Source organism: Pseudomonas izuensis (assembly GCF_002356535.2).
Classification (GTDB): domain Bacteria; phylum Pseudomonadota; class Gammaproteobacteria; order Pseudomonadales; family Pseudomonadaceae; genus Aquipseudomonas; species Aquipseudomonas izuensis.
In genome coordinates, this window is record NZ_AP017423.2 from 4,071,343 (window position 1) to 4,832,500 (window position 761,158).

The 761,158-nt window shown below is 60.7% G+C and carries 661 protein-coding genes, 4 tRNA genes, 2 rRNA genes and 13 pseudogenes (2 of these 680 running past the window's edge); 338 read left to right on the plus strand and 342 right to left on the minus strand.

All coding sequences use genetic code 11. The features are described from left to right. The 3 genes from LAB08_RS17895 to LAB08_RS17905 form a co-directional block, all read right to left on the minus strand. Positions 1–318: the 5' portion of an efflux RND transporter periplasmic adaptor subunit gene (locus LAB08_RS17895; RefSeq protein WP_096510445.1), read on the minus strand. 837 nt of this gene lie to the left of the window's left edge; the window shows 318 of its 1,155 coding nt (coding positions 1–318); its start codon is at positions 316–318; its stop codon lies off the left edge, out of view. 66 nt (positions 319–384) lie between these two features. Beyond that, entirely contained in the window at positions 385–1,815 is a 1,431-nt protein-coding gene (locus tag LAB08_RS17900) for a diaminobutyrate--2-oxoglutarate transaminase (RefSeq protein WP_096510444.1), read from the minus strand. Positions 1,816–1,931: 116 nt separating this feature from the next. After that, positions 1,932–3,992, minus strand: coding sequence for a TonB-dependent receptor (locus tag LAB08_RS17905; protein WP_096510443.1), 2,061 nt, complete (start codon positions 3,990–3,992; stop codon positions 1,932–1,934). A 258-nt stretch (positions 3,993–4,250) separates the two neighbouring features. Here LAB08_RS17905 and LAB08_RS17910 point away from each other — a divergent pair, with 258 nt between their 5' ends. From LAB08_RS17910 to LAB08_RS17945, 8 genes are all read left to right on the plus strand, one after another. Next, entirely contained in the window at positions 4,251–5,228 is a 978-nt protein-coding gene (locus LAB08_RS17910) for a TauD/TfdA family dioxygenase (RefSeq protein ID WP_096510442.1), read from the plus strand. 7 nt (positions 5,229–5,235) lie between these two features. Then, positions 5,236–8,685: a condensation domain-containing protein gene (locus tag LAB08_RS17915; RefSeq protein ID WP_096510441.1), complete on the plus strand. Its 3,450-nt coding sequence runs from the start codon at positions 5,236–5,238 to the stop codon at positions 8,683–8,685. A gap of 17 nt (positions 8,686–8,702) precedes the next feature. Beyond that, entirely contained in the window at positions 8,703–9,749 is a 1,047-nt protein-coding gene (locus LAB08_RS17920; protein ID WP_096510440.1) for a TauD/TfdA family dioxygenase, read from the plus strand. A 110-nt stretch (positions 9,750–9,859) separates the two neighbouring features. Next, entirely contained in the window at positions 9,860–12,937 is a 3,078-nt protein-coding gene (locus tag LAB08_RS17925; RefSeq protein ID WP_096510439.1) for a non-ribosomal peptide synthetase, read from the plus strand. 52 nt (positions 12,938–12,989) lie between these two features. Continuing rightward, complete coding sequence (locus tag LAB08_RS17930) at positions 12,990–26,936, plus strand: non-ribosomal peptide synthetase (protein WP_096510438.1); 13,947 nt, start codon at positions 12,990–12,992, stop codon at positions 26,934–26,936. Between the two features lie 87 nt (positions 26,937–27,023). Then, the gene (locus LAB08_RS17935) at positions 27,024–36,125 is read left to right on the plus strand and encodes a non-ribosomal peptide synthetase (RefSeq protein ID WP_096510437.1); all 9,102 of its coding nucleotides are present in this window, start codon (positions 27,024–27,026) and stop codon (positions 36,123–36,125) included. Between the two features lie 52 nt (positions 36,126–36,177). Beyond that, on the plus strand, positions 36,178–40,008 hold the full coding sequence (locus LAB08_RS17940) for a non-ribosomal peptide synthetase (RefSeq protein WP_096510436.1): 3,831 nt from the start codon (positions 36,178–36,180) through the stop codon (positions 40,006–40,008). Beyond that, positions 40,005–41,648: a cyclic peptide export ABC transporter gene (locus LAB08_RS17945; RefSeq protein ID WP_096510435.1), complete on the plus strand. Its 1,644-nt coding sequence runs from the start codon at positions 40,005–40,007 to the stop codon at positions 41,646–41,648. Before LAB08_RS17940 ends, LAB08_RS17945 begins: the two co-directional genes overlap by 4 nt. Positions 41,649–41,773: 125 nt before the next feature. On the opposite strand, the gene fhuF is transcribed toward LAB08_RS17945, so the two are convergent. Further along, positions 41,774–42,490 (minus strand): siderophore-iron reductase FhuF, encoded by a 717-nt coding sequence (fhuF, locus tag LAB08_RS17950; protein ID WP_254007469.1) that lies wholly within the window; start codon positions 42,488–42,490, stop codon positions 41,774–41,776. 106 nt (positions 42,491–42,596) lie between these two features. Between fhuF and LAB08_RS17955 the strand changes: the two genes are divergently transcribed. Then, the gene (locus tag LAB08_RS17955; protein ID WP_096510433.1) at positions 42,597–44,309 is read left to right on the plus strand and encodes an ABC transporter ATP-binding protein/permease; all 1,713 of its coding nucleotides are present in this window, start codon (positions 42,597–42,599) and stop codon (positions 44,307–44,309) included. Positions 44,310–44,378: 69 nt separating this feature from the next. Beyond that, positions 44,379–44,672, plus strand: coding sequence for a hypothetical protein (locus tag LAB08_RS17960; protein ID WP_147432547.1), 294 nt, complete (start codon positions 44,379–44,381; stop codon positions 44,670–44,672). Positions 44,673–44,973: 301 nt separating this feature from the next. On the opposite strand, the gene LAB08_RS17965 is transcribed toward LAB08_RS17960, so the two are convergent. Beyond that, entirely contained in the window at positions 44,974–45,927 is a 954-nt protein-coding gene (locus LAB08_RS17965) for a LysR substrate-binding domain-containing protein (protein ID WP_096510431.1), read from the minus strand. 141 nt (positions 45,928–46,068) lie between these two features. Between LAB08_RS17965 and LAB08_RS17970 the strand changes: the two genes are divergently transcribed. The 3 genes from LAB08_RS17970 (at position 46,069) to LAB08_RS17980 (ending at position 49,446) form a co-directional block, all read left to right on the plus strand. Then, complete coding sequence (locus LAB08_RS17970; protein WP_096510430.1) at positions 46,069–47,247, plus strand: M20 aminoacylase family protein; 1,179 nt, start codon at positions 46,069–46,071, stop codon at positions 47,245–47,247. A 48-nt stretch (positions 47,248–47,295) separates the two neighbouring features. After that, positions 47,296–48,600 carry an MFS transporter gene (locus LAB08_RS17975; RefSeq protein ID WP_096510429.1) on the plus strand — a complete coding sequence of 435 codons (1,305 nt, stop codon included), beginning with the start codon at positions 47,296–47,298 and terminating at the stop codon, positions 48,598–48,600. A gap of 351 nt (positions 48,601–48,951) precedes the next feature. After that, positions 48,952–49,446 carry a PaaI family thioesterase gene (locus LAB08_RS17980; protein ID WP_096510428.1) on the plus strand — a complete coding sequence of 165 codons (495 nt, stop codon included), beginning with the start codon at positions 48,952–48,954 and terminating at the stop codon, positions 49,444–49,446. Between the two features lie 121 nt (positions 49,447–49,567). On the opposite strand, the gene LAB08_RS30395 is transcribed toward LAB08_RS17980, so the two are convergent. Then, positions 49,568–49,798: a hypothetical protein gene (locus LAB08_RS30395; RefSeq protein WP_096510427.1), complete on the minus strand. Its 231-nt coding sequence runs from the start codon at positions 49,796–49,798 to the stop codon at positions 49,568–49,570. A gap of 186 nt (positions 49,799–49,984) precedes the next feature. Here LAB08_RS30395 and LAB08_RS17990 point away from each other — a divergent pair. Next, a pseudogene (locus tag LAB08_RS17990) lies at positions 49,985–50,167 on the plus strand (SDR family oxidoreductase); the annotation flags it as partial. 22 nt (positions 50,168–50,189) lie between these two features. On the opposite strand, the gene LAB08_RS17995 reads toward LAB08_RS17990, so the two are convergent. After that, positions 50,190–51,686, minus strand: coding sequence for a DUF1254 domain-containing protein (locus LAB08_RS17995; protein ID WP_096510426.1), 1,497 nt, complete (start codon positions 51,684–51,686; stop codon positions 50,190–50,192). Positions 51,687–51,863: 177 nt separating this feature from the next. Between LAB08_RS17995 and LAB08_RS18000 the strand changes: the two genes are divergently transcribed. Together LAB08_RS18000 and wrbA are read left to right on the plus strand one after the other, a co-directional pair. Then, complete coding sequence (locus tag LAB08_RS18000) at positions 51,864–52,787, plus strand: LysR family transcriptional regulator (protein ID WP_172901592.1); 924 nt, start codon at positions 51,864–51,866, stop codon at positions 52,785–52,787. 213 nt (positions 52,788–53,000) lie between these two features. Further along, entirely contained in the window at positions 53,001–53,603 is a 603-nt protein-coding gene (gene wrbA / locus LAB08_RS18005) for an NAD(P)H:quinone oxidoreductase (protein ID WP_096510424.1), read from the plus strand. A gap of 250 nt (positions 53,604–53,853) precedes the next feature. On the opposite strand, the gene LAB08_RS18010 is transcribed toward wrbA, so the two are convergent. After that, positions 53,854–54,777: a LysR family transcriptional regulator gene (locus LAB08_RS18010; RefSeq protein ID WP_096510423.1), complete on the minus strand. Its 924-nt coding sequence runs from the start codon at positions 54,775–54,777 to the stop codon at positions 53,854–53,856. Between the two features lie 177 nt (positions 54,778–54,954). Between LAB08_RS18010 and LAB08_RS18015 the strand changes: the two genes are divergently transcribed. Continuing rightward, entirely contained in the window at positions 54,955–57,822 is a 2,868-nt protein-coding gene (locus tag LAB08_RS18015; RefSeq protein ID WP_197706297.1) for a 2-oxoglutarate dehydrogenase E1 component, read from the plus strand. 93 nt (positions 57,823–57,915) lie between these two features. On the opposite strand, the gene LAB08_RS18020 is transcribed toward LAB08_RS18015, so the two are convergent. Further along, positions 57,916–58,746 carry an alpha/beta fold hydrolase gene (locus LAB08_RS18020; protein WP_096510421.1) on the minus strand — a complete coding sequence of 277 codons (831 nt, stop codon included), beginning with the start codon at positions 58,744–58,746 and terminating at the stop codon, positions 57,916–57,918. Between the two features lie 251 nt (positions 58,747–58,997). On the opposite strand from LAB08_RS18020, the gene LAB08_RS18025 reads away from it, so the two are divergent. After that, positions 58,998–59,447: a MerR family transcriptional regulator gene (locus tag LAB08_RS18025; RefSeq protein WP_096510420.1), complete on the plus strand. Its 450-nt coding sequence runs from the start codon at positions 58,998–59,000 to the stop codon at positions 59,445–59,447. Positions 59,448–59,497: 50 nt separating this feature from the next. Here LAB08_RS18025 and LAB08_RS18030 read toward each other — a convergent pair whose 3' ends face one another. Together LAB08_RS18030 and LAB08_RS18035 are read right to left on the minus strand one after the other, a co-directional pair. After that, positions 59,498–60,502 (minus strand): acetoacetate decarboxylase (ADC), encoded by a 1,005-nt coding sequence (locus tag LAB08_RS18030; protein WP_096510419.1) that lies wholly within the window; start codon positions 60,500–60,502, stop codon positions 59,498–59,500. A gap of 169 nt (positions 60,503–60,671) precedes the next feature. After that, positions 60,672–61,475, minus strand: a complete 804-nt coding sequence (locus LAB08_RS18035; RefSeq protein WP_096510418.1) for a type 1 glutamine amidotransferase domain-containing protein — start codon at positions 61,473–61,475, stop codon at positions 60,672–60,674. A gap of 197 nt (positions 61,476–61,672) precedes the next feature. Between LAB08_RS18035 and LAB08_RS18040 the strand changes: the two genes are divergently transcribed. After that, positions 61,673–62,752 carry a saccharopine dehydrogenase family protein gene (locus LAB08_RS18040; RefSeq protein ID WP_096510417.1) on the plus strand — a complete coding sequence of 360 codons (1,080 nt, stop codon included), beginning with the start codon at positions 61,673–61,675 and terminating at the stop codon, positions 62,750–62,752. Between the two features lie 637 nt (positions 62,753–63,389). Then, complete coding sequence (locus LAB08_RS18045) at positions 63,390–64,067, plus strand: DUF3313 domain-containing protein (protein WP_096510416.1); 678 nt, start codon at positions 63,390–63,392, stop codon at positions 64,065–64,067. Positions 64,068–64,165: 98 nt separating this feature from the next. On the opposite strand, the gene LAB08_RS18050 is transcribed toward LAB08_RS18045, so the two are convergent. From LAB08_RS18050 to LAB08_RS18060, 3 genes are all read right to left on the minus strand, one after another. Further along, on the minus strand, positions 64,166–65,425 hold the full coding sequence (locus LAB08_RS18050; protein WP_254007471.1) for an IS110 family RNA-guided transposase: 1,260 nt from the start codon (positions 65,423–65,425) through the stop codon (positions 64,166–64,168). 224 nt (positions 65,426–65,649) lie between these two features. Beyond that, positions 65,650–65,811 (minus strand): hypothetical protein, encoded by a 162-nt coding sequence (locus tag LAB08_RS30400; RefSeq protein ID WP_254007472.1) that lies wholly within the window; start codon positions 65,809–65,811, stop codon positions 65,650–65,652. Positions 65,812–65,818: 7 nt separating this feature from the next. Continuing rightward, positions 65,819–66,268 (minus strand): winged helix-turn-helix transcriptional regulator, encoded by a 450-nt coding sequence (locus tag LAB08_RS18060; protein WP_096510414.1) that lies wholly within the window; start codon positions 66,266–66,268, stop codon positions 65,819–65,821. Between the two features lie 153 nt (positions 66,269–66,421). Between LAB08_RS18060 and LAB08_RS18065 the strand changes: the two genes are divergently transcribed. From LAB08_RS18065 to LAB08_RS18105, 9 genes are all read left to right on the plus strand, one after another. Then, entirely contained in the window at positions 66,422–67,678 is a 1,257-nt protein-coding gene (locus LAB08_RS18065) for an MFS transporter (RefSeq protein ID WP_096510413.1), read from the plus strand. A 96-nt stretch (positions 67,679–67,774) separates the two neighbouring features. Further along, positions 67,775–68,071, plus strand: coding sequence for a 2Fe-2S iron-sulfur cluster-binding protein (locus LAB08_RS18070; RefSeq protein ID WP_092397249.1), 297 nt, complete (start codon positions 67,775–67,777; stop codon positions 68,069–68,071). Positions 68,072–68,137: 66 nt separating this feature from the next. Further along, positions 68,138–68,890: a hypothetical protein gene (locus LAB08_RS18075; RefSeq protein ID WP_096510412.1), complete on the plus strand. Its 753-nt coding sequence runs from the start codon at positions 68,138–68,140 to the stop codon at positions 68,888–68,890. A 15-nt stretch (positions 68,891–68,905) separates the two neighbouring features. Then, the gene (locus tag LAB08_RS18080; protein WP_096510411.1) at positions 68,906–70,246 is read left to right on the plus strand and encodes an ATP-grasp domain-containing protein; all 1,341 of its coding nucleotides are present in this window, start codon (positions 68,906–68,908) and stop codon (positions 70,244–70,246) included. Between the two features lie 72 nt (positions 70,247–70,318). Next, complete coding sequence (locus LAB08_RS18085; protein ID WP_096515332.1) at positions 70,319–71,650, plus strand: ATP-grasp domain-containing protein; 1,332 nt, start codon at positions 70,319–70,321, stop codon at positions 71,648–71,650. Positions 71,651–71,681: 31 nt separating this feature from the next. Next, the gene (locus tag LAB08_RS18090) at positions 71,682–72,911 is read left to right on the plus strand and encodes an ATP-grasp domain-containing protein (protein WP_096510410.1); all 1,230 of its coding nucleotides are present in this window, start codon (positions 71,682–71,684) and stop codon (positions 72,909–72,911) included. 31 nt (positions 72,912–72,942) lie between these two features. Continuing rightward, positions 72,943–73,839: an EamA family transporter gene (locus LAB08_RS18095; protein WP_096510409.1), complete on the plus strand. Its 897-nt coding sequence runs from the start codon at positions 72,943–72,945 to the stop codon at positions 73,837–73,839. Positions 73,840–73,919: 80 nt separating this feature from the next. Continuing rightward, on the plus strand, positions 73,920–75,206 hold the full coding sequence (locus LAB08_RS18100) for an aminotransferase class V-fold PLP-dependent enzyme (protein WP_172901591.1): 1,287 nt from the start codon (positions 73,920–73,922) through the stop codon (positions 75,204–75,206). A gap of 116 nt (positions 75,207–75,322) precedes the next feature. Further along, positions 75,323–76,504, plus strand: a complete 1,182-nt coding sequence (locus LAB08_RS18105; RefSeq protein WP_096510408.1) for an MFS transporter — start codon at positions 75,323–75,325, stop codon at positions 76,502–76,504. A gap of 8 nt (positions 76,505–76,512) precedes the next feature. On the opposite strand, the pseudogene LAB08_RS18110 reads toward LAB08_RS18105, so the two are convergent. Next, positions 76,513–76,623 (minus strand): annotated as a pseudogene (locus tag LAB08_RS18110) (Lrp/AsnC ligand binding domain-containing protein); the annotation flags it as partial. A gap of 255 nt (positions 76,624–76,878) precedes the next feature. On the opposite strand from LAB08_RS18110, the gene LAB08_RS18115 reads away from it, so the two are divergent. Then, the gene (locus LAB08_RS18115; RefSeq protein ID WP_096510407.1) at positions 76,879–77,259 is read left to right on the plus strand and encodes a DUF6632 domain-containing protein; all 381 of its coding nucleotides are present in this window, start codon (positions 76,879–76,881) and stop codon (positions 77,257–77,259) included. 77 nt (positions 77,260–77,336) lie between these two features. Here the strand turns inward: LAB08_RS18115 and LAB08_RS18120 are convergent, their stop codons facing one another. Beyond that, on the minus strand, positions 77,337–77,474 hold the full coding sequence (locus LAB08_RS18120; protein WP_157755693.1) for a hypothetical protein: 138 nt from the start codon (positions 77,472–77,474) through the stop codon (positions 77,337–77,339). Positions 77,475–77,723: 249 nt separating this feature from the next. Here LAB08_RS18120 and LAB08_RS18125 point away from each other — a divergent pair, with 249 nt between their 5' ends. Continuing rightward, complete coding sequence (locus LAB08_RS18125) at positions 77,724–79,517, plus strand: alpha/beta fold hydrolase (RefSeq protein ID WP_096510406.1); 1,794 nt, start codon at positions 77,724–77,726, stop codon at positions 79,515–79,517. Between the two features lie 199 nt (positions 79,518–79,716). Here the strand turns inward: LAB08_RS18125 and LAB08_RS18130 are convergent, their stop codons facing one another. Next, complete coding sequence (locus LAB08_RS18130) at positions 79,717–80,415, minus strand: potassium channel family protein (RefSeq protein ID WP_096510405.1); 699 nt, start codon at positions 80,413–80,415, stop codon at positions 79,717–79,719. A gap of 300 nt (positions 80,416–80,715) precedes the next feature. Here LAB08_RS18130 and LAB08_RS30405 point away from each other — a divergent pair, with 300 nt between their 5' ends. Beyond that, positions 80,716–81,114, plus strand: coding sequence for a hypothetical protein (locus tag LAB08_RS30405; protein ID WP_096515327.1), 399 nt, complete (start codon positions 80,716–80,718; stop codon positions 81,112–81,114). Between the two features lie 443 nt (positions 81,115–81,557). On the opposite strand, the pseudogene LAB08_RS30410 reads toward LAB08_RS30405, so the two are convergent. Then, positions 81,558–81,650, minus strand: a pseudogene (locus LAB08_RS30410) (DNA/RNA non-specific endonuclease); the annotation flags it as partial. A 1,182-nt stretch (positions 81,651–82,832) separates the two neighbouring features. Next, positions 82,833–83,705 (minus strand): DNA/RNA non-specific endonuclease, encoded by an 873-nt coding sequence (locus tag LAB08_RS18135; protein WP_096510403.1) that lies wholly within the window; start codon positions 83,703–83,705, stop codon positions 82,833–82,835. A gap of 516 nt (positions 83,706–84,221) precedes the next feature. Between LAB08_RS18135 and LAB08_RS18140 the strand changes: the two genes are divergently transcribed. From LAB08_RS18140 to LAB08_RS18160, 5 genes are all read left to right on the plus strand, one after another. Then, complete coding sequence (locus LAB08_RS18140) at positions 84,222–85,028, plus strand: lytic transglycosylase domain-containing protein (protein ID WP_096510402.1); 807 nt, start codon at positions 84,222–84,224, stop codon at positions 85,026–85,028. 255 nt (positions 85,029–85,283) lie between these two features. Beyond that, complete coding sequence (locus LAB08_RS18145; protein ID WP_096510401.1) at positions 85,284–85,865, plus strand: hypothetical protein; 582 nt, start codon at positions 85,284–85,286, stop codon at positions 85,863–85,865. 299 nt (positions 85,866–86,164) lie between these two features. Next, a complete protein-coding gene (locus LAB08_RS18150) occupies positions 86,165–86,374 on the plus strand; it encodes a co-regulatory protein PtrA N-terminal domain-containing protein (RefSeq protein ID WP_096510400.1) in 210 nt (69 codons plus the stop codon). A 71-nt stretch (positions 86,375–86,445) separates the two neighbouring features. After that, positions 86,446–87,240: a glycosyltransferase gene (locus LAB08_RS18155; protein WP_096510399.1), complete on the plus strand. Its 795-nt coding sequence runs from the start codon at positions 86,446–86,448 to the stop codon at positions 87,238–87,240. Positions 87,241–87,421: 181 nt separating this feature from the next. Further along, positions 87,422–88,354, plus strand: coding sequence for a transporter (locus tag LAB08_RS18160; RefSeq protein ID WP_096510398.1), 933 nt, complete (start codon positions 87,422–87,424; stop codon positions 88,352–88,354). Positions 88,355–89,016: 662 nt separating this feature from the next. On the opposite strand, the gene LAB08_RS18165 is transcribed toward LAB08_RS18160, so the two are convergent. Next, positions 89,017–90,447 (minus strand): aldehyde dehydrogenase family protein, encoded by a 1,431-nt coding sequence (locus LAB08_RS18165; RefSeq protein WP_096510397.1) that lies wholly within the window; start codon positions 90,445–90,447, stop codon positions 89,017–89,019. 123 nt (positions 90,448–90,570) lie between these two features. Here LAB08_RS18165 and LAB08_RS18170 point away from each other — a divergent pair, with 123 nt between their 5' ends. Beyond that, entirely contained in the window at positions 90,571–91,467 is an 897-nt protein-coding gene (locus tag LAB08_RS18170; protein WP_172901590.1) for a LysR family transcriptional regulator, read from the plus strand. A 52-nt stretch (positions 91,468–91,519) separates the two neighbouring features. Here the strand turns inward: LAB08_RS18170 and LAB08_RS18175 are convergent, their stop codons facing one another. The 9 genes from LAB08_RS18175 to LAB08_RS18215 form a co-directional block, all read right to left on the minus strand. Next, positions 91,520–92,296 carry an ABC transporter substrate-binding protein gene (locus LAB08_RS18175; protein WP_096510395.1) on the minus strand — a complete coding sequence of 259 codons (777 nt, stop codon included), beginning with the start codon at positions 92,294–92,296 and terminating at the stop codon, positions 91,520–91,522. Between the two features lie 30 nt (positions 92,297–92,326). Continuing rightward, positions 92,327–93,502 carry a M20 aminoacylase family protein gene (locus LAB08_RS18180; RefSeq protein ID WP_096510394.1) on the minus strand — a complete coding sequence of 392 codons (1,176 nt, stop codon included), beginning with the start codon at positions 93,500–93,502 and terminating at the stop codon, positions 92,327–92,329. Positions 93,503–93,591: 89 nt separating this feature from the next. Beyond that, positions 93,592–94,359, minus strand: coding sequence for an ABC transporter ATP-binding protein (locus tag LAB08_RS18185; RefSeq protein WP_096510393.1), 768 nt, complete (start codon positions 94,357–94,359; stop codon positions 93,592–93,594). An 11-nt stretch (positions 94,360–94,370) separates the two neighbouring features. Beyond that, on the minus strand, positions 94,371–95,084 hold the full coding sequence (locus LAB08_RS18190; RefSeq protein WP_096515325.1) for an ABC transporter permease: 714 nt from the start codon (positions 95,082–95,084) through the stop codon (positions 94,371–94,373). 2 nt (positions 95,085–95,086) lie between these two features. Further along, the gene (locus LAB08_RS18195) at positions 95,087–95,776 is read right to left on the minus strand and encodes an ABC transporter permease (protein WP_096510392.1); all 690 of its coding nucleotides are present in this window, start codon (positions 95,774–95,776) and stop codon (positions 95,087–95,089) included. 90 nt (positions 95,777–95,866) lie between these two features. Continuing rightward, complete coding sequence (locus LAB08_RS18200) at positions 95,867–96,637, minus strand: ABC transporter substrate-binding protein (protein ID WP_096510391.1); 771 nt, start codon at positions 96,635–96,637, stop codon at positions 95,867–95,869. Positions 96,638–96,766: 129 nt separating this feature from the next. Next, positions 96,767–97,591, minus strand: coding sequence for a phytanoyl-CoA dioxygenase family protein (locus LAB08_RS18205; RefSeq protein WP_096510390.1), 825 nt, complete (start codon positions 97,589–97,591; stop codon positions 96,767–96,769). 114 nt (positions 97,592–97,705) lie between these two features. Continuing rightward, positions 97,706–98,560, minus strand: coding sequence for an S-formylglutathione hydrolase (gene fghA / locus LAB08_RS18210; RefSeq protein ID WP_096510389.1), 855 nt, complete (start codon positions 98,558–98,560; stop codon positions 97,706–97,708). Between the two features lie 108 nt (positions 98,561–98,668). Beyond that, entirely contained in the window at positions 98,669–99,052 is a 384-nt protein-coding gene (locus LAB08_RS18215; protein WP_096510388.1) for a VOC family protein, read from the minus strand. A 312-nt stretch (positions 99,053–99,364) separates the two neighbouring features. On the opposite strand from LAB08_RS18215, the gene LAB08_RS18220 reads away from it, so the two are divergent. From LAB08_RS18220 to LAB08_RS18245, 6 genes are all read left to right on the plus strand, one after another. Continuing rightward, positions 99,365–100,273, plus strand: coding sequence for a LysR family transcriptional regulator (locus LAB08_RS18220; protein ID WP_096510387.1), 909 nt, complete (start codon positions 99,365–99,367; stop codon positions 100,271–100,273). Between the two features lie 131 nt (positions 100,274–100,404). Further along, positions 100,405–101,277, plus strand: a complete 873-nt coding sequence (locus LAB08_RS18225) for a GNAT family N-acetyltransferase (protein ID WP_096510386.1) — start codon at positions 100,405–100,407, stop codon at positions 101,275–101,277. After that, a complete protein-coding gene (locus LAB08_RS18230; RefSeq protein WP_096510385.1) occupies positions 101,277–102,170 on the plus strand; it encodes a polysaccharide deacetylase family protein in 894 nt (297 codons plus the stop codon). Before LAB08_RS18225 ends, LAB08_RS18230 begins: the two co-directional genes overlap by 1 nt. Positions 102,171–102,329: 159 nt before the next feature. Then, the gene (gene pdxR, locus LAB08_RS18235; RefSeq protein ID WP_096510384.1) at positions 102,330–103,835 is read left to right on the plus strand and encodes a MocR-like pyridoxine biosynthesis transcription factor PdxR; all 1,506 of its coding nucleotides are present in this window, start codon (positions 102,330–102,332) and stop codon (positions 103,833–103,835) included. 112 nt (positions 103,836–103,947) lie between these two features. Further along, positions 103,948–105,018 (plus strand): sugar phosphate isomerase/epimerase family protein, encoded by a 1,071-nt coding sequence (locus LAB08_RS18240; RefSeq protein ID WP_096510383.1) that lies wholly within the window; start codon positions 103,948–103,950, stop codon positions 105,016–105,018. Positions 105,019–105,051: 33 nt separating this feature from the next. Beyond that, positions 105,052–106,317 (plus strand): MFS transporter, encoded by a 1,266-nt coding sequence (locus tag LAB08_RS18245; RefSeq protein ID WP_096510382.1) that lies wholly within the window; start codon positions 105,052–105,054, stop codon positions 106,315–106,317. A gap of 61 nt (positions 106,318–106,378) precedes the next feature. On the opposite strand, the gene LAB08_RS18250 is transcribed toward LAB08_RS18245, so the two are convergent. Genes LAB08_RS18250 through galB form a run of 4 tightly spaced genes read right to left on the minus strand, consistent with a single transcriptional unit; the run spans position 106,379 to position 109,222 of the window. Further along, positions 106,379–106,537 (minus strand): hypothetical protein, encoded by a 159-nt coding sequence (locus tag LAB08_RS18250; RefSeq protein ID WP_172901588.1) that lies wholly within the window; start codon positions 106,535–106,537, stop codon positions 106,379–106,381. Between the two features lie 53 nt (positions 106,538–106,590). Continuing rightward, the gene (locus LAB08_RS18255) at positions 106,591–107,772 is read right to left on the minus strand and encodes a 4-oxalomesaconate tautomerase (RefSeq protein WP_096510381.1); all 1,182 of its coding nucleotides are present in this window, start codon (positions 107,770–107,772) and stop codon (positions 106,591–106,593) included. A 2-nt stretch (positions 107,773–107,774) separates the two neighbouring features. Beyond that, on the minus strand, positions 107,775–108,491 hold the full coding sequence (locus LAB08_RS18260) for a 4-carboxy-4-hydroxy-2-oxoadipate aldolase/oxaloacetate decarboxylase (protein WP_096510380.1): 717 nt from the start codon (positions 108,489–108,491) through the stop codon (positions 107,775–107,777). Beyond that, complete coding sequence (galB, locus tag LAB08_RS18265; RefSeq protein WP_096510379.1) at positions 108,488–109,222, minus strand: 4-oxalmesaconate hydratase; 735 nt, start codon at positions 109,220–109,222, stop codon at positions 108,488–108,490. The genes LAB08_RS18260 and galB overlap by 4 nt, the downstream gene beginning before the upstream one ends. Before the next feature lie 158 nt (positions 109,223–109,380). Here galB and LAB08_RS18270 point away from each other — a divergent pair, with 158 nt between their 5' ends. Then, positions 109,381–110,598 carry a LysR family transcriptional regulator gene (locus LAB08_RS18270; RefSeq protein ID WP_096510378.1) on the plus strand — a complete coding sequence of 406 codons (1,218 nt, stop codon included), beginning with the start codon at positions 109,381–109,383 and terminating at the stop codon, positions 110,596–110,598. 1,463 nt (positions 110,599–112,061) lie between these two features. Here LAB08_RS18270 and LAB08_RS18275 read toward each other — a convergent pair. Both LAB08_RS18275 and LAB08_RS18280 read right to left on the minus strand, forming a co-directional pair. Next, complete coding sequence (locus tag LAB08_RS18275) at positions 112,062–113,324, minus strand: gallate dioxygenase (RefSeq protein ID WP_096510377.1); 1,263 nt, start codon at positions 113,322–113,324, stop codon at positions 112,062–112,064. A gap of 25 nt (positions 113,325–113,349) precedes the next feature. Next, positions 113,350–114,687, minus strand: a complete 1,338-nt coding sequence (locus LAB08_RS18280; RefSeq protein ID WP_096510376.1) for an MFS transporter — start codon at positions 114,685–114,687, stop codon at positions 113,350–113,352. 311 nt (positions 114,688–114,998) lie between these two features. Here LAB08_RS18280 and LAB08_RS18285 point away from each other — a divergent pair, with 311 nt between their 5' ends. Next, positions 114,999–116,018 carry an amidohydrolase family protein gene (locus tag LAB08_RS18285; RefSeq protein ID WP_172901587.1) on the plus strand — a complete coding sequence of 340 codons (1,020 nt, stop codon included), beginning with the start codon at positions 114,999–115,001 and terminating at the stop codon, positions 116,016–116,018. A gap of 249 nt (positions 116,019–116,267) precedes the next feature. Continuing rightward, a complete protein-coding gene (locus LAB08_RS18290; protein WP_096510375.1) occupies positions 116,268–117,695 on the plus strand; it encodes a diguanylate cyclase in 1,428 nt (475 codons plus the stop codon). Between the two features lie 31 nt (positions 117,696–117,726). Here the strand turns inward: LAB08_RS18290 and LAB08_RS18295 are convergent, their stop codons facing one another. The 5 genes from LAB08_RS18295 to LAB08_RS18315 form a co-directional block, all read right to left on the minus strand. Further along, positions 117,727–118,158, minus strand: coding sequence for a DoxX family protein (locus tag LAB08_RS18295; RefSeq protein WP_096510374.1), 432 nt, complete (start codon positions 118,156–118,158; stop codon positions 117,727–117,729). A gap of 11 nt (positions 118,159–118,169) precedes the next feature. Further along, positions 118,170–118,634 carry a nuclear transport factor 2 family protein gene (locus tag LAB08_RS18300; protein WP_096510373.1) on the minus strand — a complete coding sequence of 155 codons (465 nt, stop codon included), beginning with the start codon at positions 118,632–118,634 and terminating at the stop codon, positions 118,170–118,172. A gap of 43 nt (positions 118,635–118,677) precedes the next feature. Next, positions 118,678–120,516, minus strand: coding sequence for an amidohydrolase (locus tag LAB08_RS18305; protein WP_096510372.1), 1,839 nt, complete (start codon positions 120,514–120,516; stop codon positions 118,678–118,680). 91 nt (positions 120,517–120,607) lie between these two features. Then, positions 120,608–121,192, minus strand: a complete 585-nt coding sequence (locus tag LAB08_RS18310) for a putative antibiotic biosynthesis monooxygenase (protein WP_096515321.1) — start codon at positions 121,190–121,192, stop codon at positions 120,608–120,610. Positions 121,193–121,317: 125 nt separating this feature from the next. Continuing rightward, a complete protein-coding gene (locus LAB08_RS18315; RefSeq protein ID WP_096510371.1) occupies positions 121,318–121,971 on the minus strand; it encodes a hydrolase in 654 nt (217 codons plus the stop codon). 329 nt (positions 121,972–122,300) lie between these two features. Between LAB08_RS18315 and LAB08_RS18320 the strand changes: the two genes are divergently transcribed. Continuing rightward, positions 122,301–122,888, plus strand: coding sequence for a helix-turn-helix domain-containing protein (locus LAB08_RS18320; RefSeq protein WP_157755692.1), 588 nt, complete (start codon positions 122,301–122,303; stop codon positions 122,886–122,888). On the opposite strand, the gene pdxR (LAB08_RS18325) is transcribed toward LAB08_RS18320, so the two are convergent. Continuing rightward, complete coding sequence (gene pdxR / locus LAB08_RS18325; protein ID WP_172901586.1) at positions 122,847–124,367, minus strand: MocR-like pyridoxine biosynthesis transcription factor PdxR; 1,521 nt, start codon at positions 124,365–124,367, stop codon at positions 122,847–122,849. The two genes, LAB08_RS18320 and pdxR (LAB08_RS18325), sit on opposite strands and share 42 nt — an antisense overlap. Positions 124,368–124,463: 96 nt before the next feature. Between pdxR (LAB08_RS18325) and LAB08_RS18330 the strand changes: the two genes are divergently transcribed. Beyond that, a complete protein-coding gene (locus LAB08_RS18330) occupies positions 124,464–125,222 on the plus strand; it encodes a sulfite exporter TauE/SafE family protein (protein WP_254007474.1) in 759 nt (252 codons plus the stop codon). A gap of 208 nt (positions 125,223–125,430) precedes the next feature. Continuing rightward, on the plus strand, positions 125,431–125,850 hold the full coding sequence (locus tag LAB08_RS18335; protein ID WP_096510367.1) for a nuclear transport factor 2 family protein: 420 nt from the start codon (positions 125,431–125,433) through the stop codon (positions 125,848–125,850). A gap of 18 nt (positions 125,851–125,868) precedes the next feature. Here LAB08_RS18335 and LAB08_RS18340 read toward each other — a convergent pair whose 3' ends face one another. Then, on the minus strand, positions 125,869–126,870 hold the full coding sequence (locus LAB08_RS18340) for an AraC family transcriptional regulator (protein WP_096510366.1): 1,002 nt from the start codon (positions 126,868–126,870) through the stop codon (positions 125,869–125,871). 438 nt (positions 126,871–127,308) lie between these two features. On the opposite strand from LAB08_RS18340, the gene LAB08_RS18345 reads away from it, so the two are divergent. Then, on the plus strand, positions 127,309–128,142 hold the full coding sequence (locus LAB08_RS18345) for a fumarylacetoacetate hydrolase family protein (RefSeq protein WP_096510364.1): 834 nt from the start codon (positions 127,309–127,311) through the stop codon (positions 128,140–128,142). 208 nt (positions 128,143–128,350) lie between these two features. Next, positions 128,351–129,349 (plus strand): NAD(P)H-quinone oxidoreductase, encoded by a 999-nt coding sequence (locus LAB08_RS18350; protein ID WP_096515319.1) that lies wholly within the window; start codon positions 128,351–128,353, stop codon positions 129,347–129,349. A 93-nt stretch (positions 129,350–129,442) separates the two neighbouring features. Here LAB08_RS18350 and LAB08_RS18355 read toward each other — a convergent pair whose 3' ends face one another. Further along, complete coding sequence (locus LAB08_RS18355; RefSeq protein WP_096510363.1) at positions 129,443–130,351, minus strand: DMT family transporter; 909 nt, start codon at positions 130,349–130,351, stop codon at positions 129,443–129,445. A 98-nt stretch (positions 130,352–130,449) separates the two neighbouring features. Here LAB08_RS18355 and LAB08_RS18360 point away from each other — a divergent pair, with 98 nt between their 5' ends. After that, positions 130,450–131,364: a LysR substrate-binding domain-containing protein gene (locus LAB08_RS18360; RefSeq protein ID WP_096510362.1), complete on the plus strand. Its 915-nt coding sequence runs from the start codon at positions 130,450–130,452 to the stop codon at positions 131,362–131,364. Between the two features lie 258 nt (positions 131,365–131,622). Here the strand turns inward: LAB08_RS18360 and LAB08_RS18365 are convergent, their stop codons facing one another. Beyond that, the gene (locus LAB08_RS18365) at positions 131,623–132,357 is read right to left on the minus strand and encodes a FadR/GntR family transcriptional regulator (protein WP_096510361.1); all 735 of its coding nucleotides are present in this window, start codon (positions 132,355–132,357) and stop codon (positions 131,623–131,625) included. A gap of 262 nt (positions 132,358–132,619) precedes the next feature. On the opposite strand from LAB08_RS18365, the gene LAB08_RS18370 reads away from it, so the two are divergent. Next, positions 132,620–133,726, plus strand: coding sequence for a mandelate racemase/muconate lactonizing enzyme family protein (locus LAB08_RS18370; protein WP_096510360.1), 1,107 nt, complete (start codon positions 132,620–132,622; stop codon positions 133,724–133,726). Positions 133,727–133,835: 109 nt separating this feature from the next. Further along, a complete protein-coding gene (locus LAB08_RS18375) occupies positions 133,836–134,777 on the plus strand; it encodes an AEC family transporter (protein WP_096510359.1) in 942 nt (313 codons plus the stop codon). Positions 134,778–134,805: 28 nt separating this feature from the next. Here LAB08_RS18375 and LAB08_RS18380 read toward each other — a convergent pair. Further along, a pseudogene (locus LAB08_RS18380) lies at positions 134,806–135,690 on the minus strand (LysR family transcriptional regulator). A gap of 146 nt (positions 135,691–135,836) precedes the next feature. Here LAB08_RS18380 and LAB08_RS18385 point away from each other — a divergent pair. From LAB08_RS18385 to LAB08_RS18400, 4 genes are all read left to right on the plus strand, one after another. Then, positions 135,837–136,937 carry an alkene reductase gene (locus tag LAB08_RS18385; protein ID WP_096510358.1) on the plus strand — a complete coding sequence of 367 codons (1,101 nt, stop codon included), beginning with the start codon at positions 135,837–135,839 and terminating at the stop codon, positions 136,935–136,937. Positions 136,938–137,000: 63 nt separating this feature from the next. Next, complete coding sequence (locus LAB08_RS18390) at positions 137,001–137,906, plus strand: LysR family transcriptional regulator (protein ID WP_096510357.1); 906 nt, start codon at positions 137,001–137,003, stop codon at positions 137,904–137,906. A gap of 179 nt (positions 137,907–138,085) precedes the next feature. Continuing rightward, entirely contained in the window at positions 138,086–138,844 is a 759-nt protein-coding gene (locus LAB08_RS18395; RefSeq protein WP_096510356.1) for an SDR family oxidoreductase, read from the plus strand. Positions 138,845–138,871: 27 nt separating this feature from the next. Continuing rightward, on the plus strand, positions 138,872–139,273 hold the full coding sequence (locus tag LAB08_RS18400; protein WP_096510355.1) for a nuclear transport factor 2 family protein: 402 nt from the start codon (positions 138,872–138,874) through the stop codon (positions 139,271–139,273). Positions 139,274–139,357: 84 nt separating this feature from the next. On the opposite strand, the gene LAB08_RS18405 is transcribed toward LAB08_RS18400, so the two are convergent. Beyond that, entirely contained in the window at positions 139,358–139,771 is a 414-nt protein-coding gene (locus LAB08_RS18405) for an arsenate reductase ArsC (RefSeq protein ID WP_096510354.1), read from the minus strand. A 126-nt stretch (positions 139,772–139,897) separates the two neighbouring features. After that, positions 139,898–140,671 carry a ParA family protein gene (locus LAB08_RS18410; protein ID WP_096515317.1) on the minus strand — a complete coding sequence of 258 codons (774 nt, stop codon included), beginning with the start codon at positions 140,669–140,671 and terminating at the stop codon, positions 139,898–139,900. Positions 140,672–140,850: 179 nt separating this feature from the next. Here LAB08_RS18410 and LAB08_RS18415 point away from each other — a divergent pair, with 179 nt between their 5' ends. Further along, positions 140,851–141,612: a CHAD domain-containing protein gene (locus tag LAB08_RS18415; RefSeq protein WP_254007475.1), complete on the plus strand. Its 762-nt coding sequence runs from the start codon at positions 140,851–140,853 to the stop codon at positions 141,610–141,612. Between the two features lie 333 nt (positions 141,613–141,945). Beyond that, on the plus strand, positions 141,946–143,595 hold the full coding sequence (locus tag LAB08_RS18420) for an arylsulfatase (protein WP_096510353.1): 1,650 nt from the start codon (positions 141,946–141,948) through the stop codon (positions 143,593–143,595). A 424-nt stretch (positions 143,596–144,019) separates the two neighbouring features. Here LAB08_RS18420 and LAB08_RS18425 read toward each other — a convergent pair whose 3' ends face one another. Together LAB08_RS18425 and mqo are read right to left on the minus strand one after the other, a co-directional pair. Next, complete coding sequence (locus LAB08_RS18425) at positions 144,020–144,328, minus strand: DUF6124 family protein (protein ID WP_096510352.1); 309 nt, start codon at positions 144,326–144,328, stop codon at positions 144,020–144,022. Between the two features lie 762 nt (positions 144,329–145,090). Next, the gene (mqo, locus tag LAB08_RS18430) at positions 145,091–146,734 is read right to left on the minus strand and encodes a malate dehydrogenase (quinone) (protein WP_096510351.1); all 1,644 of its coding nucleotides are present in this window, start codon (positions 146,732–146,734) and stop codon (positions 145,091–145,093) included. Between the two features lie 496 nt (positions 146,735–147,230). Between mqo and ilvD the strand changes: the two genes are divergently transcribed. Beyond that, a complete protein-coding gene (gene ilvD / locus LAB08_RS18435; protein ID WP_096510350.1) occupies positions 147,231–148,913 on the plus strand; it encodes a dihydroxy-acid dehydratase in 1,683 nt (560 codons plus the stop codon). Between the two features lie 222 nt (positions 148,914–149,135). Here the strand turns inward: ilvD and LAB08_RS30795 are convergent, their stop codons facing one another. Together LAB08_RS30795 and LAB08_RS30800 are read right to left on the minus strand one after the other, a co-directional pair. Next, a complete protein-coding gene (locus LAB08_RS30795) occupies positions 149,136–149,999 on the minus strand; it encodes a methyl-accepting chemotaxis protein (protein WP_425502578.1) in 864 nt (287 codons plus the stop codon). Further along, positions 149,994–150,749: pseudogene (locus LAB08_RS30800) on the minus strand (MCP four helix bundle domain-containing protein); the annotation flags it as partial. The pseudogene LAB08_RS30800 and the gene LAB08_RS30795, both read right to left, overlap by 6 nt. A 237-nt stretch (positions 150,750–150,986) precedes the next feature. On the opposite strand from LAB08_RS30800, the gene LAB08_RS18445 reads away from it, so the two are divergent. Next, a complete protein-coding gene (locus tag LAB08_RS18445; RefSeq protein ID WP_096510348.1) occupies positions 150,987–151,418 on the plus strand; it encodes a nuclear transport factor 2 family protein in 432 nt (143 codons plus the stop codon). Positions 151,419–151,557: 139 nt separating this feature from the next. On the opposite strand, the gene nirD is transcribed toward LAB08_RS18445, so the two are convergent. From nirD to LAB08_RS18460, 3 genes are all read right to left on the minus strand, one after another. Continuing rightward, the gene (gene nirD, locus LAB08_RS18450; RefSeq protein ID WP_096510347.1) at positions 151,558–151,932 is read right to left on the minus strand and encodes a nitrite reductase small subunit NirD; all 375 of its coding nucleotides are present in this window, start codon (positions 151,930–151,932) and stop codon (positions 151,558–151,560) included. After that, the gene (nirB, locus tag LAB08_RS18455; protein WP_096510346.1) at positions 151,932–154,493 is read right to left on the minus strand and encodes a nitrite reductase large subunit NirB; all 2,562 of its coding nucleotides are present in this window, start codon (positions 154,491–154,493) and stop codon (positions 151,932–151,934) included. Before nirB ends, nirD begins: the two co-directional genes overlap by 1 nt. Before the next feature lie 450 nt (positions 154,494–154,943). Beyond that, positions 154,944–155,144, minus strand: a complete 201-nt coding sequence (locus LAB08_RS18460) for a YbdD/YjiX family protein (RefSeq protein WP_096510345.1) — start codon at positions 155,142–155,144, stop codon at positions 154,944–154,946. 242 nt (positions 155,145–155,386) lie between these two features. On the opposite strand from LAB08_RS18460, the gene LAB08_RS18465 reads away from it, so the two are divergent. From LAB08_RS18465 to msrA, 3 genes are read left to right on the plus strand one after another with little or no spacing between them, the layout of a single operon-like run. Then, entirely contained in the window at positions 155,387–155,992 is a 606-nt protein-coding gene (locus LAB08_RS18465; protein WP_096510344.1) for an SCO family protein, read from the plus strand. After that, complete coding sequence (locus LAB08_RS18470) at positions 155,992–156,495, plus strand: copper chaperone PCu(A)C (protein ID WP_096510343.1); 504 nt, start codon at positions 155,992–155,994, stop codon at positions 156,493–156,495. Before LAB08_RS18465 ends, LAB08_RS18470 begins: the two co-directional genes overlap by 1 nt. Before the next feature lie 52 nt (positions 156,496–156,547). Next, on the plus strand, positions 156,548–157,054 hold the full coding sequence (msrA, locus tag LAB08_RS18475) for a peptide-methionine (S)-S-oxide reductase MsrA (protein ID WP_096510342.1): 507 nt from the start codon (positions 156,548–156,550) through the stop codon (positions 157,052–157,054). Between the two features lie 128 nt (positions 157,055–157,182). On the opposite strand, the gene LAB08_RS18480 is transcribed toward msrA, so the two are convergent. Then, complete coding sequence (locus LAB08_RS18480; RefSeq protein WP_096510341.1) at positions 157,183–157,725, minus strand: hypothetical protein; 543 nt, start codon at positions 157,723–157,725, stop codon at positions 157,183–157,185. Positions 157,726–157,929: 204 nt separating this feature from the next. Here LAB08_RS18480 and LAB08_RS18485 point away from each other — a divergent pair, with 204 nt between their 5' ends. From LAB08_RS18485 to LAB08_RS18500, 4 genes are all read left to right on the plus strand, one after another. After that, complete coding sequence (locus LAB08_RS18485) at positions 157,930–158,523, plus strand: hypothetical protein (RefSeq protein ID WP_096510340.1); 594 nt, start codon at positions 157,930–157,932, stop codon at positions 158,521–158,523. A 5-nt stretch (positions 158,524–158,528) separates the two neighbouring features. Further along, positions 158,529–159,176, plus strand: coding sequence for a DUF2238 domain-containing protein (locus tag LAB08_RS18490; protein ID WP_096510339.1), 648 nt, complete (start codon positions 158,529–158,531; stop codon positions 159,174–159,176). Positions 159,177–159,261: 85 nt separating this feature from the next. Further along, complete coding sequence (locus LAB08_RS18495; protein WP_096510338.1) at positions 159,262–159,450, plus strand: hypothetical protein; 189 nt, start codon at positions 159,262–159,264, stop codon at positions 159,448–159,450. A gap of 158 nt (positions 159,451–159,608) precedes the next feature. After that, positions 159,609–160,046: a short chain dehydrogenase gene (locus tag LAB08_RS18500; RefSeq protein WP_096510337.1), complete on the plus strand. Its 438-nt coding sequence runs from the start codon at positions 159,609–159,611 to the stop codon at positions 160,044–160,046. Between the two features lie 16 nt (positions 160,047–160,062). Here the strand turns inward: LAB08_RS18500 and LAB08_RS18505 are convergent, their stop codons facing one another. The 7 genes from LAB08_RS18505 to LAB08_RS18535 form a co-directional block, all read right to left on the minus strand. Further along, positions 160,063–160,935 carry a mechanosensitive ion channel family protein gene (locus tag LAB08_RS18505; protein WP_096510336.1) on the minus strand — a complete coding sequence of 291 codons (873 nt, stop codon included), beginning with the start codon at positions 160,933–160,935 and terminating at the stop codon, positions 160,063–160,065. Between the two features lie 226 nt (positions 160,936–161,161). Beyond that, on the minus strand, positions 161,162–163,159 hold the full coding sequence (locus tag LAB08_RS18510) for a peptidase U32 family protein (RefSeq protein ID WP_096510335.1): 1,998 nt from the start codon (positions 163,157–163,159) through the stop codon (positions 161,162–161,164). Between the two features lie 155 nt (positions 163,160–163,314). Continuing rightward, positions 163,315–163,695 carry a RidA family protein gene (locus tag LAB08_RS18515; RefSeq protein WP_096510334.1) on the minus strand — a complete coding sequence of 127 codons (381 nt, stop codon included), beginning with the start codon at positions 163,693–163,695 and terminating at the stop codon, positions 163,315–163,317. A 61-nt stretch (positions 163,696–163,756) separates the two neighbouring features. Beyond that, positions 163,757–164,869 carry an agmatine deiminase family protein gene (locus LAB08_RS18520; RefSeq protein WP_096510333.1) on the minus strand — a complete coding sequence of 371 codons (1,113 nt, stop codon included), beginning with the start codon at positions 164,867–164,869 and terminating at the stop codon, positions 163,757–163,759. A gap of 155 nt (positions 164,870–165,024) precedes the next feature. After that, positions 165,025–166,128: an extracellular solute-binding protein gene (locus tag LAB08_RS18525; RefSeq protein WP_096510332.1), complete on the minus strand. Its 1,104-nt coding sequence runs from the start codon at positions 166,126–166,128 to the stop codon at positions 165,025–165,027. A 1-nt stretch (position 166,129) separates the two neighbouring features. Beyond that, positions 166,130–167,038, minus strand: a complete 909-nt coding sequence (gene aguB / locus LAB08_RS18530) for an N-carbamoylputrescine amidase (protein ID WP_096510331.1) — start codon at positions 167,036–167,038, stop codon at positions 166,130–166,132. Positions 167,039–167,042: 4 nt separating this feature from the next. Then, complete coding sequence (locus tag LAB08_RS18535; RefSeq protein ID WP_096515313.1) at positions 167,043–168,095, minus strand: agmatine deiminase family protein; 1,053 nt, start codon at positions 168,093–168,095, stop codon at positions 167,043–167,045. A 136-nt stretch (positions 168,096–168,231) separates the two neighbouring features. Between LAB08_RS18535 and LAB08_RS18540 the strand changes: the two genes are divergently transcribed. Further along, positions 168,232–169,095, plus strand: a complete 864-nt coding sequence (locus LAB08_RS18540) for a LysR substrate-binding domain-containing protein (RefSeq protein WP_096510330.1) — start codon at positions 168,232–168,234, stop codon at positions 169,093–169,095. A gap of 108 nt (positions 169,096–169,203) precedes the next feature. On the opposite strand, the gene LAB08_RS18545 is transcribed toward LAB08_RS18540, so the two are convergent. Then, positions 169,204–170,139 carry a Ppx/GppA phosphatase family protein gene (locus LAB08_RS18545; RefSeq protein WP_096510328.1) on the minus strand — a complete coding sequence of 312 codons (936 nt, stop codon included), beginning with the start codon at positions 170,137–170,139 and terminating at the stop codon, positions 169,204–169,206. A 212-nt stretch (positions 170,140–170,351) separates the two neighbouring features. Between LAB08_RS18545 and ppk2 the strand changes: the two genes are divergently transcribed. Beyond that, on the plus strand, positions 170,352–171,269 hold the full coding sequence (ppk2, locus tag LAB08_RS18550; protein ID WP_096510327.1) for a polyphosphate kinase 2: 918 nt from the start codon (positions 170,352–170,354) through the stop codon (positions 171,267–171,269). 114 nt (positions 171,270–171,383) lie between these two features. Here the strand turns inward: ppk2 and LAB08_RS18555 are convergent, their stop codons facing one another. Continuing rightward, positions 171,384–172,382, minus strand: a complete 999-nt coding sequence (locus tag LAB08_RS18555) for a bile acid:sodium symporter family protein (RefSeq protein ID WP_096510326.1) — start codon at positions 172,380–172,382, stop codon at positions 171,384–171,386. 336 nt (positions 172,383–172,718) lie between these two features. On the opposite strand from LAB08_RS18555, the gene LAB08_RS18560 reads away from it, so the two are divergent. From LAB08_RS18560 to LAB08_RS18590, 7 genes are all read left to right on the plus strand, one after another. Beyond that, positions 172,719–173,309: an amino acid synthesis family protein gene (locus tag LAB08_RS18560; protein ID WP_008019719.1), complete on the plus strand. Its 591-nt coding sequence runs from the start codon at positions 172,719–172,721 to the stop codon at positions 173,307–173,309. Between the two features lie 45 nt (positions 173,310–173,354). Next, positions 173,355–174,188, plus strand: coding sequence for an alpha/beta fold hydrolase (locus LAB08_RS18565; protein ID WP_096510325.1), 834 nt, complete (start codon positions 173,355–173,357; stop codon positions 174,186–174,188). Further along, a complete protein-coding gene (locus LAB08_RS18570) occupies positions 174,185–175,666 on the plus strand; it encodes an aldehyde dehydrogenase (RefSeq protein ID WP_096510324.1) in 1,482 nt (493 codons plus the stop codon). Before LAB08_RS18565 ends, LAB08_RS18570 begins: the two co-directional genes overlap by 4 nt. Before the next feature lie 12 nt (positions 175,667–175,678). After that, a complete protein-coding gene (locus LAB08_RS18575) occupies positions 175,679–176,164 on the plus strand; it encodes a flavin reductase family protein (RefSeq protein ID WP_096510323.1) in 486 nt (161 codons plus the stop codon). Positions 176,165–176,295: 131 nt separating this feature from the next. Continuing rightward, entirely contained in the window at positions 176,296–176,685 is a 390-nt protein-coding gene (gene pcaC, locus LAB08_RS18580) for a 4-carboxymuconolactone decarboxylase (RefSeq protein ID WP_096510322.1), read from the plus strand. 74 nt (positions 176,686–176,759) lie between these two features. Then, positions 176,760–177,512 (plus strand): GntR family transcriptional regulator, encoded by a 753-nt coding sequence (locus tag LAB08_RS18585; protein ID WP_096510321.1) that lies wholly within the window; start codon positions 176,760–176,762, stop codon positions 177,510–177,512. Positions 177,513–177,514: 2 nt separating this feature from the next. Continuing rightward, positions 177,515–178,078: an NUDIX hydrolase gene (locus tag LAB08_RS18590; protein WP_096510320.1), complete on the plus strand. Its 564-nt coding sequence runs from the start codon at positions 177,515–177,517 to the stop codon at positions 178,076–178,078. Between the two features lie 114 nt (positions 178,079–178,192). Here the strand turns inward: LAB08_RS18590 and LAB08_RS18595 are convergent, their stop codons facing one another. Next, positions 178,193–178,489 (minus strand): DUF1330 domain-containing protein, encoded by a 297-nt coding sequence (locus LAB08_RS18595; RefSeq protein ID WP_096510319.1) that lies wholly within the window; start codon positions 178,487–178,489, stop codon positions 178,193–178,195. Positions 178,490–178,558: 69 nt separating this feature from the next. Here LAB08_RS18595 and ribBA point away from each other — a divergent pair, with 69 nt between their 5' ends. From ribBA to LAB08_RS18620, 5 genes are all read left to right on the plus strand, one after another. After that, positions 178,559–179,668 (plus strand): bifunctional 3,4-dihydroxy-2-butanone-4-phosphate synthase/GTP cyclohydrolase II, encoded by a 1,110-nt coding sequence (gene ribBA, locus LAB08_RS18600; RefSeq protein WP_096510318.1) that lies wholly within the window; start codon positions 178,559–178,561, stop codon positions 179,666–179,668. A gap of 286 nt (positions 179,669–179,954) precedes the next feature. Next, entirely contained in the window at positions 179,955–180,980 is a 1,026-nt protein-coding gene (locus tag LAB08_RS18605; protein WP_096510317.1) for an ABC transporter substrate-binding protein, read from the plus strand. Further along, positions 180,977–181,909: an ABC transporter permease gene (locus LAB08_RS18610; protein ID WP_172901585.1), complete on the plus strand. Its 933-nt coding sequence runs from the start codon at positions 180,977–180,979 to the stop codon at positions 181,907–181,909. Before LAB08_RS18605 ends, LAB08_RS18610 begins: the two co-directional genes overlap by 4 nt. Before the next feature lie 6 nt (positions 181,910–181,915). Next, the gene (locus LAB08_RS18615; RefSeq protein WP_096510315.1) at positions 181,916–182,725 is read left to right on the plus strand and encodes an ABC transporter permease; all 810 of its coding nucleotides are present in this window, start codon (positions 181,916–181,918) and stop codon (positions 182,723–182,725) included. A 17-nt stretch (positions 182,726–182,742) separates the two neighbouring features. After that, positions 182,743–183,897 carry an ABC transporter ATP-binding protein gene (locus LAB08_RS18620; RefSeq protein ID WP_096510314.1) on the plus strand — a complete coding sequence of 385 codons (1,155 nt, stop codon included), beginning with the start codon at positions 182,743–182,745 and terminating at the stop codon, positions 183,895–183,897. A gap of 247 nt (positions 183,898–184,144) precedes the next feature. Here the strand turns inward: LAB08_RS18620 and LAB08_RS18625 are convergent, their stop codons facing one another. Beyond that, the gene (locus LAB08_RS18625; protein ID WP_096510313.1) at positions 184,145–185,347 is read right to left on the minus strand and encodes an NAD(P)/FAD-dependent oxidoreductase; all 1,203 of its coding nucleotides are present in this window, start codon (positions 185,345–185,347) and stop codon (positions 184,145–184,147) included. A 295-nt stretch (positions 185,348–185,642) separates the two neighbouring features. Between LAB08_RS18625 and LAB08_RS18630 the strand changes: the two genes are divergently transcribed. Beyond that, positions 185,643–186,212 (plus strand): RrF2 family transcriptional regulator, encoded by a 570-nt coding sequence (locus LAB08_RS18630; protein WP_096510312.1) that lies wholly within the window; start codon positions 185,643–185,645, stop codon positions 186,210–186,212. Positions 186,213–186,214: 2 nt separating this feature from the next. Here LAB08_RS18630 and LAB08_RS18635 read toward each other — a convergent pair whose 3' ends face one another. Next, positions 186,215–186,556: a hypothetical protein gene (locus LAB08_RS18635; RefSeq protein ID WP_096510311.1), complete on the minus strand. Its 342-nt coding sequence runs from the start codon at positions 186,554–186,556 to the stop codon at positions 186,215–186,217. Positions 186,557–186,628: 72 nt separating this feature from the next. Next, positions 186,629–186,847 (minus strand): hypothetical protein, encoded by a 219-nt coding sequence (locus tag LAB08_RS18640; RefSeq protein WP_096510310.1) that lies wholly within the window; start codon positions 186,845–186,847, stop codon positions 186,629–186,631. A gap of 170 nt (positions 186,848–187,017) precedes the next feature. Here LAB08_RS18640 and LAB08_RS18645 point away from each other — a divergent pair, with 170 nt between their 5' ends. Next, the gene (locus LAB08_RS18645) at positions 187,018–187,257 is read left to right on the plus strand and encodes a hypothetical protein (RefSeq protein WP_096510309.1); all 240 of its coding nucleotides are present in this window, start codon (positions 187,018–187,020) and stop codon (positions 187,255–187,257) included. Positions 187,258–187,270: 13 nt separating this feature from the next. Further along, the gene (osmE, locus tag LAB08_RS18650; protein WP_096510308.1) at positions 187,271–187,624 is read left to right on the plus strand and encodes an osmotically-inducible lipoprotein OsmE; all 354 of its coding nucleotides are present in this window, start codon (positions 187,271–187,273) and stop codon (positions 187,622–187,624) included. A gap of 63 nt (positions 187,625–187,687) precedes the next feature. Here the strand turns inward: osmE and LAB08_RS18655 are convergent, their stop codons facing one another. After that, entirely contained in the window at positions 187,688–187,879 is a 192-nt protein-coding gene (locus tag LAB08_RS18655; RefSeq protein ID WP_096515311.1) for a DUF2188 domain-containing protein, read from the minus strand. Positions 187,880–188,101: 222 nt separating this feature from the next. Here LAB08_RS18655 and LAB08_RS18660 point away from each other — a divergent pair, with 222 nt between their 5' ends. Continuing rightward, positions 188,102–188,464, plus strand: coding sequence for an NUDIX hydrolase (locus LAB08_RS18660; RefSeq protein ID WP_096510307.1), 363 nt, complete (start codon positions 188,102–188,104; stop codon positions 188,462–188,464). Between the two features lie 4 nt (positions 188,465–188,468). Here the strand turns inward: LAB08_RS18660 and LAB08_RS18665 are convergent, their stop codons facing one another. From LAB08_RS18665 to benA, 5 genes are all read right to left on the minus strand, one after another. Beyond that, complete coding sequence (locus LAB08_RS18665) at positions 188,469–189,167, minus strand: alpha/beta hydrolase (RefSeq protein WP_096510306.1); 699 nt, start codon at positions 189,165–189,167, stop codon at positions 188,469–188,471. 40 nt (positions 189,168–189,207) lie between these two features. Beyond that, positions 189,208–189,975: a 1,6-dihydroxycyclohexa-2,4-diene-1-carboxylate dehydrogenase gene (locus LAB08_RS18670; protein WP_096510305.1), complete on the minus strand. Its 768-nt coding sequence runs from the start codon at positions 189,973–189,975 to the stop codon at positions 189,208–189,210. A gap of 149 nt (positions 189,976–190,124) precedes the next feature. Then, positions 190,125–191,138, minus strand: a complete 1,014-nt coding sequence (benC, locus tag LAB08_RS18675; RefSeq protein WP_096510304.1) for a benzoate 1,2-dioxygenase electron transfer component BenC — start codon at positions 191,136–191,138, stop codon at positions 190,125–190,127. Between the two features lie 10 nt (positions 191,139–191,148). Then, on the minus strand, positions 191,149–191,637 hold the full coding sequence (benB, locus tag LAB08_RS18680) for a benzoate 1,2-dioxygenase small subunit (protein WP_096510303.1): 489 nt from the start codon (positions 191,635–191,637) through the stop codon (positions 191,149–191,151). After that, a complete protein-coding gene (benA, locus tag LAB08_RS18685; protein ID WP_096515309.1) occupies positions 191,634–192,998 on the minus strand; it encodes a benzoate 1,2-dioxygenase large subunit in 1,365 nt (454 codons plus the stop codon). The genes benB and benA overlap by 4 nt, the downstream gene beginning before the upstream one ends. A gap of 241 nt (positions 192,999–193,239) precedes the next feature. Between benA and LAB08_RS18690 the strand changes: the two genes are divergently transcribed. The 3 genes from LAB08_RS18690 to LAB08_RS18700 are packed head-to-tail and all read left to right on the plus strand — an operon-like array spanning position 193,240 to position 195,589. After that, a complete protein-coding gene (locus LAB08_RS18690; RefSeq protein ID WP_096510302.1) occupies positions 193,240–193,725 on the plus strand; it encodes an Hcp family type VI secretion system effector in 486 nt (161 codons plus the stop codon). Then, entirely contained in the window at positions 193,722–195,197 is a 1,476-nt protein-coding gene (locus LAB08_RS18695) for a hypothetical protein (RefSeq protein ID WP_096510301.1), read from the plus strand. Before LAB08_RS18690 ends, LAB08_RS18695 begins: the two co-directional genes overlap by 4 nt. Then, positions 195,194–195,589: a hypothetical protein gene (locus LAB08_RS18700; RefSeq protein WP_096510300.1), complete on the plus strand. Its 396-nt coding sequence runs from the start codon at positions 195,194–195,196 to the stop codon at positions 195,587–195,589. Before LAB08_RS18695 ends, LAB08_RS18700 begins: the two co-directional genes overlap by 4 nt. A gap of 25 nt (positions 195,590–195,614) precedes the next feature. On the opposite strand, the gene LAB08_RS18705 is transcribed toward LAB08_RS18700, so the two are convergent. The 4 genes from LAB08_RS18705 to LAB08_RS18720 form a co-directional block, all read right to left on the minus strand. Beyond that, the gene (locus LAB08_RS18705; RefSeq protein WP_096510299.1) at positions 195,615–196,574 is read right to left on the minus strand and encodes an AraC family transcriptional regulator; all 960 of its coding nucleotides are present in this window, start codon (positions 196,572–196,574) and stop codon (positions 195,615–195,617) included. 221 nt (positions 196,575–196,795) lie between these two features. Beyond that, entirely contained in the window at positions 196,796–197,725 is a 930-nt protein-coding gene (gene catA, locus LAB08_RS18710) for a catechol 1,2-dioxygenase (protein ID WP_096510298.1), read from the minus strand. Between the two features lie 54 nt (positions 197,726–197,779). Then, complete coding sequence (catC, locus tag LAB08_RS18715) at positions 197,780–198,070, minus strand: muconolactone Delta-isomerase (protein WP_008029082.1); 291 nt, start codon at positions 198,068–198,070, stop codon at positions 197,780–197,782. Between the two features lie 10 nt (positions 198,071–198,080). Next, the gene (locus LAB08_RS18720) at positions 198,081–199,229 is read right to left on the minus strand and encodes a muconate cycloisomerase family protein (protein WP_172901584.1); all 1,149 of its coding nucleotides are present in this window, start codon (positions 199,227–199,229) and stop codon (positions 198,081–198,083) included. 127 nt (positions 199,230–199,356) lie between these two features. Here LAB08_RS18720 and LAB08_RS18725 point away from each other — a divergent pair, with 127 nt between their 5' ends. Further along, a complete protein-coding gene (locus LAB08_RS18725; protein WP_096510297.1) occupies positions 199,357–200,235 on the plus strand; it encodes a LysR family transcriptional regulator in 879 nt (292 codons plus the stop codon). 96 nt (positions 200,236–200,331) lie between these two features. Here the strand turns inward: LAB08_RS18725 and LAB08_RS18730 are convergent, their stop codons facing one another. Both LAB08_RS18730 and LAB08_RS18735 read right to left on the minus strand, forming a co-directional pair. Next, on the minus strand, positions 200,332–200,571 hold the full coding sequence (locus tag LAB08_RS18730; protein ID WP_096510296.1) for a DUF1652 domain-containing protein: 240 nt from the start codon (positions 200,569–200,571) through the stop codon (positions 200,332–200,334). 127 nt (positions 200,572–200,698) lie between these two features. Beyond that, the gene (locus LAB08_RS18735) at positions 200,699–201,598 is read right to left on the minus strand and encodes a polysaccharide deacetylase family protein (RefSeq protein WP_096510295.1); all 900 of its coding nucleotides are present in this window, start codon (positions 201,596–201,598) and stop codon (positions 200,699–200,701) included. 282 nt (positions 201,599–201,880) lie between these two features. Here LAB08_RS18735 and LAB08_RS18740 point away from each other — a divergent pair, with 282 nt between their 5' ends. Next, a complete protein-coding gene (locus tag LAB08_RS18740) occupies positions 201,881–202,561 on the plus strand; it encodes an SOS response-associated peptidase (protein ID WP_096510294.1) in 681 nt (226 codons plus the stop codon). Between the two features lie 259 nt (positions 202,562–202,820). Continuing rightward, positions 202,821–203,087, plus strand: a complete 267-nt coding sequence (locus LAB08_RS18745; RefSeq protein ID WP_096510293.1) for a hypothetical protein — start codon at positions 202,821–202,823, stop codon at positions 203,085–203,087. A 103-nt stretch (positions 203,088–203,190) separates the two neighbouring features. On the opposite strand, the gene LAB08_RS18750 is transcribed toward LAB08_RS18745, so the two are convergent. The 3 genes from LAB08_RS18750 to LAB08_RS18760 form a co-directional block, all read right to left on the minus strand. Further along, on the minus strand, positions 203,191–203,340 hold the full coding sequence (locus LAB08_RS18750; RefSeq protein WP_172901583.1) for a hypothetical protein: 150 nt from the start codon (positions 203,338–203,340) through the stop codon (positions 203,191–203,193). 66 nt (positions 203,341–203,406) lie between these two features. Beyond that, entirely contained in the window at positions 203,407–203,718 is a 312-nt protein-coding gene (locus tag LAB08_RS18755; protein WP_172901667.1) for an AzlD domain-containing protein, read from the minus strand. Then, positions 203,718–204,416 (minus strand): AzlC family ABC transporter permease, encoded by a 699-nt coding sequence (locus LAB08_RS18760; RefSeq protein ID WP_096510291.1) that lies wholly within the window; start codon positions 204,414–204,416, stop codon positions 203,718–203,720. The genes LAB08_RS18755 and LAB08_RS18760 overlap by 1 nt, the downstream gene beginning before the upstream one ends. Positions 204,417–204,850: 434 nt before the next feature. Between LAB08_RS18760 and dapA the strand changes: the two genes are divergently transcribed. The 3 genes from dapA (at position 204,851) to LAB08_RS18775 (ending at position 207,225) form a co-directional block, all read left to right on the plus strand. After that, the gene (gene dapA, locus LAB08_RS18765; RefSeq protein ID WP_096510290.1) at positions 204,851–205,720 is read left to right on the plus strand and encodes a 4-hydroxy-tetrahydrodipicolinate synthase; all 870 of its coding nucleotides are present in this window, start codon (positions 204,851–204,853) and stop codon (positions 205,718–205,720) included. Between the two features lie 60 nt (positions 205,721–205,780). Next, entirely contained in the window at positions 205,781–206,140 is a 360-nt protein-coding gene (locus LAB08_RS18770) for a DUF2784 domain-containing protein (protein WP_096510289.1), read from the plus strand. Between the two features lie 167 nt (positions 206,141–206,307). Continuing rightward, a complete protein-coding gene (locus tag LAB08_RS18775; protein ID WP_096510288.1) occupies positions 206,308–207,225 on the plus strand; it encodes a LysR family transcriptional regulator in 918 nt (305 codons plus the stop codon). 11 nt (positions 207,226–207,236) lie between these two features. On the opposite strand, the gene LAB08_RS18780 is transcribed toward LAB08_RS18775, so the two are convergent. The 6 genes from LAB08_RS18780 to LAB08_RS18805 all read right to left on the minus strand — a co-directional run bounded on the left by LAB08_RS18780 (position 207,237) and on the right by LAB08_RS18805 (position 213,313). Beyond that, positions 207,237–208,790, minus strand: a complete 1,554-nt coding sequence (locus tag LAB08_RS18780) for a sensor domain-containing diguanylate cyclase (protein ID WP_096510287.1) — start codon at positions 208,788–208,790, stop codon at positions 207,237–207,239. Between the two features lie 121 nt (positions 208,791–208,911). Further along, positions 208,912–209,679 carry an ABC transporter ATP-binding protein gene (locus LAB08_RS18785; RefSeq protein ID WP_096510286.1) on the minus strand — a complete coding sequence of 256 codons (768 nt, stop codon included), beginning with the start codon at positions 209,677–209,679 and terminating at the stop codon, positions 208,912–208,914. 19 nt (positions 209,680–209,698) lie between these two features. Further along, positions 209,699–210,412: an ABC transporter permease gene (locus LAB08_RS18790; protein WP_096510285.1), complete on the minus strand. Its 714-nt coding sequence runs from the start codon at positions 210,410–210,412 to the stop codon at positions 209,699–209,701. Next, a complete protein-coding gene (locus tag LAB08_RS18795) occupies positions 210,409–211,098 on the minus strand; it encodes an ABC transporter permease (protein ID WP_096510284.1) in 690 nt (229 codons plus the stop codon). Before LAB08_RS18795 ends, LAB08_RS18790 begins: the two co-directional genes overlap by 4 nt. Positions 211,099–211,293: 195 nt before the next feature. After that, positions 211,294–212,082: an ABC transporter substrate-binding protein gene (locus LAB08_RS18800; RefSeq protein WP_096510283.1), complete on the minus strand. Its 789-nt coding sequence runs from the start codon at positions 212,080–212,082 to the stop codon at positions 211,294–211,296. A 61-nt stretch (positions 212,083–212,143) separates the two neighbouring features. Further along, complete coding sequence (locus tag LAB08_RS18805) at positions 212,144–213,313, minus strand: M20 aminoacylase family protein (protein ID WP_096510282.1); 1,170 nt, start codon at positions 213,311–213,313, stop codon at positions 212,144–212,146. A 133-nt stretch (positions 213,314–213,446) separates the two neighbouring features. Between LAB08_RS18805 and LAB08_RS18810 the strand changes: the two genes are divergently transcribed. Further along, positions 213,447–214,400, plus strand: a complete 954-nt coding sequence (locus LAB08_RS18810; protein ID WP_096510281.1) for a LysR family transcriptional regulator — start codon at positions 213,447–213,449, stop codon at positions 214,398–214,400. A gap of 6 nt (positions 214,401–214,406) precedes the next feature. On the opposite strand, the gene LAB08_RS18815 is transcribed toward LAB08_RS18810, so the two are convergent. Further along, the gene (locus tag LAB08_RS18815) at positions 214,407–214,934 is read right to left on the minus strand and encodes a DUF3087 domain-containing protein (RefSeq protein WP_096510280.1); all 528 of its coding nucleotides are present in this window, start codon (positions 214,932–214,934) and stop codon (positions 214,407–214,409) included. 233 nt (positions 214,935–215,167) lie between these two features. Here LAB08_RS18815 and ppnN point away from each other — a divergent pair, with 233 nt between their 5' ends. From ppnN to LAB08_RS18835, 4 genes are all read left to right on the plus strand, one after another. Then, on the plus strand, positions 215,168–216,541 hold the full coding sequence (ppnN, locus tag LAB08_RS18820) for a nucleotide 5'-monophosphate nucleosidase PpnN (protein WP_096510279.1): 1,374 nt from the start codon (positions 215,168–215,170) through the stop codon (positions 216,539–216,541). Positions 216,542–216,682: 141 nt separating this feature from the next. Beyond that, positions 216,683–217,423 (plus strand): response regulator, encoded by a 741-nt coding sequence (locus LAB08_RS18825; protein WP_096510278.1) that lies wholly within the window; start codon positions 216,683–216,685, stop codon positions 217,421–217,423. Between the two features lie 172 nt (positions 217,424–217,595). After that, complete coding sequence (locus LAB08_RS18830) at positions 217,596–217,934, plus strand: hypothetical protein (RefSeq protein ID WP_096510277.1); 339 nt, start codon at positions 217,596–217,598, stop codon at positions 217,932–217,934. A 241-nt stretch (positions 217,935–218,175) separates the two neighbouring features. After that, positions 218,176–218,910, plus strand: a complete 735-nt coding sequence (locus tag LAB08_RS18835) for a substrate-binding periplasmic protein (protein ID WP_096510276.1) — start codon at positions 218,176–218,178, stop codon at positions 218,908–218,910. A gap of 25 nt (positions 218,911–218,935) precedes the next feature. Here the strand turns inward: LAB08_RS18835 and LAB08_RS18840 are convergent, their stop codons facing one another. The 3 genes from LAB08_RS18840 to LAB08_RS18850 form a co-directional block, all read right to left on the minus strand. Continuing rightward, positions 218,936–220,372, minus strand: a complete 1,437-nt coding sequence (locus tag LAB08_RS18840; protein ID WP_096510275.1) for an FAD/NAD(P)-binding protein — start codon at positions 220,370–220,372, stop codon at positions 218,936–218,938. Between the two features lie 238 nt (positions 220,373–220,610). Next, positions 220,611–222,014 carry an LLM class flavin-dependent oxidoreductase gene (locus tag LAB08_RS18845; RefSeq protein ID WP_096510274.1) on the minus strand — a complete coding sequence of 468 codons (1,404 nt, stop codon included), beginning with the start codon at positions 222,012–222,014 and terminating at the stop codon, positions 220,611–220,613. 161 nt (positions 222,015–222,175) lie between these two features. Continuing rightward, a complete protein-coding gene (locus LAB08_RS18850; protein ID WP_096510273.1) occupies positions 222,176–222,739 on the minus strand; it encodes a helix-turn-helix domain-containing protein in 564 nt (187 codons plus the stop codon). Here LAB08_RS18850 and LAB08_RS18855 point away from each other — a divergent pair. From LAB08_RS18855 to LAB08_RS18885, 7 genes are all read left to right on the plus strand, one after another. Beyond that, positions 222,734–223,759, plus strand: coding sequence for a DMT family transporter (locus tag LAB08_RS18855; protein ID WP_096510272.1), 1,026 nt, complete (start codon positions 222,734–222,736; stop codon positions 223,757–223,759). The two genes, LAB08_RS18850 and LAB08_RS18855, sit on opposite strands and share 6 nt — an antisense overlap. A gap of 271 nt (positions 223,760–224,030) precedes the next feature. Next, entirely contained in the window at positions 224,031–226,949 is a 2,919-nt protein-coding gene (locus LAB08_RS18860; RefSeq protein WP_096510271.1) for a monovalent cation/H+ antiporter subunit A, read from the plus strand. Further along, on the plus strand, positions 226,949–227,293 hold the full coding sequence (locus LAB08_RS18865; protein ID WP_007986256.1) for a Na+/H+ antiporter subunit C: 345 nt from the start codon (positions 226,949–226,951) through the stop codon (positions 227,291–227,293). Before LAB08_RS18860 ends, LAB08_RS18865 begins: the two co-directional genes overlap by 1 nt. Next, on the plus strand, positions 227,290–228,969 hold the full coding sequence (locus tag LAB08_RS18870) for a monovalent cation/H+ antiporter subunit D (protein WP_096510270.1): 1,680 nt from the start codon (positions 227,290–227,292) through the stop codon (positions 228,967–228,969). The genes LAB08_RS18865 and LAB08_RS18870 overlap by 4 nt, the downstream gene beginning before the upstream one ends. Next, positions 228,966–229,454, plus strand: a complete 489-nt coding sequence (locus LAB08_RS18875; RefSeq protein WP_096510269.1) for a Na+/H+ antiporter subunit E — start codon at positions 228,966–228,968, stop codon at positions 229,452–229,454. The genes LAB08_RS18870 and LAB08_RS18875 overlap by 4 nt, the downstream gene beginning before the upstream one ends. Further along, on the plus strand, positions 229,451–229,729 hold the full coding sequence (locus tag LAB08_RS18880; protein ID WP_096510268.1) for a K+/H+ antiporter subunit F: 279 nt from the start codon (positions 229,451–229,453) through the stop codon (positions 229,727–229,729). The genes LAB08_RS18875 and LAB08_RS18880 overlap by 4 nt, the downstream gene beginning before the upstream one ends. Further along, a complete protein-coding gene (locus tag LAB08_RS18885) occupies positions 229,726–230,088 on the plus strand; it encodes a Na+/H+ antiporter subunit G (RefSeq protein WP_096510267.1) in 363 nt (120 codons plus the stop codon). Before LAB08_RS18880 ends, LAB08_RS18885 begins: the two co-directional genes overlap by 4 nt. A 115-nt stretch (positions 230,089–230,203) precedes the next feature. Here LAB08_RS18885 and LAB08_RS18890 read toward each other — a convergent pair whose 3' ends face one another. After that, a complete protein-coding gene (locus LAB08_RS18890) occupies positions 230,204–230,641 on the minus strand; it encodes a DUF3995 domain-containing protein (protein WP_096510266.1) in 438 nt (145 codons plus the stop codon). Positions 230,642–230,736: 95 nt separating this feature from the next. On the opposite strand from LAB08_RS18890, the gene LAB08_RS18895 reads away from it, so the two are divergent. After that, positions 230,737–231,123, plus strand: coding sequence for a DUF2946 domain-containing protein (locus LAB08_RS18895; protein WP_096510265.1), 387 nt, complete (start codon positions 230,737–230,739; stop codon positions 231,121–231,123). Positions 231,124–231,212: 89 nt separating this feature from the next. Then, positions 231,213–233,360, plus strand: a complete 2,148-nt coding sequence (locus LAB08_RS18900; protein ID WP_096510264.1) for a TonB-dependent receptor — start codon at positions 231,213–231,215, stop codon at positions 233,358–233,360. Positions 233,361–233,460: 100 nt separating this feature from the next. Here LAB08_RS18900 and LAB08_RS18905 read toward each other — a convergent pair whose 3' ends face one another. The 3 genes from LAB08_RS18905 to LAB08_RS18915 form a co-directional block, all read right to left on the minus strand. Beyond that, the gene (locus LAB08_RS18905) at positions 233,461–234,477 is read right to left on the minus strand and encodes an ABC transporter substrate-binding protein (protein WP_096510263.1); all 1,017 of its coding nucleotides are present in this window, start codon (positions 234,475–234,477) and stop codon (positions 233,461–233,463) included. A gap of 118 nt (positions 234,478–234,595) precedes the next feature. Further along, positions 234,596–234,799, minus strand: coding sequence for a hypothetical protein (locus tag LAB08_RS18910; RefSeq protein ID WP_096510262.1), 204 nt, complete (start codon positions 234,797–234,799; stop codon positions 234,596–234,598). Continuing rightward, entirely contained in the window at positions 234,799–235,248 is a 450-nt protein-coding gene (locus tag LAB08_RS18915) for a hypothetical protein (RefSeq protein WP_172901582.1), read from the minus strand. Before LAB08_RS18915 ends, LAB08_RS18910 begins: the two co-directional genes overlap by 1 nt. A 431-nt stretch (positions 235,249–235,679) precedes the next feature. Here LAB08_RS18915 and LAB08_RS18920 point away from each other — a divergent pair, with 431 nt between their 5' ends. The 3 genes from LAB08_RS18920 (at position 235,680) to LAB08_RS18930 (ending at position 236,680) form a co-directional block, all read left to right on the plus strand. Next, a complete protein-coding gene (locus tag LAB08_RS18920) occupies positions 235,680–235,916 on the plus strand; it encodes a hypothetical protein (protein WP_096515305.1) in 237 nt (78 codons plus the stop codon). 160 nt (positions 235,917–236,076) lie between these two features. Beyond that, on the plus strand, positions 236,077–236,307 hold the full coding sequence (locus LAB08_RS18925) for a hypothetical protein (protein ID WP_096510260.1): 231 nt from the start codon (positions 236,077–236,079) through the stop codon (positions 236,305–236,307). Positions 236,308–236,440: 133 nt separating this feature from the next. Further along, positions 236,441–236,680, plus strand: coding sequence for a DUF2789 domain-containing protein (locus LAB08_RS18930; protein WP_096510259.1), 240 nt, complete (start codon positions 236,441–236,443; stop codon positions 236,678–236,680). An 8-nt stretch (positions 236,681–236,688) separates the two neighbouring features. Here the strand turns inward: LAB08_RS18930 and LAB08_RS18935 are convergent, their stop codons facing one another. From LAB08_RS18935 to LAB08_RS18945, 3 genes are all read right to left on the minus strand, one after another. Continuing rightward, positions 236,689–236,892 carry a hypothetical protein gene (locus tag LAB08_RS18935; RefSeq protein WP_096510258.1) on the minus strand — a complete coding sequence of 68 codons (204 nt, stop codon included), beginning with the start codon at positions 236,890–236,892 and terminating at the stop codon, positions 236,689–236,691. Between the two features lie 276 nt (positions 236,893–237,168). Next, entirely contained in the window at positions 237,169–238,791 is a 1,623-nt protein-coding gene (locus tag LAB08_RS18940; RefSeq protein WP_436799336.1) for a methyl-accepting chemotaxis protein, read from the minus strand. A 189-nt stretch (positions 238,792–238,980) separates the two neighbouring features. Then, the gene (locus LAB08_RS18945) at positions 238,981–239,385 is read right to left on the minus strand and encodes a TraR/DksA family transcriptional regulator (RefSeq protein WP_007935965.1); all 405 of its coding nucleotides are present in this window, start codon (positions 239,383–239,385) and stop codon (positions 238,981–238,983) included. A gap of 364 nt (positions 239,386–239,749) precedes the next feature. On the opposite strand from LAB08_RS18945, the gene LAB08_RS18950 reads away from it, so the two are divergent. Further along, on the plus strand, positions 239,750–240,361 hold the full coding sequence (locus tag LAB08_RS18950) for a glutathione S-transferase (RefSeq protein WP_096510257.1): 612 nt from the start codon (positions 239,750–239,752) through the stop codon (positions 240,359–240,361). A 257-nt stretch (positions 240,362–240,618) separates the two neighbouring features. Here the strand turns inward: LAB08_RS18950 and LAB08_RS18955 are convergent, their stop codons facing one another. Then, entirely contained in the window at positions 240,619–241,551 is a 933-nt protein-coding gene (locus tag LAB08_RS18955) for a hypothetical protein (RefSeq protein WP_096510256.1), read from the minus strand. Positions 241,552–241,900: 349 nt separating this feature from the next. Here LAB08_RS18955 and LAB08_RS18960 point away from each other — a divergent pair, with 349 nt between their 5' ends. Together LAB08_RS18960 and LAB08_RS18965 are read left to right on the plus strand one after the other, a co-directional pair. Beyond that, complete coding sequence (locus LAB08_RS18960) at positions 241,901–242,584, plus strand: response regulator transcription factor (RefSeq protein WP_096510255.1); 684 nt, start codon at positions 241,901–241,903, stop codon at positions 242,582–242,584. Continuing rightward, the gene (locus tag LAB08_RS18965; RefSeq protein ID WP_096510254.1) at positions 242,562–243,956 is read left to right on the plus strand and encodes a sensor histidine kinase; all 1,395 of its coding nucleotides are present in this window, start codon (positions 242,562–242,564) and stop codon (positions 243,954–243,956) included. Before LAB08_RS18960 ends, LAB08_RS18965 begins: the two co-directional genes overlap by 23 nt. 117 nt (positions 243,957–244,073) lie before the next feature. On the opposite strand, the gene LAB08_RS18970 is transcribed toward LAB08_RS18965, so the two are convergent. Genes LAB08_RS18970 through LAB08_RS18980 form a run of 3 tightly spaced genes read right to left on the minus strand, consistent with a single transcriptional unit; the run spans position 244,074 to position 246,328 of the window. After that, a complete protein-coding gene (locus LAB08_RS18970) occupies positions 244,074–244,484 on the minus strand; it encodes an SRPBCC family protein (protein WP_096510253.1) in 411 nt (136 codons plus the stop codon). 27 nt (positions 244,485–244,511) lie between these two features. Continuing rightward, positions 244,512–245,309, minus strand: coding sequence for an SDR family NAD(P)-dependent oxidoreductase (locus tag LAB08_RS18975; RefSeq protein WP_096510252.1), 798 nt, complete (start codon positions 245,307–245,309; stop codon positions 244,512–244,514). Between the two features lie 2 nt (positions 245,310–245,311). Further along, positions 245,312–246,328 carry an aldo/keto reductase gene (locus LAB08_RS18980; RefSeq protein ID WP_096510251.1) on the minus strand — a complete coding sequence of 339 codons (1,017 nt, stop codon included), beginning with the start codon at positions 246,326–246,328 and terminating at the stop codon, positions 245,312–245,314. Positions 246,329–246,485: 157 nt separating this feature from the next. Between LAB08_RS18980 and LAB08_RS18985 the strand changes: the two genes are divergently transcribed. Together LAB08_RS18985 and LAB08_RS18990 are read left to right on the plus strand one after the other, a co-directional pair. Next, the gene (locus tag LAB08_RS18985; protein WP_096510250.1) at positions 246,486–247,391 is read left to right on the plus strand and encodes a LysR substrate-binding domain-containing protein; all 906 of its coding nucleotides are present in this window, start codon (positions 246,486–246,488) and stop codon (positions 247,389–247,391) included. Positions 247,392–247,640: 249 nt separating this feature from the next. Next, positions 247,641–248,570: a LysR substrate-binding domain-containing protein gene (locus LAB08_RS18990; RefSeq protein ID WP_096510249.1), complete on the plus strand. Its 930-nt coding sequence runs from the start codon at positions 247,641–247,643 to the stop codon at positions 248,568–248,570. Here the strand turns inward: LAB08_RS18990 and LAB08_RS18995 are convergent. The 3 genes from LAB08_RS18995 to LAB08_RS19005 form a co-directional block, all read right to left on the minus strand. Beyond that, positions 248,482–249,075 carry a DinB family protein gene (locus tag LAB08_RS18995; RefSeq protein WP_096510248.1) on the minus strand — a complete coding sequence of 198 codons (594 nt, stop codon included), beginning with the start codon at positions 249,073–249,075 and terminating at the stop codon, positions 248,482–248,484. The two genes, LAB08_RS18990 and LAB08_RS18995, sit on opposite strands and share 89 nt — an antisense overlap. A 197-nt stretch (positions 249,076–249,272) precedes the next feature. Next, positions 249,273–250,376, minus strand: a complete 1,104-nt coding sequence (locus LAB08_RS19000) for an NAD(P)/FAD-dependent oxidoreductase (RefSeq protein WP_096510247.1) — start codon at positions 250,374–250,376, stop codon at positions 249,273–249,275. A gap of 90 nt (positions 250,377–250,466) precedes the next feature. Continuing rightward, a complete protein-coding gene (locus tag LAB08_RS19005) occupies positions 250,467–251,255 on the minus strand; it encodes an SDR family oxidoreductase (RefSeq protein WP_096510246.1) in 789 nt (262 codons plus the stop codon). Positions 251,256–251,464: 209 nt separating this feature from the next. On the opposite strand from LAB08_RS19005, the gene LAB08_RS19010 reads away from it, so the two are divergent. Beyond that, positions 251,465–251,779 (plus strand): NIPSNAP family protein, encoded by a 315-nt coding sequence (locus LAB08_RS19010; protein WP_096510245.1) that lies wholly within the window; start codon positions 251,465–251,467, stop codon positions 251,777–251,779. A gap of 133 nt (positions 251,780–251,912) precedes the next feature. Here the strand turns inward: LAB08_RS19010 and LAB08_RS19015 are convergent, their stop codons facing one another. Together LAB08_RS19015 and LAB08_RS19020 are read right to left on the minus strand one after the other, a co-directional pair. Continuing rightward, on the minus strand, positions 251,913–252,842 hold the full coding sequence (locus LAB08_RS19015; RefSeq protein ID WP_096510244.1) for a LysR family transcriptional regulator: 930 nt from the start codon (positions 252,840–252,842) through the stop codon (positions 251,913–251,915). Positions 252,843–253,014: 172 nt separating this feature from the next. Continuing rightward, positions 253,015–254,217, minus strand: coding sequence for an NAD(P)/FAD-dependent oxidoreductase (locus LAB08_RS19020; protein ID WP_096510243.1), 1,203 nt, complete (start codon positions 254,215–254,217; stop codon positions 253,015–253,017). Between the two features lie 189 nt (positions 254,218–254,406). On the opposite strand from LAB08_RS19020, the gene LAB08_RS19025 reads away from it, so the two are divergent. Beyond that, complete coding sequence (locus LAB08_RS19025) at positions 254,407–255,438, plus strand: GlxA family transcriptional regulator (protein WP_096510242.1); 1,032 nt, start codon at positions 254,407–254,409, stop codon at positions 255,436–255,438. A 132-nt stretch (positions 255,439–255,570) separates the two neighbouring features. On the opposite strand, the gene LAB08_RS19030 is transcribed toward LAB08_RS19025, so the two are convergent. The 5 genes from LAB08_RS19030 to LAB08_RS19050 all read right to left on the minus strand — a co-directional run bounded on the left by LAB08_RS19030 (position 255,571) and on the right by LAB08_RS19050 (position 260,210). Then, positions 255,571–256,218, minus strand: coding sequence for an amino acid ABC transporter permease (locus LAB08_RS19030; RefSeq protein WP_096510241.1), 648 nt, complete (start codon positions 256,216–256,218; stop codon positions 255,571–255,573). A 1-nt stretch (position 256,219) separates the two neighbouring features. Further along, complete coding sequence (locus LAB08_RS19035) at positions 256,220–256,900, minus strand: amino acid ABC transporter permease (RefSeq protein ID WP_096510240.1); 681 nt, start codon at positions 256,898–256,900, stop codon at positions 256,220–256,222. A 3-nt stretch (positions 256,901–256,903) separates the two neighbouring features. Continuing rightward, positions 256,904–257,680: an amino acid ABC transporter ATP-binding protein gene (locus LAB08_RS19040; RefSeq protein WP_096510239.1), complete on the minus strand. Its 777-nt coding sequence runs from the start codon at positions 257,678–257,680 to the stop codon at positions 256,904–256,906. Between the two features lie 16 nt (positions 257,681–257,696). Then, on the minus strand, positions 257,697–258,662 hold the full coding sequence (locus LAB08_RS19045; RefSeq protein WP_096510238.1) for an ABC transporter substrate-binding protein: 966 nt from the start codon (positions 258,660–258,662) through the stop codon (positions 257,697–257,699). A gap of 102 nt (positions 258,663–258,764) precedes the next feature. After that, positions 258,765–260,210: an amino acid permease gene (locus tag LAB08_RS19050; protein WP_096510237.1), complete on the minus strand. Its 1,446-nt coding sequence runs from the start codon at positions 260,208–260,210 to the stop codon at positions 258,765–258,767. 348 nt (positions 260,211–260,558) lie between these two features. Here LAB08_RS19050 and LAB08_RS19055 point away from each other — a divergent pair, with 348 nt between their 5' ends. The 4 genes from LAB08_RS19055 to LAB08_RS19070 all read left to right on the plus strand — a co-directional run bounded on the left by LAB08_RS19055 (position 260,559) and on the right by LAB08_RS19070 (position 264,031). After that, positions 260,559–261,977, plus strand: coding sequence for an aminotransferase-like domain-containing protein (locus tag LAB08_RS19055; RefSeq protein ID WP_096510236.1), 1,419 nt, complete (start codon positions 260,559–260,561; stop codon positions 261,975–261,977). Between the two features lie 5 nt (positions 261,978–261,982). After that, positions 261,983–263,227 carry an NAD(P)/FAD-dependent oxidoreductase gene (locus LAB08_RS19060; RefSeq protein ID WP_096510235.1) on the plus strand — a complete coding sequence of 415 codons (1,245 nt, stop codon included), beginning with the start codon at positions 261,983–261,985 and terminating at the stop codon, positions 263,225–263,227. Positions 263,228–263,255: 28 nt separating this feature from the next. Next, positions 263,256–263,606 carry a RidA family protein gene (locus LAB08_RS19065; RefSeq protein ID WP_096510234.1) on the plus strand — a complete coding sequence of 117 codons (351 nt, stop codon included), beginning with the start codon at positions 263,256–263,258 and terminating at the stop codon, positions 263,604–263,606. A 104-nt stretch (positions 263,607–263,710) separates the two neighbouring features. Then, complete coding sequence (locus LAB08_RS19070; protein WP_096515301.1) at positions 263,711–264,031, plus strand: DUF2388 domain-containing protein; 321 nt, start codon at positions 263,711–263,713, stop codon at positions 264,029–264,031. 83 nt (positions 264,032–264,114) lie between these two features. Here LAB08_RS19070 and LAB08_RS19075 read toward each other — a convergent pair whose 3' ends face one another. After that, positions 264,115–265,023, minus strand: a complete 909-nt coding sequence (locus LAB08_RS19075) for a pyridoxal-phosphate dependent enzyme (protein WP_096510233.1) — start codon at positions 265,021–265,023, stop codon at positions 264,115–264,117. 191 nt (positions 265,024–265,214) lie between these two features. Continuing rightward, complete coding sequence (locus LAB08_RS19080) at positions 265,215–266,006, minus strand: SDR family NAD(P)-dependent oxidoreductase (RefSeq protein WP_096510232.1); 792 nt, start codon at positions 266,004–266,006, stop codon at positions 265,215–265,217. 124 nt (positions 266,007–266,130) lie between these two features. Between LAB08_RS19080 and LAB08_RS19085 the strand changes: the two genes are divergently transcribed. Next, entirely contained in the window at positions 266,131–267,081 is a 951-nt protein-coding gene (locus tag LAB08_RS19085; RefSeq protein ID WP_096510231.1) for a GlxA family transcriptional regulator, read from the plus strand. A 137-nt stretch (positions 267,082–267,218) separates the two neighbouring features. Continuing rightward, positions 267,219–267,878, plus strand: a complete 660-nt coding sequence (locus LAB08_RS19090) for a methyltransferase family protein (protein WP_096510230.1) — start codon at positions 267,219–267,221, stop codon at positions 267,876–267,878. A 109-nt stretch (positions 267,879–267,987) separates the two neighbouring features. Here the strand turns inward: LAB08_RS19090 and LAB08_RS19095 are convergent, their stop codons facing one another. Together LAB08_RS19095 and LAB08_RS19100 are read right to left on the minus strand one after the other, a co-directional pair. Further along, positions 267,988–268,656 (minus strand): HAD-IA family hydrolase, encoded by a 669-nt coding sequence (locus LAB08_RS19095; RefSeq protein ID WP_096510229.1) that lies wholly within the window; start codon positions 268,654–268,656, stop codon positions 267,988–267,990. Between the two features lie 150 nt (positions 268,657–268,806). Further along, on the minus strand, positions 268,807–269,214 hold the full coding sequence (locus tag LAB08_RS19100) for a response regulator (RefSeq protein ID WP_096510228.1): 408 nt from the start codon (positions 269,212–269,214) through the stop codon (positions 268,807–268,809). Positions 269,215–269,544: 330 nt separating this feature from the next. Between LAB08_RS19100 and LAB08_RS19105 the strand changes: the two genes are divergently transcribed. Continuing rightward, entirely contained in the window at positions 269,545–270,420 is an 876-nt protein-coding gene (locus LAB08_RS19105; protein ID WP_096510227.1) for a LysR substrate-binding domain-containing protein, read from the plus strand. A gap of 123 nt (positions 270,421–270,543) precedes the next feature. On the opposite strand, the gene LAB08_RS19110 is transcribed toward LAB08_RS19105, so the two are convergent. The 7 genes from LAB08_RS19110 to LAB08_RS19140 all read right to left on the minus strand — a co-directional run bounded on the left by LAB08_RS19110 (position 270,544) and on the right by LAB08_RS19140 (position 277,156). Then, positions 270,544–271,908, minus strand: coding sequence for an MFS transporter (locus tag LAB08_RS19110; RefSeq protein WP_096510226.1), 1,365 nt, complete (start codon positions 271,906–271,908; stop codon positions 270,544–270,546). Between the two features lie 168 nt (positions 271,909–272,076). After that, the gene (locus tag LAB08_RS19115; RefSeq protein WP_096510225.1) at positions 272,077–273,525 is read right to left on the minus strand and encodes an NAD-dependent succinate-semialdehyde dehydrogenase; all 1,449 of its coding nucleotides are present in this window, start codon (positions 273,523–273,525) and stop codon (positions 272,077–272,079) included. After that, positions 273,522–274,556, minus strand: a complete 1,035-nt coding sequence (locus tag LAB08_RS19120) for an aldo/keto reductase (RefSeq protein WP_096510224.1) — start codon at positions 274,554–274,556, stop codon at positions 273,522–273,524. Before LAB08_RS19120 ends, LAB08_RS19115 begins: the two co-directional genes overlap by 4 nt. 10 nt (positions 274,557–274,566) lie before the next feature. Further along, the gene (gene fae, locus LAB08_RS19125; RefSeq protein ID WP_075948975.1) at positions 274,567–275,079 is read right to left on the minus strand and encodes a formaldehyde-activating enzyme; all 513 of its coding nucleotides are present in this window, start codon (positions 275,077–275,079) and stop codon (positions 274,567–274,569) included. A gap of 373 nt (positions 275,080–275,452) precedes the next feature. Next, complete coding sequence (locus tag LAB08_RS19130; protein WP_096510223.1) at positions 275,453–275,722, minus strand: pentapeptide MXKDX repeat protein; 270 nt, start codon at positions 275,720–275,722, stop codon at positions 275,453–275,455. 46 nt (positions 275,723–275,768) lie between these two features. Beyond that, positions 275,769–276,542, minus strand: a complete 774-nt coding sequence (locus tag LAB08_RS19135) for a molybdopterin-dependent oxidoreductase (protein WP_096510222.1) — start codon at positions 276,540–276,542, stop codon at positions 275,769–275,771. Next, the gene (locus LAB08_RS19140; protein WP_096510221.1) at positions 276,539–277,156 is read right to left on the minus strand and encodes a cytochrome b/b6 domain-containing protein; all 618 of its coding nucleotides are present in this window, start codon (positions 277,154–277,156) and stop codon (positions 276,539–276,541) included. The genes LAB08_RS19135 and LAB08_RS19140 overlap by 4 nt, the downstream gene beginning before the upstream one ends. A gap of 285 nt (positions 277,157–277,441) precedes the next feature. Here LAB08_RS19140 and LAB08_RS19145 point away from each other — a divergent pair, with 285 nt between their 5' ends. Next, positions 277,442–278,377, plus strand: a complete 936-nt coding sequence (locus tag LAB08_RS19145; RefSeq protein WP_096510220.1) for a class I SAM-dependent methyltransferase — start codon at positions 277,442–277,444, stop codon at positions 278,375–278,377. A 111-nt stretch (positions 278,378–278,488) separates the two neighbouring features. On the opposite strand, the gene LAB08_RS19150 is transcribed toward LAB08_RS19145, so the two are convergent. Beyond that, a complete protein-coding gene (locus LAB08_RS19150; protein ID WP_096510219.1) occupies positions 278,489–279,259 on the minus strand; it encodes a LuxR C-terminal-related transcriptional regulator in 771 nt (256 codons plus the stop codon). A gap of 110 nt (positions 279,260–279,369) precedes the next feature. Between LAB08_RS19150 and LAB08_RS19155 the strand changes: the two genes are divergently transcribed. Together LAB08_RS19155 and LAB08_RS19160 are read left to right on the plus strand one after the other, a co-directional pair. Next, positions 279,370–280,473, plus strand: a complete 1,104-nt coding sequence (locus LAB08_RS19155) for an extracellular solute-binding protein (RefSeq protein ID WP_096510218.1) — start codon at positions 279,370–279,372, stop codon at positions 280,471–280,473. Between the two features lie 165 nt (positions 280,474–280,638). Further along, the gene (locus LAB08_RS19160) at positions 280,639–281,769 is read left to right on the plus strand and encodes a DmpA family aminopeptidase (protein WP_096510217.1); all 1,131 of its coding nucleotides are present in this window, start codon (positions 280,639–280,641) and stop codon (positions 281,767–281,769) included. Between the two features lie 332 nt (positions 281,770–282,101). Here LAB08_RS19160 and LAB08_RS19165 read toward each other — a convergent pair whose 3' ends face one another. Next, positions 282,102–282,728 carry a TetR/AcrR family transcriptional regulator gene (locus tag LAB08_RS19165; RefSeq protein ID WP_096510216.1) on the minus strand — a complete coding sequence of 209 codons (627 nt, stop codon included), beginning with the start codon at positions 282,726–282,728 and terminating at the stop codon, positions 282,102–282,104. 164 nt (positions 282,729–282,892) lie between these two features. Between LAB08_RS19165 and LAB08_RS19170 the strand changes: the two genes are divergently transcribed. Further along, on the plus strand, positions 282,893–283,333 hold the full coding sequence (locus LAB08_RS19170) for a hotdog fold domain-containing protein (RefSeq protein WP_096510215.1): 441 nt from the start codon (positions 282,893–282,895) through the stop codon (positions 283,331–283,333). A 76-nt stretch (positions 283,334–283,409) separates the two neighbouring features. Here LAB08_RS19170 and LAB08_RS19175 read toward each other — a convergent pair whose 3' ends face one another. Next, the gene (locus LAB08_RS19175) at positions 283,410–284,132 is read right to left on the minus strand and encodes a GNAT family N-acetyltransferase (RefSeq protein WP_096510214.1); all 723 of its coding nucleotides are present in this window, start codon (positions 284,130–284,132) and stop codon (positions 283,410–283,412) included. 411 nt (positions 284,133–284,543) lie between these two features. On the opposite strand from LAB08_RS19175, the gene LAB08_RS19180 reads away from it, so the two are divergent. Then, entirely contained in the window at positions 284,544–287,960 is a 3,417-nt protein-coding gene (locus LAB08_RS19180; RefSeq protein ID WP_096510213.1) for an Ig-like domain-containing protein, read from the plus strand. A gap of 95 nt (positions 287,961–288,055) precedes the next feature. On the opposite strand, the gene LAB08_RS19185 is transcribed toward LAB08_RS19180, so the two are convergent. From LAB08_RS19185 to LAB08_RS19195, 3 genes are all read right to left on the minus strand, one after another. Next, positions 288,056–288,625, minus strand: coding sequence for a YceI family protein (locus LAB08_RS19185; protein ID WP_096510212.1), 570 nt, complete (start codon positions 288,623–288,625; stop codon positions 288,056–288,058). Between the two features lie 120 nt (positions 288,626–288,745). After that, entirely contained in the window at positions 288,746–289,426 is a 681-nt protein-coding gene (locus LAB08_RS19190) for a phosphoribosyltransferase (RefSeq protein WP_096510211.1), read from the minus strand. A gap of 150 nt (positions 289,427–289,576) precedes the next feature. Further along, positions 289,577–290,938, minus strand: a complete 1,362-nt coding sequence (locus LAB08_RS19195; RefSeq protein WP_096510210.1) for an MATE family efflux transporter — start codon at positions 290,936–290,938, stop codon at positions 289,577–289,579. A 441-nt stretch (positions 290,939–291,379) separates the two neighbouring features. Between LAB08_RS19195 and LAB08_RS19200 the strand changes: the two genes are divergently transcribed. Further along, complete coding sequence (locus LAB08_RS19200) at positions 291,380–291,652, plus strand: hypothetical protein (RefSeq protein ID WP_096510209.1); 273 nt, start codon at positions 291,380–291,382, stop codon at positions 291,650–291,652. A 153-nt stretch (positions 291,653–291,805) separates the two neighbouring features. Here the strand turns inward: LAB08_RS19200 and LAB08_RS19205 are convergent, their stop codons facing one another. Continuing rightward, complete coding sequence (locus LAB08_RS19205; RefSeq protein WP_147432565.1) at positions 291,806–292,009, minus strand: hypothetical protein; 204 nt, start codon at positions 292,007–292,009, stop codon at positions 291,806–291,808. A gap of 576 nt (positions 292,010–292,585) precedes the next feature. Here LAB08_RS19205 and LAB08_RS19210 point away from each other — a divergent pair. Continuing rightward, positions 292,586–292,951, plus strand: a complete 366-nt coding sequence (locus tag LAB08_RS19210; RefSeq protein WP_096515299.1) for a hypothetical protein — start codon at positions 292,586–292,588, stop codon at positions 292,949–292,951. A 446-nt stretch (positions 292,952–293,397) separates the two neighbouring features. Here LAB08_RS19210 and LAB08_RS19215 read toward each other — a convergent pair whose 3' ends face one another. After that, the gene (locus LAB08_RS19215) at positions 293,398–293,892 is read right to left on the minus strand and encodes a cupin domain-containing protein (RefSeq protein WP_096510207.1); all 495 of its coding nucleotides are present in this window, start codon (positions 293,890–293,892) and stop codon (positions 293,398–293,400) included. 334 nt (positions 293,893–294,226) lie between these two features. On the opposite strand from LAB08_RS19215, the gene LAB08_RS30415 reads away from it, so the two are divergent. Both LAB08_RS30415 and LAB08_RS19225 read left to right on the plus strand, forming a co-directional pair. Further along, positions 294,227–294,631, plus strand: a complete 405-nt coding sequence (locus tag LAB08_RS30415; protein WP_096510206.1) for a hypothetical protein — start codon at positions 294,227–294,229, stop codon at positions 294,629–294,631. Between the two features lie 390 nt (positions 294,632–295,021). Next, a pseudogene (locus tag LAB08_RS19225) lies at positions 295,022–295,294 on the plus strand (methyl-accepting chemotaxis protein); the annotation flags it as partial. Between the two features lie 114 nt (positions 295,295–295,408). Here the strand turns inward: LAB08_RS19225 and LAB08_RS19230 are convergent. Next, on the minus strand, positions 295,409–296,755 hold the full coding sequence (locus LAB08_RS19230) for a hypothetical protein (RefSeq protein ID WP_096510205.1): 1,347 nt from the start codon (positions 296,753–296,755) through the stop codon (positions 295,409–295,411). A gap of 170 nt (positions 296,756–296,925) precedes the next feature. On the opposite strand from LAB08_RS19230, the gene LAB08_RS19235 reads away from it, so the two are divergent. Further along, complete coding sequence (locus LAB08_RS19235) at positions 296,926–297,216, plus strand: DUF7693 family protein (protein ID WP_096510204.1); 291 nt, start codon at positions 296,926–296,928, stop codon at positions 297,214–297,216. 9 nt (positions 297,217–297,225) lie between these two features. On the opposite strand, the gene solA is transcribed toward LAB08_RS19235, so the two are convergent. Beyond that, positions 297,226–298,404, minus strand: coding sequence for an N-methyl-L-tryptophan oxidase (gene solA, locus LAB08_RS19240; protein WP_096510203.1), 1,179 nt, complete (start codon positions 298,402–298,404; stop codon positions 297,226–297,228). A 144-nt stretch (positions 298,405–298,548) separates the two neighbouring features. Between solA and LAB08_RS19245 the strand changes: the two genes are divergently transcribed. After that, positions 298,549–299,130, plus strand: coding sequence for a chorismate mutase (locus tag LAB08_RS19245; protein WP_096510202.1), 582 nt, complete (start codon positions 298,549–298,551; stop codon positions 299,128–299,130). A 106-nt stretch (positions 299,131–299,236) separates the two neighbouring features. Here LAB08_RS19245 and LAB08_RS19250 read toward each other — a convergent pair whose 3' ends face one another. Next, entirely contained in the window at positions 299,237–299,422 is a 186-nt protein-coding gene (locus LAB08_RS19250) for a hypothetical protein (protein WP_096510201.1), read from the minus strand. Positions 299,423–299,579: 157 nt separating this feature from the next. Between LAB08_RS19250 and LAB08_RS19255 the strand changes: the two genes are divergently transcribed. From LAB08_RS19255 to LAB08_RS19275, 5 genes are all read left to right on the plus strand, one after another. Beyond that, on the plus strand, positions 299,580–299,870 hold the full coding sequence (locus tag LAB08_RS19255) for a type II toxin-antitoxin system RelB/DinJ family antitoxin (RefSeq protein WP_096510200.1): 291 nt from the start codon (positions 299,580–299,582) through the stop codon (positions 299,868–299,870). Between the two features lie 139 nt (positions 299,871–300,009). Beyond that, a complete protein-coding gene (locus LAB08_RS30420) occupies positions 300,010–300,150 on the plus strand; it encodes a type II toxin-antitoxin system YafQ family toxin (RefSeq protein ID WP_367115912.1) in 141 nt (46 codons plus the stop codon). 265 nt (positions 300,151–300,415) lie between these two features. Beyond that, on the plus strand, positions 300,416–300,820 hold the full coding sequence (locus LAB08_RS19265) for a hypothetical protein (RefSeq protein WP_217910631.1): 405 nt from the start codon (positions 300,416–300,418) through the stop codon (positions 300,818–300,820). A 350-nt stretch (positions 300,821–301,170) separates the two neighbouring features. Next, a complete protein-coding gene (locus LAB08_RS19270) occupies positions 301,171–301,902 on the plus strand; it encodes an SGNH/GDSL hydrolase family protein (protein WP_096510198.1) in 732 nt (243 codons plus the stop codon). A 26-nt stretch (positions 301,903–301,928) separates the two neighbouring features. Continuing rightward, positions 301,929–302,357: a nuclear transport factor 2 family protein gene (locus tag LAB08_RS19275; protein WP_096510197.1), complete on the plus strand. Its 429-nt coding sequence runs from the start codon at positions 301,929–301,931 to the stop codon at positions 302,355–302,357. On the opposite strand, the gene LAB08_RS19280 is transcribed toward LAB08_RS19275, so the two are convergent. Then, complete coding sequence (locus LAB08_RS19280) at positions 302,333–303,307, minus strand: LysR family transcriptional regulator (protein ID WP_096510196.1); 975 nt, start codon at positions 303,305–303,307, stop codon at positions 302,333–302,335. The genes LAB08_RS19275 and LAB08_RS19280 overlap by 25 nt on opposite strands. Before the next feature lie 419 nt (positions 303,308–303,726). Here LAB08_RS19280 and LAB08_RS19285 point away from each other — a divergent pair, with 419 nt between their 5' ends. From LAB08_RS19285 to LAB08_RS19300, 4 genes are all read left to right on the plus strand, one after another. Then, a complete protein-coding gene (locus tag LAB08_RS19285; protein ID WP_367115771.1) occupies positions 303,727–305,181 on the plus strand; it encodes a sensor histidine kinase in 1,455 nt (484 codons plus the stop codon). Positions 305,182–305,327: 146 nt separating this feature from the next. Then, complete coding sequence (locus tag LAB08_RS19290) at positions 305,328–305,981, plus strand: response regulator transcription factor (protein ID WP_096510195.1); 654 nt, start codon at positions 305,328–305,330, stop codon at positions 305,979–305,981. A gap of 98 nt (positions 305,982–306,079) precedes the next feature. Next, positions 306,080–306,454 carry a response regulator transcription factor gene (locus LAB08_RS19295; RefSeq protein WP_096510194.1) on the plus strand — a complete coding sequence of 125 codons (375 nt, stop codon included), beginning with the start codon at positions 306,080–306,082 and terminating at the stop codon, positions 306,452–306,454. A 238-nt stretch (positions 306,455–306,692) separates the two neighbouring features. Next, positions 306,693–307,895 carry an NAD(P)/FAD-dependent oxidoreductase gene (locus LAB08_RS19300; protein WP_096510193.1) on the plus strand — a complete coding sequence of 401 codons (1,203 nt, stop codon included), beginning with the start codon at positions 306,693–306,695 and terminating at the stop codon, positions 307,893–307,895. 76 nt (positions 307,896–307,971) lie between these two features. Here the strand turns inward: LAB08_RS19300 and LAB08_RS19305 are convergent, their stop codons facing one another. Further along, positions 307,972–308,232: a hypothetical protein gene (locus LAB08_RS19305; protein WP_172901562.1), complete on the minus strand. Its 261-nt coding sequence runs from the start codon at positions 308,230–308,232 to the stop codon at positions 307,972–307,974. Here LAB08_RS19305 and LAB08_RS19310 point away from each other — a divergent pair. Next, positions 308,222–309,595, plus strand: coding sequence for a sensor histidine kinase (locus tag LAB08_RS19310; RefSeq protein WP_254007477.1), 1,374 nt, complete (start codon positions 308,222–308,224; stop codon positions 309,593–309,595). The genes LAB08_RS19305 and LAB08_RS19310 overlap by 11 nt on opposite strands. A 47-nt stretch (positions 309,596–309,642) precedes the next feature. Continuing rightward, positions 309,643–310,353, plus strand: coding sequence for an AraC family transcriptional regulator (locus LAB08_RS19315; RefSeq protein WP_254007478.1), 711 nt, complete (start codon positions 309,643–309,645; stop codon positions 310,351–310,353). Between the two features lie 162 nt (positions 310,354–310,515). On the opposite strand, the gene LAB08_RS19320 is transcribed toward LAB08_RS19315, so the two are convergent. Beyond that, positions 310,516–311,949: a mechanosensitive ion channel family protein gene (locus LAB08_RS19320; RefSeq protein WP_096510190.1), complete on the minus strand. Its 1,434-nt coding sequence runs from the start codon at positions 311,947–311,949 to the stop codon at positions 310,516–310,518. Positions 311,950–312,312: 363 nt separating this feature from the next. Between LAB08_RS19320 and LAB08_RS19325 the strand changes: the two genes are divergently transcribed. From LAB08_RS19325 to LAB08_RS19335, 3 genes are all read left to right on the plus strand, one after another. Beyond that, positions 312,313–312,843 (plus strand): hypothetical protein, encoded by a 531-nt coding sequence (locus tag LAB08_RS19325; protein ID WP_096510189.1) that lies wholly within the window; start codon positions 312,313–312,315, stop codon positions 312,841–312,843. Positions 312,844–313,036: 193 nt separating this feature from the next. Then, positions 313,037–313,417, plus strand: coding sequence for a response regulator transcription factor (locus LAB08_RS19330; RefSeq protein WP_096510188.1), 381 nt, complete (start codon positions 313,037–313,039; stop codon positions 313,415–313,417). A 187-nt stretch (positions 313,418–313,604) separates the two neighbouring features. After that, positions 313,605–315,047, plus strand: coding sequence for a catalase (locus LAB08_RS19335; protein ID WP_217910632.1), 1,443 nt, complete (start codon positions 313,605–313,607; stop codon positions 315,045–315,047). Between the two features lie 146 nt (positions 315,048–315,193). On the opposite strand, the gene LAB08_RS19340 is transcribed toward LAB08_RS19335, so the two are convergent. Then, on the minus strand, positions 315,194–315,643 hold the full coding sequence (locus tag LAB08_RS19340; RefSeq protein WP_096510187.1) for a winged helix-turn-helix transcriptional regulator: 450 nt from the start codon (positions 315,641–315,643) through the stop codon (positions 315,194–315,196). A 216-nt stretch (positions 315,644–315,859) separates the two neighbouring features. Between LAB08_RS19340 and LAB08_RS19345 the strand changes: the two genes are divergently transcribed. Continuing rightward, positions 315,860–316,645 (plus strand): SDR family oxidoreductase, encoded by a 786-nt coding sequence (locus LAB08_RS19345; protein ID WP_096510186.1) that lies wholly within the window; start codon positions 315,860–315,862, stop codon positions 316,643–316,645. A gap of 121 nt (positions 316,646–316,766) precedes the next feature. On the opposite strand, the gene LAB08_RS19350 is transcribed toward LAB08_RS19345, so the two are convergent. After that, positions 316,767–318,995, minus strand: coding sequence for a TonB-dependent hemoglobin/transferrin/lactoferrin family receptor (locus LAB08_RS19350; protein WP_096510185.1), 2,229 nt, complete (start codon positions 318,993–318,995; stop codon positions 316,767–316,769). 238 nt (positions 318,996–319,233) lie between these two features. On the opposite strand from LAB08_RS19350, the gene LAB08_RS19355 reads away from it, so the two are divergent. From LAB08_RS19355 to LAB08_RS19380, 6 genes are read left to right on the plus strand one after another with little or no spacing between them, the layout of a single operon-like run. Beyond that, positions 319,234–319,998, plus strand: a complete 765-nt coding sequence (locus tag LAB08_RS19355) for an energy transducer TonB (RefSeq protein ID WP_096510184.1) — start codon at positions 319,234–319,236, stop codon at positions 319,996–319,998. A gap of 16 nt (positions 319,999–320,014) precedes the next feature. Next, positions 320,015–321,085, plus strand: coding sequence for a hemin-degrading factor (locus tag LAB08_RS19360; protein ID WP_096510183.1), 1,071 nt, complete (start codon positions 320,015–320,017; stop codon positions 321,083–321,085). A gap of 12 nt (positions 321,086–321,097) precedes the next feature. Continuing rightward, on the plus strand, positions 321,098–321,991 hold the full coding sequence (locus tag LAB08_RS19365) for a heme/hemin ABC transporter substrate-binding protein (RefSeq protein ID WP_096510182.1): 894 nt from the start codon (positions 321,098–321,100) through the stop codon (positions 321,989–321,991). Positions 321,992–322,041: 50 nt separating this feature from the next. Next, positions 322,042–323,025 (plus strand): FecCD family ABC transporter permease, encoded by a 984-nt coding sequence (locus LAB08_RS19370; RefSeq protein ID WP_172901665.1) that lies wholly within the window; start codon positions 322,042–322,044, stop codon positions 323,023–323,025. Then, positions 323,025–323,792, plus strand: a complete 768-nt coding sequence (locus LAB08_RS19375; protein ID WP_096510180.1) for a heme ABC transporter ATP-binding protein — start codon at positions 323,025–323,027, stop codon at positions 323,790–323,792. The genes LAB08_RS19370 and LAB08_RS19375 overlap by 1 nt, the downstream gene beginning before the upstream one ends. Before the next feature lie 57 nt (positions 323,793–323,849). Then, complete coding sequence (locus LAB08_RS19380) at positions 323,850–324,734, plus strand: ChaN family lipoprotein (protein WP_096510179.1); 885 nt, start codon at positions 323,850–323,852, stop codon at positions 324,732–324,734. Between the two features lie 143 nt (positions 324,735–324,877). Here LAB08_RS19380 and LAB08_RS19385 read toward each other — a convergent pair whose 3' ends face one another. Continuing rightward, positions 324,878–325,267, minus strand: coding sequence for a c-type cytochrome (locus LAB08_RS19385; protein ID WP_096510178.1), 390 nt, complete (start codon positions 325,265–325,267; stop codon positions 324,878–324,880). Between the two features lie 209 nt (positions 325,268–325,476). On the opposite strand from LAB08_RS19385, the gene LAB08_RS19390 reads away from it, so the two are divergent. Both LAB08_RS19390 and LAB08_RS19395 read left to right on the plus strand, forming a co-directional pair. Then, entirely contained in the window at positions 325,477–326,229 is a 753-nt protein-coding gene (locus LAB08_RS19390; protein ID WP_096510177.1) for an SDR family oxidoreductase, read from the plus strand. A 78-nt stretch (positions 326,230–326,307) separates the two neighbouring features. After that, positions 326,308–326,709: a cupin domain-containing protein gene (locus LAB08_RS19395; protein WP_096510176.1), complete on the plus strand. Its 402-nt coding sequence runs from the start codon at positions 326,308–326,310 to the stop codon at positions 326,707–326,709. A gap of 73 nt (positions 326,710–326,782) precedes the next feature. On the opposite strand, the gene LAB08_RS19400 is transcribed toward LAB08_RS19395, so the two are convergent. Both LAB08_RS19400 and LAB08_RS19405 read right to left on the minus strand, forming a co-directional pair. Next, complete coding sequence (locus tag LAB08_RS19400) at positions 326,783–327,118, minus strand: hypothetical protein (RefSeq protein ID WP_096510175.1); 336 nt, start codon at positions 327,116–327,118, stop codon at positions 326,783–326,785. Between the two features lie 217 nt (positions 327,119–327,335). After that, on the minus strand, positions 327,336–328,166 hold the full coding sequence (locus LAB08_RS19405; RefSeq protein ID WP_096510174.1) for an oxidoreductase: 831 nt from the start codon (positions 328,164–328,166) through the stop codon (positions 327,336–327,338). Between the two features lie 130 nt (positions 328,167–328,296). On the opposite strand from LAB08_RS19405, the gene LAB08_RS19410 reads away from it, so the two are divergent. Then, on the plus strand, positions 328,297–329,193 hold the full coding sequence (locus tag LAB08_RS19410; protein ID WP_096510173.1) for a LysR family transcriptional regulator: 897 nt from the start codon (positions 328,297–328,299) through the stop codon (positions 329,191–329,193). Positions 329,194–329,293: 100 nt separating this feature from the next. Here the strand turns inward: LAB08_RS19410 and LAB08_RS19415 are convergent, their stop codons facing one another. After that, positions 329,294–330,241 carry an IS110 family transposase gene (locus LAB08_RS19415; RefSeq protein WP_217910633.1) on the minus strand — a complete coding sequence of 316 codons (948 nt, stop codon included), beginning with the start codon at positions 330,239–330,241 and terminating at the stop codon, positions 329,294–329,296. A gap of 344 nt (positions 330,242–330,585) precedes the next feature. Then, on the minus strand, positions 330,586–331,305 hold the full coding sequence (locus LAB08_RS19420) for a cysteine hydrolase family protein (RefSeq protein ID WP_096510172.1): 720 nt from the start codon (positions 331,303–331,305) through the stop codon (positions 330,586–330,588). Between the two features lie 153 nt (positions 331,306–331,458). Here LAB08_RS19420 and LAB08_RS19425 point away from each other — a divergent pair, with 153 nt between their 5' ends. Both LAB08_RS19425 and LAB08_RS19430 read left to right on the plus strand, forming a co-directional pair. Beyond that, positions 331,459–332,349: a helix-turn-helix transcriptional regulator gene (locus LAB08_RS19425; protein WP_096510171.1), complete on the plus strand. Its 891-nt coding sequence runs from the start codon at positions 331,459–331,461 to the stop codon at positions 332,347–332,349. A gap of 19 nt (positions 332,350–332,368) precedes the next feature. Continuing rightward, positions 332,369–332,686: an NIPSNAP family protein gene (locus tag LAB08_RS19430; RefSeq protein ID WP_096510170.1), complete on the plus strand. Its 318-nt coding sequence runs from the start codon at positions 332,369–332,371 to the stop codon at positions 332,684–332,686. 4 nt (positions 332,687–332,690) lie between these two features. On the opposite strand, the gene LAB08_RS19435 is transcribed toward LAB08_RS19430, so the two are convergent. From LAB08_RS19435 to speB, 5 genes are all read right to left on the minus strand, one after another. Beyond that, complete coding sequence (locus LAB08_RS19435) at positions 332,691–333,176, minus strand: GNAT family N-acetyltransferase (RefSeq protein ID WP_096510169.1); 486 nt, start codon at positions 333,174–333,176, stop codon at positions 332,691–332,693. Between the two features lie 249 nt (positions 333,177–333,425). Continuing rightward, positions 333,426–335,114 carry a choline dehydrogenase gene (gene betA, locus LAB08_RS19440; protein ID WP_096510168.1) on the minus strand — a complete coding sequence of 563 codons (1,689 nt, stop codon included), beginning with the start codon at positions 335,112–335,114 and terminating at the stop codon, positions 333,426–333,428. A gap of 3 nt (positions 335,115–335,117) precedes the next feature. Continuing rightward, complete coding sequence (locus LAB08_RS19445; RefSeq protein ID WP_096510167.1) at positions 335,118–336,671, minus strand: purine-cytosine permease family protein; 1,554 nt, start codon at positions 336,669–336,671, stop codon at positions 335,118–335,120. 195 nt (positions 336,672–336,866) lie between these two features. Beyond that, complete coding sequence (locus LAB08_RS19450) at positions 336,867–338,375, minus strand: aldehyde dehydrogenase family protein (RefSeq protein WP_096510166.1); 1,509 nt, start codon at positions 338,373–338,375, stop codon at positions 336,867–336,869. A 10-nt stretch (positions 338,376–338,385) separates the two neighbouring features. After that, on the minus strand, positions 338,386–339,384 hold the full coding sequence (gene speB / locus LAB08_RS19455; RefSeq protein ID WP_096510165.1) for an agmatinase: 999 nt from the start codon (positions 339,382–339,384) through the stop codon (positions 338,386–338,388). Positions 339,385–339,535: 151 nt separating this feature from the next. Between speB and LAB08_RS19460 the strand changes: the two genes are divergently transcribed. The 4 genes from LAB08_RS19460 (at position 339,536) to LAB08_RS19475 (ending at position 343,794) form a co-directional block, all read left to right on the plus strand. After that, positions 339,536–340,459, plus strand: coding sequence for a LysR family transcriptional regulator (locus LAB08_RS19460; RefSeq protein WP_096510164.1), 924 nt, complete (start codon positions 339,536–339,538; stop codon positions 340,457–340,459). Positions 340,460–340,811: 352 nt separating this feature from the next. Further along, positions 340,812–342,068, plus strand: a complete 1,257-nt coding sequence (gene glyA, locus LAB08_RS19465) for a serine hydroxymethyltransferase (RefSeq protein WP_096515295.1) — start codon at positions 340,812–340,814, stop codon at positions 342,066–342,068. 245 nt (positions 342,069–342,313) lie between these two features. Then, positions 342,314–343,081: a M15 family metallopeptidase gene (locus tag LAB08_RS19470; RefSeq protein ID WP_096510163.1), complete on the plus strand. Its 768-nt coding sequence runs from the start codon at positions 342,314–342,316 to the stop codon at positions 343,079–343,081. After that, the gene (locus LAB08_RS19475) at positions 343,078–343,794 is read left to right on the plus strand and encodes a L,D-transpeptidase family protein (protein WP_096510162.1); all 717 of its coding nucleotides are present in this window, start codon (positions 343,078–343,080) and stop codon (positions 343,792–343,794) included. The genes LAB08_RS19470 and LAB08_RS19475 overlap by 4 nt, the downstream gene beginning before the upstream one ends. A 48-nt stretch (positions 343,795–343,842) precedes the next feature. Here the strand turns inward: LAB08_RS19475 and LAB08_RS19480 are convergent, their stop codons facing one another. The 5 genes from LAB08_RS19480 to LAB08_RS19500 form a co-directional block, all read right to left on the minus strand. After that, positions 343,843–344,937, minus strand: coding sequence for a sterol desaturase family protein (locus tag LAB08_RS19480; RefSeq protein ID WP_096510161.1), 1,095 nt, complete (start codon positions 344,935–344,937; stop codon positions 343,843–343,845). Positions 344,938–345,102: 165 nt separating this feature from the next. Next, a complete protein-coding gene (locus LAB08_RS19485) occupies positions 345,103–346,500 on the minus strand; it encodes a purine-cytosine permease family protein (protein WP_096510160.1) in 1,398 nt (465 codons plus the stop codon). 154 nt (positions 346,501–346,654) lie between these two features. Then, positions 346,655–348,502 (minus strand): amidohydrolase, encoded by a 1,848-nt coding sequence (locus LAB08_RS19490; protein ID WP_096515293.1) that lies wholly within the window; start codon positions 348,500–348,502, stop codon positions 346,655–346,657. A gap of 148 nt (positions 348,503–348,650) precedes the next feature. Continuing rightward, entirely contained in the window at positions 348,651–349,673 is a 1,023-nt protein-coding gene (locus tag LAB08_RS19495; RefSeq protein ID WP_096510159.1) for a helix-turn-helix transcriptional regulator, read from the minus strand. Positions 349,674–349,813: 140 nt separating this feature from the next. After that, a complete protein-coding gene (locus LAB08_RS19500; RefSeq protein WP_096510158.1) occupies positions 349,814–350,563 on the minus strand; it encodes a gamma-glutamylcyclotransferase in 750 nt (249 codons plus the stop codon). Positions 350,564–350,735: 172 nt separating this feature from the next. Here LAB08_RS19500 and LAB08_RS19505 point away from each other — a divergent pair, with 172 nt between their 5' ends. Further along, a complete protein-coding gene (locus LAB08_RS19505) occupies positions 350,736–351,377 on the plus strand; it encodes a TetR/AcrR family transcriptional regulator (protein WP_096510157.1) in 642 nt (213 codons plus the stop codon). Positions 351,378–351,528: 151 nt separating this feature from the next. Here the strand turns inward: LAB08_RS19505 and LAB08_RS19510 are convergent, their stop codons facing one another. Together LAB08_RS19510 and ggt are read right to left on the minus strand one after the other, a co-directional pair. After that, on the minus strand, positions 351,529–352,062 hold the full coding sequence (locus LAB08_RS19510) for a cysteine hydrolase family protein (protein ID WP_096510156.1): 534 nt from the start codon (positions 352,060–352,062) through the stop codon (positions 351,529–351,531). A 68-nt stretch (positions 352,063–352,130) separates the two neighbouring features. Continuing rightward, positions 352,131–353,859 (minus strand): annotated as a pseudogene (gene ggt / locus LAB08_RS19515) (gamma-glutamyltransferase). 151 nt (positions 353,860–354,010) lie between these two features. Between ggt and LAB08_RS19520 the strand changes: the two are divergent. Next, on the plus strand, positions 354,011–354,523 hold the full coding sequence (locus tag LAB08_RS19520; RefSeq protein ID WP_096510154.1) for a methylated-DNA--[protein]-cysteine S-methyltransferase: 513 nt from the start codon (positions 354,011–354,013) through the stop codon (positions 354,521–354,523). Between the two features lie 105 nt (positions 354,524–354,628). Here LAB08_RS19520 and LAB08_RS19525 read toward each other — a convergent pair whose 3' ends face one another. Next, positions 354,629–355,222, minus strand: coding sequence for an NUDIX domain-containing protein (locus tag LAB08_RS19525; protein WP_096510153.1), 594 nt, complete (start codon positions 355,220–355,222; stop codon positions 354,629–354,631). Between the two features lie 65 nt (positions 355,223–355,287). Next, on the minus strand, positions 355,288–355,725 hold the full coding sequence (locus LAB08_RS19530; RefSeq protein ID WP_096510152.1) for a hemerythrin domain-containing protein: 438 nt from the start codon (positions 355,723–355,725) through the stop codon (positions 355,288–355,290). A 142-nt stretch (positions 355,726–355,867) separates the two neighbouring features. Here LAB08_RS19530 and LAB08_RS19535 point away from each other — a divergent pair, with 142 nt between their 5' ends. Further along, entirely contained in the window at positions 355,868–356,299 is a 432-nt protein-coding gene (locus LAB08_RS19535; protein WP_096510151.1) for a GNAT family N-acetyltransferase, read from the plus strand. A 120-nt stretch (positions 356,300–356,419) separates the two neighbouring features. Here LAB08_RS19535 and LAB08_RS19540 read toward each other — a convergent pair whose 3' ends face one another. Next, positions 356,420–356,770 (minus strand): hypothetical protein, encoded by a 351-nt coding sequence (locus LAB08_RS19540; RefSeq protein WP_096510150.1) that lies wholly within the window; start codon positions 356,768–356,770, stop codon positions 356,420–356,422. Between the two features lie 147 nt (positions 356,771–356,917). On the opposite strand from LAB08_RS19540, the gene LAB08_RS19545 reads away from it, so the two are divergent. The 8 genes from LAB08_RS19545 (at position 356,918) to LAB08_RS19580 (ending at position 361,194) form a co-directional block, all read left to right on the plus strand. Beyond that, positions 356,918–357,166 carry a hypothetical protein gene (locus tag LAB08_RS19545; protein ID WP_096510149.1) on the plus strand — a complete coding sequence of 83 codons (249 nt, stop codon included), beginning with the start codon at positions 356,918–356,920 and terminating at the stop codon, positions 357,164–357,166. A 19-nt stretch (positions 357,167–357,185) separates the two neighbouring features. Continuing rightward, positions 357,186–357,515, plus strand: a complete 330-nt coding sequence (locus tag LAB08_RS19550) for a DUF6388 family protein (protein WP_096510148.1) — start codon at positions 357,186–357,188, stop codon at positions 357,513–357,515. A gap of 207 nt (positions 357,516–357,722) precedes the next feature. Continuing rightward, positions 357,723–358,115: a sulfurtransferase complex subunit TusD gene (gene tusD, locus LAB08_RS19555; RefSeq protein WP_096515289.1), complete on the plus strand. Its 393-nt coding sequence runs from the start codon at positions 357,723–357,725 to the stop codon at positions 358,113–358,115. Position 358,116: 1 nt separating this feature from the next. After that, a complete protein-coding gene (tusC, locus tag LAB08_RS19560; protein ID WP_096510147.1) occupies positions 358,117–358,479 on the plus strand; it encodes a sulfurtransferase complex subunit TusC in 363 nt (120 codons plus the stop codon). Continuing rightward, on the plus strand, positions 358,479–358,772 hold the full coding sequence (gene tusB / locus LAB08_RS19565) for a sulfurtransferase complex subunit TusB (protein ID WP_096510146.1): 294 nt from the start codon (positions 358,479–358,481) through the stop codon (positions 358,770–358,772). The genes tusC and tusB overlap by 1 nt, the downstream gene beginning before the upstream one ends. Beyond that, positions 358,769–359,104, plus strand: a complete 336-nt coding sequence (locus LAB08_RS19570) for a TusE/DsrC/DsvC family sulfur relay protein (protein ID WP_096510145.1) — start codon at positions 358,769–358,771, stop codon at positions 359,102–359,104. Before tusB ends, LAB08_RS19570 begins: the two co-directional genes overlap by 4 nt. Beyond that, positions 359,101–360,102, plus strand: coding sequence for a glycosyl transferase family protein (locus tag LAB08_RS19575; protein WP_096510144.1), 1,002 nt, complete (start codon positions 359,101–359,103; stop codon positions 360,100–360,102). The genes LAB08_RS19570 and LAB08_RS19575 overlap by 4 nt, the downstream gene beginning before the upstream one ends. A gap of 90 nt (positions 360,103–360,192) precedes the next feature. After that, entirely contained in the window at positions 360,193–361,194 is a 1,002-nt protein-coding gene (locus LAB08_RS19580; RefSeq protein ID WP_096510143.1) for a glutathione S-transferase family protein, read from the plus strand. A 147-nt stretch (positions 361,195–361,341) separates the two neighbouring features. Here LAB08_RS19580 and cysG read toward each other — a convergent pair whose 3' ends face one another. The 7 genes from cysG to LAB08_RS19615 all read right to left on the minus strand — a co-directional run bounded on the left by cysG (position 361,342) and on the right by LAB08_RS19615 (position 369,190). Continuing rightward, complete coding sequence (cysG, locus tag LAB08_RS19585; RefSeq protein ID WP_096510142.1) at positions 361,342–362,736, minus strand: siroheme synthase CysG; 1,395 nt, start codon at positions 362,734–362,736, stop codon at positions 361,342–361,344. Then, positions 362,737–364,017 (minus strand): serine--tRNA ligase, encoded by a 1,281-nt coding sequence (gene serS, locus LAB08_RS19590; RefSeq protein WP_096510141.1) that lies wholly within the window; start codon positions 364,015–364,017, stop codon positions 362,737–362,739. A gap of 16 nt (positions 364,018–364,033) precedes the next feature. Next, positions 364,034–364,408 carry a fluoride efflux transporter CrcB gene (gene crcB / locus LAB08_RS19595; protein ID WP_096510140.1) on the minus strand — a complete coding sequence of 125 codons (375 nt, stop codon included), beginning with the start codon at positions 364,406–364,408 and terminating at the stop codon, positions 364,034–364,036. Then, positions 364,408–365,730, minus strand: coding sequence for a replication-associated recombination protein A (locus LAB08_RS19600; protein ID WP_096510139.1), 1,323 nt, complete (start codon positions 365,728–365,730; stop codon positions 364,408–364,410). The genes crcB and LAB08_RS19600 overlap by 1 nt, the downstream gene beginning before the upstream one ends. A 152-nt stretch (positions 365,731–365,882) precedes the next feature. Then, complete coding sequence (lolA, locus tag LAB08_RS19605; protein WP_096510138.1) at positions 365,883–366,506, minus strand: outer membrane lipoprotein periplasmic chaperone LolA; 624 nt, start codon at positions 366,504–366,506, stop codon at positions 365,883–365,885. Positions 366,507–366,572: 66 nt separating this feature from the next. Further along, entirely contained in the window at positions 366,573–368,981 is a 2,409-nt protein-coding gene (locus LAB08_RS19610) for a DNA translocase FtsK (protein ID WP_096510137.1), read from the minus strand. Beyond that, the gene (locus LAB08_RS19615) at positions 368,978–369,190 is read right to left on the minus strand and encodes a hypothetical protein (RefSeq protein WP_157755690.1); all 213 of its coding nucleotides are present in this window, start codon (positions 369,188–369,190) and stop codon (positions 368,978–368,980) included. Before LAB08_RS19615 ends, LAB08_RS19610 begins: the two co-directional genes overlap by 4 nt. 99 nt (positions 369,191–369,289) lie before the next feature. Between LAB08_RS19615 and trxB the strand changes: the two genes are divergently transcribed. The 4 genes from trxB (at position 369,290) to infA (ending at position 372,100) form a co-directional block, all read left to right on the plus strand. Further along, positions 369,290–370,249 (plus strand): thioredoxin-disulfide reductase, encoded by a 960-nt coding sequence (gene trxB, locus LAB08_RS19620; protein WP_096510136.1) that lies wholly within the window; start codon positions 369,290–369,292, stop codon positions 370,247–370,249. A gap of 63 nt (positions 370,250–370,312) precedes the next feature. Then, entirely contained in the window at positions 370,313–370,993 is a 681-nt protein-coding gene (aat, locus tag LAB08_RS19625) for a leucyl/phenylalanyl-tRNA--protein transferase (RefSeq protein WP_096510135.1), read from the plus strand. A 68-nt stretch (positions 370,994–371,061) separates the two neighbouring features. After that, entirely contained in the window at positions 371,062–371,769 is a 708-nt protein-coding gene (locus LAB08_RS19630) for an arginyltransferase (RefSeq protein WP_096510134.1), read from the plus strand. Positions 371,770–371,881: 112 nt separating this feature from the next. Further along, positions 371,882–372,100, plus strand: coding sequence for a translation initiation factor IF-1 (gene infA, locus LAB08_RS19635; RefSeq protein WP_002553999.1), 219 nt, complete (start codon positions 371,882–371,884; stop codon positions 372,098–372,100). A gap of 240 nt (positions 372,101–372,340) precedes the next feature. Here infA and clpA read toward each other — a convergent pair whose 3' ends face one another. Together clpA and clpS are read right to left on the minus strand one after the other, a co-directional pair. Further along, entirely contained in the window at positions 372,341–374,611 is a 2,271-nt protein-coding gene (clpA, locus tag LAB08_RS19640; RefSeq protein ID WP_096510133.1) for an ATP-dependent Clp protease ATP-binding subunit ClpA, read from the minus strand. 30 nt (positions 374,612–374,641) lie between these two features. Further along, entirely contained in the window at positions 374,642–375,004 is a 363-nt protein-coding gene (gene clpS / locus LAB08_RS19645; protein ID WP_015094394.1) for an ATP-dependent Clp protease adapter ClpS, read from the minus strand. Between the two features lie 224 nt (positions 375,005–375,228). On the opposite strand from clpS, the gene cspD reads away from it, so the two are divergent. Continuing rightward, positions 375,229–375,498 carry a cold shock domain-containing protein CspD gene (cspD, locus tag LAB08_RS19650; RefSeq protein ID WP_096515287.1) on the plus strand — a complete coding sequence of 90 codons (270 nt, stop codon included), beginning with the start codon at positions 375,229–375,231 and terminating at the stop codon, positions 375,496–375,498. An 83-nt stretch (positions 375,499–375,581) separates the two neighbouring features. On the opposite strand, the gene icd is transcribed toward cspD, so the two are convergent. Continuing rightward, a complete protein-coding gene (gene icd, locus LAB08_RS19655) occupies positions 375,582–376,838 on the minus strand; it encodes an NADP-dependent isocitrate dehydrogenase (protein WP_096510132.1) in 1,257 nt (418 codons plus the stop codon). Here icd and LAB08_RS19660 point away from each other — a divergent pair. From LAB08_RS19660 to nuoN, 23 genes are all read left to right on the plus strand, one after another. Then, on the plus strand, positions 376,837–377,004 hold the full coding sequence (locus LAB08_RS19660) for a hypothetical protein (RefSeq protein ID WP_172901580.1): 168 nt from the start codon (positions 376,837–376,839) through the stop codon (positions 377,002–377,004). The genes icd and LAB08_RS19660 overlap by 2 nt on opposite strands. A gap of 350 nt (positions 377,005–377,354) precedes the next feature. Continuing rightward, positions 377,355–379,580 (plus strand): NADP-dependent isocitrate dehydrogenase, encoded by a 2,226-nt coding sequence (locus LAB08_RS19665; protein ID WP_096510131.1) that lies wholly within the window; start codon positions 377,355–377,357, stop codon positions 379,578–379,580. Positions 379,581–379,753: 173 nt separating this feature from the next. Further along, positions 379,754–380,200: an NUDIX hydrolase gene (locus LAB08_RS19670; protein WP_096510130.1), complete on the plus strand. Its 447-nt coding sequence runs from the start codon at positions 379,754–379,756 to the stop codon at positions 380,198–380,200. Between the two features lie 59 nt (positions 380,201–380,259). After that, positions 380,260–381,393 carry a tRNA 2-thiouridine(34) synthase MnmA gene (gene mnmA, locus LAB08_RS19675; protein ID WP_096510129.1) on the plus strand — a complete coding sequence of 378 codons (1,134 nt, stop codon included), beginning with the start codon at positions 380,260–380,262 and terminating at the stop codon, positions 381,391–381,393. Then, positions 381,390–382,013 (plus strand): high frequency lysogenization protein HflD, encoded by a 624-nt coding sequence (hflD, locus tag LAB08_RS19680; protein WP_096510128.1) that lies wholly within the window; start codon positions 381,390–381,392, stop codon positions 382,011–382,013. Before mnmA ends, hflD begins: the two co-directional genes overlap by 4 nt. Before the next feature lie 127 nt (positions 382,014–382,140). Then, complete coding sequence (purB, locus tag LAB08_RS19685; protein WP_096510127.1) at positions 382,141–383,511, plus strand: adenylosuccinate lyase; 1,371 nt, start codon at positions 382,141–382,143, stop codon at positions 383,509–383,511. An 86-nt stretch (positions 383,512–383,597) separates the two neighbouring features. Next, positions 383,598–384,767 (plus strand): ribosomal protein uL16 3-hydroxylase, encoded by a 1,170-nt coding sequence (locus tag LAB08_RS19690; RefSeq protein ID WP_096510126.1) that lies wholly within the window; start codon positions 383,598–383,600, stop codon positions 384,765–384,767. Further along, a complete protein-coding gene (locus LAB08_RS19695; RefSeq protein WP_096510125.1) occupies positions 384,760–385,185 on the plus strand; it encodes a GNAT family N-acetyltransferase in 426 nt (141 codons plus the stop codon). Before LAB08_RS19690 ends, LAB08_RS19695 begins: the two co-directional genes overlap by 8 nt. Positions 385,186–385,443: 258 nt before the next feature. Next, entirely contained in the window at positions 385,444–386,205 is a 762-nt protein-coding gene (locus tag LAB08_RS19700) for a secretin N-terminal domain-containing protein (protein ID WP_096510124.1), read from the plus strand. A 474-nt stretch (positions 386,206–386,679) separates the two neighbouring features. Then, positions 386,680–388,005, plus strand: coding sequence for an isocitrate lyase (aceA, locus tag LAB08_RS19705; protein ID WP_096510123.1), 1,326 nt, complete (start codon positions 386,680–386,682; stop codon positions 388,003–388,005). A 635-nt stretch (positions 388,006–388,640) separates the two neighbouring features. Beyond that, positions 388,641–389,054, plus strand: a complete 414-nt coding sequence (locus LAB08_RS19710) for an NADH-quinone oxidoreductase subunit A (protein ID WP_003223812.1) — start codon at positions 388,641–388,643, stop codon at positions 389,052–389,054. A gap of 10 nt (positions 389,055–389,064) precedes the next feature. After that, positions 389,065–389,739, plus strand: a complete 675-nt coding sequence (locus tag LAB08_RS19715) for a NuoB/complex I 20 kDa subunit family protein (protein ID WP_047527662.1) — start codon at positions 389,065–389,067, stop codon at positions 389,737–389,739. A 72-nt stretch (positions 389,740–389,811) separates the two neighbouring features. Next, positions 389,812–391,596, plus strand: coding sequence for an NADH-quinone oxidoreductase subunit C/D (gene nuoC / locus LAB08_RS19720; protein WP_096510122.1), 1,785 nt, complete (start codon positions 389,812–389,814; stop codon positions 391,594–391,596). Between the two features lie 2 nt (positions 391,597–391,598). Then, positions 391,599–392,096, plus strand: a complete 498-nt coding sequence (gene nuoE, locus LAB08_RS19725; protein ID WP_096510121.1) for an NADH-quinone oxidoreductase subunit NuoE — start codon at positions 391,599–391,601, stop codon at positions 392,094–392,096. Continuing rightward, entirely contained in the window at positions 392,093–393,448 is a 1,356-nt protein-coding gene (gene nuoF / locus LAB08_RS19730; protein ID WP_096510120.1) for an NADH-quinone oxidoreductase subunit NuoF, read from the plus strand. Before nuoE ends, nuoF begins: the two co-directional genes overlap by 4 nt. 138 nt (positions 393,449–393,586) lie before the next feature. Then, positions 393,587–396,301, plus strand: coding sequence for an NADH-quinone oxidoreductase subunit NuoG (gene nuoG, locus LAB08_RS19735; protein ID WP_096510119.1), 2,715 nt, complete (start codon positions 393,587–393,589; stop codon positions 396,299–396,301). After that, positions 396,298–397,305 (plus strand): NADH-quinone oxidoreductase subunit NuoH, encoded by a 1,008-nt coding sequence (gene nuoH / locus LAB08_RS19740; protein WP_096510118.1) that lies wholly within the window; start codon positions 396,298–396,300, stop codon positions 397,303–397,305. Before nuoG ends, nuoH begins: the two co-directional genes overlap by 4 nt. Before the next feature lie 12 nt (positions 397,306–397,317). Then, positions 397,318–397,863 carry an NADH-quinone oxidoreductase subunit NuoI gene (gene nuoI, locus LAB08_RS19745; RefSeq protein ID WP_178132024.1) on the plus strand — a complete coding sequence of 182 codons (546 nt, stop codon included), beginning with the start codon at positions 397,318–397,320 and terminating at the stop codon, positions 397,861–397,863. Positions 397,864–397,872: 9 nt separating this feature from the next. After that, the gene (gene nuoJ, locus LAB08_RS19750) at positions 397,873–398,376 is read left to right on the plus strand and encodes an NADH-quinone oxidoreductase subunit J (protein WP_096510117.1); all 504 of its coding nucleotides are present in this window, start codon (positions 397,873–397,875) and stop codon (positions 398,374–398,376) included. 2 nt (positions 398,377–398,378) lie between these two features. Continuing rightward, on the plus strand, positions 398,379–398,687 hold the full coding sequence (nuoK, locus tag LAB08_RS19755; protein WP_007946416.1) for an NADH-quinone oxidoreductase subunit NuoK: 309 nt from the start codon (positions 398,379–398,381) through the stop codon (positions 398,685–398,687). Then, on the plus strand, positions 398,684–400,537 hold the full coding sequence (gene nuoL, locus LAB08_RS19760) for an NADH-quinone oxidoreductase subunit L (protein WP_096510116.1): 1,854 nt from the start codon (positions 398,684–398,686) through the stop codon (positions 400,535–400,537). Before nuoK ends, nuoL begins: the two co-directional genes overlap by 4 nt. A 39-nt stretch (positions 400,538–400,576) precedes the next feature. After that, positions 400,577–402,109, plus strand: coding sequence for an NADH-quinone oxidoreductase subunit M (gene nuoM, locus LAB08_RS19765; RefSeq protein ID WP_096510115.1), 1,533 nt, complete (start codon positions 400,577–400,579; stop codon positions 402,107–402,109). A gap of 7 nt (positions 402,110–402,116) precedes the next feature. Beyond that, the gene (gene nuoN, locus LAB08_RS19770; protein ID WP_096510114.1) at positions 402,117–403,580 is read left to right on the plus strand and encodes an NADH-quinone oxidoreductase subunit NuoN; all 1,464 of its coding nucleotides are present in this window, start codon (positions 402,117–402,119) and stop codon (positions 403,578–403,580) included. 368 nt (positions 403,581–403,948) lie between these two features. Here nuoN and LAB08_RS19775 read toward each other — a convergent pair whose 3' ends face one another. From LAB08_RS19775 to LAB08_RS19800, 6 genes are read right to left on the minus strand one after another with little or no spacing between them, the layout of a single operon-like run. Next, on the minus strand, positions 403,949–405,691 hold the full coding sequence (locus LAB08_RS19775) for an ABC transporter substrate-binding protein (RefSeq protein WP_096510113.1): 1,743 nt from the start codon (positions 405,689–405,691) through the stop codon (positions 403,949–403,951). Between the two features lie 48 nt (positions 405,692–405,739). Next, positions 405,740–406,012 (minus strand): DUF2160 domain-containing protein, encoded by a 273-nt coding sequence (locus LAB08_RS19780; RefSeq protein WP_096515285.1) that lies wholly within the window; start codon positions 406,010–406,012, stop codon positions 405,740–405,742. A 10-nt stretch (positions 406,013–406,022) separates the two neighbouring features. Beyond that, the gene (locus LAB08_RS19785) at positions 406,023–406,823 is read right to left on the minus strand and encodes a carbohydrate ABC transporter permease (RefSeq protein WP_096510112.1); all 801 of its coding nucleotides are present in this window, start codon (positions 406,821–406,823) and stop codon (positions 406,023–406,025) included. A 10-nt stretch (positions 406,824–406,833) separates the two neighbouring features. Next, a complete protein-coding gene (locus tag LAB08_RS19790; RefSeq protein WP_096510111.1) occupies positions 406,834–407,700 on the minus strand; it encodes a carbohydrate ABC transporter permease in 867 nt (288 codons plus the stop codon). Continuing rightward, positions 407,697–408,812, minus strand: a complete 1,116-nt coding sequence (locus LAB08_RS19795) for an ABC transporter ATP-binding protein (RefSeq protein ID WP_096510110.1) — start codon at positions 408,810–408,812, stop codon at positions 407,697–407,699. Before LAB08_RS19795 ends, LAB08_RS19790 begins: the two co-directional genes overlap by 4 nt. Then, a complete protein-coding gene (locus LAB08_RS19800; protein ID WP_096510109.1) occupies positions 408,812–409,906 on the minus strand; it encodes an ABC transporter ATP-binding protein in 1,095 nt (364 codons plus the stop codon). The genes LAB08_RS19795 and LAB08_RS19800 overlap by 1 nt, the downstream gene beginning before the upstream one ends. Positions 409,907–410,292: 386 nt before the next feature. Between LAB08_RS19800 and LAB08_RS19805 the strand changes: the two genes are divergently transcribed. Beyond that, complete coding sequence (locus LAB08_RS19805; RefSeq protein WP_096510108.1) at positions 410,293–412,149, plus strand: sigma-54-dependent Fis family transcriptional regulator; 1,857 nt, start codon at positions 410,293–410,295, stop codon at positions 412,147–412,149. Positions 412,150–412,337: 188 nt separating this feature from the next. On the opposite strand, the gene cysS is transcribed toward LAB08_RS19805, so the two are convergent. After that, on the minus strand, positions 412,338–413,720 hold the full coding sequence (gene cysS / locus LAB08_RS19810; protein WP_096510107.1) for a cysteine--tRNA ligase: 1,383 nt from the start codon (positions 413,718–413,720) through the stop codon (positions 412,338–412,340). Between the two features lie 16 nt (positions 413,721–413,736). Beyond that, complete coding sequence (locus tag LAB08_RS19815) at positions 413,737–415,434, minus strand: glutamine--tRNA ligase/YqeY domain fusion protein (RefSeq protein WP_096510106.1); 1,698 nt, start codon at positions 415,432–415,434, stop codon at positions 413,737–413,739. A 249-nt stretch (positions 415,435–415,683) separates the two neighbouring features. Between LAB08_RS19815 and LAB08_RS19820 the strand changes: the two genes are divergently transcribed. Together LAB08_RS19820 and lpxH are read left to right on the plus strand one after the other, a co-directional pair. After that, on the plus strand, positions 415,684–416,187 hold the full coding sequence (locus tag LAB08_RS19820) for a peptidylprolyl isomerase (protein WP_095192734.1): 504 nt from the start codon (positions 415,684–415,686) through the stop codon (positions 416,185–416,187). Beyond that, the gene (gene lpxH / locus LAB08_RS19825) at positions 416,184–416,936 is read left to right on the plus strand and encodes a UDP-2,3-diacylglucosamine diphosphatase (RefSeq protein ID WP_096510105.1); all 753 of its coding nucleotides are present in this window, start codon (positions 416,184–416,186) and stop codon (positions 416,934–416,936) included. Before LAB08_RS19820 ends, lpxH begins: the two co-directional genes overlap by 4 nt. 122 nt (positions 416,937–417,058) lie before the next feature. Here the strand turns inward: lpxH and LAB08_RS19830 are convergent, their stop codons facing one another. The 7 genes from LAB08_RS19830 to LAB08_RS19860 form a co-directional block, all read right to left on the minus strand. Further along, positions 417,059–418,591: a DHA2 family efflux MFS transporter permease subunit gene (locus tag LAB08_RS19830; RefSeq protein WP_096510104.1), complete on the minus strand. Its 1,533-nt coding sequence runs from the start codon at positions 418,589–418,591 to the stop codon at positions 417,059–417,061. Between the two features lie 159 nt (positions 418,592–418,750). Then, the gene (locus LAB08_RS19835; RefSeq protein WP_096510103.1) at positions 418,751–419,950 is read right to left on the minus strand and encodes an HlyD family secretion protein; all 1,200 of its coding nucleotides are present in this window, start codon (positions 419,948–419,950) and stop codon (positions 418,751–418,753) included. Positions 419,951–419,965: 15 nt separating this feature from the next. Beyond that, positions 419,966–421,435, minus strand: coding sequence for an efflux transporter outer membrane subunit (locus LAB08_RS19840; protein ID WP_096510102.1), 1,470 nt, complete (start codon positions 421,433–421,435; stop codon positions 419,966–419,968). Beyond that, positions 421,425–421,907, minus strand: a complete 483-nt coding sequence (locus LAB08_RS19845) for a MarR family winged helix-turn-helix transcriptional regulator (RefSeq protein ID WP_096510101.1) — start codon at positions 421,905–421,907, stop codon at positions 421,425–421,427. The genes LAB08_RS19840 and LAB08_RS19845 overlap by 11 nt, the downstream gene beginning before the upstream one ends. 234 nt (positions 421,908–422,141) lie before the next feature. After that, positions 422,142–425,816, minus strand: coding sequence for a translocation/assembly module TamB domain-containing protein (locus tag LAB08_RS19850; protein WP_096510100.1), 3,675 nt, complete (start codon positions 425,814–425,816; stop codon positions 422,142–422,144). Next, a complete protein-coding gene (locus LAB08_RS19855; protein ID WP_096510099.1) occupies positions 425,813–427,540 on the minus strand; it encodes an autotransporter assembly complex protein TamA in 1,728 nt (575 codons plus the stop codon). Before LAB08_RS19855 ends, LAB08_RS19850 begins: the two co-directional genes overlap by 4 nt. 66 nt (positions 427,541–427,606) lie before the next feature. After that, positions 427,607–428,257, minus strand: coding sequence for a GNAT family N-acetyltransferase (locus LAB08_RS19860; protein ID WP_096510098.1), 651 nt, complete (start codon positions 428,255–428,257; stop codon positions 427,607–427,609). 314 nt (positions 428,258–428,571) lie between these two features. On the opposite strand from LAB08_RS19860, the gene xthA reads away from it, so the two are divergent. Beyond that, positions 428,572–429,384: an exodeoxyribonuclease III gene (gene xthA / locus LAB08_RS19865; protein ID WP_096510097.1), complete on the plus strand. Its 813-nt coding sequence runs from the start codon at positions 428,572–428,574 to the stop codon at positions 429,382–429,384. Positions 429,385–429,571: 187 nt separating this feature from the next. Then, positions 429,572–430,912 (plus strand): substrate-binding domain-containing protein, encoded by a 1,341-nt coding sequence (locus LAB08_RS19870; RefSeq protein WP_096510096.1) that lies wholly within the window; start codon positions 429,572–429,574, stop codon positions 430,910–430,912. A 108-nt stretch (positions 430,913–431,020) separates the two neighbouring features. Here the strand turns inward: LAB08_RS19870 and LAB08_RS19875 are convergent, their stop codons facing one another. After that, positions 431,021–432,250, minus strand: coding sequence for an acyl-CoA dehydrogenase (locus tag LAB08_RS19875; protein WP_096510095.1), 1,230 nt, complete (start codon positions 432,248–432,250; stop codon positions 431,021–431,023). Between the two features lie 174 nt (positions 432,251–432,424). Here LAB08_RS19875 and LAB08_RS19880 point away from each other — a divergent pair, with 174 nt between their 5' ends. From LAB08_RS19880 to LAB08_RS19890, 3 genes are all read left to right on the plus strand, one after another. Further along, complete coding sequence (locus LAB08_RS19880) at positions 432,425–433,354, plus strand: LysR family transcriptional regulator (protein ID WP_096510094.1); 930 nt, start codon at positions 432,425–432,427, stop codon at positions 433,352–433,354. Positions 433,355–433,560: 206 nt separating this feature from the next. Further along, a complete protein-coding gene (locus tag LAB08_RS19885) occupies positions 433,561–433,962 on the plus strand; it encodes a MerR family transcriptional regulator (RefSeq protein WP_007980992.1) in 402 nt (133 codons plus the stop codon). A gap of 147 nt (positions 433,963–434,109) precedes the next feature. Beyond that, complete coding sequence (locus LAB08_RS19890; RefSeq protein ID WP_096510093.1) at positions 434,110–435,009, plus strand: hydroxymethylglutaryl-CoA lyase; 900 nt, start codon at positions 434,110–434,112, stop codon at positions 435,007–435,009. A gap of 678 nt (positions 435,010–435,687) precedes the next feature. On the opposite strand, the gene LAB08_RS19895 is transcribed toward LAB08_RS19890, so the two are convergent. Continuing rightward, on the minus strand, positions 435,688–437,385 hold the full coding sequence (locus LAB08_RS19895; protein WP_096510091.1) for an AMP-binding protein: 1,698 nt from the start codon (positions 437,383–437,385) through the stop codon (positions 435,688–435,690). A gap of 207 nt (positions 437,386–437,592) precedes the next feature. On the opposite strand from LAB08_RS19895, the gene LAB08_RS19900 reads away from it, so the two are divergent. The 4 genes from LAB08_RS19900 to LAB08_RS19915 all read left to right on the plus strand — a co-directional run bounded on the left by LAB08_RS19900 (position 437,593) and on the right by LAB08_RS19915 (position 443,283). Further along, on the plus strand, positions 437,593–438,756 hold the full coding sequence (locus LAB08_RS19900; protein ID WP_096510090.1) for an isovaleryl-CoA dehydrogenase: 1,164 nt from the start codon (positions 437,593–437,595) through the stop codon (positions 438,754–438,756). Positions 438,757–438,767: 11 nt separating this feature from the next. Further along, on the plus strand, positions 438,768–440,375 hold the full coding sequence (locus LAB08_RS19905; protein ID WP_096510089.1) for a carboxyl transferase domain-containing protein: 1,608 nt from the start codon (positions 438,768–438,770) through the stop codon (positions 440,373–440,375). A 137-nt stretch (positions 440,376–440,512) separates the two neighbouring features. Continuing rightward, positions 440,513–441,328: a gamma-carboxygeranoyl-CoA hydratase gene (locus tag LAB08_RS19910; protein WP_096510088.1), complete on the plus strand. Its 816-nt coding sequence runs from the start codon at positions 440,513–440,515 to the stop codon at positions 441,326–441,328. Beyond that, positions 441,328–443,283: an acetyl/propionyl/methylcrotonyl-CoA carboxylase subunit alpha gene (locus LAB08_RS19915; protein ID WP_096510087.1), complete on the plus strand. Its 1,956-nt coding sequence runs from the start codon at positions 441,328–441,330 to the stop codon at positions 443,281–443,283. Before LAB08_RS19910 ends, LAB08_RS19915 begins: the two co-directional genes overlap by 1 nt. Before the next feature lie 119 nt (positions 443,284–443,402). Here the strand turns inward: LAB08_RS19915 and LAB08_RS19920 are convergent, their stop codons facing one another. After that, on the minus strand, positions 443,403–444,041 hold the full coding sequence (locus tag LAB08_RS19920) for a LexA family protein (protein ID WP_096510086.1): 639 nt from the start codon (positions 444,039–444,041) through the stop codon (positions 443,403–443,405). 129 nt (positions 444,042–444,170) lie between these two features. Here LAB08_RS19920 and LAB08_RS19925 point away from each other — a divergent pair, with 129 nt between their 5' ends. Beyond that, a complete protein-coding gene (locus LAB08_RS19925; RefSeq protein WP_096510085.1) occupies positions 444,171–444,512 on the plus strand; it encodes a DUF6124 family protein in 342 nt (113 codons plus the stop codon). Between the two features lie 593 nt (positions 444,513–445,105). Next, the gene (locus LAB08_RS19930) at positions 445,106–446,254 is read left to right on the plus strand and encodes a M14 family metallopeptidase (protein WP_096510084.1); all 1,149 of its coding nucleotides are present in this window, start codon (positions 445,106–445,108) and stop codon (positions 446,252–446,254) included. Between the two features lie 142 nt (positions 446,255–446,396). Here the strand turns inward: LAB08_RS19930 and LAB08_RS19935 are convergent, their stop codons facing one another. Next, on the minus strand, positions 446,397–446,942 hold the full coding sequence (locus LAB08_RS19935; protein WP_096510083.1) for a cytochrome b: 546 nt from the start codon (positions 446,940–446,942) through the stop codon (positions 446,397–446,399). Next, complete coding sequence (locus LAB08_RS19940) at positions 446,939–448,015, minus strand: catalase family peroxidase (RefSeq protein ID WP_096510082.1); 1,077 nt, start codon at positions 448,013–448,015, stop codon at positions 446,939–446,941. Before LAB08_RS19940 ends, LAB08_RS19935 begins: the two co-directional genes overlap by 4 nt. A 158-nt stretch (positions 448,016–448,173) precedes the next feature. Between LAB08_RS19940 and LAB08_RS19945 the strand changes: the two genes are divergently transcribed. Together LAB08_RS19945 and LAB08_RS19950 are read left to right on the plus strand one after the other, a co-directional pair. Beyond that, on the plus strand, positions 448,174–448,680 hold the full coding sequence (locus tag LAB08_RS19945) for a sigma-70 family RNA polymerase sigma factor (RefSeq protein ID WP_096510081.1): 507 nt from the start codon (positions 448,174–448,176) through the stop codon (positions 448,678–448,680). Next, a complete protein-coding gene (locus tag LAB08_RS19950) occupies positions 448,677–449,429 on the plus strand; it encodes an anti-sigma factor family protein (RefSeq protein WP_096510080.1) in 753 nt (250 codons plus the stop codon). Before LAB08_RS19945 ends, LAB08_RS19950 begins: the two co-directional genes overlap by 4 nt. Positions 449,430–449,561: 132 nt before the next feature. Here the strand turns inward: LAB08_RS19950 and LAB08_RS19955 are convergent, their stop codons facing one another. Then, positions 449,562–450,398 (minus strand): IclR family transcriptional regulator, encoded by an 837-nt coding sequence (locus LAB08_RS19955; protein ID WP_096510079.1) that lies wholly within the window; start codon positions 450,396–450,398, stop codon positions 449,562–449,564. Between the two features lie 245 nt (positions 450,399–450,643). Between LAB08_RS19955 and LAB08_RS19960 the strand changes: the two genes are divergently transcribed. The 9 genes from LAB08_RS19960 (at position 450,644) to LAB08_RS20000 (ending at position 460,180) form a co-directional block, all read left to right on the plus strand. Then, positions 450,644–451,669 (plus strand): ABC transporter ATP-binding protein, encoded by a 1,026-nt coding sequence (locus LAB08_RS19960; RefSeq protein WP_096510078.1) that lies wholly within the window; start codon positions 450,644–450,646, stop codon positions 451,667–451,669. Beyond that, positions 451,666–452,535 (plus strand): ABC transporter permease, encoded by an 870-nt coding sequence (locus LAB08_RS19965; protein ID WP_096510077.1) that lies wholly within the window; start codon positions 451,666–451,668, stop codon positions 452,533–452,535. Before LAB08_RS19960 ends, LAB08_RS19965 begins: the two co-directional genes overlap by 4 nt. A 6-nt stretch (positions 452,536–452,541) precedes the next feature. Further along, the gene (locus tag LAB08_RS19970) at positions 452,542–453,336 is read left to right on the plus strand and encodes an ABC transporter permease (protein ID WP_096510076.1); all 795 of its coding nucleotides are present in this window, start codon (positions 452,542–452,544) and stop codon (positions 453,334–453,336) included. A 7-nt stretch (positions 453,337–453,343) separates the two neighbouring features. Next, a complete protein-coding gene (locus tag LAB08_RS19975; protein WP_096510075.1) occupies positions 453,344–453,634 on the plus strand; it encodes a (2Fe-2S)-binding protein in 291 nt (96 codons plus the stop codon). 154 nt (positions 453,635–453,788) lie between these two features. Then, positions 453,789–455,144: an FAD/NAD(P)-dependent oxidoreductase gene (locus tag LAB08_RS19980; RefSeq protein ID WP_096510074.1), complete on the plus strand. Its 1,356-nt coding sequence runs from the start codon at positions 453,789–453,791 to the stop codon at positions 455,142–455,144. Beyond that, positions 455,141–456,256, plus strand: coding sequence for an NAD(P)/FAD-dependent oxidoreductase (locus LAB08_RS19985; protein ID WP_096510073.1), 1,116 nt, complete (start codon positions 455,141–455,143; stop codon positions 456,254–456,256). Before LAB08_RS19980 ends, LAB08_RS19985 begins: the two co-directional genes overlap by 4 nt. An 18-nt stretch (positions 456,257–456,274) precedes the next feature. Continuing rightward, a complete protein-coding gene (locus LAB08_RS19990) occupies positions 456,275–457,321 on the plus strand; it encodes an ABC transporter substrate-binding protein (protein WP_096510072.1) in 1,047 nt (348 codons plus the stop codon). Positions 457,322–457,569: 248 nt separating this feature from the next. Then, positions 457,570–458,700: a cell division protein ZapE gene (zapE, locus tag LAB08_RS19995; protein WP_096510071.1), complete on the plus strand. Its 1,131-nt coding sequence runs from the start codon at positions 457,570–457,572 to the stop codon at positions 458,698–458,700. Between the two features lie 166 nt (positions 458,701–458,866). Continuing rightward, positions 458,867–460,180, plus strand: coding sequence for a leucine-rich repeat-containing protein kinase family protein (locus tag LAB08_RS20000; RefSeq protein WP_096510070.1), 1,314 nt, complete (start codon positions 458,867–458,869; stop codon positions 460,178–460,180). Between the two features lie 118 nt (positions 460,181–460,298). Here LAB08_RS20000 and LAB08_RS20005 read toward each other — a convergent pair whose 3' ends face one another. Beyond that, complete coding sequence (locus tag LAB08_RS20005; RefSeq protein WP_008020881.1) at positions 460,299–461,003, minus strand: YebC/PmpR family DNA-binding transcriptional regulator; 705 nt, start codon at positions 461,001–461,003, stop codon at positions 460,299–460,301. Positions 461,004–461,235: 232 nt separating this feature from the next. Between LAB08_RS20005 and LAB08_RS20010 the strand changes: the two genes are divergently transcribed. Continuing rightward, positions 461,236–462,675, plus strand: a complete 1,440-nt coding sequence (locus tag LAB08_RS20010) for a type VI secretion system Vgr family protein (RefSeq protein WP_096510069.1) — start codon at positions 461,236–461,238, stop codon at positions 462,673–462,675. An 85-nt stretch (positions 462,676–462,760) separates the two neighbouring features. On the opposite strand, the gene LAB08_RS20015 is transcribed toward LAB08_RS20010, so the two are convergent. Continuing rightward, positions 462,761–464,086: an MFS transporter gene (locus tag LAB08_RS20015; protein ID WP_096510068.1), complete on the minus strand. Its 1,326-nt coding sequence runs from the start codon at positions 464,084–464,086 to the stop codon at positions 462,761–462,763. Between the two features lie 266 nt (positions 464,087–464,352). Between LAB08_RS20015 and LAB08_RS20020 the strand changes: the two genes are divergently transcribed. Then, entirely contained in the window at positions 464,353–465,225 is an 873-nt protein-coding gene (locus LAB08_RS20020) for a LysR family transcriptional regulator (protein WP_096510067.1), read from the plus strand. Between the two features lie 119 nt (positions 465,226–465,344). On the opposite strand, the gene LAB08_RS20025 is transcribed toward LAB08_RS20020, so the two are convergent. Beyond that, on the minus strand, positions 465,345–466,208 hold the full coding sequence (locus LAB08_RS20025; protein ID WP_096510066.1) for a LysR substrate-binding domain-containing protein: 864 nt from the start codon (positions 466,206–466,208) through the stop codon (positions 465,345–465,347). Between the two features lie 109 nt (positions 466,209–466,317). Here LAB08_RS20025 and LAB08_RS20030 point away from each other — a divergent pair, with 109 nt between their 5' ends. The 3 genes from LAB08_RS20030 (at position 466,318) to LAB08_RS20040 (ending at position 469,078) form a co-directional block, all read left to right on the plus strand. After that, positions 466,318–467,427 (plus strand): 2-aminoethylphosphonate--pyruvate transaminase, encoded by a 1,110-nt coding sequence (locus LAB08_RS20030; RefSeq protein ID WP_096510065.1) that lies wholly within the window; start codon positions 466,318–466,320, stop codon positions 467,425–467,427. Positions 467,428–467,516: 89 nt separating this feature from the next. Then, positions 467,517–468,344: a phosphonoacetaldehyde hydrolase gene (gene phnX / locus LAB08_RS20035; RefSeq protein WP_096510064.1), complete on the plus strand. Its 828-nt coding sequence runs from the start codon at positions 467,517–467,519 to the stop codon at positions 468,342–468,344. 173 nt (positions 468,345–468,517) lie between these two features. Further along, complete coding sequence (locus LAB08_RS20040; protein WP_096510063.1) at positions 468,518–469,078, plus strand: cytochrome b; 561 nt, start codon at positions 468,518–468,520, stop codon at positions 469,076–469,078. A 123-nt stretch (positions 469,079–469,201) separates the two neighbouring features. Here LAB08_RS20040 and LAB08_RS20045 read toward each other — a convergent pair whose 3' ends face one another. The 7 genes from LAB08_RS20045 to ltnD all read right to left on the minus strand — a co-directional run bounded on the left by LAB08_RS20045 (position 469,202) and on the right by ltnD (position 477,895). Then, positions 469,202–470,128, minus strand: coding sequence for a 1-aminocyclopropane-1-carboxylate deaminase/D-cysteine desulfhydrase (locus tag LAB08_RS20045; RefSeq protein ID WP_096515283.1), 927 nt, complete (start codon positions 470,126–470,128; stop codon positions 469,202–469,204). A 156-nt stretch (positions 470,129–470,284) separates the two neighbouring features. After that, entirely contained in the window at positions 470,285–472,324 is a 2,040-nt protein-coding gene (locus LAB08_RS20050; protein ID WP_096510062.1) for an oxidoreductase, read from the minus strand. Positions 472,325–472,580: 256 nt separating this feature from the next. Further along, positions 472,581–473,363 carry a 2-oxo-tetronate isomerase gene (gene otnI / locus LAB08_RS20055; protein ID WP_096510061.1) on the minus strand — a complete coding sequence of 261 codons (783 nt, stop codon included), beginning with the start codon at positions 473,361–473,363 and terminating at the stop codon, positions 472,581–472,583. 21 nt (positions 473,364–473,384) lie between these two features. Next, the gene (locus LAB08_RS20060) at positions 473,385–474,845 is read right to left on the minus strand and encodes a GntT/GntP/DsdX family permease (RefSeq protein ID WP_096510060.1); all 1,461 of its coding nucleotides are present in this window, start codon (positions 474,843–474,845) and stop codon (positions 473,385–473,387) included. Between the two features lie 189 nt (positions 474,846–475,034). Further along, on the minus strand, positions 475,035–475,673 hold the full coding sequence (gene otnC, locus LAB08_RS20065; RefSeq protein WP_096510059.1) for a 3-oxo-tetronate 4-phosphate decarboxylase: 639 nt from the start codon (positions 475,671–475,673) through the stop codon (positions 475,035–475,037). Continuing rightward, positions 475,670–476,962, minus strand: a complete 1,293-nt coding sequence (gene otnK / locus LAB08_RS20070; protein WP_096510058.1) for a 3-oxo-tetronate kinase — start codon at positions 476,960–476,962, stop codon at positions 475,670–475,672. Before otnK ends, otnC begins: the two co-directional genes overlap by 4 nt. A gap of 27 nt (positions 476,963–476,989) precedes the next feature. Then, entirely contained in the window at positions 476,990–477,895 is a 906-nt protein-coding gene (ltnD, locus tag LAB08_RS20075) for an L-threonate dehydrogenase (RefSeq protein WP_096510057.1), read from the minus strand. 119 nt (positions 477,896–478,014) lie between these two features. Here ltnD and LAB08_RS20080 point away from each other — a divergent pair, with 119 nt between their 5' ends. The 7 genes from LAB08_RS20080 (at position 478,015) to LAB08_RS20110 (ending at position 488,622) form a co-directional block, all read left to right on the plus strand. Continuing rightward, positions 478,015–478,218 carry a hypothetical protein gene (locus tag LAB08_RS20080; RefSeq protein WP_172901579.1) on the plus strand — a complete coding sequence of 68 codons (204 nt, stop codon included), beginning with the start codon at positions 478,015–478,017 and terminating at the stop codon, positions 478,216–478,218. Between the two features lie 239 nt (positions 478,219–478,457). Continuing rightward, positions 478,458–479,279, plus strand: a complete 822-nt coding sequence (locus LAB08_RS20085) for a DeoR/GlpR family DNA-binding transcription regulator (RefSeq protein ID WP_096510056.1) — start codon at positions 478,458–478,460, stop codon at positions 479,277–479,279. A gap of 244 nt (positions 479,280–479,523) precedes the next feature. Beyond that, a complete protein-coding gene (locus LAB08_RS20090; RefSeq protein WP_096510055.1) occupies positions 479,524–482,421 on the plus strand; it encodes an ATP-binding protein in 2,898 nt (965 codons plus the stop codon). A gap of 113 nt (positions 482,422–482,534) precedes the next feature. Beyond that, a complete protein-coding gene (locus LAB08_RS20095; protein ID WP_096510054.1) occupies positions 482,535–482,750 on the plus strand; it encodes an NUDIX hydrolase in 216 nt (71 codons plus the stop codon). Between the two features lie 119 nt (positions 482,751–482,869). Continuing rightward, on the plus strand, positions 482,870–484,387 hold the full coding sequence (locus tag LAB08_RS20100; RefSeq protein ID WP_096510053.1) for a TolC family protein: 1,518 nt from the start codon (positions 482,870–482,872) through the stop codon (positions 484,385–484,387). 108 nt (positions 484,388–484,495) lie between these two features. After that, positions 484,496–485,515, plus strand: coding sequence for an efflux RND transporter periplasmic adaptor subunit (locus LAB08_RS20105; RefSeq protein WP_254007479.1), 1,020 nt, complete (start codon positions 484,496–484,498; stop codon positions 485,513–485,515). Continuing rightward, positions 485,512–488,622: an efflux RND transporter permease subunit gene (locus LAB08_RS20110; RefSeq protein WP_096510051.1), complete on the plus strand. Its 3,111-nt coding sequence runs from the start codon at positions 485,512–485,514 to the stop codon at positions 488,620–488,622. The genes LAB08_RS20105 and LAB08_RS20110 overlap by 4 nt, the downstream gene beginning before the upstream one ends. 1 nt (position 488,623) lies before the next feature. Here the strand turns inward: LAB08_RS20110 and LAB08_RS20115 are convergent, their stop codons facing one another. The 7 genes from LAB08_RS20115 to LAB08_RS20145 form a co-directional block, all read right to left on the minus strand. Then, on the minus strand, positions 488,624–490,108 hold the full coding sequence (locus LAB08_RS20115; protein ID WP_096510050.1) for an amidohydrolase family protein: 1,485 nt from the start codon (positions 490,106–490,108) through the stop codon (positions 488,624–488,626). 28 nt (positions 490,109–490,136) lie between these two features. Next, complete coding sequence (locus tag LAB08_RS20120; protein ID WP_096510049.1) at positions 490,137–491,330, minus strand: amidohydrolase family protein; 1,194 nt, start codon at positions 491,328–491,330, stop codon at positions 490,137–490,139. 75 nt (positions 491,331–491,405) lie between these two features. Then, positions 491,406–492,173 (minus strand): ABC transporter ATP-binding protein, encoded by a 768-nt coding sequence (locus LAB08_RS20125; RefSeq protein ID WP_096510048.1) that lies wholly within the window; start codon positions 492,171–492,173, stop codon positions 491,406–491,408. 24 nt (positions 492,174–492,197) lie between these two features. After that, positions 492,198–492,911, minus strand: a complete 714-nt coding sequence (locus tag LAB08_RS20130) for an ABC transporter permease (protein WP_096510047.1) — start codon at positions 492,909–492,911, stop codon at positions 492,198–492,200. Further along, positions 492,908–493,597, minus strand: coding sequence for an ABC transporter permease (locus LAB08_RS20135; RefSeq protein WP_096510046.1), 690 nt, complete (start codon positions 493,595–493,597; stop codon positions 492,908–492,910). Before LAB08_RS20135 ends, LAB08_RS20130 begins: the two co-directional genes overlap by 4 nt. Before the next feature lie 125 nt (positions 493,598–493,722). After that, a complete protein-coding gene (locus LAB08_RS20140) occupies positions 493,723–494,493 on the minus strand; it encodes an ABC transporter substrate-binding protein (protein ID WP_096510045.1) in 771 nt (256 codons plus the stop codon). A 176-nt stretch (positions 494,494–494,669) separates the two neighbouring features. After that, entirely contained in the window at positions 494,670–495,938 is a 1,269-nt protein-coding gene (locus LAB08_RS20145; RefSeq protein ID WP_254007480.1) for a cyanate transporter, read from the minus strand. 105 nt (positions 495,939–496,043) lie between these two features. On the opposite strand from LAB08_RS20145, the gene LAB08_RS20150 reads away from it, so the two are divergent. From LAB08_RS20150 to LAB08_RS20160, 3 genes are all read left to right on the plus strand, one after another. Then, positions 496,044–496,928 carry a LysR family transcriptional regulator gene (locus LAB08_RS20150; protein ID WP_254007481.1) on the plus strand — a complete coding sequence of 295 codons (885 nt, stop codon included), beginning with the start codon at positions 496,044–496,046 and terminating at the stop codon, positions 496,926–496,928. A gap of 55 nt (positions 496,929–496,983) precedes the next feature. Further along, positions 496,984–497,604 carry a LysE family translocator gene (locus LAB08_RS20155; protein WP_096510043.1) on the plus strand — a complete coding sequence of 207 codons (621 nt, stop codon included), beginning with the start codon at positions 496,984–496,986 and terminating at the stop codon, positions 497,602–497,604. Between the two features lie 310 nt (positions 497,605–497,914). Continuing rightward, complete coding sequence (locus LAB08_RS20160) at positions 497,915–499,369, plus strand: cytochrome c family protein (RefSeq protein WP_254007549.1); 1,455 nt, start codon at positions 497,915–497,917, stop codon at positions 499,367–499,369. Between the two features lie 1,234 nt (positions 499,370–500,603). On the opposite strand, the gene LAB08_RS20165 is transcribed toward LAB08_RS20160, so the two are convergent. Beyond that, positions 500,604–512,504, minus strand: a complete 11,901-nt coding sequence (locus LAB08_RS20165; protein WP_096510041.1) for a peroxidase family protein — start codon at positions 512,502–512,504, stop codon at positions 500,604–500,606. Positions 512,505–513,206: 702 nt separating this feature from the next. Between LAB08_RS20165 and LAB08_RS20170 the strand changes: the two genes are divergently transcribed. The 6 genes from LAB08_RS20170 to LAB08_RS20195 all read left to right on the plus strand — a co-directional run bounded on the left by LAB08_RS20170 (position 513,207) and on the right by LAB08_RS20195 (position 523,527). Continuing rightward, positions 513,207–514,943: a type I secretion system permease/ATPase gene (locus LAB08_RS20170; protein ID WP_096510040.1), complete on the plus strand. Its 1,737-nt coding sequence runs from the start codon at positions 513,207–513,209 to the stop codon at positions 514,941–514,943. 6 nt (positions 514,944–514,949) lie between these two features. Beyond that, entirely contained in the window at positions 514,950–516,290 is a 1,341-nt protein-coding gene (locus tag LAB08_RS20175) for an HlyD family type I secretion periplasmic adaptor subunit (RefSeq protein WP_096510039.1), read from the plus strand. A gap of 1 nt (position 516,291) precedes the next feature. Beyond that, positions 516,292–517,620, plus strand: a complete 1,329-nt coding sequence (locus LAB08_RS20180; RefSeq protein WP_096510038.1) for a TolC family outer membrane protein — start codon at positions 516,292–516,294, stop codon at positions 517,618–517,620. A 474-nt stretch (positions 517,621–518,094) separates the two neighbouring features. Continuing rightward, a complete protein-coding gene (locus LAB08_RS20185) occupies positions 518,095–521,178 on the plus strand; it encodes an Ig-like domain-containing protein (protein WP_254007482.1) in 3,084 nt (1,027 codons plus the stop codon). A 174-nt stretch (positions 521,179–521,352) separates the two neighbouring features. After that, on the plus strand, positions 521,353–522,483 hold the full coding sequence (locus LAB08_RS20190; protein WP_096515279.1) for a nitrilase-related carbon-nitrogen hydrolase: 1,131 nt from the start codon (positions 521,353–521,355) through the stop codon (positions 522,481–522,483). Between the two features lie 3 nt (positions 522,484–522,486). Then, on the plus strand, positions 522,487–523,527 hold the full coding sequence (locus LAB08_RS20195) for an AraC family transcriptional regulator (protein WP_096510037.1): 1,041 nt from the start codon (positions 522,487–522,489) through the stop codon (positions 523,525–523,527). A 383-nt stretch (positions 523,528–523,910) separates the two neighbouring features. Here the strand turns inward: LAB08_RS20195 and LAB08_RS20200 are convergent, their stop codons facing one another. The 11 genes from LAB08_RS20200 to LAB08_RS20250 form a co-directional block, all read right to left on the minus strand. Beyond that, complete coding sequence (locus LAB08_RS20200; protein WP_096510036.1) at positions 523,911–524,717, minus strand: DUF2242 domain-containing protein; 807 nt, start codon at positions 524,715–524,717, stop codon at positions 523,911–523,913. Positions 524,718–524,919: 202 nt separating this feature from the next. Next, positions 524,920–526,791, minus strand: coding sequence for a SurA N-terminal domain-containing protein (locus LAB08_RS20205; protein ID WP_096510035.1), 1,872 nt, complete (start codon positions 526,789–526,791; stop codon positions 524,920–524,922). Between the two features lie 233 nt (positions 526,792–527,024). Then, positions 527,025–527,297: an HU family DNA-binding protein gene (locus LAB08_RS20210; protein ID WP_002552737.1), complete on the minus strand. Its 273-nt coding sequence runs from the start codon at positions 527,295–527,297 to the stop codon at positions 527,025–527,027. Between the two features lie 148 nt (positions 527,298–527,445). Beyond that, on the minus strand, positions 527,446–529,842 hold the full coding sequence (gene lon / locus LAB08_RS20215) for an endopeptidase La (protein WP_096510034.1): 2,397 nt from the start codon (positions 529,840–529,842) through the stop codon (positions 527,446–527,448). Positions 529,843–530,138: 296 nt separating this feature from the next. Beyond that, positions 530,139–531,422, minus strand: coding sequence for an ATP-dependent Clp protease ATP-binding subunit ClpX (gene clpX, locus LAB08_RS20220; protein WP_096510033.1), 1,284 nt, complete (start codon positions 531,420–531,422; stop codon positions 530,139–530,141). A gap of 112 nt (positions 531,423–531,534) precedes the next feature. After that, complete coding sequence (gene clpP, locus LAB08_RS20225; protein WP_008034105.1) at positions 531,535–532,170, minus strand: ATP-dependent Clp endopeptidase proteolytic subunit ClpP; 636 nt, start codon at positions 532,168–532,170, stop codon at positions 531,535–531,537. 92 nt (positions 532,171–532,262) lie between these two features. Further along, complete coding sequence (tig, locus tag LAB08_RS20230; RefSeq protein ID WP_096510032.1) at positions 532,263–533,573, minus strand: trigger factor; 1,311 nt, start codon at positions 533,571–533,573, stop codon at positions 532,263–532,265. Between the two features lie 401 nt (positions 533,574–533,974). Beyond that, positions 533,975–534,050 (minus strand) — tRNA-His (locus LAB08_RS20235). A 77-nt stretch (positions 534,051–534,127) separates the two neighbouring features. Beyond that, a tRNA-Leu gene (locus LAB08_RS20240) sits at positions 534,128–534,212 on the minus strand. A 57-nt stretch (positions 534,213–534,269) separates the two neighbouring features. After that, positions 534,270–534,345, minus strand: a tRNA-His gene (locus tag LAB08_RS20245). A gap of 32 nt (positions 534,346–534,377) precedes the next feature. Then, positions 534,378–534,454, minus strand: a tRNA-Arg gene (locus tag LAB08_RS20250). Between the two features lie 275 nt (positions 534,455–534,729). Between LAB08_RS20250 and folD the strand changes: the two genes are divergently transcribed. Beyond that, on the plus strand, positions 534,730–535,584 hold the full coding sequence (gene folD, locus LAB08_RS20255) for a bifunctional methylenetetrahydrofolate dehydrogenase/methenyltetrahydrofolate cyclohydrolase FolD (RefSeq protein ID WP_096510031.1): 855 nt from the start codon (positions 534,730–534,732) through the stop codon (positions 535,582–535,584). Positions 535,585–535,823: 239 nt separating this feature from the next. After that, on the plus strand, positions 535,824–536,762 hold the full coding sequence (pbpG, locus tag LAB08_RS20260; RefSeq protein ID WP_096510030.1) for a D-alanyl-D-alanine endopeptidase: 939 nt from the start codon (positions 535,824–535,826) through the stop codon (positions 536,760–536,762). Positions 536,763–536,819: 57 nt separating this feature from the next. Here pbpG and LAB08_RS20265 read toward each other — a convergent pair whose 3' ends face one another. The 3 genes from LAB08_RS20265 to LAB08_RS20275 form a co-directional block, all read right to left on the minus strand. Beyond that, positions 536,820–537,035, minus strand: coding sequence for a hypothetical protein (locus LAB08_RS20265; protein WP_096510029.1), 216 nt, complete (start codon positions 537,033–537,035; stop codon positions 536,820–536,822). A 17-nt stretch (positions 537,036–537,052) separates the two neighbouring features. Then, positions 537,053–537,259 carry a DUF6021 family protein gene (locus LAB08_RS20270; RefSeq protein WP_096510028.1) on the minus strand — a complete coding sequence of 69 codons (207 nt, stop codon included), beginning with the start codon at positions 537,257–537,259 and terminating at the stop codon, positions 537,053–537,055. Between the two features lie 90 nt (positions 537,260–537,349). Then, positions 537,350–538,078: a C39 family peptidase gene (locus LAB08_RS20275; protein WP_096510027.1), complete on the minus strand. Its 729-nt coding sequence runs from the start codon at positions 538,076–538,078 to the stop codon at positions 537,350–537,352. Positions 538,079–538,245: 167 nt separating this feature from the next. Here LAB08_RS20275 and LAB08_RS20280 point away from each other — a divergent pair, with 167 nt between their 5' ends. After that, complete coding sequence (locus tag LAB08_RS20280; protein ID WP_172901578.1) at positions 538,246–538,413, plus strand: hypothetical protein; 168 nt, start codon at positions 538,246–538,248, stop codon at positions 538,411–538,413. A 78-nt stretch (positions 538,414–538,491) separates the two neighbouring features. Here LAB08_RS20280 and LAB08_RS20285 read toward each other — a convergent pair whose 3' ends face one another. Both LAB08_RS20285 and LAB08_RS20290 read right to left on the minus strand, forming a co-directional pair. Then, positions 538,492–539,241 carry a TerC family protein gene (locus tag LAB08_RS20285; RefSeq protein ID WP_096510026.1) on the minus strand — a complete coding sequence of 250 codons (750 nt, stop codon included), beginning with the start codon at positions 539,239–539,241 and terminating at the stop codon, positions 538,492–538,494. Positions 539,242–539,270: 29 nt separating this feature from the next. Next, positions 539,271–539,513 carry a hypothetical protein gene (locus LAB08_RS20290; protein WP_096510025.1) on the minus strand — a complete coding sequence of 81 codons (243 nt, stop codon included), beginning with the start codon at positions 539,511–539,513 and terminating at the stop codon, positions 539,271–539,273. Positions 539,514–539,647: 134 nt separating this feature from the next. On the opposite strand from LAB08_RS20290, the gene nhaR reads away from it, so the two are divergent. Beyond that, the gene (gene nhaR / locus LAB08_RS20295) at positions 539,648–540,547 is read left to right on the plus strand and encodes a transcriptional activator NhaR (RefSeq protein ID WP_096510024.1); all 900 of its coding nucleotides are present in this window, start codon (positions 539,648–539,650) and stop codon (positions 540,545–540,547) included. Here the strand turns inward: nhaR and LAB08_RS20300 are convergent. Further along, complete coding sequence (locus tag LAB08_RS20300; protein ID WP_096510023.1) at positions 540,534–541,694, minus strand: MFS transporter; 1,161 nt, start codon at positions 541,692–541,694, stop codon at positions 540,534–540,536. The genes nhaR and LAB08_RS20300 overlap by 14 nt on opposite strands. A 406-nt stretch (positions 541,695–542,100) precedes the next feature. On the opposite strand from LAB08_RS20300, the gene sstT reads away from it, so the two are divergent. Next, entirely contained in the window at positions 542,101–543,333 is a 1,233-nt protein-coding gene (gene sstT, locus LAB08_RS20305; protein WP_096510022.1) for a serine/threonine transporter SstT, read from the plus strand. Between the two features lie 161 nt (positions 543,334–543,494). Here the strand turns inward: sstT and LAB08_RS20310 are convergent, their stop codons facing one another. The 13 genes from LAB08_RS20310 to LAB08_RS20370 all read right to left on the minus strand — a co-directional run bounded on the left by LAB08_RS20310 (position 543,495) and on the right by LAB08_RS20370 (position 557,275). Further along, a complete protein-coding gene (locus tag LAB08_RS20310; RefSeq protein ID WP_096510021.1) occupies positions 543,495–544,004 on the minus strand; it encodes a DUF1993 domain-containing protein in 510 nt (169 codons plus the stop codon). 198 nt (positions 544,005–544,202) lie between these two features. Continuing rightward, a complete protein-coding gene (locus LAB08_RS20315; protein ID WP_096510020.1) occupies positions 544,203–545,078 on the minus strand; it encodes an SDR family oxidoreductase in 876 nt (291 codons plus the stop codon). 136 nt (positions 545,079–545,214) lie between these two features. Beyond that, positions 545,215–546,363 (minus strand): acetyl-CoA C-acetyltransferase, encoded by a 1,149-nt coding sequence (locus tag LAB08_RS20320; RefSeq protein ID WP_096510019.1) that lies wholly within the window; start codon positions 546,361–546,363, stop codon positions 545,215–545,217. Between the two features lie 174 nt (positions 546,364–546,537). Further along, positions 546,538–547,593, minus strand: a complete 1,056-nt coding sequence (locus LAB08_RS20325; protein ID WP_096510018.1) for an acyl-CoA dehydrogenase family protein — start codon at positions 547,591–547,593, stop codon at positions 546,538–546,540. A gap of 10 nt (positions 547,594–547,603) precedes the next feature. Beyond that, a complete protein-coding gene (locus LAB08_RS20330) occupies positions 547,604–548,770 on the minus strand; it encodes an acyl-CoA dehydrogenase family protein (RefSeq protein ID WP_096515277.1) in 1,167 nt (388 codons plus the stop codon). 10 nt (positions 548,771–548,780) lie between these two features. Then, positions 548,781–549,536, minus strand: coding sequence for an enoyl-CoA hydratase family protein (locus LAB08_RS20335; protein ID WP_096510017.1), 756 nt, complete (start codon positions 549,534–549,536; stop codon positions 548,781–548,783). 12 nt (positions 549,537–549,548) lie between these two features. After that, entirely contained in the window at positions 549,549–550,616 is a 1,068-nt protein-coding gene (locus tag LAB08_RS20340) for an NAD(P)H-dependent flavin oxidoreductase (RefSeq protein ID WP_096510016.1), read from the minus strand. A gap of 2 nt (positions 550,617–550,618) precedes the next feature. Further along, positions 550,619–551,491 carry an enoyl-CoA hydratase gene (locus LAB08_RS20345; RefSeq protein ID WP_096510015.1) on the minus strand — a complete coding sequence of 291 codons (873 nt, stop codon included), beginning with the start codon at positions 551,489–551,491 and terminating at the stop codon, positions 550,619–550,621. 23 nt (positions 551,492–551,514) lie between these two features. Further along, positions 551,515–552,303, minus strand: a complete 789-nt coding sequence (locus tag LAB08_RS20350) for a CoA-transferase subunit beta (protein ID WP_096510014.1) — start codon at positions 552,301–552,303, stop codon at positions 551,515–551,517. A gap of 12 nt (positions 552,304–552,315) precedes the next feature. Continuing rightward, a complete protein-coding gene (locus tag LAB08_RS20355) occupies positions 552,316–553,197 on the minus strand; it encodes a CoA transferase subunit A (protein WP_096515275.1) in 882 nt (293 codons plus the stop codon). A gap of 11 nt (positions 553,198–553,208) precedes the next feature. Further along, on the minus strand, positions 553,209–554,105 hold the full coding sequence (locus LAB08_RS20360) for a VOC family protein (RefSeq protein WP_096510013.1): 897 nt from the start codon (positions 554,103–554,105) through the stop codon (positions 553,209–553,211). Positions 554,106–554,845: 740 nt separating this feature from the next. Next, on the minus strand, positions 554,846–555,967 hold the full coding sequence (locus tag LAB08_RS20365; RefSeq protein ID WP_096510012.1) for an LLM class flavin-dependent oxidoreductase: 1,122 nt from the start codon (positions 555,965–555,967) through the stop codon (positions 554,846–554,848). A 123-nt stretch (positions 555,968–556,090) separates the two neighbouring features. Beyond that, positions 556,091–557,275 (minus strand): acyl-CoA dehydrogenase family protein, encoded by a 1,185-nt coding sequence (locus LAB08_RS20370; protein ID WP_096510011.1) that lies wholly within the window; start codon positions 557,273–557,275, stop codon positions 556,091–556,093. Positions 557,276–558,404: 1,129 nt separating this feature from the next. Between LAB08_RS20370 and LAB08_RS20375 the strand changes: the two genes are divergently transcribed. From LAB08_RS20375 to LAB08_RS20400, 6 genes are all read left to right on the plus strand, one after another. Then, the gene (locus LAB08_RS20375; RefSeq protein ID WP_096510010.1) at positions 558,405–558,920 is read left to right on the plus strand and encodes a flavin reductase family protein; all 516 of its coding nucleotides are present in this window, start codon (positions 558,405–558,407) and stop codon (positions 558,918–558,920) included. Positions 558,921–558,929: 9 nt separating this feature from the next. After that, positions 558,930–560,609 carry an FAD-binding protein gene (locus LAB08_RS20380; protein WP_096510009.1) on the plus strand — a complete coding sequence of 560 codons (1,680 nt, stop codon included), beginning with the start codon at positions 558,930–558,932 and terminating at the stop codon, positions 560,607–560,609. Next, positions 560,597–561,352 (plus strand): glucose 1-dehydrogenase, encoded by a 756-nt coding sequence (locus LAB08_RS20385; RefSeq protein ID WP_096510008.1) that lies wholly within the window; start codon positions 560,597–560,599, stop codon positions 561,350–561,352. The genes LAB08_RS20380 and LAB08_RS20385 overlap by 13 nt, the downstream gene beginning before the upstream one ends. Positions 561,353–561,365: 13 nt before the next feature. Beyond that, positions 561,366–562,454 carry a ferredoxin--NADP reductase gene (locus LAB08_RS20390; protein WP_096510007.1) on the plus strand — a complete coding sequence of 363 codons (1,089 nt, stop codon included), beginning with the start codon at positions 561,366–561,368 and terminating at the stop codon, positions 562,452–562,454. Between the two features lie 251 nt (positions 562,455–562,705). Continuing rightward, on the plus strand, positions 562,706–563,452 hold the full coding sequence (locus tag LAB08_RS20395) for an SDR family NAD(P)-dependent oxidoreductase (protein ID WP_096510006.1): 747 nt from the start codon (positions 562,706–562,708) through the stop codon (positions 563,450–563,452). A gap of 73 nt (positions 563,453–563,525) precedes the next feature. Beyond that, on the plus strand, positions 563,526–565,106 hold the full coding sequence (locus tag LAB08_RS20400) for a FadD3 family acyl-CoA ligase (RefSeq protein ID WP_096510005.1): 1,581 nt from the start codon (positions 563,526–563,528) through the stop codon (positions 565,104–565,106). A gap of 149 nt (positions 565,107–565,255) precedes the next feature. Here the strand turns inward: LAB08_RS20400 and LAB08_RS20405 are convergent, their stop codons facing one another. Then, entirely contained in the window at positions 565,256–566,128 is an 873-nt protein-coding gene (locus LAB08_RS20405; protein WP_096510004.1) for an SDR family NAD(P)-dependent oxidoreductase, read from the minus strand. Then, positions 566,125–567,867, minus strand: coding sequence for an FAD-binding protein (locus LAB08_RS20410; RefSeq protein WP_096510003.1), 1,743 nt, complete (start codon positions 567,865–567,867; stop codon positions 566,125–566,127). Before LAB08_RS20410 ends, LAB08_RS20405 begins: the two co-directional genes overlap by 4 nt. 1,122 nt (positions 567,868–568,989) lie before the next feature. On the opposite strand from LAB08_RS20410, the gene LAB08_RS20415 reads away from it, so the two are divergent. From LAB08_RS20415 to surE, 3 genes are all read left to right on the plus strand, one after another. Beyond that, positions 568,990–570,567: a DUF1302 domain-containing protein gene (locus LAB08_RS20415; protein ID WP_096510001.1), complete on the plus strand. Its 1,578-nt coding sequence runs from the start codon at positions 568,990–568,992 to the stop codon at positions 570,565–570,567. A gap of 23 nt (positions 570,568–570,590) precedes the next feature. Next, entirely contained in the window at positions 570,591–571,970 is a 1,380-nt protein-coding gene (locus LAB08_RS20420) for a DUF1329 domain-containing protein (protein WP_096510000.1), read from the plus strand. A gap of 78 nt (positions 571,971–572,048) precedes the next feature. Then, positions 572,049–573,026 carry a 5'/3'-nucleotidase SurE gene (gene surE, locus LAB08_RS20425; RefSeq protein WP_096509999.1) on the plus strand — a complete coding sequence of 326 codons (978 nt, stop codon included), beginning with the start codon at positions 572,049–572,051 and terminating at the stop codon, positions 573,024–573,026. Positions 573,027–573,210: 184 nt separating this feature from the next. Here the strand turns inward: surE and LAB08_RS20430 are convergent, their stop codons facing one another. From LAB08_RS20430 to LAB08_RS20445, 4 genes are all read right to left on the minus strand, one after another. Then, entirely contained in the window at positions 573,211–574,158 is a 948-nt protein-coding gene (locus tag LAB08_RS20430) for an IS110 family transposase (protein WP_217910633.1), read from the minus strand. 848 nt (positions 574,159–575,006) lie between these two features. Next, positions 575,007–576,122: a 3,4-dihydroxy-2-butanone-4-phosphate synthase gene (locus tag LAB08_RS20435; protein WP_096515273.1), complete on the minus strand. Its 1,116-nt coding sequence runs from the start codon at positions 576,120–576,122 to the stop codon at positions 575,007–575,009. 5 nt (positions 576,123–576,127) lie between these two features. Then, positions 576,128–577,054: a LipP1 family hormone-sensitive lipase gene (gene lipP1 / locus LAB08_RS20440; RefSeq protein ID WP_096509998.1), complete on the minus strand. Its 927-nt coding sequence runs from the start codon at positions 577,052–577,054 to the stop codon at positions 576,128–576,130. After that, a complete protein-coding gene (locus tag LAB08_RS20445; RefSeq protein ID WP_096509997.1) occupies positions 577,041–577,880 on the minus strand; it encodes an SDR family NAD(P)-dependent oxidoreductase in 840 nt (279 codons plus the stop codon). Before LAB08_RS20445 ends, lipP1 begins: the two co-directional genes overlap by 14 nt. 145 nt (positions 577,881–578,025) lie before the next feature. On the opposite strand from LAB08_RS20445, the gene LAB08_RS20450 reads away from it, so the two are divergent. From LAB08_RS20450 to LAB08_RS20465, 4 genes are all read left to right on the plus strand, one after another. Next, complete coding sequence (locus LAB08_RS20450) at positions 578,026–579,069, plus strand: 3-ketosteroid-9-alpha-monooxygenase, oxygenase component (protein ID WP_096515271.1); 1,044 nt, start codon at positions 578,026–578,028, stop codon at positions 579,067–579,069. A 136-nt stretch (positions 579,070–579,205) separates the two neighbouring features. Then, positions 579,206–580,336, plus strand: a complete 1,131-nt coding sequence (locus LAB08_RS20455; protein ID WP_096509996.1) for a helix-turn-helix transcriptional regulator — start codon at positions 579,206–579,208, stop codon at positions 580,334–580,336. Positions 580,337–580,423: 87 nt separating this feature from the next. Continuing rightward, entirely contained in the window at positions 580,424–580,972 is a 549-nt protein-coding gene (nudE, locus tag LAB08_RS20460) for an ADP compounds hydrolase NudE (RefSeq protein ID WP_096509995.1), read from the plus strand. 763 nt (positions 580,973–581,735) lie between these two features. Then, the gene (locus LAB08_RS20465; protein ID WP_172901577.1) at positions 581,736–581,903 is read left to right on the plus strand and encodes a hypothetical protein; all 168 of its coding nucleotides are present in this window, start codon (positions 581,736–581,738) and stop codon (positions 581,901–581,903) included. 51 nt (positions 581,904–581,954) lie between these two features. Here the strand turns inward: LAB08_RS20465 and dmpG are convergent, their stop codons facing one another. The 4 genes from dmpG to LAB08_RS20485 are packed head-to-tail and all read right to left on the minus strand — an operon-like array spanning position 581,955 to position 585,560. Further along, positions 581,955–582,989: a 4-hydroxy-2-oxovalerate aldolase gene (dmpG, locus tag LAB08_RS20470; protein ID WP_096509994.1), complete on the minus strand. Its 1,035-nt coding sequence runs from the start codon at positions 582,987–582,989 to the stop codon at positions 581,955–581,957. Positions 582,990–583,001: 12 nt separating this feature from the next. After that, the gene (locus tag LAB08_RS20475) at positions 583,002–583,910 is read right to left on the minus strand and encodes an acetaldehyde dehydrogenase (acetylating) (RefSeq protein WP_096509993.1); all 909 of its coding nucleotides are present in this window, start codon (positions 583,908–583,910) and stop codon (positions 583,002–583,004) included. Positions 583,911–583,929: 19 nt separating this feature from the next. Next, positions 583,930–584,721 (minus strand): fumarylacetoacetate hydrolase family protein, encoded by a 792-nt coding sequence (locus LAB08_RS20480; RefSeq protein WP_096509992.1) that lies wholly within the window; start codon positions 584,719–584,721, stop codon positions 583,930–583,932. Beyond that, complete coding sequence (locus LAB08_RS20485) at positions 584,718–585,560, minus strand: alpha/beta fold hydrolase (protein ID WP_096509991.1); 843 nt, start codon at positions 585,558–585,560, stop codon at positions 584,718–584,720. The genes LAB08_RS20480 and LAB08_RS20485 overlap by 4 nt, the downstream gene beginning before the upstream one ends. Before the next feature lie 382 nt (positions 585,561–585,942). Between LAB08_RS20485 and LAB08_RS20490 the strand changes: the two genes are divergently transcribed. Together LAB08_RS20490 and LAB08_RS20495 are read left to right on the plus strand one after the other, a co-directional pair. Next, the gene (locus LAB08_RS20490) at positions 585,943–586,716 is read left to right on the plus strand and encodes an SDR family oxidoreductase (RefSeq protein WP_096509990.1); all 774 of its coding nucleotides are present in this window, start codon (positions 585,943–585,945) and stop codon (positions 586,714–586,716) included. A gap of 17 nt (positions 586,717–586,733) precedes the next feature. Then, positions 586,734–587,231 (plus strand): SRPBCC family protein, encoded by a 498-nt coding sequence (locus tag LAB08_RS20495; RefSeq protein ID WP_096509989.1) that lies wholly within the window; start codon positions 586,734–586,736, stop codon positions 587,229–587,231. Positions 587,232–587,680: 449 nt separating this feature from the next. On the opposite strand, the gene LAB08_RS20500 is transcribed toward LAB08_RS20495, so the two are convergent. The 11 genes from LAB08_RS20500 to LAB08_RS20550 form a co-directional block, all read right to left on the minus strand. After that, complete coding sequence (locus tag LAB08_RS20500) at positions 587,681–588,106, minus strand: steroid Delta-isomerase (RefSeq protein WP_096509988.1); 426 nt, start codon at positions 588,104–588,106, stop codon at positions 587,681–587,683. Then, positions 588,107–589,309, minus strand: coding sequence for an acetyl-CoA C-acyltransferase (locus LAB08_RS20505; protein WP_096509987.1), 1,203 nt, complete (start codon positions 589,307–589,309; stop codon positions 588,107–588,109). It abuts the gene before it with no gap. Positions 589,310–589,340: 31 nt separating this feature from the next. Continuing rightward, positions 589,341–589,799, minus strand: a complete 459-nt coding sequence (locus tag LAB08_RS20510) for a MaoC family dehydratase (RefSeq protein ID WP_096509986.1) — start codon at positions 589,797–589,799, stop codon at positions 589,341–589,343. Between the two features lie 2 nt (positions 589,800–589,801). Next, entirely contained in the window at positions 589,802–590,584 is a 783-nt protein-coding gene (locus tag LAB08_RS20515; protein WP_096509985.1) for an SDR family oxidoreductase, read from the minus strand. A 14-nt stretch (positions 590,585–590,598) separates the two neighbouring features. Next, a complete protein-coding gene (locus LAB08_RS20520; RefSeq protein ID WP_096509984.1) occupies positions 590,599–591,792 on the minus strand; it encodes an acyl-CoA dehydrogenase family protein in 1,194 nt (397 codons plus the stop codon). Then, positions 591,789–592,961, minus strand: a complete 1,173-nt coding sequence (locus LAB08_RS20525) for an acyl-CoA dehydrogenase family protein (RefSeq protein ID WP_096509983.1) — start codon at positions 592,959–592,961, stop codon at positions 591,789–591,791. Before LAB08_RS20525 ends, LAB08_RS20520 begins: the two co-directional genes overlap by 4 nt. Positions 592,962–593,110: 149 nt before the next feature. After that, positions 593,111–594,529, minus strand: coding sequence for an ArnT family glycosyltransferase (locus tag LAB08_RS20530; RefSeq protein WP_254007484.1), 1,419 nt, complete (start codon positions 594,527–594,529; stop codon positions 593,111–593,113). Positions 594,530–594,653: 124 nt separating this feature from the next. Further along, on the minus strand, positions 594,654–596,162 hold the full coding sequence (locus LAB08_RS20535; RefSeq protein WP_096509982.1) for an ArnT family glycosyltransferase: 1,509 nt from the start codon (positions 596,160–596,162) through the stop codon (positions 594,654–594,656). A 3-nt stretch (positions 596,163–596,165) separates the two neighbouring features. Beyond that, complete coding sequence (locus LAB08_RS20540) at positions 596,166–596,444, minus strand: lipid-A-disaccharide synthase N-terminal domain-containing protein (RefSeq protein WP_096515267.1); 279 nt, start codon at positions 596,442–596,444, stop codon at positions 596,166–596,168. Beyond that, positions 596,444–597,184 (minus strand): glycosyltransferase family 2 protein, encoded by a 741-nt coding sequence (locus tag LAB08_RS20545; protein ID WP_096509981.1) that lies wholly within the window; start codon positions 597,182–597,184, stop codon positions 596,444–596,446. The genes LAB08_RS20540 and LAB08_RS20545 overlap by 1 nt, the downstream gene beginning before the upstream one ends. A gap of 46 nt (positions 597,185–597,230) precedes the next feature. Next, complete coding sequence (locus tag LAB08_RS20550; RefSeq protein WP_096509980.1) at positions 597,231–598,208, minus strand: NAD-dependent epimerase/dehydratase family protein; 978 nt, start codon at positions 598,206–598,208, stop codon at positions 597,231–597,233. A 300-nt stretch (positions 598,209–598,508) separates the two neighbouring features. Between LAB08_RS20550 and LAB08_RS20555 the strand changes: the two genes are divergently transcribed. Further along, positions 598,509–599,156 carry a YceH family protein gene (locus LAB08_RS20555; RefSeq protein WP_096509979.1) on the plus strand — a complete coding sequence of 216 codons (648 nt, stop codon included), beginning with the start codon at positions 598,509–598,511 and terminating at the stop codon, positions 599,154–599,156. Positions 599,157–599,279: 123 nt separating this feature from the next. Here the strand turns inward: LAB08_RS20555 and LAB08_RS20560 are convergent, their stop codons facing one another. After that, a complete protein-coding gene (locus LAB08_RS20560) occupies positions 599,280–599,798 on the minus strand; it encodes a cupin domain-containing protein (protein ID WP_096509978.1) in 519 nt (172 codons plus the stop codon). A 213-nt stretch (positions 599,799–600,011) separates the two neighbouring features. Then, positions 600,012–600,830: a shikimate 5-dehydrogenase gene (locus tag LAB08_RS20565; protein ID WP_096509977.1), complete on the minus strand. Its 819-nt coding sequence runs from the start codon at positions 600,828–600,830 to the stop codon at positions 600,012–600,014. A gap of 244 nt (positions 600,831–601,074) precedes the next feature. Here LAB08_RS20565 and LAB08_RS20570 point away from each other — a divergent pair, with 244 nt between their 5' ends. From LAB08_RS20570 to LAB08_RS20580, 3 genes are all read left to right on the plus strand, one after another. After that, positions 601,075–601,434, plus strand: coding sequence for a hypothetical protein (locus LAB08_RS20570; protein ID WP_096509976.1), 360 nt, complete (start codon positions 601,075–601,077; stop codon positions 601,432–601,434). Between the two features lie 256 nt (positions 601,435–601,690). Further along, complete coding sequence (locus tag LAB08_RS20575) at positions 601,691–601,885, plus strand: hypothetical protein (RefSeq protein ID WP_096509975.1); 195 nt, start codon at positions 601,691–601,693, stop codon at positions 601,883–601,885. A 115-nt stretch (positions 601,886–602,000) separates the two neighbouring features. Further along, complete coding sequence (locus LAB08_RS20580) at positions 602,001–602,192, plus strand: hypothetical protein (protein WP_096509974.1); 192 nt, start codon at positions 602,001–602,003, stop codon at positions 602,190–602,192. Here LAB08_RS20580 and LAB08_RS20585 read toward each other — a convergent pair. The 3 genes from LAB08_RS20585 to LAB08_RS20595 all read right to left on the minus strand — a co-directional run bounded on the left by LAB08_RS20585 (position 602,189) and on the right by LAB08_RS20595 (position 606,028). Then, entirely contained in the window at positions 602,189–603,250 is a 1,062-nt protein-coding gene (locus LAB08_RS20585; RefSeq protein WP_096509973.1) for an AI-2E family transporter, read from the minus strand. The genes LAB08_RS20580 and LAB08_RS20585 overlap by 4 nt on opposite strands. A gap of 133 nt (positions 603,251–603,383) precedes the next feature. Continuing rightward, positions 603,384–604,970, minus strand: a complete 1,587-nt coding sequence (locus LAB08_RS20590; protein WP_096509972.1) for an MFS transporter — start codon at positions 604,968–604,970, stop codon at positions 603,384–603,386. Between the two features lie 194 nt (positions 604,971–605,164). Continuing rightward, the gene (locus LAB08_RS20595) at positions 605,165–606,028 is read right to left on the minus strand and encodes a LysR family transcriptional regulator (RefSeq protein WP_096509971.1); all 864 of its coding nucleotides are present in this window, start codon (positions 606,026–606,028) and stop codon (positions 605,165–605,167) included. Positions 606,029–606,126: 98 nt separating this feature from the next. On the opposite strand from LAB08_RS20595, the gene LAB08_RS20600 reads away from it, so the two are divergent. After that, a complete protein-coding gene (locus LAB08_RS20600; RefSeq protein WP_096509970.1) occupies positions 606,127–607,035 on the plus strand; it encodes a DMT family transporter in 909 nt (302 codons plus the stop codon). Positions 607,036–607,164: 129 nt separating this feature from the next. Here the strand turns inward: LAB08_RS20600 and LAB08_RS20605 are convergent, their stop codons facing one another. Further along, entirely contained in the window at positions 607,165–607,875 is a 711-nt protein-coding gene (locus tag LAB08_RS20605) for a FadR/GntR family transcriptional regulator (RefSeq protein ID WP_096509969.1), read from the minus strand. A gap of 279 nt (positions 607,876–608,154) precedes the next feature. Between LAB08_RS20605 and LAB08_RS20610 the strand changes: the two genes are divergently transcribed. Next, positions 608,155–609,501: an MFS transporter gene (locus LAB08_RS20610; protein ID WP_096509968.1), complete on the plus strand. Its 1,347-nt coding sequence runs from the start codon at positions 608,155–608,157 to the stop codon at positions 609,499–609,501. 26 nt (positions 609,502–609,527) lie between these two features. Further along, complete coding sequence (gene gudD / locus LAB08_RS20615; protein ID WP_096509967.1) at positions 609,528–610,871, plus strand: glucarate dehydratase; 1,344 nt, start codon at positions 609,528–609,530, stop codon at positions 610,869–610,871. Between the two features lie 114 nt (positions 610,872–610,985). Here the strand turns inward: gudD and LAB08_RS20620 are convergent, their stop codons facing one another. Continuing rightward, entirely contained in the window at positions 610,986–611,873 is an 888-nt protein-coding gene (locus LAB08_RS20620) for a LysR family transcriptional regulator (protein WP_096509966.1), read from the minus strand. Positions 611,874–612,033: 160 nt separating this feature from the next. Here LAB08_RS20620 and ampC point away from each other — a divergent pair, with 160 nt between their 5' ends. Further along, positions 612,034–613,188 carry a class C beta-lactamase gene (gene ampC, locus LAB08_RS20625; RefSeq protein WP_096509965.1) on the plus strand — a complete coding sequence of 385 codons (1,155 nt, stop codon included), beginning with the start codon at positions 612,034–612,036 and terminating at the stop codon, positions 613,186–613,188. Between the two features lie 111 nt (positions 613,189–613,299). On the opposite strand, the gene LAB08_RS20630 is transcribed toward ampC, so the two are convergent. Then, on the minus strand, positions 613,300–613,872 hold the full coding sequence (locus LAB08_RS20630; RefSeq protein ID WP_096509964.1) for a DUF4174 domain-containing protein: 573 nt from the start codon (positions 613,870–613,872) through the stop codon (positions 613,300–613,302). Between the two features lie 178 nt (positions 613,873–614,050). Here LAB08_RS20630 and LAB08_RS20635 point away from each other — a divergent pair, with 178 nt between their 5' ends. After that, a complete protein-coding gene (locus LAB08_RS20635; protein ID WP_096509963.1) occupies positions 614,051–614,419 on the plus strand; it encodes a VOC family protein in 369 nt (122 codons plus the stop codon). A 20-nt stretch (positions 614,420–614,439) separates the two neighbouring features. On the opposite strand, the gene LAB08_RS20640 is transcribed toward LAB08_RS20635, so the two are convergent. After that, positions 614,440–615,225, minus strand: a complete 786-nt coding sequence (locus LAB08_RS20640) for a sulfite exporter TauE/SafE family protein (protein WP_096509962.1) — start codon at positions 615,223–615,225, stop codon at positions 614,440–614,442. Between the two features lie 289 nt (positions 615,226–615,514). Between LAB08_RS20640 and LAB08_RS20645 the strand changes: the two genes are divergently transcribed. Together LAB08_RS20645 and LAB08_RS20650 are read left to right on the plus strand one after the other, a co-directional pair. Further along, complete coding sequence (locus tag LAB08_RS20645; RefSeq protein ID WP_096509961.1) at positions 615,515–616,336, plus strand: aldo/keto reductase; 822 nt, start codon at positions 615,515–615,517, stop codon at positions 616,334–616,336. 27 nt (positions 616,337–616,363) lie between these two features. After that, entirely contained in the window at positions 616,364–616,834 is a 471-nt protein-coding gene (locus LAB08_RS20650) for a DUF1810 domain-containing protein (RefSeq protein ID WP_096509960.1), read from the plus strand. Here LAB08_RS20650 and LAB08_RS20655 read toward each other — a convergent pair. Continuing rightward, positions 616,799–619,159, minus strand: coding sequence for a DNA polymerase II (locus LAB08_RS20655; protein ID WP_096515265.1), 2,361 nt, complete (start codon positions 619,157–619,159; stop codon positions 616,799–616,801). The genes LAB08_RS20650 and LAB08_RS20655 overlap by 36 nt on opposite strands. 318 nt (positions 619,160–619,477) lie before the next feature. Between LAB08_RS20655 and LAB08_RS20660 the strand changes: the two genes are divergently transcribed. Next, the gene (locus LAB08_RS20660) at positions 619,478–619,918 is read left to right on the plus strand and encodes a CBS domain-containing protein (RefSeq protein ID WP_096509959.1); all 441 of its coding nucleotides are present in this window, start codon (positions 619,478–619,480) and stop codon (positions 619,916–619,918) included. Between the two features lie 125 nt (positions 619,919–620,043). Here the strand turns inward: LAB08_RS20660 and LAB08_RS20665 are convergent, their stop codons facing one another. Beyond that, entirely contained in the window at positions 620,044–620,667 is a 624-nt protein-coding gene (locus LAB08_RS20665; protein WP_096509958.1) for a glutathione S-transferase family protein, read from the minus strand. Between the two features lie 221 nt (positions 620,668–620,888). On the opposite strand from LAB08_RS20665, the gene LAB08_RS20670 reads away from it, so the two are divergent. Next, positions 620,889–621,449: a phage infection protein gene (locus LAB08_RS20670; RefSeq protein WP_096509957.1), complete on the plus strand. Its 561-nt coding sequence runs from the start codon at positions 620,889–620,891 to the stop codon at positions 621,447–621,449. A gap of 73 nt (positions 621,450–621,522) precedes the next feature. Here LAB08_RS20670 and LAB08_RS20675 read toward each other — a convergent pair whose 3' ends face one another. After that, positions 621,523–622,608, minus strand: coding sequence for a DUF1615 domain-containing protein (locus LAB08_RS20675; protein WP_096509956.1), 1,086 nt, complete (start codon positions 622,606–622,608; stop codon positions 621,523–621,525). A gap of 310 nt (positions 622,609–622,918) precedes the next feature. Between LAB08_RS20675 and LAB08_RS20680 the strand changes: the two genes are divergently transcribed. After that, on the plus strand, positions 622,919–624,454 hold the full coding sequence (locus tag LAB08_RS20680; RefSeq protein ID WP_096509955.1) for an FAD-dependent oxidoreductase: 1,536 nt from the start codon (positions 622,919–622,921) through the stop codon (positions 624,452–624,454). A gap of 124 nt (positions 624,455–624,578) precedes the next feature. Here the strand turns inward: LAB08_RS20680 and hemB are convergent, their stop codons facing one another. Then, a complete protein-coding gene (hemB, locus tag LAB08_RS20685; RefSeq protein WP_096509954.1) occupies positions 624,579–625,553 on the minus strand; it encodes a porphobilinogen synthase in 975 nt (324 codons plus the stop codon). A 143-nt stretch (positions 625,554–625,696) separates the two neighbouring features. Beyond that, positions 625,697–626,407, minus strand: coding sequence for a glutathione binding-like protein (locus LAB08_RS20690; protein ID WP_096509953.1), 711 nt, complete (start codon positions 626,405–626,407; stop codon positions 625,697–625,699). Between the two features lie 370 nt (positions 626,408–626,777). Here LAB08_RS20690 and LAB08_RS20695 point away from each other — a divergent pair, with 370 nt between their 5' ends. After that, positions 626,778–627,452: a histidine phosphatase family protein gene (locus LAB08_RS20695; RefSeq protein ID WP_096509952.1), complete on the plus strand. Its 675-nt coding sequence runs from the start codon at positions 626,778–626,780 to the stop codon at positions 627,450–627,452. A 106-nt stretch (positions 627,453–627,558) separates the two neighbouring features. Here LAB08_RS20695 and mnmH read toward each other — a convergent pair whose 3' ends face one another. The 5 genes from mnmH to LAB08_RS20720 form a co-directional block, all read right to left on the minus strand. Beyond that, entirely contained in the window at positions 627,559–628,662 is a 1,104-nt protein-coding gene (gene mnmH / locus LAB08_RS20700) for a tRNA 2-selenouridine(34) synthase MnmH (RefSeq protein ID WP_096509951.1), read from the minus strand. Beyond that, positions 628,662–629,696, minus strand: coding sequence for a selenide, water dikinase SelD (gene selD / locus LAB08_RS20705; protein WP_096509950.1), 1,035 nt, complete (start codon positions 629,694–629,696; stop codon positions 628,662–628,664). Before selD ends, mnmH begins: the two co-directional genes overlap by 1 nt. Before the next feature lie 139 nt (positions 629,697–629,835). Beyond that, a complete protein-coding gene (locus LAB08_RS20710; protein WP_096509949.1) occupies positions 629,836–630,792 on the minus strand; it encodes a quinone oxidoreductase family protein in 957 nt (318 codons plus the stop codon). Between the two features lie 28 nt (positions 630,793–630,820). Continuing rightward, positions 630,821–630,994: a DUF1427 family protein gene (locus LAB08_RS20715; RefSeq protein WP_096509948.1), complete on the minus strand. Its 174-nt coding sequence runs from the start codon at positions 630,992–630,994 to the stop codon at positions 630,821–630,823. A 183-nt stretch (positions 630,995–631,177) separates the two neighbouring features. Beyond that, positions 631,178–631,951, minus strand: coding sequence for an AraC family transcriptional regulator (locus LAB08_RS20720; protein ID WP_096509947.1), 774 nt, complete (start codon positions 631,949–631,951; stop codon positions 631,178–631,180). 147 nt (positions 631,952–632,098) lie between these two features. On the opposite strand from LAB08_RS20720, the gene LAB08_RS20725 reads away from it, so the two are divergent. Continuing rightward, positions 632,099–632,326, plus strand: a complete 228-nt coding sequence (locus LAB08_RS20725; RefSeq protein WP_096509946.1) for a DUF6555 family protein — start codon at positions 632,099–632,101, stop codon at positions 632,324–632,326. A gap of 70 nt (positions 632,327–632,396) precedes the next feature. On the opposite strand, the gene LAB08_RS20730 is transcribed toward LAB08_RS20725, so the two are convergent. The 3 genes from LAB08_RS20730 to LAB08_RS20740 form a co-directional block, all read right to left on the minus strand. Beyond that, positions 632,397–632,558 (minus strand): metallothionein, encoded by a 162-nt coding sequence (locus LAB08_RS20730; protein WP_096509945.1) that lies wholly within the window; start codon positions 632,556–632,558, stop codon positions 632,397–632,399. 402 nt (positions 632,559–632,960) lie between these two features. Further along, a complete protein-coding gene (gene ctpM / locus LAB08_RS30885) occupies positions 632,961–634,643 on the minus strand; it encodes a methyl-accepting chemotaxis protein CtpM (protein WP_096509944.1) in 1,683 nt (560 codons plus the stop codon). Between the two features lie 206 nt (positions 634,644–634,849). Then, positions 634,850–636,166 (minus strand): Na+/H+ antiporter family protein, encoded by a 1,317-nt coding sequence (locus tag LAB08_RS20740; RefSeq protein ID WP_096509943.1) that lies wholly within the window; start codon positions 636,164–636,166, stop codon positions 634,850–634,852. 518 nt (positions 636,167–636,684) lie between these two features. On the opposite strand from LAB08_RS20740, the pseudogene LAB08_RS30815 reads away from it, so the two are divergent. The 3 genes and pseudogenes from LAB08_RS30815 to LAB08_RS20750 all read left to right on the plus strand — a co-directional run. Further along, a pseudogene (locus LAB08_RS30815) lies at positions 636,685–637,755 on the plus strand (PDC sensor domain-containing protein); the annotation flags it as partial. A gap of 345 nt (positions 637,756–638,100) precedes the next feature. Continuing rightward, positions 638,101–638,613 (plus strand): annotated as a pseudogene (locus tag LAB08_RS30820) (methyl-accepting chemotaxis protein); the annotation flags it as partial. 280 nt (positions 638,614–638,893) lie between these two features. Further along, entirely contained in the window at positions 638,894–640,570 is a 1,677-nt protein-coding gene (locus tag LAB08_RS20750; RefSeq protein ID WP_096509941.1) for an MFS transporter, read from the plus strand. A gap of 131 nt (positions 640,571–640,701) precedes the next feature. On the opposite strand, the gene LAB08_RS20755 is transcribed toward LAB08_RS20750, so the two are convergent. The 3 genes from LAB08_RS20755 to LAB08_RS20765 are packed head-to-tail and all read right to left on the minus strand — an operon-like array spanning position 640,702 to position 642,992. Continuing rightward, positions 640,702–642,018 carry a sensor histidine kinase gene (locus LAB08_RS20755; protein ID WP_096509940.1) on the minus strand — a complete coding sequence of 439 codons (1,317 nt, stop codon included), beginning with the start codon at positions 642,016–642,018 and terminating at the stop codon, positions 640,702–640,704. Beyond that, on the minus strand, positions 642,015–642,683 hold the full coding sequence (locus LAB08_RS20760) for a response regulator transcription factor (RefSeq protein WP_096509939.1): 669 nt from the start codon (positions 642,681–642,683) through the stop codon (positions 642,015–642,017). The genes LAB08_RS20755 and LAB08_RS20760 overlap by 4 nt, the downstream gene beginning before the upstream one ends. A gap of 3 nt (positions 642,684–642,686) precedes the next feature. Next, entirely contained in the window at positions 642,687–642,992 is a 306-nt protein-coding gene (locus LAB08_RS20765) for a PepSY domain-containing protein (protein ID WP_096509938.1), read from the minus strand. Positions 642,993–643,226: 234 nt separating this feature from the next. On the opposite strand from LAB08_RS20765, the gene LAB08_RS20770 reads away from it, so the two are divergent. The 4 genes from LAB08_RS20770 (at position 643,227) to codA (ending at position 647,206) form a co-directional block, all read left to right on the plus strand. Further along, positions 643,227–644,306, plus strand: coding sequence for a patatin-like phospholipase family protein (locus tag LAB08_RS20770; protein WP_096509937.1), 1,080 nt, complete (start codon positions 643,227–643,229; stop codon positions 644,304–644,306). A 75-nt stretch (positions 644,307–644,381) separates the two neighbouring features. Continuing rightward, positions 644,382–644,738 carry a 6-carboxytetrahydropterin synthase QueD gene (queD, locus tag LAB08_RS20775; protein ID WP_003223505.1) on the plus strand — a complete coding sequence of 119 codons (357 nt, stop codon included), beginning with the start codon at positions 644,382–644,384 and terminating at the stop codon, positions 644,736–644,738. A gap of 212 nt (positions 644,739–644,950) precedes the next feature. Continuing rightward, positions 644,951–645,775: an alpha/beta fold hydrolase gene (locus tag LAB08_RS20780; RefSeq protein ID WP_096509936.1), complete on the plus strand. Its 825-nt coding sequence runs from the start codon at positions 644,951–644,953 to the stop codon at positions 645,773–645,775. A 186-nt stretch (positions 645,776–645,961) separates the two neighbouring features. Beyond that, positions 645,962–647,206, plus strand: a complete 1,245-nt coding sequence (codA, locus tag LAB08_RS20785; protein ID WP_096509935.1) for a cytosine deaminase — start codon at positions 645,962–645,964, stop codon at positions 647,204–647,206. A gap of 129 nt (positions 647,207–647,335) precedes the next feature. Here the strand turns inward: codA and LAB08_RS20790 are convergent, their stop codons facing one another. Continuing rightward, the gene (locus LAB08_RS20790) at positions 647,336–648,328 is read right to left on the minus strand and encodes a diaminopimelate epimerase (protein WP_096515263.1); all 993 of its coding nucleotides are present in this window, start codon (positions 648,326–648,328) and stop codon (positions 647,336–647,338) included. Positions 648,329–648,473: 145 nt separating this feature from the next. On the opposite strand from LAB08_RS20790, the gene LAB08_RS20795 reads away from it, so the two are divergent. After that, a complete protein-coding gene (locus LAB08_RS20795; RefSeq protein ID WP_096509934.1) occupies positions 648,474–649,625 on the plus strand; it encodes an MFS transporter in 1,152 nt (383 codons plus the stop codon). Between the two features lie 98 nt (positions 649,626–649,723). Here the strand turns inward: LAB08_RS20795 and LAB08_RS20800 are convergent, their stop codons facing one another. The 4 genes from LAB08_RS20800 to LAB08_RS20815 form a co-directional block, all read right to left on the minus strand. After that, a complete protein-coding gene (locus tag LAB08_RS20800; RefSeq protein WP_096509933.1) occupies positions 649,724–652,150 on the minus strand; it encodes a TonB-dependent siderophore receptor in 2,427 nt (808 codons plus the stop codon). Positions 652,151–652,247: 97 nt separating this feature from the next. Continuing rightward, positions 652,248–653,231, minus strand: a complete 984-nt coding sequence (locus tag LAB08_RS20805; RefSeq protein ID WP_096509932.1) for a FecR family protein — start codon at positions 653,229–653,231, stop codon at positions 652,248–652,250. 64 nt (positions 653,232–653,295) lie between these two features. Then, complete coding sequence (locus tag LAB08_RS20810) at positions 653,296–653,796, minus strand: sigma-70 family RNA polymerase sigma factor (protein WP_096509931.1); 501 nt, start codon at positions 653,794–653,796, stop codon at positions 653,296–653,298. Positions 653,797–653,981: 185 nt separating this feature from the next. Continuing rightward, entirely contained in the window at positions 653,982–655,376 is a 1,395-nt protein-coding gene (locus LAB08_RS20815) for an MFS transporter (protein WP_096509930.1), read from the minus strand. Positions 655,377–655,783: 407 nt separating this feature from the next. Here LAB08_RS20815 and tynA point away from each other — a divergent pair, with 407 nt between their 5' ends. Beyond that, entirely contained in the window at positions 655,784–658,063 is a 2,280-nt protein-coding gene (gene tynA, locus LAB08_RS20820; RefSeq protein WP_096509929.1) for a primary-amine oxidase, read from the plus strand. 122 nt (positions 658,064–658,185) lie between these two features. Here the strand turns inward: tynA and LAB08_RS20825 are convergent, their stop codons facing one another. Beyond that, on the minus strand, positions 658,186–658,494 hold the full coding sequence (locus LAB08_RS20825) for a cupredoxin domain-containing protein (protein ID WP_096509928.1): 309 nt from the start codon (positions 658,492–658,494) through the stop codon (positions 658,186–658,188). 13 nt (positions 658,495–658,507) lie between these two features. Further along, positions 658,508–659,476: a metallophosphoesterase family protein gene (locus tag LAB08_RS20830; protein ID WP_096509927.1), complete on the minus strand. Its 969-nt coding sequence runs from the start codon at positions 659,474–659,476 to the stop codon at positions 658,508–658,510. A gap of 154 nt (positions 659,477–659,630) precedes the next feature. Here LAB08_RS20830 and LAB08_RS20835 point away from each other — a divergent pair, with 154 nt between their 5' ends. Together LAB08_RS20835 and LAB08_RS20840 are read left to right on the plus strand one after the other, a co-directional pair. Then, entirely contained in the window at positions 659,631–660,143 is a 513-nt protein-coding gene (locus tag LAB08_RS20835; RefSeq protein ID WP_096509926.1) for a sigma-70 family RNA polymerase sigma factor, read from the plus strand. After that, entirely contained in the window at positions 660,136–660,879 is a 744-nt protein-coding gene (locus LAB08_RS20840; protein ID WP_096509925.1) for an anti-sigma factor family protein, read from the plus strand. The genes LAB08_RS20835 and LAB08_RS20840 overlap by 8 nt, the downstream gene beginning before the upstream one ends. 138 nt (positions 660,880–661,017) lie before the next feature. Here LAB08_RS20840 and feaR read toward each other — a convergent pair whose 3' ends face one another. From feaR to paaY, 3 genes are all read right to left on the minus strand, one after another. Next, a complete protein-coding gene (gene feaR, locus LAB08_RS20845; protein WP_096509924.1) occupies positions 661,018–661,932 on the minus strand; it encodes a transcriptional regulator FeaR in 915 nt (304 codons plus the stop codon). 64 nt (positions 661,933–661,996) lie between these two features. Beyond that, complete coding sequence (paaX, locus tag LAB08_RS20850; RefSeq protein ID WP_096509923.1) at positions 661,997–662,920, minus strand: phenylacetic acid degradation operon negative regulatory protein PaaX; 924 nt, start codon at positions 662,918–662,920, stop codon at positions 661,997–661,999. A gap of 163 nt (positions 662,921–663,083) precedes the next feature. Then, a complete protein-coding gene (gene paaY / locus LAB08_RS20855) occupies positions 663,084–663,680 on the minus strand; it encodes a phenylacetic acid degradation protein PaaY (protein WP_096515261.1) in 597 nt (198 codons plus the stop codon). A 349-nt stretch (positions 663,681–664,029) separates the two neighbouring features. Here paaY and paaF point away from each other — a divergent pair, with 349 nt between their 5' ends. The 7 genes and pseudogenes from paaF to LAB08_RS30825 all read left to right on the plus strand — a co-directional run. Continuing rightward, positions 664,030–664,803, plus strand: a complete 774-nt coding sequence (paaF, locus tag LAB08_RS20860; RefSeq protein ID WP_096509922.1) for a 2,3-dehydroadipyl-CoA hydratase PaaF — start codon at positions 664,030–664,032, stop codon at positions 664,801–664,803. A 42-nt stretch (positions 664,804–664,845) separates the two neighbouring features. Continuing rightward, positions 664,846–665,637, plus strand: coding sequence for a 2-(1,2-epoxy-1,2-dihydrophenyl)acetyl-CoA isomerase PaaG (gene paaG, locus LAB08_RS20865; RefSeq protein WP_096509921.1), 792 nt, complete (start codon positions 664,846–664,848; stop codon positions 665,635–665,637). Positions 665,638–665,640: 3 nt separating this feature from the next. After that, on the plus strand, positions 665,641–667,158 hold the full coding sequence (gene paaH, locus LAB08_RS20870; protein WP_096509920.1) for a 3-hydroxyacyl-CoA dehydrogenase PaaH: 1,518 nt from the start codon (positions 665,641–665,643) through the stop codon (positions 667,156–667,158). Further along, positions 667,151–667,600 carry a hydroxyphenylacetyl-CoA thioesterase PaaI gene (gene paaI / locus LAB08_RS20875; RefSeq protein WP_096509919.1) on the plus strand — a complete coding sequence of 150 codons (450 nt, stop codon included), beginning with the start codon at positions 667,151–667,153 and terminating at the stop codon, positions 667,598–667,600. The genes paaH and paaI overlap by 8 nt, the downstream gene beginning before the upstream one ends. Continuing rightward, positions 667,593–668,804: a 3-oxoadipyl-CoA thiolase gene (pcaF, locus tag LAB08_RS20880; RefSeq protein WP_096509918.1), complete on the plus strand. Its 1,212-nt coding sequence runs from the start codon at positions 667,593–667,595 to the stop codon at positions 668,802–668,804. Before paaI ends, pcaF begins: the two co-directional genes overlap by 8 nt. A 99-nt stretch (positions 668,805–668,903) precedes the next feature. After that, positions 668,904–670,229 (plus strand): phenylacetate--CoA ligase PaaK, encoded by a 1,326-nt coding sequence (gene paaK, locus LAB08_RS20885; RefSeq protein WP_096509917.1) that lies wholly within the window; start codon positions 668,904–668,906, stop codon positions 670,227–670,229. Between the two features lie 138 nt (positions 670,230–670,367). Beyond that, positions 670,368–670,560, plus strand: a pseudogene (locus LAB08_RS30825) (ISL3 family transposase); the annotation flags it as partial. Here the strand turns inward: LAB08_RS30825 and prfC are convergent. Continuing rightward, a pseudogene (prfC, locus tag LAB08_RS20890) lies at positions 670,561–670,988 on the minus strand (peptide chain release factor 3); the annotation flags it as partial. 199 nt (positions 670,989–671,187) lie between these two features. Between prfC and proS the strand changes: the two are divergent. After that, positions 671,188–672,678: a proline--tRNA ligase gene (gene proS / locus LAB08_RS20895; RefSeq protein ID WP_096509916.1), complete on the plus strand. Its 1,491-nt coding sequence runs from the start codon at positions 671,188–671,190 to the stop codon at positions 672,676–672,678. A gap of 3 nt (positions 672,679–672,681) precedes the next feature. On the opposite strand, the gene LAB08_RS20900 is transcribed toward proS, so the two are convergent. From LAB08_RS20900 to ccrA, 7 genes are read right to left on the minus strand one after another with little or no spacing between them, the layout of a single operon-like run. Next, positions 672,682–673,860 (minus strand): MFS transporter, encoded by a 1,179-nt coding sequence (locus LAB08_RS20900; protein WP_157755689.1) that lies wholly within the window; start codon positions 673,858–673,860, stop codon positions 672,682–672,684. 43 nt (positions 673,861–673,903) lie between these two features. Beyond that, a complete protein-coding gene (locus tag LAB08_RS20905) occupies positions 673,904–674,662 on the minus strand; it encodes a class I SAM-dependent methyltransferase (RefSeq protein WP_157755688.1) in 759 nt (252 codons plus the stop codon). 1 nt (position 674,663) lies between these two features. Further along, positions 674,664–675,551, minus strand: coding sequence for a serine hydrolase (locus tag LAB08_RS20910; protein WP_217910634.1), 888 nt, complete (start codon positions 675,549–675,551; stop codon positions 674,664–674,666). A gap of 19 nt (positions 675,552–675,570) precedes the next feature. Then, positions 675,571–676,299: a thioesterase II family protein gene (locus LAB08_RS20915; protein WP_096509912.1), complete on the minus strand. Its 729-nt coding sequence runs from the start codon at positions 676,297–676,299 to the stop codon at positions 675,571–675,573. After that, a complete protein-coding gene (locus tag LAB08_RS20920) occupies positions 676,289–682,054 on the minus strand; it encodes a type I polyketide synthase (RefSeq protein WP_172901576.1) in 5,766 nt (1,921 codons plus the stop codon). Before LAB08_RS20920 ends, LAB08_RS20915 begins: the two co-directional genes overlap by 11 nt. A 1-nt stretch (position 682,055) precedes the next feature. Further along, the gene (locus tag LAB08_RS20925) at positions 682,056–683,912 is read right to left on the minus strand and encodes a non-ribosomal peptide synthetase (RefSeq protein ID WP_096509910.1); all 1,857 of its coding nucleotides are present in this window, start codon (positions 683,910–683,912) and stop codon (positions 682,056–682,058) included. 4 nt (positions 683,913–683,916) lie between these two features. Continuing rightward, on the minus strand, positions 683,917–685,125 hold the full coding sequence (gene ccrA, locus LAB08_RS20930) for a crotonyl-CoA carboxylase/reductase (RefSeq protein ID WP_096509909.1): 1,209 nt from the start codon (positions 685,123–685,125) through the stop codon (positions 683,917–683,919). Between the two features lie 947 nt (positions 685,126–686,072). Here ccrA and paaA point away from each other — a divergent pair. From paaA to LAB08_RS20975, 9 genes are all read left to right on the plus strand, one after another. Next, positions 686,073–687,062, plus strand: a complete 990-nt coding sequence (paaA, locus tag LAB08_RS20935; RefSeq protein ID WP_096509908.1) for a 1,2-phenylacetyl-CoA epoxidase subunit PaaA — start codon at positions 686,073–686,075, stop codon at positions 687,060–687,062. A gap of 28 nt (positions 687,063–687,090) precedes the next feature. Next, entirely contained in the window at positions 687,091–687,372 is a 282-nt protein-coding gene (gene paaB, locus LAB08_RS20940) for a 1,2-phenylacetyl-CoA epoxidase subunit PaaB (protein WP_007943393.1), read from the plus strand. 8 nt (positions 687,373–687,380) lie between these two features. Beyond that, on the plus strand, positions 687,381–688,142 hold the full coding sequence (paaC, locus tag LAB08_RS20945) for a 1,2-phenylacetyl-CoA epoxidase subunit PaaC (protein ID WP_096509907.1): 762 nt from the start codon (positions 687,381–687,383) through the stop codon (positions 688,140–688,142). After that, on the plus strand, positions 688,129–688,662 hold the full coding sequence (gene paaD / locus LAB08_RS20950; RefSeq protein WP_096509906.1) for a 1,2-phenylacetyl-CoA epoxidase subunit PaaD: 534 nt from the start codon (positions 688,129–688,131) through the stop codon (positions 688,660–688,662). The genes paaC and paaD overlap by 14 nt, the downstream gene beginning before the upstream one ends. A 31-nt stretch (positions 688,663–688,693) precedes the next feature. After that, a complete protein-coding gene (paaE, locus tag LAB08_RS20955) occupies positions 688,694–689,770 on the plus strand; it encodes a 1,2-phenylacetyl-CoA epoxidase subunit PaaE (RefSeq protein WP_096509905.1) in 1,077 nt (358 codons plus the stop codon). 160 nt (positions 689,771–689,930) lie between these two features. After that, on the plus strand, positions 689,931–691,985 hold the full coding sequence (paaZ, locus tag LAB08_RS20960) for a phenylacetic acid degradation bifunctional protein PaaZ (RefSeq protein WP_096509904.1): 2,055 nt from the start codon (positions 689,931–689,933) through the stop codon (positions 691,983–691,985). 382 nt (positions 691,986–692,367) lie between these two features. After that, positions 692,368–692,661 (plus strand): type II toxin-antitoxin system RelE/ParE family toxin, encoded by a 294-nt coding sequence (locus LAB08_RS20965; RefSeq protein WP_096509903.1) that lies wholly within the window; start codon positions 692,368–692,370, stop codon positions 692,659–692,661. A gap of 2 nt (positions 692,662–692,663) precedes the next feature. Next, positions 692,664–692,972, plus strand: coding sequence for an addiction module antidote protein (locus LAB08_RS20970; RefSeq protein WP_096509902.1), 309 nt, complete (start codon positions 692,664–692,666; stop codon positions 692,970–692,972). A 508-nt stretch (positions 692,973–693,480) separates the two neighbouring features. Beyond that, on the plus strand, positions 693,481–693,795 hold the full coding sequence (locus LAB08_RS20975; protein WP_096509901.1) for a hypothetical protein: 315 nt from the start codon (positions 693,481–693,483) through the stop codon (positions 693,793–693,795). Positions 693,796–693,928: 133 nt separating this feature from the next. Here the strand turns inward: LAB08_RS20975 and LAB08_RS20980 are convergent, their stop codons facing one another. Genes LAB08_RS20980 through LAB08_RS20990 form a run of 3 tightly spaced genes read right to left on the minus strand, consistent with a single transcriptional unit; the run spans position 693,929 to position 697,386 of the window. Then, positions 693,929–694,837, minus strand: a complete 909-nt coding sequence (locus LAB08_RS20980; RefSeq protein ID WP_096509900.1) for a helix-turn-helix domain-containing protein — start codon at positions 694,835–694,837, stop codon at positions 693,929–693,931. Next, positions 694,834–696,252: an aminotransferase gene (locus tag LAB08_RS20985; protein WP_096509899.1), complete on the minus strand. Its 1,419-nt coding sequence runs from the start codon at positions 696,250–696,252 to the stop codon at positions 694,834–694,836. The genes LAB08_RS20980 and LAB08_RS20985 overlap by 4 nt, the downstream gene beginning before the upstream one ends. Positions 696,253–696,282: 30 nt before the next feature. Then, complete coding sequence (locus LAB08_RS20990; RefSeq protein WP_096509898.1) at positions 696,283–697,386, minus strand: polyamine ABC transporter substrate-binding protein; 1,104 nt, start codon at positions 697,384–697,386, stop codon at positions 696,283–696,285. 208 nt (positions 697,387–697,594) lie between these two features. Between LAB08_RS20990 and LAB08_RS20995 the strand changes: the two genes are divergently transcribed. Together LAB08_RS20995 and LAB08_RS21000 are read left to right on the plus strand one after the other, a co-directional pair. Beyond that, the gene (locus LAB08_RS20995) at positions 697,595–698,377 is read left to right on the plus strand and encodes an enoyl-CoA hydratase-related protein (RefSeq protein ID WP_096509897.1); all 783 of its coding nucleotides are present in this window, start codon (positions 697,595–697,597) and stop codon (positions 698,375–698,377) included. Next, positions 698,374–699,555 (plus strand): acetyl-CoA C-acyltransferase family protein, encoded by a 1,182-nt coding sequence (locus LAB08_RS21000; protein ID WP_096509896.1) that lies wholly within the window; start codon positions 698,374–698,376, stop codon positions 699,553–699,555. The genes LAB08_RS20995 and LAB08_RS21000 overlap by 4 nt, the downstream gene beginning before the upstream one ends. Here LAB08_RS21000 and LAB08_RS21005 read toward each other — a convergent pair. Then, the gene (locus tag LAB08_RS21005; RefSeq protein ID WP_096509895.1) at positions 699,522–699,824 is read right to left on the minus strand and encodes a hypothetical protein; all 303 of its coding nucleotides are present in this window, start codon (positions 699,822–699,824) and stop codon (positions 699,522–699,524) included. The two genes, LAB08_RS21000 and LAB08_RS21005, sit on opposite strands and share 34 nt — an antisense overlap. 85 nt (positions 699,825–699,909) lie before the next feature. Here LAB08_RS21005 and LAB08_RS21010 point away from each other — a divergent pair, with 85 nt between their 5' ends. From LAB08_RS21010 to LAB08_RS21020, 3 genes are all read left to right on the plus strand, one after another. Then, positions 699,910–701,079: an aromatic ring-hydroxylating oxygenase subunit alpha gene (locus LAB08_RS21010; RefSeq protein ID WP_096509894.1), complete on the plus strand. Its 1,170-nt coding sequence runs from the start codon at positions 699,910–699,912 to the stop codon at positions 701,077–701,079. Positions 701,080–701,227: 148 nt separating this feature from the next. Continuing rightward, positions 701,228–702,889, plus strand: coding sequence for a choline dehydrogenase (locus LAB08_RS21015; protein ID WP_096509893.1), 1,662 nt, complete (start codon positions 701,228–701,230; stop codon positions 702,887–702,889). 9 nt (positions 702,890–702,898) lie between these two features. After that, positions 702,899–703,963 carry a GlxA family transcriptional regulator gene (locus LAB08_RS21020; RefSeq protein WP_096509892.1) on the plus strand — a complete coding sequence of 355 codons (1,065 nt, stop codon included), beginning with the start codon at positions 702,899–702,901 and terminating at the stop codon, positions 703,961–703,963. Here the strand turns inward: LAB08_RS21020 and LAB08_RS21025 are convergent, their stop codons facing one another. Continuing rightward, complete coding sequence (locus LAB08_RS21025) at positions 703,964–704,692, minus strand: class II aldolase and adducin N-terminal domain-containing protein (protein WP_096509891.1); 729 nt, start codon at positions 704,690–704,692, stop codon at positions 703,964–703,966. 257 nt (positions 704,693–704,949) lie between these two features. Here LAB08_RS21025 and LAB08_RS21030 point away from each other — a divergent pair, with 257 nt between their 5' ends. The 3 genes from LAB08_RS21030 (at position 704,950) to LAB08_RS21040 (ending at position 708,842) form a co-directional block, all read left to right on the plus strand. Then, positions 704,950–705,885: a choline ABC transporter substrate-binding protein gene (locus tag LAB08_RS21030; RefSeq protein ID WP_096509890.1), complete on the plus strand. Its 936-nt coding sequence runs from the start codon at positions 704,950–704,952 to the stop codon at positions 705,883–705,885. Between the two features lie 246 nt (positions 705,886–706,131). Continuing rightward, positions 706,132–707,253 carry an HlyD family secretion protein gene (locus LAB08_RS21035; RefSeq protein ID WP_096509889.1) on the plus strand — a complete coding sequence of 374 codons (1,122 nt, stop codon included), beginning with the start codon at positions 706,132–706,134 and terminating at the stop codon, positions 707,251–707,253. Further along, positions 707,250–708,842 (plus strand): DHA2 family efflux MFS transporter permease subunit, encoded by a 1,593-nt coding sequence (locus LAB08_RS21040; protein WP_096509888.1) that lies wholly within the window; start codon positions 707,250–707,252, stop codon positions 708,840–708,842. Before LAB08_RS21035 ends, LAB08_RS21040 begins: the two co-directional genes overlap by 4 nt. A 128-nt stretch (positions 708,843–708,970) precedes the next feature. On the opposite strand, the gene LAB08_RS21045 is transcribed toward LAB08_RS21040, so the two are convergent. From LAB08_RS21045 to LAB08_RS21065, 5 genes and pseudogenes are all read right to left on the minus strand, one after another. After that, a complete protein-coding gene (locus LAB08_RS21045) occupies positions 708,971–709,411 on the minus strand; it encodes a carboxymuconolactone decarboxylase family protein (protein ID WP_096509887.1) in 441 nt (146 codons plus the stop codon). A gap of 238 nt (positions 709,412–709,649) precedes the next feature. After that, positions 709,650–711,095 carry a mechanosensitive ion channel domain-containing protein gene (locus tag LAB08_RS21050; protein WP_096509886.1) on the minus strand — a complete coding sequence of 482 codons (1,446 nt, stop codon included), beginning with the start codon at positions 711,093–711,095 and terminating at the stop codon, positions 709,650–709,652. Between the two features lie 210 nt (positions 711,096–711,305). Next, positions 711,306–711,932, minus strand: a complete 627-nt coding sequence (ycaC, locus tag LAB08_RS21055; RefSeq protein WP_096509885.1) for an isochorismate family cysteine hydrolase YcaC — start codon at positions 711,930–711,932, stop codon at positions 711,306–711,308. A gap of 56 nt (positions 711,933–711,988) precedes the next feature. Next, a pseudogene (locus tag LAB08_RS21060) lies at positions 711,989–712,447 on the minus strand (isochorismatase family protein); the annotation flags it as partial. 14 nt (positions 712,448–712,461) lie between these two features. Next, positions 712,462–713,328: a pirin family protein gene (locus LAB08_RS21065; protein ID WP_096509884.1), complete on the minus strand. Its 867-nt coding sequence runs from the start codon at positions 713,326–713,328 to the stop codon at positions 712,462–712,464. A 107-nt stretch (positions 713,329–713,435) separates the two neighbouring features. Here LAB08_RS21065 and LAB08_RS21070 point away from each other — a divergent pair, with 107 nt between their 5' ends. Together LAB08_RS21070 and dkgB are read left to right on the plus strand one after the other, a co-directional pair. Further along, positions 713,436–714,341 (plus strand): LysR substrate-binding domain-containing protein, encoded by a 906-nt coding sequence (locus tag LAB08_RS21070; RefSeq protein ID WP_096509883.1) that lies wholly within the window; start codon positions 713,436–713,438, stop codon positions 714,339–714,341. Between the two features lie 264 nt (positions 714,342–714,605). Continuing rightward, on the plus strand, positions 714,606–715,409 hold the full coding sequence (gene dkgB, locus LAB08_RS21075) for a 2,5-didehydrogluconate reductase DkgB (RefSeq protein WP_096509882.1): 804 nt from the start codon (positions 714,606–714,608) through the stop codon (positions 715,407–715,409). Positions 715,410–715,419: 10 nt separating this feature from the next. Here dkgB and LAB08_RS21080 read toward each other — a convergent pair. The 6 genes and pseudogenes from LAB08_RS21080 to LAB08_RS21105 form a co-directional block, all read right to left on the minus strand. Beyond that, positions 715,420–718,657: pseudogene (locus LAB08_RS21080) on the minus strand (transporter substrate-binding domain-containing protein). Further along, positions 718,658–719,284 carry a response regulator transcription factor gene (locus LAB08_RS21085; protein ID WP_096509881.1) on the minus strand — a complete coding sequence of 209 codons (627 nt, stop codon included), beginning with the start codon at positions 719,282–719,284 and terminating at the stop codon, positions 718,658–718,660. A 93-nt stretch (positions 719,285–719,377) separates the two neighbouring features. Continuing rightward, a complete protein-coding gene (locus LAB08_RS21090; protein WP_096509880.1) occupies positions 719,378–719,791 on the minus strand; it encodes a chemotaxis protein CheY in 414 nt (137 codons plus the stop codon). Positions 719,792–720,074: 283 nt separating this feature from the next. Next, positions 720,075–722,792: a magnesium-translocating P-type ATPase gene (mgtA, locus tag LAB08_RS21095; protein WP_096509879.1), complete on the minus strand. Its 2,718-nt coding sequence runs from the start codon at positions 722,790–722,792 to the stop codon at positions 720,075–720,077. 454 nt (positions 722,793–723,246) lie between these two features. Then, entirely contained in the window at positions 723,247–723,981 is a 735-nt protein-coding gene (locus tag LAB08_RS21100) for a thioesterase II family protein (protein ID WP_096509878.1), read from the minus strand. A gap of 165 nt (positions 723,982–724,146) precedes the next feature. After that, a complete protein-coding gene (locus tag LAB08_RS21105; protein ID WP_096509877.1) occupies positions 724,147–725,319 on the minus strand; it encodes an MFS transporter in 1,173 nt (390 codons plus the stop codon). Positions 725,320–725,577: 258 nt separating this feature from the next. Between LAB08_RS21105 and LAB08_RS21110 the strand changes: the two genes are divergently transcribed. The 4 genes from LAB08_RS21110 to LAB08_RS21125 all read left to right on the plus strand — a co-directional run bounded on the left by LAB08_RS21110 (position 725,578) and on the right by LAB08_RS21125 (position 730,130). Beyond that, on the plus strand, positions 725,578–727,404 hold the full coding sequence (locus tag LAB08_RS21110) for a glycoside hydrolase family 15 protein (protein WP_096509876.1): 1,827 nt from the start codon (positions 725,578–725,580) through the stop codon (positions 727,402–727,404). A gap of 186 nt (positions 727,405–727,590) precedes the next feature. Then, entirely contained in the window at positions 727,591–728,571 is a 981-nt protein-coding gene (locus LAB08_RS21115) for a phosphotransferase enzyme family protein (protein ID WP_096509875.1), read from the plus strand. Between the two features lie 171 nt (positions 728,572–728,742). Beyond that, positions 728,743–729,138: a hypothetical protein gene (locus LAB08_RS21120; RefSeq protein WP_096509874.1), complete on the plus strand. Its 396-nt coding sequence runs from the start codon at positions 728,743–728,745 to the stop codon at positions 729,136–729,138. Positions 729,139–729,230: 92 nt separating this feature from the next. Continuing rightward, complete coding sequence (locus LAB08_RS21125; RefSeq protein WP_096509873.1) at positions 729,231–730,130, plus strand: alpha/beta fold hydrolase; 900 nt, start codon at positions 729,231–729,233, stop codon at positions 730,128–730,130. Here LAB08_RS21125 and LAB08_RS21130 read toward each other — a convergent pair. Next, positions 730,099–731,082, minus strand: a complete 984-nt coding sequence (locus LAB08_RS21130; protein WP_096509872.1) for a GlxA family transcriptional regulator — start codon at positions 731,080–731,082, stop codon at positions 730,099–730,101. The genes LAB08_RS21125 and LAB08_RS21130 overlap by 32 nt on opposite strands. 90 nt (positions 731,083–731,172) lie before the next feature. Here LAB08_RS21130 and inhA point away from each other — a divergent pair, with 90 nt between their 5' ends. After that, the gene (gene inhA / locus LAB08_RS21135; protein WP_096509871.1) at positions 731,173–731,856 is read left to right on the plus strand and encodes an isonitrile hydratase; all 684 of its coding nucleotides are present in this window, start codon (positions 731,173–731,175) and stop codon (positions 731,854–731,856) included. A 344-nt stretch (positions 731,857–732,200) separates the two neighbouring features. Here inhA and LAB08_RS21140 read toward each other — a convergent pair whose 3' ends face one another. Beyond that, complete coding sequence (locus tag LAB08_RS21140) at positions 732,201–732,689, minus strand: SRPBCC family protein (RefSeq protein ID WP_096509870.1); 489 nt, start codon at positions 732,687–732,689, stop codon at positions 732,201–732,203. A gap of 160 nt (positions 732,690–732,849) precedes the next feature. On the opposite strand from LAB08_RS21140, the gene LAB08_RS21145 reads away from it, so the two are divergent. Beyond that, complete coding sequence (locus LAB08_RS21145) at positions 732,850–733,251, plus strand: lysozyme inhibitor LprI family protein (RefSeq protein WP_096509869.1); 402 nt, start codon at positions 732,850–732,852, stop codon at positions 733,249–733,251. Positions 733,252–733,381: 130 nt separating this feature from the next. Here the strand turns inward: LAB08_RS21145 and peaD are convergent, their stop codons facing one another. The 4 genes from peaD to peaA form a co-directional block, all read right to left on the minus strand. Then, on the minus strand, positions 733,382–734,500 hold the full coding sequence (gene peaD, locus LAB08_RS21150; RefSeq protein ID WP_096509868.1) for a quinohemoprotein amine dehydrogenase subunit beta: 1,119 nt from the start codon (positions 734,498–734,500) through the stop codon (positions 733,382–733,384). A 24-nt stretch (positions 734,501–734,524) separates the two neighbouring features. Beyond that, positions 734,525–734,848, minus strand: a complete 324-nt coding sequence (qhpC, locus tag LAB08_RS21155) for a quinohemoprotein amine dehydrogenase subunit gamma (protein ID WP_008016081.1) — start codon at positions 734,846–734,848, stop codon at positions 734,525–734,527. A 1-nt stretch (position 734,849) separates the two neighbouring features. Further along, a complete protein-coding gene (gene peaB / locus LAB08_RS21160; RefSeq protein ID WP_096509867.1) occupies positions 734,850–736,280 on the minus strand; it encodes a quinohemoprotein amine dehydrogenase maturation protein in 1,431 nt (476 codons plus the stop codon). An 82-nt stretch (positions 736,281–736,362) separates the two neighbouring features. Next, complete coding sequence (peaA, locus tag LAB08_RS21165) at positions 736,363–737,943, minus strand: quinohemoprotein amine dehydrogenase subunit alpha (RefSeq protein WP_096509866.1); 1,581 nt, start codon at positions 737,941–737,943, stop codon at positions 736,363–736,365. A gap of 343 nt (positions 737,944–738,286) precedes the next feature. On the opposite strand from peaA, the gene LAB08_RS21170 reads away from it, so the two are divergent. Further along, positions 738,287–738,643 (plus strand): hypothetical protein, encoded by a 357-nt coding sequence (locus tag LAB08_RS21170; protein WP_096509865.1) that lies wholly within the window; start codon positions 738,287–738,289, stop codon positions 738,641–738,643. A 49-nt stretch (positions 738,644–738,692) separates the two neighbouring features. Here LAB08_RS21170 and LAB08_RS21175 read toward each other — a convergent pair whose 3' ends face one another. Beyond that, positions 738,693–738,947, minus strand: coding sequence for a DUF1652 domain-containing protein (locus LAB08_RS21175; RefSeq protein ID WP_096509864.1), 255 nt, complete (start codon positions 738,945–738,947; stop codon positions 738,693–738,695). A gap of 277 nt (positions 738,948–739,224) precedes the next feature. On the opposite strand from LAB08_RS21175, the gene LAB08_RS21180 reads away from it, so the two are divergent. Then, positions 739,225–740,715 carry an aldehyde dehydrogenase family protein gene (locus tag LAB08_RS21180; protein WP_096509863.1) on the plus strand — a complete coding sequence of 497 codons (1,491 nt, stop codon included), beginning with the start codon at positions 739,225–739,227 and terminating at the stop codon, positions 740,713–740,715. A 131-nt stretch (positions 740,716–740,846) separates the two neighbouring features. Here LAB08_RS21180 and qhpG read toward each other — a convergent pair whose 3' ends face one another. The 12 genes from qhpG to LAB08_RS21240 form a co-directional block, all read right to left on the minus strand. Beyond that, positions 740,847–742,145 (minus strand): flavin-dependent monooxygenase QhpG, encoded by a 1,299-nt coding sequence (qhpG, locus tag LAB08_RS21185; protein WP_096509862.1) that lies wholly within the window; start codon positions 742,143–742,145, stop codon positions 740,847–740,849. Continuing rightward, a complete protein-coding gene (gene qhpE / locus LAB08_RS21190; protein WP_096509861.1) occupies positions 742,142–742,837 on the minus strand; it encodes a subtilisin-like serine protease QhpE in 696 nt (231 codons plus the stop codon). Before qhpE ends, qhpG begins: the two co-directional genes overlap by 4 nt. Continuing rightward, on the minus strand, positions 742,827–744,545 hold the full coding sequence (locus tag LAB08_RS21195) for an ABC transporter ATP-binding protein (protein WP_096509860.1): 1,719 nt from the start codon (positions 744,543–744,545) through the stop codon (positions 742,827–742,829). Before LAB08_RS21195 ends, qhpE begins: the two co-directional genes overlap by 11 nt. Then, entirely contained in the window at positions 744,545–746,449 is a 1,905-nt protein-coding gene (locus LAB08_RS21200) for a sigma-54-dependent Fis family transcriptional regulator (protein WP_096509859.1), read from the minus strand. The genes LAB08_RS21195 and LAB08_RS21200 overlap by 1 nt, the downstream gene beginning before the upstream one ends. A gap of 248 nt (positions 746,450–746,697) precedes the next feature. Further along, positions 746,698–747,723: a histone deacetylase family protein gene (locus LAB08_RS21205; protein WP_096509858.1), complete on the minus strand. Its 1,026-nt coding sequence runs from the start codon at positions 747,721–747,723 to the stop codon at positions 746,698–746,700. A 152-nt stretch (positions 747,724–747,875) separates the two neighbouring features. Continuing rightward, complete coding sequence (locus tag LAB08_RS21210; protein ID WP_096509857.1) at positions 747,876–749,105, minus strand: Zn-dependent hydrolase; 1,230 nt, start codon at positions 749,103–749,105, stop codon at positions 747,876–747,878. Between the two features lie 115 nt (positions 749,106–749,220). Next, a complete protein-coding gene (locus tag LAB08_RS21215) occupies positions 749,221–749,829 on the minus strand; it encodes an RraA family protein (protein ID WP_096509856.1) in 609 nt (202 codons plus the stop codon). Continuing rightward, positions 749,822–750,214, minus strand: coding sequence for a RidA family protein (locus LAB08_RS21220; protein WP_096509855.1), 393 nt, complete (start codon positions 750,212–750,214; stop codon positions 749,822–749,824). Before LAB08_RS21220 ends, LAB08_RS21215 begins: the two co-directional genes overlap by 8 nt. A gap of 18 nt (positions 750,215–750,232) precedes the next feature. Then, complete coding sequence (locus tag LAB08_RS21225; protein WP_096509854.1) at positions 750,233–751,612, minus strand: MFS transporter; 1,380 nt, start codon at positions 751,610–751,612, stop codon at positions 750,233–750,235. A gap of 231 nt (positions 751,613–751,843) precedes the next feature. Continuing rightward, complete coding sequence (locus LAB08_RS21230; RefSeq protein ID WP_172901575.1) at positions 751,844–752,785, minus strand: 2-hydroxyacid dehydrogenase; 942 nt, start codon at positions 752,783–752,785, stop codon at positions 751,844–751,846. Further along, complete coding sequence (locus LAB08_RS21235) at positions 752,782–753,537, minus strand: class II aldolase/adducin family protein (protein WP_096509852.1); 756 nt, start codon at positions 753,535–753,537, stop codon at positions 752,782–752,784. The genes LAB08_RS21230 and LAB08_RS21235 overlap by 4 nt, the downstream gene beginning before the upstream one ends. Beyond that, a complete protein-coding gene (locus LAB08_RS21240; protein WP_096509851.1) occupies positions 753,534–754,835 on the minus strand; it encodes an MFS transporter in 1,302 nt (433 codons plus the stop codon). The genes LAB08_RS21235 and LAB08_RS21240 overlap by 4 nt, the downstream gene beginning before the upstream one ends. A gap of 153 nt (positions 754,836–754,988) precedes the next feature. Between LAB08_RS21240 and LAB08_RS21245 the strand changes: the two genes are divergently transcribed. After that, positions 754,989–755,948 (plus strand): LysR family transcriptional regulator, encoded by a 960-nt coding sequence (locus LAB08_RS21245; RefSeq protein WP_096509850.1) that lies wholly within the window; start codon positions 754,989–754,991, stop codon positions 755,946–755,948. 12 nt (positions 755,949–755,960) lie between these two features. On the opposite strand, the gene mrdA is transcribed toward LAB08_RS21245, so the two are convergent. Further along, positions 755,961–757,853: a penicillin-binding protein 2 gene (gene mrdA, locus LAB08_RS21250; protein ID WP_096509849.1), complete on the minus strand. Its 1,893-nt coding sequence runs from the start codon at positions 757,851–757,853 to the stop codon at positions 755,961–755,963. A 256-nt stretch (positions 757,854–758,109) separates the two neighbouring features. Between mrdA and LAB08_RS21255 the strand changes: the two genes are divergently transcribed. After that, positions 758,110–759,033 (plus strand): TIGR03571 family LLM class oxidoreductase, encoded by a 924-nt coding sequence (locus LAB08_RS21255; RefSeq protein WP_096509848.1) that lies wholly within the window; start codon positions 758,110–758,112, stop codon positions 759,031–759,033. A gap of 113 nt (positions 759,034–759,146) precedes the next feature. On the opposite strand, the gene rrf is transcribed toward LAB08_RS21255, so the two are convergent. Together rrf and LAB08_RS21265 are read right to left on the minus strand one after the other, a co-directional pair. Further along, a 5S ribosomal RNA gene (gene rrf / locus LAB08_RS21260) occupies positions 759,147–759,262 on the minus strand. 155 nt (positions 759,263–759,417) lie between these two features. Further along, a 23S ribosomal RNA gene (locus LAB08_RS21265) occupies positions 759,418–761,158 on the minus strand; it runs 1,151 nt beyond the window's last position.

Consider the following 761,158-nt stretch of genomic DNA (forward strand, 5'->3'; position numbering starts at 1 on the left):
ACGCATCAAGGCCGCCTTGAGCGGCGCCGGGTCGATGCTGAACAGCAATTGGCCAGCCTTGACGTCGCTGCCCTCCTGAAAATGCCGGGTCAGCACCACGCCGGCCACCCTTGCGCGGACCTCGGCGATGCGCACCGGTTCGACCCGGCCCGGCAAATCCGTGGTCATGGCAAACGCCCGCGGTTGCACGGTCAGCGTCTTCACCTGGGGCACTGCTGCGCTGTGCTCCGGCGGCTGATCCTGACCACCACAAGCACTTAACCCAAACACTGCCAGCAACAACCACGCGGGTCTCATCGATGCGAAAGCCTTCTGCATTGTCGTTCCCTGTTCAATGAAAAAGGGCCTGCCGGTTTCGGTCGGCAGGCCCTGTGCATCGTCACTTCAACCGCCACGGCACTCGCTTCGCTCGTTGATCGCGCTGGCCGCGCGGAACAGGATCTGCGTGACGAAATCGATCTCCTGTTCGGTGATGATCAACGGCGGCAGGAAGCGCACGGTGGCGCCGTGACGGCCGCCCAGCTCGACGATCAGCCCGTGTTGCAGGCAGGCCTGCTGGAAGGCCTTGGCCCGGGCAGTGTCCACCGGCGGATGGCCCTGGACATCGAGGGCACCCTGGGGGTCGACGATTTCCATGCCGAGCATCAGGCCTCGGCCACGCACATCGCCGATCCACTTGAATTCGCTTTGCAGGCCCAGCAGCTGCTTGCGCAGGTGCGCACCCACGGTTTCGGCGTGGGCCACCAGGCCCTCATCGCGGATGAAGCGCAAGGTCGCGGTGCCGGCAGCCATCGCCAGCTGATTGCCACGGAACGTGCCGGCATGGGCGCCCGGTTGCCAGACGTCCAGGGAATCGTTGTAGACCATCACCGACAACGGCAGGCCGCCGCCGATGGCCTTGGACAAGGTGATGACGTCCGGGGTGATGCCTGAGTGCTCGAAGCCGAACATCCGGCCGCTGCGGGCAATGCCGCACTGAATCTCGTCGACGATCAGCGGAATGCCATGGGCCTGGGTCAACCGACGCAGTTCCTGCATCCAGCGATCCGGTGCGGTAATCACCCCGCCTTCGCCCTGGATCGGTTCGAGGATCATCGCCGCCGGTGCGGTGACGCCGCTTTCCGGGTCGTTGAGCAAATGCTCGAGGTAGCGCACGTTCAAGGTCACGCCCTGCTCGCCGGCCACCCCGAACGGGCAACGGTAATCGTGGGGGAACGGCAAACGTTGTACGCCCGCCATCAAGCCGCCCAGGGCATTCTTCGGCGACAGGTTGCCGCTGATCGACAGCGTGCCCAGGGTCATGCCGTGGTAGGCGCCTTCAAAGGCCAACACGGAATGTCGACCGGTGGCGGTACGGGTCAGTTTCAGTGCAGCTTCGACTGCATCGGCACCGCTGGGACCGCAAAACTGGATCCGCGCGTTTCGCGCGAAATCGGCGGGCAGGCAGCCAAAGATCTCCTGAACGAATGCATCCTTCACCGGTGTCATGAGGTCCAGGGTATGCATCGGCACGCCCGCGGCCATGACCTGGGTGATGGCCTGGACAATCACCGGGTGGTTGTGGCCCAGCGCCAGGGTGCCGGCACCGGCCAGGCAATCGACGAAGACCTGGCCGCGACTGTCCTGCACATAGATGCCATGAGCCCGTTCCAGCACAAGCGGAATGCGCCGAGGGTAACTGCGGGCGTTGGATTCCTGCTGTTGCTGGCGTTCCAGCAGCGGCGTCGGATCAAGGCAGTAAGGGCTCGACAGCCCGGTGTGCGCCAGACGTAGCTGTGGCGCGCCACCGGATGTGGCATTCGAGAAAGCACTCATGATTTCCTCCTTGGAGGCTGGGTTTGGAAAGTAACAGGGCTGCCTGAATTCGAATGCTTCAGGCAACGAAAGCCGTGAAACCGGACGCGGGGATTCCTTCCCCCGCTTCCATCGGTTTACATGTCGTAGCGCAGAACCAGACCCACGGTGCGCGGAGCGCCGACATCGACGATATCGCCGCTGCGGTTGTTGGTGACGTATTCCTTGTCGAAGGCGTTTTTCACAAAGCCCGATACGGCGACGTTCTTGGTGAGCTTGTATTCAGAGTTGAAGTTGACCAGCCAATAGTTGTCGCTCTTGCGCTCGCCGATGACCTGGCCAGCGTCGTCGAATTCGAACTCAGACGGCGCAGTGCTTTGCCAGATGACGTCGGTGTTGAGGGTCAGGCGGTCATTCCAGCGATAGGTACCGCCCAGCGACATCTTGTATTTGGGCGAAAAGAGGAAGTCCTGGCCGCTCATGTCCCGGCCATCGCCCGTGACGAAGTCCTTGTACTTGCCATCGGTGACAGCGGCACCGAGGTTCAACGTCAACTGCTCGGTAAAGTCTTCTTCCACGAAGACTTCCAGGCCCTTGATGTCGCTGCGACCGGCGTTGAAGATGTGCGCGAACTGGGTGTCCGGGTCGAGCACGCTGACCTGCTGGTCTTTCCAGTCGGTGTAGTACAGGTTGGCGCGGGTGCGCAGGGTCTGGTCGAAGAACGAGCCCCGGTAGGACAACTCGTAGTTGGTGGTGTACTCCGGGTCGTAGGGCTCGTGGCCGCCACCGGCCCGCACGTTGACGCCACCGCCGCGATAGCCTTTCTGCACCATGAAGCCCAGGTACTGGTTCGCGGCCAGTTCATAGTTGATGCCCAATTTTGGCAACACGGCATCGAACGACTTGCTGACATTGCCCGGGCTGGAGAAGTCATCCTGGTCGATGTCGGTATCGTTCGTCTCGTGGTCGTAGCGCAGGCCGGTGATCAATGTCCAGCGCGGGACGAAGGTCCAGTTGATTTCACCGAACACCGCCTTGTTTTCGATGGTGGTGTCGCCCTTGGTGGTCCCGGCCAGTTCGTCATCGAACAACAACTTGTCGTGGAAGTTGTTGGTGTTGTGGCCGTAGTAGGCACCGACGAAGCTCTTCACCGTGTCCGAGTTGTAGTTCAGGCGCAGCTCCTGGCTGAACAGGTCGCCATCCTGCTTGCGCAGGATCACCTCGTTGTCTATCGCCTCCTGGTCGAAGTCCAGGCGGGCACTGTAGTCGGAGCTGGTATTGGCCGTGAGGCTGGTCAGGCTCCAGTCATCGTTCAGGCGATAGTCGATCTTGGCGCTGACGGTGTCCTGTTTGAGGTTGTCAAAGGCCTTGGTGTTGGACGACACGTCGTAGTAACGCACCTTGCCGTTTTCGCGCATGACCGAGTTGTCGCCCTGACGGTGTTCGTCGTGGGCGTAGGTCAGCAACACGTCGAGATCGTCGTTGGGCAGGACCAGCAGCTTGCCGCGCACGTTGCTGGTGCGGGTCGGGTTGGCGTCGTCATTGAGGAAGACGTTGTCGATGTAGCCGTCACCTTCCTGGTAATCCACGGCGATACGCCCGGCGATCTTGTCGTCGACGATCGAGCCGCCACCGGCGACCGCTGCGCCGCGCTCACCGTAGTTCCCCACGTTGGTCTGCGCCGAAAAGCTCGGGACGAAGGTTGGATTTTTGGTCTGGATGACCACGGCACCGGCGAGGGAGTTACGGCCCTGGGTGGTGGACTGCGGCCCCAGGAAGACTTCGACCTGCTCCACGTCCCACAGCGGGATCGGGCTGAGGGTCAGTGCACGGTTCGGTTGTACGGCGCCATCGACGAATACCGAGACCGCACCATTGAGCGTGGCCGGGCCCTGGTCATCGAAACCGGACACCGGCACACCGCGGATGCCCCAGTTTTCGTTACCGGCCTGGTTGTACACACCCGGCGTACGGGCGAACACGTCGACCAGGTCATGGTCCGCCTTCTCGCGCAGTTGCTGCTCGGTTACCACAACCACGCTCGACTGGGTTTTCTCCAGGCTACGGTTGATTTTCTCACCCGTCACCGTCACAGGAGCAAGCTCCATCGTGCCCGACTCTCCGGCCGCCCATGCGCCGGTGGACAGGCACACTGCCGACCCCACAGCCAACGCAATTGTAGTCTTTTTGAAATTCACGCCCCGCTCCCCTGCGACAGATATTGGTGTTGTTTCTTTTGTTCAGAACGCTGCTTTCCCCACAGCGGGCGGCAGTCTAAATCAAAAAAAATCTTAAAGGAATAGTATTGATAATCTATCTCATTTGTATTTAAGATGCCGCCGTGTATCAGAGCGAATACATCTCAGTCGGACGCTACCCTGGTGACCTTTGCCTTGTTTTTTCAGGTCCGCCAACGTCAATCCGACTGACCGAGAAAGAAAAAAGGATGTGCAAGGATGACTTCAATCGAACACCTGAGCGGGCGTTGCGCCCCGTTGTCCGATGCCCCAACGATCGGCCGCGAGTCGACGTTACCCGTGCTGGTACAGGCGAAACCGGGACAGTCGATCCATGATATGGACGCGTCGATCCGCCACTCGCTGGACCAGGCACTGACCACCGTTGGCGGCGTGCTGTTTCGCGGTTTCATCGTTCCCACGCCCATCGACTTCAAGCGCTTCGCCGCCAGCTTCGGCGCGCCGCTGGCCAGCTACGAATTCGGCTCCACGCCGCGCAGCAAAGTCTTCGCCGGGGTGTACAGCTCCACCGAATACCCGGCCCATCAATTCATTCCGCTGCACAACGAGCAGGCCTACACCCGGCCCTGGCCTTCGCGCATCTGGTTCCACTGCATCAAGGCCAGTGAAACCGGTGGCGAAACGCCGATTGCCGACAGCCGCCTGATCTATCAGCGCATGCCCGCCGAGATCCGCGAGTTGTTCGCCAGCCGCGAGCTGCTCTACGTACGCAACTACAGCGGCGCGCTGGACCTGCCCTGGCAGAAGGTGTTCAACACCGAGGATCGTGCCCAGGTCGAACGCTACTGCCAGGACAACGACATCGAGTGGGAATGGAAAGCCGATGGCGAGCTGCGCACCCGCCAGCGTTGCGCCGCCGTGTTGCAGCATCCCGAGACCGGTGAGTGGGTCTGGTTCAACCAAGCACACCTGTTCCACGTATCGGCCATCGAGCCGGGTGTGCGTGCCAGCCTGCTGGCCGCCGTGGGCGAAGAAAACCTGCCGCGCCACGTGTACTTCAGGGACGGCTCGGCCATTGCCGATGAGGTGCTCGACACCGTTCGCGAGGTCTATCGCCAGACCGCCATCAGCTTCCCCTGGCAGCCCGGCGACATCCTGATGCTCGACAACCGACTGGTCGCACACGGCCGCAACCCTTACACCGGTGACCGTAAAGTCATCGTTGCCATGGCGTGAATTGCACATGTTCAATTTCAATCACTGGATCGAAGTGCTGGAAACCCATGCCCGGCATTTTCCGCAGCGCGCGGCCCTGCACTTTTTGCCGGACGGCGTCGAGATCGGCGAAACCCTGACCTTTGCCCAACTGCACGAACAGAGCCAATCCCTGGCAGCGGCCCTGCAAGCGCGCTATGCGCCGGGTGATCGCGTGCTGTTGATGCTGCCCAGCAGCCTCGACTACGCCCGGGCGTTTTGCGCCTGCCTCTACGCCGGGCTGATCGCCGTGCCGCTGTTCCCGCCACCGTCGCGCAAGCCTCGACATCTGGATCGCGTGCGCAACGTGGTGGTGGATGCCGAGCCGGCGCTGATCCTCGCCCCGGCCGATCATTGCCAGAACTTGCTGGAACTGGTCGAAGGCCGGGTCGATGTGCTGACGGTCCAGGAGCTGACGTTGCAGGAGGCGGGCACACCACCGGCCAGTCAATGGACGCGCCCGGATGTTGACGGCGCGACCGTGGCCTTCCTGCAATACACCTCCGGTTCCACCGGTACGCCAAAAGGTGTGGAAGTGCGCCAGCGCAACCTGATCGCCAACGTCGAGCTGATGCGCCAGGCCTACGGTTTCGACGAGCACGGCGGCATGGTCAACTGGCTGCCGCTGTACCACGACATGGGCCTGATCGGTGGCCTGCTGGCACCGCTCTACAGCGGCATGCCCTGCTATCTGTTGGCCTCGCAGACGTTCGTCAACGCACCGTCTACCTGGCTCCAGGCATTGAGCCGTTACCGCGCCACCGCCAGTTTCGCCCCCAATTTCGCCTATGCGCTGTGCAACCGCGTGGTCAGCGACAACCTGATCGCGCAGCTCGACCTGAGTGCCTGGCAACACGCGATCAACGGCGCCGAGCCGATTCATCCCGGCACCCTTGAAACCTTCGCCCAGCGCTTTGCCGCCTGCGGCCTGAACCCGCTGGCGATCAGCCCCGGCTACGGCCAGGCCGAAGCCACCTTGTGTGTCAGTGCCACACCGGCCGATGCCCTGCCCGTGGTGTTGCGCCTGGACAAGACCGTGCTGGAAACCGGTCGCGCAGCCATCGCGGCCACCGACGCCGCTGCCGTGGAGTTCGTCGCCTGCGGTTATCCGCAGGCCTTGCACGGCATCGCCATCGTTAACCCGCACACCCATGAACGTTGCGCCGCCGATCAGATCGGTGAAGTCTGGCTGACCGGCCCGAGCAACGCCGAAGCCTACTGGAAGAACCCCGAAGCCACCCGCGAAGCGTTCCAGGCGTGCATCGTCGGCGAACCCGGGCATTACCTTCGCTCCGGCGACCTGGGTTTCATGCACCAGGGCCAGGTGGTGATTTGCGGCCGGGTCAAGGACCTGCTGATCCTCAACGGCCGCAACCTCTACCCTCACGATATCGAATTCGCCATCACCGATGCAGAGCCGGGCATCCGCACCGGACGCATCGCCGCGTTTTCGGAAATGGACCCGCTGCTGGGTCGCGAGAAGCTGGTGATTGTCGCCGAGCCCCATCGCAAATATGTCTACCCGGCCCATCACCCGGCACTGTTCGCCTCGATGCAGAACGCCGTGCGCGAAGTCGCCGACTGCGGCATCGACCAGATCGTACTGGTGGAAGCCGGCACCATTCCCATGACCACCAGCGGCAAGATCGCCCGTCAGGGGTCGCGCAAGCAACTGGCCGCGGGCACCTTGAACATCATTGCCCAATACGGTGGGCAGACCAGCGCCGATGAGGAACGCATCGAGCGTGCACAACTGCTGGAACGGGTTGCCCTGGCCGACGAAAGCGCCCTGCCCGCCTGCCGCCAATGGCTCAAGCAAACTCTGCGCGAGGTCAATCCGTATCTCATGGTGGACTTCGACCAGAGCCTGATCAGCCTCGGCCTGGACTCCATCAGCGTTGCCGACTTCGCGGCCCGCCTGCATCAGGACCTGGGCTTGAATCTCGACACGCAACGCCTGTTCGGCGAGCAGACGCTGGACGAATGGGCCCAGGCACTGCTGGATTTCCTCGGTGAAGCGTTGCCTGATTCCACCGCTTCGATCGAAGGCTCCAGCGTCGAGCAGGATCACGGCCGCCAATCCTTCGCCCAGAGCCGACTGTGGTTCCTGCGTCAGCTCGACCCGACCGACACCCGCCACAACCTGGTGCTGCATCTGCGCCTGCTCGGCGCGCTGGACACCGAAACGCTGGCGCTGCGACTCAATACTCTGGTCGACCGCCACAGCGTCCTGCGCACCGTCTACCACGACGGCGTCGACGGCCCGCAACAACGGATCCTGCCGACTGCGGACGTGCCGTTGACCTGGCATGACCTGCGTCATCACCCCATCGCCGTGCAACAACAAGCGCTGGCTGATCGGCTGGAGCGGGAACACGCGACACCGGTCGATCTGCAAAACGGCCCGCTGCTGCGCGCGCAATTGCTCAGCCGCGACGACCAGCAACACGACCTGCTGCTGACCCTGCACCACATCGCCTTTGACGGACGTTCGACGCAATTGTTGCTGGCAGAGCTGGCCGCTGGAGGCGTCAGCGAACGCCCGCTGCAGTACCTGGATTTCGCCCGCTGGGAAGCCGCGCACTGGAGCGCCGAACGCATCGCCACCGAACAACAGTTCTGGCGCGAGCAACTGGCAAACGTGCCGCAAACCCTCGCCTTGGGTGGCAACGGCCAGATCGCCGGCGAGCACAGCCTCAACTTCACCCTGCCCCAGGCCAACTGCGAAGCGCTGACGGCACTGGCCCGCGAACACGGCATGACCCTGTTCATGCTGTTGCTGGCCAGCTATCAACTGGTGATCAAGCAACTGGGCGGCCAGCAGCAATTCCTGCTGGGCACCGACGTCAGCGGCCGGCCATTGGCCGCGCACAACGACGTGATCGGTTTCTTCGTCAACCAGTTGACCCTGCGCTGCGACCTGCGTGGCGAACCGACCCTGGCCGATTTCCTTGGCCAGGTGCGCGATGAGGCACGGCTGGCCTACGCCCATCAGGGCCTGCCTTTCGATCTGGTGGTCTCGGCCCTGGCGCCGCAGCGCCGTCCCGGTCACTCGCCGCTGTTCCAGGTCAAGCTCAACTACCAGCCGGCACGGGTGAACCCGACCGATATCGCCGGTGCGCGCATGACCTCGCTGGACGTGGCGCAAGCCCCGGGCGATTTCCACCTGGTACTCGACCTGATGCACGGTGCCGAAGGGATTGACGCGACCCTCAAGTTCCGCGGCGAATTCTTCGACCGGGACCGTGCCCTGCGCCTGCAACACCTGTGGACCCGCCTGCTGGGCGAGACCCGCGATCTACTCGACCTGTCGCTGCCGGCACTGGCCGAACGCCTCGACACCTGGGACCAGGCGTTCCAGCGCGAACGCCAGCAGTCCCAAGCCCTGGCCGGTCGCGGCCAGATGCTGCAAACCAAACGTCGCTCATTGACCCTTTAACCGAGTTGGATGCCTTTATGTCTATCGTGCCCCCACCGTCCCGCGCCCTTGGCGGCGTGCGTCGCAAAGCCATGAACGTCTCGGAACAACAGCTGGTCAGCGAGCGCCTGCTCAGCCCGGACCACGCCCTGCCGCTGGTGATCGAGCCGGCGGTCAGCGGTGTGGACCTGGTCGCCTGGGCGGCCAAGGAACGTGAGAACCTCGAGCAAAAACTGCTGCAATACGGCGCGATCCTGTTTCGCGGGTTCTCCGTACTGTCGGTGGAGCAGTTCGACCAGGTGATCGCCGCCCTGTCCCCCGGCGCGCTGGAGTACATGTTCCGCGCCTCACCGCGCACCCGCGTCGGCGGCAACATCTACACCTCGACCGATTACCCGGCCGACCAGATGATCTTCCCGCACAACGAACACTCCTACTCGCCGCGCTTCCCGCTGCGCCTGTTCTTCTACTGCCACATCCCGTCCGAGACCGGCGGCGAAACCCCGATCGGCGCGACCCGCGCAGTAAAGGCAAAAATCAGCCCGCAGATCGAAGCGCGTTTTCGCAAAAAAGGCGTGCTGTACGTGCGCAACTACGGTGACGGTTTCGGCCTGCCGTGGCAGACCGTGTTCCAGTCCGAAGACCGTGGCGAGGTGGAAGCCTACTGCGCCAGTGTCGGCATCGAAGTGGAGTGGAAGGAAAACAATCGCCTGCGCACCCGCCAGCGCGGGCCCGCCGTGGTCCGTCACCCGGGCACCGGCGAAGAGGTGTGGTTCAACCACGCCACCTTCTTCCACATCAGCACCCTGCCCCCGGCGATCCGCGACTCGTTGCAAGGCAATTTCACCGATCTCGACCTGCCGACCAACACCTTCTATGGCGACGGCACACCGATCGAAGCCGATGTACTGGAGTCATTGCGAGCGGCCTACCTCGACTCGCTGGTGCGCTTCAGCTGGCAGCAGGGCGACGTGTTGTTCATCGACAACATGCTCGCGGTGCACGGTCGCGAACCCTTCACCGGCAATCGCGCAATCATGACCGGCATGGCGCAAGCCCTGCTGCAGAGTGACGTCGCCGTCTGATTTTTTCCACGGGCGAACAAGCTGATTTGCACAGGCTCAGCTGATTTCGATCAGTGAGCCTGCGTGCCTCTGTCGCCCCGGTTTACCCCCAATTCCCAGTCGAGTTGAACATGAGCGGACTCCAAGGTTTTCGTATTTCGCCACAGCAGGCGTCGGTCTATCAGCATACCCACGGCGTCGCCGAGCACCCGCTCAGCTGCCGTTTGCAGTGGTCGGTTGCCTCCCCCGTGACCGCCGAGCTCCTGAGCCAGCGCTTGAACGCCCTGATCGCCGACAGTGAAATCCTGCGCACCCGGTTGGCGCCCGTGCCGGGCCTGCGCTTTCCGGTGCAGGTGATTCACGACAGCATCGAACTACCGGTCGTGGTGCAAGACTTACGCGCACTCGATCCAGGCCAGCAGGACGCTGCCCTGAGCCAACTGGCCACGCAACCTCGCGACTGGACGCTGCCGCTGGCCGTGACGCTGGTGCAACTGTCGGACGGGCAATCGGTGCTCGACCTGGCCGGGGCCAGCAGCCACTTTGACCTGGGCAGCCTGAAACTGCTGGCGGCCGCTTTGCTGCAGGACGCCAACCCCGCGCTGAACGACGCCTTGCAAAACGAGGCCCTGCAATACGCCGACTACGCCGAATGGCGCTGGAGCCTCACGGAAGACGAACCCGACCATCCGGGGGTAAATTTCTGGAAAGCCCTGGCACAGAGCGAACAACCGACCCTGCAACTGTCGCTGGAGTCGGCGTCGGGCAAAGGTTTTGCCCCGGCACGCGTGGACCTTGCCCTGCCGCCAAGCCTCGCCGCTCATCCGGCCCTGACTTCGAACCTGATGCTGACCGCCTGGGCCGTCCTGCTCGGCCGCCTCGCCGGTCAACAGCAGGTGGCACTGACGGTCATCCACGAAAGCCGTGGCCCGGAACTGGAAAACGCCTTGGGCCTGTTCGAACAATGCCTGCCGGTGCGCTTTGACCTGGACCCGCGAACCACCCTGCTGGAACAATGCAAAAGCATCGCCGCCACCGTCGAACTCAGCGCCGGCTGGCAGGACTACTACACCCACAACCTCAATGGCGGCTATGGCTTCGCCTGGCGTCAGGCCGATGCCAGGGAACGCCATGCCAACGCGGTGTTGAACCCGCTAAAAGCCTGCCTGAACGTGAACCAGACCACGGATGCTGTTCAGGCCCACGTGATTTACGACCGTCACTTGCTGAGCGCCAATGCCGCCGCTTGCCTGGGCGAACAATGGCTGCAACTGCTGCAAGGCGCGCTGGCCGAGCCACAACACCGCTGGGCGCAAGTGCCGCTGACCGGCCCGCTGCAAGTGCAGACCCTCGACAACACCCCGACCGCACCTGCGATTGAACCGGTGACGCTGGTCGAGCTGATTGCCCGTCAGGTGCTGCAACAGCCGAACGCCATTGCCCTGAGTGACAAGGATGGCGACCTCAGCTACGCCGCGCTCGATGCCTGCGCCACCCGACTGGCCCATCAACTGCGAGCCGCCGGGATCGGTCCGGGCGTGCCGGTGGGCATTCTGTTCGGCCGTGGCAATGCGGCCATCGTCGCCATGCTGGCGGTGTTGAAGGCCGGGGGTGCCTATGTGCCGGTCGATCCGACCTACCCGGCGGAACGCCGTGCCTACATGCTCGCCGACAGCGCCATCGCCCATATCGTGGTCAGCGCCGAACTGGCCGACAGCGTACCCGCGAGCCTGCAACGCTTCGTCTTCGACGACCTGACGCCTTCCGATATCAGCCATTTGCCGCCACTGCCAGCGCCGCAGGCGGACGATCTGGCCTACCTGATCTACACCTCCGGTTCCACCGGCGCCCCGAAAGCCGTGGAAATCAGCCACGGCGCCCTGAGCTTCTCGACCCAGGTGCGCATGACTTCCTACGGGAAACCGGTGCGTGCCTACCTGCTGCTGTCGTCGTTCGCCTTCGACAGCTCGGTGGCGGGGATTTTCTGGACCCTGGCCCAAGGCGGGCGCCTGGTCTTGCCGGCCACCGGCGAAGAATTGGAGATGCCGCGTCTGGCGCAGTTGATTGCCCAACACCGGGTCAGCCACGGCCTGTCGCTGCCATCGCTGTATCAGGCATTGCTCGATCAGTTGCAGCGCACCGCCGGTACCGACAGCCTCGAATGCTGGATCGTCGCCGGTGAAGCCTGCCCGCCTTCGTTGATCACCCAGCACAGCCAAGCCTTGCCCAACGCGCAACTGGTGAACGAATACGGTCCCACCGAAGCCACGGTCTGGGCTACCTATGAAGTCCTGGACCCGGACCGGGAACTGAGCATCGGTCGACCGATTGCCGGCATGGACCTGCGCGTGCTCAATGAACAGGGCATCGCCAGCGGCATCGGTGAGCCGGGGGAAATCGTCCTCGCCGGCCCGACCCTGGCCCGGGGTTACCGCAACAAACCCGAAGAAACCGCCAAGGCCTTCGTCACCCTGGCCGACGGCACCCGTGCCTACCGCACCGGCGACCTGGCTTGCTGGCTGGCGGACGGGCGCCTGGCGTTCCTCGGTCGCAAGGATCATCAGGTCAAGCTGCGCGGCTACCGCATCGAACTGGGCGAAATCGAACGTCAACTGTGCAGCCACAGCGATGTGCGCGAAGCCGCGGTGATCGTCCAGGAACACGCCGCCGGCAAGCGCCTGCTGGCCTACATTCTGGCAGCCCACGGTTATGCGCCGGATTCGGAAGCGATCAAGCGTTTCCTCGGTGAACGCCTGCCTTCTTACATGGTGCCGGCGCGGGTGTTGACCCTGCCGACCTTCCCGCGCACGCCCAACGGCAAGCTCGACCTGCGCCAGTTGCCCGACCCGGACCAGTTCGACGAAAGCGCCTTCGTCGCACCGCGCAACGCCATGGAAACCGCCCTGCAAGCCATCGTCGCCAAGGTCCTGAAGCTTGAGACCGTGAGCGTCACCGAGAACTTCTTCGCCATTGGCGGCGACTCGATTCTCAGCCTGCAAGTCGTGGCCCAGGCCTTTGAGCAAGGCATTGCCCTGTCCGCCAAGCACGTGTTCGAAGGCCAGACCATCGCCGCCATGGCCGAGGTCGCGCAACCGGTGACGGCGCAAAACACGCAACCGCAGCCCGAGAGCACCGAGTTCAGCGCCTCGGGCCTGTCCGATGACGAAATGCAGGCGCTGATGGCCGAACTCGACGAAAACGAATTTTGACTGGCTGCCCGACTCGCCGCGCCGTCGCCCCTTTTTCTGCAGGACGTTTGCAATGACCACCGAAAAAACCAGCAGCAATCCGATCGAAGACATCTACCCGCTGTCGCCGCTGCAGCAAGGGATGCTGTTCCACTCCCTGCTGCACGAAGACTCCGGCGTCTACCTGATGCAGGATCGCTACCGCATCGGCGGCGCCATCGATGAAGTCGCTTTCCTCGAATCCTGGCGTCAAGTCGTTGCGCTGCACCCTTCCCTGCGCGCCAGTTTCCAGTGGAAGACCCAGAAGCAACCGGTGCAGGTGATCCACCGCGAGGTCAAGGTACCGCTGGACACGATCGACCTGCGCGGGCTCGCCCCGCACGAACAGGAAGCGCGGATCCGCACCTTGCTGGCGGACGAACAGAAAACCGGTTTCAACCTGTCGAAGCCGCCGCTGATCCGCTTCCGCCTGGTGCGGTTGGGCGATGAGTCCTACGAGTTCATTCGCAGCTTCCACCACATCCTGATGGACGCCTGGTGCATCTCGCTGGTGACCGTGGACTTCCTCAAGGTCTACGAAGCGCTGTGCAACGACCGCACGCCGCAGCTCAAGGCGCCACGTCCGTTCCGTGACTACATCCAGTGGCTGCAACGCCAGGACGCGACCAAGGCCGAGCAGTTCTGGCGCAGCCGGTTGCAGGGGCTCAATGCGCCGACGCCGCTGACCGTGGACAACGGCGTGACCCGCGACCGCTACACCGACGCGGTGCTGGTGGACGATCGACTGATTCACCTGACCGAGCAGGAAACCCAAGCCCTGGCGGCGTTCTGCCGCAACCGTCGGATCACTCAGAACACCTTCTTCCAGGGCGTGTGGTCGCTGCTGCTGTCCCGTTACAGCGGGCAGCGGGACGTCATGTTCGGCGTCACCGTGGCCGGCCGCCCGGCGGAACTGACCGGTGTCGCAGAGATGATCGGCCTGTTCATCAACACCCTGCCCTTGCGCGTTTCGGTGGACCCCGAGGCACCGCTTGGCCAGTGGCTGAGCGCGCTGCAAGGGCTGAACGTCGACATGCGCGACTATGAGCACACACCGCTGACCGACATTCAGGGCTGGAGCGATTTCCCCCGGGGCGAAACCCTGTTCGACAGCATCCTGGTGTTCGAAAACGCACCGATCGACGAGCAGATTCTGGAAGGTGGTTTCCAGTTCAGTCTCGATGGCATGGACCACAGCGTCCACACCCACTACGGCCTGACCGTGGTGATCCTGCCTGAAGATCGACTGGGCATTCGCGTGTCCTACGACCGCGAACGCTTCGAAGCGGCGACCATCGAGCGCCTGCTCGGCCACCTGGCCACGCTGGTGCGCGGCATGCTCGCCGCGCCGGACGCCACGCTGGGCAGCTTCGAGCTGCTGGCCGGCGACGAGCGCCAGCAACTGCTGGGCGAATGGGCGGTCAACCCGCACGAGTTTCCACTGGAGCAAAGCTACGCGCAGCTGTTCGCTGCACAGGTCGCCCAGCGTGGCGATCAGGTGGCCGCGATCTGCGACGGTGAATCCCTGACCTACACCGAGCTGGATAAGCGCGCCACGCGCCTGGCCCACGCTTTGCGGGAAGCGGGTGCCGGCGAGGACCGGTTGGTTGCATTGGTCGCCCCTCGCGGCCTGCCTTTGCTGACCATGATGATCGCAGTGTTCAAGGCCGGCGCGGCGATGCTGCCGCTGGAAGTCAATCACCCGCCGGAGCGCCTGCGGGAAATCCTCACCCTGTCCCGCGCACCGTTGCTGGTGGGCAGTGATGCATGCAGCGGCCTGCTCGATCAGCTGCTGAGCGGCCTCGATCAAGCGCCCACCGCGCTGTTGGCCGAAGCCTGCTGGAACGCTGGCAAGGATGCGCCACTGCCGTTGCTCGGCCGCCCGGACAGCTTGGCCTACGTGCTGTTTACCTCGGGTTCGACCGGCACGCCCAAGGGCGTGATGATCGAACAACGGGGCATGCTCAATAACATCTTCGGCAAGGTGCCGGCCCTGGGGTTGAACGCCAACGACCGGATTCCGCAAACCGCATCCGTGGCCTTCGACATTTCGGTGTGGCAGTTCCTCGCCGCACCGGTGCTGGGTGCCACCGTGCAGATCCTGCCGGACGACGTGGCCCATGACCCGCAACGCCTGCTGCAAGTGCTCGCGAGCGAGCGCCTGAGCGTGCTGGAAATCGTTCCGAGCCTGATGCGCACCTTGCTCGCGCTGTGCCCGTGCGACCTGCAATTGCCCGACCTGCGCTGGGTGCTGCCCACCGGTGAAGCGCTGCCGCCGACCGTGGCCCGCGACTGGTTCGCGCGCTTCCCTGACATCGCCCTGATGAACGCCTACGGCCCCGCCGAGTGCGCCGACGACGTGGCGTTCCAGCCGATTGTCGAAGCGCCGGATGCCGACGTCAGCCACATGCCCATCGGCCAGCCAACCGCCAACAACCGCTTGTATGTACTGGATGAGTCCCTGCGACCGGTGCCGGTCGGCGTGGCCGGGGAAATCTGTGTCGGTGGTGTCGGCGTTGGCCGTGGTTACCTGCACGACCCGCAACGCACTGCAGACGCCTTCATCGATCACCCTACGCTTGAAGGACGCCTCTACCGCACCGGCGACCTCGGACGCTGGCGCGCCGATGGCGTGATCGAATACCTCGGCCGCCGCGACCAGCAGGTCAAGCTGCGCGGGCACCGCATCGAACTGACGGAGATCGAACACCGCCTGGCCCAGCACCCGAACGTGCGCGAGGCTGCCGTGTTGCTGCGGGAAACCAGCGCCGGCGAAGCCTGGCTGGTGGCTTACTGGTCAGCTCACGACGAGTCCCTGGGCAGCGACGGCCTTGGCGATCACCTGCGTACGCAATTGCCGCCGTACATGGTGCCGGCGGCGTTCGTCTGCCTGGAAAAATTGCCGCTGAACGCCAACGGCAAGGTCGACCGCAAGGCCCTGGCCGCCCGGGAATTGAACTGGCAGGCCGATACGCAGGAAAGCATCGCCCCACGCAACCCACTGGAAGCGGCCGTGGCCAAAGTCTGGGCCGAAGTGCTGGGCCGCGACAGTGTCGGCGTGGAAGACAACTTCTTCACCCTCGGCGGGCACTCGCTGCTGGCCACGCAGATCGTGGCGCGGCTGCGGGCGCACTTCAAACTCGACCTGCCGTTGCGGGTGCTGTTCGAACAACCGACCGTGGCGTTGCTGGCACTGGCGATTGCCGCCCGCCAGGCCGCGGCCGCCATGCCCCAAGCAGCGGCGAACCAGGGGCTGACAACCCGGCCACGGCCGGCGTTGCTGCCACTGTCGTTCTCGCAACAGCGCCTGTGGTTCATCGAGCAACTGACCCCGGGCACCACCCTGTTCAACATTCCCTTCGCCCTGCACTTGAACGGTGAACTGAACGTCGAAGCCCTGCACGCCAGCCTCAACGACCTGCTGGTGCGCCATGAAATCCTGCGCACCGGTATCCGCAGCACCGACGGTGTGCCCTGCCAGCACATCAGTAATGCCCTGAATATCGAATTGCCATTCGACGACCTGTCCGGCCTCGCTGCCACCGCCCGTGAAGGTGCGCAGTTCAACGCCTTGCAGGAAACTTTCGAGCAACCCTTCGACCTGACCCATCCGCCCTTGCTGCGTGCGCGCCTGCTGCGCCTGGCGCCACAGGAACACGTGCTGGGTATCGCCCTGCATCACCTGGTGTCGGACGCCTGGTCGGCGACCATTGCCTTGCGCGAACTGGCCCTGGGGTATGAAGCCCGCTGCAACGGCCAAGCGGCTGAACTGCCGGCCCTGCCAGTGCAATACGCCGACTTCGCCCTGTGGCAACGCGAGCATCTGCAAGGCGCGGAACTCAAGCGCCAGCTCGACTACTGGACCAAAACCCTGGACCGCAGCAACAGCGAAGGCAGCCCGTTGCTGGCCTTGCCGACCGATCTGCCACGGCCATCGGTGCAAACCTACCGCGCCGGCCTTGTGCAACGCGAACTGAGCGCCGATCTCAGCACCCGGGTGCAAGCCTTCGCCAGCCGCCTCGGCACCACGCCCTTCACCGTATTGTTCGCCGGTTTCGCCGTGCTTATGCACCGCTTGAGCGGCGACGCCACAGTACTCATCGGCACCCCGGTCACTCACCGTGAGCAACCGGGCACCGAAGGCTTGCTCGGCATTTTGCTGAACAACCTGGCCATCCGCGCCGACTTCGAAGCGCAGGCGGACTTCACCGCGCTGGTCGGCCAGGTCGCCACGCGTCTGCGCGAAGGCCTGCAACATCAGGACCTGCCGTTCGAGCAACTGGTGGACAGCCTGCAACTGCCGCGCAGCCTCAGCCACGCGCCGCTGTATCAGGTGATGGTCGCCCAGCAACTGGCGATGGAATCGCGCTTGCGCTTCCCGGGCCTGGAGTTCGAAGCCCTCGACACGCCGCTCAAGCAATCGGAATGCGATCTGGACCTGCACGTGCTGTGCCCGGCCAATGCGCCGATCCAGCTGGAACTGATGTTCGCCCTGGACCTGTTTATCGCCGACAGCGCGCGGCAGACCCTCGCCCGCCTCGAACACCTGCTCGAACAAATGCTCGTCGAGCCGCAGCGCCCGGTGGCCGCCCTGCCGCTGCTGATGGACGCGGAATGGCAACGCACCGTGGTCGAGTGGAACCGCACCGACATGGAGGTGCCGCAACACCTGACCTTCGCCCAGCTGTTCGAACAGCAGGCCGGGCGCACCCCGGACCGCGATGCCCTGTGCTTCGAAGGCCAAAGCCTGAGCTACGGTGAACTGAATCGCCGGGCCAACCAGGTCGCGCATTACCTGCGCAGCCGTGGCGTGGTGGCCAATCGTCCGGTGGCCCTGTGTGTCGAGCGTTCGCTGGAGCTGCTGGTCGGCCTGCTGGGCATCCTCAAGTCCGGCGGTGCCTATGTACCGCTCGACCCGACCTACCCGGTGGATCGCCTGGCCTACATGCTCGAAGACGCGCAACCGGCGCTGTTCCTCGGCCAGCAAGGCCTGCTGGAGCAGCTAGGCAGCGATTTGCCGCGCCTGCGCCTGGATACCGACGCGGCGCTGTTCGCCGATCAGCCGGACAGTAACCTCGCACCTCTCTCCGGGCCCGACGATCTGGCCTACATCATGTACACCTCCGGCTCGACCGGTAAGCCCAAGGGCACCCTGGTCACCAACGGTTCGGTGGTCAACCTGGCGTGGGCGCGTATCCATGGCCTGTATCGCCGCTACACCGACCAGCCGATGCGCACCAGTTTCAACTACTCGTTTGCCTTCGACAGTTCGGTGGCCGAGCTGATCCTGCTGCTCGACGGCCACAGCCTGTACCTGACCCCGGAAGAAGTGCGCTACGACCCTGAAGCACTGGCGCAGTTCTTCAGCGAGACGCGCCTGGACGCGTTCGAATGCACCCCGGCGCAGCTCAAGGCCTTGCTCGAAAGCGACGGCGTGCGCCGTGGCGAGGTCTACCTGCCGCGCTTCGTGCTGTTCGGTGGCGATGCGGTGGACGCGCAACTCTGGCAGCGCCTGCCGTCGATTGCCGGCAGCCGCTTCTTCAACACCTACGGCCCGACCGAATGCACCGTGGACGCCACCGGCTGTGCGGTGGATGACTTCCCGGCCCGCCCGATCATCGGCCGGCCCATCGCCAACGTGCGCACTTATGTGCTCGACGCGTGGCTGAACCCGATGCCGGTGGGCGTTCCGGGCGAGCTGCACATCGGCGGCGCCGGCGTGACCCTGGGTTACCTGAATCGTGCCGAACAGACCGCGAAGGTGTTCATCGAGGATCCGTTCTCGCCGCTGCCCGGCGCGCGGATGTACAAGTCCGGCGACCTGGTGCGCTGGCTGCCCGATGGCCAGCTCGAGTACCTGGGCCGCATGGACCATCAGGTGAAAATCCGTGGTTTCCGCGTGGAACTGGGGGAAATCGAAGCCCTGATCGGCGCCCAGCCGGGCGTGCGTCAGTCCGTGGTACTGGCCCGTGAGGACGTGCCCGGCGACAAGCGCCTGGTGGCTTACGTCACCTGCGACGGCCAGGCCGATGTCAACGCGTGGCGCAAAACCATCGGCGCCGCCCTGCCCGACTACATGGTTCCGTCGGCCTTCGTGGTGCTCGATGAGTTGCCGCTGACCGACAACGGCAAACTCAATCGCAAGGCCCTGCCGGCGCCGGACATTCAAGCGGAGCCGGACGCGCAGGACCCGCCGCGCACTTTGGCCGAACAGCAACTGGCAGCACTGTGGTCCGAGCTGCTCAACGTGCCGCTGACGCAGGTCGGTCGCGACAGTCACTTCTTCTATATGGGCGGTCACTCGCTGCTGGCGGCGCAGCTGTTTGCCCGTCTGCGTCAACAGTTCGCGACGGTCCCGGCGCTGCGTGCGGTGTTCGAACACCCGACGCTCGAAGCGCTCGCCGCGCTGCTCGGCGAGCCACTGCAAGCGCAGGCCGCGACCTGGACAACAGCGCAACGTCCTGCGCGCCTGCCGCTGTCTTTCGAACAGCAACGCCTATGGTTCCTCGAACAACTGAGCGCCGGTGGCGGTGAATACAACGTGGTCAGTGCCGTGCAGTTCGACGGTGAGCTGAATGTCTCAGCCTTGCAGTCGGCGCTGAATGCAGTGGTCGCGCGGCATGAAATCCTGCGCAGCCGCATCGTGCGCGACACCGACGGCGAACTGGCGCTGGCCATCGAACCCCAGGCCCTTATCCCGCTGCGCGTGGCAACACTGCACGCTGACAGCGCCGAAGTCTGGGAGCAATTGGGCTGTGAGGCGACCCACTCCGAAACCGGGTACCGTTTCGACCTCGCGACTCAGCTGCCGATTCGCGCCACGCTGATTCAACGCAGCGGCCACGACCAGGCGCTGTTGCTGCTGAACGTGCACCACTGCGCCACCGATGACGCGTCCAGCCAGAACCTGCTGGATGAACTGGCGCGTTTCTACAGTGCCCAGTGCCAGGGCAGCGTTGCCGAGTTGCCGAATCTGGCCCTGCAATATCCGGACTATGCGCTCTGGCAGCGTGAACCAGGCCAGCAGGCACTGTTCCGCGATCAGCTCGACTACTGGCGCACGCAACTGGAGGATGGCGACTACCTGTTGGACCTGCCGACCAAACAGGCTCGGCCGAACCAGCTCGACCCGGTCGCCGGTGCGGTGCAATTGCAACTGCCACCGGAACTGGCAGGACGCTTGCGCCAGTTCGCCCAGCAACGCGGCGCCACCCTGTACATGCTGATGCTCAGCGCCGCGCAATTGCTGCTGGGGCGTTATGCCAACCAACGCGACGTGCGCTTCGGCAGCCCGGTCGCCCAGCGCCCGCTGGCCGAGTTGCAGCCGCTGATCGGTTGCTTCGTCAACACCGTGGTGATGCGCGCCGACCTCGATCCGGCGCTAAATTTCGAAGGCCTGCTGAGCCAGGTGCGCAACCGCGTGCTCGACGCACAGCAACATCAGGACGTGCCGTTCGATCAGGTGGTCGAAACCCTGAACCCGGCCCGCAGCCTCGGCCAGACGCCGCTGTTCCAGGTGCTGTTCGTGATGCAGAACGCCGACGCCTCGGCCAGCCAGTGGCCGCAGTTGCAAGTGCGTGAGCAGGCAGTGAAGGCGCAAGCCACCAAATACGACCTGAACTGGGAAGTGCACGACGGCGAGGTGCTGTCGGTGTTGCTGGAATACCGCGCCGCGCTGTTCAGCGAAACCACCGTCAAGCGTTGGCTGGCGCAATGGCAAGCACTGCTGGAAACCATGCTCGATGCGCCGCAGACCCGTCTCGCCGACTGGTCGCCGTTGACTGAATCCGAGCGCAAGCAGCAACTGTTCCAGTGGAACGCCACCGAGCGCCACTACGCTGGCCCGAGCAACCTGCACACGGCGCTCAACCAACAAGCGGCCCTGACCCCCAACGCCCCGGCGCTGGTGTTCGAAGGCCAGCGCCTGAGTTATGCCGAGCTGGATCATCGTGCACAACAGGTCGCCCGTGCCCTGCGCGCGGCCGGCATCGGTCGCGAGTCCATCGTGCCGGTGTGCATGGAGCGTTCCGTGGACATGGTCGTCGCCCTGCTCGGCATCGTGCATGCCGGCGCGGCGTGGTTGCCGCTGGATCCGGAACTGCCGACCGCGCGGCTGGCGTTCCTCATTGAAGACGCCGATGCCCAGGTCACCCTGACCCAGCCGCAGTGGCTGTCGCGTCTACCCGCCGGTCATAGCGCCTGGACCCTCGACACCCTGCCACCTTCGCCGGCCGCTGAACCGCTGAGCGTTGAACCGAATGACCTGGCCTACGTGCTCTACACCTCCGGTTCCACCGGCCAACCCAAGGGCGTGATGAACGAACACGGCGCCCTGATGAACCGCATCCACTGGATGCAGGACGCCTTCCCGATTGGGCCGAACGACCGCGTGTTGCAGAAGACCCCGTACAGCTTCGACGTGTCGGTGTGGGAGTTCTTCTGGCCGCTGATCACCGGCGCCACGCTGGTGGTCGCCCGCCCGGACGGCCATCGCGACCCGGCGTATCTGAGCCAGTTGATCCGCCAGGAACAGATCACCACCCTGCACTTCGTGCCGTCGATGCTGCGTGCCTTTGTCGAGGAACCGACGCTGGCCGACTGCCACAGTCTGCGTCAGGTGTTCGCCAGCGGCGAGGCGCTGCCGGCGGACCTGGTGCGGCGTTTCATGGGCCAGCACCCGGCGGCGCTGGTCAACCTCTATGGCCCGACCGAAGCGGCGATTGACGTCTCGGTCTGGCGCTGCTCAGTGGACGACCTGATCGTGCCTATCGGCAAACCCATCGCCAACCTGCGCCTGTACATCCTCGACGAAACCATGCAACCGCTGCCGATCGGCAGCATCGGCGAGCTGTACATCGGCGGTGTCGGCGTGGCGCGCGGTTACCTGAAGCGGACGGACCTGACCGAGGAACGTTTCCTCGCCAGCCCGTTCATCGACGGTGATCGCCTGTACCGCACCGGCGACCGTTGCCGCTTCCTCGCCGATGGCAACATCGAATACCTCGGCCGTCTGGACCATCAGGTGAAGCTGCGCGGACAGCGGATCGAACTGGGGGAAATCGACGCCAAATTGCTGGCACAGACAGGCGTGCGCGATGCCGCCACGCTGTTGCTGGATCAGCGTCTGGTGAGTTTCTGGTGGGGTGAGGCGGATCAAGTCGCGCTGCAAAAAGCTTTGGTCGACAACCTGCCGTCGCACATGGTCCCGAGCCTGTTGGTACGACTGGACAGCCTGCCGCTCAACAGCAACGGCAAGCTCGACCGCAAGGCCCTGGCCGCCACGGCACTGCCGCAAATCAACCGTGATCAACCGCATACGGCGCCGCGCAACGCCATTGAAACCGTGCTCTGCGAGCTGTTCAGCGAATTGCTGGAATGCCCGTCGGTGGGCATCGAGGATCACTTCTTCCAGCTGGGCGGCCATTCCTTGTTGGCTACCCGTCTGGTCGCCCGCGTCCGTGAACGCCTCGGTGCGACGCTGCCGCTGGCGCTGGTATTCGCCCAACCGACGGTGGTGGCCCTGGCCGACCATCTGTACGCCTCGACACCCGGCGAACTGATCACGGCCCAACCGCGTCCGGCACAGTTGCCGCTGGGCCTGGCACAGCGACGGTTCTGGATGCTCAGCCGCCTGGTGCCGGATTCCCGCGAATACCACATGCCCTTCGCCCTGACCTTGCGTGGCGAGATTCAGGTTCATGCCTTGCGTGAGGCGTTCGAGCAAGTCAGCGAGCGCCACCTGGTGCTGCGCAGCCGCATTGTTGAACTCAACGGCGAACCGCAGTTGCTGATCGACGATCAGGGGCCGGCGCTGGCGGTGACTTCCGTCATCCAACAGGACTGGATCTCGGCCTGCTCTGATGCCGAAAACGCCTTGATGGCGCCTTTCGATCTGGCCGCCGCCGCGCCTTGGCGCGCACACCTGCTGCAACGCCGGGACAGCGACGAAAACCGCCTGCTGGTGTGCCTGCACCATAGCGCTACCGACGGCTGGGCCATGCAGTTGCTGATCGACGAACTGGCCCACGCCTACACCGCCGCCCTGAAAGGGCAAGCGCCCGGCTGGACCGTGCTGGACATCGACTATGTCGATTTCGCCCTGTGGCAACAGCACCCGGACACCCAGGCCCGGCGCAATGAAAGCCTCGACTACTGGAAAAACCAACTGGGCCAGGATGACTACCAGCTCGATCTGCCGCTGGACCACCCTCGTGGCGCCGAAGCGGACCGTCGTGCCGGGCAACTGACCGTCAGTCTTGGTACCCAGCGTGCCGAAGCGATCCGCCAGTTCGCCCGCCAACGCGGCACCACGGCCTACGTGATACTGGCCACTGCCCTGAGCGCCTTGCTCGCCCGCTACAGCGGCCAGCGTGACATTCGCCTCGGCACCCCGGCCGACCAGCGCGACCAGCCGCAAACCCAGGCGCTGCTGGCGTGTCTGGTGAACACGCTGGTGATCCGCAGCGACGTCGATCAACAAGCCCCGGCCGAGCAACTGCTCGCCAACCTTGAAGCCAATCTGCGTGCGGCCCAGGCCCACGCCGATCTGCCCTTCGCAACATTGGTCGGCGCCGTGGCCCAGCGCCGCGACCTGAACCGCACGCCGCTGTTTCAGGTGCTGTTCTCCCTTAACCACGGACGCATGGACAGCCGCCAGTGGCCGGGCCTGGACATCGAAGAGCAGATGCTGCCGGTGATCGACGCCAAGTTCGAACAGAGCTGGGAAGTCCAGGACGACGGCAGCGACATGACCCTCGCCCTTGAATACCAGGCGGCGTTGTTTGACGAGGCCACGATGCAGCGTTGGAGCACACAATGGTGTGCCTTGCTGGACGCGCTGGTGGCTGCACCGCAGCGGTCGCTGGTCGAGCTGTTCCCGCAACAACAGGACCAGCAGCAACTGGATCGCTGGAACGCCACCGAGCGCCTTTATTCCGGCCCGAGCAACCTGCACACGGCGCTCAACCAACAAGCGGCCCTGACCCCCAACGCCCCGGCGCTGGTGTTCGAAGGCCAGCGCCTGAGTTATGCCGAGCTGGATCAACGTGCACAACAGGTCGCCCGTGCCCTGCGCGCGGCCGGCATCGGTCGCGAGTCCATCGTCCCGGTGTGCATGGAGCGTTCCGTGGACATGGTCGTCGCCCTGCTCGGCATCGTGCATGCCGGTGCGGCGTGGTTGCCGCTGGATCCGGAACTGCCGACCGCGCGTCTGGCGTTCCTCATTGAAGACGCCGATGCCCAGGTCACCCTGACCCAGCCACAGTGGCTGTCGCGTCTACCCGCCGGACGCCATACCGCACATCAGGCCTGGACCCTCGACACCCTGCCACCGGCGCCGGCCGCTGAACCGCTGAGCGTTGAACCGAATGACCTGGCCTACGTGCTCTACACCTCCGGTTCCACCGGCCAACCCAAGGGCGTGATGAACGAACACGGCGCCCTGATGAACCGCATCCACTGGATGCAGGACGCCTTCCCGATTGGGCCGAACGACCGCGTGTTGCAGAAGACCCCGTACAGCTTCGACGTGTCGGTGTGGGAGTTCTTCTGGCCGCTGATCACCGGCGCCACGCTGGTGGTCGCCCGCCCGGACGGCCATCGCGACCCGGCCTACCTCAGCCAGTTGATCCGCCAGGAACAGGTCACCACCCTGCACTTCGTGCCGTCGATGCTGCGTGCCTTTGTCGAGGAACCGACGCTGGCCGACTGCCACAGCCTGCGTCAGGTGTTCGCCAGCGGCGAGGCGCTGCCGGCGGACCTGGTGCGACGCTTCATGGGCCAGCACCCGGCGGCGCTGGTCAACCTGTACGGCCCGACCGAAGCGGCGATTGACGTCTCGGTCTGGCGCTGCTCGGTGGATGACCTGATCGTGCCGATTGGCCAACCGATCGCCAACCTGCGCCTGTACATCCTCGACGCGGCCATGCAGCCGCTGCCCATCGGCAGCATCGGCGAGCTGTACATCGGCGGCGTCGGCGTGGCGCGCGGTTACCTGAAGCGCGCGGACCTGACCGGGGAACGTTTCCTCGCCAGCCCGTTCATTGAAGGTGATCGCCTGTACCGCACCGGCGACCGCTGCCGCTTCCTCGCCGATGGCAACATCGAATACCTCGGCCGTCTCGACCATCAGGTGAAGCTGCGTGGGCAGCGGATCGAGCTGGGCGAGATCGATGCAGCCCTGCTCAATCAACCTGCCATTACCGGCGCCTGCACCCTGGTGATCGACAACCGGCTGGTGGCGTTCTACAGCGCCAGTGCGCCGCAACCGGAGCTGGGCGCACTGCTCACCGCCGAACTGCCGGCGTACATGATCCCGGCGGTATGGATCGAAGTACCGGCCCTGCCACTGACCACCAATGGCAAGATCGACCGCAAGGCCCTGGCGGCCCTGCCATTGCCGCAGACGCAGGAAGACCGCGTCGCCCCGTGCAATGAACTGGAAGCGCTGCTCTGCCAGCTGTTCGGCGAACTGCTCGGTGAAGCCTTGACCGGTGGCCGCGAAGTCGGCACCTCGGACAGTTTCTTTGCCCTGGGCGGCGATTCGATTCTCGGCCTGAAGCTGATTTCGCGCCTGCGGGAACAGGGTTACTCGCTCACCCCGAAAGACCTGTTCCGCTCGCCGACCCCGGCGGCACTGGCACAGGTGGTCAACCCATTGCTGACGCAGGCCGAACAAGGCGATGTGACCGGCGCCATGCCGCTGATGCCGCTGCATCAATGGTTCTTCGACCAACAGCAACCGCAGGCCGCGTACTGGAACCAGTCGGTGCTGGCCGACAGCGACCGTCGCCTGAACCCGGCACGGGTGCAGGCGACGCTGGATCGACTGGTGGCTCACCACGACGCCTTGCGCCTGCGCTTCAACGAGGCTGAAGGCCAATGGCAGGCGCATATCGCGCCAGTTTCGCCAGCGAAACTGACGTGCTGCGACCACCCAGAGCAATTGCAGCAAGTCGCACAAAGCCTCGACCTTGAACACGGCCCGCTGTTCGCCGCCGCCCTGCTCGAAGGCGAACCGCAACGCCTGTATCTGGTCGCGCATCACCTGGTGATCGATGCGGTGTCCTGGACGCCGCTGCTGGAAGATTTCCAGCAGTTGTATCAAGGCCTGGAACGTGGCGAGAGCCCAAGTCTGCCGGTGAAAACCACGTCCTACCGTCAATGGGCCGAGCACCTGCACGCCCACGCCGCCAAGGTCAGCGCCGAGCAGCGCTACTGGAACACCCAGACCTCGGTCAACGTTGCGCCAGTAGCCACGGTCGCCGAGCGCCAGACGCTGTCCACCCGTTGGGACGCCACTCGCACCCACCAATGGCTGACCGAGTCCCACGCCGCCTACCGCACGCAACCGGAAGAGCTGCTGATCGCCGCACTCGCCGCAACGCTGGCACAAGCCGAAAACCGTGCCGACATCGTCGTCGATCTGGAACGTCATGGTCGCGATGCGCCGTTCGAAGGCCTGGACGTCAGCCGCACCGTCGGCTGGTTCACCACCCTGTATCCACTGCGGGTCAATTCCAGCGGTGCCCCCGGTGACCGGGTGCGCAATGCCAAGGAAGCCCTGCGCGCAGTGCCAGGCTTGGGCCTCGGTCACGGGCTGCTGCGTCAACGGGGCGAGCTGCCGGCGAGCCGTGGTGACGTGCTGTTCAACTACCTCGGGCATGAACAGGCACCCGCAGGTTGGTTGCGCGCCAGCAGCCTTAAGGCACCGGCGGAAACCGCCCAAGCCAACCGGGTCAGCCATGGCCGTGAAGTGGTGGCCTGGCTGGAAGACGGCGCGTTGCACATCGAGTGGCACAGCGTCACCCCGACCGCCGACAGCCGCCTGCCCGCTCGCCTGCTCGAACACCTGCAAGCGCTGGTCGAGCATTGCCTCGACCCGCAGGCCGGAACGCTGATGCCATCGGACTTCCCGCTGGCCAAAGGCATGAACCAGGCCACCCTCGACACCCTGCTCAAGCGACTGGGGCCGAAGAAGTGAGCCCCGTTATCGCCCTGTACCTGACTTCGGAGTGCGCCGTTCGCGGCGCACGTGCCCCTTCGTATTTCTGGATTGAACACTGCTGCCATGCATGACCAAATCGAAAACATCTATTCGCTGACGCCCCTGCAAAAAGGCCTGCTGTACCACGAGGCCTACGCCCCCGAGTCGCGGGTGTACTACCAGCAGATGAACATCGGCCTGGCCGGTGAGTTGGATATCGACGCCTTCCGTCAGGCCTGGACGACCCTGATCCAACGCCACGGGGTGTTGCGCACGGCGTTCCTCTGGGAGGAGCTGGACGACGCCTATCAGGTCATCCTCAAGGAAGTCGATCTGCCGCTGCGGGAAGTCGATTTGCGCGGCAACCCGCAAGGGCTGGCTGCACTGGCGGCCGAGGATCACGGGCAAGCATTCGAACTGGGCGCCGCGCCGTTGATGCGCCTGACCCTGGCCCGCCTGGACGATCAAAACGGGCAAGCGCACTGGTCGCTGCTGTGGACGCACCATCACCTGTTGCTCGACGGCTGGAGTGTCGGCTCGCTGCTGGCGGAGTGGCGCGACCTGTATCGCGCGGCACGCCGTGGCCAACAACCGCTGCTGGAGACCGTGCGCCCATTCCAGGACTACGTGGCCTACCTCGGCGAACGCCCTTCGGCAGACGAGTTCTGGCGCAGCCGCCTGGCGGACTTCGCCAACACCACTCGCGTGCCTGAGTTCGATCCGCGCGGCCTGCTGGCCGACCCGGACGAAGCGCACCTGCCCTGCACCGAGCATCAGCGGACGCTGGATGCCGCGACCACTGCGCGCCTGAGCGGCTTCGCCCGAGACAACAACCTGACCGTCAACACCCTGCTGCAAGCGGCTTACGCTTATTTACTGGGTCGCCACAACGGCACTGACGAAGCCTTGATCGGCGTCACCGTGGCCGGGCGTCCGCAGCGTTTGAGCGGTGTCGAGCGCATGGTCGGGCTGTTCATCAACACCTTGCCGCTGCGCGTGCGCTGGGACGATGCGCCGACCGTCGGCCAATGGCTGGCGGGCATTCAGGACTGGAACGCCGAGATGCGCGAGCATGAACACACGCCGTTGGCGAGCCTGCGCGCATTGACTGCGTTGCCGCCCGGCGGCGAGTTGTTCGAAGCGATCATGGTCTTTGAAAACTTCCCGTTCCCCCGTGAACTGGATCAGATCGACGACAACCTGTTCGGCCTGCCGGACGCTGAACACGCCACGCCGTTGCGCCACACCGGGGGACGCAACAACTATCCGATGTCGTTGATCGCTTCGATGGAAGGCGACTGCTTGCAGTTGCACCTGGTGCATCAGCGCAAGCGCCTGTCCGACGCGGCCGGTGCGCGCCTGTTGCAACAACTGGTCACGCTAATCGACGAACTGAGCCACGATGCCGCCCGGCCACTGGCTGACGTGCCGCTGTGCCCGGCACAGGAACTGAGCCTGACGCGTAACTGGGGCAACGGTGCACCTCTTGAACTGCCTGACGCCCCGCTGCACGAACTGATCGCCGCCCAGGCTCGCCGCCATCCCGAGCGTGAAGCGCTGCGCGATGCCAACGCCGCGTTGAGTTATGGCGAACTGCTGGAAGCCTCCACCGGACTGGCCGGCGCCTTGCGCCAGCGTGGTCTGCAACCGGGCGATCGAGTGGCCCTGGCCCTGCCCCGGGGCAACGACGCGGTCGTTTCACTCCTCGCGGTGATGCAGGCCGGTGGCTGCTTCCTGCCGCTAGATCTGGGTCAGCCGGCCTCGCGCCTGGGTGCGCTGATGGCCAGTGCCGACGTGGATTTCATCATCGGTGCGCCGACTTTCGATACTGCCTCTGCGCAAGTGATCGACGCCTCGGCCCGTGCCAGCGGCATCGAACTGCCGGCAGTGGATCAACAGGCCTGCGCCTACGTGATCTACACCTCCGGCTCCACCGGCACGCCAAAAGGCGTGCGCCTGTCCCACCGCGCCATCGTCGCCTATGTCAGTGGCATTCTGGCCGAACTGGGTTGTGCCGAGGCGCAACAACCGTGGCGCCATGCGCTGCTTTCGACCCTGGCCGCCGACCTGGGTTACACCCAGTTGTTCGGTGCACTGGTCAGCGGCGGCAGCCTGCTGCTGGTGGACGACGACACCCGTGCCGACCCGAACGCTTTGGCGCAGCTGTTCAGCGAATACACCCCGGATCTGGTCAAGCTCACGCCCAACCACCTGCACGGACTGCTGGCGGCCCACCCAGACGCCCATCTGCTGCCCCGTCATGCCCTGCTGCTCGGCGGCGAGGCGCTGCAAGGCAGCTTGCTGGACACCGTCCGCTCGCTGCGTCCGGACCTCGCGGTCTACAACCACTACGGCCCGACCGAAAGCGCCGTGGGCATTTGCCTGTCGCGCATCGACCAGCCACTGGCCGGCGTCCAGCCGCTGGGCCATCCACAACCGAACCGCCAATTGCGGGTCATCGACAGCCTGGGTCAATCCTTGCCGGTCGGCGTACCGGGTGAGCTGTGGGTCGGCGGTGAAGGCCTGGCCATCGACTACCTGGGCGATCCCGCGCAAACCACCGCCCGTTTCGCCGCCGTCGCCGACCTGCCCCGCGCCTACCGCACCGGCGACCGTGTGCGCTGGCTGGAATCCGGCGAGTTGGCGTTCCTCGGACGCGTCGACAATCAGATCAAGCTGCGCGGCTACCGCATCGAACTGGGCGAAGTGGAGGCGCAGATCAAACGCCTGTCGAGCAACATCGAGCAAGTGTTGGTGCGCGTGGTGCAACCGGCCAACGAAACGCCGCGGCTGATCGCCTGGCTGGTGGCCAGCACCTCCCTGTCTACCGACAAGCTGCGCTCCGACCTGGCCCTGCGCGTACCGGACTACATGGTGCCGGCGGACTTCATCGCCCTCGACGCGATCCCGCTCAATGCCAATGGCAAGCCGGACATCGCCCGCTTGCCGCTACCCGACGCCCCGGTCAGCCAGGACAGTTACGTGGCGCCGCGTGATGCGGTGGAAATCGCCTTTGCCGAAATCTGGCAGGACGTGCTGCAAGTCGAGCGCGTCGGCATCCACGACAACTTCTTTGCCCTGGGCGGCGACTCGATTCTCAACCTGCAAATCATCGCCCGTGCCCACCAGCGCGGCATGAAGCTGACACCCAAGCAGCTGTTCGAAAACCGCACCATCGCTGAAATCTCCGCGGTACTCAGCCAAGGGACGAACTACAGCCGCGACACCGCTTCTGTCGCACGCCATGTGCCGCTGACAGCCGGCCAGCATGCACGCCTCGAAGCAGGTCCCTTGAATGCTGACTGGCGCTGCGTGGCGCTGCATGCGCCGATCAGCGTCGAGGTGTTGAACCGCGCGGTGCTGGCTTTGCAGAAGCAACACCGGACGCTGCAACTCGGTTTGGCCGAACAGGCTGACGGCACCTGGAAACAAACGCTGCCGACTACCCCGAAGCCCGTCACTGCCAGCCGTCAACCGCTGGACATCGACGACACGAAGGCACTGACCGAGCTGGCCGAAACCACCCTGGCCGCGCTGGACCATGCTGCCGGCGAAGGCTGGCACGCCTGCCTGTCGGAACAGGGCGATGCCGTGCTGCTGGTGACCCATGCCCTGCGCCTGGACCCGGCTTCCTGGGCGTTGCTGATGACCGATCTGGCGCTGGCCGTGGCACAAGCTCAGTACGACCGCGCAATCGAGTTGCCCCATCACGGTGGCCACCTGGATGAATGGGCCGAACATCAACAGTCCCGTGCCGACGACGAGGACGGTCTGGAGTCGGCCTGGGAATACTGGCTGCAATACGCCGGTGAAAGCCTCTCGCCTGCCCCGCAAATGGACGCTCCGGTATCGACCTGCTGTGTGCGAATTGCCGAATCCCTCAACACTCGCCTGAACCTGCTGCAACGCCGCAGCCATGCCCCGTGGTCGTCGCTGGTGGCTACCGCCGTGGCGGTGGAACTGGCGGAACACGGCGCCGTGCAAGACGTCTGGCTGACCCTGGATCGCGGCCGTTGCGAGCGTGCGCGCTTGCCGCTCACCAGCGCCCTGAGCCGCACCGACTTCGACCCGGCCACGGTGATTGGCGCCCTCAGCCACCCGGTTCCGTTGCGCCTGAGCGTCGCACCGACCGCCAACGCTGCCCAAGCGCTCGCACAGATCGACGCGCAACTGGCCGCCGCGCCACACGCCGGTGATGATTACGGTGTACTGCGTTACCTGGCCGACAACGACTACCTGCGCGAACCGCTGCTGAGCCTGCCGAAACCGGCAGTCCATATCGTCATGGCCGGCGAATGGCAAACCCATGAAGGACCGCTGGGCGAGGTTATCGCCGCCAGCGCACCTGCCGATGCCAGCGGCCTGACCCTGTCCGTCAGCCTGCAACAGGGCCAATTGCACATCGATTGCCGTGGCCCGGGCGCCGAACATTGGGCCGAGGCGCTGGAACAGCGTCTGCACCAACTGGCCGCCGACGCCGAACAGGCCAGCCCCGGTGCCCATGCGTTCCCGCTGTGCCGAGCCGCCGGGCATGACCTGTCCGTGCTGGGCGCGAATTTCGACTGGGCCGGCATCGACGACCTGCTGCCCCTGTCGCCGATGCAGGAAGGCATGCTGTTGCACACCCTGTTGCGCCCCAACAGCGGCATCTACCTGATGCAGCAACGCTATCGCTGGGACGGCGAACTGGACCGCTGTGCCATCGAATACGCCTGGGCACAACAGCTGGCCCGGCACCCGATGTTGCGCACCGGTTTCTGGTGGCAGGACGGCAAGGCGGCGCTGCAATGCGTCTACCGAGACACCGACCCGGCCTTCGCCTGGTACGACTGGCGCGGGCTCGACGAAACCAGCCGCCAGCGCCAGATGAATGCGGTGCTGGACGCCGAATGCCGCCAGGGCTTCGACATGCGCCGCCCGCCGCTGACCTTCCTGCGGGTGTTCCAGGTCGCCGATCAGGAATTCCTGATCGTGCGCAGCTTCCATCACATCCTCACCGACGCCTGGTGCTTCGGCCTGTTGATGGCCGACCTGTTCGCCCACTATCAGGCGCGAGTCCTCGGCCAACCGGCGGCGCGTCCTTTGCTGCCGTCGTTCAGCAATTACATCCACTGGCTGCAATGCCAGGACAGCCGCGTCACCGAGCAATTCTGGACCCGCGAACTGGCCGGTTTCAGCGCGCCGACGCCATTGGTGGTGGATCGCCCGGCCGTGGCCGAGCAAGCAGTCGAAGCGGTGGCCAACCTCGACGTCACCTTGTCGATTGCCGATACCCGCGCCCTGACCGCGCTGTGCCAACAGCACCAGCTCACGCCCAACACCTGGATTCAGGGCGCCTGGGCCTTGCTGCTGTCCCGTTACAGCGGCAGCGACGACGTGCTGTTCGGCGTCACGGTGTCGGGTCGTCCAACCGAATTGCCGGGTGTGGAAGACATCGTCGGGCTGTTCATCAACAGCCTGCCGCTGCGGGTCAAGGTGGATGATTCGCTAGCCGTGGTGCCGTGGCTGCAAGCACTGTTCGCCCACAACTTCGAGCTGCGCGCCTATGAACATGCGCCGCTGGTGGACATCCAGCGCTGGAGTGAAGTCGAGCACGGCCGTTCGCTGTTCGACAGCCTGGTGGTGTTTGAAAACGCGCCGTTCGATGCCGGCCTGTCGGACCGTCAGGTGGACTTCAACGTCGATATCTATGAAGACCGCGTGCACACCAACTACCCGATGACCGTGGTGCTGTACCCCGGCGATCGCCTGGGCATTCGCCTGACCTACGATGCCGCGCGGTTCGACGCCGACACCGTGCAGCGCATGCTCGGCCACCTGCGTCAGTTGCTCACGCAAATGGTCGCCCAGCCGCAAGCACCGCTGGCCTCGCTGTCGTTGCTGACGCCAGAGGAACGCCAAACCCTGCTGGTGGACTGGAACCGCAGCGAGCTGGACTTCCCGCTGGACCAGACCTACGCACAGCTGTTCGCCGGCCAAGTGGCGGCACATCCGCAGCGCATCGCAGCTGTGTGTGGTGCCGACAGCCTGACCTACGCCGAACTGGACCAGCGCTCCAACCGCCTGGCCCGTGCGCTGGTCGAGACCGGTGCCGGTCGCGACACTCTTGTAGCCTTGGCCGGCGAGCGTGGCCTGCCGTTGCTGAGCATGATGATTGCCGTGCTCAAGGCCGGCGCGGCCTACCTGCCGCTGGACATCAAGCATCCACCACAGCGACTGGGCGAGATTCTCGAACTGTCCGGCGCGCAGATCCTCATGACCAGCGCCAGTGCCGACCCGGTGATCGATCCGGCGCTGGCCGCCAGCACCGCCAAACCGCTGCGCCTGCGCACCGAAAGCCTGTGGCTGGCGGGTGACGCAACGCCATTGAACATCGCGGGCAGCCCGAATGACCTGGCCTACGTGATCTTCACCTCGGGCTCCACCGGCACACCGAAAGGCGCGATGGTCGAGCAACGGGGCATGCTCAACAACATCTTCGGCAAGGTGCCGACCCTGGGCCTGTCGGGCGCGGACCGGATTGCCCAGACCGCCTCCCCGGCGTTCGACATTTCGGTGTGGCAGTTCCTCGCCGCGCCGATCCTCGGTGCCACGGTGCACATCCTGCCGGACGTGATTGCTCATGATCCCGAGCGCCTATTGCAGGCGTTGGAAGCGCAACAACTGTCGGTGCTCGAAGCGGTGCCGACGATGATCCGCGCCCTGCTCGACCTGGCCGCTGCCGATACACAGCTGGCGGCCCTGCGCTGGCTGCTGCCGACCGGTGAGGCCCTGCCGCCGGCCCTGGCCCAGGCGTGGCTGAGCCGTTTTGCCCACGTGCCGCTGATGAACGCCTACGGTCCGGCGGAATGCTCGGACGACGTGGCCTTCCACCCGCTGACCGAGGTCCCGAGCGAAGCTGGCAACGCCATCCCGATTGGCCGGCCGACCGCCAACAACCACCTGTACCTGGTGGACGCAGCACTGCGTCCGGTGCCGGTAGGCGTTCCGGGCGAAATCTGCGTCGGTGGTGTCGGCGTCGGTCGCGGTTACCTCAACGACCCGGAAAAAACCCGGGCGGCTTTTGTCGCGCACCCATTCGAGCCCGGTGCCCGCTTCTACCGCACCGGCGACCTGGGACGCTGGCGTGCGGACGGGGTGCTCGAGTTCCTCGGGCGTCGCGATCAGCAGGTGAAAATCCGCGGTCACCGTATCGAACTGGGGGAAATCGAAGATCACCTCGGTCGTCATCCGGCCGTGCAAGCAGTGGTCGTCATTGTCAACGCCGATCAGCGTGGCGAACTGCAACTGGTCGCTTACTGGGTCGGTGACGACACCCCGGTGGCGGTGCTGCGCGACTGGCTGGGCCAACGCCTGCCGTCGTACATGGTGCCCGCTCATTGGCAACCGCTGGAGGCCTTGCCGCAGAACGCCAATGGCAAGGTCGACCGCAAGTTGCTGACCGCGCGCCCCCTGGACCACCAGGAGCTGAACGTGCAACGGCCGCTGAGCAGTGAAACCGAACAGCAACTGGGGGCAATCTGGACACAGATACTGAACGTGACGTCTATCGGCGCCGACGACAACTTCTTCGCCCTCGGCGGACACTCGCTGCTGGCCACGCTGGTGGTCTCGCGGATTCGCAGCCAGCTCGCGGTGGACCTGCCGCTGCGTGCTGTGTTCGATCACCCGGTGCTGGAAAACCTCGCCCGTGCCATCGACCACGCGCGCCTGCAAGCGGCGCCTGTCGCCCTGCCAGCGATCACCCAGGCTTCGCGTTCGCAACCGCTGCCGTTGTCGTTCGCTCAACAACGGCTGTGGTTCCTTGAACAGCTGAATCCCGGCTCCAGCGGATTCAACATCCCGTTCGCCCTGACCCTGACCGGGGCGCTGAATGTCGAAGCCCTGCGCCTGGCGTTCGAGCAACTGGTCGCTCGTCATGAGGTGCTGCGCAGTACCGTGCACAGCGATCACGGCGAACCTTGGCAGCGTATCGAAGCGGCGCAGGCGTTTGCCTTGCCGGTCAGCGATCTGCGGCAGGTGTCGGAACAGGAACCGGCCATCGAGGCGCAATTGGCTGAGGTCTTCGCCCAGCCGTTCGACCTGACCCGGGCGCCGTTGATTCGTGCGCGCCTTGTGCAACTGGACGGGCAAACCCATGTGCTGGCCATCGCCCTGCACCACATTGCCGTGGATGCCTGGTCCATCGCGCAACTGGTGGAGCAATTGGCCACCGACTACGCGGCATTCGGCACCGGGGCTGCCGGCATCGAGGTCCCGGCCCTGCAATACGCCGACTTCGCCGTTTGGCAACGCACGCACCTGCCCGGTCCGGTCTGGCAACAACAGCTGGGTTACTGGCGCCAGCAGTTGCAGGCCAGTCCTGCGCCGTTGTTGCTGCCGGGTGCCCAGACCCACGCACAGGCTCATGGTTGCGCCCGTCATCGCAGCCGCCTGCCGGCGTCGCTGGCGCAGGCTATCACCCAACTGGCCACGGCCAGCGAGGCGTCGCCGTTCATGGTGCTGCACAGCGCGCTGAACGTGTTGCTGCATCAACAGACCGGACGCGAGGACTTGCTGGTCGGCACTGACATCGCCAACCGTCATCATCAACAGACCGAAGACATGGTCGGCTTCTTCGTCAACCAGTTGGTGTTGCGCTGCCGCGTGACGCCGGAGCGGTCCTTCAATGAATTGCTCGGCGATGCACGACGCGTGGCGCTGGACGCTTTCGCCCACCAGGACTTGCCGTTCGACGCCCTGGTGGCCGACTTGCTGCCACAGCGGGACGCCCGCTACACGCCGTTCTTCCAGGTCAAACTGGTGGTGCAGAACACCCGCCAGCAAGACTTGCAGCTGCCGGGGCTGGCGATCAGCGAACGCGAACTTGCACCGCAAGCGGCAGATGTGGACCTGCTGATCAACGTGGTGGACGACGGCGACGGGCTGCTGGTGGTCTACGACTACGACACCAGCCGTTACGCCGCTGCCTACATCGAACTGCTCGACAGCCTGTTCGTGCGCCTGCTCGAACAATTGGCGCAGAACGCCGATCTCAGCGTCGCGCAATTGCTGGAGCCACTCAATCAACTGCAACAGGCCCGCCGCGACCTGGCCCAGGCAGCATTGCGCGAGGCCGGCAGCGCCCGCCAAAGCACCCTGGGCCAGGCCCGTCGCCGCAGCGTCGTGAAGGAGGCCGAACAATGATGGCTTTCGATCCCGCGACCCTCACGTCCCACTTTTTTGTACAGGTCTCAGCATGACTCAGACTCACGAAGACACCCCGTTCGAAGGATTCGAACTGTCACCTCAGCAGGCACACTTGTGGCGCCTGCAACAAAACCGCCTGGCCGCCACGGCGCAACGGGCTACCCTGCGGATTCGCAGCGAGCAACCGCTGGACAGCGCAAGGCTGGACAGCAGCTTGCGCGAACGGGTGCAACGCCACGAGATTCTGCGCACTCGCTACCAGCAACTGCCGGGGCTGTCGTTTCCGATGCAGGTGATCGACGATTCGGCCAATGATTGGCAGGCGCTGGCCATCGAGCTACAGCTCGATGCCGATGGCCGGGCTGCGACGCTGCAGCTGCCGGCGCTGCACCTGGACAGCACCAGCCTGAATTATCTTGCTGAAGAATGGGCACTGGGCTACCTGCAAGCGGCGCCGCAGGACCCGCCATTGCAATACGCCGACTACGCCGCCTGGCGCCAGGAGTCGGCGGACGACGAACACAGCCGGCAGTTCTGGCATGAACAGCTCGCCGCAGTAGTGGCCGACGTGCCGTTGCCGTGGCAGCGCTCGACGCCGTCCGGGCCATTGGAACCGGGTTGGGTGCAACTGGCGCTGGACGACACCACCCGGCAACGCCTCAATGAGGTGGCGACCCGTCTCGGCGTCAGCACCGGCACGCTCGTGCTCGGCGCCTGGGTCACGCTGTGGCAACGCTACAGCGAAGCCGAACGCCTGACACTGGCCTACGAGAACCAGGTGCGCCCGGATGTGCTGGGGGACGCCCTCGGCCTGTTTTCCGAGCCATTACCGCTGACCCTCGACACCGCGCCCGAACTGTCGTTCGCCGCGCTGTGCCGGCAATTGACCGAGCGCGTCGGCCTGCTCGGCGATGCGCGGGACAGCTACCCGAGCCATCTGAGCAACGTGCCACCGCTGTCGGGGGTGGGCTTCCGCGAACTCGCCGTGGCACCACACAGTGCCTTGCACGATGCCGGTTGGCAGATCGACCTGGCTGACAGTGTCAGCGCCGGCTGCGCGTTGCTGTTGCAGTACCAGCCGCAGTCATCCGCTGCCCTGTCGCTGCATTTTGACACGGCACGCTACACGGCGGCCCATGTCGACCTGCTCGGCGACCAGCTGTTGAGCGTGATCGAACACAGCCTGCGCGAACCTTCGATCCGCCTGAGCGGACTGGCGACGTGCAGCGCCGCCGAGCTGCATCGCGTGACCGGTGCACTGGCCGCCTCGCCAACCCTGACCCCGTCCCAGGAGCAGCTCTACACCACGACCTTCGCACTGCCCAATCTGGCTGCCGCCTTCGCCAAGGGCTCGGCCGCCCATGCCCAACGCCCGGCAGTGACCGGGCCGAGCGGCACCTTGAGTCATGCCGGGCTGGAACAACGGGTCAGTGCCCTGACCCAGCACTTGCTCGCCCAGGACCTGGAGCCCGGCGCGCGGATCGCGCACTTCCTACCCCGGGACATCGATGCCGTGGTGGCACTGGTCGCGATTTTGCGCGCCGGCGCCTGCTACGTGCCGATTGACCCGTCCTACCCCGGCGAGCGCATCGAACACATTCTGCGCGACAGCCAGGCCCGTCTGGTTTTGACCCACCGCGACCGCGTGCAAGACCTGCCGGCCGACTGGCAACCGGGCGCGCTGGCGATCGATCAGGCCCTGCCGACGCCGCCGTTGCGGGCGGAGCCCGAGGTGGCGCGGGATCAACCGGCCTACCTGATCTACACCTCCGGCAGCACCGGCCAGCCCAAGGGCGTGGTCATCAGCCATGCCAACGCCCTGCATTCGCTGGCGGCGCGGCTGGCGGGGTATCCGCACCCGGTGGAACGCTTCCTGCTGCTGTCGTCGTTCGCCTTCGACAGCTCCATTGCCGGGCTGTTCTGGAGCCTGGCCCAGGGCGGTTGCCTGCACCTGGCCAGCGAAACCGAGCAGAAGGATCCATTGCAACTGGCGCGCTTGATCCGCAATCACGGGGTGTCGCACCTGTTGGCGCTGCCCTCGCTGTACGCCTTGTTGCTGGATGAACTGGGCGACAGTCCGAGCTCGTTGAACACGGCGATTGTCGCCGGCGAAAGCTGCCCGCCCGCCCTGGTCGCCAATCACTATCGCCGCCAGCCCGAGGCAAAGCTGTACAACGAATACGGCCCGACGGAAGCCTCGGTGTGGAGCACCGTCGCCCTCTGCCAGCCGGACGGAGCCAGCGGTTCGGTGCCGATCGGTCGCGCCATCGCCCACACGCGGGTATACCTGCTCGACAGCGAGGGCGCTCCGGTCGCGCGAGGACTCAAGGGGGAAATTCACATTGCCGGACCGGGATTGTCCGAAGGTTATCTGGGCCTGCCGCAGATGACCGCCGAGAAGTTCATCCGCGCCAGCCACCCTGCGCTCGACGGCCAACGCCTGTACCGCACCGGCGATTTCGCCTGGCAGGACCTGGACGGGCAACTGATGTTCCTCGGGCGTACCGACTCGCAGATCAAGTTGCGCGGTTACCGCATCGAACTGGGGGAAATCGAAACCGCACTGTGCAAGGTCAGCGGCGCCAGACTGGCGGTGGTCCTGCTGGACACCACCCAGGCCGAACCGAGCCTGCGCGCCTTCGTCGAGTCGGCCAGCGCGTTGCAGGCCACGACCGTGCGCGAGTCCCTGGCGGCACTGCTGCCGGCGCACATGATCCCCGCCGACATCCAGTGGCTGGCGCAACTGCCACGCACCGCCAACGGCAAGGTCGATCACCGCGCCCTGTTGGCCCGCGTGCCGAACCGCAGCCTCGCGACATATGCCGCGCCCGAAGGGCATGTCGAGCAGGTGCTCGCCAGCGTTTGGCAGGAGCTGCTGGAGGTTGAAGTGATCGGCCGCCACGATGACTTCTTCGCCCTTGGTGGCCATTCGTTGCTGGTGGTGCGCATGACCGCCAGGTTGCGCGCCACGTTGGGCATCGAAGTGCCGGTCAACGTGATTTTCCAGCACCCGACGCTGATCGGCCTCGCCGGGCAGATCGCCCGGCCCGACGACCGCACAACAGTTGTGACCTTGCAGGCCGGCGCTGAAGACCAGACTCCGCTGTTCTGCCTGCACCAGCCGGCGGGCGGGGTTCATCACTACGTTCCGATGATCGCCGGGTTGCCAGAGGCGCTACCGGTGTATGGCCTTGCATTGCCTGAGTCGTTGCGCGACCGCGACCTCGTCGCACTGGCCGGCGAATACTTGCCGCAGATCCGCCGGATTCAGGCACAAGGTCCCTATCGCCTGGGCGGTTGGTCCATGGGTGGATTGCTCGCGCTGGAGCTGACCCGGCAGCTGGAGGCGCAGGGGCAAACGGTTGAATGGCTGGGCTTGTTCGACAGCACCTTCCACGCCGAGGACGACTCACTGGAGTGGGACGCACTGTTCGCCATGGTCCAGCAGGAACTGAGCAGCGACAGTCGCCAGCGCCTGGCCACCCTTGCGCCGCAATCCCTGGAGGAACTGCGCTCGGCCACTGCCGGCTCGGGTCGTGTGGAGCAGTTGCGTTTCGCCTTGCTGCAATGGGCGGGCGCCAACGGCCTGACCCTCAATGCCCCGCAGGCCTACGTCGAGCAGACCTTGAAGGTGATGGCCGACGCCCGTCGCTGGGTCAGCGGTTATTCAGTGCCGACGGTGGCCGCCACCCTGCACTTGTGGTGGGCTGAACAGACCCTGGTCGAGCGTCCGGACCTGCCTGCACAGTGGGACACCATCAGCCAGCGAACCTGCCATTATCCGGTGGCCGCCGATCACGAGACGATCCTCGGGCAGCCCGCCTTCCATGAACAATTGAACAAATCGCTGGCCACGGCCTCGACGGAAACCGCCGCATGAACCTGATTCTTTATCTCTACCGCCAATCGGCCCGCCTGCTGGCCCTGGCGTCGATCACCGGTGCACTGGGCGGCCTGGCGAGTGCCGGGCTGGTGATCCTGATCAACCGCGGGCTCGCTGACCCACAGCAATTACCGGAGCTGGCCCTGGGCTTTTTCGGGTTGTGCGCCGGCATGCTGCTGAGCAAGCTGTGTTCGGAACTGTCGCTGCTGCACCTGACCCAAAGTGCGATTTTCCAGATGCGCATCGACCTCTCGCGCAAGCTGCTGGCCACCCCGCTCAAACGCCTGCAAGGCATGGGCAAACATCGGCTGCTGGTAATCCTCACCGAGGACGTGCACACCTTCACCGCCGCGTTCGAGTGGGTGCCGTTGCTGTTCGTCAACGCCGTGGTGACCCTGGCGTGCTTCGCCTATCTGGCGTGGCTGTCGTGGTCGCTGTTGGCGATTCTGGCGTTGTTCCTGCTGGTTGGCCTGATCGCGTTCCACCTGGCCGAGCGCGGACCGTTGAGCCATCTGGAACGGGTGCGCCAACAAAAGGATGTGCTCTACCAGCACTTTCGCAGCCTGATCGAAGGCAGCAAGGAATTGCAGCTGAACAATGCCCGTGGCGAAGCCTTCGTCGAGAAGGTTATCCGCCCCGGCGCCGACGAGTTTCGCGTGCGCTTCCTGCGCGGCATGGCCGGGTATTCGGTGGTGGCCAACCTCGGCACACTGCTGTTCTACCTCAACCTCGGCGTGCTGCTGTTCGTCGTGCCGTTCTGGTTGCCGCAATCGACCACCGTACTGGTCAGCTTCACCGTGACCTTGCTGTATCTGGTGCGACCGATTTCCGACCTGATGATCGCCCTGCCCTCGTTGCGCCAGGCCAGCATCGCCCTGAACCGCATTCGCCAACTGGATGCCGAATTGAGTGCCGAAGAAAAAGTCACCGCCCCGACCGGCAACCTGTTCGCCAGCGATGGACCGACGCGTTTGAAACTCAATGGTGTGTGCCACCGCTATCCGGGCGAACACGAGGATCATCCGTTCATGCTCGGGCCGGTGGACCTGACGCTGGAACAGGGCGAGCTGGTGTTCGTGGTCGGTGGCAACGGCAGTGGCAAGACGACGCTGTCCATGCTGCTGCTCGGGCTCTACGCTCCGGAGTCCGGCAGCGTGATGCTCAATGGCTTGGAAGTGGACGACGACAACCGCGAGCAATACCGCCAGCACTTTGCCGCTGTGTTCGCCGATTTCCACCTGTTCGAGCATTTGTTGGGCGACGACGGTCCAGGCGCCGAACACCGCACCGCCGAAGCGACCCGCTACGTGAAAGCCTTGGGGCTGGGACATAAAGTCAGCATCGTCGACGACCGTTTTTCCACGGTGGATCTGTCTACGGGGCAACGCAAGCGCCTGGCGCTGGTGTCGGCGTATCTGGATGACAAGCCGTTTTATCTGTTCGATGAGTGGGCCGCCGACCAGGACCCGACCTTCAAGCGCGTGTTCTACATGGAGCTGCTACCGGAGCTCAAGGCCCGGGGCAAAACCGTGATCGTGATCACCCACGACGACGCCTATTTCCAACAGGCCGACCGGGTGCTGAAAGTGGAGAACGGCCGCCTCACCCAGGTCGAAGCCCACGCGGCGTATGCCTGATTGAGGTGACCCTGTAGGAGCTGGCTTGCCAGCGAAAGCGGGTTGTCAGCCAACAATGATGGCGCCTGATACACCGCCTTCGCTGCGGTGCGGCGATCCGACAAGCCAGCTCCTACAGGTCCGTGTCAGGTTAACAGCGGGCAGTTGTCGCAGTACGGGCGCGCATCTCCCAACTGGTGGTGCAGGCAGCACACCTTGCGCATCAGCAACGGCACGCCGCTCGGGCCGGGGGCCAGTTGCAGGAAGCCGTACAGCGGATTGCGCGTGCCATCGGCCCAATGCCGCTCCCGGAACAGTCGCTCGCGCCATTGTGCCGCGTGGGGCATCTGGAAGTAATCGAGGGCCACATTGATGGCGGCCGCCACGTTGTTCCACAGCAAGCGCTGGGCCACCCGTCCGGCTCCGGCCAGTGCCTGTACCCATGGCGCGATGTCGTCAATCAGCCATTGTTGTGCGAAGGCCAGCGGGTCGTTCAGTGGCAGCGCTTCGCCGGCAGCGAACACTTGAGCCACCGGCATGCCGTTGTCCAGCACCACATGGGGATCGTGCAAATGACAGCGCAGGTTTTGTGCGGCGGCGGCCAGCGGCAAGGCCAGCGTCACGCAGATCAGGTCCATCGACCATTGCGACACCAGGGCAGCCCGAGGCGCCGCGGGATAGTAGTGGGCGTACAGCCCCAGCAGTTCGGCACAGGTTTGCGGATCGCGAAATGCCGGCAACCCACGCCCTTCGATGTCACTGCTCAGCCGGCAGGTGCTGCGCAAAAAAGCACCGTCGAAACGAAACAACTGATCGAGCAAGGTTTCGTCGAGCATTCGGGCAGTGGTTTGAAGAGACGTCATGGGGCTTCGTAACTGAGTTTGAGAACTGTTAACCTACCACGTTTTTTGAATTCCGAAGACTCGACTCGGTGGGTCAATCCCCGAGTTTGCCAGGCAGGACGCTCTGATGTTCATCCATGATATGAAGTTGCTGGCCGCCCCTTATTGGTCAGCCCAAGGCCGCCGTCGTGCCTGGCTGACCCTGGCCATGGCGATGCTGGCGGTGGCCGGGATCATTGCGATCCAGGTGCGCTGGAACGAGTGGAGCCTGGGCTTCTACAACTCGCTGCAGAGTCTGGACGCCGCCGCGTTCGCCTATCACGTCGTGGAGCTGCTGGTACTCGACGTCGCCTTCATCGCCTGCACCATGGTCAAGTTCCAGGTGCAACAACGCTTGCTGATCAACTGGCGGGAAAAACTGACCCAGGCCTTCCTCGCCAAATGGCTCGACAGCCAACGCTACTACCGCAGCCGCTTTCACAGCGTGACCTACGACAACCCGGACCAGCGGATTGCCGAGGACTGCAAGATCTTCGTCGAGCAAACCCTGGACCTGGGCCTGAACCTGCTGCAGGCGATCATTCTGGTGGTGCTGTTCAGCCTGATCATGTGGCGCATTTCCGGCACCCTGGAGTTCGAAGTCGCAGGCCATGCGCTCGCCATCCCCGGCTACATGCTGTGGCTGGCGTTGATCTACGCCGTGATCGGCAGCGGCATCGCGCACTGGATCGGCAAACCGCTGATCGGCCTGAATTTCCTGCAACAACGTCGCGAGGCGGATTTCCGCTTCGGCCTGACACGCCTGCGCGAAGACGCCGAAAATGTCGCCCTGTCCCGTGGCCAGGGCTGGGAAAGCAAGCAATTGCTGGGTCAGCTCGGGCTGCTGTTGAGCAACTACGCCAAACTGGTGCGCTCGAAAAAGCACTTGCTGGGGATCAACGCGGCCTATGAACGATTCGCCTTCACCCTGCCCCTGTTGCTGGTTTCACCCCGTTTCTTCTCGCGGGAGATTCAACTGGGGCAACTGACCCAGATCGCTTCGGCTTTCGGTGAGATCCAGGCTTCTCTGTCGTTTCTGATTCGCAGCTACCCGCAAATCGCCGAATGGCGCGCCACCAAGACCCGCCTGTGCAGTTTCTGGCGCGAGCTCGATGCGCTGCCCGCGCCGACCGACCCGGTCACCGGCCCCGCCGCCGGCCTTCGCCTGCAGGCTTTCGCCCCCTTGAACGGGCACGGTCTGCCCTTGTTCGAACCGCTGACACTGAACCTGGCGCCCGGCGAACGGCTGTTGCTGCGCGGCCCGTCCGGCGTCGGCAAGACCACCTTGTTGCGCTCGCTGGCGGGATTGTGGCCACGCCATCGGGGCAGCGCCGAACTGGACCGCGAGGGGCTGCTCATTCTGCCGCAGAAACCCTATTTACCCGGCGGATCACTGCATGACCTGTTGCTTCACACCAGCGCGGACGATGCCATCGAGATCGACGACTCACGCCTGGACGAAGTGCTTGAATTGGCAGACCTTCAGCACCTGCCGTTGCACGACACCGGCGACTGGAGCCGGCGCCTCAGCCCCGGCGAGCAGCAACGCCTGGCGCTGGCCAGGGCCTTGCTGATCCAGCCGCCGTTGCTGTTCCTTGACGAGGCCACGTCAGGGCTGGACGAAACAGCCGAGCGCCGGCTGTACGAGGCACTGGCGGCCAGCAAAATGACCGTGGTCAGCATCGGCCACCGCGAAAGCCTCGGGGCCTATCACACCCACGTGGTCGATGTGGTACCAGTAGCACTGCCGGAGATTCTCGAGCAGTCAATGTCGACTACAGTTCAAGGTGTTACCACTTAATCAGTCATGGATCCCTGGCCTTGAGCGGGTCAGGTGCGTACACGCTGGGACCGCAACGGAGGGATGACTATGCACGGGTATGGAATGATCGGGGATTTGCTCCATCTGGCCCTTTATTTACTGAGTATCGCGTTCTGGACCCTGTTCTGGATCGTCTGTATTTTCAATGCCAAACGTCGCTTGAAAAGACTTCTGGGGGCCCATGCACTGCTGATCGGCCTGCTGTTTTTCCCGGTGTTGCCCGCGACTGTCGTCGGTGGAGCACTGATCGCATTCGGCATCGAAGGCCTGGTCTGGGGCCTGTGCATCGCCGGCGTTGGAATGCCGCTGGCCGGTTTGCAGTTTGTCCGGCGGTGTTCCTGAACCGGCTCGCTCCCCAGGGGATCTTCAGTGAACACAGGGTTTGTGTGCGGCACAGATCAAATGTGGGAGCGAGCCTGCTCGCGATGGCGGCGGGTCAGTCAGTGATGCTCTGTCTGACACTGCCTCATCGCTGGCAAGCCAGCTCCCACAGTGATTTATGGTGCTCACGGACTTTTCGGACACACACTAAACCTGTGGGAGCGACGATTCGACTTGCCAGCGAAGGGGCCGGCACATTCAACATCTATAGCGACTGACCCGCCGCCATCGCGAGCAGGCTCGCTCCTACATCAGGCGCAACTCAAATCAGCAGATCCAGCGTATCGAACAGCTCGACATCCTCCGGCCGTGCCGACCGGGCCCGGCGGCGGATGACCTGGAACAGACAGTCGACGAAGCATTGCGCGGCGACTCCCAACTGGGCATTGCGGGGAGTGACGATGCCGATGGTGTCGGTGGCGAAGGTTTCCGCCAGCGCCAGGCGCCCCACCCGTTCGCGGTAGATCGGCACGGTGAGCATCGGCTCCGGAAAGTAGCTGAGCATGTCGGTCTGTTCGATCAGCGATAACGTCAGCTGCGGCGAATGCGCGCGATGGATGTGCTGCATGTCGATCTGCGCGCCGTGTTGCCAGAACAGCTCGGTCATCAGGCCCTCGTGACTGGCATCGGGATAATTGACCACCCAATCCTGATCCAGCAAATCATGGATGGAACGGCTGTCACTGCGTGGATGACCGTGGCGGGCCACCACGGCCATCCGGTAGGAACAGATCGGCTCGCAGACGAACTCCGGGCGCGGCAGCAACGAAGACACCAGGCCCACCGCAAACTCCATGGTGCCGTCGCGCAAGCGCGGCAAGGTCACCGCCATCAACCCTTCGAAGACTTCCAGGCGCACACGGGGCATTCGCTGGCGGAACAGCGTGACCACTTCGGGCAACAGGGTCATGCCCATCCACGGCGAGATGCCCAGGCGCAAATGCCCCTCGGCCTGATCGCTCAAGTGCGCCAACTCCAGTTGCGCACGCTCGAGTTGACTGAGCATCTGCCGCGCATGCTGCAACAGCGATTGACCGTATTGAGTCAGCACCACCCCGCTGGCGTTGCGCACCAGCAGCGGCAATTGCAGCTGTTCCTCCAGCTCTCGCAGGGCCTTGACCACCGCTGTCTGCGAGACGTCCAGTTGCCGCGCCGCCGCGCGGATACTGCCGCAGTCGGCAATCATCACCAGCGCGCGCAATTGATGCAGCTTCATCCTTTCCTCCCTAACCCCGGGTGTAAACCCAGGGTTTTCAGCCCCGCTTTTTTGCGACTGCCGCGGCCTTCGCCAACTCATTAGGATCGCAGGGTATCAGTCGAACTTCCAAAAACGACCCATAAAAACGAGGAATTTTTGATGCTCAACCTGCCTGCGCTGCCCGGCATTCGTGCGCTCGAAGACGAGATGATCGCCGTGCGTCGACACATCCACGCCCACCCTGAACTGAGTTTCGAGGAGTTCGCCACGGCCGATTTGGTGGCGGGCAAACTCACCGAGTGGGGCTTTGATGTGCACCGTGGTCTGGGCGGCACCGGGGTGGTCGGGCTGCTGCACAACGGCCAGGGCGGCAAGATGATCGGCCTGCGCGCCGACATGGATGCCCTGCCGATCATCGAGCAGACAGGCCTACCCTACACCAGTCGTCACGAAGGCGTGATGCACGCCTGCGGCCACGACGGTCACACGGCGATGTTGCTGGCGGCCGCCCGATATCTGGCCGAGAGCCGCGAATTCGACGGTGCCCTGGTGGTGATTTTCCAGCCCGCCGAGGAAGGCGATGGCGGTGCGCAGCGCATGCTCGACGACGGGTTGTTCGAACGGTTCCCCTGCGATGCGATTTTCGCGATGCACAACATGCCAGGCCTGCCGGTGGGCAAGCTCGGTTTCCTGCCGGGGCCGTTCATGGCCTCCACCGACACCGTGACCATCCGCGTCGAGGGCGTCGGCGGTCACGGCGCCATGCCGCACAAGGCGGTGGATCCGGTGCTGGCGGGATCGGCCATCGTCATGGCGCTGCAGAGCATCGTCGCGCGCAATGTCGACCCGCTCGACACCGCCGTGGTCACCGTCGGTGCATTCCACGCCGGAATCGCCGCCAATGTGATTCCCGATCACGCCGAGTTGCAGTTGAGCGTGCGCGCCCTCAAGGCCGAAGTGCGCGATGAACTGATTGCGCGCATCACCGCCGTGGCACAAGCCCAGGCAGTGAGCTTTGGCGCCCGTGCCACCGTCGAAGTCGATGAAGCACAACGTTTCCCGGCGCTGTTCAACCATCCGCAAAGCACCGCATTCGCACGGCAGGTGGCACTGGACTGGGTCGGTGAGGACGGGTTGATTCGTGACATGAAACCGCTGACCGGCAGCGAGGATTTCGCCGTGATGCTCCAGCGTTGCCCCGGCTGCTACCTGCTGATCGGCAATGGTGACGGCGAAGGCGGCTGCATGGTGCATAACCCCGGCTACGACTTCAACGACGATTGCCTGGCGACGGGTGCCAGCTATTGGGTTCGGCTGGTGGAAACCTTCCTGGCCTGATTCGCCCTCGACAACCGGGTATCGCCCTCGCCTTCTGGAGTTCGCCACATGTCCACTCCCGTTTCTACCGCTATGCCGGCTGCCCCTGCGGTGCGTCGACCGATCGGCGCACGTGCCATTGCGGCCATCACCATCGGCTCCGGCCTTGAGTTCTACGATTTTTCCGTCTACAGCTTCTTCGCCACCCTGATCGGCCGGCAGTTCTTCCCCGTCGAAAGCACGCTGGGGCAGTTGCTGCTGTCGCTGGCAACCTTCGGTGTCGGCTTCGGCATGCGCCCCATCGGCGGACTGGTGCTGGGCACCTACGCCGACCGGGTCGGGCGCAAACCGGCGATGATGCTGACGCTGTGGCTGATGGCCCTGGGTTCGCTGCTGTTTGCCATCGCGCCCACCTACGCGCAGATCGGCATCGCCGCGCCGGTGATCATCGTGTTGGCACGGCTGATACAGGGCTTCGCCATCGGCGGTGAAGTCGGTGCTTCCACCGCGATGTTGATGGAACATGCGGACGACAACAGTCGCGGCTACTACGGCAGCTGGCAATTGTTCAGCCAGGGCCTGAGCTTCCTGCTCGGCGCACTGGTGGCCCTGGCGCTGAGTTCGAGCCTGTCGCCCGAGGCGCTGGAAAGTTGGGGTTGGCGCTTGCCGTTCGTGCTGGGCATCCTGGTGATTCCGGTCGGCGTCTATATTCGCCGCCATCTGAAGGAAACCGCCGGTGAGGCCGCGCCAGGTAATCATGCAACATCCGGCCTCCGCTCGATCTTCACGCGCTATCGTCGAACAGTGCTGACCGGTGTGCTGCTGGTGATTGGCAGCACGGCATCCAGCTACATCGTGCTGGATTACATGACCAACTACACGGTCACGGTGCTGCACCTGCCAATGAAGATGGGCACCACTGCCGCTTGCCTCGGCGCAATGGTGCAGATCAGCCTGTCGATCTGGGCTGGGCGGTTGAGCGATCGCATCGGCCGTCGCCGCACAGTTGCCCTGGGCGCGATTCCGATGCTGTTGCTGATCTATCCGGCGTTCATGTTGATGAACCAGTACCCCACGCTGGGTACGCTGTTGGCTGTCTCCTTGGTAACGACCCTGTTGCTGGTGTTGATCACCGTGCCGACTCTGGTGCTGGTGACGGAACTGTTTCCGCGTGCGATCCGTGCTACCGGGTTGTCGATTGTCTATTGCCTGGGAGTTTCGGTGTTTGGGGGATTTGCGCAGTTCTTTGCGACCGGGTTGATTGGGTTGACTGGGAACAATAATGCGCCGGCGTTGTATGTGATGGCGTGTTTGGGGGTTACGTTGATCGGTTTGGCGATGACCAGGGAGACGGCTGGAAGGCCGCTGGACTGACCTGGATCCGACGGGGCAGATCAAGATCAAAAGTCAAAGCAGACCGCAGTTCCCTGTAGGAGCGAGCAGGCTCGCTCCTACAATTGGGTCGTGTTTATCGGGAAGGTATTGGTCGGCTGTCAGGCCGCCTCGCTTTGGCTTACGCGGTGGAAACGGATATACCCTCCGATCCATGCCCTCGGCGATGAAGGCAAGTGACCTGTGGGAGCGAGCCTGCTCGCGAAGGCGGTGTATCAGGCGAGGTTTATGCCAACTGACACGCCGCTTTCGCGAGCAGGCTCGCTCCCACAGGGGGTTACGGTGTTCAATACATGACCCGTTTGGCTTCCCATTTTTAAGGATGATCAAGGCATGACCACGCTCGACACTTCCCTGCAAGATACCGCCGCGCCGGACGGCGTTTGCTACGGCTGCGGCGGCAGCAATCCCCACGGGCTGCACATCAAGAGTTACTGGCACGAGGACGGCGAGCACGTCGTGGCCGAGCACGTGCCGGATGACAAGTATTGCGGCTGGCCGGACCTGGTGTACGGCGGCTTGATCGCGATGCTGGTCGATTGTCATTCCAACTGGACGGCGATGGCCTGGCACTACCGCGCCGAACAACGCGAAGTCGCCAGCCTGCCCCGCATCAATTGCGTCACTGGCAACCTGGGCATCAAGTTCATCAAACCGACACCCATGGGTGTCCCGCTGACCTTGCGGGCGAAAGTGGAAGGCGAAGTAGGACGCAAGACCCGCGTGATCTGCGAGGTCTACGCCGGGGATGTGCTGACGGCAGTGGGCGACTCGGTGTTTGTCCGGGTCGATACCGGGCAATTGGCGGACTCGGCGCATGGGCGCTGATGGGCCGCTGAAAGGAACGCAGCCAGCGGTCGAGCACGTAATGCTGCCGGAGCTGCCGCAGGCTGCGATCCTTTAATTCACCCGTTACGCCTCGCCCCCCCCCTCCAGGACGTTGAATGCATCAATCGTCGTTGTCGTCGCGATCGCGGTAACGACGGTGATCGCGATCATAGTCACGACGATCATATCGGCGGTCATAGCCTTGATCATTGTCATCCCCTTGGTCGTAACCGCGTCGATGATCATGGTCGTGGTATCGGCCGTACCTTTCGCCGTCATCCCAGTGAGGGCCGCAGCCTCCCAACAAGAAAGAACTGAAAATGGCCAGGGTCATGATGATTGCGCGATTCATTGGAACGCCCTAAACGTGGGAGGTATTGAAAAGTTATGGCTGCCCGGAATTTTTCATCCGGACAACGTTCAGCCCTGGCTATGACCATTAAGTAACTTAATGATTCCACGGGGAAATGCATCTGTTTGAGCAACGCTGAACATACTTGGGTATCAAGTCGTACATACCAACGCATGGCAGACACCACCGGGCGTCACCAAGACGCCCATGCACAGTGAGGAATATTACGAGCTGCTGGGCAGCCTCCATCCACTGGGGCGCATGGGCGAAGCCAGCGAAATTGCCAGCGCCATCCTGTTCCTGGATTCGGCGGCGTTCATTACGGGAGAAATACTGCACGTCGACGGCGGCCAGAGCGCTGGCCGGTAACGCACGTTCGCAGAGATATCAATCAGTTGTTGGACGCTATAACGCTTTTGTCGACTGCTGGCGGCGTCCAGCGGCCTTGAGTGATTTCTTCTTCCGGCCAATAGGCTCGCAGGAAGAGCGAGAAATCGGCAGCCTTCGGTACCGGCAGCCAGTTGCTTTCCTTGTCCGCGCCCGGCGACTCGGCCTGTACGTAGAACGTCAGCGACCCGTCAGCGTTGATCTTCAGGTCCTTGTTCTTGGTGCCGAGCGAATAACGGTTGAGCGGGTTGGGCACGAAAAAGTGTGCCGCGTCATACGCCGTCAGCGACCAGAAACCCTTCACCGGCGGCACTTGCCCTTTGGCGAAGGTGACCCTGTAGGTATTCGCACCGTTGAGTCGCATGCCGGCGGCATCCAGGTCCTGATAGAAGTAGCGCGTCTCGTTCGGTGCATTGACCAGAATGTTCGACTTCGCTACGGCGGTGCGCGTGAAATAGTCGGTGCCGAAGCGCGCGCCATTGGTGATGGTGGTCCAGTGATGCGGCAGCGCAATGCCCCAGTTGCGGAACTGCAGCAACGGGTCGACCAGTTCCCGGTCCGCTTTTTCCGCCTCGTCGATCATCGCCTGCTTGAGCGCGGGATCTTTCTGTGCAGCGGCGATCACCGCCAGCACTTGTGCGTAGCGCGCCTCTTCTCCCGCCAGTGGCGGCGCCAGGTCCAGCACGAGCGGCAATTGATCGAAAAAGACCTCGGGGCGCACCCAACGGGTTTCGCCCGTGCCGTCGGCGCGCTTGGGGAATATCGGCAGCTTGCGCCAGTCGCGGCGTTTCAGGGTGCCGTCGTATTCGGCCAACGGGTAGACGTTGATGCCCTGGATCACCTCCTGCACCGCTTGCCTGTCCTGCGGTGTGTCATCCTGGAAAACCCGCGGACCGATAAAGGCAGCATCGGACCTCGCCCGGATCACCTGGGCGATACCCTTGGGCACTTCGCCTTGCCAGTTCGGCCCCACGACCAGATAGAAGCCCGGCTTGGTGCCGTACATCGCACCAAGGCCGGCGATGCTGTCGGTACGCAGGTCGGAGAATTGATAAACCCAGAAGCGCTCGCCGAAGTCCGGCACCTGGATCACTACCGGACTGACGTCGAGTGCCATGTAACCGGCGCCATACACGACATCCTGGTTAGGACAAGCGATGGCGCGTTGTTCCGGCTTGATGTAATCGCTCAGCATGGTCACGCGATTGAACGGAGACATCGGCAGCACGCCACCAACGAGCCCCTGCTCGGGCGCCTTGGTATTGGCCAGGCGGCGGTTGTAGACGTTTACCATTGGCCAGGCCCAGAACCAGGCGTCGCGCGCCACCAGGCGCGCGTAGGGTTCGGTAATCCGGGTATTGGCGTCCGGCCCAGAAAGCGCGGTCGTTGCCTGCACTGGCGTTGCCTCTGTGTGGGCAAGTGCAGTCGTGGCAGCAGCACTCAACACGGCGGCAAAACCGAGTGGCAGCGCCAGTGCAATCATCCTGGAAGGTTGGAACATCGGTGTTTCGGGCGCCGTCGGACTCCAAAGGCGCTCCAGTCTGTGGCGGCTAGGCTGGTACATGGCTCCTTGCTCCTTACGTGTCGTTTTTATTGTAAATTCAGCATGAATCTAAACGAACCAAACCTATAATGCATTTGCATAATAATTATGGAGATATTGCATGGAGCGCATACCTTGAACCTGCGCCAACTGGAACATTTGGTCACGCTGGCCGACGAAGGCGCCTTCGCCCGCGCGGCGGAAAAACTGCATTTGAGCCAACCGGCACTCACGCGCAGCATTCAGGCACTGGAGGAAACGCTTGACCTGCAATTGTGCGATCGCCACTACCGCGGGATAGACCTCACGCCAGCGGGAAAACTGGTGGTGGAGCGTGCGCGCAGAGTGCTGCTCGAAAGCCGGGCGCTCGACCGTGATATCAAGCTGTTCAAGGGGCACAGTCTGGGCGACGTACGTTTCGGCGTCGGCCCCTACCCGGCAACGGTTTTCGTGCCAGGCGTAATCGCAAGGCTGTCACAGTCGTGCCCGCAGCTGGCACTACGAACGGAAGCGGAAAGTTGGGACACGTTGCTGGAGCGATTGCATGGCGAGGCAATCGATTTCTTTATTGCCGAAAAGCGCGCTGTGCCGTGGACGCCCAAGCTGGCGGTGGTGACATTGTCCACGTACGAATGCGGGTGGTTCGCCCGGCCGCAGCATCCGATCTTCGAAAAGGCGAAATGCACGACGGCGAATCTACGCGAAGCGCGCATCGCTGCCGTACCGGTGCCGGAAGCAATGCGCGAAGAATTGCGCAAACGCCTGCGCTACAAGCCGTCTGAAAATCTGGAATTCAGCGCCGAATGCAATAACTTCACGACCTTGAAGGAAATCGCCGAATGCTCCGACACCGCGATCTGCGGCCCGTTGGTCGCCGTGCGGCGTGAGCTGACAGCAGGCACGCTGCGTCGGATCGTCCTCGAGGATGCAAAAGCCTTCAGCATGCAATTCGCCATCGCGTATCTCGCGCATCGCACGCTCTCACCGATGGCGGAAAAAGCGATTGAAGCGATCGTCGAATATGACCGGCAATTGAAAGAAGGAGAAACCATCGATTGAATGAGCCCACGCGACTTCTGCTGATTCAGAGTTCGACCAGCGGCTGATACTGACGGCAGGCACTATGGGGAGCTGCTAGTGTTAAGTCCGGACGCCGTCAAAGTCTCCGCAGGCTCATGCGGCTGCCGACCCACGCCTACGCTGTTCTTCGTTGACAGCGGGGTACTTCAAGTTCTTCGAACCGACGAATGGGCCCCAACCCAGGACAAAATCATGGCGAAAGTACTTGTTCTCTATTACTCAATGTATGGCCACCTGGAAACCATGGCGAACGCCGTCGCCGATGGTGCACGATCCGTATCTGGCGTTGATGTGACGCTCAAACGTGTGGCTGAAACCATCCCGGCCGAACAGGCGGCAGCCATCGGTGTCAAGCTCGACCAGCAGGCCCCGGTCGCGACACCTGACGAGCTGGCCAATTACGACGCCATCATCTTTGGTACACCGACACGCTTTGGCAACATGGCCGGACAGATGCGCACATTTCTCGACCAGACCGGTGGGCTGTGGATGAAAGGTGCGCTCGTCGGGAAAATCGGTAGTGTTTTCGCGTCAACCGGTACCCAGCACGGGGGCCAGGAAACCACGATTACGTCATTCCACAGCACACTGCTGCATCAAGGAATGGTCATCGTGGGTGTGCCTTACACCTGCGCAGGACTCACCAATATGAATGAGATCACCGGCGGTACACCCTATGGTGCCACCACTCTGGCCGGGGCCGACGGGAAACGGCAACCGTCACAAAATGAACTGGATATTGCGCGCTTCCAAGGCAAGCACGTTGCTGAACTTGCAAAAAAGATCGCCAGTTAACGCAAGCAGTAAAAGGGGCTGTCGCCTGGGGCGGACGTCGAAGTTTGCCGGCTTGAACCCGCCCCCCCCTTCGTTTTCATGTCCGACTGAACGCTGTGACGGTAATGGTGTGACGGCCAAGTATCTCCCCACTCTGGCCGTCACATAACCAGGCTGCTGCTGAAGCTTGCCTCCGAGCAAGGCTGCACGTCCGGGATGCGCTGACCCGGTTGGCGAGTCAGGCGCAGCGAATCCACGAGGCCAGAAACGCTCACTCAAGCTTCCTGCCAGCCGCCGTCAGACTTGCCGCCAGCACATCCAGCAACGCCCGGATCTTCGGTAACGACTGACGGCTTTTGCTCCACGCCAGATTGATCGCCAAGCCATCTGTTGCCAACTGCGGAAGCACCTCGACCAGACTGCCGTCTTCAAGCTGGCGCTGGATCAGCCACGTGGGTAGCTGCGCGACTCCACACCCTGCCGCTACCGCAGCAGCCATGCCTTCGCCATCCCCCACCAGGAACCTTCCTGCCATGATCCGGCGTTCGATTTCACCCGGCCGGGCGCCCGGGAAATGCCAGGGGTGGATCGTCCCGTCGCTGTCACCGTAGACCACGCAACTGTGCTCGTGCAGCTCGCTTTCCGTGCATGGCTCGCCGCGCCTGGCCAGATAATCGGGCGAAGCGCAGAAGATATGTCGCCCCGTGCCCAGATAACGGTGGCCCACCGCCGCAGGCCAGACACCCGGTCCTCCGACCTGGACGACGACATCGATGCCCTCCTCGACCGGGTCCACGATTCGATTGGAAAAAGTGATGTGCGGCGAAAGCATCGGGTGCCGGTCAATGAAGTCCAGAACGACCGGAAGTGCATGCATCCGTCCGTATGACGCAGAAAGGTCGATGCGAATCCGGCCATGAGGCTCGGTATCTTCATGCAAGGCCGATTCGGCTTCCTCAAGATCGGCAAGCACGCCGATGCAGGTTTTATAGAACGCAGTGCCGGCGTCCGTCAGGGACAGACGTCGCGTGGTGCGATGAAACAGCCGGATATCGAGCCGACCTTCCAATCGAGCGATGCTTTTACTGATGGCTGACCCGGTCAGGTTCATGCGCTCGGCGGCGAGTTTGAAGCTGCCGGAGTCCGCGACACAAACAAAAACATCGATGCCTTTCAGCCGTTCTGACGAAAACATGACCAGCCCTTATTAATGAAATTAATTCCTCTCAGTTAATAAAATATATCGCATAACGGATCTCAATTCCCCAGTACCCTTTTTCCGCGTGCAGTGAACGCGGCCTGACAGCGCGACGAACCCTGCAACAGGGAAAGTCGCCCAGCTCCCGGGTTCTGCCGGTCCCTCGCCCTGCACGTGAAAGCCGAAAAAGCGGCCGTCACCTTTAGCCCGTTGAGGATCACCATGCATAGCCAGAAAACCTCAGTCCTGGACGGCGGCAACGTCGCCTACGTTGAAGAGTTATACGAACAATTCCTGAACGACCCCAGTGCCGTTTCAGAACAGTGGCGCAGTTATTTCGACTCGCTTCGGCCGCCGCAGGAAAACGGCCAGCGACATGCAGACGACATCGCCCATGCCCCTATCATTGAAGAGTTCATCCAACTTGCACGAAGAATCGACCGCAAAGCATCAACGATTGCCGGACCGGACCCGGACATTGCGCGTCGACAACTGGCTGCACAATCGCTGATCCTGAGCTACCGCATGGTCGGCGCGCGCAGTGCGAATCTTGATCCACTGTGGTGGGCACCGGGGGCGGCAATACCTGAGTTGTCGCCCGCTTATCATGGGTTGAGCAGCACCGACCTGGCCCAGAAAAACGAACTGCCTGGCCATGCATTCTGGCAAGGTGAGGCGTCGATTTCCGATCTCATATCCGCCTTGGAAACAACGTACTGCGGCACCCTCGCTACCGAGTTCATGTACCTCAGTGACCCCGTGCAGCGCCAATGGTGGATTGAGCGCCTTGAATCCACTTGGGCCAAACCCACGCTGACACCCGAAAGAAAACTACGCATTCTCGAGCGCCTCTGTGCCGCCGAAGGCCTGGAGAAATACTTGCATGCCCGTTACACCGGGCAAAAAAGATACTCGCTGGAAGGCGGCGAGTCTTTAATTGTCCTGCTTGATGAACTCATCAGGCACGGGGCAAAAACCGGTGTGCGTGACATCGTCATGGGCATGGCACATCGTGGCCGCTTGAATGTGCTGGTCAACACGCTGGGAAAACCACCGGCCTCACTGTTCAACGAATTCGAGAACACGGCCACCCACCCCCTCCCAGCGGGTGACGTCAAGTACCACAAGGGTTATACCGCAGATCTCGCTACTGAATACGGCGCCATGAAGGTGGAGTTGGCGTTCAACCCTTCGCATCTGGAAATCGTCAACCCGGTGGTTCAAGGGATAGCCCACGCGCGTGGCAAGCAGTATCCAACCTCACAGCGCAACAGCGTGCTGGCAGTTGAAATCCACGGGGATACGGCGATTTCCGGCCAGGGTGTCGTCATGGAGACCCTGAGTTTGAGTTACACCAAAGGCTATGGCACCGGCGGGTCCGTCCATGTGGTGGTTAACAATCAGATTGGCTTTACCACTTCCGATCCCCAGGAAACGCGCTCGTCCTTTTTCTGCACCGACATTGCCAAGCTGATCGAGGCGCCCGTATTGCATGTGAACGCCGACGATCCAGAGGCTGTCGTCAACGCGGTACAGCTCGCCCTGGATTACCGCCAGACCTTTGGCAAAAGCGTTGTCATCGATCTGGTCTGCTTCCGCCGTCATGGGCACCAGGAACAGGACACGCCTCACATGACCCAACCGTTGATGTATCGCTCGGTCGCCACTCATCCAGGCGTTCGTCAACTGTATGCCAATAAGCTGGTGGCGTCCGGGTTGATCACCGAGGCGCACGTGTTGTCGGTCGCTCAGGCCTACCGCGACGGTATGGACAATGCTCGGCCTGCTACACCCAACCAAACCGCTGCAGGGACCGGGTCCAAGGGCTGCGCCGAATCATCCAGCCAATCGGAACAGCGTGTTTATCTGGCGCCGTCAATGGCGCAGATCAAGGCCTTGGCCCTGCGAATCGTCGACGTGCCAACAGACTTGAAACTGCACCCTCTGGTGTCCAAGGTCACTCAGGCCCGAGGTGAGATGGCGACGGGGAGGAAACCGCTTGACTGGGGCATGGCCGAACATATGGCGTTTGCCTCGATCCTGTCTGCGGGGCGCGATGTCAGGCTCAGCGGCGAAGATTGCGAGCGCGGTACGTTCGGGCACCGGCACGCCGTGCTCAACCCGCAAAATCGTGAGGTGCGTGGCCAAGGCAAATACCGCCCGCTGGATCACATCGCCGGGCAGCAAGGGACGTTCACGGTCATTAACTCGGTGTTGTCCGAGGCTGCTGTGCTGGGCTTTGAATATGGCTACACACTTGGCAAGCCGGAAGCACTGGTGATGTGGGAGGCGCAATTCGGAGATTTCGCCAACGGTGCGCAAGTGGTCATCGACCAATTCATTGCGTCCGGCGCCGTCAAATGGGGACAGCACAGCGCACTGACTCTTCTGCTGCCACATGGCCAGGATGGCCAGGGCCCTGAGCACGCCTCCGCGAGGCTGGAGCGGTACCTGCAACTGTGCGCGCAAGACAACATGCGCGTCTGTCAGCCAACAACGCCGGCCCAGTTTTTCCATCTCCTGCGCCGGCAAGCACTGCACGCTTCGCCCCGGCCACTGATCGTGATGTCGCCCAAGTCCTTGCTTCGCCATCCGGAAGCCGTCAGCACACTTGAATCCCTGTCCAGCGGCTCGTTTCAGGAGGTAATCGGTGACAGCGCAGCCACCCCCACCAAGGCGCGCAAGATTACCCGGGTCATCCTTTGTTCGGGGAAAATCCACTACGAACTGTTGGCGCACCGCCGCAGTCAAGAGGCCGAACACGTTGCGCTTGTCCGAATGGAACAACTCTTCCCTTTTCCCTACGAGGCACTGGCAGAAGAACTCGGTCACTACCCGAATCTGCAATCAGTGATCTGGTGCCAGGAGGAGGCGAAAAACCAGGGCGCCTGGACATTCGTTGGCGTTCATTTGCGCGACATCATCCCCGAAACAGCATCGCTGCGTTACGCAGGGCCACCACCCAGTGCTTCCACCGCACCCGGCAATATGGCGATGCATGTCGAGCAGCAACGGCGGATCATGCACAGCGCGTTCTCGTAGCAGGATCGTTGGACGGGCTCTCGCGGCACCGGGAGCCCATCATTCATGACGTCGGCTGGAAGGGGGGCAGCCTTTTAGCCACCCCCCAGCTGCCTAACCTCGCAGGAAAGCGAGCAAATCGGCGTTGATGGTATCGGCGTTCGTTGTGGGCATTCCGTGCGGGAAGCCCGAGTAGGTTTTCAGCGTGCTGTTTTGCAATAGCCTGGCTGACAAGAGCCCGGAGTTTTCATAAGGCACGATCTGATCATCATCACCATGCATCACCAGCACGGGGATCTTGATGCTCTTCAGATCGTCGGTAAAGTCAGTCTGGGAAAAGGCCACGATCCCGTCGTAATGGGCCTTTGCACAACCCATCATGCCTTGGCGCCACCAATTGAGGATGATGCCCTCGGACGGTTTTGCTCCCGGGCGGTTGTAACCGTAGAAAGGTCCGGCGGGAACATCATGGTAGAACTGGGCGCGGTTGGCTTTGAGCTGTGCCTGCAAGTCATCGAAAACCGACTTCGGCAAGCCGCCCGGATTGCTCGGCGTCTGAACCATCAAGGGTGGCACGGCGCTGATGATGGCGGCCTTCGACACCCGGTCTTCGCCGTGGCGCGCAATGTAATGGATGACTTCACCACCGCCGGTGGAGTGGCCCACATGGACTGCACCCTGCACGCCAAGGTGGTCGACTACGGCCGCGACGTCATCAGCATAGTGATCCATGTCATGCCCGTCCCAGACCTGACTGGATCGCCCGTGACCACGTCGGTCGTGTGCAACCACCCGGTAGCCGTTGGCCAGGAAAAACAGCATCTGCGCATCCCAGTCGTCCGCGCTGAGCGGCCACCCGTGATGAAAAAAGATCACTGGGGCATCCCGTGGACCCCAGTCTTTGTAAAAGATCTCAACACCGTCCTGCGTAGTGACATAACCCATGTTCGCATCTCCCGAATGAAATGGAGGGCATGACCATTCGTGTTCTGATCGTGACCCTTGTTGAACGTGGCCCTTGTAGACAACGTGCAGGCCATCCAATAGGCGGTTCAGAGGGAATAGTCCCGGTCCGGCTTTCCCCTGCCCCTGAATGCCATGGCGTTTCAGTCACGCATGACCTCTGCGTCGCTTGGCCGCCAAATCACTTTAGGTTTAAAGTCAACTTTAAGGTCAATGGTTTTCCGGAGCGGAATATGAGAATAGGCGAACTGGCAAAAATCACTGGACTGGCGCCTTCACGCATCCGCTTTTACGAAGCGAGCGGCCTGATCAAGTCTGTCGCGCGCAAAGCCAACGGGTATCGGGACTACGCGCCCGACACGGAGTGGGTTCTGGAGATCATCACGGGCGCCCAGGCGGCGGGCTTTTCATTGGATGAAATCCGACAATTACTGCCGATGAACGCGAACGGTTGGCAGCAGGAAGCGTTGCTCAGTGGGCTAAAGCGCAAGGTCGAGGAAATCGAAATCCTCCAGCAACGGCTGGCGCAGAATAAAGCGCAACTGCTGCTGGTGATCGAGGGCGTTGAAAGCAAGCCGGAAGGCATGGGTTGCGTGGACAACACTCAGTTGTTGTTGCATCGTCTGCGCGAGGAAGGTATGGCGCCAGCACCACGCGTCCGTGATAGCGCGTCGTCCAAGTAAAGCGTGACCTGTCAGGCTTGTGAGGCCTGACAGGTTTTCCGATCGTTGAATCAGTGCGTGTCAGCCAGTGCCGCTAACGGCTTCGGCGCGTAGAGTGCACTTTGGAACGCAGGCACGTATTCGTACTTCATCATTTTCCCCAGCTTCAAGGAGCGGATGTAGTTCGACAGGCTACCGTCGCCCAGCGTGAGGGTTGCCGAATCCGCGCTTCTGCTGGAGCCGTGGCTGAGCTGGCGGGAAACCGCATACCCATAGGCCAGCTGGCCGTGGTGATCGAGATTGGTGAAACTGCTGGTGACGATATCGACGTCGCTGGACAGGTCGTCGAGCTTCTTCGCTTTGAAGGACACGTCCACTTTACCGGTCTGGCTATCGGTAATGTCATAGACCACCGATCGGGCATCTTCTTTTCGGTCAATGCCCGTCAGCCATTTCGGCAGGTTGTAACCGACGACACCGCGAACCCTCGCCAGCTCGGTATTGACCGGTAGCTTGAGCACATAGCCCCAGAAATCTCCAGACATCGACTGGCCAATCAACGTGAACGGGCCCAGATTGGCCTTGCCAGGTTTGTTGGTGATGATCGACACAGCCACTTCGTTATAGGCGTCGTTATCGCAGTGCTCATAGGTGTACGCGGTAAACGCGATCAAGCCTCGACCTGGCCAGATTTGCAGAGGCTGGACGGTGGCCAGTACTTCAGGTGGCATCAGTGCCCGGAGCCTGTCCAGATCTGCCGTATAGACAGCCGTCACGCGACTGTTCTGGTAGTAAAAGTTTGGGGAGAACGACTCAAAGCCAATGTCGACCTTGTTCTTCTCCAATCCTTTGAACCAGCTCAAATCAACGCCCGGCACTTCTGCTGCAATCACCGACAACGGAGGATTGGAGCGAAAGCGATCATACAAACCGCCCTTGACGACGGGCACCGGGTGACCGGCGATATCGATCATGGTTGTGTCGGTCTGACTGGGCATTTCAGGCACCTGCGCCAACGCATGGTTGGCAAGTGTGTTGAACAGCAATCCTGTTAAAACGGCGCTTGCGAGTTTCAATCTGTCTCTCTCCAGGTGATTGCATCGGCTTGTTGGCGTCGGCCAGGGCCGGCTTCGGGGGCCTGCCTGAAATCACCTTAACGTTAAACTGAACTTTAAGGTCAAGCGTTGGAAAGACAGATTTTTCAGTTCGCTCGCAGGATTGTTTTTGCGTGCCATCGACCAGGATTCAGCGATTTTTCTTGCCGGTGGAGAGCAAGGCCATGACGGCTTCAGCCACGGCCTTGGGCGATTGAGGGTTTTGGCCCGTCACGAGCCTTCCATCGGTGATGGCAAATGGCGTGAAGGGCAACCAGGCCTTGCGGTAACGCGCACCTTGGCTCACCAGCCTGTCCTCCAGGAAGAACGGAACCTGACGCTTCATGCCTGAAAATAGCTCTTCGCGATCAGAGAATCCGGTGATGTTTCTGCCGTTGATGATCAGCCGGCCTTGCTCGTCCTTCAGATCCAGCAGTCCCGCTACGCCATGGCAGACGGCCGATACGATGCCGCCCTGGTTGTAGATGGTTTCGGCGACACGACGCAGGTCCGGGTTTCCGGGAAAGTCCCACATGACGCCATGCCCCCCCGTGAAATAGATGACGCTGAATCGGGACGGATCGATATCGGCAATCGGTATCGTGTTTTTCAGCCGAGCGCGAAAGGCCGGTGACTGCAAATGCTCACGGGCGGCCTTGTCCATATAGAGCCAACCGAGGCTGCGTTCGTCCAAAGGAACCGCGCCACCCGTGGGGCTGGCAAAAACCGTCGTGTAGCCGGCCGCTTCCACCACATCGGTGAAATGCGTCAGCTCGGTCAGCCACAGCCCCGTGGTGTCGGTTCGTGAGGGATAGCTGGCGTGATTGGTCATGATCACCAATATCTGGCGATCCTTCGCCATAGCAGTGGAAGCGTTCGGCTCAGCATTTGAAAAGGTCATGAAAGCACCGCCTATCAATACCAACGCACAAGAAAGAAAGGTCTTCAACATCATCAGGGTTCCAACAGTCATGCATGTCCGTGCATGCTCACCTTAAACCTTTCTTTAAGGTCAACCCCCCTGCACTTCTGAACGTTTGCCGCCGGTGCCGGCACACTTCTGCTTGACTCTAAACCTGACTTCAACGTTAGCGTCTGACGCTGATTGGGCAAGGCAATAACGCACTTCATCAATCCTGTCAGGAGCAATGCATGAGTCAGCAAGACAACCCTGTGACGCAGATGAAATGGATGATCTATGGCGCCAATGGTTATACCGGCGAGCTGATCGCTCGCGAAGCCGTCAAGCGTGGACTCAGGCCGGTTTTGGCGGGACGCAGCCGCGACAGGATCGAAACCCTGGCCCGGGAGCTGGGTCTTGAAGCCCGTGTTTTCGGACTGGATGACGAGGCGCGATTGCTCGCCCAGATCAAGGGCCATGGTCTGGTTCTGCATTGCGCAGGGCCGTTTTCGGCGACCGCTGCACCGATGATGGATGCTTGCTTGCGAGCCAATGCGCACTACCTGGATATCACCGGCGAGATTGCCGTGTTCGAACATGCCCAGTCCCTGCAAGAGCGTGCGCAAGCGGCGGGCGTCGTCATTTGCCCTGGCGTCGGCTTCGACGTGATCCCCACTGACTGTGTCGCCGCTGCACTCAAGCGTGCGCTGCCGGATGCAACGCATCTGGCGCTGGGTTTTGATTCCCGTTCCAGCTTTTCGCCTGGTACTGCCAAGACGTCAATCGAAGGCATGGCGCAGGGCGGCAAGATACGTCGCGACGGGAAAATCGTGTCTGTTGCGTTGGCCTATCAGGTGCGTCGCATCGACTTCGGCGACGGCGAGAAGCTGGCGATGACCATTCCCTGGGGCGACGTTTCCACGGCCTGGCACACCACCGGCATTCCCAACATCGAGGTGTTCATACCGGGCTCTGCCGGCATGATTCGCGGTGCCAGGCTCGCCAACTTCATCCGTCCACTGCTGGGTTTGCCGTTCGTGCAGAGGCTGCTCAAGGCACGCATCGGCAAGACGGTGATCGGCCCGGATGAGGAAAAGCGTGCAGATCAAGGCACTTATGTGTGGGGCGAAGCCCGTAACGCTCGCGGAGAATGCAAAGTGGCACGCGTGCACACCGCGAACGTTTACAGCTTGACGATCTACGGTGCGTTGACCGTGGTCGATTACCTGTTGCAGGAGCGTCCGGCTGGCGGCACTTACACACCCGCGAGGCTGATGGGGGTCGATCTGGTGACGGACTTGCCAGGGTCAGGCACCTTGAAGGTCGAATAGACATCGGGAGCCCGTTTGAAACCTGAAAGCGCTGGCTCGAATTCTTCATAAGCCTTGAAGTTCAAACAGTCGCCAAAGGCCGTTCTTTGACTGTCGCCAGCGACTATGGGTGGTCAACAGCCTTTTACGACAGGCAGCAACCGGCCAGAAGCCGACGTTCAATGATGACAAAAAAGGTGCGACATCTTGCCCTCATCTGCAAACGGCGTAGAAAAAGCCAAAAAACTCAGCCTGATGTTGTAATCACCCCGATAGTCAGACGAGGGATTGCAATGCCAATAGTTGTGAATCCGCCCTCGCTCTCGATATGCGCCTTGGCTTGCCCGCGATGCATCTGAAATATAGGCCTGGCCGCGCCGTATCGGACAGTAATCGCAGCGTTATCGTGCCGTTGAACGAAATCTGGCGCATGGTCACGGAAGCTACCTATTCTCTGGATAAGTACACCGACATCACCGTCAGTTAGGCCAAGGTCTGATTCCGCGACATACCGGTGGGGCAGACCAAGTCCGCAACGGGCAAACAAATCTCCGATCAGTTCGAAAATGCCTGGATACAAGCCGTAACTGGAAACATGACTTGGCGCCTTTTGATTCTCTATTGACGGAACACGACTTGATCCCGGAGTGAACCCACCATGACCTTGGCACATAAACTGTTTGTTGGTGTCACACTGACCAGCCTGCTTCTCGGCGGTTGCACCTCCCAGGTCACTGAGCGCGAGCAGTACTCCGGATTCCTATCCAACTACAACAACCTGGAAGAAGTGACCACCACCACGGGTGACAGGGCACTACGCTGGGTAAGCCCGTCATGGAACCCGAATGCGTACGACACCATAGCGTTTAGAACGCTGGAGTTTTATCCCGCGCCAAAATCCAATGAGAGGGTCAATCGGCAGACGCTGGCCGATTTGCAGGACTACATGTCCAGAAAGGCCAAACTCGTGCTGGGCCAGAAGTACCAGAGGGTGTCTAACGCGGCCGCAGCATCGGCCCGATCACACACCCTGATCTTGCGTGCAGCAATCACTGGAGTCAGCGCTTCGAACGAGGGCATGAAGTGGTATGAAGTAATGCCGATCGCGGCTGTTGTTGGAGCGACACAGGCAGCCACCGGTCACCGGGATCAGGATACTAATCTGTTTATAGAAGCTGAATTCATTGACGCGAAAACCCATCAGACAATGGTCAAAGTGGTGCGCAAGTTGTTCGGAAGCCAGCTAGAGAACGAGAGTCAGCGAATCACTACCAAAGACTTTAAAAACGCTATCGAAAAATTGAATACCGATCTCGGGACGTTCGTCCACAGCTGAACTGCCTGCTTTGGGTCGATAACGCCGCTTGATGACAGACAGAAATCGGCCATTAGCGGCCTCTCGCGAAAGGTAGCTTCACGCCCTGAGGAAGTCAGTCAACCTAAATCGAGGTTCTTCAGGAGCGGTGAACCGCGCTTCCTCAAGGCATTCAAATAGGTCGTTTCATCGTAGAGCGTCCTGGTCTGCCAGCACCGATATAGAATCCGAATCCACTTAAACGCGAGTGCGCGTACAGCAGCTTGATAGGTGCTCCCTTTGGCGCGTTGCTGCCGGTAGAAAGCTCCAGCCCAAAAGGATTTATTGATGGTCTGCCCCGCCCATTCCACAAAGGTCTGACGAAGAAATGTTGGACATTGCCAGCGCCAATGCACCCAGCTCTTCTTACCGCTCCGTTCCGTCACCGGGGCAATGCCTGAGTATTTTTGCAACTCGTCCGCGCCATGGAAACGCTCACGTTGCTCTCCGAAGGCTGCGAGTAAACGTGGCGCTAGATGCGGGCCTGCGCCCGGCAAGCCACGAAACAATGCGTAATCCGGTAGTGCAGAAGCGACCCGCTCGACTTCCTTATCGAAGCGATCGATCACCGTGAGGACGGTGCGTAGTTGCTCCACCAACGCGAGGGCGTGTAAGCGGCAAGGCTCGATAATGCCGGCATCTTCTGTGAGCGCAGATGCCGCACGAATCGACGCCAAACGCGCCTCGATCAATGTGGCGCGACGCCCGTTGTGGGCATAAAAGAACGCCTCAAGCGTGGTTTTACGCGCCCGTTTGGCTGACAGGAGTGTCGGCCAGCGAGTGAGGAAATCGCAAAACAACAGAGTGTCTCGCTGCTCGAACCATTCCAGTGCCTGCGGGTAATATTGCTTGAGGGTGTTGCATAAACGGTTGGTAAAACGCGTCTTGTCGTTGACCAGATCCCGGCGCTGTTCGATCAGGCTAAGCAGCGAACGCATGGCCACACTCTGCGGCCTGAGCGCGGTGAACCGTTCAGGATGGCGAAGCAGTAGATCGAGTGCTAACTCCGCATCGGTGGGATCATCCTTGGCGCGACTCGGCTTGAACGCCACGCGATATTTGGCAAGCGTCGAGGGATTGATCGGGAACAGCATGAAAAAGTCATACTTCAGCAGAGCCGACACAATAGGCCCTTTGGCCAACTCCAGAGCTACAGCGATAGGGCCACCGAAGCGCAGGTGCAATGCCTTGGCCCACTCATCAATGCGATCAACCTGGTGCGGAATACAGTCGAACTGACGATGATTGTCATCCCCAGCCTGTAGGCAAATATCATGTTTGGTATCTGCCCAATCAATGCCGACATAGGCTGTGAAGTGCTGACTCAAGGACGCTGTCACGTGAACCTCCGCAAGCGATAAAATAGCTGCTAGGGACATGCATGCTTGCGTTCAGCGAAGGCAATATAGTGAGCCGGTGCGACGGCGAACCCTGAGTATTCGTTATCGAGCGCAAGCGCACCTGTAGACTCGGAACTAAAGCTGCAAACGTCATGCGTTTGGGTCGTTTTATTCGTAGTCTACAGGTGCATGTTCCACCCTCGCTGACAGCTACCTGCCAACCGTTACCAGTATCGATGAAGGTGGGACGGACTATCTATATTGGGTTGTGGATTCAACCGGTCGACCATCCACTCGTAACCGAGGACGATGGCCGACGCGTCAGGCTGGTGGATGTAACGGGTGATTTGCGGCGCAATTTCGAAAGCGCCAGATGAAATGCTCACGTCACCCCTAGCGCTTGACGACCCGCCGATGACAATCGGCCGGGGTCAACACCTTGCCCGCCCTGGAACGTACGGCGATGGTTTCTACCGGCTCCGACAATTCATTGTCGAGCAGCACCGAGTAGCTCTCCCCTGTGTTGAACAAGTAGCGCTCCCCCCACTGGCGCATGCTGACGACGATTGGAAATACCGCGCGCCCCATATCAGTCAGCACATATTCTTTGTAGGCACTGCCGTCGGATGCCGGCTGGATGTTGAATACGCCCAACTCCACGAGCATTTTGAGCTTGACCGTGAGGATGTTCTTGGCGAGACCAAGGCGTTTCTGAAATTCACTGAAGCGGCGAACGTCGTCGAACGCGTCACGGATGATCATTAATACCCAGCGATCTCCGATTTCTTCGAGCGTGCGGGCGACCGGGCATTCGCTCTGCGCCAGTAATTGCTGTCTGGCCATGGATCTCCTGGAAGCGAGTCAGTAGGAAGGGGGGGAAAAGTTCTAACGTCAGACAAAAATGTTTTACAAAATGTGGTTGCATTTAACAACTTCATTTGATAAAAATCAACGCATCGGTTTCCTTTTGAAACCACATATTCCAAGGATGGAGTGATGCCGTTCAAGTCTCATGCCCCGGCAAAGATGGACATCGAAGCCGAAAAATCCAGCGGTGGGCACACGCAAGCCCCCCAAACCCGGGACACCTCCAAGCTCAGTCGCTATCAGACTTTTCTTTTTGCAATTACCTGCGCCATGGCGGTCGCAAACGTCTACTTCGCCCAGCCATTGCTGGAATCGATGGCTGCCAGCCTGTCGGTTTCGCCGGGCACGATTGGTGTCGTAGTGACCGCGACACAAGCCGGTTATGCCGTCGGATTGTTGTTTATCGTTCCGCTGGGTGATTTGCTCAATCGCAAGAAACTTATCCTTACACAAATGCTGCTGTCGGCTCTGGCCCTGTGCGCAGTTGGCCTGTCGCAGGATTGGGGCATGTTGCTCGGCGCGATGGTGCTGGTGGGCCTGATGGCGGTCGTGGTGCAAGTGGTGGTTGCCTACGCCGCTTCGCTGGCGAGTCCCGAGCAGCGTGGCGAAGCCGTCGGCACCGTGACCAGTGGCGTGGTGCTGGGCATTCTGCTGGCCCGCTTCGTCTCCGGTGCAGTGGCTGATCTGGCTGGCTGGCGCGGCGTTTATTTTGTCTCGGCCGCCCTGATGATCGGCATGGCACTGGTGCTGATGCGCACCATGCCTGCCTCCACCACGCCACCGGCGAAAGGCGGCTACTGGCAATTGCTGCGATCGGTGTTCCAGTTGTACCTGACCGAACGCACATTGCGTGTCCGGGGCACCTTCGCCCTGCTCATCTTCGCCGCGTTCAGTGTGTTGTGGACGTCGATGGTACTGCCGCTCAGCGCGCCACCGTTGTCACTGTCACACACCCAGATTGGTTTGTTCGGACTCGCCGGTGTGGCCGGTGCGCTGGCTGCGGCACGGGCCGGACGGCTCGCCGACCAAGGGCTCGGCAATCGCACCACAGGCGTCGCGTTGGCACTATTGACCTTGTCCTGGCTGCCTACGGCGTTCGTTGAACACTCATTGTTCGCCATGGTGGTGGGTGTGGTGTTACTGGATTTCGCCGTGCAAGCCGTCCATGTAACCAATCAGAGCCTGATCTTTGCCGCACGACCCGATGCACAAAGCCGATTGGTGGGCGCCTACATGTGTTTCTACTCGGTGGGCAGTGGTCTGGGTGCAATAGCCGCTACTTATACTTATGCACACTTTGGCTGGGTCGCCGTTTGCATATTGGGTGCCGCCATCAGCGCAGTCGCCCTGCTGTATTGGATCTACTTGGAACTGACTTCCAAATAACTTTCCAACATCAACAAACTTCTCGCGATCGTAAGTTAACGGATGGCGTGAAGCAGTGGGCCTGCCACACACACTTTAATATCAACCGAGGTCAGTATGGCGTTGCACACACTCACTATTGCGTCGCATCAACTTGAGTTTCAATTACCGGTCAACTCGCCTATTACCGATATCGAGTGGGAAGCCGGTGGAAAGAACGTGATCCCGCTGGGCTGCCGCGTCGGGGCCTGCGGCGCCTGTCTGATCAAAGTCAAATCGGGTCTCGAGGCGTTAAACCCTCGGGACGGCGATGAAGAAGCGTTTATCGAAGTACTGGGTTACACCGGCGAAGAATACCGCCTGGCGTGCCAGTGCCTGATAAGAGGTGAATTAGCCATTGAAGTCATTGGCTGATAGTTGCAGTTGAAGTCGGTTCATTAATTAACGCGTTAAAAACAAACCCTAAACAGAGGCTTGATTATGCTTAACCGTGTAAAGAATGTTGGCTATGGTGATCGCACTCCTTTTCTCAATGCTGCCGCGTCGTTAAATCTGCGTGGGGAAGTTGACCGGATTATCGATGCACAAGTCGAGCAATGGTACGCAACCGTGCCTCAAGCCGCTCACCTGGAAGGCAAAGATGTCAACAGCGCGTACTACAAACGTCACCTGGTCGAAACCGCATGGCGCATCCGTCTGCTGCGCGTGGCTGAAGCAAAAGCCCTGGTCGAAGTGGCCAAGGTCAGCCCGGAAGCAGCACAGATCTGGGCCCACTACGAACAGGAAGAAATGCTCCACGACGACCTGTTCATTCAGGATCTGGAACGTGTCGGCGTAAGTCGCGAAGAGTTCCTGGCCACCGAACCGTACCTGTCCACCAAGTTGCTGGCGGGCTTCTTCTCCTACCTGCTGGACCACGAAGGCCCACTGGGCGTCGTTGCCTATTCGTACCTGGTCGAGTACGTGAACGTGAAGCTCGAACCACGCAAGCTCGAAGCCCTCAAGGCGTCGGTTGGCGAGAAAAACATCATCGGTCAGGTTTCCCACTCTCACACCGATATCAACGACGACCATCCGGGTGAAGTCTGGGCCGCTCTGCGCTTCCTGATCAAAGGTGAGCAGGACATCGAAGCCCTGAAACGCTACCTGGCCGAGCATCAGAAAATTCTCGCCATGTACTTCAGCGAGCTGTACATCGACACCCTGGCCAAGCCGCAAGACAAGGCAGCTTAAGCCATGGAGCAGGCAATGAATTCAAATCGACCCGGCGTTCTGATCCTGAGCCACTGCGGCTTTTCTTTCCTGGAGGACTTGAAGGAGGAGCTGCATCGCCGCCAGCTCCGGTGTTTCGTACTGACTTCATTGCCGCTTCCGGAACACGTGCCGGCCCGCCTGGAACAGATTCAGGGCTGGGCGGACCGGCTCTACACCGCAGACTCTCACCAGTTGAGACTGGAAGATGTGAACAACGCACTCCAGACGCTGCGCAAGTCCGGCGAGCAAGTCACCTGCTGCATCAGTGTGTGGGAAGGTTATCGACACCTGATGGCCGCAGCCAACGCTGCGCTCGGAACGTATGACATTGATGCCCGACAGGCTCTGGCATTGCGCAACAAGCTTGAGGTGCGCAACCAACTGGCCGAGGCAGGATTATCGCAAGCCAATGCTTATGCATTGACTGCACCGGTGCTGGAAACACTGCAAGCGCAGAACCAGCGCTACTTCATCAAACCGATCCACGGGATCGCTTCGTATGCAGCGTTTCCGATGCGCAAGGACACCACCTGGCAAGCGCTTGAGGAACTGCGCAAGGCTTCGGTCGAGGACACGGTGTATGCCTCGGCCTTCAACGACGGCTTGCAGTTCATGGCGGAGGATTACATCGCCGGCCAGGAATTCAGTTTCGAGACGCTGTTGGTCGATGGTCAGGCGCATGTCGTGGCCGTCCATGAAAAATACGAAGTGACCGAGACTGCTGACACGGTGCTGGAAGACAGCTGCACCACGCCGCCGGCAAGCCTTGATCAGGCGCAGATTGCGGCGGGCTTGCAATGGCTGAAGAACGTGCTGGGCTGCATGGATCTCAAGTGGGGCTGTTACCACGTTGAAGCGCGTTTCACCGGGCAACACTGGGACCTGATCGAGATCAATCCGCGCGTTGGCGGCAGCTTGATTTCCCACAGCGTCGAGGCCGTCACCGGCGGCCTCAGCATGCTCTCACTGTGGCTGGATCTGCTTCTGGCCAGTCAGGACGACGCCCTGCCCCGCGAAGCGCTCGTGCAACGCCTGACCCAATTTGGCTGGCAGGCGGACGGCAGCAGCGCACAGACCACAGCGACTTTCTTCCGGGTCTATTTCGCCAAACCGGGAACGCTGAGCTCAGTCACCCTCAACGACCTGCCCCTGACGCCGGTGGTGAAACACATCCTGCTCAAAGCAGGCGATGTGATTCCCGCGCATGCCCGCGAAGTGTTTTTGGGCCAGTTGCTGTGGACGTTCGACCGAGACCGTCAGGCAACGGAACTTGAGCGTCTGGCGCGTCTTTCCGCCACGGCCCTGGACATCCAGTACGACGTTGAGAGCCATTGAAAACCCGCTGAGCAAGCGCCTGGAACAGCAATGCTGTCCATGAACAATTCCATGCATTTGAGGATGACGAACATGCCGCTGCGTGCGCCTGTATTGTTAATAGTGGACTACAACCTGAGCCGGATCGGCGATGTTCTGCACATGCGCAACTATGCGCGCCAGCAATGGGGCGCCGAGACCTGGCTGGTCCGGGACAATCCTCAGGTTCATGACCTGCAGATCAGTGACCGGGTCATCGATGCCGACCCGCTGGACCCGGATTTCGTCCCCCATGCGCTGCGTCAGTTGGGCGAGGACGCTCGCAGAATCAGTGCTGGAATGGTGTTTTCCGACAACGCGGTCGCCAGCGGTGCGGCCCTGCTCGAACAACTCGGCCTGCCGGTGGACGACGCCGAGCTGGCGCTGGGGGCCTTTGACAAACTGGCCTACCGCATTGCCGAGCGTCGCGACCGTCCCCTGCTTGACCCGCTGGGGGTCATGCTGCCGGACTTCCAACAGATCGGAAGCATCAACGATGTGCGCAATTTCGCCCTGCGCCAGGAACGCGGCTTCGTCATCAAACCTGCGTGTGAAGGCAACAATCGCGGGGTGGTGATGGTCGCACCGGGGGGTGATTGCGAGCAGGCCTTTGCCGAAGTGGCGCCCTACCTGGAGGGCGGTGTGTTGGCAGAAGCGTTCATCACCTTCACCCGCGAATACTCTTATGACGGCTTGGGCGATCTTTGGTTTATCACGGAAAAAGTCAGCGCCACCGGACGTTATCCCGTGGAAGTAGCGCAGATCCTGCCCGCCCGCCTCAGCCAGCCAGAGCGTCAGGCGATTCGTCAGACCGGCGAGCAGGTCAATCGTCTGGTCGGCCAGCGAATCGGTCCGTTTCACAACGAGATCAAACTCAGTGATGCCGATTACCAAACGGCCGTGATCGAGCCTAACCGTCGTCCCGGCGGCATGAAAATCTGGACGCTGGCGCACGCGGTACATGGAGTCGATCTGTATGCGGCGTGGGTCGATTCGGTGTTCCGCGCGTCGGTGCCGCAGGAACTGCCACCGGCAACCTGCAGCGCCGCCACGGTGATGTTCGGCGTACCCGAGGACATGATGCTCGACGTGATCGAACTGGGCGAAATCCGCACCATGGTTGATGACACGCTGACGTTGGCCGCGCAGACCCTCGACTTGGCCAAGGACGATATAGCGCTGCTCGAATGCGCCTGGATCATCGGCCAGTCACGGCTGATCCATGCAACACCCAGAGACAACAGCGACTTCGTGGCCCATGCCTGCGTCGCGTTGCATGACGCGCGCATCGACATTCGCGATCTGGTGACGGTGCTGCGTGAACAGTGGCTCACGGTACTGAACCGTCACCTGTCCGCTGCGCAATTGTTCAAGGTCGCGTCCTGACTTCTCTTTAATACGCTTTGAGATCCCCGGCATGAAAATCCTGATTCTTCACCGTGTCCCGTATCCGCGTATCGAATACCACCGCGGGATTGACCATGACTTGCACGATGTCACGTACATCGGCAAACAATCGGCGATCGATACGCTCCCCGCCGATCTGCGCTGCCATAGCGTGGTGCGAGCCGGGCTGAACAGCGCCTTCGATGAAACGCTGGCGTGGCTGGCCGAAAGCCCACAAACCTTTGATCGCGTCATTTCGATGTCCGAGTACGAATTGCTCGACGCGGCGCGTCTGCGCGAAGTTCTGAATATCGAAGGTGAGTCGTTGCAGTCGGTGACCCTGGCGCGCAACAAGCTGGAGATGAAAGCAGCGGTTCAAGCCCGGCATCTGCGTGTACCGCGCTTCATGTCGCTGGAGCGCTATCTGGCGCTGCAAGGCCATGTGCCGTGGACTGGCGCAACCGTGCTGAAACCTCACAGCGGCGCGTCGAGCGTGGACGTCAGCATTCATCAGCAACCGGCTCGCGCCTTCGATGAGATCAGGCACAAGATCAGCTGTCTTGCGCTGCGCGTTGATGAGTTTCAGGTCGAAGAGTACATCAGCGGCCCGATCCGCCATTTCGACGGTCTGGTATTGAACGGTCGGGTCATCACCCTGCTGTCCAGCGAATACGTGGGCACCTGCCTGGATTACATGGAGCGCGGTCAACCGCTCGGTTCGTGGCACATCGAAACCACGGCGTCGATGCATGAGTGGGTCAGCGCGGCGCTGCAAGCGGTGCAGATTCACAATGGCGCGTTCCATCTCGAAGCGATCATGGCGGACGACGAGCCGGTGTTCCTCGAGGTTGGTAACCGGGTCGGTGGCGCGGATGTGGTCGCGACCTATGAGCTCGCCACGGGCATCCACTTGCCGTCGCTGGAATTACGCATTCACGTAGACGGCGAGCTGGACCTTTCGGCCTTCAATCGCCAGCAGCACGACCTGGGTTTCGGCTGGTTTGTGTTCCCGGGGCACACCCATCCGGAGCGCATCTACCAGGGCCTGGACGGCGCCGAAGAGCTGCGCGCGAGTGCGCACGTCGTGCAATGGAACGAACTGTCAGTGGGCGCGCTGTTGCCGGAGCACGTGACGTATTCGGCGTTCGAAGCGCCATTGGCCGGCATTGTCAAAAGCGCTGACCCCCAGCAGACCCGGGCATGGATGCAATCGTTGTTTTCACATGTGCGCCTGACGCACAACCTGACCTCTGTGGCGTGACACCGACCTCCTTCATCAAGGCAAATAATCCATGAAACCACTGCACGTAGTGTTGGCTGTATTGATAACGGCAATCTGGGGTGTGAATTTCTCGGTGATCAAACTGGGACTGGCCACCGTCGATCCGTTCATCCTGGCGGGTATCCGCTTCAGTCTCTGTGCGTTACCGGCGATTTTCTTCATCCGTAAACCCGACGTGCCGTGGCGCTACATCATCGGCTATGGCCTGGTGTTCGGCATTGGTCTGTGGGGCGTGGTCAATCTGGGTATCAAGGCCGGGCTGTCGGCGGGCATCGCGTCGCTGGTGCTGCAGTTCAGCGCGTTCTTCACCATCCTGCTCGGCGGTTGGGTGTTCAAGGAAGCGCTGACCCGCTTCCAGGTGCTGGGCATGTTGATCGCCCTCGCGGGGCTGTTGTGCATCATCAAGATCAGTGACGGTTCGGTGAGCCTGACCGGCGTGTTGCTGGTGCTGGTGGGCGCGGCGTCCTGGAGCGTTGCCAACATCATTAACAAGAAGGCCAGCACCAAGGATGTCTTCGGCTTTCTGGTCTGGTCCAGCGCGTTTGCACCGATTCCGCTGTTCGCCCTCGATTACGCGGTGAACGGCAGCGCCGGCTACACCGCGTTGGTCAGTCAGGTGAACACGACTGCCGTGTTGTCGATCCTGTTCCAGGTCTATCCCAACACGCTGTTCGCTTACTGGATCTGGAACTCGCTGCTCAAAACCTATCCGGTCTCCACAGTGGCACCGCTGTCTCTGCTGGTGCCGATCTTCGGCATGCTCGGCTCGGTAGTGGTGTTCAACGAAAGTGTGCCGGTGAGCAAAGTACTGGCGGTGGTGCTGATCGTGCTCGGCCTGGCCGTCGGCCTCTATGGTCAGCGTATTTTCAACGCTATATTCGCGCGTCCTGCGCGCACTTCAATGTGAATCGATAGGGAACCGGTATGAGTCTGGGAAGACGTGATTTTATGGGCGCCACTGTAGGAGCGACCCTGATTGGAGGCAGCATGTTTGCTGGAGTAGTAAACGCACAGGTGGGTCAAGCGCCTGTCAAGGATGAAACCGTAACGACGCTTGACCCCGCCGATTGGGCGTCGGTACGGGCGCAGTTCAAGCTGTCGCCGGAGTTTGTGCACATTTCCAATTTCTTTCTGGCTTCCAACCCCAAGCCGGTACGCGATGCGATGGCGCGCCACCGCCAGGCCTTCGACGAGAACCCTTACAGCTACCTTGAAGACAATATGTTCGCCAAACCCGAAGACATGGTTTGGCGCAAGGTTTGCGCTGCGGCGGCGGAGTACACCGGTGGCCGGGCCGAGGACATCGCGCTGACCACCAGCACCACGCAGGGTCTGGCGATGATTTACAACGGCCTGAAGCTGCGTCCCGATCAGGAAATCCTGACCACCCATCACGAGTGGTATACCCACGACGAGGCCATGCGCCTGGCAGTGGTCAAATGGGGTGGGAGCATCCGTCGCATCGACCTGTACGAAGGGCCTGAGGATGTCAGTGTCGACGCGATCGTCGCGCGCATAGAAGCGGCCATCAAACCCTCGACGCGCATTCTGGCCATGACCTGGGTGCACTCGGGCACTGGCGTGCGCTTGCCGCTCAAGGACATCGGTGCACTTGTGACCCGACTCAATCGTGATCGCGCTGAAGCCGATCGGATCATCTATGTGATCGACGGTGTGCACGGCTTCGGTTGTTCCGAGGCGCAGGTGGCCAGTCTGGGCTGCGACTTTTTCAGCGCCGGCACGCACAAGTGGATTCTTGGCCCGCACGGTACGGGGCTAATCTGGGCACGTGAAGGTCAATGGGCGCAGATCACTCCCACCATCCCTACCATCATGGCCGCCGAGCCTGGCAACGCCTGGCGCCAGCAACGCGATCCGCAAGGTGAAACGCAGGCCGCCTGGGTCAGCCCTGGAGGGTTCCTGGCGTTTGAAAACCAGTGGGGCGTGATCGAGGCATTCGAGTTCGTCAAGAAAATCGGCCGCAAGCGCATCGCCGACCGCGTCGCCGAACTCAACGGTCAACTGAAAGAAGGCCTGGCGAAGCTGCCCAATGTGCACCTGCATACGCCCCGCTCCGCCGAGTTTTCCGCTGGCATCGTGTGCTGCGACGTTAAAGGCTGGACGCCCAAGGATGTCGTGGCGAAGTTGAAAGCGCAGAAGATCATCGCCAGTGCCACACCGTATCGCCATTCGACGGTGCGTTTCTCTGCCGGGATCATCAACACCCCTGAAGATATCGAGAAAACCCTCAAGGTCATGCGCACGTTCGCCTGACACCCGGCCACCCCGGATCGACGCCAGTCTTCTGCACCGCTCAATGCGGCTGCGGGGCTGACGTCGGCCGTTCAAATTCAATGAATCGCGCGTACTCAAGGGCAAGGATCGACGACATGAGTGAACACCCAAGCACCGCAAAAGAGTTGGCCATTTTCCTGTTCTGCTCGACGGTCTACCGCCTGTTTTCCGGCGCACTGCTGGTCTCGTTGACCTGGACCATTCTCAAACAGAACGATGGCGACTACCTGCCGTTGGCCCTGGCGATTTTCTGCTCGTTCATACCGGCGTTCATCACCCCGATGATGATCAAGCGCCTGTCGCGCCACATGACCGGACGCCAGATGAGCAGCCTGTTCGTACTGTGCCTGACGGGCCTGGCGCTGATCTCCGGGTTCTCGCGAAACTTTACCCTCGGCTTGCTGATCACCAACCTGTTTGTGTGGCTGATGATCATGTCGCTCGAGGCCAGCCTGGACATGTGGTTTACCCAGCTGCAACGGGGCATGGATGAAACCAAAGTACGGCGGATCAGTGGCGCCACCACGGCCACCAGCCAGGCGGCCCTGATGATCGGTCCGTTGTTGGCAGCGGGTTTGATGCCGATTCTGACCGGCATCGGTTTTTCCCTTGTACTGAGCACCGGTTTCTTGCTGGTTGCGGGTATTTGCTACACGCGCAACGGCCTGCCCATGGATGTTCGCGAGAAGCCCGAAGTGGCGGCTCCCGCCAGACTGCCGATGACCTTGTTTGTGCCGATGGTGCTGATCTGGCCGATTCTAGGCGCGTTCAATTTCATGCTGCCCGTGTATGTATCGAATCACGGATGGACGCTGTTTGAACTGGGTGTCCTTGATGCCGTGTTCGGCTTGGGCATGGCGCTGATCGGTGTGCTGGTCATCATCGCCAACACCGGCCGTAACCTGCTGGTTTACCTGTCGGCGCTGACTGCGCTGGCGGTGATTTCCACCACGATGTGGTGGCTGATGCCGGACACGCTGTTTCTCAAAGCGCTGAGCCTGTTAATTCTGGGCATGGCCTTTGGCGGTGCTCGTGTGCATATCCGTGTCGCGATTGCCTGCCGCTACAGCGAAGCGGCCGTCGGTTTGTACGTGAGCAAGGCAAATGCCCTGGCAACGCCGATGCTGCTGCTGATCCTCAGTCTGCAGTTGGCGATCATCGAGAACGCCTGGCTGCTGCCGTTCCTGCTGGTGACCCTGTCGGTCGTGCTGTTGCTGCAGACCTCGGCGACGCGCTTTGCCCGAGGGCAAACGCCTGTCGAAGCCATGGGTGCCTGAACGCCGAACTACAACGGCAACGGCCGATCCTGAACCACCCGCTTCATCACCAACGTCGACGTCAGTCTTTGAACATTGGGCAATGTTGAAAGGCTGTCGTCGTACAGCCGCTGGAACGCTAATCGGCCAGAAGCAGCCGCTGGACGGAGCGATAGCAAATGAGTAGCTATGCTTGGTCTACTGCCGGAACTGATTGAGCAGATTGGGCTTTGCGTCCATGGTGTATCAACCCCATCAGCGGTCACCCGACTGTCACAATACCCGGCCTGGTCAGGGAGAGACGACAGAACAAGGAATGCTATCCACCAAGCCCGTGAAGGCGTTATCACCCCACTTGGGGTCCATTCAGAGTCAGGCCCAAAGAGGAGTCCGCCATGACCGTAGTCGATCGCCTCAGGTATTTGCGGGTCGTTCTGGTTTTGGCTGGCCTCGCGTGCCTCGCTCTCTACCCGCTTATGTTGTTCTGGCCGTCCGGCTGGGCCTGGCACGTCGGTCACTCGGACTACCCGATGATGATCGTTGGCATCTACGCCACGCTTGGCGTGTTCTTGATCCTGGCCGCGCGTGATCCATTGGCCAATCTGAGCCTGATCTGGTTCACCGTGTGGTCCAGCGCCGTACACGGAGGCGTCATGGCCGTCCAGGCGGTCACCCAGCCGGGGCAAATGGGGCACTTGGCAGGTGACGTGCCGGCGCTCTTCATCGTGGCGGTTGCCTTGGCCATCTTGACGCCCCGCTCGCAATTGGCCGCTTGATCCCGGACACACAATGGGGCCTGAGAGCAGGTTTGACTGTCAGGGTCGGGAGGAAAATCGCGTCGCTGCGAAAGTTGCTAGGGTTGCTGATTAGGAATGAACAGCACCAACCCGACCTGATACCTGGACAACGCGAGGGGCGTGATGTCCAGGTTGGACATGAACCGCCGGGCATAGACGAACGAGCTTCCGAGGCTGAGCGACCCCAGAATCATGTAGCCCACGCCCCATAAATCGAGCCCGCCAGCACCGGTATTTTCCTCGCCAGTGATGTGTCCAGCGACATGCTGGGGTCCGAAATAGTCGTCGATCCTTCCCTGGCTTTCACCCTTTCAATTCGTCAGCCCACGATTGCCCTTGTCATGAAATGAAAACTCTCTGTCGTGCGATGCGAGGTGACCGCAGCCGTTGCTGCCCTAGAGTCGGTGCAAAACAACAACGCGCCCGGAAACACGAGAGCCGCCATGAGCAGATCCACCCGAACGAGCGAGACCGCAACCCCCACCCAACGTCCCCAGGCGACCGGCCGAAAGCGTCGCGCTCGCAAGGATGGCGATGTCCCGGACAACACCCGGCAACAAGAGCTGATCGGCACGGCCGCCAACCAGACCCTGGCAGGCAATCCGCTGGTCAGCGTGCGGGCGGCGGACCTGGCCAGTTCGGCCGGCTATCTGCTCAAGGCCGTGGGCAAATCGCCGCTCAAGGCTGGCGCTCATCTGGGTGGCTACCTGAAGGCGCTGCGCGGCATCGCCGGCGGTAATTCCAGCATTGCGCCGGACCCGAAGGACAAGCGCTTCGCCGATCCGGCCTGGCAATCCAACGCCTTTCTGCGTGCCCTGCTGCAGAGCTACCTGGCCGGTCAAAGTGAGCTGACCCGCTTCATCGATTCCACCGACCTTGCCCCGCTGGAAAAGAGCCGGGCCAGGTTTGTCGCAGAGCTTCTGGCCGATGCCGTTGCACCGAGCAACTCCCCGCTGACTAATCCAGTGGCGCTGCGCAAGCTGGTGGACACCGGTGGCATGAGCCTGGCCAGGGGTATGCGCCAATTCGGCCGGGATATGTTGACCAACCGTGGACTCCCGAGACAGGTCGACAGTACGCCGTTCAAGGTGGGGGAAAACATCGCCACGGCCAAGGGCCAAGTGGTGTTTCGCAACGAGATGTTCGAGCTGTTGCAGTTCGCGCCCACTACCGAAAACATCTATGCCCGGCCCTTGGTGATGTCGCCGCCGCAAATCAACAAGTACTACGCCATCGACCTTTCGCCGGAGAAAAGCCTGATCCAGTGGATTCAGGACAGCGGCGTGAACCTCTTCGTCATCAGCTGGCGCAATCCCACCCGCGAGCACCGCGACTGGGGCTTGGCCGAGTACGCGCTGTGCCTCGACCAGGCTGTGGACGTGGCGCGCCAAATCACCGGTAGCCCGGATGTGAACATGTGGGGCTCCTGCTCGGGCGGCATCACCCTGGCCGCCTACCTGGGCTGGCTGGCGGCCCGTGGCGAAGGCCATAAGGTGGCCAACACCAGTTGGGCCGTGTGCGTGCTCGATATGCCCTCGGCGCTGGACGACACCACCCTGGGGCTGTTCACCACCCCGTCCGCCCTGCGTGCGGCCAAGGCAAGTTCTCGGCGCAAGGGTGTGCTGAGCGGCCAGGGCATGGCCCGCATGTTCGCCTGGATGCGGCCCAACGACCTGATCTGGAATTACTGGGTCAACAATTACCTGCTGGGCAATAAGCCGCCGGCCTTCGACATCCTGGCCTGGAACAACGACACCACGCGTCTGCCCGCCCAACTGCACGCGGACTACCTCGACCTGATCCAGCAGAACCCCTACAGCAACCCGGGCTCACTGGAGATTGCCGGCGAGTCGATTGACATGACCCAGGTGAAGGTGGGCGCCTATGTGGTGGGCGGCACCACCGACCATATCACCCCTTGGCAGGGCTGCTACGGCACCGCCCGGCTGTTTGGCGAGGACGCAACCTACGTGCTATCCAACGCCGGGCACCTGCAGAGCCTGGTGAACCCGCCGGGCAACCCCAAGTCGTTCTATTACGCGGCGCCTGCGGCCGCCGAGACCCCGGAAACCTGGCTGCAGAACGCCGGGGATCGCCAGCAAGGCAGCTGGTGGCCGCATTGGCGGGAATGGATCGGGCAGCGCTCGGGCGACAGCCGGCCGGCGCCGAAGAAGCTCGGCTCGCGCAAGTACCCGCCCCTGTGCCCCGCACCGGGCACCTATGTCATGGAGCGTTGAGGCTGCCCTCTCTTCCTTGAGCTGAAACCCAGGCCACCCGTGGGTTTCAGCGCTTTGCGCAGGTGAGGATCGGCCGGGCGGCGCGGCCCTTGAATCGCGGCATGCAACTGTCAGTGCTAAACGAATGCAGGCGCGCTTCAACGGAACCCTCGTCCCTGGAACTATCCGGCGCGGGAAGGTAGCCCAGGCAAATCGAGAGTCACTTGATCTGATTCGACGGATAAAGCCCGGCAAGCCGCGCTATCACAACACCCACATAAAAGACGCCTGAAAATTCTTCGACCATCACCAGTGAACGGGCGTGGTTGGTCATTGGGATAACATCACCGTAACCGGTGGTCGTGAGCGTTGTGTGGCTAAAGTAGATCAGTTTGAAGAAAGTCCCGGGCTGTCCGAAGTCGAGGTGGCCAGGGCCGAATGAACCAGCGCTGGATATCTCGACCAGCGCATAGACGAAGGACCAAACGAAGGCCAGCATGATGTACCCCGCAAGCGCGCCATGCAGCTTGTCGGCGGTAATCGGTCCGCGCATCAGAATATAGCGAAGCACGCCGCTAAACGAGACTGCAAGAGACGCTGCATAGGCTATCCCGGCAAGGTCAAGAATCGCGATACTCCCAGCCCACAACGCCGCCCATTGAAGGCCAACCCCAAGCAATGCCAGACCCAGTTTGAAGATGAAGCCCTGCCGGGTCTGCCGGGTGGCGAAAGCGCCCACGAGCAGCACGATTGAAAACAGAATGCCGAGCAACGTGCGAGCAAATATTCCTTCCTCAAGAAAGGGGAACAGGAGGATTAATCCTAGTAAGAGCAGCAATAGATAGGTACAGGGCCCTCGTCCTATTACCATCTGAGCTAAATCCTCGTCGGATTCGGCTTTATCTTGTGGATTTGTCATACCGGTTTCCCTGGCCGAAATAAATAACGCTCAAGACCCGACGCTGCACGGTTGAAATCCGCCCGGGCTTTAGGAGAGTCGGCAGGGAAATTCTAGTCGCGAATGAACATGAAAGGATTCAGCCTGACAGCTATGGGTCATAACCGCCGTTCCCGACTATTTATGCGGCCGCTCCCCAGAACTTTTCTCTATCTATCGGTCTATGTGGATAGGCACATCCGCTCGGTAAACGCGAACTCGCAGACTTCCCGCAGCCGGATGGCCACTCGTCCAATTGTCAATCAGAGGTTGTCTTCGCTCATGAAATTCCATGACCCACGGATGGTGCTCTTCGGCCTGTTCGCGTTCGCGGCGGTGGGCTCGGCATCAGCAACACAGATGAAGACCTCAACCCCTGTTTTCGCAACTGAAGTCGCAGCCGTTCAGGCTCCGGCCCAGGCTGCCGGCAACCCTTGGCCGACCTTGGCCACTATGGCCGACAAACAGCCAGGGCCGTTGCTTGCCCATGACGACCGATACTGGCATGACGGCCGTTGGCACGATCGTAGAGACGATTGGCGCCGAGACGAATGGCGGAGAGAACAGTGGCGCAGAGAGCAAGCCCGCCGGGAAGCTGAGCGCCATCGTTATTGGGAGCACCACGAGGATCGAGCCATGCGGCACCGCTACGAGGACGAGCACCGCTACTATCGTCGCTAGTGCGACCCACGAGAATCCGCCAGCAACGAATCGGACATTTGTTCTGCGCTTGCCGGGCAATTTGGCAAAGGGCGGGCGGCTCGCTCGCCCCTTCTGATGTATGGATGGACAGGAGTGCCCGTCAGGAAGCACTCCTCAGACTATGCAAGTCCGAGGAACGACAGGACAACTGCAATGACCACTACCAATCCAACGATGTAAATGATGCTGTTCAAGGTATTCACCTCTCTAACTGTAGGATCGCGCTGCGATAGCACTTTCTTGCCTCGCTATTTGAATCGACCACAGCCAGGCTCAATAGCTCATTCTTTTATTTTCGGGTGACCGCCTGAACGCTGCTGGCGACCCTGGGCTGGGTAGCGACGGTCTGGCCTGGACCGTCGCAGTGGTGGGTGAAACGTCAGTCTGCCCTGCCATTTCCAGGGAAGCCGTTCATCAAGCCATCAAGAGCGCCCGACGGATCCTGTGACCGGTAGATTCCCCAACAAGTTGAGCCCGGTACTCTTTACGAAGGCCTCGTAGTCCATTGGTTTTCGGTTGTTCGCGTCCTGGCAAATGTGGCGCAACAGCTGGAGAGCAAAGCCGATATGCCCCAGCCCGGGCGCTGTAGCAAAGTACGAGTACCGCGTTCTGAAAAACGTCCAGCAGACGGACGGAGTTCGCCTCAAGACAATCAGAACTATGCTCTATATCCCACTGACGACCATCTGACGTCGTTACCATGTTTTCGTCGTTTCCGGCCTGCCCTGTGCAGGCGTTAGAAATCGTTGTTGGTATTGCTTGGCCGAAAGTGCCGCGTCATTCATTCCGAAGAAGGAGAATGTCATGGATACACGCTCAGCCATATTCAGGATATTTGTCCGATTGCACCCTCGCTTATGGGAGCCTTTGGGCGGTGGCCCCGCAGGTCCAGGCGGTCCAGGTCATCGCTTCACACAACAATTTGGCCCAGGCACCCAACCCTGGAGAGCAGGCCCAACCCCAGAACCATGGAGAGAAGGCCCGTTCCCCGAACCGTGGAGAACCCATCCAGAGGATCATTGGGCCTTTACGGCACAGTTGGCCGCGGTGGATCTGGCTCGCCGTCTCACAGATGCAGCTTCGTTGATCCACGCGCAGGGCGGCGATGCTTCTGGATTCTTGCGTGCGTTGGTCGACGATGATTGGTGTCCATCTGGCCGCCCTATAAAGTTGAATTTGCCAGCTGGGTGGTGGATTTTGGTACCCCCTCCACCACCGCGACCGGATGAGCGGGACCAGTTAGCAGTGGTTGCAGCCGCAGGAGTGTCATTCACTGCGCTTAGCGATGGTATTCGAGACAAAGCATTGAGCCAGGCTGTTCTCGAAACTGGTCTCAAGATTCTGGATATGGTGGGAGAAACGGCTGCAAAGCTGAATCTTGAGGCCGGTGAAGAACTGTAAACCTTAGGGATCAATGTGCTTGCTGGGACGCAGTCCATCCATTCATAAAGGTCACCGGCGGTGACCTTTATGAGACAGCCCTAACTAAATGATGCAGCTACTCGTTTAAGTGCTCCAAAGTGGATGGCGTCATAAAGGACAAGAATTTGCGCTGTTACGGCCAAATATGTATTGGTGAAAGAAAGTGCCGCAATATTAAGCAAGTTTATATAGCCCCAACCGCGCCCTCCTTCAGATGCTCGGCGACTTTTATCTGATTTCTGGGAGTCAAGCGACTCCCAGGTTATACCCACAGATCACGATCGCCCGACGGATCCTGTGACCGGTAGATTCCCCAACAAGTTGAGCCCGGTACTCTTCACGAAGGCCTCGTAGTCCATGGGTTTCTCGATACGGGTTTCAGCGTTGGGCAGTACGTAGGCCCAGGCACGCTTGGACGAGGCGTCGTAAACCAGCTTGAACAGGCGGGTCGGCACCCAGACCTTGTTGGTGCCGATGGTGGTGTGGTCCGGGTCAAAGATCGGGCCGGTAAAGACAAACACATCGCCATCGGCTCGCTTGGCAAACTTCCTGACATCAGACTCGACCTTGCTCCAGATTTTCCGGTTGTTGGTCGGGTCTTGCGGCACCATGTTCGACAGCGCAAAGGATTGGGCCATTGCATTGGGGTTCGGTGCATCGGCTGCCGGGGATTGATGGCCACGGTCCACGGCCGGGTGTTGGCTGCGGTAGTCGCTCAACTCAGCCCGCCCACTCTTGGGGATGCGTGGGTCCGGATAGAACTGGTTGGTGCGCTCCTCCCCTTTTGCATCCTGCAGCTGGGCGGCATTCAGGCGTTCGACCACGACCATCGGCGTCTTGCTGGTTTGCGAGTACAGCACCGCGAAATTGTCGGAACACAGCGCAAGGGGTTTCATGGTGGCGGGCACAGTGGCCGTGTTGATCGGTTTCGCCGCCGGGAACAGCTCTGCGCAGCCGTCAAACGATGCCTGCTTCTGTTTGTTTGAATAGAGGTCCAGGGCCGCGCTCTGGCTGATCGAGCCTGAGTGGGACGCTTGTTCCTGATGCTGGGCGGGTGGCTTGAGGAGATCCAGCAGACTGCGGGCTTGCGCCCCGGTCGAGAGCAAAACAAGGGCCGACAGCCCAACTGCAATTTTGCGTAGGTGCATGCTTTAAATCTTCGAATTGGATTGAGGGATAAACGTACGGCGAGTCCCGATTCACGGGGCCCTTTGCAGGCGGTTGCAGATTAAATGGCGGCGAGCATGCTTTCACTGTCCTTGATCAAAATGCCGATGCGGATCCGGTCGGTTCCGGGCAGCACGAGCGCTGGCGCTCGTGCGGGACTTATTGACCATGACAAGTCACATTAGTGCTGGGCTGCGTTTACATTCTGTTGCCCCATGCACGTCGAAGAAGGGAGTGGCAGAGAACAGTCGTTTGCAGCCTTCGGTGACAGGCAGCACACGGCCCTGGCAAGCCGGGACGACGCGTCGTAAGCGCAATCAGACCTGCGCCTCGCCCGGGGACGCCGACAGCCCGTACGTCAACGCAAGTTCCAAGGCCGGTTACAAGGGGTATAACTATCAGAACAAAAGGCAGGTCATCCAGAATAATTCCACCAAAGGCAACGCCCGGGCCAGGCGCCCCAGACCTGATCGGCGCCTGCGGCGCGGAGCAATGTAATGAGTTCCAGAGCATGGCGATGGGCTCGCAAGAGTCTTCTTGGCTGTATCGAGCTGGCCTTGCTGGTCGCTCCGCTGTGCGCCAGCGCCATGTTCAAGTGCCAAGCCAGGGACGGAGCCATCAGCTACACCAGCCAAACCATCGCCACCGCCCGCTGCACTCGCCTGAATGGCATGGCGGACGCCGGTGTCGGCGCCAAGACCATGGCCCTGCCACGGTTTGTCCGGGAAGACGACACGGACGCGGTGCGGATCCGGGTGTGGACCTTCATCCACAAGGGTGTTCGTCAATATGTGAGCCGGCGCCCCGTCGGGATCTCCGCACGGGTCGATGTCCTTGAGCTCTATTACATCAAGGGCTGCTATCTGTGCATGGCGCCGAAGGATTTCAAGGTCGCCTCACTGCGCCTGGACACCCAGTCCTATCGGCGGGAGATCGAAGCCGCTTCGGATCATTATGGTGTCGACAGGGCGCTGGTCCGCGCAGTGATGCATGCCGAATCGGCGTTTCGCCCCAACGCCATTTCCGAAGCCGGCGCCCAGGGACTGATGCAGTTGATGCCCGCCACCGCCGAGCGCTTCGCCGTGGACGATCCGTTCGACGCACGCCAGAACATTCGTGGCGGCGTGCGCTACCTGGCCTGGCTGCTCAAGCGCTTCAACGGCAACCAGATGCTGGCGTTGGCAGGTTACAACGCCGGCGAAGCGTCCGTGGTCGAGTACAACGGGGTGCCTCCCTACGCCGAGACGCAATCCTACGTCACCCGCGTGCAGTCCTTGACCGAACGCTATCGCAACCATCGCTAGTGCCGCAGGGCCCATGGCCCGGGATAGGTAATACGCCGGACCCTCCACGGCGGATAACGCTGGCGCGCTCGATCAATATGCCAGGCGGGGAACGGCTCAACCGAACGGCCACTTCACCGCCTAGCTATCAACCCATGGCAGCCCTCGGTAAAGGGTGGAAACCGGCCAATAGCTGACCTTGCAGGTCGACTGCCAGGGGGTAGCTTTTCCACTGCTATGCTGATGACATCTGTTTCTATACCAGAGACGAGTAGCATGGCAGCACAAGGCAAGCACTCCCCGTTCATGTTCAAGGCCGTGGCCTACTCGGCTGGAATTTTCCTTGTCGCCGGGCTTGCCATAAGGCTGCTCGACATTTACTTCGACCTGACGTTGTTGGCAGATACCACGAACTGGCTGCTACGTTTTTTGGATTGGCTTTTGCTGGAAACGCCAATGCCGAATTGGTCGCTGCTGATGATTATCGCGATTGTAATCAGCACTCTGTCTGTAGCGATTTTCTACGCCCGCATCACGGATGGAACTTACAGCGAGTTACACGAGATAGAGCGAAAAATTTACAAAAAGAACAACCCTCAGTTTCCACAACTGACAGATAACCAAACGCTACTGATGGAAGCTTTGGCCTATCATGCGAACTTCAGAAAAATTGCAAATTTAAACTCGGTTTGCAAACTTGTCTCACTCAGCACGTTAGAAGTCGAAGAAGGGCTAAAACAACTCCAAGCCAAACGTCTTGTGAAGCAAAAGGTGACAAGGGGTACGTTCGGCGCCACCATTTTTGAACTTACCTTGGCAGGCAAGGATTATGCGTTAGAGCGACTTGAGCTAACGTAGGTGTGCGCTATGACTATGGATGCGAACTCCCTATTCTCCTCACTGGATTTGATGCCCGATTCGTATTGACGACTGGTAATAGTGTCAGGCGCTGGCAGGCATTGTCCGGCCTGGCGTATACCCGCCGTACTTCCTCCCCTCCCCGTTGCACTTGAACCCGCACTGGCAAGCAATCCAGCGTGGTTGCCAACCTGTCAAAAAATTTAAGTTGCGGGGAACAGCGTGAAAGGCCGTGAGCGTCAGGATGAGTCCAAGCCAACAAACAGTGTGTTGGCTCAACTCACTACTGGAGAACACTCATGAACAGCCTGAAAACCCTTTTGATCGTGACCCTGATGACTGCGTCTGTCGCCGCAATGGCAGAAGGCGGTGGCGATACCGTGATGGCCAAAATGGAAGCTGCAAGGGCAACCGCCATGACCACGCCTCAACAGTCCGCAGCTGCCACGGCGACAGCCACCGCCAGCAATCACAACACCGCCTCCAATGACGTCTCGCGCTCAAATTGACGGCGCGCAGGCCCCGTCAATTTTGAGAAGTCTTGCGCGGTATCGGTTAAATCATCGAGGCTCAACAGGTTATGAATCTTCCAACCCCAACGACAGCCAACTACAGCATTGCGTTGGTTAACTACAAAACACTTCATCTGACGAAAACCTGTCTCACGCTGTTACAGGAAGCTTTGCGGGGCACCGGTGTTCCAGTGATTGTGGTGGATAACCACTCGGACGACGCCAGCAGCGAGTACTTGCGCACGCTGGACTGGATTCAACTGATCGAACGCAAGCACACAGGCCCCGAAGCGGGAAACATGGCCCATGGCAGGGCTCTGGATCTCGCGTTGGCACAGGTTGAAACCGACTATCTGTTTCTGTTGCACACCGATACCTTCATTTACGATCCGGCAGTCTTCGCCATGATGATCGACCAATGTACGGGTCAACGCGAAGTGGCCGCCGTCGGATGCCTGGAACAACTGGATCGTGGCGTTGCTCGCTCGGCCTGGCGCCTGGCCTCACGTTTTTGCAAGCACTACGCCCGACGAAGCCTGCAGGCGCTCGGCTTTCAGGCAAGAGCGCCGAAGCCCTATCGAGAAAGGCATCTGAAGAGCTTTTGCACGCTGTGGAATGTGGCACTCATCAAGCAACACGGCTTTCACTTTCAAATGGATGAACGTAATCCGGGTTATGAACTGCAGGATCGAATGACTGCCCTTGGCTACCAGGTGCGTTTTATTTCACCGCGAAAGATGTTCCGTTACCTGGATCACATTCAAAGCGGCACCGTCTCGGCGATGGGCGGTTATGCGCGAAATCACCGAAGGGTCCGTATGTACGAGCAGATTACCCAAGGGCAAACCCTGAGAGCCTGGTGAATGGATAGAACCGCATGTTCGAGGGCGCCGGGAAAGTATGCCTGCTCACTGCTCGACCCGGAGTATCCGATCAAACAGTCAGTGCGGTTACACCATGCGGGTGGCAGCTGTCAGTGCTAAACGAGTGAAGATGCGCTACAACAATACATAGAACCCTGAGGTCCCGGCAGGAAGCGAGCGAATGTGGATGAAACACAAACTCTGTGTTGTCAGGCTGGCCCGGTTCGCATCCGCTTCACTCATCATAGTAGCCCCCAGTGCAGTCGCCGAGGATCTCGAACCCAGGTCCTACGCCAATACGCCGGTTGGTATCAACTTCCTGCTCATGGGCTACAGCGATCTGCGGGGTAGCGTGACCGCCAACCCCTCAGTCCCACTCCAGGATGCCAAGCTCGACATCAAGACTGTCGTGTTTGCCTTTGCCAGGTCGCTGGACGTTTGGGGCCGCTCCGGGAAGTTCGATATTGTCGTGCCTGAAGCCAGATTGACAGGCTCGGCGCTGTTCGCCGGTGAACCGAAGGAACGAAATGTGACTGGCTTGATAGATCCAAGATTCCGGTTCTCGGTCAACTTATATGGCGCCCCGGCGATGTCCCTGGCCGAGTTTCCCGGCTATCAACAGGATGTGATTATCGGCGCCAGCCTCGCAATTACGGCGCCACTTGGCCAATACGACTCCAGCAGGCTGGTCAATCTCGGCAACAACCGCTGGTCATTCAAGCCCGAACTCGGGATTTCCAAGCGCCTGGGGCCCGTGACCCTGGAGTTATCCGGTGCGGGCACCTTTTACACCGACAATGACCAATACCTTGGCGACCACACATTTTCCCAGAACCCGACTTACCAGGTTCAGGTGCATCTTATCTATGCCTTCAGTAACGGTGTCTGGGCCTCGCTGGATGGCACCTACTTCGCTGGCGGGAGCACCTCGGTCGATGGGGTCGGTAATCACGACTTTCAGGAAAATACACGCTATGGGGGCACCCTCTCGCTGCCGTTGAACCGGAATAACTCGCTGAAGCTGTTTGCGAGTGAGGGGGCGCATACTCGTACCGGCAGCGAATACGATGCTATTGGCGTAGCCTGGCAGTATCGCTTCGGGGGAGGGCTTTGAGACTTGATAAAATTAAAGACAGAATTACAACGGCAACTAAGGGTCCGACAGACACTGCACCCGAAGCCAGTCTCCAAGACCTGCCAGTCCTTCATATTGCCAACCCTATTCAGAGGAAATACCCCCAACAGTGGGCTGTATTACCCGCAACCTATATCTGAACCACCCATAAAACTGGTCACCCGGCAGGACTTACAGGCTGCTGGGTATTGGCATAGAGAATGCTGTGTGTTCACTAACACACTCATTGAGAGCAACTGAGCAAGCAGCACTCCCAGGGTACTTCCTATGCATGAAACAGATGCATAAAACGCCTTCTCCGGAGATTGGCTGCTCATTGTGCCATGCCATTCCAGGGAGTCACCGTCATGCGTAATGAGTCGATCGTCCTTACGTTTGTACTGATTCTTTTCATCTTTACTACTGGGACAGCCTGGAGTCTTATCGGCTTGTTCGGCGATTAAAAATAATTGGCAAGTACTGTTGTCTTCGGACTGCCTTGATGCCCTGATCAATAACAGTCCTTCCCTGCCCGCAGTAGAAGGCGGATAGACTTTCTCCCATTTCCCTAACTTCATTTTTTCGTGGGCTCTTGCCATCGGGTATCGCACTGGAACTCGAAAACCTCGGGCCCAGCACTCCCTGACAAGAGCCCGACCCGGTCATTTCAACGGGTCATGCGCAATCAATGTCTTCGGTTCCAGATACGCGCTCATCCCCCACCGGCCCATTTCACGCCCAAGGCCCGAATGCTTGAATCCACCGAAGGGGGCACGCGGTTCGTGGGCCAGCGTGTTAATGAGCACGCGTCCCGAATCGATCTGACGGGCGACGTTCATACAGCGTTCGGGACTCTTTCCCAGCACCAGAGCACTCAGCCCATAGTCCGTATCGTTGGCAATGCTGATCGCATCGGCATCATCCTCGTAGGGGATGATCGTCAGCACGGGGCCGAAGATTTCCTCACGCGCGATGCGCATCCGGTTGTTGGCATCCGTGAAGATCGTGGGCTTGACGAACCATCCGGCGTGCAAACCTTCCGGCCGACCTTCGCCCCCCGCCAGCAAGCTCGCGCCTTCCTCCTGGCCGATACGGATGTAGCGCTGCACCCGCTCCCATTGTTTCTGACTCACCATCGGGCCGATGTCGGTGTCGGCGTTGCGCGGATCACCCGATTGAATCTGTGAGATACCCTCCTTCGCAATCCGCTCGAACTCTGCCAGCCGGCTGCGCGGCACCAGAATGCGAGTGCCCGCGATGCACGCCTGGCCGCTGTTGAGAAATCCGGCTTGCAGCACCAACGGCATGACCGCCTGGAAATCCGCATCGTCAAGCACCACGGAGGGCGACTTGCCGCCCAGCTCGAGCGTCACGCGCTTCATGGTGTCGGCGCCGGTTCTTACCAGATGCTGACCGACAGCGGATGAACCCGTGAACGAGATCTTGGCAACGTCGGGATGACGGGCGATTTCCTCGCCAACCACATCGCCCCGTCCGTTGACGATATTGAATACACCCGGTGGCAGCCCCGCTTCGTGCAACGCCCTGACCACGACCTGAGTCTGCAACGCGCTCATCTCGCTGGGCTTGATGACGGCGGTGCAGCCTGCCGCCAACGCAGTGGCCAGCTTGTTGCAGATGAAGCCCGCATTGCTGTTCCAGGGCGTGATCAGGCCGGTAACACCCACGGGCGTCAGAATGACCCTGGCCGTGCCGACCTGTTCCTCGAAATCGAACGCCTCCAGTGCATCGATCGCTTGCGCAATCACGTCAGCCGGATAAGTCGCCATCCAGCGCCCGCGGACCGCCGGTGCGCCGTATTCCACGAGGACGGCTTCCAGCAGCTCTTCCTCCCTGGCCGCCACAGCCCGGTGCATGCGTTGCAGTGCCGCCATACGCTCCTCCCGAGTGGTACGAGACCAGGCCGGGAACGCAGCCTTGGCGGCTGCGATGGCACGCTGTGCGTCCAGTGCATCGCCCAGCCGAACCTGACCGATGACTGCCTCGGTGCTCGGGTTATGGAGGTCGAACCATTCCTGACCGTGTGGAATGACGAACTCGCCGTTGATGTAGATGTGTTCAATGCGTTGCATGGCAACTCCTCGCTCAAAATGACTCGCCTGAATCGAGCCCTGTGATGCGAAGTCTAAGAAGGGTTCATTGTTCCGATAAGCTATCCTTTGACTCATGAAGCATCCGCATTTTCAGGACAATCCATGCACAGAACAGGAATGACCGAGCTGGAAGTGGTGCTGGCCGTTGCGCGCCGCAGCAGTTTTCGTGGCGCGGCACAGGAGTTGGGCATGTCCACCACTGCCGTGAGCAGCGCGGTGGCCGGTCTGGAAGCGCGCCTGAAGGTGCGCCTGTTCAATCGTTCCACGCGCAGCGTTGCCCTCACCGACATCGGGCAACGCTATGTGGAGCGCATCGCGCCTGCACTGGCGCAGATCAAAAGTGCCGGCGAAGAGGCCAGCGTCGGCCCCGACGAACCCAGCGGCACACTGCGCATCAATGCACCCCATGGCGCGGCCTACCTGCTGCTGGAGCCGCTGTTCAAGCAGTACGCGCAGCGCTATCCCGAGGTGCGCATCGACGTCGTCAGCGAATCCAGCATGATCGACATCGTCGCCGGAGGCTTCGACGCCGGGATTCGCCTGGCAGAGTCCGTGCCGCAAGACATGATTGCCGTGGCGCTGTCAGGTGACATCCAGATGCTCGTGGTGGCAACGCCCGAGTACCTCGAGCGCCACGGCGTGCCCGAGCACCCGCGAGACCTGCTCACCCACCAGAGCATCGGCATGCGCATGGCCCACGGAGGCCTCTACCATTGGGAATTGGAGCGCGACGGCCAGAAGCTGCAGATGGATCTGCCGGTGCGCTTCGTCTCCAACGAGTTGCTGGCCATCAAACAGGCTGTGATGTTGGGCCTTGGCATCGGTTTCATTTCCGAGTGGTTCATCCAGGAAGAACTGGCCAGCGGCGCCCTGGTGCCGGTGCTGAGGCCGTGGTGCCCGTCGTTTGGCGGATTGAGGCTTTATTACTCGGGTCATCGTTTGGTGCCGGCTCGATTGCGTGCACTGATTGATCTGGTGCAGGAGTTGCGACCCGAGTGAGGAACTGGAACAGGCGAACATCCGGATATCCGCCTGCTCTTGCGCGACAGGATCAGTCGCCGTAGACATTGAAGCTGAAGTATCTGCTGGCGATTTTGTCGTATTCACCTGACTGCCGGATCGCGACGATCGACGCGTTGATTTTCTGCACCAGGTCGTCCTGCCCTTTTCGCACGCCGATCGCGACACCGTCTCCGATAATGCTCTTGTCCGTTATCGGTGGCCCGGCAAACGCGTAACCAGTGCCTCGAGGCGTTTGCAGTAAACCGATATCGCCTTGAACCGCCGCCTGGAAAGATGCTTGCAGGCGACCTGTGATCAGGTCCTGAAAGATCTGATCCTGAGTCTGGTAAGACTGGATACGAGCGCCTTTCGGGGCCCACACGCTTTTTGCGTACGCTTCCTGCAATGAACCCTGGATGACCCCGACCGACTTGCCTTTCAACGAGTCGTCGTCCGGCAGAATCCCGGAATCTGTTTTTGCAATCAATGCAGACGGGGCCACGTAAATCTTGTTGGTGAAGTCCACCTGCTGACGGCGCACGGGCGTGGCGCTGAATGCCGAGAGAATGGCGTCGAACTTCCTGGCCTTCAACGCAGGGATCATGGAGTCAAAGTTCTGCTCGACCCATACGCACTTGACTTGCAGGTTCGCGCAGATGGCCTCCCCGAGGTCAATGTCGAATCCACTCAGGGACCCATCAGGCATCTTCTTCTCGAAAGGCGGATAGCTTGGGTCTACACCGAACCTCAGCGTGGGCTCGGCTTCGGCGCCGAGTGCAACGAAGAGGGATGCCAGGGTGAGTGCTGATGCAACTTTCTTGTACATGTCAAAGCCTCGCTCTACGGGGTTGATGTTTCATGCATCTTTCTTGAGAAAGCACTCGGCCAGACGGACCCAATATTCCGCGCCGCGCATGAGTATTTCGTCGTTAAAGTCGTATCGGGGATCATGGATCATGCAGCCCCCCTCCCCATCTCCATTGCCCAGAATCAGGTAACAGCCCGGCCGCTCCTGCAAGAAATAAGCGAAGTCTTCACTGCCGTTGAAGGGGGTAATGTTTTCCAGGACCTCGGCATCGCCCAGCCAGTCCCGCGCCACGCTTGCGGCAAATGCCGTCGCGGCGGGATCGTTCACCAGCAAGGGATAATCCGCGCTGTATTTGATCTCTGCCGTGGCGCCGTAACTGGTCGCTTGCGACTCGATCACGCGAGTGATATCGATCTCGAGCTGATCGCGAACTTGCTGATTCAGCGCGCGCACCGAGATGAGCATGTGTGCGCTGTCGGGGATCACATTGGACGCCCGACCGGCGTGGATCGCACCCACGGTGATGACACTCATCTCCTGGGGAGAGACGGTTCTGGACACCAGCGTCTGCAAGGCCATGATGATGCTCGCGCACACCACGATCGGGTCGGCGGCCAGATGGGGCATCGCACCATGCCCGCCCTTCCCCCGAATGGTCACATCGACCTGATCGGCCGATGCCATGAAAGCGCCCGGACGGAAGCCGAAGGTTCCGGTCTTGTAGCCCGGCATGTTGTGCAGGGCGAACAGCGCGTCACAGGGAAACTGCTCGAGTATGCCTTCCCTGATCATCTGGCGCGCCCCGGCCAGGCCTTCTTCCGCGGGTTGAAAAATCAAGGTGAGCGTGCCATCGAAGAGACTTCGCTTGGCCAGGGCATAGGCCGCACCCAGCAGCATCGCCGTATGGCCATCATGGCCACAGGCATGCATTTTTCCGTCGACCTGGCTGCGATAGGGAAGGTGCGTGTCTTCATGGATCGGTAAGGCATCCATGTCGGCACGCAGCCCGATCTTGCGTGTTCCGCTTCCTCGGGTCAGCACCGCGACGACGCCGGTCTTGGCGATCCCTCGGGTCACTTCGTAACCCCATGAGGTCAGCCGTTCCGCCACCAGATCGCTGGTCAGGTACTCCTCGTAGCCCAACTCTGGACGGGAGTGAATCAGATGGCGTATCTGCTGGATTTCATCTTGCACTTCAAGCAGTTCAGGTATGGGTGAGGACATTGGCGTGCTCCTACTGGGCAGACGCTGGGAAAATAAAGGACTGGAAAGGTTGCGGGGCGCCAGGTTCAGCGCACTCGCATACGCCACGACTACTTCAACCGCCCTGACAGGAACTGGCCCAGACGCTCACTCCGGGGATGGGTCAATACCTCAGCAGGGTTGCCCTCTTCTTCTACCAGGCCCTGGTGCAAAAACATGACGTGATTGGAGACATGTCGAGCGAACCCCATTTCGTGGGTGACCACGACCATGGTTCGCCCTTCTTCGGCCAGCGCTTGCATGACCTTGAGGACTTCGCCGACCAGTTCGGGATCAAGCGCGGACGTGGGCTCGTCGAAGAGCATCACCTCAGGTTCCATGGCGAGGGCTCGAGCAATCGCGACCCGTTGCTGTTGCCCACCGGACATGTGGGACGGGTATTTCTTTTCAACGCTCGCGGCCAGGCCCACTTTTTCCAGGTACTTGCGAGCCCGTTCCTCTGCGTCTTTTCGGCTCAGCCCCAGCGCCTGGATGGGCGCCTCGATGACGTTTTCCAGCACCGTCATGTGCTGCCAGAGATTGAAGTGTTGAAACACCATCGCCAGTTTGGTTCTCACCTTCTGAAGCTGCCGGGGGTCAGCCACGATCATCGAACCTGACATGTCCAGCCGGGTCCTGATTTCCTCGCCGCCCACGGTGATTTTCCCGGCGCAGGGCTGCTCAAGAAAATTGATGCACCGCAGGAAGGTGCTTTTACCTGAACCGCTGGAACCGATGATGCTGATTACATCGCCGGCTTTCGCATTTAGCGAGACGCCTTTCAACACCTCGTGAGGGCCGTATTTTTTGTGGAGGTTTTCTACGTTCAGCTTGTACATCGTGCTCTCCATCAATGTGTTTGAGGCTTCAAAAACGCGAGCCAACGGGACTCACCCTTGCGGAACAACCAGACCAGCCCGAACACCATCACGGCATAGAGCACGGCAGCGACGCCAAATGCTTCGAAGGTTGCATAGGTTTCAGCGTTGACGTCTCGAGCCACTTTCAAGAGGTCGGGCACGGTGGCGGTGAACGCCAGGGTCGTGGAGTGCAGCATGAGGATGACTTCATTACTGTAGGCCGGCAGCGCGCGCCTCAACGCCGAGGGCAAAATCACCCGTTTGTAGACCTTGAACGGCGACAGGCCATAAGCCCGGGCGGCTTCGATTTCCCCATAGGGCGTGGCCCGGATGGCCCCGGCGAAGATCTCAGTCGTGTAGGCACAAGTGTTCAGCGCAAACGCCAGTAACGTGCAGTTGAAGCCCTCTCGGAAGAAAGCATCCAGCAAGGGCTGATCACGCACATAGCTCAGACTGTAGACGCCCGTGTAGAGAACGAGCATCTGGATATACAGCGGCGTGCCTCTGAAGACATAGGTGTAGAACCACACCGGCCCGCGAATGAACGGGTTCTTCGCCACCCGCGCTACCGACATGGGAATCGAGAGCAGAAAACCGATGGCGATCGAAGCGACCAACAGCCACAACGTCATGGCGACGCCGGATAGCTGGTAGCCGTCCGTCCACAGGTACGCTTTCCAGTATTGGGCAATGAACTCATGCATGTTCATAGGTCCGCCTTCCTCACGCCCGCCGAATAATGAATCTGCAGCCAGACGAGAACACCATTGGAGACGGTGGTGATCGCCAGGTAAATAAGCCCTCCTACCAGACTGAAGTAAAAGAGCTGCATCGTGCTTTTACCGGCGTCCTGGGTCACTTTGACGATGTCCGTCAGACCAATGATGGAGACCAATGCGGTCGCCTTGACGACCACCTGCCAGTTGTTGCCAATGCCCGGCAGTGCGTAACGCATCATTTGCGGGAACATGATTCTGCGGAACGCCTTCGCCGGCGTCAGGCCGTAAGCGATTGCGGCTTCGTGTTGACCTGCGTGAACGGACTGATACGCCCCACGAAACGTCTCGGTGAAGTAAGCGCCGTAAATGAAACCGAGCGTGATGACCCCGGCAAGAAACGGGTTGATGTCGATCTGATTAAAACCGAGTGCCTCGGTGATGTTGTTCAGCCCCATTTGCAGGCTGTAAAACAACAGCAGCATGATCACCAGATCAGGCACGCTGCGAATCAGCGTGGTATACGCCGTCGCCAGATTTCGTAGCGTTCGATTCTTTGAAAGTTTGGCAGATGCGCCTATCAAACCCAGCACGACCGAGAACAGCATGGACAGTAATGCCAGTTTGATCGTGGATATTGTCCCGTCGAGGATGATCGACCCGAACCCTTCTAGAAACATGGCTCTCGTTCCTATATGAAATGATCGTGCGCGATGGGCGCCCAGGAAAAATCTGGGGCCCACCGTTGAATTCAGAAAAAAACCGTGAACTCAGTTGTAGATGTCGAACGAGAAATATTTATCGGCCAGCTGTTTGTACGTGCCGTTTTCATGCAACGCCTTGAGTGCCCCGTTGACCGCAGTCTCAAGCTCGTCGTCGCCCTTGCGCAGCCCGATCGCAATGCCTTCACCCAGGATCTTTTCGTCTTTCACCTCTGTCTTGGAGAAGGTGTAGCCCGCGCCTTTGGGCGTCTGGATAAACCCGATATCCGCCACGGGTGCGTCCGTCAGCGTGGCATCCAGGCGACCAGACATCAGGTCTTGATACACCAGGTCCTGCGTCTGATAGGACTTGATGACGACACCACCCGGGGCCCAGGCCGATTTCATGTAGGCCTCCTGCGTGGTGCCTTGCGTCACCCCCACGTGCTTGCCCTTCAGCGACTCGACCGTCGCATCGAGGTCGCTGCCCTTTTTGACGATGAGCTTGGTTGGGGAGTTATAAAGGCGATCGGAAAAATCGATCTGCGCTTTACGTTTTTCGTTGATCGACAGCGCGGACATAATCCCGTCGAACTTCTTCGCACGCAGCGCCGGAATGATGCTGTCGAACGACGTTTCGACCCACACGCATTTGGCCTTGAGCTGGGCGCAGATCGCGTTGCCAAGATCAATATCAAAACCAACGAGGCTGCCATCTGGCGCCTTGGACTCGAAAGGCGCGAAGGTCGGGTCCACACCGAACTTTATTTCCGTCATATCCCTGGCCATGACACCGGACGAAACGACAGCCAATACCGTAGCTAACACAATCTTTTTCATATTTTTATCCTGCATAGCTAATCAATGGTTTTACATGGGATTTACGTTTTTCGATCACACACAGACGGTGTCTGCCATTCGCCTCCTCATCCGCCAAATAGCCGGCCATCCTCACACTCGCGCCTCGGATCAGGGCTTGGACCAGAGCAACGGGAAGCGCGCGTGTTCCATCCTGGCCCCGGCCGCGAGTTCAGCTTCGAGCCCCGGGAAGTCGGGGGAGGTTTTCCACTGCCGTGGCGCATGGGTAATGTCATCACCGAGGAAACGCACCGAGAACGCGCGCCGCCGTCTGTTGCCCCCCACCCCACCAGAAGCATGCAATGTGAGCATGTGGAAAAACACGACGTCGCCCGGGTTGAGCTCCCAACCCAGAATGTTCCATACACTGCGATCCGCTTCGATGTCAGGCAGGTCGCTCAAGGTGCCCTCGGGAAACCATTGGGCCTGGCTGTCCATGAAGCTACGGGGCATCAGCCAGGGCCCCAGATGCGATCCGGCGACAAACTCCAGCGTCGACTCGCGGGCGACCGGGTCAATCGGCATCCACATGCTGCAGTTCTGACGGCCATCGACGTTGTAGTACGGCTGGTCCTGATGCCAAGGGGTGCGTTGACGCGTGTTCGCTTCCTTGACCAGCAAGTGGTCGTGATAAAGCCTGGCGGAGTCACTTCCCATCAGTTGCGCGGCAACATGACCGACCCGGCTTTCGAAGATGAAGGTCTTGTAGGCATCGATGTCTTCCCAATTGCAGAAGTCTTCGAAGAACCAGCCGGGATCGTCCGGGCGGCTGGCGACCTTGGCGCGAGGGCTTGGATGTCTGAGATTTTGCTCGATTCCTGATTCCAGCAACGCCACCTCTTCTGCAGAGAACAGTTGGCGAACGCATACTGCGCCATCACGTTGAAACGCCTCCTCCGTTCCGGCGGGAAGTTTAAATGCTGAGACTTTTTCCATCTGGCACCTCTTAGCAAATACGTTACTTATTAAATGAAAGTTCAATATTCATTCGCCGCCACGCCACCGCCCAACGCGCACTGTCGACAGGCCGTTGAAACAAACCTCACCTACTTATAGTGTTGAACTCACGAGTTTCTTGTAGTGATAACGAAGATGGTCTTCTATAAAAGAAGCAATGAAGTAATGACTATGGTCATAACCCTGACGCACCCTGATCTCGAGTTCGCAACGACTGTTGCTTATCGCCCCCAGTAACGTACAGGGTTTAAGTTCTTCATCGAGGTATTCGTCGGCGCCGCCAAATTCAACGAGGATCGATAAATTCGACTGGCAACTCGCTAATAACTCAGAAGCGTCCCAAGACAGCCAGGATTGTCGATCGGCACCCAGGTAGCCCGAAAAGGCCTGGATCCCCCAGGGAGTCCTGGCGGGATTACAGATCGGTTCAAACGCCGATATCGAGAGATACTTCTGCGGGTTTCTCAATGCACAGACCAATGCTCCGTGACCGCCCATTGAGTGACCGGAAATGCCACACCGACCCGACGTCGGGAAATGGCGGTCGATCAGCCCGGGAAGCTCATTCACAACGTAGTCGTACATGTTGTAATGATCTGACCAGGGTTTTTCGGTTGCGTTGACGTAGAAACCGGCGCTTTGCCCCCACGCCCACTCCTCGGGAGCCGAGTCAGGAACTTCGCTGCCGCGAGGGCTGGTATCAGGGGCGACAATGATCAGGCCCAAGTCCGCTGCGACACGAAGCGCACCCGCTTTTTGAACGAAGGTATCTTCATTGCCCGTCAGCCCTGCCAGCCAATACAGGACAGGGAGCCGAACACCAACGTCAGCCTGCGCAGGGAGAAATACGGAAAAGGTCATCTCGCACGCCACAACGCTAGACGCATGCCTGTACTTGTTTAAATGGCCACCAAAGGTTTTGTTGCTGGAAATAAGTTCCATAGTCATCTCTCGCGCTTGTGACAGCGCGACCGTCGACAGAACTCAGTTACCTGCCGACATCGCACTCATGCAGGCCGAGCGAACGGTCACTCGACCCTACTGCACTTTGAGGGCTCAGACGGGCCTGAAGCAGTAAGCGGCCAGCTTGTTGCCGTCCAGATCACGAGCGTAAGCGGCGTAGGCATGTGGCGCCCAACCGCGAGGACCTGGCGCGCCTTCACAGACACCGCCAGCGGCCAGGGCGGCCTTGTGGAATGCATCGATCGAAGCGCGATTCGGAGCTTCGAAACTCACGGTCACACCGTTCCCTACACTGGCAGGCGCACCATTGGCAGGTTTGAGGACGAAAAAGGAAGGTGCAGCTTCACCCCAGATCGAACCGTTATCATCAAGGTCGGCAATGCGCTTGAGATTCAACTTGCTCAAGACTTCATCATAGAAGTCACGGGCTTTATTCAAATCATTAGTGCCGACACTAACGTGGGTAAAAATGGCCATGTCTACCTCTCTTGTAATTATTATTTTCATTGTCGGTCAATCTAATGAGCGCTCTGTCTCGAACGCATCATCAGTGCCTTCGCCGTCAGCGCATCCATGCCCGTTGTAAAAACATCACAAAGTTCAACTAAGTACCGTGCTGCAAACTTGTGGTTGATTCGATAAATCGGCTCAACTTCAAATTCGCCTCCGTTTTGCAAGCAGTCCTGAATCCTTCCGATCGATAACCGCCCTGCTGTAACGTGATCGCAGTATTGCTTTTCGCCTTCAATAGGAAAAGAATATATATCCTATTCTGGAGTATAAAAAAAATTGATAGGCTTCTCGTTCAGACAACTCGAGTACTTCGTGGCAGTGGCCGAGCATGGGAGCATCAGTGCGGCCGCCAGGGCGCGGCATGTCTCGCAGCCATCCGTTTCCATCGCCATCTCGCAACTGGAGGGTGCCGTGAATGACCGATTGTTCCGGCGCCAGGTCAGTCGAGGACTCGAATTGACGCCCGCTGGCACGCGCTTGCTCAGTCAGGCGAGAGACATCCTGAGCATGGCCGCGAAAATGAGCGTTCAAGCTGATTCCCAGCCTCAAGTGCTGCGCGGAAACCTGTCGCTGATCTGCTTTCAGGATTTGGGGCCGTACTATGCCCCGCGTCTGCTGTCAGGGTTCAGAAAGGCGCATCCTGAAATTGAGGTCACGCTGTTCGAAACGGATCTGGCGGGCGTTCACAGGAGCATCACCGCAGGTAAGGCGGAGCTGGCACTCACATACGACCTGGGGCTGGACCCTCTCCTTCCCCGGCAAGTGCTGGCGGAACTGACACCCTATGCGTTGTTATCGAAGGATCATCGATTGGCCACGCACGATGCCGTTTCGCTCCATGAGCTTGCCCAGGAGTGCCTGATTCTTGAGGACATCGCCCAGACTCGCGAGTATTTCCTGTCGCTGTTCTGGGCCCATGACCTTCGGCCGCGCACCCAGCAGTACACCCAGACCTTCGAAATGCAGCGAGGTCTGGTGGCTCACGGGTACGGCGTGGCGCTGTCTTGCACCCGGCCTGTCGGCGATCATTGTTATGACGGCACGCCCCTGACATGCCTCCCCGTCATCGAAGACGTATCACCTCAGCGAGTGGTTCTGGCCCAATCCCGGGTGATGCATCCATCACCGGTCGCAGAAGCCTTCGTCAACTGGGTCGCCAATGACTGGCAAGCACGACACGACTAAAGCACTGGCGAACAACCACATTCTGCAAGTGACGTGACGGCCTGGATCAATACCCGGGTTGAAGCTATACCGAAAGGGTTCAGAGTGGGGATGGCCCCCACACTCGATCAGCGACTGAGGAGAACTTCGCGGTGTCGAATCAGCTGGTCATACGCAACATGACCCGTCCCGAGCTGGACGAGCTCGTCGATTGGGCTGCCCGTGAAGGGTGGAATCCCGGTTTACACGATGCCGAGCTGTTCTGGGCTGCGGACCCTGCCGCCTTCATCGCGGCCACCCGGGGCGGCGAATTGATCGGCGGCGGTGCCATCACCTCCTACAACGGCGAATTCGGTTTCATGGGGTTTTTCATCGTCCGGCCTGAATTTCGCGGTCAAGGCCTGGGCAATACCCTCTGGCACGCACGCCGCGAGCGACTCCTCGCCCGCCTGCGCCCAGGTGCGAGCATCGGCATGGACGGTGTCTTCGCGATGCAGGACTACTACGCCAAGGGTGGTTTCGTCTTCTCCCATCGCAACCTGCGTTTTCGTGCCGAGATCACCGAACGCCCGGCGACCTCTCCGGTAGACGACCAGGACATCGTCCCGTTGGCCACCTTCCCGTTCGATCAAGTTGTCGATTACGACCGCACCTGCTTCCCCGCCGCACGCGAAACCTTCCTGAGCGGGTGGATAGCCCAGGCCGATGCACTCGCCGTGGGTTGCCGGCGCGAGGGCAGGCTCAGCGGCTATGGCGTAGCAAGGCGCTGCCGGGAAGGCTACAAGATCGGCCCCTTGTTCGCCGATGACGCCCTGGCAGCCAATGCCCTCTACGCGCGCCTGGCGGAATTTGCAGAGGGTGGACCGTTGTTTCTCGATGCCCCGGAAAATAACCCCGCCGCGATGGCGCTCGTGCGCCAACAGGGCATGATCGAGGTGTTCGGCTGCGCACGCATGTACCTCGGCCCTCCTCCGGCGATCGCGCACGAACGTGTGTTCGGCGTCACGACTTTCGAGCTGGGCTGATGTCCACTCGCGACCTCATCGGATACGGCGGCTGCCCACCCCACCCGCAATGGCCCGGTGAGGCGCGCGTCGCGATCCAGTTCGTACTCAACATCGAAGAAGGCGCGGAATCATGCATCCACAATGGCGATGCACAGTCGGAGGCCTGGCTGCACGAGCTGCCGGGCCGCCCCCCGCGTGTGGGGGAGCCGGACTTGAGCGTCGAGGGCATGTACGAATACGGATCGCGCGCAGGGGTGTGGCGCATTCTGCAGCTGTTCAGCGCCCGAGGCTTGCCGCTGACCGCCTTCGCCGTCGGCCGGGCACTGGAGCTCACCCCGGCGATTGGCCATGCGCTCTGCGCGGCCGGGCATGAGATTGCCGGGCATGGCTACCGTTGGCTGGACTATCGCGACGTGCCTGAAGACCAGGAGCGGCGCCATATCCGCCTCACCCTCGACGTGATCGAGCAGATCTGCGGTAAACGCCCCGTAGGTTGGTACACAGGAAGGGTCAGCCAGAACACCCGCCGCCTGTTGCGTGAGGAAGGTGGGTTTCTCTACAGCTCGGACGCCTACAACGACGATCTGCCCTATTGGCTCCCAGGCTCGCCCGCCCACCTGGTGATCCCTTACACACTGGTCAACAACGACTTCCGCTATCTGCTGCCGAACGGTTTCGCCTGCGGTGAAGACTTTTTCCAGCTGCTCAAGGATGCGTTCGACCTGCTGTGGCAGGAGGGCGCGCAACACCCGAAGATGATGAGCGTCGGTCTGCATGGGCGGATCAGCGGCCATCCTGGCCGTGCGATGGCGCTGGCGCGCTTCCTCGATTACGTGCAAGGCCACGACGCGGTGTGGATCTGCCGGCGCGAAGACATTGCCAGGCACTGGATCGCCCATTTCCCCGCGTGAGTGGTCAGTGGTTCGCGCCCTTTTTGGAATATCCAGCCACCGGAGTGCGCCGGATATCAACGCCCGGCGGATGACTTATCGGGTATCGCTCGCTACCCTGACCTCCCCGTCGCCTGACGGCTTCCAGGTCAAATTCCATTTCACGCAGACGAGCATGTCATGAAATCCCCCGCAGGTTTGCTGCTGTCGGCTATCGAGCTGGACCGTGCCAGTGCCCTCCCCCTGTACCGCCAGCTGTATCTGCAGATTCGCAAGCAGATACTCAACGGCAGAATCCAGGGGGGCGTGCGCTTGCCCTCGACCCGGACCCTAAGCAATGAGTTGGGGTTGTCGCGGATCACCATTCTCAATGCTTTCGATCAGTTGATTGCCGAAGGTTTCCTGGCCTCGCGCACGGGTGCAGGCACGTATGTCGGCACGGAGTGGGAAAGCCGGGGTGTCGAGGACGAGCAACAGCGCCAGCCACCGCGCCTGTCCGACCTGAGCCAGTCCATGCTGTCGCTGCGCAGCGATCATTTTCGCGGGGTGTCCTATGCCGATTGGGATCCCGCGACGCCGACCTCCTTCCTGCCTAGCCACAGTACCTATGACGGATTTCCGCAGGCGGTCTGGCGGCGCTTGATGAACCGTCATTTGCTCAAGCCAACCAAGGCGATTCTGGGGTATGGCGAGCTGCAAGGCTTGCAGGCGTTTCGCACAGCGATTGCCGAATACGTTTTCGATGCGCGGGGTATCGACTGCAGTGCCGGGCAAGTGGTGATCGTTTCCGGCGCGCAGCAAGCATTCAACCTGCTGGGCATGCTGCTGCTCAATCCGCAGGACAGTGTCTGGATGGAGGACCCGGGACACATCGCCGCGCGCATTGCATTGCAAGCTCAGGGCGCCCGGGTGGTTCCGTTACGTATTGATGAACAGGGGATCGATGTCCAGCAAGGCCTGACCGAGTGCCCTGATGCGCGCCTGGTGTTTTGTACGCCTTCGCGCCAGCATCCGTTGGGTGTCACCTTAAGTTATGCGCGGCGCCAGGCACTCATCGACTGGGCTGCGCAGCATCAGAGCTGGATCATCGAGGACGATTGCGACAGTGAGTTTCGCTACAGTGGTCGACTTCTCCCGGCACTGTATGCCATGGACCAGATGGCCCGGGTGATCTACGTGGGCACGTTCAGCAAAGTGCTCTTTCCGTCACTGAGACTGGGTTACGTGATTCTGCCGCAAGCCCTGGTCGAGCCCTTTTGCACCTTGCGCGCGGTCATGGATCGCAGCCCGCCCACACTGCTTCAGGCCACAACGGCGGACTTCATGAGCGAAGGCCACTTCCTGGGGCACATCCGCCGCATGCGTGCACTGTACAAGGCGCGCCAGCAGGCATTGATCGAACAACTTGAAAAGCAGATTGGCAGCTTCTTCAGGATCACTCCGACAGATGCCGGCATGCACCTGATCGCCTGGCTGCCCCCCGGACTCAGTGACACTGACCTCGCCCGGCAACTGGCCCGGCACAACATTCACACCTACGCCTTGAGCGACTACCGCATCAAGCATGAGCTGCCGCCCGCCCTGTTGATCGGCTTTGCCGGCACGCCTGAAAGCCAGGCCCGGGAGCGTGTCGAAGCACTGGCCCGGAGCTTGCGCACATTGGGTTATCTGCCGCCGCCCCCGTGATGCGAGGCAAGTGGTCTTATCAATTAACTGATAATGGATCTATCGAGAGTTCCTGACTGGCGCGATAAAGGCTGCGCCGGTAGACCCGGTGTCTGAACCAGGAACGACGCTAATGAACAATAAGATCCAGGAACGATTCAACGCCTTGCTGAGCCATAAGGTGGTCGAACACGGTGCTGCTCCCGTGTTGACGGAGGCACTGGCCCGGCGGTTGCTTGAGCGCCTCGGGCAAATGCGCCTGTTTGCCCACGCCTACCCGCTACTGACCAACCTCACCCACGGCCGTGTCACCCCTGCCGACCTGCTGGACTTCGCCTATCGCCACGAGTTGCAAGGCCTGAGCCTGCACTTGCTCGACGGCGAAGAAAACAGCCTGAGCCAAATGTCACCCGCGCAGCTCCAGGCGTTTGCCATCAAGGCCAAAGCACTGGGGCTGGAGGTGCACCTGGAAATCAGCAGCACGCTGAAAAAGGATGTCGACCAGGTGATCGCCATCGCCAAGGCCCTGGGGGTGCGCAACATCCGTGTTTACTCCCGTTACGAGGGCACGCTGTCGCAGGTCATGGACGTGATTGAGGCCGACCTGCACTACCTCGCGCAACAGGCCGACGAGCACGATCTGTACTTTGACTTCGAGCAGCATGAAGAACTCAAGAGCGGCGAAATCGCGCAACTGCTGAGCCGGCTCGACCACCCTCGCCTGCATGCTCTGTTCGACTTCGGCAACATGATCAATGCCTGCGAACAGCCCCTGCAGGCCCTGCGCAACCTGGCGCCGCACATCCGCCAGACTCACCTCAAGGGCGTGCGCATCGTCCCCGAGCACAACGGCTTCGGCCATTACGGCGTATTGCAGGGCAGCGACGAGGACGATCTGCCCAGCGCCCGCCTGTTGTTCGAACTGTTGATGCTGGGCGAAGCAACGCCACAGGTGATCGCGTTCATTCTCGAGCAGGAAAACCACTACGTGGCCCCGGCCTTCCGCCAGAGCCTTGAAGCGGCCGATCCCTTCATTGCTTACCGGGAGATGAGCGAAACGCCGCTTCCGAACGGCTACTCGCTTGAACGAATGCTGGCCGATGAACACCGCTGGGCGAACAACCAGGTGGCCTATGTCCGCAGCGTGCTGGCCGAGTTTCGCACCTTGGCCGAACTGACCCTGGCCAGCCCTTCCAACGCCTGAACCTGACGACCCGATTACGCCCGGAGAACAATAATGACAACTCAAAACAAGGCCAAATGGCTCAGATTCCTGATCCTCATCCTCGGTGGCGGCACCATCTACAAGCTGGCGAACCTCAAGGACGCCTTCTATGTACCCATGCAGGAATTCATGGGCTTGAGTCACACTGAAATCGGCGTATTGCTGAGTGCCAACGCGATCATCGCGACTGCACTGTTTGTGGTGGGCGGCCTGCTCGCCGATCGCTACGACACGCGCAAACTGATCCCCCTCGGCCTGATCGGGACCGGTAGCCTGGGGTTGTACCTGGCGACCTTCCCGCCCTTCAGCAGTTTGCTGATCGTGTTCAGCCTGTTGGCCGTCTGTGCCGACTGCCTGTTCTGGCCATCGCTGCTCAAAGCCATCCGCAATCTGGGTGACGATCAGGAGCAAGGCCGGTTGTTCGGCCTGCTCGAAGGCGGGCGTGGCGTGGTGGATACACTGGTGGCCTTTTCCGCCCTGGGCGTGTTCGTCGCCATGGGTTCGGGGGAAACCGGCCTGAAATCGGCGATCCTGTTCTACTCGGTCATCGACATCCTGGCCGGTACCCTGACCTGGTTCCTGCTCAAGGGGGGCAACGCGCAGTCAGTGGCCAAGCCGAAGAATGGCCTGGCAAACCTGATGGAAGCGATCAAGGTTCCGGGAATCTGGCTGGTCAGCCTCAACGTGTTCATGGTCTACATCGTCTACTGCGGCCTGACCTATTTCATTCCCTACCTCAAGGAAATGTACGGGTTGCCCGTGGCGTTGGTGGGCGCCTACGGCATCATCAACCAGTATTTCCTGAAGATCCTCGGCGGGCCTGCCGGCGGCTTCATTGCCGACAAGCAGTTCAAGAGCACCAGCCGCTACCTGAAGTGGGCATTCCTGGCGCTGTTGCCGTTGATGGGCGTGATCATGCTGATTCCGAAAAGCCCCGGCTTCATCTATGCGGGGATGGCGGCCACCCTGTCCTTCGCCCTGATCGTGTTCTCCATGCGCGGCGTGTTCTGGGCGCCCATGGGCGAGGTCGGCATTCCCCAACACATCACCGGCTCGGCCTTCGGCATCGGTTGCCTGATCGGCTATGCACCGGGCATGTTTGCCTACGTCATCTATGGCGCAATCCTCGACCACTTCCCCGGTGAGCAGGGTTACAACTATGTCTTCACCTTGATGAGCCTGCTGGCCATTGTGGGCTTCATGGTGTCCAGCCTGCTCTATCAAGCGGTGCGCAAAAAATCCATGGCCACTGGCGGCATGAGCGCCGCGCAAGCCTGATTATCGGCATGGACGCCAGGAGAAGGAATCGGCTAGCACGCCGATTCCTCCTTCCGCCCATTCACTCCTCTTCATCTATCTGGTCAAGAAAATCAACGTCATCCTCTTCGTCGTCAAAAATGGCTTGAGCGTCTTCTTCACCCCATGATTCATCGTCATGGAATTCATGATCGAGCAAATGGTCGTGTTCGGGCTCGGGAATATCTCGTTCTTCACTCATGACTGACCGCAACAAAAATTGAAAGAACGGATTGTATAGGCAGATCCTTTCCCTCAGTCAACGATCACGAAACGTTCATCCCCCCAATTGCCTTTCCATACCGTTTGCGGAATAAAAACGCCTCCGTCCAATAACAATCGGGCCGTTCTCAGCAAGCCACAGCTCGTCAAGCGACCGTTTTCAAGGCGCAACTCTACGGTGAACTCTCCCGTGGGGTGTTCGATCGACAGTTGCTTATTATCGCCCTCAACCACACACGCCAGATCCGCCGCCACACTGCCCTCAACCACACACGCCAGATACGCCGCCACACTGCCCTCAACCACACACGCCAGATCCGCCGCCACACTGCCCTCGATCAAACAGGCAACGGCCACACTGACCGCCCCGAACACGCCGATGCTGGTATGGCATCGGTGCGGAATGAAGGTACGGGTGCTCAATGCGCCACCTGTTTGCGCCGGCGCAATCAGGCACATCTTGGGCACGTTGCGCTGGCGCACGTCGCCCAGGTTCATGCGCGGGCCGGCCTGCAACCGGATCGATTCAAGTCGGGCTTTCAACGGGGTGTCGGCATCCAGTTGCTCAGGGGGTTCATAGCCACTGAGCCCGAGGTCTTCGGCGCGGACCAGAACGACCGGCATGCCGTTGTCGACGCAGGTGACCTCTACACCATCGAACACATCGACAGCGTTGCCGGTGGGGAGTAGTGCCCCACAACTGGAACCCGCGATGTCCTCGAACTCAACGACCAACGGCGCACCGCAGCCGGGCACGCCGTCGATCCGTGCCTGCCCGCCATAGCTGACGGTGCCGTCCGGTGTCGGAACGTGGGCAATCGCGATCTGCCCGGTGTTTTCCATGAAAATGCGCACCGGGGTGACATCACCCGTCGCGGCCACCAGTCCACGCTCAATGGCGAACGGCCCGACACCGGCGAGGATGTTGCCGCAGTTCTGGCCGTAATCGACACGCGGTTCATCGACCAGCACCTGCGCGAACAGGTAGTCCACGTCGGCGTCGGCGCGGGCGGAGGGCTGGATGATCGCCACTTTGCTGGTCAGCGAGTCACCGCCACCGAGACCATCGATTTGCCGCGCATCCGGCGACCCCATGACCGCCAGCAGCACGCGGTCTCGAAGCATTTGCTCGTCGGGCAAGTCACAGGCCAGGAAGTAAGCGCCTTTCGACGTCCCGCCACGCATCAGCAGGCAAGGAATACGTGTCTGGCCCATGCTCAGTCTCCGAGTTCGTCGAGACTGTCGACATAGCGCAAGCCCTTTTCCGCGAGCCGTTGGCGCATGTTGTAGATGTCCAGCCCCAGTTCACCCTCAGCCAGGCGCAACGCCTTCTGCTCTTCCAGGTCGGCACGGGCGCGACTGGCTTCGACAACCTCTGCAACTTCACCGCGACGTACGATGACCACACCATCGTCATCGGCGACCACCACGTCGCCGGGGTTGACCAATTGACCGCCGCACACCAGCGGCAGGTTGACCGAACCGAGGGTCTCCTTGATCGTGCCTTGGGCACTGATGGCGCGGGACCAGACCGGGAAGCCCATCTCCCGCAGGGTATGGGTGTCGCGCACGCCGGCATCGATCACCAGGGCCCGTACACCGCGGGCCTTGAGCGACGTGGCGAGCAGGTCGCCGAAGTAACCGTCGGTGCAGGGTGAACTGGGGGCAACCACCAGAATATCGCCGGGACGGCACTGCTCCACCGCCACATGGAACATCCAGTTATCGCCCGGGGCCACCAGCACGGTGACCGCTGAACCGCTGATGGCGGTGCCCCGTTGGATCGGTGTGATCGAAGGCGTCAGCAGGCCTTTTCGTCCCTGCGACTCGTGAACAGTCGCGACGCCGTAGCGCGCCAGCTCATCGACCAGCACCCGTTCGGCCCGCGCGATGTTGCGTACCACGATGCCGGTTTTTCCAATCAGCTCGCTCATGCCAGATGCTCCGTCACACGCGGGAAGATGCTTTGGTAGCCTTCGCCATAAACGATGTCACGACTGGAGGTGATCCCGACGTTGCGCTTGGCCTGCACGCCGCGTTGCAAGGCAACGCGGGTGTAATACTCCCAGAGGTGTTCCTGACCGGCCATGCACTGGATCGCCGCGTACTTCTTGTCCCAGACCGAGGTGATGTCCAGCAATACGTCGGGACGCCATTGGCATTGCTCGGGCTGATGCGGTTCGAAGCTGTAGACCGGTGGTGCGCCGATGATTTTCTCGCCCGGCTTGTAGCCTTCGGCCTGGGCGATGATGCGTGCCTCTTGCGTCAGGTTCATGGCCAGCGGGTGATCGTAGTTGTAGGGATCGTTCAGCGAGTGGCTGAGGACGAACCCGGGCTGGACGCGACGAAACACGTCCGCGAGGCGAAACAGCGTGTCCTTGTCGGCGCGCATCGGGTAGTCGCCGATGTCGAAGAACTCGACGCTGGCGCCCAGTATGTCGGCAGCCGCCTGGGCCTCTTCACGGCGGGCGACCTTGACTGTCTCTTCGCTCATCTCGCCCTTGCGCCACAGCTTGGCCGACTCGCCGCGCTCGCCGAACGACAGGCAGACGATGTGCACGTTGTAGCCCTGCTGCGCGTGCAGCGCGATAGCACCGCCCGCGCGCCAGACGAAGTCGGCAGAGTGAGCGCTGACCACCAGCGCGTTTTTCGGTGACTCGATCATTGCGGATACTCCTCCTGCGTTTCGAAAGAGCATCGCATCGTGACCCGCCGGCGGAGTAATGCGTTGCAGTGTTGGAGCCATGCGTTTTTTTTATTGCCACTCGAACGGGGCAGCGGCATAGTCCGGTTCAAACACCGATCTGCAGAGTCCGAGCGCCCATGGAATCCAGTGAACTCCCCAGCCTGATGCAAGTGCGAGCCTTCGTCCGGGTGGCCGATCACGGCAGCGTTTCCAAGGCATCCGAGGTGCTGTTCCGCGCACAGTCAGTAGTGACTCGGTCGATTGGCGAGCTGGAAACCCGGCTCGATGTGCCGCTGTTCGAACGCCACGCCAACGGTATGCGCCTGACCGATTACGGTGACCGATTGCTGCCGCGGGCGCGACGGGTACTGGCGGAACTGGAAAGCGTGCCACGACTGTTAAGCGCGGCGGACAAGCGCCCGGTCGAACCGCTGTATCTGTTCCAGGCCCGGCGCCTGCAAGTGTTCGTCAAACTCTGTGAAACCCGTCATATGCAGACCGTGGCCAGCCTCCTCGGCCTGAGCCAGCCGGCGATCAGTTCAACCATCAAGGTCATGGAAAACGGCTGCGGCCACATACTCTTCGAGCGTACCCCTCGGGGTTTGCAGCCGACGCGCGTCAGCCAGGAAATCCTGTTCCCGATTCGCCGGGCGCTCAATGAATTGCGCCACATCGACACGGACATCACCGCCATCCGCGGCACCCTGCAAGGCGTGGTGCAGGTCGGCGCCCTGCCCCTGGGTCGCTCGCAAATACTGCCCGAAGCCATCGTGCGGCTGGTGGCCGAGCACCCGCAAATCCAGGTGATCACCAATGAAAGCCCGTTCGATCTGCTGGCAACCGAGTTGCGGGCCGGCGATGTCGATTTCATTTTTGGTGCGTTGCGTTCGAACACTTACGCCAGCGACCTGACCGGTGAAGCACTGCTCACAGAGGACATGGTGGTGGTGGCGCGACGTGGTCATCCGCTCTCTTCGAAAACGCCCCAGCACGATGAACTCGGCGCCGCCCGATGGGTGCTGCCTCGTGCTGGCTCGCCAGCCCGGCGGATGCTCGATGAGTGCTTTAGCCGATTCGGCATCGCGCCGCCACGACCGGTAGTGGAAAGCGCCGACATGGCAATCATCCGGGGGTTGTTGCTGCGCTCGGACATGCTCGCGGCAGTGTCCGCCCACCAGCTGGAACAGGAGATTGCTTCGGGCGAGTTGTGCATCCTGGCGCTGGAACTGAAACAAACCACCCGCGCCATCGGCCTGACGTATCGCAATGGCTGTTTGCACTCGCCTGTGGCGCAGGCGTTGATGGATGTGATTCGCCGGGTGATCAGCGAACAAGAGAAGCAGCTGTGTGACTGACGCGACGCCTTCGCGAGCAGGCTCGCTCCCACAGGGGATTTGTGTTGCTGATGAAATTTGTGTTCCGCCACAGCCCATTGTGGGAGCGAGCCTGCTCGCGAAGGCGGTGGGTCAGTCAGCATGGATATTGGATGTGATGACCTCTTCGCGAGCAGGCTCGCTCCCACAGGGGATTCGCGTTGCTGATGAAATTTGTGTTCCGCCACAGCCCATTGTGGGAGCGAGCCTGCTCGCGAAGGCGGTGGGTCAGTCAGCATAGATATTGGATGTGATGACCTCTTCGCGAGCAGGCTCGCTCCCACAGGGGATTCGCGTTGCTGATGAAATTTGTGTTCCGCCACAGCCCATTGTAGGAGCGAGCCTGCTCGCGAAGGCGGTGGGTCAGTCAGCATAGATATTGGATGTGATGGCCTCTTCGCGAGCAGGCTCGCTCCCACAGGGGATTCGCGTTGCTGATGAAATTTGTGTTCCGCCACAGCCCATTGTGGGAGCGAGCCTGCTCGCGAAGGCGGTGGGTCAGTCAGCATGGATATTGGATGTGATGGCCTCTTCGCGAGCAGGCTCGCTCCCGCAGGGGATTCGTGTTGCTGATGAAATTTGTGTTCCCCCACAGCCCATTGTAGGAGCGAGCCTGCTCGCGAAGGCGGTGGGTCAGTCAGTATAGATATTGGATGTGATGGCCTCTTCGCGAGCAGGCTCGCTCCCACAGGGGATTCGCGTTGCTGATGAAATTTGTGTTCCGCCACAGCCCATTGTGGGAGCGAGCCTGCTCGCGAAGGCGGTGGGTCAGTCAGCATGGATATTGGATGTGATGACCTCTTCGCGAGCAGGCTCGCTCCCACAGGGGATTCGCGTTGCTGATGAAATTTGTGTTCCGCCACAGCCCATTGTGGGAGCGAGCCTGCTCGCGAAGGCGGTGGGTCAGTCAGCATGGATATTGGATGTGATGACCTCTTCGCGAGCAGGCTCGCTCCCACAGGGGATTCGCGTTGCTGATGAAATTTGTGTTCCGCCACAGCCCATTGTGGGAGCGAGCCTGCTCGCGAGGGCGGTGGGTCAGTCAGCATGGATATTGGATGTGATGGCCTCTTCGCGAGCAGGCTCGCTCCCACAGGGGATTCGCGTTGCTGATGAAATTTGTGTTCCGCCACAGCCCATTGTCGGAGCGAGCCTGCTCGCGAAAGCGGTGGGTCAGTCAGCATGGATATTGGATGTGATGGCCTCTTCGCGAGCAGGCTCGCTCCCACAGGGGGTTCGCGTTGCTGATGAAATTTGTGTTCCGCCACAGCCCATTGTGGGAGCGAGCCTGCTCGCGAAGGCGGTGGGTCAGTCAGCATAGATATTGGATGTGATGGCCTCTTCGCGAGCAGGCTCGCTCCCACAGGGGGTCTTCGTCGTACACAGGGTTTGAGTACGACGCCATCCCTTGTAGGAGCGAGCCTGCTCGCGAAGGCAATTGCAAATCAGCGCGGTACTTTGCCCGCCACCGAATAGAGCACCTGCTGGTTCCGGGTTTTCATGAACTCGTCCAGGCTCTGCCCACGCATCGCCGCGTAGACCTGCAAGTTGGGAATCCCCAGTACCGCCGCGAGTTTTTCCAGTACGAAGAAGATCGCCCCGTACTGGATCAATCCGCGCCAGTCACGACGTCGCAGCAGTTCGCGCTCCTCTTCACTCAACCCGCCTTCCGCAAACAGTACTTCCGGGGCATCGAGAAAACGTTGACGCCACTGCGGCTCGATCATGCGATGCAGGAATTTGTTCAGGCGATAGCCCTTGGCACTGCGCTCCAGGGTAAACGGATAGGTCCCTTCCAGTTTCTCGATGCCGGCCAACTGGTGCTGCATATGCTGCAAGTGCCGCGCGTTCACATCCGCCGGCACTGGTCGATCCTGGTTCTCCAGCAACAGCGTGGCGATGCCGGTCATGGACGGCAGGTAGTAGTCCTGATGCAGGTTTTTCACCGTGGCCGACAAGGCGCCGCGCATGATCAGCCAGGTGATCACCTCCGAGCCTTCCATGCCGCCGAGGGTGGCGTACTCGGCATGGGTCATTTCGGTCAGGCGTACCGGGTCGTTGACCAACAGATCAATGAACTGCTCGTCCCACTGCGGGTTATTGAAACCGCAGCGCTCGCCATGCACCTGGTGGGACACGCCACCGGTGGCGACAATCGCCACCTTGAGGTCTTCTGGATAGCTTTCAATGGCCCGGCGCAAGGCCTGGCCAAGCTTGTAGCAGCGCAAGGCGCTGGGGATCGGGAACTGCAACACGCCAACCTGCAGCGGCACGATTTCCACCGGCCACTCTGGATCGCAAGGCAACAGCGCCGACATGGGCGAGAAGAAGCCGTGGTCCAGCGGCTTGTCGCGAAAGAAGCTCATGTCGAACTCATCGGCCATCAGGCTTTGGCCAATGTGCCTCGACAGCGCCGCATGCCCGCCGACCGCAGGCAGCAAACGCGGGTTACCGCCCTCGTCTGCCACCTCGTAACGCTCATCGACCCCGAGGGAGAACGCGCCATAGTGGTCGAAGAAAAACGACGTCACGTGGTCGTTGAAGATGTAGAACAACACATCCGGTTGTTGCTCCTTCAGCCAGACTTTGATCGGCTCGAAGCCTTCGAAAATCGGCGCCCAGGCCGCTTCATTCTGTTTGTCGTGATCGACGGCAAAGCCGATGGTGGGAGTGTGGGATACCGCGAGGCCACCGATGATGCGTGCCATGATGAGTTCCTGTGTTCTAGAAAAATTATTGCGCCGCAAGGGTCTGGCTGACCCGGCGCCGTGCATGACCGTTGGCCAGGATCGTCAGGGTGGCGATGAAGGCCGGCACGCTCAACAGGGCGAACAGTAACGGCAAGCCCAACCCGAGACTGAGCACCGCACCCCCGATGAGAGAACCAAAGATGGCCCCGAAACGACCGATGCCCAGCATCCAGCTCACGCCTGTGGCGCGAAAGTCCGTCGGGTAGTAGCCGGGTGCAAACGCGTTGAGTCCGGTTTGTGCACCACTCATGCAGAAACCCGCGGCCATCACGCCGACCGCCAGCAGGCTCGACTCCAGACTGAACGCCCCCAGCAGCAGAATAGAGATGCCGCCCAATGCATAAGAGGTGGCAATGACACCGTTCGGATTACGCCGGTCCATGATCCAGCCGACCACGATCGCCCCGACCGTACCGCCGATCTGGAACAGGCCGGTAATGGTCGCCGCCCGTTCAATGGACAGCCCGCCCTCACGCAGCAAGGTCGGCATCCAGCCCATAGTCAGGTAGATCACCAGCAGGCCCATGAAATAGGTCAACCAGAGCGCCAGCGTGCCGGTCCGATAGCGTTCGGTGAACAGCATGCGCACCGGCGCTTTGTGCTGAGCCTGGGTTTCGGCGAGGGTGAAGCGTGTGGTGGCCGGGAATTGGCCGCCGAGCTTGTTCAGTACCTTGGCGATCTGCGCAGCGGGCGCATTGCGAGCCGCCAGGAAACGTGCGGATTCCGGCAGCAGCAACCAGAGGAAAGGCAACAACACCAGTGGCAGGATGCCGCCGACCAGCAACACCGATTGCCAGCCGTGCAGAGGAATCAACCACGCGGCGAACAAGCCACCCAGCCCCGAGCCCATGTTGAAACCGGTGAACATGAGGGTAATAAACAGCGAACGGTTGCGCTCCGGCAGGTATTCGGCCAGCAGCGTGGTGGTGTTCGGCATCGCCGCACCCAGGGCCACGCCGGTCAACAGGCGCAGGGCCGCGAGCTCATAAGGATTGCGGGCGAACGCACACGCCAGGCTGAGCACGCTGAATCCGCTCACGGCAAACAGCAGCACCTTTTTGCGTCCCAAACGGTCGGCGTAAGGGCCGGCCGTCAGGGCACCGATGGCGAGCCCGACCATGCCCGCGCTCATGACCGGGCCGAAGGCGGCCTTGGAGAGGCCCCAATCCTGAATCAGCGAAGGCGCGATAAAGCCCATGACCGCCACATCGAGGCCATCGAATAAAACAATGAAGAAACACAAGCCCATGATGAGCCACTGATACCTGGCAACCGGACGGTTATCGATCCACGCCTTGATGTCGACCGTTTCGTGACTCATGGTTTCACCTTCTTATTGTTGTCGAGAGGCCGAACGGCTTGGGGATGGGTACGGGCCAGAGGCCACCCGATAGCCGAACGATGAGCGTGACTTTAAAGCCGCAGGTGACTGCGCCGCCTCTGGGAAATCCTTAATCGGGTATCTGTTTTGTTTATCGGACAGGTGCCCATAACTAAAATCGATACCTGCTTAAAGACTTCACAAACGACGCTGGGCGAGCGCTTGCCTTAAGGTCGACGCTACTGCCTTGAAGGGGTGGCGGTGATGGACTCCCTGTTGCCGCACTGACTGATAAAAACAAGGGTTTGAACATGGCCACGCGTCTCGATGACAGCGGTTTTTCCCGCCGCTCGCTGCTCCAGAAAACCTCCGTTGTGCTCACAGCCGGCACCGCGCTCGGTATGCCGATCCTGAGCCAGGCCGCCTCACGCAATAACAAGCAGAGCGCAGATAAAGAAAGCACCGATCAATCATCAGGCACGGCCATGGATTCCCAACTGCTCAATCTGCTGTCGCAACCGAAGATCGATTGCCACCATCACGTGATCGACCCTGCCCAATTCCCCTATCCCGCTGACGCGACCTACCAACCGGCAGGGCCTGAGATCGGCCCGGCGGCGTATTACGAACAGGTCATGCAGGCCTATGGCATTCGCCATTCAGTGATCGTGCAGCCGACCTCTGCCTATGGCTATGACAACCGTTGCCTGCTGGACACCTTGGCTCGCCACAAGGGCCGGCATAAAGGTGTGGTGGTGGTGCCGAACGACGTCACCAGCGAGACGCTCGCGCAGTACAAGGCCCAAGGTGTCGTCGGCGTGGCGCTCAATGCTGCGCTGCTGGGCCCCGAGCGTTTTCTGAACATCGACACCCTGATGGGGCGCCTGGCCGAGCTGGAGCTGTATGCCCAGGTCCAGGTGAAGGACGATCAACTGCTGGCGTTGTTGCCCTTGCTTGAGCGCACGCGTCCCCGTGTGCTGATCGACCACTCCGGCCGGCCCGATGTCGGTGCCGGCTTGCAACAGCCGGCTTTCCAGGCACTGCTGTCCCTGGCGAGCAACGGACGCACCTTCGTCAAACTCTCCGGGCTGTCGCAATACTCCAGGCAGAGTTTCCCCTATGCCGATGCCCAGCCCTACCAACGGGCACTGCTGCAGGCGTTCACGGCCGAAAACTGCATGTGGGGCACGGACTGGCCGTTCCTGCGCGCGCGTCAAAGCATGGCGTTGGGCACCGTTCTGACCAACTTCGGCGAGATGTTCCCCAATGCCAGTGACCGCCAGCAGATTCTTTGGGAAACCCCAAAACGCCTGTTCGGCTTTACCGCCTGACTCAAACAGTCGCAGCTGACTCGAATCGGTAGGGTTCGGCCAAATACAGTCATTCGCCGGCGCCCGGGAAACCTCGGGCGATTCATTTTTACCTGCTGGTGCAGCAGAAATTGACAGGGAGTCTAATATTGAAATGCCATAGATCGGTCCATCCCCTATTGGCGTAACGATTTCGAGGGACCGTTGGCGTGCAGGCGGCGCCAACACCGGACCGGTGCTGGCTCAACGGATTTGAAATGGGAGGGAACCATGAGCAATCTCATCGTCACCGACGAGTCACCTGAAGCCGTTCGCCTCGTGGTCAAGGTTTACGCCTACCTGCTGCTCGCAGGATTCGCGTTTGTTCCGGCCTATCTGATTGCCTACCTGTACTTGTTTCAGGACCCTACGCTGCTATTCGAGAATCACCTGTTCCATATCATTGCGATCACGGCAGCTACCCTGGAAGGCTTGTTCGTGACTTACGTAACCTGGCGCTGCTATCAGTCATCGGGCGATCCGCTGCTGCGTTGGATGACCCTCGGGTTTCTCGGTTTTGTAATCATCTACGCGTTGCATGGCGCGTTCACCGGGCAAGCACACACCAATATTTGGCTCTTCCTGCTGTATGGACCGGCCTCTCGACTGGTCATGTCGATTCTGTTGTTGGTCGGAATGCTGTCGTACCACCGCCCCCCTGATACCGAGGAGCAACGAACGAAGGCCCGCCCGTGGTTGACCTGGATAGGACTGTTCCTGCTGGTTAACGTGGCCGTGGCATACGTCGCGAATTCGCCGATCGCCGGCAATCCCTTGGTGCGCCTCTCGATGGAAGGTGGTGCCCTCGTGCTTTCCGCGTTGACCGTGGCAATACTCTTGCTGCGCCGTATCCGTTCGCCGCTGATGATGATTTTTGTCGTCTCGGTCTCTGCTTTCGCACTGTCATCCCTTGCCTTCATCCTTGCACGTCCGTGGAACCATATGTGGTGGCTCGCGCATGCGATCTTCGCCGGTGGATTCTTCATGTTGAGCTATGGGGTGGTGCAAGCGTTCCTCACCACGCGGTCGTTCTCGAAGATTTACAGCCAGGAGGAGTTGATGGTGCGCCTTGCCGAAGCGATGGCGTATACCGAGAGCGCCCTGCAGGAGCTGCAGCGCACCAATCAGGAACTCGGGCACCTGGCGGCGACCGATCCACTGACAGGCGCTGATAATCGGCGTCGGTTCATGGAGCGGGTCGAAGTCGAAATCGGCCGGACCAAACGCGGCATTGCGCCGTTTTCCGTACTTGCACTCGATCTGGACAACTTCAAGTCCATCAACGATCGCTTCGGGCATCAGGTGGGCGATGACATCCTCAAGAGTTTCGTGGAGAAATGCCTCGATTCGATCAGGCCGTATGACGGTGTCGCCCGTGTAGGCGGGGAAGAATTCATGATACTGCTGCCTCAGACGTCACTCGAAGGCGCGCATGTTATCGCCGAGCGCCTGCGAAGCAGCGTTGCAAACAGTTCTTTTCATGGCTTGCAGCGGTCTACCGTGGTCACCGTGAGCATCGGCGTATCCCAATCGGGCCGCGACGGCGACACCATCGAGGCCATTCTGCGGGCAGCCGATCAACGCCTGTATCACGCCAAACACGAAGGCCGTAACCGTGTAGTCACGACCTTCAAGACCAGCCTGCAACCGCTGCCCTGACCAGTGTCTCGCAAGGCCGTACGTCAGGTGACTATAGTTCACGCAGCAACGGCCAGTGATGCGCCAAGCGGGTTCCCAGTGCCAATCGCCCGGGGCCCGCGACAAAAATCGTCGAGAAGACGATCAGCAACAACCAGGCAAACTGCCCTTCGGCCAGGCTCCACTCCGGATGCACCCAGATCACCGATACCGCGAGCAAAAACAGCACCGGCAAGGTCGCAAGGCGCGTCAGCACACCCAGGACGATAAACACCGGGCACAGCACTTCGGCAAAAATCGCCAGTGACAAGGTCAACCAGCTCCCCAGGCCAAACGGGTCTTCGATCACCCCCAGTTCGTGGTCGAAATGCAGCAGCTTGGGGAGGCCATGCACGGACAACAGCAGCAGGCACCCGGTGATGCGCAGCCAGCACAGTGCAACATCGGTGGCGGTGGTTGTCGTTTCAATATCAGTCGTAGACATGTTTGCCGGCCTCAAATCGGTTTCGCCAACCAGGGATAACGCAAGCAGTCCTGCCCTGCGTAATCCGGATCGAGATAGATGAAACAACGATGGATCTTCCAGTCACGGACTTCGAAAACATCGCACCAATAGCCGGCGGCCCAGTCCGGATTGCCGGCGCACCACGCGCCATCCACATGCTCGCCGTGGCTTGTGCCTTCGCACACAACGACATCCGTACCGGAAAAAACCCAATTGAAATGAGCGTAGTCATGGGTGATTGAAATCAGCCGCGCACTCAAGTCCGCAAACAATTCAGCGATCTGCGTACGTCCGGTGGCGATCCCCCATTTGGGGAAATAAACCTGTGCGTCTTCGGAAAACAGCTCCAGGATATGGCGGCCATCGGGGGCGACACCGCCGTTATCAAAGGCCCTGAAATAGTCCAGGATCACTGATTTGCGATGCTCGTCACTCATCGTCATGTTGCTCAGCATGATGATTCGCTCCACTGAAATTCGCCCCGTCCGTTTCCCGTCCCTAGAATGCAAAACAGGAACAACCGAAGGCTCCCCAGAAATCTCTGAAATCATTCACCGGCACAGACGACAACCGGGCCCGTTCGTGACTGTGTGAGTGGACGGCGCAAGGACCACTGCACTGGTGCGCCCGGACAGCGGCCATCGCATTAGGCTTCCAGTGCCCTGGAACCTTGCTGACAGGTGACCAGTCCGGCATGACCGGCAGCGCGGGCGGTGCCAATTGGTCGAACTCACCGGCACCATAAACGACCTTGCCTCCCACCACCGTCAACACCGATTCGATCCACTTGATCGCTTCGTCTTCGACGCTGAAGAAATCGGCGCTCAAGGCCACGACATCAGCCAGTTGACCGACCTTGATCTGCCCTTTCTTGCCCTGCTCCGACGAGAACCAGGCGCTGCCATGGGTATACAGCTGCAACGCGGTATCCCGTGACAGACCTTGCGGATACAGCGTCATCCCGCCCACGGTTTTGCCACTGACCAGCCAGTACAGCGATGTCCACGGGTTATAGCTCGACACCCGGGTCGCATCGGTGCCGGCGCCCACGGGTACGCCTTCGGCGAGCATCCGCTGGATGGGTGGCGTGTGCTCGGCGGCCTTGTTGCCATAGCGCTCGACAAAATACTCGCCCTGGAACGCCATCCGGTCCTGAATGGCGATGCCGCCACCCAACGCCCGGACGCGCTCGATGTTTTCAGGGGTGATGGTTTCGGCGTGATCGAAAAACCAGGGGAGGCCATTGAAGGGAATGTCCCGGTCGACCTTCTCAAACACGTCGAGCATCCGCGTGATGGATTCGTTGTAAGTCGCATGCAGCCGGAAGGGCCAACGGTGCTCGACCAGATGGCGAACCACAGGTTCCAGTTCCTGCTCCATGCTCTGCGCAAGATCGGGGCGCGGTTCGAGGAAGTCCTCGAAGTCGGCAGCAGAGAACACCAGCATTTCACCGGCACCGTTATGACGGAAGAAATCGTTGCCGTCGCCGGGCTTGACCAGGCTGGTCCAGCTCTTGAAATCCGCCAGCTCCTGCTTGGGCTTTTGCGTGAACAGGTTGTAAGCGATGCGTACGCTCAACTGGTTTTTATCGGCCAGTTCGCGAATGACCTTGTAGTCGTCGGGGTAATTCTGGAAGCCACCCCCCGCGTCGATGGCGCTGGTGACGCCCAACCGATTGAGCTCACGCATGAACTGGCGTGTCGAGTTGACCTGATATTCCAGCGGCAATGTCGGGCCTTTGGCCAGTGTCGAATACAGGATCATCGCGTTGGGGCGGGCGATCAGCATGCCGGTCGGATCGCCATTGGCATCTAGCTGAATTTCCCCTCCCGGCGGATTGGGCGTATCGCGGGTGTAGCCGACCACTTTCAACGCGGCACGATTCAACAGCGCGCGATCATACAAATGCAGGACGAATACCGGCGTGTCGGGAGCGGCCTTGTTCAGTTCGTCCAGGGTCGGCATGCGCTTTTCGGCGAACTGGAATTCCGTCCAGCCGCCCACCACCCTCACCCACTGTGGCGCGGGCGTACGCTCGGCTTGTGCCTTGAGCATGCGCAGGGCATCCGCCAGCGAAGGCACGCCTTCCCAACGCAGTTCCAGATTGAAATTCAAGCCACCCCGGATCAGATGGAGGTGGGAGTCGTTCAGCCCGGGAATCACTGTGCGCTTATTCAAGTCAATGACCTGGGTGGCGCTGCCGCGCATGGCCATGATGTCTTCGTCATTGCCAACCGCGATGAATTTCCCGTCTTTGATAGCCACGGCGCTGGCCGTGGGTTTCTCGCGATCAACGGTGTGAAAGCGGCCATTGATCATGATCAAATCAGCGTTCATGGTGCCTCCTGATTGTCAGCGTTTGCGATGCAATGCTTGCTGCCGTCTTCGCCGGCCAGCCGGCGCCTGCCGATTCGCGGTGCGCCGGTTTTCACCGACGCTCCCTGCCTTTATCACCACTGAGCCAGGGTGCGAACAGACGGGTCACAGGCGGCATGAACACGTACACCACCAGCAAGACGATGGTCAGCGTGATCACCACATTGCTCTGGACATACCCTCCCAGCCACGGAACCCGTGCGAACAACAGGCCCCAGCACAAGGGGACAATCAATGACAGCGGAAGGATGACCAAAAAGGTAATGCAAGCCTGTTTCCACCGCGGCGGCTGTGGCGCCTGGGCGGTATCGGGCGTGAACCAGAACTCGCGACCCTGGCTGACCTCCAGTTGATCGCCATCGGCCAGCAGGTCTTGCACCTCGGCCACCAGTAAACGACGGTCGTCGGAGTCCAGCCAGGCTTGAAGCTTCTCCGTGCAGGTGAAACGCAGGACGCTCGTGAAGAGATGAACACCGTCTTGATGGCTGCGAAAAACATCCACCCCAAGGTGCCCTTCATAACCCTTGGCGGTATTGACGGTTTTTCGCAGCCAGTCTTCATAGGCGCTCTCACTGCCCTGCCGGGCTCGGTGCCGAACGACTAACGTGGCCACTTCATTGGCATTGAAAATGCTCATTGCGACCTCCGGGGCTGCCAGCGCCCGCGAGCCGATACGGTCGTCAGGCAAGCCGGCAACTCCTGCCGAGCGCACAACTCACCCGAGTGCGCCTCATCCCCCTGCGGAATGAGGCGTAAATCAGATCAGTGACCTTCCGAGGCGTTGAACATCGTCTTGGCGTAAATCAAGCCCAGACCATAAGCGCCGCCATGGGCGATGGAGGTCTTCACCGTTTCGTTGTAGGTGTCGCTTCGGGCCCAGTCGCGCTGCAGTTCCAGCAGGTACTGAAGCGAAGTCATTGGCCGTGCGCCTGCCTGGACCATACGGGTAATGGCGCGTTCGTGAGCCTCATCCGAAACGTCACCGCAGGCATCACAAATGATGTAGACCTCGAACCCTTGCTCGAGCGCCGAGAGCGCAGGGCCGACGATGCAGACCGACGTCCAGAGACCGGCAAGCACGATTCTACTGCGACCGATCTTGTTCACTTCGACGGCGATCCGCTCGTCTTCCCAGGTGTTCATGCTGGTGCGATCAATGAGCGCCTGGCCAGCAAACGTCGAGGTGATTTCCTCGAACATGGGGCCTGAAAAGCTCTTTTCGGCGACGGTGGTAAGAATCGCCGGAACACCAAACTCCCTGGCGGCCTTGGAGATCAATGCAGCGTTGTTGCGAAGGGTGACGGCGTCTATGGACTTGGTGGCAAATGACATCTGTGACTGGAAGTCGATCAGGATCAGAGCGTGGTTGGATGGATCCAACAGGCCTTTACCGGGTGTTGCTTTTGCAGTTGCCATGACACTTCTCCGAATACGTTTGGGAGTGTGCATTCTCAGGGTGTGTTGGAGCCGGCGATTGTATGGATGTGCGATTTTTGAAGGTTTGTGCGCAGATAATTTGCTGATTCCCGGATCGGGGTAGCGGCAGACGGAACGTTCGAATTTATGCCTTTTTTATGCGATGCCGGATGTTTTGCGAGTAGCTTCCTGTCTGGAAAAACCGCCTGGCGCAACGAAAAGGATGAATGGCCCTCACCCTTTGTTGCAACTGTCGGATCATGTACCAGACTGGATGTCAAAAACGGCCGGCACCTGCACCTGTATCCCGATTTCGAGGAAGCTTGAGCATGCATCCGATACCCGAAAAAACCACCCCCGCTACCCACACACCGTCCATCGATGAATTCTTGCTCATCCATCTGTACAGCATCGAGGCGTCTGACCCGGTCATGTTTCACTTGGCCTCTGCGGTGATGCCCATGCTCAACCAGCCGGATGAAGCCAATCGCTTTTTCATCGATCAAGTCATGATGGCCATGCAGGCGCACCTGTCCCTCCAGCAGGGTCGAAAAAGCCTTGCCGTGTCGTCGAAGGATCGAGGCTTGGCGCCTTGGCAGCAGCGACGTGCCAGGGAAATGTTGTGTGCGCATATTGTCGATGGTGTATCCGTTGAAAAACTGGCCCGTGAATGCTCCTACTCTCGCTGCCATTTCAGCCGGGCGTTCAAGCTCAGTCTCGGATCCAGTCCTCATCAGTACCTTCTGCATTTACGCGTGGACAAAGCCAGGAAGCTGCTCCTGAACCCCTCACTGAAAATTACCGATATCGCGATTGATTGCGGATTCTCCGACAGCTCGCATTTCTCCAGGGTCTTCAGTCGATGTACGGGGTTCTCACCTTCTTATTGGCGTCAGCTCAACACGGGCTTTCGATAATCCCCCAATGAGGTCCCGAATCACTTCGGCAAGAATGCCAACCCCTTCATCAATCTCCCGGGTCGTCAGGCCGGCATAACCCAGAATGAGCCCTGCGGGACGCTCGCACGCCGATGACCCAGTGCCGGCGAACAGCGGCGCGAGCGGATAAACGCCCACCCCGCGCTTGAGAGCGGACGCCTGTAGCGCCAGCTCGGCCACGGCGCGAAGTGCCGGCAGCAGCAACACGCCATGCAGCCCCGCCGCCATGCCGACCAGTTGCCCCTGCCCCGCCAGATGCTGCTCGACAGCCTCCAGCAGCGCTTTTCGTCGTCGCTCGTTCTCGCGGCGCAGACGGCGCACGTGGCGCTCATAGGTACCACTTTCGATCAACGAGGCCAGCACGTTTTGCTCCCAGCGCGCCGAGTGACGATCCGTCATTCGCTTGGCTTCGCGGAACACATGAACCAGCTCGCGGGGAAGCACCAGATACCCGAGCCTGAGCTGCGGCGAGAGTGCCTTGGAGAAGGTGCCGACATAAATGACCCGCGCATCGGTGTCCATCGATTGCAGCGCGTCGATGGGTCGCTGGCCATAACGAAACTCGCCGCCGTAATCGTCCTCGATGATCCATGCGCGGTGTCGGCTTGCCCACCTCAGCAGTTCCTGGCGACGAGCGATGGACAGCACGGCGCCCATGGGAAACTGGTGCGACGGGGTCACATAGGCCAACCGCACGCGATCATCGTCCGGCAGATGGCGGGTATCCAGCCCGGCGGCATCGACGGGTATGGGCAGCGCCGTCGCGCCCGTGGCCTCGAAGCTGTATCGGGCCATGCGGTAGCCCGGCTCCTCGAAAGCGAAGGCATCCTGCGGGTCAAGCAGAAGCCGGGCGCACAGGTCCACGCCCTGCTGCGAACCATGCACCACGAGAATCTGCTCCACGTCGCACACCAGGCCGCGGGCGCGGCGCAGGTAGCCCTGCAGCGCGCTGCGCAAGCGCTCTTCCCCTTCGGGCTGACCGTAATAGAGGTTCGCCTGACGCTTGACCAGTTCGGCGCGGTAAGCGCGCTGCCAACCCAGGGCCGGGAAATCCCGCGAGGCCACCGAGCCGTACTTGAAGTCGATGCGGGCCAGTGGCGAAGCGACGCTGTACGGCTCGAGGGCGGCCACTCGCTGACCGTACGAAGACAGTGCGGGCGGCAATTTCCGGCTCGACTGCGAGTCCGCTTTGACCGCCCCGGACGGGGTACTCATCCCCCGTGCCACCCGGGCGGCTTTGCCCGCCGAGGTCACGACAAAGCCCTCGGCGGCCAGTTGTTCGTAGACCGCCGTGACGGTGGTGCGCGACACGCCTAGCTCCGCCGCCATTGCCCGGGTCGACACCAGTTTCGCACCTGCGGCGAGCGTGCCGTCCTCGATCTGCGCCCGCAGCCTGGCGTAGATACGGCGCTCCGTACCACGGGAGGATGCGTTGGATTCGGTTGAAAACTGGCCCATGGAGAAACCTCGAAACTGGCACTTTTTCTTGTGCAGGTCATGGTCGAGATTATGGGCTCGCATCCATCCGGAATGAATCCCCAGAGGGCCGACACCTTGGAACTGACCATCACCACCCTCCTTGTCACCTTCGCCGGGGTCTTTCTGATCTGTTTCATGAAGGGCGCATTCGGCGGCGGCTTTGCCATTGTCGGCATCCCGCTGCTGTCGCTGGTGATGGACCCGATCACGGCCGGTGGCCTGCTCGCACCGTTGTTCATCGCCATGGACCTGTTCGGCCTGCGCTACTGGAAGCCATCCACCTGGTCCAGGGTGGACCTGAAACTGCTGGTGCCCGGACTGGTCGTCGGCATCGGCGTCGGCTATCTGCTCTTTCGCGTGATGGACCACCGTGCCGTCGCCATTGTCATGGCCGTGGTCACGCTGACGTTTGTCGCTCTCTGGTTCAAGGCCGGCGGCGAAGTCAGGGTCCAACCACGCTCAAAACCCAAGGCCGTGGCCGCAGGCCTCACATCGGGCATCACGACCATGGTCGCGCACTCAGGCGGACCACCGCTGGCGATCTACCTGCTGCCGCTGGGCCTGAGCAAGCAGCTCTACGCCGGAACCACCAGTATGTTTTTCACGGTGGGCAACCTGCTCAAGGCCGTGCCCTGGCTGATGTTGGCCAAACCGACCGGCAACGTGTTGAGCCTGACGGCCATCTGTCTGCTCGCCGTACCCAGTGGTGTCTGGTTGGGCTGGCGGCTGCATGCACGGCTGGATCAACGCCAGATGTACCGCGCCTGTTATGGATTGCTGGTGGTCACGGCTTTGAAGCTTTTGTGGGATGGGGTCAGTGGCTATATCGCCTGAGTACGTGTTCGCACGTTTTTCGCTCATCGACGATGTGCAGGGGTACGCACCCGCAACTATTTCAATTTCTCGATCATAGGCGTCGATTTTATTCGGCTATTGCGCGCTCTTCCCCTATGCGAAATTCCTCATCGACGTGGCAACGTTGCCACGCTCGATCGGCATGGTGCGCAACACTGCACCAACCCAATCAATCGAGGACAAGAAAATGAGTAGCGCTGCGCAGTTGCTGCACCTGCATTTCCAGACATTTATCGATGACCACGAACAGTGGAAGACACTGATCGCCGATGATCTGCTGTGGGAGCTTCCCTATGCACCGGGTTTGGGTCATCCCGAACGACTGAACGGCCGTAACGAAGTGCTGGACCATGTGGGCTGGTTCGTTGGCGCGGTCGAAAATTTCCGCTTTCACGACCTGAAGATCCACGCCTTTGCCGATCCCGGCATGGCGGTGGCTGAGGTCAAGGCAGAAGGCTTGATCAAGCCTACGGGCCGAATCTATCGCCAGGACTACGTCCTTTTCTGCCGGGTAGAAAATGGCAAAATCGCCTTCCTGCGCGAGTACTTCGACCCCATTCGCGCGGCCCATGCGCTCGATGCACCGATATCCGCCGCACAGCAATAGGGATTGAAAGTCCTCGCCCTACAATCCGGCCCGGTATTCATTGGGTGTGGTATTGAACCAACGGCGAAAGGCGCGGAAGAAATTCCCAGGAGCGGCGAAGCCCAGCAGATAGGAGATTTCCTGCAGGGTGAGTTGGGGCTGCATCAAATACTGACCAGCCAGCTCTCGGCGAGTACCGTCGAGCAGTTGATGAAAACCGGTGCCTTCCGCTTGCAGGCGGCGCTGCAAGGTACGCTCGGACATTAACATTGCCTGGGCCACCACTTCACGTTTGGGCTCCCCCTGGGGCAGCAAACGACAGAGCAACTGACGCACCTGATGGGTGATCTGGCCGTCCGAAAAGCGCGCCAGGTATTCGCCGGCGAAGCGTTCGTGCAATTGCGCCAGGGCCTCGTTGGCAGAATGCAGCGGGGCATCCAGATCGGTGCGGTCGAACAACAAGGCATAGTGCCCGGCATTGAACTTCAGGGGGGCCTGGAACACCTCGCGGTATGGCGCCGGATGAGCCGGCGCAGGTCCGGCAAAGCTGACAAGGCGAGGCGTCAATGGACGGCACGCCAGCCAGCGGCAAAAGGCCAGGATATAGGCCAGCGACCCTTCTGCACTTTCCCTGGCGGAAGGCAATCGATCGCCGTGAATAGCCAGCGTCAACTCATAGCCGTCCGATGTAGGGTGAAGGCTGAGATCTGCACTCTCCCCAATGATGCGCTGATAGCGGACCAGACTGGATATCCCCTCATGCAAGTTGCGGCTGGACATCAAGGCATAGCCAACCACATGGAAGGAGGATGGTCGCACCACCTGGGCCAGGTTCAGGGCAATGACGGGATTCCCCGAGGCTTCTACCGCCAGGTGCCATAGGCCCGTCATGCCATCCTGTGGGAAGCGTGCTTCGGGATCGCTCAGCGCGCAATAGTCCATCCCAAGACGTTCGAACAGGCTGCGGCAGTCGACACCGCCCATTTCCAGGGCGCGGACAATGGCGCTCGCCCAGCCGGAGGAAGTAGTACGCGGACTCATCTGCAGATTCCCACTCGATTCAGGCGCAGCCGTTTTACACCAGCATCCGCACGCGAGACAACATTGACCAGCCACACCCTCCGCCGTTGTTTCTGCTGTTCACCTTAGGACGATGTAGGAGCGAGCTTGCTCGCGATGGAATCAAGAGCGCCGTGTTTAGCCAGTAAACACGCGTCATCGTTAACGACCATCGCGAGCAAGCTCGCTCCTACATAGGTCCACATCAGGCGCGACCTTCTCGCCCCATGCGAGGACGCCGGCGTACTGGCCCAGCAATGAAATTGAAGTTTCATGAGGCATATACCTGACCGGCAAGGCGAGCAGTCTGGCTGGCTGGCTGGCTGGCAAGGAGAATTTCGTCTTTCCCCCCTCCTCACTAGACTCCTTGGCACCCCGATCAACCCCTTCTGGATCAACCACAAACAGAGGTTCACTCCCATGCGATACGTTCACTTCAACCATCGAGGTCGCGCCGTGCTGGGCGTACGCACCGCCGATGGCGTCAAGGTACTGGGCGAAGAGACGCTGGAATCCCTGCTTGAGCGAGGTGTGAATCTGGTCACCTACGGCGCCAACGCATTGGGGCCTATTGTCGACATAGGCGAAAATGACTACCTGCCGTTGATGTGCAATCCGGGAAAAATCCTCTGCCTCGGTTTGAACTACGCCGATCATGTCAAAGAATCCGACTACGCCCAACCGGACTACCCGACGCTGTTTGCGCGTTTAAACAGCAGCCTGACAGCACACAACAAACCGTTGATTCGTCCAAAAATATCCAACGCATTGGACTACGAAGGCGAGATGGCCGTGGTATTGAAAAGCGGGGGCCGACATATCCCGAAAGACAAAGCGCTCGATCACGTCGCGGGCTATGCACTGTTCAACGACGGCTCGGTTCGCGAGTACCAGTTCAAATCGCCGCAATGGACCGTCGGCAAGAATTTCGACGATACCGGTGCATTCGGGCCGGACCTGGTCACGGCCGACGAGCTCCCCGCCGGCGGCAAGGGGCTGCTGCTGGAAACCCGGGTCAATGGAAAAATCGTTCAATGCGTCAATACCAAAGACATGATCTTTGATGTAGCGACCCTCATCTCCACCCTCAGCGAAGCGCTCACCCTGGAAGCCGGCGACATCATCGTGAGCGGCACTCCGGCGGGCGTCGGTTTCGGCATGACCCCCAAGGTCTACCTCAAGCCCGGCGACGTGGTCGAGGTGTCAATCGAAGGTATCGGCAAACTGGTCAATCCGGTGATGGACGAAGCGTAACGGCAGCGGCAGCCCCCAATTCATTGCGCCCCCACTGATGCAAATTTGCATCACTCACCATGAATAACGCTGCGCGCCAGCATCAGTACCGATACTTATACTGCGCGGGCTTGGGGGGCCTCGCTCAATGATCCGCCCGGATTATCGAGCATCATCTTTTGAAGGAGTGATCGCTATGTCTGATCCCATTTATCGCGTACCGTCCCTCATGACGGCCATTGAAATCAAACAGCCAGGCGGCCCTGAGGTCCTGGTGCCGACTACGCGCCCCGTACCGACGCCAACCGCCGATCAGGTGCTGATCCGCATCCACGCGGCGGCCGTGAACGGTCCCGACGTGTTCCAGCGCAAAGGGCTGTACGATCCACCCGCTGGCGTGACGGACATTCCCGGGCTGGAAGTGTCAGGTCAGGTTGTCGCCGTGGGTTCCAACGTGTCCGACTTCCAGATCGGTGAGCTGGTGTGTGCGTTGATTCCCGGCGGTGGTTACGCAGAATTTGCAGTGGCGGACGCCTGCAACACGATGCACATCCCTAAAGGCCTGTCGCTGTTGGAAGCGGGGGCCATGCCCGAAACGTTCATGACGGTATGGCTGAACGTTTTCCAGCGCGGCAAGCTGGATGCTGGCGAATCGGTGTTGATCCATGGCGGCGCGTCGGGTATCGGCACCACGGCGATCATGCTGGCGAAGGCATTTGGCGCTTCGAAAATCATCACGACCGTCGGCTCGCAGGCGCATCAGGACGCCAGCCTGGCGCTGGGTGCGGACCTCGCGATCAATTATCTCGAGGCCGATTTCGTCACCGAAACCAAGCAGGCCACCGCTGGAAAAGGTGTCGATGTGATCCTCGACATCATTGCCGGCGACTACGTGCAGAAAAACTATGATGTCGCCGCCATGGACGGCCGGATCCTTCAGGTGGGTGTGATCAAGGGCCCGGCGAAGGACCTCGACGTCGTACCGATGATGATGAAACGCCTGACGCATATGGGCTCGACCTTGCGATCGCGCACCCCTGCGCAAAAGGCGACCATCATGCAGGAACTCGAGCAGCAGGTCTGGCCCCACATCGAGAGCGGCAAGATCAAGCCGGTCATCTACAAGACCTTTGCGCTGACCGACGCTCGCGGCGCTCACGAGCTGATCGATTCCGGCACACACTTTGGAAAAATTGTCCTGACGACAGGCGCCACGCTCATCGCCTGACAGCTTGGCGTTTCACCCAACCGGCAAACCTTGCCGGTTTGGTGGCGGGTGCGGAATAAGCGCATTTTTTCAAGGGACAGACCTGCATGACCATCACTTGTACGCGGCGCAAACCGGACGCGGCGCCGACTTCCCTAACTGCAGCACATAGACCCCGGCGATGATGCACGCCAGCGCCAGCAGATCATGGGCACGCAAGGGTTCGTGAATCAGCAATGCGCCGATGCCCAGTGCCACCACCGGCGGAATGTAGGTGACACCGGCGGCCTTGAGCGCCCCGAGATGCTGCACCAGAAAGTAATACAAGACGTAGGCCACACCCGTTCCCAGGATGCCGAGCCCGAACACCAGCCCGGTCAAGGCAACGGGTTGATCGGCAATCCGCCCGATCCCGTCGAGGTCAGTGCTCAACAAAAGCACCAGTAACGCCAGTCCGATCTGGTAAGTCGACAAGGCCAGGGGCGATAGATCCCTGTTCGCAAGAAAACGCCTGGCATAGACAAATGAACAGCCCAGGCTGAACGAGCCCCCGACCATGTAAAGCACGCCTTTGATTTCGATGCCGTCGCCAGCGCTGGTCCAGGGCCGGGCAATCAACAGCACGCCCACAAAACCGACCATCAGCCCCGTCACCGTCAAGCGATTGATCGGCTCCTGCCGTAAAAAAACAAAGGCCGTCAAAAATGCGAAGAGCGGAATCGCCCCGCTGAGCATCCCTGCGATCCCGGACGGGAGCAGCGCCGCGCCCTTGGCAAACGCAAGGTAATACAGCGTGGTGGCCAGCAATGACATGACCAGGAAATGATGGATGTACCGCCAGTGAGACCAGCGCAACGCACGACGCGACAATGCCAGCACCAGTACAGGAACGAAGCCGAAGAGCACGCGCAACAGAACGATCTGCGAGGGAGAAATCACCTCGGCGGCCCATTTCATGAAAATGAAATTGCTGCCCCAGATCAGTCCGAGCAGGACAAAAGCCGGATAGACAAACTTATTCATGGTGAACCTCTGCACGGGGGTTGATGCCCGAAATTACTTGGTAAAGACTGAGTCGGACAAACGATTAAAAAACTTCTATGGAGTAGAAAAACTTCAGTATGAACCGCATGCCCCCCATGAAGGCCCTGCTAGCGTTCGATGCTGCAATGAAACACAGCAGTTTTTCCGAAGCGGCAATCGAGCTTCATGTCACCCCCGGCGCCGTCGGCCAGCAGATTCAAAAGCTGGAAGAATGGCTGGGCACGCCGTTGTTCATCCGGTCTGTGCGGCAAGTGCGCCCTACCCAGGCTGCGTTGAACTATTGGGCGGCGATACAGCCCGCGCTCCTGCGGATCCAGCAGGCCAGCCACGAGTTACGTCTGAGCCAGGTGAGCGAGGTGTGGCTGTCGATGCCGCCGACCCTGGCGGCGAAATGGTTTGCTTCACGGATGGCCGACTTCTTGAGCTTCAGGCCGGACATCACCTTGCACCTGAGCGCATCGACGGCGTTGGTTGATTTCGAGCGCGATCGGGTCGATCTCGCGATTCGCTACTTTGACGGTGACGATCCGTTGCTGGACTCGACGCTGCTGTACCGCGATGAAGCCCGCCTTTACTGTTCGCCCGCGTATGCCCGCAAACTCAAGTTGAAGCGCCCTGAAGACCTGGCGCGGGCCACCCTGCTTCACACCACGCTACTTCCCCATTGGGCGCCTTGGTTCAAACGCTTCAGTCAACTGACTGACGCGCAGGTCGCTGCCATCCCTTGCCAACATTTCGATCAGTCCATTCTTGCGATAGAGACAGCACGACACGGACAAGGTGTTGTGCTCAGCAGCGCGATCCTGACGGAGGTTGAGGTGAAAAACGGCTCGCTGTGCGAACCCTTTGAAATGCGCCTGCCGGTGTCGAGGGGGTACTACCTCGTACACCCTCGCCAGATCGGGTTGCGCCCGGCCGCGGCGGTCTTGAAGACATGGCTGATTGATCGGGCCGGCAAGGAGCAATACGGCCTGAGCAGAAAGGAGAAATGATCCCCTGTGGGAGCGAGCCTGCTCGCGAAAGCGGCGTATCTGACGCCATCTGTGCCGGATGTGCCGGCCTCTTCGCTGGCAAGCCAGCTCCCACAAGGGATCTTCATTGGCCGCAGGTTTGGTGTTCAGTGTAGGAGCGAGCTTGCTCGCGAAGGAGGTAAACGATAACGCGCCCTGTCTGAATGACCGCGTTGTCCGGGTGTTTTTCACGTGCAAGCTCGCTGAGTCACTTGTAGAACAATGAAACAACCCGCGCCCCTAGTAAAACTTGATCTCGTAGCCGAATCGCGATGCTGCGCTGACGATATGCTGCCCCATGATCTGACGCGCCGCCGCCGCATTGCGGTCGATGAATGCCTGGACCAGTTCTTCATGCTCCCCGCGCGCCGCGTGCGGAATATTGCTGAACACCGGGCCTCGCCGCGCGAAGTTCATCGTGATCAATGCCCGCATCGGTTCGAGCACCGTGCGAATCATTGTCTCGAGATAATCGTTGCCTGACGCGGCGGCCACGGCCCGATGAAAGTCGAGGTCCGCATTGACCGTGTCCAGGGTCGGTTCGCCTTCATATTGCATACGCAGGACCGCCGCCTGAATGGTTTTCAGCTTGCCGGGCGTCATGTGCGACGCTGTCAGCGCGGCGGCCTGGCTTTCCAATACGGCCCGCACTTCGAACATGTTGCGGATCGTGTTGTCACCGTCCAGCAACGGCGCACTCTCGCGGGGTGCCAAAGGCTCCGGCGATTGGCTCGCGGCCGAAACGAAAACGCCCACGCCCTGGCGTGACTGGATCAGCCCCTGCGCTCGAAGCGTCGCGATGCCTTCCCGTACGACGTTCCGGCTGACGCCGAAGTTTTGCGCGAGAAACTGTTCGGTGGGCAAACGATCGCCCGGCCGCAGTCGTCCGGAGGCAATCTCGTCGCTCAACGAGCGGGCGATGTGCTCGGCAAGGTGAGGTCGCCGCGCGACGGGTTGCACATTCATTTCACTCATGCTCGTTCTTCCCTCTCACTTGTCTACTTAATCTACATCAGGCGACTTGTTCCCGTCAGTTAAAACTGAAGTTCTGCAACCGACATAATAATTAAAATGTTTAAAATCAATTACTTAATAGACATATAGACTAAAGCCTGAAGAAAAACACCAGTTGTTCTGTTGAAGGACAACAGGATGTCATATACGTTGTCCTCAACCTGGCGCAGGCGAAACCCGAAAATCGCCGCGACACCGTGCAACCCGCTTGAGGCGACGTCTTATGAAAATTGCCAGTATTGAAACCATTGCGCTGCGGATTCCGTTCACCACTGGAGGCAAGTCGGCCGGTGGGGTCTGGGGGCCGAAAGACCTGCAGATGGTCGATTCCCTCGTGGTTAAAATCACGACCGACGACGGCATTGTCGGTTGGGGCGAAACCTTCGGTTTCACCGCGATACCGGCGGTAAAAATCGTGATCGACACCATCCTTGCGCCCGAGCTGATTGGCAGCGATGTCACACGCCGCGAGAAATTGCAGGGCGATTTGCAGAAGAAGTTTCACGTCTTCGGTCGCAGCGGCGCGTTCATCTACGGCTTGTCGGCGATTGATATCGCGCTGTGGGACATTGCTGGCAAAGCGGCCAGCCAACCGATCTACCAGCTGCTTGGCGGCAGTGAGGCCACCTCGCTGGCGGCGTATGCAAGCCTGATCCGCTATGCCGACCCCGAGCTCATCCGCATCAATGTGCAACGCGCAGTCAACAGCGGTTTCCGCCACCTGAAGCTGCATGAGGTCGATGTCGAGGTGATCCGCGCCGCGTGCGAAGCCGCTGGCCCCGACGTGGAGATCACCCTCGACGTCAACGCCCCGTGGTCCGTGCGTGAAGCACTGGATATGACCGAGAAACTTCGCCCGCTGAATCTGCGCTGGATCGAAGAGCCGGTGTGGCCGCCGGAGAACTATTCGGGTCTGGCGACGGTGCGCAGGCACGGCGGCATTCCGGTGGCGGCCGGCGAGAATGCGTCGACGCTGATGGACTTCCAGCACCTGCTCGAAGCCGGCGCGGTCGATTTCATTCAGCCCAGCCCGGCAAAAATGGGCGGCATCACCGAACTGCAAAAAGTCTATGCGCTGGCAAACGCCCATGGCGTCACCGTGATGGTCCACGCCTTCTATGACGGCCCCGGCCTGCTGGCCGCCGTGCATGGAAGTGCCGCCCTGGGTGGTGCCAAGTCACTGGTGGAATGGCGTTATTTCGATCTCGAAGCGCAACTCTATGGCGACGCCATCATTCCCCGAAACGGACGCATCGACGTACCGCAAGGGCCAGGACTCGGCATCGAGCCGGACCCGGACGTCATTCGCGACTACCGCTTCAAACCCTGACCCATAAGCCGATTGCACCGCTGATCGAAGCCGACGCCACAGCCTTCACTGTCGGCCTCGATCAGCCATGGCGACATTCTTGATAAGAATAAATACGAGGATTGATGACATGTTAGACAGGATCGTAGGGCCCATCTTGCCCGTCGCGTTTGTGATCGCGCTGGGCTATATCGCCGGCAAGCGCGGGCGGCTCAGCCATTCGGACAGCCTGCTGATCAGCCGGCTGGTGCTCGGCTGGATATTCCCGGCGCTGCTGTTTGTCGGGATGGCCGGCACGCCTCGCGAACAGCTGTTCGACTTCAAATTCGTCGCCGCCACATTTATCGGCATCATGGGCATGTATACGATCGCACTGGTGATCGGCTGGTGGCGCTTTCGCGACCTCAAGGTGGCGACGCTCAAGGGCTTCGTCAACGGCTACCCCGACGCCGCCTTCATGGGCATCCCGATCCTCGGCGCGATGTACGGCGCAGGCAGCATCTATTCAGTACTGGTGCTGAACCTGGTCGCGAGCCTGGTGATGATTCCGGTGACGACCATGCTGCTCACCATCGCCGATGGCAAAGGCAGCGGCACCCAGGCATTCGTGTCGAGCCTGTCGGGCGCCGTACGCCGCCCGCTGATGTGGGCACCGGCCCTGAGCATCCTCCTCTCCCTGCTTCAGGTCAAACTGCCGCCGCTGGCCGCGGAATCACTCACGCTTCTGGGCAAGGCAACACCGGGCGTATCACTGCTGTGCCTGGGGCTGATCATGTCTTCCGAGAAGCTGAAAATGTCGGGTGAGGTGTGGACCAACCTTGGACTCAAGCTGTTCATTCACCCCGTGCTGATGTTCGGCGCCACTGTCGTACTGGGCACTCATGGCCTTTACGCACAACAGATGATCCTGCTGTGCGCGCTTCCATCGGCGACGATCCCGGCGATGTTCGCGAACCAGACCGGCGCCTATCAGAGCGAAGCCGCCACCTCCATCCTGGTCAGTACCGTGCTGTCGATCGTGACGTTTTCGGCGGCGATCTACCTGATTGACGGGGGACTGGCGGCAGCCTGATTGTGGGTCCCTCACGAGGCATGAGCAATCAGATGCGCAAGTGCTCACTCATGTAGTCAATGAACACACGCAACTTGGGAGAGGCATAGCGACTGGCTGGCCACAGCATCCAGAAGACGACCTGGCGGTCCAGGTAGTCGTCCAGCACTGTGACCAGTTGACCGCCCTCCAACGCTTCGCGCACAAGGAAGGTCGGCAGGAAGGCGATCCCCCTGCCCTGGATGGCGGCATAGGCAAGAGGCTCGATGGTGTTCGACGTCATCGTCGCGGGCAGCACCAATTCAGCCTCGGAGGCTTCGAGGCGCAGCGGCCAACGCTCCAGCTTTCCCGTGGCCGGGAATTTGTGTTGCAGGCATAGATGGCGCTCCAGTTAATGCGGATAAACAGGTACGCCGTGCCGCTTGAGATACACGGGCGATGCCACCAGCACATGTGCGCAGGAACCCAGGCGGCGCGCGGCCAGGCGCGAATCGCTTTGCTCGCCGGTCCGAATCACCGCGTCGAAACCCTCCTCGATCACGTCGACCATCCGGTCGCAAAAATCGATATCCAGTTCGACTTCCGGATACTGCGCCATGAACCCGTCAAAGGCCGGCATCATCAAGTCGCCCAGCAGAGGTGAGCCCACGCGAAGCCGCCCACGTGGATTGCCCGCCAGGCCTGACAGCTCGGACTCGGCAGCCGTGACCTCACTGAGGATGCGGCGGCATCGCTCAAGGAACAGGGCCCCTTCTGCCGTCAACGTGATACTGCGTGTACTGCGATGAAACAGCCGGACCTGCAAGCGCTCTTCCATCCGGGCGATGGTCTTGCCCACGGTCGAGGACGACACCCCCAACTGCCGGGCGGACTCGGTAAAGCTGCGCGTTTCGGCAACCTGCACGAACGTTGCGATGCCACTCAGATTTTCCATCACATCTCCTGCCTGCCCCGGTAGCCCCCGCCAATGAGGCGGGATTACGGAAAATCCATCCGAAATGTTCGGCATCGCGGGATATTTTTCTCCACGCTTTTTGCGCCTACATTGCGCCCATCCCACCACTGATAGGTATCGTTGTCATGTCCAAACTGCATACGAGCATCCAGATAGGCCCCCACCAGATTTCCCATCGCGTTGTTTTGGCCCCCCTGACCCGCATGCGTGCCGAGCCGGGTGCGATCCCTGGCCAGTTGATGGCCGAGTACTATGCCCAGCGCACCACCGCCGGTGGCCTGTTGATCGGCGAAGCCACCATCGCCGCAGCCAATGGCAATGGATACCTCGGTGCTCCCGGCTTGTATGACGATAGCCAGATCGCTGGCTGGAAGCGGGTGACCGACGCCGTTCATGCCAAGGGCGGTAAAATCTTTTTGCAGCTCTACCATGCGGGACGCCAGTCCAATAGCCTGCTGCAGCCAGACGGTGCCCAGCCAGTGGCCCCTTCCGTCGTGGAACACGGCGGACTGGCCTACACCGAGTCCGGCTGGACCCCCGGCACCCCGGCGCGCGAACTGACCATCGCGGAAGTCCACGGGCTGGTGGACAGCTTCCGCGACGCGGCCGTACGCGGTATCGCCGCCGGATTCGACGGCGTGGAGTTGCACTCGGCCAACGGCTACCTGTTCGATCAATTCCTCCAGGACGGTAGCAACAAACGTACGGATATCTACGGTGGCTCGTTCGAGAATCGCAGCCGGTTCCTGCTGGAAACCGTAGAAGCGGTGATCGCCGTCTGGGGCAGCAATCGGGTGGCGGTGCGCCTGGGGCCGAGCGGCCATTTCGGCGATATGTCCGACAGCGACCCCGTTGGCCTGTTCACCTATGTCGCCCGCGAACTGAACAAGCTGGACCTCGCCTATCTGCACCTGATCGAGCCGCGCATCCTGGGTGCCGCCGAGGACGAGCATCGGGACCAGAATCCGGTGGCGTCCCAACTCATCCGTCAGCACTACAAGGGCACCCTGATCGCGGCGGGCGGCTTTTCCGGTGAGTCGGCGAAGGCGATCCTTGAGGCCGGTGATGCCGACCTGGTCGCTTTTGGCCGCCACTTCATCGCTAACCCTGACTTGCCGGAACGCCTGCGCAATGGCTGGCCGCTGAACCCGTACGACCGCGAGACGTTCTTTGGTGGTACTGAGGTGGGTTACACGGACTATCCTTTCCACACTGAAGCTGCGTGACAATCTGCACCGCCGGTAACTGGGGCCTTTAAGTGCACACGGGCTGATGGATGGTGCTAACGCATGAAGGACCTTTTCACTTACCGGCTTTTCACCAGGGTCGCGCGACTGGGCAGTTTTTCAGCCGCGGCCCGTGAAGTGGGTCTTTCTCAATCCCAAGTATCCAGGGCTATTGCCGAACTCGAAGCCGATCTCGGTACCCTGCTGTTGGCAAGATCGACACGCGCAGTCGTGCCCACTGAAGCGGGGGCGGATTTTCTGTTGCGCATGGAGCCCATCCTTGCCGCGGTGGAAGAGGCAGAACAGAGCGTTCGCGCGGGCGCAGAGCTGCGTGGCGTCGTGCGAATCAGCATGCCAACGAGCATCGGCGTGAGGGAAATCATTCCGCGCATCGCGCCGTTCGCGGCCCAGCACCCCAACCTGCATATCCAGGTCCTGCTCGCCGATCACTGGCAGGATCTGGTCCGCGAAAATATCGATGTCGCGATACGCCTGGGACGGCTGTTGGACTCCAGTGCAACGAGCCGTCAGATCATGACGATCTCCCGGTTCATTCTCACCTCCCCCGCCTACTTGCGCGCCGCTGGCGAGCCAACGACCCCCGAGGACCTGCAATCCCATCGAATCATCGCCGGCCCTGCCTCGATTGTTCCCAGCGGCTGGATGTTCACACGCAATGGAGAGACCCGAACCATTGAGCTCAAGGCGCATTTCTCAACGGACGAAAATGAGGGAGCTGTCGCAGCGGCCACCGCGGGCTTGGGGATCACGTCGACAACGGCCTGGGCATGCCGGCGCGAACTTGAAACCGGTGAGCTCGTCCCCCTGCTCACCGATTGGATGACCGAATCCATTCCTGTGCATGCCTATTTCCCCCATGGCTCGCGCACCCGAAGTGCCGGCCGCGCACTGATCGAGCATTTGATCTCCAGCCTCCTGGCCGAGGATAGCGACACGTTGAGAGTGTAAGTGGCACCGGCCGGATACCTATGCATTCCCTGCATAAGTCATAGCCCATCAGGATGACTACTGCTCTAGCGCCGAAGCTGACAATTTAGCGCCGTCATTCAGCACGGCGAATCGCTCGAACCTGTTCAACCGAACGCCGTACTGGACGCCCCTTACTTGATCCTTCCAGGAGACGTGTCATGCGTATGACCGGCAATACTATCTTCATCACCGGCGGCGGCTCCGGCATTGGCCGGGGCCTGGCCGAAGCCTTTCACAAGCTGGGTAACCAGGTGATCATCTCCGGCCGACGCAAAGAGCGGCTGCAGCAGACACTGGACGCCAATCCAGGCATGGCTGCGATCGAACTCGACATCACTGACCCGGACAGCATCCAGGCCGCCGCACAGACGCTGCTCTCCAGGTACCCGGATCTGAATGTGCTGATCAACAATGCCGGCGTCATGATGCTGGACAATGCTGGCGGCGCGGTTGACGACGCGCTCGCGCAGTTGACCGTCACCACCAACCTGCTCGGCCCGATCCGCATGACCTCGGCGCTGGTCGAGCATCTGAAAGCGAAGCCTGACGCGGTGATTGCCAACGTCTCCTCCGTGCTCGGCTTCGTGCCAATGGCCGTCGCGGCGGTCTATTCGGCAACCAAGGCTGCGCTTCATTCCTACACGCTGTCGCAACGCTACCTGCTGCGTGAACAAGGTATCCAACTGGTTGAAGTTGCGCCGCCCTGGGTACGCACCGAGTTGCTCAACAGCAGCGAGGAAGAGCGCGCCATTCCGCTGGACCAGTTCATCACGCAAGCCATGGAGCAGTTCGAGAGCGGCGTGGACGAAGTCCTCGTCTCTCCCGCCGAAGCCATGCGTGCCAATCCCGGGCCGAACGAACATGCGTGGGTCGATCAGTTCAACGACATGCTCGCCAGCGGACCGGCTCTCGGCTGACCCTCATTTTGCCAATAGGACCCAACCATGACCCGACACACAGCCGCCGAAAACAAAGCCATCGTGCTCGAAGCTTTCCAGACACTGTTCAATCGCAAGGATCTGGTGGCGGCCGAACGCTTCTGGTCGCCCTCTTACATCCAGCACAGCGCTCATGTGCCTCCAGGTCGCGAGGGTCTGTTTGAACTGGTCGCCGGGGGATCGCCCGACTTGCGTTATGAATGCCAGCTCGCGGTCGCGGAGGGTGATTTCGTCATGCTGCACGGACGCTTCTCTGGTATTGGCCTGCCTGCAAACTGGGTCGTGGTCGATATCCTGCGCCTCGAAGAGGGTGTGATGGTCGAACATTGGGATGTGATTCAGGACGAGGCCACGCGCGAAAACTCCGCGGGTGGCCATCCCATGTTCGGTGATCAGTTTCCAGGTTGACGCACCCTACGGTTCAGAGCGTTGCCACCGCCCCCCAATGCAAACCCGTGGGGCGGTGGCTTTACCGACCATGTCCCACTCTGTTCACTGCCTGGTTTTCACCGTGACAAACATCTTGATGCGGTCGTGGATCTCCTGGAGCGCATGGCGAAACGGTTCAGGTCGCTCACTGGTCGTCGGGTCTTCGAAGCTCCACACGATCACCTCGCCGGAGGTCGGCATCCGTGAGGCTTCCTCGGACGACTTGTCACACAGGGTGATGACGTAATGGAAATCCTGCCCCTCGAATTCATCGATCGATTTGCTGCGCAGACCGTTAGTCTCGATGCCAATGTGTTCGAGTGACTCCAGGGTTCGAGGATCAACCTCACCGGGCTCAAGACCGGCACTGAACGCTTCGAAACTGGATGAGTCGGTGTGGCGTAGCAGCGCCTCGGCAAACAGCGAACGAACGTCATTTTTAGCGCAGACAAACAGCACCCGGAATTTGTCAGCCATTGCTATCTCCCCCGTTCGAACAGTGATCTGAAAAAACGACATGGCTCAGTTAAGCAGCGTTTTTGATCGCCCGACTTCAAGTCGATGGAATGCACTATTTCCAAATCTTTCAGTGCTCGCGCCGCTTCAGCTTGCTTCCTCCAGCACGTGCAAGAGATCAACGAACTGCCCGGTCAGCTTGTGATGCCGGTCGAGGTGAATCAACGGTTGGCACCGCTCATGGGACTCACGCATCTTGACCGAACTGCCGAGATACACCGGAAGAATCGGCAACCCCTCGACGATGAGCTCTTCGACCAGGTTGCGGTGCAAGCCCGTGGTGTTCACATATTGATTGATGACAATGCCTTCAACGACCAGTGACTCATTATGGTCAGCCTGAAGCTCTGCCACCTGCGCCAGCACCTGATACAACGCCTGGCGCGCGAAGGTATCGCAATCGAATGGAATCAACACCGCGTCCGCGGCAATGAGCGCACTGAACGCATAGAAATTCATCGCCGGAGGCGTATCGATGTAGATCCGGTCGTAGTCCGGGGAAATGTCGTCCAGTAGCCGGCGCAGTTTGTTGATCTTGAACTTGGCTTCGAGCTTGGGCTGCAGGTCGGCAAGCTCGCCACTGGCCGTGATGAGGTGAAGATTGTCGTAGGGCGTCTCGACGATCTGGGCGCGGCTTTTTTTGGCTGCCGGCCCGGAGGACAGTGTTTGCTTGAAAAAATCGGCAATGCCCACCGGGATGTCATCGCCGGTCAGACCGGTGAGGTAATACGTGGTGTTGGCCTGGGCATCCAGATCGACAACGAGTGTCCGATAGCCTTCCATTGCACTTGCAGCAGCCAGGTTGCACACAATGCTCGACTTGCCCACCCCACCCTTTTGATTGAAAACAACGCGGCGCATCATTGCCCTTCCTGTGGCAAAAGATTCCAGTGTATCGATTTGTTGCGAATCTACTGCGGTAACTTGATGAATTTTTTATTGCAGCTGTCGTGCGCCATGGCTGCAACAAACAGAAGCTCTGCTACGCTCTGCGAATCCACTCACAAGCGAGGACGATGATGTCTTTTGTCGACGATTTCGTGGCCAAGATCATCTCCCTGGAAGTCTCCCTCTATCACGCTCGCGCCCGGTTGCAAGCCAACAGCGACAGCGAAGCCCTGCACGACCTGAGGATCGCGGTTCGCAAAGTTCGAAGCCTTTTGCGTCCGCTGCGCAACATGCCGGAGGTTGCAGCGCTGAATCAGGCGGCGGCTGAAGTCGGCAGCGTGACGACCCCCACGAGGGATCTGGAGGTCATCATCGGTGAACTGCAGAAAATGGGTTATCCGCACCAGGCGATGAGTCGCAGCGCATCCCTGACAGAACAGTATCGCAAGATCGTTGCCAGCCCGGAGCTCGACAAACTGTTTGGTGAACTGGATCGGTGGCCCGAGTTGTTCCGGACGGCCGAGAGAGCCGGCGAACTGGCCGATGTCAAACGCCAGGTTCAGAATGCCCTTAAGAAAAGAATCACTCAGTTGATCGCCGGTCTTCGGGACAAGGATTTTGACCGGCACGAACTGAGGATCATCGTGAAAAACGCGAGATACCTCACCGATGCTTTTCCGGCATTGTCACCGCTCAAGGCTAAATCCAGGGCTGAACTGAAGTCGGTACAGGCGTCCCTTGGCTCGTGGCACGATCATCATCAATGGTGCCTGCGGGCCGAATCCGAACCTGATTTGCTCGAAATCGCCCCTGTCTGGCAAGTCGCATCCGAACAGGCGCTGGCCGATGCCGAACTGAGGCTGGCATCGCTGCTTGATCACCTTGAGAAAGACCTGACGAATTCAAAAGGTTAACGCCGCGCCCCTTGTAAGTCGGGCTCGAAGGCGATCAATGGGTGCAACCCTTGATGGAAGCCCTTCGAGAATAAAACTTGCCGGATTTTTTCAATCCAGCCTATGCGACGAATGACACTGAATTACACCGCTGGTCACAAGCGCGACGAAAACACCGTACTAGGCTATTACGGGCGCCTTGAACGGTACGCGGGATTCGATCCAGTCGTTAAAGGGTTTCCTTGAACCGTCCAGGCTAAAAGTTGGGGGGTTACTCACGAAGGTCCTGTTGTTTTGCCCTCGATACTGGGGCGACCTGCAACACGGATCGGAACCAGAGAAAGGAAAACCCTTATGAACAGGTTCTCGCACCGCCCCAGGCTTTACCTGGCATGCTCATTGTTAATGGCAATCAACGTTGCCCAGGCAGCACAAACCGAAAAACCCAACATCCTGTTTATCGTCTCCGACGACACCGGCTACGGTGACCTCGGCCCTTATGGCGGCGGTGTCGGTCGAGGCATGCCGACGCCCAGCATCGATCAACTGGCGGCAGAAGGCACCACCTTCTATTCCTTCTATGCCCAACCCAGCTGCACGCCGGGCCGGGCCGCGATGCAGACCGGGCGTATCCCCAACCGCAGCGGCATGACCACGGTGGCGTTCCAGGGTCAGGGCGGCGGTTTGCCAGCGGCTGAGTGGACACTGGCCTCCGTGCTGAAAACCGGTGGTTACGAAACCTATTTCACCGGCAAATGGCACTTGGGCGAGGCCGACTACGCACTGCCCAATGCGCAAGGTTACGACGTCATGAAATACGCCGGCCTTTACCACCTCAATGCCTACACATACGCCGATCCCACCTGGTTCCCCGACATGGATCCGGAGACCCGCGCCATGTTCGCCCAAGTGACCAAAGGCGCGTTGTCCGCCAAGGCGGGGGAAAAGGCGGTCGAGGAATTCAAGATCAACGGACAATACGTGGATACGCCGGTGGTGGATGGCAAGCCGGGTGTGGTCGGGATTCCGATCTTCGACAGCTATGTCGAGAAAGCGGCACTGGAGTTCCTCGACAGCGCGGCCAAATCCGACAAGCCGTTCTTTATCAACGTCAACTTCATGAAAGTGCATCAACCCAACCTGCCCGCTCCGGAGTTCGTCCACAAGTCGATCTCCAAGACGAAGTACGCCGACTCGATCGTCGAGCTCGACACCCGTATCGGGCACATCATGGACAAGTTGAAAGCGCTGGGGTTGGATAAGAACACCCTGGTGGTTTACACCACCGATAACGGCGCCTGGCAGGACGTTTATCCGGATGCCGGTTACACGCCATTCCGGGGCACCAAGGGTACGGTGCGCGAAGGGGGCAACCGGGTGCCGGCGATCATGGTCTGGCCCGGCCAGATCAAGGCGAACGCCAAAAACCACGACATCATCGGTGGCCTGGATCTGATGGCGACGTTCGCCTCGGTAGCCGGGATCAAACTGCCGGAGAAAGATCGCGAAGGTCAGCCGATCGTCTTCGACAGCTATGACATGACCCCGGTGTTGAAGGGCACCGGTCCCGATCCACGCAAAGAGTGGTTCTACTTCACCGAAAACGAGCTGTCCCCGGGAGCTGCCCGTGTGGGCAACTACAAAGCCGTGTTCAACTTGCGTGGCGACGATGGCGCCCCGACAGGCGGCCTGGCCGTGGACACCAACCTGGGCTGGAAAGGCGCTGCGAAATACGTGGCGACGGTACCGCAGGTCTTCGACCTGTATCAGGACCCACAGGAGCGCTATGACATTTTCATGAGCAACATCACCGAACGCACCTGGACCATGGTTCCGATCAGCCAGGCCATCGACAAGCTCATGAAGACCTACGCCAAATATCCGCCTCGCAAGATGCAGAGCATGACCTATGACGGCCCGGTTGAAATTTCCAAGTACCAGAAATTCCAGTCGGTGCGCGAAGACCTGCAGAAGGAAGGTGTGAACATTCCGATCCCTAACTGACCCTGAGGGCGTGGCAGCTTCGCTCGGGGCTGCCACTGGCTACTGGTGCCCAGACGGGCTTGTGAAAATCCCGGATCAGCCCGCGCGCCCTCCCTTATACCGGCGAAATCGTCGCCAGCACGCCAATCAAAATAGTCAGCACCAGAAAGCCACCCAGAAAAATCGCCATCTTGCCCATAAGGCCCCCTACACATTGAGTTTGCGGTGCACCGCGGTTTCAGGCGCGGAACGTGTCGTAATTGTGCGACGCAAACTGAGTGCATTACAGAGGCAGAAAGCGCTGAAAAATACGGATCAGATGGAGAATTCGTCCGGGAAAACGCGTCACTGTAGGAGCTGGCTTGTCGGGTCGCCGCATCGCAGCGAAGACGGCGGCACAGGCCACAGCAATCCCGCTGACCGTCACCGGTTCAGCGGGTTTTCTTTATTGCGGATCAACGTGATCCAGCACTCGATTCACCGACAACTCGGCGAGAGAAATCATCTGCTGAATCCCCAGGGCCAGATTGCATTTGGGGCCTTCGAGGATAAACGCCAGTTCACTGGCCATGACACTGGCCGAGGCCAAGGTTTCGCACGCGTGAACCAGGAGGGTTTCGTTGTTGACGTCGGGGGCGATGGTGAAGATGGGATTGGGGCGGCGTTCGGCCATGGCTGGCTTTGGCGGTGGGGTTAGTGGATCGGTTTCGGGGGACTTAACAGTTGCAGATGGATTTGAGTTTTCATTGAGCATACTGGAACTCCAAATAGACTGGGCTCCTATGAAGTCGGGCTACCACACCCGATCGCTGAATTGGCAGCGACGCCGCGAAGGTTAACGAGAGGGCCTGGCAAGCGCAAGTCTGGATGGTGCGCGTTATCGTTGACGTCCATCGCGAGCAGGCTCGCTCCTACAGGGGAACGCGTTCATCCGCAAACTCAGGTTGGCTGTGAGGCCGCCATCGCTGGCAAGCCAGCTCCCACAGTGGACGGTGTACATCTGCTTCTCACCACTCAACAGGCCGAGCGTTAGCTCGCCTGCCGCTTTTGATTTTGATCCACCCGCCCCTTCGGGAGGCTGAGTGGAGGTGTTCATCCGGGGAGTGGCGCGAAGCGCCGTTCGACGCAGTCGAACACGCTGCATGTAGGTGCAGCGAAGCCAACCGGAGGGCAGTGTCCCCGGATGGATGCCGGAGCGAAGGAACCCCGAGCCTTGGCGAGGGGCCGGACGCTGGGGCGAGACCTTTGGTTCCTTTGGGGCGTTTGCCAAAGGGACTCGCCGTAAGGGCGAAACCATAAGTGGCCGTTACCGCAGCAATGGATATGTACTCGGTCAGCATAGAGACAGGTCGGCTGTCAGGCCGCCATCGCTGGCAAGCCAGCTCCCACAGGTACCGCGGTGAGCACATGAAAACTCATATAGCCCACCCACAAAAAAGCCCGCTGACCGTCACCGGTTCAGCGGGCTTTCTTTTTGCCTTTCAGTCAGTCCCACCACAATGGCGGGACAACCGAATTACAGCGCCATATCAGCCGCTGCACTCTCTTTCACTGGCTTGGCCTTCTCAGCCGGAGCAGCCGGAGCCGCCACCTGGCCAATCACCGGCGGCGCAGGCAGTTCCAGCACCTTGGCGGTGTAGGCCCACTCCTCGGCCACTTTGGCCGGGTCGTTGTTCAGCTGGGTGCCGTAGCTCGGCACGATCTGGTGCAGTTTTTCCTGCCACTCAGGTGTCGCAACCTTGTCCTTGAACACCTTCTGGATCACGGTCAGCATGATCGGTGCAGCGGTCGAGGCGCCTGGGGACGCGCCCAGCAAGCCGGCGATGCTGCCGTCTTGCGAAGCGACGATTTCGGTGCCCAGTTTCAGCACGCCACCGGCGGCTTCGTCACGCTTGATGATCTGCACGCGCTGGCCCGCTTGCCACAGGCGCCAGTCTTCGGCCTTGGCGTTCGGGAAGTATTCCTTCAGGGCGTTGAGGCGGTCTTCATCCGACAGCATCAGTTGGCCGGCCAGGTACTCCACCAGCGGGTATTCCTTGATGCCAACCTTGGTCATCGGCCACACGTTGTGCGTGGTGGTGGTGGTCAGCAGGTCCAGGTACGAACCTTCTTTCAGGAACTTGGTGCTGAAGGTGGCGAATGGGCCAAACAGGATCACGCGCTTGCCATCGAGCACGCGGGTGTCCAGGTGCGGAACCGACATCGGCGGTGCGCCAACAGAGGCTTTGCCATAGGCCTTGGCCAAGTGTTGCTCGGCGATGGCCGGGTTATCGGTCACGAGGAACGAGCCGCCTACCGGGAAGCCTGCGTATTCGCGAGCTTCAGGAATGCCTGACTTCTGCAGCAGGTGCAGGGCACCGCCGCCGGCACCGATGAACACGAACTTGGCGTCGGTTTCGGTTTTGCTGCCGTCTTTCAGGTTTTTGTAGCTGACGCGCCAGCTGCCATCCTGGTTCCGGGTGATGTCCTGCACTTCGCTGGACAGCTTCAAGTCGAATTTCGGTGTGGTTTGCAGGTGGGCAACGAACTGGCGGGTGATTTCGCCGAAGTTCATGTCGGTGCCGAGCGGGCTCCAGGTGGCCGCGATTTTCTGGTTCGGGTCACGCCCTTCCATCATCAGCGGAACCCACTTCTTGATCACAGCCGGGTCTTCGGAGTACTGCATGCCGGCGAACAGCGGGCTCGCTTGCAGGGCTTCGTAGCGCTTTTTCAGGAACTTGATGTTGTCATCGCCCCACACAAAGCTCATGTGCGGTGTGGAGTTGATGAACGAACGCGGGTTTTTCAGCACGCCTTGCTGGACCTGCCACGCCCAGAACTGGCGGGAGATCTGGAAGGCTTCGTTGATTTCAACGGCTTTAGGGATCGAGACCTTGCCGTTTTCGTCTTCCGGCGTGTAGTTCAGCTCGGCCAGGGCGGAGTGACCGGTACCGGCATTGTTCCAGCCGTTGGAGCTTTCCAGGGCGACGCCGTCGAGGCGCTCGATCATTTGCATCGAAGTGCCGGGTTCCAGCTCATTGAGCCACACACCCAGGGTTGCACTCATGATGCCGCCGCCAATCAGCAGCACATCGACTTTCTTGGCTTCTTCAGCCTGGGCTGTCGTGATCCCCAACGACAACGCCAGCCCCAGCAGGGCTGTGTTCACTTTCTTAAACATCTGTAACACCTTTGATAAAACGTCATCCGCCCTTTTGATCCCTATCCCACAGGCCCCGTGCTTCACGGCATTCAGGCAAATGTCGTGGGTGCCTGGTCATAAGTTTCGCAGGGTGGGCACACAAGGCCGACGAACTGCATCGACCCCAGTTATATGTCCCTACTGAACTGACTTTTTATCTTTTTTGGCTTCAGCTACTTGAGCGACAGTGATTCCGTTGGCGCATCTCGAGGACGCGCAAACTGAATAGGTCAAACCAAGTTGGGGCGAAGAATATCACGACACGGCAAACCCGCGCGTCTGTTCACGACTGCTTGGTCCAGACACTGATCTGTCGCCAGCCCCTCGATCCTGTAGGAACCGGCTTGCTGGCGAAGGCCAAGGCGAGTGTTGTATCGCATTTGAGGACGCTTTCGCTGGCAAGCCAGCTCCTACAGGTCACGGCGAACGGGCGACTATACTCAGGGGTCTTCAGTTGAGCCTGTGAGGAAAAGCCATGAGCGACAAAGACGATCTGCGCAAATATTCCTCAGAAGTGGTCGATGGCGTCGAAGCCGCACCGGCCCGGTCCATGCTGCGTGCCGTGGGTTTTACCGATGAAGACTTCACCAAGCCGCAGATCGGCATCGCCTCGACCTGGGCGATGGTCACGCCGTGCAACATGCACATCGACAAACTGGCGATCGAGGCCGAAAAAGGCGCGAATGCCGCGGGCGCCAAAGGCGTGATCTTCAACACCATCACCATTTCCGACGGCATCGCCAACGGCACTGAAGGCATGAAGTATTCACTGGTGTCGCGGGAGGTGATCGCCGACTCCATCGAGACGGTGGCCGGTTGCGAAGGCTTCGACGGGCTGGTGACCGTGGGAGGTTGCGACAAGAACATGCCGGGCTGCCTGATCGGCATGGCGCGGCTCAATCGCCCGTCGATCTTCGTCTATGGCGGCACCATCCGCCCGGGTGCCGGCCACACCGACATCATTTCCGTGTTCGAAGCCGTGGGCCAGCACGCGCGCGGGGACATCAGCGAGATCCAGGTCAAGCAGATCGAGGAAGTGGCGATTCCCGGCCCCGGTTCCTGCGGCGGCATGTACACCGCCAACACCATGGCCTCGGCCATCGAAGCACTGGGCATGAGCCTGCCCGGCTCCAGCTCCCAGGACGCCGTCGGCAGCGACAAGGCTTCGGACAGTTTCCGCGCCGGGCAGCAGGTCATGGAGCTGCTCAAACTCGACCTCAAGCCACGGGACATCATGACCCGCAAGGCCTTCGAAAACGCCATTCGCGTGGTGATCGCCCTCGCCGGCTCCACCAATGCCGTGTTGCATCTGTTGGCGATGGCCCACGCGGTGGATGTCGAACTGACCCTGGATGACTTCGTCGAACTGGGCAAGGTGTCGCCGGTGGTGGCCGACCTGCGCCCCAGCGGCAAATACATGATGAGCGAGCTGGTGGCCATTGGCGGCATCCAGCCCTTGATGAAGCGCATGCTCGCGGCCGGTATGCTGCACGGCGATGTGCTGACCGTCACCGGCAAGACCCTGGCGGAGAACCTCGAAAGCGTGCCCGACTACCCCGCTGGCCAGGACGTGATCCTGCCCTTCGACCAGCCGATCAAAAAGGACTCGCACCTGGTGATTTTGCGCGGCAACCTCTCGCCCACCGGCGCGGTGGCCAAGATCACCGGCAAGGAGGGCCTGCGCTTTGAAGGCACGGCGCGGGTTTATCACGGCGAGGAAGGCGCACTGGCCGGCATTCTCAATGGCGAAGTGCAGGCCGGCGATGTGATCGTGATTCGCTACGAAGGGCCCAAGGGCGGGCCGGGCATGCGCGAAATGCTCTCACCCACTTCGGCAGTGATGGGCAAGGGGCTGGGCAAGGATGTGGCGCTGATCACCGATGGCCGTTTTTCCGGCGGCTCCCATGGCTTCGTGGTAGGGCACATCACACCGGAAGCCTTTGAAGGCGGGCCGATTGCGTTGATCGAAGACGGTGACAAGATCACCATCGACGCCGAAACCCGGCAGATCACCATGGATGTGTCGGACACCGAACTGGCGCAGCGCAAGACCCGTTGGGTGCGGCCCGAATCCAAATACAAACGCGGGGTGTTGGCCAAGTATGCGAAGACGGTGTCCAGTGCCTCGGAGGGGGCTGTGACTGATAAGTATCTGTAGGAGCTGGCTTGCCAGCGAAGGCGTACTCTGGAACGCCGCAAAATCCAATGGTCCCTTCGCGGGCAAGCCCGCTCCCACAGGGTTTCAGGGTGATCACAAAACTGTGATTCACCCAGATCACTGTAGGAGCTGGCTTGCCAGCGAAGGCGGCCTTGAGAGCACCGAAAAACTGATGGCCCCTTCGCCGGCAAGCCGGCGCCTACAGAGTCTGCATTTCACGAATCACAATCGAAACCGATCCACCGACTGCGACAGTTTTCCAGCCAACGAAGACAACTCATCGGTCGTCGAAGCCGTCTGCCCTATCACCTTGCTGGTGCCTTCGGACATGCCGGCAATCATCTCCACCTGATGGGCGATTTCGTTGCTGGCCAGGCTCTGCTCGCCGATGGTGCGGCTGATGTCGTTGACCAGTTGCGTGGTATTGAGCGTGGCGTCGAGGATTTCGCGGATGGCGCGTTCAACATCGGCGGTCACCGCCATGCCTTTGTCGACCTGGGCCACGCCCGCCTCCATGCTGGTCACCGCCTCGCGGGTGCTCTGCTGGATGCGCGAGACCATGGCGGCGATTTCCTGGGTGGAGGCGCTGGTGCGTCCGGCGAGGCTGCGCACTTCGTCGGCCACCACGGCAAACCCGCGCCCCTGCTCACCGGCGCGGGCGGCTTCGATGGCGGCGTTCAGCGCCAGCAGGTTGGTCTGATCGGCGATGCCCTTGATCACCTGGATGATGCTGAAAATCGCTTCGGAATCCTTGTCCAGCGTACGAATCACCTGCGCCGATTGCTGCGCCGAACGGGCGATGCCGTCCATGTCGTTGACCACCTGATGGATCACCCGCCCGCCATCCTTGGCCAGCGCCTCGGCCTGGTTGGCCATGTTCAGCGCGCGCTCGGCATGCCGGGTGATTTCCTCGATGCTCGCGGTCATTTCGCTGGCGGCCGCGGCCATGGTGCTGGCCGCGACGCTTTGTTGCTGGCTGCTGCCCGCGACTTCGTGGCAGCCGTTGCTCAATCGTTCACTCATGCCGCTGACGCCATGGGCGTTGCTGCGCACCACTTCGATCATGCCGCGCAAATCCCGCTGCATGGTGGCCAGGCTGCGAATCAATTGACCGGCTTCGTCGTTGCGCTGGCTCTCGACGATTGGCTCGCTGAGATTGCCGTGGGCGATGCTTTCGGCAATGCGGCTGGCGGTCTGCAACGGCCCCAAGATGCTGACAATGGCCGAACGACCCAGCACCAGCAGGAGCAGGAGGCTGACGATGAGCACAACGCCGACCGTGAGGTTGGCATTGCTGATGGCCTGCGCCGTGCCCTGGCTGGTGTGCTGGGTGTTGTTTTCAATCAGCTCGCTGAGGGCCGCCATCTGGTTTTCCAATTGGCTGAACGCGCTGTTGAAGGTGCTCAATTCCTTTTGCGCGGCCTCGGGGTTTTCCAGGGCCAGGCCAACAATGCGCTCGGTGGCACTGATGTAGGTATCGAGACTGGGCTTGATCTGGTTCAGCGCGGTTTTCAGGGTGTCGTTGACCGGCAATTTGAGGTTTTCGCCGAGCACTTCACGAAAGTGCGCGGTGTGCTCCTCGATGGAGCTGCGCACCTCGGCCTTGCTGCTGGTGCTTTTGCCCAAGCCCACCAGCATCGCCGACAGCACATCGGCGCGCAGCGCATCGTGCATCATGTCGGCCTCAAGATGATTGCGCAGTGCGGTCATGCCAACGTCGTTGGCCTGCACTGCTCCCGCCATCTGGCTATTTCCCAGGTAACTGACCATGCCCATGATCAATGCGGTGAGCACGCCGGTGCCGATCAGTAACAGTAAACGCAGTTTTATGGACACTCTGTGGTTCCTCTTTTCGCACGTCTATCGTTTGGGTGGCTTCATCATCCTAAAGAAAGCCCATTGCTGAAGACGTTATCGGCGGGTCACGGCGGTTACTGAAAGCCTGCAACCGGGTTTTACGGTTTTTACGACATGCGGTAGGTGTCGTCTTCCATCAATCCCCTGCCCGCCATCTTCCATTTCAGGGGAAATCTGCTAGGTTGTACGACAACCTACAACAACAAGGAAACTCCCATGAAAAAAGTCAAAGTGCTGATCGGCTTTCTCTGCCTGTTCAGCGGCTATGTCGCAGCCGCGTCCTCGTCGAGTGACAAGGATGTCGCGCAAGCCGTCGACCATCTGACCGACGCCATGCTGCACAAGAACATTGCGCAACTTCAGGCATTGACCGCCGAGAACCTGACCTACGGGCATTCCAGCGGCAAGATCCAGGACAAGCAAGCCTTCATCGCCGACATCGAAACCGGCAAAAGCGCGTTCAAAACCCTCGAGATGCAGAACCAGACCATCACGGTCTCCGGTGATGTCGCACTGGTCCGCCATCACTTTTCGGCCCAGGCCCTCAAGGGTACCGAAGTGGTTCCCACCGAAATCGAGAACTTGCAGATCTGGCAGAAGCAACACGGGAAATGGTTACTGGTAGGACGACAAGCATTCAAATTCTGATATTGGTTTAACTGTCAGATAGCGTTGAACGGGCTCTCCTGTGGGAGCGAGCCTGCTCGCGAAGAAGCCGTGTCAGTCAATATTTTTGTCAACTGACACACTGCTTTCGCGAGCAGGCTCGCTCCCACAGGGGGGGGAATCACACCACTGCGACTTCCACCCTCCCCCCGTTCAACCGCACCGGCCACACCCGCAAACGCTGTTGCGGGTACTCCAGGCAACTGCCGTCCTCTAGGCGAAAGTGCTGCTTGTAGATGGGCGAAGCCACCACCAGGTCGCCCTTGATGCTGCCGACCAGGCCGCGACCGATGACATTGGCCCCCGATTGCGGGTCGTGGTTGTCGATGGCGTAGAGGTTTTTGCCCTCGATGCCCGGCAGGTAGAACAGCGCCACCTGCGCACCGTCCAGCCACACCACCACGCCAGAGTCGTTCACCAGATCCTGCTGGCTGCACACCGATTGCCAGGTGGCAGACAAACCGGTTTCAACGCGTTGGGTATTGGACTGATTCATCAGACGTTCTCCTCGGTGACAGGGATCAGGTTGAGTTCGGCGGCCATGATCGGGCGCCGTTGGCCGCGTTCGTGGACAAAGTGGATGTCCGGGTCCGGGCGTTTGTCGTTGACGAAGGTACGGAAGCGCTTGAGTTTTTCCGGGTCTTTGAGGGCGTTGGCCCACTCGCATTCATAACGATTGACCACCAGTTGCATCTGCGACTCCAGTTCAGCACCCAGGCCCAGGCTGTCGTGGATGATCACGTCCTTGAGGTAGTCCAGGCCGCCCTCCAGGCTTTCGCGCCATACCGAGGTGCGCTGCAGCTTGTCCGCGGTGCGGATGTAGAACATCAGGAAGCGGTCGATGTAGCGGATCAGCGTCGCATCATCCAGATCGGTGGCGAACAGTTCGGCGTGACGCGGACGCATGCCACCGTTGCCGGCGATGTAGAGGTTCCAGCCCTTCTCGGTGGCGATCACCCCCACATCCTTGCTCTGTGCTTCGGCGCACTCACGGGTGCAACCGGACACCGCGAACTTGAGCTTGTGCGGCGAACGCAGGCCCTTGTAACGGTCTTCGATCGTCAGGGCCATTTGCACGCTGTCCTGCACGCCGTACCGGCACCAGGTGCTGCCGACGCAGGATTTCACCGTGCGGGTCGATTTGCCGTAGGCGTGCCCGGTTTCAAAGCCGGCTTCGATCAATTCGCCCCAGATGTCCGGCAATTGATGCAACTGTGCGCCGAACAAATCGATGCGCTGGCCGCCGGTGATTTTGGTGTAGAGGTCGTATTTCTTCGCCACCACGCCGATGGCGATCAGCTTGTCGGCGGTGATTTCGCCACCGGGAATGCGCGGCACCACCGAGTAAGTGCCGTTTTTCTGCATGTTGGCCATGAAGGTGTCGTTGGTGTCCTGCAACGGCACCAGCGACGGGTCCATGATCGGCTGGTTCCAGCACGACGCCAGGATCGAGCCCACCGCCGGCTTGCAGACATCGCAACCGGTGTGCCCGCGACCGTGCTTGGCCAGCAGCTCTTCGAAGGTGATCACCCCTTCTACCCGCACCAGCGCATACAGTTCCTGACGGGTGTAGGCGAAATGCTCGCACAGGCTCTTGTCGACGCTGACGCCACGGGCAATCAACTCATGCTCGAAGACTTGCTTGAGCAGCCCGGCGCAACCGCCACAACCGGTGCAGGCCTTGGTCTGCGACTTGAGCAGGCCGAGGTCGGTGCAACCGCCATCGATGGCCGAGCAGATGGCGCCCTTGGTGACGTTGTGGCACGAACAGACCGTGGCCGATTCCGGCAAGGCGCCTGGGCCCAGGGTCGGCGCACCTTCGGACGACGGCAGGATCAGGCCGGCCGGTTCGGACGGCAAGGCAATCGCGTTCTGCATGTATTGCAGCAGGGTGTCGTAATAGCTGTTGTCGCCGATCAGCACCGCACCGAGCACCTGCTTGCCACTGGCATCCACCACCAGGCGCCGATAGCTGGCCGTGGTCTCGTCGATGAACTGATAGCTGCGGGCGCCCGGGGTGTGGGCATGGGCATCGCCGATGGAGCCGACATCGACACCCAGCAACTTGAGCTTGGTCGACATGTCGGCGCCGCGGAACGGCTCGGCAGCGTCGTCACACAGGCGCGCGGCGACGCTGCGGGCCATCTGGTAGCCGGGGGCAACCAGGCCGAACAGACTGCCGTTCCATGAAGCGCATTCACCGATGGCGTAGATGTTCGGGTCGCAACTCAGGCAGGTGTCGTCGATCACCACACCACCGCGCGGGCCGATCTCCAAAGCACATTGGCGGGCCAGCGCATCCTGGGCGCGAATACCGGCGGAGAACACTACCAGGTCGGTTTCGAGGAACTCGTCGTTGGCAAAATTCATCCGATAGCGGTACTGCTCCCCCGCACTGATCGATTGCGTGGCGCGGGACAGGTGCACGCCGACGCCCAGCCGTTCGATCTGTGCCTTGAGCGCCAGACCGCCAAGATCATCCAATTGCACCGGCATCAGGCGCGGCGCGAATTCCACCACGTGGGCTTCAAGGCCCAGGCTTTTCAGGGCGTTGGCGGCTTCCAGGCCGAGCAGGCCACCACCGACCACTACACCGCGCCGGGCATTGGCCGCCGCGGCACGGATGGCATCGAGGTCTTCAAGGGTGCGGTAGACCAGTCGCGAATCGCCTTCGGCACCTTCAATCGCTGGCACGAACGGATAAGAACCGGTGGCCATGATCAGTTTGTCGTAGGCCACGCAACCCTGGGCGGTGATGACTTCGCGTCGTGCGCGGTCGATTTCCAGCACCGGCATACCCAGGTGCAGCGTGACGCCGGGCGTCTGGTACAACGAGGCGTCACTCAGCGCCAGCGATTCGGCATCGCGACCGGTGAAGTATTCGGACAGATGCACACGGTCGTAGGCGCGCATCGGCTCTTCGCTGAAAACGTGCAGACGATAGCGCCCGAGGGCGCCGCGCTCGATCAACTGCTCGACACAATGATGGCCGACCATGCCATTGCCGATCACAACCAGCGTTTGCAGCTTGTTCAACGTGGCTACAGTGCAATTCATAAATGACCCTGCTCGTTCAAAAAGCAAAAAAAAACGCCTGAAACCTTGCGGTTCCAGGCGTCTTTGCCTGTTCTCTTGCGGTGTTGAAACCAGACGGCCATGCCCGGTCCACCGATATTGCCCACGACCTGTGCGGTTGATCGATCGTCGTTGACCGAGCGGGCTGTCCGCCTAGTTAGATGGACTTGAGGGGGTCTTTGCAGGGTTTGTGCCAGTGTATGGATCAGGGCTGGGAAGACGTTGATTCAGGCGGGTTTGATGCGATTGGCAGGGTATGAATGGCACGCAGGTGGACGAACAAATCGCTGCGCGCTGGTGCACGTTATCGGTCTTTGCGCTTTATAAAAGTGCACGTAAATTCAGGTCCCCCAAAAAACCTGTGGCGAGGGAGCTTGCTCCCTCGCCACAGTTTTATTGGTGTTTTATACATCCATGGACAACATCAACCTTTCAGCAGCACCGCGTATTGCACTTGCCCCGGCCAAACCGCGCTTCCTGGCGCTCACGGAAAAACGCCTCGTAACTCATCACCGGCTCACCCGGAGATTTGAGCGCCATTTGCGCGACGTAGTTGTCGTAATCGGGAACGCCCACCATTAACCGTGCGCTCTGGCGGAAGAAACTGGCGGCCTGTTGCAATTGACGGAACATGGCAATGCTCTCAATGGGTATTGGACGCCACCATGGAACCCCACGAATGTATCTGCAATGTGTCAGCGCGCGGTTCCTTTGTATTTTCGTGTAGACAAGCCCCCGCGACCTTTTGGCGCAGGACCTTCGGGCGACCGATTAAGCGCGATTGGGCAACAGTTTGTTAACATCCCTGCGCTTTTTTCCGCCTGATGCGTCAGGCACTGTGTTTTTTCTGTCGCTACACAGGAAGCTTTATTTCCATGAGTACGTTGTATTCCCGTCGCACGGTCCTGCAGGGCATGAGCCTGCTGAGCCTTGGCCTGCTCGCCGGTTGCGATGGCAGCAGCAAGCTGTCGTTCAAGTACGGCAAGGACCTGAGCGACAAGATCATGGGGCGTAACTTCAAGCTCAAGGACGCCGACGGCGAAACCCGGATGCTCGGTAGCTACCGGGGCCTGATGCCGATGATTTTCTTCGGGTTCACCCAATGCCCGGCCGTCTGCCCGACGACCCTGGCCCGTGCTGCCCAGGCGAAGAAGCTGATGGGCCGCGATGGCGACCGCCTGCAGGTGATCTTCATCACCCTGGACCCCGAGCGCGACACCCCGCAAATGCTCGACAAATACGTCAAGGCCTTCGATCCCAGCTTCGAAGCACTGTCCGGCACACTGGAAGAAACCGCCGCCGTTGCCAAAGAGTTCGGCGTATTCTTCGAGAAAGTGCCGAGCGGCGACACCTACACCCTGTCCCATACCGCGACCAGCTACGTATTCGACTCCCGAGGCAATCTGCGCCTGGGCCTGTCCGCGTCCCTTACCGCTCAAGAGTGCGCAGAAGACCTGCTCACCGTCATGGAGGTCTGCTGATGACTTCGTTGTTCCCGAACCGTATCAAACAGCTGGCGCTGGGCCTTTCCCTGATCGGCCTGGCCTGGCAGGCGTGCGCGCAAACCCAGGTCAGTGACGCCTGGGTCCGCGCCACGGTGGCCGGTCAGCATTCGACCGGCGCCTTCATGACCCTGCAGGCCGATACGGACAGCAAGCTGCTCAGCGTGCAGTCGCCCGTCGCCAAGACTGCACAGATCCACGAAATGAGCATGAAAGACGATGTGATGCGCATGGGTCAGGTCGAATCCGTGGCGTTGCCGGCCGGCAAGCCGGTGAGCCTGGGCCCCAACGGCTACCACGTCATGTTGATGGACCTGACGGCCCAGGTAGCAGAAGGCAGCAAAGTGCCCCTGACCCTGACCGTGGAAAACGCCAAGGGTGAGAAAGAGACGATCAAGGTCGAGGCCGAAGCCCGTTCGCTCGGCGCGATGGACCACGGCAGCATGGATCACAGCAAGATGGATCACAGCAAAATGCAATGAGGGTCTGATGGCCTCGCTCAACGAGGCCGTTCACTGATGGGAGGTGCGCACCATGACGACGAACACCGAAACCGCCATCCTCGCCGGCGGCTGCTTCTGGGGCATGCAGGATCTGTTGCGACGCTACCCGGGCGTGCTTGCCACGCGGGTCGGTTACTCGGGCGGCGATGTGCCCAATGCCACCTACCGCAACCACGGCACCCACGCCGAGGCGATCGAGATCGTCTTCGACCCGCGGCAGATCAGTTATCGGCAGATTCTCGAATTCTTCTTCCAGATCCACGACCCGACCACCAAAAATCGCCAGGGCAACGACCTGGGGACGAGCTATCGCTCGGCACTCTATTACCTGAGCGATGAACAACGACAAGTCGCTGAAGACACCGTTGCGGACGTCGAAGCTTCCGGCCTCTGGCCCGGCAAGGTCGTCACCGAGATCGAGCCCGCCGGACCGTTCTGGGAAGCGGAGCCTGAACACCAGGATTATCTCGAACACTACCCCAACGGCTACACCTGCCACTTCATCCGGCCAAACTGGACGTTACCCAAACGCGGGTAATCGCTAACCCCCTGTAGGAGCTGGCCCGTCGGATCGCCGCACAGCAGCGAAAGCGGACTGTCAGTCGACACATTCATCGCTTGAAAGAATGCTTTCGCTGGCAAGCCAGCTCCTACAAGGGGGGGTACTCAAGGCAGGTAGCCGCGCTGGACCCAGACCCGGCGGTCAATGGCCTGTCGTAGCCGCTCACGGCTTTCGGTCCAGACCTGCGGGTCGACCGAGGTCGTCGAGCGCATCAGGTCGAGCATGGCCGAATGGGCGGCCCGGTATTCAGCCAGGGCATCGCTGGCCTTGATTTTCAACCGCTCGCTGTCGGTCATTTCCATCCGCCGCAAGGCCAGTATCGCCTCGTCGGTGATCAGCGGACTCAAGGTCAGTTGCGGGCGGTGAGGCGCCACGAATGGCTGGGTCTCCAGGACGATTTCCCGGGCTCGCAATGCGCCCCACTTCAACGCGCAAGCGAGCGGTTCGCGGAAACTGCGGTCCTGAAACCCTTCGAAAACCGCGCCACCATCGGCGTCGTAGACGCCAATAAAGACTTGGGTCATCCCCGCCGGCGTGATGCGCGCCTGCACTTCAATCTGACGACCGTCGTTCAACTCGTCTTCATAAGTTTTTGCGGGCAAGCGTTTATTGAGCCATAACCAGTACTGTGCGCCTCTGCGTCGCATTCATTGCCCTCCCCGGTTTAATCACCGAGTAAGGCACAGGAAGGCGCTGTCCGCCATGCCATCGGTCGTTCAAAAAAAGGGGAAGTGGATGGGCCGCCGCACATTCAATCATCAAGATGCCATTGAGGATCTAGACTTCATCAATGGCGGGATAGATCACCCGTCAGTTCAATCAGAAGGCCAATAAAAACAAGGAAATTCACCTTGAACATTTCAACCCTTTGCCTCCTGGGGGGCCTGCTGGTTTCCGCCGGGGCGTGTGCCAACGGAGTCATTCCTGTCCTCGAACTGGACTTCACCCGGTCGGCCATCGAGACCCTGAAAAAACACGGCATCAACGATGCCTGTATCATCGCCGCCGGCAACCCCGGCGCGTTCACTTACTGCCGGGAAGGCTCGGCAACGCTCTGGAAGTATCAGGCGCTGGACCTGGATCAACAGGCAACGCCCCTCAAGGGCACCCGCCTGGCTTCACTGGCTGACGGACGAATCTCCATCGCTGAATTCAAGAGCCCTGCCTGCGCGACAGAGGCGCCCAAGCCGCTGATCCAACCGGCGATTACCCGCGGGGTCGTCATCGGCCTGATCGCCTTGTTTCTGTTCATTGGCTTGCACTACACGTACAAGGCAACCATGGATGGTTTCTTCGTTCGTACGGTGTATTCGGGCACCCACCTGCAGCGATCCACCGGCTCCATGAGTTCGAGTCGCTCGAGTCGTTCCACGACCAAAGCCTTGGGCGCTTTTGCCATCGCCGCGGCGGTGGCATTCATTTATTTCGGCTACCCCGCTTTGTGACCCACATGGCCGACTGCGAACCGGCCATTGCAAAACCGGCCTCCCCCACCCAGGCCGGGGTCGCCCTGGCGACGGCGGTCGCTCTTGTGATGGTGTCCGGCATTGCGCCCCATGATTCAGTGGACTGGCTGCTGGAGAACGTGGTTCCCGTCACGGTCATACTGGCGCTGTGCGCCGGACTGCGGCATCGACGCCTGTCCTGGCAGGCTTACCTGGCGGTCCTGCTGCTGCTCGGCATTCACGAACTCGGTGCACATTTCACCTATGCCAAGGTGCCTTATGAGCAATGGGCGCACGCGCTCACCGATCACTCGCTGAACGCGGCGTTTGACTGGAAGCGCAACCAGTATGATCGCCTGGTGCATTTGAGCTATGGACTGCTGATCGTCATCCCGCTGCGGGAAATGCTCTGCCGCCAGACACCCTTGCGCGGTGGCTGGTTGGCGCTAATGGTGCTGAGCCTGGTCCTCGCGACATCGGCATTGTACGAACTGGTCGAATGGATCGGCGGCGAGTACCTGGGGGACGATCAGGCCGAGGCGTTCGTGGCCACCCAGAAGGATATCTGGGACTCGCAGAAAGACATGGCCCTGGCGTTCCTCGGGGCACTTATCTGCCTGGTATTGCGCGCAGTCCTGAAGTTCAGGCATTGATCAACCGATCAGGCTGCACCGGCAAAATAACTCGAACTCGTTCCAGGGTGCTCTATCCAATGTGAAGACACTGGAGGAAAACACCATGAACAACGACGACCGTGCCAAAACCGTCGAACCCTTCGCGACCATTCCCGGTGAGTCCGAAAACCGTGACCCCGACAATGCTGATGAGACCCTGCCCTCCTCTCCGGCGCCATCCGATGAGCCGGAGGCCGATGAGTTCCAGCGCAAAGTCGACGAGATCGAGCGCAAGGTGGCCGATGGCAATTGAGCCAATGGACCGGTGCCAGCGCAAAAGACTACGTGTGAACCTGTAGGTGAAAACAGGGAACTGCGCACAAGCTGCCGATCAGCCGCCGTACGCATTTGAGGTGGCCACGGCGCTTTCTTTTTACACCCGCTATTTGCACCCGCAAGGAGGAACTCACCATGATCGCTTCATTGACCGGCATGAAACCGGGTGAGCGCTACATCATCGAAAGCGTCGAGCGTGCCCATCATTTCCCGGGCTTCTTTCTTGACGGAAAGTATTACCTGGAACCCGAGTTACAGACCGCCGTCGGCTGGCTCGAAGGTCAGCAGTTCCTGTATGACCAACTCGATCCGACAGGAGAGCCGGTGTTTCCCGGCCGGGTCGCCGGCACCATCGAAGACCTGACATTGACCCTGGCCGATGGCGCGCGTCTGACGTTGAGCGAGACGCCTTTCTGCGCCCAGGCAGACCTGCCCATGCCAGTGGTCGATATCCGCCCTGTCCAAGGATATGTGCAACGCCCTTCACCACTGCTGGTGGCTGCTGCAGCGTTATTGTTTGGCGGTTGCCTGTTGGCGTTGAATCGCTTTCGAGGCCGTAACCGCCATCACTGAAAACCGGTTCCTGAGGTCACTCCTTTGCGAGCGGGCCGGGCAGCGCGGCACCCTGCTGGAAGATCACGGTCTGCGCCGGCATCGGTGCCGGGAAGCCGGCTTCGCCGAGGGCATCCTTGATGATGCGGTTGGTGTCGAAATACACCTGCCAATAGTTTTCGTTGTGGCAGTACGGACGCACTGCCAATACCGGACCGACCAGGTTGAACTCCAGGATCTCCACGTCTACCGCAGGCGTCTCAAGCACATTGGGGATGGCGGCGATTTTCTCTTTCAGCAACGCCGCGGCCGCTTTCCAGTCGGCGGCGCCGGACAGCTGCGCCTTGAGCTCGACACGACGGAACGGGTTATGGGTGAAGTTCTGGATGTTGTCGCTGAAGATCTTGTTGTTGCCGACCAGGGTCAGCACGTTGTCCGGCGTGTTGATCGCGGTGGCAAACAGGCCGATCTCGGTGACAGTTCCGACGACCCCGCCCGCCGAGATGAAATCGCCGACCTTGAACGGACGCAACACAATGATGAAGGCACCGGCCGCCAGATTGGCCAGCAACCCCGACCAGGCCATGCCGATCGCCAGGCCGACGGCGGCGAGCAGTGCCGCGAACGTGGTGGTCTGCATGCCAAGGAAACCGAGGATGGCGATCACCAGGATGATGTTCAACGTCACGGTGATGGCCGAGCCAACATAGCGCAGCACGGTCGGATCGACTTTCTGCTTGCCCAGGGCTTTTTGCACCATGCCAACGGCAAAACCGATCAGCCAGCGGCCGACGATCCAGAACGCGATGGCGCCCAGAATCTTGACCGCGAAAGCCACGCCATAGGCCTGTATGACGGCTATGAGCGCGTTGAACTTCTCGGTGGTTACATTAACGATGGTCTCGTCCATGGCGCTGGCTCGCAAATGAGGGTTGACCTCAAGACGCTAGCACAGCCGGCGCGGGCCGCCAGTCGATTGGATTTTGTGCATTGCCGATCAGTTGAGCCTTTGAACACTGAAAACTTTGTGGGAGCGAGCCTGCTCGCGATGGCGGTGTGACAGTCGACGTTGATGTCGACTGACATTTCGCTATCGCGAGCAGGCTCGCTCCCACAGGTTTTGTGCTTACCCGAACTCAGTGCGGGGCGCGGGGGATGGTCTTGAGCAGGTCTTCGGGACTGATGTGGCCGACCACTGGCTGCGTGCTGCCAGGCAGCGGCAGGTCAAGGATGTGGCCCTTCATCTTGCCGATCACGTGCATCTCGCAAGGCTTGCAGTCGAACTTCAAGGTCAGCACTTCATCGCCGTGAATCAGCTGCATCGGCGCTACCTTGGTGCGCACACCGGTCACACCCTTGGCCTGTTTCGGACAGAGGTTGAAGGAGAAGCGCAGGCAATGCTTGGTGATCATCACCGGCACTTCGCCAAGTTCTTCATGGGCCTCGTACGCCGCGTCGATCAGCTCGACCCCGTGACGGTGATAGAAATCCCGGGCCTTCTGGTTGTACACGTTGGCCAGGAACGACAGGTGCGACTCCGGGTACACCGGTGGCGGGTTGGTCTCGGCCTTGCGGCCGCCCCGTGGGTGTGCCAGCAGGCGGGCCGCCGTCAGCGCTTCGATCACTTCGCGGCGCAAGGCCTTGAGCTGCGAGTTGGGGATGAAGAACGCCTGGGGAGCATCGAGCTTGATGTCGGTGGCGTGGTATTCGGTGGTGCCCAGTTGACCCAGCAGGTCGCGCAGTTGCTCCAGCGCTTGTTCCGGCTTGTTGGCCAGGCCGAACGGACCGTCCAGGGACACGCTGGCGCTGACGCCCTCCTCGCTGGTGGCGGTCAGTTGCAGGCGCTGTTCGTCCAGGCGAGCCACCCAGGCCAGGCCGATGCGACGTTCGGCGGAGGTCTTTTGCAGGGCTTGCTGCCAGTTGTGATCCAGGTTGCGGTTCAGCGGATGATTCGGGCGCAACGAGTGCAACCCTTTCGGCATCTCGTTGGGCTCGACGCGGTAGCGATAGCGCTTCTCGCCGTCCTCTTCGAACTCGCCTTTGGGTTCGGCGATGTTGGTCCGCCAGCCCACGACTTCGCGCTTGACCAGCACATTGAGGCCGTCGCCGTTGGACAACGGCTCCTGGGTAACCACGATCAGGTCGCGCTTGCCGACTTTTTCCACCACGCCGACCGGCAGGCCGGTGAAGGTCGGCGAGTCAAAGGCGCCGATATCGATCTTGCGGTCGCTGACGAAATAGTCGGTGCTGCCACGGTGGAACGTCTTGTCCGGGTCGGGCACGAAAAAGTGTGCGGTGCGGCCGCTGGAAGCGCGGGCCAGGTCCGGACGGTCTTCGAGAACCTCGTCCAGGCGCTGGCGGTAATAGGCCGTGATGTTCTTCACATAACCCATGTCCTTGTAGCGCCCTTCGATCTTGAACGAACGCACGCCGGCTTCGACCAGGGCACGGATGTTGGCGCTCTGGTTGTTGTCCTTCATCGACAGCAGGTGTTTTTCGTAGGCGATCACTCCGCCTTTTTCGTCCTTGAGGGTGTACGGCAGGCGGCAAGCCTGGGAGCAATCGCCACGGTTGGCACTGCGTCCGGTCTGCGCGTGGGAAATGTTGCACTGGCCGGAGAACGCCACACACAGTGCGCCGTGGATGAAGAACTCGATCGCCGCGTCGGTCTCGTCGGCGATGGCACGGATTTCCTGCAGGTTCAGCTCGCGGGCCAGGACCAGTTGCGAGAAACCGGCCTGGTCGAGGAACTTCGCCCGCGCCAGGGTGCGGATGTCCGTCTGGGTGCTGGCGTGCAGCTCGATCGGCGGGATGTCCAGTTCCATCACGCCCAGGTCCTGGACGATCAGCGCATCGACGCCGGCATCGTACAACTCGTGGATCAGCTTGCGGGCCGGCTCCAGCTCGTTGTCGTGCAGGATGGTGTTGATGGTGGTGAACACCCGGGCGTGGTAACGATGAGCGAACTCCACCAGGCCGGCAATATCGCTCACTTCGTTGCAGGCGTTGTGGCGGGCGCCGAAGCTCGGGCCGCCAAGGTACACGGCATCGGCGCCATGCAGGATGGCCTCGCGGGCAATGGCGACATCGCGGGCGGGGCTGAGCAATTCCAGGTGATGCTTGGGCAAGGACATATGTTTTTTTAGTCAGGCTGTCACGGTCGAGGTGCGCATTGTAGCGGCGAAATGCCTGACGGGCACCCGTGTGCTGCCGGGTGGTGCTGGATTACCCAAATCCTTGTGGGAGCTGGCTTGCCAGCTCCCACAGGGTTATGCGTATGACCTGTGAATCAGGCCTTGGCCGCCATGGCGACGACTTCCACCTTCATGCCTTCGACGGCCAGGGAGGCCACGCCTACGGCGGCACGCACCGGCCATGGCTTGGCGAAGTAGCGCTTGTAGACTTCGTTGAACGCGGCGCGGTCGGCCATGTCGGTGAGGTAGATGGTCAGGTGCATGACGCGATCCATGGAGCTGCCTGCACGTTCCAGTGCGACCTTGAGTGCTTGCAGGGTGCATTCGCACTGCAGGGTGATGTCGCCCAGTTCCAGGCTGCCGTCGGCGCGGGTCGGGATCTGAGTGGACATCAGGATGCCATTGAACGCGGCGACGTCGGAGGAGATGGAGTCCTGGTCGGGATCGGGTGTGAAGACGATGTCTTGGTTGGCCATGGGGCACTCTTGTTTGGGGAGGTAAAGGGACGCAGTTTACCAGACGCCCCCGCGACCATCGCTAAACCAGCGGCTGATGACTGGTCACGCAGTGGATACCGCCGCCACCGGCGGCAATGGCATCGATGTCGAGCTGCACCACCTCACGGTCCGGGTAGAGTTCAGACAGCAGGTCGAGGGCCTTGCGATCGGCCGCCTTGTCGCCAAACTCAGGCGCAATGATTGCCCCGTTGATCACGAAGTAGTTGATGTAGCCGGCAGCAAAATCCTGATTGCCGCGGTTGAACTTGCTCTTGCGCGGGTTCAGTGGCGGCGACACGGTGTGCACCTGCAGCTTGCGCCCATCGGCATCCGTGGCGTTCTTGAGAATCTCCAGATGCGCACGGGTGACCTGGTTGTCGTAGGACCCAGGGTCGTTGTCGAGGTTGGCGATCACCACACCCGGCTTGACGAATCGGGCATAGAAGTCGACATGGGCGTCGGTGATGTCCTTGCCCTTGATGCCCGGCAGCCAAATGATTTTGCGCAGGCCCAGGCGCGCCTTCAGTTCTTGCTCGACCTCGGCCTTGCTCCACTCCGGATTGCGATTGGCATTGATCCAGCTGCTTTCGGTCATGATCCCGGTGCCGTGACCGTCCACTTCGATACCACCACCCTCGCCCACCAGTTCGCTGCGGATATGATCGGCTTCTTCGCGGCGGGCAATCAGAGCCGCCACTTGCGCATCCTTGCCATGCCGCTGTTTGTTGCCCCAGCCGTTGAAGTTGAAATCCACCGCACCGAGTTCGCCTTTGCCATCAACCACAAAATTGGCGCCGATATCACGCATCCAGATGTCGTCGAGCTCGGTGATGACGTAAGTGATATTGGCACTACCGCAATGCTCTTCGGCCAGATCCCGCTCACTTTCGCGACAGAACACGGTGACCGGCTCATAACCGGCGATGGTTCGCGCGATCCGGCCGAGGGCGGCTTGCACGTCCGGGGTGAAGTCTTCCCAGATGGTGTCCTGTGCGCCGAAGGCGATGAAGGCCTGTTGATGTTTGTCGCCTTCATCCGGCATGTACCAACGGCCCGTACTGGAGGCCAGCACTGACGGGCCAAAGCCCAGGAAAGCAGCTCCCACACCGGCGACAACCGATGCCTGTTTGATGAATTCGCGACGCGTCGACATGCAATGGTTCCTGAAAATGAATAAAAACCCGGCCAACAACACCGGACCTGTAGGAGCAAAGCTTGCTCGCGATAGCGCCGGGTCAGTCAATGATGATGTCGACTGACACATCGCTATCGCGAGCAAGCTTTGCTCCTACGGGGTCAGCGCTGATTTCACTGGCCGGTAGCGGTCTTGAACTTGGTCCAGGTGCGCATGCGCGCCCGCATGTCAGCCTGGGGAATGTCCTTGCCGGGAATCAATCGAGCATAGGTAGCTTCATCGATGTAGATGTCCGGGTTGTCGCGCATCGTTGCATCGACGTTGGGACGGGCCTTGGCATTCGACGTTGGATAGCCGGTGAAGTTACTGATGGCCGCCATGTTCTGCGGGCGCATGACGAAGTTGATGAACGCATAGGCGTACTCCGGATGCTTGGCATCGACCGGAATCGCCATGGTGTCCATCCACACCGTAGTGCCCTCACGGGGAATGCGGTACTGGAACCGGGTTTTCTTGCCGGCGGAATCCGAGGTGCGCTGGGCCTGGGTCATGTCCCCGCTGTAGCCGAGGGACAGGCACAGGTTGCCGTTCACCAGGTCGGTCACCGGTTGCGACTGGAACTTGCGAATGTACGGCCGCAACCCGGCCAGCAGTTCGCCCGCCGCCTTCAGGTCTTCGGGCTTGGCACTGCGCGGCTCGCGACCGAGGTAGTTGAGCACCACCGCCAGCACTTCGTCCGGCGAGTCGATCATCGAGATGCCGCAATCGGCAAACTTGGCGGCCAATTCAGGCTTGAACAACATGTCCAGGCTGTTGACCGGGGCATCCGGCACACGCTGCTTGATCTGCTCGTCGTTATAAGTCACGCCGATGGTGCCCCAGGTGTAAGGGACGGTGGCCTGGCTCGAATGCTCATATTGCCTGCGCAGTTTTTGCAGGCCGGGCTCGATGTCGGCCATTTCCGTGAGTTTCGAGCGGTCCAGCGGTTGCAGGCTACCGGCACGCACCAGGCGCTCGGCCACGGTGTCACCGGGGAAGATCAGGTCATAACCGCTGCCACCTGCCAGCATCTTGGCTTCCAGCGTCTCGCTGCCATCCATGACGTCGTAAATCACCTTGATCCCGGTTTCGGCGGTGAACCGGCTCAGGGTGTCCTCGGCAAAATAGTCGGCCCAGTTGTACAGCCGCAGGGTTTTTTCCTCGGCGTGCAGCGAGGTCACCGCGCAGGTGATGGCCAATCCCAGGACGACGGGCAACCGTCTATTGAAAGTGCGCATGTCAGACCCCTTGAGTATTCCAGCGTGCATTGAGGTGGCGACCGTCCTGGCTCAACAGTGCTCCGTACATGTCCGGACGGCGATCGCGGTAGATGCCCCAGCTCAGGCGTTCTTCGCGCATGGCCGCCAGGTCGAGGCTGTGCACCAGCACGCCCGTGCTGTCACGGTCGGCCTCGGTGAGCAATTTGCCCTTGTGGTTACAGATGAAGGACGAGCCGTAGAAACTCATCTGCAAGGCTGGATCGGTAGTCGCCGCTTCACGACCGACGCGATTGGAGGCCACCACCGGCAGGATGTTGGCGGCCGCATGACCGCGCATGGTCATTTGCCAGTGGTCGCGGGAATCCAGGCTGGCGCAGCCGGGTTCCGAGCCGATGGCTGTAGGGAACAACAGCACTTCAGCGCCCATCAAGGCCAGGCAGCGAGCCGTCTCGGGAAACCATTGATCCCAGCAGATGCCCACGCCGATGCGCCCGAACGCCGTGTCCCAGACGCGGAAACCGGTGTCGCCCGGGCTGAAGTATTCCTTTTCCTGGTAGCCAATGGCGTTGGGTATATGGGTCTTGCGATACACCTCCAGCAAACGCCCATCGGCATCGGCCACGCACAACGAATTGAAATACGCATTGCCGGCCTTTTCGAACCAGCTCAGCGGCAACACCACGCCCAACTCCCTGGCCAGCGCGGCGAAGCGCTTGAGCACGGGGCTGTCGCGAAACTCCTCGGCCAGTGCCAAATGCTGGTGACTTTGCTCGATACAGAAATACGGCGTGGCAAACAGCTCCTGCAACAGGATGACCTGCGCACCTTTGGCCGCCGCCTCACGCACCAGTTGCTCGGCCAGATCGAGGTTGTGTTGCAGGTCCCAGGTGCAGGGCATCTGGGTGACAGCAATGGTTAACAGGGTCATGGCATCAACCCTCCACCGGCCAGGCCGGCTGTTGCTGAGTAATGCAATGCACGCCGCCACCGCCATGAGCCAGATGATTGATGCGCACCGGCACCACCTCGCGCCCCGGGAACGCCTTGCCCAACACCTCGGCGGCCGCGTGGTCGGCTTCAATGCCGTAGGCCGGCATGATGATCGCGTCGTTGACGATGTAGAAGTTGGTGTAGGACGCGCAGAACACTTCCGCTTCCGGGTCCACGGCATCGCTGGCTTCATACAGCTCGATCAGTTCGAACTTGCGTCCCTTGGCATCAGTCGCCAATTCCAGGGCACGGCGGTTCTCTTTGGCCACTTCGGCATACACCGATTGCCGGTCATGCGTGGCGTCCACCAGCAACACACCAGGGCGGGCGAATGCGCACACACCATCGACATGGCCGTCGGTCATGTCGCCGGTGACGTAATCGGGATCACCCGGCAACCAGATGGTCTTTTTCACGCCCAGCAGACGCGCAAAGATCTCCTCCATCTCAGCCTTGTTCATGCCCGGGTTGCGATTGGGGTTGAGCAACACCGACTCAGTGGTGATCAGCGTGCCTTCGCCATCGACGTGAATGGCTCCGCCCTCATTGCTCAGATGCGTGCCAAAGCACGGCAAGCCCAGATGATTGAGCGCGCGCCGCGCCAGGCCTTCGTCCAGATCATGGGCCGACTTGCCGCCCCAGGCATTGAAGCGCCAGCTCACCCCGGCCAGGCCTTGCTGCGGGTGACAGACGAAACTCGGTCCGGAATCGCGGCACCAGCTGTCGTTCACCGGCAACTCGATCAGCTCGATGTTCGGTCCACACAGGGCTTTGGCGCTGGCTACGGCAGACGGATCAACGACCATTTTCACCGGTTCGAAACGGGCAATGGCGTTGGCCACGCCCGCGAAATCTTCTTGCACCTGGGCCAAGGTCACGCGCCAGCCCGACTCCCAGAGCGCCTGGTTGTGCGGCCAGACCATCCAGGTCGCCGCGTGCCGCACCCACTCCGCAGGCATCATCCAACCGGTGTTTAGATTTTCGTTCTGCAGCATGATAAAAAGCCCCATTAGTTAAGCCATTGTGTTCAACAAAAACTGCCTTGTTGGTCTTGGCTTGCATGCTACGGCTGTAAAAACGGGCAAACAAACGATGGATTTTGCAGAGAAGTGATTAGAGGAACTTATCAATATGCTGAAGCACTGGCCGCCGCTGAGCACCCTTCGCGGCTTCGAAGCCGCCGCCCGCCTGGGCAGTTTTCACAAGGCTGCCGCCGAGCTACACCTCACCCAGTCGGCCATCAGCCAACAGATTCGCAGCCTTGAGGCATACCTCGAGCAACCCCTGTTTTTTCGCAGCGGGCGCAGTGTCAGCCTGACCGACGCAGGGCATGATTTGCTCAGCACCACCCAGGCCATGCTGCAACAACTGTCCGTGGGCATTCGCCGTCTCGGGCAATACCAGAAACCCAATCAACTGGTGCTCAACACCACCCCGGCGTTCGCCCGCCACTGGCTGCTGCCACGCCTGGGGGATTTTCGCCGCCGCCATCCTCAGGTCGATCTGTGGATCTACAGCACCAATGAAGTACCGGACATGGCCACCCAGACCATCGACATTGCCGTGCGCGATGACATCAGCTCCCAGGCTGAGTGCAGCTTCAAGGTGCTGTACGCCGACCGCCTCTACCCCGCCTGCCACCCGGACCTTTTGGCGCAGCCGCAGGCACAGCGCACCACCCTGCACGGCGAACGGGAAATGGATTGGAGTCATTGGGCGGTGGAGGCCGGCATTGATGTCGGCCAGCAGGATCAGGGGCTGAACTTCTCCGACCCCGGCCTGCTGCTGGACGCCGCGTGCGCGGGGCTCGGTATTGCGCTGGTGAGCCAGCTGCTCAGCCGGCAGGCTCGCGCCACCGGCCTGTTGCAGCCGCTGGTGGAGCAAACCATTCGTGGCCCGAACTGGGCGCTGTTGACCCATCGCGACAGTGAAAGCAATGCGCGGGCTTTCAGTGAATGGTTGGTCGAAAACCTGGAGGAGGCACAACCCCTGTAGGAGCGGGCGTGCTCGCGATGGTCGTAAACGATAACGCTGGCTGCCTGACACCCCACGGTGCTTGTGCCTCCATCGCGAGCAAGCTCGCTCCTACAAAGAGCATGCGCGTCAGTGACGGGACATCAGGCCGTGCAGGACACCGAACCGCAAACCCGGCTCGGAAGGCGTCATGTGGGTGATGCCGAAGACCTTGAATGCCGCCAGCATGAGCACCAGGCCGCCCGGCAGGATGCTCAGTCGATGGGCGGGCAACCCCGCCAGCCGCAGCTTCTTGACATGCCCGATCTCCAGCAGGCGCAACGACAATCGCAACAGGCCACTGTAGGTAATGCCCCGTTGGCCGAAATCGTTCAACCCGTTGGCGTTGAGCACTTTGGCCAACATGCGCGCAGTGCCTGAAGAGCCGATGGTCTGCTGCCAGCCCTTGGCACGATAACGCCGGGCCACCTTGTCAAAGGCCAGCGTGGCGACGCGCTCGGCTTCGAGCAGCGCCTGGGCCGTTATGGCGCCGCCCGCAAAGTAGCGCGTACCGAAGGTGCCGCTGCCGATGGCAATGCTTTCGGTGACCAGGGGTTGGGCACCGCGTCCCAGAATCAACTCGGTGGACCCGCCACCGATGTCCACCACCAGGCGCATGCTGTCTGCCCCGGGAATCGTATGGGCGACCCCGGCGTAGACCAGGTGGGCTTCTTCCTGCCCGGAGATGACGTCGATACGGAACCCCAGGTGGCGTTCCGCGCTGGCCAGGAACAATTGAGCATTGTCCGCTTCACGCACGGCACTGGTCGCGACTGCCCGTACTCGCCCGGCTTCGAAACCGCGCAATTTCTTGCCGAAACGCGCCAGCGCCTGCCAGCCCCGATCCAGCGCCATTTCGTCCAGCCCCCCGCCTTGAAACCCCTCCGCCAGACGCACGGGTTCACGCAGGGTTTTCACTTCCTGGATCATGAACTGTCGATTCCGTTTGACCGGCTGGCCAATCATCATGCGAAACGCATTGGAGCCCAGGTCAACGGCCGCAAACAGGGAGGCGTCTCCTTTCATGGTAGGGATTCCTGGCAGTTTCATCAGCCCCTGGACGGAGTTCCAAGGGGCGCTAAAGGCGGTTTGCGCCGATCCTGCCATGGGGTTGGTGACACCCTGATGACAGCCGGACAAATTCAGTTACCTTCTGTCCACCATCATCTGTCCGTCACCACGCCGTCACACGCACGGGCCTAGCATGGCCACTTCCATCTTCGTCGGGAGTGATGACCATGCCGCTGACCAACGACACCCTGTTGCAACGTATTCACCGCGAACTGCTCGATCACAGTGACGAAGAGCTTGAGCTGGAGCTGCTGGAGGACGATCACGACCTCGAAGCGCTGTTCGACGATCACCTCGGCGACAGCCCCGAAAAGCAGGAACGGCGCCGCTATTTCAGCGAGCTGTTCCGTCTGCAGGGTGAACTGGTGAAGTTGCAGAGTTGGGTGGTGAAAACCGGGCACAAGGTGGTGATCCTGTTCGAAGGACGCGACGCGGCGGGTAAAGGCGGTGTGATCAAACGCATCACGCAGCGGCTCAATCCCCGGGTCTGCCGGGTCGCCGCCCTGCCCGCGCCCAATGATCGCGAACGCACCCAGTGGTATTTCCAGCGCTACGTGTCGCACCTGCCGGCCGCGGGCGAAATCGTCCTGTTCGACCGCAGCTGGTACAACCGCGCCGGTGTCGAGCAAGTCATGGGGTTCTGCAACGCGGACCAATACGAAGAATTCTTTCGCACCGTGCCCGAGTTCGAACGCATGCTCGCGCGCTCCGGCATCCAATTGATCAAATACTGGTTCTCGATCTCCGATCAGGAACAGCACCTGCGCTTTCTCAGCCGCATCCATGACCCGCTCAAACAATGGAAACTCAGCCCCATGGACCTGGAATCCCGCCGGCGCTGGGAGGCCTACACCAAGGCCAAGGAAATCATGCTCGAACGCACCCATATCGCCGAAGCGCCGTGGTGGGTGGTACAGGCCGACGACAAGAAGAAGGCACGGCTCAACTGCATCCATCACTTGCTTGGACAAATGCCCTATGAAGAGGTGGAACTGCCGGTGATCGAACTGCCGGAGCGCGTGCGCCAGGAGGATTACTCGCGCAGCCCGACGCCACCGGAAATCATCGTGCCGCAGGTTTACTGACCCTGTGCGAGCGAGCCTGCTCGCGATGGAGGCACAAGCACCGCGGGGTGTCCGTCAGCCAGCGTCATCGTTGACGTCCATCGCGAGCAGGCTCACTCCTAAAGGTTTTTTGCCTCAGGGATCGACCTGCCCCATCAGTTCAGCCACCGATTCCTGGCGTTTTGCATAACGCTGGGCCAGCACCGCACAGACCATCAGCTGAATCTGATGGAACAGCATCAGCGGCAGGATCAACACGCCGATGGTGCTGCCGGCGAACAGTACCTGGGCCATCGGCACGCCAGTAGCCAGGCTTTTCTTCGAACCGCAGAACAGGATGGTGATGCGGTCTTCCTGATTGAAGCCAAAGGCTTTGCCCAGCACGCTGGAGGCGACCAACACCAGTCCCAGGACCACACAGCAGGCCACCACCAGCCCCGCCAGGTCCCGCAGCGGAATCTGATGCCAGATGCCTTCGTTCACCGCTTCGCTGAACGCGCCGTAGACCACCAGCAGAATCGAGCCCTGGTCAACGAACTTCAGCCAGTGCTTGTTACGCCCCACCCAGGCGCCGATCCAGCGCCGCGCGATCTGCCCGGCAATGAACGGCAGCAATAATTGCACGCTGATCTTCACGATGGCATCGACGGTCGAGCCGCCTTCGCCGTGCACATTCAGCAGCAGGGTCACCAGCAACGGTGTGAGGAAAATCCCGAACAGGCTGGAGGCCGCCGCGCTGCAAATCGCCGCCGGAATGTTGCCGCGGGCCAGGGACGTGAAGGCAATCGCCGACTGCACCGTGGCGGGCAGCGCGCAGAGGTAGAGCATGCCCATGTACAGGTCAGCGCCGATCATCGGTGACAGCACCGGCTTGAGCGCCAGCCCGAGCAGCGGGAACAGCACGAAGGTCAGGCTGAACACCAGCAGATGCAGGCGCCAATGGCCGGCACCGGCGATGATCGACTCACGGGACAGCTTGGCGCCATGCAGGAAAAACAGCAGGGCAATGGCGACGTTGGTCAGCCAGCCGAAGCCCACCGCCACCTGCCCGCCGGCAGGCAACAAACTGGCGATAAGCACCACGCCGATCAGGGCCAGGGTGAAGTTGTCGGGCAAGAAACGTGGGCGAGTCATCGGGGTCATCCGGGGTTGCCAGGAATGTAGCCTCGACTCTAACGCCCATCGCGGTTGCCGGCTAACGCTAGTAAGCCAGTAGATAGCGCCTAACGGACAAGTCCCCCCTTGTAGGAGCAAAGCTTGCTCGCGATGACGGCAGCGCCGCCAACATTGATGCCAACTGAACCACCGCTATCGCGAGCAAGCATTGCTCCCACGTCGGATCGCTCGTACAGGAGTTCAGCCCCATTTCATCGCCATTCGACCAGAAACCCGTTCAAGGCTCTTGCACAACCTATATTATGGTATACCATCATACGCACAGACACCTTCCATCCTGATACGGAGCAGCCCATGAGTTTCGAAATCCGCAAGATCGTCAGCTATGTCGAAGAGACCTTCATCGAAGGCGGCAAGGCCACCGATAAACCCGTGACCATGGTCGGGCTGGCAGTCGTGATGAAAAACCCCTGGCTGGGCAACGGCTTTGTCGAAGACCTGAAACCGCAAATCCGCGCCAACTGCTCCGACCTCGGCGCGCTGATGGTTGAACGCCTGGTGGGCATCATCGGCGGTGCCGAAAAAATCGAGGCCTATGGCAAGGCTGCCGTGGTCGGCGCCGACGGCGAAATCGAACACGCGTCCGCCGTCATCCATACCCTGCGCTTCGGCAACCACTACCGCGAAGCGGTCAAGGCCAAGAGCTACCTGAGCTTCACCAACAAGCGCGGCGGCCCGGGCACCTCGATCCAGATTCCGATGATGCACAAGGACGACGAAGGCCTGCGCTCGCACTACATCACCCTGGAAATGCAGATCGAAGACGCGCCACGCGCCGACGAAATCGTCGTGGTCCTGGGTTGCGCCGACGGCGGCCGCCTGCACCCGCGCATCGGTAACCGTTACATCGATCTGGAAGAGCTGGCGGCCGAAAACGCCCAGTAACACCGGCTCGGGCAACTACAACAAAAAGGTATGCAGGAGCGCTCCATGATTCGGCTCACCGCTGAACGCACCCCGGCTGGAACCAGTTACCTGGCGACCGGCCAAGGCCAGCCCGTGGTCTTGATCCACGGCGTGGGCCTGAACAAAGAAATGTGGGGCGGCCAGATCGTTGGCCTGGCCACGAAATACCGCGTCATTGCCTACGACATGCTGGGGCATGGTGCCAGCCCGCGCCCGGAAAGCGGCACGCCCCTGCTCGGCTATGCCGACCAGTTGCTGGAGCTGCTCGATCATTTGCAATTGCCCAAGGCGGCGGTGATCGGTTTCTCCATGGGCGGGTTGGTGGCGCGGGCTTTTGCCCTGCATTACCCGCAACGCCTGCAGAGTCTGGTGGTGCTCAACAGTGTGTTCAATCGCACCGCCGAACAACGCGCCGGCGTGATCGCCCGCACCAGTCAGGCCGCCGAACACGGGCCGGACGCCAACGCCGAAGCGGCGTTGTCACGCTGGTTCAGCCGCGAGTACCAGGCGGCCAATCCGGCACAGATCGCCGCGCTGCGCCAGACCCTTGCGCAGAACGATCCGCAGGGTTACCTGACCACTTATGAGCTGTTCGCCACCCAGGACATGTACCGCGCCGATGACCTGGCCAACATCCAGGTGCCGACGCTGGTCGCCACCGGCGAACTGGACCCGGGCTCGACCCCGGACATGGCCGAGCAACTGGCCCGGCGCATACCCGGTGCGACCGTTGCCGTACTCGCCGAACAGCGGCATATGATGCCCGTAGAATCGCCGCGCCTGGTCAACCAGCTGTTGCTGGAGTTCCTCGACACAGCGCACTCCCGACAAAACCATATAAAGGGGATCGTTGCATGACACTCGCACGCTTCCAGATGTGCATCGGCGGTGAATGGGTCGATGCCCTCTCGGGCAAGACTTTCGAAAGCCTGAACCCCGCCCTGGCACAAGCCTGGGCTGAACTGCCCGATGCCGACGAAGCCGATGTCGAGCGCGCCGTGCAGGCTGCGCAGACTGCTTTCGACAGCCCGGCCTGGCGCGGTTTGACTGCCACCGCACGCGGCAAGCTGCTGCGGCGCCTGGGCGACCTGATCGCCGAAAACAAGGAACAACTGGCACAGCTGGAAAGCCGCGACAACGGCAAGCTGATCCGCGAAACCCGCGGCCAGGTCGGCTATCTGCCGGAGTTTTTCCACTACACCGCAGGCCTTGCGGACAAGCTTGAAGGCGGCACCCTGCCCCTGGACAAGCCGGACCTGTTTGCCTACACCGTGCACGAAGCCATGGGCGTGGTTGCGGCGATTATTCCGTGGAACAGTCCGCTGTACCTGACCGCGATCAAGCTGGCCCCGGCCCTGGCCGCGGGCAACACCATCGTGATCAAGCCGTCCGAGCACGCCTCGGCGACCATTCTCGAACTGGCGCGCCTGGCCCTGGAAGCCGGCATTCCTCCGGGCGTGGTCAACGTCGTCACCGGTTACGGCCCAAGCACCGGCGCGGCCCTGACCCGCCATCCGCTGGTGCGCAAGATCGCCTTCACCGGCGGCGCGGCCACGGCACGGCATGTGGTGCGCAGCAGCGCCGAGAACTTCGCCAAGCTGTCGCTGGAACTGGGCGGTAAATCGCCGAACATCATTTTCGCCGATGCCGACCTCGACAGCGCGATCAACGGTGCCATCGCCGGCATCTACGCCGCGTCCGGACAGAGCTGCGTCTCCGGCTCGCGCCTGTTGGTGCAGGACGAAATCTACGATGAGTTCGTCGGCCGCCTGGTGGAACGCGCCCAGCGCATCCGCATCGGCAACCCGCAGGAAGACAGCAGCGAAATGGGCCCGATGGCCACCGCGCAGCAACTGGCGGTGGTCGAAGGCCTGGTCGCCGATGCCATTGCCGAAGGCGCGCGCCTGCGCCTGGGTGGCAAACGTCCGACCAATCTTGGTGACGGCTGGTTCTATGAGCCGACGCTGTTCGAGTGCGACCGCAACTCGATGAAGATCATGCAGGAAGAAGTGTTCGGCCCGGTGGCTTCGGTCATCCGCTTCAAGGACGAAGCCGAAGCGCTGGCCATCGCCAACGACTCGCAGTTCGGCCTCGCCGCCGGCATCTGGACCCGCGACCTGGGGCGTGCCCATCGCCTGGCCCGGGACGTGCGCTCGGGGATCATCTGGGTCAACACCTACCGCGCCGTGTCGGCCATGGCACCGATCGGCGGTTTCAAGAACAGCGGCTATGGACGCGAAAGCGGCATCGATTCGGTGCTGGCCTACACCGAGCTGAAAACGGTGTGGATCAACCTCTCCCAGGCACCCATGCCTGACCCGTTTGTGATGCGCTAGGAGTCCTGCGAAATGATCGAACCCGGCATTTACAAAGACGTCATGAGCTCGTTCCCGTCCGGCGTCACGGTGGTCACCACCCTGGACCCGGCCGGCGGCATCGTCGGCATTACCGCCAGTGCCTTCAGTGCGCTGTCGATTGATCCGGCACTGGTGCTGTTCTGCCCCAACTATGGCTCCGACACCTACCCGGTGCTGCGCGACAGCAAGCAGTTCGCCATTCACCTGCTGTCCGCCGACCAGACCGCCGAGGCCTATGCGTTCGCCGGCAAGGGCAAGGACAAAGCCAACGGCATCGACTGGCATTTGAGTGCGTTGGGCAACCCGATACTGGCCAACGCCACGGCCATCATCGAGTGCGAACTGTGGCGTGAATACGATGGCGGCGATCACGCCATCATCGTAGGCGCAGTGAAGAACCTGATCCTGCCCGAGCAGCCGGTGACACCGATGATTTACCACAAGGGCAAGCTGGGGCCGTTGCCCACACTGGCTTGAGAGAACAATGCAAAACCCTGTGGGAGCTGGCTTGCCAGCGATAGCGGTAGATCAGTCAGCATTGATGTTGACTGTGATCAAGTCATCGCTGGCAAGCCAGCTCCCACAGGGGCTGAGTTGAGGCAAACGACATGAGTAACGAAAAGTACGAACAGGGCCTGAAAATTCGCACCCAGGTGCTTGGCGAAGCCTACGTCAACCGCTCCATCGAGAACGCCGACGACTTCACCCGCCCCTTGCAGGAGATGGTCACCGAGTACTGCTGGGGCCATGTCTGGGGCCGTGAAGGCTTGTCGCTCAAGGAGCGCAGCATGATCAACCTGGCCATGATCTCGGCCCTCAACCGCCCGCACGAACTCAAGCTGCATGTGCGCGGCGCCTTGCGTAACGGCTTGAGTCGTGAGCAAATACGCGAAATTCTGCTTCAGGTCGGCATTTATTGCGGGGTCCCCGCTGCCGTAGACAGCTTCCGGCTCGCCCGTGAAGCCTTCGCCGAAGCCGATGCCGAGGCCTCCAGTTAACCCTCGGCTGTTTGATCTGAACGCGCGCGGTCGATGCCCGTTCTGCAAGGACAGCCATCTTTAGAGCGTACCCCATGAAACGCCTGCCACTCGACGACAGCTTCAAGGTCAATCGCAACCCCGTTACCCTGCGCGAAATCGTGCTGGATAAACTGCGAAGCGCCATCATGAACTTCCAGCTTTTGCCGGGAGATCGTCTGGTCGAACGCGATCTGTGCGATCGCCTTGGCGTGAGCCGCACCTCGGTACGCGAGGCCTTGCGTCACCTGGAGTCCGAAGGGCTGGTGGAGTTCGCCGACGCCAAGGGGCCGCGAGTCGCCATCATCACCCTGGCCGATGCCGTCGACATCTATGAACTGCGTTGCGTGCTCGAAGGCCTGATCGTCCAGTTGTTCACCCTGCGTGCCAAGGCCAAGGACATCAAGGCCCTGGAAAAAGCCCTGGAGGTCAACCGCCAGGCGCTGAAGGAAGGTGAACTGCAGCAAGTCATCGACTCCGTCCAGGGTTTCTACGACGTTCTGCTTGAAGGTTCCGGCAACCACGTCGCGGCCACGCAATTGCGCCAGCTGCAGGCGCGGATCAGTTACTTGCGCGCGACCTCGGTGTCCCAGGAAAACCGTCGCGGCGCCAGCAACCAGGAAATGGAACGCATGGTCGAGGCGATCAAGAGCGGCGATCCCCTGGCCGCCCACCAGGCCTGCGTCGACCACGTCCGCGCCGCCGCCACCGTCGCCCTCGATTACCTCAAGCGCCAGCAGGAAGAGACCGGGGTAATCCCCGAGATCACCCAGCCCATCGCGCTCAAAGAACCGCGCATAGGCCGCTGATCATGTTCAGCCCGAGCTTTTGTCCAAAGTGCGGCGGCCATGACCTCGGGTCACAGCTGCCGCCGGGCGATACGCACGAGCGCCTGATGTGCCGTGGCTGTGGCTACATCCACTACGTCAATCCGAAAATCATCGCCGGCTGCATCATTGAGCAGGACGGCAAGTATTTGCTGTGCCAGCGCGCGATCCCACCGCGCCCCGGCACCTGGACACTGCCGGCAGGCTTCATGGAAGCCGGCGAGACCACCGAGCAGGCGGCATTGCGCGAGGTCTGGGAAGAGAGCGGCGTACGGGGGGAAATCCTCTCGCCCTACTCGATCTTCAGCGTGCCGAAGATCAGCGAGGTGTACATCATCTTCCGCGCCATCGCCTTGGAAATCACCGGTCAGTTCGGACCGGAAACCCTCGCCTGCAAATTCTTCGCGCCCGAGGACATTCCCTGGGACAGCATCTATTACCCGGCCATCCGGCAAATCCTCGAGCGCTACATCGAGGAACGCCAGGCCGGGATCTATGGCATTTACATCGGCAACGACGACAGCGGCAAGATTCACTTCATCCGTTAGTTTGACCCTGCACACCCTGTGGGAGCAAAGCTTGCTCGCGATAGCGGCGGTCCAGTCAATATTAATGGCGAATGACCCACCGCTATCGCGAGCAAGCTTTGCTCCCACAGATAATCAAACCGGCGCCACCCCCTCGACGATAACAATCTCCGCCCGCCCCGCCCCCTCACGGTGCCGCTTCGCCTCCTGATACTCCGGCGACCGGTAACAGGCCAACGCCTGCTCGTACGAATCAAATTCAATCACCACATTGCGTTGTGCCGCCGGCCCGCCTTCCAGCGCTTCGCTGCGCCCGCCCCGGGCCAGCATCCGCCCACCGTACAAGGCGAAAGCCGCCGGCGCCCGCTGGGTGTATTGGCTGTATTGATCGGGATCGGTGACATCCACGTGAGCAATCCAGTACGCCTTCATAGTGACCTCCTCAGTATTCTGTATTATGGTATACCACACTATATTTCCATCAAACACTGAGAGTCCAGCATGGCCTTCAACAGCATCGAAGAAATCATCGAAGATTATCGCCTCGGCAAAATGGTGCTGCTGGTGGATGACGAAGACCGGGAAAACGAAGGCGACCTGCTGCTGGCAGCGGACTGCTGTACGGCCCAAGCCATCAGCTTCATGGCCCGGGAAGCGCGTGGCCTGATCTGCCTGACCCTGACCGACGAACATTGCCAGCGCCTGGGCCTTGAGCAGATGGTGCCGAGCAACGGCAGTGTGTTCAGCACCGCGTTCACGGTGTCCATCGAAGCGGCCATCGGTGTGACCACCGGCATTTCCGCCGCCGACCGGGCCCGCACCGTGGCGGCTGCCGTCGCCCTTGGGGCAGGCCCGACCGATATCGTGCAACCGGGCCACATCTTTCCATTACGTGCCAAAGAAGGCGGCGTGCTTACCCGCGCCGGCCATACCGAAGCCGGTTGCGACCTGGCACGCCTGGCCGGCTTCACCCCGGCGTCGGTGATTGTCGAAGTCATGAACGACGACGGCACCATGGCACGCCGTCCGGACCTGGAAGTGTTCGCACGCAAGCACGGGATCAAGATCGGCACCATCGCCGACCTGATTCACTATCGCCTGAGCACTGAACACACGGTCCAACGCATTGGCGAACGTGAGCTGCCGACCGTGCATGGCACCTTTCGTCTGATCACCTTTGAGGATCGCATCGAGGGTGGTGTCCACATGGCCATGGTCATGGGCGACTTGCGCCGCGATGAAGCGACGCTGGTGCGCGTGCATGTGATCGACCCCCTGCGCGATCTGGTCGGCGCCGAATACAGCGGCCCCTCCAATTGGACCTTGTGGGCCGCGCTGCAACGGGTGGCCGAAGAAGGTTGCGGCGTGGTGGTGGTGCTGGCCAACCATGAATCCTCACAGGCGTTGCTGGAGCGTGTCCCGCAATTGACCCAGCCGCCACGGCAGTTCAGCCGCTCACAGTCGCGGATCTATTCGGAAGTAGGCACCGGTGCGCAGATTCTGCAAAACCTGGGTGTTGGCAAGCTGCGGCATCTCGGTCCGCCGCTGAAGTATGCGGGGTTGACCGGGTATGACCTGGAAGTGGTGGAGAGTATTCCGTTTACCGGTTGATTCCCTGTGGGAGCGCGCCTGCTCGCGAAGGCGCCAGGACAGCCAATAAAGATGTTGGATTTACCGGCCTCTTCGCGAGCAGGCTCGCTCCCACAGGGGATGTTGTTAATCCTTCAAAAACCACATTTGCCAGATAGCCGGTACGGCAAAATGCTTGCACAAAGTTTGGAATACCATAATATGATATTCCATAGACCGGACAGTCACAGCGACTCGATGGACCTGTTGCTCCCGATAGGCGGGCACTGAAAGCCCCGCTCATAAACACAACAATGAGGGCGTGAAAATGGTGTTGAACAAACGTGTATCCGCCGTGCTGTTCGCGGGTCTGCTCAGCGTGACCAGCCAGGCCTTGATGGCCGCCGAAAGCGTCAATTTCGTCAGCTGGGGCGGTAGCACCCAGGATGCGCAGAAACAGGCCTGGGCCGACCCGTTCAGCAAGTCCAGCGGCATCACCGTGGTTCAGGACGGCCCGACCGACTACGGCAAACTCAAAGCCATGGTCGAAAGCGGCAACGTGCAGTGGGACGTGGTCGATGTCGAAGCCGACTTCGCCTTGCGCGCCGCCTCCGAAGGCTTGCTCGAACCCCTCGATTTCAAAGTCATCCAGCGCGATAAAATCGACCCACGGTTTGTCTCCGATCATGGCGTCGGCTCGTTCTTCTTCTCCTTCGTGCTCGGCTACAACGAGGGCAAGCTCGGCTCCGGCAAACCCCAGGACTGGTCCGCGCTGTTCGACACCAAGACCTACCCCGGCAAACGCGCCCTCTACAAATGGCCAAGCCCCGGCGTGCTGGAACTGGCCCTGCTGGCCGATGGCGTGAGTGCAGACAAGCTCTATCCGCTGGACCTGGATCGCGCCTTCAAGAAACTCGACACCATCAAGAAAGACATCGTCTGGTGGGGCGGCGGCGCTCAATCGCAACAGCTGCTGGCCTCGGGTGAAGCGAGCATGGGCCAGTTCTGGAATGGCCGGATTCACGCCCTGCAAGAAGACGGCGCCCCCGTCGGCGTAAGCTGGAAACAGAACCTGGTCATGGCCGACATTCTGGTCATTCCCAAAGGTTCGAAGAACAAGGACGCGGCGATGAAGTTCCTGGCCAATGCCAGCAGCGCCAAGGGACAGGCCGACTTCTCCAACCTGACCGCCTACGCCCCGGTCAACGTCGACAGCTTGGCGCGCCTGGATTCTGTGCTGGCCCCCAACCTGCCGACGGCCTACGCCAAGGACCAAATCACTCTCGACTTCGCGTACTGGGCCAAGAACGGTCCGGCCATCGCGACACGGTGGAACGAATGGCTGGTCAAATGAAAATGACGGCAACCGCGACCCGTCCGTCCACGCCCGTCGGGAGCGCCTCCGGCGCTGCCGGCAAGGCCGCTGCGATGACTCAATCCCCGAGCCTGGCACAGCGCTGGCGTGGTTCGAGCAACCTCATCCCTGCCCTGCTGTTCCTTGGCCTGTTTTTCCTCGCACCGCTGATCGGCCTGCTGCTGCGCGGTGTGCTGGAACCGACACCGGGCCTGGGCAACTACGCGCAGCTGTTCGCCAACTCGGCTTATGCCCGAGTCTTGCTCAACACCTTCTCGGTGGCGGGCCTGGTGACACTGTTCAGCTTGCTGCTGGGCTTCCCGCTGGCCTGGGCGATCACCCTGGTACCACGCGGCTGGGGTCGTTGGATCCTCAACATCGTGCTGTTGTCGATGTGGACCAGCCTCCTCGCCCGGACCTATTCGTGGCTGGTGCTGCTGCAAGCCTCGGGCGTGATCAACAAGGCGCTGATGGCCATGGGCATCATCGATCAGCCACTGGAAATGGTGCATAACCTGACAGGCGTGGTGATCGGCATGAGTTACATCATGATCCCGTTCATCGTGCTGCCGTTGCAGGCGACCATGCAGGCCATCGATCCGATGATCCTGCAGGCCGGTTCCATCTGCGGCGCCAGTCCCTGGACCAACTTCTTCCGGGTGTTCCTGCCGCTGTGCCGGCCGGGACTGTTCTCCGGCGGCCTGATGGTGTTCGTGATGTCCCTCGGTTACTACGTGACCCCGGCGCTGCTGGGCGGTGCGCAGAACATGATGCTGCCCGAGTTCATCATTCAGCAGGTGCAATCGTTCCTCAACTGGGGCCTGGCGAGCGCCGGCGCCGCGTTGCTGATCGTGATTACGCTGGTGTTGTTCTACTTCTACCTGAAGCTCCAGCCGGAATCCCCGGTTGGCGCCAGCAACGCGAGGTAAGCCGTCATGCTCCTGACCCCCAATGCCATGAGCCGCCGGATGCGCTTTGGCCTGTACGCCACCACCGGGCTGATCGGTCTGTTTTTGCTGCTGCCGATTGTGTTCATCGTCCTGCTGTCGTTCGGATCGTCGCAATGGCTGGTGTTCCCGCCACCGGGCTGGACGCTGAAATGGTACGGCCAGTTCTTCTCCAACGCCGACTGGATGAACGCGGCCATGGCCAGTCTCAAAGTGGCGGTGCTGACCACGTTTTTCGCCGTAGCCCTGGGCTTGCCCACTGCGTTCGCCCTGGTGCGTGGTCGTTTCCCCGGCCGGGAACTGCTCTACGGCCTGTTCACCCTGCCGATGATCGTGCCGCTGGTGATCATCGCGGTGGCGGTCTATGCGCTGTTTCTCAAGCTGGGCTACACCGGGACCATGTTCGCGTTCGTGGTCAGCCATGTGATCGTGGCGTTGCCGTTCACCATCATCTCGATCATCAACTCGCTGAAGCTGTTCGACCAGTCGATCGAGGACGCCGCGGTGATCTGCGGTGCCTCGCGCCTGCAAGCGGTGTTCAAGGTGACTTTCCCGGCGATCCGTCCGGGCATGGTGGCCGGCGCCCTCTTCGCCTTTCTCGTGTCCTGGGATGAGGTGGTGCTGAGCGTGATGATGGCCAGTCCGACCCTGCAAACCCTTCCCGTGAAAATGTGGACCACCCTGCGCCAGGACCTGACGCCCGTGATCGCCGTCGCCTCGACGCTGCTGATCGGCCTCTCGGTATTGGTCATGGTCATCGCCGCCGCCCTGCGCCGGCGCAACGAAATCAGCGCCTGAGCGCCCAGGAGTACGACATGAGTGCAGTGATCAAAGATACCGCGCAGCAAAACGACAAGCCCCTGGTGAGCCTGCGCAACCTGAACAAGTACTACGGCGACTTCGCTGCCGTGGACAACATCTCGCTGGACATCAAGGACGGCGAGTTCCTGACCTTCCTCGGCTCCAGCGGCTCCGGCAAAAGCACGACCCTGTCGATGCTGGCCGGTTTCGAAACACCGAGCAGCGGTGAGATCCTGGTCAACGGCCAGTCGCTGGTCAACGTACCGCCGCACAAGCGCGACATTGGCATGGTGTTCCAGCGCTACTCGCTGTTCCCGCACCTGAGCGTGCGCGACAACATCGCGTTTCCGCTGGCGATTCGCAAACTCGCCACCGCCGAACGTGAACGCCGGGTCGATGCCATGCTCAAACTGGTTCAACTCGAACAGTTCGCCCATCGCCGCCCTTCGCAACTCTCCGGCGGCCAGCAACAGCGCGTTGCCATCGCCCGGGCGCTGGTCTATGAACCACGCATCCTGCTGATGGACGAACCGCTCGGCGCGCTGGACAAGAAACTGCGCGAAGACCTGCAGGATGAACTGCGTCAACTGCATCGTCGCCTGGGCATCACCATCGTCTACGTGACCCACGATCAGGAAGAAGCCATGCGCCTGTCTCAGCGCATCGCGATCTTCAGCCACGGCAAGATCGTCGGCCTGGGCAGCGGTTATGACCTGTACCAGAACCCACCGAATGCTTTTGTCGCCTCGTTCCTCGGAAACTCGAACTTCCTCAAGCTCAAGGCCCAGGGCAATGCGGTGGCTGCGTTTGAGGGTCAGGCGCTGTCGATTCGCCTGACCGCCGGGCTGCACACTGATCAGGATGTGCTGCTGATGGTGCGTCCGGAAAAAGCCTTGGCCTTGAGTGTCGAGCAAGCGACACGCGAACCCTTGGCCGCGGGCTGGAACGAAGTCTCGGCCAAGGTCGTGGAGGTGTTGTTCCTCGGCGAAAGCCAGACCTGCAGCGTGGTGACGGCGGGCGGTACGTCGATGACCGTCAAGGCGCTTTCTGCGGCGGGCATGCCGCTCAAGGCCGGCGATCCGGTGAAAGTCCGCTGGGCCACGGCCGATGCCTGCGTTTACACCGAATGGGCGGAAAGTGATTTGAACAAGGCTGCTGGCGCCCACTGAAGAGTCACCCTCAGGTCGCCGCAGCGTCGGGTTGCGGCGGCCTTTTTTCGTCCTGCCCCTGATCCCTTGTGGGAGCGAGCCTGCTCGCGAATACGGTTGTACATTCAATGATGATGTTGACTGACACACCGCTTTCGCGAGCAGGCTCGCTCCCACAATGGAGCTGTGCCCCACAGGAAACAAAAAAATCCCGCCCGGAAAACCCGGGCGGGATTCGCTTAAGTAACAAGCGTTATAGGAGTCATGATCAGGCAACCGGAATCATCGGATCCGCCGCTGCCAAAGCCGCTTCACGGTTCGCCGCCGGCGGGTAGATCCAGATCGTGTTGATCTGGGTCTTGAGCTCTTTGCCTTCCTGCTTGACCAGTTTGACCTGACGATCCCAACCTTCCGTGTAGACCGCGCCCCAGGCGCCCAGGTCCAGGCAGGTCACGTACTTGGGCTGGCTGTACGGCGTCGGATCTACACCGAGGATCTGCGCGGCGACGTTGTTGCCGGCGTAACGCCCCAGCGAGATGGCGTGCTGACAGGTCATCAGTGCGTAGTTGCCGATGTCATCGCTGGCCGCGTAGGCGACGTCGCCGGTGGCGAAGATGTCGTCCTGGCCAATGACTTTCAAGTGAGCGTCGACGTGCAGGCGGCCCAGGCGATCGCGTTCGGCGGGAATCTGCTCGGTCAGCGAGCTGGCGCGCACACCGGTGGTCCAGACCACAGTCCTGGCGTCGATACGCTGGCCATCGGACAAGGTGACACCGTTTTCATCGACACCGACCACCGAGGCGTTCAGGTGCCATTTCACGCCGGTTTCAAGACTGGCTTCAACAATCTTCTCGGCGATTTCAGGCCCCATGGAGCCGCCGACCTTGTCGCCGCGATCAACGATGATCACCTTGATCTCCGCGCGATCACCCAGGATGGCGCGCAGACGGGTCGGCATTTCAGTCGCCGTTTCGATCCCGGTGAAGCCACCGCCGGCAACCACGACGGTGTTGCGTGCGGTGCTTTCTGGCTGGTTGACCAGGTTCTTGAGATGGTTTTCCAGGCGCACGGCTTGTTCGATCTGGTCGACGTCGAACGCATGCTCAGCCACACCCGGGGTGTCAGGCAATGCGAGACGGCTGCCGGTGGCCAGAACGAGTTTGTCGTAGATGACGACTTGTTTGTTACCCGAAGCATCCATGTAGCCAACACGTTTTTCTACGACATCGATGGTCTCGGCGGCGCCCTTGATGAACTTCACGCCGACCGCATCGAACAGCTCGCCGATGGGTGCCGCCAGTTGGTGGGCGTTCGGCTCGTAAAAGCGCGGGCGTACACGCAGCTCCGCCTGAGGCGCCAGCACAGTCACTTCAACGTGATTGTGATCGTGAATGTCGAACAGACGCGTGGCGCTCAAAGCCGTCCACATGCCACCAAAACCTGCGCCGATTACCAAGATGTGTTGTTTCATTTTTAACTCCGGGGAAGAAACCAGGCATTGAATGTTGATTGGGGCCAGGAGGTTGATCTCGTCTCTCTTTCGAGAGGCGTCTCTCACTGCCCGCTGACAACTACGACTATATTGATCCTAGTTATTCCCCGCAACGGATTTCTTTCAATGGTTTCCATCGATGGGATCGATACAGCCCTAGCAACCCGTATCCAGCGCGTATCAATGAGTCGCTCACGAAACAGAAAGAAAGCGCTCGTTGTCCGGCGGGCTGCCAGCTGGTAGCATTTGCGACAATATTAGTCGGAGATCTCTGATGGCTCTTTACAGTGCCGGTGTCGAGTACGGCATTCACTGCCTGGCTTTCCTGGTAGGCAATCACGGCGACACCCGCGAAGCGAGCGTGCGCGACCTTGCCGAGCTGCAAGGCGTGCCGCTGGACTATCTGGCGAAAATCTTTACCAAACTGGCCAAGGCCAAACTGGTCGCCGCCACCGAAGGGGTACGTGGCGGCTTCAAGCTGGCGCGGCCTGCCGACGAAATCACCCTGCTGGATATCGTCAACGCCATCGACGGGCGCAAGGCGCTATTCGAATGCCGGGAAATTCGTGGTCGGTGTGCGCTGTTTGAAGGCCAGACGCCGGAATGGGCCGTGGAGGGACGCTGCTCGATCCATGGCGCCATGCTGACCGCGCAAAAGCGCATGGAAGAGGCATTGGCCCAGCAGACGATCCTGGACATCGCCCGCAAGGTCGGACGCAAGGCCCCGGCGCAGTTCAATGCGCAGGTGGATACCTGGATCAATGATCGTCGGGAAAAGAAAGGCACCGCCAATGCCCCCTCAAGCGACGATCAGATCATCCCGATCACCGAAATCTGCGATTGAACCTACAGGCAGTCACGCACTGACTTGCGCAGTGCGTCTGACTTGGCCCAGGGTGGCCCCTGATACAACGAAACCCGGCTACCTTCCTTCCACTTCACGATATCCAGGATTTCATCGGCCGTGACGATGCTGGGCGCAGTGATCCGGTAGCCGTTGGCAATCGACGATTGAGTGGTGCTGGATACCTCTTTCTGCCACGCGGGCAATACACACGCGGCCAGCTCTTTAGGTGGTTTTTCACTGTGCTTGCTGACATTCGGCTCGCCGGGTACCAGTGACGCCGGCAACGAACATCCCGCCAGCAACGCCAATACCACTCCCCCTATCAACATCCGGTTCTGCATGAAGCGTCCTTAATCCTGAAAAATTGAAATGTAGCGTGCCGCCGCCCTTCCATCCAATCGCTACACCGGACGTCAACGACTGGCATTGTTATCGCCGGGCCCCGGATAGGATCGCTCGTTCAAATAGGTCATCCACCGCTCATAGGCTTCATGTTGCCATTGGCTGACCCGCTCCCATTCCGGCCCGCTGAGCTGGTGTTCGGAAATGAGTTTCATCATTTCGCTGGTGGCCGCATCCAGGTCTGCGATCAGCTCGTGGGCACGCGCCCGGAAATCATCGGTTGTCGACATTTTGAATGCCCCCCGCCCTTGCCGAAAAAACCGCTACTTCACTACGACAGCGGATTTTGCCGAACGCGCAAATTTCCCGACCAAAGGATGTGGTCCGGAACCGGACAAATACAACGCCCCTTCGCGGGAATGGGTCTAAAATTTCAAAGCGCAGAGCGCAGGAGGTCATCATGTGGCTTAACGAATCTGAACAGCAACTTCGGCGCGATCTGCAAGGGCTTGCGTCGGATCTGCGATGGTCGGCGGTCGAGCTTTTGCGCATTGCAGAGCAGTTACGCCTGAGCGGCAATGATGTCGATGCAGAAGCTGTCAGGCGGCTGTGCGATTTGTTCCAGGGCGATGAACAACGATTGGCGGGCTATGCCGAAGAAGTGAAGGCCAAGATCATCAGCCGCAACAAGGCCCAATAGCAGGTGTACTGCGATGAACAAGTCTCTTTTTACGCTTGTCGCCCTGCTCGCGGTGTTGCCAGGTTGCAACACCGACTCACAACTCTACGGGGACCAGCCGCTGGTGGCCAAGGTCGAAACCGGCATGAGCAAGGATCAGGTCCAGCAGATCGGCGGCCCGCCGCTGACCATTACGGACCGTACCGTCGAGCCGGGCACCTGCTTTGATTACAAGCTGACCCGGCCCGGCCATCAGCAGCCCTTCAATGTCAGCTTCGACGGCCGCGGCAAAGTCGATCACAAGAGTTTCATGACCTGCGCCGAATGGAGTAACACCCAGCTAAAGGCCAGGGAACCTTCCCGCTCCGGCGGGGGTGGCGGATATTAGCGTCCCTTCTCCCAAAACATTAAAGCCCCGGCATGCCGGGGCTTTGGCGTATCGAAGATCAGGTTACTGGCTGCGCGCCTGCCTGCTCGACCGTGCCTTATAACCGGGAAGCGCCGCTGCAAACGCCAGGGCTTCTTCCCGACTGCCAAATGAGCCGAGTCGATCACCTTTGGTACAGACCCGCCAGGGGCCATTGTTCACGCTGAGTACGTCATAACCGTTCATGTGCATTTTGTTCAGTACCGGAGCACTCATGGTCACCTCCATCTGCGCAATGATATCCAGGGCTGACGCAACCACCTTACACCTCCCTCTCGCCAAAAAGCCGACCAGACGTCGCGTCGGGATGACAGTATTCGAGGGCACTTTGCGGCGTTACAACCGCTCCAAACAGGCAAATACTGGCGAAACGGGGGGGGGCGGCTCGATTATTGCAGTTTTGTGACAATACGATGACAGGCGTCAATTGGATAACACATGAAAGTACGCGCAACCGTCATTTGCGAGCAGGACCGGCACATTCTCCTGGTGCGCAAGCCAAGGTCTCGCTGGATGTTACCCGGCGGCAAGGTCGAGCCCGGTGAAACCGTGCAGGGTGCCGCCACACGCGAGCTGCTGGAAGAAACCGGGCTTGATGTCGATGGCATGCTGTATCTGATGGAGCTGGAAGCGGGCGATACCCGGCACCATGTCTACGAGGCCTCCGTGATCAATCTGGATCAGGCCCGTCCGCATAACGAAATCTTCGATTGCATCTGGTTTCCGCTGGATGCGGTTCACAACCTGAACCCCAGCGACGCCACGCTCAGGATCGTCCGGGCGTTTCAGCGTCGCCTATAGGGTTTTATGCCGAGGCCAATGCCGTCGCGGCCTTGTCGATAAACGCGGCAATCTCGACCGGCATCGAAGCGAGGGAGGCATGACTGGCGTTCAAGGTCAGGATTTCCCTGGCATTCAAGCGTGCGGCCATCCATTGCTGATTTTGCGGTGCGATCATCCGGTCATCGGTCGACACCTGATACCACGACGGTTTGCTCTTCCACGCCACTGTCTTGATGGTGTCGCCAAAGGTGCTGGCCAATGGTGCTTTCTGGGTAATGCCCATGACCAATCCTTCGGTCGCGGGCAGGTCCTGGCAAAAGCTTTCGTGATAGAGCTCCGGCTTGACCCATAGGTAACCGTCGCTGTCAGGGGCCAGGTTCGCTGCCGCGGCAGGCGGATGCCGTTGGGTGATGCCGCCGGGGCTTTCACCGGCGTCCGGCGCAAACGCGGCGATGTAAACCAGCCCTACGACATTCGGTTGATCGCCCGCCTCGGTAATGACCGCGCCGCCGTAGGAATGCCCCACCAGCAACACCGGACCCGGCACTTGCGCGACCATTTTGCGTGTGCGCTCGGCATCATCTGCCAGGGACGTCAGCGGCATCTCCACCGCGCGGATGCTGGAGTATCCCTTGTTCAGCAGTTCGGCGATGACCTTGTTCCAGTGGGCGGCTCCACCCCAAAAACCGTGGACCAGCACAATCGTCGGTTTGTCGCTCATCACGATGACTCCGTGTGGATGGGATTGACTGCGAGTCGCGTCAGCCCTGGTCGCCACCACCGACCGGCATGACCATGCCGGTGATATAGGACGCTTCGTCGCTGGCCAGAAACAGAATAGCGCCTGCCTGCTCATCCAGCGTGCCGTAGCGCTTCATCAAACTGCTGTCGAGGGTCTGGTCGACGATCTGCTGGTACCAGACTTTCTCCTGAGCGCTCTGCTCGGCACTGTTGCGCGGAATCACCCGTGGCGGCGCCTCGGTGCCACCGGGTGCCGTGGCGTTGACCCGAACACCGCGTCCGGCGGTTTCGAACGCCAGGCACGCGGTCAGCGCATTGACCCCACCCTTTGCCGCGCCATACGGCACACGGTTGATGCTGCGGGTGGCGATGGACGATACGTTGACGATCGCACCACGGCCCTGCTCCAGCATGAAGGGCAACGCGGCATGGCAGCACCACAGCGTCGGGAACAGCGAGCGACGGACTTCGGCTTCGATCTGCGACGCCTCGTAATGCTCGAACGGCTTGGCCCAGATCGTGCCGCCGACGTTATTGATCAGCACATCGAGGCGTCCGAAGCGCTCGACGGCGGCTTGCATCACGCGGCTGCATTCCTCGTACTGCTCCAGATCAGCGGTCAGCGCCAGGCTGCCCTGCCCCAACTCCTTTTGCACCTCGAACACCAGCTCGGAGCGATCCACCAGAATCAGCTTCGCCCCTTCCGCCGCCATGCGCTCGGCAACCCGCCGGCCGATGCCCTGGGCAGCCCCGGTGATCAGCGCGACTTTTTCGTGAAATCTGTTCATGTACTCTCCACAAAACCTCAAAGACACAACAATCCCTGTGGGAGCTGGCTTGGCAGCGATGGCTGTGTGTCAGATAACAGATGTGTTGACTGACACTCCCTCATCGCTGGCAAGCCAGCTCCCACAGGAGGTGTGTCGCCGCACAGTTTTTACGCCGCGCTGGCGGCAAATTTTTCGTAGTAGAAATTCGCCGGCTGGATGCCCTGTTCGCCAATGTACTTGCTGACGGCTTCAACCATCGGCGGTGGGCCGCACAGGTAGACGTCGACATCGCCATCGTTCAGATGCTTGGGCTCGATGTGCTGAGTCACGTAGCCCTTGAGCGGGTGCCGGCTATCGGGGCTGGCCACGCAGGCGCTGTAACTGAAGTTGGGAATGCGCGCGGCGAAGGCTTCGAGGCGGTCGAGTTCCACCAGGTCGAAATCATGGGTCACGCCGTAGATCAGATGCAGCGGATGCTCGCTGCCCTGCTCGGCGATTTTCTCCAGCATCGCGGTGAACGGCGCCAGCCCGGTGCCACCGGCCAGCAACAACAGCGGACGGCGGATATCGCGCAGGTAGAAACTGCCCAGGGGACCTGCCAGGCTCATGCTGTCGCCGGCCTTGGCCATGCCGGTGAGGAAGCTGCTCATCAGGCCGCCAGGCACGTTGCGAATCAGGAAGCTGACTTCGCCGTCGCGCTGCAACGAGCTGAACGAATAGGCACGGGTCTGTTCGCTGCCGGGAATCCCCAGGTTCACGTACTGCCCCGGCAGGAACGCCAGTTTGCTCAACGCCTCGCCCTTGATCGACAGCGCGATGGTGCTGTCGGACAACTGGCGCACGGCACTGATGGTCGCCTCGTAGTTGGCCTGCCGGGTGCGACAGACTTCCGAGGATGTCGGTACCCGAACCACGCAGTCGCTCTTGGCGCGCATCTGGCAGGTCAGGACAAAGCCTTTTTCTGCTTCTTCAGGGCTGAGGGCGTCTTCGATGTATTCCTCACCCAGATCATAGGTGCCAGCCTCAGCGAAACACTTGCAGGTGCCGCAGGCGCCGTCGCGGCAGTCCAGCGGAATGTTGATGCCCTGGCGGTACGCGGCATCGGCCACGGTTTCGCCGGCATTGGCGTCGATGAACCGGGTGACGCCGTCTTCGAAATTGAACGCGATGGAATGGGTCATGACGGCCGCCTCACAAGTGGTAAACATCAATGACCTGGCGAACGTAGTCGTTCTTCAGGATCACTTTCTTGGCCTTGATCAGCGGGTTTTCACCGCGCATGTCGAGGGTGTAGAAACTGCTGCCGAAGTAGCTGTCGACCGTCTTGTAGCGAAAGCTCAGGGTGTGCCAGTTGAAGCGCACCTTGCACACGCCGTCGGCCTGCTCCAGCAGCTCGATGTTGCTGATGTTGTGGGAGGTGCGGGTGTCCGGGACACTCGCGCTGGAACGCTCGGTCTTGATGCGGAAGACGCGGTCTTCCAGGCCGGTGCGGTTGCCGTACCAGATCAGCGAGATTTCCCGCTGCGGGTCCTCGGTCAACTCGTCGTTGTCATCCCAGGACGGCATCCAGAAGGTCGCGTCGGGGGCGTACAGTTCCAGCCACTCGTCCCACTGCCGGTCATCGAGGTAACGGGCTTCGCGGTAGAGAAAATCGCGCACGGCATCAAAGGAAATGGTCATTGCACGTCCTCCACGGCGATCAGTTTCGACTGCTCGGCCGCCAGGGCCTTGAGCATGGTCTGCTGCCAGTACTTGTGTTGCAGCACGAACAGACCTTCGTCTTCGGTGTGCACGCCGCTGAGCAATGGGTGCAGATCGATTTCCTTGGCCGCATCGTCGGCGCCTTCGATCCAGTGCTCGGCACCACGGGACATGTCGTTCCAGGTGGTGACACTGCCCTGGTAGCTGGTCTGGCAGGAACGGAATTCTTCCAGGTCGTCAGGCGTGGCCATGCCGCTGACGTTGAAGAAATCCTCGTACTGACGAATCCGGCTGGAACGCGCGTGGTCGCTTTCGCCCTTGGGGGCGATGCAGTAGATCGTGATTTCCGTGCGGTCGACCGAGATCGGCCGGGCGATGCGGATTTGCGAGCTGAACTGGTCCATCAGGTACACGTTCGGGTACAGGCACAGGTTGCGCGAGTTCTCGAGCATCCAGTCGGCGCGGGCCTGGCCGAAGTCCTGGGCCAGTTCGTCGCGACGCTCGTAGAGCGGGCGGTCTTCGGGGTTGGCCCACCGGGTCCAGAGCAGCATATGGCCCTTGTCGAAGGAATAGAAACCGCCGCCCTGCTTGGCCCAGCTGCCGGCGCTCATGGTTGGGTTTTCGTCACCGGCCTCGCGCTGCTTGCGCTGGTTCTGGGTGGCCGCGTAGTTCCAATGCACGGAGCTGACGTGGTAGCCATCGGCGCCGTTCTCAGCGGTGAGCTTCCAGTTGCCTTCGTAGATGTAGCTGGAGGAACCGCGCAGCACTTCAAGGCCATCGGGGGACTGGTCGACGATCATGTCGATGATCTTCGCCGACTCGCCCAGGTGCTCGACCAAGGGCAGCACATCGGCCTTGAGGCTGCCGAACAGGAAGCCACGGTAGGACTCGAAACGCGCGACTTTGGTCAGGTCGTGGGAGCCTTCGCAGTTGAAGCTCGACGGGTAGCCGGCGTTGGCCGGGTCCTTGACCTTGAGCAGCTTGCCGGAGTTGTTGAAGGTCCAGCCGTGGAACGGGCAGGTGTAGGAACTCTTGTTACCGGACTTGTGCCGGCACAGGGTCGCGCCGCGATGACTGCAGGCGTTGATGAAGGCGTTGAGCACACCGTCCTTGTTGCGCGCGATGAAGATCGACTGGCGCCCCATGGTGGTGGTGTAGAAATCGTTGACGTTGGGGATCTGGCTTTCGTGAGCCAGATACAGCCAGTTGCCTTCGAAGATGTGTTTCATCTCAAGGTCGAACAGGCGCGGGTCGGTGAACATTTCACGTTTGCAGCGATAGATGCCCTGCTCAGGATCGTCTTCAAGCAGGGAGTGAAGGTATTCGGGTCGCAGGGTCATGGCCACCGCCTCCATTGTTATTGTTCAGGCAAGGCTCATGCTAGGACGGGGCAATGGGGTGGACTATCCGCGGGGTGCAGACCTTTATCCGTTTTGTGCAGCAGGTTCAGAACCGTCTGTAGGACATCAAGACTTAACGCCCGGCGCGTTCTATCGATCAGGTAACTTTGGGAATCGGACTACATAAACGCTTACAACCTCCGCCGTAGACTCCCCCCTCCAACGACAAGGAGTGGTGTCTATGGCAAGTCATGGCTACATGACCATCAACGGAAAAATCCAGGGACTGATTTCAGCGGGCTGTTCAACCCAGGACTCTATCGGCAACAAGTACCAGGCGGCGCACCGGGACGAAATCATGGTGCTGTCCTACAGCCACAACCTGGCCAATATCGGTAACCTGAGCAGGGCGACGCACAGCCCGATCATCATCACCAAGGCCGTGGACAAATCCTCTCCACTGCTCGCCCAAGCGCTCTCCAACCGAGAGGAAATCAACTGCACCATCAACTTCTACCGGCTGACACCTGCAGGTGGGCAGGAAAAGTTTTACTCGGTGTCGATCCAGGGCGGGGTCATCACCGACCTGACGCTTGAAGTGCCCCATGTGATTTTCCAGAGTGACGCAGAGCCCCAGGAACAAGTGGCCATTCGTTACCGCGACATTTCCTGGACCCACTACATCGCCAAGACCTCCGGCTACAGTTCGTGGGGTGAAGAGGGATGAAGGCAGACCTTCATGACCTCTGGGAGGTCAACAGCGCCGCCGGCAAACTGGCCGGACAAGCCCGCACCATCAGCGCTCGCCATCTTGCCCATGGCATGGCGCGGGAACGGTTCAATCGCGAAGTCGCCTATTACGCCAAGCGAGTGGTAGACGATGTCGCGCAAGGCCGCAAAACCCCACGGCAAGGCATACAGGCACTGCGCAAAGAACAACACGACTTGCTCTTTCAATCCCGGGCCGTGATGCGCAAGTCGAGAAACGCCATAACCGATGCGGTTAAAAGAATCCCGGATTCAAGGCTCACACATCCCGTATCGAAACCCGATCCGCAGCGACTACTCCGTTTCGTGCATGCGCAGAATCTCAAAACAACCCACGCGAACACGCCCGACGCACTCAGGGCCGCTTCCTCGCCGCACCCTGCCCCCGATTTTATCTTCCTGCCCCGCGAGCACTGGCCAGCGGCCGTCCCGCCGCCAGAAGACCCCGGGTTTTACATCGTCCCCAGGAGCACGACCTTTTCCAGGCTGGAGGAGCAACTATTCACTTCAGCCTCCCCTGCCGTCATCGCCAAATTCAAGACCCTGAACCCGAACCTGGATCAGGTAAAAGCCGGGACGATGATTGTTTTGAGCGACCCGAACAACCAGCAATGCACCCGCGAAGAAGCGTTGTTGATGGAAGCGGCGGGCAAGGTCAACAAAGCACTGGAGCCACTGAGTTCGGAAGAAGCGGATTTCATGGCTCGCCATCATGACGAGATCGCCTTCTTTCTTTCCAAGGGATCCCTTGGGGCCAACGTTGGGCTGGCTATGTTTTCGAATAACCTGGACAGCGTGAAAGTCATCCTGCGTGACATTGAGGCGTTGCACACACAAACCTTTCAAGCCAATGGGCACCTGAACTCCCCCGAGTTTTATGCCCAACGTAAAAAATTGCTGACTCAACTGGACGGCCAACTTACCCAACTGACCAAAAAGAGCATCGGTTTTCCCGACCATCCCAACTTGAAAAGCGCTTTGGGTATATCCAGCAAAAGCCTTGTTCATCGTTGGAGAAAGTCCGGTGCGGCTGATCACATCCCTGGCTACGCCACGCACATTGAAGGCGTCGCGAAAGCGGCGAAGTACGTTAAGTATGGTGGTTGGATTGGTACGGTGGTGGGTAGTGCCGCCTCGGTTATAAAGGTTAAGGGAGTGTGTGGTGAAGGCAACGTAGATGCCTGTGAAAGGGTGAAATATTCCGAAGCTGGTGGATTTTTAGGGGGGATATATGGGGGTGTTGTTATTGGGGCAGTTTTGGGTGCCGGCACTACTGGCGCTATGTGTGCAGCTCTTGGAGTGCCTACTGGTGGTGTAGGTACCCTGGTATGTGGACTTGTAATAGCCGGATCAGGTTCTTTAGCCGCTGATATTGGTGGGGGAAAGATGGGGGAAGCAATAGGTGAAGTCATTTACGAGGTGACTAAATGAGTGTGAGTACCGCTGACAAAATTTTTCTATGTGTAGGCTTAGCTTATTTTGCAGGTAGCTCCATTTTCATTGGCGTGTTGTTTCATCTCGCCTATACAAAAATGGATCTGATGTTGAATCACCTGCAGAACTGTCCCGCCGTTATGGTTCGCGCCCCATTCAGAAGCGGTGGACCTTGGGGGAATCTGTTTTTACTGGGCGCCATAATGGGGGTAATGACAACACCTCGCATCTATCTGCGTGATGGAGGTGCCAGCGCTGAGGATCTGAAGAATTTCCCTGTAGGCATTAAACGAAAACTAGTTGTTCTACATTGGACTGGCTGGGGACTCGTACTGGTGATGTTCTGCCTTTACCTGGTTGTCGAATTCGACCTTGTCGCAAAGACCTAGTGTCGCGTGGGGCAAGCAACGTATCTCAATCCCGCCGCTTCAACGTATCCGACGGCAACTCCCCAAACTGCTTGCGATAACTGTCCGAAAACCGCCCCAGATGCAGGAAGCCATAATCCATCGCCACCTCTGTAACGTTACGCACATTGCAGGTCGGGTCGCTCAGGCAGGCGTTGATGCGTTCCAGGCGTTTCTGGCGGATGTAGTTTTTCGGCGTGGTGTCGGCGTTGCGTTCGAACAGGCTGTACAACGAACGCACACTCATGTGCGCCTGACGCGCCAGTTCTTCGCTGTCGATGTTCTGCTTGAGGTTGCGGGCGATGTAATCGGCAATCGCTTCGAAGGTGGCAGTCTGGGAGCCGAGTTCGAGGCGGCTGACGTTGGTTTTCATCAGGCTGAGCATCTTGCTGACGATGATCTGCGCGTAGTGTTCCTGCACCTTGGGAATCTGCTCGGTGGCCTCGGCTTCCTGGCAGATCATCGCCAGCAGGCTGACAAACCCTTCCAGCTGGTTGAGCTGATAACGGTTCTCCAGAAACCGCACGCCCTGCCCCGGGTACCGCCAGCGCTGCTCGTCGCAGACGGATTGAAGCAACGAGGTGGGAACTTTGAGGATGAATTTTTCGCAATCGTGCGAGTACGTCAGGTCGACCGGATCGTCGGGGTTGATCAACAGCAACTCGCCGGGGGCGAAGTAATGTTCCTGACCGTGACCGCGCCACAGGCAATTGCCGCGCAACAGCACTTGCAGGTGATAGATGCTTTCCAGCGCGCCCGAGGTGACACGAACGCTGCCACCGTAGCTGATGCGGCACAGGTCGAGGCTGGCGAATTTGCGATGATTGAGGCTGGCCAGGGGATGCCCGGCGCGAGGCATGAGAATGCAATGGTTACCGACGTGCTGATTGACGTAGCCCGACACCTCGTAGGGGTCGGCATGGTCGAATACGGCGCTGCGCTGACTCAACAGTTGCGCTTGCATCATCGGGTCACTCTCGTTGTTCTTATGGGGTGCGTCGGGTCATTCTAAGGCAGTACTGATGGCGGTGTGTCAGCAGACTGACCTGTGGAGGCTTATGGCCTCTTCGCGAGCAGGCTCGCTCCCACATGGGGGCTGCGTCGAGCACAACAATTGTGTACGACTTCCACAAAAGCCATGAGATAACCCGTTGGTCATCTCATGGCCAGGTCCGGCAGTCCGAGGGATCAGTCCTCCAGTGCACGAGCCCGTTCGTGACGCTGCTGTTCTTCAGGCTGGGCAGACGACTGCAGGGTGAAGTCGAACTCGATCTCGGCAAAGCGACCGCTGACACCATAAGCCGCCGCACGGGCCTGGTCTTCGCTGAAGGTGATCTTGGCGATCAGTTCGTCGCGGGTGGCGTAGGCGAAGTCGTCATGCAGGTACTTTTCACCATCCAGGTTGATCTGGGTGGTCAGGTGACGATGATCCGGCGCGGATATGAAGAAGTGCACGTGCGCCGGGCGCTGGCCGTGACGGCCCAGTTGATCCAGCAGTTGCTGGGTCGGACCGTCCGGTGGGCAGCCGTAGCCCGACGGCACGATGCTGCGGAAACGGTAGCGGCCTTCAGCATCGGTGACGATACGGCGGCGCAGGTTGAATTCCGACTGAGAAGCATCGAAGTACGAGTAGGTGCCGCCGGTGTTGGCATGCCACACATCCACCACGGCGCCAGCCAGCGGTTCGCCAGCGGTGTTGAACACCCGGCCTTGCATGAACAGGGTCACACCCGGATCGAGGCCGTCATCCAGACGCGCTTCGCCCTGGGACAGCGGCGCACCGGCCACGTACAGCGGGCCTTCGATGGTGCGCGGGGTACCGCCGGTTTTGCCGGCCTGCTCGTCTTCGGCGTCCATCAGCAGGTCGAGGTAGTGCTCCAGGCCCAGGCCCGCCACCACCAGTCCGGCCTCCTGGCGCGCGCCCAGTACGTTCAGGTAGTTGACCGCTTTCCAGAACTCTTCCGGGGTCACGGCGAGGTCTTCGATGATGTTCACCGAGTCACGTAGGATGCGGTAGATCAGGGCTTTGGTGCGCGCATCACCGGCTTCGTTATGCAGGCCGCTGGCTTCTTCGAGAAACTTCTGGACTTCGGCAGTGTGGGAAATCTTGACGTTCATTTTTTCGGTTCCTCATCTTGTAATTATGGGTATGGCGAACTGAACTGGCTGGGTTCAGCGGTCATCCTCGCGAATGGAAGAAGGATGCCGGCACATCGCGGTGACTTCGATCGCCATGTACGGATACAGCGGCAATTGCATGAGCAGGTCGTGCAGTTCCTGGACGCTGTCGACATCGAACACGCTGTAGTTGGCGTACAGGCCGGCGATGCGCCACAGGTGACGCCACTTGCCTTGGTCCTGCAGGCGTTGCGCCAGGGCTTTTTCGTCGGCCTTGAGCTGCGCGGCGCGTTCGGGGTTCATGTCGACCGGCAAATTCACGGTCATCTTTACGTGGAACAGCATAATGCTCTCCTCAGGCTTGATGAATGGCGGTGGATGTCTTGTCGCGACGGAAAAACGCCAGGCGTTCTTCATCCAGGCTCAGGCCCAGACCCGGCGTCTTCGGCACGTGCAGTTCGAAATCGCGATAAACCAGCGGTTCGCTGAGAATGTCTTCGGTCAGCAGCAGCGGGCCGAACAGTTCGGTGTCCCACGCCAGCTTGTTCAGGGTGACAAAGGCATGGGCCGAGGCCAGGGTGCCGATACCGCCTTCGAGCATGGTGCCGCCATACAGGCCGATACCCGCCGCTTCGGCGATGGCGGCAGTGCGCAGCACGGCGCGCGGACCACCGTTCTTGGCGATTTTCAGGGCGAACACCGAGGCCGCGCCTTCGCGGGCCAGGTTGAACGCATCTTCCACGCACTCGATGGACTCGTCAGCCATGATCGGCGCCGGGCTCATGGCATTCAGGCGCGCCATGCCGGCGCGGTTGTTGCGCGAGATCGGCTGTTCGATCAGGTCGATGCCGTTGGTGCCGAGAATCCGGCAGGCGCGCAAGGCGACGGCTTCGTCCCACGCCTGGTTGACGTCGACCCGCACACTGGCGCGATCGCCCAAGGCTTTCTTGATGGCAATCACGTGGGCCAGGTCGCGATTGACTTCGCCGGCACCGATTTTCAGTTTGAAGATGCGGTGGCGGCGCAGGTCGAGCATTTTTTCCGCTTCGGCGATGTCCTTTTCGGTGTCGCCACTGGCCAGGGTCCAGGCCACCGGTAGCGCATCACGCACCCGGCCGCCGAGCAATTCGCTGACCGGCACACCGAGGCGCTTGCCCTGGGCGTCGAGCAAGGCGGTTTCGATACCGGACTTGGCGAAGGTGTTACCACGGATGCTGCGTTCCAGGCGCAACATCGCCGCGTTGACGTTGCCGCTGTCCTGGCCGATCAACAACGGCGCGAAGTGCGTGTCGATGTTGGTCTTGATGCTGTCAGGGCTTTCATTGCCATAAGCCAGGCCACCGATGGTGGTGGACTCGCCGATACCTTCGATGCCATCGGCGCAACGCACGCGGATGATCACCAGGGTCTGATTCTGCATGGTGTGCATCGCCAGCTTGTGCGGGCGGATGGTCGGCAGATCGACGATGATCGTCTCGATCGATTCAATGGCGGTTGCAAGCATTTCGATACCCATCAGGTTCTTGGAGTTCTGGAGTCGATTCTCGTACGGCTTTTTTCGTGACGCCAATATAGAATTGGTCTGACTTGATACCTTTAAGGTATGCAACTGCTTGACGTCCGGAGGCTCCATGGAACTGCGTCACCTGCGTTATTTCCAGGTATTGGCTCAAACCCTCAACTTCACCCGCGCCGCCGAACTGCTGCACATCGCCCAACCGCCCCTGAGCCGGCAGATCCAGCAACTGGAAGATGAATTGGGGGTGATGCTGCTGGAGCGGGGACGGCCGCTGAAGCTGACGGATGCGGGACGGTTTTTCCATGAGCACTCCACCGCCCTGCTCGAACAGCTGAACAAGGTGTGCGACAACACGCGGCGCATCGGCCTGGGCGAAAAGACCTGGCTGGGTATCGGTTTCGCGCCGTCGACACTGTACGGCGTGCTACCGGAACTGATCCGCCGCTTGCGCAGTGGCGAGCCGCTGGAGCTGGAGCTCGGGCTTTCGGAAATGACCACCCTGCAACAGGTACAAGCGCTCAAGGCCGGACGCATCGATATCGGCTTCGGCCGCATCCGCATCGACGACCCGGCCATCATCCAGACCGTACTAACCGAAGACCGCCTGGTCGCCGCCCTGCCCGCCGGCCACCCGTTGCTGGCCGGCCCCATCAGCCTGCGCGACCTCGCACATGAACCCTTTGTGCTCTACCCCGGCAACCCGCGGCCCAGCTACGCCGACCATGTGATCGCGCTGTTCGAATCCTATGGCGTGAGCATCCACGTGGCGCAATGGACCAACGAACTGCAAACGGCGATTGGTCTGGTGGGGGCCGGGATCGGCGTCACGCTAGTGCCGGCCTCGGTGCAATTGCTGCACCGCGACGACATCGGTTTCACCCCGCTGCTCGAAGACAATGCCACCTCGCCGATCATTCTCAGCCGGCGGGTGGGCGATGTTTCGCCGGGGTTGAACCATTGTTTGCGGATGATTGAGGAGTTGCAGCCATAGGCGCCGATACCCCTGTGGGAGCAAGGCTTGCCCGCGATGGCGTTCTCATGAGCGCTATCGCGGGCAAGCCTTGCTCCCAGAAAAAGAGGTTCACTGCTATCCAGCAAACGCCCGGCGACCGGCACTGATCTCGGTACGCAATTCGCCAATCAGGTCGGAGATGGCCCGCACGCTGGTCAGTTGTTCGGTCGAGACGCCGCTGATCAGCAATTCAACCCGGCCGCTGACCGGCTCGTAGACCTCGATGCGTAGCAAGCCACCGCTTTCCGTGCATTCGCAGGACAGCGGCGCAAAGCCGGACTCGACGATGTTGCAAAGGACTGAAATGGGCAGCATGACCGGTCCCTCGGACGCCTATTGAGTGGATTGGATCCGGTTGAGAATAGTTGCCCCTTGCCATTTCTGCGCCAATAAAAAGTGTTATCCGGCTCTCATTTACCGGCGCTCATTCCCAAGCACTTTTTCACTCGGCATTGCGTTTCCAGATCCAGTTCCAGAATCCAGGCAGTTGCACCGGCTGTGAACTGTCGCGCACGGTGCGGGCCATCGCGGCCCGTTGCAGCGCGTCAGTGTCATCGTAAAACGGTTGTTCTGCGACTTTCACCCCGGTCGCCCGGGCGCTGTCGAGGAGGATTTGCAGGTACTCGCGGGTATGCCGTGCGGTGTAGCGGTTGAGGTCATGGAAGGTCACCACCACCGGAATCACCCCATCGACCACCGGCAGCTCGCCCAGGGCGATGCGCTCGCGCACTTCGGACATCGAGCGCAGGAAGTGCGCCCGGCGCCGGGGGCTGGCGTTGAAGCCCCAGATCTTGCCGTCATTGGCGCTCAGGTCGGTCAGCAGCACATGCAGGCCATGCTGCTGATAAGCGGCGAAGGTACGTTTGTCGTAATTCCAGAATGGCGGACGCAACAGCGTCGGTGGCGCCCCGGTGATCGCGGCGATGTCGGCACTGCCGTTGGTGAGCGCCTCTTCGAGCTCCTGCGGATCGAGAGAGCGATGATTGGTGTGGGAAGGTGTCGCGGTGTGGAAGCCCAGAATGTGCCCGGCATCCCGCTCGCGGTGCATGATCGCGCGCCCGATATCGCTGCCACCTGCCCGCGTGGCACGGGTCTGCACAAAGAACACGGCCTTGATGTCCGCTTGCAGCGGGTTGCGCGCCAGGCTGTCGAGTACGGTTTCGGTGGGGTTCCAGAAACTCGATGCGCTGGGACCGTCATCGAAGGTCAGCAGGAAGCGAATAGGTGGTTGCGCGTGCAGACGTTGTTCGGTCTGCGGCGTCATTTCGATGGGAGCGGCGATGCAGCCCAGCAGACTGGCTGCCATGGCGCACGCGAATAGAACCTTGAACAACTGTTTCATGTTTTGCCTTGGGCCCGACCATTGCGGTCAACACTTCAAACGGCAAAATTCCTTCGCCCGTTTATCCTTCACCGACCCGCAGGTCGCTGCGAGCCGAGGTTGGATCAGGGTACACAGTGTTTGGTTCCGGCGCTTGCGCACATCCCCGCCCCTTGTAGGAGCTGGCTTGCCAGCGAAGAGGCCCTTGAAACCGCCTTCACCGGCAAGCCGGCTCCTACAGATGCGGGGAATCCCCTTTCGTTGAAGCATCTATGCTGAAAACACCAGCCGGAGGATTCGGTCATGTGCGGACGTTTATCGCAATACCGGGGCATCCACGATTTCGTCGCGGTGCTGAGCATTCCCGACGTGTTGATCAACCATATCGGCGATCAGCCACTGGCCCACTACAACGCCGCGCCCACCACGCAACTGGCGTTGCTGCACCTGGAGGATGACGGCGTGCACGCCGATTTGCAGCGTTGGGGCTGGCGGCCGCAGTGGGCCAAGGATCGGGCGGCACCGATCAATGCACGGGTCGAGAAAGTCGCCCACGGTCCGTTCTTCAGGGCAATTTGGCCGCATCGCGCGATCTGCCCGGTCGACAACTGGTTCGAATGGGTCGATGCCGGGGATGGTACTCGACAACCCTGGCTGATCCGGCGGCGTGACCGGGGGCCGATTTTCTGCGCGGCGATCGGGCAGTTTCCCATTGGCAGTGCCATGCCTCGGGATGATGACGGTTTTGTCATCATCACCGCTGACAGCGCGGGCGGCATGGTGGACATTCATGACCGGCGACCGGTGGTGTTGTCGGCAGAACTGACGCGGGAATGGCTCGACCCGGCGACGCCCAGGGAACGTGCCGAACAAATGGTACTTTTGCAGGGTGACGACAGCGATGTGTTCGAGTGGTACAGGGTCAGCAAAGCGGTTGGCAACGCCAGAAACCAAGGGGCTGAATTGATTGAAGCGATCACTTGAACTGGCAATATCGACAGGGCGATCGATATATGTAACAAGTCGAAGCGTGGAATTGTTACAACTACTGTTTCAGATGATTAACACTCATAGAAGTACAACCGTTTCATGCATTACCGCTTGTCCGACAATCCGTCAGCCATAGATACATTTTGAATGACTACCGCTAGCATTCGCGCCGCATTTCCAATGCCTCCAGCCAGCTGACCAAAGAGTCAGCAACTAAGGAAATCCCATACAACAAGCCTTGCAGAGAACTCAATTGCGCGACGATTTTACGAATAATCAAGTCGTGAGACTGGCCTGTGTTTATCTTACAAAGACAGAACACTACCAACTCGACAGCTTTATCGGGCAATACATCAAGACCCGTAACCTGCAAACTATCCCACATATCAACGACATACTGAGTTCAACCCTCGAAGACTATCCTGGCAAGCCGCCCGTGATGGTCAATGAGCTGAATGCCTGGATCGACAAGACGCTGGGTTATCGGGCCGCGCACCCCGATTTCCTGTCGCTGGAATAAGGCGTTCCGATCGCATTTGTGGGAGCGGCGGTGCGAGCAAGTCGAATCGTCGCACCGCCGCTCCCACAATCAGAAAGCCTGGCTTGAGGGTTTCAAAGATCGCTCAGAACTTGCGATCAGGCTCTGACAGCTCCTTGCCATCGTCAGGATGCTTCCAGTCGGGTGTCGAACGCTTTTGCTGTTCGATCTCTTCTTCCGAGGGTTCATCCTCGACTTCTTCATCCGGATCCGGACGCTTGGGTTCATTGGCCATGTTCACCTCTCTTCCTGAAGGGATCGTTCATCAACTTTAAGCGTAGAACAGTTTCCCGGCGCCGACTCACAGCCACCAGCGCAGCACAAAGAAGAAGCCCATGCTCAACAACATGCTGAGCAAGGTGTTGCGGGTGTACAGCACCAGGCCGACGGCCACCAGCGAGCTGATCAGGTACGGGTTGTCCCATTGCAGATTCAGCTGTTTCTCGGGCATGAACACAATCGGCCCGCAGATCGCCGTCAGCATGCCCGGCACGGCGAAACCGAGGAACTGCCGGGCATTGCTGCTCAGGCGCACCGGCAGCCGGGGTTCCAGAAAGACATAGCGGTTGAGGAACACCAACACGCCCATGCCGATAATCACCGCCCAGACCATCATGTGCGCGCTCCCCAAAACTTGTTGCAGACAAACCCGGCGGTCATTCCCGCCAACCCCGACAGCACCAGCGCCGAGCCCCATTGCCAGTAGCTGAACAGCACCGAACAGAACAGCGACACCGCGACACAGACCACCGTTGGCACATTGCGCACCACCGGGGTAATCAGGGCGATGAAGGTGGCGGCGATGGAGAAGTCCAGTCCCAGGTGCTCGAGGCCCGGAATGCTACTGCCGAGTACGATCCCGGCCAGGGTGAAGAGGTTCCAGGCGATGTAGAACGTCAGGCCCACGCCCAATGCGTACCAGCGGTCGAATTGCTGCTTGTCGTGCTGGCTGGTCAGGGCGAACAACTCATCGGTGAGCAGGAAACCCAGACCGATCCGCCAACGTCCCGGCAAGGGCGAGATCACCGAACGCATGCTCATCCCGTAAAGCAAATGCTGGGACGTCAGCAACAAGGTCGTCAGCAGGATCGAAAAGATCCCGGCCCCGCCCTTGAGCATGCCGATGGCCACCAGCTGCGCGGCACCGGCAAACACGATGCTCGACAAGCCCTGGCCTTGCAGGGGCGTGAGATTGGCTTCGATGGCCATGGAGCCGGCCAGCAAGCCCCAGGGCGCGGTCGCCAGGGACAGCGGCATGATCGCCGCGGCGCCGCGCAGGAACGCCGTGCGCGGCAAATGGGAGTTGGACATAACGCTCTACAACCAGGGGAAAGACCGCAGACTGTGCCAGCAGTCGCGGACAATGGCTTGAACAATCTTGCGCATATTGCCATTCGTTCTGGATCGATCACTTCAAGCAAAACGGGGATGCGCGGGGAGTTCGCTGATTTTCGCGATTGACAAACACCGCGCCGGCTTTTAAAACTAGGCGCCTCATTCAGGGTGTAAGCAAACATGTCCGCAACCTCCAACCTCAACATTGTCGTCATTGGCTTGATTGCCAAGGCGCAAGGTTGCGTTGCGCGCACCCTCAAATCGAAGAAACAGTCGCTCATGTGACCGGGGCGCGCTGTCCCGTCAGATGAGCTGACAGGACATTGAGCGCGACGGACCCCACTCCCCTTGCTTGCTTCCTTCTACGCTTCTGACGGTGACGACATCGGTCAACCATCAGGAGAAAGTGCATGTCATCGTTTCAAGGTATCTGGGTTCCCCTCGTCACGCCGTTCCACAACGGCGCCATCGATTTCGCGGGTTTGCGGCGGCTGGTCAGCCATCTGCTGGAAAAAGGCGTCGATGGCCTGATCGTCTGTGGCACCACCGGCGAACCGGCCGCCATGGGCAAGCATGAGCAATTGGCGGTACTCGACGCGGTGTTGGAGCTGGTGTCGGCGCAGCGGGTGGTCATGGGCCTGGCCGGCAACAACCTGACCGAACTGTTGCAGTTCCAGAGCGAGATTCTCAAGCGTCCACTGGCCGGTTTACTGGTGCCGGCGCCCTACTACATTCGCCCGTCCCAGGCCGGGCTCGAAGCGTTTTTCAAGACCGTGGCCGATGCCTCCAGCGTTCCGCTGATTCTGTATGACATCCCTTATCGCACCGGCGTGACCTTCGAACAGAAGACCCTGCTCAACATCGTCGCCCACGAGCGCATCGTCGCGATCAAGGACTGCGGCGGCAACCTGACCAATACCCTTGCGCTGCTTTCCAGCGGCCAGGTCGATGTGTTGTGCGGCGAAGACAACCAGATCTTCAGCGCCTTGTGCCTGGGTGCCAAAGGGGCGATTGCGGCCTCGGCCCATGTGCATCCCGAACTGTTCGTTCAACTGTACCAGCAAGTGCGCGACAACCAGTTGGCTGCCGGTCGCACGACGTTCTTCGAGCTGCTGCCGTTGATCCAAAGCCTGTTCATCGAACCCAATCCCGCCCCGGTAAAAACCGCGCTGGCCCTTGAAGGCCTGATCGGCGATGAACTACGCGCGCCGATGCAACGCAGCAGCGAAACCCTGGTGGCGCATTTGAAGGAGGTACTCGGCGCCCTGAACAATCGATAGAGCGCCGGCCAGGCGCCCGAGTACCATGGAATGATTCGCCTGACGCCTGCGGGAGTCGACATGCTCTACCGAATCGCCGCCGATGGGCTGGTGCTGTTTCATCTACTGTTCATTGTGTTTGTGGTGTTCGGCGGGCTGCTGGTGCTGAAATGGCGCCACCTGATCTGGCTGCACCTGCCCGCCGCCGGGTGGGGCGTGGCGGTGGAACTGTTCCACCTGCCCTGCCCGCTGACCCGCTGGGAAAACCTGATGCGCCATGCCGCCGGACAAAGCGGCTATGGCGCCGGCTTCATCGAACATTATGTGTGGCCGGTGATTTACCCGGCCGGGCTGACCCCGACGATTCAACTGTGGCTGGCCAGCGTAGTGTTGGCAGTCAACGTATTGCTCTATCTTCGAGTGATCAGCCTCCACCTGTAAGAGCAATCGTGCGCAGGTACTCTGTGGGAGCAAAGCTTGCTCGCGATGACGGCGTACCGGGCGCCATCGTTGTTGACTGGGCTGCCGCTATCGCGAGCAAGCTTTGCCCCCACAGACTCTTGCCGTTACCGCCGTTTGTCAGGTTCCTACAGAAGGATTGAAAAAACATGCTGTCGATTGAAGACCTGGCATTGCTGGAGGCCATCCGTGAGACCGGCAGTCTGTCACGGGCCGCGGCCCGGCTCGGCAAGGCGCCGTCCACGGTGTCCTACGCGGCGCGGCAACTGGAAGAGCGCTTCGATGCGTTGCTGTTCGATCGCCGCCGCTATCGCCTGCAACTGACTCCGGCCGGCGAGTTGCTGGTCAACGAGGCGTCGCGGCTGATGGCAGATGTCTCGCGCCTGACCCAACGGGTGCAGCAAGTGGCCAATGGCTGGGAGAGTCGGTTGTGGATCGTCACCGACGAATTGCTGGAGTTCGAAACCTTGATCCCGGTCATCCGCGAATTCGATGCGCTGCAATCCGGCGTACCTTTGCGCATCACTCAGGAAGTGCTCAAAGGGGTCTGGGAAGCCCTGCGTGAAGGCCGCGCGGACCTGGTCATCGGCGCGACCAACGAGCCCCCGGCGATCCCGTCCTTGCGCTGGATGCAACTGGGGGAAATGCAATGGGTGTTCGCCGTCTCGCCCAAGCATGCGCTGGCCAAGGCCAGCGAACCGATTTCCCGGGCGACCGTGACGCAGCATCGGGCAATTGTCGTGGCCGACTCATCGAGAATCACCGAGGGCAGTACCTACGGTGTTTCCGGCGGGCAAACGGTGCTGGCGGTGCCCACCATGCGCGCGAAAATCCTCGCCCAGTGCGACGGTTTGGGTGTGGGTTGGTTGCCGCGACACCGGGTCAGCTCGTTATTGAGCAATGGCACGCTGGTGGAAAAACAGATGGCCGACCCGCGCGAGCCGAACATCATCTACGCCGGCTGGCGCGGAGACCATGACGGCCGCGCCCTGGGCTGGTGGCTGGAGCAACTCAAGCAGTCGTACCTTGCCACCCGACTGGTGCAAGGCATCGATCTGTTTATCTGAAGGTTCGTTGCTCAGTTGGCAATCACACTCATATTGCGCCCGCTGGCCTTGGCCACATACAACGCCTTGTCGGCGGCCCCGATCAGGTCCTCGGTACGGGTTTGCGACGCCGGATCGTAGCCGCACACGCCAACGCTGACCGTGATGACGCCTTCGGGACTTTCATTGTGCTGCAAGCCAGCCGCCTGCACCGCGCGGCGGATTTTTTCCGCCACCAGGAACGCCCCCACATAGTCGGTGCCGGGCAGCACTACCGCGAACTCTTCGCCACCAAAGCGCGCGGCCAGGTCGCCGGGACGCTTGATGTGCTCGATGATGATGGCGGCGATATTGCGCAAGCACTGATCTCCGGCCAGATGGCCATAGTGATCGTTGAATGCCTTGAAATGATCGACATCGATCATCACCAGTGCCAGACCGGTCAGGTTGCGCCGGGCACGGCCCGTTTCCGCCTGGATGAACAGATCGAACTGGCGCCGGTTGGCCAGCCCGGTAAGGGCGTCTTCCAGGGCCAGCAACTCCAGGTTGCGATTAAGCTCCAGGAGCCTTTCCTGTGACCCGAGCAACTCGACCTGGATCAGGTTCTGCTGCTTCATCAACTTGATCAGGCGATAACCGAGTACGCCGAGGAACCCGAGCAACAACGACACGATCGCCGCGCTGAGCATCGACTCCTTGCGCCAGCCAGCCAATACTTCGTCTTTGTTCAGCGCGGCAAAGACAATCAACGGATAACCCTCGACCCGGCGATAACCCACCACCCGCTCGACCCCATCGATGATCGACTTGATCGTCGCCGTGCCCGCGCTGCCATTGGGCAGCAACTGGGTGAACAGCGGGCTTTTGGCCAGGCTGGTGCCGATGTCCGCCTCGTTGAACGGCCGGCGCACGACGATGCTGGCGTCGTCGGCGATCAGGTTGATCACGCCGTTCTTGCCCATGTCGATGCTGTCGTAGAGCTCCAGGAAGTGTGAGAGATAGATCGTCGCCAGCGCCACGCCGGCAAAACTGCCGTCGGGGTGATTGATTCGCCGCGACACGGTCATGATCCATTCGCCGCTGGAACGGCTCTTGATCGACGGACCGATGTGCGGCCCGCGATCGGGATGATCACGGTGATAGATGAAATACTCGCGGTCGGAATTATTGGCAACGCCGACCTCGGCGCCATTGGAGTTGGCAATCCATTGCCCCGTCTGGTCATACACGAACAAGCCATGGATCTGGCTCAGTTCGTTGCGCTGGGCGCTGAGCAAGCGTTGCAAGCGATGGAGCCGGTCCCCTTCAATGCCGTCGTTTTCCAGACGATCGACCAGACTGAACAGCAGCGTATCCGCCTGCTTGATCGTGGCCTGCGCCTGGGAGGCCAATGTCTGCGCAAGGTTGGACATCGCCACTTCCTTGTCATGCAGATGATACTGGCGCGAACTCCAGACTTCCCAGCTGACGATCAGCGCCATCGACAGGCACACCGCCCCCAGCAACGTCACTGCCGAGCGAACCTTGAGCCTGGCGACGCCAGGCCGGCTTTTTTCGATACGGTCGTAAATGGACGGATGCCCCATGACGCTCCCTGACTGCTGATGACATGGCGAATTGTCCCGCTCGCCACTTTAACCACCCGACGGGTGATGTACACAATCAGTCATCATAGGATTGTCCCGACAACCGGGCCAGTGCTTTGCGCTATTTGAGGCTCCCGGCCAGAAACTGCTGCAACCGCTCGCTGCGTGGATGCTCCAGCACACTGCCCGGCGCACCCTCCTCTTCCACCCGGCCCTGGTGCAAAAACATAACGTGGTTCGACACCTGCCGGGCAAATGCCATTTCATGGGTGACCACCACCATGGTCCTGCCTTCCTCGGCAAGCTGCTGCATGACTTTGAGCACCTCGCCAACCAGCTCGGGGTCGAGCGCGGACGTCGGTTCGTCGAACAGCATCACCTGGGGTTCCATGGCCAGCGCCCGCGCGATGGCCACCCGTTGCTGCTGGCCACCGGACAAATGGACCGGATACTGCCCTTCGACCTTGGCCGGCAGGCCGACTTTGGCGAGGTAGTGACGCGCCCGCTCCGTGGCCTCTGCCCGACCGATGCCAAGCACGCTCATCGGACACTCTATGATGTTGTCCAGCACCGTCATGTGGCTCCACAGATTGAAGTGCTGGAACACCATCGACAGTTTGCTGCGCATGACCCGCAGTTGCCCGGGATCGACCACACACAGTTCGCCTCTGGCATTGCGGCGCGTCAGCAGTTCTTCGGCATTGACGACTATGCGCCCGGCGGATGGCTGTTCGAGGTGGTTGATGCAGCGCAGGAACGTGCTTTTCCCCGATCCCGAGGAACCGATGATGCTGATTACGTCGCCGGCCCGGGCCTTGAGCGATACGCCTTTCAAGACTTCATGGCTGCCGTAGTTCTTGTGCACATCTTCAACGATCAATTTATACATTCGAGCAAGTCCGATGGGGTCAATGCGTACGGGGTTTGAGGTAGGCCAGCCAATGCAGCTCACCACGGCGAAACAGCCAGATCAGCAAAAAGGCGCTGGCGGCATACAGCACCCCGGCGATCCCGAAGGCGGTGAAAGAGGCATAGGTCGCCGAATTGACGTCCCGTGCAATCTTCAGCAAATCAGGGACCGTGGCGGTAAAGGCCACCGACGTGGAATGCAGCATCAAAATCACTTCGTTACTGAAAAACGGCAGGGCCCGGGGCAACGCCGACGGCAGCACGATCCGCCGATAGAGCGTAAAACGCTTCATCCCATAGGCTCTGGCGGCTTCGATTTCGCCATGGGGCGTCGCCCGGATAGCGCCGGCAAAGATTTCGGTCATGTAGGCACAGGTATTGAGCCCGAACGCCAGCACCGTGCAGTTGAACCCATCACGGAAAAAGGCGTTGAGAAAATCCTGCGACCGAACCACATGCAAGCTGTACACGCCGGTGTAGAAGAACAGCAACTGGATGTACAACGGCGTCCCGCGAAACACGTAGGTGTAAAACCAGACCGGCACACGGATCAGCGGGTTGCGGCTGACCCGGGCAATCGCCAGCGGCACCGCCAGCAGGAATCCGATCGCCACCGAAAGGATCAGCAACCACAACGTCACCGCCAGCCCGGAAAAGTGCGGGCCGTCACTCCACAGGTAAGCCTGCCAGTAGTCCTCGAGAATGCCGGTCATAGCGCCGCCTTCCTGACACCCACCGAATAGCGGTGCTCCAGCCACAACAACACAACGTTGGAGACCGTGGTAATGCCCAGATAGATCAGGCCACCGACCAGCGTGAAGTAAAAGAACTGCATCGACCCCTTGCCCGCATCCTGCGTCGCCTTGACCACATCGGTCAGGCCGATGATCGAGACCAGCGCCGTGGATTTGATCAACACCTGCCAGTTGTTGCCGATGCCGGGCAACGCATGACGCAGCATTTGCGGGAAGAGGACTTTGCGAAAGGCTTGCCCGCGGGTCATGCCGTAGGCTTTCGCCGCCTCGACCTGACCTGCCGGGACGGCCTGGAAGGCGCCACGGAAGGTTTCGGTGAAGTAGGCCCCGTAAATGAACGCCAGTGTCACGACACCGGCCAGAAACGGGTCGATATCGATTTGCCCGGTGCCCAGCCAATCGGTCAGGCGGTTGAGCAACATCTGCAGGCTGAAGAACAGCAGCAGCATGATCACCAGGTCCGGCATGCTGCGAATCACCGTGGTGTAGCCGGTGGCCATCGCGCGCAGGAATCGATTGGAAGACAGCTTGGAACTGGCGCCGATCAGCCCTGCCAGGACAGCAATCAGCAACGACCAGAGCGCCAGTTTGATGGTGGCCAGGGTGCCCAGCAAAATCTGCGGGCCAAAGCCTTCGAGAAACATTTCACTCTCCTTGTTCTTATTGGGTGAGGTGAAGGGGGGATGCGGCAACTACACGGTCCATACGACCACGTTGCGCCTGTCCTGTAGGAGCGAGCCTGCTCGCGAAAAAACCATGGGCGCCGCGGGGCATCTGGTTTGACGCGTTATCGTTAACGACCATCGCGAGCGAGCTCGCTCCTACAGGGGCTGAGGGTGTTATTTCGCGCCGTAGACGTCGAAATCGAAGTACTTTTTGTTGATCCGCTCGTAAGTGCCATTGGCGAGAATCGTCGCCAGGGCCTTGTTCAGGTCCTCGCGCAACTCGACATCGTTCTTGCGCAAGCCAATGCCATCACCCACGCCGAAAAACTTCGGATCGTCCAGGGTCGCGCCCGAGAACTCGTAATCCTTGCCCGCTGCGGTGTTCAGGAATCCGTAACTGGCCTGGATGGAGCCCTGCAGCGAGGCGTCGAGTCGCCCCACCACCAGGTCGGCATACACCTGGTCCTGATTCTGATAGGACAGAATCTCCACGCCCTTGGCGCCCCATACGGCTTTGGCGTAGGCCTCCTGCGTCGAGCCCTGCTCCACGCCAATGCGCTTGCCCTTGAGCGATTCAAGGGTCGGCAGCAGACCCGAGCCGCGCTTGACCACCAGACGGGCCGGCGCGTTGGACACCTTGTCGGTGAAGGCAATCTGCTCCAGGCGCTTGGGCGTGACGGTCATCGACGACGCCACCGCGTCGAACTTGCGCGCCAGCAACGCCGGGATCATTCCGTCCCAGCTGCTTTCCACCCAAACGCAACGGGCGTGCAACTCGGCACACAGCGCTTCGGCGATGTCGACCCCGAACCCGGTCAGCGTGCCGTCCTGGTTTTTGTATTCCAGCGGCGGATAGGTGGGATCCACTCCCAGCCTCAGGACTTTGCCAGACCAGTCAGCCGCACCAGCCCAGCTCGACGCTGTCAGAAACACCAGTGATACCGCTGCAATTATCTTGTTCATTATTTTCCTCTCCAGGTCGCAGACGATTTTTGTACAGATTGACGCTCGACGTTGCGGCGTCTCAACGCAGAAAACTTTCCACCAACTTGACCCAATAACTCGCCCCGATCGGCAGGCAAGCATCATTGAAGTCGTAGCCGGGGTTGTGCAGCTGGCAGCCGCTATCGCCCTCGCCATTGCCGATCACCAGATAACTGCCGGGGCATTGCTCCAGGATGAAGGCAAAGTCTTCACTCGCAGTGAAGGGGCGCAGGTCTTCGATCAACCGGTTATCACCCAACCAATCGCGGGCGACTTCCCGGGCTAACGCGGTCGACTCGGGGTCATTGATCAACACTGGATGACAGTGCTGATAATCGATCTGTGCCCGGGCACCGAAACTGGCGGCCTGGGCGTTGACCAATTCGATAATCCGGGCTTCGAGCAACCGGCGAACCTCGGGGGTCAGTGCTCGCACGCTCAGGCTCATGTCGGCGCTGGACGCAATGACATTCGAGGCGCTGCCGGCATGAATGGAGCCCACGGTAATAATCGCCATGTCCTGCGGGCTGACATTGCGCGAGACGATGCTTTGCAGGGCCATCACGATCGAGGCGCACACCACCACCGGATCGATGGCCTTGTGCGGCACCGCGCCATGCCCGCCTTGACCGATGACCTTGATATTCACCGTGTCGGCCGACGCCATGAACGGCCCACTGTAGAAGCCCAGATGCCCGACGGGATAACCGGGTACGTTGTGCAACGCGAAAATCGCATCACAGGGAAAGCGATCCAGCAGCCCGTCCTCGAGCATTTTCCGGGCGCCGCCCAGCCCTTCTTCCGCCGGCTGGAAAATCAGCTGCAGCGTACCGTTGAACGTGCGGGTCTGTGCCAGATACCGGGCGGCCGTCAGCAAGGTTGCCGTGTGACCATCGTGGCCGCAGGCATGCATGACCCCTTCGATCCGGCTGGCGTAGGGCAGACCGCTGGTTTCCTGGATTGGCAGCGCATCCATGTCGGCGCGCAAGCCGATGGACCGGCCTTCGCCATGCTTCAGGGTGGCGACCACCCCGGTCTTGCCCACTCCGGTACTGACCTCATAACCCCACTGCACCAGGCATTCGGCAACCCGCTGACTGGTGACGAACTCCTCAAAGCCCAACTCGGGATGCGCGTGAATACGCTGACGTAACGCGATCATTTCATCTTGTATCGCTGCAATACCTGGCAGCACGTGGCCGGCGTCCATTGTTGTTCTCCTTCGATGGGGACGCAGCGCTGGCGAAAGCGCTGTCGGGACCGATCTTAGGTAACGGGACCCTGGGCTGGGGAGTCTCAGTTTGGTTATGATGACAACCAATGGTTGTCTGAAGGGTAAGCAGATGAAATTGCATCAACTTCAAGCGCTGATTGCCAGCGCCGAGACGGGCAGCATCCGCGCTGCCGCCCGTTCGCTCGACATTTCCCAGGCGGCCGTGACCAAAGCCTTGCGGGAGCTGGAAACCAGTCAGCAGCTACCGTTGTTCACCCGCACGCCCAGCGGCCTGAGCTTCACTGAATATGGCAAAGTCCTGCTGACCCACGCCCGGCTGGTGATCAAGCAACTCGAACATGCGCAAACCGAACTCGATCACCTGCGCGGCAAGGCCCAGGGGCGGCTTTGCGTCGGGATCACGCCATGGATCGCCCTGACCTTCCTGCCCGACGTGGTGCTGGCGTTTCGCGAGCGCATGCCGCAAATCAAGTTGGAGCTGTACGAAAGTCTCATGGCCGTGGCCCAGCCACTGCTGCGCGACGGCAGCATGGATTTCGCGATCGGCCAACTCCATCCGGGGCAATCGACCCAGGAATTTGCCTGCGAAACCTTGCTGGATTACCAGACCTCGGTGCTGGTGCGCGAAGGCCATGCGCATCAGCATGCCCGCTCGATCCATGAACTGCTGGAGCAGAACTGGACCCTGAACCATGCGCCGGATGGCCACGATGGGTTGATGCAGGAACTGTTCTGGAAACACGGCGCGAAGATCGACGAAAACCGCATCGTTCGCGCCCAGTCACTGGCCATCTTGCAGATGATGGTTGAGCGAGCCGATATGTGCACCTGGGGGCCTTCGATTGTCAGCGCTGCCCCGCCCTTCCTCGGCCGCGTGGTCTCCCTGGACCTGACCGAACAATTCGATGACCGGCAATTAAGCATCGTGACACGCCGCAACGTCGCACTGAGCAATCCGGCACTCTGCTTCACCGATTGCCTGCTGCAGGTCATTCGTCGCCATGCCCGATCGGCAAAAAAGGAAGACCGGAAACTCTTCGAGACGCTGCGACTGCGGGTTTGAATGGCCTCAGGTCCGCGCCTGCTTCACCGCCTCCAGCCATGCAGGATCCAGACGGTTCTGATCGGGATTGATGCCCAGCGCTTGCATTCGCGCCTCGTGCTGCTCCATTTCCCGCCGCAATTGCCCATGATCACTGGAGTTCCCGTCCAATTGATGCATTTGGCTCAACCCGAGGTGATAGAAGCGCAACAGCTTCATGGCGCTCGGATCACCCGCTTCCACCGCGGCCGTGACGTGATGCATGACGTTAGTGACACTCATCAGACTGCGCTTGAGCTGCCAGCTGTAGACCGCCGGCGCCATCCATGCCTGAGTCCAGAACACCTTGCGCATCAGCGCCGCCATCACCAGCACCGCGGCAAACACGCCGCCGATGTTGAAACGCAGATTGTCCCCGCCAGGCGTACCGAACAACGCCACCGCCATGGTCGACAGCACCATCGCCAGCGCCAGGAAAATCAAGGCGATCACCAGCGTGCTGCGCCGCGTCTGTTGCCGATAGGTTTCGGCGTTCATCGGCTGGATTTCGAACATTACGTCGGGTTTCCTTACTTCAATGATAAAAAGTCTCGCGGGGCACAAAAAGCGCGGGCCATTATCGCCTCTGCGAGGGATTTAGCTATGCTGGGGCTCCTTTTCATCTGTTCATCGTCAAACGGGGGACATGGCAAGACCGCGCAGTTCGTGCCATCTTCTTTCATGGATACACACCATTCGGATGCCATTCGTTGTTTCTGCGCGAATGTCATCGTTTTAAGGATCATTGAATGACCCAACGACAAGTAATCAACGCTTCGGTCAGCCCGAAAGGCAGCCTGGAAACACTCTCCCAACGGGAAGTCCAGCAACTGAGCGAAGCCGGATCCGGCAGCACCTACAACATCTTCCGCCAGTGCGCCCTGGCCATCCTCAACACCGGCGCCCATGTCGATAACGCCAAGACCATCCTCGAAGCCTACAAGGACTTCGAAATCCGCATTCACCAACAAGACCGTGGCGTACGCCTGGAGCTGCTGAACGCCCCGGCCGACGCTTTCGTCGACGGCGAAATGATCGCCAGTACCCGGGAAATGCTGTTCAGCGCCCTGCGCGACATCGTCTACACCGAAAACGAACTCGACAGCCAACGCATTGACCTGAGCACCTCCCAGGGCATCAGCGATTACGTGTTTCATCTGCTGCGCAACGCCCGCACCCTGCGCCCCGGCGTCGAGCCGAAGATCGTCGTGTGCTGGGGTGGCCACTCGATCAACACCGAAGAATACAAATACACCAAGAAAGTCGGCCACGAACTGGGCCTGCGCAGCCTCGACGTGTGCACCGGCTGCGGTCCCGGCGTGATGAAAGGCCCGATGAAAGGCGCCACCATCGCCCACGCCAAACAGCGTATCCACGGCGGCCGTTACCTGGGCCTGACCGAACCCGGGATCATTGCCGCCGAGGCACCGAACCCGATCGTCAACGAGCTGGTGATCCTGCCGGACATCGAAAAACGCCTGGAAGCCTTCGTCCGCGTGGGCCACGGCATCATCATCTTCCCGGGCGGCGCCGGCACGGCCGAAGAATTCCTGTACCTGCTCGGCATCCTGATGCACCCGGGCAACGAAGGCCTGCCCTTCCCGGTCATCCTCACCGGGCCGAAACATGCCGCGCCGTACCTGGAGCAACTCGACGCCTTCGTCGGCGCGACCCTGGGCGAAGCGGCCAAAAAGCACTACCAGATCATCATCGACGATCCGGCGGAAGTCGCCCGGCAGATGACCGCCGGCCTCAAGGCGGTCAAACAGTTCCGCCGCGAGCGCAACGACGCGTTCCACTTCAACTGGCTGCTGAAAATCGACGAAGGCTTCCAGCGCCCGTTCGATCCGACCCACGAAAACATGGCCAACCTGAAACTGAGCCGCGACCTGCCGGCCCACGAACTGGCCGCCAATCTGCGCCGCGCGTTCTCCGGCATTGTCGCCGGCAACGTCAAGGACAAGGGCATCCGCCTGATCGAACAACACGGGCCTTACCAGATCCGTGGCGACGCGGCGATCATGCAACCGCTGGATCAACTGCTCAAGGCCTTCGTCGCCCAGCACCGGATGAAGCTGCCGGGTGGCGCGGCGTATGTGCCGTGTTATCGAGTGGTGGCCTGATAGCTTTACGGTAGGAGCGAGCCTGCTCGCGATGGACGTTACGATAACGCGTGCTGCCTGAATGAACGCGTCGCCCTGACGTTTTTCGCGAGCAGGCTCGCTCCTACAGGGGTGTACGCCAACGAATACAAGGGATCGACCATGGACCACGTCAACCACATCCTGATCGTCGACGACGATCGCGAAATTCGCGAACTGGTCGGCAACTACCTGAAGAAAAACGGCTTGCGCACCACCGTGGTTGCCGATGGCCGGCAAATGCGCAGTTTTCTGGAAGCCAACCAGGTCGACCTGATCGTGCTCGACATCATGCTCCCCGGCGATGACGGCCTGGTGCTGTGCCGCGAGTTGCGCTCAGGCAAACACAAAGCCACGCCGATCCTCATGCTCACCGCGCGCAACGATGAAACCGACCGCATCCTTGGCCTGGAAATGGGTGCCGACGACTACCTGACCAAACCCTTCGCCGCCCGCGAACTGCTGGCGCGGATCAACGCCGTGCTGCGCCGCACCCGAATGCTGCCGCCCAATTTGCTGATCACCGAAAGTGGCCGCATGCTGGGTTTCGGCCGCTGGCGCCTGGACACCACCGCCCGGCACTTGCTGGACGAGGACGACACCCTGGTGGCCCTCAGCGGCGCCGAATACCGCTTGCTGCGGGTATTCCTCGATCACCCGCAACGGGTATTGAGCCGCGACCAGTTGCTCAATTTGACCCAGGGCCGCGACGCCGACCTGTTCGATCGTTCCATCGACTTGCTGGTGAGCCGCCTGCGGCAACGATTGAAGGATGATTCCCGGGAGCCGACCTACATCAAGACCGTGCGCAGCGAGGGCTATGTGTTTTCCTATCCGGTGCAAATGCTCGATGCCCAGGAATGAGCATTTCCCGAGGTGTTTTGTATCCGTCTGTATAGGAACCCCATCCTGATACGCAACAGCCGATTTCGCACCGTTCAGGCACACATCAGCGATACACCCCGGCGTTTAACTGTGACCACCAGCTAGCACAGGCTACTGACCACTCACTACTTAAGCGCACGGAGAATTTCCCATGTTCAACTTCTCGAAAGTTTCGTCCCTGGCACTCGGCCTGGCATTGGTGGGCGGTCTTGGCCTGTCGAACCTGGCATCGGCCAACACCCCTAGTGTTGCCGCCCCAAGCACTGCCCAGGCGTTGCTGGCCGAAGGCGGTTCGGACCGGTTGCAACAAAATCGCGTGGCCGAGGGTGGCTCCGATCGCCTGATCGAGAATCGTGTCGCCGAAGGCGGATCGGATCGTCTGCAGGAACGGCGTGAGCGCATTGCCTCGATTCCGGGCAACGCGGCGATCAACGGTGTAGTCGTCGCCGAAAACCGTGCCGAATTCGGTTCGAAATATCAGCGTTATTGATCACGATCTCCCTCACAACTGATATCCACTGTGGGAGCGAGCCTGCTCGCGAAGACGGACGTCCAGCCGACAATGTTGTCGCCTGACACTTTGCCTTCGCGAGCAGGCTCGCTCCCACAGGTATTACAACAACCCTATCCCTATAAATCCTCATCTCTGACACAAAAGCCCCGGAGATAGTCCGGGACAGTGGCACTGTGCCCGTACTAGTATTCGCGCTTCACTTCATCAAGGACGATTCATGAAGCGCTTGGCCGGTTGCCTGCTGTATTTCCTGACGCTGAATGCGCTCGCGGCCGATTTGACCCTGCTCACCGACAACCACCCGCCCCTGCATTTCCAGCAAGGTGGCCAACTGGTGGGATTCGGCGTGGATGTGGTGCAGGCCTTGGCCGAACGCACCGGCGATCATTTGAACTTGCAACAATTGCCGTTACTGCGAGCCTTGCATGTCGCCAGCACTGAACCGGCGACCGGGGTCTTCACCGTATTGCGCACCGCCGAACGCGATGGCCAGTACCAGTGGGTCGGGCCATTGCTGGAAGTGGAAACCGCGCTGTACTCCGCCGACAGCGCCCGGCCGCCGGTGCGCAGTTTGCTGGAAGCCGGCAAACTTGGCCGCATCGCCGTGCCACGAAAATGGCTGGCCTATAGCTACTTGCAGAAACAGGGTCTGAACAACTTGTATGGCGTCGAAACGCCAGAGCAGATGATGCGTTTGGCGCGGGTGGGCCGTGCCGATTTTGTCGTGGCCGATACCCTGTCCCTCGCCACCATTGCCCGCGAAGAAGGGTTGGCCCCCAGCCAACTGCACTATCAGATGCCGCTGATGCAGCAAGGCAGCTACATCGCTTTTTCCCTGCAGACCGATGTACGCCAGGTCGAACGCTGGCAACAGGCGCTGGATGAGATGAACCGCGACGGGCGCCTGGAGCAAATCAAACAGCGTTGGCTCAGCGCCAACACACCCCGCTGAACAGGATCACCCCTCTCGATAACGACTATGCACAAGACGCCACCAAACGCACAGCCAATGCCTTGGCCTGACTGGCCACATCGGTGACAGCGGTACTCTCCCACCACATCCCCCGCAACGGCGGCCCCATGGCAAACAACCGACTGGCGGCCCGGCCATCGGCATCCAGCACCGCACCGTCCACCTCAGCAGCAATCCCCAATGCCAAGGGCCCCGGCTTGATCAACCCGCGCGCCAGCAACTGTTGTGGCAACGGCCGCGCAACCCGACGCCAGTCGTACTCGATGCCGCTGGAGTTGATCAATGCCGCGCCGCTGACGACAACGGTTTCAGCCTCCCCCCGACGACGAATGCGAATGCTCACTTCACCGCCTGGGGAAGGCTCAAGCCCCTTGAAGGACGCCGCCTGAATCCGCAACCGCCCTTCCCCGTGCAGGCGTTCTACCAGTTCGGCGCTCAAGGGCGGCGAACGGTGGTGATGGCTTTCCCACCACGGCCGCACATGCCGCACGAACTGGCGACGCTGCACGTCGGTGGCCTGATTCCACAAGCGGCCGATGTGCGCCCGCACGGTGTCCAGCGGCGCCTGCCAATCGATGCCCCCGGCGATCGCGTCACGGCAATGCCGGCGCAGTTCGCGCACCAACTGACGGGGTGTGCGAATGCTGTGATCCTCGGCGAGGAAATCCACCCAGGCGGGTGGCTGGCGCCGCACATGGGGCAGCAAGCCATGACGGGAAAACACCTCGATCGGCCCGCGATGCCCGGTCTGCTCCAGCGACACCACGGCATCGACCATGGTCAGGCCCGAGCCGATGATCAGCACCGTCGATTGCGGATCAAGCTGCTGCATCGCGGCCACATCCCATGGGTCGAGTGCGGCGGCGTTCAAGCCACTGGATTGGGTCTGCGGCGTTCGGGCGGCGGGGAACATGCCCGTGGCGAGCACAGCAAAGGCACCCTGCAAATGCCGGCCATCGTTCAAGGTCAATCGCACCGCCTGCGCTTCAGTTTGCAGATCTACCACCTCGGCTCGCACATGCTCGACCGTCGAACCGTTCAACGCGCCCACCGCTTGCGCTTCGGCCAGACGCTGCTGCACGTACAGGCCGAAAATCCCCCGAGGCGGGAACAGTTCACTGACCGGCACATGCTGCTCGTCCGACTCCGGCCAGCCACCGGCGGCGATGTATTCGCCCAGCCATTGGGTCAGGTCGTCGGCGTTGTCCGGGTCGACGCTCATGCGCGCCGCATTGCCATTGAGCGTATGGCCCAACTCCACGGCGCTGTAGGCCTCGCCCCGACCAAGTTCGGCGCGGGGTTCGATCACCAGCACCTGGCGATGGCCCGGCAGGCGCAACAGTTGCGCCGCCAGCATCGTGCCGCTGAGACCGCCGCCGACGATCAGGATGTCTGCGTGCCGGATGATGTCGGTCGGCTGTCCGTTTGGAGTTTCACTCATGCCGTTCTCACTGATCAATGTTTGCCTGGGTAGCTGCCACGTTAATGTTTTGACCCGCAATCTGGAAGCTCACCTGCGCCTGTGTCATGTGCGTGGACGCAATATCAAAAACACCAATGCCCCTTGTAGGAGCGAGCCTGCTCGCGAAGAGGTCGGCACCGTCAACATCGATATCGACCGATACACCGCTTTCGCGAGCAGGCTCGCTCCCACAGGGATTTGTGGAGTGCTCCAGGTACTACGCAGACACCACTTTTTTCTCCTGCTCCCGCAACCCCGCCAGATCGCGATAGCCTGCCCCGGGATGAATCCGGGGTAATCGCGGTCCTTCCCCGAACAACTTCTCGCGCAAAGTCCCCGGCGCATAGTCGGTCTTGTACACCCCGCGCTTCTGCAACTCCGGAACCAGCAGTTCCACGGCATCGACAAAGGTTTCGTGGGTCAGCGCGTAAGCCAGGTTGAAGCCGTCCACATCGGTGTCCTCGACCCACTCCTGCAGCAGGTCGGCGACGGTTTCAGGGCTGCCGACGAACAGCGGGCCAAAGCCGCCGATGCCCACCCAGTCCGCCAGTTCGTTGGGCGTCCAGACCTTGTTCGGATCCGCCGTGGAGAACGCCTCGACCGCCGACTGAATGGCATTGGTGTGCACATGTTTGAGCGGTTCATCCGGTTTGAACTGGCTGAAATCGATCCCGGTCCATCCCGAAATCAACGCCATGGCGCCTTCGTAGCTGACCCAGGTTTTGTATTCCTCGAACTTGGCCTTGGCCTTGGCGTCGGTCTCGCCGAGGATCACCGTTTGCAGGTTGAAGATCAGGATTTTCGACGGATCGCGCCCGGCTTCGGCGGCGCGACGACGGATGTCCGCGACGGTTTTCTTCAGCAGCACTTTCGACGGCGCGGCGACGAACACGCACTCGGCATGTTCGGCGGCGAACTGCTTGCCGCGACTCGATGCTCCGGCCTGATAGAGCACCGGTGTGCGTTGCGGCGAAGGCTCGCACAGGTGAATGCCCGGCACCTGGAAGTGCTTGCCGACGTGCCGGATCTCGTGGATTTTGCCCGGATCGCTGAACACCCGACGCTCACGGTCGCGCAGGATCGCGCCCTCTTCCCAACTGCCTTCCCACAGCTTGTAGCAAACCTCCAGGTATTCCTCGGCGAAGTCGTAGCGGGCATCGTGTTCGGCCTGGGCTTTCTGCCCGAGGTTCTTCGCGCCGCTCTCCAGATACGAGGTGACGATGTTCCAGCCTGCGCGGCCCTTGGTCAGGTGATCGAGGGTCGACAGGCGCCGGGCGAACGGGTACGGATGCTCGAACGACAGCGACGCGGTCAGGCCAAAACCCAGATGTTCGGTGACCAGTGCCATCGGCGGGATCAATTGCAGGGGATCATTGACCGGCACCTGCGCCGCCTGACGAATCGCCGCATCGCCGTTGCCGTTATAGACGTCGTAAATGCCCAGCACATCGGCAATGAACAAACCGTCGAACTTGCCACGCTCGAGGATTTTCGCCAGATCGGTCCAGTATTCGAGGTCCTTGTACTGCCACGAACGATCCCGCGGGTGCGCCCACAGCCCCGGCGACTGGTGGCCGACGCAGTTCATGTCAAAAGCGTTGAGACGAATTTCACGGGCCATCAAACGGCACTCCGTAGCTTGGGGAATGAATTCCCTGAGCTTCTGCAGGAGTCGTGCCGAAACTTAAATTCGTTATTTTTCAAAAAGTTAAAGAATAATTAGAGAAACACTTACAGCTTCAGAAACACAAAGTGTTTATCCCGTGTTGATGGGCCAACAGTTCAGATCACCACGTTGCGCACAAACCGCACCGCCACTGGCCCATCGTTGCGATAGGAATGGGGCTGGTTGCTGGCGAACATGAAAAACTCGCCGGCGCTGATGCGGTGCGGTACATCGCCAACCATCAGGGTCAGGCAACCTTCGAAGACATAAAACTGTTCGCTCCAGCCATCGGCATCCGGCTCCGACGGGTAATGCTCGCCCGGTTCGAGGCGCCATTCCCACAGTTCGACTTCACGGCTGGCATTGGCCTTGGCCAGCAATACGGCTTTGCTGCCGGGAATCGTCCCGGCCCAGGCCAGTTCGTTGATGCGGCTATGGTCACGCACGTCAGGAGCCTGGATCAGGTCGCTGAACGCCACGTCCAAAGCCTCGGCCACGCGATCGAGGGTGGTCAGGCTGACGTTCTTTTCACCGGCCTCGATGGCCACCAGCATGCGCCGGCTGACGCCGGACTTTTCCGCCAGGGCGGTCTGGCTCATGTCCGCGGCATGGCGCAAACGGCGAACGTTCTGGCTGACGTGCTGCAGGACCGAAGCCCGTTGCGTGGAATCTTTGTGCACTATATTGCTCACTTGGTGGTGTTGCGCAGTATACTGCCCAACTTCCGGCGCATTGTGCGTCCCCCTCAAATAGTGTGCAAGATCATGACGTCGGTGAACTCCTCCCAGGCTACCTCCCGTTTCCTGCGGCTCAGCAAGGCTGAGTGCGTGCTGGTGCTGATTACCATGGTTTGGGGCGGGACCTTTTTGCTGGTACAGCATGCAATGACCGTCAGCGGACCGATGTTCTTCGTCGGCCTGCGCTTTGCCGCCGCCGCGTGCCTCGTCGCCCTGTTCTCCTGGCGCAGCCTGCGGGAACTGACCCTGTTCGAACTCAAGGCCGGGGCCTTTATCGGCGTGGCGATCATGCTGGGCTACGGTTTGCAGACGGTGGGCCTGCAAAGCATTCCCAGCAGCCAGTCGGCGTTTATCACCGCGTTGTACGTACCTTTCGTGCCATTGCTGCAATGGCTGGTGCTGGGGCGTCGCCCGGGGTTGATGCCGAGCATCGGGATCATGCTGGCGTTTACCGGCTTGATGCTGTTGTCGGGGCCCTCCGGCGCGGCGTTGAATTTCAGCCCCGGTGAAATTGCCACCCTGATCAGTGCCATCGCCATTGCCGCGGAGATCATCCTGATCAGCAACTTCGCCGGTCAAGTCGATGTGAAGCGGGTGACCGTGGTGCAACTGGCGGTCACTTCGCTGCTATCGTTCCTGATGGTGGTGCCGACCCAGGAACGCATTCCAGACTTTTCCTGGCTGCTGCTGTGCAGCGCCCTGGGGCTGGGCGCGGCGAGTGCAGCGATTCAGGTGGCCATGAACTGGGCGCAGAAAAGTGTTTCACCAACCCGCGCCACCTTGATCTACGCCGGTGAGCCGGTATGGGCCGGGATTGTCGGGCGGATCGCCGGGGAGCGCTTGCCGGCGATTGCATTGCTGGGGGCCGGGTTGATTGTGGCGGCGGTGATTGTCAGTGAGTTGAAGACCAAGGGTAAAAGTGCTGCGGCTGATGAAGCGTTGGAGCGTGAGACGCAAGGTTGAATCGTGGCATTTCTGGTGTGAGGTCTGACGCCATCGCGGGCAAGCCTTGATCCCACAGGTGCTGTGTGGCTCACAAAAATTACAATCAACACAAACCCAGTGGGAGCAAGGCTTGCCCGCGATGGGGCCGGACCTGCCGAACACACACCTTTGAAACAATGTTAAACAAGGATTTTCCGTCTACCTTGTAGGATTCTGCGACAGCTTGGCGTTTGGTGATCCGGGAGCTGGCACGTATGATGCTTCACAAACTTCCGCAGATTAGAAGCCTATGTCCTTGATAGTTCTACTGCTTCTGCCTTTCATAGGCAGCTGTCTGGCAGCGGTGCTGCCACACAACGCGCGTAACACCGAATCGCTGCTGGCTGGCCTGGTTGCCCTGATCGGCACCGTCCAGGTCGCCCTCCTGTACCCACAAATCGCCCATGGCGGCGTCATTCGTGAAGAATTCTTCTGGCTGCCGAGCCTGGGCCTGAACTTCGTCCTGCGCATGGACGGTTTCGCCTGGCTGTTTTCGATGCTGGTGCTGGGCATCGGCACCCTGGTTTCGCTATACGCCCGTTACTACATGTCGCCGGACGATCCGGTGCCACGCTTCTTCGCGTTTTTCCTGGCATTCATGGGCGCCATGCTCGGGCTGGTGATCTCCGGCAACCTGATCCAGATCGTGTTTTTCTGGGAGCTGACCAGCCTCTTCTCGTTCCTGTTGATCGGTTACTGGCACCACCGCGCCGATGCGCGGCGCGGCGCGTACATGGCGCTGATGGTCACCGGAGCCGGTGGTTTGTGCCTGCTGGCGGGGGTCATGCTGCTTGGCCATGTGGTCGGCAGCTATGACCTGGACAAGGTCCTGGCCGCCGGCGATCTGATTCGTGCACATGCCCTCTACCCCATCCTGTTGCCCCTGATCCTGATTGGCGCCCTGAGCAAAAGCGCGCAATTCCCCTTCCACTTCTGGCTGCCCCACGCCATGGCGGCGCCGACACCGGTCTCGGCCTATCTGCACTCGGCGACCATGGTCAAGGCCGGGGTATTCCTGCTCGCGCGATTGTGGCCATCGCTGTCCGGCAGTGAAGAATGGTTCTACATCGTCAGCGGCGCCGGGGCTTGCACCCTGTTGCTCGGCGCGTACTGCGCGATGTTCCAGAACGACCTCAAGGGCCTGCTGGCCTACTCGACCATCAGCCACCTGGGCCTGATCACCCTGCTGCTGGGCCTGAACAGCCCGCTGGCGGCAGTGGCGGCGGTGTTCCACATCCTCAACCACGCCACGTTCAAGGCCTCGCTGTTCATGGCCGCCGGGATCATCGACCACGAAAGCGGCACCCGGGACATCCGCCGGCTCAACGGTCTGTTCAAGCTGATTCCGTTCACCGCCACCCTGGCCATGGTCGCCAGCGCCTCCATGGCCGGCGTGCCATTGCTCAACGGCTTCCTGTCGAAAGAGATGTTCTTCGCCGAAACCGTGTTCATCAATGCCACGGCGTGGATCGAAACGACCCTGCCAATCGTCGCAACCATCGCCGGGACGTTCAGCGTCGCCTATTCCCTGCGCTTTACCGTGGACGTGTTCTTCGGCCCCACCGCCACCGACCTGCCCCACACGCCGCACGAACCACCGCGCTGGATGCGTGCGCCGGTCGAGTTGCTGGTGTTCACCTGCCTGGTGGTCGGGATCTTCCCGGCGCAAGTGGTCGGCCCGCTGCTCGCCGCCGCCGCGTTGCCGGTGGTGGGTGGCACGCTGCCCGAATACAGCCTGGCGATCTGGCACGGCATGAATGCGCCGATGATCATGAGCCTGATCGCCATGTCCGGCGGCATCGTCCTTTATCTGCTGCTGCGCAAACAACTCAAGCGCGGGCGCTTCCACTACCCGCCGCTGATTGGCCGGTTCAATGGCAAGCGTCTGTTCGAGCGCGTCCTGGTGATCAAGATGCGCCTGGCCCGCCGCCTGGAACGGCGGATCAGCACCCGGCGCCTGCAAACCCAACTGTTTTTGATGGTGCTCGCCGCCGTACTGGCCGGGTTGATCCCGATGCTGCACAGCAGCCTGCACTGGGGCGACCGGCCGAAGATTCCGGGGTCGATCGTGTTCGTCATCCTGTGGCTGCTGGCGATTGCCTGTGCGCTGGGCGCCGCGTATCAAGCCAAGTATCACCGACTCGCCGCCCTGACCATGGTCAGCGTCTGCGGCCTGATGACCTGCGTGACCTTCGTCTGGTTCTCGGCACCGGACCTGGCCTTGACGCAACTGGTGGTCGAAGTGGTGACCACGGTGCTGATCCTGCTGGGCCTGCGCTGGCTGCCACGGCGGATCGAAGAGGTTTCGCCGTTGCCGAGCAGCCTGCGCAAGGCGCGCATCCGGCGGATCCGCGACTTGCTGCTGTCGACCGTGGTCGGTGGCGGCATGGCATTGCTGGCCTACGCAATGCTGACGCGCCAGACGCCGAACGATATTTCCTCGTTCTACTTGAGCCGCGCCCTGCCCGAGGGCGGCGGCAGCAACGTGGTCAACGTGATGCTGGTGGACTTCCGTGGTTTCGACACCCTCGGCGAAATCACCGTACTGGTGGCGGTGGCGTTGACCGTGTTCGCCCTGTTGCGTCGTTTCCGCCCGCCGAAAGAAAGCCTGCAACTGCCGGCCCAGCAGCGCTTGCTAGCGCCCGACGTGGTCACCGACCTGGTCAACCCGCGTCATGCCAGCGACACCGCACTCGGCTTCATGATGGTCCCGGCAGTGCTGGTGCGCCTGCTGTTGCCGATTGCCTTCGTGGTGTCGTTCTACCTGTTCATGCGCGGGCACAACCTGCCGGGCGGCGGCTTTGTCGCGGGGCTGGTGATGTCGGTGGCGTTCATCCTGCAATACATGGTGGCAGGCACCCAGTGGGTCGAGGCGCAGATGAGCCTGCGGCCGTTGCGCTGGATGAGCACCGGCCTGTTGTTCGCCACGGTCACCGGTCTCGGTGCGATGGCGGTCGGTTATCCGTTCCTGACCACCCACACCTGGCATCTCGATCTGCCGTTGCTGGGCGACATTCACCTGGCCAGCGCATTGTTCTTCGACATTGGCGTGTACGCAGTGGTGGTCGGTTCGACGCTGCTGATCCTCACCGCCCTCGCCCACCAGTCGGTGCGGGGTCACAAGACCGCCGCGCAACCCAAACCCGTCGCCATCAAGGAGGCCGTCTGATGGAAGAAGTCATCGCAATCGCCATCGGCGTCCTGGCCGCGTCCGGCGTCTGGCTGATCCTGCGGCCACGAACGTTCCAGGTGGTCATGGGCCTGTGCCTGCTGTCCTATGGCGTCAACCTGTTCATCTTCAGCATGGGCAGCCTGTTCATCGGCAAGGAGCCGATCATCAAGGACGGCGTGCCGCAGGATCTGCTGCATTACACCGACCCGCTGCCCCAGGCGCTGGTATTGACCGCGATCGTCATCAGTTTTGCCATGACCGCGTTGTTCCTGGTGGTCTTGCTGGCCTCCCGGGGCCTGACCGGCACCGACCATGTGGATGGCCGGGAACCTAAAGAATGAATCCGATGACGCACCTGATCGCGGTACCGATCCTGCTGCCGTTGCTGACCGCCGCCATCATGCTGATGCTCGGCGAAAAGCACCGGCCGCTCAAAGCCAAAATCAACCTGTTCTCCAGCCTGCTGGGGCTGGGCATCTCCATTTTGCTGCTGCAATGGACGCAGACCACCGGCGTGCCCGGCTCCATCGGCGTGTACCTGCCGGGCAACTGGCAAGTGCCGTTCGGCCTGGTGCTGGTAGTCGATCGTCTGTCGGCGCTGATGCTGGTGCTGACCGGCATCATCGGCGTCAGCGCCCTGTTGTTCGCCATGGCGCGCTGGGACAGCGCCGGTTCGAGCTTCCATGCGCTGTTCCAGATCCAGTTGATGGGCCTGTACGGCGCGTTCCTCACCGCCGACCTGTTCAATCTGTTCGTGTTCTTCGAAGTGCTGCTGGCCGCGTCCTATGGCTTGATGCTGCACGGTTCGGGCCGCGCGCGGGTGTCGTCGGGGCTGCATTACATCTCGATCAACCTGCTGGCCTCGACCTTGTTCCTGATCGGCGCGGCGCTGATCTATGGCGTCACCGGCACCTTGAACATGGCTGACCTGGCGCTGAAAATCCCGTTGGTGCCGCAGGCCGACCGCGGGCTGCTGCACGCCGGCGCGGGGATTCTCGCGGTAGCGTTCCTGGCCAAGGCCGGGATGTGGCCGCTGAACTTCTGGCTGGTGCCGGCGTATTCCTCGGCGAGCGCACCGGTGGCGGCGATGTTCGCAATCATGACCAAGGTGGGTGTCTATACCTTCCTGCGCCTGTGGACCCTGCTGTTCTCCGGTCAGGCCGGAGCATCGGCGTATTTCGGCGGCGACTGGCTGATCTACGGCGGCCTGATGACCATCACCTGCGCTGCGGTGGCGATCCTCGCCGCGCAACGCCTGGAGCGCATGGCCAGTTTGAGCATTCTGGTGTCGGCGGGGATTCTCTTGTCGGCCGTCGGTTTCGCCCAGCCCAACCTGATCGGTGCGGCGCTGTTTTATCTGGTCAGTTCGACCCTGGCCTTGAGCGCGCTGTTCCTGCTGGCCGAGTTGATCGAGCGTTCGCGCTCGGCCAGCGAGATCCCGCTGGAAGATGAAAACGAAATGCTGCCACGACCACTGGAGTCGTCGGCGCCGGTCAAGGGCATCAACCTCGACGACGATCAGAAAGCCGTGGTCGGCCAGGTGATTCCCTGGACCATGGCGTTTCTCGGCCTGAGCTTCATTGCCTGCACATTGCTGATCGTTGGCATGCCGCCACTCTCCGGGTTCATTGGCAAACTCGGCCTGCTCAGCGCCCTGCTCAACCCGCTGGGCCTGGGCCACGAAGCACCGATCTCGAACGGGGCGTGGGGTTTGCTCGCCTTGCTGATCCTCTCTGGCCTGGCCTCGCTTGTGGCCTTTTCGCGCCTGGGCATCCAGCGTTTCTGGACGCCGGCAGAACGGCCATCGCCAGTGCTGCGACGCCTGGAATGCGTGCCGATCTTCGTCCTGCTGGCCTTGAGCATTGCGCTGACGTTCAAGGCCGAGCCGTTGCTGCGCTACACCCAGGCCGCCGCCGATGCCTTGAACAACCCGCAGCAATATGTGATGGCTGTGCTCGGCACCCGGGCTGTGCCAAGTCCTGAAGCCAAGGCTGCGATGCTGGAGGTGCAACCATGAAGCGCCTGTTTCCCGCGCCGTGGCTGTCGCTGGCCCTGTGGATGCTGTGGTTGCTGCTGAATTTGTCGATGACCCCCGGCAACCTGCTGTTGGGCGCTGCACTGGGCTTCTGTGCGCCGTTGATGATGCGCAAGTTGCGTCCGCTGCCGATCCGCATTCGCCGGCCGGGGGTGATCCTGCGCCTGTTCCTGGTGGTCGGTCGCGATGTGCTGGTGTCCAACGTCGCCGTGGCCTGGGGCGTGCTCAACGCCGGCCGTCGCCCGCCGCGTTCACGGTTCATCAAGGTGCCGCTGGACCTGCGCGACGCCAATGGCCTGGCGACGCTGTCGATGATCTGCACGGTAGTGCCCGGCACGGTCTGGTCTGAATTGGCGCTGGACCGCAGCATTCTGTTGCTGCACGTCTTCGATCTGGAGGACGAAGCGCCGTTCATTGAGCACTTCAAGGCGACGTACGAGCGCCCGTTGATGGAGATATTCGAATGAGCGCCTTGCTGTCGAACGCGATCCTGCTGAGCCTGTTCCTGTTTTCCGTGGCGATGATCCTGACCCTGATCCGCCTGTTCAAGGGCCCGTCGGCCCAGGACCGGGTTCTGGCGCTGGACTACCTGTACATCATCGCCATGCTGATGATGCTGGCGCTGGGTATTCGCTATGCCAGTGACACCTACTTCGAAGCGGCGCTGCTGATCGCCCTGTTCGGTTTCGTCGGCTCGTTTGCCCTGGCGAAATTCCTCCTGCGCGGCGAGGTGATCGAATGAATGCCGAATTGTCCTTGTGGGTGGAAATCCCGGTGGCGATCCTGCTGGTGCTCAGCAGCCTGTTTGCGTTGATCGGCGCCATCGGCCTGGTGCGGATGAAAGACTACTTCCAGCGCATGCACCCACCGGCCCTGGCTTCGACCCTGGGTGCCTGGTGCGTGGCGCTGGCGTCGATCATCTACTTTTCGGCACTCAAGTCCGCGCCGGTGTTGCACGCCTGGCTGATTCCGATTTTGCTGGCGATCACCGTGCCGGTGACGACGCTGCTGCTGGCGCGGGCGGCGCTGTTTCGCAAGCGCATGGCCGGAGATGATGTGCCGGCGGAGGTCAGCAGCCGGCGTACGGAAAGCGGGAGTTGAGTTCAGAAGCTTGCGTTGTTTGGACCGGCCTCTTCGCGAGCAGGCTCGCTCCCACAGGTCATGTGCGATCCATTGTGGGAGCGAGCCTGCTCGCGAAGGCGTCAGTCGAGGCAACTCAAACCCAGGCAACGGCCAACAACCCCGCCCCCAACACCACACACAACGGCGAGTAAACCCAGGTATCCCACCGGGCAAACCGTGAATCCTTGACCTCCTTGAAAAACCCCACCAGCTCCGAATCCCCGATCGCCCGGGCGAACAGCAATATCGCAATCGCGCTGATCACCCACTGCAACGCTTTGTGTTCCACCTGCGGCAGCCACCAGCCAACCCGCAAACACACCAACAGGGCAATCACTGACAAGGCCGCGGCCACCAGCAGCGTGATCCAGCCTCGCGGCTTGAAGGCTGGCTGCAACCGCACACCGCCCTCCACCGGTATTTGCGGCACGGCCGCCACCGTCGCCCATTCACCACCCAACGCCCAATAAACGTGCACCAAACTGATCGCTGCAAATATCGTCACCAGCCATTGAGCCAACGCAAAGGTCATGGTTGAAGATCCTTGAAAGAGATTGGGTCAGAATCATCCTAGTCGGCATTTTTTGACGTGCACGACCGGTCGGCGGAGGAGTAAAGTGCCGCCCCATGAAATTCTCCCGCACCGATCGCTCACTGCTGGCCTGGACGCTCTACTGCTGCGTTCTGCTCAATGTGTTCGCCTGCAGCATCGGTCACGGGCAAATGGTCGGAATGCAGCTCAATGGCATCGGCGGCCAGTTTTGTGCGGTCGACCCGAGCACCCAGGCACCGGTTTCGACCAACCCTTCCCAGGAACAATTGCCGACGCTGTCCAAGGCGTTCGGCTGTCCGTTGTGCTCCAGCGGGGGCATGGGGCCCGCGTTCAACTCCAGCCTGACCCTGGCGATCCTTCCCGAACAACACAGCCCGCCATTGGCACCGATTGCCAGTGCCGACCTCCCTGCCCGTTTCACCTGGCCCTCAGCCAATCCGCGCGCGCCACCGCTCGCCTGAATCTCTTTGCCTCTACCGATCAGCCCACTTCGCCAACGCGAGGCGTTTGCGTGTGCGCTGTTTGCTTGCCAAGAATTCAGGATTCATCAATGACACGTTTTTCTGTAGTGACCCGCCCTTTGCTGGCAAGCCTGTTCGGCTGCCTGTCCGTTACCGCTTGGGCACAATCCACGGTCGATCTCGCACCGATCACCATTGATGGCGAACAAGACGCCGAACCCGGCTTGAACCTGGATCAGTCCAGCGGCATGGCCTCGCGCCTGGGCTTGAGCGTGCGGGATACCCCGGCCTCGGTGGCCATCGCCAACCGCAACGACATCGAGCGCCACGGCGCACAGAACTTCCAGGACGCCGCCAACACCCTGCCCGGCGTCAACGCCAGCGCACCGCCGGGCTTCGGTGGCTTCGTCTCCTATCGGGGCTTCACCAGCAGCCAGATCACCCAGATGTTCAACGGCGTGAACGTGTCCGGCGGACTGGCACGACCAGTGGATTCATGGATTTATGATCGGGTGGAACTGGTCGGCGGCCCGTCATCGCTGATCAATGGCGCCGGCTCCGTGGGCGGTTCGCTGAATTACGTGACCAAACTGGCGACCCGTGAAGAACAGGCGTTGGAAGGCCGGGCCAGCTACGGCACCTACGACACCAGCGAAACCGCGTTCGGACTGAATCACGCCCTGAGCGAGGCCGGCGCGGACGTGCAGCACTATGCCCGCCTCGATGTCAGCCACAACACCGGCAACGGCTATATTGACCGCCAGGAACGCGATGCCTGGAGCATGGCGTTCTCGCTGCTCAGCGACCTGACGCCGGACCTGTCCCACACCTTGGCCCTGGAATACCAGGACGAGCACGAAGACAGTCCCTACTGGGGCACCCCGGTGCTCAATCCCAAGGTCGGGGAGCTGAAAATCGACAAACACAATCGCTTCAACAACTACAACGTCGAGGACGGCCGTTACGAACAACGGACGATCTGGGTGCGCTCGATCATCGACTACCGGATCAACGACAGCACCACCCTGCGCAACATGCTTTACCACCTCGACAGCCAGCGCGATTACCGCAACCTGGAAACCTACCAGTACAACGCGGATAACACGGCAGTGAACCGCTCCACGGCGTATCAGGTGCGGCATCAGGGCGAGCAGAACGGCAACCAGTTCGAACTGCGTCACGACAACACCCTGCTGGGGTTGACGACCACCTGGTCCGGCGGTTTCGAATACAAGGTCAACCAGACCACAAACTCACCCTTGAACGTCAAAGGGGCCAGCAGCGTGGATCCGGATAACTATGAACCGGGGCACTTCTACGATATTCCGGGCACGCGACAGGGTTTCGTCAGCGACAAGACCAACGAGGTCACCACCAAGGCTCTGTTCGTCGAGAATCGCCTGGCACTCACCGACAAGCTGTCGTTGCTCACTGGCCTGCGCTATGACGACATCGACCTGGACGTGACCAACCATCGCGTCGTGACCACCAGCAATCCCCGGCACCTCAAGCGCAGCTGGGAGCCGGTGACCGGGCGGATCGGCCTGACTTATCAGATCCTGCCTGCGGCGAACGTCTACGCGCAATACAGCACGGCTGCCGAGCAACCCAATGGCACGCAAGACTTCGACGTGTCCACCGGCAAGCAGTGGGAGGTCGGCAGCAAGTTCGATTATCTGGACGGTCGCGGCGCGGCGACGGTGGCGGCCTATACGATCGAGCGCAAGGACTTCGCGGTGACCGATCCGTTGGACCCGACCCTGAGCATTCCAGTGGGCCAGCAAACGTCCAAAGGCATCGAAGTGGCCAGTTCGCTGCGGATCACCGACAAGCTGTTGGCCGAAGGCAACTTCGCCTGGGTCGATGCCCGGTACGACGAATTCACCGAAAAGAACGCCGCTGGCCAAGTGGTTTCACGCAAGGGCAACACACCGACCAACGTGCCGGATCGCGTCGGCAATCTGTGGCTGACCTATGATTTCGCGCCGCAATGGCAGGGAGGTGTAGATGCACGTTACGTGGCGTCGGTGTTTGCCGACAGCGCCAACACCATGACCGTACCGTCGTACACGCTGTACGGCTCGTTTCTCAGTTACAAGGTCGACCGACACACCACCATCACGGGGCGGGTCCGGAACCTGACCAATGAGGTGTATGCCGAGTTCGCCCATGTGTCGCCGGCTTATTATTTGGGTACGCCGCGGACTTTTGAGCTGGCGGTGCAGACTCGGTTCTAAAAGCATCGCGAGCAGGCTCGCTCCCACAGGGGATTTGTGAACGCCACAGATCCAATGTGGGAGCGAGCCTGCTCGCGAAGGCGGTTGAACATTCGCCACATCACTTCAACTCGGCAGCCACCTTGTCTGCAACATCCTTGGGCACCCAGGCCTTCCACACATCTGGATGCTTCTTCATGAAATCTTCCGCCGCCTGACGCGGTGCGGTGTGTTTTTCGCTCATCTCGGCCAACGCCTTGTTCAGCGGGTCGATGGGAAAATCAACCTTGGTGAAAAACTCGGCAATCTGCGGGTACTGCTTCTGGAATGGCGACGACACACCAATGGACAGCTTCGAAGGCAGCGACCGGGTAGGTTTCGGGTTCGGGTTGTCGGCGTCGGTCAGGGTTTTCCAGGCTTCGGCATCAAACGGCGGCTCTTCCAGCTGAATCAGTTTGAAGCGCCCGAGCAATGGCGTCGGTGACCAATAATAGAACAGCACCGGTTTGCCCCGGCGGATCGACGAACTGATCTCGGCGTCCAGTGCCGCCCCTGAACCGCTGCGGAAATTCACGTAGCTGTCGTCCAGCCCATAAGCCTTGAGCTTCTGCTTGTTGACCACTTCCGAGGTCCAGCCGATGGGGCTGTTGAGGAAGCGCCCCTTGTTCGGCGCCTCCGGGTCCTTGAACACGTCCTTGTATTTGGGCAGATCGCTGACACCGCGCAGATCCGGCGCCATGGGCTTGATTCCCTTGGCCGAGTCGCCCTTGATCACGTACTCCGGCACCCACCAGCCTTCGGTGGCGCCCTTGACCGTGTCGCCGAGACTGGCGACCTTGCCTTCGGCCTCGGCCTTGACCCACACCGGACTGCGCCCGGCCCACTCTTCGCCAATGACCTGAATGTCATTGTTGGCCAGAGCGGTTTCCAGGGTGATGGTGGTGCCCGGCAGCGTGTCGGTCGGCAGGCCATAGCCCTTTTCGACAATGATCCGCAGGATATCGGTGATCAGGCTGCCGCTTTCCCAGTTCAGGTCGGCGAAATGGATCGGCGCCTGGGCGGCCAGCACCGGAACGGGTAAAGCCAACAATCCGCAAGTGGCCAGGACAGCGGCCAGCAACCCTCGAAAACCTTTCATGCTTTTGCACCTCGTGCTGTTCACAGCAATCGCAGGATGGCCTGGCAGAAGACCGCAAAGCCTCTGAACATTCAGTCATCTGACTGTAGTAGAGGTTCCTGCTTTCGAGGAGATCGGACTAATTTTCGGAAACGTCCTGCAAACGCATCAGCTCTCGCCTGACCATGCCGGCGTATTCCGCCGGGCGCAACTCGTAGAGCTGTGACGCCACCCAGTTCAGCCAGGCCCCGCGCAGAACCGTTTTCTGCTCGAACAAACGCCGGGCTTCGACCTGGGCGCTGGCCTGGTTCTGTTGGTGGAAACCGGCGCGGGTGAGGCTCATTACTCGCTCGCCTTGAACGTCACCAGTTCGCCCTTGCGCCACTTGGCGGCCTTGGCGGTAACGGCTTTGAGCGTCTTGGTCAGGCCTTCCTGCAACTGCTGGTGGGCCGCAAACACCGTCACCGCGCTGTGGCCTTCCTTGAACACTATGGCCTCGCCGTCGGCGGTGGTCACAAAGGCGTAGTCACCCAGGCCGTAGACCGTCAGTTTGATTTCGCGGAATTTGATTTCCAGCTTGCCGCCTTCGCGACTGGGCAGGACCGAGGCGCTGAAATGGTCACCGACCTTGAGTTTGAGCCCCGGCTTGTCATCCACCACCAGCGCCGATTCGGTGTCGATCTCGGCGACGTAGATGCCTTCGGCGTTCTGTTCGGTGATGTAAACGAAACGTGACTGAAACTGTTTAACCAGCTTTGCGCGCAAATCACCCAGCACGAACAAAGCATGCATATCGAGATTACTTACTGCCAAGGAACCATCCCCACATCTGAAAATGATGCTGCACGCATAAAAAACGTACAGCCGAAAAAAGCGGCAATGCCGACGGTGTAAACAGATAAACCCGGGTCGAGATCCTGATGGGCAGAGCGCTCATCTATCCCGAGGCTTGAGCAGACTACTGGACGCCGCTCGCCTCGTCCTGACTGGCATTCGTCAAAGGTTGAAGGAAAACGCCCTTTGTACGGCCAGAGAAATACGGACTATCGACTTCAGGGAAAAAACTCTTAAAAAAAAGCACTTTTCTGACATATCGCCAGCCGAAAATTGCTTTAGATAAACATCGATCACCTACCAGTGAGGGTGATTCTAGAGCAGCCATGCTCACCGAGACTACCCATACCGACGTGCATACGTCGGTAAAACAACGAAAAGGACTTCCCATGTGCACGCTGACACACTTCGCCCATACCCTGACACCTCCACCCATTCCACGTCCGGAGGTGTTGCAACACGCCGAACTTCAGTTCCAGGTCCCCGTTCTTCCGAGGTTTCAGGTGATCCTGGCCGGCAATGCGTTCTTCCATATCAAGGAAACGTCCACTGGGCATGTAAGAGGTTTCCGCACCGATCATAACGAAGCCTGCGCCCTCGCCCGCTCGCTCGAGTCACGTATTTGACACAAGGTGCCTCTTCATTCTTAGAGACGTTTCGTCATGCCGACGACTTAACTCAGCCGCCGGCCCGCAACTGCTGCCATACTGCCCGACCAATCAATCGCGTCCCGCCACGGTGGGCGTCGTTGAACACAACAATATATTTTCAGGGGAAGGCAGCAACGTGACGGAATTTGATATCGGCGAGTTTTTTATCCGGGGCGAAGCCAGAGAGGTCGATGGCGAGTTCCAGGCCGTGATTGTCATGCGCGCCAAGCCACCGCTGAAAACCGTAACTTACCACCAGGTCGAGAAAGACCGCTGGTTCAAGTCCACGGAGACCGCCGCCCTCGCCGCGCTGGAGTCTGCGAAGGAACTCAAGGCGGCCGTCGATGCCGGTGCCTTGAAAGCCTGAGGGGCGGGTTTGCGGTCTATGCTCACTTCTGCGTTTGAATATTGATTTCGAACTCCTGAAGCTCGGCCCCCTCAGAAGTACGGGAGCCGTCCTTCAGGCTTCAAACTCGATTCACCCCTGCCAGGAGATGAACATGGAATCCCCGACCCACGACTTGAAAGGTTTGTTCGATCAGCTCGGCCTGGACTCCACTCAGAACGCTATCGACGATTTCATCGCCAGCCATTCACCGCTGCCTGACGACAAAAAACTCATCGACGCCGAGTTCTGGACCCCGCAACAGTCAGGTTTCCTGAAAGAACAATTGCGTGAAGACGCCGACTGGGCGCGGGTTGTCGATGACCTGAACCTGCGCATGCACCAGGTACATTGACCAAAGGCTCAATGCAGGCTGTCCGGGATGTCGGCGTTCAATTGCGCCAACCAGGCAGCCTTGCACTCCTGCGCTTCTTCGCGACTGGAAAATGCCGTACCCCGGCGTTCGCCGTTCAACAGCACCACCCAGCACACGTTCTGGCCCAAGGCTCGCAAACTGGCGGGCACACCGGTGCCGATCATCACCGCGACATCTACTTTGGTTTGCATGTTGGCCCCTCAACTCCGTTAGCTACCTAACAATGTAGGTATGGTAATGAGTCGAGCGGTGCGCAAACAATAACGACTTTGTAGAGCTTCGTTGCCGAAGTTGTAACAATCTGCGGTTTCTGGATTGGAAAGATTGGGTGTGCATATCCGTTTCTGCGGTAACGGCGACTGACGGTTTCGCTTTTACAGCGAGTCACTTGGAAAAACGGAACGCCGCCCGGCGCAGCCGTTACCAAAGTAACGGATATGTACACCACCCCAAATCCAAACCCACTACTAGCGAGGCTTCTGCGGTTTATACCCCAACCGCAACCCACCCCAATGCCGCCCCCTGACCACAATTGGCACCGACAGGTCATGCATCAGCTCCCCAGTGTCACGCGTGTAGGTCTGCAACAACACCGCCTGCTGATGACTGCCACAGCGAATCCCGGTGCGGTCGGCAAACTTGCGTTTGGTGCGGTTGTGCAAGGTATCGACCTGAACGTCACCGGTCAGCGGCTGGCTAAAGACTGCGTTGTGAGTCGGCACATAACCCTGCTGGGTACAGGCAATCGCGAACACCAGGCCTTCATGGCGCGGCAACAGCGGTTCCTGGATCGCCGGCAATACCTGATCGGTGTAGCGATCGAAGCGCGTCTGGTACTTGGCCGGGCTGGTGCCGGCAATCGCCTGGTAATTGCGGTCGAACAGGTCATCGAGGCTGACGCGACCGGCCTCGATGTCCGCTTCGAAACGCGCCGCGATCTGACTCGCGCCTTCCCGGGCCAGGTCATAGATTCGCTGGTGATACTCGTCCAACCCAACCTCGGCCAGGCGTTCGCTGATGGTTTCGGCCTGGCCTTCCATCTGTACCGCGGCCTCGGCCAGGCGCCGGGTCTGTTGATCGCTGATGGCCAGGTCACTGCGCATCTGCTCGATGGCGTGAAACAGGCTATCGAGTTGTTCGCGATTGGTTTCGGCACCGCGGGCAATTTCCCCGACCTGGCCTTCGACGCTGGCTGCCAGGCGGGCGATGTTTTCCAGGTGCTGCCCGGTGTGCTCGACCTGCTCGACACCGATGTCGAGGTCACTGGACAGCTGGCGGATCTGCTCCACCACTTGTGCCGTGCGTTGCTGGATATCGGCCACCATCTCGCCGACTTCGCCGGTCGCGGTCGCCGTGCGCGCGGCGAGACCGCGCACCTCGTCGGCCACCACCGCAAAGCCACGACCGTGTTCTCCAGCCCGCGCCGCTTCGATTGCAGCGTTCAAGGCCAACAGGTTGGTCTGGCTGGCGATGGACTGGATGACCAGGGTTACGCGCTGGATGTCGTCACTGCGCAGGCTCAGGGCTTCGATCAATTCACGGCTGCTATTGGCCCGCTCGCTGAGTCGGTGCATCCGCGCAATCGACTCGATCAACTCGCTTCGCCCGGCCGCGCCACTCTGGTGCGCCTCACTCGCGGCGCCAAGCGCCTCGCGACTCAGGGTCGAAGTGGCCCGTTCGGTGGCGATCATCACTTCGGCATTGCTGACGATTTGTGCTGCGGCGCCGAGTTGCGATTGCAGTTTGTCCGCCAGTTGCTTGACCGAAAAGGCCACGCCGGCGGCGGACAGTGCGTTATGACTGGTGGTGAAGGAAAGATCGCGGGTCAACGCGCCGATGGTGTCGGCCGTATCGGCAGGCGCGGCTTCAGGGGCTGCGCGTGACCGCAGGCGCGGCAGCCAGACAATCAGCACAGCCAGTGGCAGGCCAACATACAGCGGCCAGCCCCCGAGCGTCATGCCACATAGCAACAGCATCAGGGCGATGCTCTGCAACGTCGGTGTCAGCCAGCGGTTTTTCGGCAAACGTATTGGCGCAGGCACCGCTGCAACCGCAGAGCCGTCTCTCGTCATCGTAATCACCCCAAACATCTTCTAATTGTTGTTTTCGCATTGAACGCCACCAAAAGGCCATTATCCATAAGCCTTTAGTCGCGGGTGTTGCGGCAAATCAACAGAAAATTTCGCGGACGACAAAAAGCATCGCGGGCAAGCCTGCTCCCACAGGGTTCACGATGATCCTGTGGGAGTGGGCTTGCCCGCGATGGGGGCGACGCCGAATCAGGCCTGACGCTGGTGCTTGTCGATCTGTTCGTGACGTTCCTGAGCTTCGATGCAGTACTTGGTGGTCGGGCTGATCAGCAGGCGCTTGAGGCCGATAGGCTCGCCACTGTCGTCGCACCAGCCGAAGCTGTCTTCTTTAATACGCTCCAAAGCTTGTTCCAACTGAGGCAGCATGCGCTGATCGCGATCGATCGCGTTCACCAGCCAGGTGCGCTCTTCTTCCACGGACGCCGCGTCAGCCGGATCGGCCGGGGTGTCCAGGCTCTCGATGGCGATGCGGTTCTGTTCGATGCGCTCATGGGTTTCGACTTTCATGTTCTGCAACAGCTCGGAGAAAAAAGCATGTTGCTCGGCATTCATGTAGTCATCCGCCGGCATGGCCAGCAACTTGTCCTTTGTCATTGATATCTCTATAAAAAAACGTGCATTAAGGCGAATAAGGGAGCGTTCCGGCGGACCTGGGCAGGCCATCGGAAAGGCGCCATTTGTTCCAAGCGCCACCCGGCACTCAATTTACGAGGGGCGGCAGTCTAAGGCCGACTTGAGGCCTCAGCAACTGAAAAGACAGCGAATTTGTCCGACAAGGCCTCGAAAATGCTCTATGACAGGCATCCAGGCGGATATCGGAGTGCGTTTATAGCAAGAAATTCCATTCAGGGGAGGTATATAGAAGACAAACGGCTGCGCGGCAGGGCCCCCGCTTGCAGGTCGCGCAGGCTTGGCTAAGGTTGTTCCTCCCGAAATGGCCATATCAAGGAGCGGTTAAATGAAGCTGATCGGCATGCTGGATTCTCCCTTTGTGCGGCGCGTGGCCATCTCTGCCAAGCGACTGGGCATCGATCTTGCGCACGAATCGGTCTCGGTGTTCAGGACCTTCGAGCAGTTCCAGCAAATCAACCCGGTGGTCAAGGCACCGACCCTGGTGCTGAATGATGGTGAAGTATTGATGGACTCCACCCTGATCATCGACTACCTGGAAACCCTGGCCAGCCCTGACCGCAGCTTGATGCCCACGGGCATCGAACAGCGCCTGCGCTCGCTGCGCCTGATCGGACTGGCGCTGGCGGCGAGCGAAAAGTCGGTGCAGCTATATTACGAGCGCAACCTGCGGCCAGCGGAAATTCAATATAAGCCGTGGGTCGAGCGAGTCGAGGGGCAACTCGCGGCAGCCTATAAGGCGCTGGAGCGGGAACTGGAAAAGCAACCGTTGAAAACGGATGGCTCGATTGACCAGGCTGGCATCACCCTCGCGGTGGCGTGGAGCTTTACCCATTATGTGTTGCCGGATCAGGTGCCGATTGAGCAATTCCCGAGGATCGCTGCGTTCACTGACTATGCCGAGGGGCTTGAGGTGTTTATCGATACGCCGATTGACTGACAGATTTGCTTCGTCAGATCTGACCTCTTCGCGAGCAGGCTCGCTCCCACAGTTGATCGCATTCTCCTGTGGGAGCGAGCCTGCTCGCGAATGGATCAACAGGCACTATCAGTCCCAGAGGCTAAAAGGCCGCTTCTACCAAAAGGCGGAAGCGGCGCAACTATCTATCAGTGCATGAACAACGCAATCAAAATAATGATCGGGATCGGCACGCCGAGAAAGAACAGCAGTAATGAACGCATGATAATTCTCCTGGTTTAGCGAACAGGTGCAGTGGTCACATAAGTGTCGGTTTCCAGATACACCACGGCATCCCGACGACGACCGCCGAACGTTGCGGCGAGGCTGGCGAAAAACGCGCCGAACAACAGCGCGACAAACATCCACAAGGTGGTCCAGGCGGCGACTTTGGCGGCGGTGTCGGCAGCTTGTTGTGCCGCCAGTTTGGTGTCGGCCACGGCTTTTTGCGTGCGGGCGTAGACCTCATCGACGCGACGCTCGGCATCCGCCTGGGTCAGGTTGGTCCGCTGCGCGACAAGTTGTGCAAGGTAGGTACGGTCCTCGGCGGCCAGTTGGCCATTGTTGTTCAAGGAACGAATGAAGATACGCGTTACGGTGCCGCGGGCAGCATCATCGCTGACGGCGGTCGGACGATCATCGCGAAACAGGCTGTCGATGTAATAGCCGAACTGATCGCTGTCGGTATTGGCAGCTGCCGTGCCCGCGACCTGGGTCATGGCACTGGCGGCACCACCGGCAACGTGCGCCCCGGCCTGTACACCCCCACTGACAATACTGCTGACTGAACCGGCCACCAGCGTGGCCGTCACCAGTGTCGCCACGCACCAGGCGAGAAAACCGTGGGCGGTGTCACGGAAATAGACTTCGTCGCCATGCATATAAGCCCACTTCACCCGCAGCCGGCCGGCAATGTAGCCACCGAGCCCGGAGGCAACGATTTGCGTGAAGGCCAGCCAGACAATCGTCGAGATGCCCAACCCTTTGGCGCTAACGCCTTCATTGGCCCACGGCGATACCGCGGAAAACCCCAGGCCAAAACCCAGCAGCACCAGTATCAGCGACAACGCCGCTGCTGCCGCCGCCCCGGCGAAGATCGCGCCCCAAGACACGCCAGAGAGCGTGGTCGAGTCATCTATGGCGGGATAGAAACCATCAGAGGATCTATTCATCGTTGTATCGCTCCAGGCAGAAAGATGGTGTTACAACTCTCGAATGAGCCGTTGCAGTCGCCGTGCCAGTCACGTCTTTTGAATAAATCGTCTTGCGTCAGCAACTTATAAAGATTGAACTTCCCGCGCCCATGCAAGATGCAACGAACGGGTAGGCTTAGCGGGTTTTATGCATTGAAGAGCAAAAGATCGCAGCCTTCGGCAGCTCCTGCATTTAGAACGCGATCCCTGTAGGAGCTGCCGAAGGCTGCGATCTTTTCAGCATCCATGAACTTTAATTTAGAAAGCCTGCGTACATTTCTTGGCAAAATGTCGCCTATCGTTGTGAACATCTAATCAGGCCAGCCCCATGACCCGCATCTTGACCATCGAAGACGACGCAGTGACCGCCCGGGAAATCGTCGCCGAACTGAGCAGCCACGGCCTCGACGTCGACTGGGTCGACAACGGGCGTGAGGGGCTGGAACGTGCGGTCAGCGGAAACTATGACCTGATCACCCTCGACCGTATGTTGCCTGGGCTCGATGGCCTGGCGATCGTCACCACCCTGCGGACCATGGGCGTGGCGACGCCTATCCTGATGATCAGCGCCCTGTCCGATGTCGACGAGCGGGTGCGCGGGTTGCGCGCCGGGGGCGACGATTACCTGACCAAACCCTTCGCCACCGATGAAATGGCCGCCCGGGTCGAGGTCCTGCTGCGCCGGCAGAACACCGTGACCGCCCAGGCCACCATGCTGCGGGTGGCGGACCTGGAGTTGAACCTGATCAGCCACGAAGCCAGCCGCGATGGCCAGATGCTCACGCTGCTGCCCACTGAATACAAGCTGCTGGAATTCCTGATGCGCAACACCGGGCAAATCCTGTCGCGGATGATGATTTTCGAGGAGGTCTGGGGCTATCACTTCGACCCCGGTACCAACCTGATCGACGTGCACATCGGACGCCTGCGCAAGAAAATCGACCCACCTGGCAATGTCCCGTTGATTCGTACCGTACGAGGCTCGGGTTATGTCATTGCCGAACCCGTCTAAAGGCTGGCGTTCTTCCAGCAGTCGCCTGCTGGCGCTCTACAGTGCGTTGTTCGTGACCTGGAGCGGCATTCTCATGGGGGTCATGTACTACGAGGTGTCCGCTTACCTGGACAACCTGGCCAAGCACTCGCTGATGCAACGCCAGCATCTGTTTTCGCGTTTCCAGGGCGAACAATTGGTGGACGCCCTCGCCGTCAGCATGACCTTCGACATTCGCGGCATCGACGCCTATGGCCTGTTCGATGCCGAGCATCGTTACCTCAACGGAGCCCTGCGTCACATACCCAAGGGCCTGCCGCTGGACGGCATGATTCATATGCTCGACGATTGCACAGAGTCCGACGATCCGACCCTGCCCGCCGACAGTTGCGACGCGGTGGCGACCCAGACGAAGGACGGCCGCTGGCTGATCCTGGTGCGGGACAACGGCTCGTTATTTGCCGTGACCCGGATCATCCTCCACGCCTTGTTCTGGGGCGTGACCTTGACCATCCTGCCGGGCATCGTCGGCTGGCACCTGCTGCGCCGCCGGCCACTACGGCGCATTCGCGGGATTCAGGCCAGCGCCGAAGCCATCGTTGCCGGCGACCTGACCCGGCGCCTGCCACTGTCCAACCGCCGCGATGAACTGGACATGCTTGCTGCCATCGTCAACGCCATGCTCGAACGCATCGAGCGTCTGATGCACGAGGTCAAGGGCGTGTGCGACAACATCGCCCATGACCTGCGCACCCCACTGACCCGCTTGCGGGCGCAGCTTTACCGCATGCAACAACAGGCCGGCGAAGGCTCGGCGCAAGCGACGCAGCTTGACCTGGTGCTGGCCGAGGCCGACACGCTGATGGCACGTTTTCGCGGATTGCTGCGGATTTCCGAACTGGAGGATCGCCAACGCCGTTCCGGCTTTGTGCAGCTCGATCCGGTGTCGTTGCTGCAGGAACTGCATGAGTTTTATTTGCCCCTGGCGGAGGACGACGGCCTGGCGTTTGAACTGCAACTGCCGGCGTCACTGCCATCGCTCAATGGCGATCGCGCCTTGCTGTTCGAGGCGGTGGCGAACCTGTTGAGCAATTCGATCAAATTCACTCCGCCCGGTGGCCGGGTGATTTTGCGTGGGGTCGATGAGCACGGGTATACCCGCATCGAAGTGCTCGACTCCGGTCCGGGTATTCCAGAGTCTGAACGGGTGGCGGTGTTCCAGCGTTTCTATCGCGCCGAAGCGGGTAACCTGAAAAGCGGTTTCGGGTTGGGCCTGTCGATTGTCGCGGCGATTGTCAGCCTGCATGGATTTACGCTGGAGGTCGGGACCAGTGAATTGGGTGGGGCGCGGTTGGTGCTCGATTGTCGGGAGAGTTTGATTACCCCGGCTTGATACAAAAACCTGTGGGAGCGAGCCTGCTCGCGAAAGCGGAGTGTCAGTCAACAGTAATGTTGAATGTCAGACTGCATTCGCGAGCAGGCTCGCTCCCACAGGGGGACGGCGGTGATTTCAGGTTGGGTAGTTGGCCCGCAATGCCTCAAGTCCACCCTGATAAATCCCGGTAAACAACGCCACCACTTCCTCGTCGCTCACACCCACCGGTTCAAACCGGCCGGACCAGGTCACCCGGGCACCCTGCCCCTGCGCTTCAACCTTGATCGTCGCCAGATAATCAGTCGCCGGAAACGGCGCCTGCACAATCGAGTAGCTGTAGGTTTTCCCGGCATTGTCGAACGCCTGCAGGCGCTCGATCACCACCGCGCCGTCCGCTGTTTGCAGGCTGCGCACGCGTCCACCTTCACTGAGTTCGCTTTTGGGAATGAACGGCAGCCAGTCAGGCAGCGAGTTGAAGCCGCCGATCAATTGCCAGACCTGATCAGCCGAGGCCGGGATGTCGATAAATGCTGAAGTTGTTGCCATGTAATGTTCTCGCTTAATCAAAAAGGTTCAGATGGCCAAGCTGTCGACGACACCGCCGTCAACCCGCAAGGCGGCGCCGGTGGTGGCCGAGGATAACGGCGAAGCGATGTACGCCACCAGGTTCGCCACTTCCTCGACATCCGCCACACGCTGGATGATCGAGCTCGGCCGGGCCTTGCGCACGAAGGCATCGGCTTCTTCGCGAACGCTGCGTCCAGAGGCGGCGACAGCATCCTTGAGCATTTCCTCCACACCATCGGTGAGGGTCGGCCCGGGCAGGATCGAGTTGACTGTCACTCCGGTGCCCGCCAGACGTTTGGCCAGGCCATGGGACACCGCCAGGTTGGCGCTTTTGGTCACGCCATAGTTGAGCATGTCGGCCGGGATCGCGATGCCGGATTCCGAGGACAGGAAAATCACCCGGCCCCAGCCCTGCTTGACCATATCCGGCACGTAATGCCGGGACAGGCGCACACCGGAGATTACGTTGATCTCATAGAACCGCGTCCACTCACTGTCGGGGGTGTCAAAAAAATCAACCGCGTTGTAGATCCCCAGGTTGTTCACCAGGATGTCGGCTCGTGGCTCGGCGGCGAACAGTTTTTCCGCACCTTCGGCCGTTCCGAGATCGGCAGTCAGCCCGCGCAGTTGAGCGCCCGGCACTTGCTGGCGAATGCTCGCCAGCGCCTGCTCGACCTTGGCCGAATCGCGACCGATCACCACCACCGTAGCGCCGGATTCGGCCAGCGCCTTGCTGATGCCCAGACCAATGCCGGCGGTGCTGCCGCTGACAATCGCCAGCTTTCCACTCAGATCGATTTTCATGCTCAAGCTCCAATGATGGGTAATGGGGCGCGTTCGGACACCAGCTTCGCGTCACGCAGTGCCTGCCAGAAGGCAGCGGGAATCACCGCCGACAACGCGGCGACGTCTTCGGCAATCCGCTCGGGACGGCTGGCACCTGGAATCACTGCCGCCACTGCCGGATTGGCCAAGGAGAATTGCAAGGCAGCGGCTTTGATATCGACACCATGGGCAGCTGCAATGCGTTTGATGTGCTCGACTTTGGCGATGATCGCCGGGCTGGCCTTCTGGTATTCGAAGTGCGCGCCACCGGCGAGGATGCCCGAGCTGTACGGACCGCCGACCACGATCTCGACGTTCTGCGCCAGCGCTGCGTCCATCAGGCGCTGCAAGGCGCGATCATGGTCCAGCAGCGTGTAGCGACCGGCCAGCAGGAAACCGTCCGGCTGCGCTTCGCTCAGGTCCAGGGTCAGTTCGCACGGCTCAACCTTGTTCACGCCCAGGCCCCAGCCCTTGATCACGCCTTCTTCACGCAGGCGGGTCAGCACTTTGAAGGCACCGGTACGGGCCTGATTGAAATACTCCAGCCATTGATCACCGTAGAAATCCTGGGCGATGTCATGCACCCAGACAATGTCCAGGCGATCGGTTTGCAGGCGCTTGAGGCTGTCTTCGATCGAACGCATCGTCGCGTCGGCACTGTAGTCGTTGACGATCTTGTTCGGGCGACCGTGCTCGAACACCCCGCTCTTCTCACCGAGATCGCGGGCGGCGGCGTCTTCGACTTCGTCGAGAATCACCCGGCCAACTTTGCTGCTCAGTACATAGTCGTCGCGGTTGTAACGGGACAGTGCTTCGCCGAGGCGAATTTCCGACAGCCCCGAACCGTAGAACGGCGCGGTATCGAAGTAACGCACACCGGCATTCCAGGCGGCATGGACGGTGGCTTGCGCTTCTTCCTCGGGGATGGCGCGGAACATGTTGCCCAGCGGGGCGGTGCCAAAACCCAGCGCGCCGGGCAGTTTGTCTTTCAAGCTCATGAATGATTCCTCTCAAATGTCTGGTAACCCTGTAGGAGCCGACTTGCCGGCTTCTACAGGGAACGGTTATTTGTCTTACCGATGGGCAGATCCTAGATTGCGATGGTCGGACCGTCCAAGACATAATGTGCAGCACTTGAGTCCCCAGAGGTCTGACATGATCGACATCCGCCAATTGCGCTACTTCGTCGCCGTCGCCGAGGAAGAACACGTCGGTCGCGCTGCCGAACGCCTGCACATTTCCCAGTCGCCCCTGAGCCGGCAGATCGCCCAGCTCGAAGAACGCCTGGGCCTGACCCTGTTCGAGCGCAGCCAGCAACGCATTCGCCTGACCCGCGACGGCCAGACCTTCCTCGCCGAAACCCGCGCCCTGCTGACCCACGCCAATCGCCTGGAATCCCTGGGCAAGCGCCTGGGTCGCGGTGAAGAAGGCGGCCTGTGCATCGGCTACATCGAAAACGCCATGCACGCCGGCGTCCTGCCCAATGCGTTGCGCGTGCTGCGCGGCGACCGACCGAATGTGCACGTCGCGCTGTACAACCAGAGCTCCGCCGAACAACTCGAAGGTCTGCGACAGCGTAGTCTGGATATTGCGCTGGTCAGTGAGCCGCCGACCGATGACGACCCCGACTTGCTGGGGTTCCAGGTACTGGACGACCCGATGCTGCTGGCATTGCCCGCGGATCATCCACTGGCCAGCCAGGCCATATTGACCCCGGCCGACCTCGCCGCTCAGGAGTGGATCGGCGTGCAGCACCACCAGAACCTCACCAACCGCGAAGACTTCGTCAGCGCCTGCATCCGCGCCGGCTTCACCCCGGACATCCGCATGGAAGCCACCGGCCCCTTCACTGCCATGGCGCTGGTGGCCTCGGGACTGGGCATCGCCATGATTCAGAAAGGCTTGAGCCGCAACGCACCGCCGGGCGTGGTGCTGCGGGAAGTGCCGTGGATTTGCTTGAGCAGACCCCTGTGGGCGGCGTGGCACCGGGTCAATTTGCGGCCACTGGTGGAGACCTTCCGGAAGATGCTGACCGAACCCGAGTTGGTTCACAGCCTGTAAAATCTGCGCTGGATGGACTGGCCTCATCGCGAGCAGGCTCGCTCCCACAGTGGACCTGCGCTGTACCCGATTCTGGTAAACGCCATAGATCTCCTGTGGGAGCGAGCCTGCTCGCGAAGGTCGTGAACGATAACGCGTAAAGCCAGACACCCAGCGGCGTACTCAGGCTTGTCGCGAGCGAGCTGGCTCCTACAAAAAAACGGTTCGGTGCTTTACTGAAGAGATTCTGCAACCCGCGAGAATTCCCCCATGAACCGCAACGACCTGCGCCGCGTGGACATGAACCTGTTGGTGATTTTCGAAACCCTGATGTTCGAGAAAAACCTGACCCGTGCCGGGGAAAAGCTGTTTCTCGGCCAGCCGGCCGTCAGTGCAGCGCTGGCGCGCTTGCGGGATTTGTTCGACGACCCGTTGCTGGTGCGCAACGGTCGGGTGCTGGAGCCGACCCAGCGGGCCTTGGTGATTCTCAAGGAATTGCAGCCGGCGATGGACACCATTTCCGGCGCGGTCAGCCGGGCCAAGGATTTCGACCCGTCCACCAGCCGCGATGTGTTTCGCATTGGTTTGTCCGACGACGCCGAGTTCGGCCTGTTTCCGCCCTTGCTCAAACAAATCCGCGAAGAGGCGCAGAACGTCGTGGTGGTGGTGCGGCGGGTGAATTACCTGTTGATGTCCTCGATGCTCGCCAGCGGAGAGATTTCCGTCGGCATCAGCTACACCACGGAATTGCCGGCCAATGCCAAGCGCAAGAAACTGCGGGATTTGAGCGTGAAGATCCTGCGGGGCGACAACCGTCCCGGCACGCTGACCCTCGATGAATATTGCGAACGACCCCACGCGCTGGTGTCGTTTTCCGGGGATCTGACCGGGGCGATCGACACCGACCTGGCCCGCATCGGCCGTTCACGGCGGGTGGTGCTGGCGGTGCCGCAATTTGCCGGTTTGCGTGATTTGCTCGCCGGCACTGACCTGCTCGCCACCGTGCCGGATTACGCGGCCTGCGCGCTGGTCAGGGGCAGCGACCAGCTGCGCGCCGACGATGCGCCGTTCGAGATCAACCTGTCCGAACTGTCCATGGTCTGGAACGGCGTCAACGATAACGATCCGGCAGAACGTTGGTTGCGCTCGCGAATTGTGGAGCACATGTCGGCTCCACTGCCGGCGCATTCAGCGAATTGAAATGCGGGTCGGTCTCGCGCAGGTAGATCGGCAGGTCGGTCATGGGCGGCATGGCCGGGATTTCGAAGTACATCTGGATGATCCAGCCACGGTGATAGCTGGCGTGGTTAACCACATGCAGCAGCATCGCGCCGGCACTCATGGTGCCGCTTTCCCCGGAAATGAAGGTGAACCGCACGGGCCTGTCCAGCGAGGCATCGGTTTGCCGGGCCGTCCAGTCGCAGTACCAGTGATCGACGTCCTGTTGCGCCAGGCGCAGGCCCGTCAGTGTGGGATGGATCACGTCATGGGAAGTGGTGAAGCCGTGCCCTCGGCCTTCGAGGTGGGCTTGCCAGAGACAGTCAACGACGTAGATATGGTTAAGGGTGCCGATCATGTTCTTGAAGATCCCGGCGCGTTCTTTTTCGACTTCTCCCGGTGGCAGTTGCGCCAGGTTGTCGAAGAGGCGCTGGTTGGCCCATTGTTTGTAATCGGCAAGCATGCGGGCAGTGCGTACGTTGATCATCAGATGTCTCCGATGGCGATAAGCGCATCTTCCAAGGATAGCGCTATCTGCGTGCAGCGGCGCGGATGCTGATTATCGGTCGTCCCCCAAACTGTAGGAGCGAGCCTGCTCGCGATGGTCGTCAACGATGACGTTGGGAATCTGACACCCCGCGCCGTTCTCAGGCTCATCGCGAGCAGGCTCGCTCCCACAGGGGGTTATGCAAGCTGCTTCATTACGTGTTCGGCCAACGCCAGGCAACTGGTCAGGCCTGGCGATTCGATGCCGAACAGATTGACCAGTCCTGGCAGCCCATGTTCGGCCGGACCGCTGAGGCGAAAGTCGGCGGCCGATTCGTTCGGGCCGCTGATTTTCGGGCGAATGCCGCTGTAGGCCGGTTGCAGGCTGTGATCCGGCAGACCCGGCCAGTAACGGCGGATCGCCTCATAAAAGCCGTCGGCCCGGGCGGGGTCCACGTGGTAATCGACGGTGTCGACCCACTCCACGTCCGGCCCGAACCGTGCCTGGCCGCCGAGGTCGAGGGTCATGTGCACGCCCAGCCCGGCACTCTCCGGTGCCGGATAGACCAGATGGCGAAACGGCGCCCGGCCGCTGAAGCTGAAATAGCTGCCCTTGCACAATCGCGCCGTGGGGACGTGCTGCGCTGGCAGACCCACGATGCGACTCGCCACTTCGGGCGCGGACAATCCCGCACAATTGATCAGCTCACGACAGCTCAAGGTCAGGGGCTCGGCGCCGCCCATCTGCAACTCGAAACCCTGTTCGGTGCAGCGAGCCGACAACAGCGGCGTATGAAACACCAGCGAGGCCCCATGGGTTTGCGCATCGCCCTGCAACGCCAGCATCAGCCCATGGGAATCGATGATCCCGGTGGACGGCGACCACAGCGCGGCGACGCAGGACAACGCCGGCTCCAGCGCCCGCGCCTGAGTAGCGTCCAGCCATTGCAGGTCATCGACGCCATTGCGCCGGCCCTGCTCCAGCAACCGTTGCAGGTCTGTGTGCTGCGTCTCATCGGTGGCCACGATCAGCTTGCCGAGACGCTGATAACTGACTCGGCGCTCATCGCAGTAGGCGTACAGGCGTTGCCTGCCCTCCACGCACAACTGCGCCTTGAGACTGCCGCCAGGGTAGTAAATGCCGGCGTGGATCACTTCGGAATTGCGCGAGCTGATGCCCGTGCCGATGCCCTCAAAGGCCTCGACCACAATCACTTCGCGCCCGCTCATGGCCAGGGCCCTGGCCACCGCCAGCCCCACCACCCCGGCGCCCACCACCACGCTGTCGATATCGACGCTCATGTCAAACCAGTCCTCACTCCCGGTAATCGAAAAGATCGCAGCCTCGTTGCACTCGACAGCGCCTACGGGGAATCTGCGGCGCTGGATAAATCAGAACGTGCCCGGATAGCTGCCACCGTCGAGCAACAGGTTCTGCCCGGTGAGGAACCCTGACTGGGCGCCGCAGATGAACGCGCAGTAGGCACCGAATTCATCGGGCTGGCCGAAGCGCTGGGCCGGGACGTGTTTGCGCCGTTGTTCGGCGATGCTTTCGACGCTGGTGCCATTGGCTTCGGCGGCGGCGCTGAGGGTTTTGTGCAGACGCTCGGTCTCGAACGGCCCGGGCAACAGGTTGTTGACCGTGACGTTGTTCCCCGCCAATCGCGCCTGACGCGCCAACCCGGCGATGAAACCGGTCAGGCCACTGCGGGCACCGTTGGACAGGCCGAGCACATCGATCGGCGCTTTCACCGCGCCGGAAGTGATGTTGACGATGCGCCCGAAACCGCGCTCGGCCATGCCATCGACACAGGCCTTGATCAGCTCGATGGGCGTGAGCATGTTGGCGTCCAGCGCCTTGAGCCAGTCTTCTCGCTGCCAGTCACGAAAGTCACCGGGTGGCGGTCCGCCGGCGTTGTTGACCAGAATATCCACCTGCGGACATGCCGCCAGTACCTGCGCTCTCACATCAGATGTGCTGATGTCCCCGGCCACGGTACGCACCTCGATGGCCGGCGCCAACCGGCGCAACTCCACGGCGGCAGCCTGCAACGTCTCGTCACCACGGGCGTTGATCACCAGGTTCACGCCCTCCTTCGCCAAGGCTCGCGCACAGGCCAGGCCCAAGCCTTTACTGGCGGCGCAGACAATTGCCCAGCGTCCCGAAATACCCAAATCCATGACGATGCTCCTGACTGTTCGAAGGGGTCACGTTATCACTGCACAGCCTCAGACCGGGGATGACAAAGGGTGATCACCGGATCAGACCTTTTCATTATCAACCGCCCGCGACGCTGATTACTGTTCACGGACGAACAAGCATCCGCCGACATCGAACGACTCACCGGCAACGCCTCACAAGGCATTCATTCCTGAAGAGACGCCCCCCCATGTTCTACGAAATGCGCACCTACACAATCCAGATCGGCAAGATGCAGACCTACCTCAAGCACTTCGAGGAAAACGGCCTGCCGGTGATCTCCCGCTACACCACGCTGGTGGGCTGGTGGTACACCGAAATCGGCGAACTGAACCAGGTGATCCACCTCTGGGCCTACGAGAGCCTGGACGAACGCATCAAGAAACGCGCCGCCCTTTACCAGGACCCGGACTGGCTCGAAGGCTTCGTACCGATCGCGTTCCCGATGCTGGAAAAAATGGAATCGAAACTGCTGATGCCGGCGGCGTTTTCGCCGATCAAATAAGCCCGGACAAACACCGCAAAAAAACTGTGGGAGCGAGCCTGCTCGCGAAAGCGGTGTGTCAGGCTCATCAATGGTGACTGACACTCCCTCTTCGCGAGCAGGCTCGCTCCCACAGGGGCCGCGTAGACGGTTATCACGCAGTGATCAACGGCTGCAATTCGTCGATCAGCAGGCTCGCCGCCGCAGGCAAATCGGCGCCGACCCGGCTGATCAGGCCATAGGGCTCGACCAGCGCGCGCATCGACAAGGGCAGCGTCACCAATAAGTCGAACTGCGCACAGAATCCGGCAACTTCTGCCGGGACCACCGCCAGCAAAGCCGGGTCCTGCTGCACCAACAGAATGGTGGCAAAAACCGACGAGGTCTCCAGCGGATAACGCGGGATATCCAGTCCGGCGTCCTCCAGCTCGCGCTCCAGGGCCTGGCGCATCGGCATGTCCTTGGGGTACACCACCCAGGGGTAATTGCTCAACTGCGTCAGTTGCAACGACGTGGCACCGGCCAGAGGATGGTCCTTGCTGGCCACCACCGCCAAAGGCTCTTCGCTCAACTCGATACAGGCATAGGCGTCCGAGCGCTGGCCGACACTGGTGCGACAAATGGCCAGGTCCAACCGTCCCTGATCCAGCAGCCCCAACAGGTTCGCACTGGTGTTCTCCACCACTTCGATGGCCAGTTGCGGTTGCTTGAGGCGCAGTGCAGTCAGGGCCCGGGTCAGCAACGGCACCGCGCCCATGATCACCCCCACCGACAGCCGCCCGCCCTGCCCGCGCAAGATGCTCAGCATGTCCTCGCGCAGGTGCTCGACATCGCTGTAGATCAGCCGCGCGTAACGGATCATGCAGCGACCCATTTCGTTGGCCACCAGGCCTTGGGGCTGACGCTCGAACAATGGCATGCCGAGCAGCGACTCGACTTCATGCAGCGCCTTGGTGGCGCCGGACTGGGAAATGGAAATCTGCTCGGCCGCCTTGTGCAACGAGCCGCGTTCATCCAGCGCAATCAGCAGGCGCAGTTGTTTGAGGCGCAGGCGTGAGGCGATGCTGGCGAGGGAGGGAATCATAGGGTTGTATGCTCGAGCATGAGGGGGGCCTTGCCTGGTTTCGGTGGATCAAGGTACGCAGCCCTTTTTTGCGGAAACAGACAGGGATCGACAATTCAATTGTTCTAAAAACTCACGAGTACCCAATCCTAACTGCAGGAGCGAGCTTGCTCGCTCCTGCAATGGGCTGCGCCTAAAAGGATGCCAGAGGGTCGCCCGCCGCCAGCGCATCGGCACGGTTCGCGGCTGGCGGGTATATCCATTGGGTGTTGATCATGCGCTTGCGCTCCTTGCCTTCATCGTGGGTCAGCACGATCTGGCGATCCCAGCCTTCGGTGTACACCGCGCCCCACTCGCCCAGGTCCAGGCAGGTGGCATAGAAGGGTTGACGGTAAGGAAGTGTCGGCACACCCAGCAGGTCGGCAGCCACGTTGTGCCCGCCAAAGCGCCCCATGATGATCGCGTGCTGGCAGGACATCAGCGAGTAATGACCCTGGTCGTCAGTCAATGCCCTGGCCACATCACCGGCGGCAAACACGTGATCGGTGCCGATCACGCGCAAGTCGTCGGTCACTTCGGCACGCCCCAGGCGGTCGAGTTGCGACGACACTTGCGAGGTCAGGCCGCTGGCCACCAGCCCGCCGGTCCAGATCACGGTCTGGGCGTCGATCCGCTGACCGTTGGCGGTCTGCACGCCATCGGCATCGATGGCGACCACCCCGGAGCCGACCTGGAACTCGATGCCCATCTGCTTCAATGCCTCAATGATCAATGGCCGTGGGCTTGGGCCCAGATCCGGGCCGATGTCATCCGCGCGCTCGACCACGACAACGCGGAACGCAGCATCCGTACCAAGGATTCTGCGCAGTTTTTCCGGCAGTTCAGTGGCCACTTCCAGGCCGGTGAAGCCTCCGCCCACCACCACGACCGTGTTGCGTTCCGGCGTGTCCGGCAATGTGCGTAGCCCGACCAGGTGTTCTTCCAGTTCCACTGCATCGGGCAACTGATCCGAGGCAAAGGCGTATTCGGCCAACCCGGGCACCGGCGGACGATTGAGTATGCTGCCGCTGGTCAGCAACAGGCGGTCATAGACCAGGTTAATGTTTCGCCCGGCGACGGTCCGGGCGATGACTTGACGGGCGGTAGTGTCGATGCGTTCGACTTCGGCGCCGAGAAACTTGACGCCCACGGCGTCCAGCATCGGCATCAAGGGTGCGGTCATTTCGTGGGGTGAGGGTTCATACAGACGCGGCCTGATAACCAGTTCCGGTCGCGGGGAAACCAGCGTCACCTCGACATCGGCGCTCTTGCCATTGACGTCGAGCACACGGGCCGCACCCAAGGCGCTCCAGACGCCGGCGAAGCCGGCGCCCACAATCACTATGCTCTTGGACATGATCTCTACCTTCGTTCAAGTTATCGAGGCAGACAGCGAGCGAATATCCTACAACCAAGCGCCAGCGGCAGGACTAGACTTTGTCGGGCCACTGACATAAAACCCTGAATTCCTGACAGCCGATCAGCAGCCATCACGTTTATACCGTTTGCGAATTATGATTATTCCAACTCGCTAAAACAGAAGCTCATGAACGACATCGCCAGCTCCGCCGTCTGCCCCGATCCACCACCCGACATTCAACCTGACCCACCGCGGTTGATCGTATTCCTCGCCTACCCCGAAATGGGCCTGCTGGACCTGACCGGCGCGCAAACCGTGTTCTGGGCCGCGTCCAGGTACAGGCACGCGCTCAATCTGCCGGGGTATACGTTGCACACCGCCAGCCTGGCCGGCGGCTTGATGCACACCGCCGAGGGCCTGGCCGTTCATACCTTGCCGTTAAGCGATTTTGACGTTGACTCGATCGATACGTTGATCGCTCCGGGCGCACCGAACATTCTCCAGGCCATGAGCTTTTCCCTGGATCTGGTCGCCTGGCTGGCAGAGGCATCGGGCAAAGTCAAACGCACCGCTTCGGTGTGCAGCGGCACCTTTCTGCTGGCCGAGGCCGGCTTGCTGGAAGGCCGACGCGCCGCCACCCACTGGAAGATGTGCGACATGCTCAAGGAGCACTACCCGTCGATTGACGTCGATAGCGATGCGATCTTCGTCAAGCACGGTTCGGTCTGGACGTCCGCCGGTGTCAGCGCCGGCATCGACCTCGCCCTGGCGCTGGTCGAAGAGGATTGCGGGCGTGAAGTGGCGCTGCAGGTGGCACGGGAAATGGTGGTGTTCCTCAAGCGCCCCGGCGGGCAAGCCCAGTACAGTCAATTGCTGCAATCGCAAACCAGCGAAGGCGCGGTATTCGATGACCTGCACCTGTGGATCTCGCACAACCTGGCCGGGGAAAACCTCACGGTCGAAACCCTCGCCCAACAGGTGCAGATGAGCCCTCGCAATTTTGCCCGGGTCTACAAACTCAAGACCGGCCGCACCCCGGCCAAGGCTGTAGAGGTACTACGGATGGAAGCCGCCCGGCGCCTGCTGGAAGATTCCGAGCGCAACATCGATCAAATCTCCCGATTGTGCGGTTTTGGCGATGAAGAGCGGATGCGTCTGACGTTCCAGCGCAACCTCGGGGTTTCGCCGCGGGATTACCGGAGTCGGTTTTCGCGGTGAGTTTTGCAGTTGCCCCCGATTCCCTGTGGGAGCGAGCCTGCTCGCGAAGGGGCCGGGTCAGCCAACATTCATGCTGAATGACACACCGCTTTCGCGAGCAGGCTCGCTCCCACAAGTGGATTGAACCTCACCTCAGTGCCGCGTCCTGCGCTCCAACAACCGCACCCCCAGCGACAACGGATAACACAACGCAAAATAAATCCCGCCCACCAGGATGTAGATCTCCAGCGGCATGAAATACACCGAACTCAAATCCTGCGCCCGCAGCATCAAATCCGGCGCCGCGATCAGCGATGCCACCGAGGTGTCTTTGAGCAGCGAGATCGCGACATTGCCGATCGGCGCCAGCACGATGCGAATGGCCTGGGGTAACACGACCCAGCGCAGCACCTTGAGATGGGGCATGCCAATCGCCTTGGCCGCTTCCACCTGCCCTTTGGGCACGGCTTCCAGCCCCGCACGGTAAATCTCCGCCAGGTACGCGGCGGCGTTGAGCCCCAGGCCGATCATCGCCGCCTGGAACGAGCTGAACTGAACGCCGATTTCGGTCAGGCTGAAATAGACGATGAACAACTGCACCAATGCCGGGGTGCCACGAAACAGCTCGATGTAGGTCAACGCCACCCGCCGCACTGGCCGGCTGCGCGACAGGCGTGCGAGCGCCACCAACAAGCCGACGATCAAACCAATGACCAACGCGCCGAATGCCAGTTGCAACGTGGCCCATGCCGCCGCCAGGAACTCGACATGGGTGGCTTCCCACAGTTCGCCATAGCCCATATCAGTTCTCCTTGACGACTTTGAGACGGCGCTCGGTGCGCGCCGCCCAGTGGGAAAGCACCAGGCTCAACGCCAGGTAGATCATGGCCAGCAAGAAGTAGATCAGGTTGGTCTGGTAGGTTTCGCTGACCAGCATTTTCGCCTTGAAGGTCAGTTCGGGCACTGCCGCCGCCGACGCCAGGGACGTGTCCTTGAGCAGGCCGATGGCAAAGTTGGCCATCCCCGGAATGGCCACTTTGAACGCCTGCGGCAGTACGATGAGGCGCATCGCCAGGGAGCGGGTCATGCCAATGGAAAATGCCGCCTCGCTTTGCCCGCGGTCGATGGTGCGGATACTCGAGCGGAACACCTCCGACAGAATCGCCGCGCCATTGAGGCCGAAACCGATGATCGCGGCGCCGATGGCCGGCAGGGTGATGCCGATGTAGGTCAGGCCGAAGTACAGGATGAACAGTTGGGTCAGGATCGGGATGTTGCGAAAGATCTCCAGGTACACACTGGCGATCAGGCTCAGGATACGACTGCGGGACAGACGCATCAGCGCCAGGCAAAACCCCAATAGCGCCGCCACGATGAATGCCGCGAAGGTCAGCCCCAACGTGGTCAGGGCACCGAGCCCCAGTACGTTCAGGAAGTACGGCAGCATGTCGATGGCTTTGTGCAGCGCGGTGGTATCGAACATTGATCAGTGCTCCTGCACGGCGCGGATGAAGGAGCGGGTGCGTTCGATCTGGCTCTCGCGGAAAATCTGCCGGGGCGGGCCCTGTTCGACGATGTTGCCATCGGCCATGAAGATCACCTGATCGGAGACGCTTTCGGCGAAGCGCATTTCGTGGGTCACGATAATCATCGTCATGCCCTCCTCCGCCAGCTTGCGCATGACGCCCAGCACCTCGCCCACCAGCTCCGGGTCGAGCGCCGAGGTGGCTTCGTCGAACAGCATCAGCTTGGGTTTCATCGCCAGCGCCCGGGCGATGGCAATGCGCTGCTGCTGCCCGCCGGAGAGTTGTTCCGGAAACGCGTCGCGCTTGGCGAACATACCGACCTTGTTCAGCAGGTCCTCGGCCTGTTCCACCGCTTCGGCACGGTTGCGCTGTTGCACCTTGAGCGGGCCGAGAATGATGTTGTCCAGCACCGAAAGGTGCGGGAACAGGTTGAAGCGCTGGAACACCATGCCGATTCCGGTGCGCATCCGAGCCAATTCCTTGTCACTCATGGGCACCTTGCGGGTGCCCACAAGGCGCTGGCCGATGAGTTCGTTATCGATGTAAATGTCGCCTCTGGTCGGTTCTTCCAGGTAATTGACGCAGCGCAGCAAGGTGGTCTTGCCCGAGCCGCTGGGACCGATGAGCGAGATCTTCTGACCCTGCTGCACATTGAGGTCGATGCCTTTGAGCACATCCAGGCTGCCGAAGGATTTGTGCAGCCCTTCGATGCGCACCAGTGGTGTTGATTCAGCCATGAGCCAGGTCCTCTACTCAGGCAAAAGCCTGACTGAAATCACGCGGTGGATGCTCGAACGGACCGATCAGATTGCCCTTCTCGTCGCGGTCCACGCCGATGCGCGGGTTCTTGGCCGGTGGTACGAGGTAGTCAGGGTTTTTGATGCCGTACTTGGCCAGGACCGGTTTGATCTGGTCGGTCGCCTTCAGCCAGCGCAGCCCCTGGTTAACGCCGTCGAACAGGTCCTGGTTCTGCGGATGAACGCCCCAGATAGCCTCGAACTTGGCGGTCAGGCTGGGGAATTTTTCATCGTAGGCCATGGGGATTTGCTTGAGCTTGAGACTCGGGTCCTGAAGGATCATGTAGTCGATGGTCGGGGCATCGAGCACGGCGAAATCCAGGCGCCCGGCGCGTACATCGCGCAGGCAGGAATCGGTGTTGTCGTAGAGCTTGACCTCTTTCACACCCTCGATTTTCTTCATGTCGGGGATGGTGAAATAGCCGGTGATGGCGCCGATGGTGCGGCCCTTCACGTCGTTGACGGTGATGGAGGTGTCGAACGGTTCGCTGTCGCGCATGATCACGTAGGCCCCGGTGTAGAACACCGGGTCGGTGAGCAGCAGGATCTTCGAGCGCATCGGGTTCCAGGCAAAGTTGCCGCCGAACCAGTCGGCGCGCCCGGACCTGACCGCTTCGACCACCGCCGGGAAGCCCATGGTCAGCACGTCGAGCTTGAGTTCGAGACGGTCGGCAATGAGCTTGAGCAGTTCCAGATCGGTGCCGACGGGCGTGCCCTCACGCATGGCACCCAGGGGCATGTCGCCCAGGCACGCGGCGGTGAGGTAGCCGGGGCGCACGGTCTTGATGGGCTTGTCGGCGGCGAACGCGAAGGACATCGGTCCCGTCGCACTGGCGGCCAATACCGCCAATGAGCCATAGCCGGCGGCTTTGAGCAGCCCGCGGCGGGAGAAACCCTGGGTATCGAACTTGAAGTCGGACATAGATCACCTATTGGCAAATTTATTGTTTTTGACCGGTACAAGCCTTGTTGCTCAACCGCCGTCCGTGGCTCGATGCTCCCTGTTAATGAAGTGCTGTGTGATTTATGGCCGTGTCGGCAACCCCGCGAGGATGTCGATCGCATTGGCATGGGGTTGGGCGTCGTGGTGCCGCTGGCGCCTGAGGATCAGGTACGCGGCAGATACCACGCCGAGACTGACGAGGCTGGCCAGGAACTGTGTCCGCAACGATTCCTGGAACGCCATGGCGATCAAAACACCCGCGATCACTGCCACCACAGCATAGGACAGCCAAGGAAACAGCCACATCCTGAGGGTCAGCCGCTCCGGCGCCGTGGCTTCGACCTGACGGCGCACCTTGATCTGCGCCAGCGCCACCGCCAGGTACACAAACAGCATCACCGCACCGGAGGCGTTGACCAGGAACAGGAACACACCTTGGGGAGAAATGATCGCTGCCATGATTGCGATGTAGCCGATCACGCTGCTGAGCAGCACGGCGGCCCGTGGCACTTTGCGCCCGGTGAGCACCGCCAGTTTTGCCGGTGCATCACCGCGCTGGCTGAGGCCGAACAGAATCCGCGAAGACACATAAAGGCCGGAGTTCAGCGCCGACAGCACGGCCACCAGCACTACCGCCTGCATGATCATCGCCGCGCCGGGAATGTGCAGCACCTCCAGCGCCGCCACGAACGGCGAATGCCCGGCGACGATCTGCCCCCAGGGCACCACGCAGACGATCAGGAAAATCGAACCGACGTAAAAGGTGATGACACGGAAAATCACCGAACGGGTCATGTTCGCCACGTTCTTCGAAGGGTCGTCGGATTCGGCGGCGGCAATCGTCGCGATCTCGGCACCGCCCACGGCAAAGATCACTGTCGGCACCCCGGCCAGAATCGCGCTCACGCCGTACGGCATGAAGCCGCGGGCATTCACCAGGTTGCCCAGCAAGTCGCTGGTGCTCGGTGCAAATCCGAACAGGTAGGCGCCCACCACGAAGATGAAGACGATGATCGCGAAGACCTTCAACGAGGCGAACCAGTACTCGAATTCGCCATAGGACTTCACCGACAGGCAGTTGATGGCGGTCATGATCGCCAGCAGGCTCAGGCCGATCATCCATGCCGGCAGCGGTATCCACTGCTCGAGGATATTGGCGCCGACCACCGCTTCCACGGCCACCACGATCACCCAGAAGTACCAGTACAACCAGCCGCTGGTGAATCCCACCCAATTGCCCAGGCCGATGCGTGCGTATTCGGTAAAGGAGCCGACACCCGGCAGCGCCACCGCCATTTCGCCGAGCATGCGCATCACCAGCATGACCACGATACCGGCAGCGAGATAACTCAGGAAAGCCGCCGGCCCAATCGCCTGAATCGTTGCGCTGCTGCCGACAAACAGGCCGGCACCGATGATGCCGCCGAGGGAAATCATGGTGATGTGGCGCTGGCGCAATGCACCGCTGAGGCGTTGTTGCCCGGTTCTTGTCCGGGTTGAGGTCTGGGTTGGCTGGGCGTTGCTCATCGGATGGCCTCCGCTGCACGGGATAGGGTCGATCGACCGGATAATGTCGGAGAAGACTTTGCATGAGGGGGACAACACACCGGATACTCTGTGCCGCCTGCTGCCAGGCGGATGAGTCGGTGGTGTCGGCAAGCCTGGGGCGAGCCTGGCTGGAATGTCTTGATAGTCATGTGCGTACCCGTTGGACTGCGCATGGCAGCCATTTTCTTATTGTGTTGCATGACAAGCATTACAACTCACACACTAATCACGGTTTTTTAGCTTGTCAATGGGCTTTGTATCGGATAAAAAGCAATACAAATTTGCTTATTGTCTTGCTACAAGCATGACAAGCAGGGATAAAGCACCATGAGTCAATTCGAACAACTGCTGGATGAACTGAAGGCCAGTGCGGCGTTGCAGCGCGACAAGGCAGAAACCCTGTACGCGCAATTGGCCGACTCACTGGCCGAAGCGATCGGCAATGGCAAGCTCAAGCCGGGCGAGCGCCTGCCGCCGCACCGCGACTTCGCCAGCGCACTGGGGGTGAACATCACCACCGTGACCAAAGCCATGGCGCTGCTGCAGCAAAAAGGCCTGGTGGAAAGTCGCCCCGGACGCGGCACTCAAGTTGCACAGCCAAGGCATCCGGCGGCGCAGTTTCAGTCGGCACCGAGCAATGATCCGGGCACCGTCGACCTGAGCGTCAATCGGCCGGCCACCGACGGTTTCAATCGAGTGTTGGCGCAGTTGCTGCCGCGCCTCTCCAGCGACCCGCGCTTTGGCGACATGAAGGACTATCACCCGTCGGAAGGCCCGCTTTGGGCCCGCGAGGCTGCCGCGCAATGGTTGCGCCACACTGGCGTCGAGGCCCAGGCCTCGCAGATGTTGATCGTCGAAGGCGCCCAGCATGGCATCGCCAGTACCTTGCGCAGCCTGACCAACAGCGGCGATACCGTGCTGGCCGACAGCGTGACCTATCAGGGCATTAATGCCTTGTGCCGCTCCCTGGGCCTGATTCTGATCGGCGTCGATGCCGACGAGCGCGGCATGTCCCCCGAAGCCCTGCGCCAGGCCTGCGTCGAGCATCAGCCGCGACTGTTGTTTCTGGTGCCATCGATCCATAACCCGACCGCCATCACCCTGGACGCCGAACGCCGTGAAGAACTGGCGGCTGTCATTCGCCAAACCCATCTGCTGGTGATCGAGGACGACGTGTATCGCCCGCTGCTGGATCAATCGCCACCGGCCTTCGCGGCGTTGATGCCGGAACGCACGATCTACATTTCCGCCCTGTCCAAATGCATCGCACCGGGGTTGCGCATGGGCTTTGTCATGGCCCCGCCACCGCTGGTGCAGGACATTGCCGCCATGCAGCGCATCGACTGCTGGAGCACATCGCCGCTGACCGCGCTGATCGCCACCCGGTTGATCGAGGATGGACATGCCGACCAGCTGGTCTCGGAGCAGCGCGAAGAATTGCGCATTCGCCAGTCGCTGCTTGCCACCCATCTCGAAGGCCTGGAATTCCAGCACAGCGCCACGGGCACCCATGCCTGGCTGGTGCTGCCACATCCCTGGACCGGCTCGCGCTTTGCCCGGCTGTGTCAGGACCGTGGCGTGGTGCTGCTCGCCGGCGGCGCTTTCACCCTGCATCCGGAACTTTCGCCGCAAGCGGTGCGCATCAATATCTCGGCGGCCCTGTCACGGGAGCAGCTGATCAAAGCCCTGGGGACCATCAGCCAGTTGGCGCGCCAGGGTCACCTCTACATGCACAACCGGATCTGAGGAACATGACACAGCCAGTTCATTGCGAAATCGCCGTTATCGGTGCCGGGGTGGTCGGGGTTGCCACCGCACTCTGGCTGCGGCGCCAGGGTTACCAGGTGGTGTTGCTGGAACGCGAGGGCATTGCCAGCGGCGCGTCCTATGGCAATGCCGGCACGCTTGCGCCTTATGGCGTGATGCCGATTGCCCAGCCGTCTCTGTTGAAGGCGATTCCGTCGCTGCTGTTTTCGAAGGAATCGCCCTTCGTCATCAACTGGGCACGCTTACCCACATTGATGCCCTGGTTGCTGCGGTTTCTCAATGAATGTCGCGCCTCACGCTGCGAGGCCAACACCCAGGCCCTGAGCCAGATCCTCCAGCACACCTACAGCGGCTATGCGCCGTTGCTGGCTGACTGTCCGCAGGCTGACGGGCACTTGCGTCACAACGGCTGCCTCTATGCCTACGGCACCGAGCAGGGTCTCGCCGGGGCGCAATCGGCCATTGAATTGCGCCGTTCGCTGGGCATTGCCCAACAGGTGCTGAAAGCGGCAGAGGTCGAACAGCTGGAACCGGCGCTGGCGGGAAAAGCGGTCGGTGGCATCCTGTTCCCCGAGTCGTCGCACATGGATGACCCACGCGCATTCATCGAAGCGCTGGCGGCACCGCTGATCGACGAGGGGGCCCTGCATCAGGCAACGATCACCACCCTGCAACGCAAGAGTGACGGCTTGTACCTTAACAGCGCCGAAGGGAAAGCCTGGCGCGCCGACCGCGTCGTGCTGTGCGGCGGCGCGTGGTCGGCAGCGCTGGCGCGCCAGGTGGGCGATCACATCCCGCTGGATACCGAACGCGGCTACCACATTGAATTCGACTTGCAAGACACCCTGCTCAACCGGCCCTGCTGTCCGGTGGAAAGCGCGTTCTACATGACCCCCATGGCCGGCCGCCTGCGCGTGGCGGGCACCGTGGAGCTCGGCTCGATCAATGACCCGGCCAACCCCAAGCGTTTCGATTATCTGGAACGTCACGTGCGTCGCGTGATGGGCCTGACCCAACCGGTCGCGCGCAAATGGCTGGGCTTTCGCCCTTCCCTGCCCGACTCGCTGCCGGTCATTGGCCCGTCGCCGAACGAGCCGCGCCTGATCTACGCTTTCGGCCATCAGCACCTGGGCCTGACCCTGGCCGGGGCCACTGGCCAACTGGTCGCCGACTGCATCGCCGGCAATGCCCCCCGCTGGCTGGACAGTTTTTCCGTGCAACGCTTCTGAGCAACGCCTTTCCACAGGAGAACCATTGATGCAAACCATCGAGCGCCAACAGACCAATCAACGCATGAGCCAGATCGTTGTCCATGGCAACACCCTGTACCTGGCCGGACAAGTGGGCGACCCGCAGCACAACATTGCCGATCAGACCCGCGATGCCCTGGCGCGAGTCGATGCCTTGCTTGAGCAGGCCGGCTCGTCCCGGGAACGACTGCTGCAAACCACCATCTGGCTCGCCGACATGGCGGATTTCGCAGCGATGAATGCGGTATGGGATGCCTGGGTCCCGGCAGGGCATGCGCCGGCCCGGGCCTGTGGCGAGGCGAAACTGGCCGATCCGGCATTGCGGGTCGAGGTGATTGTCTGCGCGGCAAGGGGCTGAACTCTACCGCTTTTAACCGGGCGCACAACGACAGGGAACTCTCGACGACCGCCGTGCATCCTAAAATATGAGGCACTTCCTTTTTGCTGCACGAGGACACCGTCATGCGCCGTCTGATTATCGTTTCTTCCCTGCTGTTGTGTTTACCCTTCGGCTCTGCAATGGCCAAAGTGGATGCGGAAGACGTCGCCACCTCGGCCGGCGTTTCCGCTTCGCTGTATTCGACCTTCAAGGATAAAAAAATGATGATTCCCGCACGGGATGACGCCTCCAGTTTCGTGGCCAGTGGTGGTGCGATTCGCGGGGTTTATCTTGAACAGGTTCTACAGCGGATTCGTCAGGCACATCCCGACCTCAACAGCGCAAGCGACGAGGACCTGGCCCGCGCCATTCTCGTCCAGGACGGCGTTGCCGAAGGTCAATAAACGCCAACCTCAGCGGTGGGGCTTGTGAAACCCGGATAGCGTTTCCAGCCCTGCCTTGCTTGAGGCTCAACAGGGTTTTTCGATCAACGAGCCCAGCCGGCCACCAGTTGCGCGCTGATGCTGACGCCGCCACACACCACAACCACCACGTCGTGAGCTTCGGCGATCGCCGGGTGGTCGAGGTAGGCGATGGCCAGCGACACTCCGCAGGCGGGCTCGACCAACTGACGCAAATCGCTGGCGTAACGCACCACCCCCATGATCGCTTCCTCATCGCTGAGCGTGACCAGTTCGTGGGGGAAATCCAGGATGTGCTGGACCGGCCACGCAGCCACCAGGGATGCGCCGAGCGACCGCGCGACCGTATCGATCCGGGGGAATTTGACCGGATGCCCGGCGCTGACGGCGGCAGCGAAAGAGGCTGAACCTTGCGTTTCACAGGCGATGATCCTGCAGTCCATGCGATGGTGGCGGATCAGTCCGGTGAGAATACCTGCGAGCAAACCACCACCGCCCACCGAGGTCACCAGCGCATCGACCTGCGGACAATCCTCGAGAATTTCATCGATCATCGTGCTATGCCCTTCCCACAGCACCGGATGATCGAAGGCCGGCACGTACTCGGTGTCTGCGCCTTGGGCCAATTCCTTCGCCCGCAGATTGGCTTCGTCCCAGACCTTGCCATGGACGATCACCTCGGCACCGGTTTTCTTGATCCTGGCGCGGGTGGATTCAGGGGTCGTGTGCGGGACCACAATGCAGGCTTTCAAGCCCAGGCGGGAAGCAGCCACGGCCGTGGCAAACCCGGCATTGCCGCCGGAAGGACAGATGACCTTGCGCTTACCCCGCTCTGCCGCCTGACTGCACAAAAGCCCTATGCCGCGCAGTTTGAAGGAGCCACTGGGTTGCAGGTTTTCCAGTTTGAGCCAGATGCGGCGCGATGGCGTCGACAGGTCGGGATGCAGGATCAAGGGCGTTCTGATATGAAGCATTTCGGGCTCCTTTTGCACGCCGTTGGCCCGTCGAATTTTCCACGGGCCCGCGGTGAACGGTCCTTGTTCAAGCTTAGTTCATGAGCCGTTGCTGATGACGCCATCGCGAGCAGGCTCGCTCCCACAGGGTATGCACTGATCCTTGTGGGAGCGAGCCTGCTCGCGATAGCGTGCGCAAGAACACAATCAAATTAACGGTAACGCGGCGCCGACGTGGAGTTGTGGAGCAACCCGGTAAGCGCCTGGCGCCGGGCTTCGTAATCGTCCCACTGCGCGCCGTCGTGCAGGCCCGGGATGGTCACCGTTTCGCCATTGGCCAAGCCCGTCAGCGCGGCATCGACCATTTCCTCGACGGACATGACGATTTCCTGCGGCAGGTTTTCCACCGGATGGCCGGCCTCGTTCCAGAAGTCCGTGGCGGTGGCACCCGGCAGCACGGCCTGGACGCGCACGCCCTTGTCCGCCAATTCGTGAAGCATCGACTGGCTCAAAGCCAGGACGAACGCCTTGGTCCCGCCGTACACGCCATTGAGGATTTCCGGGGCGATGGCGACGATCGAGGCGATGTTGATCACGGTCCCGGTACCACGGGCGACGAAGCCGGGCGCGGCGGCATAGGCCAGGCGCGTCAGGGCGGTGATGTTGAGGGTGATCATGTCTTCCATGTCATCCACCGGGCTGCCCAGCAGCGGCAGGACCGCACCGACCCCGGCGTTGTTGACCAGCAAAGTGATGCTGGCATCGCTGCGCAGAATCTGTTCAACCCGCAGTAGATCGGTTTTATCTTTCAAATCAGCGGCGACCACTTCCACGTTGCGCCCGGTTTCATTGCTCAAGCGGCTGGCCAGGGCGTTGAGTTTCGCTTGGCTGCGCGCCACCAGAATCAGGTTGTAACCCTGGCGGGCGAGACGGTCGGCGTAGACCGCGCCGATGCCCGACGAAGCGCCCGTGATCAGGGCAGTACCTTTGGATGAAAGAGCCATGTTCAATTTCCTTTGCAGTGCGGCGAGATATTCGCCGGGTGTGAGCTGTTATAAATTGACTGACACGCGTCGCAAATGACGTTTAAAGTACGTTTTTCGGACATGACCGTTTGAGGGCATCGCGATGATCAGCGTGGCGTTTGTGGTTTTCGAGGGGTTCCAGTCCATGGCGCTGGCGGCGATGCCGGTGTTCGAGTACGCCAACTTCAGCGCCGGGGAAGCGTTGTATGACGTGCGCGTGCTGTCCGAAGATGGCCGCACCTTGCGCGCCTCCGGTGGGTTGACCGTCGGTACCGAAGCATTCGATGAACGGCTGATCGACACGGTGATCGTGGTCGGCGGCGATGGCATCCTCGAACAGGCTCCCGAAGCGGTACTCGATTACATGCGTGCCAGTGCACGGACTGCGCGGCGCACGGCATCGATCTGCTCCGGCGCCTTTGTCATGGCCCAGGCCGGTTTGCTCGAAGGACGACGGGCCACCACCCATTGGGCCTACGCGCGGCAACTGCAGGAGCGCTTTCCATCGATCAAGGTCGAGGCCGACCGCATCTATGTGATCGACGGTTCGATCTGGACATCCGCCGGGATGACCGCCGGCATCGACCTGGCGTTGGCCATGGTGGAGAAAGACCACGGTGCAGAACTCGCCCGGTCGGTGGCACAGAAACTAGTGATGTACCACCGCCGTGCCGGTGGCCAGTCGCAACACTCGGCGCTGCTGGCGCTGGAGCCGAAGTCTGACCGCATCCAGACCGTGCTCGGCTATGCCCGGGAACACCTGGCCCAGACACTGTCGGTGGATCAACTGGCGGACGTGGCGCGCCTCAGTCCGCGCCAGTTCAGCCGTGCCTTCCGCGCTGAAACCGGCCAGTCGCCAGCCAAGGCCATCGAAAACCTGCGCTTGGAAGCGGCCCGGCAAATGCTCGAGCGCGGACGCCTGACCCTCGACCAGATTGCCCTGGAGACTGGTTTCACCGATCGTCGTCGTATGCGCGAAGCCTTCCTGCGGGCGTTCGGGCAACCGCCGCAGGTGATTCGGCGTAGCGCCAGATCGGAGACGATCCCCCTGTAGGAGCGAGCTCGCTCGCGATGATCGTCAACGATAGCGCGAGCATTCAGGGAATACGCGTTTTCGTTAACGACCTTCGCTGGCAAGTCGAACCGTCGCACCGCAGCTCCTACAATGAAAGGAGTGTGCGTGGAGGTCGTATGAAAATCTCGGCAAAACTGGCGTTTTTCGCCGTCGTGTCCACCCTCGCCTACCTCGCCCTGGCCATTTGGGGGCTGGGCGGCATTGGCGCTTTCTTCTCCCACGGCGCGCTGGTGGTGGTGGCGCTGGCGACAGTCGTCATGGCCATCGCTTCGCTGTTCACCGAGGTCAATCTCAGCTCCGGGGAGCGAGAAGACCGGGCCAATCGCTGGGTGCTGCCAGCGTTCGGGGTGATCGGATTATTGAGCGGGTATCTGCCGGCCTACACCGACCGCATCGATTTCTGGACCTTTGGTGGTGAAGGCATGCGTTGGCTCGGGGCGATCCTGTTCATTATCGGCGGCGCACTGCGGTTATGGCCGGTGTTCGTGCTGGGCAAGCGTTTCAGCGGGCTGGTGGCGATTCAACCGGGGCATCGCCTGGTCACCGACGGCATCTACCGCAACCTGCGCAACCCCAGTTATCTGGGAATGATGGTCATCGGCGTGGGTTGGGCGCTGGCATTTCGCTCGGGCGTGGGGCTGTTGCTGGCGGCGTTGACGTTGATTCCGCTGATTGCGCGGATTCATTCAGAAGAGGCGCTGCTGAGGGCGCAGTTCGGGGGTGAATATGAGGCTTATTGCGCGCGGAGCTGGCGGTTGATACCCAAGATTTATTGAACCCAACACACATCCAATGTGGGAGCGAGCCTGCTCGCGAATGCGGTATGTCAGCCACATCAATGTTGACTGATACTCCGCATTCGCGAGCAGGCTCGCTCCTACAGTATTAGATTGTGTGCAGGCGGATAAGGCCAACCGAATCCACATTCGCGGCAACCACGTCATATCCCGTCAACGTCGCATGCCCCGTCTCAATCGGCTGTTCATGGGTCGCCGTGACAATCACCAAATCCGCCCCCGCCGCCTGCGCCGCCAATATCCCCACCGTGGCGTCTTCAAAAACCAGGCAATCCGCTATCTCGACCCCCAGTCGTCGGGCAGCCAACCGATACCCCGCCGGATCAGGCTTGCCCACGCTGACATCCTCGGCAGTGACCATCACATCCGGCTCGGGAATCCCGGCCGCGGCCATGCGACGCAACGCCAGCGTCCTCGGTGCCGAGGTGACGATGGCCCATTGATGGGCCGGCAGTGACTTCAGGAACCGCGCCGCACCCGCCACTTCTGCAACCCCTTCGACATCCTCGATTTCCGCTGCGGTGATCCACGCCGCTTCAGCCTCGGCATCGACACCGGGCAACGCCAGGCGCTGGATGGTATCGATGGCGCGGGCACCGTGGATGGTGGGCAGGAAGCTCTCGACATCGACACCGTGGCGCACGGCCCAATGGGCCCAGACGCGCTCGGCGGCGGCAATCGACGTGAGGATGGTGCCGTCCATGTCGAACAGGAAGGCACGGTATGGGTTGTTGAAGACGGATTCGGGAGTTGGCAAAGGGTCCTTCCTATCTCAGGGAACTAGCGGATATCCCAAAGACTCTACACGATCCCTGTAGGAGCTGGCTTGCCAGCGAAGGCGTCCGCGAAATCAATGCATGACTTTCTGGCCTCTTCGCTGGCAAGTCGAATCGTCGCACCGCAGCGCCTACAAGGTACGACGTGAATTGAACGCGCCATCCACGCAATCGAGCAACTGCCCCAGCGCCCAGGGTTTCTTGATGAACGAGACTTCATGCCGCACGCCGGAGCTTTCAGGGGTCTCGTAGCCGGACATGATCATGATCGGTTTGTCCGGCCAGCGATCGCCGAACAGGTTGGCGAGGTCGGCGCCGTTGAGCGTGCCGGGCATGGTGATATCCGTCAGCAACAACCCGACGCCCTGCGCATGACGCTGCAAGTACACCGAGGCGGCGTCCGCACTGGTCTGCGGCTCCACCCTATAGCCTTCTTCCTGCAGAATTTCACAGAGAAACTCCAGAATCAGCGGGTCGTCCTCAACCACCAGAATCAACCCGCCTTGAAGGTCTCCACTCGCCGTCGATATTCGACTCATGACCTTGCCGCTCCCTGTATGCCTCAACGATTTCACGGGCTCTACTCCTCGCCCTACAGGTATGAGCAGCGGCGGCGAAGGAAATTCATTTTTGATACACGAAGACGACGAAATCAGGCGTCCTGCCATCTGATCCGGCATTGATTGCGCTCTTGATGACGCCATCGCTGCGATGCGGCGACCCGACAAGCCAGCTCCCACAGTGATCACCTAACCTGTGGGAGCTGGCTTGCCAGCGAAATCGTCAGCCCAAACAACGCTTGCATCAGCTCATTGCCAATAGTCAGATAGGCACCACAAAGCACACTCAAACAAATGAGCCCCCCCGCCATGCGTCAACTGCCCTCGCTCAACATGCTGCGCGTCTTCGAAGAGGTCGCGCGGCATCGCAGTTTCAGCCAGGCCGCCCTGGGCATGAACGTCACCCAGGGCGCGGTGAGCCGGCAGATCAAGCAGCTCGAAGACTACCTCGGCGTGACACTGTTCATTCGTACGCCCCAAGGGCTGTCGTTGACCGAAGCCGGCACCGCCCTCTCCCCGCACCTGAGCGATGCCTTCGATCATATCGAACGCGCCCTGCAAGCCGTGCGCGTGCCCAACCTGCGTCAGCGCCTGCGGATCGTGGCGCCGCCGACCTGGGCGACCCGCTGGCTGTCCGCGCACCTGCGCGCGTTCTGTCAGCGCTACCCGGACATCAGCCTGAGCGTGACCCACCAGGCCAGCCACGACAACCTTGCCGAGATCGACTGCCACATCCGCTTCGGCCTCGAAGCGGACAGCCATTGCCACAGCCAGCTACTGGTCATGGAACGGCACATCGCAGTCGCCAGCCCGGAGTTGTTCACCGACGGACAGCCACCCGACCTGCAGCGATTGCCGTTGCTGCACATCCTGCACAACGGCAAGCGCTTGAAGGTCTGGGAAAACTGGCTGGCGGCAATGGGCCGCGACGATGTCGATGCCGCGCAAGGGCTGGAGTTCAGCACCCTGGACCAAGTGATCCATACCGCCCTGGCCGGTGGTGGCCTGGCGGTGATCGACCGGCAGATGATCGAAAAGGAACTGGCCAATGGCAGCCTGTTGCCGATCACCCCGGTGGAGGTGATAGGGCCGTATGGCTATTGGCTGGATGTGGCGAATGACAAGTGGGGCTTGTCGAAGGTTCGGTTGTTTACCGAGTGGCTGGAGAGGGTCAGCAACCCTTGACACACCGCTACCCCCTGTAGGAGCAAAGCTTGCTCGCGATGGCGGCGTGTCATTCAACGGATATGTTGGATGGTCCGGCGCTATCGCGAGCAAGCTTTGCTCCTACAGGGGGCGTGCCAGTAGTTAGACCGGTGTTGCAGCCTTTCCGGCTACATGCATACCACCCTCCACCGGACTCTGCGCCTTGCACGCCTGGCTCAATGTCAGCGACTTGGTCTCCGGTGCCCAGGCCCAGGACAACAACGCGCCAATCCCCAGGATCGCCGCCAGGATGCCCATGGTCGGGCTCAGGCCGATCCCCGCCACACTCACCGGCAGCAGGAAGGTGCTGATCGCCGAGCCCAGGCGACTCACCGCCGTCGCCAGGCCAATACCGCTGGCACGCACTTCCGTCGGGAAGCTTTCGGCCGGGAACACGCCCACCAGGTTACTGACCGCCGACAACACCAGGGTGAACAACCCGAACACCAGCACCATCAGGAACGCCGCGCTGCCTGGCAGTACCGCCAGCAGGAACAGGGCGATGGCGAGAATGATGAATGAGTTGATCAGGAACCCGCGACGGGTGAATTTGATCGTGCACCAGATACCGATCAGTGCGCCGAGGATCAGCAGCATGTTCAGCATCAGTTCGGTGCCGAAGCCTTCGGCCAGGCCCATCTTCTGCAGGATCGACGGCAGGAAGGTATAGATGGCGAAGTACGGCATGACGATGCAGACGAAGAACAGGCAGTTGAACGCGGTGCGCTTGCGGTACTCGCGGCTGAACAGCACGGCGTAGCCGGAGCGGGTTTCGGTGGAACGGGTTTCGTCGAGTTCGACGTTGTCGCCCAGGTGTTTCTTGACGATTGCCCGCGCTTCGGCAATACGCCCCTGATTGACCAGCCAGCGTGGCGACTCCGGGGTGCCGATGCGTGCGATCAGGATCAGTGCCGCCGGGATCGCCGACGAAGCCAGCATCCAGCGCCAGGCATCGTCGCCGAGGCTGAGCATCGCGGTGCCGACAAAGGTCGCCGCCACATAACCGAAGGTCCAGATCACGCTGAACGAACCGAGCAACACCCCGCGATGTTTCTTTGGCGCGAACTCGGCGAGCATGGCGTGACCGACGCTGAAGTCACCGCCCAGGCCGATGCCGATCAGTACCCGGCAGAGGAACAGGCTCATCGCCGTTTCCACGTAGAACTGCATCACTGAAGCGAGGGTGATCAGCACGAAGCTGACCAGGAAGATTTTCTGCCGGCCGACCTTGTCGGAAATCCAGCCGAAAAACAGACTGCCCATGAACAGACCGATCAATGCCGAAGCGCCGATCAGGCCCTGCCAGAAAGCATCCAGTTGCATCTGTGGGCTCAGCAGGGTGAAGGCAATGCCGATCAGGCCGAGGATGTAGCCGTCGGTGAAATGCGCACCGAAGGTCAGGCCGGCGATCTTGATGTGAAAGCGCCCGATGGGCAGGTCGTCGATTTTTACCGGTTGTACGGACATGTAAGTCTCCAATTGTTGTTATTGACGGAGAAATGAAACCGATATTTCTGGTTTTTTTTGCTTCTGTGGGAGCAAGGCTTGCCCGCGATGACGGAGTGTCAGGCACCACAGGCTTCGACTGACACTCCGTCATCGCGAGCAAGCTTTGCTCCTACAGGGGGGGGCCCCTTACAGGCCACCCATCAACAGGTATTTGATTTCCAGGTAGTCATCCAGACCGTACTTCGAACCCTCGCGACCCAGGCCCGATTCCTTGATGCCACCGAACGGTGCCACCTCCGTGGAGATGATCCCTTCGTTGATCCCGACCATGCCCGCTTCCAGGCCTTCGGCCATGCGCCACACGCGGCCGATGTCGCGGCTGTAGAAGTAGGCCGACAAACCGTAGGGCGTGTCGTTGGCCCGTTGCAGCACCTCGACCTCGTCCTTGAAGCGGAAGCACGCGGCCACCGGGCCGAAGGTTTCGTCCTGGGCGATCAGCATGTCGCTGCTGGCTTCGGCGAGAATCGTCGGTTCGTAGAAAGTGCCGCCCAACGCATGGCGACGGCCACCGCACAGGACCTTGGCGCCCTTCTCCACCGCGTCGCTGACATGCAACTCGACCTTGGCCAGCGCCGCCGTGTTGATCAGCGGTCCCTGTTCGGTTTCCCCTTCCAGGGCATTGCCCACGCGCATTGCCGCCACCGCTTCGGCGAGTTTGCCGGTAAAGGCTTCATACACGCCGTCCTGAATGAAGAAGCGGTTCACACAGACACAGGTCTGCCCGGTGTTGCGGAACTTCGAGGCCATCGCGCCCTTCACCGCCGCGTCGATATCCGCGTCGTCGAAGACAATGAACGGCGCGTTGCCACCCAGTTCCAGCGAGACCTTTTTCAAGGTGTCGGCCGCCTGGCGCATCAACAACTTGCCGGTGCGGGTGGAGCCGGTGAACGACAGTTTGCGCACGATGCCGGAGGCTTGCAGCGCGCCGCCGATGGCCACGGCATCGCCGGAGACCACGTTGAACACACCCGCTGGAATGCCGGCCTGCTCAGCCAGTACCGCCAGGGCGAAGGCCGATAGCGGCGTTTCTTCCGACGGCTTGAGGATCATGGTGCAACCAGCCGCCAGCGCCGGGCCGACCTTGCGGGTGACCATGGCCAGCGGGAAGTTCCATGGGGTGATCGCCGCGACTACGCCGATGGCTTCCTTGACCACAATGATCCGCGCATCGGCCTTGTGGCTCGGAATCACATCGCCGTAGGCGCGCTTGGCTTCTTCGGCAAACCACTCCAGAAAGCTGGCGGCGTAGACCACTTCGCCCATGGCTTCGGCCAGCGGCTTGCCCTGCTCACGGCTGAGCAAGGTCGCCAGGTCCTTCTGGTTGCTCAGCATCAACTCGCCCCAGCGCTTGATGCGCTGGCTGCGTTCCTTGGCGGTCAGCTTGCGCCACGCCGGCAAGGCGCGATTGGCCGCTTCAATGGCCAGCTTGGTTTCTTCGGCGCCAGCCTTCTGCACATCGGCGATCAGCTCGCCGGTGGCCGGGTTCAGCACCGGGTAGGTCGCCCCGGCGCTTACCCCCTCGCCGGTAAACCAGTGCCCATTGATGAAATTACCGTGCCGCACCAGAGCGCTCATGCCACGGCCTCGGTCAGGGTGAAGCGTTCCGAACCCGGACGGGCCGAACGCAGGATACGTTTGCCGGCGGTGTAATCGTTGATCACGTCGCACGGGGTGTAGTTGCGTTCCAGCTCATGCAGTTCTTCGGCATCGAGTTTGGTGTCCAGTGCTGCAAGGGCGCTGTCGAACTGCTCGGTGGTGTCGGCGCCGACCAGCATGCAATCCACGCCCGGATGATTGGCCACCCAGGCCTGGGCGATCTGCGCGTTGGACACGCCACGGGCTCGGGCCACGCGCTGCACCGAATGAGCGATCTCGAACGAGGCTTCGTCGCTGTACATCTGCTGGGTGAAGAAGTCGGTCTGGTTGCGGGTCGATTGCACGTCACCGGTCAACAAGCCACGGGCCAGCGGGCTGAACACCGACACACCGATGCCCTGATCGCGGCAGAACGGGATCATCTCGCGCTCTTCTTCGCGGTAGGCGCAGTTCAGTTGCAGCTGCATGTTGATCGGCTTGACCCAGCCATTGCGCTCGCAGGCCATGAGGATTTTCGCCAGTTGCCCGGTGAGCATGGTCGACACGCCGATGTAGCGCGCCTTGCCCGAGCGCACGATGTCGTTCATGGCGCTCATGGTTTCTTCGACCGGGGTGTTCACGTCGAAGTAGTGCAGCATGAACACGTCGACGTAATCCATGTCCAGGCGTTTGAGCGAGGCGTCGATGCTGTCCATGATGTGCTTGCGCGAATGGCCGCTGGCGTTGATCCCGGCGCGGGTGCCGTAGCCGACCTTGGTGGTGATCACCAGGTCTTCACGACGGACCAGGCGCTTGACGATGCGCCCCACCACTTCTTCGCCGACGCCTGCGGAATAGAAGTCCGCCAGGTCGATGAAGTTCACACCGTTGTCCAGCGCGTACTTGACGATAGGCTCGCTTTTCTTTTCATCGAAGATCCACGGTTTCCAGTCCGGAGTACCCATGTTCATGGTGCCCAGGCACAGGCGGGAAACTTGCAGGCCGGAGTTGCCCAAACGGATGTATTGCATGGCGCGGACCTCAGGCTTTTGGCGTGTAGAAAGGGTTGCTGATGTGGTTGACCACATCCTTGAGCTGCGCGGTTTCCGGCTTGCCGGTCAGGGCGGCGCGGATCGCGGTGCGGCAGGCGTTGTAGTTGTTCAGGTACACCGCATCCAGGTCGTCGCAGGCCGGGTTGACCCAGTTGGCGGTGACGATGGCCCATTCGTCTTCGGCTTCCGGCGGCAAGGTGCCGTCCAGCAGCGCTTCGAGAACGGCCTTGGCGATACCGGCCTGGGATGCACCCCAGGTGGCGTTGCCGTGCAGGTCGCTGCCGATCGCGGCTTTGTTGACATACAGGGTCATCGGCTTGACCGGGATGTTCGGCTGGGCGATGACCATGAACGGGCAATGGCCCTGGCTTGGCGAAGCCAGGCTATTGGCGAACGCTTGCCCTGCCGGGCCGTTGCGCGGGCCGATCAGGATGTTGATGTGCGCGGCGTTCACGCCAGGGCCTTCGAAACCTTCACCGATGTACAGATCGAGTTCTTTCATGAGCTTTTACTCTTCAGGGAGTTGGGTTGATCAGAGGTGCACGCAAACCGTAGGGATTGCGTGGTAAATGTCGGGGTTCGAAGAGCGCAGCAGGTCGCTGGCGAAGACGCGGCAGTGATGAATGATCATGGTTGCAAACGCTCTTTTTTGTTGTTGATGAGCTGGTTTGCGATTTTTTAACACTGGGGGTTGGCGGGGCTGTAACCATATAAAATCATGGGGGTATGACTTCAGGTCATACCCTCTCAAGACATGCAAAAAACCTGTGGGAGCGAGCCTGCTCGCGAAAGCGGTGGGTCAGCTGAAACCATGTTGACTGACACTACGCATTCGCGAGCAGGCTCGCTCCCACAATGGATTGTGGTGTAAGGGGTTATTGCGACACAGCGTCCTTCTTCATCGCATCCTTGGACATGGCATCTTTTTTCATACCGTCCTTGCTCATGGAATCGTTGGACATGCTGTCTTTCTTCATCGTGTCCTTGGCCATGGAATCCTTCTTCATGGTCGTGTCTTTTTTCATGGTGTCCTTGGACATGGTGTCTTTGGACATTGCGTCGTTACTCATGGTGTCGGCAGCGAATACGCTGGCGGCGCCGATTGCGAGGCACATGGACAGTGCAACAGTGGTCAGCTTTTTCATGATGAAACTCCTTGCTCGTTTTTGAGGGTGAAGTGTCCAGGCTTCGTCAGCTGCCACCAAACCAGTTGTAGCCCTGGTCTTCCCAGTAGCCACCGCTGTAGGTGTTGCTGACGAAAATCGCCTGGATGTGTTTGGGGTTCTTGTAGCCAAGCTTGGTGGGCATGCGCAGCTTCATCGGGAAGCCGTACTCGCGCGGCAGTACCGCACCGTCATAGGTCAGCGTCAGCAGGGTTTGCGCATGCAACGCAGTGGCCATGTCGATGCTGGTGTAGTAATCGTCGGCACACTTGAAGCCGACGTATTTGGCGTCTGTGTCGGCGCCGATGCGCTTGAGGAAATCACTGAAGCGCACGCCGCCCCAGCGCCCGATCGCACTCCAGCCTTCGACGCAGATGTGCCGGGTGATCTGCTCGGTCTGCGCCATGGCGCGCAACTCTTCGAGACGCCAGCTGCGCTTGTCCGCGACCAGGCCGGTAACTTCCAGGCGATAACCCTCCTCCTCCACCGTCGGTGCTTCGTCGATGCCGTAGAAGGCATTGAACGGAAACGGCCGGGTGATCATCGACGCCGGATAGGTCGGTGCCATGGCATTGGGGTTGAACAGCCAGCCCTGCACCCGATCGTTGAAGCGCGACATCGACGACAACGCGGTTTCGACGCTTTCGTTGTCGGTGAGGTTGCAGCCGGACAACATGGCCACGCCGCCGAGGGTCAGGCCACGCAGCAGGAAAGAGCGGCGGGAGCGGTCTTCGATCTGCGGCGCGAGGATTTTGCGAGCGTCGGTCAGGATCGACGACTCATCAAGGTTGGACTTTTTCATACGGACTCCTTGCGACCGACGATCATGGCCACCAGCGTTTTTGGAACCAGCGCAACCATCACCAGATGCACCGCCACAAACGCCACCAACAGCGACATGGCGATGAAGTGCACATACCGCGCCGCCTCGTAGCCGCCCAGCAGCTCACGCAACAGCGGGAACTGCACCGACTTCCACAGCACCAGCCCGGAGATCACCAGCAACGTGATGTCGACCATTACGAACAGGTACGCCAGCCGTTGCACCTGGTTGTAATGGCTCAGGTCAGCGTGACCGAGTTTTCCACGCAACGCTGACCACAGGTCATGCAGGACGCCTTTGGGCGAGACCGGAAAAAAACGTCGTTTGAGTCGGCCACTGAGCAGGTTGATGAGCAGATAGGCGAAGCCGTTGATCACCAGGAACCACATCGCCGCGAAGTGCCATTGCAAGGCACCGCCGAGCCAGCCACCGAGGGTGATCGATTTCGGGAAGCTGAAGTCGAAAAGCGGCGAGGCGTTGTAGATGCGCCAACCGCTGGTGACCATCACCAGCACCGCCAGGGCGTTCAGCCAATGGGTGAGCCGCAGCCAACGGGGGTGGCTGGCCTTGGGTGAAGCAGTTGACTGCGACATGTCCGGGCTCCTTGTTGTTGTTCGTTGGAGCCGAGTATGGGAGCGACAAGATCGCCAAATCCTCACGCAGAGTTAAATTATTCGTGATAACTCGCAGCCTTCAAAAACTCTGTGGCAAACCCTGTGGGAGCGAGCCTGCTCGCGAAGACGGCATACCATTCGGCACTAATGTTGACTGACACACCGCCTTCGCGAGCAGGCTCGCTCCCACAGGGGGTTATGTGATCCGCTGATGGTGCAACTATGGTTAAATGCCGCCCCCTCAAAATTGCCGACCCTTGACCGATGAACCCAGACGCCCTCGCCACTCTCCAAGCGCATTTGCTGACCGCCCTGGCAGCCGCCCCCGCCGAAACCCGCCGCCTGTTCCACGGCCGTGGTCGCTGCTGGCCGGGGCTGGAGCAGTTGACCGTGGACTGGTTGCAGGGTGTGGTGCTGGTGGCGCTGTTCAAGGAGCCAGAAACTTCGCAACTGGAGGACTTGAAGCAGTTGCTGATGGCGATCATCCAGTCAGCGCAGTGGGCAGAATCGGGTGCGCATACGCTGTTGCTGCAACATCGCTACCTGCTGCAAAGCACCACTGAATGGCTGCTGGGGGATGTCATCGAGGAAATGACCATCACCGAAGGCGGACTGAAATATCGGGTGGATCTTGGCCGCAAACAAAACACCGGTCTGTTCCTCGACATGCGTTATGGCCGCGACTGGGTGCGGGCCAATGCCGAGGGCAAACGGGTACTGAACCTGTTCGCCTACACCTGCGGTTTCTCGGTGGCGGCTATCGAAGGGGGGGCCACCCACGTAGTCAACCTGGACATGTCCAGCCCGGCCTTGAGCCGTGGCCGCGACAACCACCGGCTCAATGGACATGACCTTGGCAACGTCACCTTTCTCGGTCACGACCTGTTCAAGTCCTGGGGCAAGGTGATCGGCAAGGGCCCGTACGACCTGGTGATCATCGACCCGCCGTCTTTTCAGAAAGGCAGTTTCCTGCTGACCAAGGATTACCAGCGCGTATTGCGTCGCCTCCCGGAATTGCTGACTCCGCAAGGTACGGTGCTGGCCTGCATGAACGACCCGGCATTCGGCGCTGACTTCCTCATCGACGGCGTGACCCGCGAAGCGCCGAGCCTGCGCTTCGAGCAACGGCTGGGCAATCCGCCGGAGTTTCCCGATGCCGATCTTGAGTGTGGGTTGAAGGCTTTGGTGTTCCGGCAGTAAGACCGAGTCGCCGCCATCGCGAGCAGGCTCGCTCCCACAGGGGAATGCATTTCAACTGTGGGAGCGAGCCTGCTCGTGAAGGGGCCGGCATGGGCCACCAAAAAATCCGGCTTATCGCGGCTGCAACACCAACGCAAACAACTCCCCATGCCCGTTCACATTGAGCTTGTGATACAGGTTGCGCCGATGCACTTTCACCGTTTCCGGGGAGATGCCCATTTGCTGGGCGATGGCCTTGCTGGAGAAGCCCTGGAGGATAAGTCGGGCGGTTTCGATTTCGCGCACCGACAGGCGCGCGTCGAAGCGATCGAGCAGGGTCGCCAGATCGCCGGCCACCGATTCGGCCACCGGGCCTTGCGGGGGCAGCAATTGCAGGTGCCGGCGCATGGCGGCCAATACCCAGTCACGCACGCACAGCAGGCGGCCCTGCTCTTCCAGCGTGAAGCGCGCCGAGCGTCCCAGGGACAGGCCGAGCACGGCGCCGTCGACGTTGATCATGAATTGCAGTTCGTCACCGCCGACCACCGAGCGGAAGTAACTGAGGTAGTACTCGCTCTGCTGGAACTGATCGGGGGCCACCGAATCGAGGCTGTGCAGACCGTCGGCGATGCCGGCACAGACCGCCAGGTAAAACGGATCGAGCAGGTACATGCCGGCGCAATAATCCGCCAGATCTTCATGCTCGCCACTGCCCTTGGAGTCGAAGTCGATCAGCAGGCGCGGCACCCTTCCCGGCTGAATCACTGCCACCAATGCGTTGTCCATCGGCACCAGCAGTCGCAAGGTATCGATGAGCGCACGCCAGAATCCGTCCTCGCCGATCGCGCCGAACACCCGCGCCAGCCCCTGGTGCAGCGGCAACTCTTTCAACAACGCGTCCACTCACTACCCCTTTCGAGTAACCCATGATGGGAATGGGTAACGGCCACCCCGGTCGATACTCTGCAAGCTCCTGAATATTACCGGCCGTAGCAGGCCAGGAGTGCCGCATCATGAGTGGTCACCGCTCGTATTTCAATCTGGGGTTGGGCGCCTGCCTGGCGGTTTCGCTGTCGGCGGTTGCCACCGAAGGCCCGACCGTTCACGTCTACAACTGGTATGACTACATCGGCCCCGACACCCTGCATGACTTCAAGCGCGACACCGGAATCCAGCCGGTCTACGACACCTTCGACAGCGCCGAAGTGCTGGAAGGCAAACTGCTGACCAGCCGCAGTGGCTACGACGTGGTGGTGGCCAGCAACTTCAGCCTGCCGACCCTGATCAAGGCCGGCGCGCTGGCCCCGCTACCCCGTGCCGAGATGCCGGATTTCAAGAACATGGACACCGACCTGCTGGCGAAACTGGCCAACAACGATCCGGGTAACCAGTACGCGGTACCGTACCTGTGGGGCACCAACGGCATCGGCTACAACATCGACAAAGTGCGCGCGGTGCTCGGTGACAAGGCGCCGGTGGATTCCTGGGACCTGGTGTTCAAGGAAGAGAACCTGGCCAAACTCGGTGAATGCGGCGTGGCGATGCTCGACTCGCCCTCGGAAATGCTGCCGGTCGCCCTGCACTACCTCGGCCTGCCGCCCAATAGCACCAACCCCGAGGACTACAAGAAAGCCGAAGCGCTGTTGCTCAAGTTGCGCCCGCATATCGCCTACTTCAACTCCTCGAAATTCATCAGCGACCTGTCCAACGGCAATATCTGCGTGGCAGTGGGCTGGTCCGGGGCGATGCTGGAAGCCAAGGCCACCGCCGAGCAGGCCGGCAACGGCGTGAAGATCGCCTACAGCCTGCCCAAGGAAGGCGCGCCGGTGTGGTTTGACACGCTGGTGTTGCTCAAGGATGCGCCGCATCCACAACAGGGGCTGGCCTTCATCGACTACCTGATGCGTGCCGAGGTCATCGCCCCGGTCAGCAATCACCTCAACTACCCCAACGGCAACCGCAATGCGACGGCGTTGGTGGCCGAAGCGACGCGCACCAATCCTGCCGTGTATCCATCTGCCGAGGCACTGGCGACCTTGTTCACCTTGCAGCCGTTGCCACCGGCCACTGAACGCGTGCGCACGCGGATCTGGAGCAAGGTCAAAAACGGACAGTAGTCCAGACACCGCAATCCCCTGTGGGAGCGAGCCTGCTCGCGATAGGGCCGTCAAATTCAACATTGATGTTGCCTGACCTACCGCTATCGCGAGCAGGCTCGCTCCCACAGGTTCAGTGCTCCATCCCCTTCACCTTTGCGCCACTCATTTGAAGAAGAGAACCTCATGAAACCACGTGCCCGCGACCTGAACATTCAATTTGGCCAACTGCAACCCGGCCCCCTCAATGCCATCACCGATGTGCCCGGCGTACGGGTCGGCCACAGCAACGTGCGAGGCCGTACCGCCAGCGGCCGCGACATTCTGACCGGCGTCACCGTGATCGAACCCCGTGCAGGGTCCGCCAGCCGGCAGCCGTGCTTCGCCGGTGTCCATGTGCTCAACGGCAACGGCGACGCCACGGGGCTTGAGTGGATTCGCGAGGCCGGCCTGCTGACCAGCCCGGTCGCCTTCACCAACACCCATAGCCTGGGCGTGGTGCGGGACGCATTGATCGTGGTGGACCGTGAACAGCAACCGGATGACGGGCGGCTCTACTGGAACATGCCCGTGGTGCTGGAAACCTTCGACGGTTTGCTCAACGACATCAACGGCTTTCATGTAAAGCCCGAACACGTGGCCCAGGCCGTGCAATCGGCGGTGGGCGGACCGGTGGCCGAAGGCAATGTCGGCGGCGGCAGCGGCATGATCTGCCACGAATTCAAGGGCGGCATCGGCACCGCGTCGCGGTGTTTGAACAGCGCCCAGGGCGGCTGGACCGTCGGCGCCATCGTCCAGGCCAACCATGGCATCCGCAACGAATTGCGTGTCGATGGCTACCCGGTCGGGCGTTACATGGAGCAGGTCGATTCACCGTTTCTCAAGGCCTCATTGCCGCACCCGGGCATGGGTTCGATCGTGGTGTGCCTGGCCACCGACGCACCGTTACTGCCGCATCAATGCACGCGCCTGGCGCAGCGTGCCAGCCTTGGCCTGGCACGCACTGGCGGCGGCAACGAGGACCACAGCGGCGACATTTTCATTGCCTTCGCCACCGGCAACGCTCACGTGCCACCCGCCGCCTACGAGAGCAAACGCGCGCCGACCACCGACCACCTGAGCATGGTCAATAACGATCACATCAGCGAATTGTTCCTGGCGGCGACCGAAGCCGTGGAGGAAGCCATCATCAATGCCCTGCTCGCCGCCGAAACGACCGAAGGTAATGGACATGCCGTGCCGGGGCTGGATGCCGAAACGCTGCTAAAGGCCCTGAATCAGGCCGGTTGGCCGGGTGAAGGTCTTCGCAGAAGCTGACACTTGTGGGGGGATTCGACTAGCGGTACTTGAGGGCGAACCCCCATCTTTCTACGATGAAGTTGCGCAACCGCTTGCTTGCCCAAGCCGTTGCGTAGGTGGTGAGTGTACTGAACCCCTATCAAGCTCACCGCCTGCTTCATGCGCATCTTGAGCCTCAATGGCTCCACTTCTCCCCATCAAAGAGCTTTGAGGCTCTTTTTTAACCTTCTGAAAACCAACACCCCCCCTTGTGGGAGCGAGCCTGCTCGCGATAGCGGTGTGTCAGTCAACGTTGATGTTCCTGATACACCGCTATCGCGAGCAGGCTCGCTCCCACAGGGGGGGATGATTCATTGGGTTTCGGTAGCGGCGACCGAGCGCCAGGCGGCCTCGGCCAGCATCTCCCGGTACGCCTTCGGGCTGCCCTTGACCCGGCCCGACAACCAGGCGCGGCAGTAACTGTCGGCCTGCCCGATGATCAGCGACAGTATCAGCTCAGCCGGAATGTCCCCCATTTCAGCTCGGCGCGCCGAGTCAAACAGCCACTCCATCAGTTGCTTGTTGCGCGCCTTGTTGCGGGTGGCGAGTTCGTCCTTGAACGGCCCCTTGGTCACGGCAAATCGCGCGTGGTATTGAAAGCGCGCCCACTCTGGCTGGCTATCGACCCAATCCACGTAGCTGTACACCAGGGCGTGCACCCCCGCCCGGGTGGTGGCGGCGTCGGCCATGTAGCTGTCGCGCAGCCTGGCCTGGTCGTCCAGCGCAGTGAAGTACAGCGCGGCCACCAGGCCTTCCTTGTTGCCGAAGTGGTGATAGATCGCGCCAACGCTGGTGTCGCATTCAGCGCGGATCATGTCGATGGTCGTGGCCTCGATTCCCTGCTCGTTGAACAGTTTCAAGGCCTTGCGAAAGATGTCGCGCTTGAGTTCGGCGCGGCGGCCGGGGTAGCAGCGCTCGAGTAAATCTGAAGTTTCCATACTCAACACAGACCGGAAAATGCATGGGTGAAGGCTGGCGATCGCCAACGGGAAAGTGGCGCTAGGTTGACAGATTTCTCTTCGACAGAATACTGTTCCGTTACAGAACATTGTTCTGTTACAGAATACTATTCTGCCAATACATCTATCAAAGAGGCTTCAACATGAGTCAGTTCCTCAGCATGTTCAACAGCGCAGGCCCGGAATCATTCAGCAAAATGGCCTGCCAGGTGGCGCCCTATTTCTCCACCATCAACCCCCTGGTCACCGACCTGCGCAAAGGCTCGGCCATCGTTCAGGTGCCGTTTGCCCGGGAGATCACCAACCACCTGGGCACCGTTCACGCGATTGCGATGTGCAACGCCGCCGAACTGGCCGCCGGAATGATGACCGACGTGTCCATCCCCGCAGGCGCGCGCTGGATTCCCAAAGGCATGACGGTGGAATACCTGGCCAAGGCCAAGAGTGATGTGACGGCGGTGGCTGATGGCGAGGCGGTGGACTGGACGACGGAGGGCGACAAGATCGTGCCGGTGGACATTCACGATGTTGAAGGCAAGAAGGTGTTCACGGCGCGGATTACGATGAATGTGAAGTTGTCCTGATCCTGAGGCCGGATGCAGATGACTTGTGGGAGCGAGCCTGCTCGCTCCCACAGTTGACCGAGTTGGCAGAGGGTAATCAGACCAACCGCAACCGCGGCCCACTCACCGGCACCGCCCCCTCCCCCAACCGCTCGCGCACGAATTCATTGGCTTTGCGCGTCAGCTGGTCCAGATGCCGGTCCCGCTGCTTCTCCGCATCGACCATTGCCCGCTTGCCGTGTTTTTGCAGCAGGTACGTATGAATCTGCCGCACCTCCAGCGAGCTGTAGATCGACGCCACGTCCAGCAGCGCCATCAAGCCGTCGCTGCCGTGGTCGCGGGTGTTCATCAATACCTGGGTCGCGCGCACGCCCACCACTTCAAAACCCATCGCCTCGAAATACGGCACCTTGGCCACCGCGCACGTCAGTTCGGCATGGGGATATCGACCGACCATTTCTCGCAGCATCCTGCGTGCAACGCCCTGGCGCCGATGGCTGGCATGCACCGCCATGTAAGCCACGCCGCACGCCTCGGGATCGTCCTTGACGGGCAGGTACAACAGGAATCCGACGACCTGCTCCGGGTCATCCAGGTCGGTGGCGACAATCAACTCCACATCGATCCCTTTCGCCCCGTTCAACGCCTCCAGATACAGGTGAACCTCGTAGCCGATCGCGTATTGGTAAACGTTGTACAACAGATTGCTCGGAGGGATCGCGACCATGCTGATGTCGGTCAGGTTGTCCACCACCATCTGCAGGATCTGGCTGTTGATGTGCTCGGGGCACGGGGTTTTGAAATGAGTGATCTGGGGCATTGCGGGGGCTGACTCCGGGGATGGGTGCAAAGCGTTCGTCGCGGGGTTGCCTATCATACCGCGCCGAACGGCATTGCTCCGACTTGCCTGCAAAGGCGTCTGATGCCCGGGCAAATCATTTGATAATGCCTCTCGTTTACTTATGCGAGCCACTCATTTTGCCCAGCCCACCCGCGAGTGGTGAAAGTAACCCAATGAAATAAGGGAATTTTCCCCGTAACTGAGGAATATTCCCCACCACTGACCGCCACACCGGAGCAACACTCTGAAACAACTTGCTAATTAATCGGGACTTTTGTCCTAGTGCTCGATGATGGCCCAACAGTTGCACCGGCCCTTGCACCGCAAGTGCAGTCGTCCCCCACGTCGGGATGGCGGATTCGCCAATTTGGCAAATCTCAGGGGAATCATATGAAAAGAACAACACCCGTATTCAGTTCGATCAGCTTCTTGCGGAGGTCCAGCGTGGCCTCTGTCATGCTGATCACCGCCAGCCTGACCTCAGTCAGCGCAGCCCCCATCGACGATGTCAGCCAGCCGCCACCGACAGACCCCTCGGCCTACTCCAATCCAGCCACCGATCCGGTTGAAGCAGCGGCTGAACTGGAAGCCTTGAAATCCATGCCCGAAGCCAACCAGGGCTCGATCGCCCTGCCCAACGGCGTGTACGGCGACAAGAACACACCCCGTGCCGACAACGTGCTGCCGCCGTCCGCGCAGACCTCGTTCAACTACCCCACCAACGGCAAACCCAGCCCGTTGTTCGGGGCGCAACCCTTCACCCAGCAATTGCTGCTGTTCGAAGAATTCGGCCCGGAAAAACTCGACCCGACGACTCCGCCACCGACCTTGACCTTCCCGGTCCCCACCGCCGGCCCGGCGCCGCAACAGGACCCGAACAGCATCGCCCGCAGTGGTCCATCCAGCGCCGCGCTGGAGGCTTTCATGCGCCAACCGGGATTGTTCCCGTATCCGTCGCAGTACTCCAACGTGCTGGACCGCAACCCCTGGCAGGCGCAGATCGAAGCCTTCCTCAACCGCCACCCGGTAGGTTCGCCGGCCGAAGGCCGTCCACCAGGAAAAGGCTGGTCGCACCAGCGCTGGAACGAGTTCTATCCGCAGACCGCCTACAAAACCGTGCAAGCCGGCGCCCGGACCAACATGGGCTTGCGCGACCGCAAGCAATTGCACAACTACGCCGTCGGTGAATTCGGCCCTGGCGGGCTTTACTACCAGACCTCCGACATCCCCACCACGATAGGCACCACCAAGGGCATCGACGTGCGTTTCCATTCGAACATGCCGGTGCAGAATCACAATGCGCTGTGGACCTTCGACGGCACCGTGCCGCCCAAACTGCTCATGGTGCGTTATGGCCAACCCCTGATGATGCGTCATTACAACGCCCTGCCGATCGACCCCGCCGCCAACATGGGGTTCGGCCTGCACACCATCAGCACCCACGAACACAACGGCCACTCCCCTGCCGAGAGTGATGGCTACGCCAACGCGTTTTTCTTTCCGGGGCAGTACTACGACTATCGCTGGCCGATGCAGCTGGCCGGTTACGACACCATCAACACCACCGCGTCGGACCCACGCGCGGCCTTCCCGTGCGCGCCGGGCGAAACCTTGTTCGTCAACGATGCCACGCCAGGGCTGAAGACCTGCCAGAACGGCACCATCAAGATTCGCGGCGACTGGCGCGAAACCATGAGCACCCACTGGTTCCACGATCACATGCTCGATTTCACCGCGCAGAACGTCTACAAGGGCAACGCGGTGATGATGAACTACTACAGCGCGCTGGATCGCGGTAACGAGGCAATCGAAGACGGCGTCAACCTGCGCCTGCCCAGCGGCTCGGCGCTGCCCTGGGGCAACCGTGACTACGACGTCAACCTGGTGGTGGCCGACAAGGCCTGGGACGCCAACGGCCAACTGTGGTTCAACCCGTTCAACACCGACGGCTTCCTCGGCGATCAGATGCTGGTCAACTGGCAGTACCAGCCGAAACTCAAAGTGCGCGCACGCAGCTACCGCTTCCGCATTCTCAACGGCTCGGTATCGCGCTACGTGAAGATTGCCCTGGTGCGTGAAGTGGCCGGCAACAGCGGTGAGTTCCCGGGGCCTTCCGGCTCCAACGTGTCCTACAATCGCGTACCGTTCCACATGATCGCCAACGACGGCAACCTCATGGCCCATACGGTGCCGTTCGACGGCAGCATGGACCTGGACGGCGACGGTAACCTGCAAAACCACAACGCCATCTTGCCGGTGCAAGGCATCGCCGAACGCTACGACATCATCGTCAACTTCGCGAAAAACGGGATCAACGTCGGCGACAAGCTGTACTTCGTCAACCTCCTGGAGCACAAGACCGGCAAGGGTCCTGAGAAAAACGCGCTGAGCCTGGCCGACGTGCTGTCCGAGAAATACAAGGCGGTGATCAAACAGGGCAGCAAAGGACCGGAGTGGGACAAGGGCGACCCGGTGGTGGGCAAGTTCCTGCAATTGATCGTGCAGCCTTACAGCGGCACGGATGTGAGCATGAACCCGGCCGATTACGAGCCCGCCAAGCCAGGCAAGGCGGCAGGCAAATTCATGATTCCATTGACCATCGATCGTGATAACCCGGCCGACCAGGCCAAGCTCAAAGTGGCGCGGCATCGCGAGTTCACGTTCGGTCGCTCCGATGGCACCGACGAAGCGCCATGGACCGTCAAGACCGACGGTGGCTTTGGCTACACCATGGACCCTCGCCGCCTGAGTGCCGCCCCGCAACTGGCCAACGGCCCGACCGATGCCGGCTTCTCCGGTGACGGCACCCTCGAAGTGTGGAAAATCAAGAATGGCGGCAACGGCTGGAGCCATCCGGTGCACGTGCACTTCGAGGAAGGGATCATCCTCAGCCGCGACGGCAAGGCACCGCCGGAATGGGAAAAATGGGCGCGCAAGGACGTGTACCGCATCGGCGACGGCCTCGACAGTTCGGTGGATGTGGAAATGGCGATTCACTTCCGCGAGTTTGCCGGCACCTACATGGAGCACTGCCACAACACCCAGCACGAAGACAACTCGATGCTGCTGCGCTGGGATGTCGAGCACCCGGGTCAGTTCCAGTTGATGCCAACGCCCCTGCCCGGCTGGGACGGCGTCACCTACGTGAACACCGCGGCGCTGCCGACCTTCCGCAGCGGTGGCACCGGTGACGATAACAACAACGAAGGCGAGAACAAAAAACCCGTGGCCAATCCTGACAGCGCGGCCAGCAGCAACGGGCAAGCGGTGACCATCAACGTGTTGGCCAACGACACCGATCCGGACGGTAACCTGCCGCTCAAAGTGGTGGGCCTGAGTCAACCGGACTCCGGCCAGGGCACGGTCACCACCGACGGCGTGCGTGTGATCTACACACCACCAGCCACTGCCCCCGCGCCGTTCACCGCGACCTTCACCTACCAGGCCAGCGATGCCAAGGATGCGGTCTCGCCACCGGCAACCGTCTCCGTGGCGGTGACGCCTGCACCGGCGGTCAACGAAGACCTGGTGGTGACCAGTGCGACCGTCACCGTGCGCAGCAACAACCGCTACACCTGGGACCTGGCCGGGACCACTTCACGGGGTACGGGCAACACGCTGACGGTCACGGCGACGACGACCGCCGGCCCGCTCAACCTCGGTAACGCGATCCTCACGCCGACCGGCACCGGGGCTCGCTGGAGGGTATCGGCCAGCACCACCGGCGCCGGCCCGACACCGAACCCGACCGTGACCATCACCTCGACCTTCGGCAAGTCGGTGACGGCGCCCATCGCGGCGCACTGATGTAACGTTGACTGGCGCCCGGTCCATGCAATGTGGACCGGGCGTTGATCGTTTACGTCGCGAATGCGCTCACTCGGATTGGGCGTGCCCACCCACTAGCGCTGCGGAGCGACCATCCGAAAGCGGATATTGATCTCGTTGGAAACAACCGTATCGGCCCATTCGCCTTCACCGATCTTGAAATCATTGCGCTCCAGCTTCAGCTCGCCTTCGAAAATGCCGATGGCGTTTTCCTCTTTCAGCAAGACCGGTACCGACACTTCCCGGCTCAGCCCTCTGAGTGTGAGCTTGCCGGTGATCTGGTAGCGGTTGTTGCCAATGGCCTTGAATCGGGCCGACTCAAAGGTCGCCACCGGATATTGGGCGGTGTCGAACCACGCCGGCTTTTGCAATTCAGTATTGGCGTCTTCGCTGCCGGCATCGATGCTTTCGAGGTCGATGGTCAATTTGGCGTGCGCCGCTTCGGGGTGGCGGGTATCGAACTGCAGGGAACCCTGGAACTTGCCGAAGGTGCCATAGACCCTCGAGCCCATCTGGTTGTAGGTGAAACTGATGGTACTGGCCGTGGGGTTGACGTCGGTGTATTCGACCGCACCAGCGTCGGGCAACACACCGAGTGCCACGATAGCGAGCAAAGCAGGGAAACGCGGGAATCGAGAGTTCATGGAACACTCCGGGCCGGGGCGCCCTCATGGGTTGAAGTGCCGTACACACAAGCCGGCATCAGGAGGACTAAAGCAAAGAACAGTTGTTTATTCCACCTTGAACAGCCGACGCCATCACATTCATGACGCGCTGTCGCCAGCCTCTCGCTGCCACGCCCGTTGCAATAGATCCATGACCTCCTGATCCGACGTCTGGGAAAAATCCATGTACCAATAACCGATGGACATCAGCCAATCGGGGATCAGCGGGCAGATCAGCTCATCCACTTCACTGCGCAACGCCTCGGCGGTTTCAATGGGGGCCACGGGCACGGCGACGACAATCCGCGACGGCCCGTGCTCGCGCACTGCATGGATCGCTGCCATCATCGACGCGCCGGTTGCCAGGCCGTCGTCGATCAGGATCACCACCTGATCCTTGAGTTGCAACGGCGCGCGGGATCCGCGATACGCCTGCTCACGGCGCGCCAGTTCCCGCGTCTCCCGGGCGACCACGGCATCGAACGCGGCTTTATCAATCGGGTGCGCCCGCAACGCCTGTTCGTTGAGAACCTGAATGCCGCCACCGGCAATGGCGCCCATGGCGAACTCTTGGTGCGACGGCACCCCGAGCTTGCGTACCAGCATCAGGTCCAGGCGCACCGCCAGGGCCGTGGCCACCTCATAAGCCACCGGCACCCCGCCACGGGGCAAAGCCAGGACGATGACATCGGCGCGACGGGCGTATGGGAGCAGCGGTTCCACCAGGCGCCGACCGGCGGCGGCGCGATTTTGCAGGATGGTTTGCGATGAATGATTCATTTGAAAACCTCCCCAGGCGATCACGCCTGTCGGTTAACACTTCACCCCACCCATGAATTCTCGGCGCGACGGTGGCCGGCGGCAAGCAGATCCCTGTAGGAGCGAGCCTGCTCGCGATGACGCCAGCAGCAATACACACCTCTCAAGCCCCTACACCAACCGCTCAATCTTCTGATGCTGCCAAATCATTTTGTAATACAGCGTCTGCAACGCCAGCATCCCCAGATACGCCACCGGAAACGCCATCCACACCCCTTGCAACCCGAACCGCGCATCCAGCAGATACGCCACCGGCAACTGCACGCCCACCACGCACACAATCGAAATTGCCACCGGCACCATCACCGCTCCACTGGCACGCATGATTCCGCCGATGATCGCCTGAAAGCCAAACACCAACAGGCTCCAGAGCATGATGTGCAACAGGTGCTCGGCCATGCTCCGCGTCCCCTCCTCGGTGAGGAACGAGCCCAGCAGCCAGTGCGACAGCCAATACCCCAACACCACCAGCCCACCGGTCAAACACACGTTGATCATCAACCCCGTGCGCAAAATCGGCCCGATCCGCTCGATGCGCCCCGCCCCGATCGCCTGCGCCCCAAGGATCGACGCCGTGATCGCAATCGACAGCGCCGGGAATTGCACGTAATTGACGATCTGCGTCACCGCCCCGTACGCCGCCGTCGCCTGGGAACCGTGCTGGTTCACCAACGCCAGAATCACCAACTCCGACAGCGACAACACCACCATCTGCAACCCGGTCGGCAAGCCGATGCGCAGCACCTTGCCAAGGATCACCCAATCCAGCTTCATCGCCGCAAAAAACTCCCGATCCGGCGCCAACGGATGCCCCTTGCGAATCAAGCGCCACGCCAGCCACCCCATCGCCGCCAGGTTCCCCGCCAACCCGGCAAACGCCGCACTCTGAATCCCCAACATCGGCAAGCCGAACCAGCCGCGAATCAACACCGGCGTCAGCGCCAGCCCGATGACGGTCGACACCAGCAACGCCAACAACGGCGAAAACGTGTCGCTCACCCCACGCAGCAACTGCGTGAACAACACAAACACCAACAGCGACGGCATGAACCACAACATCACGTGGGCATACGAAACCGCATCGTCCAGCACATCCCCCGGCGTCCCCAACCCCACCAACGAAGACCGCGCAAACACACTGCCCACCACCGCCGCCACCAAGCCGATCAACAGCCCCAACAACAACGTCGAGCCGGCAATGGCCTTCACCAGATGCGGCTCCCGCGCACCCCAGGCCTGGCCGATCAGCACCCCGGCGCCAGCGCCGAGGCCGATGACCAGGGCGATGAAGAAGAACACGATGGGGAACATGCCCGACACAGCGGCCAGCGCCTGGGTGCCGAGCATTTGGCCGATGTAGATGCTGTTGACGGTGCCGGACATGGATTGCAGGAAGTTCGACAGGACCATCGGGGCGAGGAACAGGAGGTAGGTTTGCCAGAGGGAACGTTGGGGTTTGGTTGGGGTTTGCATTGAGGGTCCGTCTCGGGTGCTGGCGTGTTGATTGAGGATAGCTTCGGTGGCTGAAACCACGGGGGCGATGAACATCTCAGGTCTGTGTTTGGAATGCCAGTGGAGGGAGGTGAAAGGTCTGAAGTTTCATCAACACGGGTCCTACATGAAGTTCGGAAGTGCTCACCTATCTGGGCTGATCTTGTGTGACTTATAGTCCACCCCGTCGCCCAAATGGCGATTCAGGTTTGGCGACCTGATAACAGAGAATGCGAGAGCTATCCGCTTAATTGCAGGTATCATCGCACCCGCAAAGCCGCTGTCATGGCGGCTGTGCGCGGGAGACCTTCGGGTCTGCCGGTTTCTCTGTTCCCGGTTCGCCAACCTGCGCACAGCTGCCACCCAATCGTTTGGCGACGACTGAGTGATAGCGACAAGCCAATCAAACAGAGAGTTTCAACCATGGAAAGATACATGCCTCTCACCGGAATCGACCTGGTTCCGGCCTCCCAGCTCATCGACACCCAAGCCCCACTCGACGTTCTGCAAGCCACGGCGGATTACCGGATTCGTGCGGTTACGCAGGTGCTGGAGAACATTGCCTTTCGCGCTGAGATTGGCTGCGACACGGTGGTGTTGTCGGACTTTTCCAAGCTGTTGGCCATTCCGTTGCGCGATGGGTGTGACTTGATGGATGTAATCGGGCGGCGTTTGCGGGCGCAGACTGCGGAGTAAATGAAAACGGGCGCCGAGCGCGCCCGTTATTTCCCCGACCACTAAATAAGCCCGCCCCCGGTTTTTGCTCCCGCTGTGACGCCTTGACCTTCATACATACTTTCGAGTCGCGATGGGCACATAATAAAACCCTGTACCGCTGGCCTGAGTTTCTTAAAACCGCGTCATGACTTCGTCCATAATCCGATTCTGAGTTTCAACACTTGGTCTGTGGCGATAAGCCACGGCGAAAAAAGCAACGCCTTCGTAGTCGCAGCGAATTGAAAACGTCATGCCTTCACGCAACCCAAAGATTGAGCGTTCCCCTGCGTCAACAAAATATTTCGCTTGTGTCAGAACGGCTTTGGCGTGCTCCATGCACCCCACTTTGCTAAGCGCGTGCTCTTTCCAATTGGTAGTGATACGCACAGTCGAAGTTTCACTGTCATCCTCAGGTGGCCGAATGATTTGTTTAGGGGGGGCGTTGCTGGAGCAAGCGGTCAGCCCCATTGTTACAACACTCACTAAACAACAAAAACAAAGTCTCGAATGCACAAGTGAACTTCGCATCATCAGGCCTCCCTATGACAACCTGCCATCAGTGAACTGTAGATTACTAATGCAATAGCAGATCTCCGTTTTTTTGCGGTGAGGCTGTAGACCAGGCAGGTCAGTTCGCACGAAGGACCCGGCCTGATCAGCCGGGTTTTTCATGACTTTTGATTGGCGCCTACGCTTCGATGGCTAGAAGAACACCTGATGCCCGTCACAGAGCAGTAGCCACTGGCGTACGCACAGCTTGTAGCAGCTGGCGCCTGCCGCTACAAAAAGTCCTGTTTTTGCATCCATTGACTGCATCAATAGTCACCATCAACTCAATGAAGTTCTCTTAAAAATCCTGCGGCGTAACATCTGCTCCATACCAACTGACAACACCCCCCGGAGCACATGATCATGAAACGCCAAACCATCCTCAGCATCGCTTTCTCGGTTTTCGCAGTGAACGCTTTCGCCGCGACTTCGACTCAACCTGTGGTCGCTGAAGGCGGCTCGGATCGTCTGATTGAAAGCCGTGTGGCTGAAGGTGGTTCGGATCGCCTGCTCGAAAAACGCGCTGTTGCTGCCGATGGTTCTGATCACCTGCAAGGCAATACCATTGCCTCTGACGGCTCCGACCACTTGCAAGGCAATACCGTGGCCTCCGACGGCTCCGACCACTTGCAAGGCAACACCGTGGCCTCCGACGGCTCCGACCACTTGCAAGGCAACACCGTGGCCGCTGATGGTTCAGATCACCTGAATGGCAACCGTGTCGCATAAACAAATCGCCTGACCGAAACACAAAAAAAACCTGGCCTGATCAGCCGGGTTTTTTCGTGTTCAACTGCCCAATTGTCTTTCGAAACGAATCACTACGACCTCACTGAGCCTTCGCAGAGGAATAAAGGGACGGATTTATTTTGGCTGGTATTTTGCTCCTTTTCATTGCCGAAAAGATGAAACACTGGTCGGCGCAATTTCTCGAAACCTTATTGTGAGCGAGCTTGCTCCGGACGGTGATCTGACGATCGCGGCGTTGCATTCAATGCCATTGGTGACTGAGCAACCGTCTTCGCGAGCAGGCTCGCTCCCACAGTTGAACCGAATACATCTGCGGGAGATTGGTTGGCTGTCTGGCCGCCTTCGCTGGCGAGCCTTGCTCCTACGTGGATTGGGTACATTCACAAAAGTCTGACTGGCTTGTAGATCGTCTTCGCGAGCAGGTGTCACTTCGATGTATTACGAGGATCATCATGGCTATCGATATACTCGATGCCCAGCGGGCCGAATCCGTAAACTTGTGAGATGTACTCTCCTGATCTGGCCCAGTGGAAGTGTGGTGTATTAGCCGGGAGTATCACCACGCTACCCGGACCATAAGCAACCAGCTTGTCCGGATCAAAGACAGAACCGAAACCAATATAGAAAACACCGGACATAACGGTATAGATACGATCTTCAGGATGTGTATGGGGCATTAGTTTGATGCCGTTTGGCACTTTGACTCGCACAACGTAGGGTGCTGGCTTGCTGGGGTCGCCAACCAGGACGGCCAGTTTTACTTCTTTGGGGAAAGCTGGAAAGCTGCGCCATTCCACCTCTTCATTATATAAAGCACCGGTTTTACCGAGTGGCAATGGTTGTGCCTGGACGAATGGCATGGCTGCACTTGCGAGAAGAAGTGTTGCCAGGAAAGTAGTTTTCATCGTGCGCTGAATCATCAAAGACACCTCAACTACGCAGTCAATAAATTAACATCGTCACCTGCACCACCCGTTAATCCGGCGGGCTTGATACAGGATCCTCCGACTGACTGTATTTGTGTTTTGCACTCCTGATAATGACGCTATCGCGCATTACAGTTGATACGCAATGTAATCAATGGCTGCAAAAAACCGGTTGGCCAAGGTACGCCATCATCACGCTCACCAGCGGCAGACCACTCGCCCTATCGATACCATCGATGTTCACCATCACATCAATGAAGTTCTCTTAAAAAATCCGCGGCGTAACATCTGCTCCATACCAACCCATTACACCCCGGAGCACACGATCATGAAACGCCAGACCCTCCTCAGCATCGCTTTCTCGGTTTTCGCAGTGAACGCTTTCGCCGCGACTTCGACTCAACCTGTGGTCGCTGAAGGCGGCTCGGATCGTCTGATTGAAAGCCGTGTGGCTGAGGGCGGTTCTGATCGCCTGATCGAAAAGCGCGCTGTGGCGGCTGATGGCTCTGACCACCTGCAGGGCAACCGCGTCGCCGCCGATGGCTCCGACCACTTGCAAGGTAACCGCGTCGCAGCTGATGGTTCCGACCACTTGCAAGGCAATCGCGTCGCCGCCGATGGTTCCGATCACCTGCAAGGCAATCGTGTCGCCGCCGATGGCTCCGATCACCTGCAAGGCAATCGTGTCGCCGCCGATGGTTCCGACCACCTGCAAGGCAACCGAGTCGCTTGATTGAATCGCAATATCGCACACAAAAAAGCCCGGCCTGATCAGCCGGGCTTTTTCGTTTTGATACGGCAAGACCGGTTGCAGTACGGTTGGTTCCCAACGCCACCCCGCCGATTCAGCATGACTTGCCTCTATTTCTGCCAATGTGTCCCCCGAACGACGTCGCCCGCTCCAAGATGATGGCTAACAGCTACGCTCTCCCCACTTCTCACAGACACCTCAACCAAACCAAAAACAGTCAATGACCCTGTGGCGAGGGAGCTTGCTCCCGTTGCACCGTTCCCGTACTCGAGCGCTACAAGAGCAAGCTCCCTCGCCACAGGGCCAATGTCTGACTTACCCAAGCACCATCCCCTCTGCCTCACTCCGTTCAGTGACACGGAGTCAGCAGGAATGCCCTTCCCCCCTCGCTTCCTTGAGCACTACCGCAAAGCCGACAGGATCATGCTGGGCCTGATCTGGCTGATGTTTGTCTTCGCGTTGGGTCTGGCGTTCTGGCACGACACGTTCTTACAGGCGCTGCTGGTGGGCGGTGGCACGAGTGTGGTGTTGACGGCGTTGTATCGCGCCATCGGCGGCACGCGGTTCATGCGGTGTTGCCTGGGTGTGGGTTTGATGGTGATGGCGGCGTTGCACATCAATCAGGCCGAGGGGGTTATTGAAAGTGCGCTTGCCTTCCACATCATTGTTGGCTGATCCGCCGTCTTCGCTGCGGTGCGGCGATCCGACAAGCCAGCGCCTACAGGGGATCAGGGGGGACCTGCTCCCGTGCAGCACCACTCAGTGAAAAATCAGACTCGATATCGCCTTGGGTTCAAAATCCTGGGTGGTCACGACCATCAGCACTTCGTTGGGGGCATTTCTCAGAATGGCGATTACCAGGATTTCATGCCCCCAGTCTGTGACGAGTGCTTCGGCTTTCGACCCGCGGACCGGGATCAGCCCAGTGGTCCAGTTGTCGCCATTGAGCGTGACGTAATCGTCCGGGTTGATACGCCCTGACTTGGCATTCGCCGCTTCCGGGTGCCCTTGGTCTTTAAGGCGCAGGCGCCGCAAGCGCGTGATCAACTCGTCATCCTGGCTGAGGACCCTCTTCCCCAGGAACGGGGCAAGTGCTTCTGGCAGTTGGTCCGGCGGCGCGGTGAGCCAGGCCTTCAGGAATCCCCGTGCATAGGCTTGCGCCTGCGGCGATGCGTTGGTCTGCGGATTCATCAGCAACGCCTGGAGTTTCTCATCCATCTCGATAGCCGGCAGCCAGCCCGGTTCCTGTTGCTCATACTCGGGTACGTTTGCCGGGACTGCATTGAGCGAGGGAACGCCACGGCGCAAGTCAATCCTGGGCGCCTTGAAGAAACTGTGGCCGCCGTCGTCCAGGCTGGTGTTTTTCGCGATGGCCTCGGCTTGGGGTACGCGCTCGGCCTTGAACCAGTCTGCTTTTTGCACCTTGGTCGACGCCCGGCAGAAGGCGTCAACCGGCGCTACCAGGTCTTTCCAATCCTTGGGTTGAGTACCGAGTGTCAATGGCGCTCGATACCGGAGCAAGAGGTCATAGGTGCTGGACGCGGCCATCGTGCATTTCTTCACGTCCATCCAGGTCTGATCCGCGGCGTGGGAGAACACACTGCCCTTGTCGACCGGGTGCGACCAGATCCAGTTGTCCGGGCACAGGAAGAAAGTATTGCTGACGCCCGCATGGGAAAAAGAGTCCTGCCAGCCGTGGAGTGCCTGACCGAATTTGCTCTGAAGATCAGGGTCTTCATGATGGGGCTCGACGATCATGCTGTTGGACTGCCCCATCGCATAGCGAGCGGTGGAATTGACCGGCCGCTCTGCCGGACTCGCCGGAGGCTCACGCTTGGCACGAAAATGAAGTGCCCGGGTCAACAAACTGGCTCTTGTATCCTGCAGGATGCAGAGGTCCCAGATAATGGCATGCTTGGCGTCGAGCATGCCGGTGTCGGTGAGTTCGTTTTGCCGTGCGATTTCCTGGCTTTGCAGGGGATCGAAGCCCGCTTGAGTGGCCAGCCAGTAGGTCAGTCCGTAGTGAAGATCGGATTCGTAGGCGTGAGCGCAAAAGCTTGCGGCTGCCAATGCCAGACCGAATACGATCAGTTTGATGGGTTTCATCTGCGCCTGCCCGTGCGTCGTCATCGAATCCCGTGGCCGCCGGGATTGCAGCGTCCGTGGATGAGTGTAGGCCGAATATTGCACCGGCCTGATCAGCCGGGCTTTTTCGTGCTCAACATCGGTCAGCCCTTCATCTATCCTGTCCCCCCGCAAACACACCGGAGACACCTGTGCCGCCCCTGACCGCCCGCGAGGTTTACCAGTCATTGCGCGACGCCGCCCTGGGCCTTCGCCCACTCAAGCGCCTCGAAGAGCAGCCTGAAGCCGGCCCGGTACATGTCGACATCGAAGGCTGGCGCCTGACCCTTGATGTGGACGGTGTGCACCTGCGCCACTGCCTGAATTGCCAGAGCCCGGACGGCCGGGTGTTCGATGGCGGGCAGCGCTACGGCACCGACCCGGTGGGTTTGCTCAGTACCTGGGAGCTGGCGCAGGTTGAGCGTTTGCTCGCCGCTGGATGAATCGACCGATCAATCCAGTAACCCGTCAAAGCGTTTTAGTGAGAACGCCGACAAGTCCAGCTCACTGCTGCCCTGCACGCACCACTGCGCCAGTGCCTCACCCAATGCCGCGGAATGTTTGAAGCCGTGCCCCGAGCAGGCGGACACCACCAGCGTGTGTTTGAGGGTCGGGTGTTCGTCGATGATGAAGTGGCTGTCCGGGGTGACGGTGTAGGCACACACCGCCGACTTGACCAACCGCGCGCTGACGCCGGCGATTTTGCCACGCACGTGGCTGTCGTACATGTCCCGGGCTTCGGCTGTGCTGATGGTTCTGTCCAGCGTGTCTGGCGAGGATTCTTCGCTGTATTGCTCGGTGGCGACCTTCAGGCTGCCCTCGCCAGGCAACGGCGGAAAACCATAGTTCGAGGCCTCGTCGCCTGAGCCGTGGTAGTAGATGAAGGTCGGCGACACCGGGGCGAAACGGGCGCCTTCTTCCAGTTCGAACCAGAACAGCTTCTGCCGACAGACCCGGAGCAAGCGGTCGAAGGGTTCACCAAGCAAGTCCCTGGACCACATGCCGGCGCTGATCACCACCTTGTCGGCGTGGATCGTGCGCTGGTCGGTGATGACGGTGACGCCCTGCTCGTGCGAGGTGATCTGCGTGACGGTTTCGCCCTTGAGCAGCGTGGCGCCACGCGCCTCGGCAAGTTGCAATTGCACCGCGATGCAGCGCTCCGGCCGGACGTAGCCGCCGCTGGGTTCGAAATACCCGACAGCCGTGTCGAGTACCGGGGAAAACTGCGGGAAGCGCTGGCGAATCTGCTCGGCTGACAACACCTCATGTTCGATGCCATTGGCTTTTGCCAGTTGCAGGGTGCGCTGGGTGAAATCGCTTTGATCGTTCGGGTCATAATCGGCACTGGAGGTCATGACCAGCACGCCGCACTGTTCGAACAACGACTCGCCGGACAACACTTCGAGCTCGCGCCAGATCCGGTGCGAGTTGCGGACAATAGGCAGGTACGCCGCGCCTTCGCCCACCGAGAGCCGGGTGATCCGCGTATCACCGTGGCTTGAACCCTGATCGTGCGGGGGATGATGGCGGTCAATGCCGATCGCCTTGACCCCGGCCTTGGCCAATTGATACAGGGTGGCGGCGCCCATTGCCCCCATGCCCAACACTGCAACTTCATACCTGTCTTCCATCTACGCCTCCCTGGGTAAAAACGACAAAGTCGCAGCCTGCACCAAAGCCAGGCCTGTGCGAAAGAGCCTGTTGAACTATCGTTCATCGGATTCGGCTGTGTTACACATTGCGTGATGCGCATCCCATGCCCAAGAGGTTTGCTTATGTTCCACTGCTCACGCTTGTCGCAACTGCTGACTTGCACGCTACCCGCTTTACTGGTTGCCTGTTCACTCACCAGCGTCGCCCACGCGGCCCCTTCCACGGCGCCCGATTCCTTGCGGCCATTGCTGGCCACCATCAATGAGCGCCTGAACATCGCCGATCAGGTGGCGCTGACCAAATGGGACAGTGGTAAACCGATTCAGGATAGCGCCCGGGAAGCGTTGGTGATCGCCAACGCCAGGAAGCAGGCCGTCGAGCGCAGCCTGGACCCGGATGACGCCGCCGAACTGATCGCCGCACAGATCGAAGCCAACAAATTGGTGCAGTACGGCTTGATCGCGCAATGGCAAGCGGCGCACAAGGCGCCCGACCTGCCTCGACCCGACCTCACTCAACTGCGGCCAAAACTGGATGAATTGCAGACCCGTCTGTTGCAGCAATACGCCGACTTCGTGCCCTATCGCATCGACCCGGAATGCCCCAACTGGCTGGCCGAACAACGCTCCGGCCTGATCAAGGATGCCCTGCATGGCCAGGCGTTGATCCGGGCGACCGGGGAGCTGTGCGTCACCGATCAATGAAGGGACAAACACCGGGACCTGTAGGAGCAAAGCTTGCTCGCGAAGGCGGCGCACTATTCAGCATTGATGGTGACTGACCCACCGCATTCGCGAGCAAGCTTCGCTCTTACGCAGAGCGGCTCACAGCTCTCTTGAAAACTGTGCGGCGCAATATCTGCTCCATATTCCAAAGCCCGGCCTGATCAGCCGGGCTTTTTTCGTAGGCGTTTAAATGAAGCCCATTTTTACCCGCCATTTCCTGCATTGAGTCAGGACGCTTCCCAAATACGATAAGGATCGGGCTGATATTCATGGCGTGCTTTAACCATTGAAATACCGGACGAGAAACTCAGCTACCAGTCCCGTTCTCGAACCGCCCATCAAGCTGAAGTTGACCCAAAAGCCCCCACTCAACCAGAATGATCGAGGTAGCGCCAATGTAGCTACAAATTAACAATGAGGTGATAACCATGGGTGCACTACTAAAAACTACAGACGTGCGTTGCCGCATCGATGAGGATTTGAAAGCGCGTGCCACTGAAGTTTTGAGTGCTTGTGGCCTGAGCATCAGTGATGCCATGCGCCTTTTTCTTCGTCAGGTGGTAGCGACTCAGGGACTTCCGTTTGAGGTACGCGTTCCTTCGGAGAAAACGGCCCGCGCCATGATGGAAGCAAAAAATATTCGTCAGCGGTTCGACTCGATAGACGAAATGCTGGGGGATGTTGATGGCGAAACCGGAGAAAAAGCAAAAACGCGCTGAGCTGCCCAAACAATGCGCACAGACCTCGGAATTCAAGAAATCGTGGGAACGTTACAAACGCTCCGGGCGCCGTGACATGAATGAAGTTCGCCAGGTGATGGTGATGCTTTTTCTGGGGGAGCCATTGCCAGCCGAGTAGCTGGATCATGCATTGACGGGGGATTGGGCTGGATTTCGAGAGTGTCACATCGGCGGTGACTTCCTGCTGATTTATGAACACACACGTTTCGACCTGCTTACATTTGTGGATCTTGGAAGTCATTCCGAACTGTTCAAGTAGCGCCGTATGCCGCCTGCTGTAGGCGTTTCAATTCGCCCGGGCGTTTGCGCAGCCCTGTAGGAGCAAAGCTTGCTCGCGAAGGCGATTTATCAATCAACATTGAGGGTGACAGGCAGACCGCTTTCGCGAGCAGGCTCGCTCCCACAGGTTTCTCCGGGTCATTGACTGCATCAATAGTTACCATTGACTCAATGAAGTTCTCTTAAAAGCTGTGCGGCGTAACATCAGCTCCATACCCACCGACAACACCCTGGAGCACACGATCATGAAACGCCAAACCCTCCTCAGCATCGCTTTCTCGATCTTCGCCGTGAACGCTTTCGCTGCGACCTCGGCTCAACCTGTAGTCGCTGAAGGCGGCTCGGATCGTCTGATTGAAAGCCGTGTGGCTGAGGGCGGTTCTGATCGCCTGCTCGAAAAACGCGCTGTGGCGGCTGATGGCGCCGATCACTTGCAAGGTAACCGCGTCGCCGCCGATGGCTCCGACCACCTGCAAGGCAACCGCGTCGCTGCCGATGGCTCCGACCACTTGCAAGGCAACCGCGTCGCTGCCGATGGTTCCGATCACCTGCAAGGCGACCGCGTCGCCGCCGATGGCTCCGACCACCTGCAAGGCAACCGCGTCGCTGCCGATGGTTCCGACCACCTGCAAGGCAACCGCGTCGCATAAACCCAACTGCCCTACCGCAGTCCCCCACAAAAAAACCGGCCTGATCAGCCGGTTTTTTTGTTGCCCGTTTTTAGCAGTCTCCAGAGTTTACCGGCTGACCTGGTTTGGTTGGATGCACGATCCTCTGTAGGAGCTGGCTTGCCAGCGAAAGCGGTGGGTCAGTCAACATATTTCTGATCGGATGCCTTCGCAGGCAAGCCAGCTCCTACAGGGAATCGCGCCAGCGCCCCCCTGGGTAATGGATATACCACCCCATTTCCATTCCTGATGAACAGCATTACAGCGGATTCAGGACTGTTTCATGCACGCTTTTTAAGCGAGTCTAAGGCACCCTCTCAGGACCCCCTGACATGAGCAAAACCGAAGCCCTGGCCAAAATCATGCTCGGCCCCCTATTGCTGATGCAAGGCGCCTACACCCGCCGGATCACGCCGAAATTGCCGGAGGCCGAGGGTGAGCGCGAAGGCCTGGCCGGCGATGGCGAGCCTCTGCGTCTGTTGATTCTCGGCGACAGCGCCGCGGCGGGTGTCGGGGCGTCGACGCAGGCGCAAGCCCTGAGCGGTCAGGTGGTCAGTCGCCTGGCCAGGGCGTATCAGGTTGGCTGGAAGCTCTGGGGGCGGTCCGGTCTTGATTCGCAAGCCTTGCTGGAACTGCTCGAACAGCACGGGCCGGAGCCCTTCGATGTGGCGCTGCTGTCCATCGGCGTCAATGACGTCACCGGTACGCTGACGGCGGATCAGTGGGTCACCCGGCAACAGCAGTTGCTGGCGATACTGTCCGACAAGTTCGGCGTCAGGCTGATCGTCATCTCCCCTCTGCCACCGATGCATTTATTTCCCGCATTGCCTCAACCGCTGCGTTGGTACCTGGGAAACCGGGCGACGCGATTTAACGGGCGCCTCGCTGAACTGGCAGATCGCACGGATCGCTGTACGCTGTTGACGACCCACCTGGCACCCGTGGCCGGTGCGATGGCGCCAGACGGTTTCCATCCGGGGCCGGCGATCTACAGCGCCTGGGCAGGCGACGCCGCGCAGGTCATCGCCCGGCACCTGGGAAGAACCCCGTCAGGCACGCTTTGAACAACAACAAAAAACAGGAGTTGACCATGTCTGAACTGCAACTGCACCCCAAAGCCGCAGAGTCCTTGAGCCTGTGGCACGCGATGATCCGCACCGGCGACCTGAAGGCCTTGCCAGGGTTGCTGGACCCACAAGCCGTGTTCCGCTCACCGATGGCGCATACGCCGTATCCCGGTGCCCCGGTGGTTTCGATGATTCTCAACACGGTATCCAAGGTGTTCGAAGACTTTACCTACCACCGTGAACTGGCGAGCGCCGAAGGCCTGAATGTCATCCTCGAATTCAGCGCCAGGGTCGGCGAGAAACAGCTCAAGGGCATCGACATGATCCGCTTCAACGAACAGGGGAAAATCGTCGATTTCGAGGTGATGGTCCGGCCCATGAGTGGCTTGCAGGCCCTGGGCGAGGAAATGGGCAAGCGCCTGGGCGCTTACCTGGCCGCCAGCAAAGCCTGATCGTTGTGCAAGGCCGGTCGAGACTTCGGCACCATCTGCAACTCGACCGGCTCACAGAAAAACGCACTGCACCTTGAGCGCAGCCAGCGTTGCCCGCAATCGCTGTGCGTCGCTGCGCGCCAGACCATCGACAACTCCGGTGTCGGCAATGGCAACGGTGCCGGCTCGGCCCTCACGCCCTCCACTGACGTCATGGCCTTGGCCACGTAGTCCGGTACGATTGCCAGCAGGTCGCTTTGCGCCAGCAACATCGGCAAGGCACTGAACTGCGGCACGGTCAGCACGACTTTGCGCTGCCGCCCCAGCCGGCCCAGCGCGTGGTCGGTGTCATCCGTGGCATTGCCCATGGACGACACTACCGCGTGGGGGCGTCGGCAGAACTCTTCCAGCCCCAGAGCGCCGGGCCGGATATCGGCTCGCAACAGCATCGGCCGGATCGGCCGCAAGCCCTTGCGATGTGCATTGGCCGGCAAGTCGAGGGTATGGCTGATGCCCACGGAAATATCACCGTTCATCAACCGCTGCGACATCTGCTGCTGATCGACACGCAACACGATCAAGGTGATGTTCGGCGCCTCGACGCGCAGGTGCCGTAATAGCCGTGGCAGCAACGCATATTCAACATCATCGGAAAGCCCGACGTGAAACGTCGTCTCGCTGGTGCGCGGGTCGAACGGCTGGCAACGGCTCAGCGCAGCGGCAATGCCGTCCAGCGCCGGTGCCAGGTTGGCGAAAATCTCTTCGGCCCGCGCGGTCGGCTCCATCACCCGTCCGGCACGAATGAACAGCGGGTCATCGAACAGCACGCGCAATCGACTCAGGGCACCGCTGATGGTGGGTTGACCGAGGAACAGCTTTTCGCCGACACGGCTGACATTTCGCTCATGCATCATCGTCTCGAAAACCACCAGCAGGTTGATGTCGGCACGACGCAGGTCATTTCTGTTCATGAGGTTCGCTACCCGGCACGAGGCCATTGAGTTCGAAAGTTCGTGAACAGGTTATGGCCGTCGATGACAAACGTCTGTCGTACATGGGGACAGCACGATCATGCGTTAGGTGCGCATGGTGATACCTGGGTATAGCGACGGAGCAAAAAAGCCAATGCAATAAATGACTTGTGCATGCTTTCGAGCGCTTGACCGAGTCAGGGGAGTGGCAGGTTTTTCGGGTTTTTTGTCCTAACCGAATGAGAACCGTAGCTCCTAGCATAGCGATGCGATTCTCCGCCCAGCCCGCACAAAAAGACGAGGCGCGCATGATCGATTCGAAAACAGACAAGCCTGCCAATACACGCAGCGCGCATACATTTTTGAAAGGTAGCTTGAGCAAGATGCTGTTCAATTCAGGCCAAAGGACGACTCGCCCCTTGATCGCAACCAGCCTCAAGCCGTTTGAAAACCTGCTGGTCTGGCTGATGGGGCTGATCGTGGCCTGCGGGATCATCGTCAATACCGAAACCCGCACCGACCTTCCCGTCGCAACGCTGTGCATTGCGGTGCTGTTGATGGCGATCAACCTGGTTTCGGTCAGCACGGTGATCGTGGTCGCCCTGTTCTGCATGCTGCTGTTGACGACCGTATTTTTCTACCACGGCGGGTTTGACCGCTGGGAATCGACGGAGGACTTTTTCCGTGGCCTGACGTTGCTGGCAGCGATGACGTTGCTGGCGTTGCGCTGCAAAAAAATCTGCGATGGCCTGCACCAAAAAGTCGTTTATTTTTCCGGCTCCCAGCAACTGAGCCAGACAGGCTGCATGAGCTTTCGCAGTGGTCGTGAACGACTCTCCTGGTCGGACCAGTCGGCACGGATCTTCGAGTATCCGGTAGATGTCATGCCAACGCTGTCGATGATCCTGGCGCGAACCCATCCAGCCGACATCATGCTGGTGCAGGCCGGTTTCGATAAGGCTGCGCGCCATGAGCCGCTGATCGAAATCAAACATCGCCTGTTGATGCCCGATGGCCGCATCAAGCATGTGCACCTGACCGCCACCCCCCTCTACACCCACCTCGGCTACATTGACTACCTGGGCGCGTTACGCGACGTGACCGCCAGCAAACAGGCCGAAGAAGCGCTGTGCCGGGCCCAGACCCAATTGGCCCATGTCTCCCGCATCACGTCCCTGGGTGAACTGGCGGCGTCCATCGCCCATGAAGTCAATCAGCCGCTGGCGGCGATCACCAGCAGTGGCGAAGCCTGCCGCAATTGGCTGAGCCGCCCGGTGCCCGAACTGATCGAAGCTCGCCTGTCACTCGACCGAATCATTGTCAATTCCCATCGCGCCAGCGAGATCACGCGCCGCGTCCGGGCCTTGTCGCGCAAGTGTGACCCGCTGCGCCAGAACGAGTCGCTCAACGAGATTGTCAACGAAACCCTGACCCTGGTCCGCTATGAACTGGCCCATCACAAGATCAATCCAATTATCGAGCTGACCGCATTCGGCGGCCAGGTCAGTGCCGATCGCGTGCAACTGCAGCAAGTGATCATCAATCTGATCATCAATGCGTGCCAGGCCATGGACGCGGTGGACCCGTGCGAGCGTTCCCTGAGCGTTCGTACCTGGGTCAAGGACAACGAAGCCGTGCTGGAAGTGACTGATCATGGCCCGGGTATTCCCGCCGAGATCCTGCCGCAGCTGTTCATGCCGTTCTTCACCACCAAGGAAAACGGTCTGGGCATGGGGCTGTCCATTTGCCGTTCGATCATCGATTTCCATGAAGGACGGATCTGGGCCACCAGTACCATCGGCCAGGGCAGCTCGTTTCTGTTTGCCCTGCCGATACGGGTCGTCAACGATTCGGGCTACGCCGCAGCCATTTAATACAAAGGTATGACGCAGGCATGCCAAGGTATTGATCGGCTACCCGCAGGTAGGAGTGTCGCAAGCCCCGCACGCACTTAATGTAGCGCCCTTCGCAAGGAACACAGCGCAGGACGGTTGCATGTCCAACCCCTTGGGAACAAGCAATGAACGAACAACATCCCCTCCATAAAACCACCTTAAGCGAATCCATGGTTTTCATCGTTGACGACGATGCGCCGCTGCGCGAATCCCTCGGCAGTCTGTTGCGCTCCATCGGCTTGCGGGTCGAGTTATTCGGCTCGGTCGCCGAGTTCATGAAATACACACGCCCGGACACCGCCAGTTGCCTGGTACTGGATGTACGACTGCAAGGCAGCAGTGGGCTGGACTTTCAAAACGAATTGGCCGCCGCCGGCATCAACGTGCCCATCGTGTTCATTACCGGGCACGGTGACATCGCCATGACCGTGCGGGCGATGAAAGCCGGCGCGGTGGACTTTCTGACCAAGCCCTTCCGCGAACAGGACCTGATCGACGCGGTGTGCGCCGCCCACACCCGTGACAAACAGCGCCGTGAATCCGAACACTACGCCGACCAGTTGCGTACGCGCCACCAGACCCTGACTGCCCGGGAACAAACGGTGATGGCACTGGCGGCCTCTGGCTTGATGAACAAGCAAATTGCCGGGGAAATCGGCCTGAGCGAAATCACCGTGAAGATTCATCGCGGCCAGGCCATGCGCAAAATGGGTGCTCGTTCATTTGCCGATCTGGTACGCATGGCGGAGGTGATCTCGGCTCAGCCGGCTATCAGGTGACTATACCCACGTATACTGGGCATCCATTCAGGACGGCGTATCTTGCAGGGATGGCGGACAGCCTCTAAGTGCTTTCCGCTACCAGGCAGGACATAACTATGCGCAATAAGGCAATGATTGCCGTCGTCGATAATGATGAATCCGTCAGGATGGCACTGGACAGTTTATTGCGCTCCAGCGGATATACGGTGCGAACTTATGCAAGCGCCCACGAGTTCCTCTTTTCCGATGGGCCTGGCGTGACGTCCTGCCTGATCTCCGATATACAAATGCCGGAAATGGACGGCATTGAAATGTATGAAGAACTGTCGGCCAGAGGCATTCATGTTCCGGTGATCTTCATGACCGGAAACCCCGACGCACAGCGTCATCCCGACGCCAACACCTTGAAGCCAGTCGCTTTTTTCCCCAAACCCTTCGCAACCGAAAAGTTGCTCGACTGTATTGAAACAGTCCTCGATCCGCACAACTAATCTCTGCTCACAGCGTGCAACTAACACCTTGGTATAGCCCGATAACACTTAGTCATACTGCCAATGACCCAATGTAGCAGTGCCAGGAACAAGGCCCTCGAATAACATCTGTTTCAGATCAAGCCGAACCCTCTCTATTTAGCGTTGTACAGGCACATCGCAACAAAGAGCCATAGCGGTCGCGCTGACTGCGAAACATCTTTTTCACGCCCTCGATTGTTCTTCAGGAGCTATAACAATGAAACAACAGATTTTGATTATTGGTGCAGGGTTCGGTGGGGTCTGGAGTGCGTTGAGCGCTGCTCGCCTGCTGGACATGCATGATCGCAATGACGTCGAGATCACCGTTTTGGCTCCACAAGCCGAATTGCGCATTCGTCCGCGCTTCTACGAGCCTAACGTGCACAACATGAAGGCGCCATTGAACGACTTGTTCGACGCCGTGGGCGTGAAATTCGTCCAGGGTTCGGCCGAGGTGATCGACGAGAAAAACAAACAGGTCAGCTACACCAAGGTCTCTGGTGCTCAAGGCCAGCTGAGCTACGACCGCCTGGTGCTGGCCGCCGGCAGTCGCTTGATGCGTCCACCGGTCGAGGGCATGCTCGAGCACGCGTTCGATGTCGACGAGATCGAATCCGCCACGCACCTGGAAGCCCACATCAACCGGTTGAAAGACTTGCCTGCCAGCGCGGCCCGCAACACCGTAGTGGTGGCCGGCGGTGGTTTCACCGGTATCGAAACCGCCACCGAAATGCCGGCGCGCCTGCGTGCCGTGCTGGGTGAGAACGCCGACATCCGCGTGATTGTGGTCGACCTCGCCCCGCAAATCGCCGCGTCCTTGGGCGATGGAATTCGTCCATCGATTATCGAAGCGTCGGAGCACCTGGGCATCGAGTGGATTGTCGGTACCAGCGTCGCCTCGGTCGATGCCGGTGGCGTCACCCTCGCCAATGGCCAGCGCATCGAGTCCAGCACCGTGATCTGGACCGTCGGTTTCCGCGCCAGCCCGTTGACCGAGCAAGTGCAAGGTACCCGTGATCGTCAGGGTCGCCTGCATGTCGACCAGAACCTGAAGGTGCGCGGTCACGCCGACGTGTATGCCACCGGCGACGTGGCCTATGCCGCGACGGATGAGCTGGGCAACTTCGCGGCGATGTCCTGCCAGCATGCGATTTGCCTGGGCCGTCATGCCGGCAACAACGTCGTCGCCGAGCTGCTGGGCGTGGAACCGATTGCCTACAGCCAGCCCAAGTACGTCACCTGCCTGGACCTGGGCAGCTGGGGCGCGGTGTTCACCGAGGGCTGGGATCGCCAGGTCAAACTGGTCAAGCACGAAGCCAAGGAACTCAAGACCCAGATCAACACGGTATGGATCTATCCGCCGGCGGCTGATCGTGCCGCTGCCCTGGCCGCGGCCGACCCGCTGATCCCGGTGGCCTGATCCGTCGGGGTTGCCGGGCCCCCATCCGGCAGCCCCTTTTGCAGTGACCTGTCCGGACTTGGCAGTTGATCTGCAGTCAACGCCTGTATCCCGACCAGCCCTCTCCTTGCTGGACCGGGACATTTCCCAAGCGCCTGCCACTGGTTTTTTTGGCGGGCGTTTTTTCTTGCAGGAGCGCAAGTAAAACGTAATGAAGAGTTTGCCCGGCCTCTCGGGTGCGCCGTTCGATAGCAAATCTGGAAAAACAAATGTCTATCATCAAACGTTGCAAGCAACTTTTTTCATCAGACGCCATAGCCTGGCTGGCCGCCATCGCGGTGGGCAGCATGATCTTCATTACCAACTCCCTGCTTAACGTGGATGTCGCACCGACACTGCTCTACATCACCCTGGTGTTCATGTCGGCCAACATCTTTTCCGTCCCTGTTTTCCTTGCCGTGGCCTTCAGTTGCGTGGCCTTCCTGACCGCCAGCTTCATCCTCGACGAAGGCTATCGCGACCAGAAGCTGATCGCTGGATTCGTGCGCTGTGTGATCGCGCTGAGCGCCATCGCCCTGCTGGCGCTGAGAAGCAAACGGGCGAACGACAGCTTGCGTCGCAAAGAGGCGTTTTTTGTAGGTGCACAAAAACTCAGCCGCACCGGCAGCATTGGTCTGATTGTCGATGATTACAGCGTGTCGTGGTCGCAAGAGTCTGCACGCATCCTGGAGTACCCACTGGATGTCACACCGTCGCTGGACCTGGTCAGGGCGCGCACCCCTGCGGATGATTGGCCGATTGTCGAAAGTGTTTTCGAAAAGGCCGCGCTTCGGGAAAAACTGATCGAAGTGGAACATCGACTGGTGATGCCGGACGGTCGAATCAAGCACGTACGGTTGATTGCCAATCCGTTGTTCAACCCTCACGGGCGCATCGAGTATGTCGGCGCCTTGATGGACGTGACCGCCGCCAGGCAGGCCGAAGAAGCGCTGTTTCATTCCCAGGCAAAACTGGCGCACGTCACGCGGGTGACCTCCATGGGTGAACTCGCCGCCTCCATCGCCCATGAAATCAATCAACCGCTGGCCGCCGTGATCACCAGTGGTGAATCCTGCAAACGCTGGATCAATCGCGCGGAACCGAATCTTGAAGAAGCACGCCGCTCACTGGACCGGATCATTCAAAACTCTTGCCGGGCCTCCGAAGTCATCGCGTGCATCAGGGCGTTGTCACGCCAGAGTGACGTGCAGCGCAGGACCGAAGTGTTCGATGACATCGTCAGTGACTCATTGACCCTCATGCAACATGACACCTCCAACCATCAGGTGCGCCCTTACCTGCAACTGCGCGCTCCCGGTGCCCAGGTCAAAGTCGACCGGATTCAGCTACAGCAAGTGATCATCAACCTGATCGTCAATGCCTGCCAGGCCATGACCAACGTGCACGACCGGCCACGAACCCTGCGGATTCTCACCTTGGTGCAGGACAACGAGGCGGTGCTCGAAGTCGCCGATGCCGGCACCGGCATTGCCGAGGACATTCTGGCGTCGCTGTTCGATCCATTCTTCACCACCAAGCAAAACGGCCTGGGTATGGGACTGGCGATCTGCCGCTCCATCATTGAATTCCATGGCGGACGCATCTGGGTCAGCAGCACGGTGGGGGTCGGCACCCAGTTCCTGTTTGCGATTCCGCTGACCACCCTGGAACACGATGAATAACCCTCCCCACACCTGACGACGCCATGCGGCGACCTGGAGTACCAGCAGTGTCTATCGATGAGATGAGCTACACCCCTGAACGCGCCAACGCCGAGCAGGCACCACCGCGCACCATCGTGTTCGTGGCCTACCCGCATATAGGCTTGCTGGACCTGACCGCTGCCCAGACTGTTTTTTTTGCGGCGAACCATGGCCTGGTCGAATGCGGTTTGCCGGGTTACACCCTGCACACGGCCAGCATGGAAGGTGGACCGGTCCCGACGGCCGAGGGCCTGGTGGTGGAGACGCGGCGCCTGAGTGAATTTATCGACAGCCCGATCGACTCAGTGATCGTCCCGGGCTCCCCGCAGATCCGCCAGGTCATGGCCGACAGCCCAGCGCTGGTGGACTGGTTGCGCGTCACCTCAACCACGGCCAGACGCATGGCGTCAGTGTGCAGCGGTACATTCCTGCTGGCACAGGCCGGCTTGCTCGACGGCCTGCGCGTAGCAACCCACTGGGTGATGGCTGATGTGTTCGAGCGCCTGTTCCCGCAGGTCGAACTCGATCGCGAGGCGATTTTCGTGCAGCAACAGTCGGTGTGGACCTCGGCGGGCATCAGTGCCGGGATCGATCTGGCCCTGGCGCTGGTCGAGGCCGATTGCGGGCGTGAAATGGCGATGCAGGTCGCCCGGCGCATGGTGGTGTATTACCGCCGCCCGGACAATCAGGACCAATGGAGCCCGCTGTTGCAATCCCAATGCCCGGCCGGTGCCTGACCGCAAACGATGATGACCTGTGGCAAGGAAGCTTACCTGTGGGAGCGAGCCTGCTCGCGAAAGCTTCATCCGCCGCACCACACTAAATCGAGGTGACTTCTTCGCGAGCAGGCTCGCTCCCACAGGTAAGCTCCCTGGGCACGGGGGGGTCGGTGAAAGGCATCACCGGCGTTGCATCAACCACTGCAACAAGCCGCTTTTCTTGATCTCGACAGGCTTTTGCATGACCACGGTCTCGCGGATTTCCTGGCGCTGGTCCTGCAAGTTGCTCAGGGCGCTTTTCAGCTCGCCAAGGTGTTCGAGCTGGTTGCCGAACAAGGTTTTTTCGATGCGGAACAACCGGCCGCTGGTGATGCTGCGGAACTCGCCCCGGGAGGGTTTATCGGCAAGAATCCCCTCCTCACCCAAGACTTCTCCCGGCCCCATGCGCCCCGCTTCGATAAGCTTTTCGCCGTCGTGAATCGATACCGATACCACCCCGGTGCTGAGGATCATCAGGCAATCGGCAACTTCACCGAACGCCAGGATTACCTCGTCGGCCTGATAGTCCACCGGGGTCATTTCGTCGGCGAGGCTGTCACGTTCAGCGTTGCTCAGCGAGCGGAAGATCCGCACATCCTCCAACAGCCGGCGTTGACGGTTCCAGCGCTGCTCTTCCTGGCCATGGCCCCAAATGACGCCCGCCGCTTCGAGGTGACGATGGGCGAGGTCGAACATCAGGTTGCTCACTTCGTTCCTGTTCTTGGCCGACGCGATGAACCCCTTCAGTTCGTACTCGGTGTAATCCAGGTGGGAGCTTTTGACCGAGACTTTGGCCGAGCGGGACTGCAACAGCGCCCGGGTCCCGCGCAAGGTTTTTTCCAGGGCATCGATGGCCCGGCGCGGGCGCACGCTGCTGGGCACGGCAATGGTCACACTGATGCCGTTGACATCGCCGGGCCGGCTGAAATTGATGATCCGCGCTTTCGCCGCCACCGAGTTGGGCACTACGGCGATGCCGCCCATGTCGGTCATCAGGTGGGTCGAGCGCCAGTCGATTTCGACCACCTTGCCCGAGGTGCCATCGATGGAAATGCAGTCATTGAGTTGGTAAGGCTTGGTGGTGTTGAGCACGATCCCGGAAAACACATCGCTCAGGGTGCTTTGCAGGGCCAGGCCGACAATGATCGCCATTGCCCCGGACGTCGCCAGCAAGCCTTTGACCGGCAACTGCAGGACGTATGCCGCGGCACCGACGATGGCGATCAGGAAAATCAATGCGCCGATCAGATCGTAGAGCAAGCGTGCGCTGTGCCCGGCCCGGGAGATCAGGCCATAGCCGAGGATGATGGTCACGGTCCGGGCCGCGAACAGCCACCAGCCGATGCCCAGCACCGTGCCCATCAGGTTGAGGATGGCATCCTCCGGCCACAGTGGCGGTTGTAACGGGCTGATGCCGGCCGCGGTCATGACCCAGCTGAACGCCACGAAAATGCCGATGCGCACGCACAACCGCAGGTTGTGCCGCGCCCCCCCGATCAATTGCCAGGACGCCAGGTCGATGAGGATCAGGATGACACCGCAGATCAACGGATGAGCCTGCAGGAAGGTGAACATGAATGATTTCTCCACAACCTTGCAGGCGGATGCCCTTCTTCAAACAGGAACCCGCCTGCGATCGCCGTCAGTGAACAGAGTAGCGTTGATGGGAGAAAAGCCGCGAAGACCGTCGCAACGGGCCGTCGAAAAAACAGGCAGCCAGCCTTGTGAATTCAATCGTCCCCGCACTGTAAGCCGCCCGCTGGCATCAGGCACTCCTACCTCAGTGCTAACCGTCTATACCCGCGTATAACGGACATAGCCCCATGTGCTAGGCCGCCGTCTTGAGGTAGGAGTGTTATCGGGCGCGCGTCGACTTAATCTGGCCACATCGAATGGATCAATTCATCGCGCCGATGCGCTGGCTAGGGGACGGTTGTCATGAACGCATTGCAAAAGCTGTACATCGTCAGTCACCCGCTGCGCATCAGTCGCTATGGCGCGCATACGTCCTTGTCCTGCGCCGAGCGTGTGGAGATCATCGATGTACTCAATGACCTCCTGGGCACCGTGCTGAGCATCCTCGCACAACTCAAACGGGGTCAGCAGAAGCTGCATAACGTCAGCTTCCTGCCGGTCCAACAACTGTTTCATCGCCTGGTGCGCGCTAATACCGGCTATGCCGACTTCCTGAGCACGGCCATCACCGACCTGGGTGGTTACGCCGACACCGCGACGCTTTATCACCTCAATGACACCGGCGAGGGGACGTGTTTTGCCGATTGCCTGACCGGCATTGATAGGGGCACACGCCGACTGCGGGCCGCCGACGCCTTGCTGCGTGATTACCGTGACTGCGCCGTCGCCAACAAGGACAACGCCAGCAAACGCTTCTTTGGAGAATGCGTCCGGCACAACGCGCATTTCATCTTGTTGATCGAGGATAACCTGACCCAGGAGCCACCAGGATGAAACCTCCGGTTCAGGCCTTGCAAGAGAGTTCGGCAACTAATAAACATTCATTGATTCGCTTGTTGATATTGACAACCCATCTCAGCCACCGCGAAGAAACAACCAGACATACCCAAGTATACTATCCCGCATTATTGGAGCGCGTATCTTGCAAGTATGGCGGGCGCCACTCGCAATGACGCAAGGTCTTTACATGTTCAACACACCTATTATTTCAGTTGTTGATGATGACGAATGTATTCTTATCTCACTGGATAGCTTGTTGCGCTCTTACGGTTACACAGTAAAAACCTACAACAGTGCCTATGCCTTTCTTCAATCCAGCGGACCCGAGCAGACGGATTGCCTGATATCGGATATCCAGATGCCCGGCATGTGCGGCGTGAAAATGTACGAAGCCCTGGCCGCAAGAAACATCCACATCCCCACACTGTTCATCACCGGCAAGTCCGGCATGCCGCCGAAGTTCAGCGACAAGGTGCGACAGCCGGAAGGTTATTTCGCCAAACCTTTCAACACGAATGCGCTGTTGGCCTGTATTGAAGCGATCTTGAAACGCCGGGGTCAATGCTGATCCATCAACCCGCTTCTTCTTAATACGTTGGTTTAACCGCCTCAGACTCAAGCATGCACCCACTTACCGATCGCAGCGATGCGCCACGGTTCTTCAACAAATAATATCGTCCCTATCAGTGCTTGATTCCTTCAGGACTTTCACTCTTTCCGTGCAACTAAAAACTTTAACTTGAGTAAACCGTGCCATGCCGAAAAACAAACTGACTTCGATCAACGGCGCCCCCGTCGTCGACAACTTCAATACCCAGACCGCCGGCCCTCGCGGCCCTGCCTTGCTGCAAGATGTCTGGCTTCTGGAAAAACTCGCCCACTTCGACCGCGAAGTGATTCCCGAGCGGCGCATGCATGCCAAAGGCTCCGGCGCCTACGGCACCTTCACCGTGACGCACGATGTGACGCGCTACACCAAGGCCCGTCTGTTCTCGGAGGTGGGCAAGCAAACACCGATTTTCACTCGCTTCTCCACCGTTGCCGGTGAACGCGGCGCGGCCGATGCCGAGCGCGATATCCGTGGTTTTGCCTTGAAGTTCTATACCGAACAAGGCAACTGGGACCTGGTGGGCAACAACACCCCGGTGTTTTTTTTCCGCGATCCATTGCGCTTTCCGGACCTCAACCATGCGGTCAAGCGTGATCCGCGCACCGGTATGCGCAACGCGCAAAGCAACTGGGATTTCTGGACGTCACTGCCCGAAGCCCTGCACCAGGTGACCATCGTCATGAGCCAGCGCGGCATTCCGCGCAGCTACCGGCACATGCACGGTTTCGGCAGCCACACCTTCAGCCTGATCAATGCCAGTAACGAGCGGCACTGGGTCAAGTTCACCTTCAAGTCCCAACAGGGCATTGAGAACCTGAGCGATGCACAGGCCCAGGACCTCATCGGCCGGGACCGGGAAAGTCATCATCGGGATCTGTTCGACAGCATTGAGGCCGGGGACTTTCCGCGCTGGACCTTCTACATCCAGGTCATGTCCGAAGAGCAGGCCCGGGATCATGCAGTCAATCCGTTCGACCTGACCAAGGTCTGGCCGCACCAGGACTACCCGCTGATCGAAGTGGGTTACTTCGAACTGAACCGCAACCCGCAAAACGTGTTTGCCGAAGTCGAACAAGCGGCGTTTTCCCCATCGAACGTGGTGCCGGGCATTGGCTTTTCACCGGACCGGATGCTGCAGGCGCGGCTGTTCGCCTACGGGGATGCCGCGCGTTACCGCCTGGGGATCAATCACCACCAGATTCCGGTCAACGCCGCCCGCTGCCCGGTGCACAGCTTCCACCGCGACGGTGCCATGCGCGTGGACGGCAACTACGGCGGCCAACTGGCGTACGTGCCCAACAGCGACAACGCCTGGGCCGATCAACCGGACTTCCGCGAGCCGCCGCTGAAGATCGCCGGCGCTGCCGGTCATTGGGATCATCGTGTGGACGAGGACCACTTCGAACAGCCGGGCAACCTCTTCCGCCTGATGTCGGAACCTGCGAAACAGGCATTGTTCGAAAACACGGCGCGTTCGCTCAGTGGCGTTTCCCAAGAGGTGCAGCAACGGCATATCGCCCACTGCACGATGGCCGATCCGTTCTATGGTTCGGGGGTTGCCAGGGCGTTGGCTGAGTTAGATCGGTAACACACTTAGTCTTCAGTGACCGCGATTTACTGTGGGAGCGAGCCTGCTCGCGAAGGCGGTGGAACAGGCAGCATCACTGTCGACTGACACTCCCTCTTCGCGAGCAGGCTCGCTCCCACAGTGGATCGCGGTGCGCATTTAAAATCTCAATGCGGCACACCCAGTCGGGTCGCCACTTCATCCGGTGCCAGGTGTCGTCCATCGGCGGCCACTGGTTCCAGCTTCTGGATGGGCTTGCGGTTTTTTGCGTCGACCATCACCGAACCCAGTTCGCCGGGTTCGTACATGAACTCGTTGCCCCACTGCGAAAGTGCAATCAGCACGGTCTGCAAGGCCCTGCCCTTTTCGGTCAGCGCGTACTCCTTGTAGATGCTGCCGTCCGCCGCCGGGACCATTTCCATCACCCCCTGCGCCACCAATCCTTTGAGCCGCGTACTGAGGATGTTTTTCGCGACATCCAGGCTTTTCTGGAAATCGCTGAATCGCCGCGTTCCGGCGAGCGCATCACGGATGATCAACAGCGACCACCAATCGCCGATCAGATCCAGGGACCGGGCGACGGGGCAAGGATCACCCTGCAAGCTTTTGCGCTTCACGTAACGTACCTCCAGCAAAGAATGGCCGGAACGGACGCGAACTGCGTCGTTCAGTAAGTGGTTGCATAATACAACCTTGAGTGCTAATAATCACAGCCGTTGGTTTCATTATAAAACCACAAACCCGGTTCCACACATTGAAGCCGGTGCCAGACGCACCTTTGCACCGCCCTTGATGGTTGCATCATAAAACCTTTAATCACAGGAAAACTCACCATGAAACTGGCTGGAAAAACGGCATTCATCACCGGCGGCAACAGCGGCCTGGGCCTGGCGACCGCGAAGCTTTTCATCGCTGAAGGGGCAAAGGTGGCCATCACCGGCCGCAGTCAAAAAACCCTGGATGAAGCCAGGGAGGCGTTGGGACCGAACCTGTTGGCGATCCAGGCCGACCTGACCGACGTCAAGGAAATCGAGCGCGCCGTGGCTGAAGCGGTCGCCGCGTTTGGCAAACTGGACATCGTGTTCGCCAATGCGGGCATTGCTGAACTGACCCCGGTTGGCGGTACCACCCTGGAGGTGTTCCAGAGCATCATCCAGACCAACCTCACCGGCACGTTCTTCACCGTGCAAGCCGCAGAGCCGCACCTCAATCCCGGTGCCTCGATCATTTTGAACGGCTCGGTGCACGCCGACATGGGCTGGCCAGGCTACAGCGCTTACGCAGCGACCAAAGGCGCCGTGCGCTCGATGACTCGGGTCATGGCTTCGGAGTTTGCGCCTCGTGGCATCCGGGTCAATCAGATCACCCCCGGTGCTGCACGCACGCCGGTGTGGAACCCATTGGCCTCAAGTTCGGCGGCCATGGATGCACTGGAAGTGAAATTGCAGACCACCATTCCCCTCGGTCGCATCGGCGAAGCCGAAGAAGTGGCGACGGTGGCGTTGTTCCTCGCCTCCAGCGATTCCAGCAATGTGGTGGGCGCGGAGATCGTCGTTGATGGCGGTGCAACAGGTTCACCTCTGGGTGCACCGGCTCACCGGAAAAACTGGGCGTCTTGACGATTAAATGTAGGAGCGAGCCTGCTCGCGAAAAACGTCCAGACAACGCGTTCATCCTGACAGCGCGCGTTATCGTTGACGTCCATCGCGAGCAGGCTCGCTCCTACAGGATGCACACCGATCAGATTTCCCAAATCAGGTTCACGGCGGTGTAACGCCCAGGTTGAGTCAGGCGGCCGAGGCCGGCGGCGTTTTCATCGCGGCCCTGGACGTCGCCCCAGTTCCAGTACTTTTGATCGGTCAGGTTGAACAGCCCGGCATTGATCGAGACTTGCTCGGTCACTTGCCACCAGGCATTGAGGTCAAGCACGCCGTAGCCCGGGGTTTCGAACTGGCGGTTGATCAGCAGCTCGGCATCTTTGGTGTGGTCGACGCGGTCCTTGGCCTGCACCAGGGTCCAGGTCAACTGACCGCCGTACACGCCACTCGGCGCATCGTAGCCCAGACCCAATACGGCCTTGAGCGGATCGACGCTGTTCAGCGCCTCGCCGGTTTCTTCGTCCTTGCCACGGGCGTAGGCAATCGAGCCCAGGGCACGGGTGCCCGCCGGCATGAAAGCGTCGAGCTTGATATCGCCCTTGGCTTCGGCGCCTCGGATGGTGACCTTGCCGATGTTGCGTGGCTGGAAGGTCAGCAGGCCGGTGCCGTTCGGGTCCGGCACGGTGTCGGTGTCGATGAAGTCCTTGTACTTGTTGTAGAACAGCGCGATGCCGAAGCTGCCCAGGTCGTAGCGACCGCGCAGGCCGAATTCGTAGCTGTCGCTGGTTTCCGGTTTCAGGTCGGGGTTGCCGATCTGCTGGTAACCGAATTGCGGGTTGCTGAATTCGCCGAACATGTTGATCGCGCTTGGCGCGCGGAAACCGGCGGCGTATTGGCCGTACAGGCTTTCGTGTTCAGTCAGTTGATAGGTCACGCCGAGTTTCGGTGAGATGTGATCGTCAGTGATGCGCGACGGATCGGTTTCCGATGGCAGGCCGTTGAGGTACTCCTGGGTGACATGCGGCGTCTGGCGGTAGTAGTCGTAGCGCACGCCGGGCAACAGGGTCCAGCGGCCGATCTCGATGTTGTCCTGCACGAACAGACCCAGGGAATCGCTGGTCGGGTCCGGGAAGTCGCTGACCGGGAAATTCTCCGTGGCCGGCACTGTTGCGCCGGTGTCCAGGCGCACTTCACTGCCCTTGCGCAGGTTGCTGGCGTCGATGCGTTTGACCTCGGCACCGTAGATCAGGTGGTGTCGGGTATCGGCGATGGCGAATTCCTTGTCGAGCTGAGTATTGAGGCTCCACAGGCGCTCATCGTATTGCGAGTCGCGGGTACGCACACGGTTCACACGGGAGACAGTCTGGCGCTGCTGCAAAGTCTTCTGGTTGTTGCCGCTTTCCTGATAGTTCAACTGCCATTGCAGTTTGTCGGCCAGCAGGCTGTCCAGGCTCAGGGTGTGCGCCAGGCTATAGCGGGTGCGGTCGATGCTGTCTTCAGAGCTGGAGCCGAGAATCGCCGGGCTGGTCGTGGTGGCGCGGGTGACGACGTCGCTCAGCAGGTTGCTATTGGCGTCGTCCTCGTAGCGCTCGTAGGTGAACTGCAAACGGTCGCCATCGGCGTAGTCCCAACCCAGTTTGGCCAGCAGGTTTTTGGTGGTGTAGTCGAGCGGGTTGGCGTCTTCGCGGGTAGCGCCGACACCACCAATACCGCCCCAGGTATCGGTGGACTGGCCATCGCGACGGCCCAGGTGCAACAGGCCGTCGACCGAACCTTCACGGGCGGCGAAGGTGGCGCTGCGCTGCCAGCTGTCATCGCTGCCGTCATAACCGGTCTTGAAACGGGCGTAGGTGTCGTCACCCTCCTCCAGGTAATCGCCGGCGTCCTTGGTCAGGTAGCTGACCGCACCGCCGATGGCGTCGCTGCCGTACAGCGAAGACGCCGGGCCGCGGATGATTTCCACCTGCTTGACGGTGTCGAGGTCGACGTAGTTGCTGCGCACGTCCTGGAACGGGCTGAAGAAGTTGCTCTGCGGCATGCGCACGCCATCGACCTGGGTCAGGACGCGATTGCCATTGATGCCGCGGATGGTTGCCCCGGTATTGCCAAAGCGGCTACCGGTGCCCTCCACCGAAACGCCCGGCTCATAACGCACCAGGTCCTTGAGGTCCTTGTCGTTGTGCTGATCGATTTCCCGTTCGTTGTGCACCGACACCGTGCTCGGCACTTGCAGCAAGGTCTGCTCGGTGCGGGTGGCGGTCACGCTGACGGTATCGAACTGGGTCACGGGTTCTGCAGCCAGGGCCAACGATGGCGACAGCAACAACAGGGACAACCAGGGACGTTTGGCGAATGGCGGGCGGATCGACATCTACTCACTCCTGATGTGCAGACAGCCGTCACTTGGCAAGACCCTCGGCAGGACCTTGTCAGCGGTTAGAGCTGTCCGGCATGTGTTTGATTTTTTAGGTAACGCAGCGTTCGAGACCTTTCTGGGAAGGCCTGGACCAAACGCTTGCTTGGCAGCGGGGGGCGAAGATAAACGAGCTTGACACGCAAATGCAAATTATTATCATGTGCGTTCTCATCAGGAATAAGTACGAACGTACATGAAGCACTTTTGGGGCTATCTGCTGCTGTCGATCGCGCTGCATCTGAGCGTGGGCTGGCTGTTGCGCGAGTTTCGGGCCGAGGCTGAACCGCTCGCCTGGCAGCCGCCGATGGCGATTCAAGTGGTGAATCTTGAACCGGTGGCGAAGGCCATCCCGGCTCCCGCTGTACGTTCCGAGCCGGTGCGTCAGCCGCTCACACTGCCAAAGGCGGATGCACCAGCGAAGGCAAATCCCATCCCCATCAAGCCGCTGCCAGTCAGTACCCAGCCTGCAATCGTCAAGGCGGCGCCGCCAGCGAAGCCGCAACCCAAGACACCGCCACCACCACGCGCCGAACCTCGTCCGGTTCCGCCCGCCAGCGCACCGACTTCAACCGCGCGAAATGCAAACCCAACGGCCCCCACAGCCGCACCGGCAAAAACGCCTCTCACCCTGCCCACGGCCATGGTCACCCCGGCTCCACCACTCACGCCCGTGGTCAGCCTGCGCCCCAGTTTCGTCACCCCGCCACCGGCACCGCGCTATCCGAACACCGCGCGCCGGCGCAATCAGCAAGGCATCGTGCGGGTCGAGGTACACCTGGATGAACGCGGTCAGCAGCTCAAACGTGTGCTGACCCGCTCCTCGGGTGTGGACAGCCTCGACCAGGCCGCGCTGGAAGCCGTTACCCAATGGCGTTTTCGCCCGGAAATTGTCGATGGCCGGGCCGTGCCCAGCCGCGTGGAAATACCCATAGAATTCGCCCTCACGGCGAACCGATGACCCTGAAGGAGTTCACATGACCGCTCAATCCAACGCCCTGTCCGCGACCCCGGCGCTGTACCAGAACTGGCAACAGCTGCGTGCCGAACAGTCGGGCCTGCGCGCCCGCGATGCCGCTGCCAAACTGGGCGTCAGCGAGGCCGAGCTGACCGCCAGCCGCCTGGGCACCGATGCCGTGCGCCTGCGCCCGGAATGGGCGGCGTTGCTGCCGGCACTCGGCGAGCTGGGCTACATCATGGCCCTGACCCGCAACGAGCATTGCGTGCACGAGCGCAAGGGTGTGTACGCCGACGTGACGGTCATGGGCAGCGGTCAGATGGGCATGGTGCTGTCGCCGGACATCGACCTGCGCCTGTTCCTCAGCGGCTGGGCCAGCGTGTTCGCCATTGACGAAACCACCGCCCGTGGCCCGCAACGCAGCATCCAGGTGTTCGACCGCCAGGGCGTGGCCGTGCACAAGGTGTACCTCACCGCTACCAGTAAAGAAGCCGCCTGGGCTCCGTTGATCGAGCGTTTCCGCGCCGAAGAGCAAAGCACCGAGCTGGACCTGCAACCGTTGCCCGAAGCCAAGCCCCCCCGCGCCGACACCGACGTGGACGTTACCGCCCTGCGCAGCGAATGGTCACAGCTCCAGGACACCCACGATTTCTTCGCCCTGCTCAAGCGTAATGAAGTGGCGCGCACTCAGGCCCTGCGCCTGGCCGGTCACGAATGGGCCGAACCCCTGGCCACCGTCGAGCTGACCAAGGTCATCGAAGCCGCCGGTCAGGGTGAAGTGCCGATCATGGTCTTCGTCGGCAACAAGCACTGCATCCAGATTCATTCCGGCCCCGTGAGCAACCTGCGCTGGATGGACACCTGGTTCAACGTACTTGATCCAAACTTCAACCTGCACCTCAAGACCACCGGCGTGACCGAACTGTGGCGTGTGCGCAAGCCGAGCGTCGATGGCATCATCACCAGCTACGAAGGTTTCGATGCCGACGGTGAACTGGTCATCCAGCTGTTCGGCGTGCGCAAGCCGGGCATCCCGGAGCGTGATGACTGGCGTGCCCTGGCTGAAACCGCCACCGTCCTGATCGACTAAGGAAGTCTTGCGATGCGAATCAAATCACTGCTGGCCTGCGCCGGCGTGCTCCTCAGCCAGATGGTGGTGGCCGATGCCCTGCCCCAACGCTGGGTCAGTGCCGGTGGCGCGTTCAGCGAATGGGTGGTTGCCCTGGGTGGCGAGAGCAAACTGGTGGGTGTCGACAGCACCAGCCAGTACCCGCGCTCGCTGCACAGCCTGCCGGGCATCGGCTACCAGCGTGCGCTGGCGGCCGAAGGCATTCTGGCGCTGAAGCCGGACATTCTGGTGGGCAGCGCGGAAATGGGTCCGCCACCGGTGCTGGCACAATTGAAGGCTGCCGGGGTGCGCATCGAGTTGTTGTCGGCCAAGGCCGATGTGCCGTCGTTGCAACACAACCTGACCGAACTCGGGCAGCTGCTTGGCAAACCTGATCAAGCGCAAGCTTTGATGGCCGGTTATCAGCAGCGTCTGGACAGTCAGGCCGCATGGGTCAAGCAGGTGCAGCAGCAAAACCCCGCGCCGCGGGTGTTGATGCTGCTCAGCCATTCCGGTGGCAATCTTCAGGCAGCCGGCAAGGACACGCTGGCCGCCTGGATGATCGCTCAGGCCGGCGGCCAGAACCTCACCGAACACAGCGGCTACAAGCCCGTGTCCAACGAGGCGATGCTGGCCCTCGACCCGCAGGTGATCATCTTCGCCGGTGGCCGTCTTGAAGGGGATGCCGCGCGGGCTGCCCTGCTTGAGCAGAATCCGATCCTCGCGCAGACCCGGGCCGGTCGTGAAGGCCGGGTACTGGTGATCGATCCGACGCTGCTGGTCGGTGGTCTTGGCCCGCGCATTCCCGATGCACTGGGCACACTGTCGAAGGCGTTCTACCCGTCCGCACAGATTGCCCAGCTCCAGAAAACCGAGAACAACCGATGACGGCCATCGTCCAGCCACGGTCCATGCTGATCACCCTGGGCCTGTTGCTGCTGCTGGTGTTCTGGCTGTCCCTGGCCCTGGGCCCGGTCAGCCTGCCACTGGGCGATACCTTGCTGGCCGGGTTGCGCCTGCTCGGGCTGCCGGTTGATGGCGGCGACACGCAACAGGCGGAGCTGATCCTCGGCCAGATCCGCTTGCCGCGCAGTTTGCTCGGCATCGCGGTCGGTTCGGTACTCGCGTTGTCCGGCGTGGCCATGCAAGGCTTGTTTCGCAACCCGTTGGCGGACCCGGGGCTGGTCGGGGTGTCCGGTGGCGCAGCGCTGGGCGCGGCCATCGCCATCGTCGGTGGCAGCCTCTTCGGCGGTTTGCCGCCGGCCATCGAACCCTACCTGTTGTCGCTGTGCGCCTTCGCCGGTGGCCTGATCGTCACGGCGGTGGTCTATCGCTTCGGCCGCAGCAATGGCCAGACCAACGTCGCCACCATGCTACTGGCGGGCGTGGCGATGACCGCCATGGCCGGTGCCGGCGTTGGCCTGTTTACCTATCTGGCCGATGACGCCACGTTGCGTACCCTGACCTTCTGGAACCTGGGCAGCCTCAACGGCGCCAGCTATCCGCGTCTGTGGCCATTGCTGATCGTGGCGGTGGGCGTCGCGTTATGGTTGCCCCGTCGGGCCGCGGCGCTCAATGCGATGCTGCTGGGTGAATCCGAAGCGCGGCACCTGGGCTTCAATGTCGAGCGGATCAAGCTGGAACTGGTGCTGTGCACGGCGCTGGGTGTCGGAGCCGCCGTGGCGGCGGCGGGCCTGATCGGGTTTATCGGCCTGGTGGTACCGCACCTGATGCGGCTGCTGATCGGCCCGGATCATCGGGTGCTGTTGCCCGCGTCGCTGCTCGCCGGAGCCAGCCTGTTGCTAATGGCCGACCTGGTCGCCCGCCTGCTGCTGGCGCCGGCCGAATTGCCGATCGGTATCGTCACTGCACTCATCGGTGCACCCTTCTTCCTTTATCTGCTGGTACGGGGGCGTTCCTGATGCTGCGGGCAAACAACTTGCTGGTCCGACGCGGCAGTCGCACGGTGCTGGCGGGCATCGATATCGAGTTACGCCCAGGACAAGTCCTGGGCGTTCTGGGGCCCAACGGCGCCGGCAAAAGCACCCTGCTCGCCGCCTTGTGCGATGAGCTGCCGGCCAGCGAAGGCACGGTCAGCCTGGACGGGCGCAAGCTCGCCGACTGGCCGGGCCAGGAGCGGGCCAAACGCCTGGCGGTATTGCCCCAGAGTTCGAGCCTGAACTTCGCCTTCTCGGTCAACGAAGTGGTGGGCATGGGTCGCTTGCCCCATGCCAGCGGTCGTGTGCGCGATGCCGAAATCGTCGCCGAAGCGCTCGGCGCCGCCGACGCCCTGCACCTGGCCGGGCGAAGCTATCTGGCGTTGTCCGGTGGCGAACGCCAGCGGGTGCATCTGGCGCGGGTACTCGCCCAACTGTGGCCGGGTGCCGAGGGGCAGACGTTGCTGCTCGACGAGCCGACCTCGATGCTCGACCCGCTGCACCAGCACACTATCCTGCAAGCAGTGCGTGATTTTGCCGGACGCGGTGCGGCGGTGCTGGTGATCCTGCACGACCTGAACCTGGCGGCGCGTTACTGCGATCACCTGCTGTTGTTGCAGGACGGTCGCCCCCACGCCTACGGCACGCCGGACGACGTCCTGACCGCCGAAGCCCTGCAAGCGGTGTACGGGCTACAGGTGCTGATTCACCAGCACCCGGAACGCGGCCACCCGTTGATTATCGCGCGCTGATACCCGCCCTCTCCCGCCGTTGCGCGCGAGGGGGCCACTGTCTAATAAGGAACACCGATGCGCATTCTGCTGTTATGCCTGTTCAGCCTGCTGGCTGCCTGCCAGTCCCACGACGTTACGCCGCCCCCGGCAGCGATTGCGTCGCAAGGTCGGGATCATGCCGATCTCGGTATGATCCGCGAGCTCGCCACCGGGCGCACCCTGACACCGCAAGAACTGGTCGAGCGCCTGGCTGGCGCAACCCGGGTGCTGGTCGGCGAGCAACACGACAATCCCGATCACCATGCCCTGCAACTGTGGCTACTGCGCGAACTGGCCAGGCAACGCCCGCAAGGCAGTCTGCTGATGGAAATGCTCAACCCCGACCAACAAGCCAAGGTCGATGCGGCGCAGGCCGCCACCCGTGCGGGTCAACCACCGGCCGATCCGTACCAGGCGCTGTCCTGGCAAGCCAATTGGGATTGGGGCGTCTACGGCGCGCTGGTCACCTACGCCCTGCGCCAACCCTACCCGCTGCTGTCGGCCAACCTGGATCGGGCGCAGATCATGCAGATCTACAAACAGCGCCCGACGCTCACCGGCGAAGCGTCCACGACCCCACAGGTGCGCGCGACATTGCTGGAGGACATCCGAGAATCCCACTGCGGCTTGCTGCCCGAAACGCAAATGCCGGCGATGCTCGCCGTGCAACAGCAACGTGACCGACGCATGGCCGAGCGCCTGTTGGCGGCACCGACGCCGGCAGTGTTGTTGGCCGGGGCGTTTCATGTGCGCAAGGATTTGGGGGTGCCGTTGCACCTGAAAGACCTCGGGGCGGGCGAAGGAAATGCGGTGCTGGTGCTGGCCGAAGCCGGTAAGACAGTGAGCGCAGAAAGCGCGGATTACGTGTGGTACACGGCGGCGCAGCCGGAGCAGGATCACTGCGCCAAATTGCGACGTTAGATCTGATTCATGGATTTGGCGGGGCAACTATCGCTTTCGCGAGCAGGCTCGCTCCCACAGGGGAAATGCATTCCAAATGTGGGAGCGAGCCTGCTCGCGAAGGCGGCATCAGATTCAACATATTTGACCCTGGCTCACCCTCGTCACGGCGCCGGAAAGGACTCCAGATAAGCCAACAAATCATCGATCTTCTCCTGATCGCTGATTCCCCAGAAAATCATCCGCGTCCCCGACACCACCGCCTTCGGGTCTTCGATATACGCCGCCAGTTTCTCCCGCGTCCAGACAATGCCGGAGGACTTCATCGCCTCCGAGTACTGATAGTCCGTCGTGCTTCCCGCCGTGCGCCCGACAATACCGTTGAGCTGCGGACCAAAAAACGCCCGCGCTGACTCGCCGATCTGATGGCAGCCACTGCACATGCGCTTGAACAGTTTCCCGCCCGCCTCGGCATCTCCCTGCGCGTTCGTCTGCGCGGCGAACAGGCCTGCACCGAGGCTCAGGACGAGGGTCATCACGGCCGCTTTGTTCATTTACAGCTCCAGCCTGTAGCGAAAAAAATGGCCGCCATTTGAGCATGACCAGGGTATTAAACCGAAGCTTTTCAGACGCACGAGGCCCATGCCTGCCGTCCATCCCGCCAATCCACGCCCCGCTTTCGCCCGCCTAGACTAGCTACTCACAACATGCGTGGCATGAGCAGCCGCCACACATTCCCACACCAACAAACGGAGGCACAATCATGAAAATTGTCGTCATCGGCGGTACAGGCTTGATCGGAACACAGCTCTGCAAACTCCTGCGTGAAGGTGGCCACGATGTGCTGTCGGCCTCGCCGAGATCGGGCGTCAACGCCGTCACCGGGGAAGGATTGGAGGCCGCACTCAAAGGCGCCGAGGTGGTGGTTGACGTCGCCAACTCACCCTCGTTCGAAGATGCCGCCGTGCTCGAATTCTTCGAAAAATCCGGGCGCAACCTCGCCGCCGCCGAGAAGGCCGCCGGGATCAAGCACCACATCGCCCTCTCGGTGGTGGGGACGGAACGGATGCTCGAAAGCGGTTACTTCCGCGCCAAGATGGCCCAGGAAGAATTGATCAAGAAATCCGGGGTGCCCTTTACGATTCTGCGTGCCACGCAGTTTTTCGAGTTCATCGGCGCCATTGTCCAATTCAGCATGCAAGGCGACACCGCTCGCTTGACCTCAGCCGCCCTGCAACCGGTCGCCTCGGCCGACGTCGCGGCGGCGCTGGCTAAAATTGCCGTGGCGGCGCCCACGGGCCAGACACTGGAAGTGGCCGGCCCGGACAAGCAACCCCTGGTGTCGTTCGCCAAGACCTACCTGCAACACACCGGGGATCAGCGCGAAGTGGTTACCGACGATAACGCCGGATACTACGGCGCAAGCATCAACGACCAGTCGCTGACCCCGGGCGCCAATCCTATTCTCGGCAAGATTCATTTCGATCAGTGGCTCAAGAGTACAAGCACCCAGTGATGACGGACAGGGGCGTCCGGTTCGCTCCCTGCCCGATCAGGACAAGGCCCCGCCCTCCACTCTCATCAGGAGCATCCCATGAGAACGCCCATTATTGCCGCCTTGCTTGCCCTGCCGTTCACCACAATGCCAGCCCTGGCGGCCGATGCACCACACCCGGATGTCAAAGTGATCTCGGAAACGGCACTTCCCGATTACCCCGGCAAAGAAGTGCTGATGCTCACCGTCGAATTCCCGCCCGGCGGTGCCGACCCGGTTCATCGGCACGATGCCCACGGCTTCATCTATGTGCTCGAAGGCTCCATCGTCATGGCGGTCAAGGGTGGCAAGGAAGTCACGCTGATGCCTGGACAGAGCTTCTACGAAGGCCCCAATGACATACACACCGTGGGCCGCAATGCCAGCAAAGACAAACCCGCCAAATTCGTCGTGTTTCTGTTGAAGGACCAGGGCAAGCCACCGGTCATCCCGGTCCCTTGACCCTGAGAGCAGCTGCATAAAACAAAAAATCCGGAGCCTGATACAGGACTCCGGATTTTTTGGGTGACTGCAATTACTGAACGTTTTTCAGCTTGATCACATCACCGGAAACCTGGGTGGTGTAGCCGTTGAGCACCCATGCCCAGAACCAGCGCTCCTGCACCTGGGTGTTGATCATGGCATCGCCGCCCTTGGCTTTGATCGCCTCGTCCTGTGCCCGCACAAAACGACTGTTCTGACGAATCGGGATCACGCCGAAGAGCATCAGGCCCGTGGCGCTCGCTTCGCTGTGGCCCAGTACGGTGTACTGATTGCTGTCGTATTGCCGGGTGTTCATTGGCGCACTGCTGCAACCCGCCAACACCAGGCCAGCCAAGGCACCCGCCACCACTTTACTGAGGTATTTCACTGCACAACTCCATGAGTAAGCGCCCGGGATCCAGCTCTCGAGCGGCGCACACTTTAACGAAAATGATGGCCAATGGATATCATGCACTCATACCACCACATCCCCCTGTAGGAGCTGGCTTGCCAGCGAAAGCGGCCTGACATCCAACATCACAGTTGACTGACCCGCCGCCATCGCAAGCAAGCTCGCTCCACATCAGGTTTGATGCCTTAACGTTTCAATCCTTGAAATCCGTGGACAGCGCCAGTTCGTTCCACTCGGCCAGTTCCTGGGCGACAAAACGGTTTTTCGCTTCGATGCGCGCAATGGTATCGCTGCCCAGGGCCAGCCGTTGTGGCGGGTTCGGCGCATTGACCAAGGCCAACATGGCCTCGGCGAACTTCACCGGATCACCGGGTTGGGCATGGTTGGCTGACTCGGCATATTTGCGCATCGCCCCCACCGTCTCGTCGTAATCCGGCAATTCCAGCGCGGTCTTCACCAACGATTGCTCGTCGAGGAAGTCAGTGCGGAAGAAGCCCGGCTCAACCACCGTGGCATGGATGCCCAGCGGCGCCAGTTCCTGATGCAGGGCCTCGGTGATGCCTTCCACCGCAAACTTGGTGGAACCGTAGACACCCCACCCCATGTAGGCCTGGTAGCCACCGATGGAGGAGATGTTGATGACATGCCCGGCGCGCTGGCGACGCATGTGCGGCAGTACCGCGCGGGTCACGTTGAGCACGCCGAAGACGTTGGTGGCGAACAGACGCTCGGTCTCGCTGGCGCTGGTTTCTTCCACCGCGCCCAACACACCGAAGCCGGCATTGTTGATCAGCACATCGATGCGGCCGAAACGCTTGATGCCTTGCGCCACGGCCTGATGGGCTTCTTCCTCGCGGGTCACGTCCAGGCGCACGGCCAGCAGGTTCGGATGATCGCCCAGGCGGGCAGTGATTTCTTCGGGTTTGCGAGCCGTGGCAATCACCGCGTCGCCGGCACGCAGAGCACGTTCTGCGATGAGAGTGCCAAAACCACGGGAAGCTCCAGTAATGAACCAAGTACGCATTTCAACTCCTCCTGTCAGCGACCCGAGCGTGATTGCCGGGCCTTCTCGATGAGTTGACGCCACTTTAAAACTCCACTACTGATGTGATAATCCCAATAATTTTGCATGGCTTTGTGAAAGGCATTCACAGATGAAAGCTCCTTCAGCGGCAGACCTCTCGATCTTCCTGAGCGTGGCCAATCACCTGAACTTCAGCCGGGCGGCGGTCGAACTGGGCGTGACGCCTTCGGCGCTGAGCCATGCCGTGCGCACCCTGGAGAACCGGCTCGGGGTCCGGCTATTCAACCGCACCACCCGCAGCGTCGGCCTGACCGAGGCCGGCGAACGCCTGCGCGCGCGATTGCAACCGGCCTTTCGCGACATCGACGATGCCCTGGAAGACCTGAACAACTACCGCGACAAACCCTCGGGAAGCCTGCGCATCACCGCCGGACGCCAGGCCGCGGAACTGGTGCTGTTGCCGCTGGCCAGCGAATTCCTCGCGGCCTATCCGGACGTGAAACTGGAGATCGTGGCGGACGACGGCCTGGTGGATGTGGTCGCCGGCGGTTTTGATGCCGGTGTGCGCTTCGGTGCGCGGCTGGAGGCCGACATGGTCTCGCTGCCCATCGGCTCGTACCTGCGCTCGGTGGTCGTGGGCTCGCCAGCGTTCTTTGCCCGGCACGCCGTCCCGCACAAGCCCGAAGACCTGCATGGTCTGCCGTGCATCCGCCATCGCTTTCCCAGCGGATCGCTGTATCGCTGGGAGTTCGAACGTGGCGGCATTGCCGAGGAAATCGAAGTCGACGGTCCGTTGACCCTGGGCGATGTGAGCCTGATGGTCGGCCCGGCGTTGCAGGGCGTCGGCATCGCCTACCTCTTCGAAGACATGGTCAAGGCGCAGCTGGCCGACGGCAGTCTGGTACAAGTGCTGGGCGACTGGTGTCCCTACTATCCGGGGCTGCACCTGTATTACCCGAGTCGTCGCCATGTACCGGCGACGCTCAAGGCTTTCATCGAGTTCGTGCGCGCGGCCCGGGAATCGTAGGAGCCAAGGAACACCGCTTCCACATTGGGTGGCGGGTGTACCCGGAATTCAGTGGCGACAAATCACTACTGTGGGAGATTCTATGGTTGAGGGGAAGCCCTCATCTGGTTTTCGGCTGGTATTCGCTCTGTCCTTTCAACAGGGCGAATACCAGCCGAGCAAGCTTGCGGGCCAGCATCACCAGTGCCTGGGTGGTGCTGAAACCTCGGCTTCTTTGCTCCTGGTAAAACCCTTTCCAGGTCTCGGTACGACTCGCCGACATGGCCGCATTGTGCAAAAGCCGACGGGCCTCTGGATCGCCTCGCTTGGTCAAACTCCGGCGAGCGTCCTTTTGCCCTGATTTTGCCACCCGTAAATCCATTCCCAGAAAGGCGATGAAGGCATCTGCATTTCTGAAGTCTCCGCGCTGAAACGCTGTAATCAGGCGCGCACCGGTCAAAAATCCGATGCCTTCAACTTTCAGGCAACGTTTCAGCTGACCGAGCAAACCGGCTTCCTTGAGCTGATCGTTGATCGTCTTTTCGATCAGCGTCTCGAGCTGCTGCATGGACTTTATTTGCTCGGTAAAAGCCGCCTTCAGCAGGGGCTCATTCGACCAGCTTTGCACCAGTCCAACCCTTGCCTGGACCAAGGCGGCCCGACGGCGGAAAAGGCTCAGGAGCTGGCGGTATAGCGGTGACGGCGGGGTCCATGGGTGAAGCTCTTCCTGTTCATTTTTCAGATACCGAGCAAGTAGCTTGGCATCCAGCGCATCGGTTTTGGCGCGAATCTTCACACCTTCGCGGTAATGCTTGAGCTCATAACCGCCCACCATGTAAATCACGCAGCCGGCCTCATAGGCCAAGTCAGCGAACTCCAAGTGGTAGATATTGGTGGCTTCGATGGCAATAGCCACCGGCCCCGCCAATTCTTTTAACCATTTACCAATGGCTACCTTGTTGTTGGGGATTTTTTCGAGCAGGTCCAGTTCGGCGTGATAGATCACCAGTTCGTTCTTGGCGACATCCACGCCCACGATCGGCTTTAAGACTGGAACCGGCATTGCCATAGGATTTCCTCCGAGATATGGTTTTAAGCACTTGAAGGGCTCACCCAGGGGCGCAGGCTTGTTCCTATCGTCGGTCCTAGCCAGAAGCATTCTTTATCGGCGCTTGGGTGAAAGGAGGAGGGGCGAACTCTCCCACAGTCTGTACTGCGTCAACAGTCAGAATCGAGCCTTGTCCCTCCTCCTCCCTTCAAGTCCTACCATACAAGCGAGCCTGCTCGCGAAAGCGGTGGATCAGTCAGCATTAATGTTGAATGTGCCGGCCCCTTCGCGAGCAGGCTCGCTCCCACAAGGGATTTGTTGTGTTCCCGGGTTTTGTGTTCACCCACGTTCAACTGTGGGTGCGATCAGGGTTTGAGGTAGTCCAGGGTCTGCGCCGTGGTCCACAGGGCGTTGGCGATGTAGCGGTAGTTGATCAACGCCGCCAGGTAACCATCGCCTTCCGGGGTGGTCGGGCCGGCGGTGGCGTCACGGACCACGGCCACTTCAAAACCCTGCTCCAGCAGTTCACGCAAATGCGACTCGACACAGAGATTCGCCGCCATGCCCGCCAGAATGACCTGCGACACGCCGTGCTTGCGCAGTTGCAGCGCCAGGTCATTGGTTTCCGGGCCGTACACCTTGTGCGGCGAGGCAATGATGGTTTTACCGTCGAGGATGTATGGCTTGAACTCGGGCATGAAATCGGCACCGGAGTTTTCAAAACCGTCGAGGGTCAGCGGTCCCTGGCGATCGAACATGCAGATGCTGTGCATGACCTTTTCCAGCGGCCCGCCAAAGTGCCATTCGTGGTCGCACGGGTAGTAGTAATGCGGGGAAACCGCGACGGTGATGCCCGCGCCTTTGGCCGCGGCGAACAACTGGCCGAGGTGATTGACCACATCGTGCTCGACGATGCTCTTGCCGAATACGCCCCAGCTCACGCCCTCGGGGCTGAGGAAGTCGATCTGCGGGTCGATGACCACCAGCGCGGCGCGGGACAGGTCAAGCTTCATGCCCGGGTCCGGCAGCGCGGGCTCTGTCGGGTCGGCGTATTCGGCGGCGGTGCGGATCGAATCATGGCTCATGTAAACGGACTCCGGTGGTGGACGAGAAAAATCGCTGTGCGCCATGGCTCCCTGGAGGGGCGTTGATTACCATCGGCGAGCACTGCATCCTACGGCCGCGCCCTGCTCCACGTTTGCCAGGACGTACAGAGTCTTTACCCGGGCGTCTCCAACATGGATATCCTTTCCGAATTCTTCGAACGCACGCACCTGCAGGGCCGGCTGTTCTTCGCCGGTCCCGTGGACGGCACACTGGTGCTCGACAAACCGCCGGGCATGGCGTTTATCCATGTGATCAGTCGCGGCGATATCGACATGGTGCAGCCGGGATTGCCGAACATTTCCATCAACGAGCCCAGCGTGTTGTTTTGTCCCAGCAGTTGCCGTTATCAACTGCGCTCCAGCTCCGCGCAAGGTGCCGAACTGATCTGCGCCTCCTTCCAGTTCGGACGCAATGCCCTGCAACCTTTCCCGCTCGGGCTCAAGGAAACCCTGGTGTTTCCGTTCCGGCAGCTGGAAAACCTCACGCCCCTGCTCGGCACCCTGATCAACGAATTCCAGGACCAGGCCCCCGGCCGGACCAAGGCGCTCAACCTGCTGCTCGAATACCTCTTCGTGCAGCTGGTGCGGCGCTCGGTGATGGAAGGCAAGATCTCCGGCGGCCTGCTGTATGCCCTTCAGGATGGGCGCCTGGCGACGGTGTTCAGCCGGATTCACGAGGAACCGGAGGCACTCTGGACCGTAGAGAAGCTGGCTCATCTTGCGAACATGTCCCGGTCGAAATTCTCGGCGTGTTTCACCCGGATCATGCAGATCTCACCAATGGGCTACGTGACCGCCTGGCGCATGAAGCTGGCCCAGGACCTGCTGCGCGACGGGGTGCAGATCAAGGTGATAGCCGCGTCGGTGGGCTACAGTTCGCAAGCGTCATTCTCCAGGACCTTCCTCAACGTGGTGGGCAGCCCACCAGCCGAATGGCTCAAGCGCGATGCAAGCGGTGAAGATGCGCCCCAGGTCAAGGTGCGGGTGCTGCCCGACCAGCCCAATGATTTAACCAGCCACTAACTTGTCAGAGAGAAAACAGATGATCACTTGCTACCTGAAATACGTGCTCGACCCGTACAAGCTCGAAGCGTTCGAGCATTACGGCAAGCTGTGGATTCCGCTGGTGGAGAAATTCGGCGGCCAGCATCACGGCTACTTCCTGCCGTCCGAAGGCGCCAACAACATCGCCATGGCCATGTTCACCTTCCCCAGCCTGGCGGCTTACGAAACTTACCGGCAGCAGTCGGTGAGCGATCCGGAATGCATCGCCGCCTTCAAGTACGCCGAAGAAACCCGCTGCATCCTCAGCTATGAGCGCAGTTTTTTCAGGCCGGTCTTCGGTGACGCCAAACGCTGACCGACTAGCCTTGGGATGGCGCCTTGGCTGAAGGTGGCTTGGTCAAATCCAGGCAGTAGGTGTAGTAACCCGGATCACGCACCCACCCCAACGACTCATACAAACCCTGCGCGCTGTGATTGTCGGTGGCGGTTTCCAGGGTCATGCCTTTGGCGCCCATCAACCGGGCAAAGTCGCGGGCGGTGTTCATCAGCAGCGTACCGACGCCCTTGCCCCGGGCGGCGGGCGTGGTGAACAGATCGCCGAGCAGCCAGGTGCGATGAGCGTCGATGGAGGAAAAGGTCGGGAACATCTGCACGAAACCCAGGGTTTCGCCGCTGGTGTCCTCGGCATGGAAAATCACCGACTCGTCGCGGGCGATCCGTTCGGCAATGAAGGCGCGAGATTGCGGCAGGTTCGATGGCTGGCCGTAGAAGCCGCGATAGGCGTCGAATAACGGGGCGATTTTGTCGATGTGGGAAGCGTCGGCGCGCAGGGCCTGGATAGGCATGAGGGTGCTCCATTGCGGTCTCGGGGAGTTACAGACTAGCAATGGAAATGGTTTTCTTCCTGTGGGAGCGAGCCTGTTCGCGAAGGGGCCATAACATTCAACATTGATGTTGACTGGCCCATCGCTTTCGCGAGCAGGCTCGCTCCCACAGTTGAACTGGTTTCTCCATAACAATCAGGTCGATTCATAGGCCGCCTTCGCGGGCAAGCCCGCTCCCCACAGGGGATTGGGGATACCCGCGAAATCAAGTCAGACCCGCACGTTACGCCCCGGCAACGACGAGCGTTGGCTGCTTTCCCAGTTTTCCACCAGCCCCACCGGCACCTCCGATGCCGGCAGCATCGTCACCCCGCGAACCAGATCCGAAGCCCGCTCGGCCAGCATGATGGTCGGTGCATTGAGGTTGCCGTTCGGTTCGGTCGGGAACACCGAGGAGTCGATCACCCGCAACCCGGCAATGCCATGCACCCGCAACTCGGAATCCACCACCGCCATATCGTCCTCGCCCATGCGGCACGAGCCGCAAGGGTGGTAGGTGCTTTCGAGGTTTTCACGGACGAAGGCGTCGATCTGTTCATCGGTTTGCACCAGCGGACCGGGGGCGATTTCGCCGTCGCGGAAACGGTCCATCGCCTTCTGGCCGATGATCTCGCGCGTCAGGCGGATGCAGCGGCGGAAACCTTCGCGGTCTTCTTCGCGTTGCAGGTAGTTGAAGCGAATTTCCGGGTGTTCGTAAGGGTCAGCGGAACGGACCCGCACATAGCCGCGACTTTTCGGCTTGTTCGGCCCGGTGAGCACCATGAAGCCGTGGCCCTTGATCGGCTTGTTACCGTCGTAGCGCATGGCCGCCGGCAGAAAGTGGAACTGGATGTCCGGCCAGCGCAGGCCCTTGTCGGAGCGAATGAAACCACCGGCCTCGAAGTGGTTGGTAGCGCCCAGGCCATCCTTGAACAGCAGCCAGCGCAGGCCAATCAACAACTTGCTCAGCGGGTCCATTTTGCTGTTGAGCGTCACCGGTTCCTTGCAGCCGAACTGGATGTACACCTCGGCGTGATCCTGCAGGTTCTCCCCGACTCCCGGCAGGTCATGACGCACGACGATCCCGGCTTTGCGCAGGACTTCGGCCGGGCCGATGCCGGAGCGTTGCAGCAGGTGCGGCGAGCCGATGGGACCTGACGAAATCAACACTTCGCGGTTGCAATACACCTCGTGGGTCTGGCCATCGTGGTCATAGCGGATACCCACCGCGCGCTTGCCGTCGAGAATGATCTGCCGGGTCATGGCGTGGGTGATCACGGTCAGGTTCCGCCGCCCCATGGCGGGCCGCAGATAGGCATTGGCGGTAGAGCAGCGCACGCCATTCTTCACGGTCATGTGCATCGCACCAAAGCCTTCCTGCATGAAGCCGTTGCAGTCGTCGGTCTTGATGTAGCCCGCTTCGGCACCGGCTTCGACCCAGGCCCCGTACAGCGGGTTTTTCATGTGGTTGCCATTGGTGGTGTGCAGCGGCCCGGTTTGCCCGCGATAACTGTCACCCCCCGACTCGTAGCTCTCGGCCCGCTTGAAGTACGGCAGGCAATTCTTATAGCCCCAGCCTTGGGCACCGAGGGTTTCCCACTCGTCGAAGTCATAGGCGTGGCCACGGATGTAGACCAGGCCGTTGATCGACGATGACCCACCCAACACCTTGCCACGCGGGCAGTGAATGCGCCGGCCATTGAGGTAGGTTTCCGGCTCGGTTTCGTAGCGCCAGTTGTACTTTTTGGTGTTCATCGGAATCGAAAACGCACTGGGCATCTGGATCACCACACTGCGGTCGCTGCCACCGAATTCCAGCACCAGTACCGAGGTGCAAGGGTCTTCGCTCAGGCGGTTGGCCAACACACAACCGGCAGAGCCTGCGCCAATGATGATGTAGTCGTATTTTTGCGTAGCCATGATTTATCTCCGGACCGCCGACTCGTTGAACACACTGAGCGAGTCGCCGGTGGTGTATTGCGGGCAGGTTTTTTCGATGTGCTGGATGACGGTTTCTTCGCGCTTGAGATCGATCGAGCGGCTCAGCCAGTAGTACGCCAGCCCCGACACGATCAGCCCGACCAGCCAGGCGATGTCGATGCTGCCCAGCGCCTTGGCCAGCGGGCCGACATACACCTCACGCTGCTCGACGCCATCAAAGATGTAGAAGAACGGGATCATCGAGATGAAGCCGATGGCGTACGCGGCGATGCCACGCAGACCCCAGCTGCCGTAGAGGTTGCCGTGGGGCATGAAGAAATGCGGGATGGCGTAGCGGCCTTTGCGCACGAAGAAGTAGTCGGTGAGGTTGACCGAGGTCCACGGCACCAGGAAGTACAACATCACCACCAGATAGATACCGAGCACCGACAGGCCCTTGCCCGAGCTCTGGATGCTCAGGGCCACACCCAGTTGCAGCAGGATCACGAAAGCGATCGCCAGGATGCGTGCCTTGCGGGTCGGTTCGATGTGCTTGATCGAGTCGACGCAGGTCAATGTGGTCAGCTTGGCGCTGTAGATATTCATCGCGATCACCGGCAGGAACGCCAGGATGGTGATGACCACCACCGCCGTGCCCATCAGTGGCGACACGGTATTGCCGACTTGCCCCAGGGCCACCAGCACGTCGGTGGAGTGCAGGTGATCGGCCAGCCAGCCGCCAACGGAAATCATCCACGCGCCGGACAACGAGGCACCGAGGAACACCACGGCAATCAATTTGCCGCTGGAGGTGTTCTTCGGCAGGTAACGGGAGTAATCGGACACATAGGGGGCGTAAGCGATGTTGTAACTGGCCGCCGCCGCGAACTGGGCGATGAAACCGGTCCAGTTGAAGCCCAGCGGCGCCGGTGCCACTTCGCCGTCGGCGAGTGCCGGCAGCACCGCATCCGGCACCCAACCCATCAGCACCGCCAGGGTTACCAGACCGTACAGTGGCAGCGACAGGTACAACGCCCATTTGAAGCTGCGGTGCATCCAGTCATGTCCGAGAATCGCCAGCACCGCCGCCGGGATGGTCACCGCCACCGCAATCACGGTGGGGCTGAAACCGAACAGCGTGTGCAGCCCTTGCATCATCAGCACCAGGTTGACGATGTTGAAGCCGGCGAACACGAATAGCGTCGCCAACAACACCAGAATCACCCCGCGATAACCGAACTGCGCCCGGGATTGGATCATTTGCGGCAGGCCAAGGTGCGGGCCTTGCGAACCATGAAAGGCCATGAACAGCGTGCCGAACATGATGCCCAACGTGCCGGCGAGTGTGGTCCAGAGGGCGGTCAGGCCGACGCTGGGGCCGACGAAGCCGATGGTCATGGTGAAGAAGGTGAAGTTGCCGAGAAACCAGAACGGGCCCTGGCTCGACAGTTTGTCGGTGCGCTCGCTTTCCGGGATGAAATCGATGGAATGACTCTCGACCACGGACTTGTCGTCGAGGATGGACACACTCGGAGCAGGCTTGGCGTCAATGTTCATGATGGTCTCTTATTGTTGGAAGATCATGACGAGATAACCGCATTCTTTCGGGTGAACGACGTCCCTGTTGGAAGCCCTGTGAAGATCACTGTGGGAGCGAGCCTGCTCGCGAAGGCGATGTGTCAGGCGACGTTAATGCTGGATGTGCCCGCCTCTTCGCGAGCAGGCTCGCTCCCACAGGTGCTGTGTGGTGTTTCAGGGCAAGGTGATCCACACCGCCTTGGTTTCGAGCAGGTAATCGAGCTGCTCGGCACCCAGGTCCTTGCCGAACCCGGACTGCTTGTAGCCACCGAACGGCATCGACGGGTCGAGGGTGCCGTGGGCGTTGACGTAGACCGAGCCCGCCTGCAACCGTGGAATCAGGCTGTGCACCTTGCCCAGGTCGTTGGAATACAGGGCCGCCGCCAGGCCATAGGCCGAGTCGTTGGCCAGGGCCAGCGCCTCTTCTTCATCGTCGAAGGGCGCGGTCACCAGCACCGGGCCGAAGATTTCTTCCTGGACGATGCGCATGTCGTTGCGGCAATGGGCAAAGATCGTCGGCTCGACGAAATAGCCCGGACCTTCGACTGGCTGGCCGCCGTAGACCAGTTCGGCGCCTTCACGCTTGCCGGTTTCGATGTACTCGCTCACCCGCTGCTTCTGCTGGGCCGACACCAGCGGCCCGATGAAGCAGTCCGGATCCATGCCGGGCGCCATCTTCAACGTGCGGGTGTAGGCAATCAGTTCGCGCAGGAATTGGTCGTAGACGCTGCGATGCACATAGGCCCGCGTACCGGCGTCGCACACCTGCCCCGAGTTGAAAAACACACCGTTGGCGACCGCTTGCGCAGCGGCCGGGATGTCGGCATCGGCCAACACGATTACCGGTGATTTTCCTCCGAGTTCCAGGGTTAGTCGCTTCATTTCGTCCAGCGCGGCGCGGCCGACGGTGCGGCCCACCGGGGTCGAGCCGGTGAAGGTCAGTTTGTCGATGTCGGGGTGGGTGGCCATGGCCGCGCCGACCACGCTGCCGCGCCCGGTGACGATGTTGATCACACCGTCCGGAATCCCCGCTTGCTGCACCAGCTCGGCAAAACGCAGGGCCGACAGCGAGGTCAATTCGGCGGGTTTGACCACCACGGTGCAACCGGTGGCCAACGCCGCCCCGAGTTTCCAGGCCATGGTTTGCAGGGGGAAGTTCCACGGCACGATGGCGCCGACCACCCCCACCGCTTCCTTGCGCGTATAGGCCAGGTAATTGCCCGGCAGCGAAGGCTCCACGGTGCGCCCGTGGAGCTTGGTCGCCCAACCGGCAAAATAACGCAGGGTATCGACCGTGCCCTGGATGTCGACATCCTTGGCGAACGCGACTGACTTGCCCATGTCGATTGATTCGATCTCGGCCAGTTCGGCAGCGTTTTCTTCAATCAGGTCCGCCAGACGTCGCATCAGGCGTTCGCGCTCCGCCGGTTTGGCCTGGCGCCAGGCGCCGCCGTCAAACTGGGCGCGGGCGGCCTGCACCGCGCGGTCCAGATCCTCGACGGTGCCCATGGGAATGCGGGTGATCAGGCCTTCGGTCGATGGCTCGATGACTTCGGAGGTCTGGCCGTCGCTGGCCTCGACCCAGGCACCGCCGATGAACATTTTCTGCACCTTGCCGAGGAAGGTCTGGGTGGCTTCGCTGACGCCGTATTTCTGCAGGTAGCTTTTGACGATCGTGTCCATTGTCATGCTCTCAGGCCGGGGTGGCTTCGTGGATGGACTGCCGCGCTTGGGCGCGTTCGTGAAAGATGAAACCGATGCTGTTGAGCAGCAGTTGCGCGGCGAGAATCGAGGTCATGCCGGTCGGGTCGTAGACGGGTGCTACCTCCACCAGGTCCATGCCGACAATGTTGCCTTTGCTGCGTTTGGCCAGGGCCTGGATGATTTCCAGCACTTCGTAGTAGAGGAAGCCGCCGTGGCTGGGGGTGCCGGTGCCGGGGGCGATGGACGGGTCGAAACCGTCGATGTCGATGGTGATGTAGTAATTGATGTTCTGCGGGATCAGCGCCAGCACCCCGTCGACGCCCAAGCGACGAACATCGCGCACCGAAAGGATTTTCGAACCCGCCGCATGGGCCGCTTCGTAGTCATCGCGGTTGGACGACGACACGTTGCGGATGCCCATCTGGGTCATGCCGACAATGTGGTTCATTTCCGAGGCGCGACGCAGCGGATTGCCGTGGCCGTAGCGCACGCCGTGGCGCTCGTCGACGAAATCCAGGTGCGCATCGAAGTGGATGATGTGGATCGGTCCACGACCCTCGAACGCCTTGATCACCGGCGCGTGCACCGAGTGATCGCCACCGAGCACCACCGGCATGACCCCGGCATCGAGGATCTTGCGCACGGCGTATTCGGTGTTTTCGTTGCTGGTGACCATGTCGGTGTGGACGATGTCGGCATCACCGACGTCGACCATGCGCACGTCGGCGGCGGTCAGGTACATGACGTCATCTTCGTGGTCGTAGGCGCCGGCATGGCCGAAGGAAAACAGCGTCGATGCCTCGCGAATGCCCCGTGGCCCGAAGCGTGCGCCGGAGCGCCACTGGGTGCCCATGTCATTGGGCACGCCGAGCACCGCCACGTCCGCGTCCAGGGCATCCCAGTCGGTGCACACCGGGGATTTGCCGAAGGTGCAATGCCCCACGAAGGGCAGGTTCAGGCGGCCGGATTCATAACCGTTGTTCGACATTTCAAGCCTCTCCACTTCTTGTTATCGGCTTGGCGGACTGCAGGGCGACCGCCGTTGGAGTGACTATGGGCGCAGCTTTTCGTGGAAAAAATGCTAAACATCAGATACTCATATCGGCATTGCCGATGCATCCACACACGGGAGGTCCAGGGTGATTCAACTGCACGATGTCGACCTGAAGTTGCTTCGGGTGTTTGCCACGATTGTCCGCTGTGGCGGTTTTTCCGCGGCGCAAGCGGCGTTGAACGCCGGCCAGTCGACCATCAGCGAACAGATGACTCACCTGGAGACCCGGCTCGGGGTCAAGCTCTGCCAGCGCGGGCGCAGTGGCTTTCGCCTCACCGAGCAAGGCGTGGCGATACATGAAGCCACCCAGCGCCTGCTCTCGGCGGTGGAAAATTTCTGCATGGACGCCGACGTGCTCAAGCAGCACATCAGCGGCAAGCTCAACCTGGGGATCATCGACACCACCATCACCGACCCTGACTCGCCGATCCCGCGCACCACCCAGCGCTTCGTCTCGCGGGGGCACGATGTGCACCTCAGCGTCTACGTCGGCGAACCCGCGGAACTGGAGGAACGGGTACTCGACGGTCGCTTGCACCTGGCCATCGGGCACTTCCCGATCCATGTGCCGGGGCTGTTGCATTCGCCGCTGTATCAGGAAGCCCTGGGGCTGTATTGCGGGCGGCGCCATCCACTGTTCGGCAGCCAGGCCGAAGGCGATGAACTGCTCGAAGAGATCAGCACCAGCCGCATTGTCGTGCGCGGCTACATGCAGCAATACGATCTGGAGCACCTGGGCGTCAGCAAGGCGGCGGCGACCGTGGACAATATCGAGGCACTGGCGATCCTGATCATCTCCGGCGCCTACCTGGGCTTTTTACCGGCCCACTTCGCCGCCCAGTGGATCAAGTCCGGCGAGATGCATCAGCTTGCCCCGCAGAGTCTTCAATTGATGTCGCCGTTCGACGTGATCACCCGGCGCGGCACGGCGCCACCGCCGATTCTTCAGGCGTTCCTCGAAGACCTGGCGGCCTGTTCGCGTAAAGCGCCACCACCCGAGAAGCGCTGACGGATTTTCCTTTGTGGGAGCTGTATGCAAATCGCTACACCGTAGTGAAATCAAGACAAGCCCCTGATAACCCGCCTGGCCCGGACTTCGCTCGCCAATGCCTGCATGGCTGTATTGATTTCAATACGGAACGCCTGCGCCACTCAATCAAAAAAACACGTAAGTCTTTGTTTTAAAACACATAATCAATACTGGCATCGCCCTTGCGAACAACAACGTCCAACAACAACGAAACCCTGTAGGAGCGATGCTTGCTCGCGATGGCCGTTACGCGGTCTATCTGATGAACCGCGTCATCGTTCATCGCGAGCAAGCTTTGCTCCCACAGGAGTACAACCAAGGGGACTCCACCATGTTCAGCAAGCACGACCAGATCAAAGGCTACGACGACGCACTGCTGGCGGCGATGAACGCCGAAGACGCTCGGCAGGAACACCACATCGAGTTGATCGCCTCGGAAAACTACACCAGCCAGCGGGTGATGGAGGCGCAAGGCAGCGGCCTGACCAACAAGTACGCCGAGGGTTATCCGGGCAAGCGCTATTACGGTGGCTGCGAACACGTCGACGTGGTTGAGCAACTGGCCATCGACCGCGCCAAACAACTGTTCGGCGCCGATTACGCCAACGTGCAACCGCACTCCGGCAGCCAGGCCAACGCCGCGGTTTATCTGGCGTTGCTGCAAGCCGGTGACACCGTGCTGGGGATGAGCCTGGCCCACGGCGGCCACCTGACCCACGGTGCCAAGGTGAGTTTTTCCGGCAAGCTGTACAACGCCGTGCAGTACGGCATTGACACCGCGACCGGACTGATCGACTACGACGAAGTCGAACGCCTGGCGGTGGAGCATCAACCGAAGATGATCATTGCCGGGTTCTCCGCTTATTCGAAGACCCTGGACTTCCCGCGTTTTCGTGAGATTGCTGACAAGGTAGGCGCGTACCTGTTCGTGGACATGGCCCACGTCGCCGGGCTGGTGGCGACCGGCCTGTACCCGAATCCGATCCCGTTCGCCGACGTGGTCACCACCACGACCCACAAGACCCTGCGTGGTCCCCGTGGCGGGCTGATCCTGGCCAGGGCCAATGCCGAACTGGAGAAAAAGCTCAATGCCGCGGTGTTTCCCGGTGGCCAGGGTGGTCCTTTGATGCATGTGATCGCGGCCAAGGCCGTGTGCTTCAAGGAAGCGCTGGAACCGGCATTCAAGAGCTATCAGGCGCAAGTGATCCGCAATGCCCAGGCGATGGCGCAGGTCTTTGTCGAACGGGGCTACGACGTGGTGTCCGGTGGCACCGACAACCATCTGTTCCTGGTCAGCCTGATTCGCCAGGGCCTGACCGGCAAGGACGCCGACGCCGCCCTCGGCCGTGCCGGCATCACTGTGAACAAGAACGCCGTGCCCAATGATCCGCAATCGCCGTTCGTGACTTCCGGCCTGCGCATCGGTACACCGGCAATCACCAGTCGCGGTTTCAAGGAAGCCCAGAGTATCGAGCTGGCAGGCTGGATCTGCGACATCCTCGATCACCTGGGCGATGCCGAAGTCGAAGCGCGAGTCGCCCGCCAGGCCGCGGCCATGTGCAGCGATTTCCCGGTCTATCGCGACTGATTTGCAGCGCATTCCCTTGTGGGAGCGAGCCTGCTCGCGAATGCGGTATGTCGGCTACATTGATGTCGACTGACAGGACCTCATCGCGAGCAAGCTCGCTCCCACAGGTTTCGTACCGACTGATCTCCCTGTAGGCGCTGGCTCGCCAGCGAAGACGGCGGCACAATCAGCCTCTGAGTTGGCTGACTGTCCGTTTTTTCGCTGGCAAGCCAGCGCCTACAGTGCATTTTCGGAGGCCCGGCACGATGCCATTTGCAGCTCGATCACTGCTCCTGTTCCTGAGCCTCACCCTGCCCTGCCTCGCCCATGCTGAAGACAGGCCCGCGCACATGGTGTATTTGCGCACGGTCGATCCCGGCATCGAGCAGGACATCCGCTATGCCGGCGCACACAATTTCACCGGTCATGCACTCGACGGCTACGAAGCGCCAGAGTGCCTGTTGTCGCTGGACGCCGCCAGGGCCCTCGCCCGGGTGCAATCGACACTGCGGGCGCAAGGCTATGGTTTGAAAGTATTCGACTGCTATCGCCCCAGTCGGGCGGTCGCGGACATGGGCCGTTTTGCGACGCAGCCGGGTGATCCGCGCAAGGCCGAGTTCTATCCACGGGTGGACAAGCAGGACTTCTGGCGCCTGGGCTACGTGGCACGGGTGTCCAATCACTCCAAAGGCGGCACTGTCGACCTGACACTGACCGGTCCCGACGCCCTGCCCGCCGACAGCTGGACGCCTTCAGCCACCCCCGTCGATTGCACGGCACCTTATGGTCAGCGCTGGCACGACGGCGCCGTCGACATGGGCACCGGCTTCGACTGCTTCGATGAGCGCGCCCATACCGACACCACGTTGATCAATGCCACCGCCCTGGAAAATCGCCAGCGGCTCACCCGTGCCATGGAGCAAGAGGGATTCACCGGCTACTCCGCCGAGTGGTGGCATTTCACATACACGCGGGATGCGTCGTTGAAGACGGTCATGGACTTCCCCATCACCCCGCTTGAGTCCACACCATGAACCGGTTGCTCAAGGCATGCGCCCTGCTGCTGTTGCCCTGTGCAGCCATGGCCCAGGGGCTCGACGACAGTCGGCAATTGATCGTCGTCACCAGCAAGGACTGGAATGACACTCAGGCCACCGCCCAACGATACGAACGCCACGGCAACACCTTTGAAAAATTCGAGGCACCGTTTCCGGTGGTGCTGGGCAAAAACGGCATGGCCTGGGGCAAGGGCCTCAACAGCGTTGCAGAACGCCAGGGACCGCTCAAACAGGAAGGCGACGGCAAGGCCCCGGCCGGGATGTTCAAGCTGGGCACGGCATTCGGCTATGCCCCAACGGCTGAAACCCGACTGCCCTACCTCGCGCTGACAACCGCCATCGAATGCGTGGATGACAGCCAGTCCAAACGCTACAACCAACTGGTCGATGGCTCGACAGTCGACAAGGACTGGAACAGTTCCGAGCGCATGCGGCGCAACGATGACATGTATCGCCAAGGCATTTTCATCGAGCACAACACCCCGGCGTCCCCCGCCGCGGGCTCCTGCATTTTCTTCCACATCTGGCGCGGCCCCACGATGCCGACAATGGGCTGTACCGCCATGGCGCCAGCGGATATCGCGCGCTTGTTCAGTTGGCTGGACCCGCGCCAGTCCCCGCTGCTGGTGCAATTGCCCGAGGCTGAATACCAACGCTTGCGTGAGCGCTGGCAGCTGCCCGAGCGTTGAACTACCTGTGGGAGCGAGCCTGCTCGCGAATGCGGTGTATCAGCCACATCAATGCTGAATGTGCCGACGTCTTCGCGAGCAGGCTCGCTCCCACAGGTTCAACGGAGCAGTGTTGCCCTTCTCGATCGTCGAAATGATGGATGGCGGGCGCCTGGTTTTGCGTAGCTTGCGTGCTGTTTCGACAAACGGCGTCACGATAAGGCTGTAGACCGTCAGGTAACGTTCGTGATCCGCCTCGCCGGTGCCGAAGCGGATCGCCTCGGGCTGCGACTGCGTGACGTAGAGTGTGCCGAACATCCAGTCCCAGAGTGACAGGTTGATCCCGAAATTTTTGTTGAAGTGCCGAGGGGCGTCGCTGTGGTGGATCTGGTGCTGGGCCGGGCTGTTGAGCACGTGCTCGACCACCGGCCCGAACGACAGCCAGACATGGCTGTGTCGCAGGTTGGCCGCCAGCGCGTTGAGGATGAACACCACGTAGGTCACGCCGAACAGCGTGTAGCGGCTGATCTCCCCGCCGCAGGCGTACCAGAAGAGGCCGGCAAAGGCGCTGAGGAACACGATATCGATCAGCCGCTCGATCATTTTCTCGATGAAATGCACCCGACTGGCCGTGACCGGCACCAGCACCGGCGCCGAATGATGGACTTTGTGAAACGCCCACAGGTAGCGGGAATGGTAGGCGCGATGGGCCCAGTAATGGATAAAGTCCTGCACGAGGAACACACCCAGCCCGTAGGCCAGGGTCAGTGCCAGGTGTTCTTCCACTTGCACCCGCGCGCCCCAAAGGTGCGTGAAGAAACGCATGTAGTCGCCGGAGCGCAGCACGTAGGGGTCGACCAGGCCAACAATGGGCACCACCAGCACGACTCGGAGGATCGCCCGCACAAAGTAGTAGCGGTAATCGAGCAATGCCGATGGATGTAAATGCACCCGGTTGCCGCCAATGAACTGCCAGAAAGAACGGGCGTCGGTCAGCCCGCGGGATCTGCGCACGCGGAACAGACCATAGGCAACGGCATAGGACGTGAAGAGAAAGGCGATACACAGACGGCCATTGAGATCGAAAAGGCCAAGGAATTGCTCGCTGACAGGGGCGATCACCCACCTGAACAGGTATTGGTAGAGTGGTGCGAGAACATCCATGACCGGCCTCATAACTGTAGGAGCGAGCTCGCTCGCGAAAAAATCAAACGCGCCGCCGGGCATCTGGTTTTACGCGTAATCGTTCACCACCATCGCGAGCGAGCTCGCTCCTACAGGGTTCGCGCTGTACCACCGAATGAAGACGTGATTGCGGATGTATCTTATTCAGGCTCTGGAGCTGCGGTCAACCGGCACGATCACTGCCGAGGTCCGGGCCAAGAGGTAATACAGAACACCCGGCACCACCAGCCCCACGATCCAGGACACGTCCACGCCGCCGAGCCATGCGACCATCGGTCCTGAATAGAAATGGGTGTCGACGAAAGGTAGCTGAATCAGCACGCCAATGACGTAGACGCTGATCCCCAGCAGGTTCCAGCGACCGTACCGCCCCGCCGGATCGGACAAGGCCGGGATGTCGTAGCGCTCCTTGTTGATGAAGTAGTAATCCACCAGGTTGATCGCGCTCCAGGGGGTGAAGAACGTCAGTAAGAACAGGATGAAATACTTGAAGCTGTTCAAGAACGAGTACTGCCCCAGCAACGCCAACGTGGTGGACGCCGCGACAATCACCAGTACGAACACCATGCGCTGGCCGGCACTGAATTCCAGACGACTGCGGAAACCGGTGATGATGGTAGCTACGCACATGAAGCTGCCGTAGGCGTTGAGGGTCGACACCGTGACCTTGCCGAACACCACGCTCAAGTACAGCAAGGAGGCCATCACCCCGGTACTGCCCAGACCGACGATGGTCGCCACTTCGTGACCGCGGAAGTTCGCTCCCGCCAATGCCGCGGCGAACACCCCCAGCACCATCGAAGCCTGGGCGCCGAGCACTGTACCGAGGCCAACGGCGGTGAAGGTTTTCCAGGATGAGGTCTTGCTCGGCAGGTAGCGTGAGTAATCGGCCACATACGGGCCGAACGCGATCTGCCAGGACGCGGAAAGCGACACCGCCAGCAGGAAGGTGCTCCAGGCGAAATGGCGATTTTCCAGCAGCAGGCCGATATCGTTGAGGGTCATCAACCGGGTAAACAGATAGACGAACGCGATGACGCCCAGCACGCTGGCTATCCGCCCCACCAGATGGATCACCCGGTAACCGAACATCGTCAGCAAGGCGATACAGGCGGCGAAAATCAGGATGCCGGCACTGTCGCTGACACTGATCAACTGCGCAATCGCCTGCCCCGACAACACGGCGCCGGTGGCGCTGAAGCCGAGGTACATCAGGCACACGAGGACAATCGGGATCGCCGCGCCGTACACCCCGAACTGCATGCGACTGGAGATCATCTGCGGCAACCCGAGCTTCGGCCCTTGCGCCGCGTGCAGCGCCACCACGGTTCCGCCGAGTACCTGGCCGATCAACAAACCGATGAGCGACCAGAACACATCACCGCCCAACACCACGGCCAGTGCCCCGGTGACGATGGCGGTGATCTGCAAATTGGCCCCGAGCCACAGGGTGAACTGGCTGTACAGGCTGCCATGTCGCTCGGCTTCGGGGATGTAATCGATCGAACGGGTTTCGATCAGGGGACTGCGTTGCTGGGTCATTATTCTTGTTCTCTTCCAAATTGGACGGCATCACACATTCCAATTGTGGGAGCGAGCCTGCTCGCGAAGGCGGCTGCATATCCAACATTGATGCAAGCTGACACTCCGCTTTCGCGAGCAGGCTCGCTCCCACAGGGGTTGTGTGTAACTGAAATTATTTTTGTTGTTCGATCACAGCCACCTGCCCCACAAACGGCGCCTTGGCCCACACCACCTTGCCGCCCACCAGCGTCAGCAACACCTGATTGCGCCCCAGTTCGTCCTCGGGAACCTGCATGAAGTTTTTATCCAGGACGATCAGGTCGGCGAACTTGCCCACTTCGATGGAACCGACCACCTGCTCCAGCCTGAGTTGCTCGGCGGCGTTGAGGGTAATGGTGCGCAGCACCTCGGCACGGGACAGCGCCGGGTCGGCGTTGAGCCTGCCGGCATAGTTGGGGCCATAGCTGTGCGGGTTCTGCGGGTCGCCCGAGCGGGTGACACCGATCTTCAGCGCGAGGAACTCGTCGAGCGGGTCCACCGGCCAGTCGCTGCCATAGGCCACCCGCCCCCCGGCGCGGGCGATGCTGCCGGACGGTTCCATGCGCGCGAACCGCACGGCACCGAGGTGATCGCTGGTGCCGTCGATCGTGGACGGCGCCTGCTGCGCCCACTGGAAGGACATGTTGGCAGTCACATCAAGCGCCTTGAATCGTCCGTAGTCGGCAGGGTCCACCGACTCGGCATGGGTAATGGTCGGGCGGAAGCCGTTGCCGGGTAATTGCTGGCGCACGTATTCGATGCCATTGAGCGAGTCACGCACTGCCCGGTCGCCAGTGGCGTGCAGGTGTGGATCGAAACCGGCCTGCACAGCTTTGAGTAGCAGCGGATTGAGTACCTGCGGCGGGAAATACAGCTCGCCACGGTTTTTGCCGGGCGTCCATTTCGGCGCCTTTTCGGTGCCGGCATTGTGCAGGTAGGGCGTCAACATCGCCCCGGTATCGGCCGGTGCGTTGATGATCCCGTCCATGAACAGTTTGACGTGACGCATGCTCACCCCCGGCGCGACCTTGGCCTCGCCCTGATCGTAGGTGGCGGCCATTGCCTTGGCTTCGGCGATGGTTTTCTCCGGGTCGGCGGTCGCGGCGGCCGGATCGAGCTTGATCGCCAGCAAGGCCCGGGCGGTCAGTTCGCCGGACTGCTGCAACGTGGTGAACGCCTTGCCATTCTCCGGCCCCGACAAGGCATCGAAGAAACTGGTGATGCCTTGCTGGCGCATGGCGTCGAGCGCGGCGCGACTCTGGACCAGCTTTTCGGCATCGGTGGCGGGCGGTACCACGGCCGCCATGGCATCGGCTGCACCGTCCTCGCAGATACCGGTCGGGTTACCGGCACTATCGCGTACGTATTTGCCATCGCCGGGGTTGACCGTGCGCTTGTCGATGCCCGCCACCGCGAGGCCACGGGAGTTGACCAGTACGGTATGGAAGTCGGTGGAGCGCACCTGAATCGGACGCCGGGTCTTCAGCGCGTCGAGGGTCGATTTGTCGGGGTCACCGTCGAGTCCGTCCATGCCCATGCGATCCCAGCTGCCGACTTCGAGCCAGACATCCGGCCCCTTGTCCTTGTCGGCATCCAGGCAAGCCTGGATGGTTTCCTGGAACACCTTGCGGGTCATGGTCTGGTATTTCAGGTCGCACAACGTCATGGCGCGACCACCATCCCCGGGATGCATGTGCGCATCGATGAAGCCGGGCATCAACATGCGTCCCGCCAGATCGATCAACTGTGTCTGTGCGCCAATGTACGAAGCAACCCCCTCATCGCTGCCGACATAGACGATCTTGCCACCCGTGACCGCCACCGCCTGCTGCACCGAATTCTTGCCGTCGACGGTGTAGACGTAGCCATTGCGCATGACCATGTCGGCACTGGTCGAACCCGGACGCTGGCATCCCACCAGCGCCACGCAGGAAACGGCCGTTGCACCGGCAACGGCGATAAATAGCCTGGAAAATTTCAAATGCCCCACCTCTTTTTTATTGTTTTGCAAGGACTCGACCAGACGGCCGCGCATGCCCTTGATGTGCAGGGCATACCCTATAGAGCGCGGCGGCTGGACGGACCTCTGCAAATGAGGAGGGGTCAGGCAATTTGTTGAACCGCGGGACTCAATCGCGGCGTGGCGTTGGCGCCAGTGCAGGTGTTGAACGCAGGATCGAACCCAGTTCCACCTTGCTCTTCACGCCCAGTTGCAGGTAGCAATTGCGCAGATAGGTGCGCACCGTTGCCGGGCTGAGGACGAGGATTCGGGCAATTTCCTTGTAGGAGTGACCGGCGGCAAACAGCATGGCGACAGTCCGTTCGCGAGGCGCCAACACGACCCCGCGGGGCTGGGTTTCCAGCGACAGGATGACGTGCTCGGCATTTGGGGTCAGGGTCAGTGCCGAACGTCCCAGGCGCATGACACAGGGCGCATTGGGCAACTGCGCGATGACTTCGGCAGGCAGCGTCGAGCCGTTCCAGCCGGGCAATTCGCGCTGAATGACGGCGCACAAGCCGGCGCCCACATAGAGCAGACCACCGTCCAGCCGCGCGACCGCGAAGTCGGTGGCGCCGTTGCCGGTGTCGACACGGATCATGTCCTGCACCTGAAATCGCCACAGCTGCAACAGGTGGTCGCAGAAGGCCGCAAACAAACCGGCCTCGCTGTCGTTGAATGCCGGTGCTTCGCTGCCCCGGTAAAGGCAAACGAAAAACATCAAGCCGCTTTCCGGCAGCTCGAAGGTGATGCACATCGGGTGGTAGAGGTCATGCCTTCGGGCGAAGGCGTCCACGTCGGCATGGGGGTCGGTGAAACCGCTGTCGCGTATGACCTCACCGGGGCGGCTCAAGGTGTCATGGGAGAATTTGTCGCTACCGGCACTCTTTTGCCATTCGGCGGCAAAGGAGTCGGCCAGGTCGATGCGCCCGTGCATCCAGCTTTGCGGCGGTGCGCTGGCGTCCGAAACGGACATCTCCCCCCACCAGGCCGAGGCGAAGGGTACGAGTTGACGGAAGGCTTGCAGGCCGTCGGCGATGAACTCGGCGGCACCCCGCTCCCGTGCGAGGCGCCCCAACTCCAATACGCAGCGGTTGAACGCCTGCAACGTGGTCATCGATGTATCGATGCTGTCCTGATGTGCCTCCTCCATCGTGCGGGTCCTGTTGGCTGCGTGGTCTGGGGGCTGGACCATGCCACAGCCCCCTTAATGGCGTCCACGCCTCCTGTAGGAGCGAGCTTGCTCGCGATGGATGTTAACGAAAACCCGTGCTGCCTGAATGAACGCGTTGTTCAGACTTTTTTCGCGAGCAGGCTCGCTCCTACAGTAGATCGCGTAAGCAACAAGGCTTCGATTTCCTCGGCCACCAGGCTTTCGATGCGGCTCATGTTGCGATCGCGGATGCCTTGCTCGCGGAGCATGGTCACGGTGCGGAACAGATACTGCGCCGCTGACCCCCAGTGCCCCGCCGCGCGGGCCAGGACCTGGGCGACCTTGTCCATCGGCAACTTGCCGGCATAGGCCTTGCCGTCCCGCGCGGCGATAAAGGCTAAGGCACGCAGTGGCCCGGACGCGGTTTTCACCGTGATCCAGCGTGCCACGTTGGTCGGCGGGTTGGCGTCGATCTCCCGGGCCAGCAAAAGAGCGATCTGTTTGAAGTGATCCTGCGCGGGCAGCCGGTAGGCAAGACCCTGGCAGCTTCCGCCCCGATCGAGGGCCAGCATCAGTGCTGGCAACTCGCGGGTGCCGCGCCAGCGGGTCAGGGTCAGGCAGAACGAACGATGCCAGCCATAAGCGATGGCACTGCGGCGTTCCTCGAATTCAAACTCCGGGTTCCAGATCAGCGAGCCGTAGGCAAATACCCAAAGATCTTTCGGGGTGTATTCCCGCAAGAGAATATCCACCATCGCATCAAATTCTTGCGGGGTATGTTCGGCGGTACCGGGTTCCGGCCCCGGGTCGGGCTCGAAGCGTTCGACATGGGCGACCAGCTCCGCCGTCAGGTTTCGTCGGGTCGATTGCCGGGGTTTGCCTGCGCCCATATCCGCCTCTCAATATGGATCCAACGACGGTCGATCAAGCTCAAAGACTAGCACTGCATGTCGAATTGTCCTGTGCCAGGCGCCGAGCGTCAGTGCACCGCTCATCTTCATGGCTGGCTCACACGCTATATAGTTTTGTATATTGCGCAGCTCAATTTGCCAAGACATGCCCATGAGCCGTATTCGCCAACACAACCAACAGCTGATCCTGGAGGCCGCCAGCGCAGAGTTCGCCGCCAAGGGGTTCGATGCCACCCAGACCCGCGACATCGCAGCGCGTGCAGGGGTACCGAAGGCAAATCTGTATTACTACTTCCAGAGCAAAGAGAACCTCTACGCCAAAGTGCTGCTCGGTTTCGTCGAACCGTTGCTGGAAGCTTCGGCGGTGCTGCGTGAGAGCGATGATCCGCTGGTGGGGTTGCCTGCCTATATCGCGGCGCGCATCCGCATCGCCCGTGAACATCCGCACGTAGCCAGGGTGTTCAGTGGTGAGTTGCTGCTGGGGGCCAGGTATTTACCCGAGGAATGTCGCGAACTGCTGTACGCCGAAGCCCGGCGCAACGTCGAATGCCTGCGCAGCTGGATCGAACGGGGATTGCTGGCGCCGGTCGACCCGGAACATCTGATGCTGTTTATCTGGTCGGCAACGCGCACCTACACCAATCTTGGCTGGCAGATGGCGCACATCACCGGGCGGGAGACGCCGCAGGATGTGGATTATCAGGAGGCCACGGCAACCATTACCCGGTTGGTGCTGGGGGGTGTGATGCCGGAGGTTGTGCGGGCGCAAAGGGTTTTGATGTTTGCGACTTGAGATAGACAAGCACCCACACAATCCATGTAGGAGCGAGCCTGCTCGCGATGGTCTTCAACGATAACGCTGGGAACCTGATACCCCGTGGTGCTCTCAGGTCCATCGCGAGCAGGCTCGCTCCCACAGGGCTCCCACAGGGATTGCGGTGGTGTCAGAAATGGATGTCTTTTGCCGGGACTACATCAATCCGCGCCACCGAACCACTGAGGTCCGCCCAATCCCTGTTGTGTTCGGCAATGATGTCTTCGGCAGTCGTGTTGCCGTTGTCGACGGTGGAGTGCGCGTCGGCGGCCAGCACCACGTCGTAGCCCAACTGGTGCGCCTGACGCAGGGTGGCATTCACGCAGTAATCGGTTTGCAGGCCACAAATGACCAAGCGTTCGAAGTCCTGCACGGGCACCAGGTGCTGCAGGTTTGTCTGGTAGAACGAATCGCCGGTGGTTTTACGCACGCGATGATCGTTAGGTGAGGTTTGCAGCCCTTCGGCCAGTTGCCAGCCCGGGGCACCGTGTTTCAACAGATCACCCTCTTCTTCGTGCTGGATCAGCACCACCGCAACCCCCGCCTCTCGCGCCCTGGCACTGAGGCCGTTGATGGTGTCGATGACGCGTTTGATCTCATGGCACTCGTACTCGCCGGTGCACAGGGCTTGTTGAACGTCGATGATTAACAGCGCACTGGTCATGGTGCCTTCCTTGATGAGTTGAAAAACCAGGGGACGAACATAAGTCCGTCCCCTTTCAAACACAACCGTCAGTAACCCAGCGACAACCCGGTTTTACGCCGTGGGTCGTTGGCCCCGTAGAAGCGGTTCTTGCCCACCGGTTTGCCATCCAGCGACGGCGCCCCGACGATGATCGCCGCCAGGTGGTTGGCATCCTGGGGACCTGCAAACTTGTGCCCCCAGCTTTCCAGCATCTTCACCGTGTCCGGGCTGGTGGTGAAGTTTTCCAGGTTGGTTTCTTCCGGCAGCCATTGCTGGTGGAAACGTGGCGCATCGACCGCTTCCTGGATGTTCATGCCGTAGTCGATGACGTTAAGCATGGTCAGCAAGGTCGCGGTGATGATGCGGCTGCCGCCGGGGGTACCGACGACCATTACCACCTTGCCGTCCTTGGTAACGATGGTCGGGCTCATGGACGACAGCGGTGCCTTGCCGGGGGCGATGGCGTTGGCCTCGCCCTGCACCAGGCCGTACATGTTCGGCACACCGATTTTCGAGGTGAAGTCATCCATCTCATCGTTGAGGATGACCCCGGTCTTGCTGGCCATGACCCCGGCACCGAACCAGTCGTTGAGGGTGTAGGTCACCGATACCGCGTTGCCCCATTTGTCGACGATGGAGTAATGGGTGGTGTTGCTGCCTTCATGGGGTGCTACACCGGGCTTGAGCTCCTTGGAATTGCCGGCCTTTTGCGGCTGGATGGCTTCGCGCAGCTTGGTCGCGTAGTTTTTGTCGAGCAGGTGGGCGATCGGGTTTTTCACGAAATCCGGGTCGCCGAGGTAGCTGTTGCGGTCGACATAGGCGTGACGCATCGCTTCGATCTGGTAGTGCATGCCCTGGGCCGAGTGATAGCCCAGGTCCTTCATCGGATAGCCTTCGAGGATGTTCATGATCTGGCAGATCACCACGCCACCGGAACTCGGTGGCGGTGCCGAGACCACGTGATAGCCACGGTAGTCGCATTCGATCGGCGCCAGTTCGCGGGTCTTGTATTTGTCGAGGTCGGCCTGGGTGATGATGCCCTTGTTGGCCTGGCTGGAGGTGACGATGGCGTCGGCCACCCAGCCTTTATAGAAGCCGTCGGCACCCTTCTCGGAGACTTCCCGCAGGGTCTTGGCCAGGTCCTTCTGTACCAGTTTCTGCCCGACCTGCATCGGCTCGCCGCTGCTCAGGAAGATCGAGCCGGAATCCTTCATGTCCTTCTTGAACATGTCGGTGCCTTCATGCAGCAAGTCGACATCCCCCTGGTCCAGCTCAAAACCGTCTTCGGCGAGCTTGATAGCCGGGGCGATCACTTCCTTGCGCGGTTTGGTGCCGTACTTCGACAGCGCGAGTTCCATGCCGGAAACGGTGCCGGGCACACCGACGGCCAGGTGGCCACGGGTGCTCAATTCCGGAACGACATTGCCCTCCTTGTCGAGGTACATGTTGGCGGTGGCGGCAAGGGGCGCTTTTTCACGGAAATCGAGGAAAGTCTTGCGCCCGTCCGCGAGCTGAATGGTCATGAAACCACCGCCACCGAGGTTACCGGCCGCGGGATAAACCACCGCCAGCGCGTACCCCACCGCGACGGCGGCATCCACGGCGTTGCCGCCGTTTTTGAGCACATCCACGCCCACATGACTGGCCAGATGCTGGGCAGTGACCACCATGCCGTTTTCCCCCCGCGACCGGGGCCACGGAGGCCGCTTGAGCAGTCAGACAGCCGAGCGACAAGGCAGTCGCAATCAGCGATTTGGCAAAAGGTTCGTACTTCATGAGTCGGTCTCTTTTTGTTTTAAGGCTCTGTACAAAAACAGAGGGAACGCTTCAGGAGCAGTAGGCAAGTATGGACAAGATTGCGTATTGCGCCTCCCCGGCGAGACAGTATCCTTAACACCCGTTCAACAATTCGGTGCGGCCCCAAGGTATGACTTACACCTTTATCACCCTGGCCTCCCCGGTCGGTGAATTGAAGCTGGTGGCGAACGGCTCGCGACTGGCAGCCATCCTCTGGGAAAACGACAAGCCCGGCCGGGTGCGCCTCGGTCCGATGAACGAAGCGCCGGACAACCCGATCCTGATGCAGGCCGCCAGGCAGCTGCGCGAATACTTCGCCGGCACACGCCAGCGTTTCGAACTGGAGCTGGATTTTTCCGGGACGGATTTTCAAAAGAAGGTCTGGGCAGCGTTGCTGACGATTCCGTTCGGCGAAACCCGCAGCTACAGCCAGATCGCCGAACAGATCGGCAACCCGAGTGCAGTGCGGGCCGTAGGGGCGGCGAATGGCAGGAACCCGATTTCGATTATTGCGCCGTGTCATCGGGTGATTGGCGCGTCGGGCAAACTGACCGGGTTTGCCGGGGGGCTGGAGGCCAAGGAACGGTTGCTGACGCTGGAAGGCGGACATGGGCCTGGCACAGCACGCCTGCCAGGCTTCTGACCCTGTAGGAGCTGGCCTGCCAGCGAAGGGGCCTTTGGCCTTTGGCCTTTGGACTCTGGGCTCGACTCTAGGCTGCCTTCGCTGGCAAGCCAGCGCCTACAAGGATCAAGGCGCGGTGAAGATGTTTTTCATCGCCGCATACTGCAACAGCATGATGGTTTTCGCGTCGCAGATGTCCCCGCGATAAAACGCCTCGAGCGCTTCATCGAATGACCATTCCAGCACCTCCAGTTCCTCGGTTTCCTCTTCCAGTCCACCGCCATCGCTGACTTTTGATGCCGCATCGTATTCAGCGATAAAGAAGTGCAGTTTCTCCGTCACCGAGCCAGGGCTCATGTAGGCCTCGAACACCTTTTGCACATGATGCACGCGGTACCCGGTCTCTTCTTCAGCCTCGGCACGGATGCGCTCTTCGGGCGCGGCACCTTCAAGCAACCCCGCCGCGACTTCAATCAGCAAACCGTCATGACCGTTGACGAACACCGGCAAGCGAAATTGCCGGGTCAGCACCACGGTCTTCTTTTCGCGGTTGTACAGGAGAATCGCCGCACCATTGCCGCGGTCGTAGACTTCCCGGGTCTGACGCTGCCATTCGCCGTTGTTGCGTTGGTAATCGAAGGTAATTTTCTTCAACAGATACCAGTCGTGGGACAACACCTGGGACTCAAGGATGTTGACCCGTTCGGCTGTGTTCAACATGAAAACGCATCCTGTTTTTTTCAGTGAATCGACATCTTAGGTCAAAACGCCCGACTTCTGCGCCTTCACGCCAGCTGCGCCTTGTATTCCTTCTCGTACTGGTTGGCCAGCGTCTCTTTCTGTTTGTCATCGAGCAGCTTGCCGGCCATTTGGAAGAACTTCTGCTCTTCCTCCTTGAGGTGGTGGTGGACCTTCTCCGACAGTTTCTTCGCCGTTGCCAGCCAGGCGGGGCTGGACATCTCGGTCTCGTCCAGTTCCTCCATCATTTCGTCCATTTCGTGATGCTCGGCGATCCCATGGCGGCTCAGATCGACGCCGTTGTCGAACTTCATCAACGGGATGTAGAAGTGTCGCTCTTCGGCGGTTTCATGGGCCTGCAGTTCGGACTTGAGTTGTTTGTACGCCTCGACGCGCTCAGGGGTGTCCCCGCTGGTCTTGATCAGCGCCTTGGCATAGGTACGCTGGCGCTCGTGGCTTTCGCGCAGGGCTTCGAAAATATTCACGGAGAGAGTCCTCGGGGACAGCGTCCTGGAATGACGCTTCTTGAGGCTAGACATTGGCGCCGGGGCGACGGTTCCATGGCGGTGATGGAACAATCCCGGCGACCACGATAGGCTGCGGTTTCACTGCCATAAGGATATAGCCATGACACTGCGGATAGAGTTCTCGCCAAACCCCACGGAAGAAGAGCGCCAGGCGATCCTGCTGCCCTTGCGTGCCTACAACGCCTCGAAGGCCGACGGCGCCATACCCGAGCACATTGCCCTGCTGGTACGCGACGATAACGATGAGATCCTCGGCGGTCTCTACGCCCGGCTGTTTTACCAGTGGCTGTTCATCGACCTGCTGTCGGTTCCGGAGCAGGCGCGGGGACAGGGCATGGGTACGAAGCTGATGCAGATGGCCGAAGACCTGGCGCGGGAGAAAAAATGCATCGGGCTGTGGCTCGACACCTTCGAATTCCAGGCACCGGAGTTCTACAGGAAATGCGGCTACAGCGAGATCGGGCACATCGCCGACTACCCGCCGGGGCACAAGCACTTCTTTTTCCAGAAGCGCCTGATTAACAACACTTAAATGAACTGTGGGAGCGAGCCTGCTCGCGAAAGCGGACTATCAACCAACATTGATGTCGACTGACCCGACGCATTCGCGAGCAGGCTCGCTCCCACAGGGGTAAAGCATCAAGCCTCTAGATCACAGGCAAGTCGCCAACGCCGCCAGCCGGCGCTTGGCGACGAAGTCGTCGTGCTGCGCGTAATAGCTCAATACGGTGCCCGAGGCATTGGTGGTCACGTCCACGAATGACTCCGCCGAACGGGTGTACACGGTCGTTCCGCCCTTCTCGCCAGGCTGCAGATAGCCGCTGGCATCGACCCCGAACACCGCTTCGTCCTGCCAGGAAAACTGTACGCACTGGGCCACGTCTTTTTCCGGCTTGTCCGAATTGAGGGTCTTGTACGGGGGTTTGCTGCGGGCATCGCTCATCACCGAGCCTGCGCACCCGGCCAGCAACGTGACGGCCAGCGCCACCATCAAAATTCGCATTGCAGTCGCTCATCAGGAAAAAGCGGACTTTATCACTGCGGCAGCGCGTATCGTTCTGCTTTACTTCATTTATACCGCGACACCGCGCAACGATTCGCGCACCCTGTCGCGCCAATACGCCGCTTCACCTTTCTTTCTGGAAACCTGATGACACCCAACGCCGAGTTCTACAAACCGACCACTGAGTATGCCGACAAGCTGATCAGCCAGATCGGACAGACGCCTTCCTGGATCGCCAAGCGAATCGGTGTCACCGACAAGCGGATCCGCTACATCCTCGACGGCGAACGTACCGTCAAAGGCGAAACCACGCCGATCCAGATGACCTATACGGAACAGTTTGCCCTCGAATGTCTGGCAGCAGCGGCCAAGGCCAACAAGAAGCAGTCTGCGTAATCCATCTCAAGGAGCGACCATGGCGGCATCCGAGCTGCAACACGAACAGGCACTGAAGAAGTTTCTCGATGCACGCCCCGAGCTATGCGTCGAGCTCGACAACCTCAACCCGCTGCTCGCCCAGGCCAAGGGCGAAACACTTGAGCAGTTTCGTGACGAGCGCTTGCACGAAGCCTTCGAAGCCGAAGCCGAGCGCCTGGGGCTGTTTGCCTGGGAACTGACGTTGAAGCTGACGGCTGCCACAGAAGAGGACTATCAGGCCCAGCGCCTGGAAGTGCACAAGGAAGTGGCCGAGATGGCGGGGATGGATTGGCTGGAGTATTGCGAGTTGTATGGGTTGGAGGAGTAACACTGCCATTTCTTTTGCGCCTGTTCGGGCCTCATCGCGGGCAAGCCCGCTCCCACAGGTTTTGTGGGCGAAGCTAAAATTTCCGGCATTTCACAAGTCCCTGTGGGAGCGGGCTTGCCCGCGATGAGGCCCGCACAGACAACATCGATTTAGCCGCCCCGCCGATAAAGCTTTATCATGGCCGCAGTTTCACTGATCGAGTCCGTCATGAAGTTCGCCATTGCCGTGTTTTCCGCCGCCCATGCGCCCTCCTCGCGCCGCGCCCTGCTGTTCGCCCAGGCCGCGCTGGCCGGCGGGCATGAGATCGTCCGGCTGTTTTTCTATCAGGATGGCGTTTACAACGCGTCCAGCAGCGTGGTCACGCCCCAGGACGAGCTGGATTTGCCCAGACAATGGCGTGCCTTCGTCAGCGAGCACCAACTGGATGGCGTGGTGTGCATCGCCGCTGCGCTGCGTCGTGGCGTGCTGAACGAGGAAGAAGCCCGCCGATATCAGCGTGAGGCTGTCGCCGTTGGCTCGCCGTGGGAACTCTCCGGCCTCGGTCAGTTGCATGACGCGGTGCAGGACGCCGACCGCCTGATCTGTTTCGGAGGCGCTTGAGATGGCTAAATCCATGTTGATCATCAGCCGTCAGGCGCCGTGGTCCGGGCCGGGCGCTCGGGAAGCACTGGACATCGTACTGGCCGGTGGTGCGTTCGATCTGCCGATCGGCCTGCTGTTTCTCGATGACGGTGTGTTCCAGCTCGCGCCCCGACAGGACGCCAAGGCCCTGCAACAGAAAGACTTGAGCGCCAACTTGCAGGCCCTGCCGATGTTTGGCGTCGAAGAACTGTTTGTCTGTGCCGACAGTGTGGCGCAACGTGGCCTGGACCCCGGCGCTCTGGCGCTGGAAGAAGCCTGGGTGCTGGCCGCCGACGAAATCACCGCACTCATTGACCGTTACGACCAGGTGATCACCCTCTGATGTCGACTTTGCATGTGTTGTCTCATTCCCCTTTCGGCGACGACCGTCTGAGCAGTTGCCTGCGACTGATCGGCGCCAACGATGCGCTGCTGCTGTCCGGTGACGCGGCCTACGCCTTGCAGCCGGGCACCGCGCCTTTCTCGGCGCTCTACGCACGCGGCCTGAAACTCTACGTCCTGGCCGAAGACGCCCGGGCCCGCGCCATTGCGATTCCAGACTGGGCCGACGCCATCGATTATCCGGCCTTCGTCGAGCTGTCGATCCACCACGACAAGGTCAACAGTTGGCTATGAATTCCCTGACGGTCGGCGCGCGCGCCATCGAGTTGGACAAGGACGGTTTTCTGGTCGAGCTGAGTGACTGGTCCACCGACGTCGCCAGCGCCCTGGCGGCGGCCGAAGACATCGAGCTGACCCCTGCACACTGGGAAATCCTCGAACTGCTGCGCAGTTTTTATTCAGAGTTCCAGTTGTCACCGGCCACCCGCCCGCTGATCAAATACACCGCGTTGAAGCTCGGCCCTGACAAAGGCAACAGCCTGCACCTGAACCGACTGTTCAAAGGCACCCCTGCCAAACTCGCCGCGAAACTGGCGGGCCTGCCCAAACCGACGAATTGCTTATGACCGATTACCCAGCGCTGACCCTCGAAACGCCCGCCGAACACCCCTTCGCCCAATTCGTGAGAATCCTCGGCAAGGGCAAACGCGGCGCCCGCGACCTGACCCGGGAAGAAGCCCGCCAAGCCATGGGCATGGTGCTCGATGACAAGGTCGAGGACACCCAACTCGGCGCGTTCCTGATGCTGTTGCGGCACAAGGAAGAAAGCGCCGAGGAAATGGCCGGCTTCACCGAGGCCCTGCGCGAGCGCTTGCAGGCACCGGCCTTGAATGTCGACCTGGACTGGCCGACCTACGCCGGCAAGAAGCGTCATCTGCCGTGGTATCTGCTGGCAGCCAAGTGCCTGGCGCAGAACGGTGTGCGGATTTTCATGCATGGGGGCGGCGCACACACGGCCGGTCGGCTGTACAGCGAGCAATTGCTGGATGCGCTGCAGATTCCGCTGTGTCGTCACTGGCAGCAAGTCGGTGCGGCGCTGGATAACGGCGGCCTGGCCTTCATGCCGTTGATGGACTGGGCGCCCCAGTTGCAACGGATGATCGACCTGCGTAATACCCTGGGCCTGCGCTCGCCCATCCACTCCCTGGCGCGGATTCTCAACCCACTGGGCGCCCGCTGTGGCCTGCAAAGCATTTTCCACCCCGGCTATCAGGCGGTGCACCGCGATGCCAGCGGCCTGCTCGGCGACACCGCCATCGTGGTCAAGGGCGATGGCGGCGAGATCGAAATCAACCCGGATACCGACAGCCATCTGTATGGCACCACCGGCGGCGAAAGCTGGGACGAGGAATGGCCGCAGTTGTCGGCGCAACGTCACGTCAAACCGGCCGCGCTCGACCCCGAACATCTGAAAGCCGTATGGCGTGGCGATGTAATCGACAGTTATCCGCAAATGGCCCTGATTTCGACCATGGCCCTGGCCTTGCGCGGTCTCGGCCAGACCCGCGAGCAAGCTTTCGAAACTGCCCAACGCTACTGGGATGCACGAGACAAATCGATTTAATCGATAATACCCCTGCAACCTTTGCGCTTTTTTATCGAACTCAAGGGAATAGACTCTTCTCCAACGCTTACGGGTTGAGGAGTCTTGGACATGGGTTTGTTAGTTGAAGGTCGCTGGCAGGACAAGTGGTACGAAAGCAGCAAGGACGGCGCGTTCCAGCGTGAGCAGGCGCAGCGCCGCAACTGGGTCACCCCTGACGGCCAGCCCGGCCCGAGCGGTGTCGGCGGCTTCGCTGCCGAGGCCGGTCGCTATCACCTGTATGTCTCCCTCGCCTGTCCCTGGGCCCATCGCACGCTGATCCTGCGCAAACTCAAGGGCCTGGAAAGCCTGATCGACGTGTCGGTGGTCAGCTATCTGATGCTGGAGAACGGTTGGACTTTCGACAAGTCCCACGGCTCCACCGGCGACAAACTCGATCATTTCGATTTCATGCACCAACGCTACACCGCTGATGCCGCCGACTACACCGGCCGCGTCACCGTGCCGGTGCTCTGGGACAAGCAGCAGAAACACATCGTCAACAATGAATCGGCGGAAATCATCCGCATGTTCAACAGCGCCTTCGATGACTTGACCGGCAACGATCTGGATTTCTATCCAGCGCCATTGCGCAGCGAGATCGATGCGCTGAACGAGCGGATCTACCCAGCGGTGAACAACGGCGTGTACCGCGCCGGGTTTGCCACGTCGCAGAAGGCTTATGAAGAAGCGTTCGATGAGTTGTTTGTCGAACTGGACCGACTGGAGAAACTGTTGGGCGCGAACCGTTATTTGACGGGCGAATACCTGACTGAAGCGGACATCCGCCTGTTCACCACGCTGATTCGCTTTGACGCGGTGTATTACGGCCACTTCAAATGCAATCTGAAGCGGATTGCCGATTATCCGAACCTGTCGAACTGGCTACGGGAGCTGTATCAGTGGCCGGGTATCGCCGAGACGGTGGACTTTACCCACATCAAGCATCACTACTACGGCAGTCACAAGACCATCAACCCGACCGGGATCGTGCCGAAAGGGCCGGCGCAGGATTTCACCGCGGCCCATGATCGGGCGCGGTTGAGCGGGAAAGGGGTTTGGCGCAAGGCCTGAGATTTGTGTGGGTTTTGAGGGCCCCATCGCGGGCAAGCCCGCTCCCACAGGGTGCTATGTGATGCCAAAAATCGCGGCATAAACACATATCCTGTGGGAGCGGGCTTGCCCGCGATGGGCCGGGGTCGCGCTCGACCGACGCGGTCTTTAAAGCTGCCCCTGAGCCCCTTCAAACCACGCCAGTTTCTCGCGCAGTTGCACCACTTCACCCACGATCACCAGCGTCGGCGCATGCACTTCATGCTCCGCCACCAGCTGTGGCAGGTCGGCCAGCGTGCCGGTAAACACCCGCTGATTGACCGTGGTGCCCTGCTGGATCAACGCTGCCGGGGTATCTTTGCTGCGGCCGTGTTTGATCAACTGTTCGCAGATGATCGGCAAGCCCACCAGCCCCATGTAGAACACCAGGGTTTGCGCCGGCGCGACCAGATCGGCCCACGGCAGATCGGTGGAACCATCCTTGAGGTGACCGGTGACAAAGCGCACCGACTGCGCATAATCGCGGTGGGTCAGCGGAATCCCGGCATAGGCCGCGCAACCGCTGGCTGCCGTGATACCCGGCACCACCTGGAACGGGATGCCATGGGCCGCCAGTTCCTCGATCTCTTCCCCGCCACGGCCGAAGATGAACGGATCGCCGCCCTTCAACCGAACGACGCGTTTGCCCTGTTTGGCCAGATCCACCAACTGCTGGTTGATCTGATCCTGGGGCACGGCGTGATCGGCACGGCGCTTGCCGACGTAAACCCGCTCGGCGTCGCGACGGCACAATTCGAGAATGGCCGGCGCCACCAGGCGGTCATAGAGCACCACATCGGCTTGCTGCATCAGGCGCAAGGCGCGGAAAGTCAGGAGGTCCGGATCACCGGGACCGGCGCCCACCAGATACACCTCACCGGTCGCCACCGGTGCCTCGCCATCGACTTTTGCCTGCAACAGGCGCTCGGCTTCGGCGCCCTGCCCGGCCAGTTGCCGGTCGGCAATCGGACCCTGGAACACGTCTTCCCAGAACGCACGACGTTGCTGCACGTCCGGGAACAGGTTTTTCACCTGGTGACGAAAACGTGCCGCCAGGCCGGCCAGTTGACCGTAGGTGGAGGGAATCCAGGTTTCGATCTTGGCGCGGATCAAGCGCGCCAGCACCGGCGCATCGCCGCCACTGGACACGGCAATGATCAACGGCGAGCGGTCGACGATCGCCGGGAAAATCACGCTGCACAGCGCTGGCGCATCGACCACGTTGACCGGCACGCAACGCCGATGGGCATCGGCGGACACTTGCGCGTTCAGCGATTCGTCATCGGTGGCGGCGATGATCAGCCCGCAACCGTCCAGATCCGCTTCGACGTAGCCACGCAACAGGCACTCGCCACTGCTGGCGGCCACCAGTTCGCGCAATTGCTGTTCGATTTCAGGTGCAACCACCCGCAGCAGCGCACCGGCGTCGGCCAGCAGGCGGGATTTGCGCAAGGCAATCTCCCCCCCACCGACGACCAACACACGACTGCCGCGCAGGTTATGGAACAGCGGCAGATATTTCATTTAGCCGATGACCTCGAGGCCACCCATGTACGGCTTCAGGACTTCTGGCACGCGGATCGAACCGTCGGCCTGCTGGTAGTTTTCCAGCACGGCGACCAGGGTACGACCAACTGCCAGGCCGGAACCGTTCAGGGTGTGCACCAGCTCAGGCTTACCGGTTTCCGGGTTGCGGAAACGTGCCTGCATACGACGGGCCTGGAAGTCGCCGCAATTGGAGCACGACGAGATCTCGCGGTATTTTTCCTGGCTCGGAATCCACACTTCCAGGTCGTAGGTCTTGACCGCACTGAAGCCCATGTCGCCGGTGCACAGGGCAATGGTGCGATAAGGCAGTTCCAGCAGTTGCAGGACTTTCTCGGCGTTGGCGGCCAGGCCTTCAAGCGCCTCCATCGAGGTCGATGGTTCAACGATCTGCACCATCTCGACCTTGTCGAACTGGTGTTGGCGAATCATGCCGCGGGTATCGCGGCCCGACGCTCCGGCTTCACTGCGGAAGCACGGCGTGTGGGCAACGAACTTGATCGGCAGCAATTTCGAATCGACGATCTCGCCGGCGACGATGTTAGTCAGCGATACCTCGGCAGTCGGGATCAGGTACAGATCGGCTTCGCCTTCGCGAGCGATCTTGAACAGGTCTTCCTCGAACTTGGGCAACTGACCGGTGCCTTGCAGTGCCGGAGCCTGGACCAGGTAAGGCGTGTAGGCCTCTTCGTAGCCGTGCTCGGTAACGTGCAGGTTGATCATGAACTGCGCCAGGGCGCGATGCAGACGGGCAATCGGGCCGCGCAGCAGCGAAAAACGGGCGCCGGACAGCTTGGCGGCGGTTTCAAAATCCAGCCAGCCGAACTTCTCGCCCAGGGCAACGTGGTCCTGGACCGGGAAATCGAATGCAGTCGGGGTGCCCCAACGGCGCACTTCGACGTTGTCGTCTTCGTCCTTACCGACCGGCACCGATTCGTGTGGCAGGTTCGGGATACCCAGCAGGATCGAATCCAGTTCGGTCTGGATCGCATCCAGTTCGACTTTACCGGCAGCCAGTTCGCCGGCCATGCGCTCGACATCCGCCATCAGCGGTGCAATGTCTTCGCCGCGCTGCTTGGCCTGACCAATGGATTTGGAACGCGCATTACGTTCAGCCTGCAGTGCTTCGGTGCGGGTCTGGACGGTCTTGCGCTGTTCTTCCAGCGCTTCGATGCGCGCGACATCCAGGGCAAAGCCACGGGATGCCAGGCGGTCCGCTACGTCCTGAAGGTTGCTACGTAACAGTTTGGAATCGAGCATGTCGGTCTCTCGTTTATCAAAGTTTGGTCAAGGATAGGCCAGCCCAGGTGGCAAGCAACCCGCCGAATACGCTGATGGCCAGATAACCGAAGGCTATCGGCGCCTGCCCGCTTTCCAGCAGGCGCAGCGTATCCAGTGAAAAAGATGAAAAGGTCGTCAGACCCCCTACAAAACCCACGATCAGGCCGGCACGAATTTCGATCGGCACTTCCGGACGTGTCAGAAACAGCCCGTACAGCACGCCGATGATCAGACAGCCCACCAGATTGACCGCCAGGGTCGCGGTATAAAAATGCCGGGGCCAATTGGCGTTGACCCAATTGCCGGTGGCGAAACGCAGTAATGTACCAGCGATGCCGGCCACGGACACCGCAAGAATCGTTTGAATCACTATTTTCTCCGCTGCCGGGGACTTAATCGGTCAAGTTGCGCCAGATGATTGAGCTTTTCGCCGATCTTCAGCTCCAGGCCTCGGGGCACCGGCTGATAGAAAGGTTGCGGTTCAAGTTCTTCGGGGAAGTAGTCTTCGCCGGCGGCGTAGGCCTCCGGCTCATCGTGGGCATACCGGTATTCGTCGCCGTAACCCAACTGCTTCATCAGTTTGGTCGGCGCATTGCGCAGGTGCAGCGGCACCTCCAGCGAACCGTGCTCGGTGGCACTGCGCATGGCGGCCTTGAAGCCCATGTACACCGCATTGCTTTTCGGTGCGCAGGCCAGATAAGTAATGGCCTGCGCCACTGCCAGTTCGCCTTCGGGGCTGCCGAGGCGCTCCTGCACTTCCCAGGCCGCCAGGCACAGGCTCAACGCACGCGGATCGGCGTTGCCGATGTCTTCGCTGGCCATGCGCACCACGCGCCGGGCCAGGTACAGCGGATCGCAACCGCCGTCAATCATGCGCGCGAACCAGTACAACGCGCCGTCGGGGTTGGAGCCGCGCACCGATTTATGCAACGCCGAAATCTGGTCGTAGAAGGCTTCGCCGCCCTTGTCGAAACGACGGCGGGTATCGCCGAGCAGGCTTTGCAGCAGCTCGATGCCGATTTCGCTGTTGTCTTCGGCCAGGTCCGAGGCGTTTTCCAGCAGATTGAGCAGACGCCGGCCATCGCCATCGGCGGCCGACAGCAACATCTGGAAGCCTTCATCGCTGAGGGTCAGGTTACGCTTGCCCAAGCCGCGCTCTTCGGTCAGGGCGCGGTGCACGAGTTTGCGCAACGCCGCTTCGTCGAGGCTTTTCAGCACGTAGACCCGGGCACGGGACAACAAGGCATTGTTGAGTTCGAAGGACGGGTTTTCCGTGGTCGCGCCAATGAAAATCAGCGTGCCGTCCTCGACATACGGCAGGAACGCATCCTGCTGGGATTTGTTGAAACGGTGCACTTCGTCGACGAACAGAATCGTGCGCCGGCCGTACTGCGCGGCCTGCTGCTTGGCGATTTCCACCGCCTGACGGATCTCCTTGACCCCCGCCAGCACCGCCGACACCGTTTCGAAGTGCGCATCGGACACTTCCGCCAGCAGCCGCGCCAGCGTGGTCTTGCCCACCCCCGGCGGCCCCCAGAAAATCATCGAATGCAGGGCACCCTGCTCCAGGGCTTCGCGCAAAGGCTTGCCGCGAGCGAGCACGTGCTCCTGACCGACGTACTCATCCAGGTTGGCCGCACGCAAGCGGGCGGCCAGGGGTTGAGCGATCGGGGTGCTGCGAAACAGGTCCATCACACTTATGAAACCTCACTGGGTCCTTATACCGACCAGATCCCTGTGGGAGCGAGCCTGCTCGCGAAGACTCTGGCACATTCAACATTACTGTGTCTGATGTACCGCTTTCGCGAGCAGGCTCGCTCCCACAGGTAATGTGTACCTGCTCTTTATTCCTGGATAACGTCGGCACCCTTGGGGATGTCGAACTTGAATTTGGACGCCGGGATCGGCTCGTTGGCCTTCACACCAGTGAACAGGATATTGGTGCGCTGACCAACGCTGTCGATCAATTGCATATCATTGACCAGGCCGTTGCGGAACGACAGGCGCAGGCTGTCGAACAGGGTGTCCTTGGTTTTCGGCTTCAGGGTGAAGTCGATCACGCCGCCGGCTTCCTTGGCGCTGATATCGAAGCTCTGGTTGATCTTGGAGACATCACCGGACAACAACAAGGCCGGGGTCTGGGTCAGGCGTACATCCAGCTTCTTGATGGTCGCTTGCTCCAGATCCGGGTCCCACAGGGTGACCTTGTTGCCATCGGATACCACCAACTGCTCCTGTGGCGCGTCGGTGTGCCAGTAGAACAGGCCCGGACGCTGCAGAGACATCTGGCCAGCGGTTTCCTGCAATTGGGTGCCGGAGCCGTCAAGGGTCAGCTGGGAGAACCGCGCGGTCAGGGTCTGGGATTTTTCCAGCAGTTGGGTCAGACGCGCCACGTCCTTGTCATCGGCGTGGGCCGAGAGCGTGGTCAAAGCCAGTACCGGCAGCAACAGCATGCGGATAAGACGCATGGGAGTCCTCATAACATTCGTGGGAGTGCGGGTGGCGCCCGAGAGCACCGCCCTTTCAAATTCAGGTCAGTCGCGCACCGGGCCAGGGGCCAGGACTTCACGCGAACCGTTGGTGTTCATGGACGTCACGACCCCGGCCATTTCCATGGCTTCGATCATGCGCGCAGCGCGGTTGTAGCCGATTTTCAGCTTGCGCTGAACCGCGGAAATGGAGGCGCGACGGCTTTCCAGGACGAACTGCACCGCTTCGTCGTACAGCGCGTCGGTCTCGGGATCATCGCCGTCGCCACCACCGCTGCTGCCTTCAAAGCCACTGCCGGCCTCTTCGACACCGTTGAGGATGTCGTCGTTATACTCCGGCGCCCCGCGCAGTTTCCAGGCTTCCACCACCCGGTGAACCTCGTCATCGGAAACGAACGCACCGTGGACACGGATCGGCAGGCTGGTGCCCGGCGGCATGTACAACATGTCACCGTGACCCAGCAATTGTTCGGCGCCGCCCTGGTCGATGATGGTCCGGGAGTCGATCTTGCTCGATACCTGGAACGCCATGCGGGTCGGAATGTTGGCCTTGATCAGACCGGTGATCACATCCACCGACGGCCGCTGGGTCGCCAGGATCAAGTGGATACCGGCTGCCCGCGCCTTCTGGGCGATACGGGCGATCAGTTCTTCGACCTTCTTGCCGACGATCATCATCATGTCGGCGAATTCGTCGACCACCACCACGATGGTCGGCAGCTTCTGCAGCAATGGCGCTTCGTCGTGGATGCTTTCGCGCTTGTACAGCGGATCGCTCAACGGCTCGCCGGCGTCCTGGGCTTCCTTGACCTTGGCGTTGAAGCCCGACAGGTTTCGCACGCCCATCTTCGCCATCAGTTTGTAGCGCCGTTCCATTTCGGCGACGCTCCAACGCAAGGCGTTGGCGGCGTCCTTCATGTCGGTGACCACCGGGCACAGCAGGTGCGGGATGCCTTCGTAGATCGACAGCTCAAGCATTTTCGGGTCGATCATGATCAGCTTGGCGTCTTCCGGGCCGGACTTGAACAGGATCGACAGGATCATCGCGTTCACACCCACCGACTTACCGGAGCCAGTGGTACCTGCCACCAGCAGGTGCGGCATTTTCGCCAGGTCGGTGATGACCGGCTTGCCGCCGATGTCGTGGCCCAGGGCCAGGGTGACCGGCGACTTGAAGTTGTCGTACTCGGGGGTCGACAGCACCTCGGAGAAGCGCACGATCTGCCGGTCTTCGTTGGGAATCTCGATACCGACCGTGGTCTTGCCCGGAATCACTTCCACGACCCGAACACTGGTCACGGCCAGGGAACGCGCCAGGTCCTTGGCCAGGTTGGCGATACGGCTGACCTTGACCCCGGCCGCCGGCTGGATTTCGTAACGGGTGATCACCGGGCCCGGATGGATCGAATCCACGGTGACTTCGACGCCGAACTCCTTGAGCTTGATTTCCAGCAAGTGACCGACTGCCGCCAGGGATTCCGGCGAGTAATTGAGTTGTTTCTTTTCCGCCGGGTCGAGAATCGAGATCGGCGGCAAGGTGCCTTCCACGGCGCTGTCGACGAACAGCGGCGCCTGTTTCTCTTTTTCCACGCGCTTGCTCGGCGCCACCGGCTTGACCGGGGCCGGGGCAATCACCGGCGGCACCTGCTTCTCGCGCTCGGACATGTGCTTGCTCAGGGCCTGCTCGCGCTCGATCAGGCGTTCCTTGACCTTGGCCTGCTCGCGCTTGTCGGTGACGGTCGGCGCGACCACGTCATGTACGCGGTCATCGACTTCACGCAATTGCGCGACCAGTTGCTTGCGCTCGGTCCGGGCCGCCCACCAGCGATTGGCGGCACCCTGGAACAGTTCGAACAGGTCCAGGGTGATCTTGCCGGTAACGTCCATCACCTTGAACCACGACAGGTCGGTGAACACGGTCAGGCCGAACAGGAACAGGGCGATGAACAGCAACGTACTGCCTTGAATGTTCAGCGCGTTTTTCGCCAGGTCGCCCAGGCTTTCGCCCAGCGCACCGCCAGCGCCGGCCGGCAGACCGGTCGCGGCATGAAAGTGGATATGCGCCAGCGCAGCGCCGGACAGCACCAGGAACACCAGGCCGATCAGGCGCCAGGAGAACAGCCAACCGCTCCACTGCCACGGCTCGTGACGCTGACGGAAGATTTGATAAGCCTTGATCGCCAGCAACAGCGGGAAGATATAGGCGAAGTAACCGAGCACCATGAACAGGATATCGGCGCTGTACGAACCTGCCGGACCGCCGAAGTTCTGAACGTCGTCGATCTTGCTGTTATGGCTCCAGCCCGGATCGTCCTTGCCGTAGGTCAGCAAGGCCATCATCAGGAACAGGCACAACGCGCCGATGGCGATCAATGCACCTTCCTTGAGGCGGTAGTGCAATTGCTGGCGCCAGAGCGGAACGATTGTCTTGGGTGCTTCGGTGGATTTCTTCAAAACGCTTCTATTCCTGCGCCCAAGGCGCGTCCATCTGTTGATTGACTATAAAAAACTGCCCAATCCAGGCAGGTAAAAAAGTTAACAGGCGCAACTGGGACTACTTTTAACACTGCGCCCTGGTTTTTATAAACAGGGTGCGCAACGGTCATTTTGTTACAAACACTGTTACAACCAGGCATTGTACGGGTTTGTTCGTTCGATGCCATGCTTGGAACACTTGGATGTAGCATAGTCAAAAGCACATTACATGCGACTCAATTTGAGCATGCATTCTCTTTTGTGACAAAGGCTTATGAGGTGTTTTTATGAGCGAAGCGCAACATCACCGCCTGATCATTCTGGGTTCCGGCCCCGCCGGTTACAGCGCAGCCGTGTATGCCGCCCGCGCCAACCTCAAACCCGTCGTCATCACTGGCATACAGGCAGGTGGCCAGCTCACCACTACCGTCGAAGTCGATAACTGGCCAGGCGATGTCGAAGGCCTCACCGGTCCGGTCCTGATGGAGCGCATGCAAAAACACGCCGAGCGCTTCGATACACAGATCGTTTACGACCACATCCATACGGCCAAGTTGCAAAAGCGTCCGTTCGAATTAACCGGCGACAGCGGCACTTATACCTGTGACGCGCTGATCATCGCCACCGGCGCTTCGGCGCAGTACCTTGGCCTGCCATCGGAAGAGACGTTTGCCGGCAAAGGGGTTTCGGCCTGCGCGACCTGCGACGGTTTCTTCTACCGCAATCAGGTGGTCGCGGTGGTGGGCGGCGGGAACACGGCGGTTGAAGAGGCGCTGTACCTGTCGAACATCGCCAGGGAAGTTCATCTGATTCACCGTCGCGACAAGCTGCGCTCGGAGAAAATCCTCCAGGACAAACTCTTCGAGAAAGCCGCCAATGGCAATATCCGCCTGCATTGGAACCAGAATCTGGATGAAGTGCTGGGCGATGCCAGCGGCGTGACCGGCGCCCGCCTGCGCGACAGCCATACCAGCGAAACCAGCGAGCTGGCAGTGACCGGAGTGTTCATCGCTATCGGCCACAAACCCAATACCGATCTTTTCATCGGCCAACTGGAAATGCGCGATGGCTACCTGCAGGTCTTGGGCGGCAGCGAAGGCAATGCCACCGCGACCGCCATCCCGGGCGTGTTTGCCGCCGGCGACGTGGCCGACCACGTCTATCGCCAGGCGGTCACCTCCGCCGGGGCCGGCTGCATGGCAGCCCTCGATGCGGAAAAATACCTCGACGACATTCCCGCCGTTTAACGGCACACTGGGTGGCGGGCCTTGTGCCCGCCACCACCCTCCCCTTCTGCAAGCCCGGACGCCATGCTGACTTGGTTACAACGCAATTCCCTGACTTTCCCGCCGCTGGAAAAAGCCATGCGCGACCCCAACGGCCTGTTGGCCGCCGGCGGCGACCTGTCTGCCGACCGGTTGATCCAGGCCTACCGCCACGGCTGCTTCCCCTGGTTCTCGGAAGGCCAGCCGATTCTCTGGTGGTCACCGGATCCGCGTACCGTTCTGTTTCCCGACGAGTTGCACGTTTCCCGCAGCCTGAACAAATTGCTGCGCCAACAACGCTATCAAGTGACCTTCGACCGGGATTTTGCCGCGGTCATCCGCGCCTGCGCCGCCCCACGGGAATATGCCGACGGCACCTGGATCACCGAAGCCATGCAGGACGCCTATCTGGACCTGCATCGCCGCGGTTTCGCGCACTCGGTGGAAGTCTGGGACCAGGGCACACTTGTCGGTGGACTGTACGGCCTGGCGATGGGCCGGCTGTTTTTCGGCGAATCCATGTTCAGCCGCGCCGACAACGCCTCCAAATATGGCTTTGCCACACTGGTGCGACACTTGAAAGACTCGGGTTTTGTGCTCATTGACTGCCAGATGCCCACCGACCATCTGCACAGTCTGGGCGCCCGGTCGATTCCGCGCGGGGCATTTGCCGGCTACCTGGCGCAGTACCTGGACCAACCCAGCCGCGCAACCTGGGTTTGCTGAGCGTCTTTCGCGCGTGTGGCTTACACTTAGAGACGCCCCTAATCAAAAGCTTATCCCGAGGGTTGATCATGACCGAGTTGGCGCGTTTGAAGTTTTATGCCACTCAGCCCCACGCCTGCAGTTATCTGCCCGAGGAGCAGGCCACGACCCTGTTTCTCGATCCTAGCCAGCCCATGGATGTGCATGTCTATGCAGACCTGTCGGAAATGGGTTTTCGTCGCAGTGGCGACCACCTGTATCGACCCCATTGCCAGAACTGCAATGCGTGTGTACCGGCGCGCATTCCTGTTGTGCCATTCACCCCCAACCGTCAGCAGAAGCGCATTTTCAAGCGCAACGCCGACTTGCAGGTCCGGCCGGCCAAGCCAGGATTCAGCGAAGAATATTTCGACCTCTATCAGCGTTATATTGAAGAGCGGCATGCCGACGGCGACATGTATCCGCCCAGTCGCGATCAGTTTTCGACGTTCCTGGTGCGTGACCTGCCGTTTTCACGGTTTTACGAATTCCGCCTGGACGGCCGGCTGCTGGCGATCGCCGTCACCGACCTTCTGCCGAATGGTCTGTCGGCGGTCTATACCTTCTATGAGCCCGACGAAGAGCGTCGCAGCCTGGGGCGTTACGCCATCCTCTGGCAAATCGCCGAGGCCCGGCGCCTGGGGCTGGATGCGGTCTACCTGGGCTACTGGATCAAAAACTGCAAAAAAATGAGCTACAAGACCCAATATCGCCCCATTGAGCTGCTGGTTAACCAGCGCTGGGTCGTTCTGAACTAGAGCACAGCCTTAAACCCCTTGGCTTGAACCCCACTTTTCGGGCACAATGCACGCCGCTTTTGCCTGGCGCAGTTGCACCGGGCCATTCACTGGACACCGAGGGCTTTACTGCATGTCGAAAGAAGACAGCTTCGAAATGGAAGGCACTGTCGTCGACACCCTGCCCAACACCATGTTTCGCGTGGAGTTGGAAAATGGGCACGTCGTAACCGCGCATATTTCCGGCAAGATGCGCAAGAACTACATTCGTATTCTTACCGGCGACAAAGTGCGCGTCGAGCTGACGCCCTATGACTTGAGCAAAGGGCGCATCACTTACCGCGCTCGCTAATCAGGTCAATACAAGACGCCCGGCTTATGCCGGGCGTTTTTGTTTGCCTGCAACAATTTCACGACGACGCAGACCCCCTGTGGGAGCGAGCCTGCTCGCGAAAGCGATTTATCATTCAGCATCCATGTTGACTGCCCCACCGCTTTCGCGAGCAGGCTCGCTCCCACAGGGGTCAGTTCATAACAGACAGACAGCAAAAAGGCGCCGAACAGGCGCCTTTTTGCTGTGTTGCGGTTAACGTCAGGCCATTTCGGCCGTGGTCTCGAACTCGAAGGTCAGTTCGCCGTCCTTGATGTCGATGTGTACCACACCGCCATGTTCGGCCAGTTCGCCAAAGAGGATCTCCTCCGCCAGTGGACGCTTGATCTTGTCCTGGATCAGGCGAGCCATGGGTCGAGCACCCATCATCGCGTCGTAACCACCGGCTGCCAGCCAGCTGCGCGCAGCATCGGTGACTTCCAGCAGTACACGCTTGTCTTCCAGTTGCGCCTGAAGTTCGATGAGGAACTTGTCCACCACGCTTTTGATGACCTCATGACTGAGGCGACCAAACTGGATGATGGTGTCCAGACGGTTGCGGAATTCAGGCGTGAAGCTCTTCTTGATCACTTCCATCGCATCGGACGAGTGATCCTGCAGCGTGAAGCCGATCGAAGCACGCGCCGCAGTTTCGGCACCGGCGTTGGTCGTCATGATGACGATCACGTTACGGAAATCCGCCTTGCGCCCGTTGTTATCGGTCAACGTACCGTGGTCCATGACCTGCAGCAGCAGGTTGAAGACTTCCGGATGCGCCTTCTCGATCTCATCGAGCAGCAGCACGCAATGTGGCTGCTTGGTGATGGCTTCGGTCAGCAGACCACCCTGATCGAACCCGACATAGCCTGGAGGCGCACCGATCAGACGCGATACGGTGTGGCGCTCCATGTATTCGGACATGTCGAAGCGAATCAGCTCGACACCCAGCGCCTTGGCCAGCTGACGCGCCGCTTCGGTTTTACCGACACCGGTAGGCCCGGCGAACAGGAACGAACCGACAGGCTTGTCAGGCGACTTGAGACCGGCGCGGGACAGTTTGATCGCGGTCGCCAGGGAGTCGATCGCGGCATCCTGACCGAACACCGTCAGCTTCAGGTCACGCTCAAGGTTACGCAGCAGCTCTTTGTCGGAGCTGGTGACGTGTTTTGGCGGAATCCGCGCAATTTTCGCGACGATGTCCTCGACCTGAGGCACTTCGATGCGTTTTACGCGCTTCTCGATCGGCTGCAGGCGCTGGTAGGCACCCGCCTCGTCGATGACGTCGATGGCCTTGTCCGGCATGTGCCGGTCATTGATGTAACGCGACGCCAGTTCGGCAGCGGCACGCAGGGCCTCATCGCTGTACTCGATGTTGTGATGCTGTTCGAAACGCCCTTTCAGACCCCGCAGGATGCCAACGGTGTCTTCCACCGATGGCTCCGACACATCGACTTTCTGGAAACGTCGCGCCAGGGCACGATCCTTCTCGAAGATGCCGCGGAATTCCTGGAACGTGGTCGAACCGATGCAACGGATATCACCGGACGACAACAACGGCTTGAGCAGGTTCGAGGCGTCCATGACGCCACCGGACGCAGCACCCGCACCGATGATGGTGTGAATTTCGTCGATGAACAGGATCGCCTGCGGGCGTTTTTTCAGCTCATTGAGCAACGCCTTGAAGCGCTTCTCGAAATCGCCGCGGTATTTGGTTCCGGCCAGCAAGGCACCCAGATCGAGGGAGTACACCACGCTGTTGGCCAGCAGGTCCGGCACCTGGTTGTCGACAATGCGCTTGGCCAGGCCTTCGGCAATCGCGGTTTTACCCACGCCCGCCTCACCCACCAGCAGCGGATTGTTTTTGCGACGACGCGCCAGGATCTGCGCGACGCGCTCGACTTCCAGCTCACGGCCTACCAATGGATCGATACGACCCTGGCGCGCGAGTTCGTTAAGGTTACTGGCATAAGCATCCAGTGGATTGCCTGAAGAAGAAGACTCACCGCCCTCGTCGTCCTGCATATCTTGCTCACCCTCAGAGTGATCGCCGTGCCCCGGCACCTTGGAAATGCCGTGGGCGATGTAATTGACGACATCGATGCGGGCAACGCTCTGCTGTTTCAGCAGGAACACTGCCTGACTCTCTTGCTCACTGAAGATCGCGACCAGCACGTTGGCGCCAGTCACTTCGCGTTTGCCCGAGCTCTGTACGTGAAACACAGCACGCTGCAGGACACGCTGGAAGCCCAGGGTTGGCTGGGTTTCGCGATCCTCGTCATGCACGGGGATCAATGGCGTGGTGGAGTCGATGAACTCCTGCAGGTCATGCTTGAGTTTGTCGAGGTTTGCGCCGCACGCGCGTAAAACGGTGGCGGCAGCCTCATTGTCCAATAGGGCCAGCAGGAGGTGCTCGACGGTCATGAACTCATGACGCTTCGAACGTGCCTCCTTGAAGGCAAGATTGAGGGTGACTTCGAGCTCGCGGTTTAACATAGCTTCACCTCATACCCAAGTGTCCGGCGATTAACCGTCCTTCTCGATTTCACAGAGTAGCGGATGCTGGCTTTCCCTGGCGTACTGGTTGACCTGCATGGCCTTGGTCTCGGCGATGTCGCGGGTAAACACTCCACATACTGCCCGCCCTTCTGTATGGACGGCCAGCATGACCTTGGTCGCCAGCTCGCGATTCAGGTTAAAAAACACCTCGAGCACTTCGACGACGAAATCCATCGGTGTGTAGTCATCATTAAACAAAACCACCTTGTACATCGGCGGCGCCTGTAAAGCAGGCTTAGCCTCCTGAACAGCAATGCCTGCGGAATCGTCGTCGTGTAAATCAGGGCGATCCTGATTGAATGTTAGTCGAATCTGGCTGATTGCATGCATGGAAAGAAAGGTTCGTCAGTTGTGCAAATACAGTGGTGGGGGCGGTCTTGAACGTTTTCAACTCCGACTGCCGGGTCAGCTTGACTATCGGCAAAACGGTGTTACAACCAATAGAGCCCACAGTGGGTAAAAAAGGTCCGCGGAGTCAACTTTTTTCGAAGAAGTGACTGCGGATGAACTGGATGATACTCCAGTGATGGAGTCTGTTGCAGAGGGATATGAGCATGGCGTTCGGCAAGGTGAAATGGTTCAACAATGCCAAGGGTTACGGTTTCATCAATGAGGACGGCAAGACAGAAGATCTGTTTGCCCACTACTCAGCCATCAAAATGGACGGTTATAAAACCCTGAAGGCCGGCCAGGCCGTGACCTTCAACATCATTCAAGGGCCCAAGGGACTGCATGCGGTCGATATCAATGACGCAGCCGTCAAGAATGCTGACCCGGCCGCCATTGCGACGCCCGCCAGTGCTCAAGACACCGCCCTGAGTTAACTGCTCCACCTATCATCCAGTCATAAAAAAACCGCCCGACTCAATCATTTGAATCGGGCGGTTTTTATACGTCTGTCGTTCGCTTACATGTGCTTGATCAACGCCTCACCGAACCCGGAAGACGAAACCAGGGTGGCGCCTTCCATCAGACGTTCGAAGTCATAGGTCACGGTCTTGGCCTTGATTGCACCGTTGGTGCCCTTGATGATCAGGTCCGCCGCCTCGGTCCAGCCCAGATGACGCAACATCATCTCGGCCGAAAGAATCACGGACCCCGGATTGACCTGATCCTTGCCGGCATACTTCGGCGCCGTACCGTGGGTGGCTTCGAACATGGCCACGGTGTCGGACAGGTTGGCGCCTGGCGCGATACCGATGCCGCCCACTTCCGCCGCCAGGGCGTCGGAGAGGTAGTCACCATTGAGGTTGAGCGTGGCGATCACGTCGTATTCGGCTGGACGCAGCAGGATCTGCTGAAGCATGGCATCGGCAATGGCGTCCTTGACGATGACTTCGCGACCGGTTTTCGGATTCTTGAACTTCATCCATGGGCCGCCGTCGAGCAGCTCGGCACCGAACTCTTCCTTCGCCACCTCATAACCCCAGTCCTTGAAGGCACCTTCGGTGAACTTCATGATGTTGCCCTTGTGCACGATGGTCAGCGACTTGCGGTCGTTGTCCACTACGTATTGCAGGGCCTTGCGCACCAGACGCTTGGTGCCTTCTTTCGAAACAGGCTTGATGCCGATACCACAGTCCTGGTCGAAACGGATCTTGGTGACGCCCATTTCTTCTTTCAGGAACTTGATGACTTTGGTGGCTTCAGGGGAGCCGGCCTTCCATTCGATACCGGCATAGATGTCTTCGGAGTTCTCGCGGAAGATCACCATGTCGACGTCGCCAGGCTTTTTCACCGGGCTGGGCACACCTTCGAACCACACCACCGGCCGCAGGCACACATACAGATCGAGTTGCTGGCGCAGGGCAACGTTGAGCGAGCGGATACCGCCACCGACCGGCGTGGTCAGCGGCCCCTTGATGGAGACGACGTAATCTTTCACGGCATCCAGGGTTTCCTGGGGCAGCCAGGTGTCCTGGTCGTAGACCTGGGTGGCTTTCTCACCGGCATAGACTTCCATCCAGGAAATCTTGCGCTTGCCCCCATAGGCCTTTTCCACGGCAGCATCAACCACTTTGATCATTACGGGGCTGACGTCGACGCCAATGCCGTCGCCTTCAATGAACGGAATGATCGGATTATCAGGAACATTGAGAGAATGGTCGGCGTTGACGGTGATTTTTTCGCCGACGGCTGGAACCTGAATCTTCTTGTAACCCATGCTGAACTCCATTGATTGGATTGAACATCTGGCTTGGTTCGAGCGTAACCCAGTTAAATCGGCGCGCAAACCCTATGTTCCATCGATCTGCCGCAAAGCCGCACAACCGCTGAGCTACAAGCCTGAAAGCAAAGGGAAAAACGCCAAACCCAAGCACGACGAATGACCCTGCGCCGCTAATTTCCTTCAACGCTCCCTGCGACCTTTAGACCAATGGACGAGAATCGATTCACTTGAACCATCGGCAGATTGCCAGCTACCTATGTATAATGCCGCCCGCTGACCAAAGGGTCACGAAGGCCGACCTCTCCTTGCTACCCAAATGTAGCCGAGACTTTCCGCCCATAGCCGGACTGTTACCGCAGCCCGACTGCTTGACGCTCTACTGATGCACCCAACATCACCGCGAAGAAACCTCGAAATTCGGCTCATGGATGACTTTGAACGAACGCGCTTACCCGGCGCCCCTCGAGTTTCTGCGCACGCTTTAGCAAAGAAGAGAGAGTTAATCCGAATATGCCCAACCGCTCGAAGATCATCTATACCTTCACCGACGAAGCCCCAGCCCTCGCCACCTATTCACTGTTGCCTATCGTAGAGGCCTTCACCGCCTCCGCTGATATCGCCGTTGAAACCCGCGATATCTCTCTTGCAGGGCGCATCCTGGCCAGCTTCCCCGAGCAACTGGGCGACAAAGCCGTAGCCGACCACCTCGCCGAACTGGGCGACCTGGCCGTTACGCCTGAAGCCAACATCATCAAGCTGCCGAACATCAGCGCCTCGGTTCCGCAGCTGCAAGCCGCGATCAAGGAACTGCAAGCCCAGGGTTACAACCTGCCGGACTACCCGGAAACCGTGACCAGCGACGCCGACAAAGAAGCCAAGGCCCGTTACGACAAGATCAAGGGCAGCGCCGTGAACCCGGTCCTGCGCGAAGGCAACTCCGACCGTCGCGCCCCGCTCTCGGTCAAGAACTACGCACGCAAGCACCCGCACAAAATGGGCGCCTGGGCTGCGGACTCCAAGTCTCACGTTGCGCACATGAGCACCGGCGATTTCTACGGCAGCGAAAAAGCCGCCCTGATCGACGCCGCTGACGCCGTGAAGATCGAACTGATCGCGCAAGACGGCACCCGCACCGTCCTGAAAGAAAAAACCAGCGTTCAGGCTGGCGAGATCCTCGATTGCGCCGTGATGAGCAAGAACGCTCTGCGCGCCTTCATCGCCGCTGAAATCGAAAGCGCCAAGCAACAGGGCGTGCTGCTGTCGGTTCACCTCAAGGCCACCATGATGAAGGTCTCCGACCCGATCATGTTCGGCCAGATCGTTGCCGAGTTCTATAAAGACGCACTGGCCAAGCACGCTGACGTGCTGGCACAGATCGGCTTCAACCTGAACAACGGCATCGGCGACCTGTACGCTCGCATCAAGGCCCTGCCGGCCGAGCAACAAGCGGCCATCGAAGCCGACATTCAGGCGGTGTACGCCGTTCGTCCATCGCTGGCAATGGTCAACTCCGACAAGGGCATCACCAACCTGCACGTGCCGAGCGACGTCATCGTCGACGCCTCGATGCCAGCCATGATCCGTGACTCCGGCAAAATGTGGGGCACCGACGGCCAGCTGCACGACACCAAGGCCGTGATCCCGGATCGTTGCTACGCCACCATCTACCAGGCCGTGATCGAAGATTGCAAAGCCAATGGCGCTTTCGATCCGACCACCATGGGCAGCGTGCCGAACGTTGGCCTGATGGCGAAAAAAGCCGAAGAGTACGGCTCCCACGACAAGACCTTCCAGATCAAGGTCGACGGCGTGGTTCGCGTGACCGACAGCAAAGGCACCCTGCTGATGGAACAGGCTGTTGAAGCCGGCGACATCTTCCGCATGTGCCAGACCAAGGACGCGCCGATCCAGGACTGGGTCAAACTGGCCGTCAACCGTGCCCGCGCCAGCGCCACTCCGGCGATTTTCTGGCTGGACCCGATGCGCGCTCACGACGGCGTAGTGATCGAGAAAGTTCAGGCCTACCTGAAGGATCACGACACTGCCGGTCTGGACATCCAGATCATGGCGCCGGTCGACGCAATGAAGTTCACCCTGCAACGCACTCGCGAAGGCAAGGACACCATTTCGGTGACCGGTAACGTACTGCGCGACTACCTGACCGACCTGTTCCCGATCATGGAACTGGGCACCAGCGCCAAGATGCTGTCGATCGTCCCGCTGATGAACGGCGGTGGCCTGTTCGAAACCGGCGCTGGCGGTTCGGCACCGAAGCACGTTCAACAGCTGCTGGAAGAGAACTTCCTGCGCTGGGATTCCCTGGGCGAGTTCCTGGCCCTGGCCGCTTCCCTTGAGCATCTGGGTGTGAACTACAACAACCCGAAAGCCCTGGTACTGTCCAAGACCCTGGACCAGGCCACCGGCCTGTTCCTGGACAACAACAAGTCGCCATCGCGCAAAGTCGGCAACATCGACAACCGCGGCAGCCACTTCTACCTGGCGCTGTACTGGGCCCAGGCCCTGGCCGCCCAGACTGAAGACACTGCACTGCAAGCGCAGTTCGCGACCCTGGCCAAAACCCTGACCGAGAATGAAGCGACCATCGTTGCCGAGCTCAACGCCGTTCAGGGCAAGCCAGTGGACATCGGCGGTTACTACCACGCCGACGCCGACCTGATCAGCAAGGCCATGCGCCCGAGCGCCACGCTCAACGCGGCGATTGCTGCGCTGGTGTAAGGCTGTAACGATGTAAAGAAACCCCGGCCTCGTGCCGGGGTTTCTGTTTCTGACACGCCAACATCCTGTAGGAGCAAAGCTTGCTCGCGATGCAGGCACCGCGGTATTCCAGATACACCGCAGTGATACCATCGCGAGCAAGCTTTGCTCCTACAATGATTCGAGGCAAATTCATGGAATGGCAACCCCACATCACCGTCGCCACCATCGTCGAAGACAATGGTCGCTTCCTGATGGTCGAAGAACTCAAGCATGGACGAACGGTGCTCAATCAGCCCGCCGGCCACCTGGACCCGGACGAAACCCTGACCGAAGCCGCCGTGCGCGAAACCCTCGAGGAAACCGGCTGGGATGTCGAGCCGACTGGCGTGCTGGGCATTTATCTCTATACCGCGCCGAGCAACGGCGTAACCTACCAACGGGTGTGCTTCATCGCCAAAGCACTGAAACACCACCCCGATTATCAACTGGACGACGGCATCGTCGGCGCCAAGTGGCTGACCCGTGAGGAATTAATGGCACAGCGCGACAACTGGCGTAGTGAGCTGATCATCCGTTGCATCGACGACTATCTGGACCGCCAACACTTCGGTCTCGAACTGATCCGTCCTTCTCTTTAGCCTTGCGGGCTTGAGCCTGTTAGAATCGCGTCCTTTTTCAAGACACTCATTGAATCCCTATGCGTGATCCAGCCCCTTCTGATACACAAAAGAAGCGCGTCATTGTCGGCATGTCCGGCGGCGTGGACTCTTCCGTTTCCGCTCTCCTGCTGATCGAGCAAGGCTATGAAGTGGAAGGCCTGTTCATGAAGAACTGGGAAGAGGACGATGGAACCGAATACTGCACCGCCATGGATGACCTCGCGGACGCCCAGGCTGTGTGCGACAAGATCGGCATCAAGCTGCACACCGCCAACTTCGCCGCCGAGTACTGGGACAACGTGTTCGAGCACTTCCTGGCCGAATACAAGGCCGGCCGCACGCCGAACCCGGACATCCTGTGCAACCGCGAGATCAAGTTCAAGGCGTTCCTCGACTACGCCATGATGCTCGGCGCCGACCTGATCGCCACCGGTCACTATGTGCGTCGCCGCGATATCGATGGCCGTACCGAACTGCTCAAGGGCCTGGACCCGAACAAGGACCAGAGCTACTTCCTGCACGCGGTCGGTGGCGAACAGATCGCCAAGACCCTGTTCCCGGTCGGCGAACTGGAAAAACCCCAGGTGCGTGCAATTGCCGAGAAGTACGAACTGGCGACCGCGAAGAAAAAGGATTCCACCGGGATCTGCTTTATCGGCGAGCGCCGTTTCAGCGATTTCCTCAAGCAATACCTGCCGGCGCAACCGGGCGAAATCAAAACCACCGAAGGCGAAGTCATCGGCCGGCACCACGGCCTGATGTACCACACCATCGGCCAGCGCCAGGGCCTCGGCATCGGCGGCTTGAAAGACGCCGGCGAAGAGCCGTGGTACGTACTGATCAAGGACCTGGAGCACAATGAACTGATTGTCGGCCAGGGCAACGATCACCCGTGGCTGTTCTCCCGCGCCCTGCTCGCTTCCGACATCTATTGGGTCAACCCGATCGACCTGAGCCAGCCACGCAAGCTGACCGCCAAGGTCCGCTATCGCCAGAGCGACCAGCCCTGCACCCTGGAAAAAACCGCCACCGGCTACCGCGCCACCTTCGAAGACCCGCAACGCGCGGTCACGCCGGGCCAGTCCGTGGTGTTCTACGACGGTGAAATCTGCCTCGGCGGCGGTGTTATCGAAGTTGCAGAACCATGGACTAGCAAAGGCCAGGCCCGATGAGCCCGACTCAGGAGCAACTGACGGCACTGGGCGGCGTATTCCTCGCCGCCGTGCTGGTGGACAAGATCGCCAAGACCGGCCAGACCAACGAAGCCGGCCTGATCTGCATGCTCGGCAGCCTGCTGATCCGCGACCCCAAGGACACCCTGGAGGTGTACGGCGGCGACGACATCAATCTGCGCGAAGGTTATCGTGCCTTGATCGGCGCCCTGGAACGCGACCCGAGCGCCCTGCAGCGCGAACCGCTGCGCTATGCGCTGGCCATGCTTGGCCTCGAGCGTCAGCTGGCAAAGCGCAACGACATGCTGGACATCATCGGCAAACGCCTGCCGCAGATCCAGTCCCAGGTCGAGCACTTCGGCCCGGCTCACGAAAACGTGATCGCCGCCTGCGGTGCGCTGTACCAGGACACCCTGAGCACCCTGCGCCAGCGCATCCAGGTCCACGGCGACATGCGTAACCTGCAGCAACCGAGCAATGCCTCGAAAATCCGCGCCCTGTTGCTCGCCGGTATTCGTTCGGCACGGTTGTGGCGGCAATTGGGCGGTCATCGCTGGCAACTGGTGGTCAGCCGCCGCAAATTGCTCAAAGAGCTTTACCCGCTGATGCGCAGCAGCTGAAGCGCACCGGCAACACCGATTTGTAGTCAGTAACGCGTAATACGCTGGTCAGTTGGCAACGGACCCGCGGATTTTTTCATGTATGATACGCGCCCCATTTCGTTGCCCGACTGTCCGAGAACACCCCATGCAGCTCTCTTCGCTCACTGCGGTTTCCCCTGTTGACGGCCGCTACGCCGGCAAAACCCAGGCCCTGCGCCCAATTTTCAGCGAGTACGGCCTGATCCGTGCCCGCGTTCTGGTTGAAGTGCGCTGGCTCCAGCGCCTGGCCGCTCACCCTGCCATCAGCGAAGTACCGGCGTTCTCCGCCGAAGCCAACGCTGTGCTCAATACCCTGGCGGAAAACTTCTCCCTGGAGCACGCCGAGCGCGTCAAAGAGATCGAGCGCACCACCAACCACGACGTCAAGGCCATCGAATACCTGCTCAAAGAGCAAGCGGCCAAGCTGCCGGAACTGGCCAAGGTCAGCGAATTCATCCACTTTGCCTGCACCAGCGAAGACATCAACAACCTGTCCCACGCCCTGATGCTGCGCGAAGGCCGTGATGACGTGATGCTGCCGCTGATGCGCCAGACTGCCGAAGCCATCCGCGAACTGGCCATCCGCTTCGCCGACGTGCCAATGCTGTCGCGTACCCACGGTCAACCGGCTTCGCCGACCACCCTGGGCAAAGAGCTGGCGAACGTGGTGTACCGCCTGGAGCGCCAGATTGCTCAGGTCGCCGCCGTTCCGCTGCTGGGCAAGATCAACGGCGCTGTCGGCAACTACAACGCCCACCTGTCGGCCTACCCTGAGATCGACTGGGAAGCCAACGCCCGCGCCTTCATCGAAGACGAGCTGGGCCTGGGCTTCAACCCGTACACCACGCAGATCGAACCGCACGACTACATCGCCGAGCTGTTCGATGCGATCGCACGCTTCAACACCATCCTGATCGACTTCGACCGCGACATCTGGGGCTACATCTCCCTGGGCTATTTCAAGCAGCGCACCATCGCTGGCGAAATCGGTTCGTCGACCATGCCGCACAAGGTCAACCCGATCGACTTCGAAAACTCCGAAGGCAACCTGGGCATCGCCAATGCACTGTTCCAGCACCTGGCGAGCAAGCTGCCGATCTCCCGCTGGCAGCGCGACCTGACCGACTCCACCGTTCTGCGCAACCTCGGCGTCGGCTTCGCCCACAGCGTGATCGCGTACGAAGCGAGCCTCAAAGGCATCAGCAAGCTCGAACTCAACGCGGAAAAAATTGCTGCCGATCTGGACGCCTGCTGGGAAGTGCTGGCCGAGCCGATCCAGACCGTGATGCGCCGCTACAACATCGAGAACCCGTACGAAAAACTCAAAGAACTGACCCGCGGCAAGGGCATCAGCCCAGAAGCGCTGCAGACTTTCATCGACGGCCTGGAAATGCCTGCCGCCGCCAAGGCCGAGCTGAAATTGCTCACCCCGGCGAACTACATCGGTAACGCTGTAGAGCAAGCCAAACGCATCTGATCGACCGCTTGACCCTTTTAAGACGCCCGGCCGCGCCGGGCGTTTTTATTCCCGTATGAAAAGTAATTTTTTTCAATAGGTTACACATGAATCCTGACATTCCTCTTCAACTTTTGGGCGGCATCACGGCACGGGAATTCCTGCGCGACTACTGGCAGAAAAAACCGCTGCTGATCCGTCAGGCGATTCCTGATTTCGAAAGCCCGATCGATGCCGACGAACTGGCCGGCCTGGCGCTGGAAGAAGAAGTCGAATCGCGCCTGATCATCGAGAACGGCGAGCGCCCATGGGAACTGCGTCGCGGCCCGTTTGCCGAGGACGAGTTCAGCAAATTGCCGGAACGCGACTGGACCCTGCTGGTTCAAGCCGTCGATCAGTTCGTCCCGGAAGTCAGTGAACTGCTGGAGCACTTCCGCTTCCTGCCGAGCTGGCGCATCGACGACGTGATGATCAGCTTCGCCGCCCCGGGTGGCAGTGTCGGCCCGCACTTCGACAACTACGACGTGTTCCTGCTGCAGGGCCACGGCAAGCGCAACTGGAAAATCGGCCAGATGTGCGACTCCGAAAGCCCGCTGTTGCAACATGCGGACCTGCGCATCCTCGCCGACTTCGAAGCGACCGACGAGTGGGTCCTGGAACCGGGCGACATGCTGTACCTGCCGCCGCGCCTGGCCCACTGTGGCGTGGCCGTCGATGACTGCCTGACCTACTCCGTGGGTTTCCGTGCGCCGAGCGCCGCTGAAGTGCTGACCCACTTCACCGACTTCCTCAGCCAGTTCCTGCCGGACGAAGAGCGCTACACCGACGCCGACGCCCTGCCGGCGGTCGACCCGCATCAGATCCAGCACGACGCCCTCGACCGCTTGAAAGGCCTGCTGGCCGAACACATGAGCGACGAGCGCCTGCTGCTGACCTGGTTCGGCCAGTTCATGACCGAGCCGCGCTACCCGGAACTGGTGGTGGGTCCGGAAGACCTCGAGGAAGACGACGTCCTCAGCGCACTGGAGCAAGGCGCAGTGCTGATCCGCAACCCGAGCGCGCGCCTGGCCTGGTCGGAAGTGGATGACGACCTGCTGCTGTTCGCCAGCGGCCAGAGCCGTTATCTGCCGGGCAAACTGCGCGAACTGCTGAAAATGATTTGCGCCGCCGATGCCCTGCACGTCGACAATCTCGGCCCATGGCTGAGCGACGAAGACGGCCGCGGCCTGCTGTGCGAACTGGTCAAGCAAGGTAGCCTGGGGTTCGCCGATGAATAAGATTCACGTACGTGTCGCAGACTGGCAGAAGGACAACGCCGAGATCCGGCGCATTCGTGAAGCGGTGTTCGTCGCCGAGCAATCCGTTCCACCTGAACTGGAATGGGATGCCGATGACGTCACTGCAGTGCATTTCCTCGCCCTCGAAGGCGACTTTCCGGTTGGCACCGCACGCCTGCTGCCCGACGGTCACGTCGGCCGGGTGTCGGTACTCAAGGACTGGCGCGGGTTGAAAGTCGGCGATGCGCTGATGCACGCAGTGATTGACGAAGCCGAGAAGCGCGGGCTCAAGCAGCAAATGCTCAGCGCCCAGGTTCAGGCTACGGCGTTCTATGAGCGACTGGGTTTCAGCATGGTCAGTGAGGAGTTCCTGGAGGCAGGGATTCCTCATGTGGACATGGTGCGCCATTCGGCCTGAGCCAATCGCGAACAGGCTGTGAAACACACCACAAAACGCCCCGTCATTTTCGGATGCCGGGGCGTTTTGCTGTCTAGGATTCAACTAGCGCCAATACGAGCCGACAAACTGGCACTATCAACACATGCACCTGTAGGAGCGAGCCTGCTCGCGATGAACGTAAACGATAACGCTGGAAACCTGATACTCCACTGCGCTCTCAAGACCATCGCGAGCAGGCTCGCTCCTACATAAACCACGAAGTCGGAGATAACGGATATGTCCCTACGCACCCTGCTCACCACCCTGTTGGTGAGCTGCAGTTTTTCGGTCATGGCGGCCACCGAAATCGTACCGCTGAACTATCACACCAGCGCCGACATGCTGCCGGTAGCCCAGGACTTCATCGGCAAGGAAGGCCAGGTCAGCGCCTACGGCAGTCAGCTCATCGTCAATGCCGATCAGCGCAAGATCGACGAACTTAAAGCACTTTTATCCCAACTCGACACTGCCCCCAAACGCCTGCTGATCACCGTCGACACCAATGAAAACAACTTTCAGGGTGACCAGGGTTATACCGTGAATGGCGTCAAACCGAGCCAGACCCGGATCATCAACCGCAGCACTGACAGTCGTGACGGCGGCATCCAACAAATCCAGGCCACCGACGGGATGCCCGCACTGATCCAGGTCGGCCAGAGCGTGCCGATCACCAGCAGCCAGAGTGACTCCTATGGCGGTTACAGCAGCCAGACCCAATACCGCAACGTCACCCAGGGGTTTTATGTGACCGCCACCGTCACTGGCGAGATCGTGCGCCTGTCGATCAGTACCAACCGTGACCGCATGAGCCAGGAACGTCCCGATGTAGTGAACGTGCAAAGCACCGACACAACCATCACCGGCCACTTGGGCGAATGGATCCTGCTGGCCGGGGTGAATGGCCAGACACAGGCCGATAAACAGGGCCTGGCCCGCAGTTATTCGACCCAAAGCCGGAACGACATCACGCTGCGAGTAAAGGTCGATACTTTGGACTAAGCCACCGAATACTGACTGGCGGGTCGTATTAGACCAAAGATGTAGTGCTTGAAAAAAAGCACTACAAAATGTTTGACGAGCCAAAAAAGCGAAGGCATGATGGCCTCGCTCCCGCTAACCAGGGGCCCTGGCAAGGGCCTTCGAGGCGATGTTCGCACCTACCCCGCGAACCGCTTCGTGTCTGTACCGCCCACAAGGTGTGTTTGACGAGGTTGTCGACTGGAACGAAGTTGTCCCGAGGGACGGAAGCGTTTTTAGGTAACCCGGCACCACACTGATGTTCGTACCAAGGCCCACGATGCCCGAATGCGCCCGCAGTCCGCCTTTACCTGCTCACTTCCCCTCGAGCCCATCGTTCATCCCGTCGCCATCCCCGCCGAAACCGACTTGACCGCCTAAGCTTCTGGTCAGCGAGCGCAGGAATTTTCCACCGCAGAACAACTTTTCATAAAGACGCGACGAGGTTTATCTCCCATGGCACTGACACGCGAACAGCAAATTGCAGCCCTCGAAAAAGACTGGGCTGAAAACCCGCGCTGGAAAGGCGTGACACGCACTTACTCCGCTGCTGACGTCGTCCGCCTGCGTGGCTCGGTTCAACCTGAGCACACCTTTGCAAAAATGGGCGCCGAGAAGCTGTGGAACCTGGTTACCCAGGGTGCCAAGCCAGCCTTCCGTCCTGAGAAAGATTTCGTCAACTGCATGGGCGCCCTGACCGGCGGCCAGGCAGTACAACAAGTCAAAGCCGGCATCCAGGCCATCTACCTGTCGGGCTGGCAAGTGGCTGCGGACAACAACTCCGCCGAATCGATGTACCCGGACCAGTCGCTGTACCCGGTGGACTCGGTTCCAACCGTGGTCAAGCGCATCAACAACGCATTCCGTCGTGCCGACCAGATCCAGTGGAAAGCCGGCAAGAACCCGGGCGACGCTGGCTACATCGACTACTTCGCGCCGATCGTTGCTGACGCCGAAGCCGGTTTCGGCGGCGTACTGAACGCCTACGAGCTGATGAAAAGCATGATCGAAGCAGGCGCCGCCGGCGTTCACTTCGAGGACCAACTGGCTTCCGTGAAGAAATGCGGCCACATGGGCGGCAAGGTACTGGTTCCTACCCAGGAAGCCGTACAGAAGCTGACCGCTGCCCGTCTGGCGGCCGACGTTGCCGGTACTCCGACCATCATCCTGGCCCGTACCGACGCCAACGCGGCTGACCTGCTGACTTCCGACTGCGACCCGTACGACCAGCCATTCGTGACTGGCGAACGTACCCAGGAAGGTTTCTACAAGGTTCGCGCTGGCCTGGATCAAGCCATCGCTCGCGGCCTGGCCTACGCTCCGTACGCTGACCTGATCTGGTGCGAAACCGCCAAGCCGGATCTGGAAGAAGCCCGTCGCTTCGCCGAAGCGATCAAGAAGGAATACCCGGACCAACTGCTGTCGTACAACTGCTCGCCTTCCTTCAACTGGAAGAAAAACCTGGACGACGCGACCATCGCCAAGTTCCAGCGCGAACTGTCCGCCATGGGCTACAAGCACCAGTTCATCACCCTGGCCGGCATTCACAACATGTGGCACAGCATGTTCAACCTGGCGCACGACTACGCCCGCAACGACATGACTGCCTACGTGAAGCTGCAAGAGCAGGAATTCGCCGACGCCGCCAAGGGTTACACCTTCGTGGCTCACCAGCAGGAAGTGGGCACCGGCTACTTCGACGACATGACCACCGTGATCCAGGGTGGCTCGTCCTCGGTTACCGCGCTGACCGGTTCGACCGAAGAAGAACAGTTCCACTGATCTGCTTCGCCTGAGACAACGGCCGTTGCGGAACGAATAGAAAGCTAACCGCAACGCTGCCCATCTGACGCCCCGACTGGTTCGGGGCGTTTTTTTGCCTGCGATTTACCGCATACCGCAACCCCTTGTGGGAGCGAGCCTGCTCGCGAAAGCAGTGCGTCAGTAAAATGAATGCCGGATGTGCCACCCCTTCACGAGCAGGCTCGCTCCCACAGGGGTCGATGGTGATCCAAAAAACTCTGATCCAGAGCAGTTTCACGATCAGGAAAACAGGGTAAAACCACCTCCCACGCTACTTGCAGTAACCCGCATATAAGACAACTCCCCAACTCACTAGCGAGTAAACAGTTTAAAAATCACCACAAACAATATTGATTATCATTTAGCCACAACTATGTTCGTTACATTCCCTACAAAACATAATTCCCAAAAAGCCGGCTAATGCCCGCAACGCAAGGCCTACGGCGCTTTTGACCTGCGCTATGTCCTTATTCCTATAAATAATTTCGCTATAGGAATTTTACTTGCCGGGTGTTTAGCCATAAAATCAGCGGGATTGATTGCTGCGACATATCGTCACTGCTTTGTTTCTTTTCAAGCTCAGAGACCTTTGCTCTCTGTTAAGGATTACCAGCATGCCCGAAGCGACAGGACTCATGGCCCACAACTGGGGCTTTGCCATTTTCCTTCTGGGCGTTGTCGGCCTCTGTGCCTTCATGCTCGGCGTCTCCAGCCTCCTCGGGTCAAAAGCCTGGGGCCGCAGCAAAAACGAACCGTTCGAGTCCGGCATGCTACCTACAGGTGGCGCCCGCTTGCGGCTCTCGGCAAAATTCTATCTGGTCGCGATGCTGTTCGTGATCTTCGATATCGAAGCCCTCTTTCTCTTTGCATGGTCTGTGTCCGTCCGCGAAAGCGGCTGGACCGGATTCGTCGAAGCTCTCGTTTTCATAGCAATTCTGTTGGCAGGCCTTGTCTACCTATTCCGAGTGGGCGCCCTTGACTGGGCTCCGGAAGCTCGTCGTAAGCGACAAGCGAAGCTGAAACAATGAGGCTTTGGCAATGCAATACAATCTCACCAGGATCGACCCCGATGCTCCTAACGAGCAGTATCCGATTGGCGAACGGGAAACCGTTTCCGATCCGTTAGAAGATCAAGTCCACAAAAACATTTTCATGGGCAAGCTCGAAGACGTGCTTAACGGCACGATCAACTGGGGGCGCAAGAACTCCCTGTGGCCGTATAACTTCGGTCTTTCGTGCTGCTACGTGGAAATGACCACCGCCTTCACGGCGCCCCACGACATCGCGCGCTTTGGCGCCGAGGTTATCCGGGCATCGCCGCGCCAGGCGGATTTCATGGTTATCGCCGGTACCTGCTTCATCAAGATGGCGCCGATCATCCAGCGTCTCTACGAGCAAATGCTCGAGCCTAAATGGGTCATCTCCATGGGTTCGTGCGCCAACTCCGGTGGCATGTACGACATCTACTCCGTCGTTCAAGGGGTGGACAAGTTCCTGCCCGTGGACGTCTACGTGCCTGGCTGCCCGCCCCGCCCTGAAGCTTTCCTGCAAGGCTTGATGCTGTTGCAGGAGTCGATTGGCCAGGAGCGTCGCCCACTTTCCTGGGTCGTTGGCGATCAAGGCGTGTATCGCGCCGAGATGCCTTCCGAAAAGGAAAAGCGCCGCGAACAGCGTATTCAGGTAACCAACCTGCGCAGCCCCGACGAAGTCTGATCCAGTTCAGCTGTTTCAAAGAAACGAAAAACTGGCTTCATTCTTTACGTTGACCGAAAGCGATAAATAACCATGACTACAGGCAGTGCTCTGTACATCCCGCCTTATAAGGCAGACGACCAGGATGTGGTCGTCGAACTGAACAACCGTTTTGGCCCCGAGGCGTTCACCGCCCAGCCTACCCGCACCGGCATGCCGGTGCTTTGGGTTGCCCGCGCCAAACTCGTCGAAGTCCTGACTTTCCTGCGCAACCTGCCCAAGCCGTACGTCATGCTCTATGACCTGCACGGCGTGGACGAGCGTCTGCGCACCAAGCGTCAAGGGCTGCCGAACGGCGTCGACTTCTCCGTGTTCTATCACCTGATGTCGATCGAACGTAATAGTGACGTCATGATCAAGGTTGCCTTGTCCGAGAGCGACCTCAGCCTGCCAACCGTCACCAGCATCTGGCCGAATGCCAACTGGTACGAGCGTGAAGTCTGGGACATGTACGGCATCGACTTCAAAGGTCACCCGCACCTGTCACGCATCATGATGCCGCCGACCTGGGAAGGTCACCCGCTGCGCAAGGACTTCCCGGCCCGTGCCACCGAGTTCGATCCGTTCAGCCTGACCCTGGCCAAGCAACAGCTCGAGGAAGAAGCCGCGCGCTTCAAGCCGGAAGACTGGGGCATGAAACGCTCCGGCCCGAACGAGGACTACATGTTCCTCAACCTGGGTCCCAACCACCCTTCGGCACACGGTGCGTTCCGCATCATCCTGCAGCTGGACGGTGAAGAGATCGTCGACTGCGTACCGGACATCGGCTACCACCACCGTGGTGCCGAGAAGATGGCCGAGCGTCAGTCCTGGCACAGCTTCATCCCGTACACCGACCGTATCGACTACCTCGGCGGCGTGATGAACAACCTGCCGTACGTGCTCTCGGTCGAGAAGCTGGCGGGCATCAAGGTACCGGAGAAGGTCGACGTCATCCGCATCATGATGGCCGAGTTCTTCCGGATCACCAGCCACCTGCTGTTCCTAGGTACCTACATCCAGGACGTCGGCGCCATGACCCCGGTGTTCTTCACCTTTACCGACCGTCAGCGTGCGTACACGGTGATCGAAGCCATCACCGGTTTCCGCCTGCACCCGGCCTGGTACCGCATCGGTGGCGTCGCCCACGACCTGCCGCGCGGCTGGGAAAAGCTGGTCAAGGATTTCGTCGAGTGGATGCCCAAGCGTCTGGACGAATACCAGAAAGCGGCCCTGGACAACAGCATCCTGCGTGGCCGGACCATCGGCGTCGCCGACTACAACACCAAGCAAGCCCTGGAATGGGGTGTCACCGGTGCCGGCCTGCGTTCCACCGGTTGCGACTTCGACCTGCGTAAGGCACGTCCGTACTCGGGCTACGAGAACTTCGAGTTCGAAGTACCGCTGGCGGCCAATGGCGATGCCTACGATCGCTGCATCGTGCGCGTCGAAGAAATGCGCCAGAGCATCAAGATCATCGACCAGTGCCTGCGCAACATGCCGGAAGGCCCGTACAAGGCGGATCACCCGCTGACCACGCCGCCGCCGAAAGAGCGCACGCTGCAACACATCGAAACCCTGATCACGCACTTCCTGCAAGTTTCGTGGGGCCCGGTCATGCCGGCCAACGAATCCTTCCAGATGATCGAAGCGACCAAGGGTATCAACAGTTATTACCTGACGAGCGATGGCGGCACCATGAGCTACCGCACCCGGATCCGTACCCCAAGCTTCCCGCACCTGCAGCAGATCCCTTCGGTGATCAAAGGCAGCATGGTCGCGGACTTGATCGCGTACCTGGGTAGTATCGATTTCGTTATGGCCGACGTGGACCGCTAAGCATGAACAGCACGCTTATCCAGACAGACCGTTTCGCCCTGAGCGAAACCGAGCGCTCGGCCATCGAGCACGAGTTGCATCACTACGAAGACCCGCGCGCGGCGTCGATCGAAGCCCTGAAGATCGTTCAGAAGGAACGCGGCTGGGTGCCGGACGGCGCCTTGTACGCCATCGGCGAAATCCTCGGCATTCCGGCCAGCGACGTTGAAGGCGTGGCGACGTTCTACAGCCAGATCTTCCGTCAACCGGTCGGTCGCCACATCATTCGCGTCTGCGACAGCATGGTCTGCTACATCGGTGGCCACGAGTTCGTGGTCAGCGAAATCCAGAGCAAGCTGGGCATCGGCCTGGGTCAGACCACCGCCGACGGTCGTTTCACCCTGCTGCCGGTCTGCTGCCTCGGCAACTGCGACAAGGCGCCGGCGTTGATGATCGACGACGACACTTTCGGTGATGTGCAGCCAGCAGGCGTTGCCAAATTGCTCGAGGGCTACGTATGACCCTGACTTCTTTCGGTCCAGCCAACCGCATCAAGCGTTCGGCCGAGACTCACCCGCTCACCTGGCGCCTGCGTGACGACGGCGAAGCCGTATGGCTCGACGAGTACCAGGCCAAGAACGGTTACGCCGCTGCGCGCAAAGCCTTCGCCGACATGGCTCAGGACGACATCGTCCAGACCGTGAAAGACTCCGGCCTCAAAGGTCGCGGCGGTGCAGGCTTCCCCACGGGCGTGAAGTGGGGCCTGATGCCAAAAGACGAATCCATCAACATCCGCTACCTGCTGTGCAACGCGGATGAAATGGAACCCAACACCTGGAAAGACCGCATGCTGATGGAGCAACTGCCCCATCTGCTGATCGAAGGCATGCTGATCAGTGCCCGCGCACTGAAAACCTACCGTGGCTACATCTTCCTGCGTGGCGAATACACCACCGCCGCCAAGCACCTGAACCGTGCCGTGGAAGAAGCCAAGGCAGCCGGCCTTTTGGGCAAGAACATCCTGGGCAGCGGCTTCGATTTCGAGCTGTTCGTCCACACCGGCGCCGGGCGTTACATCTGCGGTGAAGAAACCGCACTGATCAACTCCCTGGAAGGCCGCCGCGCCAACCCGCGCTCCAAGCCGCCCTTCCCTGCCGCCGTCGGCGTGTGGGGCAAGCCGACCTGCGTGAACAACGTCGAAACCCTGTGCAACGTCCCGGCGATCATTGCCGACGGCGTGGACTGGTACAAATCGTTGGCCCGCGAAGGCAGCGAAGACATGGGCACCAAGCTCATGGGCTTCTCCGGCAAGGTCAAGAACCCTGGCCTGTGGGAGCTGCCATTCGGCGTCACCGGTCGCGAGCTGTTCGAAGACTACGCCGGCGGCATGCGCGACGGCTACCAGCTCAAGGCCTGGCAGCCTGGCGGCGCCGGTACCGGTTTCCTGTTGCCGGAACACCTGGATGCGCAAATGTATGCCGGCGGCATCGCCAAAGTGGGCACCCGTATGGGCACCGGCCTGGCCATGGCGGTGGATGACAGCGTCAACATGGTGTCCCTGCTGCGCAACATGGAAGAGTTCTTTGCCCGTGAGTCGTGCGGTTTCTGCACCCCGTGCCGTGACGGTCTGCCGTGGAGCGTCAAGCTGCTGCGTGCGATCGAGAACGGTCAAGGGCAGGCTGGCGACATCGAGACCCTACTGGGTCTGGTCGGTTTCCTCGGCCCAGGCAAGACCTTCTGTGCTCACGCACCAGGTGCCGTGGAGCCGTTGGGCAGCGCCATCAAATACTTCCGCCACGAGTTCGAAGCCGGCATCGCGCCCACCAGCGCCGCCGTCCCGCCTCTGGCAAGGCCGATCGTAGTCGGCGCGTAAACGCTTAAAAAGAGGCGAAGGGTCCGTGCCCTTCGCTTTTCGCGCGATGACGCCTTCACCGGCTGTTTTGATTCGCGCGGATAACAAGATTCCATTAGCCACGCCCGCTGACACCGGGCCAACGAAGAACTTTGAACCATGGCCACTATCCACGTAGACGGCAAAGAGCTCGAAGTCGATGGGGCAGACAACCTGTTACAGGCATGTCTGTCGCTAGGCCTCGATATCCCTTATTTCTGCTGGCACCCCGCCCTTGGCAGCGTTGGCGCTTGCCGCCAGTGCGCGGTCAAGCAGTACACCGACGAGAACGACAAGCGTGGTCGGATCGTCATGTCCTGCATGACCCCCGCCACCGACGGCAGCTGGATCTCCATCGACGACGAAGAAGCGAAAGTATTCCGCGCCAGCGTCGTTGAATGGCTGATGACCAACCACCCTCACGACTGCCCGGTCTGTGAAGAAGGCGGTCACTGCCACCTGCAAGACATGACGGTAATGACCGGTCACAACGAGCGCCGTTACCGCTTCACCAAGCGTACCCACCAGAATCAGCAACTGGGCCCGTTCATTTCCCACGAAATGAACCGCTGCATCGCTTGCTACCGCTGCGTGCGCTTCTATAAGGACTACGCCGGCGGCACCGACCTCGGCGTGTTCGGCGCCCACGACAACGTGTACTTCGGTCGCGTTGAAGACGGCACCCTGGAAAGCGAATTCTCCGGCAACCTCACCGAGGTCTGCCCGACCGGTGTGTTCACCGACAAGACGCACTCCGAGCGCTACAACCGCAAGTGGGACATGCAGTTCTCGCCGAGCATCTGCCATGGCTGCTCCAGCGGTTGCAACATCTCCCCGGGCGAGCGCTACGGTGAACTGCGTCGCATCGAAAACCGCTACAACGGTTCGGTCAACCAGTACTTCCTGTGCGACCGTGGCCGTTTCGGCTATGGCTACGTCAACCGCAAGGACCGTCCGCGTCAGCCGCTGCTGGCCAACGGCGCCAAGCTGACCCTCGACGAAGCACTGGATAAAGCCGCCGACCTGCTGCGCGGTCGTAACATCGTCGGTATCGGTTCGCCACGCGCCAGCCTCGAAAGCAACTACGCGTTGCGCGAACTGGTCGGTGCCGAGCACTTCTACTCCGGCATCGAGGCTTCCGAGCTGGAGCGCATCCGCCTGGTGCTGCAGGTGCTGAAAGACAGCCCGCTGCCTGTGCCGAACATGCGCGACATCGAAGATCACGACGCCGTGTTCGTCCTGGGTGAAGACCTGACCCAGACCGCTGCCCGTATGGCCCTGGGCCTGCGTCAGTCGGTCAAAGGTAAAGCTGAAGACATGGCTGATGCCATGCGCGTCCAGCCTTGGCTCGACGCCGCGGTGAAGAACATCGGTCAGCACGCGCTGAACCCGCTGTTCATCGCCAGCCTGGCTGAAACCAAACTCGACGACATCGCCGAAGAGTGCGTTCACGCCGCTCCCGACGACCTGGCTCGCATCGGTTTCGCCGTGGCTCACGCCCTTGACGCCAGCGCCCCTGCCGTTGAAGGCCTGGACGCCGAAGCCCTCGAACTGGCCAAGCGCATTGCCGACGCCCTGCTCGCCGCCAAGCGCCCATTGATCATCGCCGGTACGTCCCTGGGCTCCAAAGCCCTGATCGAAGCCGCTGCGAACATCGCCAAGGCCCTGAAGCTGCGCGAGAAGAACGGTTCCATCAGCCTGATCGTGCCGGAGGCCAACAGCCTCGGCCTGGCCATGCTCGGTGGCGAGTCGGTCGACGCTGCGCTGCAAGCGGTGATCGACGGCAAGGCCGACGCCATCGTCGTGCTGGAAAACGATCTGTACACCCGTACCGACAAGGCCAAGGTTGATGCCGCCCTGACCGCCGCGAAAGTGGTGATCGTCGCCGACCATCAGAAGACCGCCACCAGCGATCGTGCGCATCTGGTACTGCCAGCCGCCAGCTTCGCCGAAGGCGACGGCACCCTGGTCAGCCAGGAAGGCCGCGCCCAGCGTTTCTTCCAGGTGTTCGACCCGCAATACATGGATGCCAGCATCCTGGTTCACGAAGGCTGGCGCTGGCTGCACGCCCTGCGCGCCACCCTGCTGAACAAGCCGATCGACTGGACGCAACTGGACCATGCCACCGCTGCCGTTGCTTCGAGCACCGAGCAACTGGCCGGCATCGTCAACGCCGCTCCGTCCGCCGCGTTCCGCATCAAGGGCCTGAAACTGGCCCGTGAACCGCTGCGTTACTCCGGTCGTACCGCCATGCGCGCCGACATCAGCGTGCACGAGCCGCGCACCCCGCAGGACAAGGACACCGCGTTCGCCTTCTCCATGGAAGGTTACTCGGGCTCGGCCGAACCGCGTCAGCAAGTGCCGTTCGCCTGGTCTCCGGGCTGGAACTCGCCGCAAGCCTGGAACAAGTTCCAGGACGAAGTCGGTGGTCACATCCGCGCTGGCGACCCGGGCACCCGCCTGATCGAAAGCACCGGTGACTCGCTGAACTGGTTCGCCAGCGTTCCGCGTGCGTTCAACCCGGCTCCGGGCACCTGGCAGGTCGTGCCGTTCTTCCACCTGTTCGGCAGCGAAGAAAACTCTTCGAAAGCCGCTCCGGTTCAGGAACGCATCCCGGCCGCCTACGTCGCCCTGGCCAAATCCGAAGCCGATCGCCTGGGTGTCAACGACGGCGCCATGCTCAGCTTGAACGTCGCTGGCCAGACCCTGCGTCTGCCGCTGCGCATCAACGAAGAGCTGGGCGCTGGCCTGGTGGCATTGCCTGCGGGCATCGCCGGCATTCCGCCAGCCATCTTTGGCAAATCCGTTGACGGTCTGCAGGAGGCAGCTCAATGACCTTGTTCACTCCTGAAGTGATCGACATCATCATCGCGGTCCTCAAGGCCGTGGTGATTCTGCTCGCCGTGGTGGTCTGCGGCGCCCTGCTCAGCTGGGTCGAGCGTCGTTTGCTCGCCCTCTGGCAGGACCGTTACGGTCCGAACCGCGTCGGTCCGTTCGGCGCGTTCCAGATCGCCGCCGACATGATCAAGATGTTCTTCAAGGAAGACTGGACGCCTCCATTCGCCGACAAGATGATCTTCACCCTGGCACCGGTAGTCGCCATGAGCGCCCTGCTGATTGCCTTCGCGATCATCCCGATCACCCCGACCTGGGGCGTGGCGGACCTGAACATCGGCATCCTGTTCTTCTTCGCCATGGCCGGTCTGTCGGTCTACGCGGTGCTGTTCGCCGGCTGGTCGAGTAACAACAAGTTCGCCCTCCTGGGTAGCTTGCGTGCTTCGGCTCAGACCGTGTCGTACGAAGTGTTCATGGGCCTGTCGCTGATGGGCATCGTGATCCAGGTCGGCTCGTTCAACATGCGCGACATCGTCGACTACCAGGCCCAGCACCTGTGGTTCATCATTCCGCAGATCTTCGGTTTCCTGACCTTCTTCATCGCTGGCGTGGCCGTGACTCACCGTCACCCGTTCGACCAGCCGGAAGCGGAACAGGAACTGGCCGACGGTTACCACATTGAATACGCCGGCATGAAATGGGGCATGTTCTTCGTCGGCGAGTACATCGGCATCGTGTTGATTTCGGCGCTGCTGGTGACCTTGTTCTTCGGTGGCTGGCACGGTCCGTTCGGCATTCTGCCGCAGATCCCGTTCATCTGGTTCGCACTGAAAACCGGGTTCTTCATCATGATGTTCATTCTGTTGCGCGCTTCGATCCCGCGCCCACGGTATGACCAAGTGATGGATTTCAGCTGGAAGTTCTGCTTGCCGCTGACCCTCGTCAACATGCTGGTGACCGCTGCGATCGTGTTGCTCAACACGTCCGCCGTCGCGGCTCAGTGAGGATAGAGAATCATGAAGTACATATTTGACATCGTGCATGGCCTCTACACCCAGCTTCGCAGCCTGGTGATGATTTTCGGCCACGCCTTCCGCAAGCGCGACACGCTGCAGTACCCGGAAGAACCGGTCTATCTGCCGCCGCGCTACCGTGGCCGTATCGTCCTGACCCGCGACCCCGACGGTGAAGAGCGCTGCGTAGCCTGCAACCTGTGCGCCGTGGCGTGCCCGGTTGGCTGCATCTCGCTGCAGAAAGCTGAAACCGAAGACGGTCGCTGGTACCCGGACTTCTTCCGCATCAACTTCTCGCGCTGCATCTTCTGCGGCCTCTGCGAGGAAGCCTGCCCGACCACCGCGATCCAGCTGACACCGGATTTCGAGATGGCCGAGTTCAAACGTCAGGACCTGGTTTACGAGAAAGAAGATCTGCTGATCTCCGGCCCCGGCAAAAACCCTGATTACAACTTCTATCGTGTTGCAGGTATGGCGATTGCCGGTAAGCCGAAGGGCTCCGCGCAGAATGAAGCCGAACCGATCAACGTGAAGAGCTTGCTGCCTTAAGGAAGAAAGATGGAATTCGCTTTCTATTTCGCATCGGGTATCGCTGTGGTGTCCACGCTTCGCGTGATCACCAACACCAACCCCGTGCACGCCCTGCTCTACCTGATCATTTCGCTGATCGCCGTGGCAATGACCTTCTTTGCCCTCGGCGCGCCGTTCGCCGGTGTACTGGAAGTGATCGCCTACGCTGGCGCCATCATGGTGCTGTTCGTGTTCGTGGTGATGATGCTGAACCTGGGCCCGGCCTCGGTTCAGCAGGAGCGCGTCTGGCTCAAGCCCGGTATATGGGGCGGCCCGGTCGCCCTCGCCGCGCTGCTGCTGGTTGAACTGCTGTACGTGCTGTTCTCCCACCAGACCGGCCAGGCCGTCGGCCACACCACCGTAGACGCCAAGGCCGTGGGCATCAGCCTGTTCGGTCCTTACCTGCTGGTGGTCGAACTCGCCTCGATGCTGCTGCTCGCCGCAGCCGTCACGGCGTTCCACTTGGGCCGCAACGAAGCCAAGGAGCAATGACGATGCCTGCTATCCCCATGGAGCATGGTCTGGCGGTCGCCGGCATCCTGTTCTGCCTCGGTCTGGTCGGCCTGATGGTCCGCCGCAACATTCTTTTCGTGCTGATGAGCCTGGAGGTCATGATGAATGCCTCCGCCCTGGCGTTCATCGTTGCCGGTAGCCGCTGGGCGCAGCCGGATGGACAGATCATGTTCATCCTGGTGATCAGCCTGGCAGCCGCCGAGGCCAGTATCGGCCTGGCGATCCTGCTGCAACTGTATCGCCGCTTCCACACGCTCGATATCGACGCTGCCAGTGAGATGCGCGGATGAATCTTCTCTATCTGACTTTCGTATTCCCTCTCATTGGGTTCCTGCTGCTGTCGTTCTCCCGTGGACGGCTCTCGGAAAACCTCTCGGCGCTGATCGGCGTCGGTTCTGTCGGCTTGTCTGCCATCGTCGCGGCTTACGTGATCTGGCAATTCAACGTCGCGCCACCGGAAGGCGGCCACTACACCCAGGTGTTGTGGCAGTGGATGGCGGTGGAAGGCTTCAAGCCGAACTTCGCGCTGTACCTGGATGGTCTGTCCCTGACCATGCTTGGTGTGGTGGTCGGCGTGGGCTTCCTGATCCACCTGTTCGCGTCCTGGTACATGCGCGGTGAAGCCGGTTACTCGCGCTTCTTCGCCTACACCAACCTGTTTATCGCCAGCATGCTGTTCCTGGTGCTGGGCGATAACCTGCTGTTCCTGTACTTCGGCTGGGAAGGCGTGGGCCTGTGCTCGTACCTGTTGATCGGTTTCTACTACAGCAACCGCAACAACGGTAACGCCGCACTCAAAGCCTTCATCGTGACCCGTATCGGCGACGTGTTCATGGCCATCGGCCTGTTCATCCTGTTCGCCCAGTTGGGCACCCTGAACGTTCAGGAACTGCTGGTGCTGGCACCGCAGAAATTCCAGGCCGGTAACATCTGGATGGTCCTTGCCACCCTGATGCTGCTGGGCGGTGCGGTCGGTAAATCCGCGCAACTGCCGCTGCAAACCTGGCTGGCGGATGCGATGGCCGGTCCTACCCCGGTTTCGGCACTGATCCACGCTGCAACCATGGTGACCGCGGGTGTCTACCTGATCGCCCGTACCCACGGCCTGTTCACCCTGGCGCCGGAAATCCTGCACCTTGTAGGCATCGTCGGTGGCGTGACCCTGGTGCTGGCCGGTTTTGCCGCGCTGGTTCAGACCGACATCAAGCGTATCCTCGCCTACTCGACCATGAGCCAGATCGGCTACATGTTCCTGGCCCTAGGCGTCGGTGCCTGGGATGGCGCGATCTTCCACCTGATGACCCACGCCTTCTTCAAGGCCCTGTTGTTCCTTGCCTCCGGTGCGGTGATCGTTGCCTGCCACCACGAGCAGGACATCTTCAAGATGGGTGGCCTGTGGAAGAAACTGCCTCTGGCCTACGCCAGCTTCATCGTTGGCGGCGCGGCCCTGGCGGCCTTGCCACTGGTGACCGCAGGCTTCTACTCCAAGGACGAAATCCTCTGGGAAGCGTTCGCCAGCGGCAATCACGGTCTGCTCTACGCAGGTCTGGTCGGCGCGTTCATGACTTCGCTGTACACCTTCCGCCTGATCTTCATCGCGTTCCACGGTGAAGCGAAGACCGAAGCCCATGCCGGTCATGGCATCGCCCACTGGCTGCCACTGTCGGTGCTGATCGTGTTGTCCACCGCCATTGGCGCGATGATCGTTCCGCCACTGCACGGCGTACTGCCGGAAAGCGTCGGCCATGCCGGCGGCGAAGCCAAGCACAGCCTGGAAATCGCGTCAGGCGCCATCGCCCTGTCCGGTATCCTGCTGGCCGCGCTGCTGTTCCTCGGCAAGCGTCGCTTCGTGACCGCCATCGCCAACAGCGGCATCGGCCGTTTCCTGTCGGCCTGGTGGTTCGCTGCCTGGGGCTTCGACTGGATCTACGACAAACTGTTCGTCAAGCCTTACCTGGCGATCAGCCACATCCTGCGCAAAGACCCGCTCGACCAGACCATCGGTCTGATCCCGCGCATGGCCAAAGGCGGTCACACCGCCCTGAGCCGTACCGAGACCGGTCAACTGCGTTGGTACGCCGCCTCGATGGCTGCTGGTGCCGTGCTGGTAATCGGCGCCGTCGTGCTGGTAGCGGTCTGATATGAACCTTGCGAACTTGCGAAAGGAATTGAGCCCGTCATGATTCTGCCTTGGCTAATCCTGATCCCCTTTATCGGCGGCCTGCTGTGCTGGCTGGGTGAGCGCTTCGGCGCCACCCTCCCCCGCTGGATTGCGCTGATCACCATGTCCCTGCTGCTCGCCCTCGGCCTCTGGCTGTGGGCCCACGGCGACTATTCGTTTGCCCCGGCGCCTGGCGCCGATCCGACCTGGGCGCTTGAGTTCAAGCACGTCTGGATCCAGCGCTTCGGCATCAACGTGCACCTGGCCCTCGACGGTCTGTCGCTGTTGATGATCATGCTGACCGGCCTGCTGGGTGTCCTCTCGGTACTCTGCTCCTGGAAAGAGATCCAGCGTCACGTGGGCTTCTTCCACCTGAACCTGATGTGGATCCTGGGCGGTGTCGTCGGCGTGTTCCTGGCCCTCGACCTGTTCATGTTCTTCTTCTTCTGGGAAATGATGCTGGTGCCGATGTACTTCCTCATCGCGCTCTGGGGTCACAGTTCTTCGGACGGCAAGAAAACCCGGATCTACGCGGCGACCAAGTTCTTCATCTTCACTCAGGCTTCCGGCCTGATCATGCTGGTGGCGATCCTGGGCCTGGTCCTGGTCAACTTCAACGACACCGGCGTGATTACCTTCAACTACGCCGATCTGTTGAAGACCAAGATGTCGATGACGACCGAGTACATCCTGATGCTCGGCTTCTTCATCGCCTTCGCGGTAAAGCTGCCAGTCGTCCCGTTCCACTCCTGGTTGCCTGACGCTCACGCCCAGGCGCCGACCGCAGGCTCCGTGGACCTGGCCGGTATCTTGCTGAAGACCGCTGCCTACGGCCTGCTGCGTTTCGCCCTGCCGCTGTTCCCGAATGCGTCGGCCGAGTTCGCGCCGTTCGCCATGACCCTGGGTCTGATCGGGATCTTCTACGGTGCGTTCCTGGCGTTCGCGCAAACCGACATCAAGCGTCTGATCGCCTTCTCGTCCGTTTCCCACATGGGCTTCGTACTGATCGGCATCTACTCCGGCAGCCAACTGGCACTGCAAGGCGCGGTGATGCAGATGCTGGCGCACGGCCTGTCGGCCGCGGCACTCTTTATCCTGAGTGGCCAGTTGTACGAACGCACCCACACCCGTGACATGCGCGAGATGGGTGGCCTGTGGTCGAAGATCGCTTACCTGCCGGCCCTGAGCCTGTTCTTTGCAGCCGCTTCCCTGGGCCTGCCGAGTACCGGCAACTTCGTCGGTGAGTTCCTGATCCTGATCGGCACCTTCCCGATTGCCCCGTGGGTCACCATCATCGCGACGTCCGGCCTGGTGTTCGGTTCGGTCTACTCGCTGATCATGATCCACCGTGCCTACTTCGGCCCGGCCAAGTCGGACGCGGTGCTGCATGGCATGGACGGTCGCGAAATGATCATGGTGGTCGGTCTGGCAGCGCTGCTGATCTACATCGGCGTCTACCCGCAGCCGTTCCTCGATACCTCTGCCGCGACAATGCATGGCGTGCAGCAGTGGCTCGGCACCGCCTTCACTCAACTCGCTTCGGCCCGGTAAGAGCGCTATGGAATTCACGACTCAACACTTTATCGCGCTAGCGCCGCTGTTGATCACCAGCGCCACGATCATCGTGGTGATGCTGGCGATCGCCTGGCGCCGCAACCACTCCCAGACCTTCCTGCTGTCGGTGGCGGGTCTTAACCTGGCTTTGCTGTCGATCCTGCCGGCCCTGAAAGTCGCGCCACTGGCCGTGACCCCATTGCTGCAGATCGACACCTTCGCCTGCCTGTACATGGCGCTGATCCTGGTCGCCACCCTCGCCTGCGTCACCCTCGCCCACGCCTACCTCGGTGATGGCGGTTCGGGTTACCCGGGCAACCGTGAAGAACTGTACCTGCTGATCCTGATGGCCGCCGCCGGCGGCCTGGTGCTGGTCAGCGCGCAACACCTGGCCGGGTTGTTCGTCGGTCTGGAGCTGCTCTCGGTACCGGTCTACGGCCTGGTGGCTTATGCCTTCTTCAACAAGCGTTCGCTGGAAGCCGGTATCAAGTACATGGTGCTGTCGGCTGCCGGCTCCGCGTTCCTGTTGTTCGGTATGGCCCTGCTCTACGCTGACGCCGGCTCCCTGAGCTTCGTCGGTATCGGCCAGGCCCTGGCGGCCACCGGCATGCCGAGTTCGCTGGCGCAACTGGGCCTGGGCATGATGCTGATCGGCCTGGCGTTCAAATTGTCGCTGGTACCCTTCCACCTCTGGACCCCGGACGTCTACGAAGGTGCTCCGGCACCGGTTGCCGCGTTCCTGGCGACAGCTTCCAAGGTTGCCGTGTTCGCCGTGATGGTGCGTCTGTTCCAGATCTCGCCAGCGGCGAGCAGCGGTGTGCTGAGCAACGTACTGACCATCATCGCCATCGCGTCGATCCTGTTCGGTAACCTGCTGGCCCTGACCCAGAGCAACCTCAAGCGTCTGCTGGGTTACTCGTCCATCGCCCACTTCGGCTACCTGCTGATCGCCCTGGTGGCGAGCAAGGGCCTGGCCGTGGAAGCCATCGGCGTGTACCTGGTCACCTACGTGATCACCAGCCTCGGTGCCTTCGGCGTGATCACCCTGATGTCCTCGCCGTACAACGGCCGTGACGCGGACGCCCTGTACGAATACCGCGGCCTGTTCTGGCGCCGTCCGTACCTGACCGCCGTACTGACCGTGATGATGCTGTCCTTGGCCGGTATCCCGCTGACCGCGGGCTTCATCGGCAAGTTCTACATCATTGCCACCGGTGTCGAGTCGCACCAATGGTGGCTGGTCGGCTCCCTGGTTCTGGGCAGTGCCATCGGCGTGTTCTACTACCTGCGCGTCATGGTCACCCTGTACCTGATCGAACCCAACCTGCGTCGCCACGATGCGCAACTGCACTGGGAACAACGTGCAGGCGGCGTGATGCTGCTGGCCATCGCGGTACTGGCGTTCTTCCTTGGTCTGTATCCACAGCCGCTGCTGAACCTGGTTCAGCAATCGGGTCTGGCGGGTTGATCGTTTAGCGATACTTGGTAGTTAGTAAATAGAAACGGCACCTTCGGGTGCCGTTTTTGTTTTTGGAGTTTCAATAGCAAAAGATCGCAGCCTTCGGCAGCTCCTACATTTAGATCGCATACTCCCTGTAGGAGCTGCCGAAGGCTGCGATCTTTTGCTCTTTATATATTTGACCTTCCATTAGAAACCTATTGCCTGAGATGGCCCCTTCGCGAGCAGGCTCGCTCCCACAATGGATTTCCTGCGTACACAATATCTATAAACACCCGGGATTTATTGTGGGAGCGAGCCTGCTCGCGAAGAGGCCTTAACAGACACAATCAAAAACGGCACCTTCCGGTGCCGTTCGCCTTTCTCGCTCCAGCCGTTTACTTACGCGCGTCCGCCCAGGATTTCAGCAGTTCGTTGTAGCTCACGGTTTCGCCCTTGGGCTTTTCGTTGGCCAGTTTCGGCTTCGGTGCGCCCGGCTGATCGAACCAGTATTGCGCATCGCGCTCCGGGTTCATCTTCGGTGCGCAGGTGGCTTGTGCCTTCGAACGCTCCAGGCGGGACATGATGGCGTCCTGATCCTTGGCCAGACCGTCCAGTGCTTCTTGCGGAGTCTTGTCACCACTGGCGGCTTCGGCGATGTGGCTCCACCATAGCTGTGCCAGACGTGGATAGTCCGGCACGTTGGTCCCGGTTGGGGTCCATTGCACGCGGGCCGGGCTGCGGTAGAACTCAACCAGGCCACCGAGTTTTGGCGCCAGGTCGGTCATGGCCTGCGAGTTGATGTCCGATTCGCGGATCGGGGTCAGGCCGACGATGGTTTTCTTCAACGATACGGTTTTCGAGGTCACGAACTGCGCATAGAGCCACGCTGCGAGTTTCTGTTTCTCAGGCGTGGACTTCATGAACGTCCAGGAACCCACGTCCTGATAGCCCAGCTTCATGCCCTCCTCCCAGTAAGGCCCGCGTGGCGATGGCGCCATGCGCCATTTCGGCGTGCCATCGGCGTTCACCACGGGCAGGCCGGGTTTGGTCATGTCGGCGGTAAAGGCGGTGTACCAGAAGATTTGCTGGGCGATGTTGCCTTGCGACGGCACCGGTCCGGATTCGGAGAAGGTCATGCCCGCGGCTTCCGGTGGTGCGTAAGCTTTCATCCAGTCGACGTATTTCTGGGTGGCGAACACCGCTGCCGGGCCGTTGGTGTCGCCACCGCGAGTCACGCTGGAACCCACCGGATGGCAATCCTCGACACGAATCCCCCACTCATCCACCGGCAAGCCGTTAGGCAGGCCCTTGTCGCCGCCACCGGCCATGGAGAACCAGGCATCGGTGAAGCGCCAGCCCAGGGACGGGTCTTTCTTGCCGTAGTCCATGTGCCCATAGACGCGCTTGCCGTCGATTTCCTTGACGTCTTCGCTGAAGAACTTGGCAATGTCTTCATAGGCCGACCAGTTCACCGGCACGCCTAATTCGTAACCGTACTTTTCCTTGAACTTGGCTTTCAGCTCCGGCCGCTCGAACCAGTCGGCGCGGAACCAGTACAGATTGGCGAACTGCTGGTCGGGCAATTGATAGAGCTTGCCATCCGGCGCAGTGGTGAAGGAAGTGCCGATAAAGTCCTTGATGTCCAGGGTCGGCGAGGTGAAGTTCTTGCCCTCGTTGGCCATCAGGTCGGTGATCGCTTCGGTCTTGCCATAGCGGAAGTGGGTACCGATCAGGTCCGAGTCGTTGACCCAGCCGTCATAGATGCTCTTGTCCGATTGCATCACGGTCTGCAGCTTTTCCACCACGTCGCCTTCCTGCAGCAGGTCGTGGGTGACCTTGATGCCTGTGATCTCGGTAAAAGCCTTGGCCAGTACCTTGGATTCATACTCGTGAGTGGTCAGGGTTTCCGAGACGACCTTGATGTCCATCCCGCGAAACGGCTCGGCCGCCTTGATGAACCACTTCAATTCCGCCAGTTGCTGATCGGCCGTCAGCGTGGATGGCTTGAACTCGCTGCCGATCCATTTCTTCGCCGCTTCTTCATAGGCATCGGCCCAGGCCGTTGCGCTCAAACCGCTGAGTGCCAGCATGGCTGCCAATGAAATGCTATGTCGCAGCTTATTGTTTTTGTCGAACATAGAGACCTCCTGTATGGGATTTCGGAGCAACATTGCCGAGCGACTCGACTAGCCCCAACGCATCACAGCCAACAGCCACACCAGGGACATCGCGAAGGCGACCCAGATGCTCCAGTCGGTCACGCCGATTACCATCAGATGCAGGTAGGCGCTGCCGAGAAGACCGATAAACAGCCGATCGCCACGGGTGGTGGCAATCGGTAGAAAACCTCGCCGAAGCACGCTCGGCGAACGTAGCTCCCAGGTGGTCATGCCCACCAGGATCAAGGCAATGACGCCGAAAAACGCCATCGTAGGGACGGTCCAGCTCATCCATTCCATCATCAGTTCCTCATACCCGACCCAGGGCAAAGCCCTTGGCCACGTGGTTGCGAACAAACCAGATCACCAGCATGCCGGGCAGGATGGTCAACACCCCCGCCGCCGCCAGTACCCCCCAATCGATGCCGGACGCCGAGACCGTGCGGGTCATGACCGCCGCGATGGGTTTGGCGTTCACCGACGTGAGGGTTCGCGCCAACAGCAGTTCGACCCAGGAGAACATGAAGCAGAAAAACGCCGTCACACCGATGCCGGAGCCGATCAGCGGGACGAAAATCTTCACGAAGAATTTTGGAAAACTGTAGCCGTCGATGTAGGCCGTTTCGTCGATTTCCTTCGGCACGCCAGACATGAAACCCTCGAGAATCCACACCGCCAACGGCACGTTGAACAGGCAATGCGCCAGCGCCACGGCGATGTGGGTGTCGAACAGTCCGATCGAGGAGTACAGCTGGAAGAACGGCAGCAGGAACACCGCCGGCGGTGCCATGCGGTTGGTCAACAGCCAGAAGAACAGGTGCTTGTCGCCGAGAAAGCGATAGCGCGAGAACGCATAGGCTGCCGGCAGCGCCACGCTCAAGGAGATCACCGTGTTCAGGCTCACGTAGTACAGCGAGTTGAGGTAACCGGTGTACCAGGCCGGATCGGTGAAGATCACCTTGTAGTTGTGGAAGGTGAAATCCAGGGGAAACAGCGTCAGGCCCCCGAGGATTTCGGTGTTGCTCTTGAAGGACATGTTCAGCAGCCAGTAGATCGGCACCAGCAGGAACAGGATGTAGAGCAGCAGTGGAATCAGCTTTCTCTTGCTCATGGTGCGGGCCTCAGCGGTTGGCGTCAGAGTGAGTCATGGCGGTGTAGAACAGCCAGGACACCAACAGGATGATCAGGAAGTACACCAGCGAGAACGCCGCGGCCGGGCCCAGGTCGAACTGCCCGATGGCCATCTGCGTCAGGGTCTGGCTGAGGAAGGTCGTGGCATTGCCCGGCCCGCCGCCGGTGAGCACGAACGGCTCGGTGTAGATCATGAAGCTGTCCATGAAGCGCAGCATCACTGCGATCAGCAGCACGCTCTTGAGCTTGGGCAACTGGATGTGCCGGAACACCGCCCAGGCCGAAGCCCGGTCAATTCGCGCCGCCTGGTAGTACACGTCGGGAATCGCCCGCAGGCCGGAGAAGCACAACAGCGCCACCAGCGAGGTCCAGTGCCAGACGTCCATCACCAGCACGGTGACCCAGGCGTCCATGGTGTTCGCCGCATAGTTGTAGCTGATGCCCATGGCATTGAGGCTCGAACCGAGCAGGCCGATGTCGGCCCGACCGAAGATCTGCCAGATGGTGCCGACCACGTTCCACGGGATCAGCAAAGGAATCGCCAGGACGATCAACACCACCGACGACCAGCGGCCCTTGGTCGGCATGGTCAGCGCAATCGCGATTCCCAGCGGGATTTCGATCAGCAGCACACAGGCCGAGTAAATGAACTGACGCAGCAACGAGTCGTGCAGACGCGGATCGAGCAAGACCTGTTTGTACCAGTCGGCACCGACGAAGTAGCGGCTGGACTGGTCGAAGATGTCCTGCACCGAGTAATTGACCACGGTCATCATCGGGATCACCGCACTAAAGGCCACCAGCAGGAACACGGGTAGCACCAGCCACCAGGCCTTGTTGTTCTGCACCTTGTTCATGGCTGCACCTCATCCATTGCATGCGGCTCCAGCAGGAATTCGTCGGCGTAGACCATCAGCCACTGCCCCGGAAAACTGATGTAGGCCGTGCCTTGGGGAACCGGCTTGTCTTCGGCCAGGCGCACTTTCAGCGGCACGCCGTCGAGGTTCAGGGTCATGATCTTGTAGGTACCGAGGTCTTCGACGTGTACGACGTGTGCCCGCAGTGCCTCATCGAACGGCTCGTCCCACACGTGGACGAATTCCGGGCGAATGCCGACCTTCAGGGTTTGCCAGGTGCTCTCGGCGATGCGTTTTTGCATGGCCGCTGACAGCGGCAAATGGGTCGAAGCGAAACCGACACCGCCCGGTTGTGGCTGCACCTCGATCAGGTTCATGCCGGGGCTGCCAATGAAGTAGCCGACAAAGGTATGGCTCGGCCGCTCGAACAGTTCCCGCGGCGTGCCGAACTGCACGATCTGCCCGCCGTACATCACCGCGATTTTGTCGGCGAAGGTCGAAGCCTCCAGCTGATCGTGGGTGACGTAGACCATGGTGATGTTGAACTGCTCGTGGATCTGCTTGAGCTTGCGCCGCAGCTTCCACTTCAGGTGCGGGTCGATCACCGTCAGCGGTTCATCGAAGAGAATCGCCGACACGTCATCGCGCACCAGCCCACGGCCCATGGAGACTTTCTGTTTTTCGTCGGCGGTGAGGTTGCGGGCCTTTTTGTTCAGCAGATTCTGAAGGTCAAGGACTTCAGCGATTTCCTGCACCTTGGTGTGAATTTTCGCCTCGGCCATGCCCTGGTTGCGCAAAGGGAAGGCCAGGTTGTCGAACACCGTCATGGTGTCGTAGACCACCGGAAACTGGAAAACCTGGGCAATGTTGCGTTTTTCCGGGGTCAGGTCGTTGACCGCTTTACCGTCGAACAACACGTGACCCTGGGACGGACTGAGCAACCCGGAAATGATATTGAGCAACGTTGATTTGCCGCAGCCCGAAGGACCGAGCAAGGCATACGCACCGCCCTGCTCCCAGATGTGATCCATCTCGCGGATCGCGTAATCCTCGGGCACGCTCGGTGTGCTGGTGTAGCTGTGGGCGAGGTTCTGCAAACGGATTTCGGCCATCAGGCAACCCTCGCGACACGCCGGCCCGGCGCCTGGACCAGCCGCCCCTGCGTATCGAACACAAACAGTTTATGGGTCGGGATGTAGATGCGGATCGGCGCATCGACGTCGTATTCGTGAACGCCGGGCAGGTGCAGCACCAGCAGGAAATGCTCGTTGCGCACGTGCAGGAAGGTTTCCGAGCCACTGATTTCGGCGACCTCGACGGTCACTGCCAATTCGAGGTCATCGTCGTTGCTCGGCACCAGCGAGATATGGCTGGGGCGCACGCCAAAGCGGAACTCGCCCTCGCCCACCGGACGCAAATCGACGTTCAGCGGGAAATGCACGAAATTGGCGAAGCTCACTTCATTACCGGCGATACGCCCCGGCATCAGATTGATCGGTGGCTCGGAAAACAGCTCGGCCGCGAGAACAGTCTGCGGCTGGTGATAGACCTCGGACGACTTGCCGCTCTGAATCACCCGCCCCTCGTGAAGAATGGTCGTGGTGCCGCCCAGTGCCAGGGCTTCGTTGGGCTCGGTGGTGGCATAGATGGCGATGGTGTGGTGTGCCTTGAACAGCTCACGCATTTCCTGGCGCAACTCTTCGCGCAACTTGTAGTCGAGGTTGACCAGCGGCTCGTCGAACAGAATCAGTTCGGCATCCTTGACCAACGCCCGGGCCATGGCCGTGCGCTGTTGCTGGCCACCGGAAAGTTCAAGGGGATGGCGCTGGAGGAATTTCTCGATGCGCAGCATCTTCGCGGTTTCCAGCACCTTGCTCTGGATCAGCTCATTGGACACACCCGCCTGGCGCAGGGGCGAAGCGATGTTCTCGAAGACGGTCATGGTCGGATAATTGATGAACTGCTGATAGACCATCGACACGTTGCGCAAACGCACTGGCCGCTGGGTGACATCGACGCCATTCATCAGGATGCGACCGCTGTCAGGCTTGTCCAGCCCGGCCATCAGGCGCATGAGACTGGTTTTGCCGGACAGCGTGCGCCCAAGCAAAACGTTGAAGGATCCAGGTTCGAACTTGAGGCACGCATCGTCAATCCAGGTCTGGCCCTCGACGGTGCGGCTGACATGCTCCAGGGTTAATGACATGGCTCGGCCTTTTTTATTTTTGGAGACAAGCGACCGGAGCTGTATAGCGACATTTGTGCCAAAAATTTCAAGCCATTGATCTGTTTGGAAAATCTTTGAAATTGCCGAAAATCCGCGTTCGATGCTGAACACAAATGAACAATCGAGACTGAACAACTGAACAGTTCAACGATTGACAATGAACATTAGTGAACAACACTCTATGGATGCTTTTGTCGCCGCTGGAACGAAGCCAGAATGACAAAACCTGTGGGAGCGAGCCTGCTCGCGAAGAGGGAGTGTCAGTCGACATTGAGTTGCCTGACCCACCGCTTTCGCGAGCAGGCTCGCTCCCACAGAGGACTGCCTATAACAACAATAAAAGCGTCAATCAGAGGCTGACTTCAATGGCCGCACCTGCCCCCGCGTTATCCCACGACGCCATCATCCAGGACTCCTGGAAACGCTGCCGCGCGTTCGGCCTTGATCATCAGAGCGCTCCGGCGTTCGACCAGCTACCTGCCGAAGGCATCGCACAGCTGCTGGAAAGCCAGCACTCACTGGTACAGACCACCCATCAGGAAGTGCTGCCCTATTACGAGAACATCCTCAGCAATTCCAACTGCCTGATCATGCTCGCCGACAACCAGGGCCAGGTGCTGACCTCCTGGGGTACCCAGCGTTTTATCGAACCGAGCCTGACCCGCGGCTTCAGCGCCGGCGCCAGCTGGATGGAGCGTTGCAGCGGCACCAACGCCATCGGTACCGCGCTGGCTTGCGAGCAGGCGGTGCACATCGAGCACGATGAACACTTCCTCAAGGCCAATCGCTTCATGACCGGTTCCGCCGCGCCGATTTTCGACGCCGAGCGCAAGGTCATTGCAGTGCTGGACGTGTCCAGCGACAGCTACCTGCCGCCGTCCCATACCCTGGGCATGGTCAAGATGATGAGCCAGACCGTGGAAAACCGGCTGATCCTCAACCTGTTCCACGGCCAGCATTTCCAACTGACCTTCAACACCGGCCTGAACAACCTCGACAGCCAGTGGGCCGGGTTGTTGATTTTCGATGAGAGCGGCCAGGTGCTGTCCGCCAACCGTCGCGCTGACAATCTGCTGGGCGTGCGATTGTCGCGGGTCAGTGTCGAGAGCCTGTTCAAGGTGTCGCTACTGGAACTGCTGAATCAACCCGAGGGGTTGCCCTTCGCCCTGCAAACCTCTGGACGCAATCGCTTCCAGTGCCTGCTGAAACGGCCGCAGCAGACGTCGATTCACGCGCGACTATTTTCTGAAGCAAAGAATGCGGAACCTGCCGTGGCGGCACCCGCCCCGGCCGCCATCAGCCTCAACACCCTGCACTTCGGCGACAGCCGCGTGGAAAAAGCCGTGCGCCAGGCCGAGCGCTTGCTGGAAAAAGATATTCCGCTGCTGATCCATGGTGAGACCGGGGTCGGCAAGGAAGTCTTCGTCAAGGCCCTGCACCAGGCCAGCTCTCGCAGCAAACAACCGTTCATTGCCGTCAACTGTGCGGCGATCCCCGCCGAACTGGTGGAATCCGAATTGTTCGGCTACGAGAAAGGCGCGTTCACCGGGGCGAATCAGAAAGGCAGTATCGGACTGATTCGCAAGGCAGACAAAGGAACGCTGTTCCTCGACGAAATCGGCGACATGCCGCTGCCGACCCAGGCGCGATTGCTGCGGGTGTTGCAGGAACGCTGCGTGCAGCCGGTGGGCAGCAGCGAGTTGTTCCCGGTGGACATCCGCATCATTTCCGCGACCAACCGCTCCTTGCGTGAGCAAGTGCAGTTGGGGCGTTTCCGTGAGGATTTGTATTACCGCATCGGCGGCTTGACCCTGGAGTTGCCGCCACTGCGCGAGCGCAGCGACAAGCAGGCGTTGTTCAAGCGTCTGTGGGAGCAGCACCGCGAACCGAGCCAGTGGGCCGGCTTGAGCCGAGAGGTATTGGAACTGTTCGACCGCCATCCGTGGCCGGGCAATTTGCGTCAGGTCAGCAGCGTGATGCAGGTGGCGTTGGCCATGGCCGAGGAACAACCGGTGCGACCGGAGCATTTGCCGGATGATTTTTTTGTCGATCTGGAGATGGAGCCGGTCGAGGCACCGGAGCCGCTGGCGGTGGATCTTGATGATGCCGAGGATTTGAATCGGCAGTTGCGGGCGGTTGGGGGGAATATTTCCCATCTGGCGCGGCGGCTGGGGGTAAGTCGCAATACCCTGTACAAGCGGTTGCGTCAGTCAGACAGCTGACTGCTGCGCAGTCAATCGCGGGCAAGCCTTGCTCCCACAGGATTTCGTCGTCCACACGTTTCGGACACGACTCATCCCTGTGGGAGCAAGGCTTGCCCGCGATGGCGTCACCTCAGACAACGATGCACTCCTGTCCAAAAAACAAAAACCCGCACAAGGCGGGTTTTGTTTTATAGCCAATACGGCAATCAGTCAGCCAGACGCCAGGTCGTGCCACCCTTGCCGTCTTCCAGCACCACGCCCATGGCGGTGAGCTGGTCGCGGATGCGGTCCGATTCGGCCCAGTCTTTACCAGCACGCGCTGCCAGGCGTGCAGCGATCAGCGCTTCGACTTCAGCTGCGTCCACACGCCCTTCGGCGCCTGCTTGCAGGAAATCATCGGCTTCGAGCTGCAACACACCGAGCACACTGGCCAGTTCCTTCAAGCGCGCCGCCAGACCGGCCGCCGCATCGAGATCGCTCTCGCGCAGGCGGTTGATCTCACGCACCATCTCGAACAGCACCGCACAGGCTTCCGGCGTGCCGAAGTCGTCGTTCATCACCGTGGTAAAACGCTCGACGAACGCTTCGCCACCCGCCGGCGCCACGTTCGGCAGGCCTTTCAACGCATGGTAGAAACGCTCCAGGGCGCCCTTGGCGTCCTTGAGGTTGTCTTCCGAGTAGTTGATCGCGCTGCGGTAGTGGCTCGACACCAGCAGGTAACGCACGACTTCCGGGTGGTACTTGTCGAGCACGTCGCGAATAGTGAAGAAGTTGTTCAAGGACTTGGACATCTTCTCGCCATTGATGCGGATCATGCCGCAATGCATCCACGCATTGGCGTAGGTCTTGCCGGTGGCCGCTTCGCTCTGGGCGATTTCGTTCTCGTGGTGCGGGAACTCGAGGTCGCTGCCGCCGCCATGAATGTCGAAGGTCTCGCCCAGGCAGCAGGTGGACATCACCGAGCACTCGATGTGCCAGCCCGGACGCCCGGCGCCCCACGGCGATTCCCAGCTCGGCTCGCCCGGTTTGGCAGCTTTCCACAGCACGAAGTCCAGCGGGTCCTGCTTGGACTCGTCGACTTCGATGCGCGCACCGATGCGCAGGTCTTCGATCTTCTTGCGCGACAGCTTGCCGTAGCCCATGAACTTGCCGACGCGGTAGTACACGTCGCCATTGCCCGGCGCATAGGCGTAACCCTTGTCGATCAGGGTCTGGATCATCGCGTGCATGCCAGGGATGTGGTCCGTGGCACGCGGCTCCATGTCCGGCTTCTTGATGTTCAGGCGCGCTTCATCTTCGTGCATCGCCGCGATCATGCGCTCGGTCAAGGCTTCGAACGACTCGCCGTTCTCGTTGGCGCGATTGATGATCTTGTCGTCAATGTCGGTGATATTGCGCACATAAGTCAGATCGTAGCCGCTAAAGCGCAGCCAGCGGGTCACCAGGTCGAAGGCGACCATGCTGCGGCCGTGGCCCAGGTGGCAGTAGTCGTACACGGTCATGCCGCACACGTACATGCGCACCTTGTTGCCATCGAGCGGCTTGAAGACTTCTTTGCTCTTGGTGAGCGTGTTGTAGATCGTTAGCACGTCTTAAATCCTTGAATCACTGGCCCCACGAATCACGCAGGGTCACGGTACGGTTGAATACCGGCTGACCGGGTTTCGAGTCCTTGATATCCGCGACGAAGTAACCTTCGCGCTCGAACTGGAAACGGTCTTCCGGCTGTGCGTTGCCCAGCGAGGGTTCGGCACGACAACCGGTCAGCACTTGCAGTGAATTCGGGTTGATGTTGTCCAGGAAACTCGCGCTGTCCTCGGCTTTCTCCGGGTTGGCGGAGCGGAACAGACGGTCGTACAGGCGCACTTCGCACTCGACGCTGGCGGCGGCCGGTACCCAGTGGATCACGCCCTTGACCTTGCGCCCCTCAGGGTTCTTGCCCAGGGTGTCCGGGTCGTACGAGCAGCGCAGCTCGACGATGTTGCCGTCGGCGTCCTTGATCGCTTCGTCGGCACGGATCACGTAGCTACCACGCAGACGCACTTCGCCGGCCGGTTCCAGGCGCTTGTAGCCTTTTGGCGGCTCTTCCATGAAGTCTTCACGGTCGATGTAGATCTCACGGGCGAATGGCAGCTTGCGCAGGCCCATGTCTTCTTTCGGGTGGCACGGCAGTTCGAGGTTTTCGACCTGGCCTTCCGGGTAGTTCGTGATCACGACTTTCAGGGGACGCAGCACGCACATGGCGCGTGGGGCGCTGTGGTCGAGGTCGTCGCGGATGCTGAATTCGAGCATGCCGAAGTCCACCACGCCGTCGGAACGGTTGGTGCCGATCATTTCGCAGAAGTTGCGGATCGATTTCGGCGTGTAGCCGCGGCGGCGGAAGCCCGACAGCGTGGACATGCGCGGATCGTCCCAGCCATTGACGTGCTTTTCATCGACCAACTGCTTGAGCTTGCGCTTGCTGGTAATGGTGTAGTTCAGGTTCAGGCGGCTGAACTCATACTGGCGCGGGTTGGCCGGCACCGGCAGGTTTTCGAGGAACCACTCGTACAGCGGACGGTGGCTTTCAAACTCCAGGGTGCAGATCGAGTGGGTGATGCCTTCGATGGCGTCCGACTGACCGTGGGTGAAGTCGTAGTTCGGGTAGATGCACCACTTGTCGCCGGTCTGGTGGTGATGAGCGTGACGGATGCGGTACATGATCGGGTCGCGCAGGTTCATGTTCGGCGAGGCCATGTCGATCTTCGCGCGCAGCACACGGGCGCCGTCCTTGAACTCGCCGGCCTTCATGCGGGCGAACAGGTCCAGGTTCTCTTCGACGCTGCGGTCGCGGAACGGGCTGTTTTTGCCAGGCTCGGTCAGGCTGCCACGGTATTCCTTGGCTTGTTCAGGCGTCAGGTCGTCGACATAGGCTTTGCCGGACTTGATCAGTTCGACGGCCCAGTCGTGCAACTGGTCGAAATACTGCGAGGCATAACGCACTTCACCGGACCACTCGAAGCCCAGCCACTTGACGTCGCTTTCGATTGCGTCGATGTATTCCTGGTCTTCCTTGGCCGGGTTGGTGTCGTCGAAACGCAGGTGCGTGACGCCGCCGAACTCCTGGGCCAGGCCGAAGTTCACACAGATCGACTTGGCGTGGCCGATGTGCAGGTAGCCGTTGGGCTCAGGCGGGAAACGGGTGACGATCTGCGTGTGCTTGCCCGAGTCCAGGTCTGCCTGGATGATCGGCCGCAGGAAGTTGACCGGCACGGCAGGGCCGGTCTTGGAATTCGAGGTAGGGTCGACAGTGGGCTTGCTCATAGGATCCTTGGCGTACAAGTGCATGGCCTGCGTAAAGGCCGGACAAAACAAAGCCGCTATCATAGCCGATGCCGTCAAGCCGCTGACAGAGCAGGCCCGAAAACGGCTGCATTTAATCGGATGCAAATGAAAAACAGCCTCGAAATTCGCGCCTGTCGCGCTAAACTGCGCTCCTTGGTCGAAACAGACCAACACGGTAAGGGGCCGCGCTGCCTCGACACCCACGAATTCCTTGAAAGAGTAGCCAACATGACCCAAGTCAAATTGACCACCAACTTCGGCGACATCGTCCTCGAACTGAACGCTGAAAAGGCACCGATCACCGTTGCCAACTTCGTTGAATACGTCAAGGCCGGCCACTACGAAAACACCGTTTTCCACCGTGTCATCGGCAACTTCATGATCCAGGGCGGCGGTTTCGAGCCTGGCATGAAAGAAAAGAAAGACAAGCGCCCAAGCATCCAGAACGAAGCCGACAACGGTCTTTCCAACGACAAATACACCGTCGCCATGGCTCGCACCATGGAGCCGCATTCGGCTTCCGCCCAGTTCTTCATCAACGTGGCTGACAACAGCTTCCTGAACCACAGCGGCAAGAACGTACAAGGCTGGGGCTACGCGGTATTCGGTAAAGTGACCGCCGGCACCGACGTTGTCGACAAGATCAAAGGTGTGGCCACCACTTCCAAGTCCGGCCACCAGGACGTACCAGCAGACGACGTGATCATCGAGAAAGCCGAGATCATTGAGTGATATTGCTGATTTCAGACTTGCATCTGGAAGAGGAGCGCCCGGACATCACCCGGGCGTTTCTGGATTTGCTCGCCGGACGCGCCCGCTCGGCGAGTGCGCTGTACATTCTGGGCGACTTTTTCGAGGTGTGGATTGGCGATGACGCCATGACCCCTTTCCAGCGCTCCATCTGCCAGGCCCTGCGCGATTTGAGCGACAGCGGCACAGCCATTTTCCTGATGCACGGCAATCGCGATTTCATGCTCGGCCGGGCCTTCTGCAAACAGGCCGGCTGCACCCTGCTGAAAGACCCGAGTGTCGTGCAGTTCAACGGCGAGCCGGTGCTGTTGATGCACGGCGACAGCCTTTGCACCCGCGACGAAGCCTATATGAAGCTGCGTCGCTACCTGCGCAATCCCATCAGCCTGTTCATCCTGCGGCATCTGCCGTTGAGCACCCGGCATAAGCTGGCGCGCAAGCTGCGCAGTGAAAGCCGTGCGCAAACGCGCATGAAGGCCAACGACATCGTCGATGTCACGCCCGAAGAGATTCCGCAAATCATGCGCCAGTACGGGGTGAAAACCCTGATCCACGGCCACACCCACCGCCCGGCCATCCACAAGTTGCAACTTGGCGATCAGGCGGCCCGGCGCATTGTGCTGGGGGACTGGGATCGTCAGGGGTGGGCGTTACAGGTGGATGAGCAGGGGTTTGCGCTGGCGCCCTTTGATTTTGCCCCGCCGCCGCAGTTGGCAGCGCCCACTCTCTAACACCGAACACATATCCACTGTGGGAGCGAGCCTGCTCGCGAATGCGGTGTGTCAGGCGACATTGATGTAGCTGACACTCCCTCTTCGCGAGCAGGCTCGCTCCCACAGGGGTTATGTGGTGTTTAGTGGCCCGCGGAGGCCGCAGGGCCTGCTTTCGCGGTAAACGGCGGCTTGGCCAGCCACACGATCAGGATCAAGCCCATGAACATCCAGCCCAGCAAGGTGAAGTAATCCACCGTGGACATGATGTACGCCTGGCTGACCACCGTCTGCTCCAGCTGCGTGTACGCCTTGGCCCCTGCCCCGCCCAGATGGGTCAGCGCTTCCCGGGTCGCCGGATCGAACGGGGTGATGCTTTCGGTCAGGTAGGCATGGTGCTGGTCGGCGCGGCGGATCCAGATCCAGGTGGTCAACGATGCCGCGAAGCTGCCGCCCAGGGTCCGCAGGAACGTGGCCAGGCCCGAGCCGTCGGCAATCTGGTGCGGTGGCAGGTCCGACAGCAGGATGGTCAGGGTCGGCATGAAGAACAGCGCCACGCCAATACCCATGAACAGTTGCACCATGGCGATGTGCTGGAAGTCCACTTCATTGGTGAACCCGGCACGCATGAAACAGCTCAGGCCAATAGCCAGGAACGCCCCGCCCGCCAGCACCCGCATGTCGAAGCGCGGTGCGTATTTGCCGACGAACGGTGACAGCAGCACCGGCAGGATGCCCAACGGCGCCACGGCGAAACCGGCCCAGGTCGCGGTGTACCCCAGGCGTGTCTGCAACCATTGCGGCAGAATCAGATTGATCCCGAAGAACCCGGCATAGCCCAGAATCAACACGATGGTGCCGTAGCGGAAATTGCGGTGGGCGAACAACCGCAGGTTCACCACCGGGTGCTCATCGGTCATTTCCCAGATCACGAAGAACGCCAGGGCGACCACGGAAATCGCCGAGCCGATAATGATGAAGCTGGATTCGAACCAATCGGCGTCATTGCCTTTGTCGAGGACAATCTGCAACGCACCGACGCCGATGATCAACGCGATCAGGCCAACGTAATCCATGGGTTGGCGGCTGGTGACCACCGGACGCTTCTTCATCTGTTGCGTGACCACCCACGCGGCGAACAGGCCAATGGGCACGTTGATGAAGAAGATCCACGGCCAGCTATAGCTGTCGGTGATCCAGCCACCGAGGATCGGCCCGGCAATCGGCGCCACCACCGTCACCATCGCCAATAACGCCAGGGCCATCCCCCGTTTCGCCGGTGGGTAGACCGCAATCAGCAGCGTCTGGGTCATCGGGTACAACGGCCCCGCCACCACCCCTTGCAGGACCCGAAAGCCCACCAGTTCCGGCATGGTGGTAGAAATCCCGCACAGGAATGACGCCAGCACGAACAGCAGCGTCGCCCAGATAAACAGCTTCACCTCGCCGAAACGCCGGCTGAGCCAACCGGTCAACGGCAGCGCAATCGCGTTGCTCACCGCAAACGAGGTGATCACCCAGGTGCCCTGTTCCGAACTCACGCCCAGGTTGCCGGAAATCGTCGGCAGCGCCACGTTGGCGATGGTGGTATCGAGCACTTGCATGAAGGTCGCCAGCGACAGGCCGATGGTGCTGAGCACCAGGCTGGGGGGCGTGAAAGACGCGTTATTGCTCATCGCGAATCCTATGAAACAGGGCGGTCGGTCACAGCTAACCCCCTGTGGGAGCGAGCCTGCTCGCGAAGGGGGCGTGTCAGCTGCATCAATGTCGCCTGACACACCGGATTCGCGAGCAGGCTCGCTCCCACAGGGCCGGTGTGATGAATGCTTGGCGAATCAGCGGTTGGCGGTCTTGCTGACCGCGGCGCTGTTGTCGTGAATCAGTTGCGTGATCATCGCGTCAGCCTCGGCCAACTGACGGTCATAGATGCTGGTGCTGAACGACGCCTTCTGCGGTGGCTGTTGCGCCAGCACCGGGCCGCTCTGATCGTGCAGATCGACATCGACCATGGACGACAGGCCGACCCGCAAGGGGTGTTTGGCCAGTTCTTCGGCATTCACATGAACCCGCACCGGCACCCGCTGCACGATCTTGATCCAGTTACCCGTGGCGTTCTGCGCCGGCAGCAAGGCAAACGCGCTACCGGTACCGGCGCCGAGACTGTCGATGGTGCCGCTGTATTTCACGCTGCTGCCGTAAAGGTCGGTTTCGATTTCCACCGGTTGGCCGATGCGCATGTCGCGCAATTGGGTTTCCTTGAAGTTGGCGTCGATCCACAGCTGATCCAGCGGGATCACCGCCATCAGTGCCGTGCCCGGCTGCACACGCTGGCCGAGTTGCACGGTGCGCTTGGCCACGTAACCGGTGACCGGCGCGATCAGGGTGCTACGGGCGTTGTTCAGGTAGGCCTGGCGCAATTGCGCGGCGGCGGCCATCACGTCCGGGTGCGATGACACCACGGTGTCGTCGACCAGCGCGCTGGTGGTCTTCAGTTTTTGCTTCACGTCGGCCAGGGCGTTCTGCGCCGAGGTCAGGTCGTCGCGGGCGTGGGACAGCTCTTCCTGGGAAATCGCCCCACCGGCGGCAAGGTTTTTCCGCCGATTGAAGTTGTCCTGGGCCTTCTGCACTTCGGCCTGTTGCGCATTGACCTGGGCTTTCATGCCATCGACATTGCTGTACAAGCCGCGCACCTGGCGCACGGTGCGGGCCAGTTGTGCCTGGGCGTTTTGCAAGCCGATCTCGGCGTCGTTGGGGTCGAAGTTCACCAGCACCTGGCCTTCATGAACCAGATCGCCATCATCGGCACCGATGCTGACCACCGTGCCAGTGACCAGCGGGGTAATTTCCACCACGTTGCCATTGACGTAGGCGTCGTCGGTGCTTTCGCTCCAGCGACCATAAAACTCGTGATAAGCCCAGACACCAGCGCCGCTCAACGCGACAGCGACGGCAAGGATCAACAACATGAACTTGCGTTTGCCCGAGTTGGGATTGCCCTGGGGTGTTTCAGTTGGGGTTGTTTCGGCAGTGGCCATGACAAATACCTTGAATTAGTGAGTCAGCGTGGCTGGAGCAGCGTTGGCCGAGGCCATGGCCTCAGGCTGGAAGCCACCGCCCAGCGCCTGCATCAGTTGGATCGACAGATCGATCTGCTCGGCATTCAGGTTGGCCAGCTGACGCTGGGCCTGGAGCAATTGCTGCTCGATGCTGAGCACGTCCAGGTAGTTACCGATGCCGGAACCGTACCGCTGGACCACGGTGTTGTAAGAATCCTGGGCGATGTCGGTGGCGTGCTGCTGGGCAGCGATTTGCCGGCCGATATCACGCAATTGGTTGATGCTGTCGCTGACATCCCCCAATGCCTTCACCAGGCTTTTGTTGTACTGCGCCACCGCGAGGTCGTAGTCGGCGTCGCGGGAATCGAGGTCGGCGCGCAGGCGGCCACCGTCGAAAATCGGCACGGAAAGGGTTGGCGCGATGTTGAAAAAGCGGCTCGCCGAACCGAACATCGCATCGCCCAACAAAGATTCGGCACCGGCGGCGGCACTGAGGTTCAAGTTGGGATAGAAGCGGGTTTTGCCGGCGTCGATGTTCTTGCTCGCCGCTTCGACCCGCCAGCGCGCAGCCACCAGATCCGGACGACGGCCGAGCAACTCGGCGGGCAGCACCGACGGCAACGCCACGGCGCTGGCCTTGAGGATTTGCGGCCGGGCGATTTCATTGCCGCGGTCCGGGCCCTTGCCCAGCAGTACGGCCAAGGCGATCTTCGCGCTATTCAGGCGTTTCTCGGCGTCGATCAGATTGGCCTGGGAAGTGGCTTCCAGGCTTTCGGTCTGCTGGAACTGGTACTGGCTATCGATCCCGGCGCTCAGTCGGCGCTTGCTCAGGTCGAGCATTTGCCGGGTGCGCTTGAGGTCTTCGGCGGACAGGTCATGAACGATGTGCGCCTGGCCCAGATCGCTGTAGGCGCGGGCGACGTCGGCGGACAGGGTCAACTGCGCGGCCTGTCGATCCACTTCGGCAGCCCGGGCCTGGCCCAATGCGGCTTCCCAGGCGTCACGCTGGCCACCCCAGAGGTCGAAGTTGTAGTTGAAGCTGGTGCTGATGTTGCGCAGCGTCGCGTAGCGGTCGCCCTGCCCGCTCGGGTCCTGGTCCCGGGCCAGGCGCGAACGGCTGACGCCGGCGCTGGCATCGAGGGTCGGCATCCGATCGGCATCGGCGGCGTAAGCAGCGGCGCTGGCCTGATGGGCACGGGCGTCGGCAATCTGCATGTCGGGGCTGTCGTGCAGGGCTTCGTGGATCAGACTGTCGAGCTGCGGATCGCCGAGGTTTTTCCACCAGTCGCTTTTCGGCCAGGCCGCCGGCGACAGCTTCACATCGCCAAGGGATTGCCCGGCCTTGAGGCTTTTCGCATCGAGGCTGACGCCTTCGGTGGTCAGGCCACTGTAATTGGCGCAACCGGCCAGGCTCATGGCCAACAGCACCAGGCTCAAGCCAGTACGCAGGGTCTTACTGTTCATCGTTTCCACCTACCCGCAGCAAGGTGATCGAGTCACCGGCTGCCAGCAAAATTTTCTTGAGGATCCGTTCCAGGGTTTGCAGCTCCTCCGGAGTTACGGCACCGGCCAGTTCGTTCATGGCATCGGCGCCGATGTGCGGCAGGCGATCGGCCAGTTTCTGCCCCTCTTCGGTCAGCACCAGCCGCACCTGGCGGCGGTCCGCTTCAGAGCGCTGGCGAGCGAGGAAACCTTTCTGTTCCAGACGATCGAGCATGCGGGTCATCGAACCGCTATCCAGGGACAAGTGCCGGCACAGTTCGCCCGGCGTATCAACCCCGAACTGGGCCATGATGATCAGCACCTTGAACTGCGCGGCGGTGATGCCGTGGGGTTCCATGTGCGTGTCGATGATCTTGTCCTTGAGCAGCGCAGCGCGCCCGAGCAGCAGACCGAGATGGCAATTGTGGAAATCGTCCGGGGAGAAATGCTTCATCTGACCACCAGTTAGCTGCCTAGGCAGTGAATGTATGTCGAGATGTTACTGCCTAGGCAGCGAATGTCAACGCAATAGTTAGGTTGCTTGGTAAATAGTTGACCAATGGTGTCGGGTTTTGTGGCGCCCACACTGACGCTTTCGCGAGCAGGCTCGCTCCCCCAGGTACAGCGTGATCCTTGTGGGAGCGAGCCTGCTCGCGAAGGGAGCGACTCGGTTCGTAGATAGTGCGGCTTAGAAATCCCGCTTGTAGAAGATGTCCAGCGAACTGGCCACGCCGCCAGCCGCTTCGAGATAGACCTTTTTGCTCAGCTTGTAGCGCAAGGCAATGGTGTTGGCCGGCTCGAACACACCGACGCCATAGCGCAGGCTGAGCCTCTCGGAGAGGTTGCCGCTGGCGACCACGCTGGTGGTGTTGCCGCTGCCCTGGGTATCGAGCTGGAAATCCTCGATACCCAGGTTTTTCGCCAGACCACCGGTCACCCCCGAACTGCCCATCAAGCCCAACCCGAGCGCTGCCTGGGCGAGCATGTTGTTGTCTTCACCCGTGGTGCTCAGCGGACGCCCCAGCACCAGGTAAGACAACGCCTGCTCCTGACTCATGGCCGGCTCGGAGAAAATCTGCGTGGTCGGCTGCTCGGCACTGCCGCTCAAGCGAATGCCGGCGATCACGTCGTCGGTCTGGCGGATCGCTTCGATGTCCAGGTACGGCTGATCGATGGGACCTGCAAACAACAGGCGCGCCCGGCGCACGGTCAGGCGCTGGCCGTACGCACGGTAACGCCCGTCGTTGAGCCAGAGCTCGCCACGGGTGTCGAGGTTGTCGCCGATGTGCACATGACCTTGCAGGTTCGCCGTCAGGCCAAACCCGGCGAAGCTCAGTTTGTCTTCCCCCACCACCACATCGATGTCCATCACCGTGGCCATCGGCGGCTTGCCCTCTTCGGTCTGCTGGCCGACGATCACCGTGTCATCCGACACCTTGACCGTCGATGGCGGCAACTCGCGAATGGTGATGTCGCCCTTGGGCACCCGCACTTTGCCGGCGACCGCCAGCTTGTCGTCCTTGATCGAGATCTTCAGGTCCGGCGCCACTTCGAGCTTGGCGTAAGGTTCGACGGTGACGGGTAACTGCGAGCCCTTGAGCGCCAGGTCAACCATCAGTGCCTGACCCCAGGCAATATTGCCGTTGAGGCTGCCCTGCCCGGTCTTGCCGCTTTTCCAATCGCCATTGAGTTGCACGGTTTCGCCAGCGATTACCGCCCGCAGTTGCAAGGCCTGGATTGCCAGCGGGAGTTCAGGCCCGGACACCTCGCCATCACTGAGCAGCAAATTGCCGCTGACCTGCGGTGCCAGCAATCCGCCAGAAATCGTGCCGCTGCCATTCAAACGCCCGGCCAGCTTCTCGACCATGGGCACAAACGGACGCGCCACCGACAGGTCCAGGCCACTCAAGCGGAATGAACCGGTCACCGGTTTGTTCTTCGGCAGCGGGTTGATCTGCGCCTGCACCATCAATTCGCCGAGTTTGCCGCCGACGAAATTCAGGTCGGTGTCGATGCGCTTGGGTGTGAGTTTGCTGGTGAGTTTCAGCGTCTGATACGGGAATTCCAGCCACTGGTCCTTTTCCTTGATCCGCAGCGTGCCGCCACTGGCATCGATGCTGATCTGCCCGTTCGGACCGCTGGCCGGCAGGTCCAGTTGCACGTCGGCGTTGAGTCGGCCCTGCCAGGTGAAATCCTTCGGCAACCACTGCGCGAGGCTGTCGATCGGGAATTGCTTGAGGTGGTAACGCAGCTTCGGCTCAGGCACCAACCGCTGATCTTCGCCGCAGAGGCTGGCCTGGCCGGACATCCAGCAGTGGGCGCCAAAGTTGATTTGGCCGTCCGCCAGCCGCTCCAGTTTAGCCGGACCCTGGAGTTTCCAGTCCTGGCCACCGGCCTGGATATCGCCGCTGGCCAGGCGACCGCGCCAGTTGCCGGTGTCCAGCGCGCCGTCCAGCCCAAGGGCGAGTTTCAGCTTCGGCCCTTGCAGGTCGAGGCTCAGTTTCTGGTTCTTGATGTCGCCCTGGCCGCTGGCGGTCAAGGTGCCGAGCGAGGTATCACCGGCCTGAATACCGCTGCCCTTGAGGTCGATTTTCGCCCGTTGCGCACTGTCGAGGGTGGCGTCCAGGTTCAGGCTTTGCAGGCGATTGTCGGCGAACGCCAGTTGCGTACCTTGCAGCCCGAGCTTGCCTTGGGGCGCCTTGAGCGTACCGGCGACATCCACGCGACCATTGACCTGGCCGCGCAATTGCGGCCAGAGCTGGGCAAGACGCGGCAACTTGATGTCGATCTGCCCCACAAGCTTCTGTTGCAGGCTGCCCTTGCCGTTGATGCTGTTGTCGCCCAGACGGATTTGCAGCGCGTTCAGATTCCATAGCTCGCCGCCGCCATCGGCCTTGGCTTGCAATACTGCCGGTTGGCCACGCAGCTTTCCCTTCAGATCAAGGTCGGCGCTCAGGCTGAGTTTTTCATTCTTCATCTCGCCTTTGCTGCGCAACGGTCCGGCGAGGATGCCCGGCAGCTCCGCAACCCAGTACGCCGGGTTGATCGCCGAAAGGTCCAGCGCGGTGTCCCAGGCAATGCCATCGGCGAATTGCAGGTTCAGGTGCCCTTCGGCCTTGCCCTGCCCGGCGGTCAATTGAATTTGTTGCAGGTAGATTTTCGTCAGGTCCCCGGCGAACGGGCTGCTCAGGCTGAACGCTCCGGCCGGGCCATCCGCCAAGGCGTCGAAGTGGCCAAGGTATTTGCCGTCGGTGTAGGAGACTTCGCCCTTGAAGGTGCGCAAGGCCACTTGCGGCTCATCGATCAATGGATAGAGGCGGTGCCAGGGGAAATCCAGCCAATCGACCTTGGCCTCGGCGTTCAAGCCTTTGCTCCAATCCAGTTGCCCCGTGAGCTTGAGGCTTTGCTTGTCGTTGGCCGTCAGGTCCAGTGCCGCGATCTGCGCACCGTTGGCGTCGACCTTGCCTTGTAGCATCAGCGCCACCGGGCCTTGTTCGGCAGGCAACGTGGCATTGCCGAGCAACTGATAACCGTTTTTCAGGTCACCGGCACCGGTGAGTTCCAGTTGATTGAGTTGCAGGGTGTCCGGCAAGTCGGCGCTGGCCTTGAAGCCGTCAGCGGTGATCCGCACCTTGGCCGGCAGGTTTTCCACCAAGGGTTGCAGCTCGCCGGTCAATTGTCCGTTCAGGTAGCCGCTGCTGTCAGCCTTCAGGTTCAGGGTCTTGAGCAGGTCGCCATCGACTTTCAGGGCCAGTGCCCATGGCTCGGTGCCTGGCGCAGGAAGCGTGAGTTTGCCTTCTGCCTTGAGCGGCCAGTTGCCGGTCGGTTGCAGCAGGCCGGACAGCTTCAGGCTCAGCTCATCGCGTTGCAAACTGACCAAGTCGATCTGCAAGCCGCTGGTCGTCCAGTGCGCCGCCAGTTGCAGGCCCTTGAGCTGTTCACTGCCGTTGAACAGCAGGCGGCCGATCCGAACGTCGCCCAGTTCGAGCGCCACGGGCAACTGCAAATCCGGAAGACTGATCGGCCCGCTGCTCTCTTCTTGCGCCCCGGGCGGAAATTGCAGGCTGACCTGATCAGCCTGCAATTGTTCGATGCACAAGGTCATGCGTGTCAGGCACAACGGCGACCAGGCGAACATTACTTTGTCCAGCTCGACCCGGCTGGTGCCCTGCTGCCAGAGCACATGGTCTGCGCTCCACTGCCCTCCTAATTGCCCCTGGAAATTGTCCAGGCTCAAGCCCGGCACAAAACCGAGTGCCCAGCGACTGCCCGTCGCTGTACCCAGCACCGTGACCAACGTCAAGACCACCAGCATCAACAACGTCAGAATCGCCAGCAGCGTTACGGTCAAACCACGCTTCACAATTCAGGCCCCATGGAAAAGTGCAATCGAATACCGCCATCGTCGTCCAGTGCATGGGCCAGGTCGAGGCGGATCGGTCCTACCGGCGAGACCCAGCGCACGCCAATGCCGACCCCGGTCTTGAGGTTCGGCAGATCGAGGGTATTGAAGGAGTTGCCCTGGTCGACGAAGGTCGCGACCCGCCACTTTTCGGCGATGGAGTATTGGTACTCGGCACTGGCCGCGACCATGTAGCGGCCGCCGATGCGGTCACCCTCGCTGTTTTCCGGGGACAGGCTCTGATAGTCATAACCGCGCACGCTCTGGTCGCCACCGGCAAAGAACCGCAGCGACGGCGGCACCGATTTGAAACCGTTGGTGGCACTGCCGCCGACCTGCACCCGACCGAGCAAACGGTGTTTGTCGAACACCGTGGTCAGGCCTTTGACCAACGCCGTGCCGTACACCAGGTTGTTGTCCGAGCCCAAACCTTCCTTGGCCACTTTGGTTTCGAATGCCAGGCGATAGCCGTTGTGCGGATCGATGCGGTTGTCACTTTTAAGGTACGAATAACTCACGCCCGGCATCAGCAACGTACTGAGCCCGGAGTCGTCGCCGAGCCGATATTCCTCGCGCTGCCACTTGAGCGACACGACCCGCTGCCAGCCGCTGGGCAGTTTGCTGTGCCATTCGGGGCCCAGGGTCAGCATCTTGCTGAGGCTGTCCTTGTCGGCAATTTCTTCGTTCTGATAACCACCGGCAAACCGCAGTTTGTCCGTCAGCGGCGGGTCCAGCGGAATGTCATAGAACAACCCGACGTTTTGCCGTGGCGCCGAGATTTCGGTCTCCCAGCCATAGCTGTGACCCTGCGGGTTGACCCAATGCCGGGTCCAGTTGGCCTTGACCCGTGGACCGACGTCAGTGGAAAAACCAAGCCCGAGGCCCATGGTCCGTGGCTTGCGGGTTTCCAGTTTGACGTCCACCGGGATGACATCCTCCTTGGAAGCCGTCGGCGCGGCATCCACCCGCACGCCTTCGAAATAGCCGCTCGATTGCAGTGCCTGGTTGAGTTCGGCGATCAGTTCGGAGTCATACGGTGTACCGGCTTTGAACGGCACCATGCGTTGCAGCAAGTCTTCGTCGAATGGCGTGTCGCCTTCGAAGCTGACCTTGCCCAGGGAGTAACGCGGGCCGCTGTCGTAGATCAATTCGATATCGGCCACCCCGGCCCGCGGGTCGACCGACAACGTCGAACGAGTGAAACGGCCACTGAAAAAACCGTAGCGCGAGGCCTGATTCTGGATCAGTCGCTTGGCGTCTTCGTATTGGCCATGATTGAGCACTGCGCCGGTTTGCAGCGCATGGCCCTTGGGCACACGAAAGGCTTTAAGGGAGGCCGCCGGGCCGTCGACGCGGATGGTGACGTTGCGCAGATGCACTGGTTCGCCGGGGTCGATTTCCAGTATCAGGTGCGGTGTCTTGCCCCCCGTCACTTTGCTGTCGATCTGCGGCTGGTAATAACCCAGGGCCTGGGCAGCCTTGCGCGCCTGTTCCTCGGCGCCTCGACTGAAGCGCAACAAGGCTTCTTCATCACGATCGCCGAGACTGCCGATATAGCCCTCTATATTGGCTTTCAGTGCATCGTTGGACGGTTTGATCCGCACATCCAATTCACTTTGGGCCAGTGCCGCGCAGCTGCTGATCAGCATGAGCACGCCACTGGTAAATCTTCCTGGAAACTTCATAGGCGCGGATGCTATCACGAGCTTGAGAGCGTGATAGAGCATAGCGTGGCCGGAAAGTTCTCACTCTTATGCCGTGGCTGTTTGCACCACCTGGGGGTTGGCGTGAAAAAACACATGTTCACGGATCGGTCCTACAGCCACCTCGCCGATTTCCTCATAGCCCTGACGCTTGTAGAACTCCAGATATCGCGGATCCCCGGTGTCGAGAATCACCCCCTGGGATTTTTCATCCACCGCGCACCAGTTATGCACCGCTTGCAGCAATTGCTCGCCGAAATGCTTGCCCTGGAATTGCGGATGAATCCCCAGCAACGGCAGGACATGCACCGAGTCGGACGGCACGCACGCCGCTACGGCATCGTGATACTCAAGGTAGCGTCGGGTGCAGCGAAATCCCGTGCTGAGCACCATGCGCAAACGCCAGGCCCAGCTTTCGGTAATACCCAGCCGACGCAGTGGCGGCGCGATCAGCGCGATGCCGATCAAGCGATCGTTGACCAGCAGGCCGATGGCCGGGAAATCCTGCAGAAAGTGCTGCTTGACCAGTTCCCGCACAGTGGCGCGCACCCGCTGTTCATAACCAGGGCGTTCGGCTTCGAACAGGTAAGCGAATGTCGGCTCGTGCCGGTAAGCCTGGTACAACAGGGAACGCGCTTCGCGGGAATAACCGCTGTCGAGCATGTGGATATCGGCAATCGCGGTGGAGGTTTCGGGCATGACGATTGATCTCCCCGGCGCGGCTCGGGTGGCTGCGCTCTTGTGGGTAGGAGCCTTTGGGTGACGACACAGTTCCCCCACAGGTATAGACCAGACTCATTGATTGTGGGAGCAGGCTCTGCCAGTCGACACAGCTGTGATTGTGCGGGCCTCGTCGCGGGCAAGCCTTGCTCCCACAGGTAAAGCTGGACCGAGAACCTGTGGGAGCAAGGCTTGCCCGCGATGAGGCCCGCACTGTCGACGAAGATCTGACTGACCACTGGCCCCATTCCGACATGTCAGCTAGCATCGCCCTTTTGCCAGGACTGCCGACCATGAAGATTGTCTCCTTCAACATCAACGGGCTGCGCGCCCGTCCCCATCAGCTGGCGGCGCTGATTGAAAAGCACCAGCCCGATGTGATCGGCCTGCAGGAAACCAAGGTCCACGACGACCAGTTCCCCCTCGATGAAGTCAAGGCCCTGGGCTACCACGTATATTTCCACGGGCAAAAGGGACATTACGGCGTCGCCCTGCTCTCGCGTCAGGAACCACTGGCCCTGCACAAAGGCTTCGTCACCGATGAAGAAGACGCGCAGCGGCGCTTCATCTGGGGCACGTTCGCCGATGCCAATGGCGTGCCGGTGACCATCATGAACGGCTATTTCCCACAAGGTGAAAGCCGCGACCACCCGACAAAATTCCCCGCCAAGGAACGCTTCTACAGCGATCTGCAGCGATTGCTGGAAGACCAGTTCAAGAACGACCAGCCGCTTGTCGTCATGGGCGACGTGAATATCTCCCCGGAAGACTGCGACATCGGCATCGGCCCGGACAACATGAAACGCTGGCTGAAAACCGGCAAATGCAGCTTCCTGCCGGAAGAGCGCGAGTGGATGGCCCGCTTGAAAAACTGGGGCCTGGTGGACAGTTTCCGTCACCTCAACCCTGATGTGACCGATCGTTTCAGTTGGTTCGACTATCGCAGCCGCGGGTTTGAAGACGAGCCCAAGCGTGGATTGCGCATCGACTTGATCCTGGCGTCCCACGGCCTGCTGCCACGGGTCAAGGATGCGGGCGTGGACTACGAACTGCGCGGCATGGAAAAACCGTCGGATCATGCGCCGATCTGGCTTGAATTGAGCTGATCTCAAGCCCTGCGCGGTTTCCCTGTGGGAGCGAGCCTGCTCGCGAAGGCGGAGTGTCAGTCGACATTAATGCTGACTGAGATACCGCCTTCGCGAGCAGGCTCGCTTCTACAATGGAAAGTGTCATATTTCGGACATCTTACTGACTTAATCTCCCGACACCTCTTTCGCTATGTAAGGTGCCGGCATGACGCTGCGCGTTCTGTTCCTGTTGATGCTCTGCGCCTGGCTGCCGCTAACAACCTCGGCCAGCGATCTGCCGACGCCCGAGCAGGGCCCGGTGCTGCGCATCCAGGGCTCCAACACCATTGGCGCGGCATTGGGCCCGGCACTGGTCGAAGGTTTGCTGCGCCAACAGGGCCTTATAAAAGTACACAGCGAAACCCCGGACAAGGCCAATGAACTGCGGATCGTGGGTGAAACCGTACAGGGGCGCCGGATCGAAGTGGAGCTGACAGCCCACGGTTCCAGTACCGGTTTCACGGCACTGAAAACCGGCAGCGCCGATCTGGCGGCTTCGTCACGTCCGATCAAGGAGCGTGAGGTGCTCGACCTTCAATCACTGGGCGATCTGAAAAGTGCCAGAGCGGAACAGGTCATTGCCATCGACGGCCTGGCGATCATCCTTCATCCACAAAACCCGCTGAAACAGCTCGACACCGTGCAACTGGCGCGCATTTTCAGTGGCGAAGTGAAAACCTGGGAAGAACTCGGCGGCAGTGGCGGGATGATTCATCTGTATGCGCGGGATGATCAGTCCGGCACGTACGATACGTTCAAGGAGCTGGTCCTCAATGGCCACGGGAAAACCCTGAGCGGTGCCGCGAAACGCTTCGAATCCAGCGAGCAATTGTCCGATGCGGTCAGCCTCGACCCCCAAGGCATTGGCTTCATTGGCCTGCCCTACGTGCGCCAGGCCAAGACCGTGGCGATTGTCGATGGCCAATCCCAGGCCATGTTGCCGCAGAACAGCCTGATCGCCACCGAAGACTATCCGTTGTCCCGCCGCTTGTTCTTTTACTTGCCACCGAACGGGAAAAATCCCTGGGCCGAGGCGCTGGTGGCCTACGCCCAAAGCAGCCAGGGCCAGGCGATTGTTGCCGCCAACGGTTTTATCGCGCAGACCGTGCAGGCCATGGCCGTCACCCCGAATGCGCTGATGCCCGAGGGCTATCAGGGACTCAGCCGTCACGCGCAGCGGTTGACGGTCAATTTTCGTTTCGAAGAAGGCAGCGCCAGCCTCGACAACAAGGCCCGACAGGACCTGTCACGGGTACTCGACTATATAAAGCAGCATGACAAAACCGAGCGGCAGGTCACGCTGGTGGGGTTTGGCGATGCCAAGAGCGATCCGGCACGCGCCGACCTGTTGTCGAAACTGCGGGCCATGGCGGTGCGGCGGGAACTGGTGAAAAGCGGCGTGGTATTGCGTGAGGTCCGCGGCTTTGGCGCCGAAATGCCGGTGGCGGCCAACAACGAAGATGAAGGGCGGATCAAGAATCGGCGGGTTGAGGTTTGGGTTTACTGATATTACTGCGTTGAATGGGCCACCGCCTTCGCGAGCAGGCTCGCTCCCACAGGGGAATGCATTCCAACTGTGGGAGCGAGCCTGCTCGCGAAGAACGATAACGCAGACTTATTGACCGCTACGCATCATCTCTTTAGGCACGTACTTGCCGATCTCGAACTTGCCGATCGCCGCGCGGTGCACTTCGTCCGGGCCGTCGGCCAGGCGCAGGGTACGCTGCATGGCATACATGTAGGCTAGCGGGAAATCATTCGACACCCCTGCCCCGCCATGAATCTGGATGGCCCGGTCGATCACCCGCAAGGCCACGTTCGGCGCCACCACCTTGATTTGCGCGATTTCGCTCTTGGCCACTTTGTTACCGACGGTGTCCATCATGTACGCCGCTTTCAACGTCAGCAGGCGCGCCATGTCGATCTCCATCCGCGAGTCGGCGATCTTGTCGATGTTGCCGCCCAGGCGTGCCAGGGGCTTACCGAACGCCGTACGGTTCACCGAGCGTTTGCACATCAGTTCCAGCGCGCGCTCAGCCATGCCAATCGAACGCATGCAGTGGTGAATCCGGCCCGGGCCGAGGCGACCCTGAGCAATCTCGAAACCGCGTCCTTCGCCCAGCAGGACATTTTCGTACGGCACCCGCACGTTTTCGAACAACACTTCGGCGTGACCGTGGGGCGCATCGTCATAACCGAACACCGGCAGCGGACGCAGGATCTTCACGCCGGGGGTATCGACCGGTACCAGAATCATCGAGTGCTGGGCATGGCGCGGGGCGTCGGGGTTGCTCAGGCCCATGAAGATCAGGATCTTGCAACGCGGATCGCAGGCGCCGGACGTCCACCATTTCTTGCCATTGATCACCCACTCGTCGCCATCGCGCACCGCACGGGCAGCCATGTTGGTGGCATCGGAGGAGGCAACGTCCGGTTCGGTCATGGCGAACGCCGAGCGGATCTCCCCCCGCAGCAGCGGTTCGAGCCAACGCTGTTTCTGTTCTTCATTGGCGTAGCGCACCAGCACTTCCATGTTGCCGGTGTCCGGCGCCGAGCAGTTGAACGGCTCGGGGCCCAACAACGAGCGACCCATGATTTCTGCCAGCGGCGCGTATTCGAGGTTGGTCAGGCCGGCACCGAGCTCGGACTCAGGCAGAAACAAATTCCACAGGCCTTCGGCCTTGGCCTTGAGTTTGAGTTCTTCCATGATCGCCGTCGGCTGCCAGCGATCGCCCTCGGCAACCTGACGTTCGAACACGGCTTCGGCGGGATAGACGTAGGTGTCCATGAACGCAGTCACGCGCTCACGCAGTTCTTGCACCTTGGGCGAATAAGCGAAATCCATGAGCAGATCTACCTTTTTGCTGGGGTCAAAGGAGTTGTTTAGTTCATGCAATCGATGCTAGAACAGCCATGAAAATTTACCTAGCCTATTCTCGGCGTGTATTAACATTCATCACCGATATATGATCGACTGATAGCCAAGGCTGCCCGTCCACACAATAAGAGAGCCGCGTAAATGAATCTGAGCAAGGTCGACCTCAACCTTTTCATCGTCTTCGACGCGATCTACACCGAAGCCAACCTGACCCGCGCCGGGCAGATTGTCGGCATCACCCAACCTGCGGTGTCGAACGCCCTGGCCCGCCTGCGCGAGACCTTCAACGATCCGTTGTTCGTACGTACCGCCCAGGGCATGGTGCCCACGCCAATGGCGCAGAACATCATCGGCCCGGTGCGTAACGCCCTCTCGCTGCTGCGGGTGTCGGTGCAGGAAAGCCGCATTTTCAACCCGCTGCAGGCAGTCAAGACCTATCGCATCAGCATGACCGACCTGACTGAAGCGGTGATCCTGCCGCCGCTGTTCCAGCGCCTGCGCCGCCTCGCGCCGACGGTGATCATCGAGAGTTTCCTGTCCAAGCGCCGCGAGACCACCAAGGAACTGGCGGCCGGCCGCCTCGATTTCGCCGTGGACGCGCCGCTCAACACTGACCCGCAGGTGCGCCACGTCAAGTTGATGGAAGACCGCTACGTCTGTGCCATGCGCAAGGGGCACCCACTGGCCACCAAGGAAAAATTCACGCTGGATGATTACCTGGGCCTGACCCACATCCATATTTCCAGCCGGCGCAGCGGCCTGGGTCACGTCGACCTGGCCCTGGGCAAGATGGGCATCCAGCGCAAGATCGCCCTGCGTTCCCAGCATTACCTGATGGCCTCGCAAGTGCTGCAACAGACCGACATGGTCATGACCGTGCCGGAACGCTTCGCCCGCCGTAACGATTTGCACGCCTTCAGCCTGCCGGTCAACGATGTGCCGCCGGTGGAAACCCATCTCTACTGGCACGAAAGCACTGACCAGGACCCGGCCAACCGCTGGATGCGCGAGCAGATGATCGAGTTGTGCCAGCAGGTGACGGCGCATGAGAAGAAGCTGGAGAAGGTGTAGGGCTCTGCACCGCGTTATCGTTCTTCGCGAGCAGGCTCGCTCCCACAATGGATATTCAGTGAACACAATATTTGTGTCAGATAGATATCCCCTGTGGGAGCGAGCCTGCTCGCGAAGAGGCCAGTGATGACACTGAAAATCCCTGCCACTTGACGTAAACGTCAACCTGCCATTAGCTTAGCGCATGACCTTTTGCGAGCGCTTCCATGAGCAGCCAGACCTACAGCATTTCCGACCTCGCCCGCGAGCTCGACATCACCACACGGGCCATTCGTTTCTATGAAGAGCAAGGCCTGCTCAGTCCCGAACGCCGTGGTCAGGAACGCATCTATTCACCCCGTGACAAGGTCAGCCTGAAGCTGATCCTGCGGGGCAAGCGCATTGGCTTTTCCCTGGCCGAATGCCGCGAACTGATCGAACTCTACGATCCGTCCAGCGGTAACACCAAGCAACTGCACAGCATGCTGGCAAAAATCAGCGAGCGCCGGGAACAGCTGGAACAGCAACTGCTGGACATCGAACAGATGAAACTGGAACTGGATACCGCTGAAGAGCGCTGTGTGCAGGCGCTGGAGCAGACGCTCAAGAGTCAGGAATCAATCCAGTAGATCCACACAATGCCCTGTGGGAGCGGGCTTGCCCGCGATGAGGGCATGACATTCAACATTGATGCTGACTGACCCAACGCCATCGCGGGCAAGCCCGCTCCCACAGGGTTCATCGAACATTCAGACAATAAGAACAGGTCGAATCCCATGTCCCTCCCCACCCAAGTACGCATTGTCGAAGTCGGCCCCCGCGACGGTCTGCAAAACGAAGCTCAACCCATCAGTGTCGCCGACAAGGTGCAACTGGTCGACGCGCTCACGGCCGCGGGCCTGGGCTATATAGAAGTCGGCAGTTTCGTTTCACCCAAATGGGTGCCGCAGATGGCAGGTTCCGCCGATGTTTTCGCGCAGATCCAGCGCAAACCGGGCGTCACCTACGGCGCACTCGCGCCCAACCTGCGCGGTTTTGAAGACGCCCTCGCCTCCGGGGTCAAGGAGGTCGCAGTGTTCGCCGCGGCGTCCGAAGCCTTTTCCCAACGCAACATCAATTGCTCGATCAGCGAAAGCCTGGAGCGTTTCGTACCGATCATGGACGCGGCCCGCCAGCACGGTGTGAGCGTGCGCGGTTACGTGTCCTGTGTGCTGGGCTGCCCTTATGAAGGTCAGGTCGCACCAGAACAAGTCGCGCGCGTGGCCCGTGAACTCTATGCCATGGGCTGCTACGAGGTTTCTCTGGGCGACACCATCGGCACCGGCACCGCCGGCGCAACCCGCAGGATGTTTGAGGTGGTATCGGCAGATGTACCCCGGGAAAAACTGGCCGGGCATTTCCACGACACCTACGGCCAGGCCATGGCCAATATCTACGCCAGCCTGCTGGAAGGGATCTCGGTGTTCGACAGCTCCATCGCCGGGCTCGGTGGCTGCCCTTACGCCAAGGGCGCCAGCGGTAACGTCGCCACCGAGGACGTGGTTTACCTGCTCAATGGCCTGGGGATCGAAACCGGCATTGACCTGGAGGCCCTGATACGCGCCGGCCGGCAAATCAGCGCCGTGCTGGGTCGCCCGACCGGCTCCCGTGTGGCGAAGGCCCTTAGCGCACATTGAGTGCAACGACACCTTCGTGTGTTACCGCGACATCCGAAATGTGGGGAAAAGCGAGTAACACGGAAACAAATTGTCAGGGATTCCCTGAGAGAAAAATCCTACAAAATATTAAGTTATTGATTTTAAATGATTTTTAAAAGTTGGCACGGCTCCTGCTATCTCTATGGCATAACAAGAATAAAAAATTGCGACACACCTAATAAAAACAAGACGTAACGACTCTGACATAACAAAAACAACACGGCAGAGACGCAGCTAACAGATTTTTTTGGAGAAGATGTGCTTTTCAGGGTGCTTTTCGGAGTAACCCGCAACCGGGCAGAGAACAATAAAACTACCTTCAGGTAGCTCCCGAACTGGTTGGATCGCTCAGCGAAAAAGTAGATCAGCGCTCAAAAAAATACGTTTGCTCTTGATCCCGGATGGGGATCGCCAAAAACAGCGGTAAAGGGCAACGGTTGCCAAAAACAAAAACAGACCGCCCCTCAATAATAAAAAAAGAGCACGCGCAACGAAAATTAAAGGGGAGCTTCGGCTCCCCTTTGTGCTGTCTGCGATTCTGAAAATAATGCAAAACCCTGTGGCAGCGGGCTTGCCCGCGATGGGGGCATTACATTCAACATCGATGCTGACTGTTCCACCATCATCGCGGGCAAGCCCGCTCCCACAGGTTTTGTGTCATGCCTTGTTGATGCGCAACTCCTCAATACTGATCTCGCGCATACGGAATTTCTGGATCTTGCCGGTCACGGTCATTGGGAACTCTTCCACGAACTTGAAGTAACGCGGCGTCTTGAAGTGCGCGATGCGCTCCTTGCACCAGGCTTGCAGTTCCTGTTCGGTCGCACTGTGGCCGGGGTGGAACTTGATCCAGGCGACGATCTCTTCACCGTAACGCGAGCAAGGAATGCCGATCACCTGCACGTCAGCCACCGCTGGGTGGGTGAAGAAGAACTCTTCCAGCTCCCGCGGGTAAATATTCTCGCCACCGCGGATGATCATGTCCTTGTTACGTCCGGCGATGCACACATACCCCTCGGCGTTCATGCTCGCCAGGTCACCGGTGTGCATCCATCCGGCCTGGTCGATCGCTTCGGCAGTGCCCTCCGGGTTGTTCCAGTAACCGAGCATGACGCTGTAGCCCCGGGTGCAGAGTTCGCCGATGGTGCCGCGGGGCACCGGGTTGCCCGCCTCGTCGATGATCTTGCTTTCCAGCTGCGGCTGAGTGCGGCCGACGGTGGTGACGCGCAATTCCAGATCGTCTGACGGACCGGTCTGCAACGACACCGGGCTGGTTTCCGTCATGCCGTAGGCAATCTGCACTTCACTCATGTGCATTTCATTGATGACACGGCGCATCACTTCGATCGGGCACGTTGCTCCGGCCATGATCCCGGTGCGCAGGGTCGACAGGTCGAACTCGCCGCGTTGCGGTTGATCGAGCATGGCGATGAACATGGTCGGCACGCCGTACAGCGCGGTGGCCTTTTCTTCGGCGACGGTGTTCAGGGTCAGCAGCGGATCGAAGGCATCGTTGGGATAAATCATGGTGCTGCCGTGGGTGATGCAACCCAGATTGCCCATGACCATGCCGAAGCAGTGGTACAAAGGCACCGGGATCACCAGGCGATCCGCGGCGGTCAGTCCGAGGCTTTCACCGACCATGTAACCGTTATTGAGAATGTTGTAGTGACTGAGGGTCGCGCCCTTGGGGAAACCGGTGGTGCCGGAGGTGTACTGGATGTTCACTGCCTGGTCGAAATGCAGGCTGTCCTGGCGCTCGTGCAATTGTTCGTCCGACACGCCACCGGCCAGTTCGGCCAGTTGCGACCACGGCAGGAAACCGCTGGGCGGTTGCGCATCCAGACTGATGACACCGCGCAACTCGGGCAGGCGCTCGCTGTGCAACTGGCCGATGGATTGCTCCGCCAGCTCCGGCACCAGGCCTTGCAACATGGCGTGGTAATTGGAGGTCTTGAAGGCCCCGGCGCACACCAGCCACTGGCAGCCGGATTGCTTCAATACGTATTCGAGTTCGGAACTGCGGTAAGCCGGGTTGATGTTGACCAGGATCACGCCGATTTTTGCGCTGGCGATCTGGCTGATGCACCACTGGGCGCAATTCGGTGCCCAGATGCCGAGACGGTCACCGGTCTGCAAGCCCAGCGCCAGCAGTGCCTTGGCATGCAGGTCCGCAATTTCCGCCAATTGCCGCCAGGTGTAGCGCAGCTGTTGATGGCGCACGACCAGCGCTTCCCCGGTCGGGTACTGCGCCACTGTGTTATCGAACGCCTGGCCGATGGTCATTGCCAGCAAGGCTTTGTCCTGGGAACCGCGGGTGTAGCTGCGCTGCGGGTTTGCAGTGGGTTGATCCATGATGACCCCTATTGTCTTTATTAACGGGCGACTCGCGGTCTCCCACAATGTGGCTCCGCGTTCTATCTTGAACTGCCTCTACTCTCGCTCAAGTTGACGTTAACGTAAAGGGTGATTGACAGCCATTCGTCACAGGCTTACGTTAACGTAAAGGTGAGAGCTAAATCACTGCCCTCCCCACCCGACAAAAAAGCCAAAAGGTGACCCATGAGCTACCCATCCCTGAATTTTGCCCTCGGTGAAACCATCGATATGCTGCGCGATCAGGTTCAGTCCTTCGTCGCCAAAGAGATCGCCCCCCGCGCCGCTCAGATCGACACCGACAACCTGTTCCCCGCCGACCTGTGGCGCAAATTCGGCGACATGGGCCTGCTGGGCATCACCGTTCCGGAAGAGTACGGCGGTGCCGGCCTGGGCTACCTGGCCCACGTGGTGGTGATGGAAGAAATCAGCCGTGGCTCGGCCTCGGTGGCGTTGTCCTATGGCGCGCACTCCAACCTCTGCGTCAACCAGATCAACCGCAACGGCAATCACGAACAGAAATCCAAGTACCTGCCGAAGCTGATCAGTGGCGAGCACATCGGCGCCCTGGCCATGAGCGAGCCGAACGCCGGCTCCGATGTCGTCTCGATGAAGTTGCGCGCCGACAAACGCGGCGACAAATACGTTCTGAACGGCAGCAAGACCTGGATCACCAACGGCCCTGACGCCAACACCTATGTGATCTACGCCAAGACCGACCTGGAAAAGGGCCCGCACGGCATTACCGCCTTCATCGTCGAGCGCGACTGGAAAGGCTTCAGCCGCAGCAACAAGTTCGACAAGCTCGGCATGCGCGGCTCGAACACCTGCGAACTGTTTTTCGATGACGTCGAAGTACCGGAAGAGAACATCCTCGGCGTACTCAATGGCGGCGTGAAGGTGCTGATGAGTGGTCTCGACTACGAACGCGTCGTGCTCTCCGGCGGCCCGACCGGGATCATGCAGGCGTGCATGGACCTGATCGTGCCGTACATCCATGACCGCAAGCAGTTCGGCCAAAGCATCGGCGAATTCCAGCTGATCCAGGGCAAGGTCGCCGACATGTACACCCAACTCAACGCCAGCCGCGCCTACCTCTATGCGGTAGCCCAGGCCTGCGAGCGCAACGAAACCGCACGCAAGGACGCCGCAGGCGTGATCCTCTACAGCGCCGAACGCGCCACGCAAATGGCCCTCGACGCGATCCAGATTCTCGGCGGCAACGGCTACATCAACGAATTCCCGGCTGGTCGTCTGTTGCGTGACGCCAAGCTGTACGAAATCGGTGCCGGCACCAGTGAGATCCGTCGCATGCTGATCGGTCGCGAACTGTTTAACGAAACCCGCTAACGGAGCTGCCCATGGCTATCCTGCATACCCAGCTCAACCCCCGTTCAGCGGAGTTCGCCACCAACAGCGCGGCGATGCTCAAACAGGTCGATGCGCTGCACACCCTGCTCGCTCAAGTGGCGCAAGGTGGCGGCCCGAAGGCCCAGGAACGCCACACTTCGCGGGGCAAATTGCTGCCCCGTGAACGCATCAATCGCCTGCTCGATCCGGGTTCGCCGTTCCTGGAGATAAGCCAACTGGCCGCCTATGAGGTGTACGGTGAAGACGTTCCCGCCGCTGGCGTGATTGCCGGGATCGGCCGCGTGGAAGGCGTCGAGTGCATGATCGTCGCCAACGATGCCACGGTAAAAGGTGGCTCGTACTACCCGCTGACCGTGAAAAAACACCTGCGCGCCCAAACCATCGCCCAGCAGAACCGTTTGCCCTGCATCTATCTGGTGGACTCCGGTGGCGCCAACCTGCCGCGTCAGGATGAAGTGTTTCCGGATCGCGAGCACTTTGGCCGAATCTTCTTCAACCAGGCCAACATGAGCGCCATGGGCATTCCACAGATTGCCGTGGTCATGGGCTCCTGCACCGCAGGCGGCGCATATGTGCCGGCGATGGCCGACGAAGCGATCATGGTCCGCGAGCAAGCGACGATCTTCCTCGCCGGCCCGCCGCTGGTGAAAGCGGCGACCGGTGAAGTGGTCAGCGCCGAAGATCTTGGCGGTGCTGATGTGCATTGCAAGATTTCCGGGGTAGCGGACCATTACGCCGAAAGCGATGAACACGCCCTGGCCATCGCCCGTCGCAGTGTCGCCAACCTCAATTGGCGCAAGCTGGGCGACGTGCAGCAACGCGCGCCCATCGCCCCGCTTTACAGCAGCGACGAGTTGTACGGCGTGGTGCCGGCCGATGCCAAACAGCCTTTCGATGTGCGCGAAGTCATCGCTCGACTGGTGGACGGCTCTGTCTTCGACGAGTTCAAGGCCCTGTTCGGGACGACGCTGGTCTGCGGCTTTGCCTACCTGCACGGTTACCCGATCGCGATCCTTGCCAACAACGGCATCCTGTTCGCCGAAGCCGCTCAGAAAGGCGCGCACTTTATCGAGCTGGCCTGCCAGCGCGGCATTCCGTTGCTGTTCCTGCAAAACATCACCGGCTTCATGGTCGGTCAGAAGTATGAAGCCGGCGGCATCGCCAAGCATGGCGCGAAACTGGTGACCGCCGTGGCCTGCGCCAAAGTGCCGAAGTTCACCGTGATCATCGGAGGCAGTTTTGGCGCTGGCAACTACGGCATGTGCGGTCGGGCCTACGACCCGCGGTTCCTGTGGATGTGGCCGAATGCGCGCATCGGCGTGATGGGCGCCGAACAGGCCGCCGGCGTGCTGGTGCAGGTCAAGCGCGAGCAGGCCGAACGTGGTGGCCAGGGTTTCAGCGCCGAACAGGAGGCGGAGATCAAGCAACCGATCCTCGACCAGTATGAGGAACAGGGCCACCCTTATTACTCCAGCGCTCGCCTGTGGGACGACGGTGTCATTGACCCGGCACAGACCCGCGATGTCCTGGGCCTGGCCTTGTCGGCGTCGCTGAATGCGCCAATCGAACCGAGCCGCTTCGGCGTGTTCCGGATGTAATCCGCCCCCTGTAGGAGCGAGCTTGCTCGCGATGGTCGTCAACGAAAACGCGGGGCATCAGGTAGCCAGCGTTGTTTGAACGTCCATCGCGAGCAGAGCTCGCTCCTACAGAGAACAGAGTTGTGGAGACGGACAATATGAGCGATTTCAACACCCTCGAACTGCTGACCGACCCACGGGGCTTTGCAACCCTGTGGCTCAGCCGCGAAGAAAAGAACAACGCGTTCAACGCCGAAATGATCCGCGAATTGATCCTCGCCCTGGACCAGGTGTCGAGCGATGCCAGCCTGCGTTTCCTGCTCGTGCGTGGTCGCGGCAAGCATTTCAGCGCCGGTGCGGACCTGGCGTGGATGCAGCAATCGGCCGAACTCGATTACCACACCAACCTCGACGACGCCCGGGAACTGGCAGAGTTGATGTACAACCTGGCCAAGCTGAAGATTCCGACCCTGGCCGTGGTGCAAGGTGCAGCCTTCGGCGGCGCGCTGGGCCTGATCAGTTGCTGCGATATGGCGATTGGCGTCGATGACGCACAGTTCTGCCTGTCGGAAGTGCGCATCGGCCTGGCACCGGCCGTGATCAGCCCGTTCGTGGTGCAAGCCATCGGCGAACGTGCTACCCGGCGCTATACCTTGACCGCCGAGCGCTTCGGCGGGCAACGGGCGCGGGAACTGGGCCTGTTGTCGGAGAGCTATCCAGCCCAGGAGCTGGAGCAAAAAATCGAGCAGTGGATCGACAACCTGTTGCTCAACAGCCCGGCGGCCATGCGCGCCAGCAAAGACCTGCTGCGTGAAGTCGGCGACGGCTCGCTGCTCCCGGCGCTGCGTCGCTATACCGAGAACGCTATCGCCCGCATCCGCGTCAGCCCCGAAGGTCAGGAGGGCCTGCGCGCCTTCCTGCAAAAACGCCCGCCGAGCTGGCAAGCCGAAATCACCCCCAAGGAGCCGCGTTGATGAGCGCACCCGTCCTCACTACCCTGCTGGTGGCCAACCGCGGCGAAATCGCTTGCCGGGTGATGCGCACCGCCAAGGCCCTGGGCCTGACCACCGTGGCCGTGCACAGTGCCACCGACCGTGATGCACGCCACAGCCGTGAAGCCGATATTCGTGTCGACCTGGGTGGCAGCAAAGCCGCCGACAGCTACCTGCAAATCGACAAACTGATCGCCGCCGCCAAGGCCAGCGGTGCCCAGGCGATCCACCCCGGTTATGGTTTCCTGTCGGAGAACGCCGGGTTCGCCCGTGCCATTGAACAAGCCGGCCTGATTTTCCTCGGCCCGCCCGCCTCGGCCATCGACGCCATGGGCAGCAAGTCCGCCGCCAAGGCCCTGATGGAAACCGCCGGCGTGCCGCTGGTGCCGGGTTATCACGGCGAAGCGCAAGACCTCGACACCTTCCGCGATGCCTGCGAACGCATTGGCTACCCGGTGCTGCTCAAGGCCACGGCCGGCGGCGGCGGCAAAGGCATGAAAGTGGTCGAGGACGTCAGCCAACTGGCCGAAGCCCTGGCCTCGGCCCAGCGTGAGGCGCAATCGTCATTCGGCGATTCGCGGATGCTGGTGGAGAAATACTTGCTGAAACCGCGTCACGTGGAAATCCAGGTCTTCGCCGATCAACACGGCAACTGCCTGTACCTCAACGAACGCGACTGCTCGATTCAGCGGCGGCACCAGAAAGTCGTCGAAGAAGCACCGGCACCCGGCCTGAGCCCGGAACTGCGCCGCGCCATGGGCGAAGCCGCCGTGCGTTCGGCGCAAGCCATCGGCTACGTCGGCGCCGGCACCGTGGAGTTTTTGCTGGATGCTCGCGGCGAGTTCTTCTTCATGGAGATGAACACGCGCCTGCAGGTCGAACACCCGGTCACCGAAGCCATCACCGGCCTCGACCTGGTGGCCTGGCAGATTCGCGTGGCCCGTGGCGAACCCTTGCCGATGACCCAGGATCAGGTGCCGCTGATCGGCCATGCCATCGAAGTACGGTTGTATGCCGAAGACCCGGGCAATGACTTCCTGCCGGCGACCGGTCGCCTGGAGTTGTACCGCGAATCCGAGCCGGGTGCGGGTCGCCGGGTGGACAGTGGTGTCGAAGAGGGTGACGAGATTTCACCGTTCTACGACCCGATGCTCGGCAAGCTGATCGCCTGGGGCGAGGACCGTGAGCAGGCTCGCTTGCGCCTGCTGAGCATGCTCGACGAGTTTGCCATTGGCGGGCTCAAGACCAATATCAACTTCCTGCGCCGGATCATCGGTCATCCGGCGTTTGCCGCCGCCGAACTGGATACCGGGTTCATCCCGCGCTATCAGGAACAACTGCTGCCGGCGCCGTCCGGGCTCAGCGATGAGTTCTGGCAAGCCGCTGCCCAGGCGTTCACCCAAAGCCAGCAGAGTACACCGCGTAGCGATGACCCGAGTTCTCCTTGGGCCATTGGTAATGGTTTCCGTGCCGGATTGCCGTCGGAAATCACCCTGCACCTGAGCTGTGAAGGCCAGGACCGCGCGTTGACGCTGGGCGACCGCAACGCCCACAGCGCACAGCTCAAAGGCGAGCAATTGCTGACCGAGCACAACGGTCTGCGCCGCCAGCATCGGGCGATCCGCCGGGGCGATTTCGTGTACCTGCAATGGGAAGGTGAACTGCGCCGTATCGAGTCCTACGACCCGATCAGCGCCGTTGAAGCCAGTCACAGTCATCACGGCGGCCTGACCGCGCCCATGAACGGCAGCATCGTGCGTGTGCTGGTGGAGGCCGGGCAAACGGTCGAAGCCGGGGCGCAACTGGTGGTGTTGGAAGCGATGAAGATGGAGCACAGCATTCGTGCGCCCCACGCCGGTGTGGTCAAGGCGTTGTATTGCCAGGAAGGCGAGATGGTCAGCGAAGGCAGTGCGCTGGTGGAGCTGGAAGAAGCGTAAAACTGTAGGAGCGAGCTTGCTCGCGATGAACGTCCAGATAACGCGGGCATTCAGACAGCCCGCGTCATCGTTGACGACTATCGCGAGCAAGCTCGACTCCTGCAAGGACCGCGCTGCGTCTAGAACTTGGCTGTTGCCTGAACCACCACGCCGATAATTCGGCACTCTTCGGTGTAAAGGGTTTTCGGATACGTCGGATTGAGCGGGACCAGGTAACGCTGCCCGCCCTCTTCGATCAACTTGCGGAAAACCGCCTCGCTGCTGTCCGGCCATTGGGCAATGACCAACTTGCCGGGCTCGGCGTCCACGTCCGGGTCCACCAGTATCAACATGCCCTCGGCGATGCTCAGGCCACTGGGTGCAGTCATCGCATCACCGACGACCGTCAGCCAGAACGCCGCGCCCCGGGCGTGATAATCGGACAATTCAAAACGGTACTGCGCCTGTTCGCCATCGCGCACTTCTCCCGTTTCCCGCCAGTCACTGACCGGGTAGCGGAAGTACGGGTTGTACTTTTGCGTCAGGGAAATTTCGTCGTCCTGTGAATCCGCGGGCTCGCGAATCACCAGCACCACTTCGAGGAAGTCCATTCCGAGTGCCTTCAACACCCGGTTCATGTTGTCGATGCCAGGCTCGCGACGTTTATTCAGCCAGTGGCCAACGCCACCCTGGGACATCCCGAGGCGTTCGGCGAGTATCTCTTGAGTGACTTTGAGCTCACTCATCTTGGCCTTGACCAATTCAATCCATTTATCCATGTGCGGCACGATACGTGGGCGCCTCCGGCCGACAAAACACAAATTGTAGTATTTAAACGATGGTCACAAATACAGATCGTACTAGGATGGCTTCACGGATCTGAATCTATCACGGAGCTTGCCATCACCATGACCCAACCTGCCAACGACTTGCCTGATATGCAAATCGACACCTCCCTCACCTCGCCCCAGGGCTCGGCCGCTGCACAGCGCGCATTGGACTATTACTTGAAACCGGCTGTTTCAGAAGAAGCGGTCGAGACACGATTCTTTGATGTGAACCGCAACATCAGCAGTGAGGAGGCGCTGGTCCATGCCTCGGACCTGTTGCGTTGTGCCGCCGCCACGGCGTGCGAGTCAGCCAGCCATCTGCAGGGGACAAACCGGGACCTGGCGTTTTCGACGGTACATATGATCGACATGGCCAAGGCCATGGTGGATCGGTCACTGGAGAGGCATCAGAACGGTTGAAACGAATGCACGAACAAAGAGGACTGGAAAGAATTTTCCAATCGCGCAGACAATTCATTTGACTTGCAAACGAGAATGATTATTATTGCATCAACTGATCGCGAGATCAGTCGATAGACCAAGGGACCTTAGGTCGGTCTCCTGGACTATCTCCTCATCAGGCTAATCACGGTTTTTGACCCGGCTTTTTGCCGGGTCTTTTTTTGCCAGTTTTCTGGCTTATGGCTTCAGGCTAATGAAGTCTGTAGGTGCTGCAAATTCGATGGCGCGGATGATATCAAAAGAATATTTGTTGGCAAGAGAAGCCGTTGATCATAAAGGAAAAACCAATCGCAGATAGCACTTGAGAATCAATCGTGCAGTCTCTAAGCTGCGTCGGCGTCAGGGAGGACGCCCCCCCTATTTCAAGCCCATATCCTCCTTCTGCCGCTTCGCACATCCCGCCGATCATCCATCGCAATACCCGTAGAAACCAGCCTACTCCCCAAGCCACGAACCCAATCTTCGACACCTTGGGTGAAACGTTTTTATGCGCTCCTAACGCCCTTCTCTTGCGTGTAAAGTAGCCAACATAAAAATCTGAATCAGGAACCCTGACCGTGGCTAAAACTCTCGACATCAGTGCCAATTTCGACAGCGGCAACATCCAGGTCATCGATGTCAGCGACCCGCTCAAGCCCCTGCTGGCTATTCGACCCGATACCAAAAGCAATCACTTTCAATGGTTCCACTTCAAGGCCAGCGGCCTGCATGTCGGCCAGGAGCACTGGTTCCGCCTGAACAATGCCAGCCAGTCCTCGTACAACAAGGCCTGGACCGGCTATCAGGCCGTAGCCTCCTACGATCACGTCAACTGGTTCCGCGTACCGACCATCTTCGAAGGCGACTGCCTGCGCTTCTGCCTTGAAGCCACGCAAACCCACGCCTGGTTCGCCTACTTCGAACCCTACAGCCGCGGCCGTCATGACTGGCTGATCGAGCAGGCGCTGACCAAGGCCGGCACCGAACTGCTGGCCACCGGCAAGAGCGTCGAAGGCCGTGACATTCAACTGCTGCGCAAAGGCACGGGCGCCGAAGGCCGGCGCAAGGTGTGGATGATTGCCCAGCAACATCCGGGCGAGCACATGGCCGAGTGGTTCATGGAAGGCGTGATCGAGCGCCTGGAACGGCACGACGACCCGGTGCTGAACAAACTGCTGGCCAGCGCCGACCTGTACCTGGTGCCGAACATGAACCCGGACGGTGCCTTCCACGGCCACCTGCGCACCAACGCCATGGGCCAGGACCTGAACCGCGCATGGCAGAGCGCCAGCCCGGAAGTCAGCCCGGAAGTCTTTTTCGTCCAGCAGCAAATGGAAAAGTATGGCGTCGATATGTTCATCGACGTTCACGGTGACGAGGAAATCCCCCACGTCTTCACCGCCGCTTGCGAAGGCAATCCGGGCTACACGCCGCGGATCGAAAAACTCGAAGAGCACTTCCGCAGCCATCTGAAGAAAACCACCAAGGACTTCCAGACCAAGCACGGCTACACCCGCGATGAACCGGGCAAGGCCAACATGACCCTGGCCTGCAACGCCGTTGGCCAGAAATACGACTGCCTGTCCCTGACCCTGGAAATGCCGTTCAAGGATCATGACGATCATCCGAACGCGGAGACCGGCTGGTCGGGCAAGCGGTCGAAGCAGTTGGGCAAGGATGTGTTGACCACCGTGGCGGAGATGGTCGACTCGTTGCGCTGATCTATCCCCTGATTTCATTGCAAACCGCGGAACCTGTAGGAGTGAGCCTGCTCGCGATCGCGGCGTATCAGTCAATAGAAATATTGAATGTGGCGCCGTCATCGCGAGCAGGCTCGCTCCTACAGGTTTTGCGTGCTATCGATCAACCGCGATCCCTGCCCCGCAACATGCTCTCCAGCACTCCATCACGCCGTATCCACCCATGAAACAACGCCGCCGCCAAATGCAGTAACACCGTCAGAAACAACAAATACGCCAGATACCCATGGGCCTTGCGCAGGAACGCGAACACCTGCGCGTTCGCCGGCACAATTGACGGCAACTGCATCGAACTGCCGAGCATCACCGGCTCACCGGACGCGGAAATCATCGCCCAGCCGAGCAACGGCAAAATCAGCATCAAGGCATACAGCAATACATGGGATGCCTTCGCCGCCAGCGCTTGCCAACCCGGCAGGTCCGCGGGCAACGGCGGCTGTTGCGTGGAGAAGCGCACCACAAGACGCACGATTACCAGCAACAAAATCGCCACGCCCAAGGGCTTGTGCAGGTGGATCAGCCATTCATGGCGTTCGGAGACCGAGGCGACCATGCCTGCGCCGATGAACAGCATGGCGATGATCATCAGCGCCATCAGCCAGTGCAGCAGGCGCGCCAAGGGAGCGAAATGGTTGGGTTGAGTATTCATTGTTGAGCCTCCTGCTTGGCGGCGGGCAACTGGCTGACTTCGCTGGTGCGACGCAGGTAGGAATTGGAGTAGCCGGCTGAACGCGCGGCGAGCAACGGGTCGTCGGAGCCTTCGATGCCCGCAGGCAAGACCAGCGGGTCGTAGTTGATGTCGCGGCACTCGCCGTTGAGTTGTGGCTGGGTTTTTTCCAGAACCAGAGTGCCGGCATTCAACACCTTGCGCCCCTCGGGCCAAGCCTTGCTGGCGTCGTTGACCGGGTCGCCGGGGTTGGCCAGGGTAATGTTCAGCTGAAAGCGCAACGGGCCGGCGGTGATCCGCTGGACCAGGTCTTTCTCTAGAAAATCGCTGCCCTGCGGTGCCGTGGCGCCGGGCGCGTCCTGAGCCACCGGCACCATGCTCCAGCGTACCGCTTGCCGCTGGCCGGCGGCGTTGACCAGATAGAACGCGTTGACGCTGTTGTAGGTTTCCGTCACATAACTGGCCGAGGGTTTGGCAGTCTTGATCCATGCCAGGAACGGTGCCGATTCCGGGTGCGAGCCGAAGAACGCCGGCACCGCGGCCGGGTCCGGTTTACCGGTTGCGGGAAGCGGCGACTGAGCCTGCTGAAATTGATAGAACGCTTCGGGCGTGCCCACCGGAAACACCGGCATGCTGTTCATCCCGGTGCGCCATTGCTGGCCGTTGGCCTGGGTGAAGCGCAACGCCAGGCTGCGGATCGGCACGGCGCTGTCCGGCGCGTAGGGATTACCCGCCGGCAAGGCAAAACGACCGACCACCGACGTGCGCGGCTCATTGAATACCTGTGCAATGGAATAACTGCGAGCCTCGCCACTGCTCTCGAAATGGCCGATCACGCACACACCCTTGGCATGATTGCGTCGGAATCCGGGGTGCACGCCGTTATTGGTTTCCAGCACATTGATCAGTTTTTTCGGCGTCAGCCGTTGTGGGTCCAAGGTGCCGTTGACGTAGGCAAACGCCCCGGCCACGACAGCGACAACCACGGCAATGCCCGCCAGACGCAACGCAACGCTGGCGGCACTCAAGGGTGGCGGTGATGATCGATCTACCATGAAAGACTCCAGGGCCATCGGCCACAAGTGAGAAGAATCAAGCAGACGAACCGCACACCGGTTTATTCCATCGTGCGGTGTTTATTTTTTCGGGCGTGGAATAACCTCGGTTATCGGGCGTCTTCCTAGTCCCTAGCGTAGTGACTAGTCAGCACTTCATGAACGATATCGACGAACAACTGAGAAAAATCATTCCCGGATTGCGGCGATTTGCCGTGTCATTGACACGTAACGCCAGCAGTGCCGACGACCTGGTGCAATCGTGCCTGGAACGTGCACTGTCGAGTTGGGGCGCTAAACGCGTCGAAGGCGACTTGCGCGCCTGGCTGTTTGCGATTTTGTATCGACAGTTTCTCGATGCGCATCGCCGCTCCCGACGCTATGCGCGGATGCTCGAATTCTTCACCGGGCGCGATGATGTGCAGCCTTCGGTGGAACGCACCGTGATCGCCCAATCCACCCTCAATGCCTTCGACCAACTGCCCACCGAACAGCGCGCGCTGTTGCTGTGGGTATCGGTGGAAGGCCTGAGTTACAAAGAGGTCGCCGAGATCCTCGACGTACCCACCGGCACCGTGATGTCCCGCCTGTCCCGGGCCCGCCAGGCCCTGCGCCAACTCAGCGATGGCGAAATCACCCGCCCTGCCCTGCGGAGACTCAAATGATCAGCATGCCCCCCAGCGAGCGCGACTTGCACGCCTACGTCGACCACCAACTCAACGAGGACGACCGACACCTGGTCGAGTCTTTTCTCGCCAGCAATGCGAAAGTTGCCGCACAAGTGCGCGCCTGGCAGCAAGACGCCCAGCAACTACGAGCGGCCCTCAGTGGCGCGTTGCAGCAACCGGCCAACCCGGACCTCGATCCGGCGCTGATTCGCCAGCGCCTTAAGCGCCAGTCCCGGCGCCACCTGGCCAGTGCCGCAGTGTTGCTGATTGCGGTCAGCGTCGGCGGGGTCAGCGGCTGGCAAGCCCGGGAAATGACCCTGCTCAGCGCCGCGCAACCGATGGCCGATGCCATGCAGGCTTACCGCCTGATTGCCCAGCAGGGGTTGTTGCCGGCGGACTACAAGGCCGGCGAAGACGGCGACATGCAGGGCTGGCTCGACCGTTATTTCACCCAAGCCAATCGCTTGCCGGACCTGACCGGCGCCGGGTTCAAACCGGTGAGCGGCCGCCTGCTCAGCACCGAACAGGGACCGGCGGCGATGGTGGTGTACGAGAATCAGGACGGCAACAAGATCAGCTTCTACGTGCGCCCGCCGGGACCGAAGAACTTCCTGTTGCCACGAGGCAGTCGCAGTGATGGCGGGTTGCAGGCCGAGTATTGGTCCGGTGGCGGCTACAACTATGCGATGGTCAGCCCGACGGATACGCCGGCGGCGCAGATGCTCAGACAGACCACGAACTTCTGAGCACCATCAAATCACTGTGGGAGCGGGCTTGCCCGCGATGGCGGCCTGGTAGCAATAAAGATATCGCCTGAAAGACCGCTATCGCGGGCAAGCCCGCTCCCACAGGGTTCAATGAGTCTCTGGAGATTGCGCTCAACCTTGTCCGAACACCTGCGACGGCCGCCGTAGCAAAGGATCAAACGGATTGATCCGCGGCCCGATCAACGCCGCTTCACGCTTGAGCATCTCCACCACCGTCGGCAAGCGATCCGGCCCCAGGCGGTCACTCACGGTCGCCACGCTCAACGCCGCCACCGCCCGGCCTTCACGATCGAGGATCGGCACCGCCACCCCGGCCATGCCCTGCAACACACCGGTGTTGCGTCCGGCGTAACCGAGCTTGCGCACATTCTCGACTTCCGAGCGCAGGAACACCTCGTCATACAGATGGAAATCCTTGAGCCGCGGCAGGTTGTAATGGATCACTGTTTCGCGTTCTTCTTCCGGCAGAAACGCCAGGATCGCCAGGCTGCCCTGCCCTACGCCCAGCGCCACCCGGCCACCGATGTCACCGGTGAAGGTGCGAATCGGAAACGGACCTTCGCTGCGGTCCAGGCAGATCGCATCGAAGCCGCTGCGCGCCAGCAGAAACAAGGAATCGCCGAGCGACGCCGAAAGCCGCAGCAACGCCGGGCGCACCAGTTCGCGCAGGTTTCCGCTGTTGCCCGCCCGGGCGGCCAAGGCGAAAAAGTCCAGGCTCAGGCGGTAACGCTTGCTGCGCGCGTCCTGCTCGACCATGCCCTCCTCCATCAGGCTGCGCAGCAAGCGGTGGGTGGTCGGTTGCGATAAACCGATGTGCTGGGCCAGTTGCGTCACGCGCTCGCCGCCCTCCACGGTATCGCCCAATGCCCGCAACACCGCAAACAACCTTGGGACGGCGCCGACACCGACTTCATTTTTGTTTTCATTCCGCTCAATGGAATCTGACATGAATTTTCTCGCATATTAATTTACTCACCGAATGAAACTGAAAATAGTCATCGCTTCAGTGAAATAGGCCATTGAGCCCATCCTAGTCTTCGTCCTAATCTGCGTCCACACAGGGGCGATTCGAACAACAGCGGCAGCCGACCCAAGTCGAGCGCCAACGCACCCCGCAAACATTTTTTCGTATCTGCCCATACAAAAAAGCGCGCCCCGAGGCGCGCATAACAATCTCAGGTGGAGGCGCAGTCATGGCTTTTTTGCAACTTCAAAAACTTGGCAAACGCTACGGTGAAATCGACGCCGTGGTCGCCACCGATCTCTCGGTCGAGAAAGGCGAATTCGTTTCCCTGCTCGGCCCCTCCGGATGCGGCAAGACCACCACCCTGCAAATGATCGCCGGCTTCGTCGACGTCACCAGCGGGCGCATCGTGCTGGACGGTCGCGACATCACTCACGCCAAACCCGCCAGCCGCGGCCTGGGGGTGGTGTTCCAGAGTTATGCGCTGTTCCCGCACATGACCGTCAAGGACAACGTCGCGTTCGGCCTGCGCATGCGCAAGGTGCCGAACGCCGAGATCCAACAGCGGGTCGAGCGTGTATTGAAGCTGGTACGCCTGCATCAGCACGCCGAGCGTTATCCTCGGGAGCTGTCCGGTGGCCAGCGCCAGCGCGTCGCCCTGGCCCGGGCGCTGGTGATCCAGCCGCCGGTGTTGCTGCTGGATGAACCGCTGTCCAACCTCGACGCCAACCTGCGCGAAGAGATGCAATTCGAGATCCGCCGCATTCAACGCGAAGTGGGCATCACCACACTGATGGTCACCCACGACCAGTCCGAAGCGCTATCGATCAGCGATCGCGTGGTGGTGATGCAGGCCGGGCGCATCACTCAAATCGACGCGCCCTACACCCTCTACGAACACCCGCGCACCGAGTTCATTTCCGGCTTCGTTGGCAAGGCCAATCTGCTGCCCGGTGAACGCGATACGAACGGCGCGGTTCAGGTGTGCACCTATGGCGCCGGCGAACTGACCCTGAGCCTGCGTCCGGAAAAAATCGACCTGCGCGACGCGGGTCACGGGCGCCTGCAAGGCAAGGTCAGCAGCCGCTTCTTCCTGGGCAGCCAATGGCTGTACGGTGTGTCGACGAGCCTCGGCGAACTCAGTGTGGTGCGCCGCAACGACGGTTCGGCCCCGCTGAACGAAGGCACGGCGGTGGGCCTGGATTGGGATACGGCGCTGTTGCGGGTGCTGAGCATTGACGAGGTGACAGCATGAGCACCCTCGCCGCCATCCGCCAGGGACGCCAGGGTTACTGGCTGTCGGCACCGGCCCTGACGCTGTACGTCAGCCTGCTGGTGATCCCGCTGTTGCTGACCCTGGTGCTGTCGTTCAACGTCTTTGACTACGGCTCGGGCATCAACGCCGACGCCTATACCGCCGAGCATTACGGCAGCCTGCTGGGCGATCCGTACTTCTACGAGATCTTCCTGCGCACCCTGTGGATCAGTGCGCTGACCACCTTGCTCTGCGTGCTGATCGGCGTGCCCGAGGCTTACATCCTCAGCCGCATGGGCACCCCGTGGCGCTCGATTTTCCTGATCCTGATCCTTACCCCATTGCTGATTTCGGTGGTGGTGCGCGCCTTTGGCTGGAGCCTGCTGCTCGGTGCCGACGGCCTGGTCAATCAGGTCCTGCAAGCCTTCGGTGGCTCGCCGATGAAGTTGCTCTATACGCCGTTCGCCGTGGTGATCGCACTGGTTCACGTGATGCTGCCGTTCATGATCATTCCGGTCTGGACCTCGCTGCAGAAGCTCGACCCGGCCGCCGAGCAAGCCGCGCTGTCGCTGGGCGCCAGCCACTTCACGGTGATTCGCCAGGTGGTGCTGCCCCAGGTCATGCCCGGCATCCTTTCCGGAACCCTGATCGTGTTCGGCCTCGCCGCCAGCTCATTTGCCATTCCCGGCCTGCTCGGCGGACGCCGCCTGAAGATGGTCGCCACGCTGATCTACGACCAATACCTGTCGGAACTCAACTGGCCCATGGGCGCGGCCATCGCCGTGGCCCTGCTGCTCATCAACCTGCTGATCATGCTGTCGTGGAACCGCATGATCGAAGGCCGCTACAAGAAGTCATTGGGGTAATTCGTCATGTCCAGGAACGGTCCTTTCGCCCTGCTGTTTCATGCCCTTGTGGTGCTGTTCATGCTCGCGCCGCTGGTGGTGGTGTGCCTTGTCGCCTTTACCCCGGAGAACACCCTGAGCCTGCCGACCAGCGATTTTTCCCTGCGCTGGTTCCGCGCCGTGTTCGAGCGTGCCGACTTTGTCGATGCGTTCTACAACAGCCTGATCCTGGCGTTCAGCGCCGCCTCGCTGGCCACCTTGATCGCGGTGCCCGCGGCGCTGGCGATCACCCGTTTCGAATTCCCCGGCCGGGATTTCTTCAACGGGTTGTTCCTGTCGCCGATCATCATTCCGCACCTGGTGCTGGGGGTGGCGTTGCTGCGCCTGTTTGCGCTGATGGGCGTCAACGGCAGCTTTGCGTGGCTGATCTTCGCCCATGTGCTGGTGATCACCCCCTACGTGCTCCGTCTGGTGCTGGCCTCGGCCATCGGCCTGGACCGCAGTGCCGAACACGCCGCGCAATCCCTGGGTGCCGGGCGCTTCACGCTGTTCCGCCAGATCACCCTGCCGATGATTCTGCCGGGGGTCGCCGGGGGCTGGTTGCTGGCGTTCATCAACAGTTTCGACGAGGTCACGCTGTCGATCTTCGTCACCTCGCCGGCCACGCAAACCTTGCCGGTGCGCATGTACGTCTACGCCACCGAGTCCATCGATCCGATGATGGCGGCGGTGTCGGCACTGGTGATCGCGCTGACCGCGCTGACCATGATTCTGCTCGATCGGGTCTACGGCCTGGATCGGGTTCTGGTGGGCAAACAATGAGGGCGCCATGGCTCTGCTGAAACGACTGGCCGAAGGCGACCGCCCGGCCCTGGACTTTACCCTCGACGGCCAACCGGCCAGCGGCCTGCTCGGCGACACCGTACTGACGGCGGTGCTGACCTGCAGCGAACACCTGCGCGGCAGCGACTTCAACGCCGAACCCCGCGCCGGGTTCTGCCTGATGGGCGCCTGCCAGGACTGCTGGGTACGCCTGGGCGACGGCCGCCGGGTCCGCGCCTGCTCGACGTTGCTTGAAGCGGGACAACACATCAGCCGCGAGCCGGGGCGATCGCTATGAAGATACATTCCACCTGCGGTACCCCCATCCCCTGTGGGAGCTGGCTTGCCAGCGAAAGCGGCTTGTCAGCCACCACCAATGTTGCCTGTGCCGCCGGCATCGCTGGCAAGCCAGCTCCCACAGTGGTCGCGGATCGTTCACAAAAGAGGTGCGCATGAAGCCTGTCGTCATCATCGGCGCCGGCCCGGCCGGTATTCGCGCCGCGCAAACCCTGGTGGCACATGGTGTCCGCCCGGTGTTGCTGGATGAAGCCGCACGCGGTGGCGGGCAGATTTATCGGCGCCAGCCGGCCAATTTCACGCGCTCGCCGGTCAAGCTGTATGGCTTCGAAGCACGCAAGGCCCAGGCCCTGCACCAGACCATCGATCAGTTGCGCGAACAACTCGATTATCGCCCCGACACGCTGGTGTGGAACGCCGAAGACGGTGCCCTCGACACCTTGCACGACGGCCGTGCCGCGCGACTGGGGTTTTCCCGGGTGATCGTCGCCACCGGCGCCACCGACCGGGTTCTGCCGGTGCCGGGCTGGACCTTGCCCGGCGTCTACAGCCTCGGTGCGGCGCAGATTGCCTTGAAATTCCAGGGCTGCGCCATCGGCGAGCGCGTGGTGTTCGCCGGCAGCGGCCCGTTGCTATATCTGGTCGCCTATCAATACGCCAAGGCTGGCGCGAAGGTGATCGCGGTGCTCGACAGTTCCCCCTTCAGCGCCCAGGCCCGCGCCCTGCCCGGCCTGCTGGCTCAACCGGCCACATTGGCCAAAGGTCTCTATTACCGCGGCTGGCTCACCGCCCACGGCATCCCGGTGCATCAGGGCGCGACGTTGCAAGGCGTCGAAGGTGAGCAACGGACGCAGGCGCTGATCTGGTCGGACGCAAAAGGCCAACATCGACTGGACTGCGATGCCGTCGCCTTCGCCCACGGCCTGCGCAGCGAAACCCAGCTCGCCGACCTGCTTGGCTGCGAGTTCGCCTGGAACCCGCTCAACCGTGCCTGGCTGCCACAACGCGACCGCGCCGGTCGCAGCAGTGTCGCCGAGGTGTACCTGGCCGGTGATGGCGCCGGGATCATGGGCGCCGACGCTGCGGAAATGGCCGGCGAGCGCGCCGCGCTGGCGTTGCTCGAAGACACCGGCCACCTGATCCCGGCGCAACGCCCCGCGCAGCTTGAACAATCGCTGGAACGCATCGGCGATTTTCGTCAGGGTCTGGAACGTGCCTTTGCCTTTCCCGAGGACTGGGCCGCGCGCATCAACGATGACGTGATGGTCTGCCGCTGCGAAGAAGTTCGTGCCGGCGATATTCGTGAGGTCGTGCGCGAAGGTCACTGGGAAATCAACCGGGTCAAGGCCCACTGCCGGATCGGTATGGGTCGCTGTCAGGGCCGGATGTGTGGCGCGGCCGCAGCGGAAATCATTGCCTGCGAAAGCCGGCGCGACGTGTCCGACATTGGCCGGCTGCGGGCCCAGTCTCCCATCAAACCGCTGCCCTTTGGCCTGGAGATCGAAGCATGATCGAAGTCGACGCAGTGATCATTGGCGGCGGCATCGTCGGCGCTTCGGCGGCGCTGTTTCTTGGCAAGGCCGGGCGGCGCGTGGTGCTGCTGGAGCGGGATTTCTGCGGTTCGCATTCCAGCGGCGTGAACTACGGTGGCGTGCGTCGTCAGGGGCGGCCGCTGTCGCAACTGCCGCTGTCACAACGCGCCCACGCCATCTGGGGGCAGTTGCCGCAATTGATCGGGATCGACGGTGAATATCAACGCAGCGGTCACCTCAAACTTGCTCGCAGCCTCGACGATTTGCGAGCGCTACAGAACTATGAAGTCAGCAGCCAGGGCTTCGGCCTCGATTTGCAGGTGCTTGACCGCACCGAACTGCGCAGGCGTTTTCCATGGGTGGGAGACGTCGCGGTGGGCGCCTCCTATTGCCCGGATGACGGTCATGCCAATCCGCGCCTGGTGTCCCCTGCGTTCGCCCGGGCCGCGCGACGCCACGGCGTGCAGGTACACGAGCAATGCGCGGTTACCGCCGTGGAACACGACGGCCAGCGCTTTCGCGTGCGCACGCAAACCGGCCTGGAGTTGCATGCGCCCTGGTTGTTGAACTGCGCTGGCGCCTGGGCCGGCAGCCTGGCCGCGCAGTTCGATGAACCGGTGCCGATGCATTCCGGACACCCGGCGATGCTGGTCACCGAGCCCTTGCCTCTGGTGATGGATGCCAGCACCGGCGTCGAGGGCGGCGGTATCTATGCACGCCAGGTCGCGCGCGGCAATTGCGTGCTGGGCGGCGGCCAGGGCTTTGCCCTCGACGATGCCCGCGCCCGTCCCGGTCAAGGCGCGGTGCTGGAAATCCTGCGCCAGGCCGTCGAGCTTTACCCGTTTCTGGAAGGCGCCCAGGCGATTCGCACCTGGAGCGGCACCGAAGGTTACCTGCCCGATCGCCAACCGGTGATCGGACACAGCCGTACCCAGCCCGGTCTGTTGCATGCGTTCGGCTTTGCCGGCGCCGGTTTCCAGATCGGCCCGGCGGTGGGCCAGGCGCTCACCGAGATCATCTGTAGCGGCGCGTCAAAGACGTCGCTGGATGCGTTTTCCATCACCCGGTTTCACTCCATCTCCGTAGCTTGATAGAGGAAGGTCGCGCCAATGAATAACGTCAAACGCACTGCTCTGCTCGGTTTGTCCTGCATGAGCGCCCTGCTCGCCGCCGCCCAGGCCCACGCCGAGCCGACGCTGTACCTGGGCATGAACGGCGGGACCATGGAGCGGCTGTACGCCGACAAGGTACTGCCGGCTTTCGAGAAGGCCAACAACGTCAAGGTGGTGATCGTGCCCGGTACCTCCGCCGATATCCTGGCCAAGGTCCAGGCCAGCAAGGGCAACCCGCAGATGCACGTGATGTTCCTCGACGACGGCATCATGTACCGCGCCATCGGCATGGGCCTGTGCGACAAGCTCGAAGACAACCCGACCCTGGCGCAGATCCCGGCCAAGGGCCGGATCAAGGATCAGGCGGTGGCCGTCAGCCTCGGTGTGACCGGTCTGGCCTACAACACCCGACTGTTCAAGGAGAAAGGCTGGAGTGCGCCGACCTCGTGGATGGACATGGCCGATCCGCGCTTCAAGGACAAGGTGGTATTCCAGTCGATGGCCTCCTCCACCTTCGGCCTGCATGGTTTCCTGATGTTCAACCGTATCCAGGGCGGCAGCGAGACCGATGTCGAACCGGGGTTCAAGGCCTGGCCGAACAGCGTCGGGCGCAACGTGCTGGAGTACATTCCGAGCTCGGCGAAGATTTCCGAAATGCTCCAGACCGACGAAGCAGCGCTCTTTCCGCTGACCCCGACCCAGGTCACCGCCCTGAAACTCAAGGGCATGCCGGTGGAATACGCACAACCGAAAGAAGGTGCCGTGGTGCTCAACGTCGCCGAGTGCGCCATCGCCAACAACACTCAGCCGCAATTGGCGCAAAAGCTCGCCGCGTTCCTGCTGACCCCCGAAGCCCAGGCTGCCGCGCTTGAGGATGGCGACCAGATTCCGTCCAACCCCAATACACCGACAACAGACCGTACCCGCGGGCAGGTCGAGGCGATGAAGCAGTACCTGCAGACGGCGATCGCGGTGGACTGGGATCAGGTCAACGAACAGCGCCCGGCGTGGAATGCGCGGTGGAATCGGAGTATCGAGCGCTAAATCACTGACACAGCCCCTCTAACAAACGACACAAATCTCCTGTAGGAGCATGGCTTGCCCGCGATGGCGCCAGTACAGTCAACGACGCTGTGCCTGACCTGCCGCCATCGCGAGCAAGCTTTGCTCCTACAGGGGAATCAGGCACCTCCACAAAAATCAGACACAACTGGATGCGAATTCCCGCCTCTGGTTACACTATGCCGCCGCAGCTCGGGGAGCCTGCCTGAAGATTACGGGGTGACATCACAGTGGCCGTTCGACCGCCCAACCGTTCGCGACTCACTCCGCGCTGGCCATCGCTGCGCCGCCTCTTCGGCAAGGCAACGACTGCACCCGCCAACGGTGTCGCGAGCGGTCGGGTCATCCACGACTACTTTCACCACAAGGCCCATTCCCAGGGTTACACCCTCAGCCTCAGCCAGCAACGCGTGATCGACTGCATGGCACAGCATGCCGCGACGCTGCTGGGTGCCGGGGCGAAAACCCTGCCGGGTCTTTACCTGCATGGTGCAGTGGGTCGCGGCAAGAGCTGGCTGCTCGATGGTTTTTTCCAGGCCATCCCCCTTGCGGAAAAACAGCGCCTGCACTTCCACGAATTTTTTGCCCGGTTGCATCGGGGAATGTTCACTCATCGCGATCAACCGGATGCGCTGGCTACCACGCTGGATGAGTTACTGCGTAACTGCCGCGTACTGTGTTTCGACGAGTTCCATGTCCACGACATCGGCGATGCGATGCTGATCACGCGGCTGTTCAAGGCGTTGTTCCGCCGAGGCATCCTGCTGCTGGTCACCTCCAATTACCCGCCCGAAGGCCTGTTGCCCAACCCGCTGTACCACGCGCGCTTCAAACCGGTGATCGACCTGATCAACGCGCGCATGCAGGTGATGGAAGTCGGCGGGCCACACGACTACCGCAGCCAGGCCAGAACTCACGCGCAGCAACTGTTTACCCAGGGGCAGTATGTCTGGCCCGCCACGCCGGCACAGCGCCAGGCCTCGAACCTGCCTGCCGCCCAAACCCCGGCCATTGCCCTGCCGGTCGGCACCCGCCATCTGCCCGCCCGCTACTGCGAAGGGCGCACCATCGGTTTCACCTTCAGCGACCTGTGCGACCACCCCACCGCCGTCATGGATTACCTGGAACTGTGCCGGCGTTTCGATCACTGGATCATCGACGAACTGCCCAGCCTGGCCGACTGTTCGATTGCCGCCCAGCAACGCTTTATCAATCTGGTGGACGTTTTATACGATCAGGACAAGCACCTGATATTGCTCGGACAGCGCTCGTTGCGCGAAAGCCTGGGCGGCGAGGCCATCGACCTGGCGCGTACACGCAGTCGGTTGGGGCAGTTGGTTGAGATCCGGGAATCGGTTTAAACCCCGGTTTTGTGTGGCAGTACCGGCCTCTTCGCGAGCAGCGCTCCCACCGTTGACCACGGCGGCCCAATGTGGGAGCGAGCCTGCTCGCGAAGGGGACCTGACAGGCAGCACACTATTCCCGCTATCATGCCGCCCATTCCTTCGACCGATAGCGAACCCGTTCATGCACACCCTTGCACAACTGCGCGCCGGCACGCTGACAGGCATCACTCGCCTGGACCTTAGTTGCGGCCTGACAGAGTTCCCCCGGGAAATCTTCGACCTGGCGGACTCCCTGGAAGTGCTCAACCTCAGTGGCAATGCCTTGAGCAGCCTGCCGGATGACTTGCACCGCCTGACGCGCCTGCGCGTGCTGTTTTGCTCCGATAACCAGTTCACCGAACTGCCTGCTTGCGTGGGTCAATGCGCGACACTGACCATGGTCGCCTTCAAGGCCAACCGTATCGAACACGTACCGGGTGAGGCCCTGCCGCCGTTACTGCGCTGGCTGATCCTGACGGATAACCGCATCCGTGAGCTGCCAACCGAGCTGGGTGAGCGCCCTTATCTGCAAAAACTCATGCTGGCGGGTAACCGCTTGCAGCGCTTGCCCGACAGCTTGCGCAACTGCCATCGGCTCGAGCTTATCCGCATCGCCGCCAACTGTTTGACCGATCTGCCCGAATGGCTACTCTCCCTGCCAGGCCTGACGTGGCTGGCCTACGCCGGTAACCCGCTGGAAACCGAAGCCGATGCGGCCGCCCTTGAAGCCACCGCGAGCATTCCATGGACGGCGCTGGAGCTGGAGCAAAAACTGGGCGAAGGCGCTTCCGGGGTGATTCATCGGGCGACATGGGCACGACCGGGACAACCGGACACGCAGGTGGCGGTCAAACTCTACAAAGGCGAAATGACCAGCGATGGCTCGCCGCTGCACGAAATGAACGCCTGCATCACCGCCAGCACCCATCCCAATCTGATCCGCGTTGAAGGACGGATTATCGGTCACCCACAGCAAACGGCCGGGCTGGTGATGCAGTTGATGGAGCCGAGCTACCGCAACCTCGCCGCGCTTCCGAGCCTGGCCACCTGCAGCCGCGACGTTTACGCCGACGATACCCGCTTCACTGCCGATGTGGCGCTACGCATCGCCCGTGGCATTGCTTCGGTGGCCGGCCATTTGCACCACCAGGGCATCACCCACGGCGACCTCTATGGTCACAATATCCTGTGGAACGAGCACGGTGATTGCCTGTTGGGCGATTTTGGCGCGGCGTCGTTCCACGCCACGACGGACAGCCTGGAAAGCCGTGCATTGCAACGGATCGAAGTGCGAGCGTTCGGGATCTTGCTGGGGGAATTGCTGGAGCGGATCGACTCGGGGTTGAGCGATGAACGGCGTGTGCAGCTGGAGGCGTTGCAGCAGTGCTGTTGTCAGCCGGATGTGCTGGCGCGGCCGGGGTTCAGCGAAATCGTTACGGAGTTGAATAACGGGTGACTGCTTCGCGGTCATTCGCGAGCAGGCTCGCTCCCACAGTTGACCGAGTTGCCTTGACGGACACGGTCCAATGTGGAAGCGAGCCTGCTCGCGAAAGCGGTGTCACTGAAGAAACGAATTAACCCGCCAACCCGACAAACATGTCCTGCACGTCATCATGGTTATCAAGACCTTCGAGGAAGGCTTCGACTTCAGCCATCTGCTCATCGCTCAGACCGCTGACCGGGTTCTTCGGCTGGTAGCCCAGCTTGGCCGACAACACGGTGAAGCCTTGCTCAGGCAGGGCTTTCTGTACCGCATCGAGGTCCGTTGGCTCGGTCAGGAACAGGGTCGCGCCGTCTTCACCGGGCTCGAAATCCTGGGCACCGGCTTCGATGGCGGCCATTTCCGGATCGGCATCCGGGGTGTCCGGCGAGGCTTCGATCATGCCGACGTGGTTGAAATCCCAGGCCACCGAACCGGAAGCGCCCAACTGGCCCTTGCGGAACGCGACGCGGATTTCAGCGACGGTGCGGTTGATGTTATCGGTCACGCACTCGACGATCAGCGGCACCTGATGCGGCGCAAAGCCTTCATAGGTCACGCGATGGTATTGCACGGTTTCGCCCAGCAAACCCGCGCCTTTCTTGATGGCGCGATCCAGGGTTTCCTTGGGCATCGAAGCTTTCTTGGCCTGTTCAACCACCAGGCGCAGGTGTGCGTTGGTGGCAACATCGGCGCCGTTGCGCGCAGCAATGGTAATTTCTTTCACCAGTTTGCCGAAGATCTTGCCCTTGGCATTGGCTGCCGCTTCTTTGTGTTTAACCTTCCACTGTGCGCCCATTACTCACTCTCTTGTCTATGGCGCCGAGACATCTATTGGCCGACGCATGGTGCCAAGTTTATACGGCCTAAAGTTGGCAATCGACCAAAAAATATGACCCTCTGATCGGGATTCAGGATCGACAACTTCACCCACCGTTGTAGGGCGATTCTGAAACTTCGATTTGCGATGACTATAAAGCGCTGCGGTTTCGTACCCTCTGTGCCCGTATCCCATGGCAGAAGCGCGTTCGATGCACGACGACAAGGAAAGTCCCTTCACCCTGACCCTCCTCGATGACGACCTGAGTTTGCAGGTGGTGCAGTTCAGCGGTCACGAGGCCCTCAACCAACCCTATCGATTCGACATCGAGGTGCTCGGCCTGGCTGCGGTCATGGAGCCCAATCGCCTGCTGCAACAACCGGCGCACTTGAACCTGGGGCAAGGTCAGGGAATTCATGGCGTGCTGCACAGCGTCAGTCGTGAACATCGCGGGCCGCACCGGTTCAGCTACAAAATGGTGCTGGTGCCCGCGTTGCAAGCACTGGACAAGTACAGATCACGGCGGGTCTTTCAGCATCTCAGCGTGCCCATGATCCTGCGCCGGTTGCTGGAGGAACATGACCTGCCCGACAGCAGTTACCGTTTTGAACTGGGGACCGGGCACTATCCGCTGCGGCCATTTTGCATTCAGTACGAAGAAACCGACCTGACCCTGCTGCAACGGCTGTGCGAGGAAGAAGGCATTCACTATCACTTTGAACATCATCGCGATGCCCATGTGCTGGTTTTCGCCGAAGACAGCCTGAGCCTCCCGCAAGAACCGCTGCTGATGCCGTTTGACGGCGATGCCCCCAAGACAGGCGGCCCTGCGACCATCACCGAATTGTTCCAGCGCCATGATGCGCCCCCCTTGTCCCCACGACTGGATCCCAGGGATCGCGGCGCGGCAGGATGTAACGACAGCGCGGCCAATCAGCCCCTTGCCCCGGCAATGCCGCCCATGCCCCGCCCCGCTGTCGAACAGCGTCATTGCGATCAACGCGCCCGCCGGCACCTGGAGCGCCTGCGTTGCCGGCAAGTGCAAATCCACGGCAAAAGCAATCATCACGAATTACGCAGCGGCCGGATCGTCCAGGTCGCCGAACACCCGCTGCCAGGTTTCAACGATCAATGGCTGGTGATCCAGACGCGGCATCAGGGGCAACAGGGGCAACAGGGGCAACAGGGCTCGATTCTGGCACCGGACACGCCGCCGCGTTACCACAATCAGTTCACCGCCATTCCCTGGTCGACGGTATTGCGTCCGGCACTCGAACAGATCAGGCCGGGCATTCCCGGTTATCAGCCTGCCCGGGTGTGCGGCCCGACGGGGCAACCGACAACACTGGATGATCGCGGCCGGATACAGGTCTGTTTATGGCCCACGGCGGACGCTGATCCTGAGGAATCCGACGGACTCTGGGTACCGATTGCCCTGGCCGCGTCGAACAATCGCATTGACCCGTCCATGCTGCCATTGGCCGGTAGCGACGGGCTGGTCTGTTTCCTTGACGGCGACGCCGACCGACCGGTGTTTTGCGCGAGCATGGGGCAACACCATACGCCCCAGCCCGTCCGATCCCCAACACCGCGTGGCGAATCTCGCCTGCTGCTCGACTGGCTGATCAACCCCACGGACCCTGCACCCTGACCGTCAGCCCTTATCAGCCTTGCCCGCCGCCGCGGCGAACTTCGCCAGGCACACGTTCAGGCTCGGACTCCCGACAATGCCGGGTTCAGGTACGCAGGGGTTTTACAGTCATCGCCCGGTCAGGCACTAACGGATAGTTGGTTTTCAGGCCACCGGGGCGGCTGTTCCAGTGCGGGATCAGCACCAGCGCGGAGAACATCGCGCAGCCGGCGAAGACGATGAATACGGTGACGGTGTCGAAGTAACCCGGCAGCAGCCCGCCGAGAATCGCGCCGACCGAGCCGCAGCCATTGACGAAGCCCGCCGCCGTGGCACCGGCCTTGGCGGTGCCGAAATCGATGGCGGCCGCGCCGCTGATCATCGAGTCAGGTCCATACAGGGTCAGGCCCATGACGAACAGCAATGCCACCACCAGCACCACGCTACCGGTATGCAAGGCGCCCATGAAGAAGGCCAGCGATACGGTCAGCGCCAACAGACTGAGGACACAGGCCGGCATGCGGCGGGCGCCGAACAGTTTGTCCGAGGCCAGGCCGATCATGATCGGCCCCAGCAACCCGGCCAGTTCGAATGCGGTGGGGATAATCGCCGCGCCCACCTTGCCCACCGAGGGCATCTGTTCGAAAACGATCACCGGGCCCCAGAGCAGAATCGCATAGCGCGCCGGCTTCAACATGAAGTACGCGAGACCGAGAATCAGCACCGTACGGTTGCGCAGGATTTCCTTCAACGGCTCCAGGACGCTGATCTTGCTCTGGGCGTACGCCTCTTCAGCGGTCAACTCGGGCTCCGGCTCCACGGCCGGCAAGCCCACGTCTTCGGGTTTGTTGCGTTGAAAAATAAAAAACAGCACGGCGACCAGCCCAACCACCGCCGCACTGGAAATGAATGCCGCGTGCCAGGTTCCGATCAGCGTATACGCCCACCAACCGGCAAACGGCGACGCCACCAGACCGCCAAAGGCGTAGCAGGAACTCCACAGGCCCAGTACCCGCCCGCGCTGTTCGGCGGGAAAGAAACTGCCGAGGTTCTTGCACAGCCCCGACCATCCCGTGGACTGCGCCAGGCCCTGGATCAGCATGCAGGTGGCAAAGATCGGCAACGTGGCGAAGCTGCCCATCACCAGCGCCGCCCCCGCCGAAATCAGCAAGCCACCGAGGACGACAACCCTTGGACCGAAACGGTCGGCAAGGATGCCCCAGGTGAATTGACCGACGGCGTAAGCGGTCAGGTAAATGGCGTCGAGGTTGGCCATGGCCATTTTGTCGAGCATGAACGTCGGGTCTTCGCCGATCCCGAGTTTGGCGACGGAAAATGCTTTGCGGGTGAAGTAGAAAGCGGCGTAGGCGAGCCAGGTGATCGCGAAGATCTGCACGCGCCAACGCTTGATGGTGCCGATGTGCTTGTTCATTGTGGGTCTGACCTCAGGGTGTGAGTGTGCCGGCAGAATTTGAAGAAAACGCCTGTGTTTTTATTGTTGAGCACTGCGAAACCGCCTGGTCCCTGTGGGCGGTTCCGGTCAGATGAGTCCTGCTGTCGCACGCACGGGCTCATGGTACTCGCTGCTGTTCGACCGACCAGTCAGCGGGTTGAGATGATAAAAACAATTACTGATTAATAAGTGAAATCGATTTATCGTATTTCCAATATAAGCTCAGCTTGTACCTGGAGATTTCGATGTCGGTTTCCCACGCCCAGCTCAAAGCCTTCCACGCCGTGGCCGTCCATGGAAGCTTCACCAAAGCCGCCGAACGGTTGTTTCTCACGCAACCGGCAATTTCCGATCAGGTGCGCAAACTCGAAGAGCGCTACGGTGTGTTGCTGTTCCACCGCAACAAACGCTCGGTGCGTCTCACGGACCTGGGCGAGCGCTTGCTTGGCGTCACCCAGAAACTGTTCGTGATCGAAGCCGAGGCCCAGGAGTTGTTGCAGGACTCCCAGGCGTTGCAGACCGGTAGCCTGATTCTGGCGGTGGATGCGCCGGTGCACGTGTTGCCGCAGATCGCCCGGTTCTGTGAGCGCTACCCCGGCATCAGCGTGAAGATCGAAACCGGAAACACCGATGAATCGTTATTCCGGCTGTTCAATTACCAGGCCGACCTGGCGTTGCTGGGCCGTGATGTCAGCGATGAGCGCCTGATCTCCTTGCCGCTGCGCAATGACCCGATGGTGGCGTTCGTTTCGCGTAACCACCCCTGGGCCGATCGCGAGTCCATCTGCCTGGCGGACCTCGACGACACCCCGCTGGTGCTGCGGGAAATCGGCTCGGTGACCCGCCAGACCCTGGAAGAAGAAATGGCCGGCGCGGGATTTCGCATCCGCCCGGCAATTCAGGTGGAAGGACGCGAAGCCGCGCGGGAGGCGGTGGTGGTGGGGATTGGCGTGGGTGTGGTCTCGGCTGCCGAATTCGGCGCCGACTCGCGGGTGTGCGCGTTGCCGATCACCGATTGCAAACGGCGCTTGACCGAGACGCTGGTGTGCTTGCGCGAGCAGAGTTCGCGGCGGATTGTGGCGACGTTTCTGGAGATGGTGCGCGAGAGCCTTGTGTAAGCAGGTCTGGCCCCATCGCTGGCAAGCCAGCTCCCACAGGAATGGGGGCTGGCCACCTATGTTGTGTACGGCGCAAAACCTGTGGGAGCAAGGCTTGCCCGCGATGGCCGCACCGCGGTCTACCTGACCGGCGCCAACCCGAAAAACGCCTGAATAAGCCGCAAATCCCGCCGCCGCTCCATGCACCCCATCATGTGCCGGTTCACCAACCCCTCGCCAATGATCGGCACCGCCGCCACCCGTGGGTCGTGGCTGACTTCCACCGACGACACCACGCCCACCCCCAACTCGGCCGCCACTGCCTCGGTGACGGCTTCACGACTGTCCAGTTCCAGCAGCACCCGTGGATTGATCTTGGCCTGAAAGCAGGCTTCGTCGAAGGTGCGTCGGGTGATCGAACTCGGTTCACGAAGCACCATGATCACCTGGTCCAACTCCTTCAGCGGCACGCCCTTGGCCCGTGAAGCCCACGGATGACCATCCGGCACCAATGCACAAATGCGTGACTCGCTCAGCGCCTGCAGATGCAGGCCCTTGCGCGGCTCGACTTCGGTCAGCACTGCCACGTCGGCATGCTCGGACAACAGCGCCGCGAGGGTTTCCTGGGCATTGCCCAGACGCAGGTTCACGGTGATCCCCGGATAGCGCGCCCGCAGGCTCGCGAGCATCGGCATGACCATGTGCGGGCCGTCCGCCGCCACTTCCAGGCGCCCGGTGAGCAACTGCCGGTTGGCCTCCAGCATCACCTGCGCCTCTTCGGCCAGGCCGAACATCGCCCGGGTGATTGCCGCCAGTTTGGTGCCCTCTTCCGTCAACTCCACCCGTCGCGCGGTGCGGCGCAACAGGGTGATCTGGTAGTGCTCTTCCAGCGCCTTGATGTGCCCGGTCACCGCCGGTTGGCTGATGAACAGTCGTGCGGCGGCGCGGGTGAAGCTGCCCTCGCGGGCCACGGCATCGAACGCACGGAGCTGAAACAGGTTCATGAATAACTCTCACTGATGGCTGGCATAACAATAAACAATTTGATTGATAACTCGGCAAATTGCAATTTAAGCCCCGTAGCTTCATCCCATCGATTGCGAGGACACGAGAATGAGTACTGCCGCACCCATCCTGCTCACCCCCGGCCCGTTGACCACTTCGGCCCGCACCCGCCAGGCGATGATGGTCGACTGGGGTTCGTGGGATGACCGCTTCAACCAACTGACCGCCAGCCTGTGCGAGCAACTGCTGGCGATCATCAACGGCGCCGCCAGCCACCATTGCGTGCCCCTGCAAGGCAGCGGCACCTTCGCGGTGGAAGCGGCCATCGGCACCCTGGTGCCTCGCGATGGCAAAGTCCTGGTGCTGATCAACGGCGCCTACGGCAAACGCCTGGCGAAAATCTGCGAAGTGCTCGGCCGCCCGTTCAGTACCTTCGAAACCGCCGAAGACGAACCGACCACCGCCGCCGATGTCGACCGCCTGCTGCGGGCCGATGCCGGCATCACCCACGTCGCGCTGATCCATTGCGAAACCAGCACCGGCATCCTCAACCCCTTGCCGGACATCGCCCAGGTCGTCGCGCAACATGGCAAACGCCTGATCATCGACGCCATGAGCTCCTTCGGCGCGCTGCCTGTCGATGCGCAACAGGTGCCGTTCGACGCATTGATCGCCGCTTCCGGCAAATGCCTGGAAGGCGTACCGGGCATGGGTTTTGTGTTTGCCAACAAAGAATCCCTGGCCGCCGCCGCTGGCAACTCCCATTCGCTGGCGATGGATCTGTTCGACCAGCACGCCTACATGATGAAAACCGGCCAGTGGCGCTTCACCCCGCCGACCCATGTAGTCGCGGCGCTGCACGAAGCCCTGCTGCAATACAACGAAGAAGGCGGCCTGCCGGCGCGGCATGCGCGTTATGCCGCCAACTGCCAGGCACTGATGGAAGAGATGGCCAAGCTAGGGTTGCGCAGCTTCCTGCCGGCCGCGATCCAGGCGCCGATCATCGCCACCTTCCACGCGCCGAAAGACCCGCGCTATCAGTTCAAGGAGTTCTACGAGCGGGTCAAGGCCAAGGGTTACATCCTCTACCCCGGCAAATTGACCCAGGTCGAAACCTTCCGCGTCGGCTGCATCGGCCACGTCCAACCGGCCGAAATGCGTGAAGCCGTGGCAGCCATCGGCGAAGTGCTGCGCGAGATGGAAGTCCTCGAGATCTAAACCACCACGATCCCTGTGGGAGCGGGCTTGCCCGCTCCCATAGGAAAGGCGAACTCCCTAATAGCTCGTTCTCACAGGAATTTTTCACCATGAACTACACCAACCCAACCCAGCTGCAAGCCGCCATCCTCGACTGGGCCGGCACCGTCGTCGATTTCGGTTCTTTCGCACCGACGCAGATTTTTGTCGAAGCCTTCGCCGAATTCGACGTGCAGGTGTCCATCGAAGAAGCCCGTGGCCCGATGGGCATGGGCAAGTGGGACCACATCCGTACCCTGTGCAACCTGCCGGAAGTCGCCGAGCGTTATCGCAAGGTGTTCGGCCGCACACCGACCGACGATGACGTCACCGCCATCTACCAGCGCTTCATGCCGTTGCAGATCGAGAAAATCGCCGAACACTCGGCGTTGATTCCTGGCGCGCTGGACACCATCGCCAACCTGCGCCGGCAAGGGATCAAGATCGGTTCCTGCTCGGGCTACCCGAAACAGGTCATGGACAAGGTCGTCGAGCTGGCGGCCACCAACGGTTACGTCGCCGACCACGTCGTCGCCACCGACGAAGTGCCAAACGGCCGCCCATGGCCGGCCCAGGCCCTGGCCAATGTGATCGCCCTGGGCATCGACGACGTTGCCGCCTGCGTGAAGATCGACGACACCGTGCCGGGCATTCTCGAAGGGCGCCGCGCCGGTATGTGGACCGTGGCACTGATCTGCTCGGGCAACGCGTTGGGTCTGGACTACGAGGGTTATCGCGCCCTCGGCAGCGATACACTGGACAGCGAACGCAAGCGTATCCACGCCCTGTTCGAAGGCTCTCGCCCGCATTACATGATCGACACCATCACCGACTTGCCGGAAGTGATCGCCGACATCAACAAACGCCTGGCCAAAGGCGAGATGCCGCAGACCCACTGATTCACACCAGCCCCCTGTAGGAGCGAGCGAGCTCGCTCCTACAGGCTGTCAATTCCCTGAACCAGGGCATTCAGCGACCGATAACCTCAGGCAAATCCGCTGAAACAGGATTACAGTTAAAGCACACCGTTGATCAGGAACGGTGGCTTGACCCGACCTGTGAGGAACGCCGTATGCCATGGAAAAACTCCGAATCACGCTACAGCACCGTATCGATCGTGCTGCATTGGTTGATGCTGGTCCTGCTGGCGCTGGTTTACGCCAGCATCGAACTGCGTGGGATATTCCCTAAAGGCAGTGGTGGTCGAGCGCTGATTGTGGAGTCACACTTCATGCTCGGCCTGACGGTGTTTGTCCTGGTCTGGTTGCGGTTGTTCGCGCGCAGCTTCGGCCCGGCACCCCAGATTTTCCCGGCATCGCCTCAGTGGCAGACGATGCTGGCCAGGCTGATGCACTGGGCGCTTTACCTGTTCATGATCGCCACGCCGATTCTCGGATGGCTGACCACCAGCGCCAAAGGCAATCAAGTGATGTTCTACGGCGTCGACCTGCCGATGCTGGTGGCTGAAGACAAGGCATTCGCCAGGCAACTGCAGGAATGGCACGAGCTCGCCGGAACCATTGGCTACTGGCTGATCGGCCTGCATGCCGTAGCCGGGCTGTATCACCACTATGTGGTGGGCGATAACACCTTGTTGCGGATGATGCCCAAGGGGGTGAGCCGTAATACTTGAATACACCGAATACCCCTGTGGGAGCGAGCCTGCTCGCGAAAGCAGTGGCACATCCGGCATTGAGGCGCCTGATATACCGTTTTCGCGAGCAGGCTCGCTCTCCCAGGGGGATTGCGGTGCCTTTCAGATTTGTGGATTGAACCCCCGCCGTCCCTGCAAACCGCCGGTATGCACGAAAATCAGTCGCGTGCCTGGGGCAAACTTCCCCGCCTCAACTTGCTCTTTGAGTGCCAGCAATGCCTTGCCGGTATACAGCGGTTCGAGGGGAACGCCGCTGGCTTGTTCGGTCTGCTCGATGAACTCCAGTAACAGCGAATCGACTTTGGCAAAACCGCCTCGGCTGGCGTCGAGCAGTTCATAGACCGGCTCGGTCACGCCCGCCTCCTCCACGATCCGCTCGACCTGTTGCGCCACACCATGATCGTCAGGCACCGCCAACGCACCATAAACCGGGTGTTTCCCCACTTCGGCCAACACCAGTCCGGCCAGGGTGGTGCCGGTTCCACAGGCCAGCCACCAACCGTCGTAGTCATCCCACCCCAGTCCGTCCAGTTGTGCGCTGACCATTGTCTTCAGCTGTTCGCAACCCTTTGCTCCTTGCAAACCGCCGCCACCTTCCGGGACTGGAAACAGATCGGGATATTGCGCCTGCCATGGGTCCCAGAATCCCGCTTCATGTCGCGCCCGATAGCCGCCGTAGCCTAACCAGTGCAGCTGCATGCCGAACGCCTGCAAGTCGAGGGTCGTGGGTGTTTCCTGAGGATGCCCGCGCAACAGGCCGACCGTGGCAAAACCAAACCGCTTGCCGGCCGCGGCCAGTGCATGCAGGTGATTGGAGTGAGTGCCGCCCAGGCTGATGATGCCTTCGGCACCGGCCCGGTCAGCGGCTTTGAGATGCTCGATGAGCTTGAACCACTTGTTGCCGCTGATCAGTGGGTCGATCAGGTCCAGGCGCAGGATCGCGGACTCGATGCCGGCGGTTTTGAGCCAGTCGAGAGCGAGGGGTTCGAGGGGGGCTTGGGGTAGCCAGTCGGAGGGAGGAAAAAACATTGGCGCCTGATTGAGCTCATAAAGAGCCAGCATTCTAGTCGCTCATAGGCCGCCATCGCGAGCAGGCTCGCTCCCACAAAGGATGTTGGTTGCGCCGAAGATCGAATGTGGGAGCGAGCCTGCTCGCGAAAGCCATTGGCACTTTTGGCCTGCGTGTTACAACCCGGCCGCCAACCGCGAACCCTGATTGATCGCCCGCTTGGCATCCAGCTCCGCCGCGACATCCGCGCCGCCGATCAGATGCACGTTCTGCCCCGCCGCCACCAGACCTTCCTGCAACTCGCGCAGCGGGTCCTGCCCGGCGCAGATCACGATGTTGTCCACGGGCAATACTTGCGGCTCGCCGGTTTCGCCGATGCGGATGTGCAGGCCATCGTCATCGATCTTCAGGTATTCGACGCTGTTGAGCATCTGCACCTGCTTGTTCTTCAGACCGGTACGGTGAATCCAGCCGGTGGTCTTGCCCAGGCCGTCGCCGACCTTGGATTTCTTGCGTTGCAGCAGGAACACTTCGCGGGCCGGTGCATGGGGCGCGGCCTTGATCCCGGCGACACCGCCACGCGCCTCCAGGTGCGTATCGATGCCCCACTCTTTCCAGAATTCCTCACGATTCAGGCTGGTGGCCTGCCCCTGGTGAACGAGGAACTCCGAGACGTCAAAACCGATACCGCCGGCGCCGATCACTGCGACCCGCTTGCCGACCGGTTTGCGCTCAAGCAGCACGTCCAGGTAGCTCAATACCTTGGCATGCTCCACGCCGGGAATCGCCGGCAGCCGTGGCGCAATGCCGGTGGCCAGGATGATTTCGTCGTAACCGCCCTCGACCAGTCCGGCCACATCCACGCGGGTGTTCAGGCACACCTCGACGTTGGTGGTTTGCAGTTTGCGGCCGAAATAACGCAGGGTTTCATAGAACTCTTCCTTGCCCGGCACGCGCTTGGCAACGTTGAACTGGCCGCCGATTTCGCTGGCCGAATCAAACAGCGTGACCTGATGACCACGCTCGGCCGCCACGGTCGCGGCAGACAAACCGGCAGGGCCGGCACCGACCACGGCGATCTTCTTGAGCTGCTGCACCGGCAGGTAATTGAGTTCGGTTTCGTGGCAGGCTCGCGGGTTCACCAGGCAACTGGTCAACTTGCCGCCGAAGGTGTGATCCAGGCACGCCTGGTTGCAACCGATGCAGGTGTTGATTTCATCGGCGCGACCTTCAGCGGCCTTGTTGACGAAGTCCGGGTCGGCAAGGAACGGCCGCGCCATCGAAACCATATCGGCATCGCCTTCGGCGAGGATCTGCTCGGCGACTTCCGGGGTGTTGATGCGGTTAGTGGTGATCAACGGAATGTTCACCGAACCGCGCAACTTGGCCGTGACCTTGCTGAACGCCGCACGCGGGACTTTGGTGGCAATAGTCGGGATCCGCGCTTCGTGCCAGCCGATACCGGTGTTGATGATCGTCGCACCGGCCTGCTCGATGGCCTTGGCCAACTGCACGATTTCTTCCCAGGTGCTGCCGCCTTCCACCAGGTCGAGCATCGACAGGCGGAAAATGATGATGAAGTTCGGGCCGACCGCTTCACGCACCCGACGCACGATTTCCACCGGCAGGCGCATGCGGTTTTCGTAGCTGCCGCCCCAACGGTCGGTGCGGTGGTTGGTGTGAGCGGCCAGGAACTGGTTAATGAAGTAGCCTTCAGACCCCATGATTTCGACGCCGTCGTACTCGGCCTGTTGCGCCAGGGTCGAGCAGGTGACGAAATCGCTGATCTGCTTCTCGATGCCTTCTTCGTCCAGCTCTTTAGGCTTGAACGGGTTGATCGGTGCCTGGATGGCGCTTGGCGCGACCTGTTTCGGGCTGTAGGCATAACGGCCGGCATGAAGGATCTGCATGCAAATCTTGCCGCCCGCCTCATGCACCGCGCGAGTCACGATCTGATGCTTGAGCGCTTCTTCCTCGGTGGTCAGCTTGGCGGCGCCAGAGTACACACCGCCCTCGTCGTTCGGACCGATACCGCCGGTCACCATCAGGCCGACACCGCCACGGGCACGCTCGGCGAAGTACGCCGCCATGCGCTCGAAGCCACCCGGTTTCTCCTCAAGACCGGTGTGCATCGAGCCCATCAGGGTACGGTTGCGCAAGGTGGTAAAACCCAGGTCCAGCGGGGCCAACAGGTGCGGGTAATGAGCGGCGGTCATCGGTAACTCCACAACGAGCGATCACGGAAAAAGGCGGGCGCTCTTTGGCGCCCCTCAGTCATGGGTTACAGACTATTGGCACTCCAAAGACCTCTCAATGACCGTAAGTGACAACTTAATGATCCAAATGTGCAGAGACGCCGATGCCTTTAACCGTTTGAGCCGGCACAGCATGGACGCCGTGGGTGAAATGGCTCATGTCGTGATGTCGGACCATTGCTGGAGAAACGCGTCAATGGATTGGTTTTTCTCGCGTTTAACGGGATTTCCAGTCGCGTAACCACTGCAAGCCGGCCGAGGTATTGCCACGCGGCCGGTATTCACACCCTACCCAGCCGTCATAGCCCAACTGATCGATCAGCTCGAACAGATAAGGATAATTGACCTCTCCCAGGTCCGGCTCATGTCGGTCCGGCACGCCGGCGATCTGGATGTGGCCGATGCCGTCGAAGTCCCTGCGGAGTTTGGTGGCCAGGTCGCCCTCGACGATTTGGCAGTGGTAGCAGTCGAACTGGACCTTCAGGTTACTGGCTCCCACTTCCTTGCAGATGGCTTGAGCCTGATCCTGCCGATTGAGGAAAAAGCCCGGCATGTCACGCGTATTGATGGGCTCGAGCAGTACGGTGACGCCTGCCTTGGCTGCTTGGGCGGTGGCATAGGCGAGGTTTTCCAGGTAAATGCCGTGATGCCGTGCCCGGTCAATCTCGGAGGGCAGCAGGCCGGCCATGACATGAATGCGTGAATTGCCCAACACGTCGGCGTATTCCAGGGCGCGATCAAATCCACTTCGAAATTCAGTCTCCCGGCCGGGCAACGACACCGTGCCGCGTTCGCCCGCCGCCCAATCACCGGGCGGTGCATTGAAGAGTGCCTGCACCAGGCCGTTGTCGCTCAAGCGCTGCTTGAGCTCTTCGGCGCTGTAGTCGTAGGGAAACAGATACTCCACCGCTTCGAAACCATCGGCAGCCGCGGCGGCGAAGCGATCCAGAAACGCATGTTCCGGGTAGAGCATGCTGAGGTTGGCAGCAAAACGAGGCATGGTAGCTCCTGAGATAGCGGGTTAGACAAAGGGCCAGATCAGCAGGGTAATACAGAAACCCAAGGTGCCGAGCAAGGTGGTCAGCACCGTCCAGGTACGCAGGCCGTCCGCCACGTTCAACCCGGACAGCTTGGTGAAAATCCAGTAACCGGCATCATTGATATGGGACATGGCCAACCCGCCACCGCCCATGGCCAGGCACAGCAAGGCCATGTGGTTCGGGGTGAGATTGAGGGTCGCAATCAGCGGGCTGATGATGCCCGCAGTGGTCACCAGCGCCACCGTGGTCGAGCCCTGCACCGCGCGCAACAGCAGCGTCAGCAGAAAGCCCAGCGCCAGCACCGGCAGACCGGTGGTGCGCAACATGTCGGAAACCACCGCACCGATACCGGTATCCACCAGTACCTTGCCAAACACCCCGCCGGCACCGGCAATCAGGATCACCATGGCCACGCCGGGCAAAGCCGAACCGATCACATCGGAAACCTGACTGCGGCTCCAGCCCCGGCGCGTACCCAGCAGCCAGGCACACAGCAAGGTGTCGAGCAGCAACGCCACCAGCGGGGCACCGAGCACAGTCATGATGCCTCGCAGAAGCGAATCGGCAGGCAGCAACGAGGTCGACAGAGTCCCCAGCAAAATCAGAATGATGGGTAGCAGGATCAGGCTGACGATCAGGCCAAACCCCGGTGCGGGTGCCGGCGGCAACTTGGCAACGATGCTGCTGGTGGACTCCTCCAGGCCCATATGTGACGCAGCCACGGCTGCTTGCGCGGTGTTCGTGTGGTTGCCATTGGACCAGGCGGCCAGATCTTCATTGGTGACATGCGGGCCATAGACCTCGGCACGAACATCGTCGGTCATCGGGTACACCCGACGGGTCATGCGCCCGGCCACGCGGTAGCCGACATAGCAGAGGAACGCGGTGATCGGCAGACCGAACATCAGCACCCGGCCCAGATCCGCGCCCAACTGACTGGCAGCGGCCACTGCGCCGGGATGTGGCGGCAGAAAGGCGTGTACGGTCAACATCGCCGCGCACATCGGCAACGCGAACACCAACAGCGGCCTGCGCGCACTGCGCGCAACACCATAGGCCAGCGGCATGAGGATGATCACGCCCACCTCGAAGAATACCGGCACCCCGACCATGAAGCCGGCCATCGTCAACGCCAGCGGCGTACGTCGATTGCCGAAACGGGTAATCAGCGTCCTGGCCAGCGCCTCGGCACCGCCGGAGAGCTCGATGATCCGTCCGATCATCGCGCCCAGGGCAATGATGATCGCAATATGACCCAGGGTCTTACCCATGCCGCCTTCGATGGTGGCGACCAGATCGGCCGGCTTCACCCCGGCCACCAGCGCCACCAGAATGCTCACCAGCATCAAGGCCACGAAGGGCTGAAACTTGTACTTGAGCACCAGGAACAACAGCAGAGCGATTCCGAGCCCCGCGGTAATCAGCAGGATTAGCGGGCTCATTGCACACACCCTCCACACCGGGTGAGCGAAACGTTTCCGCCAGTGGATCTGAACATGCCGCCATGAAGATGAGTCATGCCTGGTTATCCTCTTGTTATTGTATTTTTTGGCAAGCCGAGTCCGTCGAGAGTCGCTGCGCGTCTCCCGGTCAGGGCCTCCGTTATCGGTCGGTCGTGTTAAGCCAACGCCTTACCAGTGCGCACCAAAAGCCGCTCGCAGCTCTTCCAGCGCCGCCTGGTCGAGCGGTTCAGGCTTGGGATTGCTCATCAGCCAGAGCCGCGCGGTTTCCTCGAGTTCTTCCAGGGCGTAGCTGGCCCTGGACACCGAACTCTCCCAGACCACCGGGCCCAACCGTTCGAGCATCACGCCACGAACGCTATTGGCCAGTTGAGCGACCTGTTCGGCAACCTTCGGGGAACCGGGTCGCTGGTAGCCGATCAACGGGATGTGGCCGACTTTCATGACCTGATACGGCGTCAGCGGTGGCAGGATGTCGTCCGCCTGCCAGACACCGGCCAGCGTCAAGGCCACCAAGTGGGTGGAGTGGGTATGCACCACGCCGCCGACACTTGGGTTGCGATCGTAGACCTGGCGATGCAGCGCCAGGGTTTTTGAAGGTTTGTCACCGGACACCCATTCACCCGCCAAATTGACCTTGGCGATGGTTGCCGGATCGAGGCGTCCGAGGCAGACGTCAGTCGGGGTGATCAACCAGCCGTCATCCAGGCGTGCGCTGATGTTGCCGGCGCTGCCGACGGTGTAACCGCGCTGATAAAGGCTAAGGCCTGTCTCGCAGATTTCTTCGCGCAAGGCGTTTTCGTTACTCACTGCACACCCCCGGCGAGTTGATTCAAGGCTTTGCTGAAGAAATCCCGGCCACCGAAATTGCCCGATTTGAGTGCCAGCGCCAGAGGTTCGTCAGTACTGCTGACGGTCGCGGGGACACCCGGATCGATCTGTGCGCCGATCTGCAGCAGCTGTACGCCCAGTGCCTGCACCACAGCGCCCGAGGTTTCTCCGCCGGCGATCACAAAACGGCGCACGCCGCTCTGGCGCAGACCTCGTGCAATTTCGCCAAAGGCGTTTTCCACCAGGCTTCCGGCTTGATCCACCCCCAGTTGCTGTTGCACCGACTTGACCGTTTCCGGTGAGCTGGTGGCGTAGATCAATACGGTTTGTTCGTTATCACGAGCGAAGGCCAGGGCTTGCGCGACCACCGGTTCACCCGCCGCCAGGGCCAACGGATCAATGCGCAAGGCCGGCCGGCCGGCTTCGAGCCAGGCCGCCACTTGTCCATTGGTGGCGATCGAAGCACTACCGGCCAACACCACTTCCCCGCCGAACACCGCCGGGAGTTTCGAGGCATCGAGGTCGCGCAGCTTGCCGGCGCGACGGAAGTTTTCCGGCAGGCCCAAGGCCAGCCCCGAACCACCTGTCAGTAAAGGCAGATCGGCGCAGGCGGTACCGAGGGTATATAGATCGCTGTCCGACAGGGCATCAGCGATTGCCATGCCGACACCTTGAGCTTTCAACTCTGTGATTCGTGCCCGCACCTGCTCAGCGCCGCGGGCAATGGTGTCGTAGCGCAACAGACCGACATTCAGGCGGGTCTGCGATTGCAGCACCCGAACCAGATTGGCATCGGTCATTGGCGTCAGCGGGTGATGCTGCATGCCCGATTCGCTGAGCAGTTGATCCTGCACAAACAAGTGACCGCGAAAGATCGTCCGGCCATTTTCCGGGAACGCCGGGCACGCCAGGGTAAAGTCGCTATCCAGTGCGGCCAGCAGCGCTTCACTGACCTGGCCGATATTGCCGGCCGCGGTGGAGTCGAACGTCGAGCAATATTTGAAAAAGATCTGCTCGCAACCTTGCTCGCGCAACCAGGCCAGCGCCGCGAGGGACTGCTCGACCGCTTCGGCGACCGGCGTGGTACGCGATTTCAGGGCAATGACGATCGCATCGGCATCAAGCCCGGCGGCAATTTCCGCGCTCGGGATACCGATGCTTTGCACGGTGCGCATACCGCCGCGCACCAGCATGTTGGCCAGATCCGTGGCACCGGTGAAATCGTCGGCGATGCAGCCCAGCAGCGGGCGGGCGGTGGATTTTGTCATGGGGTGTTCCTCAAACGGGTTCAGGCTTCAAACGGACTGGGGCTTGGCAGTCGGCAATTCGATGCCCGGAAAAATCTTGATCACTGCCGAATCATCCTCACGGCCGAACCCGGCACTGGACGCCTGCATGAACATTTGGTGAGCGGTCGCCGACAGCGGCAGCGGGAACTTGCTGGCCCGGGCGGTATCCAGCACCAGGCCCAGGTCCTTGACGAAAATATCCACGGCGGACAACGGTGTGTAGTCAGCCTTGAGAATGTGCGGCACGCGGTTTTCGAACATCCAGGAATTACCGGCGCTGTGGGTGATCACCTCATACAGCGCATCGGCATCGACCCCTTCACGCAGGCCCAGCGCCATGGCTTCGGCAGAGGCGGCAATATGTACGCCGGCAAGGAGCTGGTTGATGATTTTGACCTTCGAGCCCAGGCCATGGACGTCACCCAGGCGATAAACCTTGCCGGCCATGCCAGCCAGGATCGACTCGGCCCTGGCATAGGCGTCGGCCGGCCCCGAGGTCATCATGGTCATCTCGCCAGCGGCTGCCTTGGCGGCCCCCCCGGAAATCGGTGCATCCAGATACAGCAGCCCCAGCGCGGCCAGGCGCTGGCCCAGGTCCACGGCATAGGTCGGAGCTACGGTAGCGCAACCGATCACCAGACTGCCCGGCCGCAGTGAAGCCACGGCACCACCGTCACCGAACAATACGGTTTCGGTCTGCTCGGCATTGACCACCACGGTAATGATCACGTCACACTCAGCGGCCATGTGCGACGGCGAAGGACAAGCCACCCCGCCCTCCCCCGCGAACTGTTCTGTGACGGCAGTGCGCACATCACAGGCATGCACATTGAAACCGCTGCGCAACAACGATCGGGCAATACCCAGACCCATCGCGCCCAGACCGACAACACCGACATTCTTGTTATTCATTGGGAAGACTCCTGAGAAAAACAGCGGCTTATTCAACGCCAGCAAGGCGCAGACGGCAGGCCGCATTGTAGATATGTGCGCGGGCGGCATGCCCGGCGGCGAGCGGATCGCCCAGCCGAATGGCCGCGACGATCGCCTTCTGCGAAATCAATTCGCAGCGGGCGGATATTGGCGTTGGCCGTGACGAAGATGCTGTGCCCTTGTCGGGGTGGCAGCACGCCTTCGGCTTCAATCTTGTCCAGCAACTGCTGAGCGACACTGTCGCTGAGCACGTGAGTCGGGACCTTATCGAACATCTTGGCCACCCTGTTTTTGTCTTGTAATCAGGTCGTCATACAGGTTGGGTAGATAATCCCCCAATGATCAGATTATGTGAAGTATTTTTTTGAAATAACATTTTTTAACACCTAGTCTGAGCCTTTACCATGGAAGGGTCATCCAAAGGGAACCCCACTCCTTGCCTCATGAGAACAAACATTCACCACAGCTCGTCCCTTCACCGTAGATTCGCTACTATGTTTTCCCGCTTTCCTTTCATGCGGATTTTTACTTTGGAGCCCGGATGCCTAGTCAAAAGGACATCGCCGACGAACGCGGCGCACCGATGATTCCAGAACAGCGCCGTGAGTTGATGCTGCGCCAGTTGCGCAAGCATCAGGTGCTGAGCGTTCATCAATTGATAGAGATGTTCGACTGCTCGCACATGACCATACGCCGTGATATAGCGCTGCTGGAGCAGGAAGGCCGTGCTTACTCGGTAACCGGTGGCGTGCGAATCGCGAGCCAGCTCCATAGCGAGCCCAGCCATCAGTCCAAGGCGGTGGTCGAGCTGCCACAGAAGCAGGCAATGGCCAGGATGGCTTCGCGGCTGCTGCATGCGGACATGACGATTTATCTGGATGCGGGAACGAGCACGCTGGAGATCGTCCCGTATATCAAGGCGCTGACGGGCGTGACCGTGGTGACCAACGACTTCGGGATTGTGCAGGCATTGATCGATGCACCCCATGTCACAGTCATTCACACCGGCGGGCAGTTGGATCATTCCAATCAATCATGCGTGGGCGGTCTGGCGGTTGCCACCTTGCGCCAGGTTGTCACCGATATCGCGTTCATCTCGACCAGCTCCTGGGATTTGCGTCGTGGCCTCACCACACCTTCGGCGCTGAAAGTGGAGGTCAAGCAAGCCGCGATGCAATCGGCGTCGCAAGTGGTGCTGATCGCCAGCAGTTCGAAGTACGGTACTTTCAGTATGTACAAGATCGCTGGGCTGGAGCAGTTCGACATCATCCTCAGCGACGACGCGCTGACCCCTGCCGCCGCCGATGGCATTCGCAAGCAGGGTGTTGAGCTGTTGCTACCGTCTGACAGCCCTCCGGCTTGAACAACAGGCCTGGATCCGACAGTACCCCGAGCCCTCTCCTCCGTTGTGCTTGGCACGCCATGGCGTGAAGTTGTGGGCGTTGCGGTTTCCGACCGACGACGCTTGGCTTCCAAGTGGATCAGGCGTGTCATGGAAGCAACGGCCCAGGGCCGAAACGCGTAACTGCGAGGGTCCGGGTCAAGGTCGAAAATGACCGGTCCGTGCGAATTTTCAGCAACATGTTTTAAGTTTTCAGGAATCAACCGTGGCGCGTCCGCAGTCCCATCCGACCCCCGTCCTGCTTGACTTCGGCGAGTTCGAGCTCGACGAGGCCAACGCTTGTTTGTTGCGCGATGGGCAAGCGGTGGCGTTGGCGCCGACCCCTTTCCTGTTGTTGTGCGTACTCGCTCGCCAGACACGGACGTTGGTATCCAAAGATGCGTTGCTGGATGCCGTGTGGGGGCATCGGTTTGTCAGCGACTCAGTCCTGAAGACGGCCATCAGCGATCTGCGCAAAGTGTTGGGCGATGACCCCAGGCACCCTCGTTTTATCGAGACAGTGTCGCGGCGCGGCTATCGCTTCATCGCCGCGTCGCCCCTTGCTGCTTCGGTACCGCCTGCATCCACGGCAGTTCCGCCGACCGACACACCTCGGTTGCCGTCATTCATCGGTCGCATTGCCGAAGTCGCCAGGCTGCAACGGGCATGGGAGCGGGCCGGTGGCGGCCAGCGGGCCGTGGTCTGGCTGGCTGGAGAACCGGGGATCGGCAAGACCACGCTGATCGAACATTTCCTCGCCGGCCTTGGCGGCATCGCTTGCGCACGCGGCCATTGCATGGAGCACTTCGGCACCGGCGAACCGTACCTGCCGGTGCTGGAGGCGTTGGCCGATCTGTGCCGCAGCGACCCTACCCTGCCGGCGTTATTGCGCGAAGTGGCACCCACCTGGCTGCTGCAATTGCCGTGGCTAAGTAGTACGCAGGAGCGAGACGCATTGCGGCGCGAGCTGGCCGGTGTCGGCCCGGAACGCATGCTGAGGGAATTCGGCGAACTGTTGGACCGCTATACAGCGTTGCGCCCGCTATTGCTGGTGACCGAAGACCTGCACTGGAGCGACCGGGCGACGGTCCAGCTGATTAACTACATGGCCCGACGCCGTGGCCCCGCACGCCTCATGTGGCTGTCAAGCTTCCGCCTTGCCGAGGTGGTGGCGCTCGACCATCCGCTCAGCTCATTGCGCCACGAACTGCGACTGCAACGCTTGTGCGAGGAAGTGGTGCTCGACCCGTTTTCCGAAACCGAGGTCGCCGACTATGTAGCGTTGCGTTCAGCCTCACTCGCATGCGATGAAGCCTTCGTGCGCGCCCTGCACGAACGGACCGACGGCGTGCCGTTGTTCGTTTCCTCGATCATCACTGAAGTGATGGATGCGAAAGAGGACGAAACCACCATCGAAGCTCGGCTGGCCGATCTGGCGGTTCCCGACAACCTTGCGGCCATCATCGATCACTACATTGCCAAGCTGGCTCCCGAGCAACGAACACTTCTCTGCGCGGCGGCGGTGTGCGGGTCCGATTTCCGGACTGAGACGGTTTCGCTGGCCCTCGAGCGTAGTCTCTCTTCGGTGATCGACGCCTGTGAGGAATTGATGCGTGAGCAGGTATGGCTCACACAATCTCGGGCACCCGATGTTGATGAAGCGGTAGAGCTGCCTTACTCGTTCCGCCACGCTCTTTTTCGCCAGGTGTTATACGACCGCACGCCGCGTTCGTTGCGCATCGATCTCCATGGCCAGGTTGGCACTGCCCTCGAACGCGAGCGCTCGGTCGGAGTGCCGGTTGCTGCCTCGGAGCTGGCGATGCACTTCGACCGTGCCCGGCTGCCGATGATCGCGCTGCGTTATTACGCCGAGGCCGCAGAAGCCGCGCTGCTGCACTTCAGCCCGGACTTGTGCATCGGCCTCACCGAGCGCGCCCTGGTCCTGCTTATGCAGGCCCCCGAAGGGACGGAGCGCGATACGCTCGAAATGACTTTGGCTACGTTGCAGGGGGTTTCAGCCTTTCACATGTTCGGTGTCGGCAGCAAAGCCAAAGGCGCTTTCGAACGGGCGTACACGTTGCTCACGGATGTACCCGAGCACCCCATGCGCGGGCGCCTCCTGCATGGATTCGGCTATCTGCTCGGTCTGCGCGGCGACTATTCGCAGGCCTTGGAAGTGGCAGAACGTGCAGAAGCGCTCTCCCTGAACGCAAACGATCAATCGCTCATGCTGGCAGCGTGCATCGTTCAGGGCGAGGTACATCACCTCCAGGGCCGCACGAAAATGACACGCAGCTGGTTGGAGCGCGCACTCGCGATCGCCGAGGCTCTGGATATCGGGACAAACGAGATCTTTGCGACTGATCCCCAAGCCATGCTGCACGGAATGCTGGCCATCGAGCTGGTGCGATCTGGCCTGATTGAGCAAGGACGGATCCATATGCAGCGGGCACAAACCCGCGCTCATACGCTTCGACAACCTATGACAGGGCTAGTCGCAACCTGGCAGGAGGTGTTGATCGAAGTGCGACTGGGAAACCCTGTGCGGGTGGCAGCGCTGGCTGACAACATGCAGAAGCTCGTCGACGAATATTCGCTCGCACTCGGTCGTACGGCTTGTCGCTGGTGGCGCGGGTGGGCCGACGCGCGCAACGGGGCGCCGCGAGAGGGCTACCGGCACATCCGTGAGGCTTACGAGGAACACACGGGACTCGGGATGCGCTCCGGTGCCAGCGAAGTACTCGGCTACGCCGCCGAGGCGCTGCTCCTGGCGGGTGATTACGACGCAGCACAAGTCCAATTGCAGGAAGCTTTCCGGATAGGTGAGGAACTGGGCGAACGTGTCTACCTGCCGCAGCTTTTGCTGCTGGAGGCCGCGCTCGCGCGAGCTCAGGGTTGGTCGGACGCCAGCAACTCGGCGGTGCGGCGTGCGATTGAGGAGGCGCGCGCCCAGGAAGCATCATGGCTGGAGCTGCTCGCGCTGGTTGAATTGTGTGAGTGCCACGATGCCACGCCAGAGGATCACCAGGCATTGGTAATGCTGATTGATCAACTGCCCGAAACGCACGGAACCGAACAGGTAAAGCGTGCGCGCTCGCTGCTCGAGGCTGTCAAGCGGGCTTGAAGTGACGTTTGTGAGAGCAAAGGTGATCCGACCGAAGTCTGACCTTTTGCTTACGACTCGACCCAGGGGGACGGCTTACGCTGGCATCGAACTTTCTTGATCCCAGGTCTGCGATGAGCCTTAACCCTGAATCCAAATACCCGAGCCGCCGCACCTACGTTCTCAAGCTGCGCAGTGATGCCGAACCGGGCGCCCTGGTGGGTCGTTTGGAGAACCTGGTCACCGGACGTCAGCGCGAGTTCTCGTCGGGCAAAGAGTTGCTGGAGTCGATTGGTACGGATCTGGTGACAGCCGTCAGCGAGCAGGCGGTAGACGTCGATGGTGAATGATCCTTTCCCGCATCGACAGACAAAGCGCATCGCGACCGAACGCTGACGGTTCGCTGACGACTTTGCCTACACAGTCCCCCTACGCTGACGCCACCTCGAACTAGACGAGTCCATTTCTGATGCCGCGACTTTCCACCCCCCATCCGCTGCCTTGCCATGCCGGCGGGACAACCTTGCAACGTACCAAGTGCCCGACCGCGGTTGCCATGGCGGCTGCCTTGGCCACATCGATCGCCTTCGCCCTTTCTGGCTGCTCCACACCGGTCCTCAAACCCTCGGTCGACGTGCCGAGCAACTTCGCCGCGAGTACGGCGTCCGAGATGGAGCCCGAGGCGGCCTGGTGGGAGGTCTACCATGACCCATTGCTGACGGATCTGGTGCGCCGAGCCGCGCGGGAAAATCGCGACGTCAAGATTGCCGCCGAGCGACTGCGTGCCGCGCGGGCCGGAGAAACGGTCAGCCAGTCCTGGCTGCTTCCGAGCGTCGGTGCGTCGGTCTCTGGCAGTGACCACAGCACCGGTTTCAATTCAGCCGTAAAACAGGGGTATCCGGATATCAAGACCGCCAGTGCGGGCTTGGACGTCTCGTGGGAACTCGACCTGAGTGGCCGCCTGCGAGCCGGTGCAGCGGCGGCGGATGCCGATGCGCTGGCCGCGGAACACAGCATGCGCGGTGTGCGCCTGCTGGTGATGAGCGATGTCGTCAGCAACTACTTCTCACTGGTCGGTGCACAGCGCCAGGTCGCAACACTGCGCGCTATCTCGGCGATGCAGGACGAGACGCTGCGTCTGGTCACCGCGCGTCAACAGGTGGGGCTGGCCTCCGCATTCGACGTCGAACGCGCACAAACCGACGCCTTGTCCGCGCGGGCGCAGATTCCGCCGTTGGAAACTCAAGTGGCGGTGGCGCGCCACCGTATCGCGGTACTGATTGCCGACCAGTCTTTCAACAGCACCAACATTCAGCCCTCGAGCAGCGACATGACGGATGTGCCTGAGGCCAAGCCCGGGCAGCCAGCCGAATTGCTGCAACGCCGACCTGACGTGCTGGCGTTGATGGCCCAGCTCGATGCCGCCAATGCGCGTCGCCAGCAAGCGAAAGCTGAGTGGTTCCCGCAACTCTTTCTCGGTGCGTCCTTCGGCCGCCAGGGCCTGAACCTGAATGGTGCCGATCTCGGCGCTGCGCGCTTTACCAACGTCGCGGGCCTGCTGGCAATGCCGCTGTTCAACGCCGGACGCACGCAAGCCATCAACGAAGCGGCCGAAAGCGCTCAACAAGAGGCAGTACTACGCGCCGAAGACGGCATCGTGCGAGCGCTCGAGGATGTGGAAAACGCCCTTGTCACCCTTGCGCAGGAACGCCGCCGCTCGGGGTCGCTGCAACTGGCCGCTGCCTCAGCGGAGTCGGCGCAAAGTCGCGCCCAGTCGCTCTATAACCGCGGGCAGATTGACCTGTTGCCTTTGCTGGATTCGCAGCGCGCGCGCCTGGCGGCACGCCTGAATTCCAACGAAAGCAACACCCGCCTGCTACTCGATAGCGTGCAGCTCTACAAAGCACTGGGCGGGGGCTGGCAGGTGTTCGAACAACCCTCCAACCCAACCGCATCCGTCAAAGCCGACCGGCCACCACTTTCCTAAGTATCTGTCGTTTTCCAAAGAGGAACCGTCTTGAAGAATTCCCTTACTGCGGCCGGCACCCTGGCCGTCGTCGCTATGCTGTGCGCGTGCAGCCCGGATCAGCCGTCCGTGCCGGCCCCCAGAGCGGTACGTACTGTTGAAATCAACTACGACAACGCCCGCGACGTCAGCCGCTATGTGGGCACCGTGCAGTCGCGCCATGAAGTCGACCAATCCTTCCGTGTGGGTGGCAAGGTTGCCCAACGCAAGGTCGACGTGGGTCAGGTGGTGCACGAAGGCGACATACTGGCTGTGCTGGATGACAACGACTACCGCCTCGCGGAAGAAGCGTCGCAACAGCAGTGGTCCGCTGCCGTGGAGCAGACGCGCCAGGCAGAATCCGATCGCCAGCGCCTGACGGCCCTGAAGGCGGATGGCTCAGTCAGCGCGGCCGACGATGAGCGTGCACATACCAATGCCCAGACCACGCGTGCGACCGCCGAGGCTGAAGCGCGAAAGCTTGAGCTCGCCCGCAACCGTCTGAAGTACACCGTACTGCGCGCCTCCCGTAGCGGCGTGGTCACGGCGGTACGCATCGAAGCGGGACAAGTCGTGGCGGAAGGCCAACCGGTTATTACGATTGCCAATCCGGACGAATCCGAGGTCGTCATCGATGTCCCCGAAGACCAGTTGTCGGTCTTCAAGGAGGCACATTTCAAAGGTGCGCTGGCCAGTGCGCCAAACGAAAGCTTCGATGCCACCTTGCGCGAATTGTCGCCACAGGCTGCGACGCAAACGCGCACCTACCGCGCTCGACTTAAACCAGCCAAGGCCCTGCCGCTGGGTGCCACCGCCACGGTTACGGCCGAGCGCGTGATGACCAGTGTCGCAGTGGCAACGGTTCCGGCGACGGCACTCACGCAAAGTGGCGGTCAGCCAGCGCTTTGGACCGTCTCGCCGGAAGGTGTGGTCGATCTGGAGCGGGTGGCCGTCTGGGGCTATCGCAATGACGAGGTGCTCGTCACTGGGCCGCGGGCTGGCACATTGGTCGTTACGGCCGGTGTACAGAAGATGACCTCAGGATTAAAGGTCGCCCTCCCCAACGCCGCAATCAATGAAACAGACACCACGCAGCAGGCCGCCCGATGAGCAACTTCAATCTCACCGACTGGGCATTGCGCCACCGCGCCATTGTCCTGTTCATGCTGCTCATCGTTGCAGTGGCCGGTGCCTTCAGCTTCACCCGGCTTGGCCAACTGGAAGACCCGAACTTTTCCGTGCCGTCCATGACCGCTATGGTCATCTGGCCGGGCGCCACTGCCCAACAGTTGCAGGACCAGGTCCTCAACCGCATGGAGAAAAAATTCGAGCAGATCGACAACTTCGAGAAGGTGGTTACTTACGCGCGGCAAGGCTATGCCGGCATGACGCTCACCGTACGCGGCGGCACCTCCAAGGCTGACCAGCGCGAGGCTTGGTACCAGGCGCGCAAGAAACTCAACGATCTGAGCCTGGAGATGCCTGACGGCGTGATCGGCCCGATCCTGAACGACGAGTACGGCGACGTGTATGGCTTGATGTATGCGGTCAAGGGCGACGGCATCGGCCACGCTGAGTTGTCAGACGCGGCCGAAGACATCAAGCGCCAGATGCTGAAGGTGCCGATGGTCAAGAAGATCGATCTTATCGGCAAGCAGGCCAAGCGTGTCTACGTCGAGTTCTCGCACGAGCGCCTGGCAGCGCTGGGCATTACACCGCTGGCCATCGCCGAAAGCCTCAAGAGCCAGAACGCCATGCTGCCCGCAGGCCAGATCGACACCCATGGCGACCGCGTCATGGTGCGCGTGAGTGGCCAGTTCGCCAGCGAAGAGGCCATCCGCAACGTGCCGATCTCCGCGGGCGGGCGGCTGATCAAGCTCGGCGACGTCGCGACCGTTACCCGTGGCTTCGAGGATCCACCGACCTACACGGTACGTCACAACGGCCAGCCCGTACTGATGCTCGGCATCACGATGACCAGCGACGGCAACATCGTGGACCTTGGCAAGGCGATGGACACGGCAGTCGCCAAGATCCAGTCGGAACTTGCGCATGGTGTGGAACTGGAGCTGGTGGCCGATCAGCCCACCACGGTGAGGGATGCAATCCTGGACTTTGGGCGCGCGCTGGTCGAAGCGCTGGTCATTGTGATTGCGGTCAGTCTGGCCAGCCTGGGCTGGCGCGCAGGCCTGGTGGTCGCGGCCACGGTACCGCTGGTGCTGGGTGGCGTGGCGCTGGTGATGCTGGCGATGGGCTGGAACCTCGAACGTATCTCGCTCGGCTCACTGATTATCGCGTTGGGACTGCTGGTGGATGACGCCATCATCGCTATCGAGATGATGGTGGCGAAGATGGAAACCGGCATGGACCGCGTGAAGGCGGCCGCCTTCTCCTATCAGTCCACCGCCATGCCACGGCTGACCGGCGCGCTGATCACGGTCGTAGGCTTCCTGCCGATCGGCCTGTCGAAGTCCACCACCGGCGAGTACGCGGGGGGCATTTTCTGGATCGTCGGTGCCGCGGTGCTGTTCTCGTGGATCTGTTCTGGCATCTTCACACCGTACCTGGCGGTCAAGATGCTGCCCAACGACTTGGGCAAGCACCAGCACGCTGATCCGCACGATACGAAGTTCTACCGCAGCCTGCGCCGCCTGATCGATGCCGCCATTGAGCGTCGCTGGGTGGTCATCGGTGCGACGGTGGGCGCTTTGGTGCTTGCTCTGGCCTGTATCAAGCTGGTGCCGCAGCAATTTTTCCCCAACAGTTCGCGTCCTGAACTGGTCATTGACCTGCGTGTCAAGGAAGGCTCCTCGTTCGCCGCGACGACTGAGCAGGTCAAGCACATGGAGGCGGTCCTGGCGAAGGACGAGGACGTGCGTTTCTATACCGCCTACACCGGCGCCGGCGCACCGCGCTTTTATCTCTCGCTCAACCCCGAGCTGCCTAATCCGGGTTTTGCCCAGTTCGTTGTGATGACCAAAGATCTGGATGCGCGCGAGCGAGTACGTGCGCGGCTGGTGGACTCGGCTAACCAACAATTCCCACAAGCGTGGATACGCGTGACCCGACTCGAGTTGGGGCCACCCGTCGGCTACCCGGTGCAGTTCCGCGTGGTAGGCCCCGATACCCAGGTAGTGCGCAAGATCGCCCGGGACGTGGAGAAGGTGGTGGCGTCCAACCAAAAGGTGCGCGACCTCCAACTCGACTGGAACGACCCGGTGCGTACGCTGAAGGTGGAGCTTGATCAGGACAAGGCGAGTGCGCTCGGCCTCACGCCGGCCGATGTGTCGTTGGCGACCCAGACCGTGATGAATGGCGCAACCCTGTCGCAGTTGCGTGAGCGCGAGGACCTGATCGACATCGTGGCCCGTGCCGTGCCAGAGGAACGCTTGAACCTCGACACACTGAAAAACATCAACCTTTACACACGCCAAGGCACGGTGGTGCCCCTGTCGCAAGTCGCCCAGGTGCGCGCTGAACTGGAAGAGCCGGTACTGTGGCGCCGCAACCGCGACATGGCGATCACGGTGCGTGCCGACGTGAAGGATGGTGAACAGGGTGTATCGGTGACGCAGGAAATCCTGCCATTGCTCAAGGACATCGAAGCCAAGCTGCCGACCGGATACCGTATCGATGTAGGCGGAGCGGTTGAGGAAAGCGACAAGGCCAACAAGGCGCTGGTCGCGGTAGCCCCGTTGATGCTGGTCACCATCCTGCTGTTGCTCATGCTGCAATTGCAGAACTTTTCCCGCATGTGGATGGTGATGCTCACCGCGCCGCTGGGCCTGATTGGCGTAGTGCCGGCGCTACTGGTGTTCCAGTCGCCGCTGGGCTTCGTCGCGATCCTGGGCATCATCGCGCTGGGTGGCATGATCATGCGCAACGCGGTGATTCTGATCGATCAAATACAAATCGAGATCGCCGAGGGGCGCGACCCGTGGAATGCTGTACTGGATGCCGCCATCCACCGAGCACGCCCGGTGATGCTGACGGCACTGGCCACCGTGCTCGCCATGATCCCACTCACACGTAGTGTGTTCTGGGGACCGATGGCGATCGCGATCATGGGTGGTCTCACCGTGGCGACACTGCTGACGATTTTCTTCGTCCCGGCATTGTACGCGGCATGGTTCAAGGTCCGTCGCGGCAAGTCGACTGACACCGGGCAGGTGATAGCAGACTCGTCGCTTTGTACAAGCCCCGCTGCCCCAAGGTGACTCAACCTGCCGCGTGATAGCGGGCCGCCCTCCAGAGGTTTTTCGATTCGGCTGTCAGATGGCGCAAGCCACTGCGGTCGAGCATGCGTTCCGATTCCTCTTGCACGGCGGCCAGCACAGCCGCCTCGTCGACAGCGCGTACGACATAGTCTTCCATCAGGATCCTGCCGTCGACGATGGTGGTACACACGTCCGCACCATTGGCGAAGCACGTGACACGGTGGACCGGCATGTTCATCGGCATCAGGTGCGGCTTGAACAGGTCGATCAAAATGATGTCGGCTTTCTTGCCGACTTCCAGCGAGCCGATCTCATGCTCCATCGACAGCGCCCTGGCCGCGTCGATCGTGACCATTTCCAGCACCTTGCCCTGGGGCAGGATGTCCGGGTCGCGAAAATGGCGGCGGTGGTAGTGCATGCACTGGAACATGTGGCGGAACATGTCGTAACCACGGTCCGGGGCGGCGCCGTCGGAACCGATGGCAACGGTGACATTGGCCTCGATCAGTTCCGGCACCGGGCAGCGCCCCAGGATCGACATGATGGCGCTCGGGTTGTGCACGATTTTCGTCTGTGTCTCGCGGCACAGGGCGATGTCTTCCTCGGTCAGGTCAATGCAGTGCGACATGAAGGAGGTCGGGCCGAGCAAACCCAGTTCGCGGTGGGCCAGCGCCAGCGTACCGGCGCGGTGGCCATCCTGGGTGAACGTCAGGCCATAACGGTGGGCCAGCGCCCGGTAATCCTGTGCCTGCTGGCGGAACAGAGGGGCCAGTTCCCGGTGATCGGGCTCGTATTGTGGCGCGTACACCGGCAACGTGATGGCTATGCGCACCCGGCCGTCCCCCATGCCGTCGCAGGTCCTGGCGACTTCTTCGCAGACTTCGAACATGGTCTGGAAGCTGACGTCACGCCGAGTGGGCGGTTCGGTCGACCAGTCCAGGTAGGTGCGCGGCGCCGGCGGCCGTGACGGCCCGACGGCGACTACCGAGCGGGTACCGATTTCGGCGATGGCCCGGGCGTGGCGTTGCGCGTAGACCGGATCGTCGACCCGCATGATCGAATCGCCGCCACCCAATAGCGAGACGCCGGTGGTGGTGCCGCATTTCAGCCGCTCCAGCGCCGATAACCTGGCGTCGACCTCCCAGAACTCCACGCCGGAGGCCGAGGTGTAGATGGTCTGGCACGCCTCCATCCAGGCATTGCCCTCTGCGCCGCCGATGGTTTTGAGCATGGCGTGGCCGGCATGGGCGTGGCTGTCGATCAAGCCCGGAAGCACCGCCTTGTTACGGGCATCGATGACTTTTTCAGCCGTAAAGCGAGCCCGCAGCTCATCCGTGCGCCCCACCGCGACGATGCGATTGCCGAGCACGGCCACTGCGCCGTCCTCGATGACGCGCCGTTGATCGTCCACTGTGATGACCACGCCGTGTTCGATCAGCAGGTCGACTTTATTGAGGGGGGCGTTGACGTCGTAGTGATGTGTCATACAAGGCATCCGGTGAAAGTGTTTGGGATCACAGACGGCTGTGCAGCAGGCTGCCATTTTTCGCCACGACGACGCCGCGGCTGATCACCGTGCGTGCCAGCGGACGAGACACAACGGCTTCACTCAGCGTCTCTGCCGGTAGCAACAACAGGTTGGCGGTTTGCCCGGTTGCCAGGCCGTGATCACTGCGCCCAAGTGCCCGCGCCCCATTGCCGGAAGCGGCGTCGAACGCTGCACAGATCTCCAGGTCCGTCCGCATGCCGCAACGCAAGGCGAGCAACATCGCGCGTTCGAGCATGTCGCCATTGCCCATGGGGGTCCAGGCATCGCGAATGCCATCCGAACCGAGGCACACGTTGACCCCGACCGAGCGCAGCTCGTTGAAGGGCGGGATGGCAATATCCGAAGGCGCCGTGGTCATGAGGGAAATCCGATTGGCCGCCAGGCGTTCAGCCAACGGCTGCACCTGGGCCCAGTCTTTCATGCCCAGGCAAAAGGCATGGCTGATCATGACTCGCCCCTGACGCTGATAGCGCTCGGTGAAGTCCACGATGCGCGCGATCTGCCAGAGCCCCAGCTCGCCACCGTCATGCAGGTGGATATCGATACCGCGATCAAACTGGCTCGCCAGTTCGAACAGGATCGTCAGGTGCGCGATGGGATCGTTGTCGATGCCGCAGGGGTCCAGCCCCCCGATGACCTCGACGCCCAGCGCCAGGGCTTCGCGCATCAACTCTTCAACGCCGGGGCGGTTGACCAGGCCCACCTGTGGGAAGGTGACGAACTCGATTTCCACCAGGTCGGCATAGCGTTCGCGCAGCGCCAACATGGCTTGCACATGCTCGATGCCCAACTCGGGATCGGCGTCGACATGACAGCGAAACAGCAGCGAGCCACGGGCGATGCATTGTTCCAACAAAGCACCTGCACGCTCGGCAATGGGTGATGTGAGCTCGCGCAGGATTTGCCGTTCGTTGGCTATGCGCGCTTTGAGGTTTGGGCCTGCGCTATGCGGGCGCCAAGGCTGGCCCCACAGCGTCTTGTCCAGGTGGATATGGCTTTCTACCAGTGACGGAACGAGTAATTGACCCTGCCCGTCAAAGTCAGCGCTGGCAACCGGATGGCCACTGGCTGGCCGACGATCGCCGATGCGACCCTCAATAATCTGTAGGTCTTCGATTTCGCCGCCATAGGGGCGGACGTTACGCAACCAGAACGTCATTTGAACCTCATCACTGATTGAGCGTGCCCCGCCGCCAGGTGGCCGACGGGGGCACTCTTTACGGGACCCAAAGGGCTATTTCAAGTTGCCGGCCAGGAACTGCTTGAGTCGCTCACTTTTGGTGTGCTTGAACAGTTGCTCCGGGTTGCCTTCTTCCTCGATTTTGCCCTGGTGCAGGAAGATCACGTGGTTGGACACCTCGCGGGCAAAGGCCATCTCGTGCGTCACCACCACCATGGTCCGCCCTTCTTCGGCCAGGGCCTGCATCACCTTGAGCACCTCGCCGACCAGCTCCGGGTCAAGCGCCGAGGTCGGCTCGTCGAACAGCATCACTTCCGGTTCCATCGCCAGGGCCCGGGCGATCGCCACACGCTGTTGCTGGCCGCCGGACAGGTGCGACGGGTACTTGGCCTCCATGCTGGCCGGCAGACCGACCTTGGCCAGGTACTTGCGCGCGCGGGCCACCGCTTCATCGCGACTGAGGCCAAGGGCGTGCATCGGCGCCTCGATCACGTTTTCCAGCACCGACATGTGCGCCCACAGGTTGAAGTGCTGGAACACCATCGACAGCTTGGTGCGCATGCCTTGCAACTGCTTCTGGCTGGCCACGCGCAGCCCGCCGTTCCTGTCCTTTTCGGTGCGGATTTCCTCGGCGTTCACCGTGATGCGCCCGGCGCACGGCTGTTCGAGGAAGTTGATGCAGCGCAAGAAGGTACTCTTGCCTGACCCCGAGGAGCCGATGATGCTGATCACATCGCCGGCCCTGGCCTTGATCGACACGCCCTTGAGCACTTCGTGGTTGCCATATTTCTTGTACAGATCGTCTACGGTCAGTTTGTACATGGTGTTGCCCTGCGTATGCGGCCTTCAGGCGGCCTGGGGTTTCAGGAAGGCCAGCCAGCGGGTTTCACCGCGACGAAATAGCCAGACAAGCGACAGCGCAATCACCGCGTACAACAGTGCGGCGATGAAGAAAGCCTCGAACGACGCATAGGTGGCCGAGTTGACGTCGCGGGCGACCTTCAGGATGTCGGGCACCGTGGCGGTAAACGCCACCGAGGTCGAATGCAGCATCATGATCACCTCATTGCTGTAGTACGGCAGTGCGCGACGCAACGCCGAGGGCAGGATGATGCGGCGGTACAGGGTGAACCGGGACATGCCGAAAGCCCTCGCCGCCTCGACCTCGCCGTAGGGCACCGACCTGATCGCGCCGGCGAAGACTTCCGTGGTGTAGGCGCAGGTGTTGAGCGCGAACGCCAGCACCGTGCAGTTGAAGCCTTCGCGAAAGAACATGTCGAGAAATGCGTGCTCGCGCACCACGCTCAGGCTGTAGACACCGGTGTAGATGATCAACAGTTGTATATAAAGCGGCGTGCCTCGAAACACATAGGTGTAAAACCAGACGGGAAGCCGGATAAAGCGGTTTTTCGACACGCGAGCCACGGCCAGCGGCACCGACAGCACGAAGCCGATGGCGATCGACAGCACCAGCAGCCACAAGGTGATTGCCAGGCCGGAAAAGTTGGCGCCGTCCGACCACAAATACGCTTGCCAATATTCCTGGATAATAGCGATCACAGTTCAGCCTCCCGGATGCCGACGGAGTAATGATGTTTAAGCCATGCCAGAACGCCGTTTGAAACCGTGGTAATGGCGAGATAGATCAGGGCACCGATCACGGTGAAGTAAAACAGCTGCATGGAGCTCTTTCCGGCATCCTGGGTGGCCCTGACGATATCGGACAGGCCGATGATGGATACCAGAGCCGTCGCCTTGATCATGACCTGCCAGTTGTTGGCGATACCGGGCAAGGCAAAACGCATCATTTGCGGGAATAAAATGCGGTAGAACCCCTGCCATGGGCTGAGGCCATAGGCCATGGCCGCCTCCAGCTGACCGCGCGGGACGGCCTGGAAAGCACCGCGGAAGGTCTCGGTAAAATAAGCGCCGTAGATGAACGCGAGCGTCGCGACACCCGCGAGGAAGGGATCGATATCGATTTGGTCCATTCCAAGCCCTTCGGTGACCTGGTTGAGCAGGATTTGAATGCTGTAGAACAGCAACAGCATGGTCACCAGGTCCGGAACACTGCGAATCATCGTGGTATAGAGGGTGGCGATATTGCGCAACCACCGATGACCCGACAACTTGGAACTGGCGCCTGCCAATCCAATCATTACCGAAGCCAGCAGCGATAATATGGCCAGTTTGAGTGTCATCCAGGTGCCACTTGCGATCAGCGGCCCATAGTCTGCCAAGGACATTACATTCTCCTTGAACCCGATAATTCAGCCGATGCCGACTATCTTGTTCAATCGTGCTTTTATTGTTTTTGAATGCCGCAAAAGTCTGGATTCGTCAGAGATTCAAGTCCGCGACTTGAAATCAATCAGTTGTAAACATCAAAGGAGAAATATTTATCGGAGATCTTCTGGTAAGTGCCGTCCTTGATAATCTCGGCAAGCGCCCCGTTGATCTGTTCGCGAAGTTCATTGTCTTCTTTGCGCAAACCGATCCCTGCTCCCACGCCGAGCGTTTTCGGGTCGCGCAACTCCGGGCCGGCAAAAGCAAAATCACGTCCGCTCTCGGTTTTCAAAAAGCCCAGATCGGCCTGGACCGAGGATTGCAGCGCCGCATCCAGGCGACCGGCTATCAGGTCCTGATAAACCAGGTCCTGGTTCTGGTAGGTCGTGACGGTGACGCCCTTCGGTGCCCAGTAAGCCCTGGCATAGGTTTCCTGGGTGGAACCCTGCTCGATACCGACACGCTTGCCTTGAAGGGATTCGGGGGTTGGCAGCAGAGTGGAGCCTTTTTTCGCAATGAGACGGGGCAGGACGTTACTGATCTTGTCGGAGAAGGCGATCTGCGCCTGACGCTTCTCGGTCACGCTCATGGAGGAAAGAATGCCATCGAACTTCTTGGCCTTCAGCGCCGGGATAATGCCGTCGAATGAATTCTCGACCCACACACATTTGACCTTCAGCTTTTCGCAGATCGCGTTGCCGAGATCGATATCGAAGCCCACGAGCTGGCCATCGGGCGCCTTCGACTCGAACGGGGCGTAAGTGGGGTCGACGCCGAAGCGAATGACTTGCAAGTCTTTCGCGTAGACGCCGCTGGCGGCCAGGGCCAGAACAACTGAAACTGCGAACTTCTTCATCTTATTCTCCGTAAGCACGTGGGTATTGCGGTTATATAAATGGCCAACCCTGTATGTAACACCGCTCCCTGTAGGAGCGAGCCCTGCTCGCGATGGTCGTTAACGATTACGCGTGTTTGCTGATTAAACGCGGTGCTCTCAAGTACATCGCGAGCAGGGCTCGCTCCTACAAGTATTCATCGCACCCCTTGCATGCTGCGTCGGTAGCTTGCCGGGGCGAACTTGACCGTCAGCACCGCCATCGCTGCGAGCACCCCGATGTGCAACCACCAACCGGTGATGAAACTCCCTCCGGCGTCGCGCAGCCAGCCGATCAACCAGGGCGCACTCGAGGCGAGCAGGAAACCGATGCCCTGGACGAAGGCCGCCAAGGTCCCGGCCGCTTGTGCGTTGGGCAAGTGGTCGAGGCTGACAATCAGGCTGAGGGAGAAAAACCCGCCAAGGCCGAAACCGGCCAGTGCGACCCACAACCACGGCGCTGCAGTGGGCGCCAGCGCGAAGCCGGTGAACCCGGCAACCTGCAGCGCGATCGTCAGCCATAAGGCACCGCGCAGATCAATGCTGCGACGGGCGAGCATCGGCATCGCGAACGCCGCCGTCGCCTGGAACATCGCCAACCACGCGAGCAAGTTGCCCGAGGTTTGCAGGCTCATGTTCTGCTGTTGGTAGAAGGACGGCAGCCATGCCACCAGGCTTGAGTAGCCGCTGTTGGTGAGCCCAAAGTAGGCGGCCAACTGCCACGCGCGCCGATTCTTGAAGAAGCTGCCGGTGAGGACCGGTGCAGGTCCGCCAGCGGCTACCGGCGCAGTACGTGGCGCGCACACCAGCCAAAGCAGGAACACGGCAAGTGCCGGCAACGCCCAGATGGAAAGCCCCAGCCTCCAGCCGCCATACGCGTTCAGCCAGGTACTGGCCAACGAGCCCAGCGCCCCGCCGCCAACCAATGCCGCCGAATAGAGCCCCATCACCATCGCTATCCGATCAGCAAACCAACGTTTGGCGACACCCGGTATCAGGGCCTGGATCATCGCCACGCCGATACCGGCGATACCGGCGCTGGCAATCAACTGCGCGCCGTCCCGGACCACAGCGCGTAACCCGCACCCGAGCATCAACAGCAACAACGCACCGGCCAGCGCCCGCCGCTCGCCGAAGCGACGTGCGACACCGATGCCCATGAAGGCAATCAGGCCCATCAGCACGAAGGGCAAAGTGGTCAGCATTGCCGCGGCGCGAAAGTCGAGGCCGATGTCGGCGCGCACCAGATCGAGTACCGGCCCTACCGACGTGAGAAACGGACGCAAATTCAGGCCCAGCAACACCAGCAGTACCAATGCCGCCAATGACACCTTGTCCGTGCGTGACACGCTTGCAGCGATGCAAGCCGCCGCTGCGGGTGCTGGCTCGGCAGCCTTTTGCTGCATCAGCGTCACGTCACTGGTCATGAGATTTTCCTTGGTCATTCGGGTCAACGGGCCGTTTCAGCGGCTGTTCTGCGAGAGTAAAAGCAGATGCTATTATTCGGAAATGAAATGTTCGAATGACTATTAGTGGGGAATGTAATGACGTCGGCACTGATCGATCCGTTACTGCTCAAGAGCTTCGTCGCGGTGGTGGAGAGCGGTAGCTTCACGCGCGCCGGTGAACGCGTGCACCTGAGCCAGTCGACCATCAGCCAGCAGTTGAAGCGGCTTGAGGAGCAACTCGGCTGCGAGCTGGTCAACCGCAGCGGGCGCTACGTCGTCACCACCGAGGACGGCGAGCGCTTGCTCGGCTATGCGCGCCGGGTCCTGGGGCTGATGGAAGAGGTGGTGGAGGAGTTACGCAAAGGCCACGCACAGGGCGAAGTGCACATCGGCGTGCCGGAAGACTTCGCCTCGGACTTGCTGACGCCGACGCTTGGCGCCTTCGCGCGCGCGCACCCGTCGATACGGCTTGAGATCAGCAGTGGGCTGAGCAATACGCTGTGGCAACAGTTTTGTGCAGGCGACTACGACCTGGTGCTGGTCAAGCAACGCCCGGGACAGGTGGTGGGGCATGCCGCCTGGCCCGAACCGCTTGCCTGGTTCGACAGCCTTAACGAGCCGACCTGTGAACGCGACCCGCTGCCTCTGGTGGTGTTTCCGGTCGGTGGCTTGTATCGCGATGAAATGATCCACGCGCTCGAGAGCGCCGGCCGACGCTGGCGCATCGGCTACAGCAGCGCGAGCCTGGCGAGCGTGCGCTCGGCAGTCGCCGATGGTCTCGGCGTCAGCGTGCTGCCCTCGCGCCTGGCATTGCCCGGCCACCGACGGTTGGGCGTGGCCGAATCCTTCCCTGAATTGACGCCGCTGGAAATCGCGCTCCACCTGCGCCCCGACGCACCCCGCCGCGTGATCGACCTGGCCGAACAGCTGACAAAACTATGCGCCCAGGTGACCGGTCACGTCGGCTGACGCCTACCCGCCCTGTGCTAACGTTCGCGTGTCATCACTTTTAAGTCATACGCCAATGTCCATTGCAGACAACCTCATCGCGTTTACCTTTGCAGCCGCCCTGCTGACGCTGACACCGGGCCTCGATACCGCGCTGGTTTTGAGAACCGCAACCGTGGAAGGCAAACAACAGGCGCTCCGCGCGGCATTGGGTATCAACGCCGGCTGCCTGTTGTGGGGCGCCGCAGTCGCCTTTGGCCTGGGCGCCCTGATTGCGGTATCGGAGCTTGCGTACAACGGCTTGAAATATTGCGGTGCCGCTTACCTGGCCTGGCTTGGGCTGAATATGCTTTTGCGCCCGCGAAGCTCGTTGTCGCCCGCCGAAGCGGACGCAAGACCGAATGCAAACTGGTTCCTGAAGGGCATGATGGGCAACGTCCTTAATCCCAAGGTCGGGATTTTCTACGTCTCCTTTCTTCCGCAGTTTGTTCCCCAAGGGCACAACCTGATCGCCTGGACCTTTGGTCTGGTCAGCATTCACGTGGTGCTCGGTTTGTTGTGGTCGTCGACGTTGATTGGCGCAACGCAACAGCTCGCCAACGTTCTGCGGCGCGAGAACGTCATCACGTGGATGGATCGCACAACAGGCCTGGTCTTTGTGCTGTTCGCCGCGCGGCTGGCCTTTAGCAAGCGTTGATCGGAAGTGGCGGCCACACAGCCCCCGACTTCGGAGTGAGTACCCCCAACATTGGGTACCGTCCCCCAGCCATATTCGCGCCTCGATCAGCACAAAGCTTCAGCCTCTGACCCTGCCAACGGGATCTTCAGGCTGCCGACACATTTTGTCACATTCCTTGCAATGCAATGACCCAGTGAGCTTCTCCCGTTCCTGAAAGGTGGAACGTCGAGGAGTTGCACCTATGACCATTGGCTTACAGCAGGAAGTACCCCTGCAACTCGATGGAAGTGCTGCAGTCATCCTCTGCAACCGTCTTGGGGAATCACTTATGAACCGCCCTGGATATATGAGTCGTCTTTTATGCTTTCTGGTCTGCCTGCTTACGGTAACGCTGGTGGCGGCCGATGAATCTCAGGGCAATGACGATCAGGCTAATGAGAAGTGGCTGGAGCCGGCGCGCTCCAAGCTCATGCACGTGACTGGCGCGATGCCGTTCTTTCCGCATCGGGCCAATACCACCGGCAACCTGGTTTTGAATGTAAAAGACTTCGACAATGCCCAGGTCTGTGGCGCTTGCCATACGGAGATCTACAAGCAGTGGCGCTCGTCGATGATGTCCCAAGCCTGGGATGAACCCATCTATCGGGCCTTGCTCAAGCGTGCAAGTGCGGCCACCGACGGGAAGGTCGATAACTTCTGCACCGGCTGCCATACCCCGATCGGTCTCACGACCGGGCAAATCACTTCGGATATCAACCGTTCCTCGGTTGAAGACAGCGCGAAAGATCATCCGATGCCCGGGGTCGATTGCGAGACCTGCCACAACATCAGCGCCCGCACGGGCCTCGATAACGGCGCTTATGTCATGAGCCCTCGAGCGCACGGTAAACCGACCAAGTTCGGCCCGCGCAAAGATGCCGTTTCGCCCTATCACGACACCGTGTATTCCGCCCTGCACACGCGCTCGGACTTTTGCGGCACCTGCCACAACGTCACGCACCCGTTCAGCAGCGTGGCGGTCGAGCGAACCTATGACGAATGGCAGGAGAGTTCCTACAGCCTTAACGATGTCACCTGCCAGAGCTGCCATATGCCGGGCTTTGCGGGTAAGGCCGCGATCATGGGGCCAGACCGCGAGAAGGTCGCCTCGCATTGGTTCAGCGGCGCCAACGCCATGATGCTCCAGCATCTGGGCCAGGACGCGGGCGCGCAACGCGGGCGCGACATGCTCTCGAGCGCGGGGGAAATAAAATTCCAGCCACTGCCGGCCGCCATCATTCCCGGGCAATACACCTCGGTATCCGTGAAAGTTGCCAACGTCGGCGCCGGGCACAAGCTGCCGACCGGCTTCCCGGAGGGACGGGAAATGTGGATCGATTTCCGGGTGCTGGATGCCAGTGGTCGCGAGCTCTATCGGCTCGGCACGATCAAGGACGGAAAGACCGAGGACAACACACGTAATTTCAAAGTGCACATCGGCGACAAGGACGGCAATCCGTTGGACGTCGAGGTCTGGAATGCCACGCAAATTCTCTCGGACAACCGCATTCTGCCCAAGGGCTACGCTATCGAGGACTTCAACTTCCTGGTGCCGGCCGATGCCGTCGGGCCCCTCACCTTGTCTGCCGAACTGAACTACTGGCCGTTTTCACAGAAGCTGGCCGACTACCTGCTGGGCAAGGATAAGTTGCACGTGGAAATCACCCAGATGGCCAAAGTCACACAGAGCATCCCCCTGTCGACAAACCTGGCGGCTGTCGGGGCAGACACTGCACACAATTAGCGGCGCGGGTGGCCTGCTAACGTTTTCAACCTGCTTCTGTAGGAGCTGGCTTGCCAGCGAAAGCGGACTGCCAGTCAACACGAATGTTGACCGTGCCGCCGTCTTCGCTGGCAAGCCAGCTCCTACAGGTGTTGTGTCAAACCCACGCCTTTCAATCATCCCCGGCCTTTTGTAGGAGCTGGCTTGCCAGCGAAAGCGGTCTGCCAGCCAACACTGATGTTGACCGTGCCGCCGTCTTCGCTGGCAAGCCAGCTCCCACAGGCTTTGCGTCTAGCCCACGCTTTTTCAATCAACCCCGGTCTTTGCAGAAGCTGGCTTGCCAGCGAAAGCGGTCTGCCAGCCAACACTGATGTTGACCGTGCCGCCGTCTTCGCTGGCAAGCCAGCTCCCACAGGCTTTGCGTCTAGCCCACGCTTTTTCAATCAACCCCGGTCTTTGTAGGAGCTGGCTTGCCAGCGAAAGCGGTCTGCCAGCCAACACTGATGTTGACCGTGCCGCTGCCTTCGCTGGCAAGCCAGCTCCTACAGGGGGAATGCGTACATTCGTGAAAACAGGTCGGCTGTCAGGCCGCCTCGCGTTGCTTTGGCTTTTGACTTACTTGCCCCATCGAGAGGCCGAGTGGAGGTTCTGCGCAGTGGGCAACCCGGCATGGATGCCGGGTTAGCCGCCCCCGGCCATGGATGGCCGATGGCGGCGGGCCCACGGAGCAGGACCGGAAGGAGGGCATGCCGAGCCTAGGCGAGGCACCGAACGACAGGGGCAAGAGCCCTTGGTTACTTGGGGCTCTTCCAAGTGACTCGCCGTAAGGGCGAAACCCTAAGTGGCCGTTACCGCAGGAATGGATATGTACACCATCAAAAAATATGTCGCCTGACACAAAGTCTTCGCGAGCAGGCTCGCTCCCACAAGGGGATCGAGTACATCCGCGAGAATCAAGTCAGCTGTCAGGCAAGTCGAATCGCCGCACCGTCGCTCCCACATTTGAACTGGGTACACCTACGACAGCCAAGTCAGCTTGACCCGAAATCTGCACGTGCTCGGTGAGGTTCAAGACGGTATCTACAGATGTTTTCCACGCGCTTGTGTATAGGCCCGCTTCCGCGCCCGCATGGGATGACGCCACGCAAGCTGCAAACCGAGTCCGAACGAACGGCCAGCTTTCATAAAAAAAGGGAGGGCATCCAATGCCCTCCCCCCTCTGCTTACGCTCCCTGCGACTTTACTGATCAGGACCTCAAGTAGCCAGAATGAAGTCCGTGGCAGTGACGGTTGTTGCGTCGGCCACACCTACCAGGCGGATGGAGTCAGCGCCTCCGAAGCTGACCAGGGTATCCGCACCGACATCAGCGATGGTGACGCTGCCGGCAAAGGTCGCCGCCGTGATGTTGAACGCGGAAATATCGAGCCGGTCCTGGCCTCCCGCCGCGTTGGCATCGAAGCCGATGATCCGATCGGTCCCGAAGCCCGCTGCGAACAGGAAGACATCGTTGCCATTACTGGCATCCATGATGTCGTTGCCGGCACCGCCAGTGACCGTATCGTTGCCGGTACCGCCATCGATCTGGTCATTGCCGATGCCACCCAGCAATGTGTCGTTACCGACACCACCGAGCAGCGTGTCGTTGCCATCGCCACCCTGGAGCAGATCGTTACCGATACCGCCATCCAGGCTGTCATCCCCCAGCCCGCCGAGCAGCGTGTCGTCGCCTACCCCACCATTCAACGTATCATTCCCGTCACCGCCGTCGAGGCTGTCATCGCCAGTGCCGCCGTTCAGGGTATCGATGCCAATGCCACCGAACAGTTGGTCGTTACCGGCGTCACCATTGAGCGTGTCGTTACCGCCGTTGCCGGTGAGGATGTCATCGCCGTTGTCACCACTGAGGTTGTCATTGCCTGCCCCGCCGGTGATGACGTTGTTCACCAGGTTACCGTTGCCAATGAAGTTGCCAACGCCTGTGAAGGTCAGGTTCTCGACATTGGCAGCCAGCGTGTAGCTGGCCAGCGACGTCTGCGCAGTATCCGTACCGCCACCCGCCACCTCGACCACCACGTCCGCGGTTGTATCGACGATGTAGGTGTCGTTACCGGCGCCCCCTACCAACCGGTCAGCACCCGCACCGCCATTGAGGACGTCGTTGCCGACCCCGCCGGTGATGGTGTTGGCCAGCGCGTTACCGGTCCCGGTGAAGTTACCCGCACCGGTATAGGTCAGGTTCTCGACGTTGGCAGCGAGCAGGTAGCTGGCCAGGCTGGTTTGCACCAGATCGGTACCGCCACCCACCGCCTCGGTGACGGTGTCACCGACGTTGTCGACCACAAAGGTGTCGTTGCCGGCACCGCCATTCATGACATCCGCACCCAGCCCACCGTTGAGGATGTCGTTGCCGTCCCCGCCATTGAGGACGTCGTTACCGACCCCGCCGGTGAGGGTGTTGGCCAGCGCGTTACCGGTACCGGTGAAGTTACCGGCGCCGATATAGGTCAGGTTCTCGAGATTCGCACCCAGGGTGTAGCTGGCCAGCGCCGTCTGCACGGTATCCGTACCGCCACCCGCCCCCTCGACCACCACGTCCGCGGCGGTATCGACGACATAGGTGTCGTTGCCGACGCCCCCCACCAACTGGTCAGCCCCCGCACCGCCATCAAGGACGTCGTTACCGACCCCGCCGGTGATCGTGTTGGCCAGCGCATTACCGGTCCCGGTGAAGTTACCCGCGCCGGTATAGGTCAGGTTTTCGACGTTGGCAGCAAGCAGGTAGCTGGCCAGACTGGTTTGCACCAGATCGGTACCGCCACCCACCGCCTCGGTCACGGTGTCACCGACGTTGTCGACCACGAAGGTGTCGTTGCCGGCACCGCCATTCATGACATCCGCGCCCAGCCCGCCATTGAGGGTGTCGTTGCCGTCCCCGCCATTGAGAACGTCGTTACCGCTCCCGCCGGTGATGATGTTGTCCAGCGCATTACCGGTACCGGTGAAGTTAGCCGCACCGGTATAGGTCAGGTTCTCGACGTTGGCTCCGAGCACGTAGCTGGTAAGACTGGTTTGCACCAAATCGGTACCGCCACCCACCGCCTCGGTCACGGTGTCACCGACGTTGTCGACCACATAGGTGTCGTTACCGGCACCGCCATTCATGGCATCCGCGCCAAGCCCGCCGTTGAGGGTGTCGTTGCCGCCCCCGCCATTGAGGGTGTCGTTACCGCTCCCGCCGGTGAGGACGTTGTCCAGCGCATTACCGGTACCGGTGAAGCTGGCCGCACCGGTATAGGTCAGGTTCTCGACGTTGGCTCCGAGCACGTAGCTGGTCAGACTGGTTTGCACCAGATCGGTACCGCCACCCACTGCCTCGATGACGGTGTCACCGACGTTATCGACCACAAAGGTGTCATTGCCGGCACCGCCATTCATGGTATCCGCGCCGGTCCCACCGTTGAGGGTGTCGTTGCCGTCCTCGCCATTGAGGACGTCGTTGTCGTCCCCGCCGTTGAGAATGTCATTGCCGGTGCCGCCCAACAGCTGGTCAATACCGCCCAAGCCGTTGAGCGTATCGTTCCCGCCCAGGCCACTCAGCACATCGTTACCCGCGCCGCCCGTGAGGGTGTTCGGGCCACCGTCACCCGTCAGCACCACGCCAGGCGGTAGCACAACCGCCGCCGTCGCTGCAGAGGTCACCGACTCCAGCGTGCCGAAGCCATCGGTGTAGCGCACGATCACCCGCAGTTGCAGATTGTTCTGCGCCGACCCAGGGGTGAAGGTCGCAGCGGTCGCACCGTTGATGTCGGTGAAGGAAGCGCCGATACCTTGCTGCCATTGGAAGCTGAAGGTGCCCAGCCCATCGACATCAGCAATCCCGGCCGTCAGCGCGGTCAGCACCTGTCCTTGTTCCGGTGTCGTATCGCTGATCAGCAACGCGCCTGTCGGTGCATCGTTGACGTTGGCCACCGGATCCGAAGGGTCGGATGCAATGCTTTCGGCCACACCGAAGTTATCCACGTAACTGACCACCACACGCACCTGGTTGCCGACCTGAGCCTGACCCAGCGTGAAGGTGCTGCCGGTAGCGCCGGGGATGTTGACGAAGCTGACCCCGTTGGTCGCCTGCCACTGGTAGGTGAACTGCGGATTGCTGAGGCCATCGGCATCGACGATGCTCGATGTGTTAGCGGTCAACACCTGGTTCTGCGCCAAAAGCCCGGTGACGGTCGGCCCTGCGGTCGGTGCGCTGTTCCCCGCCGAGTCGACGATCTCCAGCGTGCCCTTGGCATCCTGATACACCGCCCGGACGCGGATGTTCAGACCTGCAACATCGTCCGCCACGCGGTAGGTGGTGCCGATCGCCCGCGATACCTCGCCGGCGGCGACAAAGGTGATGTCTTCAAAAACACCCGAGCCCGGAATGTTTTCCACCTGCCAGTAGTAAGCCACCGCACCGGTAACCGCACCGGTCGGATTGGCCCCACTCACGTTGTCCGCGTCGAATACAGCCTGATCGCTGACGCGCAGCAGTTGGCCGGCGACAGGCGTGTCATCACGCGTACCGGTGGCATCATCGAGGATTGCCAGATGCCCCGATGGGCCTGCGTTTTGGGCGGTGCCCACGCCGGACGACTGCGCAACGTCAGCGAACTGCAGACGCTCGATGCCCGTCAGGCGATCAACACCGTCACGCCCCGCCACCAGGTCGGTCACGATGACGGTATTGCCCTCGACCACGACGCTGTATTCCGACGCATTACCGGAGAACAGCGCAGTGTCGTATTTGTCTTCGCCGGTCAGAATCTCCCGCACGATGACCAGTTGGCCTGGGTTGTAGGTGCCGTTGAGCATGAAGGGCACCATCGGTTCCATGCTGTCGAAGGAGGCGATTTCCGGGCCAGTGCCATCCGCGTTCGCCCGTACGCTGATGCGTACGTTCAGCCACTTGTCACCGTCGATGATGTCGTCACCACCGCGACCTTCGATGAGGTCGCTGCCGCTGCCACCGAGGATGATGTTGCCGCCGTCGTAGAACGTCGCTCCGGCTGGCAGCAGATTCGCCAGGCCGTTGATCAGGCTGATGTTGGTCAGCACACTGCCGGTTGCCCCCGCGGTGGGTAGCGATGTCGCATCTCCGTTATCACCGCGCAGGAAGTCACCGTGTTTCGAACCCGACAAACCTTCCATGATGTCGAAACGCACCAGCGCCGAGGCCCCTGATCCCGGTACCGGCGGTACATCGAAAAAGCGATCGCTGTAATCGATGGTCACGCCCTGGGTGAGGTCCTTGAAGGTCGCCCAGTCATAGCCGGAGCCGCCGATATAGCGGTCACCGAAGCCGAGACTGCCGACCATGATGTCGTCGCCGCCTTCACCGTTGAACTTGTCGTTCTCGTTGCCGCCGATGAAGACATCGTTGCCGATCACCGGGTCGTTGCCGAGCGGGTCGAAGTTGTCGCCAGGCGCACCGTCCGAGGTGCCCTTCTCGATCCAGTCGTCGCCTTCGTTACCCATGTCCTGCTCGTTGGCCTTACTACCCAGGATGAAGTCGTTGCCCTGGCCACCAATGGCTTCGGAGGCGTCCTCACCGGTCACGATGAAGTCATTGCCGAACCCGCCAATGATCAGGTTGATGCCGTTGCCTCCGTGCAGCACGTCGTTGCCGTCGCCGCCCTGGATGTTATCGTCGCCGCCCATGTCAGTGATGATGTCGTCGCCGGCGCCACCACGCAGTTGGTCGTTGCCGTTACCCCCTTCGATGCGATCGTTGCCGGCATCGCCCCAGACAGTGTCATCGCCACCCCCGGAGACGAGGATGTCTTTGCCGTTGGTGCCGCCCATCACAATGTGCTCATCACCCGAGTACCGGATGTAGTTGGTGTCCGGCCCCACCGTCAGCGGGTTGTCGCGGAACACCACCTGATGATGGTTGTCGTCAAGCGGATCGGCGTTGCCCACGCCATCGTTGTACTGCTTGCTCTGGTCCACTTCCAGATAGAACGTCGGGTCCGAGAACACCAGGCCTGGCAAGTGCGTGGCCGAGGTGTTGGCCATGATCAGCTTGGCGAACGAGTTGCTTTCAAGTTCGGCATTCATCGACAGGCCAGAGGTACGTTCCAGGTAATAGAAGCGGTCGCCGTCCTGGAGTTTTTCCAGCTGGTTCTCGAACACGAAGTTGAAGGTCGTGCCGAGCATGCCGCCGAACGGCGTTTTCTCTTCCGCCAGGCCGCCGATCCAGAGATCGATGGCATCGACACCCGTGATCGTCACCCCCTTCAGGTCGTCGGCAGTCCCCAGCACCCCGTCTTTACCGGCCCGCGTTACGTTGGCCCATTCAGCACTGCCGTTGAGGAAGTCCAGGCGGTCCGCCGGCGCACCCGTGCCACCGAACACGAGCAACATGGCTGCATCGCGCTTGGCTTCCATCGTGGTCGCCGCGAGGATCGACTGATGCGTGCCATAGGCCGCAATGAAGTTGATCAACGACTCCGGATGCTTGAGGTGCTGCACCAGGTCGACCCAGCTGGTGTACGGCTTGAGTTGGGAATCACCGGTTTGGCTGTAGATGTCGCGGCGGATCGCATTGAGCGAGGGAATGCCCACGTCGCGGCCACGGGCGATGTTGAGCGCCGGCAGGTCCAGCGGCAGGCCCAGCAGGTTATTACGCAGCGCCTCGGTGACGAACTCATCGATTTCGTTACCGGCTTGCCGAGTCACCCCACGGATGATTGCACTGGTCGCATCCTCTGGCGTCAGCCCACTGGCGGCATACGCCAACGGGTTGAGGAACGCCGCAATCAAGCCGATTTGCTGATTGGGATTAGCGCTGTGCGGATCGCCCACCACGTTGTAATTGGCGTCGAAGCGATCAACGGTCTCGGTCAGCATCGAGTGGCCAAACCGGTACACGGTGTGGGCAAACTCGGCGACGATCGAGGCATCGAGGTCGACGTCATAGACCTGGGTCGGTGCGAAGAACAGGTCGACCCTGGGTTGGATGGTCCGTGCAAACTCCTCGAACACCAGGTGCTGATACTGCATCTCGGTGCCGAACTTGGCCGCCTGGAACAAGCGCTCGCCATTCCACACCAGCGCATCGATCTCCGCCTGGTTGACGGGCAGCGCGCTCACCGGATTGAGCAGCCACTCGTTGAGGAAGGCCACGTCATGCGAATCGAGCACAGTGTCCTTGGTCTGTGCGACAAGCCGATTGTGCTCGGCGTGGAAGATCGCATGCACCGCCGTCAGGCCGATGTTCTCGTTGACCCGTCCGTCGCCAGCGATGTAGTGCGCATCCAGCAACTCGTTGTCGTAGGTCAGGTTGGCCCCGGTCTGCGGGTTGAACGGCTGTGCGTTGCCGGTATCGTGATCGGCGTCAGGCGCGAGCACGCCACCGCTGAACACAGGTACGGCATTGTTGTTGATGTCGACGAGGAACTGGTGACCGGTGCGTACCGCATTGGCCAGGCTGATCGGGGCAAGCGGATTGCCTTCGACCAGGGTGTCATCCGCCGTGCCGGCGAGACCGTCAAGCCCCTTCATCACGACCATCGGGAAGCCGTGCGGCCCCTTGATGAAGTTGCCGTATGCGTCGGTCGCCAACAGTGGCGCGTTATCGACATCGGCATCGGTAAGGTGGATGCCCAGGACGTCGTTGGCCTGCGCCTTGACCACCTTCCAGGTCGCCATGCCACCGATCTCGGTGTCGTCTGCGGTGCCGTACTTGCCATCGGCGCCCAGGTCACGGTTGGTGATCAGCTTGCCGGTCGCGATGGGGCCGTGGTCAGTCAGCACATAACCGCGCAGGAATACCTGGTGCGATGGGTGCGAGCTGTAGGTCTGGTTCTGATCCACGAACGGCGTGGTGCTGTTGGTATGCTCATGAATGTCGTCGGCCGTGCCGAGCAAACCATCGGCCCCTGGCAGGTTGGTCGCGCGGGTCAGCACCATGAAGTTGGTGTGGCCGCCCGGCACATACAGCGGGTCATCCGGTTGCAGCGGGATGTAGACGGTGCCTGAACCGCCTTTGCTGACCAGGTCCAGACCATGGTCGAAGAACTGCCCGAAGAAGGTCATCCAGGCGTTGAACGGCGCGGACAATCCCGCATCCGCCGCGGTGTTCTCGAACAGGTACACATCGTGGTCGTCGGCAGTACCGAACTGACCATCCATGCCAGGGCTGGCGACTATCCGTACGCCATCCTTGAGCACGTCGTCGTTACCCGAACCCACCACGCCGAAGTCGAGATGACCGTTCGCACCCGGGTCGTAAGCCGTGGCATAGGCCGCCGGGTTGTGCGAGGTCTGGTCGACGATCAGGTTACTGATGGTGCGCGGCTGCGAGTCAAACACAGCACCGCTGTTCTGCGCATAGGACGACCCCGGGATGGCCGGCGAGCCGGGGCCGAAGAAGCCGGCAGGCGCACCTTCCGCCGGATTGAACACCGGATCGCTCAAGCGCGGGAAGGTGTTGTCGGCGGCACCATACTCAGTGTGGTTGTTGCCATTGAGGTTCATCAGGTTGTTGTTCGACCCGTCGACCGCACGCAGGCCCAACGGCGCGCGGATGTTCGGGATCAGCGAGAGGATGTCCTGTCCGGCCGCGTCCGCCTCGGCAATCTTGATCTGATCAAGAATGAAGTTGAGGTCGGAACGGACCATGTGCAGGCCTTCGCCACCCGCCGTGGCGTCGACTACAGGTACCGGCGCCGTTGGCACGACCGGTGCGCCGGGAGCCACCACGGCCGTCGGCTGCGAGAACACCACTTCAGTGGTGCCATGCCCATCCTGGTAGATCGCCTTGACCCGCAACGACAAACCGGCGAGGTCAGGAGAGACCTTGAACCGGGTACCGTCGGCACTTTGGAAGGCCAGGTCACCGGCCGGCAACAGGATGATGTCCTCGAAAACGCCGCTGCCTGGATTGGCCTCGAACTGCCAGTAGTAGGACACCGAGGAATTGTTGATCGAACCCAGTGGATTGCCCGCCGCAATGTTGTTGGCATCGGTCACCCCGGCCACGCTGACGATCAGCGTGTCGCCCACCGTGATCGCTCCGCCGTTTCCATCGGTGATGGTCGGACTGCCCACCGGTTCTGCGTTCAGCCCCGGCACCAGCACTTTCTGGGAATCGGCGAACTGGAGGCGTTCGATATGCAGCAGGGTATCGGTGCCGTCGCGAGCCGCGACGGTATCGGCCACCGTCCAGACGTCGTCCGACAGATCGGCCGTGCCACGGGTGTCCTGGGTCACCACGTACTCGGACTGGCGCCCGGAAAAAATCGCGGTGTCGAAGGCGTTCCCGCCTGTCGAGGTACCGGGCAGGATTTCCCGCACGGCCTTGAGCTGACCCGGGTTATAGGTGCGGTCCAGCATGAACGGAATCATGTCGACCATGCTGTCGAAGCTGGCGATCTCGGGGCCGGTATGGTTGACATCACCCGGGGCATACACCGCAATCCTGACGTTGATCCATTTGTCGCCGTCGATCAGATCATCGCCACCGCGGCCTTCGATCAGGTCACTGCCATTGCCACCGAGGATGATGTTTCCGGTGGCAAAGCCGGTGGTCGGCAGGCCGGCATCGGCCAGGAACTGCGCCAGTCCGTGGATCAATGCCACATTGGTCAGCGCACTGCCCGTGGCCCCCCCGTGGTTGACGATAGTGACAGCATCCACATCGTCGCCCTTGAGCACATCACCGTATTTCGAACCGGACAAGCCTTCGACCTCGGCAAAGCGGTCGAGGATCGAGGCCGGCGAGGCACCGACCGGATTGAACACCCCGGCGTTCTGGTTTGGCGCGTTGCCGTGTGGCTGTGCCAGTGCGGCCAGGCTCAGGTCAACGGTCACGCCGACCTTGTCATTTTTGTAGGTCACCCAGTCGAAACCGGACATGCCGTCCATCTTGTCCTGGGCATCGCTGCCGACAAAGATGTCATCGCCGCCCTCGCCGATCATTTCGTCGAAGCCACCGCCACCGATAAAGATGTCGTTGCCGATCACATCGTCATTGAGCAACGGCGAGAAGTTATCGCCAGGTGCACCGTCCTGGGTGCCCTTCTCGATCCAGTCATCGCCTTCGTTGCCGGTCGGTGGCAGGTTGGTCTTGGCACCGAGGATGAAGTCGTCGCCCTGGCCGCCGAAGGTGGTAGTGATGTCTTCGGTGGTGACGATAAAGTCCTGACCATCGCCGCCGAGGATCAGGTTGCCGGCCGCCAGCATGCTGCCGGCGATGATCACGTCGTTGCCGGCATTGCCTTCCAGGCGGTTGTCGCCGAACGAGTCGGTGATGATGTCATCGCCCGCGCCACCGAGTACCGCATCGTTCCCGGCACCGCCTTCGAGAATGTCGTTGCCGCCATCGCCATAAATGGTGTCATCGCCGTCACCGGAAATGATGATGTCGTTGCCGGCGGTACCACCCAGCACAACATGGTCTTCACCGGTGTACTGCAGATAATTGCTGTCTGCACCAGGCGTGTTGGGGTTGTCGCGGATCACCAGCGGCACGATTTCCACGCCGTTGATCATGATGCCGCCCGTCGGGTCGGCGTTACCGTGCGCGCCCAGGCCCGTGAACTGATTGGCCTGATTCACTTCGAGGGTGAACGTGGGCGTCAGGAACACGGTGTTCGACAGGTGGGTGACATCGCTGTTGAGCATGATCAACTTGGCAAAGGAGTTGTTCTCCAGCTCCGTGCCGAAGTTCAGGCCCGCGGTACGCGACAGGTAATAGAAGCGGTCGCCGTTCTGCAACGCTTCCAGTTGGGTTTCAAACACGAAGTTGAAGGTCGAGCCGAGCATGCCGCCGAACGGCATTTTCTGCTCGGCGAGGCCACCGACCCAGAAGTCGATGTCGTCCACACCGGTGGTGGTGACGCCATTGACCATGGCGTAGATGCCCCTACTGTTCAGAAAGTCCAGGCGATCTGCTTCAGTGGCGGTAAAGGTACGTTCATCGGCAGTGCCGACGTTGATCACCGCGCTGCCGCCAAACACCAGGGCAGCGGCGACCGCACGCATCTCGACCAGCGTATCCACATCGGCCGCCGTCAATGCCCCGTGGGTGCCGAAGGCCGCGATGAAGTTGACCAGCGACTCGGGATGCTTGAGGTGGTCCACCAAGTCAGCCCAACTGATGTACGGCTTGAGTTGGCTGTCGCCGGTGGCTGCGTACATCTCACGGCGCGCTTCGTTCAAGGTAGGGATGCCGGTGTCGCGACCGCGCGCCAGGTTCAGCGCCGGCAAATCGAGCGGCAGGCCGAGCAGATTGTTGCGCAGCGCTTCGGTGACGAACTCGTCGATCTCGTTGCCGAGTTGGCGGGTGACACCGCGAATGATCGCCCCGGCCGCTTCGTCCGCAGTCGCCCCGCTGCCGGCGAACGCCAGCGGGTTGAGGAAGGCCGCGATCAGGCCGAGTTGCGAGTCCGGGTTGTTCGGGTCTGTGAGGAGCGGATTGAACTCGGGGTCGAAGCGATCGACCGTCTCGGTCAGCATCGAGTGACCGAACCGATACACCACATGAGCAAACTCGGCGAGGATGGCCGGGTTGATCGAGGTGTCATAACCGTTGGGGGCCAGGAATCCGTCGACCTGCGGTTGAACGGTCCGCGCGAACTCTTCGAACACCAGGTGCTGGTACTGCATCTCGGTACCGAACTTGGCGGCCTGGAACAGCCGTTCGCCATCCCACACCAACGCGGCGATACCGGCAGGTGTGGTCGGTATCGCGGCCACGTCGTCCACCAGCCATTCATTAAGGAAGGCCAGGTCGCCGGCGGCCAGAATGGTGTCCTTCGATTGCTGGACCAGGCGGTTGTGCTCGGAGTGGAACACATGGTGCACGGTGGTCAGGCCGATGTTCTCGTTCACCCGGCCGTCACCGGCAATGTAGTGGGCGTCGAGCAGTTCGTTGTCATAGGTCAGGTTGTTGCCACCTGCGTCAACGGCCTGCGCATTGCCGATATCGGTGTCGCCATCCGCCTGCAGAACCCCTCCGACGATGACCGGTGCGGCATTGTGGGCGATGTCGTCGAGGAAACCATGCCCGGTGCTCACGGCGTTGGCCAGGCTGATCGGAGCATCCCGATTGCCTTCGATCAGTTGAGTAACGTCATCAGCGGTCCCGGCAATCCCGTCAGCACCGTTACTGAAGCGCATCACCACTTGAGGCATGCCGCTCGGGCCCCGGATGAAGTTGCCATACGCATCGGTGGCCAGCAGCGGCACGTTGTGCACATCGGCGTCGGTCAGGTTGATACCGAGAATGTCACGGGCCTGGGCCTTGACCACTGCCCAGGTCGCCATGCCGCCGTTTTCGCCGTTGCCATCATCGGCGGTGCCGAACTTGCCATCAGCGCCGAGATCGCGATTGGTAATCAAGCGCCCCGTTGCCACAGGGTCACCGGCCGCGTTGAGGACGTACTCGCGCAGGAATACCTGGTGCGAAGGGTGTGAGCTGTAAGTCTGGCTTTGGTCTACAAACGGCGAGGTGGTGTTGAGCTGGCCATCATCGGCAGTGCCGAGTTGCCCATCCGCGCCAGGGGTATGCACGGCGCGTGGCAGCACCATGAAGTTGGTATGGCCGCCCGGTACGTACAAAGGATCGTCCGGTTGCAGCGGAATAAACACGACATCGGTACTGCTCTTGGTGACCAGGTCCAGGCCATGGTCAAAGAACTGGCCGAAAAAGGTCATCCACGAGTTGAAGCCGGCGGTCAGGCCGACGTCCGGCGACACGTTGGGGATGAAAAACACTTCCTTGTCATCGGCCGTGCCGAACACCCCATCCAAGCCGGGGCTGATCACCGGATCGGCACCGCCGTTCGCCGCGACCGCAGCCGGGTTGTGGGCGGTCTGGTCGACGATCAGGTTGCTGATAATCCGTGGCTGCGGGTCGACCACATTCCCTGACGCTGCATAGGCCGCCCGATACTGGGCATCAAGCAAGCGCAGGAAGGAGTTGTCCGAGGCGCCAAACTCACTTTGCCCGGCGACCAGGTTGTTGTAGCTGCCATCGACGGTTCGCAGACCGAAAGGCACCTGACTGTTGGGTAGCAAATCAATGAGGCTGGCGCCGTTGGCATGCGCTTCTGCAATGAAGATTTGCTTGAGGATGAATTCCAGGTCCGACTTGTTGAAATTGGCCATTTTACATTGTCCTCGATCTATCTGGGGGTAAGGCGCGGGACGACAGAATCCGCCCGCGCCCAGTCAGGTGCTGACTTGCGCAGTGTGTTGATTCAGTTTTTTGGCGAGAGCAGGCGTGGATCAGGCAAAGCCGTCACCTGGCGCCCGGTAATGCGCGCCTGGAATTCGCAAAAGGAATGGCTCGCTGAGCGATTAGGCAGAGCGATGCCAGGCTGTCGGTGGGCCATGGCATCTGGAGGTCGAGGCGAACCTCCTGTACAGCTCCGTCACTCTGCAAAAGAACGCAATGATCGACATGTTTTGCTCCTTCAGGAGTCAACGTGCCTTGCATTGCCAAAGTGATGGCGGGCTTCAGGCGGGCGACCCTCCCCCATGACTAAAGTTCCATTGCAATTGACTGTCAATATTACGCCGTAAAAGCAGACGACCGGCATCAGACATGCCAACTAACTGTTATTTAACGATATATAGATTTTCTTAAGCACAGCTAGTGCGAAATGTTATTTGAAACTGTATCGCTAGAGAAACAAACGCCACCTACGCTCCTGCATGTGGAAGCACGGCAGAATTCGGGACTGGCCCAGAGAGCTACAGCTTGTGCCGACGAGCCGCCTACACAACTACATATTGTTAGCCAACTATGTGAACTGGCAGCTGTGGCGCCGCAAGGGGCCATCGGCTTTTCGGTGGGGGACTACCAAAATGCACAAGCAGTCGAGCACCCGCTCCGAACTCGCCGACGCGATCTTTCGCCTGCGTCGCAGTTTTTACTCGCTGGCAGGGTTCAGTGGCGTGATCAATGTCATGATGTTGACGCCAGCCGTTTATATGCTGCAGGTCTATGATCGGGCCCTGGTCAGCCGCAACGTCACGACTTTGACGATGTTGACCGTGCTGGTGATAGGGCTGTTCCTGCTGATGTCCACGCTGGAATTGGTCCGCACCCGCGTGCTGATCCGGGTCGGCAACTGCCTCGACATGGACCTCAACCGACGCATCTTCACCGCCGCATTCGAACGCAACCTGAGCCGTGCCGGAGGTAATCCGGCCCAGGCCCTGCAAGATCTCGCGCAGGTTCGTCAGTTCCTCACCGGCAATGCCCTGTTCGCCTTCTTCGATGCCCCGTGGACACCGATCTACCTGTTGGTCGCCTACCTGATCCACCCGCTGCTCGGACTGGTGACGCTGATCGGTTCGCTGATACTGATGGGCCTGGCTTATCTCACCGAAAAGGCCACGCAGAAGCCGCTGGCCGAAGCCAATCAGGCCGCCCTCTCCTCCGCCCAATACGCCAACAACAACCTGCGCAACGCCGAGGTCATCGAGGCCATGGGCATGCTGCCGTCGATCAGCAAGCGCTGGTTCCAAAGCCATTTGCGCATTCTGGAAATGCAGACCCTGGCTTCCGACCGCGCCGCCTTGATCAGCAGCACCGGACGCTTCGTGCGCATCACGTTGCAGTCGCTGATCCTTGGCGCCGGCGCGCTGCTGGCCATCGAAGGCAAGATCACCCCGGGAATGATGATCGCCTGCTCGATCCTCACCGGCCGTGCGCTGGGCCCGGTGGAACAGGTCATCGCGTCGTGGAAGCAATTGCTCGGTTGCCGTTCGGCCTGGGGCCGGCTCAACGAGATGTTGCATGACTATCCACGCCGGCCACCGAGCATGTCGCTGCAGCGCCCCTTGGGCATGCTGGCGGTGGAGAACGTATTTGCCGGTGCCCCCGGCACCAACAACACGATTCTGCGCGGGGTGAGCTTCAGCCTCCTCCCGGGCGAAAGCCTTGGCGTCATCGGCCCATCCGCCTCGGGCAAATCCACCCTCGCCCGCCTGCTGGTCGGCGTCTGGCCGGCGCAGGCCGGCAAGGTGCGCCTGGACGGCGCGGACATATTCACCTGGAACAAGGGCGAGCTTGGCCCCTGGCTCGGCTACCTGCCACAGGACGTGGAACTGTTCGAAGGCAGCATCGCCGACAACATTGCGCGCTTTGGCGAAGTGGACAGCGACGCGGTCATCCGTGCGGCCAGGAGCACTGGCGTGCACGAGATGATCCTGCGTTTCCCGCAAGGTTATGACACGCGCCTGGGCACCGATGGCAGCCCGCTTTCCGGTGGCCAGAAGCAACGCATCGCCCTGGCCCGCGCCCTGTACGGCGAACCCAATCTGATCGTGCTGGATGAACCGAACGCCAACCTCGACGACGTCGGTGAAAAGGCCCTGGTCGATGCGTTGGCCGAACTCAAGGGCCGTGGCGCTACCGTCATTCTGATTTCCCACCGTCCCAACGTACTTTGCGCCGTCGACAAGGTGCTGATGCTGCGCGACGGCGGTGTGCAGATGCTCGGCACGCGCGATGAAGTATTCGCAGCGCTGCGCAAGGCCAGTGTGATACCTGCAGGCGCACCGACTCCGCTGACCTCCGTCAAAGCACGGGAGTGACCGATCATGCAAATGAGCCAACACACCGAGATGATTCAGAACGATCCCAGGAGCGTGGTAGACCTGGACGTCGGCAAACCCGCGCGATGGGGCGTGTGGCTGGTGCTCGCCGGCTTCGGCGGTTTCCTCCTGTGGTCCTGGCTGGCGCCGCTGGATGCCGGCGTGGTCGCGACCGGCACGGTGAAAGTCACCAGCAATCGCAAAGCCGTGCAGCATCTGAGCGGCGGCACCGTGGAGGCCATACTCGTTCGCGAAGGCGATGTGGTGAAGAAAGGCCAGGAGGTGGTCCGCCTCGACTCGTTGCGCGCCGCTGCCGAACAGGGTGCGGTCGGCGCCCAGTACATCGTCAGCAAGACGGTGGAAAACCGCCTGGAAGCGGAACGTGACGACCGCGATGTGGTGAACTTCGATCCCGAGCTGGTCAAGCGCTTCGGCGATGACCACCGCCTGCTGGCCGCCATGGACCTGCAACAGCGCCTGCTGGATACCCGGCGCGCCGGCCTCGCGGGCGAAATCAGCATCCTGCAGGAAAACCTGGCGGCGTCGCAGGTGCAGCTCAAGGGGCTGCAACAGGTCTATGGCGCCCGCGCCTCGCAGATCAACTTCCTCAACCAGGAACTGCAAGGCACCCGCGTACTGGCGGCTGAAGGCTATGTGCCGCGCAACCGCCTGCTGGAGCTGGAACGCAGCAACGCCGACCTCTCCGCCGGCCAGGCCGAGAACCTCAACAACATCGCTCGCGTGCGCAGCCAGACCACTGAAATCAAGTTGCGCATCCTGCAACGCCAGCACGATTACCTGAAGGAAGTCGAATCGCAGCTGACCGACACCGCCAAGGAAAACACCACCCTGGCCGACCGCTTGCGCGCGCTGGACTATGAAGTGACCCACACGGTGATTCGATCGCCCATCGATGGCATGGTCCAGTCACTGAGCATTGCCACCGTCGGCGGGATCATTCAGCCGGGCTTCAAGATCATGGAAATCGTTCCGGTCAACGAACCGCTGCAGGTGGACGCGATGATTCCCGTGCAGGCCATCGACAAGATGGTTCCCGGACTGGATGTGGACATTGCCTTTCCGGCCTTCAACCATGCCCAGACACCCAATATCCCCGGCCGCGTGAAGACCATCTCCGCCGACCGCCTGCTCGACGAGGAAAGCAAGCAACCGTTCTACCTGGCTCAGGTTGAAGTCACGCCCGATGGCATGAACCTGCTGGGCAGCAATCACATTCGCCCGGGCATGCCCGCCAGCGTCACCATCAAGACCGGCGAGCGCAACATGATGAGCTACCTGCTCAAACCAATGCTCGACCGCGTGGACAGCGCCTTCAAGGAACAATGAAATGGACCGTCATTGCCTGTTCTTCTGCCTGCTGGGGCTGAGCCTGCCGGCCGGCGCCATGGACCTCAAACAAGCCTGGGACCTGTTGCAGTACCAAGGCCCCATCTACCGCGCCGCCGTGCATGAAAAAGAGGCCGGCGGGGAAAACCGCGCCATCGGCAAGGCCGGCCTGCTGCCGCAGATCAGTGCCTCGGCCTACGACAACAAGGTCAATGGCACCCAACACCAGAACGGCATCGACAGGGATCTGGACTATGACTCCAAGGGCGCCAACGTGCGCCTGCGCCAGCCGCTGTTCAACAAACAGAAAATGGCCGAATACCGCCAGGGCCAGCAGCGAGCCGACTACAGCGTCGCGGTGTTCGATGCCAAGAGTCAGGACGCCGCGGTGCGCCTGGCCGAAAGCTATTTCGACGTGCTCCTGGCCAGCGAAACCATCGTCCTGGCCAAGTCCAAGCTCAACGCCTTCGAAGAACAACTCGCCTCGGCAAAACGGCGCATGGAACTGGGTGCCGGCACGGTCACCGACATCGATGAGTCGGCCGCTCGCCGCGACCTCGCCGAGGCCGAACTGATCGAAGCCCAGGACAACCTGATCAACGCGCGCCGCAAGCTGGAGGAATACATCGGTGAAACACCCGAATCCCTGACCACCTTGCAGCCGAACTTCGATACACCTCCGCTGCTGCCGAGCAACCTGCAGGACTGGTTGGTCAAGGCCCAGACCGATAGCCCGCTGATCCATGCGCGCCGATATAGCCGCGACCTCGCCGAAGAAGAAGTCAATCGCGCCAAAGCCGGCCACTGGCCAACCCTGGATTTCGTTGCCGGCTACACCGCGGGCGATAGCCAATCAATCTCCGAATTGAATCAACGCAACCGCTACGGCTCGATCGGGCTGGAAGTCAACATCCCGCTGTTCAGCGGTGGCGGCGTCAGCGCACTGACACGCCAGGCCAGCGCCAACAGCGAGAAGGCCACGGACGAACTCGACGCCACACGACAGGAAGTCATCTCCGGAACCACCCGTGAGTATCACGGTGTACAGAGCGGCGCCAAACGCGTTCGCGCACTGGAGAAGGCAGTAGCGTCCAACGAACGTTCACTGATTTCGACACGCAAGGGCTTCAAGGAGGGAGGCACCAGTACCAATTCGGACGTCCTCAACGCCGAAGAGTTGCTCTTCGTTGCGCGCCACGATCTGTTCGAGGCCAAGTTGCGCTACCTGATGTCACGCCTGCGCCTGGCCTCTTCGGTGGGCAGCCTGGGCGATGACGATATCGACCAGATCAACGATTACCTTGGACCGGAGCTGCTGGTCACCAACTAACGATCACCTGCCAGCCGGTCGAGCCAAATGATGGCTGACCGGCGTTCCTCCCTCAGGGTAAATGTCTTTGATAGTTACCAAAGCCCTGTCACATCCGTGACATTTTCAACCCTCACCGCGGACCAGCGAAGCAACTGGTTCGCGGCGCGCTCGGCATGCTTTCCCCCCAATTCCCGGCCGTCTGGCAACACCCACCAATGCAGAAATATCCTGTCAAAAGCGGTCGGTTTAACGGGGCTGCCACTCCCCCAAAAATGGGCGACCACACCCACTCAGCCGGGCATTTATCACCAGATTTGAGGAATATCACCCACCCCCCGTATCCCCCATTAGTACTAGTTAAACAACCCGCTAATTATTTGGAACTTTTTCTACGCCATGCTGTTGTGGCTCGTTAGTTGCTCTACCCCTTGTACCCGCAACAGCTGTCGTCCCGACAATGGAGACGGCGGGGCATCACGCGAGGGGTGAAAAATGAAACGCGCGACACCACCAAGCAATTCCATCGCCCTGCTGCGCAGGTCAAGCCTGCCTTGTGCGATGCTCATTACCCTGACCACCGCCAATGCCGCGCCGCTCGACGATGTCAGCCAGCCACCACCGACAGACCCCTCGGCCTACTCCAATCCCCCGGCCGACCCCAAGGTCGCGCTGGATGCCTTGCTGACCATGCCGCCCGCCAACCAGGGTGCGATAGCCCTGCCCAACGGCGTGTATGGCGACCGCAAAACCCCGCGCGCCGACAACGTACTGCCGCCCAGCCTGCAAACCTCGTTCAAGATCCCCACCAACGGCAAGCCCAGCCCATTGTTCGGGGCCCAGCCGTTCACCCAGCAACTGCTGCTGTTCGAGGAATTCGGCACGGAAAAACTCGACCCGACCCTGCCCGCGCCGCCACTGACATTTCCCGTGCCCCTTGCCGGCCCGGCGCCCCAGCAGGACCCGGACAACATCGCTCGCAGCGGCCCGTCGAGTTCGGCACTGGAAGCCTTCATGCGCCAGCCGGGGCTTTATCCGTTTCCGGCGCAGTACTCCAACGTGCTGGACCGCAACCCGTGGAAATCGCAGATCGAAGCCTTCCTCAATCGCCATCCGGTAGGTTCGCCGGCCGAAGGCCGTCCGCCTGGAAAAGGCTGGTCCCACCAGCGCTGGAACGAGTTCTATCCGCAGGTCGCCTTCAAAACCGTGCAAGCGGGCGCCAAACTCAACGGCGGCATGCGCGACCGCCGGCAATTGCACAACTACGCCGCCGGTGAGTTCGGCCCTGGCGGTCTCTACTACCAGACCTCGGACATCCCGACCACAACGGGTACCACCAAAGGCATCGACACCCGCTTTCACCCCAACATGCCGATTCAGAACCACAAGGCGCTCTGGACTTTCGACGGCACCTTTCCGGTCAAACTGCTGATGGTGCGTTACGGCCAACCGGTGCTGATGCGTCACTACAACGCCTTGCCGATCGACCCTTCGGCCAATATGGGGTTCGGCCTGCACACCCTCAGCACCCACGAACACAACGGCCACTCCCCGGCCGAAAGCGACGGCTATACCAATGCGTTTTTCTTTCCGGGGCAGTACTACGACTATCGCTGGCCGATGCAACTGGCCGGCTACGACACCATCAACACCAAGGCTGAAGACCCTCGCGCAGCATTCCCGTGCGCGCCGGGCGAAACCTTGTTCGTCAACGATGCCACGCCAGGGCTGAAGACCTGCCAGAACGGCACCATCAAGATTCGCGGCGACTGGCGCGAAACCATGAGCACCCACTGGTTCCACGATCACATGCTCGATTTCACCGCGCAGAACGTCTACAAGGGCAACGCGGTGATGATGAACTACTACAGCGCGCTGGATCGCGGTAACGAGGCAATCGAAGACGGCGTCAACCTGCGCCTGCCCAGCGGCTCGGCGCTGCCCTGGGGCAACCGCGACTATGACGTCAACTTGATGGTGGCCGACAAGGCCTGGGATAAGAACGGTCAACTGTGGTTCAACCCGTTCAACACCGACGGCTTCCTCGGCGATCAGATCCTGGTCAACTGGCAGTACCAGCCGAAACTGAAAGTACGGGCGCGCAGCTATCGTTTCCGCATTCTCAACGGTTCGGTGTCGCGTTACTTCAGGATTGCCCTCGTGCGTGAAATCGCCGGAACCGGTGGCGAATTCCCCGGGCCGGCAGGTTCCGGCGTCTCTTATGCCCGCGTGCCGTTCCACCTGGTCGGCAACGACGGCAACCTCATGGAACACGCGGTGCCGTTCGACGGCAGCATGGACCTGGACGGTGACGGCGACCTGCAAAACCATAACGCCATCCTGCCGACCCAAGGCATCGCCGAACGCTACGACATCATCGTCAACTTCGCGAAAAACGGGATCAGCGTTGGCGACAAGCTGTACTTCGTCAACTTGATGGCGCACCAGGGCGGCAGGGGGCCGGAAAAGACGCCCCTGAGCCTGGCCGACGTGATGTCCGGGAAGTACAAGGCGGTGCTCAAGCTGGGCAGCAAAGGGCTGGAATGGGACCAGGGCGACCCCGTGGTCGGCAAGTTCCTGCAACTGGTAGTGCAGCCTTACAGCGGCACGGATGTGAGCATGAACCCGGTTGACTATGAGCCTGCAAAACCGGGCAAGGCGGCCGGCAAGATCATGATCCCGTTGACCCTCAACCGTGACGACCCGACCGTGCAGGCCAAACTGAAACTGGCGCGGCATCGCGAGTTCATCTTCGGTCGTTCCGATGGCACCGACGAAGCGCCATGGACCATCAAGACCGATGGGGGATTTGGCTACACCATGGACCCTCGTCGCCTCAGTGCCGCACCGCAACTGGCCAACGGCCCGACCGATGGCGGCTACAGCGGCGACGGCACCCTGGAAGTGTGGAAAATCAAGAACGGTGGCACCGGCTGGAACCACCCGGTGCACGTGCACTTCGAGGAAGGCATCGTCCTCAGCCGCGACGGCAAGGCACCGCCGGAATGGGAGAAATGGGCGCGCAAGGATGTGTACCGCATCGGCGAAGGCATCGACAGTTCGGTGGATGTGGAAATGGCGATTCACTTCCGCGAGTTTGCTGGAACCTACATGGAGCATTGTCACAACACCCAGCACGAAGACAATTCCATGCTGTTGCGTTGGGATATCGAGCATCCGGGTCAGTTCCAGTTGATGCCAACCCCCCTGCCCGGCTGGGACGGCGTCACCTACGTGAACTCCGCGGCGCTGCCGACCTTCCGCAGTGGCGCAGGCGAGAACAAAAAACCGGTCGCCAAATCCGACAGCGCCTCCAGCAGCAACGGCAAACCGCTGACCATCAATGTCCTGGCCAACGACAACGACCCGGACGGCAATGTGCCACTTTCCGTGGTGGGGCTGACGCAACCGGCCTCCGGCCAGGGCACGGTCAGCACCGACGGTGTGCGTGTGATCTACACGCCGCCGGCCACTGCCCACCCACGATTCACCGCGAACTTTACCTATCAAGCCAGCGACGCCAAAGGCGCGATGTCGTCACCGGCAACCGTGTCCGTGACGGTCGCGGCAGCACGCTGACGGTGACCGCAACGCCCCCCACCGTCGGGCCCGACACCGGGCTCGACGGTGGCCATCCTGCAACAAAAACTGAAAACCGTGAAAAATCTGTCGCTAACGGTTTGTTTTGCCGTAGCCTCTCTCGGCATCTGAATGCAAAATCCTGCCCTGCACACGGCCGTTTACTGTTTTCCCATGCGTAAATTTTTGTACCTGACCTTTTCAATGGCGCTGATCGCCGCCCTGACGACCTACGCCATGTGGGCCGCGGATCGCCCGGCGGGCCATTACCTCTCGGACCTGCGGATCGATCTCGCCGTCGATGAAGGCACGCCCGCCGACCGTGGCAACCTGCTGGGCATCCAGCCCGAGCTGTTCCCCACCGATTACCAAAGCCCCGAGCGCCTGCACCGCAAACTCGCGGCTTATTTGCAAAAGGCCCAGGAACAAGGCTTGCTGAACGAGAAAACCATCGTCGTGCTGCCCGAACATGTCGGCACCTGGCTGATGGTCAGCGGTGAAAAGGATGAGTTGTACCAGGCCACCTCCCTCAAGGAAGCCATGAATTGGCTCGCCGTGAGCAATCCCTTGAAGTTTGTCCGTGCGCTGATGAGCGCCGAGGGCGGCAGTCGCCTGGATGACGCCCACCTGCGGATGAAAGCCAAAGGCATGGCCAAGGACTACCAGGCCTTGTTCGGCGGTTTGGCGAAAGAATTCCGTGTGACCCTGGTGGCAGGTTCCATCGTATTGCCCGAGCCCGTTGTCATCGACGGCACCCTGAAAATCGGTCGCGGCGCGCTGTACAACAGTAGCGTGGTGTTTGGCCGCGACGGCGTGCCGATCGGCCAACCCCAGCGGCAGATGCACCCGGTGTTTGAACATCAGGATGCGATCAAGGCCAATGGCGAGCACACGCTCAACGTTGTTGATACCCCGGCCGGACGCCTGGGTGTGCTGATCGGCATCGACAGTTGGTACCCGGACAACTATCGCAAGCTCGACGATCAGCAGGTACGGATCGTCGCGGTCCCGGCGTTCGTTGCCGGCCGAGGCACCTGGGATCAACCGTGGCGCGGCTACAAGGGCTCTTCGACGCCGGGTTCCGTCAGCCTCAAAGTCGGGGACCTCAGCGAGGGCCAGGCCTGGCACCGCCTGACCTTGACCGCTCAACCGCCCTCCAGCCAGGCAATAGGCGGCATGAGCGTGTTTTTGCGTGGCCAGTTCTGGGATCAAGCCAGCGCCGGCCAAAGCTTTCTCAGTAGCAACGGTCAGCATTTTTCCGACGGCGACGCCCGCGGTGCGCGCCTGCTCAACCTTTGGTTGTAAGCCATGAAACCGCAACCGATGCGACTCGGTGATCTTTCGGTAGGCTTCGTTCACAGCCTGGCCGACGCGGTGCGCAGCCATGGTGTGGACCCGCAGCCCCTGCTGGAACAATACGGCCTCGATGCGGCCCGTCTCGGCGAGGCCGGTGCCCGACTCTCGATTCCACGCTACATGCGCCTGGGCCACAGCGCCATTCAGTTGACCGACAACCCCGCACTCGGCTTGCGCATGGGCCAGTTCAGCCGCCTGAGCCAGGCCGGGCTCGCCGGTGTCACCGCCGCCCAGGCGCCGACGGTGCGCGAGGCGGCGCGCTGCCTGATTCGCTTCGAAGCCTTGTACGGCTCCAACTATCGCGGTCAATCGAGTTTTCACGAAGACCCTCAGGGGGCATGGCTGCGCTTCTACTCCATCAGCCCTTACAACAGTTACAACCGCTTCGTGGTGGACTCGATCATCGCAGGCTGGTTGCAGCAATTATCCAGCGTGAGCCCGGCCCCGCTGCGCGCCGAGCGCATCGAAATCGAGTTCGAAGCACCTGACTACCACGCAGCCTATGACGTGCTGGGCGACTGCCCGATTCAGTTTGGCGCTGAACACAACCAGCTGCGCCTGAGCCTGGCCAGCCTCGCTCAGCGTAATCCGGAGCACTGCCCGAGTACCTGGCGCCACTTGCTGAAGTTGTGTGAACGGGAACTGGAGCAACTGACACGCACCCGCAGCCTGCGTGAACGCATCACTCAATTACTGGGGCCGTTGCTCAATGGTGGCCGGGAACCCGACCTGGAAGAAGTGGCGGCACGCCTGAAGCTGCCCGTCTGGACCTTGCGCCGCAAACTGGCCGAAGAAGGTACGCAGTTTCGCGCGATTCTTAACGACACGCGTCGCGACCTGGCCATGACCTACATCCGCGATACCGAGCTGGCGTTCGGAGAAATTGCCTATCTGCTGGGCTTTGCCTCAGCCGAAGCCTTTCAGCGCGCCTTCAAACGCTGGACCGGCCAGACACCCGGCGAGTTTCGCCGAAGTCATCGACAAACAGCTTGAAGCTGCAGGTCAACCGCTACAAGTTTGAAGCCCGAAAGCAATAATTACAGCTCGGTAGCGTCCTCCGCCGGCTCCGGCGGGTCCAGTTCAAATGCCTGATACTCGAGCAGTTCTTCTTGATAATCGTCCATTTTGAATCCCCCACGGGCTCATTAAAAAAAATGCCTGAATAAATGACCTGCGCCTTGAGCATAAAGTGCCCGAATGAAAGAAAAATGACGCTGGCACGACACTACGTCGCTACTGAATAAAACGTAGCAGGCGCTCAGGAATTTATCACAGGTTTTTTTCGAGGCAGGCCGCAGGACAGCGGTCTGTTTGACGTGGATCAATCTTGCCACCGCCACGGGACCGGCTTTTTTTGCCCGGCCCCGTCACGTCGATCACTGTCCAGTGATCGGCATGGCCTGAATCGGCTCTGAAGGTGGCGGAATGTCGCTCGGGTTGGCCGGTGGCGTGATCGTTTCCGTGGAGGGCTTCGGCTCGGCGTTCGGGGTCGCGGCAATCGGAGCGGCTTCAGGCGGCGGCGCTACCGGCTCGGACGCGACCGGAGCGGCTTCGACCGGTGCCGATGTCGATTGCGGAGCCAAGGCAGCTGGCGCGGGTTCCGGCATGCCCAGCTCGGTTTTCGGCTTGTCGGTGATGTGCGCCGCTTCTTTCACTTCCTTGGGCAGGAACAGTTCGACCAGCGCGAAGAATCGCTCGTAGAACTTGTGCGACGATACGGTTTCACTCGCGATCTTGACCATCGAGTCGTCCGACGAACCGATCGGCATCGACACCGAACCCAGCACGCCTACACCGAGGCTGGCGGAGTTATTGGTCTTCTTCAGCGCATACTGGTCCTGCAGGGCGTTGGCGAACACCGTGGCGTGATGCCCGGCGCTGCCGTCTTCGGCACAGACCACACTGAAACTGATTTCCATGTGGGTCTCGCCGGTCTGCTGGAAGCTCTTGTGCCCGCTGACCAGTTTCGGATCGCTGCTGGTGATGATGTAGCCCTGGCTCAACAGGGCCCGACGAGCGGCTTCGCAGCTTTGCGCGTCGGTCACCGGGTAATTTCGGGAGAAGGTTCCGGAGTCGTCGAAGTTCTCATGCTCATAGATGGCGGCTTTCTTCGACGAGCACCCGGCCGCAGCGGCCAGCACCAGCGCCAGCCCGGCAACACGCATGGGAAGTGATTTAGACATTGAACATCCTGAAGAAAACGATTCGGGGCGTATTGTGCAACAGATCGATGCTTAGCGTCGCATCGATTGTGTCTTAAAACGGTTACAGGGGTGTTGACTCCGATATTAGGCAAAAAGTCCCATACACTCGTCAGCGCGGCTGTAATAAAAAACCCCGGCCTTTCGGCCGGGGTTCTTGTGTAGCGCATCGCTCAGTCCGACATCAGAAACGCTTGATCTCGGCCTGGCTTTCCAGCTGCTTGCGGTAAGCCGCAAAGTCTTGCTGGCCAACACGGGAAGCGAGGAAGCGACGGTATTGAGCCTTCTCTTCTTCGGTCGGTGCTGCGGCCTCGTTGACACCGTTCAGGCGTACGATCATCAGGTTGCCATCAGGCAGGGTCACGCTGGTGAAGGTCGGCTTGTCCTTGGCGGCAGGCTTGGGCATGCGGAACAGCGCCTGCAGCACGGCTGGGTCAACCCCTTCCTGAGCGCGGGTCGCGGCTTCGGTCACTTTCCAGCTCTGCCCGTCGATCGCCTTGTCCAGCGGAGTCTTGCCATCGCGCAGGCTGGTAATCAGCTCATCGGCCTTGGTCTTGGCAGCAGCACTGGCGTGCTCCTTGGCCAATTGGGCGCGAATCGGACCGGCCACGCTTTCCAGCGGCAGCTGCGAAGGCTTGAGGTGTTCCTTGGCGCGCAAGACGATCACGGTTTCCGGATCGAGCTCGATGGCCGTGCTGTTGGCACCCTCTTCCAGCACTTCCTGGCTGAACGCCGCGGTGACCACGGCACGGTTGGCCGCAACGCCCTCCCCGCCTTCACGGCCAAACGGCTTGGACGTATGAACGGTGAGCTTGAGGTCCTGTGCCGGCTGGGCCAGATCGGAGGCTTCGAACGTGGAGTCTTCCAGTTGCTTGGTTGCCTCGACGAAACGCTGCTCGACCTGCTGGGCCTTCAATTCGCGGGTCAACTTGTCTTTCAGGCTGGCGAGCGTTGGCACTTCAGGCGCTTCCACGCCCAACAGCTTGATCAGGTGGAAACCGAAGTCGGTGCGAACCGGCCCGGAAACCTGATCCTTGGCCAGCGAGTACAGGGTTTTCTCGAACGCTGGATCATAGACGCCAGGGCCTGCGTAGCCGAGATCGCCGCCATTGTTGGCCGAACCCGGATCCTGCGAGAACTCCTTGGCCAGGGCTTCGAACTTATCGCCTTTGGCCAGACGTGCCTGGATCTCTTCGATTTTGGCCTTGGCCTGGGCTTCAGTGGTCTTGTCGTTCACTTCAATCAGAATGTGCGCAGCCCGGCGTTGCTCGGACAGGTTCGCGATTTCTTTCTGATACGCCGCCTGCAGGTCTTCGTCCTTGACGCTGACCTGATCAAAGAAGGAAGCCTTCTTCAACTCCAGGTAATCAATGACCACCTGATCCGGTGTCATGAATTCCTTGGCGTGTTCGTCGTAATAGGCTTTGACTTCGTCGTCGGTCAGCTTAACGGCCGCCGGGTCAACCTTGATGCTCAGGGAAGCGAAATCGCGGGTCTGTTTTTCCAGACGGGCGAAGGCCAGAACCTGTGCATCGGTGACGAAGCCGCTACCCGCCACACCGGCGCGCAACTGGCCAATCAGCATTTCCTGGGCCAGCATCTGGCGGAATTGCATACGGCTGTAGCCGAGTTGGCGAATGACCTGATCGAAACGCTCAGGACTGAATTTGCCATCCACCTGGAATTCAGGTGTTTGCAGGATGACCTGGTCCAGGGCCGCTTCGGAGAAAGCGAATTTCGAACTTTCTGCGCCTTGCAGCAGCAGTTTGCGGTCGATCAGGCCTTTGAGAGCCGATTCGCGCAGCATTTTTTCGTCGAGCAAGGAAGCATCGAAATCCTTGCCCAGCTGTTGCATGAGTTGACGGCGTTGCATATCGACCGCCTGGCTCAGCTCATTCTGGCTGATTTCTTCGCCATTGACCTTCGCCGCCTCATTCTTGTGCGTCGTAGCCTTGAAAATGGCGTCGAAACCGGTCAAAGCCATCAGTGCAACGATGACCCCGATGATGGTCTTGGCAATCCAGCCTTGTGAATTGTCCCTGATATTCTGCAGCATGCGTCCCCCATAAACGGTTGAACTTCAAAATTAGGCAACCGTGGAGCGTGGGTAGAATCCGGATAGAAGAAAGGCGCATCCGAGGATGCGCCTTCTCGTAACTGGCGGAGCGGACCGATGACTCGAACTTGCGAGCCTCGGCGTCTCGGACCGGCGACCTGCCGACTGGACTACCGCTCCGCTGCCAGGTCAGGCATGACCCCGACCCGGATAGGTAAAAACCTGAATCGAACTTAGTTGACAGCTTCTTTCAGTGCTTTACCGGCTTTGAAACCTGGTTTTTTGGCTGCCGCGATTTCCAGTGTCTTACCAGTCTGTGGGTTACGACCAATGCGAGCTGGACGATCAGTTACGGAGAAGGTACCGAAACCAACCAGAACAACGGAGTCGCCAGCCTTGAGAGCGCCAGTGACGGATTCGATTACAGCGTCCAGCGCACGGCCAGCAGCAGCTTTCGGGATATCAGCGGATGCAGCGATAGCATCAATCAGTTCCGACTTGTTCACTCTAAGTCCCCTTATATCTATTTGAGTATGATTCTAAGTTTTTTGGTGAAAGCAAAAACGAGTGCTGAATGGCCTACAGACACTTAAGAGCCGCTTTATAACAAGGGCTCTAAAAAACTGTCAAGGAAGCCCCCCAGGCAAATACGTACTAATGCGTGCTAATTCTTTCCTTAGAATCGGACTCGCGCTTTTCATCCTTCGCGACAATCTCCGGAGCCACATCCGGCAAGGGCTCCGGCGCGTATTGCAGCGCAATTTGCAGGACCTCGTCAATCCATTTAACCGGTTTAATCTGGAGATCTTGCTTGATATTGTCAGGAATTTCCTTCAGATCGCGAACATTCTCTTCAGGAATGATCACAGTCTTGATTCCACCACGGTGAGCGGCGAGCAGTTTTTCTTTCAAACCGCCGATCGCCAGTACCTGGCCACGCAATGTGATTTCACCGGTCATGGCTACATCCGCACGCACCGGAATGCCGGTCAATGCCGATACCAGCGCCGTGCACATGCCCACACCGGCGCTAGGACCGTCTTTCGGCGTCGCCCCTTCCGGCATGTGGATATGGGTGTCGCGCTTCTCGTGGAAGTCCAGGGGAATCCCCAGGCTCTTCGCGCGGCTGCGCACCACGGTCAAGGCTGCGGTGATCGACTCGACCATCACGTCGCCCAGGGAACCGGTCTTGATCAACTGACCTTTGCCCGGTACGACAGCGGCTTCGATGGTCAGCAATTCGCCGCCCACCTGGGTCCACGCCAACCCGGTAACCTGCCCGATCTGATCCTGCTGTTCTGCCAGGCCATAACGGAATTTACGCACACCCAGGAAGTGCTCCAGATCGTCTGCGGTGACCTTCACCGAGAAGCGTTTTTCCAGGGCATGCTCTTTGACCGCCTTGCGGCAAACCTTGGCAATCTGGCGCTCCAGGCCACGCACACCGGCTTCGCGGGTGTAGTAACGGATGATGTCGCGGATCGCTTCCTCATCGAATTCCAGTTCGCCTTTTTTCAAGCCGTTGGCCTGAATCTGCTTGGGCGAAAGGTATTTGACGGCGATGTTGATCTTCTCGTCCTCGGTGTAGCCCGGCAGACGAATCACTTCCATCCGGTCCAGCAACGCCGGCGGAATGTTCATGGAGTTCGAGGTGCACAGGAACATCACATCGGACAGGTCGTAGTCGACTTCCAGATAGTGGTCGTTGAAGTTGTGGTTCTGCTCGGGATCGAGCACTTCCAGCAACGCCGACGCCGGATCGCCACGCATGTCGCTGCCCATTTTGTCGATTTCATCGAGCAGGAACAGCGGGTTGCGGACGCCCACCTTTGTCATCTTTTGAATCAATCTTCCTGGCATCGAACCGATGTAAGTACGGCGATGACCACGAATTTCCGCCTCATCACGCACACCACCGAGGGCCATGCGCACGAACTTGCGGTTGGTGGCGTGCGCGATCGACTCCGCCAGAGAGGTTTTACCCACCCCCGGAGGACCGACGAGGCACAACACCGGACCACGAATTTTCTTCACGCGCTTTTGCACGGCGAGGTATTCGAGAATCCGCTCTTTGACTTCTTCCAGACCATAATGGTCGGCATCGAGTATGTCTTCTGCGCGCGCCAGGTCCAGACGGACCTTGCTCTGGGCCTTCCACGGCACCTGAACCAGCCAGTCGATGTACGAGCGCACCACCGTCGCTTCCGCGGACATTGGCGACATCTGTTTGAGCTTGTTCAGTTCGGCCTGAGCCTTGGCAAGCGCGTCTTTTGGCAGGCCAGCGGCATCGATACGCTTTTTCAGCTCCTCGACTTCGTTGTGACCTTCGTCGCTGTCGCCGAGCTCTTTCTGAATGGCCTTCATCTGCTCGTTCAGGTAGTACTCGCGCTGACTGCGCTCCATTTGTTTTTTGACGCGACCGCGAATGCGTTTTTCGACTTGCAGCAGATCGATCTCGGCGTCCAGCAATGCCAGGACATGTTCGACCCGTGCCGATAGATCGATGATTTCGAGGATTTCCTGCTTCTGCTCGATTTTCAGGGCCATGTGCGCGGCCATGGTGTCGACCAGGCGCCCAGGCTCGTCGATGCTGTTGAGCGACGACAGGACTTCAGCGGGGACTTTCTTGCCCAGCTGCACATATTGTTCGAACTGCGACAGCAGGCTGCGAACAAACACTTCCGACTCGCGCTCTGGCGCGTCGGATTCGTCGATCAACGAGACTTCGGCACGGCAATGGCCGTCCACTTCGCTGAAACGCTCGACAGCGCCCCGCTGCTCGCCCTCGACCAGAACCTTGACGGTGCCGTCAGGCAGCTTCAGCAGCTGTAGAACGGTAGCTATCGTACCTACGCGATAAAGTGCGTCTTCACCGGGATCGTCGTCGGCAGGGTTTCTCTGAGCCAGCAGAAGGATCTGCTTGTCGCCCGTCATCGCTGCCTCGAGGGCTTCGATGGATTTCTCGCGCCCCACGAACAGCGGGATAACCATGTGCGGATAAACCACGACATCACGCAATGGCAGGAGAGGCAATTCGATGGTTGTCTTCATGATTTCGCCTCTACGGCGGCCTTAAGGCCGGAAACAGATGAAAGTAAGCTTGAAACCAAGATGGGGGCTCGTCTGGAAAAAAACAAGCGGATAAAAGAATCACTTGAAAGATCAGTGCTTGCGGCAGCGCCTGGGGGCCTGATACATCGGAAAAATCAGTTCGGCTTTCATGCCGTCTTCGCTGGCAAGCCAGCTCCTACAGAAGCCAGCGCCTACACAAGCCAGCCTCGGCACAAGCCAGCTCCCCAATAGTAAAGGGGCCCGAAGGCCCCTTCTTTGTACCGACTGCGTGACGCTTAGGCGTCTGGCGCGGCCTTGGCAGCAGGCTCATTGTTCTCATAGATAAACAATGGCTTGGACTTGCCTTCAATAACGCTTTCGTCGATCACTACTTTACTCACCTCGGACTGCGAGGGAATTTCGTACATAGTGTCGAGCAACACACCTTCGAGAATCGAACGCAGTCCGCGAGCACCGGTTTTACGTTCCAGCGCGCGCTTGGCAACCGACTTCAGCGCGTCAGCCCGGAATTCCAGGTCCACGCCTTCCATCTCGAACAACTTGGCATACTGCTTGGTCAGCGCATTTTTCGGCTCGGTGAGAATCTGCATCAAAGCAGCCTCATCCAGCTCGTCCAGCGTTGCAAGGACTGGCAGGCGACCGACGAACTCCGGGATCAAACCGAACTTGACCAGATCATCAGGCTCGACTTCACGCAGGGATTCACCGACTTTCTTGCCTTCTTCCTTGCTGCGCACTTCCGCGTTGAAACCAATGCCACCTTTGGTGGAACGGTTCTGAATGACTTTTTCCAGACCGGAGAACGCACCACCACAGATGAACAGGATGTTACGGGTGTCGACCTGCAGGAATTCCTGCTGCGGATGCTTGCGACCACCTTGAGGCGGAACGGAAGCGACCGTGCCTTCGATCAACTTGAGCAGGGCCTGCTGCACGCCCTCACCGGAAACGTCCCGGGTGATCGACGGGTTGTCAGACTTGCGCGAGATCTTGTCGATCTCATCGATGTAGACAATGCCCATCTGGGCCTTTTCCACGTCGTAATCGCACTTCTGCAGCAGCTTCTGAATGATGTTCTCGACATCTTCACCCACGTAACCCGCCTCGGTGAGGGTGGTTGCGTCGGCGATGGTGAACGGAACGTTCAGCAAGCGGGCCAGTGTTTCGGCAAGCAGGGTTTTACCCGAGCCTGTCGGGCCGATCAGCAAGATGTTGCTCTTGCCGAGTTCGACGTCGTCATTCTTTTTGTCACGCTGGTTCAGGCGCTTGTAGTGGTTGTACACCGCTACGGCCAGAACCTTTTTCGCACGCTCCTGACCAATCACGTATTGATCAAGGATGCCGCTGATTTCTTTAGGCGAAGGCAATTTATGCGCGCTGCTTTCGGCCTGGGCTTCCTGCACCTCCTCACGGATGATGTCATTGCACAGGTCAACGCACTCGTCGCAGATAAAGACCGAGGGGCCGGCAATCAATTTGCGCACTTCATGCTGGCTTTTGCCACAGAAGGAGCAATAGAGCAGCTTGCCGTTGTCCTCGCCGTTGCGGGTGTCAGTCATTCGTTCGATCCAAATCCGATAGGCTTGCAACACAAGATGAAGGCTATTGCGGGCTTTTTCAAGCCCGCCGGTGATCAGACCAGCCGACCAAGCCTATTTTGAGCTGCTTATTTTAAGCGGGGCGCTGGGTGATGACTTCATCGATCAACCCATACTCACGCGCGGCTTCTGCACTCATGAAGTTATCGCGGTTGGTATCGCGCTCGATTTCTTCAAGCGTGCGCCCGCTGTGCTTGGCCATCAGCGTGTTGAGACGCTCACGTATGAAGAGGATTTCCTTGGCATGGATTTCAATATCCGACGCCTGGCCCTGGAAACCGCCCAGTGGCTGGTGAATCATCACACGCGAGTTCGGCAAGCAGTAACGCTTGCCAGGGGCACCGGCCGTCAGCAGGAACGCGCCCATGCTGCACGCCTGGCCGATACAGGTGGTCGACACGTTTGGCTTGATGAACTGCATGGTGTCGTAGATCGACATGCCCGCCGTCACCGAACCGCCCGGGGAGTTGATATAGAGATGGATGTCCTTGTCCGGGTTTTCCGCTTCAAGGAACAGCAGTTGCGCACAAATCAGGTTGGCCATGTAGTCCTCTACCGGACCAACCAGAAAGATCACACGCTCCTTGAGCAGGCGCGAGTAAATATCGTAGGCGCGTTCGCCACGAGCGGACTGCTCGACAACCATCGGGACCAGGCCGCCTGCGGCCTGGATATCAGAGTTCTGCTGAATATACGAATTACGGAACATGCTCTGCAGTCACTCCCAAAAGTTATGTCTTGAATACGCATAAGCCAGCTCGAAGGCTGGCTTATGGTGTGTACTTCTAACGCAAAAACAATTTAGTCGGCTTTTGGAGCTTCTACCGGCTTGACTGCTTCTTCGTAAGAGACCGATTTGTCGGTCACGCTAGCTTTCTGCAGAACAGTATCCACAACTTGCTCTTCCAGCACAACCGAACGGACTTCGTTCAGTTGCTGGTCGTTCTTGTAGTACCAGGACACGACCTGCTCAGGCTCTTGGTAAGCCGAAGCCATTTCCTGAATCATTTCGCGAACGCGGGTTTCGTCAGGCTTGAGGTCGAATTGCTTGACCACTTCAGCCACGATCAGACCCAGGACAACACGGCGCTTGGCTTGCTCTTCGAACAGCTCGGCCGGCAGTTGATCAGGCTTGATGTTGCCACCGAACTGCTGAACAGCCTGCACGCGCAGACGGTCAACTTCGTTGGACAGCAGAGCCTTCGGCACTTCGATCGGGTTGGTGGCCAGCAGACCGTCCATTACCTGATTCTTGACCTTGGATTTGATCGCCTGGCGCAGTTCGCGCTCCATGTTCTTGCGAACTTCGGTGCGGAAGCCTTCCAGACCGGTTTCCTTGATGCCGAATTGAGCGAAGAACTCTTCGGTCAGTTCTGGCAGTTTTGGCTCGGAAACGGTGTTTACAGTGACAGTGAACTCAGCGGTTTTGCCAGCCAGGTCCAGGTTCTGATAGTCCTCAGGGAAGGTCAGGTTCAGAACGCGCTCTTCGCCGGCCTTGGCGCCGACCAGACCGTCTTCGAAGCCAGGGATCATGCGGCCGGAACCCAGAACCAGCTGAGTACCCTTGGCGGAACCGCCAGCGAACACTTCACCGTCGACCTTGCCGACGAAATCGATGTTCAGTTGGTCTTCGTTCTGAGCGGCACGCTCGGCCACTTCGAAACGGGTGTTCTGCTTGCGCAGGATGTCCAGCATCTTGTCCAGATCGGCATCAGCCACGTCAGCGCTCAGGCGCTCGACGGTGATACCTTCGAAACCGGCAACGGTGAACTCAGGGAATACTTCGAAAACAGCGACGTATTCCAGGTCCTTGCCAGCTTCCAGGGATTTAGGCTCGATCGAAGGCGAACCAGCCGGGTTCAGCTTCTGCTCAACCACAGCTTCGTAGAAGGAAGACTGGATCACGTCGCCTACCGCTTCCTGGCGAGCTTCAGCGCCGAAACGACGCTTGATTTCGCTCATTGGCACTTTGCCTGGACGGAAGCCTGCGATCTTGGCCTTTTGGGCAGTCTGCTGCAGACGCTTGTTGACCTGAGTCTCGATGCGCTCAGCCGGCACGGTGATGCTCATGCGGCGCTCAAGAGCAGAAGTATTTTCAACAGAAACTTGCATGGATATTCCTCGTTGCACAGACGTTGGCCGGCCGTTTCCGACCCCAGAATCAAGGGCATGCATTCTAGTGGGTCAAACTCAAGAAGTCACCCTACTGAAAACGGGTAAAAACGCAGCAGGCAATTTATAGGTGCGAATGCACGGATGCACCTCGCCCCGGTGGCAAATACAGCCAATCACGCCAAGGCTCTGCGCCAACCCTTCTATATATAGAAGAGGTTGCCAATCATCTCCCTGGCAACCGATCTTGCGAGCAAGGCCGGCGGGCAGCGCAGCATCATCGAGAAACATAAATACGACGAAACGCCCTGCCCCTGCAGCCCGGTACCGCAGCCGCCGAATACTCAAACCACTGAAACAAAAAAGGCGCCAGACTATTAAATCTGGCGCCTTTCGAAATATGGGGTGGACGATGGGGATCGAACCCACGACAACGGGAGTCACAATCCCGTGCTCTACCAACTGAGCTACGCCCACCATATTGCGTGCCAAAGAAGCCAAACAACTTCTTTGTGAGCCCCAGCCAGGCCAATCGGCATGGATGACGCTTTATTTGGTGCGGATGAAGAGACTCGAACTCTTACGCCTCGCGGCGCTGGAACCTAAATCCAGTGTGTCTACCAATTCCACCACATCCGCGGATGAAGCCTTTAAAGCAAAGGCGCCAGACTGTTAATCTGGCGCCTTTTCGAAATATGGGGTGGACGATGGGGATCGAACCCACGACAACGGGAGTCACAATCCCGTGCTCTACCAACTGAGCTACGCCCACCATATTGCGCTACTTGTGCCAAAGCTGCCTAATGGCGCACCCGGCAGGACTCGAACCTGCGACCATCCGCTTAGAAGGCGGATGCTCTATCCAGCTGAGCTACGGGCGCCTTATTAATCTGTACCCTTGAAGGACTACAAACTAAATGCTTTCCAGTCTTGCAGAACCTTGATTCCGCTTGACCTTCTTAACCAGTGCTAGGCTGTGCCCGACAAGTGCGACGAATAGTATAGAGCCCCCCGAAGGTCGTCAAATCCTTTTTAAAAAAAATTCATTTAATTAAAGGAGTTAGGGGAATTTGCAGACCAAGCGCCTTTGCCCTCACCGCACGACATGCGAGAATGCGCTCTCTTTTTTTCCCCTCTCGATGGTTAATCACGCGCAATGACTGCACAACTAATCGACGGCAAATCGATCGCCGCCAGCCTGCGCCAGCAGATCGCCCAACGCGTCACCGAGCGTCGCCAGCAAGGCTTGCGCACACCGGGTCTCGCGGTGATCCTGGTCGGCAGCGATCCTGCCTCTCAGGTTTATGTCTCGCACAAGCGTAAAGACTGTGAAGAGGTCGGCTTCCTTTCCCAAGCTTATGACCTGCCTTCCGACACCACTCAAGAAGCGCTGACCGATCTGATCGATCGCCTCAATGACGATCCGGCGATTGACGGCGTCCTGTTGCAGCTTCCTCTTCCCGAACACCTGGACGCGTCCAGATTGCTGGAGCGCATTCGCCCGGACAAGGACGTCGACGGCTTCCATCCTTACAACGTCGGTCGCCTGGCCCAGCGCATTCCGCTGCTGCGTCCGTGCACTCCTAAAGGCATCATGACCCTGCTGGAAAGCACCGGCGCCGATCTGTACGGGATGAACGCCGTGGTGGTCGGTGCCTCCAACATCGTGGGCCGTCCGATGGCGATGGAACTGTTGCTGGCCGGTTGCACCGTGACCGTCACCCACCGCTTCACCAAGGACCTGGCCGGCCACGTCGGCCGTGCCGACCTGGTCGTGGTGGCCGCCGGCAAGCCTGGCCTGGTCAAGGGTGAATGGATCAAGGAAGGCGCGATCGTGATCGACGTTGGCATCAACCGTCAGGAAGACGGCAAACTGGTCGGCGACGTGATCTACGAAACCGCCCTGCCCCGCGCCGGCTGGATCACGCCGGTACCGGGCGGCGTCGGTCCGATGACCCGTGCCTGCCTGCTGGAAAACACGTTGTATGCAGCGGAAACCCTGCACGGCTGAACCTCACTGCCGAGGTAGCCAGCGACTCAAGGAACCCCGCCCATGGCGGGGTTCTTTTTTGCCCGCGAAACAGGATCGACCATCCGCCGGAAAATGACTTTTTTTTCATGTTTCCAAGGACTTTAACGCCACCCTCGAACAACCATCGACAGTTATTCAGCCATACTCCAGAATGTCGCGCCTTTTAAGAAATAGCCCGTTACATATACGGCGTATCAACACTTTATGAGTCTGCCAGCGTGAAAATCCGTCTTTCTATCCTGAGCCTATTTTTTGCAGTTACAGGGACTTTCATCACGCCAATTGCCAGCGCCGGCGAAACCACCGCGGCGCCTCGAGACACCTCGCATCTCAAGATCGCTTCCGGCAGTGCATTGCTGCTGGATCTGCAGACCAACAAAGTCATCTACGCCAGCAACCCTGACGTGGTTGTACCCATCGCTTCCGTCAGCAAGCTGATGACTGGCCTCGTGGTGGTTGAGGCCAGACAGAACATGGACGAGTACATCAACATCAACATCAGTGACACCCCGGAAATGAAGGGTGTGTTTTCCCGGGTCAAACTCAACAGCGAAATGCCGCGCCGGGAAATGCTGCTGATCGCACTGATGTCTTCCGAAAACCGCGCTGCCGCGAGTCTGGCCCACCACTACCCGGGCGGTTATGCCGCGTTCATCGCCGCGATGAATGCCAAGGCCAAGGCGCTGGGCATGACCAACACCCACTTCGTCGAGCCGACCGGCCTCTCGCCGCACAACGTGTCCACTGCCCGCGACCTGAGTAAATTGTTGATCGCCGCGCACAAGTACCCGCTGCTGACGGAGTTGAGCACCACCAAGGAAAAAACCGTGTCGTTCCGCAAGCCCAACTACAGCCTGGGCTTTCGCAACACCGACCATTTGGTCCGTAAGGCAGACTGGGACATCCAACTGACGAAAACCGGTTTCACCAACGAAGCCGGTCACTGCCTGGTGCTGGTGACCCGGATGGGTGACCGCCCGGTTGCCCTGGTGCTCCTTGACGCTTACGGCAAATTCACCCATTTTGCCGATGCCACGCGCATCCGCAATTGGGTCGAAACCGGCAGAAGTGCCGACGTAGCGTCCGCGGCCTTGCAATACAAATCGGACAAGAACCTCAAGCACCGCCAGAGCGGCGTGGTTGAAGCGTCGAAGTAATCTGGCTGCGACCACATGAAAAAGCCCCGAACATTCGGGGCTTTTTTTCGTCGACGATCAGTCGTTGGGCAGCGGCATTTGATCGTCGTCAGGGATGCCATCGCCCTTGCTGGGATCCCTCCATCCCTGCGGATGTTCGCCCGGCACCACCGTCGGACGGGCCAGCGGATCTCGCAACGGGCTGTCCGGATCCATCACCGGATCGACACTTTCTTCAGGGGTGGTCGGAACGTTTTCCGGACGTTTGTCGTTGAAGCTCGAATCGGTAGACATACGCACCTCCATGAGACCTAGGGTTTCAGATCGCCGAGTGGATCATAGGGCTTTGCCGGGGCCTTGGGATTGTCACCCGGTTTCACATCCCTGGGCGCCTTGGCCGGCCCGACAGGATCGACCTGAGGGTCGGCGAGATCCGGGGAGTCGGGATCGAAGCCCAACTCGTCGCCGGACGAATGTTCGGACGAGTGCGGGCCGGAAGGGGTATCGGAATGTGCCATGGACGCCTCCTGATCGCGGCCCGAAACATCCGGGCCTTGAATATCAGATACCACCAGCGTACCGATGTGCCCGGCAGATGACGAACGGGCTTACTGCGCCTTCAAAGCGCCCTTGGCCTTCGCCGCCGCCTGTTCCTGGCCGGCCTGGGCGAGATCATTGGCCGCCTTGAGCCAGCGCTGCTGATCGACTTCGGCCGGAATCTGTGTCGGCGCCTGAATCAGCACCGCCCATCCACCGGCGTCCTTGAAAGCCGATTCGAACGAGCCAAAGCTCATCAGCAATCGCTGATCCATCCCCGCACGCAACAACACGGTCTGCTTCTGACGATTATACCCGGACAGAATCGCATACCGTGGCTCGGCCCAGAGCACGGAGCCCTCGGTAAAGCGCACCATCACCGGGTAACCGGCCGCCACCTGGGTCAACAAGGCTGGCAAGTTGCTGTCCAGGGGATAAACCATCATCCCGTACTCACGGGCCAGGTTCTGCATGTTTTGTTGCAGCTGGGCTTCGGCGCCCGGCAAATGCAACGGCTTATCCAGCAAGCCCGGGGTTATCACGATGCCTTGCTGGTCCAGCATGCTCGCCAGCACTTGCGGCCCGCTCTGATTGGCCACGCCGCGGTAGAACCGGCCGCTGAGTTCGACACGTTCCGGCAGACGCTTGATCTGCGGTGCAACGCTGCCGGCGCAACCGGCCAGGCCAGCGACGCAACCCACGATCACCGCCGCCGATAGAATTCGAGGAATTACCCGCACCATCATCACTCTCTTGTTCAGACGCCGGGCAATCTGCTTCCCGGCTTGGCTGTCGATCATAGGACGCCGCGCGACCGCGGTATAGCCTTAACCGGTAGTTGATTGCGTTGGATAGAGCGAACTGGTTGGTCGCTGTCGACCTTCAGTCAATAGCGTGCAACATGCCAGCGACTAGACTGTCACTTGCAAAGCGTGTGTGCCCGCTGCAGGGCAAAGAGGAGGCACCGATGAGCCTGACAATGACAATCGTGATGTTGATTTGCAGCTGGCTGGCAGTTGCCGCCGCCATGTTATGGGGGGTACTGCGCATTACCCGCCGCCATCATCACCCTGCCCAGCCGGCACCTTTGACGAAAACCGATAAAACCGCCGTGCATCACGCCTCCGCCCACTGATTGGCATTTTTCCACCGCACAAAAAAATCGGCCGCCTGGACTCTTGCGAGTTCAGGCGGCCGTTTCATTCAGCGCCGGTCAGGCTTCAGCGGTTACGCGCTTCTGCTTCGCCCGCCGGGACATCATGTTCAACACCTCGATCGCAGCCGAGAACGCCATCGCCGCATAGACGTAGCCTTTCGGTACGTGGGCGCCGAAGCCTTCGGCGATCAGCGTCATGCCAATCATGATCAGGAAGCCCAGGGCCAGCATCACCACCGTCGGGTTGTCATTGATGAATTTGGCCAGCGGGTCAGCGGCCAGCAACATCACCAGTACCGATACCACCACTGCGATGATCATGATCGGCAAATGCTCGGTCATGCCGACAGCGGTAATGATGCTGTCGATGGAGAACACCATGTCCAGCATCAGGATCTGGCCGATCGCGGCGGCAAAGCCCAGGGTCACGGTCGAGGTCGCGGACTTCGGATCTTCCGGCGCCGGGTCCATGCTGTGATGAATCTCGGTGGTGGCTTTCCACAACAGGAACAGACCGCCGGCAATCAGGATCATGTCTTTCCAGGAGAACGCCTGGCCGAAGATGTCAATCACAGGCTCGGTCAACTGGACGATGAACGCGATGGTGCTCAACAGGCCCAGGCGCAGGATCAGCGCCATGCCGATACCAATGCGTCGTGCCTTCTGCCGGTGCTGCTCGGGCAACTTGTTGGTCAGGATCGAGATAAAGATCAGGTTATCGATGCCGAGCACGATTTCCATCACCACCAGGGTGGCCAGGGCAACCCAGGCTGCGGGGCTGGCGGCTAGCTGTAAAAGGTATTCCATGGGTCAGTCCTGACTCGCTGTAAGACGGTTTAGATTTCCTGGGACGAAGATTCGGTTTTTTCCGCGTCTTTTTCCGATGATTCTTTTTTGCCGATCAACCCACCGGCCGCATCACTGAGCGCTTGCTCGGCGGCTTTGTGGGTATCGTCGATGGCCTGTTTGGCAGTTTCGGCAGCCTTGCCCATCAGTTGCTGAGCGCTTTTTTCGGCCTGGTCACATCCGGCCAGAACCAGTAAGGACGCAATCAGCAGGGCCGTGGATTTAAGCTTCATGATGTTTTCCTCGATAGAACAAACAGACCGTAACGATGGCCCGTTGATAGCGACGCATTCTAGGGGCCTGAACACTTCAGGAAAATTCGTATTTTCAGCGGCTATACTTCGGTTTTTACGAACTGTAGATCACCATGCTCAACTATCGGCAATTGCATTACTTCTGGGTGGTGGCCAAGACCGGCAGCATCGTGCGCGCCTGCGAGCAGCTGAACCTGACGCCCCAGACCATCAGCGGGCAGATATCGCTGCTCGAACACACCTACGGCATCGAACTGTTTCGCCGGGTAGGCCGGCAACTTGAACTCACCGAAGCCGGGCGCCAGACCCTGCCCTACGCCGAACAAATGTTTCAGCTGGGTGGCGAACTGGAGTTGATGTTGCGGGCGCAACCCCATGAACAGCAGATTCTGTTTCGGGTAGGCGTCGCCGATGTGGTGCCCAAATCCATCGTCTATCGCCTGATCGCGCCAATCATGGAATTGAGCGAGCCGCTGCGCATCAGCTGTCGCGAGGACAAACTCGAGCGATTGTTGGCCGACCTGGCGATCCAGCGCCTGGACCTGGTGATCTCCGACAGCCCGATGCCCTCGCACCTGGACATCAAGGGCTACAGCCAGAAACTCGGTGAATGCGGGATCAGCTTTTTCGCCACTACCGAATTGGCAGCGCGCTACGGCCAGGACTTTCCTCGCAGTTTGCACGGCGCGCCGCTGCTGATTCCCGGACCCGAAACCGTGGTGCGCAGCCGCTTGCAACGCTGGTTCGCCGAACAGCAGGTCCAGCCGCAGATTGTCGGCGAGTTCGACGACAGCGCCTTGATGCAGGCCTTCGGCCAATCCGGCAGCGGGATTTTCATCGGCCCGAGCGTGATTGCCGATGAAGTGAAGCGCCAATATGGCGTGGAGGTGATCGGCCAGACCGACGCGGTGCGCGAGTCGTTCTACGCCATTTCGGTGGAACGCAAGGTCAAGCACCCCGGTATTGTCGCCATTACCGAAGGTGCCCGACGCGAGCTGTTTACAGCGCTGTGACGACTTCGCGGGGCTTGAAGGTCATCAACGCGATGGCCAACAGAATCGACGCGAGGATAAACCCGGCGGCGGCAAACCCCAGGCCTTGCAGGCCGACGCTGTCGATCACCCGACCGCCGATCATGGCACCCAGGCCGATCCCGAGATTGGCCCCGGCGATGTTCAGCGACGCGGCGAACGCCGGAGCTTCGGGCGCGGCCTTCATCAGGCGCACATGACTGACCAGGAACAACGCCGCTTGCGTCACCCCCCAGATGCCCATCGCCGCCGCCAGGCCGAAGGGCGAATGAATGTTCGGCACCAGCGTCACCAGGCCGGCAATCATGAACGCACAGAACATCATCGAGGCCACCAGCGGATGACGATCCACCGCGCGCCCGCCCAGCGAATTGCCGATCAGCCCGACCGCGCCGAACCCCATCAGGCACCAGCCAACTACTGTGCCGTTGAAGCCCGCCAGGCGCTCCAGGATGTCCGCCAGGTAGGTGTAGGCAGTGAACATGCCGCTGAACACCACGATCGACAGCAATACATGCCCCACCATCAACGGGCTGCGCAGGATCTTGAACTGCGAGCGGAAGCTGACCTGATGCTGGTGCAGGTTGGTTTTCGGCAGGTAAATAAACAGCAGCAGCGCCTTGGCAAAGGCGATGAACGCCAGAATGGCAAAGGCGCTGCGCCAGCCGAACGCATCGGAAATCAAGGTGCCCACCGGAATGCCGAACACCGTGGCACAGACGATACCGAAGCCGATCTTGGCAATGGCGCGCCCGGCGTAGTCCGGTCCGACGATGTCCACCGCCGTTTCACTGGCCAGCGCCCAGAACACCGGCAAGCCCAATGCCGGAATCAACCGGGCAAAGGCCATCACCCAAATGTTCGGCGCCAGCGCCGCGAGGGTGTTGGCCAGGCCGAACATGATCAACACCGAGATGAACAGCTTGCGGCGCTCGAAGCGGGCGAAATACGCGGTGAGGAATGGCCCGAACGCAGCGACTGTAAAAGCGAACAGGGTCACCAGCAAACCCGCTTGCGGGATGCTGACGTCCAGGTCACGGGCAATGGCTGGCAACAGACCGACAATGATGAATTCCGTGGTCAGCACCGTAAAACCGGCGGCTGACAACAGAAGAATGGGCAACAGCATGCAGAACTCCAGAAAACGACAACACCAGCGATAGCCCGAAGGCTCACTGGCAGACATGAAAATGAGGATGGCGAAGCTTAACAGAGTGTTCGCGACCAGGGTTGCACGAAGCTGCAAATCACGCCGGGCACTTGGGTGGCAGATCGTCACAGGCTCAAGGAACGATACGACGCTGTGATAAAGTCCGCGCCCTTGTGGCGAGGGAGCTTGCTCCCGCTGGCCTGCACAGCAGGCCCATTTGTTGGGGCCGCTTCGCTGCCCAGCGGGAGCAAGCGCCCTCGCCACAGGAATTAGCGCTGGCAATAGCCCCGTGTTCTCCCTTTCGGTTTCCTACCTGCGGACGGCCCTGCTTCTTGCTGCAGACTTGCGAAACCATGCATTTATAAAAAATCCGAGATGCCGTTTTATGACCGCTTCATCCCCTTCTCTATTGCAACGCCTGAAACGCACCAGCCTGGTCACGCAGATCATCATCGGCCTGATCGCCGGGATTGCCCTGGCCCTGATCGCGCCTGAAGCGGCAAAGTCCACCGCCTTCATCGGCAAAGTCTTCGTGTCCGCGCTGAAAGCCGTCGCGCCGATTCTGGTGTTCGTCCTGGTCATGGCCTCGATCGCCAACCACAAGCACGGTCAGCAAACCCACATCCGGCCGATCCTGTTCCTGTATCTGCTGGGCACGTTCGCGGCCGCCGTGGTCGCGGTGGTTGCCAGCATGATGTTCCCGTCGAGTCTTGCCCTGTCCACCCACGACATCGCCGTCACCGCACCGGGCGGCATCGGCGAAGTGCTGCAAAGCCTGCTGCTCAGCGTGGTCGACAACCCGGTCAGTGCGCTGATGAACGCCAATTTCATCGGCATTCTGGCCTGGGCCATCGGCATGGGCGTTGCCATTCGCCATGCTGGTGATACCACGCGCGAGGTGCTGGGCGACCTCTCCAACGGTGTGACGGTGATCGTGCGCCTGGTCATTTGCTTTGCGCCGCTGGGGATTTTTGGCCTCGTGGCCTCGACCCTGGCCACGTCCGGTTTCGGCGCCCTGATCGGCTACGCGCATCTGCTGGCCGTATTGCTGGGCTGCATGCTGTTCGTGGCCTTGGTGATGAACCCGGTCATCGTGTTCTGGAAGCTGCGCCGCAACCCGTATCCACTGGTGCTGATGTGCCTGCGCGAAAGCGGCATCACCGCGTTCTTCACCCGCAGTTCGGCGGCGAACATTCCGGTCAACCTTGAACTGAGCAAGCGCCTGGGCCTGCACGAAGACACTTACTCGGTGTCGATTCCGCTCGGCGCCACCATCAACATGGCCGGTGCGGCAATCACTATCACCGTGCTGACGTTGGCGGCGGTGCACACCCTGGGCATTGCCGTGGACATTCCCACGGCCATTCTGCTGAGCGTCGTCGCAGCCATTTGTGCCTGTGGTGCCTCGGGTGTGGCCGGTGGTTCGCTGCTGCTGATCCCGCTGGCGTGCAGCCTGTTCGGCATCCCCAGCGAAATCGCCATGCAGGTGGTGGCGGTCGGCTTCATTATTGGTGTGCTGCAGGATTCGGCGGAGACGGCGTTGAATTCGTCCACTGACGTATTGTTCACGGCAGCGGCTTGCCTGGGTGAAGAACAGAACGCGAAACGTCTGGCCTAAACCAAGCCCCCTGTGGGAGCGAGCCTGCTCGCGAAGGCGATAGGCCAGACACCAATATATCGACTGACACGCCGCTTTCGCGAGCAGGCTCGCTCCCACAGAAAGAATGAAAAAGCCCGCCAGGTTTTGCACCTCGGCGGGCTTTTTTGTATCCGGGTGGGTTAGAACGCGCCCATGTAGTCGCGCTTGCCCACTTCCACACCGTTATGACGCAGCAACGCATAGGTGGTGGTGACGTGGAAGAAGAACTGCGGCAAGCCGTAGGTCAGCAGGTAAGCCTGGCCGGAAAAGCGCTTCTCTTTCGGCGTGCCCGGACGGGTCACGATTTCGATGCCTTCCTTGCCGTTGATCTGCTCCGGTTTGATCTCACCAATGAACGCCAGCACCTTGGCGATCAATGCTTGCAGTTCGGCGAAGGTGGTTTCGGTGTCGTCGTACTTCGGCAACTCGACTTCAGCCAGACGCGCGGACACGCCTTTGGCGAAATCAACGGCGATCTGCACCTGACGCACCAGCGGGAACATGTCCGGGTACAGGCGGGCTTGCAGGAAGGCGTTCGGGTCGATGTTCTTGGCGGTGGCGTGGGCTTCGGCCTTGTTCAGTACATCGCTCAGGGCGTTGAGCATCTGTTTGAAAACTGGGACAGAAGCGTCATACAGGGAAATGGTCATGGCAGGTCTCATGGAGTGACGGAGGGAAACATCAGCCACCTGGAGGAGCGAGCCTGCTCGCGATGAACCACCAGACACCACGGGTAATCAGACAACCCGCGTTATCGTTGACGACCATCGCGAGCAGGCTCGCTCCTACAGGGGATCGCATAGTGGGCCGATTATAGCCATGCATGGCCCTTCCCAGACTGCTCTTTTTCAGCTGCCGTACACCTTTGCCGCCGGAACCGCCTGAGTCAGCAGTTGTGCGACCGCGTCACCCACCTCGCCAACCGCCCAGCGGCCCTTGCGATCCAGTTCGGGGCCTCGACGCCAGCCGTCGGCAATCGACAACTTGCCGCCCTCGATTTCGAACATCTGACCGGTGACATCGGCAGACGCCTCGGACCCGAGCCACACCACCAGCGGCGCGACGTTTTCCGGGGCGAAGTAATCAAAGCCCTCCTCCGGCTTCTTCATGGTCTCGGCAAACACCTGCTCGGTCATCCCGGTGCGCGCCGCCGGAGCGAGGGCGTTGACGGTAATCCCGTAGCGTCCCAGTTCCGCCGCCTGTACCAACGTCAACGAAGCAATCCCACCCTTGGCCGCCGCATAGTTGGACTGGCCGATGGAACCCTGCAACCCGGCGCCGGAACTGGTGTTGATGATCCGCGCATCGACCTTTGCACCACCCTTGGCCTGTTCACGCCAATACTTCGCGGCATGACTGGCGATACAGAAATGGCCTTTCAGATGCACGGCCACCACCACATCCCAATCGGCCTCGGTGAGGCTGGCGAACATGCGGTCGCGGCAGATGCCGGCGTTGTTGACCACTACATTCAGTCCGCCGAAGGTTTCGATGGCCTGGCGCACGATGAGCGCCGCCGAGTCATAGCGGGTGATGTCGTCGCTGTTGGCCACGGCGCTGCCGCCCTGACCGAGGATTTCGCCGACCACGGCCAGTGCCGCTTCACGATTGATGTCATTGACCACCACTTTGGCGCCCTCGGCGGCAAAGGCCAGCGCATAGGCCCGGCCCAGACCGCCGCCGGCGCCGGTAATGATCACCACGCGGTTTTCACAGATTTTCATGTTGTTATTCCTTTCTGGTCGACTGGTTCCCTGTGGGAGCTGGCTTGCCAGCGATGCAGACGCCGCGGTCTATCAGGCCCACCGCAGCGATCCCGTCGCTGGCAAGCCAGCTCCCACAGGTTCAGTGTGTATCTGCTTATAAGCGCTCGATAATCGTCACGTTGGCCTGGCCACCGCCTTCGCACATGGTCTGCAAACCATAACGACCGCCGCTGCGTTCCAGTTCATGCAACAGGCTGCACATCAACCGCGTGCCAGTTGCACCCAACGGATGGCCGAGGGCAATCGCACCGCCGTTGACGTTGGTTTGTTCATGGGGATAGCCGGTCTCCTTGAGCCAGGCCATGGCCACCGAGGCGAAAGCTTCGTTGATCTCCACCCGGTCGATGTCTTCAAGCCGCATGCCGGCGCGTTTCAGTGCATAGGCGGTGGCCGGGATCGGCGCGGTGAGCATCCAGATCGGGTCTTCGGCGCGCACGCTCAGGTGGTGAATACGTGCACGGGGCGTCAGTCCGTAACGCTTGAGCGCCGCTTCGGAGACGATCAGCATCGCGCTGGCCGCATCGCAGGTCTGGCTCGATACTGCCGCCGTCACCCGATCGCAGCCGAACAGAAACTCCAGTTCGGCCATTTTTTCCAGGCTGGTCTGGCGCGGCGTTTCATCGTGCAACACACCGGCCAGCGGTACGATCTCGCGGCTGAATCGGCCTTGTTCGATGGCGCGCAAGGCGCGCTGATGGGACTCCAGCGACCAGGCTTCCAACTGGGCCCGGGACAGGTCCCACTTTTCAGCAATCATCTGCGCCGAACGAAACTGTGTCGGTGGTTGTGCACCATAACGGCGGACCCAGCCTTCGGAACCGCTGAACGGATCGCTGAAGCCCAGGGGCTCGGCGGCGATCATCGCCGAAGAGATCGGGATCTGGGTCATGGTCTGCACGCCACCGGCGATGACCACGTCCTGGGTGCCGCTCATCACTGCCTGCGCCGCGAAGTGCACCGCTTGCTGGGACGAACCGCACTGGCGGTCGATGGTGGTGCCGGGCACCGCTTGCGACAGGCCCGCGGCCAGCCAACTGGTGCGGGCAATGTCCCCGGCCAACGGGCCGATGGTGTCGACACAGCCGAAAATCACATCGTCGTAATCGTCGTCGGGGATGGCATTGCGCTCCACCAGCGCGCGCAACACATGGGCGCCCAGGTCGGCGGCGTGAATCTGGCTCAAACCACCCTTGCGCCGCCCGGTGGGCGTGCGCAGGGCGTCGACTATGTAGGCTTCAGGCATGGTTTACCTCGGTAAAAAAATGAAATCATGAAGGCTGCCAAATAACCTGTGGGAGCGGGCTTGCCCGCGATGGCGGTGTGTCAGTCACCCGAGATGTTGGATGTGATGCCCTCATCGCGGGCAAGCCCGCTCCCACAGTTTTTCGGTGCCCTTGATATCGGGCATCAGTCGCCGTCAGAAAGTACTGCCGGCCCCCAACGCAGGATTACCCTCAAACAACGCCGCACGTATCCGTCCCTTATGCAACCCGCGATCACCCCAGACCTTGTCCAGCGCCCAGGCGCGTTTCATGAACATATGCAGGTCGACTTCCCAGGTGTACCCCATCGCGCCGTGGGCCTGGATGGTGTTTTTCGCGGCCAGCATGGCCGCTTCCGCCGTCGCCAGTTTGGCGTGGGACACCAGCACGTCTTGCCCTGCCTGCTGCCCGGTGACGGCATGAGCGGCGCGATACAACGGGCCTTTGGCGAATTCGATCTGCACCGCGACATTGGCCATCAAATGCTTGACCGCCTGGAACGAACCGACTGGTTTGCCGAACTGCTTGCGCTCGAAGGTGTAATCCACCGCCAGGTCGACCATGCGCTTGGCCAGCCCCAGCAATTGAGCGGCACTGCCGAGGGCGCCACGGTTGACCGCAGCGGCCCACAAACGACGGCCCTGTTCACCGCTGGCAACGCAGGTAGCAGGCGCCGGCGTCCACTGGACCTGGAACAACTGGCGGCTGGGATCGACCGATACGTTACGCGTCAGGCTCACCGCTTCGCGCTCAACCGCATGCACTTCATCGCCATGGGCCAGCAGGAGCAGATCCGCAACGTGGGCATCACTGACCAGCGGATTCCCTGGCTCGCCAATCGCCAATCGCGCACTGCCCTGTGCAACCCGCGACAACCAGTGCTGCTTGAGTGCTGCGTGTCGATCATCGAGTGCGGCAAGCAACGGCACACCGACCAGCATCGTCTCCACCAACGGCTCGGGCAGCCCGGCATAACCACATTCCTGGGCGATCAGAATGAAGTCCAGTTCATTGAGACCCATGCCATCGTGCGCCTCGGGCACGGTCAGGGCGGTCAGGCCCAGCTCCACCAGTTGCGCCCACAGCTCGTCACTTCGCCCGCTGTCGCTCTGCCAGAGTTCGCGAATGCGCTCCGGGGTGACTTCATTGATCAGAAAACTTCTGACGCTGTCCTGAAACAGCAGTTGGTCGCGGCTGAAACTAAAGTCCATGGTCTCTTCCTCAGGCGCGCGGCATGCCGAGCATGCGTTCGGCGATGATGTTGCGCTGGATCTCGTTGGTGCCGGCGTAGATCGGTCCGGCCTGGGCAAACAGGAAACCTTCCAGCCAATGGCCGACATCGCCGGCCGCCGGTGCTTCGGGCAGTAGTTCGCCGCGCAGGCTGAGGATGCTCATGGCGGTGTCGTGCATGCGTTGATCCAGTTCTGACCAGAAGATCTTGTTGGTCGAGGATTCCGGACCGATCTTGCCGCCCTGTACCAGTTGCGAGGCGGTCATGTAGGTGCTCAGGGTGTAGGCCTCGGCGTCCAGCCAGGCACGCATCACCGCCTCGCCGATGGCCGGGTCGCGGTCGGCATGCTCGCGGTTGGCCTGGTACAACTGCACCAGCCGTCGCGCTGTTTCCTGAAAACGCGCGGGTGAGCGCAGCAGCAATCCCCGTTCGAACCCGGCGGTGGACATCGCCACGTGCCAGCCCATGCCCTCGCCGCCCAGGGCGTTTTCCACCGGCACCTTGACGTCATCGAAGAAGATCTCGGCGAACCCCGGCAGACCGTTGAGCTGCGGGATCGGCCGCACGGTGATGCCGGGCGTGTCCAGCGGCAGCAGAATGAACGTCAGTCCGTGATGGCGCTGGGATTGCCCGTCGGTGCGGAAAATACCGAAGGCCCAATCGGCCCACACCGCGCGGGTCGACCAGGTTTTCTGGCCGTTGATCACGTAGTGGTCGCCGACCCGTTCGGCTCGGGAGCGGATCGCCGCCATGTCGGAACCGGCACCCGGCTCGGACCAGGCCTGGGCCCAGATGTCTTCACCGGTGGCCATACGCGGCAGAAAACGTGCTTTCTGCTCGTCGCTGCCGTACTCCATCAAGGTTGGGCCGAGCAGGAAGATGCCGTTCTGGTTGACCCGTGCCGGCGCCCCGGAACGGTAGTATTCCTCTTCGAAAATCAGCCATTCGATCAAGTCGCAGCCGCGCCCGCCCAGTTCGGTCGGCCAGGTCACCATGCCCCAACGGCCTTCGTTGAGTTTGGCTTCCCAGGCGCGGTGTTCGGCAAAGCCTTGTTCGGTGTCGAACGATTGCAGCGGTTCACTCGGTACATTGGCCGTCAGCCAGGTTCGCGCCTCGGCACGAAAGGCCTGCTGGGCCGGGGTATAGGTCAGGTCCATGAATATGCCTTCAGCCGTTGAATCGGGCATCGCGTTTCTCGACGAACGAGTCGCGTGCTTCCTGAGAATCCAGTGAGCGATAGGCTTCGAGGGTGAAGCCCTGCTCCCAGCGGTATTTGTCTTCGAGATTGCCGTCTTCGATGCCGGTCAGCGCTTCCTTGGCCAGGCTGATCATTCCCGGGCTCTTCGCGGCGATGGTGCGAGCGATCTGCAACGCGGTCTCGCGCAGGTCTTCGCGCTTGACCACCTGCTCCACCGCACCGAGGCGCCAGGCTTCGGCGGCGTCGATGGCCTGGCCGGTGAAATACATGTGGCGGACTTTCTGCACCGGGAACAGGCGCTGCAAATGCGCACCGCCGCCCATGGCACCGCGATCCACTTCCGGCACGCCGAAGGTGGCGCACTCGGACGCGACAATGATGTCGGCCGCGCCGCAGATGCCGATGCCGCCGCCCAGCACGAAGCCGTGCACCGCGACGATCACCGGTTTCGGGTTGCGGTGGATCGCCTTGAAGCTGTCGTAGTTGCCCTTGTTTACCGCGACGATCAGGTTGCCGTCGGCGGCCAGTTCCTTGATATCGACCCCGGCGCAGAAGCCGCGACCTTCGGCACGGATCACGATCACCCGCACGTCGCTGTTGCGGCCCAGGCCCTCGATCTCGCTGGCGATGTCGGCCCAGCCCTGGCAGTTGAAGGCGTTGACCGGTGGCCGGTTGAAGACCAGTTCGGCAATGCCGTTATCGATGCTGACGCTAAATGGTTTCATGCCTTTTTTCCTTCACGACACACGGCGGCACAGCTCGCCCAGACGCGCTTCGGCGTCGCGGACGATCTGTTCAATCAATTGGGCGCAGCTGGGCAGGCTGTCGATGGAGGCGGCGATCTGTCCGGCGGGCAGTACGCCCTCAGCCGGATGCCCGTCGACCATGGCCTTCTGGATCACCATCGGCGCGTTGGCGGCCATGAGGCTTTGCGCGGCGCTCAGTTCTCCGGCACTGCGCATCTTCAAGGCACTGCCGAGCAGTTGCGTCAGGCTCATGCCGGTATGGCGGCGATACGCCAGGCCACTCTGCAACGCCAGCAGCCAACGCTTGAGGCTTCCACTAGCCTCAAGCCGGTCGAGCAATTCGTTGCGAATCATCCGTTGCGGCATGCCGTCGATGGCGCGGCTGATGATGATCGCCGCCGGGTCCTTGACCGCCAGGTATCGCGCCAATGTCGCCCGCGGCACCGGGCTGTCGGCGCACATCAGAAACCGCGTGCCCATGGCGATGCCTTCGGCACCGTAGGCCAGGGCCGAGACCAGGCCTTTGCCATCCTTGAAGCCACCTGCTGCAACCACCGGCACAGACACGGCATTGACCACTTGGTCGAGCAGCATCGAGGTCGGCACGGAACCGGTGTGCCCGCCGCCCTCGCCGCCCTGCACGGTCACCGCATCGGCGCCCATTTCCACGGCTTTCTGTGCGTGTTTCAGGGCGCCCACGGTGGGAATGCACACCACCCCGGCATCCTTCAGACGGCTGATCATTTGCTTGCCGGGCGAACGGCTGTAGCTGACCGCCCGGACTTTGTGGCGCAACACCAGCTCGACGATGTCGGTAGCGTTGGCTTGATACATGTGGAAGTTCACGCCGAACGGCTGATCCGTCAGACGCCGGGTTTCAAGGATCGCCGCCTCCATGTGCTGCGGCTCGATGGTCGCCCCGGCAAGAAAACCGAAGCCCCCGGCATTGCCCGTGGCCGCCACCAGTTTCGGGTCGGCGACCCAGCCCATGGCGGTCTGGATGATCGGGTAGCGGCAACCGAGCAACCCGGTCAGTCGAGTGTTCAAGGAAATCGCCATGCTCACGCCCCGCCCGCTTTACGCTGGGAACTGGCCATGGCCTTGGCGTCATAGCCACCGAGGCGGTCACCGGACACCAGTTCATTGTGGGCATGGGCGAAGTGGTGCAAGCCAAAGACCATGTCCATGGTCGCGCGCTTGCCCATCAGGTCTTCGGCGTTGTTCACCGCCTGCTTGCTCAATTGCAGACCCAGGCGTGGCATCTGTGCGATGCGCCCGGCGATATCGAGGGTCTGTTGCTCCAGTTCATCGCGGGCGACTACCCGATTGAGCATGCCCATCTGATAGGCACGCGGGGCCGGCATGCGTTCGCCGAGGAACAGGAACTCCTTGGCGATGCGCGGGTTCAGTTCATGCACATGGGCGAAATACTCCACTCCGGGAATGCCCATGCGCACCACAGGATCGGCAAAGTAAGCGTCTTCGCTGGCGACGATCAGGTCACAGACCCAGGCCAGCATCAGTCCGCCGGCAATGCACGCACCCTGGACCATGGCGATGGTCGGCTTGGGCATCTCGCGCCAGCGTCGGCACATGCCCAGGTAGACTTCCTGCTCACGGGCATAGAGAAACTCGCCACCCGGCTTGTTCACATGGTCGTACCACAGGCTCGCACGGTCGAAGGTCTTGTCCACATCTCGACCGGGCGTGCCGATGTCATGCCCGGCGGAGAAATGCTTGCCGGCGCCACGCAACACGATGACCTTCACGTCATCGTCATCGCAGGCCCGGCGAAACGCCGCGTCCAGCGCATAAGTCATCTGCGAATTCTGCGCGTTGTGGTACTCGGGGCGGTTCATGGTGACCAGCGCCACCGCGCCACGCACCTCGTACAGCACCACGTCGGCCTGATTGTTATCGTTATCTTCAGCCATCACTTGTCTCCGCAACGCATTGCTCAGCGTTGGCCTGGCGGGTTGTCTTTAAGTTGCAGGGCGCGCAGGTTGTGCGGGTCCAGACGCTGGATCAGCTGCAACTGCTCGGCCGTCGGGGCCGCGGTGGTCGGGCAGTCGTCCGGCACGTGCAACTCGAACCCGGTGTTGTCCTGCACTTGCGTCGCCGTCACGCCGGGGTGCAGCGAGCGAATGCGCATCTGCCGTTGCGGACCCTGGAAATCCAGCACGCAGAGGTCGGTGATGATCAGGCGGATATCGATGTCATCCAGCGACCAGCCCAGGGCCAGGCGAGCCGGGTTGTAGCCGACCGAAGCGACCATATCGACCTCGCCTTCGACGAACACCCGACGGTTGTGGCTCGGCACGCAAAACGAGTTGGCGTGGCTGATCGAGTTGCCGGGAAAGCCGCGCACACCGAGCATTTGCGCCTTGGGCTTGGCGTAGTCGCCGATGCAGGAAATGTTGGCCTGGCCGAAACGGTCGATCTGGGTCGGGCCCACCAGCGCATGACGCTTGCCGCCCCAGACGTTGTCGAAAATCCGCGAGAAGCCCATCCAGCTGTCGCGCTTGGGCTCGTAGCCATTGCGTGCGCCCAAGGGCACCGGTTCGGCAACCATGTAGGCTTCGGAATCGGTCATCAGCAGTTTCGGGTTGCTGGTGAGCATGGCCAGTGACGCGGCCAGGCGCGGGATTACGCCGATGCCGCTGGCCAACACTTCGCCGTCTTCGCGCCAGGCTTCAGAGGCCGCGCAGATCATCAACTCGGCGAGGCTATAAGTAGTCGTGTTCATCGAAAGGCTTCCTCAGAAAATCGGCAACGGCAGTTCACGGATGGCAGCCAGGCCGCCGACCTTGTCCAGGTACTGTTCGTGGGTGCAGTCAACGTAGTCACGGACGTAGCCCTGCCAGCCATCGGCCGCCTGGACCGTGGCGTTGTAAGCCTTGAAGTGCGCGACGTCGAAGCCGTACAGCGGCGCGCAGGACGACGGATGCGCCCCGCCTGGCACGTGGGCCACGGCGGTGGTCAGGTTGCGTTCCCAGAACACCTGATGCGCCAGTGCCGGGTCGCGGTGGAAATACGCGCTGTCCACCAGCTCATCGCAGGTCACGTAGCTGTGGGTCGCCGCGCGGACGAACAGGTCGTCCATGTAGTGATCCGGACCACTGATCTGGCATACGCCGCGCGCATCGGCGCGGTCGACGTGCACCAGCGCCGCGTCGAGCTTGAGCGCCGGCATGGCGACCCAGTCCTTGCCATCGGCATAGGGCGAGGCGATCAGTTTGATCTGCGGGTTGTGCCGCAGCACATCGGTACCCAGGCCCACTGCCGTGGGAATGAACGGCACGTTCATCGCCGCTGCGCGAAGGCCAAGCAACAGCATGCCTTCATCGATCTCCATCACCTCCAGCGCCGCATCCTGGCGCGCCTTGCGGAAGTACGGTTCCAAGGGAATGAAGTCCAGCGAGACGAAGGCGAATATCAGTTTCTTGATCTTGCCCGCCGCGCAGAGCATGCCGACATCGGCGCCACCGTAGGCGACCACGGTCAGGTCCTTGAGGTCCGAACGCAGAATCTCGCGCACCAGGGCCATGGGTTTGCGCCGCGGACCCCAGCCACCGATACCGATGGTCATGCCGTCACGCAGCTGGCCGACGATCTCGGCCGTGGTCATTTGCTTGTTCAAGGTCATGCTCCTCATTGACGACCGACGCTGAAGTCATGGCCCCAATGGCTGACCACGGTGCTTTCGAACGGCGTATGGCGATCCCAGTCGACCACCAGGCCATCGCAGCCATACTCCAGATCGAACCCGGACGGCGTCTTGATGTAGAAGGAAATCATCTGGTCGTTGGTGTGCTGGCCGAGAGTCGCCGAGAGCTTCACGCCGTTGGCGTGCACCCGGTCCAGGGCGCGGCCGACTTCGTCCAGGGCATTGACCTCGACCATCATGTGCACGCAGCCGTGGGGCATCGGGCACTCGAAGATCGCCAGCGAGTGGTGCCGGCCGTTGTTGCAGTGCAGGAAGTGGATGCGCTTTTGCGGCTCGGCCGGGTCCGGGGTGAAGCGGACTTTCATCAGGTCGGACAGGCCGAAGCCGAGCACCTGCTCGTAAAAATCCCGGCAGCGTTCGAAGCTCGGCGCCGGCAGTACCACGTGGCCCATGCCCAGATCGTTGGTGACGAAACCCTTGACCCCGACTGGCGAGACGAAACGGGCGAAGTCTTGCAACGGTCCCCAGAACAGCTCGTGGCGATTGCCATCCGGGTCGCTGAAGTGCACCAGTTCCTGAACCTTGCGCAGTTCGGCTTCGGCAGCGGTGCCGCGAGTGACCTGTACATCGGCTTGTTGCAGCTCGCTGATCGCCTGTTCGAACGCCGTCTTTCCGGCCATTTCCCAGCCGCAGGCACCGAAGCCGTTCTCGGCATTTTTCTGTACCAGAATGCGGTAATGGCGCTCGTCCATTTTCAAGTACAGATACTCACCGTCATCGTCGCCGGCGACCATCATCCCCAGCACCTGGCTTGCGTAATGACGCCACTGCGCCAGGTCGCTGGACAACAGGGTGACGTAACCCAGACCACGGATATCCATGGATGCACTCCTCGTTTTGCTCAGGCCGTGCCGCCCTTCGGCGATTGCCGGGGGAGACTTTATGTGGGCCTATTCAAACGGGTTCGGACAGGGGCAACATCGTCCAATGGGACTAGCGAAACTGATTGGGGCGGGAATAAAAAACGGGCCTTGGGGGCCCGTTGGAAAGTTGGCCTGGATTCCGTTCCAGACCTGAAAACCCGGAAGCTCGGGAACGATAGAGAACACTGTGGGAGCGAGCCGGCTCGCGAAAGCATTGTGTCAGTCAACATCAACTCTGAATGTGCCGCCCTCTTCGCTGGCAAGCCAGCTCCCACAGGCTCCTGTGGCGGATGCAAAGTCCGCAAACAACACAAAACCTGTGGGAGCGCGGCTTGCCCGCGATGGCGGTGTGTCAGTCGACATTGATGTTGCCTGACACAATGCCTTCGCGAGCAGGCTCGCTCCTACAGATTCCTGCGGCGGATGCAAAGTCCACAAACAACACAAAACCTGTGGGAGCGCGGCTTGCCCGCGATGGCGGTGTGTCAGTCGACATTGATGTTGCCTGACACAATGCCTTCGCGAGCAGGCTCGCTCCTACAGGTTCCTGTGGCGGATGCAAAGTCCGCAAACAACACAAAACCTGTGGGAGCGCGGCTTGCCCGCGATGGCGGTGTGTCAGTCGACATTGATGTTGCCTGACACAATGCCTTCGCGAGCAGGCTCGCTCCCACAGGGAATGCGATCAATGTCCGCCATCAACCCTTGCGAAAATGCGGGATCACTTTTTCACCGATGTTCTTCAGGGTTTCGAGCTGCGCCCACTGCGGCACGGTGCCCATCTGGCAGATGAACAGGATCTCGTCGGCGCCGGCGTCGATCAGGCGCTGCACGTAGCCGATGCAATCCTCGACGGTGCCGTAGGCGTGGTTGGGGTTCATCATCGCCATGGTCGGGTCGGAGAAGTCGACGCTGACTTCTTCGGAGGCGAAGCGCGACTTGATCACGCTCTGGCCGTTGCCATCGACGAAGGTGTCGTCCTTCCACTTCTCCGGGTCCGGACGCTCGCCACCGCCGTACCAGTAGCCCAGGGATTCCATGAAGTAACGCTGGCCACGGATACCGATACGCCGTGCCTCTTCGTTGTCCTCCAGCACGATCGCCGGGCACAGCGCCGCGATGTGACGGTTGGGACGGAAGCCCACTTGCTTCTTCTCATCGCGGTTGTCATAGGCCGTGTGATACACCTCGACCTTCTTGGCGATTTCTTCCGGACCACCGAAGCCCAGTACCAGCGCGCCCATGCCGCGACCGCCGGCGTTTTTCAACGATTCGGTGTTGGTGCACGCCAGGTACATCGGCGGGTGTGGATCCTGATACGGCTTTGGATGGATCGGACGCTTGGGGATCTGCACGAAGTCGCCGTTGTGCTCGATTTCGTCCTGCACGAACATTTTCGGGATCAGGTACATCATCTCGTCGATCTGCGGCTGCAAGGTCGCCAGGTCGTAGCCGAAGGTGCCAGCCTCCTGCTGGGTGCCGCCCTTGCCCACGCCGAAATGCACACGGCCCTTGGACAACAGGTCGAGGGTGGCGATGCGCTCGGCGACTTTCACCGGGTGGTTCATCGCCGGTGGCAGGCAGACCACACCGTGACCGATGCCGATGCGCTCGGTCTTGCCGGCCACGAACGCCAGCATGGTTTCCGGCGCGGACATGTGCGAGTAGTTGCTCAGCGCGGTGTGCTCCACGCACCAGAAGGTATCGAAGCCGAGCTTGTCGGCCAGCACTGCCTGTTCGACGGTGTCCTGGAAAATCTTGCGGTCGCCTTCGCGGCTGGAGTCCACCGTCTGGGCTTCGTAAATCAGGGAAAATTTCATGGTTGATCCTTGTGCTTATTTGGATGCGCAGTCGGCGCCAGAGACCTGTGCCTTGCGCCCATGCTCGGGTATTGGCAGGGCGCTCGAATCACGCAAACGGACTAGCTGATTCAGCAGAAACCATCAGAGGAAAAAGTCATTGCTGTCCTGCCCCATGCTCACGCCGCCGAGGTTCCACGCATACTTGGCCGGACTGTTGGCGACGTGGGCACGGCCGGTGTGAATGTCGCGGAAGGCGCGGTTGATCGGGTGGCTGCGGAAGATCGTCGAGGCGCCGCTGTTGAACATCAGCTCGCCGACAGCCTTGGCGCACTTGTCGGCCACCAGCGCCGAGTCGTAACGCATCTTCACCCGCTCGGGCATGCTCAGCGGCTCGCCCTTCTGCGCACGATCGAGCATCAGGGCGAAGTTGCGCTGCAGCACGGTCTTGCACTCGTCGACACAGACCATGGCATTGGCCAGCGCCGATTGCGCGGCCGGGTCCTGGACCATCTTGCGCCCGTCATTGACACCCACCCGCGCACGGTTGTGCTCGACAAACTGATTCACTGCGCCTTGCAGGGCACCGATGGCCGACGAGGAAACGGCACGCACAAAAATCTGCCCGAACGGCAGGCGGAACAACGGCGCGGTGTTCACCGCATTACCCGGGCTGTTCTGCATGAAGCCGTCGAAGGCGCGATGGGTGCGGTACTCGGGAACGAAAGCGTTCTCCACCAGAATGTCGTGGGAGCCGGTGGCTTCCAGGCCCATGACGTTCCAGTTGTCGAGAATCCGGTAGTCACTGCGCGGCACCAGGAAGGTCCGGTAATCCGGCGCCCCGCCCGCCTCCTCCGGCGGTACCAGTGCACCGAGGAATACCCAGTCGCAATGCTTGCTGCCGGACGAAAAGCCCCAGCGCCCGCTGAGCTTGAAGCCACCCTCGACCCGCTCGACCTTGCCCACCGGCATATAGGAAGACGAGATCAGCACACTGGAATCATCGCCCCAGACATCCTGCGCAGCGCGGTCATCGAACAACGCCAGTTGCCAGTTGTGGATCGCCACCACCCCCAGCACCCAGGCCGACGACATGCAGCCTTCGGCGAGGGTCATCTGCACGTCGAAAAAGTCCTTGGGTTCCAGCTCATAACCTTCCCAACGCGAGGGCTGGAGGATGCGGAAGAAACCGGCGTCCTGGAAATCCTTCAGGGTTTCTTCGGGCAACTGCCCGGCCTGAGCGGCGTTCAGGGCGCGCTCACGCAGGATCGGCACCAGCTCGCGGGCACGTTGGCTCAGACGCTGGCGAATCAGGTCTTGGTTGAGCATTGTTATTGTTCTCCTCTGTTCACCCCATCCGCCGGGGCGCGCGTGCAGCGGGGCCTGAACAGCGCCCCCTGCGTGGCATTCAAGCAATGCGCGGCGGGGTGGGCATCCCTCAAACGGACCATGCCGGGTGGAGAATGGAAAAGATCAGAGATTGGCTCGCTCGCCGCATTTCCCCTGTGGGAGCAAAGCTTGCTCGCGATGGCTTTGTGTCAGGCGATGTGGATTTTGATGGTGTACATATCCATTGCTGCGGTAACGGCTGCTTATGGTTTCACCCTTACGGCGAGTCACTTTCGAAGAGCGCGAAAGTAACCAAAGCGCTCGTGCCCCACCACTCGGTGCCTCGCTATGGCTCGGCATACCCTCACTCCGGCCAGCGTGGTTTAACGGGGCGCCCAGATCAAAAGCAAAACGAGGCGGCCTGACAGCCGACCTGGCTTTGGCAAATGCCCCGATCCTCTGTGGGAGCGAGCCTGCTCGCGAAGGACGTCAACGATTACGCGCCCTGCCTGAATAAACGCGGTGCCTGGTCGTTTTTCGCGAGCAGGCTCGCTCCCACAAGGGATTGGGTACATCCGCAAGAGACACGTCGGCTGCCAGGCCGTCATCGCTGCGATGCGGCGCCCCGACAAGCCAGCTCCCACAGGGGACAGTGTACACCTGCTTCTCACCACTCAACAGGCCGAGCGTTAGCTCGCCTGCAAGCTTTTGATCTTGATCCACCCGCCCCTTCGGAAGGCTGAGTGGAGGTGTTCATCCGGGGAGTGGCGCGCAGCGCCGTTCGACGCAGTCGAACACGCTGCATGTAGGTGCAGCGAAGCCAACCGGAGGGCAGTGCCCCCGGATGGATACCGGAGCGAAGGAACCCCGAGCCTTGGCGAGGGGCCGGACGCCGGGGCGAGCCTTTTTGGGTACTTTTTTGGCGTTTGAAAAAAGTGCCTCGCCGCAAGGGCGAAACCATAAGTGGCCGTTACCGCAGCACCGGATATGTACTCAATCAACCCACCCGCCTGGTCGGCCCGGAGGCCGCCAAGTCTCAACGATCAACTAGTCCCCTCGGACGATGTTCCAGATGGACGCCAGAGCAAGAATCCATCGCACTCCATGCACAACAAAAAGGGCTCGTGCGATGAACGACATCAATCTGAAAGCCGACATGCTCCAGGCCATGCGCCGCCTGGCCAAGTCAGTCACCATTATCAGCACCAGCAACGGCTCCGAGCGTTTCGCCATGGCCGCCACGGCGGTTGACTCCCTGAGCACCGAACCGCCGTCGCTGCTGATCTGCGTCAACAAGACCGCCTCACCCCACGCCGCCCTGGCAACCGGCGCGGATTTTTGCGTGAACATCCTCGGGGTCGAACAACAGGACCTGGCGCACCTGTGCAGCGGCGCGATCAAGGGCGAGGCGCGCTTCGACCGGGGCAACTGGCTGACCAGTGCCGGCGGCATTCCTTACCTGGGCGACGCTCAGTCGGCGATCCTCTGCCGTCAGGACGGCCACTTCAGCTACGGCACCCACACCATATTCATCGGGCGCATCCTGCAAATCCACACCAGTGACGCCATCACCCCGCTGGTCTATCTCGACGGCAGCTACACCACCACTGCCAAGCCGACACCCTCCTTCGCTGTCGCTGGCTGAGGCCCGAACATGGACGGCCTGAACGGGTTGACGGAGTTGCGAGTGAACAGCGCCGAGCAGTTGAGCTGGGATGATCGCTGCGACTTGCTGATCGTCGGTTTCGGTGGGGCCGGCGCCTGTGCCGCCATCGAAGCCGCCAGCCGTGGCCTGGCGGTGCTGGCGCTGGACCGCTTCGAAGGGGGGGGTGCCACTGCATTGAGCGGTGGCGTGGTGTATGCCGGTGGCGGAACGCCGTACCAGCGTCAGGCGGGTTACGAAGACACCGACGAAGCCATGTTCAATTACCTGCGCCAGGAAGTCGGTGACGCCGTCAGCAGCCGGACGCTGAAGGAATTCTGCGAAGGCAGTCGCGCGCAACTGGCCTGGCTCGAACGCCAGGGCGTCGCCTTCGAATCCAGTGTGCCGCCACACAAGACCTCATACCCGAGCGATCAGTACTACCTCTATTACTCCGGCAACGAAGCCGTGCCGGCCTACGCCGCCAGCGCCAAACCGGCACCCCGCGGTCACCGCACCAAAGGCCCCGGCATGTCCGGCGCCAGCCTGTTTGCCCCGCTCAAGGCCAGCGCCTTGCGCCACGGCGCCCGGTTGCGCAGCCAGTGCGAAGTGCGCCGCCTGGTGCTCGATCACAACGATCGGGTGCTCGGTGTCGAAGCCTGGCAACTGCCTCCGGGCAGCCGCGCCGCCCGGCAACATGCGCGCCTGTCGCGTTGGGCCGCCGCCATTCATATGTACGCCCCGGCCCTGGCCGACCGCTTGCGCGCTCGTCAAAAACGCATCGAGCAATCTCATGCCATACGCCAACTGATCCGCGCCGAACACGCGGTGCTGCTGAGCAGCGGCGGTTTTATCTTCAACCGCGAATGGGTGGAAAAGCATGCCCCGCAGTACCTGGCCGGCTTGCCGCTGGGCACCACTGGCTGCAACGGCAGCGGCATCGCCCTGGGCCAGAGCGCCGGTGGCAACGTGGCGCGAATGGACAAGGTCAGCGCCTGGCGCTTCATCAATCCACCCTTGGCCTGGGCCCGAGGGCTGATCGTCAACGGGCGCGGCCAGCGCTATGCCAACGAGGAAATCTACGGCGCGACCCTCGGCCACGCCATGGTCGAAGAACAGGACGGCCGCGCCATCCTGATCCTCAACCGGGCACTGGTGCGCGAGGCATTGCGTCAAGTCGGGCCGGGCAAGGTGTGGAACTTCCAGCGCCTGCCAGTGCTGCTCAACCTGCTATTCAACGCCAAACGCAGCAACAGCCTGACCGGGCTGGCCAAGCGCTGCAATCTGCCTCCCGAACGGCTGCGCCAAAGTGTCGAGCGCTATACCCGAGCAGCGCAGGGCGTAATCGCCGATGAGTTCGGCAAGTCCGGGGCGATGCTCGCCAACCTCGAACAAGGCCCGTGGTATGCCCTCGACCTGTCGTTCGACAGCAAACTCTTCCCCTGCCCGGTCATTACCCTCGGCGGGCTGAAGGTGTGCGAGCGCAGCGGCCGGGTACTGGACCACGCCGGCGTGCCGATCCACGGCCTGTACAGCGCGGGTCGCAACGCGGTCGGGGTCGCTTCCAATCTTTATGTCTCCGGCCTGTCGCTGGCCGATTGCATCTATTCCGGTCGCCGGGCTGCCGCCCACGTGGCCGATCAAATCGCAGTTCAAACCACAGGATCAGGAGAACAACAATGCAACGTGTAGAAGGCAAAGTCTGCATCATCACCGGCGCCGCCAGCGGCATCGGTCGCGAAGACGCCCTGCTGCTGGCCCGCGAAGGCGCCAAGGTGGTACTGACCGACCTCAATGAGGAAGCGGGCCGCCAGGTCGCCGCGGAAATCGGCAGCAACGCCCTGTTCATTCGTCACGACATCGCCAGCGAGCGTGACTGGCAGCACGTGATCAAGACCACCGTCGAACACTTCGGTCGTCTCGATGTGCTGGTCAATAACGCCGCGATCCTCGCACTGGGCAGCATCGAAGATACCACCCTGGAACTGTGGCAGAAGGTGCAAAAAATCAATGGCGACGGCTACTTCCTAGGCTGCAAATACGCGATCCAGGCGATGAAGGAAACCGGCGGCGGCTCGATCATCAACATGTCTTCGGTGGCGGCGCTGGGCGCCATGCCGATGTTCTGCGCCTACTCGGCGTCCAAGGGTGCAGTGGCGGCGATGACCCGTTCCATCGCCTTGCATTGCAAACAGCAGGGCTACCGCATTCGCTGCAACAGCGTGCACCCCGACGGCGTCAACACGCCGATGACCCAGGCCCTGGCCGGTGGTCAGGCGATCCCCCAGGAAGCCCTCGATCAGGACCCGATGAACCGCATGTGCGCCCCTCGGGATATCGCCAACGTGGTGCTGTTCCTGGCCACCGACGAGTCGCGTTTCGTCAACGGTGCCGAGATCCGTGTCGACAATGCGCAACTGATCAGCGGGCTCTGAGGTCGAGGTGAACATGGGCACGCAATTGCAGAACCTGACACCGGCCCCATCGTCGACGGGCAGCTATTCATTGCAAGTGTGCGCGGTGGTCGACGAGACCCTGGATGCCCGCTCGCTGGTGCTGGATATCCCGCCGTCGCTGCGGGAGCGCTTTCGCTATAAACCGGGTCAGTTCCTGAGTTTTCGCGTGCCCCTGGCCGGCAAACTGTTGACCCGCTGCTACTCCATGGCCAGCTCGCCCGTGGTGGACGCGCTGCCCAAGGTCACGGTCAAGCGGGTCGACGGTGGCCGGGTGTCGAACTGGATGAACGACGTACAGGTCGGCGACTGGCTGGAGGTGTTGCCGCCGGCCGGGCACTTCTGTCTGGATGAAGAGCAACCGGATGAGGACGCCCGACCACTGGTGCTGTTCGGTGGCGGTTCGGGGATTACTCCGGTGTTCTCCATTCTCAAATCGACACTGCACAACAGCACACGGCCGATCAAGCTGATCTATGCCAACCGCGATGAAGCGTCGGTGATTTTCAAGGACGAGCTGTGCCGGTTGATCAAGGCGCATCCTGATCGACTGCACGTGGTGCACGTCCTTGATTCGGTGCAGGGTTTCCTCACGGACGCTCAAGTCCGTCATTTGCTGCGCGGTTCGGCGGGGGGGGATTATTTCATCTGCGGGCCAGGGCCGTTCATGGACACCGTGGAACGCACGCTGCTGGCACTGGGCGAAAGCGCGGGGCGCATCCATGTCGAACGCTTCGTTTCACCGCCGGACCCGGACCAGTTACTCGCCGAAGAGGCTGTGGCCCGTGCCGCCGCACTCGATTCGCACTGCGAGGCATTGATCGTAGAACTCGATGGCCAGCAACACGAAATCACCTGCCGCCCCGGCGACACCTTGCTGCAAAGCTGCAAGGCGGCCGGGCTGGATGTGCCGTCGTCCTGCGAAGAAGGTTTTTGCGGGGCCTGTATGTGCGTGGTCCAGGAAGGACAAACCCAATTGGCACGCAACGATGTCCTGAGCCAAAGAGAACTGGAAGAAGGCTGGACCCTGGCCTGCCAGAGCCGTCCGACCGGCGCCCGGGTGCGCCTGAAATTCCCCGACTGAGACCCGCCCTCCCTGCGGAACGCAAAACCTGTGGGAGCGAGCCTGCTCGCGATAGTCGTCAACGATAACGCGGGCTATCTGAATGTCTGCGTTGTCAGGGCGTTTTTCGCGAGCAGGCTCGCTCCCACAGTTGACCGTGCTGATGCAGGAAGGTACTCCGTCGCCCTAGTCCCAACGGACGATCATGTCGGCCCGGTCTGCGGTTAGACTCGGCCACAGCATTAGCCCACAACAATAAAAGAGGTGCAGTTATGGCTCGTTTGCACAATAAGGTCGCGGTGGTCACCGGCGGCGCTTCGGGGATTGGCCTGGCCTGTGTGCGCCGCTTTGCCGCTGAAGGCGCACAAGTGGTGGGGCTGGACATCGGCAGCGCACCGGCGGATTTCCCCGGCCTGTTCATGACCCTGGATGTGCGCGACGAAGCGCAGGTCCAGCAGGTGATGCAGGAAGTCGTCAGCCGCTTCGGGCACATCGACGTGCTGGTCAACGCCGCCGGCGTCGCCGACCAGGGTAGCGTCACCCAGACCACCACCGCCAACTGGCAACGGGTGATGGACATCAACCTGACCGGCAGCATGCTCACCAGCAAATACGCGCTGGAGTCGATGGTGTCGCAACGCAGCGGTTCGATCATCAACGTCGGCTCGATCTTCGGCCTGCAAGGTTGCGATGGCAACGTCGCCTACAACGTGTCCAAGGGTGGCATCAACCAGTTGACCCGTTCGATGGCCATCGACTACGGCTACGCCAATGTGCGCGTCAACGGCTTGTGCCCGGGCCTGATCGAAACGCCGATGACCAGCATGGTCCGTGACAATGACGCGTTCCACGCCTTCTTTGCCTCGCAGCACATGCTCAGCCGCTCCGGGCAACCGGAAGAAGTGGCCAACGTTGCGCTGTTCCTGGCGTCCGACGAAGCCTCCTTTGTCAGCGGCCAGATGATTGCCGTAGACGGCGGTTTCTCCGCCGGTCGCCGCTTCGCCCCGCCCGCCGCGTAAATCGCCATCCAGCCGGGCGCCCTGCCCGGCTCACTCCCTTTTTTCATACCAGTCTTCTAACCGGGGAGGCCCCATGCCGCCTGTCGCCACCGCACTGACCATCGCTCAACTGTTCGCCAACACAGCCCAGGCCTTCGGCGATCGCCCGGCCATCGAGGATTCGGGGCGCTCGATCAGCTACCGGGAACTCGACCGCTTGCGCCGCCAGGCCGCCCGCGCGCTACTGGCGCTGGACGTTCAGGTCGGAGACCGGGTGGCGATCTGGGCGCCAAACATCTGGGAGTGGATCGTGGCTGCCGGGGCGCTGCAGAGCATCGGTGCCGCACTGGTGCCGCTCAACACCCGCATGAAGGGCAGCGAGGCCGGTTACATCCTGCGCGAGAGCGGCGCCTGTGTTTTATTCGCCATCGGCGAGTTTCTCGGAGTGGACTACCCGGGCATGCTGGCCACTGAAGACCTGCCAGCCCTGCGTCACATCGTCACCCTGCGCGGTGCAGGTTCCGGCACCCTGCGGTGGGAGACGTTCCTGGACCTGGCGGCCGACCTGCCGCAATTGGCCCTGCGCACCCGTGAGCAACAGGTCGGCCCGCAAGCCCTGTCCGATTTGCTGTTCACCTCGGGCACGACCGGCAAGCCCAAAGGGGTCAAGACCTGCCACGGTCAAAATCTGCGAATCGTGCGCGACTGGAGCGATATCGTCGGTTTGCGTGAGGGCGATCGCTACCTGATCGTCAATCCGTTCTTCCACTCCTTCGGCTATAAGGCCGGTTGGCTGGCGGCGCTGATGCGTGGCTGCACGATCTTGCCGCAGCAGGTGTTCGATGTGCAGGCGGTGCTTGAATGCGTGCAGCGCGAGCGCATCACCGTGTTGCCGGGGCCGCCGACGCTCTATCAATCACTGCTCGCTCATCCGCAACGCGACGCTTTCGATTTGAGTTCATTGCGGGTGGCGGTGACCGGTGCGGCGGCGATTCCGGTGGAGATGATCCATCGCATGCGCGACGAGCTCGGTTTCGCCACCATCGTCACCGCCTACGGCCTGACCGAAGTTTGCGGCTTTGCCACGATCTGCCGCCCCGGTGACGACGCGGATCGCGTGGCCAACACCAGCGGCCGGGCGATGCCTGGCGTGGAGGTCCGCTGTGTTGGCAGCAATGGTCGCAGCCAGCCGGCCAATGTCCCCGGCGAAGTACAGATACGCGGCTACAACCTGATGCAGGGTTATTTCAACAATCCCCAAGCGAGCCGGGAAATGCTCGATGCCGATGGCTGGCTGCACACCGGGGACATCGGCGTACTCGACGAGCAGGGTTATCTGCGCATCACCGACCGGCTCAAGGACATGTTCATCACCGGCGGTTTCAATGTGTACCCGGCGGAAATCGAGCAGTGCCTGCTGACGTATCCGGGGGTGGCGCAAGTGGCGGTCATTGGCATTCCTGACGAGCGGATGGGCGAAGTGGCGATGGCTTTTCTGCTGCCGGCACCGGGCATCGAGATCGAGGAGGCAAGGTTCCTGGCCTGGTGCCGCGAGCAGATGGCCAACTACAAGGTTCCGCGTCGGGTGCAGGTGCTTGAGAGCATGCCGCTGAATGCGGCGGGCAAGGTGACCAAGAATGTGTTGCGGGAGTGGGCTTTGGTGAGTGTCGACTGACTACCACAATACTTCAGCAACCGAATACCCGTGGGAGCGGGCTTGCCCGCGATGAGGGCGTCAGCTTCAACATTGATGTTGACTGACACACCGCCATCGCGGGCAAGCCCGCTCCCACAGGTTCTTATGTTGTCTTGAAGATCGTGAACTTAGATGACCCGCGCCGGATGCTGTCGGCGCGGCTCGCCAAGCATGGCGCGATGGGATGGCGGCTGGCGACCCTCGGCTTCACTGATGCCATAACCCCGGGCGATTTCGGCGGTGATCAGGGTTCGTCCGGAGAACGTCATCAACTGCGGATCGTTGAGCAAGGCATGAATCACCCGGCCATTGAATTGCGGGGTTTCGGCATCCGCCAGAAACGCCCGGTATTGCTCGCCATGCTGTTCACCGGCAATCCGCGTACGTTCGGTCAGTTGCGGGCCCAGCCACAGCGACAGCGCCGCCACGCCCTGCCCTTCAAAATCCACCGCCATGTCCGCCGCCAGCTTGTCGATACCGGCCTTCTGCGCACCGTATGCCGGTCCGTGCATGTAGCACCCGGCGCCGAATGACGAGGTAAAACAGATCAGTCCTTGAGCACTGCGCAACAACAACGGCGCCGCGTAGTAGCTGGCGATGTACGCCGAGCGCAAACCCACATCGATTATCCGCACCAGGTCCAGCGGTTTGGCCCAGAACGGGCCCGGCTCGATCAACTGGTCATGGATGAACGCGGCATTGTTCACCAGTAGATCCAGGTGCCCGCATTCCTGCTCGACCCTTGCGAACAGCGCCTGCACCTGCCCATCGTCGGCATGATCGCAGACCACCGCGATGCCGCGTCCACCCGCCGCTGTAATCGCGGCAGCGGTGTCCTCCAGCGAGCCACGCAAGGCATGCCCGTACAGATTCGAACCGCCGTGTTCCGGAGCACGGCCGGTGACGAACACCGTCATGCCCGCTGCCCCCAACGCCAGGGCAATGCCCCGGCCAACCCCACGACTGGCGCCCGTGACGACTGCAACCTGCTGACTGTTCATTCGACACTCCCGAACAACGCTTTACCCGAGACCGTTTCGCTCTGGTGCTTGATGTGATTGGCCGCCAGATACCCGAAGGTCATGGCCGGACCAATGGTCGAGCCGGCGCCCGGATAGGTACGGCCCATCATCGAAGCGGCGCTGTTGCCGATGGCGTACAGGCCGTCGATGGGATGTCCGTCTTCATGCAACACACGGGCGTGAACGTCGGTGAGCAAACCACCCTTGGTGCCGATGTCCCCGGCGTCGATGCGCACCGCGTAGAACGGCCCCTTGAGCAGCGGCGCCAGACACGGATTGGGTTTTACGCCCGGATCGCCGTAGTAGCGATCGAACAGCGACTCGCCCTTGTGGAAATCTTCGTCGACACCCTGCACCGCCATACCGTTGAAGCGCTGCACCGTGCGCACCAGTCCACCGGCGTCCACGCCGATTTCAGTGGCCAATGCCTCAAGGGTCGGTGCCTTGTGGAAGTACGTGCGCAAGTGCTCGGGCAACTGCCAGTCGCGCTGGGCATAGCCGGGCAACAAAGCGCCGCAGGGGTACTTACGGCGGAACTCGGCGTCGAACACCATCCAGCACGGCACACTCACCGCGGCTTTGCGGTCGTTGGCGTACATGGCGTAGACGATATCGGTGTAGGGCGCGGCTTCGTTGACGAAACGCTCACCGGCGGAATTGACCATCACGCACCCCGGCAACGTCCGCTCAACGAACAGCGCGCGCTGTTTTTCCTCGCCCTGGACATGGGTGGTCGGCGCCCACCAGCTGTGGTCCATCAGGGCTGTGCGCGCGCCGATGGCCTGGCCGGCACGAATGCCGTCGCCGGTATTGTGCGGCGGCGTGGCGCTCCAAAGGGCCTGGGACGGCTGCGGCAGATACTGTGCGCGCATCGCCTGGTTACGCTCGAAACCACCGGCGGCGATGATCACGCCATAGCGCGCCTTGACGTTGAGCATCAGCCCATTGCGACAGACCCGTGCGCCACCGACCCGATCTCCGACGATCAGCAACTCTTCCAGTGCACAGTTGAGCCACAGCGACTTGCCGCGATCCTGCAATGAACAGCGCAAGGCACCGATCAAGGCATTGCCCAGCGTCAGGTAGCGATCTCGGCGGGACAAGCGCCGGCCCTCACGATCACGCCAGTAACGCCACATCACACGCAGTGTCAGGCGCAACCAGCCAGGCCCACGGCACAGCAAAACCTGCGCCTCTTTCATGGTCATTGCCATGCGCCCCATCATCAGGGTGCCGGGGGATGGTGCGCGCATATGCAGGAATTCTTCGCCCAGTTCGGCGGCGTCAAACGGTTGCGGGTCCATGGAGCGATAGCCCGGTTTTCCGCCTTCGACTTCGGGGTAGTAATCGGCGTAGCGGGGTTGTGCCTCGAAACGCACGCGGGTCTGGCGTTCGAGGTATTCGACCATCTCCCGGCCGTGCTCGACGTATGCTTCGATGCGCCCATCATCGATCTCGCCATGGGTCACCGCGCGAATGTAGGCGATGGCCTCGGCGGCCGAATCACTGCCACCGAGGGCTTTGATCCGGTGGTTGTCGGGGATCCAGATACCACCGCCGGACACCGCCGAGGTGCCGCCATACTCGGCGCTTTTTTCGATCAACAGCGCATTCAGGCCCAGGTCGTGGGCACGCAGTGCAGCGGTCATACCCCCCGCGCCCGAGCCAATCACCAGCACATCACAGCACTCGTCCCATTTAATTGCGGCAGCGTTCATGCGGTCACCCTTGTTCAGCGCCCATCAGGCAAAAACCGCCGCTGCCGGATCTTCGCCCGGTGCAGTCGGTCTCGGGATTGTTCGCCGCACGGGCTGGGTGTTCATCGTCCGATAGGACTAAGGCGGGGGCTGGTGCTCCGTGCATCCGCCCCATATCCCTGTAGGAGCTGGCTTGTCGGGTCGCTGCATCGCAGCGATGGCTTTGTGTCAGGCGACATGGATTTTGATGGTGTACATATCCGTTGCTGCGGTTACGGCCACTTATGGTTCCGCTCTTACAGCGGGTCACTTTGAAAAGCGGAACGCCGCCCGGCGCAAAGTAACCAAAACGCTCTTGCCCCACCACTCGGTGCCTCGCCCAGGCTCGGCATGCCCCGATCCCCTGTGGGAGCGAGCCTGCTCGCGAAGGACGTCAACGATTACGCGCCCTGCCTGAATAAACGCGGTGCCTGGTCGTTTTTCGCGAGCAGGCTCGCTCCCCACAAGGGATTGGGTACATCCGCAAGAGACACATCGGCTGCCAGGCCGCCTTCGCTGCGATGCGGCGCCCCGACAAGCCAGCTCCCACAGGGGACGGTGTACACCTGCTTCTCACCACTCAACAGGCCGAGCGTTAGCTCGCCTGCAAGCTTTTGATCTTGATCCACCCGACCCTTCGGGAGGCTGAGTAGAGGTGTTCATCCGGGGAGTGGCGCGCAGCGCCGTTCGACGCAGTCGAACACGCTGCATGTAGGTGCAGCGAAGCCAACCGGAGGGCAGTGTCCCCGGATGGATACCGGAGCGAAGGAACCCCGAGCCTTGGCGAGGGGCCGGACGCCGGGGCGAGCCTTCTTGGGTACTTTTTTGGCGTTTGAAAAAAGTGCCTCGCCGTAAGGGCGAAACCATAAGCAGCCGTTACCGCAGCAATGGATATGTACCCGGTCAGCAAGAGACAGGTCGGCTACCAAGCCGCCTTCGCGAGCAGGCTCGCTCCCACATAGGTGATCAAGCGCTCCCCCCCTGCAAATCGCTTAGTCCGCTTGGACGATGTTACGCACAAGACGTGACTCCATAGTCGCCCCCAGCACCAATCACCCCCCGCAAATACAGGTCGGGCTGCTCTGACCTGGGCATGAGGACGACATGATAAAAACAATAATCGCCCCACCAACACAGCACCCTCGCGTACAGCTGGCCTTGCTGTTGCTGGCTGGCGGACTAAGCGCTCACGTTAACGCCATGAGCTTTCAGCCAAGCGAAGACTTGAGCATCGACTGGGACACCACACTGACCTACAGCCTGGCCTGGCGGACCGAGTCTCGCGATCACAAACTGACGGCCAATGCTGATGCCAACGACGGCGACAACGCGTTCGACAAGGGCAGCCTGATCAACAACCGCAGTGGCTTTCTCACCGAAGCCAACATCAAGTGGCAAGACGATTACGGCGTGTTCGTCCGGGCGACGGGTTTCTACGACAACGTCTACGACCAGGGCAACGACAACGACACCGGCACCTCGAACTGCTTCGCCGGCGGTCATTGCAGCCGTCCCGACCGATTCTCCCAGGACACCATCGATCAGCACCGCGATGAATTGCGCATGCTCGACTACTACGCCTATGGCACCTGGGACCTGGGCGGCCACAACCTCAACGCGCGCCTCGGTAATCAGGTGGTGAGCTGGGGCGAAAGCCTGTTCTACCCCGGCATTTCCGCCGCGCAAAGCCCGGTGGACGCGACCAAGGCGACCACGCCCGGCGTCGAGGTCAAGGAAATCCTGTTGCCGGTCGGCCAGCTGTTCACCCAGTTCAGCCTGACCGACAGCCTGGATGTGCAGGCCTACTACCAATACAAATGGGAAAAGACCCAACTGTTCGGTGTCGGCAGCTACTTCTCCACCACCGACTTCATCGACGAGGGCGGCTTCAACGATGCCACCGGTTTCCTCACCCGCCTGGGCGATGACAAGCCAAGTAACAGCGGCCAGTACGGTCTGGCGTTTACCTATGCAGCCGAGTCGCTGAACAACACCGAGTTCGGCATTTACTACTCGCGCTATCACGACAAGACCCCGTCGCTGGATTTCCAGACGGACCTGGGGCACTACCGGGTGCGCTACTTCGACAACATCGACCAGTACGGTGCGAGTTTCTCCACGGTGCTAGGCAGCGTGAGCTGGGCCGGCGAAGTCAGTTACCGTGACGGTCAGCCGGTGATGGTCGACAACGGATTCTCCAGCCCGGTGCGCGGCAAAACCATGCAGGCGCAGACGTCGATGATCTACGTGGTCGGCCCGACTTCATGGGCGGACAACACCACCCTGACCGGCGAGCTGGTCTACAACACCGTGCTCAGCAATGACAAATCGCAGCCAGTGACCCTGGCTCCCGGCTTCTCGTTGCCGGGCACCGACAGCCTGGTCTATGACCGCGATGCCTGGGGCTACACGGTTCAGGCGAACTTTGATTACAACGACGTATTCAGCGGTTGGGACATGTCGGTGCCCGTCACCTTCAGCGCCGCCGCACATGGTGACAGCTCGCTGGTGGGCTCGATCAACGCGGGCCAGAACGACAACCGCGCGAGCATCGGCAGCTCATGGCGTTACCTGGGCAACTTCACCGTTGAAGCCCGTTACAACGCCTACCTGGGCAATGCCAACAACAGCCCGTTGGCCGACCGCGACAACGTCGCGCTCAACTTCAAGTACCGGTTCTGATTCCCCAGTAGGAGGAGCACAGCATGTCTAGATTCACCCACACCTTGTTGGGCACGGCGCTGGCCGTCAGCCTGTTGAGCAGTGGCCTGGCCCAGGCCAAGGTCAGCGACCAGGAAGCCGCCCGCCTGGGTCAGGACCTGACCCCGATGGGCGCCGAAAAGGCCGGCAACGCCGACGGCAGTATCCCGGCCTGGACGGGCAAATGGCGCGGCCTGCCGCCGCAGCTCAAATACGCCGGCCCCGGCACGCCGTACCCGGACCCGTACGCCGCGGAAAAACCGTTGTTCGTGATCGATGCCAGGAACATGGACAAGTACGCCGACAACCTCACCGATGGCCAGAAAGCGTTGCTCAAGCGCTACCCTGATACATTCAAGATCCCGGTGTACCCGAGCCACCGCGACTTCCGCCTCGATCAGCGCCTGGAAGACCAGATCAAGAAAAACGCCGTCACTGCCGAACTCGACAATGACAACAACGACACGAAAAACGCCTGGGGTGCCTCGCCGTTCCCGATCCCGAAGAACGGCAGCGAGTTGATGTTCAACCATACCTTGCAGGGGCGCGCCAATACTGAAGAAGCCAACTACGGCCAGGCCGTGGTGTACGCCAACAAGGAAAAGGTACTCGAAGAAGTCAACTACAAGATCTTCTCGATCTGGTCCAGTCCGGACAAGACCCTGGAGACGGCCAACGGTGTGCTCACCAACTTCCTGATCACCACCCTGGAACCGGTGCGCAAGAAAGGCGAGATCGTCGTCGGTCACGAGTTCATCAACCCGACCGCCGCCCCGCGCCAGGCCTGGCAATACAGCCCGGGCCAACGTCGGGTACGTCGCGCACCAACCGTGGGCTACGACTCACCGACCGGTGCCGGTGGGTTCCGTGTGTACGACGAAGACCGCTTGTTCAACGGCGCACCGGACCGCTACAACTGGACCATCGTCGGCAAAAAGGAAATCTACATTCCGTACCACAACTACAAGATCGACGACCCCAGCGTAACGGCCGACCAGATCCTGGCCACCACCGGCCATGTCGATCCGCAGTACATGCGCTACGAGAAGCACCGCGTCTGGGTGTTGCAGGCCAGCCTCAAGGAAGGTGCCCGCCACGTGTACGCCAAGCGCGTGCTGTACCTGGACGAGGACACCTGGTCCGCCACCCTGGCCGACAACTACGACAGCCGTGGCCAACTGTGGCGCACCAACATGCAGACCTCGATCTACGCCTACGAGCTACAGCGCTACCACGCTCGCCTCGGGATCTACCATGACCTGATCGCCGGCTCGTATCTGGTTGACCGCATGCTGATCGACCAGAAACCGGCCAAGCTCAATGCCACCGCCTTCACGGAAGACGAATTCACCCCTGGCAACCTGCGCAAACTCGGCACCCGCTAAACCCGCCGCGCCCCGGCCGATTCATTCGGTCGGGGCGTTGTGCTTTTCTCAATTTGCTCAATTCACGGAAGACTCTCCATGAACAAACTCCTCACGGGCGTCATCGCCCTGGCGGGCGTCGGTCTGTCGATGCACGCCAATGCCTTGAACATACTGCTGACCAACGACGATGGTTGCCGCGCGCCTGGCATCGACGCGATGTACCGCGCACTGACTGCCGCCGGGCACAAGGTGACCCTGGTTGGCCCGTTGAACGACAGCAGCGGCATCAGTGCCGCCAGCGTGGTCGTGCCTGGCCAGGCGCTGGCGGTGACTGAACTGGCACCGGGCAGGTTTTGCGTGGGTCCGCCTGAAGGCTATACACCACCTGTCGGCAAGACCTCGGCGATTGGCACGCCGGTGGATGCGGTCAACGTCGGGCTGGATGTGCTGCTCAAGGACACGCCACCGGACCTGGTGGTCTCGGGCAGCAACTTCGGTGAAAACGTCGGCCCGCTGACGCAGATGTCCGGCACCCTCAACGCAGCAGTACGCGCGATGTTCAAGGGGATCCCCGCGGTGGCGGTGTCCACGGCCATCGATATGGATCTGATCATGCGCGATCAGCAGGCTGGCTATCGCAAGACCCTGGGCGCCATGGATGATACGGCGCGGTTTGCGGTGAAGGTCATCGAAAAAGCCAGCCTCGCGGGTGCTCCAGCCCGACAGGCCTGTGAAAAAAACAAACGCCAATGCGAACTGAACGTGCTCGGTTTACCAGGGGTCAGCGGGCTGAACATCAACTATCCAGCGTTGCCCGCCAGCGACGTCAAAGGCGTGAGTTTCGCCCCGATCGGTAATTGGGATCGCGTGAACTTCACCTCCCAGCGCGGCGCCGACGGCCTGGTCCACGTCAACCTGGCCGCGCCACCGACACCTACGGCGGCGCAACAAAAAGCCGATGCGTACCAATTGTGGCAAGGTCATGCGGTCATCACCGTGATCGACGGCAACATGACCGCACCGGATGCGGTGCAAGATCAAGCCAGGAAGATGTTGCGGGACCTCAAACCTTAATCCAACGCAAACCCTTTGTGGGAGCGAGCCTGCTCGCGAAGAGGCCGGCACATTCAACATCAATGTCGCCTATCAAGCCGCCTTCGCGAGCAGGCTCGCTCCTACAGAGCGATCTTCGGTGAACACTAAATCCGCCACCCCCCGCAAATCCCTTGTGGGAGATTCTATGGTTGAGGGGAAGCCCTCATCTGGTTTTCGGCTGGTATTCGCTCTGTCCTTTCAACAGGGCGAATACCAGCCGAGCAAGCTTGCGGGCCAGCATCACCAGTGCCTGGGTGGTGCTGAAACCTCGGCTTCTTTGCTCCTGGTAAAACCCTTTCCAGGTCTCGGTACGACTCGCCGACATGGCCGCATTGTGCAAAAGCCGACGGGCCTCTGGATCGCCTCGCTTGGTCAAACTCCGGCGAGCGTCCTTTTGCCCTGATTTTGCCACCCGTAAATCCATTCCCAGAAAGGCGATGAAGGCATCTGCATTTCTGAAGTCTCCGCGCTGAAACGCTGTAATCAGGCGCGCACCGGTCAAAAATCCGATGCCTTCAACTTTCAGGCAACGTTTCAGCTGACCGAGCAAACCGGCTTCCTTGAGCTGATCGTTGATCGTCTTTTCGATCAGCGTCTCGAGCTGCTGCATGGACTTTATTTGCTCGGTAAAAGCCGCCTTCAGCAGGGGCTCATTCGACCAGCTTTGCACCAGTCCAACCCTTGCCTGGACCAAGGCGGCCCGACGGCGGAAAAGGCTCAGGAGCTGGCGGTATAGCGGTGACGGCGGGGTCCATGGGTGAAGCTCTTCCTGTTCATTTTTCAGATACCGAGCAAGTAGCTTGGCATCCAGCGCATCGGTTTTGGCGCGAATCTTCACACCTTCGCGGTAATGCTTGAGCTCATAACCGCCCACCATGTAAATCACGCAGCCGGCCTCATAGGCCAAGTCAGCGAACTCCAAGTGGTAGATATTGGTGGCTTCGATGGCAATAGCCACCGGCCCCGCCAATTCTTTTAACCATTTACCAATGGCTACCTTGTTGTTGGGGATTTTTTCGAGCAGGTCCAGTTCGGCGTGATAGATCACCAGTTCGTTCTTGGCGACATCCACGCCCACGATCGGCTTTAAGACTGGAACCGGCATTGCCATAGGATTTCCTCCGAGATATGGTTTTAAGCACTTGAAGGGCTCACCCAGGGGCGCAGGCTTGTTCCTATCGTCGGTCCTAGCCAGAAGCATTCTTTATCGGCGCTTGGGTGAAAGGAGGAGGGGCGAACTCTCCCACAGTCTGTACTGCGTCAACAGTCAGAATCGAGCCTTGTCCCTCCTCCTCCCTTCAAGTCCTACCATACAAGCGAGCCTGCTCGCGAAGAGGCCGGCACATTCAACATCAATGTCGCCTATCAAGCCGCCTTCGCGAGCAGGCTCGCTCCTACAGTTTGATCTTCGGTGAACACTAAATCCGCCACCCCCCGCAAATCCCTTGTGGGAGCGAGCCTGCTCGCGAAGAGGCCGGCACATTCAACATCAATGTCGCCTATCAAGCCGTCTTCGCGAGCAGGCTCGCTCCTACAGTTTGATCTTCGGTGAACACTAAATCCGCCACCCCCGCAAATCCCTTGTGGGAGCGAGCCTGCTCGCGAAGAGGCCGGCACATTCAACATCAATGTCGCCTATCAAGCCGCCTTCGCGAGCAGGCTCGCTCCTACAGTTTGATCTTCGGTGAACACTAAATTCGCCACCCCCGCAAATCCCTTGTGGGAGCGAGCCTGCTCGCGAAGAGGCCGGCACATTCAACATCAATGTCGCCTATCAAGCCGCCTTCGCGAGCAGGCTCGCTCCTACAGTTTGATCTTCGGTGAACACTAAATTCGCCACCCCCGCAAATCCCTTGTGGGAGCGAGCCTGCTCGCGAAGAGGCCGGCACATTCAACATCAATGTCGCCTATCAAGCCGTCTTCGCGAGCAGGCTCGCTCCCACAGGTACTGTGTTCGACTCAGGATTCGGGTTGGAACGGCACGAATTCGGTCACTTCCAGATCAAACCCGGAAACAGCCTTGTACGGCACCGGTGAACTCATCAGGCGCATCTTGCGCACGTTCTGGTCCCGCAGGATCTGTGCGCCGATGCCCAGGGTCCGCTGCGGAAACTGTGGCGCCCTTGGCTTGCCGCCGCTACGCAGGCGCAGTTGTTCGAGCACGCCATCGGCGGTTTCCTTTTGAGCCAGCAACACCAGTACGCCATTGCCAGCCGCCGCGATGCTTGCCAGGGAGCGCTCCAGGGTCCACTGCTGGGCCCCGCCTTCGCTTTCGCAACCCAGCGCATCACGCAGCGTTTCAATGCTCTGCACCCGTACCAGAACCGGCTGCGTACTGTCGATCCGGCCCTTGACCAGTGCCAGATGCAGCGCGCCTTGATAGGTGTCCTGATAGGTCGTTACCCGAAACTCGCCATGACGGGTATGCAGCGGATACTCCCCCCCGCGCTCGATCGTGCCTTCGTACAGAATGCGGTGGTGGATCAAGTCGGCAACGCTGCCGATTCGCAGGCCATGACGGCGGGCAAATTCGTGCAGTTCGTTGCCACGAGCCAACGCCCCTTCCTCGTTCAGAATTCCCACCAGCGCCGCTGCCGGTTGCAGGCCCGCAAGCCGCGTCAGGTCGCACGCCGCCTCGACATGCCCGGCGCGCTGCATCACCCCGCCGGGCAATGCCTGCACCGGGAAGATATGCCCCGGTTGAACCAGATCTGCCGGACCACTGACAGGATCGACCGCGACCTGAATCGAACGCGCCCGGTCTGCCGCTGAAATGCCGGTGGACACCCCGGTCGCCGCTTCGATCGAGCGGGTAAACCCCACGCCATGCTGCGCCCGTGAATGGGGCACCATCAGGTCCAGCCCCAGCGCGCGGCAGCGTTGTTCGGTCAAGGCCAGGCAAATCAGCCCGCGCGCCTGCACCGCCATGAACGTGACCGCCTCGGCGCCACAGTGTTCGGCGGCCATCAACAACGAGCCTTCGCCGTTGTGCTCATCGTCGGTGATGACCACCATTTGCCCAGCGGCAATGGCCTCGATCAACTGCGGCACCGTATCGAATGCCGGGCTCGCCACGCCGTTCAATTGAGTGCCCTGCGCAGATCGGCCGCGGCGTCGGCCAAGGCCAATGCAGCGCCCTCGACAAACGGAGCCATGCTGATGAACCCGTGAATCATGCCTTCGCAGCGTTGCAGGCGCACCGATACACCCGCCTGCAGCAGGCACCGGGCAAAAGCCTCGCCTTCATCACGCAACGGATCGAATTCGGCGGTGATGAGCGTGGTCGGCGGCAAACCCGCCATACTGTTGGCCCGCAACGGCGAAGCCAGAGGATCATCCCCCTGCCCGGTATCCTGCAAATATTGTTGCCAGAACCAGTACATCATCGCGCTGGACAGAAAATAACCTTCGGCAAAATCCTCATAGGACTGACTGTCGCAGCGGGCATCGGTCACCGGATAGAACAGGCACTGGTAACTGATTTTCGGCCCCTTGCGTTGCGCCGCCAAACGACTGACCGCCAGCGCCAGGTTGCCCCCTGCGCTGTCCCCGGCCAGCGCCAGGCGACTTGCGTCGATGCCGAGCTCATCCGCATGCTCGACCAGCCAGCACGTGGCCGCATAGCAATCGAGGGGGGCCGCCGGAAAATGATGTTCCGGTGCCAGTCGATAGGCCACCGACACCACCACCGCCTCTGACTGGCGCGCCAGAGAACGGCAAAGGTTGTCGTGGGTAACAAGATTGCCCATGACAAAGCCGCCGCCGTGGAAGAACACCAGCAGCGGCAGATTGTCCTCTTCCAGTGGGCGATACAGCCGCGCATCGAGTAGACCTGCGGCACCTGTAACCTTCAGGTCACGCACTTCGATCATCGGATCGCCGGGGATGGCGGGCAGCAGGTTGTCGCTGAACTGCCGGTATTGCACGGCGTCGAGCTGGCTGAAATCGGGCTCCGGCAGATCGCGAAACTGCTGGAGCACCGCGGCGATCTGCTTATCGAGCGGCATGGGAATCTTCCTCTACATCGGTCATTTGAAAGACGGGATTGGTTTGTTCAAGGATGCTCCGCACCCGTCGCTCCAGCGCTGGTTCGAAGCCTTTGTGCGGCAGGATCCAGAAGCGTTTTTGCGCGATGGCGTCGAACACCTGCGCGGCCAGCTCTCCCGGCGACATGCCTTGGCGAATGGTGCCGTCGAGCAGTTGGCTGAAGGACGAACCGGCGGCGTCCACCACCTGGTTCGACGCCATGATTTCACTGGCGACCGGCCCCGGGCACAGCACCGAAACCGACACCGGTGCGCCGAGCATCGCCAGTTCGTAGTGCAGGGTTTCCGACAGTGCGACCACCGCTTGCTTGGTCACGTTGTACGGCGCCATCAACGGGCTGCTGACCAGCCCTGCCAGGGAGGCGGTGTTGATCACATGGGCGGCCCGCCCCTGGCGCAAGAACAGCGGCACGAAAGCGCGAATGCCATTGATCACCCCGTCCAGATTGACGGTGAGCATCCGGTCCCATTGCGCCCGGGTGATTTCCCAGCTGTAGCCGGTCTGCATCACCCCGGCATTATTGAACAACAGGTCCACCCCGCCAAAGTGCTCGACGGTACGGTCGCGCAAACGCTCGACCTGCGCCGGGTCGCCAACATCGGTCACACAGGCCAACGCCTGTACGCCGCCAGCCAGCAAATGATCGCAAAAGGTTTGCAGGCCTGCCGCATCCCGATCGGCCAGTACCAGGCGCATGCCCAGCTTCGCCGCGTGCTCGGCCAGGCCTCTGCCAATACCACTGGCGGCGCCGGTAATCACTGCCACCGGGCCATGTTCATTGTTCATCGCCAACTCCTGCACTGGGTCCAATGGCGCCAGTAGAGCGGGCCATCGCCGGGCGGCCATCGTCCATTCAGACGATGCCCGCTTTCACAGGCGCGGCAGAATCCGTGACATGCGCCAAACCCGTGAACCCTGGGAGAACAATAAGATGAGTACCCTGCACCGCATCGAAGCCAGACTGCTGGAAGATCGTTACGCCCGAGGCTGGCACTGCCTGGGCCTGGCGGCCCAATACCGCGACGGCAAGCCCCATCGCCTGGAGGTGTTCGGCACAAAGTTGGTGGCCTTCCAGGGCGAAGACGGCGAGCTGCATATTCTCGATGGCTACTGCCCGCACATGGGCGCCGACCTCAGTACCGGTTGCGTCGAAGGCAACTCGATCCGCTGCCCCTTCCACGCCTGGCGCTGGGGCGCCGATGGCGTCTGCGATGACATTCCCTATGCCAAGCGCATTCCGCCGCGGGCCAAAATCAAAAGCTGGCCGCTGATGGAAGAAAACCATCTGCTGTTCGTCTGGAATGACCCGCAGGGCAACCCGCCACTGCCCGAGCAACGCATCCCGCGCATCGATGCCTGCTTCAGTGAAGAGTGGGCGGCGTGGGAAGTCGCCGAATTGCAGATCGGCACCCACTGCCGCGAACTGATCGACAACATCGCCGACATGGCGCACTTCGGCACCGTGCATGGCGCGCCGGTCGAGGCATTCAGCAATATCTTCGAAGGCCATTTGGCCACCCAGATCATGAGCGCCCGCAGCGAGCGGCTGTCCGGTGACAGCGTGCTGAGCACCGTGGCCACCTATTACGGCCCGGCCTATCAGATCACCGAAATGACCGGCGCCATGAACGGCCAGCCGATCCATTCGATCCTGCTCAACTGCCATGTACCGATCGACCTGGACAGTTTCACCCTGCGTTACGGCGTGCTGGTGAAAAAGATTCCGGGGCTCAGCGAAGAGCAGAATCAGGCGATGGCCAAGGCCTACGTGCAGCAGGCCCAGGAAGCCTTTTACGAAGACGTGGCGATCTGGCACAGCAAGACCCGCGTCGACAACCCGCTGCTGTGTGACGGCGATGGCCCGGTGTATCAGTTGCGCCGCTGGTACGAGCAGTTCTACACCGACGTCGAGGCGTTGGCGGCGGACGTGCTGGAACACAAGAAATTTGTCGTGCGCGCCAGCGAACGGGTCTGACGGCAACGGCCTTTCGCCCGCCACGGGCCTGCCCGGCAGCCGCCCGTCAGGCCCTGAGCCCGAGCGTTGCATGGAGCCGATATCGGCGCTTATTCTCGGCCACCGCCAACGCTAATAATAAGAACGGTTTTTCCCTATGCAGCAGGACCTCAGCCTCGATACGTTCAGTGATTTGCTCGGCAACCTCTATCAGGGGCCGCTGGAAAACATTCCCTGGGCGACCTTTCTCAATCAGCTCAATGTGTATCTGAATAGCAAGTACGTGACCTTCATCCTGCGTCCACCCAGTGCCCATGTGGATGGCTTGATGGTCAACACCACCGGCACCTCGACCGAGGCGACCGCGTCCTATAACAAACATTTTTTCAGCCTCGACCCGTTCGTCGACCTGCCCAATCGCCAGGTGGTGACCCTCGCCGAGTTCGTCTCCAACGACGACTGGCAGCAATCGGAGTTCTACAAGAACTTCCTCGAACCGGTCGACGTGTTCCACATTCTCGGCGCCGACATCAACACCAGTGACGGCGCCCAGTGCCGGATCCGCATCAGCCGCGGGCGTGACGACAAGCCGTTCGGCAACGAAGAAAAAGCCCTGCTCACCCATTTCATCCCGCACCTGGAACGCTCGATCAAGATCCACATGCAGCTCAATCGCATCGAGGCCGAGCGCAACCTGTACGCCGGGGCGGTGAATCAGATGGCGGTCGGCACGATCATCCTCGACGAGGCCGGCAAGGTGCTGCAAACCAACCAGGTCGCCGATCGACTGATCCAGGAAAAGGACGGCATCAAACTGGTCAACGACGGCCTGCAGGTCGGGACCGCCCGTGACACCCAGGAATTCCGGCGCCTGGTGAAACAGTCGCTGTTGTCGCAGAAGAGCAGCAATCCATCGGTGGTCGAGGCCCTGCGGGTGCAACGGCCGTCCGGAAAGGCCGATCTGGGGATCATCGTGCGTTCGGTGCCGCTGACAGACTGGAGCGAAGGCAAGCAGTGCCCCACGGTGGTGATTTTCATCAGCGACCCGGAGCAGCAATCCACCGCGCCCCAGGAGATCGTGCGCGCACTGTTCGACTTCACCCCGGCGGAAACCCAACTGGCGATGCTGTTGGCCAATGGTCTGACCCTGGACGAAGCCTCGGAAGAACTCGGTATCAGCCGCAACACCTCGCGGGCTCATTTGCGCTCGACCTTCTCCAAGACTGGCGTGACTCGCCAGACCATGTTGGTGCGCCTGATCCTGCGCAGTGTGGCGACGCTCGGTTAGTACACGGCTTGCGCCCTCGTCCGCTTGGACGATGGCGCCCTCACAGGCAAGGCGCACAGTGTGTCTATCCCAACCAGGGGCCTGACCATGCGCAATTGTCCGACCATCCTCAAGACCGAGCTGCTGGCTGAAAGCGGCTACTTTCAGATCGAAGCCTTGCACCTGCAATTCAGCAATGGCCAGCAGCGGGTCTATGAACGCCTGCGCGGTACGGGGTATCGCTCGGTGATGGTGGTGGCGATGCCTGATCCGCTGCATGTGTTGCTGGTCCGGGAGTATGCGGTGGGCGTCGAGAAGACCGTGCTCGGCCTGCCCAAGGGCGGCGCAGAGCCCGATGAAGACTACCTGCAGGCGGCGCAGCGCGAACTTTGCGAGGAAGTCGGTATGCGTGCTGCACGCCTTAGTGAACTTGGCGAGCTGACATTGGCGCCGGGCCACCTGTGTCACCGCTACCGAGTGGTACTGGCCGAACAACTGAGCCCCTGCAAACTGACCGGCGACGAACCCGAACCCCTGGAATGCCTGCGGGTGCCAATGGCACAGATCCCCGAACTGGTAGCCCGAGGCGAACTCAATGAAGCCCGGGCCATTGCCGCCCTGTTCATGGCCACGTCCGCCCTCGCCCGACGTACCTGACACACCACAAACCCTGTGGGAGCAAGGCTTGCCCGCGATGAGGCCGGCAACTTCAACATCACTGTCGCCTGACACACCGCCTTCGCGAGCAGGCTCGCCCCCACAAAGGACCGGTGTTTGTCAGCAAACTCTATGTACACCACCACATCACTGTGGGAGCGAGCCTGCTCGCGAAGAGGCCGGCACCTTCAACATCACTGTCGCCTGACACACCGCCTTCGCGAGCAGGCTCGCTCCCACAAAGGACTGGTGTTTGTCAGCAAACTCTATGTACACCACCACATCACTGTGGGAGCGAGCCTGCTCGCGAAGAGTCCGGCACCTTCAACATCACTGTCGCCTGACACACCGCCTTCGCGAGCAGGCTCGCTCCCACAAAGGACTGGTGTTTGTCAGCAAACTCTATGTACACCACCACATCACTGTGGGAGCGAGCCTGCTCGCGAAGAGGCCGGCACCTTCAACATCACTGTCGCCTGACACACCGCCTTCGCGAGCAGGCTCGCCCCCACAAAGGACCAATGTTTGTCAGCAAACTCTATGTACACCACCACATCACTGTGGGAGCGAGCCTGCTCGCGATGAGGCCGGCACCTTCAACATCACTGCTGTCTGACACACCGCCATCGCGGGCATGCCTTGCTCCCACAGGGGATTGGGGGGGTGGGTTGAAATGGATCGGGTAGTCCATTCGGACGAAGCCACACATCGCCAGTCGCCATAACGTGCCTCTACAACAATAAAATCCATGTCGAGGTTCGCCATGCGAAAAGCCACTTTTGCCCTGTTCATCCTCGTTTGCGCCGGCAGTACCGCCAGCCTGTGCGAGTTGTTCAAGAATGAAGCCTACCGCCCGACCACGGCGTATTTCAGCTGTTCGAGCGCGGCCATCAACTGTTATCCGCCGCTGGTGCGCAATCTGCTCCCATAAAAAAACCACCGGCCCTGTAAACAAGACCGGTGGTTTTCAGTGTTTCAAGGATCAGGTCGGCAACACACCCCGTGACCGCGACAGGGTCAGCACCAGGTCTTCGATCATGTCTTCCTGACCGCCCACCGTACCGCGTCGCCCCAATTCCACCAGCAACTCACGAGCCGCAATGCCGTACTTCTGCTCGGCACGCTTGGCAAACAGCAGGAACGAACTGTAGACCCCCGCATACCCCAGGGTCAGGGCATCGCGATCGAGGCGGATCGGTTGGTCCATCATGGGCACCACCAGGTCTTCGGCAACGTCCATGATCCGGTACAAATCGACGCCACTGTTGACTCCCATCCGCTCCAGCACCGCCACAAACACTTCCAGCGGCGTATTGCCGGCCCCGGCGCCGAGCCCCGCGACCGAACCATCGATTCGCGCAGCGCCCGCTTCGATAGCCGCCAGCGAGTTGGCAATCGCCATGCCCATGTTGTGATGACCATGAAAACCGACTTCAGTCCCGGTATTCAGCCCGGCGCGCAAGGTGCCGATCTTTTGCGTCACTTCGTCGGGCAGCATGTAGCCGGCCGAGTCGGTGCAGTAGATGCAATTGGCGCCGTAGCTCTCCATCAGCCGCGCCTGCTCCAGCAGTTGTTCGGCGCTGACCATGTGCGCCATCATCAGGAAGCCGACGGTGTCGAGGCCCATCTTCGCCGCCATACCGATGTGCTGGCCGGACACATCCGCCTCGGTGCAATGGGTCGCCACGCGAATCGTCGAAACCCCGTGTTCATGGGCCATCTTCAGGTGATCGAGGGTGCCGATCCCCGGCAGCAACAACGCCGAGACCTTGGCCTGCTTCATCAACGGGATCACCGCCGAGAAATATTCCTCGTCGCTGTGGGCCGGAAAACCGTAGTTCAGCGACGCGCCGCCCAAGCCATCGCCATGGGTGATTTCGATCAGCGGCACACCAGCCGCATCCAAGCCGGTCGCAACGCTGATCATCTGCTCCAGGCTGATCTGGTGCTGCTTGGCGTGCATGCCGTCGCGCAGGCTCATGTCGTGCAGACGGACGCTTTTACCTTGTAAATTCATGCTCATCTCCACTCAGCGAACGGGCAGTTGCAGGGCGCCCTTGTGGGCTTCTTCGGCGAACATCTCGGCGGTGCGCAAGCCGGCGGCGGTCATGATGTCGAGGTTACCGGCGGATTTGGGCAGGAAGTCGCCCAGGCCCTCGACCTCGATGAAGATCGACACCTTGCGCCCGTCGAACACCGGCCCGTTGATCAGCTTGTAGCCGGGCACATAGCGCTGCACTTCACGAACCATTTCCAGCACCGAGGTGCGGATCGCATCCTGGTTCGGCTCGTCATCGGTCAGGCAGTGGATGGTGTCGCGCATCATCAGCGGCGGCTCGGCCGGGTTGATCACGATGATGGCCTTGCCGCGCCGGGCACCGCCGATCCGTTCCACCGCACCGGCCGTGGTGCGGGTGAATTCGTCGATGTTCTGCCGCGTGCCCGGGCCCACCGAACCGGAGGAAACGGTGGCGACAATCTCGCCATAACTCACCGGTTGCACCCGCGACACCGCCGCCACCATCGGGATGGTTGCCTGGCCACCGCAGGTGACCATGTTGACGTTCATCGCCAGCGTTGCCGCGTGCTCCTTGAGGTTGACCGGCGGCACGCAAAACGGGCCGATGGCCGCCGGCGTGAGATCGATCATGATCACGCCCAGCTCGTTGAGCTTGCGGCTGTTTTCGGCATGGACGTAGGCCGAGGTGGCATCGAAGGCGATGCGAATATCGTCGTCAAGAACGTGGGGCAGCAAGCCGTCAACACCCTCGGCGGTGGTCTTCACCCCCATTTCCCGGGCACGTTTGAGCCCTTCGGATTGCGGGTCGACGCCGACCATCCACACCGGTTCGATCCACTCGGATCGATACATTTTCATCAGCAAGTCGGTGCCGATGTTGCCGGGGCCGATAATGGCCGCTCTGAGTTTCTTGCTCATCCGGTTAAATCCCCACAGGTCAGGCGCAGAAAGACACCCGGGCACTGCTCAGGCCATCGATGGTCAATGAGAAACTGTCGCCGGCACGGGCCGGTTCCAGCGGCACCAGCGAGCCCGAGAGAATGATTTCCCCCGCCTTGAACGGAATGCCGAAGGCGCCCAGGGTATTGGCCAGCCAGGCCACGGCGGTCAGCGGATTGCCCTGCACCGCCGAGCCGAGGCCCTCACTGAGGGGCGCACCGTTTTTCGACACGCGCATGCGCAGGTTGGGCAGGTCCAGCTCGCGCGGGTCGACCTGGCTGTCGCCCAGCACGAACACCCCGCAGGACGCATTGTCGGCAACGGTGTCCTGGATGCGGATGCGCCAGTCGCGGATCCGCGAATCGACAATCTCGAAACACGGCATCACGTATGCGGTGGCGTCCAGCACATCGGCTTCGGTGATGCCGGGGCCGACCAGATCGCGCTTGAGCTTGAAGGCAATCTCACCTTCGGCCCGGGGCTGGATCAGCTTATTGGCAGACAGGGAAATCCGGGCGTCATCGGCGAAGGACATTTGCCGGGTGATAAAACCGAAATCCGGCTGATGCACATTGAGCATCTGCTGCACCGCCGCCGAGGTCACGCCGATTTTCTTGCCGACGATCTCATCCCCGGCCGCCACTCGCCGTTCGATGCTGTAGAGGGAAATGTGGTAGGCGTCTTCGATGCTGATCGCCGGCCAACGCTCGGTCAGCGGCGCCAGCGTGCGGCCGCTCAGCAGCGCCTGATACAGCTCTTCGCCGAACTCGCGGCGCAATTGCACGCTCATCGGCGGGCCTCCCCGAGGAATGCGAGGCACTGGCGATTGAACCGTTCACGGTGCTCGACCTGGACCCAATGTCCGCATTCGCTAAGCAGCACGAATTGAATATTTCGGCAGTGCTGCATCATGGTGTGTGCGCCCGACACCGGGCAGAATTTGTCGTTCATGCCCCAGAACCCGAGGATCGGGCGCTGCAATTCGCCCAGGCGCTCGGTCATGTTCGGCACTTGCATGGTCGACAGCACACAGACCGGCTGCTGCTGCACCACGGCCACTCGTTCGTTGACCGTCTCGTCGCTGATCAGGGTGTCGTCAAACAATTGCAGCGCCAGCAAGCGACGCATGCCCGCCGCGTCGTTCAGCTCACCCTTGGCGAAGGCCGCGCCCATTTTCTGGATGCCTTCCATTTGCAGGTAGTACTGCTCTTTTTCCATCAGGCCACCGGGGGCCATCAGCACCAGGCGGCTGACCCGTTGCGGCTGGTCGAGCGCCAGTTTGATCGCGATGGCGCCGCCCAGGGAGTTGCCGACCAGCACGCATCGCTGGATATCCAGGGCGTCGAGCAGACCGCTCAGGGCGGTGACGAAGAAATCGAGGGTGTAGAGGGTGTCGGGTTTGTCCGAAGCGCCGTAGCCCGGCAGGTCGGGGACGATGACGCGGTAGCCCGCGTCGGCGAACACCGGGTAATTCTGTTTGAAGTTGCTGTGACCGCTGGCACCCGGTCCGCTGCCGTGAACGAAAATAACCGGCTCGCCGCTGCCGATGTCTTGCTCGCCGATATCTTGATAGTGCAGCTGCAGTCCATCCGGCAGCGTAACGAAGTGCCCTTGCGCTGAAGCGCCCATAAGGTGTCCTCCCGGCCTGTTGTTGTCATCGGATTATTCCGAGGGGCCGGGCAATCAACATCGTCCGACAGGACTACGCGACGGCAGGAGCCGGCTTGCCGGCGAAGGCGTCCGCATGGGCGGTGCAAATCTCAAGGCCCTCTTCGCTGGCAAGCCAGCTCCCACAGTGATTGGGTTGAATGAACAATTCGCGGCTGACGCAACACCTGTAGGAGCCGGCTTGCCGGCGAAGGCGTCCGCCTTGGCGGTGCACGGCTCGAGGTCCTCTTCGCTGGCAAGCCAGCTCCTACACAGCCTCGTCCTCTAGTCTTATCGGACGTTGGCCAATGGAGTCGCCAGACCTAGCATCGGAAGCATTTCCGAACCACAAGACGAGGCACCCATGCTTGATCCGATGGACTTTCGCGGCAAAGTGGTACTGGTTACCGGCGGTGGCAAAGGGGTCGGGCGCGGCATCAGCCAGCGCTTTCTCGAATACGGCGCCGACGTCGTGATCTGCGGTCGCGAAGCCCCGCAGACCTTGCCAGCCAGTGGCGGGCGTGAGGCGCTGTTTGTGCCTTGCGATCTGCGGGATGTCGAGCAATCGGGGCGGTTGATCGAGCGAATTGTCGAGCGCTTCGGTCGCCTCGATGTGCTGGTCAACAACGCCGGCGGCTCACCGAACGCCGAGGCCGCCAGTGCCTCGCCGCGCTTCAGCGAATCGATCATCCGCCTGAACCTGCTGGCGCCGCTGAATCTGTGTCAGCAGGCCAACCGGGTGATGCAGGCGCAGCCCGAGGGTGGCGCGATCATCAATATCTGCAGCGTCAGCGCCACCCGCCCGTCTCCCGGCACCGCCGCCTATGGCGCGGCCAAGGCCGGGTTGCTCAACCTGACCACCTCGCTGGCCGTGGAGTGGGCGCCCAAGGTGCGGATCAACGCCGTGACGGCCGGGTTGATACTCACCGAGCAGGCAGCCATGCATTATGGCGACGACGCCGGAATCGCCCGGGTGGCAGCGACCATTCCGTTGCAGCGCCTGGCAAATCCTGAAGATATCGGCGATGCCTGTCTGTACCTGGCCTCACCGCTGGCACGTTATGTCAGCGGCGCGGATATTGCCGTGCACGGCGGCGGTGAACGACCTGCGTTTCTTGACGCGGCCCTATCCCATTGAAAACCAGGAGTTGCACCATGTCTGCGATTGCCAGCCACAGCGTCCTGCTCGACCTCAGCCTGCCAGCCGCGTGGGCGAAATTGCGCGACCTGAGCCTAGCCCCGCACTACGTACCGGGCTTGACCGGTTGCCAGTTTCACCCAGGCGCCCATGAAGGCGTGGGCGCCAGCCGCCGGGTGTTTCGAAAGGGTGGGCAATGGCTGGATGAGACCGTGGTGCAATGGCAGGAAGGCGTCGGCTTTGTGTTGGTCCTGCACAAGGCCAGTGGCGGCGCACCTTTCCCCTTTCGCGAGGCCTGCTTCAGCTACACCCTGCAAGCCGAGGGCGACGCCACGCGCATTACCACCCGGATGAGCTACAGCCTGCGCGGTGGCCGGCTGGTGGAGGGGTTGCTGGGCAAGGCGTTCAACAAGGTGGTGCGCGAGATCGCCCTAAACCTCAAGGCCTATTACGAAACCGGCAAAACCCAGAATGCCGATCTGGTTCAGGGACGTACGTTGAACTCTGCCCTGTAAACACCACTTTCCCTGTGGGAGCAAGGCTTGCCCGCGATGGCGGCTTGTCAGGTGGCATTGATGCTGGATGTGCCGGCCCCTTCGCGAGCAGGCTCGCTCCTACAGTGGGTTTGCGTCGACCATTGAAACTGGAATCGAGGCTTAACCTTGTGGGAGCGAGCCTGCTCGCGAAAGCGGTGTGTCAGTCGACATCACTATTGGATGTGCCTGCCCCTTCGCGAGCAGGCTCGCTCCTACAGTGGATTTGCGTCGACCATTGAAACTGGAATCAAGGCTTAACCTTGTGGGAGCGAGCCTGCTCGCGATGGCGGTGGGTCAGCCGACATCACTATTGAATGTGCCGGCCTCTTCGCGAGCAGGCTCGCTCCTACAGTGGATTTGCGTCGACCATGGAAATTGGAGTCGATGGTTAACCTTGTGGGAGCGAGCCTGCTCGCGAAAGTGGTGTGTCAGTCGACATCACTATTGGATGTGCCGGCCCCTTCGCGTTCAGGCTCGCTCCTACAGAGGTTGATTTCGCTCCAGAAGGCCTTCATCGAGCGGATCTTGCCGTCGGCATCGAACTCCATCACGTCGATCACGTGCAGCGAACACGGCTGCCCTGCCCACTCCATGTCGACCCGAAACGGCATTGCACCGCAACCGTTGAGGGTTGCACGCACCGGCCCCGTCAGCGTCGCCGATACTTTGCCGGTGCCCAGCCCTTCACGGTAGAAGCGTTCAATGGCGACGATGCCCCGCAACGGGGTTTGACCCACAGGGTCTTCGACCACCGCGTCCTGGCTGTAGAGCGCAATGATTTCGTCGATATCACCGGCATCCACCAACTCCACATAGCGCGCCATGATCGCCTGAATCTGTTGTGCACCGATCATTCAGACCACCTCGAACAATGCAGCAGCGCCCATGCCGCCACCGATGCACATGCTCACCACCACGTAACGCAAACCGCGGCGCTGGCCCTCGACCAATGCGTGCCCGACCATTCGCGCACCGGACATCCCGAAAGGATGCCCAATGGAAATCGCCCCGCCGTTGACGTTCAAGCGGTCGGCGGGAATACCCAGGGTGTCGCGGCAGTACAGTACCTGGCAGGCGAATGCTTCGTTCAGCTCCCAAAGACCGATATGGTCCATGGTCAGGCCATGGCGCTTGAGCAGCTTCGGAATCGCATAGATCGGGCCAATGCCCATCTCGTCCGAATTGCAGCCCGCAACCGCCATGCCGCGATAAATCCCCAGCGGTTCCAGGCCACGTTTTTCCGCCATTTTCGCGCTCATCAACACCGAGGCCGAAGCGCCGTCGGACAGTTGCGAGGCGTTGCCGGCGGTGATGAAGCGGCCCTTGTCGCTCCACTGGCCACCCGGCCATACCGGCTCGAGCGCATTCAGGCTTTCTCGGGTGGTGTCGATGCGGTTGCACTCGTCGCGCAGCAAGGTCACGGTTTCAAAACGGGTTTCGCCCGTGGCCTTGTCGACGATGGCCTTGCGGCTGGCCAGCGGTGCCAGTTCACGGTCAAAGCGTCCGGCACTCTGGGCCAGGGCGGTGCGCATCTGGCTCTGGTAGCTGTATTCGTCCTGCTCTTCACGGGAAATGCCGTAACGTGCGGAGACGATCTCGGCGGTTTCGATCATCGGTATATAAGCGTGCGGATCGAGTTCGATCACCGCGCCGGACTGGTTGCGATACAGGTTCTTGTGTTTGTTCTGCACCAGGGAAATCGACTCCAGGCCACCGGCCACGGCGATATCGATTTCGTCGCACATGATGCCTTTGGCGGCCATGGCAATGCTCATCAACCCCGACGAGCATTGGCGCTCGACCGCCATCCCGGCGACGGAAGCCGGCAAGCCGCCGGCAATCGCGCACAGGCGCCCAAGATTGTAGGACTGGGTGCCCTGTTGCGCAGCGGCACCGATGATCACATCGTCGACTTCCCCCGGCTCGATGCCGGCGCGGCGAACGGCTTCGCGCACCACGTGGCCACCCAGTTGCGGCGCTTCGGTGTCATTGAACGCGCCGCGAAAGGCCTTGCCGATGGGCGTGCGGGCGGTCGAAACGATGACGGCTTCTTTCATGCTCAATTCCTCGGGAATACTGCTGACTGACTCAGGCGGGGTAATAGCGGCTGATGGTGTCGACCACGCAACCGGGGCGTTCCTCGCCCTCGATCTCGACGCTGACGCGGATGGTCGCCTGAACGCCGCCCTTCACTGCCTCGACCGCGACCAATTGCGCGCTGCCCCGTACTCGCGAGCCGACGCGGACCACGGCGGGAAAACGCACCCGCTCGCAGCCGTAATTGACGCCCATGGCCAGGCCGCGCACCTCGACGATCTGCGGAAGAAACAGGTTGACCAGGGACAGGCTCAGGTAGCCGTGGGCAATGCAGGTGCCAAAGGGTCCGCTGGCAGCCTTGACCGGATCGACGTGAATCCATTGGTGATCGCCCGTGGCCTCGGCGAACCGGTCGATGCGTTCCTGCTCCAGAAGCAGCCAGTCACTGACGCCCAGGGCCTCGCCCACGGCGTCGGACAAGGCCAGGGGCGTGTCGAATATACGTGGCATGTTCAAGCCCTCTGGCTGGACACCGACAACACTTCGCCGGTCATGTAGGAGCTGTAATCGCTGGCCAGGAACATCATCACGTTGGCCACTTCCCAGACCTCGGCGGCGCGGCCGAAGGCTTCGTTGGCGGCGAGCTGATCAAGCACCGCCTGGGGTGCGGATTTGCGCAGGAAATCGTGCAAGGCAATGCTCGGACTGACCGCGTTGATGCGGATGCCATGTTCAGCGGCCTCCACCGCCGCGCAACGGGTCAGCGCCATGACCCCGGCCTTGGCGGCGGCGTAATGCGCCTGTTCTTTCTGCGCCCGCCAGCCCAACACCGAAGCGTTATTGACGATGACCCCGGCCCGCCGCGCGATCATCTTCGGCAGCATGGCGCGGGTCATGCGCATGGTGCCGGTCAGCGTCACATCGAGGACCCGGTTCCACTCATCGTCGGACATCTCCACCAGCAGCCGTGAACCGCCGAGCCCGGCGTTATTGATCAGTACATCGACGCCCTGCAGATCCCGCTCGGCGCCGGCGATCAGTTGCTGCACCTGGGTTTCGTCAGCGACGTTACAGACCTGGCTGAAAACCTGTTCAAGACCGGTGGTCTGGCGGATCTTCGACACCGCTTCGGCCAGCCGGCCTTCATGGATATCGCTGATCATCAAGGCGCGGCAACCTTCCTCGGCCGCACGCACGGCGGCGGAAAAACCGATGCCGGCGCCCGCCGCCGCGGTGATCAATACCGACTTGCCGCGCAGCAGGCCGTGACCTGCAACATAGTGAGGAACAGACATGCAAAACTCCTTGATCAGGTGCGCGGACGCGGTTCCTTGGGCATTCCCAAGGCGCGCTCGGCGATGATGTTGCGCTGGATTTCGTTGCTGCCGCCGTAGAGGGTGTCGGCGCGACTGAACAGGTACAGCGACTGCAAGCGGGTGAGTTGATACGGCGCGGCTTCGAGCAATTCGGCTTCGGCGCCGAGCACGTCCATCGCCAACTTGCCGAGGCTGGCGTGCCAGGTCGACCAGAACAGCTTGTAGATGGTCGCCTCCTTGCGCAGCGACCCGTCCTGCGCACCGGAAAGCATGCGCAGCGAGTTGTAGCGCATGATCCGCAGCCCGCTCCAGGCGTCGGCCAGACGCTGGCGCATCACCGGATCGCGCGCGGCACCGTTGGCCTTGGCGATGGCGATGATTTCGTTGAGTTCGTTCTGGAACTGCATCTGCTGGCCAAGCGTCGAGACACCACGCTCGAACCCGAGCAGCGCCATCGCAATCTTCCAGCCCTCCCCCGGTTCGCCAATGATGTTGGCGGCGTCGGTTCGGGCGTCGTCGAAGAACACTTCGTTGAATTCCGAGGTGCCGGTCAATTGCTCGATCGGCCGTACGGTGACTCCTGCCTGATCCATCGGCACCAGCAGGAACGACAAGCCGCGATGGCCCACGCTGCCGGGCTCGGTACGGGCGATCACGAAGCACCAGTCCGATTCATGGGCCAGCGAGGTCCAGACCTTTTGCCCGTTGATCACCCAGCTACCGCTGGTTTCGTCCAGCGTGGCGCGGGTCTTGACGTTGGCCAGATCCGACCCGGCGCCCGGCTCGGAATAGCCCTGGCACCAGAACTCGGTGCCGCTGACGATGCCCGGCAGAAAGCGCCGATGTTGCTCGGCAGTGCCGAACGCGGCGATGGTCGGACCGGCCAGGCCTTCGCCGATATGGCCCATGCGTCCGGGACCGCCGGCGCGGGCGTACTCTTCGTGGAAAATCACTTGCTGACTGATCGACAGGCCGCGTCCGCCGTGTTCCGGCGCCCAGCCGACGCATGTCCAGCCACCCTGGGCCAGTTTGCGCTCCCAGGCTTTGCGTTCCTCGGGAAACATGTGCTCATCGCCCGGCCCGCCGCGAAAGCGCAGGGGCTCGAATTCACCGCAAAGGTTGGCGCCCAACCAGTCGGCCACTTCCCGACGGAAACCCTCGTCCTGCTCACTGAAACTGATCTTCATGGCTGCTCCCCGAGAATCACTGTGGCAATCCGCTCGCGATGCCAGGCCGGTCGCCCGAGAAAGCTCTCGCTGGCGCGGGCGCGCTTGAAATAGAGGTGCGGGTCGTATTCCCAGGTGAAACCGACGCCGCCGTGCAACTGGATCGATTCGGATGCGCAGTGGAAACAGGTTTCAGAGCACTGTGCCTTGGCCAGCGCCGCCGCCAGCGGAAGTTCGGCGGCCACCTGCGGGTCGCCCGACGGGTCGAGGACTTCCTGGGCCACGCATGCCGCGTAATAACTGGCCGAACGGGCGCATTCGACTTGCAGCATCATGTCGGCGGCACGGTGTTTGAGGGCCTGGAAACTGGCAATGGGACGGCCGAACTGCTGGCGCTCCTGCATGTAGGCAACGCTCAGGTCGAGCACCTGCTGGGCACCACCCGTCTGTTCGGCGGCCAGGCCGATGCAGGCCAATTGCAGGGTTTTCTCCAGCGCAGGCCAGCCGGCACCGAACTCGCCAAGCAGGCAGTCGGCGTCGAGATACAGGTTCTTGAGCTGGATCCGGGCCTGGCGCCGGGTCTGGTCCATGGTCGGCAACATCTGCCGCTCGATCCCGGCGCGCTTCGCGTCCACGGCGAACAGGCTGATACCCGACTCGCCGGCCGTTCCGGGCGATCGCGCGGCAACGATCAGGAGGTCGGCGCCATGGCCGTCGAGGACATGCTTGAGGGTACCGTCGAGTACGAACCCGTCACCCTCGGCAACCACGGTTGACTGGATATCCTGCGCCGACCAGCCATTCGCGCTGCTGAAGGCCAGGGTCGCGGTGAGGCTGCCGTCGGCGATCGACGGCAACCAGCGTTGCTTCTGTTCCTCGTTGGCCGCCAGCAACAACGCAGGCGTGGCCATGCAGGCGGTGGCGAAAAACGGTGAGCACAGCAGGCGACGGCCCATCTGTTCCAGCAAAATCGCCAGTTCGACGAAGCCCAGGCCAAGCCCGCCGTACGCTTCCGGAATATGGATCGCCGGCCAGTACATCTCGCGGCACAGCCGCTGCCAGAGAGCCTCGTCGAAACCTCGCTCGCTGACCATTGCCGCTCGCACGGCGGCAGAGTCCGACACATCGGCGAGAAAACCCTCGGCCGATGCGCGGATCATTTCCTGTTCGTCGCTGAATGCAAACTCCATCGCGGCGCCTTCTGCTCGTTAAGCGGGGCGCGCATGGCGCAACACCCCTTTGAGCTTCGAGTTTGGCGTCCGCCGAACGCGGCAGAATCGTTAGCCCTGCCTAGTCCGAACGGGCGATGTCGCGGTGATGGTTTTGCGAAGGGAGCCGATCAGCGGCAATCGGCTGCGAGGTGGACGAGCAGCGCTGCGTGGTCCGGTTTCAGATAGGGTTCGACTTCCCCGACCTTGCACGCTGCCAGGCCCCGCAGTTCCGGTTCAAGGGGCTCCTGGGCGAACAGCAGCCCCACTGGACGGTTGGCGCCTTGCAACTGCGCAACTGTCAGCGTCGTCACCGGCCGGCCCATGTAGTAGACCAGGCGGATATCCGGCTCACCAACGCTGTAGGCTTTCTGGCCCGGTTGCCCGGCGGCCAGCGTGGCGACCTGCTCAAGGCCACCGACCCGATGCGACAACACCCGGGCTTCGACGAACATGTAAAACACCACAAACCCGGCCAGCATCACGTAAGGAACCGTGGCCAGGCATGCCCGCCAGCGCCCCTTCGCGGTGTCGAACACCGCGGCCCAATGCATCGCCAGCAGCAATGCCATGGAAGGGTAAATCGGCAGCAGATACTTGCCGTGCTTCTCGGTGAAACAGGAAAAGACCAGCAGCGGCAGCAGGCTGCAACACAGCAGCATGGCGGCCTCGCGGCGCGCGCGGATCATTGCCCAGAAGCGCCGGGGCTGAACAAACACGATCAGCCAGAACGGAAAGAAATCACCGGCCAGGTACAACAGATAGGCGTACCAGGCCTCGGCACCTTGACCGTCGATCTTCTTCACGATGTCTTCGTTGACGATCGATGCCCAGATGCCCCATCCCTGGTTCATGGACACTGCCACATACCAGGAGCCGCCCAGCACCAAAGCAATCAGCCAGCCCCAGCCGTCGCACAGATAGGCCTTGGCCCGGGCATCGCGATAGATCAGGGCGTAAGCCAGGATCGGCGCCGTCACCCACAACAGGCAGACGGGGCCCTTGGTCAGCAGTGCACAGCCTAAAAGCACATAGCTGAGTCGGCTCCAAATGGCACGGCCCTGCTGGAAAATGAAGTGCCAGGCCGCCAACAACGCGCCGAAACACAGCAAGGTCAGCAGCATCTCGATTTCCGAGCGACGGGCGAACAGGCTGAAGGCCCCGTTCGCGGCCAGAAACACCACCGCGAACAAACCGGCCTGGCGTCCGGCCTGCCTGACGCCGTACAGATAGGTGCCGATGCAGCACACCGTCGCGGCCAGCGCCGACGGCAAGCGGACGCTCCATTCGGACAAACTGCCCAGCACCGCTGTTGAAACCAGGCCCGCCCAATAGAAAAACGGCGGCTTGGACAGGTACAAGTCGCCGTTCATGTAGGGCAGCAGCCAGCTCCCCGCCTCACGCATTTCCCGTACGGTGACGGCTCTGCGGGCCTCGTTGACACTGAGGAATGGCACACTGCCCAGTCCCCAGAAAAACAGCAACGCAATGGCTACGGCGGCGAGCAAGGCGACAGTGCGCAACGACAAAGAACTCAGGATTAACCTCATCAGGATTTCTCCCCACGCAATACCTGAGAACTCTTCGTTTTAGCGAGCCCGAAGAACAGATCGGGCTCACCGATGATGTACAACTCGAGTAATCCTGCTTTCCTTGCTTTACTCATGGGTTCTCTCAATCCCAACTAAAACGATACACATGTCCAGGCTGCCCCGGATGGCATTGGCCGTTATCGGCATCGGCGCCGACGATCGACCATTCGGCACGGGATGTTTCGCCCAATTCATGGGCGGCCTCGGGTTTGAAACACTTGCCCAGCAACTCGTCCGGGACCAGGGCATAGGCCTTGGGATTCTCGCGCAGCCATTTCGCCGCTTGCTCGACCGTCGAATCAGCCATGCCGAAATGCACGATCGGCTGACGGGCCAACAGCCAGTGCCCCTCACGCCAGTTGACCAGCACCAGGTCCGCGCCGTGCGTCATGGTATTGGCCTGCGCCATGATTGCTTCGTGGGGATTGTCGCCTTCCTTGATCGGTTCGATGAAACCACGGGCGAACCACAGCGCGAACCAGCATGCGACCAGTACCGGGAATACCCGGCGCAAGCGTGGGCGTTGCTTGAACCAGCGTCCCAGCAGCCACGGCATCAGTGGCGCGGCCGCCAGCACCAACCCCGGCAGCGCCGGGTAGATGTACAACTTGCGCTTGCCGGCACTGATGCAGAAGAACAGCACCACCAGCGCGACCCAGCCGAGCAGCACCAGCACGCGGCCGTCGCGCTTTTGCAGTTGCCGGCGCCAGGCCGGTACCAGCCAAGGCAGCGCCAGGACCAGCGGCAGCCAGTATTGCGGGATGACGTTGGTGAAGAAGTACCAGAACGGTTCGCGGTGATCCCACGAGGCGGCGTAGCGCCCGGCCGTCTGGCGCAGGAGGATTTCCCGGGCGTAGGCGACTTCGTCAGCCGTGCCATTGAACACGATGGTCAAGGCCAGTGGCAGCAACCAGACAGCAATTGCCGCCAGCATCACCAGCAACCCCAGCAGCCACTTGCGCGCCTCGCCCGGCATCGCCACCACACCAGTCCAGCGCTTGCGCACCGCGTAGCCATACGGAATCAGCAGCAGCGCCGGCAAAAAGCCCACGCCTTTGGTAATCACCCCGATGCCCATGGCCGCGCAGCCTATGTAGAACCAGCGCCACGCGGGGCCGAGCAACAAGTGACGCGCCAGACCGTACAGGCCCAGCGTGGTGAACAGCACCAGGAAGCTGTCGATCTGACCGGTGCGCAGGATGCTGTAGGTCTGATAGGTAGCCAGGAACAACAGCGCGGCATTACGCCCGATGCGCTGGTTCCACAACCGGCGCCCCAGGTCGTAGACCATCGCCGTGACCGACACCGCCGAAAGCAACCCCGGAATATAAAGGGCCAGGTTGGGCTTGCCAGTGAGCCAGGCGAAAAACGCCACCGTCCACATGAAAATCGGCGGCTTGTCGCCGTAGATCTCACCCGCACGGTGCGGAATCAGCCAGGAGCCGTGATGCAACATTTCCAGGGCCACGCCGAGGAAACGTTCCTCATCGACGTTCTGTGCCTGACGCAGCCCCAGGCCGGCGCCGACCAACAGCAAGGCGAGCAGCATCAGGCCCAGGCATTCGATCCTGGGCGATAACGATCGGCGCATGACTTATTCCTTGAGGTGTTTGCTTTTGGCAATCAATTGCAGGTTGCGCAGGTACACGATCGAACCAAAGGCCTGACCGGCAATGAACACCGGGTCCTGCCGGTAGATGGCATACGCCAGCAGCAAGGTGCTGCCGACGATGCTCAAGTACCAGAAACTGGTGGGAATCACGCTGCGCTTCTTGTATTCGCTGTACAGCCACTGCAAGACAAAACGGCCGGTGAACGCGATCTGGCCAACGAAGCCGATGACCAGCCACAGGGTTTCACGGGTCATGGTTATCATCCTTCGATCTCTTGGGCAGTGGTATTCAGGCGCGTGCGCTTGATCAGCCACCAGACGCCGATCAGGTCGAGAATGCCCACCAGGGCGCGGTCGATGTTGCCGTACTTGGACACCCCGGCCGTGCGTGGCCGGTGGTTGACCGGATGGACGATCATTCGGCCATTGTGGCGCTGGATCAGCGCCGGAATGTAGCGGTGCATATGGTCGAAATACGGCAGGCGCAGAAACGCCGCCCGCTCGATCAGCTTCAATCCGCAGCCGGTGTCCGGGGTGGAGTCCTTGAGCAGGCGGCGACGCAGGTTGTTGGCAAAACGCGAGGCCCAGCGCTTGCTGGCGGTATCGCGGCGGTTGACCCGGTGCCCGGCGACCAGCTGTACATCGACCATGCCCTGCTTGCCCTGCACCAGCGCCAGCATGCCGGGGATGTCCGCCGGGTCGTTCTGGCCGTCGCCATCGAGCGTGGCCAGCCATTGCCCACGGGCCTCTTGCGCCGCGTGGTACAGCGACGTGCTTTGCCCCAGCGACTGCTCGTGCCGCAGGATGCGCAGGGTACTCAGGCCGTCGTGCTTGAGCTGCCGCAACTCGTGCAAGGTGGCGTCGGTGCTGCCATCGTCGACCACGATGATTTCATAGGATTCATCAACCAGGGCCGCGCGAACTTCCTCAAGCAAGGGCTTGAGGTTGTTCGCTTCGTTCTTGGCTGGAATCAATACCGATACAAAAATGTCCTGGCTCATAGAGTCCCCTCTTTTTTTTCATTTTCTGTTATCAGAGGTGAACGCTTCATATCTGATAAAACTGCCGATACCACTTCACAAACTCCTTCACGCCGGTGGCAACGGCCACCTGCGGACTGAAATCGATCCACTCTGTCAGGGCCGAGATGTCGGCCCAGGTCTTGACTACATCCCCGGCCTGCAGCGGCATGTAATTGCGCTTGGCCGGTGTGTCCAATGCCAATTCCAGGCATTCAATGAAATCCATCAGCGCCACGGGCTGGCCGCGACCGATGTTGAACAGGCGATTGACGCCCTTGTCCGGTGCGGACGGCACCGGCGGACGGGTACGCAGACGGGCGATACTTTCGACGATGTCGTCGATGTAGGTGAAATCCCGCGCCATCTCGCCCTGATTGTAGACATCGATGGGCTGGTCTTTAAGGATGGCCTTGGTGAACTTGAACAGCGCCATGTCAGGCCGGCCCCAGGGCCCGTACACGGTAAAGAAGCGCAGACCACTGGACTTGATGCCATACAGATGGCAATAACTGTCGGCCAGCAGTTCATTGGCGCGCTTGCTGGCCGCGTACAACGAAACCGGGTGATCGACGGCGTCTTCGACGCTGAACGGAAGCTTGCTGTTGCTGCCGTACACCGAGCTGCTCGAGGCGTAGATCAAATGCTCCGGACGATGGTGCCGGCAGGCTTCCAGGACATTGACGAAGCCCACCAGGTTGGATTGAGTGTAGACATCCGGGTTGTCCAGCGAATAACGCACGCCGGCCTGGGCAGCCAGGTGCACCACTTCGGTAAACCGCTGCTCTTCGAACAAGGCCAGCAACGCCGGTTTGTCGACGATGTCCATTTTCCGGAAACTGAAGCCCGGCAAGGCCTCCAGTTCCTTGAGTCGCGCCTGCTTGAGCGTGACGTCATAGTAATCGTTGAGGTTGTCGATGCCGACCACCTCATGACCGTCCAGGCACAAGCGCCGGGCGGTATGAAAGCCTATGAAACCGGCGACGCCGGTGACCAGAATGGTCATGACCCGTCGGTCAACACGTTGTGCCGGGTGAAAAACAACGTCAATCTCATGCTTGGCTCCATATCTCTTGAAAAATCGATGACGTTGTCGATGTGCAACAGCACGCGGCACCCAATCATGCCAGACTGCCGTGCGCAGCGACGCATACGGTGCCCGGCAGATTGTAAAAATGCCGTTAACATTTCATTCAGGTTTCGTGTTTCCGCCCGGATGAAACAACGATTTGTGTTGCCATCGACGCACGCCCATCTAAAGTGCATTGACGCAAAGAATACATGAACCGGGTAAGGATGCAGAACCATGAGCACCGAGCAAGCGACAACTTTTGACGAACCGCGCCTCAACAGCACGGAAATTCGCATTTTGGGTTCGTTGATCGAGAAACAGGCCACCAGCCCGGAAACCTATCCCCTGACCCTCAATGCCCTGGTAATTGCCTGCAATCAGAAAACCAGCCGCGAACCGGTGATGAACCTGACCCAGGGTCAGGTCGGCCATAGCCTGCGCGCCCTCGAAGGACGCGGTTTCACCAAATTGGTGATGGGCAGCCGCGCAGATCGCTGGGAACACAAGGTCGACAAGGCCCTGGAGCTGGTGCCGGCCCAGGTGGTTCTGATGGGGCTGCTGTACCTGCGCGGCCCGCAAACCGTCAATGAACTGCTGACCCGCAGCGGGCGCATGCATGACTTCGAAGATACCGAGCAGGTCGTTCATCAACTGGAGCGCCTGATCGCCCGCGACCTGGCACTGTTGATCCCGCGCCAGGCCGGGCAGCGGGAAGACCGCTACATGCACGCCATGGGCGATCCGGCAGACATCGAAGCGATCCTCGCCGCGCGGCAGAACCCGGTCGAACGCAGTGGCGGCAGCGGCGTTTCGGTCGAGCGGATCGAAGAGCTTGAAGCGCGAATTGCGGCGCTGGAAGAGCGGTTGGCGCGGTTGGAGTAAAACCGATAACTCAAATCCAATGTGGGAGCGAGCCTGCTCGCGAAAGCGGTCGTCCAGTGACACTGATGCTGGATGCGCCGCCGCCTTCGCGAGCAGGCTCCCACATTGGTGTTGTAATGTCCCTTACTCCCCGTCCCAGTAATCCACCCCATCCGCCTGCCGGGCCACGGCGACGAATCCCGAGGCGTTGCCCTCGACATCAACCTTGAAGTCATCCATCACCGCATACTTTCCGGAGTCCGGGTATTCACAGATGTCCGGTGATTGCTGGGTACTGACTGCCAGGTAACGTAATTCGGCATCGCTGGTGTTGATGATCTGGTGCGCCGACTCCGGGCCGCCCGGCGGGCAGGCAATCACGTCACCGGCACGGATCGCAAAGCGCTCGGCCCCCAGTCGCACTTCCCCTTCCCCAGCCACGATATAGAACATTTCTTCGTTGACCCGATGGCTGTGAAACGGGCTGCCACGCATGCCGGGCTCCAGCGCATACAAACGATAACCGAGCTTTTGCGCGCCCAGTTGCTGGCCAATGCGTGCCTGGCGCTGTCGATAGCGACCGGCGGCTTCACCGGTGGGGGCAAACGCTTCGGGCAGCGGCAGGAGTTCGGCCTGATCCAGGTTGAGAATCGCGGGATGCATGGAAACCTCGGTCACGGTGCCGGTTGCAGGAGGGCAAATCTTTGCTTGCCGGCCAGCAGTATAGATAGAGGTTTATCTGCAAGACCGGGCTGCCTCCTTCGCGAGCAGGCTCGCTCCTACACTTGACCGCATTTCATCTGGAGGAAACCGGTCGAATGTGGGAGCGAGCCTGCTCGCGAAGAGGCCAGTACAGTCGGCAAACAAAACCTGGGATCAACCCCGGGCAAACTCTACCGCTTTCTGGAACTGCTCCGGCGTCGGCCGCACACCGGTATAAAGCACAAACTGCTCCAGCGCCTGGATCGCAATCACTTCCAGTCCGGTGATCACTTGCTTGCCCTCGGCACGACCGCGCACGATCAGCGGCGTTTCCGAGGGAATCGCCACCACATCGAAGACGATGTCCGCAGCCACAATCGCATCGGCATCGAACGCCAATTGGTCGGCTTCCGGCCCGCCGGTCATGCCGACCGGGGTGACGTTGATCAGCATTTGCGGGCGCCGCGAGCCCAGTTCGGCTTGCCATGGGTAATCCAGGGATTCGGCCAGGGCGCGGCCGGCCTGCTCGTTGCGGGCCACGATCAGGCCGTTCCTGTAACCACCATCGCGCAAGGCGCTGGCCACGGCCTTGGCCATGCCACCGCTGCCGCGCAGGGCAAAGGTGGTGTCCTTGGGCACTGCGTGGGTGCCCAACAACTGGGCAATCGCGATGTAATCGGTGTTGTAAGCCTTGAGGTGGCCCTTGGTGTTGACGATGGTGTTGATCGACTGGATGGCGGCGGCCGAGGCGTCCAGCTCATCGACCAGGGCAATGCAGGCTTCCTTGAACGGCATGGACACGCCACAACCGCGAATGCCCAAGGCACGAATGCCGCCCACCGCACCCGGCAAGTCCTGGCTGCTGAAGGCCTTGTAGTAGAAATTCAGCCCCAACTGTTCATACAGATGATTGTGAAATCGCAGGCCAAAGTTCCCTGGCCGCCCGGAGAGGGACATGCACAGCTGGGTGTCTTTGTTCGGGTTCATCTGCATGCGAATCTCCTTGCAATGCACTTTCAGATGGACGGGATTAGCCGGCCATCGTGTTCTGATCGATCATGGTGGCGTGCCTGCACGCGGTTTCAAGCGACCGTAAGCAAGCCGGTACAGACCTTACACAAAATTTACCCAACGGCTGTGCTGATTTTCGAAAAAACGCTGTCTTAGTTGTATCCCCGCGACGATCCTTGGGTCTATCGCAGACACAAGCGCCGGGTCGAAGAACCGAGGAATTATCATGAACCGTAAAATCCCCACAGTTGCCTTGCTGATTGGCGCCCTGGCTGTCGCGGGGCAGGCGCAAGCCCATGGTGGTGGTAATGACGCGGCGGTATTTGGCACGATCGTCGGTACGGCCATCGTCGGCTCGGCCCTGATCAACGCCAACCGGCCGGTGTATGTCGCGCCACAACCGGTCTATGCCCAACCGGTCTATGCCCAGCCTGCGCCGGTCTACTACGCACCGCCCCCTCCGGTTTATTACCAGCCGGCGCCGGTGTACGTACAACAACCGATCTACTACCGTCCGGCACCGGTCTACTACGGGCCACCCCGTGGTTATTACTACGGCCATCCCCACGGTTACGGTCGCTGGTAACAGTTCATCAGGCCCCGCCCGAAAGCGCGGGGCTTTTTTATGCCCGGGTTTTGATCCCCTGTAGGGGTTGCCGTTCGTCGGCCCACGTCTGGATAAATCTCGTCAGTGTCGCTATCGGGACACTATCGGCGGCTCAAGCGGGCAAGATTGACTCGCCCCGCCCCTTTGGGGAAAACCGTCATATTTATGTCATGTCAGAGCCGCAAGCTTGAACCTGTCCGCCAACAACAGGTTGATAACAACAAGGACGCCCCTCATGCCCACGCAAAACCCGCACCGTATCGTCGGTTTATGCACCTCCAGCAAGGTGTACAACGCCCTGACCGAACTCAGGCACCTTGAAGGTCATCGCAGCGCCAAGTTCCTCTCGCTGCTGACGCAAAACCTGGTGCGCAAAGGCCTGCTCAACGAGCAGGAAGTGGTCCATATGCTCGATCAGGTGGTCGACTGAGCGACAGATGGTCACTTGGCCTCAACGGCGTCAATGAGCACTATCGAAAAGGGTGATTGTCGGAAAAATCGCCGGCCCCGTAAGGTAGCTCCATAGATTGATGGAGGTACCTTTGATGTCTCAAGTCCAGATCATGTCCGTTATCGGCAGCGCCGTTCCCGCACCGCTCAGAGCGTCGGGCCTGCTTGCCTGCTGGTATCTGGTGCTCGACGGCGAGCCGATCAGCGGTCCGCTCACCTCGCTGCCGGCCGCCCAGGCAATGTCACAGCGTGTCAGCTTGGGCCAGACGGGCAAACTCAATGCCTAAGGCAGCTGAACCCGCGGTTTGGTTTCGAGGAAAATATCCCAGCTCGACATGAACAGGGCCGCAATCAACGGCCCGATGACGAAGCCATTGAGGCCAAAGATCGCCAGGCCGCCCAGGGTCGAGATCAGGATCAGATAGTCCGGCATCTTCGTATCCTTGCCCACCAGGATCGGTCGCAATACGTTATCCACCAGGCCGATCACGAAAATCCCGAACAACCCCAGCACTACGCCCTGCCAGATCGCCCCGGTGAACAGGAAAAACACCGCCACCGGCGCCCAGACAATCCCCGCCCCCACCGCCGGCAACAACGATAGAAACGCCATCAATACTGCCCAGAGCAACACGCTCGGTATGTCCAGAAACCAGAAAATCAAACCGCCCAACGCGCCTTGCGTGATCGCTACCAGCAGGTTGCCCTTCACGGTGGCCCGCACCACGCGATTGAATTTGAGCTGCAAACGGCGTTTCTGGTGTTCCTGCAACGGTACGGCGGAGCGGACTTTACGCGCCAGTTCGGCGCCGTCCCGCAGAAAGAAGAACAGCAGGTAGAGCATGATGAAGAAACTCACCACGAAATCGAAAGTGCCCTGACCGAAACTGAAGACCTGTGTGGCGACAAACTCATTGCCCGACACCGCACTCTTGATGATTTTCTCCCGCAACCCATTCAGCTCGCCAACCCCGAACCGATCGAGCAAGTGCTGAAAGTACGGCGGCAGGCTGTGTTTGAAATGGGTCACGTACCCGGCAATGTCCAGTTCCCCGCTTTCGATGCTTTTGTAGAGCGTCGCGCCCTCCTGGACCAGAAAGATGCCGAGGACTATCACCGGCAGGATCGCAATCACCAGGCAGATGCTCAAGGTGAGCAGCGACGTGATGTTGCGTTGCCAGCCGAACTTCAATTGCAATCGGCGCTGCAGCGGCGCAAAGAGGATGCCGAGGATGACCGCCCAGAACACCGCACCGTAAAACGGCAGCAGGATCCAGATGAACGCGATGCTCACAAGCCCCAGCAGGACCGTCAGCGATTTGTCGTGCAGTGTCTCTTCGTTCATGTCTGATCCATGCCGATGCGCCGGGACGCGAAGGTACGTCCTGATGCTTAGGCCACAACGGCTCGCGCGAGTGCCATCGGGATGTTCACCAAGCATAGATCCCGATCAATAAACCCTCCGGGGCAAGATGCCTTCAGTGTGCGGCCCCCTGCAGGTAGTGACGGATGCGGATCTCCACTCCGCTGGTCTGGTACTGCCGGGCTGCCGCTTCGATACGCAACTCACCACGCGTGACCCGCTGGTGGTGGCGCAGGTGCTCCAGCCAGGACTCGTCGACGAAACACTCCAGCCACTGACGCGGATTCTCGCTGTCCTGCACCAGATACCAGGAAATCGCCCCGTTGCGCCGACGCATCCCATGCACGTGCACCATTGCGACCTGGAAGTCCGGCGCCTGGGCGGGCTCGATGTCGTATTCCAGAGTGACCATCACCGGGCCGCGCTCCCGGTCCATGCCTTCAGCCAGGATGGGTGCCGGCCAGTGCAGCGAGGGCGCCAGGTCTTCCGCCGCGGTAACCGGCAGGCGAAAGCGCAGGGCCGCGGGCAATCCCAGCAACAGCAAGACGCTGGCTCCCAGCAGCGCGACGGGAATAGACGTGCGGCTGGCCACCAGGCCCCAAAGGACTCCGCCGCCGGCCATGCTGCCGAAGAACACCAGGATATAGACCGCCAGCGCCCGCGCCCGCACCCAGCCCGGCACCGAAGTTTGCGCCGCCACCTGCAGGCTCGACAGCACGGCGATCCAGGCCGCGCCGCTGAGCAGCATCACCGGGACCAGCACGTAAAGCTGGCGCAGCAGCGCCAGGGCCACCAGCACCAGCGCGTAAAGCGCGCTGGACAGCACCACCAGACGGTCACTGCCCAGCCGCTCGCGCAAGCGAGGCAGGAGTGCGGCACCGACCACGGCACCAACGCCGACACTGCCCAGCAGTAGGCCGAAGTCGGTGGCGCTGCCGTGCATTTCTCCACGTACGATCAGCGGTAGCAGCGACATGCCGGCGCTGGCACCGAGGAAGAACGAGAACGCGCGTACGAGCACTGCCTGCAGCGGTCGGGAACTGCGACTGTAGCGCCAGCCGGCGCGCAAAGCGCCGAACAGCCGCTCCGCCGGCAACACCGCCGGGCTGGTCTCACGCTTCCAGGCTGCAAGCACACCAATCACGGCGAAGAACGAGGCGGCATTGAGGGCGAAGGTCAGCCAGGGGCCGACCAGGCTGACCAGCATCCCGGCAATGGCCGGCCCCACCGCCCGCGCGAGGTTGATGCCGACGCTGGACAGCGCCACGGCCGCCGCAAGCTCGTCCTTGCCCACCAGTTCCGGCGTGGTCGCGCTCCAGGCCGGCATCATCAGCGCAGTGCCGATGCCCATGCACAGCGTCAGCGCCAGCAGCAGCCACACAGTGGTCAGCCCGAGCAGGGTGAGCACTGCGAGCAGCGCGGCCACCGCAGCCATCCAGAGTTGTACGCCAAGCAGGTAGCGGCGCTTGTCGACGATGTCGGCCAGGGCGCCGGCCGGGAGCGCCAGGAAAAACATCGGCAGGGAACCGGCCACCTGCACCAGCGCCACGTTCATTGGGCTGGCCGACAGCGAGGTCATCAGCCAGCCGGCCCCCACTTCGTGCATCCAGGTGCCGATGTTGGAGGCGACACTGGCCAGCCACAGCCAGCGGAAGGTTTTCTGACGCAACGGGCTCCAGGGTGAGGCGGCGGGTAAAGCCATGTCAGAACCAGCCTTCGAGGGGGATCTGAAGATCAGGTATAGACGAAATCGGCACCGACCGTCGTTGCCACAGCGGCAGGTGATCGTCCCGCAGATCTGTAGGAGCTGGCTTGCCAGCGATGAGGTCCTTCAGATAGGCATTGCCGTTGAGGCCGTCTTCGCTGGCAAGCCAGCTCCTACAGGGTATTTCGTGCTCAGGCGAACTCTTCGCGCAACATCGCCACAAACGCCTCCCGCGCCGGGTGCACCCCGGCGTTTTCATGCCAGTAGAACAGGTTGTCGATGGCCGTCAGTTCCGGGAACTCATACCCCACGCACCCCGCCCCCTTGGCGTATTGATCGAACACACCCTTGGGCACCAGTGCCACGCCGGCCCCGGCGCTGACGCATCCGACAATCGCACCATAACTGGCCAGGCTGACAATCGGCAGCGCCTGGCCGTGGCGCAACAGCCAATGCTCCAGCGCCGCCCGATACGGACAGCCCTGGGGCCACATGAACACGGTTTTGTCGTGCAAATCCGCCATGTCGCGCACCGGCCCCAGTGACGTCGAGGCAATCAGCAGCAGGTCTTCGCGGTACATCGGTGTGCGCTTGAGGTGGGAGCGCTCGACATCCACCGCGACGATGGCGCCGTCGAGCCGATGGCTCAGCGTGTCATCCAGCAACTGGCCCCAGGTGCCGGTGGTCAGCTCCAGCGCCACCGCTGGGAAGCGCTTGTGGAATTTCGCCAGCAAGCGCGGCAGGCGACCGGTCGCCGAAGACTCGATGGCACCAATGCGCAACGATCCGGACGGTTCGGCGGAGGGATCCACCGCGCGCTTGGCTTCGGCGGTCAGCGCGAGAATTTTCGAGGCGTAGGCCAAAAAGGTCTGGCCCGACGGACTGATGCGCAGGCCGCGCCCCTCACGCAGAAAAAGCGCGACCCCCAACTCCGCTTCGAGCGCCTTGATCCGGGCGGTGATGTTCGACGGTACGCAATGCAGCAACTCGGCCGCACGGGCAATGCTGCCAACCTCGGCCACGGTCTTGAACATGCGGATCTGTGCCAGCTCCATATACATCACTCAAAGTGAACGGTTTGCGCAGTATAAGTCAGTTGTAGCGAGCGATCAGGGTTCTGATACTCACTGCACCTGCCTCTCGGTGCACGACCATGAATGTACTCACGCCCTCCCCCGCCTCTTCCTTGAAAATCTTCCTGGCCATGGCCTTTGTCGTGGTCTGCTGGGGATATTCCCCGACCGGCATCCACATCGGCTTGCAGGCCTACGACCCTGTGCACCTGGCGTTGTTGCGCTTTCTGCTGGCGTCGCTGTTCATGGCGGTGGTCGCGGTGATCAGGGGCATTCGCCTGCCCAACCTTCGCGACATGCCACTGCTGATGGCGCTAGGTTTCTTCGCAGTGAGCCTGCATCACGTGGCAATCAATGTCGGCCAACAGGGTGTCAGTGCCGGTGCGTCGAGTGTGCTGGCGCAGTCGACGCCATTGTTCAGCACCTTGCTGGCGCGTTTTGTGTTCAAGGACCGGGTAAGCCTGTGGCGCTGGGGTTGCGTGATCCTGGGATTGATCGGCGTGGTGATTGTGGTGGCGGGCGATCATGGCCTGGACAGCATCGACACCCATGGCGTGTTGATCCTGTTGGCGGCGCTGTCCTGGAGCCTTTACTTTGCCCTGCAAAAACATCACACCGGGCGTTACGACGGCCTGACGCTGGTGTGCTACACGGTCTGGTCCGGGACGGCGTTGCTGCTGATTTTCCTGCCGGGGCTGGTGGATCAAGTCGCCAATGCCCCATTGCGCGTGCAGTTCGCGGTGGTTGCCCTGGGGATTTTCCCCAGTGCCCTGGCTTATCTGGCGTGGGCGTATGTGCTGGCCCATGTGGACCTGAGCCGGGCGACGATGACGCTGTACCTGGTGCCGCCGGTGGCGATGATGATTGCGTCCGTGGGGCTGGGTGAGCAGCCGACCTTGATGGTGGCGGTCGGCGCGATGGTGGTGTTGATCAGTGTGCTGGCATTGAATCTGGAGCGGCGGCCGGTGGTTCAGGTGGCGCGCGCCTGAACAATGAAAATCCCTTGTGGGAGCGAGCCTGCTCGCGATTAGGCCGGCACATTCAACATTGAAGCAGCCTGACACACCGCCATCGCGAGCAGGCTCGCTCCCACAGGGGGATTTGCGGTGTTGCCGCAATCAGCTGGGTGAAAACCGGTCCCGACTATTGGTCAAATGCAGCCACATCGCCGCCCGCGCCGCGTCCGGGTCCTGGCGCTTGATGGCGTTGAGAATCGCCTCGTGTTCCAGATTGGCCAACTGACCCAGCTTGCTCAAATCCACCGCGCCACGTTCGGCCGCGTTGACCCGAGTGCGCGGAATCATGGCGCTGCCCAGGTGCTGCATGATTTCGGTGAAGCACACATTGCCGGTGGCTTCGGCTATCAGTAGATGAAAGCGCCGGTCAGCCTCGACGCAGCTGTCGTTGTTGGCCAGCAGGTTTTGATAATCGTCGAGCGCTTCACGCATCTGCGCCAATTGCCGCTCGGTACGACGGATCGCCGCCAGCGCCGCCGCCTGGGTTTCCAGGCCCATGCGCAACTCCAGAATGCTGCGCACCCCCAGCGCGGTATCGACATTCAGCCGCAACCCCTGCTCCGGCGCGCGCTCCAGCACAAAGGTGCCAATGCCGTGACGGGTTTCCACCAACCCCGAGGCCTGCAATTTGGAGATTGCCTCGCGCACCACGGTGCGGCTCACGCCGTGCTCCTGAACGATCGTGTTCTCCGACGGCAGCTTGTCGCCGGGCAGCATCTGCCCCAGCAGGATGCTCTGGGTCAGCTTGGCCACCAGATCGTGGGCCAGATTGTGGCTGCGTTTGCGGGCAGGTGCGTCGAGGTCTTCTTGCATGGCGATCATCCAAAGGCGGAGCTATCGGAATCGTAGCACCGCGCTTGTCTGGAATCTCGAAAATACTCACTCAACTTGTATGACAACACTCAACAAACACTGCACACCACCCCACTTTGGAGCCACAAAAAATCAAAAATAGAATAACAAATCTCTGAGCAATGGCGATTTTGTTGGGTGCAAGCGGTTGCGGAGCGAAAAAATGTAGTTGTATGATGTCTAGCAACAACGTCACACCTGTCACACCCCGCATAAAAATAACGAGTGGGAGAAAACGCAGTGAATACATCCATTTCCGCAATGGACAACGGCACCGATTCGGTCTTGAAGTCCGCGATCTCGAAAGTCAAACGTCACGTCTTGCCGCTGTTCGTCATCATGTTCATCGTCAACTACATCGACCGGGTGAACATCGGCTTCGTCCGCGCCCACATGGAACACGACCTGGGCATCGGCGCTGCCGCCTACGGCCTCGGTGCCGGCCTGTTCTTCATCGGATACGCGCTGTTCGAAGTGCCCTCCAACATCCTTCTGCAAAAAGTCGGCGCACGCCTCTGGCTGACCCGCATCATGCTGACCTGGGGCCTGGTGGCCGCGGGCATGGCGTTCATCCAGAACGAAACCCACTTCTACATCCTGCGATTTCTCCTGGGCGTGGCTGAAGCCGGTTTCTTTCCCGGGGTGATCTACTACTTCACCCGCTGGCTGCCCGGCTTGGAGCGTGGCAAGGCGATTGCGATTTTCCTCAGCGGCTCGGCGATAGCCTCGCTGATCTCCGGTCCCTTGTCCGGTCTGCTCCTGCAAATCAACGGCCTGGGCATGCACGGATGGCAATGGATGTACTTCATCGAAGGCATGTTCTCGGTGGGCCTGTGCATCTTTGTCTGGTTCTGGCTGGACTCCAAACCCCACGACGCCAAATGGCTGACCCGCGACGAGCAGGACGCACTGGTCAAGGCCATCGACGACGAACAGCTGGCCCGCGAAGCCGCGACGCCGGTCAAACCGTCACTGGGCAAACTGCTCAAGGACCGGCAGATCATCCTCTTCTGCGTGATCTACTTTTTCATCCAGCTGACCATCTACGCCGCGACCTTCTGGCTGCCGAGCATCATCAAGAAGATGGGCGACCTGAGTGACTTCCAGGTCGGGATGTTCAACTCGATTCCGTGGCTGCTGTCGATTGTCGGCATGTACGCCTTCGCTTCGCTGTCGGCCAAATGGAAGCACCAGCAAGCCTGGGTCGCTGCCGCCCTGCTGATCGCCGCTGCCGGGATGTTCATGTCCACCACCGGCGGGCCGGTCTTCGCCTTCGTGGCGATCTGCTTTGCCGCGCTGGGTTTCAAATCGGCGTCGTCGCTGTTCTGGCCGATTCCCCAGGCCTATCTGGATGCACGCATCGCCGCGGGTGTCATCGCGCTGATCAACTCGGTGGGCAACCTCGGCGGTTTCGTCGCACCGACCACGTTCGGCCTGCTGGAAGAACGTACCGGGTCGATCCAGGGTGGGCTGTACGGCCTGGCCGCAACCTCGATCATCGCCGCGATCATCGTTTTCGCCGCCCGCAACACACCCAAGACTGCCCCCGTCATTGCCGCGGGCAAACCCGCGAGCCATACCGCCTGAATATTGTTTTTGAGAAGGACAAGAAAATGACCGCACACGAAACCGCCAAGGCCCCGATCATCACCAGCATGCAGATTGTGCCGGTGGCCGGCCACGATGGCATGCTGCTCAACCTGAGCGGCGCCCATGGCCCGTTTTTCACCCGCAACATCGTGATCCTCAAGGACAACGCCGGCCACACCGGCGTCGGCGAAGTACCGGGTGGCGAACGCATCCGCCAGACCCTCGAAGACGCCCGCAGCCTGGTAGTCGGCAGCCCGATCGGCACCTACCAGAAAATCCTCAATCAGGTACGCCAGACCTTCGCCGACCGCGATGCCGGCGGACGCGGTTTGCAGACCTTCGACCTGCGCATCACCATTCACGCCGTCACCGGCCTGGAAGCCGCGCTGCTCGACTTGCTCGGCCAGCACCTGGACGTGCCGGTCGCCGCCCTGCTCGGTGAAGGCCAGCAGCGCGATGAAGTGAAGATGCTGGGTTATCTGTTTTATGTCGGCGACCGCAACGACACCGACCTCGCCTACCGCAGCGAACCGGACGCCGACAACGACTGGTTCCGCGTACGGCACGAAAAGGCCATGACCGCCGAGGCCGTGGTGCGCCTGGCAGAAGCCGCCCACGCGCGCTATGGCTTCAAGGACTTCAAGCTCAAGGGCGGCGTGCTCAGCGGCGACGCGGAAATCGAAGCGGTCACGGCCCTGGCCGAACGCTTTCCCGAGGCGCGTATCACCCTCGACCCAAATGGTGCCTGGTCACTCAAGGAAGCCATCCGCTTGTGCCGCGACCAACATCATGTACTGGCTTACGCCGAAGACCCCTGCGGTGCGGAAAACGGGTACTCGGGCCGCGAAGTCATGGCTGAATTCCGCCGCGCCACCGGGTTGAAAACCGCGACCAACATGATCGCCACCGACTGGCGGGAAATGGGTCACGCGATCCAGTTGCAATCGGTGGACATCCCGCTGGCCGACCCGCACTTCTGGACCATGCAGGGTTCGGTGCGGGTCGCGCAGATGTGCCACGAATGGGGCCTGACCTGGGGCTCGCATTCCAACAACCACTTCGACATTTCCCTGGCGATGTTCACCCATGTCGCGGCCGCCGCACCGGGCGAAATCACCGCCATCGACACCCACTGGATCTGGCAGGACGGCCAGCGCCTGACCAAGGCCCCGCTGCAGATTGTCGACGGCTGCGTGCAGGTGCCGAAGAAACCGGGACTGGGGGTCGAACTGGACATGGATCAGGTCGCCAAGGCCCATGAACTGTACAAAGGCATGGGCCTGGGAGCGCGGGATGACAGCGTGGCGATGCAGTTTCTGATTCCGGGCTGGAAGTTCGATAACAAGCGGCCGTGCCTGGTGCGCTAACTCAAAAACACCGCAAATCCCTGTGGGAGCGAGCCTGCTCGCGAAAGCGTCGGCACATTCAGCATCAATGCGACTGACAAAATGCCTTCGCGAGCAGGCTCGCTCCCACAGGTGTCAGATCTGTCCACTCACCTGCGCCGCTTGCAGCAACCAGCCCTTGAAAGCCGTCATCGCCGACGTTTCGGCGCGCGACTGCAAACGGGTCAACCAATAACTGCCGGTGGTGATATGAATCGCAAACGGCTGCTCGATCGCACCCGCCGCCAGTTGCCGCGAAAACATCAGTGGCGGCGCCAATGCCATGCCCGCACCTTGCAGTGCAGCCTCCATCATTGCCAGTGACGAGTCGAACACAATGCTCGCCGGCACTGCCGCCGGGCTCGAAAGGCCGGCAACCTGGAACCATTCGGGCCACTCGTCCGTGCGATACGAGCGCAACAGCGTCTGCCGCAAAAGGTCGGTAGGGGATTTCAGTTGCCGGGCAATTTCTGGCACACACAACACCGACAGCGGCGCCTCGATCACCCGCACCGCCTCAATGCCATGCCACGCCCCCGCACCAAAACGAATGGCGTAATCCAGCCCTTCGGCGGCGACATCCACGCGATTGTTGTTAGTCGAAAGGCGCAAATCTATGAACGGATGTTTCGCCCGGAAGTCCTCCAGTCGCGGCAACAACCATCCCACCGCGAAGGTCCCCACCGCCCCGACCGTCAACACTTCACGAAAATGCCCGCCCTGAAAACACTCCAGCGTTTCGGCAATACGATCGAAACACTCACGTAAAACCGGCAACAGGGTTTCCCCTTCACGGGTCAGCATCAGCCCGCGAGGCAGGCGTTTGAACAGGGTCACACCCAGTTGCGACTCAAGGCTTTTGACCTGATGACTTACGGCCGCCTGCGTAACACACAATTCCACCGCTGCCCGTGTGAAACTCAAGTGCCGCGCCGAGGCCTCGAAGGCCCGCAGTGCGTTGAGCGGTAATTGCGGCCGAATCATGACCACCCCCAAATTTTTCTAATGGCTCGTGCAAAATATCATCGGTTGTTCAGCCTCAAAAGACTGCATAGATTTGCCTTCGCCCAACCGTGGCCCGAATTGAAAAGCCGCTCATTGTGCAGCGGTGAACACCCTGTCAACTCAAGGAAGTGAATCCGTCATGTTTGTTAAAAAATCGAACAAGCTCGCGTCCTACAGTGCTTTCCTACTTTTTCTCGGCGCCAGCCAGTGTATGGCGGACGACCCTATGGAAAGCATCGTCAACGCGGCGATCAAACCGGTGATGCAACAAGAGCAAATCCCCGGCATGGCGATTGCCATCACCGTCAACGGCCAGGCGCATTACTTTAACTACGGTGTCGCCTCGAAAGAAACCGGCACCGCGGTCAACGAAAACACCCTGTTCGAAATCGGTTCGGTGAGCAAAACCTTCACGACGACCCTCGCCGCCTACGCCGTGGCCAGCGGCAAGTTGTCGTTATCCGACAAGGCCAGCAGCGTTCTGCCGCAACTGCGCGGCAGCGCGTTCGACAACATCAGCGTGCTGCAACTCGGCACCTACAGCGCCGGTGGCCTGCCGTTGCAGTTTCCGGATTCGGCCGATGCGCCGGACAAGATGCTGGGCTATTTCAAGCAGTGGAAACCGGTTTATCCCGCCGGCACCTATCGACAATACTCAAACCCGAGCCTGGGGCTGTTCGGGTATCTGGCGGCCCAAAGCATGGGCGCGTCCTTTGACGACGTCATGGAAAAAACCCTGCTGCCGAAACTCGGGCTGAAGCACACCTTCCTCAAGGTGCCGCCGGATCAAATGGCGCTGTATGCCCAAGGCTACAGCAAGGATGACCAGCCGGTGCGGGTCGGCCCAGGGGCGCTGGATTCCGAGGCCTACGGGGTGAAAACCAGCGCCGCAGACATGCTTCGCTACGTCGAGGCCAACATGAATCCGTTGACGCTGGAAAAACCCTTGCAGCAGGCCATCGCCGCCACCCACACCGGTTACTACACCGTCGGCGACATGACCCAGGGCCTGGGCTGGGAGGCCTACCGCTTTCCGGTCACCCTCGAAACGCTGCTCGCCGGCAATTCGACGCCCATGGCCATGGAGGCCCACAAGGTCCAGTGGCTGAACCCGTCCCGGCCTCAAACGGACAACGTACTCTTCAACAAAACCGGCTCGACCGGCGGGTTCGGTGCTTATGTCGCGTATGTGCCGTCGAAAGACATCGGCATCGTGATATTGGCGAACAGGAACTACCCGAATGCCGAGCGAGTGAAAGTGGCTCATACGATCCTGAGTGCACTGAGCAAGTAATCTGCCTCCCTTCCCTTACCTGTGGGAGCGAGCCTGCTCGCGAAGAGGCCATAACAGGCGACAAACCCTCTCCTGCAACACCGCTATCGCGAGCAGGCCCGCTCCCACAGGTCAATCATCCGGCATTTCCGGCGGCTTGGCCGGCTTGGCCGGTTTGCCATTTTTCGTACCTTTGGCCCCTTTGGCACCCTTGTCAGCGGCCGGCTCTGCGGCCACCGGTGGTGGCGCGGGCGCGGCTGCTTCCTTCTCGGCCGCCGGCAAGGCGTCGACGGTGTCGAAGATTTTTTTCAGGTCGACCGACTTCGATTCCTCCCCCGAGCTTTCGAGTTTCTTCTCGCCGTCCTTACCCACCAGAATCACTTTCGGCAACGCCCCGGCACCGAGTTTCAGCGCGCGGATCAGCGCCATGGTGTCCTGCTGGCCCATGTCCTTGCCGTCGAGCTGGCCAGACATGTTCAACACGCTGTAGACCCTGATGTTGCGCTCGGCGACACCCTGTTTGTTGGTGGGATCTTCCAGGGATTTCTTCAGGTTCACCCAGACGGGATCAACGGTGCTCGGCGCGATGACAATCAGTGGTCGAGCCCTGCCCCTGTCGATATCCAGAGGGGAGTCGCCATCGTTGGCGAACAGGGGGCCGGCGACAGCCAGCAGGGTAGCCAGGGTCAGTGACCTGATGAGCATGCGCATCTCCTTTTGATATTCACGCTCTAATGATTGCGCATTGCGGCGTTCGTTCCGGTGACGCTTCGCAAATGTGTCCGCTTTGCCCCAAGCTTAGGTCAGGGCGGTCATTGCGCAACAGCCTGGGCTAATCTGAAAACAGGCAAAGAGCGGGTTGATCCGCCGTGAGGGCCCCTGCATGAGCGCGCAGTTGAACCACACCATCGTCTGGTGCCGCGACAAGCACCGGTCGGCACATTTCCTGGTCGAACTCCTCGGCCTGCCCGCCCCCGAGCCCTTCGGACCGATGCTGATCGTCAGGTTCGACAACCAGGTGTCGCTGGACTTCTACGACAACGATCCGCCGATCGCCTCGCAGCACTATGCGTTTTTACTGGGTGACGACGATTTCGACCGGGCCTTCGCGCGCCTGCAGGCACGCGGACAGCCGTGGTGGGCCGACCCTGGCAAACAGCGGCCGAAGCAGGTCAATGATTACGCAGGGGGGCGGCGGGTGTATTTCGATGACCCGGACGGGCATCTGCTGGAAATCTTCACCCGCGAATGAAGCTGGCGCAGCCCGTTCAGTCAGAACGCCAGTTTGTAACCGATCAATACCAGCATCGTCGCCAGGCACGGGCGCAACAGCTCATCGGAGAGGCGCCCGGTCAGGTGGCTGCCCAGGTAAATCCCCGGCAGCGAACCCACCAGCAAGTAACCCAGTACGTGCCAATCCATGTTGCCCATGCTCGCGTGGCCAAGACCGGCGACCAGCGTCAGGGGCACGGCGTGGGCGATTTCCGTACCCACCAGGCGGCGGGTCGGCAGCAGCGGATAAAGAATGAACAACGCCACAGTGCCCAGGGCGCCGGCGCCGATGGAGGTCAGCGCCACCATGGTGCCCAGGACCAGGCCGGTGATTACGGTCAGTACATTGAGCCGTGTACCGCTCGGCTTGTAGCTGCCGCCGGCGCGTTTGTGGGCGAAATCGAGCAGGCGCTTCTTGAACAGGATCGCCAGTGCCGTGGCAAACAGGACGAAACCCAGTGCCTGCTTGATGATCGCGTTCATCGCTTCGGGGGCCGAGTGCAAACTGCTCAGGAACCACAACGTCATCGCCACCGCCGGCACACTGCCAAGGGTCAGCCAACCGGTGATTGCCCAGTCGATGTTGTTGTTCTTTTTGTGGACCAGCACGCCACTGGACTTGGTGATGGCCGCGTACAGCAAATCGGTGCCGACCGCCGTCGCCGGGTTGATGCCAAACCATAGCAGGATGGGCGTCATCAACGACCCGCCACCCACGCCCGTCATGCCGACGATGAAGCCGACGACCAGCCCGGCGACAACCAACCCGATATTCACTAAATCCATTGATACGTCCACATAGACCACAGAGGAAATCTGGCCCGCAGCATAGCGATTTTTCTTATAACCACTTATATCGATGCGATCTATCTTTATGCCTTAACTCCAATACCCATGTGGGAGCGAGCCTGCTCGCGAAGAGGGAGTGCCTGCCAACACATGAAGTGCCTGACACAATGCCTTCGCGAGCAGGCTCGCTCCTACAAGGGGGCGCAAATGGGCCGCAGGGCCGCCAGGATGGAACCCGAGGGGCTATCCTGATGCCAACCGGAGTAAGGATCAAAAGGAGTTAAACATGCGCACCACGCAACTGGCCGGCACCGAAGTGCCCGTCATCGGCCAAGGCACCTGGCAAATGGGCGAAGACCGCTCCCGGCAGGCCGACGAAGTCGCGGCATTGCGATTGGGCATCGAACTGGGCATGACCCTGATCGACACCGCCGAAATGTATGCCGAAGGTGGCGCCGAGGAAGTGGTGGGTGAAGCCATCGCCGGCCAGCGCGAGAAGATTTTCCTGGTCAGCAAGGTCTACCCGCACAACGCCAGCCGCAAAGGCATTCCCCAAGCCTGCGAACGCAGCCTGCGTCGATTGAACACCGATTACATCGATCTCTACCTGCTGCATTGGCGCGGCCAGTATCCGCTGGAGGAAACCGTCGAAGCCTTCGAACGCCTGCGCGAAGCCGGCAAGATCGGCCGTTGGGGCGTGTCCAATTTCGACGTCGATGATTTGCAGGAACTGAACACCCCGGCCTGCGCCACCAATCAGGTGCTCTACAACCTGGAGGAGCGCGGGATAGAATTTGATTTAGTGCCTTGGTGCCAGCAGCACAGGATGCCCGTCATGGCCTACTGTCCGATCGGTCAGGGCGGGCAGATGCTGGCCAATGCTACGCTCAAGCAGGTGGCGGCCCGTCATGGCGTGACGCCTGCGCAGGTGTCGCTGGCCTGGCTGCTGCGCCAGAAGGGGGTGATCGCCATCCCCAAGGCGGTCCTTCCTGCGCATGTGCGACTCAACGCCCAGGCTGCCGGGCTGCAGCTTGAAGCCGGGGATCTGGAGGCGCTGGACCAAGCGTTTCACGCGCCCAAACGCAAGCAGCGGCTGGCCATGGTCTAAACCATTACGCTGTCAGAGGCCTTCGTCATGAGAAGCACCGATCCACCGGACGCCTTCAACCTGCAACGCTTCATCCAGGCGCAGGGCCCGGTGTTCGACCGGGTTCAGGCCGAACTGAACGCCGGTCACAAGCGCAGCCACTGGATGTGGTTCGTCTTTCCGCAATTTGCCGGGTTGGGTGACAGCGAAATGTCCCGACGCTTCGCGATCCGCTCCCGGGAAGAGGCGCAGGCTTACCTTGATCACCCTCTGCTGGGCGCCCGGTTGCGTACCTGCACCCAGGAAGTGCTGAACATCCGGCAGCGTTCGGTAGCGGCGATTTTCGGCCATCCGGACGACCTGAAATTTCATTCGTCGATGACCCTGTTCGCCCAGGTCGCGGCCGAAGACAGCCCGTTTCATCAAGCCCTGAACCAGTACTTCCACGGCATCCTGGACGACTGGACGCTGTCGCTGCTGGACTCAAAACAGGCCCAGTTGCCCCCCAATCAGCGTTGAGAAATCGTCGTCGACGAACGGCAGGATCGCATCCGCCACAGGCTGCAATTGCCGGGTGATGTAATGGTCGTAATCGATGGGCGCGCTGCGGATTTCCAGCGGCTCGGGGCCGGCGACGGTGATCACGTAGCTGATCCAGCCACCGTTCTGGTACTGCCGCGGGCGGCCCTGGCGGTCGTTGTAATCGTCGGCGATGCGCGCCGCCCGTACGTGGGGCGGGACGTTGCGCTGATAGTCGTCGAGGGTGCGGCGCAGGCGCTTGCGGTAAATCAGGCGGTCATCGAACTCGCCGCCCAGGGTTTTGCTCACGTAGTCGCGCACATAGTCTTGATAGGGCTTGCGCTGGAAGATGCGCAGGTAAAGCTCCTGCTGGAATTGCCGGGCCAGCGGCGACCAGTCGGTACGCACGGTTTCCAGGCCTTTATAGACCATCTCCTCACTGCCGTCGGCACGGGTGACCAACCCCGCGTAACGCTTCTTGCTGCCCTCCTCCGCACCGCGAATGGTCGGCATCAGGAACCGTTCGTAGTGGGTTTCGTATTGCAACTCCAGCGCGCTCTCCAGGCCATACTCTTTACGCACGTGCTCGCGCCACCACTGGTTGACGTGATCCACCAGCGCGCGGCCGATCTGCGCGGCTTCCTGCTGGCCGTGGGCGCGACGCAGCCAGACGAAGGTCGAGTCGGTGTCGCCGTAAATCACCGTGTGGCCCTGGGCTTCGATCAACTGACGGGTGCGCAGCATGATCTCGTGGCCGCGCAAGGTAATGGACGACGCCAGCCGCGTATCGAAAAAGCGACAACCGCTGGAACCGAGCACGCCGTAGAACGCGTTCATGATGATCTTCAGCGCCTGGGACAACGGCGCGTTGTGCTCGCGCTTGGCGGTTTCCCGGCCTTCGGCGACGCGGGCGACGATGGACGGCAGGCAATGCCGGGTGCGGGAAAATCGCGCACCGCGAAAGCCCGCCACCGAGTCGGCGTCATCGGGATGTTTGAGCCCTTCGATCAGGCCCACCGGATCGATGAGAAAGGTGCGGATGATCGAGGGATAAAGGCTTTTGTAGTCGAACACCAGCACCGACTCGTACAACCCCGGTTGCGAGTCCATGACAAAACCACCGGGGCTCGCTTGCGCAGGTTTGCCGCCCAGGTTCGGTGCGACGAAGCCCTGGCGGTGCATCAACGGCATGTAGAGATGGGTGAACGCCGCCACCGAGCCGCCCATGCGGTCAGCCGGCAAACCGGTGACACTGGCCCGTTCCAGTAGAAACGTCAGCAGCTCGGTCCTGGCGAAAATCCGGGTGACCAACTCGCAGTCCTTGAGGTTGTATTTGGCCAGTGCCGGCTTGTCCTCGGCGAACATGCGGTTGATTTCGTCCATGCGCTGGTACGGGTTGTCGATGGCCTTGCCTTCGCCCAACAGGGTTTGCGCGACGTTTTCCAGGCTGAACGACGGGAAACTCCAGGTCGCCGAACGCAGGGCCTCGATGCCGTCGATGATCAGCCGGCCGGCAGCGCTAGCGAAATAATGGTTGCCGTTGCCGTGTTCACGCCACTGCATTTCCTCGCCGCCACGCCCGAGCTTGAGCGGTACGCCCAGTTGCCGGGCGTGTTTGTGCAGCACCCGCAGGTCGAACTGCACGAGGTTCCAGCCGATGATGGCATCGGGGTCATGTCGGGCGAACCAGTCGTTGAGCCTTTTCAGCAGCAGCGTTCGCGACTCGCAGTATTCGAGCAGGAAATCCACCGCACTGTCGTCGCCATTAGCCGGGCCGAGCATGTACACCTGGCGCTCGCCACACCCTTCCAGGGCAATGGAATACAACTCGCCCTGGGCGGTGGTTTCGATATCCAGGGACACCAGCCTGAGTTTCGGCCGGTAATCGGGATCGGGTTTCATCTGCGCATCGAGCAACAGGCCCTCGGGCCCTGGCGTGCCGTCAAAGCGCACCGGTGCGGTGATGAAACGCTCCATCAGGTAGCGTTCCGGCGGGCGCACGTCAGCTTCGTACACCTCGACACCGGACCGACGCAGTGCGGTTTCCAGACGCATCAACTGCCCGTGCTGCCGGCAATACAAGCCGAGCACCGAGCGATGTTCGAAATCCTGCAAGGCCAAGGGGCGCAGCTCGACGTTTTTTTCGTCATGCAACAGGGCCTCGGCCTGCTCGCGCTGGCTGGCCGGAATGAACGCCACCGACGGCTGATAAGGCAGGCGGAGGCGCCGGGGACCGCCGTCGGTCGCCAGCCAGAACTCGACTTCCGTACCCGCCGGGGTATCGCGCCAATGCCGGGTCAGGACGAAGCCCTGGGGTAAATCCACCACTGCAAACCTCGGTTTTGATTCAGGATGTTGATTCTACGCGTCATTCAGCAGGCACTGTAGAACCCTGTGGGAGCTGCGGTGCGACGATTCGACTTGCCAGCGAATGCGGTGGGTCAGTCGACATTTCTTTATCTGATATACCGCTATCGCTGGCAAGCCAGCTCCCACAGGGTTCGTGGTGTATTCGTGATCGGGGTTTATCAAAGAAAATCCGCCAAATGGCGTTTTTTGCGTGTTATCTGCCGCTTTCGCCCTTGCCCTGCGCGCTTGGGTCTACGATTCTTCAAGGACAACGACAACACCCGGAAAACCGCCATGAAAACCGTCGCGCAACTGCTCAAGTTGAAAGATCAGAAAAACCAGGAAGTGCACCAGATCAAACCCGATCACATGGTGCTCGAAGCGCTGATGAAGATGGCCGAAAAAAACGTTGGCGCCTTGCTGGTGGTGGAGAACGACCAGGTACTGGGCATCATCAGTGAACGGGATTACGCGCGCAAACTGGTGCTGCACGGACGTTCTTCGGTGGGCACGCCGGTGCGCGACATCATGGTGTCGCCGGTGATCACCGTGGACACGCACCAGACCGTCGACACCTGCCTGGGCATCATGTCGGACAGGCGCCTGCGTCACCTGCCGGTGGTGGAAGACGGCAAGTTGATCGGCTTGCTGTCGATCGGTGACCTGGTCAAGGAAGCCATCGCCGAGCAGGCTGAGCTGATCCAGCAGTTGGAACAGTACATTCGCGGAGAATGACTAAAACTCACCGCATATTCCCTGTGGGAGCGACCCTGCTCGCGAAGACGGCGTGTCAGCCAATGCATGCTTTGACTGACTTACCGCCTTCGCGAGCAGGCTCGCTCCCACAAGGTGTGTGTGGTTCAGGCCGGCCAGTGCCGGGCGAAAACCGGCGCCAGTGTGGGGTGGCGGTCGATGCGCTCCAGCCAGGCGTAAAACCCCGGCCGGGTACTGCGCAGATGCTCCCGGCTTCCCGCCCAGCGCGATATCACCGCCGCCAGCACGTCCAGCGCGCCAGGTGTCTCGTCGTCCAGGTACAGCTCTGCCGAAAACTGATCGGCAAACACTTCCCAACTCCAGTGCAGCCGCGCGCGACTGCCAGCGATCAGGTTTTGCCGCGAAGCTTCATCCGCTTCGGCCAGCCAGCGTTCCGGAAAATCGATGACGCCGATGGCGGCATAACAATTGCTCACGATATAGACCATGCCCCGTATCGCCTGATCGCGGTCGGCAGGTTTTTTCGGCAGCAGGTTCGACTCGGGAAATGTCAGCCCCAAATGAATCAGGATGGCCGCACTCTCGGTGAGGATGCTGCCGTCAGGCAATTGCAGTGTCGGGATCTGCTTGAGTGGATTGAGCTTGCGTAAATCCTGGGCGGCCTCGGCAGATGACTCGACATCGATGAAGCGAAAGGGAACCCTGCAAAGCACAAGCGCCGCCTCGATCGCCGCGGCGCCGGAGTTTTGATAACCATAGAGCTGATACATGCACACCTCCTTGCGATGACTCGCGCCAGCTATCCAGTGTAGAAGCCGCCACCGATCGCGCCGCGTTCGTCCGACGACTGCATCATCAGTCTCACAACAGGTAGGACGATCGCCCTATCGATAACATCGATGTTCACCATCACGTCAATGAAGTTCTCTTAAAAATCCTGCGGCGTAACATCTGCTCCATACCAACCCATTACACCCCGGAGCACACGATCATGAAACGCCAGACCCTCCTCAGCATCGCTTTCTCGGTTTTCGCAGTGAACGCTTTCGCCGCGACTTCGGCTCAACCTGTAGTCGCTGAAGGCGGCTCGGATCGCCTGATCGAACATCGTGTGGCTGAAGGTGGCTCTGATCGCCTGATCGAAAATCGTGTGGCTGAGGGCGGTTCTGATCGCCTGCTCGAAAAACGCGCTGTGGCGGCTGATGGCTCCGACCACCTGCAAGGCAACCGTGTCGCCGCCGATGGCTCCGATCACCTGCAGGGTAACCGCGTCGCTGCCGATGGTTCCGATCACCTGCAAGGCAACCGTGTCGCCGCCGATGGCTCCGACCACCTGCAAGGCAACCGTGTCGCCGCCGATGGCTCCGACCACCTGCAAGGCAACCGTGTCGCCGCCGATGGCTCCGACCACCTGCAAGGCAACCGTGTCGCCGCCGATGGCTCCGACCACCTGCAAGGCAACCGTGTCGCCGCCGATGGCTCCGACCACCTGCAAGGCAACCGTGTCGCCGCCGATGGCTCCGACCACCTGCAAGGCAACCGCGTCGCTTGACTGAATCGCAACATCGCAGACCCAAAAAGCCCGGCCTGATCAGCCGGGCTTTTTTCGTTTTCTTCCCGTCATTTCAGCGCGCCATACAGCGCTGGTAACGCTCGTCGACCCGTTTGGCAAACCACGCCGTGGTGAGTTTGCGGGTGATTTTCGGGCTTTGCAGCACGATCCCCGGCAGCACCTCACGGGGCAATGGCCGGCCTTCGGCCTGTTCGGCCAACGCGAACACCCGCTGGTAGAGCCGGGTGTTTTCGAACGCCAGCGTGTTGCCCTCCTCCAGTTGATCCCGGATCGTCGGATTGCGCATACCCAATTGCTGGCCGAGGGTGCGCACGGCCTTTTCCGTGGTGCCGGGCATGATCGAGTCATAGCGGACCAGATCACCATCCAGCGCCAGCGGGATACCTGAAGCCCGGCTCACGGCATTCTGGAACGCGGCATTGCGGCTGGCGTACCAGCCGGCGTTGAAATCAGCGAAGCGATACAGTGGCTGCGGGTAGTTCACCGGGTAACCGAGCAAATGCGCGATGCCGAAATACAGGCCGCCACGGCGGGTAAAGACTTCACGGCGGATCGAGCTGTCCACCGGGTAGGGATAGTCCTTCGCGTGCTGCTCGGCGAAGTCGATGCTGACCTGCATCGGTCCGCCGGTATGCACCGGATTGAAGCCTGCAAACAGGGTCTTGCCCATCGGCACCATGCCGATGAAGTCGTCGAAAATCGCGCTCAGTTCCTTTTCGCTGCGCGCTGCATTGAGCCGGTCGCTGTAGCTTTTGCCAGTGGGCGAACGCACCTGCAACGCGCCGCTGACCAACAGGCCGGGAATGTGTGCCTTGGCCGCCCGGCGGTCGATCTCGTCACGGGCAATCTTGCCCAGGCCCGGTACGGGCGGATCGGCCTGGAAGGTCGACTCCTGCTCGGTGACGGCCAGTACCGCACAGAGGTTTTGCGTGGTGGGCGCAATGTTCTGTGCGGCAAACGCGGCGTAGATGTCCGTGGCCCAGCCTTGGCGGTCAACCGCTTGAGCCGGCAGCAGGCGCACGATTTGCGCCTTGACCTCGGCGGGTGTGCGCACCGGTGGCTCCCGGGTCTGTTGGCTGCCGCATCCGGCCAGCACCAGCAATGCGGCGATGCTCATGATCAAACGATGGGCTTGCATGTTGCTCCAGGAAGTCGGTAAAGCCGGGTCAACCATAAGGCCGATGGCAGGGTGATGGCTATGACCGTCGCGACGATGCGCTGTTCCTCAACCTGACACGAACCCTGTGGGAGCGAGCCTGCTCGCGAAAGCGGTGGGTCAGTCAGCATGGATATTGGATGTGAGGACCTCTTCGCGAGCAGGCTCGCTCCCACAGGGGATCTCTGCCGCTCAGATCATGGAATCTCCCACAGGAGGTCGTTGGACACACGGTCTGGCTGCCCCGCCTGTTTGGACCATACTTGCTCCACTCAGTGAGGAGGACAGGCACATGCATCGTAGCGACGTGTTGATCATCGGTGCCGGCCCGACCGGGCTGGTACTGGCACTGTGGCTGAGCAGACTGGGTATTCGCGTGCGGATTATCGACAAAACCTCGACGCCCGGCACCACCTCCCGAGCGCTGGCGGTTCAGGCGCGGACACTGGAGCTGTATCGACAACTGGACCTTGCCGACGCTGTCGTCAAGAACGGCCATCGCGTGGCGGCAGCCAATTTCTGGGTCAAGGGCGAGCCCGTGGCCCGCTTGCCCCTGAACCGGGTCGGCGAAGGCCTGACGCCGTACGCGTTCCTCGAAATTTATCCACAGGACGAGCACGAGCGCCTGCTGATCGACCGTCTCGAAACCTTCGGCATTACGGTAGAGCGCAACACCGAACTGCTCGGGTTCGATGAAACCGGTGACAGCATCACCGCCACCCTGCGCCTGCCCGATGGCCAGCAGGAAACCTGCCAGGCCTGTTACCTGGCCGGCTGCGACGGTGCCCGGTCGATTGTGCGCAAGGCCCTGGACACCGGATTCCCCGGTGGCACCTATCAACAGATTTTCTATGTCGCCGATGTCCAGGCCAGCGGGCCGGCGTTCAATGGCGAACTGCACGTGGATCTCGATGAAGCGGATTTTCTCGCCGTGTTCCCGTTGGCCGGCGAAGGTCGTGCACGCTTGATTGGTACAGTCCGTGACGAACGCGCCGAACACGCCGAAACCCTGCGATTCGAGGACGTCAGCAGTCGGGCCATCGGCCATATGCAGGTGAAGATCGAGCAACTGAACTGGTTCTCCACCTACCGCGTGCATCATCGGGTGGCGAATCATTTCCGCACCGGGCGCGCATTTTTACTCGGCGACGCCGCCCATGTGCACAGCCCCGCCGGTGGTCAGGGCATGAACACCGGGATTGGCGATGCGATCAACCTGGCCTGGAAGCTCGCGGCCGTATTGAGCGGCGGTGCCGAGGCCCGACTGCTCGCCACCTATGAAGCCGAGCGCATCGCGTTCGCCCGCAAACTGGTGGCCACCACCGACCGGGTCTTCACCTTCGTCACCGCCGAAGGGCGCATGGCCGACCTGCTGCGCACACGTCTGGCGCCGTTCCTGCTGCCGAAAATGGCCTCGTTCGAAACGTCCCGCGAATTTCTCTTTCGCACGGTGTCGCAGATCACCCTGAACTACCGAGGGATGCCCTTGAGCACGGGCGTGGCCGGGCACGTTCACGGCGGCGACCGCTTGCCCTGGGCGCACGATGGCGAGGGGGACAATTTCGAATCGCTGAAATGTCCGACCTGGCAAGTGCATGTGTATGGCGACACCAGCGACGAGATGATCGCCTGGTGCAACGAACATCATTTGCCGCTGCATGTATTCGACTGGCGACCGGCGTTCGAAACGGCAGGCCTGGGGCGAAACGGCTTTTACCTGTTGCGGCCGGATACGTATGTGGCGATAGCCGAAACGTGCTCGGATCCGAAGGTGATCGAGCGGTATTTCAGCCATCACGGGATCAGGCCGTTTTTTGGCAAATCCTGAAACCATCACACCCCCCCTGTGGGAGCGGGCTTGCCCGCGATGGCGGCGGTAGATTCAACATAAATGTTGAACAGGCTGGCCTCATCGCGGGCAAGCCCGCTCCCACAGGGGCTGTTGGCTGGTTTTAGATCCCGGCCAGGGCCAGGTCCATCGCAAAGTAGGTAAAGATCAGATCCGCCCCCGCCCGCTTGATCGCCCCCAGGCTTTCGCGCACCACGCGCTCTTCGTCGATGGCCCCCGCCTGCGCGGCGAACTTGATCATCGCGTACTCGCCGCTGACCTGATACGCCGACAGGGGCAGGCGCGAGGCTTCGCGGATGTCGCGGATGATGTCCAGGTAGGCACCTGCCGGCTTGACCATCAGCGCATCGGCGCCTTCCTGTTCGTCCAACAACGATTCGCGCACCGCCTCGCGGCGGTTCATCGGGTTCATTTGATAGCTTTTGCGGTCGCCCTTGAGCGCACTGCCCCCGGCTTCGCGGAACGGGCCATAGAGCGCCGAAGCGAATTTGGTCGAATAGGCCATGATCGCCGTCTGGGTGAAACCGGCCTCATCCAGTGCCCGGCGGATGGCCCGGACCTGGCCGTCCATCGCCGCCGACGGCGCAATCACGTCGGCACCGGCGCGGGCCGCCGCTACGGCTTGCTTGCCAAGGTTGATCAGGGTCTGGTCGTTATCCACTTCATGGTTGTGCAGCACGCCGCAATGGCCGTGATCGGTGTATTCACAAAAACAGGTGTCGGACATGACGATCATTTCCGGCACCGCGTCCTTGGCAATGCGCGACATGCGCGACACCAGACCGTCTTCGCGCCAGGTGTCGCTGCCATTGCTGTCCAGGTGATGGGACACGCCGAAGGTCATCACCGACTTGATCCCGGCCCGGGCATAACGCTCGATTTCACCGGCCAGTTTCGATTCCGGAATGCGCATCACCCCGGGCATGCTTTTGATCGGCACGAAGTCGTCGATCTCTTCTTCGACGAAGATCGGCAGGACCAGGTCGTTCAGGCTGAACTCGGTTTCCTGGAACAGGCTGCGCAGGCTCGCATTGCGGCGCAGACGGCGTGGACGTGCTTCGGGGAACTGGCTGGACATGGGCAAATCCTGAAAATCGGAGATTAGATGTACTCAAAACCCTGTGGGAGCGGGCTTGCCCGCGATGGCGGCGGTACATTCAACATAGATGTTGGATATGCCGACCTCATCGCGGGCAAGCCCGCTCCCACAGGGGGTAGTGATTAGTTGGAGACGGGGTTCGGGATTTCCAGCCCGCGCTTCACCGCCGGCCGCGCCAGGAAGCGCTCCAGCACCCGGGTGACGTTAGGGAAATTATGGATACCTACCAGATCGCCGGCCTCATAGAAGCCGATCAGGTTGCGCACCCACGGAAAGGTGGCGATATCGGCAATGGTGTAGCGCTCGCCCATGATCCAGTCCCGGCCTTCCAGGCGTTTATCGAGGACAGCCAGCAGGCGCCTGCTTTCTTCGACGTAGCGGTCACGGGGACGCTTGTCTTCGTAGTCCTTGCCGGCAAATTTGTTGAAAAAGCCGAGCTGGCCGAACATCGGGCCGATCCCGCCCATCTGGAACATCAGCCACTGGATGGTTTCATAACGTGCCGCCGACTCCTGGGCCAGCAGTTGCCCGCTCTTGTCGGCCAGGTAAATCAGAATCGCCCCGGACTCGAACAACGGTAGCGGTTGGTCATCCGGGCCGTGCGGATCGAGGATGGCCGGGATCTTGTTGTTGGGATTCAACGACAGGAATTCGGGAGACATCTGATCGTTGGTGTCGAACCCTACGCGGTGTGGCTCGTATGGCAGGCCGATCTCTTCGAGCATGATCGAGACCTTGACGCCGTTGGGGGTCGGCAAGGAGTACAGCTGAATCCACTCCGGATACCGGGCCGGCCATTTTTTGGTGATGGGGAATGCAGACAAATCGGTCATGGGGATGGGTCCACGGGACAATTGAGAATGTCGATCATAATGCAGATGGTGCGGGGTGTGACGCGTGGCGCCATCAATACCGTTGATGGTCAAGATCAAAGGAGATCACAGCGCTCTGATGCACCAGACAGTGTATTGTGTCCACAATTTCGCAACATCCTGTCGATAACCTTTACACGCACCTGTTTAAGGTTACCGGTACATTGCTGCACCCCGTGGCCGGAATCGAACCAAATGGGCCTCAGGGGACTCTGAGCACTGTCCGTTATAAACGGACTGGCTTAAACGATATGGAAAACACCCGACGCAGGAAATTCGCGGTATAAAGGATTGTCAGCCTTCACCCAATACGCTGAAGAACCCATTTTCGATGACGAACTTTCTGAAACTCGCCAATCGCTTCAAACACCGCGCCTTTATATTCCTGCCCGCCCTGCTGGCGGCGGGTGCGTTGTTCATGTTGCTGGAGGCCCGCGAAAGCCGCGCTCAACCGGCGGACGGCACGCAGACGCTGGTGTTCCTGCGCCACGCTGAAAAGCCTGCCGGCGGCCTGGGCCAGCTCAATTGCCAGGGCCTGAACCGCGCCATCGACCTGGCGACCCTGCTGCCGGAAAAATTCGGCAAGGCCGACTATGTGTTTGCCGCCAACCCGACACGCAATGTCGAGGAAGGCGAGCTAAACAATTCCTACAGCTACATCCGCCCGTTGATGACCATCAGCCCCAGTGCGATCAAGCTCGGCTTGCCGGTGAATATCAATTTCTCGGCCAACGACACCAGCGACCTGGCCGAGGAACTGCTGCATGACAAGTATCACAACTCGGTGATCTACACCGCCTGGTCCCACGGCTACCTGCCGGAGCTGATCAACAAGGTCGCCGGGGACGCCGTCGGTGAGAAGCAGACCATCACCGAGGATTGGGAATCCAATGATTACGATTCGCTGTATGTGCTGACCCTGACCTGGCATAACGGCAAGGCCAGCCTGCAAAGCCACACCTACAAGCAAGGGCTGAATAATGGGCCTGAGACTTGTCCGATTTGAGTTCTCCACTGCCTGTTGGGGCCTCTTCGCGAGCAGGCTCGCTCCCACAGGGAACAGATTCAATGTGGGAGCGAGCCTGCTCGCGAAGGGGCCGGCAAACCCACCATCACCCCCGCAGACTGCCCCGCTCCCGCAAATACGCCAGCACCGCCCCCCGCTCCCCGGCAAACTCGATCCGCGCGCCCTTTTTCTCCCGCTGAAACGCATACATCGGGTCGTAATACTCAACCAGTAGCCCTTCGATCCAGCTCCGGTGCAAATCCACCGCGCCGCTGCGTCCCTGCTCCGCCAGGGCGTCTTCCATCAGCACCAGCATCCGCCGATGCCGCTCGCCACCCAGGCGTTTCTGCACATTGTTCAGACTGTCCAGCAAGCGTTCGGAAAACAGCACAAAACCGTCGTCGCCATGCACGCGGATGAACTCGGCACACAGGTCCACCACATAATCACGCAGGATCCGCTCGACCCGTCCTTGCAGGCTGTCTTCGAGCCAGACCATCGGAAACTGCTGCATCCCCTGATACAGCGACAACGGCAACGCGCAACTGCCGATGGCCCGGCTCTCGTCTTCCAGCACGAATTGCTCACAGCCAAGGGCGCGCTTTTTCAGCAGGTCCACGGCAATACGATTCTCAAAGTCGATATTGGCCGGCTGGCCCGTGGCGCGTTTACCAAAACTGGAACCGCGATGATTGGCGTGACCTTCAAGGTCCAGCCCGTTGTTCAATTGCGTCAGCACTTCGGTTTTGCCGGTGCCGGTCATACCGCCCAGCAGCACGAAATCGCACTGGGCAACGGCCTGATCGACCGTATTCAACAGGAAATTGCGCATGGCCTTGTAGCCGCCAGCCACCCGCGGATAGTCGATACCGGCCTCGTCCTTGAGCCACTGCTGGACGATCTGCGAGCGCAGTCCGCCGCGAAAACAATACAAATACCCATCGGGATGCGCCCGGGCGAAGTCCGCCCAGGCCTGGATGCGCTCGGCCTTGACCGCGCCGGACACCAGTTGATGGCCCAGGTCAATGGCGGCGTGCTGACCCTGTTGCTTATAGCAGGTGCCGACCCGTTGCCGCTCGTGATCGTTCATCAGCGGCAGGTTGACCACACCGGGGAAGGCGCCCTTGGCAAACTCGACCGGCGCGCGGACATCCATCATCGGCCGGTCGTTGAGGAAGATATCGCGGTAATCGGTGCTGTCGACAGCCATCAGGACACCTCGACCGCGTGTGTCTGTCGTTCGATCAGTTCACCAATCGGTGCCAGGTCCAGGCCCAGCCCCGCAGCCACCTTCAAGAACTGCTCGTTGCTGTCCGGGGTGACGGCGATCAGCAGCCCGCCACTGGTCTGCGGGTCGCACAGCACGCGTTTATGCAGTTCCTGCAAGCGTCCGAGCTTGCTGGCGTAGCTGTCGTAATTACGCAGCGTCCCGCCGGGAATGCAGCCTTGTTCGAGGTAATACTCGACCCCCGCCAGACGCGGCACCCGGTCATATTGGATACGTGCAGTCAGGTTGCTGCCGTCAGCCATTTCCACCAGATGCCCGAGCAGCCCGAAACCGGTGACGTCGGTCATCGCCGTCACGCCATCGAGCTTGCCAAAGCGGCTACCGGGTTTGTTCAGGGTGCACATCCAGTCACGGGCCAGGCCGATGTCGGCATTGCGCAACTTGCCCTTTTTCTCGGCGGTGGTGAGGATGCCGATGCCCAACGGTTTGGTCAGGTAAAGCAGGCAACCGGCGGTGGCGGTGTCGTTGCGCTTCATGTGGCGTTTTTCCACCAGGCCAGTGACGGCCAGGCCGAAGATGGGTTCCGGCGCATCGATGGAATGCCCGCCAGCCAAAGGGATGCCTGCCTCATCGCACACCGAACGGCCGCCGCGGATCACTTCCCGGGCAATCTCCGGCGCCAGCACGTTGACCGGCCAGCCGAGGATCGCAATCGCCATCAACGGGTCACCACCCATGGCGTAAATATCACTGATGGCATTGGTGGCGGCGATACGGCCGAAATCGAAGGGATCGTCGACGATTGGCATGAAAAAGTCCGTGGTCGATACCACGCCGCGCTCTTCATCGATGGCGTACACCGCCGCATCGTCACGGGAGGCATTGCCGACCCAGAGTCTGGGGTCCAGATTCTGCGCCCCGCTGCCGGCCAGAATCACTTCCAGTACCTGGGGGGAAATCTTGCAACCGCATCCAGCGCCGTGGCTGTACTGGGTCAGACGGATCGGTTCACTCATCGGGGGTACCTCGTAGGATCGATGAGGCCGATTCTAGCCTTGTGGGAGCGGGCTTGCTCGCGAAAGCGGTGAGTCAGGCACGTCAACGTTGGATGACACTCCGCTTTCGCGAGCAGGCTCGCTCCTACAGTGAGAGGGGTTATGGCAGCAAAATCACCTTGTCACCACTGCCCTGATTGACTTCCGCGTAGCGCGCCAAACCTTCGGCCAACGGCGACTCGAACAGCCCCTGGGGCAATGGCAACAGGTCCTGATCGAAGAATTGGCCGAACTGATCGAGCATCGCCGCGCAGGCCTGTACGCCGTACAGCAGCGAGTTGATCCCTACCACCGAGCCGCCCTTGCGATACAGCGCCAGTGCCGGCAGCTGCACCATGCCATCCACCGGTGCGGCGATGATCGCGATACGGCCGAAGGTGGCCAATGCTGCGACGGAGGCTGGTAGCCAGAAGCCCGTGGTGTCGAAAATCACGTCAGCGCCACCGGTGAACACCGCATTCACCTGCGCCCCCAGGTCCTCGGGCTTGTCCAGTTGCAGCGTCCGGTAACCCTGGGCTTGCAAATCCTTGACCTGCTCCGGCCGCCGCGCCGCCGCCAGCACCTGGGCACCGCGCACTTTCGCCAATGCCAGCGCGGCACTGCCGACCGCCCCGCCGCCGATCACCAGCAAACGGGTTTCAGCGGTCACCAGGCTGCGCTCCAGCGCATCCCACGCCGTGGTATAGGGCACGCCAAGGCTGGCGGCCTGGGCAAAACTCAGATGACTGGGCTTGATCGCGACGCCCTTGGCCGGCAGTTTGACGAACTGTGCATGGGATCCATCGGCGAAAAAGCCCAATTCACGACCCGTACCCCAGACCTGCTGGCCGATCAGTGCTTGCGGACCTTCAACGACGATGCCGGCGAAATCACGACCGGGAATCCTTGGCAACGTGGTGTAGGGAAAACGTCCCAGGACGTTCTTCACATCGCTTGGGTTGAGCCCGGCGGCCTTGATTTCGACCAACACTTCATCGGCACCGGGCACGGGGGTGGGCACCTCGACGTAGCGCAAGGCCGCGAGATCACCGGTTTTGTCGAACTGCAAAGCTTTCATGTGGTTTCCATCCAGTAGATACAGGGATTCAGGAGATCCAGCCAGCGACCAACTGACGGCCCATCGGCCAGAGTTTTTCACCGGCCAGCATGCCCAGCAGGCCTACCAGGGCGATGGCTGGCGGTGCAGGGGAACGAAAATCCAGGGCGCCGTAGATCAGGCCGACACCCAGGCCGATCGACAGGGAAATGAAGTAGCTCATGGCAGACTCCGCGGGCAATTGAGGTATGCCTGAAGTCTAGAGCGGGGTGGCCTCGCGCATCGGCCAAGTGCTTCTGAATTTCGGCCAAAACACCGCTACGCGAACCTGTAGGAGCTGGCTTGCCAGCGAACGCGGTGCTTCAGGCGATTGCCTGTGAGGACGCAATCGCTGGCAAGCCAGCGCCTACAGGTTTTGGGTCGAATACTGCGAAGGCGCGACACCCAGTTCCCGGCGGAACATGTCGCTGAAGCTACTGGGGGAATAGCCCAGTTCCCGGGCAATCGCACTGACCGGTACGCCCTGGATCAACTCTGCCGCCGCCGTCGCCAGTTGCACCTGGCGCCGCCACTCGGCAAAACCCATGCCCAGGCCATCCTTGAACAGTCGCGCCAGGGTACGCACGCTGGCACCGGCGGTTTCGGCGTGCTGTTCGAAAGGTATGTCCAGGGATGGCTGGGCCATGACCGCCTGGCACAGGTTCATCAGCCGCCGGTCGGAATCGTCCGGCAAAGGGATTTTCATCAGCGAGCGCCGGGCCCGCTTGAGCTCCAACAATGCCAGCCCTACCAATGCGTCGTAATACTCGGGGGCACCGTGGTCGCCCTGCTCCACCAGGCCGACGATCAACTCCCGCAGCAGCCCGCCGACCTCAATCACCTGCACGCTGTCATCAAGCGTTGCCGCCAGGGAAGGTCGCAGGTAGATGTTGCGCATTTGCAGGTCCGTCACCACGCGAATCCCGTGGGGCACCCCCGGCGGCAGCCACACCGCCCGTTGCGGCGGCACCACCAGCGCCTCATGGGGTGTCTCGACCCACATCACTCCGCTCATCGCGTACAGCAACTGCCCCCAGACATGCTCGTGCGGCTCGATGAACAGCCCGCGCGGATAGGTACGCGCCAGCGGTTGCACGGGCACATCGGTGTCACTCAGATCCGGCGGGGCAGCAAGGGCCATGGGCTATGATCATTAGCTTTGGAGGGAAGGCTTTATGTTAACCAGACCCCGGACAGGCCGCCAGGAGCGCAACCGTCTGACAATTTGACTGAATTTTCCGTCTGACCCGCGATCCGTTTATGTACCACAGGGAGGAATACGGGCCATATGAACAACGCAAAACTCTTCGTCATCGAGTACACCCTTCATGGCGTCCCCAAATCGTTCATCATTCGTCTGGAAAAAATGGACAACGCCGAAGCCTGGCATTGGGCGAGTTGCGACGCGGGGGTGGGCCGGATCCCGCGCTTTGGCCGGGAAAAAGTGCAAAAGACCAGCAAGCCGATGGCAGAGAAGTTCGGTGTGGAAAACGTCAAGTGGCGACCGGCGAACTGATGCCTTGGCGCCTGCCGCCCGAAAAAAAGCGGAGCCCGAACGGGCTCCGCTTTCCAATGCGTGATCGCTGTCAGCCATGAGCGCACTTGCAACCTTGATTGGCACACTCTTCACCGTGCTCATGGTGCTTGGCGCAGGCCTCACAGCAAAAGTGCTTGCCGTGACGCACGATCGGATGCTCACCAAGCTTGCAGTTACATTTAGGGCAGTCACATTTACGGTCATCGGTCATGGTGCTGACTCCTTATGCAGTGGTCGGGGCCGAACAAAACACCCCGTCCTACCAGTGTAGGAGCTGGCTTGCGAGCGAAGGCAGCCTCGAGACTTGCGTCGCCAATAAAGACACCTTCGCCGGCAAGCCGGCTCCTACAGGTGTTGCGCCAGCCGTAAATTGTTCATTCATCCTTGGCCCTTGTGGGAGCTGGCTTGCCAGCGATGGCGGTCTCAAGACTTGCAGCGCCCATGCGGACGCCTTCGCCGGCTAGCCGGCTCCTACAGGTGTTGCGCCAGCCGTAAATTGTTCATTCATCCCCGGCCCTTGTGGGAGCTGGCTTGCCAGCGATGGCGGTCTCAAGACTTGCAGCGCCCATGCGAACGCCTTCGCCGGCAAGCCGACTCCTACAAGTGGGGCGTGTCAGATACGGAACTGCCCGACCAGGCCGCCCAGGCGCTGCCCCAGCTCCGCCAGACTGCGCGATGTCTGCGCACCCAACTGGGTCTCGCCAGCCACGTTATCCACCGCCACCGCAATCTGATGCACGCTGCGGTTGATCTCTTCGGCCACGGCGGTCTGCTCTTCGGCTGCACTGGCGATTTGCGCGTTCATCGAATTGATGGTGGCGATCAGTTGCGCCATGGTGTCGAGGGACGCGCCGGCTTCGTTGGCCTGCGCCGAAGTACCGTCACCGGCCTCACTGGAACGACGCATGGCTTCCACCGCCGACTGGGTGCCGGCCTGCAAACGGTCGATCATGCCCTGGATTTCCTGGGTGCTGATTTGCGTGCGACTGGCCAATGCCCGCACTTCATCGGCCACCACCGCAAAACCGCGTCCGGCTTCACCGGCGCGGGCCGCTTCGATCGCCGCATTGAGCGCCAGCAGGTTGGTCTGTTCGGCAATCGAGCGAATGACCCCGAGCACGCTGACAATCGATGACACGTCCTTTTGCAAGCTGTCGAGGGAGACGCCGCTGCTGCGAATGTCATCCACCAGCGCATGAATCTTCACGATGCTGCCGGCCACCACGCGCTTGGCAGCCTGGCCTTCTTCATCGGTCTGCTGCGCGGCCACCGCGGCGTTCTGCGCGCTCTTGGCCACTTCCTGGGCGGCGGCCGACATTTCATTGATCGCCGTGGCCACCTGATCGGTCTCGTGACGCTGGCGCTCCATGGCCTGGTCCGAACGGTGAGCCTGGTCGGAAACCTGAGTCACCAGCCCGGTCAGTTGCGAGGTCATTTCGGTGATCTGACGTACCAGGCCGTGGATTTTGTCGACGAAACGGTTGAACGAACCGGCCAGCTCACCCAGTTCATCCTGGCTGGTGATGGTCAGGCGCCGGGTCAGGTCGCCCTCGCCCGCCGCGATGTCGTCGAGGTTGGCTTTCATCAGGTTCAGCGGACGCAAAATGGTGTTGGCCAATAACATCCCGGCCGCCGCAATCAGCAACAGCACCACCACGGCCACACCGACGATGCTCAGCACCACGCCTTGCATGCGCTCCTGAACCTGAGCCTCGACCGCGGCCACTTGCGCCTCGATGCCGTCGAGGTTGACCGAGGTACCGACCGCCATGTCCCACTTCGACAGGTATTCGGTGTAGCCGAGTTTCGGCACCAACACTTGTGCGTTGCCCGGTAGCGGCGAGCTGTATTGCAGGTAATGGCTCCCGTCCTTGGCGACTTTCACCAGGTCGCGGTTGACGTAGACGCCGTTCGGGTCGCGATTGTCCTTGAAGCTCTTGCCCACGCCTTCAGGGTCGTTGGCCTTGAACAGGCGCACGGTCTCGGAGTCGTAGCCGAAGAAGTAGCCTTCCTTGCCGTACTTGATGTTCGACAGCAACTTGATCGCCTGGGTCCGCGCGGCGTTATCGCCCTGGGCGGCGGCGTCGTACAGCGGCTTGATGGTGGTCATGGCCACGGCCACATAGCTTTGCAGGGTGGCCTTGGCATCGCTGAGCAGGCGCTCGCGGGTTTGCTCGACTTCGTGACGGGCCTGGCCCTGGAGGATGAACAATGTAGTCAGGCTGATGACCAGCGCGAAGAGCAACACCGGGAGGACGGCAAGGGACAGGACTTTGGCCTTCAGGCTCATGCGCATGACGTTCACTCTTTTGGTTTTATTGGCGTGGGTAAAGGCTTTAACGGCACGCCAGGTCAAAAGTTGAGGTCAAGGTCGCACCGCCCCCTGTGGGAGCGAGCCTGCTCGCGAAGAGGGTGTGTCAGGCAACAAATGCATCGACTGATACACCGCCTTCGCGAGCAGGCTCGCTCCAACAGTGATTGTAGGGTGTCAGGGAAACCGGGTTACAGCACCATCGCCGCCAGCCACCCAAACGCCAGCAACGGCAGGTTGTAGTGCAGGAAGGTCGGCACCACGGTGTCCCAGATGTGGTGATGCTGGCCGTCGATGTTCAGGCCGGAGGTCGGGCCGAGGGTCGAATCCGAGGCCGGCGAACCGGCGTCGCCCAGGGCGCCGGCGGTGCCGACGATGCACACGATGGCAATCGGGCTGAAACCCAGCTGCACGCACAACGGCACGAAAATCACCGCCAGGATCGGCACCGTGGAAAACGACGAGCCGATGCCCATGGTCACCAGCAGGCCGACCAGCAGCATCATCAACGCGCCAATGGCTTTGCTGTGATCGATCCAGCCGGCCGACGCCTCAACCAGCGTCTGCACGTCCCCGGTCGCCTTGATCACCTCGCCGAACCCCGAGGCGGCGATCATGATGAAACCGATCATCGCCATCATTTTCATGCCTTCGGTGAACAGGTCATCGGTATCACGCCACTTGACGATGCCCGACAGCGAAAAAAGCAGGAAGCCCGCCAGCGCACCGATGATCATCGAGTCCAGCAGCAACTGAATGATGAACGCCGCCGCGATGGCCAGGCCTGCCACCATCAGGCTCAACGGGTTGTATTGCACGGCCACCTGCTCCACTTGCGCGATCTTTTCCAGATCGTAGACGCGCTTTTTGCGGTAGCTGATAAACGCCACCCCGAGCCCGGCCAGCATGCCCAGCGCCGGGATGCCCATGGCGTGGGTGACGTTGATGCCGCTGATGTCCACACCGCTGCGGGCGACGTTGGCCAGCAGGATCTCATTGAGAAAGATATTGCCGAAGCCCACCGGCAGGAACATGTACGGGGTGATCAGGCCGAAGGTCATGACGCAGGCGATCAATCGGCGGTCCAGTTGCAACTTGGTCAGCACGTATAAAAGCGGTGGCACCAGCAGCGGAATGAACGCGATATGTATCGGCAAGATGTTCTGCGAGGCAATGGCCACCACCCAGAGCAGGCCGATCAACAGCCATTTGACCTGTCCCCCACCACTGGCGTGCTGGCGATCGACCATCGCCAGTGCCTTGTCGGCCAGGGCGTGGGCCAGACCGGACTTGGCAATGGCCACGGCGAAAGCGCCAAGTAGCGCGTAGGACAACGCCACCGTCGCCCCGCCGCCGAGGCCGCTGTTGAAGGCCTTGAGTGTCGCGTCGATGCCCAGGCCACCGGTCAGGCCACCCACCAGCGCACCGACGATCAACGCGATGACCACATGCACGCGGGACAAGCTAAGTATCAGCATGATGCCGACCGCGGCAATCACTGCATTCATTTCATTACCTCGAGACAAACGGAAAGACTCCGTCCGGCAGTCTGCGAAGAGCCGCCAGCGGATTTAAGAATGGGTTTTATTAGAGGGCGCGCACTGTGAAGGAAGCAGCGGCAAGCTGCAAGCCTCAAGCAGCATGTGATACCGCTTCTTGTGGGAGCAAGGCTTGCCCGCGATGGCGTCCTTGAAATCGCCATCGCGGGCAAGCCTTGCTCCCACAGAAAGCGGCATCCCCTTAAGAAAGCCGAATCCCGGCCGTTACAGTGCAAAGTCTCAGATATTTATCGAATAAGGACGTCTCCATGTCGCTCAGACAACTCTCCATTCAATGGAAAATCACCCTGCTGGCCGGGCTGTGCCTGGCCGGCATCGTGACCCTGCTGGTGGGGCTCTCGCTGTATCGCATGGAGCACAGCTCCGAACTGGTGAAAGCCTCGAGCATGGAGATGTTGACCGAAGCCGCCCAGGCGCGGATCGAGTCCCAGGGTGAAAACCAGGCGCTGGGCATTCGCCAACAGTTCATGGACGCCTATCAATATGGCCACGGCTTTTCGCGGCAGGTGCTGTTTTTGCGCGAGCAGGCCGAGAAACGCTTTCTCGATGCCTTCGATCTGCGCGAAGACCTGACCCGCCAGGTCAAGTCGGCCCTGCAGGCCAACCCGGAATTGCTCGGCCTGTCCCTGGTGTTCGAACCCAACGGACTGGACGGCAAGGACGAGCTGTTCGCCGGCCAGAGCGATGTCGGCAGCAACGAAAAAGGCCGCTTTGCCCTGTACTGGTCGCAACCGACCCCAGGCAAGCTGACGTCCATGCCTCTACCGGAAAAAGACATCGCCGACACCAGCACTGGCCCCAGCGGCGAAGCGGCCAACGCCTGGTTCACCTGCCCACGCGCCAACCTCAAGCCCTGCGTGATCGAGCCGTACTTCTATGTGATCGACGGCCAGAACGTGCTGATGACCAGCATCGTTTTCCCGTTGATGGTCAACGGCAAGGTCATCGCTTCGCTGTCGGTGGACATCAACCTCAACAGCCTGCAAGCGGTCAGCCAGAGCGCAAGCAAGAAACTCTATGACGGCCAGACCAGCGTCAGCATCGTCAGCCCGGCCGGTTTGCTCGCCGGCTACAGCCCGGACGCCAGCAAACTCAGCCAGCGTCTGGAAGCCGTGGACAAACACACCGGTGCCGAGCTGATGCGCATGCTCGCCACAGCCAGCAAGACCACCAGCCTGCACAGCGATCAGCAGCTCAAGGTGCTGGCGCCGTTCCAGCCGATACCGGGCGGCAAGGCCTGGGGCGTGTTGCTCGACGTGCCGGAAAAAGTGCTGGTGGGACCGGCCGAAGCGCTGAAAAAACAACTGGATGAAAGCAACACCGTCGGCACCCTGACCGAACTCGGCCTGGGTGTGCTGGCCGCCTTGATTGGCCTGCTGCTGGTATGGCTGATGGCGCGCAGCGTGACCAAGCCGATCCTCGGCGTGGCGCACATGCTCGAAGACATTGCCAGCGGCGAAGGTGACCTGACCCGTCGCCTGGCCTACGACAAAAAGGATGAGCTGGGTCAATTGGCCGGCTGGTTCAACCGTTTCCTCGACAAGCTGCAACCGATCATTGCCGAGGTCAAACGCTCGGTACAGGACGCCCGCAGCACCGCGGACCAATCCTCCGCCATTGCCACCCAGACCAGTGCCGGCATGGAGCAGCAATACCGCCAGGTGGATCAGGTCGCCACCGCGTCCCACGAAATGAGCGCCACCGCCCAGGACGTCGCCCGCAGTGCCGCCCAGGCAGCCCAGGCGGCGCGGGACGCGGATCAGGCGACCCGTCAGGGGCTGACCGTGATCGACCGCACCACCGCCAGCATCGACAACCTCGCCGCCGACATGAGCGCGGCGATGGTCCAGGTCGAAGGCCTGGCCGCCAACAGCGAGAAGATTGGCTCGGTACTGGAAGTGATCCGCGCCATCGCCGAACAGACCAACCTGCTGGCGCTCAACGCCGCCATCGAAGCGGCCCGTGCCGGTGAGGCCGGGCGCGGCTTTGCCGTGGTAGCCGATGAGGTGCGCAATCTGGCGCGACGCACCCAGGAATCGGTGGAAGAAACCCGCCTGGTGATCGAACAACTGCAAAGCGGCACACAGGACGTGGTGGGGTCGATGGGCAACAGCCATCGCCAGGCCCAGGGCAGCGTCGAGCAGGTCGAACAGGCCGTGACGGCCCTGCGGCAGATCGGCGATGCGGTAACGGTCATCAGCGACATGAACCTGCAGATTGCCAGCGCCGCCGAAGAACAGAGCGCGGTGGCCGAGGAGATCAACAACAACGTGGCGACCATTCGCGATGTGACCGAGTCGTTGTCGGGGCAGGCCAATGAGTCGGCGCGCGTGAGCCAGTCGCTCAATCGCCTGGCCAATCAACAGCAAAGCCTGATGGATCAGTTCCGCGTTTAACCCCCCCCTCCCCTGTAGGAGCAAAGCTTGCTCGCGATTGCGGTAGAACATTCGACACTGCGGTGACTGACCTACCGCTATCGCGAACAAGCTTTGCTCCTACAGGTTCTGTGTCTGCCATGATGGCGAGTGGATATCTGTGCAAAGCCGATTATGCTTTTAGAGACTTCGCAGCAATGCGAGGCCGTCAGTGTGTGTCCGATGACATCAGCCCCAGGGCCAGGGTGCGGCAACAACAATGAAGGTGCTCCGGCCTAAAACAAGAAAAACGGAGAGTCTCATGGCGGCAATCGACAATACATCCACGGGCAGCGCGCCCCACCATGGCATTACCAAGGAGGAGCGCAAGGTCATTTTCGCTTCGTCCCTGGGCACCGTGTTCGAGTGGTATGACTTCTACCTGTACGGTTCCCTCGCCGCGATCATCGCCAAGCACTTTTTCGCCGGCGTCAACGAAACCACCTCCTTCATCTTCGCCCTGCTCGCGTTTGCCGCGGGCTTCGCCGTACGCCCCTTCGGCGCGATTGTATTCGGCCGGCTGGGCGACATGATCGGGCGCAAGCACACCTTCCTCATCACCATCGTGATCATGGGTGTGTCCACGGCGGTGGTGGGCTTTCTGCCCGGCTATGCAACCATTGGCGTGGCGGCGCCGATCATCCTGATCACCTTGCGCCTGTTGCAGGGCCTGGCCCTGGGGGGCGAGTACGGTGGCGCGGCGACCTACGTGGCCGAACATGCACCGAAAGGCAAACGCGGCTACTTCACTTCGTGGATTCAGACGACCGCGACCCTCGGCCTGTTTCTGTCGCTGCTGGTGATCCTCGCCTGCCGCACGGCGCTGGGCACCGAGGCCTTCGAAGCCTGGGGCTGGCGGATTCCGTTCCTCTTGTCGATCCTGTTGCTGATCGTCTCGGTGTACATCCGCCTGCAACTGAGTGAGTCGCCGGTGTTCATGAGAATGAAGGCTGAAGGCAAGGCGTCCAAGGCGCCGCTGACCGAATCCTTCGCCCGCTGGGAAAACCTCAAGATTGTGATCATGGCCCTGCTCGGCGGCACCGCCGGCCAGGCGGTGGTCTGGTACACCGGGCAATTCTATGCGCTGTTTTTCCTGCTTCAGACGCTGAAAATCGACCCGCAGACCGCCAACTTGTTGATTGCCGGCTCCCTGCTGATCGGCACGCCATTCTTTGTCATTTTCGGCAGCCTGTCCGACCGCATCGGCCGCAAGGGCATCATCATGGCCGGCTGCATCCTGGCGGCGCTGACGTATTTCCCGATCTTCCATGCGCTGACCCAATACGGTAACCCCGACGTGTTCGTCGCGCAGGCGAAAAACCCGGTCAAGGTGGTCGCCAACCCCGATCAGTGTTCGTTCCAGTTCGACCCGGTGGGCAAGGCCAAATTCACCAGTTCCTGCGACCTGGCCAAGACCGTGTTGGCAAAAAGGGCCATCCCCTATGAGAACGTGAAGTCCGAACCGGGCACCGTCGCGCAGGTCCGTGTCGGCGAGAAAGTGATCACCAGCTTCGAGGGCACCGGCATGCCGGCCGCCGACTTCAAGACGCAGAACGACGCGTTCACTGCCTCGCTTGTTACCGCTCTCAAGGAGGCCGGCTACCCCGAGAAGGCCGATCCGGCCAAGACCAACTACCCGGTGGTGCTGCTGCTCCTGACGATCCTGGTGATCTACGTGACCATGGTCTACGGGCCGATCGCCGCCTGGCTGGTGGAGCTGTTCCCGGCGCGCATCCGCTACACCTCGATGTCGCTGCCCTACCACATCGGCAACGGCTGGTTCGGCGGCTTCCTGCCAACGGTGGCGTTCGCCATGGTCGCGGCCACGGGGGATATCTACTACGGGCTGTGGTACCCGATTGTCATCGCGATGATGACGGCCGTCCTGGGGATTTTCTTCATGCCGGAAACCAAGGATCGGGAGATTCATCACACCTGAATTTTTAAGGGATAACGCAATCCCCTGTGGGAGCGAGCCTGCTCGCGAAGGCGGTGTCACATCCAATATCGATGTGATAGACCCACCGCATTCGCAAGCAGGCTCGCTCCCACAGTTTTTCCGGTGTTGGATCAGGTGCGTCTGGGCAATTCGATCACCACCTTCAACCCACCCCACTCGCTCTCCTGCAACCGCAACACCCCGCCCCAGGTGTCGACGATGTCACGCACGATCCCCAGGCCCAATCCATGGCCGTCGGTCTGTTCATCCAGCCGCGTACCACGGCTGAACACCCGATCGCGGCGGTCTTCGGGAATGCCCGGGCCGTCGTCCTCCACACTCAACTCAAACCCGTGCGCAGTTTCAGTCACACTCAAGCGGACCGTGGCATCCGCCCATTTGCAGGCGTTGTCCAGCAGGTTGCCGAGCAACTCCAGCAGGTCTTCGCGATCCCATGGCAGTTGCAGGCCCGCCGGTGACCGATAGCTCAAGTCCAGATGTTGCCCATGGATCATGTTCAACGTCGCCAGCAAGCCGGGCAGTTCGACGTCGCAGTCAAACCGTGCGCCGGGCAGTGCGTCGCCGGCCAAACGGGCGCGGTTGAGTTCACGGTTGAGCCGCTGTTGGACCAGCTCCAGTTGCGCCTTGAGGATTTTGCGCAGTTGCGGGTGGGCGTCGAGCTGCTCGCTTGACGCCAGGCTCAACAGCACCGCCAAGGGGGTTTTCAGGGCGTGGCCGAGATTGCCCAGGGCATTGCGCGAGCGCTTGAGGCTGTCCTCGGTGTGGACCAGCAAATGGTTGATTTGCGCCACCAGCGGTTCCAGTTCCACCGGCACCTGATCATCAAGCTGCGAGCGCTGGCCCTGTTGCAGCTGCGCGATCTGTTCCCGGGCCTTCTCCAGTGGTCGCAAGGCGCGACGCACGGTGATTCGCTGCAACAGCAGAATCAGCAGCAATCCCCCCAATCCCAGGCCGAGACCGATTTGCCGCATGCGCTGGAAGCTCTCTCGCACCGGCGTGTAATCCTGCGCCACGCTGATGGAGATCGACTGGCCCAGCCGGCGATAGTCCGAACGCAACACCAGCAACTGCTGGCCCTCCGGCCCCAATTGCAGGTTGCTGTGCAGGCCGGGATGTTCGAGGCGCGGCAGTTCCTGATCCCACAACGACCGGGAGCGCCAATGACTGTCGGCAAAATCGATACGGAAGTAATGACCGGAAAACGGTCGTTGATAGGCTGGCGACAAATGCCGCTCATCCAGTTGCAGGCCCTGCGGCCCCCGCACCAGCGCCACCAGCAGGTTCTCGCTGTCGATGCGCAGCCCGGATTCGAGGTAGCGCTGCAAGCCCACTTCGAACAGCCACAGACTGGTTTGCGCCAATATCAGGCCGACGACCACCAACACGCTGATCAGGCCCAGGCTCAAGCGGCGCTGGATCGATCTCACTGCGCTTGCCCGCCGAACAGGTAACCCTGGCCGCGACGGGTGTCGATCACGCTGCGTCCGAGCTTGCGACGCAGGTGATTGACGTGGACTTCCAGCACATTGGAGTCGCGCTCGGTTTCACCGTCGTAGAGGTGTTCGGCGAGGTGGCTTTTGGAAAGGATCTGGTCCGGGTGCAGCATGAAGTAACGCAGCAGGCGAAACTCAGCGGCGGTCAGCTGAATTTCAGCGCCGTCGCGGGTCACGCACTGGCGACCTTCATCCAACTGCAAACCCGCCGCCTTGAGCGTCGGCTGATTGACCTGGCCGTGGGAGCGGCGCAGCAACGCCTGGACCCGCAGGTGCAGTTCTTCCGGATGAAAAGGCTTGGTCAGGTAATCGTCGGCGCCGGCCTTGAGCCCTTCGATGCGCTCGGCCCAGGAACCGCGGGCGGTGAGGATCAGCACCGGCGTGGCCAGGCCACCGGCGCGCCACTGCGCCAGCACCTCGAGTCCCGGCAACCCTGGCAGGCCGAGGTCGAGGATGATCAGGTCATAGGGTTCGCTGCTGCCCTGGTACACCGCGTCGCGACCGTCGGCCAACCAATCCACGGCATACCCTTGCCGATTGAGGCCGGCCAGCAGTTCGTCGGCCAGGGGCACATGGTCTTCCACCAGGAGCAAACGCATCGGTCAATCTTCCTTGTCTTTGAGCAAACGGCCGGTGGCGGCATCGAGGGCGATCTCGCGGACCACGCCTGAAGGGGTCAGCAACTCGACTTCATAAATGTAGACTTCGTGCTTCTCTTCGAGATCGGCTTCCAGCAGCTTGGCCCCCGGGTAGCGGTCCAGCGCTTGTTGCAGCAGTTGTTCAAGCGGCAGGATCACGCCTCGTTGGCGCAGGCGCAGAGCTTCGTCCTGATCCAGGTCGCGGGCGTGGACGAGGCTGGCGGTCAGGCCGATGAGGGACGCGGCGAACAGGGCCGTCAGGGTGTTCATGGGTGTTTCCGTATTCTTCGGATCTTGCCTGAGGGGGCCACCATAGCAGCATCAACTTAATTGAAACTGAATTGCCATCATCGATCATACCCAATCCCTGTGGGAGCGAGCCGGCTCCGGGCGGCGTTCCGACGAAGAGGCCGTGTCAGTCGCCATCGATGTTGAATGACACACCACTTTCGCGAGCAGGCTCGCTCCCACATAATTCCCCGCTTGCCAGACACCGAGACCGGTATGACCGCCATCCACATCAAGTTCCCCTCCCTGACGATCAAGGCCGGCCCGCGTGCCTTTGCATGCATTCGTGAAAACGGCCTCGGCGCCGCCGATGTCGGCACGCTGCCTGGCGCTGCCGGTGGGCCGAAGGCACTGGGCATTCAGGGACTGGACCTGGCGTTGTTCGGCCAATGGCTGCCGTCGGCGCCTCGGGAGCGTTCACTGATTGGCGCCTCGGTCGGTTCCTGGCGCTTCGCCAGCGCCTGTCTGCCGGACGCCGCCGAGGGCATCCGCCGTCTCGGGCAGCTTTACACCGAGCAGAACTTCGCCAAGGGCGTGACCATGGCGCAGATCAGCCAGAGCTCGCGACGCATGCTCGATGACTTGCTCGACGGCCGCGATGCCGCCCTGCTCACAAATGCCCATTATCGCCTGAACATCATGGTGGTCAAAAGCCACGGCCTGCTCGCGGATGATCATCGCGGCCGGCTGGGCCTGGGTCTGTCGTCGGTGATCGCCGACAACCTGCGCGGTCGCGCGCGGCTATCGCGGCATTTCGAGCGGTTGATCATCCACGACCCGCGCCTGGCGCCGCCGGTCAACGCGCTGAACGACTTCCCGTCGCGCTTCGTCCCGCTGAACGCCGGCAATTTGCGCCAGGCGCTGCTCGCCTCGGGGTCGATTCCCATGGTAATGGAAGGCGTGCGCGACCTGCCGGGTGCCGGCGCAGGCACGTTCCGCGACGGCGGCCTGCTGGACTATCACCTCGACTTGCCCTACAGCGGCAATGACATCGTGCTGTATCCGCACTTCACCGACCGGGTCATTCCCGGCTGGTTCGACAAGACCCTGCCCTGGCGCCGCGCCTGCCCGGCCCGCTTGCAAGATGTGCTGCTGCTGGCACCGTCCAGGGAATACCTGGCACGCCTGCCCTACGGCAAACTGCCGGACCGCAACGACTTCAAGCGCTTCATGGGCGACGCGCCGAGCCGGCAGAAGTACTGGCGCGCGACGATGGATGAAAGTCGCCGGCTGGGCGATGAGTTTCTTGAACTGGCCGCCAACGGTCGCCTTGGCGAACGCCTGCTGACCCTTTAGTCAGGACAAGCTGTTAAACTCGCAGCCTGCCTACATCGCTACGGCGATCGCCACCTGAACAGAGCTGAAAACACTGTGGAAATTTTCAAAGAATTCACGTTCGAATCCGCCCACCGCCTGCCCCACGTCCCGGACGGCCACAAGTGCGGGCGCCTGCACGGTCACTCGTTCAAAGTGGCGATTCACCTGAGCGGCGATCTCGATCCGCATACCGGCTGGATCCGCGACTTCTCGGAGATCAAGGCGATCTTCAAGCCGCTGTATGAGCGTCTGGACCACAACTATCTGAACGATATTCCCGGTCTGGAAAACCCGACCAGTGAAGTGCTGGCCAAATTCATCTGGAACGAGATGAAGCCGCTGCTGCCGGAACTCAGCGCGATCCGCATTCACGAGACCTGCACCAGCGGGTGCATCTATCGCGGCGAATAACCGATCTGGCATCAAATGCAAAAACCTGTGGGAGCGGGCTTGCCCGCGATGGCGGTAGCAGATCCAACATTGATGTGACAGATACACCGCAATCGCGGGCAAGCCCGCTCCCACAATGATCGCGTTTCGTCAGTTGATTAAATAAACAGCCTTCAACGGCTGTTTTTTTATGCCTATGCTTTTTGGCTCTCACCCGCCAAGAGGACACGCCCATGACTGACTGGCCGCTGGCCCAGACCTTTCGCTTCAACGGCCACTCCGTGCGCTTCGCCGTACGCGGCGACGGCCCGCCGTTGGTGTTCGTGCACGGCACGCCCTTCTCCTCCTATGTCTGGCACCGTATCGCGCCGTATTTCATCACCACGCACCGGGTGCATTACTTCGATCTGCTGGGCTACGGGCAGTCCGATAAAATCGAGGGTGACGTGTCGTTGGGCGTGCAAAACGAATTGCTGGCGCGCCTGCTGGAGCATTGGGGCCTGGATTACCCGGACGTGGTGGCTCACGATTTCGGGGGGGCCACGGTGCTGCGTGCCCATCTGCTCAACGGCAAGGAGTATCGCAGCCTGACACTGATCGACCCGGTAGCGCTGACACCCTGGGGCTCGCCGTTCGTGCAGCATGTACGTCAGCACGAGGCCGCGTTCAGCGGGCTGCCCGACTACATTCAACGGGCAATCGTGCCCGCCTATATTCGCGGGGCGATCAAGCGGGACATCCCGGACGACGAACTCGCACCCTACGTGCAACCCTGGCTGGGCGATCCGGGGCAAGCGGCGTTCTATCGGCAGATCGCGCAGATGGACGAGCGCTACACCCGTGAGGCCGAAGGGTTGTACCCGACGATTCGCTGTCCGGTGCAGATTCTCTGGGGTGAAGACGATCAGTGGATCCCCATTGAACGCGGCCGCGCCTTGCAGGGCATGATTCCCGGGGCGCAATTTCACGCCATTGCCAATGCCGGACACCTGGTCCAGGAAGACGCCCCCGAAGCCATTGTCGCGGCATTGCTGCGCTTTCTCCCCTTTTTTTCCTGACGAAACCGAATCTCTGTGGGACCGAGCCTGCTCGCGAAGACGGCAGCACATTCAACATCATTGTGACTGCAATACCGCCTTCGCGAGCAGGCTCGCTCCCACATTTGAACGGCCCACTGGCGGGGATTGCCACCACCGAGCTAACGTAGGGGTATCGACTAACAGCTTTCTGAAAGGACCCTCCCGATGCACATCATCAACGCCCGGTTGCGCAACCAGGAAGGCCTGCATGAGTTGCACCTGGAAAACGGCCTGATCAGTAATATCGCCCGGCAGACCGAAGCCCCGACCCTGGGCCCCGAGGACCTCGACGCCGGCGGCAACCTGGTGGTGCCACCCTTTGTCGAGCCACACATCCACCTCGACGCGACGCTGACCGCCGGCGAGCCACGCTGGAACATGAGCGGCACGCTGTTCGAAGGCATCGAATGCTGGGGCGAGCGCAAGACGACCATCACCCTGGAAGACACCAAGACCCGGGCGAAGAAATCCATCCAGAGCCTCGCCGCCCACGGCATCCAGCATGTACGCACCCACGTCGATGTCACCGATCCGCAACTGACTGCCCTTAAAGCGATGCTCGAAGTGCGCGAGGAAAGCCGTCACCTGATCGACCTGCAAATCGTCGCCTTCCCCCAGGAAGGCATCGAGTCCTATCGCAATGGCCGTGACTTGATGGAGGAAGCGATCCACATGGGTGCGGACGTGGTCGGCGGGATTCCGCATTTCGAGTACACCCGCGACCAAGGCGTCAGTTCGGTGAAGTTTTTGATGGACCTGGCTGAGCGCACCGGTTGCCTGGTGGATGTGCATTGCGATGAAACCGACGACCCCCACTCACGCTTTCTCGAAGTACTGGCCGAAGAAGCCCGCAGCCGCGACATGGGTTCGCGGGTCACCGCCAGCCACACCACGGCCATGGGCTCCTATGACAACGCTTACTGCGCCAAGCTGTTTCGCCTGCTCGGGCATTCGGGGATCAGTTTTGTCTCCTGCCCCACCGAGAGCATTCACCTGCAAGGGCGCTACGACAACTTTCCGAAACGCCGGGGTGTGACCCGGGTCAACGAGTTGCTCGAAGCCGGCATGAACGTGTGTTTCGGCCAGGATTCGATCGTCGACCCGTGGTATCCGTTGGGCAACGGCAACATCTTGCGGGTACTCGAAGCCGGCCTGCATATCTGTCACATGCTGGGTTACCGCAACCTGCAAAGCGCGCTGGACCTGGTCACCGACAACAGCGCCAAGGCCCTCGCCCTGGGTGATCGTTATGGCCTGGTAGCGGGACGGCCGGCGAACTTGCTGATCCTGTCGGCGCAGAGCGACTACGAGGTGATCCGCAGTCAGGGCTTGCCGTTGTATTCGGTTCGCGGAGGCAAGGTGTTGATGAAGCGCACGATGCCGGTGGTGGAGTTCAGTGACCTGAACTGAGACTTGTATTGGCTGGACTGGCCCCATCGCGGGCAAGCCCGCTCCCACAGTGTCCGAGTTGAAACACACATTGTGTGAAAACCAACGATACCTGTGGGAGCGGGCTTGCCCGCGATAGCTATCTAACTATTAGCCAATCAATCGAGCCGTACCAAACAGGCTCACCCGACTCAATTCCCCTTGCTCTTCTTCGAGCAAAATCGGCGCCGTCCCACCCGGCATCACCACCTTCACTTCCCCGGCGCTCACCCAACCCACCCGCCATGCCGCACACGCCACCGCCGTGGCACTGGTCCCCGATGAGGCGGTTGGCCCTTCGCCCCGCTCGAACACCCGCGCGACCACCCGCTGCCCGGACTCGTGCATCGCCCATTGCAGGTTGATCCCCGCCGGACACGGCCGCCCTGCCCCCGCTGGCATGGCATAGGTGATCCGCGTCAAACCTTCCGCTAATGGCGATTCGCGCATCTGTTCATTGCCCGGCAAGGCATCCGCGTTTTCCACCAGCGTCACGCAATGCGGATTGCCCACCCGCGCAAACTGGCTGCGCGACCAGGCGGCATTCAACGACGACAACGGTTGGACATGGCTGAGTTCGCGACCGCGGAACAGCACGCTTTCAACGCCATGGGCACTGACCGCTTGCGGCCCGAACGAAGGCTTGCCCAGGTCCAGCCAGAACCCGTTCACACCTTCAACTTGCGCCGCTTTCACCGATGTTTCACCCGGTGAAACCACATCGGCCTTGTCGTGGTGCACCCTGAGCACACAGGTCTCGTCCTTCGGCAAAAGTCCCTGGTCGCTGAGCGCCTGAGAGAAAATCGTCAGCCCGTTGCCGCTGCGCTCGGCCAGGGTACCGTCGGTGTTCACGATCAACAGATCGAAGGGCGGCGCCGACTGGAAGGGCCCCACCAGCAACCCATCGCTGCAATGATCCTTGCTGCCGGGCGGTCGCGTGCCGGGCGCCCAGGAGCAGCACGCCTCGATGGCCGCCAACGTCCAGGTTTCGCGGGTTTGTGCAGCGTCGCCGGCCTGATCGGGCAAGGCGATACCCTGGCGGCGCAATGCCTCGGGCGCCACAACTTTGTAGATATTGCCTCGTGCATCGTACATCCGCGCCATGGCGCCCTCCCTGCTGGAATGATCGGTCAGGCTCAACATATCGCGAAACACCGTCTGGCTGTGCAAGGATGTGCGGACGCTGATCGAACCCTCGCCGCCAGATCACTGTCCTTAAGGGACGCGACGTTTTTTGCCAAGGATTGATATGACCAACCTCAACACCCAGACCTCGTTCGTTCCGGGGCGCCTGGAACAGATGTCCACGCGTGTCGCCTTTTTCATTGCCGGCTTCGGCATCGCCGCGTGGGCGCCGCTGGTGCCTTATGCCAAGGCCCGGGCCGGGCTGGATGAAGGCACCCTGGGTCTGTTGCTGCTGAGCCTGGGGGTAGGTTCGATCCTGGCAATGCCCATGGCCGGGATTCTGGCCACGCGTTTTGGGTGTCGCAAGGTGGCGACCGGCGGCACATTGATGATCTGCCTGGCCTTGCCGCTGTTGGCGACGGTGTCGTCGATCCCGGCGATGATCGCTGCTTTGTTCCTGTTTGGCGCGGGCCTGGGCACGGTGGATTCGACGGTGAACCTGCAAGCGGTCATCGTCGAGCGGGCCAGCGGCAGGAACATGATGTCCGGGTTCCATGGCATGTTCAGTCTCGGTGGGATCGTCGGCGCGGCGGGTGTCAGCGCGTTGCTGGGCCTGGGGCTTTCGCCGCTGGGCGCGACGCTGGTGGTGGCTGTCTTGCTGCTGGTCGCACTGGCGAAGGCGGCACCGCACCTGCTGCCCTATGGCAGCGAAAGTTCGGGGCCGGCGTTTGCCGTTCCCCGCGGCATTGTGCTGTTCATCGGCGGGATGTGTTTCATCGTGTTCCTCGCCGAAGGCGCGGCCCTGGACTGGAGCGCGGTGTTCCTGGCGCAGGAGCGCGGGATCGACACGGCCTATGCCGGACTGGGTTACGCGGCGTTCGCGCTGACCATGACGGTGGGACGCTTGACCGGTGATTCGATCGTGCGGCGCCTTGGCGCGACGCGGGTGATTGTCTTCGGCGGGATGACGGCTGCGCTCGGGCTGCTGCTGGCGACCTTCGCCCCGGGCTGGGAAGCGGCGCTGGTGGGCTACGCCCTGCTGGGTGCCGGCTGTTCGAACATCGTGCCGGTGTTGTACACCGCCGTGGGCAAGCAGACAGTCATGCCGGAAAGCATCGCCGTGCCGGCCATTACCACCCTGGGTTACGCGGGAATACTCGCCGGACCTGCGGTGATCGGGTTCATCGCCCATGGCAGCAGCTTGAGCTTCGCCTTTGGGCTGATGGCGGTGTTGCTGGTGGCGGTGGCTATCGGAGGGAAAGTTTTGAAAGTCTGAAAAGCTTCGCGAGCAGGCTCGCTCCCACAAGGGTTCAGTAAACGACACATAACCAATGTGGGAGCGAGCCTGCTCGCGAATGAAGGCGCCTCGATCTATCAGAACCCGACGCTGGCCTGCACGAAGAACGTGCGCGGTGCGCCGACGTACATGCCCGAGTTGTTGTCGCTGGAGCGGGTGAAGTACTGCTTGTCGAAGATGTTTTTCACCCCGGCGCCGACCTTCAGGTTCGACACCTGCGGGCCGAAGTCATAGCCGCCACGCACGTTCCAGGTGACGTAGCCCGGAATGTCGCCGAACTGGCCGTCGGCGGTGCCTTCAGTGATGTAGTTATTGGTGAAGCTGCCATCGGCGTTCACTGCAATGCCAGGCGAACGCTGTTTGGACTGGGCGAAGGCGTCGACGTTGTAGGTCCAGCGGTTGATGTCGTACCGCAGGCCCGCGGTTGCCACCTGACGCGAGTAGAACGGCAGGTCGCGCCCCTTGAAGCCGGGAATTTCACCTTCGTAGACGGCACGGGTGTAGGTGAACCCTGCGTTGGCGGTCAGGCCATCCAGGCGTGGGTCCAGTGCCGCCATGTCGTAGTGCACCGAGGTCTCGATGCCACGGTGCGTGGTCGCGCCGAGGTTGGTCCAGCCCGCGTCGTTGCTGATGTACTGCAACTCCTTGTCGAAGTCGATGTAGAACAGCGTCACTTCACCGCCCCATACACCATCGTTGTAGCGGGTGCCGATCTCGTAGGTCTTGGCTTTTTCCGGCTCCAGGCCATTGGCGGGTTGATCACCCACGCCACCCTGGCCGAGCTGGAAATACTGCAGGGCGCCGAACGAGGTTTCATAGTTGGCGAACAGCTTCCAGGCATCGGACATGTGGTACATCACGCTCAGGGCCGGCAGCGGTTCGTTGCTTTCAATGCTGCGGTGCTTTTCCGGCACAGGCTTGCCGGCGGTGTCGAGCACCGGGCGGTCGTGCCAGTCGGTGCTGATGTGCTCAAAGCGGATGCCTGGGGTAATGGTCCAGTTACCGACATCGATCTTGTTGTCGACATACACCGAGTTGGCTTCAGTGCCGCCGGTACGGTCCTGATACACATGGCCGTCCGAAGTCTTGGTCACCACCGGTTCGTTGCTGCTGTTCAGCGCCAGGCGGCTGGCTTCTTCGTGCATGCCTTCCTTGAGGTAGCGATAACCGACGCTGACTTCCTGAGTGGTCGGGCCGACGTCGAACACATGGGACACCCGTGGCTCGATCCCGAAGGTGTAGTAAGTGCGCGGAAACGAGCCGAGGGTCTTCTGGTCGCGAGCAGCGATGTTGCTGCCACGGAAACTGTCGGTGTAGTAGGTCAGCACTTCGGCCTGGGTACGGTCGTCGATCTGCCGCGCCCACTTGAACGACACATCCTTGCGGCGGCCGCTGAAGTTATCGTTGTTGCGGTCGGACTGGAACGGATCGGCATCGAACTGCGCCTGGGTCAGGCCACCGGGCATGTCGGCGCTGGCATCGTAGTAGTGAAAATTCAGGCTGAAGTCGTCGACATCGGTAGGTGCCCAGTGGGTCTTGAGGATCACGTCGTCGATGTCGTTGCCGTTGTTGCGCTCACGGTAACCGTTGCCGTTCACGCCGGAATACAGCAGCGCCACGCCGATGCCGTTGTCGGCGGTGCCGCCCATGAACGCGGTATCGATGTGTTTCCAGCCACCGTGTTGGGAAGTCTCCAGAGTGGTGCCGATTTCAGCGGAGGCTTTTTCCGGGATGGCACGGGTCACAAAGTTGATCACACCGCCCACGTTCTGCGGTCCGTACCGCACCGAGCCGGCGCCACGCACCACGTCGATGCTGTCGAGGTTGCCGGAAGAAATCGGTGCCATCGACAGCTGGGGCTGGCCGTAGGGGGCGAACGCCGCCGGCACGCCATCGATCAGAATGGTGGAGCGTGGCGACAGGCGCGAAGTCAGGCCACGCACGCCGACGTTGAGGGAAATATCACTGCCACCGGTGCCGTTGGCATCCTGCACTTGCACACCCGGCACGCGCTTCAATACGTCGCCGACGTTCATCGCACCCTGCTCGACCATGGCTTCACGGCGAACCACCGTGCGCGCGCCAGGGTGGTTCTGTACCAGTGCGGCATCGGCATCGTCGAGCCAATTGCCGACCACCTTGATATCGGTCGCCCCCAGTTCCAGCGGACCGCCGGACGCTTGAGCAGGCGCAGGCATCAATGTCACCGACCCTTGATCGATCTGGTACTGCAGACCGCTGCCTTGCAGCAATTGACGCAACGCCTCTTCCGGCGAGAGATTGCCGTCCACCGCCGGCGCTTGCTTGCCGGCCACCAGCTCAGGGCTGAAAAAAACCTGCAACGACGTTTGCTGGCCCAGCTGAGTCAAGGCCTGACCCAAGGGTTGCGCCTGGATATGGATGGCGTCGGCGGCGTATGCCTGGGGCATCGCAACGTTGACCGCCAGCGCGAGCGCCAGCGGCAACCAAGGGAACGTATTGTTTTTAGCGGTGGATTTCTTCACGTCAAACGTAGTCCTGTGAATCGCAAGAGTATGCGCTTGTTAATGCAAACCAGTTGCAGTTGAACAGGAAGACGATGAACTCGAAAAAAACCTGAATTTATTTTGAAATTATTTCCTGGCTGCCGTCATCGAGGGTGCGCACGGCCACCGGAAGGATGCTCGGCAAGGCCTTGAGCAACGCATCGGTGTTGTCGGACTTGAACACGCTGGTCAGGCGCAGATTACCCACCGCCGCATTGCCGACCTTGAGTGGCTGCTCCCGATAACGCGAGACCTGTTCGGCGACATCGGCCAGGCTGGCGTTGTTGAACACCAGTTTGCCGCTGCGCCAGGCCGTCATTTCCGATGGATTCACCGCGTAGGCGGCCGCGACCTGGCCCTGGGCATCGACATGAGTGCCCATACCCGCAGTGAGACTGACGAAATCGTGATCGGCCGCCGAGCGTCCCTGGACCTTGACCGTGCCCTGCTCCACCACCACCCGGGTCTCGGCGCTGCTGCGACGCACATCGAAGCGCGTCCCGGTGACCGTGACCCTGGCGCTTGCGGCTTCAACGACAAACGGCCGGCGGGTGTCATGCTGGACGCTGAACATCGCCTCGCCTTCGGTCAACTCGATGCCGCGCCGGTTCTTCTCAAAATGCACCTCAATCCTGGTACGGCTGTCGAGGTCGACCACCGAACCATCCGGCAAGGCCACCTGGCGACGCTCGCCCAGGGCTGTGGAAAACTCCGCCGTGTAGGACGACGATTGATTCAAGCCGCTGAACAGTCCAAAACCGACCGCCACCGCCAACACACTGGCAGCCACCGCGTAACGCATCATCGGGCGACGTTTGCCGCGAGTCGGCGCTTCTTCACACAGCGCCCGCAGTCGTGCCGCCGGCAGCAGGTCGGCGGCTTTCCACAGGCCCTGGAGCAAGTCGAATTCGTTTCGGTGTTGGGGATGTTCGTTCAACCAAATGTCGAACTGGCGATGTACATCGACATCGACGGCGGGTTCCTGCAAACGCACAAACCACTGCGCCGCCTCATCGCGAACCGTTGTTTGCCCGCACGCACAATCACGAGTATCCATCATGGAAGTTCCTGTTTGGCCGGGGGTGAAAAGTCGCACCGCATCATGGTGTAGGAGTTCGCGCGCATCATGAATGCAGTCCTTCCAGGCGGTCGCGCAGATGCCGCAGCGTGCGGATCATATACTTTTCCACCATGTTCCTGGACAGTCCCAGGCGTTCGGCGATTTCGGCCTGGGTCAGGCCTTCGATTTTCTGCCAGACAAACACTTTGCGGCAGTTGACCGGCAGCTCGGAGAGCGCCCGTTCGATGGAGTCGGCCAATTGGATCGCACGCATGTAATGCTCCGGGTCGCCGGATGACGACGCACTTTCATCGATCGCCTCGGACTCCATGGCGCCCCGCCGATCCTCACGCCGATAACCATCCACCGCGATATTGCGCGCGGTCTGGTGCAGATACGCCCGGGGTTGCTGTACCGCCGCCGAATCGGACTCAAGCACACGCACAAAGGTATCGTGGGCCAGATCCTCGGCCTGCTGACGATTTCTCAGGCGACGGGTCCAGGTACCAACCAACTCTTCGTAATGCTCGAAAAAGCCCTGTCTGCGGGGCAGCTTGGGGGTCATTGCGGCATGCTGTGTAAACGGGGCGTGAATAGTAATGCTTCTTATTAAACCGAAGCAATCGTTTGCCGTCCCGCGGCAAAACCTGACCTGTAAAAACAGAACACCAGACAAACAAAAGGCCGCTGATTGCTCAGCGGCCTCGTTCAATGCGAAGGGTTACAACGACACGCCGTCGAAGCCCTCACTCACAGATCGGTAATTTCCTTGTGACGAGGCACCAGCATCTTCATCACGCTCCACGCCACCAGGTAAGCCACGGCGCAGATGGCAAACATGATCATGTAGCCGGTACGGATGTCGCCGACCGATTTGTAGTAGTCAAACACCCAGCCACCGAGCTTGGTCAGCAGCACGCCGCCCAATCCACCCGCCATGCCGCCAATGCCGACCACGGAAGCGACGGTCTTTTGCGGGAACATGTCCGATACGGTGGTGAAGATGTTGCATGACCAGGCCTGATGCGCCGACGCGCCCACACCAATCAGCAATACCGGTACCCAGACACTGATGTGGCCAAACGGCTGCGCCAACAACACCAGTAGCGGGAACAGGGCAATCACCAGCATGGCTTTCATACGGCCGTCATACGGAGCGTCGCCGCGTGCCATGAAGTAGCTGGGGAACCAGCCGCCACCGATACTGCCCACCATGGTCATGCTGTACAACACGGCCAATGGCACCACGATGGCTGCACCTTTGAGGCCGTACTGCTCCGACAGGTAGGTCGGAAGCCAGAACAGGAAGAACCACCACACACCATCGGTCATGAATTTGCCGAACGCGAACGCCCAGGTCTGACGGTATTTCAGCAACTGGAACCAGGATACTTTTTTGCCAACGCCCGTCGACACGGGGGCGCTAGCGTCCAGATCACTGCGGATGTGTGCCAGTTCGCTCGCCGACAGGCGCTTCTGCTGTTCCGGCTTTTCATACAACGCCAGCCATACGCCCATCCAGATGAAACCCAGCATGCCGATCACGATGAATGCAGCTTGCCAGCCCCACATGGCAGCGATCAGCGGCACGGAAATCGGTGCCAGGATCGCCCCGACGTTGGCGCCGGAGTTGAAGATGCCGGTGGCGAAGGAGCGTTCCCTCTTCGGGAAATATTCAGCGGTGACCTTGATGGCGGTCGGGAAGTTGGCCGACTCACCCACCGCCAGCACGGCGCGCGCCAGCATGAAGCCGGCGATCGAGACCGGGATGACCGCAATGCCGAGCGCGCCGGAGATGGCGGCGATGCCCTCGCCCATCGGCTCTGCGAACGCGTGCATGACCGCGCCGGTCGACCAGATACAGATCGCTGCTACAAAAGCGGCCTTGGTGCCGATCTTGTCGACCACACGGCCGGCGAACAGCATTGAAATCGCGTAGGTGAACTGGAAGACAGCGGCAATGTTGGCGTAATCGGTATTGCTCCAGCCAAATTGCCTCGACAGATCCGGCGCCAACAGACTAAGGACCTGGCGGTCCAGGTAGTTGACGGTAGTCGCAAAAAACAACAGCGCACAGATGGTCCATCGAAATTTGCCGACAGCTTGGCCGACGCGTTGCGCGGTGATGGGCTCGTTCAGATTCATGGTGGTGTCGACGCTCTTTTTATTTTTAGAAGTACAATCTCAGTCGTCATACGTCGTCATATGACTTGTTGAATTTATAGCCACCCTCGTACAGAACGTCAACAAAAAACCCTTTCCACGTGATCGGCATTACCGCTTAAAAAATTCGTGACGTCGTCGAATACCGTAATAAAATTGGCAAAAACACTGGAAACATCACCTACTTTCGCTCATTTTTTCAGTGCTTTGAAATAGTTGATGATCATAAATAGTCGTACGACAACATATGACATCGCTAATCGCATTCCCCCCACTACGCTAAATCAGGCACAGATCCAAAGGATTTTGGCAGCAATTCCAATGCAGCCATTCACCGGCTGTAGCAAAGTGCGGGTATGCCAGTCACCGGCTTTTCGAAGGAACCCAGAATGTTCACCTCACTTGCATTGCGAAACAGAAAACCACTTGCCCGACTCGCGCTGGCCATCACCCTGGGCCTGTCTTTCTGGGCGGGCAATGCACAGGCCCATGGCGGTCACGCCGAGATGGTGCCGCTGCAAGCGGGGCTCGAGGAGTTTGGCGCCACGGTCAAATGGGACGACTACGCCAATCTGTTCACCATCGCCAAGGACGGGGTGTATCTCAAGGTCAAACCGAACAGCAAAGTGGCGATGCTCAACGGCAAACGCATCGAGCTGACAGTGCCTGTGGTGTTCAAGGACAAAACGGCGTTCATGTCCAAGGACTTCATCAACCAGGTGTTTCAGTCCGGCCTGGACACCACCTTTGTCGTGGAAACCCGGCCTAACCCGCTCAATCCGTTGAGCGTGGAAGAAATCACTACGGCGGTGGACATCGTCAAGAAGTCCGAGCACTACCAACCCGGGTTCCGCTTCACCGAAGTCTCGGTCAAGGCGCCGCCCAAAGATCAGGTGTGGAATTTCGTCTACACCGGGCAAAACGTCGCCCAGCCGCGCGAGGCCTCAATCGTGGTGCTCGACGGCAAGCATGTGATCGAGGCGCTGGTCGATCTCGACAGCAAACAACTCAAGTCCTGGAAGCCAATCGAAGGCGCCCACGGCATGGTGCTGCTGGACGACTTCGCCACGGTGCAATCGGCCGTCGAGGCCAGCCCGGAATACGCCCAGGCCCTGGCCAAGCGCGGCATCAACGATGTGAAAAAGGTCGTGGCCACGCCGCTGACCGTCGGTTACTTCGACGGCAAGGACGGCCTGGCGCAGGACAAGCGCCTGCTGAAAATCGTCAGCTACCTCAATACCGATGACGGCAACTACTGGGCGCACCCGATCGAAGGCCTGGTGGCGATTGTCGATCTGGAGCAGAAGAAGCTGATCAAGATCGAAGACGAAGCGCTGATTCCGGTGCCGATGAAGCCGACGCCCTATGACGGACGCGGACGCAAGGGCGTGTCGGTCAAACCGCTGGAAATCACTGAGCCCGAGGGCAAGAACTACACCATCACCGGCAACAGCATTCACTGGCAGAACTGGGATTTCCACGTCCGCCTCGATTCGCGGGTCGGCCCGATCCTGTCCACCGTCACTTATGACGACAAGGGCAAGAAACGCAAAATCATGTACGAGGGCTCGCTGGGCGGCATGATCGTGCCTTATGGCGACCCGGATGTCGGCTGGTACTTCAAGGCTTACCTCGATTCCGGTGACTACGGCATGGGCACCCTGACCTCGCCGATTGCCCGTGGCAAAGACGCCCCGGAAAACGCCGTGCTGCTGGACGCGACCATCGCCGACTACACCGGCGCGCCGACTGCGATCCCGCGCGCCATGGCAGTGTTCGAGCGCTACGCCGGCCCGGAATACAAACACCAGGAAATGGGCCAGCCCAACCTGAGTACCGAGCGGCGTGAACTGGTGGTGCGCTGGATCAGCACCGTCGGCAACTACGACTACATCTTCGACTGGGTCTTCCAGCAGAACGGCACCATCGGCATCGACGCCGGCGCCACTGGTATCGAAGCGGTCAAGGGCGTGAAGTCGAAAACCATGCACGAGGACACCGCCAAGGAAGACACGCGCTACGGCACCCTGCTCGACCACAACATCGTCGGCACCACGCACCAGCACATCTACAACTTCCGCCTGGACATGGACGTGGACGGTGAAAGCAACTCGCTGGTGGAAGTGAACCCGGTGGTACTGCCCAATGACCGTGGCGGCCCGCGCACCAGCACCATGCAGACCGAAACCAAAGTGGTCGGCACCGAACAACAGGCCGCGCAGAAATTCGACCCGTCGACCGTGCGCCTGCTGACCAACTTCAGCAAGGAAAACAAGGTCGGCAACCCGGTGTCCTACCAGTTGATCCCTTACGCCGGCGGCACGCACCCGGTGGCCAAGGGCGCCAACTTCGGCAAGGACGAATGGCTGTACCACCGCCTGAGTTTCATGGACAAGCAGCTGTGGGTGACGCAGTACAACCCGGAGGAGAAGTACCCGGAAGGCAAGTACCCGAACCGCTCGGACAAGGACTCGGGCCTGGGGCAGTTCACCCAGGACAACCACGCCATCGAAAACACCGACGACGTGGTCTGGCTGACCACCGGCACCACCCACATCGCCCGCGCCGAAGAGTGGCCGATCATGCCGACCGAGTGGGTGCATGTGCTGCTCAAACCGTGGAACTTCTTCGATGAAACACCGACGTTGAACCTAAACGCCCCGAAATAACGCCAAACCTGTGGGAGCAAAGCTTGCTCGCGATGGCGGAGTATCAGTCGACATCATTGTTGACTGATACACCGCCATCGCGAGCAAGCTTTGCTCCCACAGGCGTTGACCAGGCCACCGGGTTATTGGGTCACCACAATCTTCCCGATCATCTGCGGATGCAGCGCACAAAAATACTCATATTCCCCCGGCGCGTTGAACACCCAGGAATAACTGTCCCCCGTATCCAGCGCCCCCGAACGAAACACCTTGTGGGTTTCCGCCACCGTGTGCGGGACCTCGTCGTCGTTCACCCACGTCACTTTGGTACCCACGGGCACAGTCATGTCCTTGGGCCCATACATGAATGCCTTGATATCGACTTTCACCTCCTGAGCCCACACCGGCATCGACAACATCAGGCAGAGCACGGCCAACAGTCGCGTTTTCATCAGCCCCCCTCCCCTAAACCAGTGTCGAATCGATCAGCGCCAGCGGATGATCACCCTGCGTCGCCCGTACATCGGTGATCCCCAGGTAATTGCGCAATTGATCCGCCGCCACCGTCATCGGCCCCGGTGACGGCGCCGCACCCGGTGCGGGTTGTGGATAAGCCGTGCCCCGGGCCGTGTGGAAGGTGATATTGCCTTCGACCTTCTGGATGACTTGATGAATATGCCCGTTCAACACCGTCACCGAACCGTACTTGCGCAGCATGGCGATGGCCTGGTCACCGTCCTCGGTCCCCCAACCCCACGGCTGATAAATCGTCCACAGCGGAATGTGGGTAAACACCACGATCGGTGTACTGCTCGATACCGCGCGCAGGTCATCGGCCAGCCACGCCAGTTGATCGGCGCCGAGGGTCGCTTCATGGCCCGCCTGGAAGTTGAAGACATTCACCAGTGCAATGAAATGCACGCCGTGGTCGTCGAAGCTGTACCAGCCATTGCCTTGGGTGCCCTTGCCGTAACGTTGCAGATAGAGTTTGCCGCCGCCCTCGTCGAGGGTGTCGTGCTCGCCCGGCACGTAATGCACGGTGGAGGGCAGGCCTTTGAGCAGCTGTGCGGCGGTGTCGAACTCTTCGGGCTTGGACAGGTGGGTGATATCGCCGGTATGCAGGATCAGCGAAGGCTGTTTCGGCAGCGCGACGACCCTGTCGATGGCCACTTGCAAGGTCTTGACCGGTTCCGGGTTGGCCTCTTTGTTGAAGCCAATGTGCGAGTCGCTGATCTGCACAAAGTGGAAGGTGCTGGCCAGTGCCTTGGGGTCCGAGACCTTGCCCGTGTCATCCAGGGCGAAGGCCCGTGGAATGCCGCCGGACAGGGCCCAGATCACGCCCGCCCCCGCCCAGGCCGAACATTTGAGGAGCGTTCGGCGGTCCGGGTTCAAGGGGCCGTCGACGCGTCGTTGGTGTCTTGAATGAATGTTCATCGGTATTCCCTCGCAGGCGTTCTACAGTGATGCAACTGACACGAGTTAAAACCGGATGGGATGGGACTTTATTCCCGATCGAAAAAAACATTTTTTCCAGGGAATAAAACATAACGCGGCACAGTTATAGAGGCGGGACAGTGCGGGAATCACTATGAAGCGATTTGAGGAATTGTTTGCGCCCCACCTGGACGCCGCCTACAACCTCGCGCGCTGGCTCACCGGCCAGGACAGCGCCGCGCACGATGTCGTCCAGGAAAGCGCCTTGCGCGCCTTCAGGTTTTCGCAACGTTTCGCCGGCGGCAACGCCAAGGCCTGGTTTCTCACGATCGTGCGCAACGAGAGCTACACCTGGCTCAAGGCCTCGGCCGGGCACCGTTGGGTCGCTTTGGGCGACGGGTTTCCCGAAGACGACGACACGCCGAGCCACGGCCAGACCCCGGAACTGCTGGCCATTCACACGGAAAACGCAGCGCTGATCCAGCAGGCCCTGTGCGCCCTGCCTCCCGTGTTTCGCGAGGTGATTGTTCTGAAGGAGCTCGAAGACATGCCCTACAAGGACATCGCCCTGGTGGTCGACATCCCCATCGGTACCGTCATGTCGAGACTGGCCAGGGCTCGCGCCATGCTCAAACTCGAACTACTGAAGTTGCACGATCATGAATGAACTCGACTGCACGGTTTGCCAGACGCTGATACATGGCTATCTGGACAAGGAACTCGATCCGGCGACGGCGGCGAAGGTGGCCGGGCATTTGGCCGGGTGTGCCGAGTGCGCACGGTTGCATGATCAGGCCCGGTTGCTGCTCGCCGGCGTTAAGCAGAGTGCGGTGTATTACAGGGCGCCGGCGTCGCTGGCCGCCAGTATTTTCCCTGATGAGCCCCCAAAACCCCGTTTCATCGAGCGCTGGCGAACCTGGTTCGCTCCGGCGTTTTCAGCGGCGGCGCTGGCCCTGGCGATGGTGCTTTATGTAGCGACACCAGGCGCCCAACAACCCTTGATGGACGAAGCGGTGTCCAGTCACGTCCGATCATTGATGGGCGCGCATTTGAACGATGTGGTGTCCTCTGACCGCCACACCGTGAAGCCCTGGTTCACCGGCAAGCTCGACTTCTCGCCGCCGGTGTTCGACTACTCGGCGCAGGGTTTTCCGCTGTTGGGTGGGCGTCTGGATTATCTGCAACATCAGACCACGGCGGCCCTGAGTTACGGGCGCAACAAGCACATCATCAATGTGTTCATCCTGCCCACGGCGGAGGCCGACAAACCGCGACAGAGCGAGACGATTCGCGGCTTCAACGTCGTGTCCTGGCAAGAGAACCACATGCGCTTCGTGCTGGTTTCGGACCTTGAGAAAAGCGAGCTGGAGGCGCTCGGCCAGTTGCTCAAAAACGGTGCCTGATTCAGTTGGCCCAACACCCACCCCTGTGGGAGCAAAGCTTGCTCGCGATTGGGTCGTGCCAATCGACAACCATTTAGCTGACACTCCATCGCGAGCAAGCTTTGCTCCCACAGGATTACGCGGTGTTCTGGCGAACCATCACGCATGCTGTTTACGGTATTCCCCCGGCGCAATGCCGAAGCGCGATTTGAACGCCGTGGAAAAGTAGCTCGAATCGGAAAACCCCCACGAATACCCCAGCACCGACAACTTCTGCTCCTTGCTCGATTGGCGCAGGGATTCGGCGCACAGGTCCAGGCGACGGTTCTTGATGTAGCGCGCCACCACCAGGCCCTTCTTGGCAAACATCCGGTACAGGCCACGGGTGGACATGCCGACTTCCCGCGCCAGCCATTCCGGGCACAGTTCTTCGGAGCGGATGTGCTGGTCGATGAAGCTCAGGGTCTTGCGAAACGTGCGCTCGTGCAGATCGGTGCAATCGTCGGCCTGACTGATGGCCGGACGCAGCAGACTGACAATCGCCTCCAGGGTCGCTTCGCTCTCCTGGCGACTCAGTTCCGGCTGGCGCGTGGCGTCGAGAATCAAGCGATGCGAGAGCATCGCGATGGGCGATGTCCCGGCAATCCGATGGCCGCACCTGACCTGGTTGAAGCGCAAGGTCTGCTCCACCAGTTGCGACGGCAGGATCAGCGACAATTGCCGGGAGTTTTCGCTGTAGGTGAAATCGCTGGGCCGCGCGGCATCGATCAGCGTGATGTCGCCAGCGGACAGCAGCACCTTGTCGTCACCCTGGGCCATGCCTGCCGTGCCGTCGAGCTGGAACACGGCAAAGTATTTGCCGCCCTCGCCCGCCGCCACTTCCTGCGGCGTGCGGTACAGCCGCGCCTGGCAGACATCGACGAAGCTGAGCTTGAGCGCATCACTGCGGTATTCCCGGATCTGCCCGGCAAAACCGGCGCCCAGGGGTTGTGCGTTAAAGGCGCCGCAGATCTGGTTGATCTGATGGATCCACTGATCGAACCCATCCTGGCGCTGTGCAATTGTAGAAATCATGGCAGGCCTCACGCAGGCTTATTGTTATTGTCTACGTCAATCCCTGAGCGTGTCTGACAGCGGGTTATTTCAACCCGCCAAAGCGTCGATAAAAACTCTCGCCCACGTCCGGCAACGGGCCGTCGGCAGTTTCCAGTGCACTGTTCAGCCATTCCTCGGCCTTGGCGTAAATCAAACGGTAAATGTTGCGGCACAACTGGCGAGCCGCGCGCCCTTCCCAGTCGCCGGGCAACAGCTCGTCCGGCAATTGCGGATCGCGCAGCAGCAGTTTGCGGTATTCGTGAATCAGCAGAATCCGTGCCAGGAAGCAGTCCGCCGGTTGCAGGTTTTCCTGCTCGCGAAGCGCTTGCCAGAGCGGCCGGAACAACTGGATGAACTCGCTGTAGTGGGTCGCCAGTTCCTCGATGTTCCAACTCTCGCGCACCTGCAGGCGCAGGGCCTTGGAGGCCAGCACGTCCTGGGCGGTGGTTTCGAAGACAATGGTTTCTTCCAGGGCGCCAAGGTCGAGCAAGGTCGCGTTGACGTCGGTGCGGTCGCTGCGCGGGCAGGCCAGCACCGCCGGCGAAATCGCACCAAAACCTTGCCACTCCAGTTCTTCACGCACTTGTTTGCGCTTGTCCTGGGTCAGTTGCGAGAGCATCACCAGGCACCAGGAACCATCCCAGGCCGGCATGCTGGTGCTGTAGACCCGCTTGAACGCCTTGTCGAAACGCCGGCGACCGGTGCCGGTCAGGCTGTAGTAACTGCGCCGGCCGACTTTCTCGGCCGTCAGCCAGCCTTCCTTGGTCAAACGGAAAATCGAGGTGCGGATCAGCCGCTCATTGATGCCGATCGGTTCGAGCAATTGAATCAGGCTACCCAGCCACACGGTACCGCCATGGGGTTCGATGGCATCACCGTACAAGGTGATGATCAGGGAGCTGGCGCGGATCGGCGTCTGCTCCTGGAAACGGGTGATCAGATGGTTCAGGGGTGTCAGGGACGACATGGGCGTACCGGGCTAAAAAAAGAAAAGGAATATACCGAAAGCCAACTGATTAAGCGCAGCCCCCTTGTGGGAGCCTGCTCGCGAAGGCGGTGTGTCAGTCTCCATCAATATTGAATGTCAGACCGTATTCGCGAGCAGGCTCGCTCCCACAGGGGATCGAGGTTCATAAGGTATTGCCCTTGGGCCGCAACCCACGGTCACTCATACGCGGTCGATCCGCTTCCGGCGCGGCCAGCGGTTCACACTCCTGCATCTGCGTGAGGCACCGCTTGGCCAGCTCTTGATACTCACGGGTACCCGCCTGTTTCCACGCCACTTCCTGATCACTCAGGGTCCGTTTGATGCTGGCCGGCGCGCCCATCACCAGCGATTGCTCGGGGCATTCGAAACCGGCCTTGACGAACGCCGCCGCCGAGACGAAGGACCGCGGGCCGATGCGCGCGTTGTCCATCACCACTGCGTTCATGCCCACCAGTGCATCGGCGCCGATCCGGCAACCGTGCAATACCGCGCCGTGGCCGATGTGACCGTTGCGCTCGACCACCGTGTCACTGTCCGGGAAGCCGTGCATCACGCAGGTGTCCTGCAGGTTGGCGCCCTCTTCCAGCACGATCCGCCCGAAGTCACCGCGCAGGCTCGCCAGCGGCCCTACATAGCAATGCGCACCGATGATGACGTCACCGATCAGGACAGCCGTCGGGTGCACATAAGCAGTGGGGTCGATCACCGGGGTCAGGCCATCGAGGCTGTAGCAGGTCATGGCGGCTTCCTTTACAAAGCGATGCATTTATTGACTCAATTTGTATCACATCGCTTTTATCAGCACAAAGACAAAAAAGCGTATCACTTGAAAAGCCCGGGATGCGCCCACCCCACCCACCGCTCTAAAACACCACTAAAGCCAATAAATACGGGGAAAAAACCCATACAACCGATTAGCTGATACAGGCTTCTGAAAACCACAAATCCGACAATAGGACACATCAAATCAATTTTTGTATTGCATTTGCGTATCACGTTGCAGGTATACTCCGGCAAAACCGGCCCCTGCGGCCGATCCAATAACAAGCCGGCACTCCCGCCGTGCGTACACCGTGAGGGCAACCGCCGTGCCTCAAACCCTGACCGTCGAAACGCTCGACACTGGCGTGCGCCTGATTACCCTGCAGCGCCCACAGGCGCTGAATGCCCTGAACACCCAACTGCTGGGCGAACTGGCCGACGAACTCGCCGTCGCCCAGGCCGATCCCGACACCCGCGCCGTGGTCATCACCGGCAGCCGCAAGGCGTTCGCCGCCGGTGCCGACATCAAGGAAATGGCCGAACGCGACTTGGTGGGCATCCTCGACGACCCGCGCCAGGCCTCGTGGCAAGCCATCACCCGCTTCAGCAAACCGCTGATCGCCGCCGTCAACGGCTTCGCCCTGGGCGGTGGCTGCGAACTGGCGATGCACGCCGACATCATCATCGCCGGCGAAGACGCGCGCTTCGGCCAGCCGGAAATCAACCTCGGGATCATGCCCGGCGCCGGTGGCACCCAACGCCTGCTGCGCGCCGTCGGTAAATCCATGGCCATGCAGATGGTGCTGACCGGCGAGCCGATCGATGCCCGCCAGGCGCAACGCGCCGGCCTGGTCAGCGAAGTCACCCAACCGGAATTCACCGTCGAGCGCGCCCTGCAAGTCGCCCGCGCCATCGCCAGCAAGGCCCCACTGGCCGTGCGCCTGGCCAAGGAAGCGCTGCTCAAGGCCATGGACACCGACCTGGCCAGCGGCCTGCGATTCGAGCGCCACGCGTTCACCGTGCTGGCCGGCACCCGCGACCGCAACGAAGGCATCGCGGCGTTCCAGGAAAAACGCACGCCGACCTTTACTGGCCAGTAATCAACAACGAATTCGTACGACCTCTTAGAGAGCGCCCACAACATGAACTTCGAACACATCCTGTTTTCCATCGACGCTGGCGTGGCCCTGCTCAGCCTCAATCGCCCGGATCAACTGAACAGCTTCAACACCCAGATGCATGGTGAAGTGAAGGAAGCGCTGAAACAGGTGCGGCAGAACCCCGACGTGCGCGTGTTGCTGCTGACCGGTGAAGGCCGCGGCTTCTGCGCCGGGCAAGACCTGAGCGACCGCAACGTCGCGCCGGGCAGTGCCGTGCCGGACCTGGGCGAATCCATCGAGAAGTTCTACAACCCGATGATCCGCCAACTGCGTGACCTGCCGATGCCGGTGATTTGCGCGGTCAATGGCGTAGCGGCAGGCGCAGGCGCGAACATTCCGCTGGCCTGCGACCTCGTGCTGGCGGCGCGTTCGGCCAGTTTCATTCAAGCCTTCTGCAAGATCGGCCTGATCCCCGATTCTGGCGGCACCTGGACCTTGCCGCGCCTGGTCGGCATGGCCCGCGCCAAGGCTTTGGCCTTGCTCGGCAACCGCCTGACCGCCGAACAGGCCGAGCAATGGGGCCTGATCTACCGCTGCGTGGACGACGCCGAACTGCGTGACGAAGCGCTGAAGCTCGCGCAACACCTGGCCACCCAGCCGACCTACGGCCTGGCGCTGATCAAGCGCAGCCTCAACGCGAGCATGAGCAACAGCTTCGACGAACAGTTGGAACTTGAGCGTGACCTGCAACGCCTGGCCGGGCGCAGCGAGGATTACCGCGAAGGTGTCAGCGCCTTCATGGAAAAACGCACCCCAAGTTTCAAGGGGCGTTGAGTCATGACCGCATTGAATAAAACCGAACGCGTCGCCGTGATCGGCGCTGGTGCCATGGGTGCCGGCATTGCCCAGGTCGCGGCGCAGGCCGGCCATCCGGTATTGCTGCTGGACAATCGTCCCGGTGCTGCCGCCCAGGCCATCGAAGGCATTGACCGGCAACTGGGCAAACGGGTCGAGAACGGCAAACTGTCCGCCGAGTCGCGCAGTGCAACCATTGCCCGCCTGCAAGCCGTGGAAGCTATCGAAGCCCTGGCCGATTGCGATCTGATCATTGAAGCGATCGTCGAGAACCTCGACGTGAAGCGCGCGCTGTTCCGTCAGCTGGAAGGCATCTGCGGCGCGCAATGCATTCTGGCCAGCAACACCTCGTCGCTGTCGATCACCAGCATCGCCGCGCAGCTGGAGCATCCGGAACGCCTGCTCGGCCTGCACTTCTTCAACCCGGCGCCGGTCATGGCGCTGGTGGAAATCGTCTCGGGCCTGGCCAGCGATCCGGCTCTGGCCGAATGCCTGTACGACACCGCCAAGGCCTGGGGCAAGAAGCCGGTACACACCCGCTCCACACCGGGTTTCATCGTCAACCGCGTGGCCCGGCCGTTCTACGCCGAGAGCCTGCGTCTGTTGCAGGAAGGCGCCGCCGATTGCCCGACCCTGGACGCACTGATGCGCGAGGCCGGCGGCTTTGCCATGGGCGCCTTCGAGCTGACCGACCTGATCGGCCATGACGTTAACTACGCCGTGACGTGCTCGGTATTCGACGCCTACTACCAGGACACCCGTTTCCAGCCTTCGCTGATTCAGAAAGAGCTGGTGGACGGTGGGCGTTTGGGTCGTAAAAGCGGTCAGGGTTTCTACTCTTACACCCAGGGTGCCGAACGCCCGCAAGCCGCTGAAATCACCAGCAGCGCAAGCGTTGAAGCCTGCCTCGTCGAAGGCGATTTGGGTATCGCCCAAGGCTTGCTGCCACGCCTGCGCGAACAAGGTGTCAACGTCATCCAGCGCGACGGCCGTGGTTTGTTGCGGGTCGGTGACGCGGTGCTGGCCTTGAGCGACGGTCGCATGGCCTGTCAGCGCGCCAAAGAAGACGGCCTGCGCAACCTGATCCTGCTGGATCTGGTGGGCGATTACGCCACTGCCAAACGCATCGCCATCAGTTATGCGGCGGGCATCGATCCGCTGGCCCTCGAGCAAGGCGTCGGCCTGCTGCAACAGGCCGGCCTCAAGGTCAGCCTGCTCAGCGACAGCCCGGCCCTGGCCGTGTTGCGCACTGTGGCAATGCTCGCCAACGAAGCCGCCGACGCCCTGCTGCAAGGCGTGGCCTCGGCCGCCGACATCGATCTGGCGATGCGCGCCGGGGTCAACTACCCCCAAGGCCCGCTGGCCTGGGCCGACGCAGTGGGCCTGCCACACATCCTCAGCACACTGGACAACCTGCAAGCCGCCTACGGCGAAGAACGCTACCGGCCGTCGCTGCTGTTGCGCCGCCGCGTGGCCGAAGGGAGAAACTTCCATGACTAACCATGAAGCGATGACCCTGGCCAGCGACTGTGCGCAGTCGCTGTTCCAGCGTGACGCCGCCAGCCAGGCGATGGGCATGCGCCTGCTGTCCGCCGGCCCCGGCACCGCTCGCGTGGGCATGACCGTGCGCGCCGACATGGTCCAGGGCCACGGCACCTGCCACGGCGGCTACCTGTTCGCCCTCGCCGATTCGGCCTTCGCCTTTGCCTGCAACAGCTACAACGAAGCCACCGTGGCCATCGGTTGCAGCATCGACTACATCGCCCCGGCCCGCCTGGGCGACACCTTGAGTGCCGATTGCATCGAGCAAAGCCGCTCGGGCCGCACCGGCAACTACGACGTACGCATTGAAAACCAACAGGGCCAGTTGATCGCCCTGTTCCACGGCAAATCCTACAAAGTGCGCGGCCCAGTGCTGGCGCAGGAGACCCCGAATGAATGACGCCCTGATTATCGACGCGGTACGCACGCCCATCGGCCGCTATGCCGGTGTCCTGAGCAGCGTGCGCGCCGACGACCTTGGTGCGGTGCCGCTGCGCGAACTGCTGCGCCGTCACCCGAATGTGGACTGGAGCAGCGTTGACGATGTGATCTACGGCTGCGCCAACCAGGCCGGCGAAGACAACCGCAACGTCGCACGCATGTCGGCACTGTTGGCCGGTTTGCCGGTCAGCGTACCGGGCACCACCCTCAACCGCCTGTGCGGTTCCGGGCTGGATGCGGTTGGCACCGCCGCCCGTGCAATTCGCAGTGGCGAGGCCGGGCTGATGCTGGTGGGTGGCGTGGAATCGATGTCCCGCGCACCACTGGTGATGGGCAAGGCCGAGCAGGCGTTCTCCCGTCAGGCCGAGATTTTCGACACCACCATCGGCTGGCGCTTCGTCAATCCGCTGATGAAAAAGGCCTTCGGCATCGACTCCATGCCGGAAACCGCAGAGAACGTCGCCGCACAGTTCAACATCTCCCGCGCTGATCAGGACGCCTTCGCCCTGCGCAGCCAGCAACGCGCTGCCGCTGCACAAGCCAACGGACGTCTGGCCAAAGAGATCGTCGCGGTGGAAATCCCCCAGCGCAAAGGCCCGGCCAAAGTGGTCGAGCACGATGAACACCCGCGCGGCGATACCACGCTGGAGCAACTGGCCAAACTCGGGACGCCGTTCCGCGAAGGCGGCAGCGTCACCGCCGGCAATGCCTCCGGCGTGAACGACGGTGCCTGCGCCTTGCTGCTGGCCAGCCCCGAAGTCGCCAAGCGCCATGGCCTGACCGCCCGTGGCCGAGTGGTGGCGATGGCCACTGCCGGCGTCGAGCCACGAATCATGGGCATCGGCCCGGTGCCGGCGACCCGCAAGGTGCTGGAGCTGGCCAACCTGAGCCTGGCGGACATGGACATCATCGAACTCAACGAAGCCTTTGCCGCCCAAGGCCTGGCGGTGTTGCGCGAACTGGGCTTGAGCGACACCGATCCACGGGTCAACCCCAACGGCGGCGCCATTGCCCTGGGCCATCCGCTGGGCATGAGCGGCGCGCGTCTGGTGACCACCGCCCTGCACGAGCTGGAAGAACGTCAAGGCCGCTATGCCCTGTGCACCATGTGCATCGGCGTGGGCCAAGGGATCGCGCTGATCATCGAGCGTCTATCCCACTAAAGAATCGCGATTCCCAAGGAGCCCAGAGGTATCCTTGGGGCATGCACTCAAAGCCCCCGCGTGCAGGGGCTTGAACACAAAAACAATTCGAGTGAAAACATGAACATGCCAATTTCCCAATCCACGCTTGATCCCGTGCTGGACCCGCTGGAAACCGCCAGCGTCGACGAACTCCGTTCGCACCAGCTGGAACGCCTGCGCTGGAGCCTGAAACACGCTTACGAGAACGTGCCGCTGTACCGTCAGCGCTTCGATGCCCTGGGCGTGCACCCGGATGACATCAAGTCCCTCGACGACCTGGCGAAGTTCCCGTTCACCACCAAGTCCGACCTGCGTGACAACTACCCCTACGGCATGTTCGCCGTGCCAATGCACGACATCGTGCGCCTGCACGCCTCCAGCGGCACCACCGGCAAACCGACCGTCGTCGGCTACACCCAGAACGACATCGACACCTGGGCCAACGTCGTGGCCCGTTCGATCCGCGCGGCTGGCGGTCGTCGTGGCGATAAAGTGCACATTTCCTATGGCTACGGCCTGTTCACCGGCGGCCTGGGTGCGCACTACGGTGCCGAGCGCCTGGGTTGCACCGTGATTCCGATGTCCGGCGGCCAGACTGAAAAGCAAGTGCAGCTGATCAAGGATTTCCAGCCGGACATCATCATGGTCACGCCGTCCTACATGCTCAACATCGCCGATGAAATCGAGCGCCAGGGCATCGACCCGCACAAACTGGCCCTGCGCCTGGGCATCTTCGGTGCCGAGCCGTGGACCGCCGAACTGCGCAGCGCCATCGAGGCGCGCATGGGCATCACCGCCCTGGACATCTACGGCCTCTCGGAAATCATGGGCCCGGGCGTCGCCATGGAATGCGCCGAAACCAAGGACGGCCCGACCATCTGGGAAGACCACTTCTACCCGGAAATCATCGACCCGATCACCGGCGAAGTACTGCCGGACGGCCAGATGGGCGAACTGGTGTTCACCTCCCTGAGCAAAGAAGCCCTGCCGATGATCCGATACCGCACCCGCGACCTGACGCGCCTGCTGCCGGGCACTGCGCGGCCAATGCGACGCATCGACAAGATCACCGGACGCAGCGACGACATGCTGATCATCCGCGGCGTGAACGTGTTCCCGACGCAGATCGAAGAGCAGGTGCTGAAAATCAAGCAACTTGCCGAGAGCTACGAGATCCATCTGCATCGCAACGGCAACCTGGACAGCGTCGACGTGCACGTGGAGCTCAAGGCCGAACACCAGCACCTGACCGACGACCAGCAAAAAGCCGTGTGCGGCGAGCTGAGCAAGCACATCAAGACCTACATCGGGATCAGTACGCGGATCGTGTTGCAGCCTTTCCACTCGATCAAGCGATCCGAGGGCAAGGCCTGCCACGTAGTGGACAAACGCCCTAAAGCATGACTGCTGCACCCCTTTGAGCCCCGCTGATGCGGGGTTTTTTTTGGTTCTTCACGGAATTTCGGGAAACACAGAAACAGGAACGCCGATTTGATTGATGATGTTCGTGCGAGCAAACACATCTAACAAACCGACGTTTCTGTGCGCGATATTAGTACTGTCCTTCCTTTTTTGGGCGGGCTTTTCTGCCGTAACCATCAAGCCTGATGGCGATGCCCTACAGATCGATCTGGCTCCCCGTGCCACGCGATTTCCTTCCTGTGGTGTCTGCCAAAAAACCTGTTCAACCACCCATGAGTATTGCGAGCGAGTCGTTCGTGATTTGCCCATTCTTGAGGTAGGTCAGGTGACCGCCGCCGTCCAGTGCCAGGTTTTCACCGCCTTGTTAGAGATTTCCTCAAGCTTCTTCTTGTCGCTGCATTCAATCCAGCGCGCAGAGTAGACGGTGATCGGCTCGTAGGAGCACTCGACCTTGCATTCCTCTTTCAGGCGGCTGGCGACCAATTCGAACTGCAGCACGCCGACGGCGCCGAGGATGATGTCGTTGCTGCGTTTGGGGAAGAACACTTGGGTAGCGCCTTCTTCGGCCGTTTGTTGCAAGCCTTGGCGCAGTTGCTTGGATTTCAGCGGATCACGCAGGCGCACGCGACGGAACAGTTCCGGGGTGAAGTGCGGGATGCCGGTGAAGCCCAGGGTTTCGCCTTCGCTGAAGGTGTCGCCGATCTGGATAGTGCCGTGGTTGTGCAAACCGATGATGAAGCCAAGCAATCCTTAATAATGCTCAGCGTCGCGCAAAGAAAATGAAAAAACCTTACAAAAAAAACAGATCTGTCTGAAAGAATTTTCCGAAAGATCAAAGAAAAAATATGAGTTCTTGAAATTTCAAACCTCAAAAAATATACATACACCTACACAACACCAATCTCAAAATCACACGCTGCCTTTTCAAAGACGGGGCATTATGAAAAACGCAATATCACCTACAAGAAGTGAAAATTTTTCCGAATGGTATCAACAAGTCATCAGCCAGTCTGAACTGGCTGAAAACTCTCCCGTTAGAGGTTGCATGGTCATTCGCCCTTGGGGCTATGGCATATGGGAGCAGATTCAACGAGAGCTTGATCAAAAATTCAAAGATACAGGCCATGCGAACGCATATTTCCCACTTTTGATCCCCTTATCCTTTTTACAAAAAGAAGCAGAACATGTCGATGGTTTTGCCAAGGAGTGCGCAGTTGTAACCCATCACCGTCTGGAACAGACAGCAGATGGAAAACTCACTCCCGCTGGCGAACTGGAAGAGCCTTTGATCATCAGGCCTACCAGCGAAACGGTGATCGGTGCCTCCTTTTCACGATGGGTGCAAAGTTATCGGGATTTGCCGCTACTCATTAACCAGTGGGCCAACGTCCTGCGCTGGGAAATGCGTCCAAGGATCTTCCTGCGCACCTCAGAGTTTCTGTGGCAGGAAGGCCACACCGTTCACACCTCCAGTGAAGAGGCCTTGGACGAGACGCTGAAGATGCTGGATATCTATGAGCGGTTTACTGTCGAACACTTGGCCATACCAGTAATCAAGGGCGAAAAGTGCTCATGGGAACGTTTCCCGGGCGCGGTCAATACCTACACCATCGAGGCGATGATGCAGGACGGCAAGGCCTTGCAAGCGGGGACCTCACATTTCCTGGGACAAAACTTTGCCCAGGCATCAGACATCCGCTTTGTTAACAAGGAAGGGGTAAAAGAATTGGCCTGGACCACTTCATGGGGCGTTTCCACACGATTGATTGGTGCAATGATCATGGCCCATGGCGATGACGACGGCCTGGTAATCCCACCGCTGGTGGCACCGACGCAAGTCATCATTGTTCCGATCGTACGCAGTGAACAGGATGCCGAAGCCATCCACGCCTACTGCGATAAGTTGCAAAAACAGATCTCCCGGAAAAGACTGAAGGGGCAAAAACTGCGTGCCAGCGTTGATAAGCGGGACATGAATGGCGGCGAAAAAAAGTGGTATCACATCAAGCGCGGTGTGCCTGTTCGGGTCGAAGTCGGGATAAAGGAGCTGGAACAGAACATGGTCACTTATTCCTGCAGAGACAACAGTAAGAAAATATTGAATGTGGACATCAATATCTTTGTAAAAGACGTGTCAAAAATCCTGAAGACTATCCAGATAGGCATGCTTGAAAGTGCCAGAAAGAAACTTTTCGACAATACAGAGACCGTCACCACCCTCGAAGGCTTTAAGCAAGCACTCAAGCGCAAAGACAAACTCAATAAATTCGTTCTCGCGCCCTTCATTGATGACGAGAAAGTTGAGAAAACCATCAGCGAACTGGGTGTAACAGTTCGCTGTATTCCACTTGTTCAACCCAAGGCTGCAGCCACCTGTTTGTTTACGGGTCAGCCCACCAGACTCTGGGCACTCTATGCAAAGTCATATTGATCCCTAATCACCAACAGCCCCACTTGCTAGGGGCTGTTTTGTTTCCGGTCGGATTAACTTGCCCCCTTCTACATAGAAAATCACACCGCCGACCATCAGCAACCCCAACAAGTACAACAAAAAATACAGCGGATTAAAGTCGGCAAGAATAAAACCACAGACCACCGGCGTCGACGCCGCACCCAGGTACGTGAGGTTTTGCGAGCTGTAGTAGGCCCCAGCCATGTGCGCCGGTGCGATACGGGTGATGTAGAAAAACTCCAGTGGCTGAATGATGATTTCTCCTACCGTAAAGATGGCAGTGAACAAGCCCCATAAATAGAGGGTGCTGGAGAAAGCAAATCCCATCAGCCCGATCACGAACGCCAGAATGCAGCCGCAGATCCAGTATCTGAATCGTTCAGCAGCCACCCTGCGACCGATCTGATATTGCAATAGGATCGAAGTCAGCGCATTGGTGACAAACACCACATTGATGATCTCGTACATTTGCGCGGTGGAATGGGCCGTGATCAGGTACTGGCCCACGTACATGTGAAACTGCCCGAACACCCCGGCCAGCAAGACGCTGGCTACCGTGAACTTCAGTAGGTTGCGATCCTTGGCCATGATTGCCAGCGAACCGAACCACCCTTCGCCTTCGACGTTTTGCCGATCGCCCCCCCTCGGCAATGCAAACGGATTGACGGCAACCAGAATAAAAATCAGCGCCGATGCGCTGCAGAACAGCAATGGCGAAACACCTTGGCGATTCAGCCACAGTCCGATCAGCGGCCCCAATGCATACGCGGTGTTGGTGAAGGTGTATTTGAGCGACAGCACCGACGCGGTTTCCTGCGGAGGGAACAATCGGGCGATGCACATGCGCACGGCTGTCTCCAGCGACAGGTAAGTCAGATTGAGCAGCAGACACAGAATGAAAACCAGGGCCAGCGAGTTGAATATAAACAGGCTCAAGTACACCGTTGACTGGATGACGGATGAGGTCAGCATCAAGGCTTTGAGACTCAACCCGTCCAGTACCGAGCCGAACACCAGGCTGGACACTGAGCTCAGGAGAATAAACCCGCCGACAAACAGCCCGATCTGATCCACCGAAAGGTCGAAGCGCTCCTTCAGAAAAATCAGAAAGTAGGAAAGAAAAGCGGCCCGTGCCAACGTCGGGAAAAACGACAGCGGCACTACCAGTGCCGAACCGCTGAACAACCGACGCAGGCCCATCCGGTTAAATACGTCCATAGACCACACGCGTTTTATAGTTAAGTGAGACAAGGCCGTTTTGCTGATACTCCTGATGCAAGGCGTTCAGGGCGTTGCTGGCCGTACGATATTCGAGTGTTCCTGGTTGCGCCGCATAGGAACAGGACAGGGTTCTTTCAAGCAGACCCGACTCGCTCAGTTGCTGACTATTGTGGAACGTGCGTTCCTCGTAGGGACCGGAAAAAAACTGCTGGACCCGGCTTTCCAGGGCTTCGTCGATTTGCAACGTCTCGGCATAACGTTCGAAGGCATCGTTCAGCAATTGTTCGTAAGCACGGTGAAACTCATCGCAGTCGGGGCTGCGAATATTCCAGATGAGGATCACTGGATTGTCGGTCGCCAGCACCCGTCGGAATTCAGCCTGGGTCTTGCCTGGCTCGAACCAGTGAAAGGACTGCCCGCACACCAGCGCCGCTACCGAGCACGGTGCAGCACCCAGTTGTTCGGCCGTTCCGGAACGGTAATTTGCGCTTGGCTGCCCGTTTTTTGCTTTGGCCTTGGCCAGCATGTTTGCGTCAGGTTCTATTCCAATCATCGGCATGCCGGTAGCCGCCAGTTGCCGGGTCAGTATCCCGGTTCCCGATCCGACATCCAGCACTGGCAATCCCAGCGATAAATCGAGCTGACGCTGGATGAACAGAATGGCCTCTTGCGGATAGGAAGGTCTAGCACTGTCATAAATTTCGGATTTGTTGGCATAGGCGGCAGAGAGGGGACGGGCCATATCAAAGCTCCTTGGAGGGGTATTCAAGCCTGGTGTAGTCATTCAGCAAGCGGGAAAAAAGGGCGATGAAATCCCTGGCGTGAGCAAAGGCCGGCATGGGACTTTCAATGCGATGCAGGTCGTCAACGATGATCGAAAAGATGATCCTTACTGCGCCGCCATGGGCCAGGTAAGCGACGTTGTTGTAGTTGCGATAGCCGATGCCGTGTTTGTCGCCTACCTGGTCCACATCGGTCAGCCAGCTCCTGACCGCAGTGGTGTCTTGCTGCGCGCGCATGCTGTTCAGGCCGAACTCACACAACTCCCGGCGGATAAAAGCCCCGCCGGCAGGCAAGCGATTTTTTGCGCCTTCGACCAATATCGACAGGGCCGTCACCAAGTCCGACGCCGTAGTGGTATTGACTGCACTCAACGGGTGATTGGCAGTCAACGCCGGACTCGGCACCGCCGATAAATGCCAAGTCCCGGCCAACCCAAGTACAGTCGACAACGCATTCAAGCGTTCAAGACGGAGCAGATCCACAAGATAGAAGGTGGCGACGTTGTCGCTTAAACCCATCATCAACTTGAGCAGTTCCGCCACAGTGAATACCCGGGGGCTGTCCAGCAACCAAAGACCGCCACAGGTTTGAACGCCCGCTTTCTGGTTATCCACCACGACGCTGTCGCTCAGCGCCAGCTCCCCATGTTCAATCAGCAGCAGCACTGCCACCAGGATGTAAAGCTTACGGGTACTTGAGGCGGGAACACGGGCGTGCTCATTGAACGCATGACGAGTGCCGCGAACCACATCGTATATGCACCAGCGGTAGGAACAGGCCGACTCATGCTGTGCCCGTTCGATCATCCGCTGCCCGATAACATGCAATGGCCAACCACCGCTGTCCAACCAATCCTGCACCTCAGGTTCAACCTTCATTCAATGCAAACTCCTGCAGTTTTTCCCCCACCAGTCTGGCGACCGATATTGCTTGGGAACGAATAAAAAAATGATCCCCCGCAATGACTGACACCTGGCATCCACGGGAGGTATGACGTGTCCAGCCTGGATAGTCTTCGAAGAGACTGGTGACCTTGTCCCGGCTGCCCAGCAACAGATCGATAGGCACGGAAACAGGAGTGACGGCGCTTTTCGAAAGGTCGATAGCCAACTGAAAATCGGCCCTGATCATAGGCAATGCCGCGTCCATCAGCGCCGGATTGGCCATCAATTCCGGTGGTGTTCCCCCTAGTCCTGCCAGCACTCGCAATAAGGTTAAATCGCTCAGATCCCGCTCGCGGATACGCATGGCCTCGGCAAACCGTTCAGGTGCCAGGCATCCGCTGACGAACAACCGCACGGCTTTGAGCCCCCGCGTTTGTTCCAGCACCCACTGGAACTCAAACGCGATACGCCCGCCCAGACTGTGGCCGAAGAGTGCAAAGGGGGGGACGCACCATCGAGCGTAGTGGGCCAGCAAGTAATCGATCAGTTCGTCGCGGGTGACCAATGCCGGTGTATCCTGCGCTCCTCCCCGTCCCGGAATGTCGACCGGAATCACATTTACGCACGGCAACACACGGCGCCAGCGCGCATAGAACCTGGCGCTGCCACCCGCGTACGAGAAGCACAGCAGCGTCAGCGGCTCAGTGCTCATCGGTTGCCCTCGCCATACTCATCAGTTGCTTCAGGTGCTGCACCATGCGGTGCCCCCAGCCTTCAACTTCGGCGGTCGAGAAGCGCTGGGTGTGGAACCAGAAGTTGAAGCGCAAATCATCGCCGTTGATTTCGACCACCAGATGCAGACCCGGTACTCGCCGCATGTCTTCGACGTTGGCCCCTGACAGAAGCCCCTCCGATACCGGACCAAGGATCTCCACTCCTTCGATCCGAACCTTGCCCGGGGCCTCAGCGGTGTGGCGATAGTTGAGGAAGTTGATGCCCACGTCCGAAAAGTAGGTGTCGTGCGCCATCCCGGAAAACGCCGACACTTCACCGATCAACATGGACGGGTGCATGAATGGATAACCCTGAATGGCCTCCAGCGCGTGTGCGACCGTTGAGATGCCACTCAACCAGTCGTGATGCACAGTGATTGGTACGGGCAGCGGAGAGGTGAACGGACCGATCACATTGTTGAACTCGCTCAAGCCGCGCCCGCTGTTGATCGCGCTGACAATCAACTGATCGCAGCCGATGACGTCGGCCATGGTCGTGGCGTAAACATACAAAATTGCATTGAACACGCTGAATCCGTAACGCTCGGCCAATTCGCTCAAAACACGGTTCGCCCCGGCGACTTCGATGCTGTAGCGGGACGACGAACAAGCGGCCGTGGATGTGAACCCCGGGTGCGCGGGCAACACGGTCGGGCCTTCAAAGGCGTTGTACAGCCCCTTGAAGAAACGGGCATCGGTGCCCCACTGTTCACTCAGGTACTGCTGTTGACGTCGCGCATAGTCGGCATAACCCATTTCGTGATCGATACGCGTCAGTGGCTGATGCTCGGCGAGGCGATGCAGACACTCGCCAAACCGGTCAAAAAACAGGGTCAGGGATTTGCCATCGAACTCCAGATGTTGAACCCCTAGCAGCGCGATGAAGAATGGCTCCCCGACATCGATAAAGTGAATCGTCCAGGTCACATTATCCTCAGGCTTGGGCAACGCCTGCGCCATGGCCTGCACACAGGCCCCAATCTGCTGCGCTTTGTCCGCAGCCGTTTGTGAAGACAAATCCGTAAACAGCACCCCAAAGCCCTGGAGGACTTCAGCGGAGGTTCTGACTGTTGGCCGTCCTTGCGGGAAAAACGTTCGCAACAACCGATGCTCATCCACCACTTGGAACAGCGCCTTCCGGCAGTGCTCGGCGTCGAAGTGACAGTAAATCAAATAGGGAATGACGCGCAGACCATAGTCCTTGCCAATAAGCGAAATCCACCGCATCTGTTGCAATGAAACCGCTGTGCCCTGCACACCCATTTCAACAGAGCCGTTGCGCTCACTATGGGCTGCACGCCATGCCGGCTGAGTGACGTGGGACACAAGGAGGGCATGCAACTCACTTAACGCCTGCATGGAGTTAAAGCGTTTGACGGTCCACTGCAGGTCAAACTGCGTGACGAGTGCATTCTTCAGTTGCACCAGAGCCAATGAGTCAAAGCCCAGGGCCTTGAAGCCAAACTCTTTGATCATGTCGTAGCGTCCACGGCTCGACGCCTCCAGACCGACCAGCGAATCAATCGTTTCTACGAGCCAGGTCTCGAGCAAGCTACCCATTTGGGTTTCGTCGGCACACTCGAGAAGGCGAGCCGAAACGCTGGCCGGCCGGGTCCTGTCTTTATTGCTGTCATCAGTCACCAGCTGCTCAAGGAACCGTGCACAAACCCAAGATCTGTCGCCCAGGACCTTGGCGTCAATGTTCATGAACCCAGCGATTCGGGATGGACCGGCCAGTAACTGGCGGATAAAAAGCAAGCCCTGTTCACTGCTGTGGCTGTTCAAGCCACTGGCTTTGAGCACCTGCATTCGCTGGTAGTTATCGCGTAGTTTTCCGGCATCGCCCCACACCCCCCAATTGACCGTCAGTACCCTGGACGCCCGGAGAAACAATGCCTCATGGGCGGCGTCGAGAAAGGCGCTGGCCGCACCATAGGTCGACTGTCCGCCATTACCCAGAATCGAAGTGGCTGAAGAGAAATTGAAAACACAGTCGATCGCCCGTCCCTGGTCACACAGCAGTTGGTAAAGGGTCAGGACACTCGTGCATTTGGCCTCGAACGAACGCTGCAGATCCGCAACCTGAACCTCACTGGATAACTGGTCATTGAGATCGACGGCTAGATTGAAAATGGTCACCTTGCCAATCGCTGCACTTTGCAGCCACTTCGCACACTCGTCCCGCCCCTGATCGGACGAAAGGTCGAACCCCAGATACCGGATGCTCGGGTAACGTATCATCAGGGCTTGCATCGCTTCACCAGGTAGTGCCGAGCGCCCGATAACATGAATGCACTGGACCTGATCAGCGCAAAGGCTTTCGATCAACTGCCTGCCGATGCCGCCAGCGCCGCCGATCAGAAGGTAACTGTTATCGACAGGGAAGCTGAAGCTGGCGTCATTGCTGTCCATTGTCCTTTCCAGCCGGGGCACGAAGGCTTGCGCCTGTCTGACCGTGACGACGAGCTCGTCGGTTAACGGCAACAACACGATCGGGCTGGCATCCTCGATACCTGTGGGCGACTGCTCACTGATGAAGTTGAGGACGGTCACCTTCCAGTCAGGCTCTTCGATCAACACCGAGCGAAGCATGCCCACGACGCTGTTTGCCACCGGGTTGAGGCTCATGTCCTCATCGCGGTTGGCCTCCGTGGCAAACAACAGACAAAATTGTGGTCGCCGGTCATAACCGTCAGGCACGGAGCGCAACAGGTTCAAGACTCGCGCGCAGGTGCTGACTGCCGTGGATGCGTCATTGTTCCGCAACTGCCGCAGGTCGAGATACACCCTGTCTACGCCCTCGGCATACTCCCCCCACATCCCGTCGAAATCCTGCGCTGCAATGAAATCCAAGGCTTCGCGCGATGACGCGTCAATGCCCATGAAGCGATTCAACGCAACGCAGTGAAACTGGCCGAAGGAGTTTTTCAGGTAGCGGGCTTCAGCCTCGTTGAATGCCTCGTTCGGCGCGAGAAACAGAACCTTTTGTCCGGCAGCCGAGTGGCTGTCCATCCGCTCCACCGTCAACGACTGCCAAACCGTTTGATAGGTGTGTTTGGCTTGGGCGTGAACCGGCTCAGACGTTTCAATCCAGCAGCGAACGCGCTGGAAAGGATAAGTCGGCAAACCTGCCAGTATCGGCACTCGCCCTTGTTGGACCGGGACGTGAACATCGACGCCCGCCTGGAACAACTCACCCAACACCGTCAGATACTGTCGATGATCCCTCTGCCCGCCCCGAGCCATGGGCAGCATGCTCAAACGGTCTCCGGCCTCGCTGAGCACCAGACCTGACAGCATGGCTTTCGGCCCGATCTCGACCAGGTGAGTGCAACCCAGGTCAAGTGCAGCGGCAACGCTCGCTCGGAAATTCACAGTTTCACGCAACTGACGACGCCAATATTGCGAGGTCGCCACCTCATCGCCGGCCAGTGTTCCCGTTACAGTGGAAATGAAAGAACGAACAGGTGGGCTCAGTTCGACGCTGTCCAGATAGGCTTCAAAGCTGTCCAGTAACGGGTCTAACAAAGAGGAGTGCCCGGGACGTGAGATCTTTAATCGCGTTGCGCTCACCCCGGCGGCGTCCGCGTTTTTCAGGAGAAGACCTACCGCTTCCAGCGTTCCGGATACCGCCGTGTTATTTACCGCGTTTAATGCGGCAATCGACAGCCCGCCTGGCGTTCGTTCAATCAATCTCGACGCACACTCGTGATCGCCCCCAAGGACTACCATGGCCCCGATGTCTCCCAGCGAATCCAGCAGTCGGCTGCGCTTTACAAGCATTCGGAAACCCTGCTCGGGGCTGAACACCCCCGCAATGCAGGCTGCCGCGTACTCACCCAGGCTGTGCCCAAACACTGCCACGGGGGCGATGCCATTACATAGGAACAGACGCGCCATCGCCACTTGCAGCGCAAATGTCATGGGCTGCGAGCGGGCGATATCCTGCTCGACCTGCCCGTTGATCCGGGGATCGAACAACAGATTGGCGGCAGAGGCACCGAAGACGTCCTGGCAGACCGGGTCGAACGCATCCAGCTCGGCTTTGAACAGCGCTTCATGGGTATAGAGCTCTCGCCCCATGTCCCGATGTTCGCCGCCTTGACCGGAAAACATCAGGCCAACCCGTGGCGCAGTCGCCGCCGGCGGCCGAGCGTCGAAGGTCAACCCGGCCAGTGCGTCGATGGCTTCCCTGCGATGACTGGCGATGACGTACGTGCGCTGCTCGAACAATGATCTGGAATGCAGAAGATTGGCGGCAAATAGCGGGAAACTGTCGTCCGTCTGAGCCTCGAGAAACTGCCGGTAACCGGCGCACAGCTGCTGCAGGCCGTCGCGCTCTCTGGCCGAGACGGGAATCAGGCATAACCGCTCATGGTCGAGTGATGAACTGGCAACCTTCGGTGCCGGCGCCGTCTCGACAATCAAGTGCGAGTTATTGCCACCCAAGCCAAAACTGCTGACCCCGACGATGACGTGAGGCGTCGTGATGACCACTTGTTGCCGGTTGACAGTAAAGGGGGTTTCCTCAATGTACAGCTGCGGGTTGTACTGTTCGAAGTTGAGGGTCGGGGGGATCACCTTGTGCCGAGCGATCAGGACTGCCTTGATCAGACCGGCCATCCCGGCCGCCCATCCCAGGTGTCCGATATTGCCTTTGACACTCCCCAGGTAACAGGTGTGTTCGCGGTCACGGTCGGCAAAGGCATTGGCCAGGGCCTTGATTTCGATGGGGTCGCCAATGGGGGTCGCGGTGCCATGGGCCTCGACGTAGCTGACCTGCTCGGGGCCGACACCGGCGATATCGAGTGCCTCGCGAATGACCCGAGCCTGCCCGGCCACAGAAGGCGCCGACATACCCGCTCGATGAGCACCATCGTTGTTGGTGGCGACCGAGCGAATCACCGCATGGATCTGATCGCCGTCGGCCAGAGCGTCACCAAGCCTCTTCAGTCCAACTACCGCAGCACCCGAACCGAACACTGTTCCGCTGGCCTTAACATCGAACGGACGACAATGCCCATCGGCGCTGAATGGCATGCCGGGCTCAAAATAGTAGGGGATCGATTGCGGAACAGAGACCGCGGCGGCACCGACCAGTGCCGCATCGCACTCCCTCAGCAATAGCGCCTGAATGGCGGCCTGAATACCGAACATCGACGTCGCACAGGCGGCCTGAACGTTTACCGCAGGACCGCAACAGTTGAGCTTATAAGCGATGCGACTGGCGAGGAACTCTTTGTCCGTGGCCATGAATTGCGCCAGAGCCTCGGAGGATTGATACAAGCCGCAGGCGCTGTCGCGGGCACGCAGGCCGTGAACATTGTTGATGAAATAGGAACTAGGGCCGGCACCGCAGAACACGCCAACAGAACCGGTCTGCGCGTGCAACGATGCATCCTCCAGCACCTCCCACGCGCACTCGAGCAAGATCCTGTGCTGGGGATCCAGCAGTTGGGCCTCCTTGTAACTGAACCCGAAAAAACCGTAATCGAAGTCTTCTATACCCGGAAGCTCGGCGCGAGCCCAAATCTGCCCGTCCGCGTCGGTCTCGACATGAATGCTTTCAACACCGTTCAACAGGTTTTGCCAGTATTGGTGGATCGATGTTGCCCCCGGAAAACGGCAAGACATACCGACAATCGCAATGTCACTTTCATCCGACGGTTCTTGATACTCCTCATGATTGTGCATGTCAGTCCCCCTTTCTTTCCTGAAAACGTTGAATGGCGGCCGATCTCTGTTTTCGGTTGCTGGCGGGCGCAACCGCCGGGGCAATCTGTTGCGTCGTATCCAGCGAGCACTGGTAACAGGCGCACAACAGCCTGGGCGTCGGGTACTCGAACAGATCGGTCTGGCGGAAGTCATGGGCCAGCACATAACGCAGTTCGGCCAACAGGGAAATCAGAGTGATGGAGTTCGCACCGACGTCCATGAAGTTATCGTTGGCACCGAGCCGGTCAAGACCAAAACAGGACGCCGCCAGCTCGCACACCGTCGTTTCAAGCTCACCATGCGGCTCAACGTAGCTCGTTGAAATGTGCGATCGCAGCCCACCGACTTGAGGCAGTTTTTGCAGATCGACCTTGCCGTTTTGCGTCAAAGGAATGGCCGCAATCTTTTTGTAGAAGGACGGCAGCATGTAATCGGGCAGTCTTGCCGCCAGATGCGTATGCAGGCTCATACTGGGATCGTGATCACGTTCCTGGGCCATGAAGTACAGGACCAGCGTCGTAGTCCGGCCGGACTGTCGGGCCACGACGAGGCAATCGTCGACCAGCTCGGAATCAGCGACGACGGTCTCGATTTCTTTCAACTCGACCCGGTAGCCGCGAACCTTGTACTGTCGGTCACGCCGACCCTTGTACTCGAACAACGCCTGTTCGTTCAGGACACAGATGTCGCCGGTGTTGTACATCCGCTCGTGTGTCTCGGGATGTGTCACAAACTTCTCTGCCGTTTGCGCGGACATGCCGTAGTAACCCAGCGCCAGCGAGCGGCCGGCGATGTAGAGCTGTCCGTTGGTACCCGGTATGACTGGCTGTAGCTCGTCATCGAGCAGGTAAGCGGTGCTGGCCTGGGTGACTTGACCGATGGGCGGCAGATCCGGCCAGTCTTCTGGCTCGCCACCGAGCCGATGCTCCATCACCACATGCGTTTCGGCCGGACCGTAGTGATTGATCAGTAGGCATTGGGGATGAGCCTTGAACCATTGCCTGACGACAGGGCTAATCTTCAACTGCTCACCGGCGCAGATCACTTCCTGCAGATCAGCCAACACTTGCGAGTCGTGAAGATTGAACGTGACGAAAGGGATCAGCATTGAGGTTGGCAGAAACAGGCGCGTGACTGCCGCAGAAACCATCTCTCGAGTCAGCTCGTGCAGATCTTTCTTTTGTTCGTCCGTGATGACCAGCAGACGATCCCCATGGCACAACGCGCTGTAGATCTCCTGAAATGAAACATCAAAACCCTGGGCCGCATACAACAACGTGGTGCCAGCCTGACCCGGCGCTTTCACCATCCAGTCGATCAGGGTGCTCAGCGATCGATACGGCACCATGACCGGTTTGGGCTGCCCGGTAGTCCCGGAAGTAAAGACAACGTAAGCCGGCACTTCATCCAGTGTCTCGGGCGTAATCTCGACACTGCCGGTACCTACCGACGGCGCGGTGGGTTCATCAATACGCAGCGAGCGCGTCCACTCGTCCAGCATCACGGTCAACTCGACGTTCTCCTGCTCATTCAGCAGGCATAACGACAAGTCGATGGAAGTGATCATTTGCCGTAATCGCTCAACCGGGTAACTCCTGTCCAGTGGTACGACTGTTCGCCCCGATAAGTGAATAGCCAGTATCGAGACTATGTAATCGACGCTTTTCTCCATCAACACACCGATCATCGAGCCCGAACTTGTCGAAGCGATAACCTCGGCCAAGCGTTGCGCTTGATCATATAACTCGCCGTATGAAAGCTTCGACGACACATCAACAATGGCCGGCACTTCGGGGAGCGCACGAGCGAGATCGACAAACTTTTGAATAAACAACATTCGCTCAATCCTCCCGACGACTACCGATTCGAATGGCAAAGTTACCCAAAAGCTCCCTATTCTCGAACATAATCTGATGGGCTTCCGGCAAATCTTCAAAATCAAAAATTCTAGTTAAACAAGGGTTTACCAGCCCCTGACGAACCAACTTATTGAATGCACTGCATTGAGCCAGATTGGCAAAGTGAGAACCCTGAAACCTTTTCTGTCGCATCCACTGATAGCGGATATCGAAGGTCCCCTTGTACCCACTGGTTCCGGCACAAATAACCACCATTCCACCGGGCGCGCACACAAAGGAGGATGTCGGAAATGTATCTTCGCCAGGATGTTCAATAACAATATTGGGGTTTTTCTTATCACCTACCAAACGCCAGATTTCATGCTGAAAACGCCTGGCTTCACTCAGCCATTTGGCATATGCAGCCGGATCCTCTATATCGTCCAGGACGCCCCAATGCCCATACTCCTGACGATTGATCGTGCCTTTGGCACCAATCTGTCGACAGTAATCCGCTTTTTCGTCGCTGCTCACTACAGCAATGGGGATGGCTCCAGCGGCGTTGACCAATTGAATAGCCATCGAACCCATTCCGCCGCTGCCCCCCCATATGAGGACCACATCGCCCGGTTTAACCGTATGTGGGGCAAAGCCATGCAGCATGCGATAGGCCGTCGCCCCGCAGAGCATGTAGGACGCAGCCTGCTCCCAGCTCAAATGCGCGGGCTTAGGCAGAATTGCCTGCCGCTTGACCCGGGTGTACTCCGCGAAGGCTCCAAAGTTGATTTCATAACCCCATATTTTTGCCGATTTATCCATGATCTCATCGGCCACTGCATCGCAATCCCACCAACCGCAGTGCAGGACCACCTCATCACCGATAGAGATATCGCCTACGTCCTTGCCTACCGCAACAACGATTCCGGAAGCATCGGATCCGGCAATATGAAAGTTTTGTTTCTCACCACGAGACCTTTGAAGATCAATGACATCTACGGGATATCCTCGTGCAGCCCAAACACCATTGTGATTGACACCTGCAGCCATGACCTTGACTAAGCATTCATCGGATTTAAAGCAAGGAACAGGTATCGACTCAATAGCAAATGCACTCGATGGCTGGCCATACCTCTCAGCTCTAATAATTTGCGCCAACATCATCTCAGGAACATTAAGACTTGTAGGATCAAGTGTCACGCCCACCTTGTTCATATCTAGAGCACCTTGAATTTTTGTTAGTTAAATTAAATAGTCCTTCCGCTGCACACCTAACTACCAGCCACCCATAGCAGGCTGACTATTCAAAAATACGACGAGGAAATCCGGCCCACCAATCAACGACTGATCGTCAGCAAACCGAAACCTAGTACATTTAAAAAATTGACGCAAAGAAAAACACAAATTTCAGACGGCACTTACAATCAGTGAAGTACCGCTCCCAATTCAACCCCAGAAATATCTCAAAACAACGTAACTTCCCTCCTACACTTATTTAAACAAAATAAACATCCTTTATATTTTTTCAAATACTGACGCCTACCGAATTACTTCGAGTGTTGGAACTAAAAGCACATACTCAGAAATGAAACTTTCGAAGGCAAATCTCCGACAGTTCAAATTTCACGGTAAAAAAAGGTTTTTCACGGAGCCCAGCAATAGACAGGTCGGCCCGTAGCCCGCCATTGCGAGCAAGCTCGCACAGGGTGGAGGTGCATCTCAAAAAAACCAGGTCAGCTGTCAGGCCTCCTGGCAGGCTTTTGATCTGGTTTTCGATCTTGATCTTCTTGTCCCTCCGAGCGGCCGAGTGGAGGCCACTGCGCAGTGGGCCAGGGATGACCCAGTGCGACGGGCCCACGGAGCAGGACTGGAGCAAGGTGACCCCGAGCCTTGGCGAGGGGCCGGACGCCGGGGCGAGACCTTTGGTTCCTTTGGGGCGTTTGCCAAAGGGACTCGCCGTAAGGGCTAAACCGTCAGTAGCCGTTACCGAAGCAACGGATATGTACACCGACCCACCCACCCAAAAACCAACCACTCATCCCAAAGCGATACAAAAATCCATACGACACGATATTTTCAGTTTGATATTAATTTCTGTATCGCTTATAAAGTTCTCCATGCCCGCGAAATGCCCCTGAACAAAAAAGAGGCCGGAGACCAAAATGTACGCACAGCTAGTAGAAACAGGCGTAAAGCGCATAAAAGACCTGTCGGAGATGTCCGAACAGGAGCGCGCTTTCCAGGAAAAAATCGATTCAGAAATCAAGATCGAAGCCAAGAACTGGATGCCAGATGCTTACCGCCAGACCCTGATCCGGCAGATTTCCCAGCACGCTCACTCCGAAATCGTCGGCATGCTGCCCGAAGGCAACTGGGTCACCCGCGCGCCATCGCTCAAACGCAAACTGCAACTGATGGCCAAGATCCAGGACGAGGCCGGTCACGGCCTGTACCTGTACAGCGCGATGGAAACCCTGGGCGCCGATCGCGATACAGAAATCGACAAGCTGCACAGTGGCAAAGCCAAGTATTCGAGCATCTTCAACTACCCGACGCTGAACTGGGCCGACATGGGCGCGGTGGGTTGGCTGGTGGATGGCGCGGCGATCGTTAACCAGGTGGTATTGCAGCGCACCTCTTACGGTCCGTACTCGCGGGCGATGATTCGCATCTGCAAGGAAGAAAGCTTCCACCAGCGCCAGGGCTACGAAATCCTCCTGACCATGATGCGCCACGGTACCCAGGCGCAAAAAGACATGGTCCAGGACGCGATCAACCGCCTGTGGTGGCCGTCGCTGATGATGTTCGGTCCGAGTGACGAACACTCACCGAACAGCGCGCAATCCATGGCCTGGAAGATCAAGCGCCAGAGCAACGACGAACTGCGTCAGCGCTTCATCGACCAGACCATTCCGCAGCTGGAACTGCTGGGCTGCACCTGCCCCGATCCGGACCTGAAGTGGAACGCCGAGACCGGCCATTACGACTTCGGCCAGATCCAGTGGGACGAATTCTACGAAGTGCTCAAGGGCAACGGCCCGTGCAACCAGGAACGTGTCGCCACTCGCCGCAAAGCGATTGAAGACGGTGCCTGGGTTCGCGAAGCCGCCGTCGCCCACGCCCGCAAAAAACAAAACAAGAACGCCGCCTGATCCGGCCACCTGATGTGGAGTAACTGAAATGTCCGAGTGGACCCTCTTCGAAGTTTTCGTGCGCAGCAAGCACGGCCTGAACCACAAGCACGTCGGCAGCGTACATGCCGCCGATACCACCATGGCCATCGAAAACGCCCGCGAGCTGTACACCCGTCGCAGCGAAGGCGTGAGCCTGTGGGTGGTGCCGTCGGCACTGATCACCGCCTCGTCGCCGGATGAAAAAGACCCGCTGTTCGATCCGTCGGACGACAAGGTTTACCGCCATGCCAGCTTCTACGAGCTGCCGGCCGAAGTCGGGCACATGTGAGGCCGACCATGAATAACAAGACTGATCTGATCGAATACCTGCTGCGTCTGGGCGACAGCGCCCTGATCCAGGGCCAGCGCCTGTGCCAATGGTGCGGCAAGGCGCCGGCTCTGGAAGAAGAGCTGGCACTGATGAACGTCGGCCTCGACCTGGTGGGTCAGGCGCGCAACTGGCTGGAATACGCCGCCGAACTGCTGGACGATGGCCGTGACGCCGATCACCTGGCGTTCCGTCGCGACGAGCGTGCCTACCGCAACCTGCTGCTGGTGGAGCAACCCAACGGCGACTTCGCGGTGACCATGCTCAAGCAGTTCCTGTACGACGCCTGGCACCTGGAAGTCCTCAAGGGCCTGAGCCAGTCCAGCGACGAGCGTATTGCCGGCATCGCCGCCAAGGCCGTGAAGGAAGTCACCTATCACCTGCGCCGTTCCGGCGAGTGGATCGAGCGCATGGGTGACGGCACCGAGGAAAGCCACAAGCGCATGCTCGCGGCCATCCCGGAAGTCTGGCGTTTCACCGTCGAACTGATCGCCGCCGATGACAGCGAACAGCGCCTGTGCGAGGCCGGCATCACCCCGGACATCGCCACGGTTGCCGCAGCTTGGCAAGCCAAGGTCGAACAGATCTTCGCCAGCGCCACCCTGCCCGTACCGGCCGCGCCAAGCTATTTCTACCTGAATGCGCGCAAGGGCCTGCACACCGAACACCTGGGCATTCTGCTGGCCGAAATGCAGTTCCTGCCACGAGCGTACCCCGATGCAACCTGGTGATCTGATCGCCAGCGACCAGGGCGCCCGGCCGGCACAACCGACCGACCTGGCTGCCGCGTGGGCGATCCTGTCCGAAGTCATGGACCCGGAAGTGCCGGTGGTCAGCGTGGTAGACCTGGGCATCGTCCGCGACCTGGACTGGCAAGCCGGCCACTTGCATGTGGTGGTCACCCCGACCTACTCCGGTTGCCCGGCTACCGAAGTGATCGAGGGCGACATCCGTGCCGCCCTGGAACAGGCCGGCTTCAACGCCCCGCGCCTGGAGCGCAAGTTGACCCCGGCCTGGACCACCGACTGGATCACCGACAGCGGTCGTGAGCGCCTGCGCGCTTACGGCATCGCACCGCCGGAGGGCAGTACCAGCAAGCGCAGCCTGCTCGGTGAAAGCCCGGTGATCGCCTGCCCGCAATGCGGCAGCGTCCACACCGAGGTGCTCAGCGAGTTCGGTTCCACCGCGTGCAAGGCGCTGTATCGCTGCGTCGATTGCCGGGAACCGTTCGACTATTTCAAGTGCATCTGAGCGGCGTCGTCCGTCCAGCTGGAGAACAACAATGAGCAAGTTTCATAGCCTGACCATCAAGGACGTGCGCACCGAGACCCGTGACGCGGTGTCCATCGCCTTCGAGATTCCACAGGAACTGCAAGACAGCTTCCACTTCACCCAGGGCCAGCACCTGGTGATGCGCACCCAGCTGGATGGCGAAGAAGTGCGCCGCTCGTACTCGATCTGCACCGGGGTCAACGACGGAGAACTGCGTGTTGCGGTCAAGCGCGTGGCCGGCGGTCGTTTTTCCGCCTACGCCAACGAACAACTGAAAGCCGGGCACACCCTGGAAGTCATGCCGCCGGCCGGGCATTTCAGCGTCGAACTCGACCCGGCTCGTCATGGTCAATACCTGGCCGTGGCCGCGGGCAGCGGCATCACGCCGATTCTGTCGATCATCAAGACCACCCTGGAAACCGAGCCCCACAGCCGCGTGACCCTGCTGTACGGCAACCGCTCCAGCTCCGGCGCGCTGTTTCGCGAACAACTGGAAGATTTGAAAAACCGCTACCTGCAACGCCTGAACCTGATCTTCGTGTTCAGCCGTGAGCAACAGGACGTCGACCTGTACAACGGTCGGATCAACGCCGAGAAATGCGAGCAACTGTTCAGCCGCTGGCTCGACGTCAAGGCCCTCGACGCCGCCTTCATCTGTGGCCCGCAGGAAATGACCGAGACCGTGCGCGACAGCCTCAAGGCCAAGGGCATGGCACCGGAACGCATTCACTTCGAACTGTTCGCCGCCGCCGGCAGCCAGCAGAAACGCGAAGCCCGCGAGGCCGCCCGCCAAGTCGATTCGGCGGTCAGCCAGATCACCGTCATCAGTGACGGCCGCGCCCTGGCCTTCGATCTGCCACGCAACAGCCAGAGCATCCTCGACGCCGGTAACGCCCAGGGCGCCGAACTGCCCTACTCGTGCAAGGCCGGCGTGTGCTCGACCTGCAAGTGCAAGGTCATCGAAGGCGAAGTGGAAATGGACAGCAACCACGCGCTGGAAGACTACGAAGTGGCCGCCGGCTATGTGCTGTCGTGCCAGGCCTTCCCGATCAGCGACAAAGTCGTGCTGGATTTCGACCAGCTCTGATACCTATCCACAAGAACAACACAAAACCCTGTGGGAGCGAGCCTGCTCGCGATAGCGGTGGGCCAGTCAATGATGATGTCGACTGACGCGCCCTCTTCGCGAGCAGGCTCGCTCCCACAGTGGTCATGCGGTGTTTTCAAAACTTTTGAGAATCAATGCCATGTCCCACGCCCCTACCCTGCAAAGCTTCATCGCCGGTCGCTGGATCGGCCAGCAAGGCGCGCAAACCCTGCGCAGCGCCATCGACGGCCATGAAATCTTCCGTACCCATGAAGAGCGCCCGGACTTCGCCGAAGCCATCGAGCACGGTCGCCGCCAAGGCGTCAGCGGCCTGATGGCGCTCGACTTCCAGCAACGCGCCCAGCGCCTGAAGGCACTGGCCCTGTACCTGGCCGAGCGCAAGGAACAGCTCTACGCGATTTCCCACCACAGCGGCGCGACCCGTGCCGACAGCTGGATCGACATCGAAGGCGGCAACAGCACGTTGTTCACCTACGCCAGCCTCGGCTCGCGTGAACTGCCGTCGGGCAATGTCGTCCACGAAGGCCCGGCACTTCAGTTAAGCAAGATGGGCACTTTCGCCGGCACCCACATCCTGGTGCCTCGCGGCGGTGTGGCGGTGCACATCAACGCCTTCAACTTCCCGATCTGGGGCATGCTGGAAAAGTTCGCCCCGAGCTTCCTCGCCGGCATGCCGTGCATCGTCAAGCCAGCCAGCGCCACCAGCTACCTGACCGAAGCCGTGGTGCGCCTGATGGACGAATCCGGCTTGCTGCCGGCGGGCAGCCTGCAACTGATCATCGGAGGCACCGGCGACCTGCTTGACCGCCTGCAAGGCCAGGACGTGGTGACCTTCACCGGTTCAGCCGACACCGCCGCCAAGCTGCGGGTCAACCCGAACCTGATCCGCAATTCGGTGCCGTTCACTGCCGAAGCCGACTCGCTGAACTGCGCGATCCTCGCCCCGGACGTGACCCCGGACGACGAAGAGTTCGAGCTGTTCATCAAGGAAGTGGCCAAGGAAATGACCACCAAGGCCGGGCAGAAATGCACCGCCATCCGCCGCGCTATCGTCCCGGCCAAGCATATCGATGCGGTCGCCACGCGCCTGCGTGATCGTCTGGCCAAAGTCGTGGTCGGTGATCCGTCAGTGGAAGGCGTGCGCATGGGCGCACTGGCCTCCCACGATCAGCAGAAAGACGTGGCCGAGCGCCTGGAAATGCTGTTGCAGAGCAGCGACCTGCTGTTCGGTGCCCGCGACGGCTTCGACCCACGCGGCGTGAACGTCGACAAGGGCGCGTTCTTCGCCCCGACCCTGTTGCAGGCTCGCGATCCGCACGCCGAAGGCGGCGCTCACGACATCGAAGCGTTTGGTCCGGTCAGCACTTTGATGGCTTATGACGACATCGACGAGGCACTGGCCCTGGCCGCTCGCGGCAAAGGCAGCCTGGTCGCCAGTCTGGTGACCAAGGATCCACAGATCGCAGCCAAGGCCGTTCCGGTCGCAGCCGCCCTCCACGGTCGCCTGTTGGTACTGGACCGTAACTGCGCCGGCGAATCCACCGGCCACGGCTCGCCGCTGCCGCAACTCAAGCACGGCGGCCCGGGCCGTGCCGGCGGCGGTGAAGAACTCGGCGGCCTGCGTGCGGTGAAACACTACCTGCAACGTGCGGCGGTACAAGGTTCGCCGACCATGCTGGCAGCGGTCACCGGTGAGTATGTGCGCGGCGCCAAGGTCATCGAAACCGACGTGCATCCGTTCCGTCGCTACTTCCAGGACCTGCAGATCGGCGAGTCGCTGCTGACCCACCGTCGCACCGTCACCGAAACCGACCTGGTGAACTTCGGCTGCCTGTCGGGCGACCACTTCTACATGCACTTCGACGACATCGCAGCCAAGGAATCGCAATTCGGCAAGCGCATCGCCCACGGTTACTTCGTGCTGTCGGCCGCGGCCGGCCTGTTCGTCTCCCCCGGCGTCGGCCCGGTGCTGGCCAACTATGGTCTCGACACCCTGCGCTTCATCAACCCGGTGGGCATCGGCGACACCATCCAGGCCCGCCTGACCTGCAAACGCAAGATCGACCAGGGCAAGAAGAGCCCGCAAGGCATCCCGCAAGGGGTGGTGGCGTGGGATGTGGAAGTGACCAACCAGTTGGGTGATCTGGTGGCCAGTTATGACATTTTGACGCTGGTGGTGAAACGCGAAGACTGATCAGGCCTCTTGGTTGACCACAAATCTTGTGGTCAACCAGCAACCACCTGTAGGAGCAAAGCTTGCTCGCGATAACGGAGTACCAGGCGGCATCATCGTCGCCTGACACTCTGCTATCGCGAGCAAGCTTTGCTCCTACAGTTTTTTGGGTGGTCACAGTTTTTGTATTCCACCGCCTATCTACTGTGGGAGCGAGCCTGCTCGCGAAAGCGGAGTGTCAGTCGACATCATCATTGACTGACAACCCGAATTCGCAAGCAGGCTCGCTCCCACAGAAGATCCTCGCCGTACCGCACAGCCCCACATATTTCGCGGAATAAACCATCGCTAATCCAAGAAATGTCTGACTGCTCGTTCGTATCCATTTGGATACAGTCGCGCAATGAATTATCTTGTCCAGCAAACAGCGACTTTCTCCGCATGGCACACCTCAATCCGTGATTTGCGGGCAAGGGTAGCCATAGCCCGTCGCATTGAACGTGCTAGCGCGGGAAATTTGGGCGATATCAAGCCAGTAGGTGATGGCGTTTCCGAAATGCGCGTGGATGTAGGTGCCGGATACCGGATTTACTTCACGATGCGCAAGACAGTCGTCATCGTCTTGCTTGCCGGGGGCGACAAGTCATCTCAAAACGCTGATATCAAACGTGCAAAAAAATTGGCAAAGGAGGTCTAGCCATGAGCCAGACTTTGACGACTTTCGATATGGCGGCTCTGCTCGACAGCGATGAGGCCATCAGCGAATACCTGTCTCAGGTACTGGCTGATGGTGACAATGAAGAATTTCTTCGCGCCGTCGGTTACGTAGTAAAGGCTCGCGGCATGACACAGGTAGCCAAAGATTCCGGAATGGGTCGCGAAAGCTTGTACAAGGCCTTCGCTCCAGGCGCAAAACCACGTTTCAATACGGTTTTGAAAGTGATTCACGCGTTGGGCATCGATCTGTATGCGCAGCCGGGTCATGTCATCAATCACTCGAACTCTTGAGTGAATCCACACCGCCTTCGTGAGCAGGCTCGCTCCTACAGGGGTTGAGGTGATCCAGGAGTTAATTGACGTAGGACATTTCTGTTTTTCCTAGGCTTTGATCATGCCGTTGTGCCTCATCCACAACCTACCACCCCGGTTTTGCGGATGTAAGCTCCACAGGTCCTAGGACATTTCTGGGCAAGGTCTTCGGAGATTTCCTTCGAACTGTGGCGATTTGCGTGAACTGGTTTGGAAGGCGCTCAATCGATAGTCTTTGGTGGTCACTGAAATTCAGTGGTGGGGTGTAGGAACCTCCAGATTCCCTAGTACCACGTTGGCGCCAATTACCTGGTTTGCGACCGTTCAAATGCGTCCGTACTATCAGCTGCGGCGGCTATGTACGGGCACGCTTCGGCGTGGTCGAGGTGCTAGGGACTCGATATTCCTACCCCGTACATGGCTGCCACCCTGGCCCGTAGGAAGGCTTTTGGTAGCTCCGCTTTTCCCTTCTCTAGAGTCCAAAAGCATGAAAACCATTCATCCTGATCCACCCTACGAAAAACCAGCCCCACATCCCGACAACCGCTTCATGGCACTCACCAGCAATTGCAGTGAAATGCCCACCCTCTTCGTCGACACCCAAGCACCGCTCGACATCCTGATGGACGCCGCCAACTACCGAATCCGCGCCGTCACCCAAGTGCTGGAAAACCTGTCCATGCGTGGTTCGATCGAGTGCGAATCCTTCATCCTCAGCGACTTTTCATTGCTCTGCGCCATCCCGTTGCGCGATGGCTGTGATGTGCTGGATGTGGTCGGGCGACGGTTGCGAGCGCGCTGACCCACCCTGTAGGAGATCCCTTGTGGGAGCGAGCCTGCTCGCGAAGGCGTCGTGTCGGGCGATGATTTATCGACAGATACACCGCTTTCGCGAGCAGGCTCGCTCCTACAGGGTTATTGGTTGTGCCGGGCAATCAATGCCCGCGCAACCACTCGATAAACAGCGCAAACAACTCCGACTGAGAACCCACTTCCAGCTTCAGGTACAGATTCTTGCGGTGCATGCGCACGGTTTCCGGGGAGATGTTCATCTGGCTGGCGGTGGATTTCACCGAGTGCCCCCGCAGCACCATGTGCGCCACTTCCCGCTCCCGTTCGGTGAGCAAATCGCTGCCGAAATGCTCGAACGCCGATTGCACCCGGTGCTTGAGATCATCACGCAGGCCTTGTTCGTGATTGCACTGGATCTCGCTATTGCGCAGCAAACCACGCCGGCTGAATTCGCTGACGAATTCGCGCACCAGCGGTTCGACGGCGCGCAGCAGGTTCAACTGGTCGACCCGCAGGCATTCACCGCCGTGGCCCTGGAAGAGGCTGACGGAAATCTTCGTGTCATTACCGGTATCGACGATGTAGTAGCTGTCCTCCGAACACCCCACATTCAGGTAATAGGTCTTGTAGTAATCACTGTCGAAGAAGTTGTCCGGAGCGATTTCCTCCAGGTGATAGAAGCCTTGCGCCAACCCCTGCTCCACCGCCAGACAGAACGGGTCGAGCAAGTAGCCGCCGGCAAAATAGCGTTCGAGAATCGAGACCTGATATTGCTCGGCAATCCCGCGCTGATACAGCAACTGGGGCACGCGGTCCTTGCGCTCCAGGCTGATCATCATCGACTCGATGGACACCAGCTCCCCCAACGCCGCTGCCAGGTATTGCAGGGCGTCGGGCTCGTCGACATGGGCGAATGCCTCGCGCATTCCCCCATGCCATTTATGCAGTGCCCCGAAGGGCATTGCGATCAGCGCTTCGTCATTTGGTCTGCTCATGACCCGCAGTCTAGCGGGTGAACAAGGCCTTGGTAACAACCTGACTGATGAAGTCATTGGCCGGCGTACTGGCCGCTCGCTTGAAGCTCGGCCGCCACTTCCAGGATGCACTCGCGCAGGATGTCGACGATCTCGTCGACCTGTGCATACGTCAGGATCAGCGGTGGCGACATCACGTTGAGGTGCATGATCGGCCGCACCAGCAAACCCTTGGCCTGAGCCCGTGAATGGATTTTCTCGCCGATGTTGATTTCGTCGGCAAACAAGGCCTTGGTACGTTTGTCGGCAACGAACTCCACGCAGGCCATCAGTTTCAGGCAGCGCACATCCCCCACCAGCGGCAAATCCCGCAGTGTGGCCAGTTGCTGTTCCAGGTAGCCGCCGACGTCGTCGACATGGGCCAGCAGGTTTTCCCGCTCGATGATTTCAATGTTCTTCAGCGCCGCGGTGCAGCACACCGGATGGCCGCTGTAGGTGAAGCCGTGGGTGAAGCAGCGGCCAGTGCCCGGTTCGGCAATGACCTTCCAGATGCGATCGGAAAAAATGCACGCGCCCAGTGGCAGATAAGCCGACGTCAGGCCCTTGGCGGTGGTGATGATGTCGGGTTGCACGTCGAACACGTCTTTTGAGGCGAAGAACTTGCCCAGGCGCCCGAAGGACGTGACCACCTCGTCGGCGACGAACAGGATGTCGTAGCGCTGGCAGACTTCCCACATGCGCTTGAGGTAACCCTTGGGCGGAATGATCACCCCGCCCGAACCCATCACCGGCTCGGCGAAGAACCCGGCAACCTTGTCTGCGCCAATGGAGAGGATCTTGTCTTCGAATTCCTTGACCAGGAATTCGAGGAACTGCGCCTCGTCCATCCCCTCTGGTGCACGGTAAGGGTTGGGGTTGGACACGTGGTGGATCAGCGGGTTGGCGTAATCGAACTCCGGCACCCGGTCGGCGGCCTTGTTACCGATCGACATGGTCAAAGTGGTCGAGCCGTGATAGGCGTTGAAACGGGCGATGACGTGCTTCTTTTCCGTCTTGCCACGGCAGTTCTGGTAGTACTGGATCAGGCGATAAGCCGTATCCACCGCCGTGGAACCACCGGTGGTCAGGAACACATGGTCGAGGTCGCCGGGAGCGAGACTGGCGAGTTTTTCGCACAGTTGGATCGCCACGTTGTTCGACATGTCGCAAAACGGATTCGAATAAGCCAGCTGCCGTACCTGATCGGCAATGGCCTCGGCCATTTCCTCGCGGCCCAAGCCGATGTTGGTGCACCACATGCCGCCCACGGCATCGAGGAAGCGGTTGCCCTGAGTGTCGTAGATGTAGGTGCCTTCGCCGGCGACGATATTCAGGGAGCCCTGTTCGGCGTGCTCGTCGAACATGTGGTAGCCGTGCATGTGGTGGGCCTTGTCAGCCTTGACCAGTGCAGCCTCTTCGGCCTGCGAAAATACTTTCTTGATTGGAGTAGCCATACACAAACCTCAAACTGAACAAGTGGACGATCAGATCCCGCTCTTCACCGTGCTCCAGACCCGCGTGATGGCGCGCATCTCTTTGGCGTCCTGGGTTTTCTGCGGGAACAGTCGTTGACGAATCTCTTCATCGGGATAAATCGCCGGGTTATTGCGCACGCTGGCATTGAGCAAAGGCGTGGCGGCCGCGTTGCTGTTGGCGTAGTTGATGTAATCGCTCACATCGGCCATCACCTGCGGTTGCATCAGGTAATCGAGGAACTTGTGGGCGTTGGCCACGTGCGGCGCGTCGGCCGGGATGTACATGTTGTCGAACCAGATCAGCGAGCCTTCCTTGGGAATGAAGTAGGCCAGGTTGATCTGCTTCTTGGCCTCTTCGGCACGGGCCATGGCGGTGGCGTAGTCGCCGGACCAGGTCATGGCCATGCACACATCGCCATTGGGCAGGCTGGTCAGGTAATTGACCGAATCGAATTTGCGGATGTACGGCCGTACCGACAACAGCAATTCCTGGGCGGCCTTGAGGTCCTCCGGCGCGGCACTTCGCGGGTCGCGGCCGAGGTACTTGAGGGCCATGGGAATGACTTCGGTGGGCGCATCGAGCAGGGTCACGCCGCAGTCGGCAAATTTGGAGACGATCTTCGGATCGAAAATCATCGCCAGCGAGCCGATCGGTGCGTCCGGCATGCGCTCCTTGATCTTGTCGACGTTGTAGGTGACGCCATTGCTGCCCCAGGTGTAGGGCGCGGAATAGTGAGTGCCCGGGTCAAACCCCTGCATGTCCTGCAAGACTTTCGGGTCAAGATTGTTCCAGCGCGGCAGCAGCTTTTTGTCCAGCGGCTGGAACACCTTGGCCTGGATCAGCGGCGGCGCGAGGGAGGCGTTCAACACGATCAGGTCATAACCGGAGTGACCGGTCAGCAACTTGGCCTGCACCGTTTCATAGGCATCGAAGGTGTCGTAGATGACTTTGATGCCGGTTTCTTTCTCGAAATTCGCCAGCGTCTTCTCGCCGATGTAATCCGCCCAGTTGTAGAGCCGCAGCGTTTTGCTGTCGTCCACGTCAGCGGCATGGGCATTGATGACCAACGAAACAACAAACAGACTGGAAATCACCTTCAGTGTCTTGCGCATTGCACATTCACCTTATCGAGCGAGTTCGGCTCTGGATGAGCGGATGAACCTACTATTGGGCGATTCGCAGGGTGAATCCATACCCCGAATGGGTGTGTCAGCCGATGACATGGCAAAAAGCATCAGGGTGGTTGACCCGTTTTGTCATAGCTCCGGGGTTTGCCTGCCGCTTAAAGTGGCCGCCAAACCGACTCCGCAGGCGCCAGCCATGACTGACCTGATCAAACAAGAACAACGCGATGGCGTGCTGACGCTGACCATCGATCGCCCCGACAAGCTCAACGCGCTGACCAACGCCATGTACACGCGGTTGGCCGACTGGATTTTCGCGGCCGACGAGGACGATTCGATCCGCGTGGTGATCCTGACCGGTGGCCCGAACTGCTTCACCAGCGGCAACGACCTGGTGGACTTTCTGCAAGAGCCACCGACTCACCTCGACAGCCCGGCGTTCCGTCTGATGCGCGCCGTGACGCATCTGCAAAAGCCCTTGATTGCCGCGGTATGCGGCGCTGCCATCGGCATCGGCACCACCCTGTTGCTGCATTGCGATCAGGTCTTGGTGACCCGCAACGCCAAGTTGCGCATGCCGTTCGTCAACATCGGCCTGTGCCCGGAATTCGGCGCCAGCCTGCTGTTGCCGCGCCTGCTCGGTCAGGCCCGTGCCGCGCGTCTGCTGTTGTTGGGCGAAGGCCTCAATGGCGACGAAGCAGTGGCATGGGGCCTGGCCAACGAAGCCTTCGACGACGGCGCGCAGTGCCTTGAGGCGGCCAACAAGATTGCCCAGCGTTTTCTGGCAATGCCTCAGCAATCCTTGCGCCAATCCCGACAATTGATGAAGCAGGACGGCATGGCCGAACTGCAAGCCACCCTGCGCGAAGAGAACACATTGTTCATTCAGCGCCTGAACACCGACGAGGCGAAAAGCGCCTTGAACGCCCTGCTCAATCGCAGTACAGATAAGAATCCACCGAAAGGAAACCAGCCATGAACACCCCGGAAATCTACGTAGTCAGCGCCGCCCGTACCGCCATCGGTTCCTTCGGCGGCTCGCTCAAGGACGTGCCCCTGGCCGACCTGGCGACCACAGCGGTCAAGGCCGCCCTGGAACGTGCCGCCGTGGACCCGGCCCTCGTCGGCCACCTGGTGATGGGCAACGTGATCCCCACCGAATGCCGCGACGCCTACATCTCCCGCGTTGCCGCGATGAACGCCGGCATCCCGAAGGAAACCCCGGCCTACAACGTCAACCGTCTGTGCGGTTCCGGCCTGCAAGCCATCGTCAGCGCCGCGCAGACCCTGCTGTTGGGTGACGCCGACATCGCCATCGGCGCCGGTGCCGAATCCATGAGCCGCGGCCCGTACCTGTTGCCTTCGGCCCGTTGGGGCTCGCGCATGGGCAATGTCCAGGCCGTCGACTATATGCTCGGCATCCTGCATGACCCGTTCCAGAACTTTCACATGGGCATCACCGCCGAGAACGTCGCCGCGCGCAACGGCATTACCCGCGAAATGCAGGACGCCCTGGCGTTCGAAGACCAGAAACGCGCGGCCCATGCCATCGCCAACGGCTACTTCGCCGACCAGATCGCCACCGTTGAAATCCAGGGTCGCAAAGGCACCCAGCTATTCAACGTCGACGAGCACCCTCGTGCCACCACCCTGGAACAACTGGCTTCGATGAAGCCCGCGTTCAAGAAAGACGGCTCGGTCACCGCCGGCAACGCCTCGGGCCTGAACGACGGTGCTGCTGCCTTGGTCATGGCCACCGGTGCTGCGGTACAGGTCAACAACCTGCGCCCACTCGCCCGCCTGGTCAGCTACGCCCACGCCGGCCTCGAGCCGGAACTGATGGGCCTGGGCCCGGTTCCGGCCACCCGTATCGCCCTCAAGCGTGCCGGCCTGACCGTGGCCGACATGGACGTGATCGAAGCCAACATCGCCTTTGCCGCACAAGCTTGTGCCGTCAGCCAGGAACTCGACCTCGACCCGGCCAAGGTCAACCCGAACGGATCGGGCATCGCCCTCGGTCACCCGGTGGGCGCCACCGGCGCGATCATCGCCACCAAGGCCATCCACGAACTGCATCGTACCGGTGGCCGTTATGCGCTGGTGACCATGTGCATTGGTGGTGGTCAGGGGATTGCGGCGATTTTTGAGCGGGCTTGATAGACGGATAAACCTCTAGGAGCGAGCCTGCTCGCGAAAGACGTCCAGACAACGCGTTCAGTCAGACAGCACGCGTTATCGTTGACGTCCATCGCGAGCAAGCTTTGCTCCCACAGTTGATCGTGGCCGAACACAATACCCGGCAACACCACGAATCCCTTGTGGGAGCAAAGCTTGCTCGCGATAGCGGTGTTAAAGACAACATAGAATTTCCCGCAAACAACAACCTGCGCCTTGATATTTCCCACTCGCAACTGGTCGCTTTCCATCAATCCCCCCTCCTCCTCGCCCCCTAGATTAGGACCCACAACAAAGCCGTACCGTGCGGCGCCAGTCACCGAGGAGATCGCCCCGATGCTCAATGTCCAGACTCTCAAATCCCCAGGTTCGATCGACGGCTGGGATCATCAGGACCCGGAAGAAGCCTTCACCCTGCCCTCGCGTTACTTCTACGACGAGACCTTGTTCAAGGCCGAGCGCGACAACATTTTCATGCATGCCTGGCATGTGGCCGGGCATGTCAGTGAGTTCGCCGAGCCGGGGCAGTATGTGGTGACGGATATTTTCGACCAGAGCGTGGTGGTGGCGAAGAATCGGCAGGGGCAGATCCATGCCTTCCACAACGTCTGCCAGCATCGCGGTAATCGCTTGCTCGAAGAGCGTCGCGACACTACCGGGGGCGTGGTGCGTTGTGCCTATCACTCGTGGTGCTACGAAATGGACGGCAGCCTGCGCAGCGCGCCCCGGTGCGAGAAGATGAAGAACTTCGAGTTGCAGCAGTTCAACATTCCGCAGATCCGCACCGAGGAAATGGGCGGTTTCATCTACTTCAATCTTGATCCGAAGGCGCCTTCTCTGCGGGATTTGTTTCCCGGGGCCGATGAAGAAATGCGCCGGGTGTTTCCGGACCTGGCCAACATGCGCCTGATCGAGGAACAGGACGTGATCGTGCCGGCCAACTGGAAGGTGATCATGGACAACTCCATCGAGGGTTATCACTTCAAGTTGTCGGGGCCTTGCCATATCGACCTGGCCCGTCTCATCGACTTCAAGGGTTATCAGTTGACCAAACGCGACAACTGGTGGACCTACATCGCCCCGGCCAATCTCACGGTGACCGAAGCCTACGGCGTGCCGCTGCGCAAGGATCTGAACCCGGACGAGTGCTTCTTCAACATTGGCCTGTGGCCGAACAACACCTTCTACACCTTCCCGTTCTCGGAGTTCCTGGGCTCGTTCATCATGATTCCGCTGGACGCCGAACGCTCGCTGTTGCGCTTCGGGTATTACTCCAACAATGCCGAGACCGCCAAGGTCAGCGAGCAGTGCATGAAGTGGATGAACGAGGACCTGGGGCCGGAGGACATTGCGCTGAATATCTCGGTGCAGAAGGGTTTGCATTCGCTGGGGTATGACCAGGGCCGCTACATGATCGATGCCCAGCGCAGCAATGAGAGCGAGCATTTGGTGCATCACTTTCATCGATTGGTGTTCAACGGGATTCATGGTGAGTCCGCGATCTGAACCAGCCCACATCCTGTAGGAGCAAAGCTTGCTCGCGATGGCGGTGTGTCAGCCGACGCTGATTTTGCCTGACCCACCGCTATCGCTAGCAAGCTTTGCTCCCACAGAGTGTGTGAAATGTTCTTTCAATTATGGAGCACCCCGAACCATGGCCAACCATGCGTTTGATTACCTGATTGTGGGCGCAGGGTCCGCGGGCTGTGTGTTGGCCAATCGCCTGGGCGAAGATCCGGCGGTGAGGATTCTGCTGCTGGAAGCAGGACCTGCGGACAAGAGCTGGACCATCGACATGCCGTCCGCCGTGGGGCTGGTAGTGGGAGGCACGCGCTACAACTGGAGCTACCACTCCGAGCCGGAACCCTATCTGGACGGTCGCCGCATCGGCACGCCTCGGGGGCGAACCCTGGGCGGTTCGTCGTCGATCAATGGCATGGTCTACATCCGTGGCCATGCCCGGGATTACGACAATTGGGCCGAACAAGGCTGCGCGGGCTGGAGTTATCGGGAGGTGCTGCCGTACTTCCGGCGCGCACAAACCCATGCCGGCGGCGTGGACGATTACCGCGGGGCGACCGGGCATTTGCACGTCACCCCCGGCGACACGCAAACGCCATTGTGCGCGGCGTTTCTGGCGGCCGGCGCCGAGGCCGGGTATGGCTTGAGCGACGACCTCAACGGCTACCGTCAGGAAGCCTTCGGTCCGGTGGACCGCACCACTCGCAACGGCCGGCGCTGGAGCACCTCGCGCGGTTATCTGAGCGAAGCGCTGGGCCGGGGTAACGTACGGGTGGCCACCGATGCCCTGGCGTTGCGCATCCTGTTCGACGGCCTGCGTGCCATCGGCATCGAGTACGAACAGAACGGCGAAACCCACACGGCCCATGCCCGCCGCGAAGTGTTGCTGACGGCGGGTGCGATCAATTCGCCGCAATTGTTGTTGCTCTCCGGCATCGGTCCTGCGTCTGAACTGCGCGACCTGGGCATTACGGTCAAGCACGACCTACCCGGCGTCGGCCGACGCCTGAACGACCACCCGGACACTGTCGTGCAGTACCTGTGCAAGAAACCCGTGTCGCTCTATCCCTGGACCACCGCACCGGGCAAATGGTGGATCGGCGCACGCTGGTTCGCCACCCACGATGGGCTGGCGGCAAGCAACCATTTCGAAGCCGGGGCGTTCATCCGCTCCCGGGCCGGGGTCGAACATCCCGACCTGCAATTGACCTTCATGCCGCTGGCGGTGAAACCCGGCAGTGTCGACCTGGTGCCGGACCACGCCTTCCAGATCCATATCGACCTGATGCGCCCCACCAGTCTCGGCAGCGTCACGCTCAATAGCGACGACCCCAGGCAGCCGCCGCGCATCCTGTTCAATTACCTGAAAACCGAGCAGGATCGAGCCGACATGCGCGCCGGTGCCAGGCTGGTGCGCGAGATCATCGGGCAACCGGCCATGGCTGCGTTCAAGGGAGAAGAACTGGTGCCCGGCCCGCAAGCGCAAGGTGACGAAGCGCTGGATGCGTGGGCCAGACAAGTGACGGAAACCGGCTACCATGCCAGCGGCACCTGCAAGATGGGTCCGGTGGGTGATGCCGAAGCAGTGGTCGACCCGCAATTGCGCGTGCATGGCCTCGACGGTTTGCGGGTGGTGGACGCCTCGATCATGCCGTTGATCGTCAGCGGCAACACCAACGCGCCGACGGTGATGATCGCGGAGAAGGCCAGTGACATGATTCGCGGCAGGCAACCTCTGCCGCCCTCCGAAGCGCCGGTATGGATTCACCCGCAATGGCAGACGCAGCAACGATAGAGATCACTCATGAGCAATCAGTCGTCGAGTAACGCAGAAACCCGCTTCACCTGGCGGCGCGGCGAGGTCACGCCGTTGCGCGTGGCGGTGTTGCTGTTGCCGTCGTTTTCCAACTTCGGCCTGGCGGCCGTGCTGGAGCCGCTGGCCATTGCCAACTGGCTGAGCCAGCGCACGTTGTTCCAGTGGTCATTGTTGTCGCTGGACGGCGAACCGGTGGAGGCCAGCAACGGCCTGACCACCGTCGCCAACGATGGCTTGAAGGCCGACCAGGGGTTTGATGTGTGCCTGGTGATCGCCAGTTTCGATGTGCATAAACACAGCCGCAACCTCACGCTCAAGAGCTGGTTGCGCAAACAGGCGCTGTTCGGCGCGGTGTTGATGGGCGTGGAAACCGGCACCGAACTGCTGGCGGCGGCCGGGGTACTCGATGGTTATGAAGCGGCGGTGCATTGGGACAACTTGCAGGGTTTTCAGGAAAGTTATCCACGGGTCCACGCCAAGCCGCAGCTGTACACCCTGGAACGCCAGCGCATGACCTGCGCCGGCGCCACATCGACGCTGGACATGCTGCTCAGTTGGATCGGCCAGAGCATCGACAGCGAACTGGCGCGGGAAATCGGCATGCACCTGTTGATGGGCCAGGTGCGCGCGCCGGCGGACAACCAGCTCGACGGCAGCCTGACCAACACGGGGTTGTACGGCAGCAAGATTCGCCGCGCCGTGCAGTTGATGGAAAAGGCGCTGGAGGAACCGCTGGATTGCGAAGCGATTGCCGGCCAGGTCGGGTTGTCGCGGCGGCAATTGGAGCGGCAGTTCAAGCATCAGACCGGGCTCTCCCCGCTCAAGTACTACATCACCTTGCGCCTGGCCAAGGCCCACAGTTTGCTGCAACAGACACGCTTGAGTGTGGCTCAGGTGGCAGCCTGTTCGGGCTTCGGCTCGCTGGAACATTTCTCCCGCACCTATCGCGCCCGCTTCGGCTGCCCGCCCAGCGAAGATCGCAGTCAGGTCTGGACCGCTCCGGTGATGCGCCAGCCGCTGCGCAAGGCGCAGCGGCCGGTCGAGGCGGATTGATTACTGGCGATAATCCGGTTCTTCCTCGTCCAGAATCCCCAGCAGCGCATTGAAATGCTTGTCGGCAAAGCCCGGATAGTCGAGCCATTGCCGGCAGGTCTTGCGGGCGACTTCATCGCTGGCGATGCGCAACTCCCGTCCCGTTGAAAGCGCGGTGATATAGGTTTCGCAGGCCCGTTCGAAGTAATACAGATCATCGAAAGCCTGGGCGATGCTCGGCGCGGCCACCAGCACCCCGTGATTGCCCATCAACAGAATCGGCTTGCCCCCCAGCAGGCGGCTGACCCGCTCGGCCTCATCCCCCAGGCCCATGCCGTCGAAGCCGTCGTCGATCACCACCCGCTCGAAGAAGCGCATGCAGTTTTGCTCGATGGGCGGCAGGCGCGAATCCTTGAGGCAGGCTAACGCCGTCGCGTATTTGGAATGGGTGTGCAGGATGCAGCGGGCGTGTGGGTGGTTGCGATGCAGGGCGCTGTGCAAGGCCCAGGCGGTGATGTCCGGCGCGTCGGGGCGGTCAAGGCTGGCCGGATCATCGGCGTTGACCAGCAGCAAGTCACTGGCCTTGATTCGCGAGAAATGCTTGCCATAAGGGTTGATCAAGAACTCCCGAACGTCCCCCGACACCGCCACGCTGAAGTGATTGGCGATGGACTCGTGCAGGTTCAGCCGCGCCGCCCAGCGAAACGCGCAAGCCAGGCGGATTCTCAGTTGCTCGACAGGTTGATTCATCCCGTGCTCCACAGACGTTGATCGGTTGCCTGGCAGTGTAGAGGGACGCCTTGCGCGCACTTGATGGGAAACGACATGGGCTGCCGTTATTTCGCTGCGCCACAACTGCTGGAAAACGGCGCGTTTATGCCGCGTTTGATCAAGAGCAGCCTCGATTACACCCTCACAGTAATCCACCTGTGGCGAGTGAATTCACGAAGGATATTTTCTGCATCACCCATAACAACAAAAAGGTTCACCCCTTGAGGAGTCGATCCATGAAAGCCTTGCTCTTGCTTGCATCCCTCACGTTGCCGTTGCATGCCCTGGCCGTCGAGCCGGAATCCTGCGCCACGGTGCGCTTCTCGGACGTCGGCTGGACCGACATCACCGTCACCACCGCCGTCGCCAGCGAAGTGCTGGAATCCCTTGGCTACACGACCAAAACCACGCTGCTGTCGATCCCGGTGACCTACCGCGCCCTGTCCTCGGGCAAGGAGCTGGACGTGTTCCTCGGCAATTGGATGCCGACCACCGAAAACGACATCAAGCCCTACCGCGACGCCGGCACCGTGGAAACCGTACGCGCCAACCTGCATGGCGCCAAATACACCCTGGCGGTGCCCGACTACGTGTACGACGCCGGGCTGCATGACTTCGCCGACATCGCCAAATTCAAGGACAAACTCAACGGCCAGCTCTATGGCATCGAACCAGGCAACGATGGCAACCGGCTGATTCAGACCATGATCGACAAGAACGCGTTCGGCCTGAAGGACTTCAAGATTGTCGAGTCCAGCGAAGCGGCGATGCTCTCGCAACTCAAACGCGCCACGCGCAAGAACGAATGGATGGTGTTCCTGGGCTGGGAACCGCACCCGATGAACACCCGCAACAACATGAAGTACCTCAGTGGCGGCGACGAATACTTCGGCCCGAACTTCGGCCAGGCCACGGTCTACACCAACGTGCGCAAGGACTACCTCAAGGAATGCAGCAACGTCGGCAAGCTGTTGCAGAACATGGAGTTCAGCCTGGCCATGGAGAACCAGTTGATGGATGCGGTGCTGAACCAGAACCAGAAGCCCCGGGCGGCGGCCAAGGCGTGGTTGAAGGCCAATCCGGCGGTGCTGGAGGCCTGGCTTTCCGGGGTTAACAGTCGGGAGGGCAAGGATGGGTTGGCGATGGCCAGTGCACGCTTGGCCAGTCAATAACTGACAACACATTTCAAATGTGGGAGCGAGCCTGCTCGCGAAAGCGGTGTGTCAGACAACAGAGATGTTGAGTGTCAGGCCGCCTTCGCGAGCTGGCTCGCTCCCACAATAAATCTACCGCGATCCCCCCTTCTCATTTCCCGCCAATACCACCTGACGACCGGCAGCAAAAATAAATTGCCACTAAATATGACATGCGTCATATTACGTACGTAATTAAATGCCGTTTCCTACAGGTAATCCTCCATGACCAGCATGCCTTCCGTTGAGCCCGACCTGGCCGTCCCGGTGACCGCCCCCAAGCCTCCCCTGCTCAAACGCCTGCTCCTGCCGACCCTGGGCATCGCCGCGCTGGTGCTGGCCGGTGTGTACGCCGCGCACTGGTGGACGAACGGCCGATTCATCGAGGAAACCGACGACGCCTACATCGGCGGCGACGTGACGGTGATCGGCTCGAAAGTCGCCGGTTACATCGACGAAGTGCTGGTGACCGACAACCAGACGGTCAAGGCCGGTGACGTGCTGATCCGCCTCGATTCCCGCGACTACCGCGCCAATCTGGCCAAGGCCGAAGGCGCGGTGGCGGCTGAAGAAGCCCTGCTCGCCAACCTCGACGCCACCGAACAGCTGCAACAGGCGGTCATTGGCCAGGCCCGTGCCGGCATCGATGCCGCTGGCGCCGAAACCGCCCGTTCGCGGGATGACGATGCCCGCTACAAAAAACTGGTCAGCACCAACGCTGTTTCTGTGGAAAGCGCCCAACGGGCCAACGCCACCTTCAAGACCGCACAGGCTCAAAGCAGCCGTGCCCAGGCTGAATTGCTGGCGGCACAACGGCAACTGAATGTCATCGCCACCCAGAAACAACAAGCCCGCGCCGCTTTGATTCAAGCCAAAGCCGAGCGCGACCTGGCGCAGTTGAACGTCGGCTACACCGAGTTGCGCGCGCCGGTGGATGGCGTGATCGGCAATCGTCGGGCGCGGGTTGGCGCGTATGCCCAGGCCGGCTCGCAACTGTTGTCGGTGGTGCCCTCCAGTGGCTTGTGGGTCGATGCCAACTTCAAGGAAGACCAGCTGGCGCGCATGACGCCCGGCCAGCGGGTAGTGATTCATGCCGACGTGCTGTCGGGGCAGGAATTCCACGGTAATCTGGACAGCCTCGCGCCAGCCAGCGGTTCGCAATTCAGCGTACTGCCGCCGGAGAACGCCACGGGCAACTTCACCAAAATCGTGCAGCGAGTGCCGGTGCGCATCCATCTTGATCCGGCCGACAGCGTGCTCGGCCATCTGCGTCCCGGCCTGTCGGTCACCGCTGAAGTGGACACCCGTAAAGCGCCGGATGCGCCTGCAGTGGCCAGCGCGCCATGAGCCGCGCCCTCGCCGCCCCGGCGCAACCGTTCAATGCCGCGAGCATGGCCACGGCGACCAAGGTCTTCGCCTTCGCCAGCATGTGCATCGGCATGTTCATCGCGCTGCTGGATATCCAGATCGTCTCGGCATCGCTGCGTGACATTGGCGGCGGACTGTCGGCCGGTACCGACGAAACCGCCTGGGTACAGACCAGCTACCTGATTGCAGAAATCATCGTGATCCCGCTGTCCGGCTGGTTATCGCGGGTGTTTTCCACACGCTGGCTGTTCTGCGCCTCCGCCGTGGGTTTTACCCTGACCAGCCTGCTCTGCGGCGTCGCCTGGAACATCCAGAGCATGATCGCCTTCCGCGCCCTGCAAGGGTTTCTCGGCGGCTCGATGATTCCCATGGTGTTCACCACGGCCTTCGTTTTCTTCACCGGCAAGCAGCGGGTGATTGCCGCCGCAACCATCGGCGCGGTGGCTTCGCTGGCACCGACCCTTGGGCCGGTGATCGGTGGCTGGATCACTGATATCTCGTCCTGGCACTGGCTGTTCTACATCAACCTGGTGCCGGGGGTTTTCGTTGCCGTGGCGGTGCCGATGCTGGTGAAGATCGATCAGCCGGAACTCTCGTTGCTCAAGGGCGCCGACTATCTGAGCATGGTGTTTCTGGCACTGTTTCTCGGCTGCCTGGAATACACCCTCGAAGAAGGCCCGCGCTGGAACTGGTTCAGTGACAGCACCATCCTGACCACCGCGTGGATCAGCGGCCTGGCAGGCCTGGCCTTCATCGGCCGGACCCTGCACGTAGCCAACCCGATCGTCGATCTGCGCGCCCTTAAAGACCGTAACTTCGCCCTCGGTTGTTTCTTTTCATTCGTCACCGGGATCGGCCTGTTCGCCACTATTTACCTGACACCGCTGTTTCTCGGTCGGGTGCGCGGCTACGGCGCGCTGGACATTGGTCTGGCGGTTTTCTCCACCGGGGTGTTCCAGATCATGGCGATTCCGCTGTATGCCTTTCTGGCCAACCGCATTGATTTGCGCTGGATCATGATGACCGGCCTGGGATTGTTCGCCTTGTCGATGTGGGATTTCAGCCCGATCACCCACGATTGGGGTGCCAGGGAGTTGATGTTGCCGCAAGCCTTTCGCGGGATTGCCCAGCAACTGGCGGTGCCGCCAGCCGTGACCCTGACCCTGGGCGGGCTGGCGCCGGCGCGGCTCAAACATGCTTCGGGGTTGTTCAATTTGATGCGAAACCTGGGCGGCGCCATCGGCATCGCTGCCTGCGCGACCATTCTCAATGACCGCACCAACCTGCACTTCACCCGGTTGGCCGAACACCTCAACAGCACCAACGAAGCCCTCAACCAGTGGCTGTCCCAGGTCGGCAACAACTTCGCCGCCCTGGGTCAGAGCGGCGATGTCGGGGTCAGTGCCAGCCTGCACCAGCTCTGGCTGCTGACCTACCGCGAAGCGCAGACACAAACCTACGGCGACGCATTCCTGATGATCATGGTCTGCTTCATCGTCGCCACGGCGATGGTGCCCTTGATGCGCAAGGTAGAACCACCGGCCGCGCCGAGTGCGGATGCGCATTGAGGCCAGATCTGAAATTTTGCCCCCTGTGGGAGCGGGCTTGCTCGCGATGGCGTCGGTACATTCAACATCGATGTGACTGACCTACCGCTATCGCGAGCAGGCTCGCTCCTACAGTTAACCGGGGATTGTCAGGCTTGCGGGGTTTTTCGGAAGCCCACAGCCAGACGGTTCCAGCTGTTGATGGTGCTGATGGCCACGGTCAGGTCGACCATTTCTTTCGGCGTGAACTGCGCGCTGACCACGTCGTAGTCTTCGTCCGGGGCGTGGGTCAGGCTGAGCTGGGTCAGGGATTCGGTCCACAGCAGCGCAGCACGCTCGCGCTCGGTGAAGAACGGTGCCTCGCGCCAGGCCGTGACGGCGAACAGCCGGCGTGGGGTTTCACCGCCCTTGATCGCATCGGCGGTGTGCATGTCGATGCAGAAGGCGCAGCCATTGATTTGCGAAGCACGCAGCTTGACCAGCTCGATCAGGTTTTTTTCCAGCGGCAGTTTGGAAACGGCGGTTTCCAGGGCAATCATGGCTTTCAGGGCATCAGGCGAAGCGGTGTAGAAATCGGTACGGGTTTGCATGACGTGCTCCAGGGCAAGTGGGTGTGGACATACGTTAGTCCCGTGGACGGTTTGCACAAATAGCCAATATGGGGGAAGTCGAGTAGGCCACTGCAGAAACGACTCAGCGATACCCTGCCGCTGAACTTCAGCCGCCTGAACCGCTACTGGCTGATCGGTCGAGGCGAGGGTATGGACGTTGTAGGAGCGAGCTTGCTCGCTCTTACAGGAACCGCGCAGCGGCCATACGCCACGAAACTCAGCCCGTCCGCTTGAGCAACCACTGCAAAAACCCTTTCTTCTGCACCACCACCGGCACTTCCTGTGTCAATTCCTGCACTTTGTGCAAGCGGTAATCGAGCAGGGTCTTCATCGCGTCGTTGATGTCGTGCCGGGCTTCCAGGCACGGTCTGAGGTAGGCCTTTTCAATGCGGTAAAGCGTACAAGCCGTTTTCGCGGAGAACACGGCGGGCACCGAACTGTCGATCAGGATGCCGGCCTCGCCGATCACTTCCCCCGGCCCCATGCGCCCGGACTCCATTGGCATGCCGTGGCGGATCAATGAGACCGTGACCACTCCCGACTCGATGATAAACAAGTGATTGCTGACCTCCCCCGCCGCCAGGATCGTCTCCCCGGCGCGAAAGTTTTGCGGGGTCATGTTCTGGCTGAAGGTTTCTTTCTCTTCCTGGCGCAAGGTAGAGAAGATCGGCGAACTGTCGATCAACGCCCGCGCCCGTGACAGGCCGCTCGTCGGCGTGGGTTCCACACTCGACAGCAGGCACACTCCGGATGCCCGCAAGTGCCGGTATGCCAGGTCATACAGTTGATTGCACACCGTGCGCTTTTCACTCATCTGGGCGACAAACCCGCTGATTTCGTATTCCACGCCGGCAGGACTCGAACCTTTGAGCGCCACTTTGGGGCCTGGGTGATTCAACAGGATGCGACAGCCCTGCATCGCCCGCTCCAGGGCATCGATCACGGTTTGCGGGCGCACATGGGGGCTGACCTGCAGACTGATCGATACGCCGAACATATCGCTGGGCCGGCTGAAATTGGTGATCTTGGCCTTGGCGGCCAGTGAGTTGGGAATCACGATCATGCTGCCCTGGGAGGTTTGCAGCCGCGTGGCACGCCAATCGATGTCGATGACCCGGCCTTCTGTGCCGTCGATGGCGATCCAGTCATCCAGTTGATAGGGTTTGGTGGTGTTCAGGACGATGCCGGAAAACACGTCGCTGAGGGTGCTTTGCAGCGCCAGGCCGACAATGATCGCCAAGGCGCCAGACGTCGCCAGTACGCCCTTGACCGGCAGATCGAGCACGTAGGCCAGGGCGGCGATGACCGCGATCAGGAAAATCAACGCACCGAGCAGGTCCTGCAACAATCGCCCGGTGTGCCCCACACTTTGCATCATCGCTGCGCCGATCAGCACCGTCAGGGTCCGCGCGGCGAACAACCACCAGCCTATCTCCAACCCGGTGGCGGCCAGGTGCAGCGGCACATTATCCACCCACGGCGCCTGCTCCAGCGGGTTCATGCCTTCGTTGAACAGCAGGACGCTGTACAACGAGAAAATCACCACCCGTACTAACAGTTTCCAGTTGTGGTGGTTGGCACCGATCAAGCGCCACAGCACCAGATCGATCAGGATCAGGACCAGGGCGCAGATCAACGGGTGTTCGGCAAGCAACGACAGCATCAAGCGGCTCCAGCACAGGACGATGGGCAAAAGATCGCACACATTGGGCACAGTGTAGGAGCAATTGATTTGGCTGGATTCCCCTGACACCACAAAAACAAATGTGGGAGCGAGCCTGCTCGTGATGGCGGCAGAACAGTCACCATTGCAGTGACTGATCAATCGCTATCGCGAGCAGGCTCGCTCCCACAGGGTTAGGTGTTGCCCCGGTTACTTGCTGTTGGTCAGCGTGTTGTAGCTGGTCATCAGGTTGCGGTAGTCCGGGATGTGGTTGGAGAACAGCGTCGCCAGGCCTTCCACGTCGTTGCGCCAGTCGCGATGCAGCTCACAGGCCAGGCCGAACCAGGTCATCAATTGCGCGCCTGATTGGGACATGCGATCCCAGGCCGAGTGACGAGTCACTTCGTTGAAGGTACCGGAAGCGTCAGTGACCACGAACACATCAAAACCTTCGGCCAGCGCCGAGAGTGCCGGGAACGCCACGCACACTTCGGTCACTACGCCGGCGATGATCAGTTGTTTCTTGCCGGTGGCCTTGATCGCCTTGACGAAGTCTTCGTTATCCCAGGCATTGATCTGGCCAGGACGAGCGATGTACGGCGCATCCGGGAACAGTGCCTTGAGTTCGGGCACCAGCGGGCCGTTGGGCCCGGTCTCGAAACTGGTGGTGAGCACGGTTGGCAACTTGAAGTACTTGGCCAGGTCGGCCAGGGCCAACACATTGTTCTTGAAGCGATCCGGTTCAATGTCCCGCACCAGCGACAGCAGCCCCGCCTGATGATCCACCAACAGAACGGCGGCGTTATCCTTGTCGAGACGTTTGTAAGAAGTTGTCATGGCAGTAGTCCTCGCGTGTTATCGATGCCGAGTGGAAATCGGCGTGGGGTACCCGGTTAGCGCTGGGAATCCAGCACTTCGTGTTCATTCGCCACTTGCTGAGCCTTGAGGTAGCTCTCGATCAGCAATTGATAATGCGGCATGGCCTGGGCATAGACAGCGGCCCACTGCTCGGCGTCCGGACGGTTCCACGAGCCTTGCAGCTCAGAGAGCGTAGCCATAATGTCGATTGGCACCACCCCGGCCTGGGACAAGCGGGCAATTGTCAGATCAGTGGCCAGTTTCGAGTGGTTGCCGGAAGCATCGACCACCGCGAATACCTTGTAGCCTTCGTGTACGGCGGCGATGGACGGGAACGCCAGGCAAACGCTGGTCAGGGTGCCGGCGATCACCAGGGTTTTCTTGCCGGTGGCTTTGACTGCCGCGTGAAACTCGGCGTTGTCCCAAGCGTTGATTTCACCCTTGCGCGCCACGTACCGGGCATGCGGCGCGGCTTCGTGAATTTCCGGAATCATTGAAGCGCGATCGATCAGCCGTGCATCCGGCCGAAGCGACCGGACTGGAAATCGGCGAAGGCCTGGTGGATTTCCTGCTCGGTGTTCATCACGAATGGACCATGACCGACGATCGGCTCGTCAATCGGCTCGCCGCTGAGCAACAGCACCACCGCGTCCTCGCTGGACTCAAGGGTCAACTGATCGCCTTTGCGGTCGAACAGCGCCAACTGCCCCTGGCGCACCGACTCCAGGCCATTGACCTGAACCGAGCCGCGCAGGACCACCAGCGCCGTGTTGCGCCCTTCATGCAGATCAAGCGTGAGCAATTTGCCGGCATTCAGACGGATGTCCCAGACATCGACCGGGGTAAAGGTGCGCGCCGGTCCGGTGTGACCGTCGAACTCACCGGCGATCAAGCGCAGGCTGCCGGCGTTGTCCTTGAGCGCGATGCCTGGAATGTCGCCATCCAGAATGGTTTGGTAGCCGGCATCGGCCATTTTGTCCTTGGCCGGCAGGTTGACCCACAGCTGCACCATTTCCAGGGTGCCGCCGGTTTTGGCGAAACCTTCGGAGTGGAACTCTTCATGGAGAATGCCCGAGGCCGCGGTCATCCATTGCACGTCGCCAGGGCCGATCTTGCCGCCGCTGCCGGTGGAGTCACGGTGCTCCAGTTCGCCTTTGTAAACGATAGTCACGGTTTCGAAGCCACGGTGCGGATGCTGACCAACGCCTCGTCGCTCGGTGGTCGGCGTGAATTCGGCGGGACCGGCATGGTCCAGCAGCAGAAACGGGCTGATGTGTTTGCCCAGGTTGTCGTAGGAAAACAGCGTGCGAACCGGGAAACCGTCGCCGACCCAATGGGTCCGTGGGCTGGTATAGATACCGATGATGCGTTTCATGGTGCCTCCAAATAAGGTGAGTAAAGCCATGGGCAAAGCTTAAAACTGTGACCTTTTCTGCACTAGACTGCAAAAATCAGCCTTAGCGTTCTATTTGGAGAACGACGGTGGAAGACCTCAACACCCTCTATTACTTCACCCAAGTGGTGGAACATCATGGTTTCGCCGCGGCCGGGCGGGCACTGGACATGCCCAAGTCCAAGCTCAGCCGACGTATCGCCGAGCTTGAAGAACGCCTGGGCGTACGCCTGCTCAACCGCACCAGCCGCCATTGTTCGTTGACCGAAATCGGCCAGGCCTATTACCAGCGTTGCCTGGCCATGCGGGTGGAAGCAGAAAGCGCCGCCGAACTGATCGAACGCAATCGCTCCGAGCCCCAGGGCCTGGTGCGCATCAGTTGCCCGACGGCGTTGCTCAACACCTGGGTCGGGCCGATGCTGACCCGCTACATGCTCAAATACCCGTTGGTGGAGTTGTTCATCGAAAGCACCAACCGCCGGGTCGACCTGATCCACGAAGGCTTCGACATTGCCCTGCGGGTGCGTTTTCCGCCGCTGGAAAACACCGACCTGGTAATGAAGGTATTGGGCAACAGCACCCAGAGCATCGTGGGCAGTCCGGTGTTCGCCGAAGGTTTATCGACACCGCCGTCGCCAGCCGACCTCAGCGGCTTGCCCAGCCTGCATTGGGGCGCGGCGCAGCGTGAATATCAGTGGGAATTGTTGGGTAGCGAGGGTGCCAGCGCGGTGATACGTCATGCGCCAAGGATGGTCACCGATGACCTGTTGGCCCTGCGTCACGCAGCCATCGCCGGGGTCGGCATCGCCCACTTGCCCAGCGTGGTGGTGCGCGACGACATCGCCGCCGGACACCTGGTGGAACTGGTGCCGGGCTGGGCGCCGAAGAGCGGGATCATCCATGCGATTTTCCCGTCACGCCGTGGGTTGCTGCCGTCGGTACGGTCGTTAATCGACTTTCTGGGGGAAGAGTTCAGTCATAGTGATATTGCTTAGGGGTAAGGCTTTAAACCGTGTTGACCCCATCGCGGGCAAGCCCGCTCCCACAGGTCCGGTGGCTGAACAAAAATTGTGAAACACCTCGGTCCTTGTGGGAGCGGGCTTGCCCGCGATGGCGCCAGACTGAACACCACACATTCATCTGGCTGCCCCCCGATTCTTGACTTGCGGTAAATATTGCTTTGCCAATCCAGCGGTTTTTCTCACGGATGCAGGCGCGGATACTCGCGCTCATTCCCACCGCAACCTCTGGAGTCATTCATGTCTATCCCCGCATTCGGTCTGGGCACCTTTCGCTTGCAAGGCCAGGTGGTCATCGATTCGGTCAGCACCGGCCTGGAACTGGGCTACCGGGCCATCGACACCGCGCAAATCTACGAAAACGAAGCCGACGTCGGCGAAGCCATCGCCGCCAGCGGCATCGCCCGCGAAAAACTGTTCATCACCAGCAAGATCTGGGTGGCCAACTTCGCCGGGGATCGCCTGATCGAAAGCCTCAAGGAAAGCCTGCAAAAACTGCGGACCGACTATCTGGACCTGACCCTGATCCACTGGCCATCGCCGGAAGACCAGGTGCCGGTCGAAGAATTCATGGGCGCCCTGCTCGAAGCCAAGCGCCTGGGCCTGACCCGTCAGATCGGCGTGTCTAACTTCACCGTCGACTTGATGAAACAAGCCATCGCCGCCATCGGTGCCGAGCACATTGCCACCAACCAGATCGAGCTGCATCCGTATCTGCAAAACCGCAAGGTTGTCGAGTTCGCGCATAGCCAGGGCATCCAGATCACGTCGTACATGACCCTGGCCTACGGTGAAGTGCTCAAGGACCCGGTCATTGCCCGGATCGCCGACCGCCTGCAAGCGACTCCGGCACAAGTCACTCTGGCCTGGGCCATGCAACTGGGGCACGCGGTGATTCCTTCCTCCACCAAACGCGCCAACCTCGCCAGCAACCTCAAGGCCGGCGCCATGAAATTGAGCGACGCCGACATGGCGTTGATCGCCGGTCTGGATCGCGACCATCGCCTGACCAGCCCGAAAGGCATCGCACCGATCTGGGATTAACGAGCGGGGTCTAGCCTAAATCCTGCTCGAGCCTGTAGTCCAGGCGGGTCATGGCTTGATGCAACTGATCGACGGCGGCGTCGATCAGTGAGGCATCCCCCCTACCGCATGCACGCTCCAGTTGCTCACAACACTCGACCAGATTCTGCGCCCGGACCATCTGCGCCCCACCCTTGATACGGTGTGCCAGGTCCTGCAAACCGTGATAATCGCCGCTGGCATGGACTTGCAGCAGGCGCTCGCGGTCATCGCGATTGGTCACGGCCAGGTCGCTCAACAGCTGGGTAATCAGTTCATCGTCGGCCCCCGTGAATTTGCGCAGCCCGCTCAAGTCGATTTCATTGGGGGAAGGCAATGGGGTCACGCCTGCCGGTTCGCTGGAGAATCTCGAGGCCAACCATGCGCTCAAGTCGACCAGCCGGATCGGCTTGAACAGGCAGTCGTCCATGCCGGCTTCAACGCAACGAACTTTTTCCTCGGGTCGCGCATTGGCGGTGAAGCCCAGGATCACCGTCCGCTCCCCCACTTCAAACCGCTCCTCATCGCGGATCGCTCCCGCCAGTTCATAACCGCTGACCTTCGGCATGTTGCAATCGGTGATGACCAGATCGAAGGCGCGTTCACGCCATTGCTCGAAACCTTGTTGGCCATCCTCCGCGACCTGAACCTGATGCCCCAAATAACTCAATTGCCGTGAAAGCAATTCACGATTGGGTGGGTAATCGTCGACCACCAGAATGCTCAAGGGACGAACCTGCGATTTCTCCTGCGGCATTTCAATGTCGGGCAATGCTTGCAACGCCACCAGTTCCAAGCTGATGTCCACCCGGCTACCGCGCCCGAGAGCACTGTAGAGCTGCAAGCGTCCCCCCATCATTTCGCACAAGGTACGGCTGATCACCAACCCAAGGCCGGAACCCTGTCGGCCAGCTTGCGGACTGTTCCCCGCCTGCACGAACGGGCTGAACAGCCGTTGCTGGTCATAGGTACTGATGCCGATGCCGCTGTCTTCGATGCACAGCGTGACGGCAAGACGGTCAGGCGGTGCGGGCACCACCCGCAAGCACAGGCTGACCTCGCCTTCGTGGGTGAACTTGATCGCATTGCTCAGCAAATTGGACAGCACCTGCTTCAAGCGCGTGGCGTCGACCAGCACATCGCGGTCGCTGTGCTCACCCAATTCCACCCGCCACCGCAGGTTCTTCTGCCGTGCCAGGCCTTCGAAAACCCGGCACACCGACATCACCAACGCCTGCAGATTGGCCCGCTCCGGCGACAGCGACAGTTGCCCGGACTCGATACGGGCAATGTCCAGAATGTCGCCAATCAATGCCAGCAGCTGTTGCCCGGCCTTGGACGCCACCTCGATGGCCGCACGGTCGGTAACGCCCTCCTCGGCCCTTTTCTGCGCCAGTTCAAGCATGCCCAACAGGGCGTTCATCGGCGTGCGGATCTCATGGCTCATGGTGGCCAGGAACGTGGTCTTGGCGCGGTTGGCATCGTCGGCGGCGTCCTTGGCCTCCTGCAGTTGCCCCAGCAGTTGTTGGCGCAAACGAATCTGCCGACGCTGCCAGGCGATCCCGGCCAAGGCTAGCAACAGCAGGAAACCGGCCGCGGCGAATGCCTGAAAAATGGACTGTCGGTGACGTAGCCAAACGCTTTGCTCCACCATCAGGTCATTGCGCCAAAGAAGCCTCAGCTCCTCGATTTCTTCTGGGGGGATACTGAGCAACGCCTTGTCCAGGATCGAATGCAGCTCGGTCGCCTCGCGACTGGTCGCCAGGGTACTGCGGGCGGGATCGATGCCCACCGTGCTGGTCACTTGCAGGCGATCGCGGTATTGCCGGGAAATCAGGTAACGGGCACTGATCAACGAATTGATACTGCCATCGGCCTTGCCCTGGGCGACCATTTCCATGGCATCCGCTGACAAGGGGGCATCCAGACAGCGGATCAGCGGGAAGTGTTGCCGAACGAACTCGCCGGCAATGTTGCCGTAAGTCATTGCCAGGGTTTTTCCCGCCATCTCTTCGAGGGTTCTGGGGCTGTCGGGCGCCACGCGAGTCACCAGCACGGAAGGACTGCTCAGGAATGGCCGGGTAAACAGCAGGTCCTCTTCACGCCGGGTACTGAGGCCGATCCCGGCCAGCACGTCGACCTCTCCGCTCTTGATGCCGTTGACCATGTCCGTCACCGACCGCATGGCGCGGATGTCGAATTGCAACCCGGTGCGCAGGCTGATTTTCGTCAGCACATCGACCCCGATACCGCGAAACTTGCCATCGCTGTCGATGAAGGTGATCGGCGGGATATTGTCGTTGATCGCCACGCTCACACGCGGGTGTCGGTCGAGCCAGCGTTGTTCGGCCACGCTCAATTGCAGTGATTTCGTGCCCGGCATCGACGCCCCGTTCGCCCCCCACCGCCGTAGAATATTCATCTGTTCATTGGCCGGGATCGCCGCCAATGCCTGGTTGACGATGCGCAACAGCCGCCGGTTGTCGCGGCTCAGGGCAAAGGCGAAGTGACCGGGTTCCATGGGTGAAAAGTCGGCCAGCAGGACGTTATTGAGATAGTTTTTGCTGATCAGGTAATGGGCAGAGAGGGCATCCCCCAGAAAGACATCCGCCTGACCGAAAGCCACCGCCCCCACGGCTGCCAGGGTCGAGGGGTAAAGCCGAACATCAGTCTCGGGATAGAACTGTTTTACGCTGTGTTCAGGCAGGTAGTGGTCCACCATCGCCAGGCGCTTGCCGGCCAAGGTCGGGTCCGGCACATTCGGCAAATCGGTACGTGCCACCAGTACCGGTTGATCGACGGCATAGGCGCTGGACATCTGTAGCTGTGGATCCTGTGCCTCATAACGGTTGGCCGTTCCCAGCAAGTCCGCATCCCCTTGCTTGAGCGCCCGGATTGCCTCCTCTCGCGACGTAAGGCGCCGCACCTGAACCTCCACCTGTAACAACTGACTGAGCAGACCGGCATAGTCCGCCGTCATGCCTTCAAGTGCGCGATCGGTGGGGGTGATTTCGAAGGGGCGGATAAGGGACTGAAACGGCCAGCACCAGCTTGCCTTTTTGCTGCAACCAGCGGGTATCGGCTTCAGAGAGCCGGGCGGTATAACCCTCTACGCTGGAGCGTCCCAGCAACGTCAGTGTTTGTGGTTGGGCGCTGACAGTGATGCCCCACAGGACAACGCCCAGCAATAGCAGGCTTTTCAAAACGCGCGGACATCGCAAGGCGTTCATTCAGATCAAATGATTGCGCAAGGCAAGATCGCGCAAATGCACCAACGACTCCACGTTGAGTTTTTCGATCAAACGGGTCTTGTAGGTGCTGACGGTCTTGTGGCTCAAATGCAGGGCCTCGGCGATGGCCTTGTTGCTCATGCCCCGGGCCAGTTGCTGGAAGATCGTCAATTCGCGGTCCGACAAATTGTCGATCATCTGTTTTTCGGTGCGTTGCATGATGCTCATCGACACCGAACTCGAGGGCAGGCGCGCGAAATAGGTGTATCCGCCCATCACCGCGTGCACGGCTTTTTGCAAATGCTCCAGATCGTTGGTCTTGGCGACATAGGCCGAGGCACCGGCACGCATGCAACGATCCTGGAAATGCTCCGCTTCCTGGGACGTGAAGACCACGATCCGGCACCGCACTTCGCTTGCCTGGATACGTGCCAGCACCTCCAGCCCGTCGAGGCACGGCATGTTCAAATCCAGCACCACCAGATCCGGCTCGTGCTGGCGGATCATCGGTAAAACTTCGTTGCCAGTGCCGGCTTCAAGGATGTGCTTGTAGCCCTCCTGCCTGAGTACGATTTTGAGTGCCCCGCGAATCACCGGATGATCGTCCGCAATCAACACTCGCTTCATGGCAACTCCCTGGGCAAAAACACGACGATGGGGCAAGACCCAGATTAAACGCAGTGGCTGCGCATAGACTCTGGCACGGATAACTGCGCTGCACTACCTGACAGAAATGACAGTGCCGACGAACGGTAACCGCGGATCGACGACGGCCATCAGACGCTGGATCGATGCGAGATCAGGCAACGAAGCGTGGCTTACCTGAACCCCCTGTTTTTCACAGGCGGGAATGGGTGACAGCCCGGCCTGCGCACCGTTGTAGATCAACACGTGATCCAGTTGCCGGTTATCGAGGCACAAATCCAGTAGATCCAGCTTGCCATCGGCCAGTGCAGCATCGACGACCAGCAGGTCGAAGGGCTCGCTGGCGTACTCCACCAGAATCAGCAGTTCTTCGAGGCTCTGCACCGGCGCCACCCCGTAGTAGCCAAGCTGGTTGAACCAGCGTTCGATCCGCAACCGGTGAAAGTGTTGTTCGTCAGCGATCAGGATGCGTAATGACTTGTTCGACAACGTGGCCCCCCGCAAGCGAGTCAGATTAATGAGGGCGCAAGGCTACGGAAGACCCCTCGAGCTTTCTGTAGGACTTTTCCTAAATACCAACCCCCATCGGATACGCGCGATCACAATTGTTGCGTCCCCCTGTGGGAGCGAGCCTGCTCGCGAAAGCGGTGGGTCAGTCAGCATGGATATTGGATGGGATGGCCTCTTCGCGAGCAGGCTCGCTCCCACCGTGGATCTCGGTCGCTCGGATACTTCCTCCCAACCAAAGAATCCACCACAGGGAGCGGCGGAATCATTGCCAGCCAAACCGCCGGATGTAGAACCCCTTCACCGCCTGGGTCAGGCCCATGTATGCCAGCAGAATTACCGGCAGGAACACGAAGTACAGCGACGGCAGCGCCTGCAGCTTGAAGTAATGCGCCAGCGGTCCCATCGGCAGGAAAATCCCCACGGCCATGATGAGCCCGGTCATCACCATCAGCGGCATCGCCGCGCGGCTTTGCAGGAAAGGCACCCTCGGCGTGCGGATCATGTGCACGATCAGCGTCTGGGTCAGCAGCCCGACCACGAACCAGCCGGACTGGAACAGCGTCTGATGGTCCGGGGTATTGGCATCGAACACGTACCACATCAAGGCAAAGGTCGTGATATCGAAGATCGAGCTGATCGGCCCGAAGAACAGCATGAACCGACCGACATCCGCCGGCTGCCAGCGTTGCGGTTTCTTCAGCATGTCGGCGTCGACGTTATCGAACGGAATGGCGATCTGCGAAATGTCATAGAGCAGGTTCTGCACCAGCAGGTGCATCGGCAGCATCGGCAGGAACGGAATGAACGCGCTGGCCACCAGCACCGAGAACACGTTGCCGAAGTTGGAACTGGCGGTCATCTTGATGTACTTGAGCATGTTGGCGAAGGTACGCCGCCCTTCCAGCACGCCCTCCTCCAGCACCATCAGGCTTTTTTCCAGCAGGATGATGTCCGCCGCTTCCTTGGCGATGTCCACGGCACTGTCCACCGAAATACCAATGTCGGCGGTGCGCAGGGCCGGCGCATCGTTGATGCCGTCGCCCATGAATCCGACCACATGACCGTTGCCCTTGAGCAGGCGCACGATGCGTTCCTTGTGCGACGGCGTCAGTTTGGCAAAGACGTTGGTACGCTCCACCGCGACCGCGAGTTCGGCATCGGTCATGCGTTCAACGTCGTTGCCCAGCAGCAGGCCTTGTTGCTCCAGTCCGACTTCACGGCAGATTTTCGCGGTCACCAGTTCGTTGTCGCCGGTGAGCACCTTCACCGCTACGCCGTGGGCAGCCAGGGCCTTGAGCGCCGGGGCCGTGCTTTCCTTGGGTGGATCAAGGAACGCTACGTAACCGATCAGGGTCAGTTCCCGTTCATCGGCCAGGCTGTAGGTATCGCGCCCTTCGATCATTGGCCGGGCCGCCACGGCAACCACCCGCAGACCTTCGGCGTTGAATGTCGCAGTGACCTGGCGGATCCGCGCCAGCAGCACTTCGCTGAGCACTTCATCCACCTCGCCATGACGCACCCGCGAGCAGACCCCCAGCACTTCCTCCACGGCACCTTTGCAGATCAGCAGATGCGGTTGATCACGTTCGGCGACCACCACCGACATGCGCCGACGTGTGAAGTCGAACGGGATTTCATCGACCTTGCGAAACGCCGTGCCGACTTTCAATTCACGGTGGATTTCCACGTGTTCGAGCACTGCCACGTCCAGCAGGTTTTTCAGGCCGGTCTGGTAGTAACTGTTGAGGTAAGCCATTTCCAGTACGTCATCGGAGTCATTGCCCCAGACATCGACATTGCGCGCCAGGAAGATCTTGTCCTGGGTCAGGGTGCCGGTCTTGTCGGTGCACAGCACATCCATGGCACCGAAGTTCTGTATCGCATCCAGACGTTTGACGATGACTTTTTTGCGCGACAGGAACACCGCGCCCTTGGCCAGGGTCGAGGTCACGATCATCGGCAGCATTTCCGGGGTCAGGCCCACGGCAATCGACAGTGCGAACAGCAGCGCCTGGGTCCAGTCACCCTTGGTGAAGCCATTGATGAACAGCACCAGCGGCGCCATGACGAACATGAAGCGGATCAACAACCAGCTGACTTTGTTGACCCCGGTCTGGAACGAGGTGGGGGCACGGTCGGTGGCGCCGACCCGTTGCGCCAGCGCACCGAAATAGGTGTTGTTACCGGTGGTGAGGATCACCGCCATCGCTGTGCCGGACACCACGTTGGTGCCCATGAACAGAATGTTGTCCAGGTCCAGTGGATTGAGGGTGTCGCTGTCCTGGCGGCGCGGGAATTTTTCCACCGGCATCGATTCACCGGTCATGGCCGCCTGGCTGACGAACAGGTCCTTGGCACTGAGCACCCGGCAATCGGCGGGAATCATGTCGCCGGCCGACAGCACGATCAGGTCGCCGGGTACCAGTTGCTTGATCGGCAATTCAAGACGCTGTGTACCGCCGTTTTCCAGATCCCGGCGCAACACCGTCGCGGTGTTGCTCACCATCGCCTTGAGCGCATCGGCGGCCTGGTTGGATTTGCTTTCCTGCCAGAAGCGCAGCAAGGTCGAGAGCACCACCATGGAAAAAATCACGATGGCGGCTTTCATGTCTTCGGTCAGCCAGGAGATGACCGCCAGCAACGTCAGCAGGAGGTTGAACGGATTCTTGTAGCAGTGCCACAGGTGCGTCCACCACGGCAGCGGTTGTTCGTGCTCGACCTCGTTGAGACCGAATTGCTCGCGCAGTGCTTCCGCTTCCAGTTCGCTCAAGCCGTCGGTGTGACTGCCCAAAGTGCCCAGCAGCGCGCCGGTGTCGCTGCCGGCGGCGCTGACCAGGGTTTGCGCCAGGGTCGGCGGCACCTCGCGGCTGACCGTGGTGTCGGTGAAGTTTTCCAGCAGCGCCAGGCGACGGAAGTGCCGGGCGATGTGGCGGGTGCGCAGGAATCCGGCGAAGAATTCCTTGAGCAGGGTCAGGTTCATGGCAGTTCCCCCAGGATCAGCCGGGAAACCGTCGAGCAGGCGTGTCGGTGCGCCGCGATGACGACAAAAGGTCGAACATCACGCACGGTTCAGCGTCGATGAGAAGGACGTCGGGACACCGGCCGGAAATGGCCGTGGTCGGGATGCCGCTGCTCGCTATTACGGCGAGACAACGGCACAAAAAGATGGCGCGTTATCAGGCCGAGGATGTGCCGGTTATTGAAACCGGCCGACTACTGTCACTCGAACAAGTACCCACTGTGGGTCTCCGCTATGGATTGAAAACGCGCGAAGCTTACGCCCCGGTATGTGGAGAGTAAACCTGTTACAAAACCTTGCAGGGGGAATCGCGGGGTTCTTCAGGAAGGGTTCAGCTTTGAGGATTTGTAGCGTTCATTCGGGCCCCTTCGCGGCGATGCGGCGATCCGACAAGCCAGCTCCTACAGGCGTCGGATCAGGCGCTGGCAACCATGGCGTGTCGGCGATGATGCACTTCAAGCTGATCCTTGATCACCTTGAGTACCTTGGCCTCATGTTCATGAATGAAGAAGTGCCCGCCGCCAAGCATGTCCACGGAGAAGCTGCCACGGGTTTCCTTGCTCCAGCCGATCAACTGCTCGATGGTGGCCCGGTCGGCCTTGCCGCCGAGCACGTGTACCGGGCACTGGAGCAGTGGACGTGGCAACGGCTCGAACCGCCCGCACAACTGGAAGTCGGCGCGCAGGATCGGCAGGGTCAGGCTCATCAGCTCCTGGTTGGCCAGCACTTCCTCGCTGGTGCCGTTGAGCGTGCGCAGTTGCTCGATCAGTTCGGCATCGGTCCTGGGCTCGGCAAAACCACGGTCGTAGTCGGCACGCATTGTCGGCGCAGCGGTGCCCGAGGCAAACAGGGCCACCGGCTCCGCACAGCCGAGCGAGCGAAACGCATGGGCCATCTCACAGGCCAGCAACGCGCCGAGGCTATGGCCGAACAGCGCATAGGGTGCCTTGAGCGTGGTTTTTTGTTCCTGCGCCAGTTGCAGCGCCAACCGCCGCATATCGGTGTGCAATGGCTCACCAAACCGCGCGCCCCGCCCCGGCAGCTCCACCGGCTGCAGTTTCAGCCACTGCGGCAGTTTGTTCCGCCAGCGGCTGTAAACCATGGCGCTCGCACCCGAATAGGGCAGGCACAGCAATGTCAGCTGGGTCACCGGGCTTACCTCGAAAAGTTGTCTGTATAGGAGAACGGATGAGACCTGACAGAAATTAGTCGAAGGAATATCCCTGTGGGAGCGAGCCTGCTCGCGATGGTGTATCAGTCGAGATCAATGTGGCTGACACTCCATCGCGAGCAGGCTCGCTCCCACAATTAGCCTCTATTTCAAATGACGGAAACTCTGCACCGCAGAACCCAACACCACGGCCCCCGCCGCAATCGCCACCCAAAACCCGCTGCGCGCCCCGAACGCATCCACCAGCCACCCGGAACTGGCCGCGCCGATCGCGACGCCGATGCTCAAGCCGGTGACCAGCCACGTCAAGCCTTCAGTGAGCTTGGCCGGCGGCACGATCTGCTCCACCAGGGCCATGGCGACAATCAGAGTCGGGGCAAAAAACAGCCCGGCGACGAACACCGCCAGCGACAGCCCGAAAATATTCGTCGCCAGCAACAGCGGCAAGGTCGTCACCGCCGTCGCTACCCCACCGTAGAGAAACAGGCGCGGCAGCGGCACCTTCGAACGCAGCGCGCCAAATGCCAGCCCGGCCAGGCATGAGCCGATGGCGTACACCGACAGCACAATACTCGCCGCCGCGGGTTGACCCTGCTGCTGGGCGAAAGCCACGCTGACCACATCCACCACGCCGACGATGGTGCCCATGGCGACCATCAACAGCATCAGCCACTGGACGTCCACAGAGCGAATGATCGAACCCATAAGATGTTCTTCATGGGGATGCACCGCCGGCTCGGTGCTGCGTTGCAGGACAAACGCCGTGACCCCGATTGCCAGCATCAACAATGCCGCCAGCGGCCCGGCCTCGGGGAACGCCACCACGCACAGGCCCACCGACAACGGCGGCCCGACAATGAAGCAGACTTCGTCCAGCACCGACTCCAGGGCATAAGCGGTCTGCAGTTGCGGCTGGCCGCGATACAGCTCGGTCCAGCGCGCCCGCACCATCGCCGACATGCTCGGCATGCAACCGGCCAGCGCGGCGAACACGAACAGCGTCCATTGCGGCGCCTGCAAACGGGTGCAGAGCAACACCAGCAACAACGCCCCGCCGCCGATCAGCGCCGACACTGGCAGGATCCGCCGCTGACCGAAACGGTCCACCAGCCGCGACACCTGTGGCGCACAAAATGCCGTGGCCAGCGCAAACGTCGCCGCCACCGCCCCGGCCAGTGCGTAGCCGCCCTGCAACTGCGAAAGCATGGTGATCAGGCCGATACCGGTCATGGAAATCGGCATGCGCGCGATCATCCCGGCCAGTACGAAGGCTCGGCTGCCTGGGGCCTTGAACAGTTCGCGGTAGGGGTTTGCCATGGGGGTTCGGACTCGATAAGGGCCTGCAAGTTGCCATAGGGCTGGCAGCGGGGGAAAGAGTCGAATTGTTGGTTGAATGTGAAGGCCCCTTCGCGAGCAGGCTCTCTCCCACAATGGACCGCATACACCATTCAACTGTGGGAGCGAGCCTGCTCGCGAAGAGGCCGGCAAAGCCACCTTGTCATTCCAGGCTAATGAACTCTCACCCCCCAGACCAGTCCTCTGTTCAGGCTCTCAGTTCCCGGAGTACTCCCGACAATGACTGACCACCACCCCGAACGCCAAAGCCCCATCGATGCCCATGGCATTATCGGCGACATGCGCAGTGCCGCGCTGGTCAATGACAAGGGCAGCGTGGATTTTTTCTGCTGGCCGGAATTCGATAGCCCATCGATTTTCTGTTCGCTGCTGGACACCCCCGAAGCAGGGATTTTCCAACTGTCCCCGGACTTGCCCGACGCCCGCCGCGAGCAAATCTACCTGCCTGATACCAACGTGCTGCAAACCCGCTGGCTGAGCGACCGCGCGGTAGTGGAAATCACCGATCTGCTGCCCATTGGCGACACTGAGGATGACTTGCCGCTGTTGATGCGCAAGGTGCGGGTGGTCAGTGGCAAGGCAGACTTTCATCTGCGATGTGCCGTGTGCCATGACTATGCCCGCGCGGGTACACGTGCCCGCCTCGACAATAAAGATGTGATCTTCGACGCCGCCAATCAGCCGTCCCTGCGCTTGTCATCGGCCCAGACCTTGAGCATCGACGGCAACGCTGCCGTCGCCGAATTCACTCTCGAACAGGACCAGAGCGCCGAGTTTCTGCTCGGCGCCATCGATGATCCGCGCTTCAAGAAAGGCGCCGCGGATTTGTGCCTGGAGCGCACGCTGAAGTTCTGGCGCGACTGGATCGGCCAGTCCAACTATCGCGGCCGCTGGCGGGAAATGGTCAGCCGCTCGGCGCTGGCCATGAAGCTGCTGACTTCACGCAAACACGGCGCAATCCTTGCGGCGGCGACCTTCGGCCTGCCGGAAAACGTCGGTGGCGAACGCAACTGGGATTATCGCTATACCTGGATCCGCGACGCCTCGTTCACTGTGTATGCCTTCATGCGCCTGGGCTTCACCGAAGAAGCCAACGCCTACATGCGCTGGTTGCGTGGGCGGGTCAGCGACTGTCACGGCAAAGCCATGAAACTGAATATTCTGTATGGCATCGATGGTCGGCAGGAACTGCCGGAAATCGATCTCACGCACCTGTCGGGTCACGGCGGCGCGACGCCGGTACGCATCGGCAATCTGGCTTACGCGCAAGTTCAACTCGACATCTTCGGCGAGCTGATGGACGCGGTGTACCTGGTCAACAAGTACGGCGAAGCCATTTCCCACGAGGGCTGGAAACACACGGTGGAAGTGGTCGATCAGGTCTGCGACACCTGGCAGCAGGAAGACGTCGGCATCTGGGAAATGCGCGGCGAACAACATCACTTTCTGCACTCGCGCCTGATGTGCTGGGTGGCGCTGGACCGGGCGATCCGCCTCGCCTCGAAACGCTCCCTGCCCGCCCCGTTCGCCCGCTGGGACCAGACCCGTCAGGCGATCTACGCCGACATCTGGGGGAACTTCTGGAATGAAGAACACGGGCATTTCGTCCAGCACATCGGCGGCACCGGCCTCGACGGTTCGATGCTGCTGATGCCACTGGTGCGTTTCGTCAGCGCCAGGGACCCACGCTGGCTCGCCACCCTCGATGCCATCGAGAAAAACCTGGTGCGTGACGGCATGGTTTACCGCTACCGCAACGAACACACCCACATCGACGGCCTGCCCGGCACCGAAGGCGCGTTCGCCGCGTGCTCCTTCTGGTACGTCGAGTGCCTGGCCCGCGCCGGACGGGGGGAAAAGGCCCATCTGGAATTCGAGCAACTGCTGCGCTATGCCAATCCGTTGGGGTTGTACGCTGAAGAATTCGACAGTCACGGGCGGCATATGGGGAATACGCCGCAAGCGTTGACGCACCTGGCGTTGATCAGCGCGGCGTGTTTTCTGGATCGGAAGTTGAGTGGGGAGAAGGGGTTTTGGCAGCCGTGAGATGCTGTGAAAGTAGGACGCTTCCTTAAACCAAGCCAGCCAAATCCCAACAAGACCGAACGGCATTTCCATTTTCCCTGCAAACCCTACTATCCACAAAATGCTGTGCTAATGCATGTACGTGTCGCTGTGAAACCTAATTAGCAACCCATATCTTTGAACCTATAAAACTTTGCTAGAGTTCCCATGAGCATATCTGAAGAGCTTTTATCAAAAATATCAAATACATATGAAATTCAGGCAATATCAGCGCAACTTATTTACGACGGAGTCAACAAAATACTGCAAATATCAGACAACACCGAAACTTTCATCCTGAAACTATTCAAAAAAATCAAACATTCGAAAAGCAGGATCTCCTTTGAAAGAACGATACTCACGCACCTGAACTCACATGACATCAATTGCATTCATGTCATCACCCCAAACGCAAACAAGGAACAAACCTATGAATTCAACGGAAAAACCTATTACGGATTAATGACTCGTCTTTGTTTGGGAAACCAATATTCACCACATAACAAAGACATGCATTGTTTTCTTTTTGGCAAAGCACTTTTCAGATTACACGAGTGCCCAACCGAATCATTTACCAATCCTAAATTCAACACTAGTAATATTCACCATCTGATGCGAAGCTTGAAAAAAGACAACTCCTCTCCAGCAGTCCAACTCAGAAAAACGATAACCAATCTTTTTGACAACATAAGCCTGAGTCTGCCTCCACTCGCTCCCCCATTCGAACAATGCATTTGCCATGGTGACGCCTGGCCGGGAAATGCGCTTTACTTTAAGGACAGATGCAAACTGATTGACTTCGAACATGCAAGGCTCGCTGACCCGGCACTGGACATTGCTACTTTTCTCTGGTGGCTGAGCGGAGCAGAACTAAACGAATCAAAAAAACTCACTGCGTGGGAGAACTTCACTCAGGGTTACGGAGAATCCATTGAGCCACGCATCAATGAACACACGTCAACACTGATCAAGACAATCCAATTGAGGAGCCTCGTTTTCATACACAACAACATTCTTCTTACTGAAGAAATACTTGAGCATTCCCTTCAACAAACATCTGACTTGCTACACAAGACGAATTTTATAAATCAAGACCCCTCATTGAGCTCTCTATGGATAAACTTGTCAAAAACCAATTACCCAAGATAGCTCACCCAAGCACATCTTAGATTTAACAAAAATTTCAGCTCACATTAGCCTCCGGTAACTTTTCCCACACCTGAAAACTGTTTATTGCCAACTGTTACATCCCTCCCCTAACATCCTCAACCAACGGGCACAGCGGAGCTGTCCAACAAAACCCGAATTCAAGGAACCGGCATGACCCAACGCATCCACCGCAGCATCGATCTCCCCCTGCGAACCGGCTTGAACCGCGACGAACTCTGGGAGGCCCACGATAAGGGCCTGATCAAGTGCTGGGAAATCGGTCGCCAGCGCGCCGCCCGCTTTCCCGACCTCGCCCGACAATGCCTCGCCGATGAACTCCCGGTGCTCGGCTGGAAAGGTGGCGTCAGCCGCAGCTTGAAAAAACTCGAAAAGTACGGCTCGCTCAAATACCTCGCCCAATGGCAGGGTTTGCGCGGGGAGGATCTGGATGTGGATTTGAGCGAGGAACGGGCGCTGACCTGTTCCCGCACGGGAATGGTGGTGACGTTTACGCCGGATCGGGCGAAGTACTTCAATCAGGTGGCGGAAGTTGAAGCCGTTGAGTAACGGCGCCAGGTGCGCGACCCTTGGGGTAATTGCATCGGGCTCAGGCAAACGCGGATCTAGCCTTTCAATAGGTCATTAATCGGGAGCTTGTCGTGGTCGATCATCCAGTAAAGGTCATCCAGACACCGTGGCTCAACCTCGCCTACGAAGAGCACGGCCCCGGCACCGGTGACCCGGTGATCTTGCTCCACGGTTTCCCCTACTCGGCCCGCGCCTATGACGAAATCGCCCTGCCCCTCGCAGCCAAAGGTTACCGCGTCATCGTCCCGTACCTGCGCGGTTACGGCCCGACCCGTTTCAACAGCCCCGATACATTGCGCTCAGGTCAGCAAGCCGCCCTCGCCCAGGATCTGCTCGATCTGATGGATGCCCTCTGCATCTCGAAAGCAGCCCTCTGCGGCTACGACTGGGGCGGTCGGGCGGCGTGCATCGTGGCGGCATTATGGCCGCAGCGGGTGCGTTGCCTGGTGACGGGGGATGGCTACAACCTGCAGGACATTCCCCGTTCGACCCGGCCACGGGACCCGGAAACCGAGCATCGCCTGTGGTATCAGTTCTATTTTCACACCCCGCGCGGCGTCGAAGGCTTGACGGAAAATCGCCGGGCCTTGTGTGAACTGCTCTGGAAGCTGTGGTCGCCGACCTGGAGCCAAGGCCCTGAACGATACCCCTTGAGCGCACCGGCCTTCGACAACCCGGATTTCGTCGAGGTGGTGATTCACTCTTACCGGCATCGGTTCATGTATGCGCCCGGCGATCCGGCGCTGGAGTGGATGGAAGAGGCCCTGGCCAAGCAACCACCGATCAGCGTGCCGACGATTTCCCTGTGTGGTGCCGACGATGGCGTTGGCCCGGCACCGGAAATCGACGACGACCTCGAACACTTCACCGGGCGTTACGAGCGCCGGGTGCTGGCGGGGGTCGGGCATAACATTCCCGAAGAAGCCCCCGGGGCCACGCTCAAGGCGTTACTGGATCTGCTGCAGCACTGACGGAAAAACGTTCGCGATAGGCCTGCGGCGTCACGCCCATGGCCCGCAGAAAACAGCGGCGCAAGGTTTCTTCGCTACCGAATCCGCATTGCACGGCGACCCGTTTGATCGGCACGCCGGTATCGCTGAGCAGGCGTCGCGCCGTCTCGACCCGAATCAACTCGATGGCCCGGGCGGGGGTCTGGCCGGTATCGGCGCGGTAGTGGCGCACGAAGCTGCGCTCGCTCATGCCGGCCTGCAAGGCCAGGTTCGGGATGCCGAGATCCTGGGTGAGATTTTCGCTGATCCAGGCGTGAAGCTCGTCGAACCGATTGCCTTCTTTCTGCAAGGACAGGGTTACGCTGAACTGCGACTGGCCACCGGGCCGCTTGAGGAACACCACCAGTTGCCGGGCGACTTCCAGGGCCATGTTGCGGCCGAGGTCGGCTTCGACCATCGCCAGCGCCAGGTCGATGCCGGCGGTGACCCCGGCCGAGGTCCAGACCGGGCCGTCGTTAATGAAAATCGGATTGGGTTCGACCTGCAGCGCCGGGTGCTTCTGCGCCAGTTGATCGCAGCGAGTCCAGTGGGTGACCACGCGCCGGCCATCGAGCCAACCGCTGGCCGCCAGCAAAAACGCCCCGGTGCACACCGATGCAACCCGCCGGCACCGCGCCGCGTGTTCGCGCACCCAGGTCACCAGTGACGGGTCCTCCGCCGCCGCGTAAACACCCCAGCCGCCGGCGATGATCAGGGTATCGCTGCCCTGCTCCGGCAACGGTTCGGCCAACAACGCCAAGCCCGCCGACGACATCACCGCCCCGCCGCCACTGGCGATCACCGTCGGCGCGTAAGGTGTGGGTAAACCTTGCTGGCGGGCGATGTCGTTGGCCGAGGCGAACACCTGCAACGGCCCGGTGACATCAAGCAATTGCACATTGGCAAATGCGAGCACATGAATGGTTTTGGGCATTTTGGCGTAATTCGTGGGGTGATTGGCGTATGCGCCAAATGCTAGGCGCCTACAGTGAAGCCGTCCACCCACTTCAGGAGAAAAAACACCATGACCTTGCAGATCGGCTTTCTGTTGTTTCCACAGGTGCAGCAACTCGACCTCACCGGCCCTTACGACGTGCTGGCCTCGTTGCCGGATGTGAAAGTGCATCTGATCTGGAAGGACCTGATGCCCGTCACCGCCAGCACCGGCCTGATGCTCAAGCCCACCACCACCTTCGACGACTGCCCGGCGCTGGATGTGATTTGCGTGCCCGGCGGCAGCGGGGTCGGGCCGTTGATGGAAGATGACCAGACCCTGGCGTTCCTCAGGGAACAGGCCGCGACGGCGCGTTATGTCACCTCGGTGTGCACCGGTGCGCTGGTACTCGGTGCGGCGGGCCTGCTCAAGGGCAAGCGCGCCACCACCCACTGGGCCTATCACGAGTTGCTGACGCCTCTGGGAGCGATTGCGGTGAAGGATCGGGTGGTGCGCGACGGCAATCTGCTGACCGGTGGCGGGATCACCGCAGGCATCGATTTTGCCCTGACCCTGGCGGCTGAATTGTTCGATCAGGACACTGCCGAGTTGGTGCAATTGCAGCTGGAATACGCGCCGGCGCCGCCGTTCCGGGCCGGCAGCCCGGAAACAGCGCCGGCCGGCGTGCTGGAGGAAGCTCGCCAGCGCGCCGCCGGGTCGTTGAAACTGCGTGCGCAAATCACTGAGCGTGCCGCGGCGAAACTCGACTTGTAGGAGCGAGCCTGCTCGCGATGGTCTCAAGAGCACCGCGTTTTACCAGTCAACACGCGTTATCGTTAACGACCATCGCGAGCAGGCTCGCTCCTACAGGTAGAGTTTCGCCGGCCATTTTCATGCGCCCACAAAAAAACCCGCCGAAGCGGGTTTTTCCAAGACCATTACGACTCCCTGTCGTCAGCACTCCATGCAAATGGCCGATCATCCATGATCCTGAGCACTCCCTGTGCGTCAGTGGATGGGGCCAGAATACGCATCGGATCCAATCTGCAATAGACGACATAGCTACCATCGCGTGTAAGACATTCGCTATAGCACCCTTCCGAAAACCCTTAGATGCATCATTCACTCTCACGCTCGCGGGCCTTGGCGCTATCGACGAGAAAGTGCTCGAGCCTGCCCAATTGCTCTTCCCAGCCACGGCTGTCCATGTAATACGCTTCTTTTTGACGAATGTCGGGAATGTGGGCGAAACCTGACTCGGACACCTTGAGCAGCGTGCCGTCCTCGAAATCCGCCAGCTCGAACTTCACCAGCGTGGTGGGTTCCTGGGAGTAGTCGATCTTCGGATTCACGGCGTAGGGGTGCCAACGAAACGAAAACAACTGCTGCGGTTCGACCCGCTCGACCAGCACATTCCACAACACGTGTTCATAACCGGGATACGTGACTTGTCCCTGGGTCCACTCACCGGCAATGAAACGCCTGCCTTCGAGCGCGACACCGAACCATTGACCGAACGCCTCGGCATCGACCAATGCGCGCCAGACATGGGAGCGCGGCGACTTGAGCATTATTTTGCGTTCAAAACTATTGGGTACTGGTTTCATATGTCACCTCCTGTACTGAACAACAGTAGGCCTGTAAGACCACATGTCCAGCCCGAAAGTTGTATGAATCGGGTGTCAGTTGTCGCAATCGCTCTCTTTGCATCGCTTTTCGCTTCGCTACACTGCCCCCCTATCCCCTCTGACACAGCGAGTTTTCCCCATGCGCACACGCTTTTTCCTGGCACTGACGCCTTTGCTGCTCACCCAATTGGCCCATGCCGTGGACTGCGACAATGCTGCCGACCAGGCCACGATGAACCTGTGTGCGTCGCAGCAGCACGCGGCGGCAGACAAGGAGTTGAATGCGCTGTATCAACAAATCACCTCAAGGCTCAAGGGCAATCCTGATAGCAAGAAACTGCTCGTGGATGCGCAGCGTTCGTGGATTGCGTTTCGCGATGCCGAGTGCAAGTTTTCGGCGTCAGGTGTGGAAGGCGGGAGTGTTTATCCGCTGATCTACGGCAATTGCGTGACGGAATTGACCAAGGCGCGGATTGAGACGTTCAAGACGTACTTGAAGTGCCAGGAGGGGGATTTGGGGTGTCCGGTGCCGGGGGTTTGATTTTGTGTTGTTTTTGAAGGCCTCTTCGCGAGCAGGCTCGCTCCCACAGTTGACCGCGTTCTTTCAGTAAGAATGCGGTAAAAATGTGGGAGCGAGCCTGCTCGCGAAGGCGTCAGCTCAGGCGCCGCCGTTACCGCACAAAAACCTGCGCCGTGGTAATCGCCATGTCCCCACCTGGCATCTTGATGCTGCCAATCTGTTTCAGGCTGTCGGCATCGAAGATCGCCACATCGTTGAACGTCCCGGCCAGGTAGATCTTGCTGCCGTCCTTGTTGAAGGAAATGCAGTAGTAGGAGTGATCGAGCGTCGCCGCCTGAAGCATCTTTTTCTCCTTGATGTCGTACTTGGCCAGGCGGTTGAGCACACCGAACATCAGGTTCGGGTCTTTCGGCGAGCGCATGCCACTGAAGTAGATTTCCGTCAGGGGACCGAAGTCGGTGGTTTCGGTCTTGCCGGTCTTGAGGTCGATGCTGAACAGGCCGTACAGGTAGTCGGCGGTGGCCGGGTCCTGTTTCTTGTCCTTGAATTTCGCGGTGGTGTAGAGCAGCGAGAAGTCATGGCGATAGGTCTGCTGGTTCCATACGTAGAGCACGTCTGGCGCGGCGTAGTTGGCGCGTTTCCAGTGACGGCTGGGGATCAGCACGTCGAACTTGCCGGTCTGCACGTTGACCTTGTAGATATCCGCCCCTGCCACGTACAGCGTGCCGTCGTCACCGCTCTGCATGATGGTCAGCTGTCGCGGCGCCGGGAAACTGCGCACGGGTTTGGCATCCATGCCGGCGTCGGTCTTGTACACATCGAGCCGAGGCTGCTGCACTTCGTAGTGATCGTTGAGCATCAGCGTCGGGTTGGCGATGGTGAACAGTTCCTTGCCGTCATGGCTGAGGGTAAAGGCGAACATGGACCTCGCTTTCTCCCCGGGCTTCTGGGTGATGCTGGCGTGGAACACCTGTTTGCAACTGTCCAGTTCGACGCCATAGACATCCGCGTAGTGATTGTTCAGCACGTAAGCGGTCTTGCGATCCGGCGACAGCTGCACGGTGCCCGGACCGAAGGCGTCCGGCATCTTGCAGGTCTTGAACAGCGTGTCGGTGGCCAGGTCGATCACGTGCAGATTGTTCGGATAATTGGTGGTCAACATGTATTCATGACCGTCTTGCAGCGCGGTGTTTTCATCGGCCACAACGGTGAGCGAAAGAGTGCTCAGGACGGCAAACGCGGCCAGGCCGCAGGCTTTCAAATTACGCATGCTGGAATCCTTCTTGTTATCCGATCACTTGTCTTTCGGGAAGACAGTGCCGAGGTTTCGCCAGTTGTCGTTGGACGCCTGTGCATCCTTGTTCCAGTCCGGGTAGGTGCTCATCATGTCCGGCACCTGGGCCGGCCACCAGCAAGGGTCGGAGCAGCCATACAGGTCGGCTTCCATCGGCTGGCACAACGACGACACACCGCCAAACGCATCGATTTCCCAACCCGGGTCAGTTGTCGACGCACAGCCCGCCACGGAGCTCATGGCCACCACTTCTTCGATGCGGTTCTCGTCCGCGGCCTGATCCAGCTTCAACGCTTTGTTATTGATTGCCTTGAGATGTTTCATATCAGTGAGCCTTGCGCGGAGTGATGTAGCTGCTGATGAACGCAGGGTTATTGGCCATGATCCGGGTGTAGACCTCGATACCGAAATCGACCCAGTCACGCATCAGTTCGCAGTAGTGATAAGTCGGGTGAGTCGGGTCGCCGTAACGGGCGTAGCTCTCGTGGTAGCAGCCGCCGGAGCACAGGTTGCGGATCTGGCAGTCTTCGCAGCCGGTATTGGTGCGGTCCAGGCGCTGGGACAGGAAGTCGTTCAACTCCACCTGTTTCACACCACTGTGGACGTTGCCGAAGGTCGGCAGGCTCGAACCGGTAAACCGGTGGCACAGGTTCAGCTCGCCCTTGTGATCCACCGCCAGCATCTTCAGGCCCGCACCGCACGGCAGGGCCTTTTTGTGGCCTTCGTGGATGTCGGTGATCAACTGGTGCAGGTTGGAGAAACCGATGTTGCGGTGCTCCAGCGCCGCTTCCAGGTAACGGCGACCGAGGGCCTTCATGTTGGCGAACACCTGCACCAGTTCATCGCTGGTGAGGTTGAAACTGCTGATGTCGCCGGAGGTCACCGGGGCGAAACCGACCTCGGCAAAACCCAGCTCATTGAACAGGTGATCCCAGATGGTTTCGACGTCGGTGACGCCGGTGGTCAGGGTCACCCGCGCGCCCACCGGACGGCTGTTGTAGCGAGACAGCAGCATCTCGGCCTTGCGCCGCACCACGTCGTAGGTGCCCTGCCCGCCCACGGTGATGCGGTTGCGGTCGTGCACGGTTTTCGGCCCGTCGATACTCACTGACAATCCGAAACGGTGGGCGTTGAGGTAATCCACGGTCTCTTCGGTGAGCAGCGTGGCGTTGGTGGTCATGACGAACTCGACGAACTTGCCGGCCTCGGCAAAACGCTTCTCGCAATAGTCGACCATGTACTCGATCAGCTTGCGATTGCTCAACGGCTCGCCGCCAAAGAACACCACGGTGAAACGCTCTTCGTCCGGGGATTCGCGCAGCAGCATTTCGACGGAAGCTATGGCCGTTTCGACGTCCATCTTCTTGCCGGCCGACGGCTTGTCGAGGTCTTCCTTGTAGCAGTAGGTGCAGCTCAGGTTGCAGCCGGTGTTGACGTTGAGCACCACGGTGTTGATTGCCGTGCGCTCGACGCGCTTGGTGGCGATGTCCGGGGTCAGCGGCGAGCCGTCGCTGACCAGTTCCAGGGCCATCAACTCGCGCAGGGTCTCGGTGATTTCCTCGCCGTTGAAACGCGCGGCCAGGCGCTGGATCAGGTCGTCCGAGGAACAGCCGGGGCCACGCAAGGTGTCGATGATGGTGCCCGTCAGTTCATCGCTGGCGAACAGCGAACTGCTGGGGATGTGGAACAGCATGCGGTCGGCGTCTACGTGCACTTCGTGCAGGTTGCGTTCGACCAGATTCAAAATTGCGCCCATGGCAAACCTCCTGTGCAAGCCCCGTTGTGCAGGGCTTGCGATCATTCCGAAAAGTGTCTGAATCGCTGACGATCAGGCCAACTCAAGGAATGGGTGGATTGTTCCAGCGTTGCACGGTCACGATCATGTGGCCTTCGCCGGTCAGGGATTTTCCTGCGTCGTCAACGGCGGCGATCACCTTGAGGTTGCCGGCATTGTTGGTGGACATTTTGCGTGCAGGGTTCGGCCCGGCATCGCCCGGGGTGAATACGCCCGAGTCGGCCTGCATGGTGCCTGCAAACTTGACGTCTTCGTCTTCCTTGGCGCGATCGTCGAAGGCCTCGACCTTCCACTGCGCCGGGAACACGCCGATGCGATACGGCTTGCCATCGGCGCCCTTGCCCCAGGCTTCGGCGTCGAAACGGCCCTGGACTTTCGGCGTCGAACCACCGCCCTCGCCGATCCGTGCCACGGAGAATTCAGGCACGACCTTGACCGCATCGATCTTGCTGTAGACCGAGAGTTGTGGCCCTTTCAGCGAGCCGACGCTGACCGCGCGCAGGCCCGGCTGGGCATTGGCGGCTGCCTTGAGTTTGACTTTGATCTGTTCCGGGCTCTGCGAGACGATTTCGACCACGTCCACGCCCTTGCCGAAGTTCGGCTTGCCGGCCAGGCCACTGCCGATCAGGGTCACTTCGGTTTCGCTGCCGGCCTTCAGATAACCCGGCTGCACCGCGAGCAATCGGCTGGAGCCCTGCTTGGCGGCGACGAAATCCAGACCACGCTCATCGTGCTCGGCCTCGAACATCCGGCCCTGCAGGGCGTTGCCCTGGGCGGCGAACACCTGGCGCATGGTCACGCCATCGATGGTCACGTTGCCGCGCCATTCGTAGCCAGTGTAGAGAATCGCGCTGCCGTCACCGTTGAACGGCGATCCGTCGGCGTATTGGCCCTTGACGCTGACCTTGAAGGTGTCGTTGCCGTCGGCGGTCACGCTCATGACGCCGGCCAGTTCGCCTTTACCGGGCAAGTGACCGCTGAAGCTCCAGTCACCCACCAGTGCCTCGCTTTTCGGCGCCGTGCCCAACCATTTTTTCCAGGCCGGGTTGTCCAGCGGATAACGCTTGGCCAGCAGCGGCACCATGTCTTTGCGAGCGATATCGAACCAGTCGCGGTCGCGGGCCAGCGCCTGGTACTCCAGTGACGGCCATTGGCCAAGGTGGAAGTTCACCAGGCGCTCCCATTCCTGGGCCGGACGGCGTTGCAGGGCGACCCGCGCACCGGAGTGGCAGCGACCGCACATCTGGCTGGTCTGGTCGTCGAATTTTTCCACGGTGTTGAGCCGGCGCTCCATCGCGTAGCGCACGCCGTCGGTTTCGCTGGGCGCCAGGCCCTGGGTGTCGGCCAGGTACTTGACCAGCGTCCGGCGGTCCTCATCACTGATCTGCAAACCGTGCATGGTCTGCATGCGGGCGATGCTCATCAGCCAGCCTTCCGGCGTCTTGCGCTGGTGGCTGATGCGGCTCAGGGCGTTATTGGCTTCGGGGGTGTGACAGCCCTGACAGGTTTCCTTGAGGATGGTCTGGGCGTCACGGGCTGCCAGGCTGTAGGGCGAATGCAGCGCCACACAAGCGGCCACGGCCAGCAGACTGGCACTCAGGCCTGATCGGAGTTTTCTCTTCATCAACGTCGAACCTCGCACGGTGCTTTCTTATTTTTGTTGCTGATCGTTTTTTTTGGTTTCTGCCGTCGGCTTTGATCCGCTGACGCAGGCAAGAGAAACGTCTGCAATGAGCAATACACGGAGCGTGCCAGCTTGCCGATAAGCTTCTTAATCAATAACTTGCGTTGATTTGACTGCACAAGGCCATGTCTGGAGGCGGTGGCTGGCGTCTAATATCGCGACAGCTGTTGCAGTCTGAGACAGCATAGATGCTCTACCGGAACAGCTCATCGGCCAGCCATTGACGGTCCGCGCCGGCGGGTGCGAAATGGTCGTTCACCGATTGCCAGGAAGGGGAAAAAAAATGGCAAGCATCACTGTCCTGGCGGGGGACTTTCTGCAGGGTGACGGAGATTACCGGGATGGCGTTTTTACCCTGAGAACGTCGCTGCACCCGTGGCCCGGCATAACGCTCCCGCTGTCGAAATTCAAAAACCTGGAAGTGGCCAACGAGGATTCGATCAACAACATCAAGGAAGCCATCGGCTTCGGCGTGGCGGGTGCCATGTTGCTCGGACCGATTGGCGCCTTCGCCGGCTTCATGTTGGCGGGCAAGGAAACCGAAGTGACTTTTCTGGCGACGCTCAAGGATGACAGAAAGCTATTGGCAGCCGCCGATAGCAGCACGTTCGAGGAAATTACTCGAAAAATGGCGTCATGAGGCTATCGACACAGGCCGCGCCACCGCTGTGGTGCGGCCGACGCAGATGTCAGTGGTAGATCGGTGGCTGAGCGCCTTTGTGCGATTCGATCTGTTGGCGCATTTCCGCCACCAGCGTGGCAATTCCGTGCACGGTGTCCAGTTTCCACAGGGGAACGTGGGTGGCTATCAGGTCCACCTGGCCGGTCATGCAATCGCAGACCCGAATCGTCAGGGACTGATCCGGTGCCATGCTGCAGGTGCACACCGAGGGTAGAAAACTGCGCTCTATGATGCTTTGAATTTCCAGGGGTGAAAGGTTCATCGCTGCCTCCCTTACGCCAGATGTGATGCCGGGAAAATGATCCCTCACTTCACCCACCGAACCAGAAAATTCTAGTCCTCGCCAAGGGCTGCCTCAAGATGGCGGACAGGCTGTTCGTCGTCTCACACGCTGTCGCGATTTGCGACAAAACCATCGCACCGCCAGCCTCTCCCGGTTTCAGGAAAAACCCCACCCAACAAGGGCCGGCCGGGCCTCTCGGACACTTGGCACAGCCATTGCGAAAGCCCTGTTCTCACGAACAACAAGAGGCCTCGCCATGTCGCTCCCTAACCTGCTTCCCGCCACTACGGCATTTATCCAACGCGCTCCGCGCATGCTTATCGGCGGTGACTGGGTCGAGGCCGCCGACGGCCAGACCATGAACCTGCACAACCCCGCCACCGGCGAAGTGCTGTGCGTGGTGCCACGGGCCACGCCGGACGATGTCGACCGCGCAGTGCTGGCCGCCCGCCAGGCGTTCGATGATTCAGCGTGGAGCCGTACCCGCCCCCGCGAGCGGCAGAATCTGTTGTGGAAGCTCGCCGACCTGATGCAGCGCGATGCCGAGTTGCTGGCGCAACTGGAATGCCTGAACAACGGCAAGAGCGCGGCCGTCGCCCAAGTAATGGACGTGCAACTGGCCATCGACTTCCTGCGCTACATGGCCGGCTGGGCGACCAAGATTGAAGGCTCCAGTGTCGACGTATCGCTGCCGCTGATGCCCAACGACCAGTTCCACAGTTTCATCCGTCGCGAAGCGGTGGGCGTGGTCGGCGCCATCGTCGCCTGGAACTTCCCGCTGCTGCTGGCCTGCTGGAAACTCGGCCCGGCCCTGGCCACCGGCTGCACCGTGGTCCTCAAGCCCGCCGATGAAACCCCGCTGACCGCCCTGAAACTCGCCGAGCTGGTGCTGGAAGCGGGCTACCCCGAAGGCGTGTTCAACGTGGTCACCGGCACCGGCATCACTGCCGGTTCCGCCCTGACCCACAACCCGCTGGTGGACAAGCTGACCTTCACCGGCTCCACCGCCGTGGGCAAGCAGATCGGCAAGATCGCCATGGATTCGATGACCCGGGTCACCCTGGAGCTGGGCGGCAAATCGCCGACCATCGTCATGGCCGACGCCGACCTGCCGAGCGCCGCCGCCGGTGCCGCCAGTGCGATTTTCTTCAATCAGGGCCAGGTCTGCTGTGCCGGCTCGCGCCTGTATGTGCAGCGCAAGCATTTCGACAATGTGGTGGCGGACATCAGCGATATCGCCAACGCCATGAAACTCGGCAACGGCCTGGACCCGAGCGTCGAGATGGGGCCGTTGATCTCCGCCCGTCAGCAGGAGCGCGTTTACGGGTACATCGAACAGGGCCGGCAAAGCGGCGCGACCATCGCTTGCGGTGGCGAGCAGTTCGGACCGGGTTTTTTCGTCAAGCCGACGGTCATCGTCGATGTCGATCAAAAGCATTCGCTGGTGCAGGAAGAAATCTTCGGCCCGGTGCTGGTGGCGATTCCGTTCGATGACGAAGCCGATGCGCTGCGCATGGCCAACGACAGCCCTTACGGCTTGGGTGCGAGCATCTGGTCCAATGACCTGGCGGCAGTGCACCGCATGATTCCGCGGATCAAGTCCGGTTCGGTGTGGGTCAACTGCCACAGCGCCCTGGATCCGGCGCTGCCGTTCGGTGGCTACAAGATGTCGGGGGTTGGGCGGGAGATGGGGTATGCGGCAATTGAGCATTACACCGAATTGAAGTCGGTGTTGATCAAGCTGTAATTGGCAGCGTTCTTTCGGACGCCATCGCGGGCAAGCCTTGCTCCCACAGGTTTGTGTCGTTCATGACAAACGACGCGGACCTGTGGGAGCAAGGCTTGCCCGCGATGGGGCCATACCTGTCACCGCAAGGATCAGGGCTTGTACCCTTGGGCCAACAACCACCCCCGAACCATCCTCCCCTGCTCCACCGTCAACCCCGCCAGCACCTGCTCAGCCGGCTCGCGACAAATTAACCGCCGCAGCAACGGCGCCAGCTCAACGCCCTGAACATGCCAGATTCCCAATGGCTGATCCGCCGTGATCACCACCTCGGCCTCATCGACAAAGCCATCGCGCAACACCGGCGCCCGCTCAATCCGCAATGCATTGAAATCCGCCTCGGCATGGGCGACCTCAGCATCCGGCCATTGCCGTCGCGCCTGCCAGAACGGCCGATCCAGCCAGCGCTGTTCATCGGCATAAAAATCCCGACCAATCCGCGCGAACCGCAGGAACAACTGCTCCACCCGTTGCTGATGAAAACGCCGGGCCAGCGCCGCTCGCTCGGGTTTACGCAGCAAGGTGTTGATCACCGTCGGGGCCTGCAACGCTGAAGACAGGGATTGAAAGATGCCATTGCCCGACAGCGGGTCCACCGCCATGGCCGCATCGCCGACCCGTATCCAATTGTCGCCACACACCTGCGGACTCAGAATCGCCGTGCTGCTGCGGGCGTGCAGCTGCACATCGACCTCGGGTTCACCGGCGAAAAAAGCCAGTGCCACCGCCGAGTCCTGACGCCGCCGGTGACAGTAATCGAGTAACTGCGCCTTGCCCGGCAATCCGGCGCTGACGACGTCCACTGTCCATTGCCAGTAACACTGGCCGTCGGCCCGCCGCGCCATCCACGCCCAACCGTCTTCAAGGCTTTCCACGGCGCTGGCGGTAGCGCCCGGCGTGCTTTGCCAGCGATTGAGCAGGCTGACCGTCTCCGGCCCGCGCAGGCCTTTGCCGAGGGTCGGTGCCTGACGGCCGCGGGCTTCCACCAGAAAGTCCGCGCCCAGCGTCTGGCGCCCGTCGATTTCAATGCGATGCCCGGTCGCGCAGGCCTCGACCGACAGCACCCGGCCTTCGATCAGCTCAACGCCAGCGCCCCGCAAATCCTCGCGCAACCCGCGATCAAAGGTCGGGCGATCCAGCAGAAACTCGACGTTCTGCGCATGTTCCCGGCCGTTCCAGTTCACCTGTCGCTGGGAAGGCAGTGCCGCATCCGCCAACGCTTGATGCAGCCCGGCACCGCGCAAGGCCTCAAGCACCCGGAGCGAAACGCCCTCCAGCGCGGCAAACCGCCGCCACTCGCTGACCAGCGTGACCGCGTAGCCCAGCCGCCGCAGCCCTAACGCCACCGCCGCGCCCGACGGCCCGGCGCCCAGAACCACAATCGCGGTCATGGCCCGAGTCGCCGTTCAGGGCCGCGATATCGAGCGTTATGCCGTAGGTACTCGATGACCTGTTCGTTGCTCGCCTCGGGATGTTCCACCAGGAAAGCCGCAATGTGCCCGCTCAACGCCGCGCAGCCGAGGCTCGCGCCCGACTGCCCCGGATAAGTGCCATGCACACACGCGGCGAAATCAGCCTGGGCGCTGTTGAGCCACGACCATTCCAGTTCGGCGCAGCGCGCATCGCCGGTGACCCGCAGCACCTGTGGATAATTCGCCGGGTACACGCCTTCGCCTTGCGCCGGGCTCGACGCGCAGAGCAGCACACCGTGATCCACCGCCGCTGCACAAGCGACCCGCAACAGGCTGCGATCCTGACGCAAACCCAGGCTCAGGTTGATCAACCGCACGTCCTGCGCCACCAGCCAGTCAATCGCCGAAGCGATCTGCAAGGCGCTGGTGACACCGCGCTGGTCGAACACCTGGGCCACGCAAAACAGCGCCGAGGGCGCTCTCCGGCCGATGGCTTCGATGACCGCGCTACCGTGGCCCAGCGGATCGTCGCGCAAGTCGCTTTCGGCGAGCCCGTCCTCCACCAGTGAAAAGCGCCGCCCGGCGATCACCTGTACCCGCTGCGCCGCCGAGTGCCCGCTGTCCACCACGCCGATACGCAGCTCAGGTTTTTCATAAAGCTCAGGCTTCATGCAGCACCGTTTTCGAGATCAGTACACCGTCGAGCAATTCAAAACGCAGGTCGGCATCGGCCAGGGTCGAGGGGCGGTGGCTGATCAGGATGCGCGTGCGCCCGGCAAACAGGCGGTCGATGGCCTCGATCACTTCGCGCTCGGTGGCTTCATCCACGGCTGAGGTGGCTTCGTCGAGCACCAGGATCAACGGGTCCTGCAGCAACGCCCGGGCAATGGCGATGCGTTGTTTCTGCCCACCGGACAACTGCTGGCCGCGCTCGCCCAGCGGACTGTCGAGACCTTCGGGCAAGGAGCTGATCAAGCTGTCGAGCTGCGCCAGCCGCGCCACCTCGGCAATCGCTTCGCGACTGGCGTCCGGCACCGCATAGGCCAGATTGTCGGCGAGGCTGCCGCGAAACAGCACAATGTCCTGACTGACCACGGCGATGCGTCGGCGCAGCTGGAACAGGTCCAGCTCCCGCACATCCACTTCGCCCAGCAGCACCCGCCCGGACTGTGGGTCATGGTGGCGTTGCAGCAGATCGATCAGGGTCGATTTGCCGACGCCGGAGCCGCCGCTCAGGGCGACTTTCAAACCGTAGGGAATCCGCGCTTCGATGCCACGCAGGGTAGTCGAGCGACCGGGGTGGCTAAAGTGCACTTCTTCGAAGCGCAATTCGCCCGAGGCAGGCATTGGCTTCGGGGCGTCGGGTGTCAGCACGGTCGGCTGCTCACCACGCAACTCCATCACCCGGCCGAGGCTGACGGTCATGCGCTGAATCGCCACATAGAGCCCCAGCAGACTCTGAACCGGCCCGACGGCCATACCTAAGTAAGTGGAAAACGCGATCAGCGCACCCAGTTGCCAGGTGCCCTGCACCACCCAGTAGCCACCAATCAGGAAGGCACAGGCTCGGGACAGCGAGGTCAATGTACCCGGTACGGCCTGGGTGAAAAACTCGGTGACCTGCAGGCGCAGCAACTGGCTCATGTAGCCCTGGCCCAATCGCTCAAGCCGTTGTGCTTCGCGCTGTTGCTGGCCGGCGGATTGAATGAATTTCATCACCGGCAGCGTCTCGACCATGAACGACGACATGTCCGCCGAACGCTCCCGCAACTGCCGCACATCGCGCTCGACCTTGCGGCGCATCCAGCGCAGCCAGAGCACGTCGAGGGGGATCAGCACCAGCGCGAGCAGCGATAGCTTCCAGGACAGGGTCAACAACATCGCCACCGCCACCACCAGGCCGATCACGCTGGACACCGCCGAGAACAGCGAATCCACGGCAAAGCGCTGGATCTCCGCCACGTCGCCATCGAGGCGCGACATCAGGTCGCCGATGCGCCGCTGGCCGTAGAAGCTCGGCGACAGGGTCTGCAAATGCCGATAAAGGTCATCGCGCAGGGCAAACAGCATGCGCCCCGACAGTCGCGTGTGCAGGTAACGATTGATCCCCGACAGCGCCGTGCCCAACAGCCCGGCGACGATCATCAGCCCGGCGATCAGCACCAGCATCGGGAAGTTGCGCGCCAACAGGCCATCGTCGATCAGCAGCTTGGTCAGCCACGGCTGCACCAGCACCAGCGCCGAGGCGCAGACCGACAGCGCCAGCAGGCCGGCAATCGCCAGCCGATGGGGTCTCACAAAGCTGTAAAGCCAATGCAGCGAGGCTTGCAGGGCTTCGGGGTTCTGGCTGTCGATCAGCCGAACGATCAGGCGCTGCATCACGAACGCAACTGTTTGAGTTTGCGGTACAGGGTCGCGCGACTGATACCCAGGGCGTCGGCGGCGGCCGAGACGTTGCCCTGATGGTTGTCCAGTGACTGGCGAATCATCTCCAGTTCGTTTTCGCGGATGCTGCCGGACTGCGGGCGTTCGGTCGCGGTCAACTCGTCGAGCATGCTGTCGGGCAAGTGATCGAGCGTGAGAACGGTTTCCCCCGGTTCGCGCATGGCCAGGGCGGTACGCAGGACCATCTCCAGCTGGCGGATGTTGCCCGGCCAGTGATAGTTGCCGAGCAAACGGCTCAAGTCGTCATGCAATACCACCGTCGGCGCATCGAGCCGGGCCAGCAGTCGGTCCACCAGTGCACTGAAATCTTCGCGCTCGCGCAGGGCCGGGAGCATCACGCTGATGCCGTTGACCCGGTAGAACAGGTCTTCGCGAAAGTGCTTGTCTTCCACCAGGCGCTTGAGGTCGCGGTGGGTGGCGCAGATCAGGGCGACGTCGATGTCCTGCTCTTCGCCGGCGCCCAGCGGTGCGACCTTGCGGTCCTGCAACACCCGCAGCAGCCGGGCTTGCAAGGCCAGCGGCATGTCACCGATTTCATCGAGAAACAGGGTGCCGCCGTGGGCCTGTTGCAGGCGACCGACCATGCCGCCCCGGCGCGAACCGGTGAACGCGCCTTCGCGGTAGCCGAACAGCTCGGACTCGATCAGGCCCTCGGGGATGGCTGCGCAGTTCACCGCGACGAAGGGTTTGTCGCAGCGGCTGCCGGCCATGTGCAGGGCACGGGCGATGACTTCCTTGCCAGTACCGGTTTCGCCCAGCAGCAACACCGGCAACTGGTTGGCCAGGCCTTGGCGGGCCATGCGCAGGGCGCGGGCATAACGGACATTGCTGCCCGCCAGGGACTCGAGGTCCGGTTGAGCCTTGGTGGTTTTGGCCGGGGTGCGTGGAGGAGTTGCGACGTTGATGTTTCGCTGCGGCGCACGCAGGGTCTTGTAGAAAAATTCGCCTTTGGCGGTCTGCAGGCTGCCGGCGCCGCCTTGATGCAAGCGCGCCAGCAATTGCAGGCCATCGACGCCGAGAAACTCTTCACAGCGCCGACCGACCAGCGCCGAACGCTCGGCATGCAACAACTGACAGGCCTGGGCACTGACCGCGAGGATTTGTCCGCCGAGGCTGACTGCCAGTAGGCCCTGCCAGGGGGATTCGAGGTACTGGCGACGGCTGTGGAAGGCCAGGACGATTTCATCCGGATAGCTGGCGTTGAACACCCGGCTCTCGATCTGACTGACCGCCATGGCCAGCAGCGCCGTGCTGTCGTGGGCGCGACCCAGCGGGCCTTCGCGGGTCAGGTCGAGCACGCCGAGGATGTCGCCCTGCGGGCAATGGATCGGCACCGAGGTGCAGGAAAAATCGCTGAGGCGATCCAGGTAATGTTCGCCGCAATCGATCAGGGTCGGCCGGGCTTCCACCAGCGCCGTGCCGAGGGCATTGGTGCCGCGAACGGCTTCGCTCCAGCAGGCGCCCAGGGTGATGTCCTGCAGGCCGCTGCCCTTGAGGCGGTCGGCGCGCCCTTCGACGGCGAGGATGGTGGCATCGGAGTTGGCGAGGATGATCAGCCCTTCCTTGCCCTGGCGTTCGGCCAGGTAATCGATGGCCGGCAACGCGGCGTCGATCAACAAGCGATTGCTCGACAGCAGCACGTCAAGGCTGGCGCCCGATTCCAGCGCCAGCTCGTGCTTGGCATTGAAATGCACGCCATGGCTGAGGCTGCGTCGCCACGAGGCATCGATTTCCGCCCGCAGGACGCCGTCCGGCACTTCACCTTCCAGGTGCAGCTTTTCCCGGGCCAGCCGGGCTTCGTGGTGCAGTTTGGGGGAGTTTGTTTTTATTAGCGTCATCAAGCGCTCCGGGTCGTCCGCCCTGCGCCTTTACTTTATATGTCGGCGCTGTGGAGCCATCTTTACGTTAACGTCAGGGCGATGGCAAGTGCCTTACGGCGCTTGTGTTCCGGCAGGTGGATCGCGTTATCGTTCATCGCTGGCAAGCCAGCTCCCACAGGTCCGGTGTTGTCCACAAATTTGCGGTTCAACTCGGTCACTGTGGGAGCTGGCTTGCCAGCGAAGGCGTCGTCAATGACACCGAAGAATCAAAGCTGCCACACCTCGGGATTCACAAAAAACGCCCGCGCATTATCCTCCAGACTCTCCAGGTGATACCCGCCCTCCTGCACGATCAGGCATGGCAACCCGAGGCTGCGGATCCGCTCGCCGAGCACGGCGAACCCTTCGCGGGTTACCGCCACTTTGCTTTGCGGGTCCAGCTCATAAATATCGAAACCGAGGGACAGGACCAGCACCTCGGCATCGAAGTCCTTCACGGCCGCCAGTGCCACATCCAATTGGCCAAGGAAATCCGCTTCACTGGCGCCATGGGCCATCGGCAAGTTGAGGTTGAAGCCCTCGCCCGCCCCGACACCGCGCTCATCGGCAAACCCGGCGACTCCCGGATAAAAATTGGTCGGATCGCCATGCACCGAGACGTAGAGCACATCATCGCGGTCGTAGAAGATTTCCTGGATCCCCTGGCCGTGGTGCATGTCGGTATCAAGCACCGCTACCCGCGCGAACTTGTCACGCAACACCTGCGCCGCCACTGCCGCGTTGTTCACATAACAGAAGCCCCCCGCTGCTTCGGCCCGGGCGTGGTGCCCCGGTGGACGGCACAAGGCGTACGCGGCGGGCTCGCCATCGAGCAAGGCCCGGGCGCCGGCAATCGCGCTTTGCGCCGACCAGTAGGCCGAGCGCCACGTTTGCTCGCCCACCGGACAACTGCCGTCGGCCAGGTAGCGCGCAGCCTGGGCAAGAATCCCGCGCAGGGCATTGGGCTCGCGGACGAAGATGTTCGACATCACCTCGTCGCCCCAATCCTCGGGGATTTCCTTCCAGCGCTGATGCGCTTCCTGGAGAAACGCCAGATACGGTGCACCGTGCACCGCCAGCAACGGATCGAGCCCGGCATCGGTGGGTTGCTCAACCTTGAAACCCAGTGCATGAGAAGCCTGCACCAATCGTTGCGCACGTTCCGGCACTTCCTGCGGCGTGCGCATCTGGCCACGGGAGTAGTAACTGCGTGGATGGTGAAGCAGTTGTTCAGGGTGGAAAAAACTGCGCATGGGGTGAATTCCTGTCAGTTAACGTGGATCTTGAACCCGGACGCGTCCCACTGTAGGAGCGAGCCTGCTCGCGATGAGGCCGGCACATTCAACATTGATGGCGACTGACCCACCGCTATCGCGAGCAGGCTCGCTCCCACATGGGCCTGCGTTCAGTCAACTTTCCCGGCGCGGGCCAGCACGGCGTTGAGCAGCACGTCCGTGCCCTGGCGCACATCTTCGGGCAACACATCTTCGGCTTCGTTGTGACTCAAGCCGCCCACGCACGGGATAAACACCATGGCCGTCGGGCAGAACCGTGCCAGGTGAATCGCGTCATGCCCGGCACCGCTGACGATAGATTGCTGAGCGTAGCCCAGCGCATCCACCGCCTGCTGAACTGCCGCCACGCATTCGGCATCGAACGGCGTGGCCGGGCTGATCCAGTGCGGAGTGATGGTGAGGTTCAAGCCGCGACCGTCAGCAATTGCCTGCAGCCGCGCACGCACCTGTTGCTCCATGGCGGCGATGGCTTCGTCGCGGTGATGACGCAGATCGACGGTGAAATCCACCCGCCCCGGAATGGTGTTGCGCGAGGACTTGTTGATGCTCAACTCACCAACGGTGGTCAGGCCTTCGGGGGCGAAATCAGTCGCCAGGCTTTCAATGGCCTGGATCATCCGCGCCACGCCATACAAGGCGTCCTTGCGCAGCGGCATTGGCGTCGTACCGGCGTGGGCGGCCATACCTTCGACCCGCACGTCGAGCCAGCGGATCGCCTGGCCACCGCTGACGACGCCGATGCTCTTGGCGTTGTCTTCAAGGATCGGCCCTTGTTCGATGTGCGCCTCGAAATACGCATCCACCGCGCCGCCCAGCGGTCGCTCGCCGGCATAACCAGTGCGCTGCAACGCTTCGGCAACACTGATGCCGTCCACGTCACGCACCGCCAGCGCCGTGTCCAGATCCATGATCCCGGTGAACACCGCCGAACCGAACATTGCCGGGGTGAAGCGTGCGCCTTCTTCGTTGGTCCACACGGCCACTTCCAGCGGCTTGCGGGTTTTAATACCCAGATCGTTGAGGCAGCGCACCACTTCCAGGCCGGCGAGCACGCCGTACACGCCATCGAACCGACCACCTTCGGGTTGGGTGTCGAGGTGGCTGCCCATCATCACCGGCGCAGCCTGCGGATCAGTACCGGCGCGGCGGGCGAACAGGTTGCCGATGGCATCCACGCTCAGGGTCATGCCGGCTTCACGGCACCAGTGGGCAAACAATTCGCGACCGGCCTTGTCTTCATCGCTCAAGGCCAGGCGGCAGCTGCCGCCACGGGCGGTGGCGCCAATTTCGGCCATCGCCATCAGACTCGCCCAGAGGCGTTCGCCATTAATCTTCAACATGAGTTTCTCCAAAAAAAGTTCAAAACGACGCGATATCTGTAGGAGCCGGTTGCCGGCGAAGGCGTATTCGAAGGCGCTACAGGTCGCCAGGCCGCCCTCGCTGGCAAGTCAGCTCCTACAGTAAGACCTGCGCCACCGGCTCACCGGCGCGCAGGCGCTCAAGCAAGCGAGGCTCGGCGCGGTCCGATGCCAGTTCCTGCTCGATAACCGACGTCGCTGTTGCCGTGTCGAGAAACAACACGCCGTTGCCATCCGCCAGCACCAGGTCCCCCGGATGCACTGTCACACCGGCACAGTGGACCGGCTGATTGATCTGGCTGTCACCGCGACCATGCAATTTGGTGGTCAGCAGGCTGGTGCCACGGGCGAACACCGGCAGCCCGGCCTCGCGCAGTTCAAGCAGGTCGGTCACTGCACCGTCCACCACGATGCCCACTGCCCCGGCGCAACGTGCCGCGCAACTGGTGACCGCGCCGACCGGGGCGTGCCGATGATCGCCGCCGGTGTCGATCACCAGCACATCGCCCGGCCTTATTTGCGCCAGGGCCTGGTTGACGGCGATGGCGTCGGCGCCCACCAGTTTCAGGGTCAATGCCCGGCCCACCAGTTTCACGTTGGGCACCATGGCCCGCAGTTGCGGGTCGGCAAAACCCTCCTCCAGAAAATGCCCGAGGGTGGGGAAGCTCACAGCCTTGAGCTGTTCGATCAATTGCGACTCATCCATGTTGTGGCTCCCTGGCAATCAGTTCGGCGACACAGTCGATTTCCAGCGAAACGCCCCACAGCGCCACGCACACAGTGGTCCGTGCAGGCGGCGCATGGCCGAGAAACTCGCGGTACACCGCGTTGAACGGCTCCAGTTGCGCGGGATCGGTCAGGTAGGCGTTGACCTTGATCACGTGGCTGAAATCGGAGCCGGCCTCGATCAGGATCGCCTCCAGATTGCGCAAGGTTTGTCGCACCTGCTCGGAAAAATCCTCGGGCTGTTCGTCAAGATTGCTGCGAGCCGGAATCTGCCCGGCGGTGAACACCAGGTGGCCGCTGACCACGGCCTGGGAGTAAGGGCCGACCGGGCCGATATAGCCTGGGGCCGATTGAATTCTGCGCATGGGGTTGAACTCCGGGATTCAGGCCGTAGCCGATTTGAGAGGTTTGCCGAGGGCGGGATCGCCTGCCGTGACGAGGCCCGGGATTTCGCTGATGTCCCTTTTGAAGGTCTCGGTCAGCAACAACAGCGCTGCCAGCGAAATCAATGCCGCGCCGATCATGTACCAGGCCACCGAGGAGCCTTTGCCCGTCGCGGCCAGCAGTGCAGTCGTGACAATCGGTGTGGCCGCGCTGCCCAGCAGACCGGACAACATGTAGCTGATCGACAGCCCGGAATAGCGCACCCGGGTGCCAAACAGTTCGGCGAGGAACGTGGCGATCGGCCCGTAATTGGCGGCAAACGCGGTCATCAGCAACAGGTAACCGAAGACCACCATCGGCAGCTCTTTGGTGTCCATCAACCAGAACATCGGGAACGCCACCAGTGCTTCGGCAATGATGCCGCCGACGATGATCGGCTTGCGTCCAAAACGGTCCGAGAGCGCGCCGAACACCGGCAACATGACGATGCACCAGGCGCAGGACAGCAACACAACGCCGAGCATCACACTGCGGCTGAAGCCGAGGTTCTGCGTGCCGTAGGTCAGGCCGAAAGCGACGATGATGTTGAAGGATGCGCCAGTGGACATGGTGGCAATGCCGCCCAGCACCACTTGCTTCCAGTATTTGCGGAACACTTCCGCCAGGGGCATTTTCACTTGCACGTCGGCCTCCTTGACCTTGTTGAAGGCCGGGGTTTCCGAGATGTTCAGGCGGATGTACAAACCGACGGCAATCAGCAGCACGCTGGCCAGGAACGGGATGCGCCAGCCCCAGGCCAACAGGTCTTCAGGGGGCATCCAGGCAGCGATCAACAAGAAGGCCAGGTTGGCGATCAGGGTCCCGGCCGGCACGCCGATCTGCACCCAGGATCCGTACAAGCCGCGCTTGTTGGCCGGCGCATGTTCCACCGCCATCAGCACCGCCCCGCCCCACTCGCCGCCCAGCGCCAGGCCCTGGATCACCCTCAGCAGCAACAAGAGGATCGGCGCCCAGATGCCGATGGTGGCGAAGTCAGGCAACAAGCCGATAGCAAAAGTCGCCGCGCCCATGGTGAGCAGCGATATCAACAGCATCGACTTGCGTCCCAGGCGGTCACCGAAATGCCCGAACAATGCCGCGCCGACGATTCGCGCCAGGTACGCCGAAGCGAAGGTGCCGAAGGCCAGCAACGTACCGATCAGCGGCACGAAATCCGGAAAGAACACTTTGTTGAATACCAGCGCCGAGGCCGTGGCAAACACGAACAAGTCGTACCACTCCACGGTGGTGCCAATGACACTGGCTACCGCGACTTTTTTCATGCTGATTGCAACTTCCGGTGGTGCGCCGGACTTTTCTGCGGACGATAGATCGCTCATCACTGTCTCCAGGAATTTATGTAATTGTTTTGAACTGGCAGTAAAACGGTTGAGGCGAAGGTTGTTGTTATGGCTGCGGGGGAAGCTCGTTCTTACCGGTTATGCAATCCCCCTGTAGGAGCGAGCCTGCTCGCGATGGTCGTTAACGATTACGCGTGTTTACTGGTTAAACGCGGTGTTCTTGGGTTCATCGCGAGCAGGCTCGCTCCTACAGGGGATTTGCGTAGTTGGTTAATAACCCAGTATTCGGTCGGCGCAGTTGAGTAACGGCTCGCCGGTATTCAGGCGATGGAAGTTTTCCGCCACTTGTTCGGCGATGCAGTCATGGGACGCCGCCGAAGCCATGTGCGGGGTGATGGACACGCCGGGCATCGTCCAGAGGCGGTTGTCGGCTGGCAGTGGTTCCTGCTCGAAGACATCCAGCAAGGCGCCGCGCAGTTGACCGCGTTTGAGTGCTTGTTCGAGGTCGTCGATGTTCAAATGCCCGCCACGCCCGCAGTTGACCAGTGCCGCGCCGTTGGCGAGCCGTTCGAACGTTGCACGCCCGAGAATGCCGCGAGTCTCGCTGGTCAGCGGTAGCAGGTTGATCAGCAACTCCACGCCGTCGAGAAACGGGTTGAGTGTCTCCGCACCTGCAAAGGTGTGCACGCCCGGTAGATCCTTGCTGCGTCGGGCCCAGCCACGTACGTCATAACCCGCGGCAGCCAGATCCAGAGCGATGGCACTGCCCAGCGAACCGAGCCCCATCACGCCGACCCTGAATTGCCCCGCCGACCGTTGCAGCGGCCGCTCCCAGTGCTGCTCCCGTTGTTGCGACAACACCTGGTCGAAGCCGCGGTGATAGTGAATCACCGCCCAGCGCACGTACTCGGTCATGCCCTGGCGATGGCCCGGGTCGACCACCCGGCAAATCGGCAAGTCCGGACACGATGGGTCGTGGTCGAGGTGATCGATACCGGCGGCCACCGAGTGAATGACTTGCAGATTCGGCAACGCAGCAAGGCTGCCCGGCAAAGGAAACCAGCACGCCGCCATTTGTGCGTTGGCTGCCCGCGGGTCATCGGCCAGCACCGTTGTGAGTTGCGGCGCACTACGGGCAAACGCGGCTTGCAATTGCTTGAGCAACAAGGTGTCTCGGGACAGCAACACCACGGTATTGATGACTGCACTCATGACAAATAGGACTCACGCTGGGATTCAATCAGGGTCAGTGCGGCCTCCCAGGCCAGGTCGATGATGTTGTCCTGCTCATCACGGTCAAACTGTTCGGCGGTGTGCGCGCAGACTTCCGGCGACGGGTAATGCAATGCCGACCCGCCGGCCAGTGCCTGGACCTGGGCCTGACAGGCACGCTCGAGAAAATGAATCTCCTGAAACGCCTGGGCCACACCCGAACCACCGACCAGCAAGCCGTGATTGCGCAAGATCATCGCGCGATGCGGGCCGAGGTCGGCGATCAGACGCTCACGCTCATCCAGCGACAACGCGATGCCTTCATAGGTGTGATAGGCCAACTTGCCGTAGAACTTCAGCGCGTGCTGACTGATCGGCAGCAAGCCTTGTTTCTGCGCGGCGACCGCCATCCCGGCTGCGGTGTGGGTGTGAATCACGCAATTCAGATCCGGGCGCGCCATGTGGATCGCCGAATGAATGACGAAGCCGGCGGCGTTGACCCGGTGACCTTCGTAGGTCGGGTCGACCACCCGCCCTTCCTGATCAATGCGCACCAGATCCGAGGCGCGCATGCGGTCAAAGATCACTCCATAACGGTTGATCAGAAAGTGATGCTCAGGCCCCGGTATACGCAGGGTGATGTGGGTGTCGATCAGGTCGGTCATGCGAAAGTGCGCGACCAGGCGGTACAGCGCCGCCAACTCGCAACGGGCTTGCCATTCAACCGCGTCCATGTGTGCAGGTTTACTCACGAATACACCTCTTTAGCAGCGTGGGTGACGACCGGGTTGGCGCGCAGACGGGCCAGGCCGCAAACACCGATCAGGGACAGGGCCGATAGCAAGGTGAAGAACACCGCCAGCGGCAACCATTGTCCGGAAAACTTGCTCGCCAACAGCGTGCCGATCAGCGGCGTGGTGCCACCGGCCAGGGCGCAGGCCAGTTGGTAGGCGATAGAAATGCCCGAGTAGCGCAGATGCACCGGGAAGGCCTGGGTCATGTAGCCAGCGATCACCGCGTACAGCGCCGAGAGAATCACCACCGCCAGGGCTATGCCGACGGTCATCAGCACAATATTTTGCGTACCGACCAGCAGGAACATCGGGTAAGGCGTAACCATGCACAGCAGCGCAACCAGTTTGAGAAAACGGCCTTCGCCGATGCGTTCGGCCAGCAGCGCCGAGACCGGTTGCGAGAGCAACTGAATGATGGTCACCAGGAACAGGCAATCGAGAATCGTCGAGCGCGGGATGCCCTGATACTGGGTGACATAGGTGATCATGAAAGTGTTGGTGAAGAAGAAACCGGCCGAACCGATGGTCACGGCTGCCGCGGCGAACAGGATCTGCCGCCAGCAAGTGCGGATCACCTCCATGACCGGGTATTTGGCGGTTTCGTTGTTGTCCTGGACCTTGGCGAATTCCGGCGACTCGTGAACGCCGGAACGGATCAGCAGACCGACCATCATCAACACGCCGCTGGCGAGAAACGGCAGCCGCCAACCCCAGGCGAGGAATTCTTCCGGCTCAAGGGAGGTCACCAGGCGAAAAGCGATCAGAGCCAACAGCAACCCGGCGGGACTGCCGAGCTGGGCAAACGATGCGTAGAACGTCTTGCGTTTGGCCGGCGCGTGTTCGCTGGCCATCAGCACCGCGCCGCCCCACTCGCCACCGACCGAAATACCCTGGATCAAGCGCAGCACGATCAAACCGGCCGGTGCCCAGCTACCGACGCTGGCGTAACTGGGCAACAGACCGATGCCGGCGGTGGCGATGCCCATCAGGGTCATGGTCACCAGCAGCATTTTCTTACGCCCGAGACGATCCCCCAGATGGCCAAACACCATGCCAGCCATGGGCCGGGCAATGAAGCCGACGGCAAAACTGCCGAAGGCAGCCAGGGTGCTCATCACCGGATCGCTGCTGGGGAAGAACACTTGCCCAAGCACCAGCGCCGCCGCGGTGGCGTAGATGTAAAAATCGTAGAACTCGATGGTCGTGCCAATGAAGGCGGCGGCCGCGGCTCGGCGCGGTTGGGGGGTAGTGTGCATGCAAGAACCCTGTGTACTTATAGTTTTGGGCAGGTGTTAAGGCTGTGACGGTTGCGCTCTGTGGCGCTTGTGGGCTTTATCGCTTCCATGCCAGGATTAGTCAATTTTCAAATTCTTATCTTTACTATTAGCCACGCTACTACATGGATTTTTATGTCCTCCATTACCAATCCTTGGGTCGGTCGACGCTTTCTGAACGATCGCCTCGACTGGAACCTGCTGCGCACCTATCTGGTCATCGGCCAGGAAGGCAGCATGAGCCGTGCTGCCGCACGCCTGCATATCACGCAATCGGCGGTCAGCCAGGCGCTGAAACGTCTTGAAGAACAACTGGAATGCGTGTTGATTGCCCGCAGCGGTCGGCGCTTTGATCTGACGGAAACCGGGGAAGAAGTCCTGCGCATTGCGGCGGATATCTACGGTGATATTTCGCGTCTGGGTACGGTGGTAGAGAGTCGCCACGATGACGTGGTCGGTAAAATTCGCATCCTCACCGTCAGCGGCGTGCAAGCGCGCCATTACGACGAGTTCCTTGCCGATTTCCATGAAACCCACCCGAAAATCGAACTGGAAGTCGAGGTGATGGGCAGCTCGAACATCATCAGTTCACTGCTGCAAAAGACCGCGACCATCGGCGTCGGTCTGTGCCGTTTGCCGCAGCCGCGACTGGAGCAACGGGTGTTGTTCCGCGAGACCTATGCGTACTTTTGCGGTCAGCGTCATCGATTGTTCGGACAAGAGAATTTAACGCTGGAACAGTTGGCGACGGAAAACTTCGTCAGCTTCACCAGCGATCAACTGGGGGGTAATCTGTCACCCCTGACGCTGTTCCGCGACCAGCAAGGCTTCACCGGCAAGATCGTCGCATCATCTACCAGTTTCGAAGAAATTTATCGCCTGATCTGCGCAGGTTATGGCATCGGCTGCCTGCCGACGCACCTGGTTCGACGGGATGTCGAACAGGGCCTGCTCTGGCCCTTGCCGCCGGAAAACGGAGTGGTGGATTTTGATATCCATCTGCTGTGGAATCGCGAACAGAAAATGAGTCAGGCCGAAACGGTGTTCCTGGAGAGCTTCCAGCACATGCTCAGCATCCGTGAGCCTGTGCTGTGAAGCCTTGATGGTTTAGACGTGTGGATCGCCTGGCGCCTTGCTTGGCGCTGCGTATTGCGGCTTCAGGTGCCCGTCCTGATCGAGTAGCCAGGCGTCCATGATCTGCCGTACCACGGGACCGGCGACGCGACCACCGGCCTCACCGTTTTCGATCATCACCGAAATCACAATCTTCGGATGCTCGGCCGGGGCGAAGCCGACGAACAAGGCATTGTCGCGGTTACGCTCGCGGGTCTTCTCCCGGTTGTAACGCTCGCCCTGCTTGATCGCCACCACCTGCGCGGTACCGCTCTTGCCGGCAATGCGGTACTGCGCCCCCACGGCGGCCGCCCGGGCAATCCCGCGGGCATCGTGCATCACCATCTGCATGCCATGGTTGACCTGCTCCCAATCACGCGGATTCTTGAGCAGAATGTTCGGCATCGGATGCTGGTCCACCGGCGCGACGCCGTCTACGGTCTGGGCCAGGTGTGGACGGTTCCATACACCTTTGTTGGCGATCAGCGCCGTGGCCTGGGCCAGCTGCAGCGGCGTGACCTGCATGTAGCCCTGGCCAATGCCAAGGATCACGGTCTCGCCCGGGAACCACGCCTGGCGGCGTGTGGCGCGCTTCCAGGCTTGAGATGGCATCAGACCGGGCGACTCTTCGTACATATCCAGGGAAACTTTCTCACCCAGACCGAACATCGCCATGTAGTCATGCAGGCGGTCGATGCCTAATTTGTGGGCCAGGTCGTAGAAATAGGTATCGTTGGAACGCATGATCGCCGCGTCCATGTCCACCCAGCCGTCACCGCTGTGGTTCCAGTTGCGGTACTTGTGATCGTAATCCGGGAGTTGGTAGTAACCCGGGTCGAATACCCGGGTCTGTGGCGTGACAATACCGGCATCCAGACCGGCAATCGCGACTTCCGGCTTGATGGTCGAGCCCGGCGCGTAGAGGCCGCGTAGCACGCGGTTGAACAGCGGCCGGTCGATCGAGTCATGCAGCGCCGCATATTCCTTGAAGCTGATACCGGTAACGAACAGATTCGGATCGAAACTCGGCTTGCTGACCATGGCCAGCACTTCACCGGTCGACGGATCGAGTGCAACCACGGAGCCACGACGATCGCCCAAGGCTTGCTCGGCGGCTTCCTGAAGTTTGACGTCGAGGCTCAGTACGATGTTTTTGCCAGGTATCGGGTCGGTGTGCTTGAGCACTCGCAGCACGCGTCCCTGGGCGTTGGTTTCCACCTCCTCATAACCGACATGACCATGCAGTTCCGACTCGTAGAATTTCTCGATCCCTGTCTTGCCGATGGATTGAGTGCCGCGGTATTCGACCGAATCCAGAATCTTGGACTCTTTCTCATTGATTCGTCCGACGTAGCCGATCGAATGGGCGAAGTGCTCGGCCAACGGATAATGGCGTACGAACTGGGGTTCTACATCGATGCCCGGCAACCGGAACTCGTTGACGGCCAGCACCGCGATCTGTTCTTCACTCAGCTCATAGAACAGCGTCACTGGCACGAACGGATGCCGCGCCTGCTTCATTGCCTTGTCGAACAGTGTGCGGTCTTCAGCAGGCAGGTGCAGCAGGTTGACCACCTCGTCCAGTTCTTCTTTGACATCGGATGCGCGTTCGCGAGTGATGGTCAGGTTGTAGCTGGGCCGATTGTCCGCCAGAACGACGCCATTGCGGTCATAGATCAAGCCACGAGTGGGGGTGATCGGCAGGACGTGGACGCGGTTGTTTTCGGATATGGTGGAGTGATAGTCGAATTCCACCACCTGCAGGATATACATGCGCACCACCAGCGCGCAGGTAATGGCGACGACGAACAAGGCGCAGGCCATCAGTCTTTTGTTGACCAGCCGCGTCTCTTTTTCGTGGTCCTTGATCGGTATCGGTTCGGGCATTTCTTTGGCAACTCTTTGAAAAGACAGTGCCGATCCGTGGGCCGCAAATCAGTCCTTAAAAAAGGAGTTGCACCCTATCAAAAACCGACCGGTCAATTTAGTGCGATTTCCTCTAACGGGGGTTCTGGAGGGTGAAGAGTTTTTCATCCAGGCAGCAGACTCGTGCGTTTCACTCAAGATTGATATTCCCATTCATGCGTTTTTCCGGGTGACCGGGCTGTAGATACTCGGTGCATGTTTTATTGGGAGTCTTCTCATGCATCCACGATTTCAACGATTACTGGGTTCGAACGGTTTTTCCATCGGCCTGGAACTGCCACTGGATAATGACTGGTCCAGCGACGGTCAGCGGCGGCGGGTTGCCGAAAACCGCCCCTTTGGTGTGCCCGACCTGAAACAACACGCAGCCATGGCCCGCCTGGCCGACCAGTCCGGCTTCCGAGCGCTGTGGGTTCGCGACGTACCGGTTTACGATCCTCATTTCGGCGATGCCGCGCAGGTGTTCGAAACCTTTTCCTACCTGGGTTACCTGGCAGGTATCACCGATAACATCATGCTGGGTACGGCGGCAGTTGTACTCCCGCTGCGCCAGCCTTGGCTGACACTCAAGTCTGCCAACAGTATCGATGAGTTGAGTGATGGGCGTTTGCTGCTGGGCGTAGCCAGCGGTGACCGCCCGATGGAATATCCGTTGTTTGGCGTGGATTACGATCAGCGTGGCGAAATCTTCCGCGAAACCGTTGAGTTGCTGCGCAGCCAGGGCGAAGGCCGCTTGCCCGACGGTGCACGCCTGCTTCCGGAGCGCGAGCAACCAGTTCCGTTACTGGTGGCTGGCCTCGGCCAACAATCGCCAGCCTGGATTGGTCAACACATGGACGGCTGGCTCGCCTACCCCGGCACGCCGGATGAACATCGTCGTCGAGCAGGATTGTGGCGTGAGGTGGGCGGCGATAAACCCTACATCAGCTTTGTCCATCTGGATCTGTCGGCCAATCCCCATGCGCCGATGCGTCGTGTTCGCTACGGTGGTTGCTGTGGGCGATTGGCGTTGATTGACGAACTGCAGGCATTGCGTGAGGCAGGCGTACAACATGTCGGCCTGCATGTGCGTCGCAGCGAGCGAGAGGTCGCTGAAGTTATTGAGGAGATTGCAGAACACGTGCTGCCAAAGTTTCACTGAGGTTCCAGGAGTGAGGGACAGCCATCAGGCTGTCCCTTTTTTCGTCGCACCACTTTCCTGCGGGCAAAACAAAACCCCTACCTGCATACGCAGATAGGGGTTTCGGAATTTAATCTTGACGATGACCTACTCTCACATGGGGAAACCCCACACTACCATCGGCGATGCATCGTTTCACTGCTGAGTTCGGGATGGGATCAGGTGGTTCCAATGCTCTATGGTCGTCAAGAAATTCGGGTACCGAATCGTGGCCGGTTGGCCGCGCTTCAGCAAATTGGGCAGGTGATAGAATCGGTGTTTTGTGAGCGTCGAACTTTCGGTTCGTTTCGTCTTCACACACCGCAATCTGGTCTCTTTCGAGTTCGCAAATTGCTTGGGTGTTATATGGTCAAGCCTCACGGGCAATTAGTATTGGTTAGCTCAACGCCTCACAGCGCTTACACACCCAACCTATCAACGTCGTAGTCTTCGACGGCCCTTCAGGGGACTCAAGGTCCCAGTGAGATCTCATCTTGAGGCTAGTTTCCCGCTTAGATGCTTTCAGCGGTTATCTATTCCGAACATAGCTACCCGGCAATGCCACTGGCGTGACAACCGGAACACCAGAGGTTCGTCCACTCCGGTCCTCTCGTACTAGGAGCAGCCCCTCTCAAATCTCAAACGTCCACGGCAGATAGGGACCGAACTGTCTCACGACGTTCTAAACCCAGCTCGCGTACCACTTTAAATGGCGAACAGCCATACCCTTGGGACCGGCTTCAGCCCCAGGATGTGATGAGCCGACATCGAGGTGCCAAACACCGCCGTCGATATGAACTCTTGGGCGGTATCAGCCTGTTATCCCCGGAGTACCTTTTATCCGTTGAGCGATGGCCCTTCCATACAGAACCACCGGATCACTAAGACCTACTTTCGTACCTGCTCGACGTGTCTGTCTCGCAGTCAAGCGCGCTTTTGCCTTTATACTCTACGACCGATTTCCGACCGGTCTGAGCGCACCTTCGTACTCCTCCGTTACTCTTTAGGAGGAGACCGCCCCAGTCAAACTACCCACCATACACTGTCCTCGATCCGGATAACGGACCTGAGTTAGAACCTCAAAGTTGCCAGGGTGGTATTTCAAGGATGGCTCCACGCGAACTGGCGTCCACGCTTCAAAGCCTCCCACCTATCCTACACAAGCAAATTCAAAGTCCAGTGCAAAGCTATAGTAAAGGTTCACGGGGTCTTTCCGTCTAGCCGCGGATACACTGCATCTTCACAGCGATTTCAATTTCACTGAGTCTCGGGTGGAGACAGCGCCGCCATCGTTACGCCATTCGTGCAGGTCGGAACTTACCCGACAAGGAATTTCGCTACCTTAGGACCGTTATAGTTACGGCCGCCGTTTACCGGGGCTTCGATCAAGAGCTTCGCGTTAGCTAACCCCATCAATTAACCTTCCGGCACCGGGCAGGCGTCACACCCTATACGTCCACTTTCGTGTTTGCAGAGTGCTGTGTTTTTAATAAACAGTCGCAGCGGCCTGGTATCTTCGACCGGCGTGGGCTTACGCAGCAAGTGCTTCACCCTCACCGGCGCACCTTCTCCCGAAGTTACGGTGCCATTTTGCCTAGTTCCTTCACCCGAGTTCTCTCAAGCGCCTTGGTATTCTCTACCCAACCACCTGTGTCGGTTTGGGGTACGGTTCCTGGTTATCTGAAGCTTAGAAGCTTTTCTTGGAAGCATGGCATCAACCACTTCGTCACCCAAAGGGTAACTCGTCATCAGCTCTCGGCCTTGGAATCCCGGATTTACCTAAGATTCCAGCCTACCACCTTAAACTTGGACAACCAACGCCAAGCTGGCCTAGCCTTCTCCGTCCCTCCATCGCAATAACCAGAAGTACAGGAATATTAACCTGTTTTCCATCGACTACGCTTTTCAGCCTCGCCTTAGGGACCGACTAACCCTGCGTCGATTAACGTTGCGCAGGAAACCTTGGTCTTTCGGCGTGGGTGTTTTTCACACCCATTGTCGTTACTCATGTCAGCATTCGCACTTCTGATACCTCCAGCAAGCTTCTCAACTCACCTTCACAGGCTTACAGAACGCTCCTCTACCGCATCACTTACGTGATACCCGT

What these genes read in the sequence shown, in the direction of transcription:
- LAB08_RS17900 (WP_096510444.1), bottom strand. Translation starts at nt 1,815, where the DNA reads ATGAGTGCTTTCTCGAATGCCACATCCGGTGGCGCGCCACAGCTACGT.
- LAB08_RS17910 (WP_096510442.1), top strand. Translation starts at nt 4,251, where the DNA reads ATGACTTCAATCGAACACCTGAGCGGGCGTTGCGCCCCGTTGTCCGAT.
- LAB08_RS17915 (WP_096510441.1), top strand. Translation starts at nt 5,236, where the DNA reads ATGTTCAATTTCAATCACTGGATCGAAGTGCTGGAAACCCATGCCCGG.
- LAB08_RS17920 (WP_096510440.1), top strand. Translation starts at nt 8,703, where the DNA reads ATGTCTATCGTGCCCCCACCGTCCCGCGCCCTTGGCGGCGTGCGTCGC.
- LAB08_RS17925 (WP_096510439.1), top strand. Translation starts at nt 9,860, where the DNA reads ATGAGCGGACTCCAAGGTTTTCGTATTTCGCCACAGCAGGCGTCGGTC.
- LAB08_RS17930 (WP_096510438.1), top strand. Translation starts at nt 12,990, where the DNA reads ATGACCACCGAAAAAACCAGCAGCAATCCGATCGAAGACATCTACCCG.
- LAB08_RS17935 (WP_096510437.1), top strand. Translation starts at nt 27,024, where the DNA reads ATGCATGACCAAATCGAAAACATCTATTCGCTGACGCCCCTGCAAAAA.
- LAB08_RS17940 (WP_096510436.1), top strand. Translation starts at nt 36,178, where the DNA reads ATGACTCAGACTCACGAAGACACCCCGTTCGAAGGATTCGAACTGTCA.
- LAB08_RS17945 (WP_096510435.1), top strand. Translation starts at nt 40,005, where the DNA reads ATGAACCTGATTCTTTATCTCTACCGCCAATCGGCCCGCCTGCTGGCC.
- fhuF (WP_254007469.1), bottom strand. Translation starts at nt 42,490, where the DNA reads ATGACGTCTCTTCAAACCACTGCCCGAATGCTCGACGAAACCTTGCTC.
- LAB08_RS17955 (WP_096510433.1), top strand. Translation starts at nt 42,597, where the DNA reads ATGTTCATCCATGATATGAAGTTGCTGGCCGCCCCTTATTGGTCAGCC.
- LAB08_RS17960 (WP_147432547.1), top strand. Translation starts at nt 44,379, where the DNA reads ATGCACGGGTATGGAATGATCGGGGATTTGCTCCATCTGGCCCTTTAT.
- LAB08_RS17965 (WP_096510431.1), bottom strand. Translation starts at nt 45,927, where the DNA reads ATGAAGCTGCATCAATTGCGCGCGCTGGTGATGATTGCCGACTGCGGC.
- LAB08_RS17970 (WP_096510430.1), top strand. Translation starts at nt 46,069, where the DNA reads ATGCTCAACCTGCCTGCGCTGCCCGGCATTCGTGCGCTCGAAGACGAG.
- LAB08_RS17975 (WP_096510429.1), top strand. Translation starts at nt 47,296, where the DNA reads ATGTCCACTCCCGTTTCTACCGCTATGCCGGCTGCCCCTGCGGTGCGT.
- LAB08_RS17980 (WP_096510428.1), top strand. Translation starts at nt 48,952, where the DNA reads ATGACCACGCTCGACACTTCCCTGCAAGATACCGCCGCGCCGGACGGC.
- LAB08_RS30395 (WP_096510427.1), bottom strand. Translation starts at nt 49,798, where the DNA reads ATGAATCGCGCAATCATCATGACCCTGGCCATTTTCAGTTCTTTCTTG.
- LAB08_RS17995 (WP_096510426.1), bottom strand. Translation starts at nt 51,686, where the DNA reads ATGTTCCAACCTTCCAGGATGATTGCACTGGCGCTGCCACTCGGTTTT.
- wrbA (WP_096510424.1), top strand. Translation starts at nt 53,001, where the DNA reads ATGGCGAAAGTACTTGTTCTCTATTACTCAATGTATGGCCACCTGGAA.
- LAB08_RS18010 (WP_096510423.1), bottom strand. Translation starts at nt 54,777, where the DNA reads ATGTTTTCGTCAGAACGGCTGAAAGGCATCGATGTTTTTGTTTGTGTC.
- LAB08_RS18020 (WP_096510421.1), bottom strand. Translation starts at nt 58,746, where the DNA reads ATGGGTTATGTCACTACGCAGGACGGTGTTGAGATCTTTTACAAAGAC.
- LAB08_RS18025 (WP_096510420.1), top strand. Translation starts at nt 58,998, where the DNA reads ATGAGAATAGGCGAACTGGCAAAAATCACTGGACTGGCGCCTTCACGC.
- LAB08_RS18035 (WP_096510418.1), bottom strand. Translation starts at nt 61,475, where the DNA reads ATGATGTTGAAGACCTTTCTTTCTTGTGCGTTGGTATTGATAGGCGGT.
- LAB08_RS18040 (WP_096510417.1), top strand. Translation starts at nt 61,673, where the DNA reads ATGAGTCAGCAAGACAACCCTGTGACGCAGATGAAATGGATGATCTAT.
- LAB08_RS18045 (WP_096510416.1), top strand. Translation starts at nt 63,390, where the DNA reads ATGACCTTGGCACATAAACTGTTTGTTGGTGTCACACTGACCAGCCTG.
- LAB08_RS18060 (WP_096510414.1), bottom strand. Translation starts at nt 66,268, where the DNA reads ATGGCCAGACAGCAATTACTGGCGCAGAGCGAATGCCCGGTCGCCCGC.
- LAB08_RS18065 (WP_096510413.1), top strand. Translation starts at nt 66,422, where the DNA reads ATGCCGTTCAAGTCTCATGCCCCGGCAAAGATGGACATCGAAGCCGAA.
- LAB08_RS18070 (WP_092397249.1), top strand. Translation starts at nt 67,775, where the DNA reads ATGGCGTTGCACACACTCACTATTGCGTCGCATCAACTTGAGTTTCAA.
- LAB08_RS18075 (WP_096510412.1), top strand. Translation starts at nt 68,138, where the DNA reads ATGCTTAACCGTGTAAAGAATGTTGGCTATGGTGATCGCACTCCTTTT.
- LAB08_RS18080 (WP_096510411.1), top strand. Translation starts at nt 68,906, where the DNA reads ATGAATTCAAATCGACCCGGCGTTCTGATCCTGAGCCACTGCGGCTTT.
- LAB08_RS18085 (WP_096515332.1), top strand. Translation starts at nt 70,319, where the DNA reads ATGCCGCTGCGTGCGCCTGTATTGTTAATAGTGGACTACAACCTGAGC.
- LAB08_RS18090 (WP_096510410.1), top strand. Translation starts at nt 71,682, where the DNA reads ATGAAAATCCTGATTCTTCACCGTGTCCCGTATCCGCGTATCGAATAC.
- LAB08_RS18095 (WP_096510409.1), top strand. Translation starts at nt 72,943, where the DNA reads ATGAAACCACTGCACGTAGTGTTGGCTGTATTGATAACGGCAATCTGG.
- LAB08_RS18100 (WP_172901591.1), top strand. Translation starts at nt 73,920, where the DNA reads ATGTTTGCTGGAGTAGTAAACGCACAGGTGGGTCAAGCGCCTGTCAAG.
- LAB08_RS18105 (WP_096510408.1), top strand. Translation starts at nt 75,323, where the DNA reads ATGAGTGAACACCCAAGCACCGCAAAAGAGTTGGCCATTTTCCTGTTC.
- LAB08_RS18115 (WP_096510407.1), top strand. Translation starts at nt 76,879, where the DNA reads ATGACCGTAGTCGATCGCCTCAGGTATTTGCGGGTCGTTCTGGTTTTG.
- LAB08_RS18120 (WP_157755693.1), bottom strand. Translation starts at nt 77,474, where the DNA reads ATGATTCTGGGGTCGCTCAGCCTCGGAAGCTCGTTCGTCTATGCCCGG.
- LAB08_RS18125 (WP_096510406.1), top strand. Translation starts at nt 77,724, where the DNA reads ATGAGCAGATCCACCCGAACGAGCGAGACCGCAACCCCCACCCAACGT.
- LAB08_RS18130 (WP_096510405.1), bottom strand. Translation starts at nt 80,415, where the DNA reads ATGACAAATCCACAAGATAAAGCCGAATCCGACGAGGATTTAGCTCAG.
- LAB08_RS30405 (WP_096515327.1), top strand. Translation starts at nt 80,716, where the DNA reads ATGAAATTCCATGACCCACGGATGGTGCTCTTCGGCCTGTTCGCGTTC.
- LAB08_RS18135 (WP_096510403.1), bottom strand. Translation starts at nt 83,705, where the DNA reads ATGCACCTACGCAAAATTGCAGTTGGGCTGTCGGCCCTTGTTTTGCTC.
- LAB08_RS18140 (WP_096510402.1), top strand. Translation starts at nt 84,222, where the DNA reads ATGAGTTCCAGAGCATGGCGATGGGCTCGCAAGAGTCTTCTTGGCTGT.
- LAB08_RS18145 (WP_096510401.1), top strand. Translation starts at nt 85,284, where the DNA reads ATGGCAGCACAAGGCAAGCACTCCCCGTTCATGTTCAAGGCCGTGGCC.
- LAB08_RS18150 (WP_096510400.1), top strand. Translation starts at nt 86,165, where the DNA reads ATGAACAGCCTGAAAACCCTTTTGATCGTGACCCTGATGACTGCGTCT.
- LAB08_RS18155 (WP_096510399.1), top strand. Translation starts at nt 86,446, where the DNA reads ATGAATCTTCCAACCCCAACGACAGCCAACTACAGCATTGCGTTGGTT.
- LAB08_RS18160 (WP_096510398.1), top strand. Translation starts at nt 87,422, where the DNA reads ATGTGGATGAAACACAAACTCTGTGTTGTCAGGCTGGCCCGGTTCGCA.
- LAB08_RS18165 (WP_096510397.1), bottom strand. Translation starts at nt 90,447, where the DNA reads ATGCAACGCATTGAACACATCTACATCAACGGCGAGTTCGTCATTCCA.
- LAB08_RS18170 (WP_172901590.1), top strand. Translation starts at nt 90,571, where the DNA reads ATGCACAGAACAGGAATGACCGAGCTGGAAGTGGTGCTGGCCGTTGCG.
- LAB08_RS18175 (WP_096510395.1), bottom strand. Translation starts at nt 92,296, where the DNA reads ATGTACAAGAAAGTTGCATCAGCACTCACCCTGGCATCCCTCTTCGTT.
- LAB08_RS18180 (WP_096510394.1), bottom strand. Translation starts at nt 93,502, where the DNA reads ATGTCCTCACCCATACCTGAACTGCTTGAAGTGCAAGATGAAATCCAG.
- LAB08_RS18185 (WP_096510393.1), bottom strand. Translation starts at nt 94,359, where the DNA reads ATGTACAAGCTGAACGTAGAAAACCTCCACAAAAAATACGGCCCTCAC.
- LAB08_RS18190 (WP_096515325.1), bottom strand. Translation starts at nt 95,084, where the DNA reads ATGCATGAGTTCATTGCCCAATACTGGAAAGCGTACCTGTGGACGGAC.
- LAB08_RS18195 (WP_096510392.1), bottom strand. Translation starts at nt 95,776, where the DNA reads ATGTTTCTAGAAGGGTTCGGGTCGATCATCCTCGACGGGACAATATCC.
- LAB08_RS18200 (WP_096510391.1), bottom strand. Translation starts at nt 96,637, where the DNA reads ATGAAAAAGATTGTGTTAGCTACGGTATTGGCTGTCGTTTCGTCCGGT.
- LAB08_RS18205 (WP_096510390.1), bottom strand. Translation starts at nt 97,591, where the DNA reads ATGGAAAAAGTCTCAGCATTTAAACTTCCCGCCGGAACGGAGGAGGCG.
- fghA (WP_096510389.1), bottom strand. Translation starts at nt 98,560, where the DNA reads ATGACTATGGAACTTATTTCCAGCAACAAAACCTTTGGTGGCCATTTA.
- LAB08_RS18215 (WP_096510388.1), bottom strand. Translation starts at nt 99,052, where the DNA reads ATGGCCATTTTTACCCACGTTAGTGTCGGCACTAATGATTTGAATAAA.
- LAB08_RS18230 (WP_096510385.1), top strand. Translation starts at nt 101,277, where the DNA reads ATGTCCACTCGCGACCTCATCGGATACGGCGGCTGCCCACCCCACCCG.
- pdxR (WP_096510384.1), top strand. Translation starts at nt 102,330, where the DNA reads ATGAAATCCCCCGCAGGTTTGCTGCTGTCGGCTATCGAGCTGGACCGT.
- LAB08_RS18240 (WP_096510383.1), top strand. Translation starts at nt 103,948, where the DNA reads ATGAACAATAAGATCCAGGAACGATTCAACGCCTTGCTGAGCCATAAG.
- LAB08_RS18245 (WP_096510382.1), top strand. Translation starts at nt 105,052, where the DNA reads ATGACAACTCAAAACAAGGCCAAATGGCTCAGATTCCTGATCCTCATC.
- LAB08_RS18250 (WP_172901588.1), bottom strand. Translation starts at nt 106,537, where the DNA reads ATGAGTGAAGAACGAGATATTCCCGAGCCCGAACACGACCATTTGCTC.
- LAB08_RS18255 (WP_096510381.1), bottom strand. Translation starts at nt 107,772, where the DNA reads ATGGGCCAGACACGTATTCCTTGCCTGCTGATGCGTGGCGGGACGTCG.
- LAB08_RS18260 (WP_096510380.1), bottom strand. Translation starts at nt 108,491, where the DNA reads ATGAGCGAGCTGATTGGAAAAACCGGCATCGTGGTACGCAACATCGCG.
- galB (WP_096510379.1), bottom strand. Translation starts at nt 109,222, where the DNA reads ATGATCGAGTCACCGAAAAACGCGCTGGTGGTCAGCGCTCACTCTGCC.
- LAB08_RS18270 (WP_096510378.1), top strand. Translation starts at nt 109,381, where the DNA reads ATGGAATCCAGTGAACTCCCCAGCCTGATGCAAGTGCGAGCCTTCGTC.
- LAB08_RS18275 (WP_096510377.1), bottom strand. Translation starts at nt 113,324, where the DNA reads ATGGCACGCATCATCGGTGGCCTCGCGGTATCCCACACTCCCACCATC.
- LAB08_RS18280 (WP_096510376.1), bottom strand. Translation starts at nt 114,687, where the DNA reads ATGAGTCACGAAACGGTCGACATCAAGGCGTGGATCGATAACCGTCCG.
- LAB08_RS18285 (WP_172901587.1), top strand. Translation starts at nt 114,999, where the DNA reads ATGGCCACGCGTCTCGATGACAGCGGTTTTTCCCGCCGCTCGCTGCTC.
- LAB08_RS18290 (WP_096510375.1), top strand. Translation starts at nt 116,268, where the DNA reads ATGAGCAATCTCATCGTCACCGACGAGTCACCTGAAGCCGTTCGCCTC.
- LAB08_RS18295 (WP_096510374.1), bottom strand. Translation starts at nt 118,158, where the DNA reads ATGTCTACGACTGATATTGAAACGACAACCACCGCCACCGATGTTGCA.
- LAB08_RS18300 (WP_096510373.1), bottom strand. Translation starts at nt 118,634, where the DNA reads ATGCTGAGCAACATGACGATGAGTGACGAGCATCGCAAATCAGTGATC.
- LAB08_RS18305 (WP_096510372.1), bottom strand. Translation starts at nt 120,516, where the DNA reads ATGAACGCTGATTTGATCATGATCAATGGCCGCTTTCACACCGTTGAT.
- LAB08_RS18310 (WP_096515321.1), bottom strand. Translation starts at nt 121,192, where the DNA reads ATGAGCATTTTCAATGCCAATGAAGTGGCCACGTTAGTCGTTCGGCAC.
- LAB08_RS18315 (WP_096510371.1), bottom strand. Translation starts at nt 121,971, where the DNA reads ATGGCAACTGCAAAAGCAACACCCGGTAAAGGCCTGTTGGATCCATCC.
- LAB08_RS18320 (WP_157755692.1), top strand. Translation starts at nt 122,301, where the DNA reads ATGCATCCGATACCCGAAAAAACCACCCCCGCTACCCACACACCGTCC.
- pdxR (WP_172901586.1), bottom strand. Translation starts at nt 124,367, where the DNA reads ATGGGCCAGTTTTCAACCGAATCCAACGCATCCTCCCGTGGTACGGAG.
- LAB08_RS18335 (WP_096510367.1), top strand. Translation starts at nt 125,431, where the DNA reads ATGAGTAGCGCTGCGCAGTTGCTGCACCTGCATTTCCAGACATTTATC.
- LAB08_RS18340 (WP_096510366.1), bottom strand. Translation starts at nt 126,870, where the DNA reads ATGAGTCCGCGTACTACTTCCTCCGGCTGGGCGAGCGCCATTGTCCGC.
- LAB08_RS18345 (WP_096510364.1), top strand. Translation starts at nt 127,309, where the DNA reads ATGCGATACGTTCACTTCAACCATCGAGGTCGCGCCGTGCTGGGCGTA.
- LAB08_RS18350 (WP_096515319.1), top strand. Translation starts at nt 128,351, where the DNA reads ATGACGGCCATTGAAATCAAACAGCCAGGCGGCCCTGAGGTCCTGGTG.
- LAB08_RS18355 (WP_096510363.1), bottom strand. Translation starts at nt 130,351, where the DNA reads ATGAATAAGTTTGTCTATCCGGCTTTTGTCCTGCTCGGACTGATCTGG.
- LAB08_RS18360 (WP_096510362.1), top strand. Translation starts at nt 130,450, where the DNA reads ATGAACCGCATGCCCCCCATGAAGGCCCTGCTAGCGTTCGATGCTGCA.
- LAB08_RS18365 (WP_096510361.1), bottom strand. Translation starts at nt 132,357, where the DNA reads ATGAGTGAAATGAATGTGCAACCCGTCGCGCGGCGACCTCACCTTGCC.
- LAB08_RS18370 (WP_096510360.1), top strand. Translation starts at nt 132,620, where the DNA reads ATGAAAATTGCCAGTATTGAAACCATTGCGCTGCGGATTCCGTTCACC.
- LAB08_RS18375 (WP_096510359.1), top strand. Translation starts at nt 133,836, where the DNA reads ATGTTAGACAGGATCGTAGGGCCCATCTTGCCCGTCGCGTTTGTGATC.
- LAB08_RS18385 (WP_096510358.1), top strand. Translation starts at nt 135,837, where the DNA reads ATGTCCAAACTGCATACGAGCATCCAGATAGGCCCCCACCAGATTTCC.
- LAB08_RS18390 (WP_096510357.1), top strand. Translation starts at nt 137,001, where the DNA reads ATGAAGGACCTTTTCACTTACCGGCTTTTCACCAGGGTCGCGCGACTG.
- LAB08_RS18395 (WP_096510356.1), top strand. Translation starts at nt 138,086, where the DNA reads ATGCGTATGACCGGCAATACTATCTTCATCACCGGCGGCGGCTCCGGC.
- LAB08_RS18400 (WP_096510355.1), top strand. Translation starts at nt 138,872, where the DNA reads ATGACCCGACACACAGCCGCCGAAAACAAAGCCATCGTGCTCGAAGCT.
- LAB08_RS18405 (WP_096510354.1), bottom strand. Translation starts at nt 139,771, where the DNA reads ATGGCTGACAAATTCCGGGTGCTGTTTGTCTGCGCTAAAAATGACGTT.
- LAB08_RS18410 (WP_096515317.1), bottom strand. Translation starts at nt 140,671, where the DNA reads ATGCGCCGCGTTGTTTTCAATCAAAAGGGTGGGGTGGGCAAGTCGAGC.
- LAB08_RS18420 (WP_096510353.1), top strand. Translation starts at nt 141,946, where the DNA reads ATGAACAGGTTCTCGCACCGCCCCAGGCTTTACCTGGCATGCTCATTG.
- LAB08_RS18425 (WP_096510352.1), bottom strand. Translation starts at nt 144,328, where the DNA reads ATGCTCAATGAAAACTCAAATCCATCTGCAACTGTTAAGTCCCCCGAA.
- mqo (WP_096510351.1), bottom strand. Translation starts at nt 146,734, where the DNA reads ATGTTTAAGAAAGTGAACACAGCCCTGCTGGGGCTGGCGTTGTCGTTG.
- ilvD (WP_096510350.1), top strand. Translation starts at nt 147,231, where the DNA reads ATGAGCGACAAAGACGATCTGCGCAAATATTCCTCAGAAGTGGTCGAT.
- LAB08_RS30795 (WP_425502578.1), bottom strand. Translation starts at nt 149,999, where the DNA reads ATGCAGCGGGATTTGCGCGGCATGATCGAAGTGGTGCGCAGCAACGCC.
- LAB08_RS18445 (WP_096510348.1), top strand. Translation starts at nt 150,987, where the DNA reads ATGAAAAAAGTCAAAGTGCTGATCGGCTTTCTCTGCCTGTTCAGCGGC.
- nirD (WP_096510347.1), bottom strand. Translation starts at nt 151,932, where the DNA reads ATGAATCAGTCCAATACCCAACGCGTTGAAACCGGTTTGTCTGCCACC.
- nirB (WP_096510346.1), bottom strand. Translation starts at nt 154,493, where the DNA reads ATGAATTGCACTGTAGCCACGTTGAACAAGCTGCAAACGCTGGTTGTG.
- LAB08_RS18460 (WP_096510345.1), bottom strand. Translation starts at nt 155,144, where the DNA reads ATGTTCCGTCAATTGCAACAGGCCGCCAGTTTCTTCCGCCAGAGCGCA.
- LAB08_RS18465 (WP_096510344.1), top strand. Translation starts at nt 155,387, where the DNA reads ATGAGTACGTTGTATTCCCGTCGCACGGTCCTGCAGGGCATGAGCCTG.
- LAB08_RS18470 (WP_096510343.1), top strand. Translation starts at nt 155,992, where the DNA reads ATGACTTCGTTGTTCCCGAACCGTATCAAACAGCTGGCGCTGGGCCTT.
- msrA (WP_096510342.1), top strand. Translation starts at nt 156,548, where the DNA reads ATGACGACGAACACCGAAACCGCCATCCTCGCCGGCGGCTGCTTCTGG.
- LAB08_RS18480 (WP_096510341.1), bottom strand. Translation starts at nt 157,725, where the DNA reads ATGCGACGCAGAGGCGCACAGTACTGGTTATGGCTCAATAAACGCTTG.
- LAB08_RS18490 (WP_096510339.1), top strand. Translation starts at nt 158,529, where the DNA reads ATGGCCGACTGCGAACCGGCCATTGCAAAACCGGCCTCCCCCACCCAG.
- LAB08_RS18495 (WP_096510338.1), top strand. Translation starts at nt 159,262, where the DNA reads ATGAACAACGACGACCGTGCCAAAACCGTCGAACCCTTCGCGACCATT.
- LAB08_RS18500 (WP_096510337.1), top strand. Translation starts at nt 159,609, where the DNA reads ATGATCGCTTCATTGACCGGCATGAAACCGGGTGAGCGCTACATCATC.
- LAB08_RS18505 (WP_096510336.1), bottom strand. Translation starts at nt 160,935, where the DNA reads ATGGACGAGACCATCGTTAATGTAACCACCGAGAAGTTCAACGCGCTC.
- LAB08_RS18510 (WP_096510335.1), bottom strand. Translation starts at nt 163,159, where the DNA reads ATGTCCTTGCCCAAGCATCACCTGGAATTGCTCAGCCCCGCCCGCGAT.
- LAB08_RS18515 (WP_096510334.1), bottom strand. Translation starts at nt 163,695, where the DNA reads ATGGCCAACCAAGACATCGTCTTCACACCCGATCCCGACCAGGACTCC.
- LAB08_RS18520 (WP_096510333.1), bottom strand. Translation starts at nt 164,869, where the DNA reads ATGTCGACGCGTCGCGAATTCATCAAACAGGCATCGGTTGTCGCCGGT.
- LAB08_RS18525 (WP_096510332.1), bottom strand. Translation starts at nt 166,128, where the DNA reads ATGCGCACTTTCAATAGACGGTTGCCCGTCGTCCTGGGATTGGCCATC.
- aguB (WP_096510331.1), bottom strand. Translation starts at nt 167,038, where the DNA reads ATGACCCTGTTAACCATTGCTGTCACCCAGATGCCCTGCACCTGGGAC.
- LAB08_RS18535 (WP_096515313.1), bottom strand. Translation starts at nt 168,095, where the DNA reads ATGCTGCAGAACGAAAATCTAAACACCGGTTGGATGATGCCTGCGGAG.
- LAB08_RS18540 (WP_096510330.1), top strand. Translation starts at nt 168,232, where the DNA reads ATGCTGAAGCACTGGCCGCCGCTGAGCACCCTTCGCGGCTTCGAAGCC.
- LAB08_RS18545 (WP_096510328.1), bottom strand. Translation starts at nt 170,139, where the DNA reads ATGAAAGGAGACGCCTCCCTGTTTGCGGCCGTTGACCTGGGCTCCAAT.
- ppk2 (WP_096510327.1), top strand. Translation starts at nt 170,352, where the DNA reads ATGCCGCTGACCAACGACACCCTGTTGCAACGTATTCACCGCGAACTG.
- LAB08_RS18555 (WP_096510326.1), bottom strand. Translation starts at nt 172,382, where the DNA reads ATGACTCGCCCACGTTTCTTGCCCGACAACTTCACCCTGGCCCTGATC.
- LAB08_RS18560 (WP_008019719.1), top strand. Translation starts at nt 172,719, where the DNA reads ATGAGTTTCGAAATCCGCAAGATCGTCAGCTATGTCGAAGAGACCTTC.
- LAB08_RS18565 (WP_096510325.1), top strand. Translation starts at nt 173,355, where the DNA reads ATGATTCGGCTCACCGCTGAACGCACCCCGGCTGGAACCAGTTACCTG.
- LAB08_RS18570 (WP_096510324.1), top strand. Translation starts at nt 174,185, where the DNA reads ATGACACTCGCACGCTTCCAGATGTGCATCGGCGGTGAATGGGTCGAT.
- LAB08_RS18575 (WP_096510323.1), top strand. Translation starts at nt 175,679, where the DNA reads ATGATCGAACCCGGCATTTACAAAGACGTCATGAGCTCGTTCCCGTCC.
- pcaC (WP_096510322.1), top strand. Translation starts at nt 176,296, where the DNA reads ATGAGTAACGAAAAGTACGAACAGGGCCTGAAAATTCGCACCCAGGTG.
- LAB08_RS18585 (WP_096510321.1), top strand. Translation starts at nt 176,760, where the DNA reads ATGAAACGCCTGCCACTCGACGACAGCTTCAAGGTCAATCGCAACCCC.
- LAB08_RS18590 (WP_096510320.1), top strand. Translation starts at nt 177,515, where the DNA reads ATGTTCAGCCCGAGCTTTTGTCCAAAGTGCGGCGGCCATGACCTCGGG.
- LAB08_RS18595 (WP_096510319.1), bottom strand. Translation starts at nt 178,489, where the DNA reads ATGAAGGCGTACTGGATTGCTCACGTGGATGTCACCGATCCCGATCAA.
- ribBA (WP_096510318.1), top strand. Translation starts at nt 178,559, where the DNA reads ATGGCCTTCAACAGCATCGAAGAAATCATCGAAGATTATCGCCTCGGC.
- LAB08_RS18605 (WP_096510317.1), top strand. Translation starts at nt 179,955, where the DNA reads ATGGTGTTGAACAAACGTGTATCCGCCGTGCTGTTCGCGGGTCTGCTC.
- LAB08_RS18610 (WP_172901585.1), top strand. Translation starts at nt 180,977, where the DNA reads ATGAAAATGACGGCAACCGCGACCCGTCCGTCCACGCCCGTCGGGAGC.
- LAB08_RS18615 (WP_096510315.1), top strand. Translation starts at nt 181,916, where the DNA reads ATGCTCCTGACCCCCAATGCCATGAGCCGCCGGATGCGCTTTGGCCTG.
- LAB08_RS18620 (WP_096510314.1), top strand. Translation starts at nt 182,743, where the DNA reads ATGAGTGCAGTGATCAAAGATACCGCGCAGCAAAACGACAAGCCCCTG.
- LAB08_RS18625 (WP_096510313.1), bottom strand. Translation starts at nt 185,347, where the DNA reads ATGAAACAACACATCTTGGTAATCGGCGCAGGTTTTGGTGGCATGTGG.
- LAB08_RS18630 (WP_096510312.1), top strand. Translation starts at nt 185,643, where the DNA reads ATGGCTCTTTACAGTGCCGGTGTCGAGTACGGCATTCACTGCCTGGCT.
- LAB08_RS18635 (WP_096510311.1), bottom strand. Translation starts at nt 186,556, where the DNA reads ATGCAGAACCGGATGTTGATAGGGGGAGTGGTATTGGCGTTGCTGGCG.
- LAB08_RS18640 (WP_096510310.1), bottom strand. Translation starts at nt 186,847, where the DNA reads ATGTCGACAACCGATGATTTCCGGGCGCGTGCCCACGAGCTGATCGCA.
- LAB08_RS18645 (WP_096510309.1), top strand. Translation starts at nt 187,018, where the DNA reads ATGTGGCTTAACGAATCTGAACAGCAACTTCGGCGCGATCTGCAAGGG.
- osmE (WP_096510308.1), top strand. Translation starts at nt 187,271, where the DNA reads ATGAACAAGTCTCTTTTTACGCTTGTCGCCCTGCTCGCGGTGTTGCCA.
- LAB08_RS18655 (WP_096515311.1), bottom strand. Translation starts at nt 187,879, where the DNA reads ATGAGTGCTCCGGTACTGAACAAAATGCACATGAACGGTTATGACGTA.
- LAB08_RS18660 (WP_096510307.1), top strand. Translation starts at nt 188,102, where the DNA reads ATGAAAGTACGCGCAACCGTCATTTGCGAGCAGGACCGGCACATTCTC.
- LAB08_RS18665 (WP_096510306.1), bottom strand. Translation starts at nt 189,167, where the DNA reads ATGAGCGACAAACCGACGATTGTGCTGGTCCACGGTTTTTGGGGTGGA.
- LAB08_RS18670 (WP_096510305.1), bottom strand. Translation starts at nt 189,975, where the DNA reads ATGAACAGATTTCACGAAAAAGTCGCGCTGATCACCGGGGCTGCCCAG.
- benC (WP_096510304.1), bottom strand. Translation starts at nt 191,138, where the DNA reads ATGACCCATTCCATCGCGTTCAATTTCGAAGACGGCGTCACCCGGTTC.
- benB (WP_096510303.1), bottom strand. Translation starts at nt 191,637, where the DNA reads ATGACCATTTCCTTTGATGCCGTGCGCGATTTTCTCTACCGCGAAGCC.
- benA (WP_096515309.1), bottom strand. Translation starts at nt 192,998, where the DNA reads ATGACCCTGCGACCCGAATACCTTCACTCCCTGCTTGAAGACGATCCT.
- LAB08_RS18690 (WP_096510302.1), top strand. Translation starts at nt 193,240, where the DNA reads ATGGCAAGTCATGGCTACATGACCATCAACGGAAAAATCCAGGGACTG.
- LAB08_RS18695 (WP_096510301.1), top strand. Translation starts at nt 193,722, where the DNA reads ATGAAGGCAGACCTTCATGACCTCTGGGAGGTCAACAGCGCCGCCGGC.
- LAB08_RS18700 (WP_096510300.1), top strand. Translation starts at nt 195,194, where the DNA reads ATGAGTGTGAGTACCGCTGACAAAATTTTTCTATGTGTAGGCTTAGCT.
- LAB08_RS18705 (WP_096510299.1), bottom strand. Translation starts at nt 196,574, where the DNA reads ATGATGCAAGCGCAACTGTTGAGTCAGCGCAGCGCCGTATTCGACCAT.
- catA (WP_096510298.1), bottom strand. Translation starts at nt 197,725, where the DNA reads ATGAACGTCAAGATTTCCCACACTGCCGAAGTCCAGAAGTTTCTCGAA.
- catC (WP_008029082.1), bottom strand. Translation starts at nt 198,070, where the DNA reads ATGCTGTTCCACGTAAAGATGACCGTGAATTTGCCGGTCGACATGAAC.
- LAB08_RS18720 (WP_172901584.1), bottom strand. Translation starts at nt 199,229, where the DNA reads ATGCTTGCAACCGCCATTGAATCGATCGAGACGATCATCGTCGATCTG.
- LAB08_RS18725 (WP_096510297.1), top strand. Translation starts at nt 199,357, where the DNA reads ATGGAACTGCGTCACCTGCGTTATTTCCAGGTATTGGCTCAAACCCTC.
- LAB08_RS18730 (WP_096510296.1), bottom strand. Translation starts at nt 200,571, where the DNA reads ATGCTGCCCATTTCAGTCCTTTGCAACATCGTCGAGTCCGGCTTTGCG.
- LAB08_RS18735 (WP_096510295.1), bottom strand. Translation starts at nt 201,598, where the DNA reads ATGAAACAGTTGTTCAAGGTTCTATTCGCGTGCGCCATGGCAGCCAGT.
- LAB08_RS18740 (WP_096510294.1), top strand. Translation starts at nt 201,881, where the DNA reads ATGTGCGGACGTTTATCGCAATACCGGGGCATCCACGATTTCGTCGCG.
- LAB08_RS18750 (WP_172901583.1), bottom strand. Translation starts at nt 203,340, where the DNA reads ATGGCCAATGAACCCAAGCGTCCGGATCCGGATGAAGAAGTCGAGGAT.
- LAB08_RS18755 (WP_172901667.1), bottom strand. Translation starts at nt 203,718, where the DNA reads ATGGTCTGGGCGGTGATTATCGGCATGGGCGTGTTGGTGTTCCTCAAC.
- LAB08_RS18760 (WP_096510291.1), bottom strand. Translation starts at nt 204,416, where the DNA reads ATGTCCAACTCCCATTTGCCGCGCACGGCGTTCCTGCGCGGCGCCGCG.
- dapA (WP_096510290.1), top strand. Translation starts at nt 204,851, where the DNA reads ATGTCATCGTTTCAAGGTATCTGGGTTCCCCTCGTCACGCCGTTCCAC.
- LAB08_RS18770 (WP_096510289.1), top strand. Translation starts at nt 205,781, where the DNA reads ATGCTCTACCGAATCGCCGCCGATGGGCTGGTGCTGTTTCATCTACTG.
- LAB08_RS18775 (WP_096510288.1), top strand. Translation starts at nt 206,308, where the DNA reads ATGCTGTCGATTGAAGACCTGGCATTGCTGGAGGCCATCCGTGAGACC.
- LAB08_RS18780 (WP_096510287.1), bottom strand. Translation starts at nt 208,790, where the DNA reads ATGGGGCATCCGTCCATTTACGACCGTATCGAAAAAAGCCGGCCTGGC.
- LAB08_RS18785 (WP_096510286.1), bottom strand. Translation starts at nt 209,679, where the DNA reads ATGTATAAATTGATCGTTGAAGATGTGCACAAGAACTACGGCAGCCAT.
- LAB08_RS18790 (WP_096510285.1), bottom strand. Translation starts at nt 210,412, where the DNA reads ATGACCGGCATTCTCGAGGACTACTGGCAGGCTTACCTGTGGAGTGAC.
- LAB08_RS18795 (WP_096510284.1), bottom strand. Translation starts at nt 211,098, where the DNA reads ATGTTTCTCGAAGGCTTTGGCCCGCAGATTTTGCTGGGCACCCTGGCC.
- LAB08_RS18800 (WP_096510283.1), bottom strand. Translation starts at nt 212,082, where the DNA reads ATGAACAAGATAATTGCAGCGGTATCACTGGTGTTTCTGACAGCGTCG.
- LAB08_RS18805 (WP_096510282.1), bottom strand. Translation starts at nt 213,313, where the DNA reads ATGGACGCCGGCCACGTGCTGCCAGGTATTGCAGCGATACAAGATGAA.
- LAB08_RS18810 (WP_096510281.1), top strand. Translation starts at nt 213,447, where the DNA reads ATGAAATTGCATCAACTTCAAGCGCTGATTGCCAGCGCCGAGACGGGC.
- LAB08_RS18815 (WP_096510280.1), bottom strand. Translation starts at nt 214,934, where the DNA reads ATGTTCGAAATCCAGCCGATGAACGCCGAAACCTATCGGCAACAGACG.
- ppnN (WP_096510279.1), top strand. Translation starts at nt 215,168, where the DNA reads ATGACCCAACGACAAGTAATCAACGCTTCGGTCAGCCCGAAAGGCAGC.
- LAB08_RS18825 (WP_096510278.1), top strand. Translation starts at nt 216,683, where the DNA reads ATGGACCACGTCAACCACATCCTGATCGTCGACGACGATCGCGAAATT.
- LAB08_RS18830 (WP_096510277.1), top strand. Translation starts at nt 217,596, where the DNA reads ATGTTCAACTTCTCGAAAGTTTCGTCCCTGGCACTCGGCCTGGCATTG.
- LAB08_RS18835 (WP_096510276.1), top strand. Translation starts at nt 218,176, where the DNA reads ATGAAGCGCTTGGCCGGTTGCCTGCTGTATTTCCTGACGCTGAATGCG.
- LAB08_RS18840 (WP_096510275.1), bottom strand. Translation starts at nt 220,372, where the DNA reads ATGAGTGAAACTCCAAACGGACAGCCGACCGACATCATCCGGCACGCA.
- LAB08_RS18845 (WP_096510274.1), bottom strand. Translation starts at nt 222,014, where the DNA reads ATGGCCCGTGAAATTCGTCTCAACGCTTTTGACATGAACTGCGTCGGC.
- LAB08_RS18860 (WP_096510271.1), top strand. Translation starts at nt 224,031, where the DNA reads ATGTCCTTGATAGTTCTACTGCTTCTGCCTTTCATAGGCAGCTGTCTG.
- LAB08_RS18865 (WP_007986256.1), top strand. Translation starts at nt 226,949, where the DNA reads ATGGAAGAAGTCATCGCAATCGCCATCGGCGTCCTGGCCGCGTCCGGC.
- LAB08_RS18870 (WP_096510270.1), top strand. Translation starts at nt 227,290, where the DNA reads ATGAATCCGATGACGCACCTGATCGCGGTACCGATCCTGCTGCCGTTG.
- LAB08_RS18875 (WP_096510269.1), top strand. Translation starts at nt 228,966, where the DNA reads ATGAAGCGCCTGTTTCCCGCGCCGTGGCTGTCGCTGGCCCTGTGGATG.
- LAB08_RS18880 (WP_096510268.1), top strand. Translation starts at nt 229,451, where the DNA reads ATGAGCGCCTTGCTGTCGAACGCGATCCTGCTGAGCCTGTTCCTGTTT.
- LAB08_RS18885 (WP_096510267.1), top strand. Translation starts at nt 229,726, where the DNA reads ATGAATGCCGAATTGTCCTTGTGGGTGGAAATCCCGGTGGCGATCCTG.
- LAB08_RS18890 (WP_096510266.1), bottom strand. Translation starts at nt 230,641, where the DNA reads ATGACCTTTGCGTTGGCTCAATGGCTGGTGACGATATTTGCAGCGATC.
- LAB08_RS18895 (WP_096510265.1), top strand. Translation starts at nt 230,737, where the DNA reads ATGAAATTCTCCCGCACCGATCGCTCACTGCTGGCCTGGACGCTCTAC.
- LAB08_RS18900 (WP_096510264.1), top strand. Translation starts at nt 231,213, where the DNA reads ATGACACGTTTTTCTGTAGTGACCCGCCCTTTGCTGGCAAGCCTGTTC.
- LAB08_RS18905 (WP_096510263.1), bottom strand. Translation starts at nt 234,477, where the DNA reads ATGAAAGGTTTTCGAGGGTTGCTGGCCGCTGTCCTGGCCACTTGCGGA.
- LAB08_RS18910 (WP_096510262.1), bottom strand. Translation starts at nt 234,799, where the DNA reads ATGAGCCTCACCCGCGCCGGTTTCCACCAACAGAACCAGGCCAGCGCC.
- LAB08_RS18915 (WP_172901582.1), bottom strand. Translation starts at nt 235,248, where the DNA reads ATGCATGCTTTGTTCGTGCTGGGTGATTTGCGCGCAAAGCTGGTTAAA.
- LAB08_RS18920 (WP_096515305.1), top strand. Translation starts at nt 235,680, where the DNA reads ATGTGCACGCTGACACACTTCGCCCATACCCTGACACCTCCACCCATT.
- LAB08_RS18930 (WP_096510259.1), top strand. Translation starts at nt 236,441, where the DNA reads ATGGAATCCCCGACCCACGACTTGAAAGGTTTGTTCGATCAGCTCGGC.
- LAB08_RS18935 (WP_096510258.1), bottom strand. Translation starts at nt 236,892, where the DNA reads ATGCAAACCAAAGTAGATGTCGCGGTGATGATCGGCACCGGTGTGCCC.
- LAB08_RS18940 (WP_436799336.1), bottom strand. Translation starts at nt 238,791, where the DNA reads ATGTTTGGGGTGATTACGATGACGAGAGACGGCTCTGCGGTTGCAGCG.
- LAB08_RS18945 (WP_007935965.1), bottom strand. Translation starts at nt 239,385, where the DNA reads ATGACAAAGGACAAGTTGCTGGCCATGCCGGCGGATGACTACATGAAT.
- LAB08_RS18950 (WP_096510257.1), top strand. Translation starts at nt 239,750, where the DNA reads ATGAAGCTGATCGGCATGCTGGATTCTCCCTTTGTGCGGCGCGTGGCC.
- LAB08_RS18955 (WP_096510256.1), bottom strand. Translation starts at nt 241,551, where the DNA reads ATGAATAGATCCTCTGATGGTTTCTATCCCGCCATAGATGACTCGACC.
- LAB08_RS18960 (WP_096510255.1), top strand. Translation starts at nt 241,901, where the DNA reads ATGACCCGCATCTTGACCATCGAAGACGACGCAGTGACCGCCCGGGAA.
- LAB08_RS18965 (WP_096510254.1), top strand. Translation starts at nt 242,562, where the DNA reads ATGTCATTGCCGAACCCGTCTAAAGGCTGGCGTTCTTCCAGCAGTCGC.
- LAB08_RS18970 (WP_096510253.1), bottom strand. Translation starts at nt 244,484, where the DNA reads ATGGCAACAACTTCAGCATTTATCGACATCCCGGCCTCGGCTGATCAG.
- LAB08_RS18975 (WP_096510252.1), bottom strand. Translation starts at nt 245,309, where the DNA reads ATGAAAATCGATCTGAGTGGAAAGCTGGCGATTGTCAGCGGCAGCACC.
- LAB08_RS18980 (WP_096510251.1), bottom strand. Translation starts at nt 246,328, where the DNA reads ATGAGCTTGAAAGACAAACTGCCCGGCGCGCTGGGTTTTGGCACCGCC.
- LAB08_RS18985 (WP_096510250.1), top strand. Translation starts at nt 246,486, where the DNA reads ATGATCGACATCCGCCAATTGCGCTACTTCGTCGCCGTCGCCGAGGAA.
- LAB08_RS18990 (WP_096510249.1), top strand. Translation starts at nt 247,641, where the DNA reads ATGAACCGCAACGACCTGCGCCGCGTGGACATGAACCTGTTGGTGATT.
- LAB08_RS18995 (WP_096510248.1), bottom strand. Translation starts at nt 249,075, where the DNA reads ATGATCAACGTACGCACTGCCCGCATGCTTGCCGATTACAAACAATGG.
- LAB08_RS19000 (WP_096510247.1), bottom strand. Translation starts at nt 250,376, where the DNA reads ATGAGCGTCGATATCGACAGCGTGGTGGTGGGCGCCGGGGTGGTGGGG.
- LAB08_RS19005 (WP_096510246.1), bottom strand. Translation starts at nt 251,255, where the DNA reads ATGGATTTGGGTATTTCGGGACGCTGGGCAATTGTCTGCGCCGCCAGT.
- LAB08_RS19010 (WP_096510245.1), top strand. Translation starts at nt 251,465, where the DNA reads ATGTTCTACGAAATGCGCACCTACACAATCCAGATCGGCAAGATGCAG.
- LAB08_RS19015 (WP_096510244.1), bottom strand. Translation starts at nt 252,842, where the DNA reads ATGATTCCCTCCCTCGCCAGCATCGCCTCACGCCTGCGCCTCAAACAA.
- LAB08_RS19020 (WP_096510243.1), bottom strand. Translation starts at nt 254,217, where the DNA reads ATGTCCAAGAGCATAGTGATTGTGGGCGCCGGCTTCGCCGGCGTCTGG.
- LAB08_RS19025 (WP_096510242.1), top strand. Translation starts at nt 254,407, where the DNA reads ATGAACGACATCGCCAGCTCCGCCGTCTGCCCCGATCCACCACCCGAC.
- LAB08_RS19030 (WP_096510241.1), bottom strand. Translation starts at nt 256,218, where the DNA reads ATGGGCTATGGCGAACTGTGGGAAGCCACCCATGTCGAGTTCCTGGCG.
- LAB08_RS19035 (WP_096510240.1), bottom strand. Translation starts at nt 256,900, where the DNA reads ATGTTCGATACCACCGCGCTGCACAAAGCCATCGACATGCTGCCGTAC.
- LAB08_RS19040 (WP_096510239.1), bottom strand. Translation starts at nt 257,680, where the DNA reads ATGGCTGAATCAACACCACTGGTGCGCATCGAAGGGCTGCACAAATCC.
- LAB08_RS19045 (WP_096510238.1), bottom strand. Translation starts at nt 258,662, where the DNA reads ATGTCCGACTTCAAGTTCGATACCCAGGGTTTCTCCCGCCGCGGGCTG.
- LAB08_RS19050 (WP_096510237.1), bottom strand. Translation starts at nt 260,210, where the DNA reads ATGAGCAACGCCCAGCCAACCCAGACCTCAACCCGGACAAGAACCGGG.
- LAB08_RS19055 (WP_096510236.1), top strand. Translation starts at nt 260,559, where the DNA reads ATGAGTCAATTCGAACAACTGCTGGATGAACTGAAGGCCAGTGCGGCG.
- LAB08_RS19060 (WP_096510235.1), top strand. Translation starts at nt 261,983, where the DNA reads ATGACACAGCCAGTTCATTGCGAAATCGCCGTTATCGGTGCCGGGGTG.
- LAB08_RS19065 (WP_096510234.1), top strand. Translation starts at nt 263,256, where the DNA reads ATGCAAACCATCGAGCGCCAACAGACCAATCAACGCATGAGCCAGATC.
- LAB08_RS19070 (WP_096515301.1), top strand. Translation starts at nt 263,711, where the DNA reads ATGCGCCGTCTGATTATCGTTTCTTCCCTGCTGTTGTGTTTACCCTTC.
- LAB08_RS19075 (WP_096510233.1), bottom strand. Translation starts at nt 265,023, where the DNA reads ATGCTTCATATCAGAACGCCCTTGATCCTGCATCCCGACCTGTCGACG.
- LAB08_RS19080 (WP_096510232.1), bottom strand. Translation starts at nt 266,006, where the DNA reads ATGGCTCTTTCATCCAAAGGTACTGCCCTGATCACGGGCGCTTCGTCG.
- LAB08_RS19085 (WP_096510231.1), top strand. Translation starts at nt 266,131, where the DNA reads ATGATCAGCGTGGCGTTTGTGGTTTTCGAGGGGTTCCAGTCCATGGCG.
- LAB08_RS19090 (WP_096510230.1), top strand. Translation starts at nt 267,219, where the DNA reads ATGAAAATCTCGGCAAAACTGGCGTTTTTCGCCGTCGTGTCCACCCTC.
- LAB08_RS19100 (WP_096510228.1), bottom strand. Translation starts at nt 269,214, where the DNA reads ATGAGTCGAATATCGACGGCGAGTGGAGACCTTCAAGGCGGGTTGATT.
- LAB08_RS19105 (WP_096510227.1), top strand. Translation starts at nt 269,545, where the DNA reads ATGCGTCAACTGCCCTCGCTCAACATGCTGCGCGTCTTCGAAGAGGTC.
- LAB08_RS19110 (WP_096510226.1), bottom strand. Translation starts at nt 271,908, where the DNA reads ATGTCCGTACAACCGGTAAAAATCGACGACCTGCCCATCGGGCGCTTT.
- LAB08_RS19115 (WP_096510225.1), bottom strand. Translation starts at nt 273,525, where the DNA reads ATGAGCGCTCTGGTGCGGCACGGTAATTTCATCAATGGGCACTGGTTT.
- LAB08_RS19120 (WP_096510224.1), bottom strand. Translation starts at nt 274,556, where the DNA reads ATGCAATACATCCGTTTGGGCAACTCCGGCCTGCAAGTTTCCCGCCTG.
- fae (WP_075948975.1), bottom strand. Translation starts at nt 275,079, where the DNA reads ATGAAAGAACTCGATCTGTACATCGGTGAAGGTTTCGAAGGCCCTGGC.
- LAB08_RS19130 (WP_096510223.1), bottom strand. Translation starts at nt 275,722, where the DNA reads ATGAAAAAGCTGACCACTGTTGCACTGTCCATGTGCCTCGCAATCGGC.
- LAB08_RS19135 (WP_096510222.1), bottom strand. Translation starts at nt 276,542, where the DNA reads ATGAAAAAGTCCAACCTTGATGAGTCGTCGATCCTGACCGACGCTCGC.
- LAB08_RS19140 (WP_096510221.1), bottom strand. Translation starts at nt 277,156, where the DNA reads ATGTCGCAGTCAACTGCTTCACCCAAGGCCAGCCACCCCCGTTGGCTG.
- LAB08_RS19145 (WP_096510220.1), top strand. Translation starts at nt 277,442, where the DNA reads ATGAACCCAGACGCCCTCGCCACTCTCCAAGCGCATTTGCTGACCGCC.
- LAB08_RS19155 (WP_096510218.1), top strand. Translation starts at nt 279,370, where the DNA reads ATGAGTGGTCACCGCTCGTATTTCAATCTGGGGTTGGGCGCCTGCCTG.
- LAB08_RS19160 (WP_096510217.1), top strand. Translation starts at nt 280,639, where the DNA reads ATGAAACCACGTGCCCGCGACCTGAACATTCAATTTGGCCAACTGCAA.
- LAB08_RS19165 (WP_096510216.1), bottom strand. Translation starts at nt 282,728, where the DNA reads ATGGAAACTTCAGATTTACTCGAGCGCTGCTACCCCGGCCGCCGCGCC.
- LAB08_RS19170 (WP_096510215.1), top strand. Translation starts at nt 282,893, where the DNA reads ATGAGTCAGTTCCTCAGCATGTTCAACAGCGCAGGCCCGGAATCATTC.
- LAB08_RS19175 (WP_096510214.1), bottom strand. Translation starts at nt 284,132, where the DNA reads ATGCCCCAGATCACTCATTTCAAAACCCCGTGCCCCGAGCACATCAAC.
- LAB08_RS19180 (WP_096510213.1), top strand. Translation starts at nt 284,544, where the DNA reads ATGAAAAGAACAACACCCGTATTCAGTTCGATCAGCTTCTTGCGGAGG.
- LAB08_RS19185 (WP_096510212.1), bottom strand. Translation starts at nt 288,625, where the DNA reads ATGAACTCTCGATTCCCGCGTTTCCCTGCTTTGCTCGCTATCGTGGCA.
- LAB08_RS19190 (WP_096510211.1), bottom strand. Translation starts at nt 289,426, where the DNA reads ATGAATCATTCATCGCAAACCATCCTGCAAAATCGCGCCGCCGCCGGT.
- LAB08_RS19195 (WP_096510210.1), bottom strand. Translation starts at nt 290,938, where the DNA reads ATGCAAACCCCAACCAAACCCCAACGTTCCCTCTGGCAAACCTACCTC.
- LAB08_RS19200 (WP_096510209.1), top strand. Translation starts at nt 291,380, where the DNA reads ATGGAAAGATACATGCCTCTCACCGGAATCGACCTGGTTCCGGCCTCC.
- LAB08_RS19205 (WP_147432565.1), bottom strand. Translation starts at nt 292,009, where the DNA reads ATGGAGCACGCCAAAGCCGTTCTGACACAAGCGAAATATTTTGTTGAC.
- LAB08_RS19210 (WP_096515299.1), top strand. Translation starts at nt 292,586, where the DNA reads ATGAAACGCCAAACCATCCTCAGCATCGCTTTCTCGGTTTTCGCAGTG.
- LAB08_RS19215 (WP_096510207.1), bottom strand. Translation starts at nt 293,892, where the DNA reads ATGATTCAGCGCACGATGAAAACTACTTTCCTGGCAACACTTCTTCTC.
- LAB08_RS30415 (WP_096510206.1), top strand. Translation starts at nt 294,227, where the DNA reads ATGAAACGCCAGACCCTCCTCAGCATCGCTTTCTCGGTTTTCGCAGTG.
- LAB08_RS19230 (WP_096510205.1), bottom strand. Translation starts at nt 296,755, where the DNA reads ATGAAACCCATCAAACTGATCGTATTCGGTCTGGCATTGGCAGCCGCA.
- solA (WP_096510203.1), bottom strand. Translation starts at nt 298,404, where the DNA reads ATGGAAGACAGGTATGAAGTTGCAGTGTTGGGCATGGGGGCAATGGGC.
- LAB08_RS19245 (WP_096510202.1), top strand. Translation starts at nt 298,549, where the DNA reads ATGTTCCACTGCTCACGCTTGTCGCAACTGCTGACTTGCACGCTACCC.
- LAB08_RS19250 (WP_096510201.1), bottom strand. Translation starts at nt 299,422, where the DNA reads ATGAATATCAGCCCGATCCTTATCGTATTTGGGAAGCGTCCTGACTCA.
- LAB08_RS19255 (WP_096510200.1), top strand. Translation starts at nt 299,580, where the DNA reads ATGGGTGCACTACTAAAAACTACAGACGTGCGTTGCCGCATCGATGAG.
- LAB08_RS19265 (WP_217910631.1), top strand. Translation starts at nt 300,416, where the DNA reads ATGAAACGCCAAACCCTCCTCAGCATCGCTTTCTCGATCTTCGCCGTG.
- LAB08_RS19270 (WP_096510198.1), top strand. Translation starts at nt 301,171, where the DNA reads ATGAGCAAAACCGAAGCCCTGGCCAAAATCATGCTCGGCCCCCTATTG.
- LAB08_RS19275 (WP_096510197.1), top strand. Translation starts at nt 301,929, where the DNA reads ATGTCTGAACTGCAACTGCACCCCAAAGCCGCAGAGTCCTTGAGCCTG.
- LAB08_RS19280 (WP_096510196.1), bottom strand. Translation starts at nt 303,307, where the DNA reads ATGAACAGAAATGACCTGCGTCGTGCCGACATCAACCTGCTGGTGGTT.
- LAB08_RS19290 (WP_096510195.1), top strand. Translation starts at nt 305,328, where the DNA reads ATGAACGAACAACATCCCCTCCATAAAACCACCTTAAGCGAATCCATG.
- LAB08_RS19295 (WP_096510194.1), top strand. Translation starts at nt 306,080, where the DNA reads ATGCGCAATAAGGCAATGATTGCCGTCGTCGATAATGATGAATCCGTC.
- LAB08_RS19300 (WP_096510193.1), top strand. Translation starts at nt 306,693, where the DNA reads ATGAAACAACAGATTTTGATTATTGGTGCAGGGTTCGGTGGGGTCTGG.
- LAB08_RS19310 (WP_254007477.1), top strand. Translation starts at nt 308,222, where the DNA reads ATGATCTTCATTACCAACTCCCTGCTTAACGTGGATGTCGCACCGACA.
- LAB08_RS19305 (WP_172901562.1), bottom strand. Translation starts at nt 308,232, where the DNA reads ATGAAGATCATGCTGCCCACCGCGATGGCGGCCAGCCAGGCTATGGCG.
- LAB08_RS19320 (WP_096510190.1), bottom strand. Translation starts at nt 311,949, where the DNA reads ATGTTCACCTTCCTGCAGGCTCATCCGTTGATCTGCGGTGTCATCCTG.
- LAB08_RS19325 (WP_096510189.1), top strand. Translation starts at nt 312,313, where the DNA reads ATGAACGCATTGCAAAAGCTGTACATCGTCAGTCACCCGCTGCGCATC.
- LAB08_RS19330 (WP_096510188.1), top strand. Translation starts at nt 313,037, where the DNA reads ATGTTCAACACACCTATTATTTCAGTTGTTGATGATGACGAATGTATT.
- LAB08_RS19335 (WP_217910632.1), top strand. Translation starts at nt 313,605, where the DNA reads ATGCCGAAAAACAAACTGACTTCGATCAACGGCGCCCCCGTCGTCGAC.
- LAB08_RS19345 (WP_096510186.1), top strand. Translation starts at nt 315,860, where the DNA reads ATGAAACTGGCTGGAAAAACGGCATTCATCACCGGCGGCAACAGCGGC.
- LAB08_RS19350 (WP_096510185.1), bottom strand. Translation starts at nt 318,995, where the DNA reads ATGTCGATCCGCCCGCCATTCGCCAAACGTCCCTGGTTGTCCCTGTTG.
- LAB08_RS19355 (WP_096510184.1), top strand. Translation starts at nt 319,234, where the DNA reads ATGAAGCACTTTTGGGGCTATCTGCTGCTGTCGATCGCGCTGCATCTG.
- LAB08_RS19360 (WP_096510183.1), top strand. Translation starts at nt 320,015, where the DNA reads ATGACCGCTCAATCCAACGCCCTGTCCGCGACCCCGGCGCTGTACCAG.
- LAB08_RS19365 (WP_096510182.1), top strand. Translation starts at nt 321,098, where the DNA reads ATGCGAATCAAATCACTGCTGGCCTGCGCCGGCGTGCTCCTCAGCCAG.
- LAB08_RS19375 (WP_096510180.1), top strand. Translation starts at nt 323,025, where the DNA reads ATGCTGCGGGCAAACAACTTGCTGGTCCGACGCGGCAGTCGCACGGTG.
- LAB08_RS19380 (WP_096510179.1), top strand. Translation starts at nt 323,850, where the DNA reads ATGCGCATTCTGCTGTTATGCCTGTTCAGCCTGCTGGCTGCCTGCCAG.
- LAB08_RS19385 (WP_096510178.1), bottom strand. Translation starts at nt 325,267, where the DNA reads ATGAACAAAGCGGCCGTGATGACCCTCGTCCTGAGCCTCGGTGCAGGC.
- LAB08_RS19390 (WP_096510177.1), top strand. Translation starts at nt 325,477, where the DNA reads ATGAAAATTGTCGTCATCGGCGGTACAGGCTTGATCGGAACACAGCTC.
- LAB08_RS19395 (WP_096510176.1), top strand. Translation starts at nt 326,308, where the DNA reads ATGAGAACGCCCATTATTGCCGCCTTGCTTGCCCTGCCGTTCACCACA.
- LAB08_RS19405 (WP_096510174.1), bottom strand. Translation starts at nt 328,166, where the DNA reads ATGCGTACTTGGTTCATTACTGGAGCTTCCCGTGGTTTTGGCACTCTC.
- LAB08_RS19410 (WP_096510173.1), top strand. Translation starts at nt 328,297, where the DNA reads ATGAAAGCTCCTTCAGCGGCAGACCTCTCGATCTTCCTGAGCGTGGCC.
- LAB08_RS19415 (WP_217910633.1), bottom strand. Translation starts at nt 330,241, where the DNA reads ATGGCAATGCCGGTTCCAGTCTTAAAGCCGATCGTGGGCGTGGATGTC.
- LAB08_RS19420 (WP_096510172.1), bottom strand. Translation starts at nt 331,305, where the DNA reads ATGAGCCATGATTCGATCCGCACCGCCGCCGAATACGCCGACCCGACA.
- LAB08_RS19425 (WP_096510171.1), top strand. Translation starts at nt 331,459, where the DNA reads ATGGATATCCTTTCCGAATTCTTCGAACGCACGCACCTGCAGGGCCGG.
- LAB08_RS19430 (WP_096510170.1), top strand. Translation starts at nt 332,369, where the DNA reads ATGATCACTTGCTACCTGAAATACGTGCTCGACCCGTACAAGCTCGAA.
- LAB08_RS19435 (WP_096510169.1), bottom strand. Translation starts at nt 333,176, where the DNA reads ATGCCTATCCAGGCCCTGCGCGCCGACGCTTCCCACATCGACAAAATC.
- betA (WP_096510168.1), bottom strand. Translation starts at nt 335,114, where the DNA reads ATGGCTACGCAAAAATACGACTACATCATCATTGGCGCAGGCTCTGCC.
- LAB08_RS19445 (WP_096510167.1), bottom strand. Translation starts at nt 336,671, where the DNA reads ATGAACATTGACGCCAAGCCTGCTCCGAGTGTGTCCATCCTCGACGAC.
- LAB08_RS19450 (WP_096510166.1), bottom strand. Translation starts at nt 338,375, where the DNA reads ATGGACACGATCGTCAAAAGCTACCTGCAGAAATACGGCGTCAGCGAA.
- speB (WP_096510165.1), bottom strand. Translation starts at nt 339,384, where the DNA reads ATGTCGAACAACGGTTATGAATCCGGCCGCCTGAACCTGCCCTTCGTG.
- glyA (WP_096515295.1), top strand. Translation starts at nt 340,812, where the DNA reads ATGTTCAGCAAGCACGACCAGATCAAAGGCTACGACGACGCACTGCTG.
- LAB08_RS19470 (WP_096510163.1), top strand. Translation starts at nt 342,314, where the DNA reads ATGCCATTTGCAGCTCGATCACTGCTCCTGTTCCTGAGCCTCACCCTG.
- LAB08_RS19475 (WP_096510162.1), top strand. Translation starts at nt 343,078, where the DNA reads ATGAACCGGTTGCTCAAGGCATGCGCCCTGCTGCTGTTGCCCTGTGCA.
- LAB08_RS19480 (WP_096510161.1), bottom strand. Translation starts at nt 344,937, where the DNA reads ATGGATGTTCTCGCACCACTCTACCAATACCTGTTCAGGTGGGTGATC.
- LAB08_RS19485 (WP_096510160.1), bottom strand. Translation starts at nt 346,500, where the DNA reads ATGACCCAGCAACGCAGTCCCCTGATCGAAACCCGTTCGATCGATTAC.
- LAB08_RS19495 (WP_096510159.1), bottom strand. Translation starts at nt 349,673, where the DNA reads ATGGAGGAGGCACATCAGGACAGCATCGATACATCGATGACCACGTTG.
- LAB08_RS19500 (WP_096510158.1), bottom strand. Translation starts at nt 350,563, where the DNA reads ATGGGCGCAGGCAAACCCCGGCAATCGACCCGACGAAACCTGACGGCG.
- LAB08_RS19505 (WP_096510157.1), top strand. Translation starts at nt 350,736, where the DNA reads ATGAGCCGTATTCGCCAACACAACCAACAGCTGATCCTGGAGGCCGCC.
- LAB08_RS19510 (WP_096510156.1), bottom strand. Translation starts at nt 352,062, where the DNA reads ATGACCAGTGCGCTGTTAATCATCGACGTTCAACAAGCCCTGTGCACC.
- LAB08_RS19520 (WP_096510154.1), top strand. Translation starts at nt 354,011, where the DNA reads ATGACTTACACCTTTATCACCCTGGCCTCCCCGGTCGGTGAATTGAAG.
- LAB08_RS19525 (WP_096510153.1), bottom strand. Translation starts at nt 355,222, where the DNA reads ATGTTGAACACAGCCGAACGGGTCAACATCCTTGAGTCCCAGGTGTTG.
- LAB08_RS19535 (WP_096510151.1), top strand. Translation starts at nt 355,868, where the DNA reads ATGACACTGCGGATAGAGTTCTCGCCAAACCCCACGGAAGAAGAGCGC.
- LAB08_RS19540 (WP_096510150.1), bottom strand. Translation starts at nt 356,770, where the DNA reads ATGCGAATTTTGATGGTGGCGCTGGCCGTCACGTTGCTGGCCGGGTGC.
- LAB08_RS19545 (WP_096510149.1), top strand. Translation starts at nt 356,918, where the DNA reads ATGACACCCAACGCCGAGTTCTACAAACCGACCACTGAGTATGCCGAC.
- LAB08_RS19550 (WP_096510148.1), top strand. Translation starts at nt 357,186, where the DNA reads ATGGCGGCATCCGAGCTGCAACACGAACAGGCACTGAAGAAGTTTCTC.
- tusD (WP_096515289.1), top strand. Translation starts at nt 357,723, where the DNA reads ATGAAGTTCGCCATTGCCGTGTTTTCCGCCGCCCATGCGCCCTCCTCG.
- tusC (WP_096510147.1), top strand. Translation starts at nt 358,117, where the DNA reads ATGGCTAAATCCATGTTGATCATCAGCCGTCAGGCGCCGTGGTCCGGG.
- tusB (WP_096510146.1), top strand. Translation starts at nt 358,479, where the DNA reads ATGTCGACTTTGCATGTGTTGTCTCATTCCCCTTTCGGCGACGACCGT.
- LAB08_RS19570 (WP_096510145.1), top strand. Translation starts at nt 358,769, where the DNA reads ATGAATTCCCTGACGGTCGGCGCGCGCGCCATCGAGTTGGACAAGGAC.
- LAB08_RS19575 (WP_096510144.1), top strand. Translation starts at nt 359,101, where the DNA reads ATGACCGATTACCCAGCGCTGACCCTCGAAACGCCCGCCGAACACCCC.
- LAB08_RS19580 (WP_096510143.1), top strand. Translation starts at nt 360,193, where the DNA reads ATGGGTTTGTTAGTTGAAGGTCGCTGGCAGGACAAGTGGTACGAAAGC.
- cysG (WP_096510142.1), bottom strand. Translation starts at nt 362,736, where the DNA reads ATGAAATATCTGCCGCTGTTCCATAACCTGCGCGGCAGTCGTGTGTTG.
- serS (WP_096510141.1), bottom strand. Translation starts at nt 364,017, where the DNA reads ATGCTCGATTCCAAACTGTTACGTAGCAACCTTCAGGACGTAGCGGAC.
- LAB08_RS19600 (WP_096510139.1), bottom strand. Translation starts at nt 365,730, where the DNA reads ATGGACCTGTTTCGCAGCACCCCGATCGCTCAACCCCTGGCCGCCCGC.
- lolA (WP_096510138.1), bottom strand. Translation starts at nt 366,506, where the DNA reads ATGCGTCTTATCCGCATGCTGTTGCTGCCGGTACTGGCTTTGACCACG.
- LAB08_RS19615 (WP_157755690.1), bottom strand. Translation starts at nt 369,190, where the DNA reads ATGGCATCGAACGAACAAACCCGTACAATGCCTGGTTGTAACAGTGTT.
- trxB (WP_096510136.1), top strand. Translation starts at nt 369,290, where the DNA reads ATGAGCGAAGCGCAACATCACCGCCTGATCATTCTGGGTTCCGGCCCC.
- aat (WP_096510135.1), top strand. Translation starts at nt 370,313, where the DNA reads ATGCTGACTTGGTTACAACGCAATTCCCTGACTTTCCCGCCGCTGGAA.
- LAB08_RS19630 (WP_096510134.1), top strand. Translation starts at nt 371,062, where the DNA reads ATGACCGAGTTGGCGCGTTTGAAGTTTTATGCCACTCAGCCCCACGCC.
- infA (WP_002553999.1), top strand. Translation starts at nt 371,882, where the DNA reads ATGTCGAAAGAAGACAGCTTCGAAATGGAAGGCACTGTCGTCGACACC.
- clpA (WP_096510133.1), bottom strand. Translation starts at nt 374,611, where the DNA reads ATGTTAAACCGCGAGCTCGAAGTCACCCTCAATCTTGCCTTCAAGGAG.
- clpS (WP_015094394.1), bottom strand. Translation starts at nt 375,004, where the DNA reads ATGCATGCAATCAGCCAGATTCGACTAACATTCAATCAGGATCGCCCT.
- cspD (WP_096515287.1), top strand. Translation starts at nt 375,229, where the DNA reads ATGGCGTTCGGCAAGGTGAAATGGTTCAACAATGCCAAGGGTTACGGT.
- LAB08_RS19660 (WP_172901580.1), top strand. Translation starts at nt 376,837, where the DNA reads ATGCTGAACTCCATTGATTGGATTGAACATCTGGCTTGGTTCGAGCGT.
- icd (WP_096510132.1), bottom strand. Translation starts at nt 376,838, where the DNA reads ATGGGTTACAAGAAGATTCAGGTTCCAGCCGTCGGCGAAAAAATCACC.
- LAB08_RS19665 (WP_096510131.1), top strand. Translation starts at nt 377,355, where the DNA reads ATGCCCAACCGCTCGAAGATCATCTATACCTTCACCGACGAAGCCCCA.
- LAB08_RS19670 (WP_096510130.1), top strand. Translation starts at nt 379,754, where the DNA reads ATGGAATGGCAACCCCACATCACCGTCGCCACCATCGTCGAAGACAAT.
- mnmA (WP_096510129.1), top strand. Translation starts at nt 380,260, where the DNA reads ATGCGTGATCCAGCCCCTTCTGATACACAAAAGAAGCGCGTCATTGTC.
- hflD (WP_096510128.1), top strand. Translation starts at nt 381,390, where the DNA reads ATGAGCCCGACTCAGGAGCAACTGACGGCACTGGGCGGCGTATTCCTC.
- purB (WP_096510127.1), top strand. Translation starts at nt 382,141, where the DNA reads ATGCAGCTCTCTTCGCTCACTGCGGTTTCCCCTGTTGACGGCCGCTAC.
- LAB08_RS19690 (WP_096510126.1), top strand. Translation starts at nt 383,598, where the DNA reads ATGAATCCTGACATTCCTCTTCAACTTTTGGGCGGCATCACGGCACGG.
- LAB08_RS19695 (WP_096510125.1), top strand. Translation starts at nt 384,760, where the DNA reads ATGAATAAGATTCACGTACGTGTCGCAGACTGGCAGAAGGACAACGCC.
- LAB08_RS19700 (WP_096510124.1), top strand. Translation starts at nt 385,444, where the DNA reads ATGTCCCTACGCACCCTGCTCACCACCCTGTTGGTGAGCTGCAGTTTT.
- aceA (WP_096510123.1), top strand. Translation starts at nt 386,680, where the DNA reads ATGGCACTGACACGCGAACAGCAAATTGCAGCCCTCGAAAAAGACTGG.
- LAB08_RS19710 (WP_003223812.1), top strand. Translation starts at nt 388,641, where the DNA reads ATGCCCGAAGCGACAGGACTCATGGCCCACAACTGGGGCTTTGCCATT.
- LAB08_RS19715 (WP_047527662.1), top strand. Translation starts at nt 389,065, where the DNA reads ATGCAATACAATCTCACCAGGATCGACCCCGATGCTCCTAACGAGCAG.
- nuoC (WP_096510122.1), top strand. Translation starts at nt 389,812, where the DNA reads ATGACTACAGGCAGTGCTCTGTACATCCCGCCTTATAAGGCAGACGAC.
- nuoE (WP_096510121.1), top strand. Translation starts at nt 391,599, where the DNA reads ATGAACAGCACGCTTATCCAGACAGACCGTTTCGCCCTGAGCGAAACC.
- nuoF (WP_096510120.1), top strand. Translation starts at nt 392,093, where the DNA reads ATGACCCTGACTTCTTTCGGTCCAGCCAACCGCATCAAGCGTTCGGCC.
- nuoG (WP_096510119.1), top strand. Translation starts at nt 393,587, where the DNA reads ATGGCCACTATCCACGTAGACGGCAAAGAGCTCGAAGTCGATGGGGCA.
- nuoH (WP_096510118.1), top strand. Translation starts at nt 396,298, where the DNA reads ATGACCTTGTTCACTCCTGAAGTGATCGACATCATCATCGCGGTCCTC.
- nuoI (WP_178132024.1), top strand. Translation starts at nt 397,318, where the DNA reads ATGAAGTACATATTTGACATCGTGCATGGCCTCTACACCCAGCTTCGC.
- nuoJ (WP_096510117.1), top strand. Translation starts at nt 397,873, where the DNA reads ATGGAATTCGCTTTCTATTTCGCATCGGGTATCGCTGTGGTGTCCACG.
- nuoK (WP_007946416.1), top strand. Translation starts at nt 398,379, where the DNA reads ATGCCTGCTATCCCCATGGAGCATGGTCTGGCGGTCGCCGGCATCCTG.
- nuoL (WP_096510116.1), top strand. Translation starts at nt 398,684, where the DNA reads ATGAATCTTCTCTATCTGACTTTCGTATTCCCTCTCATTGGGTTCCTG.
- nuoM (WP_096510115.1), top strand. Translation starts at nt 400,577, where the DNA reads ATGATTCTGCCTTGGCTAATCCTGATCCCCTTTATCGGCGGCCTGCTG.
- nuoN (WP_096510114.1), top strand. Translation starts at nt 402,117, where the DNA reads ATGGAATTCACGACTCAACACTTTATCGCGCTAGCGCCGCTGTTGATC.
- LAB08_RS19775 (WP_096510113.1), bottom strand. Translation starts at nt 405,691, where the DNA reads ATGTTCGACAAAAACAATAAGCTGCGACATAGCATTTCATTGGCAGCC.
- LAB08_RS19780 (WP_096515285.1), bottom strand. Translation starts at nt 406,012, where the DNA reads ATGGAATGGATGAGCTGGACCGTCCCTACGATGGCGTTTTTCGGCGTC.
- LAB08_RS19785 (WP_096510112.1), bottom strand. Translation starts at nt 406,823, where the DNA reads ATGAGCAAGAGAAAGCTGATTCCACTGCTGCTCTACATCCTGTTCCTG.
- LAB08_RS19790 (WP_096510111.1), bottom strand. Translation starts at nt 407,700, where the DNA reads ATGAACAAGGTGCAGAACAACAAGGCCTGGTGGCTGGTGCTACCCGTG.
- LAB08_RS19795 (WP_096510110.1), bottom strand. Translation starts at nt 408,812, where the DNA reads ATGGCCGAAATCCGTTTGCAGAACCTCGCCCACAGCTACACCAGCACA.
- LAB08_RS19800 (WP_096510109.1), bottom strand. Translation starts at nt 409,906, where the DNA reads ATGTCATTAACCCTGGAGCATGTCAGCCGCACCGTCGAGGGCCAGACC.
- LAB08_RS19805 (WP_096510108.1), top strand. Translation starts at nt 410,293, where the DNA reads ATGGCCGCACCTGCCCCCGCGTTATCCCACGACGCCATCATCCAGGAC.
- LAB08_RS19815 (WP_096510106.1), bottom strand. Translation starts at nt 415,434, where the DNA reads ATGAGCAAGCCCACTGTCGACCCTACCTCGAATTCCAAGACCGGCCCT.
- LAB08_RS19820 (WP_095192734.1), top strand. Translation starts at nt 415,684, where the DNA reads ATGACCCAAGTCAAATTGACCACCAACTTCGGCGACATCGTCCTCGAA.
- LAB08_RS19830 (WP_096510104.1), bottom strand. Translation starts at nt 418,591, where the DNA reads ATGAGCAATAACGCGTCTTTCACGCCCCCCAGCCTGGTGCTCAGCACC.
- LAB08_RS19835 (WP_096510103.1), bottom strand. Translation starts at nt 419,950, where the DNA reads ATGGCCACTGCCGAAACAACCCCAACTGAAACACCCCAGGGCAATCCC.
- LAB08_RS19840 (WP_096510102.1), bottom strand. Translation starts at nt 421,435, where the DNA reads ATGAACAGTAAGACCCTGCGTACTGGCTTGAGCCTGGTGCTGTTGGCC.
- LAB08_RS19845 (WP_096510101.1), bottom strand. Translation starts at nt 421,907, where the DNA reads ATGAAGCATTTCTCCCCGGACGATTTCCACAATTGCCATCTCGGTCTG.
- LAB08_RS19855 (WP_096510099.1), bottom strand. Translation starts at nt 427,540, where the DNA reads ATGAAGTTTCCAGGAAGATTTACCAGTGGCGTGCTCATGCTGATCAGC.
- LAB08_RS19860 (WP_096510098.1), bottom strand. Translation starts at nt 428,257, where the DNA reads ATGCCCGAAACCTCCACCGCGATTGCCGATATCCACATGCTCGACAGC.
- xthA (WP_096510097.1), top strand. Translation starts at nt 428,572, where the DNA reads ATGAAGATTGTCTCCTTCAACATCAACGGGCTGCGCGCCCGTCCCCAT.
- LAB08_RS19870 (WP_096510096.1), top strand. Translation starts at nt 429,572, where the DNA reads ATGACGCTGCGCGTTCTGTTCCTGTTGATGCTCTGCGCCTGGCTGCCG.
- LAB08_RS19875 (WP_096510095.1), bottom strand. Translation starts at nt 432,250, where the DNA reads ATGGATTTCGCTTATTCGCCCAAGGTGCAAGAACTGCGTGAGCGCGTG.
- LAB08_RS19880 (WP_096510094.1), top strand. Translation starts at nt 432,425, where the DNA reads ATGAATCTGAGCAAGGTCGACCTCAACCTTTTCATCGTCTTCGACGCG.
- LAB08_RS19885 (WP_007980992.1), top strand. Translation starts at nt 433,561, where the DNA reads ATGAGCAGCCAGACCTACAGCATTTCCGACCTCGCCCGCGAGCTCGAC.
- LAB08_RS19890 (WP_096510093.1), top strand. Translation starts at nt 434,110, where the DNA reads ATGTCCCTCCCCACCCAAGTACGCATTGTCGAAGTCGGCCCCCGCGAC.
- LAB08_RS19895 (WP_096510091.1), bottom strand. Translation starts at nt 437,385, where the DNA reads ATGGATCAACCCACTGCAAACCCGCAGCGCAGCTACACCCGCGGTTCC.
- LAB08_RS19900 (WP_096510090.1), top strand. Translation starts at nt 437,593, where the DNA reads ATGAGCTACCCATCCCTGAATTTTGCCCTCGGTGAAACCATCGATATG.
- LAB08_RS19905 (WP_096510089.1), top strand. Translation starts at nt 438,768, where the DNA reads ATGGCTATCCTGCATACCCAGCTCAACCCCCGTTCAGCGGAGTTCGCC.
- LAB08_RS19910 (WP_096510088.1), top strand. Translation starts at nt 440,513, where the DNA reads ATGAGCGATTTCAACACCCTCGAACTGCTGACCGACCCACGGGGCTTT.
- LAB08_RS19915 (WP_096510087.1), top strand. Translation starts at nt 441,328, where the DNA reads ATGAGCGCACCCGTCCTCACTACCCTGCTGGTGGCCAACCGCGGCGAA.
- LAB08_RS19920 (WP_096510086.1), bottom strand. Translation starts at nt 444,041, where the DNA reads ATGGATAAATGGATTGAATTGGTCAAGGCCAAGATGAGTGAGCTCAAA.
- LAB08_RS19925 (WP_096510085.1), top strand. Translation starts at nt 444,171, where the DNA reads ATGACCCAACCTGCCAACGACTTGCCTGATATGCAAATCGACACCTCC.
- LAB08_RS19935 (WP_096510083.1), bottom strand. Translation starts at nt 446,942, where the DNA reads ATGAATACTCAACCCAACCATTTCGCTCCCTTGGCGCGCCTGCTGCAC.
- LAB08_RS19940 (WP_096510082.1), bottom strand. Translation starts at nt 448,015, where the DNA reads ATGGTAGATCGATCATCACCGCCACCCTTGAGTGCCGCCAGCGTTGCG.
- LAB08_RS19945 (WP_096510081.1), top strand. Translation starts at nt 448,174, where the DNA reads ATGAACGATATCGACGAACAACTGAGAAAAATCATTCCCGGATTGCGG.
- LAB08_RS19950 (WP_096510080.1), top strand. Translation starts at nt 448,677, where the DNA reads ATGATCAGCATGCCCCCCAGCGAGCGCGACTTGCACGCCTACGTCGAC.
- LAB08_RS19955 (WP_096510079.1), bottom strand. Translation starts at nt 450,398, where the DNA reads ATGTCAGATTCCATTGAGCGGAATGAAAACAAAAATGAAGTCGGTGTC.
- LAB08_RS19960 (WP_096510078.1), top strand. Translation starts at nt 450,644, where the DNA reads ATGGCTTTTTTGCAACTTCAAAAACTTGGCAAACGCTACGGTGAAATC.
- LAB08_RS19965 (WP_096510077.1), top strand. Translation starts at nt 451,666, where the DNA reads ATGAGCACCCTCGCCGCCATCCGCCAGGGACGCCAGGGTTACTGGCTG.
- LAB08_RS19970 (WP_096510076.1), top strand. Translation starts at nt 452,542, where the DNA reads ATGTCCAGGAACGGTCCTTTCGCCCTGCTGTTTCATGCCCTTGTGGTG.
- LAB08_RS19975 (WP_096510075.1), top strand. Translation starts at nt 453,344, where the DNA reads ATGGCTCTGCTGAAACGACTGGCCGAAGGCGACCGCCCGGCCCTGGAC.
- LAB08_RS19980 (WP_096510074.1), top strand. Translation starts at nt 453,789, where the DNA reads ATGAAGCCTGTCGTCATCATCGGCGCCGGCCCGGCCGGTATTCGCGCC.
- LAB08_RS19985 (WP_096510073.1), top strand. Translation starts at nt 455,141, where the DNA reads ATGATCGAAGTCGACGCAGTGATCATTGGCGGCGGCATCGTCGGCGCT.
- LAB08_RS19990 (WP_096510072.1), top strand. Translation starts at nt 456,275, where the DNA reads ATGAATAACGTCAAACGCACTGCTCTGCTCGGTTTGTCCTGCATGAGC.
- LAB08_RS20000 (WP_096510070.1), top strand. Translation starts at nt 458,867, where the DNA reads ATGCACACCCTTGCACAACTGCGCGCCGGCACGCTGACAGGCATCACT.
- LAB08_RS20005 (WP_008020881.1), bottom strand. Translation starts at nt 461,003, where the DNA reads ATGGGCGCACAGTGGAAGGTTAAACACAAAGAAGCGGCAGCCAATGCC.
- LAB08_RS20010 (WP_096510069.1), top strand. Translation starts at nt 461,236, where the DNA reads ATGCACGACGACAAGGAAAGTCCCTTCACCCTGACCCTCCTCGATGAC.
- LAB08_RS20015 (WP_096510068.1), bottom strand. Translation starts at nt 464,086, where the DNA reads ATGAACAAGCACATCGGCACCATCAAGCGTTGGCGCGTGCAGATCTTC.
- LAB08_RS20020 (WP_096510067.1), top strand. Translation starts at nt 464,353, where the DNA reads ATGTCGGTTTCCCACGCCCAGCTCAAAGCCTTCCACGCCGTGGCCGTC.
- LAB08_RS20025 (WP_096510066.1), bottom strand. Translation starts at nt 466,208, where the DNA reads ATGAACCTGTTTCAGCTCCGTGCGTTCGATGCCGTGGCCCGCGAGGGC.
- LAB08_RS20030 (WP_096510065.1), top strand. Translation starts at nt 466,318, where the DNA reads ATGAGTACTGCCGCACCCATCCTGCTCACCCCCGGCCCGTTGACCACT.
- phnX (WP_096510064.1), top strand. Translation starts at nt 467,517, where the DNA reads ATGAACTACACCAACCCAACCCAGCTGCAAGCCGCCATCCTCGACTGG.
- LAB08_RS20040 (WP_096510063.1), top strand. Translation starts at nt 468,518, where the DNA reads ATGCCATGGAAAAACTCCGAATCACGCTACAGCACCGTATCGATCGTG.
- LAB08_RS20045 (WP_096515283.1), bottom strand. Translation starts at nt 470,128, where the DNA reads ATGTTTTTTCCTCCCTCCGACTGGCTACCCCAAGCCCCCCTCGAACCC.
- LAB08_RS20050 (WP_096510062.1), bottom strand. Translation starts at nt 472,324, where the DNA reads ATGACCGCCGCTCATTACCCGCACCTGTTGGCCCCGCTGGACCTGGGT.
- otnI (WP_096510061.1), bottom strand. Translation starts at nt 473,363, where the DNA reads ATGCCTCGTTTTGCTGCCAACCTCAGCATGCTCTACCCGGAACATGCG.
- LAB08_RS20060 (WP_096510060.1), bottom strand. Translation starts at nt 474,845, where the DNA reads ATGAGCCCGCTAATCCTGCTGATTACCGCGGGGCTCGGAATCGCTCTG.
- otnK (WP_096510058.1), bottom strand. Translation starts at nt 476,962, where the DNA reads ATGACAAAATCCACCGCCCGCCCGCTGCTGGGCTGCATCGCCGACGAT.
- ltnD (WP_096510057.1), bottom strand. Translation starts at nt 477,895, where the DNA reads ATGAATAACAAGAATGTCGGTGTTGTCGGTCTGGGCGCGATGGGTCTG.
- LAB08_RS20080 (WP_172901579.1), top strand. Translation starts at nt 478,015, where the DNA reads ATGGCCGCGACGATCGCCTTCTGCGAAATCAATTCGCAGCGGGCGGAT.
- LAB08_RS20085 (WP_096510056.1), top strand. Translation starts at nt 478,458, where the DNA reads ATGCCTAGTCAAAAGGACATCGCCGACGAACGCGGCGCACCGATGATT.
- LAB08_RS20095 (WP_096510054.1), top strand. Translation starts at nt 482,535, where the DNA reads ATGAGCCTTAACCCTGAATCCAAATACCCGAGCCGCCGCACCTACGTT.
- LAB08_RS20100 (WP_096510053.1), top strand. Translation starts at nt 482,870, where the DNA reads ATGCCGCGACTTTCCACCCCCCATCCGCTGCCTTGCCATGCCGGCGGG.
- LAB08_RS20110 (WP_096510051.1), top strand. Translation starts at nt 485,512, where the DNA reads ATGAGCAACTTCAATCTCACCGACTGGGCATTGCGCCACCGCGCCATT.
- LAB08_RS20115 (WP_096510050.1), bottom strand. Translation starts at nt 490,108, where the DNA reads ATGACACATCACTACGACGTCAACGCCCCCCTCAATAAAGTCGACCTG.
- LAB08_RS20120 (WP_096510049.1), bottom strand. Translation starts at nt 491,330, where the DNA reads ATGACGTTCTGGTTGCGTAACGTCCGCCCCTATGGCGGCGAAATCGAA.
- LAB08_RS20125 (WP_096510048.1), bottom strand. Translation starts at nt 492,173, where the DNA reads ATGTACAAACTGACCGTAGACGATCTGTACAAGAAATATGGCAACCAC.
- LAB08_RS20135 (WP_096510046.1), bottom strand. Translation starts at nt 493,597, where the DNA reads ATGTCCTTGGCAGACTATGGGCCGCTGATCGCAAGTGGCACCTGGATG.
- LAB08_RS20140 (WP_096510045.1), bottom strand. Translation starts at nt 494,493, where the DNA reads ATGAAGAAGTTCGCAGTTTCAGTTGTTCTGGCCCTGGCCGCCAGCGGC.
- LAB08_RS20145 (WP_254007480.1), bottom strand. Translation starts at nt 495,938, where the DNA reads ATGACCAGTGACGTGACGCTGATGCAGCAAAAGGCTGCCGAGCCAGCA.
- LAB08_RS20155 (WP_096510043.1), top strand. Translation starts at nt 496,984, where the DNA reads ATGTCCATTGCAGACAACCTCATCGCGTTTACCTTTGCAGCCGCCCTG.
- LAB08_RS20160 (WP_254007549.1), top strand. Translation starts at nt 497,915, where the DNA reads ATGAACCGCCCTGGATATATGAGTCGTCTTTTATGCTTTCTGGTCTGC.
- LAB08_RS20165 (WP_096510041.1), bottom strand. Translation starts at nt 512,504, where the DNA reads ATGGCCAATTTCAACAAGTCGGACCTGGAATTCATCCTCAAGCAAATC.
- LAB08_RS20170 (WP_096510040.1), top strand. Translation starts at nt 513,207, where the DNA reads ATGCACAAGCAGTCGAGCACCCGCTCCGAACTCGCCGACGCGATCTTT.
- LAB08_RS20175 (WP_096510039.1), top strand. Translation starts at nt 514,950, where the DNA reads ATGCAAATGAGCCAACACACCGAGATGATTCAGAACGATCCCAGGAGC.
- LAB08_RS20180 (WP_096510038.1), top strand. Translation starts at nt 516,292, where the DNA reads ATGGACCGTCATTGCCTGTTCTTCTGCCTGCTGGGGCTGAGCCTGCCG.
- LAB08_RS20185 (WP_254007482.1), top strand. Translation starts at nt 518,095, where the DNA reads ATGAAACGCGCGACACCACCAAGCAATTCCATCGCCCTGCTGCGCAGG.
- LAB08_RS20190 (WP_096515279.1), top strand. Translation starts at nt 521,353, where the DNA reads ATGCGTAAATTTTTGTACCTGACCTTTTCAATGGCGCTGATCGCCGCC.
- LAB08_RS20195 (WP_096510037.1), top strand. Translation starts at nt 522,487, where the DNA reads ATGAAACCGCAACCGATGCGACTCGGTGATCTTTCGGTAGGCTTCGTT.
- LAB08_RS20200 (WP_096510036.1), bottom strand. Translation starts at nt 524,717, where the DNA reads ATGTCTAAATCACTTCCCATGCGTGTTGCCGGGCTGGCGCTGGTGCTG.
- LAB08_RS20205 (WP_096510035.1), bottom strand. Translation starts at nt 526,791, where the DNA reads ATGCTGCAGAATATCAGGGACAATTCACAAGGCTGGATTGCCAAGACC.
- lon (WP_096510034.1), bottom strand. Translation starts at nt 529,842, where the DNA reads ATGAAGACAACCATCGAATTGCCTCTCCTGCCATTGCGTGATGTCGTG.
- clpX (WP_096510033.1), bottom strand. Translation starts at nt 531,422, where the DNA reads ATGACTGACACCCGCAACGGCGAGGACAACGGCAAGCTGCTCTATTGC.
- clpP (WP_008034105.1), bottom strand. Translation starts at nt 532,170, where the DNA reads ATGTTCCGTAATTCGTATATTCAGCAGAACTCTGATATCCAGGCCGCA.
- tig (WP_096510032.1), bottom strand. Translation starts at nt 533,573, where the DNA reads ATGCAAGTTTCTGTTGAAAATACTTCTGCTCTTGAGCGCCGCATGAGC.
- folD (WP_096510031.1), top strand. Translation starts at nt 534,730, where the DNA reads ATGACTGCACAACTAATCGACGGCAAATCGATCGCCGCCAGCCTGCGC.
- LAB08_RS20265 (WP_096510029.1), bottom strand. Translation starts at nt 537,035, where the DNA reads ATGTCTACCGATTCGAGCTTCAACGACAAACGTCCGGAAAACGTTCCG.
- LAB08_RS20270 (WP_096510028.1), bottom strand. Translation starts at nt 537,259, where the DNA reads ATGGCACATTCCGATACCCCTTCCGGCCCGCACTCGTCCGAACATTCG.
- LAB08_RS20275 (WP_096510027.1), bottom strand. Translation starts at nt 538,078, where the DNA reads ATGATCGACAGCCAAGCCGGGAAGCAGATTGCCCGGCGTCTGAACAAG.
- LAB08_RS20280 (WP_172901578.1), top strand. Translation starts at nt 538,246, where the DNA reads ATGAGCCTGACAATGACAATCGTGATGTTGATTTGCAGCTGGCTGGCA.
- LAB08_RS20285 (WP_096510026.1), bottom strand. Translation starts at nt 539,241, where the DNA reads ATGGAATACCTTTTACAGCTAGCCGCCAGCCCCGCAGCCTGGGTTGCC.
- LAB08_RS20290 (WP_096510025.1), bottom strand. Translation starts at nt 539,513, where the DNA reads ATGAAGCTTAAATCCACGGCCCTGCTGATTGCGTCCTTACTGGTTCTG.
- nhaR (WP_096510024.1), top strand. Translation starts at nt 539,648, where the DNA reads ATGCTCAACTATCGGCAATTGCATTACTTCTGGGTGGTGGCCAAGACC.
- LAB08_RS20300 (WP_096510023.1), bottom strand. Translation starts at nt 541,694, where the DNA reads ATGCTGTTGCCCATTCTTCTGTTGTCAGCCGCCGGTTTTACGGTGCTG.
- sstT (WP_096510022.1), top strand. Translation starts at nt 542,101, where the DNA reads ATGACCGCTTCATCCCCTTCTCTATTGCAACGCCTGAAACGCACCAGC.
- LAB08_RS20310 (WP_096510021.1), bottom strand. Translation starts at nt 544,004, where the DNA reads ATGACCATTTCCCTGTATGACGCTTCTGTCCCAGTTTTCAAACAGATG.
- LAB08_RS20315 (WP_096510020.1), bottom strand. Translation starts at nt 545,078, where the DNA reads ATGAAAATCTGTGAAAACCGCGTGGTGATCATTACCGGCGCCGGCGGC.
- LAB08_RS20320 (WP_096510019.1), bottom strand. Translation starts at nt 546,363, where the DNA reads ATGCCTGAAGCCTACATAGTCGACGCCCTGCGCACGCCCACCGGGCGG.
- LAB08_RS20325 (WP_096510018.1), bottom strand. Translation starts at nt 547,593, where the DNA reads ATGGACTTTAGTTTCAGCCGCGACCAACTGCTGTTTCAGGACAGCGTC.
- LAB08_RS20330 (WP_096515277.1), bottom strand. Translation starts at nt 548,770, where the DNA reads ATGGACCTGACCTATACCCCGGCCCAGCAGGCCTTTCGTGCCGAGGCG.
- LAB08_RS20335 (WP_096510017.1), bottom strand. Translation starts at nt 549,536, where the DNA reads ATGAAACCATTTAGCGTCAGCATCGATAACGGCATTGCCGAACTGGTC.
- LAB08_RS20340 (WP_096510016.1), bottom strand. Translation starts at nt 550,616, where the DNA reads ATGGCGATTTCCTTGAACACTCGACTGACCGGGTTGCTCGGTTGCCGC.
- LAB08_RS20345 (WP_096510015.1), bottom strand. Translation starts at nt 551,491, where the DNA reads ATGGCTGAAGATAACGATAACAATCAGGCCGACGTGGTGCTGTACGAG.
- LAB08_RS20350 (WP_096510014.1), bottom strand. Translation starts at nt 552,303, where the DNA reads ATGAACACGACTACTTATAGCCTCGCCGAGTTGATGATCTGCGCGGCC.
- LAB08_RS20360 (WP_096510013.1), bottom strand. Translation starts at nt 554,105, where the DNA reads ATGGATATCCGTGGTCTGGGTTACGTCACCCTGTTGTCCAGCGACCTG.
- LAB08_RS20365 (WP_096510012.1), bottom strand. Translation starts at nt 555,967, where the DNA reads ATGAAATTTTCCCTGATTTACGAAGCCCAGACGGTGGACTCCAGCCGC.
- LAB08_RS20370 (WP_096510011.1), bottom strand. Translation starts at nt 557,275, where the DNA reads ATGCTCAACCAAGACCTGATTCGCCAGCGTCTGAGCCAACGTGCCCGC.
- LAB08_RS20375 (WP_096510010.1), top strand. Translation starts at nt 558,405, where the DNA reads ATGAACGACATCAATCTGAAAGCCGACATGCTCCAGGCCATGCGCCGC.
- LAB08_RS20380 (WP_096510009.1), top strand. Translation starts at nt 558,930, where the DNA reads ATGGACGGCCTGAACGGGTTGACGGAGTTGCGAGTGAACAGCGCCGAG.
- LAB08_RS20385 (WP_096510008.1), top strand. Translation starts at nt 560,597, where the DNA reads ATGCAACGTGTAGAAGGCAAAGTCTGCATCATCACCGGCGCCGCCAGC.
- LAB08_RS20390 (WP_096510007.1), top strand. Translation starts at nt 561,366, where the DNA reads ATGGGCACGCAATTGCAGAACCTGACACCGGCCCCATCGTCGACGGGC.
- LAB08_RS20395 (WP_096510006.1), top strand. Translation starts at nt 562,706, where the DNA reads ATGGCTCGTTTGCACAATAAGGTCGCGGTGGTCACCGGCGGCGCTTCG.
- LAB08_RS20400 (WP_096510005.1), top strand. Translation starts at nt 563,526, where the DNA reads ATGCCGCCTGTCGCCACCGCACTGACCATCGCTCAACTGTTCGCCAAC.
- LAB08_RS20405 (WP_096510004.1), bottom strand. Translation starts at nt 566,128, where the DNA reads ATGAACAGTCAGCAGGTTGCAGTCGTCACGGGCGCCAGTCGTGGGGTT.
- LAB08_RS20410 (WP_096510003.1), bottom strand. Translation starts at nt 567,867, where the DNA reads ATGAACGCTGCCGCAATTAAATGGGACGAGTGCTGTGATGTGCTGGTG.
- LAB08_RS20415 (WP_096510001.1), top strand. Translation starts at nt 568,990, where the DNA reads ATGATAAAAACAATAATCGCCCCACCAACACAGCACCCTCGCGTACAG.
- LAB08_RS20420 (WP_096510000.1), top strand. Translation starts at nt 570,591, where the DNA reads ATGTCTAGATTCACCCACACCTTGTTGGGCACGGCGCTGGCCGTCAGC.
- surE (WP_096509999.1), top strand. Translation starts at nt 572,049, where the DNA reads ATGAACAAACTCCTCACGGGCGTCATCGCCCTGGCGGGCGTCGGTCTG.
- LAB08_RS20430 (WP_217910633.1), bottom strand. Translation starts at nt 574,158, where the DNA reads ATGGCAATGCCGGTTCCAGTCTTAAAGCCGATCGTGGGCGTGGATGTC.
- lipP1 (WP_096509998.1), bottom strand. Translation starts at nt 577,054, where the DNA reads ATGCCGCTCGATAAGCAGATCGCCGCGGTGCTCCAGCAGTTTCGCGAT.
- LAB08_RS20445 (WP_096509997.1), bottom strand. Translation starts at nt 577,880, where the DNA reads ATGAACAATGAACATGGCCCGGTGGCAGTGATTACCGGCGCCGCCAGT.
- LAB08_RS20450 (WP_096515271.1), top strand. Translation starts at nt 578,026, where the DNA reads ATGAGTACCCTGCACCGCATCGAAGCCAGACTGCTGGAAGATCGTTAC.
- LAB08_RS20455 (WP_096509996.1), top strand. Translation starts at nt 579,206, where the DNA reads ATGCAGCAGGACCTCAGCCTCGATACGTTCAGTGATTTGCTCGGCAAC.
- nudE (WP_096509995.1), top strand. Translation starts at nt 580,424, where the DNA reads ATGCGCAATTGTCCGACCATCCTCAAGACCGAGCTGCTGGCTGAAAGC.
- LAB08_RS20465 (WP_172901577.1), top strand. Translation starts at nt 581,736, where the DNA reads ATGCGAAAAGCCACTTTTGCCCTGTTCATCCTCGTTTGCGCCGGCAGT.
- dmpG (WP_096509994.1), bottom strand. Translation starts at nt 582,989, where the DNA reads ATGAATTTACAAGGTAAAAGCGTCCGTCTGCACGACATGAGCCTGCGC.
- LAB08_RS20475 (WP_096509993.1), bottom strand. Translation starts at nt 583,910, where the DNA reads ATGAGCAAGAAACTCAGAGCGGCCATTATCGGCCCCGGCAACATCGGC.
- LAB08_RS20480 (WP_096509992.1), bottom strand. Translation starts at nt 584,721, where the DNA reads ATGAGCGTGCAATTGCGCCGCGAGTTCGGCGAAGAGCTGTATCAGGCG.
- LAB08_RS20485 (WP_096509991.1), bottom strand. Translation starts at nt 585,560, where the DNA reads ATGGGCGCTTCAGCGCAAGGGCACTTCGTTACGCTGCCGGATGGACTG.
- LAB08_RS20490 (WP_096509990.1), top strand. Translation starts at nt 585,943, where the DNA reads ATGCTTGATCCGATGGACTTTCGCGGCAAAGTGGTACTGGTTACCGGC.
- LAB08_RS20495 (WP_096509989.1), top strand. Translation starts at nt 586,734, where the DNA reads ATGTCTGCGATTGCCAGCCACAGCGTCCTGCTCGACCTCAGCCTGCCA.
- LAB08_RS20500 (WP_096509988.1), bottom strand. Translation starts at nt 588,106, where the DNA reads ATGATCGGTGCACAACAGATTCAGGCGATCATGGCGCGCTATGTGGAG.
- LAB08_RS20505 (WP_096509987.1), bottom strand. Translation starts at nt 589,309, where the DNA reads ATGAAAGAAGCCGTCATCGTTTCGACCGCCCGCACGCCCATCGGCAAG.
- LAB08_RS20510 (WP_096509986.1), bottom strand. Translation starts at nt 589,799, where the DNA reads ATGCCACGTATATTCGACACGCCCCTGGCCTTGTCCGACGCCGTGGGC.
- LAB08_RS20515 (WP_096509985.1), bottom strand. Translation starts at nt 590,584, where the DNA reads ATGTCTGTTCCTCACTATGTTGCAGGTCACGGCCTGCTGCGCGGCAAG.
- LAB08_RS20520 (WP_096509984.1), bottom strand. Translation starts at nt 591,792, where the DNA reads ATGAAGATCAGTTTCAGTGAGCAGGACGAGGGTTTCCGTCGGGAAGTG.
- LAB08_RS20525 (WP_096509983.1), bottom strand. Translation starts at nt 592,961, where the DNA reads ATGGAGTTTGCATTCAGCGACGAACAGGAAATGATCCGCGCATCGGCC.
- LAB08_RS20530 (WP_254007484.1), bottom strand. Translation starts at nt 594,529, where the DNA reads ATGAGGTTAATCCTGAGTTCTTTGTCGTTGCGCACTGTCGCCTTGCTC.
- LAB08_RS20535 (WP_096509982.1), bottom strand. Translation starts at nt 596,162, where the DNA reads ATGCGCCGATCGTTATCGCCCAGGATCGAATGCCTGGGCCTGATGCTG.
- LAB08_RS20545 (WP_096509981.1), bottom strand. Translation starts at nt 597,184, where the DNA reads ATGAGCCAGGACATTTTTGTATCGGTATTGATTCCAGCCAAGAACGAA.
- LAB08_RS20550 (WP_096509980.1), bottom strand. Translation starts at nt 598,208, where the DNA reads ATGACCATTCTGGTCACCGGCGTCGCCGGTTTCATAGGCTTTCATACC.
- LAB08_RS20555 (WP_096509979.1), top strand. Translation starts at nt 598,509, where the DNA reads ATGAGCACCGAGCAAGCGACAACTTTTGACGAACCGCGCCTCAACAGC.
- LAB08_RS20560 (WP_096509978.1), bottom strand. Translation starts at nt 599,798, where the DNA reads ATGCATCCCGCGATTCTCAACCTGGATCAGGCCGAACTCCTGCCGCTG.
- LAB08_RS20565 (WP_096509977.1), bottom strand. Translation starts at nt 600,830, where the DNA reads ATGCAGATGAACCCGAACAAAGACACCCAGCTGTGCATGTCCCTCTCC.
- LAB08_RS20570 (WP_096509976.1), top strand. Translation starts at nt 601,075, where the DNA reads ATGAACCGTAAAATCCCCACAGTTGCCTTGCTGATTGGCGCCCTGGCT.
- LAB08_RS20575 (WP_096509975.1), top strand. Translation starts at nt 601,691, where the DNA reads ATGCCCACGCAAAACCCGCACCGTATCGTCGGTTTATGCACCTCCAGC.
- LAB08_RS20580 (WP_096509974.1), top strand. Translation starts at nt 602,001, where the DNA reads ATGTCTCAAGTCCAGATCATGTCCGTTATCGGCAGCGCCGTTCCCGCA.
- LAB08_RS20585 (WP_096509973.1), bottom strand. Translation starts at nt 603,250, where the DNA reads ATGAACGAAGAGACACTGCACGACAAATCGCTGACGGTCCTGCTGGGG.
- LAB08_RS20590 (WP_096509972.1), bottom strand. Translation starts at nt 604,970, where the DNA reads ATGGCTTTACCCGCCGCCTCACCCTGGAGCCCGTTGCGTCAGAAAACC.
- LAB08_RS20595 (WP_096509971.1), bottom strand. Translation starts at nt 606,028, where the DNA reads ATGGAGCTGGCACAGATCCGCATGTTCAAGACCGTGGCCGAGGTTGGC.
- LAB08_RS20600 (WP_096509970.1), top strand. Translation starts at nt 606,127, where the DNA reads ATGAATGTACTCACGCCCTCCCCCGCCTCTTCCTTGAAAATCTTCCTG.
- LAB08_RS20605 (WP_096509969.1), bottom strand. Translation starts at nt 607,875, where the DNA reads ATGCAAGAAGACCTCGACGCACCTGCCCGCAAACGCAGCCACAATCTG.
- gudD (WP_096509967.1), top strand. Translation starts at nt 609,528, where the DNA reads ATGACCGCACACGAAACCGCCAAGGCCCCGATCATCACCAGCATGCAG.
- LAB08_RS20620 (WP_096509966.1), bottom strand. Translation starts at nt 611,873, where the DNA reads ATGATTCGGCCGCAATTACCGCTCAACGCACTGCGGGCCTTCGAGGCC.
- ampC (WP_096509965.1), top strand. Translation starts at nt 612,034, where the DNA reads ATGTTTGTTAAAAAATCGAACAAGCTCGCGTCCTACAGTGCTTTCCTA.
- LAB08_RS20630 (WP_096509964.1), bottom strand. Translation starts at nt 613,872, where the DNA reads ATGCTCATCAGGTCACTGACCCTGGCTACCCTGCTGGCTGTCGCCGGC.
- LAB08_RS20635 (WP_096509963.1), top strand. Translation starts at nt 614,051, where the DNA reads ATGAGCGCGCAGTTGAACCACACCATCGTCTGGTGCCGCGACAAGCAC.
- LAB08_RS20640 (WP_096509962.1), bottom strand. Translation starts at nt 615,225, where the DNA reads ATGGATTTAGTGAATATCGGGTTGGTTGTCGCCGGGCTGGTCGTCGGC.
- LAB08_RS20645 (WP_096509961.1), top strand. Translation starts at nt 615,515, where the DNA reads ATGCGCACCACGCAACTGGCCGGCACCGAAGTGCCCGTCATCGGCCAA.
- LAB08_RS20650 (WP_096509960.1), top strand. Translation starts at nt 616,364, where the DNA reads ATGAGAAGCACCGATCCACCGGACGCCTTCAACCTGCAACGCTTCATC.
- LAB08_RS20660 (WP_096509959.1), top strand. Translation starts at nt 619,478, where the DNA reads ATGAAAACCGTCGCGCAACTGCTCAAGTTGAAAGATCAGAAAAACCAG.
- LAB08_RS20665 (WP_096509958.1), bottom strand. Translation starts at nt 620,667, where the DNA reads ATGTATCAGCTCTATGGTTATCAAAACTCCGGCGCCGCGGCGATCGAG.
- LAB08_RS20670 (WP_096509957.1), top strand. Translation starts at nt 620,889, where the DNA reads ATGAAACGCCAGACCCTCCTCAGCATCGCTTTCTCGGTTTTCGCAGTG.
- LAB08_RS20675 (WP_096509956.1), bottom strand. Translation starts at nt 622,608, where the DNA reads ATGCAAGCCCATCGTTTGATCATGAGCATCGCCGCATTGCTGGTGCTG.
- LAB08_RS20680 (WP_096509955.1), top strand. Translation starts at nt 622,919, where the DNA reads ATGCATCGTAGCGACGTGTTGATCATCGGTGCCGGCCCGACCGGGCTG.
- hemB (WP_096509954.1), bottom strand. Translation starts at nt 625,553, where the DNA reads ATGTCCAGCCAGTTCCCCGAAGCACGTCCACGCCGTCTGCGCCGCAAT.
- LAB08_RS20690 (WP_096509953.1), bottom strand. Translation starts at nt 626,407, where the DNA reads ATGACCGATTTGTCTGCATTCCCCATCACCAAAAAATGGCCGGCCCGG.
- LAB08_RS20695 (WP_096509952.1), top strand. Translation starts at nt 626,778, where the DNA reads ATGACGAACTTTCTGAAACTCGCCAATCGCTTCAAACACCGCGCCTTT.
- mnmH (WP_096509951.1), bottom strand. Translation starts at nt 628,662, where the DNA reads ATGGCTGTCGACAGCACCGATTACCGCGATATCTTCCTCAACGACCGG.
- selD (WP_096509950.1), bottom strand. Translation starts at nt 629,696, where the DNA reads ATGAGTGAACCGATCCGTCTGACCCAGTACAGCCACGGCGCTGGATGC.
- LAB08_RS20710 (WP_096509949.1), bottom strand. Translation starts at nt 630,792, where the DNA reads ATGAAAGCTTTGCAGTTCGACAAAACCGGTGATCTCGCGGCCTTGCGC.
- LAB08_RS20715 (WP_096509948.1), bottom strand. Translation starts at nt 630,994, where the DNA reads ATGAGCTACTTCATTTCCCTGTCGATCGGCCTGGGTGTCGGCCTGATC.
- LAB08_RS20720 (WP_096509947.1), bottom strand. Translation starts at nt 631,951, where the DNA reads ATGGCCCTTGCTGCCCCGCCGGATCTGAGTGACACCGATGTGCCCGTG.
- LAB08_RS20725 (WP_096509946.1), top strand. Translation starts at nt 632,099, where the DNA reads ATGAACAACGCAAAACTCTTCGTCATCGAGTACACCCTTCATGGCGTC.
- LAB08_RS20730 (WP_096509945.1), bottom strand. Translation starts at nt 632,558, where the DNA reads ATGACCGATGACCGTAAATGTGACTGCCCTAAATGTAACTGCAAGCTT.
- ctpM (WP_096509944.1), bottom strand. Translation starts at nt 634,643, where the DNA reads ATGCGCATGAGCCTGAAGGCCAAAGTCCTGTCCCTTGCCGTCCTCCCG.
- LAB08_RS20740 (WP_096509943.1), bottom strand. Translation starts at nt 636,166, where the DNA reads ATGAATGCAGTGATTGCCGCGGTCGGCATCATGCTGATACTTAGCTTG.
- LAB08_RS20750 (WP_096509941.1), top strand. Translation starts at nt 638,894, where the DNA reads ATGGCGGCAATCGACAATACATCCACGGGCAGCGCGCCCCACCATGGC.
- LAB08_RS20760 (WP_096509939.1), bottom strand. Translation starts at nt 642,683, where the DNA reads ATGCGTTTGCTCCTGGTGGAAGACCATGTGCCCCTGGCCGACGAACTG.
- LAB08_RS20765 (WP_096509938.1), bottom strand. Translation starts at nt 642,992, where the DNA reads ATGAACACCCTGACGGCCCTGTTCGCCGCGTCCCTCATCGGCCTGACC.
- LAB08_RS20770 (WP_096509937.1), top strand. Translation starts at nt 643,227, where the DNA reads ATGACCGCCATCCACATCAAGTTCCCCTCCCTGACGATCAAGGCCGGC.
- LAB08_RS20780 (WP_096509936.1), top strand. Translation starts at nt 644,951, where the DNA reads ATGACTGACTGGCCGCTGGCCCAGACCTTTCGCTTCAACGGCCACTCC.
- codA (WP_096509935.1), top strand. Translation starts at nt 645,962, where the DNA reads ATGCACATCATCAACGCCCGGTTGCGCAACCAGGAAGGCCTGCATGAG.
- LAB08_RS20790 (WP_096515263.1), bottom strand. Translation starts at nt 648,328, where the DNA reads ATGGCGCGGATGTACGATGCACGAGGCAATATCTACAAAGTTGTGGCG.
- LAB08_RS20795 (WP_096509934.1), top strand. Translation starts at nt 648,474, where the DNA reads ATGACCAACCTCAACACCCAGACCTCGTTCGTTCCGGGGCGCCTGGAA.
- LAB08_RS20805 (WP_096509932.1), bottom strand. Translation starts at nt 653,231, where the DNA reads ATGATGGATACTCGTGATTGTGCGTGCGGGCAAACAACGGTTCGCGAT.
- LAB08_RS20810 (WP_096509931.1), bottom strand. Translation starts at nt 653,796, where the DNA reads ATGACCCCCAAGCTGCCCCGCAGACAGGGCTTTTTCGAGCATTACGAA.
- LAB08_RS20815 (WP_096509930.1), bottom strand. Translation starts at nt 655,376, where the DNA reads ATGAATCTGAACGAGCCCATCACCGCGCAACGCGTCGGCCAAGCTGTC.
- tynA (WP_096509929.1), top strand. Translation starts at nt 655,784, where the DNA reads ATGTTCACCTCACTTGCATTGCGAAACAGAAAACCACTTGCCCGACTC.
- LAB08_RS20825 (WP_096509928.1), bottom strand. Translation starts at nt 658,494, where the DNA reads ATGAAAACGCGACTGTTGGCCGTGCTCTGCCTGATGTTGTCGATGCCG.
- LAB08_RS20830 (WP_096509927.1), bottom strand. Translation starts at nt 659,476, where the DNA reads ATGAACATTCATTCAAGACACCAACGACGCGTCGACGGCCCCTTGAAC.
- LAB08_RS20835 (WP_096509926.1), top strand. Translation starts at nt 659,631, where the DNA reads ATGAAGCGATTTGAGGAATTGTTTGCGCCCCACCTGGACGCCGCCTAC.
- LAB08_RS20840 (WP_096509925.1), top strand. Translation starts at nt 660,136, where the DNA reads ATGAATGAACTCGACTGCACGGTTTGCCAGACGCTGATACATGGCTAT.
- feaR (WP_096509924.1), bottom strand. Translation starts at nt 661,932, where the DNA reads ATGATTTCTACAATTGCACAGCGCCAGGATGGGTTCGATCAGTGGATC.
- paaX (WP_096509923.1), bottom strand. Translation starts at nt 662,920, where the DNA reads ATGTCGTCCCTGACACCCCTGAACCATCTGATCACCCGTTTCCAGGAG.
- paaY (WP_096515261.1), bottom strand. Translation starts at nt 663,680, where the DNA reads ATGACCTGCTACAGCCTCGATGGCCTGACCCCGGTGATCGACCCCACT.
- paaG (WP_096509921.1), top strand. Translation starts at nt 664,846, where the DNA reads ATGAACTTCGAACACATCCTGTTTTCCATCGACGCTGGCGTGGCCCTG.
- paaH (WP_096509920.1), top strand. Translation starts at nt 665,641, where the DNA reads ATGACCGCATTGAATAAAACCGAACGCGTCGCCGTGATCGGCGCTGGT.
- paaI (WP_096509919.1), top strand. Translation starts at nt 667,151, where the DNA reads ATGACTAACCATGAAGCGATGACCCTGGCCAGCGACTGTGCGCAGTCG.
- pcaF (WP_096509918.1), top strand. Translation starts at nt 667,593, where the DNA reads ATGAATGACGCCCTGATTATCGACGCGGTACGCACGCCCATCGGCCGC.
- paaK (WP_096509917.1), top strand. Translation starts at nt 668,904, where the DNA reads ATGAACATGCCAATTTCCCAATCCACGCTTGATCCCGTGCTGGACCCG.
- proS (WP_096509916.1), top strand. Translation starts at nt 671,188, where the DNA reads ATGAAAAACGCAATATCACCTACAAGAAGTGAAAATTTTTCCGAATGG.
- LAB08_RS20905 (WP_157755688.1), bottom strand. Translation starts at nt 674,662, where the DNA reads ATGGCCCGTCCCCTCTCTGCCGCCTATGCCAACAAATCCGAAATTTAT.
- LAB08_RS20915 (WP_096509912.1), bottom strand. Translation starts at nt 676,299, where the DNA reads ATGAGCACTGAGCCGCTGACGCTGCTGTGCTTCTCGTACGCGGGTGGC.
- LAB08_RS20920 (WP_172901576.1), bottom strand. Translation starts at nt 682,054, where the DNA reads ATGCACAATCATGAGGAGTATCAAGAACCGTCGGATGAAAGTGACATT.
- LAB08_RS20925 (WP_096509910.1), bottom strand. Translation starts at nt 683,912, where the DNA reads ATGTTGTTTATTCAAAAGTTTGTCGATCTCGCTCGTGCGCTCCCCGAA.
- ccrA (WP_096509909.1), bottom strand. Translation starts at nt 685,125, where the DNA reads ATGAACAAGGTGGGCGTGACACTTGATCCTACAAGTCTTAATGTTCCT.
- paaA (WP_096509908.1), top strand. Translation starts at nt 686,073, where the DNA reads ATGTACGCACAGCTAGTAGAAACAGGCGTAAAGCGCATAAAAGACCTG.
- paaB (WP_007943393.1), top strand. Translation starts at nt 687,091, where the DNA reads ATGTCCGAGTGGACCCTCTTCGAAGTTTTCGTGCGCAGCAAGCACGGC.
- paaC (WP_096509907.1), top strand. Translation starts at nt 687,381, where the DNA reads ATGAATAACAAGACTGATCTGATCGAATACCTGCTGCGTCTGGGCGAC.
- paaD (WP_096509906.1), top strand. Translation starts at nt 688,129, where the DNA reads ATGCAACCTGGTGATCTGATCGCCAGCGACCAGGGCGCCCGGCCGGCA.
- paaE (WP_096509905.1), top strand. Translation starts at nt 688,694, where the DNA reads ATGAGCAAGTTTCATAGCCTGACCATCAAGGACGTGCGCACCGAGACC.
- paaZ (WP_096509904.1), top strand. Translation starts at nt 689,931, where the DNA reads ATGTCCCACGCCCCTACCCTGCAAAGCTTCATCGCCGGTCGCTGGATC.
- LAB08_RS20965 (WP_096509903.1), top strand. Translation starts at nt 692,368, where the DNA reads ATGAATTATCTTGTCCAGCAAACAGCGACTTTCTCCGCATGGCACACC.
- LAB08_RS20970 (WP_096509902.1), top strand. Translation starts at nt 692,664, where the DNA reads ATGAGCCAGACTTTGACGACTTTCGATATGGCGGCTCTGCTCGACAGC.
- LAB08_RS20975 (WP_096509901.1), top strand. Translation starts at nt 693,481, where the DNA reads ATGAAAACCATTCATCCTGATCCACCCTACGAAAAACCAGCCCCACAT.
- LAB08_RS20980 (WP_096509900.1), bottom strand. Translation starts at nt 694,837, where the DNA reads ATGACTTCATCAGTCAGGTTGTTACCAAGGCCTTGTTCACCCGCTAGA.
- LAB08_RS20985 (WP_096509899.1), bottom strand. Translation starts at nt 696,252, where the DNA reads ATGGCTACTCCAATCAAGAAAGTATTTTCGCAGGCCGAAGAGGCTGCA.
- LAB08_RS20990 (WP_096509898.1), bottom strand. Translation starts at nt 697,386, where the DNA reads ATGCGCAAGACACTGAAGGTGATTTCCAGTCTGTTTGTTGTTTCGTTG.
- LAB08_RS20995 (WP_096509897.1), top strand. Translation starts at nt 697,595, where the DNA reads ATGACTGACCTGATCAAACAAGAACAACGCGATGGCGTGCTGACGCTG.
- LAB08_RS21000 (WP_096509896.1), top strand. Translation starts at nt 698,374, where the DNA reads ATGAACACCCCGGAAATCTACGTAGTCAGCGCCGCCCGTACCGCCATC.
- LAB08_RS21005 (WP_096509895.1), bottom strand. Translation starts at nt 699,824, where the DNA reads ATGGAAAGCGACCAGTTGCGAGTGGGAAATATCAAGGCGCAGGTTGTT.
- LAB08_RS21010 (WP_096509894.1), top strand. Translation starts at nt 699,910, where the DNA reads ATGCTCAATGTCCAGACTCTCAAATCCCCAGGTTCGATCGACGGCTGG.
- LAB08_RS21015 (WP_096509893.1), top strand. Translation starts at nt 701,228, where the DNA reads ATGGCCAACCATGCGTTTGATTACCTGATTGTGGGCGCAGGGTCCGCG.
- LAB08_RS21020 (WP_096509892.1), top strand. Translation starts at nt 702,899, where the DNA reads ATGAGCAATCAGTCGTCGAGTAACGCAGAAACCCGCTTCACCTGGCGG.
- LAB08_RS21025 (WP_096509891.1), bottom strand. Translation starts at nt 704,692, where the DNA reads ATGAATCAACCTGTCGAGCAACTGAGAATCCGCCTGGCTTGCGCGTTT.
- LAB08_RS21030 (WP_096509890.1), top strand. Translation starts at nt 704,950, where the DNA reads ATGAAAGCCTTGCTCTTGCTTGCATCCCTCACGTTGCCGTTGCATGCC.
- LAB08_RS21035 (WP_096509889.1), top strand. Translation starts at nt 706,132, where the DNA reads ATGACCAGCATGCCTTCCGTTGAGCCCGACCTGGCCGTCCCGGTGACC.
- LAB08_RS21040 (WP_096509888.1), top strand. Translation starts at nt 707,250, where the DNA reads ATGAGCCGCGCCCTCGCCGCCCCGGCGCAACCGTTCAATGCCGCGAGC.
- LAB08_RS21045 (WP_096509887.1), bottom strand. Translation starts at nt 709,411, where the DNA reads ATGCAAACCCGTACCGATTTCTACACCGCTTCGCCTGATGCCCTGAAA.
- LAB08_RS21050 (WP_096509886.1), bottom strand. Translation starts at nt 711,095, where the DNA reads ATGCTGTCGTTGCTTGCCGAACACCCGTTGATCTGCGCCCTGGTCCTG.
- ycaC (WP_096509885.1), bottom strand. Translation starts at nt 711,932, where the DNA reads ATGACAACTTCTTACAAACGTCTCGACAAGGATAACGCCGCCGTTCTG.
- LAB08_RS21065 (WP_096509884.1), bottom strand. Translation starts at nt 713,328, where the DNA reads ATGAAACGCATCATCGGTATCTATACCAGCCCACGGACCCATTGGGTC.
- dkgB (WP_096509882.1), top strand. Translation starts at nt 714,606, where the DNA reads ATGTCTATCCCCGCATTCGGTCTGGGCACCTTTCGCTTGCAAGGCCAG.
- LAB08_RS21085 (WP_096509881.1), bottom strand. Translation starts at nt 719,284, where the DNA reads ATGAAGCGAGTGTTGATTGCGGACGATCATCCGGTGATTCGCGGGGCA.
- mgtA (WP_096509879.1), bottom strand. Translation starts at nt 722,792, where the DNA reads ATGAACCTGACCCTGCTCAAGGAATTCTTCGCCGGATTCCTGCGCACC.
- LAB08_RS21105 (WP_096509877.1), bottom strand. Translation starts at nt 725,319, where the DNA reads ATGGCAAACCCCTACCGCGAACTGTTCAAGGCCCCAGGCAGCCGAGCC.
- LAB08_RS21110 (WP_096509876.1), top strand. Translation starts at nt 725,578, where the DNA reads ATGACTGACCACCACCCCGAACGCCAAAGCCCCATCGATGCCCATGGC.
- LAB08_RS21115 (WP_096509875.1), top strand. Translation starts at nt 727,591, where the DNA reads ATGAGCATATCTGAAGAGCTTTTATCAAAAATATCAAATACATATGAA.
- LAB08_RS21120 (WP_096509874.1), top strand. Translation starts at nt 728,743, where the DNA reads ATGACCCAACGCATCCACCGCAGCATCGATCTCCCCCTGCGAACCGGC.
- LAB08_RS21130 (WP_096509872.1), bottom strand. Translation starts at nt 731,082, where the DNA reads ATGCCCAAAACCATTCATGTGCTCGCATTTGCCAATGTGCAATTGCTT.
- inhA (WP_096509871.1), top strand. Translation starts at nt 731,173, where the DNA reads ATGACCTTGCAGATCGGCTTTCTGTTGTTTCCACAGGTGCAGCAACTC.
- LAB08_RS21140 (WP_096509870.1), bottom strand. Translation starts at nt 732,689, where the DNA reads ATGAAACCAGTACCCAATAGTTTTGAACGCAAAATAATGCTCAAGTCG.
- LAB08_RS21145 (WP_096509869.1), top strand. Translation starts at nt 732,850, where the DNA reads ATGCGCACACGCTTTTTCCTGGCACTGACGCCTTTGCTGCTCACCCAA.
- peaD (WP_096509868.1), bottom strand. Translation starts at nt 734,500, where the DNA reads ATGCGTAATTTGAAAGCCTGCGGCCTGGCCGCGTTTGCCGTCCTGAGC.
- qhpC (WP_008016081.1), bottom strand. Translation starts at nt 734,848, where the DNA reads ATGAAACATCTCAAGGCAATCAATAACAAAGCGTTGAAGCTGGATCAG.
- peaB (WP_096509867.1), bottom strand. Translation starts at nt 736,280, where the DNA reads ATGGGCGCAATTTTGAATCTGGTCGAACGCAACCTGCACGAAGTGCAC.
- peaA (WP_096509866.1), bottom strand. Translation starts at nt 737,943, where the DNA reads ATGAAGAGAAAACTCCGATCAGGCCTGAGTGCCAGTCTGCTGGCCGTG.
- LAB08_RS21170 (WP_096509865.1), top strand. Translation starts at nt 738,287, where the DNA reads ATGGCAAGCATCACTGTCCTGGCGGGGGACTTTCTGCAGGGTGACGGA.
- LAB08_RS21175 (WP_096509864.1), bottom strand. Translation starts at nt 738,947, where the DNA reads ATGAACCTTTCACCCCTGGAAATTCAAAGCATCATAGAGCGCAGTTTT.
- LAB08_RS21180 (WP_096509863.1), top strand. Translation starts at nt 739,225, where the DNA reads ATGTCGCTCCCTAACCTGCTTCCCGCCACTACGGCATTTATCCAACGC.
- qhpG (WP_096509862.1), bottom strand. Translation starts at nt 742,145, where the DNA reads ATGACCGCGATTGTGGTTCTGGGCGCCGGGCCGTCGGGCGCGGCGGTG.
- qhpE (WP_096509861.1), bottom strand. Translation starts at nt 742,837, where the DNA reads ATGAAGCCTGAGCTTTATGAAAAACCTGAGCTGCGTATCGGCGTGGTG.
- LAB08_RS21195 (WP_096509860.1), bottom strand. Translation starts at nt 744,545, where the DNA reads ATGCAGCGCCTGATCGTTCGGCTGATCGACAGCCAGAACCCCGAAGCC.
- LAB08_RS21200 (WP_096509859.1), bottom strand. Translation starts at nt 746,449, where the DNA reads ATGACGCTAATAAAAACAAACTCCCCCAAACTGCACCACGAAGCCCGG.
- LAB08_RS21205 (WP_096509858.1), bottom strand. Translation starts at nt 747,723, where the DNA reads ATGCGCAGTTTTTTCCACCCTGAACAACTGCTTCACCATCCACGCAGT.
- LAB08_RS21210 (WP_096509857.1), bottom strand. Translation starts at nt 749,105, where the DNA reads ATGTTGAAGATTAATGGCGAACGCCTCTGGGCGAGTCTGATGGCGATG.
- LAB08_RS21215 (WP_096509856.1), bottom strand. Translation starts at nt 749,829, where the DNA reads ATGGATGAGTCGCAATTGATCGAACAGCTCAAGGCTGTGAGCTTCCCC.
- LAB08_RS21220 (WP_096509855.1), bottom strand. Translation starts at nt 750,214, where the DNA reads ATGCGCAGAATTCAATCGGCCCCAGGCTATATCGGCCCGGTCGGCCCT.
- LAB08_RS21225 (WP_096509854.1), bottom strand. Translation starts at nt 751,612, where the DNA reads ATGAGCGATCTATCGTCCGCAGAAAAGTCCGGCGCACCACCGGAAGTT.
- LAB08_RS21230 (WP_172901575.1), bottom strand. Translation starts at nt 752,785, where the DNA reads ATGAGTGCAGTCATCAATACCGTGGTGTTGCTGTCCCGAGACACCTTG.
- LAB08_RS21240 (WP_096509851.1), bottom strand. Translation starts at nt 754,835, where the DNA reads ATGCACACTACCCCCCAACCGCGCCGAGCCGCGGCCGCCGCCTTCATT.
- LAB08_RS21245 (WP_096509850.1), top strand. Translation starts at nt 754,989, where the DNA reads ATGTCCTCCATTACCAATCCTTGGGTCGGTCGACGCTTTCTGAACGAT.
- mrdA (WP_096509849.1), bottom strand. Translation starts at nt 757,853, where the DNA reads ATGCCCGAACCGATACCGATCAAGGACCACGAAAAAGAGACGCGGCTG.
- LAB08_RS21255 (WP_096509848.1), top strand. Translation starts at nt 758,110, where the DNA reads ATGCATCCACGATTTCAACGATTACTGGGTTCGAACGGTTTTTCCATC.